Below are 914057 nucleotides of genomic sequence, written 5' to 3'. Positions count from 1 at the left end.
CCGCTGCGCGACTCCCGCGAGTGGTTCCGGTTCCACCAGCTGTTCCGCGACCTGCTCCGCTACCGGATGCGGTCGGAGGCGCCGGGCACGGAGGCCCGGATCCTGGAGGGCGCCGCCGCGTGGCACCGTGCCCACGGCGACGAGGGCATCGCGGTCGAGTACCTGCTCAGGGCGCACGACTGGGAGAGCGCGATCGACGTCATCCTCGACTCGGCGGTCGAGGCGATCGAGGCGGCGGACGTCGGCTCCCTCGCGCGCTGGCTGGGTGCGCTGCCCGCCGACGTGCTCGCCGAGCGGGTGGATGTGCAACTGCTGCTGGGCATCCTCACCGGGATGAGCGGTGACGCCGGTCTGGCGGAGAACCGCCTGCGCGCCATCGCCGACCGGCCGGAGAGCACGCTGTTCGAGCGGGCGTGCGCACAGACCTTCCTCTCCGCGCTGGTGCACTGGGGGCACCGGCCGGAGGTGGCCATCGCCTGCGCGGAGCAGGCCCTGGCATCCATCGAGCGGATCGGGGACGCGCAGAGGCCGAGCAGGCTTCCCGGCGTCGACGCCATGACCACGATCGCCATGCTCTCGCTCGGCCGCGCCCACTTTCTCGTCGGGAACTTCGCCCAGGCCCGCCACTGGCTCACCGCGGCTCTCGCGACGGACGGCGCAGGGCACTCCGTCTGGCGCATCGCGGTGCTCGGCTCGCTCGCCCTGCTGAGTGCGTGGTGCGGTCGCACCGGCATCGCCGACCGCTACGCAGAGGACGCTCTCGCCCTCGCCCGCGAGACGAACAACTGGCGGCATCCGAGCACGGCGGAGGCGCACCTCGCACTGGCGCTGACCGCGATCGAGCGTGTGGAGCCCGGCCGTGCGAGGGCCGAATACCGCGAGGGGCTCGCCCGCATCGCGGCGACCGGTCGCCGCCAGCTCTCCTGGGTCGCATACGCGGCGATCTGCGACGTGGTCGACCTGGCGGAGAACGACAGGCTCCCCGGGCCGCCGACGGGTCCGTCGCCGCCGGTCGTCGCCGACCGCCTCCTCGCCAGGCAGAGCAGGTCGCTCCGGCTGAGCGGGGCGCCGGACAGCGCGAGGAGACTCTCGGACCGCTCCCGCGTGACCACCACGTCCGTGGTGTTCGAGGAGGCGGCGGCTGAGCTCGCACTCGGGCATCCGGATGCGGCCAGGGAGTTCGTACGGCATCTCTCCGACCTGCCGGATGCTGCCGAACCGCTCGGCAAGGCCAGGGCGCTCATCCTCGAGTCGTGGTGCTCGGCGGCTGTCGGGCTGGACGACAGGGCCGACGGCCTGCTGTCTGAGGCGATGGACATCGCGGACAGGCACGGGCTCGTCCGGGTCTTCCTCCAGGCAGGCACGGTGGTCGTCCGGCGCGTGGAGCACCTGGCCGACGGGCTGTTCCACCCCACCTGCCTCGCCGTGCTCGCTGCCGCCGGCGACCATCCGGATGCGTCCGGCGAGCTCGAACCGGCCGGAGCGTTCACCGGTCGCGAGCTGGAGCTGATCGCCCTGCTGCCCACCCGGCTGACCAACACCGAGCTGGCGGCGAGGTTCGTCATCTCGGTGAACACCGTGAAGACCCACATGGCGCACATCTATCGCAAGCTGGGCGTGGCCAATCGCCGCGACGCCATTGCGAAGGCGACGCAGTACGGGTTGATCGACAGAGCGGCGACCGTGCTCGAAGCGTCGCGCTGACGTTCGCCGGTCAGCGCGCCGGCGGCGGGGGCGGCGGTGTGCTCGTCGTGCCGTCGCTGCCGCCCATGTCCATCCGCGGCTCGCTGTGGCGCGGCTCGCGGCGGTCGTCGTCGACGGCCCGGTCGGCTGCCGTTGTCCGGTCGGCCTCCACGGTCCGGTCGGCCTCCACGGTCCTCGCACCGTTCTTATCCGTGCGCACGTCGGGGTCGACCGCGTCGGCCTTCGTCAGCTTCTCGTCGACCGATGCGCGGGCGTCGCGCGCCTCGGCGGCGTGCGTCTCGGCGTCGCGGCGTCGCCGTTCGGCTTCGACCTCCGCCTGCTTCGCGTCCGCCTCGGCCTGGGACGCCTTGGCCTCCCGTTCGCGCGCGGCGAGGTCGTCGTCGCGCGCGGCGACCCGGAGCTCCTCCGCCCGGTGCCGGTCGAGTTCCTGCTTCCGTCGCCGTCCCGCTGTCGAGGCGATCACGACGATGATCGCGATCACCACCACCACGACGACGATCAGGATGATCCATCCGGTTGTGTTCATGTCGGGTCATCGTACGCGCGCGACGCCAGGGGGCTAGTCCCTGCACCCGCCGTCAGATGAGCACGAGCGTCAGGCACAGCAGTAGCACGGAGGCGCCCTGGATGACGGCGCGCACTGTGATGATCGATTCCCACTTGTCCTGCAAGAGGCGGGCGTCGATGGGCACCTCGTCGGCCAAGGCTGCGGCGCTGAGCCGGACGTTGATCGGCTTCGAGACGCGGGCGAAGAGACCCAGCCAAACGAGAAGCAGCAGCAGCGCGCAGCCCGCGAGCGCACCGGCGACGGGTGACATCGCGATGAACGCCAGCCCCGTGGTGAGCGCGGTGAAGACGACTCCGGTGACCCCGACCACGGGGAGTCTCCGATCGCCGACGTGGTGCCCGCGGCCCACGGCCTGAACGAGAGTGCGATCGTCGACGGCGGCGTAGACGGGCCGCAGAACGACAGCTGCCAGCACGTCGGCGCCATAGATCACGGCGACGCTGAGTATGGCGACGATAGCGGTGATGGAAACGATCAGGTCCACAGGTGTTCCTTTGCTTGTTCGGAGGTCGGTCGGCGGAGGTCTCGCTTGGAGGGGACGCTCATCGATACCCGAACTGCGCACGGGTCAGCGCGTCGAAGGTGCGGTCGGGAAGGATCGTCGCCAGAGCGACAGCGAGGTTCGAGCCAGGTCCGATCCGATAGCGCGTGCGCGGCCGGTCGACGAGGGCGGCCTTCGCGATGAGCGCTGCCACCGCATCCGGGGTCGAGAACTGCCTGGCGAGCCGTGGGTTGGCGAAGTATGCGCGCATCGCGGCGGCCATCGACGCATACGGGCCACGGGCCGATGCGGCCTCCAGGCGTTCCATCGCGTGGTCGTGCCAGTCTGTGGCGACGTAGCTCGGTTGCACGACGGCGACATCGATCCCGTATGGACGGACCTCACCGCGGAGGGAGTCGGAGAGCGCTTCGATGGCGAACTTCGACGCGTGATACCAGCCGCCGAGTGGAGAGGCGAACTCGCCGGCGAGTGAGGAGACGTTGACGATCCGGCCGCTGCGCGCCGCACGCATTCCGGGCAGCACGGCCTGGATGAGGCCGACCGCTCCGAGGACGTTCACCTCGAGCTGCCGGCGGGCGTCGGAGAGTGCTGTCTCTTCGACACTCCCGAACTCGCCATATCCGGCGCAATTGACGAGCACGTCGATGGTCCCGGCGTCGCGCGTCACGGTGTCGACGGCCGCGTGGATGGATCCGGCGTCGGTCAGGTCGAGGGCGACGGGAGTGACCCCGGGGATGCTCTCGATCGAGCGGGTGTTTCGCGCCGCCCCGAAGACGGACGCTCCGCCCGACGCGAGGAGCGCTGCAGTGCGCGCGCCGATGCCGGACGATGCACCGGTGATCAGAATCGTGGTCATGCGAGCCTCTTTCTGTGAATGACGTTCACAGATGCAGACGTTACAGTGAACGTCATGCACAGTCAAGAGGATCGCGCGCTCCGGCAACTCTGGGGTATCGACGTTCCGGTCGCCCGAGGCCCGAAAGCACGCTGGAGCCCGACGCAGCTGGCGGCAGCGGCGGTCGAACTTGCTGACGAGACCGGACTCGATGGGATCTCGCTCGGAAAAGTGGCGGAGCGGCTGGGGATGGCGACGACCGCCGTCTATCGCTACGTCGACTCCAAGGGCGAACTGATCGAACTGATGGTGGATGTTGCTGTGGGAGATCCGCCGCCGATCGACGGAGATGACTGGCGCGAGTGCTGCCGGCGGTGGACGACAGCGCTGGCGGACCGTTACGCCGACCATCCCTGGCTGTGCGACGTCTCGCCGAGGCGGATGCCGACGCAGCCGCGCGCATATGCCTGGATCGACGCGCTCGTCGGCTCGGTCGCGGGCGCCGTCGAGGCGGACGCGTTGCGGGTGGCGCTGCTGCTCGACAGCCTGGTGCGCACCTATGCGTCTCTCGAACGGGGAGTGCGGGGCGGCACGCCCCCGTCGTGGCTCGGGGAGGCCGTCGCGGCACGCTACCCTCGGCTGGCTTCCGCCGCAGGGCAGGACGTCTCCGACGCACGCCTGGAACTCGACTTCGCCGTCGACGCGGTGTTGCGGGGCATCGGCGAGGCGGTGTGCTGACGTGACGGGGCGGGGTGGTTGCTTAAGCAACCACCCCGCCCCGACGGCACTGCTAGGCGACGACCGCCTTCTGGTTCTCGTTCTGGTGGTCGGTGGCCGAGTCGACGCGGATCTTCCGCGGCTTGGCCCGCTCGACGACCGGGATGACGACGCTGAGCACGCCGTTGTCGTAGCTGGCGCTGATGCGCTCAGCATCGACGTCGTCGCCGATGGTGAACTGCCGCAGGTACGAGCCGAACGGCCGCTCCTGGGCCAGCCAGCGCGAGTTCTCCCGGTTGGCGGCCGAGCGCTGCGCCCTGATCGTCAGCAGGTGACCGTCGACGTCCACGTCGACCGAACCGGGGTCGACGCCGGGGAGGTCGGCGTTGAGCACGTACTGGTCACCCTCGCGGAACAGGTCGACGGGCATCAGCCGCGGCTGCCTGCTGGTGTCGAACACGCTCTGCGCGATCCTGTCCAGCTGGCTGAAAGGATCAAATGACATCGACATGGTGAGATTCTCCTTCCATCGGTGTGGCGGCACGGTGCCGCCGGGTTGTGTTCGTGGTGTCGGCATGGCCAGGCGTCCTGGCCCGGTGTCACGGTGGTGACCGGATCGATGCGCGCGGCTCCGGTGCTCGCGGTCCGCCGTGCGGATGCGACGTCGTCCGCCGATCGGGATGCGCGGCCGCGTCCCGCGACCGAGGAGCGTCGGCCGTCGTCGCCGGCGCATCCCAGAAGCCGGAGACGATCTGCTCGAACTCCGCATCCACCCACTCCTGATCGGAGCAGAGGATCTCCGCGAACTCGTCCACCGTCTGCTCGACCACGTCCGCCACTGTCACGGTTCATCACCTCCATACCTGTCGTCGCGTGCCGCCGCGAAGCCGGATGCCGAGGCCCGACTCCGCGACCCAGAGAGGATGTGGATCAGTTGATGCATATTTTCTACATCAACAGTTGACAGTTCGCAAGTGCTCCGCGCACAATTCGAAGATGAATCAGCCGCCAGGAAGCCGCCCGGTCTACAGCATGGCCGTCGCCTCCGACCTGCTCGGACTCCCGCCCGCGACCCTCCGGCTGTACGAGCGCAAGGGCCTGCTCACTCCGGCGCGAACCGACGGAGGGACCCGGCGGTACAGCGGAGACGACATCGAGCGGATGCGCAGGATCGCCGACCTCCAGGGCGACGGCCTGAACCTCGCCGGCATCGAGAGGGTGATCGGCCTGGAGGCGGAGAACGCTTCCCTCCGGCGGGAGCTCGACGAGCGGGGGTGAGTTCGGTCAGTCCGCCAGCAGCATCCCGAACCACGGCTCGACGACCGCGGCGATGTCGTCGCTGTCGAGGTCGAGCTCGGGGAGGTCGACGAAGTGCCTGGCGATCGTCATCCCGAGGATGCTCGACACCAGCACGGCCGCGCGCAGGCGGGCGTCGTCGCGGTCGCTCGTGCGTGCCAGGTTGTCGACCCGGTCTTCCAGATAGTCGCGCATCACTGTCGCCGCCTGCGGCGAGGTGAGCATGGAGCGCACGAGAGCCTTCGTGTGCGGCGGCAGCTCGCGCAGCCGGAGATCCAGGACCTCCGCCAGGTGTTGCGGCACCTGTTCGGCGCTCAGGTCGGGCGCCGGCCGGACCGCCAGGGCGAACAGCGCCTGCTTCGAGCCGTAGTGCTGCAGCACGAGCGACGGGTCGACGCCCGCGCGCTGCGCGATTCCGCGCACGGTGGCGCCGTCGGCGCCGCGCTCGCCGAACTCGGTCTGTGCGGCATCGAGGATCTTAGCGGCGGTCGCCGCCCGTCGCTCTGCCCGCGTCATCGACTCATCCACGGCATTCACTCTACAACGGTTGAGTGAAGTGGTACTGTTTCGCTCAACAACAGTTGAGTGAAATGAGAAGAACATGGACACACACACGACCAGCCCGAACAGGGCCGTGCTCGTGATCGGCGCATCCCGGGGGCTGGGGGAGGCGATCGTCGAGGAGTACGTCGCCCGCGGCTCCCGGGTCGTGGGAACCGTGCGCGGCGACGCGCCGACTCCCCTGCACGCCTTCGCCGAGCGGGCGGGCGGCGCGGTCGAGATCGAGCACGTCGACATCACCAAACGGGACGAGGTGGATGCGCTGAGCAGGCGTCTCTCCGGGCGCACCTTCGATCTGCTGTTCGTCGTCGCCGGTATCGCGCTCGTCCCCCGGAGCGCCATCGCCGCCGACATCCTGGACGACGAGTTCGAACGGATGATGTACACGAACGTGCTCAGCGTGATCCGCACCGTCGAGGCGCTCGACGACCTGGTCGCGCCGGACGGCACCATCGCCGTCATGTCGTCCGGACAGGGGAGCGTCGCCAACAACCGCACAGGCGGATTCGAGGTCTACCGCGCCAGCAAGGCGGCGCTCAACCAGCTGATGCGCAGCTACGCGGCCCGACACGACGGCGAGGATCGCGCGCTCCTGCTGACAGCCCCCGGCTGGGTGCAGACCGACATGGGCGGCTCGGGCGCGACGCTGCGCATCGAGGAGAGCATCCCGCCCCTGGTCGACACGGTGGATGCGCAGCGCGGCGCGGCCGGCCTGCAGTACCTCGACAGGAACGGGGAGACGGTGCCCTGGTGATCGGTCGCTGGGTGCTCGGACGCTTCGGGGAAGTCATTCGTTCTGTGTAGCAAGACCCGTCGAGCGACGGATGAGGGCCACGCAGCCGCCCGGATAGCGTCCGGGTATGCCCACCGTTCCCCTCCGCACCGCCGCGCTCGCCGCCCTCCCGACCGTGCCGCAGCGTGTGCTGTTCGCGTCCGCCGTCGCCCTCAGTGCGCTCGTGCTCGTGGTGCCGTTCCCCGGAAGCCTGAGCGTCGTCGCCACCAGGTGGCTCGTCGCCGTCTCGGCGGGCGTGCCCGGCGTGGGCCTCCTCTCGGAGGTCGCGCTGGTGGCGCTCGCCGCCGGAGTGACCGCAGCCATCGTCCTGAGCTGGCGACGGCAGCCGGCCGCCCGGGTCCGCGTGGTCGCCCTGGTCGTCTCGGTCGGGATCGCGTACGCGGCGAGCGAGTCGATCAAGCTGCTCGTCACGGAGCTGCGCCCCTGTCAGCGGTGGCCGCTGGCGGAGGAGTGCGCGCCGCTCGGCGACTGGTCGTTCCCGTCGAACCACGCGACGCTCGCGTTCGCGGCCGCCGCCGTCATCGCGGTGCTGTCCCGCCGCTTCGCCGTGATGGTTGCGGCCTTCGGATGCGCGGCCCTCGTCGCGTTCGACCGGGTCGCGCAGGGCGCCCACTATCTCCACGACGTCGCGGCCGGCGCGGTTCTCGGTCTCGGGATGGTCGTGGTCGCCCTGGTCTGCGCCGCACTGGTTCTGCGCCGGAGGCCGTCCGCCCGTCAGCGCGACCGGGATGCGAGCACGTAGGCCGGCACGGCGACCGCGGCCACCACGATGTGCATCGCCACCAGCGCGAGGATGGCGGTTCCCGTCGCGCCCGGCATGAACTGGAGTACCGCCAGCAGGATGTCCGGGATGAACGACAGCAGCAGCACCACAGGGACGAGGATGGTGAGCATCCGGCGCGGATCTCGCGCGTGACGTTCCACCAGGCGCCAGCCGATCCACCCCGCCAGGATGCCGAGGATCGTCATCGAGACGTACGCGGGCACGGAGAGTCCGCCGAAGTCAGCCGGGGCGCCCGCCGCTTTCGCGATGGTCGCCACGACGGCGTTGAGCGCGATCGCGATGGCGACCGCGACGACGAGGATGACCGCGACGCGCGGCTTCGAGAGTGCCGCCACCGGTGCTGCGGTGGCCGAGGTTGTTGCCATGACTCCTCCAAACGGTCGGGGGAACGAGCGCCTATTACGGATACGCCGTTCTCGTAATTGGTTACGGTACTCTTAAGTACCGTAAACCGGCAAGCGATTTACGGGAACACCCGAACCCGGAAGGTAGACTCCTCTCCCATGTCCGCCGACGCGACGCAGCCCTCCGGTCGACCCCGGGACTCCGGGCTCGAGCACCGCATCATCGAGGCGACCCAGGATCTGCTGATCGAGCGGGAGTACGTCGGCACGACGATCGCCGCTGTCGCGGCGCGTGCCCGCTGCGGCAAGTCGGCGATCTACCGCCGCTGGGAGACGAAGGTCGATCTGGTCGTCGCCGCCGTGCGCGCGACCCAGACCAGGCTCGACCCGCAGGACACCGGCTCGCTGCGCGAGGACCTCCGCCGCACCGCGATGCACTTCGCCGGCTCCGACGAACGCTCCGGCCGCATCCTGGCCAGCCTGCTCAGCGCCCTCGGCAGCGATCCGGACCTCTATCAGGCTGCCAACCGCGACGTCGGCAGTCCGCCGGCCGCTGCGCTGAGGGAGGTCATCGAACGGTGGATCGCCAGAGGGGTCGTGCCCGCCGACGTCCCCGTCGCCCTGATTGCGGGGCTCGTGCCCACCGCCGCGTTCGGCAGCGTCGTGCTGCGCAAGCAGTACCTCGACGAGGAGGCGGTGACCGAGCTCATCGACCGGGTGGTCCTGCCCGCTCTGGGGCAGCCGACCGGATCGGCGGAGCGCTCGACCCCGTGAGCCGCGGCGTCAGCGGTCGAACTGCTCCCAATGCCCCTCGCTGAAAACCTCGACACGGTCGCCGACCACGGCGATCGCGGTCTGATCGTCGATCGCATACGACCGGCCCGGGATGCGCTCGGCCCAGCGCCGCGCGGCCTCGAGCGTGTTCTCCGTCCAGCCCGGGTAGTCCAGGTGCGGGAAGATCGAGAAGTCGACCAGCCCGAGCGTCTCGTCCGGCCCCTCCGGCTGCCAATCGAGGAACTCCGCCCCCACGCGCGGAGTCAGCACCATACTCCCGGCACTCACTCCCACCCAGACGGTGTCGACGAGCTCGGGCAGCATCCCGGCCAGGCCGGACTGGAGTATCCACGTGTAGAGGAATCTCGCCTCCCCGCCGTCGACCAGCAGCACATCGGCGTCGCGCACCCACGGCATCCAGCGCTCCTCCGCAATGCTCGGCAGTGCCGTCAGTTCGAGCACGCCCACCGACTTCCAGCCGAGCCCGACGAGCCCGCCATCGCCCTCCCAGCGGTCCGCCGTCGACCTCCACACGCTCTCCGGGCTGCAGAGCGGCTGCCCCCACTGCGCAGTGGGGATGAAGAGGGCGCGGCTGTCGGCGATCGGCTTTCCGAGCATCCCGATCAGCGATGCGCGGATGCTGTCGTTGGTGACCCCGCCCGATGTGAGCAGCAGCTTCATCCTCGTCCCCCGTCCGATGCCTGGAATCCTAACTCGTGACGTGCCGCCGGAAGATCCAGTCGACGGTGCCCCGCCAGGTTTTCCGCAGCTCGCGGTTCCGGCGCCACTCGCGCCAGGTGAGCCAGATGATCACCACATCCAGGATGGTCAGGACGACCACCCCGACGGACGGCGCCGTGACGAGCTCGTACACCTGGAACACCACGAACACACCGAGCGCGGCCATCGCCCACGGGTAGACGCGCCGGGATCCGACCAGCAGCGCGACGACGATCGCCAGCTTCACCACACCATGCAGCACCAGGTAGGCCGCGATGAACATCTGACTCCCGGTGTGCAGGTGAGAGACGCCGTGCACGAGAAGGTTGGCGACGAGGTCGTGCGGATCCTCGGTGAGCTCCTTCGACGTCGCGGCATGGGCGGCGGACTTCACCTGGCCGGGCGTCACGAAAAGCAGCGCGATCCCGCCGATCGTCTCCAGGAGCCCGTCGATTCCTTTGAAGAGCACCCCGACGAGGAACACCAGGTCGAGTACTCGCTCCCTCATCGTTCCCCCGCTTCTCGGATGCGCCGTCAACAACCATTGTCGGCGATCCCCTGGGCGGAGCAGAACGCGCCGTCACACCGCCTCGAGCACGACCGCGGATCCCTGACCTCCACCGCCGCAGATGCCCGCGGCGCCGAGCGAGCCGGCTCCGAGCGCGGTCAGCCTGCGTGCCAGGTGACCGACGATCCTGGCTCCGGATGCTCCGATCGGGTGACCGAGCGCGATCGCGCCTCCGTGTGTGTTGACGATGGCGGGGTCGACGCCGAGCTCGCGTGTCGAGTGGACGGCGACGGCCGCGAAGGCCTCGTTGATCTCCACGGCGCTCAGTTCCGTCGGCGAGAGTCCCGCCGTCGTCAGGGCGGCATGGATGGCACGGGAGGGCTGGGCGTGCAGCGAGACGTCCGGGCCGGCGACGAACGCGTGCGAGCGGACGCGGGCGATGCCCGCGATGCCGCGAGCCGCCGCGGCTGCCGCGCTCATCAGCACCACGGCGGCTGCGCCGTCCGTGATCTGCGACGAGTTGCCCGCCGTGATGGTGCCGTCTGCGCCGAAGGCCGTCCGCAACCGGCCGAGGGACTCCACCGTGGTGTCGGCTCGGAGCCCGTCGTCTGCCGTGACGATGACCTGGCCCTTCCTTCCCGGAACGCCGACAGGGACGATCTCCGCGGCCTGCGCGTCGGCCGACACCGCCAGCCGCTGGTGCGACGCCGCCGCCCACGCGTCCTGCTCGGCGCGGTCGAGGCCGAGTCGCGTGTTCCCGTCCTCCGTCGAGGAGCCCATCGACCGTTTCTCGAACGCGTCGGTGAGGCCGTCCCGTTCGAGGGTGTCGACCAGCTCGATCGCACCATACCGGGAGCCCGCCCGCGATCCCGGCCAGGCATGGGGTGCGAGCGACATCGACTCCTGGCCGACGGCCACGACGATGGAGGCCTCTCCCGCGTCGATGAGCCTCGCACCGGTGACGACGGCCTCCATCCCGGACAAGCACACGGCGTTGAGTGTCATCGCCGGAACGGTGAGCGGGATCGCGGCTCCGACAGCGGTCTGGCGCGCCGGATTCTGCCCCGCCGCGGCCTGGAGCACCTGCCCGGCGAACACCGCATCCACCTCGGCTGCGGCGATCCCGGCGCGCTCCAGCGCGCCGCGGACGGCGGTGGCTCCCAGCTCGGTCGCCGGGACGGCGGCGAACTGTCCGGTGTACCGGACGAACGGGGTGCGCGCGTACCCGACGATGAGTGCGGTCACGCGGACACCACCCCGGCGGAGAAGACGGGCTGCGACTCCGGCAGCGTGAACGCCGCCGCCGTCTTCTCCCGCAGCTCGGCCTCCGTGACGCCGGGCGCCGTCGCCCGCAGCACCAGCCCGGCGGGGGTGACGTCGAAGACGGCGAGGTCGCTGATGATCCGGTCCACGACCCCTGCTCCGGTGAGTGGCAGATCGCAGGTGGTCACGATCTTCGGGGTCCCGTCCTTGGAGACGTGGTCGGTGAGCACGATGACCCTGGGCGTGCCGGCGACCAGGTCCATCGCGCCGCCCATCCCTTTCACCAGACGGCCGGGGATGGTCCAGTTGGCCAGGTCGCCGTTGGCTGCGACCTGGAGAGCGCCGAGAACGGCGGTCGATACGTGGCCGCCGCGGATCATCCCGAACGAGGTCGCCGAATCGAAGCAGCTGCCGCCGTCGAGGAGCGTGACGGTCTGCTTGCCGGCGTTGATGAGGTCGGCGTCCTCCTCGCCCTCGTAGGGGAAGGGGCCCATTCCGAGGAGGCCGTTCTCGCTCTGCAGGGTCACCCGGACGCCCGGCGGCAGGTGGTTGGCTACGAGCGTCGGGATGCCGATTCCGAGGTTGACGTACTCGCCGTCGCGCAGTTCGGAGGCCGCGATGGCCGCCATCTCGTCTCTGGTCCATGCCACGGTCTTCTCCTCCTACGCGTCCGCGGTGATCCGGGGCCGGACCGTCCGCTGTTCGATGTCCTTGACCCGTGGCCGCGCGGTCACCAGCCGCTGCACGAAGATGCCGGGGGTCACCACGGCATCGGGGTCGATCCAGTCGTCCGTCACCTGTTCGGCCTCCGCAATGGTGATCCGCCCGGCGGTCGCGACCAGCGGGTTGAAGTTGCGGGCGGTGCGGCGGTAGACGAGATTGCCCTCTCGATCCGCCAGCCAGGCGTGCACCAGCGCGACGTCCGCGACGATCCCGCGTTCCAGGATGTACGGCTCGCCGTCGAACAGCTCGACCGGCTTGCCCTCCGCCACCGGTGTGCCGACGCCCGTCTTCGTGTAGAAGCCGGCGATGCCGGCGCCACCGGCGCGCAGCCGCTCCGCGAGCGTGCCCTGCGGGGTGAACTCCACTTCCAGGACGCCGTCGAGGTACTGCTGGGCGAACAGCCGGTTCTCGCCGACGTACGAGGCGATCACCCTGGCGACCTGCCGGTTCTCCAGCAGCAGCCCGAGGCCCTTCCCGTCGACGCCCATGTTGTTGGAGACGATGGTGAGCCCGGTCGCACCCGTGTCCCGCAGGGCCTCGATGAGGTCGGTGGGGTTGCCGCTCAGCCCGAAGCCGCCGACAGCGATCACGGACCCGTCGTGCACCACCTCGTGCAGCGCCTCTGCGGCAGTGCTCCAGATCTTGGACGCGCCGGACACGTCACTCCGTCCGGCGCTCACTTGATGGCCATCGCGTTCGGCGGGGAGCCGACGCCGCCGAGCAGGTTGAGCGGTTTGCAGGTGAGGAGGAACTCGTAGACCCCGTCCGCCGCGCAGTCCGCGGCGAGCTCGTCCAGCTTCCACAGCTCGCCGAGTGCCATGCCGAGGAGCGCGATCAGCGGGCGGTGCAGCATCCCGCTGTGGTCGACCCCGCGGGGCGGTGGCTTCTCGCCGGGGGTGCGGAAGTCGCTGTCCAGGACGGGGTCGGCCTCGACCGCGAGGTTGTCGGCGGCCACGAGGGCGATCTCGTGGTCCCACAGCCAGCGCAGCACCTCCTCGCGCTGTGCGAGCCCGGGCGACTGACGCCACGGGGTCCGCAGCCGCTCCTCCGGCGTCTTCGCGAGGTATTGCTCTGCCCAGCCCGTGCGCAGGAGCAGGAGGTCGCCGCCGTGCCACGACACGTTCTGCCTGGCGGCGATGTCGTCGAGCATCGCCGCATCCACGACGATGGTCGACGCCGGATCGTACGGCTCGCCGATCGCGGTGAAGTAGCGGGGCAGGTCGAGCAGCACGCCCCGGCCCACGATGCCGGCGTCCGCCCAGGTGTGCACCCCGAGCTCGATCGAGCCGGCGGTGTTGTCCGCGGAGGAGAAGCCGTTGTAAAAGCCGTGCTCGGGATGCCCGATGTGGCGCAGGGCGTCGATCTGCGACGACGACTGCAGATAGAAGGAGTCGACGTAGTCGTCCCTGTGCCATTCGTTGTTGGAGAAGATGTGGTGCTCGAGCGGCCGGCGGGTGCCGGTGGGATACGGCTCGAACGCGGTGATCGGGTGGTCGAGTCCGAACCGGCGGCCGGTGCGGACGAGACGCGCGGCGTCTGCGACGCGGTCGGGGGTCAGGAAGTTGATGGTGCCGAGCCGGTCGTCGGCGCCGAAGACGCCCCAGCTCGAGCGGGGAGGAGTCGCGGTGGCGAGCTCGTCATAGGTCGGGATTCTCATGTGGTCGTCCGTCCGGGATGCGGCGGAGCTCGTTGGTGAGCGCCGCCGTCGTGTTCAAGAGTGCGGTGATGATGGGCGAGCCGGCCGTGAGGTCGGCTTGCGGGTCTGCGCCGAGGAGGCCGACGGTGGCGGCGATCCCGTATTCGTCGAAGACAGGGGCCGCGAGGGAGAAGACGCCGCCGGACTGCGGGGTGATGCAGTATCCGGATCGCCTGGCTGTGTATACGGCAGCTTCCAGCTCGGCCCGTTCAGCGGACGTCGCCCCCTCCGTCACCCAGCCGAAGGCGCGCTCGTCGTCCAGGTGGCCGAGGAAGACCCGCGTCTGGGCGGCCGTCGCGTCGAGCTGGGAGCCGGCCCGCACGGTGACGACGGCGGTCCTGCTCCTGTCTTCCTCGACCAGTGCGACGACCGGGCCGCGGGCTCCCCAGAGGCTGAGCACCGCCGTCATGCGGACGGCGGCGCTCAGCTCGGCGAGGTACGGCGGCGCGATCTCGGTCACCCGGCGCCGGGTGAGGGCGTGGATCCCGAGTTGGAGCATGAGCCCGCCGAGGGCGAACGATCCGCGCCTCGCCCCGCGCTCGAGGATCCCTGCCGCAGCGAGCGACGCGCAGTATCGATACGCCGTGGTGCGGTTCAGGCCGAGCCGCTCAGCCACTTCTGCTGCCGTCAGATCGGTCGTGTGCGGACCGAAGAGGGAGCAGATCTGGCCGACGCGGGCGACCGCCTGGATGTCGGATCCGGATGCTTCGCCACTGCCTTCGATGTTCGCCATGCCTGAAGCGTAGTTCAGGGTGTGGACATCGTCGGGGCGGAAAGACCCGAGCGCGGGGCGGGTGATCACCCGGCGAGCCAGGTGGTCAGCTTGGTGGAGGTCTCGTTGAAGTTCTTCGCGTACCAGTCGACGTCCTGGAGCACAGTGCCTCCCTTGTTGACTGGACCGTAGACCTGGACCTGCTTGGTGTACTGGTCGAGTTTCGGCTTCGCCTCCTTGTTCACCGGGGCGACGCCGAGCAGCTCGGAGATCTTCGCGACCTGCTCCGGCTCGACCACGCTGGAGATGAAGTCGACCGCCGCCTTCTTGTTCGGCGCTCCCTTGGGGATCGCGAAGGCGTTGAGCGCAGCGACGGTCTCGTCCCAGACGATGGTCAGCTTCATCCCGCTCTGGAGCAGGGGCACCAGCCGGGAGTCCGGCAGCAGGAACATGTCGACCTGCTTGGACTGGACCGCCTGCTGCAGCGCTCCCACGTTGGGCGCGAACGTCGTGACGTCGCGGATCTCGCTGAGCTTGTCGAGCGCGCGGTCGACGTCGAGCGGGTAGAGGTCGTCCGGCTTCACGCCGTCCGCCAGCAGCGGGTACTCCAGGATGCCGTTCTGCAGGTTGGTGACGATGCCGCGCTGCCCGGGGAACCGCTTCTTGTTGAAGAAGTCGGCGACGGTCTTCGGGCCGCCGTTGGGGAAGGCGTCCGTGCGGTACGCGATCGGTGTGGCGTTGATCCAGTTGCCGATGTAGCAGTCGCCCACGGTGCCCTTGACGAGCTGGCTCTGATCGACCTTGGACAGGTCGAGCTTCTCGAAGAGCGTGCCGCAGTTCTGTTGCGCGGCGTACGGCGCGGTCGCCACGACGTCCCACTGCACGGAGCCGCTGTCGACCTGCGCCTTCACCTGGGCGACGTCGGGCGGCGAGGTGTTCACGAACGTGATGTTCGGGTGCGCAGCGGTATACGGCTTCTGCCAGGCCTGGATCTGTGCGTCCTGGCCGGCGCCGCCGTAGCCGACGTACGTGATCGTCGCGGGCGCGTCCGCCTTCGCGCTGGTGCTGCTGGGGGCGCCGGCGCTGCCGCCTGCGCATCCGGAGAGCAGGGCGGTGACCGCGAGTGCGGCGACGCCGATGGGCAAGGTCCTGGATCTGGACACCATTGTCGTTTCCTTCTTTGTCGGGTGGTGCTGGTGGGTTCGGTGCGGGAGGGGGGTGGTGCGGTGCGCCGCGGTCAGGCGGCGACGATCCGCTGGCGTTCCGGCTTCCACCAGGCGGTCACCTCGTCGCCGAGGAGCACGGTGGAGTCGAGAGCGTCGATGCGGGCCCGGCCGAGCTGTCGCGTTCGGCCGAGCTCGAGCATGGCGGTGCGATAGGAGCCCATGTACTCCAGGTCGCGGACGGTGGCGCGCAGGGTGTTGCTGCCGGCGGGAACCTGGGCGGCATCGAGGGTGATGCGCACATCCTCCGGCCGCACGACCACTGCCGCGTGCGCGTTCACGCCGGGATGGTCGGCGACGGTCGCCGGGTCGACCGCCCAGGATTCGCCCTCCCAGCCGACGCGTGCGCCGATGGATGCGTCCGACAGGTCGAAGACGTTGGAGTCGCCGAGGAAACGGGCGGTGAACAGCGTGTCCGGCCGCCGGTAGAGCTGCTCAGGAGAGCCGACCTGCTCGATCTGCCCGCTGTTGAAGAGCGCGATCCGGTCGGAGAGGTTCATAGCCTCCTCCTGGTCGTGCGTCACGAAGACGAAAGTGGAGCCGACCTCGCGGTGGATCCGCCGGATCTCGGTCTGCAGCGCCCCGCGCAGGTTGCGGTCGAGTGCGCCGAGCGGCTCGTCGAGGAGCAGCGCAGCCGGGTTGAACACGATCGCCCTGGCGAGTGCGACGCGCTGCTGCTGTCCCCCGGAGAGCTGCGACGGATAGTCGCCGTCGCGCCCGGGAAGCTGGACGAGCTCCAGCACGGCGGCGACCCGCTGAGCGATCTCGGCCTTCGGGACCTTGCGCTCCCGGAGCGGGTACGCGATGTTCTGCGCCACCGTCAGATGTGGGAAGAGCGCGTAGTTCTGAAACAGCATCCCGAGGTTGCGCTTGTGCGGAGGCAACGATCCGACGTCGGTTCCGTTCAGTGCGATGGTGCCGGAGGTCAGCGTCTCGAATCCGGCGATGAGGTTGAGCGTCGTGGTCTTGCCGGAGCCGCTGGGGCCGAGCAGGGTCATGAACTCGCCCGGCTCGATCGTGAGCGAGATGCGGTCGACGGCCGGGGCGGCATTGCCGTACTGCTTCGTCACGTCCGCCAGCCGGATCCGGGTGCCCTGACGGGCGGTCGTTGCTGCCGCCGACCGAACGGCGGTTTCCTGGGTCGAGAGGGTCAAGGCGGTCTCCTAACGGGTCTTCTTCTTGCGGCTGCCGACGATGAGCGGCACGAGGAAGATGATGGTCACCGCGACGACGACGAGGCTCGACGAGGCGGAAATGGTGGGGTCGAGCTCGAACGTGACGCTGTTGTACATCTGCACAGGGAGCGTCTGGAACGTGGGCGAGCGCAGGAACAGGGCGATCACGACCTCGTCGAACGAGGTGACGAACGCGAAGATGGCTCCGGTGAGCACGCCTCGGCTGATCAGCGGCATGGTCACGGTGAGGAACGACCGGAACGGCGCTGCCCCGAGAGAGGCGGAGGCGCGCAGCAGATTCGCGTCGAACCCCCCGAGCGCCGTCGACACGGACACCAGCACGAACGGCACTCCGAGCGCCGCGTGGGCGAGCACGTAGCCGAGCAGGCTCCCGACCAGGTGCCACTGGAGGAAGGAGATGTACACGGCCACGGCCACGACGATCGCCGGGGTGACCATCGAGATCATCAGCAGCGTGCGCAGGAAGCCGGCGAACCTTCCAGCCAGCCGGTCGAGCCCGACCGCAGCCGCCGTGCCGACCACGGTCGCGATCAGCGCGGCCAGGATGGCCACGAGGAAGGAGTTGCCGAGCGAGGTGAGCCAGATCGGGTCGGTGAAGAACTTCTCGTACCAGCGCAGGGAGAAGTCCGTGGGCGGGAATTCGAACGCGGACGCCGAGCTGAAGCTGAGCGGGATGACCACCAGCGTCGGGAGGATGAAGTAGAGGGCGACGGCCGCACCGATGACGATCAGCCACCAGGGGATCGGGTCGGTCCCGCGGTCGCGGCGGCGCCGGGTCCGCCCTCCGCGGCGCTGCGCTGCCGCGTCGTCGTCGATGCTCGGGGCCGCGTGCTCCTGCAGTGCGGTCATCGCTGCTCCTTCGTTGGGGATGTGCTGGTGACGCCGATCGCCGAGATGGTGCCGCCGAACCTGTTGGCCCAGGCGACCAGCGCGAGCGTGATCACCAGCACGAGGATGCCGAGGGCACCTGCTCCGGCGAAGTCGAGCAACTGCGTGGTCCGCTGGGCGAGCAGTTGGGCGATCAGCGACTGCTGCGGGGACCCGAGCAGCGCGGGAGTGACGTAGAAGCCGAGGCTCAGCGTGAACACCAGGATGAGCCCGGAGACGACACCGCCGCGGGAGAGCGGCCAGTAGACCTTCCAGAACGCCACGAGTGGCGACGATCCCAGGCCGCGCGCTGCCAGCAGCAGCCGGCGGTCGATGGCGCCCAGCGAGCTGAACAGCGGAAGCACCATGAAGGGCAGCAGCACCTGGCTCATCGCGATCGTGACGCCGAGGACACTGCCCTGGAACGCGATGTCGCCCGCTCCGAAGAACTCGAAGACGCTCTGCACCGGTCCGCCGCGCTGCAGCAGCACGATCCAGGCGTAGTTGCGCGCCATCACCGACGTCCAGAACGGGATGAGCACGATCACCAGCATCACGCCGCGCAGCCGTGGTCCCACCCTGGTCATCAGGTAGGCGTACGGGTAGCCGAGCAGGAACGCGACGATGGTCACGATCACCGCTGTGACCGCCGTCCGGCCGAGGACCGTGAGGGTGACCCCGTCCGTGAACAGTTTCGCGTAGTGGTCCAGTGTGAATTGGGGCGCGCCGAAGCTGCGCACCAGGCTCTGGCCGAGGGGCACCAGGAGCACCACGGCCAGCAGGCCGAGTGCCGGCACCAGGAGCAGCCAAGCCGGGCGCGGCCGCCGTGGCCTCGTCGTCGTCGTCATCCGTGTCATCCGTTCACCATCGCGCCGAGTTGCTCGGCGGCTTCTCTGAGCATCGCCACACGCTCCGCAGACTCGCCGGAGGCGGGGAGCATCGTCGTGGTCCCCAGGACGGCCATCGCCGCCTGGATGTCGTGGTCGCCGAACACCGGCGCCGCCACGGACGCCAGTCCGACCCTGCCGAGATCGGCCCAGGCGATGCGGTCGCGGCGGATGAGGGCCAGTTCGGCGTTCTCGCGCCTGGCCTCCTCTGCATCGAGTCCCGCGTGCAGGCGAGGGACGACGGTCGGGTCGGACTGGAAGGCGAGGAGCACTCTGGTCTGGGCGGCTTTGAGTTCGAGCGCCGCACCGACCCTGACCGTGAGCACGATCGTGCCGGCGTTCGCCTCCTCGACGTGGGCGACGACCGCGCCGGAGCGGCCGAGGAAGCTGAGGACAGCGGTCAGGCCGGTGGCGTCGGAGAGCTGTCGGAGCATCGTCGGGGCCAGTGACAGGATCTGCTGTCTGCTCGACACCAGTCCGGAGAGCTGGTCGATGAGGCGGCCGGGGCCGTACGACGCGCTGAGGAAGCCGGACGCCTGAAGCGAGAGCAGGTAGCGGTGCGCGGTCGTGCGGTTGAGGCCGAGGCGCTCCGAGACGAGGGCGGGGGAGAGCGTCCGCGTGTGCTGGTCGAAGAGGTCCAGGACCATCGCGGCGCGCTCGATCGACTGGATGCCGCCCCTGTCGGAATCGGGGAGGGCGATCGCCCGGGGCTCGTCGCCGTGTGCTGCAGTCTGCTCGATCATGACTCACCTCCTCGTCGAGGGTCGAAGCGTTGTCAGCGTTCAGTAAAGCAAGTAAATGTCCATAATGCAATCCATAATTTCGGATCATGAACATTCCGGATGAGCTAGAGCGCAGCGTTTTTCGAGACTTCCAGTGGACAAGGGCCGCTTTCGTCCGTATTCTGAACCAAAAGTACGTGATCCGAACACAAGGAGGTTCTCGGATGCTCGCCACCGATGACACGCCCACCCCGTCCCCCGCGCTGCTGAAGGTTCTCGAGGGAGCCGTCGATCTGCATGTCCACTCCGGCCCGAGCCCGTTCCCGCGCCGGCTCGATCACGTGGAGGCGTCGTACGACGCCGCACGCATCGGCATGCGCGCCATCCTGATCAAGTCGCACCACCACAACACGGTGATGGACCTGCTCGCGATGGGCGACCGCCTCAGGGAGGCGCCGACCCCGGCATACGGCGGGGTCGCGCTCAACTCGGAGGTCGGCGGCATCAACCCGTCGGCCGTCGCCGTCGCCATCCAGATGGGCGGTCGCGCCGTGTGGGGGCCGACGGTCTCGGCCGGCCAGCACATCCGCGCGCACAGCCACGACGACGGGTTCCCGACCGCCGGGTCGAACCTGGAAGAGAAGGAGGAGACGGTCTGGGCCGCCGACGGGAACGTCTCGGCGGAGACCGTGCGGGTGACGCAGCTGATCGGTCAGGCAGACATCATGCTCTCCGGCGGCCACCTCGACGCCGAGTCGATGAAGGCGCTGTTCGCGACCGCGAAGGAGAACGGCGTGCGTCGCCTGCTCCTGCACCACCCGGACTTCATCGTCAACGCATCGGACAACGATGTGGAGGAGATGATCGGCCTGGGCGCCTTCGTGGAGCACGAGTTGTCGATGTACCACCCGGGCGTCCCCGCCCCCGGTTTCCCGATCTCCCAGCTCGTCGACTGGATCGAGAAGGTCGGACCCGAGCACACGGTGATCGACTCCGACCTCGGCCAGAAGGGCAACCCGCTCCCGGTCGACGGCTACCTGTATGTGGTGCAGCAGCTGCTCGACCACGGGGTGAAGGAGCAGGACATCCGGCAGATGATCTGCCGCAACACGGCGTTCCTGCTCGGCCTCGAGGCGAGCAACCGGTGAAGGCGGCAGAGAAGGTGATCATCAGCACGGCCGTCACCGGTTCGGTGAACGTGCCGTCGCAGAGCGATCACCTGCCCCTCTCCGCCGACCAGGTGGTTGCGTCGGCGCTGGAGGCGGTGGCAGCCGGGTCGGCCATCATCCACCTCCACGCCCGCCACCCGGATGGCCGCCCTGCCTGGGAGGCCGAGGTGTACGAGCAGATCGTGCCGCGCATCCTGGAGCAGACGGACGCGGTGATCAACATCACCACCGGCGGCTCGTCGGCGATGTCGATGCAGGAGCGCCTGGCCGGGGCCCTGCGATTCGCCCCGGAGCTGGCATCCCTCAACATGGGCTCGATGAACTTCGTGTACTCCGGGATCGCGGACAAGGTGACGGAGTGGAAGCACGAGTGGGAGCGGCAGTACGTGCTGAACACGTACTCCCAGCCGTTCATCAACTCCTTCGACCGCATCGAGTACACCCTGCGCGAGCTCGGTGAGAAGCTCGGGACCCGGTTCGAGTACGAGTGCTACGACATCGGGCACCTCTACACGCTGGCATACTTCGCCGACCGCGGGCTCGTGAAGCCTCCGTTCCTCATCCAGGGCGTCTTCGGCATCCTGGGCGGCATCGGCGCCGACCACGCGAACCTGACCCACATGGTGGCCATCGCCGACAAACTCTTCGGCGACGAATACGCCTTCTCGGCCTTCGCGGCCGGGCGCGCACAGCTGCAGTTCGGCACCCACAGCGCCTGGCTCGGCGGGCACGTCCGGGTGGGACTGGAGGACAGCCTGTGGATCGGCAAGGGAGAGCTCGCGACGAGCAACGCCCAGCAGGTCCGCAAGATCCGCGCCGTGGTCGAAGACCTCGGCCGGCCGATCGCGACGCCGGACGACGCCCGCCGGATGCTCGCGCTCAAGGGCGCGGACCTGGTCACGCTCTAAGCACACGGACGAGAAGGAACGAACATGACGATGTATGCCAAAGACGACATCCGCTCGCAGCTCGCCGTCGCGCAGCCGACGGCGCGCGCGATCGACCCGGCCACGCCGATCAAGCCGTCGCAGTGGATCGCGTTCCACGACCTCGAGCCGTCGTTCGTCGGGGAGGCCGGTGGCCGGACCTGGGTCGCGCGGGCCGCGAACCTGGTGATCGCGTACTCCGAGGCCAAGGCCGGCGAGGTGTTCTCGCGCACCGGGCAGCCAGACGAGTATGCGGTGCTGCTCTACTCCGACAGCGCGCCGTTGCGCATCACCGCCGGCGGCCGGACCGCTGAGGTGGTCGAGGAGGCGTTCGTCGCCGTGCCTCCCGGGGACAGCACGGTGGAGGTGCTGGCCGATGGTCCGGTCATCCGGTTGTTCTCGACGGTCGACGACGCCCTGCGCGCGACCGCCGTCAACGCCGACGCCTATGCGGAACCCGACCTCCGGGCGGCTCCTCTCGAGCCGTGGCCGGACCCGGTCGGAGGCTTCCGGCTGCGCGTCTACCTTCTCGCGGACACCCCGATCGCGGATGGCCGCTTCGGCCGGATCTTCCGCACGACGAACCTCATGGTCAACTTCCTCGCCGAAGAGCCGGGGCCCCGCGATCAGCACAAGCTCTCTCCCCACCACCACGACGACTTCGAGCAGATCTCGTTCGGCGTGAAGGGGCGATTCGTGCACCACATCCGCTATCCGTGGGGACCGGACTCCGCCCAGTGGCGGCCCGACGAGCATCGCGAGATCGGCACGCCGTCGATCTGCGTCATCCCGCCGCCAACGGTGCACACGACCCAGGGCGTCGGCGGCCATCAGCAGCTCCTCGACATCTTCTCGCCCCCGCGCGAGGACTTCTCGGCCTCCGGCTGGGTCCTCAACGCCGACGACTACCCTGCGCGGTGAGCATGCTGCCTCGATCGAGCATGTTCAAGCGGGCACTGGCCGTGTCCACCGGCCCCGCCATCGGCACCTGGGTCAAGCTGCCGGCGATGGAGAGCATGGAGCTCATCGCCCACGCCGGCTTCGACTTCGCGGTGATCGACCTGGAGCACTCGGCGATGAGCGTCGAGACCGCTTCCCGGCACATCGGGGTCGCCCTGCTCGCCGGTGTCTCGCCGATCGTGCGCATCCCGGCGCTCGACGGCGGTCTCGTGCAGCGGGTCCTCGACGCGGGAGCGGAGGGCATCATGCTCCCGCACGTCGACACGGTCGCTCAGGCGCGAGACGCCGCGGCGGCCGTGCGGTTCGCCCCCCTCGGCACCCGCGGGGTCGGAAGCACGAGCCGCGCCGGCGGCTGGGGTGCGATGCCGCGCTCGGAGTATCTGCGCTACGGCAACGAGGAGGTGGTGCTGATCGCCCAGATCGAAAGCGCCGCCGCCGCCCGCTCCGCCGAGGAGATCGCGTCGGTCGACGGGGTGGACGCCCTGCTGATCGGCGCCGCCGACCTGTCCACCGCCGAAGGCCGTACAGAGACCGACCCGGAGATCGTGGCCATCATCGAGACGGCGATCCGCGGCGGTCACGCTGCCGGTGTGCCGGTCGGCAACGCCGGGGGAGCGTCGGCCGCGTCGGTGCAGGCAGCCGTCGACGCCGGGTACCGTTTCACGATGATGAGCAACGACGCGAGTCTGCTCGGCGCTGCCGCAGCGTCCGCGCTCGCCGCGGGGAGGACGGTCACCTATGCCTGACACCCGCCGGCCCGGCTCCCTCCCGGAAGGAACTGCAATGACCGTACCCTCTCGATCGCCTCTGCTCGCCGGCAAGGTCGTCCTCGTCGTCGGCGCCAGCGCGGGCATCGGCGCCGACGCGGCCCGGGTGTTCGCCGCGCACGGAGCGTCCGTCATGCTCGTCGCCCGCACGGAGGGCCCCCTGCGCGCCGTGGCCGACGAGCTCACCGCGGCCGGGCACGATGCAGCACACGCCATCGGCGACATCAGCGTCGCCGCAGACGTCGCCAGGGTCGTCGACGCCACCGTCGAGCGCTTCGGCCGGCTCGACGGCGCGTTCAACAACGCCGGCCTGACCCAGGGCGGCCGCCTGGACGAGGTGTCCGAGGAGGACTTCGACCGCATCCTCGCCGTCAACGTCAAGGGCGTGTGGCTGTGCCTCCGCGAGGAGCTGCGCATCATGCGGCAGGCGGGGGCGGGCTCCATCGTGAACGTCAGCAGCATCGGCGGTCTGCGCGGCAGCTCCGGGATGGGCGCATATCAGGCCACCAAGCACGCCGTCATCGGTCTCACCCGCACCGCGGCGCACGACAACGGCCCGGTGGGCGTGCGCGTCAACGCGCTCGCGCCCGGCCCGACGGAGACGCCCATGCTCGACCAGACCCGCGCCGCCATCCCCGGCGGGGTCGAGGCGCGTATCGCCGCGACCCCGCTGCGCAAGGTCGGCAGCGGGGCAGAGGTCGGCGAGGCAGCAGCCTGGCTGTTGAGCGACCTCGCGAGCCACATCAGCGGCGTCGTGCTGCCCGTCGACGGGGGTTTCAGTGCCTGACCCCGCATCGCACCAGAGAAGAGGAACCACCATGCCAGCCTCCGGCACCCTTCGGCTGCCCCCGCGCATCCACTTCGGTTTCGGCGTGCGCGCCCAGTTGCCGCGGGTGATCGCCGAGCACGGGATCCGCGTGTTCGCCGTCGTCGACCCGATGCTCGCATCGTCGCCCGAGTTCCTCGCCGTCCTGGACGGGCTCGACCGGTCCGGCCTCACGGTCGAGGTCCACACCGACGTGCTGCCCGAGCTGCCCGTCGACTCGCTCACCGAATCCGGAGCAGCAGCCGCCGCGTTCGCCCCTGACGTGGTCCTCGGCTACGGCGGCGGCAGCGCACTCGATGCAGCGAAGCTGGTGGCACTGCTCGTGGCCCACAGCGGTGTTCTGAGCGACTACTACGGCGAGAACCGGGTGCCGGGTCCGGTGCTGCCGATCGTCGCCGTGCCCACCACCGCCGGAACGGGATCCGAGGTGACGCCTGTCGCGGTCGTCTCCGACCCGGCGCAGACGATGAAGATCGGCATCTCCAGCCCGTATCTCGTGCCAGCGGCAGCCCTGGTGGATCCCGAGCTCACGCTCGGAGCACCGCCGTCCGTCACCGCGTTCTCCGGCATCGACGCCCTCGTGCACGGGCTCGAATCGTTCACGGCGGCCGACCTGCCGCTGGACTGGTCGGGGGACCTCCCCGTCTTCACCGGGCACAACCTGTTCGCCGACCGTCTCGCCCTCGACGCGATCCGCGCCATCGCCCCCAACCTCGCTGGCGCTGTCGCAGACGGCGGTGACCGGGATGCCCGTGAGCAGATCGCGCTGGGCAGCCTGCTTGCCGGGATGTCGTTCGGCCCGAGCGGAACCCATCTCTCGCACGCGCTGCAGTACCCGATCGGAGCGTTGACCAAGACCCCCCACGGACTCGGCACCGGACTCATGATCCCGTACGTGCTTCAGGCGTGCGTGCCCGTCATCCCCGAGAAGCTGGCCGCGATCGACGCGGCCATGGGCGGAACGGAGACGGACACCCGGATCGCCGCGCAGGATGCGGTGGACCGAGTAGCCGACCTCTGCCGCACCATCGGCATCCCCGGCAGTCTCGCCGAGCTCGGCATCGAGCGCGACCAGCTGCCGCACATCGCCGAGCTGGCGCTGCGCTCGAAACGTCTCGTCGACATCTCGCCGATCGGCTCCGACCCCGCACTGCTGCTCGCCATCCTCGAGGCGGCCTACGCGGGCGACCGCGCCATGCTCGCCGCCCCCGTCCGCTGACCACCACCCTCCCTGGAGAACGCCCATGACCAGCACCCTCCCCGCGCCGACCACGGCCTCCCTTCCGCTCGTCTCCGACCTCTTCATCGACGGCGAATGGCGGCAGGGATCGGCCCGGACGACGTTCCCCGTCGTCGACCCGTCCGACGGCAGCACCATCGCCGACTTCGCCATCGCCACCCGCGAGGACTGCCTCGCCGCCGTCGAGGCCGCCTCTGCGGCGCAGGCGGCCTGGGCGGACACCCCGCCCCGGCAGCGCAGCGAACTGTTGCGCGCCGCATACGAGGTGCTCACCGACGAGGTGGAGCTGTTCGCCGAAATCATGATCCGCGAGAACGGCAAGTCGTACGCAGACGCGATCGGCGAGGCGAACTACGCCAAGGAGTTCTTCCGGTGGTTCGCCGAGGAGGCCGTGCGCATCCCGGGCGAGTACCGGCTCTCCCCGGCCGGAGACAAGCGCATCGTGGTCGACCGCCAGCCGATCGGGGTCTCCCTGCTGATCACCCCCTGGAACTTCCCGGCCGCAATGGCGACGCGCAAGCTCGCGCCGGCGCTCGCCGCCGGCTGTACGGTCATCCTGAAGCCGGCCAGGGAGACGCCGCTGACCGCCGCGTACGTGGTCGACGTGCTGCGCAGGGTCGGCTTCCCGGCAGGTGTGGTGAACCTGGTCACCCCGGTGCCGACCGGGCCGATCGTCGCCGAGATGCTCGCGCATCCTGCTGTCAGGAAGCTCTCCTTCACCGGTTCGACCGAGGTCGGCCGCGAACTGCTGCACGCCTGCGCTGACACGGTGGTGAGCGCGTCGATGGAGCTGGGCGGTAACGCCCCGGTGGTCGTCCTCCCCGGCGCCGACCTCGACGTGACGGTGCGGGAGTCCCTACTGGCCAAGATGCGCAACGGCGGCTCGGCGTGCACTGCGGCGAACCGCTTCTACGTGCACTCCAGCATCCACGACGAGTTCGTCGCACGCCTGGCCGGCGAACTCGGAGCGCTGAAGGTCGGCCCCGGCCTCGACCGGTCCAACCAGCTCGGCGCCCTGGTCTCCGTCAAAGAGCGCGACAAGGTGGCTGCTCTCGTGGACTCGGCGGTGCGCGACGGTGCGACCGTCGTGCAGGGTGGCCGCAGCTCGGCGGTGGGTGCGTTCTACGACGCGACCCTGGTCACGGATGTCCGCCACGGCTCCGAGATCAACGCGAACGAGATCTTCGGACCGGTCACCGCCGTGGTGCGATACGACGACGTGGACGAGGCGGTGCGGATGGCGAACGACACCATCTTCGGCCTGATGGCCTACGTCTTCGGCGAGGAGCGGGAAGCCATCGCGGTCGCACGCCGCCTGGAGGCCGGCATGATCGCCATCAACCGCGGCGTGGTGAGCGACCCCGCCGCCCCCTTCGGCGGCGTCAAGCAGAGCGGGCTCGGCCGCGAAGGCTCCAGCGAGGGCATTCTGGAGTTCCTGGAGGAGAAGTATCTGGCCCTGACGGCGTGATGCGGGCACGTCACCGGAGCAGGTCGGCGAGGGCCGCCACCCCAGCGCGGATCGACTCCTCCGACGTGTTGCCGAACCCGAACACCAGCTGCGGCGGATGCGGGCTGTTCGTCGAGCGGTACGTGCTCATCCCGTAGAGCGCGACCCCGCGCGTGCGGGCCTCGTCGACGATCTGCTGCTCGTCCGCATCCGGTGCCAGGTGGGCGACCGCGTGGAACCCCGCCGCCAGGCCGGTCAGTCTCACCGTCGGCGCGTGCGCCAGCAGAGCAGAGGCGAGCGCGTCGCGGCGGGCGGCGTAGAGGGTGCGCATCCGGCGGAGGTGCCGGTCGTAGCGTCCGGACTCGATGAGACGGGCGAGGGCGAGCTGGTCGAGCGTCGGTGCGCCGCGGTCGGCGGACTCCTTCGCGGCCGCCACTTCGTCTGCGAGCCAGGCCGGCGTCACCGTCCAGCCCAGGCGCAGGGCGGGCGCGAGTGACTTGCTCACGGTTCCGAGCGTGACCACCCGGTCCGGCGCCAGCCCCTGCAACGATCCGATCGGTTCGCGGTCGTAGCGGAACTCGGCGTCGTAGTCGTCCTCCACGATGATGCCGTCGCGGCGCACGGCCCAGGCGAGCAGCTCGCGGCGCCGCTCGGGGGCGAGAACGACGCCGGTCGGCCACTGGTGCGCGGGGGTCAGCACCACCGCGCGTGCTCCACTCGCGTCGAGCGCCGCCACGTCGATGCCGAGCTCGTCCACCGGCACGGGCACGGCCGAGCCGCCGACCGCCTCCGCCGCGCGCGTGACCGTGCCGATCGAGCCGGGATCCTCCACCGCCATCGTGGCGATGCCGCGCCGGGCGAGTGCGCGGAACGTGAGCGCGACGCCCTGGGCGAATCCCGCGCACACGACGATCTGGGCAGACCGAGCGTTCATCCCCCTGACGCGCCGGAGGTACGCGGCGACCACCTCCCGCAGGCTCGGGTCTCCGCGCGGGTCGCCGTAGTCGAAGGCGGCGTTCGGGGCGCTCCTCGTCGCTTCGCGGATCGCCCACGTCCAGTCGTCGCGCGGGATCGTGCCGAGGTCGGGGACTCCCGACGCGAAGTCGGCGACCCGGGCGGGTAGGTCGTGCTGCACCCCGGCGGTCGGCGCCTCTCCGACTCCCTCGACCGGCTCGACCTGCACCGCGGCGACGCGCGTCGCCGACCCGGTCTGCGCGACGAGGTAGCCCTCCGACCGCAACTGCTCGTAGCAGTCCTGGACCGTTCCGCGCGCCACGCCGAGGCTCGCCGCGAAATCGCGCGAGGAGGGGAGCCGTTCGCCCGTCGCGAGCCGCCCATCCTGGATCGCGGCCCGCACTTGCGACTGCAGCTGGGCGCGCAGGGGAACGCCGGAGTCGCGGTCCAGCCGGACCAGCAGCTCGGGACTCGAATTGGACCACTCCACCGCCATGCGAATGGATCTTACCGCCATGCCACCCCGAATTTAGGGTCGTTTCCATGACCACCATGAGCCTCGGCATCACCGCCCTTCCGCAGCGTTCCCCGCTGGTGACGCGTCCGCTCCTGCTGCGCTTCGTCTCGATCGTCGCCTGCTCCGTGGGCTTCTTTCTCCCGCTCGCCGCCGTGCCGCTGCTTGCGGACGCGACCTCGCCGGTCGGCGGCGGCGTCGCCAACGGCGCGCTGCTCGCGGCGACCGTCGCCGGCGAGCTCGCCTCGCCGTGGTTGATGCAGCGGGTCGGCGTCCGGGTGGTCCTCGCGGCGGGGCTCGTGCTGCTCGGAGCGTCGACGTTCGTCCTGCTGTTCTCGGTGTCCCTTCCCGTTCTGGTGTCCACGGGCGTGCTGCGGGGCCTGGGCTTCGCGCTGGCGATCGTCGCGGGAGGCGCGGTGACCGCTGCGATCGTCCCGCCCGATCGCCGCGGCGAGGGCCTCGCGCTCGCCGGGCTGGTGAGCGCCGTTCCGTCGCTGCTCGCGCTGCCGCTCGGGGTGACACTCAGCGCCGTGGCTGGTCCCGGATGGGTGTTCGCGATCGCCGGGGCGGTGCCTCTGCTCGCGGTGGCCTCGGTCGGCGGGCTGCCCGGGCGGGCAGCAGGGGCGCAGACGGCGCGGGTCTCCTCGCGAACCTCCGGACGGTCGGGAGCCAGCATCCTCGCGGGTCTGCGCTCCCCGGAACTGCTGCGGCCGGCGCTCGTGTTCGCGGCCTCCGCTGCCGTCGCCGGGGTGGTCGTCACCTGTGTCCCCGGTGCGCTGACCGGCTCCGCCTCCGCTCTCGCTCCCGCCCTGCTGCTGGTGCAGCCGGCCGCGGCGGGGCTGGGACGCTGGCTCGCCGGCCGGTACGGCGACCGTCTCGGGCACCGCCGCCTGTTCCTCCCCGGCATCGCCCTCTCCGCCGCCGGTATGGCCGCGATGGCGGCGGCTGCCAGCGCTCCACTCGTGCTCGCCGGCGGTGTGGTCTTCGGCCTCGGCTTCGGCGCCCTGCAGAACAGCACCATCTCCGCCATGTACGAGCGCGCCGACGAACGCCAGTTCGCCACCGTCAGTGCCCTCTGGAACGCGGGCTACGACGGCGGGATGGCGGCGGGCGCGTTCGCGGTCAGCGCCCTCGCCGCCCTGGTCGGGCCGGCCGTCGCTTTCCTCGCCCTCGCCGTGGCACTGCCGTTCGTCCTCACGCTCGTGCGGCGCAGCGCATCCACCACTGCATCCACCACCCGTCCCACCCGATAACGCGCCACCGACAGAAGGACAACGACAATGGGAACACTCACCGTCGCGATGTTCATGACCATCGACGGATTCACCGAGCGGGCGGACGGCAGTCTGATTTCGCCGGACTGGTCCGACGAGATGCAGCAGTACTGGTCGGGCGCGAACGCGCACGACGGCCAGCTGCTCGTGTACGGACGCACCGCCTTCGAGTTCAACGCGGCGTACTGGCCGACAGCGGACACCGCCGAGAACGGCGACGAGTACCGCGCGTTCGCCCGCACCATGAACCGCCTGCCGAAGGTGGTCATCTCGGACACTCTCGAGCAGCCGGGATGGAACGCCACCGTCGAGCGCGGCCCGCTGGACGAGGCGGTCACCCGCATCAAGCAGCGCCACGACGGTGAAATCGTCGCCGTCGGCGGCATCTCCCTCGTCGCGGCCCTGGCGACAACCGGCCTCGTCGACCACTACCGCCTGCTGCTGATGCCGCGCCTGGCCGGCTCCGGACGCTCCATCTTCGCCGACGGAATCCCCGCCACCGACCTGACGCTGGTCGGCTCCCGCCGGCTCGACACCGGCGCACTGCTGCTCGACTACGACGCTGGGCGGGAAGCACGGGAGGGCAACTGAGGCGACGGGCGCCGCCACGACTCCGGAGAGAGGTGACGGCGCCCGCGTTCGACCAGAGAGGTCAGAGGCTCGCGAGGAGCTTCTTCATCTCGGCGATCTCGGCGGTCTGCGCTGTGACGATCTTCTTCGCCAGCGCGACGGCGTCGGTCGCCTGTCCCTTTTCGGTCTCGGCCGTCGCCATGGTGACGGCGCCCTCGTGGTGCTGGATCATCTGGGTAAGGAACAGCCGGGATGCCTCGGTGCCGGACGCCGCGGTGAGCGCGTCCATGTCCTGCTGCGACATCATGCCGCTGCCGTCCATGTCCATACCGCCCATGCCGGTCTCCTGCCCCCAGGTCCGGAGCCACCCGTTCATGGTGTCGATCTCCGGCTGTTGAGCAGCCTTGATCTTCTGCGCGAGCCCGGTCACCTGCGCGTCGACACCCTGCTTGGCCAGCAGGGTGTCGGACATCTCGATGGCCTGCTGATGGTGGGCTACCATCTCCATCGCGAACGTGACGTCTGCGTGGTTGTGGTCGGAGGTCGCGGCGTCCGTGCTGGAGCTGTGGTCCATCCCCGGCATGTTCCCCATCCCGGAGCCGTCCCCGGAGGGGCCGGGGGTGCATCCGGCCAGTGCCGTTGCGGTCAGGAGGGCGCCGGAGGCGAGCGCGATCAGTCTGATGTTCATGTGGATTGTCTCTTTCGTCGTGTGGATGTGCAGATGTTGGGCAGGCTGAAGCACCACCGCGCGGGGTGCAGCGTGCGTCATCTGCGGTCGACGGAGAGAGCAAGAAAAGACGGCGGCGACCATCCGATGGTCCTGGCGGCCGTCCGGATCAGGGTGGAGGGTGCGGCGCGAGTGCCGGCACCGAGCAGAGCCCTGGCCAGAGCGGGAGCCAGCAGCAGGATGGTCGCGGCGAGCAGCGCGAGCGTGCACACCATGACGGTCATGTCGTGCATCGGGTCGCAACCGCCGGCGGCGCAGGCGCTGGTCGTTCCCGTGGCTGACATCGCCGCAGGGAGAGCCCAGGGGTCCGCGGCGGTTCCGTGAGACGGAGCCTGGTCCGCGACACCGGCCGCCACGTGGGACGCGGCGAATTCGTGCGATTGGCTCACCGGTGTGCTGACCACGTGCATGGCCAGGAGGCCCGTGACGATGCCCGCGACCGCGATCAGGAGGATGAACAGGCGGCGCCACGTGCGGGTGTTCATCGAGATGCCGTCGGCGAGCATGCGTTCTCCTTCCGCTGCCACGCTAGCGGCACAGTCTGGATGCGCGGCCGGGGCGTCGTCGGGCCAACAAAAAACCCCCGGCGAACCGGGGGTTTTCTCTGGTGGCTCCGACCGGCATCGATCCGGTGACCTTTCGATTTTCAGTCGAACGCAGGGCGTGACATGGGCCCCGTACAGTGACAGATCCTTGATTTTCCGCGGAAGTAGATGCTCTGAGATCACGTTAGATCACATTGAATCTCGGAGGTTTGTAGTCAAAATGTAGTCACGCCCACGAACCATGGACCGCCTCTTTCGCTGTCAGCGGGGCATCCGATCATTCGTTTGAAGTTACGTCGCCGTCGATCTCTCCGAGCAGCGACTGCTGTGCCTCGGGCGTCAGAATCGTCGACCATAAAATTCCGCCAGGTTCGGGCTGAATCTTCAGATGTGGGCCAGGCTCAGGGAGCCAGTCGTCCACGGTGAGGCCGTCAAATGCTGAGAGCAGGAGCGCGAAAAAGTCGGGGTCGGTTGCTCCGACCGAGCTGATTGCCAAGTAGACCTGACCGTCGTTGAGCATCCGGATCCGGACCCGGACGTCGGTAGGACCGTAGGTGAATCCGCGGATATCGCCTTCTTGCATCGAGAGTGAGGCCGCGCGTCTCACTAACGGCGGAACCGCCTCTACGAGCGCGAGAGCCAGCTCCGCTTCGAGTCGTTTTACATCCCATGCTTGCGGCAGGAGGAAATCCGTCGAGCAGCTATTCGGGCCGGCAGCATGTGCCTCGGAATCCAGCCGCGAATAGAAGTCGTGTTGAGGCGAGTCGTTTTGTCGCGCACCGCCGGCGGTCAGCCACCACCAAGCCTCTCCGGTTTCGAGCGCTGCGCGGGGGCTGTCATCGACTGCACCGCGCACGTTTCCCGCGGCGCCCCGCCATGCACCCGTCTTCACTTTGAGCCAGACGCGGTCCGTTAGCGAAAGAATTCGTTCAGCCGAGTTGGCGGCCACCATGTGCGGAACTGCTTGGGCGCGAACGATAAGAGGATGCTCGAGTTCGCTGAGCGGAACATCGAGCTTTGGCACATCGATACGCAGATCCGAGAGTGCCCTCCTGGTGGGGCGAACGGGCGAAGTGTCGGCCACGGGCTACTCGGTGGGGAGTCCGCCAAGCTCCTCGAGCTCGGCTGCGCTCATGCCGGTCAATACAGACACTGCGGCATACTTCGATCCGTCGAAGCGCGACAACGACTCCTTGATCGCCGCGTTGAGTTCGTCGCGGTGCACCTCAACGTATTCGCGGACAGCGTCGCTGACGATGTCCTTCTTCGTTCGACCGAGGAAGTGTGCAGCGTCGCTGATAAGCCGGTCGGTGGTCGCATCGACCTTTACGGGACTCTGGGTGGCGGACATTGTTCCAGTCTCTCGTTTGGAGTGGTACCAAAGTACCCTAGTAGCCAAGCCTAGACAATGGCTGGTAGCACCTTCCTCCGCCGTCTGGTCGCGCCATTACTCGGTTTGCTTGTCGCCGACGCGCGTGGGCCGAGTCGCGTGATTGAGTACCCAGATTTATCAAGCAACCTGGTTTACACGAGGCCGCCGTCATTCCGGGCGTCGAGGAGTGGTCCACCTAAAGTGCCTGCGTGCATTCGCTCTTCTCTTTGGCTTTGGTTTCTTTCTCCCTGGTGTTTGGTGTTCCCTGTCTTCGGTCACTTAGCATCGGCCTTATTGGTTCGGGAGGTTGGTCCTTATGGCTAGACGTTTCCTCGGGAGTTCCGTGTTCGTGCGATCGAGTTAGTCCGGATCCGCGACCGACCGTTGTTGCAGGTCGCTGGCGAGCTCGGCATCTCGAACTCCGCGTTGTAGCGGTGGGTGGCCGAGGACGACTTCGCCAAAGCGGAGGCTGAGAAGGCCGCCGGTGTTCCGCCCATGGGCAGTGTCGGTGACTGCTGCGACAACGCGGGAAATGACCTCCTCACCAACCAAGTGCGGCAAACAGTCGGCATGCCAGCGTGAGAGGCATCAGCTGCACCTACTTCGCCCACGGACGGGATGCAGCAGAAGGCGGCGCCAGGTTGGCGGACTACAACGCCAAGGGCTCGGGACGTTCCAGCCAGACGTGCATCAACTCTGGTTCGTCCGTGACCGGGGACCCGTCAGCGACGATTTCGTACGCGTAGTCCTCAACGTAGATCACGGGCAGCTCTTTCTCGATCGCCGCGAGAAGCGCACCGAGCGCCATCACCTTGCTGCCGATCGGTGAGAGCACCACGCGGGAACCTCCGACCCCTTCAAACACCTCTTGTCGAAGCTCGTGCAAACGAAGAATAGTTCGATACAGGTCGAGTGGGTCGCTCTCGTCGGCGTAAACGAGGTCTCGGGGGTCAGGCTGCCAGATAACATCATCGGAACTGAGGAGTTCCACAAGAAGCTCGTCACCGGCTCGCGGATCGACCGACGGAAAAGGGATGATCGGGCAGACTTCGTCAGGCTGGACCTTTTCATGGATTCGCTGCAACGTGCTTGCGCGACCGGTCGCGAGCTGCGGAAGCCAAAGAGTTGCCACCCGCTGGGTACCCGCGGTGAGCGCGAACTTGTTCGCGAACCCGTGAACGGTAGTCGCTTCCTCGCTCGGGATGGGGCGGATTCGGCTGTCGAGCTCCGGCTGGTGAGCGACGAAGACATGGAGATTGTAATCAGCCTCTTTGCTCTGAAGAACGTGCCGGAGCGTCGCGATTGTCGGGAAGCTGATTCCGACCGACAACGCGCTGATGTCGATGACGATGTCTGTGTATGCCGCAAAGTCCAGTGCGTAGAGCTGGCTGGCGAGCCGACGGCCCCCGACGACCGAACCGTGAGGGTCGAAGATGTCGATGTCGATGATTACGTGGTCAGGGATCGACTCCAGGATCTCCGCGGTATTCGCTTCAGCATTCACTTTGAGCTCTGGGTCGGATTCTTGGCGGACCTCCTGAATGAGCGCAATTCTCACGCTGCCGCGAATTGCCTTGGCAAGTGTTGTCGCGACCAAGGGCGAGCGTGGGTCGAAGCCGGCGCCCCCGATGATGAGAGTGTGCTTGTCCGGGTCGGCGAAGTAGTCATTGACGAACGCGTTGAGTGCATCGCCCTTGTGAGTGATCGCGGTGTCCCAGTACCCGATCTCAGGCATGTTCGCCGCCGATCATCTCACTGAGGTCATCCAGGGTCGTCGGCACCCACCCGCCTCGGTTGAGCGTCAACCCGTAGTGAAGGCGGACGGTTCCTGTCAGCTCCAGCAGGCACCACTTCTGCGATTTCGTGTTCTGTTCAGGAACCATGTTCAGCGCGTTGTATGCGATCGCGAACTGCAGGACCTGAGCCAGCTTCGGGTGCGTCGTGGTGATGTGTTCCCATTCGTCAAGATCCACTCCGACTCCGCCGGCGCCATGACCCAGCGGCGCGGTCACCTCCAAGCTGCGCGCCACGCAGATCGTCGCGATCGCCTCCGTGAGCTTTCGAATCGCTTTTGAGTGCGGAAAGTCCCAGGCCTGGATCAGGCCGCCAGCTCGTTCCCGGAGAATCCGGTCTTGGTCTCGGGAGGTGAGCACAACCTCTTTGCCGCGGATGAGTTTGGTCTCCAGCTGGTCCACCACGGCCGCGGCGAGATGCAAGAACTGCTCAGCATTCTCCGACCCGGCGTCGCACAGGTCGTCGATGCCCTGGTAGTAGGGGCGCTGGTACTCGTGAAGCAGAAAGATCTTCGCGCCATCGCGGACGCCAGCGTCGACCTTCAACGGCCGAGACGGGTCAAGGTCGGCGAGGTCTTCGTCATCGACTCCGTCGAACAGGCTGATCTGGCTGTTCTTCGTCCGGTCGGAGTAGCGGTGAAGGAGGATGTTGATCGTAGCCAGACGCACGTCCTCGGGAAGAACTTCGGACGCACCGGGCTTGCTATCGACGAGCGCTTCGATCTCGAGTCGCCGAGCGTCGGTAATACCGAGCCGGATCTGGGCGGTGTCCACTTGGCCGCGTAGCTTGGCGAGCTTGCCAGGCGGAAGCGTCTCGGGTTTGGTCTCCAACATGGCCCCGAGTTCAATCAACCCGCGACGGTCAAAGGTAGGCATACGTCGTAAGTAACGCCCGCTCATGTCCTTGGCCATCCGCCGGAAGCTGTTGCGCTCCTGGGTGCGAGCCTTCCCACCCTGCATCTGAATGATGGTGAACTCGCGGGTCGGCGACAGACCTGGTTCATCGAGCAAGACCTGCGAGGGGGTGAGCGCATCCAAGCGGGTGATGATCCAGCGGGCGACTTTTAACTCGCGACGGGCCAACCACCGGCGGAACCGCTCGAGTTGACTTGGCTGCAGGGTGTGGGCGTCGTCAAGGATGATCAGCGGGCGTAGCGATTGCTTCTCTCCGTCCTTACCGACGACTTCGAACAGGTCGATGACGTCGAATGGGCGATATGCGGTCGAGGCGTCCTCAGCGATCTCCTGTACTGGAGGCGGAACGAGTGCTGCCGAGATGTTGTAGATCGCGTACTCGACCTCGGTAGCCCTTTTAAGGATCGCGTCGGCTCTCTCCCCGCCGATGAACGCGAGCGCCGCAGTGGAATTGCTTTGCGGGACGATACTGATCTGTTCCAGCTCGAAGCCCGCTGCTTGAAGGTTCTGAATCCAGGCGATGACCGCACGAGCCTGGATAAGCGCCGTCATCAAACCCAGTTTGAGTTCTTCGTCGTACGGAAACTCCCAGAACTCTCGGTATTCCGACTCCAGCGGCAGGCGAGCGCCGAGAACGGATGGCTGGCCGGCGACGACCGCTCCGATGTCGCTGAGGTTGCCGAGAAGCGGTCGGTACGTGTCCAGGCTCTGGTTTCGAAGCAGTAACCGCAGAGTCGGGTACTGAAAGAGGCGGGCCATCGTCGTCTTCCCACTGCCGGGGGTTCCGATGATCATCACCAGCCGATCAAACAGCTTCCCAGCGTCAGCGGCTTCGCGGAAGAGGTTCGCGATCGGCTCCGGAGAGACGATCGAAAGGAACGCCTCGTCGTCCCTGAGGTATTCGGTGGCTCGCTTTTCGAACGGATTTGCCATGTTTCCTCGCTACAGGTGCCGCTGCCGTCGCCGGAATAGGGGCGTCATCGATGGCTTGGGGTCTTTGTGCTCTGCCCACAACAAAGCGATCGAGTTGTTCGGAGTGTTGTGCTCGAGGACCACGGGAAGCGCGCATGCCCCATAACCCAGGCCAAGGTGTTTGACACCGCCGACCCTTGAATGTCGGGTTTCAATTGCTTCGTTGTAGTGCGTTTTCGTGAGCTCGATGAATGCTCCGTCACCGCGCTCGACTGAAACTGGAAGGTTCTCCGGGAATACGTAACCGTAGGTAAAACGCACCTCTGTCCACGTCGCGTTGGCGAGCGAATCGGCTGCCTGTTCGAAGTTCTTCTCGAGAACCTGCGATGCACGCGTCGATGCCATGTAGTGGTGAACGTGGACCTTCCAACCGTCTGCGAACAAGGCGTCCTGGATGCTCTCACCGTCTGCGTTGTCGATCTTCATCGAGATCGACTCCATAAACTTGTGAAGCTTCCCCTTCCACTTTTTCTTGTCTTCGTCATACCGCAGGAAAGAAGTCCCGGTGGCTGTGAAATCGTCGATGAGGAATACCATCTCGAACTTAGCTTCGGGGTCCTTCGTATCCTCGCGAAGCTCGGAGAGCAGGTTTCGCCACTTTTCCTGGTCCACTTGAGTGGTTCCCACGACTTGTTCATTGCTGAGTCGACCAGGGTTACTGTGACGGAGAACATCAATGCGTGCGCCGTCGCTCAGGCCGAGGAAAAGAGAGCGGCGACGGAGGCGCTCGACGTCAGCCTCCCAGTCCTGGGACGTAAGAATCTTGTACGGGAGGACTTCGCGTCTTCCGGCAAGCTCCTCGATGAAGCGCGCGTGGGCTACCGCCGGGTAGAACTGCTCTACGAGGTGCTGTGTCTCGCTGAGGCCGATGAACACCAGGCGCTCTCGGACGAAGTCGTAAGCGATTGCTCGCTCGACTTCGGCGAACTGCTGGAGCCACCGGGCGAGGCTTTCGATGAACCGCATACCCGCTTGAAAGTCGCGGTAGGCGTCGTATTTCATCTCCGCCATCAGCTTCAACCATCGGTACTCCGAGCGGGCCCGGTCATCGTCCCAGCCCATGATGTCGCCGAGAACGCGCAGGTATAGGTCGCGCGCGTCGCTTGTGTTGTTCGGCATGTAATGGGCCCCCGAGTGCCGGTGGTAGCAGCTGTGACTAAACGCTACTGGACTGTCTGCGCTCAGGATTCGCGATCCTGTGACCAGAACGGGTGATACTCGACCCAACCGGCGGCCAACGGCCCGCATCGAGCAACGTTAAAAACCCTAACGGTGGAGAAACGGTTGGATGAGCAGGGTGAGGCCTGGATCAGAAACTCTCTCACCGCAAGGTTGTGGCGGAGTGCGGTGATTACTACACCCAGTCTGCCTATGTGCAACGGCCTGGGTAGGACTTGGAGGTCGAGGACGAGAGTCCGCACTTCACTGTCTTCGGGCTGGATGGCAAGTCGGCGACCTGGGGAGTCAGGACGTTGGCAACTCGACCGCCCTAACTGTCGAGCCCTCAAACGGTCAGTAGCTGACCTTCCCGAATCACTCGTGGGCAGACGAAAGCTTCGATGTCGCACGCTGGCAACTCCGTCATCGACTCGGGGCGTACCCCTTGCCAGCTACAGGCGTCCGCTCCGAACCGTTGGCCCGACTGGACGGCATCGCGGATGGTCGTCGGCCGTTCGAGTGCGTCGGCGATATCCCCATTGCGGCCAAGGCGCTGCAGCAGCCCAGCCGTCGTCCAATCGCCCGCGCCCGCGCTGTCCACCATCTGATCGACTGCGAATGCGGGAAGCACATCGGAAAAGGTGCTGGCATCGCTCAGGCGGTAGCGGGCGCCGGCGGAACCGAGCGTTTCGACGAGAACAGCGTCAACGTCGTTCAGTTGGGAAGCGAATGCGGGGCCGCGCTCCTCCGAGTACTTGATCAAGCTGGCGGCCTCGGCAGCACGCCGGAAAAGGAAGGGGCGGCCGAGTCCAGCGGGTTCGAAGACAACCGTTGTGCCCTGGGCTCCCCAGATCTCTGCCAGGCGGATGCCGAACAACGTTGCCCTGTCGAAGAAGTAAACGTCAGGGGCGGGAATGGCGAGGGCGATGCTCTCAGCGATGGCGGCAGGGCCGGGACGGTGCTTGGCGAACCGCGCACCGCAGACCGGGCAGCTGAACCGCCACTCGTGGTCCCCTCGAACCCGTTTCTGCACTACGACGGGCGTAGTCCAGGCGGGGTGTCTCGTTAGGTGGTCTACGTACACACCTCGGTCGGCGAGGTAGTCGTGTAGGTAGTCGCCTGCCGGATCGTCCCCGATGGTTCCAGCGAACCCCGTCGACCAGCCAAGCGATTCCATCGCAAGTGTGACGTTGACCGCGGTCCCGCCAGCGGTGACCGCCAACGGATCGCCGAGAACAACATCGACGGTTGCGAATCCGGATGCGAAGAGTGTGGGCGACATTACGTGGTCACGGCCTCGCGTTGGAGCGCGGGTGGAAGGAAGCGAACCCGCCCCCGACGGGTCTGCAGGAGGCTGAGTGCGTATGCAAGCGCGGCCGGGCCAATGCGATCTGCCGCGGCGACGTTCCAGCACCGCGTAGGGTCGGCCGAGCATCGGTCAACGGAGACCGACAACGGCGCGGCCGCGAGCATGGCGAAATCATTTCCCCCAAGATTACCTTGGTCTCCGACCACGAGAACCTCCCCACCCCAGTGCTCTCGCAGCCAGATCAGGTACGTGTCCTTGCCGCCATCCGCCGGAATGATATCGACGCTGTGGGCGCTTGCCTGGACGCGAATCGGCAGCAGCGGTGCGTGGGCAGCAACTGTGGAGGCCAGGGCGCTCAGCGCGGCGACCGAGAGCGTGTCCGAGCCGAGGGTCATCTGGTCGCCGCTGATCTCTACTGAGATCGTCGTCGCGATCTCGAATGGAGCCAAGCGTTCTCTCAGAGATTGAAGGTTCGGGTTCTCCGGCTGAGTCTGCGGCATTTCCTGGTCGAGTGTGAGACGGAGCGTCCCGTTATGTAGTCCCAACCAGACTCGGCTCCAATGCTCAGCGGGAACCCATGCTCTTAGGTCTCGGTGGAGGCTCTTGCCACGCCCGGATGCGAAACCAACACCGATCCCGAGCTCGAGTACGTGAAGGAGCGCGTTTTGGATCTCCTGAGTTGGCAGTTCCCACCGGTGCCGTGTTTCAACACAGGTGCCGTCGTAGTCGAGGAGGACACCGGAGACGTCCGCTACCATCGACTGCTTACGCCATTGCGCGTACGCGTCGCGATAGATCGACCGTTCCGTTGAGTCCAGCGGGAGTCCGGCCGCTCGAAGCTTTCTCGCGACCGGATCAAGCGGCTTGCTGGGGAAGAGTCGTTTGAACGGAAGATGGTAGAGGTCGCGGCCGAACGCGGGCACTTTCGGCCGATGTGGTTGAACGCCCTGCGCTGCTGCTAGAGACTCCGGGACGTGCATAGCCCTAATCAGGAGTTCCAAGCTTCCCGCAAGCCCACCGATATCCGTGGACAGTTCCACGACGTTCACCTGCTCTGGAAGCGTGGCACGGGTGCGATCTGCCAGAGCACGCGACGAAGGAGACACCAGAAAGACGACAGTGGTGTCCTCGCGTCGCGCCAAGCCAACATGACGGCCGTGAGCAAGATTCCGGTAGTCGGTGACTTGAACATCTGCCAGGCCGAGCTCATGGAGTCTGACTTCAATGTCTGTAGCGGCAGCGGCTTCACTGTCGCCAGCCACGACGAGCAACCGTCTGGTCAGCGGGGGAGTCTCCACCTTCGCGTTCAACGGAACCGAACTCACATCCTGGTTGTAGATCCGTGCAACGATCACCGACATGATCAGGACGCTCTGCGTTGCCAGGAACCCGTCAGACCCGTTTGGCGCGGGAATGGTGACCACTGTGACCAGAGCTGACTTGTACAGCGGATCGAGGTCATTGATAGACCGTTGAGTGATCAGTACGACGCGGAATCCGGAGTTCAAGGCGACCCGGGCTGCGAAGGTAGTGTCCGGGTGTTTTGCGCGGGCCGAGAGGATGAGCACGGTGCCCGTGTCCAGGCGAGGGGCCTTTTGGACGAAGTTCAGCGGTGAGACCGCATCGGCCGGAGCGGAACGGAACCGGCTGTGAAGGTCGGCGGCAAGGCGTGCCGCAGGCGCTGCGCCGCCGGAGGCGACCGCGTAGACCGGTCCGCCAGCAAGGAACTCTCGCGCGGCGCGGAGCTGGTCATCAGCGGGCTCGTTCAATGCGGCACGGAAGGCGCTTGGCAACCCGGATAGCTCGTCTTCGTAGGTTGTCATCACCGGATTCTTTCATGGGCGGACGACATCCGCAGGTAGGGTGCTCCACCCGTTTCGCCGCCGACAACACGCGACGGATGGGGACTGGCGCGGACGATGTTGCCGCGGGTCTCCGTTGCCGATTCTCGAGCGGTGCTGACGTACTTCCTCGGGGCCGTCAGGGGACACTTGCGAACGCCTCCTTCTCGCGCAGGGCGTCGTGCTCGTTGCATCCGATCCTCGAAAGCGCGGCGCTCGGCAGACTGGCGTGACAATGCAATGGTGGAGTCCCCGTAAAGGGACCGAGGGTGCAAATCCTTACGAAGCAGCGCCTCACCGGCACTGCAAAGGGCAGCCGATCTTGCAGAAGATAGGCCGGTCCGGGGCGTCGGAGGTCGACTACGAGGCCCACCGTGCGTCCATGCTTCGGAAGATGCAATGAGACGCCTGCGGCGGCGCTGTACCTGCTGACTTGTTTGTCTTTCGCCGGCCGATCGTAGCTTGCTCCCGGTTCTCGTGCCGGGCTTTCGCGGCATATCCTCGCTCCGTTGGGCTCTGTTCTCGTATGCCACGGTCCCGGCACTGCGCCCCTCCCACTCGCTCTCGATCTCTCCGCCGGAAGGCAAACAAGAACGAGAGGACAAGGGAGTGAATTGACGCGCGTCTCCATCATCGACACCAAATACATGGGTCCGAAACTGTAGGGCGGGCTGATCAGAGTGGTCGTCCCGCTCAACGCGACTGCTGAAGAGAAGACCGAATGTGTAGAGGCCGTCAGCCGGTACGTAGCCGACGGATGGGCGATCGCCGCCGACCCATTCACGCCTTGGGCGGCTGGCAGCCCTGACCGCTGAAGCGGCATGCGTGCCCTTCTTGAATTTCAGGAAACTGAGGGATCTACGAGAGCTGTACATCTGTGGTCCGGCGGACAATCGTCTCATCGACTCAGGGGGTGTCGGACATGGGATCGATTGAGTCCTACGAGACCGCAGCAGGCAAGCGATATCGGGTCCAGTACCGGACGCCTGACCATCGCAACACGATGAAGCGCGGCTTCACCACGAAACGCGCAGCCGAGCTCTTTCTCTCATCGGTCAATGTCTCGCAAGCCAAGGGAGAGTGGGTCGACCCGACCAAGGCGAGAACCCCGGTCTCGCACGTGGCCGAAGAGTGGTTTCGTGCCCAGGTCCAGGTGAAACCGACGACTCGCTCGGGATACCGATTCCACCTCGACAAGTATGTGCTTCCTCGCTGGGGCGCCACTCGACTGGTGGACGTGCGGCACGGCGACGTTCAAGCATGGGTAGGGGAGCTCTCGACCTCCCTCGGCCCCTCGATGGTGCGGCAGATACATCTCGTCCTGGCGGGGGTGCTGAAGTACGCGATCCGTGATGGGCGCATCACCCTTAACCCGTCCGACGGGATTCAACTGCCGAGGCTGGCGTCACGGGAGCACGGCTACTTGACGCACACGCAAGTGCGGGCGCTGGCGGCGGAATGCGGTGATCAGGGTGACGTCGTCCTCTTCCTTGCGTATACGGGTCTTCGATGGGGCGAGATGGCCGGCCTCCAAATCAATCGAATCGACTTCACTCGCCGACGGCTCGACGTAGCACGAGCGGTCTCAGAACCGCGGGGAGTGATCGTGTGGGGAACGCCGAAGAATCACGAGCGGCGGTCCGTTCCCTTTCCCGAGCTACTTGCAGTTCCGCTCGAGGCGCGGTGCGCCGGTCGCGACCCCGAGGAGCCGGTATTCGTCGGCGCCGACGGCGGTGTGCTGCGGGCAGGTAATTTCCGCAACCGTGTCTTCAACGCGGCCGTCGCCCGGTGCATGGAGAACGACGAAACCTTCCCACGACTGACTCCCCATGACCTCAGACACACGGCCGCATCGCTCGCCGTCTCGGCCGGCGCGAACGTCAAATCCGTGCAACGGATGCTCGGACACGCGTCCGCCGCGATGACCCTCGACGTCTACGCCGACCTCTTCGACGATGACCTTGACGACGTTGCGAACGCACTCGATGCCCAAGCCGCGAAATCGGTTGTAGTCAAAATGTAGTCAAACGCTACTTCGACGGCCTCGGCCAACAATCGAAAAACCCCCGGATTCCGCATGAGTCCGGGGGTTATTCTCTGGTGGCTCCGACCGGCATCGATCCGGTGACCTTTCGATTTTCAGTCGAACGCTCTACCAACTGAGCTACAGAGCCTCTCGAGACGACCGATGCCGCCTCTAGACGGAAGCCCTTCCCAAGGGAAGGGCTTCTCGTCGTGGCGACCCTGACGGGACTTGAACCCGCGACCTCCGCCGTGACAGGGCGGCACGCTAACCAACTGCGCTACAGGGCCTCAATGTGAAGCTATTCAATTATATAGGACGCCGTTACCTTCAACGGACAGTGACCCCAACGGGATTCGAACCCGTGCTGCCGCCGTGAAAGGGCGGTGTCCTAGGCCGCTAAACGATGGGGCCGGAACGTCACGGATCGCTTTCACTTTCCGATGACCACCGACGAACAAGCATACGGAAACCCCCGGGCAAAAGCGAATCCTGCGTGCATCCCGGGCGGGTCCGGCTGTTCGGGATGCACGGGGCCGGCCCGCGCGCGCACCAAGCGGCCCGCATTCCGCCCGTTCCCGCCATCCCGCGACCATCCCGCGACCAGCCAGCGAATGGTCACGGTTTCCTCTCGATCGCGGGTTAGATTCGCTCTCGACGGCCGCCCGGGCTGTCCGTGCAGTCGCGCGCCGCCCCCGTCGATCTCCGTGTCTTCGAGCATCCACAGCCCACCGACCCTGGGCTCCCGGAGTGCTTGTTGCTAAAGTTGCACACGTTGACAGCGGGACCCGTGTGACTCATGTGACTCAAACGAGCACGAGCGAACGGGTTCGAGGAAACGATGAAGCGCACTGAACCGGTCTCACCCAGCCCCCGACGAGCCCCCGCCGCCGGGCGCGTCGGCCTGCTCGGCCGCCCAGGCTCCATCCGGCACCGGATGCGCGCCCTCGTCGCCGCCATCGGCGTCGCGACCGTCTTCGCGGTCGGCGCCGTCGCGGCCCCCGCGTACGCGGACCAGTACCCGAGCTGGCAGGACGTCCAGAACGCCAAGGCCAACGCCGGGGCGGCCTCCGCTCAGGTCGACAGGATCAACGGGCTCATCAGCCAGCTCAAGGGCGAGGTGGCCGCCACGCAAGCCGAGGCCGTCAAGCGCGGTGAGGAACTGCAGGCGGCGGAGGCCGCGTTCGACGACGCCAACATCAAGGCAGACCTCATCCAGAAGCAGGCGGACGAGAGCCAGAAGAAGGCGGACGACGCAAGCGTTCAGGCCGGCAAGCTCGCTGCCCAGCTGTACCGCACCGGCGGTCGCAACCTCACAGCCAACCTCTTCCTGAGCGGCAACGGCGCCTCGAGCGCCAGCCCGGACAAGCTGCTCTCCGACCTCGGCAGCATGTCGAAGCTGGTCGAGCAGTCCAACAGGGTCTACACCGACGCCAAGGCCGCTCAGAACACCGCGAAAGCGCTCGCCGCGCAGGCCGTCGTGGCCAAGGCGGAGCGCGAGAAGCTGCGGATCGCCGCGGAGGCAGCGCTGAAGGCAGCGGCGGAGGCCGCGAAGGCCGCGCAGGACAAGCTCGCGGAGCAGCAGAAGCAGATCGTCGTGATGCAGGCGCAGCTCGCCGCTCTGCGCGACACCGTCAGCAAGACCGTCGCCGGCTACGAGGCCGGTGTCGCGGCGGCAGCAGCAGCCGCGGCCGCGCAGGGCTCCGGCGGACTGCCGGGCGGCTACGTCGGCCCGCAGGGCTGGGCCGTCCCCGCCGCCGGCCCGATCACCGACGGCTTCGGCTCCCGCCCGTCGCCGGGCGGCGTCGGCAGCACATACCACCAGGGCATCGACATCGGCGCGGGATGCAACTCGCCGATCTACGCCGCATATCCGGGCGTCGTCGAGTACGCGGGCCCCAACGGCTCGTACGGCAACTTCGTCCTGATCAACCACGGAAGCGGTGTGCAGACCGGTTATGCGCACATCCGCAACGGAGGGATCCTCGTCGGCATCGGCCAGTCGGTCAGTGCCGGCCAGCCGATCGCACGCGTCGGCACGACCGGCGCATCCACGGGGTGCCACCTGCACTTCGAGGTGCGCCTCGGCGGCGTGAAGATCGACGGGATTCCGTTCATGAGGGAAAGGCAGGCACCACTTGGCTAGCCAGAACGACAGGCCGCGGGTTCGCCCCGGCGTCATGATCGGCGCGGGCGTCATGGGTGTGGTCACCGCATCCGTCGGCGTCATCGCCGCGCCCGCATTCGCAGACGACTACCCGTCGTGGAACGACGTGCAGCAGGCGAAGGCGAACGTCCAGAACCAGCAGGCGATGATCGACAACATCACCCAGTTGATCTCCGGGCTGCAGTCCTCGGTGGATGCGGCCCGCGTCGCCTCCGAGAAGGCGGCGGAGGCGTACTTCCAGGCGAAGGACGCTCTGACGGCGGCCACCAAGAAGGAAGCCGACCTGCAGAAGCAGGCGTCTGCCGCGGCGGAGAAGGCCAAGACCTCGCAGATGCGCGCCGGTCTGCTCGCCTCCCACCTGGCGAAGTCGAGCGGCGGCGGCGACCTCTCCGTCGATCTGATGCTGAAGGGCGGCGGTTCCGGTTCCGCCGCCGACAAGCTGCTCTACCAGCTGGGCACGATGAGCAAGCTCACCGCCCAGTCGAAGGACGTCTACGAGCAGGCCACCAAAGACAAGAACAACGCGGAGTCGCTGACCGCGCAGGCGAAGGTCGCCAAGACCGAGCGCCAGTCGCTGGCCGCGAAGGCCGACGACGCGCTCAAGGCCGCTCAGGATGCGCAGGCGCAGGCCCAGGCGGCGCTCGCCACCCAGCAGAGCAAGTCCACCGAGCTGGTCGCCCAGCTCGCAACGTTGAAGAACACGTCGACCCAGACCGAGGCCGCGTATCTGCAGGGTGAGCAGGTCAGGGCCGCACAGGCGGCTGCTGCCGCGGCGGCTGCGGAGGCAGAGCGCCAGCGGCAGGAGCAGGCGCAGAACTCCGGCGGCGGCGGAGGTGGCGGCAACGGCGGAGGCGGCGGTGGTGGCGGCGGTACGGCCCCCAGCGGCGGAGGAGGCGGCGGCCCGGTCGCGCCGCCGAACGGCAACGTCGTCGACACGGCGATCGCCTACGCGCGCGCCCAGCTCGGCAAGCCGTACATCTTCGGCGGAGAGGGCCCTGGCGGCTACGACTGCTCCGGCCTCACCATGAAGGCCTACGGGTATGCCGGCGTCTACATCGGCAGCCACTCGGTCAACAACCAGTACTACACCGCTGCCAACCGCGGCCAGCTGGTCTCGTACAGCGACAAGCAGGCGGGTGACCTCATCTTCTGGGGCGACGCTCCCGGCGATTTCTACCACGTGGGCATCTACATCGGCGGCGGCATGATGATCGCGGCCCCCACCGAGGGCGACGTCGTCAAGATCCAGTCCGTCTGGGGCTCCCCCTGGTACCAGGTCGCCCGCCCCAGCGCCTGACCACGGTCCTTAAATAATCGAGTCCGGACTTATGCACGCGACACGCCGCGGCGGGCGTGCATAAGTCCGGACTCGATTGCGTGGGGGCTAGTGGCCCTCTTCGGCGAGCTTGGCGATGCCCGCCTCGATGATGGCGTTCGCCTCTGCGGCGTCGCCCCAGCCGTCGACCTTGACCCACTTGCCGGCCTCGAGGTCCTTGTAGTGCTCGAAGAAGTGCTGGATCTCGGCGCGGGTGCCCTCCGGGATGTCATCGACGTCCTGGATGTGCGCCCAGCGCGGGTCCTTGTACTGCACGGCGATCACCTTGGCGTCGCTGCCGGCCTCGTCGCTCATGTTGAGCACGCCGACCGGGCGCACCTTGATGCCCACGCCGGGGAACACCGGGTACTCGAGCAGCACGAGCACGTCGACGGGGTCGCCGTCGAGGCCCAGCGTGTTCTCGAAGAACCCGTAGTCGGTCGGGTAGACGAACCCGGTGTAGAGCACGCGGTCGAGGTACACCCGGCCGGTCTCGTGGTCCACTTCGTACTTGTTGCGGCTCCCCTTGGGGATTTCGATGATCGCATCGTATTCGGCCATGGTGTTCTCTCCTTGTGTCGAAAAGTCTGCAATAACGTTACTGGATGCACCTCAACGGTTCTTCAGGCGCCGAACCGCCCCGCGCCGAACGCCGCCCCCGTCTCACCCCGCCGATCGCGGACGCGCGGCGTGCGGTGCGCACCGCACTGGCAGCGGCGGCGGCGCTCGAAGCCCCGGATGCGCACGACGACCACGGGCCGGAGCGACCGCATCCACTGTCCGCCGGCGCGCTGGTGCTCGTCGGCCTGAGCGGGGGAGCGGACTCGCTCGCCCTCGCGGCAGCGACCGCCTTCGAGGCGCCGCGCGCCGGATACCGGGCGGGCGCCGTGATCGTCGACCACGGTCTGCAGCCTGGCTCTGCCGACGTCGCCGCCGCAGCAGCCACCACCGCCCGCGGTCTGGGCCTCGACCCCGTGATCGTCGAGACGGTGACAGTGGATGCGGACAGCTCCGGTCCCGAGGCCGCCGCCCGTGCCGCCCGCCACGCCGCGTTCTCCCGGGCACGCGCATCCACGGGCGCTGAGCGCATCCTGCTGGCGCACACGCTCGACGACCAGGCGGAGACGGTCCTGCTCGGGCTCGCACGCGGCTCTGGCCCGGGCAGCCTGCAGGGCATGGCGGCGGACACCGGCACACTGCTGCGCCCGTTCCTCGCGCTGCGCAGGGAGACCACGCACGCCTTCTGCGCTGACAGCGGGCTGACCCCGTGGGAGGACCCGCACAACGCCGACCCGTCGTACGCGAGGGTGCGGGTGCGCTCGACCGTGCTCCCCGTGCTCGAACGGGAGCTGGGTCCCGGCATCGCCGAGGCGCTCGCCCGCACGGCGGAGCAGCTGCGCGAGGACGACGACGCGCTCGACGGCCTCGCCCTCGAATGGGCGCTCGAACTGGTGACCCAGACCGACGACGGAGCGGTCGCCCTCGACGTGCGCGGGCTCGCGGCCGACCCTGCCGCCCTGCGCCAGAGGATCATCCGGCTGGTCGTCTCCGCCGAGTTCGGGGTGTCGCTCAGCCGCGCGCACACGCTCGCGGTCGCCGAGCTGATCACCGACTGGCACGGCCAGGGTCCGCTCAGCCTCCCAGGCGTTAGAGTTGTCAGGCAGAACGGGCTGCTCATGTTTTCCCCCAACTCTTAAGGACAGCACCTCCCTCATGGAACTCACGGACGTTCACGACGACCTGACCGAGATTCTCATCACCGAGGAGCAGATCCGCTCCCGTATCGCCGAGCTCTGCCGCGAGATCGAACGCGACTACGCCGGTAAAGACGTCCTCCTGATCGGCGTGCTCAAGGGCGCTGTCATGGTCATGGCCGACCTGGCGCGCGAGCTGAAGATCCCGGTCACGATGGACTGGATGGCCGTGAGCTCGTACGGCTCCGGCACGGCGTCGAGCGGGGTCGTGCGCATCCTGAAAGACCTGGACACCGACCTGGACGGCAAGACCGTTCTGATCGTCGAGGACATCATCGACTCCGGCCTCACCCTGTCGTGGCTGCTGGCCAACCTGCGCTCGCGCGGCCCGGAGTCCATCGAGATCTGCACCCTGCTGCGCAAGCCGGAGGCCGCCAGGGTCGAGATCGACGTGAAGTACGTCGGGTTCGAGATCCCGAACCAGTTCGTGGTCGGCTATGGCCTCGACTACGCGGAGAAGTACCGCAATCTGCGGGGCGTCGGCATTCTCGCGCCCTCCGTGTACAGCTGATCCCGACCGGGCGATCACGGGCGTTCTGAACGCCCGGCGCGCCCAGAGCGAACACGCAGGCGGCGCACAGTCCCGTGGCGGTACTCTGGCTGCACCATGAACGTCAAGAAGATCTTCCGCGGGCCGATTCTCTACATCGTGCTGGCCATCGTCGCAGTGTGGATCGGCTCGAGCCTGATCACCATGTCGGGCTTCAAGGCAGTGTCGACGCAGAAGGGCCTCGAGCTCCTGCAAGACGACAAGGTCTCGAGCGCGAAGATCGTGGACGGTGAGAACCGCGTCGACCTGAATCTGAAGACGGCCGACAAGACGCTCGGCAGCCAGGTGCAGTTCTACTACGTCACGCCGCGCGGCGCCGACGTGGTCAAGGCCGTCGACGACGCCAACCTGCCGAAGGGCTACGACGACGAGGTCCCGCAGCCCAACTGGCTGCTCTCCGCGCTCGGCTTCCTCATCCCCGTGCTGCTGATCGGCGTGTTCTTCTGGATCATGCTGTCCGGGATGCAGGGCGGCGGCAACAAGGTCATGCAGTTCGGCAAGTCCAGGGCCAAGCTCGTCACGAAGGAGAGCCCCAAGGTCACCTTCGAAGACGTGGCAGGCTCCGACGAGGCCATCGAAGAGCTCGAAGAGATCAAGGACTTCCTCAAGGAGCCGGCGAAGTTCCAGGCGGTCGGCGCCCGCATCCCGAAGGGCGTGCTGCTGTACGGCCCTCCAGGAACGGGTAAGACCCTTCTCGCCCGCGCCGTCGCCGGTGAGGCCGGCGTGCCGTTCTACTCGATCTCCGGTTCGGACTTCGTCGAGATGTTCGTCGGTGTCGGCGCGAGCCGTGTGCGCGACCTGTTCCAGCAGGCCAAGGAGAACGCTCCGGCCATCATCTTCGTCGACGAGATCGACGCGGTGGGTCGCCACCGTGGCGCCGGGCTCGGCGGCGGGCACGACGAGCGCGAGCAGACGCTGAACCAGCTGCTCGTGGAGATGGACGGCTTCGACCCGAAGACCAACGTCATCCTGATCGCGGCCACCAACCGTCCGGACATCCTCGACCCTGCGCTGCTGCGCCCCGGTCGCTTCGACCGCCAGATCGGCGTCGACGCCCCCGACATGGTCGGCCGCAAGAAGATCCTCGAGGTGCACGGACGAGGCAAGCCGCTCGCCGCCTCCGTCGACCTCGAAGTGCTGGCGCGCAAGACGCCGGGCTTCACCGGTGCAGACCTGGCCAACGTGCTCAACGAGGCCGCCCTGCTGACCGCCCGCTCCAACGCGCAGCTGATCGACAACCGTGCGCTGGATGAGGCCGTCGACCGTGTGATCGCCGGTCCCCAGAAGCGCACCCGCGTGATGAAGGACCAGGAGAAGCTGATCACGGCGTACCACGAGGGCGGCCACGCTCTCGCCGCCGCCGCGATGCGTCACACCGACCCCGTCACCAAGATCACGATCCTCCCGCGTGGCCGTGCCCTCGGATACACGATGGTCATGCCGCTGGAAGACAAGTACTCGGTCACCCGCAACGAACTGCTCGACCAGCTCGCATACGCGATGGGCGGCCGTGTCGCGGAGGAGATCGTGTTCCACGACCCCACCACCGGCGCATCCAACGACATCGAGAAGGCCACCTCCATCGCCCGCAAGATGGTCACCGAATACGGCATGAGCGCCGACATCGGCTCCGTCAAGCTCGGCCAGGCCAACGGCGAGATGTTCCTCGGCCGCGACATGGGTCACCAGCGCGACTACTCGGAGCGCATCGCCGAGCAGGTGGACGCCGAGGTGCGCACCCTGATCGAGAAGGCGCACGACGAGGCCTGGCAGGTCATCAACGAAAACCGCGCCGTGCTCGACCGGCTCGCTGCCGCCCTCCTTGAGCAGGAGACGCTCGACCACAACCAGATCGCCGAGATCTTCGAAGACGTGGTGAAGCTGCCGGAGCGCCCGCAGTGGCTGTCCAGCGACAAGCGCCCGATCTCCGACCTCCCCCCGATCGACTACCCGAAGGCCAAGGCGCCGATCGACGCCGGCGCCGTGGACGGTGGCGTCGACTCCGAGCCGCCGTCGAAGCCCAAGCGCGCACCCGTTCGCAAGCCGCGCCCGGCCACCGCGTAGAGCCGGCGCGCGCATGACCGGTTTCGATCGTCCGCGCATCGAGGCAGCTGTCGCAGAGATCCTCGCCGCCATCGGCGAGGATTCTGCGCGTCCGGGACTGGCGGCGACCCCGTCGCGGGTCGCCGACGCGTACGCCGAGTTCTTCTCCGGCCTCGGCAAGGATGCTGCCGCCGAGCTGGGCGACGCCGTGCCGTTGGAGACGGACAAGGCCGAGACGATCCTGGTGCGCGACATCGCGTTCCGTTCCGTCTGCGAGCACCACCTGCTCCCGTTCCTCGGCATGGCGCACGTCGCATACCTGCCGGGGGAGAAGGTGGTCGGCCTGGGGCGCATCCCGAAGGTGGTCGACACCCTCGCCGCCCGGCCGCAGCTGCAGGAGCGGCTCACCGAGCAGATCGCGGACACCATCGAACGCGGCACGGAGGCGCGCGGCGTCTTCGTGGTCCTCGATGCGGCGCACACCTGCGTGACAACGCGCGGCGCCCGGCAGACCGCGAGCACGACGGTCACGATGGCCGCCCGCGGCGCGTTCACAGACCCGGCCGCGCGCGCGGAGCTCGTGGCCCTGATCGGGCGTGGCATCGCGTGACGCTCATCATGGGTGTCCTCAACGTGACACCGGACTCCTTCAGCGACGGCGGCCTCTGGCTCGAACCGGACGCCGCCATCGCGCATGCCATCGACCTGGTGGAGCAGGGCGCGGACATGATCGACGTCGGCGGCGAGTCCACCAGGCCTGGCGCCCTCCGGGTCGACCCCGCAGAGGAGCAGGCACGCGTCGTTCCCGTCGTGCGCGAGCTCGCCTCCCGCGGCATCACCGTGAGCGTCGACACGATGAACGCGGAGACGGCCAGGGCGACGGCGGATGTCGGCGCTGCGATCATCAACGACGTCTCCGGCGGCCTCGCGGACCCCGGCATGCCGCAGGCCCTGCTCGACACCGGCCTGCAGTACGTGGTGATGCACTGGCGTGGCCAGAGCGACTCGATGGACTCCCTCGCCCGCTACACGGACACGGTCGGCGAGGTGCGCGCGGAACTGTCTGCGCGCGTCACCGCGCTGCTCGACGTCGGCATCGACCCGAGCAGGCTCATCCTCGACCCCGGCCTCGGCTTCTCCAAGACGGGCGAGCACAACTGGCAGGTGCTCGCCGGGCTCCGCGCGTTCGAGACGCTGGGGTACCCGATCCTGATCGGCGCCTCGCGCAAGCGGTTCCTGAGCGCGCTGCTGCCCGACGGAGCTCCCGCCACCGACCGGGATGCGCCCACCGCCGTCATCAGCGCGCTCGCCGCCCGCGACGGGGCGTGGGCCGTGCGCGTGCACGATGTCGCGTCCACCAGGATCGCCCTCGATGTCGTGCGGGCGTGGCAAGCTGGAAGCGATGACTAGGCCAGCTGCGACCCGACCGTCCGACGCGATCGTCCTCACCGGCCTGCGCGTGCGTGCGCACCACGGCGTCTACGACTTCGAACGGCAGAACGGGCAGGACTTCGTGGTCGACGTGACCGCCTGGCTCGATTTGGCAGCACCGGCGGCGTCCGACGACGTGGCGCAGACGGTCCACTACGGCGAGCTGGCCGAGGAGATCGCGGACGCCGTGCGCCGTGACCCCGTCGACCTGATCGAGACGGTGGCCGAGCGCGTCGCCGCCGTCGTGCTCGCGCATCCCCCGGTCGACGCGGTCGAGGTGACGGTGCACAAGCCGGACGCCCCGATCAGCGTGCCGTTCGGCGACGTGGCCGTGCGCATCCTGCGGGAGCGATCGTGACAGCGGGAGGCGTGACGCCCCGGCCGCAGCGGATGCGCGTCGGCCACCCGGCCGTGCTCGCCTTCGGCGGCAACCTCGGCGACAGGGAGGCGACCATCCGCGCCGCCGTCGCCGCTCTCGAGGCGACGCCGGGCATCCGGGTGGATGCGGTCTCCCCGCTCTACGAGACGCCCGCCCTCAAACTCGACGGCATCGACCACGACGCCCCCGCCTACCTGAACGCGGTCGCCCTGGTCGACACGATCCTCGACCCTCTCGCCCTCCTCGACGCCGTCAACGCCGTCGAAGACCGGCTCGGCCGCGTGCGCGATGAACGCTGGGGCGACCGCACCATCGACATCGACATCGTCGACTACGACGGCATCGTCTCCGACGACGAGCGCGTCACGCTGCCGCATCCCCGGGCCGCCGAGCGCGCGTTCGTGCTGGTGCCCTGGCTCGACATCGCACCGGATGCGCAGCTCACCGGCCATGGACCGGTCGCCGCTCTCGCCGCCCGCGCCACCGACCCTGTCCGCACGTACGAGGGGAGCGCATCGTGAAACGCACCACTCCCGTCCCGCTGATCGTCCTCGGCGTCGTCGCCGCGGTCGCCGGCTTCCTCATCGAACTGGCGCTGGCCGGGTCGGGGCTCGCGGTGTTCGTGCCTCCGCTCACCCTGCCGATCACGCTGGTGGCCGTCTCGATCATCGTCGTCGCGTTCGCCGTGCCGATCCGCCGGGCCGTCCGCGGCAGGAACGCCCGGCCCATCGACCCGTTCCAGGCGATGCGGATCGTGGTGCTCGCGAAGGCGTGCAGCCTGTCCGGCGCCCTGCTCACCGGCCTCGGCGCCGGCCTCCTGGTCTACCTGCTGAGCCGCGCTGTCATCCCGGCCGGCGGCACGATCTGGCTGACCGTCTCCACGACCGTCGGCGCCATCGTGCTGCTGATCGCCGGTCTGATCGCCGAATACCTCTGCACCATCCCACCCGACGACAAGAACGGCGATCCGGAGAATGTCCATGTCGAATCGTCTTGACCTGAGCGTCGGGGAGTGGCAGCGCGTCTCCCCGAAATACGTGGTCGTCGTGATCGTGAGCGCCGTCGTCAGCGGCGTGGTGCTTGCGGCGGCGGCGACCTTCCTGTGGCTGGTCGCCCAGTGGAGTTGGGGCTGGCTGCTGCTGGCGGCGGTGGTGGTCATCACGATCGTGAGCCTCATCATCGCGCCCCGCCGCGCCCGCTCCATCGGCTACCGGATGCGCGAGGACGACCTGCTCTTCCGCCGCGGCATCATGTACCAGCGCTTCGTGTCCGTGCCGTACGGCCGGATGCAGCTGATCGACATCAACCGCGGCCCGGTCGGACGCATCCTCGGCCTGGCCGACCTCAAGTTCGTGACGGCGGCCGCATCCACCGGCGTGGTCATCCCCGGACTCCCCGAACCGGTCGCCGCCGACCTGCGCGACCGTCTCGTCGAACTCGCTGAGAGCAGGCGGGCAGGACTGTGAGCGCCCCGCTCAGCGCAGCGGAACGCGCCGCCGAACGGTTCACGGACGGCGAATGGCACCGCCTGCATCCGGCCACGCCTCTGCTGCGCGGTGGCATCGTCTTCGTGGCGATCCTCGGCTTCGTGCTCTCCAACCTGCGCGAACGCATCGTCGGCATCTTCATCGGAACGCCGGACTACGGCGGAGACCCGATCGATCAGATCTACGACCACGGCTGGGAAGGCTGGGCCCTCCTCGCGATCGTGGTGGTGCTGCTGCTCTGCCTGGGAGCGTTCTACCTGTCGTGGCGGATGCACAGCTTCCGCATCACGGGCGACGCGGTGGAGGTGCGCAGCGGCATCCTCTTCCGCACGCAGCGCAAAGCCCGGCTGGACCGCATCCAGGGCATCAACATCGTGCGCCCGGTGCTCGCGCGGATCTTCGGCGCGGCGAAGCTGGACATCAGCGTGGCAGGACACGACGCGAACGTGCAGCTGGCGTACCTCGGCTCGTCGCTGGCCGACGGGCTGCGCGGCGACGTGTTGCGGCTGGCGTCGGGGGTGCGTGCGAGCGAGGCGGAGAGCCGTCCGCCAGAGGTGACTGAGTCGTTCGGTGAGCCCGGGCCTCAGGGAGGCATGGCCGGTCCGGATGGTTCGCCGGCCGGCGTGCAAGGTGCCGCCGCGGCCGGAGGCGCCGTGTCCGGACTGGTGACCCGTCGCGTCAACGAGTTCATCGCGCCGGAACTCGACCCCACCGTCGCTCCGCCGCAGTCGGTCGTGAAGATTCCGCCGCTGCGCCTGCTCGGCTCGCTGGTGCTCAGCGGCTTCACCATCTTCCTGCTGGTGGTGGTCGCGTTGCTGGTGATCGGCGTATCCACGGGCCGGGTGTGGCTGCTTTTCGTGGTGCTGCCCGGCCTGCTCGGGTCGGCGAGCTTCTACATCAACCGCTTCACGAAGTCACTGCGCTATTCGATCGCGGGAACGCCGGACGGTGTGCGCGTCGGCTTCGGCCTGCTCAGCCTGAGCAACGAGACGCTGCCGCCCGGCCGCATCCACGCGGTCGAGGTGCTGCAGCCGCTGCTGTGGCGTCCGTTCGGCTGGTGGCAGATCCGGATCGATACGGCCGGCCACTCGAAGGAGAAGGGCGCGGCTGGGCAGCCGAACACCACGATGCTCCCGGTCGGCGACGCGGCCGACGTCGCACGGGTGCTCGGCCTCGTGCTCCCCGATTTCGCGACGGACGCCCACCGCGAACTGATCGTCGCAGGGATGACATCGCGCGGACGGGACTCCTACATCGGCAGCCCGCGCCGCGCGGCCTGGGTGCGGCCGCTCTCTTGGAGGCGCAACGGGTACAGCATCGTCGACGGGGTGATCCTGCTGCGCCGCGGCGCGGTGTGGCGCAGTCTGGCGATGGTCCCGCTCGCGCGCCTGCAGAGCCTCGAAATCCAGCAGGGCCCGATCGACAGGATGCTCGGCCTCGCCGGCGCCCGCCTGCACACGGTCTCGGGCCCGGTGCGGCCCAGGCTGGCAGCGCTGGACGCACCCCAGAGCGTCCACCTCTTCGACGACGTCGCCGCCGGCGCCATCGCCTCCGCGCAGTCCGACCGCAGCCACCGCTGGGCGGAGCTCCCGTTCGACCAGGCCGCCCCGCTGGATGCGCCGACGCCGCCCTCAACCCCCACCACAACCCGCGAGGAGCACCCGTGATGCAGCGTTCCGGACGACTCGGTCTCGGCATCATCGGCGCTGGGCGCGTCGGGCCGGTGATCGGCGCTGCGCTCGCGGGGGCTGGACATGCCATCGTCGGGGTTTCCGCGGTATCCGAGGCGAGCAGGGAGCGGGCGGGGGCGATGCTGCCGAACGCGCCCATCCTGGACGTGCCCGTCCTGGTGGAGCGGAGCGAGTTGGTGGTCATCGCGGTGCCGGACGCCGAACTGCCCGGTCTGGTCGCCGGGCTCGCCGCCACCGGCAGCTGGCAGCCCGGCCAGATCGTCATGCACACCGCACCCGGGTTCGGCGTGTCTGTGCTCCAGCCGGCCGCTGCGGCGGGCGTGATCCCGATCGCCGTGCATCCCGCCGTCGAGTTCACCGGCACCAGCCTCGACCTCGCCAGGCTGGCCGAGAGCTACTTCGCCGTCACCGCGCCCGCTCCCGTGCTGCCGATCGCTCAGGCGCTGGTGGTCGAGATGGGCGGGGAGCCCGTGGTCATCGCCGAGAAGGACCGCGAGGCGTACGCGGAGGCCGTCGCGACCGCCACGTCGTTCTCCCGGGCGATCGTCGAGCAGTCCACCGGCATCCTGCGGGACATCGGGGTCGACAACCCTGGACCCTTCCTCAGCTCGCTGCTGCGCTCCGCCGTCGACAACGCCATCACGACGGCCTCGGCACCGGCAGCCATCGACCTGTCCGAGGTCTTCGACGAGCAGCAGGGGGACGATCGCGGCTGGTTCCTCCGCGGCGAGTAGCCTGGATGACTGGCCGTTCAACTCCGCGCCCGCCAGGCGCACCGGCCGTTAGGGGAGCAGATGCCTGACGTCGTGACCACCATTCCCGAACTGCGCGCGCGGATCGCCGCGGGCCGCAGGGACGCCGCCCTCGAAGGCAGCGCTGACGCGCCATCCGGTCGCGTCGTGCTCGTGCCGACGATGGGCGCCCTCCACGACGGGCACCTCCGGCTGGTCTCGCACGCCAAAGACCTCGGCGGGATCGTCGTCGTCTCGATCTTCGTCAACCCGCTGCAGTTCGGGCCGGGCGAGGACCTCGACCGCTACCCCCGCACCCTCGACGCCGACGTCGCCAAGCTGAGCGGCCTCGCCGACATCGTCTTCGCGCCGAGCCCGGCGGAGATGTACCCGAACGGCGCGACAGAGACCCGCGTCACCGCCGGCGCGATCGGCTCCCTGTACGAGGGCGCATCCCGGCCAGGTCACTTCGATGGCATGCTCACGGTCGTCGCCAAGCTCTTCAACATCGTCGGCCCAGACGTGGCCGTGTTCGGCCAGAAGGACGCGCAGCAGGTGCACCTCGTCGGCCGGATGGTCGACGAGCTGAACCTGCCGGTCACGATCGCCGTGGTCGACACGGTCCGCGAATCCGACGGGCTCGCCCTGTCGAGCCGCAACAGCTACCTCGACCCGGCGGGACGCGCCGCCGCCGTCGCACTCTCCCAGGCGCTCGCCGCCGCGAAGGCCGCGGCCTCAACGGGAGCAGCAGGCGGAGTGGATGCTGTGCTCGCCGCCGCCCGCGCGCGTCTCGACACCGAACCAGCCGTTAAGCTTGACTATCTCGTGGTCGTCGACCCGGACTCGTTCCTCGCCGTCGCCGAAGGCCACCACGGCCCAGCCGTGGTGCTCGTGGCAGCCCGTGTCGGAACGACCAGGCTGATCGACAACGAGCGCATCAGCATCAGCTGAGCGGCCTCCTCCGCACGAACGAAAGACACTGATGACCGACGAGCAGACCCCCGAGCCTGAACTCTCCGCTGACGAGATCAGCGAGCAGAAGGCCGTCCGCCTCGGCAAGCGCGAGCGCCTGATCGCCGAGGCGAAGACTCCCGCGGGCGGCGCGTACCCGGTCGCTGTGCCCATCACCACGACCATTCCCGCCGTGCGCGCGAAGTGGGGCCACCTGCAGGCCGACGAGGTCTCCGGAGAGACGGTCGGCGTCGCAGGACGCGTCGTGCACCTCCGGAACACCGGCAAGCTGTGCTTCGCGGTGCTTCAGTCCGGCGACGGGACGCGCATCCAGGTGATGGTGTCGCTCGCGGCCGTCGGCGAGGAGTCGCTGGCCGAGTGGAAGGAACTCGTCGACCTCGGCGACCACCTCTTCGTCTCCGGCGAAGTGATCTCGAGCCGCCGCGGCGAGCTGTCGATCATGGTGGAGAGCTGGACCATCGCATCCAAGGCCCTGCTTCCGCTGCCGAACCTGCACAACGAGCTCAACGAGGAGACGCGCGTCCGCAGCCGTTACCTCGACCTGATCGCGCGCGACCAGGCCCGCAAGAACGTCATCGACCGCGCCAAGACCGTCGCCAGCCTCCGCAAGACGTTCTCTGAGCGTGACTTCATCGAGGTGGAGACCCCGATGCTGCAGGTCATGCATGGCGGGGCGTCCGCGCGCCCGTTCGTCACCCACTCGAACGCGTTCGACACCGAGCTCTACCTGCGCATCGCACCCGAGCTGTACCTGAAGCGCGCCGTGGTCGGCGGCATCGACCACGTGTTCGAGATCAACCGCAACTTCCGCAACGAGGGCGCAGACTCCACGCACTCGCCCGAGTTCGCCATGCTCGAAGCGTACGAGGCGTACGGCGACTACAACTCGATCGCCGACCTCACTCAGACCCTCATCCAGAACGCCGCGCAGGCGATCTCCGGTTCGCATGTCGTGACCTGGGCCGATGGCACCGAGTACGACCTCGGTGGGGAGTGGGATCGAATTCGCATGTACGACAGCCTGTCCGAGGCGGTCGGCGAAGAGATCACTCCCGCGACATCTGTGGAGAGACTGCGCGAGATCGCGGCTGTGGAGGGGATCGAGATCCAGCATCCCCTGCCGGGAAAGTACGTCGAGGAGCTGTGGGAGCACTTCGTCAAGGACACGCTGGTGCGACCGACGTTCGTGATGGACTTCCCCGTCGACACCAGCCCGCTGGTGCGCGCGCACCGTTCGCGCGAGGGCGTCGTGGAGAAGTGGGACCTCTACACCCGCGGCTTCGAGCTCGCGACCGGATACTCGGAGCTGGTCGACCCCGTCGTGCAGCGCGAGCGGTTCGTCGAGCAGGCGAAGCTGGCCGCGGAGGGCGATGTCGAGGCGATGCGTCTCGACGAGGAGTTCCTGCGTGCTCTCGAGTTCGGCATGCCGCCGTCGGGCGGAATGGGCATGGGCATCGACCGCCTGCTGATGGCGCTCACCGGCCTCGGTATCCGCGAGACGATCCTCTTCCCGCTCGTCAAGTAGCGGCTTCCGCCCCACCCCTCACGGCCGCTGGCGCAGGTGGTCGCGGGTGAGCGCATCCAGCTCGTCGTCGCTGAGTGCGTCGATCCGGTTGGCCTCTCGGCGGTCGAGGCGCATCCAGCGCACGAACAGGATGATGAGCACGGGCACGTCCGCGATTTCTGCGATGAACCACAGGAAGTCGCCGGACAGATGCTGGTCGTGGAGCGCATTCGGGAACCAGAACGGCAGCGGACCCAGCACAGCGGGCGCGTGATCCAGGATCCCGTCGTTGAGCCGCAGGAGCAGCCCGGGCGCCGCATCCAGCAGCATCTCGACGAACGCGAGCAGGAACTCCACCGTCACGAAGAAGCTGGTGCGGATGATCGAGTGGGCGGCGATCGGCAGCACCATGAGCATCCCGGCCAGCGGCACGACGACCGTGATCGACCACTCCGACCAGGGGTTGTCGCGCAGCACGGCGGCGAGCGGCGTCAGGAAGACGAGGAACACCGCACAAGCGAACAGCGGCGCGAACATCGCGTTCCCGAACAGGCGGATCGCGCGCGAGCGCAGGGTCGCCTCCAGCCTGCTCGCCCGGCGTCCGCTGAGGGCCAGGCGGGCCAGGGCGACGGGGCGGCCCAGGCTCATCAGTGCGGGCACGGCGAACAGCAGCAGGGCGATGCGGGTCGTGAACGCCCAGCGCAGCTCGGAGCTGTACGCGCCAAGGAACCCGAACGACACCCACGCGTACGAGCCGAGGCCGAGCGCGAAGAACCACACGGTGGGCGCCATCGGCCAGCGATGACCGCGGCGGCGGAGGGCCAGGATGCCGGCGATGTACAGTCCGGCAGCGGTCACGAGAGCGACGGCGGCGACCGGGTCGAAGCGCCAGGTGGCGAGGAAGACGGTGACGGGTGGCGTGATGGTCTCCGTTCTCAGGTGCAGGAGCTACCATTATCAAGTTATGAATGATGTCGTAGCTGGGATCGTGTGGTCACTCGCACCGACCGTCCTCGTCGGTCTGCTCTTCTGGCTGATCATGCGCGCCATCGTTCGCGCCGACCGCACGGAGCGCAAGGCGTACTCGCGCATGGAAGCCGAAGAGCGCGCACGCCGCGGCCTCGCGCCCAAGGCGTAGCTCCGCCGCGTCGCGAGTACCCTCGCGGCCTTCCCTTCGATACGGTAAGCGATAGGGCCTGCACGTCAGCGCGCCCACACAATCGGTAGAGGGGATGCGCGCCGATGGACGCAGGGTTCCTCACCACCGCGATCGTCGTGCTGCTGCTGCTCGTCGACTTCATCATCCGTGTGATCGCCGTGATCGTCGTGCCGCGCAACCGCAAGCCGACGTCGGCGACCGCCTGGCTGCTCGCCATCTTCTTCATCCCGTACATCGGCGTGCTGTTCTTCCTGCTGATCGGCTCGTACAAGCTGCCGAAGAGCCGCCGGGACAAGCAGGCGGAGATCAACCAGTTCATCATCGAGAGCACGGAGGGCATCGAGCGGGTCAGCCGCGACCATCCGTGGCCGCCGTGGCTGGAGTCCGTCGTCGCCCTCAACCGCAACCTCGGGGCGATGCCGCTCGTCGGCGGCAACACGGCCAGCCTCAACGGCGACTACCAGGCGTCACTGGATGCGATGACGGAGGAGATCCGGGCGGCTCGCCGCTATGTGCACGTCGAGTTCTACATCCTGAGCTGCGACCAGACCACCAAGCCGTTCTTCGACGCGCTCGAGGATGCCGTGAAGCGCGGCGTCTCGGTGCGCGTGCTGCTCGACCACATCGCGTCGTACCGCACCAGGGACTACAAGCAGACGACCAAGCGCCTCACCGACATGGGCGCATCCTGGCACCTGATGCTGCCGGTGCAGCCGTTCCGCGGCAAGTACCAGCGGCCCGACCTGCGCAACCACCGCAAGCTGCTGATCGTGGATGGCCGGGTCGGCTTCATGGGTTCTCAGAATGTGATCGACCGCAGCTACAACAAGAAGTCGAACATCCGGCGCGGTTTGAAGTGGAAAGAGCTGATCGTGCGCCTGGAGGGACCGATCGTCGCCGGTCTCAACGCGATCTTCATCACCGACTGGTACAGCGAGACCGACGAACTGCTCCGGCGCGAGACGGAGCCGATCACCGACGACCTCACCGCGAACGCGCTGGATGCCCAGGTGGTGCCGTCCGGGCCTGGGTTCCCCGGCGAGAACAACCTGCGCCTGTTCCTCGCGCTGCTCTACTACGCGCAGGAACGCATCGTGATCACGTCGCCATACTTCGTGCCGGACGACGCCATGCTGATGGCAATCACGACCGCGACGCAGCGCGGGATCGCGGTAGACCTGTTCGTGTCGGAGGTCGGCGACCAGGCGCTCGTCTACCACGCGCAGCGGTCGTACTACGAGGCGCTGCTGCGCGCCGGCGTGCGGATCTGGATGTACAAGAAGCCGTACATCCTGCACGCCAAGCACTTCACGATCGACGACGACGTGGCCGTGATCGGGTCGAGCAACATGGACATGCGCTCGTTCCAGCTGAACATGGAGGTGTCGCTGATGGTGCGCGGCCGCTCGTTCGTGGACGAGATGCGGGCCGTCGAAGACGGCTACCGCCGAGACAGCCGCGAACTCACGCTCGACGAGTGGATGAAGCAGCCGCTGCGGTCCACGGTGCTGGACAACCTCGCGCGGCTGACCTCGGCGCTGCAGTAGCCGCATCCGGGCCGGCGAGATGCCACTATCTGCGCCGCATCCCGGGCGTTTCGCGACAGTTGCTGGTATCTCGCGCTAGCCGCGCGGCTTGAGGCGCACGGTGGGGAGGTCGGGAGCGGGGAGCGCCCGGCCGTCGTAGCCCGCGACGGTGCCGAACCGGCCGTGGGCGTCCTCGTCGTCGATGACGTCGCCCATCCACTCGGAGCGGAACTGCACGACCTCGTCGTGCCCGCGCCCGATGAAGTTCCACCACATCACGATCTGCTCGTTGAGCGGCTCACCGCCGAGCAGCACCAGCCGTGCCCCGCCGTCGCCGACGGTCACGGTCACCGCGTCGCGTCCGGGCGCGAGGTAGGCGAGGTGTGCGCGCGGCACAGGCACGCCCGCCACGGAGACGTCCCCGGCGTCCACCAGGATGCCGTGCTCGAACGACGCGTCGAGCGGCACCACGATCTCCCCGGCGCTCCGGACCAGCAGCTCGGCGCCGAGCAGCGGGCTGAACACGGTGGCGTCCGTCCCGCTCCCCGCGAGCTGTCCGACGAACGTGCGCACCTCCGCGGCGCCGAGCTGCCCGGCGACCGGCACGTGGTGCTCGAAGAACGGCTCCGTCGCGCGCGACCGGTCCGGTAGCGCGACCCACAGCTGCACGCCGTGCAGGCGGGTCGTCTCCGGCGTCGACACCTCGGAGTGGCTGATCCCGCGTCCGGCGGTCATCAGGTTGAGCTCGCCCGGCCGCACCATCGCGTGGCTGCCGACGCTGTCCCTGTGCTCGATCTCGCCCTCGAACAGCCAGCTGACAGTCTGCAGGCCGGTGTGCGGATGGGGAGGGACGCGCATCCCGCCGGTCGCCGAGACGTCGTCCGGACCGTAGTGGTCGATGAAGCACCAGCCGCCGATCAGCGAGCGGCGGCGCTGGGGGAGCGTGCGGCGCACGTTCATCGCGCGCGGGCCGCCGAGCGGCACATCCCGCGGTTCGAGGATCTCGACGGCATCATCTCCGATGCGCGGCTCGTCGTCGACGAGCACCTCCGCCGGGTCGCGTTCCAGGTTGCTCACACGTGCATCCTAGAACGCGCACAGCCACGAACCACCTCCGGCTTCCTAGAATGAGAGCGTGCATCGAACTCTCGCGGCGAGCCGCGCAACCGTGGCCGTCGTCGGCGTGCTCCTGGCCGGCCTGGCACTGACCGGATGCACGGCAGCGTCCTCGAAACCCGTGGAGGACTACGCGGGCGAGCCGAAGGGCGTCGAGGCCCCCGCGAGCAGCGCGGGCGGTGCCGCGTGGGCCGTCTGGATGAAGGACGGCGACCGCTTCGCGATCGTGCTCTACGGCAGCTCGACCTGCCCGCCCACCGTCGCATCGGTGTCCGTCACCGCCAGCAATCAGCTGAAGGCGATGCTCGAGCCCGCCCCCGGCGGCGTCTGCACGCGCGACTACGTGCCGCACACCACGATCTTCGAGACGCCGTCCGGCGTGACCACCACCTCCGACGTGACCATCACTCTGCCGGACACGACGCTCACCCTGCCCGGCCTGCGGGGCTGAGGCTGCGCATCCCGGACAGTCGGGGGAAACACTGTCACGCCCACGGCGAACAGGGGCTATAACGGCGCCCTCCGGTGGTTACTCTCTTTGTATCGACGCCAACCCTGCAACGGCGTCTGAGGAGTAGACATGTTCGAGAGATTTACCGACAGAGCCCGCCGCGTCGTCGTCTTGGCCCAAGAAGAAGCCAAGATGCTCAACCACAATTACATCGGGACGGAGCACATCCTGCTCGGCCTGATCCACGAGGGTGAGGGTGTCGCCGCCAAGGCGCTCGAGTCGCTCGGCATCTCGCTGGATGCCGTTCGCGAGCAGGTCCAGGACATCATCGGCCAGGGCCAGCAGCAGCCGACAGGGCACATCCCGTTCACCCCGCGTGCCAAGAAGGTGCTGGAGCTGTCCCTGCGCGAGGCGCTGCAGCTCGGCCACAACTACATCGGCACCGAGCACATCCTGCTCGGCCTCATCCGTGAGGGAGAGGGCGTCGCCGCCCAGGTGCTCGTGAAGCTGGGCGCCGACCTCAACCGCGTGCGCCAGCAGGTCATCCAGCTGCTCAGCGGATACCAGGGCAAGGAGCAGGTCCAGGTCGGAGGCAACGATCAGGCCACCGCGCAGGCAGGCAGCCAGATCCTCGACCAGTTCGGCCGCAACCTCACCCAGGCTGCGCGCGACAACAAGCTCGACCCGGTGATCGGACGCGAGAAGGAGATCGAGCGCGTCATGCAGATCCTGTCGCGCCGCTCCAAGAACAACCCCGTGCTGATCGGTGAGCCCGGCGTCGGAAAGACCGCAGTCGTCGAAGGGCTCGCCCAGGCGATCGTCCGCGGCGACGTGCCGGAGACGCTGAAAGACAAGCAGCTGTACACGCTCGACCTCGGCTCGCTCATCGCAGGCTCCCGCTACCGCGGTGACTTCGAGGAGCGCCTGAAGAAGGTCACCAAGGAGATCCGCACCCGCGGCGACATCATCACCTTCATCGACGAGATCCACACCCTCGTCGGCGCAGGCGCTGCCGAGGGCGCGATCGACGCGGCCTCCATCCTGAAGCCGCTGCTCGCCCGCGGTGAGCTGCAGACCATCGGCGCCACCACGCTCGACGAGTACCGCAAGCACTTCGAGAAGGACGCGGCCCTCGAGCGCCGCTTCCAGCCCATCCAGGTGGCTGAGCCGTCGCTGCCTCACGCGATCAACATCCTCAAGGGGCTGCGCGACCGCTACGAGGCGCACCACAAGGTGTCCATCACCGACGGCGCGATCGTCGCGGCGGCGAACCTCGCCGACCGCTACATCCAGGACCGCTTCCTGCCGGACAAGGCCATCGACCTGATCGACGAGGCCGGAGCACGTCTGCGGCTGTCGATCCTGTCGGCTCCGCCGGAGCTGCGCGAGTTCGACGACAAGATCGCCGCGGTGCGCTCCCAGAAGGAAGCCGCCATCGAAGACCAGGACTTCGAGAAGGCCGCGTCGCTGCGCGACGAGGAGAAGAACCTCCTCGGCGAGCGTCTGCGCCTCGAGAAGCAGTGGCGCTCCGGCGACGTGAAGACCACGGCAGAGGTGGATGAGGGACTCATCGCCGAAGTTCTGGCCCAGGCAACGGGCATCCCGGTGTTCAAGCTCACCGAGGAGGAGTCCGCACGCCTCGTCTTCATGGAGAAGGCGCTGCACCAGCGGGTCATCGGTCAGGAGGAGGCCATCGCGGCACTCTCCAAGACCATCCGCCGCACCCGCGCCGGTCTGAAGGACCCGAAGCGTCCGTCCGGTTCGTTCATCTTCGCCGGCCCCACCGGTGTCGGAAAGACCGAGCTGGCCAAGGCGCTCGCCGAGTTCCTGTTCGACGACGAGTCGGCCATGATCTCCCTCGACATGTCGGAGTACGGCGAGAAGCACACGGTCTCGCGACTGTTCGGTGCTCCTCCCGGATTCGTCGGCTTCGAAGAGGGCGGGCAGCTCACCGAGAAGGTCCGCCGCAAGCCGTTCAGCGTGGTGCTGTTCGACGAGATCGAGAAGGCACACCCCGACATCTTCAACTCGCTGCTCCAGATCCTGGAGGAGGGACGTCTGACAGACGGTCAGGGCCGCGTGGTCGACTTCAAGAACACGGTCATCATCATGACGACCAACCTCGGCACGAAGGACATCTCCGGCGGCCCTGTCGGCTTCCAGATCGAGGGCGACCCGACCACCGGATACGACCGGATGCGCGGCAAGGTCTACGAGGAGCTGAAGAAGAACTTCAAGCCCGAGTTCCTGAACCGCGTCGACGAGATCATCGTGTTCCCGCAGCTGTCCAAGCCGGAACTGCTGCAGATCGTGGACCTGTTCATCAAGCGCCTCTCCGACAGGCTGCTCGACCGTGACATGACGATCACGCTGGAGCAGGCCGCCAAGGAGCGCCTGATCGAGGTCGGCTTCGACCCCACCCTCGGAGCCCGTCCGCTGCGCCGCGCTGTGCAGCACGAGATCGAGGACCGTCTCAGCGAGCGCATCCTGCACGGAGAGCTCAACGCAGGCGACCACGTGCACGTCGACTTCAAGGACGGCGAGTTCGTGTTCACCACGGAGGCCCGCAAGGAGCCGATCGGCGCCGGCGTCAACGCCGCGGCCGCCATCGGCACGGGGCCGGCGACGCCGGACCTGGCCGCATCCTCCGAGTGAGGTAGCCGAACCTGTTGTATCCCGGGAGCGGGGTCGCCTGAATGGCGGCCCCGCTTTCGTGTGTGCGTGTGTTCGCGTGTGCGTGTGTTCATGTGTGCGCATCCGGATGCGGTGGGTCGCTAGGCTTGGGCGAGTGAGTGGTTCAGACAGCGCCGGGTTCGTCATCCGCCGGGCGCGTGCCAGTGACGTGGTGCGCATCCAGGAGCTCGTGGAGCCGCTGGTGCAGCGACGAATCCTGCTCGGCAAGGATGCGGTGGTGTTCTACGAGTCGCTGCAGGAGTTCCGGGTCGCTGAGACGCCGGACGGTGAGCTGATCGGCTGCGGGGCGCTGCACGTGATGTGGCGCGACCTCGCCGAGGTACGCACCCTGGCCGTCTCCGAGGACTGGCTGGGCAGGGGCATCGGCCACGCGCTGCTGCGGCGGCTGGAGGACGACGCCAGGGAGCTGGGCCTCAGCCGCCTGTTCTGCCTGACCTTCGAGGTCGCGTTCTTCGAGCGCAACGGGTTCGAGGACATGGGCGGTGAGACGGTCGACCCCGAGGTGTACGCGGAGCTGGTCCGCTCGCACGACGAAGGTGTCGCGGAGTTCCTCGACCTGGCTCGGGTGAAGCCCAATACCTTGGGAAATACTCGTATGTTAAAGCGGCTCTAGCGCGTTGCCGCGGCATTCGCCGTGGCCGCAGCTATCCTGCAGGCATGTCGACGTTCAAGCATCCTGTCGGCCCGCAGCCGAGCACCGTCTATTGGCGACGCCGGCTCATCCTCGCCCTCGGCGTGATCGCCGTGATCGTCGTCGTCGTGCTGATCGTCGTGCGGCCCGGCTCGTCCCAGGGCACGCCGACGCCGGCAGCGACGAACTCGAAGCCGGCGACCCCTGGCGCGGACGGCACGAACATCCCAACCGAGAACACGACGGCGAGCGGCCAGCCCTGCAAACCGGCGAACGTGAAGGTGACGGCGAACACCGACGCGAGCACGTACGCCGCCGGCGAGCTGCCGAAACTGACGGTGTCGATCACGAACACGGGCACGGTGTCCTGCAAGATCGACGCCGGAACGGCGCAGCAGGTGTTCACGATCACCAGCGGCACCGAGACGTACTGGAAGTCGACAGACTGCCAGTCGGACAAGGTGGATGCGGAAGTGCTGCTGCAACCGGGCAAGACGGTGTCGTCGCAGACGCCGATCGAGTGGGACAGGACGCGCTCCGACCCGGCCACGTGCCAGCAGACGCGCGAGCAGGTTCCGGCCGGCGGGGCGTCGTACCACTTGACCACGTCGGTGTCCGGCATCGAGTCGGCGGAGTCGAAGCAGTTCATCCTGGACTGAGGCCGCGCCGGTTGCGGCGGCGGTTGCGGCTGGGGTCGCGGTTGCGGCCGCGAGATGCCAGTAACTGTCGCGCATCCCGGGCGTTTTGCGACAGTTACTGGCATCTCGCGAGCTTGGCGCGCCACCCCGGGTCAGGATGCGGCGTCGAGCGCCCGCTCGCGTTCGCGAGATGCCACCAACTGTGGCGGATCCCGGGCGTTTCGCTGCAGTTACTGGCATCTCGCCGAAACTGCGCGCGCCCCCGCGGGTCAGCGAAACTGCGCGCGACCCCGCGGGTCAGAACGCGGCGTCGAGCTCCCGCTCGCGGTCGGAGATCGCGGCGGTGAACGCCACGCGGAGGGCTTCGCGGATGCTCTCGCTGCGCGCATCCACCCGGGTGGTGAAGCCGAGGCGGGTGGCCTCCGCCGCCCGCTGCTTGCCGCTGGCGACGGGACGGATCTCGCCCGCCAGGCTGATCTCGCCGAACGCCGCGAGCGTGTGCGGGATGGCCTTCTCGTTGGCGGCGGACGCGATGGCGAGGGCGATGGCCAGGTCGGCGCCCGGCTCGGTGAGGCGCACGCCGCCGACCGTGGAGACGTAGACGTCTTTGTCGCCGAGGCGGATGCCGGCGCGGCGTTCGAGGACGGCGAGCAGCATGGCGACCCTGGAGGAGTCGACGCCGTTCGTGACGCGGCGCGGGTTGGGGGCCGTGGTGGCCACGACGAGCGCCTGCACCTCGACCGGGAGCGGGCGGCGCCCCTCCATCGCGACCGTGACGCAGGTGCCGGAGACCGGCGTGGTGGTGCGGCTGAGGAACAGCCCGCTCGGGTCGGCGACCTCCACGATGCCGTCGCCCGACATCTCGAAGCAGCCGACCTCGTCGGTGGGGCCGAAGCGGTTCTTGAGCGCCCGGACGAAGCGGAGCGCGGTCTGGCGGTCTCCCTCGAACTGGCAGACCACATCCACCAGGTGTTCGAGCAGGCGCGGCCCGGCGATGGAGCCGTCTTTGGTGACGTGGCCGACGAGCAGCACGGGCAGGTTGCGGTCTTTCGCCACCCGGATGAGCGTGCTCGCGACCTCTCTGACTTGGCTCGGTCCGCCCGCGAGACCCTCGCCGTTGCTGCTGGACACCGTTTGCACCGAGTCGACGATGACGAGTTGCGGGTCGACGGCGTCGATCTGGCCGACGATGGTGGCGAGGTCGGTCTCCGAGGCGAGGAAGAGGTGGTCGTGCATCGCCCCCGTGCGCTCTGCGCGCATCCTGACCTGGCTCACCGACTCCTCCGCGCTCACGTAGAGCACGCGCGACCGGGCGCGGGCCGCGCGGGAGGCGACCTCGAGCAGGAGGGTGGACTTGCCGACGCCGGGCTCTCCGCTCAGCAGGATGGCGGCGCCCGGCACGATGCCGCCGCCCAGAACGCGGTCGAACTCGGCGATGCCGCTCGGCCAGTGACTGACCGTGGCCGTGTCGATGTCGGTGATGGAGCGGGCGGCGCGGTCCGCCCCGATCGAGACGGGCTTGAGCGCGCGCAGGACTCCCGTCGGCGCCGTGGCCTCCGTGACGGTGCCCCACTCCTGGCACTCGCCGCAGCGGCCGGCCCACTTGGCCGTCGTCCAGCCGCACTCCGTGCAGCGATAGTTGAGCTGAGCCTTCGCCACGCAACCTCCTCGATCCGGTTTCACACTACGGGGGACCACCGTCATCGGGCGGAGGATCGCGCGGACTGTGGACAACTGCTGGCCAGTGTCGGTTGTGAGGGGTTCAATGGGCGGCATGGCGAATCTGACCTTCACACTGGCGTCCGGCCGCAAGCTCGGCGTGACCGCGCTCGGCGATTCGATGGCGGAGCGCATCGTGGTGTTCTGCCACCCGGCCCCCGGGTCGTCCGTCTTCGACCCGGATCCGGATGCGTCGAGCACCAGGAACGTGCACATCCTGTCATTCGACCGCCCGGGCTACGGTTCGAGCGACCCGCTCCCGGCCGGCACCTGGCCGAGCATCACGCAGGCGGCGGACGACATCGCCGAATACCTGCGGTCGATGAACAGGGACGAGTCGGGCATGGGCGTCAACCGCCCGAAGACCATCGGCATCGCCGGCTGGTCGGCCGGCGGTCGCATCGCCCTCGCGTTCGCGGCCAGGCACCCCGACATCGCCGACCGCGTCGCCATCATCGGCACGCCTGCTCCGAACGACGCGGTCGAGTGGATCGACCCGCAGTTGCAGGCCATGTCCGACCACCTGGCGACGCTCGAACCGGATGCCGCGCTCGCTCAGCTGAGCGGAATGCTGCAGCCGCAGGCCGACGCGGTGAACGCCGCGGACCAGGAAGCCGACGTGCCTCTCGACCTGCTCGGCGCATCCCCGGTCGACGACGCAGCGCTCGCCAGGCCGGGAGCCCGCGACCGCCTCGGCCGGATGCTCAAAGACGCCTTCCGGCAGGGTCCTGGCGGTGTCGCGGCCGACATCCTCAGCTACACCGCGCGCCCCTGGGGCTTCGACCTCGCCGATATCGCGGCGAAGACGCTCATCGTCAACGGCCAGGCCGACCCGCTCGCTGGCAACGCCCACGCCAGCTGGTACCAGAAGGCGATCCCGGATGCACGGGTCGAGATGATGCCGGGCGCCGGTCACCTCGTGGTGATCCCCGCGTGGGAGCGGGTGCTGTCGCACCTGGCGCCGGGCACGTCGAAGGGGTGATGGCTCCGGGGCGGGAAGGCGTCGTGCTGCGCCGCCCCGGGCATCCACTGCCGGTCAGCTGCCGGTCAGCTGGCCTGCGCCCCCGGTAGCTGCTGCGCTTGCTGGGTCGCCGCGGTGACGGGGCGGCGCGGGAACCGGCGGACCACGTGGGCGGTGACGGCCGGCAGGAACGCGGACGCCCACACCCGGTAGCCGCGGTCGTTCGGATGGAACAGGTCTTCGGCGAACTGGGTGACTATGCCGCGCAGCCCCTGCCGCTTCATGGTGTCGTGCAGCGGGACGACGGTGAGCCCGCGCTCGGCGGCGACGCGGCGCAGGATGGCGTTGCCGACGGCGACCTTCTTCTCGTTCCACGGCAGGTAGAAGCAGGGCAGGTCGGCCACGATCGCATCCTGGGGGACGGCGTCGAACACCTTCCGGATGCCCTGCTCGAACAGGTCGGGGTCGAACGCGGCGATGTCGTTGGCGCCGATGGCGACGGTGACGATATCCGGTTTCAGCTCGGCGAACCGCGGTAGCTGATCGGCCACCGCGAGGGCGACGGTGGCGCCGGACACGCTGAGGTTGACCATCCGGACCGAGCGACCGGTCGCGGCCTTGATGTGGTCGGCGATCACACCGACGTAACTGTTGCGCGGGGCGGAGGCGCCGATGCCCTGCGCTGCACTGTCGCCGATGGCCACGTACAACAGCTCGCCGTCCACCTTGGCCGCGTCCCGCCACCACTTGGAGTGCACGGGCAGCGTCTCATTGAGCCGGACCCGATTCGCCTCCAGCGCGTCCTGAGCCTTCCTGACCCGCGCCCACGCGAGAAGCCCGACCGCGACCGTGGAAACACCGGCACCGACAGCGACACGACTCTTCGTCCCCATTCCCAGCACTGTACTCGCGCGCATCCTGACGCGCGCTGGTGGTGCGCTGACCGTTCGCTGTCGATTGGCGGTCGGCGGGGCGTTCGCGTACGATAGTCCGCGGTACCGTGTCCGAGCGGCCGAAGGTGCAACTCTCGAAAAGTTGTGTGGGTGAAAGCCCACCGTGGGTTCAAATCCCACCGGTACCGCCACGAAAACGCCCCGCGATCCCTTATAAACATTGGGATCCGGGGCGTTTTGCATGTTAGCGCTGGCACGTTTGACTACATTTTGACTACATCTGGAATTGACCCTCTGGTACCGGCGGGACCTGCGCAACACTGTGTTGCGCAATTCATCCGAAAGCCCTGAATGAAGCGGGTCATCGACCCGCGGACATGATGGCCCGGTCACGAGCAGCGTCAAGCGCGACCGCGACGGAGTCCAGGTCGTCGTCGAAAAGATCGGCGTACGTGTCGAGCGTCATTGCGGCGGAAGAGTGGCCCAACATTCGTTGTACGGCCTTCACGTTCGCACCAGCGCTGATCGCCAGGCTTGCGGCCGTGTGCCTGAGGTCGTGAATCGTGACTCGCGGGAACTCTGGGTCCGCCGCTTGTGATCTGGCGATCGCCGAGACATACCAGCCGCGACGGCGATCGGGTTGGTGCAGGTAGCTGATGCCATCTCCGAATAGCAGCTGTGAAGGCGTCTTGGTTTCCGACAATGCTTCGAGCAGCGGCACCAGGAACGGAGGAAAGGGGACACTCCGTGACTCGCCTGTTTTCGGCGTGCCGACATGAATGGTGCCAGACACCTCGACAGCGTTTTCATGAACATCCACGCGTCGCCGAGAGAGGTCGATGTCCCGAACCCGAAGTGCGGTCGCCTCGCCCCAACGCAGCCCGGTGTAGGCGAGAAAGAGAACTAAAGGCTTGTGCTTCTTCGCCTTATTGGCCAGGAGATCCACCTGCGAATGGGTGAGGTACTTATGCTTGCCTTTCAGCTTGCGAGGGAGGTTGACGCCGCGAGCAGGGTTTGAAGGGATCCGACGGTCCATTACGGCGGTGTCTAGGATTCCCGCAAGAACACCGTAGGCACGAAGGACGGTTGTCGCTGAGCGCGGTCTGTCTTCGCCCTTGGTGAAAGCCGTAACCCAGTTCTGAACTTCCGAATGACGGATCTCGCCAACGTGGCGGTTTCCCCATTTGGGCTCCACGTGCAAACGCCAGGCGATCTCAACCGGCCGGAGTGACGATGGCTTCAGATGATGCTGGTTGGCCAGCCACTCGGTACCGAGCGTACTGATCGTAGATCGTGACGCCCGAGCGTCGACGAACTCGCCTCGCGCCTTCGCGACTTCAACGGAGGCCAAGAAGAGTTCAGCGTCTCGCTTTGTTCGAAAGCCGCGCTTCCCGGTCAGGTCGCGCTCGGGTGTTCTGTACTGGACCCGGTAGCGCTTGCCGCCGGCTGTCTCGTATGGATGTACGCTCCCCATCCTCAGCTCCAATCGCCGATCGTGGCTTTGCGCCGCGATGAAGTGAGCGGCGCCAGGCTACGTGCGAGCGCTGACATTTCGTCTTCCGGAGAGGCATCGCGGGTAACAAGGACAGCAGTCTCGGGCAGACTGGTTCCGTGGAACGGCAGCCTCCAGAGCCGAAGCCTCGGGGCGCTTCGGACAATGAAGCAATCGAACTGTGCCGCGAGTGGATGATCTACCTCGGCGCTGCAGACACGGTCGTGGCCGCCGGAGCTGCGGTTCAGGCGTGCGAGCTCTACAGTGCGGGTTACCTTGCGTGGGTCGACAATCAGCGTGGCAACCTCGACATGGCTCAGGTGACGAGAGCGGCATCGGTTTCGGCGGCCGACGGACGCCGGGGCCTGATCTTCGTTCGCCATGGCGTGCTGCCGCAGGCTGTCGATAGGGCGGACGAACTCGGCATCGCCATCTTCCGGTTCGATCCTCACGGTGGAACTCTGGACGGAGGGAATCTGCTCGGTCGAGAGCTGTGTGCGACTGGTCTTGCCAGGTAGGGCGAACAGCCGGATCATTTGAGGCCAGCCGACGTAAGTTGCTGATCCGGCGCCGCGATTGTCGGTCCACCGACCGACTGAGCAGAGCGTCGGAATTCGGTCTGCGCCGCTGCGCGCGACTTTTCCAGCGTCTCTTCTACGGTCTCGTGTTGCAACATCTCGACCAACTTGGACTTTGCGGCGCTCTCGGTAGGAGCCACAAGCACCGCGGCGTTGTGCTGCTTCCCGCGAGTTAGACCGACGTACAAGCCAGCTGCATCGACTCCGGGTCCGACCAGGGACCGGTCGGTTGTCTCGCCTTGGACTCCGTAAACGGTCGTCGCGTACGCGAGGTGGATGTGCGATCCGGCGTAACCGAGGGTGACTTTCCGCAGGTCAGTTGAGTCGGCGCTCGCCGCAAGGATCACGTGGGATATGCCGATCGCCTTCACGATCCAGTTCTGACGGTTCTGGACGTCAGCAGCAGAGTCGTTGCGCCGGGTCTGAACCACATCACCTATGAATATGGTTTGGCCTGACTGCCCAGAGAACGCCGACTCGGTGGACACAATTCCGGCCTCGATTCGGCGGCTTTGGATAGCTTCGCTTATCTCCTGCGCCTCAGCGTGGGTAGCGGTCACCAACGAGATCGTCTCGCGACGCCGCATCGCGTCAAACCATGCGTCGACCATCGCCTCACGCGCCGCGACGTCGCTATTGGTCATCACGACATGGTCTGTGCCGATCAGGTCATCAGCTACGCCACGCATTTCGTCTTCGCTCCGCGGCTCGCGAAGTCGCATCGCAAGGTCAGCCCACTCGGGATCGTTGAATCGGTGAGTAGTCGTGAGCTCCACGAGCCGAAGCGAACGGCGAGAGAAGAGCGCCATCGCGCCCGAGTGTCCGATTGGCAACGCCTGTCGCTGGTCCCCGACCAAAGCGACACCTGCGCCAGTGCCCTGCACGACATCCAGAAGGGCTGACGCGGCCTCGAGGTCCAGCATGCCGGCCTCGTCCACGACGATGCGATCCCCGGGGTAGATGCTGATGCGTGGGCCGCGATAGATGCCACCAGACGTCGAGTCCGTCTCACCGATTGATAGTCGGTTCCAGATCGTTGCGCCGGCTGCGTCGGACGTCCAGCGCCATCCGAACTCATGCAGAAGCTGGTGAAGCGACGACGAGGAACTCATCGTCTCGCGTCCCGCTACCGCTGAAGCCTTTTTGGTCGGCGCGACGATGATCATCTTGTGCCCGCGTCGGCGGAGCGCAGCGCCCGCGACCTTGAGCATGGTGGTCTTTCCCGTGCCGGCCGGGCCGGAGACGACGACGTTGCGCGATGTGCCGCCAATCGCGGCCGCACCAGCGAGCTGGCCCTCATCGAGCGTCCGCTCGGGCTCAATGGCGCGACCGATTGCGGCGACTTCTTCCGTGTCGAGGATCTGTCCGGGCGCGGAGAAGCCGTCGACCTTTTGGGCGAGGGTGGCCTTCAGTGTGGCGGTGGACACTGCCATGAGGTGCTTGATGTGCTGCGGGGCGTTCGATTCGGAGATCAGTGTGACCGTGTGCGAGTGCGCAACGACTTCCTCAGCGAGCTCTGTGAGCCTCTCTCGATCTGCGACGACGCCGGTTGCTGCGAGTGCCCGAAGCGTGCCGGCCCGGACGTCCATCATGCTGAACCGGCCTCCGGTGCGGGATGATCGTGCGTCAGCGTCGACGACGGCTTTGGCCGCTAACAGTTCGATGTCGAGGTCCTCGATTGAAAGAGTAGGAACCGCCCCAAGGGGCCGCCGGTGAGGAAGCGTGGGATCGGCGGCGAAGAGCTCGTTGCGGACCAGCGCAGCCCAATCCTCCTCGTCCAGGCTGCTGGGCTTGTTCGGCCGACCGGCCGCCCACGCCCACTGATCGATCTGCGTCAGCACTGTCGGAGACGGTTCCTGGCCCGCGTGTTCGTCTCTCCAGGTGCGGAGGTGACTTGCCTTGTTGGCCTCGATCTGAGCTGACCGCTTCGAGAGTGGCCGCACAAGATGTTGCAGCTGCGCGATCTCCCCATCGGCGTTCAGCGTGAAGCCCTTCGCTGCCAGCGCCGCGACCCATGCTGGATCGGTGCGCGAGGCGAGGTCCCCTTCGGCGTTGATGACGTTCTGGAATCGCAACGCGACCCGGGTGTCGACGTTCGACCACTTTCCGTCGACGCCCTGGACCTTGACGTTAAGCCACAGGTGGCGGTGCTTGTGCGGGTCCAACGAACGCGAACGTTCGTGTCGCAACTCGACGACCTCGATCCGGGCGAGGTCCTCCCGGATGACGCCCTGCTTTCCGCGGCGGGCGTTGAGTTCGGCCTGCCACAGCTTGATGATCCGATCCCGCAGTCGGTCCTGCAGATCCTCGTATGCGGCAGCCAACTCCGGGTCAAGCATCGCAGCGATTGAGAACGACTTCGGGGCGTTGATCGTCGCGTCCAGAACCAGGTCCGCGACTGGCGACTCGAGGTCTCGTCCTTTCCGCTGACCGGTCAGCGGGTCGACACCGTCGACCCAATCCTTTAATTGTGAACGGGTGAGTAGGTCGTCGCGGATCGCACCGTTCTCGACGATGTACCGGGTCATCACCGCGTCCGCGTACCCGGCCGCCGCGAGGGCACCGTCGGCGGTCTTGGCTGTCAGTGTCGCGTCGCAGACGCCGCCGAACGCGTAGCGCACCGCCTGCTTGACCCCTTGGGCCGCCTGCCCGCGCTTCCAGCGCGCCACTCCACCTCTCACACTTAGAACTTCCGGGCGCGCGCTCATTTCGGCGCGCACCGCGCGCGCACATCTCGAAGAGTGCCTACGTGCATTCGCTCTTTTTCGTCGTTTCTCGTCTTGCTCCGTCGGTTCTAGCCTTGGCAGTTGTATTTGTAGTTCTCTGTTGTGGTTCTCTCGATCTGCGTCCTTCTCTTCTTGTCCTCGCTTCTTCGCTTGGCGTCATTCTCACCACGTCTCGCCCGATCTGTTCTTCGAGCCGCTTCAACGCGGTTCCGTTCCCCGACAGCGAAGAGCCCCGGTCCGAGCGGATCGGGGCTCTTCGCGTTGCGACTGACGGCCTAGTGAGGCTTTTCGATGACTGCCGCAATCGTGTGCGCTGCCTTTAGTACTCGCGCGGCCGTGTCTCGAACGAGGGCCGTGTCCTCGCCGGACCAACCCGTGATGTAGCCGATGCTGTACGCGCTGGTATCGAACCCGGACAGGCCGGCGACGATGTAGGCGACCGATTCGGCTTCCACCTCCATCTGCCCCCGGTGGGCGTGGTACTCGTCGAGATCCTCGACGTGGCGCAGCTTGATATGCGCGGTTTCGTGAATGAGTGTTTTGGCCGCGTGCTCGATTGCCAGGTTTTCCGCCAGGGTCACCCGGTGCAGTCCGGGATCCGTGTACCCGCTCGCGTTCATGAGCGGTGCGCGTTGGACACTCCAGCCGTTGGCTTGGAGGTGCGTGGTCAGCGGAGCGATGACGCCGTGGTCGTCGTGGCCGGTTAGGCGGCGGGTTGGGTTCTGGGGGAGAGGTTCGGCTCCTTCGATTGGGTCGGTCTGTGCAATGTCGAACACGGAAAGGGTGGGGAAGTAGCGCACCACTTGTTGTTCGCCTTCGGTCTCGTCTTTGTCGTCGTCGCGGCTGGCCTTCCTCTCGCGGTAGCCGAAGATCTTGATTGCCTTCTCGCCTTTGCGAACTTGTCGTCCCCTGGTCTGCCACTGTCGGAAGCCGGCGACGACGGTCGCGTTGGGGTTCTGGGAGAGGATCAGGAGGAGGTTGTTCAGGCTGTAGTTGTGGAAGGAGCGGGCGAACTCAAGGAACGCCCGCCACTGGCCGCTTTCGGCGAGTTGTTGGACCTGCTCTGCGATCGACGCGTGGAGTGCCTCCGTGTCTGCCTGTCGCTCCTTCGCGCTCCGGATGGTGACTTTGCCGCTCATGATCTTGAACTCCCTCATCGTTCTTCTGGCCGTTCCGGCACAAAGATCGATAGCGGGTGGAGGCAGCGGAATGCCCGGAGGCGGCGGTTGCTAAGCGGAGTGAGCGCAACGAGTGGAGTCTGCAAATAGCGACGACCGGGGCCTGGAGTTGCCGGAGCTTGCTATGGTCGGCTGCCGGATCGGAGAGAAGAGTAAGGAAGTCAGAACGCCGAAGGCGTCCGATCCAGCCCTGTCCAATCTGGATGGTGAGCGCGTTGATCAGGCCGCTGACTCCTCTTCGGATGAGGTCATGGTCGGCGTACGGTGTCGATGTCCTGGCCGGAGGGGTTCTTCGACTTCAACGTTCTCTTATCGCTGGCCGGGGAAGATTGGGCGGCTGTGCGTGCAGCGCAGCCCATTGTGCTCACGATGTCGGATTCGCAGAGCCGCGCGGTCTCCCGCTCTGGTCCGGGTCGGTGCGCGTCGCCCTAGTGCGAGATCAGGCGCGTTCCCCACCGAATGGAGAGCGCGGCGAGAACAAGCGCGACTGGCCCAACGGGGAAGATCCATCCCCAGGCGTACTCGACGGTGAGGATGATCGCGATGACAGCGATTCCAGCGCCCACAACGCAGATAACAAGCCCCAGCAGGGCGCGGAATGGACCCGCTGTCGTGCTCTCCATCGGACGTACCTTACAAGATAACCCGAGGGGCACGCCCGCCGCCATCACGGCCGTAGGTAGGCCCAGCCTTCGCGTTGACGGATCACGAGGTGAGCGATGCCGGAAGGAACGATGACGGTATCGGCCACAAGTTGCTCGGCGTCGATGTGTTCGCTTCGGAGAGTGTTCCGGCAGGCGTCGACGGTGAGTCCGCGGTGTTGGAGCGTGCGGACGGTTTCGTAGTGCGGGCTGTCGAGCAGAAGGATGCTGATCCCTGGCCCGTGGACGACTAGCTCGATGTCTGTTCCCTGTTCGAGGGCGTCGATGAGGTTGCTGACGTTCCTGAGGACGGCGGCGTGCTTGGCGGAGTCGGCCTCATCGAGGTGAACAACCACACCGGACGTTACGGCGTCGGTCATCTCCTTCACGCGAGAGTCATGAAGAGCTTCTGGAGCTCTTCGACCGTCATCGGGTCGGAGTCGTCGTCGGGGTCGGTGATGCATTTCTGCATGGCGGTGGAGATGATCTGGAAGCCGGCCTTGTCGAGCGCACTTGAGACTGCGGCGAGCTGGATGACGACGTCGCGGCATTTGCCGCCGTTCTCGACGGCGGCGATGACGGCGTTGAGCTGGCCCTGCGCGCGGCGGAGCCGGTTGAGGACGGGCTTGATGTCGGCGGCGGTAGTTGCCACGGCGTGTTCTTCTTTCTCGATGGCGCCGATGGCGCCGAGTGGGCGGGGTGGGCTCGACGCGTCGCGGTACCCGCCAGGGTATCTCTTCGGCTCAGGTGCGGGCCTTGGCGGCGGTGAGTTCAGCCGGATCGATGGCGCGGATCTGGCCGATCAGGTCTTCGAGGTCCCTGGCGGGGAGCGCTCCTGGCTGTGAGAACACGAGGACCCCGTCGCGGAAAGCCATGAGGGTGGGGATCGAGGTGATCCCGGCGGCCGCGGCGAGTTCCTGCTCGGTCTCGGAGTCGACTTTGCCGAAGACGATGTCCGGGTGCTGCGCGGATGCGGTCTCGAAAACGGGGGCGAACATGCGGCAGGGGCCGCACCAGGCCGCCCAGAAGTCGATCAGGACGATGTCGTTCTGCTCGATCTGACCCTTCAGTGTGCCGGCGGTGAGGGTGACGGTGCTCACGGTCAGCCGCGTCCGAAGAGCCGGCCGAAGAACCCGCCACCGGAGGCGGCAGCCTTCTCGGCGTCGGTGTGGTTGCCATTGCACCACTGGTTTGCGGGCACGCGCCGGCGAACGTCGGCGACGTGCTGACCGCAGCCGCTCCAGGTCGTCTTGCCGCAGACTTTGCAGGTGGCGGGGTAGCACATGGGTCTGGAACTCTCTTTCTCGGGTCCGGTAGAGGGCTGGTTCTGTATACCCCCCTCCGTATAGTACGATACCGGGGAGGGTATCACCAAACCGCCCTCGGGAGGTGCACAGGATGAAGACCGTGATCGTTGGCGGAGTCGCCGGAGGAATGTCGGCCGCGACGCGATTGCGCCGGCTCGACGAGACTGCGGAGATCGTGGTGTTCGAGCGCGGCCCGTACGTCTCGTATGCGAACTGCGGGCTGCCCTATTACGTCGGCGGAGTGATCACCGATCGGTCATCGCTCCTGCTGCAGACCCCGCAGTCGTTGGCGGCCCGGTTCCGGCTCGATGTGCGCACCGGCCACGAGGTCCTCGCGATCGACCCGGTCGCGCGCACTGTCTCTGTGTTCGACCTCGCCGCGGGCGAGACCATGACCGAGAGCTATGACGAGCTGATCCTCGCCGTCGGAGCATCTGCACGGGAGGCCGCGGGGCATCCCGGCATCCCGACGCACACCCTCCGCACGGTGGAGGATGTCGACGCGATCGGCGTGCTGGTGGACGCGGCAGCGGACAACCCTTCCGCCTTGGTCGTCGGCGCCGGCTTCATCGGCCTCGAGGCCGTCGAGAACCTGGTGCGCCGCGGCATCCACGTGACGCTGATCCAGCGCGGCCCACACATCCTGAGCCCGTTGGATGTAGAGATGGTTGCGCCTGTTGAGGCGCAGCTGCGCAGTCACGGCGTCGACGTGCGCACCTCCGTCACTGTCGACACGGTCGAGGCGGGCGCGGTGCTGCTCAGCGACGGCGCGACGGTTCGGCCGGACTTCATCATCGACGCGTCGGGTGTCGTGCCGAGCGTGGATCTGGCGCGCTCGGCCGGGCTCCGGGTGGGGCCGACCGGCGGGATCGCGGTCGATGCTCGCAACCGCACCAGTGACCCGCACATCTTCGCTGTCGGTGATGGCGTCGAGAAGGTGGATGCGCTCAGCGGGACAGAGGCGCTCGTCACCATGGCCGGGCTCGCCAACAGGCACGGCCGCTCCGTCGCCGACGTCATCGCCGGCCGGGAGGAGCAGAACACGCCCGCCCTCGGCACCGCGATCGTGAAGGTCTTCGACGCCGTCGCGGCGAAGGTGGGCTGGGGGGAGCGGCAGCTCACCGCTGCCGGGCGGGCGCACCGGGTCATCCACACGCATCCTGCCTCGCACGCCACCTACTACCCGGGTGCCCAGTCCATGTCGATGAAGTTGCTCGTGGACCCGGCGACGGATGCGATCCTGGGCGCGCAGATCGTCGGCGGCGAGGGTGTCGACAAGCGTATCGACGTGATCGCGGTCGCCATGGCGGGCGGGATCACCGCCTCCGGTCTGATGCGTCTCGAGTTGGCGTATGCACCTCAGTTCGGGTCGGCGAAGGACCCGATCAACCAGCTCGGTTACGTCGCCGACAACCTCCGCAGCGGTGCCACCCGCTCCCTGCAGTGGCACGAGCTCGGCGCCGCGCTGGACGCCGGCGCCACCCTGGTCGATGTGCGCACGGCCGGTGAGCACGCGGCCGGCTCGATCCCCGGCGCTGTGAACATCCCGGTCGACGAGCTGCGCGATCGGCTCGCCGAGCTGCCGGCCGGCCTGATCGTGGTGCACTGCCAGGTGGGCCAGCGCGGTCACACCGCCGCGCGCATCCTCGACCAGCACGGTTTCGACGTCGTCAACCTCGACGGGGGCTACCGCACCTGGGTGGCCGGCACGTCGCTGGCGGTGCAGGTACCGGTCAGATCGGCTTGATGGTGTGGCGTCACAAGCGTTGCTTGTGACGCCACAACCGGCTTGATCTAGCCGGATTCGGGCAGATCCGTCACGGTCGAAGCATGGAATTCTCTCCCGTCCGGACTCTGCCGAGAAGGATCGCTGCCCGGGGAGTCGAGGTCGCGCCCGGTGCCGGTCTGACCGTTCTGATCGCGCTGGCCGCTACTGGTGTCTCGCGCGTGGTGCCGGCGGTCGGCAGCGCCCTCCCGGCCCTCATCATCGGAATCGTGGGGAGCATGATTCGCCGGCCGGGCGGCCGATTCGCACCGGGCATCGGCTTTTCCGGAAAGTTCGTGCTTCAACTCGCGGTCGTCCTGCTCGGTGTCCAGCTCTCGTTGTCGAGCGCGCTCGTCGTGGGTGTGCAGTCCCTTCCCGTGATGCTCTCCACGCTGGCGGTGTGCCTCCTCGCCGCCTGGGGCGCCGGCCGGGCTCTACGCATTCCGCGCCGGGAACGCACCCTGATCGGTGTCGGGACCGGGATCTGCGGCGCGTCGGCGATCGCGGCGATCTCCCCCATCATCGGCGCCGCGAGTTCCGAGATTGCCTACGCGGTCTCGACGATCTTCCTGTTCAATGCGGTCGCCGTGCTGGTGTTCCCTCTCATCGGGCATGCGCTGGGGATGAGCACCCACGCATTCGGTCTGTTCGCGGGCACTGCGGTGAACGACACGAGCTCGGTGGTCGCCGCCGCGAGTCTGTTCGCGACCTCGGCGCTCGGATTCGCCGTCGTCGTCAAGCTCGTGCGCACGCTCATGATCGTCCCGATCAGCATCACGCTCGCCTTGGTCGAGCACCGGCGGACGAACGCCGGCGCTCCGCTGACCGCGCGGCGGTTGATCGGTCTCATCCCCTGGTTCCTCGTAGGATTCCTCGTCGTCGCCACAGCCAATACGCTCATCGCGGTTCCCGCCGACGTGCACGAAGGGCTCGTGACGGCGAGCGTGTTCCTGGTAGCGGTGGCGCTCGGGGGGATCGGCCTGTCCACCGATGTGGGGGCGATCCGTCGCGCCGGCTGGCGGCCGCTGGTGCTGGGCGCCGTGCTGTCGACGCTCGTCACCGTCACCAGCTTGGGAGTGCTCGCCATCACCGGGCAGCTCTGACCGCCGTCACGAGATCGCGTGCACGACCTCCAGCAGCGGACGTGCGCTCGCGGGCACGCCCGACCCGCTGCGTCGCCACACCGCGGTCAGCGGCCGGGTGATGCGCAACTGCCGGATCGGGACTTTGACGAGGGTCCCGGCGGCGATCTGCTCGCGCACAGCGAGGATGCTCAGCACGGCAGGGTGGTCGCCTGCCGCAGCGGTCGCGCGGATCGCACTGGTGGAGGAGAGCTCCAGCGCCGGCCGAACCGGCGGATGACCGGCGCCCGTCAGGGCGCGCTCCAATGCGAGACGGGTGCCCGAGCCGCGTTCGCGGGAGACCAGGGGAGCGCCGGCGAGCTCCTCCGCTGAGATGCCGCGGGGCCGCCGCGCCCACGGATGGGTGCGTCCGACGACCACGACCAGCTCATCCGACGCGAACTCCATAGTCGCCAGATCGGTGGGCACATCCGGCGTCTCGATGAACCCGATCGTCGCCGCCGAGCTGCGGACGGCCAGGAGGACCGCTTCGCTGTTCGCGGCCGTCAGCTCGATGCGCGGCCCCCGCCCGCCGGTACTCAGCGCCGTGAGCCAGCGCGGCGCGAGATGCTCCGCGATCGTCATGCTGGCGGCGATACGCAGCGTGTCGTCCGTCGCCTGGCGCAGGGAGGCGACGGAGGCGTCGAACCGTTCCGTGGCGTCCAGGAGGTCGGCGGCCCACTCCACGATGAGGGCGCCGGTCTCGGTCGGATGCGCGCCCCGAGTGCTGCGAACGAGCAGAGCAGCACCCAGATCCAGTTCCAGCGCCGCGAGCCGCATCGACGCCGCCTGTTGCGTGACGCCTGCTTCGCGGGCTGCAGAGGAGATGCTACCCGTCCGGGCGACCGCCACCAACAGCCTCAGGCCTGCAATGTCCACGAACGCCTCAGTCTTCGCACCCGCCCACGCTATCCCTCCTCGGCGCAGCGGTCCCTCGGCCGGGCGGCCACCGGTCAGCCCCGCGAACCTTCGATGGCCGCCTGTTCGGCCGCCTGGAGTCTTCCATGCCAGTCAGTCGTCGATCCAGCGCAGGCCGAGGCGTCGGAACGCCTCGATTAGCTCATCGGTCTCCCGCGTGACGCGGTGTGGGTCGCTGTGGGGGTCGATGTGGCTGCTGCGCTGCTCATCGTCAGAGCGCTCGAACATCGCCCACATGCGGATCTCGTCGCCGTGGCGGGATCGGAACTCGATGCCGTCAACGAGTTCGGTGCGGTCCTCGCCGCGCAGGTCGTAGACCCAGTGCGCGATCGACCGGGTCAGTACCCGGTCTCGGGCGTCCTTCAGGAGCGCGCTGTCGACGTCAACGAGTGCGATGTCGTGCCGGTCGAACCGGTAATGGGCTTTGAGTGTGGCGAGGCTATCGGAGTGCGTGATGAAGCAGTACCGGCCGGTCTGTTCGGCGTCCCCGTACATTCGGCCGTTCAGCCAGGAATGGCCTACCTCGCCACTCCCGCCCTCAGGGTGATGGGCGATACTTCCGTCGTCCTCGAAGTCGTCCAGTTCTGCCTCGAGAGCGGTTGATGGCTGCAGCTTTGCAAGCATCTCCAGAAAACATCCGAGCAGGGTGTCGGAGGTGTAGAGCGTGCGGAATTGCCCGAGCTGATCGTCCCACCGCCCGTTGAACAGGCCGTCGTCTGTCGCATACCGCCACGGCGTCCACGCCCATATGTCCGGCTCGAACCCGACACGCCAAACCCGTCCCGGGTCGCCCGAGACGTTCAGCTCGACCGGGCTCATCCGATGTAGGCGAACGACTTCGCCGCGGCGAGCACCTCGCGCGCGACCTCCAGCGGCTCGCCCTCGCGCAGCACCTGTGCCGGGGCTTGGTCGCCAAGCGAGGGGTTCATGCCTTTGAACCAGGACTGAACGGTGATGGCGTCGTAGCGCTCCCGCAGTAGTGCGGCCGCGTGGTACGCGTGGCGCAGGCGCTCCTGGTCTTTCTCGCCGGGCGAGCCTTGGCCGTCGGCCCAGCTGGAGACCGAGCGGGCCGACTTCACGCCACCGATGTAGCCGACCAGACGTACGCCGAGGACGTCGCGCAGCCGAGTCACCAGATCATTGAACGGGAGACCGATCGACTCCTCATGAGCACGGAGACCTGGCCGCTGATCCGAGACCGTTGGGAGCTTGACCATATGGCTAGTGTAGCTGCCGGCACACTTAAAATGCACCTAAAAATGCGCCCGCTTTCGCGGGCGAAAACATTACGGTCAAGGAAGTCTCTTGCCGGCATCAGGAAGGTGAGAGGGAGCGCTTGGTGTAGGGAAGCGCTCCCTCTCGGCTCGCGTCAGGCGTGGACTCCTGAGAGTCGCGAGCGGCTTAGGGGGAGACCGTTTCGGTCGCCGGGGTGGGGATAGGCAGCAGGCCGTACGGAATCCGCGGGGCCATGGCTTCGATTTCCGTGAGGCGGTTGTATTTCGCGACCCGTTCGCCGCGGGCGGGCGCACCGGATTTGATCTGGCCGACGCCGGTGCCGACGACGAGGTCGGCGATGAAGGTGTCGAGGGTTTCACCGGAGCGGTGTGACACCATCGCCTGCATGCCGAGATGTTTGGCCGTCTCGATGGCGTCCAGTGTGCCGGTGACAGTGCCGATCTGGTTCGGCTTGATGAGGGCTGCGTTGGAGTACCGGTTCTTCGCCCCGTCTGCGATGCGGCGCATGTCGGTGACGTAGAGATCATCGCCGACGAGCTGTGTTCGGTCGCCGACCGCGTCGAAGAGAAGTTTCCAGCTTTGGTGGTCGTCTTCGGCGAAGCCATCTTCGATGCTGCGCAGGGGGAACTCGTCGAGCAGGCGCAGGTAGTAGTCGACAAGCTGGTCACGGGAGAGCAGGTTGCCGGCGATCTTGTATTGGCCATCACGTTCGTAGAAGCCGTTCGCGGCCGGGTCGATGGCGATCGCCACATCATCCAGGCCCGGTGTGTAGCCGGCGTCTTGGATGGCAGCGACAAGGAGAGTCATCGCTTCTTCGGGGCTGGCGATGTCGGGGGCGAATCCGCCCTCGTCGCCGAGGCCGGCGGTGTGGAACTTCGCTTTCACGCGGGCGGCAAGGGCGTGATAGATCTCGGCGCCGGCTTCGACGGCGGCTTCCTCGTGAGCGGCGCCCACGGGAGCGATCATGAACTCTTGGAACTCGAGCGGGTTGGCGGCGTGTGCGCCACCGTTCAGGACGTTGAAGTGGGGGACGGGCATCCGTTCGGTGCTGTCGGTGACTCGTGCGATCCAGACATGCAGCGGAACTTCCGCGGCGTGCGCGAACGCCCGCGCAGTAGCGATAGAAACCGCGACCACGGCGTTCGCGCCGAGGCGTGCCAGGTTCTCTGTTCCGTCAAGCGCCCCGATCGCGTCGTCGACCTCGCGGATGTTGGACCAGCGGCTGCGGGAGAGCAGCGGAGAGATTTCCTCGGTGACCGAACTTACGGCACGGTGGACGCTGCGACCGGAGTAGGACGGCCCGTCATCGCGCAGCTCGGCGGCTTCGAAAGCTCCGGTGGATGCGCCCGCGGGAGCTGACGCGGTAACCACGGCTCCGTCGCCAAGGTGCATTGTCACGGCGACTGTGGGGTATCCCCGGGAGTCCAGAATCTGCCGGGCGTCCACTCGTTCGATGTGGATCGGGTGGACGTCGGGGTGGCTGACGTAGTGGCCCTGATGGGTGGGATCGATGTGTCCGGTGTAGCCGTGGTCGACCATGGGGTCTCCTATCTCTGAGCATGGGGGATCGCTTGAGATAGGGACTGTTGTCGGCATCGAGGTTGGTGTCGGCGAGCCCCACCGCCGAGACGCCGAAGCGTCACGCGTCAGCATGCCAGAGAACCACGCCGGGTGGAAGGGCGAGTTTGTTCTCTCTCAGAAAAGGCCGCCCAGCCAGAGGCCGAGGCCCGCGGCCAGGAGCGCCCCGGCGAGCATTCCGAACCCGTTGATCGCGGACGCGGCGTAGCGGCCGTCTTGGGCCAGGCGTACGGTTTCGAAGCTGGCGGTGCTGAACGTGGTGTATCCGCCGAGGAACCCGGTGCCGAGAATCAGCCGCCACTCGGTGGGGAGGAAATGCGACAGCGTGAGCCCGGTGACCAGGCCGAGCAGGAAAGACCCGGTGATATTGATGACGGTGGTGCCCAGTGGGTAGGCGATGCGAACGCGGGCTTTGACCAGGCCGTCGGTGATCAGGCGGAGGGCCGCTCCGGCACCACCAGCTGCGGAGAGGGCGAGCACAACCCAGGCGATCACCGTGCACCCGCCTTCATCCGTGCAGCACGGTGCACGGCGGCGCCGATGATGATGCCGGCCAGAGACGCGGCAGCGCCCATGAGGACAGTGGCCACACCGTAGAGGATGCTGTTGCCGATTTGGGCGGAGGCGATGAGCCCGTCGGTGTCGACGGCGAAGGAACTGTAAGTGGTGTAACCGCCGAGGACCCCGGTTCCCACGAACAGGCGCACCGCCCGGCGCAGGCCTTGGTCGGGGCCGCCACGGGAGAGTGTTTCCAGCAGCCAGCCGAGCGCAAACGCGCCGGTCACATTGATGGTGAAGGTCGCGATCGGCAGCCCCTGCCAGGCGGGGATCGCGGTGGAAAGCAGGTAACGGATGCAGGTTCCGATGGCCCCGCCGACGAAGACCAGACCGATGTACTTCCAGTGCAAATGGATCGGCCGCGGCGCGCGACGTTGTGGCTCTTCGACCTCCAGGTCGGGGTCGATGGGCAGGTCGTCGGCACGGTCGGGTTCGCGCTTGTTCAGGCGTTCGTAGGTCATGCGTTCCGGTTCGATTCGGGGGATTCGGGGCAGGGAGGGCTGGCGCTAGGTTCCGCCTTGGCGGGCGAGCAGAGTGGCAGCTTCGACGGCAGCGGCGGGGTCCAGATACGTGGCCGAAAGCAGTTCGGGCGTTCTGGGGGAGAGGTCGAAACGATACCTCAACGGGTGGCCGGTCGGAAGGTTCAGCTGCTCAACGGCGGGGATGCTGAGGTTTTGGATGAGCATCGCCAGGGCTCGCAACGAGTTCCCGTGCCCGACAACCAGGGTGCGGGCACTGAGGATGAGGCCGGGGCTGAGCTGCTCCTGCCAGAAAGGGGTGACCCGCTTGACCACGTCACCCAATGATTCGGTGCTGGTCAGGGCTTCTGGGGGGAGGGATCGGAAGGGTTCGGTGCGTGCGAACTCGTCCAGCCGGGCCACGTCCATTGGCGGGGGTGCGGTGGCGTAGGAGCGCCGCCAGGTGAGGAATTGCTGGCGACCGTACGTCGTGGCGACGGCGGCTTTCGAGAGGCCGGTCAGCGCTCCATAGTTGCGTTCGTTCAGCCGCCAGTCCGCGATCACCGGGGGAGTTTTCGGGAGGAAGAGGGGCAGCATCCCGGCCACAGTTTCGGCTGTCCGCGACAGGCTGGATATCCAGATCCGATCAGGGACGGCCCCGGATTGGACCAGGAGCTGTGCGGCGTGTTCGGCTTCGGTGACGCCGGCGGCGGTCAGATGCACGTCGGTGATGCCGGTGAACAGCCCGTCCGCGTTCGCGGTGCTCTCCCCATGCCGGAGAAGGTGGAGCTCAGCGAGTCTCACTCCCACGGCAGCGCTCCGCCGTCGGTCACCGGGGAGAGCGGAATGACCAGGACCGGCCGGTTCTGGCGGTGGGCGAGATGTACAGCGACCGAGCTGCGGAAGAATTCGCGCATCCCACGTCGGAGGCTCGCTTCGTGGGTGCCGACGATGATCATCCGCGCGTTCAGTGTGTTCGCGAGGTGGGCGAGCGCCCGGGCGGGTTCACCGGCGAGGGCCCGCACGCTCCAGCTCACCCCGGTGGGCGCCAGCACGCGTTCGATCTGAGCCGCCAGTTTCGGGTCGAAGCTGTCCTCGTCCAGTTCGGGAAGGTCGGGGTCCAGAGGGAGTGAGTGCACGGAACCGTCGGGGTTTTCTTCGACGGTGTAACGCCCGAGGTCGACGTGTGCGCACACCAGTTCACAGCCGAGGTCGCGCGCCAGTTCCCCGGCCTGCTGGAGAACCGTGTCGGGGCGGCTGCCTTCAACGCCGACCAGGATTACTCGGCGGGGATCGGTTGGGGTGTGTTCGGTCATGACCGGCTCCTATCTCGTTTCGGCGCGCCCGAAAGTTGAGATAGGGACCGTTGTCGGCTGCGCCGAGGTTGTTCGCGGTGAGCCCCACCACCGCAGCGCTGTGCGCTGCGCCTAGTCTGCCAGATCCTTCACAGCGGTCAACATCTTGTGGCGTGCACCGTCCGGGTGCACACTGGTCAGTGGCGATGAAGCTCGCCAGCAACCGCGGACCGTCCGCTAATGGCTTCTACCTGCACCACCGCGCTGCACGGCGTCCAGGTAGAGGAGAACCCATTGGCAGAGAACACTGCACCTTCGGCCAGCATCCTCTTCGTATCCTCCCCAAACGAGCCCGCCATCGAGCTGGTGGAGGTCGAGTCGGATGCGTTCGGCGACTTGAATCTTGACCAACTGGTCGCTGATGTGACTGCCGGCCGTGACCAGTACGAGTTGAGGCCGTACTTCTTCACACCGCTAACTAGTGCTGCCGCGGTGCAGTTCCGGCACGCTGTCATCCAGGACCTCGCCCAACCGCGGGTGAGGAAGAGCATCCACGGTTTCGCGGAGGGAATGCGCGCCATGCGGACCCTGCTGGCAGAGGCCGACTCCCTGCGCTACCGGCAACAGAAGCAGCGGGTCGCTTTGGAGGCGGTGACCTGCTATCTGCGAGCCGTTGGCGGCCTGGCCTCCGGGTTCATGGACGCCGACCTGGCCTCCTCGGGCATGCTGCGATTCCGCGACCAGTTGGATCAATACGTGGCCTCCGAGGCGTTCTCGACGCTCGCGGAGGATGCCGACCAGACCACTGACCGGCTCGAGCAGATCCGGTATGAGTTCCTGATCGAGGGCGGCAGAATCAGCGTGTTCCCGCTGACCGAGGAAGCCGACTACAGCGCCGACGTCGCCGCTACGTTCTCGAAGTTTCGGCAGAGCGAGGTCGCGTCCAAGCTGCAGAGCCGGCAGGATCCGGTTGCGATGAACCACGTCGAGGCTGGGATCCTCGGCCTGGTCGGTGAGGTGTTCCCCGATCAGTTCGATGCTCTTGCCCGGTTCGTGCAGAAGCACGCCGTGTTCCAATCCGCGATGATCGCACGCTTCGACCGGGAGGTGCAGTTCTACCTCGCCTACCTGGAGTATCTGGAACGGATACCCGACCTGGCCACGTGTCTTCCGACGGTGACCAGAGAGCCCACGAGTTCGGTGCGCGACGCCGTCGACCTGGTGCTGGCCGCGAAGCTCGCCGGAGGAGCACACCCGGTTGTCGGCAACGACTTCTCGCTCACCGGTGAGGAGCGCGTTCTTGTCGTCACCGGCGCGAACCAGGGCGGCAAGACCACGTTTGCCCGCGCCTTCGGGCAGCTGCATTATCTGGCAGCGCTGGGTCTGCCGGTTGCGGCGTCCTCTGCGACGCTGCACCTGTTCGACCGCGTCTTCACCCACTTCGAACGGCAGGAGAACCTACAGAACCTCACCGGCAAGCTCGAGGACGACCTGCTGCGTGTTCACGCGATCCTTCAGCAGGCGAGCGGGGAGAGCATCGTGATCCTGAATGAGATCTTCACCTCGACCACCGTGAGCGACGCCCTCTTCCTCGGCACACAGATCCTCGACCGGATCATCACCCTGGGGGCACTCGGGGTGTATGTCACGTTCGTCGACGAGCTCTCAGCGCTCGGGCCGGGTACGGTCAGCATGGTCGCTGAGGTCGACCCGGCTGAGGTCACCACGCGCACCTTCCGCATCCGTCGTCGGCCGGCGGACGGGCTCGCGCACGCCACGGCGATGGCGGCCCGATACGGGCTGACGGCGACACGGTTGCGGGAAAGGATCCACGCATGAAAGCCCACCTGCTTTTCAAGGACATCGACTTCGATACTTCGATCCGCCCCACCAGGCTGCAGCTCCAGCTCGGTGCCGACCTGGAACTGAACGCGATCGTGACCGTGATGGCAAACGACGACGCGTTCCTCCGCAACGTCGCCGAGGCCGCGTTGCTGCAACCGCTGACCGACCCGGAGCGCATCACCTACCGGCAACAGGCGCTGACCGACGCACTGAACCGTCCGGAGGTGCTCCGGAGCCTGTATGCCGTGTGCGTGCAAACGTTGGTCGAAGAAAAGAAGATCTACGGCTGGGGGCTGGGCTCGCCCACCTCGAGCCTGCATCGCTCGGTCGAGGCCTTGGAAATGTTCATCCTCCACCTGCGCCAACTCCGGCTGATCGCCGATGAGCACGCCGCCGGCTTCCACTCGCCAGCCTTCACCGAGCTCTGCCGGATGCTGAGCGCCGAACTCTCCGACGACTACTTCGCCGAAATCGACGACCATCTGCGCCGGCTGCGGTTCCGACACGGCGTGCTGATCAGGGCCCGTCTCGGACACGCAAACAAGGGCACCGAACTGGTGCTGCGGCGACCGCTGCAGCAGAAAGTGACCCTCTTCGAACGGCTCGGTTTCGCCCACCCTGCCCACTCGATGACCATCGCGGACCGGGACGAGGCCGGATTCAACGCTCTCGCGGATCTGCGCAACCACGGCCTGAGCCTGGTGGCCAACGCTCTTGCCCAGTCCACCGAGCACATCAAGAATTTCTTCACCATGCTGCGCACCGAACTCGGCTTCTACCTCGCAGCGATCAACCTCCAGGACGCGCTGACAGGCACCGGCGCCGGCACCTGCATTCCCCTACTCACCAGCGACGCCGGCTTCCGGTCAACGAATCTCTACGATGCGGCGCTCGCGCTGATCAGCCAGAGCACGGTGATCGGGAACGATGTGGATGCCTCCGGCTGTTCGACCCTGATCATCACCGGCGCGAACCGTGGTGGGAAGTCCACGTTCTTGCGCAGCTTGGGACTAGCGCAACTCCTGGCCCAATGCGGCTTTTTCGTCCCCGCCGACCGCTTCGAAACCGGGGTGCGCGCCGGGATCTTCACCCATTTCAAACGGGAAGAAGATCCCTTGATGCAAAGCGGCAAGCTTGATGAAGAACTCGCCCGCATGAGCAGCATCGTCGACCAGCTCACCCCCGGCAGCCTGTTGCTGCTCAACGAATCGTTCGCATCCACGAACGAACGGGAGGGCTCCGAAATCCTCCGCCACATCGTTGGGGCGCTCACCGCAGCAGGAATCCGAGTTGCCGTCGTCACTCACCTCTATGACTTCGCGCACCGCCAATTTGACCAGGGCGACGCAGATGCGCTGTTCCTGCGAGCCAACAGGGACCAGAGTGGGAACCGCGATTTCCGGCTTGTCGTCGGGCCACCGCTTCCCACCAGTTTCGGGGAAGACATCTATCACCGGATTTTCGACGCAAAAGACTCGGCGCCGCTGACCCAGCCGGTGCCCTGAGAGGAGAACACATGTCGCAGCAGGAGAATGGGCAGCAACTCTATCTGGTGCGGCACGGGCAGACCGCGTTCAACGCCGAGGGTCGGCTGCGCGGGTTGGCGAATCCGCCGCTTGACGAGACCGGGCGGGCAGAGGCCGCCGCGCTCGGACAGTACTTGCAGAACAAGGGCGTGGTCGCCGCGTTTTCCAGCCCCCTCACCCGAGCTGTGACCACTGCTCAGGCCATCGCTGATGCTGCCGGCGTTGACTCGTACGCGGATGACCGCTTCAACGACCGTGACTACGGCCCGTGGACCGGACACATCAAGGCCGACGTGATCGCAGAATTCGGCAGTGTCGACGCCGCCCCCGGCGTTGAACCCGTCAGCCAGGTGATGGCTCGCGCGCGCCCGGCGCTTGATGCTGTGCTGGACCAGTACCCGGAGGGGGCCGTCGTCGTGGTCACCCATGACGCGGTGATCCGACCGCTACTGACCGAACTCGATCCGGAAGTGGGTCCGGTTGCGGCACCCACCGGATCGGTTAACGAGCTGCTGCGCCTCGACGGGGCTTGGAGGATCCAAGTGGTGGATCTCGTTCCCTCTACGATGACCGGGTGAGCGTCAGCGGGAAGTCCCAACCGTTGAACCAGCTCACCGCTTGAACCCACGACGCGTTCACCAATTCCGTCGTCGGCCGCCCCGATTGCGTCATCGAGTCCGTCAGCGCCCGCACCCGCCCCGCCAACTCCATCAGCGTTGTGCGGGTCAGCTCCACAGACGCGTCACTGATCGCCAGACCGGACAGCAGATGCGCACGGCATGGGAGCGTCCCGGGCTGTGCGGCCACCGAGTGTGCTTCCGCGCAGTCGGGGCAGACGGTCGCCGCCCACATCGGCCGGGTTTCGGTCAACCAGTCTGCGGTGAAGCGCATCTCGTTCGCTTCGCTGGTGAGCTGCTGCAGGTCCATGCCGGCGTGCGTGACCAGGATTCCGGCTAGTGCGCCGCCGCGCACGTCGGCACAGATCACGCACTGCCCGTGCCGCTCGAGCGCCTTGACCTGGCCCCGACGCCGGCCGGTGCGGAGCCGGCCGGCCATCGTCTGCAGAAGATCGGTGTAGAGGACCGTGAGGTCAAAGGGTTGGTGGCCGCCGCGTGCACCGGCGCCGGCCTCCCACAGTTCGATCTCCACGACCGCGTAGGCCCAGGAGTGCCGGGGACACATGCCCCAGTACTCCTTCAGCCGCTGCCGGGTCGGGCCGCTCATGATGTCGCCGTGGACAAAGTCCCACAACACCCGCACCTCCTCCGAGCTCAACAGCGCACCAGAGTCTCGGCCCAACGGTCGGTCGAACCGCTCATCGCCCTCCACCGGGTCAGGCACGCCGGCTCCCGCCCGGGACCCGAAGCACGATCGACCCGGTAAAGGAGAGCAGCATCCACGCCGCCGCGTAGAGGAAACCGGCGGTCGGTGAGACGGTCGTGTACAAGATGCCGGCGACGACGGTCCCAACGATGTTTCCGATCGCTTGGACGCCGCCGATGACGCCGAAGCCGCTGCCGCGCAGATGATCGGGAAGGATCTGAGCCACCAGCGCAGACTCTGCTGTCTCAGCGAATCCGATGCCCGCGCCGGCAAGCGCGAAGGCCAGCAGAATCGCCCACCACGGTGTCGGCCCAAACGCGAATACCGCGTAACCCAGCACGTAGACCAGCGCTCCTGCCGCGAACACCCGCCGTGGCCCGGTTTGATCAATCCATCGCCCGCCCAGGATCGACACTCCGGCCGCCACCGCATTGTGTGCCGCATAGATCAGGATGGCGGTGGACACCGCACTGGGGGCGGACATTCCCTGCCCTTGGAACAATTGCGTCGCCCGCAGGATCAGCAGCGTGCTCGCCAAGTTTCCACACTCGAACAGCACGATCGGCAACAACGGCCGGCCTAGACCTGCGCCGCGTAGGCCGGCCAGGTCGAACCGGATCCGCTGTCGGACACCGTTCCCGTGCCGGCGCGCCTCGCGTGCGGCGAATCCGATCGCGATCGCGGCAAGAACGCCGGGGATCAACGCGAACCAGATCGCCGGCCGAATGCCCAGCCAGGCGACAAGCCCGGCGGCCCCGAGGGGTCCCACCACCGCGCCCAAATTGTCCCCTGCACGTTCCAGCCCGAACGCGCGCCCGTAGGCGCGCTGCGGCGCCAGCGAGGAAAGCATCGCGTCCCGAGCCGGTGAACGGACGCCTCGCGACGCCCACGCCAGAGCGCGAAGGATGGCGACCTGCCACACAGCAGTGGCGAGGCCGATCGCCGCAGTTGCAAGAGCGGTCACCAAGTAGCCGCCAGTAGCCATCACACGCCTGCGGGGCGGATCGTTCGCCAGCGGACCGCCGATCAACTTCGCCACGCCGGTCAGCGCATCGCTGACCCCTTCGATCACGCCCAATGACGCCGCTGACCCGTGAAGAACACTGGTGAGAAAACTCGGAAGCACAGAGGTTGCGATCTCATGGCCGGAATCCGAGAAGAAGCTTGCCGCAGCCACACTCCCAACGCCCGGCGTCAACCAGTGCTGGTCTGCTTCTGTATCAGCCGCTTCGTGCACCGGCTCGGGCGAGTCCGACTCTGTGGTCACGATGAAGCCCTAGCAATGGCGGGCGCGATCATGTTCACAGTTCCCCTATCTCCAGACAGCACAAATCCTTGAGATAGGGACTCTTGTCGGCGATGATGCCGAAGTTACCTACGGTGAGCCCCACCGCCGCCGCGAGAACGCGCAAGTCACAGCATGCCAGACCGTTCCGGTGTGGCCAACGAACTCGCCAGATCTGCGAAGACGGTTGCCGCAATTCTCTTGTGAAAGATGCCTTTACGACCGTCCTCTGAACTGGCAGGAGCGGGAGTTACTCAGGAGGGAGTTGAGCGGCAAGCAGCGATAGCGTCCCCGACCTCGATGTGGAGTTCATCCAGATTTCGCAGGTGTTCCCGCGCATTGGTACGTGCTGCGCCAACGATGTGCTGTGCATCGTTTAGGCTCTCCGCATCCACGCCGAGTTGCGCACTACCGTGCAACCGGTGCCCGACCCAGCGCAGCTGTACGCGCGGGACAGCAGTGACGCCGGGCGTCTCTTCAAGAGCATGCTCTAGACGGTCCACCAGCTCGGGCTCGATGCCGTCGAGCAGGCGCCGTCCGATGCTGCGGACGGTGCCCCCGAGCAGGACGATGATCGCGGCCGAGATCAGCAGACCCACGATCGGGTCGGCCAATGGGAAGCCGAGCATGACGCCGAGAGCGCCGAGGACGACGGCGAGCGAGGTGAACCCGTCGATGCGCGCGTGCACGCCGTCGGCGACGAGGGCGGCGGAGCCGATCCGCTGGCCGACTCGGATGCGGTAGATCGCGACTGCTTCGTTGCCGGCGAAGCCGATGAGGCCGGCGGCGATCACCCAGCCGAGGTTTTCGAGCGGGTGGGGATGGAAGAGCCTGTCGATCGACTGCCACGCGGCGACGACCGCAGAGAGAGCGACGACGGCGATGATGAATAGCCCGGCGAGATCCTCGGCGCGCCCGTAGCCGTAGGTGTAGCGGCGGGAGGCGACCCGACGCCCGAGCACGAACGCAACCCAGAGTGGCACGGCCGTGAGCGCGTCCGAGAAGTTGTGGATGGTGTCGGCAAGAAGGGCGACAGACCCGCTGAAGGCGACAATGATCGCCTGCAGCACGGTGGTGCCCAGCAGTACGAACAGGCTGATCTTCAGTGCACGGACACCCTCGGTGCTCGCCTCCAGCGCGTCGTCGATGGAGTCGGCGGCGTCATGCGAGTGCGGGACGAACAGCCCGTACAGGAATCCTTTGAAACCGGTCGGGTGCTGGTGGCCGTGCTCATGATCATGGCCGTGGCCGTGGCCGTGGCCGTGGCCGTGGCCGTGGCCGTGGCCGTGTTCGTGCGTGTGGCCGTGTTCGTCGTGCTCGTGGGCGTGTGTCCCGCTCACGCGCTCGTCTCCGCGCCGAGCTTGGCCTCGGCGTGATGGTGCCGCGGCGTGCCGCCGAGCGAGTGCTCGGCCTGGAAGATCGCGTCCGTCACGAGTCTGCTCGTGTGTTCGTTCTCGAGCCGGTAGAACACTCGCTGACCGTCCTGGCGGGTCGAGACAATGCGAGCCAGGCGCAGCTTCGCGAGGTGCTGGGAGACCGCGGCAGGCTGCTTGTCGAGGATGTCCGCCAGGTGGTTCACCGAGAGCTCGCCCGCGTCCTTCAGCGCTAGCACAATCCGCACCCGCGTTGCGTCGGCCAGCATGCCGAACACCTCCACTGCGAGCTCGACGTACTGGCTGTCAGGCAGTCTTCCACATATCGCTTTATCTGCATCCATACGCAGATTAAAGATCAACACGGTGTGCGATGCAAATTGCGCGACCCGACCGGCACACGCCTTCACTGCAAAAGTCAGTCGCCGTCGAAGTCGACTGCTTTCCCACGTAGTGCCGAGATCGCCTTCACGATCAGCTGGATCGCCGCGATGGCGATCAGGACCGAGACCGCCAGCGCCAAAACCGGGTCCAGCCAGTAGAGCCCGTTCGTGACCAAAATAATGACGCCGGCCACGGCGATCGCCGCTGCTGCCGCAGCATCCGCAAGCGCGTCGATCAGGACCGACCGCATATGCAGGTCCTCGCCGGCGGCCGAGCGGCCGAGGACTAGTGCACCGGTGAGCATCACGACAACAGTGACCAGGCTGACGATCACCATCGGCAAGCCCTCAACGGGCGGTGAACCTTCACGCAACCGCGAGATCGCCTCGATCGTCACGGTTACTGTCACCGCGAGCAGGAGGGTGGCATTCACGAGCGCCGCGATGGCGATCGGTCGTTGTGCGTGCGGATGGTCCGGGTCATGGTCCCGAAGCGCGATCGCAACGAGGCCGAGCATCAGAGCAAAGCAGTCGGCGACGGTGTCGCCAGCGGCGGCGAGAACGCTCACGGAATGAGCGAATATCCCCGCGACAACAAGCCCGACGATCAGCACCAGGTTGAGACCGAGCACGATCAGGATCCGACGACGCTGACTCCACCTCGGCACCTTCACGGTCACGTGGTTGGACTCGGGCGGATTCGGAGCACCGGACACCTGACCATTGTTTCATCCCCTCAGAAGGCGGCATCGAGTACGGTCGTCGAGTGACCGACCCCGCGATGAAACTCCGCCGATCCGGCATCGCGCTGGAGATCGTCACCCTCGGTTGGAACGTGGTCGGCGTCGTGTTGCTGGCGATCCTCGCCTACCAGTCGGCGTCCGTCGCTCTGCTCGGCTTCGGGCTCGACAGTTTGATCGAGATCGGCGCGAGCACCGTCGTCATCTGGGAGCTCACCGACACCAGCCCGTCCCGGCAACGCGTGGCCCTACGTCTCATCGGCTGGGCGTTCATCCTCCTGGCCCTCTACCTCCTAGTGCAAGCGGTAATGGCGCTGGTGCTGGGGCACCACGCCACCCCCCTGATCGGTGGAATCACCTGGACCGGGGCGACCGCGCTCGCCATGTTCACCCTCGCCTGGGGCAAGTGGGTCGTCGGCAAGCGCCTGGACAACCCCGCGCTTCTCACCGAGGGACGGGTCACCCTCATCGACGGAATCCTCGCGACCAGCGTGCTGCTCGGGATCCTGCTGAACTACACCTTCGGCTGGTGGTGGGCCGACCCGGTAGCCGGGCTCATCATCGTCTTCTACGCCGCACGCGAGGCAATCCACATCTTCCGCGCGTAGTTGCGATGCCAGGACGGGTCGACCACGACCGAATGTTCGATTCAACTTGTTCGGGCCGATAGCTGCAAACAGTAGCGTCGGGCCGCCTCGTTCCGTGGAAACCTGCATTAGATGCAGGAATCCACACGGTCAGCGGCATCCCTGGCCGAGCGTGCGCCGGGATCACAGGACCGCCAGCGGAACTAAACGCCTGCCATCAGCAAATCTGCAGTCGCGACGGATTGGCGGGAGGTTTTGCATCAAATGCAACTCACGTGAATTAATCACTGATGAACCTGATTATGACAGTCTGGGTGTGGACTGTACGTCTTCTGCCTGCTTGGAGAACACACTTCGGCGTGATTCTAGGAGGTCAATGAACTCGTCGGCCATTGCGATCTGCTCGCGCAGCTTCTCGCGTCGCTCGATGGCTTGCGCGACGAATTGATCGAGCGCCTGGCTGGCGTCGGTGGCCGATTCTCCGTCGTCGACGACCGACAGGAGGTCGGCCATTTCCTCCAGCGAGAACCCGAGGGGCTTCATTCTCCGGATTAGCATGAGCCGTTCGTAGTCGGTCTCGGTGTATACGCGGAAGCCGCCGTCAGTTCGGCCTGACGCCTTGACCAGGCCGACCTCGTCGTAGTGGCGCAGCGTACGCAATGACAGTCCCGTGCGTTCGGCGAGCTCGCCGATGTGCATGCTGCGCGGTTCCCTAGTCATGACCCTCATTTCAACTCAACCCTCACGTTAGGGTAGAGTTATGCAGGTTCGCTGATCGAGCGAACACATTTCCCACCATTCTTCCCGCTGCGGCGGCAGGTGCGCGCGCGACGAGGCGCCGGATCACAGCCATTGCCCATCCGGTCCTCGCGCTGAGGGCCTCGACCTGTTGGAGCATCTCCATGTCTTCCGCCATCACGGCAGCCTCCTACCGGGCGCATCCCACCGTCCTGGAAGCGCTGCGCAACCCCCGCCTGCTGACCCGTGAGGTCCTCGCCGGGCTCGTGGTCGCGATGGCACTCATTCCGGAGGCGATCTCTTTTTCGATCATCGCCGGTGTTGACCCACGGGTCGGACTGTTCTCCTCGTTCGTGATGGCCGTTTCCATCGCGTTCCTCGGCGGCCGGCCCGCGATGATCTCCGCTGCGACCGGCGCCGTCGCGCTTGTCGTCGCCCCCGTGGTGAAGAACTATGGCGTCGAGTACCTGTTCGCGACCGTCATCCTGGCGGGCATCTTCCAAGTCGCTCTCGGGCTGCTCGGCGTCGCCAAACTCATGCGGTTCATCCCGCGAAGCGTGATGGTCGGCTTCGTCAACGCCCTCGCAATCCTGATCTTCATCGCCCAGTTGCCGCACTTGATCGGCGTCCCCTGGCTGGTGTACCCGCTTGTCGCGGCCGGCATCCTGATCATGGTGTTCATGCCGCGCCTGACCAAGGTCGTTCCCGCACCGCTGGTCGCGATCATCCTGATCACCGTCGCTGTCGTCGTCACGGGCCTGAACGTACCCACCGTCGGCGACGAGGGCGAACTGCCACACAGCTTGCCGCAGTTCCTCTTCCCCGCCGTGCCCCTGACCTTCGAAACGCTGGGACGCATCGCGCCCTACGCGCTGGCGATGGCGCTGGTCGGTCTGCTCGAATCACTGATGACAGCCAAGCTCGTGGATGACATCACCGACACCCACTCCCGGAAGACCCGCGAATCCCTCGGTCAAGGCGTCTCCAACGTGCTCTCCGGCCTGTTCGGCGGCATGGGCGGCTGCGCCATGATCGGTCAAACCATGATCAACGTCAAAGCCTCCGGCGCCCGCACCCGCATCTCCACCTTCCTCGCCGGCGTGTTCCTCCTCATCCTCGTCGTAGCCCTCGGCGACATCGTCGCGATCATTCCCATGGCAGCCCTCGTCGCGGTGATGATCATGGTCTCCGTCGGCACATTCGACTGGCACAGCATCCGACCCGTAACCCTCAAGCGGATGCCGCTCGGCGAAACCATCGTCATGGTGCTGACCGTGATCGTCGTCGTCCTGACCAACAACCTCGCCATCGGAGTCGTCGTCGGCGTCATCGCCGCAATGGTCATCTTCGCCAAGCGAGTCGCCCACTTCGCCACCGTGCAGCGCACGATCCGGTCGGACGGTGACGAGGCGGTCGCCTATTACACCGTGACTGGGGAGCTGTTCTTCGCCTCCAGCAACGACCTCACCACCCAGTTCGACTACGCCGAAGACCCCGACCGGGTTGTCATCGACATGGCCGGCTCGCACATCTGGGACGCCTCCACCGTCGCCGCCCTCGACGGCATCACCACCAAATACGGGAACCACGGCAAGACGGTCACCATCGAAGGCCTGAACGACGCCAGCACCCGGATGCACGAGCGGCTCGCCGGGAACCTCGGCGCCGGACACTAGCGCCGGGCGGCGTAGCGGCGTGGAACTGCCTAGCGGCTGATGCCGGAGCGAATTCCAGCGGCAGCGCCTTGATGGTGGCTGACGTAATGGCCCTGACACAGTTGGTGGCCTCATGAGCCGGCCAATCGGTAAGCCAACGTCCAGTATTTCCGTGATACGGCTGGTGATGGCGAACGCACCCATGTCTCGGAGAATTTCGCAGTCCCTCAGCGGTCGCGGCCTACACTGGCACCGTGACGCACCATCGCAGTAGTTCGCGGCCGTCTCCGGATGAGGAGATCGTTGCGACGGTTCTCGGAACGTTTGCTCGAGAGCGATACGCCCTCGCCGCTGTGACCGGAGCCATAGTTCTGGTCGCCTCTGCAGCTATCGTGAACTCTGCACGCCCCCTCTTCGGGCACTCCGGATTCGGGCTTGCGATCAGTCTGACATCCTGCCTGGCCGGGATACTCTTGTCCGCCGTGACTCTGGTCTGGAGTGTTATCAACCGGTCGTCAGACAGACATGTGTCTGAACATCTGCGCGGCACGCACGTCGTCGCGTGGGCACTTACATTCGTTATCAGCGGCGCAGCCATCCTCGATCTCGTCGCCTTTGCTGTGATCCTGCGTCGCTGACGGTCAGTCAACGCCGGTGAGGCGGCGGCGCCCGAGCACGTAGCCGACCATCACGCTCCCGGCGATGGCGAGCATCATCGGGACCAGCATCGAGGGGCCTTCATTGGTGAACTCGATGACAAGCACCAACGCCGTCAACGGTGCCCTCATCGACGAAGCGAGGAACGCCGCAGCCCCGATCAACGCGAACGCGGGCGGAGGAACACCGGGCCACAGAGCACTCCACGCCCAGCCGGCGAGAGCACCCGCAGCGGCACCGATGGCCAATGACGGCGTCAGCGTTCCACCGGCGGCGCCGCTGCCGATCGTGCCGACCGTCGCAACCACTTTGAAGACGAGCAACGCTGCCAGCAATCCGACCGGGATGGCCACATCGAACGCGATCTGACCCAGAGCGCGACCGTTTCCGAGAATCGCCGGGAATGCAAGCGACAACACACCCACGGCAGCGAACGTGAGGGGCATGACGATGAGAATGCCCCATGATGCCGGCCGGTGCGCCTGCGCGAACTGGGCAAGCCGCACGAACCCGATGGCCGCGAACCCCATGATCGGCCCCACGATGATGGACCAGACCACCATCGACGGCGAAAGCGTGAACTGCGGCAACGAGTACAGCGGGGTCGCCGGCACGACCAGGTGCCCGATCAGGGTCGCGATCGCCGACGTCGCCAAGGCCGGAAGCACCGTCGCGAAGCTCACCTCCGCCAAGAGAATCTCCACAGTGAAGATCGCGCCCCCGAGTGGCACGCTGTAGACGGCGGCGAGTCCGGCGCCGGCACCGCATGCAACGAGAATCCGACGCTCACGTGCGGTGAGGCCGGCCTTCTCGCTCAACCATCCCGACACCAGCGCGCCCAGCTCTCGCGGCGCAACTTCTCGGCCGATCGAAGCGCCGAGACCGACGATCACCACCTGCAAGCCGGCATTGATCACAGTGACGAAGGGGGGCATCCGCCGACCGCCGACGCTCTGCTCGACAGAGACGAACGGCGGCCCCCATCGGCGCAACGCCCACCAACCGACCGCGCCGATGACGCCCGCGAGCGTCAGTGCGACGACGCGCGTGACAGGTGGGGCGTGAAGCAGACCATCGAGGAAGGTGCCCTCCGTGTATCCGTACGCGACATGCTGGATCAAGTGCAAGCAGATGGCAACCAGCAACCCACCCACGCCGGCTCCCACACCGACAAGGAGCGTGACGACCGCCAGGCGCAGCAACCAGCTCGGGGATGCGGGCAGGGTCGGGCCTCTCACAGGTCGATGCTAGCTGCAGACCAGGCGGCTACGTCCCCACATCGCAGCACCGACACGGGCACCCGGCTGACGACCGGCGCGCGCATCAGGCAGCCAGAAGTTTCGTCCCCGCGCGAATCAGCAGTACCGCAACCAGAATTGAAACCGGTCCGACGAGAAAGATCCATCCCCACGCCTGCTGGATCGTCACAACCATGAGGGCGATAGCGCCCAAACCCCCGACACCGCAAAGGAGAATGCCGAGTACCACACGAAACGTACGAGCCAGCAATACTCCCATCCTTTCAGGCTATCTCACGTCGATTCGGCGCGATCGGTGGGCGTGAGCGTCGGGCTCGGCACCTCGATGGCTAGCCAGTTCGTCGTCCGTGTCCGGCGCCATATCGGTGGAAGTCGATAGCACGTATGGCGAAGGTTCGGCGCCGGGGTGTCGACGGGTCTGTATGACGAACAGGGTGATTCCGATGGCGACGGCGGCGAAGGAGGCCCACACGTTTGCGGGGATTCCCAGCCATCCGTCGCTGGTGGGGTCGATGCGGATCGCTTCGAGCCAGCTGCGGCCGAGTCCGTACCAGATGAGGTAGAGCGCGAGCACCCGGCCCCATTGCAGGCGGAAGCGTCGTTCGAGCAGAAGGATGACGGCGACGCCGGTGAGGTTCCAGATGATCTCGTAGAGGAAGAGCGGGTGGAAGAGTGTTCCGGGTGGCATCCCTGCCGGGAATTTGGCGTTGGTGGCCTCGATCTGCAGGCCCCACGGCAGGGTCGTCGGCAGGCCGAAGAGTTCGTGGTTGAAGTAGTTGCCGAACCGGCCGAGTGACTGGGCTACGAGGAGGGCCGGGGCGAGTGCGTCGGCGAAGGCCCAGAACCGGAGGCCGGCGCGTCGGGAGGCGATGTAGACGCCGAGTGCGCCGCCGAGGAGGGAGCCGTAAAGGGCGTTGCCGCCGTCCCAGATAGCGAAGACGTTCCAGAGGTTCGCGCCGGGGTAGAAGTAATCGCCGACGTGGGTGAACACGTGGTAGAGGCGGGCGCAGACGATGCCGAGCGGCACGGCCCAGAGGACGACATCGAGCACGATTCCGCGGTCGACGCCGCGGTGGCCGAGCCGGTGCGCGGTGATGAGGGAGGCTGCGATGATGCCGCTGAGGATGCACAGCGCGTAGGTGTGCACGGTGAGCGGTCCGAGCTGGAATTGCGCCCATTGTGGGGGCGGGCTGGGGATGCTGAGCGCGTGCACGGGGATCTCCTTGTAGTCATCAGGACGAACTCGGTCAATGCGAACGAGCGGCGGGACAAAGCAGTGAGCGCTCCGCGTTCAAGTGCTTTCGGCTTCCCGTCCGTTTGCAGCTGTGCGTCGTCCCCACTGACGTTCCCGACCCTAGGGGACGGGTCCTGACCAGCGCCCGGCAAGCGGTGCTGCGAGGGTGCCGGGGTCTGCGAGAGTTCACACGGTCGGCGCGTTGGGGAGAGCCGGTGCTCCTGGTCTTCGAGGTTTCTGGGGACCACGAGGGTTCACTGGGCCTTAATGCCATCCGCCTGAGAGAGGACACCATGATCCATACCGGTCTCATCGACCCGCAGACCATCATCCAAGCGGCCGGCCCGTGGGCGCTCGTCGGTGTGTGCGTGCTGGTGTTCATCGAGACGGGTCTGCTCGTGGGCTTCTTCCTGCCGGGGGATACGCTCCTCTTCCTCACGGGGGTGCTCAGCCTGACGGGCCACTTTGTCGAACCGCTGTGGGTGATCATCCTGGCCGTTGTGGTGGCGGCAGCGCTAGGAGATCAAGTCGGTTACGCGATCGGCCGGCGCTCGGGACCTGCCGTGTTCGAACGGCGGAACTCCGGCTTCTTCAGTCGAGCAAGCGTCGAGCGTACGGCGCAGTTCTTCGACCGGTTCGGCGGTTCGGCAGTCATGGTCGCACGCTTCGTCGCCGTGGTGCGCACGATCGCACCGGTCGCGGCAGGGGTGGGCCGGATGCGCTGGTCGGTGTTCACGATCTTCAACATCGTTGGGGCTGCCGTCTGGGCCAGTGCAGTCATCCTCGGCGGGTACGGCCTCGGGCACATTCCCGGGGTCGCGGATTTCGTGGCGAAGTACCTCGACCTCGTGCTGATCGGCATCGTCGTGCTCTCGGTGGTGCCGCTGGTGATTCGCCTCGTCACCGTCCGTCGGAGTTCCCGAGCAGGTTCGTAATCTCGCGGCCGAGCGTTTTAGCCGGCCGGGAGCCTCAGCTCGATAGCTGTTCCAGTCGGGCCGGTGCGGGTCACCGCGACATCGCCGCCGTGCCGTGTCGCGACGTCGCGAACAAGCGCCAGCCCGATCCCGAATCCCGCACGTGTTCTCCCCGGTGCAGCAGGGTGCGCCCGCGCGAACCGGTCGAAGATCCGTGTTGGGTTGATGCCGACGATTCCGGCGCCATCATCGGTGACCGTGAGGACGGCCTGGTCGCCCTGAAGTCGGACGTCGACGGTGATGCTCGAGCCGGCCGGTGAGTGCACCAGCGCGTTGTCGATCAGGGCGGTGGCGCAGCGCGTTAGTGTCGTGGCCGGAACCGTGGTCCGCACGTCGTCGCGGCTGCCGAGGACCAGTTCGACGCCGGCGTCGCGGGCCAGCACTTCGAGTGAGTGCAGTGATCGGGTGACCGCGTCGCGCAGTGACACGGGTTCGGCGGGTTCGGTGCGTTCGGGGTCTGCAGCGAGAAGCAGATCGTCGACGACGTCGATCAGGATGCGCGTATCGGTGCGAAGGTCGGCGACCGCGGGTTTCGACGGATCGTCCGGTGCAAGGCCGCGTTGGAGCACCTGCAGCCGGGCGTCGAGGACCGCCAGCGGTGTGCGGAGCTCGTGGCTGGCGTCGGCGACGAAGTCGCGTTGGATCTGCAGCGCACGTGCGAGCGGGCGCACGGCTCGCCGGGTCGCGATCACGCTGAGCACGCCCGCGATCGCGACGGCGAGCACGCCGACCATTGCGAAAGCGATCAGGGCCTCGGGGGCGTCGAGGTAGATCTTCTGCTCGCCGGGCCGGGGCGGCTCGCTCACTTCCGAAGGGCGCAGCTGGTTCAGCACAAAGACAAAGGCGGCGCCGATGGCAGCGACCACGAGGGCGCCGGAGGCGATGGCGAGCTGGAGGCCGACCATCCGGGATGCCCGCCGCACTTCCCGTACAGCGGGGTCGGTCGGCGTCTTCTTCATAGTCGTCCCAGCCGGTAGCCGTGTCCGCGGACCGTGGAGATCAGTTCCGGATCCGCCTTGCGGCGCAGGTAGTGGACGTACGTGTCCACGGTGCCCGGCTGCTCGTCGGGGGCGAACACGGCTTCCAGAATCTGGCCGCGGGAGAAGGTACGCAGTGGATTCTCCGCCAATAGTCGTAGCAGGTCGTTCTCGCGCTCGGTGAGCAGGATGCGTCCGTCGTACGGGGAGTACAGCGCCCGGCTTTCCGGGTAGAACGTCCATTCGCCGATCGCGACTTCCCGGCCCTCCCCGGTGAAGGTGCGTGTCAGCGCCCGAAGGCGGGCGAGGAGCTCGTCGAACTCGAAGGGTTTGACGAGGTAGTCGTCGGCTCCCGCATCCAATCCCTGCACGCGGTCGCGCAACGCGCCGAGAGCGGTGAGCATCAGGATCGGGGAGACGACGCCCCGTTCGCGGAGGGCGGTCACGAGCTGCGCGCCGTCCACCCCGGGCAGTCTCCGGTCCACGACCATCGCATCGAAGTCGTGTGTGGTCCCCTCGACCAGTGCACGTTCGCCATCGGTCACCCTGAGGACGTCGTAGACCTCGGCGAGGACCTGTTCGATGAGCGGTCCCAGTTGTGGGTCGTCCTCCACCAGGAGTACGCGCATCCTGTCGCTCATCCGCACCTCCGGGTCCCGTCGCGTCTCTTCAGCATGGTGGTGGCAGGCCCAGAATTCGCCTAGGAACCATCTCAGAGGATTCTGGGAGGGGCACGCTGAAGCTGTCCGGATGCTCCCTACACACCATCCCACGCCCCCTGTGGACGATTCGGGCGATCCTCGAATTCGGCTGGCCATCATGCCTCAGCCGCGGCACTGGTTGCTGATGAGCCTGATGGGTGTCCTTGCCGTTTTGATACTGGGATTTAGCGCCAAGCTTGTCCCCGGAGTCCTACCCGCTGAGCTCGCGCTGGATGAGGCGCTCACCGACCATCAAGGTCCGGCGTTGAACGTGGTCGCTGTCGCCGTCTCCACCGTCTTCTCCCCACCTGGGATCATCGTCGTTCTGGTCGCATCGTTTCTGTTCTTGCTGGTCGTGCGACGTTCACCGGTCAATGCGTTCGCCTTCACCGGTCTCGCCACCTTCGGTTGGCTGTGTTCGGAGGTCTTCAAACTCGCGGTCGCTGAGCCGCGCCCGCCCGCGGGGTTGCTGGATCACCCGCTGCTGGCGGAGATCGGGTACAGCAGCTTCCCGAGCGGCCATACGACCTACGTCGCGGCGTACGCGATCGCCTGCTACGTGCTCGCGCGGCGTACCCGGTTCGAGATCCCGGTCGCCGTTCTCGGTATCGTTGCAATTGTCGGCATGGGCGCTGTCCGTCTCTATGTCAGTGCCCACTACCTCACCGACGTTGTCGGATCGGTGCTTGTAGCCAGCACAGCGGCAGTCTTCTTCAGCGGAGTCTGGAACCGGATCGGACTTGCTGTCCTCAACCGGATCCCCTGGATCGATAGGATCGGCCCCGTCCCGAATCCGATAGCTGGGGCGACGACTATCGGGCAGCGATGAGGTCGGGGACCTCCGGCTCGCCTGTGCTCAGTGGCGACTGCCAAAGGATCTAGCATCTGGCGCAGTTCTTGCCGGTTTGTGTGACTTCGCGCTGCCGGCTCGTAGCTCCTTCCCGGGCTTTCGCGGCATATTCTCGCTCGCGGTTGAGCTGTGATCCTCCGTCCCGCGACCATTTCTCGAGGCGGCTGGCCGAAGGCAAGAGCAAGCGTGAGGTCAGTCGCAGCCTGGAGCGCGATATCGCCCGGCAGCTATTCCGCCACCTGGGCTCGGGTATGGCGTGACCGCGGCGCTCACATCCAAGGCGGGATGAGGCCCGACTGTTCGAGGCGGGCATTGCTGGGAAAGCGTCTGCGGATGAACTGTTCGATCAGTTGCTCGGATGTCGTGTTGAGCGTGGCAGCCAATCTCAGAATCTCGATGCGCTCCCGTGGGGAGAAGTGCAGCGTCAACAGCGACGCCCCGCTGTCGTCAGTTCTGGCCAAGAAGATGTTGTCGGCTGTCCCACTCATGCCGACAGGATGATCCACCGTGCCCTGTTGCCACTAGACAGCTGTATGCGTTCTCATCGCGTGGCGAGTGAGCCGGACACCGCTGGCGCTGTGTCCAATGCGGCCAGGGACGTGGAGCCGCACGGAGGCGGCGCTGTCATGTCGGATGGAACGCCTCCGGCGTGCTGTCTTCCTCAGTTTTCTTTCCGATCCGGCAGCCGATCATAGCGAGTTCCGCCAGCTCCGTGCCCTCCGGTTGCTTTTTGCAGACTCCACTCGCTGCGCTCCCTGCGCTTAGCAACCACTCCCTCCGGGCACTGCGCTGCCTCCGCCCGCTCTCGATCTTTGTGCCGGAACGGCAAGAAAAACGATCAGAGGCAGGACAAGCCGCTCCAGCAAACCAATTTGACACGGCAAATAAAAGGGTCGATCAACCAGGGGAGTGATCAGGATGCGCGTATTCGCCATCGATACGAGAAACATGGGTCCGGAACTGCAGGGCGGATTGATTGGGGTGGTCGGGTCGACGAGCCCGACTGCGGAGGAGAAGCGGGAGTGCGTCGAAACGGTGAGCCAGTATGCCGTTGACGGGTGGGCGATAGCCGCTGATCCGCGCACACCGATCGGCCGGCTGGCCGCGCTGACGGCCGAGACGGCGTGTGTGCCGTTCGTCGCCTTCAACCGGGTAGCCGAGCGAGGAGGTCCGGTCGTCGGGCCATCGATGGTCGGCGCCACGACTCGCGGCGTCGCCTGACCGCGCAAACGAGAAGCGGGCCCGGTGCGCGGGCCCGCTTCCGTTCTGCGTGATCAGTCGCCTTCGCCAGGCGCCGCACTGACCTGAGCAGCGTCTGTTTCCTCCGGGGCTGCCGTGTCGGCGGTCACGATCTGCTCGACGTCGCTGAGGCTGTATCCCCACCTAGCGAGCAGGGCGAAGTAGTCGGTGTCGGTGGAAGACGGGTACCGCCAGGTCTGCTTGCTGGTGACGGATTCGCACGCTCCGAGCACGATCGCGAGAGCGACGTGCTGCGCCTTGGCCGGAGCCTGCTCAATCAGAGCGGTCAGCTTGTCGTTCTCGAAGTAGCCGGACGGCTCCATCCCGAGCAGCTGGTGGGCGAGTTCGTTCCCCTCGCGGGTGGCGGTGCTGATCGCCTGCCGGTGGACGGTGAGTCCCTTGGCGATCACGACCGCTGCGTCCTTGGGGAGGGTCTTGCGGGAGAGGAGGGTGGTGAGCCATTCGCGGCGGACGATCTCGGCGGACGCCCACGCCTTGTTGTTGGCGATCAGGGTGCGCCGCTCAGCCTTCTCCTCGTCCGTCATCGGGCCGGACTTGGACTGGGTGCCGCCGTAGGTGTGGAATCCGGCCGCTTTCGCGTCCGGGAGGAAGTAGCTGATGTTGGCGTCACCCTCCGCGTAGACGCGCACGTGGGCGGCTCGTCCGTCCTGGTCCTCGATCTGCTCGACGGTGACGCGCTGGTCGTCGGTGGTCTGGAGTTCGCTGATCCTGGTGTACTCGGTGTCGTAGTAGCCGGGATCGCTGTCCAGGATCACATAGCCGCGTCCCGAGAGCTCCGCTTCCGTGTCTGCCTTGGTCTTTGCCCGCGCTTTCTCGTCGCGTGCCCGCTGGGCCGTATGTGCGAACTGCGCCGGGTCCGTGGTCGCGACTTGGATCAGTTCGGCGCGGATCTCGTCATCGCCATCGAACTCGATCAACGCGGCCGCCTGGTCCAGGGTCAGCTGATGCTCCTGGATCGCGCTCGCCGCCGACTCGTTCTCTGTGACCGCGAGCGCGGTCTTGACCTCTTTTGCTTTGGAGCCGGTGCGCCGGGCGATCGCGGTCACGCTGAGACCTTCGAACGCGAGCTGCTGAAACGCGGCGGCGCGGTCGCCGTCGGTGAGGGCTTCGCGCTGGTCGTTCTCAACCATCTGCTGCACGATCCGTTCCGCTGTCACGTCTTCGGCGTGCACGAGGTAGACGGGGATGGTGGTCAGTCCTGCCTCGCGGGCGGCGAAGACCCGACGCTGTCCCGCCCGGACTGTGACGGCACCGTCGTCGCTGCGGTGTCCGAGGACAGGGGTGAGGACCCCGTTCTCCTTGATGCTCTGTACGAAGGCGGGGGTGATGGGGGCCGTGGGTCGCACGTTGGTTTCGATGATGAGGGTTTGGGGGTCAAGGTGTTCGATGGTGTCGACCACAGTGGTGGTGTCGCTCATTTCTGCTTCTCCGATCAACTGTTTTTGTTCGCCTGTCTGGCAAGGGGATCGAGGGTGAGCGGAAGCGGAGCGCAGTGCCGGGACGTGGAATACCACAGGGAGCGCAGCGAGTGAGGATATGCCGCGAAAGCCCGGAACGGAGCCTGCGGGAGCGAACTACGATCGACGGCCAGGCAGACGGACAACCCGGCAAGCAGAGCGCGGCTCGCGGCTCAACTCAGATCCTTCCCTTCCATAACCGCGACCGACGGCTCGATGGTGACCCGGCTGAGCAAAAGACTGCGATGGGAGGAGGGTAGACATCCGCGCACCGGACGACCTGCAACCAAAAGACATCTTGCTTCCAGCTGACGTGAGGTGTCGCTACGGCCGTTGACATTGAAGCTGGAGGGAAGCGTTTTTGGCTCTGAACTCAGTACCAGCCGATCTTCCACTTGATCGCGTTCCAGAGCATGTGCATCAAACCTCCGAAGGCCCGGCCAATGCCGACCAGAATGCCGAGAAGAATCTTCTTCATTAGCCACGCTGCCGCCGTCGTCACCCCGGCAGCGAGAACGGTGGGCAGATACGCCTCGATGGTCCGAAGCAGAGAGCTCATTTTGCCCTTCCCCCTCGAGTCAAGCGACGCCACCATTTCGTCTGCGGAGTCGAGACCTGTGGAGATGGGGTGTCGATGCCAAGGGCGATGCGGTCGAAATCGCGAGCAGCTTGGATCTGTGTGTCGGTATAGCGCCGACTCCAAACAATCCGTCCGCGACTGACCAGGTAGTGGGATTTGCACGGCAATGCCCAGTTGCCAACCGACGGTGACAGCGTGACGTCTTGCCCGTCGAATGTGATCGCCCACTGATTCGAGTCCAGTGGGGTAATCACTTCGGCACCGCACCCGCAGGCACAAAGATGTCCGCAAGTGCGATACGCGGTAGACACGTAGAGCACCCCGGGTTGCAAGGAGCTGGGGAAGGAGCTGACGAACTCGGGCCGTAGGCGGTCGATGGGCGCGTTCACTCGAACCCCTCGGTCGCAATGTCGCCTACGAAGATCGAGTAGGTAGATGAGCCTTCAACCGTGGCATCCGCGTAGAAGCCGAGATGCCGCTTCCATCGGATGACGGCAAGAGCCGCGTTCAGGGCATTGAGGTCGGCGATCTGGATGTTGCGTCCGTAGTCGTCCTCGTGGGCGGCGGCATTCGGGATGAGATTGCGGCGGTGCACGTGGTCTCGCTGCCCAGGAAGACTCGTTACGACTCGGAGAAGCCCGCTGAGCTTGCCGTCCAGCTCGTCGACTCCCATGCCGACGTCGATGAATGGCACATCGTTGTCCTCCAGCCAGGCGATCGCCGCTGTCTTGCTGGTTGGGTCGTCGGATGCGAGGAAAACGAAGGTGGCGCCATCGAGAAGATGGAGGTTTGTTTCGTCCAGGAATTCGCCGTGCGTGATGACATTACGATGCATGTTCGAGTAGACCGCTCCGAAGTAGTCCACCTTCTTGGGTCGATGGCGAAGTATGTCAAGAGGTACGGCGCCGGGTGCTCGAAATGCGTTGTGGTTCTCCAGGGGATCGCCGTCGATGAGGGTGATCGAGGCAACGGGTGTCTTCGCGACAAAGTCGAGGATGTAGCTTCCCGTTCCTCCAACGCCGACGATGACGACCTTCTCGTTCCTGAACGCGTTCGACAGGGCTGCGAGGCCGGCCCTGGTTGTCGCGGTATCCCGAAACACGAAGGGGCTGTCCTCCTCGACCTCGGTCCAGGAGGCGCCAGGCGTGGCCGTGGCTAAAGGGTCAACCGCGTAGGCCGGGTGAGCGAGCATGTCGGAGTACGCGGTGACCTTGGAGTACTCATCGGCGTACCCCTCCGGACCAGGCTTGCTCGAGAGCATGAAGGAAGCCTGGATTGACTCGGTCACAGGATGCAGCTCCGGGGTCGCGAAGCCCAAGGGCTTTCCGGTTGCAGCGTGCGGCAGGGTGCCGCCGAACCAGATGCGGTGATCCGTGCCGGACACGATCGTGTCACCGGAGACCGTAACGGGGTACGTAAGGAATCCGTACTCGACGTCTCCGGTGGCGGTCACGTAAGGGATGTGGCGGACCACGAGGTGGCCACCCGCGATGGCCACCTCGTATCCGTCGTCAAGCAGGCGGGAAAGATCCGCGCTACGAACGAGTGGTGCGGTGGACATCGAACACCATCCCTTTCTTGACGGCGACTTCCTGGCCGGACGTGAGAGTACCGGCCCCGTGGCCGTCGTTGCCGCGGCTGTAACGGGCAGTGAAGGTGTCCTGCTCGGTAGTCGGCTGTCCCGGATAGGCAAGGGCGACCACCTCCTCGAACGAGATCTTCTTCCTCGCCCAGGCTTGCGGCCGGGTGTTGACGATGATGGTGATCGGCTCGTGAGCGATGTCGGAGTCGTGCTCCTGACCGTTCCCGTTTGCTGTGGTGTCCATGGCGAAACCCTTCTGGCGCTTTTTCGCTGCCGATTCGATACGCGCCGGATATCGCTCGGTGCTCGAAATATCGAGCAGTAGTAGACTAACACGATAATGCTCGACATTTCGAGCAGTGAGAGAAACAAGAAGGCGAGCACATGGACGAGGCTCCGACCGTTGACGTCAAAGCGCTACACTCCGCACTGGACGCTGCGCGTACGGCAAAGGATCTATCCTGGCGTCAACTGGCGAAAGAACTAGGCGTCAGCGCATCGACGATCTCCCGTATGGCTAATGGATTTAGACCCGACGTAACTGCGTTCGCGGCAATGACGCTCTGGCTAAAAATGCCGGCAGAGGCGTTCTATCGGCAACGCGCCTCCGACCATGACCAGACCACGGAACCGGAGCTTGTCGCGAGTTTGGTCCCGCTTCTGCGGGCCCGCAAGGATCTCGACGATAAGGACATCGACTATCTCCAGGAGATCATCGGGGCTGCGGCGAAGCGCTTCGAAGCGGAGCGTGAAGCGCGGAGCTGGACCCAGTGAGGTGGACGCAGAAGCTGATGCGAGAGATCGCGGTGGAGGAAAGAACCGAGCTTGGTCTCAGCCCTCGCGATCCCTTTGACCCCTATCAGCTCTGCGACCAGCACGGTATCTCGGTCTACTCGTTGGCGGAGCTCCATGAGATGTGCCCCGAGGCGGTCGATCATTTCACCCAAGTGCGAGCTTCAGCGTGGTCCGCAGCGCTCATCCCGCTCGGATCGGTTCGCCTAATCGTCGAAAACCATGCTCACGCGATCGTCCGCAGGCGATCGAGTATCGCTCACGAGCTTGGACACCATCTTTTGGAACACCGCTTCAGTGGCGTCATCCTCGGAGACAACCACAGCCTTGTTTTCAGCGCCGAGCAAGAAAAGCAAGCGGACTTCCTTGCGGGTGAACTCCTGATTCCGTTGAAGGCTGCCGAGCGGATGGCCTTCGACGGATGGGACAACAATCGGGTCGCTAGCGCTTACAACGTGAGCACTCAGTTTGCCCAGAATCAGATGAAGGGTCAACGTGTCCGCGCAGCTCGTGCCTCCCAGAAGTTTCGCCACTGAATTCGTGCCAGGAGTTGCTCAGCCTGTGCGCTTATCCCGCCCCGTTTGGGTGCTGCGAGCGTCGCCGCGGTGTCCGCTAGATTATGGTCATTCCTTTCCAGAGGAGCATCTTTGACGACGGAAATCGCGATTCTGAATCGTAGTGCCGTGGCGCTTGCAGCGGACAGCGCCGTGAGCATCTCAACGCCGACTGGGCTTAAGGTCTACGACGGGGTCAACAAGCTGTTTGAGCTCATCAAGGGCCGTCCCGTCGGAGTGATGATCTATAACGCAGCGGAGCTCTCGTTCCGCCCCTGGGAATCGATCATCAAGGCGTACCGCGAGGAGCGCTGCGACGTCTCTATGCCAACGCTCGACGACTACGTAGAAGACTTCAAGGCGTTCATACGCGACCATGCTGAACTGTTCTCCCGGCGCCAGCAAGACGAGGCGTTCACTCAGACAATCATTGGCGATTTGATAAGCATTCGGACCAGCATCGTCGTGAGCGTTCAGGGCGAAATCGCAAGCGGCAAGGAAATAACCGAGCGGAGGGGTGCGAGGCTGGTTGCGCAGCATATCCGCGACTATTGGGGCTTTGCGCGAAAGAATTACGCCCTTGATGCCTGGCCAGAGCCGTTACCAAGCCTCCGGACACTGGGGACCCGACACCGCCAACTCCTGGATTCCTTGATCGACCAAGTGTTTGAGAACTTGCCTCTGGTTGACGCGCTTCGGGCGAATTTGAGAGTGGGACTCTTGCTTCGCGCTTTCGGGCGCAACGACGCCGACGGGGTCTATTCCGGAGTCGTCCTTGCCGGCTTCGGTGATGACGAGTACTACCCGCGTCTCCGCGAGTTCCGCACTAAAGCCATGTATGACGATCGCCTCCTCGCGTTCGATGTCTCGGAGTCGAGAACCGATATCGCTGTGACGGTACCGGGCGACATCAAGTCTTTCGCCCAAGGCGACATGATTCGATCCTTTACCGATGGGATCCAGGATCAGGTTCGCGGAGAGATGATCAAATTCTGGACAGACTGGGCGAGCGGACAAGGGAGCGGCGCAGTAAGTGCAGATGCGCGGCTCGCGGGGCTTTCGCCGGCCGATCGGGCCGGCGTGGTCGAAGCGGTTAACGACTTGTCCACTGCCGCCGTCGGGGACTTCCTCAGCCACATGGCTGAGTATGAACAGGCAAGCGTGAAGGGTCCTCTTCTTCAAAGTGTCGCGTTCTTGCCGAAGGACGAGTTGGGCGCGATGGCCGAAAGCCTTGTAAATCTCACGACGTTGAAACGACGGGTCTCGATTAACGAGGCCCAAACTGTTGGTGGTGCGGTTGACGTCGCAGTGGTGTCACGGGGGGATGGTTTTGTATGGTTGAAACGAAAGCACTACTTCGACCAAGAACTGAATCCGTCATGGTCCAGCACACACTCCGCTGTACCGGCTCGAGGGAGGCGCATCAATGAGTGATGAGAAGGTCAGGGTGCAAGAGCTCCAGGAATTCGTCAGCCAGTATTTTCCGCGCGACGCTGTCCAGGTCCTAGAGGACGTGCGTGCCGCGCAGAGGCAAATTACTGAAATAACAGACTCGGACACCGAAACGCTCCTAGCGTCGCTCGGCGCCCGGGCTCACTGACTCCCTTTGATTGCCGCGGCGCGCAGCTGATCTGCAGTGCGCTGCCGCGCCTGGCTCAGGTGTGCATACTCGGTCGTCTAATGCGAGCCCGATAGCACTTCAGCGGTGCGCACGCATTTCCACCCTGCATGCCTTTTACTAACGCCCGGTGTCCCGTCGGGCGGTCGGCGTGACAACACTTTGACAACACTTGGGCGAAACCAGAGAGTGTCGAGCGAGGTCAAGGAGCGTCAAGGACCAGCCAGATTCTGCGGTTTTGCTCGTGGCCCCCGACGTCACAAGACCCTTGGCTAGAGTTCAGAACCCACGCGCGCAACGCACGTCGTGTCGAGGCATTTGTCCAACTACGCGCCGGCAAAGCCGATCCTCACGAAAGCGCCGTTTGACTACATTTTGACTACAAACGTGTGAGTTCCTATGAGGTCCTACGAGATCACAGAAGGTCAAATTCGTTGAATTTCCGCGGGAGTTCGACCACATCGCACGAGTCGCCAAGGCCCAAACTAGAGTTCAAATCCCACCGGTACCGCCACGAAAACCCCTGGTTAGCCAGGGGTTTTCTGCTTTCTGTATGGGTGTGGGCGCAGCCGTGGCCGGTGTGAGTGGCTGATGTGTGGCGGGGCAGAGTATGTCAGCGTCTCTGGCGCGGGCCCGTGGTGCCGCGCCAGAACAGCCAGCTGCCCAGCGAGGTGAATGGCACGATCGAGAGCGCCGCCCAGTTCGGGTACGGGGTGAAGAAGAGAATGCAAGCGCCGACTGCGATCCCGACGGCATACGATGCGACGCCGGCGAGACGCCAGCGCTGGAGCGCTCTCGGTTTACGCGAATGCTTCTCGGGCATGGCTATCTGAAACCGATACGGCGACCATCGCCGGGCGAGTGTTGCTCATGTTCGGAGCATAACGGCCGGTGAGTTTCTCGGTGGGGGCGGCCAAGGATCTGTCTGGCGGGCTGGTGGCGTAACAGGACGGAGGTTGCGACTCCTCGCCGTCACTCGGCGCGCCTCCGGAGGAACAGCGCGATCACGACCGCGGCCACGATGCACAGGCCGCCGTTCACCCAGATGGCGGTCGAGACACCGCGGAGGACCGTTTCGGCGAGCGGCGCGGTGCTGCCGACGACGACGGCGGTGAAGACGGCGCTCATGATCGGCGTTCCGAGGGTGATGCCGACCTGCTGGCTCATCGTGGTGAGTCCGGTGGCGAGCCCTTGCTCATCCGGGGCGAGTCCTGACGTGGCGGTGACCATGAACCCGACGATCACGACCAGGTTGGCGACGCCGCCGACGAACGTGGCGCCGAGGAGGAGCCAAATGGATGCTGCTGACGACGACAGCAGGACGAGGGCCAGTGTCGCCGCCCCCTGGACGAGGAAGCCGCCGACGATCGCGGTCTTGTTGCCGAACCGGGCGATCAGCGCTGGTCCGGCCAGACCGCCGATCACCGTGCCGGCGCCCAGCACGGCGAAGGAGAGCCCGGCCGCGAGAGGTGTGAAGCCGAGCACCTGCTGCAGGTAGAGCGTCAGCAGGAACACGAGGGACGTCTCCGTCGCGAACGCTACGAGCCCCGTCATGTTGCCCCAGGACACGTTCGAACGAGCGAGGATGGCGAGCGGCAGCAGTGGATGCGCGGCCTTCCGCTCGATCAGGACGAACCGGATCAGGAACGCCAGCGCGGCGGCGAGTGAGACCACGGTGGTCGGATTCGCCCACGAGCTCGCGGCCGCGGTGGTGAGCCCGAACACGAGCGCGAGCAGTCCAGCGGTCACCGTGATCGCGCCGGGAACGTCGAGCTTCATCCGCGCGACCGCCCTGCTCTCTGTGAGCACCAGAGGCGCGACGATCAGTACCCCGACCGCGATGGGCACGTTGATGAGGAACGCCCAGCGCCAGGAGAGAAGGTCGGTGAGCAGGCCGCCCAGGATCGCGCCGGTCGTGAACCCGGCGGCCATGAGCGAACCGTTCAGGCCCAGGGCCTTCTCACGGGCGCGCCCCTCCGGGAAGGCGCTGAGGAGCAGGGCGAGGGCCGCGGGGACCACGATCGCGGTGGCGAGGCCCTGTGCGACGCGGGCGATCACGAGCAGTGCGGGGGTCGTGGCGAGGCCGCCGGCGAGCGAGCCGGCGCCGAGCAGCGCTATCCCGATCAGGAACATCCTGCGGCGCCCCGCGAGGTCGGCCACGCGACCCATCAGCAGGGTGAAACCGGCCGAGCAGAGAGCGAACGCAGTGGCGATCCACTGCAGGTTCTGGATCGCGAAGCCCACATCGGCGCCGATGCTCGGCAGCGCGACGTTCAGGATGGAGAAGTCGACAGCGAGTGTGAAGCTCGCGGTCAGCAGCACCGTGAGGGCAACCCGCTGCCGGCCGGACATCGCGGCCGCCTTCCCTGTCGGCCCGGTGCCGGTGGTGTGAGCCGGCGTTGCGTTGGTGGTCATGGTGAGCCTTTCTCGTGTGCTGACTCCGCCAACGATGCCGTCGTGCGGGAACGGCAACCACACCCGGCCGTGCCTAGCACTGGCAGTGACAGGCACGAGCGGCGGCGAGAGAGCAGAATGAGACCATGACGAATCCGAGCGAGCTGGGCGAATTTCTCCGCCTCCGTCGCGGTGCACTCCAGCCCGAGGACGTGGGAGTCGTCGGATACGGCGCACGCCGGGTTCCCGGGCTGCGCCGTGAGGAACTCGCGATGCTCGCCGGGGTGAGCGCGACGTATTACACACGCCTCGAGCAGGGGCTGAGCGTGAACGCATCGGAGTCCGTCATCGACTCCATCGCGCGCGCCCTGAACCTGACTCCGGATGAACGGGCCCACCTGTTCGACCTGGCACGACCCCAGCGTCCCGTCCGGCGCACCGGCGCCGCGAAGCCGGACTACGCGCGACCGGGCACCCTTCGCCTCATCCACTCGCTCACGAACACCCCCGCCGTCATCCTGGGCAAGCGCAGCGAGGTGCTCGGCTGGAACACCCTCGGTCACCGGCTCGTCGCCGGCCACCTCCACGTCGACAGCCCGGAACGTCCCCGCGACAGGCCGAACACGACCAGGATGCTCTTCCTCGACGGGCACACCCGGGAGCTCTACGGGCGCTGGGAGGAGGAGGCGGAGCGCGCGGTCGCGTCGCTGCGCGTCCTCGCGGCGCGGAACCCCGACGATCCCGAACTGACCGCGCTGGTCGGTGAGCTGAGCCTCAAGAGCCCGGAATTCGGCAGGCTGTGGGCGCGGCACCCCGTCGCGCTGTGCGTGTCAGGCGTCAAGCAGTTCCACCATCCCGAGGTCGGCGACGTCGAACTCGCGTTCGAGGTGCTCACCCCTGCCGACGAGTCCATGCACCGCCTGTTGATGTTCACCCCGGAGAGCGGTTCGCCCGCCGAGGAAGCGATCGAACTCCTGGGGCGCGACGTCGACGAGCCGCACGCCGGCCGGGAGGCGGCGCGGCAGCTCTGACGCTCACCGCTGCGCGAGCACCGCGGCGAGCTGTGTTGCGATCTCGCGCACGACGTCGTCGACGGAGGTCTCCGGATCCGGGGCCGACGCCATGGAGAGGAGCATGATCGCGGAGATGACGTGGGCGAGCACGGGCGCGTCCGCCGGAGTACTCGCTTCGTGTCTCAGCAAGGTCTCGCTCAGGAGCTCCTCGGTCCGCGCGACGATGTCGAGCGCGGCGCGGTGGTGGGGCTCGTCGGCATCGCCGAAGGCCATCTCTTTCAGGTAAGTGCGTCCGTTGTCGATCTGGACCCGGTTGCAGGCGACGATCGGGCGGGCGACGGCGAGCAGCGCTTCGAGCGCATCCGGTGCTGTTGCGGCCGCGGCCCGCCCTTCCTCGAGCGCCTCGGCGTAGTGGGCGTTCTGGACGAGCAGGAGGAGTTCGCCCTTGGATTTCGCATAGAGGAACACGGTGCCGGTGCCGACATCGGCGAGCTCTGCGATCTGCTGCGTGGTGACGTCGTCGACCCCGTGCACGGCGAACAGCTCGGAGGCTGCCGCGGTGATGCGGTCCAGTTTGGCGCGCTTGTTCCGTTCGCGCCGCCCCAGTTCGGCGGTGACGTCGCTCATTTCGGGTTCCTTCGACGTGGTCGGTCGGCTCGGAGACGAGTTTAGTTGCCGCCCGCAGTCCTCAACTCCGGGTAGAGGACCTCGATGGGCGCGGCGAGGCCGGACTTGATGCGGGCGCTGATGTCGTCGGCGACGACCTCGTACGCGCCGGCCTCGACGGCGTCGTACACCGCGGCGACAAGGTCGCCGGGCAGCATCTTCGGGCCGTCCGCGTGCGCGGCCATCCGGGTGTCGACGTATCCGACGTGCACTCCCGTGACGAGCACGCCGAGTGGGTCGAGTTCCAGCCGCAGCGAGTTGGTCGCGGACCAGAGTGCGGCCTTCGACGCGCTGTACGTCCCGCCGAAGGCGTACCAGCTGGCGACAGAGTGGATGTTCACCAGTGCAGCGCCGTCGGCCGCGATCAGGGTGGGGGCGAACGCGCGTGACACGCGCACCGGGGCGAAGAAGTTGAGCTCCAGGTTGGCTCGAAGGTCGGCTTCGGAGATGTCGAGCATGCTCGCCGTCGGCGGGACCCCTCCCGCGTTGTTGATCACCACGGTGACATCGCCCGCCGCGCTGACGGCCGCTTCGATGGAGTCGGCGTCCGTCACATCGAGGGGGAGCGGGACGATGCGATCGTCCGTCCACGTCTGTGGGTTGCGCGCGGTCGCATAGACCTTGGATGCACCGCGGTCGAGGGCGGCACGGACGAATTCGGTGCCGATTCCTCCGTTCGCGCCTGTAACGAGGACGACGGCATTGCTGAGCGATGGCATGAGGGTTCCTTGACTGTTCGGGGTAGCGGTGCGGGTGAGGGGTGCGGCCTCGGCTAGGCGCCGAGGAAGTCGACGGCGACCGGCGCGAATTGCTCGTGGTACTGGAAGATCGCACCGTGGCCGGAGTCCGGGTAGATGACGAGCTCGGAGCCGGCGATGCGCCGGTGGAGGTCCTCCGAGAGGACGGAGGGCACCATCCGGTCGTTGTCGCCGTTGGCGATGAGCGTGGGCTGCGTGATCCGTGACAGGTCGGACGGTGCCGATCTGCCGAACCTCTGGATGGCTTTCAGCTGGGTGTGGAACGAGGAGAGCGAGAGGTCCTTGTCGCGGTCGGTCACGCGTTCCGTGAGCCGCCCGATGAAGGCCTTTCCGGCCTCTTTGCCCGTCGCGTTGCGGTTGAAGAAGAGGAACTCCTTGGGGTCGGACCGGGTGAGCGCGGCGCGGAGGATGTCCCAGTACGTGGTCCAAAGCACTTTGTCCATGTCCTTGCCGCCGCGCGGGCCGGTTCCCGTGAGGACGAGCCTGCGGACCAGGCCGGGGTGCTTCAGGATGAGGTCTTGCGCGATCATCCCGCCCATGGAGAAGGAGAAGACGTCGATCAGGTCGTATCCCAGCGCCGTGATGAACGCGTATGCGTCGTCCGCTGCGGCCTCGAGGGTCGTGGGAACCTTCCCGGAGGAACCGCCGACCCCGCGCTGATCGAAGGCGATGACGTGCCGGTGCTTCGCGATCGGGTCGACGATCCGTGGATCCCAGTTGTCGAGCGTTCCGGCCAGGTGCACGAAGAAGACGACCGGGATGCCGCCTGCCGGTCCCAGCTCCCGGTAGGCGACGGTCGTGTCGCCGACGCGGATGGTGCGTGTGGGGGCGTCACGGTATGCGGTGACGACGGGTTCCGTGCTCATGGTGGGCTCCTTCGGTGGTGGGTGACGATCAGCGGTCGGCGCGCGGCGACGGGCCGGAGATGGCGGCGACGGACTTGCCTCGAACGCCGCGAGCGAGCGAACCGAGTTCGGCTGGGATCTGCTCGAACGGGACGACACGGCCGACGACCGGCCGGAGCACCTGCTCGTCGACCAGCGCGGCGATCTGCTCGAGCTGCGTGCCGTCCGCGCGCATGAAGAGGAACTCGTACGTCACGCCCAGGCGCTTCGCCTGTGCGCGGATCTTCCGGCTCAGCCCGGCGACCGCCGTCCGCAGAAGCGGATTCATCCCGATCCGTCGAGCGAACGCTGGGTCAGGGGGACCGGCGATGCCGATCGCGGTGCCACCGGGCTTGAGGATGCGCAGCGACTTCTCGAGGTTCTCACCTCCGAGGCTGTCGAGCACGAGGTCGTAACCGCTGAGAAGGGTTTCGAAGTCTTCTGTGCGGTAGTCGATCACCACATCCGCCCCGAGCCCGCGAACGAAGTCGCGGTCGGCCGCGCTGACGGTGGTGGCAACGGTTGCGCCGAGATGCTTCGCCAACTGAATGGCGATCGTGCCCACCCCTCCCGCACCCGCGTGGATGAGGACCTTCTGACCCGCCTGCAGGTGGCCTCGCTCGACGAACGCCTGCCAGGCGGTCAGCGCGACGAGGGGGAGGGATGCCGCTTCGATCATGTCGACGGAGGCAGGCTTGCGCGCGACATCGTCCTCGGAGACGGCGATGCGTTCGGCGAACGTGCCGATGCGACCATCCCGCGGCCGGGCGAAGACCTCGTCGCCCGGGGTGAATCTCCGGACGGCGGAACCGACTTCGATGACCGTGCCCGCAAGGTCGAGCCCGAGCGTGTGCGGAAGCTGCAGGGGCACGATCTGCGTGAACTGCCCCTGCCGGATCCCTTCGTCCAGCCGGTTGAGCCCGGCCGCCTGCACCGCGACGAGCACGTCGTCCGGGCCGACGGTCGGCTCGGGAACCTCCGAGCGCTGGAGCGGCTCCTTATATGCGGTCAGGGAGAGTGCGTGCACGAGTGTGCCCTTCTTGACAGGATTAGTGATTGCACTCAATTATGAGTGCAGTCAGAAATTGTGTCAAGTGGGGCCGGATGGAGAGGGCTCGGGATGCCGCAGGTGATGTGGGCGTCCTGGCCCACCCGTCAGGCGGGGCAGCGCTCGGAAGGGATGGAATTGACTCTTTTCTGACCGATCGGCAGGACAGCTTCGTTGGCGATCTGGATGTCGGTGACCGCGCCGTTCATCACGGCGAAGACGATCCAGCCGCCCTGGTTGTCCGTCAGGCCGTAGTAGGTGACGAGGTCGTTGTACGTGCCCGTCTGCTGGATGTTCGGATACGCGGCGAGCAGTTCCTCGGCCGTGGAACTGATACCGATGCCCTCAGGCGTCTTCGGGGTATTCGCGTGGTCGTCGGCGCCGGTTCCGAAATTGCCGAACTCGATGGCCGCGGTCTGGTCGGAGCCGTCGGCTGCGCCCACGAACCTGAAGCGGAGGCCGTTGGGGGCGAGCAAGAACGCCAGTTCTGGGACACAGATCGGGTCGGTGGCGTCGGAGAACGCGGGGATGATCTGGTGCTGCGCCGCGAAAGGCGTCCCGAGACTGACCGGACCGACACCATCGAAACGGATGGTCCAGGTGGACGGATCTGCCGGATCGTCGACGGGCGCCACCGTGGTGGGTGTGGACGTCGGGGTCGGTGTCTCGGTCGGCGTCGGCGTCGGAGTGGGTGTCGGTGTCGGCGTCGCGGTCGCCACCGGGGCCGGGTCGAGAAGTCCGGTGCCGAGGGCGTATGCCACCGTGCCGCCGGAGATGCTGACGGCGAGCAGCACCAGGGCCACGATCAGCGCTGTGCGTTTGCGGGCGGTGCCTGGTTGCGTTGCGGCCGCGTGCGTGACGACCAGGTCGCGGATCGCGGCCTTGCGGCGCGGGTCGAAGGTGGGCTCGGTGCTCATCGCTCTCCTCCGTTCGTCGTAGTGGGGTTCGTCGTAGTGGGGTTCGTCGTGGTGGGTTCCGTCGCGGCGGGACTCGTGGCAGGTTCCGCCGCGGTGGGGTCCTGCTGCAGCAGTTCGGTGAGCCGGGTCTTCGCCCGGGAGAGGCGCGATTTGACCGTGCCCGGCGCAATGCCGAGCGCCGCGGCGGCGTCGGCCGTGCTCAGCTCCTCCAGCACGCACAGCGTCAGGATGTCCTGGTCGCGTCGCGGCAGCGTGGCCAGCGCACGGCGCAGTGCCGCACGGCGGGAGTCGCGGTCGATGCGCTCGTCCACGGCGTCCGCGTGATCCGGCGCGTGCTCGGGCGGTGGCAGCTGCTCCAGCCCGGTGCGGTAGCGGCGGGATGCGCGCGCATAGTTGCGGAACACGAAGTTCGTCATCACCAGCAGCCAGCCGATGACCGAATCGTTCACCTCGCGCATCGCATCCCTGCGGCGCCAGGCCTCCAGGAACACCACGGCCGTCACGTCCTCAGCGTCGTGGATGGACGCCGTCAGTCGCATGGCCTGGCGGAAGACACGATCGTGGTGCAGGTCGAACAGCTCCCCGAACGCGTCGGCGTCACCGCCCCGCACGCGTTCGAGCACAGTCGGCTCGTCCAGTCGAATACCCCTCATATCTAAGTAGTGTCCGCGACGAACGCCGTGGTTCCCGACGCGCGCGGTCCGTCGACCAGTGCTGCCAGGTCTTCGACGTGGCGGAGCGAGGCGGCCGTCTCGCGGCTCGGGGTGTACTCCATGCCCCAGCGGCCCGAGTAGCCGAGGTCGCGGAGGAGACGGAACTGCGCCTGCCAGTCGATCGTCCCTGTGCCCGGTTCGTGCCGGCCGGGGGCATCGGCCACCTGCACGTGGCCGACCAGGGCGATGTCGTCGCCGACCACGGCCGCGAGATCCTCGCCCATGACGAGCGCGTGGTAGGCGTCGAGCAGGAGGCGCACCTGCGGGGAGCCGACCTCGCGCACGATGTCGAGTCCCTCCCTCGTCGACCAGAGGTACGTCCCGACGTGGTCGACACGCGAGTTCAACGGCTCGAGGAGCAGCGTGACCCCGCTGCCCGCGACGATCGCCGCCGCGCGCGAGAGCACGGAGGCGACCGCATCGTGCTGGTCCTGCCGGGGCACCCCATCCCGCTCCTGGCCGGCCACCACCACGAGGTTGGGGGCGCCGAGCGCGATCGCGACCTCCAGCGAATCGCGCACCCCGTCGAGATACGGCTCGTGCGTGGACGGGTCGGTGAGCTGCAGCTGTGGGTCCACGATGAGCGACAGCAGCGTGACGCCGGTCTCGTCGAGCGCCGCCCGGATGGCCTCAACATCCTTGTCGCGCCATCCCCAGATCTCGACGGCGTCGAGACCGTGGGCCGCTGCTGCCCGGATGCGGTCGGCGGTCCAGTCGGCCGTTTCGGTGAACAGCCACTCCAGATTGGCGGCGATGGTGGTCACGGCGGTCTCCTGTCGGTGGGCGCGGCTCAGCGCGGTCGCTTCATCATTCCACCCGCTGGCGGAGGAACAGCGCTGCCCGGTCGAGCGCTTCCGCCGCCTCGTCCAGCACGCCGACGTATGCCTGGAACACGTGGGGCACGTCGGCGGTGACATCCAGGATGACGTCGACGCCGGCGTCGCGAGCGCGCTCGGCCAGGCGGACGGAGTCGTCCAGCAGGAGCTCGTTCGTCCCCACCTGCAGCAGCATCGGCGGCAGGCCGTGAAGGTCGGCGTGCACCGCGGGGGCGAGCAGTGGCTGGGCCGGGTCCTGGCCGGCGAGGTAGAGCTCGCCGGTGCGTCGCATCGCCTCGGCGGTGAAGAAGGGGTCCACGCCGTCCTTGGCGACCATGCTGCTCCCTGACCGGGTGTGGTCCAGGCCGGGGGAGAATGCGACGATCGCCGCCGGGAGCGGCAGGCCCGCATCCCGGGCGGCCAGGCAGGTGGTGACCGACAGCCCGCCGCCCGCCGAGTCGCCCACGAAGGCGATGGACGACGGCGGCGTGCCCTGGGAGAGGAGTTCCCGGTATGCGGCGACGCCGTCGTCGATGGCGGACGGGAAGGGATGCTCGGGCGCCAGGCGGTAGTCCAGCGAGAGCGCCCGCATCCCGGATCGGAGCACTAGCTGCGCCGTGATGCTCAGGGCGGTCGTCGGCGAACCGAGGATGAAGGAGCCGCCGTGGAAGTAGAGCAGAGTGCCCGGGCGCTGGTCCGCCTCCGGCTCGACCAGCACGGCGTCACGGTCCGCGAGGCGGGTGGGGGTGGTGCGGATGCCGCCCGGCACGGGGAAGGAGCCCATGAGGGCGGCGAACCCGGCCCGCATCTCGTCGATCGTCGTCGGATGCTGTGCTGGGGCGAGCCGCAGCTGCTCGGCGAGGGTTCTCCGTTGTTCCGTGGTCATGGTCTCTCCGATCGCGTGGATATATGCCGAGGCATGCAGTTATTAGACTATATGCCATGGCATACAAAAGCGCGAGCGACGACCTGGCCGCCTTCTTCGACGACCTCGTCCGCTCCGAGACGCGGTTGTACAACGCGGTCGACGACGCACTGCGCGCCGAGCACGGGATCGCTGCATCCCAGTTCGAGATGCTCCGCTACCTCGCGGCCAAGCCGGGCGCGCGGGTGATCGACATCGCGGAGAACTTCGTCGCCGGGGTCGGGGCCATCAGCAAGGGGGTGGACCGCCTGGTGCAGCGCGGCCTGGCCCGGCGCCACCCGAACCCGTCGGACGGGAGGTCGTCCCTGGTCAGCCTCACCGAGGAGGGGGAGCGCCTGGTCGACGAGGCGGAGGCGGTGTTCCTTGCGCAGCTGGATGCCCTCATCCCGATCCCGCGGGAGCGGCGGGAGGCCGTCGCGGCGGTCCTGTCCGAGCTGCGCGCTTCGCTGGAGGCAGCGAAGGCCGGCATCCCGGTGGGGTGAGGTTCCGCGCCGGCCGCAGCCGTCGTCGTCGTCGTCGCTCAGGCGTACTCCGGCCGCCCTCCCACTCCGTACGTGAGGGCGACGATACCGGTGCCGAACACCCGGGAGTCGAGCAGGTCCAGGGCGAAGTCGAGACCGCGCTCAGGGAATAGGCGCTCGCCCTCGCCGACGATCACCGGGAACTGGATGAGGTTCAGCTCGTCGACCAGCTCGTTCTCGAGGAGCCAGCGGGCGAGGGCGACGCTCCCGACCACGAGCAGCTCGCCGCCCGGCTGCGCCTTCAGCTCGCGCACGCGCTCGGCGACGTCGCCGGAGATCACGGTGGTCTTCTGCCAGGTGGGGTCGGACACCGTGCTGGAGACCAGGTACTTCGGCTTCGAGCTGATTGCGGCACCGAAGCCGTCGTCGTCGCTGCGCGCGCCCCAGTATGTCTCGAACAGGCCGTAGGTCTTCCGGCCGAGGAGGAACGCATCCGGGCGTCGCCAGGTGTCGAGGATGTACTGCACCGCCTCGTCGTCGCCCAGCGGCAGCGCCCAGCCGCCGCGGGTGAAACCGGGGTCCATCTCCTCGTTGTTGCCGCCGTTCGCCTGGGCGACGCCGTCCAGAGTGACCTGCAGGCTGATCGTGAGTCTCATGTCGTGTTCCCTTCTCTCAGCTGGGGATGCGGTGGTCCCCACGGTAGTCTGCGATCGTGAGCGAGCTACCGCCTTCTCTGTTCGACGTGGACGACGCATCCCGTCCGCTCGCCGATCGGCTGCGCCCGCACACCCTGGCGGACGTGGTCGGCCAGGACCACCTGCTCGCCCAGGATGCGCCGATCGGGCGGATGGTCGCTGCGCAGCGGCTCGTGTCGATGATCCTGTGGGGACCGCCCGGCTGCGGGAAGACCACCATCGCGCGCCTCCTCGCCGAGCAGACGAACCTGGCGTTCGAACCGCTCTCCGCCACGTTCTCCGGCGTCGCCGACCTCCGCAAGGTGTTCCAGGCCGCGCAGCGGCGGCGCGAGATCGGGCAGGGCACGCTGCTGTTCGTCGACGAGATCCACCGGTTCAACCGGGCGCAGCAAGACTCGTTCCTGCCGTACGTCGAAGACGGCACGATCGTGCTCGTCGGAGCGACCACCGAGAATCCCAGCTTCGAACTCAACGGCGCCCTCCTGTCCCGCTGCCAGGTGTTCGTGCTCAAACGCCTCGACGACGCGGCCCTTGGCATCCTCATCACACGTGCGGAGGAACTGCTCGGCGCATCGCTGCCGCTCGACGACGACGCCCGGCAGGCCCTCATCGCGATGGCGGACGGCGACGGCCGGTACCTGCTGAACATGATCGAGCAGGTGCAGTCGCTACCAGCACCCGTGGATTCGGCGGCGCTCGCCGCGGCCGTGCAGAAGCGCGCCCCGCTGTACGACAAGTCGCAGGAGGGGCACTACAACCTCATCTCCGCCCTCCACAAGTCGATGCGCGGCTCCGATCCGGACGCCGCTCTGTACTGGCTGGCCCGGATGCTCGCCGGCGGAGAGGACCCGCTGTTCATCGCCCGCCGAATCACCCGGTTCGCCACGGAAGACATCGGGATGGCCGACCCGAACGCGGTGCAGCAGGCGCTCGCCGCGTGGGACGTCTACGAACGCCTCGGATCGCCGGAGGGCGAGCTCGCGATCGCCCAGGCCGTGCTCTACCTGGCGACGGCGCCGAAGTCGATCGGCGTATACCGCGGGTTCAGTAGGGCGAACGCCGCGGCGAAGCGCACGGGATCGCTGATGCCGCCCGCGCACATCCTGAACGCCCCCACCCGGATGATGAAAGACCTCGGCTACGGCAAGGGATACCAGTACGACCCGGACACCGAGACCGGATTCTCCGGCGCGAACTACTTCCCGGACGATATGGCCCGCGAGACGTTCTACGAACCGACCGAGAACGGGTACGAACGCAACGTCGCGGAACGCCTCCGGCAGTGGGCGAAGCTCCGCGATCAGGGCGCAGGGGACGGGAAGGCCGCCGCCGACGACTGACCGGATGCGGGAGAGGAAGATCGCGCACCGCTAGCCTTCATGCGTGGGCTTCTCTCTGCTGGGTCTGATCATGGCGCTCGCCGTGCTCGCTCCCAACCTGCTGCTGGTGTGGTTCCCGCCGCTCTCCCCGATGCCGGAGGCGCGTGTGCCCCGGCTGCTCGGGTGGCTGGAACGCGCGGGGCAGGCGCTTTGCCTGGTCGTCCCGCCGATCACCGAGCCCGGCGAGCTGGTCGGCTGGTGGGCGGTTCCGGCGCTCGCCGCGCTGGCGGGCTACTACGCCCTGTGGGCGCGGTACCTCGCAACGGGGCGAGCGGGAGAGACGCTCTACCGGCGCTGGTGGGTGATCCCGGTCCCGATGGCCGTACTGCCCGTCGTGGTGTTCCTGAGCACGGCGGCCTGGCTCGGCAACCTCTGGATCGCCGCGGCGGCGCTGGTCCTCGCGGCCGGGCACATCCCGGCGTCGTTGATCATCGCCCGGCGAGTGCAGCCCGCCACAGGTCGTACAGTTCCTCGCTGACCTCCGGTGCGGCGACCAGCACGCCGCCGGTCGCGGGGAACACGGCTGGTTGCCCGTCCTCGCCGAGCACGACCGCCCCGGCCTCCGCCGCGATGAGGCAGGCGGCCAGGTGGTCGATCGGGCTGAACCGGTGGATGACCGCGCCGACCCCGCGCGCCGCCGCCGGCCCGAGCAGGGTGAGCGTGCCCGAACCCATCACTCGGAGGGTGCAGAACCGATCGGTGAGCGCCTGCGCGAGCTCGCGCATCCCCGTCCAGGCCTGATGCCCGGCCAGCTCGCTGCCGACCACGCCTCCCGAGAGGGATCCGCCGGGCGCGACCGCGATGGCTGCGCCGTCGCGACGAGCGCCCTCACCGGCGATGGCGTCGAACAGCGCGTTCTGCCACGGGTCGGCGACCACGCCGACGAGGGGCACGTCGTCCAGGGCGAGCGCGAGGGAGAACGCCGTCCACGGCACGCCGTTGGCGAGGTTGGTGGTGCCGTCGACCGGGTCGAGGTACCAGGTCGGGCGGCCGGGCGCAGACTCGCCGCCGTACTCCTCGCCGACGAACGCGTGATCCGGGTACCAGGCGGAGATCCGCTCGCGCACGTGCCGCTCGATCGACTGGTCGAGCTCGGTGACGAGGTCGGCCGGGTTCGCCTTGGTGGAGACCTCGGTGATCCTGCTCGTGCGGATCTGCTCGGCGGCCCAGGCCCCGAGCTCGCGGGCGCGGTCGCGGGCGTCGACGAGTTCGGCCGGGGTCATCGCGCCACCTCCGCACGGGAGGAGACGGGCTGCGACCGCATCGCCTGGAGCCGGTCGAGCTGGTTCGTGGTGACGGTGTCGACGCCGAGGGCGACGGCCGCCGCGAGGTCGGCCGGGTCGTCGATAGTCCACGCGGTGACGGTGAGGCCGAGGTCGTGGACCGCTCGGACGAAGGCGTCGTCGGCGATGGCGAAGGGGATGTTGATCGTCACGGGAGCGAGGCTCGCGATGTCGTCGGCGGTCGGTGCGATGGGCGCGGCCCAGGGGTACCAGATGCGCGCATCCCGGTCGAGGGAGCGGATGGTGCGCATCCCGTCGAGGTCGCCGCACCAGTCCACGGTGATCCCGGATGCCGCGACGACGGCGAGCGCGGGGGCGGCGAAACGCGCCTCCTCCAGGTCGATCACCAGCCTGCTCTCCGCGTCGGCGAAGAGCGGCAGCAGCTCGGCGAGCAGGGGAGGCCGGTCGTCGGCCGCTCCGAAGGACGCGAGGTCGGCCGTCGGCACGTCGTCGATCGCGCGGTGATCGTTCCAGAGCCGTTCGAGCGTCGGATCGTGCAGCACGACCACGTCGCCGTCGGCGGTGAGCCGCACGTCGATCTCGACCACCTCTGCACGTTTGTCGAAAGCCGACCGCACGGCCCGGATGGTGTTCTCGCGGAAGACCGACGAGTCGCCGCGGTGGGCGCAGGCGCGCGGGGTCATGCGACCACCGCCTCTGCGCGCTCGACCAGACGGCCGTCGTGGTACAGGAGGGCGGACTCGACGGTGGCGAAGCCGACACTCCCCAGCTGCGGCGGCTGGCCGGTGACGTACGCGTTCAGCGTGATGTCGTCGCGGCGCAGCCGCAGCTCGTGGAAGTGACCGTGCGGCACCACCCGCTCGACCACGGCGCGCACCCCGCCGGGCACGGGCGCCTGCGTGAACACCACGTCCTCCGGCCGGATGCCGACGACGCCGGGACCGTCCACGACGCGTGAGCCGTCGAACGAGCCGTCGAAGCGGTTGAGGGAGCCGATGAAGGTCGCGACGAACTCGGTCGCCGGGCGGGCGTAGAGCTCCGTCGGTGTCGAGAACTGCTCGATCCTGCCCGCGTTCATCACCGCCACCCTGTCCGAGATGGAGAGTGCCTCCTCCTGGTCGTGCGTGACGATGACCGTGGTGATCCCGAGCCGCTGCTGCAGGTCCCGGATGTCCTCGCGCACCTTCACGCGCAGCTTCGCGTCCAGGTTGCTGAGCGGCTCGTCGAGCAGCAGCACGTCCGGCTCCTGCACGAGAGCGCGCGCGAGGGCGACGCGCTGCTGCTCGCCGCCGGAGATGCGCGGAGGGCGCGAGTCCCGGTGGTGCAGGAGATTGACCAGGGTCAGGATCGCATCCACCCGTTCCGCGATCTGCGCGCGCGACAGCGTGCGCAGCTTCAGCGGGTACGCCACGTTCTTCGCCACGGTCAGGTGCGGCCAGAGCGCGTAGTTCTGGAACACCATCGCGCTCGGCCGCTTGTCCGGCCCGAGCCGCGTGACGTCGCGGCCTGCCATCGTGATGCTGCCGGCGTCCGGAGCGAGGAACCCGGCGATCATCCGGAGCGTGGTGGTCTTGCCGCAGCCGGACGGACCGAGCAGGGAGACCAGTTCGCCGCTCTGCACGGTGAGGTCGAGGTCGTCGATGATGGTGCGGCCGCCCAGCGTCTTGCTGAGCCCGGAGAGACGCAGGCCGCCTGCACCGGAGCCGCCGGTCGCGGCGGAGAGGGAGGTCACGGAGTGCTCCTTGTTCGTGAGTCGGACGGTCATTTGAGTTGGAAGCCTTCGGCGAGCTGGCCGCCCATCACGTGCTTGCGCACGGTGAGCAGCAGCACGACGGAGGGGATGGCGAGGAGGATCGAGAAGACGGCGGCGACCTGCTTGGGGAAGTTGAGGACGAGGCTGTACATCTCGGTCGGCATGGTGAGGATGTCCGGTGCGCCGACCAGGTACGTGCCCTGCGCCTCGTCGAACGCCGCGAGGAACGCCATCACGGCGCCGACCAGGATGCCGGGGAGCGCCAGTCGCAGCGTGACGGTGAAGAACACGCGCGCCCGGGATGCTCCCGCGTCGCGCGCGGCCTCCTCCAGCGAGCGGGGGACGGCGGAGAACGCGGCGGCCGGGATCCAGGTCATGAACACGATGGTCCCGAGGAGCTGCACCACCACGACACCCGCGATCGTGTTCATCAGGCCGAGCGCGTAGTAGAGGGAGGCGAGGGTCGCGAACAGCCCCATCCGCGGGAACGCGTTCGTGGCGAACAGGCCGATCAGGAAGAGCCGGCGACCGGGGAACTCGAACCGCGCGAAGGCGTATGCGGCGGGCAGACAGACCACGGCGGAGACGAGCACGACCACAGGCGTGATGAGCAGCGAGTTCTGGATGGACGAGCCGAGCGCCGGATCGCTGAACACCGTCGACCACCAGCGCAGCGTCCACGAGTCTGGAAGCAGGTGCGGGTACGTCCAGGTGTCCGCGAACGCGTGGGCGCCCAGCCAGAGCAGCGGGCCGAGCACGAACACCAGCAGCACGATCGCGAACAGCGTGGCACCGGATGCGCGGAGCACGGCGGAGACGGCGCCCGGCATCAGATCCTCCCCTCGCGGCGGGCGCTGCGGAAGTTCGCCCAGACGTACAGCGCGCCGATGCCCGCCGCGGCGAGGAAGACCACGAAGGCCATCACGAGCGACTGTTGCGGCTGGTTGTACGAGGTGAAGTAGCTGGCGAGAGCGACGCCGAGCATGGTCGGAGCGTTCGGACCGGTGAAGTACGGGACCGTGTACGAGCCGATCACGCCGATGGCGGTGAAGGTGACGGCGATCACGATCGGGACGGCACTCATCGGCAGCAGGATGGTGCGCACGATCCGCACGGTGCCCGCTCCCGCATCCCTGGCCGCCTCGATCAGAGCGTCGGGAACGGACTGCAGCCCGGACACGATCATCAGCACGGCGAACGGAAGGGACGTCCACGCGGAGCCGATGACGATGGCGGTCGCCGTGTACGCCCACACCGGGCCGTCGACGCCGATCTGCGCGAGCAGGCTCCGGAGGAAGCCGTCGGCGGAGTAGAAGGTGAGAATCGCCCAGGAGGCGATGACCACGGGGATGAACAGCGGCACGATGGCGATGGCGGACAGGAACCGGGCGAGCCAGCCGCCGCGCAGCCGCAGATACAGGCCGATGCCGCCCGCGAGGACGACGACGATCGCGGTGCTCGCGACGGTCACCCCGAGCGTCAGCCCGAGGTCCTGCCAGAACGCCTCGGTGGCGAACACGTCGCCGTATGCGGCGAAGGTCGGCAGGGCGCCGTCCGCGTGGTGCACGTTCTGACCGACGGCCGCGATCACGGAGTTCAGGCCGCCCGTGAAGCCGACGCTGAACGCGAGGGCGAGCACCACGGGCACCCCGACGAACAGGGCGATCACCACCACGGGAGGCAGCGCGAGCAGGAAGCCGGTCACCGCGGACCGCCGCGCCGTGCTGGCGCTGCGGACCGCGGTGGTCGCCGCCGGGGCGGCGGTGACGGTGGCCATTACTTGCCGGGGACCTTCTGCGCCCACGCCTTGTTCATGTCGGCGGCGGTGGTGGCGAAGTATGCCGGGCGGAGGTTGGCGATGTCGGCGTTCTTGAACTGGTCCTGAACCGAGGACGGCAGCTTGTCGAGCGCGATCACCGGGTATCCGGAGATGCTGTCTGCGACGAGCGCCTGAGCATCCGGGGTGAGCAGCCAGGACACCAGCTTCTCGGCTCCCGCCTTGCGCGGGGTGGCGGAGGGGATGCCGAGGTAGCTGGCGCCGCCGGTCAGCGACGGGTCGGAGATCTGGGTGTACGCGATGTTCGCGGGGATCTGGCCGTTCTTGTGGCCGGTGACGAACTGGTCGCTCCACACCGGGGCGATCGAGATCTGGCCGCTGGAGAGGAGATCGAGCACCTGGTTGTTCCCGTTCGGGTACACGCCCTTCTGGTACACGTACGGGTTGAGGCTCGCGAGCGTCGCGAATCCCTTGTCCCAGTCGCCCTCGACCTCGGGCGCCGAGCCGGTGACCAGCTTGGTGCGGTCGGCGGCGGAGACGTTCTGGTCGAGCACGGTCGTGACGAACGACTGGCCGCTGCCTCCCGTGTCCGGGGAGTTGTACGTGAACTTGCCGGGGTTGGCCTTGATCCAGGCGAGCAGGTCGTCGAGCGTCTTCGGCGGGGTGGCGACGGTCTTGGTGTCGTACGCGAGCACGACACTGGAGCCGCGGTAGGGGATGCCGCCGTTGCCGCCGGCCGTGACGAGGTCCTTCGGAACGTCCTTCAGGCCGGGGACGTCGGTGCCGGAGACCTTCTCGAGCAGCCCGGATGCGGCGACCTGCGAGACGAAACCGGCGTCGACGAGGTCGTAGCCGGGGTCCTTCTTCTGGATGGTCGCCGCGGTGAGCTTGGCGACGGTCTGCTGGTCGTGCAGCCCGTGCAGGTCGAAGTCGACGGACACGCTGTATCCCGGATTGGCCTTCACGAACGCGGGGATGAGCGTCTTCTGCCAGAGATCCTGGATGTTGGTGTCTGCGCTGAGGAAGACGGTGAGCTTCTTGTCTGCGCCGTCGGTGGACGACGCGGCCGAGCTGCTCTGCGCGCAGCCGGCGAGGGCGAGCCCGATGGCAGCGACGGCTGCCACGGAGGCGATCAGGCGAGGGGTTTTCACGGAGCACTCCTGAGAGGGAAGGGGGTGGAGGGGCGTTCGTCCTGGTCGTCGGGGCGAACACTCGTCACGCTAATCGGGGGTGCACGTTCTTGGCGATAGTTGCGCAGCACCTTTCAAATGAGCGCCAGATACTGTTCATTCGGCGTTCATATGAGCGAAAATGAGCACGGCGAGACTGAGGTTCGCCCGCCACGAGAGAAGAAAACATGCTCACCCACCAGCGCGAAGCTGCCATCGTCGACCGCGTCCGCAGAGCAGGGAGCGCGACGGTGGACGAACTGTCGCAGCTCCTCGCGGTCAGCGGAACCACGATCCGCCGCGACCTCGAACGACTCGAGATCGCCGGCAGCCTGCGCAGGGTGCACGGGGGAGCGAAGCCGGCGGAGACGCCGGACGACGAGTATCCGGATCTCGACCCGGACGCCGGAGAGAAACTGGTCGTCGCCGCTGCGACGGCCGACCTGATCGGCGACGGCCAGGTGGTGCTCCTCGACATCGGCCACACCACGCTCGCCATCGCGCGGCAGCTGAAGGACCGTCCCGTCACCATCGTCACGAACAACCTGTGGATCCTGCGCGCGCTCGGTGACGATCCGACGTGCACGCTCATCCTGCTCGGCGGCGCGGTCGGCTCGAAGCCCGGTACCGTCTCCGGCCCGCTCACCGAGCAGATGCTGGCGTTGATCCACGCCGACGTCGCCGTCATCAGCAGCGGGGGCATCCGCCCGGACGGCTCGGTCGTCACCGACCTGAATCAGGAGGCGGGCGTCAAAGACAGGATGCGCCGTGCGGCCGACCGCAGCATCCTGGTCGCCACGTCGCTCAAGTTCCCCGGGGAGGGTGTCTACCGCATCGCGTCCATCCGGGACTTCGAGTCGGTCGTCACCACGCCGGGGTCAGGCACGGCGACGCTGGAGGCGGCCGCCGAGCACGGCACGCGGATCGTGCTGGCCGAGTAGGCGGCGCCCGCGAACGGGCTCAGCCCTCGCGCAGGTAGGTGCCGAGCTCCGGTCCGGGGTTGAGTGCGCTGTTGACGATCCCCTGGATGGCGAACTCGCTCGCGCCGGCGAGGTCGACGGCTGTCGGGTCGAGGAGCCACTGCAGCTGGAGGCCGTCCATCACGGCCAGGATGGAGGCGGCAGCCTTGTCGATCGTCTCCGGCTCCGTCAGATTCTCCTGGGCGCAGAGGGCGCGGAAGGCAGCGTCGACTTCCTCTCTGAGCACGCGGTAGCGGTCCTGGAAGAACGCCTTCGCGGGGTGGTCGTCGGTGACGGACTCGGCGGAGAGCACGGTGTACACCTGCACGATGCCGGGCCGGAGGGCGTTGCGCTGCGCGGTCGCGACGAGGTGCGCGAACAGGGCGGGACCACGAGGGACGTGGCGGTCCGGCAGCTGGGCGACGTCGTCCTTGTCGCGGAACTCGAGCACTTCGAGGAGCAGGTTCTGCTTGGAGCCGAAGTGGTGCAGGACGCCCGCGTGGGTGATGCCGACCTGCTCGGCGATGTCGGCGAGGGTGCCGTTCGTCGAACCCTTGGTTCCGAAGGTCTCGATCGCCGCGCGCAGGATCTCCTTGCGCTTGCGTTCCGTTTCCGGGCGTGGACTGGCACTGCCGCCGCTTGTTGCCATTCCTATCGCTTCCTTCTCGTGCTGGTTGCGAGCGAGCTTACCACTCAGTAACCTTGCCCCAACTTGCTTTCTGTCCAGTAAGCAAGTTATCGTCAGCGACATTCCACGCACCACAGGACACAACGGATGTGTCCGCCACGAAGGAGAAGCAATGAGGCTTAAGAAGTACTTGATCACGGCAACCGCGATCGCCGCGTTCAGCGCGATCGCGCTCACCGGCTGCTCATCCAGCGGCTCGTCCACCGCGAACGGCGGGAGCGGCGGCTCCCTCACGATCGCGAAGCCGGACGGCTCCGCAGTGCTCGCCACGCAGATCAACAACCCGTTCATCAGCACAGGCTCCGGCCAGTCCCTCGGATACAACCGGATGATCTTCGAGCCCCTGGCGATGGTCAACCCGGTCGGCAAGAACGAGACCACCCCGTGGCTCGCCTCGAAGGTCGAGTGGAACGCGGACTACACGCAGCTGACCGTCACGCCCCGCGCGGACGTGAAGTGGAGCGACGGCAAGCCGTTCACCGCGGACGACATCGTCTACACCTTCAACCTCATCAAGAGCACGCCGGCCCTCGACCTGGCCGGCCTGAAGCTCGCAGACGTCAAGAAGGACGGCGGCAACGTCGTGCTCAGCTTCACCGAGTCGAAGTTCGTCAAGCAGGGCGACGTGCTGCAAACCGCCATCGTTCCCGAGCACATCTGGAAGGGCATCGCAGACCCGACCAAGGATGCGGTCAAGGACGCCGTCGGCACCGGCCCGTACACGATCAAGACCTTCTCGTCGCAGGGCGTCGTGCTGAAGGCCCGCACCGACTACTGGGGCGGCAAGGTCCCCGTCGCCGAGCTGAAGTACCTCGAGTACAACGACAACACCGGCCTCCTCCGCGCACTGCAGAACGGCGAGACCGACTGGGCGCAGATCTTCATCACCGACTACCAGAAGAACTACGTCGACAAGGACAAGAAGCACAACGTGTTCTGGGGTGCGAACATCCTGAGCCCGGACATGATCGTGGTCAACACGACGAAGGCTCCGTTCGACAACGTGGCGTTCCGCAAGGCGGTCAACATGGTCGTCGACCGCACCGCGCACGCCGAGAAGGCGCGCAGCAACGCGGGTCCCGAGCTGAAGAGCGTGACCGGCATCCCGCAGCCGACGGGTGACCAGTACATCGCCCCCGAGTACAAGGACCAGAACTTCAAGATCGACGTCGACGGCGCCAAGAAGGTCCTCACCGACGCCGGTTACACCTGGAAGAGCGGCGCGCTGATCGACCCGTCCGGAAACCCGGTCTCCTTCACCCTGCAGGACCCGCAGGGCTGGAACGACTACGTCACGGGCATCCAGCTGGTGGCGACGCAGGTGAAGAACACGCTCGGTGCTGATGCCAAGGTGGCCACCCCGGACGCGGACACCTGGACCACCAACGTGGCGACGGGCAACTTCGACGCCGTGCTGCACTGGACGGGATCGGGATCGAACCCGTGGCACATCTACGACGACGTGATGAACGGCGCATACCTGGAGCAGGCAGCGGGCGGCAAGGTCGCTGACAACTTCGGCCGTTACAACAACCCGGAGGCGACCGCGCTGCTCAAGGAGTACGCGCAGGCCTCGGACGACGCATCGCGCACCGCAGCCCTCAACAAGATCCAGAAGATCTTCGTCGAGGACGTGCCGGCCATCGCCATCGGAACGCACCCGCAGCTCGGCGAGTACAACACCCGCAAGTTCACCGGGTGGCCGAGCGAGTCCGACCAGTACGCGACGGCAGACCCCACGCAGCCCTGGGCTGTGCAGGTGGTCATGAAGCTGAAGCCGGCTGCCAAGTAGTCCCCAGCGCATCCGGGGCGGACGACGGACTCACCTCCCGAGTCCGCCCCGGATGCTTCGCGGCCAGCAAGAAAGCGACAAGCACATGACAGACAGCCTTCTTTCCGTGCGCGACTTTTCGGTCGTGTACGACGTCGATCCCCCTGTGCGGGCGGTCAAGAACGTCACCATCGACATCAAACGGGGCGAGATCGTCGGCCTCGCCGGGGAGAGCGGGTGCGGGAAGACCACGCTCGCATACGGCGTGCAGCGACTCCTCCGTCCGCCGGCGGTCATCACCGACGGAAGCGTCGTGTTCCACGACAAGAGCGGCGACGACATCGACATCAACGCCCTCGAGGTCGAGGAGATGCGCCGGTTCCGCTGGGACAAGATCTCGATGGTCTTCCAGGGGGCGATGAACGCCCTCAACCCGGTGGCGACCATCGGCGCCCAGCTCGAGGACGTGTTCATCGTGCACCGGCCGGAACTGAGCCGCGCCGAACGCAAGAAGGCCGTCGTCGAACTGCTGGAGATCGTCAAGGTGGGCGGTCAGCGGATGCGCTCGTACCCGCACGAGCTGTCCGGCGGTATGCGCCAGCGCGTGATGATCGCGATGGCGCTCGCCCTCCGGCCGCAGCTGATGGTGATGGACGAGCCGACGACCGCTCTGGATGTGCTCGTCCAGCGCGAGATCCTGCGGCAGATCTCCCAGCTCAGGCACGAGTTCGGTTTCTCCGTCGTCTTCATCACCCACGACCTCCCCCTCCTGCTGGAGATCAGCGACAGGATCGCGATCATGCGCGAGGGCGAGATCGTCGAGCTCGCGACCGCGGAGCGGATCTGGAACGACCCGCAGCACGAGTACACGAAGAACCTCCTGGCGTCGTTCCCGCGCCTGACCGGCGAGAGAGGAGTGGTCGCGCGATGACGACCCTCGAATTCAGGAACGTCACCAAGGTCTACAACGTCCGCGGTTCCGGACAGCTCCGAGCGCTCGACGACGTGAGCTTCACGCTGTCGTCGCACCAGACCATCGGCCTGGTCGGCCAGTCGGGGAGCGGCAAGTCCACGATCGCCAAGATCCTGACCCAGCTGGAGACCCCGACGAGCGGCGATGTACTGCTCGACGGCGTCCCGATCCCGCGGAGCGGACGGCGGCTGCGGAGCTACCGCCAGCAGCTGCGGATGGTGTTCCAGGACCCGTTCGCCTCGCTGAACCCGTCCCACTCGATCCGCCACCACATCGAGCGCCCGCTGCGACTCGACAACGTCGTCCCGCGCTCCGAGGTGGATGCGGAGGTGCGGAGGTTGCTGCTCCGCGTGCGCCTGGATGCTGACGCCGTGATCGACCGCCGCCCGCACGAGCTCTCCGGCGGTCAGCGGCAGCGCGTCGCCATCGCCAGGGCGCTGGCATCCCGCCCCGCCCTCCTGGTGGCGGACGAGCCGGTCTCGATGCTCGACGTGTCGATCCGCCTCGGCGTGCTCAACCTCCTCTCCGACCTGCAGAGGGAGGAAGGGCTCGGCGTCCTCTACATCACCCACGACCTGGCCACCGCTCGCCACTTCAGCGACGAGATCATGGTGCTCAACCAGGGCAGGGTCGTCGAACGCGGGACGGCCGACGACGTCATCCTCCGTCCGAGCGACCCGTACACGCGCGAGTTGCGCGCCGCTTCGCCGGACCCGGAGAAGTTCTTCCGGGAACTGTCCGCCCAGAACTCGGGAGGTGCGCGATGAGCGCAGAGACCCAGACCCCCGTCGACAAGACCCCGGTCGACCCGACCCTCGTCGGCACGACCGCCGCCCGCACGGAGCGCAGCGGTCCGCGCATCCCGTGGCGGTTCATCGGCGGCCGGGTGGCGTTCTACCTGTTCACGCTGTGGGCCGCCATCACCGTCAACTTCTTCCTGCCGCGCATGATGAAGGGCGACGCGGTGTCGTCGTTCATGGCGCGCAGCCAGGGGCAGCTGACCCCGGAGGCGGAGAAAGCGCTGCGTGCGATGTTCGGCCTGGACACCTCCGTGCCGCTCTGGCAGCAGTACCTCGACTACTGGAACATGCTGCTGCACGGCAACCTGGGCGTCTCGATCTCCACGGGCATGGCGCCGGTGGGGGATGCGATCGCGTCCGCCCTGCCGTGGACCCTCGGACTGGTGGGCGTCGCCACGATCATCTCGTTCGTGATCGGCACCAGCCTCGGCGCGGTCATCGGCTGGAAGCGCGGCAGCGGCCTGGATGCGTTCGTGCCTGTCACGACGTTCCTCGGCACCATCCCGTACTTCTGGCTCGGCCTGATCTTCATCGCGATCTTCTCGACGACGCTCGGCTGGTTCCCCGCCGGGCACGCGTACGAGGTCGGTGTCGAACCCGGCTGGAACGCCGAGTTCATCTCGGAGGTGGTCTCGCACGCCGTGCTGCCGGTGGCGACCATCGTGGTCGTCTCGCTCGGCGGCTGGGTGCTCGGGATGCGCAACATGATGCTCACCGTGCTCGACGAGGACTACATCACGGTCGCGCAGGCCAAGGGCATGCCGAACCGCCGCGTGCTCTGGCGCTACGCCGCCCGGAACGCCGTGCTGCCGCAGATCCAGAGCTTCGCGCTCGCGCTCGGCTTCATCGTGGGCGGCACGCTCGTGATGGAGATGGTGTTCTCGTATCCCGGCATCGGGCTGCTGCTGCTCAACGCGACGAACGCCAAGGACTACGCGCTGATGCAGGGCATCTTCCTCGTCCTGGTGCTGGCGGTGCTGGTCGCGAACATCATCGCGGACATCGCATACGCCATCCTCGACCCGCGCACACGTCAGACGGAGGCCTGATCATGACCACCCCCGCAGAGAGAACATCCACGCTCGCGCAGCCGGTCGGCGTCGGAGCCCCGGAGACGGCGGCCGTCCTGGCCGGTCGTCCGCAGCAGGGCAGCGAGAGTCCGGAGAAGAAGACCTTCTGGTCGCAGCTCAAGCTGTCGCTGGCGATGTTCAGCAACCCGAAGTCCGCCACCGGGCTCATCATCCTCGGTGTGTTCGTGCTGGTCGCGATCTTCGCCCCGTTGATCGCCCCGTACGACCCCCAGGCGCAGAACCTGAGCGCGACACTTCAGCCGCCGTCGTTCCAGCACCTCCTCGGCACGACCCACATCGGCCAGGATGTGTTCAGCCAGCTCGTCTACGGCACCCGCGGCGTGCTCGTCGTCGGGTTCCTGGCCACGATCATGGCCACGATCGTCGCGATCGCGGTCGGCGTGACCGCCGGGTACCTGCGCGGCTGGAAGAGCGAGGCGCTGTCCGCGCTGTCGAACGTGTTCCTCGTCATCCCCGGGCTCCCGCTGATGATCATCATCGCGTCGCAGTTCCAGGATCCGCCGCTCGTCGTCATCGCCGCGGTGCTCGGTCTCACCGGATGGGCGTGGGGAGCGCGCGTGCTGCGTGCGCAGACCATGTCGCTGAGGAACCGCGACTTCATCCAGGCGGCGCGGGCGAACGGCGAACCGCTGCACCGCATCATCCTGGTGGAGATGCTGCCGAACCTGCTGGCGCTCATCGCGTCCAGCTTCGTCGGCACGATGACCGCGGCGGTCCTCGGCCTGACGACGCTCGCGTTCATCGGCGTCATCCCGGTGTCGAACCTCAACTGGGGCACCATCCTGTTCTGGGCGCAGCAGAACAACGCCTTCCCCGACTACTGGTGGTGGTACGTCCCCGCCGGACTGTGCATCGCCATCCTCGGGGTGGCCCTCTCTCTCGTCAACTTCGGCATCGACGAGTACGTCAACCCCCGGCTGCGCTCGGCCGGTGAGCGCGCTCGCGCCATGAAGCGGAAAGGTCTGAACATCAACGCCACCGTCACGGAGGTCCGCACCTCGCGGGGAACCACCTCGCCAGGAACCACCTCGGAAGGCGCTGCCGAATGACATCGACCCTGCCGGCAACAGAGGCACGGCCCTCCGGTTTCGTCCCGTACCGGGATCCATCGTTCACGACGGCGGAGCGGGTCGACGACCTGCTCAGCCGGATGACGGTGGAGGAGAAGATCGGGCAGATGCTGCAACTGGATGCGCGCGACGACCTGCAGGACCACATCCTGCGCCGCCGCGCCGGCTCCATCCTGCACACCTCGCCGGAACGCATCCTGGAGGCGAACAGGCTGACGGCGGAGACGCGGCTGCAGATCCCGCTCCTGGTCGGGGAGGACTGCATCCACGGCCACTCGTTCTGGCCGGGCGCGACGATCTACCCGACCCAGCTCGGCATGGCAGCGTCGTGGGACGCCGACCTGATCGAGCGCGTGGCCAGGGCCACGGCCGAAGAGGTGGCGGCGACCGGTGTGCACTGGACCTTCTCTCCCGTGCTCTGCATCGCCCGCGACCTGCGCTGGGGGCGGATCAGCGAGACGTTCGGCGAGGACCCGTACCTGATCGGCGAGCTGGCGAGCGCGATGGTCCGCGGCTACCAGGGCGACGGCCTCGACGACCCGACGGCGATCCTCGCGACGGCGAAGCACTTCGCCGGGTACTCCGAGACGCAGGGCGGCCGCGACGCGAGCGAAGCGGACATCTCGCGGCGCAAGCTGCGCAGCTGGTTCCTTCCCCCGTTCGAGCGCGTGGCCCGCGAGGGCTGCCGCACCTTCATGCTCGGCTACCAGAGCACAGACGGCGTGCCGATCACGGTGAACGACTGGCTGCTCAGCGAGGTGCTCCGCGGCGAGTGGGGCTACACCGGAACGCTCATCACCGACTGGGACAACGTCGGCCGCATGGTCTGGGAGCAGAAGGTGCAGCCCGACTACGCGCACGCGGCGGCCGCCGCGGTGAAGGCCGGCAACGACATGATCATGACGACGCCGCTGTTCTACGAGGGCGCCCTCGAAGCCGTGGCGGCGGGGCTGCTCGCCGAGGACGACTTCGACGACGCCGTCGCGCGCATCCTGACCATCAAGTTCGATCTCGGACTCTTCGAGAACCCGCGCCTGCCGCAGGCCGAGCTCGACGCGGTGGTCGGCAGCGCAGAACACGCCGACCTCAACCTCGAGATCGCTCGCCGCTCCATCGTGCTGCTGGAGAACGACGGCACCCTTCCGCTGGCGTCGTCTGCGTCGTCTCCGCTCCGCGTCGCGCTCGTCGGACCGCTCGCCGACGATGCCCAGACGCAGCTCGGCGACTGGGCGGGAGGCTCCGGCCAGGCCGGGTGGCTCGACGGCCAGCCGCGCGAGATGATCACCACCGTGCTCGACGGGCTGAGCGCGATCGACGGCTGGACCGTCGAGCATGCTCGCGGGGCGGACATCCTGACCCTCGCGCCCGACCCGCTCGGCGCGACGTTCCCGGACGGGCAGCCCAGGCCGCCGCTGGTCGTGCCGTCGCAGCCGGACCAGCGGATGCTCGACGAAGCGGTCGCCGCCGCCGAGGCATCCGACGTGGTCGTCGCGGTCGTCGGCGACCGCATCGAACTCGTCGGCGAGGGCCGCTCGACGGCGACCCTCGAGCTGATCGGCGGCCAGAACGCGCTGCTCGACGCCATGATCGCGACGGGGAAGCCGGTGGTCGTGGTGCTCCTCGCCTCCAAGCCGCTCGTGCTTCCTCCGTCGGTCGCGCAGGCCGCGGCCGTGCTGTGGGCGGCCAACCCGGGGATGCTGGGCGGCCAGGCCATCGCCGAGGTCATCGCAGGACAGGTGGAGCCGTCGGGGCGCCTCCCGATCTCCTTCGCCAGGCACGTCGGCCAGCAGCCCACGTACTACAACCAGCTCCGCGGCCAGCACGGCGACCGCTACGCCGACCTCACGCAGGCGCCGGCCTGGGTGTTCGGCGAAGGCCGCTCGTACACGACGGTCGAGTACGCGGACCTCACGGTCGCGCGCACGGAGGTCGGCCTCCAGGACGACATCGTCGCGGAGGTGACGGTGAGCAACACCGGGGAACGCCCCGTCCGCGAGACCGTGCAGCTGTACGTGCGCGACCTCGTCACGAGCGTGAGCTGGGCGGACAAGGAGCTGAAGGCATACCGGCACGTCGACCTCGCGCCGGGCGAGTCCGCGCGGGTGGGCATCCGGCTGCCCGTCGCCGAGTGCACGATCGTGGATGCTGCGGGGCTGCGCCGCGTGGAGCCCGGCGCGTTCGAGGTGCTGGTCGGCCCGTCGTCGCGGAACTCGGACCTGCTGTCCGCGGGGTTCGAGGTGCGCTGATCACGAGGTCATCGGACGTCGGCGGCATTCGTTTCCGCCGGCGTCCGGGGAACCCGCTTGGCGTACCCTCGGGGAGATGAGGGGTGCGACTCGGGCTCACGGTGTGCGGCGCATCCTGATCGCGTGCGGCGCGTCGGTGCTCGCCGTCGCCGCGGTGGTCGTCGCCCCCGCGGGCGGCCAGCAGTCGAGTTCGCTGGTCCTGCACCAGCTGGCCTCGCTCGAGGGCAGCGCGGTGGACGCCGTCATCTCCGAGCATCCCGACCAGATCCTCGAGCTGCTGAACTCCTTGCCCCGGCAGGCGGCACGGGAGTGGCCTGCGTTGCCGGCGGCAGCGCGCAGCCGGCTGGAGCGCGACCTGCCCAGTCTGGTCGGAAACCTGGACGGCGTCTCGTACACGGTTCGCGACCGGGCCAACCGGCGTGCGCTGACCGAGCAGCTGGCCGCGGCCAGGGCTGCCGTCAGGACGCACCCGTCGGGACAGGCGGGGCTGCTGAGCCTGGCGGCGTACACGGCGATCTCCGCTGCGCTGCACGCGAAGACCCACCCGTCGCGGCATCTGATCGAATTCGTTCCCGGCGTGCGCCCGACCGCGGCCATCGCGGTGGGGAACCCGGAGACGGCGTCGATGGTCACCTGGGCCGTTCCCGGCATGGGCACGTACGCCACCGACATGCAGCTGTGGGCGCTGGCCGCGCAGAACCTGTGGGGTTCGCAACGGGATGCTGCTGCTCCGGCCGATCACGCGGTCATCGCCTGGATGGGGTACGTCGTGCCGCCGGTCGGCATCGACGCAGCACTGGGCGAATACGCGACGCGAGGGGCTCCGGAGCTCACCGAGGCGATCCAGGGTCTGGCCGCCTCCCGTTCCCACGATGCGCCCACCCTGAACGTGGTGGCGCACTCCTACGGCACGACGATGGCAGCGGACGCCCTGGCAGACACACCGCTCGGAGTGAGCACCTTCGTGATGCTCGGATCCGCCGGGGTCGAGGAGCGCATCCCCACCGCAGCCGCCCTGCACGCGGGAGCGGTGTTCGCCGGAGAGGCGGCAGCAGACGCGGAGGCCGGGCTCGGCAGGGCGAGCCGCTCCGACCCTCGCTCGCCGGGGTTCGGCGCCCACGTGCTCCCCGTCGACGGCGACCGGGCGGCCGGGCTGGCTGCCGTCACCGGCCATGCGCCGATCCTGCACTCCGCGTACAACGACGACATCCGGTCCGCCGTGTGGACGGCGATCCCCGCCCCGCAGGACAGGCAGAAGGCCTTCCTGGCGCACCTGGCCGAGCACGGCTACCTCGACGTGGGAACGCAGTCCCTCCGCGAGGTCGGCCTGGTCACCGCGGTCGCCCGTGCGCCGGTCCCTGCCCCCGGCGGTACTCTCGCAGGGTGGGAAGGACCACCATGACGTTCACCGCACTGCACGATCAGGACATTCCGCTGCTGCTGCCGAACGCGTGGGACGTCGGCTCCGCGCTCGCCTTCGTCGCTGCGGGCTTCCCCGCGGTGGGCACGACGAGTTTCGGGGTCAACGCATCCACTGGCCGGCCGGACGCCGGGGGCGCGAGCAGGGATGCGACCGTCGCGCTGGTCGGGATGCTCACCGCCCTGCCCGTGCACATCTCCGCGGACATCGAGGACGGCTACAGCGACGACCCGGCCGAGGTGGCCGACTTCGTGGCGGGGCTCGGCGTCGCCGGCGTGAACCTCGAGGACTCGGCGGACGGGCGGCTCGTCGACCCCGGCATCCCCGCGGCGAAGATCGCGGCGATCCGGCGCGCGGCCCCCGACGTGTTCGTCAACGCCAGGATCGACTCGTACTGGTTCCACGAGGACGACACGGTCGCCGCCGTCGTCGAGCGGGCGAAGACGTACGCCGACGCGGGTGCCAACGGGATCTTCGTGCCGGGCGCCTCCGACCCGGCGACCATCGAACAGCTGGCCGCCGCCATCCCGCTCCCGCTCAACGTGCTCGTCACGCCGGGCCTGTCGCTGGCCAGACTCGGGGAGCTCGGCGTGCGGAGGGTGAGCACAGGGTCGCTGCCGTACCGCGTGGCGATCGACGCGGCGGTGGAGGTCGCTGCGGCCGTCCGGGACGGGCGTGCGGTGCCGTCGGCGACGTCGTACGCAGAGTCGCAGCAGCGGCTGCTGGACTTCGCGGCGCTGCGGAGAGGGTGAACGGGAGCTTCCTTCTTGGCCCGGTGGACTACCCGCGGGCGGCGGGCACCAGCCTCCCGTTCTCCCGGCGCGGGAGGTGCAGTGGGTTCGCGTCGTGGAGTTCGGCCGGCAGCACGCTCTCCGGGGCGTTCTGGTAGGCGACCGGGGTGAGGAAGCGGCGGAGCGAACTGGCGCCGACCGAGCTGTGCAGCGAGCCCGTCGTGGCCGGCCACGCTCCGCCGTGGTGCTGGGCCCATCCCGTCGCGACACCGGTTGGCCAGCCGTCGAAGACCAGCCTTCCGCACCGGGGCGACAGGATCGCGGCGAGCCAGGTCACGTCCTCGTCCGGCGCCGAGCGGATGGTCGCCGTCAGCGAGGCGGGCAGGTGGCCGAGCGCGGGGAGCAGGTCGTCGCCGGCGGTGTACTCGACCACGACGGTCAGGGGGCCGAAGCACTCGGCGAGCAGCGCATCCGGGTCGGCGAGGAACGCCGCGATGTCCGCCGTCACCACGGCGGGGCGCGCGTCCGCGTCTCCTGGGCCGCGCGAGACCGCGAGGTCGTCGCGCCGGGAGAGCGCGGACACCCGCTGCTCGAACGCGCTCGTCATGCCGTCGGTGAGCAGTGGATGCGCGGGAGCCGACGCGAGTTCGCTCGCCACCGCTGCGGCGAAGCCGTGCCCGGCCGGGACGAACACCAGGCCAGGCTTGGTGCAGAACTGCCCGGCGTCCCTGGTCACCACCTCCACCAGCCCGGCGGCGAGGGAGGCGGCGTCGGCGCTCGCCGCGGCGGCGGTGATGACGACCGGGTTGATGCTGCCCAGTTCGCCGTAGAACGGGATGGGCTGCTGACGCGACGCCGCCACCTCGAAGAGGGCTCTGCCCCCGCGCTCGGAACCCGTGAACGCCACCGCGGTGACGAGCGGGTGACGGACGAGTTCGACTCCGGCCTCCATGCCCTCCACGAGGGTGATGGCATCGGGGTGGATGCCCGCGGCGGCCAGCGCCTCCCTTGCCAGCTCCGCGGTGCGGCGGGAGAGCAGCGGATGCCCTGGATGCGCCTTGACCACCACGGGACACCCCGCCGCGATGGCGGACGCGGTGTCGTTGCCGAGCACCGAGAACGCGAACGGGAAGTTGGAGGCGGTGAACACGGCCACGACGCCGAGCGGGCGCAGCATGCGCCGCAGGTCGGGGCGCGGAGGAACTGTGGACGGGTCGGCGCGGTCGACCGCCGCTTCGAGATAGCCGCCCTCCTCGATCACCTCGGCGAAGAAGCGCAGCTGGTTCGCCGTGCGCGTGACCTCGCCGGAGAGGCGGCCGGGCGTCAGGTGCGTCTCGGCCGCGGCGATGGCGACGAGTTCGGCGCTCGCTCGCTCCAGCGCCGCGGCCAATGCGACGAGGGCGGCGGCGCGCTCCGAGCGGGTGGTGGCGGTGAAGCCGGACGAGGCCGCGGCGGTGACCGCTGCCTCCACGGGGGCCGGTCCTGCCATCAGAACGCCGAGAGGCCGGTGAGCGAGCGGCCGATGACGAGCGTGTGGATGTCGTCCGTGCCCTCGTAGGTCCTCACCGACTCCAGGTTGGCCATGTGCCGCATCACCGGGAACGCGCTCGTGACACCGTCACCGCCGAGGATCGTCCGGGCGCTGTGCGCGATGGTCAGCGCCTCGCGCACGTTGTTCAGTTTGCCGACGCTGATCTGCACGGGTGTGATGGCTCCCCGCTCCTCCAGGCGACCCAGGTGCAGGGCGAGCAGCATGCCCTTCTCGTACTCGACCAGCATGTCGGCGAGGCGCTGCTGGATGAGCTGTTTCGAGCCGATCGGTGAGCCGAACACCTCGCGAGACGTCGCTCGCTCGACAGCGACCTCGATGCAGCTGCGGGCGGCGCCCATCGCGCCCCAGACGATCCCGAACCGCGCCTCGTTGAGGCACGTGAACGGTGCGGACAGTCCGACCGCATCCGGCAGCTGCGCCGAGGCGGGGACACGGCACGCGTCGAGGTCGATCTCGTACTGCACGGAGGTGCGCATGGAGAGCTTGTCGTCGATGATCGTGGCGGTGAAGCCGGGGGAGGCGGTGTCGACGACGAAGCCCCGGATGCCGTCGTCGGTGCGCGCCCACACCACGGCGACGTCCGCGACGCCCGCCAGGCCGATCCAGCGTTTGCGCCCGCTGATCAGCCAGTCGTCGCCGTCCCTCGTGGCTGTGGTGGTCATCGCGGCGGGGTCGCTTCCGCCCTGCGGCTCGGTCAGCGCGAAGCAGCCGATCAGCTCGCCGCGGGCCATCGCGGGGAGGAGGGCCTTCTGATCGGACGCGCCGAACCGCGAGATGGCGGTCATGGCGAGCGAACCCTGCACGGACACGAACGTGCGCCACCCGCTGTCGACGGCCTCCAGCTCGTGGCAGACCAGGCCGTAGCTGACGGCTCCGGCCCCGGCGCAGCCATCGTCGGGGAGGTGCATGCCGAGGAACCCGGCGGCGCCGAACTCGGCGATGAGTTCGCGGCGGAAGTGCCGGTTCTCGAAGTCCTCGTCGACCACCGGGAGCAGGCGCTCGCGGGCGAACGTGCGCGCCCGCTCCTGCCAGCCCAGCTCCTCGGCGGTGAGCAGCGGTGCGAGGTCGAAGGTGTCGGAGAGTGCTGTCATCGGGGTTCCTGTCGGTGGGTGCCGGGGTCGTCGTCGGGTGTGGAGTGGCGGAGGGTCGGGGCGGCGGCGGGGAGCCAGTCGGCGTCGGCGTGCTGGCCGAGGCCGGGCGCGGTGCGGCCGGGCCGAGGAGGCGAACCGGCCAGGTGGATGGGGTTGGCCGGCTGGCGGCCGGCGACCTCGCCCCGGTCGTCGACCAGCTCCTGCACCGGATGCGCGCCGAGGCTCTCCGCGAGCGCCACGGCCTCGGTGATCGTGTTGACCAGCCCGGCGGGTACGTCCCTGGCGTCGAGGCGCTGTTTCCAGTGCGCGGCCGGAGCGGTGCGGAGGACGGACTCGAGTTCGCGGCGGAGAGCATCCCGGTGGCCGACGCGCTGCGCGTTGCTGCGGAAACGCTCGTTGGCGGCGAGGTCGGGGCGGCCCAGCTCGTCGGCGAGGGCGGCGAACTGGCGGTCGTTGCCGACCGCGATGACGAGCTCGCGGTCCTGGCAGGCGAACAGCTCGTACGGGGCGATGCTCGGGTGCGCGTTGCCGAGACGCCCTGGGTCGATGCCGGTGGCGAGCGCGCTCGACGCCTGGTTGGTGAGGGCGGCGAGCAGGGTGCTGAGGAGGTCGACGTCGAGATGGTCGCCCAGTCCGGTCGTCTCGCGGGCGCGGAGGGCGAGCAGGATGCCCGAGAAGGCGTTGAGCCCGGTGAGCACGTCGACGAGGGCCACGCCCGCTTTGGTCGGAGGTCCGTCTGCCGCGCCGGTCACGCTCATCAGACCGCCGACCGCCTGCACGAGCAGGTCGTAGCCGGGGAGGTCGCTTCCCGGTCCGAACCCGGTGATCGAGCAGTAGACGACCCCGGGGTTAGCCGCGCGGACGGCGGCGTCGCCGAGGCCGAACCGCTCCATCGTCCGCGGGAGGAAGTTCTCGATCACCACATCGGCGGTGTGCGCGAGGCGGCGGGCGGTGGCGAGTCCCTGCGGGGTGCGCAGGTCGCAGACGACGGAGCGCTTGGAGCGGTTCACGCCGGAGAAGTACGTGGAGTCGCCGTGCTCGTCGGTGGGCGGAACCCAGCGGCGGGTGTCGTCGCCGAGCGGGCTCTCGATCTTGACGACGTCCGCGCCGAAGTCGGCCAGCATCATGGTCGCGTACGGGCCGGCCAGGATGCGCGTGAAGTCGGCGACCCGGATGCCCGCGAGCGGTGCCCCGGGGAGTGGCACCCCGGCGAGTGGCATCGGCGGCTCGTGGTGCGTCATGCGTGCATCCAATCAGACATCCTTGTCTTGTTGCAACGTGGAAATATTTGTGGAGCCGCTCAGCCGACCGCGGTGGACTCCCTGCGCACGAGGCTGTACGGCGCGTGGTCGGTGCGCGGCTCGGCCTCCGGCTCGTCGAGGCGCCGCAACATGGCGACGATCGCCAGCCGGGCGATCTCGTGCAGGTCGGGGGAGATGGTGGTCAGCGACGGGGCGGAGAACGCGGCCTCCGCGGTGTTGTCCCAGCCGACCACCGCGATGTCGCCCGGCACGGAGATGCCCGCCTCGCGGAACGCCCGCAACGCGCCGATGGCGAGAAGGTCGTTGGCGCACACCAGCCCGTCCAGGCCGCCGAGGGGGTTGGATGCGCCACCCGCGCCACCCGCGCCACCCGCGCCACCAGCACCCAGCCGCTCGATCAACTCCTTCGTGCGCTCGTAGCCTTCCTCGCGCGAGTAGTCGCCGTCCGGGCTCGACTGGTCCCAGCGCGACACGGTGACGATGTGTGCCGGGTCTGCGGTGAGTCCCGCTTCGTCGAGGGCTTTCTGGAAGCCCCGGATGCGGAGGTCGGCCGGGGCCGCGCCGATCGTTCCGACTTTCACGTTTCCGAGGAAGCCGAGGGCGCGCCTGCCGCTTTCGATGAGGCACATCGTCGCGTCGTAGCTGGAGCGGACGTTGTCGACGACGACGCTGTCGATCCTCTCGCTGCGGAAGCGCTCGCCGAGGAGGACCAGCGGGGTCGAGCCGCGCTCCGCCTCGAAGCGTTCGAGGTCGATCGAGAGCGGGCTGAACAGGATCCCGTCGGTGAGGATCGTGCGGAATCCGGCCGCCACGCGCAGCTCCCGCTCGAGCAGGCCCCTGGTCTCGTCGATCACCACGTCGTAGCCGAACCGTTCCGCCTCGGTGACGACGGCGTGGGCGAGCTGGGCGAAGTACGGGTGGGAGACGAACGGCACGGACAGGGTGAGCAGGTTGCTCCGTCCGCTGCGCAGTTGCCTGGCCGCCAGCTGCGGGCGGTAGCCGATCTCGGCGATCGCCGCTTCGACCTTCGTGCGGGTCGCCTCGCTGATGTACTTGTGCCCGTTGACGACGTTCGAGACCGTGCGGTACGAGACGCCGGCGAGCGCGGCCACGTCTTTGATCGTGGGTGCTCCCGATCGTCGGCCCGGTGTCTGCTCGTCCATACTGGTCACGGTCACATCGTAGGGGAGCAGATTGTTGCAACGTTGACACATTTGCATGTTTCCACGTTGCAATATTTTGGAATGTCTGCTTGAGTGTCTCTGCAGAGCAGCTCGCCACACCCCCGGCGCCAGCTCTCCGGCATTCACATTCCGGCCGGAGCACCGTTTCGCACACCACATCGAGGCACCCCCTCCTCGAAGCGCCCAGCGGCCACCGACCACGAACATCCATTCAACGACGAGGAGATGATCTGTATGACAGCAGGCACCCAACGGCGGCCGAAACGGCTGCTGGCAGTCGCAGGAGCTGCGGCACTCAGCCTGATCGCACTCACCGCGTGCACCGGGACCAGCGAAGCGCCCGCCGCGGACGGCGGAGGCATCGGAACGGCCAAGAAGCACGTCAAGATCACGATGATGTCGAACGACGCGTTCGCACAGCAGTGGCAGGACCAGCTGGTCCCCGAGTTCAACAAAGAGTTCCCGTACATCGACGTCACCATCGACGCCGTGCCGTACACCGAACTGCTCGCGAAGGGCCTGCTCAACGGCACGGATCCCGAGCCCCAGTACGACCTCATCACGCTCGACGACCCGTGGACGCCGCAGCTGGCGAACGCCGGGGTGCTGCTCGACCTCAAGAACGACGCGAAGCAGTGGACGGACAAGGCGTACGACTGGGCCGACTTCAACGCGGCGCCCCTCGCATCCAGTGAGTGGGACGGCAAGCAGTACGGCGTCCCGCTGCGCTCCAACATGCTGCTGATGTTCTACAACAAGGCGCTGTACGCGAAGGCCGGTCTCGCAGAGCCCACCCCCGAGCTCACCTGGGACCAGTACCTGAAGGAGGCTCCGTCACTGGTGCAGGACACCGACGGAGACGGCAAGGTCGACTCGTGGGCCGTCGGGCTCACCTGGATGCGCGGAGTGCTCTCCCCGCCGGTCTGGCAGGCCGTCCTCAACTCCAACGGAGGCGCTCTGTTCGACAAGAACATGAAGCCGACGTTCGACACTAAGGAAGGCGCTGCCGCGCTGCAAACGCAGGTCGACCTGCTCAAGTACGCGCCTCCCGGAGCGACGAACTACAACTACACCGAGCCTCTGGATGCGTTCCGCCAGGGCAAGGTCGCCTCCATCTTCACCTGGGGCAGCGCGTACAAGAGCGCCGCCGTCGACCCGGCCGTCACGAAGCTGACGCCGGACCAGGTGGGCATCCAGACGATGCCGGCCGGTTCGGACGGGCCGAGCACGCACCGCGGCATCTGGAGCGGTTCGGTCTTCAAGAACTCCACGCACCCGGAGGCGGCCTGGACGTTCCTGCAGTGGATGACGTCGAAGAAGGGCGAGGTCTGGACGACCAACACCCTCGGGTCGTTCCCCGCCCGCAAGTCGACGCTCGCGACCACTCCCGAGCAGGCGTGGCTCTCCCCGGTCTTCACGACCATCCAGAGCGCGTACGACGTGGCGGAGAAGGGCCAGATGTGGCGGCCCCGCAGCCCGGAGTCGAACGCGATCCAGGAGGTCCTCGCCGACCAGACGAGTGCAGCCGTCCAAGGCCAGGCGTCGTCGGAGGACGCGCTGAAGAAGGCCACGGATCAGATCAACAAACTCCTGAAGAAGTAGGAACATGACGGTCGAACTCACGAGACAGCGTGTGGACCGCGCTCGTCGCGTCTCGCGGATGCGGGACATCTTCAGCAGATGGACGTTCATGCTGCCGGCAACGGTGCTCCTCGCCGCTGTCCTCGCATATCCATTGCTCTACACGCTGCAGATCAGCTTCTCGAAGTTCGACCTCGCAACGTTCTCACCGACCGAATGGGTCGGTCTCGAGAACTACACGGCCGCACTGCAGAACGAGACGTTCCAGAACTCCCTGGTCGTCACCGGCATCTACCTGGTGCTCGCTCTTCCGCTGCAGATCGTGCTCGGTTTCGGGATCGCCTATCTGATGAACGCCGAGTGGAGAGGGCGTGGCATCGTCCGCGCCCTCTTCCTCATCCCGATGGTCGTGGCCCCCGTCGTCTCCGGCGGGATCTGGAAGATGATCCTCGACCCGCTCTGGGGTGTGGTCGGCTGGTTCCTCGGCCTGTTCGGGATCCCGCCGATCGACTGGTTCGGCAACGCGACCATGTCGATGATCAGCGTGGTTCTCATCGACACCTGGCGCTCCGTGCCGTTCGTCGCCCTGATCGCCGCCGCCGCGCTGCTCGCGCTGCCGAAGGACGTGTTCGAGGCGGCCAAGGTGGACGGGGCCAACTGGTGGCAGACGCTCAAATCGGTCAGCCTCCCCATGCTGGGCCCGATCATCGCCGCGACCTTCGTGGTGCGCTGGCTGGGTGCGGTGAAGATGTTCGACATCATCCTCGCGACCACGAACGGCGGCCCGGGGGAGGCGACGAACGTCGTCAACCTCTTCATCTATCAACAGGCGTTCCGATTGCTCAAGTTCAGCGAGTCGTCGGCGATGGCGGTGATCGTGCTCGTCATCACGATGATCCTCACGTTCGTGTTCCTGCTGGGCAGCAAGAAACTGGAGGACAGACTGTGACCACGATCACCAGGGACAGGGAGAGTCTCAGGGAGCAGACGAAGCAGCCCAAGACCTCCGCCATCGTCCGGCGACGCCGCAGCGAGCGGGCCCGCATCTGGTCGGGCGTCATCATCTGCGCGCTCTTCCTGCTGCCGCTGCTTTGGATGCTCCTCACCTCGTTCAAGCAGCAGAGGGACATCTTCACCACCCCGCCGACGATCTTCTTCGATCCGACGCTCAACCAGTACGTGCAGGCGTTCGTGCAGGGCGGCCTCGGCCCGAAGATGATCAACACGATCATCGTGGCGGGCGGTGCGGGCATCCTGTCGCTGGTCGCCGGAGCGATGGCCGGCTACGCGCTGTCCCGCCTGAAGATCAAGGGCGCAGCCACGATCGGCGTGCTGATCCTCGCCTCCCGCGGTGTTCCGCCGATCGCCCTGGCCGTGCCGATGTTCCTCGTGGCCCGCACGCTCGGGATCACGGACACGCACATCACGCTCATCCTCGCGTACTGCTCGTTCGTCATCCCGTACGTGATGTGGCTGATGCGCGGGTTCTTCCTCGCGCTGCCGAAGGAGCTGGAGGAGTCGGCCATGATCGACGGCTGCTCCCGGATGGGCGCCTTCTTCCGGATCATCGTGCCGATCTCCGCACCCGGACTCATCTCCACCTTCATCTTCAGCATCATCCTGGCCTGGGAGGAGCTCCTCTTCGCCCTGGTGCTGACCAATCGCAAGGCCACGACGCTCCCCGTCGCCATCGCCGGGATGGCGGGCGACACCGAGCACGGCGCCAACTGGGGAGCGCTGTCCGCAGCAGGCATGCTCACGGTCGTGCCCGTCGTGATCCTCGCCCTCCTCGTCCAGAAGTGGCTGATCCGCGGCCTCGCCGACGGCGCCACGAAGGGCTGATCCCATGAACGACGACAGACAGAAAGGCCGGAACGAGTGAGGCTACCTCTCAAACAGGTGGAGCCCGGTGGCGAGAGCGTCATCGAGCGCGAGATCACCGAGACGACGGAGCTGTGCCTCCCATCGGGCAAGCTGAACCCGGCGGCGGTCGGCTGGACGCGCAGGGCGCTGCACAGGACGGGGTTGCCGGGCTGGGGGCGCAACAAGCGCTTCGAGTACTGGGCCATCGTCACGCCGACGTCGATCGTCACGATGAACATCTCGCACCACGACTACCGCGCGAACGTCTCCGTCACCCACCTCGATCGCGCCACGTACACCGAGATCCGGCAGGGCGGGAACACCTGGTTCCCCGGAGCAGGCGGGATGCGCGACGAGACCAACCGCGAGCCGATGGAGGCAAGCCGCAACGACGTGCTGGTCAGGATGACGCCGCGCGGGGTGAACACCGTGCTGCACGCCGAGTCTGCGCGCATCTCGGTCGACCTGCGCATCATCGGCGAACCGGATCACGAGTCGATGGGCGTCGTCGTCCCGTGGAGCGACCGCGTCTTCCAGTACACGAAGAAGGACAACTGCCTGCGCGCGCAGGGCGTGATCGTCGTGGACGGCGTCACCCACCACATCGAGCCGGACGAGTCGTACGCCGTGCACGACCGCGGTCGTGGCCGCTGGCCGTACTTCACCTTCTGGAACTGGGGAGCAGGCAACGGCCTGAGCGCGGACGGGCGGGAGCTCGGCCTGCAGTTCGGCGGCAAGTGGACGGACGGAACGCCGTCGACCGAGAACTGGATCCGCGTCGACGGCCGCCTGCACAAGATCAGCTCGCACCTCGACTGGCGCTACGACCCGACGGCGTGGCTGCGGCCCTGGACCCTCACCGGTCCCGGCGTGGAGGTCACCTTCACCCCGGAGCACCACTCCCGGCACGTGTTCGACCGCTGGATCGTGATGAGCAGGGCGGACAGCTGTTTCGGCCACTACTCCGGGCGGATCACGCTCGAGACCGGCGAGGTCGTCCAGTTCGCGGATGTCTTCGGCCACGTCGAGGAGGTCGAACGCCGCTGGTGACGCACCTCACCCGGGCCTCCGGGCCCGTACAGACCGCTCCGGACGCCACTGCGTAGGTCCACTACCGCAGCCGGAGCCGAGCGGGGCGCTGTACCGATATGCGGCGCCCCGCTCACCACAGCACCACCTTCACAGCACCACCACCCGCACCGATCGGAGACCGCACCATGTCAGTGAAGACCACGCGCCAGACTCCCGCCGTGCTCCGCGTCAGCGACGCAGCGCTCGCCATCGCCTCTCCCCGCTCCGGCGACGACCAGGGCGGATGCTCGGCCTGGCTGAGCGGGCCGGCCGGTTCCGGCACCGCCCGCATCCTGCGCCTGGAGGGCGACGCCCCGCATCCGGACATGATCGTGGTCGACTACGCGTCGTCCGGCGGCCTGCACAGCAGGACCTGGGTGCTGCACAGCGTGATCGGCGAGCTCGGCGTCTTCACGCTGCTCGCCGAGTCTCCGACGTCGTTCCCGGCCAGGGCGCACGCGCTCATCGGCTGAGCGTCACCAGCGGTTGCGCACGTCTTCCGCCCAGCCGAGCAGCCCGTCGATCCGGATGCGCCCCTCCGCGGTGTCGGCCCACCCGGAGTAGTGGCCGAAGCACTGGTGGCCGCGGCTGCCGAAGACGCCCAATTCCGTCGAGCTGGTGTGGTCCCAGAACGGCACGAAGGTCACGTCGACGCTGCTGCCGTGGATGCGCCACGGCGCCAGCCAGTCCCGTTCGTCGTATGCCCAGTCGAGCTCTTCGCTGATCTTGTGCAGCACGCCGTCGACGAGCACGCCGTTCTCCGTGGAGCCCGTCCCGTCCGTCCACCTCCCGCCGAGCTGCAGGCCGATCGTCCTCCCGTCGACCACACCGGATGCCGCGCCCCAGTTCCACCGCATCCGGTACGGCCAGCGCCCTCTGCCGTGGTCGAGCACGGCCCAGCTCTCGCCGGACGGCAGCTCCACGCGCGTGCCGTCGATGTCCAGCCAGCCGGTGGCGGGGCGCGCGACGTCTTTGACCGTGTACTGGAAGCGCTTGTGCGACCAGGGGACGACGACGGCGAGCACCTCGTGTCCGTCCGGACGCTCGGCGGTGATGTCGAAGGCGACGCCGGGTGCTGTTCCCCGCAGGCGCGTGCCGCCCGGCAGCTCGTCGATGTCGATGGAGAGCGAGCGGGTGCGCGCCCTGGCCGACGACGCGCCCAGCCGGGGAGGGAGGGTCGCGCTCCCGGCGAGGGGGGAGACGGCTCCGCGTTCGACGGTCGCGCCCGACCGGATGTCGTGGACCATGATCCCGTGCACCGCCGCGTAGTCGAGCGACGAGACGGTGAGAGACACGATGTGCGTCGGCGTCGTGACGGCCCAGTACTCCCAGCGCTTGTTGCGGCCCCAGACGGTGCGGCCGTCGATGCCGGACGTGTCGTGCAGCGGTGTGCGCGACCAGCCGACCGAGCGGCGGTCGAGCCGCCCATCCGCGAGGCAGAGCGACACGGGCTCCGTCAGCTCACGCTCGACGATTCTGCGACCCATCATGGACTCCTTCGTGTGCCGGCGGATTCGGTGGGGCGACGAGCGCGAACCGCGCGGCCAGCTCCCGGATGATCGTGCGGACGGTGTCCGCGTCGGCCTTCAGCACGGTCCGGTCGGCGGTGAGGAGGCCGTTCAGCTCGTCCTCGACATCGGCGAGCTGCGTGTACACGATCCCGGACAGCCCCTCCGCGATGGCGGGAAGCACCTCGTTCCTGTGCAGTGCGGCGAACGCATCCGTGAACGCGGAGACGGACGGGAGTCTGCGATAGCCGAACTCGCGGTCGCTGAACGCGTGCCCCGCGAGGCGGAGGCTGTACCCGCCGTACTCGGACACGACGACGGCGCGCCCGTCGCGGCCCCAGCTCCTGGACGGCCGGATGCGGCGGAAGTAGACGTGCAGGCTGCGCAGGTCGCCGCCGCCCTGGTCGTGCCAGCCGCTCGCGTGGTCGATGACCCTGTCCTGGTCGAGCGACCGGATGCGCTCCACGGCGTCGAGGGCGTCGAACTGCCCCCAGCCCTCGTTGAACGGCACCCAGGCCACCACGCTCGGCACGCTCTTCAGCAGCGTGACGGTCTCGGCGAGCTCGCGCTGGAACTCCTCGCGCCCCGCGGCATCCTGCCTGCCGAAGACGCGATGCCGCCGGTCGTCGATGCGCACGGGCAGCAGAACCGGTGCGGTGATGACCGCCGGGTTGTACCGGCGGCCGCCGTTCACCATGTCCTGCCACACGAGCATCCCGAGCCTGTCGCAGTGGTGGTACCAGCGCAGCGACTCGACCTTGATGTGCTTGCGCAGCATCGTGAAGCCGAGCTCCTTCATGCTCTGGATGTCGTGGATGAGCGCGTCGTCGGAGGGTGCGGTGAGCAGGCCGTCCGGCCAGTAGCCCTGGTCGAGGACGCCGGCGTGGAAGTACGGGCGGCCGTTGAGGAGCAGTCGGGGCATGCCGTTCCCGTCGCGCTCGACGCCGACGGAGCGCATCCCGACGTAGCTGGTGACGCTGTCGCTGCCGAGTCGCACCTCGAGGTCGTAGAGGTACGGATCCTCCGGGCTCCACGCACGCACGTCGTCGACGGGGAGGGTGATCGGCTCGCCCGGCCTGCCGCTGCCGCTCGACACCACCGCGCCATCGGCGGTCAGGACGACCGTGGCCTCGGTGGTCGTCGAGGCGGCGCTGCCGATCACGGTCACCTCGACCGTGGCGTCCGCGAGCAGCGGCCGGATGTCGAGCCGCTGCACGTGCACCGCCGGCACGGACTCCAGCCAGACCGTCTGCCAGATCCCGGACTGCGCGGTGTACCAGATGCCCCCGCGGCGCAGCGCCTGCTTGCCGCGGGAACGGTGGCTCGTGTCGCTGACGTCGACCACGTCGACGGTCAGCACGTGCTCGGCCTCGTCGGACAGAGCGGAACCGAGGTCGATGCAGAACGGCAGGAACCCGCCGGAGTGCCCGCCCACCCGAACGCCGTCGAGGTACACGACGCAGTCCTGGTCGACGGCCCCGAAGTGCAGCAGCACCCTGTCCTCCGCGAACCCGCTCGGGATGCGCACCGTGCGCCGGTACCAGAGGTGCCGTCCAGGAAGCAGCTGCCGCCCGACGCCGGAGAGCTCCGCCTCCGGGGAGAACGGCACGAGGATGTCGCCGTCCCAGTCCACCGGATGCTCTGCGCTGTCGGTGATCGCGTACTCCCACCGGCCGTTGAGGTTGAGGTAGCTGTCGCGCACGAGCTGCGGGCGCGGGTACTCCTGCAGCACGGCATCCCGGTCGAGGGAGTCGGCCCACGGCGTCCTCAGACTCACGAGCGGCCCCACTTCGCGCGCACGGCGACGAGCACGGGAACGAGCACGAGCACCACGGCCGCCGTCGCGAAGATCTCCGGACCGGGCACCGGCTGCACGACGCCGAGCGAGGTGTACGTGTTCGCCGCACCGGAGATGACAGCGGCGCCGAGGAACGGACCGGCGATCATCGGGATCATCACCGCGAGGATCATCCGGATGCCCTGCACGGCGCCCGCACGGTCGGCCGGGGTGTGGTCGCGGGTCATCGCGGAGACCGTCGCCAGTGACGCCATCATGCCCGCCATCATCACCGTGGCCGCCGCGATGACCAGCGGCAGGTCGCGCGCGAAGGTCATGGCGATCAGGCCGACAGCGAAGACGCCGACGGCGGGGAGCAGGAATCTGGCCTTGCCCACCCTGTCCATCACGCGGCCGGCGACGATGCTCAGCGCGGACGCCAGGATCAGGACGATCCCGAGGGCGAGCGCGTACGACTCGATGCGGAGGTAGCGCTGCAGGTAGATGATGACGAAGGGCAGGAACACCTGAGTGCTCGTCCCGATGACGGCCCAGATCGCCAGCGTGAGATAGAGGGCCGGCTGTCGCCTGACCGTGCTCGGGCGCAGACCGTGCACCACTGCGCTCAGGATGTGCTCCCGCCTGGCCGGAACGCCGCGATCCCGGATGAGGAACCACGACAGCGCGCCCGTCGCGATGGTGACGATGCCGACCACGCCGAAGAACAGCTTCCAGTCTCCGGCGCGGGTGAGGCCGTCGAGCAGCCCGAACACCAGCAGCATGGCGATCAGCGGGAGCACGGCGAGCACGCCGTCGACCCTGCCCCGGTTGGCCGGAGCGGTGGAGTCTGTCACCCACGCGCTGAACGCGGCGTCGTTGGCGCCGGAGCCGAACGCGCTCATCACGCAGTCGAGCAGCACGATCGCGACGATGGCGCCGATGAGGGCGGCCCCGGTGGGAGCTTCAGCACCGGACGGGGCTCCGACGAATCCGAACGCGGCCGTGCAGATGCCCCAGGCGACGTAGCCGACGGCGATGAGCGCGCGGCGGCGACCCATCCGGTCGGACCAGGCTCCGACGAGCAGTGTGGCGACGGTCGCGGCGACCGCGCTCGACCCGACCAGGATGGCGATGACGTTGGGGTCGGGCGAGATGGTGTCGTACACGTACACGTTGAGGTACATGTTCTCGACGGTCCAGGCCAGCTGGCCGACCAGGCCGACGACGACGAGCGCCAGCCAGGTCCTGCCGCCGAGGACGGGACGGGTCGCGCGGGTTGCTGCGGGGGCTGCGGGTTCGGTTCGTGGACCCATCACATCCTCATCATCGAGAGTTGCAACGTGGAAATAACTATCCAGACCATAGCAACAAAAGCGGCCGCGAGCGGACATCCCTCCGCTCGCGGCCGTCCGGATCAGCTCACCAGGTGCTGTCACCGCGCACGGTGACTTCGTAGCCGCCGTCGACGAAGATCACCTGTCCGCACAGGTGCGAGTTCTGCTCGCCGGCGAGCCAGACCAGCAGCTCGGCGGCGACCTCGGGGCCGAACGGCCCGTTGAGGGGCATCGGCACCTGCTCGTTCAGACGGGCGCGGCCCTCCGGTGTGGCGACCAGCTCCGCGGTCATCGGGGTGAGAACGACGCCGGGGGCGATGGCGTTGAGCGGGATGCTCGCGCCCGCCCACTTCGGTGTCGCGGCGTTCCGGCGCAGCCAGCGGGCGAGCGCGCGCTTGCTGGACGAGTAGATCTGGTGCGCGGTGGCCGGGGACTCGGCGAGCACGGTGGCGCGGGCGAGCGCATCCTCCTCGGTGCCGTCGAGCAGCAGGTCGACCAGCGTTTCGTCGTGGCTCTGCAGCGAGGCCATCGACGCCACGGCCACGGCGCGGGGAGCGCTGGAGGCGGCGAGCAGCGGGCGCAGCCCGTCGAGCGTCCCGATGGCGCCGTAGTAGTTGACGGCTGCGGTGACGGGGATGCCGGCGCTCAGCCCGGCGACGGCGAGCACGCCGTCGAGCACTCCGCCGGAGAGCTCAGTCGCCTTCTCGACGAGCGTCGCGCGTCCCTCCGCGGTGGAGAGGTCGGCGGAGATGTCGGTGCCGGCGAGGTCGGCGCCGATCACGCGATGTCCGCCGGAGCGCAGGAGTTCGGCTGTCGACTTACCGATGCCGCTCGCGGCTCCGGTGACGAGGTAGGTGCGGGTCATTTCTCTTCTTTCTCGGGTGATGCGGGTGTGTCGGTCTGAGGCGGTCGTGCTGTGGTGGCTGCGGGGTCGGAGACGCCCGCAGCGTATGCGACGGCCTCGTCTCTGAAGCGCTGCAGGAGGCGGCGGAAGTCGTCGCGGTCGCGGTCCGGCCAGGTCTGAAGGAGGTCGGCCATCATGGCGTCGCCCGCGTCGACCAGGGCGTTCGCCGCAGCGGTGCCGTCCTCCGTCAGCCGGAGCAGTGTCGCGCGGGAGTCCTCCGGATCGTCGCGCTTCTCGACGAGGCCGTGCGCGCCGAGCCTGGCGCTCAGCTTCGAGATCGCCGATGCTCCGACGTGCAGTCGGGAGGCGAGGGTGGATGCGCGCTGCTCGCCGTCCCTGGCCAGCAGGGTGATGGCGACGATCGCCGTGGTGTCCAGCTCGACGCCGACCCGGCCGGCGAGACCCCGGATGAACGCGCCGGACGACCAGAGCGCGAAGACTTCGAGCAGCGCGGCGAGCTGGCCGGAGCGATAGGGCAGGCCGGGGGCCGTGCCGGGAACCTCATCCACTGCCATTGCCGCCGCCTCTCGAAATGCTGTCTTGAGGACAGTATATCCCTCTTTCCCGTTGGCGGGCCCGGGAGGCAACGGCCTAGACCAGTGTCTCCACCCGGATCAGCTCGGTGCGGGCCACGGCCTCGCGGTGCACGTGGGCCAGCGCCACCCGTCTCGGATCGGTCAGGTACGCCTGCAGCGCTGCGTCGTCCGGCAGCTGGATGACCTGCACCTCGAGCGGGGCGTCGCCGTCGCCGATGCGGCGCACCCGGCTGACCACCCGGCCTCCGTGCTCCGGCACGAGTGCGAGGACGGTGTCCTCGTAGCGGGAGAGGGCGTCGTCGTTGCCGTCGGATGCCCAGAGCAGGACGCACAGTTCAAGGGTCATCGGCACAGGATAGCCGCGCTCTGCGTCGGCGCGCTTGACACCTTCAGACCGCATCCCTAGCCTGAGAGCGCGACGAAACAAGTCGTAGATTTAACGAAAGTTTTCGCGAAAACGAGGTCAGAGCGGACGGGATCAGGGGCCCTCGGCTCCTGCGTCGGCGGATGGCCGAACGTGGAAAACTTTCGTAATCGGCACGCCGTAGGGCACATCAATCGAAGGAGATTCACTCGATGGTCCGATCACAGGGCTGGTACGGCGGCGACGGCCGCGACCCGTACATCCACCGGGCGTGGATGCGCAGAGGCGTGCCGGATCACGCGTTCGACGGGAGGCCGCAGATCGCCATCGCGAACACGGCGAGCGACCTGACGCCGTGCAACATGCACCTCAACGAGGTGGCCGAATACGTCAAGCAGGGAGTGTGGGAGGCGGGCGGCGTCCCGGTCAACGTGCCGATGGTGTCACTGGGGGAGACGCTGGTCAAGCCGACGGCGATGCTCTGGCGCAACCTGGCCGCGATGGCCACCGAGGAGATGCTGCGCGCCAACCCGATCGACGCCGCCGTGCTGCTCGGCGGCTGCGACAAGACGATCCCCGCTCTGCTGATGGGAGCGGCGTCGGTGGACATCCCCGCCGTCGTGCTGCCGGGTGGCCCGATGCTGAACGGCTACTTCCGCGGGGAGCGGATGGGGTGCGGCACCGGTGTCTGGCAGCTCTCAGAGGAGGTCAGGGCCGGCACCCTCAGCGAGGCGGAGTTCGAGGCGACGGACAAGAAGATGATCCGCAGCAAGGGGCACTGCAACACGATGGGCACCGCATCCACGATGGGGCTGATGGCCGAGGCGCTCGGCATGACCATCCCCGGCGTCGCGGGCACTCCGGCCGCGGACAGCCGCCTGCTCGAAGCCGCTCACGCGTCCGGCAGGCTCGCGGTGGAGCTCGCGCTGGAGGACCGCCGCATCTCGCAGGTCATCACGAAGGAGTCCTTCCACAACGCGATCGTCGCGCTCGCCGGGATCGGGGGATCCACCAACGCCGTCGTGCACCTGCTGGCGATCGCCGGGCGGCTGGGCATCGATCTCACCCTGGAGGACTTCGACAGGATCGGCGGCCAGGTGCCACTGCTCGTCAACCTGCAGCCGGCGGGCGCATACCTGATGGAGGACCTGTTCCGCGCCGGAGGCTTCCTCGCCGTGCTCGACCAGCTCACCGACCTGCTGGACCCCGCGGCGCAGACCGTCACCGGGCGTCCGCTCACCGACTACCTCGGCGGCAACCAGGTGTGGGACAGCGGCGTGATCACGCTCCGCGACGACCCGCTGCAGGACGACGCGGGCATCGCTGTCCTGCACGGCAATCTCGCCCCACGCGGCGCGATCATCAAGCCGGCCGCCGCGACCCCCGAGCTGCTGGTGCACACCGGGAAGGCCGTCGTCTTCGACTCCATCGAGGACGCCCACGCGCGCCTCGACGACCCGGACCTCGACGTCGATGCGGACTCCGTGCTCGTCCTCCGCGGCTGCGGGCCGAAGGGCTACCCCGGCATGCCGGAGGTGGGCAACATGCCCATCCCGCAGAAGCTGCTGAAGCAGGGCGTGCGCGACATGGTCAGGATCAGCGACGGACGTATGTCCGGAACGGCATACGGCACCGTCGTGCTGCACGTCGCCCCCGAGGCGGCCGCCGGCGGACCGCTCTCGCTCGTGCAGGACGGCGACCTGATCTCGCTCGACGTGCCGAACCGCCGCCTCGAACTCCTGGTCGACGAGGCGGAGCTGGCGGGCAGAACCGCCGCCCAGCGCGAGGTCGACGGTTTCGCGAGGGCAGACCGCGGCTGGCAGAAGCTGTACATCGAACACGTCCAAGGAGCAGACACCGGCGCCGACCTCGACTTCCTCGTCGGGTCGAGTGGCTCGGTGGTCACGAGGGAGTCCCATTGAGCACCGAGAACACCGCCACAGCCCGGGCGCACACGGCCATCGCCAGGGTGGAGGCCGGCAGCGAGATCGTCTGGGCGGTCCGCCACGGTGACGAGTACTCGCCGCTCGGCCTCACCCTGACCGAGCTGCTCCGGCTGCCTGCTCCGGATGCGCGCAGCGCCGTCGAGCGCGCATCCGGTGGCGGCATCGTGCCCACCAGGGTGCTCGCGCCTGTCGATCCGCAGCAGGAGGTCTGGGCCGCCGGTGTGACCTACCTGCGCAGCCGGGACGGCCGCATCGAGGAGGCGAGCGACGGGACACCGTACGACAAGGTCTACGCCGCCGAGCGCCCCGAACTGTTCTTCAAGGCGACGGGCGCGCGGGTGATCGGGACGGGAGGGAACGTCGGCGTCCGCGCGGATTCGCCCTGGAACGTGCCGGAGCCGGAGCTCGGCCTCGTGCTCGACGCCCACGGCGGGCTGTTCGGCTACGTGCCGGGTGACGACGCGTCGAGCCGGTCGATCGAGGGGGAGAACCTGCTCTACCTTCCGCAGGCCAAGGTGTACACCGCCGCCTGCGGGCTGGGTCCGGAGATCGTCCCGGCCTGGGAGGTGGCGGCGCCGTTCGCGATCGGTCTCGAGATCAGCCGGGGCGGCGAGACGGTCTTCAGCGGCTCTGCGTCGACCGATCAGATGGCGCGCACGCTCGACGACCTCGCCGACTGGCTGTTCCGGGGGCTGGACTTCCCCGACGGTGTGATCCTGCTGACCGGCACCGGCGTGGTGCCGGATGCGGACTTCACGCTGCTGCCCGGCGACGAGGTCGCCGTCGACATCACCGGGGTCGGGCGCCTGGTCAACGGGGTGTCGCTCGTCGGCACCCAGAAGGAGGGAACGCGATGACAGCATCGGACACGATCACCGTGGACGTCGAGACCGCCATGACGGACGCGGCAGCCGCCGCCCCGCAGCTGGCCCTCTCGGCGCCCGCCGCGCGGTCCGCCTGGCTGCGCGCCATCGCCGACCGGCTGGATGCCGACGCGGACGCCCTGGTCGACCTCGCCGGGCGCGAGAGCCACCTCACCACCCAGCGCCTCACCGGCGAACTGGTGCGCACCACCTTCCAGCTGCGCCTGTTCGCGCAGACGGTCGAGGACGGCCGCTACCTCGACGCGACCATCGACCACGCCGATCCGGACTGGCCGATGGGCGCCCGCCCCGACCTGCGCAGGGTGCTCCGCCCGATCGGGCCGGCTGCCGTCTACGCGGCGAGCAACTTCCCATTCGCCTTCTCCGTTGCCGGTGGAGACACCGCGGCGGCCATCGCGGCGGGAGCGCCGGTGGTCCTGAAGGCGCACCCCGCGCATCCGGAGCTCAGCCGGGCGGTCGCGGGGCACATTCTGGCTGCGCTGGACGAGGCGGGGGCACCCGGCGGAACGTTCGCGATCGTCGAGGGCAGGGAGGAGGGGCGCACGCTCGTGCTCGACCCGCGGCTCGCCGTCGCGACCTTCACCGGGTCGCTCTCCGGCGGGCGCGCGCTGTTCGACCTGGCAGCATCCCGGCCGGAGCCGATCCCGTTCTACGGCGAGCTCGGCAGCGTCAACCCTGTCTTCGTGACGCGGGCGGCCGCTGCGGCCCGGCCGGAGCGGATCGCCGACGGCTTCGCGGCGTCGATGACGCTCGGCGTCGGCCAGTTCTGCACGAAGCCGGGCGTCCTGTTCGTGCCGGAGTCGTCTGCGCTCCAGCAACTGGTGGTGGATGCGGTGCGCGCGAGCAACGGAGGCCCGATGCTCTCCGACACGATCCGCGACGGCTTCTACGGCAGCCTCGACCCGCTCGCCGGTCGCGACGGCGTCGACCTCCTCGCCGGGTCGGCCGAGCGCGGAGACCAGCCGACGCCGACGGTGTACGGCACAGACGTCGCGACCTTCCTCGCGCATCCGGAGGAGCTGCTGGAGGAGCACTTCGGGCCTGCCGCCCTGCTCGTCCGCTACGGCTCGGACGACGAGCTGCTCGCCGCCGCGCGCAGCCTGAACGGCCAGCTCACCGCGACGGTGCACGGCGAGGACGACGACAGCGTCGGCGACCTGATCGAGCTGCTCGCCGCGAAGGCGGGCCGCGTGCTCTGGAACGGCTGGCCGACCGGCGTGTCCGTGACGTACGCGCAGCAGCACGGCGGGCCGTACCCGGCGACGACGGCGCCGCACTTCACTTCGGTGGGCACCGCATCCATCGGGCGGTTCCTGCGGCCGGTCGCCTACCAGGACACTCCGGATGCTGCGCTGCCGCCCGCCCTGAAGGAGGCGAACCCGCTGGGCATCCCGCGCCTGGTGGACGGCACGATCCAGCTGCCCTGATTCAGCCGGCGTAGTCGGGGAGTGCGACGCCGCGCACCCCCGGCTGCGCGGCGAACACGGCCCCCGCCTGCGGCTCGGCGTCGTCCGGAAGGTGCTGCCTGGACGACGTGATGTAGAGGGTGTCCAGGTCGTGCCCACCGAAGGCGGCGGCGCTGGTGTTCGTGACGCCTGGCACGTCGAGCACCGCCGTCAGAGCTCCCGTCTGGTCGTAGCGTCGCACGGCGCCTCCTCCCCAGAAGGCCACCCAGAGTCCGCCGTCCGCGTCGATGGTCATGCCGTCCGGCGAGCCCGCGACGTCGTCGCCGATCGTCACGAGCGGGCGGCGATCGTGGAACGAGCCGTCGGCGCCGTCGTAGTCGAACACATCCACCCGCCTGGTGTCCGTGTCGACGTAGTAAGCGAGCGACCCGTCTGCGCTCCACTGCAGGCCGTTCGAGATGGTGGCACCGGTCAGGGCGACGGACGTCTTTCCGTCCGGTTCGAGCCGGTAGATGGCGGCGGCTCCGGGAGTCGCGTCGTAGGCCATCGAGCCGCAGAAGAACCGGCCGAACGGATCGCAGCCTCCCTCGTTGAGCCGGATGCCGGGGTCGGTCAGCACGTCGGGCAGGCGCCGGTCGAGGGAGAACTCCTCATCGAACAGCGAGAAGCCGTGCTCTGTCGCCACGATTAAACCGCCGGAGGCCCTGCGCCGGATCACCGCGGCGACAGGGCTGCCGACGTCGTAGCGCCGCGGGCGGTCGAACGACGCCAGGTCGACGACGGCGCCGGCGAGCATGTCGACCACGAGCAGGCGCTGCCCCACCCGGTCCCACGACGGCCCTTCCCCGTGCCAGGTGACCGGTGCCGTGACCTGTTCAGCCTTCACTGCCAGCCTCCATCCATGACCCACGTCTGCGCGGTGGCCGGCCGGGAGTCGTCGGCCGCCGGCCACAGCATCAGTCTGGCGACATCGGCGGAGTGGGGCTCAGCGACCCGCCAGCGACCCGCCGATGCCTCCGACGCTGAAGTAGCGGTTCAGGAAGGCGAAGATCAGGATGGGCGGCACCATCATCACGACCGCCACCGTCATCACCGGCCCCCAGTCCGTCGCGTTCTGCTGGAAGAAGGTCTGCAGGCCGATCGGCAGTGTGTAGTTCTGTTCGGAGCGGAGGAAGATCACCGCGACGAGGTAGTCGTTCCAGGAGAGCAGGAACGAGAAGATCGCCGTCGACAGGATGCCGGGGAGCGAGTTGCGGAGGACGATCCGGAGGAACCCGGTGAAAACCGAACAGCCGTCCATCCAGGCCGCCTCCTCGAGCGCCATCGGGATGGAGTCGAAGTACGCCGCCATCATCCAGGTCGCCACCGCCAGGGTGCCGCCCACGTACAGGATGATGATGCCGCCGAGGCTGTCCACCAGCCCCAGGTTCGCGAACAGGATGAACAGCGGGATGATCGAGGTGATCACCGGCAGCGACTGGATCACGAACAGGCCGAGCGAGTATCCGGAGACCAGGCGCCCGCGTCCGCGAGACAGGACGTATCCGGCAGGGGCGGCGACCACGATCGCGACGACGACGGTGATGAGAGCGACCAGGACGCTGTTGCCCAGCCAGGCGGCGACCCCGGTTTCCGAGAACACCGTCGCGTAGTTGTCGAGGGTGAGTCCCTGCGTGCTGCTGCCGAAGGCCGGCTGCAGGGAGAGGAAGATCACGGCGGCGAGCGGAACGAGCACGAGAGCGGCGATCAGGAGCAGGGCGGAGAACCGCAGCCACTGGATGCGCCCTCCTGTCGTCTCGGCGGTGGTGGTGCTCACGAGATGTCGACCTTTCGAATCCGTCGGTAGAGGAACACGGAGATCACGACGAGCACGAGCGTCATCAGGAAGGCGATGGCCACCCCCGGCCCGGTCTGGAAGTTCTGGAAGACCGTCGAATACGCGAGCACGACGAGCGTCTGCGTCGACTGCAGCGGGCCGCCCCCGGTGAGGAGGAAGACCGTGGGGAAGTCGTTGACGCAGAAGATGGTCATCAGGATCCAGCTGATGAAGGTGGAGCGCGAGATCATCGGCAGCGTGATGTGGCGGAACGTCTGCCAGGGCCCTGCGCCATCCACCCGGGACGCCTCATAGACGTTGGCGTCCACCGACGCGAGCGCCGAGCTCATCATCATCATCATGAACGGGAAGCTGATCCACACCTTGAAGATGCACACGGTGATCTGCGCGAGCGTCGGGTCGGCGAGGAACAGGGTGTCGCCGAGACCGAGCGCTTTGGTCAGCATCGGCAGGGGGCTCTGCGGCGTCGCGACGAGCCAGTTCCAGGACATCGCGGAGACGACGATCGGCACGACCCAGGGGAGCAGGAGCAGCACCTTGAAGATGCCGCCGCCCGGGGTGCGCGGCCGGAGCAGCAGGGCGAGCGCGAGTCCGATCGCCCAGCTGCCGAAGACGCCGACGATCGTGAAGACCACCGTGAACTGCGCCGCCCGCCAGAACTCGGGCGACTGCAGCACCGTGACGTAGTTGGCCAGGCCGACGAACTCGCCCGCGTCGATGAGGTCGCCGTTCCGCAGAGACTGCAGGGCGGCGTAGACCACGGGATAGGCGTTCAGCAGGACGAGCAGGATGAGCGAGGGGAGCGCGAACAGCAGCAGCGTCCAGGAGACGCTGAAGCGGCGGCGGGGACGTCCGGCGCCTGGCGGGCGGCCACGGCCGGACGAGCCGACCCCGCTGCGCGCCCTGTCGACGGATCGCCGCAGAGTTTCGGTGGACATCGCCACTCACTTCATCCCGGCGGTGATGGCCTTCTGCAGGGTGCTGAGCGCATCCTTCGGAGTGACCTTGAGCGAGAGGATGCTCTGCGCGAACGTCGACATGGCCGGGGTGCTGTCCACGAGGGCGACGTTGGGGAAGAGCGCGTCGTTCCCCGGGGCGGCCCACGTCTTGCAGACGGGCTGCCAGACATCGACCATCTTGGCCGCGTTCGCATCCGCGCGGAACTCCGGGGTCTCGGCGATCGAGCGCAGCACGGGGAGGCCGGCTCCGGTGCTCGTCGTCCAGAGCTGCTTCATGTTCTGGTAGTAGTAGGTCAGGAACGCCTCGGAGCCCTTCTGGCTGGGGGTGTTCTTGTACATCATGATGTTGTTCGGGAAGTAGAGCGCGCCCTTGGTGCCGTTCGCGCTGACCAGCGGGTCGCCGACTCTCATGTCGTCCTGGACCGTCCCGCCGAGGATCTGGGCGAGGGACGGCGCCTCGAACCCCATCGCGAACTTGTCGTTCTTCCACTGCGCCTGCGCGTTGCTGCTGGAGTAGCTCACGCTGCCGGGGTCCATGTAGCCCTTCTTCACCATTTCGACGATGAACTCGAGCGCCTGGATGTTCTGCGGCGTCACGCAGTTCGGCTTCTGGTCGTGGTCGAAGAGCCCTCCGCCGTTGTTGATCATCAGCCCGACGATGCCCTGCGCGCCGTTGCCCTGTGCGCCGGCCGCGATCCCGTAGCCGAAGATGCCGATCTTCTTGAGCGCCTCGCAGACGTCCAGGTACGACTGCCAGTCGGTGGGCGGCTCGACGCCGGCCTTCTCGAGCAGCGACTTGCGGTACCAGAGGGCGCGCATGTCGAGGTTGTACGGGAGGGCGACGTACCCGCGCGACGTCTTCATCGTGTCGAGGAGGCCGGGGAGGAAGTCGTCGTACATGCCGTTCGACTTCCACGACTCGAGCAGGTGGTCCGCGTACGCGATCCGGTTCTGCTGCGAGAACTGGAACGCCTGCGTTCCGCTTCCGCTGCTGACCGCCGGGCCCGTGTTGGATGCGACCGCCGAGGCGAACGTGGTGGTGAAGTTCGCCCACTGCACGGCCTGGTAGCTTGCGGAGGGGAGCCCGCTCTTCGGCTTGTATCCGAGGGTGATCTTCTTGTCGAGCGGAGTGAACTGGGTGTTCCCCCACGGCATGTTCCAGAACTTGATCGCTCCCGAACCACCTCCGCCTCCACCGGCCGGTGCGCACGCCGCGAGCGCGGCGAGAACGGCGACTCCTCCGGCGCCGGCGAGCAGTCCGCGGCGGGAGACCGTCAGGGGGGTGTCGAACCCGGGCATCGTCTTCTCCATTCCCGGCAGCTTTGCCGGTGGTCATCGTTGAGTGATGGAGTGCCGACCCGCCGGCCCCTGGAGTGCAAGAAATTGCGCAAAAGAAGCATTCAGGGCGAAGCGACGGTGCGATCCTCGCACAGTCAATACAACGGATGCAACCGATTCAGATCGCGAAAACTTGCGCAAGTTGATTGTATGTATATGCTCTGATCATGTCCCCAGAGAAGAAACGGGAGCGGCAGCCGACCCTGTCGGACGTCGCCACCGTTGCCGGCACGAGCGTGCCGACGGTCTCGAAAGTCCTGCGGGGCGGAACGGACATCTCTCCGGCCACGCGAGACAGGGTGATGTCCGCGATCCGCGAGGTCGGATACGCGAAAGGCGCCCCGCGCCCACGGGCCAGGCCGGTCTCCTCCGAGGCTCCACCGCTCATCGACCTGGTCGTCAACCACGTCGACGGCAGCTGGGCCAACCGGGTGCTGGTCGGCGTGGAACGGGCAGCCGCCGCCGCCAACGTCGACGTGGTCATCACCATCGCCCGCGGGGACGGCGACTGGGTCTCCCGCCTGCTCCGGCGGCCGTCGCAGGGCGCCGTCATCGTGCTCGTCGATCCGACGGATGCGCAGCTCGCCGCCCTGTCGGCCGGCGGCGTCCCCGTCGTCCTCGTCACGCCGATGAGCAGGCCGGCCGCGCCGGTGCCGAGCGTCGGCGTCACCAACTGGGAGGGAGGCCGCACCGCGGCAGAGCACCTGCTGGAGCTCGGCCACACCAGCTTCGGCGTCATCGGCGGCGGACGAGACCACCTCTACAACACGGCCAGGATCGACGGCTTCCGCTCCGCCCTCCGCGAAGCGGGAGTGGCAGAGCCGGCCGTCGCGTTCGCCGACTGGAGCAGGCCACTGGCCGCCGAGCGTGCCGTCGAGCTGCTCTCGGCCGACGACCGGCCCACTGCCGTCTTCGCCTGCTCCGACCTGATGGCGCTCGGCGTGTACGACGCAGCGCGCTCGCTCGGCCTGAGCATCCCGGGCGACCTCAGCGTCGTCGGCTTCGACGACGGCCCGGAGGCCGAGTGGGCGACGCCCGCGATCACCACGGTGCACCAGCCGGTCGCCGAGATGGGAGCCGGCGCCGTCGGCCTCCTTTTCCAAACCCGCCAGACCCACCCAGACGACGAGCCCTCCCGTCCACCCCGCATCGAACTCTCGACCACCCTCATCCCGCGCGACTCCACCGCGAGACGCCACTAACTGTCGCGAAACGCCCGGAATGCGCCGCAGTTACCGGTATCTCGCTAGGCCGTCTCGTATTCCCGGGAGAGCATCCGGTACGAGCGGGTGAGGAACGCCCCTGCCCCGAGCAGCACCATCACGAGACCGGAGACCAGGAAGACGAACGCGATGCCCCGGGTGTCGCCCTCTCCGAGCAGCCAGCCCCACGTCGCCTGCCCGTCGTCGCCGGCCATGTACGGGATGATGACGAACTGCGCGATCGGCGCGATCAGGAACGCCGTGATCGGCGCGGCGGCGGACTCCATCGCCTGCGCGAACCCGAACACGCGCCCCTGGCGCCGGAACGTCACCACCTTCTGGATCACCGTCTGCTCCGCCGCCTCGACCACGGGGATCAGCGTCATGTACAGCCAGATGCCGAGCGCGTACAGCCACCACCACTCCCGGATGGTGAACAGCGCGCCCAGGACCCCCATCGCGATCACCACGAGCAGCATCGTGCGGATCGGGTTCGCGCCCAGCCCGAACTTCGCGACCAGCAGGCCGCCGATGATGAACCCCGTCGCCGTGACGGCGAGGACGATGCCCCACGCCTCCACCCGGAACAGTTCGAGCCCGTACGGGTCCATCAGCGCCAGATAGACGCCGCCGATCAGGTTGTTGAACGTGGAGAACACGATCAGCGCGAACAGGCCGGGCGCGCTGCGGATCGCCGCGATGCTGCCGCGGAGGTCGATGCCGGGCGGCTTCTCCCCGTCCGCGTGCGGTGCGTCCTCCGGGATGCGCAGGAACAGCAGGTGCAGCAGCGCCAGCCCGGTGACCGCGATGGCGATGACGAGCGTCCAGCCCATCCCGAGCATCCCGATGGCCAGACCGCTGAACACGCTGGTGACGATGAAGGCGAGCCCCTGCACCGTGCCGACCAGTCCGTTGGCGTTGGCGTGGCGCTCCACCGGGATGAGCAGGGTCACCGTGGTCGACAGCGCGATGTTGCGCATGTTCTCGATCACCGACCCGAACAGGATGATGCCGGCGAACACCCAGAACATCGGCCCGCCGAGGTCGAGCAGCGTCGACTCGGGGTAGAGCAGGTAGAAGACCCCGGCGATGCAGAACGACACCAGCGTGACGGCGCTCGCCACCACCATCACGGCGTGCTTGCGGTAGCGGTCGACGATCGAGCCGAACAGGATGGAGAACACGGCGACCAGCAGCATGTACGCACCGCCGACGATGCCGGTCGCGAGCACGGAGCGCGTCTCCAGGTACACCCAGAACGTGAGTGCGAACCAGAGGAAGCTCGTCGTGACGTTGGCGATCATCGTGTTGACGAGCACCTGCATGAACGTGCGGGTGCCGCCCGCCGGTGGGGAGGCGGACGTGACTGACGCGGCTGCTGACGGCTCCGTCATGCTGTCGAGGCTACGGGACGCGGCCGGTCCTGTCACCGGGTCGCGGCGCATCCGGCGGCGGAAGCGGATGACGGACGCGGGCGACAGAGGGACGTCAGGGACGCTGCTGGCCGACCTCAGGGCGCGTATGGAGCGGGGCCGTCGAGCAGGCCGAGTCGGGCCGCCTTGCGCACGGCGTCGATGCGGGAGGTGGCGCCGAGCTTGAGGTACATGTTCGTGGTGTGGCGCTTCACGGTGCCCTCCGCGATGTGCAGCTGCAGGCTGATGTCGCGGTTCGTGTACGCCTGCGCGATCATCCGGAGCACCTCGAGTTCGCGGCTGGTCAGGATGGCGTTGCCGCCCGCATCCACGTCGTCTCCCGCCGGATGCGGGGTGGCTGGCGCGGGTCGCGCGCCGGAGACGATCATCGAGAGGTCCTCCCCGCTGATCTTCTTGGTGACGTAGTGACTCGCCCCCGCGCGCAGCAGTTGCCGTTCCAGGGCGACGTCGTTGTGCATGGTGAGCACGACCACCGCCACCTGGGGGTGGTCCCTCCGGATGCGCGTGATGGTCTGCTCGGCGGGGATGCCGGGCAGCTCGACGTCGAGCAGGAGCACGTCGGGCGCGCTGTCTGCGACGAGCCGGAGAGCGTCGTAGCTCGTTCCGCCCTCTCCGACGATGTCGAACGCGCTCTCCAGCAGCGCCCGGATGCCCTGCCGGAACAGGCTGTGGTCGTCGATGATCACGATGCTGCGACGTTCCGCCGTCATAGGCCGGCCTCCTGAACGGGGATGGTGAGCTCGACCCTCGTGCCGACGCCGGGGCCGGGGTCGATGGTGAGGTCGGCTCCGATGAGCTCCGCGCGCTCCTGCGCGGCGACCAGCCCGAGCGCGCCCGAGCGGATCCTGTCGTGCTCGAAGCCGTGACCGTCGTCGCGCACCGACAGCAGCACGCTCTCCGGCCGCCAGGTGGAACGCACGACGATACTGTCGGCGTCGGAGTGGCGGCGGGCGTTGTGGATGGCCTCGCGCACGATGATGAACGCCTCCTCCTGCGTTCCGGTGCCGAGCCGGAACGGCTGCCCGTCGAGCTCGACGATCACCGGAGGCCCGGCCTCGTCGAGGTCGGCGACGTAGTCGTCGAGCGCTTCGTCGAGCCGCTTGTCTCCCACGAAGTGCCGCAGATCCCTGGCGATGGCCCTCGTCTCGTCGAGCGCGCCGTCGAACAGGGCCATGCCCTCCGCCAGCCTGGCCTGGGCGGCGCTGCCCTCCGGGTCGGAGAGGCCGCTGAGGTCGACGCGCTGCATCCCGGCCGCGATGCTGTGTGCGACCCTGTCGTGCAGCTCGCGGGAGATGCCGAGCCGCTCCTCGCTGTGCGCGACGGCGAGCCGTTCCAGCAGCACGTTCACGTATGCGACGGAGGCGGGGATGACGTTGCCCATGATGGATGCGTTGAGCGCCCTGGCGATCTCGTCGTTCCCCACCAGGTGGCCCACCGCATGCACCAGCACGCTGAGCGCCTCGTCGAACAGCAGCGTCGCCGCCTTGAGGCTGTCCACCGGATGCACGTTCTGGCGGGCCCGCTGCTCGCCCACCTCCGCGCCGCGCGACGCCTGCCGCGGCTCGGAGGGCAGTAGCAGCCCGAGCCGCGAGAAGGTCTGCGCGAGGATGCGCTGCACCTGCGCCACGAACTCGGCCTCGATGTACGAGTCGGAGACGAGCACGCTGTCCGCCGAACGCAGAGCGCTGGTCACGCGCTCCACGACGGCGGCGCGCGCCCCGGCGAGGTCGGCGTCGATCGGTCTCGTAGTCATCCTGTGCTTTCTATCACGGCGTGGCCGCCAGGCCCACGGCGAGCAGGTTGACCGTGTACTGAGACACCATGAATGCGCGATACGGCCGCCGCTGCGCGCGCCGGTCCTGTCCGCGTCCGGCGATCGACAGGCCGCTGACGGCGACGGCGCACGGGCCGAGCGCGGCCAGCGACAGCAGAGCGGGATTGAGCGCGGCGGCCAGCACGCCCAGCCCGCCGATCGCCGCCGACCCGGTGGCGACGGCCAGCCGCGCGGCCCGCTCGCCCAGCACGATCGGCAGCGTCCGCCGCCCGGCGATCCTGTCCCCGACGGCGTCGCCGAAGTCTTTCGCGTGCCCGACCACCGCGATCCACAGCGCCATCACCACCGCGAACACCGGCACGGCCGATGGGATGGTGCCGTGGAACGCCTCCGCTCCGGCCAGGTAGGTGAGCAGGCCACCGGATGCGGCCACCGCCAGGGCGGGTACCGCCCACTTCTTCGCGGCGTGAGCACCGAGCGAGTACGCGAGGCCGAGGGTCAGCATCAGGACGACGAGCAGCACGAACACCAGCGTGACGTGCACGGCGATCGTCAGCGACGCGACGGCGAGCACCACGCACCACGAGCCGGCCGCGTTCGTCGTGAGCGCTCCGGACGCGAGTGGCCGATGCGATCCGTTCGCCCGGTCTCCCGCGATGTCGCTGATGCCGTTCACGAGGTAGACCACCCACACGGCCAGGAACCACGACGCGCCCCCGACCACTGCTTTGAGGACCGGGATATCCCCGCCGAACGCCAGCATCCCGCCCACCAGGAACCGCAGGTTGAACACCCACAGCACGATGGGCCGTGCTTCGGTGTACGACCAGCAGAGGGTACGCAGGACGGAGAGGGGCCCGCTCGCCTCTGCGCGGACCCCGATGGTTCGGGTCACCCGCTCATCATGCGTATGCCGCGGCCCGCAGCACGATGCCGGAGCGTACGACCAAAGTCACATCTTTGCCGACCGCGCCGCCGGATATGCGACCAAAGTGGCATTTCGCTCGCCGTGGAGAGTTCGTACGTTAAGGGGGAGTGGCTTATTCGGCTTCGCCACTCTGGCACCGATGGCGCTACGTCTCGGGTGGCGCATGCGCGTCGCGCCGTGTTGGGGGGAGCGGTCAGACACTGGGTGAATACACCCGGTGTCTGACCGGGGGCCCCGGGCGGCGCGCTGAGAGGCCGAATCGAGCGATCCTTGACGTCGTGACGGCAACGTGTGCGAAGCTAGCAACGTTGTAAATCCGTCGAGGGAGGCGCCAGGTGGTCGCGACGCTGAAGGATGTCGCCGGGGCGGCCGGTGTCTCCGTGAAGACCGTGTCCAACGTCGTCAACGGGTACGAGTTCGTCAAGGCGTCGACGAGGGAGCGCGTCCTCTCCGCCATCGAGGAGCTCGGCTATCAGCCGAATCTGGCCGCACGGAATCTGCGGGCGGGCCGCACCGGCGTGATCGGTCTGGCCGTCCCGTCCCTCAGCTTCAGCTACTTCGCCGAGCTGGCGGATGCCGTGCTCGAGGCGTCACGCAAGCTCGGCTTCGTCACCCTGATCGAGCAGACGGGCGGCGACCGGGATGCGGAACTCGAGCTGCTGCGCGGGTCGCGGCTGTCCATGCTCGACGGCCTGCTGTTCTCCCCGCTCGGCATGTCGACCGACGACGCGGACTCCCTGAACGTCGACTACCCGCTGGTGCTGCTCGGCGAGCGCATCTTCGGTGGCCCGACCGATCACGTCGTCATGCAGAACGTCAATGGCGGGTATGCGGCCACCGCGCACCTCATCGACTCCGGCCGGCGGCGCATCGCCGTGCTCGGCGCGCACGTCGCCGAGCGGGTCGGCTCCGCGTCCCTGCGGCTGGAGGGGTACCGTCGGGCGCTCGCGGACGCCGGCATCGACACCGGAGACGAGCTGGTCGTGTTCCGCGAGGGCTGGCACCGCACGGACGGCGCGGCAGCGACGCGCGAGCTGCTGGACTCCGGCACACCGTTCGACGCGATCTTCGCACTCAACGACGAGCTGGCCCTCGGAGCGCTGCGCGTGCTGCACCAGGACAACGTGCGGGTGCCGGACGACGTCGCGGTGATCGGGTTCGACAACCTCATCGAAGGTCAGTTCGCGATGCCGAGCCTGAGCACCATCGACCCCGGCCGCGCCGACATCGCCGAGCGCGCCGTCGCAGCACTCATCGAGCGCATCGGCGACCGTGACGGGCACATCGGGGCGCCCAGGATGATCGAGGTGCCGTTCACCACGGTCGCCAGGGAGTCCACCCTGTCGATGTCGGCCGTCACCACGGCCCACAGCAGCTGACGGACGGGGTCAGTGCGGGTCGACGGCCTGGTCGGCGACGTGCGCGCCGTAGAAATCGGATTGCTTCCGCATGATCGTCCGCATCCCCGCATCCGGCCCCACACCGTAGACCGTTCCGGTGAAGTCCAGTTCGCGCTGGATCGCCCAGATCTCGTCGTGACGATCCGGAGGGAGGATGACCGCCGGGTCTCCGACGGCGACCCAGCCGATCGGGACGACGGCGCCGGGCTGCAGCGTCGTGTTGACCTGCACGACGCCGTGGATGCGGACCTCGGCTCCTGCGCCGACGCTGCTGCCGGGGAAGAGCGCCGCGCCGGTCGCGATGAACGCCTCGTCGCCCACCGTGCTCCCGTTGATGTGCGCGTGCGGCCCGACCATCACGGCGGCGCCGACCAGCGCGGGATGCTCGGCCCTGCCCCGGATGACGGCGTGCTCCATGACGACGGCGTCCTCGCCGATGACGACCTCGCCGTCTTCTGCGCTGATCACCGCGCCGTGCAGGATGCGGGCTCCCGCCGCGATCCGGACGTTCCCCACGATGACGGCCGTCGACGCCACGAAGGCGGCGGGGTCGATCGAGGGTTCGGCATCGCGGTGTCTGACGAGCATTCGGCGACTCCATTCGTCGGTCGCGCCATCGAGGGCGTGAGACGCTAACGATACCGAACGTTGACATCCGGAAATGGTTCTTTCTATAATCCGATACAACGTTGAAAATTCAACGTTGTAAAAACCCGTGGATCGACGCCGTCGTCGGTCACTCTGAGAGGCATTCAATGAAGAAACTCATCGCGGCCGTCGCGCTCGCGGCGGGGGCGGCCGTCGCGCTGGCGGGCTGCTCAGGCTCCGGCACCGGCTCATCGTCCTCCTCCCACGTCGATCTGACCTTCTGGCACGGATACACCGAGGCAGACGGCAAGGTCCTCGATCAGATCGTCGACGACTTCAATAAGTCGCAGAAGAACATCACGATCAAGACCACCACCAAGACCTGGGCCGTCATCGGCGACACCCTCCTCCCGGCGCTCAGCGCGAAGAAGGGCCCGGACATCGTCGCCCTCCCCGCAGAGAACCTCCCCGTCTACGCCAGCAAGGGCGCGTTCGCGAAGCTCGACGACTTCTACGCGTCCGACAGCATCAAGAGCGCCAACCTCAATCCGCGCGCCGTCGAGATGGAGAAGGTCGACGGGTCGTACTTCGGCGTGCCGACCGGCTTCGTCCCGCTCTCCGTCATCTACAACAAGGGCCTGTTCGAGAAAGCCGGCATCACCACCTTCCCGACCACCTGGGACGAGTGGGTCGCCGATGCCAAGAAGCTGACCGTCGACGAGAACGGCGACGGCACGCCGGAGCAGTACGGCCTCGCGCTGCCCGACCACGCCACCGTCGGCAACGGCGTCTGGGCCAGCCTGTTCTACGGCAACGGCGGAGACATCGTGAAGAGCGGCAAGTCCGTCGTCGACTCCGCCGCCAACGTGGAGACCCTGAAGTTCTGGTCGAACGCGGTCACCACCGGGCACATCTCGCCCACCGGACTCGACGGCGTCGCGTCCGACAAGCTGTTCAGCTCCGGCAAGGCCGCGATGGAGATCGGCGGCCCGTGGATGGCAGGGGTCGCAGCAGACGCGAAGATCGACTGGGGTATCGCGGGCATCCCCGCCGGCCCGAAGGAGCAGGCGGCGTCGGCGATCGGCATCAGTGCGGCCGTGACCGCGCAGGCCGACTCGACCAAGCAGGCTGCGGCCAAGAAGTTCTTCGACTACTTCTTCACCAAAGAGGTCGCGACCAAGTGGTCCCTCGGCTCCGGCTGGCCGCCCCTGCGCACCGACATCCCCGCCTCCGACGTGTCGTCGAACCCGGTGGTCGCGGCGCTGACGGCCATCTCGGGAACCGCCCGTCCGCTGCTGCCCGGCGTCGCCAACAGCGTGGATGTGCTCTCGGCGGTCGACGAGGCGACGCAGAAGTCGCTCGCGGGGGGAGACCCCAGCGACCTGCTGAGCGCGGCGTCCACCAAGGTCACCCAAGCGCTGAGCAAATAGGCGCTGAGCACCTAACAGAGCAGTTCCGACAACCCGGTAGCCGCCGCCCGTCCGGCGCGGCGGCTACCGCTGTGGAGACACCATGACAACGACCGTCAGACCACCCAAACGGGCCTACCGGCCTCCGGCGCCCCTCGGGGGTCGCGGACCGATCAGGACGCGCAAGGGATCGGCCCGCATCGCGCTGATCTTCCTGCTGCCGGCACTGATCATCCTCACCGCCTTCGTCGCCTGGCCGATGCTCTCGGCGCTCCGCACGTCGTTCACCGACAGCAGCGGGTTCGGGCCGGAGCAGTGGGTGGGCTTCGGCAACTACGTCGAGATCTTCACGAACCCGAGCATCCTGGGCACGCTGTCGACCACCGCGCTCTACGCGGTGCTGTTCACGCCGACCGCGCTGATCGGGGCGCTCGCCCTCGCGCTGCTGCTCAACAACCCCCGGCTGGCCGGGCGCGGGTTCTTCCGCACGGCGCTGTTCGTGCCGTTCATCGTCTCGCTCGCGGTCGCCGCCTTCGCCTGGTCGTACCTGCTCGACCCGCAGGTCGGGCTCCTCAACTTCTGGTTGCGGTCGGTCGGCATCCAGCTCGGCAACGTCCTGCAGGATCCCGTGCTCGCCATGCCGACGGTCGTGCTGGTGGCCGTGTGGAAGAGCTTCGGCTTCTACATGGTGATCTTCATCGCCGGACTGCAGGAGATCCCGGTGAGCCTGTACGAGGCGGCCCGCATCGACGGTGCGGGCGCCTGGAAGCGGTTCACCAACATCACGCTGCCGCAGCTGAGCAACACGCTCGCCTTCGTCGTGATCTTCGCCATGATCGCCGCGCTGCAGGCGTTCGACCAGATCTACGTGATGACGGGAGGCGGCCCGTACCGCAGCACCCAGACCGTCGTCATGGAGATCTACCAGGAGGGCTTCAAGAAGCTCGACCTCGGCCTCGCGTCCGCCCTGTCGTACGTGCTGCTGCTGGCGACGCTGATCCTCAGCCTGGTGCAGTTCCGCTTCTTCGGCCGTCGTGAAAAGGACCTCAGCTGATGACCACTTCGACCATCCAGAACCGACGGGGGACGCTCACGCGGCCCGGCCTGCGCGTCGGCAAGCGCGCATCCAGGTGGCTGCTGTTCGCGGCAGTGCTCGCGCTGACGCTGATCGTGCTGCTGCCCGTGATCGTCATCGTCTTCACGGCGTTCAAGCCGTCCTCCGAGATCAACGCGTACCCTCCGACGCTCGCGCCGGGCGCCTGGACGCTCGACAACTTCACGCGCATCTTCGCCGACCTGCCGTTCGCGAGGCTGTTCCTGAACAGCTTCGTGTTCGCGGGAGGGGTGACGCTGTTCGCCCTCGTCTTCGACTCGCTGGCGGCGTACGCCCTGGCGCGGCTGGACTTCCGCGGGAACAGGGTGCTCCTGATCGTGATCGTCGCGAGCCTGATGATCCCGTTCCAGGCGACGCTCATCCCGATCTACCAGCTGGTCGGCAACCTCGGGCTGGTGAACACGTTCGCCGGGCTCATCCTGCCGCGCGCAGCGGACGCGTTCGGGATCTTCTTCCTCCGCCAGTTCTTCATCGCCCTCCCGCGCGACCTCGACAACGCGGCGCGCATCGACGGCGCGAGCGAGTTCCGGGTGTTCCGCAGCGTCGTGCTGCCGAACGCGCTTCCCGCCCTGCTCACGCTCGGCATCTTCACCTTCGTGAACAACTGGAACGACCTGCTCTGGCCGCTGGTCTTCACGACGACGCCGGAGATGGGAACCGTCACCTCGGGGCTCACGCTGCTGACCGGGCCGAGCGGGATCATCCCGTACGGCACGATGATGGCCGGCTCGCTGATCGCGGTGCTGCCCCTCGCCATCCTGTTCCTGATCGTCCAGCGCCGGTTCATCGAATCGGTCGCGACAACCGGATTGAAGTGACCGGCATGACCCGACAGACCCCTCGCTGGTTCGAGGACGGCCGCCTGCGTTTCGCGCTCGGCATCGAGGACACCTTCGTGCCGCAGACGCGGCCGGGCGAGCGCGCCATCGACGAATACGAGCTGACAGAGCACTACGAACGGTTCGACGACGACTTCCGGCTCGCGGCCGGGGTCGGTGCTGAGCTGCTGCGCTGGGGCGTGCCCTGGTACCGCGTCGCACCGGAGCCAGGACGCTGGGACTGGTCGTGGACCGACCGTGCGCTGGCGAGCATGGCGGACGCCGGGCTGCGCCCGATCGTCGACCTGCTGCACTACGGCACGCCGACCTGGCTGGACGACCAGTTCGCGCATCCGGACTATCCGCAGCACGTCGCCGAGTACGCCGTCCGGTTCGCCGAGCGCTACGCCGACGTCGCACAGGACTACACGCCGGTGAACGAGCCGGTGATCCATGCGCTGTTCGCCGGCGAGTACGCGTACTGGCCTCCGTACCTCTCCGGTGCGCGCGGCTTCACCACCATCGCGGCCAACCTCGCGCGCGGCTTCGTGCACACGCAGCGCGGCATCGCAGAGGTGCTGCCCGGCGCATCCTTCGTCCACGTGGATGCCGCGATGACGTTCGTCGGCGCGGACACGGCCCCCGAGCACGCGGAGGAGGCTGCGCGGCTCTCGGAGCAGGTGCACCTGGTGGAGGACCTCGTCACGGGCCGGGTGGACGACGGCCATCCGCTGGCCGCCGGCCTCCGCGCCAACGGGCTGAGCGACGACGACCTCGCCTGGTTCGCTGAGCACACCGTGCAGCCGGATGTGATGGGCGTCAACTACTACCCGCGCCACTCCACCGAGCTGTTCGAGGCGGGCGTGCACCACGCGGGCGGCTTCGCCGACCCCCGGCCATCGGTCGACAGGGGCGCCGCCGGGCTCCGGGATGCGCTGCAGTCGTACGCCGACCGGTACGGAGCGCCCGTCATGGTCACCGAGACCTGCGTCACCGGCAGCGTCGAGGAACGCATCGCCTGGCTCGACGACTCCGTCGCGCTCGTGCACCGGATGCGCGCGGAGGGGACGGACATCGTCGGATACACCTGGTGGCCTCTCTTCGACATGTACGAGTGGACCTGGCGGCACAGTGAGAACCCGCGCGCCGACCACCTGCTCACGATGGGCCTCTACGACCTCGTCGAGACCGGCGACGGTCTCCTCCGCTCCCGGAACCCGGTCGCCGACCGCTATCGGCACCACGCCACGTCCGCCCTGTCCGCCCTGTCCGACCTGCCCGCCAGCCGCCTCACGCCGAACCCGTAACGGAACACATCCATGCACATCGCACACCTCACCATCAACACGTCGGCCAGGATCGGCGCCATCAACCCTCGGCTGTTCGGCTCGTTCGTCGAGCACCTCGGCCGCTCGGTCTACGACGGCATCTACGAGCCGGGCCACCCGCTGGCCGACGGCGACGGCTTCCGCACCGACGTCATCGACCTCGTCAAGGAGCTCGGCGTCACCGCCATCCGGTACCCGGGAGGCAACTTCGTCTCCGGCTTCAACTGGGAGGACAGTGTCGGCCCGCGGGAGGAACGGCCGACCAGGCTCGACCTGGCCTGGCACACCACCGAGACGAACGAGGTGGGCCTGCACGAGTTCCAGCGCTGGCTGGACGCCGTGGGCAGCGAGCTCATGCTCGCCGTGAACCTCGGCACCCGGGGAACGCCGGAGGCGCTGGAACTGCTCGAGTACGCCAACCTCGCGCAGGGCACGGCGCGCGCGGACCGGAGGGCGGCGAACGGACGCGCGGAGCCGTTCGACGTGCGCATCTGGTGCCTCGGCAACGAGATGGACGGCCCGTGGCAGCTCGGACACCGCTCCGCCGACGACTACGGCAAGGTCGCCGCCCAGACGGCACGCGCGATGAAGGCGTTCGACCCCGACCTGGAGCTGGTGATCTGCGGCTCGTCGAGTTCGTCGATGCCGACGTTCGCCGAGTGGGAGCGCGTCGTGCTCACCCACGCGTACGACGCGGTCGACTACATCTCCTGCCACGCGTACTACGAGAACACCGGCGACCTGGCGAGCTTCCTCGCATCCGGGATCGACATGGACCACTTCATCCGCAGCGTCACCGCCACCGCCGACCACGTCAAGGCGGTGCGCGGCAGCGACAAGACGATCAACATCTCGTTCGACGAGTGGAACATCTGGTACAACAGCCGCTACGAGAACGTCGACAAGATCACCGGCGTCGACAACTGGCCGATTGCGCCCCGCCTGCTCGAGGACGAGTACACGGTGGCGGATGCTGTGGTGTTCGGCAGCCTGCTCATCACCCTGCTGAAGCACGCCGACCGGGTGACCAGCGCCTCCCTCGCCCAGCTCGTCAACGTGATCGCGCCGATCATGACGGAGCCGGGTGGCGCATCCTGGCGCCAGACCACCTTCTTCCCGTTCGCGGCGACGGCGGCCAACGCCACCGGCATCGCCCTCGACGTGACCCCGGTGAGCGACAGCTACCCGACCGAGCGTTTCGGAGACGTGCCGCTCGTCGACGCCGTCGCGAGCCTCGACGAGAGCACGGGCAGCATCGCGGTCTACGTCGTCAACCGGGCCGTGGATGCCGGGACCTCCCTCGAGATCGACCTCCCGTCCCGCGCGCACCCCGGCACATACGCGGTCACCGCACGCACGCTGAGCGACGCGGACATCACAGCCTCCAACAACCGCGAGAACCCGGAACGCGTCGCCCTCGCCGACAACACCACCGTCAGCACGGACGGGGGCGTCCTGCGGATCGACCTGCCCGCCGTCTCCTGGACGGAGATCCTGCTCACCCCACAGAACCCGGTCACCGCTTAGACCCTTCCCACCCGTAGAACCTCCCCACCGGTAGAACCTCCCACCCCCAGCACGCTTACCCCCTCAGGCGTGACGGCGCGGACCGCGTCGGCACTGCGCCACGGATTCCCGCGACGCGAACTCTCAGATCGGAGACACACGATGATCGGATCCACCGGGGGAGCGGCCCAGCCGCGAACCTTCCGCCGCCGGATGCTGGCGGCAGCTCTCACCGCGGCAGCAGTCGCCGTGTTCGCCCAGGCGGCGATCGCCCCTCCCGCCGAGGCCGTCACGACAGGCAACGGCGCGCTGGTGTACTCGCCCGCGGCCGGGACGTCCTTCAATCCGGAGGGCGGACGCGCGGCGGGAACCACCTACGCCAAGAACATCGTCCTGAAGAACAGCGGAACATCCAACGGCACCCAGCTCGTCACCTACGACCAGCTGGTGCTCGTCGGCGGCAAGCAGGTGTACCCGATCTACCGGAGCACCGATAACGGGACGACGTGGACGCACCTCACCGACGTCGTCCCGAACAACGACTTCCCGACGCTCGCGCGCACGTCGCAGCCGTTCCTCTACGAGCTGCCCCAGCAGGTCGGCAACCTCCCGGCCGGCACGATCCTGCTCTCCGGCATGATCATGCCCACGGACCGGTCGAGCAGCAGGCTCGTCGTCTACAAGAGCGCTGACCACGGAGCCACCTGGTCGTATCTCAGCACCATCGACACCGGCGGCCCCGCGACGTACGACCCGTCTCCCACCTCCACCACCACGACGGTGTGGGAGCCGTCGCTGATCGTCGACGGAAACGGCAAGCTCGCCGCGTACTTCTCGGACGAGCGGCAGAAGGCGAACGGCGTGCTGCAGGCGGTCTCGTACCGTGAGTCCAGCGACGGCGGCCTCACCTGGGGTGCGCTCGGCAACGTGTCCGCGCCGACCAACCAGAGCGACCGCCCGGGCATGATCACGGTGACGAAGCTGCCGGACGGCCGCTACCTCGCCACGTTCGAGGTCGTCAACCGGCCGAGCCAGACCAACAACACGGCGCCGGTGTACTTCAAGATCTCTCCGGATGGGGTCACCTGGTCGCCCAGCACGAGCATCGGCACGCAGATCGCCCTCGCCAACGGGCGCGGGATCGGCTCGTCCCCGTACGTGAAGTGGGTGCCGACCGGCGGCCCGAAGGGGATGGTGGTCGTCGCATCCAAGTGGGGTCTCGACGCCTCGGGGAACATCAGCGGCGGCCAGGACTTCTACGTCAACTACAACCTGGGTGCCGGACCGTGGGAGCGGCTGCCGATGGCGGTCACCTACGACTCGACCGACACGGCGGGCGGCACATTCTCCGGGTTCGCGCAGAGCTTCGACACCAGCGTCGACGGGCGCACGCTCTACCAGGCGACGAACGTGGAGAACGCGGCGACCACGTACAACGACATCCGCGTGGGTTCGATCCCGCTGGATGCGCAGCAGTACGAGGCGGAGAAGGCGGCACGCACGTCCGACACCTCGCTGGTGACCGATGTGAACGCCGCCAACGGGAGCAAGGTCGGCAACATCAACAACAGCACGAGTGCCGTCACGTTCACGGTGCGCGTTCCGAGCGCGGGCTCGTACACGCTCAACGTGCGGTACGACAACGGCACAGGTGCGGCGAGCACGCACAACGTCTCGGTGAACGGTGGGACGGCGTCGAGCATCAGCTATCCGGCGACGGTCGACTGGGGCCGCTTCGGCTGGGCGCAGAAGACGGTGACGCTGAATGCGGGCGCCAACACGATCGCGTTCAGCAAGGGGACGTCGTACGCGGAACTCGACCAGCTGCAGGTCTACCAGCCGAGCACGCAGCTCGACTCGCAGTTCCGGATCGTGAACCGCAACAGCGGCAAGTTGCTGGAGATCGCCTCGGCGCTCACCACTGACGGCGCGCTGGCCGGCCAGTGGGCGGACACCGCGAACCCCACCCAGATCTGGAACGTCCACCCGGTGACGGGAAGCACGCAGCTGTTCAACGACAACAGCGGCAAGCTGCTGGAGATCCCGGGTGCGCAGACGGGCAACGCGGTGCAGGCCGGGCAGTGGGGTCCGACCGGGAACGCCACCCAGAACTGGAACCTCACGACCAGCGGCGGCTACTGGACGCTGACCAACGCGAACAGCGGCAAGCCCCTGGAGATCGCCGGCTCGTCCACGGCGAACGGCGCCGCCGCCCAGCAGAACGCGGCGACGGGCGCCACGAACCAGCAGTGGCAGTTCGTGCGCGAGGGCATTCAGTAGGGAGTGTGGAGGAGGGAGCGGCCGCTCGTACGCGAGTGGCCGCTTCTCTACGCCCCCACGTATGCCGCCAGGTGCTGCCCGGTGAGCGTCGATTTGGCTGCCACCAGCTCCGCCGGTGTGCCCTCGAACACCACCAGCCCGCCGTCGTGGCCGGCGCCGGGGCCGAGGTCGATGATCCAGTCCGCGTGCGCCATCACGGCCTGGTGGTGCTCCACCACGATCACCGACTTGCCGGAGTCGACCAGGCGGTCGAGGAGTCCGAGCAGCTGCTCCACGTCGGCCAGGTGGAGGCCGGTGGTCGGTTCGTCGAGCACGTACACGCCGCCCTGCTCGGAGAGGTGGGTCGCCAGTTTGAGGCGCTGACGCTCCCCGCCGGAGAGGGTCGTGAGCGGCTGGCCCAGACTCAGGTAGCCGAGTCCCACATCCACGAGCCTGCTCAGGATGCTGTGGGCGGCGGGCGTGCGCGCCTCGCCGCTGCCGAAGAACTCGTCGGCGGTGGTGACGGACATCGCCAGCACTTCGCTGATGTCCTTGCCGCCGAGCTTGTACTCGAGCACAGAGGCCTGGAACCGCTTGCCTTCGCAGACCTCGCAGACCGTGGAGACCCCGGCCATGATGCCGAGATCGGTGTAGATCACGCCAGCGCCGTTGCAGTTGGGGCAGGCGCCCTCGGAATTGGAGCTGAACAGCGCGGGCTTCACGCCGTTGGCCTTCGCGAAGGCCTTGCGGATGGGGTCGAGCAGGCCGGTGTACGTGGCGGGGTTGCTGCGGCGGGAGCCGCGGATCGCCGCCTGGTCGATGGAGATCACGCCTTCGCTGGCCGGGATCGACCCGTGCACGAGCGAGCTCTTGCCCGAGCCGGCGACGCCGGTGACGACCACGAGCATCCCGAGCGGGATGTCCACATCCACGTCGCGCAGGTTGTGGGAACTCGCGCCGCGGATGGCGAGTGTGCCGGTGGGGGTGCGCACCGTGTCTTTGAGGGTGGCGCGGTCGTCGAGGTGGTGGCCGGTGAGGGTGTCGCTCGCGCGGAGGCCGTCGAGGCTGCCGGTGTATGTGATCGTCCCGCCCGCGGTGCCCGCGCGCGGCCCGAGGTCGACGACGTGGTCGGCGATGGCGATCATCTCCGGCTTGTGCTCGACCACGAGCACGGTGTTCCCCTTGTCGCGCAGGCGGAGCAGCAGCTCGTTCATGCGCTGGATGTCGTGCGGGTGCAGCCCGATCGTCGGCTCGTCGAACACGTAGGTCACGTCGGTGAGCGACGAGCCGAGGTGCCGGATGATCTTCGTGCGCTGCGCTTCTCCGCCGGACAGCGTGCCCGCCGGCCGGTCGAGGGACAGGTAGCCGAGGCCGATCTCCACGAACGATTCGAGGGTCTGCCGCAGCGCGCTCAGCAGGGGAGCGACGGACGGCTCGTCGAGCCCGTTCACCCACTCGGCGAGGTCGCTGATCTGCATGGCGCACGCGTCGGCGATGCTGATGCCGCCGATCTTCGACGAGCGGGCGGCCTCGCTCAGCCGGGTGCCGCCGCAGTCCGGGCAGGTGGTGAACGTGACGGCGCGGTCGACGAACGCGCGGATGTGCGGCTGCATCGCCTCGCGGTCCTTCGACAGCATCGACTTCTGCAGCTTGGGCACCAGACCCTCGTAGGTGAGGTTGATGTCGCCGATCTTCACCTTGACCGGGTCGCGGTAGAGGAAGTCGTGCAGCTCTTTCTTCGTGTAGTCCTTGATCGGCTTGTCGGCGTCGAGGAATCCGGAGCCCGTGAAGATGCGCACGCTCCAGCCGTCCGCTGTGTACCCCGGGATGGTCAGTGCACCCTCCGCCAGCGACTTCGTCTCGTCGAACAGCTGGGTGAGGTCGATGTCGTTGACGCTGCCCATGCCCTCGCAGCGTGGGCACATCCCCCCGGTGACCGTGAAGCTGCGCCGCTCCTTCGTGGTGGCCTCTCCGCGCTCGATGGTGATGGCGCCGGAGCCGGACACCGACGCGACGTTGAACGAGAACGCCTGCGGCGACCCGATGTACGGCTGACCGAGCCTGCTGAACAGGATGCGCAGCATCGCGTTCACGTCGGTGGCCGTGCCGACCGTCGACCGGGCGTTCGCCCCCATCCGCTCCTGGTCGACGATGATCGCCGTGGTCAGGCCGTCGAGCACATCCACGTCGGGCCGGGCGAGCGTCGGCATGAAGCCCTGCACGAACGCGCTGTACGTCTCGTTGATCATCCGCTGCGACTCGGCCGCGATGGTGCCGAACACCAACGAGCTCTTGCCGGAGCCGGAGACGCCGGTGAAGACCGTCAGCCGCCGTTTCGGAATCTCGACGCTCACGTCTTTGAGGTTGTTGACGCGCGCCCCTTGCACGCGGATCAGGTCGTGACTATCGGCGCGGTGTGCGGCGGTCGGCGCGTCGGTGCTCATGGTGCGATCTCCATCTGTCTGGCTGTGCGCCTCATCCTAGATGCCACAGAATTGCACGTATTCAGCGGGTTTACGAGATGCCAGAAACTGTCGCAACACGCCCGGGATCGGCGACAGAAACTGGTATCTCGCGGGTGCTGGCGCTGTGCCGTCTCGCGGAGTAAGCCAGGGGTATGCCGAACCTGAACGCCGAACACATCGGCTCCGTCATCCGCGAGCACCTCCCCGAGTTCGCCGTCCCCGGTGCCCTCAGCGTGCGACCGGGCTACCTGCTGGCCGACGGGTGGATCACGGACACCCCGGCCATCGTGGTGACGATCGCACGGGATGCGTCGCTCCCCACCCTGCGCGCCGCCCTGCCGGCCGAGGTGGATGGCCTCCCCGTGGATGTGCGCGTTGCGTCGGCGGCCAAGGAGCGCATGCTGACCGAGCCCGCCGCTTTCGCGCGCACGGCGGGGCCAGCGCCCGATCGCGGCGCGGTGCCGGAGTTCGCCGACGAGTACGACCTGACGGGCGCGGTCGGCGGCGCCGCATCCGGCGCCCGGCGCATCCATCGTCCCCCGCGTCGACTTCGCCGCCGCCGCCAAAACCCAGCTCCCGTACGCGCCCCCGCCCGGCGCCGCCCTCGCCCCGGTCTCCGGTACCATGCGCGTGACGCTGAGCGCGAGTCCGGACTCCGGCTGGCCGACGCTCGGCGCGTTCCTCTCCGGGGTGCGCGAGACCCTCACCGTCGGCCTCTACGACTTCACCTCGCGGCACATCCTGCAGACCGTCGAAACCGTCCTCGCGGGCCGAACCGTGCGGCTCGTCCTCGACCATCCCGCCAAGAATCCCACCGCCGACCAGACCGACGAGCAGACCGTCGCAGCCCTCGCCACCGCCTTCGGCGACCACCTCACGCAGGCGTGGGCGCTCTCCAGGATGGACCCGCTCGCCGCCGCCTGGATCTTCCCGTCGGCGTACCACATCAAGGTCGCCGTGCGGGATTCGTCCGCCGTCTGGCTGTCCAGCGGCAACTGGAACAACTCGAACCAGCCGGACATCGACCCGGTCACCACGCCGGCCGACGCCGAGGCCGCCCGCTCCGGCGACCGCGACTGGCACGTCGTCATCGAGAACGAGCAACTCGCGCGAACCTTCGAGGCCTTCCTGCTCAACGACCTCGCTGTCGCCGCGCAGCACCAGGCCACCACTCCGGCCGCCGGGCCTGTCCCGGCCCTGCTCGCCCCGCTCGCGACCACGCCGCCGTACCAGCGCTTCTTCGCTGCAGACACCGCCGAGCGGCAGCTGACGGTGACGCCGCTGCTCACCCCGGATGCTGGCAGCTACGCCCCGCACATCCTGGACCTCATCCGGAGCGCCACGACATCGCTGCTGATGCAGTTCCAGTACATCGAACTGCCGAAGACGGTCGCGGACGCCCCCGCCGAGTTCCTCGCGTTGATCCACGCGGTGATCGACCGTCAGCAGGCCGGAGTCGACGTGCGCATCATCATGAGCCAGTTCGAGACGGCCGGCTACCTCGAGAAACTGCAGGCCGAAGGCCTCGACGTCGTGAACAGGGTGAAGCTGCAGAACAACGTGCACAACAAGGGCATCGTCGTCGACGGCCGGGCCGCGCTCGTCAGCAGCCAGAACTGGTCGCCGGCCGGGACGCTGACCAACCGGGATGCGGGCGTGATCCTCGAAAACGCCGAGATCGCCGCATACTTCACCCAGCTCTTCGAGCACGACTGGGCCGTGCTGGCGTCGCGTTCCGTCGCGCCGGATTGACGCGCGGCGGTCACTCCGTCCGGAACGTCAGCACAGTCTCCGTCGCGGCGGTGTCCGCTGGCTCCCCGTACACCCGGATGTGGTGCACCTGCTCGGCGAGCGTGCCGTCGCGGAGGGTGCCGTGGTCTGTCGCCTGCACGAAGACCTCGCACCGCCCGCCCCTGAGGCGCGCGGCTTCCTGCTCCGCCCAGGCGATGACCTCTGTCACGGCGGTGGCGGTGACCTCCCAGTCGTCGAGGTTCCAGCCGGTGTACGGCTCCGGCGGTCGAGCCCAGAGGCGCACGCGGTACACCGTCTGCCCTCCGCGATCCCAGGTCGGTTCCTCCGGGGACCGCAGCCATGTCGCATCCATGCGGCAGAGCCTAGCGGCGCATCCGGGGTGCGGTACCGTGGTCGGGCTGCGAGGGAGGCACGATGACGGCTGGCAGGGTCGAGCTGATCCGCACGGAGAGACTGTCCGGGATCGCCGAGTACGCGTATGCGGCGACGGCCCCGGCGGGCAGCCGGTACATCTTCCTGGCCGGGGCGTGTCCGCTCGCGTTCGACGGGTCGACAGTGGGCGTCGGCGACTACGCTGCGCAGGCCGAGGCGGCGGTCGCGAACCTGGTGACGGCCCTGGATGCGGCCGGCGCGTCGCTCGGCGATGTGATCAGCACGCGGGTGCTCGTTGCGTCGGCCCGTCGCGAGGACCTCGGCACGGCGTGGGCCGTCGTCCGGGCGGCGTTCGGCGACCACGACGTGCCGAGCACGCTGCTCGGCGTCACCGTTCTCGGCTACCCCGACCAGCTCGTCGAAGTCGAGGCCGTCGCCGCCGTCGCGCCCTAACGCGGCGGCGAGATGCCAGTAACTGTCGCGAAACGCCCGGGATGTGGCGCAGTTACTGGTGTCTCGTGCTGCGGCGCGGCGTGATGCCGTGGGGGCGGAGGAGGTCGAGGAAGAGCGGGGCGAAGAGGGTCGGGCGCCGGCGCGGCAGGGTCGCCGGGCGCGTGAGGGAGGTGAGGATGCGCATCCACGCGCCCTGCGCCGCCGTCGCGGCCTGCGCCGCCGTCGCGTCCTGCGCCGCCGCGTCCCGCGCCATTGCAGCCGCCGCATCCCGCGCCGCCGCACGCGCCGCCGCCGCCGACCGGCGGGGCAGCGGCGCCCGCCTGCCCGTCGACAGGTCGTGCAGGTTGTTGCGACGGGTGCCGTCCCAGTTCACGTAGAGATACGGCCCGACCGGCGACGAGATGGGGCTGACGACGGCGCGCACGTAGCTGTCCGGCCCTGTCACGTAGGTGGCCGTGCCGTTCGCGATCTCGGCAGCGGCCGTCGCGGCGTCGACGGCGCCGTGCGACGTGAACAGGGTGACGATGGAGCCGAGCTCGTCGCGAGAGACCAGCTCGATGCGGAACTCGGTGATGGCGACTCCTCGAAGATCGTTCGGCGGTGGTGGGGTGGCCGAGCGACGGTGGTCTGCCTTCTCCGATCGTACGCAGCGCCATTCATCGAATCCAACAGCGCGCGTTTCTGCGATTCAGCGACGCGACGAATGAGTGCGGGTGCCGCCCGCCGCATCCACCAGCCCCAGGACGGCGCGTTCCAGTCCGGCCAGCCCCGTGGATGCGCGGATCGCGTCCCCGATGGCCGCGCTGCGTTCGGAGTATCCCGGCTCCGCGAGCACCGTCCGCACCGCCCCGGCCACCGCCGCGTCGGTCGGGCGGTTCGTCGCGAGGTTCACGCCGACGCCCGACCACGCCACGCGCGCAGACACCTCCACCTTGTCCTCCGTCGTCCCCGCGATCACGACGGGGACGCCGTGCTCCATCGCGTAGTGCACGCCGCCGTACCCGCCGTTCGTCACGTACGCCGAGGTGCGCGGGAGCAGCGCGTCGTACGGCAGGTAGGCGGCGACGCGCGCGTTCGGCGGCAGGTCCGCATCCAGTTCGGCGACCGGCCGCCCTCCCGTGCTGGCGACCACCCACACGTCGTCGCCCGCCAGGCCCCGGATGGTCGGCAGCAGCAGGTCGCCGAAGTCGCGGTTGGCGACGGTCCCCTGGGTGACGTGGACGATCGGGCGCCCGTCCGCGAGGTCGTCCCACCAGGCCGGGAGCGGCGTATCCGACGGCCGGGTGCGGGAGACGGGCCCGACGAAGTGGACCGTCGACGGCAGGTCGGAGCGCGGGTACTCGAACTCCGGAACCGTGAACTGCACCACGGCGTCCGCGTGCGCCGGCCAGTTGAGGATGAACCCGTCGAGGGATGCGCCGGTCGCCTCGTGCGCGATCCTGCTCGCCGCCTTCTGCACCGGCGCGAAGATGATCTTCTCCGCGACGGCGGTGAGGGCGGCGTTCCGCAGGCGCCCGCCGATCCCGGGCTTCGGCTGGACCCCGAGCCCGAGCGGAGCCACGTCCTTGCTCTTCAGCCCGAGCGGCACGATGCCGAGGTTGACCACAGCGGGCCGGGATGCGCGGGGCCGCGTGGAGAGCAGGGCGGCGCCGAGGAACAGGCTCTCCGCCAGCACGACGTCCACCCCGTGCTCGGCGACGATCGCGTCGACGGCGGCGAGCTGCGCGCTGGCCGGGCGCAGGAAGATCGTGGTCATGTCGTACCGGATGCCCGCCGGGCCGGTGAGTCCGACGCGGCCGGGGAAGGCCGCATCCATGTCGGTGTCGTCGTAGTCGGCTTCGGTGGGGAGCGGGAGGAAGGTGGCGCCGGTGGCGATGACGCGCGCGGCGTAGCGGCCGCCGGTGAGGAAGAGGACGCGGTGGCCGCGGTCGACGAGGTGCCTGGCGACGGCGAGCAGCGGGATCACGTGGCCGTGGACCGGTGTGCTGCAGAGGAGGAGGGTGGTCATGGGATGCTCGCATTCGGGTTTAGAGTTTGATGAACGCTGATAGTATTCACTACACACGAAGGGTAGTCAATGGCTGATTCGGAGAACGTCGCCCCGCGGCAGTACCGCTCGACGCTCCGCGAGGAGCAGGCGCGGCAGACCAGGCAGCGCATCCTCGCCTCCGCATTCGAGGTGTTCTCGGCCAAGGGATACACCGGCGCCTCCCTCGCCGACATCGCCGCAGGCGCCGGGGTCTCGGTCGAAAGTGTGAAGGTGCACGGCCCGAAACGCGCCCTGCTGCTCGGCGCGTTCGAGCTCGCGTTCGCCGGGAGCGCCGGCGAGGAGTCGCTGAGCGAGCGGCCGGAGGTCGCCGCGATCATGGGCATCGAAGACACCGGCGAATTCCTCACGGCGATGGTCGGCATGATCGCCGAGGCGAACGCCAGGACCAGCGGCCTCTGGGCGGCCTTCCTCGCCGCCGCGGCAGGGGACGCCCACGTCGGAGAGGTCCTCGCCTCGCTGCTCGACCGCCGCCACGCCGACTACCGCCGCCTGGTCGGCCTCCTCGCCTCCCGCGGGGCAGTGGATGCGCGGGCCGCGTCCGACGACGACCTCCAGGCGCTCGCCGACGTGCTCTCCTTCCTCATGTCGCCCGAGGGCCACCAGCAGCTCGTGCAGCAGAGCGGGTGGACGTACGAGCGCTACCGGGACTGGCTGATCGCCACGGTGACGTCGACCGTCGCGTCTCCTATCCCCGCAACGCGATCGCCTGACTCCGCCACAACGCCAGCAGCGACCACGGATCGGTGACACCCGCGCTCACGGCGGCGAGGTGCGCATCCAGGTCATCGGTGCGCTCGAACCACTCGGTGCGCGGGATGCGGTGGGCGGCGAACTGCGCGTGCCTGCGCTGTTCGAGCGCCCGGTCGCCGCGCTCGAACGCGAGCACCTCGTCGTGCGGCAGGCTCGAGAACCGCACGCGCGGATTGGCAGTGGTGCCGATCTTCACCCTGTCCCTGAATCGCAGGTAGTAGACCACGTCCACCCGCGGCGGCGGCAGCTCGCCGGACACGGTCTCGCCCACCCGCCATTCGCACACCGCGCACAGCCAGCCGGACGGGTAGCGCACCCCCAGCCGCGAGCCGCAGAGCGCGCACGGCGACGGCAGCGCATCCATCTGGCCGTACTCGTCGGCCACCCAGTCGGCCGCGACGAGCAGGTGCTGCAGGCAGAGCGGCAGCGGCGCCCCGGGATGCGCGGGGTTCGTGCACGCGACGCCACCGGCGACGACGGCGCACGGGGTGGTGCCAGTCATGCGGGAAGCGTAACCGCGGCGACCGACACCGGCGCGAGCAGCGTTGTCGCAGCCCGCCCTACCGCTGGGCGCCCTGCCGCCGCCCGTCCAGCCCCAGCTCCTCGCGCACGAACCGTGCGAACTGCGACGCGGCGGCCGATTCGCTGCGCGCCAGGTTCCTGGCGAGCCCGATCACGCGCACCGCCTCTTCCGCCAGCGGCACCAGCGTCACGCCCGGCTCGGTCGAGGAGTCCGGCAGCAGCGCGATCCCGACCCCGTCGCGCACCAGTGCCTGCAGCGTCACCAGTTCGGTGACCTCCAGCACGATGTTCGGCACGATCCCGCGCCGGGCGAAGTATGCGTCGGCGATGTGCCGCAGCCCGGATCCGGTGCGCAGCGCGACGAACTCGAACGGTTCGAGGTCGTCCACGTCGATCACCGCGCGTCCGGCCAGTGGATGCGCATCCGGCACCCCGACCGCCAGTCGTTCGGAGGTCAGTGGTCGCCACTCGATCTCGCGGTCCCGGGGGTCCGGGCTGGTGAAGGCGAGGTCGGCCGCTCCCTCGCGCAGCGCATCCAGCACCGTGTCCGCCGTCCCTCCGCGCAGCACGAACCGGATGTCAGGGAACAGTGCGCGGTACTCGCTCACCACGCGCGGGATCAGCCAGTGGCCGAACGACGACACGTACGCGACGGACACCGTGCCCGCCGACGGGTCGCGCAGTGCGTCGATGCGCGCGCGGGCCTCCTCCAGCTCGGTCTGCGCCCGGATGCCGTGGGCGAGCAGGATCTCGCCGTACTGGTTCAGCTCAAGGTGGTTCTTCTTGCGGTCGAAGAGCTCGACGCCCATCTCCGCCTCGAGCTTGGCGATGGTCCTGGTCAGCGTGGACTGGGAGACGCCGAGAGTGTCCGCTGTGTCGGCCAGATGTCCGTCTGCCGCCAGCGCTCTGAACTGGGCGATCTCTTCGATCCGCATGGTGCCATCATGCCGGACCATCGCCCCTTCGTGTGTCGGTGGCCCGTGATTCAATGTCACATGTGAGTAGATCAGCCGGAACCCGTGCTCGAATGAGCACCCTCGAACAGGGGGTGTTGTCTGTACGTTCACTCAGGAGTCACGGTCCGGTTCACTGCGCTCCATACGGTGTGCCAGGACCCAGCCGTCCGACCAGTCCCGACCGAGGAGAAGCATGTTGAGAAGATTCGGCAGAGCGTGGCAGATCGCCACCGCAGCCGCTGTGGGGGTCGGGCTCGCTGCCGCACCTCTCACTGCGGTGCCGGCCACCGCCAGCGTCGACGCCACGAGCGTCGTCATCAACGAGGTGTACCTGTCAGGGGGAAGCGCGGGCGCCGCGTACTCCAACAAGTTCGTCGAGCTCTACAACCCGTCGAGCCAGCCCGTCACTGTCGACGGCTGGTCGGTGCAGTACCGCCCGGCCACGGGCACGGCGGCGGCCACCGGCCTCACCGCTCTCACCGGCAGCATCGCCGCGTACGGCTACTACCTCGTGCAGGGCAGCTCGAACGGGGCGAACGGCGCGGCTCTTCCGACTCCGGATGCGACGGGCACGCTCAACCCGTCCGGCTCCGGCGGTACCGTCATCCTCTCGAACACCGCCACCGCGGTGACGCCGCCCGTCGGCGACGCGAGGAACGCATCCGGGATCGTCGACCTCGTCGGCTACGGCACGTCGAACACGTTCGAGACGAAGGCCGCCGCAGCGCCGGCGGGCAACACCGACGTGAAGTCGCTCACCCGCACCGGGTTCTGGGACAGCGACGACAACAGCGCTGACCTCACCCTCACGGCCACCATCACGCCGCAGAACGCCGCGACGCCCGCGGGCGGCCCGGCCACGGAGCCTGCGCCCGGAGGCACCGACCCCGGCACGGGAGGCGACCCGAGCCCACCGGCCGGTGACAGCATCCCGATCGCCGAGGTGCAGGGCACCACCGATGTCAGCCCGAAGGCGGGCACGACGGTCACCACCAGCGGATTCGTGACGGCCGCGTACGCGACCGGCGGTTTCAACGGCTTCTACATCCAGACCCCTGGCACGGGCGGCGCGATCGACCTCGCGATGCACCAGGCCTCCGACGCGGTCTACGTCTACGGCTCCGCGGCCACCGCAGCGGTCACCGTCGGCCAGTACGTGCAGGTCACCGGCGCCGTCAGCGAGTTCGCCGGCCTCACCGAGATCACCCCGGCATCTGCTGCCGGTGTCGTCGCGCTCGACCCCGCAGGACTCACCGCCCCTGCTCCCGCGACTGTCGGCCTCCCGGCGACCGCAGCGCAGCGCGAGTCCCTCGAGGGCATGCTGCTCGCACCGCAGGGCGCGTTCACCGTCACCGACGTGTACTCCACGAACCAGTACGGCGAGATCGGCCTCGCGGCCGGAGAGACGCCGCTGGTCCAGCCAACGGAGACCGCACGCCCCGGCACGCCGGAGTACGCGGCGGCGGTGGCGGACAACGCCGCCCGCGCCGTCACGCTCGACGACGGAGCGTCCACCAACTTCCTCAGCGCGGCCAACAAGGCCAAGCCGCTGCCGTACCTGTCGGTCACCGCGCCCGTGCGCGTCGGCGCGCCGGTCACCTTCACGAAGCCGGTCGTCCTCGACTTCCGCAACAACGTGTGGAAGTTCCAGCCCACCTCCGAGCTGACGCCGGCCACCGCATCCACGGTGCAGCCGGTCACCTTCGGCAACACCCGCGCCGCCGCCCCGGCCGCCGTGGGCGGCGACCTGAAGCTGGGCACCTTCAACGTGCTGAACTACTTCACCACCACCGGCGACCAGCTCACCGGCTGCACGTTCTACACCGACCGCGACGGCAACAACATCACGGTGAACAGTGGATGCGACGCGCGAGGAGCAGCGGACGCCGCCAACCTCAAGCGCCAGCAGGACAAGATCGTCGCGGCCATCAACGGGCTCTCCGCCGACGTCGTCTCCCTCGAAGAGATTGAGAACTCCGCGCGCTTCGGCAAGAACCGCGACGACGCCCTCTCGAAGCTGGTCACCGCGCTCAACACCGCGGCGGGCAGCCAGGTCTGGGCGTTCGTGCCGTCTCCGGCAGCCGTGCCGTCCAGCGAGGACGTCATCCGCACCGCGTTCATCTACAAGAAGGCGCACGCTGTGCCGGTGGGCGAGTCGCGCATCCTGATGGATGCGGCGTTCGCCAATGCGCGCCAGCCGCTGGCCCAGGCGTTCAAGAAGGTCGGCACGCCGGACTCCTCGGCGTTCATCGCGGTCGTGAACCACTTCAAGTCGAAGGGGTCGGGAACGGGAGCCGACGCCGACCAGGGTGACGGGCAGGGTGCGTCGAACGCCTCCAGAGTCGCCCAGGCGACGGCGCTCGTCGGGTTCGCGAACACGCTGAAGTCCACGCTCGGCTCCGACAAGGTGCTGCTGATCGGCGACTTCAACGCCTACCTCAACGAAGACCCGATCAAGGTCATCACCGACGCCGGGTACATCGACCAGGTGCACACCCGCACCACCAAGGCGACGTACTCGTTCGGTGGCACGGTCGGCTCGCTCGACCACGTCCTCGCCTCTCCTGCCGCCAATGCGGTCATCACCGGCGCGGACGTCTGGAACATCAACTCCGGTGAGTCCATCGCGCTCGAGTACAGCCGGTACAACTACAACGCGACCAACTTCTACGTCGCAGACCAGTACCGGTCGAGCGACCACGACCCGATCGTCATCGGGATGGGGCTCGGCGCCGGCGCGAAGACCGTCAACCTGCTGAACATCAACGACTTCCACGGTCGGATCGACAGCAACACGGTCAAGTTCGCCGGAACCATCGAGAAGCTGCGTGCGGCAGCGGGGGAGCAGAACACACTCTTCCTCTCCGCCGGCGACAACATCGGGGCGTCGCTGTTCGCCTCGGCGTCCGCCGGTGACCTCCCGACGATCGAGGTGCTCAACACGCTCGGCCTGAAGGCGAGCGCCGTGGGCAACCACGAGTTCGACAAGGGCTTCTCCGACCTCACCGGCCGGGTCACCTCCGCCGCCGACTTCAGCTACCTCGGTGCGAACGTCTACACGAAGGGCACGACCACGCCGGCGCTGCCGGAGTACGCGACCTTCACCGTGGACGGGCTGAAGGTGGCCGTGGTCGGAGCCGTGACGCAGGAGACCCCGACGCTCGTGTCGCCGGGCGGCGTCGCATCGCTGGACTTCGGCGACCCCGTCGCCGCCGTCAACCGCGTCGCCGCGAAGCTGACGGACGGCAACACGTCCAACGGCGAGGCCGACGTGATCGTCGCCGAATACCACGAGGGCGCAGGCTTCGGCACGCCGGACGGTGCGACGCTCGACAAGGAGGTCGCGGCCGGCGGAGCGTTCGCCGACATCGTGACCAAGACCTCGGCGAAGGTGTCCGCGATCTTCACCGGTCACACGCACAAGCAGTACGCGTGGGATGCGCCGATCCCCGGCGTCTCGGGTGCCACCAGGCCGATCGTCCAGACCGGGAGCTACGGAGAGAACATCGGCCAGATCACCCTCTCGGTCGACGGCGACACCAAAAAGGTCACCGGATACACCGCGGCCAACGTGGCGCGCACGACCGACGCCGACAGCGACCTCGTCGCCGCGTACCCCCGGGTCGCTGCGGTGAAGACCATCGTCGACAAGGCGCTCGCCGACGCGGCGGTGATCGGCAACCAGAAGATCGGTTCCGTGACCGCCGACATCACCACGGCGTACATCGGCGCGGCCCGCGACGACCGGATGTCCGAGTCGACGCTCGGCAACCTCGTCGCAGACTCGCTGGTGTCGACGCTCTCCGCCCCCGACCTCGGCGGCGCGGAGATCGGCGTGGTCAACCCGGGCGGACTGCGGGCCGAACTGCTGAAGGGCACCGACGGCTCCGTCACGTACGCACAGGCCAACGCGGTGCTCCCGTTCGTGAACAACCTGTGGACCACGAGCCTCACCGGCGCGCAGTTCAAGCAGGCGCTCGAACAGCAGTGGCAGACGAACGCGGACGGGTCCGTCCCGAGCCGTCCGTTCCTCAACCTCGGCCTGTCGAAGAACGTGAGCTACACCTACGACGCAGCCCGCGCCGCCGGTGACCGCATCACGAGCATCCTGGTCAACGGAGCCCCGATCGACCCGGCGAAGTCCTACCGGATCGGATCGTTCAGCTTCCTGCTGCAGGGCGGAGACAACTTCCGTGCCTTCGCGCAGGGTGCGAACACGAAGGACTCCGGCCTGATCGACCGCGACGCCTGGATCGCGTACATCACCGCGAACAGCCCGCTCTCGCCCAGCTTCGAGCGCCGCGGCGTCGCCGTCTCCGGCGTGCCGACCGGCACCCTCGACCGTGGCCAGCAGGTCACCTTCCAGGTGTCGAAGCTCAACCTGACCTCCCTGGGCAGCCCGGCGAACACCTCGCTGGACCTCACCTGGCAGGGCAGCGCAGCCACGCTCCCGTCCATCCCGGTGGATGCGGACGGAGCGGCGACCGTGAGCTTCACGGTCCCGGCGGATGCGGCGGGAGCGAGCGTGCTCGTGCTGCGCGCGCCCGACTCGGGCACGACGGTGCGTGTGCCGTTGCTGGTCGCGGACGCGACCGGACCCGGCACGCACCCGAAGCCGCCGACGAACCCCATCGCGGCCGCCATCGAGGACCTGATCCAGGCGCTCAAGGACCTGATCCAGGCGCTCGGCAGCGACCACGGGGTGTTCCACCCCGGCGGCACGGTGACGATCAACGTCGGCTCGGCCTTCTCCGGCAGCTGGGTCTCCGCGTGGGTGCACTCCACCCCGCAGAAGCTCGGCGGCGGGTGGATGCAGGTCCCGGCCAGCGGTCAGCTCACGGTGACCCTGCCCGCCGACCTGCCCGCCGGTGAGCACCGGATCGCGGTGCAGGACGCCAACGGCGACGTGATCGGCTGGACCGCCATCACGGTGGCGGCGGCGACCGGCCCCGGCGACCCCGGCACGCCTGGCGACCCCGGCACGCCGGGCGACCCCGCCACCGGCACCGGCAACGGCAACGGCGCGGCGGGCTCGGGTGGCGGTAACGGCGTCATCCAGTCCGGTCTCGCGAACACGGGCGCCGACCTGGCGCCGGCGTTCGGTGCTGCACTGCTCGGCATCCTCGGCGGATTCGTCGTGCTGCTGATCGTCGCGCGCAGGCGCGGCTCGCAGGCGTAGCCAACCGAGTGGCCCCGGACCTCCGCGCACGGCGGACGTCCGGGGCCACTCGCTTTCCATCACGTGTCAAGAATCATTGACATGGAGTGGAGTTTGCTTTACTTTGATCATGTCAGGTTTGTTTGACATGGGAGCTGAGATGACGTACGACGAGAAGAACGCGTGGGCGTTCCTGGTGATCGCGATCGCCGGGTACACCACCTACCTGGCTGTGCTGTTCGGCACCGCGGCCGGCGCTCCGCTCACCGACGTGGACTACGCGCCCATCCTGCTCTGGACGGTGGGCGGCGCGATCGTGGCCGGCATCGTCGCCGGCATCGTGATCGGCCTGGCATCGCCGAGGGGCGCAGACCGGCGTGACCAGCGCGACCGCGAGGTCAAGGCGTTCGGCGACAGGGTCGGTCAGGCGTTCGTCATCATCGGCGCCGTCGCCGCCCTCCTGCTCGCCCTGGTCCGCGCCGACTGGTTCTGGATCGCCAACGTCGTCTACCTGATGTTCGTGCTCTCCGCGGTCGTCGGCTCCATCGCCACGCTGGTCGCCTACCGCAAGGGGCTGCCGGCATGGTGAAGCCCACCAGGGTGACCAACAGCATCCGGTCGTTACGGTTCGCGGCGGACGAGATGACGCAGGCCGAGCTGGCCGAGCGGGTCGGAGTGACCAGGCAGACGGTCATCGCCATCGAGCAGGGCCGGTACTCGCCATCGCTCGAAATGGCGTTCCAGATCGCGCGCGTATTCGGGGTGCCGCTCGACGACGTGTTCCAGTACCCCGAAGGCTGAGCGCGCCCGCGCCCCTCCACCGAATCGAGGACCCCATGAGCGACACCGCAACAGCGACGACGATGTCCGCCGTCGTGCAGCACGCGTACGGAACCAGCGATGCCCTCCGCGTCGAGACCGTCCCCGTCCCCGTTGCAGGCCCCACCGATGTCGTCGTCGCCGTGCGCGCCGCCGGAGTGGATGCGGGCACCTGGCACCTGATGACCGGCCGCCCGTACCTGATGCGGCTGATCGGCTTCGGTGTCCGCGGCCCCAAGGCGCGGGTGCGCGGCCTCGCGTTCGCCGGCCGCGTCTCGGCGGTCGGCGCCGAGGTGACCGATCTGCGGCCCGGCGACGACGTGTTCGGCTCGGCCGACGGTGCGTTCGCCGAGTTCGTGCGCGCGCCGCGGTCCGCGCTCGTGCGGCTGCCCGCATCCATCGGCTACGAGCAGGCGGCCGCGGTCCCCGTCTCGGCGGTGACCGCGTTGCAGGCGCTGCGCGCCGCGGCCGTCCCCGCGGGAGGGAGCGTGCTGGTGCTCGGAGCATCCGGCGGCGTCGGCCACTACGCCGTGCAGCTCGCCGTCGCCGCGGGCGCGACGGTCACCGGAGTGTGCAGCACGGCCAAGGCCGAGTTCGTGCGCGGTCTCGGCGCGGCGGAGGTCATCGACTACCGCGCCGCCGACGTCACGGCGACCGGCCGCCGCTGGGACGCGATCATCGACACGGCGGGCGACCGGCGACTGTCCAGCCTGCGCAGCATCCTGGCGCCGTCGGGCAGCCTGGTCATCGTCGGAGGGATGGGCGGCCCGGTCCTCGGCGGCATGGAGCGAGTGCTCGCCGCTGCCGTCGCCAACCGGTTCGTCCGCCAGCGGCTGATCGGCCTGGTCTCGAAAGAGAACGCGTCCGACCTCGCCGACCTGGCCGACCTCGTCGACGCCGGAGCCTTCACGCCGATGGTGGATGCGGTGCTCCCCCTCGACCGCGCCGGCGAGGCCATCGACCTGGTCGCGTCAGGGGCGGTGCGCGGGAAGGTGGTCGTGGTTCCGTGAAGGGTTGACCCCGACCACCCGTCGCGTCAGACCTCGAAGTACAGCTCGGTGTGCAGTTTGCACCCCGGGTTGAACGCCGCGCCGCACGCCGGGCAGGCATCCACCCCGAGGTACTCGGCGACGGTCAGCTCGTGCTCGCACACCCCGCACAGCACCGCGGGTTCGTCGCGCCGGTCGAGCGGCCACTGCTCCGCCGGGTGGTCGGCCGCCTCCGCGTGGCACAGATGACACGGGTAGTACTCGCCGCAGCACGCGAACCGGATGGCGATCACGTCGAGTTCCGTCCGGTAGTGGATGCACCGGGTCTGGTCGTCGACGGTCGGACCGAGCACGCGCATCCCGGTCATCGGACGCCTCGCGCCGTGAGGGCATCACCGAGGTCGTCGGCGTGTTTGAGCGAGACGACGAGGAACGGGATCACGAAGCCGACGATACCCGGCCTGGCTCCGCGGGCGCGCTGTGCCTCCCGCACCCCGGCCGCGAGCCGGGACAGCACCGGCACCGTGTTGATGGTGACTGCGAGCATCAGGGCGACGCGCTGTGCGTCCACCCCGAGACGCTCGAACGGTCGCAGCCCACGCTCGAACGCGTCGAGGAGCGCGGCGACGCGGGTGGTGAGGACGAGCATCCCGGCGAGCAGGATCGCGGTGACGACGCGCGCCGTGTTCGCAACGGCCGCCTCCGCGTCGAGGAAGATCAGCTGACCGACCAGCGTGATGAGCACCACCCAGCGGACCGCGACCACCTGCCGGCCGAGCTCCCGCATCCCGAGCCCGCAGACGAGGTAGCCGACCACGGCGATCGCCGCGGCGACCCCGGCCGCCCACCAGGTGGACGGCAGGAAGGAGACGGCGAGCACGACCGCGAGCAGCACGGCGGCCTTCGGTCCGGCCGGGGCGCGGTGCATCCAGCCGGTGCCGGGGCGGTAGAGGGTCACCATCGCAGGCTCGCCTCGTACTCGGCGATCACGTCCGCCGGAGCGCCCACCGCCGCGATGCGCCCTGCGTCGAATAGCACGGCCACCTCGCACCGCTCCGCCAATCGCAGGTCGTGGGTGAGCAGCACCAGCTGGTGCCCGGCGTCCTCGAACAGGTGCTCGGCCACGCGGCGGGCGTTGCGCGCATCCAGGTAGGCCGTCGGCTCGTCGGCGATCACCAGCTGCGGCCGCCGGATGAACGCCCCGCACAGCGCGAGCAGCTGCTTCTGCCCGCCGGACAGGTCGTGGGCGGCGCGGTCGGCGAGCCCGGTCAGCCCGAACCGGTCGAGGGCGTCGGCCACCCGAGCGGCGGACTCGGCGGCCGGCAGACGCTCGCTGCGGAGGGAGAACGCGGCGTCCTCCGCCACCGTCGGCATGATGATCTGCGCATCCGGGTTGCTGAACACCACACTCACCAGCCGCCGCAACGCGGGAGCCTGCCTGCCCGGGTCGAGCCCGTGCACCCGGATGCTCCCGGAGCTGGGCGCCACGAGTCCGGCCAGCACGCGCGCGAACGTGGACTTGCCCGACCCGTTGGCGCCGACCACGGCGATCCTGGATGCGTCGAGCGCGACACTCACATCGTCGAGCGCGACGGTCTCGCCGAGCCGCACGGTGAGGTGGTCGAGGGCGATGGCGCTCATCGCACCACCTCGAACACGGCCGCGACGCCCATCCCGCCGCCGACGGACGCCGCCGCGACGCCGAGCGTCCCAGGGGGAGCCCCACCGCGCACCAGCCTGCTGAACAGCCGCACCACGGCGACCGCCCCGCTCGCACCCCACGGATGCCCGAGCGCCAGCGCACCGCCGTCGGCGCAGACGCGGACGTCGTCGTCGGCCACCCCGATCCGGTCGAGCACGGCGATGGTCTGCGACGCGAATGCCTCCACGATCTCGAACGCCGCCACGTCGGCCACGGTGCGGCCCGCGCCACCCACGCGCCCGAGCGCTTCGAGGATGGCCGCCGCCGCCCCCACACCGGGCAGCGCCGGATCGCAGCCGACCACCGCGTGCGCCCGCAGTGCCAGCCCCGGAACACCCGCCCCGCGCAACGCCGCCGGCACGAGCAGCACCGCAGCCGCCCCGTCGCTCACTCTGCACGAGTTCCCGCCGGTCACGCTGCCGCCCTCGAACAGCGGCGCGAACCGGGCCAGCACCCGCTCGTCCGCGCCGGGTGCGCCGAGCTCGTCGCCCGACACCCCCTCCACCGGAACCAGCTCGCCCGCATACCGCCCGTCGGCCACCGCCGCGAGCGCACGGCGACGGCCGCGCGCAGCGTACGCATCCTGACGCGACCGCGGGATGCGGTCTTCCGCCGCCAACCGCTCCGCGGCCTCCGTCATGCCGGGGTCGGGGAATCCGGTCGGCGCGAACGGCGCCCTGTCGTACGGGACGCCGTCGACCGACCGCACGGGCGCCGTCGACGCACTCTCCACCCCGCCCGCGATCCTGGGCCGCTCGTCGCCCCCGCGAATCGCGTTCGCCGCCTCGATGACCGCGGCCAGCCCGCTCCCGCACTGCCGGTCCACCGTCACGCCGGGCACCCCGACCCCGAGCCCCGCGAGCAGCGCCGCCACCCTGGCCGGGTTGCCGCCCGGGCCCATGCAGTTGCCGAGAACGACGTCCGCGACGGTAGGGATGGGACGCGGGGGAGTGGATGCGGCGGCCCAGTCATCGACCACCGCGCGCAGCACGGGCGCGGCGAGCCGGTCCACCGTGACCTCCGCGAGCCCCCGGCCGCGCGTGGCGATCGGGGTGCGGCGTGCCGCCACCACGACGGGATCGCCGCTCACAGTCCGCTCACTTCACCCGCGAGGACGCTGCGCAGCAGCTCCGCCCGCGCGGGCTTCCCCGACGCGGTGCGGGGCAGCGCGTCCACAACGAACCACCGCCGAGGGACGTGCGTCGGCGCGAGCACCGCACGCGCCTGCGCGCGCACCTCATCGGCGAGCACCCCATCCTCCGCACCACCTCGCGCTAGCTCCACCACCGCAGCCACCAGTGCCCCGACCCCGTCGTTCGGCAGCCCGAACACCACGGCATCCGTCACGCCACGCAACCCGAGCAGCGCCGCCTCGACCTCCGCGGGCACGACGGTCGCCGCCGCCGTGAGAATCGCGTCGTCCGCCCTCCCCGACAACCGGATGCGCCCATCCACGATCTCCGCCCGGTCGCCCACCGTGCACCAGGTGCCGTCTCGCCGCAGCGGGCCGTCGCCGCCCAGATAGCCCGAAGCCGCATACGGCGACCGCACCCACAGTTCGCCGTCGCGGACCTCCACCTCCACCCCCGGGAACGGTCGCAGTCCGTCGCCGTGGTCGACCGCGACGAACGACAGCTCGGCCGCTCCGTAGTACGCCACCACCCGGATGCCGCGCTCCTCCGCGCGGGCGCGCGTTCCCGCATCCAGGTCGGCGCCACCGACGAGCGCCGCCCGCAGCAGCGGTGTCGCGGCCGGGCCGGCGTCGAGGATCGTGCGGAGCGCGCGCGGCGTCCCGTGGAACAGGGTGGCGTCGGCGAAGTCGCTCGCGACCACCGCGTGGCCTCCCGGCATCAGCAGCTCGGGTCCGCCCTCCGCCGCCCGGGCGATCGAGAACAGCGACAGCGACGATGCCGCGGGCGCGGGGAGCGCCAGCACGTCCCCGTCCTGCACGCCGAGCAGCGCATCCACTGCGGCGAACGACGCGGACCACGACTCCGCGGTGCGCACCACGATCCGCGGCGCGCCGGTGCTCCCCGAGGTGAGCGTCGCCCACCCGATCCCCGGCAGCGGCCCCGCCGTCTCCGCGGTCGCGCGCACCTGCCGCCACTGCTCCTGCGGCCACCGGTCGTCGCCGACCAGCGGCACATCGCCCGCAGCCCGCACCGAGTGGATGCGGTCGATCAGCTCGCGCGCCGCACCCGCGGTCACCGAACCCGCCCCCACCAGCGGCACGATCACCCCGGTCACGACACCCCGGCCTCGTCGCGCACCGGCTCGCGCTCCTCGTCCGCCCGCACGCGCCCGCGCGTCCGGAACGCCCGTGGGTATGCCCGCGCCAGCGTCATCGTGATGGCCACCGCCAGCGCCGCCTTGATGAGGTCGCCGGGCAGGAACACCGTGCTCTGCAGCGCCGTCTCCGCGAGGGGGAGGCGGGTCACGAGTGCCTGGATCGGGATGCCGAACGCGTAGATCGTGATGATGCCGCCGGTGACGATGCCGACGATCGTCCTCGTCCAGGTGGGGGTGCGGCCGCCCGCGTGCACGATCAGGCCGATCACGAACGCGCCGACCACCCAGCCGAACAGGTAGCCGGCCGACGGGCCGACGAAGACGCCGATGCCGCCGCGGCCTCCGGAGAGCAGGGGGAGGCCGACCGCCACCAGGGCGAGCAGTACCAGCATCGAGATGGCGCCGCGCCACGGTCCGAGGATCGCTCCGGCGAGCATCACACCCAGCGTCTGCGCCGTGATCGGGACGGCGCCGAACACCGAGAAGCCGCCGGGGAGGCCGAGGACGGCCACGATGGCGGCGAAGACCGCGATCCTGGCGATGTCTGTCGCGTCGATGCGCGTGCTGGCGGGTCGGGACATGGGTGCTTCCTCACGGTCGGGGTGCGGGTGCTGCTCCGGAACGCCGTTCATCGGAAGGCTCGCACCTGAACACTGTTCACCTGAACAGCGTTCACTATACTGATCGGGTGACGGAAACGGAAAGCACCGGCAGGCGGCACACCCGCGACGACGTGGCGCGCACGGCCCTGCGCATCCTGGACGACCACGGCCTCCCCGATCTCACCATGCGCCGTCTGGCCGCGGCCCTCGACGTGCAGCCGAGCGCCCTCTACTGGCACTTCCCGAACAAGCAGACGCTGCTGGCCGAGCTCGCCGACCGCATCGTCTCCCACGGCCGCCCCGCCGCAATGGCCCCCGCATCCACCGCCCCCGCATCCACCGCCACCGCATCCACCGCCACCGCGCCCACCGACTGGATGCACGCCGTCCGCTCCGAGGCCGCCGCGCTCCGGGATGCGCTGCTCGCCTACCGCGACGGCGCCGAGGTGGTCTCCAGCACGTTCGCTCTCGGCCTCGGGTCCACCGCCGCCGTCGACCGGCTCGCCTCCGCCGTCGCGCTCGGCGGGTTCGACGACCACACCAGCGGCCGTGCGGCGACCGCGTTGCTGCATTTCATCCTCGGGCACGTCTCGCACGAGCAGCAGCGGATGCAGTACGACAGCTTCGGCGTGGTCGCCGACGGTGTGACCGCATCCAGCATCGACGAGGACGACCCCGCTGCGGCGTTCCGGTTCGGCGTCGACCTGCTGGTGGGCGGGCTGGAGTTCAGTCGCTCCCGAAGGTGAGCTTCCAGCCGCCGACGACGCGGGTGGCCAGGTTGAACAGGGCGGCGAAGATCGCGCCGAGCGCTGACACCACGATCAGTTCGAGCAGTGCGACCACCAGCGTGAACGTGAGCATGTTCGAGAACGTCAGGTCGGAGACCAGCGCAGAGCCCTGCGTCCCCGCGATGCTCTCGAGGAAATCGCGGAGGGAGCCGATCGCGCCGAGCTTGTCGAGCACGCTCCACACCAGAAGGGCGATCACCACGGTGAGCACGGCCAGCACGACCGCCACCAGGAACGACAGCTTGAGTGCCGACCAGAAATCGATGTAGACCATGCGCATCACTGCGCGTTTGCTTTTGGCCTTCCGTGCTGCGCTCATATCGGCCCCTCCCGGTGTCGCTGTTCGCCACCATGATTCAGAGGCGATCCCCGCTGTCAGTGTAACGGCGGGCGCGACGTTCAGCCCTCAGGGACGAGCAGGGGGAGCGTCGACAGCGCCTCGTACCTCTCCGGCGGCACGATGCCGGGCAGGAGCACGATCCACAGCTCCCTGACCCGCTGCAGCAGGTCGGCGCGGTCGGAGAGCGTCTCCGAGACCAGCTGCACACCGGTGAACGCCGGGATCAGGAAGTGCGCGAACATCGACGGGTCCACCGTCGCGACGATGTCGCCCTCCGCGATGCCGCGGACGGTGAGTTCCTCGACGGCGCGCAGCCAGTCGTCGTACGGGCCGTCGACGGGCTGCTCGAACCCCGACCTGTCCGTGGTCAGCCGGATGCCGGCCTTGACCACCGGGTCGGTGAGCAGTTGCTGGGCGAGTCCGGCGCAGAGCAGCACCATCGTCTGCAGGGCCGGCAGCTTCTTCGCCATGATCTCGGAGCCGGAGGCGAACGCTCGCTCGTGCTGCTCGTCGATCACCGCCCTGGCGATGTCGTCCTTCGACTGGAAGTGGAAGTACAGCGCGCCCTTCGTGACGGAGGATGCTGTGGCGATGTCGGCGATCGAGGAGAGGCCGTAACCCGAGCGCTCGAACGTCTCGGCTGCGCCGAGGATGATGGCGTCTCTGGTGGCTTGGGCGCGCGCCTGTTTGACCATGAGGTGGGTTCTCCTATGGGGACGACGACGAGTGTCGTGTGGGAGAGTAACGGGGGTAAGCACACCGTAATCGAGACTTGTGTGCATTGTCCGAATCTCCGCGCGGACCGCATCGTCTAGCGAAACGACCTGTCTGTCGGCTCACGCCCCCTCTCAGTCGGTGTTGTTGGGGCGCCAGACCGCGAACCGGTTCCCCGTCGGGTCGAGCAGGTGCGCGAACTGGATCGACCCGTTGTCCACCAGCGGCAGCGCGACGGTCGCCCCGAGCGCCGTCGCCCGCTCGACCGCCGCGGCGACGTCGTCGACGTGCACATAGAACACGGCCCACGACCCGCCCCCGACGCCGTTCGTGTCCCACAACCCGCCCTTGTCCCCGCCGACCATGCTGTAGCCGGCAGGGGACGGCGGCCCGATCTCCCACCCGAACATCCCGGAGTAGAACGCCGTGCTCGCCTCCGGGTCCGGCGACCCGATCTCGAAGTAGTCCACCTCATTGCTCATGCAGTGATTGTGCGCGCATGTTCGGCCGTGGGCAATGGATGCGGTGGTGCGGTCTGCGCGCGGGTCTTGCCCTGCCGCATCCACAGGCTTAGCGTTGCGTCGAGCGGGAGGACACCGGATGCCCAGATACGTCATCGACGCCCCCGCCGCGCTGCGCCTCGCTGCCGATGCGACGGTGGTGGACGCAGCGGACAGCCTCGTCGCGCCCGCCCTGCTCAAATCGCAGGTGCTGTCCCAGCTGTACCAGGCGGTGGCGCGCGGCGACCTTGCCAGGGAGGACGCGTCCCGCAGGCTCGATTACCTGCGCGGGCTGCGCATCCGGTACCTGAGCGACCGCGTCTCCCAGGCGACGGCCTGGAAACTGGCGGACGCGCTCGGCCTCCCGGACACGCTCCCGGCGGAGTACATCGCTGTGACGCAGTTGCAGGCGGATGCGCTGATCGCCCTCGATCCAGCGCTCGCCGAGGCTGCGAGCGGCACCGTGCGGGTGGCGACGCTCGCCGACCTGCGCTGAGGGCGACCCCAGCCACGCTCCGCGCACCCGCACCCTGCACATCGTCCCAGCGCCTCTCCCGCTGGCCCCCTTCCTCGGCGTACGTTGGACGCATCCGCCGATTCGAGGGAGTGCACTATGCCGACCGTCGCCGACACCATCGTCGAGATCATCGAGGACGCGGGGGTGAAACGCGTCTACGGGTTGCCGGGCGATTCGCTCAACGGGTTCACCGATGCGCTGCGCAGGAACGGATCGGTCGCCTGGCAGCACGTGCGGCACGAGGAGGCCGCGGCGTTCGCGGCTGCGGCAGAGGCCGCCCTGACCGGAGAGCTGGCCGTCTGCGCCGGAAGCTGCGGGCCGGGCAACCTGCACCTCATCAACGGGCTGTTCGACGCGAACAGGAGCAGGGTTCCCGTGCTCGCCATCGCCGCGCAGATCCCCGGTCCGGAGATCGGCAGCACCTACTTCCAGGAGACGCACCCGCAGGACCTGTTCCGCGAGGCCGCCGTCTACACCGAGCTGGTCAGCGTGCCGGAGCAGCTGCCGCGGGTGCTCGAGATCGCGATGCGCACCGCCATCGAGCGTCGCGGCGTCGCCGTGGTCGTCATCCCGGGCGAGATCTTCCTGAAGGACAGCACCGGCCGCCGCAAGTCGGCGCCGATCGCGTTCTCGCCGCGCGTCACCCGGCCCGCCGACGCCGAGCTGCACGCGGCAGCCGACCTGCTCAACTCGGCCAAGAAGGTCACCATCCTGGGCGGAGCGGGCGTAGAGGGTGCTCACCCGCAGCTGGTCGCCATCGCGGACAAGCTCAAGGCGCCGGTCGTCCATGCGCTTCGCGGCAAGGAGTTCATCGAGTACGACAACCCGTACGACGTCGGCATGACCGGCCTGCTCGGGTTCGCCTCCGGCTACCGGGCGATGGAGAGCTGCGACGTGCTGCTGATGCTCGGCACCGACTTCCCGTATCAGCAGTTCTACCCGTCGAAGGCCAAGATCATCCAGGTCGACATCCGCGGCGAGAACCTGGGCAGGCGCACCCCGGTCGACCTCGGCCTGGTGGGCAGCGTCCGGGACACGGTGGATGCGCTGCTCCCGCTGCTCAAGGACCGCACCGACACCAAACACCTCGACTCGTCCACCGCGCACTACCGCAAGTCCCGCAAGGGGCTCGACGACCTCGCGACGAACGACCGCAACCGCACGCCCATCCACCCGCAGTACGTCGCGAAGCTGATCAGCGACCTCTCGACCGACGACGCCGTGTTCATCCCGGATGTCGGCTCGCCCGTCGTGTGGGCATCCCGCTACCTGGAGATGAACGGGCGGCGCCGCCTGATCGGCTCGTTCTCGCACGGCACGATGGCGAACGCCCTGCCGCACGCCATCGGCGCGCAGTCGGCGTTCCCCGACCGGCAGGTGGTAGCGCTCGCCGGAGACGGCGGGCTGGCGATGCTGCTCGGCGAACTGCTCACCCTGCGGCAGAACAAGCTGCCGGTGAAGATCGTCGTGTTCAACAACTCGTCGCTGAACTTCGTCGAGGTGGAGATGAAGGCGGCCGGTTTCGTCAACTTCGGCACCGGGCTGGACAACCCGAACTTCGCCGACGTCGCCAACGCCATGGGCATCCACGGTCAGCGGGTCGAGAAGCCGGACGACTTGCAGGCCGCCCTCCGCGCCGCCTTCGACCACGACGGACCGGCCCTGGTGGATGTGGTCACCGCCCGCCAGGAGCTGTCCATCCCGCCGGCGATCACGGCCGAGCAGGTCAAGGGTTTCACGCTCTACGCCCTGCGCACGATCATGTCCGGCCGCGGCGACGAGCTCGTCGACCTGGCGGACACGAACGTGTTCCGGAGGCTCTTCGACTAGCGGGCGGGTCGTCGATCCCGGCTAGTTGATGCAGACCGTGTCGCTGTAGTTCTTCGCGGGCGACGACGGGGTCGGCGCGGGTGCTCCGCCGGAGGCGGGCGCCCCGCCGGCTGCCGGGGCCGCCGGCATCAGGCCGTCGTCGCCGAGGACCACCGTGACGCCGGACACCGACGACGTCTCCTGCACGGACGCGCCGGGCAGGTACGCCGCGACCGCCTTGGCCTGCGCCTCCTGCCCGCTCGGGTATTTGATCACCGTGGTCGGCTGCGTGTCGGCATCCCCGGCCGTGCCCGTCTTGAAGCCGGCGGCGGCGAACGTCGCGGTCGCGGTTCCTGCCGCGCCGTTCGTTTCGCCGCCGTTCAGCACGGTGACGGTCGTGTCTGCCGGCTTTGCAGCTGTCGCCTTCTCGAACGCGCTCGGCGTGCCCATCAGGCTCTGGATGAACGCGGGCATCGCGGCCGTGTCCACCTCCACGATCGACAGGTCCTCGCCGTCGACGGTGATGGTCGGGGTGCCGGAGATCGGGATGGTCGCCGACTGGATCTTGCCGCCGGTGAGCCCCTGCAGCTGCGCGGCGAGGGAGAGGAAGTTGAGGCCGGGGTCGGTCTCGAGCGATCCGCTCACCGCATCCAGGACCTTCGACAGCTTGCCGGGGTTCAGCAGCGTGCCCGCGGAGAGGAACTTGTGCGCCTCCACCGACAGGAAGTACTGCTGGCGCACGACGCGGTCGAGGTCGCCCTGCGGCAGACCGTGGCGCTGGCGGACGAACGCGAGCGCCTGGTGCGCATCCAGTGTCGACACGCCTGCGGGGAAGTTGGCCTGCGAGTACGGGTCGTCGACGGCGTTGTTCAGGCACACCTGGATCGGGCCGAGCGCCTGGGCGATGTCGTAGAACCCGAGCAGGGAGATGCGCACGTAGTGGTCGATCGTCAGACCGGTGAGGTTCTGCACGGTCTGGATGAGGAGCTTCGCGCCGCTGGTCGCATCGGTCGCGCCGCCGCCGAGGGAGAAGGCGGAGTTGAGCTTGTTCATGCCGTGGCCGGGCACATCCACCCAGGAGTCGCGGGGGAGGGAGATGAGGGTGGCGGACTTCCCGTCCGCCGGGATGTGCAGCACCATCATCGTGTCCGTATTGGTGCCGCCCCCGTCGTCGGTGGTGCCGAGCTGGTCGAGTTCGGCCTGGGATGCGCCGTCCGGCCGGTGGTCGTCACCGACGAGCAGGATGTTCTGGTCGGAGCCGTCGACGTCGGTCTTCGGCTTGTGCTGCTCGGAGATCACATCCACGTGCTTGACGTTGTTGACGAAGCGGAAGTAGCTGTACGCGGCGTACCCGCCGACGACCACGAGGATCACGGCGAGGCCGAAGGCCGTCCAGCCGATGATGCGCTTGGTGCGGGAGCGCCGCGTGCGGGGAGTGCGGCCTCTGCGGCCGCCGGGGGTGGGGGAGTCTGGACCGTCGCCGGTGCCGTCGCCGCCGTCGTGGCCGTGGCCGCCGCCGCCGCCGTTGCGCCCGCCGCCGTCGCGCCCGGAGCCTCCGCCTGCGCCGCCGAACAGCGCGTCGACGCCACCACCGGATGCGGCTCCCGCTGCACCGGCAGCTCGGCTTCCCCCGTACCTGCCGTCGGCGGGCCGCGTGGCGCGGACCGGGCGGCGCGGGTCAGGCTGGGGCACCCGGCCGAACACCTCGGTGGCCGGTTCGGGGTCGCCGGAGTGCTGCCGAGGGTCTCTGGGTTCCTCGGGGCTGGGGAAGGTCGGGCGTCGCACAGGGAAACGCTAGGGGTGCAACCCTGCGAGAGCCCTGGCGATCCATGCGTTTCTCGACGAATCGTCAGGCTTTCCGGGCCGTGCTCCCAGATCGGCGCCGCTCAGGAGGTGACGTCGCTGCGAACCCGTTCATCGGCGGGCTCGGACTCCGCCGCGTCCTCCCGCTCGCAGACGGCGGTCTCCGCTTCGTTCGCGGCGATCATGTTCTTCGCGATCTCCAGGAACTCCGCCTGCTGATCGTCCGAGAGCACGTCGAACAGCACCCGCCTGATCGTCGCCGTGTGCTCCGGCAGCGCCCGGACCAGCACCCTCCGCCCATCCCCGGTGAGGTGGATGTAGCTGGCGCGCCTGTCCTCCGCGCACTCCTGCCGTTCGACGAATCCGCGCGCGGCCATCCTGGTCACCTGGTGCGAGACCCTGCTCTTCTCCCAGCCGGTGACGTCGACCAGCTCGCGCACCCGCAGGCGCCGACCCGGTGCGCGCACGAGCGCCATCAGCACCTCCAGTTCGGAGATGGAGATGCCGTGATCCCGCTGCAGTTGCGCGTCGAGCGTGCGGTCGAACCCGCGGCGCATCACATAGAACGCGTTGAAGAGTTCGATCTCCTCGTCGCTCAGCTTCCTCGGGTCTGGCCGCTGGCGGATAGGGGACATGGCAGTCATCCTCCCACGGGTTCGGCCCTCCACGGGGTTCCGTCCCCACGGGTTCAGTGCGCCAGCTGCTCCAGCGTCACCACGGCCACTCCGAGCGCGACGATCGCCGCCAGCACCAGGATGCGCTTGCCCGTGCCGAGGTTGGTGCGCTTCACGGCGATCTGCGCGATCACCGCCAGCGAGACGATCAGCGCGACGACGGCGGTCGTCATCGCCGCCTTCACGCTCACACCGCCCGCCGCGGCGATGAGCAGCATCACGGCGGGGACGAACAGCACCGTCAGCGCACGGGATGCGACAGCCACCATGTGCCGGAACTCGAGCGCGCTCGGCAGCGTGTTGTGCACGATCATGTGCGACACCAGGTCGGACGCGAGCCCGGCGAGCAGCACACCGCCGACCGAGATGAGGAGCGTGAGCAGCACGTTCAGCGGATCGAGCGTCTCCCCGTGGCTGCTGAGCGCCATCAGGATGGCGAGGGCGGTGAAGGTGGCGTAGATCCGCTCGCGCAGCCGGTCGCCCGCCTGCCTGCGCTCATCCGGGGTGGCGTCGTCGGGGAGTCGCGTGTCGCTCGGTTCGTCTCGCCTGGCCATTCCGTCCTCGTCTCCCGCGCTCGCCGCGGCCGTTGGCACCGCGCCGCAGCACCGCTCATCGCGCGGATCGAGCCTACCCGGGAGGCACGCGGCGAGGTCGCAGCACGGACACAGCGCTCGCTCAGCCGCTCGCGGAACACTTCTCTGTACGGATTCACACACTGTCGCCGACGCGCGAGCGTCGCCTCGAACGGAGAACACCATGGGATTCCTCGACCGCCTCTTCGGACGCGACGAGCAGCAGGCGCCAGCGCAGCAGGTTCCTGCACAGGTTCCCGCGCAGCAGGTTCCTGCACAGCGGCAGCCCGTCAACGCCTCCGCGGGCGCGCCCGCCGGTGGCCAGGTGGCAGCCGAGCAGCGCTCCGAGGACGAGATCGCCGTCGAGCGCTACCGCTACCTGCTGCGCACCGCGCCGCCAGAGACCATCGAGCAGGTGCACGAGGAGGCGTTCGCGAAGCTGACGCCCGAACAGCGCTCGCTCCTGTTCAAGCAGCTCTCCGCCAACGCGCCCGCCGGTGAGCAGCCGCGCGGCGACGACGCCCATTCGCTCGCGCAGTCCGCCACTCGCGCAGAACTCCGGCAGCCGGGCACCCTCGAGCGGTCCCTCGGCGGCAACGGCGGCGGCAACGGCATGGGCGGTGGGCGCGGCGGTGTCGGCTTCGGCGGGATGTTCGCCAGCTCGCTGCTCGGAAGCGTCGCCGGCTACGTCATCGGCTCCGCGCTCGTCAGTGCGTTCCTGCCGTCTCCCGTCGACCAGCAGGCCGGGGATGCGGGCTCCACCGATGGCGACAACGGTTCGGGCGACGACGGTTCCGCCGACAACGGCTCGGGTGACAGCGGCGCCGGTTCCTCCGACGCGGGCGGCTGGGGCGGCGACGCGGGCACGGTCTCCGCGGACGGCGGCGGCTGGGACAACGGCGGCGGCTTCGGTGGCGACGGCGGCTTCGGCGGAGGGGACTTCGGCGGGGGCGACTTCGGTGGAGGCGACTTCTTCTAGGCCGCTTCCGGCCCGCTTCCAGGCCGCCGACCGCGCCGGGAATGTTCCGCGCGCATCCCGGGTTCGCGTTAGGTGACACGTCACCAACACGAAAGGCCTGACATGACGAAGATCGCCATCATCATCGGAAGCACCCGCCCCGGACGCAACGGAGAAGCCGTGGCGCGCTGGGTCTACGACCACGCCGCCACCCGCGACGGAGTCGAGTACGAGCTCGTCGACCTGATGGACTGGAACCTCCCCCACCTCGACGAGGCCATGCCCGCCGCGATGGGCCAGTACGCGAACGACCACACCAAGGCCTGGGCCGCCAAGATCGACGAGTTCGACGGATACATCTTCGTGACCCCCGAGTACAACCACAGCACCTCCGGCGCGCTCAAGAACGCGATCGACTTCGTCGGCGCCGAGTGGAACAACAAGGCGGCCGGGTTCGTCAGCTACGGCGTCTTCGGTGGCGCCCGCGCCGTCGAGCACCTGCGTCTGGTGCTGTCGCAGCTGCAGGTCGCGACCGTCAGCGCCCACGTGGGCCTCAGCCTCGCCCACGACTTCGAGAACTGGTCGCTCAACCCCACCGCCCAGCAGGAGGCGGCGCTCACCCCGCTCTTCGACCAGGTCGAGTCCTGGTCGGAGGCCCTCGCCTCCGTCCGCACCCAGGCCGACTCCCTCGCCGCCTGACCCGTTTCCCGGACTCACACACAATCGAGTCCGAAGTTGTTCACGCGACACGCCGCGCGCAGCGTGAACAACTTCGGACTCGATGATCGGGGAGCGGGCGGGGGAGCGGGCGCGTGCGTCAGGTCTGGCAAGACGGGCAGTAGTACGTGACCCGCTCCTCCAGGTCGGTGCGCCCGAGCGCCGACCGGTGGATGCGCGTGCCGCAGCGACGGCACGGCTCGCCCCTCCGCCCGTACACCCAGCTGGTGCGCCCGCGTCGGGTGTCACCTGTCGTCACGCGGTTCGGCCGGTCCCGGTTGGCGAGGATGAGCCGCCGCGCGAGCGACACGGCGGCGGGCAGGTCGGCCTCCGCGACGGGACGGGTGGGCAGCATCCCGCGCAGGAAGCACAACTCGTTGACGTACTCGTTGCCGAGTCCGGCGAGGTTGCGCTGGTCGAGCAGGGCGACCGCGATCGGCTGGTCAGGGTGCGCCGCCAGCCGTCGCAGCGCCTCGTCGGCGTCCCAGTCCGGGCCGAGCAGGTCGGGGCCGAGGTAGCCGACCACGTCATCCTCCCTGTCGCGCGGGATCACCTCGAGGATGCCCAGCAGGAAGCCCACCGCGGTCACGTCCTCCGTGCGCAGCACGGCCCGCGCCTCGAACGCCGGGTGCCGCCAGCGCGCACCAGGCGCGTACAGCTCCCACGACCCCTCCATCTTGAGGTGGCTGTGGATGGTCGCGTCGCCCACCCGCATCAGCAGGTGTTTTCCCCTGCTCACCACGGCATCCACCTGTCGCCCGGACAGGCCGACCGTCGCGTATGCGGGCACCCGGAAGTCTGTCTCGGTGAGCACCTTCCCGGCGAGGGCGGCGTTCAGCCGCTTCGCCGCACGCCAGACGGTGTCGCCCTCAGGCACCGGGATGCTCGCTCACGATCGCAGCCGCAGCCCGCGCGGGGTGGGGAGGAACCCGGCCTCGCCGAGGGCGTCGCCGAGCGGGGTGCCGAGCACGAACGCCCCGTTCACCGTCTCGATGGCGAGCTTGTCGACGCGACCCCGGGTGATGAGCGCGGCGAGGGCCCGGGATGCGGCGAGCAGCGCCGGGCGCGCATCCGGTTGCTCCTGGTCGGCGAAGCAGAGGAGGCTCTTGCCTCCGCGCTCGACGTAGATCGTGAGCGCGCCGTCGACCAGGACCACCAGCGCCCCCGCCTTCCTGCCCGGCCGGTGTCCGGTGCCCGCGTCGCCGGGGACGCCCGGCCAGGGGAGCGCTGCTCCGTAGCCGTTCGCGGGGTCGGTGGCCGCCAGCGCGACGGACTCGAGCGGCGCATCCTGGGTGTGGTCCCTGGCGAACGACCGCAGCCGGTCGACGGTGGCGCCGGTGGCGAACTGCGCGGCGCCGAGGGTCTCGACGAAGTAGCCGCGGCGGGCGCGCCCGGTCTCCTCGAACCCGCTCAGCACCTTGTACGCCAAAGCGAAGCCGCCGGGGGAGCCCTCGTTCATCACCGAGCCGCGGGTGACGACGCCGTAGCGGTCGAGCAGCGTCTCGGCCTGCCCGTGCGCGCGCACGGTCGACTCCAGGTCGCGTTCGGGCAGCAGCGACCAGCGACCGGCGACCGTCGGAGGGCCCATCCTGGTCACCATCGCGGAGCGCGTCGCCGCCCTGCCGCGGTAGAGCCGCGAGCGCGGCGCCTGCTTCGGGCGCTTGTGGGCTCCGGATGCTCCGGTCATCGTGCGCAGCGGGGCGAGGGTGTCGTTCGTCACCCTGCCGTCCCAGACCAGGTCCCACAGGGCGGTCACGAGCGCGGTGTCGTCCACCGGAGCGCCCGCCGCTGTGCCGAGCACGTCGGACAGCTGGCGGAAGAAGTACCCTCCTCCGCGGCCGAGCGCCTCCAGGACGGAGCGCTGCAGCTCGTCGGTCTCGTGGTCGCCGGGAGGAGCGAGGGTGAGCGGCGCCGAGTCGGCCAGGTGCAGGCTGATCCAGCCGTCGCTGCCCGGCAGTGCACCGTCTCCGGCCCAGATCACCTCGCCGGTCGCCGTCAGCTCGTCGAGCATCGCCGGGCTGTAGTCGCTCACCCTGCTGGGCAGGATCAGCGACTCCCACGCCGACGCCGGGATGCGCGCCCCGGCCAGCTGCTCGATCACCGAGGCGACCGCATCCACGCCCCGGAGGGTTCCGCCGATGTGCTGCCAGTCGGGGAGGAACCGCGCGAAGGTGGCGGTGTCGACCGGCTCGACCTCGTGGCGGAGCGCGGCGAGCGACATCCTCCGCAGACGGCGCAAGACCTCGGCGTCGCACCACTCCGAGCCGTGGGCGTGCGGGCGGAACTCGCCGTCGACCACGCGCCGGTCGTGCGCGAGACGACGGAGCGCGTCGTGGACGATGGCGGCGCCGAGCCCGAAACGCTCCGCGACGTCGGAGGTGACGAACGGACCGTGCGTGCGGGCGAACCGGCTGACCAGGTCGCCGAGTGGATCGTCGACCGGCTCGATGAACGCGACGGGCACGCCGATCGGCAGCGGGACGCCAAGTGCGTCGCGCAACCGGCTCGCGTCCTCGATGGTGGCGTAGCGCTGCACGCCGGCGATGTGGACGGCGAGAGCACGCTTGGTGTCGACCAGCGCCGCAAGGTGTGCGGCAGCGGTGGCGACGTCGGCGGCGAGCGGGAGGAGCGGGTCGGGGGTGGATTCGGGGTCCGAGGTGGACTCGGGATCGGCGGTTTCGGGGCTCGCGCCCTGCGCAGCAGCCGTCGCGACCACGTCGCCCTGCAGCCGCTCCGCGACCTCCTCCGCCGACAGCGGGCCGAGCATCCTGAGCAGGTCGGCGACGCCCTCGATCCCGCGCACCCGTCGTTCGGGGGCGAGTCGCTGGAGTTCCCGCTCCACGCGCTCGATCACCGCGGGGTCGAGCAGTTCGCGGAGTTCCGCGCGCCCGAGCAGTTCGGCCAGCAGCCCGGCGTCGAGCGAGAGCGCCGCCGCCCTGCGTTCGGCCAGTGGGCTGTCGCCCTCGTACATGAAGGCCGCGACGTAGCCGAACAGCAGCGACCGCGCGAACGGCGACGCCACCTCGGTGCTCGCCTCCACCAGCCGGATGCGCCGCTGAGCGATCTGCTGCGTCACCTCGTCGAGCGCCGGCAGGTCGTAGACGTCTTGCAGGCACTCGCGCACCGTCTCGAGGATGATCGGGAAGCTCGGGTACTTGCGCGCGACATCCAGCAGCTGCGACGCCTTCTGCCGCTGCTGCCAGAGCGGCGACCGCTTGCCGGGGTTGTACTTCGGCAGCAGCAGGGCGCGGGCGGCGCACTCGCGGAATCGCGCGGCGAACAGCGCGGAGCCGCCGACCTCCTCGGTGACCAGCGCATCCAGTTCCTGCGGCTCGAACACGAAGAGCTCCGCGCCGGGCGGCTGGGATTCCGTGTCGGGAATACGAACGATGATCCCGTCGTCCGCCGCCATCGCGCCGCCGTCGATGCCGTAGCGGTCGCGCACCCGCGACTGCACGGCCAGTGCCCACGGCGAGTGCACCTGCATGCCGTACGGGGAATGCAGCACGACGCGCCAGTCGCCCAGCTCGTCCCTGAACCGCTCGACCACGAGGGTGCGATCGGTCGGGACATGTCCCGTCGCCGTCTTCTGCTCGCTCAGGAAGGCGAGCAGGTTGCCGGTGGCCCAGGTGTCGAGCCCGGCCTCCACGCAGCGCAGCTCGGCGTCCGTTTCGGATGCGCTGCTCACCTCGCGCATGAATTCCCCGACCGCGCGACCCAGCTCGGCCGGGCGGCCGAGACCGTCGCCCTTCCAGAACGGCAGTCGTCCCGGCTCGCCGAACGCCGGGGTGACGAGCACCCTGTCGTGGGTGATCTCCTGGATGCGCCAGCTGGTCGAGCCGAGCGCGAACACATCGCCGACGCGCGACTCGTAGACCATCTCCTCGTCCAGCTCGCCGACCCTGCTGGCCTTCTCGCCCACCATGTGGACGCCGAAAAGGCCGCGGTCGGGGATGGTGCCGCCGCTGGTCACGGCCAGGCGCTGCGCTCCTGGACGCCCGGTGAGCGTGCCGGCATCCCTGTCCCAGACGATGCGCGGGCGCAGCTCGGCGAACTCGTCGGACGGGTATCGTCCGGCCAGCAGGTCGAGGGTGGCGTCGTATGCGCTGCGTGGCAGGGTCGCGAACGGCGCGCTGCGGCGCACCGTGTCGAACCACTCGTCCGCGTCGATCGACTCCAGCGCGGTGGCGGCGACGGTCTGCTGCGCGAGGATGTCGAGCGGGTTCGCCGGGACCCGGAGCGTCTCGATCAGCCCCGAGGTCATCCGCTCGCTGGCCACCGCGGAGTGGATGAGGTCGGCCCTGTGCTTGGGGAACACCACGCCGCGCGACACCTCGCCCACCTGGTGGCCCGCTCGTCCCACCCGCTGCAGCCCGCTCGCGACGGAGGGAGGGGACTCGACCTGCACGACGAGGTCGACCGCGCCCATGTCGATGCCGAGTTCGAGGCTCGAGGTCGCGACGACGCAGCGCAGCCGCCCGGCCTTGAGGTCGTCCTCGATGATGGCGCGCTGCTCCTTGCTCACCGAGCCGTGGTGGGCGCGCGCGAGCACGAGCGACCCTGGGTCGTCGGCGAGGGCGCCCTGCGCGCCGGGCGCAGCGCCCGCCGCCGCATCCGACCCTCGCGCCGCATCCGATCCGCGCGCCGCATCCGACCCGCGCGTTTGGCCCGACCCTCCCGCCAGCTCCGCCGGGGGACGCGAGCCACGCGGGCCACGCGGCTGCGGCACGAACCCGTCGGACGGACCGTTCTCCCCGCCACCCAGGATGCGCTCTTCGTAGATCTCGTTGAGTCGCGCCGTCAGGCGCTCGGCGAGGCGGCGGGAGTTCGCGAAGACGATCGACGACCGGTGATCGAGCACGCGGTCGACGATCGCCTCCTCGACATGGGGCCAGATGGAGCCGGACTGCGGCGCGGAGCCGTCGTCGTTGTCGCTCGCGAAGGTGGAGGTGCCCAGCTCGCTCATGTCCTCGACCGGGACGACGACCCGCAGATCGAACCGCTTGCCGGACGGCGGCGCGACTACCTCGACGGGTGCGCGCCCGCCGAGGAACCGGGCGACCTCTTCCGGCGGGCGGACCGTGGCGGAGAGCCCGATGCGCTGCGCCGGGGTGGCGAGCATCGCATCCAGTCGTTCGAGCGACAGCGCCAGGTGGGCTCCGCGCTTGGTCGCAGCGACCGCGTGCACCTCGTCGATGATGATGGTCTCGACCGAGGTCAGCGTCTCCCGCGCCGCCGAGGTCAGCATGAGGAAGAGCGACTCCGGCGTGGTGATCAGGATGTCTGGCGGTGTCGACACGAGCGCCCGCCGGTCGGCGGAGGTGGTGTCTCCAGACCGGACGCCGACGGTGACGTGCGGCGGCTCAGCCCCGAGCCGCTTGGCGGTCTGCGTGACGCCGACGAGCGGAGCGCGCAGATTGCGCTCCACATCGACGCCGAGCGCTTTCAGCGGCGAGATGTAGAGCACGCGGGTGCCGCGCTTGGCCGCCGGTGCTGCCTTGGCGCGGGTGGCCGGTGCGGTGGACGGGCTCTCGGCCCCACGCTCCGCAGCGCGGTCGGCGGCCGCCAGCCGGTCGATCGCCCACAGGAATGCGGCGAGCGTCTTGCCCGACCCCGTCGGCGCGATGACGAGCGCGTGCCTGCCGCGCGAGATCGCATCCCACGCTCCGATCTGGGCGGGCGTCGGCGCGTCGAAAGCCCCGCTGAACCACTCACGGGTGGCGGGGGAGAATCGTTCGAGCACGTCGCTCATCCCTCCATCCAACACCCCACCACCGACATCGTGGTCGGCTCCTTCGGCCGGATCGTCCGCGGCCCCACTCAGCGACGCAGGCCGCTCCGGATGAACGCGGAGACGTCGGCGAGCTCGGCCGAGGAGATGTTGTGCCCCATGCCCTCGTAGATGCGCGCATCCAGGGCCGAATGGTCGGGCAGCCAGGCCGTCGTGCGGTCCACGGCGTCGGACGAGATCACCTCGTCGAGCGTCCCGCGGCCCCAGAACACCGGGATCTTGGATGCGGCCAGGTGCGCGTCCCCGTCCTGCTCACCGTGCACGACGAATCCGGACAGCTGCACCGCGTAGTCGAAGCGCTCCGGCGCCCTGCGCAGCAGCTGCAGTGCCATCGCGCCGCCCTGGGAGAAGCCGAGCAGGCCTGTCGGGGTCTGCGGCTGCTCGTCGAGCCAGTCGAGCACGGCTGCCGCCGCTGCGTCGGCGTTGGCGGCGAGCGGGTCGCCCGGCATGTTGGTGTACCGGGAGAACCAGGCGAACCCCTGGCCCTCGGGGATGGGCGCGCGCACCGAGGCGATCACCGGCTCCAGCGGGAGATAGGCGGAGATGCCGAAGAGGTCGGCCTCGTCGGAGGCGTAGCCGTGCAGGAGGACGAGAAGCGGCCGGCCGGCTCTGTCGCGTTCCGACGCGGACCAGAGCACGGCGTCCCTGTCGATGCGGAGGTCGGGTGTCGGGAAGGGCATGCCTCATTCTGGCGCGGGGATGCGGGTGGTTTCTGCACAGGGCGGTAATCTCGTGTCTTTTCCACAGCATCCGGTGGAAGGGTGCCCGAGCATCCGGCGTTTCCGTAGGATCGGTGCATGAGCGTACGCACTCCGGACCCGACCCCAGACCCGCTGCCCGACGACGGTCGCCAGCAGGGCCCGGCGTGGCTGAGCGATATCGAGCTCGAGCAGGTGCGCAGGCGCCTCCCGCTGCTGTACGTGGAGGCGGTGCCCGTGCGGGTGGACGGGCTTGGGCAGGTGACCGAGCTCGGCGTGCTGCTGCGCGCCAACGCGGTGGGGGAGATGACGCGCACCCTCGTGTCCGGCCGGGTGATGTACGGGGAGACACTGCGCGAGGCGCTGTTCCGGCACCTGGAGAAAGACCTCGGCCCGATGGCGTTCCCGCAACTGCCGGCGAGTCCCATCCCGTTCCAGGTGGCGGAGTACTTCCCCATGCCGGGCGTCACGCCGTTCACCGACGACAGGCAGCACGCCGTCTCGCTGGCCTACGTTGTGCCGGTCACCGGCACCTGCGAACCGCGGCAGGATGCGCTCGAACTCACCTGGATGACCCCGGAGGAAGCGGTGTCCCCCTCGGTCTGCGAAGAGATGGAGGGCGGCAGGGGCATCCTGCTCAAGGCCGCTCTGGCGTCCGTGGGGCGCATCGTCTGACCCGGTCTGACGCATCTGACACAACGGAGGGCTGCTGCATGAGCGACACGACGGGCGCGGGAGACACCGGAATCCACCAGGACGTCCCGCCATCCGGCACGGGATGCGTGGAGTGCGACCGCGACGGCAGCTGGTGGGTGCACCTCCGCCGCTGCGCGACCTGCGGGCACATCGGCTGCTGCGACGACTCGATCAACCGGCACGCCACCGCGCACGCCGAGCAGACCGGTCATCGGTACATCCAGAGCTTCGAGCCCGGCGAGGACTGGTTCTGGGACTACAGCGCGCAGGAGTTCGCCGACGGGCCGCGGCTCGCGCCGCCGACCAGCAGGCCGGACTCGCAGCCGGTCCCCGGCCCAGCTGGGCGTGTGCCGGGGAACTGGCTGGAGATCGTCGAGGCGCAGGAGGGCCCCCACACCTGAGGGCGGGCGGTCAGCCGGCGATGAACGCCAGAATGTCCTTGTCCAGAGCCTCCTGGTACGCGCCGTAGATGCCGTGCGGGGCGCCCGGATACACCTTCAGCGTGCCGTGGGAGACGAGGTCGATCGACTTGTGCGCCGCGTCGGCGATCGGGACGATCTGGTCGTCGTCGCCCTGGGCGATGAGGATGGGCACATCCAGCGCCTTCAGGTCGTCGGTGAAGTCGGTCTCCGAGAACGCCTTGATGCAGTCGTACGCGGCGGTCAGGCCGACGAGCATCCCTTGGCGCCAGAAGTCGTATTTCGCACCGTCCGACACCTCCGCCCCGTCGCGGTTCGCACCGTAGAACGGGACGGCGAGGTCGAGGTAGTACTGCGAGCGGTCCTTGAGCACGCCGGCGCGGATCTCGTCGAAGACCTCGATCGGGGTGCCGTCCGGGTTGCTGTCCGACTTGACCATGATCGGCGGGACGGCGCCAGCGGTGATGACCTTCGTCACGCGGCCGACACCGTGCTGCGCGGCGTAGCGCACCACCTCGCCTCCGCCGGTGGAGTGGCCGATCACGACGAGGTCGTGCAGGTCGAGCTGCTCGACCAGCTCGGCGAGGTCGCGAGCATAGGTGTCCATGTCGTTGCCGGTGTACGGCTGCGACGAGCGCCCGTGACCGCGGCGGTCGTGCGCGATGGCGCGGTAGCCGTTGTCGGCGAGGAGTTTGAGCTCGACCTGCCAGGCGTCGGAGCTGAGCGGCCAGCCGTGGCTCAGGACGACCGGCCGGCCTTCGCCCTGGTCGGTGTAGTAGATCTGTGTTCCGTCGGACGTGGTGATGTACGGCATGTGCGATCTCCTTGGGTTCGGTGCTGTGCGAACTCGCTGCAGGACGACGGCGACGGTGCTGCCACGTCCGACGATACGGCCCTGTATGCGCGCACCGGAAGGGCGGGGGCGAGAATTCCGCGGGCGTTCGCCGAGCCGTCAGCCGGCCGTCCCATCCGGCAGCTGCGCCGGGCACACCCCGTCACTGTCGGCCGTCAGCTCGAAATGCCACGCCTCGTTCGCGTAGACCTGGCACAGCCCGTACTCCCCGCCGAAGCGGGTGAGCCAGTCCATCGCGTCTGCCGTCGCGATGTCGACCGCCTCGCCGCGCACGTGCTTCGACTCGTCTCCCCGCTTCACCCACTTGCTCGCCTCCTCCTCGCTGCCGTACTTCTGCACGGCATCGTCGAAGAGGGACTGCTGGTAGCGCTCGCTGCGCCAGCCGTCGGTGAGGGTGAAGGTCACGTCGCGGTCGGCGGCCGCCGTCGCGGCCCTGTCCAGCGCCTCCAGCAGCCGGTGGTCGAGCCGGGTCACGGCGGGGACGTCGTCGGTGAGCGCGACGGTCTCGCCGGTGGGGATGTACCCGTCGTCCTGGCCGAGCTGCGCCGAGCCCGAGCCTGCGCCCGACCCAGACCCCGCGGACGGCAGCTGAGGCGCCGCCCCGAGCGAGCCGGCGCCCGAGTGGATGCCCGGGGAGGAGCATCCGGTGATGGCGACGACGATGGTCGCGGCCGTCACGGCGACGAGGAGGTTTCTGAGACGCACGGTGCGGTCCTTTCGGTTCCCCACCAGCCTCGCGTTCGCACCGGCCCCTCCGAGTCCGGCCGCGGATGCAACCGTGTCCATCGGAGGGATGACGCCAGCGCGGCTTGTCACGCCGGACAAACGTCCTTGGGCGTCCGCTGGGCGGGGTGGACAATGAAGCGCGGAACTTCTCGACGGGTGAGGGAGAGTGCCATGAACGATCGCGGCCACGGTCACGGGCCCGTGTTGGTGGGCATCGACGGTTCCACCGGCGCGCTGGCCGCGCTCAGGGAGGCGGTCATCCTGGCGGAGGCCTTCAGGCGGCCGCTCGAGGCCGTCGCCGTCTGGCAGCCGTCGACCTCGATGTACGACGCGTACTACCCCGACGCCGAGTCGTCGCCGCGCAGCGTGGCCCTGCGGAACGCGCGGGAGGCGTCGACCGCGGCGTTCGGCGCGAAGCCTCCGGACTGGTTCAGCACGCGGGCGCAGCAGGGGAACCCGGGCGCCGTGTTCGTCGAGGCGAGCCGCACGGCGTCGTATCTGGTGCTCGGCAGCCGGGGGAGGGGCGGGCTGACCACGGCGCTGCTCGGCTCGGTGAGCGTGCACTGCGCGTCGCACGCGCGCTGCCCCGTGCTCATCGTCGGGCCGGATGTGGCGGAGACGATGTGATGTTCGCCACGATTTGCTCAGTCGTCCCGGGTGCGCCCAGGGCTGCAACCGCGTAAATCGTGGGGATTACTCCAGTTCTCTCCGCTGATCCAGGTGCACTCTGCGCTCAGGAACCGATGCCGGCGAGTCCCGTCCCGATGGCCTGCAATCCCACGGTCGCGCCGGCCACGGCGAGGAAAGCGAGCGACAGCATGCCCCCGTTCGCCGCCAGATTATATGAGAATTACTCAAATAAGCAATAGGGTTGCATTGTCTAGCTAATGGTATTAGCTTTACGGCTATGAACACTTCCATCGCTCGTGAGGTCCACTTCCTCCAGCGCCCCGAGGGACGCGTGAGCTACACCGTCGAGGGCTCCGGCCCGCTCGTCGTCGCCGTGCCCGGCATGGGCGACCTCCGCTCCAGCTACCGCGAGCTCGTCGGCCCGCTCGTCCACGCCGGATACCGCGTGGCCGTCACCGACCTGCGGGCGCACGGCGACAGCGACACCACCTTCCGCGAGTTCGGCGACATCGCCACCGGCCGCGACATCATCGCCCTCATCGACGAACTCGGCGGCCCGGCCGTCATCCTCGGCAACTCGATGGGAGCGGCCGCCGCGGCGTGGGCGGCGGCCGAGCGACCGGATGCGGTCGCCGGGCTCGCCCTGTACGGCCCGCTCCTCCGCGACCCGGCCATGAGCGCCTTCGCCGTCGCGTCGATCCACGGGATGTACCGCGTGCTGTTCGCGGCGCCGTGGGGTGCATCCATGTGGTCCGGCTACTACCGCTCGACGCTCAACAAGGGCCGCCAGGCCCCGTGGCTGGGCGAGCACGTCGCCGCCATCAAGACGAACATGAAGGAGCCGGGCCGCCTGTCGTCGTTCCGTCGCCTCACCCTGCAACTCACCCACTCGGTGGTCGAACCCCGGCTGCCGGAGGTGCACGCCCCGATCCTCGCGTTCGTCGGCGAACTCGACCCCGACTACAAGGACCCGGTGGCCGAGGCCGCGTGGATCGCATCCATCGGCGCCACCACTGTGCTGGTGGGCGAATCGGGACACTACCCGCACGCAGCGCGGCCGGACATCACCGTGCCGCAGACCGTCGACTTCCTCGCCCGCCTCCGCGACGGGTCCGAGCAGGGCGCGAACGCGGTCACCGCTGCCTGGGCCGCCCGTGCCTAGGGCCGGACTCTCGCGGGCGGCGGTCACCGCCGTCGCCCTCGACCTGGTGGATGCGGGCGGGGCGGCCGGGTTCGACCGCCTCACCCTGGCGGCCGTCGCGAGCAGCGCGGGCGTGGCGGTGCCGAGCCTCTACAAGCACGTCGCGTCGCTCGACGACCTCCGGCGCCTGGTCGCCACCGAGTCCGTCGCCGAGCTGACCAGGATGCTCGCGGCGGCGACCATCGGACGCTCCGGCGGCGACGCCCTGCACGCGGCGGCGGACGCGATGCGCGCCTTCGCGCACGCGCATCCCGGGCGGTACGCGGCCACGCAGGTGGCGCCGCGGCTCGGCGACGACGCGGACGCCGAACTCGCGCAGCGGGCTGCGGAAGCGCTCGCCGTCCTGACGGCGGCCCTCCGCGCGTTCGACCTGCCGGAGGACAGCACGGTCGACGCCCTCCGGATGCTCCGCAGCGCCATCCACGGTTTCGTCACCCTGGAACTCGGCGGCGGCTTCGGCCTCCCCGATGACCTCGACCGCAGCTTCAGGTTCCTGATGGACGGCGTGCTCCGCGGCATCGAGTCGCTGACGCCCGCCTGACCGGCGCCGAACGCAGTCGAGCCCAGGGATCTTCGCCTCCGTGAGGCGAGAACCCTGGGCTCGAGTGATGAGGGGTTGGTGGGACTAGCCGCGGACTAGCCGCGCGCGCGGCGCGGGCCGTTGCCGCGCTGGGTGCTGCCGCCGACGAGGCTGCCGACGCGCAGGCCGCCGCCGTTGCCGGAGCGCTGGCCGCCGTTGCCGGAACCACCGGAGCGCTGGCCGCCGTTGCCGGAGCCGCCGCTGCGCTGGCCGCCGGCCGAGGCGGAGCCGGAACCGTGCGACGTGGTCGCTGCGGCTCCGCGGCCTGCGCCGGCCGGGCGTCCGGAGCGGTCGCGGCGCGGACGCCCGGCCTCACCGGATGCGCGCCCGTCGCGAGCCTGTCCGTCGCGAGCCTGGCTGTCGCGGCCCTGGCCGCCGTCGCGTCCGCGTCCGCCGTCGCCGCGCGAAGCGTCGCCGCCGCGTCCGCCACCACCACGACCGCCGCCACGACCGCCGCGCTCGCCGTCAGCTCCCGAGCCGTCGCGCTGGGCGCGCTTGCGCTGCGCGTTCGCACCCTGCGACTGGCCGCCGCCGCGCTGCTGCTGCACGGCTTCCTTCGGAGCGGGCTTCACGTACGCGGCCGTCTCGCCGACGAGCGTGACCACAGCGGCCGAGGTCGCGGTGACCACCTGGGGCGCCGCGTCGATCGCTGCCTTGCGGAGCAGCGTCTTCACGTCGGACTTCTGCGACGACAGCATGACCGTCACCACGTCGCCCGAGCTGCCGGCACGGGCCGTGCGGCCGGAGCGGTGCAGGTACGCCTTGTGCTCCATCGGCGGGTCGACGTGCACGACCAGCTCGACGTTGTCGACGTGCACACCGCGGGCCGCGACGTCCGTCGCGACGAGCACGCGCACATCCCCTGCGCCGAACGCGGCGAGGTTGCGGTCGCGGGCCACCTGCGACAGGTTGCCGTGCAGGTCGACCGCCGGGATCCCGGAGGCGGTGAGCTGCTTGGCCAGCTTCTTGGCGTGGTGCTTGGTCCTGGTGAACAGGATGCGGCGGCTGGCGCCGGACGCGAGCTTCTCGACCAGGTCTTTTTTGGCTTCGAGGGAGTCGACCTCGAAGACGTGGTGGGTCATCGCATCCACGTGGCTGTTCGCGTCGTCGACCGAGTGCAGCACCTCGTTGCTGAGGAACTTCTTGACGATCTTGTCCACGCCGTTGTCGAGCGTCGCCGAGAACAGCAGGCGCTGGCCGCCGGTGGGCGTCTTGTCCAGGATGCGCGTGACGACCGGCAGGAAGCCGAGGTCGGCCATGTGGTCGGCCTCGTCGAGCACGGTGATCTCGACGGCGTCGAGGGAGACGAAGCCCTGCTTCATCAGGTCTTCGAGGCGGCCGGGGCAGGCGACGACGATGTCGACGCCGTCCTTCAGGGCTGCGACCTGGCGCTGCTGGGAGACGCCGCCGAAGATCGTGGTGGTCTTCAGGCCGTACGCGTCGGCGAGCGGCTGCATCGTGGCGGAGATCTGGGTGGCGAGCTCGCGGGTGGGGGCGAGGACGAGGCCGAGGGGACGGCCGGCGCGACGCTTGCCGCCGGCGAGCTTGGTGCCGAGGCGCGCGGCCATCGGCAGGGCGAAGGCGATGGTCTTGCCGGACCCGGTCTTGCCGCGGCCGAGCACGTCGCGGCCGGCCAGGGTGTCCGGCAGGGTGTCTGCCTGGATCGGGAACGGCTCGGTCTTGCCGTCGGCTGCGAGCACGGCGACGAGAGGGGCGGGCACGCCGAGACCGGCGAAAGTGTTCTGAGACAAAGGTGGTGCCTTTCGGGCATCAGGACCCCGCGCATCCTGTCGATGCGGGTTCGGGGCAGTAGTGGCGAAGGTGCCGAGCGGCACGATCGTTCGCCGTAGAAAGTGACGCAGGCGGGGCTGATGCCCGGCGCTGTGCGTGGTGCGTTCTGCGACGCAGGGAGTCCGACACGGACTCGCAAGTACTGAAAGCCTACCCGATCAGGCTGGGAACTCGGCACAGGCGACTTCCCGGCCGGAGGAAGTAGACTATCGGCCCGAATCGAGAGGGTGGTCTGCGTGCAGGAAACGGAACTCGAACGTGAGCGCGCCGTGGTCTCCGGACTGTATGAGCGACTGGATGCGCTCCGAGCGGAAACCGAGGATCGGCTCACCCGTGTGCGGCGTGAGAGCGTCGGGAGCAACCACCAGGCGCGGAGCGAACGGGATGCGTTCGCCCGCCTCTACGAAGACCAGCTGACCCAGCTGCGCGAGGTCGACTCCCGCCTGGTCTTCGGCAGGCTGCTGCTCGAACAGCCGGTCGACGGCACCGCCCACCGCTACATCGGCCGCATCGGGCTGCGCGACGACGAGCAGCGGTCGCTGCTCGTGGACTGGCGCGCCCAGCAGGCCAGCGCCTTCTACCAGGCGACGGCGAACGAACGGATGGGCGTCCGCGCCAGACGGCACCTGACGATGACGGGCCGCGAGGTGGTCCGCGTCGACGACGAGGTGTTCGACGAGGCGCTGCTCGACGGGGAGGACGCGGACAGCGGGCAGGTGCAGGGGGAGGGCGCGCTGCTCGCTGCGCTCACCGCCCAGCGCACCGGCCGGATGCACGACATCGTCGCGACCATCCAGGCGGAGCAGGACCGCATCATCCGGTCGGACCTGCGCGGGGCCCTCGTGGTGCAGGGCGGCCCTGGCACGGGCAAGACGGCCGTGGCTCTGCACCGGGCCGCGTTCCTGCTGTACGCGAACCGGCAGCGGCTGAGCGCATCCGGTGTGCTCGTCGTCGGTCCGTCTCCCGCGTTCCTGCGCTACATCGAGGCGGTGCTCCCGTCGCTCGGTGAGACCGGCGTCGTGCTGCGCACGCTGGGAGACATGTTCCCCGGCGTGGAGGCGAGCGGCGACGACGAGCCCGAGGCGGCGAAGCTGAAGGGTTCCCTGCAGATGGTGCGGCTGCTGTCGCGTGCTGTGCGCTCCCGGCAGAAGGCGCCGGACGCCGAGCAGGTGGTGGTGGTCGACAACGAGCGGCTGACCGTGCAGCCCGAGCTGATCCAGCGCGCGATCTCCCGGGCCCAGCGCACGGGCAAGCCGCACAACGTGGCGAGGGTCACGTTCGTGAAGCACGCGCTCGGCGAGCTGGTCGACCTGCTGGCCGCACAGCTGAGGGCGGGCGGCTCGACCATCGACGAGGCCGACCTCAAGGTGCTTCGGGAAGACCTGCGCACCTCGTACGACGTGCGGGTGCTGCTCAACACCGCCTGGCTGCCGCTCACTCCGCAGAAGTTCCTGCAAGACCTGTACTCGCGTCCTGCGTGGCTCGCCGAGCTGACGCCGCGCTGGTCAGACGCGCAGCGGGCGTCCTTGTTCCGCGAGCGCACCGGCCGGTTCACGGTGTCCGACGTCCCGCTGCTCGACGAGGCGGCCGACCTGCTTGGCGACTTCCCCGGGCGCCCGGATGCCGGGGCGCGCGAGCGGGAGCGGCAGAGGAAGCGGGACGTGGAGAACGCGAAGGCGGCCATCCGGAACATGGGGGTGCAGGGCCTCGTGAACGCGGAGCAGCTGGCCGACGGTTTCGCCGAGCGCGAGGACACGGGCACGACGGCCGAGCGCGCGGAGGCCGACCGGCTGTGGACGTACGGCCACGTGGTGGTGGACGAGGCGCAGGAGCTGTCGCCGATGCAGTGGAGGATGCTGGTGCGCCGCTGCCCGATGAAGTCTTTCACGATCGTCGGGGACATCGCCCAGGTCGCGTCGGCCGCCGGTGCGACGAGCTGGGACGAAGCGCTGCGCCCGTCGTTCAAGGACGCCTGGCGTCTGGAGGAGCTGACCGTCAACTACCGCACCCCCGCGCAGATCACTCGGGAGGCGGAGGAGCTGGCGACGCAGGCCGGTCTGCCGATCACGCCGACGCGCGCTGTGCGCGAGGGCGACTGGCCCATCCGCAGGGTGGCCGCAGCGGCCGACGCGCTCCCGGATGCTGTCGCGGACGCGGTCGGGCACGACCGCGGCATCGACGCCTCCGGAACAGTGGCGGTGATCGCGACGTCGGCGACAGTGGATGCGGTGGCGGAGGCGGTCACGCTCCGCTTCGGCGACGAGGCGGCGCGCGGGGCGGCAGGACTGTCGAAGCCGATCGCCGTGCTCACCGGCTACGAGGCGAAGGGCCTCGAGTTCGACGCGGTGGTGCTGGCCGACCCGGATGCGCTGGCCGGCGAGACCCCGCGCGGCGCCGCGTCGCTGTACGTGGCGATGACGCGCCCGACGCAACGGCTCACCCTGGTGACGCGGGCGTAGCCGGGGTCGGGCGCCGCTCAGTGCTCGCCGTTGTACCGTTCGCCGACCGGGATCTCGACCGCGAGGGTGTTCCCCGCCTGCGCGAGCGGGCACGCCCACGCGGGGTCGTAGGCGCAGGACGGGTTGTACGCGAAGTTGAAGTCGAGCACCAGGGTGGCCTCGTCGTCGGCGTCGATCCCCAGGTCGGCGCCCTTGACGGTGTCGATCAGGTAGCGGCCCCCGCCGTACGTGCCTCCCGGCTTTCCGGCGAGCGCGTCTTTCACCGGGACGAAGATCCCTCCGCCGTACGACGACAGCCGCCACACGTCGAGCGACCCGGCGAACGGAACGTGCACGGCGCCGAGCAGCTCGAACGGCACGATCCCGTCCGTGCCGGTCTCCACATCCATCCTCCGCGGCTCCGCGGCGGGGATGATCGGCAACTCGAACCGCCATTCCGGGTCGTACGGGACGACGGGGAGCCCGGTGAACGTGTCCCTGTCCTCCGGCAGCAGGGGAGTGGCCGGATGCGAGGAGAACAGGTCGTTGCGGCAGGAGATCCAGTGCGCGTGGGCCGTGGCGGGGTCGGTCGCCGCCATCCTGCGCACGGACGCGTACATCCCGAACACGCGCCGCCGCCAGTCGGCCGTCTGCACGGCGGTGACGGCTTTCGCCGCCTGCGGTGTCTCGATCGTCATGCCTGTTCCTCCCGCTCTGCCGCCGGACCTTCCGACGCCTCATCTTCTCGCGCCGGCGGGTCGTACGCCCACGTCGGCGCGAGTTGTCGCAGCCGCATCCCTCTCCACTGCCAGAACGCCCACATCGTGTACCAGGCCAGCGGGGTGAGCACCCCGGCCTTCACGATCAGCTGATCCCGGTAGAGCGTCTTCAGCCGACCGTCCGCGTCCGGCCCTGCCGGGTCGGGGGCGATGGCCATCCGGTGGTCGAGGTGCGGCATGGCGGAGAGCAGGCCGCCCGTGCCTCCGCCGGTGTCCCTCAGGATGCGCACCGGCTGAGCCGGCTCACCCACTTCGCTGGTGCTGAGCCGGATCGCCTGGGTGCCGACGGTGAACGCTCCGAAGGCCCGCACGGCCACGCGGTGCTCGCCGTTCCCCCACACGGTGGGGAACCCGGCAGGCTCGTCCGACCGGAAGTCGACCCACGGCAGGGCGACCTCGCGGAACGCCGTCGGACTCTGCAGCGCGCGCCAGGCCGCATCCGGATCGCAGTCAAGGAGGAACTTCAGCAGAACCCTCATCTCCCCAGTGTCGCGCATCCCGCCCGCGTCTCACCCCTCGGCTCTCACCCTTTGCCGCGTCGGCACTCCTCCGCCCGCGCCAGCAGCAGCGTCCGCTCGCGCTCGTTCCCGGTGAGCGCCGCCGCCCGCTCGAACTCCCGCTCGGCCTCCGCGAGCCGCCCGAGGCGGAAGAGCAGGTCGGCCCGCACCGTCGGCAGGAGGTGGTAGCTGCTGAGCGCCCCGTCGATCACCAGCCGGTCGACCACGTCCAGGCCTGCCTCCGGTCCATACGCCATCGACAGCGCCACCGCCCTGTTCAGCTCGACAACCGCATTCGGCTGCAGTTCGGCGAGCGCGCCGTAGATCGCGACGATCTCCTCCCAGTCGGTCGCCTCCGCTGTCGGCGCCGTGGCGTGACAGGCGGCGATGGCGGCCTGCAGGGCGTACGGGCCGCGGCCGCGGTCCAGGCGCTCGGAGCGACGCAGCGCCTCGACGCCTCTGGTGATCAGGATGCGATCCCACTTCGACCTGTCCTGGTCCTGCAGCAGCACGGGCTCGCCGGCGGGGGTGGTGCGGGCGCCGAGCCGGGACGCCTGGAACTCCATCAGCGCCACCAGCCCGTGCACCTCGGGCTCGCGCGGGGTGAGCTCGGCGAGGACGCGGCCGAGCCGGAGGGCTTCCTGGCAGAGACTGGGGCGCATCCAGTCGTCTCCCGCTGTCGCCGCGTAGCCCTCGTTGAAGATCAGGTAGATCACTTCGAGGACGGAACCGAGCCTGGCCGCGAACTCGGACCTGTCCGGCACCTCGAACGGAACCCGCGCGGCGCTGAGGGTGCGTTTGGCGCGGACGATCCTCTGCGCGATGGTGGGCGACGGCACGAGGTAGGCGCGGGCGATCTCGTCGGTGGACAGCCCGCCGAGCAGCTTGAGGGTGAGCGCCACCCTCGACGGCTTGGTGAGGACGGGGTGGCAGGAGATGAAGACGAGCCGGAGCAGGTCGTCGTCGATGGTCTCCTCGGCGAGCAGGGCCGGATCGTCTGCCCCGCGCTCCGCCTCGAGGTCGTGGGCGAGCTGCGCGTACCTGTCGCCCAGGCGCTCCTGCCTGCGCCAGCCGTCGATCGCCCTGCGCTTGGCGACGGCGGTCAGCCAGGCTCCGGCGTTGCGGGGCACGCCGGACTGCGGCCACTGCTCCAGGGCGGCGACCAGCGCATCCTGGGCCAGCTCCTCGGCCAAGCCGACGTCGCCGACCAGCCGGGTGAGCACGGCTACCAGCTTGCTCGACTCGATCCGCCACACCGCCTCGACGGTGCGCGCCGCCTCGCCGCCCGCATCCCCCATCCCGTTACGCCGTCCTGGGCTCTCCGCCGGCCTCGCGCCAGGCCTTCTCCTTCTGCACGTAGACGTTGTCCTGGTCGAACTCGGCAACGTCGAACACCTTGCGCACCTGCACGCTGCCCGTCGTGAGCGGGATGCGGCGCGCCCATTCGAGCGCCTCTTCTCTGCTCGCCGTCTGGATGATCCAGAACCCGGCGATGAGCTCCTTACTCTCGGTGAACGGTCCGTCGACGACCGTGCGCTCGTCGCCCGCGTACTCGACGCGCGCGCCTTCCGAACTGGGGTGCAGTCCCTCGCCAGCGAGCAGCACGCCCGCCTTGACCAGCTCGTCGTTGTATGCGCCCATCGCGTTGAGGTCGTCCTCGCTGGGGGTGCCGCCCGCTTCCGTCGTCTCGTCTGCGGTGAGGATGAGCATGTACTTCATGGCTGTCTCTTTCTCTGACCGGCGATTCCCCGCCGTGTGCCGTGGGCGATTGCGCCCCTCACCTCCACGTCGAACGACCGGGCCCGGAATCGACATCGGCGGAGGTTTTCTTCCGTGCCAGTCTCGCGGGAGCGCCTCCCGCCCGTCGAGCGAGGCACGGAATCTGTGGATAAGTCGCCGGTGTGGGCGGCTGTGCGCGGCTGATCGCGGCTCTGACGGAGGTGTGCGCTACAACTGGAGCATGGCGATCCGGTACTGGCTGGGAGTGGTGCAGCAGGACCATGTGCTCCGCGGGGTCGCCGCAGGCATCGCGCAGGTCAACCACGGGGCCAAGGCGCCGCTCGAACGCATGAGCGCGGCGGACGGCTTCGTCTACTACTCGCCCAAGACCACGTTCCCGGACGGCGAGCCGCTCAAGCAGTTCACCGCGATCGGCCGCATCGCGGACGACGACGTCTACCAGACCACCCAGGGTCCGTCGATGCGCGGTCCCGCCGGCGATTTCAAGCCGTGGCGCCGTCGCGTCGACTGGGAGCACGAGGCGGAGGCGACGCCCATCCGGCCCCTGCTGCCCGTGCTCGACCTCACCAGGGACAAGCCGGATTGGGGCTACCAGCTGCGCCGTGGGCTGATCGAGATCACCCGCCACGACTTCGAGCTGATCCGCCGTCAGATGCGCCGTCCGTCACCGGACGACCCACACGCGAAACCGCTCGCGCGCCGGGCTACGATGTCCCGGTGACCGAGCACGCCACCGCATCCACAGCCACCAGCACCGCCGCCACCGCCGCATCTCCCGCCCACGCGCAGGCCAAGTACCAGCTCCGCTTCGACTGGGCGCACGACGGCCTCGCCACGGTCGCCTCCGACGCCGACATCGTGGTCTGGGTCGACGTGCTCCCTCCGGTGGGCGCCGACCAGCACGCGACAGCACGGGATGCGCTGCCCCACATCCCCGAGTCCGCCGCGGTCGTCGCCGGCGGCCTGACCACCGCTTCGGCCGTCGCCGCGTGGATCATCGCCGAGCAGGTGCGGCTCGGCCGCCGCGCGATGGTCGCGATCGTCGCAGCGGGAGGGACCACCGCATCCGGCGGCGTGCGGTTCGCGGTCGAGGACCAGCTCGCGGCTGGGGCGATCGTGGATGCGCTCGCCGCCGTCGGCATCGACTACAGCTCCCCGGAGGCCGCGGCGGCGTGTGCCGCGTTCACCGGTCTGCGCGGCGCCGTCGCGCACCTGCTCACCGCGTCGGCGTCCGGTCAGGAGCACGTGGCAGCGGGCAGGACTCCCGCGGAGATCGCCCCGGCCGGCCGGGTGGACACCGTGAACGACGTGACGATCCTGCGAGGCCCGTCAGACGCGGAATGATCCGTCCCCGCGCCGCGTTCGCCCCAGCAGGAGGTTTCAACCCATGAAAGCTGTTCTGAACGACACCGTGATCGCCGAGGCTCCCGAGTCGGAGCTCGTCCGCATCGAAGGCAACTGGTATTTCCCGCCGGCGAGCGTCAACGCCGACCTGCTGGAGAAGAGCGACACCCCGTACACCTGTCCCTGGAAGGGCGAGTGCCAGTACTTCTCCGTGAAGGACGGCGACACGCTCCTGCAAGACCGCGCGTGGAGCTACCCGAACCCGTACCCGAGTTCGTTCGACCGCGTCGGCTCCGACTACAGCAACTACGTCGCGTTCTGGAAGGACGTGAAGGTGGTCGACTGACCGACCGCTCAGATCAGAGGACACCGTCAGGGCTATGCCCCGGCGGTGTCCTCATTTTTGGGGACTGTAACCATAAGGTGGGGTACAAAGGTGCTTCCACCCACCCTGCCTGAGTGGATATACATGAAGGGCGGAAGAAACTCCCGGAACCCGAACCGGGGGTCGCGCCGCGTGAGCTGACCCGATCGTGCTCACCGCGTGCTTACCCGGCTTCCGCGTACTCAGAAACCCGATTCTGTGATTCGTCGCGTCTTCCGCCATGCCCGCATACCGTTCAGCACCACAGCAAAGCACCGAGACAGCAGCGCTCTCGCCCTCAGCAGGCTGAAGCGCCTCGGTGCCGTCTCCGTCGCACTCGTCGTCGCCCTCGTGGGCGGGAGTGTGCTGGCGGGGCCGGCGTTCGCCGCGACCGCCTCCCTGTCCGTCGACAAGTCCGTCGACGGCAAGGCGGCGGTCGCGGTGACGAACGGGTCCGAGTTCACGTACACCGTGATGGTGGGCTGCGACGACAACGACTGCCTCGACGCCAAGCTGGTGGATGCGCTCCCCGCCGAGTTCGCCGGGTTCAGCATCCTGGACACGAGCGTCTCGCCGAGCTCGAAGCCGTTCACCAAGTCGCTGACAGGATGCACGAACACGGTCACCTCCTCGTGCGTGCTCACCGTGCTCTTCACCGAGCAGGTCGCCGGCGGCGTCGGCATCCCCGCTGGAGGGACGTACCGTGTGACGGTGACGCTGAAGGCGCCGCAGAACCTCGCGCCGGATTGGGCGTACAACGGCGTGAAGGTCACCAACACCGCGCTCGGCACGTCGAGCACCGCCCCCGACGACAGCGGCTCGGCCGACGTGACCGTGAGCATCCCGGTGTCGGTGGACGAGAAGGTCGGGAAGACCTGGGCCCCGGCGAACCAGCAGTTCGCGCCCGGCGCGACCTCGACCGTGACGCTGACCAGCCAAAACACCTCCAACGTCCCCGCCGCGACGCTGTCCGTGCAGGACCCGACGGTCGCGCAGGACGGCGCGGCCTCCCTCGACGCGGCCAACCCGTTCGCGATCGTCGACTTCGCGGGCTTCGGCGCCGTCACCCTGCCCGCGGGCGCCGACCTCGTGCAGGTCGACGCGTATGTGTACGACAGCGGTTCCCACGCGTGGAAGTGGCAGACGGGTCCGCCCACCGCGGTGGCCGACATCCAGCTCCCCTCCGGCGTCGCAGCAGCGAACGTGGGCGGTCTCCGTTTCACGTACTCGAGCAGCACGGGCACCACGCTCGCGGCCAACGGGGCAGCGGGCAGCGTCGCCGTCTCCGTCGCACAGCGCGCGGTCAACCGCAGCACCGCCGCCTCGCTCGTCGGCGGCGCGACGGTCACCAACAAGGTCACGGGCATCGTCACCGTGCCCGGCAAGCCGCCGGTCTCCAAGACCGCGCAGGCTCCGTTCACCGTCGGCGGCCTCACGGTGCTCGTCAGCGCGGGCAAGACCATCGCGCCGAGCCGCATCCCGGCGGGCACGACCGCGACCGCCACGATCACCGGCAAGAACGACTCGAACGGCCCGCTGAGCACGCTGACGCTCGGCGACCGCGACTTCTTCACCGCGTCGCTCGGCTTCGGCGGTTTCGCCGCCCCGCTGTCATACCCGTCCGGCGCGACCGGCGCCTCCGTCGTCTGGATCTTCTCGGACGGCAGCAGTGTGTCCGCACCGTTCGCCGACGGCGCCACCCCTGTCGCGCCCGCCGCACCGACCGGCGCCCACCTCACCGGCTTCGAGCTGGCGTACACGGGGGCCGTCGCTGTCGGCGCCATCGGCAGCGCGCAGTTCCTGATCGCTCCCGCCGCCGACTACGTCGCGCAGAACGACAGCCCCGCCGACGTGACGAACACCGTCACGGTCACCGGCATCAACCCCGCCGGGACGGCGAACAGGACGGCGACAGCGCCGCTCAAGGTCTTCTTCCCGGAGATCTCGCTGAAGCTGTCGAAGTCGATCGCGCCCTCCGGTGCGGTCTCGCCCGGCTCGACGGTCGTGGCCAAGCTGCCGGCGACGACGTCCACCGACTCCGCGTACGTGCGTCCGAACACCATCGTGGTCGAGGACACCTGGCGCTCCGGCCGTGCAGACGACTTCTTCAACGCGTTCAACCCGATCGCCATCGCACCGACGCAGGTGCCGCTCGGCTCGACGCTGACGGTCGAGTACTCGACCGATGGGGGCGCCACCTACTCGGTGTTCACCGTGGTCGATGCCACCACCGCGGCGACGAACTACAGCGCCGCTCTCCCCGCCGGGCTCGTCGGCAGCATCACCGGGCTGCGCTTCACCTTCGCCAACCCGGCCGGATTCGGGCAGGGCACGACGGTGAGCCCGAACATCACCGCGCAGGCGCGCGCCGCCCTCCGCGACGGTAGCGGCTCCACTTCGGTCGCCAACGGACCGAAGAGCACCTATCAGAACCTCGCGAGCTCGCACGCCTCCGGCGTCATCGCCGGAGCGCCGCCCGTCGTCAGCCCGGTGCTGACCGCGACGGCCACCGCCGCGATCCAGAGTCAGAGCGGCTCCGGTTCGCTCGGCACCGCCAAGAAGTGGACGAAGCCCGACCTCACCGGTGACCTCACCGAACTGCCGTCGCAGTCCGGCCAGCAGGCGGGCACGGTGCTCTCCTGGGGCGTCACGGACACCGGATACAGCTCGGTGACCATCTCCGACCCCGCGTCGAACGAGGCCGACCCGGCGCAGACCGTGTTCCAGGCGTTCGACCTCGTCAGCATCGCAGCGGTCAGCTTCGCGTCGCAGCCCCTGCTGAAATGGGATGCGGTCAGCGAGATCCGCCTCTACCACGACGGCGCATGGAACCTCGTCCCTGCGCCCGGCGGAACCTGGATGAACGGCACCGGCTTCAAGGGATACGCGCTCACCCCCGCGGAGCTCAGCGGCACCACCGGCGTGCGCATCACCGTGATCCCGAACGACCCTGCCAGAGCGACGGCGACCGACCCGGCCGCACCACCGGCCGGCTCGGGCATCGCCACGGTCGCCTTCGGCCAGTCCCGCAGCTTCGGCCTGGTCTGGCAGCTGCGTAACCTGCTCCGCGACCCTGCCGCCGCGAATGACCCGTTCGCCTCCGCGGACACGCTCTTCAACGACTCGACGGCCGGCACGATCTGGAACCGCAGCTCGGCGTCCGGTGTCCACAACGGAACCCCGGTCGGCCCCGTCGACGCCGCTGACAACCTCGCGCTGATCGACCAGCCGCCGCTCGTCGACGTCGCGAAGACGAGCCAGCGCTCCACGATGGTCGTGCCCAAGGCCGGCGACGTCGACCCGTCCGCATACCCGACCAACGACTTCACCATCACGGCGAAGAACGCCGCCGCCGCCCGCGCCTCGTACATCAGGGTGACGGACCCGTCGCCGTGCGACAGCGCATCCATGGGCGCCTGCCTCTCCGCGGCGAACGCCTGGTCGGCCGATCCGTTCGCCGGCGCCAGCTACAGCACAGCCAACCCGTTCGAGCGGCTCACCCTCACCAGGATCCGCTTCACGGCGCCCTCCGCCCAGGTCGATCCCGTCGCCTCGCAGGTGACGCTGTGGCACCGCGCGTCCGACGGCACGCTCGGCACCACGAGGGTGTCGATGACCCAGGCGGCTGGGCTCCAGCCCGCCGACCTGCTGGATGTGGTCGGCGTCAGCGTCGTCTACCAGGGCACGAATCCCGTGACAGGAGGCGGCACGATCGTCAGCGGTCAGAACCTCGTGATGACGCTGAGCACGCAGGTCAGGGTGACCCAGCGCAGCGACGCGTCGGCAGAGGTGAAGGCCTTCCGGGTCGACAACGCCGCCTTCGCGCAGGGCTACGACCCCGTGCTCTACCCGAGCGGTCAGGGCTCGCAGCCGAACGACAGTGACACCACGAGCCTGACACTCACGACCGCGACGCTCGACGTGACGGCCGCCAAGAGCTTCTCCACGCCGTCCGTGCTGGAGAAGGACAGGCACACGCCGGTCGCGGTCACCCTCACCGCCACGCAGGGCCAGGCGACGGCCGCCACCCATCAGGTGACGCTGACCGACACCGACTCCGGGTTCTGGAACCGCTTCGCGCTCACCGGCCTTTCCGCGGGCGACGTGACGCTGCCGGCGGGCGCCGACCGCGTGCGCGTCGACGTGCAGACCGGCGGCACCTCCACCTGGATCGCGGGCACGACCGCCGCGACCGCGTCCCTGCCGACCACCGCGCTCGACCAGATCACGGGCATCCGGTTCGTGTTCAGCAGGGCGGACGGCGACCTGTTCAGCCGCACCGCCGTGCCGGCGAACTTCACCGCGACGGCCATCCTGCACGTGCAGCTGCGGGATGCGTCCGTCGACGGTTCGCCGACCGTGTTCCCGAGCACCGTGGACGACACCGTGACGGCTCTCACGCACCGGACGGACAACCCGGCCGTGTACGCCGACAGGACGGCGGACGCCACCGCGAGCATCGCGCTCCTGACCGGCACGCACAGCCTGGACGTGTCGAAGACGCCGGAGAACGGCATCCACACCGTGAGCGTCGGCGACCCGGGCGGCTGGACGCTGACCTTCGCCAACACCGGCACCGGGTTCGTCGACGTGACGAAACTCGTCGACACCCTCCCGGCCTCCCTGGCCTGGGACGGCGAGGCGCCGACCTTCGCCACGACGCCGGGAGGCACGCTCTCCGTGACGCCGGCGACCGGCTTCGACACCGCGACGCGAGAGCTCACGCTCTCCTGGCCGGCCGGCGGGGCGCGGATGTCGCCCGGCGAGCGGTTCACCGTGCAGCTGAACCTCGTGCTGCAGCCGGGCCTCACCGGCTCGCAGCAGGCGGTCAACAGCTTCTCGGTCACGACGGCACAGACTCTGGATGCGTGCACCAACACGTCCGGCAACGGGCAGGGCACGCTCTCCGGTCTCGCCGCGAACGCCTGCGGCACGAGCAATTACGTCCAGCCGATCTCCGGCCCGTCGCTGTACACCAGCAAGGGCGTGAAGGGCGACGTGGTCGGCGGCATCGTCTCCGGCGCGGTCAACCCGTCCAGCCCGTCCGCCACCTGCACCCCGGACGCCGACGGATACTTCGTCTCGCCGTGCGCGGCGAACACCGTCGTCGGCGGAACCGACCAGTGGCGCCTCCGCGCGATCAACAGCGGCACCGTCACTTACGACGCCCTCGTGTTCGTCGAGCCGCTGCCGACCCCGGGCGACAGGATGCTCGCGACGGGCGCCGCCCGCGGCTCCACGTACCGTCCGGTGTTCGACCAGGACTACGGCCTCGTCGCGGACGCACCGGCAGGCACGACCATGACGTGGGAGGTCACCACCGCTCCCGACGTCTGCGTCGGCGCCGGGGCGACCGCCTGGCCGAGCGACCCCACCTGTTCCACGAACCCGGTGGCCTCCGAGTGGGTGCCGTCCACCGCGTTCACGGGTGACTGGTCGGCCGTCACCGGCCTCCGCGTGACGCTCGACTTCACCACGACGGCGGCGGGCACCCTCGCCCCCGGCGCGACCGTCGGTGCGACATACCGCACGGTGAACCGCCCGGCGACCGTGGCAGCACCGGATGGGGCGCCCGTCTCGATGGCGTCCGCCCCCTCCTTCGCGTGGAACCAGTTCGGCGCGACCGCGGCGCTGACCGGCGGAGGCACGGTGCGCCGCGCTCCCGTCAAGGCGGGCGTGACCATCGTCACCGGTCCGCTGCAGGTCGACAAGATCGTCACGGGCTCCGCGGCATCGTCCGCCCCCGCACAGTTCCTCGCCGATGTCGCCTGCACGGTGGCGGGTGCGCCCGTCGACCTCGGGGCGGCGGCGCAGCTCACGCTCGCGACGGCCACCGGCCTCACCGCACGGATCGACGGCATCCCGCTCGGAGCGGACTGCACGGTTGCCGAGCAAGGGGCTGCAGGCAGCTACGGTGAGGCGGACCGCTCGATCGCGGGAGGCACCGTCCACGTGCTCTCCGCCGAGCAGGCGGGCGCCGTTCCTGCCGCCCAGACCGCGACGATCACGAACACCTACGAGTTCGGGGCGCTGTCGATCGCCAAGACCGCCAAGGCGCTGAGCGTCATGGAGAAGGACGCGGTCGAGTACACCATCACGGTCACCAACCAGGGAGCGCTCGACGCGACCGCCTTCACCGTCACCGACACGCTGCCGAAGGGGTCGACGTTCGTCTCCGCCGACCACGGCGGCACGGAGGGCAACGGCGTGGTGAGCTGGGCGATCCCGCTGCTGGCGAAGGGCGCATCCATCGATGTCCACGTCACGCTCACCTTCGCCGCCGCGGGGACGTACGCGAACATCGCGACCGTCAGCACCCCGCCGGTGGGGCCGTGGAAGCCGCCGACGACGGGAGGCACCTGCTCCGGTCTGCCGGACGCCGCCTGCTCCCAGGTGGTCGTGAACAAGCCCGTCGACCCGGCGGGCCCCAGCGAGCCGACCGGTCCCGTCGTCACGCCGACGCCCACGCCGAAGCCGACGACGACGCCTGAGCCGATGTTCACGTCGGTGCCCGCTCCGGCCCCCAGCACCACCGCCGGTGGACTGGCGGCGACCGGATCGGCCGGTGACTACCTCCTCGTCGCCGGATGGGGCGCGCTCCTCCTGCTGATCGGCGCGGCCTTCGTGAGCCGCCGCAGGCGCGGGCAGGCGTAGCGCTCCGATCGACCGCCAGGACCGTGGGGTTACCATGACCCAACGGCCCTGGCGGTCCGCGCGTTCGGGAGGGAGGCGGAGCGATGAACAGACTCACCGTGACGCTGCTCGCAGCCGGGCTGGCCGTCACGACGGCGCTCACCGGCTGCACCGCCCCTGCCCCCGTTCCTCCGCCGTCCACCACCCGGACACCTGAGCCTCGCCCGTCGCCGACGCGGAGCATCCCGGCGGTCGCCGCGATCCCGTGGGAGCCGTCCGGACAGACGGTTGACCTCGAGAAGGGGCTGGTCGCTCCGTGGTCCGTCGTCCCGCTGCGCAGCGGCTCGGCGCTGATCAGCGAACGCGACAGCGGCACCGTGCTCGAACGCCTGCCGCAGGGCGGGACGCGCACGATCGGCACCGTCGCCGGAGTCGTGCACTCCGGAGAGGGCGGACTGCTCGGCCTGGCCGTGCAGGACGAGGAGGCGCCGACGTTCCTCTACGCATACGAGACGACGGCCGACGACAACCGCGTCGTGCGGATGCCTGTCACCGGCGTGCCGGGAAGCTACGCGCTCGGCACGCAGGAGAACGTCGTCACAGGCATCCCGAAGGCGTCCAACCACGACGGCGGGCGGATCGCGTTCGGACCGGACGGGATGCTCTACATCACCGCCGGCGACGCCTCGAACCCCGCGAACGCGCAGAACGTCGCCTCCCTCGGCGGCAAGATCCTGCGGGTCACGCCGGAGGGCGGGGTGCCGGGCGACAACCCGTTCCCCGGTTCGCCGGTCTGGTCGTACGGGCACCGCAACCCGCAGGGCATCGCCTGGGATTCGCGGGGGACGATGTGGGCGAGCGAGTTCGGGCAGAACACCTGGGACGAGCTGAACATCATCACGCCGGGGTCGAACTACGGCTGGCCGAACGTCGAGGGCATCGGCGGAGATCCGAAGTACACGGATCCCGTCTTCCAATGGCCGACCGACGTGGCGAGTCCCAGCGGTCTGGCCGTCGTGGGCGACACCCTCTTCCTGGCCGGGCTCGGCGGGCAGCGCCTCTGGACCATCTGGACGACCGACGGCCACGCTCCCGTCACCGTGAAGCCGTTCTTCGACGGCACCTTCGGGAGGCTGCGGGATGCGGTGGCGCACGGCGACACGCTGTGGCTGCTGACGAACAACACCGACGGCAGGGGAGACCCGCGTCCCGGCGACGACAGGCTCGTGCAGGTCACCCTCATCCCTGCGCAATCGGTGAAGCACCCCGGCTGATCCGCCTCTCGGGTTAGTCTGGGATGGTTACACGACCTGGAGCAGAACCCTGAGCATCATCCTCGGCTACGACCCGACCACTTTGCGCGAGCGCGTCGACCTGCGCGCGGCCGGCCTGAGGCTCGACGAACTCGGCGGCCTGCGCAGTCTCAGCGCGCTCAACGAGAAGACCGTGCTGCTCCGTCTGCTCGGCAGGCTGGACGAGGCCATGCAGGTCGGAAACGAGGCCGTGCGCCAGGCCAGGTTCACCGGCGACAGGGAGCAGCTGCTCGGCGCCAGGGTGCGCAGGGCGCAGGTGCTGCAGTTCCAGGGCAAGCTCGACGAGGCGATCACCGAACTGACCGGATGCGTCGACGAGGCCCACGCGCACGAGTGGACGGCCCTCGAAGCTTTCGCAACGCAGAACCGCGGCAAGGCCTACTTCGACGCCGAGGAGTACGACAACGCGCTCGCCGACGTGACCGCCGCGGTGTTCCTGCGGGAGAAGCTGGGGGCGTCTCCGGCCGACATCGAGAGCTCGCTGATCGCGGTCGCCGTGGTCAAGTCGTTCGCCGACGCCAACCGCGGTGCGCGCGACGAGGCGGCCGCCGCGGCCTCCGAGCGCCGGGGCCCGGATGCGGCCAACCGCGCGCCCGAGCCGCCGGAGTCGTCCGCTCCGTCGTCCGACCGGGCACGCTGACGCCGCCCTGGAACGACCGCGGGGAACGCGCGTAGGATTCTGATATGAGTTGTCCGGCTGTCGTGCGCATCCCCCTCTCGGTGGGCGCTGATGGCTGATCTCGAGCGGGTCAGGCGCTGGGCGAACGCGCTGATCGCTCTGCATCTCGACCCCGCCGTGTGGACGTTCGACTTCGACAACGCGAAGACCAGGGCCGGGCTCTGCAACTACACGGCCAAGCGCATCACGGTCTCCCGCTATCTGGCGGCGCGGTACGACGACGACGAGATCCACCAGATCCTCCTGCACGAGGTCGCGCACGCCCTCGCCGGCTCCCGCGCCGGTCACGGCCCGCGCTGGCGCTCCACCGCGATCGACCTCGGCTACGAGGGCAAACGCCTGCACGGCGGCGCCATCGCCGACGACCTCGCGCCGTGGGTCGGCACCTGCCCGCGCGGCCACACGCACTACCGATACCGCAAGCCGGCCAGAGCGCTCGCCTGCGGAGCGTGCTCGCGCCGCTTCGACGCGGCGAACCTCATCTCGTGGCAGCACAGAGAGGTCTCCCCTGCACAGCGCAGGATGGCGGCGTCGGCCGCGAGCGAGCAGGGGATGAGCAGCGAGCTGCCCGGGCGCGCTTAGCGGTCTGTGCCGGTGCCGGTAGCTGTGCCCGTGCCTGCGCCCGCTCCCGCGAGCCGCGCATCCAGTCCGGCCCGCACCTCCGGCCATTCCTCGCGCAGGATCGAGAACACGGCGGTGTCCCGCCAGGTCCCGTCCGCGCGACGCTGCATGTGGCGCAGGATCCCCTCCGGCTTCGCGCCGAGGCGTGCGATCGCCGCCCGCGAGCGCGTGTTGAGCACGTCGGCCTGCAGTTTGACCCGCTCGAAGCCGTTGTCGAAGGCGGCGCCGAGCAGGAGACGCTTGGTCTCGGCGTTGACGAGGGTGCCCCAGACCTCCGGGGCGTACGCGGTCCAGCCGATGTGCGCCGATTCGTTCACGAGGTCGAAGTCGCCGAGCGTGGTTGTCCCGACCACCCGGTCGCCGTCCTGGCGCAGGCAGACGACGGTCACGTTGCCTGCGCCCCACTGCAGGTAGTTCGAGATGAACTCGTGCCACTCCTCGTAGGTGTCCCGGTATGCGGCAGGGCCGCCTCCCCAGCCTCCGGCGAACACCTCTGGATGCCCGATGGCGTCGAAGAGGTCCGGCAGGTCTTCGCGCGTCAGCGGGCGGAGGCGCACGATGCTGCCGTCGATGGTGTGCGTGGGGTCGGGGCGGGTGGCGGCCATCCGCTCAGTATCGCATCCGGGGTACAGTAACCGACTATATTGGTTACATGGCGATCGAAGCGATACTCACCGGCGGCACGGGGCAGTGGATGGATTCCTCCGACGGCCAGCACTTCTGGTTCGACTCCGGATCGCTCGCGCTCGACTTCTCGTACACCGGCGGACTCGACCGGGACGGCGGCGAATGGCAGACAGTCCATGATGCCAAAGAACTGAACGACTGGCTGACCACCCGCTTCCCCGAGGTCGCTCCGACCGCGGGCGACCGGGAGTTCCGGGATGCGTCGGCGCTCGGCTCGGCGATCGGCCGCCTCGCCCGACAGCAGAGCGGCGGGGCGACGCTCGGCCCCGACGACGTCGACGTGGTCAACCTGTTCGCGGCGACCCCGGACATCCCTCCCGTGCTGGCGGGCGGCGGCCGTCAGGCGGGCAGGACCAACGCGCGGCCGCACCAGGCGCTCAGCACCATCGCCCGCGATGCGGTCCGGCTGTTCTCCGCGGAGGCGGACGGCCGCATCCGGGAGTGCTCCGCCGACGACTGCGACCTCGTCTACCTCGACACCTCGCGCTCCGGCAACCGCCGCTGGTGCTCGATGCAGCGCTGCGGCAACCGCGCCAAGGTCCGCGCCCACCGCGCCCGCGCCGCCGCCTCCGCCCCGCCCGCCTCCGCCTGACCTCGATGGCTGCGCGAGCGACCACCCGGCACAATGGAGGGGTGGAACGTTCGATCGACCTCAACAGCGACCTCGGCGAGTCGTTCGGCGCCTGGCGGATGGGCGACGACGCCGCCATGCTGCGACTGGTGTCGAGCGCCAACGTGGCATGCGGGTTCCACGCGGGTGACGCATCCACGATGCTGGCCATTTGCCGCCTCGCCGCCGAGCAGGGCGTCGCCGTCGGCGCGCACGTCTCCTACCGGGACCTCGCCGGGTTCGGCCGCCGCAGCATGGAGGTGGAACCCGGCACTCTGCATGACGAGACGCTGTACCAGCTCGCCGCGCTGAGCGGCATCGCCCGTGTCGCCGGAACGCGCGTCTCGTACGTGAAGCCGCACGGCGCCCTCTACAATCGCATCGTCACCGACCGGGAGCAGGCGCGCGCCGTCGCGAGCGCGGTCGCCGCTTTCGACCCGTCCCTCCCGATCCTCGGTCTCGCCGGCTCCGCCATCGCGGAGGCGGCACAGGATGCCGGACTCCGTTTCGTCAACGAGGCCTTCGTCGACCGCGGCTACCGCGCGGACGGCACCCTGGTGCCGCGCACCGAGCCGGGCGCCGTCCTCTCCGGAGACGCCGCCATCGCGGAGCGCGCCGTGCGCCTCGCGCTCGACGGCCGGGTCATCGCCGCCGACGGCACGGACATCGAGGTGCGCGTCGACTCGCTCTGCGTCCACGGCGATACCCCGGGCGCCGTCGCGATGGCCGCCGCCGTCCGGGCCGCACTCACCGACGCCGGCGTGCGCGTGGAGGCGTGGCGATGACCGTGCGCGTCCTCCCGAACGGCGACAGCGCCCTGCTGGCCGAGCTCGACGACCTGGATGCGGTGCTCGCCCTCTACGGCACGCTCGAGCGCACCCGCCCGGCCGGGGTCGTCGAACTGGTGCCGGCCGCGCGCACGATCGGCGTCGCCGTCGATCCGGCCGTGCTGCCGCTGAGCGTCGCGGCGAACTGGCTGGCGCACGCCGTCCCCGAGCAGCGGGCCACGGACGACCGGAGCACCGTCGAGCTTCCCGTGCGGTACGACGGAGACGATCTGGCCGAGGTCGCCGCCCTGCTCGGGATGCGCCCCGCCGAGGTCGTCGCGCTGCACACCGGCTCCACCTGGCGGGTCGCGTTCTGCGGCTTCGCGCCCGGTTTCGGCTATCTGGTCACCGACCACGACCGCCTCGTGGTGCCCCGCCGTGCGACCCCGCGCACAGCGGTCCCCGCCGGCGCCGTCGGCCTGGCCGGCGAGTTCAGCGGCGTGTACCCGCGGTCGAGTCCCGGCGGCTGGCAGCTGATCGGCAGCACCGCCGCGACCGTCTGGGATGCGGCCTCCGAGACTCCGGCGCTCCTCTCGCCCGGCACGGTCGTCCGGTTCGTGGAGGCGCCGTGAGCATCGTCGTCATCGAGCCGGGTCCGCTCACCGTCGTCCAGGACAGAGGACGGCCTGGGCTCTCGCACCTCGGCGTCAGCCCGTCCGGCGCGCTCGACAGGGCAGCGCTGTCGCTCGGCAACCGCCTGCTCGGCAACGACGCTGGATGCGCGGGCCTGGAGATCCTGTTCGGCGGCTTCACCGCACGGTTCGACGCACCGGCCTGGTTCGCGGTGACCGGCGCAGCCGGGCCGATCACGCTCGACGGCGTGCCCGTCGATCCGCACCTCGCGCAGCACACGGAAGCCGGTGCCGTGCTGCGGATCGCCCCGCCGGCGGTCGGTGCGCGCAGCTATCTCGCCGTCCGCGGCGGCGTCATCGCCGAGCCGGTGCTCGGGTCGCGCTCCACCGACCTGCTCTCGGCCCTCGGGCCGGCGCCCATCCTGGCGGGGGACACGCTGCCGGTGGGCGAGCATCCACGGGCCGAGGTGCCCCTGCTCGACTTCGTGCCCGTCGCGGAGCCGGTGGCGGGCGTGGTGGAGGTGCGCGCCCATCCCGGCCCCCGCGCCGACTGGTTCACGGCGGAGGCCATCGACGCGTTCTACACCGCGGAGTGGCGGCTGAGCGCGGCGAGCAACCGGGTCGGCGCGCGGCTCGACCCTCCGCGTCGCCCGGCGCACGCCGCCGGGGTGGATGCGCACCCCGTGCCGCTACTGGAACGGTCGAACCCCGCGGAGCTGCCGAGCGAGCCGATGGTCGCAGGCTCCGTGCAGGTCTCACCGGACGGCAGGCCGACCGTGCTGCTCGCCGACCATCCCGTCACGGGCGGCTATCCGGTGATCGCCGTCGTCGCCGACGCCTCGCTCGACGCCTTCGCGCAGCTGCGGCCCGGCCAGGCCGTCACCTTCCGGCACGCCTGACGCCCGCGACTAGTCTCTGCGCGTCCCTGTCTGGAAGATGCTGCGCGCAGGGGGAGGGGACGGCACACTCGTCGCGTCCGTGACGATCGGCGCCTTCCCGGCGAACGTCTTCAGCTCGGCTCCTGCCACAGCCTTGGCCGGATGCGGCCCGCTCGCCAGCAGGCGCGGCAGCCAGTCGAGGGGCAGGGAGGCGTTCGAGCCCACCAGCACCACGTTGCCGAACCGCCGCCCCTTGAGCACCTGCGTCTCGGCCAGCGCCGCGACGTTCTCCACCACGGCGCCGAGCGTCGCGATCTGGCTGCGGGCGAACGACAGCGGGGGACCGTCAGCGACGTTCACCAGCACGATCCCGTCCGGGGCGAGCAGGGAGACGGCCGAGCGGTAGAACTCCACACTCGTCACGTGTGCGGGCGTGCGGGCGCCGCTGAAGATGTCGATGACCAGCAGGTCGACGGAACCGCGCAGCCCGGCGGGCAGCTTGCCGACCACCTCGCGGGCGTCCCCGTGCCGGATGCGCACCTGCGCATACCGGGGGAGCGGCAGGTTCTCGCGCACCAGGTCGACGAGGTTGCTCTCCAGCTCCACCACCTGCTGGCGGGAACCCGGCCGGGTGTGCGCGATGTAGCGCGGCAGCGTCAGCGCCCCGGCTCCCAGGTGCACGGCGGTGATCGGCTCGCCAGGATCGCCGATGAGGTCGATGACGTTCCCCATCCGCTGCACGTACTCGAAGAACAGCTGGGAGGGGTCGTCGAGGTTCACGTGCGACTGGGGCGTGCCGTCGACCACGAGCTGGTACGAACCCGGCACGAACCTGTCCGGTTCGATCGTCGCGAGGTAACCGCTCTCCTTGAGCACGACGGACGGGTTCTCTGGCACGGCATCCACCCTAGTCGCGCCCGCCGCCCGCCCGATCTCCACCCGCATCTCCACCCAGGGGCGGTGCCGGATGCGCGGCCCGCGCAGCACGCTGGAACAGTGCCGGGAACCTCCCGGCGCCACACGCTCACGAAAGGCCGGTCATGACCATCCAAATGCTCGGAAACGCTCTTCTCATCGTCGCGGCGATCGGCTGGATCGGCTTCCGGCAGATGACCTGGCGGCCCGTCTCGCTCGGCCGCATGTGGCGTGGCCCCGCGATCTTCGGCATCATCGGCCTCGTCCTCATCGCCCAGACCACGAAGCCCGCCGCGCTCACCGCCCTCGACATCGGCGTCCTCGTCGTCGAGCTCGCGATCTCGCTCGGCATCGGAGCGTGGATGGGGGCGATCGCCCACTTCCGGCTGCTGCCGGAGCCGATCGACATCGGCAAGGACCGCAGGGACGTGGCGACCTACGAGTCGCGCACAGGTGCGTGGGGGCTCGCGCTCTGGGTGCTCGTGATCGTCGTCCGCGTCGGCATCGACGTGCTGGCCGGGATGGCCGGATCGCACCTGGCGGCGTCCACCGGCGTCATCCTGCTCATGCTCGCGGCCAACCGGGCGGCGCGCACCGCGGTGTTCGCCCAGCGGCTCGGCCGCCACGCTGCGGCCACCGTCAACGCCGCGGACCCGAATCGCAGCATGATGGGATCGTGAACCCGCCCAGACAGCAGAGCCCGCTGGCCTTCGCGCTGAACCTCGTCGGCGCGCTGGCCATCGGGTTCTCGCTGATCGTCTCGCACTCGGCGGAGCGCCCTGTCTGGGTGCTGGTCCTCGCTCTGGTCGCGGACGCCGCCTGGGTCGCTCGCGGCGCCATCGCGCTCGCGGGTGTCCGCGCAGGGGAGACGGCTCTCCTGGTCGTCGCCGCCGTCGCCGGCGGACTCGTCGCGGCCCCGTCGGACGGGCTCTCCGTCGTCCCGGCCGCCATCGCCGTGCTCGCCACGGTCGGCGCTCCACGCCGGCCGGTGCTGGAGGGATTCGGTCTGGCCGTGGTGACACTGGCGCTCGTCGCCGCCGGTGCGGTGCCGTTCGGAACGAGTGTCGGCGCCGTGCTCGCCATGATGGGCGGCGTGGTGCTCGCGGTGTTCGCCGGGCTCAGCCGCCGCCAGTTCCGCCAGTCGGAGGAGCAGGCGGCGCTGCTGCAGGAGCGCGAACGCGAGATGCGCGAGGAGGCGGCCCGCGTCGCCATCGCCCGTGACCTGCACGACGTGCTCGCGCACAGCCTCGGCGGGCTGGTCATCCAGCTGGATGCAGTCGAAGCCCTCCTCGAAGCGGGGGACACCGCGGCCGCGACGGCCAGGGTGACCGACGCGCGGGCGCTCGCCGCGAGCGGGTTGAGCGAGGCCAGGCGTGCGGTCGCCGCGCTGCGCGATCCAGCGGGGAGCGGCGCATTCGGGATGGTCGTCGAGCCAGCGGCCTTCGCGGCGGCGGTCGACGACCTGCTCGCCGCCCACCGCTCCCTCGGCGGCGTGGTCGACCTCACCACCCACGGCGAGCCGGCCGAGCTCACCGCCGCTCAGGGCGCCGCACTGCAGCGCGCCCTGCAGGAATCGCTGAGCAATGCGCGCAAGCACGCCCAGGGCGAGCCGGTGCGCGCCGACATCGACTGGCAGAGTGGTCGCGTGCGCCTCACCGTCTCCAACCCGCTCTCCGACGACGTCGGCGAACTCGCCGCGACCGGAGGAGGGCACGGCCTCGACGGGATGCGCGAACGCGTCGCCGCCCTCCCACTCGGTGGTGCTGCGACGGCCGGCGTCGTCGGCGACCGCTTCACCGTGACTGTGGAGGCGAGGCTCTCATGACCGACGAACCCCGGATCCGCGTCGTCGTCGCGGACGACCAGGCCATCATCCGCGACGGCCTCGTCACCGTGCTCGGCCTGCTGCCGGACATCGAGGTGGTCGGCGCTGCGGAGGACGGGGAGCGTGCGGTCGCGCTCGCCGTGGCCGAGCATCCGGATGTGGTGCTGATGGACTTGCGCATGCCCGGTGTCGACGGGGTCGCCGCCACGGAGCGGATCGTGCGCGAGGTGCCGGGAACGGCGATCCTGGTGCTCACCACGTACGCCGACGACGAGTCGATCCTCGGCGCCCTGCGCGCTGGAGCCCGCGGCTACCTCACCAAGGACGCGGGCCGTGCGGAGCTCGCGGCCGCCGTGCGGGCCGTCGCCCGCGGCCAGTCGACGTTCGCGCCCGAGGTCGGCGCGCTGCTCGTCAACAGCCTGACCGGCAGCGCAGCGCCGGCGCCGGTACCATCGCTCTCCGACCGCTTCCCGACACTGACGAAACGGGAGGTGGATGTGCTCGCCCTCGTCGCAGACGGCCTCAGCAACGGCGAGATCGCCTCCACGCTGTTCGTCAGCGTCGCCACGGTGAAGACGCACATCAACGCCATCTTCGCCAAGCTCGCCGTGCGCGACCGCGCTCAAGTCATCGCCCTCGTCCGTTCCTAGATTCAGGAGGAGGATGGGCCGCATGACACAACGAGTGCTCGTCACCGGAGGCTCCGGCTTCGTCGGCGCCACCTGCGTGCTGCAGGCGCTGCAGGCCGGATACGAGGTGCGCACGACCATCCGCACGCCGGCTCGTGCCGCCGACGTCCGTTCGCAACTGGTCGCGGGCGGCCTGGAGGATGCGGGAGGCGACAGGCTGACCTTCGCCGTCGCCGACCTCACCGCCGACGCCGGCTGGGCGGAGGCCGTCGCCGGTTGCGACGTCGTGCTGCACGTCGCCTCCCCGTTCCCGGCGACGCAGCCCAAGGACGAGAACGAGCTCATCGTGCCTGCCCGCGACGGCGCCCTCCGCGTGCTGCGTGCCGCACGGGATGCCGGCGTGCAGCGGGTCGTGCTCACCTCCTCGTTCGCCGCGATCGGCTACGGCCACCCGCCGACGGACCGCCCGTTCACCGAGGACGACTGGACCGACCTCGACAGCGGCGTTCCCGTGAGCGCGTACGTGAAGTCCAAGACGCTCGCCGAGCGCGCCGCCTGGGATTTCGTCCAGCGCGAGGGAGTGGCGCTCGAACTGGCGACCGTCAACCCGGTCGGCATCCTCGGTCCCGTGCTCGGCCACGACTACTCCAGCTCGGTCCAGCTGATCAAGGCTGTTCGGGATGGGCGGCTCCCTCGCCTGCCGAACGTCAGCTTCGGCATCGTCGACGTGCGCGACGTCGCGGCGCTGCACCTGCTCGCGATGACCAGGCAGGAGGCGGCCGGTCAGCGCTTCCTCGCCATCTCCGGCGACGTGATGAGCGCCCAGGAGGTCGCCCTCCTCATCCGGGGCCACCTCGGAGAAGGCGGAGCCCGCATCACGACCAAGACGATGCCGGACTGGGCACTGAAGGCGCTGGCGCCGTTCAGCCGCACCGTGCGGGGGTCGCTCCCGGACGTCGGCGTGGTGCGCCGGGCGTCCGCTGCCAAGGCGGAACGGGTGCTCGGCTGGTCTCCGCGGTCGCGCGAAGAGGCGATTCTGGCGACGGTCGACTCGCTTCCGACGGGCTAAATCCGCGTCGTTCCGCGGAAATATCGCAGAGCCTTCGCGGGTTATACCGCAAGGATGCGCGTCGGGTCAAGAAAAGAGTGGACACGGCGCGTCCATTTGACATATAGTTGTCTTTTGCGCTCCCAGACAAACATCTGCCTTCATATTGCGGTCGGCCTTGCTTATCTTCCGTGCGCGCCTGGGCCTGGTTCACAGGTCAGATGGGCGCCAGCACGATCCCCTGGGAGTTCTCGTCCATACAGTACACACACTGACAGACAGTAACTGAGGCCCGACGGGGCCCACGGAGGTTATTTCCTTGGCTGCTGCGCGCAACGCAACCAACACTGACAAGACACCCAAGAACGGACGAAACGCATCTCGTCTCTCGTTCGCAAAGATCACTGACACCCTCACCGTTCCGGATCTGCTCGCACTGCAGACCGAGAGCTTCGACTGGCTGGTCGGAAACGACGCGTGGAAGGCTCGCGTCGCCGAAGCCCAGGAGCAGGGTCGACAGGATCTGCCGAGCAACACCGGTCTCGAGGAGATCTTCGAGGAGATCTCTCCCATCGAAGACCTCGGTGAGACGATGCAGCTCTCCTTCACCAACCCCTTCCTCGAAGAGAAGAAGTACTCGATCGACGAGTGCAAGGAGAAGGGTAAGACCTACTCCGCTCCTCTCTACGTCGAAGCCGAGTTCATGAATCACCTCACCGGTGAGATCAAGACGCAGACCGTCTTCATGGGCGACTTCCCCCTGATGACCGAGAAGGGCACCTTCGTCATCAACGGCACCGAGCGTGTCGTCGTGTCGCAGCTCGTCCGCAGCCCCGGCGTCTACTTCGAGCGCACGCCAGAGAAGACGTCCGACAAGGACATCTACTCTGCACGCGTCATCCCGAGCCGTGGTGCATGGCTCGAGTTCGAGATCGACAAGCGCGACCAGGTCGGTGTCCGCATCGACCGCAAGCGCAAGCAGTCGGTCACGGTGTTCCTCAAGGCCCTCGGCCTCACCTCCGAGGAGATCCTCTCGGAGTTCGCCGGGTACCAGTCGATCGAGCTCACGCTCGAGAAGGACGCCATCCTCACCAAGGAGGAGGCGCTCAAGGACATCTACCGCAAGCTGCGTCCGGGCGAGCAGGTCGCTGCCGAGGCTGCGCGTGCGCTCCTCGACAACTTCTACTTCAACCCGAAGCGCTACGACCTCGCGAAGGTCGGCCGTTACAAGATCAACCGCAAGCTCGGGCTCGACGCCCCGCTCAGCGACTCCGTGCTCACCGTCCAGGACATCCTGGCCACGATCAAGTACCTCGTCGCGCTGCACGACGGCCGCACCACCTTCAACGGCGTCCGCAACGGTGAGCCGGTCGAGATCCGTCTCGACGTCGACGACATCGACCACTTCGGCAACCGTCGCATCCGCGCCGTCGGCGAGCTCATCCAGAACCAGGTCCGCACGGGTCTGTCCCGCATGGAGCGCGTCGTCCGCGAGCGCATGACCACGCAGGACATCGAGGCCATCACGCCGCAGACCCTGATCAACGTGCGCCCCGTCGTCGCCGCGATCAAGGAGTTCTTCGGAACGAGCCAGCTGTCGCAGTTCATGGACCAGAACAACCCGCTCGCGGGTCTGACCCACAAGCGCCGCCTCTCGGCCCTCGGCCCCGGTGGTCTGAGCCGCGAGCGCGCCGGCGTCGAGGTCCGTGACGTCCACCCGTCGCACTACGGCCGCATGTGCCCGATCGAGACCCCGGAAGGCCCGAACATCGGCCTGATCGGTTCGCTCGCATCGTTCGCGCGGATCAACTCGTTCGGTTTCATCGAGACGCCGTACCGCAAGGTCGTCGGCGGCAAAGTCACCGACCAGATCGACTACCTCACGGCGAGCGAGGAGGACGACTACATCGTCGCCCAGGCCAACGCTCCGCTGACCGCTGACAGCCACTTCGCGGAAGACCGCGTCCTGGCACGTCAGAAGGGTGGAGAGGTCGACCTGATCCCCGCAGACGAGATCGGCTACATGGATGTGTCGCCGCGCCAGATGGTTTCTGTCGCGACCTCGCTCATCCCGTTCCTCGAGCACGACGACGCGAACCGCGCCCTCATGGGTGCGAACATGCAGCGTCAGGCTGTGCCGCTCGTCCGTTCGGAGAGCCCGCTCGTCGGAACCGGTATGGAGGGCTACGCGGCCATCGACGCCGGTGACGTGCTCATCAACGACAAGGCCGGAGTCGTGTCGGAGGTGTCGGCTGACGCCGTCACCATCCAGCTCGACGAGGGCGGCACGAAGACCTACTACCTGCGCAAGTTCGACCGCTCCAACCAGGGCACGTCGTACAACCACCGCGTCATCGTCTCCGAGGGCGACAGGATCGAAGCAGGCGAGGTCATCGCCGACGGCCCAGCCACCGAGAACGGTGAGCTGGCGCTCGGCAAGAACCTGCTCGTCGCGTTCATGCCGTGGGAGGGTCACAACTACGAGGACGCGATCATCCTGAGCCAGAACCTGGTGAAGGACGACACCCTCTCCTCGATCCACATCGAGGAGTACGAGGTCGACGCCCGCGACACCAAGCTGGGCAAGGAAGAGATCACCCGCGACCTGCCGAACGTCAGCCCGGACCTCCTGGCCGACCTCGACGAGCGCGGCATCATCCGCATCGGCGCCGAGGTTCGTCCCGGCGACATCCTGGTCGGAAAGGTCACGCCGAAGGGCGAGACCGAGCTCTCGGCCGAGGAGCGTCTGCTCCGCGCGATCTTCAACGAGAAGAGCCGCGAGGTGCGCGACACCTCGCTCAAGGTTCCCCACGGTGAAGAGGGCACGATCATCGGTGTCAAGGTCTTCGACTCGCAGGACGGCGACGACGAGCTCGGCTCCGGCGTCAACCAGCGTGTCGTGGTCTACATCGCCCAGAAGCGCAAGATCACCGCTGGTGACAAGCTCGCCGGCCGTCACGGCAACAAGGGTGTCATCTCCAAGATCCTGCCGGTCGAGGACATGCCGTTCCTCGCGGACGGAACCCCGGTCGACGTCATCCTCAACCCGCTGGGTGTCCCCGGTCGAATGAACTTCGGTCAGGTCCTCGAGATCCACCTCGGCTGGATCGCGAAGAACGGCTGGGAGGTCAAGGGCAAGCCGAAGTGGGCTGCAGAGCTCCCTGAGGCTGCGTTCTCCGCCGCCCCGAACACCAAGGTCGCCACCCCGGTGTTCGACGGTGCCAAGGAGGAGGAGATCGCCGGTCTGCTCGACTCGACCACCGTCACCCGTGACGGCGACCGGCTCATCGGCGGCTCCGGCAAGACCCAGCTGTTCGACGGCCGCTCCGGCGAGCCGTACCCTGACCCCGTTTCGGTCGGCTACATGTACATCCTGAAGCTGCACCACCTGGTCGACGACAAGATCCACGCGCGTTCGACCGGACCGTACTCGATGATCACCCAGCAGCCGCTCGGTGGTAAGGCGCAGTTCGGTGGACAGCGATTCGGTGAGATGGAGGTGTGGGCGCTCGAGGCATACGGTGCCGCGTACGCCCTGCAGGAGCTCCTGACCATCAAGTCGGATGACATCCTCGGTCGCGTCAAGGTCTACGAGGCAATCGTCAAGGGCGAGAACATCCAGGAGCCGGGCATCCCGGAGTCCTTCAAGGTCCTCATCAAGGAGATGCAGTCGCTGTGCCTGAACGTCGAGGTGCTCTCGGCCGACGGTCAGCAGGTCAGCCTGCGCGACGCGGACGACGAAGCGTTCCGCGCTGCGGAAGAGCTCGGCATCAACATCTCCTCGCGCTTCGAGTCGTCGTCGATCGACGAGATCTAAGCCGCCAGACCTACTGACACACTTTTTCCAGGAAAGAAGGAAAATTGATCGACGCAACAACGTTCGATGAACTGCGTATCGGCCTGGCCACTGCTGACGACATCCGTCGTTGGTCGTACGGCGAGGTCAAGAAGCCCGAGACCATCAACTACCGCACGCTGAAGCCCGAGAAGGACGGCCTCTTCGGAGAGCAGATCTTCGGGCCGAGCCGTGACTGGGAGTGCTCGTGCGGTAAGTACAAGCGCGTGCGCTTCAAGGGCATCGTCTGTGAGCGCTGTGGCGTGGAGGTCACCAAGTCCTCCGTCCGCCGCGAGCGCATGGGCCACATCGAGCTCGCTGCTCCCGTGACCCACATCTGGTACTTCAAGGGTGTTCCCTCGCGCCTCGGCTACCTGCTCGACATGGCGCCGAAGGACCTCGAGAAGGTCATCTACTTCGCCGCATACATGGTGATCGAGGTCGACGAAGAGGGCCGTCACGCCGACATGCCCGGCCTTGAGAACGAGCTCCGTCTCGAGATCAAGACCCTGTCCGACCAGCGCGACAGCCGCATCGCGGACCGTCTGCAGCGCCTGGAGACCGACCTCGCCGCACTGGAGGAGGAAGGCGCCAAGGCCGACCAGAAGCGTCGCGTCAAGGACACGGCCGAGAAGGAAATGGGCCAGATCCGCAAGTCCTACGACGAGGACATCGCCCGTCTCGAGCGTGTGTGGGAGTCCTTCCGCACCCTCAAGGTCGGCGACCTCAAGCCGGAGGACGCGGACTTCAACGAGCTGGTCGACCGCTTCGGGCTGTACTTCGAGGCGTACATGGGAGCCGAGGCGATCAAGCGTCGCCTGCTCGCGTTCGACCTGGCCGCTGAGGCCGAGCTGCTCCGCGACCAGATCGCGAACGGCAAGGGACAGAAGAAGATCCGCGCGATCAAGCGTCTGCGCGTCGTCTCCTCGTTCCTCGCCACGGGCAACTCGCCTGCTGCGATGGTCCTGGATGTCGTCCCGGTCATCCCGCCGGAGCTGCGCCCGATGGTGCAGCTCGACGGTGGCCGCTTCGCGACCAGCGACCTGAACGACCTGTACCGCCGCGTGATCAACCGCAACAACCGTCTGCGTCGTCTGCTCGACCTCGGGGCTCCCGAGATCATCGTGAACAACGAGAAGCGGATGCTGCAGGAGGCCGTCGACGCACTGTTCGACAACGGCCGCCGCGGTCGTCCCGTCACCGGCACCGGCAACCGTGCCCTCAAGTCCCTCAGCGACATGCTGAAGGGCAAGCAGGGTCGTTTCCGTCAGAACCTGCTCGGAAAGCGCGTCGACTACTCCGGCCGTTCGGTCATCATCGTCGGCCCGCAGCTCAAGCTGCACCAGTGTGGTCTGCCCAAGCAGATGGCGCTGGAGCTGTTCAAGCCGTTCGTGATCAAGCGCCTGATCGACCTGAGCCACGCTCAGAACATCAAGGCGGCCAAGCGCATGGTCGAGCGTTCGCGTCCGCAGGTCTGGGACGTGCTCGAGGAGATCATCCGCGAGCGCCCCGTGCTGCTGAACCGTGCACCCACCCTGCACCGTCTCGGCATCCAGGCGTTCGAGCCTCAGCTCGTCGAGGGCAAGGCCATCCAGCTGCACCCGCTCGTGTGTGCCGCGTTCAACGCGGACTTCGACGGCGACCAGATGGCTGTCCACCTGCCGCTGTCGGTCGAGGCTCAGGCCGAGGCCCGCATCCTGATGCTCGCGTCGAACAACATCCTGAAGCCGTCGGACGGCCGTCCGGTCACCCTGCCCTCGCAGGACATGATCATCGGTCTGCACCACCTCACCACCGTGCGCGAAGGCGCCGAGGGCGAGGGGCGCGCGTTCTCGTCGGTCTCCGAGGCGATCCTCGCCAAGGACCAGGGTTCGCTGCACCTCAACGCCAAGGTCAAGATCCGTCTCGAGGACTACGTGCCCTCCGACGCGAACGAGACCGGCACCGAGGGTGTCACCGCCATCGTCGAGACGACCCTCGGCCGCGCCCTCTTCAACGAGGCGCTGCCGGCGGACTACCCGTTCGTCGACGAGGTCGCTGACAAGGGCGTGATCTCCTCGATCGTCAACGCCCTCGCGGAGCGCTACCCGAAGGTGGAGGTCGCAGCAGCACTGGACCGCATCAAGGACGCCGGTTTCTACTGGGCCACCCGGTCCGGTGTGACGGTGTCGCTGAGCGACATCCTGACGCCGCCGAACAAGCCGCAGATCGTTGCCGGCTACGAGAAGAAGGCCGCCAAGGTCACTGCCGAGTTCGAGAAGGGTCTCACGACCGACCTCGAGCGTCGTCAGGAACTGGTGAAGATCTGGACCGAAGCGACCAACGAGGTCGCAGAGGCCATGCGCGCCAACTTCCCAGCGGACAACACCATCAACCGCATGGTCACCTCCGGTGCCCGTGGTAACTGGCTGCAGGTGCGCAACATCGCCGGTATGCGTGGTCTGGTGAACAACCCGAAGGGTGAGATCATCCCCCGTCCGATCATTTCCTCGTACCGCGAGGGTCTGTCGGTGGCGGAGTACTTCATCGCGACGCACGGTGCCCGTAAGGGTCTGGCCGACACGGCTCTCCGTACGGCGGACTCGGGCTACCTGACGCGTCGTCTGGTGGACGTGTCGCAGGACGTCATCATCCGTGAGGACGACTGTGGCACGACCAAGGGTCTCGACCTTCCGATCGCCGAGGCCGGCGCCGACGGCGTGCTGGTGCGCGACGCGAACGTGGAGAACTCGGTGTTCGCCCGTACCCTCGCCGCCGACGCTGTCTCGCCGGAGGGAACCGTCGTGGCGAAGGCCGGTGACGACGTCGGAGACGTCCTCATCGACAAGCTGGTCGCCGCCGGTGTCACCGACATCAAGGTGCGCTCCGTGCTCACCTGTGAGTCGGCCGTCGGTGTGTGTGCGGCCTGCTACGGCCGCTCGCTCGCGACCGGAAAGCTCGTCGACATCGGAGAGGCCGTCGGCATCATCGCGGCCCAGTCGATCGGTGAGCCGGGAACCCAGCTGACCATGCGTACGTTCCACACCGGTGGTTCCGCATCCGCTGACGACATCACGCAGGGTCTTCCCCGCGTGCAGGAGCTGTTCGAAGCTCGTACCCCCAAGGGTGCTTCCCCGATCGCCGAGGCAGCAGGACGCATCACCATCGAGGACACGGAGCGCAGCCGCAAGGTCATCCTGACCCCGGACAACGGCGACGAGCCGCACGTCTACCCGGTGCTCAAGCGTTCGACCCTCCTCGTCGAGGACGGCCAGCACGTCGAGCTCGGAACGCAGATCATCGTCGGCGCCGTCGACCCGAAGGAAGTTCTTCGCGTCAAGGGTGTCCGTGAGGTGCAGAAGCACCTCGTCGGTGGTGTGCAGGGCGTCTACCGCTCGCAGGGTGTTCCGATCCACGACAAGCACATCGAGGTCATCGTCCGCCAGATGCTGCGCAAGGTCACCGTCGTCGAGCACGGCGACACCGACCTGCTGCCCGGCGAGCTGGTCGACCGCTCGAAGTACAACGAGGTCAACCGCGCCACTCTCACCGAGGGCAAGAAGACCGCGTCGGCTCGCCAGGAGGTCATGGGTATCACCAAGGCTTCCCTCGCGACCGAGTCGTGGCTGTCGGCCGCGTCCTTCCAGGAGACCACCCGCGTCCTGACGCAGGCGGCCATGGAGGGCAAGTCCGACCCGCTGATCGGCCTCAAGGAGAACGTCATCATCGGAAAGCTGATCCCGGCCGGTACCGGCCTGGCTCGCTACCGCAACGTGACGGTCGAGGCCACGGAAGAGGCGAAGGCGGAGCGGTACCCCAACCGCATCTTCGCCGACGACTCGGCCTTCAGCGAGAACGACCTGAGCTTCGTCGACTTCGACAGCTTCAGCTCGGACGACTACACCCCGGGAACGTACAACTAAAGCGATTCCGTACGACGGACGGCCCCCGGTGCTTCGGCACCGGGGGCCGTCCTCGTTTGTGGGCGTGGACGGCCGACCCAGCGGGATGCGCGACAATGGATGCATGTGGCGTCACCTCCTCGAATACACCGACTCGACCGGCCGCGCGATGGTCGGTGTCGCGGTGGCACTGCTGGTCGTCGCCGTGGGGAGCTTCCTGATCGGAATCGTGCAGGCCACGACCGGCCATGCCGCGAGCACGCTGCCGTTCTGGATCACCACGATGGGTTCCGCGGTGATCGCGGGCGTGCTCGTCTACCTCGCTTCGCGGCGCGCGGACATCCGCCGCCGCTGAACTTCGTCTGACCCCCAGGTGTGTGGCACCTGTAGGTGGGAGTGGTGCGTGTGTGACACGCGCGAATAGTGTGACATCGCTTCACCCGAAGAAGTGATATTGCAGTACCGCCGCATCTGCCGAGACACCCGACCCGCCCCGGCATCGTCCTTGCGAGGAGGCTCCCGTGGCGTCGATGACGGAAATCCTGATCCTGCACGGCCATCTGCCGATCGAGTATCTCGACACGGTGACGAGCGAGCCGACAGCCGATGAGGCCGCTGTGCGCGACCTGCTCGCGCGCGGCGCCATCAGCGCGACGCAGCTGGCCCGCGCCCGCGCAGCCCAGTCCGGCCTCCCGTTCGTGGAGCTCGGCGACTACCCGGTGGACCGCACCGCCGTCTCGCTGGTGACCGGCGCGATCTGCCGCCGCCACTCCGTCCTGCCGATCGGGACCGCCGACGGCACCGTGATCCTCGCGATGGCCGACCCGGGAAACGTGTTCGCCATCGACGACGTGCGCGCGGCCGCCCGGATGAACGTCGCCCCCGCCGTCGCGGAGCTCGGCGACCTGCTCACCGCGATCGACAGGTACATCCGCGCGGACGACGAGCTGAGCGACCTCACCACCACGCTCGAGGAGGAGTCGGCGACCCCGGACGATTCCAGCCTCACCATCGCCGAGTCGAGCGACGACGACGCCCCCATCGTCCGGTTCGTGAACCTGCTGGTGAGCCAGGCCATCCAGGATCACGCCTCCGACATCCACATCGAGCCGGCCGAGCACGACGTGCGCGTGCGGTACAGGATCGACGGGGTGCTGCACGCCATGCAGAGCGCGCCCAAGAGCATCCAGAACGGTGTCATCTCGCGCCTCAAGATCATGAGCGACATCGACATCGCCGAGCGGCGCAAACCGCAGGACGGCCGCATGTCGGTCGTGCACGGCGGCCGCCAGATCGACCTGCGCGTCGCGACGCTGCCGACGGTGTGGGGCGAGAAGGTCGTCATGCGCATCCTGGACAACACCAACACCGGGATGACGCTGCGCGACCTCAATCTGCTGGAGCGCAACTTCGAGACGTACCGAGCCTCCTATTCGAAGCCGTACGGGATGATCCTGGTCACCGGCCCGACCGGCTCCGGCAAGTCGACCACGCTGTACACGACGCTCAACGCCGTCGCGCGACCGGAGATCAACGTCATCACGGTCGAGGACCCGGTGGAGTACCGGATGGCGGGCATCAACCAGGTGCAAGTGAACCCGAAGGCGGGACTCACGTTCGCCAGCGCGCTCCGCAGCATCCTGCGCAGCGACCCGGATGTGGTCCTCCTCGGCGAGATCCGCGACCACGAGACGGCGCAGATCGCCATCGAGGCGTCGCTGACCGGCCACCTCGTGCTGTCGACCCTGCACACCAACGACGCCCCGAGCGCCGTAACCCGCCTCACCGAGATGGACATCGAGCCGTTCCTGGTGGGTTCCGCCCTGGACTGCGTGGTCGCCCAGCGTCTCGCGCGCAGGCTCTGCGACCGCTGCAAGCAGCCGGCCGTCTACTCGGTCGACGACCTGCAGCGGCTCCGGTTCCCGGTGTCCGCCGACCAGCAGCCGCCGCAGGTGTTCGTGCCCGTCGGCTGCCCCACCTGCTCGAACACGGGCTACCGGGGTCGCATCGCCGTGCACGAGGTGATGGCGGTGAGCGAGGAGATCGAGCGGCTCGCCGTCGGCCGGGCATCCAGTGCCGAGATCGGCCGGGCGGCACGGGAGCAGGGGATGCTCACCCTGCGCGAAGACGGCTGGGAGAAGGCCAGACTCGGCCTGACCTCGGTGGAAGAGATCCTGCGAGTGGTGGCCTAGGAGGGCTCATGGCATCGGATGCGAGCAACGACACGAGTTGGGGCGGCTTTCCCCCGCCGGAGCAGAAGCCGGTGTACGAGATCCCGGTGACCCCACCGGGCTCGACGGCCGGAGGCTGGGCGCCGGGGGATGGCACGCCGCTGCTGCCGCCGCCCGTGCTCGCCCCGCCGGTCGCCGTGCCGCCCACGGCCGCGATTCCCACCGTCCCGTTCCCCGCGGTCGACGACGCGTATCCGGTGCAGCGGCTCGTCCCGTCCGGGCGTCGCGCCGCCGACCCGCTCCCCGAGCCCGTGCTTTCCGTCGCCCTGCACCCGCACGAGCCGGAGCCCATCGACGAGACGCTCACCACCGTGGAGCGCGAAGCGCTCGAACGCGCGGACGCCGAGCTGGTTGCGGCGCTGCACGAGGTGGTCTACCAGGGCGCGTCCGACCTGCACGTCACCGTCGGGACGGCGCCGATGGTGCGCGTCGACGGCAGCCTGCGGCCGGCGGGCTCCGTGACCCCGTGGAACCACGACCGCACCAGGGCGGCGCTCACCAGTCTCCTCACCGACCGGCAGCGCGAGGTCTTCGACCGGGAGCTCGAACTCGACTTCGCGTTCACCATCTCCGCCAACTCCCGTTTCCGCGTCAACGTCTACCAGCAGCGCGGCTCCGTCGGGGCCGCGTTCCGACTCATCCCGACCGAGATCAAGCAGCTGCACGAGCTCGGCGTCCCGGATGCCGTCGGCTCGTTCTCGCAGCTGCCGCGCGGTCTCGTGCTGGTCACCGGCCCGACGGGCTCCGGCAAGTCGACCACCCTCGCCGCCCTCATCGACCTGGTCAACACCACGCGCGCAGACCACATCGTGACGGTCGAGGACCCGATCGAGTTCATGCACACCCACAAGAAGTCGATCGTCAACCAGCGCGAGGTCGGGCACGACACCCACAGCTTCGGTGCGGCCCTCAAGCACGTCCTGCGCCAGGACCCCGACGTCATCCTGATCGGCGAGCTCCGCGACCTGGAGACCATCTCCGTCGCACTCACCGCCGCCGAGACCGGCCACCTGGTCTTCGCCACCCTGCACACCCAGGATGCGCCGCAGACCATCGACCGCGTCATCGACGTGTTCCCTCCGCACCAGCAGGACCAGGTGCGCGCCCAGCTCGCCGCCACCCTGCAGGGCGTGGTCTGCCAGACCCTGGTGAAGCGGGCGAACGGCCGCGGCCGCGTGGTGGCCACCGAGATCCTGATGATGACCCCCGCCGTCGCCAACCTCATCCGCGAGGGCAAGACCTACCAGATCGCCTCGATGATGCAGGCGGGCCGCGACTCCGGGATGCGCACGATGGACCAGCACCTCGCCGACCTCGTCAACTCCGGCCAGATCACCCGCAAGGCGGCCATGGACAAGGCCCACGACGTGGAAGGCATCACCAGACTCATCCAGCGCGCGGAGTCTCCGACAGACTCCTCGGCGATGGCCATCGCATCCAGCGGGCCGGACTTCGGCGACACATACTCAGGAACCGTGAGGTAGAGCCATGCCCGCAAGCACCGCATACGCGTACAAGGGCAGAGACGCCGACGGCAAGATCGTCAAAGGCCGGGTGGATGCGACGAGCGAGGCCGCCGTCGCAGCCCGGCTCAGGACGATGGGCCTCTCGCCCGTGTCGATCGCCGAGTCCCCGGGAGGCACGGGACTCAACCGCGACATCAACATCAGCTTCGGCTCGGGGGTGAAGCTCAAAGAGCTCGCCGTGATGAGCAGGCAGATGGCGACCATGATCGCCTCCGGGCTGTCCCTGCTGCGCACCCTGAACATCCTGGCCGAGCAGACGCCGAACAAGAAGCTGCAGGCCGTGCTCTCCGAGGTGCGCGACCAGGTGGAGTCCGGCGTCTCGACCTCCGAGGCCATGCGCAAGCACGCCGACCTGTTCCCTCCGCTCATGATCAACATGGTGCGCGCCGGCGAGACGGGCGGCTTCCTCGACGACGCGCTGGAAGCGGTCGCGTCGAACTTCGAGAAGGAGGTCAAGCTCAAGTCCTCGATCAAGTCGGCGCTGACCTACCCGGTGATCGTGCTGCTGATGTCTGTCGTCTCCGTCGTGGTGATGCTGCTGTTCGTCGTCCCGATCTTCGAGAAGATGTTCTCCAGCATGGGCAGCCAGCTCCCGCTGCCCACAGAGATCCTGGTGCAGCTCTCGCACGCGATGGTCTGGATAGCGCCGGTGCTGCTCGTGGGCGGCATCGTCTTCGCGGTCTGGTGGGGAAGGCACAAGAACGACGAGTCCGTGCGGCGCAAGGTCGATCCGGTCAAGCTCAAGCTGCCCGTCTTCGGCTCATTGCTGAAGAAGATCGCCATCGCCCGGTTCAGCCGCAACTTCGCCAACATGATCAGCGCGGGTGTGCCGATCCTGCAAGCCCTCAGGATCGTGGGGGAGACCTCTGGCAACTGGGTGATCCAGAACGCGCTGGAGGAGGTCGCCGAGTCCGTGCGGCAGGGCGAGTCGATCGCGGCCCCACTGGCCAAACAGCCGGTGTTCCCTGCGATGGTGACGCAGATGATCGCGGTCGGCGAGGACGCCGGCTCGCTCGAATCCATGCTCAACAAGATCGCCGACTTCTACGAGCAGGAGGTCGAGGCGGCGACGGAGCAGCTCACCGCGATGATCGAACCGCTCATGATCGCCTTCCTCGGCGTGATCATCGGCGGCATGGTCGTGGCCCTCTACCTGCCCATTTTCAGCATCGCCTCCGCCGTCAAGTAGTGACCCCCGACCAGGGGTTTCCACGCGTTTTATCCCCCTACACTGGGGTGAAATCTGACTGAAAACCCCCCAAATGTGGGATGTTTCTCAAAATCTCCTGGGAATTATGGTCATCACCGGAGCGGCACTCGCAAACGCTCCCCGACCCGCACTACCCGACCGATTGGAAACTGCAATGTACTTCCGACTCATGGGCAAGCTGAACGCTCGCCGCAAGGGCCTGCTCGAAGAGGACGAGAAGGGCTTCACCCTGATCGAGCTCCTCGTGGTGGTCATCATCATCGGCATCCTGGCCGCCATCGCCATCCCGATCTACATCGGGGTCCAGAACAACGCCAAGGACGCGGGCGTCAAGTCCGACCTGGCGAACGCCAAGACCGCCGTGGTCGCGTACTACACCGACAAGGGCTCGGCCGCCGACGTCCCGAAGCCCACGTTCGACAAGGGAACGTCGACGAGCCTCGCCACCTACGGATACACGCAGAGCGCAGACACCACATCGATCGGCTTCAAGAACGGTTCCACGCCGACGTCAACCTCGTTCTGCATCGACGCTGTCGGCAGCACGGGCAGCCTGTTCCACATCGACGATTCGAATGGCGCCACGACCGGCGCCTGCAAGTAGCCCCACCCCGGCGGGGTGCCGCGCTTCCTAACGCGGCACCCCGCCTCCCCTCTCCCAGACACCCGACCCAGGGAGGTGAACCCCCGTGCTCCACCCGCTCCGCACCACAGAGACCCGCGAGTCGGGCTTCACCCTCATCGAGGTCCTCATCGCGATGATGGTCTTCGGAATCATCTCCGTCCTCGTCGCATACTCCCTCACCCTGTCGATGACCCTCACCCGGTCGTCCAGGGCCAACGAGGTCGCCGCCAACCTGGCCGCGCAGCAGGTCGACATCGCCCGCTCCGCCAAGGACGTCTTCTCCGTCGTCAGCGGCACCGTCACCCAGACCATCGACGGCACGCAATACACGATCACCAAGATCGCCGGGTGGGTGACCAGCACCGGCACCGTCGCCGATTGCGGCACCAGCCAGGGCATCCTGCAGAACAAGACCCTCAACGTCTCCGTCTCCTGGGGCGGGATGCGCCCGGGCACCAAGCCGGTGCAGGCCAGCACGCTGCTCGCCCCGGCCGGTCCGGTCAACGATCCGGCGTCCGGCACGATCCTCGTGCACGTCACCAACGCCAGCGGAGCAGGCGTCGCGAACATCCCGATCACCGCCAAGCCGGACGCGACGATCACGCCGAACACCGCGGCCACCATCACACCGGGGCCGCCGTCCACCGACGCGGACGGCTGCAGCTACGCGCTGAAGGTGACGCCCGGCGCGTACACCGTCACTGTCGGCAAGGCGGGGGATGGCTCGATCAGCAACTCTCAGGTGCAGGTGCCGACCGTCAAGGTCTCGGTCGTGGCCGGGCAGTCCGCCGTGGTGGAGATGCAGTACGACAAGGCCGCGACCCCTGTGCTCACCCTGGCGGCCGCTGGAACGCTCATCCCGACCAATCTCCCGATGACATACATTCCGCAGTCGGACCCCTACACCACCGTCCCGACGATCACCGGGGTGACGGCCACCACGCCGCTCTTCCCGTTCGGGTCCGGGTATCAGGTCTTCGCGGGCGCCCTCATGTCGACCGGGGCGCAGCCCACCTGTCTGTCCGTCGACCCGCAGCAGTGGACGCAGCAGAACGCGGCCGGGCACGTCGGTTCGCGAGCGGACGCGATCCCCGCTCCCTCCGGGACGAGTGCGGCGGTCGTCGCCATGCCGGTGGTCTCCATCGCCGTCTCCGGCAAGTGGCTGGTCGCGAAGAGCGCAGTGGCAGCATCCACTGTCGGCGACCCCGGATGCGCGACAGCCACCACCGCGAACGTCATGACCCTGACATACCCGAAATCGGCGGGCAACGCGGCGGTCATCGCCCTGCCGTACGGCACGTGGATGGTCTACGCACTCAGCAACCAGGGCGACGCGCTGACGTCGTCCGCGCTGGTCGACGTCTCCAAGATCACCCGCCCGGTCGGCAGCCCGCCCGCGACGAGCGCCACCATCTTCACCCTCGATCCGAGGCTGCCATGATCCGCCGGGTGCGGCGCGACCAGGGCCTCACGCTGGTGGAGCTGCTCATCGCCATGGGCATCGCCGCGCTCATCGCCACGCTGGCCGGCTCGCTCTTCGTCGCGAGCACCCACAGCGTCAGCCTCGCCCAGTCGATCGACAACGGCACCCGTCAGGGCTCCAACGGGATGAACGAGATGGCCCGCATGGTGCGCGCGGCCACCCCGAATCCGCTGACCAACCCTACGCCGGGCGGCGCGCAGAACGACCCGGCCATCATCACGGCGACCGCCACGACCATCCAGTTCTACGCCTACGTCAACCTGACGGGAGCGGAGAGCCCGGTGAAGGTGCAGTTCGCGGTGGTCAACGGCCTGCTGGTGGAGAGCCAGTGGAACGCGACGACCACCACGCCCGGCGTCAACGGCCACTGGGACTTCAACACCAGCCCCACTCCGAACCTGAAGCGCACCCTCTGCGGCTCCATCCCGGCCGGCAGCGTGGTCTTCACCTACCGTGACGCATCGGGCGCCCCGCTGACCCTGCCGATCACGACCCTGTCCGCCATCGCCTCCATCACGATCAGCATCACGATCCAGCCCACCGGGGCCGCCAGCGCTGTGACCCTCACCAACTCGGTCGGGATGTCGAACATCGGATCGGGGTCGTGATGCGCGCTCTGCTCCGCAGCAGGCTCGGCGCCGCGTCCTCCGATCGCGGGGTGGCGCTCGCCATGGTGATCGGCATCGGGTCCGTGCTGCTGCTGCTCGTGACGCTGACGATGACGTTCTCCGTCTCCGGCATCGTGCGCGCAGACCACGACAAGGACTGGGATGCGGCGATGTCGGCCGCGTATGCCGGGATCGCCGAGTACCAGGGCCGGCTCACCAACGATCCGAGCTATCAGCAGTACGGCAACCCCGCATCCAAGTTCACCATCGCCAATGGCTCGGCGGGGACCGTCGCGCTCCCGTCCGGGAACAACAACCCCGCCTTCGACGTGGCTGCCGGCGCGCGCTGGGCCGCCGTGCCGCTCAGCGACGGCCTTCCGGCGAACGCCGCCTTCCGCTACGAAGTGGACAACTCGAAGTATGCGAGCACCGGCGTCCTGCACGTGCGCGCCACCGGCCTCGTCGACACCGTCGCCCGCAGCGTGGTGGCGAACATCAAGCAGACCGGTTTCACGAACTACGTGTACTTCACCGACTACGAGATCCTCGACCCCCAGCTGAACTCCAAGTCCTGCACCAAGGCGTACGCCTGGCAGTCCACGACGGCACGCACCTCCGGATGCCTGATCAACTTCATCACCGGTGACACCCTCGACGGCGCCGTCCACTCCAACGACACGCTCAACATCTGCGGTGGCACGTTCAAACAGCGGGTGAGCACGGCGAACCCGAACAGGGACTCGTCCGGCAAGCTCTACAGCTCGAACAACTGCCCGTCCGGCAGCACCACCCCGGTGTTCAACGCCGGTGCCCCCGGCAACGCCGCCCTGATCACGATGCCGCCACCGCAGCAGCAGCTCGACCAGGTGCGCACCGACATCCAGGGCAAGGTGCCCAAGCCGGGATGCCTGTACACCGGTCCGACCAAGATCACCTTCAAACTCGTCGGCGGCGTGGCGAAAATGAACGTCATCTCGCCGTGGACCAAGCAGACCCAGGTGGTCGGCAACCCGGCCACCGGGCCCGGCGTTCCCGCGAACCCGGCGTTCTGCGGCAAGCCGGGGGACCCGACGAAGACGTCGAACACCGGCACGCTGTCGGACACGGTGAACGGGCAGGACATCACGATCGACTCGACGTCTCAGCTCTACAACAACCTGATCTACGTTCAGAGCATCCCCACCGCGACCAGCGACCCGAACTCGTGGGCGTCGAACAAGTCGCCGAACGGGAACACCTTCAAGTGCGTCGGAGCCGACAAGACGTCGTCGGGCAACGGGCTCGACTACCCGCTCAAGTACGAGGTGGTCGCCACCGCCGCCGCATACTCCTGCACGGCGGGCGACGTGTTCGTCCAGGGCACCATGCACTCGGCCATCACGATCAATGCCGACCACTTCGCCTGGATCACCGGCAAGCTCGTCTACTCGGATGCCGCCCACGACATCCTGGGACTCGTCGGCGCCGGGGCGGTGTGGGTGTACAACCCGCTCGTCTGCACCAGCCCGAGCAACTGGACGAGCGGCAGCTGCAACGCCGCCTCGTCCCCGATCACCTGGGAGGCCTCGTCGTCGAGCACGAGCTGCGCCCGCACGATCAACGCGGCGATCCTCTCGAACTACCACAGCTTCGAGGTGCAGAACTACGACTCCGGCGACCCGTACGGCTACCTCTGCGTCACCGGTTCCATCGCCCAGGAGTTCCGCGGCCCGGTCGGCCAGGGCAGCGGGTCGAGCGGCTTCCTCAAGCGCTACAGCTACGACACCAGGCTGCTCAACTCCCCTCCGCCCAAGTTCCCGACCCCGCGCACCACCTCCTACGACGTGACCACCGAGATCGAGGTCGCCGTGGCGTACCGCTCGAACGGAGGCCCGACCTCATGACCGCCGCCTTCGCCATCGCCGCCGTCGGGTTCGTCGCCGTGTTCGGCCTGCTGATCGGCTCTTTCCTCAACGTGGTCGTCTACCGCGTGCCGGCGGGCAGGTCGATCGTGTCGCCGCCGAGTGCGTGCGGAAGCTGCGGCACCGAGATCAAGCCGTACGACAACATCCCGGTGCTGTCGTGGCTGTTCCTCGGCGGCAAGTGCCGGTCGTGCCGCAGCGGGATCTCGGCACGGTACCCGCTCGTCGAGGCGGCGACCGGGCTGGCGTTCGCGTTCGTCGCCTGGTGGTTCTGGGCCGGGCCGGGCTCCGTGCATCCGGTGGGCACCGCATCCACCGTCGCCGCCGTGCTCGTCGTGGTCGCGTTCCTCTATCTCTCCGCCATCAGCATCGCCCTCGCGCTGATCGACCTGGATGCGCACCGCCTGCCGAACGCGATCGTGCTCCCCTCGTACGCGGTGGGCGCCGTGCTGCTCGGCGCCGCCGCCCTGCTGAACGGCGAGCCCGGTGTGCTGGTGCGGGCGGTCGTCGGCGCCGCAGGACTGTTCGCCGTCTACCTCATCCTCGCGATGATCGCCCCCGGCGGGATGGGGTTCGGCGACGTCAAGCTCGCGGGCGTCCTCGGCCTCTTCCTCGGCTTCCTCGGCTGGGGCGCTCTCGTCGTCGGCGCGTTCGCCGCCTTCCTGCTCGGCGGCCTGTTCGCCACCGCGCTCCTGGTCTCGCGCCGCGCGCGCCGCGGGTCCGGCATCCCGTTCGGGCCGTGGATGCTCGGCGGGGCCTGGATCGGCGTCCTCGCCGGCAACGCAGTGTGGGGCGCCTACCTGGCGCTTCTCGGAATCGCATAGAAGAACCTGAGGAGATCGAATGGCTACGAGCATCGTCGGCATCGACGTCGGAAGTTCGACCGTTCGCGCCGTGGAGGTCGCCGACCCGGCCAAGGCACGGCCGACGCTGCTGCGCCACTTCGAGGTCCCGTTGCCGGAGGGCGCCGTCAGCCGCGGAGAGGTGCTCGAACCGAACACCGTCGCCGCGAGCCTCAAGCGGCTCTGGCAGCAGGGCGGCTTCAAGAGCAAAGACGTGGTGCTCGGGATGGGCAACCAGCGGGTGCTCGCCCGCGACCTCACCGTGCCGCGGATGTCGCGCACCCGCATCAGGGAGGCCCTCCCGTTCCAGGTGCAGGACATGCTGCCCGTGCCGGTCGCCGAGGCGCTGCTCGACTTCTATCCGGTCTCTGAGGGCATGAGCGACAACGGCCCGGTGGTGAACGGCCTGCTCGTCGCCGCCGTGAAGGAGGCGGTGCTCGGCAACGTGAAGGCGACGCAGCTCGCCGGGCTGACCACGGTGGATGTGGACCTCATCCCGTTCGCGCTCAGCCGCATCCTGATCAGCAGGGCCAGGATCGGCGGCACCGTCGCCCTGATCGAGATCGGCGCGAACACGACGAGCGTCGTCGTGGTCACCGACGGCGTGCCGCAGTTCGTGCGCATCATCCCGGCCGGGGGAGCGGAGCTGACCCAGGCGTTGCGGGAGGGACTCGGCGTCGAGCTCGGCGAGGCGGAGCGCATCAAGGCGACGATCGGCCTGGCCAAACAGGTGACCACCATCGAGGAGCAGCAGGCGGTCGAGATCATCTACCGCGTGACCAGCGAGCTGCTCACCAGCCTGCGGAACACGGTCAGCTATTTCGTGAACACCCGCCCGAACAACCCGGTCAGCGGGCTCGTCGTGACGGGAGGCGGAGCCCAGCTGCCCGGCCTCACCGACGCGCTGAGCGAGATGACCAGGCTGCCCGTCGCCGTCGGCGACCCATTCCACGCCGTCGCCCTCTCGCGGAGTCTCAACGCGGACGCGCTTCGGCAGAACCGGTCGGCGCTCACGGTGGCGCTCGGCCTCGCACTCGGGAGCGCAGCATGAGCATCACGACGAGGCGCTCGGACGCCCAGGAGACGGAGCAGCTGCCGACGGTCGCTCCGGCGACGAAGGGCCGCAGGGCGCCGAAAGCGCCCAAGAAGCCCACAGCCCCTGCCGAACCGAAGGCCACCAGAGCGTCTGCGCCGAAAGCCACCGGCCGCACGGAGAGCCTCGACATCGGCATGGAGCCGCGCGTCGACCTCCTGCCGCCGGAGGTCAGAGCCGAACGGAAGAACAGGAGCACCCGCCGCGGCTTCGGCTGGGGCGTGCTCGCCGTGCTGCTCGCCGTCGTGCTCGCCATCGGCGGGGCGTTCGTCTACAACGTCGCGGCTCAGGCCAGGTTCCTCGGAGCCCAGCTCGCCACCGCCGACCTGCTCACCCAGCAGCAGAAGTTCACCGGCGTCCGGGATGTGCAGAAAGAGGTCGCGCTCGCTCAGGCGGCCCAGCGGGTGGGCGCGTCCACCGAGATCGACTGGAAAGCGCTGCTCGACCAGGTGGGCGCCGTGCAACCGGCCGGGGTCGCCCTCGACACGGTCGCGGCGGACTCCGCGTCGCCGCTCGCGATCTACCAGCAGTCTCCCGACCCGCTGCAGCTGGCCAGGATCGGGACCGTCACCACCGTCAGTTCCAGTCCCACCATCCCCGACGTCACGGCCTGGGTGCGCGAGCTGGAGAAGATCCCGGGCGTCGCGGACGTGGTGCCGAGCATCGGTGCACTCGACACGACGACCGGTCAGTACAAGGTCACCATCACCCTCCACGTCGACCAGACGCGCTACGCGAAGCGCTTCGAGCAGAAGGGCAAGTGATCATGGACAAGACCAGACTCTGGATGATCGGCTCCGTCATCGTGATGGTCGCCCTCGTGGCGCTCGGCTGGGTGGTCGGCATCCAGCCCCAGCTCGACCAGGCCGCCGCCGCTGACACGCAGACCGCGCAGGTCGACCAGACCATCACGGCGAACACCGCCGTGCTCGACCGGCTGAAGAAGGACTCGGCGAACCTCCCGGCGCTGAAGAAGACGCTGGCATCACTCGCCGCCTCCGTGCCGACCGAGTCAGCCAACGCGGCGTTCATGGACGAGCTCAATGGCTTCGCAGCGGCGAACGGCGTGGTGATCTCGGGCTGGGCGATCGCGGACGGGCAGCCGTACGCAGCCCCGGCAGCACCGGCGGCCCCCGTCGCCTCCACCGGCTCGTCCGCCGCCTCGACGGCCACCCCGTCGCCGTCGGCGACGCCGACCCCCGCTCCGACGGCCACGGCTGCGCCGGTCCCCGTCGCCGGGATGCCGCCCGTCGTCAGTCCCCTCATCACGGCCCAGAACTTCACGGTGGTGCCCGTCAGCTTCACCGTGACAGGCGGATACACCAACGTCGTGGCGTTTCTGCACGCCGCTCAGACCGGCCAGCGGCTGTTCCTGGTGGACGGCTTCTCCTCCGGTCCAGCATCCGGCGGCACGGGCGTCGACGCCAAGATCAACGGCTACACATACGTCCTCACCCTCCCGACGGCGGCCGCAGCGCAGAAATAACCACTCCGCCCGCTCACCGCCAGCCCTCCCTGGACTTCCTTCACCCCGTTGCTACAGTGGGCAGCACTGACGGATGCCCGACCGGGCCGATCGAGGAGTGGCACCATGAGCGAGACGCCGGAATCTGCGCGGAACAACGGCGCAGCCGCGGAGCCCGCGGGGGAGAATGCGCCGACCACGGCCGGAACGGCGCCGGCGACGGCCCCCGCCCAGACTGCAGCGGCAGAGCCCGCAGCAGCCGAGCCCGCAGCGACCGAGCCCCGCGACACCGACCCTGAGGTCGTCGACCCGCCGTCGAGCCCGGTGTCTGCGCGCGGCCACGTCAACCGACCGGATGCGCCTGCCGCAGACGCACAGGAGGCCACGGCCACCGAGGTCCCCGCGACTCCGGCCCCCAGCACTCCCGCCAAGGTCACGGAGCCGGAGCCCGTCGTCGCGACCGATGACGACATCGCCGCCGCCGTCGCCCGCTCGCACACCGGAGACGTGCCGGCGGCCGCCGCAGCCGGAACGGCCACGGTGGACACCGCATCCCCCGCCCAGTCGGCCACGCCCGTGATCGTCGCGGCAGAGGCGGCCACCGCCGCCCAGCCCACCACCGGGCAGCCGACCGCCCAGCCCGTGGCAGGAGAGGCCACCTGGGCTCCCGAGCCCGGCGCAGCTCCGGCCCCCGGGTACGCGCAGCCGGTCACGCCGATCTACGTGCAGCGCCCGGAGCCGCCGAAGAAGAAGAGCAACAGGGGCTTCGGCATCCTGATCGCGCTCGTCGGCACGGTCGTGTTCGCGGTGCTGTGGGTGATCGCCGTCGTGCTCGTCGGCTACGCCCTCACCCCGACCGACCAGTTCGCCGAGTCGCTGTCGCGCTTCTTCCTGTCGCAGTCCGCCGGGTGGGTGCCCGTGGTGGCGTTCTTCGTCGGCATGGTCGTCCTCATCCAGATCATCAACCGCGCCCGCTGGTGGGCCTACATCCTCGGTGGCCTGTTCGTGGCGCTGTTCGTCTACTTCGCGTACGTCGGGGCGTCGCTGGTCGACCTCCACGTCTGGACGCTCACCGCCAACGAGGCCGTCGTGGTCGTTCAGCGTCTCTGGGTCGCCCCGTTCGCGGTGCTCGCCGGTGTGATCGCGCGCGAGATCTCGATGTGGACGGGTGCGTGGCTCGCAGCGCGCGGCCGCAAGCTCAAGATCCGCAACGCAGAAGCTCAGGCCGCATACGACCAGCAGCTCGCCGACGCGCAGAACCAGGCCGTCGCCGCGTACGCCACGCCGCAGGGGTACTGACCGGCACGCACCGCCCTGCGTGACTCCAGTGATGCGTGACTCCACTCATGCGTGAGTATCGTGCGTACGCAGCCGTCCTTTCGGCCTTCGCCACGATCCTCTACCTGGCGCTGGTGGTCGCCGCCTTCGGGCTGATCTCGCTGGCGACGAACACGGACGTGATCGCCGACCCGGACATCGGCCCGCTCGTCGGACCGATCATGACCGGATGCGCGACGCTGATGCTGTTCGTGTTCCTCCTGGTGATCGGCACGCGCGTCCCGGCGGAGAAGCAGCGCATCTCGCCGGGCGTCGCGCTGGCCGTCGGGTTCGCCTGCTACTTCGTGTTCATCGTCGCCGGAGGGGTCGCCGGGGCGGCGGGCGATCCGTCGCAGCCGTTCGCGTACGTCCTGTTCGCCGTCGGGCAGCTGGGCAGCATCTACGCGATCACGGTCGGCATCGCCGGGTTCGTCGTCACGCTCCTGTACCAGCTCGTCCTCGTCGGCCGCTTCCAGCAGCGCGGTCGCCCGCGCTGGCCGTGGGAGAAGGAGAAGTAGCGGGCACCCGCGCCTCTCTCTACTCCCCGACCAGCGGCACCTGCACGCGAGCGAAGCGACCCTTGGCGATGTAGACGCCGCGCCCGGGAGGAAACTCGGAGCGGTTCAGCCTCGGCAGCGGCGTCTTGAGCAGCAGGTCGCCTTCGACCGAGTCCGGCTGCAGCAGCAGACCACGGCGGCCGTTCTTCACCTCGCCGAGCAGCGGCCAGGACGACCCCCAGGCGCTCGACTCCGCCTCGGCGACCAGCAGGTGGTCGCTGCGGCGCACGGCACGCACGAGCTCGACGATGGGGGAGTCGGCCGGGGTCTGCAGGAAGTCCCCGATGCTCTCCACGATCACCGCGATGCGCCCCTCCGTGTCCGGGTCGGCGACGGCGGCGACCAGGTCTTTCGCCAGCGCCGCCGCGGTCTCCGGCGTCGTCGCCGCGTCTGTCCAGTGGCTCGCCCGCCCGAGCGCCGACCGCGCGTTGCCCAGGTAGTAGAGCCGCGCCTGCGGGTCGAACCGCAGCACAGAGGCCGCGAGCGCCGCCAGCGTGGTCGACCGACCGCTCGCCGGAGGGCCCGCGACGAGCAGCGTCCCGGCGGGCTCGAACCCGAACGGCCCGAGGTCGAGGTCGCTGACCCCGAGCACCGGTGCCCCGTCGTGCGACGGCGGGAGGGTCTCGATGGCGAACTCCTTGGGCAGCGAGCCGATCGGCGGCGTCTCCTGCACCCCGGCCCGCACCATCGCCTCCGCCAGGCGCGTCGTCGCCGCGGACTGGTCCGACACGGATGCGCTCCCGCCCAGCACCGCGAGCTGCGTCTCGTAGCCGTCGACGATCGCGCGCCCGGGAGGGGAGGACGGGCCCAGGATGTCGTTCGGCACGTCGAGCATCCCGTAGCCGTCGTCGGCGAGCCGCAGCACGACGGAACGCTGCACGAGCGACCGGATCGCGGTGGGGACGGCGCCGGCGCGGTCACCGGTGAGTGCGACGTGCATCCCGAGCTGGCGGCCGTCGCTGAGGATGTCCTTGAACACGTCGTACCACTGCGAGCGTCCCGCCGGGATCTCGAAGTCCTCGCGGAAGTTCGGGAATCCGTCGATCAGCAGCAGGATGCGCGCCTCGTTCTGGCGCCCGGTGAGCCTGCGGTATTCGGTGATGCTGGAGGCGTTGGCCTCCGCGAACCGCGGCCCTCGGGTCTCGAGTTCCTCCTTGAGCATCCGGAACAGTCGGATGATGCGCTCGGCGTCGTCGCCGGGGATGACGGAGCCGACGTGCGGCATCTTCTCGAGCATCCGGAGGCTGCCTGCACCGAAGTCGAGCGCGTAGACGCGCACGGGACCGCCGCGCGGGGTGATCGCCGCGGACGACGCCAGTGTGCGGAGCGCAGCGGACTTGCCCGCGCCGCCCGTGCCGTAGATGGCTATGTTGCCGTCCACATCCGGCTGGAAGTACACCGGCAGCTGCTGCTGCCTGTCCGGCACGTCGCTCACGCCGAGCAGCAGCTCGGCGTCCGTGCGCTGCCGCAGCAGCCCGAGGTCGTAGACCGCGGCCAGCTCGTCCAGCCAGGGACGCCGCGGCGACGGGATGCGGGCCTCGCCCTGCGCCCGCACGATCGAGGTCACGAGGCGCTGCTGGTCCGTCGGCCCGAGGTCGCGCTCCTCCTCGCGGCCGGAGCCCTCCTCCTCCCAGCGGATCTCGCCGCCGAAGCGCAGTTCCGCGACCTCGACGCCCGCCCGCTCCGGCTCTCGGCTGGTCCAGCCGCCCGCGTACGCGGACTGGAACGGGGCGAGCCTGCCCGGGCCGGTCTTGGCCATGCCGCGCCCGGGGATGGCCGGGTCGAAGTGGGCGGCGTCCGAGACGCCGACCACGTCCTGGCTGTCGGACTCGTCCGCCATCCTGAGCGCGATGCGCAGGTTGGTGTTCGCGCGCAGGTTGTCCTTGATGACACCGGCGGGACGCTGCGTGGCCATGATGAGGTGGATGCCGAGCGACCGTCCGCGCTGGGCGATGTCGACCACGCCGTCCACGAACTCCGGCACCTCGCCGACGAGCGCGGCGAACTCGTCGATCACGAGCACGAGCGCGGGAGGGCACTCCGGGTCGCCGCGCTTCTCCAGCTCCAGCAGGTCTTTCGCCTTCTTGCGGTTGAGCAGGTGCTCGCGGTGGTGCAGTTCGGCGCGCAGGCTGGTGAGCGCACGGCGCACCAGGTGCGGGCTGAGGTCGGTGACCAGGCCGACGCAGTGCGGCAGGCTCACGCAGTCCGCGAAGGCGGAGCCGCCCTTGTAGTCGACGAACAGGAAGGTGACCCTGTCCGGGCTGTACTCGGCGGCCATCCCGAGCACCCAGGCCTGCAGGAACTCGCTCTTGCCCGCGCCGGTCGTTCCGCCGACGAGGGCGTGCGGGCCCTGGCTGCGCAGGTCGAGGTGCATCGCATCCACGCCGGCGGAGCCGATGATGGCCCGCAGGGTGCCCGCTCTGCGCTTCACGGGGCGCGCGCCCGACCTGTCGTGGATGGAGGCGTTCTGCCTCCAGCGGTCGATGACGGCGCCGGACGACTCGGTCAGGTCGTGGCCGAGCAGGCTGACGAGCGAGATGCTGCGCGGCAGGTCGCTGGCGTCGGCGACGAGCGCGCCCGCATCGATGACGGGGGCCATGCGCTTGGCGTAGTCGAGCGCTGTGGCGCGGTCGACGGGCTCGGTGACAACGTCGTCGATGGTCTCGCCGATGCGCACGAAGCCGACCGTCGCGCGGTCGTCCCGCTCCGCGTGCGCCACGTATGTGCGGCAGACGGCGGGAAGAGCCGCGACGTCGGTGTCCAGCCAGATCGGGAAGACGCCGGCATCGGCGGCAGCCTCCGCCAGCTGCACCAGGCGCGGCCGGTCGATCGCCACGTCGCCGGAGATGACGACCACCACGGCGGGAACGGGCGACGGAGTCCCGTCCACGGTCTGCGACTTGCCCACCTCGGCCCCGCGCTCGATCGCGGCCCGCTCCTGCTCCATCGCACCGCGGCGCTGCGGGCCCTTCGCGCGGGCCAGCCGCTCCTCCACGAGCCCTTCGAGCGCGCTGAGGACAGTGGATGCACTGGAAGCGCTGTCCGCGAGGTGGCCTCCGGCGAGCGGGCTGTGCGGCGACGACGTGTGCGGCATCCACTTGAGCCATTCCAGCTCCCGCGACCAGCGCGGGGAGACGAGGGCGGCGACCACGAGCTCTGCGGGGGAGTGCAGCGCCGTCAGCTGCACCAGGGTCGAGTTGACCGACCCGGCGATGTGCTCGGCCGGGCCGGCGATGCCGAGCGCGCCGGACTCGAACAGGTTGTCGAGCACCGGGACGTCCGAGACGCGCTCGTTGGCGTCGATGACCGCGTCCAGACGCTCCTGGAACTCGACGATCATCTCGCCGCGATCATTGCTCGCGATGGTGTTCCTCGACCGCATCGAGCCGATCCCGAGCTGCAGGTTGAGGAACGACCAGTGCTCGGGGCGCCTGGTCCAGAGCAGCGGGCCGCGCTGCACGGCGTCCGCGAGGGCGGCGTGCGTCGTCGGCGATTCCGCACGCCGGAGCTCGACCTCGCGGAGACGCTCGGCGTCCAGCTTGGCGGTGAGCGCATCCAGTCGCTTGTCGAAGACCGCGATGGCCTTCTTGAGCTTGCGCTTGCCGCGGGTGCGCCCGGTCATGTAGTTGCCGATGAGCATCACCGGGGAGAGCAGCACGAACAGCAGCGACGTCGGCTGGCGGGTGAGCGCGAACATCGCCCCGCCGAGCAGCAGCGGCGTGATCATCGCGAGCAGCGGGAAGGGCGGGTCGTCCTTCTCCGTCGGCACCTCCGGCGCCTGGAACACCTGGCCCGCGTACCGCTGCTCCACCCGCGGCGACCTGTTGAAGAAGACCGGTCCGGCCTTCGGCGCAGCAGCGGGGATGCCGGACAGCCCGGACACCGCGATGCGCACCTCGGTGTCTCCGATCAGCAGGGTCTCCGGCCTTCGCACGGTGAGGCGGGTCACGATGCCGCCGTCCACCACCACGCCGTTGGCGGAGCCGAGGTCGATCACCTCGACGCCGTCGCCCACCTCGAGGCGCACGTGCCGCTTCGACACCAGCGGGTCGTTGAGCACGATGTCGCAGCTGTCGTCCCTGCCGAGGAGGGCCGTTCCCGGCCGGAGCGGGAACTCACGCCCGGCGTCGGGGCCGGTGAGGATCTGCGCCGTCGCGACCGCCGGCGCGTCGCCGAGGTCGCTCGGGGCGTAGTACACCCCGGCGTCCGCCAGGCTGACCGTCGCCCCGCTCCCGATCCAGGCCTCGCCGATCGGCGCATCCGGTGGCAGCACGAGGGTCTCCGCCTGGCCGGGGATGGCGGCGCGGAGGGTCAGCGCCCTGTCGTCGGTGACCGGCCCTTTCCCGCCGCGCGGGTCGACACGCCGGATGCTCGCGGCGACTTCCGAGATGCTGGCTGCGGCGTCTGCGGTGACGACGATGTCATCGCCGGCACCGGATGGGCGGGAGAGCGTGAGTTTGAGGCGCACGCAAAGAACGATACCTATATACATGCACGTCGCTGCATGGGGACTGCTCCCCATCGCCTCACCATGCCGCGCTCGGTAGGTTGGCTACAGCCTGAAAACGGAGGGGAACGTCATGACCGATCTGAAGCTCGACCTGGAACTGCTCGGACAGCTCAAGTCCGACCTCGAGGCCATCGTCTCCGAGTTCAAGGGCGCAGACGACTTCAGTGACGCCGTCGCGGACGCCACCGGCCACGACGGACTCTCCGGCCACGTGCGCGACTTCGCCCACAAGTGGAACGACAAGCGCAAGAAGATGACCGAGTCGGTGGAGAGCCTCTCCAAGTCCGTCGCGGGAGTCACGGACGGCTTCACCAAGGTGGACGAGGGGCTTGCCACCGCACTGGAAGACGCGGCGAAGTCGCAGGACTACCCGGCAGCGCCGGCGAAGAACTAGGAGACGCAGATGAGTGACGTCGAATACCAGCCGCTCAAGGGCGACCCGGACCTGGTGCTGTCCAAGGCGCGCCACTACGCCGAGATCGCCGACGCCATCCAGCGCTCGGTCACCACGCTGAAGAAGATCGGCGACGTCGACCAGATGGTCAGCAAGGCCATCGACGCGTTCCGCGACTCCGCGAAGGATGTCGCCGGAGACATCGACAAGGCCCACGACCGCTACCGCACGACCGCGGACGCCCTCATCACGTACTCGTCGTCCCTGCGCTCGGCCCAGGATGCGGCCACCACCGCCATCGCACACATCGAGAGCAAGCAGGAGGCGGCAAACACCGCCAAGCACGCGGCGACCACCGCGCAGCATGCAGCGGACACCGCGGCAGACGCCGACAAGGCAACGGCATCCACGGCGGCCACCAAGTCTCAGGATGCCGCCGACGCAGCCGACGCCGACCTGCGGGCGGCGCACGCGGAGTGGCACACGGCACTGGATGCGAAGAACTCCGCCGCCGAGACCGCCATCGCCGCCATCGTCAACGTCGTCGACAAGAACAATCACGGCCTGAAGGACTCGTTCTGGGACGACTGGGGCTCCACCGTCTTCAGCATCTTCAAGACCATCTGCAAGTGGGCGGGCGTGCTGGCGATCTTCTTCGCCTGGGTGCCCATCCTCGGCCAGATCCTGATCGTGCTCGGCGCGATCGGCGCGATCATCGACCTGGTCGAGTCCATCGTCAAGGTCATCAACGGCGACGGCTCCTGGTGGGATGTCGCGTTCGCCGCCGTCGGCTGCGTGCTCACGCTGTTCGGCGGGAAGATCTTCGCGATGGTGGCCAAGAACCTCCGCGCCACCGCCATCGTCCGCACCGGCATCACCGACAGCCGCCAGCTGTCGCGGCTGCAGGGGGTCAGCAGGCACAGCACGGACTTCATGAGCGCCACCAAGGCCAACGAGGCCCTGAGCAAGCCGCTCTCCGACGCGTTCAAGTCCCCGTTCATCCGCACGGATGCGCAGAAGGCGGCGCTCACCGCGTTCCAGTCCGGCACCAAGTCCGGTCCAGAGCTCATCAAGGAAGCGGCGCGCGAGGCGTTCCCCGGCCTGAACCTCAGCATCAGCAAGGGCTTCGGCATCAACAAGGACCTGGTCGGCTTCTACAACCTGGCCAAGGCGGATCCGAGCCTGCTCACCAACGGCATGAAGTTCACCGCGGGGGCCGCGACCCTCTACCAGGTGCACAACACGGTCAAGGTGGTCACGGGCGCAGTCTCCGGCTTCACCAACAACCCGATCGGGCAGGCCATCGACACCGGTTCGTCGTTCGTCCCCGGCGACTACGACAAGATCGGCGGAGCAACGAGCAGCACGGTCGGCGTGGTCAAGGACGTCTGGAACGTCGCCAACAACGGCACGAAGTAGCGGGTAGGGTACCGGTGGGCGAAGGGGAGGCTCAGTGACGGCGAACGGAACACGGCGCGACATCGTCGACTTCAGCATCGGCACTCCGGAGCGCTGGTATCCGATGCCGCTCGCCGAAGCCTCGGACCCGGACTGGCCGGCGCACCTCGCCGCATCCCTCGTCGACGACCAGGGGATGCGCGCCAAGCTCGCCGACGAACTCGCGTTCGCGCGCTCGCGCTTCCGCGAGATGCGCAACCCGGCGATGACCGCGGCGGTCTGGATCCCGTACCCGGAGATCGGCCGGGCAGGAGCGGCACTCGTCTTCTCGCTCGCCCCCGTCGAGCTGGTCGGAACGCCGGACCAGTACGAGGAGGCGCTCGCTGCTCCCGTCGTCGAGCCGGATTCCGGCCAGAGCTATTTCGCCGTACAGACCTGGCGCTCCGCCGTGGACGCCGGCGAACTGGTCGGATCTCACAACCTCATCGCCCACGCCCTCCCGGACGGCGGCGCCGAGCTGGAGGAGCGGGTCGTGGCGGTGGTCTACCCGCCGGACGCCGCACAGGTCGTGCAGTTCGTGGCGTCGGCGGAGAACCTCGGCGTGTTCACCGATATGGCCTCCGACGTGCAGGCGCTGGTCGCGACGCTCACCGTCACCCTCGCGGACAGGGTGGACGCATGACGTACACCGCCCGTTCCCCGCAGGGCTCGTACTCGATCATCCTCCCCGGCACCTGGGCCGACATCCCGCTGGTCGACGAGGAGACCATGCGCGAGCGCATCCGGACCCTGGTGCTGCAGCAGGTCGGCCGCAACGACCGCCTGGCGCGGATGAGACGGGATGCGCGCGAGGAGTTGGTGAGCACGGCAGAGCGCGCGCGGGCCGCCGGCGCCACCGCGTTCTGGATGTCGCTCGAAGTCCTCCCCGGCATCCCGCTGCCCGCAGCCCTCATCGCGCGCGACCGCGCGTGGCCGGAGGAGGTCGACGCCGAGCGCCCTCTCGCCGAACGGCTCGCCGCCGCGACGCCCGGCGCGCAGCTCATCGAGCAGCGCACGGGACCGGTCGCCCGCATCCGGGAGATCGGCGAGGACGTCATCGGGGAGACGCGCGAGCCGTCCCTCTACCTCGAATACTCGGTGCCGTACCCGGCGGACGCCGGCCTGCTGACCGTCAGCGTCTCCGCCCCCACCGCCCACGACCCCGAGCTGTACACGCTCTTCTTCGACGCGATCGTCGATTCCCTCACCTGGGCCGAACTGCAGACCGAGGAGGTCTCGTGACCGACGAACTGACCGAGGAGGCGCTCGCACAGCGCAGGGAGCGGGTCGCGGCATCGAACCGGGCATTCGGGCGTGTGCTCAGCGTGGGCGGGGGCATCCTCGCCGCCATCGCGTTCGTGCTGCTGGTCGGCGGCGGTCTCGTGATGACCGCCGTCGCCGGAGGCCCGGACGACGGTTCGCTCGACGGCATCCGCGGCGTCGCCGCCGTCGCGATGGGCGCGACCCCCGGCGTGATCCTGCTGCTCGCGATGTGCGGCCTCGTCGCCGGTGAGCAGCTGCGCAGGGGTGCGATGAAGCGCAACCCGGCGCCTCCGGACACGGTGCTGCCGTCGGCGAGCATGGTGTCCCGGTTCCGCGTCCTCCCCGTCGGCTGGCACGTCTTCTGGATCGTCGTCGGCCTGCTGATCTCCGTGCTCCTCGTCGTGGTGCCCGTCGTCTCCTGGTTCACCGGCGGCTGGCCGGCGAGCGTCGGCGACGAGAACGACTTCTCGCGCTACTGGGTCATCTACGGCTCGATCGGCTTCGGCGTGACCGTCGCAGCGATCACCTCGCTCATCAAGAAGCTCTCCTTCTACCGCGCGCAGGCCGCAGGAAAGGTGCAGCAGGGAGTGGATGCGCCCGGCCGCCGCTTCTGGCGCTTCTTCGACTACCGCTGGCGCTTCGACCTCTGGCTCTCCGGCCTCGGCGGCGTGATCCTGGTGCTCGCGTTCACCCCGCTGTCCTCCGCCGTCGGCCCGACCTCCTCCAGCGCCGAGCTCGCAGACGCGCTGCCCTGGACGCTCTCGTTCGTCGCGCTCGGCCTCGTGCTGATCGTCGCGGGCATCGTCTGCGCGACGCAGTTCTGGCGCGCGGGCGAGGAGCTGGGCTCCGGGGAGTCCGCCGCGTAGGGGACCGCCGGGGGAGGCGCATGGGGAGTGCTCCCCATTCCACTCCACCAGCATCCACGGATAGTTTGATATCACTGGTCGGCCGAGGGGTTGGCCTCTCGGACAACACGAAGGGAACGACATCATGGCAAACATGAACGTCACGTACGGCGAGATGACCGATGCCGCCAACCGCCTCATCTCGGGCAAGGACGACATCACCGCCAAGCTCCACGAACTGCAGAACCTGGTCAACGGACTCGTCAACGGCGGCTTCGTCACCGACCAGGCCTCGGGCGCATTCCACACCTCGTACGAGCAGTTCACCAAGGGCACGACCGACGCGGTGAACGGTCTCGACGGGATGTCGCAGTTCCTCACCAAGGCCGCTGACGCACTGCAGAACGTCGACAGCGAGCTCGCCAAGGGCATCGGCGGCTGAGTCTCGCCGCCTCCACCGCGAAGCGCGGGCATCCACGATGGATGCCCGCGCTTCGCCGTATACTCCCAGCGGGGAGATCGCGGGCTGCAGACGCGCCGCGCGCACCCGCATCCATTTGACCGGGCGCTGCCCGCGAGCTAAGATTTATCGGGTGTGCGCTCTGTCGCGCGCTCGTCTGGTGCCCAGGAATGGCCACCGCGAGTGGGCAGGCACGTACTCATCCGATGGGCAGGACAACCGCACGGGAGTCCAGCCCCCACGGCATATCGATGACGAACACTTCTGAACGTCGATCGGTCCCCCTGAGAAAAGACACGCCCAGCAGGGCGTGCCCTGGCTCGGGGAAGCAACACCTGTCACCGTGCAGTCCATATAAGGAGAAGTTCAGTGCCAACCATTCAGCAGTTGGTTCGGAAGGGCCGCAGCCCCAAGGTCACAAAGACCAAGGCGCCCGCCCTGAAGGCCAACCCCCAGCAGCGCGGCGTGTGCACCCGCGTCTACACCACCACCCCGAAGAAGCCGAACTCGGCTCTCCGCAAGGTGGCTCGCGTCAAGCTTTCCAACGGGACAGAGGTCACGGCCTACATCCCCGGTGAGGGCCACAACCTGCAGGAGCACTCGATGGTGCTCGTCCGCGGCGGTCGTGTGAAGGACCTCCCCGGTGTTCGCTACAAGATCGTCCGTGGCGCGCTGGACACCCAGGCCGTCAAGAACCGCAAGCAGGCTCGCAGCCGGTACGGCGCGAAGATGGAGAAGAAGTAATGCCTCGCAAGGGTCCAGCTCCCAAGCGCCCCGTCGTCGCAGACCCGGTCTACGGCGCACCGATCGTCAGCCAGCTCGTCAACAAGATCCTGCTCGACGGCAAGAAGGGCCTCGCTGAGCGCATCGTGTATGACGCGCTCGAAGGCGTCGCCTCCAAGTCCGGTCAGGATGCCGTCGTCACGCTCAAGAAGGCGCTCGACAACGTCCGCCCGACCCTCGAGGTCCGCAGCCGCCGCGTCGGCGGCTCGACCTACCAGGTCCCCGTCGAGGTCAAGCCGCACCGCGCGAACACGCTCGCGCTGCGCTGGCTCACCAGCTACGCCAAGGGTCGTCGCGAGAAGACCATGACCGAGCGCCTCACCAACGAGATCCTCGACGCGTCGAACGGCCTCGGCGCCGCTGTCAAGCGTCGCGAGGACACGCACAAGATGGCCGAGTCGAACAAGGCCTTCGCGCACTACCGCTGGTAAATCCGGCTCGCTGGTAATCCCGGTTCGGGCATTACCACGCCGGTCCGGGTGTTGTACTCCATGGAGTGCCCCACCCGGGCCGGCACCCCTTCACCTTTCTACTTTTCGGAGGAACCCTGTGGCACAGGACGTGCTCACCGACCTGAACAAGGTCCGCAACATCGGCATCATGGCCCACATCGATGCCGGCAAGACCACTACGACCGAGCGCATCCTGTTCTACACGGGCGTCAACCACAAGATCGGCGAGACCCACGACGGCGCTTCGACGACCGACTGGATGGAGCAGGAGAAGGAGCGCGGCATCACCATCACGTCCGCGGCCGTCACCTGTTTCTGGAACAAGAACCAGATCAACATCATCGACACCCCGGGTCACGTGGACTTCACCGTCGAGGTGGAGCGTTCGCTCCGCGTCCTCGACGGCGCCGTCGCCGTCTTCGACGGCAAGGAGGGCGTCGAGCCCCAGTCCGAGACCGTCTGGCGTCAGGCCGACAAGTACAACGTCCCGCGCATCTGCTTCGTCAACAAGATGGACAAGCTCGGCGCCGACTTCTACTACACGGTCGACACCATCGTCAGCCGCCTCGGCGCCAAGCCGCTGGTGCTGCAGCTCCCGATCGGTTCCGAGTCCGCCTTCGAGGGCGTCGTCGACCTCATCGAGATGCGTGCGCTGACCTGGCGCGGTGACGCAAAGGGTGACGTCCAGATGGGCGCCAAGTACGCCATCGAGGAGATCCCGGCCGACCTGGTCGACAAGGCCAACGAGTACCGTCAGACGCTGCTCGAGACCGTCGCGGAGAGCGACGACGCACTGCTCGAGAAGTTCTTCGGCGGTGAGGAGCTCACGGTCGCAGAGATCAAGGGCGCCATCCGCAAGATGACGATCAACAGCGAGCTCTACCCGGTGCTCTGCGGTTCCGCGTTCAAGAACCGCGGCGTGCAGCCGATGCTCGACGCTGTGATCGACTTCCTTCCGTCGCCGATCGACGTTCCGGCCATCGAGGCTCACGACCCGCGCGACGAGGAGAAGGTCATCCTTCGCCACGCCGACGCGTCCGAGCCGTTCTCGGCTCTGGCCTTCAAGGTCGCCGTCCACCCGTTCTTCGGTCGTCTGACCTACGTGCGCGTGTACTCCGGCCGTGTCGACAGCGGTGCCGGCATCGTCAACTCGACCAAGGGCAAGAAGGAGCGCATCGGGAAGATCTTCCAGATGCACGCCAACAAGGAGAACCCGGTCGACTTCCTGACCGCTGGCAACATCTACGCCGTGATCGGCCTCAAGGACACCACCACCGGCGACACCCTGTGCGACCCGGACAACCAGGTCGTCCTCGAGTCGATGACGTTCCCCGAGCCCGTCATCGAGGTCGCGATCGAGCCGAAGACCAAGGCCGACCAGGAGAAGCTGGGCACCGCGATCCAGAAGCTCGCCGAGGAAGACCCGACGTTCCGCACCGAGCAGAACCAGGAGACCGGTCAGACGGTCATCAAGGGTATGGGTGAACTTCACCTGGACATCCTGGTCGACCGCATGAAGCGCGAGTTCAACGTCGAGGCCAACGTCGGCAAGCCCCAGGTGGCCTACCGCGAGACCATCCGTCGCGCGGTCGAGAAGTACGACTACACCCACAAGAAGCAGACCGGTGGTTCTGGCCAGTTCGCCAAGATCCAGATCACGATCGAGCCGATGGATGTCACGCCGGAGACGAGCTACGAGTTCGTCAACGCTGTGACGGGTGGCCGCGTCCCGCGCGAGTACATCCCCTCGGTCGACCACGGTATCCAGGACGCGATGCAGGTGGGTGTTCTCGCCGGCTTCCCGACCGTGGGTGTCAAGGCCACCCTCGTGGATGGCGCTTCGCACGACGTCGACTCCTCGGAGATGGCGTTCAAGATCGCCGGCTCGATGGCCTACAAGGAGGCCGCGCGCAAGGCGAACCCCGTGCTCCTCGAACCGCTCATGGCGGTCGAGGTTCGCACGCCGGAAGAGTACATGGGCGATGTGATCGGTGACCTCAACTCACGACGTGGTCAGATCCAGTCGATGGAGGACGCGAGCGGGGTCAAGGTGATCCGCGCGAACGTTCCGCTGTCGGAGATGTTCGGGTACATCGGCGACCTGCGGTCGAAGACCTCGGGCCGTGCGGTCTACTCGATGACCTTCGACAGCTACGCGGAGGTTCCCAAGGCTGTTGCCGACGAGATCGTCCAGAAGAACAAGGGCGAGTGACTCCGGTCACCCTCCTTTCGCAGTATCCCGTAACATAGATAAACAATCCCGTAGAGTTGCCGGCCGGAAACCATCGGCCGGGGCTTCTACACGAGAGTCCTGAGGAGGACCCAGTGGCTAAGGCCAAGTTCGAGCGGACTAAGCCGCACGTCAACATCGGAACCATCGGTCACGTCGACCACGGAAAGACGACGCTCACCGCGGCGATCTCGAAGGTGCTTGCTGACAAGTACCCGTCGGCGACCAACGTTCAGCGCGACTTCGCGTCGATCGACTCGGCTCCGGAAGAGCGTCAGCGCGGTATCACGATCAACATCTCGCACGTCGAGTACGAGACCCCGAAGCGCCACTACGCGCACGTTGACGCCCCTGGGCACGCCGACTACATCAAGAACATGATCACCGGTGCCGCTCAGATGGACGGCGCGATCCTCGTGGTCGCCGCTACCGACGGCCCGATGGCGCAGACCCGTGAGCACGTGCTGCTCGCGAAGCAGGTCGGTGTTCCGTACCTGCTCGTCGCGCTCAACAAGTCCGACATGGTCGACGACGAGGAGATCCTGGAGCTCGTCGAGCTCGAGGTTCGCGAGCTTCTGTCGAGCCAGGACTTCGATGGCGACAACGCCCCCGTCGTTCGCGTCTCGGGCCTCAAGGCGCTCGAGGGCGACGAGAAGTGGGTCGAGTCGATCGTCGAGCTCATGGACGCCGTCGACAACTCCATCCCCGACCCGGTGCGCGACAAGGACAAGCCGTTCCTGATGCCGATCGAGGACGTCTTCACGATCACCGGTCGTGGAACCGTCGTCACCGGCCGCGCCGAGCGTGGAACCCTCGCCATCAACTCCGAGGTTGAGATCGTCGGCATCCGCCCGACGCAGAAGACCACGGTCACTGGTATCGAGATGTTCCACAAGCAGCTCGACGAGGCATGGGCCGGCGAGAACTGTGGTCTGCTCCTCCGTGGAACCAAGCGTGAGGACGTCGAGCGCGGTCAGGTCGTCGTGAAGCCGGGTTCGGTTACGCCGCACACCAACTTCGAGGGCACCGCGTACATCCTGTCCAAGGATGAGGGTGGGCGTCACAACCCGTTCTACGCGAACTACCGTCCGCAGTTCTACTTCCGCACCACCGACGTCACCGGCGTCATCACGCTGCCCGAGGGCACCGAGATGGTCATGCCCGGCGACACCACCGACATGACGGTCGAGCTGATCCAGCCGATCGCTATGGAGGAGGGCCTCGGCTTCGCCATCCGTGAGGGTGGCCGCACCGTGGGCGCTGGTACGGTCACGAAGATCATCAAGTAGTCTTCTCCGACTGCTCGGAAAGGGGCTGGACCGAAAGGTCCGGCCCCTTTTTGCATTCCCCCATCGGGTCCTGGACGTTTGCTCCAGGGGGTTTACCTCCCGCTGGGCGAAGCGCAGAATGAGGACACCGTTTCAACCGGACGGTTCCGTCGATGAAGGGAGAGCGTATGGATATCCATGACCTCGCAAACCAGGCCAACCCGCAGACAGGCATTCGGACGGAAAGTTCGGGAGTCGCGTAAGCGGTCCCATTGGCAACAGCACGGGGTGACGGCGCGAGGCGTCACCCGAGCGGGGCTCCGGCGTTCAGCCGGGCCCCGCTCTGTGCGTCTGGCGCTTGGGGACACCGCCCGCCGCGCTGACCGTCTCGGACCGCTGCTGGCGCGTAACGGGGTGCTGCCGATAAGGTCCTGATGCATGGGCTACTTCGTGCTCGTCATCGCGCAGACCGTGGTGCTTCCGATCGTCTCCGGTTCGATCGAGCTGGCGGTGGGCGGGGGAGACCCCGTGCTGGTCTTCGGCAAGTGGTGGGTGTTCTGGGGAGTCGGCACGCGGCTGCTCGTGGCTGGCGTCGCGCAGGTCTCCGGCAGGGGGCCGACCACGGCGATCCTGGGCGCTGCCACGCCGACGGTGCAGGAAAAGCAGCTCACGCGCGAGCTCGGCACGGCCAACCTCGGCATGGGGATCGCCGGCCTGCTGGCACTCGTGCCAGGGTGGGCTCTCCCCGCGGGCATCGCGGGCGGCGTCTTCCTCCTGATCGCCGGGCTGATGCACCTGCCGAAGAGGGTCAAGAACGCGCAGGAGGCGCTCGCGACGTGGACGGATCTGCTGGTCGGGATCGTCGTCGTCGTGCTCGCCGCCGACGTGATCGTGCGGGCTTTCTCGGGCTGAGGGCGAGCGCGAAGCGGCGTCCGACGCGCCCGCGACACGCCCGGGTTGCAGCTTGGGCCGGAGTCTGGCAAACTTGTCTAGTTCAACATTTCGGAACGAGTGCGCTCATGTGCGCTCCGAACGGATCACTGCCAGGCAGTGCATAGCCCACCGAGACGCCGCCAGGCGGCATTCGGAAGATGGTTAGGCCGCGGGTAGAAGAGCAAAGCTTAATCGACAACCTCGAAGACAAGGGTTCACCCATGTCCGCGGGCGGTCGATGAGTTGACAGAAGAATAGTGGCGTTCCCCAACAAGCGTTCGTCGCATCCGCGTCCAATGCGAGTCAGGTTCTCTCGGGAGCCGGTCTCGTACGACGCCATAACAAGAGAGTGAGTCAGACATGGCGGGACAGAAGATCCGCATCCGGCTTAAGTCGTATGACCACGAGGTCATCGACACCTCGGCGCGCAAGATCGTCGACACGGTTACCCGTGCAGGCGCTACGGTCGTCGGCCCGGTGCCCCTTCCCACCGAGAAGAACGTGGTGTGTGTCATCCGTTCTCCCCACAAGTACAAGGACAGCCGTGAGCACTTCGAGATGCGCACGCACAAGCGGCTGATCGACATCATCGACCCGACGCCGAAGGCCGTCGACTCGCTCATGCGTCTCGACCTGCCCGCCGACGTCAACATCGAGATCAAGCTCTAAGGGGGAGTGCCATGTCGAACATCGAAACCAAGACCTCCCGTGGCCTCCTCGGCAAGAAGCTCGGAATGACCCAGGTCTGGGATGAGAACAACAAGCTCATCCCCGTGACCGTCATCGAGATCACGCCGAACGTCGTCACCCAGGTCCGCACCCCCGAGGTCGACGGCTACAACGCCGTCCAGATCGCCTACGGCCAGATCGACCCGCGCAAGGTCAACAAGCCGTCGGCAGGTCACTTCGACAAGGCCGGCGTCACGCCGCGCCGTCACCTCACCGAGGTCCGCACCGCAGACGCCGCCGAGTACTCGGCCGGCCAGGAGCTCACCGTCGACGCCACGTTCGAGGCCGGCCAGCTGGTCGACGTCGTCGGAACGTCCAAGGGTAAGGGCTTCGCCGGTGTGATGAAGCGTCACAACTTCAAGGGTGTCTCCGCCTCGCACGGTGCACACCGCAACCACCGCAAGCCGGGTTCCATCGGCGCCTCCTCGACCCCGAGCCGTGTCTTCAAGGGCATGCGCATGGCCGGTCGCATGGGTGGCGAGCGTGTGACCGTTCTGAACCTCAAGGTTCAGGCCGTCGACGCAGAGAAGGGCCTCCTGCTGGTCAAGGGCGCCGTTCCCGGCGCTCGCGGCCGCATCGTTTTCGTCCGCAACGCAGTGAAGGGGGCCTAGTCGCATGGCTACCTCGATTGACGTTCTCGATGTCAAGGGCAAGAAGGCAGGCTCTGTCGAGCTTCCCGCCGAGCTCTTCGACGTCCAGACCAACATCCCGCTGATCCACCAGGTCGTCGTCGCGCAGCTCGCTGCGGCGCGTCAGGGAACTCACAAGACCAAGCGTCGTGGTGAGGTCTCCGGTGCAGGTCGCAAGCCGTTCAAGCAGAAGGGAACCGGTCGCGCTCGTCAGGGCTCGATCCGCGCCCCTCAGATGACCGGTGGTGGCATCGTCCACGGACCGGTGCCCCGCAGCTACGCGCAGCGCACCCCCAAGAAGATGATCGCCGCTGCTCTGCTCGGTGCTCTCTCCGACCGCGCCCGCGGAAGCCGCCTGCACGCCGTCGAGTCGCTCGCCCTCGGTGAGACCCCGTCGACCAAGGCCGTCGCAGAGTACCTCGCCACTGTCGCCACCTCGAAGCACGTCCTCATCGTGCTCGAGCGCGACGACGCGGTGAGCCTCAAGAGCGTCCGCAACCTGCCCACCGTCCACACGCTGACCTTCGACCAGCTGAACGCGTACGACGTGCTCGTCAGTGACGACATCGTCTTCACGAAGGGTGCGCTCGAAGGCTTCATCGCTTCGAAGTCCAACAAGGAAGAGGTGAACGCGTAATGGCCGTCAACAAGGACCCGCGCGACATCATCATCGCCCCGGTCGTCTCTGAGAAGAGCTACGGCCTGATCGACGAGGGCAAGTACACGTTCGTCGTCGACCCGCGTTCGAACAAGACCGAGATCAAGCTCGCCATCGAGAGCATCTTCAAGGTCCAGGTCGCCTCGATCAACACCCTGAACCGTCAGGGCAAGACGCGTCGCACCAAGTTCGGCACCGGCAAGCGCAAGGACACCAAGCGTGCCATCGTCACGCTCAAGTCCGGTTCCATCGACATCTTCACGGCAGTTGGCTAAGGCCGGGATCTAGAGGAAAACAGACAATGGCTATTCGTAAGTACAAGCCCACGACCCCCGGTCGTCGCGGTTCGAGCGTTGCCGACTTCGCTGAGATCACCCGGTCGACGCCCGAGAAGTCGCTGCTCCGTCCGCTGTCGAAGACCGGTGGCCGCAACAACCAGGGCCGCATCACGACCCGTCACATCGGTGGTGGCCACAAGCGCCAGTACCGCGTGATCGACTTCCGTCGCAACGACAAGGACGGCGTCAACGCGAAGGTCGCTCACATCGAGTACGACCCCAACCGCACCGCACGTATCGCGCTGCTCCACTTCGTGGACGGCACCAAGCGCTACATCCTGGCCCCGAACAAGCTGTCGCAGGGCGACATCGTCGAGTCGGGTGCAGGCGCGGACATCAAGCCGGGCAACAACCTGCCGCTGCGCAACATCCCCACCGGTACCGTGATCCACGCGATCGAGCTCAAGCCGGGCGGTGGCGCAAAGCTCGCCCGTTCGGCCGGCGCTTCCGTGCGTCTCGTCGCCAAGGACGGCCCGTACGCGCAGCTCCGTCTGCCGTCGGGTGAGATCCGCAACGTGGATGCACGCTGCCGCGCGACGATCGGCGAGGTCGGCAACGCCGAGCAGTCGAACATCAACTGGGGCAAGGCAGGCCGCATGCGCTGGAAGGGCGTCCGCCCGACCGTGCGTGGTGTTGCCATGAACCCGATCGACCACCCGCACGGTGGTGGTGAGGGCAAGACCTCCGGTGGTCGTCACCCGGTCAGCCCGTGGGGTCAGAAGGAAGGCCGCACCCGCCACCCGAACAAGGAAAGCGACAAGCTCATCGTGCGTCGTCGTACTGTCGGCAAGAAGCGTAAGTAGGAGTAGAAGATGCCACGCAGTCTCAAAAAGGGCCCCTTCGTCGACGACCACCTGCTTCGCAAGGTTGTCGCCGCGAACGAGGCCAACAGCAAGAACGTGATCAAGACCTGGTCGCGCCGCTCGATGATCGTCCCGGCCATGCTGGGTCACACCATCGCGGTGCACGACGGTCGCAAGCACATCCCGGTGTTCGTCACCGAGACCATGGTTGGGCACAAGCTCGGTGAGTTTGCTCCCACCCGCACCTTCCGTGGACACGTGAAGGACGACAAGAAGGGTCGTCGCCGCTAACGCGGTGACGTAAGGAGGAGAGAAATGGTGGAGTCGATCGCACGCGTGCGACACATCCGCGTGACCCCCCAGAAGGCTCGTCGCGTCGTCAACCTGATTCGCGGCAAGCAGGCACAGGAGGCCCTGGCCATCCTGAAGTTCGCCCCGCAGGGTGCGAGCGAGCCGGTGTACAAGCTCGTCGCCTCGGCGATCGCCAACGCGCGAGTCAAGGCCGACCAGTCGAACACCTATCTGGACGAGCAGGACCTGTACGTGAGCAGCGCATTCGTTGACGAGGGCACGACCCTCAAGCGCTTCCAGCCGCGTGCACAGGGCCGGGCCTTCCGCATCAACAAGCGCACCAGCCACATCACGATCGTCCTCGCGACGCCGGATGAGGCCGCAGCTGCCAAGGCTACGAAGAAGGCGAGCAAGTAATGGGTCAGAAAGTCAATCCATACGGCTTCCGTCTGGGCATCACCACCGACCACGTGTCGCGGTGGTTCTCGGACAGCACCAAGCCGGGTCAGCGGTACAGTGACTACCTCGCCGAGGACGTCAAGATCCGTCGTCTGCTGCAGACGTCGCTCGACCGCGCGGGTGTTTCCCGCATCGAGATCGAGCGCACCCGTGACCGTGTCCGCGTCGACATCCACACCGCCCGCCCGGGCATCGTGATCGGTCGTCGTGGCGCAGAGGCAGAGCGCATCCGCGCCGACCTCGAGAAGCTCACGGGCAAGCAGATCCAGCTGAACATCCTCGAGGTCAAGAACCCCGAGGCCGACGCTCAGCTCGTCGCTCAGGGCATCGCAGAGCAGCTCTCCGCACGTGTGGCGTTCCGCCGCGCGATGCGCAAGGGCCTGCAGGGCGCCCAGCGCGCAGGCGCCAAGGGTGTCCGCATCCAGGTGTCCGGCCGTCTCGGCGGCGCTGAGATGAGCCGCTCGGAGTTCTACCGCGAGGGCCGTGTGCCGCTGCACACGCTCCGCGCCAACATCGACTACGGCTTCTACGAGGCCAAGACCACTTTCGGTCGCATCGGTGTCAAGGTGTGGATCTACAAGGGCGACATCACGAACAAGGAGCTTGCTCGCGAGCAGGCCAACCAGAAGCCGTCGCGCGAGCGCAACGACCGTGACCGTCCGCGTCGCGGCGGTGGCCGGGGCAACGCCCCTGCAGCTGAGAGCGCGCCGGCCGCAGCAGGAGTTGAGGCATAACCATGTTGATCCCACGTAGAGTCAAGCACCGCAAGCAGCACCACCCCGGCCGTTCCGGCCAGGCCACTGGTGGCACGAAGGTCTCCTTCGGCGAGTTCGGCATCCAGGCCCTGACCCCCGCGTACGTGACGAACCGTCAGATCGAGTCCGCTCGTATCGCGATGACCCGTCACATCAAGCGTGGTGGCAAGGTGTGGATCAACATCTACCCCGACCGTCCGCTCACGAAGAAGCCGGCCGAAACCCGTATGGGTTCCGGTAAGGGTTCCCCCGAGTGGTGGGTCGCCAACGTCAAGCCGGGTCGAGTCCTCTTCGAGGTCTCTGGTGTCAGCGAGGAACTCGCTCGCGAGGCCATGACCCGTGCAATTCACAAGCTGCCCCTCAAGGCACGCATCATCAAGCGCGAGGAGGGCGACGCGTAATGGCGATCGGATCCAAGGAGCTCGCATCCGCAGAGCTCGACACTTTCGAAGACGAGCGTCTCGTCGACGAGCTGAAGAAGGCCAAGGAAGAGCTGTTCAACCTGCGCTTCCAGTCGGCCACCGGCCAGCTCGAGAGCCACGGCCGCCTGCGCGCCGTGAAGCGCGACATCGCTCGTATCTACACGGTCATCCGTGAGCGCGAGCTCGGCATCAGGGCCACCCCGGCCCCCGCCGAGGTCGCCGACGCGAAGGCTGAGAAGAAGACCAAGGCGAAGAAGGCCGCCCCCGCGGCCGCCGACGCCGAGACTGAGACTGAGGAGGCCAAGTAATGGCTGAGACCACCAAGGCTGCGGCCGCGGAGTCGGCGGCCGACGAGGCCCTCGTCCGCGGGTACCGCAAGGCCCGTCGCGGTTACGTCGTCAGCGACAAGATGGACAAGACCATCGTCGTCGAGGTCGAAGACCGCGTGAAGCACCCCCTGTACGGCAAGGTCATCCGCCGCACCTCCAAGGTGAAGGCGCACGATGAGAGCAACAGCGCCGGCATCGGCGACCTCGTTCTCATCAACGAGACCCGTCCGCTGAGCGCCTCCAAGCGGTGGCGCCTGGTTGAGATTCTGGAGAAGGCCAAGTGATTCAGCAGGAATCCCGAGTCAAGGTCGCCGATAACACGGGCGCCAAGGAGCTCCTCACGATTCGCGTGCTCGGCGGCTCCGGCCGTCGTTACGCCGGCCTGGGCGACACGATCGTCGCCACGGTCAAGGACGCGATCCCCGGCGGCAACGTCAAGAAGGGCGACGTCGTCAAGGCTGTCATCGTGCGCGTGGTGAAGAACACCCGCCGCCCGGACGGCTCATACATCAAGTTCGATGAGAACGCCGCAGTGATCTTGAAGAACGACGGGGACCCCCGCGGTACCCGCATCTTCGGACCGGTCGGTCGCGAACTCCGCGACAAGAAGTTCATGAAGATCATCTCGCTGGCCCCGGAGGTGCTGTAACACATGGCGAACATCAAGAAGGGCGACCTGGTCCAGGTCATCTCCGGTGCGTCGCAGGCGCGCGGAGGCGACAAGGGCAAGCAGGGTCGCGTCATCGAGGTTCTCGTCGAGAAGAACCGCGTGATCGTCGAGGGCGTCAACTTCGTCACCAAGCACGTCCGCGTCGGACAGACGCAGCGTGGCACGAAGACCGGCGGCATCGAGACGCACGAGGCTCCGATCCACGTCTCCAACGTGGCGCTCGTCGACCCCGAGACCAAGAAGCCGACCCGCGTCGGTTTCCGCAACGAGACTGTCACGAAGGACGGCGTCACCAAGACGGTCCGCGTTCGTTACGCCAAGAAGTCAGGTAAGGACCTGTAATGACCGACACTGCAACCGCTGCTGGCAAAATCCAGCCGCGTCTCAAGCAGAAGTACAAGAACGAGATCGCAGCGCAGCTGTCCAAGGACCTCGGCTTCACCAACCCGCACCAGGTGCCGGGTCTCGTGAAGATCGTCGTCAACATGGGCGTCGGCGAGGCTGCTCGTGACGGCAAGGTCATGGATGGTGCGGTCGCAGACCTCACCAAGATCACCGGTCAGAAGCCGCAGGTCACCAAGGCCCGCAAGTCCATCGCGCAGTTCAAGCTGCGCGAGGGTCAGCCGATCGGCGCGCACGTCACGCTGCGTGGCGACCGCATGTGGGAGTTCCTCGACCGCCTGCTGTCTCTTGCACTTCCCCGTATCCGCGACTTCCGCGGTCTGTCGGACAAGCAGTTCGACGGAACGGGCAACTACACCTTCGGTCTCACGGAGCAGGCGATGTTCCACGAGATCGACCAGGACCGCATCGACCGCGTCCGCGGAATGGACATCACTGTGGTGACCACCGCGAAGAACGACGAAGAGGGCCGCGCGCTGCTCAAGCAGCTCGGCTTCCCCTTCCGTTCCAACGAGGCCGCGAACTAGTCCTCACCCTGTCGGGCCGGCCGATCCGGCCGGCCCGCTTCCACCACAGGTCGTCAGTCGTGTAACGGCTGAACGAAACCTGGTGAACAAAGGAAACACCGAAATGACAATGACAGATCCGGTCGCAGACATGCTGACCAGACTGCGCAACGCGAACTCGGCGCACCACGACACCGTGTCGATGCCGCACTCGAAGCTCAAGGCGCACATCGCCGACATCCTCAAGTCCGAGGGTTACATCGCGAGCTGGGAGGTCAGCGACGCACGCGTCGGCCAGACCCTCACCCTCGGTCTGAAGTTCGGACCGAACCGCGAGCGTTCCATCGCCGGCATCAAGCGCGTCTCCAAGCCCGGACTCCGCGTCTACGCGAAGTCCACCGAGATCCCCAAGGTTCTCGGCGGCCTCGGCGTCGCCATCCTGTCCACCTCCTCCGGTCTGCTCACCGACCGTCAGGCTGAGAAGAAGGGCGTGGGTGGGGAAGTCCTCGCCTACGTGTGGTAGTTCGTCATGTCGCGTATTGGAAGACTGCCCATCAGCATCCCTGCCGGGGTTGATGTGAAGATCGACGGCCAGGCCGTCACCGTCAAGGGCCCGAAGGGCGAGCTCAGCCTCGTCGTCGCCAGCCCGATCGAGGTCAAGCTGGAAGAGGGCCAGGTGCTCGTCACCCGTCCCGACGACGAGCGCGCATCGCGTTCGCTGCACGGCCTGACCCGCACCCTGATCAACAACCAGATCATCGGCGTCACCGAGGGTTACTCCAAGGGACTCGAGATCGTCGGCACCGGTTACCGTGTCGCGCAGAAGGGCGCGGGCGTCGAGTTCGCTCTCGGCTTCTCGCACCCGGTCAACGTCGAGCCGCCCGCGGGTATCACGTTCACGGTCGAGGGCAACAACAAGCTCACGGTCAGTGGTATCGACAAGCAGGCCGTCGGTGAGGTCGCCGCCAACATCCGTAAGATCCGCAAGCCCGAGCCCTACAAGGGCAAGGGTGTGCGCTACGCCGGCGAGGTTGTCCGCCGCAAGGCCGGAAAGGCTGGTAAGTAACCATGGCTCTCGGAACCAGAGGAAAGAGCAAGTCCGCAGCACGCGGCCGCCGTCACACCCGGCTCCGCAAGAAGGTCGAGGGCACCGCGGTCCGTCCGCGTCTGGTCGTCAACCGCTCGGCACGTCACGTCTTCGTCCAGATCGTCGACGACAGCAAGGGTCACACCCTCGCGTCTGCTTCGACCATGGAGGCGGACCTCCGCAGCTTCGACGGTGACAAGACCGCCAAGGCACGCAAGGTCGGCGAGCTCGTCGCCGAGCGCGCCAAGAGCGCTGGCGTCGACGCCGTCGTATTCGACCGTGGAGGCAGCAAGTACGCAGGTCGCGTCGCAGCTGTCGCCGAAGGAGCTCGAGAGGGTGGATTGAACCTGTGAGCGACGAACAGAACAACAAGGAGCAGACCGTGGCCTCTGAGCAGACGACCGACGCCCAGGCGCCGGTTGAGACTGCGGCATCGACCACCAACACCCAGAGCGAGCCCCGTGAGGCCCGCCGTGGTGGTCGCGAGCGCAACCCCAACCGTGATCGCGGCAGCCGCGACCAGGACAAGAGCCAGTTCCTCGAGCGCGTTGTGACCATCAACCGCGTCTCGAAGGTCGTCAAGGGTGGACGTCGCTTCAGCTTCACCGCCCTCGTCGTCGTCGGAGACGGCAACGGTCTGGTCGGTGTCGGCTACGGCAAGGCCCGCGAGGTCCCGCTGGCGATCTCGAAGGGCGTCGAGGAGGCGAAGAAGAACTTCTTCCGCGTCCCGCGCGTCGGCAACACCATCCCGCACCCCGTCCAGGGTGAGGCTGCAGCCGGTGTGGTGCTCCTGCGCCCCGCCGCGGCAGGTACCGGTGTTATCGCCGGTGGCCCGGTCCGCGCCGTCCTCGAGTGCGCCGGTATCCACGACGTCCTGAGCAAGTCGCTCGGTTCGTCCAACACGATCAACATCGTGCACGCGACCGTCGAGGCGCTGCAGCAGCTCGAGGAACCTCGCGCCGTTGCCGCTCGCCGTGGACTCGACTACGACCAGGTGGCTCCGGCTCGCCTGCTGCGTGCCGAGGCCCAGGCGGCAGAGGCCGCCGCGACCGCGAAGGCAGGTGCCTGATGGCTGCGCGTCTGAAGATCACGCAGATCAAGTCCAAAGTAAGTGAGAAGCAGTACCAGCGCGACACCCTTCGCAGCCTGGGACTCAAGCGCATCGGTGACGTCGTCGTTCGCGAGGACAACTCGCAGAACCGCGGGTACGTCAAGACCGTCGCTCACCTTGTCAAGGTCGAGGAGATTGACTAATGGCTGACGAAAAGGAAGCAACCACCAAGGCTGCCGCCAAGCCGGCCGCCGAGAAGAAGGCAGCTGCTGCCAAGGCTCCGGCCAAGGCCGCTGCTGAGAAGGCTCCGGCCAAGAAGGCTCCGGCGAAGGCCGCTGCCGACAAGCCGGCCGCCGAGAAGAAGGCTCCTGCTGCGAAGGCTCCGGCCGCCAAGGCTCCTGCCAAGGCTGCCGCAGCGTCGAAGGACGAGACCGTCGCCAAGGCTGACAAGCCCGCCGCGAAGGCCCCGGCCAAGAAGGCAGCGCCCTCGGAGACCCGCGAGCACGTGCTCAAGGTTCACCACCTCCGTCCAGCAGCAGGTGCCAAGAAGGACCGCACCCGCGTCGGACGCGGTGAGGGCTCGAAGGGTAAGACGGCAGGCCGTGGTACCAAGGGTACGAAGGCTCGCTACTCGGTCCGCCCCGGATTCCAGGGTGGCCAGCTGCCGTTCCACATGCGGGCCCCGAAGCTTCGCGGCTTCAAGAACCCGTTCCGCGTCGAGTACCAGGTCGTGAACCTGGAGAAGCTCGCCGAGCTCTACCCGTCGGGTGGTGACGTCACCGTCACCGATCTCGTCGCCAAGGGCGCCGTTCGCAAGAACGAGAAGGTCAAGGTTCTCGGCAACGGGGACATTGCGGTTAAGCTGAACGTTGCGGTCGACAAGGTCTCCGGCTCTGCAGAGCAGAAGATCGTCGCCGCGGGTGGCTCGGTCAAGTAGCCACACCGTAAAGCTGTACAGTCGGGTGACCGGTATTTCTCCGGTCACCCGGCTGACTCCTTACAGGAAAGCAGGACGCACTTTTGTTTAGCGCCGTTGCGCGGATCTTCCGCACACCAGATCTTCGCCGGAAGATCGCCTTCACCTTGGGCGTCATCGCCCTGTTCCGCCTTGGCTCGTTCATCCCGGCGCCGTTCGTTGACTTCGGCAATGTGCAGACCTGTCTCAATGCCAACCAGGACACTTCTGGTCTCTATTCGCTCGTCAACCTGTTCTCGGGTGGCGCGCTCCTCAAACTCTCGATCTTCGCGCTCGGCATCATGCCGTACATCACCGCGTCGATCATCGTGCAGCTGTTGCGCGTGGTCATTCCGCGCTTCGAGACCCTCTACAAGGAGGGCCAGGCCGGTCAGGCCAAGCTCACGCAGTACACGCGTTACCTCACGATCGCGCTCGGCGTCCTCCAGTCGACCACGCTGATCACCGTCGCCCGCAGCGGCGCACTCTTCGGCACCACCGCCGTCTCGCAGTGCACCCAGCTCATCACGGACGACTCCTGGTACGCCATCATGCTCATGGTCATCACCATGACCGCCGGCACCGGCCTCATCATGTGGATGGGCGAGCTCGTCACCGAGCGCGGCATCGGCAACGGCATGTCCCTCCTCATCTTCACCTCGATCGCGGCTCAGTTCCCGAGCTCGCTCTGGGCCATCGCCCAGTCGCAGAGCATCGAGACGCTGCTGCTGGTGATCGCGATCGGCTTGCTGATCGTCATGGCGGTCGTCTTCGTCGAACAGTCGCAACGGCGCATCCCTGTGCAGTACGCCAAGCGGATGGTGGGCAGGCGGACCTACGGCGGTAATAACACGTACATCCCGATCAAGGTCAACATGGCCGGTGTCGTGCCCGTGATCTTCGCGTCGTCGCTGCTCTACCTGCCGGCGCTGATCGCGCAGTTCAACCAGCCGGCAGCGGGCAAGGCTCCCGCTCCCTGGGTGACCTGGATCACGAACTACCTCACCAAGGGCGACCACCCGCTCTACATGCTGCTCTACTTCCTGCTGATCGTCGGCTTCACGTACTTCTACGTGGCCATCACGTTCAACCCGGAAGAAGTCGCCGACAACATGAAGAAGTACGGCGGCTTCATCCCCGGCATCCGTGCCGGCCGTCCGACCGCCGAATACCTCGACTACGTGCTCACCCGCGTCACCCTCCCCGGTTCGATCTATCTGGGTCTCGTCGCGCTGATACCGCTTGTCGCATTCGCGGTCATCGGAGCCAGTCAGAACTTCATGTTCGGCGGCACGTCCATCCTGATCATCGTCGGTGTCGGATTGGAGACGGTCAAGCAGATCGACTCCCAGCTCCAGCAGCGGCACTACGAAGGGCTTCTGCGTTGACCCGTATGCTGATCGTCGGACCTCCCGGAGCGGGCAAGGGCACTCAGGCCTCTCGCATCACCACCGCGTACGGGATCCCGGACATCTCCACGGGCGACATCTTCAGGGCCAACATCAAGAACGAGACGCCGCTCGGCCTGCAGGTCAAGGCGATCGTCGACGCGGGCGACTACGTCCCGGACAGCCTCACCAACGAGCTCGTCACCAACCGCATCGCGGAGGACGACGCCAAGAACGGCTTCCTGCTCGACGGATACCCGCGCACGCTCGACCAGGTGGCATACCTGGATGAGCTGCTCGAGAAGAACGGGCAGAAGCTCGACGCGGTCATCCAGCTGGTCGCAGACCAGGACGAGATCGTCGCCCGGCTCTCGAAGCGTGCGCAGGAGCAGGGTCGTGCAGACGACTCCGAGGAGGCCATCCGGCACCGCCAGGAGGTCTACGTGCGCGAGACCTCTCCGCTGATCGACGTGTACCGCTCGCGCGGACTCCTCGTCGAGGTCGACGGACTCGGCGACATGGACGAGGTGGCAGCACGCATCAAGTCGGCGCTCGCGAGCAAGGGCATCCTGCCCGTCGCGGAGCGCGACGAGTCCGTGGCATAGGCTCCGTTGGTCTTCAAGCGTTCGATCTACAAGTCGCCGGCGCAGCTCAGGCTGATGGTGGCGCCCGGTCTCGCGACCGCCGCATCGCTCGACGCCGTCCGGGATGCGCTCGTCGCCGGCGTCACCACGCTGCAGCTCGACGAACTCGCTGAGCAGGCGATCATCGCCGCCGGCGGAAAGCCGAACTTCAAGCTCGAGCACGGCTACCACCACACCATCTGCTCATCGGTGAACGACGAGGTCGTGCACGGCATCCCCGGTTCGCGCATCGTGCAGCCGGGGGACATCGTCTCCATCGACAGCGGTGCGATCCTCGACGGCTGGAACGGCGACTCGGCGCGCAGCTTCGTCCTGCCGGACCCGGCCAGGCCGGAGCTGGTCGCCGAGCGCCAGAAGCTCTCCGACGTGACCGAGCAGTCGCTCTGGCACGGCATCGCCAGGCTCGCGACGGCGAAGCATCTCAACGAGGTGGGCGAAGCCGTGGAGGACCACATCCTCTCGCAGGGCGAGTACGGCATCCTGACCGACTACATCGGACACGGGATCGGCCGCAGGATGCACGAGGAGCCCCCGGTCTTCAACTACCGCGTTCGCGCGAAGGGTCCGGAGGTGAAGCCGGGCCTGGTCGTCGCGATCGAGCCGATGGTGGTTCTCGGCGACCCGGAGACCTACGTGAAGGATGACGGCTGGACCGTCGCCACCGAGGACGGCTCGGCGGCAGCGCACTGGGAGCACAGCGTCGCCGTGCACAAGGACGGCATCTGGGTGCTGACCGCTGCCGACGGGGGAGCGGCCGGTCTCGCACCGTTCGGCATCACTCCGACTCCGATCGCGTGACCGGGCAGGGAATCCCGCCCCGACCGGGCTGTTCGCGGTCAGCGTGCGCAGATCATACACAAGGATTGGCAAAACGCCAGACAATCCCATAAGATTGATCCTTGGTGTCTTAGGCGCGTTTCAGCGTGCCGTCACCACAATCAACGCACGACCAGCAAACCACGACTTTTAGCGACAGTGAGGCTATGGCCAAAAAAGACGGCGTCATCGAGATCGAAGGATCCGTAGTCGAAGCTCTTCCCAACGCGATGTTCCGCGTTGAGTTGACCAACGGCCACAAGGTCCTTGCCCACATCTCCGGCAAAATGCGCCAGCACTACATCCGCATCCTCCCCGAGGACCGCGTGATCGTGGAGCTGAGCCCATACGACCTGACCCGCGGCCGGATCGTCTACCGCTACAAGTAAAGGTCTGCTGTAAGTAACGGCCTCGCCACCGGGTAGCCCCTGGCGAGGTACGAGGACAGCGAACAAAGGTAAAGAAATATGAAGGTCAAGCCCTCCGTCAAGAAGATCTGCGACAAGTGCAAGGTCATCCGTCGTAACGGCCGGGTCATGGTCATCTGCGAGAACCCGCGCCACAAGCAGCGCCAGGGTTAATCGCGGTTCCGGCCGGTGGGATGCATTTCCCGCCGGCCACCCATAACTCAATATCGAAATCTGGCAGTCCCAGATCCCGAATCGCGTGAGCGAGGAGGGGGACACCCCCGGTTGGAGGCCGGGGCACCGGGATTGCTGCAGACCTCCACTCACTCACAGGAGAAGCCACAATGGCACGTCTAGCAGGCGTTGACATCCCGCGCGAGAAGCGCGTGGAAGTCGCACTCACTTACATCTACGGCGTCGGCCGCACGCGGGCTCTGAAGACCCTCGCCGACACCGCGATCGACGGCAACATCCGCGTCAAGGATCTGTCCGACGACCAGCTCGTCGCCCTCCGCGACTACATCGAAGGCAACTTCAAGGTCGAGGGTGACCTCCGCCGCGAGGTCGCGGCCGACATCCGGCGCAAGGTCGAGATCGGCAGCTACGAGGGTATCCGTCACCGCAAGGGCCTCCCGGTCCGCGGTCAGCGCACCAAGACCAACGCTCGCACCCGCAAGGGCCCGAAGCGCACCGTGGCCGGCAAGAAGAAGGCTCGCTAGGCCTTAGCCAGCAGCCTCGCCCATAGGATTCAGGAGAAATCATGGCAGCACCCAAGTCGGCCGTTCGCAAGCCGCGCAAGAAAGAGAAGAAGAACATCGCCGTGGGCCAGGCCCACATCAAGTCGACGTTCAACAACACCATCGTTTCGATCACCGACACCACCGGTGCGGTCATCAGCTGGGCATCGTCCGGCGGCGTCGGCTTCAAGGGTTCGCGTAAGTCGACCCCGTTCGCCGCTCAGCTCGCCGCCGAGTCTGCTGCGCGTCAGGCGCAGGAGCACGGCATGAAGAAGGTCGACGTCTTCGTCAAGGGACCGGGCTCCGGTCGCGAGACCGCGATCCGTTCGCTCCAGGCCGCAGGCCTCGAGGTCGGCTCGATCAACGATGTCACCCCGCAGGCGCACAACGGTTGCCGCCCGCCGAAGCGTCGTCGCGTCTAAGCAGTAGTAGTTCTCTCAGTATCCATTTTCGCGCAGGCGGGGATCGGTGGCGGTTGGCCGTCATCGATCCCGGCGCGCAAATCGCAAGTGTCATATAGCGGACACTTAGCCGAAAGGAATCAACAGTGCTCATTGCACAGCGTCCTACGCTCGCCGAAGAGAACATTTCCGAGTTCCGCTCGCGGTTCGTGATCGAGCCCCTCGAGCCCGGTTTCGGTTACACCCTCGGCAACTCGCTTCGCCGCACCCTGCTGTCCTCGATCCCCGGCGCGGCTGTCACCAGCATCCGCATCGACGGCGTGCTGCACGAGTTCAGCACGGTCCCGGGTGTCAAGGAAGACGTCACCGAGATCATCCTGAACATCAAGGGACTCGTCGTCTCCAGCGAGCACGACGAGCCGATCACGGCGTACCTCCGCAAGACCGGCTCCGGTCAGGTGACCGCCGCCGACATCTCGGCTCCGGCCGGTGTGGAGATCCACAACCCCGAGCTCGTCATCGCGACCCTCAACGACAAGGCGAAGTTCGAGGTCGAGCTGACCATCGAGCGTGGCCGCGGCTACGTGTCGGCGACCCAGAACCGCAACGAGTACAGCGAGGCCGGTCAGATCCCGATCGACTCGATCTACTCCCCGGTCCTCAAGGTCACCTACCGTGTCGAGGCGACACGTGCCGGTGAGCGCACCGACTTCGACCGCCTCGTGGTCGACGTCGAGACCAAGCCCGCGATCAGCCCCCGCGACGCCATCGCTTCGGCCGGCCGCACGCTGACCGAGCTGTTCGGTCTGGCCCGCGAGCTCAACACGGCGGCAGAGGGCATCGAGATCGGCCCCGCGCCGGTCGACGCCGTCCTCAGCTCCGAGCTGTCGATGCCGATCGAGGACCTCGACCTGTCCGTCCGATCGTACAACTGCCTCAAGCGTGAGGGCATCAACACCGTCAGCGAGCTCGTCTCGCTCTCGGAGACGCAGCTGATGAACATCCGCAACTTCGGTCAGAAGTCGGTGGATGAGGTCAAGGACAAGCTGACCGAGATGGGCCTTTCGCTCAAGGACTCGGTCCCCGGCTTCGACGGCGCCCACTTCTACAGCGGCTACGAAGAAGACGAGACCACCATCTGAGGCTTGTCTTCCGACGACGCCACCTGATACATCGACACTGTCGATTTTTACAACTGGAGATAACCGATCATGCCTAAGCCCACCAAGGGCCCCCGCCTCGGAGGCGGCCCCGCGCACGAGCGCCTGATGCTCGCCAACCTGGCCGCTGCGCTCTTCACCCACAAGAGCATCAAGACCACGGAGACCAAGGCGAAGCGCCTGCGTCCGATCGCCGAGCGCCTCATCACGTTCGCGAAGCGCGGCGACCTGCACGCCCGCCGTCGCGTGCTGGCCACCATCCACGACAAGGGTGTGGTGCACGAGCTGTTCACCGAGATCGCTCCGCTCGTCGCCGAGCGCGAGGGTGGATACACCCGCATCACGAAGCTGGGCTTCCGCAAGGGCGACAACGCCTCGATGGTGCAGATCGAGCTCGTGCTCGAGCCCGTCACCCCGAAGGTGAAGTCGACCAAGTCGAGCACCACCGCCGCCCCGAAGGCTGCCCCGGCAGCAGAAGAGGCGCCGGTCGAGGCAGCTTCCACCGAGACCGAGGCCGCTGAGGCCGAGGTCGTCGAGGAGACCACCGCCGACGCGGAGGTCACCCCGGAGGAGACCACCGCAGAGGCCGAGGCCGAGAAGGCCTGACCTCACGGTTCACGAAGGCCCCGCATCCACTGGATGCGGGGCCTTCGTCGTTGCTGGGCCCGTCGCTAGGGTGGAGGCATGGCCGACCTCGACGACCTCCTGCCCGTGACCGAGCGCGTGACCGCGCCTGCGACGCGCAACCCCGCGCATCCACTGGTCGCGCTGTGGCGTCCTGCCACGCCGGCGGACGTCGACGCCGTCACCGAGGCGCAGCGGGCGATGGATGCGGTGGACCACCCCGAGTGGCTGCACACCCGCGAGGAGGTGCAGGAGCTTTTCGACTACTCGTTCGTCGACCTCGCTGAGGACTCCGTGCTCGGGTTCGACGGGGACGGCAGGCTCGTGGCGGTCGGGGTGACTACGATGCCCCCGCTGCAGGAGTCGCTGGTGCGCGTGTTCCTGGAGGGCGGCGTGCATCCCGAGGTGCGTGGCAGGGGCGTCGGGCGCGAACTGCTGGCGTGGTCGCGCGCGCGTGCCGAGCAGAAGCTGGCGGCGTCGACCAAGCGTCTTCCCGCCTGGATCATGGCGTACGCCGACGAGCGCGCGGAGGACGCTGTGGGGCTGTTCCACCACGACGGGTTCGAGACCGCGCGCTACTTCTTCGAGCTGGAGCGCGACCTCGCGGAGCCGATCCCCGTGGTCGAGCCGGCGGACGGCATCCGGATCGTGCCGTTCAGCGACGAGCTGTCCGCCGGGGCGCTGGCCGCGCGCAACGACTCGTTCCGCGACCACTGGGCGAGCCAGCCGATGAGCGAGGAGCAGTGGGACGCGTGGATCGGCGGCACGTTCCGGCCGGACATCTCGTTCCTCGCGCTGTCCGGCGACCGGGTCGTCGGCTTCGCGCTCAACCAGGTGAACGAGGGCGACTGGGAGACCCAGGGCTTCACCGGTGCGTACATCGGGATGGTCGGGACCATCCGCGACGCGCGCGGCAAGCGGATCGCGCCCGCCCTCCTCGGCCGGACGATGGAGGCGTGCGCGGCGCTCGGCTGGCAGAAGGTGACGCTGTCGGTGGACGCGGAGAACCCGTCCGGCGCCCTCGGCCTCTACACCGGGATGGGCTTCGAGCGCACGAACGCCGAGGTCAGCCTGGTGCGCACGTACTGAGCGCGCCGCATCACTGCGGGCGCGGGCCTGCCGTGTCCCACGGGTTGGCGACGCGCACGGGCGAGTTACGCGCCAGCTGGAGCAGTGCATCCCGGAGCGCGTCGGCGTAGACGAGGCCGCCGCGGTGGCCGGGGTGGATCTGGTCGTCGGCGAGCAGGTCGAGGTGGCCGGCGATGTCCTCACGCCAGGGCGCGACGGCGACCTGCTTCGGGTGGGCAGCGGCGAAACCGGCGATGGTGCTGTTGACGCCCTCCGTCCAGGATCGCGGCGCCTGCACGGTCACCAGCACGAGCTTCCTGCTCGGCCCGATGGCGTCGAGGAGGTCGCCGAGGGTGTCGGCGCTGATCGAGCCATTCGTCCCGAGCCCCACCAGCACGACGGGCCGCAGCTCGCCTGCCTCCGCTGCCGAGCGCACGAGCGCGGGCGCCGCGCTCAGCTGCCGGGAGACGACGGCGTCGATCCGGATGCCCGGGAACCGTTCCTGCAGTGCAGGAGCGGACGCGAGCATCACCGAGTCGCCGAACGCCGAGATGTCCGTGCCGGTAGCGACCGGCTGCGGGTCGGGCGGGATGCGCAGGTGCTGCCGGTCGTGCGGGACGGAGTCTCCTCCGCCCTGCTGGCCGGCGGCCGGTCCGCCGAGCGAGGCCGAGCCGCGCTCGATGAAGCGCTGGGCGCCCGTCGCCGCGGGCGCGACGACCATCGCCGCGACCGTCGCCACGGAGAGCACGGCGGCGACCGCGACCACGGAGACGCCACCGGCACGTGCAGCCCGGGATGCGCGCATCCTGCGCCTGCCCGCGGCGAGCACTCCGTGCATCCCGTGCCTGCGGATGGGCTGCTCGACCCAGCGGTAGGACAGGAAGGCGGCGGCGGACGCGATGGCGAGCGCGCCGAAGCCGACGATCGGGGCCATCACCGGGTCGTGCTCGTCGGGGACGATGGCACAGACGAGCACGAAGACCGGCCAGTGCCAGAGGTACAGTCCGTACGATCGCGCGCCGACCGCCTGGAGTGGTCGGGCGTCGAGGATGCGGCCGAGCCGCGCGCCGGGGACGACGGCCGCCCAGATCGCGACGGCGCTGAGGACGCTGACCAGCACGAGGCCGCCGCGGTAGGTGAATGCGGCGTCGTCGGGCAGCAGCACGCACGCCGCGACCAGAGCGGCCAGCGAGAGGACCCCGAGCGGTGGCAGCCACCTCCGGATGAAGGTCTGCATCGCCGTCTCTCCGGCGTCGAGGTCGAGCGGGCGGGAGCGCGCGATCAGGATGGCGAGGGCCGCGCCGATGGCCAGCCCGAAGCTGTGCGTGTCCGAACCGAAGTAGACGCGGGTCGGGTCGCCGTCCGGCGGATACAGCGTGAACATTGCCACGGCGGACGCCACCGCCACCGCGGAGACCACGGCGAGCCTCGCCCACCACGGGCGGAGCAGCGCAACGGCCAGGATGACGAGCGGCCAGACGAGGTAGAACTGCTCCTCGACCGCCAGCGACCAGAGATTGCGGTACAGCTCGGGCGCATCCTGGGCGAAGTAGCTGCTGTCGGCCCCGATCGACAGCCAGTTGGCGCTGAACGTCGCTGCCCCGAGGATCTGCCGCGGCAACCCGACGAGCACGTCCCCTCCCACGGCCAGCGCGGCAGCGGAGCAGACGAGGACGAGCACCACGATCGCCGGCACGAGCCGTCGCGCACGCCGAACCCAGAACCCGCGCAGGTCGATGCGGCCCGTACCGGAGCGCTCGCGCATGAGCAGGCTGGTGATCAGGAAGCCGCTCACCACGAAGAAGATGTCGACCCCGATGAAGCCGCCGGGCAGTACGCCGGGAAACAGGTGGTAGACGAGCACGGCGGCGACCGCGAACGCGCGCAGGCCGTCCAGTCCCGCGTAGCGGCGCCGCGCGTTCCTGCCCGCGAACGGCGGGTGTCCGGAGGGACGCACGGTGACGGTGGGGCGGACCGTGAGCCGGGGCTGGTGGCCGGGATACGAGGGAAGAGTGCGGCTGGGGGAGGTGCTGGGGGATGGGGAAGTCTGTGGAGTCATAGCGGGTCGGGGGATCGCGAAGGGACCACGATAGCAACGGCTCCTGACAGTCGTTGCCGCTTCCGTAGAATCGACGTGTGGAAGACCAGTCGACGACCCGATTCCGCCTCGACATCGCGTACCAGGGCACCGATTTCAACGGCTGGGGACGGCAGCCGGGGCTGCGGACGGTGCAGGGAGAGATCGAGGCGGCGTTCGCGACGATCTTCCGGAGGCACGGCGACGCCCCGACGCTCACCGTCGCCGGGCGCACGGACGCCGGCGTGCACGCGACCGGCCAGGTCGCCCACGTCGACCTGACGGAAGCGCAGGTCGCGAGCCTGCAGCGCCGCAGGGGCACGCACCAGCAGTTCCCGCTCGGCGAGGCACTGCGCAGACGCGTCAACGGCGTACTCGGCCCCGTCGCCGACGTCATCCTGACCGAGGTGACCGTCGCACCCGAGGGCTTCGACGCGCGCTTCTCTGCCATCTGGCGTCGCTACGAGTACCGCGTCGCCGACGCCGTCGCCCTCCACGACCCGCTGCAGCGGCACCGCACGGCGTGGGTCTCGGCGGAGCTCGACGTCGAGGCGATGGATGCGGCCGCGCTCGGCCTGCTCGGACTCCACGACTTCGCCAGCTACTGCAAACCCCGCGACGGGGCGACGACCATCCGGACGCTGCAGAGTTTCGGCTGGACCAAGGACGACGACGGCGTGCTGGTCGCAGAGGTGAAAGCCGACGCGTTCTGCCACAGCATGGTGCGCGCCCTGGTCGGAGCGTGCGTCGCGGTCGGCGAGGGCAGGCTGGCGGCGGAGGAACTGATCGCGCTGCGCGACGACCGGCAGCGCACCAACGCGTTCAAGGTGATGCCGGCGCGAGGCCTGACGCTGAAACAGGTCGGCTACCCGGACGACGTGGGGCTCGCGCTCCGCGCGCTGCAGACCAGGGCGATGCGGACGCTGTAGGCCCGGCCCCTGCATCCACGGCGCTGTCGTCCCGGCTCAGCGCACCAGCCCGTTCTCGTACGCGAACGCGACCAGCTGCACCCGCGATGCCAGGCCGAGCTTGGCGAGGATGCTGCGCATGTGGCTCTTCACGGTGGCCTCGCTGATGAACGCGGTCTGTCCCACCTCCGCGTTGCTCAGGCCGCGGGCGGCGAGCAGGAAGACCTCCCTCTCCCGCACGGACAGGTCGGCGATCGCATCCGGGGCGGGTGGCCGCCGATGGGCGCCGAACAACTCGGCAGCGTCTTTCGGCGCGATCACCGCGTGACCGGCGGCGACGGTCCGGATCGCGGCGAGGACGAACTCGGGCGTCGTGTCCTTCATGATGAAGCCGGATGCTCCGGCGCGCAGGGCGCGGGCGACGGCCTCGTCGCGCTGGAACGTGGTGAGCACGATGATCTTCGGAGCGTCGTCCGCCGTCGACCCCGACAGGATGCGCTCTGTCGCGGCGATGCCGTCGAGCAGCGGCATCCGCACATCCATCAGCACCACCTCCGGTCGTTCGCGCTCGACGAGGTCGACGGCGGCCATCCCGTCGTGCGCCGACCCGGCGAACTCCAGGTCGGCCTGCGACTCGATCAGCATGGCGAGCCCGGAGCAGAACAGCACCTGGTCGTCGACCACCGCCACCCGGATCGCGCTCACGACGCCTGCTCCAGGGGTGCGGTGGGGATGAACGCCGCGACCACGTAGCCGCCGGGCACCTCGTCGTCCTCTCCCGCTGTGAGCCAGCCGCCGGCGAGCCTGGCGCGCTCGTGCATCCCGTACAGTCCGCGCGACGTTGTGGTCTGCTGCGGACGTTCGGTCGCCGTGCCGCTGGACGAGACGGCGATGGAGAGCCCCTGGCCGCGCCAGTCCAGCGAGATGCGCGCGGACGGCTCCGCTCCGGCGTGCTTGAGCGCGTTCGTGAGGCTCTCCTGCACGATGCGGTAGACGGCGAGCTGCTGGGTGCCGGTGAGGTGCTCCCTCTCTCCGAACTCCTCGAGCTGCACGTCGAGCCCCGCTGTGCGCATCCGGTCGACCAGTTCGTCGATGTCGTCGACGGTCGGAGTCGAGTGCCCGACGGGGTCGGCGACGAGGGTCTGGATGAGCATCCGCACCTCGGTCAGCGACGTGCGCGCCGACGCTGCGATGTTCTCCAGCGACTCGGCGACAGCCTCCGGGCGTGCGGGAGCGACGAAGCGGGCGCCGTCGGCCTGGGCGATGATCACCGAGAGGGAGTGCGCCATGATGTCGTGCACGTCCTGGGCGATGCGGTCGCGCTCCTGCGACACCAGCAGGTCGACCTCCGCGCTGTGCAGCTCGTCCGTCGTCTTGGCGAGGAGCGCGTCGCTGTGCAGCTTCTGCTGCCACGCGCGGCCGAAGAAGCCGAGGAGCCATGCGCCGACGGCCAGCAGGATCGCGACGGCGAACAGGATCACCCGGTTGACCACGATCGTGCCGACGTTGCCGTTCGTGTCTCCGAACGGGCCGTACCAGTCGAGCCGTGGCCCGGAGATGAGCAGCCCGGCGACCGCGACGGCGAGCCCCAGCGCGAACGCGAACGACAGCGGGCGCCACCGATCCCGGATGCTCGCGCTCACGCCCACGATCACCACCAGATAGCCGAACGAGATCGGCCAGTCGGTGGACGAGAAGGCGCCGGCGGGGACGAGCAGCTGGCCGATCACCACCGCGGTGCAGACCGCCATCGCGACCATCGGCCAGATCCGCGCCACGGCGATGGCGAGGGCGACGCCGAGCAGCGCCGCCCACCAGGGGAGGGCGCTGCGCAGGAATCCGGGAAGGATCTGATGCCGCCCGACCTCGGCGAATGCCCAGAACAGGAAGAAGGCGACGGCGACCACGGGCTCGATGTACCGCTGAGCGTGGGGGAGGAGCTTGACCATGCCGATCACGCTAGAGTGCCGGGACCGTCGCCGCACGGTTTCTGCCCCGAATTCAGCCCTGGGGCTGAGCCCGTCCCGCCCACGGTTTGACCGGCATCCCGCCTGTCGCGTACTATTGATCTTTGGTGTCCGCGCCTCTGCGGTGCGACACGCGAACGTGAGCCCTCCGAAGGGCAGGTTCCCTCCTCATCAGGAGCGGAACAGCCAGGGAGTGGGATTCACGAACACCTCCGTTCGATACAGAAAGCAGCCACTACTGTGACGCGCACTTACACCCCGAAGGCAGACGAGATCCAGCGCGACTGGGTCATCATCGACGCGACTGACGTCGTGCTCGGCCGTCTCGCCAGCCACACCGCCGCTCTCCTCCGTGGAAAGCACAAGGCGACCTTCGCCCCGCACATGGACTCCGGCGACTTCGTCATCATCGTCAACGCGGACAAGGTCGCCCTCACCGGCGCCAAGGCTGCGCAGAAGAAGGCGTACCGCCACTCCGGTTACCCGGGCGGCCTCACCGCCGTGACGTACGCCGAGCTCCTCGAGAAGAACCCGATCCGCGCTGTGGAGAAGGCCGTCCGCGGAATGCTCCCCAAGAACTCGATCGGCCGCGCCCAGCTCCGCAAGCTGAAGGTCTACACGGGCAGCGAGCACCCGCACGCCGCCCAGCAGCCGAAGCCGTACACCCTCGGCCAGGTCGCTCAGTAAGCGACCGACAGACCTTTCAGACTCAGAGATAAAGGATTATCACCATCGTGGCGAAGATCGCAGACAGCATCGAGTCGGCCCAGGCCGACAACGTCGAGTCCTACTCGACCGAGACCCCGGCCTCCGAGGCCCCCCAGACGCAGCGCCCCGTCCTCACCGTTCCCGGTGCGGCCGTCGGCCGTCGCAAGCAGGCCATCGCCCGCGCGCGCCTCGTCCCGGGCTCCGGCACCATCACGGTCAACGGCCGTGAGTTCGCCGACTACTTCCCGAACAAGCTGCACCAGCAGCTGATCACCGACCCGTTCAAGGTCCTCGACCTCATCGGCGGCTACGACGTCGTCGCACGCATCACCGGCGGTGGCCCTTCGGGCCAGGCCGGCGCGCTGCGTCTCGCGATCGCTCGTGCCCTCAACGAGATCGACCGCGACAACAACCGTCCCACCCTGAAGAAGGCCGGCTTCCTCACTCGTGACGCTCGCGTCATCGAGCGCAAGAAGGCCGGTCTCAAGAAGGCCCGCAAGGCGTCGCAGTTCTCCAAGCGCTAAGCGTCGAGAGCGCTTAGGCTTCGGTTCATGCCACGCCTCTTCGGTACCGACGGAGTCCGCGGACTCGCAAACGGTAGTCTCACCGCCGACCTCGCGCTCGGCCTTGCTCAGGCAGCTGCTGCTGTCCTGACGCAAGGCCGCAGCGCCGAGGCGCGGCGTGCCGCGGGCAAGCGCCCGACGGCGATCGTCGCCCGTGACCCTCGCGTCTCGGGCGAGTTCATCTCTGCGGCCGTGTCCGCCGGGCTCGCCAGCTCCGGTGTCGACGTGTACGACGCCGGGGTCATCCCGACGCCTGCCGCGGCGTTCCTGATCGCGGACTTCGACGCCGACTTCGGCGTCATGGTGTCCGCGTCCCACAACCCTGCGCCGGACAACGGCATCAAGATCTTCGCCCGCGGAGGCACCAAGCTCCCGGATGTGGTCGAGAACCGCATCGAGGAGCACCTCTCCCTCGAGAAGCTCGCCCCGACCGGTGCCGGCGTCGGGCGCATCCGCCGCTTCGCAGACGCCGAGGACCGCTACGTCCTGCACCTGCTCGGCAGCCTCCCGCACCGCCTCGACGGCATCCACGTCGTGCTCGACTGCGCCCACGGCGCGGCGGCCGGCGTCTCGCCCGAGGTGTTCACGGACGCGGGAGCCCGCGTCACCGTCATCGGCGACTCGCCGGACGGCATGAACATCAACGACGGTGTCGGTTCGACCCACCTCGACAACCTGGCTGCGGCGGTCCTCGCGGCCGGCGCGGACGTCGGCATCGCGCACGACGGAGACGCAGACCGGTGCCTCGCGATCGACGCGAACGGCAACGTCGTCGACGGCGACCAGATCATGGCGATCCTCGCCCTCGGCATGAAGGAGCGCGGCAAGCTGCGCGACAACACGCTCGTGGCGACGGTGATGAGCAACCTCGGGCTCAAGCTCGCGATGCGCGACAACGGCATCCGGATGGTCGAGACGGCGGTCGGCGACCGGTACGTGCTCGAAGAGATGAACCAGAACGACTACTCGCTCGGCGGCGAGCAGTCCGGGCACGTCATCATGCGCGAGTTCGCCACGACCGGCGACGGCATTCTGACCGGGCTGCACCTGCTCAGCGAGATGGCGCGTCAGCGCAAGTCGCTGGCCGAGCTCGCCCAGGTCATGACGGTGTACCCGCAGGTGATGGTGAACGTGAAGAACGTTGACCACCACGCCGTGCACACCGACGACGGCCTCAAGGCGGCCGTGCAGACCGCGGAGGCGGCCCTCGGGGACACCGGACGGGTGCTGCTGCGTCCGTCGGGCACCGAGCCCCTCGTGCGCGTCATGGTCGAGGCGGCGGACATCCACACGGCGGAACGCCTGGCGGAGGAACTCGCCACGGTCGTCCGCGAACGGCTGTCCTTCTAGCCGGTTCGCGTTTCTAGCGGGTTCGGCGGCCGCGGGCTTCGAGGAAGTCCGCGGCCGTGAACACGCTCTCGGACGGCGGAAGCATGTCCAGGCCGCTGAGGCCGGACGTGAGCGCGCCGAGGTCGACGCCGAGCACGGTGGCCACCTGCACCAGCGTCTCGAGCGTCGGGTTGCTCTGGCCGCGCTCCAGCTTGCCGTAGTTGGCGACGTCCATCCCGGCGAGGTGCGCGATGTCGCTCTGCGGCAGGCCGAAGGTGAGGCGCGCATCCCGGATGCGGTCGCCGATGATCCCTGCGGCGTTCGAGCGCTGTTCTGGCACGGTGTCCTCCGGTCGGCTCAGTGGCCGCCGTCCGCCTTTCTGGATGCGATGAAGTCGGCGACGGAGTATGCGCGCGTGCGCTTCGGCAGCAGCTCGTCGCCGTACAGGCCCTTCAGCAGGTCGCCGGGGTCGACATTGAGCGCGGTCGCGAGGCGCACGATCGTGTGCAGTTCGGCGTTCGCCTCTCCGCGCTCGATCCGTCCGTAGTTCGTGGAGTGCATGTCGGCGAGGTGCGCAGCGTCCTCCTGGCTGAGGCCGAGGGCGATTCTGGCCGCGCGGACGCGTACGCCGAACAGCTCGGCGGCGCGGGAGTGTGGGGCGGCCATACCCCATGATGGAATCACACGCGCTTTGAATACCAGAGCGTAGAAACGGTGGTGATGAACACCTGAGGCATTTACGCCCGGGTCAGAGTTTGCGCAGCAGCACGGAGCTCACCGCGTGGTCGGCGCCCTTGCGCAGCACCAGCTTGGCGCGCGAGCGCGTCGGCCGGATGTTCTGGGTGAGGTTCGGCTCGTTGATCGACTCCCAGATGCTGGATGCACGCGCCCTCGCCTGCTCCTCGGTGAGTTGCGAGAAGCGGTGGAAGTACGACTTGGGGTTGGCGAACGCGCCCCGCTGCAGCTTGAGGAACCGCTCCTGGTACCAGTTGGCGATGTCGCGGGTGCGGGCATCCACGTAGACGGAGAAGTCGAAGAGGTCACTGACGGCGAGCTGGTTGCCTCCCCCTGCCGGCTGCAGCACGTTGAGCCCCTCGACGATGAGCACATCCGGCCGCCGCACCACGATCTCGGCGTCGGGGACGATGTCGTAGCTGAGGTGGGAGTAGAACGGCGCCCGCACCTCGGCGGCCCCGCTCTTGACGGCGGTGACGAAGCGCAGCAGCGCCTTGCGGTCGTAGGACTCCGGGAAGCCTTTGCGCTCCATCAGGCCGCGGCGCTCCAGCTCGGCGTTGGGCAGCAGGAAGCCGTCCGTGGTGACGAGCTCGACGCGCGGGGTGTCGTCCCAGCGGGACAGCAGTTCGCGCATCAGGCGGGCGATCGTCGACTTGCCGACGGCCACGGAACCGGCGACGCCGATGACGAACGGCGTGCTCGCCGCCCGCTCCCCGAGGAACTGGCTGGTCACCCTGTGCAGCTGCTTCGCGCCTCCGACGTAGAGGTTCAGGAGGCGGCTGAGTGGCAGGTAGACCTCTTCGACCTCGCGCATGTCGAGCGGATCGCCGAGGCCGCGCAGCTGCACGATCTCGGTTTCTTTGAGCGGGAGGCGGGTGCTCTGGGCGAGGTCGGCCCAGTCGGCTCTGCTCAGCTCGACGAACGGGGACGAGTCGCCGTTGCCTGTGGATACGCCCTGTGCTGCGCCGTTCACCGCCATAGGCGACAAGTCTAGGGTGTCGCGCCAGGCTAAAATCGGCAGCATGTGTGGAATCGTGGGGTACGTCGGTACCGACAAGAGTGTTGAGGTCCTGCTCGGCGGCCTGAAGCGTCTGGAGTACCGCGGGTACGACTCGGCGGGTATCGCCGTGATCGGCCCGGACGGTCAGTTGGGCACAGCGAAGAAGGCCGGCAAGCTGTCCGCGCTCGCCGACGAACTGGATGCGCACCCCATCCCGAACGGCGGAACGGGCATCGGCCACACCCGCTGGGCGACGCACGGCGGCCCGACCGACCGCAACGCGCACCCGCACCTCGGAGACGACGGCAAGCTCGCCGTCATCCACAACGGCATCATCGAGAACTTCGCCACGCTGCGCGACGAACTGCTCGCCGACGGCTTCACCTTCGAGTCGGAGACCGACACCGAGGTCGCCGCTGTGCTCCTCGGCCGCGAGTACCGCAGGACGGGTGACCTGAACGAGGCGTTCCAGCGCGTCGTCTCGCGCTTGGAGGGCGCGTTCACCCTGCTCGCCCTGCACAAGGACCAGCCGCACGTCGTGGTCGGCGCCCGCCGCAACTCGCCCCTCGTGATCGGTCTGGGCGACGGAGAGAACTTCCTCGGCTCCGACGTCGCCGCCTTCGTCGAGCACACCCGCAACGCGCTGGCCATCGGCCAGGACCAGATCGTGACCATCACCCCGGATGCGGTCACCGTCACCGACTTCTCCGGCGCTCCGGTCGAGGTCGAGCCGTTCGAGATCGCCTGGGACGCCTCCGCCGCAGAGAAGGGCGGCTGGTCGTCGTTCATGGCGAAGGAGATCGCCGAGGAGCCGGACGCCGTCGCCAACACCCTGCGCGGCCGTCTGGTCGACGGAACGGTGCACATCCCGGAGCTGGACGTGCTCGGCGACGACAAGCTCGCCACCATCGACCGCATCACGATCATCGCCTGCGGGACGGCGGCCTACGCCGGTCTGGTGGGCAGCTACGCCATCGAGAAGTGGGCGCGCGTCCCCGTCACGGTCGAGCTGAGCCACGAGTTCCGCTACCGCGAGCCGGTCATCACCGACGGAACGCTGGTCATCTCGATCAGCCAGTCCGGCGAGACCATGGACACGCTGATGGCCGTCAAGTACGCCCGCGAGGCCGGCGCGACCGCCATCTCGGTCTGCAACACGCAGGGTGCGACCATCCCGCGCGAGTCGGACGCCGCGCTCTACACGCACGCCGGCCCAGAGGTCGCCGTCGCGTCGACCAAGGCGTTCGTCGCCCAGATCACGGCGCTCTACCTGTTCGGCCTGCACCTGGCCCGCGTGCGCGGCACACTGTCCGAGGCCCAGCAGCACGACGCCATCGACGAGCTGCAGGCCGTTCCGGAGAAGATCGCCTCCGTGCTCGAGTCGCACGACACCATCGCCCAGCTGGCCAGGTGGATGTCCGACACCCGCTCGGTGCTCTTCCTCGGCCGTCACGTCGGATACCCGATCGCCCTCGAGGGTGCGCTCAAGCTCAAGGAGCTCGCGTACATCCACGCGGAGGGCTTCGCGGCCGGCGAGCTGAAGCACGGCCCGATCGCGCTCATCGAGCCCGGTCAGCCGGTGTTCGTCGTCGTCCCCAGCCCGCGCTGGTCGGACGAGATGCACAAGAAGGTCGTCTCGAACATCCAGGAGATCCGCGCCCGCGGCGCCCGCGTCATCGCGATCGCCGAAGCAGGCGACGCCGCCGTCCTCCCGTTCGCCGACGAGGTCATCCGCATCCCGCTGGCCGCACCGCTGTTCGAGCCGCTGCTGGCCGTCGTCCCGCTGCAGATCTTCGCCATGGAGCTGTCGGCTGCGAAGGGACTCGACGTCGACCAGCCGCGCAACCTGGCCAAGTCCGTCACCGTCGAGTAGCCGGACAGCCGTGATCGCCGGGATCGGGGTCGACGTCGTCGACCTGGAACGCTTCGCCCGCTCGCTGGAGAGGACGCCGCGCCTGCGCGAACGGCTCTTCACCGAGGCGGAGCGTGGACTTCCCGTGCACTCGCTCGCCGCGCGCTTCGCGGCCAAGGAGGCGCTCATCAAGGCACTCGGCGGCTCGGAGGGCGTGCGCTGGCACGACATGGAGATCGTGTCGGACGACGACCGCAATCCGGGGTTCGTGCTGCACAACGTCGTCGAGCGGGATGTGCGTGACCGGGGGATCGCGCACATCCACGTGACGATGTCGCACGACGCAGGCGTTGCAACGGCGTTCGTCGTGACGGAGAGGGAGAAGTGACCATCGGGCATCCTGCCGGAGAACGGGCGGACTTCCGCGAGGCGGTGATCGACCTGGGCGCGCTCGCCGCCAACGTCGCCCACCTGCGCGAGGTGGTCGGCACGGAGCACGTGATGGCGGTGGTCAAGGCGAACGCGTACGGTCACGGCGCCGTCGAGTGCGCGCGTGCCGCGCTCGCCGGGGGAGCGGACTGGCTCGGTGTCGCCGACCTGACGGAGGCGCTGCAGCTGCGGGATGCGGGCATCGACGCTCCGCTGCTGGCCTGGCTGCACGATCCGGAGGTGGACTTCGCGCCGGCCATCGCGGCCGGGGTCGACATCGGCGTCTCGTCGGTGGAGCAGCTGGAGGCGGTCGCCGCAGCCCGCAGGTCCCTCGTGCAACGCGGTGAGCTGCACGGCCAGGCGTTCGTGCAGCTGAAGCTCGAGACGGGGCTCAGCCGCAACGGGATCTCCGAACCGCAGTGGGATGCCGCGTTCGCCAGGGCACGCGCGCTGGAGCAGGCGGGCGACATCGTCGTGCGCGGCATCTTCAGCCACGTCTCGAACGCGTCCCCCGACGACGACCGAGCCGCTGTCGCCGTGTACAGCAGGGGCCTCGACCGGGCGGCGGCCGCCGGGCTCACGCCCGAGCTGCGGCACCTCGCCGCGTCCGCCGCGGCCCTGACCATCCCGGATGCCCGGTTCAACCTGGTGCGTCTCGGCGTCACCATCTACGGTCTGTCGCCGCTCGCCGGCCGGTCGAGCGCCGACCTCGGGCTGCGTCCGGTGATGACGCTGTGCGGGAGCGTCGCCGCCGTGCGCCGCGTGCCGTCCGGCACCGGCGTCTCATACGACTACACGTACCGCACCTCCGGCGACACCTCGCTGGCGCTCGTCCCGCTCGGCTATGCGGAGGGCGTCCCCCGGCACGCGTCCAACCGGGCGCCCGTGTCGATCGGCGGGGCGACGTTCCGCGTCTCCGGCCGGATCGCGATGGACCAGTTCGTCGTCGACATCGACGACCACCCTGTGCAGGTCGGCGACCGGGTCGTGCTGTTCGGCGACCCCGCCACCGGCGTCCCCTCGGCCGACGACTGGGCGGAGGCGGCAGGCACCATCAACTACGAGATCGTGACGCGCATCGGCGCCAGGGTGCGCCGCCGCTACGTGGGGATGCCGTGACCGGTTACCTCTGGCCTCCTGCGACGCGCGTGGTGCCCACGGCGGCGGAGATGCACACGTTCGGCGTCGAGCTCTCCGCGATCCTGCGCGCCGGCGACCTGGTCGTGCTGAGCGGTCCGCTCGGCGCAGGCAAGACCACGATGACCCGCGGGATCGGCGACGGGCTGCAGGTGCGCGGGCCGGTGACGAGCCCGACGTTCGTGCTGGCGAGGACGCATCCCAGTGTCGTCGGAGGCCCGCCCCTCGTGCACGTGGATGCGTACCGGCTCGGCAGCGCGCTGGAGCTCGACGACCTCGACATCGACTTCGCCCGCTCCGTCGTGGTGGTCGAGTGGGGCAGCGGGATGCTCGACGGGGTCGCGGAGTCGTGGCTCGAGGTGGAGATCGCGCGGCCGACGGGCGCTGCGGCGGCCGACGGGGATGATGGCGACGTGGAGGACGGCGAGGACGCCGAGCTCGACGCCGACGAGCCGCGCACCGTGACGGTGACCGGCTTCGGTCCGCGCTGGGCCGCGGCTGCCGCGCCGGAACCCGTTTAGGCTTGATCCATGCTTCTCGCCATCGACACCTCCGCCGGAACGAGTGTCGCCGTGGTCGACCGTGACCGCTGGATCATCGCCGAGCGCACCGAGGCGGACACGATGCGTCACGCCGAGGTCATCGGGGAGCTGATCGAGGCGGTCCTCGCGGAGTCCGGAGTGCCCGTGAGCGCACTGTCCGGCGTCGTCGCCGGGATGGGACCAGGGCCGTTCACCGGTCTGCGGGTCGGCATCGCCGCGGCGAAGGCGTTCGCGTTCGGAGCGGGCAAGCCCCTGGTCCCGGTGGTCAGCCACGACGCCGTCGCGTTCGAGCGCTCCCGCGCGGGCGCGACGGGCGACCTGCTGGTGGTCACCGACGCCCGGCGCAGGGAGCTCTACTGGTCGGCGTACTCCGGCACGGACGAGCACGGTCTCCCGATCCGGCTCGACGGGCCGGGGCTCACCAAGCCGGACGACCTGCCGCACGCGGGGATGGAGAGGTTCGACGCCTCCACGGTCTCCGCGGGAGCGCTCGGGATGATCGCCGAGCTGCGATTCGCGAACGGGCTGCCGTTCGACGCCGACGAGCCGCTTTACCTCCGCTCTCCGGACGTGACGCTCTCGAACGGTCCGAAGCGGGTGAGCGCGTGACCGCCTGGCAGCTCCGGCGTGCCACAGACGACGACGTGGATGCGATCATGCAGCTGGAGCGCGCGACGTTCGTCTCCGACGCCTGGTCGGAGCACTCGATGCGCTCGGAGGTGGCGAGCGCGAACGGGTACTACCTGGTGGCGTTCGAGCCGGAGCATCCGGAGCGCATCGACGGCTACGCGGGACTGCTAGCACCGCAGGGGGCCGGCGAGGGGGACATCCAGACCATCGCCGTCGCACCGCACGCGCGGCGCCGCGGGCTCGGCAGGGTGCTGATGCTCTCGCTGATCGGTGAGGCGAGGAAGCGTGGAGCACGCGAGGTGTTCCTCGAGGTGCGGGCGGACAACCCCGGAGCGCAGAGCCTGTACCGCGAGCTCGGTTTCGAGGAGATCGGCGTGCGGCCCCGCTACTACCAGCCGGACGGCGTCGACGCGATCGTCATGCGTCTCGCCGTCCCGACCCCGGAGACGACCACAGCATGACCACGAGCATGAACACGCGCGACCCGCTCGTTCTCGGCATCGAGACCTCCTGCGACGAGACCGGCATCGGCATCGTGCGCGGCACCAGGCTGCTCGCCAACACCATCGCGTCGTCGATGGACGAGCACGCCCGCTACGGTGGCGTCGTGCCCGAGGTCGCCGCGCGCGCCCACCTCGAAGCGCTCACCCCCACGCTCCGCGCGGCGGTCGCCGACGCGGGCATCGAGCTGGCGGACATCGACGCCGTCGCTGTCACCAGCGGGCCGGGCCTCTCCGGCGCGCTCATGGTCGGCGTCGGGGCGGCGAAGGCGCTCGCGCTGTCGCTCGGCAAGCCGGTGTACGCCGTGAACCACCTGGTCGGCCACGTCGGGGCCGACCTGCTCGACGCCCACGGGGGCCAGGGCCACCCCGTCGAGCTGCCGACCATCGCGCTGCTCGTCTCCGGCGGCCACACCTCGCTGCTCCTGGTGCGCGACCTCGTCTCCGATGTCGAGCTGCTCGGCGAGACCATCGACGACGCGGCCGGCGAGGCGTTCGACAAGGTGGCACGAGTGCTCGGCCTGCCGTATCCGGGCGGCCCGCAGATCGACAGGGTCGCCGTCGACGGCGACCCGAAGGCGATCCGGTTCCCGCGCGGCCTCACCAAGCCGAAAGACCTGGAGCACCACCGCTACGACTTCTCGTTCTCCGGCCTCAAGACGGCGGTCGCCCGCTGGGTCGAGCAGAAGCAGGACGCCGGAGAGCCGGTTCCCGTCGCCGATGTCGCTGCGTCGTTCCGCGAGGCCGTCGTGGATGTGCTGATCACGAAGGCGCTCGACGCCTGCGCCGACCACGGCGTGCCGCGGCTGCTGCTCGGCGGAGGGGTCGTCGCGAACGCGCGGGTGCGTCAGGTGGCGCAGGAACGCGCGACGGCAGCCGGGGTCGCCCTGCGCATCCCGGACTTGTCGCTGTGCACGGACAACGGCGCAATGATCGCGGCGCTCGGCGCGCAGCTGATCATGGCGGGCCACGAGCCGAGCACCCTCGGATTCTCGGCGGACTCGACACTGCCGGTGACGGAGATCCAGGTCGCGGGCTGACGGTCGCGCCGCGGTACGGCGCGACGTGGTACCCGGGTGCCCAATCCTGTGCGAGCGCTCACGGTCGGGCATCCCGGTGGCTATGGTGGTGTGCAGGGGGAACCGACTGCAACGTCGTTGACACCCCTGTGCCCGCGCTGCCAGCATTGGCTGCGTTACAGCGATTTCTCAGGATTGAAGGAGAAGGGTCTCATGACCGATCCGAACGTGCCGGCGGAGCCGGTGGACCCCAACGCGCAGAACGGTGAAGCACCGTCCGGCGACGCACAGACCGGCGCCGTCCCGCCTGTTCCGCCCGAGGCCGCCCCCGCTGCGCCCGTGCCTCCCGCGCCGCCTGCGCCGCCCGTGCCCCCGGCCGGATACGGTCAGCAGCCGCCGGCGCCCGGCCAGCCGTACGGCCAGCAGCAGGCATACGGCCAGCAGCCCCAGCAGCCGTACGGTCAGCAGCAGCAGTACGGCCAGCAGCCGTATGGACAGCAGCAGCCGTACGGGCAGCAGCAGGCGTACGGCCAGCCGGCATACGGCCAGCCCGCCCCCGGATACGCGCAGCCGTACGCTGCGCCCGCCAAGTCGCCGACGCTGAGCATCCTGTCGATGGTCGGCGGCATCATCGGTGTCGTCCTCGGCTGGGTGTACGGCATCGGTTTCCCGTTCGGCGTCGCCGCGATCATCCTCGGCTTCATCGGCAAGAGGAAGGAGCCGGCGGCCAAGGGCTTCTGGCTCACCGGCATCATCACCGGTTTCGTCAGCGTGCTCTTCTCGCTGATCATCTGGATCATCATCATCATCGCGGTGATCGCGTTCAGCGCCTCGTACAACAACTACGGGTACTGATCGTCAGAGACTCCGGCGGCCGGGATGCGCGAAAGCGTGCCCCGGCCGTCGTCGTCTCCGCCGGTGGTCAGTGAATGCGTTCCACCAGCAGGGCCGTGTGCTTGCCCGCCACCCGCGTGAGCAGCAGTGTCGCCGACGCCTGACCGCTCAGGGACAGGCGCTTGCGCAGGGTGGCCGGGTCCACATCCACCCCGCGCTTCTTGATCTCCAGGGTGCCGATCCCGCGCTCCCGGAGCGCACGCTTCAGGTCGCGCTCGTTGAACGGGAGGGTGTCGACCACCCGGAAGCCGGTGGCGAACGGCGTCTCGGTCCTGGTGTCGGACGTGATGTATGCGATGCCGTCTGCGAGCATGCTGCCGTCGATGCTCCGGGCGAGGTCGCCGATCAGGCGGGCCCGGATGACGGAGCCGTCCGGTTCGTAGAGGTATTCGCCGAGCGCGCCGGTCTCTGCGTCGTCGCTGTCGGAGGCCGCCGTCAACTCGTCGGCAGCGTCCCCGCGGATGACGAGCGCTGCGCGGCCGACGCCGGGGCGCGCGAGCACGCCGAACCACAGGCCCATCTCGACCACCTGGCCGTCGACGGAGACCCACTGCGCCTCCGCCGTCGACGGGATGAGGTCGCGGTCGAGGCCGGGGCCGAGCTTCACGCCGAGCGACCGGCCCGTCGCGAGCTCGAAGGCGAAGCCGAGGGACGGCGAGTACTCGTCCGGATCGGTGAGGCGAGAGGTCTGGCCGTGCCCCGCCGTGCGCCGGGCGGGGTCGAGGAAGACGCCGTCGAACGAGCGCAGGTCCACGTCCTCCGCCCTCCTGTGCTCCACGGTGGTGCCGGGGAACGGGGCGAGGTTGTAGCTGGCGATGGCCGCGGTGACTTCGTCGGCGTCGACGGCGAGCACGTCGATGTCGAGCGCGGAGATCGCGAGTGCGTCACCGCCGATGCCGCAGCCGAGGTCGGCCACGCGCTCGAGGCCGGCGGCCTGGAAGCGGCCGGCGTGGCGTGCGGCGACCGGCAGCCGCGTCGCCTGTTCCAGCCCGGCCTCGGTGAACAGCATCCTGTCGGCGAACGGGCCGAACTTCGCTTTCGCCTTCGACCGCAGTTTCGTCTGGGTGAGGACGGCGGCGACGAGCCCGGGGGAGTGCCCGGCTTTGCGCAGGTCGCTGACCATCCGGAGCACATCCCGCTCGGAGTGGTACGGCGGCAGGGAATCGAGCAGCCGCAGCCCCTCGGTGGAGAGCAGCTCGACGAGTTCCGACCGATCCATGCCCCTCACGCTACCCTCTTGGCACTCACGTTGCGTGACTGCTAACGCACCCCCTAAACTCCTATTAGCACTCTCACTATGAGTTTGCTAACTCACGTCTTTGTTCACGCCTGTGTTTGTAGGAAAGAGGGTCAAACGTGTCGGTCTCCATCAAGCCGCTCGAGGATCGCATCGTCATCAAGCAGGTCGAGGCTGAGCAGACCACTGCATCTGGTCTGGTCATTCCTGACACTGCCAAGGAGAAGCCGCAGGAGGGTGAAGTCGTCGCCGTCGGCCCCGGCCGCATCGACGACAACGGCAACCGCGTTCCGCTCGACGTCGCCGTCGGCGACAAGGTCATCTACTCCAAGTACGGGGGAACCGAGGTCAAGTTCGGTGGCGAGGACTACCTCGTCCTCTCCGCTCGCGACGTTCTGGCCGTCGTCGTCCGCTGACGACCGGCTGTTCGAGGGCCCGGATGCGCACGCGCATCCGGGCCCTTTCGCGTCCCGGCGTCGGCTGCCCCGCGTAGGATCGCTCCGTGTCCCAGAGCGAAACCACCCCCGACCAGACCGTCACGGAGAAGCCGCTGTCCGAGCACCGCCGGTCCGGACTCGTCTACGCCATCTCCGCGTACGTGCTCTGGGGCATACTGCCGATCTACTTCCTGTCGCTGGTGCCGGCGAGCGCGTGGGAGATCGTGGCGTGGCGGGTGCTGTTCTCTCTCGTGTTCTGCGCCATCCTGCTCACCGTCACGCGCAGCTGGCGAGTGTTCGGCCGCCTGCTGCTGAACAAGCGCGTCGTGTTCACGATGGGCGTCGCCGGCGCCCTCATCTACGTGAACTGGCAGACCTACGTGCTCGCGACGGTCAGCGGGCACGTCGTGGAGGCGGCGCTCGGCTACTTCATCAACCCGATCGTCACCGTGTTCCTCGGTGTTCTCGTGCAGCGCGAGAAGCTGCGGATCGCGCAGTGGGTGGCGGTCGGCGTGAGCATCGTCGCCGTTGTCGTGCTGGCGATCGGCTACGGCTCGATGCCGTGGATCGCCCTCATCCTGGCGTTCTCGTTCGGGCTGTACGGCCTGATCAAGAAGCGCGTCGGCGGGGCGGTGGATGCGGTCTCCGGGTTGACCCTGGAGACCATGTGGCTGATGCCGGTCGCCATCGTTCAGCTGGTCGTGGTGGGCGCGACGGTCGGCATCACCATCGGCACCGTGAGCGTCTGGCACACGGTCGCGATGGCGGGCGCGGGCGTGATCACGGCCGTCCCTCTGCTGTTCTTCGCCGCCGCGTCACGGAGGCTGCCGCTGGTCTACATGGGGTTCATCCAGTACTTCGCGCCGTTCATCCAGTTCCTGGTGGGCGTGGTGGTGCTGCACGAGGCCATGCCGCCCGAACGCTGGTTCGGGTTCGCCATCGTCTGGCTGGCGCTGCTCATCCTGTGCGTCGACATGATCGTCGCCAGCCGCTCCGGGCGGAAAGGCGCGGAACTCGACGTCGCGACCGTGGAATAAAACACCAGGGTTCTGCCGTTACGATTGATTATCCGCAGGCGCTGGTGGCGGCGGACTTCTTCCAACTCCGCAACGACTAAGGGGTGAAATGGATCAGTCGGATCCGTTCGGTTTCATCGGTTTGACCTACGACGACGTGATGCTGCTTCCCGGCTACACGGACGTCATCCCGAGCGAGGTCGACACCTCCTCGCGGCTCACCAAGCGCATCTCGGTCTCTGCCCCGCTCCTGTCGAGCGCGATGGACACCGTCACCGAGTCCCGCATGGCCGTCGCCATGGCGCGCCAGGGCGGCATCGGCATCCTGCACCGCAACCTCTCGATCGAAGACCAGGCGGCACACGTCGACAAGGTCAAGCGGTCGGAGTCCGGCATGATCACCAACCCGGTCACCACCACTCCTGACGCCACTGTCGAAGAAGTGGATGCGCTCTGCGGCCAGTTCCGCGTGAGCGGCCTCCCCGTGGTCGAGGCGGACGGCAAGCTCGTCGGCATCATCACCAACCGCGACATGCGTTTCGTGTCGCCGTTCGAGCGCACCAGCACGTACGTGCGCGACGTGATGACCCGCATGCCGCTGATCACCGCGCCGGTCGGCATCGACCCGGACTCCGCCGTCGCCATCTTCGCCGAGCACAAGATCGAGAAGCTCCCGCTGGTCGACGCCGACGGTCGCCTACGCGGTCTCATCACCGTCAAGGACTTCGACAAGAGCGAGAAGTACCCGAACGCCACCAAGGACGACGAGGGCCGCCTGCGCGTCGGCGCGGCCATCGGCTTCTTCGGCGACGGCTGGGAGCGCGCGATGACCCTCATCGACGCCGGAGTCGACGTGATCGTCGTCGACACGGCGAACGGCGAGAGCCGCGGTGTCCTCGACATCATCAGCAGGCTCAAGCACGAGCCGCGCGCCGCCCACGTCGACGTGATCGGCGGCCAGGCGGCCACCCGCTCCGGTGCCCAGGCACTGATCGACGCCGGCGCGGACGCCATCAAGGTCGGCGTCGGGCCAGGCTCCATCTGCACCACCCGCGTCGTCGCCGGCGTCGGCGTTCCGCAGGTGACCGCCGTCTACGAGTCCTCCCTCGCCGCGCGTCCGGCCGGTGTGCCGCTGATCGCCGACGGCGGCCTGCAGTACTCGGGAGACATCGCGAAGGCGCTCGTCGCCGGAGCGGACACCGTCATGCTCGGCTCGCTGCTCGCCGGAACCGCCGAGTCGCCCGGCGACCTGGTCTTCGTCAACGGCAAGCAGTTCAAGAACTATCGCGGCATGGGCTCGCTCGGCGCGATGCAGACCCGCGGCAAGAAGACCTCGTACTCCCGCGACCGCTACTTCCAGGCGGACGTCCCGAGCGACGAGCAGCTCATCGCCGAGGGCATCGAGGGTCAGGTCCCGTACCGCGGCCCGCTGTCCGCCGTGGCGTACCAGCTGCTCGGCGGCCTGCGTCAGTCGATGTTCTACGTCGGTGCCCGCACCATCCCCGAGCTCAAGGAGCGCGGCAAGTTCGTGCGCATCACGCCGGCCGGGCTCAAGGAGTCGCACCCGCACGACATCCAGATGGTCGTCGAGTCGCCGAACTACACGCGCTGACGCCACCTGCTCCACCGAAACCGCCGTCCACTCCCCGTGGGCGGCGGTTTCGTCTATTCTGGAAGGCTTTGTCCGCATCCAGTTCAGGAGTCCCGTCATGGGCCACATCGACGTCTCAGGCGTCTCGTACACCCTCGCCGACGGCCGGCCGCTGCTCGACGACGTCTCGTTCCGAGTGGGTGACGGACGCGTCTCGGCGCTGATCGGCGCGAACGGCGCGGGGAAATCGACGCTGCTGCGGATCATCCGGGGCGAGCTGCGACCGGATTCCGGTTCGGTGGTCATCGACGGCGGTCTCGGGGTGATGGACCAGTTCGTCGGCCACGTGCGCGATGACCGGACGGTGCACGACCTCCTCGTGCAGGTGGCCCCTCCCGCTGTGCGCGCGGCGGCCGAGCGGCTGATCGCCGCGGAGGACGCGATCATCGAGCGCGACGAGACGGACACCCAGCTGCGCTACGCCACGGCCATCGCCGAGTACGCGGATGCGGGCGGATACGACCAGGAAGTGCTCTGGGACAACTGCACGGTCGCGGCGCTCGGCATCCCGTTCGAGCGCGCCAGGCTGCGGCCGGTGCGCAGTCTGTCCGGCGGGGAGCAGAAGCGCGTCGTGCTGGAGGCGCTGCTGCGCGGTCCGGAGCAGGTGCTGCTGCTCGACGAGCCGGACAACTACCTGGATGTGCCAGGCAAGCGCTGGCTGGAGGAGCAGCTGCGCGCCACGCGCAAGACGGTGCTGCTCGTCTCGCACGACAGGGAGTTGCTCGCGAGCGCCGCCGATCGAATCGTCACCCTGGAGCTCGGCGCGGCAGGCAACACCACCTGGACGCACGGCGGCGGTTTCGGCGGCTACCACGCGGCCCGCGAGGAGCGCATGGAGCGCCTGGACGAGTTGCGCAGGCGCTGGGACGAGGAGCACGCGAAGCTCAAGGCGCTCGTGCTGCGCTTCAAGGAGAAAGCGAAGTACAACAGCGATCTCGCCTCCGCGTACCAGGCTGCTCAGACCAGGCTCGCGAAGTTCCTCGCAGCCGGTCCGCCGGAGGCGAGGCCGCGCGAGCAGAACGTGCGGATGCGGCTGACCGGCGCTCGCACGGGACGCCGCGTCGTCGAATGCCACGGCCTGGAACTGACCGGGCTGATGCGCCGGTTCGACGCGGAGGTCTGGTTCGGCGAGCGCATCGCCGTGCTCGGCTCCAACGGCTCCGGCAAGTCGCACTTCCTGCGGCTGCTGGCCGCGGGAGGGACCGATCCCGATCCGGCGGCCGGTCACCTGGCGTCTGCGGAGGTCGCGGGGACTCCGGTGCCGCACACCGGCGTCGTGAAGCTCGGGGCGCGCGTTGCACCCGGGTTGTTCGCGCAGGCCCACGAGCATCCGGAGCTGGTCGGCAGGACGCTGCTCGACATCCTGCACCGCGGCGACGACCGCAGGGACGGGATGCCGAGGGAGGCGGCCAGCAGGGTGCTGGACCGCTATGGCCTCGCCGTCGCGGCCGAGCAGAACTTCGAGTCGCTGTCCGGTGGGCAGCAGGCGCGGCTGCAGATCCTGCTGCTCGAACTGTCCGGGGCGACGCTGCTGCTCCTCGACGAGCCGACGGACAACCTCGACCTGGTGTCGGCGGAGGCTCTCGAAGACGGACTGGCCGGTTTCGAGGGAACGGTGCTCGCGGTGACCCACGACCGCTGGTTCGCGCGCGGGTTCGACCGGTTCCTCGTCTTCGGCGCGGACGGCGAGGTGTACGAGACGGGCGAGCCGGTGTGGGACGAAGGGCGGGTGGCGAGGGCGCGCTGACGGGTCAGCGCATCCGGGGTCAGCGCACCCCGGGTCAGCGCATCCAGCCTGAGCGCATCCGTGCGATGCGCGTGACCGCCTCCTCCAGCACCGCGGGCGAGCACGCGAAGTTCAGCCGTACGAACCCGGCGCCCTGCCGGCCGAAGTCGGCGCCGGGGTTCAGGGCCACCTTCGCCTCGGTCAGGATGCGCGCGCTTGGGTCGTCTCCCCAGCCGAGCGCGCGCAGATCCACCCAGGCGAGATAGCTCGCGTGCGGTTCGCAGTAGCGCGCATCCGGGAGGTGCTCGGCCAGCAGCGTCGTGAGCCGCGCGCGATTGCTGCCGATGGCGGCCAGGGCATCCGTCAACCAGGCGCGGCCGTCGCGGTATGCGGCCTCGGTGGCGATACGTCCGAGATGGCTGGTGCGCACCTCCACTTCGATGGGCAGCGACCGGATGCGGTCGGTCATCCTGTCATCGGCCGTCACGAAGATCGCGCACTTCAGCCCGGCGAGGTTCCAGGCCTTGCTCGCGGCGTGGGCGGCGATCCCGTGGCGGCGGGCCTCCGCGGAGACGGAGAGGAATGGGGTGAACGTCGCGTCCGGGTGGGTGAGCGGCGCGTGCACCTCGTCGCTGACCACGACGGCGTCGTACCGTGCGGCCAGCGCGGCCACCTCCGCCAGTTGCTCGGCGGAGTGCACCAGGCCGAGCGGGTTGTGCGGATTGCAGAGCAGGAACGCACGGGCGCCCGCGGCGAACGCGCGCGCGATGCCGTCCAGGTCGAGCGACCAGCCGTCTGCATCGGAGAACAGCAGCGGCACCTCGTCGACCACCCCGCCGGCCTCCGGCACCAGCTCGAAGAACGGCGGATAGACCGGGGGCGTGATGATCACCCGGTCGCCTGGCCGGATCGCCAGCCGCAGGGATTCGACGATGACGACGCTCACGTCCGTGGTCGTCAGCGTGCGCTCCGGCTCCACCTCCCAGCCCCAGGATGCGGAGGCGAAGTCGGCGAGGGCGCGCTTCGCGGCGTCGTCCGGCCCGATGTATCCGGTGTCGGAGCGGGAGATGGCGTCGTGCAGCGCAGCGGCGACCGGCTCGGCGAGCGGGTAGTCCATCTCGGCGACGAACAGCGGGAGCACGTCGTCCGGATACGCGCGCCACTTCTCGCTGGTGCGGGTCCTGAGCTGGGAGAGCGGGGAGGCTTCGACCGTCATGGGACCACTCTGCCAGCCCTCCGCCATAGACTGAACGAGTGAGTATGGAGATTGAGATCGGGCGCGCCAAGCGCGCTCGCCGCGTTTACGCCTTCGATGACATCGCCGTGGTTCCGAGCCGGCGCACCCGCGACCCCGAAGATGTGTCGGTGTCGTGGTCCATCGACGCGTACCAGTTCTCCATCCCGTTCCTCGCAGCGCCGATGGACTCGGTCGTCTCTCCGACCACCGCGATCATGATGGGCCAGCTCGGCGGTCTCGGCGTCCTCGACCTCGAAGGCGTCTGGACCCGCTATGAAGACCCGGAGCCGCTGCTCGCCGAGATCCGCGGCCTCCCCGCCGACAAGGCGACGGCCAGGATGCAGGAGATCTACGCGGAGCCGATCAAGCCGGAGCTCGTCACGGCACGCCTGGCCGAGATCCGCGAGGGCGGCGTCACCGTCGCCGGCGCGCTCTCCCCGCAGCGAACGCAGGAGCTCTACGAGACCGTCGTTGCTGCCGGCGTCGACCTGTTCGTGATCCGCGGAACCACGGTGTCCGCCGAGCACGTCTCCAAGAGCGTCGAGCCGCTCAACCTCAAGAAGTTCATCTACGAACTGGATGTGCCCGTCATCGTCGGCGGCGCGGCCACGTACACGGCCGCTCTGCACCTGATGCGCACCGGTGCTGCCGGCGTGCTCGTCGGCTTCGGCGGCGGCGCGGCATCCACCACCCGCTCGACCCTGGGCATCCACGCTCCGATGGCCACGGCAGTCGCCGACGTCGCCGGCGCTCGCCGCGACTACATGGACGAGTCGGGCGGACGCTACGTGCACGTCATCGCCGACGGCGGCCTCGGCAGCTCCGGCGACATCGTCAAGGCCATCGCCTGCGGTGCGGACGCCGTCATGCTCGGCTCGACGCTGGCCAGGGCGACGGACGCTCCTGGCGGCGGATACCACTGGGGTGCAGAGGCGCACCACTCGCAGCTGCCGCGCGGCAACCGCGTCTCCGTCGGGCAGGTCGCCCCGCTCGAGGAGATCCTGTACGGCCCGGCCCCGGTGGCCGAAGGCTCTGCGAATCTGGTGGGAGCCCTTCGACGCTCGATGGCAACCACGGGATACTCGGACTTGAAGGAGTTCCAGCGCGTCGAGGTCGTCGTCGCGCCGTACCGAGCGCAATAAGACGTCGGCCGATGGCGGCCGAGTTAGGGAGAGAACGATGGTCACACAAGGATCCGCGTCCAACCCCGCCGTGACGTATCCGTCACGGCTCGGCCCCGCAGAGCGAGCTGACGCGATCGCCGCGCTCAAAGACACCGAGCTCGACATCCTCGTGGTCGGCGGCGGCATCGTCGGCACAGGCAGCGCGGTGGATGCGGTCACCCGCGGCCTCAGCGTCGGACTCGTCGAGGCGCGCGACTTCGCCTCCGGCACGTCGAGCAGGTCGTCGAAGCTCGTGCACGGCGGCATCCGGTACCTGGAGCAGCTCGACTTCCGGCTGGTGCGCGAGGCGCTGATCGAACGCGGCCTGCTGCTGCAGCGCATCGCCCCGCACCTGGTGAAGCCGGTGCGCTTCCTCTACCCCCTCAAGAAGCGGGTGGTCGAGCGCGCATACGTCGGCGCCGGCATGATGCTGTACGACATCTTCTCCTACACCGGCCTCCGCCCGCCGGGCGTTCCGCACCACCGTCACCTGTCCAAGCGGCAGGTGCAGCGCGCCATCCCGAGCCTGGCGAACGACGCGCTGGTCGGCGGCATCACCTACTACGACGCGCAGGTGGACGACGCGCGCTATGTCGCGAACCTCGCCCGCACCGCAGCGCACTACGGGGCCCACGTGGCCACCAGGGTGCGCGTCGAGGGCTTCATCAAGGTGGGCGAGCGCGTGGTCGGCGTGCAGGCGCACGACCTGGAGACCGGGGAGCGGTTCGAGATCCGGGCCAAGCAGGTCGTCAACGCGACCGGCGTGTGGACGGACGACACCCAGGCGATGGTGGGGGAGCGCGGCCAGTTCAAGGTGCGGGCCTCCAAAGGCATCCACCTGGTGGTGCCGCGCGACAGGTTCCAGTCGAAGATGGGCCTGCTGCTGCGCACGGAGAAGAGCGTGCTCTTCGTCATCCCGTGGGGCAGGCACTGGCTGATCGGCACCACGGACACCGACTGGCACCTCGACAAGGCGCACCCGGCCGCGACGGCCGCGGACATCGACTACCTGCTGGCTCACGTGAACGCGGTGCTCGGCATCCCGTTGACCCGCGAGGACGTGGAGGGCGTGTACGCCGGGCTGCGGCCTCTGCTCGCCGGGGAGTCGGAGCAGACCAGCAAGCTGTCCCGCGAGCACCTCGTCGCGCACTCCGTGCCCGGCCTGGTCGTGATCGCCGGCGGCAAGTGGACCACGTACCGCATCATGGCGAAGGACGCGATCGACGCGGCCGTGGATGCGCTCGATGGCAAGATCCCCGCGAGCGCGACGATGGACATCGCCCTCGTCGGCGCGGAGGGATACCAGGCGGCCTGGAACAGGCGCAAGCGCATCGCGGCGGACAGCGGCCTGCACGTCGCCCGCATCGAGCACCTGCTCAACCGCTACGGCACGATGGCCGAGGACATCCTCGACCTCGTCCGCGACGATCCGGAGCTCGGCAACCCGCTGCCCGGCGCGGACGACTACATCGGGGCGGAGGTCGTCTACGCGGCGTCGCACGAGGGCGCGCTGCACCTCGAGGACGTGCTCGCCCGGCGCACCCGCATCTCGATCGAGGCGTGGGACCGCGGCGTGTCCGCCGCCCCCGTCGCCGCGCGGCTGCTCGCCGGCGTGCTCGGCTGGGACAAGGCGCGCGAGGAGCGCGAGGTGCGCACATACCTCGAACGCGTCGCCGCCGAACGCGCGAGCCAGCTTCAGCCGGACGACGAATCGGCCGACCGCATCCGGTTGGAGGCGCCGGACATCGTGGATGTCGACGCCGCGGCACTGAAAGCGGAGAAGTCGCCCAAGACGGCGAAGTAGGGCCGAATCCGGAAGGTGGAGTTTTAGATTCTTCTAGTGGTGTACTGTGGTTTCCGCCCTGTGATTGTCAATATCACGGGGAGCACCACCAAGGAGAAGAATGTCTCGATTCAAGAAGATCGTCGCGGCGAGCGCAACGGTTATGGCCGCCGCAACCCTTTCAGTGATCGCAACCGACCCCGCCTCGGCCGCCACATCGCACTGCCCGAAGTACTACGCGTGCATCTGGAGGGACACGATGTACGAGACCGCCGGCAACGGGCTCGGTCTCAGCAAATTCCAGTACTGGATGGACGACTATGCCAAGGCGTATGGCAAATACGAGGGCACGAACATCAGCGGTGCGGAGTCTGCATCGTCGCTGTTCAACAACGGTGGCTCCAGCAACGTTTTGTGGTACCAGCATCCCAACTACGGCGGCGACTACGTCTTCGTGGGTGTCGGGAAGTATGACGGCAACATCCACGATGCGGCCGGCGTCGTGACCAAGCAGTTCCACGACCGTATCTCGTCGGGCAAGTTCGTCTAGATGGTCTTCGCGAATGGGCGCCGGTCATCGCTCTACGCGATGGCCGGCGTTGCGCCTCTGCTCATCGTGCTCGCCGGCTGCTCCGGCGCAGAAGGGTCAACGACGACGCCCGAGCTTCCCGACAAGAATCTCGATCAGTGGGTCATGCCGCTCGACGAGTACCGTCCGACTGAGATGCACTTCACTGTCGCGTCGGCGGTCAGCAGCGCGATTGTTCGTGCCTGCATGGTTGACAGCGGCGAAGAGTACAAGGTTGCGATCGTGGATCCGGAGTCCAGAGGGAGCGAAACATCTACGCGATATGGGCGGAAACTGTTCTCCGTCGCGATTGCATCCGAATGGGGCTATCGCCCGGCTCCACCCCCAGGATCCTACGAGGCGGATCGCCGCGAGGCGATTGAGTATTCGACGACCCGGGGAGAGGCGTCGCCGTCATACGCCGACACGCTTGACGCCTGTCACAAGCGAGCGGACAAAGAGTATCCGCTCGCAGTGACGAAGTACCAGGGAGCGACAAGCCTTGCTATGGACGCCGATGCGGTCGCTCTCGCTTCCGAGGAAGTTGAAGCGGCGGCGAAGCGGTGGCGGACGTGTCTGACACCGAAGATTTCATTCGAAGTCCCACGATCGCCGATCGATATGCCAACGGAGGCAATGAGGGAGAAGCTCGGCATATTGGGCGGAGATTTGACGTCGATGTGGAGTGCCGGATCGACGGCTTCGAGCGCAGAGATCGAGACGGCGACGGAGGATGCGAAGTGCCGTCGGGAGAGCGGGTTCTCTCAGGCGTACTACGACGCATCCTGGGACGAACAGCGCGAACAGGTGCGCAAGCATGCTGACGAACTGGAGCGTGCTAGAAAGGCGATCCAGGACGACTGGGCGGATGCTGTGCGCAGACTCCACAGCGGGAACGCGACCGAATGACAAAGCGTCTGCGTCGGCTGCTCGTCATCGCAGGGGCTGCTGTTGGCGTACTGCTCATCTCCGGCGGATGGTTGGCGGCGTCGATCCTGCAGTCTCCCGCACAGCGCGAAGCGGCCGCACGTCCGCCTGCCCCGAAGCCGATCGTCGCTGAAGTGACAGAAGGCGACCTCGAGCGGATCGTCACTGTGCCGATCGCGCTCGTCGCGGAGGCAACCCAGTCGTTCGCCCTTCCCCAGCCGAGGGATGCTTCCCTCGTCGTGGTCACCGATCAACGGTCGGTGCCGGGGGGCACCCTCAAGGCCGGCGACGTGGTAACCGTCCTGAACGGGCGGCCCATCTTTGCAATGGTCGGAACCTTTCCCTTCTACCGGGATCTCGCCCTCGGTATGGAAGGCCCGGATGTCGCTCAGCTGCAACGGAGCCTCACTGTCGCGGGATATCCAATTGACGATGACGGGCGGTTCGGCAGGCAGACGATGCGCGCTGTGGAATCCCTCTATGAGGCGGCGGATCACAAGCTCGTGCTTCCGCCACCCGCTCCGACGGCGAACAGTCCTGCAAAGACGGTCTCAGGACCCGAAACGGAAACGCCGACTTCCGACGTAGAGGTGCCCGAATCCCTTCGAACTCCTGTCGTCCCGATGTCAGAGTTGCTGGTGTCTCCTGTCCTCCCCGCACGCGTCGCAAGCACTCCATCGGTAGGAACCGTCGTTAGCACTGAGACGGCGCTTGCGCTTGAGTTCGGAGGATTGGTCGCCCGGGCCGAGGTGGGCGACTCCGCGGCGTCACAGTTGACATCGGGAATGCCCGCGCATATCACCTTGCCGAATGGGGACACCGTGACCGCGGAGGTGTCGGATGTCGCGCCGAGCACGGGAAACTCAGACGAAGGCGAGAAGACGAGTACCGGTAGCACCAGCGTAACGCTCACGCTGGGCGGCGAAATTGCCGATGATTACCGAAGTCAACGTCACCACGCATCCATCGTCGTTGCGATCCTCGCTCGATCCGCGCTTCAGGTTCCCGCGAGCGCCGTCGTCGCGGAGTCCGGTGGCAGATCGCATGTTCTCAAGCGGGAACCAGACGGATCGTTTCGCCGCGTCGCGGTGACCGAGAAGGCGGTGCTGGAAGGACGCAGCGCTATCGAACCGTCGCTGCAGGGGGCGCTCAAGGCAGGTGACGTTGTCCGAGTCGGCTGAGAACGCAGTCGTTCTCCGATCCATCTCGAAGGCGTTTCCTCCGAACCGAGACGTGCTTTCTGGACTGGACTTCTCCGTCGCGCCGGGCGAGTTCGTAGCGATCGAGGGATCCTCGGGCGGGGGCAAGTCGACGATGCTGAACATCATCGGACTGCTTGACACGCCGGATGCCGGTGACTACCTGCTCGGCAGCGTCGACACCCGTTCTCTCTCCCGCAAAGACCTGGCGCGATTCCGCTCTGACACATTCGCGTTCATCTTTCAGAGTTTTCATCTCCTGGACCGAAGACCGGCGATCGACAGCGTCGAACTGGGACTTCTGTACAGAGGCCTTCGCCGGACGGAACGACGGAAGCGTGCTCTGGAGTCACTCGCATCGCTCGGAATCGAATCGCTCGCGTTCACACGAGCGGCGAATCTTTCAGGGGGCGAGCGTCAGCGTGTGGCGATTGCGCGTGCGCTAGCGTCGGGCGCGCCGATCGTGCTTGCCGATGAGCCGACGGGCAATCTTGATTCCGAAAGTGGAGCGAGCGTCGTCGCTGCCCTGCAGCAGGTGAATCGGTCTGGTGCAACTGTCGTCCTCGTCACACATTCACCGGAGGTTGCACAGTCAGCACGCCGCAGCGTCGTCATGGTAGACGGCCGCCTCACGGAGAGATCGACGACGGGTGCTTTCGAACTCCCGGAGCCTCGCCCTAGCCCAGGCGGGCCGGGACGCCCGTCCCGCCTTCGAATTGCTGACCTCATCGGGGATGCTTTCTCTACACTGGCGTCGCGTGTAGCGCGGTCCGTCGGCCTCGTGTCCGCAGTAGCGCTCGGAGTCGCTCTCGCGGTGGGCACCATGGGCGTTGCCCAGTCATCGCAGGCTCAGGTGCGCGACACGTTCGACGCGCATGTCAATCGAGACGTGAAAGCGGAATGGACGCCGCGCTCGTCGCAGCGAACGGGCGAGACGCTCAGGGACATCGAGCGCATTAGCGGCGTGGAGTCTGCTGGCTTGCTCGCTACTCATTCACCGGCTACAGCGCAAGCGACGACGACGAGAGAGCCGATTGAGGTGGTCGGCTACAGTGCGACGCCCGAGATAGCGGAGGCAGCGCGAGCGGACCTGGATTGGGCAGACGGAGTCGAGCGCCTCGAAACTGGTCACGCGCTGGTCGGAAGCGTTCTCGCCAAGCGTCTCCAACTGGCTTCCCCCGACCTCCGCCCGGTCGTGACAATCAATTCCCAGCCGTTCGTCGTCGCCGGGACAATCAACTCTTCGTCTCGGCTTCCGCACCTTCCGAACGCCGTGATCGTCTCGAACGAGGATTCCGCCGCGCTCGGCCGCTCAGACCGAGTGGTCGCCCTCGTGGTCTCACGTGCAGGTGCAGCGCAGCAAGTCGCAAAGCAGATTTCGTTCGCAATCGATCCCTTCCTACCGTCACGAGTCGAAGTCACGGCACCGACAGACCCGAGCGATCTTCGGGCGGAGGTGGAAGCCGATGTCCAGAGTCTGCTCTACGTCCTTACCGGCATCTCCGTCATCGCAGCAATCTTCGGTTTAGGTAACGCGATGGTCTCTGCCGTGATGGAACGCAGGCAGGAGTTCGGGTTGCGGCGCGCGATCGGAGCGAGGGCGTCGCATCTTTTCTGGCAGGTCATCGTGGAGGCAGTGATGCTTGGCGCGGTCGGCGGGGTAGTCGGACTGGCGACAGGAGTGGGAGGTCTTCTGATCGTGACCATCGCGCAACGCTGGGCTCCCGTCTTCGATCTGGCACTCGCGCCGGGCGCGGTCGTCGGCGGGATCGTTGTTGGATCGATCGGTGGGATGCTGGCAGCCATCAGTGCCGCGCGAATCCGGCCGAGTGACGCACTACGCCACTGACCACCTCGCTCCACGATCTGGTCCAGGGCTCACGCACAGAGGCCCTCCGGTAGGCTTGTAACTCCACGTGAATCGGTTGGAGACGGAACATGGTTGACGTTCGACGGGTCAAGTTGCCCGGGGTCGGGGTGCTGCATACCTTCGTCACAGACGATGGCGGAAAGGTCGGCGTGATCGCCCACCGGTCCGGTCACAGCGACCTCATCACTTTTTCCGACCACGAAGACGGTGCAGACGTGACGAAGGTCTCGCTGCGCCTGAACGACGACGAGGCCCACACGCTCGCCGAACTGCTCGGTGGCACGCAGATCACCGAGTCGCTCACCGCGCTCGACCAGATCCCGGGCCTCAGCATCGACTGGTTCAGCGTCGACTACGAAGACCACATCGCCGGGCAGCAGCTCGGCAGCCCCGCCGACCGCGGGATGGTCGGGCTGACCGTCGTCGCCGTCGTGCGCGGCGAGTCCGCCAACCCGGCGCCGGCTCCCGACTTCAAGGTGTTCCCCGGCGACACGCTCGTCGTCGCGGGGTCGCCGGAGAAGGTGGCCAAGGCTTTCGCATTCTTCCGCACCGGTGAGCTGCCCGTCCGCGCCACCGTCGACGCACCGCCTGGGGGGTAGCCATGCATCTCGGCGAAGACCTCATCATTCTCGGCGTCCTCCTGCTCGTGGCATACGTGCTCGGGCGTCTCGGCAAGCTGGTGGGTCTCCCCGCGATCCCCATCTACATGCTCGTCGGGCTGCTCGCCAGCCCGCACACCGGGTGGTTCCCGCTCAATTTCGAGTCGAACTACATCGAGCTCATCGCGATCTTCGGGTTGATCCTGCTGCTGTTCAACCTGGGGCTGGAGTTCGATCAGGACGAATTCTTCGGCAACTTCGGCAAGCTCATCATCTCCGGCGGTTCGTACATCGTCGTGAACATGGGTGTCGGCCTCATCTTCGGCTTCATGGTCGGCTGGGGCACCAGGGAAGCCCTGATCATCGCCGGAATGACGGCCACGTCGTCCAGCGCGATCGTGACCAAGCTGCTGATCGAGCTGAAACGCCTGGCGAACACAGAGACGCCGATGATCCTGGGCGTCACCGTCGTCGAGGACATCTTCATCGCGATCTACCTCGCGATCGTCTCCGTGGTGCTGAGCGGCGAGACGGACTTTTGGCCGATCGTCGCCAAACTGGCGATCGCGTTCACCTTCCTCGTGGTGATGTTCACGATCGCGCGGTTCGGCGGCCGGTACGTGTCCAAGCTGTTCCGCACCAAAGACGACGAACTGTTCACCATCCTGTTCTTCGGCTTCGCCGTGCTGTTCGCCGGCATCGGCGAGATCCTCGGCGTCACGGATGCGATCGGCGCATTCCTCATCGGCCTCGTGCTCGGCGCGACGAAGTACCGCAACAAGATCGAGCACATCGCGATCCCGTTGCGGGACGTGTTCGCCGCGTTCTTCTTCCTCAACTTCGGCCTGGCGCTGAACCCCGCCCAGTTCCCGTCCGTCGTGGTCCCCGTGCTGCTGGCGGTGCTGCTGACGATCGTGCTGAACATCCTCGCAGGGCAGTTCGTCGCCTGGATCAACGGGATGGGCGTGCAGGCCGGCATCAACACCACCGTCATCCTGCAGAACCGCGGCGAGTTCGCGCTGATCCTCGCCACGCTGTCGTTGAGTGCCGGGCTGGATGAGCGCATCCAGCCGTTCGCCGGCCTGTACGTGCTGGTCATGGCCGTCCTCGGGCCGGTGCTCGCAGCAAACTCCGAGAAGATCGGTGCGATGATTCTCCGGACCGGCAAAAGCCCGAAGAAGAAGCGCGCGAAGAAACCCGAGCGCGATCCGATGCTCGACGAGGAGATCGCGCTCGTGGAGGCGGCGACAGCCGACCTCGACCCAGAGGCGCGATCGGACGACACCCGGCAGGCCATCGACCGCGTCGTCGAGCAGGCCATGCACGAAGACAGCAGCGACCGAAAGCGGGACTGAGCCATTAGCACGACCAGCGGCAGTGGAGAGACCACACTGTTCCAGATGATGCTGCGCCCGCGGTGGATCGGCGCACTCGTCTTCGCGCTGCTGCTGGCCGGTGGATTCGCGTGGCTGGGCCAGTGGCAGCTGGAACGCGCCGTCGAGGCGGGCAAGGTCGTCGAGATCCCGAGCGAGACGGTGCTGCCGCTCGCGAAGGTGGCGAAGCCGGGCGGCCCGATCGCCGACACGGCGACCGGCCAGCTCATCAGCGTGACCGGCTCGTTCGTGCCGACCGACTACCAGCTGGTGCAGGGCAGGCTCAACCACGGAACCGCCGGCTGGTGGGTCGTCGCGCACGCGACCGTGCCAGGCGCCGAGGAGGGCGCGCGTCCCGTCGCCCTCGCCGTCGCGCGCGGGTGGGCCGCCGACGAAGCGACCGCGACGTCGGTCATGGCGCGGCTCGCCGATGAGCCGGCCGCCCAGCAGGAGATCGTCGGCAGGCTGCTGCCGACCGAGGGGCCGGAGGTCCCGAGCGACAAGAAGCACCCGACGGCGATGACCACCATGTCGGTCGCCGCCCTCTACAACCTCTGGACCGGTGTGGACGGCATGGATGTGTACTCCGCATACGTCGTCGAGAAGACGCCGCCCGCCGGGCTGACGAAGATCGACTCGCCCCCGCCCATCCAGGAGCGCACGCTCAACTGGCTCAACATCTTCTACGCGGCGGAGTGGATCATCTTCGCCGGATTCGCGGTCTTCTTCTGGTATCGCCTGGTGAAGGACGCGAAGGAGAAGGAAGACGAATTGCGCGAGCTCGCCGCCGGAACGGCCGCCCCGCTCGGGAAAGTAGAATAGACCCATGCCCCTCGCTCCCAAGCTCGCCGATTTCCCGAAGATCCGCGGGGCGCTCCGGTTCTACCAGGTGTTCGCATACATCACGGGCATCATGCTGCTGCTGCTCTGCCTCGAGATGGTCATCAAGTACGGGATGGGCTACCAGCTCTTCGCGTTCGGCAACCACGGCGTCTTCGCCCTGGTTCCGGTGAACGACCCGGTGACGCCGACGGGCGTCGACCTGAGCACGGGCATCCTGATCGCGCACGGCTGGCTGTACGTCGTGTACCTGTTCTCCGACTTCCGCCTGTGGAGCCTGATGCGGTGGAACTTCACGAAGTTCGTGGCGATCGCCCTCGGTGGCGTCATCCCGTTCCTGTCGTTCTTCGTGGAAACCCGCATCACCAAGCAGGTGAAGTCTCATCTGGCCGGCCGTGAGGCCGAGGAAGCGACCCTCGTGGAGGCATCAAATTAGCACTGACCCAGCATTCTCCGACCTGCTCGGAGGCGCAGACTCCGCCAACCCGTCCGGTCCGGTGCTCGTCGTAGACTTCGGCGCGCAGTACGCGCAGCTGATCGCCCGGCGCGTGCGCGAGGCGAACGTCTACTCCGAGATCGTGCCGCACACCGTCACCGCCTCCGAGATCGCGGCCAAGCGCCCGGCGGGCATCGTCCTGTCCGGCGGCCCGTCCAGCGTCTACGAGGAGGGAGCCCCGCAGCTCGACGAGGCGATCTTCGACCTCGGCGTCCCCGTGCTCGGCATCTGCTACGGCTTCCAGGTGATGGCCACCGCGCTCGGCGGCGAGGTCGCGCACACCGGTCAGCGCGAGTACGGCTCGACCGCCGTGCGGATCAGCGACGCGGGCGTCTTGCTCGACGGCCAGCCCGAGGAGCAGACGGCGTGGATGAGCCACGGAGACTCGGTCTCCAAGGCTCCTGAGGGCTTCGAGGTGCTCGCGTCCACCGACTCCACCCCGGTCGCCGCCTTCGCGAACGACGAGCGCAAGCTGTACGGCGTGCAGTGGCACCCCGAGGTGAAGCACTCCGCGTACGGCCAGGCCGTGCTCGAGAACTTCCTGCACCGCGCGGCCGGCATCCCCGCCGATTGGAACAGCGGAAACGTGATCGCCGACCAGGTGGCCGCGATCCGCGCCCAGGTGGGTTCCGGCCGGGTCATCTGCGGCCTGTCCGGCGGCGTCGACTCCGCCGTGGCCGCCGCGCTCGTGCACGAGGCCGTCGGCGACCAGCTCGTCTGCGTGTTCGTCGACCACGGTCTGCTCCGCAAAGACGAGGCCCGCCAGGTCGAGGAGGACTACGTCAAGGCCACGGGCATCCGCCTGGTGACCGTGAACGCGCAGGACCAGTTCCTCGACGCGCTCGCCGGCGTGAGCGACCCGGAGACCAAGCGCAAGATCATCGGCCGCGAGTTCATCCGCACCTTCGAGAAGGCCCAGGCCGACCTGATCGCCGAGGCCGCCAGCGAGGGCGACCCGATCCGCTTCCTCGTGCAGGGCACCCTGTACCCGGATGTGGTCGAGTCCGGCGGGGGGACGGGCACCGCCAACATCAAGAGCCACCACAACGTCGGCGGCCTCCCGGAAGACCTGCAGTTCGAGCTCGTCGAGCCGCTGCGCACCCTGTTCAAGGACGAGGTGCGCGCCATCGGCCGCGAGCTCGGCCTCCCGGAGGAGATCGTCGGCCGCCAGCCGTTCCCCGGTCCTGGCCTGGGCATCCGGATCGTCGGAGAGGTCACGCGCGAGCGTCTCGACCTCCTCCGCGACGCGGACGCCATCGTGCGCGCGGAGCTCACCGCCGCCGGCCTCGACACCGAAATCTGGCAGTGCCCGGTCGTGCTCCTTGCCGACGTCCGCTCGGTCGGAGTGCAGGGCGACGGCCGCACATACGGTCACCCGATCGTGCTGCGCCCGGTGTCCAGCGAAGACGCGATGACCGCGGACTGGACGCGCTTGCCGTACGACCTGCTCGCCAAGATCTCCAACCGCATCACCAACGAGGTCGACGGCGTCAACCGCGTCGTGCTCGACGTCACGTCGAAGCCGCCGGGAACCATCGAATGGGAGTAGGCGGCCCGGCCGAGGCCACCGCCTGAAAAGGGCCGGGATGCTCGCGCGTCCCGGCCCTTGTGGCATGATAAATACCGTAAGGTACGAAACCATGACAATGTGTGGGAAAATGGCGTCGGCCTTGGCGCCATCCCCGACGCCGCAGTACACGAAAGCGAGTCCGCACCACCGATGTCCGTGAAGAACTGGCTCTGGAGCACTCACGTCCAGGATGAGACGCGAGCGCGCGGCGAGTCGATCTTCGTCCGCTTCGGCGTCCAGTACCTGACCGATGCGGTCGCCTGGGCCCTCGCCATCGTCGCGGCCGTCGTGTTCCGCTACGACTTCGTCGTCTCCCGGGTGCACTGGGTGCCCGTCCTCTTCCTCTGCCTGGTCGTGATCGTCCTCCAGCTCCTGCTCGGCTGGACGTTCGGCGTCTACCGCGGACGGTTCACATACGGCAGCTTCGAAGAAGCACGCGCCGTTGCATACACGGTCGTCACGATCGCCCTGTTCTCCTCCGTGCCCGTCGTGATCTTCTCCGCCCAGATCGGAGTCCCGCGCAGCCTCATGCTGATCTCGGGCTTCATCGCATACGGGTTGATGGGGGCTGTACGGTATCTGAAGCGGATGTACGTCACGCAGCGGATGCGCCCGGACAACGCCCAGCCCGTGCTCCTGCTCGGGGCAGGATTCATGGGCAGCCTGATGGTGCGCCGGATGCTGACAGACCGCGAGTCCGAGTACATCCCCGTCGGCTTCCTCGACGACGACAGGAGCAAGCGCAATCTGCACCTGATGGGCGTGCCCGTCCTCGGGCGGTTCAAAGACATCGTCAAGGTCGCGAACTCCACGCGCGCCACGGCGCTCGTCGTGTGCGTCGCCCGCGCTGACTCCAACCTGCTGCAGCGCGTCACCACGATGGCAGACTCCGTCGGCCTCAAGGTCAAGGTGCTCCCCGAGCTCGACGACCTCAACGACGGCCGCACCACCCTCAAAGACGTCCGCGACCTCTCCATCGAAGACCTCATCGGGCGGCACCCGGTCGACACCGACGTCGCGTCCATCGCCGACTACCTCTCGAACAAGCGCATCCTGGTGACCGGCGCCGGTGGCTCCATCGGTTCGGAGCTGTGCCGGCAGATCGCGAAGTTCGGTCCGGCCGAGCTGATGATGCTCGACCGCGACGAGACCGGCCTGCAGCAGACGCAACTGCAGATCTCCGGGCACGGCCTCCTCGATTCGACGGACGTCATCCTCGCCGACATCCGCGACGCCGACGCCCTCGAGCGCATCTTCGTCGCCCGCCGGCCAGAGGTGGTGTTCCACGCCGCAGCGCTCAAGCACCTGCCGATGCTGGAACAGTATCCGGACGAGGCGTGGAAGACGAACGTGCTGGGGACGCTCAACGTGCTCCGCGCAGCGATGACGATCGGCGTGGAGACCTTCGTCAACATTTCCACCGACAAGGCGGCGAACCCCACGAGCATCCTGGGCCACTCCAAGCGTGCGGCGGAGCGGCTGACGGCATGGGCGGGCAAAGAGACCGGTCACTCCTACCTCTCCGTGCGGTTCGGCAATGTGCTTGGCAGCAGGGGCTCGCTCCTGCCCACCTTCCAAGCACTGATCGCTGCGGACAAGCCGCTCACGGTCACGCATCCGGATGCCACCCGCTACTTCATGACCATCCCCGAGGCGTGCCAGCTCGTCATGCAGGCAGGCGCCATCGGTTCGCCCGGCGAGGTCCTGATCCTCGACATGGGCAAGCCCGTGCGCATCCTGGACATCGCGCGCCGCATGATCGCGCAGTCCGGCAAGAGCCTCGAGATCATCTACACGGGCCTCCGCGACGGCGAGAAGCTGCACGAGGAACTGACCGGCGTCGGCGAGGCGGGCGCGCACCGCACGCACGCGCTCATCTCGCACGCACGGGTGCTGCCCATCGATCCCAGCAGGCTGGACCGCTCCGAATGGCAGCGTCGCTGGGACGACGACCAGGCTGAGACGGCGATCGTCGGAATCGAGCGCGGAAGCCTCGGGGGAGTGAATCGTTGAGTTCCAAGATCTACATGTCTTCGCCGGATGTCGGAGACCTCGAGCAGGAGTATGTGCTCAATGCGATGCGCTCCGGCTGGATCGCCCCGCTCGGTCCTGACGTCGACGGCTTCGAGCAGGACATCGCCACGCGCGTCGGCGTGCAACACGCCGTCGCCCTCTCCTCGGGCACGGCCGCCCTGCACCTCGCGCTCCTCGGGCTGGGTGTCGGCGCCGGGGACACCGTGGTCACTGCGACGATGACGTTCGCCGCGACCGCGAACGCCATCGCGTACACGGGGGCAGCGCCGTACTTCGTCGACTCCGATCCCGTCACCGGCAACATCTCGCCCGCGCTCCTCGAGCAGGCTCTCGCGCAGCTCGTCGCAGAAGGCCGGCGTGTGGCGGCGATCGTCCCTGTCGACCTGCTCGGCAGGTCCGCAGACTACGACGAGATCCTGCCCCTGGCTGAGCGCTACGGGATCCCGGTCCTCGCCGACGCGGCCGAGTCGCTGGGGGCGAGCTACCGCGGCAAGGCGGCTGGCTCCTACGGGGTCGCGGCCGCGCTGTCGTTCAACGGCAACAAGATCCTCACCACCTCCGGCGGCGGAATGCTGCTGACCGACGACGAGGCGCTCGCCTCCCGCGCACGCTACCTGGCGACGCAGGCGCGTCAGCCGGTGGTGCACTACGAACACGTCGACATCGGTTACAACTACCGGATGAGCAACCTCCTGGCCGCTCTCGGCCGTGCGCAGCTCTCGCGTCTCGACGCGATGATCGCACGCCGCGCCGCCGTCCGGGAGCTCTACCGTGAGCTGTTCGCACCCGTCCAGGGCGTCTCGATCTTCCAGGGAGAAGGCGACGAGTCGGACAACAAGTGGCTGACCTCCATCCTGGTCGAGCCGTCCGAGTCCGGCTGGACGGCGGAAGAGCTGCGCGAGTGGCTGAACGCCGACCAGATCGAGAGCCGTCCGCTCTGGAAGCCGATGCACCTGCAGCCGGCGTTCGCCGACGCTGGGGCACTCGTCGACGGCAGTGCACAGCACCTCTTCGAGGTCGGCATCACCCTTCCCAGTGGGTCCGTGCTCGATCAGGATCAGCTCGACCGCGTGCAGGGTCGCATCCACTCCTTCCTCGGAGCGCATTCGTGAGCACGCGAGGGTATGACAAAGGCAAGCGCCTGCTCGACGCCGTCGCGTCCGGCATCCTGCTCGTCGTACTCTCGCCGGTCATCGGCATCGTGGCCGTGCTCGTCGCGATCAAGCTCGGCCGTCCTGTGATCTTCTCCCAACCGCGTCCCGGTCGGGGCGGCAGGATCTTCACTCTGCGCAAATTCCGGAGCATGAAGTCCGTGGACGTCGACGCCGGTCTGGTGACCGACGAGGACCGTCTGACCCGATTCGGGAAGACGCTCCGTGCCTCCAGCCTGGACGAGCTGCCAAGCCTCGTGAACGTGCTGCGCGGAGACATGAGCTTCGTCGGCCCCCGCCCGCTGCTCGTGTCCTACCTCGAGCGGTACACCCCTCGCCAGGCCCGGCGCCACGAGGTTCGTCCGGGAATCACCGGCCTCGCCCAGTCGAGCGGCCGCAACGACGTGCCGTGGGAGCGGAGACTGGAGCTCGACGTCGAGTACGTCGACACCCGCAGCTTCCGGCTGGATGCGCTGATCCTCGTGCGCACCGTCCGCTCCGTGTTCGTGCGGGAGGGCATCTCGCACGACGGCCACGCCACGATGCCGGAGTTCGGCGCGGCAGAGCCGTCGGGAGGCGGCGCGTGACGGTTCCGCTCGTCATCGTCGGCGGAGGGGGATTCGGCCGGGAGACACTGGACGTCGCGGAGGCGATCAACGCAGCCGATCCCGGTCGGTTCGACATCCTCGGTGTGCTCGACGACGGCGCAGACGACCTCGTCGGCTCTCGCCTGGCTGCGCGGAATGTCGACCTCCTCGGCCCGATCGACGACTGGCTGGCGCGCGGTGTCTCCGCGCACTATGTCGTCGCCATCGGCAGCCCGGCGGTCCGGGAGCGTCTCGACGCGCGCCTGAGTGCCGCCGGCCTGGAACCGGCCACCCTGATCCATCCCAGCGCCGTCGTCGGTTCCGTCGCGCTGATCGGTGCCGGCTCGGTGATCTGTTCCGGCGCCCAGGTGTCCACGAACGTCCGGCTCGGCCGCGCTGTGCACCTCAACCCGGGTTCCATCGTCGGCCACGACGCGGTGCTCGGCGACTTCGTCTCCGTCAACCCCGGCGCCATCGTCTCCGGCGAGGTCAGTGTCGGAGCCTCCTCCCTGATCGGAGCAGGTAGCGTTGTGCTGCAAGGTCTCCGCGTCGGAGGGGGCAGCGTCGTCGGCGCTGCGGCCTGCGTCACCAGAGATGTCCCTGAAGGCAGCACCGTGGTCGGTGTACCTGCACGCGAATATTCGAAAGACCAATGAAACTACTCATCACAGGCGGGGCCGGATTCATCGGCTCGAACCTCGCACGCTATGTCACTTCGCACGTCCCCGGCGCGGAGGTCCGCGTCATCGACGACCTCAGCACCGGTCGCCTGGACAACCTGGACGGCGTCGACGTGCGTTTCATCGAAGCGTCGATCCTCGACGGGGACGCCCTGAACGAGGCCGTCTCCGGCGTCGACTCCGTCGTGCACCTCGCTGCGCTCGGCAGCGTTCCGCGCTCGGTGGCCGCGCCGCTGCCTTCGCACCACGCGAACGCCACGGGAACGCTGCACGTGCTCGAAGCATCCCGTCTCGCCGGGGTCGAGCACGTGGTGGTCGCGTCGTCGAGCTCGGTCTACGGCAGCAACACCAAGCTCCCGAAGTCGGAGTTCGACTGGACCAGGCCGATGAGCCCGTATGCGGTCACCAAGCACGCGACAGAGGGCTACACGATCGCGTACAACTACTCGTACGGGATGAGCACCCTCGCGTTCCGCTTCTTCAACGTCTTCGGCCCGTACCAGGCCGCCGACCATGTCTACGCGGCCGTGATCCCCAAGTTCCTCGACGCCGCCCTCAACGGCCAGCCGCTGACTGTGCACGGCGACGGCCTGCAGTCCCGCGACTTCACGTACGTCGAGACCGTCTGCTCCGCCCTGTTGGACGCGGTGCAGCGCCGGGTCAGCTCCCTCGACCCCGTCAACCTCGCGTTCGGCACGAGCACCCCGCTGCTGCGCGTCATCGACCTGATGCAGGAGCACCTCGGCATCGACATCGCCGTCGAGCACGTCGAGCCGCGCGTCGGCGACGTGCGCGCGTCTCAGGCCGACGGCATCCGCATCCGGGAGCTGTTCCCCGATGTGAAGCCGACCGACTTCGAGACGGCGCTCGGACAGACCATCGACTGGTACCGAGAGCGGCACGCGAGCCGATGACCTCGAGCAAGCCGCGTATCGTCCTCGGCGTGACGGTCGACCTCTCGTTGCGCTTGATGGCGGGCTTCCCACAGTTCCTCGCCGAACGCGGCTGGGACGTCCACGTCGTATCGTCGCCGGGCGCCCGGCTGGATGCGCTGGAAGGGGTCGACGGCGTGACGGTCCACGCACTGACGATGGCCCGCGAGCCGTCCCCCGTCTCCGACCTGCGCTCGCTGATCGCCTGGGTGCGCTTGCTGCGCCGTCTTCGCCCGGACGTGGTCTCGGTCGGCACCCCCAAGGCCGGTCTTCTCGGCGGCATCGCCGCTCGCCTGACACGGGTCCCTGGTCGCGTCTACATGCTCCGCGGCCTCCGCTTGGAGACGTCGACGGGCGTGAGCCGTCGTGTCTTCACGCTGCTGGAGCGTCTTGCCGTCTGCTCGGCGAACGTGGTCCTCGCGGTGAGTCAGAGCCTCGCCGCGCGCGCGGTCGAACTCGGCGTCACCCCTGCGTCGAAAGTCCGCGTCCTCGGGTTGGGCAGCTCGAACGGGGTCGACGTCGCCGCCCTCGACCGAGCGAATTTCGACGACGCCGCCCTCGACGCGCTCGCCGTGCGACACGGAATCGACCGCCGCATCCCGACCATCGGCTTCGTCGGCAGGCTCACCGCTGACAAGGGTCTGGACCTCCTCTCCGAGGCTCTTTCCGACCTCGTGGCGACGGGGATCCCCCATCAGCTCCTCGTCGTCGGGGGCAGCGAGGACGACACCGGAGATCGGAGAGACTGGCAATCGATGACCGTCCTGACCGGTCATGTTGACGACCCTGAACCGTATTTCCACCTCATCGACGTGCTGTGCCTCCCCACAAAGCGGGAAGGATTCCCGAACGTGGTCCTCGAGGCTGCGGCGGCATCCAGGCCCACCGTCACGACAGACGCGACAGGGGCCGTGGATTCGGTGGTCGACGGCATCACTGGATTCGTCGTGCCGCGTACCTCGTCGTCCGCACTGGCCAAGGCTCTCGCCGCTCTTCTCGCCGACCCGGATGTTCGTGTACGCATGGGGCGTGCAGCGAGAGAACGCGTGGTTGCCGAGTTCAGCAACCACATCGTCTGGGAACGTCACGAGGCGTTCTATCGAAGCCAGCTGACGACCGGGCGCCGGCATGGCTGACCTTCTCACAGCGGTCACCACGTATGGCCGCGGCGGCGGGAGCGCGCGCGTGCGCGTCTTCAGCTGGACCGACCGGTTGCGCGATGGCGCGACGGTCTCCGACTATCTCGGGGGGCGCACCAACGCACCGGCGGAGTTGCTGCGGCATCCGGCACGCGTCCTCTCCGCGGAGAGGCGCCTCCGGCGGCTGGCCGGGCAGAACTCGTCGTCACCGCTGCTGATCTCGCGGCAAGCATCCCCGTTCTCCAACGGGGGGATCGAATCGCGACTGCTCCGATCGAGCGTACGGGGCGTCTACGACTTCGACGACGCGTTGCCGTACACCCCGCCGCGCGCCATCGACCGGCTGTGGTCGAAGCGACGCGTCTGGGAGCGCAGCGTGCGCGCTTCGGACGTCGTGATCGCGGGGAACGATTTTCTCGCCGAGCTGGCGTCCTCTGCATCGAGCGAGGTCGTCGTCATCCCGAGCTGCATCGAGCCTGGTGAGTACGTCGTCAAGCAGGACTACTCCATCGACTCGGCCCATCCGGTGGCTGTCTGGCTCGGGTCGCCGTCGACCGAAGCGCACCTGCTCAGCATCGAGACTGCCCTCCTTCGTGCACACGAGGCCACGGGTCTGCGCGTGAAGCTGATCAGCGCTGGACAGGCCGACCTCGGCGGGCTGGAGTCGATGGTGGACCGTGTCGAGTGGAACCCGTCCACCGTGGCTGAGGAACTGGCAGCTGCCGACTTCGGCATCATGCCGCTCCCGGACAGCCTGTGGAACCGCGGGAAATGCGGGTACAAGCTGCTGCAGTATGCCGCGACCGGTCTTCCGTTGGTGGGAAGTCCCGTCGGCGTGAACGCGACCATCCTGTCGCGCGCAGACGGGCTCGCCGCGTCGAATGCGAGTGAATGGACGGACGCGCTCGTGGCGATCTGCGACGAGTCGGAATCGTCGAGGAGCGCCCGGGGGAGAACCGCCCTGGATGCGGCCGTCACGCAGTATTCGTACGACAGCTGGGAGTCGGAGTGGCTCGCGGCCGTCGGACTCTGAACGCCGTCGACTGATCGTTCAGCCGAGGAGGCGCACCGAGCCGGGGGAGCGCAGCTCTGCGCGCTGTTGCGCGAGCGAGGTTCTCCGTGTCCGCTGCCCCTCACCCTGCCTGGTCACCGACCGTGCGAGGAACTCCGTGACGCCGAGGCACACGAGCCGGAGTCGCGTGAAGCCGCTTGAGCCGTACGCCTTGCGGAAGTACCGGATGCGGCTGATGCGGCTCAGGCAGTACGACGTGGTGGACGCCGACGCCGAGCTGGCGCCCCCGACGTGGTCCCCCCAGGCCTGCGGGATCGCCGTGACCCGGCCGACGGCATGGGCGCGGGCGCAGAGATCGACGTCCTCGTAGTAGAGCTCGAAGCGCTCATCGAACCCGTTGAGTCTCTCGAACGTCTGAGCCGCGATGACGAGGAGCGCACCATCCACCTGGCCGACATCGATAGGCGCAGTCTCCTGTGCCGGCTGAACGGACGATCCGACATACGCGCGGCTGCCGACGATCGCCTTCGCGAACTCGTGGCGCCAGGACGCGAGGGCTCTGGTGTTGCTGGCGACGCCTGTCGTCGGAGACACCAGCAGGCCCGCCGTCACCGCCGAGCCGGAGGACGAGGCGGATCGGGCGAGATCCGACAGCGGTCGGGTGAGACGGACGTCTGGGTTGACGAAGGCGAAGTGGGTCACGGGGCCGGCGGTCGCCGCGCCGAGATTGCAGCCTCGAGCGAACCCGAGGTTTGCGCCGGGGTCCACGTAGGTGACCAGCCCGTCCGGCAGGTCGAGACCCTCGACGACCGCTCGGGCTGCGGGGCTTGAAGAATTGTCGACGACGACGATGGAGGTCACCTGCGGGTCCTGGGCGATCGACGTCACACAACCGGCCAGGAGATCGTCGGAGTTGTACGCAACCACGACGGCTCCGACCGTTACCGTTTCGTGCTCAGGCAAGCTGTTCGCTCCTCTGGTTCCGCGATCTCCGGACGACGATGGCTACGAGAACGCTTTGAAGCGCGTAGATGATGCTCGACGCGATGGCGGCGCCGACGATCCCCAGTAGTGCGGACAATGGGATGTACACGACGCTGAGAAGCGCAGACCCGATCCCGATCCAGAGCGGTGCGCGTCGATCGCCGGACGTGAGGACACTGGAGAGGGTGATGCGCGCGTAGCCCTGCACGACGACTCCGGGAAGGAGGATCAGGATGAGCGGAATGGCGTCCACATACTCGGGAAGCAGCCAGGGGATGAGAAGCCAGCTCAGGAGGGCGACGATCACCGCGCCGATGCCGCCGACGATCGCGTTCACTGCGACCAGACGGCGCCGCCGTGCGCGGGTCTCCTCGGGTGTCTGGACTTTGCCTCCGGTGTCGAAGGCCAGCAGGCTGAGAGCTTCCGAGAAGACCCAGATCATGCCGGCGATGGGGGCGGCGACGGAGTAGATGCCGAGCTGCTGTGCGCTGACGAAGAAGCCGAGCACGACGATGTCGCCCCGGAACAGCAGCTGCTGGCCGAGGACGGCGACGTGACTGGCGAGCGCAGTGGCGACGATGGAGCGCGTGGGAACGTGCACGGCGTCGCCCGACGCGGCGTCGGGCATCCTGCGAAAGGCGGCGTACAGCGTCGAGGCGATGAGGGCGACGAACCAGCACACGGCGACGGCATACGGGTCGTGGGTGATGACAGCGACCGGGAGGCCGGCCAGCGGGAAAACCGCCGACTGGATGAACCACGCATTACGGAAGGTCCGGGAAGCGCCGAGCCCCTGGCGGGTGCGGAGCACGACGAGATTGAAGAGCACGAGTGCTCCGCCGATCGAGGCGAAGATCACGGTGTTCCGGCCGTACAGCGTGCTGGCGTCCGCGGCGGGGGGAATGAAGAGACCGCCGATGACACCGACGACGAGCACACCGGCCGCGATCCCGGCTCCGACGAGCCAGCCCCGCCGGGTGGCGGTCCGATCGCCCCTGACGGTCGCGTGCACGATGCCGACGTGGAGGCTGAGGAAGCCGATCGCCCCGATCAGGCCTCCCGTGCTCAGGATGAGGGCGAGACGGCCCCTATCAGCGGTGCCGAGAATACCGGCAGTGGCGAAGGTGGTGATCGCAGCCAGCGCGAAGGGGACCACCTGCGACAGCACCAGGTCGATCGCTTTCGACATCGAGGGCGTGCGCAGCCTCATGACGCCCTCCGAAAACCGCGAAGTGCGGTGACGTTGAGAATGGCCATCTTCCACATCGACGTCTGCCCGCCGACCGGTGAGAGCCCGTCGACCGCTCGGCGGAGCGCCTCGATCACAGTCGCTCGGACGTGGCGCCGCTGAGGCGGTTCTTCGTGTCGAGCACCGGGACGGTCGCCGAGTTCAGCAGGTCGAGATCGAAGTCGTCGTGGTCGGTGATGAGGACGACGGCGTCGGCGCTGGAGATCGTCGCCTCCGTGTATGAGGCACGCTCGATGCCCGCCGGCCACCGGTAGTCCTCGACGCGGTCATCGACGCCGATGATCTCCGCGCCCAGGTCGGCGAGCACGTCGATCAGGCGGAGCGAGGGAGACTCGCGGATGTCTCCGGTGTTGCGCTTGTACGACAGGCCCACGAGCACGATGCGTGCGCCGTTGATGGCCTTGCCCTTGCGGTTGAGGAGGACCATGAGTCGCTGGGCGACGTAGTCGGGCATGTGGTCGTTGATGTCGTTGGCGAGTTCGACGAAACGGAAGCTCTGGCCCAGCTTGCGGCGGACCTGCCACGAAAGATAGCTCGGGTCGACGGGGAGGCAGTGGCCTCCGACGCCGGGCCCTGGCGTGAACTTCATGAACCCGAACGGCTTGGTGGATGCAGCGTCGATCGACTCCCAGACGTTGACGCCGAGCTGGTGGCCGAAGATCGCCAGCTCGTTCACGAGAGCGATGTTGACGTGGCGGAAGGTGTTCTCGAGCAGCTTCGTCAGCTCCGCCTCCTTCGTGCCGGACACCGGAACGGTGGTGGCGACGAGGCGGTCGTAGAACGCCTGAACGCGGGAGAGCGACACCTCGTCGATGCCGGAAACGACCTTCGGGGTCTCGCGGAATCCCCAGGTGGCGTTTCCCGGGTCGATGCGCTCTGGGCTGTATCCGACGGAGAAGTCGGTGCCGGCGGTCAGGCCGGAGCCACGCTCGAGAATGGGGACGAGCAGCTCCTCCGTGGTGCCGGGGTATGTCGTCGACTCGAGGATGACGGTCGCCCCGGGCTTCAGTCTCTCGGACAGCGAGGCCGCCGAGTCCTCGATGAAGCTGAGATCGGGAAGGCCCTCGCGCAGCGGCGTCGGAACGGTGATGACGGCGATGTCGAAGCCCTCGGCGGCTGCGTAGTCGGTCGTCGGCGTGTACCGTCCGGATTCGATGGCCGCCACCAGCTCTTCCGAGGAGATGTCGTCGACGTACGAGACGCCTTCGCGCAGGCTGTTCGTGCGGCGTTCGTCGACATCGAGACCGACGACGGTGTATCCGACTTCGACGGCGCGCATCGCGACCGGCAGACCGACGTAGCCCTGTCCGATGACGACGACGATTTCATTCTGGAGGCTCATGGGTTCCCCGGGTTCCGTTCGCGGACGCTACACGCGTGTCCCGCGCACGACCTTCTAATCCAGATACGGGACCGACCGCCCGTTCCGAAACTCTAAATTATCAGACGATTCCCTGGCTCACGCCCTGGTCGGCACCTGGTGCCTGAAAGAGCCGACAGATGTGACCCGTACGGGTGGCATTCGGGTGCCGTGCAGAAGCTTCTCAGCCGAATATTCAGGTCTGGTCTGCTTCAATGGTCCAATGCCCGAACCGCTCCCTCAACGACGTGCTGGCGTTGCCCACGCGCGGAAGCCGAGTCGTCGCCGTCGCTACTGGCTGATCGGCGCAGGCGCCTTCGTGATCGTGCTCATCGGGTGCGTCGCCTGGGTGGGTCTGCGAGCCCTCACTGCGAAGTCAGAACTCGAGTCTGCTCTTCCCATGGTGACGACCCTCAAGACGCAGATCGTCGCCCAGGATGTGAAGGGCGCCAAGGCCACGCTCGCGAAGCTGCGCCCCAAGGTGAACTCAGCCCGCGACCTGACGAGCGACCCTATTTGGCGAGCGGGTGAGGTCGTACCGTTCGTCGGCCCGAACCTCAGCGCGGTGCGCACGCTCGCCGGAGCCACCGACAGTGTCGTCGTGGATGCGATCGACCCCCTTGTCGGGCTGCTCGACACCGTCTCGCCCGACAGCATCAAGCCGGTGAACGGTGCCATCAACCTCAAGCCCGTCATCGCGGCCACGCCGAAAGTCGATGCTGCGGCTGCCGCGTTCGCCAAGGCGACCAAGCAGGTCGAGTCGATCGACACCTCGAGCACCATCGGACCGGTGACCAAAGCCACCAAGCAGATGGCGGAGATGCTGACGAAGGTCGACTCGCAGGTCGTTCAGGTCAAGAATGCGCTGCACGTCCTTCCCGGCGCGATGGGTGCCGACCGACCGCGCAACTACCTCATCGTCTTCGAGAACAGCGGCGAACTGCTCCCCAACGGCGGGACGACCGGGTCCATGGCACTCCTTCAGCTCGACAACGGCAAGATCAACCTCGTCAAACAGTCCTCGGCGTCCGGGCGAGACTTCCCCGCGTTCAGCGACTACGTCGTCCCGATCCCCGAGGACGTGAAGAAGCTCTACCCGTACGGCCTCGGGCGGCAGGTCCAGGACCTCACGATCACGCCTCGCTTCTCTCTCACCTATGAGGTGGCGAAGACGATGTGGAAGACGGCCAAGGGTGACGACATCGACGGCGTCATCGCCATGGACACGGTCACGTTGGGCAATCTTTTGAAGGCGACCGGCCCCATCAACGTCCTCCCGGGATTGCAGATCAACTCGGAGAACGCCGTCCGCATCCTGCTCATCGACATCTACACGATGTATCCGGATCCGGCGACCGTGGACAAGATCAACCAGACCATTTCGGTCGGGGCCTTCTCGAAGATCCTCGGAGGCGGAGCCAACCCCAAGGCGTTGCTCGCCACGCTCCTCAAATCCGGCGAAGAAGGACGCGTCAAGATGTGGACCGGCAACAAGGCGGAACAGGATCTGATCAAGCAGACGCCGTTCTACTCCGAGCCGCCGGTGAGCACAGCGGACACCGACAAGTTCGGCGTCTACTTCATGGACCAGACCCCATCGAAGATGGACTACTTCCTCAAGGCCAAGGTGGACGTGTCGCAGGCCGTCTGTTCTGATAAGCACCGCTACGTGTTCACGCGGGTCGCTCTGAACAGCACTGCGCCGGCGAACGCCGCTGAGATCCTCCCGCCGTACGTCATGGGCAACGGCGTGCTCGTCGCGCAGGGCTACGTGCAGATCGGCACCAGCGTGTACGCGCCCAAGGGATACAAGGTTCTCGGTACGGCCATCGACGCCAAGCCGTCTGCCGCCCCGATGATCGGCACGGATGGCGAGTACACCGTCGCGCAGGGAGTCCAGCAGATGGGCCCCGGCCAGACGATGACCCTCGACGTGCTGTTCGATGCCGGCGAGACGAAGACCAAGAAGCTGAACGCGACGGTGACTCCGATGGTCAACCCGATCGTCACCACCTACGGCACGCTGGACTGCGCGGCGATCGGCAAGTAGGGCCGACCGCAGGCCGACGTGAAAAGGGCGGGCAGGGAGCGTGTGCGCCCTGCCCGCCCTTTCGGCGCGTGGTGCGCTAGTTGCGCGAGATCGCGAAGATGCGGAGCAGCTCGAGGTAGAGCCAGATGACCGTGACCATGATGCCGAAGGCGCCGGCCCAGCCGAAGACGCGCGGTGCGCGGTTCTTCACGCCCTGCTGGATGGCGTCGAAGTCGAGCACGAGCGAGTATGCGCACATGATGACGACGAGGACGCCGATGATCAGTCCGAGCGGAATGCCGAAGATACGGAACTCGCCGCGGAGGCCCCAGGGGTCGTCCGAAACGTTCGTGAGCATCAGGATGACGTTGACCACGGAGAACAGCAGGTAGCCGACCATCGCGATGAGGAAGACCTTCGTCGCCTTCGCGGATGCGCGGATCTTGCCGCTGGCGAAGAGGGCGAGCGTGACACCCACCACGACGATCGTGCCGATGACCGCCTGGAGAACGACGCCGCCGGCCAGGTTTTCGTAGAACAGCGAGATCCCGCCGATGAAGATGCCCTGCGCGCCGGCATACGCCAGCGTGAGCGCCGGAGACGGCTTCTTGCGGTTCTTGAAGATGTTGACGAAAGCCAGAACGAGTCCGACGATTGCGGCGGGGATCCACAGGACGGGGACGATCCAGCCGATGACCGCTCCGACGAGGAGCACGCCGAAGCTGACCGCGGTCTTGACGATCGTGTCTTCGACCGTCATGCGGTCGGTTTCGACGGCGCCGGCCGCCGGTGCGTTGTACATCTCCTGGAGGTTCTCGGCGCTGAGTGTCGCAGCGGCCGCTGACCCGTTCTGGAAGGCCGGGCTCTGTGAGAATGCCGGGTTGGAGGTAGCCATGATTCCTCTGCTTGCGTGTGGGGTCCGGACGAGCCGGATCTGTGCACTAAACCTACCGATTTATTGTCTGAGAGTTCTGACAGATTGCCTTGAATCAAGGGTGATTGCGACCCATCGTGCCAGCCACGCGGCCGCGACGATGACCACCGTGCTCACCGCGATCGACACCCAGCCCTGGGAGTACTCGTGGATCGTCCTGGCCAGGACGATGCTGGATGCGATCGGCAGCACGAGCACGGCGTAGCTCAGCAGGGGGCGCAGCCGGATCAGCAGCCAGGCGGCGAGCGGCACGCAGAAGCACCAGGCGAAGCCAGCCCCGCCGAGCATGAGCCAGGTGAACCCGAGCACGGGGATGGCGACCGAGACCCTGCGTCCGATCGTTGAGGGGAGCACGGCCCAGCCGGCGGGCTGGAGCACGGAGCCGACGAGGAGGAACGGCAGGCTGTACGCGCTCGTCATGAGGATGAAGCCGGTGCCGACCACGAGCATCCCGAGGCCGATGACGAGTCGCTGGCGGTACGCGCCCCAGTGCAGATCCAGTCGGCTCGCTGGCTCGACCCAGCCGCTCGGAGGGGGCGGTTCCGCTTCGGACATCGCTTGATTCTGTCACCCGTATGCGCGCGAGAGAACCCCCAAGGCGCGGGCTAGTATCTCAACATGCGAGCTCGGACGGCCCCTCTGGTGATCGGTCACCGGGGCGCGCCCGGGTACCGTCCGGAGCACACGGCGGCCTCGTACGAGCTCGCGTTCGCGCTGGGTGCCGACGCGGTCGAGCCGGACATTGTGGCCACGAAGGACGGCGTCCTCGTGCTCCGGCACGAGAACGAGATCTCGGGCACGACGGACGTCGCGACGCGCGCAGAGTTCGCCGGGCGGAGGACGACCAAGGAGATCGACGGCACGCCGCTGACGGGGTGGTTCACGGAGGACTTCACCTGGGAGGAGCTCGCGACGCTGAGGGCGAAGGAGCGGCTGCCCGCGATCCGGCAGGCGAGCTCGACCTTCGACGGCAGATATCCCGTATTGAGGCTGCGGGATCTGCTCGAGATCGTCGACACGGCGTCGGACGATGCCGCACGCCGGCTCGGGGTGGTGGCGGAGATCAAGCACGCGACATACTTCGACTCCATCGGCCTGCCGCTCGCTGAGCTCTTCGCGGCGGAGGTTGCGGAGGCCGGGTGGATCGACAATCCGGGGCTGGTCGTCGAGAGCTTCGAGAAGACCGTGCTCGGTCAGGTGCGCAGGCAGGGCTTCCGCGGCACGCGCGTCTACCTGCTCGAGGACTCGGGCGTCCCCGCCGATCGCGCGGCAGCGCAGGGGTCTGCTGCCGCTGGGTATGCCGACGATCTGACGGCGCGCGGACTGTACGCGCTCGGAGCGGCGGCCGCCCCAGACCGCGTTGACGGCATCAGTGTCGAGGTGTCGCAGGTGCTCGCGTCCGGTTCCGTCGCCGTCTCCCTGTTCGAGGACGACCCGTCGGACATCGATGTCGGCGCGGTGACTTCGGACCTGGTCGACACCGCCCACTCGGCGGGCCTCGGCGTGTACTGCTGGACGCTCCGCCCGGAGAACACGCTGATGCCGGAGGAGTTCCGCAGGCAGGGGCGCGACGACCAGTGGGGCGACTGGCGAAGGCTGTTCTCGATCCTGCTGCACTCCGGAGTGGATGGGGTCTTCGCCGACCACCCGGATCTGGCCGTCGCCGTGCGCGACGAACACTGATATCACCGGGTCCCTGAACGTCTCGCGGCTGGGATGACAGGGGTGGAGGCTAAAATCGTTGGAGACATGACGAGCCTCCCCGACGCCTCTCCCTCCGCCACCCCGATCATCCTCGACGGCCGATCCGGTCACGGGCGCCCCGGCGACGGCGGAGACTCCGCGAACGACCGGCTTTTCGCCGGCTTGAACCCCCAGCAGCGCGAGGCGGCCGAGTACCGCGGAGCAGCCCTGCTGATCGTGGCCGGCGCCGGATCGGGCAAGACCAGCGTGCTGACGCGCCGCATCGCCGGCCTCATCGAGACCCGAGAGGCCTGGCCGAGCCAGATCCTCGCGATCACGTTCACGAACAAGGCCGCCGCCGAGATGCGCGAGCGCGTCGAGGTGCTGCTCGGCGGCAAGGCGCAGGGCATGTGGATCTCCACGTTTCACTCGGCCTGCGTCCGCATCCTGCGTCGTGAGGCGGAGACCATCGGCAAGACGCAGAGCTTCACGATCTACGACTCCGGGGACACCCGGGCGCTGCTCAAGCGGATCATCAAGGGACTCGACGCCGACACGCTCGGCTTCACGGTGGCGGGCGCGGCCGGCCGCATCTCCAAGCTCAAGAACGAGCTGACCGACATCGAGACCTACGCGCGTTCCGCGAACCTGAGCGACCCGCAGGAGGTGATGTTCCTCGAAATCTTCCGCCAGTACACGCGCGCCCTGCGCACGGCGAACGCGTTCGACTTCGACGACCTCATCGCGGAGACGGTGTTCCTGTTCCGCGCCTTCCCGAAAGTGGCGGCCCTGTACCAGCGGCGCTTCCGCCACATCCTGGTCGACGAGTACCAGGACACGAACCACGCGCAGTACTCCCTGATCCGCGAGCTGACGATGCCGATCGCGCCGGCCATCGCCGACGAGCTGGAGGCCCAAGGCCACCACGTCGAGTCGATGCGGGATGCGGTGGGCGTGATCCCCGGCGCCTCCCTCACCGTGGTCGGCGACTCCGACCAGTCGATCTACGCGTTCCGCGGCGCGGACATCCGGAACATCGTCGAGTTCGAGCGCGACTTCCCCGGCGCGAAGGTGGTGCTGCTCGAACAGAACTACCGGTCCACGCAGAACATCTTGAGCGCGGCCAACGCCGTCATCGCCAACAACTTCGACCGCAAGGACAAGAAGCTGTGGACCGCGGTCGGCGACGGTGAGAAGATCATCGGCTTCACCGGGTATTCCGGTCACGACGAGGCGCAGTTCGTCGCCGACGAGATCGAGAAACTGCACAGCGCCGGCATGGACTACAAAGACATCGCCGTGTTCTATCGGACCAACGCTCAGACGCGTGCGCTCGAAGAGATCTTCATCCGCTCCGCCCTGCCGTACCGGATCATGGGCGGCACCAAGTTCTACGAGCGCGCCGAGATCAAGGATTCGATGGCGTATCTGATCGCCGTCGCGAACCCGGACGACACCCTCGCGCTGCGCCGCATCCTGAACACCCCGAAGCGCGGGATCGGTCCGGCGACCGAGACCCAGCTGGCCAGCTACGCGGAGGACAACGGGATCAACTTCCGCCAGGCGATGCGCGACGCCGGCTCGCTCGGGCTCGGCCCGAAGGTGACGACCGCGATCCTGCAGCTCGCGACGTTGCTGGACGACGCGGCCGCCAAGATCGACCCGGAGAATCCAGCGGGGGTGTCGTCGGTCGCAGACGTGCTCACGTTCCTGCTCGACGGCAGCGGATACCTGGATGTGCTCCGCAACAGCAGGGACCCGCAGGACGAGGCCCGCGCAGAGAACGTGGACGAGCTCGTCGCGGTGACGCGCGAGTTCGCACGCAACAACCCGGATGGCGGCCTGGTCGACTTCCTCACCGAGGTCTCCCTGGTGGCTGCAGCGGACGAGATCGACGATTCGAGCGGAACCGTCTCGCTGATGACCCTGCACACCGCGAAGGGCCTCGAGTACGACGCCGTCTTCCTGACCGGCATCGAGGAGGATCTCCTTCCGCACCGGATGTCCGCGAACGAGCCGGGTGGGCCGGCCGAGGAGCGGCGCCTGTTCTACGTGGGCATCACGCGCGCCAAGAAGCGGCTCTTCCTGTCGCTGGCGATGACGCGCGCGCAGTTCGGCGAGACCGCCGTGGCCATGCCGAGTCGCTACCTGCAAGAAATCCCCGCCGATCTGATCGACTGGAAGCAGTCGCCCGGCACCGCGAACGGCCGAGGAGGCAGCCAGTCCCGTGCACTCAACGCGCGGCGTCCCGGTCTCGGCTCAGGGTCCGGATCCAGCGGGGGAGGCCGCTGGAACGAGAGCCTCACGTCCGGCGGGTTCTCCGCGGGAGGGCGGCCCTCCGATCGTCCGAAGACCGAGTGGCCGAACAGGGTCACCGGACAGGTGCGGGACAACGGCGACCTGGAGCTCGCATCCGGCGACCGCATCCGGCACACGGACTTCGGCGACGGCCGGGTGACGCAGGTGACCGGCGAAGGAGCCAAGCGGGTCGCGCACGTGCAGTTCGAGAAGGTGGGAGCGAAGAAGCTGCTCATCAAGATCGCCCCCATCGAAAAACTGTGAGGGCCCCGCAGCTCACAACGCTGAGCGTCGAGGTCGGGCTGCGGGCCGCGACGGCCGTGGCCGTTCCGTTGCTGATCCTCTTCGCCGTCGGCAGGCTCGACCTTGCAGCGTACGCGTCCTTCGGCGCGTTCACCGCGCTGTACGGGCGGAACGAGCCGTACCGCCTGCGCATCCGGAGCGTCTCGATCGCGGCGGTGGTGCTCGTCGCGACCATCTCGCTCGGAACAGTGGTCGCCGCCCTCGGAGAACCGCTGGCACTGCTCGTGCCGTTGCTCATCGTGGTGGTCACGCTCGGCACCATCCTGGCCGCGACGTTCCAGTTGCTCCCCGCACAACCGCTGTTCTTCGTCTTCGCCCTCCTCGTCTGCGCCGCCGTGCCGACACCGGCGCACGAGATCGGGCTCCGGATCGGCCTCGCCGCTCTGTCCGCCGCATTCTCCTGGCTGCTGACCATGTCCGGCTGGCTCATCCGGCGCATCACGGGCACCGCCTCGAACCCCGTGCTCCTGAAGGAACTGCGCCGTGCCCCGGCTGTCGACACGTCGGCGATCCGGGATGCGCGGGTCTGGCTCGCCGTGGCGCAGAACGTCGTCGGAGTGGTCGTCGCGGGCGGGATCGCGTTGGCATTCGGGCTGGGCCACGCGTACTGGGCCGTCGTCAGCCTCGTGGCCGTCATCCCGCCGGCACGGGCAGCGCACTCCATCTCGCGCTCCGTCCACCGCGTGGTCGGCACGATCATCGGGGTGGGCCTGACCGTCCTGCTGTTGTTCTGGTCGCCGTCTCCGCTGTTCGTGATCGGCGTGATCGTGGTGTGCCAGGTCTTCGCCGAAGTGCTCGTCGGCGCCCACTACGGCACCGCTCTGGTGTTCATCACCCCGATGGCGCTGTCCGTCTCGTACCTGTCGACGACGAAGGTCGCGCTGTCGACCCTTGCCGTGGACCGGGTGCTGGAGACCGTGCTGGGTGCTGCGGTCGGAATCCTGCTCGTGCTCGCGGCGCGGTGGATCGAACGCGTCCGCGGACTCGCGGCCTGAGCAGGGCCGCCAGCCGGTCAGGCGGCTGAGCGCTCGCCGATGGTCGCGCGCAACCGCTTCAGGTACGCATCCCGTGGTCGGTGCCGGAGCCGCGCAGGAAGGCGCGGGTAGACGAGGACAGCCCACCGCATCCACCGGTCGAACCGCCGCTGTAGCCGGTCGTTCCAGGCGAGGCCGAAGCGGCGCCGTAGGTCCGGTGGCAGGAGGCCGACCGTGACCAGGCGCGCCTGCGGGAACACGGCGCGCATCCACCGGGGAATAGTAGACGGGTAGAGGATCTGCCGAGCGACCCGCTTGGTGTCCGCGGTCGGTCGCAGGCCGGCCACGGTCTCCGCCCAGTACGCGTCGAACGCTGCGCGGGTCGCGGGCCACGCCTCCGGCGGCACCTGCAGAGCGGAGCCGAGCACCGTGAACTCGCGGTAGATCCGCTCGCCGTCGGCGTCCGGGATCCGGCCGAAGAAGCGTTCGTAGAGGTCGATCATCGTGGCGTACAGGGTGGAGGCGACCCACAACTGCAACCGCGGATCGAACGCGTTGTATGCGGGGGCGTCCGCGCTCGCCGCGGCGCGCACCGGCGCATGCGCCCTGTTGACCCACCGTCTGACCACGGCGAACTCCTCCGGCGAGGCGTACACCGACGCGTAGACGAACGTCATGGTGGCGTGGAGCCTGTCCATCATCCGGTTGGCGAAGTCGCTGTGCTCCACCACGCCCCGACCGACGGCCGGGTGCGCGATCTGCAGGAGCAGCGCCCTGCCGCCTCCGGCCAGGTAGATGGCCTCGGCCGCGATGTCTTTCGCGCTGAGACCGGCTGGCGCCTGACGGGTTCGCATCGCACCATCCTGCCGCGGCAGGCTGCGAAGGTCCGGGATGCGCGTCGGCGCTGGTCCGCCTGCAGGCCGTCATCGTGCGGCCAGGATGGCTCGACGCTCGCGGCTGCGGATGGTGAGCCCGGTGAGGCCCAGTCCGAGGGAGAGTGCAGCACCGCCGGCGGAGACGGCCTGGATCAGCCCGCTTGCGTCCGATCCGGTGTTCGCCAGCTCGGGCTCGCGCACGGTGGCCGGCGAGACGGCGGGGAGCGCGGGGGGCTCGGGCGTGGCCGGTTCCTCGGGGACTTCCGGCGATTCGGGGACCTCGGGAGCCTCCGGTACCTCGGGTACTTCGGGCACCTCGGGAACTTCCGGTACTTCGGGAACTTCCGGTACTTCGGGAACTTCCGGCACCTCGGGAACCTCCGGCTTCACGCCCTGGGTGATCTCCGACGCCACACCGAACGCGGAACGCCACGGGCGCAGGCGGCTGCCGCCTTCTGTCGCAGGGGTGTCGGCGGGCGTCATCGACTCGACCCACACGTAGTGGCCGACGGCGGGCAGCTCGCACTCGGGCGTCTCGTATTCGCCCGTGCCGCTGACGACGAGTTCGACCTCGCAGGCGACGGGAGCGTCGGACGGCGCATCCGGGGCCTCGACGATCGGGTCGGCGAACGGGCCGAGCAGCCGGCTCTTGATGGTGGCGCGCACCGGGGCAAGGCCGTCCGGTGACGACCAGACGCCCCAGGTGGGCAGCAGGCCGTCGTCGACGGCGACGCCGACGGTGAGGTGGTCCGAGATCATCGCGCCGGGCTCGGCGACGGCCTCGCTTGTGACGGTCGCGACCGTCGGCTGGAAGGGGAGGGGGGAGACGCCGGCGGCGTCGGCCCTCGCGTGGGCTTCCGCGTCGGCCGGAACGGCGACGAGGAGCGCCTGCGCGTCACCGCGGGGAATGGCGATCGTGAACCTGTCGCCGTATGGAAGCGCGACGAACCGGGCGTCGGCGGTGACGGACACGCTCGCCTCCGTGCCGGTGGGAAGGATGGGGATGTCGACGCCGTTCTGGATGTCGGCGGTCGTCGAGCCGTCCTCGAAGGTGGCCCCGGTCAGCGTGGCCGTTCCCCAGTGCTTACGGGGCGGGAGGACCTCGGCGCCGCCCGTCAGCCGGTCGACCGTGAGCTCGACCCGGAAGCGGCCGGCACCGTCGTCGGCCAGTTCGACCACGGCGTCGGCCTCCACCGACCGCGAGCCGAGCGTACCGGACTCGGCGACCATCGAGTGCGCCCAGCTGAGAACGGTCGCTGCGTCCGCTCCCGCCCTGGCCGCGTACGACGCCGCCGTGGCGTTGTCGAGTCCGGCGACCATCCACGTCGCGAGCTGGCCTGCCGCCGCCGTTCCCCGGTCGGAGGTGCCCGCCCAGGAGCGTGAGATGAAGGCGAGCTTCGCGGCCTGCTCCGGCGAGTACCAGTCGAGCGTCGAACCCGCCACGAGGTCGATCTCGTGGCCGGTCGGGCTCTTCTTGCCTGCCTGCAGGCAGAAGCCGCGTGATCCGTCGTCGAGCGAATACGTGCCGAGCCACCAGCCGTCCGCGGAGAGATAGCCGGGTCCGTGGCCGTTCGCGGAGAGGGCCTGCGCTCCGGTGGCGAGATGGATCGCCGAAAAGAAGAACAGCAGACCGGCCACCGCGAAGGAGGTGATGAGAGTTGTTATTCGGTGTGTCATGGCATCCACCGTCGTCGGTCGGGACGGGGCGGTGGGGCTCGGGGCCGAAGCTGTGGAGAAGTGGATGGAGGAGCCCGGCTGTGGAGGGAGCATCCACGATCGCTGTGGATTTCGCGGCTCGTTTCGCAGGCGTTCAGCAGGACGCGCTAGAGTTCTTTCTGGCGAAATTTATCTCGGCGTCGAGCTATTCTCCCGCCGAACTGCCTAGGAGAAATCGGCCGGCAAGCGCCACGAGCGTGCCGGAACCAGCGGATTGGATAACCGTGGATCTATACGAGTATCAGGCCAGAGACCTGTTTGAGCAGTACGGTGTCCCGGTCCTTCCGGGCATCGTCGCGGACACCCCTGAGGAGGTGCGCGCAGCGGCGGAGAAGCTCGGTGGAGTGGTCGTCGTCAAGGCGCAGGTGAAGGTCGGTGGTCGTGGTAAGGCCGGCGGCGTCAAGGTCGCCAAGAACCCGGATGAGGCGGAGGAAGCCGCGAAGGCCATCCTCGGGCTCGACATCAAGGGTCACATCGTCCGTCGCGTGATGGTCGCCGGTGGCGCCCGCATCGCGAAGGAGTTCTACTTCTCGGTCCTGCTCGACCGGGCCAACCGCTCGTACCTGTCGCTCACCAGCGTCGAGGGCGGCATGGAGATCGAGCAGCTCGCCGTCGAGAAGCCCGAGGCGCTGGCGCGCATCGAGGTCGACCCGATCACCGGTGTCGATGCGGCGAAGGCCGCCGAGATCGCGAAGGCCGCCGGATTCCCGGACGACCTCGCAGGCAAGGTCGCCGACGTCTTCGTGAAGCTGTACGAGGTCTACAAGGGCGAGGACGCGACGTTGGTCGAGGTCAACCCGCTCGTGCTCACCGAGGAGGGCGACATCATCGCCCTGGACGGCAAGGTCACGCTCGACGAGAACGCCGGCTTCCGTCACCCGAACCACGAGGCGCTCGAGGACAAGGCTGCAGCCGACCCGCTGGAGGCGAAGGCCAAGGCGAGCGACCTCAACTACGTGAAGCTCGACGGAGAGGTCGGCATCATCGGAAACGGCGCGGGGCTCGTCATGAGCACGCTCGACGTCGTCGCGTACGCGGGCGAGAAGCACAAGGGCGTCAAGCCGGCCAACTTCCTCGACATCGGCGGCGGAGCATCCGCAGCCGTCATGGCCGCCGGTCTGGACGTCATCCTGAACGACCCGCAGGTCAAGAGCGTGTTCGTGAACGTGTTCGGCGGCATCACCGCCTGTGACGCTGTCGCCAACGGCATCGTCAAGGCGCTCGAGATCCTCGGCGACGAGGCCAACAAGCCGCTCGTCGTCCGTCTCGACGGCAACAACGTCGACGAGGGTCGCCGCATCCTCACCGAAGCCGCGCACCCGCTGGTGACGCTGGCTCTCACCATGGACGAAGGCGCCGACAAGGCCGCCGAACTGGCTGCGAAGTAGTAAGGGCGCGATCAAGAATGTCTATTTTCCTCAACAAGGATTCCAAGGTCATCGTTCAGGGCATCACCGGAGGTGAGGGCACGAAGCACACCGCCCTCATGCTGAAGGCCGGCACCCAGGTGGTCGGCGGCGTGAACGCCCGCAAGGCCGGAACGACCGTCACGCACGGCGACGTCGAGCTCCCCGTCTTCGGAACGGTCGCGGAAGCGATCGAGAAGACCGGCGCGGACGTGTCCATCGCGTTCGTCCCGCCCGCGTTCACGAAGGACGCGGTCATCGAGGCCATCGACGCCGAGATCCCGCTGCTCGTCATCATCACCGAGGGCGTGCCCGTGCAGGACTCCGCCGAATTCTGGGCGTACGCGCAGGAGAAGGGCAACAAGACCCGCATCATCGGGCCGAACTGCCCCGGCATCATCACCCCCGGTGAGTCGCTCGTCGGCATCACCCCGGCGAACATCACCGGCAAGGGCCCGATCGGCCTCGTCTCGAAGTCGGGAACGCTCACCTACCAGATGATGTACGAGCTCCGTGACCTCGGGTTCTCGACCGCCATCGGCATCGGCGGCGACCCGATCATCGGCACGACCCACATCGACGCTCTCGCGGCGTTCGAGGCGGACCCGGAGACCAAGGCCATCGTCATGATCGGCGAGATCGGTGGCGACGCGGAAGAGCGCGCCGCCGACTTCATCAAAGCGAACGTCACCAAGCCGGTCGTCGGCTACGTGGCGGGCTTCACTGCTCCCGAGGGCAAGACGATGGGCCACGCCGGCGCCATCGTCTCCGGCTCGGCGGGCACCGCCCAGGCGAAGAAGGAGGCCCTCGAGGCCGCCGGTGTCAAGGTCGGCAAGACGCCGTCCGAGACCGCAGCCCTGCTCCGCGAGGTCTACGCGGCGCTGTAGAACCACCGGAGGGAGCGCATCCCTCCACAGGCAAGGACCCCGTGGAGTTCTCCACGGGGTCCTTGTTTTTCCGTCGCGCGGAAGGCCCTGAGCGCTACAGTGAGCAGCAGCGGGAAAGGGGGAGCGACGTGGCACGCATCACCAACAGCGAGTTGCTCCAGCGCATCGCTCAGCTCGAAGCCGAGAACGCCGGACTGCGCGAGACCATCGAGACCATCGAAAACGATCCGACACAGCCGATTCCCCCGCACGAGGCCGCCGTTCCCAGCACCGCTGTGCCACGAAAGCACACCAGGAGCTGGGCCTGGACTCTGCTCGCCGCCGTGCTCATCCTGATCGGCGCCCTGCTCGCCCCGGTCGCAGTCGTCTCGTCCTGGGCAAAGGTGCAGCTGACAGACACGGATGCGTTCGTCGCGGCATACGCGCCGCTGGCCAAGGACCCCGGTGTGCAGTCGTTCGTCACCAGCCAGACGATGGACGTCATCCAAGAGAACGTGGATGTGCCGGCGATCACGTCCGACGTGGTCGACGGCATCACCTCGCTCGGCACCGGTCCGGCGGCCACCCGCGCTCTCGAGGCGCTGAAGGGGCCAGCCGCCCAGGGCATCCTGTCGCTGATGCGGTCGACAGTGGATGGTTTCGTGCGGTCGGACGCGTTCGCCCAGGTCTGGCAGGAAGCACTCCGGGCGAGCCACACCCAGCTGGTCGCGACGATGCAGAACGACCCGAAGGCGGCCATCGCCGTCGGCTCTGACGGCTCGGTCGGGGTTCAGCTCGGGCCGATCATCGACAGAGTCAAGGCGATCCTGGTGAAGCAGGGGCTCACCTTCGCGTCGCAGATCCCTTCGGTGGATCGCACCATCACGATCGCGCAGAACTCGTCGCTTCCGACCATCCAGCTGTTCTACGGGGTCGCGGTCGCGGCAGGGGCGTGGCTCCCGTGGGTCGCGCTGCTCCTGCTCGCGGCGGGCGTGGTCGTGGCCAGACGCCGCGCACTCGCCCTGGTCTGGGCTGCCGTGGCGCTGGCGTTGTCGATGGTCATCATCGTGGCCGGGATCGGCATCGGCCGGCTGGTGTTCGTCGGTTCCGTGTCGCCATCGCTGATCCCGTCCGGTGTCGCGCGGACCGTGTTCGACACGCTCACCACGGCGATGAGGGACACCGGGATCGCCGTGCTCGTGCTCGCCATCGTGGTTGCTGTCGTCGGCTGGTACTCGGGACCGTTCGCGGTGCCGAGACGGCTGCGGGGATTCTTCGGGTCCGGGGTCGCCTGGGTGCGGACCTCCGCCGAACGACACGGGATCAGCACGGGGAGGACCGGGGAGTGGCTGTATGCGCAGCGGACCCTGCTGCGCGCGCTCATCGCCGCAATCGCCGCGGCCATCGTCCTGTTCGTCCGCCCGCTGACGCCGTCGCTCATCATCTGGACGCTGGTCATCGCCGCGCTCGTGGTCGCCGTGCTCGAACTGGTGCAGCGGCCGGTCATCACGGTGCCGGAGACCGCGGACGACGAGACCCCGATCATGACCGTCTCCTGACCGCCGAAGTGTCGGCGGAGCGGCGCGACGCCCGACCGGTAGGCTCCATTCGGTCATGAATCGCACAACCGTCGCCCTGCTCGCCGCGCTGGAGGCGGTCATCGTCGTCGCGATCGGCCTCGCGATCTCCCTCGTGCCGCTCACCGTCCTCTGGGCAGCCCAGTATCACCTCGCGGCGGACTGGTTCACGTTCTGGCGGGCGTCCGCCGACATCTGGCTCGTCGGCCACGGCGTCAACCTCACCGTCACCCTCGACGCCCAGGCGGCGGCGACCCTCGGGCTGCCCGGTGCTGTCATCCCGTTCCAGGTCACGATCGCCGCCCTCGGTTTCGCCGTGCTCACCGCCGGGCTCGGCGTGCGCACCGGCCTGCGCGCAGCGGAGACGCCGTTCCGGCTGACGGGCGCCGTGAGCGCCGTCGTCGCCTTCGCCGTTCTCTCGGCGGCCGTGACCTTCTCCGCGGGGAGCGCCCCCGTGCATCCATCGGTCTGGCAGGGGATCGTGCTTCCCCCGTTCGTCTACGCCGTCGGGGTGGTCTGCGGGTTCGGCTTCGCCGCGCTGCGGGCCGAGCGCGATGGCAAAGACGTCGGGCTGAGCGACCGGGGCGAGCGGAGCGGCCAGGCGGAAGCGCCGCAGTCCCGGGGCGCCGTGCTCTCCGTCATCGCAGCCGCGACCAACCGCATCCCGCCGATGATCCGGGATGCGTCGGCCGTGGCCCTCCGCGCCGGCACCGGGGCTGCCGCGCTGGTGATCGCGGGCGCCGCCCTCGTGCTCACGATTCTCATCCTCGGCAACTACGGCGGCATCATCAGCCTGTACGAGCAACTGCAGGCGGGTGCTCTCGGCGGCGCGGCGCTCACCATCGCGCAGCTCGCCTTCATCCCGAACCTGGTCATCTGGCTCGCCTCCTGGATGGTCGGCCCCGGTTTCGCGATCGGCACCGGCTCGTCGGTCAGCCCGATCGGCACGGAGCTCGGGCCGCTGCCCGGGCTGCCGCTGTTCGGCGTCATCCCCGCCGGAGGGTTCTCGTTCGGGCTGATCGGCGTGCTCGTGCCGATCGTCGCCGGCTTCCTCGCCGCGGCGCTGCTCCGCTCGCGAGCGACCAGGATGCACGACCTGCATGGGACATCCGGACTCTTGGTGGCCGCGCTCGGCATCGGTATCGTTGCGGGCATCGAACTCGGCCTCCTGGCCTGGTGGTCGTCCGGCGCCATCGGTCCAGGACGGCTGCACGACGTCGGTCCGAATCCGTGGCTGGTGGGTTCGATCGCGGCGGCGGAGGTCGCCGTCGCGGCGATCATCGGGCTGGTGGCGGGAGGTCGGACGAGACGATGAGCCGCTGGAACGTGCCGTTCCGCTTCCCGAAGCTGGAGATCCACCGCCGGTCGGTCGAGGCGAGGCAGCTCGTCGAGAGCCCGTCGGCGCAGCTGCAGGAGTTCCTGGTCAAGCTGGGTAGCGCGCTGCTCTCGGTCGGTACGGCGGCGACGGACATCCAGCGCACGCTGAAACGCGTCTCCGTCGCGCTCGGGTCGCCGAACGCCGCCCTCATCGTGTTCCCGACGCTGATCTTCGTGGGGATGCCGGACGAGAAGGAGACCCGCTTCGACATCGCGGAGTCGCCGGGCGGCGAGGTGCGGTTCGACAGGGCGGCCAGGATCTACACCGTGGTCGACCACGCGCTCGCCGGAACGATCACCGCCGTCCAGGGCATCGAGGCCATCGAAGCGATCACGGCGGCCAAGCCGCGCTTCCCGACGGTCGTGCGGGTGCTCGGTCACGGCCTCGCGGCGGCGGGCGTCGGCCTCGTGCTCCTCGGCGCAGAGCCGATCAGCATGGTCTACGCGTTCGTGCTCGGTGTGCTGGTCGGTGTGGCCAAGCTGCTGGTGCGGCCCGGCACGTACGCCGCCATCCTGCTCCCCGTCTTCACGGCGTTCGCGCTCGCGCTGATCGTCTTCGCCGCCGCACGCACCGATCTGGTCCCCGAGCCGCTGCAGGTGCTCGTGCCGCCGCTGGTCACCCTGCTGCCCGGCGCGGTGCTGACCACGGGCATCCAGGAGCTCGCGGCGGGGGACATGGTCGCGGGGGCGAGCAGGCTCGTCTCCGGGATCGCGCAACTGCTCTTCCTGTCGTTCGGGATACTGGCGGCGCTGACGATCACGGGCGTCCCAGCATCCACTGCCCTGCTCACCACGCACCCGCCGCTCGGCGCGTTCCAGCCGTGGGTGGGCGTCCTGTTGTTCTCGCTCGGGATCTTCCTCTATTACTGCGGGCCGCGGCGCTCGCTCTATTTCCTCACCCTGGTGCTGCTCGTGGCATACGGAGCCCAGCTGCTCGGAGCGGTGATCATGGGGAGCGAGTTCAGCGGGTTCTTCGGGGCGCTCGCGCTCACCGTGGTGGCGTATCTGGTGCAGTCGATCAGGGGCGCGCCTCCGGCGGTGGTGTGCTTCCTGCCCGCGTTCTGGCTGCTGGTGCCGGGTGCGACCGGGCTGATCGGGCTCACGCAGAGCGCATCCGGAGTGAACTTCGATTCGAGCAGTTTCCCGACCATCGTCGGCTCGATCGTCGCCATCGCGCTCGGCGTGCTGGTCGGGACGGCGTTGTACCGACAGATCTACAGCGTCGCCCCGGCCGCGTGGGGCCTGCGGCTGGTGTGACCGGCCCGCAGCGGCGTCAGTCCTCCACTGTCCTGCCGGTGTAGAAGGCGAAGGTCGCGTCCGCGGTCCGAGCTGCTGTGGCAGGCTCTGCGCCGTCGGCGATGTGGGCCTCCGCCCAGCGGTCGGCTGCCGCGCGGGTGAACGCCGCGCCCTCGTCGGAGAGGGCCCAGGCCTGTCCCTCCTCGGGCGAGATGGCGCTGTCCTGCGTGCCGAAGTGGAGGGCGAGGCCGAGCACGGCCTGGTCCCAGCCCACGCCGGTCGCGCCGGGCCCGTATGTCTCCCACAGCTGTTCGGGGACGTCGGCCACCCGCGCGCTGTGTTCGAGGGTGAACCGGGTGCTGTCCTGCCCGATCGACGTGAGCCGGACGGTGACCCACGTGACGCCGCCGCCGAACTCCCACGTGATCCGGTACTCCGCCGACCCATCCGCCGGCGGAGAGCAGGCGAGGATCTCGCCCCCGGCGTTGCCGATGAGCTGGTAGCGGCCGCCGAGGCGGAGGTCGCCGGTGACCGGGAGGAACCAGCGTGCGATCCTGTCCGCCGTGGTGGTGGCGTCCCAGACGTCGGCGATGTCCGCCGGGTAGTCCTGGGCGATGGTCTGGATGCGCGTCGGCTCTCCGTCGATCTCCTCGGTGCGGAGGGTGCGGGTGACCGCATCGATCTGTGCGTTGACGTCGACCATGATTTACTCCTCGTCCTGCGGTGTGGTGTGAGTGGAATCGGATGGGTGGTGCGCGGCGTCGCCGCCGGAAGCGGCGAGCCGCGCGGAGCGCTTGCCCCTGGCGAGCTCGGTCCCGAGGGCGGAGAGCGGCCCTGTCCAGAACCGCTCGAACGGACTCAGCCAGGTGTGTGCCTGCCGGAGTCCGTCGGGGGCGACCGCGTACATGCGGCGCGTGCCGTCCGCGCGCACGTTCGCGAAGCCGTGTTCTCTGAGCACCCGCAGGTGCTGCGAGACGGCCGGCTGGCTGATGCCGAACTCCCGGGCGATGACCGCCGTGATGTCGCCGGCGGCCTCCTCGCCGTCCACGAGCAGTTCGAGGATGCGGCGTCTGACCGGGTCGCCGAGGACATCGAAAGCGTGCATGACTCCAATGGTTGCGCCGTGGCTTATATAAGTCAAGTCTTAAATTATCGAGGCTGTGGTCTGCCGCCCGCCGTGCCCGCCGCTAGGCTTGTGGCGTGCTCTCGATTGTGGTGCTGATCTCCGGCGGCGGGTCCAACCTGCGCGCCCTGCTCGAAGCGTCGCAGGACGCGGAGTTCCCCGCCAGAGTGGTCGCCGTCGGCGCCGACCGCGACGCGGACGGGCTCGCGCACGCGGAAGAGTTCGGCATCCCGTCGTTCACCGTCCCGTTCTCGTCGTTCGACGACAGGGACGAGTGGGGCGACGAACTCCTCGCGCAGATCGAGCAGTGGCAGCCGGACCTGGTGATCCTCTCCGGCTTCATGCGCCTCGTTCCGCCGAGGGTCGTTGCCGCGTTCTCGCCCAACCTCATCAACACCCACCCCGCTTACCTTCCCGAGTTCCCCGGCGCCCACGGGGTCCGGGATGCGCTGGCCGCCGGGGTCACCCAGACCGGCGCGAGCCTCATCGTGGTCGACAACGGCGTGGACGCCGGGCCGATCATCAGCCAGGAGCGCGTCCCCGTGCATCCCGATGACACGGAGGCCGCCCTCCACGAACGCATCAAACCAGTGGAGCGACGGCTGCTCATCGACGCCGTCCTCGACATCGCCAACGGACACATCGACCTCAAGGAGCTTGCACGAGCATGAGTGGACCCCGCCACGACGCCAGCCTCTACCGCGAAAGGGACATCGTCCCGATCCGCCGCGCGCTGATCTCGGTCAGCGACAAGACCGGGCTCCTCGAGCTCGCGAAGACGCTCGCAGACGCGGGTGTCGAGATCGTCTCCACCGGGAGCACGGCGTCCACGATCCGGGATGCGGGCTACGAGGTCACCGACGTCGCCAGCGTCACCGGCTTCCCCGAGTCGCTCGACGGCCGCGTGAAGACCCTGCACCCCGCCATCCACTCCGGCCTGCTCGCCGACCTCCGGCTGGCCTCGCACGAGGAGCAGCTGAAAGACCTCGAGATCAAGCCGTTCGAGCTCGTGGTCGTGAACCTCTACCCGTTCGTGGAGACGGTCGCCTCCGGCGCCGTCGGCAACGACGTGGTCGAGCAGATCGACATCGGCGGCCCGGCGATGGTCCGCGCATCGGCGAAGAACCACGCCAACGTCGCCATCGTCGTCTCTCCCGGCGACTACGGCAACATCGCCGACGCCATCGCGGCCGGCGGAACCACCTTCGACCAGCGCAGGGAGTTCGCCGCGCGGGCGTTCGCGCACACCGCTGCATACGACGGCGCCGTCGCCGCCTGGTTCGCAGGGGATGCGCCGAGCACGGCCGACTTCCCCGAACGTTTCGAGGTCGCAGCCGAACTCAAGCAGACCCTGCGCTACGGCGAGAACTCGCACCAGGCCGCTGCGCTCTACGCCGACCCGACCGGTCGCGGCATCGCCCAGGCCACGCAGCTCGGCGGCAAGGAGATGTCGTACAACAACTACGTGGATGCTGACGCAGCACTCCGCAGCGCGTACGACTTCGACCAGCCGGCCGTCGCCATCATCAAGCACGCGAACCCGTGCGGCATCGCGATCGCCGACGACATCGCCGAAGCGCACCGCAAGGCGCACGAGTGCGACCCCGTCTCCGCGTACGGCGGCGTGATCGCGGCCAACGGCATCGTGACGCTGGCGATGGCCGAGGCAGTGAAGGGCATCTTCACCGAGGTCCTGATCGCGCCGGGCTTCGAGCCGGAGGCGCTCGAACTCCTGCAGACGAAGAAGAATCTGCGCATCCTGCAGCTGCCGGAGGACTACAGCCGCAAGGCCACGGAGTTCCGGCAGATCTCGGGCGGCGTGCTCGTTCAGGATGCGGACCGCTTCGACACCGCATCCACGTCGTACGGCAGCTCGGCGGGCTGGACGCTCGTCTCCGGCGAGGAGGCGGACGCGGCGACCCGCGCCGACCTCGAGTTCGCCTGGAAGGCGTGCCGCGCTGTGAAGTCCAACGCGATCCTGCTGGCGAACGACGGCGCATCCGTCGGCGTGGGCATGGGGCAGGTGAACAGGGTGGATTCGTGCAACCTGGCCGTCACGCGAGCCGGTGAGCGCGCATCCGGTGCCGTTGCCGCGTCTGACGCGTTCTTCCCGTTCGCCGACGGGGCGGAGATCCTGATCGACGCCGGTGTGCGCGCGATCGTGCAGCCGGGCGGCTCGATCCGCGACGAGGACGTCATCGCCGCAGCGAAGGCCGCGGGCGTGACGATGTACTTCACCGGGGAGCGTCACTTCTTCCACTAGTGCGCTCCCGCAGGGGAGGCGCGCGGGCGGGACTCGTGGGAGAATGATCGGCGGCTCACAAGGCCACCGAAAATGCACAACCGCGATCCCACGAGGAGACACCGATGTCCGTCCTGCCCGCTGAACTGGTCGAAACGACCGGAGTGAACCTGCCGCACGAAACGCTGCATGTCGTGAAGGGGAGGCGGAGCGGCCTGACCATCAGCGTCGCGGTGCACTCCACCATCCTCGGCCCCGCGCTCGGCGGCTGCCGTGTCTGGACGTACGACTCCTGGGCGGAGGCGGTTGCGGACTCGCTCCGGCTCGCGGAGGGCATGACCCTCAAGAACGCGGCCGCCGGCCTCAACCGCGGCGGAGGGAAGACGGTCGTCTACCTCCCGCGCGGCACGGTGCTCACGAACGAACAGCGCTACGAGCTGATGCTCGACCTCGGCGACGCCGTGGAGAGCCTCGGCGGCGCGTACATGACCGCCGAAGACGTCGGCACCTCGGCCGAGGACATGTCGATCGTCGCGACGCGCACGGCGCACGTCTGCGGCCTCCCGTCCTCCGAAGGCGGCGTCGGAGAGCCGAGCGACGCGACGGCGGCCGGTGTGTACGCCGGGCTGCTCTCGACGTTGGAGCGCGCTGTCGGCACCCGCTCGGTGGCCGGTCGCCGCGTCACCGTCCTCGGGCTCGGCCACGTCGGCTCGATCATCGCGATGCGGCTCGCGAGCGAGGGCGCCGAGCTCACGGTCACCGACGTCAACCCGGCGAAGCGCGCACTGGCGGATGCGCTCGGCGCACGCTGGGTGGAGCCGGCCGAGGCGCACACCGTCGAGGGCGACCTGTTCGTGCCCGCCGGTGTCGGCGGCGTGCTGACGGACACGGTGATCGACGAGCTGCGGGTCAAGGCCGTGGTCGGTCCCGCCAACAACCAGCTCGCGCACCGCGCGGGAGCGGAGCGTCTCGCGGCGCGCGGCATCCTCTGGGCGCCCGACTTCGTCGTGAACGCGGGCGGGGTGATCTTCCTCTCGATGATGAACGAGGAGGACGCATCCGCTGCCGCCACGCAGGAGAGGGTGGAGCGGATCGGCGACACCGTCACCGAGATCTTCGCCGTCGCCGAGGAGCGCGGGATCACCACGCTCGAAGCCGCGGAGGAGATCGCGCTCGCGCGCCTGCGCGAGCCAGCAAACGCATAGAAACGCTCCGCTAGGGTTGGTTCCCATGACGACTTCGTGGGGCCGCCGGCTCATCGCATCCGTTTCCGCTGCCGTCGCGGTGGGCGCTATCGCGTTCATCGCGGCGACCTTCGTTCTGCTGGCGGCCAACCAGCTGAACGCCGCAGCGCTCGGAAGCATCACGCCATACGTGATGTACAACGCGCTGGTCGCACTGGTGCTCACCTTCGCCGCGGCACTCCTCGGCGGCCTGGTCCGTCGCTGGATCGCTGTCATCACGGGTGTCGTCGTGGCGCTGGTGAGCACCCTGCTCGGCACGATCGTGCTGTTCACCGCTCTGAATGTCGGTTTCGCCGCCGCGGCCTGGGCGCAGATCTTCCAGTCCTTCATCGGGCTGAACCTGCCGTTCTGGCTCGCGGTCGCCATCGCGCTGCCCACCGCCGGATACGCGGTCTACCACGCCATCGACGACGAGTCGGCCTTCGGCTCCGGCACCAGGATCGCGCTCGTCCGCATCCCGGCCACCAACCTGGCGGACGGCCTCGTCACCCACATCGACCGCGAGCCGGTGGATGCCGAACTCGCCGACAAGCAGTGGGATGCGTACGTCGCCGCCCTCTCCCAGGCCGGCTGGCAGACCGTCGAGGTCGCGAGCGCAGACGGGCTCGCGGACTCCGTCTTCGTCGAGGACACGGCCATCGTGTTCGGCGACACAGCCGTGATCAGCCTCCCTGGCGCGGACTCGCGCCGTGCGGAGACCCCGGGCACCGAGGCGGCGCTGCGCGCGCAGGGACTGCGCATCGAGCGCATCCAGGAGCCGGGGACGCTCGACGGCGGGGACGTGCTCAAGGTCGGCTCGACCGTCTACGTCGGCCGTGGCGGCCGCACCAACGCGGAGGGCATCCGCCAGCTGCGCGCTCTCGTCGCACCGCTCGGCTACACCGTGGTCGGCGTTCCGGTGACCAAGGCGCTGCACCTCAAGACGGCTGTGACCGCGCTGCCCGACGGCACGGTCATCGGCTACGAGCCGCTCGTGGACAACCCCAGCGTGTTCGAGCGCTTCCTCCCCGTTCCCGAGGCGCACGGCACCGCCGTCGTGGTCCTCTCGGACGACACGGTGCTGATGTCGTCGTCCGCGCCCGCGTCGGTCGCGCTGGTCGAGGACCTCGGATACACGGTCGTGCAGGTCGACATCAGCGAGTTCGAGAAGCTCGAGGGATGCGTGACCTGCCTCTCCATCCGCATCCGGTAACCGAAAGCGATCGTTTTTCTTTCCCCTCTTGTGCATCGGCTGTGCGCGGCCATAGGCTGTAGGGCTGCCTAGGCGGCATTTACGTGAACGCATTCGGGCTAGGGAGGACGCCATGACAACGACCGAGAACACACGAACCATGATCGGGTTCGGACTCGTCGCCGCCGTCGCTTATGCGTCCCCGGAGCCAGCCCCCGCCTGGTAGGTCCCAGGCAGGACATGCTTCCCGGCTGACCGTCGTCGGCACGTCGCGCGGACCATCCACGGTCCGCGGAGTCCACCCCCGGTGGAACGCTCCCTTTTGACGACCCCGCACGACCTCTCAGCACGCTCAGAATCGGGTCACTGTCTGACCCGCGAAGCAATCACTACACAAGAAAACGGATCGATAATGTCTGTCGCTGAAACTCATCAGCACCCCCCACAAAAAGATACGAAAGCACGGGCGGGCACCGTGCGGACTCTGCTGCGCATCCTGCCGTTCGCCAAGTCGGCTGCTCCGCGCATCCTGCTCGGCATGGTCGCCGCCCTCCTCGCCAGCCTGGTCGCACTGAGCATCCCGCAGGTGCTCCGCTGGCTGGTCGACGGACCGCTGTCGACGGGTGACTCGTCGGCCGTGTGGCCGGCGGCGCTGCTCGTCGTCGGGCTGGGCGCGGCCGAGGCCGTGTTCATCTCGCTCCGCCGCTGGTTCGTGCTCACGCCGGGCACGCACGTCGAGGCGAAGATGCGCAACGGTCTCTACGAGAAGCTGCAGGACCTGCCTGTCGCGTTCCACGACCGCTGGCCGAGTGGCCAGCTGCTGTCGCGCGCCGTCAGCGACCTCGGCCTCATCCGCCGGTGGCTGTCGTTCGGCATCGTGCTGCTGGTGGTGAACGTCGTGACGATCGTCGTCGGCTTCGCCATCCTGATCAGCTGGAACTGGATCCTCGGACTGATCTTCCTGGTCTGCTCGATCCCGCTGTGGATCTACGGGTTCATCTTCGAAGGCAAGTACTCGGTGATCGCCCGCCGCAGCCAGGACCAGGCCGGCGACCTGGCGACCGCTGTCGAGGAGTCGGTGCACGGCATCCGTGTGCTCAAGGCGTTCGGCAGGGGCAAGCACGCCCTGAAGAGGTTCGAGTCGCAGGCGGAGGAGCTGCGCGGCACCGAGATCGAGAAGGCGAAGGCCATCGCCGGCATCTGGCTCTGGCTGCTGCTGGTCCCGGATGTGGCGTTCGGCATCTGCCTGGTGGTCGGCGTCTGGCTGTCCTCGCAGGGGCAGCTGTCCGTCGGCGAGCTGGTCGCGTTCTTCGCAACGGCGACCGTGCTGCGGTTCCCTGTCGAGTCGATCGGCTTCCTGCTCTCGATGACCTTCGACACCCGCACGGCTGCCGACCGGTTCTTCGAGGTGATGGACGAGGCGAACACCATCCAGGACCCGGCAGAGCCGAAGAAGATCGAGAACCCGCGCGGAGAGCTCGTGTTCGACGACGTGCACTTCCGGTACCAGGATTCGCCGGAGCGCTTCCCCGACCTCCTCGACGGCATCGACCTCACGGTCGAGCCGGGGGAGACGATGGCGCTCGTCGGTCTCACCGGATCCGGCAAGTCGACGCTCACGGCCCTCACCACCCGGCTCTACGACGTCACGGGCGGTTCGCTGCGCGTCGACGGCGTGGATGTGCGCGACCTCACCCGCTACGACCTCCGCAAGAGCATCGCGATGGCGTTCGAGGACGCCACGCTGTTCTCCGCATCGGTCAGGGAGAACGTGCTGCTCGGCCGTGACGACCTCGACCCGAACTCGGAGGAGGCGGAGCGCGTGCTCGCCGAGGCCGTCGAGATCGCCCAGGCCGGCTTCGTCTACGACCTCCCGGAGGGCGTGGAGACGAAGGTCGGCGAGGAGGGGCTCAGCCTGTCCGGCGGTCAGCGTCAGCGCCTGGCGCTCGCGCGTGCCGTCGCGGCCAACCCGTCCATCCTGGTGCTCGACGACCCGCTGTCCGCACTGGATGTGGACACCGAGGCCCTCGTCGAGGCGGCACTCCGTCGCGTCCTCGCCGCCACCACGGCGCTGGTCGTCGCCCACCGTCCGTCCACGGTGATGCTCGCCGACCGGGTCGCCCTGCTCGAGAACGGCCGCATCACAGCGGTCGGCACCCACCACGAGCTCCTCGAGACGAACGAGCACTACCGGTTCGTCATCTCGAGCCTCGAAGACGAACAGACAGAAGAGATCCTTCAGGAGGTGAACCTGTGAGCACCGCGACCGTATTGGGAGTCGAAGGCGAAGAGCGCAACGACTTCACCAAAGAGGAGAGCAAGCAGATCCGCAAGCGGTCCCTGCGCCTGCTCGGTTCGCTGATGCGCCCGCTGCGCCTGCGGCTGATCCTGACGGCAGCCGTTGTCGTGGTCAGCACGGCAGGCCAGGTGGCCGGCCCCGCGATCATCGCGTTCGGTATCGACAACGGCCTTCCGGCCCTCCTCAAGGAGGACTGGTTCCCGCTGGCGGCCGCCGGGATCGCGTACCTGTTCACCGGCGTCATCGGCGCCGTTCTGATCGCCTGGTACACGGTGCTGAGCGCGCGGATCAGTCAGGCCATCCTGATCGACCTGCGCAAGCGGGTGTTCCTGCACACGCAGAAGCTCTCGCTCGAGTTCCACGAGTCGTACACGTCCGGCCGCATCATCTCGCGCCAGACGAGCGACCTGGACTCGATCCGCGAGCTGCTCGACTCGGGCATCAACCAGCTGGTGCAGGGCTTCCTGTACATGCTGTTCATCGCCATCGCGCTGTTCTCCCTCGACTGGGTGAGCGGTGTGGTGCTGGTGTGCTCGCTGGTGCCGCTGTACTTCCTGACCCGCTGGTTCCAGAAGCGTTCGCAGAGGCTGTTCCGCATCTCGCGGGTGGCGTCGGCGAAGCTGATCGTGCAGTTCGTCGAGACGATGACGGGCATCCGCGCCGTCAAGGCGTTCCGCAAGGAGAAGCGCAACGAGAAGGAGTTCGGCGGCCTCGTCGAGGACTACCGCGACGTCAACGCCCGCGTCATCCAGCTGTTCGGGATCTTCGATCCCGGTCTCGTGATGATTGGAAACGTGACCGTCGGTGTCGTCCTCCTCGTCGGCGGCTTCCGGGTGGCGGACGGCCAGCTGGCCATCGGCGTGCTGCTCGCCGCGCTGCTGTACACGCGCCGGTTCTTCGACCCGATGGAGGAGATGGCGATGTTCTACAACTCCTACCAGTCGGCCGCCGCTGCGCTCGAGAAGATCTCGGGCGTGCTGGAGGAGGAGCCGTCGGTTCCTGATCCGGTCAAGGCCGTCGACCTGTGGGATGCGGAGGGCAACGTCCGCTTCGACGAGGTCACGTTCGCGTACAAGCGCGACCGGGTCATCCTGCCCAACTTCAGCCTGGACATCCCGGCCGGGCAGACGATCGCGCTCGTCGGATCCACCGGAGCGGGCAAGTCGACGCTGGCGAAGCTGATCTCGCGGTTCTACGACCCGAGTGACGGCTCCGTCACGCTCGACGGCGTCGATCTGCGCGACCTGCACCCGAAGGACCTCCGGAGGGCGATCGTGATGGTGACGCAGGAGGCGTACCTGTTCAGCGGGTCCGTCTCCGACAACATTGCGCTCGGCAAGCCGGACGCCACCAGGGAGGAGATCGTGGAGGCGGCGCGCGCCGTGGGAGCCGACGAGTTCATCCGGGGTCTGCCGAACGGCTACGACACCGACGTGAACAAGCGCGGCGGCCGGGTGTCCGCCGGTCAGCGTCAGCTGATCTCGTTCGCCAGGGCGTTCCTCGCCAACCCGGCCGTGCTCATCCTGGACGAGGCGACGAGCTCGCTCGACATCCCGAGCGAGCGCCTGGTGCAGGATGCGCTGCAGACGCTGCTCGCGGACCGCACGGCCGTGATCATCGCCCACCGTCTGTCGACGGTCGCCATCGCCGACCGGGTGCTGGTGATGGAGCACGGCAAGATCGTCGAGGACGGCACGCCGGCCGACCTGATCGCCGGCACGGGCCGTTTCGCGCAGCTGCACGCCGCGTGGAGGGACTCGCTGGTGTGATCGCCGCGTGAATCCACGACAGGGCGCCCGGGTCGAATCGACCCGGGCGCCCTGTCGCGTTCGTGCGCGACTACTTCTTGGCGGTGACGCCGAAGGTCAACGGCACGGAGCTGGTGGTGCTGTCCCCGCCGACCCTGGTCGAACCGACGACGGTCATTCCGGCGAGGGCGTCGGGGACTCGACCCGCGTATCCATTGGTCGGGCGCTTGGTGGTCCCGGAGAGGACGACGTAGAGGTCGGTGTCGTATGGCAGCTTGTCGACGGTGTAAGAACCGAGCAGTGACGGCGTCTTGATGCTGGCGAGCGCAGCTCCGTCCTCCGTGTACACCGTGAGCGTCACCGCTTCCGCGAGATCGAGCACGTCCTTCTTACCGTTGCCGTTGCTGTCGTTGAACACCGTTCCGGTGATGCTGACCGGCTTGCGCACGCCGAACAGGAAGTCGTTGGTCCTGGCGAGCGTGAGACCGGTCAGAGACCAGCCCTGGCCGCGGCGGTCGACGACGGCGACGTGCATCGCGGGTACGGCGTCGACGAGTTCGGCGACCGTGCGGATGGTACCGCCGACGACGTGGGCGCCGGCTGCGAGATCCTGTCCGACGGAGGCGTCGACCTCGGCCGGGTCGATCGTGTCCGCCAGCTTCGACAGGGCCCTCGCCAGCTTCTTGATGTACTCGTTCTCCGGCGTCGTGCTGATGTCGGAGGAGGACAGGAGCGATGGGTCGGCGAGGATCGCGGCCGGGTCGCCGGAGGCGATGACGTCGATGAGGGCCGTGATGCGCGCCGTGTTCTGGAGCGCGTCGCCGACCGTGAGATTGAACGGCGAGCGCATCATGACGTACGCGCCGGCATCGAGGCCCTGGTAGTCGATCGGGGCACCCTTGGCAGTGGTGCGGAAGTGGATCGCGTCGCCGATGTCGAGGTTTCCGCTGATCGCCGCCGCGACAGCGGTTCCCACATCGAGGCCGCCGAGGTCGCCCCTGTCGATCAGCTCGACGGTCTTCGCCACGTCGATGAGGATGATCGTCTGGTTGTCCAGGTTCGTCTCCGACGCATCCCTGACCCCGTTGCCGTTGGTGTCTGCGAAGACGGTCGCGGTGAGCGCGCCCTTCGGCGCGGCGGCGATGTCGGCCGTCTGGATCAGGTTCAGAGCGCCGACCGTGACGGGAACCACGGAGGCGCCGGCAACATCGGCCGAGAGGTAGTACGTGCCGCCGGGCAGGGCACCGACGCGATACGTGCCCAGCGCGCTGGTGGTGGTGGTTGTCACGGGGTTCGCCGTGGCGCTCGCGTCGTCGGCGGTGGCGTAGAGCGAGACCGAGACTCTCGAGAGCAGGGGTTCGCCGAAGTCGTGGGAGCCGTTGGCGTTCGCGTCGGCGAAGACGGTTCCCACGACGGTGTAGATGGGAGGTGAGGGGATCGTGGCGGGGGCGAAGCCGGTCGTCGGCACGATGACGGCTGTCGCGGCGAGAACGGCGATGGTTGTTCGATATTTGTATGTCACACGAGACAACATTAGAGCTGAAACACTGAACATGCAATTTATCGATACGGCCACCCAGTCCGGTTCCGGCGGGGGAGGCGGCAGGTGCCGCTTCCCCCGCCGCCGTGTCCGGCGAACAGAGGGGTTGAAGTTCAGCCCGCCGTGGACCCGGTGGTTCTCCCGCGCTGGACGCTACGGAGGATGCGGTGTCCGCTCGTGGCGACCGCCCGGAAGAAGGGGAGACGCAGCAGTGGGTGCGGCTGGTCGCCGTCGATGAGCACCGCGACCTCCGCCCCTGCGTCGATGCACTCGCTGGCGGTGAACGGGTCGACATCGCGTTCGACCGTCCCGCCGATGATCGTGATGCAGCCGGCCGTCACCGCGTGCCCGGCCGACGCGGTCACGGTGACCCGGGAGGTGCCTGGGGCGACGATAGCGCGGATCGCCCTGGCCAGTTCGGCCCGCTCGCCCGGCCGCCTGGCGGCCCGGCCGGGAAACCCGTCGCCGAGGTCGAGGACGTCGAAACGTGCGCCGGTCGCGGCCTGCACGTCCGCCATCACCCCGGCGGTCCGCGCGATGGCGGCGACGTAGTCCGAGCAGCTCGCGCCTGGCCGGGTGCTGAGCGAGAACCCGGCGATCCGCACGCCCAGGGCGGCGGCGTCGCGGACGACGCGGTGCGCATCCCGTGCTGTCACCCCGCGCGGGGCGACGTGCGCCGCCTGCGGGGGAGTGTGCGGCTGCAACCGCACCACCAGGGCGAGGTCGTGCGGCGCAGAGGCGAACTTCTCGACGTCCGCCGGTCCGTCGACGACGAACCGGCGGACGCCGGCGTTGTACGCGGCGAGCACCTCGTGCGGGTGCGTCGCCGCTGTCGCGTGCAGCACGCGGCGCAGGTCGGACTGCGACGCGGTCAGCGCGGCGAGGGCTCCGTCATGGGCGGCGACGAACGATCCGCCGGACTCCGCGACCGCCGCGATGAGGGCGGGATGCGCGAGCGCGCTCACGTCGTAGTGCACCTCGACGTTCGGGAACGCCTCCCGCAGCGCACGGTACTGCCGTGCTGCGCGGGCCACGTCGATCACGACGAGCGGAAGGCTGTGTCGTGCCACGAGTTCGTCGATGTCGAAGTCGGGCTCCGGCACGGCGCTCCTGTCCAGGTCCACCCCCGCAGCCGGCGGCGCGCCTTCGGGTTGCGCGCCGTTCGGCCGTGCGGGTCGGGTTGCGGTGAACATGGCCTTTCTCCTCGCTCTGGGTGTCGGCCAGTGGGATGCCGTTCGTCGGGCCGGGCGGCATCCCTCGGGTTCTGGTCGGCTTACTCACATGCTGGCCCTGGGGGGTGTGACCCACATCCGGGGGGCCACCCCATTCGTTTGCGTGGAGGCACGGATGCTTTCGAAAGCGCGTTCGGCGATGATTGTCGGCATGTGCCTCCGCGTTGTGATCGTCGACGACCACGCGCGCTTCCGTGCACAGGCGGCAGAACTGCTGAAACTGGAGAAGTTCTCGGTCGTCGGGGACGCTGACACGGGAGCTCGCGGTGTCGAGCTGAGCCGCAGACTCACCCCCGACGTGGTGCTCCTCGACATCGCCCTGCCGGACACCAGCGGGTTCGAACTCGTCTCCGCCATGCACGCCACGGGGGCCGCCGTCGTGCTCACCTCCAGTCGCTCCGTGCGCGACTACGGGCACCGCGTCGCCGACAGCGGGGCAGAGGGCTTCATCAGCAAAGCAGAACTGAGCGGCGAGGCGATTCGCAGCCTGCTAAGGTAAGCGCGTGGTCGCGGGAATCAGCAGTGAGCCGCGCTCGCTGCGTGTCGCTGTCGCCGATGACGCGGTACTGCTCCGCGAAGGGATCGGACAGATACTGCGCGCGGGCGGGCTGGACGTCGTCGCCTCCGTCGACTCGGCGGAGGAGCTTCTGGCCGTGGTCGACAGCGACCGGGACATCGACGCCGTCGTGCTCGACATCAAGATGCCGCCGACCCACACGGACGAGGGGCTGCGCGCTCTCGAAGAGCTGCGCGCATCCGGGTCCCAGGTGGGGGTGCTGCTGCTGTCGATGTACACGACGGCCTCGTACGCGATCCGCGCGATGAGCGCGGGAAGCGGCACGGGATATCTGCTGAAGGACCGCGTCGCCGACGCGAACACCCTGGTCAACGCCGTGCGCAGCGTCGCGGCGGGCGGCTCGGTGGTCGACCCGGAGGTCGTGCAGTTGCTTGTCTCGGCTCGGTCGGCGACGGTGTCGCTCGACACGCTCTCTGCCAGGGAGCGCGACGTGATCCGGCTGATGGCGGAAGGCAAGTCGAACGCCGGCATCGCGGCCGACCTGCACCTCAGCCTGCGCACGGTGGAGTCCCACATCGGCCACATCATGTCGAAGCTCGACGTCGAGGACTCCGCGGAAGGTCACCGGCGCGTGCTCGCCGTGCTGCGCTTCCTCGGCCGGGACGTCTGAGGCAGGGACAGGGGCCGGGATGAGGGCCGCGCGACTCTGGCTCCGCTCGCTCGCCGTCGTGATCGCGGTCGCGGCAAACGTCGTCGCCCAGATCGTGAGCGCCATGACCGGCGACTACGGGCCGCGCCCGCAGGGCATCGGCTGGGCGATCGTGTTCGTGCTCGTCGCGCTGGTCTACGCCGGATGCGCGATCGTCGCGTGGAAGGTGGTGCGCAGTCCCATCGCCGGGTGGCTGATGGTCGGCGCATCCCTGTTCTGGGCGGCGGGCGCCTGGTATCCGATCGTCAGGGACATCGGCTGGCTGTGGCCGCTGCTGGAGGGCGTGACCGACCTGTGGGCGGTGCTGGTCGGGATCCTGGTGCTGTCGTATCCGACCGGCAGAATCGTCTCGCGCTTCGACCGCTGGATCGTCATCGCCGTGTCCGTCGCCTTCCTCGTGCGCTTCGCGGGCATCCTGCTGTTCTCGTCGCCGACGCCCGCCGAGTGCGGGTGCGTCCCGAACGCGTACGCGATCGTCCCGAGCGACGGAGCGGACTTCTGGTTCGGTGTCGGCTGGCGGCTGGCCGGGCTCGCCCTGTTGCTGACCGTCGCGGTGAGGCTCGCGATGCGCTGGTTCCAGTCGACCCTGCCCGCACGGAGGGTGGCGTTCGTGATGCCGCTCGCGCTGCTGCTCTGGTGCTACGGCACCGTGCAGGACTCAGTGAGCTTCACCCTCGGCTGGGACAGCGGCTGGCTGCAGTTCGTGCCTCCGCTGGCGATCGCGCTCATCCCGCCGTCGTACGTCGGCGGCGTGCTCTACGCGCGCGGACTGCGATCGAGGGTGGCCGACCTGGTGATCGTCGCCCGCGACAGAGTCGACAGGGCGCTCTGGGAGTCGAGCCTCGCCCGCACGCTGCACGACAGTTCGTTGCGCGTCTACTGGTGGGACGATCACCTGGAGGGCTTCGAGACCAGCGACGGCGAACGCATCGCCGATGGCGGCGGACCGCAGCGGCCTGGCCGCTCCACCCTCACGATCGACTCCGACCAGGGCCCGATCGCGCTGATCGAGCACGACGTGGCCCTCAGTCAGGACGACAGGCTGCTGGATGCGGTGTCCTCCGCCCTGCTGCTCTCCGTCGACAACGACCGGTTGCGGCAGAAGCTCGAGCGCACCCTGCAGGAGGTGCGCGAGTCGCGTCTCCGCATCGTCGAGGAGGGCTACCTCGCCAGGCGTCGGCTGGAGCGCGACCTGCACGACGGGTCGCAGCAGCAGCTCGTCTCGCTCGCCATCAGCCTGCGGATCGCGACGGCGAAAGCCGAGACGGCCGGGAGCGCCGAGCTCGCAGACGACCTGGCGCGCGCATCCACCCAACTGGCGGACGCCCTGCGGGAGCTGCGGGAGCTGGCGAGGGGCATCCACCCGACGGTGCTCACCGACGGCGACCTGGCGTCGGCGATCGAAGAGCTCGCCAACCGCAGCCATCTCCCGGTCGAGGTGCACGTCGACGTGCCGCACCGGCTGCCGGACGTGATCGAGGAGACGATCTACTTCTCGGTGTCGGAAGCGCTCGCGAACGCGGCGAAGCACTCGCAGGCGCGCAACTGCTCGGTGAGCGTGAGCCGGACGGACGGGACCGTGACGGTGGTCGTGAAGGACGACGGCCAGGGCGGAGCCCGCGTCGAACCGGGGGGAGGGCTCGGCGGGATCCGCGACCGCGTCGAGGCCGTCGACGGGCACGCGGAGGTTCAGTCCGTCGCGGGGCTCGGGACGATCATCGAGCTCACCATCCCCGCACCGCACGCAGCGCAGAGCGCGGAGTAGCGGGCAGTAGCGGGATGCGTTCCCGCTAGTTCTTCGGCGTCGCCGCGTAGACCTGATCGCCGATGAGGAACGCCGTCCAGCCGCCCGGGCAGCTCACGCCCTGGGCGGGGATGCCGTCGACCGGCCACCAGCTGTCCTGCACCGTCGGCTTCGGGATGGGCGCCGGCTTCTCGCAGGTGCCCGCGACGAAATGCGTCTTCGACGCGTACGTGAGGATGGCGCCCGCGCCCTTGGTGTCGTAGTCGACCCGGATGATCGTGGCGTCGTCTGGGACGAACGTCGGCGACCCGAACGCGGCGGTGGATGCCGCCTTGAACTCCTTGGCGGAGTCGTAGATCGCCGCGTCGACGTGAGGGACGAACGCGGCGACGACAGAGCATCCGGAGAGGGTCACGGCGAGGACGGCGGCAGACGCGGCGAGACCGACGAGACGGATACGGTGCACGAAGACTCCTGAAGGTGCGGTAGACAGACCTCACCAGTCAACACGATCAAGCTGAGCAGTGCATCGGTCGCTGGGATGACCCTGCTATGGAGTGTATCGGGCGGCCGGCAGGTCGACGCGGTACGCGGCCGTTCCCCCGCCGAGGAGGGGCGTGCCCTCCGCGCGGTAGTACTGCAGCGCGATGTGCTCGTGGTTGGCGGGAGGGTGACCGCTCGCCCGCACCACGCGCCACCACGGGTAGCCGCTGCCGTAGTAGGCCATGATCTGGCCGACCATGCGCGCGGCGCGCGATCCCAGGGTGGCGGCCACGTCGCCGTAGGTCATCACCCTGCCGGACGGGATCGACTCGACAACGGAGAGGACGCGCTCGACGAACGGCTGGGCGTCGTCGTCGGTGCGGCCGTCGTCGTCCGTGCGGCCGTCGCCGGTCGCGCCGCTCCGCTCAGAGCTCGAGGGCACCGATCGTCTCGCCGTACTGGGTCTCGCCGATGGGCTGGAAGCCGCTGCGGAGGAAGAACTGCTCAGGACCGAGCTCGCCGGGCTCCCAGATGACGTAGAGCCGCGAGAGCCCGCGGTTGCGCGCCTCGTCGGCGAGCGAGTGGACCGCGAACGTGCCGATGCCGCGACCCTGGTCGTCCGCATCCACGTTGATGCGCCAGAGGATCGAGCGGAACTCTTCGTGCTCGGCCTCCGGGTCGAAGTTGCCCATGATGAACCCGACGACCTCGTCGCCGTCGGTGACGACGCGCTGCCAGGAGGTCTGCGGATTGGTGACGGCGGCCGCGGCCGAGTACGACACAGGAGCGACGAACTGCTCCTGGCCCGGCTTCAGCGTGAGAGCGTTCGCCGCCACAACGTTCGACGCGCTCAACTCTTCAAGTCTCAACTCAGCCATATCGAAAGGGTAACGTGCGCGAGGGATGCTGGCATAGTCGCGCAGCCTGCCGATCCGCTGAGGGAATTTGTCTCGATGTCAAGATAGTTGCGTGCCTCGGGTAAGCTGTCGACGGCTGAAAAACGGCACAGACCACAGGAGATCCATTGGACAAGATCAAGGTTGAAGGCACCGTCGTCGAACTCGACGGCGACGAGATGACTCGCATCATCTGGCAGGCGATCAAAGACTCCCTCATCCACCCGTACCTCGACGTGAACCTCGAGTACTACGACCTCGGCATCGAGAAGCGCGACGAGACCGACGACCAGATCACCGTGGATGCGGCGAACGCCATCCTGAAGCACGGTGTCGGCGTCAAGTGCGCCACGATCACGCCCGACGAGGCGCGTGTCGAGGAGTTCGGCCTGAAGAAGATGTGGCGCAGCCCGAACGGCACGATCCGCAACATCCTCGGTGGTGTCGTGTTCCGTGAGCCGATCATCATCTCGAACATCCCGCGCCTGGTGCCCGGCTGGAACAAGCCGATCGTCATCGGCCGTCATGCGTTCGGCGACCAGTACCGCGCCACCGACTTCACCTTCGACGGCCCCGGCACGCTCACGATGAGCTTCCAGCCGGCCGACGGCGGAGAGGCCCAGTCCTTCGAGATCTATCAGGCGCCGGGCGCCGGTGTCGCGATGGGCATGTACAACCAGGATGCGTCGATCCGCGACTTCGCCCGCGCGTCGTTCAACTACGGTCTCGACCGCCAGTATCCGGTCTACCTGTCGACCAAGAACACCATCCTCAAGGCGTACGACGGCCGTTTCAAGGACCTGTTCCAGGAGGTCTTCGACACCGAGTACAAGGAGAAGTTCGAGGCGGCCGGGCTCACCTACGAGCACCGTCTGATCGACGACATGGTCGCATCCAGCCTCAAGTGGGAGGGCGGATACGTCTGGGCCTGCAAGAACTACGACGGCGACGTGCAGTCCGACACCGTCGCGCAGGGCTTCGGCTCGCTCGGCCTGATGACCTCCGTGCTCACCACCCCGGACGGCAAGGTCGTCGAGGCGGAGGCTGCACACGGTACGGTCACCCGCCACTACCGCCAGCACCAGCAGGGCAAGCCCACGTCGACCAACCCGATCGCCTCGATCTACGCCTGGACGCGCGGCCTCGCGCACCGCGGCAAGCTCGACGGCAACCAGGAGCTCATCGACTTCACGCACACCCTCGAAGACGTGGTCATCAAGACGGTCGAGTCGGGCAAGATGACGAAGGACCTCGCGCTCCTCGTCGGCCCGGACCAGCCGTACCAGACCACCGAGGAGTTCCTCGCGACCCTCGGTGAGAACCTCAAGGCTCGCCTGAGCTAGAGCTCGACGCAGGGTGGGAGGGCCCGGTGGATGCACGCATCCGCCGGGCCTTTCTGTATCGTGGTGTCGCGTTCCGCCATCGCGGGGGAACGGAATCCGAGGGGGAACCGTGGGAAACGCCATCCGATCGTCTCTGGCCGTGTCGGCCGCCATCATCGCAGCCGTCGCGCTGGCAGGATGCACGTCCGGTCCAGCCCCGAGCGCCAGCCCGTCGCCGACCCAGACGAAGGCCGCTCAGGCCTCGAACCAGACCCACGACGCCGCCTGCGCCATCGTGAAGGGCGGCCTGACCGACGTCGCCTCCCTGCAGAGCCAGGTCTCGACGGACGACCCGGCCAAGTCCCTCGCCGTCCTCGACCAGGTCGACCAGAAGGTCGCCGACCTCGACGCCAAGGTCACCAACGAGAAGGTCAAGGCCCTGACGAGCGACGCATCCACGGCTGTCCACGCGTACTCGACCTACCTCAAGGGCGTGATGAAGGACCCCGCGAGCATCGACGTGAACCAGATCACGTCGAAGGCGCAGGAGCTGGCCGCGAAGTTCACCGCGGTGCAGAAGGAGTGCGCGTAGTCGCTTGGTGCACGGGCGCCCTTCCGTGCCGCTAGATTGAACGGGGCCGCACGGTGCGGGCGATGGGGGCATCATGGCAGCTCGGCGACACAGGTGGATGCGGGTCGGGATCGTCGCGGCGGTGATCGTCGGCGGCGTGCCGCTCGCGGCGCTGTCGACGGCTCCCGCCGCGCAGGCTGCCGATCAGGCAACGACGACGGACGTGGCGATGCCCGTCCCGGTTCCTGGGACGACGATGCCCCCGGACACCCCTCTGCTCAGCGGTCCAGGCGGCCAGCCGTGGTGGGTGGACGGGTCCGCGTTGAAGACCGTCGTGCACGGGGCGCTGGTGACCCACGCGCTCCCCGCCGGCATCGACTGGAGACGGGTGGCGACGGCGACAGGGGTCGACCATTCGCTGTGGCTGGAGTCGAGCGTTCCGGCGGTGGTCGCACGCGTGACACCGGACGGTTCGTTCGCGACGTTCCCGATTCAGGGGGGCGCCGACACAGGAATCGTCGCGGCCGACGATGGTGCGGCGTGGGTGATCCAATTCCACCCCGTCGGCTGGGCGGCGGTGCGGATAGCACCAGACGGGACGCAGACGCGATTCGAGCACACGGGCGATGCGCCGATGATCGATCAGTACACCCCGTCCGCGAACGGTCCTGCGGGGAGCGCCTGGGCGTTCTTCCTGTACCACGGCATGATCGGGATGTTCCCTGACGGGCACACGGTCACGGTCGATGCGCCGGAGCTCGCGCGCCCCTTCCAGGCCGACGGGGTCGAATACTTCAACTTCACAACGGCATCGGGCGACACGATCGAACGCGTCAACGCGGACGGCTCCGCGACAACGATCGCCACGAACGCCGCGCACCTCGTGCAAACGGGCGGGCAGGGCTTCTACGCGACCCCGGTTGACGCGCGTCACACGATGCTGCACCGCCTCGGTATGCCGTCGTGGCATCCGGTTTTCGCGGAGCCGGTCGATAGTGTGTACCCCTCGCTCTGGCTGCCTGGCACGCACACGATCCTGGTGGCCCAACCCGATTCGAGCCCGGCGCAATTGGGTGTTTACGCGGTCAGCGAGGACGGGCACATCACCCGATTCGCCGACGGGGATGGAATCGACCTTGAGCAGGACGGCACCCTCTGGGGGAAAGGTGGAGGGCGCCAGTACCGTATGGATGGCTCGATCGCGTCGGAGCGCGCCATCGTCACGGACCCGCGCGCGTACGTGGGTGCGTGGGGTGTCAGCGCCGACGGCCCGTGGGAGCAGATCGCCGCTCTCCCGTCCGGGGTGACGACGATCGACACGCTCTCTCCTGCCACCGTGACCAGGCTGGCGGGGGACGACCGGTACGAGACGGCGGTCGCGGTGGCGAAGCGAGCCTTCCCCTCCCACACCTCCGTCGTCTACCTGGCGGCAGGGACGAACTTCCCCGACGCGCTCGCGGCGGGACCGGCCGCGGCAGCCGAGCACGCAGCGCTGCTCCTCACGACGCCGGGTGGTCTGCCGACGGCCACCGCTGCCGAACTGAAAGCCCTGGCGCCCACGCGCGTCGTCATCGCGGGAGGGACATCGTCGATCGGCTCCGCCGTCGAGCGGTCGGTGCGCGCGCTTCTGCCGACAGCGACGGTGCAACGCCGGTCGGGAGCCACCAGGTACGAGACGGCGAACACACTGGTGGGAGCGGTGTTCCACTCTGCGAACACCGTGTACATCGCCTCGGGCGCGGCGTTCCCCGACGCGCTCGGGGCCGGGGCGGCGGCAGGCTCGGGCGGCGACCCGCTGCTGCTCGTCGATCCGGCGTCGCCCGGTGTCTCCGCATCCACTGCTGCGGCGATCACCCGCCTTCATCCGGCGCGGATCGTGGTGGTCGGCGGACGGAGTGCTGTTCCGGATACGGTCCTCGCCGCCCTCGGAAAGCTCGCCCCGGCCACGCGGGTCGCCGGCGCCGACCGCTTCGCGACGTCCGTCGCTCTGGCCACGTCGGCGTTCCCGCACGCCACGTCGGCGTTCATCGCATCCGGGCTGGATTTCCCCGATGCGATGAGCGGAGCCGTGCTCGCCGCCGCGCAACACGCTCCCGTGTATGCGTTCACGTCCGGCTGCGTGCCTCACGCCCTCGCGCGTGGGTTCGCCACCGGCGTGAACAGCATCACCATCGTCGGAGGCCCGGCCGTCGTCGATGGTCGGCTCGACACCCTGGGCATCTGCTACGACGAGTGATCGGCGGGCGGCGGTGCGGTGGGCGCGTGGCGATATCGCAATATGTTACAAATGCATGCCGTATCGCCGGCGTGAAAGGTGTGGCTGACTTTCCCTCAACCTAGGGAAAGGGGAACAATTGCGTTTCCGGAAGATCGTGACCACCCTCGCCGTCGGCGTCATCCTTTCCGTGATGGTGCCCACAACGGCAACCGCCGCGGAGCGACCGATCGCGGGCAGCCCCACCGAGGCCCTCGGTATCCACGCCGACCTGTCGGCGCCAGAGATCCAGGCGCAGGTGCGCCAGCTGGAGGAATTCGCGGAGCAGATTGCCGATGCATCCTCGCGGTCTGGGGGTGTCCTGGTCTTCGACTACGCACGCGCGGTCGCCTCCGGAGTGCCCGACGGGTTGGTGAGGGACTATGCAACGGGCGTCATCCTGGGCAGTGGTCGGGTCGAGGCCGCACCGGCGGATTTTCACATCGACGCGCGAGGGCTCTCGTCATCGATGCTGGAGCGCGGGTCGTGCCGTGGGCAAAATAGCTGGTGGATCGACATCTGGGGCAACCACATTCGCATGGATTCGTGCATAACGGCTCGGGTAGTGATCGCCCTGACCGGTGGCGCGGGTGCGGCTGCGATTGCCGCAATCCTCACGTCGCTGGCGGGTGCGGTGTTCGCTGGCGGGGCTGTGGCGCTCGGTGGGGCTCTCGCTGGGTACAGTGCGTGGTCCATGGATCAGTGCTCGAAGAATGGGACAGGAATTGAGGCTGCCATGGCCGGCTTCGTGTGCTGGGCGCAGTAGGTCGGTCAGGGTTACGGAATGCGGCTGACCAAAGCTGACATCAGATACAACTGGCTGAGCAGTTCGATCCTCGGTATCGCAGTCCCCGTCCAGCTGGCAGGACTGGTGTTCATCGCCATCGGTATCGCAACGCCGTCCTCGATAGCCCTGATGGAGACAGGCGCCACGTTGACGTTCGTCGCGGTCGCCACCGCGCTCGTCGGCTTCTCCGCAGGACTCGCGCTCAACCTCGCCCGCCGCCGCAAGCGCCGATAGTCCCGTTTGTTACGACTCGGTAAACACCGCACCAAATCGGGCTGAAGACTTGCGCGTCTTTTGTTCGTAAGCTTTACTAACAAACATGAACGCGACGGATGTGCAGCGAGGCACCGCGGCCCTGGCCGTGGATGCGCAGGCGCAGCCGACCCCGGCGCTTCGCGGGTTCGCGCCGGGCCGGGCACTCCGCCCCAGTGCGAAGGTGCTTCCGGAGCACGCCCGCAGCCACAATCGTTCGCTGGTGCTGCAGACGTTGTACCGGGCGGGGGAGCGCAGCCGCGCCGACATCGCACGGGAGACCGGGCTGACCCGCGTCACCGTCTCCGACCTGGTCGCCGAACTGCTGGCGGAGGGGCTCGTCGTCGAGCTCGGCCAGCGCGAGTCCGCCCGTCCTGGCAAGCCCGCCGTGCTGCTCGACATCAACAGGACCGCCTACCAGATCGTCGGCGTCGACCTCAGCGACCACGCCATGTTTCGCGGCGCCGTGCTGGACATCGACGGCGGCATCCTGCACCGGGCGGATGTTCCGCTCGACGGCGCCACCGGTGAGGCCGCGTTCGCGAAGGTGGCCGAGCTGGTCGACGCGCTCATCGGCGCGGCGACCGCCCCCATCCTGGGCGTCGGCGTCGGATCGCCGGGTGTCGTCGACCTGAGCGGCACCGTGCTGACCGCGCCGAACCTCGGCTGGGTCGACGAGCGGGTGCAGCAGCGGCTGCACGAGCGCACCGGACTTCCCGTGGTGGTCGCCAACGACGCCAACGTCGCCGTCCTCGCCGAGCACGGCTACGGGGATGCGGCGGGCGACCTCATGCTCATCACCGTCGGGCACGGCATCGGGGCCGGTCTGATCGTCGCGGGCGCCCTCGTCTACGGCAGCCGCTTCGCCGCCGGCGAGATCGGCCAGGTCATGGTCGGCACCGACCTCGGGCTCGAGACCACGTACAACCGCGACCAGGTGCTCGAGCACTGGCTCAGCGTGCCCCGCCTGCAGCAGCGCATCCGCGAGGCGGAGGCGTCCGGGTCGGATGCGACGCCCATCCTGCGCGAAGCCGGACAGCGGCTCGGCATCGCCCTCGCGCCCGTCGTCGGCGCCCTCAACCTGTCGGAGATCGTCCTCAGCGGCCCGACCACCCTGCTCGATGGCCCTCTCGCTGAGGCGACCATCCACACGCTCCGGAACAGGACCATGGCCGAGAACCACGCCACGCTCACGCTCCGGATGACCACGCTCGGGCAGGACATCGTCCTGCGCGGCGCGGCCGTACTCGTCCTCTCCGGACAACTCGGGGTCTCGTAACACAGCACCGCCCGAACACGAACCACCACGACCCCAGCACCACGGTGTGGCAATCGCACACACTGACCACCCAAGAAAGCCCCATTCACTACGAAAGGACAGTGCAATGAAGAGAAAGCTCGTCGGCCTCGCCGCTGTGGCTACAGCTTCCGCTCTCGTGCTCGCGGGATGCGCCTCCGGCGGAGGAACCGCCCCGAGCACAGACGGCAAGGGCAAGACGGTCACCCTGTGGCTCGTCGGCGCCGATACTCCGGATGCTCTTCGTACCTACCTCAAGGACGAATTCAAGAAGGAGACCGGCGCGACCCTCAACATCCAGCAGCAGGACTGGGGAGACATCGTCACCAAGCTGACGACGTCGCTCCCCGACGCGAACAACACCCCGGATGTGACCGAGATCGGCAACACCCAGTCGCCGACCTTCACCAACGTGGGTGCGTTCCTCGACATCTCCGACATGTACAAGGACCTCGGCGGCGACGACCTGCTGCAGTCCTTCGTCGCAGCCGGTGAGGTCGACGGCAAGAAGTACACCCTCCCGTACTACTTCGGTTCGCGGTACGCGTTCTACCGCAAGGACGTCTGGTCGGCCGCCGGGGTCTCCGTGCCCACCACGCTCGACCAGTTCAACACCGACGTCGCCACCATCACGGCCAAGAACCCGAAGGGGATCGCGGACTTCTCCGGCTTCTACCTCGGCGGTCAGGACTGGCGCAACGGCATCTCGTGGATCTTCGCCAACGGCGGGGACATCGCGAAGAAGAAGGACGGCAAGTGGGTCGCCACGCTGGACTCCGAGGGCTCGCTCAAGGGTCTCCAGCAGCTGCAGGACCTGTACAAGAACGCCTCCAAGGCTCCGAACGACGCCAAGGACTCGAACCAGTACATCTACCTGAACGACAGCGACCAGACCGTGGGCGCCGACGGCAACAAGACGGCTGACACGTCGCTCGCCGCCGCGACGATCATGGCTCCCGGATGGGCGCACTGGTCGATCGGCGACGCATCCACCAAGGATGGCAAGGTCGTCCGCACCTGGAACGACAACACGTTCGGAACGTTCGTGCTGCCGGGCAACGACGGCAAGCCGGCTCCGGTGTTCGCCGGTGGCTCCAACATCGGGATCTCGGCCAAGACCAAGAACCCCGGCCTCTCCAAGACGCTCATGAAGATCATCTTCTCCAAGGACTACCAGGAGATGCTCGGCAAGAACGGCCTGGGACCGGCGAACAGCAAGTACACCTCCTCGCTCGGCGACGACCAGTTCGCGAAGGCTCTCATCGAGTCCGCGTCGAACTCGAAGCTGACCCCGGCGGCTCCCGGATGGGCGTCCGTCGAGGCGGGCAACGTGATGGAAGAGTTCTTCAGCAAGATCAAGGACTCGACCGATCTCAAGAGCCTCGCGCAGGAGTACAACACCAAGCTCGACGCTCTGATGAACGTCAAGACCGGTAAGTAGTACAGCACCACCAGAAACACCGAGCAGGCCGGGGGCGCGGGATACACCTTCCGCGCCCCTGGGCCTGCCCCCATACTTTTCCCCAGCACCAGACCCTCTCCCAGGAAGGAGGACAGACGTGACGACCACACAGGATGCCGCCCAGGCCACAGCCAGGGACGGGCGCCCCGACGCCCCGGCGCCCCGCAAGCGCAGGTTCCAGTTCACCCCGTACGCGCTGCTCATCCCCTCGGTCGCGATCCTCATCCTCGCGCTCGGCTACCCGATCGTGTGGCAGCTCATCACGTCGATGCAGAGCTTCGGACTCGCCCAGCAGTTCGGCCAGCCCGCGCCGTTCGTGTGGTTCGAGAACTACATCACGCTGTTCTCCGACCCGTACATGTGGGTCGTCGTCGCGCGCTCGATCGCGTTCTGCCTGGTCACGGCCGCCGTGACCGTGGTGATCGGCGTCGGAATGGCGCTGCTGATGAACGCCGTCAACAAGGCCGTGCGCATCATCATCCAGATCTCGATGCTGCTGGCGTGGGCCATGCCGGTCGTCGCAGCGATGACGGTCTGGAACTGGCTGTTCGACTGGCGCCGCGGCATCGTGAACTACACGCTCACCTCGTGGGGCCTCGACTTCCAGAACCACAACTGGCTGCAGAACCCGCTCTCCTTCTTCTTCGTCGCCATGATCATCGTGGTCTGGATGAGCGTCCCGTTCGTGGCGTTCTCCGTCTTCGCCGGCCTCACGCAGGTCTCCGGCGAGGTGCTCGAGGCGGCGCAGATGGACGGCGCGAAAGGCTTCCAGCGCCTCCGCTTCATCATCCTTCCGATGATCCGCCCCGTCCTCGGCATCGTGCTGCTGCTGCAGATCATCTGGGACCTGCGCGTCTTCACCCAGATCCGTCTGCTGCAGGACAAGGGATCGATCGCCAGTGAGACCAACCTGCTCGGCACGTACATCTACCAGCTCGGCGTCGGATCGAGCGACTTCGCGATGGCCAGCGCCGTCAGCGTCTTCGTGCTCATCCTGACCATCGCGATCAGCTGGTTCTACGTGCGCAACCTGCTCAAGGAGGACGAATCGTGACCAGCACATCGGCAACGCGTGAGGCGCCAGCCGAACGCTTGGCAGCCGGAAGCAAACACAGGATCAAGCCGTCTCGCGTCGTTCTGGGGATCGTCGGCGTCGTCGTCTCGCTGATCTGGGTCTTCCCGGTCTACTGGATGGTCAACTCGTCCCTCCTGCCCAACGTCGTCCTGCAGAACACCAAGCCGACCTGGCTGCCGTTCGGCGGCTCGTTCGACAACTTCGCCGAGGTCATCAACGGAGGCACGTTCTTCCCCGCACTCGGGATGAGCCTCATCATCGCCGTCGTGACCGTCGTGTTCTGCATCGTGTTCGCGTTCCTCGCAGCCCTCGCGATCAGCCGGTTCAAGTTCCGCGGACGCAAGTCGTTCGTGCTGGCCGTCCTGCTCATCCAGATGCTGCCGGCCGAGGGTCTGTTCATCGCCCAGTACAAGCTGATGGGCAGCCTCAACCTGCTGAACACGGTCGTCGGTGTGAGCATCATCTACATCGCCGCCGTCGTGCCGTTCACCATCTGGATGCTCCGCGGCTTCGTCGCCGGCATCCCCGCCGACCTCGAAGAGGCGGCGATGGTCGACGGGCTCAGCCGCACCCAGGCGTTCATGCGCATCACGTTCCCGCTGCTCGCGCCCGGGCTCGTCGCATCCGGGGTGTACGCGTTCCTCCAGGCGTGGAACGAGTTCACGGTCGCGCTCGTGATCCTGCAGGAGAACTCCAGCCAGACGCTCCCGCTGTGGCTGCGCGGCTTCATCCAGCAGTCGGCGTCCCGCGCGACGGACTGGGGACAGGTGATGGCGGCGTCGACCCTCGTGGCGGTTCCCGTGATCATCTTCTTCCTCTTCGTGCAGGGCCGCATGACCAGCGGTCTGGTCAGCGGGGCGGTGAAGGGGTGAGCCGGCCGGGCATCGCCGAGCAGCAGGACACCACAGAACCGGGAGAAGCGAGCGCGGGCCTGCGCCGGCGGATCGCTGCGACCCTTGTTCCCGGTTTCGTGGGCACCACACTGCCGGACTGGCTCGCAGCTCGGCTGCGCGCCGGTCTCGGCGGGGTGTGCGTGTTCGGCCAGAACGTCGCATCCATCGAGCAGCTCCGCGCGCTCACCGACGCGATCTACGCCGCCAACCCGGATGCGGTCGTCGCGATCGACGAGGAGGGCGGCGACGTCACCCGCCTCTACTACGAGACGGGCTCGCCGTACCCGGGCAACGCGGTCCTCGGCAGGCTCGGCAACCCCGGATACACAGAGCAGGTCGCTCGCCGGGTGGGCTGGGAGCTGCGCAGAGCCGGCTGTAACCTCGACTTCGCCCCGGATGTGGACATCAACTCCAACCCGGACAACCCGGTGATCGGCGTGCGCAGCTTCGGCTCGTCGCCCGAGCTGGTGGCCGAGCAGAGCGCAGCGTGGACGCGCGGGCTGCAGTCGGCGGGCGTCGCGGTCTGCGCCAAGCACTTCCCCGGCCACGGGGACACGGCCCAGGACTCGCACCTGGTGCTCCCCGAGGTCGACCTCGACGTCGATCAGCTGCGCGAGCGGGAGCTGCTGCCGTTCCGCGCCGTCATCGAGGCGGGGGCGCGCACGATCATGACCTCGCACATCCTGCTCCCGCAGCTGGATGCGGAGCGGCCGGCGACGTTGAGCCCGACGATCATCGAGGGCCTGCTTCGCCGGGAACTCGGGTTCCAGGGCGTCGTCGTCAGCGACGCGCTCGACATGAAGGGCGCGAGCGGGGATCGCGGCATCCCGGAGGCCGCCGTCCTGGCGCTCGCCGCCGGCTGCGACCTGCTGTGCATCGGCACGGAGAACACGGACGACCAGCTCGCCGAGATCGAGGACGCGATCGTCGCCGCTGTCGAATCCGGCCGGCTGGCGGAGGCCAGGGTGGACGAGGCTGCCGCGCGGGTGCTCGCGCTGACCGCAGAGCTCCGCGCCGAGCAGGCGGCCGTGCCCATCCCGGCCGACGCCCCAGCAGGGCGGCTCGACCCGACGGACGTCGTCGTCGCGATCAGCACCTTCGACATCTCCGAGCACGCCGCCGAGTGGATGCGCGCCAACCGGGGCCGCTGCTCCGTCGTCCGCATCGACACGGTCGCGAACATCGCCGTCGGCGTGGCTCCGTGGGGCCCGTTCGCCGAGGTGGCGGCCGATCCTGAGTCCGCGTTCGCCGCGGCGTTCGCGGCGAATCCGACCGTCGTGTTCACCGAGGGCGACCATCCCGAGCTGGTGCTCGCCGCACAGTCGCCCGTGCTGGTGATCGGCAAGGACAATCACCGGCACGCGTTCGCCAGGGAGGCCATCGACCGGCTGCGCGCCGAACGGGACAGCGTGCTCGTGGTCGACATGGGCTGGCCGAGCGACGACCGAGCGTACGCGGACATCGCGACGTTCGGCGCATCCAGGCTCGTCGGCCGGGCGCTCCTCGACCTGCTCGGCTCCGGCTCGTGAGACTCGGCATCGACATCGGTGGCACCAAGACCGATGCGGTCGCCGTCGACGCCTCCGGATCGCTCGCGCAGCGGGTCAGGCTGGCCACCGGCTTCGGGTCGACGGCGGTCGTCGAGACCGCCGTGGCCGCTGTGTCCAGGATCGGCGAGCTGACCGGCCTGTCCGCGACCGGGTTCGACTCGATCGGCATCGGCATCCCCGGGCTGGTCGACAACGCATCCGGTCACGTCGCGCACGCGGTGAACCTGGGGTTGGAGGGACTCGAACTCGGCGGGGAGCTCGCCGGCAGGCTCGGCGTCGGCGTCCGCATCGAGAACGACGTGAAGGCCGCGGCCCTCGGCGCGTACCATCTGCTCGGCCTCGACGGCACGATGGCCTACCTCAACCTCGGCACGGGGATGGCGGCGGGGATCGTGGTCGACGGACGGCTGTGGCGGGGGAGGGGAGGCATCGCCGGCGAGATCGGGCACATCCCCGTCGATCCGAACGGCGTGCTCTGCGCCTGCGGCCAGCGTGGCTGCCTGGAGACGGTCGCGAGCGGATCCGGCGTCGCCCGGCAGTGGAAGACCGACGACCCACTGCCCGTTCGCGCACTGTTCGCCGCCGCGGCGGACGGCGACCGGAACGCGCGGGCGATCAAGGCTAGGCTTGCAGAGGGCATCGCATCAGCTGTCCGTGTTCTCGTGCTGACCGTCGACGTCGACTCCGTCGTGATCGGCGGCGGCCTCAGTCATCTCGGGGACCGACTGCTGTGCGACGTCCACGAAGTGCTCGAATCCTGGTCGACGAGCTCGCCGTTCCTGGCGTCGCTCTCGCTGCAGGACCGCGTGCGCCTCGTCCCGGAAGATTCACCCGTCGCGGCACTCGGTGCTGCCCTCGTAGGAGAGAAACTCAGTGGCTGAAATCGTCGTCGTCCCCGATCAGGCAGCAGCGGGGGAGCTCGCTGCGCAGAGCATCCTCGACCTGATCTCCACCAAGCCGGATGCCGTGCTCGGCCTGGCGACAGGATCGACGCCCCTCGCGCTCTACCGCGCGCTGGCGGCGAAGGTGCAGACGGCAGGGGTCGACGTGTCGCACGTCCGCGGGTACGCGCTCGACGAGTACGTCGGGCTCCCGGACGGCCACCCGGAGAGCTACCGCGCGGTGATCAGCAGGGAGGTCGTGGAGCCGCTCGGTCTCACGCCGTCGCTCATCCACGTCCCCAACGGGAACATCGACACGATCGAGCACGCCGGTGCCGACTACGAGAAGGCGATCGCCGAATCCGGAGGGGTGGATGTGCAGATCCTCGGCATCGGCACGGACGGCCACATCGGATTCAACGAGCCTGGCTCGTCGTTCGCCTCCATCACCCGCGTGAAGACGCTCACCGAGCAGACGCGCAAAGACAACGCGCGCTTCTTCGACTCCGAGGCGGACGTGCCGATGCACTGCATCACGCAGGGGCTGTCGACCATCCTGCGCGCGCGCCACCTGCTGCTGCTCGCCTTCGGCGAAGGCAAGGCGGACGCCGTCGCCGGTGCCGTCGAGGGACCCGTCTCCGCCAGCAACCCCGGATCGGCGATCCAGCTGCACCCGCACGTGACCGTCCTGGTCGACGAGGCTGCGGCGTCCCGCCTGAAGAACATCGACTACTACCGGTACGCGTACGCGAACAAGCCGGCCTGGCAGAAGCTCTAGCGGGCGTCGGCTGCGCTGGCTGCGTCGGCGATGGTGCTGCCGGCCGCGAAGACGCGGCGGACGGTCCACTCGTGGTCGAGGATCACGGCGTCCGCCGCGTAGCCGGCGCGCAGCCGCCCGAACCGGTGGCCGTCGCCCAGCACCCGCGCGGGGGTGAGCGTCACCGCTTCGACCGCCTTGACAGGCTCGAGGCCGGCGAGAGTGATGGCGTTCCGGAGGGCGACATCCTGGGTGAGCGTCGAGCCGGCGATGGTCTCCGTGCCGGAGAGCACCGCGAGACCGTTGCGCACGGAGACGTTGAGGCCGCCGAGGCGGTAGTCACCGTCGCTGGCGCCCGCGGCGGCCATCGCGTCGGTGACCAGGGCGACGCGTCCACGCGCCTCGTCGAAGGCGAGCCTGGCGACCGATGGATGCACGTGCAGACCGTCGAGGATGAGCTCAAGGGTCACGTCGGGGTTCTCGAACGCGGCCACGACGGGGCCGGGCGCGCGGTGATGGATGCCGTTCATCGCGTTGAACGCGTGCGTGAGAAGCCGGGCGCCGACCTCGAACGCGCGGGTGGCCTGGGCGTAGTCGGCCGCCGTGTGGCCGACGCCGACCACGACACCGGCCTCGATGAGCACACCGATCGACTCCAGCGCGTTCGGCAGCTCGGGGGCGATGGTCGCGACGCGCATCGTGCCGCGGGCGGCGCCGATCAGCTCCTCGACCATCTCGGGGCCCGGCTCACGCAGGAAGGCGGCGTCGTGCGCACCCCGGCGCTCCGGCGCCAGGAACGGGCCCTCCAGGTGGGAGCCGAGCACGAGAGGGTCGCCGGCCGCGAGGTCGGCGACGATGGACAGGCTCTCGCGCAGTGAGGCGAGTGGGTTGGCGACGTGGGAGACGAGCGAGCGTGTCGTGCCGTGCGCTCTGTGCGTGGCGAGACCGGCGAGCATCTGCTCCGGACCGTCGTCGAACGGGTGGCCGCCGCCGCCATGGCAGTGCAGGTCGATGAAGCCCGGCGTGAGCCAGTGCCCTCCGGCGTCGACCACCTCTCGGCCGCCGCCCTGGGCCGCGCTGTGCCAGCCGGTGCCCGAGCCGGTGGCAGTGATGGTGTCGCCGTCGACGACGAGCCAGAAGTCGTCGACCAGCCCGTCCGCATCCACTTTGCGGGCGTTGTGGACGACGAGGCCGGTCACGAGAACTCTTTGCGTCCGTTGACGATGCCGCTCACGGTCGCGACGACCGCGAACACTCCGGCGACGATGGGCTGGCCGAGGTCCCACCAGGCCAGGGCGGCCGACGCGAACACGACGATCTCGACCAGCGCCTTGACGAACGGGTCGACGTGCAGCACGGCCTTCGGCGAGCGGAACAGCGCCCAGAGCACGATGGCGACGGCCGGAGCGAGGATGCCGACGACGATGTTCCACGGCAGCGGCCAGGCAACGAAGCCCCAGAAGCCGAGGGTGAAGATCGCGAAGAGTTCCAGAACGAACCGGAGGACGTCGTTCGGCCCGACCCTGGTCTCGCTCTGCGGGTGCTGCGTGGAAGTCACGGAATACATTCTATTGCCGCAGCATCCCGTGCCCGCCTAGCGGAAGATGATCGTGCGAGCGCCGTCGAGGAGGACGCGGTCCTCGGCGAACCACTTGACCGCCTGGGTCAGCGTGCGGCTCTCCTCGTCCTGGCCGATCGCGACCAGCTCCTGCACGGTGCGCGAGTGGTCGACCCTGACCACGTTCTGCTCGATGATCGGGCCCTCGTCGAGGTCGCTCGTGACGAAGTGCGCCGTGGCGCCGATCAGTTTCACACCGCGGGCGTGCGCCTGACGGTACGGGTTCGCGCCCTTGAAGCCGGGGAGGAAGGAGTGGTGGATGTTGATGGCCCGGCCGGTCAGGCGCTCGCACAGCTCGGGGGAGAGGATCTGCATGTAGCGGGCCAGTACCACCAGCTCGATGTCGTGCTCCTCGACGGCCTCGAGCACGCGCGCCTCGAACGCGGCCTTGCTCTCCGCATCCGCCACGGGCCGGGACTCGAACGGGACGCCGTAGAAACCGGCCAGGTCGCGCAGGGTTCCGTGGTTGGACAGCACGAGCGGGATCTCGATCGGCAGCTGGCCAGCGCGCTGGCGGAACAGCAGGTCGTTGAGGCAGTGCGCCGCAGTGGATGCGAGGACGAGCGTACGCAGCGGACGGCCGACGTTGTCGACGCGGTGCTGCATCCCGAACTGCTCGACGACGGGAGCGAGAGCGCGCTCGAACTCGGCGCGGTCGGCGGCGGACTCGACCTGGAGGCGCATGAAGAAGCGGCCGGTGTCCGTGCTCGCGAACTGCTGGCTCTCGGTGATGTTGCCTCTCGCGGCGACGATCGCGCCGCTGACGGCGTGCACGATGCCCGGCTTGTCTGCGCAGCTGAACGTGAGCACCCAGTGGTTGGGCTGCGGGGATGCGGGGGCTGAGAGAGTCACCTTGTTAGGTTAGCGATTGCGCAGGCCGCTGCCGAACGCGCGGAGGTGCACAGCCATTGACGCGGCCACCGACGTGAAGTTGGATCGGTGCATGACCACTACGGGCGAGCACACCCCGGACGTCCCGACGACACCGGCCACCGGCCTCGGGGTCGAGCTGAACGGGCTCAACACCATCCAGGAGAGCGAACGCCGGGGCCGTCCGCGTGATCTATTCTGGCCGTGGTTCGGTGCGAACGTCTCGGTGTTCGGCCTCAGCTACGGCTCGTTCCTGCTCGGCTTCGGCATCTCGTTCTGGCAGGCGACGATCGTCGGGATCGTCGGCATCGTGATCTCGTTCCTGTTCTGCGGGTTCATCGCGCTCGCAGGCAAGCGCGGCTCTGCGCCGACGATGGTGCTCAGCCGCGCGATGTTCGGCGTCGAAGGCAACAGGGTGCCGTCCGTGCTGTCCTGGCTGCTCACGGTCGGCTGGGAGACCGTGCTCACCGCGCTCGCCGTGCTGGCGACGGCGACGGTGTTAACGCAGCTCGGCTGGGAGGGCGGTGTCGCCACGAAGGTGGTGGCGCTCATCGTCGTGGCCGCGCTCATCATCGCCGGCGGTGTGATCGGCTTCCACCTCATCATGCGCATGCAGATGATCATCACCATCGTCACCGGCGTGCTCACCGTGCTCTACATCATCCTGGTGCTCGGCCACATCGACCTCGGCGCCGTCTCCGCGCTGCCCGCCGGCGACCTCCCGCACGTGATCGGCGGTTTCGTCTTCATGCTGACCGGGTTCGGGCTGGGCTGGGTGAACGCCGCCGCGGACTACTCCCGCTATCTGCCGCGTTCGGCGCGCAGTTCCGGCGTCGTCGGCTGGACGACGTTCGGCTCGTCGCTGGCTCCCGTCATCCTGCTGGTGTTCGGGATCCTGCTCGCCGGCTCGTCGGAGAAGCTCAGCACGGCCATCGCCGCGGACCCGATCGGTGCGCTCGCCTCCCTGCTGCCGACCTGGTTCCTGGTGCCGTTCGTGATCGTCGCGGTCCTCGGCCTGGTCGGTGGCGCCGTGCTCGACATCTACTCGTCCGGACTGGCCCTGTTGAGCGTCGGGCTCCGGGCGCCGCGCTACGTCGCGGCGGGGATCGACGGGGTGATCATGACCGCCGGCGCGATCTACGTGGTGTTCTTCGCCAACGACTTCCTCGGGCCGTTCCAAGGTTTCCTGATCACCCTCGGTGTTCCGATCGCTGCCTGGTGCGGCATCTTCATGGCCGACATCAGCCTGCGCAAGCGCGACTACGCAGAAGCCGACCTCTACGACAGGCGCGGCCGGTACGGCAGCGTGCGCTGGCTGCCCATCGCCCTCATCGTGATCGGGACGGGGATCGGCTGGGGTCTCGTCACGAACGCCTCGGCGAACTGGCTCACCTGGCAGGGCTATCTGCTCGGGCCGTTCGGGCTCGGCGGCGCGCAGGGCGACTGGGCCTACGCCAACCTCGGCGTGCTCGTCGCACTCGTGATCGGCTTCCTCGGCACCCTTCTGTTCTCGCGCGGCGCGATCCGCCGCCAGGAGGAGCGGTGACGGAGCCGACGCTCGTCGTCGTCGACATGCAGCGCGTGTTCGGCGACGAGGACAGCGACTGGTTCACCCCGCGGTTCGCCGAGGCGGCCGCGGTGATCGAGTCGATGCTCCCCGCCTTCGGGGAACGGGTGGTGTTCACGCGGTTCGTGGCCCCGGCGCATCCGGTCGGTGCCTGGGGGCCGTACTACGAGCAGTGGCCGTTCGCGCTCGTGCCGGAGGACGACAGGCTCTACGAGCTGGTGCCGACGTTCGCCGGACGGGCGGACGCGGTGGTCACCGAGACCACGTTCGGCAAGTGGGGGCCGGGACTGGAGGCGGCGCTCGGCGGGACTACCGAGATCGTGCTGACCGGCGTGTCCACCGACTGCTGCGTGCTCTCCACCGCGCTGCCGGCGGCGGACGCGGGTGTGCACATCCGCGTGGCAGCCGATGGATGCGCCGGGCTGACCGACGCCGACCATCGGCGAGCTCTCGACGCTATGGCGCTGTACGCTCCGCTGATCGAGATCGAGGACAGCCGGAGCATCCTGGCGTCGATCGGGTAGACTCCTTTCTGGTCGGTGGTCGAACACCGGCCCTGGGCGCGCACATGGGCGCGTAGTCGACCCGCCATCCGAAGTCTTGCCGCACCGGCGACCGGATGGGGCGGGGAACGCCGTTCGTTGGACAGTTCGTCATGTCTGCCACTTCAACGTCGCCAATGAAAACCTCACCGAAATTCCCCTGGGCGGGACTGCTCGCGCTCGCCGCAGCCGTCTTCCTGTCCGTCACCAGCGAGATGATCCCCACCGGGCTGCTGCCCGACATGAGCTCGTCGCTCGGCGTGAGCGAAGCGCAGATCGGGCTGCTTGTCACGTTCTTCGCGTTCACCGTGGTGATCACGAGCACGCCGCTCACCGCGCTGACCAAGCGCTGGCCACGGCACGCCATGATCGTCGGCATCCTGATCGCCCTCGGCCTGTCGAACGTGCTGACGGCCATCGCGCCGGACTACGGGTTCGTGGTCGCCTCGCGCATCCTGGGCGGTGTCGCCCACGGTCTGTTCTGGTCGATCGTCGGCGCGTACGCCGGTCACCTCGTGCCGAAGGAGCAGATCGGCAGGGCCGTGTCGATCACGCTCGGCGGAGGCACGCTCGCGTTCGTCTTCGGTGTGCCGCTCGGCACGTTCGCCGGTCACCTGTTCGGCTGGCGGCTGTCGTTCGCCTTCCTCGCCGTCCTGATGCTGGTCGGTGCGCTGCTGGTGTGGAAGCTGCTGCCGACGGTGGAGCGTGAGACCGACACCCACGCCGACCGGATGCGCGGTGTGCCGCGCTTCGAACGCCCGGCCCGCCCGAAGGACGCGACCATCGTCGCGGTCGTGATGGTGTGCCTGGTGGCCTCCGTCACGATGATCGGGCACTACACGTTCTACACGTTCGTCGTCCCGTTCCTCACCGGACCGATGGGCGTCGCACCCGGCGACGTCGGCGGCTTGCTGTTCTTCTACGGGATCGCCGGCGCGGTCGGGCTGGTGCTCGCCGGCTCGCTGTTCGGGCCGCGCCCGCAGCTCGGGTTGATCCTCGCGCTGGTGGTCACCGGAGTCGCCGTCGCAGCGCTCGCCGCGTTCGCCGGGCAGCCCGTGATCGCCCTGATCGCGTTCATCGTGTGGGGGCTCGCGTTCGGCGCGCTGCCTCCCCTGCTGCAGACGCGGCTGCTCCACACCTCGTCCGCGGCGTTCCGCGACACCGCGAGCGCGCTGTACACGACGTCGTTCAACATCGGCATCGGTGGCGGCGCTCTGACCGGTGCGATGATCTTCGACCTGGGCGGCCTGATGGTGCTGCCGGTCGTCTACATCGGCCTGCTGGTCGTCGCGCTCGTGCTGGTGCTCGTGATCGGGCGGATGACCAGGAGGCGGCAGCCGGTGGATGCGCCTGCCGAGCCGGAGAGCGTCAGAACAGCGTGACAGGAAGGTCGACGAGCAGGCCGTAGCGGCTGCCGTCGGTGTACGCCACGCCGAACCGGTGCTGGAGGGTGTCGTCGAGCGCCCATTCGAATCCCTGGGACGCGTGACCGTATGCGTCGAGGTGCACGAGGTTCTGCATCCGGTTGCCGTCGGCGGACAGCCGGAGGGTCGCGCCGGGGGCGCCGTCCACGGTGAGCAGGAACGAGTGGCCGGGCGTCGGCGTGATCCGGATGGCGGGCACGGCCACGGATCCGGTGAGGGGCGCGGTCACTGCTGACACGTTGCCGAGCCGGTCGGTCTGCCGCGCGGTGATCGCGAACGCCGGCTGGACGCCGGTGAGCGGATCGGTGGCCCAGGTGCCGTCTGCTGAGGCGGTGACGGTGGCCTGCAGCGTCCCGCGGTCGTAGACGTCGACGGTCGCCCCGGGCTCTGCGGTGCCGGAGACGATGGGTGCGAGGAGCCCGGCGTACGTGTCGGAGCCGGTGTCGGGCTCGTTGAACAGCGGGGCGATGGCCGTGCGGTCGATCGACACGGTGGTGGTCTGCGCGGGGGAGCTGCCGCCCGCCGTCGCCTGGACGAAGCCGAGCGACCAGTCGCCGTCGGTGAGCGAGGACAGATCGAGCGTGAGGCTCCAGGCGCCTGTGCGGTCGGCGGTGGTGTTGCCGACGGAGACCGCGGGGGTGGTGGACGCGGTGGTTGTGCTGGATGCGGTGGAGAGCGGCGATGCGGTGGCCGGCGTCGCGGAGACGACGATGCGCGCATCCGGTGCTGCGGTGCCGGAGGCGGCGAGGGTGGCGGCGTTGGTCTCGGTCTGCTGGGCGGGGGAGGAGACGGCGGGGGCGGCCGGCGGCGTCGTGGGGGTGGGGGTGCCCGGTGTGCCGGGGCCGGAGGGCTCTGTCGGCGTCGTCCCGGTCTGGCCGGGGGAGACGGCGACCGGGGCTGTGGATGGCGGGTTGCCGGTCGATGGGGCGGCGGGTTGCGGCGCCGCGACGACGGGCACGGCGGGGGCCGGGACGGAGGGAGCCGGCGCTGCGGGAGCAGGATCGGCGGCGAGCGGCGCCGCCGGGGCGGGGACGGGCGGCGCGGTCGCTGCGCCGGTGTCCGGCTGCTGCTGGCTGGCCGTGACCGACGCGGGCCGCTGCGGGAACAGCTGGGGGCCGAAGACGAACCCGGCGGCGACAGCCGCGGCGACGAGCAGGCCGCCGATGGTCAGGCCGATGCCGACGGTGCTTCCGGTGCCGGCCGCCGCGGTGGCGGTTGCGGGAGCCGCAGTCGCGGCGCCCGAGCCCGAGCCGCCTGCGCTTCCCGAGCCCGCGCCGCCAGCACCGGGTGCCGCCGAGCCCGGCATCACCGCGCCGGACTCGCCGATGGCGTAGCTGACCGCGTTCGCCCCGGACTGCATCCACGCCGCGTACGCGGCGGCGCCGCCGATGCCGAGTGTGAGCGGCAGCAGCACCAGGGAGAGGCGCGACCCGACCTCGGACGCCTCGGAGGCGACGATGCTGCAGCGCGCGCACTCCGCGAGGTGCGCATCCACTGCTGCCGTGTCTCGCTTGCCGAGGCCGTGGCGAGCGTATGCGCCGAGGCGTTCGGTGGTCCAGCGGCACTCGGAGCCCTCGGCCGTCGAGGCGAGGTGCGCCTGCACCCAGGCCTGACGCAGCCCCTCGCGTGCGCGGTAAGCGAGGGCGGCGACCGCGTTGGGCGTCATCCCGAACAGCGGCGCGACCTGCTGCGGCGTCATGCTCTCGACCTCGCAGTACCAGAGCACCTCCTGCCAGCGGCTCGGCAGCGTGTGGAATGCCTTCGCGGTGAGAGATCGGTCGAGTGCCTCCATCGTTGCAGCCTCGCTGAAGGCGGGGTCTTCGACGGACTCCATCTCGTCGAATGCCGTCTCGTGCCTGGCCCGCCCCCACGACGCGGCGATGTTGCGGACGGTGCTGAAGAGGTACGCGCGAAACGCGGTGGTGGGGCCGCCGCCCGCCGCGATGGCGCGGTAGATCTTGGCGTACGCCTCGGAGACGAGGTCGTCGGCGTCGAACGTGGAGGTGTGGGAGCGTGCGACCGTCATGGCCGCGCGGGCGTGCCGTCTCCACAGTTCGGCGAATGCCTCCCGGTTGCCGCCCCTGGTCAGCTCGACGAGGTCGGAGTCCGACTGTTCGGTGACGGGGGGCATCCTGCCATTCTGGCGGAAACAGCTGGAAAAAGTCTGATATTTCGGTCGTGTTACCGCTCGCTGAACCGGCGCAAAAAAGTTGCCGGAAGTGGCGTCATAACCGCGACACCGGTGCGTCTCTCCCACTGAAGCCGTCGGCGATGGACGGCGATCCGGCGCGGAGTGCACTTATTCGGCCCACTCCGCCGTGCGTTTGATGGACGACCCGAACGTCCGTCAAACGAGGGGGATCCGCGCGAGCGGACCGTCGGCGGGTCGGGCGCGAGCCCGACCCGCCGCCACAGTCAGCGCGGCAGCACGCCCGCACCTGCTCAGCGCGGCAGCGGCGCTCCGGCCGTGAACACCTGCAGCACGCGGAAGTCGTCGTCGAGGAGCACGGCATCCGCCGCGTACCCGGCCGCCAGCCTGCCCAGGTCGCCACCGCGACCGACGGCGGTCGCCGGGGTCTCCGTGAGCGCGAGCACCGCATCCTCGACCGGGATGCCCACCTCGGTGACCGCCCGGCGCAGCGCGTCGTCGAGGGTGAGAGTCGACCCGGCGATCGAGCCGCCCTCGGCCAGGCGGGCGACGCCGTCGCGCACCTGCACGGCCAGCGAGCCCAGGATGTAGTCACCGTCGCTCGATCCGGCCGCCGCCATCGCGTCGGTGATCAGCGCCATGCGTCCGGGAGCAGAGGCGAACGTCATCCGCACGACCTCCGGGTGGATGTGCACTCCGTCGTTCACGATCTCCAGCGTCACCCCTGCGGTGTGCGTCGCCGCCGCCACGGGACCCGGCGCGCGGTGGTGGATGCCGTCCATCCCGTTGAACGCGTGCGTCAGGATGCTCGCCCCTGCGTCGAACGCCGCGAGCGTCTGCGCGTAGTCCGCCGCGGTGTGCCCGACCGCGACGGCGACACCGGCGTCGGCGAAGGCGCGAACAGCATCCAGTCCTCCCGGCTGTTCCGGGGCCAGGGTGATCTGCCGCAGCGTCCCGTTCGCCGCAGCGAGGAGCAGCTCGATGTCGGACGGCGTCGCCTGGCGGAGGAGCGCAGGATCGTGGGCGCCCTTGTGCCCGACGTCGAGGAACGGTCCTTCGAGGTGCGAGCCCAGGATGCGCCGGTCGTCCTGCATCATCGCCGCGATGCCCGCCACCCGCACGGCGAGGTCGTCGACGGGCGCTGTGACGAGGGAGAGGACGAAGCGGGTGGTCCCGTGCTTCTGGTGCAGCGCCATCCCGGTGCGGATCGCGTCCTCGCCGTCGTCGAACGACGCGCCGCCGCCGCCGTGGGTGTGGATGTCCACGAACCCGGGGGTGACCCAGGCGCCGTCGGCGTCCGTCACAGCATCCGGCTGGTCGCCGGCGACGGAGATGCGCCAGTCGTCGCCGGTGCCGACCTCTGCGATGGTCTCGTCCTCGAAACGGACCCAGCCGTTGTGCAGGATGCGGCCCTCGCTGACGAGGCGGGCGGAGTGGATGACGTGAGCGGTCATTTGATCGACCATAACCTAAGCACCGATGGCCTACGCGACGATGACCTCGAACCCGGCGTCGGCGAAGGCGGCACGCTGCTCCGCCGTGATGCCGTCGTCGGTGATGAGAGTGTTCAGCACCTTCGGTCCTCCGAGCGTCGCGAACGCCTTGCGCCCGATCTTGCTGGAATCCGCGACCACCACGGCGCGGGTGGCGCGCCTGGCCATGAGGGAGTTCACGCTCGCCTCGCCTTCGTCGTGCACGGTGGCGCCGATGGCGGGGTCGATGCCGTTGACGCCGATGAACGCGATGTCCATCGTGATCTTCTCCAGCACGACATCGCTGTACGGCCCGACCAGTTCGTAGGAGCGGGCGTGCACGACGCCTCCGGTGACGACGGTCTTGATCTGGGGCCGCATCACCAGCTGTGCGGCGATGTTGATGGCGTTGGTGACCACGGTGAGGTTGGGGTGAGGCGACGGCTCCATCAGGTCGGGCCGGGAGCCGAGCACGGTCGCGACGGCGGTGCTCGTCGTTCCGCCGCAGAGCCCGACGACGGCGCCGCGCGGGACGAGAGCGCTCGCCGCCTGCGCGATCCGCAGCTTCTCCGGAGCGTGCTGCTCGCGCTTGTACCGGATGGGGAGGTCGTATGCCACGGACTGGCCGACAGCTCCGCCGCGGGTGCGGGTGAGCAGCTGCTGGGAGGCGAGCGCGTCGAGGTCGCGACGGGCCGTCGCCGCGGAGATGTCGAGACGCGTCACGAGGTCGTCGACCTCGAGCTGTCCCGTCTCCGCGAGCAGGTCGAGCACGGTGTTCAGCCGCTCAGCTCTGTTCATCGCCGTTGTGTCTCCGTTCGGGTTGACGCCTGCTCCACAGCGAACAGCGCGAGAAGGCGCGCCGCCTCGCCAGCCACCGCGGTGCGTCCTTCGCGCAGGTATTTGCGCGAGTCCACCACCTCGGGATGCGCGGACAGGTAGCCGCGCACCGCCTCCGTGAAGAAGCGGTTGAGGTGGGTGGAGACGTTGACCTTGGTGATGCCGGAGCGGATCGCTGAGACGATCGTCTCATCCGACACGCCGGACGAGCCGTGCAACACGAGGGGAACGGGCACGGCGGCGTGCAGCCGTCCGATCAGGTCGAGGTCGAGCGAGGCCGTCCGCTCCGTCATCGCGTGCGAGCTTCCGACCGCGACGGCGAGGGCGTCGACGCCCGTCTCAGAGACGAACCGGCGTGCTTCGTCCGGGTCGGTGCGCACACCGGGGGCGTGTGCGCCGTCTTTGCCGCCGATCTCGCCGAGCTCGGCCTCCACGAAGACGTCGTTGGCGTGGGCGTAGTCGACCACCCGGATGGTCGCCTCCACATTGCGGTCGTAGTCGAGCTTCGCGCCGTCGAACATCACCGAGCCGAAGCCGAGGTCGATCGCCTGGCGAGTCAGCTCCTCGTCCTCGGCGTGATCGAGGTGGACGGCGACGTGGGCCTGCGACGCCGCCGCGACGGCGATGGTCGCGCGGGCGATCGGCTCGAGGCCGCCGTGGTAGGTGACGCAGTTCTGCGAGATCTGCAGGATGACGGGCAGCTGCGTCTCCTCTGCGGCGGCGACGAGGGCTTCCGCCGTCTCCAGATGGATGACGTTGAAGGCGCCGATCCCGGTCTGCCGGGAGGCGGCGGAGTGCATCAGGTCGGCGGTGGAGACGAGCGGCATGGCTTCCTTACTGGACGGATGGTGCGGGATGGACGGTCAGGGACCGGCGGCGGTTCAGCCGGTGACGATCAGGCGGGTCTCGATCTCGGGGTACGACGGGTCGAGCTCCCCGGCCAGCGGGGCGAGCACGGCGGCCGCCGACCAGGCTGTCGCCCTGCGCAGGATGCGCTCTGGATCGGTGACGCCCGCCGCCAGGCAGGCGGCGACCGCTGCGACTCCGGCGTCCCCTGCTCCGGTGGCGTTGCCGTGCAGCGGCTCGGCCAGCCGGGCGTGGACGGGGGAGGAGGACGGGCCGATCGCGAGCATCCCGTCGGCCCCGAGTGAGACGAGCAACAGACCGGCGCCGCGGTCGAGGAGGATGCGCGCACCAGCGACGGGGTCGCTCTCTCCCGTGCTCTCCGCCAGCTCTCTGCGGTTCGGCTTGAGGACGGAGGCGCCGGCTTCCGCGGCGCGCAGGAGGCCCGGACCCGTCGCATCCACGATGCTCGGGATGCCCCTGGCCGCCGCGAGCGCGACCAGCTCCGCGTAGAAGTCCTCCGGCGCTCCGGGCGGGAGACTGCCCGAGCCGACGATGCAGGTGGCCGGCACGGACAGCCGGGTGACCGCATCCCACAGCGCGGACCATTCCGCGGAGGAGAGCTGGTCGCCGGTCTCGTTGAAGATGGTGGTGAGCCCGCTGCCTCTGTCGACGATGGCGACGCTGCTGCGGGTCTGCGCGGCGACCGGGACGACCTCGTGCGGAACCCCGCTCGCGCCGAGGTCGTCGGCCAGGCGCAGCCCGGCGGCCCCACCGGCGGTGGTCAGCGCGAACGCGCTCCCGCCGGTCTGCGCGATCACGCGGGCCACGTTGATGCCCTTGCCTCCCGCGCGCGCCGCAGGGGCGGCGACGCGATGGCTCTCGCCGACGTCGAGCTCGTCGACCTGGTACGTGAGGTCCACGGCGGGGTTGGGGGTGACGGTCAGGATCATGCTGTCTGCTCCTCGGCCTGCTGCTCGGCGGGCCGCTGCTCGGCGGGCGTCGCGGCGTCGAGCAGGTCGCGGGCGCGCAGGGCGGCTCCGATCACGCCTGCGTTCTCGCCGATGCTCGCCGGGAGCAGCACGGGACGTCGCTGGAAGGTGAGGATCGCATCCAGCCGGGCGGCCAGCGGCTCGAACAGGGCGGGGCCCGCCTGGGCGAGACCCCCGCCGATGACGATGGCCTCCGGCGCGAGCAGCGCGACGGTGTGCGAGAGGTCGAGGGCGAGCGCATCCAGTGCAGAGTCCCAGACGGACTGCGCCACAGCGTCACCGGCCGCAGCGAACTCGAGCACCTCCTTGGCGCCGGGAACGGCGACGCCGGAGAGTGCGGTGTACCGGCGGGCGATGGCCGCCGCGGAGGCGATGGCCTCCAGGCAGCCGCGGCCGCCGCAGGCGCACTCCGGACCGTCAGCGACGCGGGAGTGGCCCATCTCGCCCGCCATGCCGCCGCCCGTGTGCAGGCGGCCGTCCACGAAGATCGCGCCGGCGATCCCGGTGCCGATGGCCATCACGACCACGTCGCGGTACGGCGCAGCAGCTCCGATCCTGTGCTCGGCCTCTCCCGCGCCTCGCACGTCGTGGCTGAACGTGACCGGCAGTCCGACGGTCTCCTCGACGCGGGCGCGGAACGGGAAGTCGTGCCAGCGCAGATTCTCCGAGAAGACGCCGATGCCGGCCTCGTCGTCCACGTGGCCGGGCACGAGCAGCCCGATGGCGAGCGGACGGACCTCCGGATGCTCGGCCCTGAACCGCGAGGACAGCTCGGCGACGGCGGAGACGACGGCCTCGGCCGTCTGGTCGCCGTCGTGCGGTGTCGCCCGGCGTTCGAGCGCGACGATCCTGCCGTCCGCGTCGATCAGCGCGGCCTTCATGTCCGTGCCCCCGACGTCGAAGGCGAGCACGGCGTGGCCGGCGCCGAGCGGAGCCGACCGGGACGGGGAAGTGGCGTGCTCTGTCACGGCGCGAGGATGACGGAGCGGGTCAGGTTGCGGGGGTGGTCGGGATCGAGCTCGAAGCGGCGGGCTCGGGCGAGCGCGACCCGCTGGGCGCGGATCAGGTCGGCCATGCCGTCGAGGTCGCTGTTCTCGAAGTGCGCGCCCGTCACCGCGACATCGGCGGCGAGCCCAGACGGCGCGGAGCCGAACATCCAGGTGACGCGGCCGGGAGCAGCGATGGCGATCGGTCCGTGGCGGTACTCCTTGGCCGGGTACGACTCCGTCCAGGACTGCGAGGCCTCGCGCATCTTCAGCGCGGCCTCGTGGGCGAGGCCCACGGTCCAGTTGGCGCCGAGGAAGGAGTACTGGTCGGCGGAGACCAAGGTGTCGTCGAGCTCCTCGTCGACCGCGGTCTGCGCATCCCGGATCGCGGTGTCGATGTTCTCTCCGAGCGACGCACGGATCAGCGCGAGGGAGGTGGTGGCGAAGCGCGTCTGCACCACGGACTTCTCGTCGGCGAACGGCAGAGCGACGACGTCGTCGACCAGGTCGACGAGCGGCGTGTTCGGGTCGCCGACGACGCCGACGGTCCTGGCGGTGCTCCCGGATGCGCGGAGCTGTTCGAGCAGTTCGAGCACCTCGGTCGTCGTCCCCGACCTCGTGAGCGCGACGACCGCGTCGTACTCACGGTCGACGAACGCCTCGGAGGCGGCGAACGCGTCGGTGAGCCCCAGCCCGGCGGTCTCCCGGAGAGCGGCGTACGACTGCGCCATGAACCAGGAGGTGCCGCAGCCGACGACGGCGATGCGCTGTCCGGTCGACGGCAGGAGCGACTGCTCCGCACGCAGATCGGCCGCGCGCGCCCAGGTCTCCGGCTGCGAACGGAGTTCGGCCTCCATGTCGGCACCGAGCGTGGATGCTTGCGTCACTACTACGTCTCCTGTCTGTCGCCAACCACTTCCAGGACAATGATCGCTTATGAGCGATAAGTCTGTCTAGTGATCATCTTCAATCGCTCATCGGCGCCTTTTGCCGGATCTGTTGCGACGGAATTAACGCCGTGTAACGATCTGGGCGGAATTCCTTGACGAGCGCCCCAGTAGGCGCAATGATTCGAGCATCCAGTGAATACATGTGATTGTTTCGTGCAGGAACAAATCACAAAGGATCAATACTGACGCACCGTCGCGCAGCACTTCGTACCTTGCACCTGACGGTTCGTTCCCTTCGAGAGTGAGGAAGTCCATGAAGAAATCCCTGCGGTGGGGCGCAGCCGTCGCGATGGCGACAGCGGCGACCATGACACTCGCGTCCTGTGGATTCGGCGGCGGCTCCGGCGGCGGATCGTCCAGCGGTGCGCAAAGCCTGGACCTCATGGTCGCGAGCTATTCGGACAACACCAAGGCCGAGTGGCAGCAGATCATCAAAGACTTCGAGGCGAAGAACAGCGGCATCACCGTCAACCTCGACGTCGAGTCGTGGACGGACATCAACAACGTCATCAAGACGCGCATCCAGGCCGGGAAGCAGCCGGACATCCTGAACATCGACGCCTTCGCCGGTTTCGCGGCGGACGACCTGCTCTACCCGGCCAAGGACATCGTCTCGTCGAAGACGCTCGACGACTTCCAGTCGGCGTTCGCCAAGAACGCGTCGATCGACGGCACCCAGTACGGCCTGCCGTTCATCGCCTCCGCCCGCGCGCTGTTCTACAACAAGGACCTGTTCGCTAAGGCGGGCATCACCGACCCGCCCAAGACGTGGGCGGAGTTCGAGACGGACGCCGGCAAGCTCAAGGCGGCGGGTGTCACCGGATACGGGATGCCCCTCGGCAGCGAGGAAGCCCAGGCCGAGACCGCCATCTGGTTCTACGGAGCAGGCGGAGGGTACGGCGACGCGAAGAAGCTGACCATCGACAGCTCGGAGAACGTCGACGGCGCAACCGAGATGCAGAAGATCATCAACTCCGGCGTGACGGAGGCGAACCCCGGTTCGACCAACCGCACCCCGCTGATGAATGTCTTCATCCAGGGCCAGATCGGGATGCAGATCGGCCTCCCGCCGATCGTCGGCCAGATCAAGGACAAGAACCCGAGCCTCAAGTACGGCATCGCGCCCATCCCCACCAAGGACGGCTCAGCGTTCACGCTCGGCGTCGCTGACCACCTGATGGCCTTCAAGGGCAAGACGGACAAGACGGCCTCGATCAAGAAGTTCCTCGACTACTTCTACTCGGCGGACGTCTACACCAAGTGGGTCGGCGCGGAGGGCTTCCTGCCCACCACCAAGTCCGGCGCGGACGCGATGGCCTCCGACGAGACCATCAAGCCGTTCCTCGACCTGCTGCCGAACGCCAAGTTCTACCCGTCCACCAACCCCAACTGGGCAGCAGCGCAGGGGGCGATCCAGAGCCAGATCGGTCAGCTCGGTCAGGGTGCCAACCCGGCAGACCTGCTGAAGTCGATCCAGGCGAAGGCCGACGGGCAGTAGTCAGCGCGGCATGAGTCACACCATCGAAACGACCGAGACGGGGGCGGCCACCGGCCGTCCCCGTCGCGGGGCGTCGCAGAAACCGCAGGGCACGGGTGCCCGTGACCTGGCGAACGCGGTCCCCTGGACGCTGCCCGCCCTCATCCTGATCTTCGGCGTGGTGCTGTTCCCCGCCGGCTACATGATCTTCAACTCCACCAGGAAGATCTCGGTCGCCGGAGTCGACCATGGCTCCGTCGGTTTCCAGAACTACCTCACGGTGCTCAACCGGCCCGAGCTGCCTGGCATCCTGTTCAACACGCTGCTCTGGGTCGCGTCCGTGGTGGTGCTGACCGTCGTGATCTCGCTCGCGCTCTCGCAGTTCCTGAACAAGAACTTCCCCGGCAGGCAGTGGGTGCGGATGGCCATCCTCATCCCGTGGGCGGCCAGCGTGGTGATGACCACGACCGTCTTCGTCTACGGCCTCGACCCGTTCTACGGCATCATCAACAAGTTCCTGGTGGATGTGCACCTGCTCGCCGAGCCGTTCGGCTTCACCAAGGAGCCGGTGCCGGCGTTCCTCTCTTCCATCGCGATCGCGGTGTTCGTCTCCCTGCCGTTCACCACGTACACGCTGCTCGCGGGTCTCGCGGGCATCCCGGGCGACATGCTCGAGGCGGCGAAGATGGACGGCGCCGGCGCTGCTCGCACGTACTTCGGCGTCACGCTCCCGAACCTCCGCAACGCCATCGCCCTCGCCAGCCTCATCAACATCATCAACGTCTTCAACAACCTGCCCATCCTGAAACTGATGACAGGGGCGATCCCCGGCTACAAGGCGGACACGACGACGACATACATGTTCAAACTGCTGCAGAACGAGCAGAGGATCGACCTGTCGAGCGCGCTCAGCGTGATCAACTTCCTGATCGTGCTCGTGGTCGTGGCGCTCTACCTGTGGATCGTCAAACCCATGAAGGAGGTCTCGTGAGCGTCCAGGCCCCCAGCATCGCCGCCCCGGTGACGCCGCCGCCGCGCCGTCGCCGTCCCGCTGAGAACCGGTTCACCGGCAGGGTCGCAGGCCGGATGGTCGCCGGTCTCGTGATCGCTCTGGTCTTCATCGCGCCCTACCTGATCATGCTGGTGGGCTCGTTCAAGAGCCGGAACAACATCCTGACGGTGCCTCCGACCTACCTGCCGACTACCTGGCATCCGGAGAACTACCTCACGATGTGGTCGACGCCGGAGACGCCGCTGCCCGAGAACCTCATCTCGACCATCGTGATCTCGGTGTTCGCGACGGCGCTCGTGCTGCTGGTCTGCGTGCCGGCGGCCTATTACACGGCGCGGTTCCGGTTCCCGGGGCGCGGGGTGTTCCTCTTCCTGGTGATCGTCACGCAGATGCTGCAGCCGACGGTGCTCGCCACCGGTCTCTTCAAAGAGATGGTCGCCCTCGGCATCAACGACACCTGGCTGGCGATGATCCTCGTCAACGCGGCCTTCAACCTGGCGTTCGCGATCTGGATCATGCACAACTTCTTCGCGGGAGTGCCCAAAGAAGTGGACGAGGCCGCCCAGCTCGACGGCGCAGGCAAATGGACCGTGCTCTTCCGGGTGCAGCTGCCCCTGGTCTGGCCGGGAATCGTGACGGCGATCATCTACACGTTCGTCGCATCCTGGAACGAGTTCGCGGCGAGCCTGGTCATCCTGTCGACGGACGCCAACCAGCCGCTCTCTGTGGCCCTCACCAAATTCGTCGGCCAGTACGACGCCGCCTGGCAGTACGTCTTCGCGGTGTCGATCGTGGCGGTCATCCCGGTGGTGGTGCTGTTCATGCTCATCGAGAAACGACTCGTGGGCGGACTCACGCAGGGCAGCGTGAAGTAGACCGGTGGGGGTGCCCGCGCGTGTGGCGCGATGCGGGCGCCTCCCACCTGGGGTGTGAGGGTGGTTCGGAGCCAGCCATGCTATTTCTGGGTGCTATGGCAGCTGTGGATGATGGGCTCCGTCGCATCCGGATGTGGAACGAGTGGGGACACCCGTGGCCGCTCTGGGAGGACGGACCGGTCTCGCCGGACGACCTCGGTATTGGCAAACCGCTTGCCGCGCGACTTCATGCGTGGCGCGCTCGATGGGAACACCTGCAGGATCCCGCCATCGGATGGACTGAGCCCACCGCGCAGGACGAGTGGGAGGCGCAGGGGGACGCATTGTTCGACGAACTCCAGCGCGAGACGCGGGGCGTGGCCGTGATCGTGCCCTGCTACCTGGCAGCGGAGGGGTGGTAAGCCAGCACGAGCTCGCCACCCCTCCTCCGGAGCGGCTTGCTGGTTAGCAGCTGGCCTTCGGGGTGGGGTAAGCGGTGATGAGCCGGTCGCTGTTGGTGGCCCAGACCGCGGCAACCCGAATGATCATCAGAACCACCTGTGGTCGGTCCCGATCCACGAGATAGAGGTCGGTGACCCCGCACTTGGTCTGCGAAGTCGGATTACCGCCGACGTACTCCGGCCAGCTGACCACCGAACCTACAGCCCCGGCCATGAGGTCATCCCAGGAATCGACGCCCTGCCACGCCGGATTCCATCCCTTGGCACGAGCTTGATCCAGCTTGGACTGCCAATCTTCCTTGTGTCGGTCTTCGATATGGCGATACCCCCAACCGCTTGTACCCCCGTCACCGCACTTCAATCGCACATCGTGACCGAAGCCGTCCCAGAAATGGGTGTATTCGGCGAAGACCTCATCTTTGATGCTGAACGTATAGCAGCTCACCCATTGGCTCAGATTGATGAGCCGAGCCTTCCGGTCGCCCTCGGAGGCCGGGGTGCTGTGAAGGTCGATCTCGTGCGTGCGGATGGTGTCTTCGAGGTCGACGAGATTGTCACCGACTTTGACGTACATACGCGCGCCGTCCGCCGACGGAGCATCGGAAGCGCGGGCAGGCGCCCCGGAGATCGCAGTCATCGCGAGAGCGACGACGGCTACGCCTGCACCGAATCGTGCGCGCCTGGCCGGGGTTTTCATCTGGACGATCGATTTCCACTGCATTGAAGCCTCCATTGTCTTTCGTTACAGTCTGAACATGTTCACATAAAAATCCAGTCGACATAAACCCACAACGTTAAATATCTATTGAAGACCAACCTGACCCCACGTGCGCACTCGCCCCGCGGAGAGTACGATCGCGGCGAACACACAGACCGGGGTCGGCAGACTGGGACTATGAGCGTGAGAGAGCGGCTCGGCGTGCTCGCCGAGAGGGGTACCGCATCGCCGTCGCGGATTCGCGTGGCCGGGCGCGAGTATCGCTGGTGGGTGGTCGTCCTGGCCGTGTTCGTCGCATCCCGGGTGTTCACCACGACGCTGATGGTGACCCTGTACGTCGCGGCGACGGTCGGTGAGTGGCATTTCGCCAGCTCGCGCACCGAGCCCAGCTTCTGGACGTTCTCCGGGTCGTGGGATGCGTCCTACTACCGGAAGATCGCCGAGGGCGGGTACCCGACGACGCTTCCGACCGACGGCAGTGGGCACGTGCAGCAGAATTCGTGGGCGTTCCTGCCGCTGTTCCCTGCCATCGCGCGCGGGCTCATGTTCGTCACCGGGCTGGGGTTCTACCCGGCCGCCGTCATCGTCGCCACGGTGTTCGGTGCCGCGGCGACGCTTGTGCTCTACCGGCTGGTCGCATCCAGGGTCGGCGCGTCGAACGCGCTGTGGGCGGCCGTGCTGTTCTGTTTCGGACCGCTCTCGTTCGTGCTGCAGATCGCGTACGCGGAGAGCCTGTTCTTCTTCCTGATGTTCGCGGCGCTGTGGGCGATGATGGCGAGGCGGTACTGGCTGGTCATCCCGTTAGGGGTGGCGGCCGCGTTCACCAAACCGGGGGAGCTGGCGCTGCCGCTCGCGCTCGGGATCGTGTTCCTGGTGCGGCTGGTCGTCGCCCGGCGCGGACAGGATGCGTTCGGCTGGCGGGAGCGGATCGCGATGATCGTGGCGGGGGGAGTGACGGCGGTGGCCGGGCTCGCCTGGCCGCTGATCGCATCCGTCGTCACCGGATACGCGGACGCGTACGTCGAGACCGAGCTGTCGTGGTGGACCGGGTTCATCGGGCGGGTCGCCTTCGTGCCGCTGACGCCGTGGTTCCTGTTCACCTGGAAGTACGCGAACGTGATCGGGGCACTGCTGGTGGTGGCCGCGATCGGCGGGTTCGCCTGGCTGCTCAGCAGGCCGAGCGTCCGCGCGCTCGGCACGGAGGTGGTGGCGTTCGCGGCGAGCTACGGGCTCTACCTATTCGCGGTGTTCCTGCCGCAGCAGAGCCTGTTCCGGCTGCTGATGCCGCTGGCGCCGCTCGCGGGTGCGCCGGCGCTCGCCGCCAACAGGCGGGTCAGGATGATCGTGCTGATCTGCGGGATCGCCCTGCAGCCTGTCGCGCTGCTGCTGCTCTGGTTCCTCGGCTACCCCTGATCGAGGTCAGGAGCTGACGCGTTCCCGCCAGCGCACCTCCGGCACGCGGCGGAAGTTGGTCCCCGCCGCCTCCCAGTGCTCCGCGAGGTGGGCGACGCGCTCGGCGAAGTCGTCGAAGTCGCGGGCCGTCTCCACCGCATCCGTGTCGGACGGCGCAGGCGACCAGCCGATCTCCGCCACGGCGGCGAGGCGGGGGAACACCATCTCCTCGATGTCGGAAACGGTCTCCACCGTCTCCGTCCAGAGCGGAGCCTCCACGCCCAGGATGTGCGCCTCGGTGAGCCCGGGGACCACCCGCGCCGGGTCCCATTCGTACGACTGGCGCAGCGTGGTCGGGCCGTCCGCCCAGTCCTGGCCGAGGCGGTCGCCCTCCTCGTAGACGATGTCGAGGTATGCGACGTCGGCGGGGGACATGATGACGGAGCCGCCCTGGCGCACGAACGACAGGGTCTCGTCGGCGGCGCTGCCGCGCGGGGTGAGGAAGTCCCAGTACTGGCCGACCGTACCATCCGGCAGGTCGCCGCTCTTCCCCATCTCGTGCCAGCCGGCCGGGATCTTGCCGTGGCGGGCGACCGTCGCGGCTGCGTCGGCGATGAAGCGGAGGAAATCGGCGGGGTCGGTGCTCTGGCACTCGTCTCCGCCGATGTGCAGGTACGGCCCCGGCGTCAACGCAGCGACCTCGCGCACGACGTCGTCGACGAAGCGCGCCGTCGTCGCGTCGCCGGAGAGGAGCGTGCTGAATCCGACCTTCGACCCGGTGTAGAGGGCGGGGGAGACGCCGTCGGCGTTCAGCTCCGGATACGAGGCGAGCGCCGCGTTGGTGTGGCCGGGCATGTCCAGCTCGGGGACCACCGTGACGTGCCGCTCCGCCGCGTACGCCACCAGGTCGCGGAACTCGTCCTGCGTGTAGAAGCCGCCGTCGCTGCCGTCGCTCCCGGTCGACCCGCCGTGCGCCGTGAGGTTCGGCCAGCTGTCGATGTGGATGCGCCAGCCCTGGTCGTCGGTCAAGTGCAGGTGCAGGTGGTTGACCTTGAGGAGCACGATCGCGTCGATGAAGCGCTTGACCGCATCCGGGGAGAAGAAGTGCCTCGCGACGTCGAGCATCGCACCGCGGTACGCATACCGGGGGTGGTCGACGATGCGGACGGCGCCGATGGTGAGCGGGTCGGACCCGCATTCGGCGGGGACCAGCTGCCGCAGGGTCTGGACGCCCCAGAACGCGCCGGCGGTGGTCGCCGCTCCGATGCGGACGCCCTCCGCGGCGACCTCGAGCGTGTAGCCCTCCGCGTCGTGGCCGTCCGGAGCCTCGTCGTCCGCGATGACGATGGCGATGTCGCCGAACGCCGGAGGCTCGTGCACGACGGTGAGGCTGCGGCTGCAGTCGGAGGCGAGCTCAGCGCGGAGCAACTCGGCGACGGAGGAGGCTCCAGCGCCTGCGACGCTGATCCGCGCATCCGGTGCGAGGGTGAACGGCGCGGAATCGACGGACTCGAGCATCGCCGGGCGGGGGATGACCACGCGTTCTCCTTCAACTGAGCATGCGTTGGGTGCTTGGTGTGCTGACGGCCGTCGTTGCCCGCCCCTCCGGTCGGCCACCTGCGAGTATTGCAGCCCTCCTAACAAACGGCAAGGGTTCGCCTCCCAGCCGCCCTTTGCTATGCTTGCTCGCGTCGCGACTGGCGCTCAAATGGTCACCATTGGGGAGCGACGAATGCCCAGCGAAACGGGCGGATCGGCCGCGCGCCTGGGTCGATACGGGAACATCCCACCCGTCTGCGTTCACTGCTGAGTTGCATTTATAAGGAGCCGGTTTTGACTGACACACTCCCATCCACGTTCACGGCCCCGCTCGCGGAGGTCGACCCGGAGATCGCAGAGGTCCTGGCGCTCGAGCTCGGCCGCCAGCGCGACTACCTCGAGATGATCGCGTCCGAGAACTTCGTGCCGCGCGCGGTGCTCGAATCCGTCGGCTCCGTGCTCACCAACAAGTACGCCGAGGGCTACCCCGGCCGCCGGTACTACGGCGGCTGCGAGTACGTCGACATCGCCGAGCAGCTCGCGATCGACCGCGCGAAGAGCCTGTTCAAGGCCGAGTACGCCAACGTCCAGCCGCACTCCGGCGCGAGCGCCAACGCGGCCGTGCTGTCCGCCATCGCGACGCCGGGTGACACCATCCTCGGTCTGGAGCTCGCCCACGGCGGTCACCTGACCCACGGCATGAAGCTCAACTTCTCCGGCAAGCTCTACAACGCCGTCTCCTACGGCGTCGACCCGGAGACCTTCCTCGTCGACATGAACGTCGTGCGCGACAAGGCGCTCGAGCACAAGCCGCAGGTCATCATCGCCGGCTGGTCCGCATACCCGCGTCACCTCGACTTCGCCGCGTTCCGCGCGATCGCCGACGAGGTCGGCGCGAAGCTCTGGGTGGACATGGCGCACTTCGCCGGTCTCGTCGCCGCGGGCATCCACCCGTCGCCCGTCCCGTTCGCCGACGTCGTGTCGTCGACAGTGCACAAGACCATCGGCGGCCCGCGCTCGGGCTTCATCGTCTCCCGCGACATGGAGCTCGCCAAGAAGCTCAACTCCAACGTCTTCCCCGGCCAGCAGGGCGGCCCGCTGATGCACGTGATCGCCGCCAAGGCGACCGCGTTCAAGCTTGCGGCGACCGACGAGTTCCGCGACCGCCAGGAGCGCACCGTCCGCGGCGCGCAGATCCTGGCCGACCGCCTGACGGCGGAGGACTCCCGCGCCGGTGGCGTGGATGTGCTCACCGGCGGCACCGACGTGCACCTGGTGCTCGCCGACCTGCGCAACTCGCAGCTCGACGGCCAGCAGGCGGAGGACGTGCTGCACGAGGTCGGCATCACGGTCAACCGCAACGCCGTCCCGTTCGACCCGCGCCCGCCGATGGTGACCTCCGGTCTCCGCATCGGCACCCCGGCGCTCGCGACCCGCGGCTTCGGCGACGTGCAGTTCACCGAGGTGGCCGAGATCATCGCAGCAGCGCTCCAGCCCGGCGCGGACACCGCATCCCTCCGCAGCCGTGTCGACGCGCTCACCGCCGCGTTCCCGCTCTATCCCGGCCTGACCCCGTCCGGCCAGGACGCGTTCCCGGTCGAGCTCCCCTCCTCCATCTAGCCCGGACCCCTCACCTCCCGCAGCAATCGAGTCGGGACTTCTGCACGCGACACGCCGTCGGCGGGCGTGCACAGGTCCCGGCTCGACGGCGTCACAACGTTAGGAGCGCGGATGAGCGCACAGATTCTGGACGGCAAGAAGACAGCGGCCGCGATCAAGGCGGAGCTGAAGGAGCGCGTCAGCGTGCTGCGCGAGCAGGGCGTCGTGCCCGGGCTCGGCACGATCCTGGTCGGCGACGACCCCGGATCGCAGTGGTACGTCGCCGGCAAGCACCGCGACTGCGCAGAGGTGGGCATCTCGTCCATCCGCCGCGACCTGCCCGCCGACATCTCGCAGGCCGAGCTCGAGGCCGTGATCGAGGACCTCAATAGCGACCCGGACTGCACCGGCTTCATCGTGCAGCTCCCTCTGCCGCCGCACATCGACACCGACGCGATCCTCGAACTGGTCGACCCGGCCAAGGACGCCGACGGCCTGCACCCGACCAACCTCGGCAGGCTCGTCCTCAACGTCAACCGCCCGATCACCACGCCTCTGCCGTGCACGCCCCGCGGCGTCATCGAGCTGATGCTGCGTCACGGCATCGAGCTGGCGGGCAAGGATGTGGTCGTCGTCGGTCGCGGCGTGACCGTCGGCCGCGCGATCGGCTCGCTGCTGACCCGCCGCGAGATCAACGCCACCGTCACGCTCACCCACACCGGAACGGTCGACCTGGACGCGCACCTCAAGCGCGCAGACGTGATCGTCGCCGCCGCCGGTGTGGCCGGGCTGGTCACCGCGGACAACGTGAAGCCGGGAGCGATCGTCCTGGACGTCGGCGTGAGCCGCATCGACGACCCGGAGACCGGCAAGAGCCGCGTGGCCGGGGATGTGGCGCCCGAGGTGGCGGAGGTCGCCGCCTGGGTGTCCCCGAACCCCGGAGGCGTCGGCCCGATGACGCGCGCTCTGCTGCTGCAGAACGTGGTGGAGTCGGCGGAGCGCTCCCTGCGATGAGCGACAGGACGCATCCGGCTGTCGAAGCGGTCGAGGCTGCCCTGCTCGCGGCGGGTGTCGAGCCGCGCGTGCGCTGGTTCGAGTCCGCGACGCCGACCGCGGTCTCCGCCGCGGCCGAGCTGGGCGTCGAGGTCGGCGCCATCGCCAACTCGCTGGTCTTCACCATCGACGACGAGCCGCTGCTCGTGATGACCTCGGGCGCCCACCGGGTCGACACCGCGTTCCTGGGGGAGCGGCTCGGCGGGCGCATCCGGCGTGCCGACGCCGACACGGTGAAGGCCGCGACCGGCCAGACCATCGGCGGTGTCGCGCCGGTCGGGCACCCGGCTCCGCTGCGCACGGTGGTGGATGTGGCGCTCGCCGGATACCCGGAGGTGTGGGCCGCCGCCGGTCACGCGCACACGGTGTTCTCGACCACGTTCGAGGAACTGGTGCGTATCACCGGCGGAACTCCCGGCCCGGTCGCGGAGTAGCCGAACTGCTGGTCCCGCTGAGCCCCATCGAGCCGGGACTTCTGTACGGCCGCCGCGGCGTGTCGCGTACAGAAGTCCCGGCTCGATTATTTGTGAGCGGCGACGTGCGCGAGGTAGCCCTCGGCGTTGCGGAGGAGGTGGGCGCGCTCGTCGTCGGTGAGGGGGCGGCGGACCTTCCCGGGAAGGCCGGCGACGAGGGAGCCGGGCGGGATGACGGCTCCCTCCAGGACCAGCGTGCCGGCGGCCAGGAGCGAGCCGGCGCCGACGACGGCTCCGTTGAGCACGGTGGCGTGCATCCCGACCAGCACGCCGTCCTCGATGGTGCAGCCGTGCAGCACGGCGTTGTGGCCGACGGACACGTCGGTGCCGACGGTGAGCGGGAACCCGGCGTCGACGTGGCAGGAGACGTTGTCCTGCAGGTTGCTGCGCTCGCCGATCCGGATGTCCTCCGCCTCGGCCCGCAGCACGGCGTTGTACCAGACGCTGGAGTCCGCGGCGAGGTGCACCCGCCCGGCGAGCACGGCGCCGTGGGCGACGAAAGCGGTGTCGTGGACCTCGGGGGCCGAGCCGTCGGCGAGGGTGATTCGAGTCATGCCGTCAGCATAACCAGCGGAGCCAGCCGGGTCGGCGGGGTCAGCGCTGGTCGTCGACCAGGATGAAGCGGTCGCGCACCACGCGTTTCTTCGGCGCGCCGTGCTTCCCGGTCACGTCGAGGGCTGCCCGCACCTCGTCCAGGATGCTCGGCGGAAGCGCGAGCGGCGCCTCGTCCGGCTGGTCGACGGTGCCGGGCGGGTAGTCGACGCCCGGGGTGGTGGACATCTCCACGTGGGCGCCGAGCACCGTCTTGATGCGCGGCTTCGTCGCATCCCGGAACCGGATGAGCCTGTCGATGGTCTGCACGAACTGCGCGCGGTCGCGCACGTAGAGATTGCCCGGGCAGACCGTGTCCCCCGTGAACAGGATGCGCGTCGCCCTGTCGTAATAGACCACCGCGGACGGCTCGTGGCCGGGTGCGCCGATCACGTCGATGACGCGGCCGCCGAGGTCGAACGGGACGACGGCATCCGGCCAGGACGGGAAGCCGAAGAAGGCGATCACCTCGGCGGGGGTGGTGCCGACCACCGTCGTCCCCGGCCGTGCGGCGAGCAGGGCGTCGCCCGCGATGTGGTCGCCGTGCGCGTGGGTGTGCGCCACCACCAGTTCGTACGGCCGGGCGAACCGGGCGGGATGCTTGCGCAGCCAGGTCTCGATCGCGCCGTCGACGGCTCCGCGCAGCGCGAAGACGCGCTCGTCGCTCGTCGCTCCGGTGTCGAAGAGGATCGCCCGGTCGCGGCCGAAGAGGAGGAATAGGAACGGCGCCTCCCAGTGGGAGGCCTTCGGCTGGCGGAGCTGGACGGTGTCGGGGTCGAGCCAGGTGACGTCGGCAGCGGTCATACCGTCAATTCTCGCGCTTCGCGCCCTCCGATGCGCTGACGGTGAACAGATCGGGCTGCCCGAATCCGTGCTCGGCGAATGCACCGTCGAGGGCGACGAGCACGCGGCTCATCGCGTCGGACGGGACGAGCGCGATGGCGGAGCCGCCGAAGCCGCCGCCGGTCATGCGCGCGCCGATGGCGCCGTTGGCCTGCGCGGTCTCTACGGCGAGGTCGAGCTCTGGCACCGAGATCTCGAAGTCGTCGCGCATGGACCGGTGCGAGGCGTCGAGGAGTTCGCCGATGGCGGCAGGGCCGTGCTCGCGCAGCGTGCGCACGGTGTCGAGGACGCGCTGGTCCTCCGTCACGACGTGGCGGACGCGGCGGAAGGTCACGTCGTCGAGGAGTTCGCGGGCGCGGTCGAGGTCGGCCACGCTCACGTCGCGCAGCGATTCGACGCCGAGCGCTGCGGCCCCGGCCTCACAGGATGCGCGGCGGTCGGCATACCCGCCGGTGGCGTGGGAGTGCTCGACGCCCGTGTCGATGATCAGCATCTCCAGCCCGGCGGCCTCGAGACCGAGCGGCACGACCTGCGCGTCCAGCGTGCGGCAGTCGAGGAAGACGACGGAGTCGCGTTCGCCGAGCAGGGAGGCGGACTGGTCCATGATCCCGGTCGGCGCACCGACGGCGACGTTCTCCGCCCGCTGGCCGACCTTCGCCAGCGTCTGCCTGTCCAGGCCGAGCTGCCAGACCTCGTTGAGGGCCACGGCGACCGCACTCTCGATGGCCGCGGACGACGAGAGTCCGGCGCCGACGGGAACGTTCGAGTCGATGAGCACGTCGAAGCCGGGGACGGCATCCAGGTCCGCGCCGAACTCGCCGAGAGCCCAGGCGACGCCGAGTGGGTACGCCGACCAGCCGGAGAGCACCTCCGGACCGAGGTCGGCGAGGTCGATCTCGACCAGTTCGTCGGCGAACGAGCTGCCCACCCGCACGGTGCGGTCGTCGCGGAGCCCAAGGGCGGCGACGGTGCGGCGGTTGATCGCCAGCGGAAGCACGAAGCCCTCGTTGTAGTCGGTGTGCTCGCCGATCAGGTTGACGCGGCCGGGGGCGGACCAGACGCCGTCGGCATCCCTGCCGAAGATCTCGGCGAAGCTGTCGCGGGTGTCCTGGCGGAGGTCGGTCATCGGTCGGCCTTTCTGGGGGTGAGTCCGGTGATTCCCGCGGGCAGCTCGCCGGCGGGATCGTCCCTGTCGGCGCGGGCGACGGCATCCCGGAGTCGTTCGGCTGCCTGCTCCGGCGGGATGTCGCCGATCCAGGCGCCCATCGCCGACTCGGATCCCGCGAGGAACTTCAGCTTATCCGCGGCTCTCCTCGGCGAGGTGATCTGCAGCATCAGCCGGATCTCGTCGCGCCGCACCCCGACCGGCGCCTGGTGCCACGCGGCGATGTACGGCGTCGGACTGTCGTAGAGCCCATCCACGCCCCGCAGCACGCGGAGGTAGAGGGTGGCGAGCTCGTCGCGCTCGTCCGCGGACGTCTCGGTGAAGTCGGCGACATGGCGGTGCGGCAGCACGTGGATCTCGATGGGCCAGCGGGCGGCGAACGGCACGAACGCCGTCCAGTACTTCCCGGACAGGATGACGCGCTCGGAGGCGCGCTCGCGTTCCAGTATGTCGGCGAACAGGGTGGGCCCGTATGCGTCCAGTGACCGGATGAGCGCCGTGGTGCGCGGCGTGATGTACGGGTACGAGTAGATCTGCCCGTGCGGGTGGTGCAGGGTGACGCCGATCGCCTCCCCGCGGTTCTCGAACGGGAACACCTGGCGCACGCCGGGCAGGGCGGACAGCGCCGCGGTGCGGTCGGCCCACGCCTCGATGACCGTGCGGGCGCGCGACGGGGTGAGGCTGCCGAAGGATCCGGTGGAGGACGGGCTGAAGCAGACGACCTCGCAGCGACCGACGGAGGTGCGGGTGCGGGCGAGGCCGATCGCGGAGAGGTCGTCGAGGCCCTCCGGCGCGTTCTCGTCGTCGAGCAGCGGGCCGAACGACGGCGACTTGTTCTCGAAGACGGCGACGTCGTAGTTGCTCGGCACCTCGGAGAGGTTGGTGGGGGTGGCGGGGGCGAGCGGGTCGAGCTCGGCCGGGGGGAGGAAGACGCGGTTCTGGCGCGCGGCCGCGATCGAGATCCACTCGCCGGTGAGCGGGTCCTGACGCATGGTCGCGGTGGCCGGCCTGGGGGTCGGCTCGCGCAGGTCGGGGCCGCGCTCGGGGGAGAGCGTCGTGTCCGCGTCGTCGTAGTAGATGAGTTCGCGGCCGTCGGCGAGACGGTGGACCTGTTTGGTGATTGCTGGCACGAAGCGTCCCTTTCGGTTTCGAAAGCAAATCTAGTCAGTTGCTTTCGTATTGACAAGTAAACGCAACCACCGGACGATAGCAGCATGGCCGAACCGCTGCCCGCCGCCCTCCGCCGCGAACGGATGCTCGAACTCATCGGGCGGACCGGCTTCGTCCGCGTCGGCGACCTGAGCGAAGCGTTCCAGGTCTCCGACGTCACCGTGCGCAGCGACCTCGATCAGCTCGACGAGCAGCAGAGCATCCGGCGCGTGCACGGGGGCGCCGTCCTCCGCACGCCGGGGATGCGCGAGGCCAGCTTCGAGGAGGCCCTCGAGACCTCGGCGGACGAGAAGCGCCGCATCGCCGCAGCAGCCGCGGCGATGGTGGTCTCCGGCAGCAGCGTCCTCCTCGACGTCGGGACGACCACGGCGGCCATCGCCGCAGCCCTCGCCGCGCGCGACGACCTCGACGACGTGACGGTCATCACCAACGGCCTCACCATCGCGCTCTCGCTGGAGAGCGCCATCCCGCGCTTCCAGGTGGTCGTCACCGGTGGGACGCTGCGGCCGTTGCAGCACTCCCTGGTCGAACCGCTCGCCTCCACCCTCCTCGACCGGATGCACGCCGACCTGGCCTTCATCGGCTGCACGGGCGTGCATCCCCAGGGCGGCATCACCAACGTGAACCTGCCGGAGGCGGACTTGAAACGCGTGATGGTCGGAGCGGCGGGCCGGGCGGTCGTCGTCGCGGACGGCTCGAAGCTCGGCCGCACCCACCTCGGCCGAATCGCCGACCTCGGCGAGGTGAGCGAGCTGATCACCGGCGAGAGCGCTCCGGAGGCGGAGGTTGCAGCCCTGCGGGCGGCGGGGCTCGCGGTGGTGGTGGCGTGACAATACGCTGACCGTATGCACCCGCCGACAGGAACCCAGTACGACATCGTCTCCGGCGACCTCACCGCCACCGTCACGCAGGTGGCGGCAGGGCTCCGGACGCTGCGACTCGGGGGCGTCGACCTGACCGAGCCGTTCCCGGTGGAGGCGACACCGCCGTCCGGATGCGGGATCGTGCTGGTGCCGTGGCCCAACCGGGTGAAGGATGCGGCCTGGGAGTTCGACGGCAAGACGCAGCGGCTCGCCGTGACGGAGCCGGCGCGCGGGAACGCCATCCACGGGCTGCTGCGCTACCGGCCGTACGACCTGGTCGAGCGCACGGCGTCGTCGGTGACCCAGTCGGCCGCGATCTTCCCCGAGCTGGGCTACCCGTTCCAGCTCGCCACGACCGTGCGGCACGAGGTCGGGCCGGGCGGCCTCACCGTCACGCACACCATCGAGAACCTCGGGAGCGGACGTGCCCCCGTGGCGATCGGCGCGCATCCGTATCTTCGGGTCGGCGACGTGCCGACCGCAGACCTCACGCTGACCGTCGGCGCGCGCACGCACCTCGACGTGGATGACCGGCTCAACCTGGTGGGGGAGTCGCCCGTGGCCGGCACGCCGTTCGACCTGAGCGATGGGCGTCTGGTCGGGGAGCTCGACCTCGACGACGGCTTCGCCGACCTGCCGGTGATCGACGGCGAGGTCGCCCACACGGTCTCCGCGCCGGACGGACGCAGGGTCGTGCTCTGGGCGGACCCGTCGTTCGGCTACCTGCAGCTCTACACGTCGCGCACGCTGGCGACCAAGCCGACGGGCGACGTCGCTCTCGCCGTCGAACCGATGACGGCCCCGGCGAACGCCCTGAACACCGGTCGCGGGCTGCGCTGGCTGGAACCGGGCGAGAGCTGGTCGGCCGTGTGGGGCATCCGACACGACGGCTTCTGACGGCGGCTGACGCTGATCTTTTGCGTTCGCGCGCGATAGTTTTGTGCAATGCGTGCATCCGGGGGGAGTGAGGGACGCATCCGTGCGTTCTGGGTGCAGCGTTCGCGCGCGCAGGCCGGGGTGCTGGCCGCCACCGCCCTCACCGTGCTGGTGGTCACCCTGCTGGCGAGCACGATGGTCGGTCTGGCCGTGCGGTCGCCGACGGTCGCGGTGCGGCAGAGCATCGAGGCCGGTCCGGCCGTGTCGGTGGCGCAGGCGGAGCAGGGGACGCTGAGCTCCGACGCCGACGAGCAGGATGCGACCGTGCGGTCCATCGTCGCCACGCACTTCTCCGGTGCATCGGTCACGGTCGACCGTTCGGCGTACGTGGCCGCCGTGCCGCTCACCGGCGACAGGTCGATGCTCGCGCTCGCCGCAGACGACGACCTCCTCGCACGAGCCAGGCTCACCGCCGGCGCCTGGCCGACCGGGGCGAAGCAGATCGCCGTCGACGCCGAGCTGGCGAAGACCATCGGCGTCCGCGCCGGGTCGACGCTCAGCACCACGGGCGACACCGGCACGCGCACCTTCACCGTCTCAGGCGTCTGGCGTCCCGTCTCTCCGTCCGCGCCCGCGTGGCTCGGCCTCACCCCGGGGTCGGGCGGCACGGACGGCCGGGCCATCCTCACCCCCGACGCGCTCCGCACCCTGTCCGATTCCGAGTCCGTGCAGTGGGCGGTGGCACCGGATGCGCGCGCCACCACCGCCGCGCAGCTCCCGCGCCTGCAGTCCGGTTTCCGCACGGTCACGGATGCGCTCACCGAGAGCTCGACGGCATCCTCCTCTCCGTTCTCCACGCAGGGCGACGCGCTCGCCACCGTGACGGCGATGCGGCAGTCGGTGGGCGCGCTCGCCGCGGTCGTCCCTGTTCCGCTGTCGGTGCTGGCGGTGTGCTCCGTCGTCGCGCTCATCCTGCTCGCGCAGCTGCTCGCCCGGTCGCGGCTGGCCGAGACGCGCGTGCTGCGTGCGAGGGGCGCGACCGTCGGCGAACTCGTCGGCGCCGGCTCCGTCGAGGCCGCGCTGGTGGGACTCGTGGGCGCCGTGCTCGGCTTCGGGGCGGCGCAGGCCGTGCTGCTCGGGATGGTCGGAGGCGCGGTCGGCGGCGTCGGCGGGGTGCTCGAACTGGTCGCGCCCCCGCTGCTGGTGCTGGCGGCGGCCGTCGCCTGCTCGGCCGTGGTGACCGCGGGGTCCGCGCGCGCGGCGAGCGGGACGCCGGGAGCCCTGGAGGCAGGACGGGCGAGGACGACAGCATCCATCGGGGTCGGCGTGCTCGCGTTCGCCGCCGCCGGACTCACGCTGTGGCGGTTCGTGGCGTTCGGCTCCCCGGTTTCTGCGGACGGCCGGGTGGACCCGATCGGCGTCATCGCTCCCGCCGCCGTGCTGTGCGCGATCGCGGTGCTCGGTCTGGTGCTGTTCGGTCCGTCGGCTGCGGCCGTCGAGGGCGTCGCCGCGCGCGGCCGGGGCCTCTCCGGCGTGCTGCCCGCCCGGCAGGTGGGGCGGGGGCTCGCGCTGTTCGCCGCCCCGGTCGCGCTCATCGTGCTGACGGTCGGCGCTGCCACGTTCTCCGCCGGATACGTCGGCACCTGGTCCGGGTTCCTCCGCGACTCTTCCAGGCTCGTCACCGGCGCCGACGTGCGCGTCGACTCCGGGCTCGCCGGTGTCGTCCGCGGGCCGGAAGACCTGCCGGACGTGGATGCGCTGGCGGGCGTCCCTTCCGTGACGGCCGCGTCGCCGGGGCTGGTCACCGACGCGGGGCTCGGTCAGGGCACCGTCACGCTGGTCGCGCTCGATGCGGGACGGCTGCCGCAGCTGACCAGGGTCGGCGGGTACATGCTCGACACGGGCGACGTGCGCAGGAAGCTGACCGATGCGACCCGCCTTCCGGGGCCGGAGCTCCCGGCGGGGGCGAAGACGCTCACCGCGCAGACCGCATCCACCGCCGCTGTCACGTTCTGGGTGGTGGATGTGCGGGGAGCGCTCGCGCCGCTCGTCGCCGCGCCCGGCGCCTCCGGCCGGTTCAGCGCCACCGTGCCGGACGGTGGACGGTGGACGCTCGCCGCGGTGGATGCGCGACCGGCCGCGACCCAGGACGTGTCCGCCTCGACGGGCGCGACGGCCGCCACGCCGCGCATCCGCTCGGTCGCTGCCGGCTCGGACACCATCGACATCGCCTCCTGGAAGCGCGTAGACGGTGTGCGCGGCGCGGACGGCCTGGTGCGCGTCATGCCGCCGACGACAGGGAAGCTGCCGGTCGCGGTCACGGCCAGCGCCGTCCAGCAGGATTCGCTCGCCGTCGGCGACACGATCGACCTCGACGCGGCCTGGGTGTCGGCGCGGGGCACGATCGCCGCCGTCGTCGCCGCCGTTCCCGGCACGAGCGATCCAGTGGCGGTGCTGGTCGACCAGCGCGCGCTCAGCGACGCCGCCCTCCGCGCCCAGCCTGCTCCTCCACGACTCGGCACGGTCTGGCTGGCCACGGACTCCCCGGACGCCGTTGCCGCCGCCGCCCAGCGCCTGGCGGGTCCGGATGCCGTCGTGGCCGACGCCTCCGGCGACTTCGTCTCCCGGTTCATGTCGAGCGCCATCGTGAGCCTCTGGCTCGGGACGGCCGGATGCGCGCTGCTGGCCATCGTGGCCATCGGCGCCACCATCGCCGCTCTGCTCCGCGGGCGCCGCGCGGAGGTCGCCGTGCTGCGCGCGGTCGGGATGAGCTCGCGGCAGCAGGCCCGCAGCCGGCGGATCGAGCTGGCCGGGATCGTTGCGGCCGCAGCCGTGTTCGGGCTCGCGGGCGGTGTCGCCGTGTTCCTGCTGGCCGGGAACGCGCTCGCCAGGCTCTCCGTCGTCACCGCCCCGCCGACCCTGTCGGTGCGCGGTGCCGTCGACCTTCCCGCGCTGCTCGGCGCGCTCGTGCTGCTCGGCGCCGCGGTCGCGGTGGTGCTGTGGGCATACGGCCGAGCGGTGCGCAGGCAGGTACTGGACACGACGTACCGGGAGGAGACGCGATGACTTCCTCCCTCGGCAGCGTGGGCCTGGCGGTGCGTGCCGCCTCCGCCTTCCGGGGCGGGCTGATCATGCTCGGCGTCGTCGTGCTCGTCGCGACCACGGCGCTGACCGCCTGGCCGCGCTTCGCGAACACCCTCCTCACCAGCGACCTGCAGTACGGGCTCGACCAGGCGCAGCCGGTCAACCGCGACCTGGTGACAGTCGTCAAGTCGGGCATGGGCCAGCCGGGCGGCATCATCGTCGACGATCCGGGAGCGGCCTGGAAGGCCATGCCGGGAGCACTCGACGCTGTGCGCAGGGGCATGACGGCCCCGCTGCGCCAGGTGACGGAGAAGGGCCAGTACTCGGCGGCGTCCGAGGAGCTGCCGACCACCCCGCCGGCCGGAGCCTCCTCCGACGGCCACTACTTCGCGACCGTCGAGGCATACCAGCAGCTGCGCAGCGTCGCGACCCTGGATGCCGGCGCCTGGCCGGACAAGGCGACGGTCGCCACCCTGTCCACCGCGCCCATGCAACCGGTGCCGGACCCGGCCGCCCAGCAGACGGGGATCGTCGTCACGGAGACGGGCCCTCCTGTCAACGCGCAGGTGGTGATGACCACCGCGACGGCGAAGCTCGTCGGCTGGACCATCGGCCAGACCCGGATCCTCGGCGAATCGCGCCTGACCCTGGTCGGCACCGTCACCCCGCGCGACCCCGCAGCCGACTTCTGGAATCTCGACACCGTCCGGGCGTCCGGCAGCTTCGCCGACCTGGGCGACGCCGGCAAGAAGTACAGCGGCGTCGTCTGGGTGGCCGCAGACTCCTGGCCGACCGTTGCGCGTTCCCTTCCCGGCACGGTCACAGAGGGCTGGTTCCCCGTCGAGCCATCGGCCTTCAGCGTCGACGGGCTGGATGCGGTCAGCGGCGCCCTCGGCCGGTTCCTCGCCACCACGCCCACCGCCACCATCGGCGGCGTGCCGACGGCGCTCCGGTTCAGCACCCAGCTCGACCGCTCGCTCGCCGAGTACACGGTGAGGGCGCAGCCGGCGGCGACCCTGTTCGCCATCCTCGCCGCAGGACCCCTCGGCGTCGCGCTGGCCGTGCTCGTCCTCGGCGTGCGGCTCGTGCTCGGGAGGCGCAGGGACGCGCTCGCGCTGATGGCAGCCCGGGGCGCATCCCCGTCCCGGCTGCGCTGGGGGCTGGCGGCGGAGGGGGCCGCCGTGTCGATCCCCGCGGCTGCGCTCGGGCTCGTGGCCGCACTGCTGCTGACGCCGCGCGGCGGGCCGGCAGGACTCTCCGTGGCTCTGGCCGTGTGCTGCGCGGTCGCGCCACCGCTCATCCTGGCGGTGGCGGCCGGGGCGCTCGGCCCGCGCGACGACCTCCGCGGCGAGCGATCGGCGCGGCGGCGCTGGGGCTGGGTGCTCGAAGTGCTCGCGGTCGGGCTGGCGGTGGCGGGCGTCGTGACGCTGTTCCAGCGCGGCACGGCTGCTCCATCGCAGGATGCCGGGCTCGGCATCGACCCGCTCCTCGCCGTCACGCCCATCCTGATCGCTTTGGCCGCCTGCGTGCTCGTGCTGCGGCTCTACCCGCTTCCGCTCGGCTGGCTGGCCGCCCTGCTACGCAAGCGCAGGGGAGCCGTCGCGGCGATCGGCTCGACGACCGCCGTCCGGTCGCGCGCCGGCGGCCTGTGGCCGGTGTTCGCACTGGTGACCGGCGTGAGCATCACCGTCTTCTCCGCCGCCGTGCTGAGCACGGAGCGCGCCGGGATCGAGGGAGGGGCGCACGCGGCGGTCGGTGCGGACCTCAGCGTGTCCACTCCTGTGGCCTTCACCGACGACCAGCTCGACCGCCTGCGCTCGGTGCCCGGCGTCGCCCACTCCGCCATCGTCTACTCGGCGGGCGGCCTCGACGTGCGGGCGGGCACGCAGGGCGGCGACCTGAGCGGCTACCTCGTCGACCCGAAAGAGCTGGCGGCCGTCGAGGGCAACGTGCCGGAGAGCGCGCGCGTCTCCACGGCGCTGCGGGCGAGCGTCCCCGGGCGCACGGCGGCGGTGATCGGCGGCTGGAGCCCGAAGATCCCGGTGACGAGCGCCATCCTGTACACGGACACGACGGTGCACCTGGGCGTCACGGCGTTCTCGTTCACACCGGGCGTCTACATCCGGGATGCGGAGTGGACGATCATCGACAAGACCGGCCTGCCGTCCGCGATCACGCTGACGCAGCGGCCGTCGACGGTGCTCGTCGCGCTCCGCCCCGGTGCGGACGCCTCGGCGGTCCACGCCGCCCTCGCCTCCGTCGCCGGCCCAGGGTCGGTCATCGGGGATGCGGTCGAGCAGCAGTCCGTGCTGCGCAAGGCGCCGCTCGTCTCCGGGCTCGAGACGGTCGCGCTGGTCTCGATCGCGCTCTCCGCCCTGATGTGCATCGGCGCGCTGCTGCTGACCCTGGTGATGAACACCGCATCCAGGACCAGGCTGGTCGCCACGCTGCGCACCATCGGCTTCACCGGCAGGCAGACGGCCGGCCTGCTCGGCTGGGAGCTCGGACCGGTGCTCGCGGTCGGGCTGATCGCGGGCATCCTGGTCGGCCTCGCTCTGCCGGCGGTGGTGCTGACTCCGATCGACCTCACCGGGTTCACCGGAGGGCCGGTGCGGCCGGCCGTGGTGATCGATCCCGTGCTCATCGCCGGAGCGGCGGTCGGCTTCGCCGTCGTCACCGCCGCGGCAACACTCATCGCACTCGCGGGTGCGCGACGCCGGTCACCGGCGACCGTGCTCCGGGCAGGAGGGGAAGAATGACCGACATGACCACCACGCGCCAGGGTGCGGAGCAGCGGGATGCGGAGCTGCGGGATGCGGTGCACCAGGACGCCAGCATCGTCTGCTCCGACCTCGTGCGCATCTTCAGTGCGGACGGTGTGGAGGTGCAGGCGCTGCAGGGTCTCAACCTGCGCGTCGGCAGCGGCGACCTGGTCGCCATCGTCGGCGCATCCGGGTCGGGGAAGTCGACGCTGCTCGGCATCCTCTCCGGGCTCGACAAGCCGACGGCGGGCAGCGCGTCGGTGGCGGGCCGCGACCTGCTCGGCCTGACCTCCGCCCAGCGCGTCGACTACCGCAGACGCACGGTCGGCTTCGTCTGGCAGCAGACCTCCCGCAACCTGCTGCCGTACCTGACCGCCCGCGAGAACATCGCGCTCACCATGTCGCTGGCGAAGACGCCCGGCCGCAGGGAGCGGTCGCAGGAACTCCTCGACCTGCTCGAAGTGTCGCACTGCGCGGACAGGCGCCCCACCGAGATGTCCGGAGGCGAGCAGCAGCGGGTGGCCATCGCGGTCGGCCTCGCCAACGACCCGCGCGTCCTCCTCGCCGACGAGCCGACGGGCGAACTGGACGAGGCGACCTCCGCCGAAGTGCTCGAAGCGATGCGCGGCGTCAACAGGGAGCTGGGGGTGACGACGCTCATCGTCACCCACGACCCCGCCGTCTCCGAGCACGTCGCCCGCACGGTGCAGATCCGGGATGGGCGCACCTCCACCGAGGTGCTGCGCCGCACCGGCATCAGCGAGAGCGGCGACGAGCACACCGTGGCGGAGGAGTTCGCCGTGCTCGACCGCGTCGGACGCCTCCAGCTGCCGCCGGAGTACCTCACCACCCTCGGGATGCGCGACCGCGTCCGCCTCGCGCTCGAGACCGACCACGTCGGCGTCTGGCCGCACGACACGGAGACGGCCGAAACCACCGGAGGAGACTCATGACGCTCGCCGACGAACAGGCCACCAGCCCCATCAACGCGTCCGCCACCGCGCCCACCACCCCGCAACCCATCCTGCGCGCCGAGGGCGTCGGCCGCGTGTTCGAGACGGAGGCGGGCACGGTGACCGCGCTCGCCGAGGTGTCGCTCGACGTGCATCCCGGTGAGCTGCTGGTGGTCAGGGGCCGTTCCGGCTCCGGCAAGACCACGCTGCTCAACGTGCTCGGCGGCCTCGACACCCCCACCTCCGGGCGGGTCTGGATCGGCGACACCGAGCTGACCACCGCGTCGGAGGCAGAGCTGGTGCAACTGCGAAGGGAGAGCATCGGCTTCGTCTTCCAGGCGTTCGGCCTCGTGCCCGTGCTCTCGGCCGCCGAGAACGTGGAGGTCCCGCTCCGGCTGCTCGGCACAGCGCCCGCCGACCGGGATGCGCGCGTCGCCGAACTGCTCGACCTGCTCGGCCTCTCCGGTCACGCCAAGCAGCGTCCCACCGAACTGTCGGGCGGCCAGCAGCAGCGCGTCGGCATCGCCCGCGCGCTCGCAGCACGCCCGCGCATCCTGTTCGCGGACGAGCCGACCGGCCAGCTCGACAGCGTCACCGGCGCAGCGATGATGGACCTGCTCGTCGACCTCGTGCACAGCAGCGGCGTGGCCGCCGTCGTCACCACGCACGACCCGCTGCTGATGGCCCGCGCCGACCGCGTCCTGGAACTCCACGACGGCCGCACGCTCCCGCCGCAGCGCCGCCGCGGCCGTCACGCGGCCCCCGAACCGGACGCCGCTGCCGGTCCGGATGCCGCCCCCGGCACCTGACCACAACCGATCCGAATCTCCGTTCGAGCGGAGTCGAGCGCGGCTCGCCGCCGAGTCTCCGTCCGAGCGGAGTCTGCCGCGGCGTGTCGCCAGGAACTCCGCTGGAGTGGTCGCCGCCACGGCGGCTCGCTCACGGAGGACTTTCGGTCCGCCACGCCGAGCGCGACTCCGCTCGGGCGGAGTTTCCGACCGGATGGCCCCCGATCTCCGCCGCGGCGTCACACGTCCGGGCCGTCTCCCGGCTCGTCGTCCTCCTCGTCGGTGTCGGCGAAGGCCGCCAGCCCGTCGAGCGACGGCGCATCGTCCGTCCCGGCCGCCGCATCCGGATGCGCGGTGCCCTCGTCGAGGAAGCCTTCGCCGTCCGGGTATCCGGCCTCGTCGGGGTACTCGATCGGTTCTCGTTCAGCGGTCATCGCATCCACCTCGTCTCGCGTCGTGGCCGCGCGGGGAGCGCCGCCCTACGACCCAGCTTGCCCCCGTGCCACGATGCTGCGCCAGCCTCCCGCGCGATTGTCCGCGACGATCGCACGCAGGAACGCCAGCAGCGGCTCCCGCCGGATGGGCTGCCCCTCGGCGAATCCGATGGTGCGCGCCGTCGTATTGTCGTGTCCTGCCGTGACGAGTCCGTGCGGGTCCGGCACGATGCCCCCGTCGTAGACGAACAGATTCACGTGGTCTTTCGCCGCGAGGAACGCGCACACGGTGCCGTCGAGCACGAAGTACGGCCGGACGGTGCGTTTGATGGTCTCCTCGATGGCGGGGTCCGCCTCGTGGATGATGTCGCGCAGCTGCGCGAAGATATCACGCTGCCAGGCGGGCAGCCCGTCGAGGTACGCGTCGACGCGCGGGTCTTTCCGATACTCCGGGGCCATGCCTCAGGCTAGCCCCGGCGCGGGTCACGGCGCGATGGACAGGAAGATGAACGCCGCGAACAGCACCAGGTGGATGCCGCCCTGCAGCCGCACAGCACGCCCGGGCATGATCGTCAGGATGCTCACCCCGACCGTCAGGGCGAGCAGCACGATCTGGCTGGCGCCGAGCCCGAGATGCAGCGGTCCGGTGAGCCAGATGGATGCGACGGCGATCGACGGGATCGTCAGCCCGATGCTGGCGATGGCCGAGCCGAGCGCCAGGTTCATGCTGGTCTGCATCCGGTTGCGTGTCGCGGCCTTCGCGGCGGCGATGCCCTCGGGGAGCAGCACGAGCAGGGCGATGACGACGCCGACGAACGACTGCGGGAGGCCGACGGCTTCGACGCCGCGCTCGATCGACGGCGATTCCAGCTTGGCGAGACCCACCACCGCGACCAGCGCGAGGAACAGCAGCCCGAGGCTGATCATCGCGGTCCGGGTGGACGGTCGCTCGGCGTGGGTGTCCTCGTCGAGCGGTTTGCCTTTGGCGGTCACCGGGAGGAAGTAGTCGCGGTGCGCGACCGTCTGGGTGAAGACGAACATCGCGTACACGACCACGGACGCGATCGCAGCGAAGACGAGCTGGCTGGGCGAGAACTGCGGGCCCGGCGTCTCGGTGAAGGTGGGGAGCACCATCGTCAGCGTCGCGAGCGTGACCACCGTGGCGAGCGCGGCTCCGCTGCCCTGGGCGTTGAATTTGCTGCTGGTGTTCCTGGTGGAGCTGAGCAGCAGCGACAGGCCGACGATGCCGTTCATGGTGATCATCACCGCCGAGAACACCGTGTCCCTGGCCAACGTGGATGCGTCCTTGCCGCTCGACATCAGCGTCACGATCAGCCCGACCTCGATCACCGTGACGGCGACGGCGAGCACCAGGGAACCGAACGGCTCACCGACCTTGTGCGCCACGACCTCGGCGTGCTGCACGGCCGCGAGCACCGTCGCGGCGAGCACGAGGGCGACCAGCGTGACCAGCACGGGGCCGAGCTCGGCGTTCCAGCAGAGGACGAGCAGGATCACCCCGAGGATCGGTACGACGACCGGCCAGAACCGGATGATCCACGTGGTGAAGCCTTTCATGCCTCCCATCATGGCAGCCGACCCCCGGCCAGCCCGCCGCGACGACGAAAAGAGCGGCCCGCCGGATGAACCGGTGGGCCGCTCTCGATGCTGCCGGCGACGGAGGGGATCAGTTGGCCGGCGGCATCAGCACGGTGTCGATGAGGTACACCGTGGCGTTGGCGGTGTGGACTCCACCGCAGATGACCTTGGCCCCGTTGACCATGATGTCGTCGCCGCTGCCGGTGACGGTGACGTCGCCGCCCTCGACGGTCTTGTGGGTGCCGTCGATCTTGTCAGGGGCGATCTGGCCGGGCACGACGTGGTAGGTCAGGATCTTCTTGAGCGTGTCGGCTCCTGCCGGCGTCTTCAGGGTGTCGATGGTGGCGGCGTCGATCTTCTTGAACGCGTCGTCGACCGGTGCGAACACCGTGAACTCGCTACCGTTGAGGGTGTCGACCAGGTTCACGTCCGGGTTGAGCTTGCCGGAGACCGAGGCGACCAAGGTGGTGAGCAGCGGGTTGTTGCTTGCCGCGACCGCCACCGGGTCCTGCGCCATGCCGGTGACCGAGCCTGCGCCGGACGGGACGGCCTTGGCGTATGCGGCGCATCCGCTGCCGACGAGGTCGGCTGCCGGGTCCATCGCCGTCGCGCTGGGCGACTCGGAAGTCATCGACGACGACGAGCTGGACGAGCCGGAGCCCGAGCTTCCGGAGGAACACGCCGAGAGACCGAGGGCGGCCACTGCGGCGAGTCCGAGGGCGGCGATCATGTGACGCTTCTGAACTCGCATGGGAACTACTCCTTCTATGTGGGCTGTGGTGAGCCGCAGCAGCGGCTTCGAAGGGGGTTCGGGGCACGCACGGAATCGGATTGCGGATTCTTCGGATCTCTTCCGGATCAATCCGTGGGGCCCTCCGTTCCGAACGCCAGGCATGTACCTCACCCTCGCTCTCATCGGCTTCCTCGGCGGCCTCATCACCGGCATCTCGCCATGCATCCTGCCGGTCCTGCCCGTGATCTTCTTCTCCGGCGGCGCGCAGAGTGCGCGCCAGAAGACGGAGGAGACGGACCAGGCGGCGCAGACAGCACAGGCGGCGCAGACCGGATCTTCGTCCGGCACGACGCAGGCCGTGCTCACCGAGGAGAAGGTGAAGGAGAAGGTGCAGACCGTCTCCCGCTGGCGGCCGTACCAGGTCATCCTCGGCCTCGTCGTCAGCTTCAGTGTCTTCACGCTGGCAGGGTCGCTCATCCTGGCCTTGCTGCACCTGCCCCAGGATGTGCTGCGGTACGCGGGCATCGTGGTGCTCGTGCTGATCGGCGTCGGCCTGATCGTGCCGAAGTTCGAGGAGTATCTGGAGAAGCCGTTCTCCTGGATCCCGCAGCGCAACGTCGGCACCGAGCGTGGCGGCTTCGTCCTCGGCATCGCGCTCGGCGCCGTCTACGTGCCGTGCGCCGGCCCCGTGCTCGCCGCCATCACGGTGGCAGGATCGACGGGCCGGATCGGGCCGGAGACCATCGTCCTCACCCTCACGTTCGCCATCGGCGCCGCCATCCCGCTGCTCATCTTCGCGCTCGCCGGCCGCAGGGTCGCCGAGCGGGTGAAGTCGTTCAGGAAGCACCAGAAGGGCATCCGGCTCACCGGTGGCGTCCTGATGCTGGCCCTCGCCGTCGGGCTGCTGTTCAACCTCCCGCAGGCGCTGCAGCGGCTCATCCCCGACTACACCAGCGCCTTGCAGGACCAGTTCTCGAACTCGGACCAGGTGTCGCAGGCGCTCAACCTCGGCGGCATCGTCAACGACCAGAACAAGAACCTCTCCAAGTGCACGAACAACTCCGACCAGCTGCAGAGCTGTGGCATCGCGCCGGACATCACGGGCATCCAGCAGTGGTTCAACACCCCGGGCGATAAGCCGATCGCGCTCTCGCAACTGAAGGGCAAGGTCGTGCTCGTCGACTTCTGGGCGTACTCCTGCATCAACTGCCAGCGCAGCGTGCCGCACGTGGTGGCCTGGGACAAGGCGTACCGGGATGCGGGGCTCGACGTCATCGGCATCCACTCGCCCGAGTACGCGTTCGAGAAGGTGCCCGCCAACGTCGAGTCCGGCGCGAAGAGCTTCGGCATCACCTACCCGGTGGCCATCGACAACAACCTGAGCACCTGGACCAACTACCGCAACCGCTACTGGCCGGCCCATTACCTGATCGACGCCAAGGGCGTCGTGCGCAACGTGCAGTTCGGCGAGGGCAACTACGCCTCCACCGAGAAGCTCATCCGCCAGCTGCTCCAGGATGCGAAGCCCGGCGAGACCCTGCCGGCCGCCACCGAGCTGAAGGACACCACCCCGGTCGCGGGAAGCACGACGCCGGAGACCTACCTCGGCACCACCAAGGTCGTGAACTTCGGCGGAGACGAGAAGTACTCGTCCGGCACCCCGTCGTTCTCGTTCCCGGCGAAGCAGCGCTCCAACTCGTTCGCCCTCGACGGTGCGTGGTCGCTGAACACCCAGTTCGTCGAGCCGACGGGACAGGATGCGCGCATCCGGCTGAACTACAAGGCCTCCGAGGTGCGCATGGTCCTCTCCGGCAGCGGAACGGTCAGTTACACGGCGGACGGCGTCACCAAGACCATCGACGTCAGCGGCACTCCGGACTCGTATCGGCTGCTGAAATCGGCGACGGCGAAATCCGGAAATGTGATCGTGACCATCCCGAAAGGTGTTTCGGCATACTCGTTCACCTTCGGATGATGATCAGATAGGGGCATGACTTCTTCCAGGATCGTCACAGCCTCCCTGATCGTCGCCGGCGTCGCGCTCGCGCTGACCGCATGCTCGGCCTCCACGCCGAGCGGGTCGCCGAGTTCGACGCCGGCGTCGTCGTCCACCACGTCGTCCTCGTCGCCGCGGCCGAGCGCATCCAGCACCACCGTCCCGGTGGACGGCCAGTGCGACACGGCGAAGCTGACCGGCTCGATCGGACAGGGCGGCGGGGGAGCGGCGGGCAGCGTCGAGGTGACGCTGGTGCTGACGAACACCGGCACGACGGCGTGCGCGCTGCAGGGCTGGCCGGGGGTCTCCTTCGTCGGGGACGGCAACGGCACCCAGCTCGGCAAGGCGGCGGACTTCGACAGGTCCACGCCGCACCCGACGGTGAACCTGGCTCCGGGCGGCACCGCGACGGCGCCGCTGAAGATCGCGCAGGCGCTCAACTACTCGACCTCCGACTGCCAGCCGAAGCCGGCCGACGGCTTCCGCGTCTACCCGCCCGGATCGAAGGAGTCGCTGTTCATCAAGGACGCCGACGTCACCGCGTGCACGTCCGACACGATCTCGCTGCTGACGGTCGGCGCGCTCGTTCAGGGCTGAACATCCCGGATGTCGGTGGTCCCCTGCACACTGGGGACATGCCGACGCCGCGCGAGAGACTCCTGCTCCTGTTCGAAGCCGAGCATCCGGAGACGGCGGATCGCTCGGCGAAAGACGAGGCGATCCGCCGTACCTTCGGCATCGACCCCGCGCAGTACCGCGCGCTCGTGGCCGAGCTGCTGCGCGACGCCCATCGGGATGCCGCCTGAGCAGAGCATCCACGTTCCGTCAAGGCGGTTCACGGATGTCGTCGATGCGCCTACCGTTCGTGTTCCAGCCAATCGACACGAGAGATGGGATGCTCATGGCCAAGACCACGACCACGACCAGCGCGAAGACCACCACCAGGACCGCAGGATCGCGGGCGCCGGGCAGCGCCTCCGCCGGTGCACACACCACTCGGCGGGAGCACGCGGAGAAGGGGTTCGTTGCGTCGCCCGAGCTCGTCGCCGACCTTCAGCGCGTGCACGTCGACCTGATCGAGCTGCACCTGCAGGGCAAGCAGGCGCACTGGAACGTCGTCGGCAAGAACTTCCGCGACCTGCACCTGCAGCTCGACGAGATCATCGAGGCGGCTCGCGAGTTCAGCGACGAGGTCGCCGAACGCCTGCGCGCTCTGCACGCCACCCCGGACGGCCGCAGCGCCATCGTCGCCAAGACGACCAGCCTGCCCGAGTTCCCGAACGGGGAGGTCGACACGGCGGAGACCGTCGACCTGATCACCGAGCGGCTCGAAGCCACCGTCGCGACGATGCGCGAGGTGCACGACGAGGTGGACGAGGCCGACCCGACCTCGGCCGACCTGCTGCACGCGATCATCGCGGCACTGGAGCAGTACGCGTGGATGGTGAGCGCGGAGAACCGCACCCCCGCCACGCGGTGAGGCCCGCGCAACAGAGCTACCTCGACGCGGCCGCATCCTGCTCGGGCAGGGTGGGGCCGTTGCTCGCTGCGCTGGAGGGTGCTGGGGGAGCTGCTGATGAACTCGCGCCGTTCCCCGGCGAGGGCAGGACGGCCGAGCGGTTCGCGTTCCTGCAGCGCGTCGCCACGGAGGACGTGACCGCCGCCCGCGTGCTCGAACCACACCTGGATGCTCTCGCGATCCTGCACGAGGCCGGTGTGGAGCCCCCACGGCCGGGCTCGACGTTCGGGGTGTTCGCGGCGGAGGCGCCCGGCGCCGTGCTGCGCGCGGCTCCTGCCGCGGGCGCTGCCGGTGACGCCGACGCCTGGGTGCTCGACGGCGTGAAGCCCTGGTGCTCGCTGGGCGCCCGGCTGACGGATGCGCTGGTGACAGCCACCACGGAGGGCGGCGACCGGCGCATGTTCCTGGTCTCGCTCCGTCAGCCGGGCGTGACGGCGGAGGACACCGCGTGGGTCGCCCGCGGCCTCGCCGAGGTGCAGAGCGGTCCGCTGCGCTTCGACGGCGCCACCGCCCGTCCCGTCGGCGGCCCTGGCTGGTATCTCGACCGCCCAGGATTCCGCTGGGGTGCTGTCGGCGTCGCCGCCGCCTGGTGGGGCGGCTGCCTGCCGTTCGCGGACGCGCTGATCGCGAAGGCGAAGCGTGCCGGCGCGAACCAGCTGGCTGCATCCCGCGCCGGCCGGGTGTACCGCAAGCTCGACGCCGCCCGCGCGCACCTCGCGTCCGCCGCGGCCGTCATCGACAGCCAAGAACCCAGCAACGACGATGCGGCCGCCATCGCCCACGCCGTGCGGGGCACGGTCGCCGATGCCGTCGTCGAGACCCTCGCCGCCGTGCGGGACGTGCTCGGCCCGGCCGCGCTCGCCTTCGACGAGTCACTGGCCCGCCGCTACGCCGACCTCGACCTGTACGTGTCCCAGTACCATCGCGGTCCGGACGACGTCTCCCTGGCCGCACACCTGCCGGACGGCGGCCCGCGATGGTAGCGTTCGACGCCCTCCGCACCGTGACGTCCGCCGCCGAGTGGGAGGCGCGCCCGGAGTGGTCGGAGGTCGAGACGATGGATGCGCAGGCCCTCGACGCGCTGGACGAGCTGGTCGTGTTCTCCGCGCATCCCGACGACGAGACGATCGCCGTCGGCGGGCTGCTGGCGCTCGCCGCAGAGAGGGGGATCCCGGTGCGGGTGATCGTCGCGACCGGTGCGCCCGGAAACGACGAGTCCGGCCAGGACGACCACAGGGCTGACGAACTCCGCGCCGCCCTCGACCGCCTGGGAGTGGATGCGCGCCCGCAGTTCCTCGGCCTGCCGGACGGCGCGCTCAAGCACCACGCAGACCGGCTGCGCGCGGAGGTCGAGCGCGCGATCAGCGCGCCCGCCGCATCCACCGGCCGTCGCTGGCTTCTGGCGCCGTGGCCGGGCGACCGCCACGGCGACCACCGCACGCTCGGCAGGGAGCTGGGCGAAGCAGCGGCGCAGACCGGAGACATCGTCTTCTTCTACCCGGTCTGGCTCTGGCAGTGGGGAGAACCGGCAGACATGCCGTGGGATCGCGTCGTGGGCCTCCCGCTCGACGACCGCAGCCGCGCGCGCAAGTCGACCGCGCTCGACGCCTTCGCCTCCCAGCACCACACACCCGAGAACGAGGACGGCGTGCTCACGGCCGAATTCCTCGCCCGCGCCAAAGAGGGCCGCGAGATCCTCCTCCGGCCCGAGCGCCACGGCTCCGACGACCTGGCCGCACATTTCGAGGCGCTGCACCGCGAGAGCGACGACCCGTGGTCCGTGCGCTCCCGCTGGTACGAGCGGAGGAAGAGGGCGGTGACCGTCGCGAGCCTTCCGCGGGAGCGGTACGGGAGCATCCTGGAGCTCGGCGCCTCGGTCGGCGCCCTGACCGGCGAGCTGGCCGGCCGCGCGGACACGGTGCTCGCCGTCGACGGTTCCGCTGCGGCGGTCGAGACGGCCCGCAGCCGCCTGGCCGGACGCGCGGGCGTCACCGTCGCCCGGATGCGCGTGCCCGGCCAGTGGCCGGACGGCGCCTTCGACCTCGTGGTCGTCTCCGAGCTCGCCTACTACCTCGCCGACGACGAGTGGCGTGCACTGACCGCCAGGATCGTCGGCTCGCTGGCGCCGGGCGGCGAGGTGCTGCTCTGCCACTGGCTCGGCTCGGCCGACGACTTCGCGCAGAGCGGTGAGCAGGCGCACGCGACGTTCCGGGCAGCGTCCGGGCTCAGCGCGACCGTCGTGCACCGGGATGCGTCATTCCTGCTGGAGGTGTTCTCGTGACCGCCGCCATCGAGCGCGCCCCCATTGAGCGCGTGGTCGTCGTCGTCCCTGCCAGAGACGAGGCGGAGACGCTGGCGACCTGCCTCGACTCGATCATCCGGTCGGGCCGCGCTCTCGAACGGCACGGGATGCGCGCCCCCGTCATCGTGCTCGTCCTCGACTCCTGCACAGACGGGTCGGCCGGGATCGCGGCGGGGTTCCCGTCGGTGATCGTGGCCGAGACGAACGCCGGGAGCGTCGGCCGCAGCCGGGCGCTCGGTGCGGCCATCGGCCTCGAAGAGGCGGGCGCCGACCCCGCGGCCGTTTGGATCGCGACGACGGACGCCGACGGCTCGGTACCCGAGGAGTGGCTGGCCCAGCACCTCGACTGCGCGCTGGCGGGCGCCGACGCGTTCGTCGGGGCTGTCGTTCCCCCGCTCGACGACCTCGACCCGCTCCGCCGTCACGCCTGGCTGTCGAGGCACCATCCCGGTGCCACGCTCGGCCACGTGCACGGCGCGAACCTCGGCGTGCGGGCAGACGTGTACCTCGCGGTCGGCGGCTTCGCCCCCGTCGCCCTCGACGAGGACGTCGCCCTGGTCGAACGCCTCCGGGCACGGGATGCGCGCATCGCGGAGACGGAACTGCATCCGGTCACCACCTCGGCCAGGCTCACCGGCAGGGTCGACGGCGGGTACGCCGGATATCTGCGCGGGCTGATCGACGAGGCGGGCTGACCCAGTAGCGTTGGAGCGTGCGCATCGCCCTGCCCAGCACCCCGAAGTGGATCATCCGCCTGGTGGTCGTGACCGCTCTGGTCGGCATTGGAGCCGGGATCGGCGGCGGGCTCGTCTACCTCGCGCTGCACGCGATCCAGCACCTCGCCTTCGGGTACTCGGAGGGCACGTTCATCGACGGCCTGCTGCAGGCGCCGCCGGTCAACCGGGTGGTGGCGCTCGCCGTGGCCGGTGTGTTCGGCGGCGTCGGCTGGTGGGCGCTCCGCCGCTGGGGACGCCTCCAGCCGAGGCACGCGATCGTCTCGGTGGAGTCCGCGGTCGGCGGGCGCAGGATGCCGTGGTTCGTCACCATCGCGAACGCCGGCCTGCAGGTCGTGATCGTGGGCCTCGGCGCATCCATCGGCCGTGAGGTCGCCCCGCGCGAGCTGGGAGCGCTGGCCGCCGACTGGCTGAGCGAGAGGGCTGGGGTGAGCGCTCGGGAGCGCCGCATCCTGGTCGCCTGCGGAGCGGGTGCGGGCTTGGCCGCCGTCTACAACGTGCCGTTCGGCGGCGCGGTGTTCGCCGTGGAGATCCTGCTGGCGGAGATCAGTTTCGCGACCGTGTTGCCCGCCCTGGCGTCGTCGGCCATCGCGACGCTGGTCGCCCGCCTCGTCGTCCCCGCCAACCCGCTCTACCCGATCGAGCAGTTCCCGCTCTCCCCGTCGGTGGTGGTCTGGGCGGTGCTCGCCGGTCCGGTGATCGGCCTCGCGGCGATCGGCTTCGTGCGCCTGATGCAGTACGCGCGGGCCATCCGCCCGAAATCCTGGGGCATCCTGATCGTGATGCCGCTCGTGTTCACGGCGGTCGGCGTCGTCTCGCTCTGGTTCCCCGCGATCCTCGGGAACGGCCGCTCGCTCGGCCAGCTGGCGATGACCGCCTCCCTCCCCGTGCTGCTGATCCTGGCGATCACGCTGCTGAAGGTGTTCGCGACGGCGGGCACCATCGGCGCCGGAGCTGCGGGTGGCACGCTCACCCCGTCTCTGGCGGTCGGGGCGGGTCTCGGCCTCACCATCGGCGCCGCCTGGAATCTCGTCTGGCCCGGCGGTGCCCCCATCGCTGTGTTCGCCCTGGTCGGAGCCGCCGCCTTCCTCGCGGTGACTATGCGTGCCCCGCTCACCGCCCTGCTCCTGGTGATGGAGTTCACCGCCCAGGGCCCGGACATGTTCGCCCCCGTCATGCTCTGCGTGGCCGGTGCGGTGGCGGTCGGCTATCTGTTCGAGCGGGGCCGCGTCACCGGGGTGGCGTGACGCGGTGAGAACGGGATGGAACCGTTCGGGAGCGACCGGACAGTAGTGGGTATGAGCACGGATGATTTCGACGAGGCGGCGTCCTGGTCGGCAGCGCGCGGAGGGGACAGTGCCGCGTTCGCGGCGTTGTTCGACCGGCACCGCGACCGCGTCTTCGGCCACGCCCTGAGACTCCTCGGGCAGCGGCACGACGCCGAGGACGTGACAGCGGTGGTCTTCCTCGAGGCCTGGCGCAAACGGGATGCGGTGCGCGTCGTCGACGGGTCGATCATCGGCTGGCTGCTGGTGACCACCACGTACACGGTCCGCAACCACACCCGCAGCCTGCGCCGTTACCGGTCCGCGCTCGGCAAGCTCCCCGCTCCGCGTCCGCAGGACGACCACGCCGCCCACGTGCTTGACGCGCTCGACGGCTTCGAGCGCGACAGGAAGGTGCGGGACGCCTTCGCCAAGCTCAGCAGGCAGGACCAGGACGTGATCACGCTCTGCGTCCTGGAAGAACTGACCACCTCACAGGCCGCGCAAGCGCTCGGCGTGCCGGACGGAACCGTGAAGTCACGGCTGTCCAGGGCACGAAGGCGCCTCGCAGAGCTCGCATCCCCTCTCGCCGACGATCGACCCCTGTTCGAAGGAGGTGCCCGATGAGCGCCACAGAGTTCACCCAGGAACGCAGCGACGCCATCCGGAGGCTGCTGATCGACACGGTCGATGCGGAGCCCCGTCGCCGCCGCCGCTTCCAGATCCTGGTCACCTCGGTCCTCGCGTCTGCCGCCGTCGTCCTCGCAGGAGGCACGGCCGCGCTGGCTCTGACCGGCGTGATCCGGTTCGACTCCCCGCCGCCACCTCCGCCCGTGCCGAGCGTGACGGGGACGCCGACCCCGACGCCAACGCCGACCCCGACGCCCACGAAGGGCCCGAGGGCGATCCACGTGCAGTCGACCCCCATCCAGCCGACGGATGTGCGCACCCTGCCCGCCCGCCCGTCGTGGAGCATCGACCTGCCCGGTGACACCAGCACCTGCCAGTACACCTACGTCTACGACATCGCCGACGGTCTCGCCCTCTTCGTCGTGGATGCGAACCACGCCACGGATGCGAAGGCCGGCTGCGAGCTCGAGCACGGCAACGCTGCACTCGCGATGGTCGACACCGTCGACGGTTCCGTGCGCTGGACGAGGGAGTGGAACTGGGAAGGAAACGAGGGCATTGGGACCTTCCTCTCCATCCTCGGCACCTCCAACAGGGCGCTGTTCACCGACGAGAGCGGGGGCGGCGGTCCCCGCGACATCATCGATCTGGCGACCGGTGAGACCGTGGCGACGCTCCCGACCGATTTCGGCTCGTATCCGAACTGGCAGCTGACTCCGGTCGGGGACGACAGCGGCGACATGATCTGGACGAAGCCGACCCCGGATGCGTCCGGTGAGGCGACGAGCTACACGATCGAGCGCGTGGACCCGCGGGACCTCACGCATCCACGGTGGTCGACACCGCTGCAGGCCACGAAGGCGTCCCTCCACGTCCCGAACTTCGCGGCTTCCGGCCTGGTGCCGCTCGAGTACCTGGCCACCGGGCAGGTGAACGGCTGGCAGTCGGCACTGCTCGACATCGGCACGGGTGCGCTCGGCCATCAGGCCGCCAGCGCCGCCCACCTCCCGATGGGCGACGTGATCGTCGAATACCGCGACCAGGTCGACGGCATACCGACGACCATCGCCGGCCTCGACCAGACCACGGGCGACACGCTCTGGACGATGCCGTTCCCGCGGGGCGCCTCGATCTCGGAGGCGAGGACCACGGCCAGCCGCCCGGGCTGGTTAGACGGCATCGACGCAGGAGCCCCTTCTGGCGATCTGGTCCTCACCACCCCGTCGACCCTCACCCGCATCGACAGCAGAACCGGCGCGGTCGAACTGACGGCCGACATCGCTCACTGCGGCATCAGCCAGTGGTTCTGGAGCAACGGAAGCCGCGACGTCGTCGCCGACCAGGAGCGCAACTCCCTGATCGTGATCAGCGGAGCGAACGACACCTGCTCCATCGACCGCGACACGGGATCCCCGACCCCCGTCGCAGACAAGGACTCGGCCCACTGGCCGCTCTACGGCCCAGAGGTCACGTACCTGAACAGCGCCACCGTCATCGCTCCGGGCACCGGGGGCGCATACGACCGCCGAACGGGCGAAGAACTTTGGACGACCCCGACGGCCCAGGGCGAGAACTGGTTCTTCGCCGGAGGCATCCTGGTGCGCCAGGTGGGGCACCACGTGGAGTCGGTCGGGTGACGGCGGTTCGCCGATGATCGGCCCAGCAGCGCCCGCCTCACAGTGAAGCGCCCGACCCATCGGGAATCGGGCGGCGGCAGTGAGAAAGTAACGGTGGGCCCGGTGGGGCTCGAACCCACGACCCGCGGATTAAAAGTCCGATGCTCTGCCAACTGAGCTACAGGCCCTACCCTTCTAATCTAGCGTGGTTTCCCGACCGCTCGTGCCGGGCGGAGAATGGTGTGCATGAGCGACCATTTCCACAAGCCGACCACGTTTCCGAGCGGGATGTTCGAGGCGTTCATGGGTGGGGAGGACCCGGCGCAGATCAGCAGGGTCGCGCACGAGACCGCCAATGCCCTGCTCGCCAGGGTGCGTTCGAACCCCGATCCAGAGGTCGTGGACCGGCTGGTGGCATTCACCGATGAGCACGGCATCGACGCTGTCGCCGAGTTGTGGTCGCGGTCGAGCGCCAAGAGTCTGCCGGGCGCGTTGTGGCGCATCTATCTTCTTCGGTTGCTGATCCGGCAGGATGCGGCGGGCACCGCCCTGCTGTATCAGCGCGGGACTGAGGTGGTCCCGTCCATCGATCCTGTCGTCGCCGGCGCGTCGTCGCCGGCCGGGCCCGCCGAGGTCACCGAGCTGGCCGATCGCATCCTGCGCGGGTTGTTCGAGGGGGATTTCGCCGTCGCCCTCGATCGGGCCGCCGCGTTCTGCCGGGTCACGGCTGCCGGATGCGTGTCTGTCGCCGACGATCAGGAGAACACGGCGCCGGAGCGGTCCAGCGAGCTGACGACGCGCGCGCTGCGGTTCTCGCGCACGGCGGAGGAGCTCACCTCCTGCGCCAAGCTGTGGCGGCACGAGTCGCTCGAGTAGACGGCGGTACTCTCAGCGCATGGACGACAGCAAGAACAGCGACAAAAGCACCACGAACAACACCACCCCCAAGCAGCCGTGGTGGGTCGTCGGCCGCGTCCTCCCGGCGGCGATCGCGCTCACGGTGTTCTTCGCCGCCGCCTTCGCCCTCTCCTTCGCCCGGCTGCTGCGCACCGACCTCCCGGATGCGAACCCTCTGCTGACCTGGGGTGGCATCGTCCTCGGGGTCATCGGGTTCGCCCTCGGCGTCGCCAGCATCGTCTACCACCTGCGCCGCAGGCGCGGCGGCCGCGATTAGTCAACCGGCGGCGGCGCATCCGGCGTTCTCGGCCCGCGAACGCCACGCCGCAGCATCGGCACCGCGGCTCGGGTAAACTCGTTCAGCCGGGCCGCAGTAACCCCGGGCTCCAAAATTAGCCGCTCCGAGCGGCCTCGCGCCGAGAGGCGTTCTGCGGCCCGGTTTTTCGCGCCCTGCGGAGCGTTCGGTCCGGATCGCGGTCCGACCTGCGATGCTTGTCAGTGCGCCGAGAGACAGGAGACGCCGTGGACGATGAGGTGCCCGTCTCCTTCGACGACCTCCTCTCCCGCACCGCGGCCGGTGATCAGAGCGCGTTCTCCGTGCTCTACGACCACACCGCATCCCGGGTGCTCGGCCTGGTGAGGCGCGTGCTCGTCGACCCTTCCCAGTCGGAGGAGGTCACCCAGGAGGTTTTCCTCGAGGTTTGGCAATCCGCTTCGCGGTTCGATCCGAATAAGGGTCGAGCGTTGACGTGGATCATGACGATGGCCCACCGGCGCGCCATCGACCGGGTCCGTGCCGCGCAGGCGTCGCGGGACCGGGATGTGGCTGTGGGCATACGCGACCTGCCGACCGCGTACGACCAGGTGGCCGAGACCGTGGAGGTTCGCGTGGAGCACGAGAGGGTGGAGGTTGCGATGGCTGCGCTGTCCGATACCCAACGCGAAGCTGTGCGGTTGGCGTACTACGGCGGCCTCAGCCAGAGCGAGATCGCGGCCGAGCTCGGCATCCCGCTCGGCACAGCGAAAACTCGGCTGCGCGATGCGATGATACGGCTACGAAACGAACTGGGGGTGACCTGATGACCGACGAGGAACGTCGCTCTCCGTCGCGCCTCGGCTACGACCTGGGCGCGGAGACGCCGGAGGAGGCCCGCCAGTTCGAAGAGGTGGCGGCCGAGCTCGGCCTCGCCGCCGACCCCGTCACCCCTCCAGCCTCGCTGAAGGCCGACCTCTTCGCCAAGCTCGCGAGCACCCCACAGCTTCCCCCGGTGGATGCGCAGGCAGTGGATGCGCATCCGGTGGATGTGCAGGCACCACTCACCCCCGCAGAGACCAAGGCCCGCTCCCGCTGGTTCACCCGCCCGATCACCATCGCGGCGGCCGCGGCGGCCGCCGTCGTGCTCTTCCTCGGCGGCACCTTCCTCGGCAGCTCGCTGGCCGGCAACAACTCGTTCCAGCAGCAGCAGGCGTCAGCGCTCGCCCAGATCAACGCGGCCCCGGATGCGCAGCGGGCCACGGCGGACGTGTCCGGCGGAGGAACGGCCACCCTCGTCTGGTCGGGCAAGCTCGGCAAGTCGGCGCTGGTCGCGAACGACCTTCCCGCCCTTCCCAGCGACAAGACGTACGAACTCTGGTACATCCGCGGCGGTGAGGCCACCCCGGCCGGCACCATGAAGCCCGCGGACACCGGCTCCACCTGGCGCGTGCTCACCGGCACGATGCAGGCGGGGGACACCGTCGGCGTCACGGTCGAGCCGCGCGGCGGTTCCGACCAGCCGACCACGAGCCCCATCGTCGCCATCAGCTCTTAACGCGATCGACTCCGAAGCTGTTCACGCGCCACGCCGGGTGGCACCGTGAATAACGTCGGAGTCGAATGCGTCGCAGCCTGGGCGATGCACCGATCCAGCCGGATCAGCCGAAGCGGCCGGAGACGTAGTCCTCTGTCGCCTGCACGCTCGGGTTCGAGAAGATCATGTTGGTGTCGTTGTACTCGATCAGCTTGCCCGGCTTGCCGGTGCCCGCGATGTTGAAGAACGCGGTGCGGTCGGAGACGCGCGACGCCTGCTGCATGTTGTGGGTCACGATCACGATCGTGTAGTCGTTCTTCAGCTCCTCGATCAGGTCCTCGATGGCGAGGGTCGAGATCGGGTCGAGCGCGGAGCACGGCTCGTCCATCAGCAGCACGTCGGGGGAGACCGCGATGGCGCGGGCGATGCAGAGACGCTGCTGCTGGCCGCCGGAGAGGCCGGAGCCCGGCAGGTTGAGACGGTCCTTGACCTCGTTCCAGAGGTTCGCTCCGCGCAGCGAGCTCTCGACCAGTTCGTCGGCCTCCGGCTTCGCCATCCGGCGGTTGTTGAGCTTCACGCCGGCCAGCACGTTCTCGCGGATCGACATGGTCGGGAACGGGTTCGGCCGCTGGAACACCATGCCGACCTGGCGGCGCACCAGCACGGGGTCGACGCCGGGACCGTAGAGGTTGTTGCCGTCGATGGCCACCTCGCCCTCGACGTACGCGCCGGGGATCACCTCGTGCATCCGGTTGAGGGTGCGGAGGAACGTGGACTTGCCGCAGCCGGACGGGCCGATGAATGCGGTGACGGTGCGGGGCTCGATGGTGAGCGAGACACCCTCGACCGCCTTGAAGTTGCCGTAGAAGACGTTGAGGTCGTTGACTTCGATGCGCTTGGACACAGGTTTCCTTGGGTTCGGGTGGACGCGGTCAGCGACCGTACTTGGGGGCGAAGACTTTGGCGATGATGCGGCCGATCAGGTTGAGCAGCATCACGATGATGATCAGGGTGAGGGCGCCGGCCCACGCCCGATCGACGGAGGCGTCGGCGTGCAGCCCGGCCGCCTGCGTGTACTGCGTGTACACGAAGACAGGGAGCGTCATCATCCTGTCGGAGAAGAGGTCGTAGTTCATGCTCGTGGTGAAGCCGGCGACGATGAGCAGCGGAGCCGTCTCGCCGATGACGCGGGCGATGGCGAGCATGATGCCCGTGGAGAGGCCGGCGAGCGAGGTGGGGAGCACGATCTTGAGGACGGTCAGCCACTTCGGCACGCCGAGCGCGTACGACGCCTCGCGCAGCTCGTTGGGGACCAGGCGCAGGATCTCCTCGCTCGACCGCACGACCACCGGGATCATCAGCACCGACAGTGCGATGGATCCCATGAAGCCGCTGCGCACCCCCGGCCCGAAGAAGAGGGCGAACAGCGCGTACGCGAACAGACCGGCGACGATCGACGGGATGCCCGTCATCACGTCGACGAAGAAGGTGATGCCGCGGGCGAGCATCCCGCGGCCATATTCGACGAGGTAGATGGAGGTGAGGAGTCCGATCGGCACCGAGATGACCGCGGCCATCAGCGTGACGAGCAGCGTGCCGACGATGGCGTGCAGCGCACCGCCGCCCACGCCGATCACGTTGCGCATCGACTCGGAGAAGAACTGGATGTCGAACCGTGCGAGGCCGGAGCTGATCACGGTCCACATCAGCGAGATGAGGGGGAGCAGCGCGATGATGAACGCGGTGGCGACGAGCGACGTGATGAGCCGGTCGGTCGCCTTGCGGACTCCTTCGACCAGCAGTGATGTCGTGTAGATCACGACGTCGAACAGCACGGTTCCGAAGAAGATCGCGCCGACGATGTTGAAGCCCTTGGTCGCGCCGCTCGCGGCGAGGATCGCGAAGATCGCGATGAAGACGACCCACGAGCCGACGAGCATCATCCATGCCGAGCCGCGCGGCAGCTTGCCGGCGGTGAGCGAGTTGGCCATCGGCCTGGTGAGTGGAGCGGAGGTGGTGGCGGTCATCAGTTCGCTCCAGAGAAGGCCTTGCGGCGGCTGACGATGTAGCGGGCGAGCATGTTGATCAGGAGGGTGACGACGAACAGCACCAGACCGGATGCGATCAGTGCGTTGGTCGAGAGCCCGGTCGCCTCGGGGAACTGCAGGGCGATGTTGGCGGCGATCGTGTTCGGACTCTGCGCCTGCAGCACCGCGAACTTCACGATGAGGGCGGGGGACAGCACCATCGCGATGGCGAGCGTCTCGCCGAGGGCGCGGCCGAGGCCGAGCATGATCGCCGAGATGATGCCGGAGCGGGCGAACGGGAGCACGGCCATCTTGACCATCTCCCAGCGGGTCGCGCCGAGCGCGAGCGCCGCCTCCTCGTGCAGGCGAGGGGTCTGCAGGAAGATCTCGCGGCAGATCGCGGTCATGATCGGGATGACCATGACGGCGAGGACGATCGCCGCGGTGAGGATGGTGCGGCCGGTGCCGGAGACGGGCGGGGCGAAGAGCGGGAACCAGCCCAGGTTGTCGCCGAGCCAGAGGTAGAACGGCTGGACGAACGGCGCGAGCGTCGCGATGCCCCAGAGGCCGAAGACCACGGAGGGGACGGCAGCGAGCAGGTCGATGATGTATCCGAGCGTCTGCGCGACACGGCGGGGCGCGTAGTGCGAGATGAAGAGCGCGATGCCGATCGAGAGCGGCGTGGCGATGAGCAGCGCGATGATCGCGGCCCAGATGGTGCCGAAGACGAGCGGCCACACCCACGACCAGAAGTTGGTGGCGTTGTTGGGCAGCTCGCCGGTCTTCGCGAACAGGGCGGGGATGCTCTGCACGATCAAGAAGAGAGCGACAGCCGCGAGCACCGCGAGGATGAGCGAGCCGGCGACGATGGTGCTGGTGGAGAAAACGCGGTCGCCGAGGCGGGTCTTCGCCTTCGGCCTGATGGCGCCTACGGTTCCGGCGGTCATTCCTGCCATTCTTTCGTCACGGCCCAGCTTGTCATCTGGCTCTCACTTTCGGGTGGTGAGGATGCGCCACTCGGCCTGGGCGCGACGCCCAGGCCGAGTGGCACTGTCATTACTTGATGGTGGCGACGGCCTTGCTCACCTTGGAGGCGAGGTCGGACGACAGCGGGGCGGAGCCGGCCTGCTCAGCGGCGGCCTTCTGAGCGTCGCTGCTGACGATGTAGTCGACGTAGCCCTTCACGAGGTCGGCCTTGGCGGAGTCCTTGTACTCCTGGCAGGCGATCACGTAGGAGACGAGCACCAGCGGCCATGCGCCCTTGGTGGTGTCCTTGCGGTCGATCTGGATGGCCAGGTCGTTGGTCTCGCGGCCCGAGGCGATCGGGGAGGCGGCGACGACTGCTGCCGCGCCGTCCGCGCTGATCTTCTCGAAGTTGTCGCCCACCTTGAGCTGCGCGATGCTGAGGCCGGCCGAACCGGACTCGTCGATGTAGGTGATCGAGTTCTTCGCGTTCTTCGTGGCGTCAGCGACACCGGAGGTGCCCTTGGCCGCGTCGCCCACCTGGAACGGGAAGGTCTGCGCTGCCGGCTTCGTCCACACCTCGGGAGCGTTCGCCGCGAGGTAGTCGGTGAAGTTCTGGGTGGTGCCCGAGTCGTCGGAGCGGTGCACGACGGTGATCGGTGCCGACGGGAGCGTCGCGCCCGAGTTCAGCGCCTTGATCTTGGCGTCGTCCCAGGTGGTGATCGCACCGGAGAAGATGCCGGCGATGGTCGCGGCGTCCAGCTTCAGGTCCTTGAGGCCGTCGACGTTGTACGCGATGGCGATCGGGGAGATGTAGACGGGGAGGTCGATGCCCTTGGAGCCCGCTGCGCACCCGGCGAAGGTGCCGGCGAGCTCGGTGTCCTTGAGGGCGGCGTCCGAGCCGGCGAAGTCTGCAGCGCCGGAGATGAAGCTGGTGCGGCCCGCGCCGGAACCCTGCGGGTCGTAGTTGATGGTGACCTTGGGGTTGGCGGTCTGGAAGCCGGCTGCCCACACGGTCTGGGCGGCGCCCTGGGCGGACGAGCCGATGCCGTTGAGGGTGCCGGAGAGGTTCGACGGCTTCGCCGTCGTCGTCGCCGGGGTGCTGCCCTCGTTCGACGCGCAGGCGGTCAGTGAGATGGCGACGGCGGCCAGGATGGCCAGAGGAGCGCCAACACGCTTGAGATTCACAGTTGTCCCTTCCGGGGAATCAGTAACAACAGGACGGGGCCGGTGCGACCCGCCAGCGACGCTATTCCCGGTGTCTGTCCAGAGTCCCCCGCAGCGGTAAACGGGAGGTTAACGAGGGGTGTGCTCTTGGGGGCGCTACTCGTCGGGGGTGCTGGCCGTCGCAGGGCGCTGTCCGCGCCCCGCTTCTCACGCGACGGGCGCGTACGTCTCGATCGAGATGATCCCGGACGCCGGATTGCTCGCGGACAGGTGCACGATCGAGAACCCGCCGGTGTCGAGGTCTGCGGCGTCGTTGAGGTAGGCACCCGGCATGGTGCCGGTGGCGAGGGCGATCTCGCGCATGATCTCGGGCAGCACGGGTCCGTGGCTGCAGAGCACGGCGGTTTTCCTGGAGCGCACGCGCTTGCCGATGACGCTGCGCACCTCGCCGCGGCCCTCCTCGTACGCATCCTGGCTGATCCCCGGCTCGTGCCGCGGCTTCACCCCGGTCGCTGCCGCCAGAGGAGCGACCGTCCCGACGCAGCGAACGGCGTCGCTCGTGATGATGCGCTTGGGCCGCCAAGCCGTGATGGTCGGCACGTCGGAGCAGGCCTGCTTGACCCCGCGGTCGGTGAGAGGGCGGGAGGCATCCGGGCCGTCCCAGTCTCCGCGCGGCGCAGCCTTGCCGTGGCGGAGCGCGATGAGCGCGAAGGTGGAGGTCACGCCCTGCCGCACCAGCTTCTCGAACGCGTCGAGGATCTCGACGTCGCGCTCGTAGGTGAGGTAGCCGCGCGCCTTCTTCAGCGTCACCCACTCGATCGCGGCGATCTCCGCGTTGGGGACGAACGTCGACTGGGCGATGGCCTTGTCGCCGACCTCGGCCGCCCAGAAGTGCACGATCTTCTCGCGCCCGCTCGAGATCGGGTACATCGAGACGCCGAGAGGGACGCCGAGCGCGACCTGCAGCCCGGTCTCCTCGTGGATCTCGCGCACGGCGGTCTGCGGCAGCGTCTCGCCCGGGTCGACCTTGCCTTTGGGGATGGTGACATCGCCGTACTTCGTGCGGTGGACGACGAGCACCACGATCTTCTCGTCCACGACGCGCCAGCAGAGGGCGCCCGCGGCGTAGATGGCCGCGCTCACCGCCTCGAACCCGTGCGGGTGGAGCGCGGGCGATGGCTGATCTGCTGCATGAGCTTATTCTGCAGGTCGTCGAGCGGCTGGCCGTTGTCGTCGAGGTGGTGGCGGGTCCAGGTGCCGTTCTCGTCGAGCGCCCACGCGGAGGTGCGCTCGTCGAAGGCGCGGTCGAAGAGCGCATCCAGTTCGGCGAGGTGGGCGGGCTCGGTGAGGCGCACGAGCGCTTCGACGCGGCGGTCGAGGTTGCGGTGCATCATGTCGGCGCTTCCGATGTAGACCTGCGGGTCTCCGTCGTTCACGAACGAGAAGATGCGCGAGTGCTCCAGGTAGCGACCGAGGATCGACCGCACCCGGATGTTCGACGACAGCCCCTTCTGACCGGGCCGGAGCCCGCAGATGCCGCGCACCCACAGGTCGACGGGCACGCCGGCCTCGCTCGCGCGGTAGAGCGCGTCGATGATGGCCTCGTCGACGATGGAGTTGAGCTTGATCCTGATGCCGGACGGTTTGCCGGCCGCAGCGTTCGCCGTCTCGATCTGGATGCGCTTCAGCAGCCCCTTGCGCAGGTGCAGCGGGGCGACGAGGAGTCGCTTGAATTTCTTCTCGATCGCGTAGCCGGACAGCTCGTTGAACAGGCGGGTGAGGTCTTTGCCCACCTGGTCGTCTGCGGTGAGCAGGCCGAGGTCTTCGTAGATGCGCGAGGTCTTGGGGTTGTAGTTGCCTGTTCCGATGTGGCTGTAGTGCTTGAGCACGCCCTTCTCCTCACGGATGACGAGCGCGAGCTTGCAGTGCGTCTTGAGCCCGACGAGACCGTAGACGACGTGCACGCCGGCCTTCTCGAGCTTGCGTGCCCAGGAGATGTTGTTCTGCTCGTCGAAGCGCGCCTTGATCTCCACCAGGGCGAGCACCTGTTTGCCGGACTCCGCCGCGTCGATGAGCGCCTCGACGATCGGGCTGTCTCCCGACGTGCGGTAGAGCGTCTGCTTGATGGCGAGCACGTGCGGGTCGGCCGCCGCCTGTTCGAGGAACGCCTGCACACTCGTCGCGAACGACTCGTACGGGTGGTGCAGCAGGATGTCCTGGCGGCCGACGGCGGCGAACACATCCGGTTTGGCGTTCGGCTCGCTCGGCATCAGCTGAGCCGCCGTGGTCGGCACGTGGTTGGGGTAGTGCAGGTCTGGCCGGTCGATCTTCGCCAGCACGAACAGGCCGCCGAGGTCGAGCGGCGACGGGAGGCGGTAGACCTCCTGCTCGGTCACGTCGAGCTCGCGCACCAGCAGGCCGAGGGTCACCGGATCCATGTCCTCGGTGACCTCGAGCCGGATCGGCGGTCCGAAGCGGCGGCGCAGCAGCTCGCGCTCCAGCGCCTGGATGAGGTTCTCCGTCTCGTCTTCGTCGACCTCGACGTCTTCGTTGCGTGTGACGCGGAAGACGTGGTGGTCGAGGATCTCCATGCCGGGGAACAGATCGCCCAGGTGGTTGGCGATCAGGTCTTCGAGCGCGATGAAGCGCATCTGGTCGACGGTTTCGCGCTGGTCGATGCGCACGAACCGGGGGAGCATCTGCGGCACCTTGAGGCGCGCGAACTGCTCCTTGCCCGTTCGCGAGTTGCGCACCCGGATCGAGAGGTTGAGCGACAGCCCGGAGATGTACGGGAAAGGGTGGGCTGGATCGACGGCGAGCGGCATCAGCACGGGGAAGATCTGCTGCGAGAAGATCTCCCGCATCTGCGCTCTGTCCGCTTCGTCGAGCTCATCCCACTTCGCGACCGTGATGCCGGCCTCTTCGAGGGCGGGGAGCACCTGGTCGCGGTAGACGGCGGCGTGCCTGGACTGCAGTTCGTGCGCCTTCTCGGAGATGTCGGCGAGCACATCCACCGGCGCGCGGCCGACATTCGTGGGGACGGCGAGGCCGGTCGCGATGCGGCGCTTGAGGCCGGCGACGCGCACCATGAAGAACTCGTCGAGGTTGGTCGCGAAGATGGCGAGGAAGTTCGCCCGTTCGAGCACAGGCAGCGTGGGGTCTTCCGCGAGTTCGAGCACGCGCTGGTTGAACGCGAGCCAACTCAGCTCCCTGTCGAGATACCTGTCGTCCGGCAGATCGGGGTCCGGTTCGTAGACGAACGGCGCGAAGTCGTCGTCGAAGTCGCTGCCGAAGCTTCCGCTCAAGCCGTTGTCCAGAAGGATGTTGTCGCCGTCCATCACAACATCATTGCACCGTGCGCCCGGCCGTGGCACCGCGCCAGGTTAACTGTGGATAAATGGAGGCTGTGCAGGTCAGGAGCGGACGGACGACGGCAGCCGGTCGTTGTCCTCTTCGTAGACGTTGAAGCGGTAGCCGACGTTGCGCACCGTGCCGATCAGCGATTCGAGGTCGCCGAGCTTGGCGCGCAGGCGCCGCACGTGAACATCCACGGTGCGGGTGCCGCCGAAGTAGTCGTAGCCCCACACCTCGCTGAGCAGCTGCTCGCGAGTGAACACCCGGGAGGGATGCGTCGCGAAGAACCGCAGCAGCTCGAACTCCTTGAACGTGAGGTCGAGCTGGCGGCCGTGCGCCTTGGCCGAATAGCTGGCCTCGTCAATGGTCACCCCGGACGCCTGGATCTTGGTCTGCGCGTGCTCCTGGGTCTGCCGCCCGATGGCCAGCCGGATGCGCGCATCCACTTCGGCGGGCCCTGCCGATTCGAGGACGACGTCGTTGACGCCCCAGTCGGCGCTGACCGCCGTGAGGCCGCCCTCGGTCAGCACCAGCAGCATCGGAACCGTGATGCCGGTGGTGGTGAGGATCTTGCACAGCGACTTGGCGCTCGCGAGGTCGCGGCGGGCGTCCACGAAGATGAGGTCGCAGCTGGGCGCGTTGACGAGCGACGCCGGCTCAGCGGGGATCTGACGGGTTCGATGGCTGAGAAGGGCGAGGGAGGGGAGCACCTCCGCGTCTGGCGCAGAGGTGAGGATCAACAACTGCGCCACTCAAGCCTCCTGAACGTGCTGTGCCGCAATGCTACCGGAAATGCCAGCGAACCCTTTCCCCCGTCGATCGGTGCACAATGGTGGAGTGAGCGACAGCAGCATGGGACCGGCGGCAGCCTTCGACGGAGACGTCGTCCTGTCGAAGCGCGCCCGCTACGGGAGCATCGGTGCCGTCTGGGCGCTCGCGCTCGTCTCCTCGGTGCTGATCGCGATCATCTCGCCGCCCGATCGCTACGCCTCCTGGCTGTCCCTCGCCCTCGCCGGATGCGTGCTGCTCGGGCTCGTCGCCCAGCTCGCGACCCAGCAGAAGGACGGCTTCGTGAACAGGCTCGCCGCCACGGTCACCGGCTCGTTCGTGATCCTCGGCGTGGTCGGCGCCATCCTCGGCATCGTCGCCGCTGCGCAGTAGCCGCTGCGCACTAGCCGCGTCGCGACATACCAGCCGGGCACTGACTAGACTGGCTGCATGCTGGTTGCCCTCGAACTCTTCTTCGTCGGACTCCTCGGTCTGGCAACGCTCGCCATCGCCGGAGTCTCGGTGGTCGTCGTCTACAACCTCTTCCGGGGCCAGCGCTAAGCGCTTCACGACAGCCATGATCGAGATCCCGACCGATCTGCCCGCCGAACTGGTCCCTCTCTCCTGGTTGATCGGTGTGTGGGAGGGCACGGGCGTGCTCGACTACGCGGTCGGTGACGACCACACCCAGCTCGAGTTCGGCCAGCGCGTGAGCTTCAGCCACGACGGCCAGCCGTACCTCAACTACTCGTCCACCTCGTGGGTGCTCGACGAAGGCAACACCCCGCTCGCCGCGGAGACCGGATACTGGCGCCTCAGCCGCACGCTCATCGAGGGCGACGCCGGCCCGGCGATGCTTCCCGGCCAGGGTGCTCGCCCGTTCTCCACGGCGCAGTCCGTCGAGACGCTCCGCAACTCGCACGGCGGCTTCGACATCGACGTGGCGATCGTCCATCCGGACGGAGTGAGCGAGCTCTACCTCGGCCAGGTGAACGGCCCGCGCATCGACCTCGCGACGGATGCGGTGGTCCGCACCGCGGGCGCCAAGGACTACACGGCCGCCACCCGCCTCTACGGCCTGGTCGACAACCACCTGCTCTGGGCCTGGGACATCGCGGCCCTCGGCCAAGAGCTGCGCACGCACGCCTCCGCCCGTCTCGCGAAGGCGGAGTGATGGCGGCATCTCCCTTCCTGGCGCTGCCGGGCGCTGTCGACATCGCGGACGTCGGCGTCGCAGCGCACTACGGCAACCCGCTCTCCGAGCAGCGTGCGCTCGCCGATGGCCGCGCGATCGTCGATCTCTCCGACCGCGCCGTGCTCACGATCACCGGGCCGGACAGGCTCAGCTGGCTGAACTCGCTCACCAGTCAGAGCCTCCTCGGCCTCGCGCCGGGCGAGTCCACGGAGACCCTGCTGCTCGACGTCACCGGACGACTGGAGCACGCCGTCCGCATCGTCGACGACGGAGAAACGCTCTGGATGCTCGTGGACAGTGCGGAGGCGGAGGGGCTTCTCGCCTGGCTGACCTCGATGCGCTTCATGCTCCGCGTCGAGCTGGCCGACCGCACGGCCGACCTCGCGACCATCGGCACCATCGGCGACCCGGCCCTCCCCATCGCGGCCCCCAACGGCGTCCCGCTCATCTGGCACGACCCGTGGCGGGCGGTGACCCCCGGCGGCCACCAGTACGCGCGGGGCGAGCATCCCGGAGCGTCGTGGACGTGGAGCGAACGACTGGTGCCACGGGATGCGCTCGGCTCCATCGCCGCGCGCGTCACCGCCGGCGAGTTCCCCGTCGCCGGGACGCTCGCAGCCGACGCGCTCCGCATCGCCGCCTGGCGCCCGCGCTTCGCCACCGAGGTGGACGAGAAGACCATCCCGCACGAGCTCGACTGGCTCCGCACCGCCGTGCACCTCACCAAGGGCTGCTACCGCGGCCAGGAGACGGTGGCGAAGGTGCACAACCTCGGCCATCCTCCCCGGCGACTCGTGATGCTGCACCTCGACGGCTCGGAGGGCGTGCATCCCGAGCGTGGTGCCGTCGTGACGAACGACGGCAAAGAGGTCGGGACCGTCACGTCGTCGGCCCTGCACTACGAGCTCGGGCCGATCGCGCTCGCTGTCGTGAAGCGGTCGACGCCCGCCGATGCGACCCTCGTGGTGGATGCGGACGGCACGGCCGTCGCGGCAGCTCAGGAGATCGTGGTCCCTCCGGAGGCGGGCGCAGAAGCGCACGTCCCGCGGCTGCCGAGGCTCGGGGCCGTCACCCGCCAGCCCCGCGCGTAGCCGGGGCACTCACCACACGAAGCCCTGCGGGGCGACCGCATCCCAGTCGACGGTGAGCTCTCCGAGCCGCCACCGCGTGCGCCCGCCGCGCACCGGCCAGCCGGCGTCGCGCATCCCCTGCGCCACGGCGATCCAGCGCTGCCTGGGCCCGTAGGCGGCGAGCGCAGCGTGGATGCGCCACAGCCGGTCCAGATCGAGCATCAGCCGGTGCACGGGCTCGCCGGGCACGTTGCGGTGGATGAGGATCTTCGGCAGTCGCTCGGCGACGATCGATGGGGCGTCGAGCCCGGCGAGCCGCAGCGAGATGCTGAGATGCTGAGGGCCGTCTGCGGTGACGTCGACCCAGGACGAGATACGGCCGATCTCGTCGCAGGTGCCGTCGATCAGCGCTCCGCCGCGCTGCAGCCGGGAGACCAGGCGCCGCCAGGCCGGCACCACCTCCGACTCGTCGTACTGCCGGAGCACGTTCGAGGCGCGGATCACCGCGGCCAGGCGGCCGTCCGGCAGCGGCACCTCGAAGCCGCCGAGCGCGAAGCCGATCCGCGCATCCGGTGCGAAACCGGTCGCCCCGGAGCGGACGACCGCCAGTTGCTCCCGCGCGGTCGCGACCCGGCCGGGCTCGATCTCGAGACCGAGCACCTCCACATCCGGCCGGACCTTGGCCAGCCGCTGGTGCAGTTCGAGCGCCGTGACGCCGCTGGCGCCGTAGCCCAGGTCGACCACAAGCGGGTCTGCAGTGCTGCGCAGGACGGGGAGCGTCGCGATCCAGCGGTCGACGCGACGCAACCTGTTCGTGTTGGTCGTGCCACGGGTGACCGTGCCGATCGCGCCGGATGCCATGCGTCCAGTCTGCCAAACCCGAGGCGATAGATTAGGAGGCATGTCCGCGCCTCACACTTTGATCCTCCTCCGCCACGGCAACAGCGAGTGGAACCAGAAGAACCTGTTCACCGGCTGGGTGGACGTCCGCCTCAGCGAGCAGGGCGTCGCAGAAGCCAAGCGTGCCGGAGAGCTGCTCTCCGAATCCGGGCTGCACCCCGACGTGCTCTACACCTCCGTGCTCACCCGCGCGATCCAGACCGCGAACCTCGCCCTCGAGGTCGCAGACAGGCTCTGGATCGACGTCAAGCGGTCGTGGCGCCTCAACGAGCGCCACTACGGCGCGCTGCAGGGCCTCGACAAGGCGGAGACGCTGGAGAAGTACGGCCCTGAGCAGTTCCAGCTGTGGCGCCGCTCCTTCGACGTCCCGCCGCCGCCGCTCGACGACGACAGCGAGTGGTCGCAGGCGCACGACCCGCGCTACGCCGGCCTCGGAGACGACCTGCCGCGCACCGAGTGCCTGAAGGACGTCATCGCCAGGATGCTCCCGTACTGGGAGTCCGACATCACGAAAGACCTCGCCGAGGGAAAGACGGTCCTGGTCACGGCGCACGGCAACTCGCTGCGCGCCCTGGTCAAGCACCTCGACGGCATCTCGGACGACGACATCGCCGAGCTGAACATCCCGACCGGCATCCCGCTGGTCTACCAGCTCGACGAGGACTTCCGTCCGATCGCCCCCGCCGCATACCTCGACCCGGAGGCCGCCGCCGCCGGCGCTGCCGCCGTGGCCGCCCAGGGCAAGAAGTAGAAAGAATCGAGTCCGAACTTATTCACGCTTCGCTCGGCGCGTCGCGTGAATAAGTCCGGACTCGATCTTTTGGGTGGGTGAGTCTCGGGGCTAGGAGGCCAGCTCGGGGGCCCAGTCGCCGGTGGCCAGGTACTGGACCTTCTTGGCGATGGAGACCGCGTGGTCTGCGAAACGCTCGTGGTAGCGGGACGCAAGGGTCGCGTCGACGGTGTCGACCGCCTGGCCCTTCCAGGTCTCGCCGAGCACCTTGTCGAAGACGCTGACGTGCAGCTCGTCGATCTGGTCGTCCTCGTTGCGGATCTCGTCGGCCAGATCGAGGTCCTGCGTGCGGAGCAGCTGCGCGAGCTTCTGCGCGATCAGCACGTCGAGACGGCCCATCTCCGCGAAGGTCGAACGCAGGCTCTTCGGGACGACCTTGTCCGGGAAGCGGTAGCGCGCCAACTGCGCGATGTGCTCGGACATGTCGCCCATCCGCTCCAGCGACGCGCTGATGCGGAGCGCGCTGACCACGATGCGCAGGTCGCGGGCGACCGGCTGCTGGCGGGCGAGGATCTGGATGGACAGCTCGTCGAGGAGCACGGTGAGCTCGTCGATCTTGTTGTCGTTGGCGATGACGTCCTCGGCGAGGCTGACATCGGAGTTGTTGAACGCCTGCGTTGCATTCTGGATGGAGAGGACGACGAGTTCCGCGATCTCGACGAGCCGGTCCTGAACTTCGGCCAGCTCCTGCTGGAATACTTCGCGCATGGGGTGTGGTCCTTCCTGGCGTGCGCACGCACGCGGGATGCGGGGTCTTCTGACCCCGTGAGCATGTTCCCTTCGCCAGGTTAACGGTTGGTGCCGTCCGCCTGAACACTGTCTAAAGTACCCGCGAAAACACGCGGCAGGCTGCGGGATGCGTGCATTCGGCTGTTTACGCATCCCATACGCTTGCCTCATGGACTCCGCCTGGTTGGTGCTGCTGTCTCTGGCACTCGGCCTCGTGGTCGGCGCCGGATTCGTGTGGATCCTGCACATCGCCGCGAGACGGGGCGATCACGCCGTGCAGGTGGTCAGCCCGAGCGTTCCCGACGGCGTCGATCAGGTACTGGATGCGCTCGAATCGGCCGGTGTCGTGCTCGACCCGTCGAACAACGTCATCAAGGCATCGCCCGGCGCCCACGCGATCGGTCTCGTCTGGAACGGCGCCCTCGTGCACCCGCACCTCGTCGACCTGGTGGACAGTGTTCGGCGCACCGGCGAACCGGTGACGGAGGAGTGCGAACTCGCGCGCGGCCCGTTCGGCGATGCGAACATCCACTTGAGCGTGCGGGTCGCCAGGCTCGGCAGCCGCTACGTGCTGCTGCTCGCGGAGGACAGGACCGAGTCGTACCGGCTGGAGATCGTGCGGCGCGACTTCGTCGCCAACATCAGCCACGAGCTGAAGACGCCGATCGGGGCGGTCAGCCTGCTGGCCGAAGCGCTCGACGGCGCGTCGGACGACCCGGACCAGGTGCGCCGGTTCGCGCACAGGCTCACGCAGGAGGCGCACAGGCTCGCCCGCATCACACAGGACATCATCGAGCTGAGCAGGCTGCAGGCGACGGATGCCATCGGCAGCGCCGAGCGTCTCCGGGCGAACGCCGTCGTCACGGCTGCCCTCGACCAGAACAGGGTCGCCGCGGAGACCAGGGGCATCGAGCTCGCGGTCCGCGGCGACAAGGCGGCGGAGATCCTCGGCAACGAGGCCCTGCTCGTCACCGCTGTGCACAACCTCATCTCCAACGCGATCCAGTACTCGCCGGACGACTCGCGCATCGGCGTCGGCGTCCGCGTGGTCGACGGCGTGGTCGAGATCGCGGTGACCGACCAGGGCGAGGGCATCCCGGAAGACGACCTCGACCGCGTCTTCGAACGATTCTTCCGCGTCGACCAGGCCCGCTCCCGCAACACGGGAGGCACGGGGCTGGGGCTCGCCATCGTCAAGCACGCCGTGCAGAACCACGGCGGCGAGGTGCGCGTCTGGTCGCAGCCCGGTCGCGGCTCGACCTTCACCATCCGGCTGCCAGAAGCATCCACTGTTCGTCCCCCGATAGGAGAACCAACGTGACATCCATCCTGCTCGTCGAGGATGAGGCCGCTCTGAGCGAGCCGCTCGCCTACCTGTTGAAGCGCGAAGGCTACGACGTGACGGTCGCGGAGGACGGGCCGACGGCGCTCGCCGAGTTCGACAAGGACGGCGCAGACCTCATCCTGCTCGACCTCATGCTGCCCGGCATCCCCGGCACGGAGGTGTGCAGGGAGATCCGCACCCGGTCGAGCGTGCCGATCATCATGCTGACCGCCAAGGACTCCGAGGTCGACATCGTGGTGGGCCTGGAGCTCGGCGCCGACGACTACGTGACCAAGCCGTACTCGTCCCGCGAACTGCTCGCGCGCATCCGGGCCGTGCTGCGGCGCAGGGTGGAGGCGGAGGAGACGATCGACGACGCGATCCTCGAAGCCGGTTCGGTGCGAATGGATGTGGACAGGCACACGGTGCAGGTCAACGGCACCGAGATCTCCATGCCGCTGAAGGAATTCGAGCTGCTGGAGCTGCTGCTACGCAACGCGGGGAGGGTGCTGACGCGCGGCCAGCTGATCGACCGGGTGTGGGGGAGCGACTACTTCGGCGACACCAAGACCCTGGATGTGCACATCAAGCGCATCCGGTCGCGGATCGAGGAGAGCCCGTCGGAGCCGGCGATGCTGGTCACCGTGCGCGGGCTCGGCTACCGTTTCAACGCCTAGAGGACTTCACGCACCGACAACGCGAACGGCTCCGAACTTCACGAAGAAGTTCGGAGCCGTTTCGTTTGCGCGTGCGACCGACTACTTGGTGGCCGGCAGGATGGTGGGCGGCACGAGGTCGCGGTATTCGGGCAGGGCGCCGTCGAGGACGGGGACCTGCAGCTTCAGGCCGGTCTCGTCTCCGTACTGGAAGAAGACGGAGTAGAGGCCGCCCGGCTTGCCGTCGAAGTTGGCGAAGAAGACGTTGTTGCTGGAGCTGGACTGCGGGTCGCTGCCGAGCTGCTTGACCTGGCCGGGCTTGACGGTGACCTCTGCCGTGGAGGCGCTCTGGTCTCCGCCCTGGATGGAGACCTCGATGCTCTTCGAGTCGTTGTTGACGAGCGTCACGACGAGGTTGCCGACGGTGCCGTCTTTCGCGTCCGTGATGATGATGGCGTTGCGCACGTCGATCTGGCCGACGTTACCGCTCACCCCGTCGCTCGCGTCGTAGTGCTTCGTGGTGGCCTGCGGGGCGATGAAGCCGCAACCGGCCGTTCCGAACGCGACCGCCAGAGCAAGGGCGATGGACGCTGCGACACGAGCTTTCACTGAATGACCCTCCAGATCGTTCCGCTCGGCCTGCGAATGCGCCGTGTGAGAAAGCGGAATGCTGTTTGAGTTTAGCGCATGCCCACGGGCGCTCGGGCGCGCGAAGGCGAACCTTAGCATGTGCCTCATGTGGTATCCTAGTAGTTGCTGAAGGGACATCAATCTATGCTTTTCGAGGTTGGCGAAACCGTCGTTTACCCCCACCACGGTGCTGCGACTATCACCGAAGTCAAGAAGAGAATCATCAAGGGTGAAGAGAAGCTGTACCTCAAGCTCAACGTGACCCAGGGCGACCTCACCATCGAGGTTCCCGCTGAGAACGTCGACCTCGTCGGCGTCAGGGACGTTATCGGCAAAGAGGGTCTCGACCGCGTCTTCGAGGTTCTGCGCGCTCCGTTCACCGAGGAGCCCACCAACTGGTCCCGCCGCTACAAGGCGAACCTTGAGAAGCTCGCCTCCGGCGACGTCATCAAGGTCTCCGAGGTCGTCCGCGATCTGTGGCGCCGCGACCAGGACCGCGGCCTGTCCGCCGGTGAGAAGCGGATGCTCGCGAAGGCTCGTCAGATCCTGATCTCCGAGCTCGCGCTCGCCGAGAAGACCGACGACGAGAAGGCATCGAGCCTGCTCGACGAGGTCCTGGCCTCCTGAGTGTCGCCGCGCCTCGCGGTGGTGATCGTCGCCGCCGGTAGTGGCACGCGTCTGGGTGCAGAGCTCCCGAAAGCCTTCGTGGCTCTCGGGGGCTCTACTCTTCTCGAGCGTTCGGTGCATGCCGTCGCGGGAATGAGCGAAGAGGCGCAGGTCGTGGTCGTCGCCCCCGCGGAGCTCGTCGGGGACGCGACGGAGCTCGCATCCCGAGCTTTCGGCGCGCCCGTCTCCGTCGTGGCGGGCGGGATGACCAGGCAGCAGTCCGTTGCGGCCGGCATCGCCGTGCTCGCGGACTCCGTCGAGGTCGTGCTGGTGCATGACGCCGCTCGGGCGCTCACTCCGTCGTCGCTGTTCGACGACGTCGTCTCGGCGGTGGATGCGCGGGGTCACGGTGTCGTGCCCGGCCTGCCGGTGAGCGACACGATCAAGCGCGTCGGCGCCGACGGGGAGATCCACGAGACCGTCGACCGGTCCGTGCTGTCCGCCGTGCAGACGCCGCAGGGCTTCCCGCTGGCCGACCTCGCCGCCGCGTACGCAGCAGCGGCGTCGGAGGAGACGGACGACGCCGCGCTGGTCGCCGCATCCGGTCGGGCGGTCTCCGTCATCCCGGGCGACGCGCGCGCGTTCAAGATCACCACGCCGTGGGACCTGCGCCGGGCGGAGGAGCTGATCGCCGGGTCTGCCGCTGCCGCCCACGCTGCGCCGCGCATCGGGTTCGGAACGGACACGCACGCATTCGACCTGTCGGCGGAGCTGTGGCTCGCCGGACTGCACTGGCCGGGGGAGGCCGGGCTCGCCGGGCATAGCGACGGGGATGCCGTCGCGCACGCGATCACGGATGCGCTGCTCGCCGCCGCGGGCCTCGGCGACATCGGCGGCGTGTTCGGCACGAGCGATCCGCGATTCGTCGGTGCTCACGGATCCGTGTTCCTGACGGAGACCCGACGTTTGGTCGAGCAGGCGGGATTCCGGATCGGGAACGTGTCCGTGCAGCTGGTCGGCAACCGGCCGAAGTTCGCGCCGCGACGTGCGGAGGCCGAGGCGCTGCTCGGCGGCATCCTCGGCGCCCCGGTGTCGGTATCCGCGACCACGACGGACGGCCTCGGGTTCACCGGCCGCGGCGAGGGCATCGCCGCGTTCGCCACCGCCCTCGTTATCCACAGCCGACAGGTCTGACGAGTTACTGACATGTTCGAACGCTCGCGCGGCACCCGCGCGGCCCGGCCCGTAGGCTGTATGCCGTGACTGTGAGACTCTACGACACGAAGGCCGGTGTCCTTCGCGACTTCATCCCGCTCCGCGACGGCGAGGTGGGCATCTACGTGTGCGGTCCGACCGTGCAGTCGTCTCCGCACATCGGCCACCTGCGCTCCGCGCTGGTCTACGACCAGCTGCGGCGCTGGCTGAGCTATCGCGGATACCGGGTCACCCTGGTGCGCAACGTCACAGACATCGACGACAAGATCCTGGTCAACGCCGAGGCTGCTCGGGAGTCCGGCAGTGCGGAGGAGTGGTGGGCGCTCGCGTACCGCTTCGAGCTCGAATTCACCGCGGGGTATACGGCGCTGGGTGTGCAGGCGCCCACCTACGAGCCGCGGGCCACGGCGAGCATCCCGCAGATGCAGGAGATCATCGCCCGGCTGATCGAGCGCGGGCACGCGTATGCCGCGGCGGACGGCTCCGGCGACGTGTACTTCGACGTGAAGAGTTGGCCGTCGTACGGCGAGCTGACCAGGCAGAGCATCGACAACATGGAGGCCGCGGCCGACGCAGACCCCCGTGACAAGCGAGACCCGCGCGACTTCGCGCTCTGGAAGGGGCGCAAGGCCGACGAGCCGGCGTCCGCATCCTTCCCGTCTCCGTGGGGAGACGGGCGGCCGGGGTGGCACATCGAGTGCTCCGCGATGTCGCGGCGCTACCTCGGGCCGCAGTTCGACATCCACGGCGGCGGGCTCGACCTGCGCTTCCCGCACCACGAGAACGAGATCGCCCAGTCGACGGCGGCGGGGGATGCGTTCGCCAATTACTGGGTGCACAACGGCCTGGTCAACGTCAACGGACAGAAGATGAGCAAGTCGCTCGGCAACTCGGTCTACGCGGCCGACCTGCTGGGCGCCGCGCGTCCTCTGGTGGTGCGGTACTACCTCGGGTCGGCGCACTACCGGTCGACCATCGACTTCCACGACGGGTCGCTGGAGGAGGCGGAGGCGGCACTCGAACGCATCTCCGGGTTCTTCGAGCGGGTCGACCGCCGGCTGGCCGGAACGCGCTTCGCCGGGAGCGGCGTCGAGAGCGTTCCAGACGCCTTCGCCGAGGCGATGGACGACGACCTCGCCGTTCCGCAGGCCATCGCCGTGCTGCACGACACCGTGCGTTCAGGAAACGCGGCACTGGATGCGGAAGACTTGGAAGCCGCCGCCGCCGCACGCGGGCACGCGCTCGCGATGGCGGAGGTGCTGGGCATCAACCCGCTGTCCCCGCACTGGAACACCGCAGGATCGTCGGCGGCGGACGCCGCCCTCGGCCAGCTGGTCGAGCGGCTGCTCGCCGACAGGCAGGCGGCACGGCAGGCGAAAGACTTTGCGGCAGCAGACCGCATCCGCGACGAACTGACGAGCGCGGGAATCACCATCGAAGACACCCAGACGGTGTCGCATTGGAGCATCGAATCATGAAGAACTCGGGTGGAAAGCCCCGCGCCGGGGCCGTGAGGAAGAGCCGCAAGGGTCCCCAGGTGGGCTCGGGCGGACAGGGCAGGCAGGCACTCGAAGGCAAGAAGCCGACGCCGAAGGCCGAGGACCGGCCGTACCACCCCGCCGGCAAGGCGAAGGCGGCGCGCGAGCGCTACGCCGCAGCGGGCGGGCGCGGCAAGCCGGGCGAAGGCCGTGGTCAGGGCTCCGGCCAGGGCCGCGGGAGGGGCGACACCGCGCCGCGCGGCGCATCCGGTGCTGCACGCCGCGCCAAGTCGGGCGACGAGAGCGAGATCGTCACCGGCCGCAACTCCGTGGTCGAGGCGCTGCGCGCGCACATCCCCGCCAGCACTCTCTACATCGCCGCGCGCGTCGAGATGGACGAGCGGGTGAAGGAGATCCTGTCGATCGCCACCGGTCGCGGTCTCCCGATCCTCGAGGTCATGCGTCCGGAGCTCGACCGCCTGGCCGGCCGCGACGCCGTGCACCAGGGTGTCGCGCTCAAGGTGCCGCCGTACGAGTACGCGCACCCGGCCGACCTGCTCGACCTCACCATCCGCAAGGGGGAGACGCCGCTGTTCGTCGCCCTCGACGGCATCACAGACCCCCGCAACCTCGGCGCGATCATCCGCTCGACGGCCGCGTTCGGCGGGCAGGGCGTCATCGTCCCGCAGCGTCGCTCGGTCGGCATGACCGCCTCGGCGTGGAAGACGTCGGCGGGCGCCGCAGCGCGCACGCCCGTCGCGATGGCGGCCAACCTCACGCAGACGCTCAAAGCGTTCAAGGAGGCCGGCGTCTTCGTGCTCGGCCTCGACGGCGGAGGCGATGTGTCGCTTCCCGGGCTGTCGTTCGCCGACCGGCCGGTCGTGATCGTGGTCGGCAGCGAGGGCAAGGGACTGTCGCGCCTGGTCACCGAGACCTGCGACGCGATCGTGTCCATCCCGATCACCGCCACCACCGAGTCGCTCAACGCGGGAATCGCCACGAGCGTCACGCTCTACGAGATCGCCAAGCTGCGCGCGGAGGCCAAGAAGTAGCCAGGCGGTCGCCGCCCGGCTGATGAGATGCCAGTAACTGCGCCGGATTCCACGGAAATCGGCGCAGTTGCTGGCATCTCGCGGTTGTAGGTGGGGTCAGACCTTGCTGCGCCAGTCGTCGGCGTCGTCGTCCTCGTCGCCCGTTCCCGTCTCCGACGCCAGGATCGGGATGCTGATGGTCTCGGTGGGCGGGGCGATCACGGTCGCCTCGTCGCGGCGGTGGCGGAGGATGTCGTTGATGTACGAGGTCAGGGCCTCGGCGAGCGGCACATCCCGGCCCTCGGCCTGCGACATGAACCAGCGGTGCTCCAGCAGCTGGTGGAAGACCTCGGCGGGCTCCAGCTTGCCCTTGAGGTCGGCGGGGATCGCGCGCACGACAGGCTCGAAGACGCGCATCAGCCACTCGTGCGCCATCGCCTCCTCGTCCAGGCCCTGCTTGCCGAGCGTCGCGGCGTAGGAGTCCAGGTCGTTGAGCAGTCGCCTGGCCTGGTTCTCTCCGGTGTCGAGGCCGGTGAGGCGCAGCAGCCTGCGCTGGTGGTGACCGGCATCCACCACCTTCGGCTGGATGCGCACCGTCGTGCCCTCGTCGGAGGTCTTGATCGCGAGCTCCTCGATGTCGAAGCCGAGATCGTTGAGGCGGTCGACCCGCTGGTTGATGCGCCAGCGCTCCGACGACTTGAACGACTCGCTGCCTGTCAGCTCCTTCCAGAGCGACCGGTATGCGGCCACGATGCCGTTGGAGACCTTGATCGGGTCGAGCTCCTCGTCCACGCGACCGCCGGCCTCGAGGTCCATCAGCTCGCCGGCGATGTTGACCCTGGCGATCTCCAGGTCGTTCTCGCGCTGACCGTTGGAGAGGCCGCCGTCGTAGAGCTGGCCGGTCTCCGCATCCACGAGGTACGCGGCGAACGCGCCGGCGTCGCGACGGAACAGGGTGTTGGAGAGGGAGACGTCGCCCCAGAAGAACCCGACGATGTGCAGGCGCACGAGCAGCACGGCCAGCGCATCCACCAGTCGGGTGGCGGTGTCGGGCCGCAGGGTCTGCGAGAACAGCGCCCGGTATGGGAGCGAGAACTTGAGGTGGCGCGTGACCAGCACGGCCTTCAGCGGGTCGCCCTCGTCGTCCGTGCGGTTCTTGATGACCGCGACGGGATCGACGCACGGCACGTCCACCCGCTGCAGGGTGCGCAGCATCTCGTACTCCCGCGTGGCCATCTCCGCGGTCGTCTCCTTGATGGCGATGACGTAGCCGGACAGGTTCGCGAAGCGCACCAGGTGGCGGGAGATCCCCTTGGGCAGAACGGCGATGTGCTCGCTCGACCACTCGTCGAGCGGAAGGTTCCACGGGAGGTCGAGGAGTGCGGGATCGACCGTCGCCGCGGTGATGTTGAGGGAGCCAGCCATGATGAAAACCTATCGGATGCGGGTGGGAGCGCTGAGGGCGGGGGAGCGGATGGGGAAAACGACAGTGCCGCAGTCCGGGAAGGACTGCGGCACTGTCAGGATGCGTTGCGACCTCAGTCGACGACGGCACCGCCGAGGCGCTCGCCGCTCTCCGCGTGGAACGCGTGGACGTGGCCCGGCTTCGGGGTGATGTAGACGGTGTCGCCCGCGTTCGGGTGCATGCGTCCGTCGACACGACCGACGATGTCGGTGCGCTTGCCGTCGATCTCCGAGTGGCCGTAGAGGTAGCCGTCTGCGCCGAGCTCCTCGACCAGGTCGACCGTGACCTTGAGGCCGGTGTTCTCGGTGGTGGAGACGACGACGTCCTCCGGGCGGACACCGATGGTGACGGCCGAACCGGCGTTCGCGAGGACCTCGCGCTCGATCGGGACGACCGAAGTGCCGAACTTGACACCGCCGTCGGTGACGTCGGCCGAGAACAGGTTCATGGCCGGGCTGCCGATGAAGCCGGCGACGAACACGTTGTTCGGCTGCGCGTACAGGTCGCGCGGGGTGCCGACCTGCTGCAGGACGCCGTCCTTGAGGACCGCGATGCGGTCACCCATGGTCAGAGCCTCGGTCTGGTCGTGCGTGACGTAGACCGTGGTGACGCCGAGGCGGCGGGTGAGCGACGCGATCTGGGTGCGGGTCTGGACGCGGAGCTTGGCGTCGAGGTTCGACAGCGGCTCGTCCATGAGGAACACCTGGGGGCTGCGGACGATCGCGCGGCCCATCGCGACGCGCTGACGCTGACCACCGGAGAGCGCCTTCGGCTTGCGGCCGAGGTAGGGCTCCAGGTCGAGCAGCTTGGCGGCCTCGAGGACGCGGGAGGCGCGCTCGTCCTTGTTGACGCCGGCGATCTTGAGCGCGAAGCCCATGTTCTCTGCGACGGTCATGTGCGGGTAGAGAGCGTAGTTCTGGAAGACCATCGCGATGTCGCGGTCCTTCGGCGGAACGTCGGTGACGTTGCGCTCGCCGATGAAGATGTTGCCGTCGTTGACCTCTTCGAGGCCGGCGAGCATACGCAGCGAGGTGGACTTACCACAACCGGACGGACCGACCAGGACGAGGAACTCGCCATCGGCGATCTCGAGGTCGAGTGCATCCACTGCAGGGCGGTTGGAACCCGGGTACAGACGGGTTGCCTTGTCATAGGTGACTGACGCCATTGTTTTCTTACTCCTTCACCGGCAGGTACGTGCCGGACGATCCGTTGTGAATGGGTAGGTGGAACTGTCGTCCTGGGGCGACGGTGCCACGACCCCATAGTATGACATCGGCGACGGCGTCGTGACCACACGGGCACCCAGGGGTCCACGGCGCATTCAGCCGGCGTCTGGACGATTCCCAGACTGCCGAATTACGATCGACCGGTTGCGTGCTGAGCGCGCGATCCGAACCACACTGCCCCGAAGCAGTGCCCCAGCGATTCCCCCGAAAGTGATATTCATGACCGACGGCCCCGACGACAGCCGCCCTGCCAACGAACGGCGTGAGGCAGCCAGGGAGAAGGCCCGCCAGCTGCGCACGTCCCAGCAGCGGAAGGATCGAAGGAACAAGGCGCTGCTGACCGGCGGCATCGTGATCGGAGTGCTCGCCGTCGTCACGGTCGTGGCCCTGATCATCGTCAGCGCGATCCGCCCGACCGTCCCCGGCCCGAAGAACATGGCGAGCGACGGTGTGCTGATCGGCTCCGGCCTCACCGTCAAGCCGACGCCAGCCCTCGCGGCGGACGCCAAGCCCATCCCCTCGACGCCGGACCCCAGCGGCAGCGTCGTCGACATCCGGGTGTACGCCGACTACCTCTGCGCGCTGTGCGGCGACTTCCAGCGCACCAACCTCAAGCAGCTCGAACCGCTCGTCAAGGACGGCGCGGTGACGATGGAAGTGCATCCGGTCGCCATCTACACGAGCCACTCGGCGGGGACGAAATACTCGCTGCGGGCGGCCAACGCCGCGGCGTGCGTCGCGAACTACTCGCCGAACGCGTTCTGGAAGTTCAACGCGACGATGTTCACCAAGCAGCCCAAGGAGGGCGGCCCCGGCCTCACCGACGCGCAGATCAAGTCCCGCGTCAGCGACGCCGGAGCGACCAAGACGAGCGAGATCTCCTCCTGCATCGACGACGGCCGGTTCAAGACCTGGGTGACGACTGCGAGCGACAGGGCGCTGAGCGGCCCCATCCCGAACTCGACGGTCAAGAAGATGACGAACGCGCTGCTGGTGCTGGTCAACGGCAAGCAGTACACCGGCTCGCTGACCAGCGCGGCCGACTTCAAGGCGTTCGTGCTGCAGGCGCAGGGCGACCAGTATTCGTCGACCGCGACGCCGTCCCCGAGCCCCAGCGCAGGCTGACCGGACCGCAGGACCCCATCCCGTAGGATGGGTGCCGACGACGGGCGACCGTCGCCTGCCGGCCTGGCGCAATTGGTAGCGCACCGCTCTTGTAAAGCGGGGGTTACGGGTTCGAGTCCCGTGGCCGGCTCTCTCAGGTCTCCTGCCGATGGGCACCCTGCTCTGGCTCTCCCGTCGCGGCCAGCACTGCCAGCTCCTCACGGTGCTCTGAGCGGTGGCGGCGGTCGACGCCGAACAGGTAGACGGCGTCCAGCACACCCAGGGTGTTGGAGACGAGCAGGGTCGCGAACCAGGGTTTGCTGCCATTTCGTGCCGCCCGCCACAGGGAGACACCTTTCCACGCGAGGGTCCAGGCGATCGCCCCGCCGAGGAGCACCTTGACTCCCGGTTGCACGTCGCGGAACTGCAGCGAAGAACCGTGGCTGCTGTTGTGCTTTCTCATGGCATCACTCAACCGGCAGACGTCGCGTGCAGCAAGGCCGAAAGTCCTAACGGAGGGGCGGCGCGGTGCGGGATGCTGACCGGTGACGATGGGAGGAGCCCGATGGAGGCTCAGGACGGTGGTGGACGGGAGCGCGTGCCAAGCGGCGGCAGGATCGTCGTGGGATTCGACGGTACGAGCTCCGCGTGGCGGGCCCTTGACTGGGCTGCCGCGCGAGCGGTCGAGCGCGGGGCGGCCTTGGATGTCGTCCACGCCGTCGACACACGATTGGGGGCGGCCGTGTTCGGACCGCGCTTCGACATCATCACCACCGCCGAGGAGGAGCTGGCCGAAGCTCGAGGGCACGTCCACGCCCTCGCCCCGACCGTCCCCGCGGTGTTCCGCTCTCTGGAGGGTCCGCCGTCCGCGGCGCTTCTCGCAGCATCCACGGGGGCCAGGCTCCTGGTCGTCGGGACGGACAAACGGGCAGGGGACGACGGCTCCCGCATCGGCTCGCTGCCGGGAAGACTGGCGTCGAGAGCGGAGTGCACGGTCGCTGTGATCCCCGACCGGGCACCGGTGGAGCGGAACGTGGTCGTGGTCGGGCTGGACGGCTCCGTCGAGTCGCTGTCCGCCGTGGCGTTCGCCGTCGAAGAGGCCGGCTGGCTGCACGCGCGAATCGACGCCGTCCACGCCTGGGACGTGCCCGAAGTGTTTCAGCGGGCGCTCGACGCCGGACGGCCGGTCGATCCTGAGTATCTGGCCCGCGTCGAGCGAGTGATCCCCGACGCGTTGGCGCAGGTCACCGGTGCGCGCGGAGCCGCCATCACACCGGTCGTGGTCCGTGACAACCCGGCGAAGGCGCTGATCGAACGCGCGACGGGAGCGGCTGCGCTCGTCGTAGGAACCAGGGGACGAGGACGACTCCTCGCCGGAATGCTCGGGTCGGTCAGCCACGATGTGCTGCAGAAGCTGCCATGCCCCGTCTTCGTCTGCCCGCAGCCGTACGACATCGGCCGGTCCCCGACGACTGCTGACGAGAGAGAGGGCGAAGGATGAACGACAGGACGATCGTCGGATGGGATGGCAGCCTGGAGGCGGATCTCGCCCTCGAATGGGCGGCAGAAAGAGCCGTGTACGAGGGCGACGGGATCATCCTGGTCGATGTCGAGGACACGGACGCGCTCACCCCTGGCCAGGTCGTGACGGAGCAGATGGTCGCCCGGCGTCATCTCGCTGCCGACGCTATGGCCCAGCGTGTCGCAGACGAGTATCCCGGCCTCCGGGTCAACACGCACATCATGGCGGGCGCACGATTGGAGGAGCTGCGTCGGCGGACGCGGCCGGACACGCTCGTCGTCGTCGGCACGGGTGAGCGGAAAGGACCGCGCGGTCGCTACCACTGGTCGCTCGGCGCGCGCCTGGCGGCCTCGGCGCACGGCGCGGTCGCCGTCATCCCGGGGCTGCCGGAGGCGTCCCGTTCCGTAGTCGCGGTGGGGGTGGACGGTTCGGAGGTCTCGTTCAAAGCCGCTCGGTTCGCCGCGCGCGAGGCGCGACGGCTGCACCAGGAGCTCGTGGTGGTGCACGCGTGGCTGGACCCCGTGGTCAGCGTTCCGGACATCCGGCTGGACGGTCCCTTCCTCGGCGAGCTCGAAGAGGAGCACCAGCTCGTACTCGACGCGGTCGTTCAGAGCCTCCGCAGCAGCAATAGGGATCTGACGATCACGCCGGTGCTGACGAGGAGTGAGGCCCACGTCGCGCTGAAGCAGGTCGCGGAGTCTGCGTCCATGCTCGTCGTCGGCACCGAGAGGCTGCACGGTGTCGACCGTGTGCTGCTCGGCTCGGTGAGCCACGCCATGATCCTCGATATCGCTGCACCGACGGTGGTCGTCGGTCCCGACAGTACGGTCTGACCGCTCCGTCGACGGCGGGTGGCTACCCGGATGTGCCTGCGCGGTGCTCGAGCTGAAAGACCGCGGCTTGGGTGCGCCGCTCCAACCCGAGCTTGGCCAGCAGCGAACTGACGTAGTTCTTCACGGTCTTCTCGGCAAGGCCGAGCCTGTCGCCGATCTGGCGATTGGTGAAGCCGTCCGCGATCAGCGCGAGCACTTGACGCTCCCGCAGCACGAGCGAGCCGAACCGCGGGTCGTCCTCCGGCTGCTTCAGCTGCGTGGCAATCCGCGACGCGATACCGGGGTCGATCAAGCGTTTCCCTGCCGCCACCGCGCGGATGTCGGCGAGCAGCGAGCTGCCCTGGATGTCTTTGATGACGTAACCATCCGCGCCGGCGATGATCGCAGCACGGAGCGCGTCGTCGTCGTCGTACGCCGTGAGCATCAAGCAGCGGATCTCGGGAGCCTCCTGCTTGACCTTCCTGCACACGTCGATGCCGCTGCCGTCGGGAAGTCGCACGTCCACGATGGCCACGTCCGGCTGAACGGCGAGGATGCGCCCTCGCGCCTGGGCAGCGGTCGCTGCCTCACCGACGACCTCCATGTCCGGTTGCGCGTCGATGATGGCGGCGATGCCGCGCCGGACGATCTCGTGGTCGTCGGTGAGAAAGACCCGGATCGTTCCGACGGTCATCGCGTCGCCTCCGGTATCGGCAGTCGGAGACACAGGCGCGTGCCGTCCGCTCCCGTGTCGATGGTCAGCACGCCGCCGAGACGCCGTGCCCGTGCGTCGAGGTTCGCGATCCCGCTCCGCCGCGTCGCGTCGCCGATGCCGTGCCCGTCGTCGGTGACCGTCACGGAGATGTCGGCGGCCGTGGCCGTCGTGGTCACGGATGCGGTGCGCGCTCCCGCGTGACGGACGACGTTGGTCAGGCCTTCCCGCACGAATGCCGCGATGTCGTCGGTGAGCTCCTGGCCCGCCACGATATCGACCGGGCCGGTGAAGGACAGCGTCGCCGGTTCGGGGAGTGCCGACCCGACGTCGTGCACGATGTCGAGGAGCCGGTGCCGAAGGCCGGCGCCGGACTCGTGGTGGTGGGAGAGCGCGAAAATGATGGTCCTGATCTGCGCGATCGCCTCGTCGAGCGACTTCACCGTCCCCTCGATGCGTTCGGCGACCGTCCCGGGTCCGGTCATGGCTTCGATGCTCTGCAGCGCCATCCCGGCGCCGAAGAGCTGCTGGATGACGTGATCGTGCAGGTCGCGCGCGATCCGTGCTCGCTCCTCGAGAAGCTGGACGCGCTGCCGATCGGCGCGGGTGGCGGCGAGCTCGATCGCGATGGCCGCCTGGCTGCTGAGCGAAGCGGTTCGTTCGAGCTCGAACGCGGTGAAGGGCAGGGCGCCCGATGACCGGTGGGCGAGGAGAACCGGAGTCAGACGTTGTGCTGCACCGTCGAACGGGACGATCAGCGCGGGACCGGTCTCCCATCCGCTCAGCGGGGGAAGCAGGCCGATGTCCTCCGCGCGCGTGGTCTGGGCGGATTCGGCAGCCGATCGCAGCTGGCCGTTCGTCAGCGGGAATGAGCCGACCGGCGCCTCCCCGGTGCTCAGCGCACGCACGCTGAGGGTGTGCTCGTCGGGATCGATCAGCACCACGCAGACGTCGTCGGCGTGGACGAGCGGGGCGACACGTGTGCAGAGCTCGTCGAAGGCGGAGTTCTGCTCGGCACCGAGGATCGCGGCCGTCATCTCGGCCGCTGACGCGCTCCATGCCTGCCGGGCTGCGGTCTCGGCGAAGAGGCGGGCATTGTCGATGGCGAAGCCGGCATTGTCGGCGAGTGCCCGCACCAGCTGCTCGTCGTCGTCCGAGAAGCTACCGGAGTCCGGGTCGGTCAGATAGAGGTTCCCGTAGACGGAGTCGCGCACGACGATCGGGACCCCGAGGAACGCAGACATGGGCGGATGCCCGTCGGGGAAGCCTGCGGAGCGGGGGTCCGCGGCGATGGTGTCCAGCCGGATCGGCCGGGGATCGTCGATGAGTGCGCCGAGGAGCCCGTGACCCTCCGGGAGGTGGCCGATCCGTTCGACATCCGACTCGTCCATGCCGACGTGAATGAACTGCTCGAGGCCGCCGCCTTCGGCGATGACTCCCAGGGCCCCGTACTTCGCCCCGACCAGGGAGACTGCGGCGTCGACGATACTGCGCAGCACCGTGGGGAGTTCGAGATGCGAGACGACCGCCCTGTTCGCTCTGACCAGTGCACGGAGCCGCCCCTGGGTCTCCATGACCTTTGCCGCCTGCTCGACCAACTGGCCCAGGGTGCGGTCGAGTTCCCCTCGAGGCGCATCCGGGAACGTGATCGGCTCATCACCCTGCATGTCACATCCCTCGAAGGACTGTCATCGTCGATGTCGAGTGTAGTTCCACCGGTCAAGAGCGTGCAGCAGTCTCCGGACCGACGATGACGGTCGGGGCAGGGATTCCGAGCGCCAGCCCGTGCGACACTGACCCGAGCCAGGCACGCTTCCAGCCGGTGAGCCTGCGGCTGCCGACCACTACCATGAACGCGCCAGCGGATGCTCCGGTCAGACCCGCGATCGGGTCGCGGCGGAGCAGGGACGAGGCGATGGCCAGCCTCGGGTGGCGCTCGCGCGTGAACCGGACGTGTTCGTCGAGAAGTTCGCGGTGCGCCGTTTCCTGCGATCCGACGAATTCGTCGTCGGGGACCACCAGCGGTTCGCCGGCGAGCGGCGCCTGCCAGCAGTGCACGATGGTCAGCGGCAGATCGAGCGAGGCTGCCTCGTCGGCGGCGAAAGCGAGTGCGAGCCCGCTGATCTCGGATCCGTCGACGCCGACCACCACGCCCGTCCCAGCGCCGCCGTTGTCGGCGGCGGTGTCGGCCGGCACGATGGCGACCGGGCCGGAGGCCGAGGTCGCCAAGCGGGCACCGATCGACCAGCCGTAGCGGATCAACAGCCCGGTGCGCCTCCTCGTTCCGACGACGACGAGGGTGTCGGGCACCGTCTGCAGGCTGAGCATCTCCAGCGGGTCTCCGACGATGAGCTCGTGGCGGGCGAGAGCTGCCGGATGCGTCTGCTCGAGGAGCTCCACACGCGCCATGAGCCTGTCCTGCTCTTCTTCGATCGCGCGCTCCAGCGCCACGTGGTCACCGACGAAGAGCGTGGCGTCTACCACGTCGACGAGTTCCAGCCGCGATCCGGCATCCCGCGAGCGCCGCAGCGCCCAGCCGAGCGCAGCCTCGGCCGCGTCCGTCCCGTTCCAGCAGACGAGCGTTCGGTCAGTCATGGTGTTCGCCATCCTTTCTGACACGCAGGACGAGCGACCCACTCGCCCGCCCGTCGCGCAGGTCGTCGATCGCGTCCGCCAGTCCGGCGAACGGTATCTCTGTCACTCGCGGTCGCAGACCGAGGTTCGCGGCCAGAGCCAGGAAGCGCATCCCGTCGGCCCGGGTGTTGGCCGTGACCGTGCGCAGGTCGCGCTCGCGGAAGAGCGTGTCCCCGTACGACGTCGACGGCAGATCGGACATCTCGATTCCCGCGAGGACGACGGTTCCCCCGCTGGTGACGGCGCGGAGAGCGACCGGCACGAGCGAGCCGGCCGGCGCGAAGACGATCGCCGCGTCGAGCGGTTTCGGCGGCTCGTCCGCCTCGTCGCCGACGAACCGTGCACCCAGTTCCCTGGCAAGCGCTCTGTTCTGCTCGCCGCGGGTCATCGCGAAGACCGTCGCGCCCGCCGCGAGTGCGAGCTGGGCGGTGACGTGCGCGCTGGAGCCGAAACCGTAGATGCCCAGTGTCCCTCCCTGAGGGAGTTTTGCGCGCATCAGCGCCCGGTAGCCGATGATGCCGGCGCAGAGAAGAGGGGCCGTCTGGAGGGCGTCGGCGTCGTCGGGGAGCCGGTAGACGAAAGCCGCGGGTGCGACCAGATACTCGGCGAAGCCCCCGTCGGCATCCCAGCCGGTGTACTGCGACCGGGGACACAGATTCTCCGCGCCTTCCCGGCAGAATGCGCACTCGCCGCAGGTGCGCCGCAGCCACGCGACGCCGACCAGGTCGCCCGGCCGGAGATGAACGACCGCGGTCCCGACGGCCTCCACGGTGCCGACGGCCTGATGGCCGGGCGTCACGGTCGGGGAGTGGACCGCGATCTCGTGATCGACGACATGGAGGTCGGTTCGGCAGATGCCGCACGTCTCGACTCTGACCAGCACCTCGTCGTCGCCTGGTTCAGGCACAGGTAGCGTCCTCATCTCCAGCCCGCCCGGCTGTCCCGTGGTCCGCCACGCGATCATGTCGCCCATGAGTCGTCTCCTCTCCGCTCAGAGTCAACCTCGGCACCGGGTGACGGGGGAGGCCGTTGGTCCCGCGGGACCAACGGCCTACGGCGCGAGAGCCGATCCGCTGAGACTGTCGTCGGAGGTGCCCAGAATGAGGATCCGCAGGTACGTGGTCGGCGTCGACGGTTCAGTGCCGGCACGAGCGGCTGTCCGCTGGACCATCGCGATGGCCCGACGGCTCCCGGCGCCTGTGACGCTGGTGCACATCGCCGACGACGAGTGGGGTGCGGTCGGCTCACAGCTGATCGATGAGGTCGATGAGAACGCGAAGCAGCTGCTGGCGGACGACTTCGAATACGCGCGCACACTCGGTGACGGCGTCACTCTCCGCGCCGAGTTGCGCCGGGGCAGTCCGATGGCCGAACTCGCCGGGTGCAGCGACGAGGAGACTTTGCTCGTGGTCGGAACGCACAAGACCGGGTTCCACTACGGACGCGCCTATGGCTCGCGCAGCCTGCAGCTCGCAAATCTCGCCCTCGGTCCCGTGGCGATCATTCCGGAGGTCGCGTCCAGAATGCGAAGAGGCGTGATCGTGGGCGTCGACGACACACCCGCTGGCCGTTCAGCCGTGGATTTCGCCGCCGACCTGGCCGGGCTCCGGAAGTGCGAGCTGATGCTGGTCCGGTCGTCGGAGTCCCGTGTGCGGTTCACCGTCGACACGGACGACGACATGAGCGATTGGCTGCTGCGCCGAGACGACGATGCACGGGCTGCGCTCGTGACGGCTGTGACCAGGGCGCGGGAACGGCAGCCGGACATCACCATCAGAAGCCGGGTGGTGCGACGTCCGGCCGGCTCAGCACTGACCGAACTGGCTCGAAGCGCCGAGTTGCTGGTGATCGGCGATTCACGGAGGGCCGAGGCGGAACTCGGAAGTCTGGGAGCGGTCGCGTACGACGTGCTCCTGAACTTATCGTCGCCGACCGTCGTGGTGCACGCGCCGATTCCGGTCGCGCACGGCGGACACACGGACGTGAAAGGAGAGAGCGATGTCATCGGATGAACCGGTCCGCGAATTGGACCGAGACGAATGCAGAGAACTGCTCAAGCAAGGAACACTGGGTCGCCTGGCCACCGCTGCGGGAGGAGAGGTCGACATCTTCCCCGTGAACTACTTCTCGGACGGTGCCAGCATCCTGATCAGGACGGCACCGGGCACGAAGCTGCTCGAACTCACCGTGCACGCGGCCGTCGCGTTCGAGACGGACGGCTACACAGAGGACGAGGCGTGGAGCGTCGTCGCCCACGGCCGGGCACGACAGCTGGAGAGCCAGACCGAGATCGACGAGGCGGAACGCGCCCCGTTGCAGCCGTGGATCCCCACCCTCAAGTACCGCTACGTCCACATCGATATCGAGCGGATCACCGGGCGGCGATTCGAGCGGTCCCCCGAGCCCGAGCGCTGGTGAGCGCGAACGGAAGACGAAGATGAAGCGAAGGAGAAGGTCAGATGAGCGACACCCCAGTGACTGATTACCCTGCTGTCGAGAGCGAGGACCGCATCCACCCCGGTGGGCGGATCGTGGTCGGCGTCGACGGATCGGCGGCATCGTTCTCCGCGCTGCGGCGCGGTGCGCGGATCGCCGAGAGCTTGGGCTGTTCCCTGGTGGGCCTGACTGTCTGGGAGTATCCGCAGGCATGGCCGGGCTACATGATCGACGGCTGGTCGCCCGAGGCGGATGCCGAGGCCATCGCAGAGAACGCCGCCGAGGAAGTTTTCGGCTCTGCCGTGCCGTCGTGGTACTCGACCGTCGTCAGGAGCGGGTCCCCGGCGCGACAGTTGATCGCCGAGTCGGAGGGTGCGGAGATGCTGATTGTCGGCAGCAGGGGGCTCGGTGGGTTCACCGGGCTCCTTCTGGGCTCCGTCTCCCGTTCGTGCGCCGAGCACGCGGACTGCCCCGTGCTGGTCATCCACGGAAAAGAAGCCGTGCTGAAGCACTGAAAGTGTCGACCGCGCTCACTGCTGGACGGACGGGACCTTCGACTCGACCCCCAGCGTCCTCCCCCAGGAGCGGGCGCGGTCGACTTCGCCGTCTTCGAGCACGGACTGCTTGTCGACGAGGAAGCTGTTCTTCGCCGCGAACCGCCGGGACCCGAGCTTCCTCAGCCGCTTCTCGATGGCGTTCGCGGCCGAGCCGCTGAAGATCTCCGTCATGTCCGCACGGGTGTCGAACGCGGCGAACCGGTCAGGGAGGTCTCCACAGGTGTCCAGCCACTCGCGGACACCGATTCCCTCCGCATCCGGCTCGAGGGTGAGGTGGCGCTCCTGTTCGTCGCCCCAGCGCCCGGCTTCCGTGCGCGTAGACGGTCTGCTCAACCCGTGGACGTGGGTAGGCGCCCCGACGAGGAGGAGATCGACTGCTCCGAACGTCTCCGGAGCGTCCTTGACGCGGACGACGGTCGCCGCGACGCCGGTTTCTCGGAGCCCATCCGCAATGGCCTCCGCCACCCGGCGGGTGTTCCCGAACATGGATTCGTAGACGATCGCCACAGCGACGTCCGTGTGTGGTGTGTGCATGACGCCACCGTGACAGGTCGGCCGCGACGGCGCTGGGTCGAAAGTCATGTGGTGAACGCGGGACTTTCGGCACTCCGTCGGGTGCGCTGGAATGCGATTCTCGAAGCACCCCAGCTCACCGGAGGACACGATGACCCACACGATCACGGTCGGCGTCGATGGAGAAGCCGCACACCGAGGCGCCGTCGACTGGTCGGCAGCACGCGCAGCCGAGTCCGGTGCGCAGTTGGTCCTCGTCACCGTGATCGAGCGGCCGTGGGGAGACGGCGAACATCCTGCGCGCCAACTCGTCTCGGCCGCCGAAGCGCTGCTCGCGGCCGAGCGAGTCAACGCGGAACGCACGACCGACACCGTCACGACCAGAATCGCGCACGGCGGGGTGGCACAAGAACTCGTCCGCGCATCCGGTGACGCCGAGCTGCTGGTCGTCGGCTCGCGCACGGGAGTCGAGAGAGGCCGCGCCTTCGCCGGATCGCTCGGCGTTCGCGTCGCTGCTGCTGCGCCGTGTCCCGTCGCCGTCATCCCGCATGATTGGCGCCCCGCGGGCTCCGGTGTCGTGGTCGGGGTGGACGGGGAGCTGCCCTCCGAGGTCGCCGTCGCCTTCGCCGCCGACGAAGCGGCGAGGCTGCGCGAGCGGCTGCACATCGTGTGCGTCGGATACACCGCCAATCCCTTGCTGGCGGGATTCGTCCCCGAACGGTCGCTCGGCGACCATCGGCAGCGGATCGTCGATGCCGCAGCGCGAAGGGCGCGCGATCAGCATTCCGACGTCGACGTGACGACGGAGGTCATCGAGGCCGCCCCTGCGCGCGGGCTGGTGGATGCCGCGCGCGGAGCCAGGATGCTCGTGCTCGGAACCCACGGCCGTCACGGGGTGCGACGGCTCATGCTCGGTTCGGTGAGCCACGACGTCCTGCTGAACCTGCAGACCCCGATCGTGATCGCCAAGCGCCGGCCGGAGGGCCGCGAGAGTGAGGAGCGGTCGCGATGATCGCCACGGATACACAGCGCAAGGAGCCGATCACTCTCGTCTTGGAGGAGGCGGTCCCGGTGCGGATCGATTGGGGCGGAGAGCGCTTCTACGTGGATGTCCCTCCCGAGCCGCGCGGGATGCTCGTTCCCCCGGCTCTCACGGGAGCGCCCGATCCTCGCATGGTGACGGGTTGGCGGATCGCCGCATCATCGGCGGACGGCCGCCGTCACGTGTTCGATGTCACGAGCTGCGGCGGCGCGCGCTGGTGGCTGACCGGCCTGGACACGTGACCGGCGGACGCAGCGCCGTCGTCTCGCCCGACACGAGTCCCGTCCGCACGGCAGCAGGGGAGACCATCGACGTCGTCCTTTCCGTCGTCGGCGGGTCACGGGACGGGCTGACCTCCGCCGGCGCCTCATCGCGTCTCGCGACGACGGGTCCGAATGCCGTCCGCGAGCATCGCGCCCGCCCGGGCCGCGTGTTGCTGCGCCAGGTGCGCAGCCCCCTGCTGTTGCTGCTGTTCGCCACCGCTGTCGTGTCCGCCTTCCTGGGGCAGGGGGTGGAATCGATCATCATCGCCGTCATCCTGCTGATCAGCGTCGGACTGGGCTTCGCCGGCGAGTTCCGCGCCGAACGCGCAGCCGACCTCCTCCACGACCGGCTGAGACACACGGCCGTGGTGCTCAGGGACGGTACGCGGCACGCGGTCGATGTGACAGACCTGGTGGTCGGAGATGTCGTGGTGCTGACCGTCGGCACGGTGGTGCCCGCCGACCTGCGCCTGATCGGCTGCACCGCACTGGAGTGCGACGAGAGCATCGTTACGGGAGAGGCGACCGCTGTGCCGAAGACGACAGAGCCGGTGCCGGTCGGCGCAGGCGTCGGCGACCTCTCCTGTTGCGCGTTGATGGGCACCATCGTGCACGCGGGAAGCGGGATCGGTGTCGTCGTCGCGACGGGCGCGCGCACCGAGTTCGGCCGGATCGCGGTCGGTCTCGGCGTTCAGGAGCCGCAGACCGAGTTCCAGCGGGGCCTCGGCCGGTTCTCGGTCTTCCTGCTCGGCGTCGCACTGGTGCTCACCTCGGTGATCCTCATTGCGGCGCTTCTTCTCGGCCGTCCCCTGATCGAGAGCCTGCTGTTCGCTCTCGCCATCGCCGTCGGCATCACGCCGCAGCTTCTGCCCGCTGTCGTCAGCACCAGCCTGGCAACAGGATCGCGGGCGCTCGCCAGACGCAAAGTGCTCGTCAAACGCATGGTCTGCATCGAAGATCTCGGCGATCTCGACCTTCTCGTCACGGATAAGACGGGGACGCTCACCACCGGTGCCATCGTGTTCGACCGTCCCGTCGCCCTGGATGGTGTCTCGGATGGCGAGCTGATGCTGCTCGGTCTTCTGGCCACCGACGCGGATCCTGGAGCGCGGGAGGCGGTCGGCCTCAATCCGCTGGATGCCGCGCTCCAGGAGGCGCCGGCGGCGAGCGCGTCACCCGTCGCCGCATACCGCCGGCTCGATGTCCGGCCGTTCGATCACGAGCGCCGGATGACGAGCGCGCTGGTCGTCGCGGCCGGATCGGAGCCGATCGTGGTGGTGAAGGGCGCACCCGAGTCTGTGCTTCCGCGCTGCACCGAACCGGATGCGGACGCGGCAGCGGTGCTCACGAGTCTCTATCAGGCGGGGGCCCGCGTCGTCGCCGTGGCGACGAAACCGGCACCGGGCGGGCAGCGGCTCGCCGGGGCCGACGAGAACGGCATGACTCTGCGCGGCTATCTGGCTTTCGTGGACGGGGTGAAGCCTGGCGCGCAACGCTCGCTGCAGAGGCTCTCCGCGCTGGGCGTCGATGTGAAGATCTCCACCGGCGACAGCGCCGTGGTTGCTGAGCGGGTCTGCGAGCAGCTCGGTATGTCGTCGCTCGGCACGCTCACCGGCGACGACGTGGACGCTCTGAGCGACGTCGAGCTGGAGGAGCGCGCTCGATCCTCGACGATCTTCGCCCGGGTATCGCCTGAGCAGAAGGCGCGGATCGTGCGGGCGCTGAGGCAGAGGGGACGCGCCGTCGGATTCCTCGGCGACGGCGCGAACGACGCGCTCGCCCTGCACGCCGCCGACATCGGCATCTCCGTCGATTCAGCGATCGACGTCGCCAAGGATGCGGCGGACGTGATCCTGCTCGACAAAGACCTCGACGTGCTCGCCGATGGTGTCACGGAGGGCCGACGTATTTTCGCGAACACGATCAAGTACGTGCTGATGGGCACATCGAGCAACTTCGGCAACATGTTCAGCGCATCCATCGCCTCCGTCGTGCTGCCGTTCCTGCCGATGCTGCCCGGGCAGATCCTGCTGAACAACCTGCTCTACGACGCCGGTCAGCTGGCGATCCCGACCGACAATGTCGACGAAGAGCAGCTGAGGGCGCCATCGCATTGGGACATCGCCGCGATCCGCCGGTTCATGCTCCTGTTCGGCCCGATCAGTTCGGTCTTCGACTTCGCCACCTTCGGGCTCATGTTGTTCGTGTTCAGTGCGGCGGCTCCGGAGTTCCGTTCCGGCTGGTTCATCGAGTCGATCGCAACGCAGACGCTCATCGTGTTCGCCGTGCGCACGCACCGGGTGCCGTTCCTTCGCAGCCGTGCGTCCGTCCCGTTGACGCTCTCCGTTCTCGCCGTCGTGGCGGTGGGGGCCTGGTTGCCATATTCGCCACTCGCCGGGTTGCTCGGTTTCGCGCCGCTTCCCGCCCCGTTCTTCCTCGCCCTGGTCGCCATGACCGTCGCCTACCTGCTCCTCGTCGAGGGGGCCAAAGTCTGGTACTACGCCTCCCTCAGCCGCGCGGCGGCGCCGACCGTGCGCCGCCGCCGCTACCCTCACCGGGTGGCCAGGCGAGCGGCACGGTTCACGACGCTGTCCCCGCGGTCACGCTGACGGTCTCGCCGAACTCGGGCACTCTGGCCTCCCAGCCCAGCGCCTGACGCACCCGCTTGCGCAGGGCGTCGGATGCGTCCGGCTCACCGTGGGTGAGGTAGACCGAGCGCGGTGCGCGCGGCGCCGTGCTCATCCATTCCACGATCTGCCGGGCATCGGCGTGAGCCGAGAGCATGTCCAGCGTGTGCACCTGGGCCGCGATGTGGATGTCCCTGCCGAAGATTCTGAGCACCCGTTCGCCGCGTTGCAGGGCTGCGCCGCGGGTTCCGCCGGCCTGGAAGCCGGTGAGCACGATGGCGTTGCGGGGATCGGTGCCGTAGGCGACGAGATGGTGCAGCACCCGGCCTCCTTCGAGCATCCCGCTCGCCGAGATGATCACGGCCGGACCGCCGCGGAGGTTGAGGAGTTTGGAGTCGTCGACCGTCCTGACCAGCGTCGCGAGGCGATACATGGCGGTGAACTCCGCCGGCGGGATGCGGTGCTCCTCCGGGTAGCGCGCGTAGATCTCGGAGGCATCGACGGCCATCGGACTGTTCAGGAAGATCGGGACCTCCGGGATGCGACCGCTCGCCATCAGGCGGCTGAGGTGGAGCAGCAACGTCTCCGCTCGCCCGACCGCGAAAGCCGGGAGGACCACCACGCCGCCGCGCCTGCATACGTCGGTGACGATGGCGCCGAGCTGTGCCTCCGCATCCGAGCCGGGGTGTATCCGGTCACCGTACGTGGATTCGCAGACGAGGGTGTCCGTCTCTTCCAGCGCGCGCGGCGGGCGCATGAGAGGGTCGTCCACCCGGCCGAGATCTCCCGTGAAGTGGATGCGGGCGCCGTCGGCGTCCACCAGCACCTGTGCCGCGCCGAGGATGTGACCGGCCGGGACGAACCGCACCGGCACGCCTGCCACGGTGAACGGTTCGTCGAACGGGTGCGGCTCGAAGCGTTCCAGCGCGATCGCGGCGTCCTGCTCGGTGTAGAGCGGCTGTGGCGGAGAGTGCTTCGAGGTGTGGTGTCGCGCGGCGAACGATGCCTGCTCCTCCTGCAGGCGTCCGCTGTCTCTCAGAACGAGACGGCTGAGCTCCGACGTTCCTCTGGTGGCGTGGATGCGTCCTCGGAAGCCGTCGCGCACGAGAGCGGGAAGGTATCCGGTGTGGTCGAGGTGAGCGTGGCTGACGACCACGGCGTCGATGCTGGCCGGTTCGAGAGGAAACGGTTTCCAGTTCCGTTCGCGGAGGACCTTGTATCCCTGGAACAGGCCGCAGTCGACCAGGATGCGTCGCCCATCGGTCTCGACAAGGTAGCGGGACCCGGTGACCGTGTCGGTCGCTCCGAGGAACGTCAGCGCCGCGTTCATCGGACGGCGATTCTGCGATTCCGGACGAGCCCGAGGCCCAGAAGCAGGAACCCGAGTTCGGCGAGCCCCAGCGCGAAGTACACCGCCTGCAGCGGGCTGAACGGGATGTACATCATCTGAACGAAGATCCAGATCAGCAGAGCGAAAGAGGCGGCAGCCACAGTGAACGGCCCGGCTCCCGCGCCGGACCCGATGAGGAACGATGCGAGGAGATGGATTCCTCCGACCACCACGGCGAGCAGGATGCCGGGAACCAGGTACGACGCGAATGGACTGTCGCCGAGGAAGGACTGATCCGGCAGGATGCCGCCGGAGGTCGAGGATGCGACCGCCCCGAAGATCAGGGCGCCGCCTCCCGCGATGGCCGTCAGGCCGATCGCGGCGGACACGACAGCGAGCACGACTCTGTTCCAGCGCTTCATGATGCCTCCGATGCTCATCCATCCCAGCTTTCCCGTCTTTCCGGGTTCCCCACCGGGCCGAAAGACCCGTGCCACGTGTCACGGCGGGAGGACTTTCGGCCTGCCGTCGTTGTCGCCACCCCGGGAGACTGACCGCAGACCGGAAGGAGAGCCGCCATGCAGGCAGCAACCGTCACCCAGTACAGCGAACCGCTCATCGTCGAGGAGCGGCCCATCCCGTCGCCGGGACCCGGGGAGGTGCTGGTCCGTCTTGAAGCGTGCGGTCTGTGCCACACCGACATCCACGCCATCAACGGCGACTGGCCGGTGAAGCCGTCCCTGCCGTTCGTCCCCGGTCACGAGGGCGTCGGCATCGTCGAGAGACTCGGCGACGGGGTCACCACCAGGACGATCGGCCAGCGGGTGGCCATGCCGTGGCTCGGCCATGCGTGTGGAGAGTGCCGCTACTGTGTCGACGGGCGCGAGAATCTGTGCGAACGGCAGTACAACACCGGCTATTCCCGTGACGGCGGCTACGCCGAGTACGCGCTCGCGGACGCGCGTTTCGCCGTCCCTGTCCCCGACGACATCTCGCCCATCGATGCGGCCCCGCTCACCTGCGCCGGTGTCACCACCTACGCCGCGGTGAAAGCCGCTCGCGTCGTGCCCGGGGAGCGGGTGGTGGTCTTCGGGATCGGCGGCCTCGGCCATCTGGCCGTGCAGTACGCACGGCTCGTCGGCGCGCAGGTGATCGCCGTCGACGTCACGGAGGAGAAGCTGGAGCTCGCCGTGCAACTCGGGGCGGATCACGCCGTGAACGCGTCCGAGGTCGATCCGGTGCTGGCGATCCAGCATCTCGGCGGGGCGGACGTGGCGATCGTCCTGGCCGTCGCGCCCAGCGTCTTCGACCAGGCGTTCCGATCCCTCAACAGGGGAGGCCGGCTCGTGCTCGTGTCGCTCCCCGCGCAGGGGACGCTGACCGTTCCGGTCTTCGACACCGTGCTGAAGGGCATCTCGATCATCGGCTCGATCGTCGGCACGCGGCAGGACCTGGCCGAGGTGTTCGCCCTGCACGCGGCAGGGCGAACGAAAGTGATCGCCGCACCACGCGATCTGCGGGACGTGAACGCGTCCGTCCAGGAGGTGCTCGCCGGTCAGGTGCCCGCCAGGCTCGTCTTCGTCTACGATTCGGCGTTGCCCGTCGAGGACGTGACGGCGACCACCGAATCGTCGGGAAGCGACAGCTGACGAACGCGGCGGGCCTGTCGCCGGCGTTCGGGTGCGGGTATGCTCGCGGCCAACGAAAGGGTCATCGATGAGCCGCGACAACGACAAGAACGACGAACTGCGCGAGGAGCACCAGGAGCAGGAGGAGCATCGCCAGGAGTTGCGTGACGACGTCCTCGACGAATCCGGAGGCGGCGTGGATGACTTCGGCTCGCAGGACGAGCGGCGCAAAGAGGGGCGCGGTCGACTGTAGGACTACGGCGCGCAGCCTGAGCCCGTCGCCGCGGGCCGGGTTCGCTGCTACCGGGTGCGCGCATCCGGTGCTGTCGCCTCCAGGGCGCGGATCAGGGACTGGGCGTCGAACGGGCCCACGTGGCGGCGGCCGTTGACGAAGAAGGTCGGGACGGCCGTGATGTCCATCGCCTCGGCGTCGAGCATGTCGTCGCGGACGCGGGCGGCGACCTCGGCGGAGTTCAGGTCGGCCTCGAAGCGTTCGACGTCGAGACCGAGCTCCTGAGCCCGCCGCACGATGTCGGAGGGCAGCTGGTGCTCCTGGTCGGCGAACAGGCTGCGCTCGAAGTCGAAGAAGCGGCCCTGGAGCGCCGCAGCCTCCGACGCCTCCGCCGCGGCCTGGGCGTTGGGGTGGTAGTGGCTGAGCGGGGCGTGGCGCCAGACGTAGCGCAGGTCGTCGCCGATCTCACGCCGGACCTCCTCGACCGAGCCGGTGGCCTTCAGGCAGAAGCCGCACTGGAAGTCGCCGTACTCGACCAACGTGTACCGGGCGTCCTCCCTGCCGTAGATGTGGTCGCGGCGCGGGTCGACGGGGCGCGCGAGGAAGCGGCCGCTCTCCTTGCCGGGGTGGCGCGCATCCGAGATCCGGAAGATCAGGGCGGCCAGCAGGAACGCGACGACGGAGGCGGTCAGCACGGCGACGCGCGCCTCATTCTGCACGGCGGGGTCGTCGATCGCGAGGTCGATGATGAACAGCGAGATGGTGAACCCGATGCCGCACAGCGCTGCACCGCCCGCGACGCGGTCCAGCGACAGCCCTGCGCCGAAATCGCCGATCCGGAAGACGCGCATCAGAGCACTCGACCCGAACACGCCGAGGAACTTCCCGGCGACCAGGCCGACCAGGATGCCCCAGCTCACCGGCGATGTGACGGCGGCGGCCAGGATGTCCGGGCTCAGCTGCACCCCGGCGTTCGCGAGGGCGAAGAGGGGGAGGATCACGTAGGCGACATAGGGCGCATACGCCGATTGGAGGCGCTCGTTGATCGAGATCGACTCCCGCAGGCTGTTCGCGGCCGCCCGGGCGTACTCGGTGTTCGGCGACTGGCGGAACGTGCGCGCGAGGTCGAGGGCGTGCTCGACGTCCCGCCGGTTCGGCCGGTAGACCGGCACCAGCAGCGCGATGGCGACGCCGGCGAGGGTGGGATGCACGCCGGAGGCGAGGAACGAGAACCACACGATGATCGCGAGGGTCGCATACACCGGTCCCCGGCCGCCGCGCAGGTAGCGCGTGAAGAAGACCCCGACGAGGCAGACGGCCGCGACGATCAGCGGCACAGGGTTGAAGTTCTCGGTGTAGACGAGCGCGATGATACTGAGCGCTCCGATGTCGTCGACGACCGCCAGGGCCAGCAGGAACACCCGGAGCCGCCCCGGCGCACGCGGCCCGATCAGCGCGAGCGCGCCGACCAGGAAGGCGGTGTCGGTGGAGATCACGACGCCCCAGGCGTGCTCCTGCCCCGAGCCGGAACTGATCAGGACGAACAGCAACGCAGGCACCACTAGGCCGGCGACGGCGGCCACGACCGGGATCACGGCGCGCGACCAGCTGGTCAGCTCGCCGATGGCGAACTCGCGGCGCACCTCCAGCCCGACCGTGAAGAAGAAGATCGCCATCAGGGCGTCGTTGACCAGGGCGTGCAGCGTGAAATCGAGGTGCACATCCTGGACGCCGACGGTGAAGTGGGTCTCCCAGAACGCCTCGTACGACGAGGCGGCGATGTTCGCCCACACGATCGCGGCGACGGTCGCGATGAGCAGCAGGAGCGCGCCGATCCTGTTCTGCCCCAGGTTCCGGATGCGCTCGGCGATGGAGGGCCGGCGGGCGCCGGACTGCGGCAGGTCGGGGTCGGGCGACCGCTCGATGACGGTCAGTCGGGTCATCCCAATATTCTGGCGCGCCGGAGACGGTTTGTGGGGTTTTCGGCGGAATCGGGGTGCTCGCCGCTGCCCGGGGTGGCCTGCCGTGCGACCCGGATCGGCTACGTTAGGTTGGCCTCATCAACAGTTCGCCCCCCGTCGACTGGAGTTCCCGGAAATGCCTTTCGCTCGTCAGCGCCTGCGGCACGAATTCGCCGTGCGTCACGTCACCGTCCGCCGTGTGAGCAGGATCGTTCCGGCGATCGTTCGCGTCACCTTCAGCGGCAAAGACCTGGATGGGTTCACGAGCGCAGGGCCGGCCGACCACGTGAAGGTGTTCTTCCCCGACCAGCAGTCCGGGATGCTCGTGGTGCCGACCGTGACGCCGGACGGCATCGAGCCGCCGGAGCACGGGACGCCGATCTCGCGCGACTACACGCCGCTCGCATTCCGTGCGGCGGCGGACGGGAACGCGGCCGAACTGGACATCGACTTCGTGCTGCACGGCGACGAAGGGCCGGCGTCGGCGTGGGCGGCGCGTGCGACGCCCGGAGACGTGGTCGCCATCGGCGGCCCGCGCGGATCGCAGCTCGCGCCGGAGGGCGTCGGGCGGCTGATCCTGGTCGCCGACGAGACGGCACTGCCCGCGGCGAGCAGGTGGCTGGCCGCTGTCGACCCGGCCGTCCCCGTGACGGCGCTGTTCTTCGTGGCGGACGAGAGCGTGTCTGGGTATCTGCCCGCGGAGGTGGCGGAGCGCGTGGATGCGCGGTGGCTGAGTGGCAGTGGCGCCGGCGCTGGTGGCGCCGGTGGCGCATCCACTGTCGGGGCGGCGCTGCGGGAGCTGGGGCCGATCGGCGGTGACACGTACGTGTTCCTGGCGGGGGAGGCCGGGGCGCTCATCCCGTTGCGGCGCTACCTGCGCAGGGAGCTGGGGCTGCCGGCCGAGCAGGTCTCGGCGAGCGGGTACTGGAAGCGCGGCGTCGCCGCGCTCGACCACCACGCGCCGGTGGACCCGAGCGACCCGGACTGAGCGGGCGGCACTGAGCGAGCGCACCTCGGCGTACGACCGAATGTTGCGCGAGGGTGCGCGCATCCACGCCGGGATTCGTACAGTTGCTGCATGGCTGACTTCGAGACCAGGCAGATCCACGCCGGTGCCGTCATGGACGCGCAGACCAGCGCGCGGGTGACCCCGATCTACCAGACCGCCGGGTACGTGTTCTCCGACTTCGACGACGGCGAGGAGCGGTTCGCCGGGCGCAGCACGATGCGGGCGTATTCGCGCAACGAGAACCCGACCAATCAGGTGGCGGGGCGGCGTCTGGCCGACCTGGAGGGCGGGGTCGACGGGATCGTCGTGGCCAGCGGGCAGGCGGCCATCGCGGCGGCGCTGTTCTCGCTCGCTCGTGCCGGAGACCACATTCTGGCCACGTCGTCGCTGTACGAGGGGACCCGGGAGATGTTCCGCGGCGCACTGCAGCGCCAGGGGCTGGACGTCGAGTACGTCGCCGACGACGCCGACGAGGCGGAGTGGGCGTCGCGGATCACCGACCGCACGAAAGCCGTGTACACCGAGACCATCCCGAACCCGCTGAATCAGGTGGTCGACCTGGAGCGGCTGGCCGGGATCGCCCACCGGGCCGGCGTCCCGCTCGTGGTGGACAGCACGGTGGCGACGCCATATCTCTGTCGCCCGATCGAGTGGGGCGCCGACATCGTGATCCACTCCACCTCCAAGTGGCTGGCGGGGCACGGGGCGGTGATCGGCGGGGCCGTGATCGACGGGGGGACGTTCGACTGGGCGGCCAACGCCGACCGGTTCCCGCACCTGGTGGATGCGCCGCGGCCGGGCGTCCCGTCGTATGTCGAGCGCTTCGGGGCCGGCGCGTATCTCGGCTACCTGCGCACGGTGACGGTGCTCGAGTACGGGCCGACGGTGCCGCCGACCAGCACGTTCCTGCTGCTCCACGGGATCGAGACGCTGTCGCTGCGGATGGACAAGCACATCCGGAACGCGCAGGAGATCGCGGAGTGGCTGGCCGGGCGTCCCGAGTTGGCGGCGGTGCACTATCCGGGGCTGGCGGGCGACCCGTTCCACGAGCGGGCGCAGAAGTATCTTCCTCTCGGGCCCGGGTCGATCGTCAGCATCGACCTGGCGGGAGGCAGGGAGGCGGCGCGGCGGTTCATCGACGCGCTCGAACTGGTCACGCCGATGACGCACATCGGCGACGTCCGCACGCTCGCGATCCACCTGGGCAGCACGATCCACGCCAAGCTGACCGAGCAGGAACGACGGGATGCGGGGATCACGCCGGGACTGGTGCGGCTGTCGATCGGGCTGGAGAGTGCCAGGGACGTGATCGCCGACCTGGAGCGCGGGCTGGTGGCCGCGGGGGTGTAGCGGCGGAGAAGTGCGGCGACACGCCGCGCGGGGGTCCGTTCGGACGGAGATCCGGCGCTGGCGGGGTCGTTTCTCCGCTGGTGCGGACGGGCCGCGGGCGCGTGGCGTGAGCCGCGGTCAGGCGGGGATGGCGGGCGCGTGGGAGCGGGAGGCTGCCCGGGCGCGGACCGTGGCCGCGATGCGGCGGACCGCCTCGGAGATGGTGGCCGGGTCGCAGGCGATGTTCATCCGGGCGAAGCCGTGGCCGCCCGTGCCGAAGGTCGGGCCCGAGTTGAGGGCGACGCGGGCGTCGGCGAGGAGGGTGGCGGCGGGGTCGTCGCCGAGGCCGAGGGCGCGGAGGTCGAGCCAGACCAGATAGCCGGCGTCCGGTTCGACCACCCGGACCTCCGGCAGGTGGATGCTCAGCTCGCCCACCAGGAGCCGGTAGTTGTCCGTGATCCGGTCGACGGTCTGGTGCAGCCAGGTCTGCGCCTCGTACGCGGCGATGTTGGCGTGGAGGCCGATGATGCTGGTGCGTGCGGCGAGCTCTTCGGGGAACCGGGTGAGCATCGCGGCGGAGTCTGCGTCGTTCGCGACGGCGACGGCGCACTTGAGGGCTGCGAGGTTCCAGCCTTTGCTGGCGGAGGTCACCGTGACGGAGCGGACCCCCGCCCCGGTACACGCGACGGCGAACGGCGTGAACGGGGAACCGGGATGTGCGAGCGGAGCGTGCACCTCGTCGCTCACCACGAGCACGTCGTACTCGGCGGCGAGGCGCGCGAGCTCGCGCAGGCTCTCCCTGCTGTGCGAACGGCCGGTGGGGTTGTGCGGGTTGCAGAGGAGGAACGCATCCACCCCGGTGGCGAACGCGCGCTCGATGGCCGGAAGGTCGAGCGACCATCCCGCGTCTTCGCGCAGCGGCACGTCGACGGCCTCCGCGCGGGCCTCTCCGACCATCTCGGAGAAGGGCGCGTAGACGGGAGGGGTGAGCACGACGCGGCCGCCGACGCTCGGCACCGCCAGGCGGAGCGTCTCGAGCACCCCGACGGTCACGTCCGTGGCCAGGTGCACGCGGGACTCGTCGACCTGCCAGCCCCACGCGGCGGAGGCGAACCCGGCGAAGGCCGCGGCCAGCGGACCGGGGGAGTCGAGGTAGCCGGTGTCGGAGCGCAGCAGGTGGTCGATCGCGGTCTGAGCGACGGAGGGCGCGATCTCGAAATCCATCTCGGCCACCGACATCGGAAGCACATCGGCGGGGAACCGGTGCCACTTGATGCTGGTCCTGCGTTCGCGCAGGTCGGCGAGGGGTCGCGCGTGAATGCCACTCATGGGACAACTGTCCTCGGCTGCGGCTCCGAGCGCCAACGGGCTGTCGAAAACTGAAACAATCCGGGCGAGTGCCGCCCGGATTCCGCGTCAGACGGCGGCGTCCCCCGACGTGTCGCGGCGCGCCCTGACCTCTTGCTCCAGCTGCCGGATGCGCTCCTGCCGCTGGTGGTACGCGATCTCCTCCTCGACGGCGGCGAGCTGCTCCTCCGTGCTGAGCGGGCGCGTGCGGTGGCTGCTCTGCTGCTGCGGCGCCTGCTGCTCCTTGCGCACGATGACCGTGCGCCGCGGACGGGGCGCACTCTGCGCGTACTCGCGCCCCAGCGCGAACCACAGGATGCTGCCGATCAGCGGAAGCAGGATCACGATGAACACCCAGGCCAGCTTCGGCAGGTGCCGCACCTGGTCGGACGGACGCAGGATGATGTCCACCAGGGCGAAGACGAACAGCGTGAGCGCGAGCAGCGGAACGAGCAGCATGGCCCCGATCCTATGGGAACGCTGTGTCCCCTGGCCATGCCGCCCGCGCTCGCCGCCCGCGCTCGCCGTGTCCGGTCAGCCGAACGGGATGGCGCCGAGCACGACGCCGACCGTGAGCATTACCAGCGACACCACGAGTGCACGCCAGAGGACCTTCTTGTGGTGGTCGCCGAGGTTGACGTTCGCCAGGGACACCAGCAGCAGGATGGCGGGCACCAGCGGGCTCTGCAGGTGGACGGGCTGGCCGATGATCGACGCCCTGGCCATCTCCACCGGGCTGATGCCGTATGTCGCCGCCGTCTCGGACAGGATCGGCAGGATGCCGAAGTAGAACGCGTCGTTCGACATGAAGAACGTCATCGGGATCGAGAGCAGGCCGGTGATCACGGCGAGGAACGGCCCCATCGACGCGGGAACCACATCCACCACCCAGTTGGCCATCGCGGTCACCATGCCCGTGCCGTTCAGCACTCCGACGAGCACCCCGGCGGCGAGGACCATCGACACGACGCCGACGATGCTCGGTGCGTGCGCGACGATCTCGTCCGCCTGGCTGCGCAGCTTCGGGAAGTTGATCACCAGGGCGAGGGCGGTGCCGACCATGAAGATGTACGCCAGCGGCAGCACGTCGAGCACGAGCAGCACCATCACGACGAGCGTGAGGGCGAGGTTCACCCAGATGAGGCGTGGACGGAGGGTGGCGCGGTTCGGGTCGAGCATGGTGTCGGCCATCGCGGTGTCCCCGCGGTCGGGCTTCGCGCCGGATACCGTGACGATGCCGGTGGTGTCGACCGAGCCGCGCGCGCCGGGAGCAGCCTGCGTTCCACGGACCAGCCGCCCGCCCTGGAACAGCGAGAACCGGCCGGTGGATGCGCTGCCCGCGCCGACCGTCTCCGTCTCCTGCAGCATCGGAGTCGCGAGGGCCAGCGTGCCGAGCCGGCGGCGCTCGCCGAGGCCGAGCATCCAGATCAGCGTGAACGCCACGACCAGGCCGACGCCGAGCGAAGGGAGCATGGGCACGAAGATGTCCGTCGGGGAGACGCCCAGCGCCGACGCCGCCCGGGCGGTCGGGCCGCCCCACGGGACGATGTTCAGGGTGCCGTTGACCAGGCCGGCGACACAGGTGAGCACGACAGGGCTCATCCCGAGCCTGAGGTAGATCGGCAGCATCGCAGACGTGGTGATGATGAACGTGGTCGACCCGTCGCCGTCGAGGGACACGGCTCCGGCGAGGACGGCCGTGCCGATGACCACCTTGGCCGGGTCGTTTCCGAGGAACCGGACGATGAACCGGATGAGCGGATCGAACAGCCCGACGTCGATCATGATGCCGAAGAACATGATCGCGAACATCAGCAGCGCGGCGGTCGGCGCGAGGTCGCCGATGGCCTTGAGGATCATGTCGCCGAGCCCGAGGCCCGCCCCGGCGAACAGCCCGAAGATGGTCGGAACGAGGATGAGGGCGACCATCGGCGTCAGCCGTTTGGTCATGATGAGCGCCATAAAGGTGAGGATCATGGCGAATCCGAGGATGACGAGCACGCCGACTCCTTTGTCGTAGCGGATGGGACGGTGACACGCTACGAGGGGATACGGCGCCCGGCCGGGTATCGCGCGTTCCGGAACGATCTGCGCATTCTCCGGGTTCTGCGCATTCTGCTCATTCGGCGGCGGGCGGTACCGACGCCTACCCTGGGTGGGACACGAAGGAGTCTCGGGATGCGGTTCGCCAGCCATGTGCTGCTCCTCCAGCTGGCCACGGTGTCCGCCGTCGTCGCGGTGAGCGCCGGGGTGTTCACCGTGCTCGGCGTGCAGCAGCTGCAGCGGGAGGCCGAGTCGTCGGCGCTCGCCATCGCGCGGACCGTCGCGGAAGACGTGGAGGTGCGCGCGTCGGTGGCCGAGTTCAGCGAGGACCCGGGAACGCCGACGCACGCTGCGGTGGCGGCCGGTCCGTTGCAGCCGCTCGCCGAGGCTGTGCGGACGCGCACCGGAGCGCTGTTCGTCGTGATCACCGACGACCACGGCATCCGGCTCGCGCATCCGAATGAGAGCAGGCTGGGCGAGCGGGTGAGCACGAGCTTCGAGGACGCGGTCGCCGGGCGGGAGACGGTCTCCTGGGAGACCGGGACGCTGGGCGAGTCGGCGCGGGCGAAGGTGCCGGTGTACGCGCCGGGCGGCGGGGGCAGCGGTGCCCCGGTGGGCGAGGTCAGCGTCGGGTTCGCGCGGGCGAGCGTGTTCACCGAGCTGCCTGGGCTCCTCGGCGGGATCGCGGTGACGGCGGTTGTCGCGCTCGCGATCGGCGTCGTCGCCTCCGTGCTCATCCGCAGGAGGCTGACCAGGCTGACCATCGGATTGCAGCCGGAGGAGCTGGCCGTCCTCGTGCAGGACCAGGCCGCCGTGCTCGACGGCGTCGGTGAGGGCGTGCTCGCGCTGACGCCCGGCGGCGAGGTGAGCGTCTGCAACGAGCGCGCCGCCCGGATGCTCGGGCTGACGCATCCCGTCGGGTCGCCCGCGCGGGAGCTCGGTCTGCCCGCCCCGCTCGCGCGGCTGCTCGCGGACGCGGGAGGAGCGACGGGGGAGGCCGCGCAGGATGTCTTCGTGGCGGACGGACGCGTCGTCTACGTGGATGTGCGCCGCGTCGAGCGCGACGGCCACGACCTCGGAACCGTGGCCGTGCTGCGCGACCGCACGGACCTCGACGCGCTCGCCCGGCGGCTCGACGCCGTCGCGACGATGACCAACGCGCTGCGCGCGCAGCGGCACGAGTTCGCGAACCGGCTGCACGTGGTCGCCGGGCTGATCGACGCCGACCGGGTGCCGGATGCGCGCAGCTACCTCGCCGACGTGGTGGCACGGGGTCCGCTGAAGTTCCCTGTCGAGCACGCCGACCGCATCCAGGAGCCGTACCTGCAGGCGCTGCTCGGGGCGAAGGGCATCGAGGCGGCGGAGCGCGGCGTGCTGCTGACGCTGGGCGCCGAGACTCTCGTGACCGGCGCCGTCGCGGAGCCGGAGGACGTGGCGACCGTGCTCGGCAACCTGATCGACAACGCCATCAGCGCCGCCGTCGACGGCGAGGAGCCGCGCTGGGTGGAGGTGGAGCTGCTCGATGACGGGGCAGACCTGTTCCTGACGGTCGCGGACTCCGGTGCGGGGGTTGCCGACCCCTCCGCCCTGTTCGAGCGCGGGGACGACCGGGAGCGCGCGGGAGCGGACGCGGTGCACGGCCACGGGTTCGGCCTGCCGCTCTGCCGCGACATCGCGCGGCGCCGCGGAGGCGACGTGTGGCTGGTCGACGCGGGCGGTGATGCCGGCGGCGCCGTGCTCTGCGCGCGGCTGCCGGGCACGATGCATCCGGAGCCGGTCGGCACCGCAACGGAAGGGGGTCGCCCGTGAGCGACGACATCCGGGTCCTCGTCGTCGACGACGACTTCCACGTGGCGGGGCTGCACAGCGACGTCGTCGCCTCTCGCCCCGGTTTCGCGGCCCTGGAGCCCGTCCACACCGCCAGGGAGGCCCGCGCCGTCGTGCGCGACAACGCGCCGGACCTCGTGCTGCTCGACGTCTACCTGCCGGACGGCGACGGCCTGGCGCTGCTCGCCGAACTCGACGTGGATGCGTTCGTCATCAGCGCGGCGACGGACGGCGCGACCATCCGGCGTGCCCTGCGCTCCGGCGCGCTGACCTACCTGATCAAGCCGTTCGACGCCCGCCTGCTCTCCGACCGGCTGGATGCGTACCTGCGCTACCGCAACGTGCTGCGCGACGACAGGGGAGCCGACCAGGAGGCGGTCGAGCGGGCGCTGCGCATCCTGCACTCCGGCGACACCGGAGCGGCGTCGTCGTCGCGGTCGGCCACGGAGCAGCTGGTGCTGGCGCAGCTCGACGGCGGAGAGGTGACGGCCGCGGACGTCGCGGCGGCGACCGGGGTGTCGCGGGCGACGGCGCAGCGCTATCTCGCCGCGCTCGCCGCCCGCGGACTGGTCGAGGTTGCACTGCGCTACGGCACCACCGGTCGTCCGGAGCACCGCTACCGCCGCGCGTGACCCCCTGCGGCTACCTCCTGCCCGCTACTCCCAGGTCATGAACGGCCGGATCTCCAGCAGGCCGTTGCGCGCCATCGGATGCTTCGCGGCGATCTCGATGGCCTCGTCGAGGCTCTCGCACTCGAGGATGTCGAAACCGCAGATCCACTCCTTGGTCTCCGCGAACGGCCCGTCTGTGACGTGACGCTTCCCGTCGCGTACCCGCACGACCGTGGACTTCGCCGGAGGTTCGAGCACCTCGCCGATCACGCGCTTCCCGCTGGCGTCGAGCTCGTCGACCCAGAGGTTCACATCCGATTCGTCCGACTCGGTGTCTGGGCTGGAGTCGGTGACCACGAACATCATGTACTTCATCGTTCATCCTTTCGCTTCGCGAACGCTTCACCCCCACGTCGAACGAGGACACCCGCTGATCGACATTCTGCAGCGAAAAAAGTTCGCGGGCCGGATTCGACTCAGCGCTGCGGTGCCGGACCGGTGGATGCGCGCACCACGAGGCGGGTCGGAAGGACGGTGGCCGCCGCGGGTTCCGGGCGGGATTCGATCTCCGCGATGAGCAGCTCGACGGCACGGTGACCCGTCGCCTCGAACTCCTGGTGCACCGTGGTCAGCGGCGGCCAGAACGAGTCGGACTCCGCCATGTCGTCGAAGCCGACGACGCTCACGTCCTCCGGAACGCGGCGGCCGTTCTCGTGCAGGGCGCGCAGCACGCCGAGCGCCATCTGGTCGTTGGCGGCGAAGACGGCCGTGATCTCCGGATGCGCTGCGATGGTCTTGCCGTGCTCGTATCCGGCGGTCGTCGACCAGTCTCCCGGCATCGGTTCCGGCACCGGACGGCCGGCGGCCTCGAGCACGGACCGCCAGGACTGCTCACGGCGGGTGGCGGAGTACGAGTCTGCCGGGCCGGAGACGTGCCAGACCGTCTCGTGGCCGAGCGCGAGCAGGTGCTCGGTGGCGAGCCTGGCGCCCTGCGCCTGGTCGGTGTCGACCTGCGGATAGTCCGCGCGGGCCGTCGAGTCGATGACCACCACCGAGAGGCCGGGCGGCAGTTCCACGTCCGCGCGGTCGACGATGTGCGCCTCGATGACGATGATGATGCCGTCGACCGCCTGTTCGAGCAGCCGGGAGAAGGCGACGGACACATCCTGCTGGGTGGGGTGCTCGACCGGAACGAGGTTGATCGAGTATCCGGCGCGGGCGGCCGAGACGGCGATGGCGTCGAGAGTGCGCATGTTGCCGTACGACGACAGCGTGAACATCACAACGCCGATGCTGCGGAAGTGCCCGGAGCGCAGCGCCCTGGCCGCGCGGTTCGGGCGGTAGCCGAGCGCCTGCATCGACGTGAGGACGCGGTCGCGGGTGGCGGGCTCGACGTTCGTGAGCCCGTTGGCGACGCGGGAGACGGTCTGCGTGGACACTCCGGCGTGACCGGCGACGTCGGCGAGCGATGGCCCCCGTCTGGCGCGGGTGCGTGCGCTGCTCGGCTCGGTCATCGCGCCGCCCTTTCCGTGAAGGTGTGTGTCGTCTGCTGAGCCAACTCTGGCAGATCCGGAACTCGGACTTGCGCCATGTTGACGTCAACATGCTAGTGTAGCCCCGCTGATGTTGACGTAAACATCGGCGTGACGACAAGGAAGACCACATTGACAACGACGTCCGCACCCCGTAGCGCAGCCCTCAGCGCGCCGCGCCGACGCCACCGTCGCGACTGGCGCGGCTGGGCGTTCGTAGCCCCGTTCCTGATCGTGTTCGCGGCCATGATCGTCGCGCCCGTGATCTACGCGATCTACCTCAGCCTGTTCCGGCAGCAGCTGATCGGAGGCAACGCCTTCGTCGGTCTGGAGAACTACATCGCCGTCTTCACCGACGCGAAGTTCTGGGAGTCGCTCGGTCGCGTCACCGTGTTCCTGGTGGTGCAGGTGCCGATCATGCTGGTGCTCTCCCTCACGGCGGCACTCGCCCTGGACAGCGCCCGCCTCCACGGCGCCGGCTTCTTCCGCATCGCGATCTTCCTGCCGTACGCGGTGCCCGGCGTCGTCGCCGCCCTCATCTGGGGCTTCATCTACGGCGACCAGTTCGGCCTCACCGCGAGCCTCAACGACCTGCTCGGCACCAGCTTCGCCCCGCTGAGCGGCTCCTGGATCCTCGGCTCCATCGGCAACATCGTCACCTGGGAGTTCATGGGCTACAACATGCTCATCTTCTACGCGGCGCTCAAGGTCATCCCGGGCGAGCTGTACGAGGCGGCCGAGATCGACGGCGCCGGCGCGTTCCGCACGGTGTTCAGTATCAAGATCCCGGCCGTGCGCGGCGCCATCGTGATCGCCACGATCTTCTCGATCATCGGCAGCTTCCAGCTCTTCAACGAGCCGAACCTGCTGAAGCCGCTGGCGCCGAACGCCATCTCCAGCTACTTCACCCCGAACATGTACGCATACAACCTCTCGTTCGCCGGTCAGCAATTCAACTACGCGGCCACCGTCGCGATCGTCATGGGCGTGCTCACCGCAGTCATCGCCTACGTCGTGCAGTTGCGCGGCTCGAGGAAGGAGAACGCCTGATGGTCGCCATCGCCCCCGAGCGCGAGGGCCGCACCCCGGCGCGGCGCGCATCCCGTGCATCCGGATCGTCGGGCGCCGCCCGCCGCAACCCGCGGCAGCGCCGGTCGATCGTGCTCACCATCGTCATGGTGATCTTCACGATCTACTCGATCGTCCCGCTGGTCTGGCTGATCGTGAACGCCACCAAGACCCAGCCGGAGCTGTTCTCCTCGTTCGGCCTCTGGTTCGGCAACGGGTTCTCGCTGTTCCAGAACATCGCGGACACCCTCACCTACCGCAACGGGATCTTCCTGCAGTGGTTCGGCAACACCCTGCTCTACGTGGTGGTGGGCGCCGGCGGCGCGACCCTGCTGGCGACCGTCGCGGGATACGGGCTCGCGAAGTACAACTTCCCCGGCAAGCGCGCGGTGTTCGCCATCGTCCTCGGTGCCATCGCGGTGCCGGGAACCGCCCTCGCCGTCCCGACCTTCCTGATGTTCAGCCAGGTGGGCCTGACGAACACGCCGTGGGCGGTCATCCTGCCGTCGCTGGTCAGCCCGTTCGGCCTCTACCTGGTCTGGACGTACGCGTCGGAGGCCATCCCGACCGAACTGCTCGAAGCGGCCAGGATGGACGGCGCGGGCGAGTTCCGCACCTTCTTCACCATCTCGCTGCGGCTGCTCGCCCCCGGCATCGTCACGGTGCTGCTGTTCGCGATCGTCGCCACCTGGAACAACTACTTCCTGCCGCTGATCATGCTGAGCGACCCGCAGTGGTACCCGCTCACCGTCGGCCTCGGCCAGTGGAGCGCGCAGGCCATCGGCGTCGGCGCGCAGCCGATCTACAACCTCGTCATCACGGGCTCGCTGCTCACCATCGTGCCCATCGTCATCGCCTTCCTCTTCCTGCAGCGGTTCTGGCAGTCGGGGTTGAGCGCCGGAAGCGTCAAGCAGTGACGGGAGACCGCTGCTTGCACCCGCACCACCCCTCCCACGGGCGTCCTGCCCAGCACACACCCTCATCCCGATGAAGTGAATGAAGTGAAAGGAACACCATGAAGCGCATCTCGCGTTCGTCGGTGCTTCGACGCGTCGCGACGGCCATCGCCGTCAGCGCCGTGATCGGCGCGTCGCTCGCCGCCTGCTCCGGCGGCACCGCAGCATCCGGAGGCAGCTCCTCCGACATCGAGGCGGCACTGAAGGAGGGCGGCACGATCACGTACTGGTCGTGGACCCCGTCGGCAGAGGCCCAGGTCGCCGCGTTCGAGAAGCAGTACCCGAAGGTGAAGGTCAAGCTGGTCAACGCCGGCACGAACACCACCGAGTACACCAAGCTGCAGAACGCCATCAAGGCGGGCTCCGGCGCCCCGGATGTCGCCCAGGTCGAGTACTACGCCATCCCGCAGTTCGCGCTCGGCAAGGCCCTCGTCGACCTCAAGCAGTACGGTTTCGACAAGTTGAAGAGCGACTACACGCCCGGCCCGTGGGGCTCCGTGAACGTCGGCGGCGAGCTCGTCGGCCTGCCGCAGGATTCCGGGCCCATGGCCATGTTCTACAACAAGACGGTCTTCGACAAGTACGGCATCGCCGTCCCGAAGACCTGGGACGAGTACGTGGATGCCGCCACCAAGCTGCACGCGGCAGACCCGACCAAGTACATCACCAGTGACTCGGGTGACTCCGGCTTCACCACCAGCATGATCTGGCAGGCCGGCGGGCGTCCGTTCCAGGTCGACGGCACCAAGGTGTCGATCAACCTCCAGGACGAGGGCACCAAGAAGTGGACGGGCACCTGGAACAAGCTCGTCGAGAACAAGCTGCTCTCCTCCGTTCCCGGCTGGAGCGACGACTGGTTCAAGGCGCTCGGCAACGGCTCCATCGCCACCCTCGTCACCGGCGCCTGGATGCCCGGTGTGCTCGAGTCGTCGGTGAAGGACGGCTCCGGCCAGTGGCGCGTCGCTCCGGTCCCGACCTACGACGGCACCCCGGCCAACGCCGAGAACGGCGGCGGCGGCCAGGTCGTGCTCAAGCAGAGCAAGAACCCGGCGCTCGCCGCCGGCTTCCTCAAGTGGCTGAACAACAGCCCGGAGTCGATCAAGGTCTTCCTGCAGTCCGGCGGCTTCCCGTCGACCACGAAGGACCTCGAAGCGAGCGACTTCCTCGCCTCTGCGCCCGACTACTTCGGCGGCCAGAAGATCAACGAGGTGCTCGTCGACGGTGCGAAGAACGTCTCGACCGGCTGGCAGTACCTGCCGTTCCAGGTCTACGCGAACAGCATCTACGGCGACACGGTCGGTCAGGCGTACTCGAACAACAGCGATCTGAACGCGGGCCTGCAGGCCTGGCAGAAGTCGCTGGTCGACTACGGCAACCAGCAGGGCTTCACCGTCACCGGCAAGTAAGCAGCACAGCACGACAGTGGATGCGGCCGGTCGCCCAGCGCGGCCGGCCGCAGCCACGGCACAAGCACGAACACCGGCGTCCCAGCGGGCGCGGACGACACGATGGAGACGACGGCACCGATGGCTACGGGCACAGCAGACACCGACACCCGGGACACGGGCACCCGGGAGACAGGGACCGCCACGGCGGAGCGGCCTGCCCGGTTCGAGATCGGCGAGCGCGACTTCCTGCTCGACGGCGAACCGTTCCAGGTGATCTCCGGCGCGCTGCACTACTTCCGCGTGCACCCGGGGCTGTGGGCCGACCGCATCCACAAGGCCAGGCTGATGGGGCTGAACACCATCGAGACCTACGTGCCGTGGAACCTGCACGAGCCCGTCGAGGGCACCTGGACGGCCGAGGACGGGCTCGACCTCGGCGCGTTCCTCGACGCCGTCGCCGCCGAAGGGATGCGCGCCATCGTTCGACCGGGCCCGTACATCTGCGCCGAGTGGGTCAACGGCGGCCTGCCGGCCTGGCTGACCGCGGAGCCCGGCGTCGGCATCCGCCGCAGCGAGCCGCGCTACCTCGCGGCCGTCAGCAGCTACCTGCGCGAGGTCTACGCGATCGTCGCCCCGCGGCAGATCGACGAGGGCGGCCCCGTCGTGCTCGTCCAGATCGAGAACGAGTACGGCGCATACGGCGACGACAAGGACTACCTGAGGGCGCTCGTCGACGTGACCCGCGCATCCGGGATCGTCGTGCCGCTGACCACGGTCGACCAGCCGCAGCCCGCGATGCTCGAGAACGGCTCCCTCCCGGAACTGCACCGCACGGCGTCGTTCGGCTCGCGTGCCGTCGAGCGCCTGGCCACCCTGCGCGAGCACCAGCCGACAGGACCGCTGATGTGCTCCGAGTTCTGGAACGGCTGGTTCGACCAGTGGGGCGAATACCACCACATCACCGCGCCGGAGGACTCGGCGGCCGAACTGGATGCGCTGCTCGCGGCCGGCGCGTCGGTGAACCTCTACGTCGTGCACGGCGGAACGAACTTCGGCTTCACCAACGGAGCCAACCACAAGGGCCACTACACGCCGATCGTCACGAGCTACGACTACGACGCCCCGCTCGACGAGGCGGGCAACCCCACGGCGAAGTACTGGGCGTTCCGGGAGACGATCGCCCGGCACGCGCCGGTTCCGGACGAGGTGCCCGTCGCCTCCGGCGCTGCGCCCGTCGTGACGAGCGCGTTCGACGCGGCGCTGCCGCTCGACGCGGTCCGCGCCGTCTTCTCCGGCTCCGTGGACGCCGAGCAGCCTCCGACGATGGATGCGCTCGGCCACTACGGTCCGTTCGCGTCCTACCGCGCATCCATCGACGCGGAGCCCGGCTCGGTGCTCACCGTCGGCGAGGTGCGCGACCGCGCCTGGCTGACGCTCGACGGCGTCCCCATCGGACGGCTCGCGCGGGAGAACAAGGAGCGCGCGCTGGTGCTCCCGGGCGGCGGAGAGCTGCACATCTTGATCGAGAACCAGGGGCGCGTCGACTACGGCACCCGCATCGGGGAAGCGAAGGGGCTGATCGGTCCGGTCGCCGTCGACGGGCGCGAGGTGACGGGATGGACCGTCGACCCGATCGACGTCTCCTCTTCTGCGGCGGTCGCTGGCATCGAGAGCGCGCTCGCCGCGGTGCGCGGCGAGGTCGTCGACGTGCTGTCCGGGCCGGTTTTCGCGTCGGGGACGTTCGAGCTGGACGAGCCCGCCGACCTCTATCTCGACACGAGCGGCTGGGGGAAGGGCGCCGTGTGGATCAACGGGTTCTGCCTCGGCCGGTACTGGTCGCGCGGCCCGCAGTACACGCTCTACGTCCCGGCGCCGATCCTCCGCGCAGGCACGAACAGCATCGTCGCGCTCGAACTCGAGATCGCCACGGACCCCGCGGTCCGTTTCGTCGCGCACCCGTCGCTCGGCCCGCTCGACCTCTAGCCGACGGCCCGCCGGGGCCCGACGGCCCCGCGCAGAGGTGGACCTGGCCGCCGTCGCCGATGACAGGCCGGCGGCCAGGGGTCGGTGGGCGGCTAGATGCCGCGAGCGAGACGGTAGTACGCCGCGTTCCAGCGCAGCGACTCGGTGAAGCCGCGGAGCGTGGTCTGCTCGTCGATGATCAGCAGCTCGGTCTCCGCCATCCTGGCGAAGTCCTCGAACGCCTGCAGGCCGACGGCGGTCGACATCACTGTGTGGTGCGCGGCGCCCGCCTCCAGCCAGGCCGTGGCCGAGGTCGTGAAGTCGGGGGCAGGCTTCCAGACCGCCCTGCCCACCGGCAGGTGGGGGAGCGGAGCGGTCGGTTCGACCACCTCGACCACGTTCGCCACCAGGCGGAACCGGTCGCGCATGTCCGAGAGCGCCACGACGACGGCGGGGCCGGGGTCGGCGGTGAACACGAGGCGTACAGGGTCGTCCTTGCCGCCGATGCCGAGGGGATGCACCTCGAGCGTCGCCTTCGTCGAGCTGAGCGCCGGGCTCACCTCGAGCATGTGCGCTCCGAGGATGCGCTCGTCGCCGGGGGTGAGGTCGTAGGTGTAGTCCTCCATCAGGGAGGCGCCGCCGGGGAGGCCGGCTCCCATCACGTTCGCCGCGCGCACGAGGATCGCGGTCTTCCAGTCGCCCTCCGCGCCGAAGCCGTATCCCTCGGCCATCAGACGCTGCACGGCGAGACCGGGCAGCTGCTTCAGCGCGCCGAGGTCTTCGAAACTCGTGGTGAACGCGCCGAAGCCGCCCTCTTCGAGGAACGACCGCAGGCCGAGCTCGATCGCGGCGCCGTCCCGGAGCGAGGAGTGGCGCTCTCCGCCGCGGCGCAGCTCGGGCGCGACGTCGTAGAGGTCCTCGTACTCGGCGACCAGCGCGTCGATGTCCGACTCGGCGGCCGCCGCGACGGCGTCGGCCAGCTCGTTGACGCCCCAGGTGTTCACCTGCACGCCGAACCGCAGCTCCGCCTCCGTCTTGTCGCCCTCGGTGACGGCGACGAACCGCATGTTGTCGCCGAAGCGCGCCAGCTTGAGCGAGCGGGTGGCCGCCCAGCCCGCCGCGGCGCGCATCCACGTGCCGATCCGGGATGCGACGTCCGGGTTCGACACGTGGCCGACGACCGTGGTGCGCGGAACGCCGAGCCGAGACTGGATGTAGCCGAACTCGCGGTCGCCGTGCGCCGCCTGGTTGAGGTTCATGAAGTCGAAGTCGATCTCGCCCCACGGAAGCTCGACGTTCGCCTGGGTGTGGAAGTGCAGCAGCGGCTTGCGGAGCGCGTCGAGACCGGCGATCCACATCTTCGCCGGGCTGAACGTGTGCATCCACGCGATGAGGCCGATGACGGCGTCGTCGGCGTTGGCCTCCAGGGCGATGCGGCGAATGGCGTCCGCGTCGGTGAGCACCGGCTTCCAGACGATGCGCACGGGGACGTCGCCGGAGGCGGCGAGCTGGTCGGCGATCGCGCGGGACTGCTCGGCGACCTGCGCGAGCGTCTCCGGGCCGTAGAGGTGCTGGCTTCCGGTGAGGAACCAGACCTCGTAGTGGTCGAGCGTGGTCGAGAGCTTCGGCATCAGCTGAGGGATCCTTCCGGGTTCTGTCCGTAGACGTTCTGGTAGCGGTGGTACAGGGCGTCGATGGCGTCCTGGGCGATGGGCACGAGCTCTCCGCCCTGCTTGGCGATGTGCACGGTGCGGGCGACGTCCTCCGTCATGACGGCGGCCTTGACTGCATCCCGGGCATCCCTGCCGATGGTGAAGACGCCGTGGTTCTGCATGAGCACGGCGCGCGAGCGGTGCCCGGTGAGCGTCGCGACGATGCCGCGGCCGATCGAGTCGTCGCCGATGATCGCGAACGGGCCGACCGGGATGTCGCCGCCGAACTCGTCCGCCATCGCCGTGATGACGCACGGGATGGGCTCGGCGCGCGCCGCCCACGCCGTCGCGTACGTGGAGTGGGTGTGGACGACGCCGCCCACCTCGGGCATGTTGCGGTAGACGTACGCGTGCGCCGCGGTGTCGCTGGAGGGGGAGCGGTCGGATCCGGCTGAGCCGGGGACGACGTCGCCGTCGAGCGTGCAGAGGATCATGTTGTCCGGCGCCAGGTCGTCGTAGTCGACGCCGCTCGGTTTGATGACGAACAGATCGGTGCCGGGGACGCGGCCCGAGATGTTGCCCCCTGTCCAGACCACGAGGCCGTTGCGGGTGAGCTCCGCGTGCAGGGCGGAGACCTGCTCGCGCACGGCGCGGACGGCGGGCGTTTCGGTGTACTCGGCGGATCCGGTCATGCTGCAGGTCCTTCCAGGGGCATCGCGTCGACGGCCGCCTGCTCGATGGCGAGGCCGGAACGGTAGCGGTCGAGGTAGGAGGCGAAGCCGGCGACGTCGTCGGGGTCGGGCGTGGTGGTCTCGAACGCGAAGGTGCCGAAGACGGCGGTGCGCAGGTAGGTGTCCAGGTCGACGGGGGAGTCGGACGCGGAACCGGTGAATGCGGCGAGCACCGCGATGCCCCACGCGCCGCCCTCGGACGCCGTCTCGGAGACGGAGACCGGCGCATCCAGTGCCCCGGCGAGGAAGCGCTGCGCAACGCCAGCCGTGCGGAACATGCCGCCGTGGGCGAACATCCTGTCGAGCGCGACGCCCTTGTCGGCGAGCACGCGCATCCCGAGTGCGAGGACGCCGAAGACGCCGTACAGCTGGGCCCGGACCACGTTGCCGAGGGTGAACCGGCTCTCCGGAGTGCGGACGACGAGCGGCCGGCCCTCGGTGAGTCCGGCGATGGGCTCGCCGGCGAGCGTGTTGTACGCGAGGATGCCCCCGGCGTCGCTGTCGCCGTCGAGCGCCTCGCGGAACAGCGTGTCGTAGACGGCGTCGGTGTCGAGGGCTGCCCCGGATGCGGCGGAGAACCGCGCGAACAGCCCGGCCCACGCCGCGAGCTCGCTCGCCCCGTTGTTGCAGTGCACCATCGCCACCTGATCGCCTGCGGGCGTCGTGACCAGGTCGAGTTCGTGGTGCAGGCCGCCGAGCGGGCGTTCGAGCACGACCATGGCGAAGATGCTGGTGCCGGCGCTGACGTTGCCGGTGCGCGGCGCGACGGAGTCCGTGGCGACCATCCCGGTGCCCGCGTCGCCCTCCGGCGGGCAGAACACGGCGCCGGGGCGCAGCTCGCCGGACGGGTCGAGGTAGGCGGCGCCCTCCGCGGTCAGCTCGCCCGCGTGCTCACCGGCGACGAGCACCTCGGGCAGCAGGTCGGCGACGCTCCCGGTCGGGAGGCGGTCGGCGGCGAGGGCGTCGTAGCGCGCGATCAGCTCGGCGTCGTAGCCCTTCGTGGACGAGTCGATCGGGAACATCCCGGATGCGTCGCCGACGCCGAGCACCGAGCGCCCGGTGAGCAGCCGGTGCACGTACCCGGCGAGCGTGGTCAGCGAGCGCAGCCGCGGAAGGTGCTGCTCGGCGTCGAGCACGGCCTGGTGCAGGTGGGCGATGGACCAGCGGAGCGGGATGTTCACGCCGAACAGTTCTGTGAGCTCGGCGGCGGCCGCTCCGGTGGTGGTGTTGCGCCAGGTGCGGAACGGGGCGATGGCCTCGCCGTGCTCGTCGAGCGGGAGGTAGCCGTGCATCATGGCGGAGACGCCGATGGTGCCGAAGGTCTGCGGGCGGATGCCGTGGCGGCGCTCCGCGTCGGCGACGAGGTCGGCGTATGCGGCCTGCAGGCCGGTGCGGACGGCGTCGAGGGAGTACGTCCAGACGCGGTCGACGAACTCGTTCTCCCACTCGTGCGAGCCGACGGCGAGCACGGTGGACGGGTCGTCGGCGTCGACCAGGCACGCCTTGATGCGCGTCGAGCCGAGCTCGATGCCGAGCGCCGTGCGGGCGGCGGCGATGGCGTCGTGGCCGGTTGCTGGACCGGTTGCTGGGCCGGTCGCGGCTCCGGGCGCGTGGCTGTTCTCGTGGTCCGTCATCCGTCTCCCTCACACCAGTGTGACCGGTCACATTGCTGCATCAGTATCGCCCGCCCGCTCGCGCTCTGTCAATCCGGGGTCGCCCGCGAACCCATCGAGTCCGGACTTATGCACGCTCCCCGCGGCGTGTCGCGTGCATAACTGCGGACTCGATCATCTGGGGGAGCCGGTGGAGGCGCGGAGGACGAGGGTGGGGGCGATGGGGGCGGCGAGCGGGGGCGCGGCGGACGCCGCGATCTCGCCGAGGAGGCGCGCGACGCAGCGGCGGCCCAGCTCGCGGAAGTCCTGCCGCACCGTGGTGAGCGGCGGCGCGAAGTACGCGGCCTCCGGGATGTCGTCGAAGCCGATCACGCTCACGTCCTCCGGCACCCGGCGTCCGCTCTCGCGCAGGACGTGCAGCAGCCCGAGCGCCATCTGGTCGTTCGACGAGAACACCGCCGTCACGCCGTCTCCGCCCGACCCGTCGAACAGCGCGGCGCCGATGCGTGCTCCGGATGCGGAGGTCCAGTCGCCCGGCTCCGTCACGATCCCCTCCAGACCGTCCACCGCCAGCTCCGCGGTGAAGCCGCGCTGGCGGGCGGCCGCTTCCTCCCACTCGGCCGGTCCGGCGAGGTGGGCGATGCGTCGGTGCCCGAGGTCGAGCAGGTGCCGCACCGCCAGTCGCGCGCCGGCGAACTGGTCGACCACGACGCCGTCCTCTCCCGGCTCCTGCGAGCCGTGCAGCGTGACGAACGGGACGCCGGGCGCCGCCGAGCGGAGCGCATCCACCACCGGGCGTTCGGGGGCGACGACCACGATCCCGTCCACCGCCTGCGCCGCCAGGTGCTCGAGGGCGGCGTCCACCTCCTCCGCGGTGGTGTCGGCGACGTGGGCGACCGTCACGAAGTATCCGGCGTCGCGGGCGGCCTTCTCGACGGCGTCGATGCTGCTCGCCGGTCCGAACAGGGTGGAGGCGGAGGACGCGAGCACGCCGATGGTCATCGAGCGCGCCGTGGTGAGCATCCTGGCGGCGCGGTTGGGGCGGAACCGCAGCTCCTCCATCGCGGCGAGCACCCGCATCCTGGTCTCGTCCCGGATGCTGGGGTGCTCGTTCATCACGCGCGAGACGGTCTGGCGCGACACCCCGGCGACCCTGGCGACGTCGCGCACGCCGGGCGCTCTGCTCTGGCCGTTGCTCTCCACGGTGAACACTGTATGGCCTGCAGCGGCGACCCCGGACCTGGAGGCGCGGAAGGTGGTTAGTGTAGCCTTACCTAAGTCCCGACCACCCGATCAGGAAGGCGCCTTGTGCCGTTGCTCGCACTCGAGAAGACCGACCGACCCGGCTACCGCCCGTACCGCGCGACCGTCGTCGGTGTGCGGCAGCTCAGCCCGAGCTTCGTCCGCGTCACCTTCGCGTCCGACGCCTTCGACACGTTCGGCACGGACTGCCTCGACCAGCGCATCAAGATCGTCTTCCCCCTGCCGGACGGCACGTTCTCCGACCTCGGCGCCGACAGCGAGGATGCGATGCTCGCCGGCGACTGGTACGACCGCTGGCGTTCCCTCCCCGACCACCTCCGCAACCCGTTCCGCACATACACGGTCCGCGCGATCGACCAGGATGCGCGCCTCCTCGACGTCGACTTCGTCTCCCACGGCGACGGCGGCCCGGCCGCCCGCTGGCTCGCAGAAGCGGCACCGGGCGCCGAGGTGATCGTGGTCGGACCGGACGCCCGCAGCATCCACTGCGGCACGGGCATCGACTGGCGGCCCGGCGACGCGAGCGACCTGCTCCTGGTCGGCGACGAGACCGCTGCCCCCGCGATCTCCGCGATCCTCGAAACCCTCCCGGCCGGCCGCCGCGCCCACGCATACATCGAGGTGCCGGATGCGCGCGACAGCCTCGCGCTCAGCCACCCGGCCGGATGCACGGTCACCTGGCTCGACCGCGCGGGCGGAGACAACGGCTGCCGCCTCATCCCGGCGGTGCAGGACTGGCTCGCCGCGCATCCGGAGACGGTCGCGGGCGCATCCGCCACCCGCGAGCAGCGACTCGACGACGTCGACATCGACGTCGAGACCCTGTGGGAGAGCCCGGAGCAGGCGCCGAGCGGCTTCTACGCGTGGATCGCGGGGGAGTCGTCCACTGTGAAGACCCTGCGCAGGATGCTGGTGACCGGCAGCGGCATCGACAGGAGCCGCGTGGCGTTCATGGGGTACTGGCGGCTGGGGAAAGCGGAGTCGTAGGCGCCGTGCGCCAGGATCGACGCATGACGGATACGAGCCGACGGGTTGTCGACCCTGTCACGCAGGAAGAGATTCTGGTGCCTCCGTCGCGCTCCGCGGACCAGGCGATCGCGCGCGCGGCGAAACTCCGGAACGGCGAACTGACCGTGATCCGGATGCTCCCGGAACACCTGGTTCGCTGGCCGCTCTGGATCGCGGAGTACGGGCCGGTGGAGCCGGACGCGGTGGGTGTCAGCCCCGGGCTGGCGGATCGTCTTGCCGGGTGGAGCGCCACCTGGGAACGGAACGCGATGAGCGGTTGGCCGAGCGCCGAAGAGGCCGCCGAATGGCAGGCCGACGGAGACGCGCTCGCGGAGTTGCTTGAGGAAGAGCTGTGGGAGTCCGCGGACGTGAGGCGGGACTTCCGGGCCTGAGAGCCCGGGAGTGGAGACACGGCGCCCAGGCGCCGCCCGCCCTCAGCCCCCGCTGCTCTGCTTGTCGGTGCCCGCGAACGTCTCCGGGTAGTTGCTGAGCCACGACCAGTGGCTGACCGGCCAGCTGACCACGAAGGCGCGGCCGACCACGTCGTCGAGGGGGACGAAGCCCTTGCCCGGGTCGTCCATGTGGTAGCGGGAGTCTGCGGAGGCGTAGCGGTTGTCGCCCATCACCCAGAGCTTCCCGGCGGGGACCGTCACGTCGAAGGCCTTGGCGGAGACGGCCTGGACGCCGACCGGGAGGAGCACGTACGGCTCTTTCAGCGGGACGCCGTTGACGCTCAGCTGGCCGAGGGCGTTGCAGCAAGTGATGTGGTCGCCCGGCAGGCCGATGACGCGCTTGACCAGGTGCTGGTCGCTGTCGGAGGCGCCGAGGCCGACGAAGTCGAGGACGGCGCCGACTCCCTTCTGCAGGGGGTTGGCGGTGCTGGGGGCCGGGGCGGGCAGCCAGCCGCCCGGATCCTTGAACACCACGACATCGCCGCGCTGCAGGCCGAACAGTTTCGGCTGGAACTCGTTGACGATGATCCTGTCGTTGATCTGCAGCGTGTTCTCCATCGAACCCGACGGGATGTAGAACGAGCGGACCACGAACGTCTTGACCAGGAACGACACCAGCACGGCCACCAGGAAGATGACCACGACATCGCGCAGGAGCGATTTCCAGGTCGACTTCTTAGCGCCTCGGCGCGGGGTGGCTGTGGTGCTTTCGGTCACAATCTTTCACCGTAGCGTGCCGACCCTGTGAGCTGCATCCGACTCCCCGGTACCCCGCTTTGGGACCCTTGTGCTGGGTGTCCGCCGGTGAGAGCATTCAGTCACGGGAGCGCCGGTCCCACCGGCCGCCCGCGTGACGATGCGAAGAGCTCCGAAACACGCTGAGCAGTGGTCACGACGCGAACGTCCGCGCCGCGGCGATCGCGGCCGCGGCCAGGCGAGCGCGGGCAGGATCGGCGCCGTCGCCGTCGTCGCACTCTCTCTGATCTTCGGCACCCAGCAGACGGCCTTCGCCGCGGGATGCGACGCCGACGACACCGGATGCTCGACCTCAACACCCACACCGGCGCCGACCCCATCGCCCACCCCCTCCACCGGCCACGGTGACCCGGACGACTCGACGACGAGCCCCACGCCGACGCCCACCCCCACCCCGAAGCCGACCGAGACACCAACACCAACACCCACGCCGACCCCGACTCCCACGCCCACCCAGACACCCACCCCCACGCCAACACCGACTCCGACCCCCACGCCCACCAAGACACCGACTCCCACGCCGACCCCCACCCCGCCTCCGACCGATCCCGCTCCCACCGACCAGGTCCCGCTCGAACCGTCCCCGGTCTTCGACAACGGCGTCACCCTCGACGATTCTCAGGTTCAGCAGGCCGCCCAGCTCGCGAGCGATCTGGCTTCCGCCCAGCAGACCCTCTCCGACGCCACAGAGGCGTCGCGCGGTGTGCAGCGCGAGAAGGACCAGGCCGTGGCCGCCGCTGACGCGCTCGCCGCCCAGGCGAAGGCGGCGAAGCAGCAGGCCGAGCAGTCCGCCGGGTTCGCGACCGCCCTCATCCGGTCGCAGGGGTCGCGGTCGCTGACGATGGACCCGCTGACCGCAGCGCTCGCCAGCCCGGGCAACCTGCTCGACAAGCTGGGCGCTGTGGATCGGTTCCGCTCGGTCACCGCCGACCGGGAGGCCGCGATGACCGCCGCGAAGCGCGACGCCGAGCGCGCCGCCGCCCTGCGCGACAGGGCCGACGAGGCGCAGCAGACGGCGGACGGCGTCGACCTCGACGGCAGCGAGCAGGCGGTCGCCGACGCGCAGGCGGCGGTCGACACCGCGGAGTCCGCACTCGCATCCATGCCCACGCTGCAGGCGGCGGGGGTCGGCTGGCAGGCCTTGGTGAACGTCCCCGTCGGCGTCACCGGCTGGGTGCTCCCCGTGCACGGGCCGCTCACCGACGGCTTCGGCCCTCGCCCGTCCCGCCCGGCCGGGACGGCGTTGTTCCACCCCGGCGACGATATCGGCGCCGGATGCGGGTCCACCATCGTCGCGGCGTCGGCGGGCACCGTCGTGGCGGCCGGGCCGAACGGCTCGTACGGGAACTTCGTGATGATCGACCATGGGGGCGGCGTCGATACCGCGTACGGTCACATCGTCGACGGCGGGATCGGCGTCACCGTGGGCGAGACCGTGCAGGCCGGGCAGCCGATCGCGCTCGTCGGCAGCACGGGAGCATCCACTGGATGCCACCTGCATTTCGAGGTGCGGGTGAACGGTCTGCAGATCGACCCGATGCCGTTCATGGCCGCCAGAGGCGTGGTGCTCGGCACCCGCTGAAACGCGTTCCTCCGTGTTGCCAGGGTGGTCTCGCGGTTTTCCGTCCCGCGGGCGTACGGTGCAAATATGACCGAACTCACCGAGCTCGTCGGGTCATGGATGCGGCGCCAGCGCTGGTACTCGACCAAGAGCGTCGAACCGCGCCTGCGGCTGCTGGCGTCCTTCGAGACCGGACACGCGGACGATGACGTGCGCATCGTCACGCACTTCTTCGCCGACGACGCGCCGCGCACGCCGCGCGTCTACCAGGTGCCCGTCGTCGCCAGACCGCGGGCGGACGGCGACCCCACCGCGCTCATCGGCGAGGCGGGCGGCCGCTACCTCTACGACGGCCCGGACGAGGAAGCGTACGTCGCCGCCCTCGTCGCGCTGATGGACGGGGCGCTCGGCGTCGACGGCAGGGACGCGGACGCGCTCGGCCACACGCTCGGCGCGCCCATCGTGGTCCGGTCGTCTCGCAAGCTCACCGGCGAGCAGTCCAACACGTCGATCGTGGGCGAGCTGGAGGGTGGCAGGCTCGCGCTCATCAAGGTCTTCCGGGTCGTGCAAGACGGCGAGAACCCGGATGTGTCGACCCTGGCCGCGCTGACGGCCGGCGGATCGCTGCGCACCCCGGCGCTGCTCGGCTGGCTGACCGGCAGCTGGCCGTCGCCCACCGGCGCCGGCCGCGCATCGGGTGAGCTGGCGCTCGTGCAGGACTTCCTCACCGGAGCGGAGGACGGCTGGGAGCTCGCGGTGAGCGCGGCGGAGCGGGGAGAGGACTTCGCCGAGCGGGCGTGGGCGCTCGGAGCTGGGACGGCCGAGCTGCACCTGTCGCTCGCCCAGGCGCTCCCGACGAAGACCGCGACGCGGGACGACGTGGCGCTCGCCCTCGACGGGATGTTCCAGCGCCTCACGATCACGTCCAGCGAAGTGCCGGAGGTGGCTGAGCTGCGGGCGGGGATCGCGGCGGTGTACGAGGTGGCCGCCGAGGAGCCGCATCCACTGTTGCAGCGCATCCACGGCGACCTGCACCTCGGGCAGGTGCTGTACTCGCCGGAGCGAGGCTGGCAGTTCATCGACTTCGAGGGGGAGCCGCTGCGGCCGCTGTCCGAGCGAGCGATCCCGGATGCGACGATGCGGGATGTGGCGGGAATGCTGCGCTCGTTCGACTACGTCGCCGGGTCGCTGGCCAGGCGGGAGCCGCCGATCGACGCGAGCGCATGGGCGGCCAGGGCACGGCAGGCGTACCTCGACGGGTACGCCTCGGTCGCAGGACCGGCCCTGGCGGAACACCAGCAGCTGCTCGACGCGTTCGAGCTGGACAAGGCGGTGTACGAGGTGACGTACGAGGCACGGCACCGGCCGTCGTGGGTGCCGATCCCGCTCGCCGCGGTACGCAGGCTGCTCTCGGCGCGTGTGAGCTGAACGGCATTCGCGCAAGCCGGGGCTTGTACGCAAGCTTGCATGCAAGCGCGTAGACTGGGGCCATGATCCCCGCGGCAGAGCTTGCGTACGCCACCACCAAACGACTCATCCTCAGCGGGACGGCGCCCGGAGGCGCGCTCCTCAGCGAGGCCCAGGTCGGTGCGGAGCTCGGCGTCAGCCGCACGCCGGTGCACGAGGCGTTCCTGCGTCTCGCCGCCGAGGGGCTGCTCACCCTGGAGTCCCGGCGCGGCGCCGTCGTGACGCCGATGCCGCCGAGGGAGGCGCAGAACGTGCTCGACCTGCGCGAGGTCATCGAGGTGGGAGCCGCACGCCGCATCCTGGATGCGGGCGGTCCCGACGAGACGCTGCTGACGGCCCTCGACGACGCGCTCACCGAGCAGCGCGCCGCCATCGCCGCGGACGACGTCGAGCGGTTCGTGGAGGCCGACCAGTGGTTCCACGCCGCGATCGTGGAAGCGTCGGGCAACGACCTGGCCGTGCACTTCTTCGGGATGCTCAGGGACAGGCAGCAGCGCATCCGGCACCAGCTGTTCCGAGTGCGGCCCGGCACGCTCGCCGACTCGCTCGCCGACCACGAGGCGCTGCTCGCCGCGCTGGGCGACGGCAACGGCGACGGCGACGACGGCACCGGCAACAGCGGCAGCGCCGCGTTCGACGAGCAGTTGCGCGCCCACATCGCAAGGAACCAGGGGGCGCTGTGAGCCGCACGACGCAGGCGCCGCCGTGGCGCATCGTGTTCGCGCTGATGTTCTTCTGCTCCTGGTGCGGCAACCAGTTCAGCCCGCTGCTGCTGATGTACAAGGACGTCCAGCACTACTCCGAGCTGACCGTCAACATGTTCCTCGGCGTGTACGTGCTCGGTCTCGCGCCCGCCCTGCTCATCGCGGGGCCGCTCTCCGACCGGCACGGCAGGAGGCCGCTCATGCTCGTGGGCGTGCTCACCGCCGTGCTGGCGAGCGCGAGCCTCGCGCTCGGCACGTTCGGGCCCGTGCCGATCTACATTGGCCGCTTACTCTCCGGCATCACCGTCGGCATCGCGATGGCGGTGGGCACCAGCTGGATGAAGGAGGTGTCCTCCCCACGGTTCGAGCCGGGGGTGGATGCGGCGGCAGGCGCACGACGCTCCTCCCTCGCCTTCACCCTCGGCTCGGCCACCGGCGCGCTCGTCGCCGGAGGGATCGCCCAGTTCACCCCGCTCGGCGAGGAGCTGCCGTTCGCCGTGCACATCCTGTTGACCCTGCCGTTCGCGTGGCTGGTGCTGCGCGCACCGGAGACCGCGACCAACGGCGGTGAGCGCGGTCCGCTCGTGGCGCAGCTGCGCATCCCGGGCGCAGGGCACAAGCGGTTCCGGCGTGTGGTGATCGTCGCGGCGCCGTGGATCTTCGCGGCCGCCGCCCTGGCATACGGCTACCTCCCCGTGCTGCTGGCGAAGCAGACCGGTGAGTGGGGCCTCGGATACGCGACGGTGCTGACGGTGGTGGCGCTCGGCGTCGCGTCGCTGGTGCAGCCGATCGCGAAGCGGCTGCACTCCGTCTCCAGCGCGCGCGGCCTGGTGGCGGCGCTCGTCATCATCGCGGCGGGACTGGTGGTGCTCACCGGCGCCGTCGCGTGGGGATCGCTGTGGCTGGGCGCCGCGGCGAGCGTGGTGCTCGGCGCCGGCATGGGCGTCGCCCTGGTGTCCGGGCTGCTGGAGGTGCAGCGCATCGCGACGCCCCGCGACCTCGCCGGGCTGACCGGGATGTTCTACGCCGTCGCGTACGCCGGCTTCCTGGTGCCGACGATCATGGCGGCGATCACCCCGCCGCTCAGCACGATCGGCCTGTTCATCGCCCTCGTCGTGCTGGCCGCGCTGTCCGCCCTGCTGCTGCTTGCCTCGTACACGAAGCACCTGCCGCACCCGCCGACGGCGCCCACCCCGGCCATCGGCGCCTGACAAGCACGACGGCTGGTGCAGCCCGCGCGGCCGCCGGCGCGCATCCGCCCGGCCCCGCCGCACACGCCGCGGCGCCGGAGCGTTACCCGCGCGTCCGGCGCCACGTGGGGTCGGCGCATTGAAGCCCTGTGCCGCCTTGCGGTGATTGTCCGTCCGTCTGCCGTCGAGCGGTAGACAGACAGGGGATTCTACTGCTGCGCGGCCGCCGTGGCCCCGATGCGGTAGCGGGCGCCGCGGTGGTTCTCCGGCAGGCGGTCGCCCGCGCCGTGCAGCTTGTGGCGCAGGCTGCCCTCCACGTACTCCTCCGGGTATGCACCGCGCTTCCGCAGCTCCGGGATGACGAACTCGACGATGTCCTCGAACGTGCCGGGTGTGATCGCGTACGCGAGGTTGAACCCGTCCACGTCCGTCTCGTCGACCCACTCCTGCAGCTGGTCGGCGATGCTCACGGCCCCGCCGACGATGAACGGGCCGAGCCCGCCGATGACGCCGTTGCGGCCGATGTCGCGCACCGTCCACTCACCGCCGTCGGCGTTCGGCCGCTGGAAGTTGGCCACGGCAGACTGGATGGCGTTGCTCTTGACGTTGCCGATGGGCTCGTCCAGGTCGTACTGCGACAGGTCGACGCCCATCCAGCCGGACATGAACACCAGCGCGCCCTCGTCGCTCGTGTACTGCAGGTAGTCCTCGAACTTCGCCTGCGCCTTCTCGTCGGTCTCGTCGGTGATGATCGTGAGGAGGGTGTAGATGCGTGCGGCGTACCGGTCCCTGCCGGCGGCTTCGAGCGCATCCCGCAGCTTGGCGACCGTCTCCTTCAGCCCCTCCTTGGTGGAGGCTGCCACGAAGATCGCCTCGGCGTTCTCCGCCGCGAACGAGATGCCGCGCTTGGAGGCGCCTGCCTGGTAGATCACCGGCGTGCGCTGGGTGCTCGGCTCGGACAGGTGGATGCCCGGCACCGTGAAGTGCTTGCCCTGGTGGCCGATCTCGTGCACCTTCGACGGGTCGGTGAACACCCCGGATTCGCGGTCGCGGATCACGGCGTCGTCCTCCCACGAGCCTTCCCACAGCTTGTAGAGCACTTCGAGGTACTCGTCGGCCTGGTCGTAGCGGTCGTCGTGCTGCAGCTGGTCGTCGTGGCCCATGTTGCGCGCGGCGGAGGGCAGGTAGCCGGTGACGACGTTCCAGCCGACGCGTCCGTTGGTCAGATGGTCGAGCGTCGACATGCGGCGGGCGAACGGGTACGGGTGCTCGTACGCCGTTCCGGCCGTGATCCCGAATCCGAGGTGCTCGGTGACGAGCGCCATCGCCGACACCAGCAGGATGGGGTCGTTCACGGGCACCTGTGCGCCGTGCCGGATGGCCGCCTCGTTGGAGCCGCCGTAGACGTCGTAGGTGCCGAGCACGTCCGCGATGAAGATGCCGTCGAACGCGCCGCGCTCCAGCAGCTTGGCCAGCTCGGTCCAGTACGTGAGGTCCTTGTACCGCCAGGCCTGGTCGTCCGGGTGTCGCCACATGCCGGAGGACTGGTGGGCGACGCAGTTCATGTCGAAGGCGTTGAATCGGATCTGACGGGTCATGAAGCCAGAATGCGCGACGACGGCCCGGGATGCACGTGCGCCGCAACGTGACGTAACGAACGACTCGCGACGGGATGCGTCAGAGTCACCCCGCGCGTCACTCCCCGCGGAACTGCGGCCGGCGCTTCTGCTGGAACGCCGCGAACCCCTCGCGGTAGTCGGCCGTGTCGCGCAGTTCGGCCTGCGCACGGTTCTCCGCGGCGACCGCATCCCACAGCGCCAGCTCGCCGTCCCGGATGGCCGCCACGATCCGTTTGCTGGCCAGCAGCGCCGCTGTCGCTCCGGATGCCGCCGTCTCGGCAGCAGCGGACACGGCGGTCTGCAGCTCGTCGGCGGGAAGTGCCCTGCTGAACAGGCCGGACGCCACCGCCTCCGTCCCGCTCATCAGCCGCCCGGTGTAGATGAGGTCGAGGGCCTTGTGCGGCCCCAGCCTCGTCACGAAGAGCGAGTGCCCTCCCGAGTCGAGCAGTGCGCCGAGCGCGGCGAACGGCGAGCCGATCTTGGCGTCCTCCGCCACGTAGACCACGTCGGTCGCCAGGAGAAGCCCGAGCCCGACGCCGAGGGATGCGCCCTGCGCAGCGGCGAAGGTCGGCGCGGGGAAGGCGCTCATCCGGCGCAGCAGCGGCGTGACCAGGCCGTCGAGGTATCCGCTCACGTCGTCGGTCGCCGCATCCACTCCGGCGATGTCTCGCCCCGCGCAGAACGCGCGCCCCGCGCCGGTGAGCACGAGGGCGCGCACGCCGGCCGCCTCGGCCTCGCCGTATGCGGCGGAGAGTTCGCGCAGGCCCGTCTCGTCGAGCGCGTTCAGCTTCTCCGGGGCGTTCAGCGTGATCCTGGCGATGCTGTCCGTGATGGTGAGGTCGATCATCGGCGCTCCCTCCGCGCGGTGCTATCCGTCATAGTCGACCACCACGCGGTCGGTGAGTGGATGCGACTGGCAGGTGAGCACGTATCCGCGCTCCAGCTCCTCCGGCTCCAGCGCGTAGTTCTCCGTCATCCGCACGTCCCCGCTGACCAGCCGGGCCCGGCAGGTGCCGCACACCCCGCCTGCGCACGCGAACGGCACATCCGGTCGCACCCGCAGTGCGGCGTTGAGCACGGACTCGTTCGCGTCCACCGGGGTGTCCACCGTGGAGGTCTGGCCGTCGAGCGTGAACTCGATCTGCACCGTCTTGTCGCCCTCGCGTGCGATCACCGGATGCCCGGCGTCTCCGGTGACCTGCGTCGGCTCGCCGGTGGTGAACAGCTCGAACCGGATGTGCGAGCGGTCGACGCCCACCGATTCGAGCACATCCCGGCACAGCTGCACCAGTTCGAACGGACCGCACAGGAACCACTCGTCGACGGTCGTGGGCGGGATGAGCACGTCGAGCATCCTGCGGAACCGCTCGTCGTCGATGCGGCCGGAGAGAAGAGGAGCGGAACGCTGCTCGCGGGAGAGCACGTGGTGCAGCGCGAGCCGGGAGGGGAACCGGTCTTTCAGGTCGGCCAGCTCTTCGAGGAACATGACGTCGATCGCCGTCCTGTTCGTGTAGACGAGCGTGAACTGCGAGGTCTCCGACGCCGACAGGATGCTGTGCGCGAGCGCCATCAGCGGCGTGATGCCCGAACCGGCCGCGATCCCGACGATGTGCTTCCCGTCCAGCGCGGCGAGGTCGGTGGTGAAGGTGCCCTGCGGGCTCATCACGTCGATCCGGTCTCCCGCCTTCAGCTCGCTGGTCGCCCAGGTGGAGAACGCCCCGCCCAGGTCGCGCTTGATGGCGACGCTGATGCTCCCGGCCGTTGGAGGGCGGCAGATCGAATAGCTGCGGCGCAGTTCGCGGCCGGAGACGGTGGCGCGCAGGGCGACGTGCTGCCCCGGCTGGTAGTCGTATTCGCCGCGGAGCTCGTCCGGCACCGCGAACGTCACCTCGACGCTGGCCGCTGTGAGGGGCCGCACGTCCGCGACGGCGAGCGTGTGGAAACGGGCGCGCGCCATCACAGCACCTTGAAGTAGTCGAATGGCTCCCCGCAGGCGGAGCACTCGTACAGCGCCTTGCAGGACGTCGAGCCGAAGTGCGAGACCTCGCGGGTGTCGAGCGACTGGCAGTTCGGGCACTTCACGGCCATCCGGATGCGCACCGGCCCGTCCACCGCCGGTGCGGCCCCGGTCGGCGGCGCGATGCCGAACGCTGCCAGCGCCGCCTTGCCCTTGTCGCTGATCCAGTCGGTGGTCCAGGCGGGGGCGAGGGCGAGGCGCACGGTGACGGGGCCGAAGCCCGCCGCACTGAGCGCCCGGACGACGTCCGCACGGATCGTCTCCATCGCCGGGCAGCCGCTGTACGTCGGGGTGACGACCACGTTGACGCCGTCGTCGGTGACGGTGACCTCGCGCAGCACCCCCAGGTCGTCGATCGTGAGCACGGGAACCTCGGGATCGACGACGGAGGCGGCGACGGCCCAGGCCTGGTGCGCGTCGGCGAAGTGGCCGCTCACCAGGTGGCCCCGGGGAACTGCCTGGCGAGCACCTGCATCTCGGCGAGCAGCGGTCCCAGGTATTCGGAGTGCCGTCCGTGTCTGCCGCCGCCCGAGGCGGAGAACACGGCCGGCGGTTCGAGGCCGGTCTCGTCGAGAACAGGCCGGATGCTCACGTCGAACGCCGGCCGCAGCGACGACGGTCGCGGCGCCACGTCCTCCAGCCGGTCGAACAATTCGTCGTCGGTGAAGAGCTCGTCGACGTTCGGCCACAGGTCGGACAGGGCGGTGACGGTGCGGCGGCGCGACTCGTCGGTGCCGAGCGCGAGGCGGAGCATCCACTGGTCGGCGTGGTCGCGGTGGTAGTCCACCTCTTTCACGGCCTTCGCCGCGATGGCGGCGAGCACGGGGTCGGACGATGCCCGCAGCCGCGCGTACAGCTCGAACAGATAGTGCGCCACGGCGAACTGCCGCACGATGGTGTGCGCGAAGTCGCCGTTCGGCTGCTCCATCAGGTGCGCGGAGCGGAACTCGTGCTCGTCGCGCCAGTATGCGAGGTCGTCCTCCGACCGACCGGATGCCGTGCCCGCGTAGCGCAGGAGCGACCGGGCGTGCCCGAGCAGGTCGAGGGCGATGTTGCCGAGGGCGACGTCCTCCTCCAGCTCGGGGGCGCGGGAGATCCAGCCGCCGAGCCGCTGGGCGAGCACGAGGGAGTCGTCGCCGAGCCGCAGGGCGTACTCGGCGATGTCGGGGGTCGCGACCTCGTCGCCCGCGATGAACTCGCTGTCGAGGGTGACGGCGGAGAGCTCGACGTGGCCGTGTTCCAGCTCGGTGTCCTGTCCGGATGCGGTGCCGGGTTCGCTCACAGGTGCTTCACCCCCTCGCTCTCGGTGTAGTAGGTGGCGTGCCGGTAGTTCTTCCCGGCGGGCGATTCGAAGAACGCGCCCTTCGCATCCGGGTCGCTGGCGGTGATCGCGTCGGACGGCACCACCCAGATCGAGACCCCTTCGCTGCGGCGCGTGTACAGGTCGCGGGCGTTGCGCACGGCCATCGTCTCGTCCGGGGCGTGCAGCGACCCGACGTGCACGTGGCTGAGGCCGCGGCTCGACCGTACGAACACCTCCCAGAGCGGCCACACCTCGGCGTGCCCGGCGTCCGGGGTTCCCGGGGCGGGCATCATGCCGCCTCTCCGGACTGCTTGGCGGCGTACGCGGCAGCAGCCTCGCGCACCCAGCGTCCGTCCTCGTGCGCCTCGCGCCTGCGCTGCATCCGCTGGGCGTTGCACGGGCCGCGCCCGGCGAGCACCTCCTGGAACTCGGTCCAGTCGATCTCGCCCAGGTCGTACGCCTGGCGCTCCTCGTTCCAGCGCAGGTCGGGGTCCGGCAGCGTGACGCCGAGCACCTCGGCCTGCGGAACGAGCATCCCGACGAACCGCTGGCGAAGCTCGTCGTTGGAGAACCGCTTGATGTTCCACGCCATCGACCTGGCCGAGTTGGGCGAGTCGTCGTCCGGCGGTCCGAACATCATCAGCGACGGCCAGTACCAGCGGTTCACCGCATCCTGGGCCATCTGCTGTTGCGCCTCCGTTCCGCGCATCAGCGTGAGCAGGATCTCGAAGCCCTGCCGCTGGTGGAAGGACTCCTCTTTGCAGATGCGGACCATCGCCCGGCCGTACGGGGCGTACGACGCCCGGCACAGCGGCACCTGGTTGCAGATCGCTGCGCCGTCGACGAGCCAGCCGATCGCGCCCATGTCCGCCCAGCTGAGCGTGGGGTAGTTGAAGATCGACGAGTATCGCGCCTTGCCAGCGATGAGCTGTTCCGTCATCTCGTCGCGGGTGATCCCGAGCGTCTGAGTGGCCGAGTAGAGGTACAGGCCGTGACCGGCCTCGTCCTGCACCTTGGCCATCAGGATGGCCTTGCGCTTGAGGCTCGGGGCGCGGCTGATCCAGTTGGCCTCCGGCTGCATCCCGATGATCTCGGAGTGCGCGTGCTGCGACATCTGCCGGATGAGGGTCTTGCGGTATGCCTCCGGCATCCAGTCGCGCGGCTCGACCCGCGAGTCGGTGTCGAGGAGCTCGGCGAAGCGCGCCTCTTCCGGTGTGCTCTCCTGGGGGAGCGGCTCTGCCGTGATGGTCATCGTCGACCCTTCCGAATTACTAACTGATCGTTCGGTTAGTATATAGTCTGGCTCACGGTCCGGCAAACGCCGCAGGACCGGCGACGAGGAGGTCGGAATGACGCAGGCGCCCGCGCAAGGTTCGTCCGCGGCCGAGGCGATGATGGCGCGCGACCGCGCATCCCGGGCACTCGGCATGGTGGTCGAGGAGTCGCAGCCCGGCAGCGCCAGAGTCAGGATGCTCGTCCGCGACGACATGCTGAACGGCTTCGACGTCACCCACGGCGGCTTCGTCTTCGCGCTCGCCGACACGGCGTTCGCCATCGCCTGCAACGAGGACGAGCGGATCACGCTCGCCGCCGGAGCAGACATCGTCTTCCTCGCGCCGACCACATCCGGGCAGACCCTCACCGCGACGGCACGCGTGCGGGCACGGGCCGGACGCACCGGCGTCTACGACGTGACCGTGACCGACGACGACGGCCGACCCGTCGCGGAGTTCCGCGGCCGCAGCCACAAGACCACGCGCACGGCCTGACGCCGGGCGCAGCACCACCACGCACCACCCATCCACCTGAAGCACCACGGAGGTCCCGATGCCGACGACGACACCGACCACGCCGGCCTTCCGCCCACCGGCGGCCGACGAACTCGACCAGGAGGAACGCCTCGACCGCGACGCCCTCCGCGCCCTGCAGCTCGAACGGCTGCAGTGGACCGTGCGCCACGCATACGAGAACGTGCCGCTCTACACCGCCAAACTGGATGCGGCCGGCGTCCGCCCCGCCGACATCCGCACCCTCGACGACGTGGCGCTGCTCCCGTTCACCACCAAGGACGACCTGCGGCAGACGTACCCGTTCGGGATGTTCGCCGTGCCCACGGAGCGGATCGCGCGCATCCACTGTTCCTCCGGCACGACGGGACGCCCGACGGTCGTCGGCTACACCGCCGGCGACCTCGACCGCTGGGCGTCGCTCGTCGCGCGCTCGCTGCGGGCCGCGGGCGTCCGGCCAGGGATGCGCGTGCACAACGCGTACGGGTACGGCCTGTTCACCGGCGGCCTCGGCGCGCACGCGGGCATCGAGAAGCTGGGCGCGACGGTCATCCCGATGTCGGGAGGCCAGACCGCCAAGCAGGTGCAGCTCATCCAGGACTTCGAGCCCGACGTGATCCTCTGCACCCCCAGCTACCTGCTCACCATCGCAGACGCGATGGTGGAGGCCGGGATCGACCCGCGCTCCACCAGCCTGCGCGCCGCCGTGCTCGGTGCGGAGCCGTGGACCAACGCCATGCGCCTCGAACTGGAGGAACGGCTCGGCATCGACGCCCTCGACATCTACGGCCTCAGCGAGGTGATGGGTCCGGGCGTCGGCAGCGAGTGCCTGGAGACGAAGGACGGCCCGCACATCTGGGAGGACCATTTCCTGCCGGAGGTCGTCGACCAGGAGTCCGGCGCCGTGCTGCAGGACGGCAGTCCGGGCGAGCTGGTCTTCACCAGCCTCACCAAGGAGGCCTTCCCCGTGCTGCGCTACCGCACCCGCGACCTCACCCGGCTGCTCCCCGGCACCGCCAGGCCCGGGATGCGCCGGATGGAGAAGGTGACGGGCCGCGACGACGACATGATCATCCTGCGCGGGGTGAACCTGTTCCCGACCCAGATCGAGGAACTGGTGCTCGGCATCGACGACCTCTCCCCGCACTTCGTCCTCGAACTCACCCGGCCGGCCTCCCTGGATGTGCTGACGGTGCGCATCGAGTCCCGTCCTGGCGCGAGTCTGGATGCGGCGGACCGGGCCTGCGCGCTGCTCGTGCAGCGGGTGAAGGAGAGAGTGGGCGTGACCGTGAACGTCGCACTCGAGGAACCGGGCACGCTGGAGCCGAGCGCCGGCAAGCAGAAGCGGCTGTACGACCTGCGGTAGGCGTCGCGGCGCGAGCGTCGCGTGCCAGCATCCGGCGTGGGCGTCGCGTGCCAGACTGGGGAGTCATGACTGAGACCGAGATCCGACGGGGCCGCCCCGGCTACGACCAGCGCGGCATCCTCGAGGTCTCCGTCGCGGCGTTCAACGAGCACGGCTACGACGCCACCTCCATCGGGATGCTCGCCGAACGTCTCGGCCTGTCCAAGTCGGCCATCTACCACCACGTCTCGTCCAAGGACGAACTGCTGGAGCTGGCCCTCGGCGAGGCCCTCGACAGCCTGGAGGGCGTGCTGGCGGAGAGCGGCGCGACCACCGGCCCTGCCGCCGACCGTCTCGCCCACGTGCTGCGCGGCGCTGTGCGCGTGCTCGTCGACAAGCTGCCGTACGTGACACTGCTGCTGCGCGTGCGCGGCAACACCGAGGTGGAGCGGGCGGCACTGTCCCGCCGCCGCGCCTTCGACAGGGCGGTCGCGGCTCTCGTGGTCGAGGCCCGCGACGAGGGTTCCCTGCGCGCCGACCTCGACCCCGGCATCGTCTCCCGCCTCCTCTTCGGCATGATCAACTCGATCGCCGAGTGGTATCGCCCCGGCGGCCCGGAAGACGCCGAGCAGCTCGCCGCCGACGTGCTGACCGTCGCCCTCGACGGCCTCCGCGTGCCGTAGCCGCGCCTCCGCGCTCCGCTCCAGCGGAGTCCTGCCACGCCACGCCGCCGAACGTTCCGTTCTAGCGGAGTTCGAGCGACGCATCCCGTCGCGGTTCCGTTCAAGCGGAGTTTCGGGCGGCGTATTGCGGGAGGTGCTGGTGGCGCGGAGTCTCCGCTGCTGCGGAGATGTGGGCCGGATCGCGCGGGATCTCCGCATGAGCGGAGGTGAGCGCGGCGTGGCGCGGCGGAACTCCGCTCGGAGCGGCGGCTACTCCTTCGCCACCAGCGTCAGCACGTCGTAGGTCGCCACCGTCTCGTCGTGCTGGTTGTGGATGACAGCGTCCCAGCGCACCTCGCCGTATTCGTCGGTCTCGCGCGGGGTGATCTGTTTGGCCGTCAGCGTCACCCGGATGCTGTCGCCCGGCACCACTGGCGTGAGGAAGCGCAGGTTCTCTAGTCCGTAGTTCGCGAGCACCGGGCCGGGCGCCGGGTCGACGAACAGACCGGCCGCCCAGGACACGAGCAGGTAGCCGTGGGCCACCCGGCCGGGGAAGAACGGGTTGGCGGCCGCCGCCTCCTCGTCCATGTGCGCGTAGAAGGTGTCGCCCGTGAACGTCGCGAACGTCTCGATGTCGTCGAGCGTCACCCGGCGGCTCTTCGACTCCACCTGGTCGCCGATGGTCAGGGTCGACAGCGCCTTGCGGAACGGGTGCACCCCCTCGGCGCTCGCCGTCGCCCCCTGGTGCCACACGCCGGTCACCGCGGTCAGCAGCTCGGGCGTTCCTTGGATCGCGGTGCGCTGCATGTGGTGCAGCACCGCCCGGATGCCGCCCAGCTCCTCGCCGCCTCCTGCCCTGCCCGGTCCGCCGTGCACGAGGTGCGGCATTGGGGAGCCGTGGCCGGTGGAGGTGCGCGCATCGTCGCGGTCGAGCAGCAGCACGCGGCCGTTGGAGGCGGCGATCCCGCCCACCAGCTCGCGCGCGATGGCCGGATCGTGGGTCGCGACGCTGGTGACGAGCGAGCCTCCGCCGCGCGCGACCAGGCGCACGGCCTCCTCGGTGCTGTCGTAGCTCAGGATGCTCGCGACGGGGCCGAACGCCTCGACCGTGTGCACCGCATCCACGTCGGGGTCGGCGAAGCGGAGCAGGAGGGGCGCGACGAACGCGCCGTCGTCCGCCGGTCCGGTCGTGCCGTCGGCACGCAGCACGTCGGGGGTCGCGAGGTCGCCGACGACGATCTCGCCGCCCGCGTCGACCAGCTTGTGCACCTGGCGCAGCACCTCGTCCCGCTGCGCGAGGGACGCGAGCGGCCCCATCGTCACGCCGTCCGCGCGCGGGTCTCCGATCACCACCCGCTGCCGGATGCGGTCTCGCACAGCATCAACCAGGTCGCCGACCACCGCGGCCGGCACGATGGCGCGGCGGATCGCGGTGCACTTCTGGCCCGACTTCGCCGTCAGCTCGGTCACCAGCTGCTTCACGTACGCGTCGAACTCCGGCGTGCCCGCCCCGGCGTCCGCGCCGAGCACCGACGCGTTGATCGAGTCCGTCTCGCTCGTGAACCGCACCCCACCGGTCTGCACCGAGTCGTGCGCGCGCAGCTTCTCCGCGGTCGACGCCGATCCCGTGAACGCGACGATGTCGCCGAGCCGCAGGTGCTCGAACAGGTCGGGGACGCCGCCGGACACCAGCTGCAGCGAACCGGCGGGCAGCAGCCCGGTCTCGTCCAGGATGCGCACCATCGCCTCGGCGACGTAGCCGGTCGGCGTCGCGGGCTTCACGACGGTCGGCACCCCGGCGAGGAACGCGGGCGCGAACTTCTCCAGCGCACCCCAGACCGGGAAGTTGAACGCGTTGATCTGCACGGCGACGCCCGGCAGCCGGGTGTAGATGTGTCTGGCGAGGAACGACCCGTCCGCCGAGAGCGACTCGACGGGACCGTCCAGGTAGACCTGACCGTTCGGCAGTTCGCGGCGTCCCTTCGACGAGAAGGTGAACAGCACGCCGATGCCGCCGTCGATGTCGATCCAGGAGTCTGCCTTCGTCGCGCCCGCCCTGCTCGACAGTGCGTTCAGCTCGTCCTTCCGCGCGGTCAACGCCTGGGCGAACTGCTTGAGCAGCACCGCCCGCTGATGGAAGGTGAGTTCGCCGAGCGATGCCTGCCCGACGGTGCGGGCGTAGTCGAGCACTCCGGCCAGGTCGAGCCCGGCGGTGCTCACCCGGGCGACGAGCTTGCCAGTGGATGCGTCGCGCACCTCCGCGGCGTCGGCGGCGTCCGCCTCGGCCGGCGTCCACCACCCGCCCATCACGTAGCTGGGCAGGATGTCGTGCTGGCTCATCGGTGAACCTCCGGTGTGGCTGTGGTGGGAGTGGTGGTTGTGGCTGGGGTGGTGGTGGCGGTGGTGGCCGGCGTGGCGCTGGTGGGCGCGCCCTGCGCATCCGGCCAGTCGTAGAAGCCGCGCCCGGACTTCCGCCCGAGCCGCCCCTCCGCGACCATCGTGCGCAGCAGCGTCGGCGGCTCGAAGCGCGGGCCCAGGTGCTCGTGCAGGTACTCGGCGATGCCGAGCCGCACATCCAGACCCACCAGGTCGGTGAGCCGCAGCGGCCCGACCGGATGCTTGTAGCCGAGGACCATCGCCGCGTCGATGTCGTCGGCGCTCGCGACGCCGTCTTCGAGCATCCGGATCGCCTCCAGCCCGAGCGCGACGCCGAGGCGCGACGAGGCGAAGCCGGGGGCGTCCGCGACGGTGATCGGCGTCTTGCCGATCGCGGAGACCCAGCCTTGGGCCGCCTCGACCACCTCGGGCAGCGTCGCGGAGCCGGTGACGACCTCGACGAGCGCAGACGCGGGAACGGGGTTGAAGAAGTGCATCCCGAGGAAGCGGCCGGGGGAGCGGAGGTCGGAGGCCAGCTCGTCGATGGAGATGGACGACGTGTTGCTGGCGAGCACGGCGCCCTCGGCGATGGCGCTCTCCGCCCGGAGCAGCGCGTCCGCTTTGAGTGACCGGTCCTCCGGCACCGCCTCGATCACCAGGCCGCAGTCGGCGAACCCGCCCACGTCGGTCGCGGTCACGAGCCGCGCCTCCAGGTCGTCGGCGCCGAGCGTGGTAGTGCCTCGCTGCACCGAGGCGTCGACGGCACTCCGGATGCGCGCCCGCGCGGCGTCGGCCGCCTCGCCGTCGCGCTCGACCACCGTCACGGTCGCACCCGCCAGCAGGAACGCGTGCGCGATTCCCGCGCCCATCCGCCCTCCGCCGAGCACGCCGACCCGCTCGGGCACCCCCGCCTGCTCCGGCACGCCGCTCACGCTCGGCGCCTCCGCTCCAGGAACGCCGTCATCCTGCGCTGCTTCTCCGGCGACTCGAACAGCACCGCCTGTGCGTCCGCCTCCGCAGCCGGATGCTCGGAGCGCGGCGCGTGGAACACCGCCTTGGTGTAGCGCGTCGCCAGCCGGTCGTTGGCGGCGATGCGGTCGGCGAGCGCGTGCGCGGCGGGGAGCAGCGCATCCGGTTCGTGCAGTTCGGTGACGAGCCGCGCGGCCAGCGCCTCCTCGCCGTTCAGGATGCGTCCGGCCAGCACGATCTCCTTCGCCAGCGGTTCGCCGACCAGCTCGGCCAGCCGCCAGAGCGCACCGGCTGCTGCGATGATCCCGAGTCCGGTCTCCGGGTTGCCGATGCGCAGCCGGGGAGTGCCGATGCGGAAGTCGGCCGCGTACGCCAGCTCCGCCCCTCCGCCGAGCGCATAGCCGTCGAGTGCGGCGATCACGGGCAGCGGCAGCGCGGCGATCCTGCCGAACACCGTGGCGTTGATGAGGAGGCGCGCGTCGGCGGCCGTGCGTTCGCGCAGCTCGGCGATGTCCGCACCGGACGCGAACACGCCGTCTCCGCCGGTTACGATCAGGATGCGCGGCTCCGCCTCCAGGGCGGCGCACACCTCGTGCAGGTCGTCGACCATCCGCTGGTCGATCGCGTTCCTGGTCTCCGGCCGATTCAGCCGCACGACGACGCGGTCGTCCGCCTCCTCGACCAGGAGGGTGCGCATCCCGTTCATGCTGCCTCCACGATCATCGCCGCACCCTGCCCGACGCCCACGCACATCGTGGCGAGCCCGTACTGCGAGCCTTCCCTTTCCATCCGGCCGAGCAGCGTCACCAGCAGCCGCGAGCCGCTCGAACCCAGCGCGTGGCCGAGCGCGATGGCTCCGCCGTCGGCGTTGACGCGGTCTTCGTCGAGCCCCAGCCGCCGGATGCACGCGAGCGCCTGGCTCGCGAACGCCTCGTTCAGCTCGATGCTGCCCAGCTGCCCGAGCTCCAGGCCGGAGCGTTCGAGCGCCTTGTTCACAGCGGGCACCGGTCCGAGCCCCATGATCTCCGGAGCGACGCCGACGCTCGTGCCGACGACCACGCGCGCCCGCGGCGTGAGCCCGTACCGGGCGACGGCGTCAGCGCTCGCCACGACGATCGCGGACGCTCCGTCGTTGAGCGGTGACGCGTTGCCGGCGGTGACCACGCTGCCGCCGGCCACCACTGGACGCAGCCCGGCCAGCGCATCCAGAGTCGTGTCGCGCCGGATGCTCTCGTCGGCCGTGACGGAGCCGCGGGGCGTCTGCACCGGCACGATCTCCTCGGCGAACCGTCCGGCGCCCGTCGCCGCCGCCGCGCGCTGGTGGCTGCGCAGCGCGAACGCGTCGGCGTCCTCCCTGCTGATGCCGTCGATGCGCGCGACTTCCTCCGCCGTCTCCGGCATCGAGTACGTCGCCTTGTCGCGATCGAGGAAGCGCGGGTTGGTGAACCGCCAGCCGATGGAGGTGTCGAACTGCGGGCCCGGCTTCGCGAACGCGCGTTCCGGCTTGCCCTGCACCCACGGCGCCCTCGTCATCGACTCGACACCGCCCGCGACGACGATGTCCGCGTCGCCGGCCCGCACCGCCTGCGCCGCCATCGTGACCGCCGAGAGCCCGGATGCGCAGAGCCGGTTCACCGTGACGCCCGGCACCGCATCCGGCAGCCCGCCGAGCAGCGCGGCCATGCGGGCGACGTTGCGGTTGTCCTCTCCCGCCTGGTTGGCCGCGCCGAGGATCACCTCGTCGATGGTCTGCGGGTCGACGCCCGCGCGGCGCACGGCCTCGGCGACGACGAGGGCGGCCAGGTCGTCCGGGCGCACGCCGCTGAGGGCTCCGCCGTACCGTCCGACCGCCGTGCGGACTCCGCCGACCAGGTAGGCCTCGGTCATCGTGCTGCCCCGTCTTCCTGTCGTTCGCCATCGAGCGACGTCGGCCAGAATTACCGACCGAACGTTCAGGAAGTAATCTTTTCAGACGCGGCCGCTCACCACAACTCCGCCGGTATGCTGTGGCGCATGAGCGACGGCGACTGGACCATCCACCTCGGCGAACTGGACGAGAAGATGGGCGTCCGCATCCTGGAGCAGTCGGCGGAGCGCGTGGTCGCCACGATGCCGGTGGAGGGCAACCGCCAGTCGTTCGGGCTGCTGCACGGCGGGGCCTCCGTCGCCTTCGCCGAGGCACTCGGATCCTGGGCGGCCGTCATCCACGCGGGTCCCGGACGCACCGCTGTGGGCGTCGACATCAACGCCACGCACCATCGCTCGGCCCGCAGCGGCCTGGTCACCGGCGTCGCCACGGCCATCCGGCTGGGCCGCACGGTCGCCTCCCACGAGATCGTCGTCACCGACGAGGACGGCAACCGCCTCTGCACCGCGAGGATCACCAACCTGATCCTGGACAAGCCCGAGTAGCAGGCCCGGCAGCGGCCTCAGCGCAGGTCGTGGTCCTCGAACACCAGCGACGTCTTCGTATCCCGCACGGACGGGATCGCCGGCAGCTCCTCCAGCACCACCCTGCGCAGGTCTTCGTTGTCGCGCGCCCGCACGAGCAGGATCACGTCGAAGTCGCCGCCGACCAGGGCGAAGTGCTCCACCTCCGGGATGGCGCGCAGGGTGTCCCGCAGTTCGTGCCACGACGCCTGCTCCACCCGCATCGTCACGTAGGCCGACGACGCGCGCCCGGAGAGCCGGGGGTCGACCTTCGCCGTGAACCCGGTGATCACGCCGTCTTCGATCAGCCGCGAGAGCCGGGTGTACGCGTTCGCGCGGGAGACGTGCGCCGCCTCGGCGACCGCGGTGATGGAGGCGCGGCCGTCGGCGCGGAGCGCGTCGAGGATGCGGGTGTCGATGTCGTCCATGTCTGTCAGACAGTTTGACACGCACATCGCCTATCTGCACCCATTCGTCTCGAAAACGGCGGACATCTGGCGCAGCGAATCCAGCCGAGTCATTCTGAGAGACAGCGACGTCTTTCAAAGGAGAACGGATGCACGCCGACGACCTGCTGCCGCGCGCCACCCCGGTGCGGCTGATCGATCAGGATGGTTCGTCCCACGAGGACGACCAGTACCCCACCCCGTCCACCGAGCGGATGCTCGACGGCTATCGCAAGCTGGTCATCGGCCGCCGGATCAACGACCAGGCCAACGCTCTGGTGCGCCAGGGCCGCCTGGCCGTCTATCCGTCGTCGCACGGCCAGGAGGCCTGCGAGGTCGCGGCGGCGATGGTGCTCGGCGACCAGGACTGGCTGTTCCCCACCTACCGTGACACCGTTGCGGTCATCACGCGCGGCGTCGACCCGTTCGACGCGTTCCTGCTGCTGCGCGGAGACTGGCACTCCGGCTACGACCCGCACGAGCACAACGTCGCCCCGCAGGCCACCCCGCTCGCCACCCAGCTGCTGCACGCCGTCGGCTTCGCGCACGCGGCCAGGATGCGCGGGGAGGACACCGTCGTCCTCGCCATCTGCGGGGACGGCGCGACCAGCGAGGGCGACTTCCACGAGGCTCTGAACTTCGCCGCCGTCTTCCACCTGCCCGTCGTCTTTCTCGTGCAGAACAACGGCTACGCCATCTCCGTGCCGCTCAGCAGGCAGACCGCTGCGCCGAGCATCGCGCACAAGGGCGTCGGCTACGGGATGCGCGGCCGCCAGGTCGACGGCAACGACCTCGCCGCCCTGCTCGCCGTGCTCGGCGAAGCCGTCGACGAGGCCCGGGACGGCGGAGGCCCGACGCTCGTGGAGGCGCTGACCTACCGCATCCAGTCGCACACCAACGCCGACGACGCCACCCGCTACCGCAGCGACGACGAGGTCACCCCGTGGCTCGCCCGCGATCCGCTGGTGCGGGTGCGCACCTGGCTGCGGGGGATGAATGCGCTGAGCGACGGAGACGAGGTCGAGCTGCAGGCCCACGCGGAGCGGGTCGCCAGCGACCTGCGCGCGGCGATCAACGCGGAGGCCGAACCGCATCCGGAGGACCTGTTCGCCCACGTCTACGCCACGCAGACCCCGCAGCTCACGGAGCAGGCCGCGCAGCTGGCCGACGAGCTCGCCCGCCAGCAGCAAGCAGGAAACGCAGACCAGGAGGCAGCCCGATGACGCTCATGCACGACGCCCCGGCCGACCACGGCACGGCTCCGGCCACGACAACGATGTCGATGGCCCAGGCCATCAACCGCGCGCTCGCCGACGCCCTGGACACCGATCCGGACGTCCTCGTCTTCGGCGAGGACGTCGGCGTGCTCGGCGGCGTCTTCCGCATCACCGACGGCCTCGCGGCCCGCTTCGGCGAGACCCGCTGCTTCGACACCCCTCTCGCGGAGGCCGGCATCGTCGGCAGCGCCGTCGGCATGGCCATGAACGGGATGCGGCCGGTGGTCGAGATGCAGTTCGACGCGTTCGCGTACCCGGCGTTCGAGCAGATCGTCGACCACGTCGCCAAGATGGGAAACCGCACCAAGGGGGCCGTGCGGCTGCCGATGGTGATCCGCATCCCGTACGCGGGCGGCATCGGCGGCGTCGAGCACCACTCGGACTCGTCGGAGTCGTACTACGCCCATACACCGGGGCTCACCGTGGTCTCGCCGGCCAACCCGCAGGATGCGTACGGTCTGCTCCGCGCATCCATCGCCTCGCCGGACCCCGTGGTGTTCCTCGAACCGAAGAAGCTGTACTGGTCGACGGGCGAGGTCGACGTCACGGCGCCGCTCCCGCAGCTGGGCTCCGCGCGCATCGCCAGGGAGGGCACGGACGCGACGCTCATCGCATACGGCCCGAGCGTGCCGGTCGCGCTCGCCGCAGCCGAGGCGGCGGAGGAGGAGGGCCGCAGTCTGCAGGTGGTCGACCTGCGCAGCCTGGTGCCGTTCGACGACGAGACGGTGTGCGCCGCCGTGCGGTCCTCGGGTCGCGCCGTGGTGATCGCGGAGGCGCCCGGCTTCGCCAGCATGGCCAGCGAGATCGCCGCCCGCGTCTCGGAGCGCTGCTTCCACGTGCTCGAAGCTCCCGTGCGCCGGGTGACCGGCTTCGACACCCCGTTCGCGCCGCCCAAGCTGGAGAAGTTCTACCTGCCGGGCGTCGACCGCATCCTCGACGCGGTCGACGACCTGCAGTGGGAGGACGCATGAGCGCCCAGGTCTTCCGCCTGCCCGACCTCGGAGAGGGACTCACGGAGGCCGAGCTGGTCCGCTGGCTCGTCGCCGTCGGAGACGCGGTCGCCGTCGACCAGCCGATCGCCGAGGTGGAGACGGCCAAGTCGGTCGTGGAGGTGCCGTCGCCGTTCTGGGGTGTCGTCGCCGCGCTGCACGGGGAGGAGGGGGAGGCGCTCGCCGTCGGAGCCCCGCTGATCGAGGTCACGGAGCAGCAACCGGATGCGGTCCCCGCGCCCGACCCGGAGGCCACGGGAGGATCCACGGGTGGGTCCACCGGAGGCTCCGGCAACGTCCTCGTCGGCTATGGCACCACCGAGCTGCGCCATTCCGGACACCGCAGGGTGCGCCGCACGACCATGCCGTCGTCCACGCTGACACCCGCCAGGTCCGGGCCGGTGGCGGTCATCTCGCCGGTGGTTCGCACGCTCGCGCGCACGCACGGGATCGACCTGTCCACGGTGCGGCCGACGGGCGAGGGCGGCGTGATCACCCGCCGCGACGTGGAGGCGGCGTTCGCAGCGACCTCTCCCGCGGACACCGCACCGGCCACCGCAGCGCCTGCCACCGTCGCACCCGCCACCGCGGCACCCACCGTCGACCAGCGCACGGGCCTCGCGCTCCGCGCATCCACCCCGTTCTCGCTGTTCCGCCGCACCGTCGCCGCGAACATGACCCGCAGCAGGTCCGAGATCCCCGAGGCGACCGTGTGGGTCGACGTCGACGCCACCGAGCTCTGGGACGCGCGGCGCCGGCTGCGCTTCGGCGACCGCACCCCGTCCCTCCTGTCGTTCGTCGCCCGGTTCACGCTCGCGGCGCTCGCCCGGCGTCCCGAGCTGGCCGGGCGCGTCACCGCCGACGGCGCAGGGATCGACACCTTCGACGGCGTGAACCTCGGCTTCGCCGTCGACTCGCCGCGCGGGCTGGTGGTCCCGGTGGTCCGTCGCGCCGACAGAATGACCATCCGCGAGCTCGACGGCGCGTTCGACAGGCTCACCGCCGATGCCCGCGCCGGCTCGCTCGCCCCGGCCGAGCTGACAGGCTCCACCTTCACCATCAACAACTACGGCAGCCTCGGCGTCGACGGCAGCGCGGCGATCATCAACCATCCCGAGGTCGCGATCCTCGGCATCGGCCGGATGATCGAGCGTCCGTGGGTGGTCGACGGCGCCGTCGTGCCCCGCCGCATCGCCCAGCTCTCGCTGGTCTTCGACCACCGGGTGACAGACGGCGGAGTGGCGGCCGGGCTGCTGCGCGACATCGCGGACGCGATGGAGTCCCCGCTCGCCCTGCTCGCCGACGCCCCGCCCGCCTGAGACGGCGCCCGCCTGAGCAGCCCGCCCGCCTGAGCCACCGCCCCACCCCTTCGGCCCCCGGCCGACCGGGCGTACGCTGTCGCCATGACCGACAAGAAGCCGGAAGACGACGACTACGACCTCTCCATCGAGAAGGAGGTGGCGCCGGAGGAGAACATCCCCTGGCTGCCGCACCCGACCCCCGCGGACGGCGACGCGCCCGCCCCCTGACCCCGGTTCCCTGACGTCGGCGTCGCGCAGCGACGAGCCACCTGCCTCTAGGCTTGATCGGTGAACGCTGACAGGAGACGGGCCTTCCCCGTGTGGCTGGCCATTGTCTTCGCCGTCGTCTGCGGAGCGGGTGTCGCCCTCCAGTCGCGCGTCAACGGCGAGCTGGGCGCGCGCATCGGCGACGGCTTCACCGCCGCTGTCATCTCGTTCGGCTCCGGCCTGCTCATCCTGCTCGTCGCGCTCGCCGTCGCTCCTGCCGGGCGACGGGGCCTCGGCAGAGTGCTGCGCGCCCTGCGCGGCCGGGAGCTGCGCTGGTGGTACGTCTGCGGAGGAGCGGCCGGCGCGTTCCTCGTGCTGTCGCAGGGGCTCACCGCCGCCGTGCTCGGCGTCGCCCTGTTCACCGTCTCGATCGTCGCGGGGCAGACAGTGAGCGGGCTCGTCCTCGACAGGATCGGGATCGGCGCAGGCGGCAAGCGTGCACTCACGCCCGCACGCGTGGTCGGGGCCGCGCTCGCCCTCGTCGCCGTCACCTGGGCGGTCTCGTCCCAGTTCGGCAGCGGCGTCCCGGTCTGGATGATGGCGCTCCCGCTGATCGCCGGACTCGGCATCGGCTGGCAGCAGGCCGTGAACGGGCAGGTCCGCGTGGTCGCGGAGAGCGCCCTGACGGCCACGTTCATCAACTTCGTCGTCGGCACGACGGTCCTGGTCGTGCTGATGGTCGTCCACGCGTCCATCGTCGGCTGGCCGACCGCGCTGCCGACGGAGCCCTGGCTCTACGTCGGCGGCGCGATCGGCTGCATCTTCATCGCGGGGGCCGCGCTGCTCGTCCGGGTGCTCGGCGTGCTGGTGCTCGGTCTCGCCACCGTGGCCGGCCAGCTGCTGACCGCGCTCCTGCTCGACCTGCTGGCGCCGAGCGCCGCGCATCCCGTGGCGCTGTCGACGGTGGGCGGCACCGTGCTGGCGCTCGTCGCGGTGGCCGTGGCGAGCATCCGGTGGGGGAGCCCGGCCGGGCGCGGGGACGCTACGAAAGCGTCGTGAGGTAGCGCTCGGGGTCGACAGCCTTGCGGTGGCTCTCCTTGGAACCGTCCGGGATGCCACCCACGTAGAGCCAGCCGAGCAGTCGCTCGTTCTTCTTCAGGCCGTGCATCGCGTGGACGGCCTTCGACCTGGTGTGGTGACCGGTGCGCCAGATCACGCCCCAGCCCGCATCGTGCAGCAGCAGGCTCAGGATGTGCGCGACGCCGGATGCCACGGCGTCCTGTTCCCAGCCCGGCACCTTGTCGCTTGTGCTGCGCACGGCGACGATCGCCAGCAGCAGCGAGGCGCGGTGGGTCTTCGCGACGAGCTTCTCCGCGTCTTTGCCCGAGACGCGTGCGTCCTTCGCGAACGCGGCGCCGAGGCGGTCGCGGGCCTCCCCGCGCAGCTCGATCACGCGCCACGGGTGCAGGGCGCTGTGGTCGGCGACCCGGCCGGCAGCCGCCACCAGGGGGAGCAGCTCCTCGTGGGTCGGCGCCGCCTCCGTCACCCGTGAGTACGAGCGACGAGAGGCGACGGCGTCGACCAGGTCTGTCACGCCTGCTCGCCCTCGGTGAAGTTGAGGGACAGCGAGTTCATGCAGTACCGGTCGCCGGTCGGGGTGCCGAAGCCGTCGTCGAAGACGTGCCCGAGGTGCGAGCCGCAGGTGGCGCAGCGGACCTCGGTGCGCACCATCCCGAGGCTGTTGTCCTCGAGCAGCTGCACGGCGTCCGGGCGAACGGACTCGTAGAAGCTGGGCCAGCCGCATCCGGAGTCGAACTTGGTGCCCGACTTGAACAGCTCGGCTCCGCAGGCGGCACAGGTGTAGAGGCCGGCGCGGCTCTCGTCGAGCAGTTCGCCCGTCCACGGCCGCTCTGTTCCCGCCTCACGCAGCACGGCGTACTGCTCCGGGCTGAGCTCCTTGCGCCACTCGTCTTCGCTCTTGGCGACGTCGTACTCCATGCGTGTTCCTTTCGTCGTTTCTCCACACTAAACGGAGGAGAGGGCACCGCTGTTCCCTGTTTCGTCCCGAGAACCGCCGCGCGCCGAAAGGCCAACACACAGAAACCCGCAAATAGGATGAACCGCGAACGCAGGAGCGGCGGCACGACCGACAGGCATGAAGGGATCATGGTGGCGAACGCGGCAGACGACCGGGCATCCATTCAGCGCCCAGACGGCCTGAGCGAGCGGGACGTCGCGATCCTCGCGTTCGAGCGGCAGTGGTGGCGGCATGCCGGCGCCAAGGAACAGGCCATCCGTGAGGAGTTCGGCCTGTCGGCGGCGCGGTACTATCAGCTGCTCGGTGCGCTGATCGACCAGCCAGCCGCTCTGCAGCACGACCCCATGCTCGTCAAGCGCCTGCTCAGACTGCGCGAGGCGAGAATGGCCGCCAGAAGCTCCCGGACGCTCGCGTCCGACGACTGAGGACCACCGACACGATGGCAGAGAAGTACCCCAAAGACCGTTTCGACGCGATTCCGGACGACCTGAACCGCGTCGGCGCGCACCGCGCGCCCCGCGCGAAAGGGCGCGGCTGGATCGGCTTCGGCTGGGCGGCGCTCGCCACCATCGTGCTGATCGGCGCTGGAGTCTTCGGGCTCTCGCTCATCAACGGCAGCATCTCCTTCCACGGCACGCCGGGCACCAGCTCGGCCTCCAAGACGCCGACGCCGTCTCCGACGCCGACCATCGTGCCGACGATCGACCCTGCGCTCACGGTCAACGTGCTCAACGGCACCACGACTCCGGATCTCGCTGCCGCAGCCGGGACCAAGCTCACCGCGGCCGGCATCAAGGTGGGCGCGCTCGCCAACGCGGACAAGACCGACCTGACGCAGACCGTCGTCTACTACTCCGACCCGAAGAACGCAGGGGCGGCGCTCGGCGTCGCCCAGGCGCTGCCGGGAGCCACCACCGCCGAGACCCAGGACTACGCGGACACCGGCGCCGATATCACAGTCGTGCTGGGAAGCAACTTCACCGGCTGACGATTTCGGTCCGTCCCGTATTGTTTCGGGCGTGTTTAACTTCTGACGGTTTCCGGTCATTTCCCGTCTTTTTGCCGAAATAGCTGGTGTTTACGTGCATTGAAAGCATTAGTATCTGGATTCAACGCGCCGGTGATGGGCCGTCGCTACGAAACACAGCAATAGGAGTTATGCATGGCGAACGGAACCGTGAAGTGGTTCAACGCTGAAAAGGGCTACGGATTCATCACCGTCGACGACGGGGGACAGGACGTGTTCGTCCACTACTCCGCCATTGACATGAACGGCTACAAGGTCCTCGAAGAGGGTCAGCAGGTCGTGTTCGAAGTCGGCAGCGGACAGAAGGGCCCGCAGGCTGAGTCGGTGCGTCCGGCGTAGCACGCAGCAACCAACCTGGCGGAGCGTCGTCCCTGAAGGGGCGGCGCTCTCCTGTTTAACTCCTCTCTCCGTGTCTGCTGTCGGCGGACTCACCTTGCACTCGGCTGCCCCGAGTGCCAGAATCGCTTTAGCACTCCATCTGATCGAGTGCTAACCGTTCGCATCTTTCGCAGACGTCCGGGAGGGACGAGAAACAACCATGGCAAAGATCATTGCTTTCGACGAGGACGCCCGCCGCGGCCTTGAGCGCGGCCTCAACATCCTGGCCGACACCGTCAAGGTGACGCTGGGCCCGCGTGGCCGCAACGTCGTTCTCGAGAAGAAGTGGGGCGCCCCCACGATCACCAACGACGGCGTTTCCATCGCGAAGGAGATCGAGCTCGACGACCCGTTCGAGAAGATCGGCGCGGAGCTCGTCAAGGAGGTCGCCAAGAAGACCGACGACGTCGCCGGTGACGGAACCACCACCGCGACCGTTCTCGCTCAGGCGCTCGTCAAGGAAGGCCTCCGCAACGTGGCCGCCGGCGCAGACCCCATCACCCTGAAGCGTGGCATCGAGAAGGCCGTCAAGGCCGTCACCGAGGAGCTCATCGCGAGCGCCAAGGAGGTCGAGACCAAGGAGGAGATCGCTGCAACCGCATCCATCTCCGCCGGAGACACCACCATCGGCGACATCATCGCCGAGGCGATCGACAAGGTCGGCAAGGAGGGCGTCGTCACCGTCGAGGAGTCGAACACCTTCGGCACCGAGCTCGAGCTGACCGAGGGCATGCGCTTCGACAAGGGCTACCTGTCGCAGTACTTCGTCACCGACCAGGACCGCCAGGAGGCGGTGTTCGAAGACCCGTACATCCTCATCGCCAACCAGAAGATCTCCAACATCAAGGATCTGCTGCCGATCGTCGACAAGGTGATCCAGGCCAACAAGCAGCTCCTGATCATCGCGGAGGACGTCGACGGCGAGGCCCTGGCCACGCTGATCGTCAACAAGATCCGCGGCATCTTCAAGTCGGTCGCCGTCAAGGCTCCCGGCTTCGGCGACCGCCGCAAGGCGCAGCTGCAGGACATCGCCATCCTCACCGGTGGCCAGGTCATCTCCGAGGAGGTCGGCCTCAAGCTCGAGAACGTCACCCTCGACCTGCTCGGTCAGGCACGCAAGGTCGTCATCACCAAGGATGAGACCACCATCGTCGAGGGCGCGGGCGACCCCGAGGCCATCGCGGGACGCGTCGCTCAGATCCGCAACGAGATCGACAACACCGACAGCGACTACGACCGTGAGAAGCTGCAGGAGCGCCTGGCGAAGCTCGCCGGCGGTGTCGCGGTCATCAAGGCCGGAGCCGCGACCGAGGTCGAGCTCAAGGAGCGCAAGCACCGCATCGAGGACGCCGTCCGCAACGCGAAGGCAGCCGTCGAAGAGGGCATCGTCGCCGGTGGTGGCGTCGCCCTCATCCAGGCGGGCAAGACCGCTTTCGAGAAGCTCGAGCTCACGGGTGACGAGGCCACCGGCGCGAACATCGTCAAGGTCGCCATCGAGGCTCCGCTCAAGCAGATCGCCATCAACGCAGGCCTCGAGGCCGGCGTCGTGGTCGAGAAGGTCCGCAACCTCCCGGTCGGACACGGCCTCAACGCCGCGACCGGCGAGTACGTCGACATGCTGGCCACCGGCATCAACGACCCGGTGAAGGTCACCCGCTCGGCCCTGCAGAACGCAGCGTCGATCGCCGGCCTGTTCCTCACCACCGAGGCCGTCGTCGCCGACAAGCCGGAGAAGAACCCGGCCCCGGCCGGCGACCCCACCGGCGGCATGGACTTCTAAGTCCTACCCGGCACCACGAAGAGGGCGTCTCCCGCACGGGAGGCGCCCTCTTTCGTCGTATCCGTCGTGCCCGTCGTGCCCGGCGCATCCATCGGCGAGATGCCACGAACTGTCGCGAAACGCCCGGGATGCGCAGCAGTTACTGGTATCTCGCGGGCCGCGGCGCCGCCGCGGGCGGCGGCTCAGGCGGCCGGGGTGGGGGCCGCGGTCTCCGCGAGGGGGAGGGAGACGCGGAAGGTGGCGCCGCCGCCTTCGGTTTCGACGACCTCGACGGTGCCGCGGTGGGCGGCGACGATCGAGGAGACGATGGCGAGGCCGAGGCCGCTGCCGCCGGTCTCGCGGGCGCGGGACGTGTCAGCACGCCAGAAGCGCTGGAAGATCTTCTCGCGGATCTGCGGCGGGATGCCGTCGCCGTGGTCGCGCACCTCCAGGATCGCGCGGCCGGTGAGGTGGTTCACCTGCACCATGATCTCGATCGGGGTGCCCTCCGCGGTGTAGCGGAGCGCGTTGCCCATCAGGTTGGTGACCACCTGGCGCAGCTTGTTCTCCTCCGCGAGCACGATGGCGGGCTCGGCGGGGACGGGCTGGTGCAGCACCACCTTCTCCGCGGTGGTGACCGGCATCGGCTCGGTGCTGCCCGGGCGGCGGGAGCGGCCACGGCGCAGGCGCGCGAGCGTCGCACCCGCGAACGCGATCGGTCCCGTGGCGTTGCTGACGCGCGCCGCCTGGTCCTGGATGGGCATTGGGACCGTGTCGACGCCCGGTTCCTCCGGGCCGAACTCGGGGGCGGCGATCGGGTCGGGGGTGATGACGGTGACGACACGGCCGGGGGCGCCGGCCATCGCATCCATTGCCGCGTCCTGGGCGATGCGCACCAGGTCGACGGGATGCAGGTCGAGCGGCTTGGTCTCGTCGAGGCGGGCGAGTTCGAGCAGGTCTTCCACGAGGCCGCCCATCCGGATGGCCTCCTTCTCGATCCTGTCCATCGCCTGCGCCACGTCCTCCGGGGTCTGCAGGGCGCCCATCCGGTACAGCTCGGCGTATCCGCGCACGGAGACGAGCGGGGTGCGCAGCTCGTGGCTGGCGTCCCCGACGAAGCGGCGCATCTGCTCGATGGTCCTCGCGCGGTCGTTGAACGCGCGGTCGATGCGGTTCAGCATCGTGTTGAGGGAGCGGTTGAGGCGGCCGACCTCGGTGTTGGGGGTGGCGCCGCCGAGGCGCTGGCTGAAGTCGCCGTCCGCGATGGCCGCCGCCGTCTGCTCCACCTCCCGCAGCGGGGAGAACGTCGTGGTCACGAGCATCCGGGTGAGGCCGGCGCCGACGATGATGACGATCACGCCGAAGCCGAGGAAGATCGCGAGGAAGCTCGCCATCACGGTGTCGATCTGCGAGGTGGTCGTCGCGACGATGGCCGTGCCGAGCGCGCCGGGCGGGTTGGTCAGCGTGACCGTCGTGGCCAGCGCGCGGTATGCGGTGTGGCCGTCATTGCTGAGCAGCGGGTAGCCGCCGGAGGGGAGGAGCTTGCTCTCCGGCACCGTCAGCGACTTGGGGACGGCGGGCCGGTGGGCCTCCGGGATGTTGGACCAGTTGGTCCTCACCAGGTTGCCGTCGGCGTCGTACAGCGCGGCGAAGTAGTCGGACGGGCTGGCGTCCGTCGCGATCTTCTCGCTGTCGGCCGACGTGCCGTAGAGGTAGGTGTTGAGGTAGCTGCCGCCCGACGCAGCGGACAGCTGCGCATCCAGCTGGTCGAGCAGCACGGGCTTCAGCATCGACATGGTGCCGATGCCCGTCACGAGCAGGCCGAGGGTCAGCATCAGCACGGTCACGCCGGTGATCTTGGTGCGCAGGGAGATCGCGTTCCATCGATCGAGTAAGCGTGTGTGCATGAGGCCGCCAGTTTACGCAGCCGAAGCTGTGCCAGGCATGTGGAGGAGCCTGGTCAGACCTTTGCGGCCTTCAGCATGTAGCCGAACCCGCGCTTGGTCTGGATGAGCGGCTCGCTGGAGTGCGCATCCACCTTGCGGCGCAGGTAGGAGATGTAGGACTCGACGATGCCGGCGTCGCCGTTGAAGTCGTACTCCCAGACGTGGTCGAGGATCTGCGCCTTCGACAGCACGCGGTTGGGGTTGAGCATGAGGTAGCGCAGCAGCTTGAACTCGGTGGGGCTGAGCTCGATGGCCGTGTCGCCGACGAACACCTCGTGGGTGTCTTGGTCCATCGTCAGCTCGCCGGCGCGGATGACCGCGTCTTCGTCCGCCTGCATCGTGCGGCGCAGGATGGCCTTGATGCGGGCGACGATCTCGTCGAGGCTGAACGGCTTGGTGACGTAGTCGTCGCCGCCGACGGTGAGGCCGGTGATCTTGTCTTCCGTGTCGTCCTTGGCCGTCAGGAACAGGATGGGCGCGGTGTACCCGGCGCCGCGGAGGCGCTTAGTGACGCCGAAGCCGTTCATGTCGGGGAGCATCACGTCGAGGATGATGAGGTCTGGTTCCTCTTCGAGGACCGCGGAGATGGCCTGCGCGCCGTTGCCGACCGCACGCACGGCGAACCCTGCGAAGCGGAGGCTGGTGGTGAGCAGGTCGCGGATGTTGGGCTCGTCGTCGACGATCAGGATGCGAGGTCCGGCGTTCATGGCTCCTAGTATCTGCGCGTTGGCTGAATCCTGCCTGTGAGCGCTCGGTGTGGGATTGGTGTGAGGGTCTGGCGGGTGCCGAGGGAACAGTGGATGCTGGGAGCAGCCGTCGCGAGGAGGATCCCCATGTCGAAGCCCACCGTCGTCATCGCCGGAGCAGGACTGGCAGGAGCCACCGTCGCCACCGAGTTGCGCGAGCGCGGATTCGACGGCCGCATCCTGCTGTTCGGCGCGGAGGAGCACCACCCGTACATCCGGCCGCCGCTGTCGAAGGAGTACCTGAAGGGCGAGGCGGAACGCTCGGAGGGGGACGTGCATCCGGAGGGGTGGTACGCGGAGAACGACGTCGAGTTCCTGCCGGAGACCACCGCGAACTCGTTCGATGCGGCTGCGCACGAGCTGTTCCTCGACGGAGGGGCGAGGATCACGTTCGACAGCCTGGTGATCGCGACCGGTGCGAGCCCGCGGAGGCTGAGCGTGCCCGGGGCAGGGCACGGGGCGGTGTTCACGCTGCGGACGGTCGAGGACAGCGAGTGGCTGCGCTCCGCGCTCGAGGTGGGAGGCCGCCGCGTGGTGATCGTCGGCTCCGGCTGGATCGGCCTCGAGGTCGCCGCGGCGGCGCGCGGGTACGGGAACGACGTGACCGTAGTCGGCAGCTCCGCCGTGCCGCTCAGCTCCGCGATCGGCCCCGAGCTCGGCCGCGTGTTCGAGCGGCTGCACACCGACAACGGCGTCTCGTTCCGCAACGCGGCATCGGTGGTCGCGATCGACGGAGCGGACGACGGACCCCGCGAGGTGGTCACCGGCACCGGGGCGCGCATCCCGGCCGACCTGGTGGTCGTCGGCGTCGGCGCGGTGCCCAACACCGCCATCGCCGAGCGGTCCGGCCTCTCGGTCGACAACGGCATCCCGGTCGACCAGAGGATGCGCACGGCGGCGGAGGACGTCTTCGCGGCCGGAGACGTGGCCAACCCGTTCCTCCCCGTCATCGGCCGGCACCTCCGGAACGAGCACTGGGCGAACGCCATCGCCGGCGGCACCGTCGCGGCGCGCAGCGTGCTCGGCGAGACGGCGAGCTACGACGACATCCCGTACTTCTACTCCGACCAATACGATCTGGGGATGGAGTATTCGGGATACGGCCCGCTGGCCGCCGACGCCAGGGTCGTCTACCGCGGAGACGTCGACCGGCGCGAGTTCGTGGCGTTCTGGCTGCGCAACGACCGCGTGGTGGCCGGGATGAACGTCAACGTCTGGGATGTGAACGACCAGGTGCAGCGCCTGATCCGCTCCGGCGAGCGCGTCGACGTCGCACGCCTCACCGACGAGAGCGTGGACCTTGCCACGCTCTGAGATGTATCTGCCCCCGCTCCGCATCCCCGTCCGCACCATCGGCGCCCGCACCTTCGACTTCTCCCGTCGCGTCGCAGTGATGGCCGTCGTCAACCGCACCCCGGACTCGTTCTTCGACCGGGGGAGGACCTTCGCCCTCGACAAGGCCGTGCAGGCCAGCTTCCGCGCTGTCGAGCTCGGCGCGGACTGGGTGGACATCGGCGGCGTCCCGTTCGCCCCCGGCGACCCCATCCCGGTGGAGGCGGAGGCCGACAGGGTGGTGCCGGTGGTGGCCGAGCTGCGGGCGGGGTCGGACGTGGTCATCTCCGTGGACACCTTCCACGCCGAGGTGGCCCGCCGCGCCATCGCAGCGGGCGCGACCGTCGTGAACGACACGACCGGCCTCAGCGACCCGCGCCTGGTGTCCGTGGTCGCCGACAGCGACGCCACGCTCGTCATCACCCACAGTCTCGCCGCGCCGCGCACGTTCTACCCGCGGCCGCACTACGACGACATCGCCGCCGAGGTCGCCGCCTTCCTGCTCGGCAGGGTGGAGGTCGCGCTCGCCGCGGGCATCCCGGAGGAGCGGATCATCGTCGACCCTGGGCACGACCTCAACAAGAACACGCTGCACTCGCTGGAGCTCACCAGGAGGCTCAGCGAGATCGCCGATCTCGGATATCCGACCCTCGCCGCCGTCTCCAACAAGGACTTCATCGGGGAGACCCTGGATGCGCCGCGCGAGGCCCGCCTGGAGGGCTCCCTCGCCGCCGCGGTCGTCTCCATCGTCAACGGGGCCAGGATCATCCGGATGCACGACGTGGGCGCCTCCGTCGCCGCTGCGCGCATGACGGAGGCCATCCTCGGGCTGCGCGAGCCCGCATACCTGACGCACAACATGGGAGACGTGAATGAGTGACGCAGCCATCGCCAAGGTCTATCCGCTGCCCGCGGCGGAAGGACTCGGAGACGACGACCTCGCCGCCCTCTACAGCGATGGTGTCGGCGACGAGCCGTGGCTGCGCGTCAACTTCGTCAGCAGCGTGGACGGCGCCGCGACGCACCAAGGCCTGTCCGGCGGGCTCTCCGACGAGGCGGACAAGCGCGTTTTCGGTATCCTGCGCCGACTCTGTGACGTGGTGGTCGTCGGAGCGGGCACCGTGCGGGCGGAGGGATACGCGGCGATGCGGGTGGGCGCGGTCTCCGAGCGCTGGCGCGTTGCGCACGGGCTGAGCGCGCATCCGGTCTTCGCCATCGTCTCGGCGAGCCTCGACCTCGACCCGGCCAGCCCGATCTTCCAGGATGCGCCGGTGCGCCCCATCGTGCTCACCACCGAGATCGCCAGGCACGACACCCGCGAAGCGCTGTCGGAGGTGGCGGACGTAGTGGTCTGCGGCCGCCAGCGCGTCGAGGTGGATGCGCTGGTGCGGGTGCTCGCGGAGCGCGGCCTCGGCCGCATCCACTGCGAGGGCGGCCCGCACCTGTTCGGCGACCTGATCGCGTCCGGCGAGCTGGACGAGCTGTGCCTCACGATCAGCCCGCGGCTGGAGGCAGGAGTGGCGACGCGCATCGCCTCCGGGGCGTCGCCGATCGTCCCGGTCGGGCTGAAGCTCGCCCACACGCTCGTCTCCGGCGACACGCTCCTGCTGCGCTATGTCAGGCGCTGAGCCGCCAGGCGCTGAGCAGCCCGCCGCTGAGCAGCCCGCCGCTGAGCCGCCTGTCGTGGACGCCGCCCTCGCGCGGCGGCTGATCGACAGCCAGTTTCCCGCGTGGGCCGCCCTGCCCATCCGGCCGGTGGAGCTGGACGGCTGGGACAACCGCACCTTCCGGCTGGGGGACGCGCTGAGCATCCGGTTGCCGAGCGGCCCGTGGTATGCAGAGCAGGTGGCCAAGGAGCAGCAGTGGCTCCCGCGCCTCGCGCCCCTGCTGCCGCTGCCCATCCCGGTGCCGGTCGCTGCGGGCGACCCGGACTTCGGCTACCCGTACCCGTGGTCGGTCTACCGCTGGCTCGACGGACGCCCGGCGGCGCTCGACGGCATCGGCCACCCGGTGGCATTCGCGGAGGCGGTCGGGTCGTTCCTGGTGGCGCTGCGGTCGTGCCCGACCGACGGGGCACCGCGCCCGGGACGCCACAACTTCTTCCGCGGCGACTCTCCGTCGGTCTACGGCGACGAGACGCGGGCGGCCATCGCAGCGCTCGCCGCCGCGGGCGATCCGATCGACGTGGCGGCAGCCACCCGCGTCTGGGCCGAGGCGGCGGACGCGACCTGGCACGGCGACCCGGTGTGGTTCCACGGCGACATCGCGCTCGGCAACCTGCTGATGCACGACGGCGCGCTGGCAGCGGTGATCGACTTCGGCACCTCGGGTGTCGGTGACCCGGCGTGCGACCTGGCGCTGGCGTGGACGACGCTGGATGGCGAGGCGAGGGATGCGTATCGCCGCGTGCTCGGCGTGGACGACGCGATGTGGGCGCGCGGGAAAGGGTGGGCGCTGTGGAAGGCGCTGATCATGCTGCGCGACGACCCGCGGGATGTTGGGGCACGGAAGACGGTGGGTCGGGTGCTGGGGGAGTAGGCGCGGCAAAATTAACTCTGACATGTTACGTTCTGGGTGTTAGTTCTAGAAGCTGAGTTCGGGTGTCCCGGACGCTATGCCGAAAGGGAACTACATGCATACGAGGCCTGACGTCTTAGGTCTGGCGATTCGCTCATTGATTGGACTCTGCGCGGTGGTCCTCGCATGTGGAGTGAGCGTTTCCGCGGCCTCCGCCGAAGTGCGCGGAGAGGCGGACGGGTCGGTCGTGTCCGAGGCAGCCGACGCTGCGCCTGATCAACCGGTGGAGAGCGTCGACTCGTCGCCTCAGATCCCGCAGTATCCTGTCTACCTTCCCGGCCCGGAATACATGGTCAACAACCTGCACATCGTATCGTTCGGACCGGGAACCGCAGACATCAGTTGGGATCGGCCTTCGTTCGAAGACCCGAGGATCACATTTAATCCGCACCTGATAACGGTGAACGGCGAGTACGTCGAGACGTGTCCGCCCGAGTTCTTTGATTCCTGCTGGTGGAGTTCGCGCACGCCTTACACCCTTGAAGACCTCCGTCCGGGCCAGAGTTACACGGTCACGGTCACGGCCGGATTCAGCCGCGGTCCTGACGGAGGGATGACATTTGCCTACGGCGATCCCGCTGAGCTGACGTTTCTGATGCCCGATATTGCTCCGCCGACAGAGGAGCGCATCGTTGAGGAGCCGTCGGAGTCCTCGGAGCCATTGGAGGCGAACCCTCCGTCGGACGACGCTCAGGTCGATCTCGCTGGCGTGCAGAGCAAGCCAGCGGGGGCCAAACGGGCGGAACTCGCCGCGACTGGCTCGAGCACATCGCAATTGATGTGGGTAGCGCTCGGGTGCGTGATCCTCGGGGGAGCGGCGCTGTGGTTCCGACGATTTGTCGGCGTCGCTCGAGGGACTCACGCGTGACACGGACGACACGCGATAGAGGACGCGCGATATGCGCGATCGCCACGTGCGTTGGTGTCGTTGTACTAGCGACTATCGCGATGCCTGCCTCTGCGTATGCCGACGCCGATGAAGCGGCTGCTCCATACGATTCTCGCGAGGGTGAGCACCTGATCGATCTTGACCTCCTCGAACCGCACGGGCGAGGCGATGCCGCGACGCCCCTGTTCGCGTCGGTTCCGGTGCTGCTCGGTGGCACCACTGCCGGTAAGTATCCGGACAGGACGGGTGCCACCTTCGATGGATCCGGATACACCGTCGTCGATATCGACGGCGCCTTCGACGCTTCCACTCAGTCAATCGCGGGGGCCGTTGTGTCCGAGGCGTGTTTCGGACTGCCCAACCACTCGAAGGGCAACCTGTGCGATACCTCGAATACGGTCGCCCGCGCGCTCCCCGAGAATCCGGCCGCGCGGTATTTCTTTTCGAATGCGCCAGGTTCTTCTCGGCCGTCGAATTCTCCGGGCAACACGTGCATCGACCACACGGGCTCGACGTTCTGTCACTATTTCCACGGCGCCATTACCGCGTCCACTGCGGTCGGGAGGCCGCTCGCGAAGAATGGCTATCATTTCACGGGAGCTGCGCCGGGCGCCAAACTGATCGCTCTCAAAGTCGGCGGAGGGTCCGGCTCCCTCACTGCTACAGGGCCAACAGCCGGTTCAGATGTCGGCTGGCCGGGCCAATCCATCGTGGACGCGCTGAATTACGTCAACAACACCCTTGCCGGGCGCAGCGACCTCGGGCGCATCGCCGTCGTCACGATCTCCGCCCACGGTGCCGCGCTTCCTGACAATCAAGTGTGTCCGACATCCCCCTCGTCAGACGGCGTGAGGATCAATGATGCGGCCAAGGCGCTGAAGTCCAAGGGAATCGCCGTGGTGATGGCGGCAGGGAACGATACGATTTCCGGTCGCGGCACCTTCAACTGCGGAGACAGCATCATCCGCGTCGGCGCATCCAGGGTCACCGCCCCGACCCAGCCGACGAGCTACTCGAACATCTCACCGTCCACCCAGCTCTACGCCCCGTCGGGAGGGGGCCTCAGCGACAAGGAGTGCACGGCCAATCGTGGTGACTGCCTCTTGGTTGGAGCGCGCGGCAACAGCGCCGCGGCCGCGTGGGGAACCTCCTACTCCGCACCGCAGGTCGCCGGCGCCTTCGCTGTCCTCCGCCAGAAGTACGGAACGACCCACAGCGTCGACCAGCTCGTCGCGCGTCTGAAATCCACCGGGACGCCACTTTCCGGCGGCCGTGCCGGTGCGGCCACGGTAGGTGCGGCCGTCATCAACATCGCCGCCGCGCTCAAACCCAAAGTCACGCGCATCGCCGGTGCCGACCGCTACGAGCAGGCCGCCGCGATCTCCAAAGCGGGCTTCACGTCGACCGCACCCACCGTCTACATCGCGTCTGGCGAGAACTTCCCGGACGCTCTCGCCGCGGGAGCTGCCGCAGCGAAGAAGGGCGGCCCGCTGCTGCTGACCACAGGTGGGGGCCTCCCCGCTGCGACGACGACCGAGCTCAAGCGCTTGAAACCGTCGACCATCGTGGTTGCCGGTGGTCCGAACGCCGTCTCGGATGCGGTCGTCACAACGCTCAAGTCGTACGCAGGATCGGTCAAACGGATCTCCGGGGCCGACCGCTACGAGACGTCACGGAAGATCGCGGCTGACGCCTTCCCATCCGCGAGCCGGGTCTACTTCGCCAGCGGCGACGCGTTTCCGGATGCGATCAGCGCGGGAGGAGCAGCCGGTGCCCAGGGGGCGCCGATCATCCTGCTCCCGGCGGGATGGTTGAGTCTCGACTCGGCCACTGCAGCGTCTGTCACGAAACTGGCACCGACATCCGCTCGCGTCGTCGGGGGTACAGCCGCCCTGCCGGACTCATTCCTCGCAGCGGTCAAGGCGAAAGTTCCATCGACGACCAGAGTGGCGGGCGCCGAGCGGTGGACGACCTCGGCGAACGTCAACCTGGATGCGTTCGCGACCGCATCCACAGCCTTCCTGGTCAGCGGTCTGAACTTCCCCGACGGGCTCTCCGCTGCGCCGGTTGCGGCGAAGGGGAAGGCGCCGGTGTTCCTGTCCGAATCGACGTGCATCCCGAAGCCGGTGCTTGCCGCGATCAGCCGTATGGGGGTGACGACGGTGACTCTCGCGGGCGGGACGACCGTGCTCGGTGGCGGGATATCAGCGCTCGCGGCCTGCCCCTAGGATTCGCTTACGCCGCTAGCGCGTGCGCATCCAGGATGGTGTATGAGTACCCCTGCTCCGCCAGGAATCGCTGCCGGTTCTGTGCGAAGTCCTGGTCGACCGTGTCGCGTGACACCAGCGTGTAGAAGTTGGCGGACAGGCCGGACTCCTTCGGCCGCAGCAGTCGCCCGAGGCGCTGCGCCTCCTCCTGGCGGGAGCCGTAGGAACCGGACACCTGGATGGCGACCGTCGCCTCGGGCAGGTCGACCGAGAAGTTGGCGACCTTGCTCACCACCAGCACCTCCGTCGTGCCCTCGCGAAACTCCTGGTAGAGCCGTTCGCGCTCGTCCACCGGGGTCGCGCCCGTGAGCGACGGAGCATCCAGGGCCTCCGCCAGTTCGTCGATCTGGTCGAGGTACTGGCCGATGACCAGGATGCGCTCTCCCTTGTGGCGCTCGACCAGCTGGCGCACCACATCCAGTTTGGCGGGGGCCGTGGCCGCGAGGCGGTAGCGCTCGTCGTCGGCAGCAGCGGCGTAGCTGAGGCGGTCGGAGGCGGGCAGGTCGATGCGCACCTCGTAGCAGGCGGCGGGGGAGATGAAGCCCTGGGCCTCGATCTCCTTCCACGGGGCGTCGAAGCGCTTCGGGCCGATGAGGCTGAACACGTCGCCCTCCCTGCCGTCCTCGCGCACCAGCGTGGCCGTGAGGCCGAGGCGGCGGCGGGCCTGCAGCTCGGCGGTCAGCTTGAACACCGGGGCGGGCAGCAGGTGCACCTCGTCGTAGACCACGAGGCCCCAGTCCATCGCGTCGAGCAGCGCGAGGTGCGCGTACTCGCCTTTCCGCTTGGCCGTGAGGATCTGGTAGGTGGCGATGGTGACCGGCTTGACCTCCTTCACCTGGCCCGAGTATTCGCCGATCTCCTCGGCGGTCAGCGTGGTGCGCTTGAGCAGTTCGTCGCGCCACTGGCGGGCGGACACGGTGTTGGTGACCAGGATGAGCGTCGTGGTCTTCGCGGTCGCCATCGCGCCGGCGCCGACCAGCGTCTTGCCCGCGCCGCAGGGCAGCACGACCACGCCGGACCCGCCGTCGAAGAAGTTGTCGACCGCCTTGTGCTGGTAGTCGCGCAGCTTCCAGCCGTCCTCCAGCAGGTCGATCGGATGCGGGGTGCCCGGCGTGTATCCCGCGAGGTCCTCTGCCGGCCAGCCGAGCTTCACCAGCTCCTGCTTGAGCTGGCCGCGCGCCCACGCCTCGACCACGAAGGTGTCCGCATCCCGTCGTTCGAGCAGCAGCGGGGCGATCCGCTTCGCCCCGGCCACCTCCGTGAGCACCGGCAGGTCGGTGGAGCGCAGCAGCAGCACGCCGTCGTCGTCGCGCTCGATCACGAGCCTGCCGTAGCGTGCGACGGTCTCCGCCATGTCGACGGACACGGTCTGCGGGATGGGGAACTTCGAGTACCGCTCCAGCGTGCCGAGCATGTCCTCTGCCGTGTGCCCGGCCGCGCGGGCGTTCCACAGCCCGAGGCGGGTGATCCGGTACGTGTGGATGTGCTCGGGTGCGCGTTCCAGCTCAGCGAACACGGCGAGGTCGTGCCGTGCGTCTTCGGCCGATGGATGCGCGACCTCCAGCAGGACGGTGCGGTCGCTCTGGACGATCAGGGGGCCATCTGACATAACCGCTGAGTCTACGCCCGCTTTCCTTGCGCCCTTCCCAGCTGGGTCAGTCTGCGGGGCGGAGGCCGGTGACGCTGGAGAGGGGGAGCGTGCGCTCGATGTCCGCGGCGCGGTCGCGGCCGCGGAGGCGCCCGCCGCCCACGCCGGTCGGCTCCAGCAGGTAGTCCACCACGCGGCCGTCGGGCATCGTCACCTCGACCACCACCAGTTGCCTGCCCCGGATGGCCAGGTCGAGCTGCCGGGTCAGCCACTGCTCTCCCGTACTCTCGTCGGCGGTGTCGTCCGCCTCGCGCAGGCGGGCGACGAGTGCCGCCTCCTGGTCGGCGCGCTCGACGGCCCGGGGATGCGCGACCCTCTGCCGGCGCAGCGCCTCCACGTTCCCGTCCGCGTCCTCCGCGGCCACCGGATACCGGGCGTCGCTGATCGCCCAGAACACCACATCCCGGGCGAACCGGCTCTCCAGCCTGTCCTCCGCCGCCCGGACGAGCCCGAGCGCGCTGAGCGACTGGTCGACCTGGATGGTGGTCAGCAGCGTCGCATCGGACGAGACCACCGCCGACCGCATCCGCCCGTCGTCGCCGAGGGAGCGCACGCGCACGCGGCCGTACCGTTCGGCCGCATCCCGCACCAGGTAGTCGAGCGGCTGGGGCACCCCGGTCAGCGAGATCTCGGCGAGGAACGCGTGGATGCTCTCTGCCGTCTCACCCGCGGTGATCGCGCGGTCGATGGTGGCGGCCGACACCCGGAACGTGGATGCGAGCGCCCTGCTCTCGACGTCGGCCATGCCGCGCAGCCGTCCGTCGATGGCCGGTTCGAGCGGGCCGGGGGCGACGATGGTGAGGTCGTGCTGCAGGTAGACCTTGTCCACTTCGGCGGGGAACAGCTCGCGCACAGTGTCGGCCGCGGCATCCGGGCCGTCCTCGACCAGGGCGCAACCGGCGCTGCTCGGCGCCTGGTGCGCTGTCACGCCGAGCCACTCCGCGTCGCGCGTGTACGCCGCGACCCGCTCCTCGGCCAGCTCGCGGCCGGCGGGGTACAGCCAGGCGACGTACTCGCGCAGGCTCTCGCCCCAGGCCGCCCTGCTGCGTCCGGAGAGGATGCGGCGCAGGTCGTCGGGCAGGGCATCCTGCCACGCGGCGGCGAGGGCGCGCCAGCGGTCGGCGGTGGGGGAGTGCTGCCAGTCGGTCGCGGCCTCCGTCGGCAGCCAGACGGCGTCCTCCAGCGCGACGAGGCCGGCGCGGGATGCGACGGAGAACACGGTGGGGACCACGGACACGTCCACGGCCAGGGCCCCGGCGATGCGCTTGCTCGCCGGCAGGGCGAGGCCGCCCTTCTGCAGCTCGCGCGCGCCCTCGCGGAAGAGTTCGGCGATCAGCTCGGAGACGGCGGTGACGGCGTCGAAGGCGCGCTCGGCGGCCAGCCGGTCCGTGAACCGGCGCTCGGTGTCCGGGACGGCGGCCAGCGCGGGCGGCGCCGGCTCGGCGAGGAGCGCATCCGGTGACGGCAGGCCGAGGCCGGGCCAGGCGGCCAGCTGCGCCGTGACGGCCTCGTACGCCGAGAACGCGCCGGAGTCCGGATGGGCGAGGATGAGGCCGGAGACGGCGTCCAGCGCCTCCTGGGCGGCATCGACGTCGATGCCGGGGGTGGCGGCTGCGCCGGAGAGCGCTGCAGCGACCTGGGACGCATCCATCGGGGTGGATGCGCGACCGAGCGTCACCAGGACGGCCAGCCTCGTGCGGTCGAGCCCGGACAGCGCGCGCTGCACGGAGTCCCGGTCGAGGAGGGCGTCTGCGAGGTCGAAGAAGTCGGAGACGCCCGCGCGGCGGATGGTCCGCTCGCGCAGGACGCGGACGATGGACTCGTCCGGCATCGCCCGCAGGCGAGCTGCCAGGGCGAGCGTGTTCGTCATGGGCGCTGGTCCAGCCCTGCCGTCCGCCGGCCTACCGCTTGTCCGTGCGGGTCGCAGCCTTCGCCGCTTTGCTGCGCTGGCGCCCGGTGATGACGATGAGCACGATCACCAGCACGAACGAGACGGACAGGCCGATCATCGGCAGGACGAACACCACGGGCCAGATGCCCTGGCCGGAACCCTGCTCCGGCATTCCGCCGAGAGCGGAGCCGATCAGGACGGCTGCGATGCAGACCAAAGAGATGATCACGAGTGCCGCAATGATGTACGACAGGATGCGCTGGAGGCGGCTTGCCGCCTGTGGGGTCTGCTGGGTCACGAAATCAAGGATAATTGAGGTTGGTCATACGATCCCCCATGTGAAATGAGGTTCCCATGCCAACCGGCAAGGTCAAGTTCTACGACGACGAGAAAGGCTTCGGCTTCATCAGCTCCGATGACGGCCAAGAAGTCTTCCTGCACGCCTCCGCCCTGCCGGCAGGTGCCGTCGTGAAAGCGGGAACCCGCCTCGAGTTCGGCATCGCCGACGGCAAGCGCGGCGCCCAGGCACTGTCGGTGCGCGTCCTCGACGCCCCGCCCAGCCTCGTGAAGATGAGCCGCAAGTCGGCGGACGACATGGCGATCATCGTCGAAGACCTCGTGAAGCTGCTCGACGGCATCGGCGCGAACCTCAAGCGGGGCAAGTACCCGGACAAGGCGCACGGCGCGAAGATCGCCGCCGTGCTGCGCCGGGTTGCGGACGACCTGGATGCCTGACACCGAGAACGAGACGGACGTCGACGCGACCACCGAGTCTTCGGAGGCCGCGTCGGCGCCGGTCGAGGACGCTCCCGTCTGGACCGTCCCGGACGACGTGCTCCTCGCATCCGTCGCCCAGGCGCTGGATGCGCTGAAGGAGATCACGCCGGCGGCCACCATCGGCGCGCCCGCCGGCCACATCGTGGAGGGGGAGCACGTGCTCTCCCTGCTGTTCGAGTGCACCATGTCCGGGTATCCGGGCTGGCACTGGACGGTCACTCTGTCGCGCATCGACGACGAGTCCGCACCGAGCGTGCTCGAGGCGGAGCTGATGCCGGGCGAGCGCGCCCTGCTGGCGCCGGACTGGGTGCCGTGGTCGGAGCGGCTCGCGGAGTACCAGGCGTCCCAGGAGGCCATCGCTGCGGCGGAGGCCGACGCGGGCGACGACGATGACGAGGCGGACGACGAGCTCGACGTCGACGACGACGACGAGACGGACGACGACTTCGAAGACGAGGACGAGGACGGCGAGGACGGCGAGCACGACGTGCACGACCTGCACCCGGACGACCTCGACGGCGTCGACATCGAGAGCGCGGACGAGTCGTACGACGACGCGGACGACTCCGACGACTCAGACATCGACGACGACTCAGCGGCGTTTGACGCTGAGGTATCCGAGGCCGACGAGGCCGAGGCCGAGACCGACAATGACGGTCCAGAGCCACCAGCCGTCTCCGGAGGCGCTCAGCTGACGGAAGAAGACCAGCGTCACGACGAGGGCGACCAGCCACAGGCCTAGCCCGACGAGCACGGCCTTCCTGTCGTCCGTCTTCACGGGGACAGGATCAGGCCGTCGCTCGTCGTCGCGGAGCCAGAGGCGCACGGTGTCTGCCGCTCAGCCCAGCTGGCCGACGACGTACTCGATGCAGCCGATCAGGGCGCGGACGTCGTCCGGCTCGATGGCCGTGAACGTCGCGACGCGCAGCTGGTTGCGGCCGAGCTTGCGGTACGGCTCCGTGTCGACTACGCCGTTGGCGCGCAGGATCTTGGCGACGGCGGAGGCGTCGACCGCGTCGTCGAAGTCGATCGTGACGACGACCTGCGAGCGGTGCGAAGGATCGGCGACGAACGGCGTCGCGTACTCCACGCCCTCCGCCCAGCCGTAGAGCGCATTCGAGGACTCCGCCGTGCGGGCATCGGCCCAGGCGAGACCACCGTTGTCGTTCATCCACTGGATCTGGTTCTCGAGCAGCACCAGGGTGGAGACGGCCGGGGTGTTCAGCGTCTGGTTGAGACGCGAGTTGTCGATCGCGTTCTTGATGCTGAGGAACTCCGGGATGTACCTGTCGCTCGCCGCGATCCGTTCGACCCGCTCGATGGCTGCGGGGGAGAAGAGGGCGAGCCAGAGGCCGCCGTCCGACGCGAAGTTCTTCTGCGGGGCGAAGTAGTAGATGTCCGACTCCGCTGCGTCGATGTCGACGCCCCCCGCCGCACTGGTCGCGTCGATCACCGTGAGGGCGCCGTCGTCACCGTGCACGCGCTTCACGGGCGCCATGACGCCGGTGGAGGTCTCGTTGTGCGGCCAGGCGTAGACGTCGATGCCCGCAGCGGCTTGCGCCTCGCTGCGTGAACCCGCAGGGGCGTCGATGACCTGGGGCGCATCCAGCCACGGGGTCTTCGCGGCCGCGGCGAACTTGCCGCCGAACTCGCCGAAGACGAGGTTCTGGCTGCGCTTCTCGATCAAGGAGAACGCGGCGGCGTCCCAGAACGCGGTCGAGCCGCCGTTGCCGAGGACGATCTCGTAGCCGTCCGGGATGCGGAACAGCTCGCCGAGCCCGTCGCGCACGCGGCCGACGAGGTTCTTGATCGGAGCCTGGCGGTGCGAGGTGCCGAGAAGCTGCGCTCCGGCACCGGCGAGGTAGGACACCTGCTCCTGGCGGACCTTGGATGGGCCGCATCCGAATCGTCCGTCGGCGGGCAGCAGATCAGTGGGAATCGTCACATCCGGCATATCCAGAGTCTATTGGCTGTTGGAACCCCTGTCGGTCGACTCCTGCCGTGGCTACAGCCCGCTGTCACCGGCACCAAGTAGGCTCTACTGGACATACGCGTGACAACAGCTGGAGGGTTGATGACCGACCTGATCGATACGACCGAGATGTACCTTCGCACCATCCTGGAATTGGAAGAGGACAACATCGTCCCGCTGCGTGCGCGCATCTCGGAGCGTCTCGGCCACTCCGGCCCGACCGTCTCCCAGACCGTCGGCCGCATGGAACGGGACGGCCTCGTCGTCGTCTCCGGCGACCGCCACCTCGAACTCACCGACGACGGGCGCCGCAAGGCCGTCCACGTGATGCGCAAGCACCGCCTGGCCGAGCGCCTGCTCAGCGACGTGATCGAACTCGAGTGGGAGTACGTGCACGAAGAGGCCTGCCGCTGGGAGCACGTGATGAGCGAGCAGGTCGAGCGTAAGCTGCTCACCATGCTCGGGCACCCGACCGAGTCCCCGTACGGCAACCCCATCCCTGGCCTCGACGAACTGGGCGACATCGAATCGCCCACCACCGAGGGCCTCACCAACCTCGTGGATGTCGTCGTGGGCAACAGTTCGGGGGTTTCTGCCAGGATCAAGCGCCTCGGCGAGCCCGCCCAGGTCGACCCCGAACTGCTGCTGCAGCTCAAGCAGGCCGGCGTTTTTCCGGGCTCGACCGGCACATTCACTCCGGCAGGCTCGTACGTCGCCGTGCAGATCGACGGCTACGAGAACGGGCTGGAACTCCCGAACGAACTCGCAGCGCACATCTTCGTCGAGGCCTGATTTCCGTTACCGACTTGTTAAAATATCGGCAAAAGGATGTGACAAAGCGGGGGTCGTCCCGTAGTCTCTAACGAGTCCGACGGGCCAGAAGCCGGCCACAGGACCCGAACCGGGACGCTCCACCCCCCCACTCCTGTCTCCTGGTTCGCGAAGCCAAGCTATAAGCATCCGGGACGGGGCAGCTACCTAGTGCTGTTGGAGCGCAGGAGGTTCAAACCTTGGCACTATTAGGTACACCCGGCTCTGAAGAGCGCCCCGTAAACCCGAATAGCTCGACCCCCGCACCCTCCGACCTCGCGTCCCGCCGTTCCGTGCGCCGCGCGCCGGTGCGCCAGACGGCCGTCGAGCCCACCACCGGAACCGCGTTCCGGAAGCCCGCGGACAAGAAGACGAGCAAGAAGGTCAAGGGCGGCGTGATCAACGTCGCCGTCATGACCCTCGCCGCTGGTCTCATCGCCACGATGGCGATTCCCGCCTACGCGTTCAACCCGCAGGGTGCAGACACCGCGCAGTTCAAGAGCAGCGCCGTGGACAGCATGAAGAAGGCCCAGCCGCAGAGCGTCGAGGTCCCGCAGACCGTCGCAGCGGCAGCCGTCGCCCGCGACGCGGCCACCGCCACCAGCGAGCAGGAGTTGTCGGCAGCCAAGGCGGCCAAGGCCGCTGAGCTGGCCCGCCAGCAGGCCGCCGTCTCGTTCGCGAGCTACGCCAGCTACTCCGGCCCGTCGGTCACCGACTTCCTGGCCAACCCTCCGTACCCCAGCTTCAGCCTCCCGCAGGTGTTCTCGGTGGCGCAGCAGTACATCGGCACCCCGTACGTCTTCGGCGGCTCGACCCCGGCCGGCTTCGACTGCTCGGGCTACGTCATGTACGTCTACGCCCAGTTCGGGATCTCCCTGCCGCACTCGGTCTCCGGCCAGGCGGCGATGGGCAAGCGCATCTCGATCGCGGACGCCCAGCCGGGCGACCTGGTCATCATGCCCGGTCACGACGGCTTCTACGCCGGAAACGGCAACATCATGGATGCGCCGGACACCGGCCGCAGCATCTCCATCCGCCCCATCTGGACGAGCGACTACTACATCGTCCGTCTGGGCATCTGACACCTCGTTTCGACCGGTTCCTGAGGCTTCCAGGACCCGAACGGAACGTGAACTCCGCGTAACGCGGACAGCGAGCGGCGCGCCACGAATATGTGGTGCGCCGTTTCTGCGTTACTCTGATCCCCTGAAACCGTGAATGTCCACGCGTTGGATGTTCGCACCGCGAGAGATCCGGGAGTGCGATGGCCGAGCCGCGCAGGGTGACTTCCTGGCTAGAGCGCGGCCGTTTCGCGGGAGCGGGCGCCGTATCCACTGTCGGCGCATCCGCTGGCGCCGCATCCGCTGGCGCCGCATCCACTGTCGCCGCATCCGCTGGCGCCGCATCCACTGTCGCCGTCGACGAGCTGATAGCCCGCCACCACGACTTCCTCGCCTGTCGTCACCACACCGTGGCCTGCCGCCGCCCCTTTGTGGCCTGCCGCCACCATGCCGCCGTTTCACTGGGCGCTGTCCACACGGACAGTGCCCTTTTTGTTTTCCAGGAAGGTCCACGATGAAGACACTGGTCCTCAATGCCGGCTACGAACCCCTGGCGGTCGTCTCCTTCAAACGCGCCATCGTGCTCGTGATGAACCAGAAAGCCACGGTCCTGTCGATCGACCAGGCCCACCCGGTCTGGGGCATCTCCGCCAGCTACGAGCGCCCGTCGGTCATCCTCCTCACCCGCTACGTCCGCATCCCGCGCGGTCGTGCGGTCCCCGTAAGCCGCCGCGGCGTCCTCCGCCGGGATGCGCACCGCTGCGCATACTGCGGAAAGTCGGCCACCACGATCGACCACGTCCTCCCACGCTCCCGCGGCGGTGCCGACAGCTGGGAAAACCTCGTCGCCTGCTGCCTCCGCTGCAACAACGTCAAAGGCAACCACACCCCCGCCGAGATGAACTGGACCCTCGCCTTCACCCCGCGAGTGCCCCACGACGCATCCTGGGTGGTGCGCGGCACCGAGGTCGCCCAGCCCGACTGGAGCGACTACCTCGCCCCAGCAGCCTGACGCGCCGCCGCCCGTTTCGCGCTGGCTCGCGGCCCCCGGTAGAGTGGTGCGGTCAGCCTCTGTAGCTCAATGGAAGAGCTGCTCCGTCCTAAGGAGAAGGTTGGGGGTTCGAGTCCCTCCAGGGGCACCTGTAATGTCCGATGATTTTGCTGGTCAGGTGCCATTTCCGAAGGGCGCGAGTTCCTCGGTTTTCAGATTTGCCCACAATTTGCCCACAGCACGCCGACAAACTCTAAGAAACTCTAAGTGCGTGCGCGGCGGAGTCGGCGTTTCGAATGAGCGTGGTTCGTGCTGAAGCGCTTGAGGCGCCATGAACGGGCACGTTTGTTGGCGGTCTTACGGGAATCGCCCATTCGCGGATGTCGCGGTCGAGCGCGCAAGCCAATCATGTCGGCTGTCCGTTGATCCACTCTCCTGCGGACACGGATCGGATCCCCCTGACTTGGGTCCCGCCAGGCTACCTACGCTGCGAGGAGAACGCCGACCACCACGACGGCTATTCGGTCAGCGTGGAGGTGATGGGACCGGCGTCAAATTTGAACGCTCTGATCCTCCTCCTGTCTCAGCAAAGGTCCGAGGTTGTCAGAATCCCTCACGGGACTACTTCGAGTCCACGAACATTGGGTCCGGGCCATGATCACCCGACAGAATCCGGTTGCTCAGATGGCGAGCCGCTTTGCGCGACGGACCGCCGCGCCCCGGTTCACTAGAAGCCCATGAACATCGGATAGGGGTCGTCGTCGGCCTCGTCCTCTCGAAGCTCCGCCACTCTCACGGAACGAGAGACCTGGTGCGACGTGATGTCATCGGCCGCCAGAGTCAAGGTCGGCTTCCGTTGAATCGGACGAGCCAGCTCGACTGCGGTTGGCGGGACGGACTGGAAGTCGGCCCCATACCCGAAGAACAGCGCGACGTTTCGGCCAAGTGGAACAGAAGCGGCATCGTGGGCGCCGCTGAGGGCGTCACCAGAATCAGCGGCGACGTCGCCCTTCTCCTCCGCGAGGTGTGAGGGCCACGCGATGCCGTCGATGCGGTCTTCCGGCACCCATCTCAGCCACTCTGCGACGACCTGCGTTGGCGTGTAGTCAACGGCCTCGCGACCGTCGAGGACCACCGGAGCCGTAATCATGTCGGTGAAGTGCTTCTTGAACCGAGCGAAGGTCCACCTCCGACGGCTCTCGTCGTCCGTCGCGAAGATGCTCGGCAACTTCGTCAGGGGGCGCGTGAAGTCGAGGATTCGCAGCGACCGCGTCGTCTTGAACGCACCCATCACTGCTTGGTCGTACTCGGAATGGAGCGCAATCTCCGCCACCGCGACATGGAGGTCGTCGGCTGAGTAGAACAAGCTGATTCCAGGCGGCGAAAGGCGACCGTTCTTCGCAAGCTGCGGAGGGGCAGACCCTAGCTCCGTACTTGGCTCTTTTCGGACTTTGTGGAGAAGAGCACGAGCATCATCAGTCATGCGTCCGCGATACAAGGTCGAATCAGCGGGTAGCTCGACCAGCAGGTCTGACTCGACGTATGCGAGCAGCGCTTCGAGAAACTTGCCAATACGGGCTGGCGGCTCGTCCTCGTATCCTGGCCGGTTTGAAGCTCCGACGACGACGAACCGGCTCTCGGTACGAACGGTCGCGGAGTAGGTGCCCCACCCGAGCGCAGACGGGTCCGCGCTGTCACTCGGAATCCATGCGTCCGTCGAGCTGGTGGCCGCGATCAGGCGCTCCACGATGTGCATGGCGTACTCAGGGTCAACAGCGTCCTCAACGGTCTCGTACATCACGTACGTGTTGTCGTACTCCTCGTAGCATCGCCAAGGGTCGCCGCCGTCCTCAGTCGACTGGTAGAGCCAGTTGAGCACGTCCCATACGCGCACCCCGAGCTCGTCCAGCTCGACGGCGAACGCCGGCTCGCCTGGCTCAGGTTTCCGCCCGCAGAAGGAGCACTCGAATTTGTCGGCAACGTTGGATAGCGCGGCATGTAAGACATCGTCTCTGATGTGGTCAACGCAGGCTGTCTCGTCCATTCCGCCGATGCCATAGAAGTCTGAGGGTTCCACGGACTGATGCTATCCACAGCCCGACTGGGTAGCGGACGCTATCAGACCGGTGTGATGGTATGAGTCGTTACGGAGACCGGCGGAAGAGCACTCAGATCTTTCTTCCTTTCAGGTGGCTCCCGGATGGACGAGCTGACGATGCATCTCCTCCGCGCTGTGCATCACCGCTAGCTCGATAGGCTCCGCAATATGAAAGAGCTAGCGCCCGGCGAGTACACCGACCCCGTCGTCGAGCCATCACCAGTAGAGGAACAGCATCGCGGCGCGTGGCAGGCGACTGTCCACTTCCGCAAGCTCGACGGCGACGAGGTTCAGTGGGAGCTGTGCGCGTATGGCGATAGCGAAGAGGTTGCTCGGCTCACGGCTATCGCTGCGGTGGATGACGAGCGCGGTATGCACGTGCAAACGATGGGCTACGACTCCCCGGCGGTCCGTACCTACATCGCTGCCGCCAGCCACATGCACGACCTACGCCGTGCGCTGTCCGCGCTGGAGTGCGCGGCTGTGCTGGAAGACAACACAGCGAAAGGACATCTGCGCGCGCAGGCAGTGAGCGTCTACGGACGGACCTGGAACTCGAACGCGCGTCCCGACCTCGCCGACATCATCGAGTTCTCCGAGGCTGATGTCGAGCTGACCGAGAGCATCCGCATTCTCCGTAACCGCTTCACTGTTCACTCCGAGAACTCAATGACGACGACCGTCCCGCTGTTCGACCTGGAGCGGCAGCCTGACGGCGCGGTGAGCCTGGAAGAGGTCCGCAGCGCGACGTTCGAACACCCGTTGCCAGAAGCCTTCGTTGAGGGCCTACACCAGATGCTGGAACGTCTCGCGGAACAGCTCACAGCTCGACTGAAGGAGCTGAAGCAGCCCATCGTAGATGAGGTGACCCCGGAAATGCTCAGTGAGCTGTTTCAGCACCCGGAACTAGTCCAGGTGCGCGCTGTAGCCGCCGCGGACTGGTCGCCGGATGACCGTCGTCCTCCGTTCCCCTCGTCACGATTCCGCGACGTGCACATCGTGGAGGGCGAGTCGGGAAGTACGAGCGCGACGCTCACTTAGTAAGGCGGCGTTCACGCCTGGTCTACGAGCGGAGGTCGGATCGATGCCAACAGGTCTTGTCCTTGACCACCCTTGCGGCAACAAATGGGGTGTAGTACACCGCACCGACGTCGCAGCCTCGGGTGTTACGGGGCAGCGAATGCGCAGAACGGTGCGACGTCCGCTCGGGGATCGTGGTCAGGCAGTCCGCTCTTGGGGATCAGGCTGGGGCTCTTCCGATGGGACGCAATACGATCCAGTCGTCATCGGCTTGATGTTGGTATGCCGCACGACTCGTCCCTACCTCGACCTCGGTGAGTTGGCCCACATAGCCTGCGAGTGTCCATGTCGTCTGCCCGTCGGTAGCGCGGAGCATTCTTTTCGGGTCTGGGGACGGCAGATCCCCGAGCGTCATTGCGACAGAATATTGCTGTCCTTCGGGCAAGACGGTGCCCGGCCTTGCGAGGGTTTGGAGCGGGCCGAAGCTTGCGACACGGAGAGTCAGACCATCGTCGCTTACCTCGTAGCCTTGGACTGCGGCGTACGCGCCCGGATGCGGCCAGCCCACTGCGACCGGCGCGTCGACGCGACGTTGATAGGACTCGGCGAGACTCGCCGCCAGCCGACGACTAGTTTCCTTGACTTCTCGCTCGACGAACTCCCCGACGCACGTCATACCGCCGAGAGTCTGGATGCGTGACGAGTCAACGCCGAGAGCCTGCAGCCGCCGAGCGACTTCCGACGCATCGGGGTTCACGATGAGGACGTCAGATTTGGATTCTGACAGAGCTCTCGCAAGCAAGCTCGCGAGGTTCGTGTCGGTCAGTGGGAGGGAGTAGCCAATCAGGACAACTCGATGGGCTTCATCGAGCTCGCGGCGGGCTTCCCGCCAGAGGAAGCGCGTCTTTGGATTGTCGAAGTAGCGGCTCTTCGTGGACGTTGGCGGGACGATGAAGGGGGACCGTCCCCCGATCACCGGAACGAGGTCTTCCAGCTCTCGTCCGGGACTTACCTCCACACGATCCAGCGTCGCGCCGCTGGTGTCGCCCGGGAAATAGTGCCAGTCGGTAGAGCCATGCAACTTGTAGACGCGGAGCGTTGGGTGGCGCACAAAACCTTGCGGGACGGCCATGAACATGCCCCTCCCGTTAGGGAATCCGACGATGGCATCCATGGGTTGGAGGTATTCGCGCTCGTCGCGGTAGCCGCGCCCGTACAACCCTTGCTCAACCAACGTGTCGTAGTTCAGGGTGATGATCGCAGTTTCGGCATGATGCGCCAGGTCGATGAACGCGTCGAACCAAGATGCCATGTGGGTCGCCGCACGGGTCTCGCGCTGCCGCAGCACGTCCGCGATCGTGGCCTGGACTGCAGTGAAGATAGCCAATTGTGCGAATGCCTCAGACTCGTCTTCATAGGGCTGACGTTCGGCCAGCCAGGTGAGCCAAGCTTCGAACGTTAGACCTTCAGCCGAAAAGTGCGGCGCGGTGAAGCTTAGGTTCGGCCGTCGTTTCCGCAGTTCTTCCAACGCATCCGTGCCGAGCTCGTCAGTAAGAGGCATCGCTGATGACGCGGCTCTTGAGAAACCAGCGCCCAACAGCCACACATCCCGCTTTGGGCTGAGCGGGAACTCGGTGTTTCGTCCGCTCATGTCCGGCAGGGTCCGTCCGTGGAGGTTTCGACAGGGGGAAGTCGCTCGCGAGCAATCTGTTGGATCAAAGTTGCGTCGGGCGCACGAGTCGGAGTGGCAAGGAGAGAGCAGAGTCCATGCCCACTTGCCGTCACGGAGTCTTGCGTCATTGCTCTCGCCTATCTGCCTCGTGGGCACGTAGCTGTCTTGTGGCCATTGGAGTTGTTGCCTAACGAGCACACCTTCTGGGGGTTGTCGGGAAGGGTCTTGCCGCCCTCACCTCACGGTTGGGTGTGATCGTCCGCAATCTCCTCGTAGGTGAATGTCTTCTGGCAAACAGTGCACACGCCCCTTCTACTTCCGGGTCGGTATCCAGCGACCGCAAAATGCGCAGAATGCTCAGGCGTTGTTCGAGCCGCCCTGTTCCAGGCCGACCTTCCCGCCCACAACCGCAACGGCCACAATCCCGACGGCGACCGCCGCGCCGATGACGAGCTGTTGGAAGAGCCTTGTCTTGAAGGACTTGCTTTCCGTGTTCTTAGCGCTCTGCATCTCGACCGTGCGGCCGATCTCCCTGGTGACGAGCAACCGCTCCTCCAGTGTCAGCTCGGGGTTCTCCAGCACCTTGTCCAATGAATCGCGCCATTGTTTGAATGCCGCGTTCAGCTCACGGTCGTTCTCATCATTCGACTTGAGTGCCGCCTCGAACGCCTTCTCTGCTGAAGCGATGGCGTCTGCCGCTAGCTTCCGGAACTCCGGCAATTGCTCGACGAGCTTGAGTTGCACCTGCTCGCTCACGTGCTGCATTTCCACGGCGAACCGACTGAAGTCTTTCGCGCCCAGGCGTCGCAAGGAAGCGAACTTGCTCGCCGAAACCCCATCGTTCGCGGCGTCAACCTCGTCATTTGCGCCATTGCCCATTGCTCGACTCTACCGGCTACGTCCGACAGAGTGGGCAGACCTGCGGCGGCCAAGGAGCCACCCAATGTGGGTCGTCGCGGCCAACGCGCCCGCGTGTTCGCAAGCCGGTCGATCGGCCGGACACCCGCGCCGGCCCGATCCTCGTTCAAAGAACTGCTTATCTGCGTGGACGAGCAATTCCCCCTTAAGACCCGGCCGCAACTATGCCCGGTGACGGTGCCGCGAACGCCGAAGGCCGAATAGTGCTGCTGCAAGGCAATTCAGTCACGTTCTGGCACGACTGGCTGGAACTCGACCACCGCAGCCGTCGTGACTCGATGGGACTGTCGGACTCCAGCATCTAGCCAACAACGATCAGTCGCCTCGTCCCGCTAGTTGACGCACATCACCCAACGCCCTCTTCGGTCAGATTGCCGTAAGCCGGCGACGTTCTGCCGATGAAACTACGTCAGCGATTTCGCGCTGGATCAAAACTGGTATGTCGAAGGACTCGATATTCTGCGCGGCGAGCCACGTGATCGCTTCCTGCGCGCTCCAGCTGTCGCGTGTGACATATGCGCCAAGCGCGACTGTGGCAGTTCGAGACAGTCCCAAAGACATCAGAACAACTTCGCTCGCTCGGGATACACCTAGTTCCAGAAGCATTGCGTAGTCGGTCTTCCCAACCGGCGTGTGGATACCCCGTTCGCTCGCATAGACACCCAGAAGGTCCGTGTAACAAGAGAGGTATTTCGGCGCTTGGAAGCGGGCAATCGTCTCAATGTCGCTCATCACATCTCGAATCGCACGTGCGATGGGGATATTTGAATTGATTCTCTGATCGATAAGCCGCGCTAGCGGCATTCCGCGCATCCAATTTACGATGAGATTTGCGATCTGCCATTTCCGCCTGTCCTCTGCCCCTTGCGGGGTACCAAAGACGTTGGTCATGGTTGCGCCAAGGAGGACGAGGACTTCTTGAAATCTTGCCTTCGAATCGTGCTCTTCCGGCAGCGGAAGTTCCAGCTCGGACGGCTCCGTGTCGGCCGCACGAAAAGACTCCAAAAGACGTTCCATGTACGAGGGCGATATTCCGTTGTGGCGAGTAATCATCTCCAACGGGAAAGTCGCGGCTTCGAGTGCTCGATCGATTGCGGTCGACATCTCGTGACGTTCGCTCTCGAGGGTGATCCTGTCGAGCAATGGCTGTATATCCAATGACTGCGATCTGCGCTCGCAAAGGAACGAGAAGATGCTCTCCGAACGAGCATCGCTGACCACCCTCGGGCTTCTGACGAAATCAAGCAGTCCACTGGGGTCATCTAGGCCGTTGTCGACCGCCTTGGAGAGCGGAAATCGCTTGCGCGTTGCGGGAAGGTTCTCCCAGAGTTCCGGATCGTCCGTGTCGATGCAGACAACGTTGCCTTGGAACTCCTTGCCCCAGCGTCCCGCGCGACCAGCTAGGTTCCAGAAATCAGCTTCGGAGAGGGGCCGCCCGCGGCCCTTCTGCGGGTTCCGCATAAAGATGCTGCGACACGGCAGGTTGACACCCTCAAGGAGAGTTGATGTGCAGACCAAGTACTTGATCTTTCCGTCGGCGAAGAGACGCTCGATCTCGGTCCGAATGACAAGTGGCATGTTCCCATAATGAAAAGCGACTCGCTTCTCGAGGACGTCAGCGAGGAGGTATTTTGGGTGGACGGCGGTCTGGACGAGGTCACGGAGGTTTTGAATATCGTCGTCGTGGTCAGGCAACGGAAGCTGTTCGAAGAGCGCTTTTGACACCTTCTCGGCGTCATCAGCGCCGTTGACGTAAACGACATTGCCGGAGGTGTCCCCGGCCAAGGCGAACGCAACCAAAGCCAGCTTAAGTGGGACTGTCGTTGCACGTTGCGGCAGCACTATCTCACCGACTTCTGATGCGACTCCCTCTGAAACAAGCTTCACCGCGCGGCGGTCTGGCTTTCGCCGCACGCCTTCGACGCGAATGAGATTTTGGTTTACGGTGACTGTCTCCGATGTGAATGAAGCGACCCGAACGCCTGCAGGAGCTTGCTCGACGAGGATGCCTGGATTTGAGGAGAGAGGGCTTGCGAAAACGAGTTTGAGATCGGGGTTCTCGCGTGCTGCCCGCTCGATAGACCTCTGCAGGAGCACCCCACGGTCATTTCCACCCAGGGATTGGGCTTCGTCCACGAACATGACGTTCATATGAAGAGGCGCGTGCAACTCCTGGATCAAGTGCAGGCGCTCTTGAGTGAGGACCAAAATACGCTTGTTGGTCTTGTCGAATTCTGGATCCCACGGAAGCGTGAAGACACCCGTGCCCGGAGGGGATTCCCTGCGAAAGTCCCGCGAAACTTCCTCAATCAGCGCTCTGGTGGGCACCAGGTAGATGAGCGTAAAAGAGTCCCTCTCACGTGCGAAGTCCACGAACCGTTCGCGCACTATTCTCGACTTTCCGGCGGAGGTTGGAGCTGACACGCTCAACCAGTCGGAATGGTCAAGCTCACTCCAGAGTCTGTCCTGGAAGGGGTTCACCGGCAGGATCTCGCGGTCTGCAAGACGAATGGAATAGGCGATCCTGGAACGGACTACTTCCAGCTTCAAAGAGGTGGACGCGGCCGACCAGGCATCGGCAGGAACGAGTTTGCGGCGTTCCGCAAGGTCCACAGTCATGTGGTTGCCAACTCGCTCGAGCAAGACGGTCGCTGCGGACTTGTGTTCTGGCTCGGCCGTCTCGCTCAGGAGGCAGGCGATCACAACACGCAGGACTGCCGCCTGCGCGCGCTCCGAGCTAGTCGATGTCAGGGCGCTGGCCGCTAAGAGGGCAAAGCCCCAGTCGATAGTCTCCTGATCGGATGACCATTGAACGTCTTGAAACTCGTTTCGAAGGGTCAGAAGCCGGCAGGAGTCGAGTGTTGCCCTGAATGCGTCGGATGCGAAAACTGCGTCTTCCAGACTTCTAGTCATTCTTAACCCCTAACGCCTTAAGCACTTGCCCTCGCAGATCCTCGACGCTGGGTACGGGCAGGCAGTACAGGTCGACGCGAACGGCCTGCAGGCTGTGCTGCTCAACACGCGACTTGACCGTGTTCTGCCATCGAGTGACTGCGGCTCTCAACGTGGCGAGCTCCTCATCCTTCAGTAGTGGAACGTTGGGATAGCTCGAGCGGTCGAAGCCAACCAGACACACTCCATTCCAGCGAACGTTCAAACGCTTCGGATCCGAGGGGTCGAAATACTCCAGCAGGCGAGCTGCCAGCTCTACTTCGTCAACATTCAGGTGGTCTCGTACCAGCAGCAGGTCCCGCTTTCTGGCCTCGTCACCATCGGTCGCCAGGAAGGGGGCGATGCTTTCGAAACAGTCGCGAAAGGCTTCACTACTGTTTGAGTAGAGTTTGGATTCGCCCCAATAAACATCGAGGATGCCATCTCCAGCCAATGCGGCGTGTATGCCGTCTGAGCCGTGGACGTGCATCTGGGAATTGGTCTTGAGCGACATCTTGGAAAGGATCTGTGGCAGGCCCAGCAGCTGTTCCATAAGTAGGAACAACAAGAGCTCACCACCCTCGCCGGTTGTGTTAGCACGCACGAATAGTTCGCGGGTTTGGCTTGCGAGTTCTGCAAACGCTGTTGCCGAACCTGTACGTGCCTGCTCAGCCGCTGCAGCCTGAATGCGATCGCGAGGGATACAGAAGTCGATTGCAGCTGCTGCCATCGCCTCGGCGAGAAGTGTCACAGCGGGCGCGCCGTTGGCGTCGTGCGCAAGAAAGTGTGTGCTTACTGTCGTTGTCGTCCCATCGACCACCGCGACGTCTTCAAAGCGGGGAATGAAATGCGTAAACCGCGTTCCGTCTCCGCGGACCAGCGACTCGAGCCGCGGGAGGAAATCGTCTGCGTTCAACGGTTCATCCCACGAGCGCGCGTTGTGGCGAGCGTTCCGTTCCCCCGAGCGTGATTCACAGTTGGAAACTAGCAGGCGTCGCCTTTGCACATCGCATGACTCGCGCCGGAAGGTCGGCGCGCCGCTCCGCGGCCTCTTTGAGCAAATTGACCATCCAATCTGCCACCATGAAAGCGAGAAAGGAAGTACACGATGGTTGCTAAGCCCGTGAAGACGTCGACGCTCGAATGGCCCACCCGGCAAGCTGCTGAGGCCGACTGTCTGCGGATACTGCGCGGCGGCCGCTATCAGCCCGGCGACATAGTGGCCGATCCAAGCGACGTCGCCATCATCAGCGCCATTCTTTCGATCCATCCCCACGCTCGCGACAAGGTAGGGGCGGGTGTGGACCATTTCTCGGTGCGCACCATCGCCGGCGTCCCAGGTACCGAGGTATCTGAGGCGACGATTGGATTCTGGCTGACGCGGGTGGACGGGTCGGAAGTCGACTTCAGCTATGTCGAAGCCATATACCCCTCCGATCAGAAGCGACGGGTGACGTCGGCGCTTCGCGCAGAAGTAGACGACCTCCGCTTGTCGTATCGCCAGGCACGGTTTGAGGAAGCAGTAGTGGCGAGCGACCGCTCCGGGGCCCCATTCACAGAGCGCTCGGCGGCGGCGGTCATTTACGAGAATCCCTCCTTCTCGCAATTGGCATTTCGGTTTGCGGAGTCGGAAGGGGGATGGGACGACATCGAGGTGTTGTCGGGCGAGAGCAAAGCCTTCGTGGGAGACAGGCTCGCAAGCCCGAACGTTCGAGCGCGCTGGCGTCGCTTTTACTCCCGGTACGCGCGGCCGAAGCTGGTGACGAAGAGCGAGAGTTCGAAGCGTTCTCGGGTCGACGAGTCCGCCTGGCTCCCGGATTAGGGCTGCGACCGCGCCTCGGCGAATCGAAGCGCTCCGATCGGGACTTCCAGCGTTCGCGATGGCCCGGATCGAGCATTCAACCAGGCTTGTCGCTGGGCTAAATGGCCGGACAAAGACGCGGGAAAGGTGCTCGTCTCCGCGGCCGCCAGCTACAACGGCGACATCGTTTTTTGATGCTGCATGATTCGCGCGGAGCCGTCGGAGGAACTTGTTTCAAACTCACCAGATCAGGCAACGCGATTGATCTCAGCTGGTGCGTGAGGCCTTCTTCGCTGAAGCTCGCTCACCTTCGATGCGTCGCGTTATCTCGGCAAGGCTCGTGCTCGGAAGTGATGTGGTGCTGGCGGCTCGGTAGAAGACTCGAACACGCTCACCACGAGTACCCTCTCGCTTTGACTTGATGTCCCATCCAAAGTACCGAAGTTCCCGCATACGTTTCTGCCAGTCTTCCTGGTACTGCTTAGCCGAAGCCACAGCGGCCAGTAGCTCCGACGGTACCCATTCGCCCTGGAACGCGAGAAGAAGCATCGCGATCCGCCTATGAGGCTCGTCGTAGTTGATTGCGTCGCGAATCTCCTCGGCGAAACGGTCAAATTGCCCGTAATAGTCCTTCTTGCCGCTGTTGCAGTCTTCGCATAAGGGCTGGAGGTTCGAGATGTCATTGGACCCGTTCCACGCTTGTGGAATCACATGATCAACAACGAGTTTTACTCCATCGTGCTCAGCCGTCCTGCCGCATTTGTTACATCGCCCCGACTGCAACACTTCAAACCGAACGCGCCTATTTATGACGTGCGCGTTCGGATTGGTTCGGTCTGCCCACCCGAACAGTTTGTGCCGCGACTGGCCATCACCCAGCTTGACCACGCGAATGTCGAACTTCTTGTGCAGGTCGCGCTTTCGCCGATCGAGCTGCGCTGCCTCGCCGTCTCCCTCAGGGTCGATGGAATCGCCAAGACTGGCTTTGCGCTCGCGCACGTGCTTGCGAATTTCCTTCATTGTCGGCGGCAGCTCGCGCCGTTCGTACAGGAAGTTGTAGATCGTTCGATGGTCCCCCGTAACCCCGAGCGCGTCGAGTTCTTCGCTGTCGGGGAGGGGAAGCGGGCGCGGGTCGGTCACCTCCGAAACATATCGACGGCGCGCAGGATTACCAACTCGAACGTGATGGGGGTCAGGTCCCCCAGAGCGCTCCGTTGCTTTCGGCGAGGACGCGATCGTTAAGCCGCTCTGCAACCGAGCCGAGATCGTCTTCGAATAAATCCGCGTAAGTGTCGAGTGTCATCGCCGCGGACTTGTGCCCGAGCATGCGCTGAAGCGCCTTGACGTTGGCGCCGGCACTGACAGCCAGACTCGCAGCGGTGTGTTTGAGGTCGTGCGGCGTCATGTGCACTAGTCCGGCATTGCGCAGCGCGGTGAGCCACCAGGATTGCCGGTTCCAGGCAGTGTCTGGTCGCGCGAGGTAGCCTCCAGCGCGGGCGGGGAACACGAGGTCGCCGCCCTTCTTCCCATCGATGAGCGCCTCGAGGCGAGGGGCGAGGAACGCAGGGAAGGGTGCCGAGCGAGCCTCCCAGCTCTTCGGTGGTCCGACGTGGATCAGCCCGTCCACTTCAGTGGCGGTCTGATGGATGGCCAGACGGCAACGCACAAGGTCGATGTCGTTGACCGTGAGGGCGATGGCTTCACCCCACCGGATGCCGGTGTAGGCCAAAGTCAGTACGAGGACGCTGCGCTTGTCATCAGGTACAGCTCGCGCGAAGCGAAAGACCTCCTCGTTGGTCAGATACCGGCGACGCTTTTTGATCGCCTTGCGCGGGAGGTTGCTTACGCCACGTGCCGCGTTCGCGGGAATCCTCCCATCGCGCACTGCAACGTCAAGGATCCCAGCGAGTATCCCGACGGCGCGGAGGACCACGCCGGCCGAGCGTGGCTTGCCGGCGTTGCCTTCGCGGACCCGCACCGTTACGGCGTTGCCCTGGCTCAGCTCCCGGATCCACTTCTCGACTGCAGATGGCCGGATCGCGCCGATCGGAGTCGCTGCCCAGCGGGGCTCGACGTAGACGCGCCAGGCGATGCGGATTGGGGAGAAGCTTGAAGGCTTGAGGGCTTGCTCCTTGTTGGCGAGCCATTCTTCGGCGAGCTCACCGACAGTGATCTTGGATTGAGACGCCTCGAAGTAGGTCCCCTTCATCATCGCCACTTCGACCGTTGCGTTGTAAAGCTCCGCTTCGCGCTTGGTACGGAACCCGCGCTTCTCGCGCTGCTGATGCTCAGGGTCGCGCCAACGCACGCGGTAGCGGCGGCCTTTCGCCGACTCGTACGCGTCGATGCTTCCCACGGCCAGAACCTAACTCTCGCCACCGACGGGGTCGTGTCGCGGTGACAGGGGCGAACGGGTTGACCGGGTATCTGATGTTTGGTGCACTCTGGACTTGTGAGAGAGACGCCTGAACCGAGACCGCGTGGAGCCTCGGACGACGAAGCGGTCGAGCTGTGCCGGGCGTGGATGCGCTACCTCGGTGCCACAGACACGGTCGTGGCAAAGGGCGAATCGCGCCAGACCTGCGACCTGTACGCGTCCCGTTATCTCGGGTGGGTCGAGAACAGGCGAGGGAACCTTGGCTTGGAAGCAGTGGAGCGCGCCGCATTGGTTGTCGCGGCTGACGGGCGTCGGGGGCTGATCTTCATTCGCCACGGCGTGCTCCCGCAGGCGGTCGACAGAGCTGACAGCCTTGGTCTCGCCGTCTTCGGCTTCGATCCTGAAGGGGGCACTCTGAATGGAGTCAACTTGGTCGGCCGCGAGTGGTACGCGACGGGCCTGGCTGGGTAGGGGTTTCAGCCTGGTCACTTGAGTCCAACCGAGGTGCGTTGGGCGCCGCCCGCTGGGATGATCGGACCGGTGGGCGAATGGGCAGCCCGCCTGAGTTCGGTCTGCGCTGCGTCTCGCGACTTGTCCATGGTCTCTTCCAGCGTTTGGCGTTGCATCATCTCGACCAGCTGATACTTTGCGGAGGTCTCGGTCGGAGCAACTAGCACCGCTGCGTTGTCTGTTTTGCCGCGGGTGAGGCCGACGTACAGACCAGCTGCATCGACTCCGGGTCCCACGAGCGACCGGTCGGTCGTTTCACCTTGGACTCCGTAGACGGTCGTGGCGTAGGCGAGGTGAATATGCTCTCGGGCGTAAGCGAGGCTGACTTTCCGCAGGTCGGTCGTGTTGGTGCTCGCTGTGAGGATCACATGGTCGTCGCCGATCGCTTTTACGATCCAGTTCTGGCGGTTCTGCACGTCAGCGGCACTGTCGTTGCGCCGGGTCTGGACAACGTCACCGACGAAAATCGGCTGTCCAGATTGCCCGGAAAAGGCTTGGCCAGGGCGGATCGCCCCGTATTCGATCCGTCGACGTTGGATCGCTTCGTTGATCTCCTGCGCTTCGGCGTGTGTCGCGGTGACTAACGCGATCGTCTCGTGAAGGCGGGTGGCGTCGAACCATCCTTCGACCATCGCCTCGCGTGCGGCGACGTCGTTATCCGTCATTACGACATGATCTGTTCGCACGAGGTCCTCGGCGACCTCGCGCCTCTCGTCGTCGCCGTCTGGGTGGCGGAGTCGCAGCATGAGATCGGCCCAGAGTTGGTCGTTGAAGCGGTGGGTAGTTGTGAGCTCGACGCGCCGCGATGACCGATGCCAGAACAGCGCCATGGCGCCCGAGTGTCCGACCGGCAACGCCTGTCGCTGATCCCCGACGAGAGCGACTCCCGCGCCATTGTCATGCGCGACGTCAAGAAGCGCGGTCGCGGCCTCGAGGTCCAACATGCCGGCCTCATCGACGACTATGCGATCACCAGGATTGATGCGGGTTCGAGGTCCGCGATAGACGCCGCCTGGCGTCGAATCCACGTCGCCGATGGAGAGCCGCCGCCACACCGTTGCGCCAGACTCGGCAGTCGCCCAGCGCCATCCGAACTCGTGAAGAAGTTGGTGGAGGGACGCCGATGAACTCATCGTCTCGCGTCCCGCTATAGCGGAGGCCTTCTTGGTTGGCGCGACGATGATCATCTTGTGGCCGCGTCCGCGCAGGGCAGCGCCCGCGACTTTGAGCATTGTGGTCTTTCCGGTGCCGGCTGGACCGGAGATGACGACGTTGCGCGATGTGCCACCGATCGCGGCTGCACCAGCGAGTTGTCCGTCATCCAGCGAGTGATTGGGCTCCAGCGCCTGACCGATCGCAGCGACCTCATCCATGTCGAGAATCTGACCCGGTGCGGAGATCGCGTCGACATTTTGGGCGAGGGTGGCCTTGAGCATGGCTGTGGACACTGCCATGAGGTGCTTGACGTGCTTTGGGGCGTTAGGTTCGGAGATCAGTGTCACCGTGTGCGAGCGCGCCACAACGTCCTCAGCGAGCCTCACGAGCACGTCACGGTCAGCGACAACGCCCGTTGCCGAGATCGCTCGGAGCGCACCGGCCCGCACGTCCATCACGCTGAACCGGCCGCCGCTGCCGGTCGACCGGGCATCCGCATCTACAACGGCTTTGGCTGCCAACAACTCGAGGTCGAGATCCTGGACGGCGACGCTAGGCACCGGGACAGGTGAACGTGTGATGCCGATCGTCGGGTCGGCGGTACAGAGCTCTTCACGGATGAGCGCGGCCCATCCATCTTCGTTCAGCTCGCCGGGCTTACTGGGTCTGCCGACTGCCCACGCCCAGTGGTCGATTTGGTTGAGTACGTCGTGGGAAGGTTCCTGGCCCGGATGCTGCTGTTTCCACCAGACGGTACGCGTGACTTTGTTGGCTTCGATTTGCGCGGACCGCTTCGATAGCGGCCGGACCAGGTGCTGTAGTTGGGCGATCTCCCCGTCCTCATCGAGGGTGAAGCCTTTCGCGGCGAGAGCACTGATCCAGGCGGGGTCGGTGCGGGAGGCGAGATCGCCTTCGGCGTTGATCACGTTCTGGAACCGCAACGCGACACGGGTGTCGATGTTGGACCATTTGCCGTCCACGCCTTGGACTTTGACGTTCAGCCAGGGGTGGCGGTGCTTGTGGGGGTCCAACGACCGGGAGCGTTCGTGTCGAAGTTCGACGACCTCAATCCGGGCGAGGTCTTCGCGGATGGATCCGCCTCTACCGCGGCGGGCGTTGAGCTCGGACTGCCACAGCTTCACAATCCGGTCACGGAGTCGGTCTTGGAGGTCTTCATACGCGGCGGCCAACCCGGAGTCGAGCATGGCGGCGATCGAGAACGACTTCGGCGCGTTGATCGTCGCATCGAGAATCAGGTCGGCCACGGGAGACTCCAGGTCACGGCCGCGGCGCTCCCCTGTGAGCGGGTCGAGTCAGTCGACCCAGTCCTTCAGCTGGTTGCGGGTGAGGAGGTCGTCGCGGATAGCCCCGTTCTGAACGATGTACCGGGTCATCACGGCGTCGGCGTACCCAGCGGCGGCGATTACCCCGTCCGCGGTTTTGGCGGTGAGGGTCGCGTCGCAGGCACCGCTGAAGGCGTAGTTGACCGCTTGTTTGACGCCGTGGGACTGTTGTCCTCGTTTCCATCTAGCTATTCCGCCTCGCACCTGCACTCACCTCCTTCACACCTGGTCAAAGGCCTCCTGAAATGGACGGTCTTGTCTCTTGTCCGGAAACACTCCTTCACTTACTACTTCCGGTTCGGCGGTTGTTTTGGCGCGCAGCTGGCGCGCACCGGCGCTCCTTCCCGGAATCGCTCACCTTCTCCACGGATCCGACCATCGCAGGCCGGTGCGTGTGTTCCGTTGTTCGAGCGGAAGAGCGGCCCCCACTCATACATTTGCAATCTGCGGCGATTTCGGCGCGCACGGGGCGCGCACACCCGCATGCACCGCCACTCCGGCGGCTCCCCACTCGGCCAACGGCCAGGCTGCCGGCGAGCTGCGCCGCGGTATCGACCAGAAACGGATGCCCTCACACCTACACGTTGTGTTTTCGAGACGGTTTTGACGCGCCAATCACAAAGTTCTTGGAATCGGCTTCGGCGCCGATGACTAGGTCGGCTAGCGCCGCGCCGTCTGCAGGTCGGGCTCTTCGAGCGTGAGTCGCGTGAAGTTGACGAACGGCGCGCACGCCGTCTCCGCGGTGAGCGCCGCAAGCCACCCGATCGGAGTGGACGGGTCGGCGGCGACCGCCCACCCGCCCATCACGTAGTGGCTGACGGTTTCCAAACACTCCTGCTTCTCTGCTGCAGTCGGGTTACGAGACCCGACCACGCCGATGAGTCCGCCTTGCAGTTCCCGGGCCATGTTGCTGGTGTCGATGATGAATACCCGCATCTCGCTCACTCCCTCAGAGGTCGATCGTTTTTGAGTGCCTTTCCGGCGGGTGATCGAGAGCGAGTGGGAGGTGCGCAGTGCCGGGACCGTGGAGTACCGGGGAGCGCAGCGGAGGAGGATACGCCGCGAAAGCCCGGCACGGAGCACCGGGAGGGAGCTACGATCGGGCGACGGAAAGACAGCGAAAATCGCGGTAACGCAGCGCCGCTTGCGGTGTCCTCGGTCAATGCCCGGGGCCGATCTTGGATTTGGTCTCGACGGCGAACCGATCGACTGCGAACGCGCGCGACATCGCGGAAACCAGGTTGACGCGGGACACGTGCGAACCTGCGCAGTGCGGGCACTTTCACTTAAGTGCCTACGTGCATTGGCTTTCTTTCGGTCTATCCCGTGTTGCTCCCTTGTCTCCGCTCGTTCGTTTGTCTTTGCTCCGCCCTTATTCTTCCTTCCGCCATTCCTGTCTCCTTGGCCATCCCGGGTCCTATCTCCTTGCATCCTTTCGCCTCCCAATTTCGTTCGCCGTCGCTTGTGTGCGAGCAGGCCTCCGACCCCCGGGCGTCGGCCCCCGTCGAGTGAGCAGGTGAACTGAACCGAAGGTCGGAGACCTTGGGCCTTCATGGCGTCGACGGGACTGTCGCGCCGCCTTCTGATCGAGCCGATATTCGAGGGCTTCAGGCCAACCGCCGCGTGCCTTGCGCCGGCACACAAACGGAGACGGCAGCCCCAGTTTTGGGGCGGACTGAGCGCTTCGCATCGCGACGGGCGCCACTATCGTGAGTTGGAACTAAGACAGTAGGAGCAGGGCCCGAAATGGCGCGATCGTTCGAGGACTGGCAGCGCCTGCTCGCTGACGCGTACTTCGTTGGTCATGCGGGGCCGACGATTTTCTTCGTCGGAGACGACGAACTCGTCCGCCTCTGCCCCGGAACCAGAGATGCGGCAGCCGACCTCGCACGAGCCGTTGAAGCCTCGATCTCCCTGCGGTCCGGAAGGACCATGTTCAGGCCGCTTCTGCACGGTTATCAGCGGTGGCTTCGAAGCGGACGAGAATCCCCACCGCCAGTTCTGCCACTGTTGGCGATTACGGTCCTAGCCGCCACCCGTATGCATTCGGACTCCCAAGCCCGAGCAACCAACTACTACCTTCGCCTAGCTCAAGCCATCCTCCCGAATGCCGCAGAAGCGAGCGTCACCTCTTTGCGTGACGATCTTCGAGAGGGGGGAGCGTATCTCGACATCGTCGAGATGTGGAAGGGACTCGACGAGTGGATCAGAAGCAAGGGCACCGGCGCTTCCACAATTCGCGGAGACTACAGGCTAGGACGTATCGGTTACGCGCTGTCGCAAGCGCTTGTCAGGACGCAAGATCGAATCCTCCTGACCCGTTTCTTCAACGCTCTCGGATATCCTCCCGGCGACGCGCCGGACGCCGCAGTGATTGTGAGAGCGTTGGATGTGTGGACTGCTGGACCTCACAACAAGCCAAGCGAGACGTTTCGGCGCGCGCTTCTGGACTCTGACTTACGTCCCCTACTTGCAGAGGTACTTCTGACCCTCGCTCAGAGCTGGGACGGCCAGGTGCTCACTAGCGACGGCAAGCGTCGTATTGCAGTTCATCTGGGGCTAGACATCGAGGCTTGGACCGCGAAGTGGTTGTTTGCGGTGCCCGCAGACACTCCGGGGACTATCCAGTGCTCGCCTCCGGGCGGCCAACTTACGACTCTAAGAGCGATTGAGGGCCGGGACTACTACTCATCGAATGATGCTCCGGAAGTGTCGGCCGAAACCGTAAGATCGGGTCTCCGCCTGAGGGGCGAAGCCTATACGGCGGAGTTCCCTCCTTCTCCAGTCGTGTTCCTAACTCCAGACCCGCAGACAGGTGGGTGGTCGTCTACCGCTGGCCTAGTACCTTACGAAGATCACCTCGTTGCGATCGCCTCTGAGTATGTCCATGACTTCCAAGAGGTCCTTCGGGAGGCGGCGGCGGAGGGTTGGTCGTTGATTCCCCAGCGCGGGAGCGTCCTTCTTCCGGGGTTCGCCCTGTTTCGCGATGTGCGCTTCGTTAACGGGTCGGCACTGCATGCGGCGCTTTCGCGTCTGCCCACACTTCGGCGCATCGGCGTTTCCCCGGAGATCATTCCTCGCGCGCGGCTCGTGGGCGGTCTTCCGCTTGCTACAAGACTGTCCCGGAGCTGCTACTTAGTCGGCGGGGAGCCAGACCTGCTCGTCCCAGCGGATCCCCAACTAGGTAAGGCGATCGTCGGACTCGATGGGCTGCACGAGAAACTTCAAGCTAACGGCTTCCCGTTGGAGTTGCGTCGATTCGTGGGGGAAGCTGGCTACCACGAAATAGACGCGGATGGACAACGCCTCGAATTCACTTCAGTTGAAGAGGACCCTGATCCGAGTCTGCCGCCGGGAGTCGGAAGCATTGGTTGGGACGCTGAAGGGCGGCTGGTCCGGTCCGGAGGTCGACCACTGGTGTGCGGCGCGCTCGTCGGCATGGATACGACCGAGAGCGCTGTGGTGCTTGCACGCCGTGGCAGAGATGAAACATGGCTGCTGTGCGACGGTGGGGCCACCCAACAAATTAAAGAGCCGCCTAACTCCGCGCTATTGTCCCTGATGAACCTTCACTCGCCATGGTTCGAAGTCCTCGTGCAGCCCGGAGCGCTGTGGTTGGCTCAGCGACGCGGCGACGCCTGGATTCTGTGCGCTCTAGACGACATGAACGGAATCAACTATCAACTTTCGGTCGACGTGGTAGCAGCCTGGAAGCGCGCCTGCGCAGACGCAAACGGCATGAGCCTCTGGCGCGCGCAGCTTGCGCTGGCGGGAGCAGCCGCATGATCGGCGATCTGCTCCTGACTTGGATGAGCGAGATCGGTTCCGGGACAACCTCGAATCTCCGTCACAAAGCCGAGTGGCTTGCGCGGACCGAGAACCGAAGTGTTAGTAGGGAAGCGACGGGGCGCTGGCTGCGCGACCTCTCATCGCTAGGGCACTGCGAAGTGGATTGGACGAACGGGGTTTGGGCCATTTCGCCTGCGGCGATCGTCCGTCTTCCTAATGCTGACGGCACCGCCATCCTGACGGGAGCACGGAGGCCGCGGCTCATGCGAACGATCGAGACCGCTGGGACCTATTTTGAGCAATTCGAGCGCCACCAAGGGCCTACGGAAGTGCCGATGCCGACGACGATCCTGTTCCCGGTTGAATCCAACAACGACCTAGAGCGAACCGCCAAAGGGATCGGGGTGCCATATGCGGGCTGCGCCTCGTCCGAGCTCGCTCGGATGTTGCCTTCGTCCACCACGGACACGGTATCGGCTCCGCCCGCCTACGATGCGGTTGTTGAACAACTTGTGGAACTTAGCCCGCGTAGATGGTCCAGAAGGTCTGCCCGTTCCTCCCTCCACGACGGTCTGTTCCGTGAGCAGAGCGAGGGTCGATGGATGTATACATTTCATCGAGGAGCGGTCTGGTACGCATGCGATCTTGCTTCTGGCTATTTTGCGGAGCTCGAGAGGCTGCGCCATAGCGTCCTTCGGTGGGAGCCGGCGAGTGGCTCTCCAACAACTGGAAACTTGTTTGTCAACTTCGGGGCGCCACTGCCCCCACTGCAGTCGCGCGCCCTCGCGCTCTGCAGCGGTTTAGCTCCAACCAGCGATGCGACGGCAAGGACGTCGGTCTATGTCAACGTGCCCTTGGAGACTGCTACACGAGTAGCCGCATCGCTAAGGCAATCTCTCATCACAGCTTCTTGATCATTGAAAGTCGGACGCCGATGTCAAACGCCAGCAGTCGCCTCGATGCCATTCGGACATTCGAGCATCTTCGGGATGCATATTTCCGTTACTACGACACGCCATTCGGATTGGCGGACCAGCGACTCCAAGAGGAGCGTCGGGCTCTGCTCGACCGGGACGGGGGAGTATATCGGCAGCCGTTACTGGAGTTGCGGCCGGAGTACGCGACCACCGGTAGGACGCTTGGCGAATCTGTCGCTGCGGCCGGCGCGGACCCTGACCTGGCAAAGTTTGCGGAGATTGGTCTACTAACGGGAGTCCACTCTCTCTATGAGCACCAAGAGCAAGCGTTGGCCGCCGGCGTTGAGCGCGGCCGGAATATGGTGATCACCGCCGGTACGGGATCGGGAAAGACAGAGTCATTCCTGTTGCCTGTTCTGTCGACGATGCTCGGCGAGTCCCGAGCTTGGACCGGCAGAGGTGCCGTACAAACCGATTGGTGGACGGCCGACAAAGGCACATTTCAGTCGCAGCGTGTAGGCGAGGTCGGCCGCGAGGCCGCCGTCAGGACGATAGTCCTCTATCCGATGAATGCACTTGTCGACGATCAGCTGATTCGACTTCGCCGAGCTCTCGACAACGACGCGGTTCGCTCTTGGCTCGACACCAATCGGAACGGTCACCGCTTTTACTTCGGGCGATACACGGGATCAACTCCCGTCACCGGCGGCCGAGCCAATGGCCAAGCGCAGTCCGAGCTCCGGCGGTACCTTCGCGAGACTAGTCAGCGCGGAGCGCGAGCGCGCGAGGTGGCGGAATTGAAGAACGATGACGATCTTCAATACTTCGTGCCCCGCCTCGATGGTGCGGAGATGCGTTCGCGATGGGACATGATCGATTCACCCCCGGACGTTCTAATCACGAACTACTCGATGCTGAACGTGATGTTGCTTCGTGAACGTGATGGTCACTTCTTCGATTCGACTCGGAAGTGGCTCGACAATCCGGAGAACCGGTTCACCCTGGTGGTCGACGAACTTCACACCTACCGTGGAACGGCTGGCACAGAGGTTGCCTACCTCCTCCGCACCCTGAAGCGACGCCTGGGTCTCGAGTCCCGACCAGATCAGTTCCGCGTGCTTGCTGCATCGGCTTCGTTGGATCCGGCTCGTGACGCCACTTACCTAAATGAGTTCTTCGACACTGATCGCGGGACGTTCATTTTCATAAGCGGCACAAGCGTGGCGCCCGCCGAATATCAGGTTCCGTCCTCCGTGGACCCCGCGAAGATCGCCACCGCAGATCCAAAAACTGCGGCGAACGTAGCACGAGACGCAGGCGTCGTGAGCGCGCTGCGCGGCGTCTTGCACGGCGACGGCGCCGGTGGCGCGAAGACCCTAGGCGAAACTTCAGAGATACTGTTTCCGGGTGCACGGGAAGTGGGCGCCTCAGCGATTGCGAACGTTCTGGCTGGGTTGGGAGAGGATCCTCGACCAGGCGACCCGAGATTGCGCGCGCATTTGTTCTTCCGCAACGTCGTTGGCATGTGGGCATGTTCGGATCCCGATTGCTCTGCAATCGACCGCCCTCACGCCGGGCGAACAGTTGGAAAACTATACGCTGAGCCGACCACCCGTTGCACATGCGGTGCGCGCGTGCTCGAGCTCCTCTATTGCCAGAATTGCGGTGACGTATTCCTAGGCGGGTTCGCGCCCGAAGGTCAGCTTCAGAAGCCATCAGTCAGCACAGTGCTTCTCGCAGACGTACCTGAACTGGCGAAGCTTCCGGACCAGGTGAGCCTTCAGCGAACCGCAGACAACTATGTGGTCTATTGGCCTCACGCTGACAGCGCGCTAGTCAGCCTGGATTCGCCCGCGTGGACGCGCGATACGAACGCCGTTTCGTACGCCTTCCGGAGAAGTCGGCTCAATCCTCTGTCCGGAGAGTTGACCAACATGGCAGAAGGTTTCACTGGCTGGAGCTTCCACGCGCGCATCGCTAAAGACCCAAAGACCGGGGCCTTGCGCCGAACGCCCGAATCGGTAAGCCCATTTCCCACGCAGTGCCCGAACTGCGGCGACGATTGGGAGATCCAGTTTGGTCGCAATGGCAGGCTCCCAGCAACCGACCCCGCGACGCAGCGTTCGCCGATCCGTCAGATGCGCACCGGTTTCGAGAAGATCAATCAGGTTCTCACGACCGAACTCGCGAACGACCTAGGCGACGCGGAACGCAAACTGATCGTTTTCACGGACAGCCGGCAAGACGCCGCCAAGCTTTCGGCGGGCCTGGGGCTGCGGCATTATCAGGACCTCCTGCGCCAGTTGCTCTATTTGCGGCTAGTTGATGCGGCGAACACCGCCGGGGACCTAGACCTCGCCAGGGCCCACGTGAAGTACGCACAGAGGACCCCAGAGTCGTTTGCGGCTCTCAAGAGGCTGGCGGAACGAAACGCTTCGGCACTTGCCGAGCTTCGCGACGTGTGGGAGGGTGCTCCGGACAGCACCACGGCCGATGAGTCTCGCCTTGAAGCTTCTCTCTCTGCACCTCCCTCTCTGCGGGAGTTAGCGTCGCAGGTATCCAACGACCTCCTTCGCATGGGTATCAATCCAGGTGGACCTCACGCGAGCTTGCAACAGTCCCGGGAAAAGGAACCAGTTCGTTGGTCCGAGCTGTATGACTGGAATTCACCATCCCTCAGTCCAAAGGGCGGACTCACAGACCCTCAGAAATCCCTCCTTCAAGACATCAGCCAATCCCTCGAGGAAGAGCTCTTGCAGGGTCTATTCTCCGGCGGCGGCAGAGACTTCGAGTCGTTGGGATTGGGATGGCTTGCCCTTTCGACTGATTCAGGCCCCGCCGATCGTCCGGCCAACGAGGCGACCGGGCAGTCGCGTGCGGCACTCCGGATCCTCGCGGACCAACGTAGGTTCTTTCGTCTCCGAAGTAAGCGACTCGATCCAACGCCGAAATTACGAAAGTATTGGAGCGCTGTCGCGTCGGCTGACGGATCCAGCAGCGACGCTATCCGGGATGACGTCTTAGAGAAGGCGGGCGCGGCGATCGTCGAGTACCTGATCGACCCTGCGCTCGTGGTACTTAGGCCCGGCGAAGGGCGCGCATGGGTGTGCGTGCGGTGTAGCCGCCAGAGTTTGAGCACTGGAAACGGATATTGCACGAAGTGTGGAAGTCGGCTGCCCCAGGACTCAGTCCCCGTTGATGTGTCCCAGGATTATTACGCGTGGAAGGCAACAAGGGCCGATGGGATGTTCCGGCTCAACACTGCGGAGCTGACAGGCCAAACGGACCGAGTGGATGCTCAGTCTCGTCAGTCGAGATTCCAGGACGTGTTCCTTGGGGCGAGCGAGAATGAGTTGACGGACGGCGTTGATCTTCTGTCAGTCACCACCACGATGGAAGCCGGGGTCGATATCGGAGCACTATCCGCCGTCGTCCTGGGAAACATGCCTCCTACGCGGTTCAATTACCAGCAGCGAGTCGGGCGAGCTGGCCGTCGCAATTCACCGGTCGCGATTGCGCTCACCGTATGCCGAGGCCGGAGCCACGATGAGTACTATTTCGAACGGCCAGATCGGATCACGAACGAACCGACGCCCAAGCCTTACCTCGCTCTCAACCGCAGAGAGATCTTCGCTCGATCGCTTCGGAGCGAGGTCCTCCGCCAAGCCTTTGCTGAAGTGATCTCTACAGACGCAGGAGACGACCCTAGTTCGAACGTCCACGGCGCCTTTGGAAAGACCGCGTTTTGGCAGTCGCATCTCAGGCCGCGCCTAAACACGTGGCTACGCGAGAATGGCGAAGCCGTCTCCGCCACAGCTCGGTCTCTGGCGAGTGGGACGTCTTTCGAAGGAAGTATCGACGACGAGGTGAGGTCATTGTCGAAGTCGCTCGTGAGCGAAATCGACGAGGTGGTGGCGTCAAACAGGCACGAAGATCTCAGCCAACTGCTCGCCGAAAAGGGACTCCTGCCCATGTTCGGGTTCCCGACATCAGTGCGCTACCTCTACTTGAAGCGACCGAGCAGGTCCTACCCTTGGCCGCCGCGGGACGTTATCGACCGCGACTTGAGCATGGCGGTAAGCCAGTTCGCTCCTATGAGTGAAGTTGTCCGTGATGGTCGGGTTTATCCGGTTGTCGGGATCACATCGTTCAGCCCCGGAGGCTCCCAACCTCAGCCGCATCCGCAGCCCCTTGGCACTGAAACGTTGCTTGCGGTTTGCCGTTCGTGCTCGTATCTCGGCGATCGCGGCGGAACTGCGTTTTCGACCGAAACATGCCCTAGGTGCGGCGCCGGGCCAAGCTTCTATTCGACCGTCCCTCTGCGGGAGCCGCTCGGGTTCAGGAGTGCCCCGGGCGCGGATTTCGAGGGGAGCTTCTCGTGGAGTCCTCGCGCTATGGCGGCGCGGGCAATGACCGACATGAATGTTCTCCACCTCGAGGAATCGAAAGGCGCCCGGATCTACTCTGGGCCGGGCTCACGTTACGTTATCAACGACAACGGTGGACGACTGTTCTCGCTTCAGGCCTCAGCGAGGAGTGCTCCGGAGTGGGGCGGGTTCGTGTCGACTCGGGCCATCGAGGCTGGAATCGTTTCGAGATCTGCTGTCGGCGATGACGATCCAATCGACGTCGCCCTCGGAGCGGTGCAGCACACGGACTTTCTTTTTGCGACTTCTGCTGCTCCGACTGATAGTGCCGCTGGGCTTCGGCTCAATCTGGTGGCTGGCAAGCGGCAACCTTATGGCGCCGTCGACGCCACAGAAAGCCGCCGGGCCGCATGGTATTCACTGGCATTTCTCCTACGGACGGTAGCTTCGGCGGCGCTTGACATTCAGCCTCTGGAGCTCAGTGCAGGTATCTATTCGGGGCTGGTTGATGGTTCCCCATCGACCTTTGCATTCTTAGCTGACACGCTTGAGAATGGCGCGGGATTCAGCACACATCTAGGATCACCAGAATTCCTGCCGACATTCCTAGACTCCGTTCGCCGCTACCTCCGTGATCTCGAAGACCCATCTCACGCGGACCATTGCAATAGTTCGTGCTACCGCTGCTTGCGTGACTACGGAAATATGGCGTACCACGCGCTTCTTGACTGGCGGCTGGCGCGAGACTTGTTTGGTCTTCTAGAGGGAGAACCGCTCACAATTCGAGAGGACTTCGACCGGACGGCTATCGAGCGGTGGGCCAGCGCATATGGCGCTACCCCGATCGCATCCGCCGTACCGGCGGCGCTTTACGGTCACCCTAGTCAAGGTACGTTCGTTGTCATTGTCCGTCACGCTTTCGAGGCCGCTGAGGAGACCTTAATTGCTCCTCGGCTCGCAGAGGCGATGGCCGAGGTCGAAGGCAGCGAAGCGGGTCTATCCGGAATCGTCTTCGTCGACGCGTTCACGCTCGATCGTGACCCGCGCCGCGTTCTCGGGCTCATCGCGGATTCTGCGGGGTAACTGATGGGCAACGTCCCTGAAAAGCAATGGTGGTCTGCGACAGCGGCTTTCCGGAAGCTCCGCTGTCCAGCTTCCGCATCGCCGGTCGGCTGGCCGAGCAGGCCACCTATTTCTCTTGACGACAACGCGGGCACGCTGGCTCATCGCGCAATGCAGCAATGGGTCGAGAAAAACGAGTGGAGACTTGACGATGCCGGCGCCCGACTTCAGGGCCGCTTCGATGAAGCGGTTTCCGATGCGGGCTTGGGCTCAAACGCCGTTCCGAATGCCACCGTGACACGAGCCAGGTTAAAGTCTCGCGCGAACGAATTGGTTGACCTCTTGGACAGCGCCGGGGGAACCGTCAGCTGCGAGCAACTGCTCACCGACGACGCTCGCCACCTGTTCGGATACGTTGACATCTTGGGGACTGGAGGCAGCGGGCTCGTCATCGACCTTAAGACGGGCAGAGACGCTGGCCCGCGGATTAGCGCCGCTACTGCTCACCAGTTGATCTTCTACGCACATCTCTTTGAAGAGTCATACGGCCATCTCCCAAAGCAAGTCGTTGTTTTTAGTCTTCAGCACGGAAGTGTGAAAGTCGAAGTAACGCGTCAGCAAGTTGATGAGCTTTTGCTCGGCATTGAGCAAACGCTCGCCTCAAGCGCGAGCGTGGCGATCCCGGATCCGGAGATATGCCGGTTCTGCGCCCGCCGCATGAGTTGCGAGCCCCAGTGGAAAGCACTGGATGATTGGCCATCGCCGGACGCCGTACGCGGGACGGTAGAAAAGCTGGAGATATCAAGCGCCGGGTACGTGGCCCTGAGACTCAGCGGCGAATGGGTCACCGGACTCAGCGTGGACGCGGTCCCGGCAATTGCAGCAGGCGACCATGCGAAAATCGTGCGGCTGATCAGCCGCCCACACACGATTCCCCGCGAGTGGTTGGCCACCCGGAGCACCAGTATTCGCGTCGAGTCGCGTTGAAAGCCTTGCGCGCCCGGCGTAGTCACTCTGCCCAGATTGCTCGTCTACCCCGAGCCCACCGCTTGGATTGTGGCAACTCGAGCGCGTCGACGGTGACCCGTTGAAAGGCTTGGATAGTTTTGCGAGTGTGAATCACAACTCTTTTTGGGGCCGGCCGGGCGTGCATGCCTGGGGGACACCTACTCGGTCGGTGAGACCAGGGTCGCGTCGAGCTGATGAGGGCATTACGCCGCATGCGTGAAGTTGGTGACAGCCCCGCGATCTTCGCAGAAGCGCGGCGTGAGTTCCACGCCGGTCTCCTGGCCTCGGGTGTGCTGGCTGTTAACGAGATGGGCGTTCCGAGTAACGCTGATGGCTCTCAGCCGTCCAGCGTGGCATATGCGAAATACATCGCAGACAAGCTCTTGGTGGAGACTGTTGCTGAACGGTTGGCGGGCCAGACCAGCGGTGGGAAATTCGAGACAGCGTGCGCTGATTTTGTGCGTAGCACCTTCTCTCGACTCGAAATGCTGAGGCCGGGCGATTGGGAGGTTTTGAAGGTCACCGGAAGGAAAAGCATCGAGTACATCGCTCGCTACGAGCAATACGCTCACCTGTCGGAACTCGACGAGGCCGCGAGAGCAAACCCGCAGCTGCGAGCCGTTCTGGGCAACGCTTACGTCATAGCTCCCGACGTCGTTGTCGCACGAAAACCTGTCCCCGACGAGCTGATCAATCGCGACGCGTTGTTGGTCGATGACTCCGTCGCCCGACGAACCGCGATTAGGCAATCCAATCAGCCGCGGAGCATCCTTCACGCGGTGATTTCTTGCAAATGGACATTGCGAAGCGATCGCGCGCAAAACGCCAGGTCTGAGTCCCTGAACCTGATCAGGAACCGTAAGGGGAGATTGCCACACATTGCGGTCGTCACAGGAGAGCCCTCACCTTCGAGATTGGCATCTCTTGCCCTGGGGACGGGGGACATCGACTGCCTCTACCACTTCGCTCTACCTGAGTTGATAGATGCGGTGCGCGCGTCGAACAACGATGAGGCAATGGCCATGGTTGAGACTATGGTCGGGGGAAAACGACTTCGCGATATAGCAGATCTGCCCCTCGATCTAGCCATCTGAACAATGACTAACTGGCTGAACGACGAGCTTGTGTTGGCCGCCGACCTCGTAAGTCGCAATGATTGGAAAGGCTTGCGAGCAAGCTCTCAAGAAGCCGTAGAGCTGTCCGCGCTCTTATCCAGGGGTCAACTTCATGGGGGTGCTCCAGATGATCCTCGCTTCCGAAGCCCCGCAAGCATCCAACGAAAGACGTGGGACCTTGCGACCGCGGACGAGAAATATTCGGGGGCTGTTACGCGTGGTGGGAAGCGTGCCAGCGTGGTCATTCGAGCCTTTCGCGCCGACGTCACTACGATGCAGGCGCGCGCGGCGTCAATTCGTTCTCTCCTCCTGAATCAAGACGCAGTAGTTGCAAATGCATGGGAAATCGGCGACCTCGTTGCCGAAGAGGGCGGTGTCTTGGAGCGGTGGGCGCGGACGCGGGAGCGTTCTAAACCACTGCGGGATGCAAAAATCTCAATCTCGAAATCTCAGCGAGGAAATCTGGCTTGCGAGATCTGCGGCTTCGATTTTCATCGCTTCTACGGCGAACTCGGCGCAGACTTCGCGGAGGTGCATCACCTGGTTCCTCTGCACGTCGCTGGCCCTTCCCAAACATCGCTAGACGACTTGGTCATCCTTTGCTCTAACTGCCACCGCATGTGTCATCGAAATGCTTGGTTGTCGACCGATGCCGTAAGAGCAGCCATCCAGGAGGCCGCTCAACTATGGGCCAGCACAACGTTGATGTGATCCAGGGTTGAAGGACCCAATCCCTCTCGAATAGAATCGAACACATGTTCGATTTCTGCCACCGCTATAGCGGCGGGGGTGTGTTCCCACACGCGGATGACAGTCCACCCTTGGTCGACGAGAGATCGGCTGACAAGCTCATCGCGTTCGCGGTTGCGCTGGAGCTTCGGCGCCCAATACCAGTCATTGGTCTGGGGTTGGTGGCCATGAGCCGGACAGCAGTGCCAGAAGCAGCCGTCTACAAAGATCGCGACGCGTTTCCTGGTGAAAACTATGTCTGGGCGCACTCGCACGCTGTCCAGCCGAATCGGATAATCCTTCCTGAACCTGTGTCCGTGAGAGTGCAGGCGCGATCGCACGAGGATTTCAGGCTTGGTTCCCGTACGCTTGATCGCGCGCATGTTTCTCGAGCGGCCAGGCGAAGAAGCGGCGGGAGTAACGGTCGAGTCACGGCTGGGAGCAGGCGCTATCAACGGTGCGTCCGGCATGGTTCATCCCTTCTCTTCGCGGTCACGACCATACTTGCAACAGAGTCTCGCACTGCTTGGAACCTTCAGGAGATTGACGCATGAGTGAACTACAAGTCATCGAGATCTGTGCCGGCGCCGGCGGGCAGGCGCTCGGGCTTCAGCGGGCTGGGTTCACGCACAAACTTGCCATAGAGCTGGACCCCACGGCAGCGGAGACGTTGCGACAGAACAGTGGGAGCACCGTCCTTGTTGGCGATGTCGCTAGCCCCGACGTGTGGTCGCCGAAGGACCACTCCGGTATTGACCTTCTCGCCGGAGGTGTCCCGTGCCCGCCATTCTCCATCGCGGGCAAACAGCTCGGCTCCTCCGATGAGCGGGATTTGTTCGCTTGGGCGGTGGAGCAGGTGTCGGTCATCCGGCCGCGAGCCCTCATGCTTGAGAACGTCCGCGGCTTAGCGGCCTCGCGGTTCTCTGCCTATCGACAGCGCGTGCTGGACCGGCTCACTCAACTCGGCTACGTCGCCGACTGGAGGCTGCTTCATGCGGCGGATTTTGGGGTTCCACAGTTGCGCCCGCGTTTCGTCCTTGTGGCTATGAAACCGGAGGACGCCGTCTACTTCCGTTGGCCTGAGCCGGACGCCAGGCGAACGTCTGTCGGTGAAACGCTTCGCGACCTCATGGGCGCCAATGGCTGGCCTTACGTAGACGACTGGGTGGCGATGGCGGACGGTGTCGGCCCCACTCTCGTTGGGGGCAGCAAGAAGCACGGCGGAGCGGACCTGGGTCCCACGAGGGCCAAGAGGGCTTGGGAAGCTCTTGGCGTCGATGGAAAAGGGGTCGCAGACGCCGCTCCAAATGCTGACGCGCCGCATCCAACCGAGAGACTTCCACGCTTAACGATTGAGATGGTAGCTCGTCTGCAAGGCTGGCAAGATGAGGACGAGTGGGTTTTTGCGGGGCGAAAGACCTCGCAGTACCGGCAGATAGGCAACGCTTTTCCTCCCCCTGTCGCGGAAGCGGTCGGTCGTGCGATCCGGGACGCTCTGAATCACGAAGGGCTCCCGCACGACATACCGGAGCTAAGCGCCGACGTGCACGACCCGGTGTATCGCGAGCTCGCCAACGCGGACGGATTTGTGAGTGTGGCGCGATTGACTACGGCCCTGAATGAGATGAGCGAGGCATCGGTCGAGCGAAGGCTCGCGATTCTCGCCCAAGACTTTGAGGTGGAGAGCAAAGTATCTGGCTCTGGCGTGTCTTACTATCGCCTCGGAAGTTTCAAAGGCTTCACCGGCCAGCGTGAGCACTCGCGAAACGACTACATCGCAAAATACAGCAGCAAGGTCAGTTGAATCGCCACCCGGTCGATGGCTCGCGCGTGACCCTTTCTGAAGTGATGCCCAAAACCGAGGCTCGGGAGACCGGGCAGAGTGTGGGCTGGGAGAGTGATACTCGGGCCATGTTTTTTGCCCACAATTTGCCCACAATCGAATGAGTTCCCATGTGATTGCAGTCATCTCCGTGAGGCCAAAAAGAGCGGAATTCCGCGGATTTTGACATCACGGGCACGGTGCTTAAAGGGTGGTCGCAGTTTTCGAGTCCCTCCAGGGGGAAACCCGTCTGCGCACATTCTCCAGCCTGAACGCCTCGGGTGTAGCTAAACCGAGCACGCCGCCTCACTCACTCACTCAATCCTGCGGGGGCCGCCGCAGGCGCTTCACGTCGGTGCGGTGCTTCTTCGCGTCCAGGCGGCGCTGCTTGGCGCCTCGGCTCGGGCGCGTGGGCCGGCGGGCCGGGGCTGGCGGACGGAGGGAGTCGACGACGAGGTCGGCGAGGCGGGAGAGGGCGGCTTCGCGGTTGCGGAGTTGGGCTCGGTGTTCGGAGGCCGCGATTGTCAGGGTTCCGTCGACGAGGCGGGTGCCGAGGCGGTCGAGGAGGCGCTCTCGCTGGACGGGGGTGAGGGCGGCGGAGTGGGCGACGTCCCAGGCGAGTTCCGCGCGGGAGTCGGCCGTGTTCACGCCTTGGCCGCCGGGGCCGGAGGAGCGGGAGAAGCGCCAGGACAGCTCGGAGTCCGGGATGGTGAGGCCGGAGGTGACCCGGAGGCCGGGGCGGTGAGCGGCGGGCATGGGTCCATCATCCTCTTGTCCGACGGCGGCGTGCCGCTACGGGATGGGGCGGTAGCGCAGTGCGGAGACGCCGGAGCGGAAGTCGTGCCGCTCGACGAGGTCTAGGGGGATGTGCTCGCGCAGGCCCGAGAGCAAGGTCGGCCCGTGGCCGGCGAGGAGGGGCTGGACGACGAAGACGTACTCGTCGATCAGGCCCAGGTTCGCCAGTGCCAGGGGGAGCGTGACGCCGCCGACGAAAAGGCCGTTGCCGGGCTCCTGCTTGAGCCGCGTGACCGCATCCGGGAGGTCGCCGGGCAGGAGTTCGGCGTTCCAGTCGACGTCCGTGAGCGTGCTCGACACGACGTATTTTGGCGCGCCGTCGATGGTGGATGCGAAGGGACGCTGCCAGTCGTCCATCCAGCCGGGCCAAATGCCAGAGGCGGGCTTGCGCCAGGCGGACTCCATCATCTCGTAGGTGGTGCGGCCGAAGAGGAGGGCGTCTGCTCGCTGCAGCTCGGCGGTCCAGAAGCGCATCGACTCCTCGTCGGGCGGGAGACCGGCCTCGTGGTGGCAGCAGCCGTCTAGGGTGACGTTGATGGCGTAGCGAAGTGGTCTCATCCTGTGCTCTCCCTTGATGCACACCGGGCGCCGGATACCGGGCACCGGTCCGAACCCAAAGTACCGCGGCCACCAGGTAAGGGATGTGGTGGGTTAGCATTTTCGAATGACGAAACCGGCACCGATCGACGATGTTCCGATCGACGGCGACGTCGTTCGGCTGGGGCAGTTCCTGAAGTTCGCCGGACTGCTGGACTCCGGCGGGGACGTCAAAGAGGCCATCATCGACGGGTTCGTGACCGTGAACGGTGAGGTCGACCGGCGCCGTGGAAGGCAGTTGCACGTCGGCGACATCGTCGGGTTCGACGGGCGCAAGGTGCGCGTCAGCTCGTGAGCGATGAACAGGATGCTCGGGCGCACGTCGTCGCGGTGAGCACGGACAGCGAGCACCGCTTCAGCAAGCGGGTGGTCGACGAGATCGTCCTCATCGAAGGGTGGGGCGTGGAAGGCGATGCGCACGCGGGGACGACGGTGCAGCACCGCTCGCGCGTGGCCCGGGATCCGTCGCAGCCGAACCTGCGGCAGGTGCACCTGATGCACTCCGAGCTGTTCGACGAGGTCGCCGATGCCGGGTTCGAGGTCGCGCCCGGGCAGCTGGGGGAGAACGTGACGACGCGCGGAATCGATCTGCTCGGACTGCCGACGGACACGCTGCTGCACCTCGGCGCCGACGCGTGCGTCCGCGTGACCGGGCTGCGGAACCCGTGCCAGCAGATCAACGGCTTCGAGCCGGGGCTGCTGCGGGAGGTGCTCGGGCGGGCCGAGGACGGTTCGGTCGAGCGGAAGGGCGGCGTGATGGGGGTCGTCGTCGCGGGAGGGACCGTACGCCGGGGCGACAGCATCCGGGTTGAGCTGCCGTCGGGCGAGCACGCTCCGCTCAGTCCGGTATGACGAATCGACAGCGCGGGCTGGGTTCGCGGTCCACGTGCATCCAGGACCGATGAGGGGCCAGCCATGAACATCACCCTGCTCGTTCGGTTCGTCGCCGTGGCCGAGGAGCTGCATTTTCCGCGCGCGGCACGGAAGCTCGATATTCCGCTGCCGTCGCTCTACTCGTCGATTGCGAAGCTGGAGGACGAGGTCGGGTCCCCGCTGTTCGTCCGCGGGGCGACGCCGACGAAGCTGACCGGCGCCGGGGTCCTCTTCCTCGCCACGGCTCGGGAGGAGATCGCGGCGGCCCCTCCGGCGGCTGGGAAACCCGTGGCGCCGGCGGGCGGAAAGGCGAAAGCCTCGAAGGGCAAGGGGCGCGCGCCGGCGGTCAAAGGGCAGCCGAAGCCGTTCAAGAAACGCCAGGGGCGTTAAGCCCCCGCTTCACTCGTGCTCCGGCAGCAGCGGGGTCGACCATCCGGGATCGCGGCCGAGCTGTGCTGCGCGCGAGACGGACGCTGCACCGAAGCGGTCGCGGACCGCGTCGAGGACGGTGTCGAGGCGGGCGCCGTCGTCCCAGTCGATCGGGAGTTCGGGCTGGAACGTGTCCGACCGTCCCAGCTGGGACAGCGAGAGGCCGATGAGGGTGATGCCGCGCTGCGTGATCTCGGGCTGAGCCGCCGCCAGGAGGGTGCGCGCGATCCCGAGCAGGACGGACGTCCGGTCGGTGGGGAAGCCGAGTGTGCGGGAGCGGGTGGCTTTGGCGAAGTCGCCGAAGCGCAGGCGGAGGACGACCGTGCGGCAGGTGCGGTCGCCGTCTCGCAGGCGGCGGGCGAGGCGGTCGACGATCTGGGTCAGGATGGTGTCGAGTTCCTCGGGCGAGCGCGGGCGGCTGCCGAGGGCGCGCTGGGAGCCGATGGAGCCGCGACGCCGGGTGGCGTCGACGGGGCGCGGGTCGCGGAGGCGGGCGAGCGCGTGCAGGTGGGCGCCCGCTGCGCGGCCGAGGAGGCGCTCGGCCGTCGCCTCCTCCAGCTCGGCGAGCTGGCCGACGGTGCGGATGCCGAGTCGGTGCAGCTTCTCGGCGGTGACGGCGCCGACGCCCCAGAGTCGTTCGACCGGGAGGGGGAGGAGGAAGGCCTGCTCGCGGTCGGGCTCGACGAGGAGGAGTCCGTCGGGTTTGCTGACGGCGCTGGCGACCTTCGCGAGGAACTTGGTGCGGGCGATGCCGACCGAGATGGCGAGCCCGGCCTCCGAGCGGACCCGCTCCCGCAGGCGCGTCGCGATCTGCTCCGGCGTACCGGCGATCCGCCGGAGGCCGCCGACCTCCAGGAACGCCTCGTCGATCGACAGGCCCTCGACGAGCGGGGTCGTGTCGCGGAAGATGGCGAAGACGTCGCGGCTGGCGGCGGAGTACGCATCCATCCTGGGCGGGACGACCACCGCATCCGGGCACAGCTCGCGCGCCTGCCTGCCGCCCATCGCGGTGCGCACGCCGCGCGCCTTCGCCTCGTAGCTGGCGGCGAGCACCACCCCGCCGCCGACGATCACCGGGCGGCCGCGCAACTCGGGCGCATCCCGTTGCTCGACGGAGGCGTAGAAGGCGTCGAGGTCGGCGTGCAGCACGGTCGCCTCGCCCCGCATCCCGGTCCTCCGCTCGCTCGTGCGTCGAGAGCATGGTCGCACGGACCGCGGACACCGGAGGTGGCGCGGTCCGTGAGGCGACGAAGCAGGCGGCGCGTGAAGAGGCACTACGCGATTGCGGGCGACATCTTAAGATGCTATATGCGTATATTACATGCGTGTTAGGTTGAGTGGAAACGGTTGTGAACCACGCGGCCGTTCAATGACGAACGGAAGATGATGAAGCTGTTACGAACGCTTGCCACCCTTATCGGTGTCCGCACGTGACGGGTAAAGCTTCGCGTCTGATTGGCGCGGGCTTCATGCTGACGGCCTCGCTTGCCATCGCTGCGAGCATGATGGCTCCGGCCATCGCGGTCGGTGCGTGGATCGCCGCATTTGCCTTTTTCGGCGCTGCTGTTGTGGCATTCGTCGTGGCGGCGAAGAAGGAAGACCGGCGCGACGAGTAAGTGCGCATCGTGTCCGCGCCCGGACGGTGCTCGCCCAGGCGCGGACGCGACGCGTTGCCGACTGGTGCTACCGGCTGGCTACGTTCGGCGGATACCGTCAACCCCTCAGTTCCACGCGTCGATCTTCTGATCGCGCGGCGCCGGCGCCCCCTTCCCGGTTTCGAGCAGCGACTTCAGGCTCAGCATGAACACGCCCCACTTCGTTGAACAGTGGTGCATGAACGGCACCGGCTCGGCCCAGCCCTCGTGGATGAAGCGGACGAGCGTGTATTCGCCGTCGCGTTCGAGGGAGAAGTCGACGTGGGTGCCGATCCATTCGGCCGGGCCGTCGACGACCTCCCAGCGCACGCGCGAGGCGGGGGAGAGCTCGACCACCTTCATGTCGATGTCGCCGGGCTCGAAGTGGAAGTGGATGACGCCGTCGACGGACGGGTCGCCGGAGGTGTTCTCCGTCCACCATCCGGAGAGTCCGTCGATGGTGGTGAGGGCGCGGTACGCGTCGTCGGGGGTGGCGTTCTCGACGCCGACCTGGTGCAGGATGTCGACCATGTCAGTTTCCTTTCGGTGAGTGGTGCGTCGGTGATTGGTGCGTCGGTGATTGGTGTGTTGCGTATGCGTCGAGGTCGGTGAGGCAGTCGGTCCAGCCGTCGGTGTGCGCATCCACTGCCGCCTGGTGGGGGAGGCGTTCGTGGGTGACGATGACCTCTGTTCCGGATGCGCGGGGCTCGAAATCGACGGTGACCAGCGTCTCCTCGTCCTCCGTGACCGGCGAACGCCAGGTGAAGGCGAGGCGGCGGGGGCGGTCGATGGTCCGGTACGTTCCGCGGTGGACGATGGGCGCATCCAGGTTGTGCATGATGATGCGGAACTCGCCGCCGACGCGGGGGTCTGCGGTGACGTCGGTGTGGGTGGCGTTGCCTGGACGCATCCAGACGGCCAGGGCCTCGGGGTCGAGCCAGGCGTCGAAGAGCGGTTCTGCGGCTGCGGCGATCAGGCGGGAGACGACGAGCTGGTCGGTCATGAGTGCTCCTCGGGGGTCGGGGTGGGAGTGGCACCGGCGGGGGCGGCGCCGGTGGCGGCCCCGGTGGCCCCGCCTGCCCCCGTCACGAACCGGTCGAGCGCGGCCAGGCGGTCTGTCCAGAAGGCGCGGTAGTGGTCGATCCACTCGGCGGCCTCGGCCATCGGGTCCGCGTTGAGGGAGATGACGTGGTTGCGGCCCTGGATGGTGCGGGTCACGAGTCCCGCCTGTTCCAGCACGCGCACGTGCTTGGAGACCGAGTTGAGGGAGATCGGGAAGTTGCTCGCAACCTCCGTGACGCGTTCGTCTCCGGAGGCGAGCCTGTTCAGGATCTCGCGCCGGGTGGGGTCGGAGATCGCCCCGAACACCCGGTCGAGCGTTGCTGCTTGATATTCACCCATGTGGGTGAATATAGCACCGACGATGGATGCGCGCCACCGTCATCCTGGTCCCGCTGGACCCAGGATGACGGGGATACTGCCTCAGCCTGCGCAGGAGGAGCATCGTAGGACTGTCGCCCGGCAGCGCGCCCCGCGGCAGAAAGGAACCATGTCCTCTTCGACCCTCCCCGGCGGCCTCTACACCGTCGGCGACCTCGAATTCACCCGCGTCGGCTACGGCGCGATGCAGCTCGCAGGACCCGGCGTCTTCGGCCCGCCCGCCGACCGTGCAGAGGCGATCGCGGTGCTCCGCGAGGCGGTCGAGCTCGGCATCCGGCACATCGACACCTCCGAGTACTACGGGCCGCACGTCACCAACGAGATCATCCGGGAAGCGCTCTCGCCGTACCGTGACGACCTGCATATCGTCACGAAGGTCGGCGCCCGGCGCGACGCCCAGGGCGGCTGGCCGCCCGCCCGCACCCCCGACGAGCTGCGCACGCAGGTGCACGACAACCTCCGCACCCTCGGGCTGGATGCGCTGGATGTGGTCAACCTGCGGATGGGTGGCCTCGAATCCCCGGAGCCCGGCAGCATCGCACCACAGGTCGAGGCGCTGGCGGAACTGCAGCAGCAGGGACTCATCCGGCACATCGGACTCAGCACGGTCAGCTCCGAGCAGCTCGCGGAAGCGCAGACGATGGTGCGGGTGGTGGAGGTGCAGAACTTCTACAACATCGCCCGGCGCGACGACGACGCTCTCATCGAGGAGACGGCCAGTCAGGGCATCGCATACGTGCCGTTCTTCCCGCTCGGCGGCTTTTCGCCGCTGCAGTCCGACGCGCTCGCCGACGTCGCAGCACGGCTCGACGCGACGCCGATGTCCGTGGCGCTGGCGTGGCTGCTGCAGCGCTCGCCGAACATCCTGCTGATCCCGGGCACCTCATCGGTGGCGCACCTGCGGGAGAACGTCTCGGGTGCTGGACTGCAGCTGCCGGTGGATGCGCTGGAGCAGCTGGACGCGATCGGCGCCGGGGTCTGACGCTGGCGCGGTGAGCGGGGGCGCGCGTCTGCGCTCCGGTGGTCCTCGCGCCGCCCTCGCACCCCGCGGCGTCAGCGCAGCGCGCGCACCAGGTGGTCGCCGAGCCGCCTGCTCGCCGCCGCCGCGGCGTCCGCGTCGCCCCGGCAGACCGCATCCACGATGGCCGCGTGCTCGTCGAGGTCGGCGCCGATCGGGCTGTCGTCGCCCGTCTCGAAGGTCGCGAGTTCGCGGGCGGCCCGGTCGAGCACCGGCGCGAACTGTTCGAACAGCGCCACGATGACCGGGTTCCCCGAGGCGTCCACGATCGCCCGGTGCAGCTCGACGTCGGCCGCGGCGAACGCGTCAGGGCCGGCGGAGTGGGCTGCCGTGCGACGCCGTTCGGCGGTGCGCAGCGCATCCACGGCGGCCGGCCCGATGCGGAGGGCGGCCAGGCGCGCGGCCTCCGCCTCGAGCGCGACCCTCGCCTCGAAGACGTCTGCCAGCTCGGCGCGGCTGAGGAGGCGCTGCACCTCGGATTCGGCGACGAGCGCGAGGACGTAGACGCCGTCACCCTGCCGCGGCGCCACCAGGCCGCGCGCGGCGAGCGTGCGGATCGCCTCGCGGACCGTCGAGCGGCCGACGCCGTACGACTCGGCCAGCGACTTCTCCGACGGCAGGCGTGCATCCACAGCCCACTCGCCGTCCGCGAGTCGTGCTGTCAGATCGTCCGCGACCCGGAGGGGAAGGGATGCGCGGTCGAGCGTTCGATCAGCCATGACTGCCTCCACTTGTCTGATGACCTGATTAATTCTATGCTGGCCAGATCATGTTCCGTCTCACGCTGCTCCTCCTCCTTCGTCGCCACGACGCGCGTTAGCCGAGACCGAGCGCCGTCGTGGGGGTATCGCGACGGTCGCAGGACACTTCTCGAAGGACAGCAGAACATGAATGCCAGAACGACCAGCACGACCAACCCGACCTGGAACCTGCAGACCCCCAGCGGGATGCCGTACCGCAAATACCGTTCGCCGCACGACCGCGTGGCGTTGCCGGAACTCGCCGACCGCCGTTGGCCGGACGCGCGGCTCACCGAGGCGCCGCTCTGGGTTCCGGTCGACCTGCGCGACGGCAACCAAGCGCTCGCCGACCCGATGGATGCGGCACGGAAGCGCCGCATGTTCGACCTGTATGTGCGCATGGGCTACAAGGAGATCGAGGTCGGCTATCCGTCGGCCAGCGCCACCGACTACGGTTTCGTGCGCGAACTCGCCACCGGTGATGCCGTGCCCGACGACGTCACCGTGGTGGTGTTCACCGCGGCACGGAGCGACCTCATCCGGCGCACCATCGAGTCGGTGCGCGGACTGCGGAAGGTCGTCATGCACGTGTACATCGCGACGGCGCCGCTCTGGCGGGAGGTCGTGATCGGCCGGGGCAGACACGAGCTCACCCGGACCGTGCTCGCCGCGGCGGAGGAGATGCAGCGCGGTGCAGACACCCTGCGCGGAACGTCCACCCGGTTCCAGTTCTCGCCGGAGGTCTTCAACCTCACCGAGTCCGACTTCGTCCTAGACCTGTGCAACGGCCTCACCGCGTTCTGGGACGCATCGCCGGAACGGCCCGTCACGATCAACCTGCCGGCCACGATGGAGATCGGCACCCCCAACCTCTACGCCGACCAGATCGAGTACGCCGACCGCCACCTGGAGCGGCGCTCGGGCGTCATCCTGTCCATCCACCCGCACAACGACAGAGGAACGGGCGTCGCCGCCGCCGAACTGGCCATGCTCGCCGGGGCGCAAAGGGTCGAAGGCTGCGTGTTCGGCAACGGCGAGCGAACGGGAAACGTGGACATCGCGACGCTGGCGCTCAACCTGTACTCGCAAGGCGTCGACCCGGGCATCGACTTCTCGGACATCGACGCGGTGCGGGCGGTCGTGGAGGAGTGCACGCGCATCCCGGTGCATCCCCGTCATCCGTACGTCGGCGAGTATGCGTACACGGCGTTCTCCGGCACCCACCAGGATGCGATCAAGAAGGGCTTCGCGGCGCGCGCGGCGGAGCTGGAGACGGTGCAGGATGCGTCCGATCACCCGTGGAACGTGCCGTACCTGCACATCGACCCGGTGGATGTGGGCCGCGACTACGAAGCGGTGGTGCGGGTGAACTCGCAGTCGGGCAAGGGCGGGATCGCGTATGTGCTGAGCGCCGATCACGGGATCGAGCTGCCGCGTGCAGTGCAGGTGGAGTTCGCGGGCGTGGTGCAGCGGCGGGTGGACGCCACCGGGGTGGAGATCACGAGCGTGGAGATCGTGCGGCTGTTCGAGGAGATGTATGTGGGGGACGCGGTGGAGGTGGGTGGCGCTGTGGTCGAGCGGGTCGATGGTGGGCGCTACAGGTTCCTTCGAGTGGTGACAGGGGAGGCGGAGCGCTGGGTGGCGGTGCCGAGCGCGGAGTGACGGGCCCGGCCCCCCGCATCCATCGCCCGCGTGCGCGGGTCGTCGTACGCTGGAAGCATGGCGAAAGGTCAGGAGCACGGGGACTCCCGGGTCGAGGCCGCACGCTACCTGGTCGACCGTCTGGTCGACGAGGAGCGGCGGCAGGCGGGGGAGGAGCCGCGGGAGGAGAAGGAACCGAGCAACACCGGGGCGCCGACGATGGATCAGCGTGCGCACGTCGTGGAGAACGCCATCCAGCAGGCCATCCGGCGCGGCGAGTTCGACAACCTCCCCGGTGCGGGCAAGCCGCTCGAGAACCTCACCGGCACGCACGATCCCGACTGGTGGATCCGGCGCAAGATCGAACGCGAACGCCTCACCGGCCTCGGCCCGCCAGCGCTCACCCTGCGCACCGAGAACGAGCAGCTGGACGCGAAACTGGATGCGACGGGGTCGGAGGCGCGCGTGCGCGAGATCCTCGGCGACTTCAACAAGCGCGTCGTCGAGGCGCGGCGGCAACTGCAGGGCGGTCCACCGGTCGTCACGCCGATCAGGGACGTGGATGCGGAGGTCGCGCGCTGGCGGGACCGTCGCGCCGCGCGCGTCCGGGCCGCTCACGAGGAGCGAGAGCGGCAGGAGGCGGAGACCGAGGCGCTGACCTGGCGCGAGCGCCGGGCGCGGCGGCTCGCGGAGCGGCGGCGGCCGGGGCGCGACGGCGAGTAGGGCGTCTCGGACACCATGCGTCTCGGGCACCACGCGTCTCGGGCACCACGCGTCTCGGATACCACGCGTCTCGGACACTCCGCGTCTCGGACACCGACGCCCTGCGCCGGCCGCCCGCCCTACTCGGTGAGGTGCTGGTGCGGGTTGGTGAACGTGATCTGGTCGGCGGTGACGCCGACGAGTCCGAGGGTCACCTTGAGGAGTTGCGGGGGGAGGCCGTCGGCCGGGGGAGGCGTGCTGGCGCCGAGGGTGAGCGACTTTCCGTCTTTCCCGGTCGCGGTGACGGAGTCGAGGTAGACCTGCACGTTTCCGCGGAGGCGCATCCGGTCGGCGGTGGTCGCCAGGATCGGTCCTGTCGCCTTCCGGACGGTGAGGCTGAAGCCGTCGATGGTGATCTCGTCGGCGGCGAGCTTCAGCACCGGGATGCGGGTGCCGTCGGCGAGCGGGATGGTCACGACGCTGAGCGAGCGCAGACCGGCGAACGAGAGGGAGGAGCTGCCGAGCTGCGCGGGCGGCTGGGTGAAGACCGGGGCGGCGGTGTCCGGGCCGGCGGGCGGCGCGGGGGTCGCAGGGGCCGCCGGGGTGCCCGGGGTCGGCTTCGGTGTGGGGGAGGGCGTGGTGCCGGGGCTGGCCGGGGCCCCAGGGATTCCTGGTACGCCGGGCACGCCGGAGCCGCCCGTCGGTGTCGGTGTCGGGCTGGGCGTCGGTGTGCTGCAGTCCATCAGCAACGGGATGCACCACGAGCCCTCCGGCACGATCATCGGCGCGCGGGCGAACCCGAACCCGACGACCGCGACGGCGAGGAACACGGCGAGCGTTCCCCGCATCCCGCGGCGGCTGGGGTGATCGCGGCGGCTGTGGTGGTCTCGGGCGCTGGGGTGATCGCGGCGGCTCAGGATGCTGCCCCTTCGTCGGCCCCTTCGTCGGCGAGGTGGACGGCGGGGTCGCCCGCGGGGACGCCACCTGCCTCGTCGCTCGTGAGCGGCATCCACGCGACCGCGAGCACACCGCCGACGGTGCTCAGCAGCATCCCGATGAAGAAGCCGCCGAGGTTCACCCCGACCAGCGAATACACCGCGACCACCAGTGCGATCACGCCGTAGAAGATGCGGTGGGCTGGCATGGTGACGATGAGCACGCCGAGGAGCACCAGCACGATCGGGATGATCGTCGCCTGCACCCCCTCGATGCCGAGCTGCACGTGGATCTTGCCGATGTCCAGCTGGCCGGAGAAGAACAGCTCGACGCCGCCGAGCGCGATCAGCAGGCCGCCGAGGAACGGACGCTGCCTGCGCCAGTGGGAGAAGCGGGACCAGGCGGTGGGGGTGGGGGTGGTGGAGTCGCGGTCGGAGGTGGAGGCGTGTTCGGCGCGGCCAGCGCGCGCCCGGCGCCCACCGACCGCACCCGCATCCCCGGTCGCGTTCAGAAGCATCCCTTGGATCCGTCCGTCAGCTGCACGTGCATCCCGGTCAGCGTGAACACCGACGCCTGGGTGCTCCACGCGGTCTGCTGCAGGTTGGCGATCTTCACCGTGTCCGCATCCTGGGCGAAGTCGCCCACCCCGCCTTTCGCGGCCGTGTTGACCGTGGAGGCGTCGACGCCGATCCGGATGTTGCCGAAGGTCGAGTCGCCTTTGAGGTCGGTCATCCCGATCTGCAGGTCGGAGGCGCTGGCCGGGGATCCGCCGCCGCCCGCCGTGATGAGGAGGCCGACCTTGCCCATCGGCGTGTCCGTGACGACCGACTGGCAGAGGTCGGCGAGTGTCGCCGATTTGATGTTGGCGATGGCGACCTGGTGGTCTTTGCCCGCCGTGTCGGGGGCGACGCCCGCGTACTGGCTGAAGCCGGTCCCGTCGAGCTGCGATGCGCTGATCTGGAACTGGCTGCCGGACACCGCGAACGACACGGGAACGGCGCCGTTGGCGACTCCGGCCATCAGCAGAGACGACACCACGGCCACGGGGACGGCAGCGAGCACGACCCGTCCGGTGTGGGAGCGGGTGAGTGAGCGGAACTTCATCGATCCTCCTCGTTTTGGGGTATTGACAGCGGCGGTGCTGGTCAGGTCGGAACCCCACGAGCGAGCATATTCACTATTGACGACTTGTCAATAGAGCGCGGGATGCGGGTGGCTAGGCTCGTCGCATGGAGATCGACCGGCGCACCCGCCTGACCCCGGATGAACGCCGGGCCCAGCTGGTCGCGCTCGGCGTCGCGTTCCTGGTCGACAACCCGCTGGATGCGCTCACCATCGAAGGCCTGTCCGCCCAGGCCGGCGTGTCGCGGGCACTGCTGTTCCACTACTTCGGAACGAAGCAGGGGCTGCACCGCGAGGTGGTGCGCACGGCACGCGACAGTATGTTGCGCGCGACGCAGCCGCAGGAGGACCTGCCGCCGCTCGACCGGCTGCACGACACCCTCAGCAGGATCGTCCAGTTCGTGCGCGACCACCGCGGCACGTTCTACTCGCTGGTGCGCGGCGTGGCCAGCGGGGACACCGAGGTGCGCGAGGTGGTCGAGGAGGCGCGCACGGAGCAGGCGGAGCGGGTGATCGCGGTGTTCGTCGAGCTCGGCGTCCCCGATACCGAGCTGCTACGCATCGCGCTGCGGTCGTGGGTCGCGTTCGCGGAGGAGGCGCTGGTGCGCACCGCCCTCGGCACCGACCTGGCCTCGGACGAGGTGGTCGCGTTCCTGGAGCGCAGCGCGCGCGCCGTCGTCGCCGCCCTCTGAAGCGCCCGCTGGCATCGCGCGCGCGCCTCCTGCGCCGAGATGCCAGTAACTGTCGCGCATCCCGGGCGTTTCGCGACAGTTACTGGCATCTCGCGGGATGGGGCGGGCGGCCGGGGCCGGGTCAGGCGGTGGAGCCGCGGGCGATGAGGGTCGCGATGAGGTCGGGTGGCGGGCCGGCGGCCGGGCCGGCGGCCGGGCCGTCGGCGGCGTCGGCGCCGTCGATCTGCGCGACGAGCCGGCGCGCCGCGGCGCGGCCGAGCGGCTCGCCGGGGAGCCGCACCGTGGTCAGCGGCGGCGCCGTCACGCGCGAGTACGGCAGGTCGTCGAAGCCGGTCACCGCCACGTCGCCCGGCACCGACAGTCCGGATGCGCGCGCCGCTTCGAGCACGCCGTACGCGTGCGTGTCCGTCGCACACACCACCGCCGTCACCCCGTCGGCGCGCCACTCCGGCCACGCCGCGCCGAAGGCCGCCGCCGCCGCGCCGAGCTCGATGATGCTGCGGGCCGCATCCGGGGCGCTCATGGTCATCCCGTTGCGTTCGGCTGCTGCGGTGAGCTGCTCGCGGCGCAGCTGGAAGGTGCGGGTGTCCGTGATGCTGTCGAGGTAGCCGAGCGCGCGGTGGCCGCGGGAGGCGAGGTGCGCGGCGAGCGCGTCGATCGCGTCGCGCATGTCGTAGTTGACGGCGGCGACGTCCGTGCGCAGCTCCGGCGCATCCAGGACCACCAGGGGAGCGTCGTCCCCGAGCTCGTCGAGGAACGCGTCGGAGGGCGCATCCACCAGGTAGCCGGCCGGCCGCAGCCCGGCGAACCTGCGCACGTCGGAGGCGGACGGCTGCACCCCGCTCTCCGTCACGGACAGCACGAGCTGGAAGCGCGGGCCGAGCTCCTGCTCGATGCCCTGGATCACCGAGCCGAAGAACGGGTTCGATAGGTCGGGGGCGACGAGCACGACGAGGTCGGACCGTCCGCGGGCGAGCGCGCTCGCCCCCTGGTCGACCACGTAGCCGAGTTCGGCGACCGAGGCGCGCACCCGCTCGATGTTGGCGGGGGAGACCCGCCCGTCCGTCTTGCCGTTGAGCACGAGCGACACCGTCGCCACCGAGAGCCCGGCGTGCGCGGCCACCTGCGCGGCCGTCACCCTGGTCGTCGCCCGGGATGCGCGGGGTGCGCTGGATGCGCCTGATGCGCGGGATGCTCGGGATGGGCGGGGCATACGTCGATGCTATCGGCGGGCGATTTCACGTCAAGCGCTTAACGTGATAAGCATTAAGCGCTTAACTCATCCCCCGACGAAGTGGAGCCCCCGTGGCCAATCCGGGCAAGAAAATCATCCTCGACTGCGACCCAGGGCACGATGACGCCATCGCGATGCTGCTGGCGCACGGCAACCCAGACATCGAGCTGCTCGCCGTCACCACCGTGGTCGGCAACCAGACGCTGCCGAAGGTCACGCGCAACGCGCTCGCCGTCGCCGAGATCGCCGGAATGATCGGCGTCCCGATCGCCGCCGGAGCGACCCGCCCGCTCGTGCGCATCATCGAGAACGCGCCGGACATCCACGGAGACTCCGGCATGGACGGCCCCGTCCTCCCCGAGCCGACCACCCAGGTGGATGCGCGTCACGCGGTCGACCTGATCATCGACACGATCATGTCCAACGAGCCGGGCACCGTCACCCTCGTGCCGACCGGCGGCCTCACCAACATCGCGCTGGCCGTGCGCAAGGAGCCGCGCATCGCCGAGCGCGTGAAGGAGGTCGTGCTCATGGGCGGCGGCTACCACGTCGGCAACTGGAGCGCCGTCGCGGAGTTCAACATCAAGATTGACCCGGAGGCGGCGCACATCGTCTTCAACGAGAGCTGGCCGGTGGTGATGGTCGGTCTCGACCTCACCCACCAGGCGCTCGCGACGCCCGACGTCGTCGCGGCGATCAGTGCGGTCGGCACGAAGCCCGCGCAGTTCGTCGTCGAACTGCTCGAGTTCTTCGGCCACACCTACAAGGAGGCGCAGGGCTTCGACGCCCCGCCCGTCCACGACCCGTGCGCCGTCGCGTACGTGATCGACCCGAGCATCGTCCGCACCGTCAAGGTGCCGATCGACATCGAGCTCACCGGCACGCTCACCCTCGGGATGACCGTGGCGGACTTCCGTGCGCCCGCACCGGAAGACTGCACCACCTGGGCGGCGACCGACCTCGACCACGAGCGCTTCTGGGCGCTCGTCGTCGACGCACTCGAGCGCATCGGGGAGGTCGGCGCATGAGCGGCCTGACCGCATCCACCGGCGCCACCCGCACCGGCTCCGGCCTGACCAGCGGCGGCAAGAGCCTCGCCGCCCTCACCGCCGCGCTGCTCGCCGCCTGCGTCGCGTTCCAGCTGAACGCGAGCATGCTGAGCCCGGTGCTCGTCACCATCGCGCACGAGCTGAAGACCGACGACGCCTCCGTCGGGCTGTCGCAGACCATGTTCTTCACGCTCGCCGCCCTGTTCTCGTTGTTCCTCCCGCGGCTCAGCGACATCGTCGGACGCAAGCGCATCCTGATCGGGATGCTCGTGGTGATGATGCTCGGAAGCGTCGTCGCCGCCCTGGCCGTCAACCTGCCGATGCTGTACGTCGGCCGCGCGATCCAGGGCGTCTCCGGGCCGGTCGTCCCCGTCTGCCTGCTGATGCTGCGCGCCGAGATCTCCGACCCGAAGAAGTACGGAGCGGCGATGGGCCTGCTCACCGCGGTCAATGGCGGCATCGCAGGTATCGACGCCATCGCGGGCGGCTGGCTCGCGACCACGCTCGGCTTCCGTTCCGTGTTCTGGGTCATCGCGGTGGTCTCGGTGATCGCCGTGGCGCTCGTCCTGATCTGGGGCGTCGAGTCGAAGCCGTCCGCCGGGACGCGGATGGACTGGTGGGGCGTCATCCCGCTCGTCGTCTCCATCGGCGCACTGCTGATGGCGCTCAACGAGGCGGGCAAGCTGGCCGCGGCCAACTGGGCGCTCGTCATCGGCGGCATCGTGCTGTCGCTGGTCGCGTTCGTGGTGTTCTGGTTCGTGGAGAAGCGCATCCGGGAGCCGCTGGTACCGCCGAAGTACCTGCGCCAGCGCAGCACCTGGGCCCTGCTGGTCACCACGCTGCTGACGATGACCGGTGTGTTCGCCGTCGTCAACGGGCTCGTCACCTCGATCGCCCAGAACGGCGACGCCGGGTTCGGGATGCAGGCCGACCTCGCGTCGCTCGCCTTCCTCACCCCGTATGCGATCGTCGGCTGGATCGTGGGCCCGTTCGCTGGACGCCTCGCGCCGACGCTCGGCTACCGCACCGTGCTGCGCGTCGGACTCGTCGGCAGCATCGTCGCGACTCTGATCATGGCGTTCGTCGGCGTGCACTCGATGCCGGTGCTCATCGTCGCGACCGTGCTGATCGGCGTCTGCTACGCCGGCATCGCGAACATCATGCTCAACGGCCTCGGCATCGTGCTCTCCCCGGCGGACAACCCGGGCTTCCTGCCCGGCCTCAACGCGGGGGCGTTCAACCTCGGCGCCGGCCTCAGCTTCGCGCTGCTTCCCGTGCTGCAGGTGGTCCTCAGCCCGGCCGGAAGCACCTCGACGGTCGGCTACAGCGCCGGGATGCTCGTGGGAGCGGCGATCACGGTCGTCGCCCTCGCGGTGTCGTTCCTCATCCCGAAGCCCGTCACGGCGGAGGCATGAGCGGCGGAGGCACGGGCGGCGGCCGCGGCGTCGTGATGAGAGGGTGGACGCATGACTGACTCGGGCATCCTGATCGTCGGGTCGCTGAACGCCGACCTGGTCGTGCGCACCGAGCGCTTCCCCGGACCGGGGGAGACCGTGCGCGGTTCGGAACTCGTGACCCTGCCGGGAGGCAAGGGCGCGAACCAGGCCGCGGCGGCCGCGCTGCTCGGCGGCGACGTCCGGATGCTCGGAGCCGTCGGCGCCGATGCCCACGGCGAGCTGCTGACCGGCTCGCTGCGCCGCGCGGGTGCCGACGTGGACGGCGTGCGCAGGATCAACGGCACAGCGACGGGCACGGCGATGATCACCGTGAACGCCGACGGCGAGAACACCATCGTCGTCAGCCCGGGCGCCAACGACCGGCTGACCGCCGACGATGTGCGCGACAGCGACGCCTTCGCGGGTCGCGGCGTGCTCGGGCTGTGCCTCGAGATCGACACGGCCGTCGTGGTCGCCGCCGCCCAGCGTGCGGCGGCCGACGGTGCGACCGTGCTGCTCAACCTCTCCCCGTACGCGGAGGTTCCGGACGCGCTGCTCGCGGCGACGCACGTGCTGCTCGTCAACGAGCACGAGGCGTCGACGCTGCTCGGCGTCGACGTGGAATCCGTGGACGCGGCGGAGGTCGCATCCCGGCTCGCCGGTCGAGGCATCCGGCGCGCGGTCATCACTCGCGGGTCGGAGGGCGCGTTCGTGTTCGACGACGGCGACCACACCACGGTGCCCGCGGTGCCGGTCTCCGCGGTCGACACCACGGGATGCGGCGACGCGTTCATGGGAGCGCTTGCGCTGCGCCTGGCCGCCGGGGAGACGCTCGCGGCCTCCGCGGCGTTCGCAGCCGTCGTCGGTGCGTACGCGGCCACCGGCCACGGCGCCCAGTCGTCGTACCCCACCATCGCCCAGCTGGAGGCCTTCCGCGCCTCCCGCTGACCCAAACAATCGAGCCGGGAGTTATGTACACGCCGCTCGCGGCCGTGAACAACTTCGGACTCGATGGTTTGGGGGCGCGGCGGGTCAGGCGTCGGGGTCGCGGGCGGCGTCGATGGCCGTGTCCGGGTCGGCGTCGATGTCGGCGGGGTCCGCGTGCTCGTCGTAGAGCGGGGAGGCCTCCCCGGGGGCGCCGCCGGTCGGGCCGTCGTTGCCGTCGCCGGCACCGGGCCAGACCGTCTCGCCGGCGACCGCGTCCGTGGTGACGAGGTCGTCCGCGAAGTCGGCGGCGGCGATCGGATCGTCCGCCGCGTAGTCGACGTCGCCGTCGGCCGGGTCCACCCAGCCTGCCGTGTCTCCGGCGTCCGCGTCGCCGAGCAGGTCGTCGTCGAGGCCGTCGATGCCGTCGTCCGGGATGCGGTCCATGGTGTTTCCCTTCGCCGTCCGTGCTGGTGTCCGTGCTGGTGCAGCGAACGCTACACCGCGCCGGCGAACGACAGAAGCGCCCGGTCAGAAGACCGGGCGCTCCCGTGCTGCGCTGCTGCGCGTGCTACTTCTTCGGCGTCGGGGTGGGGAAGGTCACGCTTCCGCTGGCACCGGCGTCCTTGACGGCCGTTCCGACGAACGACGCGAACGTGGTGGCGTCGGTGAAGCCGCCCGAGTATCGCTGGCCGTTCACGAACACGGTCGGCGTTCCGAAACCGTTCGCTCCCCGCAGCTGCGGGTCGCTGACCGCGGAGGCGGTGCGGTTCGTGACGAACTTCGCGAACCGCTGGTCGTTGACGCAGTCGGTGATCTGCTGCGACGAGACCCCCTTGTCCTTGAACAGCTTCAGCATCTCCGCGTTGGTCAAGCCGGAGCCTGTCTGCTCATCCGGCTGGTTGGCGAACAGGGCGCTGTTGATGTCGAAGAACTTGTCCGGCTGGTAGTTGGCGACACAGGATGCGGCTGCCGCAGCCCTGGTCGAGTACTTCTTGTTCGTGGACGAGTCCAGGATCGCGACCGGGTGGATCTCCAGGGTCGCCTGGCCGTCCGCCATCCACTGCTTCATCTGGTCGGAGTTCGTGGTCTCGAACTGGTTGCAGTACGGGCACTGGTAGTCGAGCCAGATCTGGATGTGCGCCGTCTTGCCGTCGAGTGTCTGCTTGGTCGGCGTCGGCTCGGCGCCCTTCGCGATGGCGGGCGTGGTCACCGCCTTGTCCGCCGCGGTGAGCAGGATGCCGCCGCTCTGCATGTTCTTCGGGTTGGCGACGTTGTTGGCCGCGTTGACCCCGGCGAAGATGAACCCGCCGACGATCGCGAGCACGGCGACGATCCCGACGATCACCGAACCCTGCACGATGATCTTGCGGCGCTTCGCCTTCTTGGCGGCTTCCTCGCGCATGAGGCGGGCGTGTTCTCTCGCCTCTTCCCGGCGGTCGCGTTTATTCGGCCCCGAAGCGCCCCTGCCTGTTGCCATTCGGCTCAATCCCATCAACGGTGAACAGTTCCGTGACGATGTTATTGGCTCAATGCTTTGAAGGGGCTGTGCCGGTGCCGTAGCGTTGCAGAGATGCGAGACGAAGGTGGGCGACTGTGACGGCAGCGAAAGCCGAAGAGCCGGGAGGCTCCGGCAGCGGAACGGCCGGCCTCGATTACGCCGAGCGACTCCGCAGGCTCGACAACTCCTGGTGGAGGAGGACGCTCAACGTCCAGGCGCCGTACCGGTACAATATCCGGCACATGCACCTCGGCAGGGTCCTCGACATCGGTTGCGGTCTCGGCCGCAACCTCGCCCACCTCGGCAACAACGGCGTCGGCGTCGACCACAACCCCGAGTCGATCGCGACCGCACGCGCCCGCGGCCTCACGGCGTTCACGAGCGACGAGTTCCCGTCCTCTCCGTATGCGGTGCCCGGCAGCTTCGACGCCGCCCTCGTCGCGCACGTGGTCGAGCACCTGGATCCCGACTTCGCGGTGGAGCTCATCCAGAGCTACCTGCCGTATGTGCGTTCGGGCGGGCAGGTGGCGTTCATCACGCCGCAGGAGCGCGGATATCGCAGCGACGCGACGCACGTGACGTTCGTCGACTTCGACGGCCTGCGCGAACTGAGTGTGAAGCTCGGGCTGACGCCGATCCGGCAGTACTCGTTCCCGTTCCCTCGGGCCGCGGGCAAGGCGTTCCCGTACAACGAGTTCGTGATGCTGGCGCGCAAGCCGTAGCGAGACGAAGCGGTCCTCAGCTCGCCGGCGTGAACGCCACGTCTTCCACCCGCGAGCGCGGCATCGACGCCCCGGCGGCAATGGTCAGCGCCGAGACCACCGCGACGGACACGAACACCGCGGTCGCCGCGGCCTGCACCGTCGCCGGGTCGTGCTCGCCGCCCGCCGAGCCGGCGATGATCGAGTTGGCGATCGCGCCGAAGACCGCGACTCCGACCGCGCTGCCGATCGAGCGGGCGAACATATTGGTGCCCGTCACGACGCCTCGCTCGTTCCAGTCGACGCTCGACTGGGCAGCGATGAGGGTCGGGGTGGCGATGAGGCCCATCCCGAGGCCGACGATGAAGCAGCTGATCGCGACGAACGCGACGCTCGGGTGCACGCTGGTCGCCGCGAGCGTGATCGCCCCGACGAGCGCGATGGCCGAGCCGAGCAGTGCCGTGTTGCGGAAGCCGATGCGCAGGTAGAAGCGTCCGGACTGGGAGGCGGCGATCGGCCAGCCGATGGTGAGCGCCGCGACCGCCAGGCCGGAGATGAGGGGCGTGACGTGCACCGTTCCTTCGAGGTAGGTCGGCACGTAGGAGGTGAGCCCGATCAGGATCGCGCCGACGCCGAGCGACACCAGCGTGGTCGTCACCAGCAGCCGCCGCGAGAACACCCAGAGCGGGAGCACGGGTTCCGCCGCGCGCCGCTCGACCAGCACGAACGCCACCAGGATGAGGCCGCCCAGCACGAACGAGCCGATGCTCCACACCGAGTTCCAGGCCCAGCCGGTCCCGCCTTCGAGCACCGCCAGGATGAGCAGCGTCATGCCGGAGGTGAGCAGGATCGAGCCGGCGTAGTCGATCCGGTGCTTCCGTCGTTCGATCTTCTCGTGGAAGGTGCGCATCAGCATCCACCCGGCCAGGATGCACAGGGGCACGTTGACGAAGAAGATCCACCTCCACGAGGTGAACTCGGAGAACAACCCGCCGAGCGTCGGCCCGACCACCGAGGAGATCGCCCAGACGCTCGCCAGGTAGCCCTGCGCCTTGGCGCGCTCCGCGACGGTGTAGATGTCTCCGGCGATGGTGACGGCCATCGGCTGGATGGCTCCGGCGCCGAGGCCCTGCACGGCGCGGAACGCGATGAGGGCCGGCATGCTCCAGGCGAACCCGCACAGCACGGAGCCGACCAGGAACAGCCCGATGCCGATCAGGACGATCGGCTTGCGCCCGATGGTGTCGGACAGCTTGGCGTAGAGCGGGACGGAGACGGCCTGCGCGAGCAGGTACACCGAGAACAGCCAGGGGAACTGCGAGAACCCGCCGAGGTCGGCGACGATCGACGGGACGGCCGTGGCCAGGATGGTCGAGTCGATGGCCACCAGTCCGGTGGTCAGCATCAGCGCGATCAGGATGGGCCCTCGCTCGGACCGGAACCCGATATTGGCCGTGGTGGTGCTCGACATCGCTCTCCCGCTCTGTTGCGTTCGTTAACGTTCTACAACAACGCGTTGCCCGGTCAACCATTCCCCGCTTGACGTGAAAGAACCGACAGCCGACAATGTGAAACATGTCTTTCACATCGAGCAGACCCGAGGACCGGCGGCAGGTCACCGACGCCCGCGCGCTCCGCGCCCTCGCGCATCCACTGCGGCTCGCCCTGCTCAACCACCTGATGGCGTTCGGCACCCAGACGGCCAGCCAGTGCGCGGAGGTCGTCGGCTCCACCGCCTCCAACTGCAGCTACCACCTGCGCTCGCTCGCGCGCTACGGCCTGGTCGAGTCCGTCGACCCGGTGGATGGACGCGAACGGCCCTGGCGCTCCACCGCCACGGGGCTGCAGTTCGGCAGCAGCGACGACCCGGCCACCGCCCTCGGCTCCGACACCGTCGAACGCGCCCTGGTCGAGAAGCAGATCGACGACGAGGCGGCGCTCACCCGCCGCGCCGTCGCCGGCCGCGACACGCAGCCGGAGGAGTGGAAGGACGCGATGACGCTCTCCGGCTACGCCCTGCGGATGACGCCGCAGGAGCTCCGCGACCTCGGCGAACGACTGGATGCGCTCATCCGCCCGTACATCGGCCTCACCCGCGACGACGCACCGGAGGGCAGCGACGTCGTCGCCCTCCACCTGAACGCCTACCGCCACCCGGATGCGAGGACATCGTGACGGAGACCCGGTCGCCACAGGCGGGGGAGCGGAAGCGCTCGCCGCTGCTCCGGCGCGACTTCGCCCTGGTCTGGGCCAGCAGCTTCATCTCGGACACCGGCGACTGGCTGCTGATGATCGCGCTGCCGCTGTTCGCGTTCGCCGTCACGGGCAGCGCGCTCGGCGCATCCACCGTCTTCCTGGCCGAGCTCGTGCCGATGCTCGTGCTCGGCAGCTTCCTCGGCGTGCTCGTCGACCGCTGGGACCACCGCAGGACCATGATCGTCGCCAACCTGCTCCAGGGCGCTCTGCTGCTCCCGCTGCTGGCGGCGTCCGCCGACCGGATGTGGATCGTCTACGTCGTCGCAGCGCTCGAGGCGTGCCTCGGCGCGATCGTCAACCCGGCCAAGCAGGCGCTGGTGCCGCGTCTCGTGGATGACGACCAGCTCGGCCAGGGCAACGCACTGATGGCGGTGAGCGACAACCTGGCCAGGCTGATCGGCTCCCCGCTCGGCGGCCTGGCGTTCGTGCTGGTCGGGCTGCCCGGCGTGGTGGTGGTGGATGCTGCGAGCTACCTGCTCAGTGCCGGGCTGGTCGCGCTCAGCCGGCCCCGCGCATCCACTGCGCCGGACGCCGACCACCCTCCGCTGCCGCGCGTCCACTTCCTGCGGCAGTGGCTCGACGGCCTCTCCACCATTCGCCGGCTGCGTCCGCTCGGCGCTGTGACGGCGATCACCACGCTCGGCCAGTTCGCGCAGGGCATCTTCCTGGTCCTCTTCATCGTGTACGTCACCGACCGGCTCGGGGCGAACGGCACCGAGGTCGGCCTGCTGCGCGGCGTGCAGGCCATCGGCGGCGTGATCGGCGGGCTGCTCAGCGGCGTGCTGCTGCGGCGGTTCGCCCCGCGCACCCTGGTCGGCGCCGGCTACCTCGTCTTCGGGGCGATCTCGCTGCTCACCTGGAACCTGTACCCGGTGACCACCGCCGTCGGCGTGTACGTCGGCCTGTTCATCGCGGTCGGCATTCCGGCCGTCGCCACCACCACCGGCCTGATCACGATCGTGCAGCGCGTCACTCCACCGGAGGCGCTCGGCCGCGTGTTCGCGTCGGTCACCACCTTCGGCGGCGCCGCTCAGGGCGCCGGGCTGCTGGTGGCCGGTTTCCTCGCTGAGCATTTCGACGTCGTCGCCATCCTGAACGGCCAGGCGCTCGTGTACATCGCCTGCGGATTGCTCGGCCTCGCGCTGCTCGGGGAGAGGGTGCGTCGCAGCGAGCGGTAGCCTGGACAGTGCCCTTTAGCGCGAAACTCGCCCGGATTGCAAGGGGAATACTGGAATCAGCCCGTAGGGTGGCCGTGTGTGGCGACTGGACAGGAAGAACGAGGATGACGACATGATGTCGGACATTCCGGACGATGACGCCCTCAACCCGCAGAACACCACGTCACCGCACGCGATCAGCCTCGGTGACCCTGCTCTCGTGGCCGGCAACATCGCCGAGCCCGTGTGGCACAGGTGGCGTGAGGAGATCGCGGCCCTCGGCGGCGCATCCCCTCTGCTGCACTTCGAGGACAGCCCGCGGACGCGCATCGAGCTGAGTTCGACGCATCCCGGCGGCCTTCCGCAGTTCATCACCGGTCAGTCGACGCTGCTGTCGAGCCTGATCCGCGACGAACTCGCTCTGCGCACCGCGCGCGCCGCCGCCAACGCGATCACGGCCAAAGGCATCGAGTTGCGCTCGGTGCGCGGCATCGAGTCCGTGCACCTGGCGATCGGTCTCGCCCAGTGGCGCCACGGCGGGGAGGAGTACACCGCTCCGATCCTGCTGCGCCCGCTCGCGATCCGCCGCTACGGCCGCGACTTCGAACTCAAGCTCAAGGGCCAGCCGTACCTCAACCCCGAGCTGGCGCGTGCTCTCGCCGAGCAGTTCCAGATCACCCTCGACGCCGACGCCTTCGTCGCGCTCGCGCTCACCAACGGCGTGTTCAAGCCGCAGCCGGTGATCGACCGCCTGCGCGGCCTGACATCGCACCTGCCCTGGTTCAACGTGCAGCCGCGGCTCGTCGTCTCCTCGTTCGCCGACGTGGCGACCGCCATGCGCGCCGAGGCGGAAGACCTTGACAACGTGGTCCTGGATGCGCTGGCCGGCAACCCGTCCGCCCGCCGCACCGTCGAGAGCGCCTTCAACCCCGTGCAGCCCGTCCGTCAGGACGAGCGTCCTCCCGCCACGGACACGCTGTTGCTGGATGCGGACGAGGAGCAGGAGAACGTCGTCGCCCAGATCGCGGCGGGCAACTCCATTGTCGTCAAGACGCTGCCAGGCACCGGCGGAACCCAGACCATCGTCAACGCCGTCGGCGCGCTTGTCGCCCAGCACAAGCGCGTGCTCGTCGTGACCCCACGCCGGTCCAGCATCGAAGACATCACGCACCGGCTCACCCAGGTGGGGCTGCCCGGCCTGGCCGTGACGCCGCGCACGCTCCGCCGCGACGTGATCCAGTCGATCGGCCGCAACGAGAAGGCCACCCAGCCGAAGGTCACCGACGTCGACGAGGCGCTCGTGCGCCTCCGCAAGGTGCTGCTCGACTACCGCTCGGCGCTCACCCGCCGCGATCCCGTGCTCAAGGTGTCCGTGCTGGATGCGCTCGGCGAGCTGTCCCGCCTCTCGCTGCTGCCCACCCCGCCGTCCACGACGGCGCGGCTGGACCGCGCATCCATCGAGTTGCTGGCGAACGACAGGCCGGCCGCCGCCGACGCGCTCATCCGCGCGGCCAGGCTCGGCGAGTTCCGCTACGGCCCGAACGACTCGCCCTGGTACGGCGCCTCCTTCGGCACGACGGCCGAGGGCAACGCGGCGCACGAGCTGGCGAAGAAGCTCAACCGCTCCGAACTGCCCCGCCTGCTCGAACGCGCGAAGTCGCTGATCGGCCAGACCAGGATGCGGCCGTTCGAGTCGATCGCGGAGCTCGGCGTCTACCTGCGCCTCCTGATGGACGTGCGCGAGACGCTCGACAAGTTCCAGCCGGCCGTCTACGACCGCTCGATCGCCGAACTCATCGCCGCGACGGCGACGCGCCGCGAGTCGCCGACCATGTCCGGCGCCAACCGCCGCCGCCTGCGCAAGCTGGCGCTCGAATACGTGCGCCCCGGCGTGCACGTCACCGACCTCAACGAGAGCCTGCGGCGCATCCAGCAGCAGCGCATCCTGTGGCAGCGGTTCGCCGCCGCCGGCGTGGTGCCGGAGGTGCCGGTGGGCATCGCCGACGTGCAGGTCGCATACCAGCGCGTCGCGGAAGACCTCGCCCGGCTCGACATCCCCCTGCGCCGCACGGGGACGCCGTTCTCGCTGTCCGTCCTCCCCGTCGACGAGCTGACCAGGCAGATCGCGGGGCTCGCCGCGGAGTCGGAGGTGCTCGCCAACCTGCAGGAGCGCACGGCGCTCCTCACCGAGTTGCGCGAGCGGAAACTCGACCCGCTGCTCTCCGACCTGTCGCTGCGGCACGTGCCGGAGACCCAGGTGTCCGCCGAGCTCGAACTCGCCTGGTGGCAGTCGGTGCTGGAGACGCTGCTCGCCTCCGACCGCGCCCTGCTCAACGGCAACACCGGTGTGCTCGACCGCCTCGAAGCCGACTTCCGCCTGGTCGACGAGGCGCACGCCTCCGCCACCGGGCAGCAGCTCGCGTGGATGCTCGCAGAGACCTGGAAGATCGGCATCGTCGACTGGCCGGAGGAAGCTGCGGCGCTCAAGAAACTGCTGAAGAGCGACAAGACCACGGCGGCGACCCTCAACGAGGTCGCGCCGCACCTGGCACGCCCGCTCGCGCCGGTGTGGCTGGTGTCGCCGTACGAGGTGACCTCGATCAGCCAGGATGTCGCGTTCGACGCCGTCCTGCTCGTCGACGCCGGTGCATCCATGCTGTCGGAGAACGTGCCGGTCATCCGCCGTGCCCGCCAGATCGTGGCGTTCGGCGACCCGGTGACGCAGACGCCGTCTCCGTTCGACATCGGCGCGCACGAATACGGCACGACGGTCGACCAGGTGGACGTGGATGCCGCGCACGCGGGCTCGGCGCTGGCCCAGCTGTCCGAACTGCTCCCGGTCTACACGCTCACCCGCAGCTACCGCGCGGGCGGGGAAGACCTCGCCGACCTCGTCAACCGCCGCTTCTACGGCGGGATGATCGACTCGCTGCCCTGGGCGGGAACCTACCTCGGCCACGGCAGCCTCACCCTGAACTACGTCACCGGCGGCCAGGGGATGCCGGACAGCGACACCGGAGCCGTGGAGAGCACGGACGCCGAAGTGTCGAAGGTGGTCGAGCTGGTGCTCGAGCACGCCACGGAGCGTCCCCGCGAATCCCTGATGGTGATCACGGCGAGCGAGCGGCACGCCGTGCGCGTCAACCAGGCCGTGCTTGCGGCGTTCGCCAAGCGCACGGAACTGGCCGACTTCATCCTGAAAGACCGGGCGGAGCCGTTCACGGTGGTGACGCTGGAGCAGTCGGTGGCGCAGAGCCGCGACCGCGTCATCTTCTCCATCGGATACGGCCGTACCCCGCACGGCCGCCTGCTCTCCAACTTCGGGGCCCTCGCGGAGCCGGGAGGGGAGCGGCTGCTCGCCGTCGGAATGACCCGCGCCCGCCGCGGCATGGACATCGTCTCCTGCTTCAAGCCGGAAGACATCGACGAGACCAGGATGCGCCACGGCATGGCCGCGCTCGCCCAGGTGCTCGGCGAGGCCGACCAGATCCAGGCGGCGACCGCCCAGTACCTCAGCCACGACGCGGACCCGATGGTGCTCGACCTCGCCAAACGCCTCACCAGGCGCGGGCTGGATGTGCAGCTCGGCTACCGCGGCAAGCTCGCGCTCGTCGCCTCCCACGCCGGACGCGCGGTCGCGGTCGAGACCGACGACGACGTCAACAAGGGCAGCCTCCGCGAATCCCTGCGCCTGCGCCCCGACGTCCTCCGCCGCCTCGGCTGGCACTACCTCCGCGTGCACAGCTTCGAACTGTTCGCCGACCCGGACGCCGTCGCGTCCCGGATCGCGCGGCTGATCGGCATCACCGAGCCGGACACGCAGACGGCCCCGATCTCGATCCCGGTGCAGCAGGGCTAGGTTTCGTCCGGGTAAGGTCGCTGCGACCGCAGCGGAACGTTCATCCCGTCAGGCCTAGCATCATTCTCGGGTACCATAGTTCATATGCCAGATATCGAGCATGCTGACTATGAGCGAATGTTCGAGGAGTGGGACGCGTCGGAAGACAAAGCGGTGTGGGAGCACACTCACGCCGATTGCCTGCGCTAGCCACAGGAGGTCCCGGATTAGCGCGAGTTGGTTGCCGCTTTTCGCGGTCTAGACGTGGCGAGGGCGGTGTTCGATCGCGGCTACCCTGGGAGGGTGAGCGAGACGGGCAGGCGGAAGCATCGGCGGGTGCAGGTGGGTGCCGTGCCCGGGACCGATCCCGAGCCGCAAAGCGGGCAGGCCGGCGGGCCGCAGCGCGCGTCGGAGGACACCGACCGGGCGTGGAACGACCGGGGGGACAGCAACGACGAGCGGCTGCGGCAGGACGTGCCGCCGCACTGGTGACGCGCGCTACTCGGCGTGCTTGCCCGATGCGGACGGCGGGGCGGCCTGGGTCTGCAGCAGGTCGCGGATCTCGGTGAGCAGGTCGAGCTCGGTGATCGGGGCATCCGGTTCGACGACGCCCTGGTTGCGGAGCTTCTGCGCGCGGTTCTTCGCGAGGTTGATCGGGTAGACGAAGACGAAGTAGACGACGACCGCGACGATCAGGAACTGGATGATCGCGCCGACGACGGCACCGAACTTGACGTGGGCGTCGCCGATCACCAGCGTCATCGAATTGTCCAGGCTGTCCGCGGTGAAGAGTGCGCCGATCAGCGGGTTGAAGACGTTGTTGACGATCGAGTTCACCACGGCCGTGAACGCAGCGCCGATGACGACCGCGACGGCCAGGTCGATCACGTTTCCGCGGAGGATGAACTCCTTGAATCCTTTGAGCATGGCCGGTTCCTTTCGAAAGGCTGGTGGTGCAGGGATCGAGGGGGACTAGCTGGACGACGTGGAGGCGGCCGGAGCGCTGGACGAGCCGGAGGAGGACGAACCGGAGCCGGACGAGGACGAGCCGGAGGAAGACGAGCCGGATCCCGACGACGACGAACCGGATCCCGACGACGACGACCCCGAGCCCGTGCTGGAGCTCTTCGTCCCGCGCGAGTCCGTGCGGTAGAACCCGGACCCGTTGAACGTCACGCCGACCGCGCCGAACACCTTGCGCAGGCTGCCGCCGCAGGTGGGGCAGACGGTGAGCGCATCGTCGGTGAACGCCTGCTGCATGTCGAAGGCGGTCCCGCAGTCGCGGCACGAGTACGAATAGGTGGGCATTGTGTCAGGCTCCGGGATGGTCGGGGTGTCGGGCGGGTTCGCCCGGTGCTGCTGTCACGAGAACTGGACGATCCTGGTCGGGGTGACCGCGCCGTCGACCGGTTGGTCGTGTCGTTCGCGGGGCACCTCGTCGACCAGCTCGGCGTCGAACAGCACAGCGTACACCGGGGGACATTTTTCCATGCTGCCGAGGGTCTTGTCGAAATAGCCTCTGCCCCAGCCCATCCGCATCCCGGATGCGTCGACGGCGGCGGCGGGGATCACGATCAGGTCCACGTCGTTGATGGCGATCGGGCCGAGCAGCTCTCCGACGGCCTCCGGCATCCCGAACAGACCTTCCGTCTCCGTCTCGCCGTCGCCGGTCGTCCAGTCGAGCAGACCGTCCTCCCGCGAGATGGGAAGCAGCACCCGGATGCCCTGGGCGTGCATCCAGTTGAGGAACGGGCGGGTGTCCGGCTCGATCGGCGTGGAGAGGTAGCAGGCGACGGAGCGTGCGGAGAGGTCGGTCGCGAGGTCGGTGAGGTTGCGGGTGATCCCCGCGGTCGCTGCAGCACGCTCGGTGCTGGTGAGGTTCTGTCGTCGTTCACGCAGTTCGGCGCGCAGTGCGCGCTTGCGATGGGCGGCAGTATCCGAATCCATAGGGCAATCCTAAGAGATTGCATCCGGGGGTGCCGCGAATTGCCGATACCCTGAGCAGATGGCAACGCACGTCACTAAAGCAGTCATTCCAGCTGCGGGCCTCGGCACCCGCTTCCTTCCGGCCACCAAGGCCATGCCGAAGGAGATGCTCCCCGTCGTCGACAAGCCCGCCATCCAGTACGTGGTCGAGGAGGCGGTGGACGCGGGGCTCCACGATGTCCTGATGATCACCGGGCGCAACAAGAACGCGCTCGAGAACCACTTCGACCGCAACGCAGAGCTGGAGGAGACCCTCACCAGGAAGGGCGACACCGACCGCCTCGAGAAGGTCAACTACTCCACGGCGCTCGCCGACATGCACTACGTCCGTCAGGGCGACCCCAAGGGCCTCGGCCACGCCGTGCTGCGCGCCAAGATGCACGTGGGCCGCGAACCGTTCGCCGTGCTCCTCGGCGACGACATCATCGACTCGCGCGACGAACTCCTGTCCAGGATGCTCGAGGTGCAGCAGGAGCGGAACACCACCGTCGTCGCACTGCTCGAGGTCGACCCCAGCCAGATCCACCTGTACGGCGCCGCCGCCGTGGAGGAGACAGAGGACGACGACGTGGTGCGGATCACCGGCCTCGTCGAGAAGCCGGACCGCGAGCACGCGCCGTCGAACTACGCGATCATCGGACGCTACGTGCTGCGCCCGGAGGTCTTCGACGTGCTGGAGAAGACGGAGCCGGGCAAGGGCGGCGAGATCCAGCTGACGGATGCACTGCAGTCGATGGCGCAGGCTCCGGACTGGACGGGCGGCGTCTACGGCGTCGTCTTCCGCGGCCGCCGCTACGACACCGGCGACCGTCTCGACTACATCAAGGCGATCGTGCAGCTCGCGTCCGACCGCGAAGACCTCGGACCGGACCTGCGCCCGTGGCTCCGCGAGTTCGCGGCAGGCCTCGACGACGAGCCGGACGAGGTCCTGCCCGAGATGCCCGCCGAGCCCGCTGAGCCGCTGGAGTCCGCAGAGCCGGCGGAGTCCGTCGCCGACGCGGCCCGCTAGCCACACCGAGAAGGAGAGGTCCGTGGCGATCGTCGTACCGTCACTCAGCGAGGGCAAGGTCGGCCTCCGGCCCATCCGGCTCCGCGACGCCCGCGGTCTGGAGCGTTCCCTGCTCGACAACCGCAGCTGGCTGCGCCAGTGGGAGGCGACCAGCCCGTATGCGCCGATGTCGTTCGACACGCGGTCGAGCATCCGGTCGTTGCTCGCGAACGCGCGCGCAGGGCACGGGCTGCCGTTCATCGTCGAGTACGACGGGCAGCTCGCCGGTCAGCTCAACGTGTCGTCGATCACCTACGGTTCGCTGTCGAGTGCGACGATCGGCTACTGGGTGTCCGAGGAGTTCGCCGGTCGCAACATCACGCCGACGGCGGTCGCGCTCGCCACGGACTACTGCTTCTACCAGCTGGGCCTGCACAGGATGGAGATCTGCATCCGCCCGGAGAACGGCCCGAGCCTTCGCGTGGTCGAGAAGCTCGGCTTCCGCTACGAGGGGCTGCGCCGCCGATACATCCACATCAACGGCGACTGGCGCGACCACTTCTGCTTCGGCCTAGTGACTGAGGAGTTGACCCAGGGCGTGCTGCGCCGCTGGCTCGACGGCAACGCCCCACTGGATGCGGCGAGCATCCCCGCAGAGGACCGGGCGGCCGCGGCGATCCCGCTGCCGATCGCCCGCCAGCGCTGACCGAACGCTGCAGCGCTGACCGAACGCTGCATCGGGCCTGAAAGAACTCTCCATCGCGAACACACCCGGCGCGCTGCCGGGGCGCCGGACGCGCTGCCCCCTACCGTAGAGGCATGACTGGGGACGTGATGGGCGGTGGGGTGGTCGTAGCCATCGCCGCTGCGCTGTGGCTGGCCTATCTCATCCCGGTGTGGCTGCGCAGGCGAGAGTACCTGGCGACGGAACGCAACGCGGTGAGGCTGCAGCAGACGCTGCGCATCCTCGCGGAGACGAGCGAGGTGCCGGAGCAGGTGCGCATGGAGGCGACGGCCCGCACCGTCGCCGAGCAGCAGCGCATCCTGAAGCGTGCGGAGCAGAAGAAGCTCGCCGAGGCGCGTGCCGCCGCCGCTGCGCACGCCCGCCGCGAGCAGGCCATCGCCGAGGAGGAGCGCCGCATCGCCGAAGAGGCGGAGGCGGCAGCCTCGCAGGCCATCGCCCTCGAACGCGCGGCCCGCGCCGCCGCCGCGCAGCGCGCCCGCGTGCTCGCTGCGGCCACCGCCGTGCCGAAACTGTCCCCGCAGCGCCGCCGCCGTCTGCGCCGCTCCCGCGGGCTGAGCACGCTGGTGCTCGTCGCCTCCGTGATCGGCGGCATCGTCGGGACGGCCACGCTGGTCTCCACCGGCGCTTGGCTCACCCTCGCGGTGTCCTCCGTCGTCGGCATCCTGGCCGTCGGGATGCTCGTCCGCCTCGCCGGTGCAGAGAACGCCGCGACCGCCTCGGCCGCCGTCCCTTTGGCCGCCCCGATCGCGCCCGCGCTCTACGACGACGCCCAGCACGACGTGCAGGAGGTCAGGGCTCCCCGCCAGGAGAGCTGGACGCCCCGCCCGCTGCCGAAGCCGCTGCACCTGTCCCGCGGCACCATCGCGGCCACCGCGATGGCGTCGATCGACGCGGCCACCGAACTCCGCCGGTCCGCCGCGCGGGCCGAGGTGGAGCGCAAGGCGGGGGAGCGCGTGCCTGCGCCGACGCCGCTGCGCCCGGTGGCTGTCGCACCCGCTGCTGCGCCTGCCGTGGCCGCTGCGCCTGTCGCCATCGCGCCCGTGCAGGAGCCGAGCCGCTACGCCAGCATGGGCCTCCTCGACGACCTCGACACCAACGCGATCGACCTCGACGCCGTCCTCCGCAGGCGACGCGCCGCGAGCTAGCCCGATTCGATTTCGACCCCCGCGGGGTGCTATCGTTTCAGAGCAGTTCACGGGGCTATGGCGCAGTTGGTAGCGCGCTTCGTTCGCATCGAAGAGGTCAGGAGTTCGAATCTCCTTAGCTCCACCGGAACAGCGAGGGCCGCACTTCATCGAAGTGCGGCCCTTCTGCTTTTCCTGCGCCGTGTCGCGCGCCTTCTCCCCGCCGCTCACGCCACCAGCAGCACCGCCAGCACCACCATCAGCACCGCGATCGCGCCGTCCAGGATGCGCCACGCCAACGGCCGCGCGAAGACCGGCGCGAGGTAGCGGGCTCCGAAGCCGAGCATCCCGAACCAGAGGATGCTGGCGGTGACGGCGCCCGCGCCGAACACCCAGCGGCCCGGGTCGCCGTGGGAGGCGCTGAGCGAGCCGAGGAGCAGGACCGTGTCGAGGTAGACGTGCGGGTTCAGCCAGGTGAGGGCGAGGCAGGTGCCGACCGCCGCGAGCAGGGTGGCGGACGGGGCGGCGGCGCCGTCCGGGTCGAGGCGCTCCGGGCGGAGGGCGCGGCGGGCGGCGAAGACGGCGTAGAGCAGCAGGAAGGCGAAGCCTGCCCAGCGGATGATTTCAAGCGCGACGGGCGCGGAGCGGATGATCGCGCCGATCCCTGCGACGCCGGCGGCGATCAGGACGGCGTCGCTGGCGATGCAGATAAGCACGATCGGCAGCACGTGCTCACGCCGCAGTCCCTGGCGCAGCACGTACGCGTTCTGCGCGCCGATCGCGATGATGAGCGAGGCGCCCGCGCCGAGGCCGGTGACGAAGATGGCGAGGGAGGAGGCGGGGGTCACAGGTTCGAGACTAGGTATCGCAGCAGCTTCAGGGAAGCTAATGATTCTTACGAACCATTAGCATGGCTGATGATGGATGCCAGCACCGATCAGCTCCGCACGCTGGCCGCGGTCATCGACCACGGCACCTTCGACCGCGCCGCCGCCGCGCTGCACATCACCCCGTCCGCCGTCAGCCAGAGGATGCGCGCCCTCGAATCGCAGACCGGCCGCGTGCTCGTGCGGCGCAGCAAGCCGATCGAGCCGACCGCCGCCGGGCGCATCCTGCTCACGCTGGCCAGGCAGGTCGCGCTGCTCGAGAGCGAGGCGGTGGATGCGCTCGGCGCCGACGAGGCGGGCACGGGTGAGACGGGCGCGGGCTCGGGCGGCGCCGGAGTCGCCCCGCGCATCCCGCTGGTGGTGAACGCGGACTCGCTGGCCACCTGGGTGCTGCCGGCGCTGGCCGAGGTGCACGGTGTCGCGTTCGACATCGTGCTGGACGACCAGGAGCACACCCTCGACCGGCTGCGCGACGGCACGGCGATGGCCGCGATCAGTTCCGACAGCGAGCCGGTGCAGGGCTGCACCGTCACGCGACTGGGCGCGATGCGCTACCGGGCGGCGGCGAGCCCGACGTTCGTCGCACGGTGGCTGCCGGACGGCTGGACGCCCTCCGCGATGGCGGCGGCGCCGATGCTGGTGTTCGACAGGAAGGATGCGCTGCAGGACAGATACCTGGCCGCCCGGGCGCCGGACGCGCATCCATCCCGGCACTACGTCCCCGCCTCGGCCGAGTTCGTCCGGGCGGCGGAGCTGGGACTCGGCTGGGGGATGCTCCCCGACCTGCAGACGGCGGAGCAGCTGGCCGACGGGCGCCTCGTGGTGCTCGACGACGCCGCGCCGCTCGACGTTCCGCTGTACTGGCACCAGTGGTCGCTGCAGTCGACCACGCTCGCCGCCGTCGCCTCGACGCTCGCAGCCGCGGCGCAGACGGCGCTGCGCTGACGCCTGCCGCTCGCGAGCCGGCCAGAGGCAGGTCGCCCTACGCCGTCGCGCGCACGATCTGAAAGAACGTGCGCATGTCGGCCGCCACCAGCTCGGGGGTCTGCTTCGCGGTGAAGTGCCCGCCGGTGGGCAGGTCGTTCCAGAACCGGATGTCGGTGTACGTGCGCTCGGCGTAGCTGCGCGGGAAGCCGCGCTCCCCGTACTGGATGGACACCCCGACCGGAACATGGATGCGCGGCATCGGGGTTTCCTGCGCGTCGTCGAAGTATGCGCGGAACGAGGTGCCGATCGTTCCGGTGAACCAGTAGAGCGCGATCGTGGTGAGCAGCTCGTCGGTGGTCCACCAGGTGTGCAGGTCGTCCGACCCGCTCCACTCGCGGAACTTCTCCAGCAGCCAGGCCGCAAGCCCGGCGGGGGAGTCCGTCAGGCCGACCGCGAGGGTGTCCGGCCTGGTCGACTGCTGGGCCGCGTATGCGCTGGCCCTCGCCCACTTGTCGCCCAGCCAGGTGACGAAGGCCTGCTCGTCGTCGGTGAGGTCGGCTGCGCGCTCCTTCGGCGGGAACGCGGCGTGCGTGGCAAACAGGCCGAGCACCGACTCCGGATGCAGGGCGGCGAGGCGGTCGCTGGTCCAGGTGCCGACGTCTTCTCCGTATGTGGCGTATCGCTGGTAGCCGAGCACGTCGGTCATCAGCGTGTGCCAGCGCTCTGCGACGACGGTCGAGACGAACGGCTCGGCCAGCGGCTCGGAGAACCCGAACCCCGGCAGCGACGGCACGACCACGTCGAAGGTCTGCCCCGAACCGTCGTCGCGGCTCAGCAGCTCGGCGAGCGGGAGCATCTCGATGAACGAGTACGGCCAGCCGTGGCTCAGCACGATCGGGATGGGGTCCTCCGCCCCGGATCGACGCTGCCCGCGCAGGTGCGCGAAGTGCACGACGTCACCGCCGATCACGGAGGTGAACTGCGGGATGGCGTTCAGGCGCGCTTCGGCCGCTCGCCAGTCGTAGGCGTCGCGCCACGTGTCCAGGAGCGTGCGGAGGGTCGGCAGGTCGACGCCCGCCGCCCACGGCGCTGCCGGCGTCTGCACGGGGTAGCGGGTGTGGGAGAGTCGCGAGCGGAGGTCGGCGATGTCGTCGTCCGGCACGGCGATGCGGAACGGCTCTGCGGCGGTGAAGGAGACGGCTGGCGTGACGACCATGCGTCGAGCGTATGCCCGGCCACCGACACCGCCGCGGCCGACACCGACGCCGCTACCGCCCCGCCTCAGAGCGTCGCGAGCACCAGATCCAGCGCATCCGCGAACCGGTCGGCGCTCTCACGCGTGATGCAGAGCGGCGGCTTGATCTTGAGGACGTTCTTGTGGTCGCCCGTCGGCTGCACCACGCAGCCCTCCGCCAGCATCCTGTCGCAGATCGTCGCCGCCTCCTCCGTGGCCGGTTCGAGCGTCTCGCGGTCGCGCACCAGTTCGACGCCGAGGTAGAGCCCCAGCCCGTGCACAGCGCCGATCAGGGCGTGCCGGTTGCCGAGCGCGCGCAGCCGTGCCGCGAGGTGGTCGCCGACCTCCGCGGCATTCCGTTGCAGCTCCTCGTCGCGCATGATGTCGAGCACGGTCAGCCCGACGGTCGCGCTGACCGGGCTGCCGCCCGCCGACGAGAAGAAGCTGCCCTCCGCGGCGAACGAGTCCGCGATGGCCTTCGTGGTGATCACGGCGCCGAGCGGGTGCCCGTTGCCCATCGCCTTCGCCACCGTGATGATGTCCGGCACGACGCCCTGCTGCTCCGAACCCCAGAAGTAGTGCCCGAGCCTCCCGTAGCCGACCTGCACCTCGTCCGCGATGCACACGCCCCCGCGATCCCGGATGCGCTGGTACACGCCGCGCAGGTAGCCGTCCGGCAGCATCACCCCGCCGGCGTTGCCGAACACCGGCTCCGCAATGAACCCGGCGATGGCCTGGCCGGAGGCGTCCAGGGCGGCGAGGTCCGCATCCAGGTCGGCCAGGTATGCGGGGGCGGAGTCTGCGCCCCGGTGGCGTCCGCGGAAGGTGTGCGGCGACGCGACCAGCTTCACCCAGTCCGGCCGGGTCTCGAGCGCGCGGGGGTTGTCCCCGATGGACGACGACACCGCATCCGCCCCGACCGTCCAGCCGTGGTACGCCTCGGTGACCGCGAGGATGGTCCGCCGTCCGGTGTGCGTCTGCGCCAGCCGCAGCGCCAGGTCGACGGCCTCGCTGCCGCTGTTGACCAGGAACACCGTGTCGAGCGGCGCGGGCGCGAGTTCGGCGAGGCGCGACGTGAACCGGGCGAGCTCCTCGTAGTGGAACCGCGAGTTGGTGTTGAGCAGCGCCCACTGGTCCCGCACCGCTTCGACGAGCCGGGGATGCGCGTGGCCGACGGCGGTGACGTTGTTCACCATGTCGATATAGCTCTGCCCCCGCGTGTCGATCAGGTGGTGCCGCCAGCCGCGCTCGATCAGCGGGGGCTCGGCGAAGTAGTGCTCCTGCACGGCGGCGAAGGTGTCGTCGCGGCGGGAGAGGGCGAGCTGCTCGTCGCTCTCCGGCGCTGCCAGGTCGGCGCCGAACAGGGCGGACGGGTCCGGCGCGATCTCCTCCCACAGCCGGCGCGGGATGGCCGGGGTGACGAACGCGGGTGGGCGGCGCCCGCGCAGGCGGCTCAGCTGCACCGTGAGGGTGACGGCCGCGCCGATGCTCTCGCCCGGGGCCACCCGCGCGGTGATGAGCGGACGGCTCAGCCCGTCGAGCCAGAGGTCGGCGTCGTCGCCGCGCAGCCGCCACGAGCCGTCCACGAGGGCGAGTTCTCCGGCGAACGGGGCGGCGATGTCGACCCCGCCCGGCGCATCCAGTGTCACGGCCAGCGCGCGGGTCGCGGACGCGGCGCTGCGGTCGACGGTCGCCCGGGTGATGCGGTGCTCGGCGTAGCGGGTGACGGCGTGGCCGTGCGCGCGGCAGACGGCAGAGAGCACGTCGGTCTCTGCATTCTGGTCGAGCCAGCGGCCGGCGTCGAGCGCGTGCGAGGTGACAGAGAGGTCGGCGAGGTGCCGCTGGTCGGTCGACAGGGCGACGAGCGGTGCTTCGACAGCCACGACGCCGGTGGATGCGCGTTCCAGCTGCCAGCGCAGCGCCGCCTCGAACTCGTCCGGGTCGATCCGGCGGGCGAGGTCGAACGCCAGCCACTCGTGCGCGCGATTCTCGTCGGCGTACCGGTTGTCGCCGTCGAGCGCGACCTGCTGCTCCCCGCTGACCACGAGGACGGCCCCTCGCAGCAGCACGAGCGGCCAGAGCGCGGCCAGGTCTGCGTCGTCGAGCGGGGATTCCGCCGCGAACGCCTCTGCGACATCCAGCACGGCGAGCGGGTCAGCGGGGACGTGGTGCAGCGCGCTCGTGACGGTGGCGGCCAGCTCGCCGACCAGCCAGCCGTCCGCGACGTCGCCGAAGTCGATCACGCCGGCGCCTGCGACCGCGCCGCCGGCGCCGCCCGCGTCAGCGCCGCCCGCGCCCGCCAGCACGATGTTGTCGTCCGTCACATCCCCGTGCACCGCCTGCACGCGCAGCCGCGAGCGCAGCGGTGCCAGCCGGGCGAGCGCCGCGTCGGTCGCCGCCCGCACCGTGGCGCGCTTCGCCGGGTCGGCGACATGCTCGATGAGGAGGTCGACCACCTCGCCGCCGATCCGCGCATCCCATTGCGTCGTGCGGGCGAGCCCGGGATGCCGGAGCGGCGCCAGCCCGGCGGCCACCGCTCCTGCGAGTGTGCCGAGAGTGCGCAGCTGTTCCCTGGACGGTTCGGCCACGCCGGTGAGCGGTTCGCCGTCGAGGTAGCCGAGCATCCGGACGAGCAGCGTCTCGCCGTGCAGCTCCACCGCCACCAGGTCGCCGCCGTCCCGTGCGGGCACCACCTCCGGGATGCGCAGCCCCGACCCGGCGAGCGTCGCCATCGCCGCGTTCTGGGCGTGCAGCTCATCGGCCGAGAACACCGGATTGGCGAGCTTCAGCACGTAGCGGGCGGTTCCGGAGTCGATGAGGAAGTTGCGGTCCTGCTGGCTGCCGAGCTCGGTCGCCGACCCCTGCACACCGAAGTGATCCGCCGCGATGGCGACCGCGTCGTCTGCGGTCACGTGCGGCCGGGGGAGGGACGGCTGGGCGAGGAAGTCGAAGTTGGGCACGGGGGACTCCAGGGCTCGGCGTCAGGGTGACGACAGTCTAGTGACGGCGGGCCAGCATCCAGGCAATGCACGGGTGTCCGCGCGTAGCATCAACCCCGTGAAATCCTGGAAGACTCCGCTGCTGGCGTTCGTCGTCGACGCCGCGCTCGTGCTGGTCTTCGTGCTCATCGGTCGCCGCAGTCACGCGGAGGCGGCGAGCTTCACCGGGATCATCGACACATACTGGCCGTTCCTCGTCGGGCTGCTCGGCGGCTGGCTGGTGACCATCGCCTGGCGGCGACCGCTCGCGATCCTCTGGCCGGGCATCCCGGTCTGGCTGATGACCGTCGCGCTCGGGATGCTCATCCGCACCTCGGTCGGGCAGGGCATCGAGCCGAGCTTCATCGTGGTGGCGACCATCGTGCTCGGGGTTTTCCTCGTCGGCTGGCGCCTGCTCGCGCTGCCGCTGGTCCGGCGCCGCCGCCGCGCGCTCGCGCGCTAGCGCGTGACGAGACTCCAGTAACTGCGCCGCATCCCGGGCGTTTCGCGACAGATGGTGGCATCTCGCCGCGGCTAGGCGGGGAGCAGGGCCGTCGCGACGGTGAAGATGGCGAGCCCGGCGAGCGAGCCGACCACCGTGCCGTTGATGCGGATGAACTGCAGGTCCTTGCCCACCTGCAGCTCGATCTTCTCGGTGGTCTCGCTCGGGTCCCACGCGGTGACCGTGTCGCTGATGACGCTCGCGATGTCGTGCCGGTACGTCGCGACCAGGTGCACGGCGGCGTCGGTGAGCCAGGTGTTGACCTTCGCGCCGAGCTCCCGGTCGGCGGCGAGGCGGGCTCCTGCATCGGCCAAGGCCGCCTGGGCGCGCAGCCGCAGCTCGCTCTGCGGATCGGCCAGCGCATCCACGGCCGCCGCCCTGGCCGCCTGCCAGGCCGAGCCGGCCAGCTCGCGCACGCGCGGGTCGTCGAAGGCGTGCCGCTTGGCGGCCTCGAGCTTGGCGATGGTCGCCGGGTCGTGCTGAAGGCGGTCGACCAGCTCGGCGAGGTAGCCGTCGATGGCGGCGCGGAGCTTGTGCTGCTGGTCCGAGCGCACCTCCGCGATGAACCGACGCACCTCCGTGTACACGCGGTCGTCCACCAGCCGGTCGACGAACGACGGCAGCCAGGACGGCAGGCGGGCCGAGACCACCGCGCCGAACGCATCCGGGTTGGCGGCGATCCAGTCGTCCAGCCGGTCGATCACCAGATCGACGGCTTCGTGATGACCACCGGAGTCCAGGATGCGCGCGCCCAGCCTGCCGATCGGCGGCGCCCACTCCGGCTCGATCAGGTGCGTGCGGACGACCGCCTCGATGGCGTCCCGCATGGTCTCGTCGTCGAGCATCGTCGCCAGCCCGCGCACCGCGGTCGACGCCTCGCCGACCACCCGGCGCGCGTTCTCCGGCTTCGCCACCCAGGCGCCGAGCGCCCCGGCGATGTCGATCGAGCCGAGCTTGCCGGCGACCACCTCGTCGGAGAGGAAGTTGGTCTCCACGAACTCACCGAGGCTCGCGCCGATCTCGTCCTTGCGGTTCGGGATGATCGCCGTGTGCGGGATGCGCAGCCCGAGCGGGTGCCGGAACAGCGCCGTCACCGCGAACCAGTCGGCGAGCGCGCCCACCATGCCGCCCTCCGCGGCCGCGCGCACGTAGCCGAGCCAGGCGAACCTGCTCTGCAGCGTGAACGCCACGACGAAGATCACCGCCATCAGCACGAACAGGCCGGTGGCGATCAGCTTCATCCTGCGCAGCGCCCTCAGCCGCTCGGCGTCGGACGGGCTCAGGATGCGCGTGGCCGCTGTCACTGGACGATGTGCAGCTCGCGGCTGGTGTTGTTGAGCCTCCGCGCGCCGGTCTCCGTGGCCACGACGATGTCCTCGATGCGCACCCCGAACCGCCCAGGCAGGTAGATGCCCGGCTCGATGGAGAAGCACATCCCGGCCTCGATCGGCCGCTCCTCGCCCTCCACCATGTACGGCGGCTCGTGCGTGGTCATGCCGATGCCGTGGCCGACGCGGTGGATGAAGTATTCGCCGTATCCGGCATCCCGGATCACCGCGCGCGCCGCACGGTCGATCTCCTGGCAGGCGACGCCCACCTCGACCGCCTCGAACGCGGCCTGCTGGGCGCGCTTGACGGTCTCGAACACCGTGCGCTCCTCGTCCGTCGGCTCCCCGACGTGGACCGTGCGGGTGGTGTCCGAGCCGTAGCCGTCCATGATGCCGCCGAAGTCCAGGACGACCATGTCACCGTGCTCGATGGTGCGGTCGCCCGCCTCGTGGTGCGGGTTGGCGCCGTTCGGGCCGCTGCCGACCACGGTGAAGTCGACCTGCGAGTGGCCGTGCTCGCGCAGCAGCCTGGCGAGGTCGGCCGCCACCTCGTTCTCCGTGCGTCCCTCGAAGCGCACGGACACGATCTGCTCGAAGGTCGCGTCCGCCGCAGCTCCCGCCGCGGCGAGCCGCTCGACCTCGTCGGCGCCCTTGACGGCGCGGAGCATGGGCAGCGCGTGCGAGATCGACTCGAACCGCGCATCCGGGAGCTTCTGCTGCAGCGCGAGCAGGTGCATCGCCCAGGCGGCGTCGGAGATCGCGTATCGTCCGTCCGGCTTCAGGAGGGCGGCGGTCGGCACGTATTCGTCCGTGCCGTCCGACCAGTCGACGAAGCGCACGGCGGGGGCTGCGCGGGTGGCGGCGGCGCTGTCGTGCTCGAGGATCGGGACGATCATGGTGGGCTCGCCATCGCCGGGGACCACCAGCATCGTGATGCGCTCGGTGGTGGCGATCGGGAGGTAGTCGGCGAAGTACGCGAGATCGGGGCCGGGCGCGATGAGCAGACCGTCGAATCCCGCGGCGGCGGCGCTCCGTGCCCCTCGCTTCAGCCGCTCGGCGTAGTCCTCGGCGGTGTTCTGCTTCATGCTGTCCCTTTCGTGATCTCGTCGACCGGCCCGAGCCAGGCGTTCGCGACGGTGGAGTGCGCGGACTCGTCGTCCGACGGGTGGAAGATGCCGGCGAGCACGTCGCGGTACAACCGGCCCAGCTCGTTCACGGCGAAGTAGGTGGACCCTCCGGACACCCGGATGGCCTGGTCGACCACCTGCCTCGCGGTCTCGGTGGCGCGGACCTTCAGGCCGACGAGCTTGGGGAACCACTGCGCTCCGTGGTCGGCCTGCCTGTCCACATCCCGGGCGATTGCGTCGAGCTGCGGCAGGAGAGCGTCCTGGGCGATGGCGGCGTCCGCGACCCTCCACCGGATGTCCGGGTCTGACGCATAGCTGCGCCCGTCGTTCTTGAGGCTGGTCCTGCGGTGCGCGGCGGCGACGGCGAGGTCGAGCGCGCGGGCGCCGATGCCGGTGTACACGGCCGCGAGCAGGATCTCGAAGTTGGCGAAGATCGCGAAGACGAGCGGGTCGGGGTTGGGGCCCGGGTCGAGGCGGCGGACGATGCGGTCGGCGGGGGAGGCCGCGCCGTCGAGCACGGTCGTGTTGGACTGGCTGGCGCGCATCCCGATCGTGTTCCAGTCCTCCCGGATGCTGAACCCTCCTCCGTCGCGGTCGATGAAGCCGTAGACGATCTTGGGGGCGTCCGCGCTGGTCGTGTCGAGGCCCATCGTGCCGAGCCGCGTCCAGGCGGGGGAGAGCGAGGTGAAGATCTTGGTGCCGTGGAAGCGGTACGAACCGTCCTGCTGCGGCCGGGCGTCGGTGGTCGAGCCGAACAGAACGAGGTCGTTGCCCGCCTCGCTCAGGCCGAACGCGAACACCTCACCGGCGCCCGCCTCGCGCAGCAGGAAGTCGAGGGAGGCGTCGCCGCGGTCGTGCAAGACCTTGGCGACGCCGGTCCAGACGAGGTGCATGTTGACGGCGAGCGCCGTGGCCGGGGCGGCGCCCGCGAGGCGCACCTGTTCCCTCGCCACGCGTTCGAGGCCGAGCCCGAGGCCGCCGAACTCGGCGGGGACCAGCGCTTTCAGGTAGCCGGCGTCGACCAGTTCGGCGAAGTCGTCGGCGAAGAACGTGTTCTCGGCGTCGTAGCCGGCGGCGCGGGAGCGGATGCGCTCCAGCAGCTCGTCGCTCAGCAGGGGGATGTGCTCGGTCACGCCTTCAGCCTAGGTGAGCGTGACCGAGCGTGCTCGGCCGGAATCCGCCCGGTTACTGGGCGGTGTATCCGCCGTCGACCAGGTGGTAGCTGCCGGTGATGAAGCTCGCGGCGTCGGAGGCGAGGAAGGCGACCAGTGCCGCGACCTCCTCCGGCTCGCCGAGGCGACCGAGAGCGTGCTTGGACTCGAGGAAGTGCAGAGCGTCCGCATCCATCGCGGACTCGACGAGGGGGGTCCGGATGAACCCGGGACCGACGGCGGTGACGCGCACCTTCTTGTCCGCGTACTCGAGGGCCGCGTTCTGGGTGAGGCCCACCAGCGCGTGCTTGGCGGTGACGTACGCGGAGGAGCCGGCGAAGCCGACGCTGCCGAGGATGGACGCCATGTTGACGATGGAACCGCCGCCGTTGGCGCCGATGGCGTCGAGCTGCGGGCGCATCGAGTAGAAGACGGCGTTCAGGTTGATCTCGATGACCTTGCGCCAGCCGTCGAGCGAGTAGTCGCCCACGGGGTTGGCCTCTCCGCCGATGCCGGCGTTGTTCACGGCGATGCGCAGGGGAGCGAGCTCGTTCGCCGCTGCGACGCTCGCGACGGCGAACTCGGGGTCCGTCACGTCACCGATGAGGGAGGCTGCCGTGCCTCCCGCTGCCTGGATCTCGCCGACCACCGCAGTGGCGTTCGCCTCGTTCAGGTCGGTGACGAGCACGGATGCTCCGCTCTGCGCGAGCAGCAGGGCGACAGCGCGGCCGATGCCGGAGCCGCCTCCCGTCACGATCGCGGAACGGTTGGCGACGTCGTACTGAGCCATGAGTGAATCTCCTTTCAGTTATCCAACACATGTCGGATAACTCGATTGTACGATCGAAACATGGATGCGCGCCAAGAGAAGACCACCGCCAGACTCAGCGCGGCCATCCTCGACCTCGCCACCGCGCATCCGGTCGCCGAGGTCACGGTCTCCGAGCTCGCGCGCGCGGCCGGCGTGCACCGCTCGACCGTCTACACCTACGCGCCGTCCCCCACCGAACTCCTGCAGCGCGTGCTCACCGCGGAACTCGACGTCCTCCGCGCCGGCTACCTGGTCGATGTCGGCCCGGACGACGCGGTCTCCGCCGTGGCGGGCGTCACGCGTGCCGTGCTGGTGCACGTCGATGAGCACGACGCGATCTACCGGCGCGGGCTCGGAGCGGACAGCGGATCCGCCAGCCTCCACGCCATGCTCAGCGCGCACTTCCAGGGGTCGCTGGAGCTCTTGCTCGATCAGCACAGCATCACGGTGCCGGCCGAGACGCCAGAGGAGCGCCGGATGATCACCCGCTACCTCGCCGACGGCATCATCGGCGCCATCGACGTCTGGCTCGACGGCGACCGGCCCCGCCAGGTGGATGCGCCGATCGCCGTGCTCGACAGGGTGCTGCCCGCGTGGTGGCCGCACCGCGTGTGAGAGGGTGGGGCGCATGGGGCGAGTGAAGGACGCGGTCGGACGGTTGTTCCGGCGCGCACCTCTGCTCCACGTCGCCGGCGATGAGGGAACGGGACCCGTCGTGGTCCTGGTGCACGGCATCGCATCGTCGTCGGTCACCTTCCAGAACCTGGTGCCGCTGCTCGAACCGACGCACCGCGTCATCTCGATCGACATCCTCGGCTTCGGGCGCTCCCCGACGCCGCCGGATGCGACGTACACGCTGGAAGAGCACGTCGCCGCCCTGCACGCCACGCTGCGGTCGCTGAAGCTCACGCATCCCTTCGTCCTGGTGGGGCACTCGCTCGGCGCCCTGATCGTCGCCAGGTACGCCGCCCAGTATCCGGATGCGCTGTCCCGGCTGGTGCTCGTCGGCCCGCCCATCTACGGCACCCCGGCGGAGATCGGCGACCGGCGGGTGCGCAGCAGGGTCAGCGCGTATCTGCGTGCGTGGGAGTTCCTCCGCACGAACAAAGACTTCACGATCCGCAATGCGGCGATCCTCGCGAAGCTCCTTCCGATCAAGGGCGTGTTCGAGATCACGGAGAAGAACTGGACCCCGTTCGTGCTGTCGCTGAAGAACTGCATCGAGTCGCAGACCGTGGTCAGCGACCTGGCGCGGGTGCGCGTGCCGGTGGAGGTGGTCTTCGGGACGCTGGACGCGTTCATCGCGCCCGGCAGTCTCGCGGTGATCGAGGCGATGCGGCACGTCACGATGTACAAGGTGGACGGGAACGATCACATCATCCGGAAGCGGCTCGCGCGGGTGGTGGCTGCCGCCTGCGTGTGACGCGCCCCGTCTGACGTGCCCTAGGCCGGCCGGATGCTCGACGCGGCGGCGAGGTACGCTGCGCTGTCGAAGTCGTCGAACAGGGTGGACTGCGTGACGTAGCCCTGCACGATGCCGACGTAGAGCGGTGCGTACCGCTCGGCCATGCGGTGTGCCTCGGCGTCCCCAGCGCCGAGCGATTCGGCGTACCAGGCGGTGAGGTAGTCGGTGAGCATCCCGCGCACCCGATGGCCGATGGAGTCGGTGATCGACCGCAGCTCCGGTTCGTGCGCGACCTCTCCCCAGACCTGCACGAGCATCCCGAGGTCGCCCACCTGGGCCTTCATCCCGCCGATGATGAGGCCGATGATCTCGCCGGGCGCCGGGAGCGGGGAGTGCGTCCTGGCCTCGGCGACCTCCAGGAAGCGGGCGTCGAGCACGTCGGTGATCACCAGCTGGATGATTTCGTTCTTGCTGCTGTAGTGGCCGTAGATCGCGCCGGCGGACAGCCCGGATTCGGCGATGATGTCGGCCATCGACGTGCCCTGGAAGCCGTTCCTGGCGAAGCAGCGCAGTGCGGCCTGGCTGATCTCGTGGCGCCGGGCCGCGCGGTGGGCCTCGGTGACTTTCGGCATCGTCCGCCTCGCTTCCTCGGGAAAAAGAATGTTCGTTCTTGACAGTAGCCGATGGCGTCCTCACAATAAAGAACGAACATTCTTTTTATTTGGAGTCGCCATGACCACGCCACCACCCACTCGCATCCCGCACACTCCCTGGGGTCGCGCCGTCGCCATCGCCGTCGCGGCGGCCGTGATCGTCGCTGTCGTGCTCCTGGCCTTCGTCTGGCCCACCATGACCTCCTCGGTGAAGGACGTGCCGATCGCCATCGCGGGCGACAGCGCTCAGGTCGCCACGGTGCAGAAGACGCTCGAACAAAAGACGGACGGCGTCTTCGCCGTGACGGAGGTGAGCTCCCGCGCCGACGCCGTCGACCGCATACGGACCAGGGACGTGTACGGCGCCATCGTGCTCGGCCAGAAGCCGGAGGTGCTGACCGCGTCCGCGAACGGCGCGGCGGTCAGCCAGATCCTCGGCCAGCTCGCCGGGCAGCTGCAGACGCAGGCCAACGCGCAGGCGGCCGCCACGGTGCAGCAGGCCGTCGCATCCGGTGCAGCACCGGCCGGGACCGTCGCGCCCACCATCACGGTGACCGTCACCGACGTGGTGCCACTCGCTTCGACGGACGCCCGCGGGCTCGGGCTCACCGCCGCCTCCTTCCCGCTCGTCCTCGGCGGCCTCGTCGGCGGCATCCTGATCTCCTTCCTCGTCGCGGGCAGCTGGCGCAGGCTCGTGGCCGTCACCGCATACGGGATCGTCGGAGGACTCGGCATCGCGGGCATCATGCAGGCCGGGTTCGGCGTGCTGCAGGGCGACTACGGGATGAACGCGCTGGCTGTGGGCCTCGCGATGTTCGCGACGGCGTCATTCATCGTCGGGATGAACGCCCTGATCGGCCGGGCGGGCATCGCGGTCGGCGGTGTGCTCACCATGCTGGTCGGCAACCCGCTGTCGTCGGCGGCGCAGCCCATCCAGTTCATGCTGTCTCCGTGGGGCGAGATCGGGCAGTGGTTCATGCCGGGCGCGTCGGCGACGCTGGTGCGCGACCTCTCCTACTTCCCGGATGCCGACACGCTGTTCCCCTGGCTGGTGCTGATCGGGTGGAGCCTCGTCGGGGTGATCGCGATGGTGGCCGGGCATTTCCGCGACCAGGAGGTGGTCGCCGCCGCCGTTCCCGAGCACGAGGAGTCGCGCGTGCTGCAGCCGGCGTGAGCGCCGGGATGTTCGCGCGGATGTTCGCGTAGCCTGGCGGTATGCAGCAGCGCACACTCGGAAGGACCGGCCGCACGGTCTCCGTCATCGGACTCGGAACCTGGCAACTCGGCGCGGACTGGGGCGACGTGAGCGAAGCGGATGCGCTGGCCGTGCTCGACGCGGCCGTCGACTCCGGGGTGACCTTCTTCGACACGGCGGACGTCTACGGCGACGGGCGCAGCGAGCAGCTGATCGGCGCGTACCGTGCCGAGCATCCCGAGCTGTCGCTCACGGTGGCGACCAAGATGGGCAGGCGCGAGGAGCAGGACCCCGCCAACTTCACGCTCGCGACGTTCCGCGAGTGGACGGACCGCTCCCGCGCCAACCTCGGCGTCGACACGCTCGACCTGGTGCAGCTGCACTGCCCGCCGACGCCGGTGTTCTCGAACGACGCGGTCTACGACGCGCTCGACACCCTGGTCGCCGACGGCGTGATCGCGAACTACGGCGTCAGCGTGGAGACCTGCGACGAAGCGCTCGCTGCGATCGCGCGACCCGGCACGGCGACGGTGCAGATCATCCTGAACGCGTTCCGCCTGAAGCCGCTCGACGAGGTGCTGCCCGCGGCCCGCGAGGCCGGGGTGGGGATCATCGCCAGGGTGCCGCTCGCCTCCGGGCTGCTGAGCGGCAAGTACACGGCGGACACGACGTTCGCCGCCGACGACCACCGCACGTACAACAGGCACGGCGAGGCGTTCGACGTGGGCGAGACGTTCTCGGGCGTCGACTTCGCCGAGGGAGTGGCGGCCGCCCGCGAGTTTGCAGCGCTGGTGCCGTCCGGGCTCACCCCCGCGCAGGCGGCGCTCGCCTGGGTGGCGCAGCAGGACGGCGTCTCCTCGGTGATCCCCGGCGCCCGTTCGCCGGAGCAGGCCAGGGCCAACGCGGTCGCCGGCTCCGCCGCGCCGCTCGGCGCGCCCTTCGAGGCGGCCGTCCGCGACATCTACGACCGCCGCTTCCGCGCCGCCGTCCACCCGCGCTGGTAGGGGGCGCGGCGGCGCGCGTCCCGCCCGCGCCCGCGTCCCGCCCGCGCCCGCGCCCGACCCCCGTCCGCACCCGGCGCGCGTCCTGCGTGCGCTCCGCTGTCGCGGAGAACTCGGCAGCGCGAGCGTACGTTCTCCGTTTGAGCGGACTTCTGCGCGGCGTGGCGCGCGGTTTCTCCGTTCGGGCGGAGACGCTCCCGGAGGGGCTGCTGCGTCGTGCCAGGGTTTCGTAGAACCGGAAGATGTGGCGATTTGGACGCGCGTTCTCCGTCTGAGCGGAGTTGGCAGCGGCGTGGCGCGCGCGTTCTCCGTTGGGACGGAGGACTGCGGGCGCGGCACCCGGTGGCGTGCCGGGGCGTCGTCGCCTGCTGCACGTCGCCTGCAGCGCGCCGCCTTCAAGCACGCCGCACCGCACGGGTCAGGACGGCTGAACCGGCACCGGCTCCGTGTCGGGGATGGGGGAGGCGTCGCGGCCGCGGAGGTCGGGGTGGATGCGGTGCGCGAGTGCCGGCACGATGAAGCCGATGAGGGCGAAGATCCCTGCCACGTAGAAGGCGCCGACCGGGCCGGTGCCGTCGATGAGGAAGCCTGCCAGCGCGGAGCCGAGGGCGGCGCCGATCAGCTGGCCGGTACCCACCCAGCCGTACGCCTCCGCCGTGTCGGAGAATTTGACGCTCGCCGAGACGATCGCGAAGAGGACCGCGAGGGCCGGGGCGATGCCGAGGCCGGCGATGATCAGCGTGAGTGACAGGCCCCACCAGGAGCCGAGCATGAACGTGGAGATGACGACGCCGACGAACACAATCAGCATGCGTCGCGCCGTCGCCCACGGCCCGATCGGCACATGTCCGAACGCGAGGCCGCCGACGAGCGAGCCAAGCGACCAGATCGCCAGCACGATGCCCGCGAACGGCGAGCCCTCGCCGAAGTTGGCGACGACGCCGGCCTCGATCGCCGCGCACGAGCCGATCAGCAGGAAGCCGACCACCGTCGCCAGCAGCACGGGAGGACGCGCGAGCACCACGCCGAACCTCCGCTTGCTGCGCGGGATGCGCACCCGCCCCACCTCGGGAGACGAGATGAACCACAGGCCGCCGAGCAGCATGATCGCCACCGACATCAGGATGCCCTCGACCGTGCCGATCTGGGTGGCCACGAACGTGATCGCCACGGGACCTGCGATCCAGATGATCTCCTGCGCGGAGGCGTCCAGCGAGAACAGGGGAGTGAGCTGGCGCGAGTTGACCATCTTCGGGTAAATGGTGCGCACCGCCGGCTGAATGGGCGGCATGCTGAGGCCGGCGAAGAACGCGATGCCCATCGTCAGCGGGATGGGCATGACGAACAGGCCGATCGCGGCGACGGCGACGGCGCACAGGACGAGCGTCGTCCACAGCACGAGGCGCATCCCGAGGATGCCCATCAGGCGGCTCGTCATCGGACCGGCGATCGCCTGGCCGATGCTCATCGCCCCGAGCACCAGTCCGGCCGCCCCGTAGGAGTGGTGCACGTGCTCGATGTGCAGGAGGAAGGCGAGGGAGAGCATCCCGAACGGGAACCTGGCCAGGAGCTGGGCAGCGATGATCCGCGTGACGCCCGGCGTCTTGAGAAGGCTGGAATACGTGCTCACAAGAGGTCAAGTCTATCGGTGGGATGCGGTTCGCCAAGGGGCGCGGCGGCCTGTGGATAAGTGCATAACTTATGCACATCTGTGGATGACACGCCCACTAGATATGGGGTTCGATAAATGTCGGTACCCCGCTATATAGTGGTCACACGCCGAAACGCACTGCGGTTCTCGCCCAGCGGATTTCGGCCGTGATAAGGGGTTTTGCGGGTGCGTTCTGCGCGCCCGCGGGGATGCACAGACTTCGCCGCTCAGGCAGAGCGGCACATTGAGAGGGAGAGAAAGTGGCAATCACTGTCGTGAAGCGCAACGGCGAACGGGAGCCGTACGACGCGAACAAGATCAACCTGGCCATCGAGACCGCCGCGCAGGGGCTCGACGAGAACATCACCTGGGTCACCCAGATCGCCAGCGAGCTCGAACTGACGCTGTTCGACGGCATCACGACCCAGCAGCTCGACGAGGCCGTGATCCAGGTCGCCCTGCAGAACGTGAAGGACGACCCGGCGTTCGACACGGTGGCCGCCCGCCTCCTGCTCAAGACGATCTACAAGCGCGTCCTCGGCGACTACGAGGGCCACGACGAGCTCGTCGCCCTGCACGCCAGCCACTTCCGCGCATACATCGAGCGCGGCGTCTCCGAGCAGCTGCTCGACCCGCGCTTCACCGACCTCTTCGACCTCGACCGCCTTGCCGGCTACCTCGACCCGTCGCGGGACGGCCTGCTCAAGTACATCGGCGTCGTCACCCTCAACAACCGCTACGGCATCAAGGCCCGCAACGGCGAGACCCTCGAGGTGCCGCAGTACTTCTGGATGCGCATCGCGATGGGCCTGTCCCTCAACGAGGCAGACCCCACCACCCACGCGCTCGAGTTCTACAACAAGATGTCGAAGCTCGAATACCTCGCGGCCGGCTCCACCCTCGTCAACGCGGGCACCGCATACCCGCAGCTCTCCAACTGCTTCGTCATGGAGATGCAGGACGACATCGAGCACATCGCCAAGAGCGTGCGCGACGTGATGTGGCTCACCAAGGGCACGGGCGGCATCGGCCTCTCCGTCACCAAGCTGCGCGCCCAGGGCTCGCCCATCCGCTCCAACAACACCACCTCCACCGGCCCCATCCCGTTCATGCACACGATCGACTCGGTGCTGCGCGCGGTCAGCCGCGGTGGAAAGAAGTTCGGCGCCCTCTGCTTCTACATGGAGAACTGGCACATGGACTTCCCGGAGTTCCTCGACCTCCGCCAGAACTCCGGCGACCCGTACCGCCGCACCCGCACCGCCAACACGGCCGTGTGGATCAGCGACGAGTTCATGAAGCGCGTTCAGAACGACGGTGACTGGTACCTCTTCGACCCGCTGGAGGTCGCCGACCTCAACGAGCTCTACGGCAAGGAGTTCTCGGAGCGCTACGCGTTCTACGTCGGCGAGGCAGAGGCCGGCCGCCTGCACATGTTCAAGAAGATCAGCGCTCGCTCGCAGTTCAAGGACATCCTGATGAGCCTCCAGACCACCAGCCACCCGTGGCTGACCTGGAAGGACACCATCAACAACCGTGCCCTCAACAACAACACCGGCACCATCCACCTGTCCAACCTCTGCACGGAGATCACCCTCCCGCAGGACCGCGACAACGTCTCCGTCTGCAACCTGGCGTCGATCAACCTGTCGCGCCACCTGGTCGACGGCAAGATGGACTGGGCCCGCATCGAGGAGAGCGCACGCAGCGCCGTCCGCCAGCTCGACAACCTGATCGACATCACGATCTCCAGCGTCGACGAGGCCGACTTCTCCAACCAGCAGAACCGTGCCATCGGCCTGGGCGTCATGGGCTTCACCGACATCGTTGAGCGTCTCGGGTTCAGCTACGAGAGCGAAGAGGCGTACGACCTGATCGACGAGATCATGGAGCACGTGTCGTACGCGGCCATCGACGAGAGCGCCGACCTGGCGAAGGAGCGCGGTGCATACCCGAACTTCGACGGCTCGCGCTGGTCGCAGGGCCTCGTCCCGTTCGACTCGATCGCCCTCACGGAGGCCGACCGCGGCGTGCCGATCAAGGTCAACCGCACCACCCGCCTCGACTGGGACCGCCTGCGCGAGAAGGTCAAGGGCGGGATGCGCAACGCGACCCTCATGGCCATCGCACCGACCGCATCCATCGGCCTGGTCGCGGGCACCACGCCCGGCTTCGACCCGCAGTTCTCGCAGATCTTCAGCCGCTCGACCTCGTCCGGCAAGTTCCTCGAGGTCAACCGCAACCTGGTCGAGGCCCTGCAGGCCCGCGGCCTGTGGGAGTCCACCCGTGAGTCGATCCTGCGCTCGCAGGGCGACATCCAGAACGTGGCCGAGATCCCGGACGACCTGAAGGCCGCGTTCAAGACGAGCTTCCAGCTCTCCCCGTACGCGTTCCTCGAGGTCGCGGCCCGCGCCCAGAAGTGGATCGACCAGGCCATCAGCCGCAACATGTACCTGGAGACCAGGGACATCGGCGACATGATGGACATCTACTACGCAGCGTGGGAGCGTGGCGTCAAGACCACGTACTACCTGCACATGAAGCCGCGTCACCAGGCCGAGCAGTCCACGGTCAAGGTCAACAAGGCCGAGGAGATCTCGGGCGGACGCAAGGGCTTCGCGACGGTCGGGGCAGGAGCTCCCGCCGCATCCACCGAGAAGGCGGAAGCGCCGGCGGCACCGGCTCGCCGCGGGTTCGGCTTCGGAGGACTCTCGACGGGTGGTGAGAAGTAATGAACACCAAGATCGAGGAATACTACGTCCCCGTCGACCCGATGGACGACCTGCAGTGCGAATCCTGCCAGTAGCCAGCTGACCCGAAAGAGAGAGAAGAGACACGATGCCGATTCTGGGAACGGGAATCGAAGAGGGCCTGCTGCTCAAGCCGGTGAAGTACAAGTGGGCGATGGACCTGTACGACCAGGCGGTCGCGAACACGTGGTTCCCCAACGAGATCCAGCTCGGTGAGGACATCGCCGACTTCAAGAAGATGACCGACGAGGAACGTCACGCGGTCACCTTCCTGATGAGCTACTTCAACCCGAACGAGCTCCTGGTGAACAAGGCCCTCGCGTTCGGCGTGTACCCGTACATCAATGCGGCGGAGGCGCACCTCTACCTCGCCAAGCAGATGTGGGAGGAAGCGAACCACTGCATGTCGTTCGAGTACGTCCTCGAGACGTTCCCGATCGACCGCGAGCAGGCGTACAACTCCCACGTGGACATCCCGTCGATGGCCCGCAAGGAGGAGTTCGAGGTCAGCTTCATCAAGCGGATGACGGAGCAGACGCTCGACATCACGACGACGGAGGGCAAGCAGGACTTCATCCGCAACCTCGTCGCGTACAACGTGATCCTCGAGGGCATCTGGTTCTACTCCGGCTTCATGGTGGCGCTGTCGTTCCGCCAGAGGAACCTGCTGCGCAACTTCGGTTCGCTGATCGACTGGGTGGTGCGCGACGAGTCGCTGCACCTCAAGTTCGGCATCAACCTCATCCTCACGGTGCTCGAGGAGAACCCCGACCTGCAGACGCCGGAGTTCGCCAACGAGATCCGCCAGATGATCCTGGATGCGGTGGAGATGGAAGAGGAGTACAACCGCGACCTCCTCCCCGGCGGCATCCTGGGCCTGAACGCCAACTACATCAACCAGTACGTCAAGTACCTGGCCGACCGCCGGCTCGAAGAGCTCGGCTTCGAGGCGGAGTACAAGGTCGCCAACCCGGCCAAGTGGATGGCGACGGCGAACGACACGCTCGAGCTGGTGAACTTCTTCGAGTCCACCAACACGTCGTACGAGTCGAACGCGAAGGCGTCGACCGGCCACTGAGTCCGGCAGGACAGCGCGAACAGCGCGACAGCGCGAACGGCGCCGGGGAGTGATCCCCGGCGCCGTTCCGCGTTTCTGCGCGCGTCCCGTCTCAGCGAGTGATGCCGGTGCTGCGGAGCGTCTCCGACGGGCTCATCCCGTGCTGCTCCCGGTAGCGCGCCGCGAACCGGCCGAAGTGGTAGAAGCCCCACGCCGCCGCGATTTGCGACACCGACGTGTCCTCCGGGGCGCCGCTGAGGAGTTCGCGGTGCGCGCCCTCCATCCTGACCCGGGTGAGATAGGCGAGCGGGCTGGTGCCGAGGTGCTCCTTGAAGCCGCGGTTGAGGGCGCGGACGCTCGACCCGACGGACGCGGCGATGTCCGGCACGGTGATCGGCTCCCGCACGTTGTCCTCGATGAAGTGCATGGCGCGGCGGACGGTGGCGGGCGTCTGTGGGGCGGGAGGCGCATCCAGTGCTGTGCGGTACTGGTGGTCGGCGGCCAGGAGCAGCCCGGTCGACAGGATGCTGGAGACCTGGGCGGCGACCAGCGGATTGAGGGCGAGCGCGCCGGGACGCCCGACGGCATCGAAGATGGTCTTGGCGTACGCGTACCACTCCGCCCCTCTGCCGTCGCGGAGGTCGAGGAGACGTGGGAAGGCGATGATGGCGGGCGCGTCGATGCCGAGGAGGCGGCCCAGGTCGGCTTCGAGGGCGCGCCGGTTGAACCAGACCATCGCCAGGGAGTCCTCCTCGGCCGCCCAGCCGCTCACGGTCACCCTGTCGACCGGACTGCCGACCATGGCGAGCTCCGGGGTGGACTCGGCGTCCACGCCTCCGCCGCGGAAGCGGATCGTCCCGGTGCTCGGGATGCTCACGGCGTAGGAATCCTCGGCGCCGGTGACGTCCACGGACACTTCGCAGCCGTAGCGCAGCCGCCCGAACGCGACGGTGCCGACGCGGGCGGCGGTGAGGCTGTACGAGAAGGCTGCGCGCGCGTGGAGCGGCCGGACATGGTGATCGTTGAAGAGACGCGAGCCGATCTCGATCGACTCGTCCACATCGTTCGTGACGAATGAGTGGATACGTGTTTCCGTCACTGCTGGTACCTCCGCCTTGCTGCGAGAACTATACTCCGAAGGACGATGCGCCAGGATGGGAGATATGACGCAGCTCATCGACGCCCCCTCGCTCGCCGCCGCACTCGCCGAACAGCCGACCGCCCGCATCCCGCTCCGCGTTCTCGACGTGCGGTGGAAGCTGGGCGGCCCTCCCGGCCGCGACGAGTACGCCGCCGGCCACATTCCCGGAGCGGTATACGTCGACCTCGACACGGAGCTGGCCGGGCACGGTCTGCCGACGGACGGCCGGCATCCACTGCCTGCGGTCGACGATTTCCGGGACGCGGTGCGCCGCTGGGGACTCGACGACGGCGACGACGTCGTGGTCTACGACGACGCCTCCGGCACGTCGGCCGCGCGCGCGTGGTGGCTGCTCCGCCACGCGGGATTCGAGAGCGTGCGGCTGCTCGACGGCGGCCTGGCCGCGTGGCGCGCAGCCGGGGGCGCCATCGAGACGGAGCCGACCATCCCCGAGCCGGGAACGGCGGCCGTCGCGTGGGGAGCAATGCCCACGATCGACGCGGATGCGGCAGCGGCCTTCCCGGAGAGTGGCGTGCTGCTCGACGCCAGGGCCGGCGAGCGGTTCCGCGGCGAGGTCGAGCCCGTCGACCCGCGCGCCGGGCACATCCCCGGAGCGGTGAGCGCGCCCACCACCGGCAACCTCGCGGACGACGGCACCCTGCTGCCCGCCGACGCGCTCGCCGACCGGTTCGCGGCGCTCGGCGTCACTCCGGATGCGCCGGTCGCGGTGTACTGCGGCTCCGGCGTGACGGCCGCGCACGAGATCCTCGCTCTGGAGGAGGCGGGCTTCGCCGCCGCGCTCTACCCCGGATCGTTCTCCGCGTGGTCGAACGACGACGACCGGCCGGTCGCGACGGGCGCCTGATCGCAGCAGCCGGGCCGCGATGCTACGGCCTGTGACGTAACAGTCGGCAACAGCCGCACGCCGGTCGGGGATGCGCGCCTACTGTCTCTTCATGACCACCGTCGATGTCCGCCCCGCAGAGGCAGCAGGCGCCGTCGCCGCGCCCGGCGAGGTGCTCGACTCCGTTGCCGCACTGATCGGCAACACCCCCGTCGTGGAGCTGCGTTCGCTGACGCGCGGCCTCTCCTCTCGCGTGCTCGTCAAGCTGGAAGGGCGCAACCCGGGAGGGTCGTCGAAAGACCGCATCGCCCTGAACATGATCCGCACGGCCGAGGCGGACGGGTCGCTCGCCCCCGGCGGGACGATCATCGAGGCGACGAGCGGCAACACCGGCATCGGCCTGGCCCTGATCGGCCGGCTGACCGGGCATCCGGTCGTCATCGTGCACGCGGGCGACATCTCGGACGAGAAGCGCAAGGTGCTCGCCGCATACGGCGCCCGCCTGGTGGTCGCCGACTGGGAGGCCGGACCGGACGATCCCGCCAACCCGCGCGCCGTCGCCGACCGGATCGCGGCGGAGACCCCTGGCTCGTGGCGCCCGGCGCAGTTCGCGAACGCCGCCAACCCGGCCGCCCACTACCGGGGCACGGGCCCGGAGGTCTGGCGTCAGACGGCGGGGGCCGTGACGCACTTCGTCGCGGCCATCGGCACCGGCGGCACGGTCAGCGGCACGGGCCGCTACCTCAAAGACGTGAGCGACGGAGCGGTGCGCGTGATCGGCGCCAACCCCGTCGGCTCGACATACGCGGGCGGAGCTCCCGGCCGCATCCTGGTCGACGGCGTCGGCTCGGCGTGGCCGCGCGAGTGGTGGCCGCACACCTTCGACTCCGACGTGCTCGACGAGGTGCACACCGTCGACGACCGCGAGGTCTACGCGACCGTACGCAGGCTCGCCGCCGAGGAGGCGCTGCTGCTGGGGCCGTCGTCCGGTCTCGCCGTCGCGGTGGCGTTGCGCACGGCACGGGATGCGCGACCGGGCTCGACCGTCGTGGCCATCGCGCCGGACGGCGGCATCAACTACCTGACCAAGGCGTTCGACCCGGACTGGCTCTCCGCCTCCGGACTCGACGGCGACGGATCGTAGACGGATAGAAACGGACTCATGACTCTTCTCCACTTCGGTTGGTTCCTCGGCGCCGGGTTCGGGGTGCAGGGCTGGGGTGACCCCAGCTACGGCATCGGCTACGACTGGAAGCAGCCGCAGGTCTACCAGGACGCCGCACGCGTCTTCGAGGCGAGCGGGTTCGACCTGTTCATCATCGAAGACGGCGTCGCCGTCCCGGACACCTACGGGGGCACCGCGGAGGTCAACCTGTCCGCCGCACGGTTCGTGCCCAAGCACGACCCGCTGCCGCTCGTTCCCTACCTGCTGGGCGCCACACGCGACCTCGGCATCGTGCCGACCCTCAGCGCCAGCTTCTACGAGCCGTTCACCGCCGCGCGCCTGCTGTCCACGCTGCAGCACTTCGCCGGCGGACGGCTGGGGTTCAACGTGGTCACGAGCGGCTCTGACCTGGCCGCGCAGAACTACGGCCTCGACAAGCAGGTCGACCACGACCTCCGCTACGACAGGGCGGACGAGTGGGTGGATGTGGTCCGCAAGCTCTGGCGCAGCTGGGAGCCGGACGCCATCGTCGAGGACACCGAGCGCGGTGTCTTCGCCGACTTCCGCAAGGTGCACACCATCGACCACGACGGCCGGTTCTTCCGGGTGCGCGGGCCGCTGAACACCGCGCCGGCCGCCGACGAGCCGGTGATGGTGCAGGCAGGCGCCTCGGGGCGTGGCCGCGACTTCGCGGGCAAGAACTCGGACGTGGTGCTCGCGCTCGCCTCGACCCCGGAGAGGATGCGCGAGTACCGGGACAGCATCCGGGAGGTCGCAGCATCCACCGGCCGCGACCCGGACAGCATCAAGGTGCTGTTCGTGGTCAACCCGGTCGTCACCGCCAACGCGGAGGAGACGGCGAGCGTGAGGGCCGCCAGGGCCGAGCTGACGCAGGCAGCGATCGACGAGGCGTTGCAGTCCATCTCCTACCTGAGCGGCGTCGATTTCAAAGCGTTCGACCTCGACGCACCGCTGCCGGAGCTGAGCACGAACAGCAACCAGGGCACCCTCGACAACTTCGTGAAGTCCGCCCCGGCGGGGTCGACGCTGCGGGAGATCCTGCAGGTGCGGGCCAGGAAGGACGGCCTCGCCATCGTCGGGACCGCCGACGAGATCGCCGACCACCTCGGCGAGCTCGGGGCGGCGGTCGGCGGCGACGGGTTCCTCTTCACCGGGCAGGTGCATCCGGCGAACGTTCACCGCACGCTCGACGCCCTCGTGCCCGCCCTGCGCCGCCGCGGGCTGATCCGCACGGAGTTCAGCGGGAGCGGCCTGCGGCAGAACCTGCTCGACTTCTGATGGTCACGCTCACGACGGGAGCGCCGACGACCGGCGACATCGTCGCCATCGCCGACGGAGCCCCGGTGCACCTGTCGGCGGAGACGCGGGATGCGCTGGCGGCGTCCAGAGCGGTCGTCGAGCGGGCGATCCAGGCGGGGGAGCCCGTCTACGGCCTGAACCGCAGGCTCGGCGCCGGCCGGGATGCGGTGGTCGACCCTGCGGAGTTCACCGCGTTCCAGCGCCGCACCATCGCCAACCACCGCGGCGGCACGGGCGAACCGCTGGACGCGCGGGAGGTGCGCGCGGTGATCGCGGCGCGGCTCGCCGGGTTCAGCCGCGGAGGCGCCGGGGTGCGGCCGGAGCTGGCGGAGGCGTACGCCGCCCTGCTCAACGCCGGCGTGCATCCGGTCGTCCCGCGGCGCGGGTCGGTGGGGGCGGCAGACCTCACGGTGCTCGCCGAGGTGGCCGCCGTCGTCACGGGCGACGGGCTCGTGCTGGAGGAGGACGGCGCGCTGCTTCCCGCCGCGGACGCACTCGCCGCCGCCGGCCTGGCGCCGCTCGCCCTCGCGCCCCACGAGGGGCTCGCCGTGCTGAGTGCGAACGCGTACAGCATCGGCGTCGGCTCGCTCGCCGCCGCGGACGCCGCCACGCTGGCGGAGACCGCAGACCTCGCCGTCGCCCTCTCGCTCGAAGCGGTGGGAGCATCGTCGGCGGCCGGCAACCTCAGCCCGTACACCGCGACCATCGCGGATGCCCGCGGCGGAGACGGGCAACGGGCGTCCGCAGCGCGCATCCGGGAAGCGGTGGCCGGGGGAGACCTCGAACGGCCGGATCGTGCGCTGAGCGTGCAGGACCCGCTCGCGTTCCGCACGGCGCCGCAGCTGCACGGAGCGCTGCGCGAGGCCGTCGACCGGCTGCGCACGGAACTGGACATCGAACTCGCGGCCCGCAGCGAGAACCCGCTGGTGGATGTGGAGAGCGGCCGGATGGTGTCCGGCGGCAACTTCCAGGCGCTCCCGCTCGCGCTCGCATTCGAGAACCTGCGGCTGGTGCTCGCGCACGTCGCCAGCGCGTCGGAGCGGCGCACCGCTGCGCACTCGGTGGCGCTCGCCGCCGCGCGCACGGCGGGGGAGACGCGCATCCCGGGCCTGCTGCTCTACTCGGCGGCAGCAGCAGTGGCCGAACTGCGCCAGCTCGCCGCGCCGGTGACGCTCGGCATCACGACACTCTCCGGCGTGGAGGATCACGCGACGCTCGCGCCCGTGGCACTGCAACTGGCGCAGCGGTCGCTGGCGCTCACCGCCGAAGTGCTCGCGGTCGAGGCCCTGCACGCCACGGACCTGCTCGGCGTCAGCCGGGCGACGGCGCGCGGAGCGGGCACGGGGCCGCTGCACGCGCGGCTATCGTCCCTGGTGGCCGAGGAGCTGACGGCCGCAGAGCTCGCCGAGCGGGCTCAGAGCGTCTTGCGGAACCCCAGGTAGGAGACGCGCTCCCAGTCGTCGTCGAGGTCGAACAGCGGCTGGTAGCCGAGAGAGAGGTACAGCCCGACGGCCTCCGGCTGCCTGGCCCCGGTGGTGAGCACGATGTTCGCGATCCCGCGACGGGCCGCCTCGGCCTCGAGCTCTGCCATCACGCGGCGCGCGAGGCCCCTGCGGCGGTACGAGGAGTGCGTCCACACGCGCTTCACCTCGACCGTGTCGTCGTCCTCGCGCATGAACGCGCCGCCCGCGACGGGCTCGCCGTCCACCAGCAGCAGCAGGAACGTGCCGCCATGCGCGGCGCTGAACCGTTCGGCCGGATAGCGGGACAGCTCCACCGACGACGGGATGCCGTCGTTCAGCCCGTAGCGCTCGTCGTACTCGCGCGACAGCTCGGCGACGAGCGGCGCGGCGATGGCGTCGTCGGGGGAGGTCACCAGCACGACGGCTGATGCGGCGAAGTCGGCAGTCTGTTCGGTCACTGATCGACGATAACCCGCGCCGCGCATCCCATCCACCGCGTCGTCACAGTTCGTCGTGTTTAAGTGCGCGTGACTGCGGAATCAGTGCAATAAATCCGGAAACCTGTACGAAATCTCCGCGAAAAACTGCGTTGCACGCGTGAATTAGTGTGAATGAACCGCCCCGCGGCTGAGGTATGCTCCCATCACCCGCACCTGCATCCCTGCACAGGAAGAAGGACGAACAACATCATGCGCATCCGATCCGTGGCCACCGTGGCCGCCATCGCCGCCGTTGGAGCGCTCGCGCTCAGCGGCTGTGTCGACAACTCCACGCCCGCCGACAGCAGCTCACCGTCGAGCGCGTCGGGCGTGAAGAAGGACGACACCCTCGCCGGACAGCTGCCGGCCGACATCAAGAAGGCTGGAAAGCTCACCGTCGGCATGGACAACACCTACCCGCCGAACGAGTACAAGGACGACAGCGGCCAGCCCGCCGGCTGGGAGGTGGAGCTGACCAACGCCATCGCGGCCAAGCTCGGCCTGAAGGTCGACTTCGCCATCGCGAAGTTCGACAACATCATCCCGAGCATCACCGGTGGCAAGGACGACTTCGGCATGTCCTCGTTCACCGACACGACCGAGCGCGAGAAGCAGGTCGACTTCGTCAACTACTACACCGCCGGCATCATGTGGGCATCGGCCAAGGGCAAGACGGTCGACCCCGACAACGCCTGCGGCCTCAAGGTCGCCGTCCAGGCCACCACCTACGAGGACACCGACGAGGTCCCCGCCAAGTCCAAGGCGTGCACCGACGCCGGCAAGCCCGCCATCCAGGGCCTCCGGTTCGACACCCAGGATGCGGCCACCAACGCCGTCGTCCTCGGCCAGGCCGACGCGCTCAGCGCGGACTCGCCGGTGACCCTGTACGCCATCTCCAAGTCGAGCGGCAAGCTGCAGGCAGCAGGCAAGGCGTTCGAGGTCGCACCGTACGGTCTGCCGGTCAAGAAGGACTCCAAGCTGACGCCGGTGCTGCAGAAGACGGTCCAGGCCCTGATCGACGACGGTACGTACGGCAAGATCCTCGACAAGTGGGGCGTCGCCGACGGCGCCGTCACCACCGCCGAGATCAACGCCGCCTCGAAGGGCTGAGTGAGATGACCCTGGGCAACCAGGACCGGCCGGCGACGGGGGCAACCCCGTCGCCGGCTGGCGCACCGCCCTCCGAACCGATCAAGGCGATCAAGCTCAAGCACCCGTGGCGGATCGTCTTCGCCGTCGTGCTGATCCTGCTGGTCGTCTGGTTCGTGATCGACGCCTCCCAGCGCGACGCGTACGGCTGGCAGTACGTCGGCAAGTACATCTTCGACAAGCGCATCAGTGCTGCCGCGCTCGTCACCCTGCAGCTGACGATCTACTCGATGATCATCGGCGTGGTGCTCGGCCTCATCCTCGCGGTGATGCGCCTCTCGCCGAACCCGGTGGTGAAGTCCATCGCGTGGCTGTATCTCTGGATCTTCCGCGGCACCCCTGTGTACGTGCAGCTGGTGTTCTGGGGCCTGTTCTCGCTGATCTACCCGAAGCTGTTCCTCGGCGTGCCCTGGACGGACTGGGGCGTGACGTTCGACCTCGGCTTCATGCAGAACGCGTTCATCATCGCTGTCATCGGACTCGCCCTCAACGAGGCCGCGTACATGGCCGAGATCGTGCGCGCGGGACTCCTGTCGGTCGACTCCGGTCAGGAGGAGGCCGCGACGGCGCTCGGGATGGGCTGGGGCCGCACGATGACCCGCATCGTCATCCCGCAGGCCATGCGCGTGATCATCCCGCCGACCGGCAACGAAGTGATCTCGATGCTGAAGACCACATCGCTGGTGGCGGCGATCCCGCTGACCACCGACCTGTACGGTGTCGCCCGCGACATCTCGGCCGTCACGTACACACCGGTCCCGCTGCTGATCGTCGCGTCCTGCTGGTACCTGCTCTTCACCTCCATCCTGATGGTCGGGCAGTACTTCCTGGAGCGACGCTTCTCGCGCGGGGTGAACGCCCGCAGGCCGGACAGAGGAGACGGAGCAGCGCTGACCGGCGCCGTGCCCGTCGCCGGTGTTCCCGACGGCAATGACCTGGGAGGTAAAGGATGAGCGACCAGGCTGTGACATCGAAGCCGGGGACCCCGATGGTCCTCGCCGACGGCGTCTCGAAGAGCTTCGGCTCCAACGAGGTGCTGAAGAGCATCTCGCTCTCGGTGAACCCGGGAGAGGTGCTCTGTATCGTCGGGCCGAGCGGCTCGGGCAAGTCGACCTTCCTGCGCTGCATCAACCACCTCGAACGCGTGGATGCGGGCCGCCTGTCTGTCGACGGCCAGCTGGTCGGCTACCGCCAGCATGGCGACAAACTCTACGAGCTGAAGCCGAAGGAGGCCGCCAGGCAGCGTCGCGAGATCGGGATGGTGTTCCAGCGGTTCAACCTGTTCCCGCACATGACGGCGCTCGAGAACGTGATCGAGGCGCCGATCCGGGTGAAGGGCGTGCCGAAGGCGCAGGCCGTCGCCCGGGCGCAGGAACTGCTGACCAGGGTGGGTCTCGGCTCGAAGGGCGACCACTATCCGGCGCACCTGTCCGGCGGTCAGCAGCAGCGCGTCGCCATCGCGCGGGCGCTGGCGATGGACCCGAAGCTGATGCTGTTCGACGAGCCCACCTCGGCGCTCGACCCCGAGCTGGTCGGCGAGGTCCTCGACGTGATGAAGGGGCTCGCCGCCTCCGGTATGACCATGATCGTGGTCACCCACGAGATGGGCTTCGCCCGCGAGGTGGCCGACGAGCTGGTCTTCATGGACGGCGGCGTGGTCGTCGAGTCCGGCGACCCGCGCGAGGTGCTCGCCAACCCGCAGCACCAGCGCACCCAGGCGTTCCTCTCCAAGGTGCTCTAGCGCGCGCTCTCACGAGATCGAGCCCAGGCCCACCCTTCGTTCCGACCGGAGCGTCGGGGTAAAAGGGCCTGGGCTCGTTCGCGTCCAACCACGGCACGCGCCGGTGCGGCCGGCCATTGGGATCAACTCGCCGGAGGAAGATCGTCGAAGACTGGTGGCATCACGGACTTCGCTGTCTGAGAGGCAACGACACCTCCTACGATCACACCGACGAGAAGGATGGCTGTGCTCGTCGTTTCCGCGATGCTGCGTGCCCCTTCGCTCAGAGCGAGGCTGACGAGCGCTCCCACCGTTGCCCCGCTCGCGCCGATCCAGACCGGGATTCGTGCGGCGGCGTGACCCCGTCGCCAAGCTTCATCGGAGGACATGACCGATGGAACTCGGAGCCCCACCAGGCTATTGATACCGAGTCGTCCACGAGCTGCGGCTTCGATCGAGACAACAACCACCACTGAGCCAAGGATGATGATAACGGCGACAAATATCATTTTGTGAAAATAGCAAATTTAAATTCGTTACGTAAAATATGATCTAGTCGACAACGTCGGCGATCGGCAAACGTCGCAAGCGAGGCAACGACGAACGTCAGCCGCCGAGGACCTTGCGGATGCGCTGGAGGGAGACGGACTCGGCGGTGCCGAGCGACTGGGCGAAGAGGGAGACGCGGAACTCTTCGAGCATCCAGCGGGCGTGGACGACGTTGGCGGGGGCGTCCGGCGCCGGCGGGATGCGGCCGCCCGCCTCGGTGTAGAGGGCGACGGCGGTTTCCACCTGCGTCTGCCAGGCGCGGTCGCGGCCTGGGTTCACCGGCAGGGCGGCGATGCGCTGGCTGATGCCGTTCAGGTAGCGGGGCAGGTGCTGCAGCTGGTCGAGGCCGGTCGCGGAGACGAACCCCGGGTAGACGAGTCCGGCGAGCTGTGCCTTCGCGTCGTTGAGGGCGGACAGGAACACCAGGCTGGTGGCACCCCCGATCGCCTTCTCCGCTGCACGGGCGGCGGTCAGGATGCGGGTGACCAGCGCCACCGTCGTGAACATCGAGTCCATGACGATGGCGGAGACGCGGTCGCGGACCGCCTCGAACTCGGCGCGCATGAACACCTGGCCGTCCGGCTTCATCCGGTACAGCACGCTGTCGATCACGGCCAGCAGGCAGTCGTCGAACAGCGCCTTCGTGTTCGGGTACGGGCTCGCCGCCAGCGTCAGCTTCTCGTTCGAGGTGAGGTGCTGCTGCACGTACGCCACCGGCGACGGGATGCTCGCCAGCAGCAGGCGACGCACGCCGCCGGGCATCGCCTTCGCCTGGTCGGCCGGGGTGCCCATCAGCCGGATGCTCACGCTGTCGCCGTCGTCGACGAGCGCCGGGTACGCCCTGATCACGTTCTTCGAGCCGCCTGGACCCTCCTGGGTGCTGTCGAGGAAGCGGGGGAGCTCGTCGATGTCCCAGGTGGTGAGGCCGGAGCGCTCGATCGCGTTCGGGGTGCGCGCCTCGGCGACGCGGGCCACCGAGTCCCTGGCGCGGGACCTCAGCCTGTCCTGCAGCACCGCGAGGTCTTTGCCGGAGGCGATCGGGCGGCCGCGTTCGCCGACCACCTGGAACGTGGGAGACAGGTGGGCCGGGATGCGCTCCCGCTCGAAGTCGGAGCCGCTCACCCGGGACCCGGTCATCCTGCTGATCGTGGCCGCGAGGGTGTCGGCGAGGGAGGCGGCGGGCTTCTCGCCGTCGTGGGCGTGCATTCCTGCTGTGCCGCTCAGCTCGCCGAGCAGCCGGGTCGCCCAGTCGGCGGCGGGGACCACCTGTCGGCGGATCGCCTTCGGCAGCGCCTTGATCATGGCCGTGACCAGGTCGTGGCGGAGGCCGGGCACCTGCCAGTCGAAGCCGTCCGCCAGGAGGCCGGCGAGCAGCGGGAGCGGCACCTGCACGGTCACGCCGTCGTCCTCCGCTCCCGGTTCGAAGCGGTAGCGGAGGGTCAGCTGCTGGTCGCCCTGGCGCCACACCGGAGGGAACGCGTCGTCGTCGACCGGGGCGGAGTCCGCATCCAGCAGCGCATCCTGCGTCATCGTCAGCAGGTCGGGGGTGTCGTTCCTGGCCTTCCTCCACCAGCCTTCGAACGAGCGGGTCGAGACGACATCGGCCGGGATGCGCGCGTCGTAGAACTCGAACACGGCCTCGTCGTCGTTGAGGATGTCGCGGCGCCGGGTGCGCTCCTCCAGCTCGCGCAGCTCGGCCCGCAGCTTGGTGTTGGCACGGTCGAACGCCTGCTTCGAGTCCCACTCGCCCTCCACCAGGGCGTGCCGGATGAACAGCTCGCGGGACAGCTCCTGGTCGATGCGCGCATACTGCACCCGGCGGCGCGGGATGATCGGCACGCCGTACAGGGTGACCCGCTCGTAGGCGACGACGGCGCCCTGGTTCTTCTCCCAGTGCGGCTCGCTGTAGCTGCGCTTGCAGAGGTCTCCGGCGATCGGCTCGGCCCAGGCGGGGTCGATGGCCGCGTTCATCCTGGCGAACAGGCGGCTCGTCTCCACGAGCTCAGCGCTCATCAGGGCGTTCGGCTGCTTCTTGGCGAGCGTCGAGCCGGGGAAGATCACGAACCGGGTCTGGCGGGCGCCGAGATACTCGGCCGATCGGGCGCCGCGCGCGCCGCCCTTGTTGCCTGACGCCGTGAGGTCTTTGAGCCCGATGTGCGAGAGCAGACCGGCGAGCAGCGACTTGTGGATGCCATCCGGGTTGACGGACGGCTGACCCATCGTGAGACCGAGCGGTTTGGCCAGCTGACGCAGCTGCCGGTACACGTCCTGCCACTCGCGCACCCGCAGGAAGTTGAGGAACTCGGCCTTGCACATCCGGCGGAACGCGCTCGACGACAGTTCCTTCTGCTTCTCCTCCAGGTAGTTCCAGAGGTTGAGCAGGGTGAGGAAGTCGCTGGTCGGGTCGGCGAAGCGGGCATGCTGCTCGTCGGCGGTGCCCCGGCGCTCCACCGGGCGTTCGCGCGGGTCCTGGATGGTGAGCCCTGCGACGATGGCCATCACCTCGCGGGAGGTGTTGTGCCGCTTGGACTCCACGACCATCCGGGCGAAGCGGGGGTCGATGGGCAGCTGCGCGAGGTTGCGGCCGACCTTCGTCAGCGCGTTCTCGCCGTCCTTGGTCTTCACCACGGCGCCCAGCTCCGCCAGCAGGTCGAGACCGTCCTTGATCCCGCGCGAGTCCGGCGGGGTGAGGAACGGGAAAGCGGCGATGTCACCGAGGCCCAGCGAGATCATCTGCAGGATGACGGCGGCCAGGTTGGTGCGCAGCACCTCCGGCTCGGTGAACTCGGGGCGCTTCTCGAAGTCCTCCTGCGAGTACAGCCGGATGGCGATGCCGTCGCTGGTGCGGCCGGAACGCCCGGAGCGCTGGTTGGCGCTCGCCTGCGAGATGGCCTCGATCGGGAGGCGCTGCACCTTGGCGCGGACGCTGTACCGGCTGATGCGGGCCGTTCCGGCGTCCACCACGTACTTGATGCCCGGCACGGTGAGGCTGGTCTCCGCGACGTTGGTGGCGAGCACGACCCTGCGCCGGATGCCCGGCATGCTGGACGGCTGGAACACGCGGTGCTGCTCGGCGGACGACAGGCGGCCGTAGAGCGGGAGGACCTCGGTGCCCGGCAGGTTGCGTCCGCGCACGGCGTCCGCCGCATCCCGGATCTCGTTCTCGCCGGAGAGGAATACCAGCACGTCGCCCGGGGCCTCGCGGGCGAGCTCGTCGAGGGCGTCGTTGATGCCCTGCAGGTAGTCGCGGTCGGCGGAGGGGACGGGGTCGACGTCCTCGTCGTCGTCGTCGCTGAGCGCGTCGGCGACGAGCGGCCGGTAGCGGACCTCCACCGGATAGGTGCGTCCGGAGACCTCGACGATCGGGGCCGGGGTGCCGTCCGCCGAGGCGAAGTGCGCGGCGAAGCTCTCCGGATCGATGGTCGCCGACGTGATGATGACCTTGAGGTCGGGACGCTTCGGAAGCAGCTGCTTCAGATAGCCGAGCAGGAAGTCGATGTTGAGGCTGCGCTCGTGCGCCTCGTCGATGATGATCGTGTCGTACTTGCGGATCATCCTGTCGCGGTGGATCTCGTTGAGCAGGATGCCGTCCGTCATCAGCTTGATGCGGGTGTCGGAGGAGACGCGGTCGGTGAACCGCACTTGGTATCCGACGGTCGCGCCGACGTCCTCGCCGAGCTCCTCGGCGATGCGCTCCGCGATGGTGCGGGCGGCGAGGCGGCGCGGCTGCGTATGGCCGATGTTCGTGCGCCCGAGCTCCAGGCAGATCTTCGGCAGCTGCGTGGTCTTGCCCGACCCGGTCTCACCGGCCACGATGATGACCTGGTTGTCGCGGATGGCGCGGGCGATCTCATCCCGTTTCTGACTGACCGGCAGCTCGGGAGGGAAGGTGATCGTGGGAGACATGAGCCTTCCATCCTCCCATGTCGCGGGCGGAATGTTGCAATATCCATTCCGGCAGCCGCGGGAGTAGGTTTCGTAACAACCCGAACGGGTTCTTTTGTCGCTGGAGACAGGGAGCACACGCATGAGCCACGGTTTCGCCACGATGTCGGTCGCGAGCATCCTCGCAGAGACGGCCCACCGGATGCCCGACAACGTCGCGCTGATCTTCGGAGATCAGCAGATCGCGTACGGGGACCTCTGGGAGCAGACCCGCCGGTACGCGGGAGCCCTGCGCGCCCGCGGCGTCGGGGAGGGGGACGCGGTCGCCCTGCTGCTTCCCAACGTCCCGGACTTCCCTCGCTCGTACTACGCGGTGCTCGCGCTCGGCGCGATCGTCGTGCCCGTCCACGCGCTGCTCAAGGCGGAGGAGATCGCGTACGTGCTGCGCGACAGCGGGGCGAAGCTGCTGATCTGCGCCGCACCGCTGCTCGGCGAGGGCGCGAAGGGTGCAGCGCTCGCCGGAGTCGAGACGCTGTCCGTGCTCGTGCCGGACGAGTCCGTCGGGGCTCTGCCGTTCGCCAGGCTCGAAGACGAGGCGCGGGATGCGCAGCCCATCGACACGTACGTGCCCCGCGACCCGCTCGACACGGCCACCATCCTGTACACGAGCGGCACCACCGGCAAGCCGAAGGGCGCGGAGGGCTGTCACTTCTCGCTGGTCGAGCAGGTGAACGTGCTGCTGGCCGGGACGCTCGACATCGGGCAGGACGACCGCATCCTGGGCTGCCTGCCGTTGTTCCACACGTTCGGGCAGACCTGCGTGATGAACATCGGCTTCCGGGCGGGCGCGGCGATCGTGCTCGTGCCGAAGTTCGACGGCGCGACGGCCCTCTCCCTGCTGAACGCCAACGCCTGCACGATCATGACCGGCGTGCCGACCATGTACATCGCGCTGCTCGAAGCGGCCAAGACCAACGACGGGCGGCCGCCGCTGCGCTACGGGATGAGCGGGGGCGCCGCCATCCCGGTCGCCGTGATCGAGCGCATGAAAGAGGTGTACGGGATCGACGTGCACGAGGGGTACGGGCTCACGGAGACTTCGCCGGTCGCGTCGTTCAACCATCGAGGGAAGCCCACCAGGGTGGGCACCGTCGGCACGCCGATCTGGGGCGTGGATGTGGAGATCGCCGACGCGGAGGTCGACGGCAGGATCGAGCTGCTGCCGCGCGGAGAGCTCGGCGAGATCGTGGTGCGCGGGCACAACCTGATGAAGGGCTACCTCAACCTCCCGGAGGCGAACGCGGAGGCGGTCGTCGACGGCTGGTTCCGCACGGGCGATCTCGGCACGAAGAGCGACGACGACTACATCACCATCGTCGACCGCAAGAAGGACATGATCGTGCGCAACGGCTACAACGTGTACCCGCGCGAGGTCGAGGAGGTGCTGTCGACCCATCCGGCCGTTGCGATGGCCGCCGTGTTCGGCGTCAGCCATGAGACGCACGGCCAGGAGGTGATGGCGGTGGTCACGGTGATGCCGGGGATGAGCGCGGACGGCGACGACCTGGTGGCGTTCGCGCAGGAGCACATCGCCGCGTACAAGTTCCCGCGGAGGGTGGTGATCCTGGATGCGCTGCCGCTCGGCCCGAGCGGGAAGGTGCTGAAGCGGGAGCTGGTGGCTCGGTTCGAGGAGGAGGGCGCCTAGCCGAGGGTCGACACCGTCGGCACGACGGAGTCGCTGAACACCTCGGGCACGCCGGGCTGGAAGTCGCCGGAGAGGTAGAGCCGGACGCCCTTCGTCGGGCGGTCGGCGTCCGCCACCTCCGCCGCATCCCGCAGGGACTGGGAGAACCAGGCGTCGCCGAGGAGCGCCAGGGAGAACGCGAGCGCCTCCGCGTCGGTCGGCGCCGTGCTCTCGTCGTCGCGTGCGACGGCGCTGAGCTTGGTGGCGATGAGGGTGATCGGCTGCCCTTCGCTCGCGCCGATGCAGGTGCAGGCGAACACGCACAGCACGTCGTCGCGCTCGGGGGAGGCGATGGCGATGGGCTCGGTGGACTGGGGATGCCCGTCGGCGGTCGCGGCGTCGATCAGGGTGAACATCCGGTCGCGCATCGTGGCGAACCGCTCGGCGTTGCCGGCCAGGAGTGCCTCGGCCAGGTGGTCGACCTGTTCGCGCGTCGTCATGCTGACGACGCTAGCGCACGCGGACCCCAGGCACGGGTGCGCATCCGGCCGGTCGTCAGGGCGCCGTGTCGAGGGTGCGCAGCCGGTAGGAGGAGTGCAGGTAGAAGGCGGAGAGCGCCGCGTAGACCACGCACGCAACGGTGGGCACGAACGCGTCAGCGGGCTTGGAGGCGAGCGCGCCCAGCAGGGCGATGCCCGCGGCGACGGCCAGCCCGCCGCCGATCCAGAAACCGGCGGCGGGGCGGGCGGTCGCGCGCCACCACACCCGCGGGTCTTCGCGGTTCTCTTCGATGCCGCGGAACGTGCGAACGCCGATGGTGACGTACGCCACGTTGAGGATCGCGACGATCAGCACGTCGATCGTGGGGTTGACGAGCCGCTGGAAGATGAACACGTTCAGCACCAGCAGGAGCCCGTAGCCGCCGATGATGTAGATGATCTTCCCGGTGATCGTCACAATGCGCACACGGCGAGCCTACGGGCTCCGCAGGGAGGGGTGGTGCTGCTGGTGCTAGTTGACCTCGTTGGGGTGCGCGCTGACGCGGCCCTCGCGCTCCATCGAGGTGATCGCGGCGACCTCGTCGGCGGTCAGCTCGAAGTCGAACACGTCGAAGTTCTCCGCCATGCGCTCGCGGCGGTTCGACTTGGGGAAGACGATGTTGCCGGTCTGCAGGTGCCAGCGGATGACGACCTGGGCGGGCGTCTTGCCGTGGGCGGCGGCCGGGCCGGACACCTCGGGGGCGTCGAAGAGCGGGTACTTGCCCTGGCCGAGCGGGCCCCAGGCCTCGATCTGGATGCCGTGCTCGCGGGCGAACGCGGTCACCTCCGGCTGCTGGTGGGCCGGGTGCAGCTCGATCTGGTTCACGGCGGGGACGATGTCCGTGTTCGCGAGCAGCTTCTCCAGGTGCGGCACGAGGAAGTTGGAGACGCCGATCGCCTTCGCGCGGCCACTGGCGTAGATGGTCTCCAGCGACTTCCACGCCTCGACGAAGGTGTCCTTCTCCGGGGTGGGCCAGTGGATGAGGTACAGGTCCACGTAGTCGAGGCCCAGCTTCTCGAGCGACTCGTCGAAGGCGGCCTGGGCGTCGGTCTGGCGGTCGTTCCACAGCTTGGTGGTGACGAACAGGTCGTCGCGGGCGATGCCGGAGGAGGCGATGGCCTCGCCGACGCCGGTCTCGTTGCCGTAGATCGCGGCGGTGTCGATGTGGCGGTATCCGACCTCGAGCGCGTCGGTGACGATGCGCGTGGTCTCGGCGGGGTCGACGCGGAAGACGCCGAAGCCGAGCTGCGGGATCACGGTGCCGTTGTTGAGTTCCAGGGTGGGGATATTTGCGTTTGCAACCATTCTTCTACGGTAATCCCTGGCGTTCAGCAGTTCCAACCGCCATTGCTTATGAATTCACCTGCGCCGGTTCTGAATCGGAGAAGCCTCGGCGGGAGATGACGCCGTGTTGCGCTCCAGGTTTACGCCGCGTGACGCCCAGCCTGGTATTCCGGGATGCACGGGCTTAGCGTCGCAGGCATGTCTCAGCTCTCGCCCATCCCGTCGAACCCGTCCGCCCGGCCGCTGCGCGTCGTCGCGGTGTCCGGCAGCCTGCACACGCCGTCGAAGACCACGGCGCTCGTCAAGGAGATCCTCGCCTCGTTCGGGCGCGAGCTGCCGATCGACGCGCACCTCATCGCCGTGAACGAGATCGGCCCCGACTTCGCCGGGGCGCTCCGCCGCGACGAGCTGCCCGCGTCGGTCGAGGCCGAACTGCAGCGCATCGAGTCCGCCGACCTGCTCGTCGTCGCGAGTCCCGTGTACCGGGCGTCGTTCACCGGGCTGTTCAAGCACCTGTTCGACTTCGTCGGCCAGTATGCGCTCGTCGACACCCCCGTGCTGATCGCGGCGACGGGAGGTTCCGACCGCCACGCGCTCATCATCGAGCACCAGTTCCGGCCGCTGTTCGGCTTCTTCCAGGCGCTCACGCTGCCCATCGGCATCTACGCGAACGACTCCGACTTCACCAACGGCGCCGTGAGCAGCCTCGACCTGCACGAGCGCATCGATCTGGCCGTCGCCCGGGCGATCCCGCTGATCCGCAGCAACGTGGCGGAGGCCGAGTCGATCGCCAAGTACCTGGGACGCTGATGGCGGCGGCCGGGGGAGCGATTCGGCGGGGAACGGAGCGTCGCCCGTGACCAGGCAGCTCATCCTCGGCGCGGTGTTCCGTGCGCTCGGCGCCTTCCCGTCCGGCTGGCGATACCCGGGTGCCCACAACGACCCGCTCCGCGACCCCGCCGTGCTGCGCAGGACGGCGCGTGCGGCGGAGGCGGCGAAGTTCGACTACCTCTTCTTCGGCGAGTGGCTCGCCACCGGCCCGGACCTCGAGTTCCGCGACCCCGACCTGCTGGCCAGGATGGACCCGCTGAGCGCCATCTCCTACCTGGCCGGCGTCACCCGGCGCATCGGCCTGATCGCCACGGCCAACACCGGGTACTACGACCTGTTCACGCTGGCGCGGCAGACCGCATCCATCGACCGGCTGAGCGGAGGGCGGGCCGGGATCAACCTGGTCACCGGGGCGGACCCGCGCGCGGCAGCCAACCACGGCAGGGACCCGCTCGGAGGAGCCGAGCCGCGCTACGACGAGGCCGACGAGTACGTGCGGGCGCTCCGGATGCTCTGGGACAGCTGGGAGGACGACGCGTTCCTGCGCGACAGGGCGCCCGGCCGGCTGATCGACCCCGAGAGGCTGCACAGGACGGATGCCGTCGGAGCGCACGTCAGGGTGGCCGGGCCGCTGACCGCACCGCGGCCGGTGCAGGGCCACCTGCCGATCGTGCACGCGGGCGGCTCCGCCCGGGCGCGGCGCCTGGCCGGCGAGCTCGCCGACGTCTCGATCGTGGCCGTCGCGTCGATCGCCGACGCGCAGAGCGTGCGCGCGGAGACGAGCGCGCGCGCAGCTGCAGCCGGACGCACGGACGGCGGCCCCCGCATCGTGACGCCGATCCTCCCTGTCGTCGCCGGCACGACGGAGGAGGCGCAGGCGGTCTACGACACGCTGCTCGGGCTGGTGCCGCTCGCCGGTGACCGTGCTGCACAGGCGGCGGGCATCCAATCCGTGGACTTCCCGGGGAATCGCACGATCAGGGCGCTGTCCGGCATCGTCGGCGTGCCCCTCGGCACCCCGGAGCTCGACGCCGAGGTGCCGCTGCGGGTCGCGCGGCGCTTCTCCGAGGGCGGCCAGCGGCTGCTGGAAGCGGTGCAGACCCGCACCGGCAGGCGGATCGGCGGCGAGCATCCCGTGACGTACCGGAGGCTGCTCGCCGCGCACGCCGCGCCCGCCGGCGCGGTCGTCGGGTCGGGGAGCGAGGTCGCCGACCAGCTGGAGGCGTGGTTCGGCTCGGGCGCCGTCGACGGCTTCAACATCCTCCCGCCGTTCCTCCCCGCCCAGTTCGACGCGTTCACCGCGCTGGTCGTGCCGGAGCTCCAGCGCCGCGGGATCGCCCGCACCGAGTACGAGGGCACCACCCTCCGCGACCACCTCGGGCTGCCCCGCCCAGCCAACCTGCACGTCGCGGACGCCGGCCGAGCGCGCGCCCAGGGCATCTCGGCCTGAGACCGCCACGGGACGAGGCCCCCCACGGGACTAGGGTGGGCGGCATGGCGAACCGGCTCGCTGACGCGATCAGCCCGTACCTTCGCGCCCACGCGGACAACCCCGTCGACTGGTTCCCCTGGGGTGCAGAGGCGTTCGAGGAGGCACGGCGCAGGGACGTGCCCGTGCTCATCTCGATCGGCTACGCCACCTGCCACTGGTGCCACGTGATGGCCAGGGAGAGTTTCAGCGACCCCGCGCTCGCCGAGAGCCTCAACGCGCGGTTCGTGGCCGTCAAGGTGGACAGGGAGGAGCATCCGGAGGTCGACGCCGGCTATCTCTCCGCCGCCAGCGCGTTCACCGGCAACCTCGGCTGGCCGCTGACCGTGTTCGCCACACCGGATGGGCGGGCCTTCTTCGCCGGGACGTACTTCCCGCCGGTGGCCGTCGACGGGCGGGCGTCGTTCCGTCAGGTGCTCGACGCGGTGTGGGATGCGTGGATGGAGCGGAGGAGCGAGGTGGAGAGCAACGCCGCGGCCGTCGTCGCGGCGCTCGAAGCCGCATCCACTGCTGCCACCGCCGTCTCCGAGCTGCCGGACGCGCGCGCACTGGACGCGGCCGTGGCGGCGCTCGCCGCGGCGGAGGACGAACGGTACGGCGGATTCGGGACGGCGCCGAAGTTCCCCGTCGCACCCGTGCTCGGATTCCTGCTCGCCAGGGACAGCGGGAGGGAGCTCGGCGCGCGCACGCTGCGCCTGATGGCAGAATCCCCGCTGCGCGACCCCGTCGACGGCGGCTTCTTCCGCTACGCGACCCGCCGCGACTGGAGCGAGCCGCACTACGAGCGGATGCTCTACGACAACGCGCTGCTGCTGCGCTGCTACGCGGACGCCTGGCAACAGGCGGGAGAGCCGTGGGCGGAGCGCGCGGCGGACGGGATCGCCGCGTTCCTGCTCGGCGTGCTACGGAGTCCGGAGGGCGGGTTCGCGTCCGCGCAGGACTCGGAGAGCACGATCGACGGCGCCCGCGTCGAGGGCGCGTACTACCGGCTGCCCGCCGCGGAACGGGCACGCCTGGAGCCGCCACCTGTCGACGCCAAGGTGCTCACCGGCTGGAACGGATTCGCGATCGGCGCACTCGCCCGGGCCGCGTTCATCCTGGACCGTCCGGCCTGGCTGGCGGCGGCGCGGCGGGCGGCCGACGACCTGCTCGACCGCCACCGCAGTGCGGACGGCCTGCTCGTGCGCGCCTCCCTCGGCGAGCGCGTTTCCGAGGCGGCGGCCACCCTCGAAGACTACGGAGCGTTCGCCTCCGGGCTGCTCGACCTCGCGCTCGCCTCCGGCGACGCGCGCTACGCCGCGGCAGCACGCGACCTGATCGACCTGTGCATCGACGCGGCCGGAGACGCCGAGTGCCCGTTCGAGACGCCGGGCGGAGGCGATCCCGTGCTGCAGAGCAGCGGGATGGGCGTGCGCGTCGACCCGTCGGAGGGCGCGTACCCGTCCGGCCTCACGTCGGCGGCGTCCGCTGCGCACACCCTGTTCCTGCTCTCGGGGGAGCGCCGCTACGAGCGGGCGGCCCGCGAGGGGATGCGCGTGGTCGCCGCCCAGGCGGTCGGAACGCCGAGCGCGTTCGGCGCTGCACTGGAACTGATGTCGCGGCTCGCGGAGGAACCCGAGCAGCTGGTGCTGGTGACGCCCGGCGCGGAGGGCTTCGACCGCATCCGGCCGGCGCTGATGGATGCGCGGGGCCGCGACCTGCTCGCCGCCGTGCGGCGCCGGGGTGCGGCGCTCACCGCGGCGGCGGACGATGCGGGTGCTGCGGCGTTCGCGGCCGAGGGCTTCGAGCTGTATGCGGGGCGCGCATCCATCGGGGGAGAGGCGGCGGCGTACCTGTGCCACGACTTCGTCTGCGACCTGCCGGTGACGACGGCGGACGCGCTGGGCTGATCGCGCGCTGCTGGCCGCGTGCGCTACGCGCGTTCGAGCCGGTCCAGCAGCTCCCACACGGCGGCGCTCAGCTCGGGGTGGGTCAGCGCGATCCTGCGCAGCACGTCGTACTCGAAGCGCGCGAACATCGCCCGGCCCGCGGCGGGATGGTGGGCACGGGACTGCTCGTCGGCCAGGTCGAACGCGTCGACGGCGCTGGCGCGCAGGCCGATGACGACCTGCTGGTCGACGCTCGGCAGATCGGGGATGAACTGCCACGGGTCCTCGCCCGCCCGGCAGCGGTGCTCGATGATCGCCGCGAGCTCGTCGCGGGCTTGCTGCCGCAGCACCTCGATACTCGTCGGCACGTGTTCCGCCACGTCGTCCCTCCCCTCCGCGCTCGTCCGTCCGCACGCGCCGTCGCGCACAGTGCGTACAGCCTAAACGCCGACAGCCGCAGCTGACGAAACCGCGCCACCCCGCGCATCTGGATGCTCGAGCATCCGGATGCGCGCGAGCCCCGGTCAGCTGGTGCGGGAGAGCAGGAACGCGTTGAGGTCGGCGGTGAGGGCGGCGTCGACCGGGAACTCGCGCCCGTCCAACGCCGTGATCGGCGCGGCCTGGCGCACGCTGGACACGAGCCAGAGCGCGTCTGCGCCGGTCAGCTCGTCGGCGGTGATCTCCTCGTAGACCGTGTCGTAGCCACGGGCGGCGAAGAACTCGAAGACGCTGGCCTGGGTGGTCCCCGCGAGGATGCCCTGGTCGGTCTGCGGCGTCCTGATCGTGGTGCCGGAACGCAGGATCACGTTGGACGTCGGCCCTTCGAGGGCGAACCCGTCCGAGCTGAGGAAGATCACATCGTCCGCCCCGCGCCGAACCGCCTCGCGCTGGGCGGCGCGGTTCACCGCATAGGAGAGGGTCTTCGCGCCCTGCAGCAGCCACGGAGAGGTCTCGGCGACGTCGTGCCGGTAGCCGCGGTCGAGGGTGACCACCCGGATGCCCTGGCGCGGCGCGGAGAAGTCCTCCCCCTCGTCCACGAACACCCAGCCGCTGGGGACGCCTGCCCCTTCGACGCCGCGCGTGTAGATCAGCTTCGCGAACAGCTCGGCGTCCCCGCCGTTGCGCTGCAGGTAATCCGCGACGCCGGCCTGCACGGCCGCGCGCCACACGTCGGCCGCCGGGACGGGCAGGTCGAGAAGGTCGGCGGAGTGCGCCAGCCGGGCGAGGTGCGGTTCGAGCGCCTGCGGGTGGCCGCCGATCACGGCGACGGTCTCGAAGACGCCGTCTCCGCGGGTGACGCTCAGGTCGGTGACGCGCACCTGCGGGGCGTCGAGGTCGGCGAGAACGAAGCCGGCGTCCCCGGCGTCGGGGGTGCCGGTGGGAGTGGTGATGGTGAGCAGCGTCGCACGGGTCATGGTCCTATTGTGACCCTCCCTCGGCTGTGTCCCTAGGTGCGCTGTTGCCCTACCTGGTCTCCCGGATACGGAACGCGTCGTCCCCGGCCGGTGCTGCGTCGCTGACCGCCACGTCCGCCACCTCCGAGCCCGGCGGGCCCGTGCGGAGCCAGTCGAGCATCCTGTCGACCGGCTCCTGGTCGCCCTCGACCTCCACCTCGACGCTGCCGTCCGCCCGGTTGCGGGCGAACCCGGTGACGCCCAGCCGGTGCGCGGTCTCCCTGGCGCTCCACCGGAAGCCGACACCCTGCACGGAACCTGTCACGATCGCTCTCTTGCGGACCATGTGCCCATTCTGCTCCGCAGCCCGCCCGCGTGGGACCGCCGGCACCGGATGCGTTTGAATAGTCCGGTGACCGCATCCCCCATCGCCGCCCTCCGCTCCGACCTCGCCGCCGCCGACTTCACCGTGGCGCGCGTCACGGCGCTGTGGGGTGCAGAGGCCGCCGACGCGCTGCACCGCGGGCAGCGCATCCCGGCTCTGCGGGCACTGGATGCCCGCACCGGCGCATCGGGCCCGACCCCGCTGGCGACGCTCGCCGCGGTGTTCCTGCTCGGCCGTCCGGCCACCGGCAACGACTTGGCGGAGGCGTTCCCCGCGCTGGGCGTCGACGGCGCCGTCGCGCTCGGGCTGATCTCCTCGACGGGAGGCGACCGGTTCTTCGCTGCCGTCGACCTGCGGCCGTACAGCTTCGTGGATGCGCACGGCCCGGCAGACTGGTGGATCGTCTCCGACCTCGGCGAGCTCTCCCTCGGCCACGCGCTCCCCGTCGACCACGTGCTCGGCGTCGGCGGAGCATCCACGACCCTCAGCGGGCTGATGCTGCAGAACCCAGTCGACCGGGTGCTCGACCTCGGCACTGGATGCGGCATCCAGGCCATGCACGCCTCCCGCCACGCCAACCACGTGGTCGCCACCGACATCTCGCAGCGCGCCATCGACCTCGCCGCCCTGAACGTCGAGCTGAACGGGATCGAGGGCGTCGAGTTCCGGCTCGGCAGCCTGTTCGAGCCGGTGGAGGGGGAGACCTTCGACCACATCGTGTCGAACCCGCCGTTCGTGATCACGCCGCGCGCCGACGGGGTGCCGGAGTACGAATACCGCGACGGCGGGATGGTGGGCGACGCGCTGGTGCAGGCGGTGATCAGCACGGCGGGGGAGTATCTGGCACCCGGCGGGGTGGCGCAGCTGCTGGCGAACTGGGAGTACCGCGGGGACGGCGCTGGCGAGGGCGATGGCGCGGGCGAGGGCGCGGGGGACGGGTTCGCCAGGGTCGATGGGTGGCTCGACGCATCCACTGTTCCCGTCGACGCGTGGGTGGTCGAGCGCGACGTGGAGGACGCCGCCCGCTACGCGGAGACCTGGATCCGTGACGGCGGCACGCGGCAGGGCACCGACGCCTTCGACCGGCTGATGTCCGCCTGGCTGGACGACTTCGAGCGCAGGGACGTGCGCTCGGTCGGCTTCGGCTACGTGCTGCTGCGCCGTCCGATCACGGGAGAGCCGACGCTGAGGAGGCTCGAGCGCAGGCACGGGGCGCTCGGCTCCAACGAGGCGGGGCTCGGCGTGCATCTCGGCGACAGCCTGGCGGCCCACGACTGGCAGGCCGCCCTCGACGACGCGGCGTTCGCCTCGCATTGCTACGCGGTCGCCGGCGACGTGACGGAGGAACGGCACTTCTGGCCGGGCGACGACGCCCCCACCGCGATGCTCCTGCGCCAGGGCGGCGGGTTCGGCAGGACCGTGCAGGGGGACACCGGCCTGATCGCCCTCGTCGGAGCGTGCGACGGCGAGCTCAGCGTCGCGGCGATCGTCGCGGCCCTCGCGCAGCTGCTCGAGGTGGACGAGAGTGCTCTGTTCGCGGAGCTGGTGCCCGCGGTGCGTGCGCTCGTGGTGGACGGGTTCCTGGTTCCGGTGGAGTGATCAGCGCTCGACCGGCACCAGGCGCACCTCGCCGAGCACCCCGTCCGCGACCGTCGCGGTCAGATACGTGCCCACCGGCTGCCGCCTGCGGTCGGTCGGGGATCCCGGGTTGAGCAGCCGCAGACCGTTCGGCGCCGTCGTGTCCCACGGGATGTGGCTGTGCCCGAACACCAGCACATCCGTGTCGGGGAAGGCCTGCTCGCAGCGCAGCTCGCGCCCTGTCGCCTGTCCGGTCTCGTGGACCACCGCGAACCGCAGCCCGCCGAGTTCCGCCGTCGCGATCTCGGGAAGACGCTCCCGGAGCACCCCGTGGTCGTTGTTGCCGTGGACGGCGATCAGTCGCCGCGAGCGCGCCTCCAGGAGGTCGAGGGTCGCCGCATCCACCCAGTCCCCGGCGTGCACGACGACGTCCGCGTCGTCGATCGCCGCGAGCAGCTGGGGCGGGAGCGCCTTGGCACGCGCGGGGACGTGGGTGTCGGAGACCAGCAGGAGGCGGAGCGGCGCGTCGGGCATGGCTCCAGCGTGGCACGGCGGCGGCGATCCCTCCACAGCCCACGCTCCCGGCCACTTTTCCACCATTCGACGGCAAACGGTTCGCAATCGTCCGGCACAGGAATAGCGTCGGAGCATGGAACTTCGCACTCTCGGAAACAGCGGCACGATCGTGTCGGAATACGCACTCGGCACCATGACCTTCGGGGCGGAGGCCGACGAGCAGACCTCGCACCTCCTCATCGACACCTATCTGGAGGGCGGCGGCAACTTCATCGACACGGCCGACGTCTACAGTGCGGGCACCTCGGAGACCATCATCGGACGCTGGCTGGCGCAGAACCCCGGCCGGCGCGGAGAGGTGGTCATCGCCACCAAGGGCCGCTTCCCGATGGGAGAGGGCCCGAACGACGTCGGCCTGTCCCGCACCCACCTCCGGGCGGCGCTCGACGCGTCCCTGTCCCGCCTCGGCGTCGACCACATCGACCTTTACCAGATGCACGCCTGGGATGCTCTCACCCCGCTCGAAGAGACCCTCGGCTTCCTCGACCAGGCGGTGCGCGACGGCAAGATCTCCTACTACGGCTTCTCCAACTACCTCGGCTGGCAGCTGACCAAGGCCGCGCAGCTCGCGCGCGCCAACGGCTGGGCGGCGCCGGTCACCCTGCAGCCCCAGTACAACCTGCTGGTGCGCGGCATCGAGCACGAGGTCGTCCCTGCAGCTCTGGATGCACGCATCGGCCTCCTGCCGTGGTCGCCGCTCGCCGGCGGCTGGCTGAGCGGCAAGTACACGCGCGACCAGACCCCCACCGGAGCCACCCGCCTCGGCGAAGACCCCAAGCGCGGCATGGAGGCGTGGGACAAGCGGAACGCCGACGACCGCACCTGGCAGGTCATCGACGCCGTCGCGGCCGTTGCAGCGGAGACCGGCGCATCCTCGTCGCAGGTCGCGCTGGCCTGGCTCGCCGACCGCCCGGCCGTCACCTCGGTCATCCTCGGAGCGCGCACGGTCGACCAGCTCACCGACAACCTCGCCGCCGCCGACCTCACCCTCACCGACGAGCAGCGGTCCACCCTCACCGATGCGAGCGCTCCCCGCACCGACGACTACCCGTACGGCGCCCCCGCCATCGCCCAGCGCCACCGCAAGCACGAGGGCGGCCGGTGACCCCAGCCCGCCCGCGGCGCGCGGAGGATCCTGCTCGACGCACCGCACCATGAACGACCGCCGCCAGCTGGCGCTCACCCTGCTCGTGGCCGGAACGTTCTTCATGGAGAACCTCGACGGCACGATCCTGGCGACCGCCGCCCCCACCATCGGCCGCGCGTACGGCATCGACTCGGCGACCGTCGGCGTCGCGATCACCGCATACCTCGTGACGCTCGCCGTGCTCATCCCGATCTCGGGATGGCTGACGCAGCGGTTGGGGGCGCGCGCCGTCTTCACCGGGGCCATCGCCGTGTTCACCGTCGCGTCCGTGCTGTGCGCGGCGAGCACCGACCTGGTGCAGCTCACCGCGATGCGGGTGCTGCAGGGCGCGGGCGGCGCGATGATGGTGCCGGTCGGACGCCTCGCCGTCCTGCGGGTGACGGAGAAGAAAGACCTGGTGCGGGCCATCGCGTGGCTGACCTGGCCGGCGCTCGCCGCCCCGATCGTCGCGCCGCTGGTCGGCGGCGTGCTCGTCACGTACGCCAGCTGGCACTGGATCTTCCTGCTCAACGTCCCGCTCGGCGCCGTCGCCTTCGTGGCAGCGCTCCGGCTGACGCCGCGCGAGCTCGACCGGCAGCGGGTGCCGCTCGACTGGCTGGGGTTCGCGCTCACCTTCACCGGCGTCGGCGGGGTGGTCGTGTTCGGCGCGCTGCTCTCCGATCCTGCCGCGCCCGCCGCTGCGACGATCGCCGCGGGCGTTGCCGGGGCGGTGCTGACGGGGTGGGCGATCCTGCATCTGCTGCGGGCGGCGCATCCACTGCTCGACCTGCGGGCGTTCCGGATCGAGACGTTCCGGGTCACGCACGCGGGAGGATCGCTGTTCCGGCTGACCATCTCGGCCGTGCCGTTCCTCTTGCCGCTGTTCTTCCAGGACGCGCTCGGCTGGTCGCCCGTGCAGGCGGGTGCGATCGTGCTGACGCTGTTCGTCGGCAACCTGGTCATCAAACCGGCCACCACGCCGCTGCTCGTCCGCTGGGGGTTCCGGCGGGTGCTCATCGCTTCGACGGCCGGCGCGGTGCTGAGCATGGTCCTCGCGGCGTTCATCGCGCCGCTGACGCCGATCGCGTTCGTCGTCGTGCTGCTCGTGTTCAGCGGCATGACCCGTTCCACCGGATTCACCGCATACAACACCATCGCGTTCGCAGACGTGCCTGCGGAGGAGATGACGGCGGCGAACACGCTGGCGTCGACCGTTCAGCAGATCGCCGCCGGGCTCGGGGTCGCCGTCGGCGCTGTGGCGCTGCGCTTCGGGGAGCCGCTGGCCGCGTGGACCGGCCTGCAGGAGCCAGCGGGCGCATACCGGATCGCCTTCGTGCTGATCGCGGTCCTCGCGCTCGGATCGGTCGTCGAGGCCGTGCGGCTGTCGCCTGCGGCGGGAGACAACATCCGTCCGCCGCGGCGGAGGGTCAGCGCGCCTTCGGCACCACGGTGAGCACGCGCTCGATGAACTCGAAGAACGCGTCGAGGTAGCTCTTCAGGAATGCCTCGGTTCCCGGGTCGGTGACGGAGCCGTCTTCGGTGATCAGCCCCGGACGCATCTGGATGTACGCCTCCGGCGCGTTCATCTGCGGCGCCTGCAGGAACCCGAGGACGCTACGCAACTGCTGCTGGGCGACCGCGGTCCCGATCGCGCCGGGGGAGGCACCGATCACGGCCGTCGCCTTCCGCGCGATCACGTTCTCCCCGTGCGGCCGGCTCGCCCAGTCGATCGCGTTCTTGAGCGCGCCAGGGATGGACCTGTTGTACTCGGGCGTGACGAACAGCAGCGCATCCTGGGCGGCGATGCTCGCCTTGAAGTCGAGCGCCACCTGCGGGAAATCGCCGTCGAAATCCCTGTTGTAGAGCGGAAGTTCGCCGATGTGGATCTCGGTCATCACCAGATCCTTCGGGGCGAGGGAGACAAGAGCGTTCGCGAGCATCCTGTTGATCGAATGCGCGGAGAGACTGCCGACGAAGTAACCGACCCGATACGGCGGCGTGAGCTCGTTGATGGTTGCCATGACCCCAGCATCCACCCCGCCAGGAGCCGTGTCGAGAACCATCCCGAACCGAAATAGGGCATCTGCCCGATGTCCGGCCCCTGCCTTAGAGACGAGAGTCGAACCACTCAGAAAAGACAGCGACAGCAACCAGGGGAAGACGAAATGCTGCTAGAAGAATATGTGGCCGACAGGGTGCGGGCGTCGGAGACGGCCGCCACCACCAGGGAACTCGAACTGCTGCGCGTCATCCGCGCCGACGACGCGCAGGAGCCGACCGGCGGCTGGCTGGCGCGGCGGCGCGCAGCGCGGGCGCAGCGGGCGCAGCGGGCGCAGCGACGAGATGCGTCGGCGCAGGCGGCATCGGCCGGTGCTTCGGTTCGGGAGGCGCCGGCGGCTCCGGAGGGGCCGAGCGCGGCGCTACCGGACGCTCCGTCCGCAGCGGTTCCGGCGGATCCGGGCGCGCCGAGCGCGGCCGTTCCGGCGGAGCGTGCGACCCAGCGCGAACTGCAGCACGCCGGTCGGTGAGCCCCGCGAGAGACTCACTCACCCCGACCCGGATCGACCGCCCCATCGACCAGGACTCACCCGCTCCGAGTGTCGGTGGTCGATGGCATGATCAATTCATGCGATCACCGGCGTCGAGCGCTTCCTTGATCGGGCGGGAGCCCGATCTCGAAGCGCTGCGCGACGAGCTCGCCGCGGTCGCCGACGGCCAGCCGCGAGCGGTCGTCATCGGCGGCGAGGCGGGGATCGGCAAGTCCCGGCTGGTCTCCGAGTTCCTGTCGGAGGCCGCATCCGGGGCCACCGTCCTGGCCGGCCGCAGCGTGGATCTCGGCAGCGACGGCGCCCCGTACGCCCCGTTCACCGCCATCCTCCGTCAGCTGGTCGACGCCATCGGGCTGGACGCGGTCCTCTCGGCGGCTGGTCCGGGGTCCGGCGTGCTCTCCGTCCTCCTGCCTGAGCTCGCCTCCGCCGACTCCGTGCCCGCGCGCACCGGGGCGGAGCGGCTGTACGAGCTCGTCACCGTGCTGTTCGAGAACGTCTCGGCCGCGCATCCACTCGTCGTCGCGATCGAAGACATCCACTGGGCAGACACCGCCACGCTGGAACTGGTCCGGTTCGTCATCCGCATGATGGAGCGCGGGCGATTCCTGCTGCTGCTCACCTACCGCAGCGACGAGGTGCTGCGCGGCCACCCGCTGCGCTCCTATCTGCCCGAGCTCGACCGCACTCGGCGGGCGACACGCTGGGAGCTGGCGCGACTGAGCCGCGCGCAGGTGACGGCCCAGGCGGAGCAGATCCTCGGCTGCCCGGCAGACTCCGCCACCATCGACCGCGTCTACCAGCTCAGCGAGGGCGTGCCGTTCTTCGTCGAGGAGCTGATCGGCATCGAGCACCTCGGCACAGGAGAAGACCTCCCTGAGACGCTGCGCGACCTGCTGCTCGCACGCTACGAACGGCTCAGCGAACCGGCGCAGGGGCTGCTCCGGCTGCTGTCGGCGGCGGGCGTCTGCGTCGAGCACGACCTGCTCGCCGCCGTGTTCGACGGCACGGCCGACCAGTTGGACGCTGCGGCGCGCGAGGCGGTCGTCGCCCACGTCCTCGCCGCCGACACCACCGAGTACTCGTTCCGGCACGCGCTCGTCCGCGAGGCGATCCACGCCGACCTGCTGCCGGGGGAGCGCACGCGCTTCCACACGCGCTACGCGCTCGCCATCGAGGAGGCGGGCGGCTCCGCCAGCCAGATCTCCTACCACTGGATGGCGGCGCACGACCTGCGCAGGGCCTTCATCGCCACGCTGGAGGCGATGGAGGAGTCGCGCCTCTCCTACGCATACCGGGCGGCGGCCGCCGCGGGCGACAGGGCGCTCGAACTGTGGGATCGCGTCGACGACGCCGAGGCGCTCGCCGGGCGCAGCCGCACCGAACTGCTGTCGCGCACGGCGTCCGCGCTCCGCAACGCCGGCGACAGCGAGCGCGCGCTCGCACTGGTGAACGTCGCGCTCTCCGACACCGACGGACTCAGTCCCGACCGGCACGCCCGGCTGCTGCGCGACAAGGCGCAATACCTCGCCAACCTCAGCAGGCCGGGATCGGTCGAGCTGCTGCAGGAGGCGCTCGCCATCGCCCCGCACGACCCGGGCGACGGTCTGCGCGCCCAGCTCCTCGCCGAGGTCGCCGGGCGGCTGATGCTCGAGGCGCGCTACGACGAGGCCATCCAGACGTCCACGCTGTCGATCGCGGAGGCGGCGGACGACGCCAGCGCCCGGCGTTCGGTGGCGCACACCATCCGGGGCACGGTGCTGGTCAATCACGGCTCCATCGACGACGGGCTCGCCGACCTCGACGCGGCCCGCGTCCTCGCGGACGGCGAGAGCGGCCCGCTCCTCCGCAACGCGGTGAACGCCTCCGACGTGATGAACTTGCTCGGCCGCTTCGACGAGGCCGTCCGCATCGCCCAGGCGGGGGTCGCCCAGGCGAAGCTGCGCGGCGTCGAGCGCACGTCCGGCGTCATGCTCGCCTCCAACACGGTCGAGCCCCTCCTCGCCCTCGGCAAACTCGACCTCGCCGAGAACATGCTCGACCCCGCCCTCGAACTCGATCCCCCTCCCGGGTTCCGGGTGCACTTGCAGCGCATGAAGCTGTGGCTCACCCTCTGGCGCGGCGACACCCAGCGGGCGGAAGACCTCCTGCGCCGCTGGCGAAAAGGGATGCTCGTCCAGGCCGAGATCGAGATGCAGTCCCGCCTCGGCTTCGCCAGGGTCGCCGCCGAGATCGCCATCGCGCGCGGCGACGCGACGACCGCCTGGCGCGACGCGAGCGTCATCATCTCCGACGTGCGCCGCTCGATCCCGGCCTACGACCTGCCGCTGCTCGCGGTCGCCGCCCGCGCGCTCTCCGAGCTGGCGGCGAGCGGCGCGACGGTCGTGAGCGCTGCACCGGTCGCTGACGCGGCAGGTGGGGTGGTCGGCACAGATGTCGCCACCTCAGACCTGCCCACCGAGCACGCGGCGCACGCGCTGCTCTCCGTCCTCGCCGACCTTGCGTCCTGGCCCACCCACCCCGTGTGGGCGCCGCTCGTCGAGGCCGAGCTGGCCGCCGTGCGCAGCGTCCCGTCCGTCGAGCACGTCGAGGCCTGGGACCGCGCCGCCGCGGCCGCACTGGCCGACGGCGCTCCCGCGCACCTTCGTCCGTACGCGCTCCTCCGCCGGGCCCAGGCGCATGCCATCTCTGGGGACCGCGCCGCCACGGAGCAGTCCGCCGCCGAGGCACGTCAGCTCGCCGCCGACCTCGGCTTCGGCCTGCTGGTCGACGCGGCCGACCAGCTCATCGCCTCGGCCGCCCCCGCCCGGCACGTCACGGCGCGCGGTGCCGAACCGGTGCTGACGGACCGCGAAGTCCAGGTGCTCGCCCTCATCGAACAGGGCCTCAGCAACAAGCAGATCGGCGAACGCCTCTACATCAGCGCCAAGACGGCGAGCGTCCACGTCTCCAGCATCCTCAGAAAGGTGGGAGCCTCATCCCGCACCGAAGCCGTCTACCGCGCGGCGCGCGTGGGCGCGCACGGAGGGTAGGAGCTACGAGGCCAGCGCGCCCCGCAACTCAGCTGTCGACGACCAGCGCGCACCCGATGCACAGCTCGGCGGTGGGCCGGGCGCGCAGACGGTCGACGCCGATCGGCGAGCCGCAGCGCGCGCATGCACCGTACGTTCCCTGCCTGATCCGGTCGAGTGCCGCATCCACTGCCCGGATGTCGTCGCTGGTCTCGCCCCGGAGCGCCTGCAGCCTGCTCCACTCGGACGACAGCGTCGGTCCTTCCGGGTCGTGTTCGTCGTCGGCCGTCGCGTCGGAACGGGCCGAGAGCACGATGCCGAGCGATTCGGCGAGCCGTTCCGCCTCCGCCTGGTCACCGCGTCGTCGCTCGAGCAGCAGAGCGGTCAGTTCCTCGATCTGCTCCCTGGTGAGATCACCGGCTGCAGGGCGGGAGGCCTCGTGGCCGTGGGCGCCGCGCTCCGGCGCATCCAGGTCCTGCCCCCGCAGTCGTCCGTCGTTCAGGCTCGTCGTTCCGTCCATTCGCATCATTGCGCCCCCATCACGCGTGTCCGATCCAGGACAGGGTACGCCTCATCCGCCCGAAATCGGGATGCGGCGCTCGCGTACTCTCGAATGGTGCCGTCGTTCCGTGTCATCGTCTCCGTAGGTCTCCTGCTTCCTGGCATCCGTCCCGACGCCGTCGTTCCCGCTGCCGCCGCTGCCGTCGCCGAGCTCGCGGTCGTCGAGGCCAGCAGCCTCGACGTGGTCGCCGGCGAAGCCAGGGTGACCGTGCGGTTCACGGCCGACACCGTCGACGACGCGATCCCGGTGGCCGAGCACGCGGTGGAGCGCATCCAGAGCCTGGCGCACACCGGGCCGTGGCGGCTCACCGAGCGTGTCGCCGGGCGGTGGTTCCGGCGCGCGTGATCGCGGCGCGACCGGATGACGCGCCGCTCACACACACCGCGGTGCGGCCAGAGCGCGCACCGCTCACACGCACCGCGGCGCGGCCGAGACGCGCGCCGCAGCCGCGGGCGACCGTCAGGCGGCCTCCGCCAGCGCGCCTTCGATGAGGCCGACGATCGCGGGGTCGTCCGGCTCGACCGTCGGGCGGAAACGGTGCACCTCGCCGTTCGGGAGGACGACGAACTTCTCGAAGTTCCACTTGACCTTGCCGGCCTTGCCCGCCGCATCCGGGGTCTTCGTCAGCTCGGCGTAGAGCGGGTGCTGCGACTTGCCGTTGACCTTGACCTTCTCCATCATCGGGAACGTGACGCCCCACGTCGTGGAGCAGTACTCCTTGATCGCGTCGGTTGACGACAGCTCCTGCAGGAACTGGTTGCTCGGGAAGCCGATGACCGTGAAACCGCGGTCGCCGTACGTCTTCTGCAGCGCTTCCAGCTTTTCGTACTGGGGCGCGAGGCCGCAGCGGGATGCGACGTTCACGATCAGGACGACCTGGCCGTCGAACGCGCCGAGGGAGGTGGTGCCTCCGTCGATGGTGGTGAGTGGGATGTCAGCGAGGCTCATGATGTGAGCTTATGCACGCATACCGGTCGTGCGTCGGGCGTTCGGCGAATCCGAAGCGGGGATTCAGGTTGGGCGTCCGGCGTCCAGGACCGCCAGCGGCGCATCCGGGTCGGCCGCCCACTCGTTGAGCGAGGCGTCGTAGATGGCGACGTCGTTCCGGCCGAGCACGGCCAGCGCCAGCGCGTCGGAGGCCGCCGCGATTCCTGCAGCACAGTACGCGACGATGCGGCTGTCGGTGGCGAGCACGTCGGCGAACGTCGTGCGCAGTGCGGCAGCGGGGAGGAACGCGTTGGTGTCGCGGGAGACGAGCCGCACGGCCGGGGCGCTCACGCTGCCGGGGATGTGGCCGAGCCTGCTGCGCGCGCCGGCCTCGCCGCTGAACTCCTTCGGCGGAAGGCCGCAGACCAGCGAGGCGTCCGCACTGCCGTCGAGCACCGCGGCGATGTCCGCCTTCGACACCCAGGCGTCCGGCCGTTCCTCCGCGAGGAAGCCCGCCGCCGCGCGCGGTTCGACGTGCCCGCGTTCGACCGGCCGCTCCTCCGCCTTCCACTTCACCGCGCCGCCGTCGAGCACGGCCACCCGCTCGTGCCCGAACGCCCGGAACAGCCACCACAGCCGCGCCGCCCACTGTCCGGCCGACGCGTCGTACACGACGACGGTGGTGTCGGCGTCGACCCCCACCGACTCCGCCGCCGCCTCGAACCCGGATGCGGTCGGGCGGCTGAACGGGTACGGCCCGGCCGGGTCGCTGAATACGTCGAGCAGGTCGGCGAACACGGCGCCGGGAACGTGGCCGTCGACCAGGTACTGGTCGAGCCCGCTGACGGAGGTGGGTGACCCGTCCTGCCGAGTGGATGCGACGACGGTCGCGTCGAGGATCACCAGGCCGTCCGAACCCAGGTGGTCGGCGAGCCACTGCGTCGACACGAGCGGCCCGGCCAGCGCAGCGCCGAGCGGGTGGGTGGACGTGTCGGCTGCGGGGTCGATGGCTGGGCCTGTGGTGGCAGCGGGGTCGGATGCGTGGGTCACGGCACCACGCTAACCAGCGGCTTCCGATCCGCCCACCGCCTGCGCAATGCGGCGTAACGCGCATCCACACGCCGTCATGTGGCGGCCGGGCTCAGCACTCGATGACGTTCACCGCGAGGCCGCCCTCGCTCGTCTCCTTGTACTTGGTCGACATGTCGAGCCCGGTCTGGCGCATCGTCTCGATCACCGTGTCCAGCGAGACCAGGTGTGAGCCGTCGCCGTGCAGGGCGAGGCGCGCGGCCGACACCGCCGTCGACGACGCGATGGCGTTGCGTTCGATGCACGGGATCTGCACCAGGCCGCCCACCGGGTCGCAGGTGAGGCCGAGGTGGTGCTCCATCGCGATCTCCGCCGCGTTCTCGACCTGGCGCGGGGTGCCGCCGAGCACCGCGCAGAGCGCGCCCGCCGCCATCGCGCAGGCCGAGCCGACCTCCGCCTGGCAGCCGCCCTCCGCGCCGGAGATGGAGGCGTTGGCCTTGAACAGCGAGCCGATCGCCGTCGCCGTGAGCAGGTACTTCCGGATGCCTTCGGCCGACGCACCGGGCACGAATCGCAGGTAATAGTGGGCGACCGCCGGCACGATCCCGGCCGCGCCGTTCGTCGGCGCCGTGACCACGCGGCCACCGGACGCGTTCTCCTCGTTGACCGCGAGCGCGAACGCGTGCAGCCACTCGATGGACGTGTCGCGGCCTGGTTCGTCGCCGACGCATTCGAGGTGCTCGCGCATCGCGGCTGCGCGGCGCCGGACGCCGAGGCCGCCGGGCAGCGTGCCGTCCCCGGCGAGGCCGTTGGCCACGCACTCCGCCATCGCCGACCAGATCAGGTCGAGGCGTTCGCGCGTCGCCTCTTCGCCGTGGATCGCCGCCTCGTTGCGGCGTGCCACCTCGCAGATCGGGATGTCCAAGGTCGCGCACAGCCGCAGTAGTTCCTCCGCTGAGTCGTACGGCAGTGGATGCGCGGCGCGCGCGGCCAGGTCCGCCTCCTCGCCGTCGCGCCGGATGAAGCCGCCGCCGATCGAGTAGTAGGTCTCTTCGAGCAGGGGGAGCGCATCCACGGCACCGTCGTCGCTGGAACCCCAGGCCGTGATGGTGAGGGCGTTCGGGTGGCCGGGGAGGCGGGTGCGCGGTTCGAAGGCGATGTCGTCGCCGCTGATCGGGATGGCGCGGCGGCCGGCGAGCAGCAGTCTCGACCCGGGACCGAGCCCTGCCCAGACGCCACGGACGTCTTCCGGACGGCAGGTCTCCGGTTCGAGCCCCGCCAGGCCGGCGAGCACGGCATCCGGGGTCCCGTGGCCGATGCCGGTGGAGCCGAGGGAGCCGTACAGGGTGCAGGTGACCTGGCTGACGCGGTGGAGGAGACCGTCGGTGACGAGGCGCTCGGAGAAGGCGCGCGCTGCTCGGAGGGGGCCGACGGTGTGCGAACTCGAGGGGCCGATGCCGACGGAGAAAAGGTCGAAGGCCGAGACGTACGCTGTCACTTCATCAGTCTACGTCGGCAGCCGTGCAAGATTGCTGCGTCGTGGCGCTCTTCCGCGCACGGAAACGTCGTCGCGGTTTTAGCAACCAAGGTTGACAATTCGATCTAAGCAACCTAAGTTGCTCACATGGGACCTACACAGACACCAGCACCCATCGGCGGAGCGGCGGACGGACTTGCCTCCGTCGTCGCCCTCCGCGAACTCGCCGACCGGCTCGAAGACGCCGAGGTCGAGCGGGCACTCCGCGACGGCTGGACCTGGAGCCAGATCGCCGACGCCCTCGGCGTCACCAGGCAGGCCGTGCACAAGAAGCACCTGCGCCGGGTCGCGGCAGCAGGCATCGAACTGAGGAGGCGCAATGCCTGAGAACAGCACACCAGAACACGACGACCCGATCGAGCCTCAGGACCCGATCGAGCCCCAGGACCCGGTCGAGCGCGACGAGACCCGCGACGACCGCCGCCTGTCCCGCTCCCTGCGCGCCACGGTCATCCGGGCCGTCGAGGAGGCCCGCCGTCGCGGCGCATCCCTCGTCGAGGCGGAGCACCTGCTGCTCGCCCTCGCCGCCGCCAAGGGAACCAGCGCCCAGCGCGCCCTCGCCGCCTCCGGCCTCGACCACGCGGGCATCGAGGCGGCCCTTCGCGCCGAACGAGACGCGAGCCTGCGCGCTGCGGGCGTCGAGCCGGTGCCGGAGGAACGGCTGACCGCTGCGCCGCGTATCGCCCGGCCGCGCTGGGGTGCTTCGGCCCGGGATGCGCTGGTGAGGGCGCACAACATCGCGGGTCGTGGGCATGGCCGCGACCGCGACGGGCGCACGGCGGAGGCCGACCTGCTCGCCGGCATCCTCACGATCGAGCTCGGCACGGTTCCGCGGGCGATCGCCATCGCGGGCATCGACAGGGCGACCCTGCTCGCCGCCGTGCTGCGCCCCGCGGCGTGAGAAAGCCCCACTTACACCGCCTCCTCTCCGCTGTAAGCGCCACGTAAGCGCCGTGTAAGCGCGCCCAGGAAACATCGTCAGCATCAACTCGAATCCCATCCATCAGGAAGGATCACCATGACCACCAGCTCAGAATGGGCGGTCGAAGCCCACGGGCTCGTCAAGGTCTTCGGCGACAACCGCGCGGTCGACGGCGTCGACCTCAGCGTCCGCGCCGGAGCCGTCTACGGTGTGCTCGGCCCGAACGGCGCAGGCAAGACCACCACCATCTCCATGCTCGCCACCCTGCTCAAGCCGGACGCCGGCGAGGCCACCATCTTCGGCCACGACATCCGCAGGGAGCAGCAGGTCGTCCGCCAGCTCATCGGCGTGACGGCGCAGTTCGCGTCGGTGGATGAGCGGCTCTCCGCCACGGAGAACCTCGTCATCTTCTCCCGCCTGCTCGGTCTGAGCCGGTCGGAGGCGAAGCGGAAGTCCGCGGAACTCCTCGAAGAGTTCGGCTTGACCGACGCCGCCAAGCGTCCCATCTCCAAGTTCTCCGGCGGGATGCGCCGTCGCCTCGACCTCGCTGCCAGCCTGATCGCGCAACCGCCGCTGATCTTCCTCGACGAGCCGACCACCGGCCTCGACCCGCGCACCCGCGCTCAGATGTGGGACACCATCCGGCGCCTGGTCGCCACCGGCTCGACGGTGCTGCTCACCACCCAGTACCTGGATGAGGCCGACCAGCTGGCCGACCGCATCGCCGTGATCGACACCGGACGTGTCGTCGCGGAGGGCACGGCCGACGAGCTCAAGGCCTCGGTCGGCGAGTCGTCGCTGCAGCTGCGCCTGGCGGACACCGCCGACATGGAGGACGCGCGTCGCGCCATCGCCACCGTGCTCGGCGTGGATGCGGTCATCTCGCCGGAAGGCACGCGGATCACCGCGCCGATGCGCAACGCGGATGCCGTCACCGACCTGTTCGTGACGTTCCGCGAGGCGGGCATCCACCTCACCGAGATGTCGGTGCAGAAGCCGACCCTCGACGAGGTCTTCCTCACCCTCACCGGCCACGGCGTCGAAGACGAGAAGTCCGACTCCGCCGAGGCCCCCGAATCGGAAAGGGTCGACGCATGAGCGCCCTCACTGTCATCACCCCGCCGTCCGAGCGGCGGCTGAAGAACCACGTCAGCCTCTCCCAGAGCGTCGCGAACTCGCTGACGATGGCGTACCGCGGTCTCCTGAAGATCAAGCGGACCCCGGAACAGCTGTTCGACGTGACACTGCAGCCGATCATCTTCACGCTGATGTTCGCGAACCTGTTCGGCGGCGCCATCGCCGGGAACGTGGCGGGATACCTCCCGCTCCTCATCCCGGGCATCCTGGTGCAGACCGTCATCACGACGTCGGTCGTGACGGGCGTGCAGCTGCGCGAGGACATGGACAAGGGCGTGTTCGACCGCTTCAAATCCCTGCCGATCGCGCGCATCGCGCCGCTCGCCGGTGCGCTCCTCGCCGACACGCTCCGCTACGCGATCGCGACGACCATCACATTCGTCGTCGGCTTCGCGATGGGCTACCGACCGGAAGGCGGCCTGGGCTTCGTGATCCTCGCCGGTCTGCTGGTGATCGTGTGCAGCTGGGCGATCAGCTGGATCTTCGCGTTCTTCGGCGTGATCGCCCGCACGGCCAGCAGCGTCCAGGGCATCTCGTTCATGGTGCTGTTCCCGCTGACGTTCCTCTCGAACGCATACGTGCCAGTGGACAAGCTGCCCGAGTGGCTGCAGTGGTTCGTCAACATCAACCCGGTCTCGCACCTGGTGACGGCGGTGCGCAACCTCGCGAACGACGGCACCTTCGGGTCGGACGGTCTGATCGCCCTCCTCGGCGCGGCGGTCATCGTCGCGGTGTTTGCGCCGCTCACCGTTCGCGCGTACATGCGCAAGGCGTAACCCGCCGCCTCCGCTCAGGCGGAACATCGGCACGACGCGCCGTCCGCGTCTCCGTTCCTACGGAGATCCGGGCGGCGCGTCGTGCTTTCTCCGCGCGAGCGGAGCGCGCAGGGGCGCTGTCCGCCCTCAGTAGCGCAGCGACTGCAGCAGCGCGTATCCGGCCGTCGTCGCCTCGTCGCGCGGAATCTCGGCGGCGGCGGCGACCGCCGCGTCCACCCGCTCGGCACCGTGGGCGGCGACGAGCTCGTCGCGCAGCAGGACCCGGTTGAGGCTGGGGAGGTCTTGGCGGGCGTTCATCCGGGTTGCCAGCCCGTACATCCGGAAGCCGGCGTCCAGCCAGGCCGGGTCGGCGGCTCGCTCGTTGGACGGTTCGAGCATCCATCCGGCCAGGCCGAGCAGGCCGCTGCCAACCACGGGCTTGTCCACGTACGACGACTGGAAGCGGCGGCTGACCAGCATCCGTTTGCGCAGTTCCCTGGCCAGCTCGGCGACCCGCTCGGGCCCGACCACGTCCGGGGACCGGTGGCCGACCCGCTGCAGGGCGAGCAGCGCCGCCCCGGCGAGGATCACCAGCCACGGGTTGGTGATCGCGTCCGACCGGCCGAACACGCCGACCGATTCGAGGAAGAGCCGGACGCCTTCCGCGTCGTCGCCCTCCAGGAGCGCGATCTCGGCGAGGCCGGCGTATGCGACGCCGAGATAGTCGACATAGTCGAAGCCCGTGTCGTCCTGGTCGCGCAGGTAGCGTTCGAGAAGGTAGCGGCCGCGGTCGAGTTCGCCGAGCGTCACCGAGTTGATCGCCACGATCCAGTCGATCTGACGCACATCGCCCATCGCCTGCAGCTGCCCGAAACCGAACTGGGCGCGGTCGGCCCACAGGATCGCCTCGGCCGGATGCGCCAGCTCGCTGTGCACCTGCGCGAGCGCCTGGGCGGCGGATGCGGTGGTCCAGGTGTCCTCCGCGGCCAGCGCCTTCTCCCAGGCGCGCTGGGCGCTCTCGCTGGCGCCGTCGAGGTCGCCCGCGTTCTCGGCGAACTGGGCGAGCAGCAGCTCGCCCATCGCGGCGAGCCCGGGGTCCTGGGATGCCCTGAGTCGTTCGAGGAGCGCCATCGTCTGAGCGATCCTGCCGCCGAGGGAGACCGCGTCGGCCAGGGCGTTGAGGCGGGCGTCGCGGAGGGCGGCGGTGCCGCGTGCCCGCTTCAGCCGGCTGATCGCACGGAGCGCGGTGCGGTGCTCGGTGAACAGGAACGTCCCGCCGAGGATCGTGTACGCGGCGACGGCGTCGATGCGTTCGTCCTCGCCCTCCGGTTCCCAGCCGGCCAGCGCCTCCATCACCACGGGACTGAACCCGACCACCTCGGTGTGCGCGCTGCGCAGCGACCAGTAGTATGCGAGCGTCGCGAACACGGCGACGATGGTCGGAGCATCCCGGTGTTCGAGCGCGACGCGCAGGATCGCGACGAGGTTGTCCTGTTCCACCGTCACCCGCCGGAACTGCGGAACCTGGTCGCGCCCGCTCATCCTGCCGAGCGCATCCCGGGCGAACGTACGCGCCCACGCGGCCATCCGGTGCTGCACGAGCTCGGTCTCCCCGGCCTCCGCGAGGGCGAGGTCTCCGAACTCGCGCACCGTCTCCAGCTGGTGGTAGCGCACGACGCCGGTCTCGTCCTCGGTGACGGTGACGAGCGACTGGCTGACCAGCGCATCCAGGTCGTCGAGCACGCGGGCGGCGTCCTCGCCGGACACCGCCTCTGCGGCGGTCGAGCTGAAGCCGTCCGGGAACCGCGACAGCCGCCGCAGCAGAGCGCGCTCCGACGAGCCGAGCAGGTTCCAGCTCCAGTCGATGACGGCCAGCAGGGTGCGGTGCCGTTCCGGGGCGGTGCGCTCTCCGCCGGTGAGCAGCGCGAAGCGGTTGCCGAGGCGGCGGGCGATCTCGTCCACCGACATCGACCGGGTGCGTGCGGCCGCGAGCTCGATCGCGAGCGGGAGGCCGTCGAGCCGTTCGCATAGCTCGGCGACGGTGTCGAGCGGCAGGACGACGCCGGGTCTTGCCGCGCGCGCCCGCTCCACGAACAGGTCGACGGCCGGACCGCGCAGGGAGTCGGCCCCTCCGGCATCCCGTGCCGTGCTCGGCAGCGAGTCCAGCGGATAGACGTGCTCGGCGCCGATCGCCAGCGGCGCCCTGCTGGTGGCGAGCACCCGCACGGTCGTCACGGATTCCAGGATGTCCGCGACCCACGCCGCTGCCGCGTCCACCACGTGCTCGCAGTTGTCGATGATCAGCAGCGTCTCCCGCTCGCCGAGCACGCCCAGGATGCGCGAGCGCAGGTCGACGCGCGCGCCGGGGTCACCGGGGCGGGTGGCGTTGGCCTCCCGGATGCCGAGGGTGGAGGCGATGGCGAGCGTCACGTCGTCCCCGGTGCGCACGCTCGCAAGCTCCACGAACACCACCGACGGGATGCGCAGAGCCCGGTGACCGACCTCCTGCGCGAGCCGCGTCTTGCCGAGCCCGCCCGCGCCGAGGATCGTGGTGAGCCGGGAGGTCGCGATCAGGTCTTCGAGCGCATCCAGGTCGTACTCGCGGCCGATCAGCGCGTTGGGTGCCGCGCGCAGGCCGATCCGCAGGCGCGACGGCGCCGGCGGGGCGGGCGGCGCATCGTCCTGGACCAGCAGGGCGGCGTTGTACGCGACCAGCTCGGGGCCGGGGCGGGTGCCCAGCCGGTCGAGCAGCGTCTCCTTCACCTCGGCGAACACGCGGAGAGCGTCGGAGCGTCGGCCGGCGGCGTCGAGGGCGCGCATCCGTTCGAGGTGGAGCTGTTCGTTCAGCGGGGCCGCCTCGGCGAGGCGGCGCAGGTCGTCCAGGGCGGCTTCGGGGTCGCCGAGCAGTCTGGCCGCCCTCGCCCGCAAGAGCAGTAATTCGTCGTGGAGTTCCGCGGCCGTCCTGCCCAGCGCGTCGGCCAGGGGAGTGCCGCCGAGTTCTCCGCCGGGCTCTCCGCGCCAGAGTGCGAGAGCGGCGGCCGTCTCGGCGGCGATGGTCGCCGCATCCCCGTCCCTGTCCGCTTGGCGCGCCCGCTCCAGGTGGCGGCGGGCGAGCCCGAGGTCGGTGGCGGCGTCGTCCACCCCGAGGGCGTACCCGCTCGGCGTGGACTCCAGCAGCCCGTCGGCGGTGACCGTGCGGACGCGGGAGACGAGCGTCTGCAGTGCTGCCCGCTCCTGCCGCGGAGGGGTGTCGTCCCACAGGTCGGAGACGAGCGACGGCACGGACAGCGAACCGCGCGCGAGCACGAGCGCGACGATCAGGCTCTTCCCGAGCACGCCGGAGGGTTCGGCGAGTGCGCCGGACCTGTCCTCGACCAGCACGGGGCCGAGGATCGCGATCCGGGGGGACGACGGCCGAGACTCCACCTGCCGATAGTAGCGAGCGCAGCCGACGGCGAGCCCCACCCGCGCGTAGGCTCAGGGCGAAGGCGAAGGAGGATCATGGCGTTCGACTGGTCTGAGTTCTACACCGCCCAGGGCGGCCGGGGTGTGCGGGGCACGTTCCTCAGCGGCCTCGACGCCTGGCAGGGGGATGCGCCCGGCGACGCCGTCGACCTCGGCTGCGGCGACGGCATCGAGACCGCCTATCTCGCCGAGCGCGGCTGGCGCGTGCTGGCGGTGGATGCGGACCCCGGCGTCGAGGAGCGCGTCACCGCGGCCGTCGGGCCGGAGTCCGCCGACCTCGTCGAGGTGCGCAGCACCGGCTTCGAGACGCTCGGGGCGCTCCCGGCGAGCGATTTCGTGTACGCCGGGTTCGCGCTGCCGTTCTGCGACGCGACGCACTTCCCGTACCTGTGGGCGGACATCCGGGATGCGCTGCGCCCTGGCGCGATCTTCGCCGGCGAGTTCTTCGGCCCGCACGACGAATGGTTCGGCCGCCCCCGGATGAACTTCCACGACCGCGCGGGTGTGGAGGGCATGCTCACCGGCCTCGAAACGCTGCACCTGGCCGAGGAGGACCGCCGCGGCATGTCGTTCGAGGGCCCCAAGCACTGGCACGTCTTCCACGTCGTCGCCCGCGCCTGAGCCCGTCCCGCCCCGCAAAACAATCGAGCCGGGAGTTATGCACGCGACACGCCGTGGCGCGCGTACATAACTCCCGGCTCGATGGCTGGGCGTGGGGCGAAAGGCTCAGCGGAGGGTTTTGCGGGCGGTGATCTGGCCGGTGTCGAAGCCGAGGAGGTGCAGGCCGCCGTGGAAGCGGGCGTGCTCGATCTTGATGCAGCGGTCCATCACGACGGTGAGGCCCTTGGACTCTCCGTACTCCGCAGCCTCCTGGTTCCAGATGCCGAGCTGCACCCAGATGGTGGGGGAGCCGACCGCCAGCACCTCGTCGATCACGGCGGGCAGGTCGCTCGGCTTGCGGAACACATCCACGATGTCCGGCACCTCGGGCAGCGACGCCAGGTCGGGGTATGCCTTCTCGCCCAGGATGGTGTCGGCGTTCGGGTTCACGAAGTAGACCCGGAAGTCGGTCGACTGCTGCAGGTACGTGCCGACGAAGTAGCTGGAGCGCGCGGGGTTGGGCGAGGCGCCGACGATCGCGACCGACTTCGCCGAGCGCAAGATGCGCAGCCGTTCCTTGGCATCTGGACCGACCCAGGTGCGCTGCGACTTGAGCAGCTTCGCCAGCGGGGAGGAGGCGGGGACGGCGCAGCTCAGCCCGTTGGCCAGCTGCACCTGCTCGGTGCCGCCGGATGTGTCCGATGCTCCGGATGCGGAAGCGGTGTCTGCGATCGTCATGCGTTCGTCTCCTTCACGGCGATGGTGAGGGCCTGATCCAGATCGTAGATGATGTCGTCCACGTCTTCGATCCCCACGCTGATGCGCACGACGCCCGGCAGCACGCCCGCATCCAGCAGCTGCTGCTCGGTGAGCTGCGCGTGGGTGGTCGAGGCCGGGTGGATGACGAGGGTCTTGGCGTCGCCGATGTTGGCGAGGTGGCTGGCCAGGTTGACGGACTCGATGAACGTCTGGCCGACGGCGCGACCGCCCTTGACCACGAAGCTGAACACGCTGCCGGCGCCCTTTGGCAGGTACTTCTGCGCCCGGTCGTGGTGGGGATGCGCGGGGAGGCCCGCCCAGAACACCGACTCGATGCGCGGGTCGGCGTCCAGCCATTCGGCCACGGCGCGGGCGTTGTCCACGTGCGCCTGGATGCGGTATGGCAGGGTCTCGACGCCCTGCGCGAGCAGGAAGGCGGAGTGCGGGGCGAGCGACGGCCCGATGTCGCGCAGCTGCTCGGCGCGCAGGCGGGTGAGGAAGGCGTATTCGGCGAAGTTGCCCGACCATTCGAGCCCGCCGTACGAGGGGACGGGCTGGCCGAACAGCGGGAACTTCTCGCTGTGCCAGTCGAAGCGTCCGCTCTCCACGACCACGCCGCCGAGGGTGGTGCCGTGGCCGCCGAGGAACTTGGTGGCCGAGTGGATGACGATGTCGGCACCCCACTCGATCGGCCGGTTGAGGTACGGCGTCGCGATGGTCGAGTCGATGATGAGCGGGATGCCCGCCGCGTGCGCCACCTCGGCGAGGCCTTCGATGTCGGCGATCTCGCCGGACGGGTTCGCGATGGTCTCCGCGAAGATCAGCTTGGTCTTGTCGGTGATCGCCGCGGCGTAGTCCGCCGGGTCGGCGCTCTGGACGAACGTGGTCTCGACCCCGAAGCGGCGCAGGGTGACGTCGAGCTGGGTGATCGAGCCGCCGTAGAGGTTGGCGGACGCCACGATGTGGTCGCCCGCGCCGGCGAGTGAGGCGAAGGTGATGTACTGCGCGCTCAGGCCGCTGGCGGTGGCGACGGCGCCGAGGCCGCCCTCCAGGCTGGCGACGCGCTCCTCGAACGATGCGACGGTCGGGTTGGCCAGGCGCGAGTAGATGTTGCCGTACTTCTGCAGGGCGAAGCGGGCGGCGGCGTCCGCGGTGTCGTCGAAGACGAACGCGCTGGTCTGGTAGATCGGGAGGGCGCGGGCGCCGGTCACCGGATCGGGGATGTTGCCCGCGTGAATCGCACGCGTGCGGAAGCCGTATTCGCGATCTGCCATGCGGCCACGCTACCGGAGCGCGGGAGGCGCATCCCTCCGCCGTCGTAACAGACCGCAACCGGGCCTTGTGGTACAGTTGTGCTAGATCGCGTGATTCGCGATCCCGGACGACGGATCAGTACCCGGTGCGCGACAAGACTGGCCAACGGGAGTGAATCATGTCGTGGATCGTGCTCGTCGTCTCCGGTGTCCTCGAGGCCGTGTGGGCCACAGCGCTCGGGCGCTCGGAGGGCTTCACCAAGCTCTGGCCGTCGGTGATCTTCGGGGTCGCGCTCGTCGCATCCATGGGTGGGCTGGCCTACGCCATGCGCGACATCTCGACCGGCACCGCGTACGCCGTCTGGGTGGGCATCGGCGCAGCGCTCACCGTCGTCTACGCCATGCTCTTCGGCGGAGAGGGCTTCTCCCTCGTCCGCGCGTTGCTCATCGTCGGCCTCGTCGGCTGCATCGTCGGCCTCAAGCTCACCTCCGCCCACTGAGCGAACCCGTCGAGCCGGGACTTATGTACGCCTCGCCCCGGCGTGTCGCGTACACAAGTCCCGGCTCGATGGCTTTGAGCGTCGGGCAGCGGGTCAGGAGAGGTGGACGGCGGCGAGGGCAAGGGCGGCGATGATCGCCCAGGAGAGCAGGCCGACCGCCAACGCTCGCCAGCCCGTGCCGAGGAGGGTGCGCAGGCGCACGGCGGTGCCGAGGCCGAACAGGGCCATCGCGAGCAGCGCGGTCTGCAGGGTGTCCGACGCGGACCGCACCACCTCGGGCAGCGGGATGAACGACGCCACCAGCACCGCCAGGATGAACCCGGCCACGAACAGCGGCACGATCGGCGGGCGCTTGGCCGCCGGGTCGCCCTCGACGTGACGGCGGCGCTCGACGACGGACGCGACCGCGACCATCGGCGCCAGCATCAGCACGCGCGTCAGCTTCACGACGACGGCGACGGCGAGCGAGGCCGGACCGGCGAGCTGCGCGGTGGCGACCACCTGACCCACATCGTGCACGCCGGCGCCCACCCAGTGCCCGAACTGCAGCGAGCTGAGGCCCAGTGGATGCCACAGCACCGGCAGCACGAAGATCGCGAGCGTCCCGCACAGCGTCACCAGCGCGACCGGCGTCGCCGTCTCCTCGTCCTTCGACTTGACGACGCCGCTCATCGCGCCGATCGCCGACGCCCCGCAGATCGAGAACCCGGTCGCGATCAGCAGCGGCTGATGTCCTGGCAGCCGGAACAGCCGCCCCAGCCACATCGTGCCGACGAACGTCACGAGCACGATGGCGACGGTGCTCAGGATGGTCACCCAGCCCAGGTCCGCGATGTCACCGAGGCTGAGCTTCAGCCCGAGCAGTACGACGCCGATCCGCATCAGCCGCTTGGCCGCGACGGACAGTCCGGGGGAGAGCGCACCGGTCACGGCCGGGCGTGCGAACGGCAGCTGTCCGACCACGATCCCGAGCACCACGGCCGCGGTCAGCAGCGGAACGGCGGGGACCAGCCAGTGGATGCCCCACGCGACCAGGGCGGCAAGAGCGGCGGCCGCCACCCCGGGAACCCACCGGGGTGGGGTGCGGGTGGCGGCCGACGGACTCTGCATTCCTCCTATTGTGGCCGAACGGGGCCTAGTGCTTGTCCCGCCCTGCCGTGATGGCGGCGTTCAGCTTCGTCGGGTCGAGCGTGATCGGCGTGACGGGCTTCGACGTCTCCGCCGAGGCGGAGCCGAGACCGGCGCTCGATCCGTACAGCCCGGGTTGGCAGTATGTGATCTGGTGCTCGATGTCGAAGCTCAGAACGCTCGTGCCCCCCACAGCCCAGTACGTCGCGACGCCCTGGAGGGTCGCGTCTCGGAATTCGCCGTACGGGATGCACTCCGGAACGGCGAGGAGCAGCGGCGCCCCGATGGCACCGGCGATCGCGGAGATCGACAGGGCGTCAGGGAATCCGAGCCCGCTCGCGACGAACGCGGTGTCGGCGAGCGGGAAGATCTCGTTGTTGACGGCCTGCGCCGTGCCGAACCTGTCGTTGCCCGCGAGGCGGAGAACGGTGGGGACGCCGAGGTTTTGCAGGTCGCGCTGGATGCCGCTGGACACCGAGTTCACGCCGCCCGCGATGTAGATGCGCAGCGGCGACAACGAGGTGATGAGCGATTTCGTCGCCGCGTCGAGCGAGCCCGACCAGCCGTTGACCAGGAGGAGCGGTCCGCCCTGGTAGCCAGCCGCCGAACCGGCGACGAGGGCGTCGGGGAAGCTGTTGCCTGTCGCGATGAAGACGCTGTTGACGTGCTGGCCGGTGAAAGCGCCGGCAACCGCTCGTGAGGTGGCGAAGCGGTCGTCACCGGAGACCCGCGTGACGGTCGGGGCGAGCTTCTGCAGTTGCGCGAACGCGGACGCTCCGACGGCCGCGAGGCCGCCGACGACCACGATCTTGGGCGGTGCGAGGGTCTTGATCGCGTTGACCACGCTGGCCGGCACGAAGTCCTGGCGCGTCATCAACAGGGGCCCGCCGGCGCGCGCCGCCGCGGCGCTCGCGCCGAGCGCGTCGGGGAAGTTCACGCCGTTCGCGACGTAGACGACGCTCGCCTGACCGGCGGAGTACGCGCCGAGCGCGATCTGCACCGAGGTGTCGAACCGGTCGGCGCCCGCGATGCGGCCGCCGTACCAGGACCAGGCGCCGACCGAGCCGTTGATTCCCGTCACCTGCTGACCGGCGGTGACGGTGATCGGGGTCGAACTTCCGAGAGAATCGGCGTTGTCGTAGTAGCTCGTCGAGAAGTTGGGCTGGTCGGCGTTGGCGTCGGCGAACCGCACCCTGTATTCGCCGGGGGCCAGTCCGCCGATGGAGTACACACCGCCGAGGCCGAGAGTGGTCGGTGCCTCGTTGAAGCCCTCCAGCAGCATCGTCGTCGGGTTGACCCGGTATGCGCGGATTCCGCCCGCGACCGTCGCCCCGGTGACCGTTCCGCTGATGGAACCGGCGACCGGCTGGGTGGCGGTGAGTCCGGAGACGTTCGCCGTAGTGACCGTGACCACCGTCGCGGAGTCCTCGAAGGTGCTGCCGATCCACGTTCCGGCGTTCGCGCCGTCATCGCTCGGGCGGAACTGGACGCGGTAGCGGCCCGGCGCGACGCCGGGAACGCTCCAGGTGCCGTTCACGGCATTCCCGGACAGCGGCTGCCGGGGAGTGCTACCCGTGAGTGGCTGAAGGAGCACGTACGAGGTCTTGTTCGTCGTCGTGCCACCGCCCGCGACGTCGTAGTTCACGGTTCCGCTGACGGTGTATGTGGAGGCGGCCGTCGCAGCGGTCGGGGCGAGGGTGAGCCCGGCGACGGCGACCGTCGCGGCTACTGCTCCGATGAGCAGGTTTCTGAGGGAGCGCGCGGGGCGCCGAGTGTGGGTCACGGGCTGAGCGTACCGGTCAGCCGGTCCACATCACTATGCCCTTATCGGGGTATATGCCTTTCCGTGTCCCAACGCGTCCGAACGCGTCACAGCGCCGCGAGCAGCGCCGTCCCGTCCGGCACGCCCAGGCCGGTGCAGGCGTCCCAGCCCGCCGTCGCCGTGAACGCTCCGTTGTCGCCGGTCGTGATGTCGCGGAAGCCCGGGGCCACCTGCCCTTTCTTCACCGAGTCGTAGAGGGCGGGCTGGGCGAGCCCGAGGGGTTTCCCCGTCGACTGCACCAGCCGGGCCACCAGAGCGGCCCAGAGCGGGGCGACCGCGCTCGTGCCTCCGATCACCAGTTCTTTCCCGTCCACCAGCACCCGGTATCCGGTCTGCGGGTCGGCCACCGCAGACACGTCCGGCACGCCGCGGCCGCTCGGTCCGTTCGCGCTGCCTCCCGCATCCACGCCTCCGGCTCCGACCGGGACGCCCACGTTCTTCTGCCACGAAGGCTGGGCGAAGGCGGCGCTGACGCCCCCTCCCGTCGCTCCGCCGCCCGAGCCGTTGTTCCACACCGTCTCCGACTGCACGACCCCGGTGGAGGCGTCGGCGCTCAGCCGGGTGCCTCCGCAGGCGAGGGCGTGCGGCGACGACGCGGGGAAGTCGACGTGCGCCTTCCCGTCTCCGGCCCTGTCGCTGCTGCCGTCGTCTCCCGCGGCCGCCGTCACGGTGACGCCGAGGGCAGCGGCGTCGACGAGCGCCTGGTCGAACGCCGTGCGCGCCTGCGCCGTCCAGGCGTCCTCCGACTGGCCCCAGCTGATGCTGATCGCCGCGGGGGTCGGGTCGGCGTGTGCCGCGGTCGTCACCGCATCCACGAATCCGGCGTCGGTGTTGGGTGCGAAGTACACGACGATGTCGGAGCCCGGGGCGAGGGCGCCTGCCACCTCGATGTCGAGCATGACCTCGCCGTCCGCACCGTTCGGGTCGGAGCCCGGCTGGTTGGAGCCGCCGTCGACGCCGACGGCGGTCACGGTCGGCCCGGTGATGCCGAGGCCGGAGAAGTAGCTGTCGAGGTCCTTCTGCTCGTAGCCTCCGCCGAGTTCGATGATCGCGATGGTCTGCCCGCTGCCGTCCGTTTCTGCGGGGAAACGGTAGATCGCGCCCAGTTCGAGCGGCGTGTAGCTCGTGCTCACCGCCCGGGGACGCGCGACCCGGAACAGGGCCCGCGCCTGCGGGCGGTCGTCGAGGCCGAGCACGGCGGTGACCACGCCGTCGAGGGCGGCCGGGATGCTCAGCCCGCCCGTGCGGCTGCGGTGCGTGAACTCGCGGTCCGCCGCATCCCGTGCCGTCGCCTGGTCGAGGTCGGTGCCGAAGACGCGGCCGAGCTGGGCGGCCGTCCCGGACACGCGCACTCTGCGCTCGGCGGCGCTCGCGTCGAGGACGGTGAGGCCGAGCTGGGTCATGGTCGACGTGACGAGGTCCAGGTCGGCTGTGGATGCGCCGTACGTCTCGGCGAAGTCCGCCCTGCTGACCGGTGTGGTCAGGGCGTCGTCCGGCAGGTCGGCCTGCCGCCGGAGCACGAGGGTCGCCTCGACCGTGCTGGCCGGGTCGATGGCGGCGTGGGAGGTGACGCCGGGCGTCTCCGGCCGTTCGCTGCCGGGGAGGGGGACGAGGTCGATCGGCTGGTTCGCATCCATACCCCACGGTCTACCACCGGCCACCGACGGGCGACAGACCTGCCGGTCAGACCCAGCTGGGCAGCCACATGTGGATCTGCCAGTACCAGAACGGCACCTGCTGGGCCGTCCAGAGCGGCCAGAAGAAGATGCTCACCGCCGTCGCGACCAGCAGGAACAGCCCGACCCAGATGATCCCGCGCGTGCGACGCGGGGAGGGGTCGCTGCGTTTGCCGAGCACGATCCCGATCACCGCCGTCAGCCCGAGGATCAGGTACGGCTCGAACGCGATGGCGTAGAACTCGAAGATCGTGCGGTTGATGTAGAGCAGCCACGGCAGATAGCCGGCGGCGAGCCCGGTGAGGATCAGCCCGACCTGCCACTCCCTGTACCGGATGACGCGGTAGACCAGGTAGAACACCGCCGCGGCCGCCGCCCACCAGATGAGCGGGTTGCCGAGCGAGGTGATCGCCGACGAGCAGGCGTTGGCCGTGCATCCGTTCTCGCCGAGATTGGAGCCGACGTAGTACATGCTGGTCGGCCGGATCATGAGCAGCCAGGTCAGCGGGTTGGCCTGGTACGGGTGCGAGACGTGCAGGTTGATGCTGTAGTTGTACATCTCGGTCTGGTAGTGCCAGAGGTTCTGCAGCCAGAGCGGCACCCAGGAGAGCCCGCCGCTCCACTGCATGTGCGTCGACTCCGCCCAGTGCCGGTAGTAGCCGCCCTTCGTGACGATCCAGCCGGTCCAGGTGGCGACGTAGCTGACGAACGCGATCGGCACCATCAGCACGAACGTCGCCGGAGCCTGCTTCAGGATCGCCCCGCTGATGTAGAAGGGGAGCCCGACCCTGCGGCGCGCGACGATGTCGACGACCACCGTGTACACGGCGAAGAACGCCAGGAAGTAGAACCCGCTCCACTTCACGCCGGCGCAGAGCCCGCAGAGCAGGCCGGCGGCGAGCAGCCAGGGCCGCCACCACAGCACGGGACCCCAGGCCGGGTCGCGGCCGGCCGCCCACGCTGCGTGCACCCGCTCGGCGAGCCGGGTGGCGTGCCATTGCCTGTCCAGCAGGATGCACCAGAAGGCCAGGAGCGCCAGGAACATCACCGAGTTGTCGAGCAGCGCCACCCTGCTCATCACGATCGCGTGACCGTCGATGGCCAGCAGGAACCCGGCGATCGTCGCCAGCAGCGTCGACGTGAACAGCTTCCGCGCGATCAGGAACACGACGAGAACGGCCAGGATGCCGACCACGGCCGTCGAGATGCGCCAGCCGAACGCGTCGCCGGCGCCGAACGCAGCAAGCCCGGCCGCGATCATCCACTTGCCGAGCGGTGGATGCGCCACGAACGACGGATCGGACGTGAAGATGTTCGTGTTGCCGCCCGCGAACTGGGCGTCCGCCTTGTCCGGCCAGCTGCCCTCGTAGCCGAGGTGCATCAGCGAGTACGCGTCCTTCACGTAGAAGGTCTCGTCGAACACCAGTGCGTGCGGGTACCCCAGGTTCCAGAGCCGCAGGATCGCGGCGAGCAGCGTGACGGCGACGGGGGCGCCCCAGTACCAGAGCTTCATCCGCAGCGGGGTGCGGAGCATCCTGCCCCACCAGTCGTCGAGCCTGCTGCCCGTCGGCTCCGCCGGAGGAGGCGCGATCGGGAGGCCGATGGCGGGTGTCGAGGTCACCAGATCATGCTAGAGGGTGCGTCTCCGGGTGACAGACTCGATGCATGATCATCCTCGCGGCCACCCCCATCGGCAATCTCAAGGACGCCTCGCTCCGGCTGATTGAAGTGCTCGGCGCCGCCACCGTCGTCGCCGCGGAGGACACCAGGGTGACGCAGCGGCTGCTCGCCGGCCTGGGCATCGAGAACCGCCCGCGTCTGATCGCCCTGCACGACCACAACGAGCGGGACAAGGCGGCCGAGCTGGTCGAGCTGGCGAAGGACCAGGATGTGGTTGTTCTGTCCGACGCCGGGATGCCGACCGTGTCCGACCCGGGCTTCCACCTCGTCGAGGCCGCGGCGGCCGCCGGGGTCGGCGTCACCGCCATCCCCGGCCCGAGCGCCGTGGTGACGGCGCTCGCCGTGTCCGGCCTGCCCACCGACCGGTTCACCTTCGAGGGCTTCCTGCCGCGCAAGCAGGGCGAACGCCTGAGCACCTTCCGCGCGCTGGCCTCCGAGCCGCGCACGATGGTGTTCTTCGAGTCGCCGAACCGGCTCGCCGCCTCCATCGCCGACCTCGCGACGGTGCTCGGCGACGACCGGCGCGTCGTGGTCTGCCGCGAACTCACCAAGCTGTTCGAGGAGGTCAAGCGGGGCACCGCGGCCGAGCTCGCGGCCTGGGCGGCGGAGGGCGTGCGCGGCGAGATCGCGATCGTGGTCGCCGGAGCGGAGGCGCGCACGGTCGACCTGGAGACCGGCGTAACACAGGTGCTCGCGCTGGTCGCGGGCGGCGTGCGGCTCAAAGACGCGGCGGGCGAGGTCGCGGAGGCGACGGGCCTCGGCAAGCGCGACCTCTACCAGGCCGCACTCGACCGGAAGTGACCCCCGACGGTAATACGCCAGGATGCGCCCCGGCGCGCCCGTAGGATAGTCACCATGTCCGACGGCTCTTCGTTCTACATCACCACGCCGATCTTCTACGTGAATGATGTCCCGCACATCGGGCACGCATACACGGAGGTCGCCGCCGACGTTCTCGCGCGCTGGCACAGGCAGGCCGGTGACGACACCTGGCTGCTGACCGGCACGGACGAGCACGGGCAGAAGATCCTGCGCACAGCCACCGCGAACGGCACCACCCCGCAGGAGTGGGCGGACCGTCTCGTCACCAACGAGTGGCTTCCGCTGCTGAAGACCATCGACATCGCCAACGACGACTTCATCCGCACCACGGACGAGCGCCACGAGAAGAACGTGCAGAAGTTCCTGCAGAAGCTCTACGACGACGGCTTCATCTACGCGGGCGAGTACGAGGCGCTCTACTGCGTCGGCTGCGAGGAGTTCAAGCCGCAGAGCGAGATCGTGGACGGCACGGGCGAGTACGAGGGCCAGAAGGTGTGCGCCATCCACTCGAAGCCGCTCGAACTGCTGCAGGAGAAGAACTACTTCTTCCGGATGAGCCAGTTCGCCGACCAGCTCCTCGCGCTCTACGAGGAGCGCCCGGAGTTCGTGCAGCCGGAGTCCGCCCGCAACGAGGTCGTCTCGTTCGTGCGCCAGGGCCTCAGCGACCTGTCCATCTCCCGGTCGAGCTTCGACTGGGGCATCAAGGTGCCGTGGGACGAGTCGCACGTCGTCTACGTGTGGTTCGACGCGCTGCTCAACTACGCCACCGCCGTCGGCTACGGCCAGGACGAGCAGAATTTCGCCAGGCGCTGGCCGGCCACCCACATCGTCGGCAAAGACATCCTGCGCTTCCACGCGGTGATCTGGCCGGCCATGCTGATGGCGGCAGGGGTGGATGTGCCGCACCAGGTCTACGGTCACGGCTGGCTCCTCGTCGGCGGCGAGAAGATGTCCAAGTCCAAGCTGACCGGCATCGCGCCCACCCAGATCACCGACACGTTCGGGTCCGACGCGTTCCGCTACTACTTCATGCGCGCCATCAGCTTCGGCCAGGACGGCTCGTTCAGCTGGGAAGACCTGTCCGCCCGCTACCAGGCGGAGCTCGCCAACGGGTTCGGCAACCTCGCATCCAGGGTCGTCGCGATGGTCACCAGATACTTCGAGGGCGTCGTGCCGCAGGCCGGGCGCTACGAGGACGCGGACTTCGCCGTGCGCCAGACCGTCGCCGACGCGGCGACGGCGGCCGACGCCGCTATCGAGAAGCTGGCCATCCACGACGCCATCACCGCCATCTGGACCATCGTCGACGAGTTGAACGGCTACATCACGGCCCAGGAGCCGTGGTCGCTCGCGAAGGACGAGGCACAGCGCGAACGTCTCGCCACCGTGCTCTACACCGCGGCGGAGGGGCTGCGCGCGCTCGCCGTGCTGCTGTCTCCCGTCATCCCGAAGGCCACCCTCAAGCTGTGGGTGGCGCTCGGAGCGGAGGACGAGCTCGGCGACCTCGACGACCAGCCGCTGCGCAGCGCGGGGGAGTGGGGCCAGCTTCCCGCCGGCACCACCGTCAACGGACTCGAGGCGCTGTTCCCCCGGATCGACGCGGACGCGGTGCCCGGCGCATGACCGACCCGGCGTTCATCCGGCAGCGTCACGTCACAGACGGGCGTGACCTGGAGTACCCGCCGCTTCCGGAGGCGCTGGTCGTCCCCGTCTACGACAACCACACGCACCTGGAGATCTCCGACGGCGACGAGCCGATGGACTACCGGGAGCAGCTGGACCGTGCATCCAGTGTCGGCGTGCGCGGTGTCGTGCAGGTCGGAAACGACGTGGAGACCTCGCGCTGGTCGGCCGACATGGCCGCCATCGAGCCCCGGATGCTCGCCGCGGTCGCCCTGCACCCCAACGACGCCCCCGACTACGCGGAGCGCGGCGAACTCGACGACGCGCTCGCGGTGATCGCCGAGCTGGCCACGCGACCGCGCGTTCGTGCCATCGGCGAGACGGGGCTCGACTTCTTCCGCACCGAGGCCGGCCCGCGGCGGGATGCGCAGTTCCGCTCGTTCGAGGCGCACATCGAGATCGCCAAGCAGAACGACCTCGCCATGCAGATCCACGACCGGGATGCGCACGCCGACGTGATCGCGACCCTCAAGCGCGTGGGCGCTCCGGAGCGCACCGTCTTCCACTGCTTCTCCGGCGACGCCGAGCTCGCGCAGATCTGCGCGGACAACGGCTGGTACATGTCGTTCGCCGGCAACGTCACGTTCAAGAACGCGGAGAACCTGCGCGAGGCGCTGCGCGCGGCCCCTCGCTCGCTGATCATGGTCGAGACGGACGCGCCGTTCCTCACGCCGACGCCGTTCCGCGGCCGGCCGAACGCGCCGTACCTCATCCCGCACACGCTGCGCGCGATGGCCGAGACCATCGGCACGGACGCCTCCACCCTGGCCGCGCAGATCTGCTCCAACACCGAGCTGGTCTACGGACGCTGGGACGCCGAGCCCGTCGCATCGCCGCCGACCACCCCGATCGGGATCATCGCGTGACCGCGCTGCGACTCCTCGGCCCCGCCGAGATCCGCGACCTGGCCGACCTGCTCGACGTCACCCCCACCAAGAAGCTCGGCCAGAACTTCGTCATCGACGGCAACACCGTGCGCAGGATCGTGCGCGTCGCCAAGGTGCAGCCGGGCGACGTGGTGGTCGAGGTCGGCCCCGGGCTCGGCTCGCTGACCCTCGGGCTGCTCGAAGCCGACGCGACCGTGGTCGCCGTCGAGATCGACGGACGGCTCGCCGAGCAGCTGCCGGTCACGGTGCGCACGATGGCGGAGGAGGCGGCGGACAGGCTCACCGTCGTGCACAAGGACGCGCTGCACGTCACTGAGCTGCCGCTCTCGCCGACGCGGCTGGTCGCCAACCTCCCGTACAACGTCTCCGTTCCGGTGCTGCTGCACTTCCTCGAACACTTCCCGGGCATCCGGAGCGGGGTGGTGATGGTGCAGGCGGAGGTCGGTTTCCGGGTCGCCGCCGAGCCGGGCTCGAAGGTCTACGGCGCCCCGAGCGTCAAGGCGGCCTGGTATGGCAGCTGGCGCACGGCGGGCACGGTGAGCCGCCAGGTGTTCTGGCCGGTCCCGAACGTCGACTCTGTGCTCGTCGCGTTCGAACGCCACGACGACGAGCCGGGCGACGAGACGCTGCGGCTGCGCACCTTCGAACTGGTGGATGCGGCGTTCCAGCAGCGCAGGAAGATGCTGCGGCAGGCGCTCGCGCCCGTCTACGGCGACGCGGCCACCGCATCCACGGCCCTGGAGGCGGCCGGGATCGCGCCGACGCTGCGGGGCGAGCAGCTCGGCATCGCCGACTTCGTCCGGCTCGCAACGGCTCGGGTCTAGCGCCCGGCTCATCCGCCTGTAGGTTGGGACTATGACCACTCCGGCCATTGACGCAGTTCACGTGCGAGCCCCCGGCAAGATCAACGTGTTCATGCGCGTCGGGGCGGTGATGGACGACGGATACCACGACGTCGCGACGGCCTACCAGGCGGTCTCCCTCTACGAGGATGTGCGCGCGTATCCGGCGGACGACTTCTCGGTGACGTTCGGCGGCTCGATCGACACCAGCGACCTGCCGACCGACGGAACCAATCTCGCTGTCAAGGCGGCCAGGATGCTCGCCAGGAAGACCGGATACACCGGCGGCGTCCGCCTCGAGATCGACAAGCACGTTCCGATCGCGGGCGGGATGGGCGGAGGCTCCGCGGACGCGGCGGCCACCCTCGTCGCCTGCGACGCGCTCTGGGGCACGGAGGCGAGCAAAGAGGACCTGCACGCCATCGCCGCCCGGCTCGGCGCCGACGTGCCGTTCGCCCTGGTCGGCGGGACGGCCATCGGAACCGGCAGGGGGGACAGGCTGAGCCCGGCGCTCGCCACCGGCCAGTTCCACTGGGTGCTCGCGCTGCCGGACAGCCAGCTGAGCACGCCGGCGGTCTACAGCGAGCTCGACCGGCACCGCGAACGTCACTCCCGCGACATCGCGCCGGCGCAGTTCACCCCGACGGTCGACACGGCCGTGCTGCAGGCCCTGCGGGCGGGAGACCCGGCCATGCTCGCCGAGTCGCTGACGAACGATCTGCAGGCCCCGGCCATCCACCTGGCGCCGGAGATCGGCGCCGTCATCGAGCTGGGGGAGATGAACGGCGCGCTCGCCGGCATCGTCTCCGGTTCCGGCCCGACGGTCGCCTTCCTGACGGCCGACCTCGACAGCGCGCTCGACCTGCAGATCGCGCTGAGCGCCGCCCGGCTGACCGCGGTGCGGGCGACCGGCCCGGTGCACGGGGCACGCATCCTCAACGACTAGGCCGCTGCGAGATGCCAGTAACTGTCGCGAAACGCCCGGGATGCGCCACAGGTACTGGCATCTCGTCGTTCGGCGGGGTCAGGTGGCGGTGATGACTCCGGTGAGGAGGAGGATGGCGACGACCACCGCGAGGCCGATGCGGTACCAGATGAAGACCGTGATCGGGTGCTTGGTGACCAGCCGGAGCAGCCAGGCGATGCTCACGTAGGCCACGACGAGGCTCACGATCGTGGCCACGATGGTGGGCAGCCAGCCGACGCTGGAGCTGATCGCGCTCGCCTGCGTGATGCCCTCGTATCCACCCGCCGCGACGAGCGCCGGGATGGCGAGGAAGAACGACAGCCGGGTCGCCGCCACGCGGTCGAGGCCGCGGAACAGGCCGGCGCTGATCGTCGCGCCCGAGCGGGAGACGCCCGGGATGAGGGCGATCACCTGGAAGACGCCGATGGCGACCGCGTCGAGCACGGTGGTCGACTCCTCGTGCCGGTCCTGTTTCCCGACGCGCTCCGCCGCCCACATGACGATGCTCCACAGGATGAGGGCGGCGACCACCACCCACAGGTTGCGCAGGCCGCCCGAGATGAGGTCTTTGGCCACCAGGCCGACGATCGCGATCGGGATGGAGCCGATGATCACGTACCAGCCCATCCGGTAGTCGTGGCCGCGCGCATCCCGGTTGAACAGGCCGCGCGCCCAGGCGACGACGATGCGGACGATGTCTTTCCAGAAGTAGATGATCGCCGCGAGGATGGCGCCGACCTGGATGATCGCGGTGAACGCTGTCACACCCTGGTCGTCGATCTGCAGTCCGAGGAGTTTCTCGACGATTGTCAGGTGGCCGGTGCTCGACACGGGAAGGAATTCCGTGATGCCTTCGACGATGCCGAGGATCAGGGCTTGCAGCAGGTTCATCCGACCGCCTCTCGATTCATTGTGCGCTCCCCAGCATGTCGGGACGGCGGCAAGAAGTCTCTGAGAATCGCGAAGGGGGAGGTTTTTCTACCCTGGTTTTCTACCCAGGGATGCCCAGCGCGCAGACGCAAGTCGGGTGTTGAGACGATTCGTTGAGCATCGTATCCAAGCGTCCCAGCGGGCGGGCATCCCGGGGTGTGATCCCAAAATACCGAGGCCGTCAGGTGGGCTCATAACCGTGGGAGGAAAACCGTCAAGTATTGACGGGGCGGTGCCTGGCACGGGTCGCGCGCACGCTGCGGGAGGCGATGCTGAGCTTCCGCAGATCACGCCGCGACGACAGTTCCAGCTTCGCCAGGATGTTCCGCACATGGAAGTTGACGGTGGTCACCGACACGTACAGCCGCTCCGCGATCTCCTTGTTGGTCATGCCGGCCGCGAGCGCGTACGCGACCTGCCGTTCCCTCGTGGTGAGCGGCGCGAACGGGTCCGTCTGCGCGTCGTCCGCCCCTCTGCCGCTCGCGCTCAGTTCCTCCAGCAGCCGGGCGCAGCGGGACAGATACCCGGATGCGCCGACCCGGCGGAACGTGTCGGCCGCCTGTTCGAGCAGCGCCGTCGCGCGCGGCCGGTCCGTGCCGAGCTCGGCCAGCAGCCGCCCGGCGTCGGCCGCCGCGACAGCCTGCGGGAACGGGAACCGCGCAGCAGACGCATCGTCGAGCGACGCGAGGTACGCGTCCAGCGCTTCATGCCGCGCCCCCTCGGCTTCGAGCACGCGGCCTTCCAGCCAGCCGAGCGAGCCGTAGTACGGTCGCCACATCCCGGGCGCCTGGCAGAGGGCGAACGCGGCGCGCGCGTCCGCCGCCCGGCCGAGTGCCGCCAGCGCATCCACCCGGTAGGTCAGCCAGCCGAGAGTGGATGCGCGGGTCGCCACCGCCTCCGCCTCCTCCGTCGCGGCGAGCTGGGTCGCGCGGTCGCCGAGGGCGCGGGCGAGTTCGGCGCGCGCGATGAACGGGAGGTCGCTGTCGTACGACCCGGCGATGCTGAGCTTCGCCTGGGCGGCGGAGCGGAGGCGCTCCTCCACGGCCGCCGCCTCTCCGCGCCCCGCGCGGACCAGCGTCGACGCCCAGAGGGCGATCGGCCAGCCGGACAGGTCCGTCTCGTCGAGGGCGAGCGCGACGGAGGCGTCCGCGAGGGTGACCGACTCGTCCCACTCGCCGAGGAGGAACAGGACGTGGGCGTAGATCGTGCGTCCGAACCCGGCCGTCCAGCTCGACGGGAACCGGCGCAGCAGCTCGTTGGCCTGCGCCAGGTCGTCGCGGGCGCGGTCGATGTCGCCGCTGAGGACGAACACGCGGGCGCGGGAGATGAACGCGTCGACGACGGACGGGGAGACGGTGGACGGCGTCGACGCGGCAGCGAGGAGGTCGTCGAGTTCCGCGACGAGCTCACCGACCACGGCGGGCCGCACGTGTCCGGCGGCGGTGAGCGCCCAGCCGAGCAGCCGCAGCAGGTAGTCGCGGGGCTGGGCGAGCCAGCGCAGGGCGGGGTCAGCGATCTCGTCCGGGTCGGACGGCGCTTCGGCGATGAGGCGACGGCCGGTGTCGAGGTGGTCGAAGACGCCGGGGAAGTCGCGCGTCGCCATCAGGACCTTCGGCAGCGCCTCTGCGACGTGCGCGCGGATCGCCCGCTCGTCCGCCGTGGTCGCCGGGCTCGCTTCGAGCGTGAGGGCGATGCCGAGCGCACCCGGGATGTCGCCGGTGAGCGTGCGCAGTTCGAGCACGACGAGATCGCGCGCCTGCGAAGCGGGCAGCGCCTCGATGGCGGGCGCCAGGTCGAAGATGCGCTCGTGCATCCTGGTGCGCAGCGCGAGCAGCCCGATCTCCAGCAGGGCGCGGTCGTGCTCCGCCCCCGGAGCCGCGAGGTGCACGGCCGAGCGGGCGTAGCTCATCGCCTGATCCGCCTGGTTGCGGTCGGCCGCCACCCTGCTCGCTTCGAGCAGTTCGGCCACGAGGGTCGGGTCTGCGACGTCGGCCGCCTCCACGCGGTGGCGGAGGGCGCGGTGTCCGGTCAGGACCTCGGCAGCGATCCGGTGGATGGCTACCCTGCGCTCCAGGGTCAGGTCGCCACTGAGGGCATCGGCGAGGATGGCGTGCGCCGGCTCCACCCACACGACGCCGTCCCGCTCGGACGAGAGCACGAGGCCGCGGGAGACGGCGCCCGCCGCATCCACCCGGCTGCCGAGCCGGGCGGCGATGGTGCCGAAGACGGGCAGCGGAAGCGGATCGCGGAGCACGGCGATGATCTCGGCCGCCTCGCGCACGGACGGGTCTGCCCCTTCGAGCGCAGAGCCGACCGCCGTGGAGAGCGGGGTGATCGCGGCGGCGGGAAGGTCCCAGCCCGCCGGGTGCAGGGCCGCGGCGAAGGTGTCCCGCAGCTGCCCGAGCAGCACGCTGAGCAGCAGAGGAGATCCCTGCGTCGCCTCGGTGAGTCTGGTTGCCGTGCGCCGGGAGACCGCGTGACCCAGGATGTGCTGGGCCAGGTCCTGGGTGTCGGCGACGGAGAACGGGGCGAGCTCCACTCTGGCGTGGTTGACCGTCGACGCGGCGACGTCCTCGAACAGCGAGACCACGCTGCCCGGGAGCGGCCTGGTCGCCGCGGTGAACAGGAAGCCCTGATCGGACAGCCGCCGCACCACGAACCGCAGAGCCCTGGCCGACGCCTCGTCGACCCACTGCGCGTCGTCGACGATCAGGCAGACCGGCTTGCCGACCCCGTCGACGGCGTCGAGCAGCAGGCGCCCCACCGTGAGAGGGTCGTCCGACGGCTCCGGCGGCCGGATGCGCGTCCCGCTGACCGCGTTGAGCCCGCGCACGAGGGTCTCCACCGTCGCGTAGCTGAGGTCGGATTCGAACGAGTCGGCGTGCACCCGCAGCACGGTCCAGCCGTCGAGGCGTTCCGCCACGTCGGCGAGCAGCGCGGTCTTGCCGAGCCCCGCCTCTCCGGTGACCAGCAGGGCGCCGCCCTTGCCGAGTGCACGATGGGCGACGAGCAGCATCGTCTCGCGTTCCCTGTCGCGGCCGAACAGCGGCTTCGCATCCGGGTTCGAGGCCTCGTCGGTCACGTTGGTTCCCCATCCCGACCGGCCGTACGCCGTGCGGGTATTCGGGAGACGGACCGGTCTCAGCGATCTTCGCACACCATCGGGCGGCCCGGATTCCCCCGTCCTGGGGGCGAACGACCGGCCGGTAGGCTGGAAACCCTCATGGCACACCTCCTCGGCGCTGAGTCGCTGCACCTCGAATACCCGACGCGCGTGATCTTCGACAGCGTCACGATCGGCATCAACGAGGGCGACCGCATCGGCATCGTCGGCCGCAACGGCGACGGCAAGTCCACGCTGCTTTCGTTGCTCGCCGGGCGCATCGAACCGGACTCCGGACGCGTCACCCGCCGCCGCGACGTCAGCGTCGGGATGCTCGACCAGGGCGATGAGCTCGACCCGGCCCTCACGGTCGGCCAGGCCATCGTCGGCGACCAGGAGGAACACCTCTGGGCCGGGGATGCGCGCGTCAGGGACGTGCTGGCCGGGCTCGTGTCCGACATCCGCTGGGAGGCGACGGTCGGCGAGCTCTCCGGTGGCCAGCGCCGCCGCGTCGCGCTCGCCGCGCTGCTGGTGCACGACCACGACATCCTGTTCCTGGACGAGCCGACCAACCACCTGGACATCGAGGGCGTCGCCTGGCTGGCCGCGCACCTGAAGACCCGCTGGCCCGCCACAGCGGGCGGCCTTGTGGTGGTGACCCACGACCGGTGGTTCCTCGACGAGGTCTCCACGGCAACGTGGGAGGTGCACGACCGCCTGATCGAGCCGTTCGAGGGCGGATACGCCGCGTACATCCTGCAGCGCGTCGAGCGCGACAGGATGGCGGCGGTGGTCGAGGGCAAGCGCCAGAACCTGATGCGCAAGGAACTCGCCTGGCTGCGCCGCGGAGCCCCCGCCCGCACCTCCAAGCCCAAGTTCCGGATGGATGCCGCCGCCGAGCTGATCGCGGACGAGCCGCCCGTGCGCAACCCCGTCGAGCTCAGCCAGATGGCCACGGCCCGGCTCGGCAAAGACGTCGTCGACCTGCTCGACACCACCGTGATCTACCCGCCGAAGACCGTGCTGCGCGACATCGAGTGGCGCATCGCGCCGGGGGAGCGCACCGGCATCCTCGGCGTGAACGGCGCGGGCAAGTCCACGCTGCTCGGCCTCATCGCGGGCACCGTCGAGCCGACCTCCGGCCGTGTCAAGCGCGGCAAGACCGTGCAGATCGCCACCCTCACCCAGCAGCTGTCCGAGCTGGACGACGTGATGGACGAGCGGGTCAGCGCCGTCATCGCCGGCAAGCGCACCACCTACCTCGCGGGCGGCAAGGAGATGACGCCCGGTCAGCTCCTCGAACGCCTCGGCTTCACCAACGCCCAGCTGTCCACGCCGGTCAAGGACCTCTCCGGCGGCCAGAAGCGGCGCCTGCAGCTGCTGCTCATCCTGCTCGACGAGCCGAACGTGCTCATCCTCGACGAGCCGACAAACGACCTCGACACCGACATGCTCGCCGCGATGGAGGACCTGCTCGACTCCTGGCCGGGCACCCTCATCGTCGTCTCGCACGACCGCTACCTCATCGAGCGCGTCACCGACCAGCAGTACGCGGTGATGGATGCGTCCCTCCGGCACCTGCCGGGAGGAGTGGACGAGTACCTGCGACTGCGGAAGGGCCAGCTGGCGAGCGGGGGACCGGCGGCGACCGCGGCGGCCGTGCCCGCATCCGGAGCGGCGGCATCCCGCGCATCCGGAGCATCCGCGGCCGCCCCCGCGCTCACCGGCGCCGCCCTGCGCGCGGCCGAGAAGGAGGTCACCTCCATCGACCGCCGCCTGGGCAAGCTGGCAGACCAGGTGGCGGCGACGCACGAACGCCTCGCCCAGCACGACCAGAGCGACTACGAGGGCATCGGCGTCATCTCCGCCGAGCTGCGCGCCCTGGACGACGAGATCGCCACCCTGGAGACCCGCTGGCTGGAACTCTCCGAGCAGCTCGAAGGCTGACGCATCCTGCGCGGCTAGGCTCGCCGCATGGCAACGCACGCCGTCACCAACCAGCCGCCGCCTCGCGTCGACCTGGACGAGTTCGCCGCGAACGTCCCCCTCGCCGAGGCGGTCGAATGCCACGACGCCGGATGGGCGACCTCCGACCTGGCCGCCGTCGGCCGGCTTGTCGGCAGCGCACGGTTCCAGCACGACGCCGAACGCGCGAACGTGCACGAACCGGAGCTGCGCGCTTTCGACCGCTGGGGCACCAGGATCGACGAGGTCGAGTACGACCCGTCGTACCACCGCATCCTCGGCGAGGCCGTCGCCGCCGGCGCCCACACGTCGGCCTGGGCGGAGCCACGGCCGGGCGCGAACGTCGCCCGTGCCGCCACGTTCATGCTGTTCGCGCAGATCGAGCCAGGACACGCCTGCCCGGTGTCGATGACCCACGCGGCCGTCCCTGCGCTCGCGGCCTCCGACACGCTGAGCGCAGCCTGGCTGCCTCGCCTGCTCAGCCGCTCGTACGGCCCCGACCTCTCGGCAGGCAAACGCTCGGCGCTATTCGGGATGGCCATGACCGAGAAGCAGGGCGGCTCGGATGTGCGGGCGAACACCACCACGGCCGTCCCGGACGGCGACGGCCACCATGTGCTCACCGGGCACAAGTGGTTCTGCTCGGCCCCGATGTCCGACGCGTTCCTGGTGCTCGCGCAGACGCCGTCCGGCCACAGCGAATCGCGTCTGAGCTGCTTTCTCGTGCCCAGGATGCTCGACGACGGCACCCGCAACGTCTTCGCCATCCAGCGGCTCAAGGACAAGCTCGGCAACCGCTCCAACGCCTCCAGCGAGGTCGAGTTCGACGGCACGGTCGGGCACCTGCTCGGCGAGGAGGGCAGAGGAGTGCGCACCATCCTGGAGATGGTGAACCGCACCAGGCTGGACTGCATCCTGGGCAGCGCGGCCGGGATGCGGCAGGCGGTCGCCGAAGCGGCCTGGCACGCCAGGCACCGATCGGCGTTCGGCGCGCACCTCATCGACCAGCCGGCGATGACCGCCGTGATCGCGGACCTCGCTCTCGAGTCGGAGGCGGCGACGGCGGTCGCCCTGCGGCTGGCGCGCGCTCACGACGCCGACGCGTCGGACGCCGACCGCGCCTTCCGCCGCCTGGCGACTGCCGTGACCAAGTACTGGGTCTGCAAGCGCGGGCCGGGGCATGCGTACGAGGCACTGGAGTGTCTCGGCGGCAACGGGTACACCGAGGCGTTCCCGCTCGCGCGCCGCTACCGCGAGCAGCCGGTGATGGCGATCTGGGAGGGCTCTGGCAACGTGATCGCCCTGGATGTGCTGCGCGCACTGCAGCGCGAGCCGGACTCCCTCGACGCGTTCGACGCCGAGCTCGCCGCGGCGCGTGGCGTGCATCCCGGATTCGACGCCCACCACGATGCGGTGCGCGCGACCGTCGCCGGCCTCGCGGGCACCGACCCCCGGGATGCGCAGGCCGCCGTCCGGCCGCTCGTCGCGTCCCTGGCGCTGGCCCTGCAGGCGTCGCTGCTGCTGCGTCACGCGCCGGACGGGATCGGCGCCGCCTTCATCGACGCGCGCCTCGGCGACGGCCGCGGAGCGCTCTACGGCGAACTGCCGTCAGCGGCCCGGTCGGCCATCCCCGCGCTCATCGCGCGCGCCTGACCGACCGGAAACGGGGAACCCGCCGCTACTCGGCGCCGATCGCCGCGTAGAACTGGCCAACCGCCTTGCGGTTGTACGCCACGTAGTCGAACGTGCTCGCGGGCACCTCTCCGGCGAGGAACGCGGTGAGCCCCTGGGCGACACCGGCGTCCGACTGCGGCACGACGAGGCCGCTGCCGGCGGGCAGCGCGTTCTTGGCCGAGGCGAACTCGACGGTGACGATCGGCAGGCCGAGCACCAGCGCCTCGAGGATCACCATCGGCTGGCCCTCGTAGTCGCTCGACAGCACGAAGCAGTCCGCCGCCGCCATGATCGCGTGCGGGTTGCGCTGCATCCCGGTCAGGAACACCGAGTCGGTGAGCCCCAGGCTCTCGACGAGCGCGGTGAGGTCGTCGAACAACGGTCCGGCGCCGACGATGACGAGCCGGGTGGCCGGATGCGCGGCGTGCACCTCCGCGAACGCCCTGATCAGCCGCGCCTGGTTCTTCTCCGGGGACAGCCTGCCGACGTTGACGAACGTGGTCACCTCGTCGTCGTGCGCGAGCAGCGCGTTCGCCCAGGCCGGGTTCGTGCCGGTCTCCTCGTCGAAGGTCAGCTCGTGCAGGTCGGCCTGCGCGTTCTCCAGGATGTGCTCGGCGTCGACCGTGTTCAGCGCATAGGTGAACTTCTCCGGCCGCGCGTACTCCGCCAGGCCGTCCCTGTTGATGTCCGACAGCGTCGGAGACACCGACACGAGGTGGTCGTACTGCTCGTAGAGGGTGAACAGCTGCGTGAGACTGTGCAGCATCTTCTTCTCGCCGCCGACCTCGCGGTGCGCATCCGACGCCAGGTCGTTGTGCAGCCAGATCGAGCGCTCCGCCTCGGGGGAGTGCAGCAGCAGGGTCGCCCAGAACGGCCCGTAGCCGGAGAAGTCGACGACGTAGTCGAAGCGGCTCTCGCCGAAGCAGCGCGACCACTCGTCGTTCCACAGCCGGTTCTGCGACGGGATGTTCGCGTGCTCGGCGATGCGTCCGCGGCGGAAGTCGAGGTGGCGGGCGAGGTGGCGCAGCTTGGCGCCGTTCATGCCGCCGACCCGCGGGAACTGCCGCACGGCGGGGTGGATCTGCTTCTGCTTGCCGATGGTGGCCTTCGACCTGCTCTGCGCGAAGAACGCCGACACGTCGTAGCGGTCGTGGTCGAGGTTGTTGAGCAGGTTGAGTGCGGACGTGGTGATGCCGTTCGGACGCATCCCGCCCAGGTAGAGGAGGAGCTTGACGCGTCCGTCGTCGGCGAGGTCGGTGCGCAGCCGGTAGCCGTCGCGCACGCCGCGGAAGACGATGTCGACGACGCGCTTCGACGCGGCGCCGTCCTCGTACGGAGTGAACCTGCGCTGCGCGGCGAGGTAGCGCTCGCGCCACTCCTCCGGCACCGCATCCCCGTTCTCGGCGATGGCGGCGAGGTCGTCGCCGATCTCGCGTGCGGACATGCGCGCAGGGCCCGGCCACTCGTCCGGCTCGAAGTAGAGGCCGCGGGTGCCCGCGTAGTCCGCGATGTCCGGCGTGAAGAACAGGATGGGCCTGCCGGTCTGCAGGAAGTCGAAGTAGATGCTCGAGTAGTCCGTGATGAGGGCGTCGGTCGCTCCGAGCACGGCGTTCGTCGGCAGTTCGTTCGGCACGAGCATCCGCTTCAGCTCCGGCCGGTGCCTGGCGAGCTTGTGCACGCTCTGGTGCGTCTTCAGCAGCACCACGTACCTGCTGGTGTCGATGCGCTCCTCGATCGCGGCGACGTGCGCGAGGATCTCGTCGATGTCGTCGGTGGGCCGCCCGAACGACGCGCCCTTCCAGGTGGGCGCGTACAGCACGATCTTCCTGTCGCCGAGCGGGATGCCCGCCTCGGTCAGCTGACGGCGGAGGGACGCGCGGCCCGCGTCGTCGAGGAACTGCCTGTCGATGCGCGGGTAACCCTCCTCGACCAGCGTGCCGCGGTAGATCCCGGTCAGCTTGTAGCCGGTCTCGTACATCTGCTCGGCCATGAAGGGGTTGGCGGCGAGCAGGTAGTCGGCCTGCACGAAGTTGCGCACGATGTTCGCCGTGCCGAGCGCCCCGTCTTCGATGTCGTAGCCCATGCGCTTGAGCGGCGTGCCGTGCCAGGTGTTGAGGTAGACCTGCCCGTCGCGCTTGCCGAAGTCGGGAGGGAACGTCGCGTTGTTGACCAGGTATTGGCTGGTGGCGAGGGCGCGGTAGTACGCGGCGGAGCCGTACTTGACGAAGCTGACCCGCGGGTTCCCGGCGAACTCCTCGACGGCTGCACGGTACTGGGTGAGGTCGGAGAGCGCCCAGACGTGGGTGAGGTGGGCGAGGTCGGGGGCGGCCAGGAGCTCACGGAAGATCGCTTCGGGGTTGTCGAGCATCCCGTTGCCGGAGAAGGACTCGTAGAACACCGAGCCGATCACGAGCGGCTGCCGACGCCAGTGCGCGTGGATCTCGAAACGGGCGGCGCGCTTGACCCGGGAGGGCAGGCGTTTCAGGCGGGAGAGTCTCATCGCCCCCGATTTTATGAGAGAGGCATAACAGTCTCCTGAGAGCGGCCGATGCGTCCGCTCTGGATATCAGGATTCTTCGTCGAAGCCGAGGGAGAGTTTGCGCAGCAGCGAGGCGAGCCGTTCCTGCTCGGTGGGGGAGAGGCCGACCAGGATGTCCGACTCGGCGTCTACGAGGCGGGTGATCGCCGCATCCACCCTGGTGAGGCCCTGCGCCGTCATCTGCACCAGGATGCCGCGGCCGTCGTTGGGATCGGTGCGCCGCTCGACGAGCTCGCGGGAGACGAGCCTGTCGATGCGGTTCGTCATGGTGCCGCTCGACACGAGCGTCTGCTGCAGCAGCGCCTTCGGGCTCAACTGGTACGGCGCGCCGGCACGGCGGAGCGCCGCGAGCACGTCGAACTCCCACGACTCCAGGTCGGAGCGGTCGAACGCGGTGCGGCGGGCCCTGTCCAGGTGGCGGGACAGCCGGGCGACGCGGGAGAGCACCTGCAGCGGCGAGAAGTCCAGGTCCGGACGTTCGCGCAGCCAGGAGTCAACGATGCGGTCGACTTCGTCGCGTGCGTCAGGCGTCCGTGGATCAGGCATCTCCCCATGCTATTTCGTCGGGCGGTCGCTCGATGGTCTGGCAAACTGTGTTGTGCGCACAGCGCGGTCCGCCTTGGTGTAATGGCAGCACGACAGCCTTTGGAGCTGTTAGGTCTAGGTTCGAATCCTGGAGGCGGAGCGGAACCGATCGTCCGATCCCCTGGAGTGATATGACCGACCAGAATCTTGCCATCGTCGTGCTCGCGGCAGGACAGGGGACGCGGATGAAGTCCGCCACCCCCAAGCTCCTGCATCCACTGGCCGGCCTGCCGATCATCGGGCACGTCCTCGCCACGGCGAAGCAGCTCGACGCCGCGCACGTCGTCTCCGTCGTGCGGCACGAGCGCGACCGTCTCGTCGAGGTCATCTCCGTCGACCTGCCGGAGAGCGTGATCGTCGACCAGGACGACGTGCCGGGCACCGGCCGCGCCGTCGAGCTGGCCGTCGAGGCCCTCCCCGCCGACTTCTCGGGTGACGTGCTCGTGGTCAACGGAGACGTCCCCTTGCTCGATGCCGGCACGCTGCGCGAGCTGATCGAGAAGCACCGGGCCGGAGGAGCGGCAGCGACCATCCTGTCGTCGTTCCCCGCGGACGCCACCGGATACGGCCGCATCGTGCGCACAGAGAGCGGTCACCTCGACCGCATCGTCGAGCACAAGGACGCGACGGAGTCCGAGCGCGAGATCGGCGAGATCAACGCAGGCATCTACCTCTTCGGCCTGTCTCAGCTGCGCGACCAGCTCGCCGCGTTGACCACGGACAACGCGCAGGGCGAGAAGTACCTCACCGACGTCATCGGGCTGCTGCGGAACGCGGGCTTCGACGTGGATGCGCTCCCCGTCTCCGAGTCGTGGCTGGTCGAGGGCATCAACGACCGCGCCCAGCTCAGCGAGGCCGCCGCCAAGCTGAACGCCCTGATCGTGCGCACCTGGCAGCTGGCCGGGGTCACCATCCAGGACCCGGCGACCACCTGGATCGACGTGAAGACCCGGCTCGCCCCCGACGTCACCATCTTGCCGGGAACCCAGCTGCGCGGCGCGACCGTGGTGGAGACCGGCGCCGTCGTCGGCCCGGACACCACGCTGCTCGACTGCGAGGTCGGCGAGAACGCGACCGTGAAGCGCACGGACGGCACACTCGCCGTGATCGGCGCGGGCGCGACGGTCGGTCCGTTCGCCTACCTGCGCCCGGGCACCATCCTCGGCGCCGACGGCAAGATCGGCACCTTCGTCGAGACCAAGAACGCCGTCATCGGCGCAGGCACCAAGCTCGCCCACTTCAACTACGTGGGGGATGCGACGGTCGGCGAGAAGTCGAACCTGGGCGCCGGCGTCATCACCGCCAACTACGACGGGGTCAACAAGCACCGCACCGAGATCGGCTCGCACGTTCGTGCCAGCACGAACACGGTGTTCGTCGCGCCCGTTAGGATGGGTGACGGAGCGTACACGGGAGCGGGAACCATCGTCCGCAAGGACGTACCTGCTGGAGCGCTCGCCCTCACGGTGGCTCCGCAACGCAACATCGAAGGTTGGGTCGCGCAGAAGCGGCCGGGCACCGACGCCGCCACAGCTGCGGAAGAGAGCGGAGAGTAAGTGTCAGGGATCACCACCACCGGCCAGAAGCGACTAGTTCTGATTTCTGGGCGGGCGCATCCCCAGCTTGCAGAAGAGATCGCGGAGTGCCTGGGCAGCGACCTCGTCCCCACCGACGCACGCACCTTCGCCAACGGCGAGATCTACGCGCGCTTCGATGAGAGCGTGCGCGGCTCGGACGCATTCGTCATCCAGTCGCACACCTCGCCGATCAACGAGTGGCTCATGGAGCAGCTGATCATGGTGGATGCGCTCAAGCGGGCCTCCGCGAAGCGCATCACCGTCGTCGCCCCGTTCTACCCGTACGCCCGCCAGGACAAGAAGGGCCGCGGCCGCGAGCCGATCTCCGCCCGCCTCGTCGCCGACCTGTTCAAGGCCGCGGGAGCCGACCGCATCATGTCGGTCGACCTGCACGCCGCGCAGATCCAGGGCTTCTTCGACGGCCCCGTCGACCACCTCTTCGCCATGCCCGTGCTGCTCGAGCACATGAAGCGCGAGCTCGACCCCGCGGTCACCACGGTGGTCTCCCCGGACATGGGCCGCGTGCGCGTCGCCGACATCTGGAGCGACAAGCTCGGTGTGCCGCTCGCGATCATCCACAAGCGCCGCGACCCGCTGGTGCCCAACCAGGTCTCCGTGCACGAGATCGTCGGTGCTGTCGAGGGCCGCGTGTGCCTGCTGGTGGACGACCTGATCGACACCGGCCGCACCATCGTCAAGGCCGCGGAGGCGCTCAAGGCGAACGGCGCGATCGGCGTCGTCGTCGCCGCCACCCACGCCGTGTTCAGCGACCCGGCCGTCGAGCTGCTGCAGAGCGACGCGATCGACTCGGTCGTCGTCACGGACACGCTCCCGCTCCCCGAGCACAAGCGCTGGGACAAGCTCACCATCCTGCCCATCGCCCCGCTCCTGGCGAACGCGATCCAGCAGGTCTTCACCGACGGCTCCGTCACCTCGATGTTCGACGGGGCGGCCTAGCCAACAGTTCTCCGCCCCCTGCGAGTGTTTCCTAGGGAAGCGCGTGCGGGGTCGACGGGATCAGCCCGAGGGGAGCCACGAACGTGGCATCCCCCTCGGTGTTGAGCGCGTAGCACTGCCAGCCAGGGCCGGCAGGCGCGAACAATTCGAAGCGCGCTGACGAGCTCCGCGCATCCGGCTCGTAGCGGCCGACGTACACGGCACAGGTCTGCGTGGCGGTCTCGGTCGCGATGCTGATGGTGACGAGTACGCCGGGCAGCACCAGCGCCACGAGCCCGACGACCACCACGATGCGCGTGGCGATCATCGCACGGCGCCCGCGTAGCGGCCGCTCGTCCTCCGGCTCGTAGCCCACCAGCTCGGGATGCTCGTCAAACGTCACCCTCCGAGTCTCAGCCGAACGCGGGCGAACCGCAACCCGCGTCCGGCCTCGATCACTCGCTGGTGAGCCAGGGAGGGGTCAGTGGCTGGAGCCCTCGGTCTCGATCTCGGTGCGGTCGCCGGACCACAGGGTGTGGAAGGTGCCGTCCTTGTCGACGCGCTTGTAGGTGTGGGCGCCGAAGAAGTCGCGCTGGCCCTGGACCAGGGCGGCGGGCAGGCGCTTCACCGCGAGCGAGTCGTAGTACGAGAGCGCCGCGCCGAAGCCGGGGATCGGCACTCCGGAGAGGGCTGCGGTGGCGACGACGCGGCGCCAGGCCGCCTCGCCCTCGGCGACGGCGTCGGCGAAGTACGGGGCCTCGAGGAGCGTAGCGATGTCCGGGTTCTCGTCGTACGCGTCGGCGATGCGGTTGAGGAACTGGGCGCGGATGATGCAGCCGCCGCGCCAGATCTTGGCGATCTTGTCCTTGTTGATGTTCCAGCCGTACTTCTCGGCGCCGGCGATGATCGCGTCGAAGCCCTGCGCGTATGCGACGACCTTGGAGGCGTAGAGCGCCTTCGAGACGTCGTCCGCGAACGACGCGTCCACCGTCTGCACCTCGGGACGCGAGGTCACGACGGACTGCACGGCGGCGCGCTGGGCCGGCTTGGACGACACGGCGCGGGCGAACACGGCTTCCGCGATGCCGCCGACCGGGACGCCGAGGTCCAGGGCGTTCTGCACGGTCCAGACGCCGGTGCCCTTCGACCCGGCCTGGTCGAGGACGATGTCGACGAACGGCTTGCCGGTCTCCGCATCCACCTGGCGGAGCACCTCGGCGGTGATCTCGATCAGGTAGGACTCGAGGTAGCCCTTGTTCCACTCGGTGAACACGTCGGCGATCGCGGCGGGCTCCAGGCCGCCGACGGTGCGCAGCAGGTCGTACGCCTCGGCGATGAGCTGCATGTCGGCGTACTCGATGCCGTTGTGGATCATCTTCACGAAGTGGCCTGCTCCGTCGGTGCCGACGTGCGTGACGCAGGGCTCGCCCTCGGCGACCGCGGCGATCGAGGCGAGGATCGGCCCGAGCGTCTTGTAGGACTCCTCCGAACCGCCCGGCATGATCGACGGGCCCTTCAGCGCGCCCTCCTCGCCGCCGGAGATGCCGGTGCCGACGAAGTGGATGCCCGTGGGGGAGATGCGCTTCTCCCGCTCGATGGTGTCCTGGAAGTTCGCGTTGCCACCGTCGACGATGATGTCGCCCGGCTCGAACCGCTCCACCAGCTGGTCGATCACGGCGTCCGTGCCCTTACCGGCCTGCACCATGATGATCGCGGTGCGCGGCTTCGCCAGCGACGCCACGAAGTCGTCGATGCTCTCCGACGCGACGAACCCGGCTTCGGGATGCTCGGTGATGAGCTCGTCGGTGCGCGCGTACGTGCGGTTGAACACGGCGACCGTGTTGCCTTCACGGGAGGCGAGGTTGCGGGCCAGGTTCGAGCCCATCACCGCCAGACCCACGACACCGATGTTGGCTGATGCTTCGTTGGACACAGAACGCTCCTTCGGATGCGGCGGACGGCCGCCTTGAGTGTGAGAGGGGGGACGCGAGATCGCGTGCGGCCGAAACGTCCAGATCCGGACCGGAGACCATCGTTCGCGCTCCGACTGGCGCTGGTGGCGTGCGTCGAGCAGACTTGACCAGCCTACCAAGCTCCGCGCTGCGGAGGTCAGCCGGAGTGCTCAGTCGCAGAGGTCGGACGAGACGCTGTCGTCCCCGCCCACCACGATGGCCGTGACGACATCGTCGCCGTTGACCACGAAATCGACGTACCGGCCGTTTCCGTCGCCGAGCGCGTACGCCCGCTGCCCTCCGGAGACGCTGTTGCTGCGTTCGAGGTCCGGGTATGCCGCTCGCAGCGCATCCAGGGTCGAACCGAGGCCGATGCCCGCGCTGGTCTTCGGCGTCGGGGACACCGCCTGGTCGAGACCAGAGGCGTCAGCCACCCGGATGCGCACCGCGGTCGTCGCGCTGCCGTCCCGCGCGACGGCGGTCACCGTCGGCTGGGCGCCGTCCGGCGTCGAGCCGGACTGCTTCGTCTCGAGTTCGTAGCCGATGCAGCCGTCTTCGTCGATGCTCTTCGAGAATCCCGGGACCGCGGACGTCTGCGCCTTCACGTCCGCGCCGATGGTGAGCGGGCCCATCCCCGCCCAGGTGACGAGCCAGGCCGACACGTTCGCCGGGTCGACCGGGATGGCGCTCGCGGTCTTCTGGGGCGCAGGCCTGGTCGGCGAGGCAGGGGAGGAGGTCTTCGCGGTGTCGGAGGCGGGCGTGCATCCGGTGAGTGCGGCGAGGACGACGGCGGCAGCCGCCGCGGCCGTGCCGAATCCTGTCGCGCGCATCCACGTCCCCCTGGTCCCTGATAAAGCATCAATATCGCATACGGCGGCCGTGTGCCGCCACCACCCCGCGATCGGCTAGACTTGCTGATTGAACTTCGGCGAGGGATGCACGCGGTCACGCGCGCAGTCCGTAATCGACGCGGTGGAGCAGGGCTTCGCAGTCTTTCCTCACACGTCTTTCATCAGATCGATGCGTTCGAGTCGAACACAACCAGACACTGCGAGCAGCGCTCGCCCGACAGCCGGCCCCCGCCGGCAAGGAGACAATCATGGCTGACGAGTCCAACAAGGTCGTTACCGAGGCACGCGAGAGCTTCGGCAAGGGCGCTGCGCGCAAGATCCGCGCGGCAGGCAAGATCCCCGCCGTCGTCTACGGACACGGCACCGACCCCATCCACGTGACGGTCCCGGCCCACCAGGTCGGCCTCCTGCTCCGCAAGGCGAACGCGGTCCTCGACCTCGACATCGCCGGCAAGAGCCAGCTCGTCCTCGTCAAGGACGTTCAGAAGGACCCGGTGCTGCAGATCATCGAGCACCTCGACCTCATCGTCATCCGCAGCGGCGAGAAGGTCTCCGTTGAGGTCCCCGTGCACGTCGAGGGCGACACCTACCCGGGCACCATCGCGATGCTCGACGTCCCGACGCTCCGCCTCGAGGTCGAAGCGACCCACATCCCGGAGCGCATCGTCCTCGATGTCACCGACGCGGAAGAGGGCACCCAGTTCCACGCGAAGGACTTCGTCCTCCCGAAGGGCGCCGCTCTGGCGGAAGACCCCGAGCTGCTCATCCTCAACGTCATCGTCCCCGCGTCCTCGCGTGCGGACGAAGAGGCCGACGCCGCTGTCGCAGAGGCCGCTTCCGCCGCATCGGCCGCTGCCGCTGCCGAGTCGGACGCCGAGTAACCAGCTCGATGGATTCACCCTGGCTCGTAGTCGGGCTCGGTAACCCCGGGCCCGGCTACGCCGCCACGCGTCACAACGTGGGGCAGATGGTGCTGGACGAGCTCGCCGAGCGCGGCCGTCTCACCTTCAAGTCGCACAAGACGAACGCCACGGTCGCCGAGGGGCGCATCGCCCCCGGCGGACCGCGGTACATCCTGGCCAAGCCGAACACGTTCATGAACGTGTCCGGCGGGCCGGTCGCGCAGTTGCTGCGCTTCTACTCCCTCGAACCGTCGCAGCTGATCGTCGTCCACGACGAGCTCGACATCCCGTTCGACACCCTCAAGCTCAAGTTCGGCGGAGGGCACGGCGGCCACAACGGCGTCCGCGACGTCATCTCCGCCATCGGCACGGGCGACTTCACGCGCGTGCGCGTCGGCGTCGGCCGCCCGCCAGGCTCGTCCGCGGCCGCCGATCACGTCCTCAAAGGCTTCAGCAGCACCGAGAGGAAGACACTCCCGAATCTCGTCGCCGATGCGGCGGACGCGGTCGAGCAGATCGCGGCGGATGGTCTCACCGCCGCTCAGCTCCGGTTCCACACCGCTCGCTGAAATTAAAATGCAAGCATAGATATTCTTCGTCATCTCTTGTAATGTTCCGGGGGGTGCGAATCGCTGAGATTCGCGCGCCACGAAAGGACAAGGATGAAGAAACGTGTACGCGCCATCGTCGTGGCGGGGGTGCTGGGAGCGGCCATCGCGTTGAGCGGATGCACGCAGACCGACGAAGCGGACCGCGGACTGCCGAAGGGTCTGCCGGCGACGGTCAGCGTCGCCGATGGCACGGTGAACGACCCGGTCTCCTCGAAGGGGAGCTGGTCCTTCGTGCTCACCGTCGCCGACGCGGCGGGGCAGAAGGCGGCCGTCACCGAACTCAGGGACAACGGGTTCAGCGAGGTCAGCACGAGCTCGTCGAAGGTCGCGCGCACCTATGCGTTGCGCAACAAGAAGGACGGCACAGACGCGACCCTCGTACTGACGAAGCGCGATGGCAAGCCGGTCGTGGTCTTCACCGTCGTGTCGACCAAGTGACGCCGTGATGCAGTAACACGGCAACGGAGAACGCGGAACGCTGCGCCGTGCCGCCCGGGGCGGGCGCGCACGGCCGGCGTTCAGCATCCACTGCACCGACGCCCAGCGCACCCGGATGCCATCCGCAGGATGGGCTCGTATGGTTCGGTCATGAAACTCTTCACCCGGGAGTGGGGAACCGGCACCAGGTACGCCGTCCTGGTGCATGGGGCGATGTCGGACTCGCGCAACTGGCGCAGGGTCGGACCGGCGCTCGCCGAGCTGGGCTACCACGTCGTCGCCGTCGACCTCCGTGGGCACGGCAGAAGCCCCCGCGCCATCGAGTACACGGCTGAGCTGCTCGCCCGGGATGTGGTCGAGACCGTTCCCGCGCATCCCGAGCTGGTCATCGGGCACTCGCTCGGCGGCCTCACCGTGAGCCTCGCGGTCGAGGAGCTGCAGCCGCAGCGGGTCGTCTACGTCGATCCGGCGTTCGGGCCGAACGTGCCGTGGTGGCAGCGCAAGCTCGCCCCGGCGTTCTTCCGCTCCCTGGCGAGCGCGACCGCCGAGCGGATCGCGAAGCGCAACCCGCGCTGGGACCCGCTCGACGTGGCGATAGAGCTGGAGACCCTGCGCGCCTTCGACCAGGGCGTGGTGCCGGTGCTGGTGGGCCGCGGTTCGCTGCGGGCGCCCGTGACGATGCAGGTGCCGTCGCTCGTCGTCCTGGCCGGGCGGTCGCAACTGGTGAGCCCGCGGGCGGCCGAGCGGCTGGGCGAGGCCGGATTCGTCGTGCGCACCGTGCGCGGGGCCGGTCACACCGTGCACCGCGACGACCACGCGGGGTTCATGCGGGCACTCGACGGCTGGGTCTAGCGGCTGGGTCCAGCTGGGTCCAGCAGCCGGATCCGCGCATCCCGCCCCGAGTGTCGGCGGGAGTCCGTAGACTTGGGCGAGTGATACTGCAGGGCTTGATCGCAGCGCTTTCGCGCGCCTCCACGTTCGATGACGCCCTGGCCTGCGCGGCCCGTGACGCCGACTTCTCTCTCACCGACGGGTTGCGGGCACCGCTGCTGGCCGGGTTGATGCAGCGCAGAGCTGCCGCAGGCGCATCCCAGGCCCTGCTCGTGATCACCGCCACCGGGCGCGAGTCCGAGTCCGTCCGCGGTGCGCTCGGCTGTGTGATGCCGGATGCGGAGATCGTCGAGTTCCCGGCCTGGGAGACCCTGCCGCACGAGCGTCTCAGCCCGAGCGCCGAGATCGTGGGCAAGCGGCTCACCGCCCTCCGCCGCCTCGCCGACTGGGATGCGGGGGACCGGTCGCGGCCGATCGTCCTGGTCGCCTCCGTGCGCGCCGCCCTGCAGCCGCTCGCGGACAACCTCACCGACTACGCGGCCGTCGACCTGGCGACCGGCGCACGGGGCTTCGACTTGTCCGGCCTCGCGATGCAGCTGGTCGACCTGGCGTACGCTCGCGTCGACATGGTCACCCGCCGCGGCGAGTTCGCCGTGCGCGGCGGCATCCTGGACGTCTTCCCGCCGAACGGCGACCACCCGTACCGCGTCGACTTCTTCGGGGACGAGGTGGACCAGATCCGCGCGTTCTCCGTGGCCGACCAGCGCTCGCTGCCCGAGCCCATCGCGTCCGTCTCGCTGCCGCCCAGCCGCGAGCTGCTGCTGAGCGAGTCCGTGCGCCAGCGTGCCAGGGAGATGGAGCACGAGTTCCCGAGCATGTCGGCGATGCTCGCCAAGATCGGCGAGGGCATCCCGGTCGAGGGCATGGAGTCGCTCGCGCCGGCGCTCGTCGACCGACTCGTGCCGCTCACGCACTACCTTCCGGATGGCGCGGCCGTCGCCGTGCTCTCGCCGGAGCGCGTCGCGAGCCGTGCCGTCAGCCTGGCCGAGACCAACCGCGAGTTCCTGTCGGCGGCGTGGAGCGCCGCCACCGTCGGCGCCGCCGCCCCGATCGACCTGGCCGCTGGAGACTTCCTCACCCTGCAGAAGCTGCGCGACTCCGTCACGTTCAGCAAGCCGGGAGAGAAGGCGCCGAACCACCCCTGGTGGACGATGAGCGGGTTCCAGACCGACGCCGGTCTCGATCGACTACCTCTGCCGGAGGAGCGCGAGATCGAGGAGCACCTGCAGCTGCGGATCGCGGCGGAGGCCGTCCCGAGCTTCCAGGGCAACGTCACCGGCGCCATCGAGCACATCGGGGCCAGGTTGAAGGACGGCTGGACCGTCGCCATCGTCGCGGAGGGCGCCGGGCTCGTGGAGCGCGCGGCCGACGTGCTGTCGGAGGCCGAGCTGCCCGCCCGGCACGTCGAGGAGTTCCCCGCCGATCCTGAGCCCGGCATCGCCTATCTGCTGCGGGCGACGGTCGAGCACGGCTTCGAGGTCGGCGAGACCAAGCTGGCGCTGCTCAGCGAGAGCGAGTTCTACGGCAGGACGGTCGGCTACGACTCCCGCCAGGTGAAGAAGCTCGCCACGCGGCGCAAGAACGTGGTCGACCCTCTGGCGCTGAAGCCGGGCGACTACGTCGTGCACCAGACCCACGGCATCGGCCGGTTCGTCGAGCTGACCCAGCGCGAGGTGTCGAGCGGCGGCCGCAACGCGGTCAAGTCCAAGCGCGAATACCTCGTGCTCGAGTACGCGCCGTCGAAGCGCGGGTACCCGGGCGACAAACTCTTCGTGCCCACCGATCAGCTGGATCTGCTGACCCGGTATGTGGGCGGTGAGGCTCCCGCGCTCAGCAAGATGGGCGGAAGCGACTGGTCGGCGGCGAAGGGCCGCGCCCGCAAGGCTGTCCGCGACATCGCGGTCGAGCTGGTCAAGCTGTACTCCGCGCGGATGGCGAGCAAGGGCCACGCGTTCGGGCCGGACACCCCGTGGCAGCGCGAGCTGGAGGAAGCGTTCCCGTTCGCGGAGACCCACGACCAGCTGCAGACCATCGACGAGGTGAAGGCCGACATGGAGCGGCCTATCCCGATGGACAGGCTCATCTCGGGCGATGTCGGCTTCGGCAAGACCGAGATCGCGGTGCGTGCGGCGTTCAAGGCGGTGCAGGACGGCAAGCAGGTCGTGATGCTCGTGCCGACCACGCTGCTCGTGAAGCAGCACTTCGAGACGTTCCAGGAGCGCTTCGCCGGGTTCCCCATCCACCTGCGCGCCCTCAGCCGGTTCCAGACCGACAAGGAGGCGAAGGAGACGATCGACGGCATGGCGGACGGCACCGTGGATGTGGTCATCGGCACCCACAGGCTCCTCGCCGACAACATCGTGCTCAAAGACCTCGGCCTCGTCATCATCGACGAGGAGCAGCGGTTCGGCGTCGAGCACAAGGACGCGCTGAAGAAGCTCAAGACCAACGTGGACATCCTGGCGATGAGCGCGACGCCCATCCCGCGCACGCTGGAGATGGCGGTCACCGGCATCAGGGAGATGTCGACGCTGGCCACCCCTCCGGAGGACAGGCACCCCATCCTGACCTTCGTCGGGCCGTACTCGGACAAGCAGGTGGCCGCGGCCATCCGGCGCGAGCTGCTGCGCGAGGGCCAGGTGTTCTTCGTGCACAACCGGGTCGGCAGCATCACCAGCCAGGCAGCGAAGCTGGCCGAGCTGGTGCCGGAGGCGCGCATCGCGGTGGCGCACGGCAAGATGAACGAGCGGGCGCTCGAACAGGTGGTCGTCGACTTCTGGGAGCGCAAGTTCGACGTGCTCGTGTCGACCACGATCATCGAGACAGGCCTCGACATCGCCAACGCGAACACGATCATCATCGACCGCGCCGACAAGTACGGCCTGAGCCAGCTGCACCAGCTGCGCGGCCGCGTCGGCCGTGGCCGCGAGCGCGCGTACGCGTACTTCCTCTGGGACGAGAACAAACCGCTCAGCGAGACGGCACACGACAGGCTCTCGACCATCGCCGCCAACAACGATCTCGGCAGCGGGATGCAGGTGGCGCTGAAAGACCTGGAGATCCGCGGAGCGGGCAACCTGCTCGGCGGCGAGCAGTCCGGTCACATCGCCGGTGTCGGCTTCGACCTCTACCTGCGCATGATCGGCGAGGCGGTGAGCACGTTCCGCGGCGAGGTCGCGGAGGGGCAGACCGAGCTGCGGCTGGAGCTGCCGGTGGATGCGCACATCCCGGAGGAGTACGTGGACAGCGAGCGCCTGCGGCTGGAGGCGTACCAGAAGCTGTCGACGGCCAGCTCGCCCGCGGCGAAGGACGACCAGATCGACCAGGTGATCGAGGAGCTGACCGACCGCTACGGCGAGCCGCCGCTCGCGGTCTCGAACCTCATCGCGGTGTCCCGGCTGCGGCGTGCCGCCCAGCGGGCCGGCCTCGGCGAGGTGGTCGCGATGGGCTCCAACCTGCGGCTGGCCCCGGCGATCCTGCCGGACTCGCTGCAGGTGCGGTTGCAGCGCATGTACCCGGGCGCCAAGTACCACGCCGCGCCCAAGGTGGTCACGGTGCCGATGCCGCGCATCAACGGCGAGCCGCTCGACGACGCCGACCTGATCTCCTGGGTGGCGACGCTGCTCGGCGCGCTCTTCCCCGTGCCGGAGCCGGTCGCAGAGGCGGCGTCCTGAGCCCGGTCGCTCAGGGCTGCCGGCTCGGCTGCGGCTGCTGGTGCGGGTGCTGCGCGCGGTAGCGGCGCGCGAGCACGGTGACGCAGAAGCCGGCGGCGACGATGGAGACCGCCGAGCCCAGGAGGACGGCGAGCGTGCCCTCCGCCCTGACCAGCTCGTCGCCGGCGAACGCCAGTTCGTTCATCAGGAGCGACACGGTGAAGCCGATGCCGCCGAGCACGCCGATGGTCACCAGGCCGAACAGCGGGATCTTGGCGCGCTCGGCCTTGCTGCGGGTGAACGAGCCCAGCCAGCCGCCGAGCGTGATGCCGATGACCTTGCCGACCGGGAGGGCGACCAGGATGCCCCAGAACGCGGGCTGCAGTTGCGACGGCGACACCTGCGGGATCGCGACCAGGGCGGCCGAGAACGCGAACAGCGGCAGGATGAGGCCGTTCGACCACGGTTCGATGGCGTGCGTCACTCGTCCGGCCGGTCGCCGCGCCATCACCAGGCCGAGCGCCACACCGGCGATCGTGGCGTGCACGCCGGAGTCCCAGACGAGCCACCAGGCCAGGCAGGCGACGAGGACCATCAGCACGCCGACCGGCACGCGCATCCGGCCTTTCAGCAGGCGGCTGAGCAGGCCGAACGCGGCGACGGCGACCGCGGCCAGGACGAGTTCGACGAGGTTCGGGTCCGTGGTGAAGAACACCGCGATGATCACGATGGCGATGAGGTCGTCCAGCACGGCCAGCGCGAGCAGGAACACCCGCAGCCGGTTGGGCAGGCCGCGACCGAACACGGCGAGCACCCCGAGCGCGAAGGCGATGTCGGTGGCGGTCGGGATGGGCCAGCCCTGTTCGAGGCCGCTGCCCGCGGTGAACGCGAGGTAGATCCCGGCGGGCACGATCACCCCGGCGACCGCGGCGATGGCGGGATGCACGGCCTTCTTCACGCTGTTCAGCTCGCCGGCCACCAGCTCGTGCTTCAACTCGACGGCGACGATGAAGAAGAAGATCGCCAGCAGGCCGTCGCTGATCCAGTGGCCGACGCTCATCCGGAGCCCGCCGATGCCGATGGAGGCGTGCTGCAGGTCGAGGAGTGCAGGACCTGCCGCGGTGTTCGCGAGCAGGAGGCCCAGCGCCGCGGCGCCCAGCAGGAGTCCAGCGGCTGTTCGCTCGGATCGGATGATGCTCATACGGTCTCGCCCATCTCGCGCTGTCTTCGCAGCGCGGTCGGATGCGGGAGCGGCGCGCTCGCGCCACCCGCCGACCAGACTTCCCGGCACACCAGTCGCCCAGTCTACCGGGCGGCAGGCGCCGGAGCCCGGAGGATGGGGGAGGATGGAGGAGGGCACGCAGTCGCACGCCCGCGATCGAGGAAGGCATCCACGATGACCGAGCTGAGCTTCTCTTCCGCTCCCGCGTCCGGGCAGGCGACCAAGCTGGACGAGCTGGTGGCCGTGATGGAGCGGTTGCGCGGCCCGGGTGGATGCCCGTGGGACGCCGACCAGACGCACGAGTCGCTCGTGCAGTACCTGATCGAGGAGACGTACGAGCTGGTCGAGGCGATCGAGACCGGCAACAGGGACGACCTGATCGAGGAGCTCGGCGACGTGCTCTACCAGGTGCTGTTCCACGCCGACATCGCCGCGCACACGCCCGGCGAGGACTTCGACATCCAGGATGTGGCCGCACAGATGACCGCGAAGATGGTCGGCAGGCACCCGCACGTGTTCGGTGGAGACCGCACGGCGGAGACCGCGGACGACGTCGTCGAGTTCTGGGACGACCTCAAGAAGCGGGAGAAGCCGTCGCGCACCAGCGTGCTCGACGGCATCCCGCAGGGAATGCCGTCGCTGGCGCTCGCCGACAAGCTGCTCGGCCGCGCGGAGAAGGTGGGGCTGCTGGATCTGCGCGAGGCCGGGGGAGTGCAGGTCGAGTCGGAGGACGAGCTGGGTCCGCTGCTGCTGGCCATCGTCGCGTCGGCCAAGGCGCAGGGGCTGGATGCGGAGCGCGCCCTCCGTTCGACGCTGCGCGACCTGCAGTCGGAGATCCGCGAACAGGAGCAGGATGCGGCGGACGCCGGAATCATCGGCCTGCCCACCGCATCCACCGACTGAGTGGCACCCGCGAGACGGTTAGGTTAGGCTTGCCTAAACCCCCTAGTCGTCTCGAAGGAGAAGCATGTTCGAGTCCGTTCCACGCCGCCGGTCGCGTGTCGCTGTGATCGCATCGGCGATCGTCGCGACCGCCGCCCTCATCCTCACCGGCTGCAGCGCCGGCACGCCCGGCGACGAGAGCAGCTCGACCAGCGCATCCGGTGCCTTCCCGGTCACGATCAAGAGCGCGCTCGGCCCCGTCACCATCGAGAAGAAGCCGGAGCGGGTCGCCGTCTGGGGCTGGGGAGCGGCCGACGTGGCGCTCGCCCTCGGCGTCGTTCCGGTCGCCATGCCGAAGATGACCTACGGCGGCAACGCGGACGGCGTGCTGCCCTGGGTGGCCGACAAACTGAAGGAGCTCAAGGCGAAGACGCCGCAGCTCATCGCGGGCGTCGACACCGGCGAGGTGCCGTTCGAGGAGTACGTGAAGGCGAAGCCGGACGTGATCCTCGCCCCGCTCTCCGGCCTCACCAAGGACGAGTACGCGAAGCTCAGCAAGATCGCCCCGGTGGTCGCCTACCCGAAGGTGCCGTGGGGCACCAGCTGGCAGGACCAGACCGACATCGTCGGCAAGGCGCTCGGCCTGTCCGCGGAGGCGACGGCGCTGAAGACCAAGACCGAGGACGACGTGGCGAAGCTCGCCGCGAAGTACCCGGTGCTGAAGGACAAGACGTTCGTCTACGCCGCCGCCAACGAGCCGGGCGTGATCAACGTCTACAAGGCGACGGACTCGCGCGTGCTGCTGCTCAACGAGCTCGGCCTGAAGAACTCGGCCAGCATCGACGCGCTCGACACGAAGAAGGACCCGGACAGCTTCTTCTTCCAGGTCAGCTACGAGAACCTCTCCAAAATCGACACCGACCTGCTGGTGATGTACTTCGACAAGCAGTCCGCCGTCGACACCTTCACGGCCGAGCCGCTGGTCGCCGCCATGCCCGCCGTCAAGGAAGGCCGCTTCGCGCCGATCGTCGGCGAGTCGTTCGTGATGGCGTCGAGCGCGCCCAGCGTGCTGAGCATCCCGTGGATGCTCGACCGCTACGTCCCGGAGCTCGCGGCAGCCGCCGAGAAGGTCAAGTAGCACAGGCGGATGGCCAGGAGCGTCACAGCGACGGCGGACGGCGGGCAGGGGATCGCGCACCAGGGGCGCACATCCACTGCCCGCCGGCGGCGTCGGCTGGCATACGGGTTCGGCGCGGCGGTCGTCGCCCTGCTGGTGGTGTGCATCCTGAGCCTGATGCTCGGCTCCAACCCGATCAATCCCGCCTCGGTGTTCAACGCCCTCCTGCACTACCGGAAGTCCGATGAGGCGTCGCTGATCGTGGTGGACAGCAGGCTGCCGCGCACCCTGCTCGGGCTGGGCGCCGGACTCGCGCTCGGGCTAGCGGGAACGGTGATGCAGGGGCTGTCCCGCAACCCGCTGGCCGACCCGGGCATCCTGGGGGTCAACTTCGGCGCGTCGCTCGCGGTCGTGGTCGCCATCGCCGTGTTCGGGATCACGACGCCCGGCGGCTACCTGTGGTTCGCCTTCGCCGGGGCGGCGCTCGCCTCGGTGGTCGTCTACGCGGTGGCGTCCGCCGGACGGGAGGGGGCGACCCCGATCAAGCTCGCCCTCGCGGGGGCGGCGGTCTCCGCAGCGCTCGGGTCGCTCATCACCGCGGTGCTCCTCACCAGCAGGGTGTCGCTCGATGCGCTGCGGTTCTGGCAGGTCGGCTCGCTCGCCGGCCGCAACTTCGGCGTGTTCTGGCAGGTGCTGCCGACCATCGTGATCGGAGCCGTCATCGCGCTCGCCCTGGGCCGCGCGCTCAACGGGCTCGCGCTCGGCGACGACGTCGCCCGCGGTCTCGGCCAGCGCGTCGGGCTGTCCAGGGGCTTCTCGGCCGTCGCCGTCGTGCTGCTCTGCGGCTCCGCCACGGCGGCCGTCGGGCCGATCGCGTTCGTCGGCCTGGTGATCCCGCACGTGGCCCGCTGGGTGGTCGGGGCCGACTACCGCTGGATCCTCGCGTTCTCCGCCGTGATCGCCCCGACGATGCTCATCGCCTGCGATGTGATCGGCCGGCTCGTCGCGTGGCCGGGCGAGCTGCAGGTGGGCGTCGTCACGGCGTTCGTCGGTGCCCCCGTGTTCATCGCGCTGGTGCGCCGTCGCAAGCTGGTGAGCCTGTGACCGTGGATGCGGCGCGGGCGGCCGGCGCCGACCGCCGCTCGCGCGCATCCCGGGTCGTCACCGTGTCCGTCGTGCTCGGCGTGCTCATCCTGCTGGTGTCCGCCGTGTCGCTGAGTCTCGGCGCCGCCGCCGTCGCGCCGGCCGACGTCCTCGCCGCGCTCGTCGGGCGGGCGGACAGGCTGACCCAGTTCGTGATCCTGGAGCTGCGGCTGCCGCGCCTGCTCGCCGCCGTGCTGGTGGGCGGCTGCCTCGGGCTCTCCGGAGCGCTCATCCAGTCCATTGCGCGCAACCCGCTGGCGAGCCCGGACATCATCGGCATCACGGCGAGCGCGAGCGCGACCGGCGCCATCGCACTGGTCTGGTTCGGGCTGACCGGCCTGGCGCTGTCCGGCACCGTCGTGGCGGGAACGCTGGTCGCCGCGCTGCTGATCTACCTGCTGGCCTGGCGTGGCGGCATCAGCGGCTACCGGTTCGTGCTGATCGGCATCGGCTTCGCCGCCGTCGCCGGTGGCGTCGTGTCCTACGTGCTCACCACCGCCGACCTCACGGATGTGCAGCAGGCGCTGGTCTGGCTCACCGGCAGCATCAACAGCGTCGACCCTGTCGCGCTGACCGTGCTCGCGGCGAGCGCCGTGGTGCTCGTGCCGTGCGCGCTGCTGCTCGGTCGCCCGCTCGCGGCGCTCGGCCTGGGCGACGACACCGCGGCGGCGGTCGGCGTGCGGGTGGAGCGGACGCGGCTGCTCGTGGTGCTGGTGGCCGTCGCACTCGCGGCGGTCGCGGTGTCCGTGGCTGGACCGATCGCGTTCGTCGCGTTCCTCTCGGCGCCCATCGCCCGGCGGCTGGTCGGACGCGGATCGCTCGCGCTGGTGCCGTCGGCGCTCGTCGGCGCGCTCGTGCTGGTGATCTCCGACATCGTGGCGCAGTTCGCTGTGCCGGACGTGGCGTTCCCGGTCGGCGTCGTCACCGGCATCGTCGGTGCACCGTATCTGCTGTGGCTCCTCACCAGGACCAACCGAATCGGCCGGGGAGGCTGAGCATGACCGACAACCATCACCTCGCCGCGCGCGAACTCACCCTGTCCTACGACGGCAGGGTGGTCGTCGACGGCCTCGACCTGGAGGTGCCGCCCGGCACGGTCACCGCGATCGTCGGACCGAACGCCTGCGGCAAGTCGACGCTGCTGCGCGGCCTGTCGCGGCTGCTGGCTCCCGCATCCGGGGCCGTGCTGCTGGACGGGACGGACATCCACTCGCTGCCGACCAAGCAGGTGGCGACGATGCTCGGCCTGCTGCCGCAGACGCCGACGGCGCCGGACGGGATCACCGTGGCCGACCTGGTCGGCCGCGGACGGTATCCGCACCAGGGCTGGTTCCGCCGCTGGGCGGCGGAGGACGACGAGGCGGTCGCGTCCGCGATGGTGTCCACCGGGGTGGCCGACCTGGCAACGCGGGCGATCGACGAACTCTCCGGCGGGCAGCGCCAGCGGGTGTGGATCGCGATGGCGCTCGCCCAGCAGACCGACATCCTGCTGCTCGACGAGCCCACCACGTTCCTCGACATCAGCCACCAGATCGACGTGCTCGACCTCCTGCTCGACCTCAACGCCGAGCGGGGGACCACCGTGGTCATGGTGCTGCACGACCTCAACCTGGCCGCCCGGTACGCCGACCACCTGATCGCCATGCGCGCCGGAGCCATCGTGGCGGCGGGGACGCCGGCGGAGGTGGTCACGGCCGAGCTGGTGCGGGAGGTGTTCGGCGTCGACTCCGTCATCGCACCGGATCCGGTGACCGGCACGCCGCTCGTCGTCCCGCTCGGCAGGCACCACACGCTCGGGGAGTGACGGCGGCGGGAGTGACGGCGGCGGGGCGCTCTCGCGCATCCCGGTGACCGGCAGCGTGCCCGCTAGGCGCTGTCAGCCCGCCATTCGGGTGAGAGGTCCGCGATCCGCGGGTTCGACTCTCCTGGATGGCTGACGGGCACGTTGTCGGCCTGTGTCTGACAGCGAGCATCTACCCGTGGTCGGACGGATGCGACTCATGTCAGGTCCATCGGGACACCACCGAAGTCGCAGGGCACGACCATGAGGGTGGCAACGCGCTCATCCTACGCCGGTCAGGAGATCGACGCGAAGAAGCTCCGGATGCGGTCGGCGGCGAGGTCGGGCTGCTCCAGGCCGAGGAAGTGGCCGCCCCGCGGCGCCACCTCGAACGAGCGCAGGTCGTCGGCCGCGCGCTCGGCGAGCGAGCGGGGGAACCCGTCCATCACCGGCTCCCTGCTCAGCAGCACGCCGAGCGGGGCGACGATGGGCGGCCGGGGCGGGTTCGCCTCGTAGTCGAAGTACTGGCGGAACGAGGTGCCGATGCTTCCGGTGGCCCAGTAGAGCGTCGCGATGGTGAGCAGCGCATCCCGTGGCACCACGCTGTCGAGGTCGCCGTCGACCCAGTCGTGCCACTTGTCCGCGATCCAGGCGAGCAGCCCGGCGGGGGAGTCGCCGAGGGCCGCGGCGATGGTGTCTGGACGGGTGGCCATGATCTCGCTGTACCCGCCGTCCGCCGCGTCGTACGCATCCACCGACGCCAGGTATGCGCGCTCGTCGTCGCTCTGCGGTTCGTCGTCGGCGGGGAACGGCGCGTGGATGAGCTGCACGCCGATGAGGCGGTCGGCGTGCTCAGCGCCGAGCCAGGTCGCCGCTCCTCCGCCGATGTCTCCGCCGAACGCCGCGTACCGGTCGTAGCCGAGCACAGTCGTCATCAGCTCGTGCAGGTCGTCGGCGATGGCCTGCCTGGTCAGCGGCCGGTCGGGCAGCTCGGAGAAGACGAAGCCGGGCAGCGACGGCACGATCACATCGAACGCGATCCGCGCATCCGATCCGGAGCCCGCCGGGTTGGCGAGGCGCTCGGCCAGCGGAAGGTACTCGGTGTACGCGCTCGGCCAGCCGTGCAGCAGCAGCAACGGGATGCGCGTCTCCGCCGATCCGGCGGCGGGCACCCGCACGAAGTGGATGCGGTGCCCTCCCACATCGGCGAGGTACTGGTCGTAGGCGTTCAGCCGCTCCTCCTGGGCCCGCCAGTCGAACGCCAGCCACGACTCCACCAGCTCGTGCAGCACGGGGCCGCCCGCGCCGCCCTCCCACGGCGACGACCCGACCGGCTGCACGAAGCGGGTGGCCGTGAGCCGCGCACGCAGGTCGTCGAGGAGGTCGTCTGGAAGCTGGATGCGGAACTCGTCGATGCTCATCCCCGCCACGCTACATGGAAGAATCGTTCGCATGGCTTCTCCGATCACCCCGCCTCGCGGCATGCGCGACTTCCTCCCGGCAGACAAGGCCCGCAGGGAGCATGCGCTCGGCGTGATCAGGAAGAGCTTCGCAGCCCACGGGTTCGACGAGATCGAGACGCCGGTGGTGGAGGACGTCGCCCGGCTGCACTCCGGCCTCGGCGGCGACAACGAGAAGCTGGCGTTCAGCGTCCTCAAGCGCGGCCTGGACGCGGACGACCTGCAGGCCGCGATGGACTCGGGCGACCTCCTCAGCCTCACCGACCTGGGTCTCCGGTTCGACCTGACGGTCCCGCTCGCCCGCTTCTATGCGACGCACCGCGCGGAGCTGCCTCCGGTCTTCCGGTCGATCCAGATCGCGCCGGTCTGGCGCGCGGAGCGCCCGCAGAAGGGCAGGTACCGCCAGTTCGTGCAGTGCGACATCGACATCATCGGCGAGGCGGGCCAGCTGGCGGAGGTCGAGCTGATCACGGCGACAGCGGCGGCACTGGATGCGCTGGGCCTCGAGAACTGCACGATCCGGATCAACGACCGGCGCATCCTGAACGGGCTGCTCGAGTTCTGCGGTTTCGCGGAGGCGCGCTGGCCGCAGGTGCTGATCTCGATCGACAAGCTCGACAAGATCGGCGCGGAGGGCGTGGTGAAGGAGCTGAGCGCAGACGGCGCAGACTCCGCGGCGGTGCTCGGCGGCATCCTGGAGCAGCTGGAGCCGCACATCGCCGAGGGCGGCGTCGCCATGACCGTCGAGGCGATCACCGGCATCCTGCCGGACGGGATCGACACCGACGCCATCGCCGCCCTGGAATCGCTCGCGCACGCGCTCGACGCCCTGCCGTCCGGCGTCTCGCTGCGCTTCGACCCGACGCTGGTGCGCGGCATGGGGTACTACACCGGCACCATATACGAGATCGCGCACCCCGGCTCCGGCAGCTCGGTGGGTGGCGGCGGCCGCTACGACGGCATGATCGGACGCTTCCTCGGCACCGACGTGCCAGCCTGCGGGTTCTCGATCGGCTTCGAGCGCGTGGTCGACCTCATCGAGACCCCGGAAGACGCGGCGGCGGACTCCGTCGTGCTCGTCTACGACCAGACCGTGCCGTTGAACCGTCTGCTCGCCATCAAGGCGGAGCTGATCGCCTCCGGCCGCCGGGTGCGCCTCGACCGCCGCGCCAAGAACCTGAAGGCCGTGCTCGACCGTGCGGAGGCGTCCGGCTTCCGCTCCTTCGCGTTCGTGAACGCCGACACTCCGGATGCGGCGGCCCTGGAGCTCAAGCCGCTCGGCTGACCTCGGCGCGGCCGGGCCCCCGGTGCACCTCGGTGCACCCCCGGTCGGTGCCGCACGCGGACGTCAGTAGACTGGCGAGCGGATCACCGCTGATTTAACCCACCCCCACACACATGTGAAACAAGGAGACTGTTGTGGCTCAGATCGAAGCTGTAGGCGCTCGCGAGATTCTCGACTCGCGCGGAAACCCGACCGTCGAGGTCGAGGTGCTTCTCGAAGACGGCACGGTCAGCCGTGCCGCCGTGCCGTCCGGTGCGTCGACCGGTGCGTTCGAGGCGTACGAGCTTCGTGACGGAGACAAGGACCGCTACCTCGGCAAGGGCGTGCAGAAGGCCGTCGACGCCGTTCTCGACGAGATCGGCCCGGCCATCGAGGGCTTCGAGGCCGCAGACCAGCGCCTGGTCGACTCGGCCATGATCGAGCTCGACGGCACGGAGAACAAGAAGCGCCTCGGCGCGAACGCCATCCTCGGCGTCTCCCTCGCCGTCGCCAAGGCCGCTGCCGACTCCGCAGACCTGCCGCTGTTCCGCTACATCGGCGGACCGAACGCGCACACCCTGCCCGTTCCGATGATGAACATCATCAACGGTGGTGCGCACGCGGACACCGGCGTCGACATCCAGGAGTTCATGGTCCTGCCGATCGGTGCGGAGACCTTCTCCGAGGCCCTCCGCTGGGGCGTCGAGACCTACCACTCGCTCAAGTCGCTGCTCAAGCAGCGCGGGCTCAGCACCGGCCTCGGCGACGAGGGCGGCTTCGCGCCCGAGCTCGAGCACAACCGTGCCGCCCTCGACCTCATCTCCGAGGCCATCCAGAACGCCGGCTTCACCGTCGGCCGCGACATCGCGCTCGGCCTCGACGTCGCCTCCACCGAGTTCTTCGAGAACGGCGTGTACCGCTTCGAGGGCCAGGACCGCACCGCGGCCGAGATGTCGGCGTACTACGCGGAGCTCGCCGCGAACTACCCGCTGGTCTCCATCGAGGACCCGCTGGCCGAGGACGACTGGGAGGGCTGGGCGCACCTGAACTCCGAGCTGGGCGGCACGCTGCAGCTCGTCGGCGACGACCTGTTCGTCACCAACCCGGCGCGTCTCGCCAAGGGCATCGAGCTCAAGGCGGCCAACAGCATCCTGGTCAAGGTCAACCAGATCGGCACCCTGACCGAGACCCTGGATGCGGTCTCGCTGGCCCAGCGCAACGGCATGACCGCCGTGCTCTCCCACCGTTCGGGTGAGACGGAGGACACCACCATCGCCGACCTCGCCGTCGCCACGGACGCCGGCCAGATCAAGACCGGTGCCCCGGCCCGCTCCGAGCGCGTCGCCAAGTACAACCAGCTCCTCCGCATCGAGGAGGAGCTCGGCGAGGCAGCCGTCTACGCCGGCCGCAGCGCCTTCCCGCGCTTCACGGCGTAACAGCACGCGCACAAAGGCCCCCGGATCGCCGATCCGGGGGCCTTTCGCATCCCGCGGCGACCTCGCCGAACGGAGCACCGGCAATCACGGGACGCGCGGCGGGGGAGCACAGGGAGCGCGCGGGTGGGTGGCTTACGATTGTCGAGCGGGGACCGTCGGCCCCGATCTTGGTCGTGTGCGTTGGGAGGGCTTGTGGCTGCGCCTCGTACACGCCGGGTCCCTGTCGCCATGTCGTCGGGATCGGCCACGGGACGCTGGCTGCGCGGGCTGCACTTCTCCGGCTTCTCGCTGGTGATGATGGGGCTCCTCATCCTCGCCGTCGTCGTGCTCGCGCCCACCGCGCAGAGCCTCATCTCGCAGCGGCAGCAGATCGCCGACCAGCAGAAGGCGGTGGATGCGCTGTCCGGCCAGGTCTCCGACCTCAAGGAGCAGCGCGCCCGCTGGAACGACCCCAGCTACATCAGGGCGCAGGCGCGCGACCGGCTCTACTACGTGATGCCCGGCGAGGTCAGCTACCTCGTGATCGACGACAGGGCCCCGGCCGCACAGACCAAGGATGCGCCGGTCAGCTCGAAGCTGCAGAAGACCGAGACCGACTGGCTCGGCTCCCTCTTCGGCTCGTTCATGGGCGCCGGCCTCAGCGACGCGACACCGTCGCAGCTCGGCGGCACGGCCCCGGCGAGCACTCCCACCCCCACCTCGACCCCTGGCGGCAAGTGATGACCACCCCACCCTTCGATGCAGTGACCGACCAGGACATCGCGACCGTGTCCGCCCAGCTCGGGCGGCCGGCGCGCAATGTCGTCGGCATCGCGGCGCGCTGCGTCTGCGGCAACCCCACCGTGGTGTCCACCGCCCCGCGGCTGGACGACGGCACGCCGTTCCCGACCTTCTACTACCTCACGCATCCCGCAGCGACCGCCGCTCTGTCGCAGCTGGAGGCCACGCAGGTGATGAACGAGTACAACGAACTGCTCGAAGCCGACGAGTCCGTGCGCGACCAGTATGCGGCGGCCCACCGTGCATACCTCGCCGACCGGGAGTCCATCGCCGTCGTCGACGAGATCGCCGGCATCTCCGCCGGAGGCATGCCCGTGCGCGTCAAGTGCCTGCACGCCCTCGGAGCGCACGCGCTCGCCGCAGGACCGGGGGTGAACCCGATCGGCGACCTCGCTCTCGCGCGCGCCGACTGGTCGCCCGAGGTGTGCGAGTGCCAGGACTACACCGCAGGATGACCCGGCTCGGCCGCGCAGCGACCGCCGTCGCCCTGGCAGGACTGCTCGGGCTGGCCGCCGCCGTCGCGCCGTCCAGCGTCGCGCACGCCGATCAGGTGCGCGACCTCGAATACTGGCTGACCGACTACGGCTTCACCCAGGCTTGGAAGACGACCAAGGGCGCAGGCGTCAAGGTCGCGGTGATCGACACCGGCGTCGACGGCAGCGTGCGCGACCTGGCCGGGGCGGTCGTCGGCGGCACCGACGTGTCCGGCGTCGGGGCGGCGAACGGGCAGAAGCCGCTCGGCGACGCCGGCTCCGCCGACCACGGCACCTGGGTGGCGTCGCTGCTCGCCGGTCGGGGAGCCGGCCCGGACAGCGGCGTGCTCGGCGCCGCGCCCGAGGCGAGCATCCTGACGGCGTCCGTCGCGCTCGGCTCCGCCTCCGGCGCCATCGGCAGCGACGAGCAGATCGCGACAGCCGTGCGCTGGGCCGTGGACAACGGCGCGAAGGTCATCAACATGTCCCTCACCAGGAACACGCTCGACTGGCCGACCAGCTGGGACGAGGCGTTCCAGTACGCGTTCGACCACGACGTGGTCGTCGTCGCGGCGGCGGGCAACCGGGGGAGCGGCACCACCGAGGTCGGCGCGCCCGCCACCATCCCGGGTGTCGTCGCCGTCGCCGGGGTCGACCGGCAGGGGCAGGCGAGCTTCGACGCGTCGTCGCAGGGCATCACCATCGCCGTCTCCGCGCCCAGCGAGCAGCTGGTCGGGGTGAGCCCGGGCGGCGGCTACGTGCAGTGGGCGGGCACCAGCGGGGCGACCCCGCTGGTGGCGGGAGCCGTCGCGCTGATCAGGGCAGCGCATCCCGAGCTGAAGGCTCCGGATGTGATCGAGCGGCTCATCAAGACGGCCCGCGCTGCACCGGGAACCGTGCCGAGCCCGATCTACGGCTACGGACTCCTGGATGCGGCCGCCGCGGTCAGCGCGAAGGTGCCGCACGTCTCGGCCAACCCGATGGGCGACCTTTCCGAGTGGGTGCGCATCCACCGCAGGGCGGACGTGCCCACCAGCCCGGCGCCCGGCAAAGTCCCGGCGACGACGGCCACTCCGCACGCCCTCCCCGCCGCCCCGTCTGCGCGGGTCGATCAGCTGCTCTGGCCGCAGTGGACGGCCCTCACCGGCTTCTGGCTGCCGTTCAGTCTGATCACCGGTTTCGCCGCTCTCGTGGTCCTCGGCGGGGTCGGCGCATTCCGGCATTTCAGAGCGACGGGCAGCAGGGAGTAGATTAACTGAATACTTTCGTGTTGAGGAGACCCACCACTGTGCCCAAAATCCTGATCGTCGGCGGCGGATACGCCGGTTTCTACACTGCGTGGAAGCTCGAGAAGCAGCTGCGCAAGGGGGAGGCAGAGGTCACTATTGTCGACCCGCTGCCCTACATGACCTACCAGCCGTTCCTTCCCGAGGTCGCAGCCGGGTCCATCGAGCCGCGCCACGCGGTGGTCGCCCACCGCCGCCACCTCACCAAGACCAACGTCGTCACCGCCAAGGTCACGTACGTCGACCACGCGAAGAAGACGGCGACCATCCAGCCGCCCATCGGCGACGCGTACGAGTTCGAGTACGACATCGTCGTGGTCACCGCCGGCGCCGTGTCGCGCACGTTCCCGATCCCGGGCGTCGCCGACCAGGCCATCGGCCTCAAGACCATCGAGGAGGCCGTCGCCATCCGCGACCGCGTCCTCACCAACTTCGACAAGGCGGCCAACCTGCCCGCCGGCCCCGAGCGCGACCGCCTGCTGACCTTCGTGGTCGTCGGCGGCGGCTTCGCCGGCATCGAGGTGTTCGCCGAGCTGCGTTCGTTCGCGAGCGCGCTGCTCAAGAACTACCCGCAGATCTCGTTCGAGGACACGCACTTCCACCTCATCGAGGCGATGGGCCGCATCATGCCGGAGGTGTCGCTCCCGACCAGCCACTGGGTGATCAAGAACCTCGCCCAGCGCGGCGCGGAGATCCACCTGGACACCCAGCTCGCGAGCGCCGTCGACGGCGTCATCGAGCTGTCGACCGGTGAGAAGTTCGAGACCGACCTGATCGTGTGGACCGCCGGTGTCATGGCGAACCCCACCATCGTGCGCCACACCGACCTCCCGATCGAGGAGCGCGGCCGTCTCCGCGTGCGCGCCGACCTCCGCGTCGGCTCCGACGACGAGATCATCAAGGACGCCTGGGGCGCCGGCGACGTCTCGGCCGTCCCCGACCTCACCGGCGGCGGCGTCGGCGGTTTCTGCGTGCCGAACGCCCAGCACGCCGTCCGTCAGGGCAAGCTGCTCGCGAAGAACATCATCGCGGACCTCCGCGGCGAGCTCCCGCGCCAGTACTTCCACAAGAACCTGGGCGCTGTCGCCGGCCTCGGTCTCGGCGTCGGAGTGTTCCAGTCCGGCAAGCTCGCCATCAAGGGCCTCCCCGCCTGGTTCGCGCACCGTGGATACCACGGCCTCGCGATGCCGAGCTGGGAGCGCAAGTGGCGCGTGCTGTGGGGCTGGTGGAACAACTTCTGGCTCGGACGCGACATCGTCTCGCTCGCAGCGACGCAGCACCCGCGTGCCGTCTTCGAGGAGTTCGCCGCCCGTCCCAAGCCCGCAGTGGCAGAGGCCCCTGCGGTCGACGCTCCGAAGAAGGCTCCGGCCAAGAAGTCCGCTCCGAAGGAGCCGGCCGAGGTTGCAGCCAAGTAGCAGCAGAGTGTGAACGGAAGGGCCCGGTGCGAGCGATCGCACCGGGCCCTTCGGTGTTTCGGGCGTCGCGGTGCGGGGCCGTCAGCCCTCGACCACCGCGCGGCCCTGCGTGAGGTCGCGGACCGCATCCCGTGCTGTTGCGGCCCGTGACGTCGGCAGCCGCAGCGTGAACCGCACCGCCTCTGCGTACTCCGCGTCTCCGGTCTCGTAGCCTTCGCCGTCCGCCCAGCGCCGCACGCGCTCGGCGTCGCCGTACTCGGCCGCCACCACGAGCACCGTCTCCGGCACGCGCTCGACGACGGGCGCATCCACCAGGGCGGCAGCGATGGCATCGGTGTACGCGCGCACCAGGCCGCCCGCTCCGAGCTTCACCCCGCCGAAGTACCGCACGACCGCCCCGAGCACGCCGTCGAGGTCGTGGTGTCGCAGCACCTCCAGGATGGGGCGCCCCGCCGTGCCGGACGGCTCTCCGTCGTCCGACATCCCGGAGTGCCCGCCCGCCAGCAGCGCCCAGCAGACGTGGTTCGCTCCCGGATGCGCGGCGCGCAGCCGTGCCACCTCGGCCAGCGCGGCCTCCCGGTCGGCGACGGGCGTTGCCAGCGCGATGAAACGGCTGCGACGCACCTCGACCTCCGCGGTGACGGGGGAGGAGAGCGTGAACGGACTCATCCTTCCGCCATCTCCCACAGCACCCGGGCGGCTTCGGCGAGAGCCGCGCGCTCGGCGGGTGTGCGTTCGGCGAGCTGCGCGTCCAGCCAGGCGTGGCGCCGGGCGCGTGCATCCCCGGCGACCCGGTGTCCGTCCGGGGTGGGGGTGAACAGCACGCGCCGCCCGTCCGCCGGATCTGTCTCCCGCACCACGTAGCCGAGGCCGACCAGGCGGTTGACCGTCTGGCTCATCGAGGCGGCGGTGACGCGCTCGTGCTCACTCAGCGCGGTGAGCGTGGTGGGGCCGTAGCGGTGCAGGTGGCCGAGGACGGACATCGCCGCGTCCCCGAGTTCTCCGCTGGCGCGTTCGGCGCGCAGACGGCGGTAGCTCCGGGCGATCGAGCGGGTGAGTCGCTCCCCGAGGTCGTCGGAGGGGAGGGTGTCGCTTGCGTGTGCATCCACGGATGATTAGTATACCTAAAGAAATAGTTCACACGCGTAAAGCATCCGGGAGGATGAGACGGACACAGGCACGGAGAGCACAGGTACCGAGAGCACGCACGCGGTGCGCGCGCGCACGCCGTTCGGGTGGCGGTTCACCGCACCGCTCCTCCTCGGCTCCACGCTGAACCCGATCAACAGCTCGATGATCGCGACCGGGCTGCTGAGCATCGGCCTCGACTTCCACCTCGGTCCGGGCCAGACGGCCAGCCTCATCTCGGTGCTCTACCTCTGCAGCGCCGTCAGCCAGCCCACGATGGGCAAGCTGGCCACCCTGTTCGGGCCGCGCCGCGTGTTCATGGCCGGGGCGGTCATCCTGTTGGCGGCGGGCATCGTCGGTGCGGCGGCGCCCGGTTTCGGCTTCCTGCTCCTCTCCCGCGCGCTCATCGGCATCGGCACCTCCGCCGCCTATCCGACCGCGATGGCCCTGGTGCGCCGCCGGGCCGACGAGCACGGGATCGGCGTGCCCGCCCGCGTGCTCGGCAACTTCTCCATCGCGGCCCAGATCACCACCGTGTTCGGGTTGCCGCTCGGCGGCCTGCTCGCTGGGACGTTCGGCTGGCGCGCGCTGTTCTTCGTGAACATCCCGCTGGCGGTCGTCACGTTCGTGTTCACGCTGCTCGGCGTCGAGAAGGATGCGCCGCGCGAGCACCAGGGCGCCCGCGCGCTCCTGGTGTCGGTCGACATTCCGGGCATCGTGCTCTTCGCGGGCACCATCGTGAGCGCGCTGGTGTTCCTGTCCGGGCTCGCCTCCCCTCTCTGGTGGCTGCTCCCCGTCGTCGCCGTCTTCGGTACTGGGCTGATCCTCTGGGAGCGGCGCGTGGCCAAGCCGCTGATCGACGTCCGGATGCTCGCGAGCAACCGCCCGCTGCAGCGCACCTACCTGCGCCAGACCCTCTCCGCCCTCGTCGTCTACTCGGTGCTCTACGGCACGAGCCAGTGGATGGAGCAGGCCGCCGGATACAGCGCGACGGCGGTCGGCCTCATCCTGTTGCCGTTGTCCGGTCTCAGCATCGTGATCGCCCGGGTCGCCTCCACCCGCGGCTGGGTGCGCTGGCCGCTCGTCATCGGCGCCGTCTCGGTGGTGCTGAGCGCCCTGGTGATGCAGTTCATGGACGCGGACGCGAGCATCTGGCTGCTGATCGGGATGTCCCTGCTGCTCGGCTGCGCCAACGGTTTCACCGGTTTCGCCAACCAGGCGACCCTGTACGTGCAGGCGCCCGCCGCCGAGATCGCGGTCGCCTCCGGGCTGTACCGGACGTTCGCCTACCTGGGCGCGATTTTCTCCTCCAGCCTGATCGGCATCACCTTCGGCCGTCAGGCCACGGACGCAGGCCTGCACACGCTCGGCTGGGTGCTCGGCGGCATCGGCGTGCTGCTGGTGCTGATCACGGTGCTCGACCGCCGCATCCCGGCCACCACCGCCGCGGCAGCGGGCGGCAGCAGAGCCTGAGTCGCGGCGGGTTTCCGCTATCCTCGGGAGCACCGTCGACGGGAGACCGCTGTGATCCGATTCCTCATCCGTGCCGCGATCTTCCTGGTGACCGCGGCCATCGGGCTGCTCGTCGCCGGCTGGCTGGTGCCGGGCGTGCGGCTGGAGTGGGGCGGCTTCCTCGTGGCGGCGATCGTGTTCGCGATCGCTCAGAGCATCCTGTCGCCGTTCGTGTTCAACATCGCGCGCAAGTACGCCTCAGCGCTGCTCGGCGGCATCGGACTGGTGTCGACCTTCCTGGCGCTGCTCGTCGCGAGCCTGTTCCCCGGAGGCATCCACATCGACGGCGCGACCGCCTGGGTGCTGGCCACGCTGGTGGTGTGGATCGTCACGGCGCTGGGCGGGTGGCTGCTGCCGATCCTGTTCCTGAAGAAGCGGGTCGTCACCGCGCGGTGAGTGGGGTTCGGTGAGCGTGGCGGTGCGCTGGGGCTGGCGGCGCGGCTACGGCCGCGAGCCAGTCACTTCGGTCGCGCCGACCAGCGTGGCGAAGTTGCCGGACAGCGCGGCCATGAACGCCGCGTGCACCGCCTCGCCCGGCACCGTCGTGCCGCCGAACGTCAGGTCGGGCGCCGCGCACGCATCGTGCACGAGGGTGACGGCGAACCCGAGGTCCGATGCCGCGCGGACGGTCGAGTCGACGCACATGCTCGACATCATCCCGAGCACGACCAGCTCGTCGGGCGCGAGCGAGCGCAGGGTGTCCTCCAGTGACGTGCCGACGAACGCGTTCGGCTCGGCCTTCCGCAGAACGGGCTCGTCCCCGGCGGGAGCGACGAGCGGATGGATCTCGACCCCGGCCGTCCCCGGCCGCATGAACGACGCATCCGGTGCATCCCACACGTGCTGGATGTGCACGACGGGATCGCCCGCCTCCCGGAACGCCACCAGCACCGCCGACGCCCGCTCGGCCGCCGCCACCGACCCGACCAGGGGATGCGCGCCGCCGGGGAAATAGTCGTTCTGGATGTCGATGATGACGAGAGCGCGAGTCATGGGAACCCTTCCGATGCGCGGTGCCGAGGCGGCGAGTACCCCCAGTGGGACTCGAACCCACACTGAAGCGATTTTAAGTCGCCTGCCTCTGCCGATTGGGCTATGGGGGCCCGGCTTCCATCGTAGCGGCGCGGGTGCGGCGTTCTCGGAGGGGCGGCGGGCAGAGTGGGCGTGTGGAGTCGGGGAGCGGGCGACGGGGGAGGGCTCGGTTCACGCTGACGGTTTTTCTGTCGGCGGTGGCCGTGCTGGTGGCGTGGTTCTGGTTCGCGGTCGTCGTGGAGGACACCTGGGGCGACGAGTGCAAGGCGCGCGCCGCCGGGCAGAGCGGGGTGGGCCTGCTCGTCGCGCTGGGGGTGGTGCCGCTCGTGCTGGTCACGCTCGGCGCGGCGGCGGCGCTCGTCGCGTTCGCGCCCGGGAGGCGCGGCGCAAGGGTGCTGCGCGGGCTCATCGCGACGGTCGTCCTCACCGCTGCCGGGCTGTTCCTCGCGTGGTGGGCGAGTGGCGGGATGCTCGTCGCGCACCTCGCGCTCGGCTCCGGCTGCCTGGGCTGAGCGGCGCGAAGGCGGGTACCGGCGTGCACGCGAGCGTGGGCAACACACGCGCACCGACGCCGACGGCGCCCGCGGGGGAGTACCCCGTGGACGCCGTCGCACCGTGAAACCGTGCTCAGTGCATACCGAGCGGCCCACCGGAGCCGGAACCACCACCATCCGCAGGGATGCGCCGCCCCCAGATCGCGAACAGCACCAGCGCCGCGGCCGGGAATGCCGCCCCGAGCAGCAGCGACGTGGAGATGCCGCGTGCCTCGCCAGAGGTGGCCGTGACCGCGATGAACACCGTGGTCAGGACCGCGACGCCGACGCTGCCGCCGAGCTGCTGCATCCCCTGCACCAGGCTGGATGCCGCGCTCACCTCGTCCGACGGGGCCTGCGCCATCGCGATGGACGTGAGCGGTGCGAAGGTCAGGCCGGCGCTGATGCCGAGCACGATCGCAGGTCCCAGGATGCCGCTGAGGAAGGTGCTGGATGCGCTCATCTGGCCCAGCCAGATCAGGCCGACGACCATGCCGCTGAGGCCGAGCACGCCGACCACCTTCTCGCCGACGCGGGGGAGCAGGTAGCGCGGGGCCAGCTCGTTGGTGATGAGCATCGCGCCGACGAACGGCAGCAGGGCGAGGCCGGTTCCGAGCGGGTCGAAGCCGAGCACCTTCTGGGTGAAGAGGGTCACGAAGTAGAAGAAGCCGAACATCCCGGCCGGGACCAGGAGCATCCCGAGCAGCGGTGCCGCCGTGCGCATCCGCGAGAAGAAGTGCAGCTGCACCACCGGGCTCGAGTGCTTGCGCTCGATGAAGATCAGGCCGACGAGGGATGCTGCGGCGATCACGAACGACGCGATCGACTGCACGTCGGTCCAGCCGTGGCTGGCGGCGCGGGTGAACGCGTAGACGAGGGCGACCATCCCGATCGTGGAGACGGCAGCGCCGCCCAGGTCGAGCTTCGCCGGAACGCGCTTCGTCTCGGTGAGGAACAGGGCGGCGCCCGCGATGATCAGGATGCCGATCGGCACGTTGACGAACATGACCCACTCCCAGCCGAAGCTGGTGGTGAGGATGCCGCCGAGGATCAGGCCGATGGCGCCGCCGCTGCCCGCGGCGAGCACGAACAGGGACATCGCGCGCGCCCGGTTCGCGCCCTCGGTGGTGTTGGCGACGAGCAGCACGAGCGTGCTCGGCGCGGCGATGGCGGCGCCGATGCCCTGCAGGATGCGCGCGGCGACCAGGATCTCCGGCGAGGGCGCGAACCCGCCGAGGGCCGACGCGACGATGAACACGCCGACGCCCACGATCAGGGCGAGCCTGGCTCCGACGATCGAGCCGATCTTGCCGCTCAGCAGGATGAGGCCGCCGAACGCGAGCGCATACGCGGTGACCACCCACGACAGGTCGGTGGGGGAGAAGTGCAGTTCGTTCTGGATGTCGGGGAGGGCGACGTTGACGATGCTCGCGTCGACCACCAGCATCAGCTGCGTGATGAAGACGACGACGAGGCCGAGGGCCGGTCCGCGCAGCGAGGCACGGGATGCGCGGGGCGCGCTGGTGGTGACGGCGGGAAGCGGGGAGGTTGGTGGGTTCTCGTTGAGTTCGGTGGTCGACATATGGTGCGTTCCGTTCCGCGGGGCTTAGACTGCTATCCGGAGAGACTCTCCTCTTGAGTGATCAACAATATGGAGACTGTCTCCGCTTTGTCAATGGCGATGAAGTGAACAGGTCGAGAAGGAGTTCGAATGGGCGGCGACACCATCACCCAACCCAAGCCGTTGCGCGCGGACGCGCAGCGCAACTACGACAAGATCGTCAACGTGGCGTGCGAGGCGTTCGCCGAGAACGGCGTGCAGACGTCGCTCGACGACATCGCCAAGAAGGCCGGCGTCGGGGCGGGAACGCTCTACCGGCACTTCCCGACCAGGGAGTGCCTGCTCGCCGCTGCCCTCGTCGAGAGCAGGCAGGGCCTGGACGCCCGGGCGACGGAGCTGCTGACCAGGCCGGATGCGGGTGAGGCCCTCAACGACTGGCTGATCGACCTGGCCAGGCACCTGTCCAGCTACGACGGGCTGCCGGACTCGGTGGCGGACGCGGTCTGCGACCCGGAGTCGCCGCTGACGGCGCCCTGCAGTTCGATGAAGGTCGCCACCGCGCGCCTGCTCAGCAGGGCTCAGGATGCGGGTGCGGTACGGCCCGACGTCGTCGCCGACGACCTGTTCGTGTTCGCCAGCTCACTGGCGTGGGCGGCCAATAAGAGCGGATACACCCGCGACGATCTGCGCAGGGTGCTGAACCTGTTCGTCGCCGGGCTGCGCTGAAGCATCCGGAACGACTGACGCGTCCGGAACGAGCCGGATGGGGCGCGCCAGACGGCGCTCCGCGATCAGCGGTTGCGGTACGGCGACTTCGCCATCTGCACGAGGGCGGCCAGCGAGAGGCCGCCGCCGACGATGACGACGAGCCAAATGAATCCGATGAGCAATCCAGCCATGCATTCACGGTACACCGTCGGACGCTGGCGGACGCGCGTGGCGGGGCGGATACTGAGGCCATGATGCGCATCGGATCGATCGTGTGGGGTGTGCGGGACGTGCCGCGGGCCATCGAGTTCTGGACAGCGGCCATCGACTACCGGCCGCTGCGGGAGCCCGACGACGATTGGGCGATCCTGGTCCCGAACGCCGGGCACGGCCCGCAGCTGGCGATCACGCAGGTCTCCAGTGCGGCCGCCGAGCATCAGCGCCACCACCTGGACCTGTATGCGCTCGACCAGGGGGAGGAGGTCGAGCGCCTGCTGGGGCTCGGCGCATCCCGGGTGGACTGGGACTACGAGGAGGGCGCGGACTACGTGGTGCTCGCCGACCCGGACGGCAACAGGTTCTGCGTGGTGGCCGCCGGTGAAGCGGCGCGCGAGCACTGACCGCTGTGATGCGCGCTGACGGCTGCAGTGTGCGCAGGCGGCGGCTGTGAGGACTTTCAGCGCGCGGAGAGGCTGCGTTCAAGGTTGCGGTGGAGAGTGAGAGCGGACGCCGAACTGGTGTGGTGTCTCCCGACCCGGTCGTGGCATCGATTCCCCGTAGCGCCACGGCCGGGTCCTTCTCGGCCGGCCGCATCCGGCGTCGGCGGAAGCGTCGGCGCGGGTAGGCTCGTGCGGTGCCTTCCTCCCGCTGTCCCTGCCTGAGCGGCCAGCCGTACGACGAGTGCTGCGGTCCGCTGCACCGCGGCGAGCAGGCGGCGCCGACGGCCGAGCGGCTGATGCGGTCGCGGTTCTCCGCGTTCGCGCTCGGCGACGCCCCGTATCTGCTGCGCAGCTGGCATCCGTCGACCCGGCCGCAGACGCTCGAACTCGACCAGGGTCTGCGCTGGTACCGGCTCGACATCGAGCGCACCGAGCGCGGCGGCCCGTTCGACCGGGACGGCGTCGTGGAGTTCTCCGCCTACTACACGGGCACGGAGCGCGGGGTGCAGCACGAGGCATCCCGGTTCCTGCGCGACGGCGGGGACTGGTACTACGTGGATGCGCTCTAGCGCGACGGCTCCACGTATTTCTCCCACAGCCAGACGCACACGCTGAGCGCGGCGAACGCGAAGGCGGCGATGGCGATGACCAGCGTGCTCTGCCCCGTCTCGACGAGGGAGGCAACGGGAAGAAGCAGCGCGAACAGCAGGGTGTAGACGACCAGCGCCAGTCCGACCCAGATGCCCCGCGACCACTGGAACACCTGTCGTCCGGCGAGCCCGCCGATCGGCAGCAGGGCGATGGCCGCGGAGCCGAGGCCGAGCAGCGACACCGCGTTGGCGAGTTCGCGGAAGAACGCCGAGACCACGCCGGTCGGCTCGGGCAGCAGGCCGACGGTCAGCCAGGCAATCACGCCGAGCACGGCGACGCCGGCCAGCTGGACGGCGGCGACCCTGCCGCGCGCCACCCTCCCGGCCGCACCGGCGAACGCGACGCCGAGGATCAGCCCGAACAGGAGGGCGGGCTGCAGCCCGATCAGCCGCGAGGCGACGGCAGCGACGCCGACGATGATGAGCATCGACGGCCGGAAGATCATGGTCGCCCGACCGCCGCCGAAGTGCGGGGAGGTCCAGCGCGCGACGGCCACCCAGACAGCGTTCACCGCGGCCAGCGCGACCGCGATGGCGAGGATGACGCGCAGGTATGCCCCCGCGTCGTCGACCGGGCTGGACAGGGTCACGAGGGCTGCCGCCGCGACGAATGCCGTCGGGATCAGCCACGGGCTGCGCGGGGCGGCAGCTCCGGATGCGGCGTCCGCCGACGCGACGGAGGCCCCGGATGCGCCGACTTCGGATGCACCGGCCCCGGATGCCCCGACGCGGGATGCCCCGGCAGCGTCCGCGTCGCGCAGCTCCGCCCTGCTGCGGTTGCGTCCGAAGATGCTCGCCCGGGTCCGCGCGGCGCGTCCGTCGCGTTCGCGCGCGACGGTCACCGCGAGCAGCCGGGCAGGCAGCGCGAGCAGCAGGAGGGCGGCGACGGCGAGCAGGAGCGACCGCAGCCAGCCCGGGAAGGCGGCGGCGGAGACGACAGGGGCCGACGCGCTGGTGAACGGGGTCCCCATCCAGTCCGGCCGGGTAGGGGCGCCGTTTCCGCTGTACGGGTCGAACGGCGTCGGGCTCGGGGTCGTGCCGGGCGGCACGACGGGGACGGCCGGCGACGGCGTCGTGTGCGGGGAGGGCGTCGTGCTCGGCGACTCGGGAGACGTGCTGGGCGACGGCGCGGCGGTCAGGACGGTGATCGCGACCGGGTTGGATCCGCCGCTGACGTTGCCCGCCGCATCCCGTTGCAGCGCGGAGACGGTGAACCGTCCTGCGCCGAGCGTTCCGGTGCACGACCACGCCGTGCCGCGCACGACGGCCGTGCACACCACGACGCTGCCGTTGTCGTCGCTGCCGTACACGGTCACCTTCGCGGCGTCCTCTCCTGTGCCGGAGAAGGCGAGCGGGCGGCCGACTGGGGTCTCCGTGCCCGGGGCGGGGGAGCCGATGCGCGGAGCGGCGGGAGGCGTGGTGTCGACGGTGATCGCGACGGGCGCGCTCCTGCCGGAGGACTGGCTGGAGAACGGCGCGCGCTGCGTCGCGGTGATCGTGTGCTTGCCGCTCGGCAGCGGCTTGCTCAGCACGCAGCCCCAGGTGCCGGTGGAGTCGGCGGGGAAGGAGCAGGTGGAGCCGTTCTCGGCGCGGACCGTGACGGTCGCCCCCGGGTACGCCGTGCCGTGCACGCCGCCGCCGGAGACGAGGGTGCCGTTCAGGGCGGCGATGACCGGCGGGGAGAGCACATCCACCCGGTCGGAGGCTTCGAGGCCGTTGTTGCGCGACTCGGCGCGGACCACCACGCCCGGTCCGTCCGGCGGTGTGGGGAGCGCGCAGGACCAGTCGCCGCTCGCGTTCACCGGGGCGTCGCAGCGGGCGCCGGCCGTGCTCGCGGCTCCGGCGGAGACGTGGATGAGGTCGCCGGGCGTGCCGGTGCCGGATACGGTGAGCGGGAAGGAGGTGACGAGACCGGAGGGCAGCTGGTCGATCGTCGGAGGGCCGGGAGTCGGCGGCGGGGAGGTGGGGGGAGCGGTGTCGGACGGTGCCGCGCTCGGGGTGGTGTCTGCCGGCGAAGTCTGCGATGGCGAGGTCTGCGATGGCCTGGACAGCTGAGGGGAGTTCTGGGCCGGTGTGCCGGAGGAGGGTGACGGCGACGGCGTGGAGGTGGCGGCGCTGGCCGGGGCGACGACGCCGACGGCTCCGAGGATGGCTGCGCTCGCGAGGCCGACCACGATCAGGGCACCGACAAGCAGCCCGGACGACCCCCTCGGCCGGACTGGTGGCGACACATCAGACGAAAACACCCGCATTCCACCCCATTTCAGGTGGCGCGCCCCCCTTCTGTCAAACTCCCGAGCCGGATTTACGGCATACTGACAACTGGGTCAACCGTCCCACTCTTCGCGCGAGGATGCGCAAGGAGCCCGCGCTGAGGAGTCCGCCGTGACACGTATCTCCGCCGTGGAACGCCGCACCGCGCTGGTGCAGGCCGCCCTCTCCGTCGTCGCGCGCGACGGCGTGGCCGCCGCGACCACGCGCAGGATCGTCGCGGAGGCCGGGATGTCCCTCGCCAGCTTCCACTACGCCTTCACCTCGCGCGACGAGCTGATGGCCGAACTCGTCAACACGGTGGTCGACGGCGAGCAATCCGCGTTCGCCCCCGTGTTCGAGCAGCAGGTCGCCGAGCAGGATGCCCACGAGCAGGCTGCGCCCCGCGCCGAACCGCCGACGATGCGGGATGCGGTGCGCGCCGGGCTCGAACACTACTTCGCCGCCGTCCGCGCCGACCCCGACCGCGAGAAGGCGATGTTCGAGCTCACCCAGTGGGCGCTCCGCGAACCCGGCTTCGCCCCGCTGGCACGCCGTCAGTACGACCGCTACTTCGAGGTCGCGGAGCGCGCCGTCGTGCAGGCGGCGGCGATCACCGGATGCGCGTGGTCGCGCCCCACCGCAGAGGTCGCGCGCCTGCTCGTCGTCCTCACCGACGGCCTCACCGTCGCCTGGCTCGTCACGCGCGACGACGCGGCGGCCCGGGCCACCATCGACTTCGCCGCCGACGCGGTGGCGACGCTCGCGACACCCAGCGAGAAACCGGCACGTGTCCTGTCCACCCTCGACCCGAACGCAGGAACCCGATGACAGAACTCTCAGCTCCGGCGGTCTTCGCCGAGCCCACCCGCCGGGTCACCGGCCGCTGGATCGCGTTCTTCGCGATCGCCTGGCTCGGCATCTGGATGGCGCAGCTCGCGCCCATCCAGAAGCTGCTGCCCGACCAGGTGCAGAAGCAGCTGGACACCACGTACTGGGTCGACAACGTGGTGGTTTTCGGCATCATCTCGGGCATCTCCGGGGTGTGCGCGATCGTCGCGTACCCGCTCACCGGCGCCCTCTCCGACCGGACCACCAGCCGCTTCGGCCGGCGCAGGCCGTGGATCGCGGCGGGCGCCGTCGTGTTCGCGGTCTCGCTCATCCTGCTCGGGCTTCAGACCTCCATCGTCGGGATCGGCGTGTTCTGGTCGCTCGCGCTCACCGGGTTCTGCATCTTGACCGCTGCCCTCACCGCCACGATCTCCGACCAGGTGCCTGTCGGCCAGCGCGGCTACGTGTCCGGCTGGATCAGCGCCCCGCAGGCCATCGGGATCATCCTCGGCGTCTCGCTCGTCACCTACGTCTTCGTCGGCGCGGTGTTCGGGTACACGGCGATGGCGGTGCTGCTGCTCGTGCTCGTCGTGCCGTTCCTCTTTCTCCCCGACGCCGTGCTCCCTCCGCACCTGCGCCAGCGGATGACGTTCCGCGGGATCGTCGAGAGCCTGTGGATCTCGCCGCGCGAGCATCCCGATTTCGGCTGGACGCTGCTCAGCCGCGTGCTGGTCAACTTCGGCAACGCGTTCGGCACCTCGCTTCTCCTCTACTTCCTGGAGTTCGGGCTGCACGACAAGAACGCCGACGACGACCTGCTCGTCCTCATCCTCATCTACATGGTGTTCGTGATCGTCGCCTCGCTGGTGATGGGCCGCTGGTCGGACAGGATCGGGCGGCGCAAGGCGTTCGTGTTCCTCTCCTCGGCCATCCAGGGCGTCGCGGCGCTGCTGCTGGCGTTCGTGCCGGAGCTGTCGGTGGCGATGGTCGCCGCCGGGCTGCTCGGGCTCGGCTACGGCTGCTTCCTCTCCGTCGACCAGGCGCTCGCCACCCAGGTGCTGCCCGACCCGGAGAACCGGGGGAAGGACCTCGGCATCATGAACATCGCCACCGCCGTCCCCCAGGCGATGGCCCCGTTGATCGGCGCGGGCATCGTCGCTGCGCTCGGCGGTTTCGTCGGGCTGTTCGTCCTCTCCGGCCTGTTCGCGTTCGCGGGTGCTCTCGCGGTCGCACGAGTGAAAGCGGTGCGCTGATGACCTTCTCCATCGACCTCAGCACGAAGCCCACGCCGGCCGAGCGTACCTGGACCACTCCGGATGCGTTCTGGCCGTCCCTGTCGGCCGCGACCGCCAGGCTCGACCCGGCGCTCGCCGTGCTGCACCTGCCGGCGCTGCGGCACAACACCCACGACATGCTGCGCCGGGCCTCCGGCAAGCCGATCAGGGTCGCATCCAAGTCGGTGCGCGTGCGCTCGGTGCTGGACGCGGTGCTCGCGGTCCCCGGATACGCGGGCGTCCTCGCGTACACGCTGCCCGAGGCGCTGTGGCTGGCGGAGGGGACGGACGGGCATCCGCCGATCGAGGATGTGGTGGTCGGCTATCCGACCGCCGACCGCGTGGCCATCGCACGGCTGGCGTACGCCCCCGAGCTGGCGGAACGCGTGACGCTCATGGTCGACTCCGTGGCCCACCTGGACTTCATCGACGCGGTCGTCCCCCCGGCGCAGCGGCAGAGCATCCGGTTGTGCATCGAGTTGGATGCGTCGTGGCTGAGCCCCGTGCTCGGCCACATCGGCGTGTTCCGGTCTCCGTTGCACACGCCGGCCGCCGTGCGCGAGCTGGCGGAGGCGATCGTGCGCCGTCCCGGCTTCACCCTGGTCGGCATGATGGCCTACGAGGCGCAGATCGCCGGGCAGGGCAACAACCCGCCCGGCAGGCCGGCGTGGGGTGCGACGCTGCGCTGGATGCAGAAGAACTCCGGCGCCGAACTGCTCGACCGGCGCGGCCAGGCGGTCGCGGCCGTGCGCGAGATCGCGGACCTCGAGTTCGTGAACGGCGGAGGGACGGGGTCGCTGGAGTTCACGGCGTCGGACGAGTCCGTCACCGAGATCGCCGCGGGGAGCGGACTGTTCGGCGGCTACCTGTTCGATTCGTACGCCGGGTTCCGTCCAGCGCCTGCCGCGTCGTTTGCGCTGTCCGTCGTGCGGCGGCCGGGCCCGGATGTTGCGACCATGCTCGGCGGCGGCTGGATCGCCTCCGGTCCTCCCGGTGCGGACAGGATGCCCAAGATCGAGTGGCCGACCGGGCTGTCGATGGTGGCCAGGGAGATGGCGGGCGAGGTGCAGACGCCCGTCACCGGGGTGGCGGCCGGGGTGATGCGCGTCGGCGACCGGGTGTGGCTGCGGCACACCAAGTCCGGCGAGCTGAGCGAGCACGTCGACGAGTTCCACCTGATCGACGCGGTCGACGGCCGCGCTACCGTGGTCGGAGCGGTCCCCAGCTATCGCGGCGACGGAAAGGTGTTCCTGTGACGGCCACGGGCGCCCTCTGGCGCAACTGGGCCCGCACGGAGCAGGTCCGCCCCACCCGCGTCGAGCGCCCGGCCGACGCCGATGCCGTGCAACGCGCGGTCGCGGCGGCGGCGAGACAGGGGATGCGCGTCAAGGCCGTCGGCGCCGGGCACAGCTTCACCGGCATCGCGGTGGCTCCCGGGGTGCAGCTCGACCTGTCCGCCCTGCGCGGCATCGTCGACGTCGACGTGGAGCGCGGCCGGGTGACGCTCGCGGCGGGCACCCACCTGCACGAGCTGCCCCGGCTGCTGCGCCAGCACGGCCTCGCGCTCGAGAACATGGGCGACATCGACCGGCAGACCATCGCGGGCGCGACCTCCACGGGAACCCACGGCACCGGCGGAGGCTTCGGCGGCCTCGCGACCCAGATCGTCGGCGCCACGCTGGTGACGGGCACGGGCGAGGTGCTGACGGTGAACGAGACCAGTAACGCGGAGCTCTTGCCCGCCGTGCGTCTCGGCCTCGGCGCGCTCGGCGTGCTGGTCGACCTGACCATCCAGTGCGTCCCCGCCTACCTCCTGCAGGCGGTCGAGCGGCCGGAACCGCTGCAGCACACGCTCGACACCTTCCTCGAACGCTCGGCGGCGGAGGACCACTTCGAGTTCTACTGGTTCCCGCACACCGAGACGGCGCTCACCAAGACGAACACGCGGCTTCCGCTCAGCGCGCCCGCTGCACCGCTGCCCGCCTTCGGCCGCTGGGTCGACGACGAGCTGCTCGCCAACGGCCTCTACCGCGGGGTCTGCGCCGTCGGCACGATGGCCCCGGCGATCATCCCGCCGTTCAGCCGCCTGGCGCAGAAGCTCACCGGCAACCGGGACTTCACCGACATCTCTCCCCGCGTCTTCGTGACCAACCGCACCGTGCGCTTCCGCGAGATGGAGTACGCGATCCCGCGGGAGGCGGTGCCCGGCGCCCTCGCCGAAGTCAAGGCGCTGATCGAGCGGCGCGGCTGGCGCATCTCGTTCCCGGTCGAGGTGCGCTCCGCCGCCGCGGACGACAACTGGCTGTCGACGGCCTACGGACGTGAGACCGGATACATCGCCGTGCACCGCTACTACCGCGAGGACTCGACGGAGTACTTCGCGGCGGTGGAGGAGATCATGATGGCGCACGACGGCCGCCCGCACTGGGGCAAGCTGCACACCAGGCACGCCGAGTCGCTGCGCGCGACGTATCCGCGGTTCGACGACTTCCTGGCCGTGCGCGACCGGCTGGATCCGGAGCGCCGCTTCGAGAACGTGTACCTGCGGCGGGTGCTGGGGGAGTGACCGGTGGATGCGCGGTGTCCCCAAAGCGGGTGCCGCGTGTCCAGGGGACGGCCCGGTGAGGAAGCCTCGGATTTCCGCGTGATTCCGCGGAAAACGCCGTGATTTCGGCGATCTGCGGTGGTCGATGGGGTGACGCGTGTGACTCGTGTGACGGGCGTGATTCTTGACACGTCCTCATTTCCCTGGAAAACTCCCTGCTAGCTGTGAATCGCCTGTGAGTTGTTGAGAATAATTCATCTTCAGGGAGCCCGCCGATGTCCGACCGCATCACCCGTTCCGCCCGCCCCATCGCACGCTTCGGCCCCGCGCTCGCCGCGGTCGCGCCGTTCTCCACCCCGGGGGTCCCTGCCCCGGTGCAACGCTCGTGCTGACCCCATCGGGAAACTGGGGTCGTCCCTAGCCGAGCTCTGACGGCATCCGTCCGACCACGGATGCCGCCAGCGAAACGATCGCGGCGTCGACCGCCTCCGGTGTCGGGCACTCGGAGGCGTCGGCGCCGCGTCGTCGTTCCCGCCGAGGTCGCCCGTCGATCGCCTCTGCTCAGGCGGTGCGGCGCTGGAGGGTGAGGGAGCCGAAGACGATCGCGGCCAGTGCGAACGCGCCGATGATGAGCAGCTGGCCGCCCACATACGCGGCGTCGTGCGTGTCGTTCGCCACCGCGTTCAGCGCGTCGATGGCGTGCGAGAGCGGGAGCCAGTCGCTGATGATGTGCAGCGCATCCGGCAGCTGGTCGCGCGGGATGAAGATGCCACCGAGCAGGATCTGCGGGAACACCAGCGCCGGCATGAACTGCACCACCTGGAACTCCGTGCGGGCGAACGCACTCACAAACAGGCCGAGCGTGGTGCCGAGGATCGCGTCGGCGAGCGCCACCGCGACCAGCAGCCACACGCTGCCCTTGATGTCGAGCCCGCACACCCACACGGCGTACGCCACGGCGACCAGCGTCTGCACCACGGCCAGCAGCCCGAACGCGAGCGTGTATCCCAGGATGAAGTCCGCCTTGCCGAGCGGCATCGACAGCAGGCGTTCCAGGGTGCCGGTGCGCCGCTCGCGCAGTGTGGTGATGCTCGTCACCAGGAACATCACGATGAACGGGAACAGCGCGAGCATCGCCGGGCCGATGGTCGAGAACACGCCGGTGTCCGTGAAGATCCAGGCGACCAGTCCGATCAGCAGGCTCGGCACCACCACGAGCAGGGCGATGGTGCGCGGGTCGTGCCGGATCTGCGTCAGCACGCGGCCGGCGGTGGCGATGGTGCGGGTGCCGTTCATCGCTCGCCCCCGTCGGCCTTTGTCCCGGTGTTCGGTGCATCCGGTGCATCCGGCGCATCCGGGAGGGCGTGCTTGGGATGGCGGCGTCGGATCAGTGCCAGGAACGCGCCCTCCGCATCCTCTGCCCCCGTCGACGCGAGCAGGGAGGCGGGCGTCTCGTCGGCGAGGATCGCCCCGTCGCGCATCAGCAGCAGCCGGTCGCAGCGGCTGGCCTCGTCCATCACGTGGCTCGAGATGAGCAGGCTGGTGCCCGCGTCGGCGAGCCGGTGGAACAGCTCCCACAGCTCTACGCGGAGGAGGGGGTCGAGGCCGACCGTCGGCTCGTCGAGCACGAGCAGATCCGGGGCGCCGAGCAGTGCGGCGGCGAGCGAGACCCTGCTGCGCTGGCCGCCGGAGAGGGTGGAGACCAGCTGGCCGGCGTTGGCGCCGAGGTCGGTCGCCTCGATGGCGCGGTCCACATCGGCCTTCGCCGCACCGAGGATGCGCCGGAAGTATGTGAGGTTCTGCTGCACCGTGAGGTCGTCGTAGACGCTCGCGGCCTGCGTCACGTAGCCGACGCGGTGGCGGAGCCCGGGCGATCCAGCCGGCTCGCCCAGCACCTCGACGGTGCCGCCCGCCACCCGCTGCACACCCACGATGGAGCGCATCAGGGTGGTCTTGCCGCAGCCACTCGGCCCGAGCAGCCCGACCACCTCGCCGCGCGGGATGCGCAGGGTCAGCCCGTCCAGGATCGTCGCTTTCCCGCGGCGCACCGTGAGGCCGTCGACGGAGACCGCGCTGGCCGCCATATTCATCATGTGATGAATTATTCGCTCCGAGCCCCGGCGCGTCAAGGACTACGGCAGTTGCTGCGTCCCAGGGCTCCCCGGAAGCACCGTGCCGCCCTGTACATCCCCGAACAGATGCCACTGGATCACCGGCCCGATGCGCCGGGCGAGCTCGTCGGCGTCGGCGTGCGCCACCGGCTCCAGCTTGAGCACGAACCGGGTGAGCATCAGCCCCACCAGCTGGGATGCGGCCAGATTGGCCCGCAGATCGGCGTCGTCTCCTCCGGCCAGGGCGGCGAGCCGCACGAACACCTCCCTGGTCAGGAACTCCTTGAGCATCCTGCTGCCCGGCCCGCTGCCGAGGGCCGTGCGGAGGATCGCCACGATGCGCGCCTGCGACCGGGCGTCGTCGAGCTGCCGCACCAGCAGCCGCACGATCGAGGCGCCGACCTCCTCGCGCGGACCGGCGAGGATCACGCCCAGGATGCGGTCGGGCCGCAGCGGTGCATCCAGCGACGCGGTGAACAGGTCGGCCTTGTCGTCGAAGTAGTGGTGGACCAGCGCCGAGTCCACTCCGGCCCTCCGTGCGATGGCCCGCAGCGACGCCGCGTCGTAGCCGCGCTCGGCGAACTCCTCCGTCGCCGCCTTCAGGATGGCGGACTTGGCGGAGGCGCCGTCCCGCTGCTTGCGGGGACGGCCCCGACCGCGACGTTCGGCGACCTCACTCACCTGCCCATTGTGCACCCGGCGGAGCGGCGCCTGCCGAACCGCACCATGCTTGCTTTGAGAGTGGTGGGAACGCGGTGAGAGCGTCGCGGGCCGCCGTTAGGATGGGATCTGCGCCCAGTCGTCACGCGCCAGGACACCAAGGAGTACCCGAAAATGGAATGGCTCATCCCGGTCATCATCGTCGTCGTGATCGTCGCGATCATCGGGATCTACCTGTGGGCCACCTACAACTCGCTGGTGACTCTCAAGGTCCGCGTCGACGAGGCGTGGAGCGACATCACGGTGCAGCTCAAGCGTCGTGCCGACCTCATCCCCAACCTCATCGAGACGGTCAAGGGCTATGCGGCGCACGAGAAGGGCGTCTTCGAGTCCGTCACGCAGGCCCGCGCAGAGACGCTGTCCGCGCAGGGACCGGCCGAGGCATCCGTGGCCGAGGGTCACATGCAGAGCGCGCTGAAGAGCATCTTCGCGGTCGCCGAGGCATACCCGCAGCTGCAGGCGAGCCAGAACTTCCTGCGCCTGCAGGCCGACCTGGTCGACACCGAGGACAAGATCCAGGCCTCGCGCCGGTTCTACAACGGCGGAGTCCGCGAACTCAACACCAAGATCAAGGTGTTCCCGAACAACATCTTCGCCAAGCGCATGGGCTTCACGGAGCGCGACTTCTTCGAGGTCAGCGACCTCGCTGCGATCGCGGAGCCCCCGCGCGTCCAGTTCTAGCGGGCGGCGATGTATAGGGCGATAGCCAGGAACAAGCGCAATACGGTCTTCACGATCCTGCTGTTCCTGATCATCATCGGCGGCCTCGGCTGGCTCGCGAGCTTCATCTACCAGAGCTACACGATCCTGTGGGTCGTGGTCATCGGCGCCGTGCTCTACGCGGTGGTGCAGTACTTCCTGGCGAGCAGCCAGGCGCTGAGCATGTCGGGCGCCATCCCGATCACCAAGGCCGACAACCCGCGCCTGTGGAACATCGTCGAGAACCTGTCGATCACCACGGGCACGCCGATGCCGGCGGTCTACGTCGTCAACGACCCGGCGCCCAACGCGTTCGCCACCGGGCGTGACCCCGAGCACGCGTCGGTGGCGGCCACCACGGGGCTGCTCGACATCATGACCGACGCCGAACTCGAAGGCGTCATGGCGCACGAGCTGGGGCACGTCCGCAACTACGACATCCGGCTGTCGATGATCGTGTTCGGCCTCACGGTCGCCATCGGCTTCATCGCCGACATCTTCCTCCGCATGGCGTTCTTCGGCGGCATGGGCAACCGCAACATCAACAACAACGGCGGCGGAGGAGGCGGAAACCCGGTCATCCTGGTCTTCGGCCTCATCGCCGCGATCATCGCCCCGCTGGTCGCCACCCTGGTGCAGCTGGCGGTCTCCCGTCAGCGCGAATACCTCGCAGACGCCACGGGCGCGATGACCACCCGGCACCCGGATGCGCTGGCCAGCGCCCTGCTCAAGCTCGAGGCATACGGCCGCCCGATGCAGAAGCAGAACTCGTCGATGGCGCACCTCTGGATCGCCAACCCGCTGAAGCCCAGCCTGATGAGTCGCCTGTTCAGCACCCACCCGCCCATCCCCGAGCGCGTCGACCGCCTCGAGAAAATGGGCTCCACCTTCTAGAAAATCGAGCCGGGACTTCTGCACGCGACACGCCGCGCGGCGCGTGCACAAGTCCCGGCTCGATTGCTGCGGGATGGCGTCAGTCGAGCTCGGCGGTGCCCGCGTAGCGGTACGGGATGCGCGTGGACGACAGGCGCGGCGCATCCACCGGGTGCCACAGGGTGCCGACGTTCTGGCCGTCGACGGTGGAGACGTCGCGGATCGGATCGGCGGGCTGACCGTCGATGTAGCTCTGCACGACCTCCGCGTAGACGGTGTCGTCCGGGTTCAGGAGCACGGCGACGTAGTGGTCGGAGGCCCGCACCTCGGAGGCGGGCACCCAGGTGCTCCCGTCGAACTGCACCATCGTGCTGCCGTCCTGGGCACCGCCCGGTCTGACTCCGGTGACGAACCCGTCCACCCAGCGGTCGCCGTCGCGATACGCGTAGAGCTCGCGCATCGGCGATTCGAAGTCGGCCTCATCGGCCCCGGCAGCATCCAGATACTCCAGCGGTGAACTCATGCCCGCACCCTACGCCTGCCCGCCGCCCGTCCCCAAGCAATCGAGTCTGGACTTGTGCACGCTCGCGTCGGCGTGTCGCGTGCATAAGTCCGGACTCGATTGCGTGGGAGCGGGACGGGGCGGCCGGTCAGAGGGCGGCGGCGAGCAGCGGGGCGAGGTCGCCGCGGTGCGGGGCGGTGACGGCGACGTCGTCGAGGCCCTGCCAGGCGGCGGTCGTGCGCAGCAGCGGCACCAGGCGCTCGACCGTCTCGGCGGGAGCGCCCGGCTCCGACCACGCCGACTGCACGCGCAGGATGCGCGCCTGCCGGTCGCTCTTCAGGTCGATGCGGCCCACCACGCGGTCGTCGAGCAGGATCGGCAGCGTGTAGTAGCCGAAGATCCGCTTCTCCGCCGGGGTGTAGATCTCGATGCGGTAGTGGAAGTCGAACATGCGCAGCGCCCGGTCGCGGTACCAGACCACGGGGTCGAACGGCGAGAGCAGGGCGGTCGCCGACACGCTGCGGGGGAGCCGCGCATCCCGGTGCAGCCAGGTCTTCTCCGGCCGTCCGTTGCGCTCCCAGCCGCCGACCGTCACCGGGATCAGCTCCCCGGCGTCCTCCAGCTCCTGGATGGCCGCCACGGCCGGCGCGCGCTTGATGCGGTAGTAGTCGCCCAGGTCGCCCGCCGTGCCGATGCCGTGGGCCACGGCGGAGCGGCGGATGAGCTCGCGGACCGCATCCGGAGTCGTCACCGTGGTGTCGAGCACCGACGAGGGCAGTACGTCCTCCGCGAGCGCGTACCTCCGCTGGAACCGGGTGCGCCCGGCCACGGCCACCTCGCCGAACAGGAAGAGGAACTCGAGCGCCCGCTTCACGTCCGACCAGCCCCACCACGGGCCGGCCCGCTTGTTGGCGTCGTGCTCGATCTCGCCGGCGACGAGCGGCCCGCGCGACGCGAGCTCGGTGCGCAGCCAGTCGACCGTGGAGGCGTTCCGCTGATACCAGCTGTCCGGGTCCGTGCCGTAGCGCTCGCGGTACGCCGCCATCCGCCACCGGAACAGCGGCCAGTCCTCGCGCCGGATGAACCCGGCCTCGTGCGGCCAGTATTCGGTGTGCGGCGATTTCGCCGCGAACGTCAGCCTGTCGAGCAGCGTCTTGTCGTAGGCGCCGACCCGCGCGAACACCGGCAGGTAGTGGCTGCGCTCGAACACGTTGACCGAGTCGATCTGCAGCAGGTTGATGCGGTCGATCACCCCGTTGAGCTGCCGTGTTCCGACGGTCGATGGATGCGGGCGGCCGAACCCCTGCGCGGCCAGGGCGATGCGCCGTGCGAGCGCGGGGGAGACCTTTTCAACCACACCGTCGACCATAGCGGGAACCGCGGACAGTCCTTTCCCGGCCGTTCACTTTCCGTCCATCGACGGCACCCCGACCGGTCGAACGACCGCCATACGTTTGCACCGGCCCGGATGGGAATCCGTGTGTCCCGCGACCGAACGCGGGACGACCACCCTGGCACCCCACACTGGAGGAACTGTGACCATCAAGCGCGCACGCGTCGCCGGCCTTGCCGCCGCGGCCACCGTCGTCGCACTCTCGCTCGCCGCCTGCACCGGCGGGGCGAACGCAGCAGACCCGACATCGTCGAAGGACATCGCGACCGCTGCCGACGCGAAGGCTGCCGGCGGCATGGATGCGCTCGTCGCCGCCGCGAAGAAGGAGGGCACCCTCAACATCATCGCGACGCCGGGCGACTGGGCGAACTACCAGGAGATCTTCGACGGCTTCACCAAGAAGTACGGCATCACGATCAACCCCAGCCAGGACAGCGCATCCAGCCAGGAGGAGATCGACGCGGCCAAGAAGCTCAAGGGCCAGGACACCGCTCCGGACACCTTCGACATCGGCTCGTCCGTCGCCCTCGCCAACACCGAGTACTTCGCGCCGTACAAGCCCACCGGCTGGGACGACATCCCGGCCAACGAGAAGGAGTCCACCGGGCTCTGGAAGGTCGGGTACTACGGCGTGATGGCCGTCGGCTACGACGCCAACAAGATCAAGAAGGCTCCGAAGAGCCTCGACGACCTGCTCGTCTCCGAGTACAAGGGCGCCGTCGCACTGAACGGCAACCCCACGCAGGCGGCAGCAGCTGCCGGCGCCGTCGCGTTCGCCGACCTGCAGGCGGGCGGCACCCTCGACGACCTCAAGCCGGGCGTCGACTGGTTCGCCAAGCTGAAGAAGGCGGGCAACTGGAACGCCGCGGACGGCAAGCCGAACACCATCGCCTCCGGCGAGACCCCGGTGCTGCTCGACTGGTCGTTCAACCAGAAGGGCTACACCAACTCCGACACCATCAAGGGCGGTGGCGTGAACTGGAAGTACACCGTGCTTCCCGGCACCGCGTACGTCGGCTACTACAACCAGGCCATCAACAAGGACGCCCCGCACCCCGCGGCCGCGCGCCTCTGGGAGGAGTACCTCTACAGCGACGCCGCCCAGAACGCGTGGCTGAAGGGCGGGGCGTACCCGGCCCGCGTGGATGCGATGGAGAAGGCCGGCACGCTGAACAAGGCCGACTTCCCCGGCAAGCTCGACAAGACCGCCGTCATGACGGACAAGCAGGCCACCGACGCCGGAACCCTGCTCAACGCCACCTGGGCGAACGCGGTCGGCTAATGACCGAAACGGTCGGCGCTGCTGCGCCGCCGCTGGAGCGCGACGGCGCCGGGGAGACCCGGCGCCTGTCGCTGCCCAGGGGCCTTCCCGCGATCCTCGGCCTCACGCCGTTCGCGTTCTATGTCGTCGTCTTCCTCGCCGTCCCGACGGTGATCGCGGTCGGCAGCGGGTTCGTGGATGCGGACGGCCGCTTCACCTGGGCGAACATCACCGGCCTCGCCGAGCCCGCGATCTTCGGCTCGTTCGTCGGCGCCTTCTTTCTCTCCGCGGTCACCGCGGTGGTGGGCGCAGTCGCCGGAGCGGCCCTCTGCTTCGCCATGCTGCGCTCGCGCCCGGGCGGTGCCACCCGCTCGCTGGTCGACTCGGCCAGCAGCGTGCTCGCCCAGTTCGGCGGCGTGATGCTCGCGTTCGCGTTCATCGCGACCATCGGCGCCCAGGGCCTCGTGACCGTGCTGCTGCGCAATCAGTTCCACATCAACATCTACGAGAACGGCGTCTGGCTCTACACGGTGCCCGGCCTTATCCTGCCGTACCTCTACTTCCAGATCCCGCTCATGGTCATCATGTTCATGCCGGCGCTGGAAGGCCTGAAGCCGCAGTGGCTGGAGGCGAACGCGACCCTCGGGGGAAGCCGCGCCACCTACTGGTTCCGGGTGGGCATCCCGGTGCTGCTCCCGTCGTTCCTCGGCAGCCTGCTGCTGCTGTTCGCGAACGCGTTCTCGTCGTACGCCACCGCGGCGGCGCTCGTCGGGCAGGCCAACAACATCGTCTCCCTGCAGATCCGCCAGGCCCTCATCTCCGAGACCGTCCTCGGCCGCGCCAACCTCGCCGGCGCGATGTCGCTCGGGATGCTCGTGGTGATGATCGTCGTCATGCTCGGATACTCCGCGCTCGCCTCCCGCACCGCCCGGTGGCAGCGATGAGCCGCCGCGCGGCCCCGGCGCTGCGCTTCGGTCCCGGCCCGGTCACGCGCACGGTCATCTGGGTGATCTTCGGCCTGTTCTTCCTCATCCCGCTGTTCTCGATGGTGGAGTTCACCCTCCGCACGGCGAAGCCCGGCGTGTACAACATCGACAGGTGGGTGCTCGTCTTCAGCGGCGAGACCACCCGCTACGACCGGATCTACCAGGGTCTCGGCAACTCGCTGGTCCTCGCCGTCGTCACGGTGGCGATCGTGCTGCTCGTGCTGCTGCCGACGATGATCCTGGTGGAGCTGCGCATCCCGAAGCTGCGGCGCGCACTGGAACTGGTGTGCCTGCTGCCCATCGTGATCCCCGCGATCGTGCTGGTGGTGGGCCTCGCGCCGACGTACGCCGCCGTCACCCAGCTGTTCGGGTCGGGCACCTGGACCCTCGCCTTCGCGTACGGCATCCTGGTGCTGCCGTATGCGTACCGCGCCATCCAGAGCAACATCGCGGCGATCGACGTGGTCACCCTCAGCGAGGCCGGCCGTTCGCTCGGCGCGGGCTGGCTGAGCGTGCTGCTGCGCATCCTGGTGCCGAACCTGCGCCGCGGCATCCTCGCCGCGAGCGTGCTCTCGGTGGCGGTCGTGCTGGGCGAGTTCACCATCGCGTCGCTCCTCAGCAGGGTGAACCTGCAGACGGCGCTGCTGCTGGTGTCGCAGTCCGACCCGTTCGTCGCGGTCATCTTCGCGCTGCTCGCGCTGGTGTTCGCGTTCCTCCTCCTCTTCGTCGTCGACCGTCTCGTGACGGCCGGGCGACGCCGCCCAGCGAAAGGCTGACCCGTGTCCGCACCCGAAACGTCCGTCCTTCCCGCCGCCGCGGGAGCCGCATCCGGTGTCGCCGCATCCGGTGTCGCCGCTTCCGGCGACCTCGGCAGCACCGTGGAGCTGCGCTCCGTCGTGCGCGACTTCGGCGGAGGGGCCGGCCTCGCCGGTCTCAGCCTCAGCGCCAGGCCCGGAGAGCTGATCGCCCTGCTCGGTCCGAGCGGCTGCGGGAAGACCACGGCCCTCCGCGCCCTCGCCGGGCTCGAACGCGTCGACTCCGGCAGCATCCTGATCGACGGCGACGACGTCACCGACCAGCCGACCAACCGCCGCGACCTCGGCATGGTCTTCCAGTCGTACTCGCTCTTCCCGCACCTCACCTCCGGCCAGAACGTCGAGTTCGGGCTCCGGATGCGCAAAGTCTCCTCGGCAGACCGCCGCCGCCGCGCCGCGGAAGCCCTCGACCTCGTCGGCCTCGACCACCACGCCGACCGCTACGCGCACCAGCTCTCCGGCGGCCAGCAGCAGCGCGTCGCCCTCGCCAGGGCGCTCGTGACCCGCCCCCGCGTGCTCCTCCTCGACGAGCCGCTGTCCGCTCTGGATGCGAAGGTCAGGGTGCAGCTGCGCGACGAGATCCGGCGCATCCAGACCGAGCTCGGCATCACCACGTTCTTCGTGACGCACGATCAGGAGGAGGCGCTCGCCGTCGCCGACAGGGTGGCCGTGATGCGCGCGGGCGACATCGAGCAGATCGGCGAGCCGGAAGAGCTCTACCGCCGCCCGGCCTCCGCATTCGTCGCAGAGTTCGTCGGCCTCACCAACCGCGTGCGCGGCACCGTCATCGGCGGCGAGCTGACCGTGTTCGGGATGCGCCTCCCGCTCGTCACCCCGTCGCCCGACGGCCCCGTGACCGTCTACCTCCGCCCGGAGGACGTGCTCTTCTCCGGACCGTCCGCCGCCGCGGCGGGCCCCGTCCTCCCCGGCGTCGTGCTCACCACCAGCTTCCTCGGCGCCCTCCGCCGCACCAGGGTGCGCCTCGACGACGGCACCGAGCTGGCGGTGCAGCACGAGACGCGCCACGCCCCGGCGCCGGGCGAGCGCATCCACGTGTCGCTGGCGGGGACGCCGGTGACGGTGGGGGAGGCGTAGGGGGGAACGTGTCGCTGGCGGGTGACCGTGGCCAATCCCTCCACAGCTGGGCGCATCCTGTGGGTTGCCAACAGCGCGCGTCAACCCGCTGGACCGGCGCCGGTGCGCGCCTAGACTGACCGGCATGTCAGAGAACGACGCGACGCCGAAGCAGCTCACCGTCACGCCGCGCGAGAACCGCGCGCCCGCCAGAGGCTGGTTCCTCAAGGGCCGCCGCCCGGAGCAGGACGGCGCGGTGCAGAAGCACGGGTCCGTCGAGGAGTCGCTGCCGCACGGGATGCTCGTGGCCGGCGCCTGGTCGTGGCGGCTGCTCGTCATCGGCGCCGTCATCGCCGTTGCGATCTTCCTCGTGGTGCAGCTGCGGCTCATCATCATCCCGCTGCTGATCGCCGTGCTGATCTCGGCGCTGCTGGTGCCGTTCGTCGACTTCTTGCACCGGCACAGGTGGCCGCGGTGGGCCGCGATCGTCGCGGCGATGGTCTCGGTGATCGTGGTGGTCGGAGGACTGCTCTACCTCGCGGTCTGGCAGGTCACGCGGCAGAGCCACGAACTTCAGACGCAGTCCGTGGCGGCGTACGACCAGTTCCGCGTGTGGCTGACGTCCGGGCCGCTCGGCCTGAGCGAGAGCCAGATCAGCAGCGCCCTCGACTCGCTCGCGAAGTCGATCCAGCAGGACAGCCAGATCTTCATCACCGGCGCGCTGTCGATCGGCTCGACCCTCGGCCACGTGCTCGCCGGGCTGCTGCTCGTGCTGTTCAGCGCACTGTTCATCCTCATCGACGGCCGCTCCATCTGGAACTGGATCGTGCGCATCTTCCCGAAGCGCGCCCGGCGGGCTGTCGATGGCGCTGGCCAGGCCGGCTGGGTGACCCTGCGCAACTTCGTGAAGGTGCAGATCCTGGTCGCGTCGATCGACGCCCTCGGCATCGGTCTCGGGGCGTTCTTCCTCGGGCTGCCGCTGGTGATCCCGATCGCGGTGCTCGTCTTCCTCGGCTCGTTCATCCCGGTCGTCGGCGCCGTCGTCACCGGTGCGCTGGCGATCTTCATCGCGTTGATCTTCAAGGGCTGGGTGTTCGCGCTCATCATGCTCGCCGTGGTGCTGCTGGTGCAGCAGATCGAGGGGCATGTGCTGCAACCGCTCATCATGGGAACGGCGGTCAAGGTGCATCCACTGGCCGTCGTGCTCGCCGTCGCGGCCGGATCGCTGCTCGCGGGAATCCCCGGTGCGCTGTTCGCGGTGCCGGTCGCCGCCGTGCTCAACGTGATGGTGCACTACGTGTCGAGCGGGGCGTGGCGGGAGGGCACCCACCGGGAGTACTCGGCACCCGATACGGTGCTGTGGCAGACCGTCCCGCGGCCGCCCCGGCGCGCGAGGACCTGACGTTGTCGGCCGACGGGTCACATTCGGTTCGTGGAATACGTCCGCGAGTAGGCTGTCCCCGTGGCCACGCTGACTGATTCGACGCGCACTCCTTTCGCTGGGCCGAGCCTCGACGAGATCGAGGCCGCGCGCATCGTCGTGTCGAAGGTCGCGGAGCCGACGCCCGTCGAGACCTCGCGGTTCCTTGCCGACGTGCTCGGCGCCCCCGTCTTCCTCAAGTGCGAGAACCTGCAGCGCACCGGGTCGTACAAGATCCGCGGCGCGTACAACCGGATGGCCAAGCTCAGCGCGGAGGAGCGCGAGCGCGGCGTCGTCGCCGCGTCGGCGGGCAACCACGCCCAGGGGGTCGCGTTCGCGGCCAGGGAGCTGGGCATCCACGCCACGATCTTCATGCCGGTCGGTGTCGCCATCCCCAAGTTCCAGGCCACCCGCGACTACGGCGCCGACGTCGTCCTGAGCGGCAGCATCGTCGACGAGACGCTGCGTGCCGCCGCCGATTTCGCCGCGGAGACCGGAGCCGTCCTCATCCCGCCCTTCGACCATCCGGATGTGGTGGCCGGGCAGGGAACGCTCGGTCTCGAGATCCTCGACGACGTGCCGGATGCGGCCACGATCGTCGTCCCCATCGGCGGCGGCGGACTCATCTCCGGGGTGGCCAGCGCCGTCAAGCAGCGCGCTGCCGCCGAGGGCAGGGAGATCCGCGTCATCGGCGTGCAGGCGGCCAACGCCGCCGCGTACCCGCCGTCCCTGGATGCGGGGGAGCCCACTGAGATCGCGCTCGTCGCCACCATCGCCGACGGCATCGCCGTGAGCAAGCCGGGCGCCCTCAACTTCCAGATCATCCGCGACGTGGTCGACGAGGTCGTCACCGTCTCGGAGGACGACATCGCACGCGCCCTCCTGGTGCTCCTGGAGCGGGCGAAGCTCGTCGTCGAACCGGCCGGTGCAGCCGCCGTCGCCGCGATCCTGGCCGGCAAGGTCCCCGCCATCGGCCCGACGGTCGCGATCCTCTCCGGCGGCAACATCGACCCGCTGCTCATGCAGCGCATCATCAGCCACGGTCTCGCGGCCTCCGACCGCTACCTCAAGCTCACCATCATGCTGCCCGACCGCCCCGGTCAGCTCGCGCGCATCTCCGAGATCCTCGCCGGCGTCAACGCCAACGTGGTGGAGGTGCTGCACACCCGGCATGGGCGCGGCCTGCAGCTCAGCCAGGTGGAGCTCGACGTCAGCGTCGAGACCCGGGGCACCGACCACCGCCAGCATGTCATCGAAGCGCTCCGTGCCGCGGGCTACGACCCCGTGCTCGACTACGAGTAGGCCGTTCGGCCCCCTGCACGAAAAAGCGCGGTGCGGGATGCCCGCACCGCGCTTCTCACGCGAACCGTCCGCTCAGCCGCGGTAGGTCTCCACGTTCACAATCGTGACGGCGATCTGCTTGCCGTTCGGCGCGGTGTACGACGTGGAGTCGCCCACCTTAAGGCCGAGGATCGCCTCGCCGAGCGGGCTGCCCTCGGAGTAGACCTGCAGGTCCGTTCCCGCCGCGATCTCGCGGTTGCCGATGAGGAAGGTGCTCTCGTCGCCCGCGATGGTCGCCGTGATAACCGTTCCGGGCTCCACGACACCGTGGCTCTCCGGGGCTTCGCTGACGGTGGCATTGCGCAGCAGGTTGGTGAGCTGCACGATGCGGGCCTCGATCTTGCCCTGCTCGTCTTTCGCGGCGTGGTATCCGCCGTTCTCTTTGAGGTCGCCCTCCTCGCGGGCCGCCTCGATGCGCTTCGCGATCTCGTTTCGGCCGTTGACGCTGAGCTCCTCGAGTTCGGCCGACAGACGGTCGTACGCATCCTGGGTCAGAAAGCTGACCTGAGACTCCTGAGACATGATGAACTCCTTTGCGCCGCCGGTCGTGACCGGCTGGGCAGATCGGCCGGTCCGGGGACCGGCTGGATAAAGTCGACGCCCCGACATCGGTCGGGGCGTATCGAAGAATCCTAGGTCAGCCAGCAGCTGGAAATCAAACCTGTATTGCTCTGCTCCGTGGTCTTGATCGTCTCCGTGTACTCCGTGAGGCGCTTGTCGGAGGCCGGATAGCTGATGATCCGCCAGCCGACGATGGCGAACGACTCGTTCAGCGCCTGCACGGCGCAGGTCACCGGGGTGCCGGGCGGCGTGTTCACGGTGAACGTGATCCGCACGTGGTGCGCATCCGTGATCGTATACGCGGTGTCCGTCGCCTCGAGGTCGGCCTGGTCGTTGTCCCAGCCCGCCCAGAACGTCCACGCCGCGAAGATCGCGACGAACGCGACAGCCACTCCGATGATCCACCAGCGGTCCCGGCGCTTGCGACCGGGCGTTCGACCGTAGCGGCGATCGAGGGTCTCGGTCACCGCCATCCTTCTCCCTGCACTGAACGTTCTCCCGTGGAAACTGCACCGTCCGGGCGACGGTAGGCTTGAACCCAGACTAGGAGATGAAGCTGTGAAACCCTGCGCTTCGTCCTCGGCTCGAAAGTGGAGACCCGGATGCCCGTAACCGACCTGCGCGCAGGAATCGTCGTCGACCGTGAGGGAGAGCGATGATCCAGGATGCGCTGCTGCGCGCGGCCGTGTGGGTCACCGCCGCCACGCCCTCCCCGACGCCGTCCGGCGCTCCGAACGCCGACCAGGTGACCCCTGGTGTGGTCGGCTTCGTGGTGACGTTCCTGGTCGCCGTCGCTGCCGTGCTGCTCGCGCTCGACATGACACGGCGCATCCGGCGGGTGCGCTACCGCGCCGAGATCGCGGAGAAGCTGGACGCCGAGCAGGCGGAGCAGAACGGCCAGGCGGGTCAGGCCGGTCAGGACGACAGCGAGCGCTAGCGCGCCGGCTCAGCTGCCGTTAGTTCAGCCCCCGTTGTAGACCGGGTGCAGGGCGATCAGCAGCACCGCCGTCCAGTGGCAGAGGAATGCCAGCACCGTCAACGTGTGGAAGATCTCGTGGAAGCCGAAGACCCCGGGGAACGGGTTCGGCTTCTTGAAGCCGTAGATGACCGCGCCGACGGTGTAGAGCAGGCCGCCGACGAGCACGAGCACCATCATCGCCGCGTTCGCGTCGAGCAGGTCGACTACGTACATCAGCGCGCCCCAGCCGAGGGCGACGTAGAGCGGGACGTACAGCCAGCGCGGGGCGTTGATCCAGAACACGCGGAACGCGATGCCGATCAGCGCGCCGGCCCAGACCAGCGTGAGCAGCAGGAAGCCTTTGTTCGGCGGCAGCGCGAGCACGGCGAGCGGCGTGTACGTTCCGGCGATCAGCAGGAAGATGTTGGCGTGGTCGATCCGCTTGAGGATGATCTTGACGCGCGGCCGCCAGTTGAAGCGGTGGTACAGCGCCGAGTTGCCGAACAGCAGCAGCGAGGTGAGCACGAACACCGCAGACGACCACTTGGCCGGTGCGCCCTCGGCGAGGGTGATGAGCACGATGCCGGCCGCGATGGTGACCGGGAAGGTGGCCGCATGGATCCAGCCGCGCCAGGTGGGCTTGATCTCCGTGGGGTCGGCGATCGACGCATCCAGCAGCGGGATGTTCGGAAGGTCGGGTCCCCGGTTCTCGTCGGCTTTCACGGCCGCGTCCGCCGGGCCGAGAGAGTCGGCCGGTTCGGCGAGCACGTCGGCCACGTCTTCCTGCTTCTGGCTCTTTCGGGGTGTCATGGAGCAAGCGTACGGGAGCAGCGTGACCTCGCGCTGTGAGTTCGACGCCGCGGGTCGCGGTAACGTACTTCCGTGAGCAGATGGAGTTTCCCCCTCGGACGTGGGCTGCTCTACGGTCTCTACCAGAACAGGCTCAAGCGCAACCTGCCCGCCGAGTCGATGCCCCGCCACGTCGCGATGATCATCGACGGCAACCGCCGCTGGGCGCGCCAGCTCGGGCTCACGACGGTCGCCCACGGGCACCGCGCCGGAGCTGCGAAGATGCGCGAGTTCCTGGAGTGGTGCGACGACCTCGGCATCCAGGTCGTCACCCTCTACCTGCTGTCCAGCGACAACCTGAGCAACCGGGAGAGCGGCGAGCTCTCCGACCTCATCGAGATCATCGCGGAACTCGCCGAGGACCTCTCCCACTACCGCGACTGGCGGGTGCAGCACGTCGGTTCGACCGCCGGCCTCCCCGAGCCGCTCGTCGCCGCGCTGACCGGCGCGGAGGACCGCACGGCCAAGAACACCGGCCTGCACGTGAACCTGGCGGTCGGCTACGGCGGCCGCAAAGAGATCACCGACGCGATGCGCGACATCGTCGCCGCCCACCATGCCAAGGGCGGCAGCCTGGAGACCCTCGCCGACCTGCTCACCCCCGACCTCATCGGCGAGCACCTCTACACGGGCGGCCAGCCGGACCCCGACCTCGTCATCCGCACCTCCGGAGAGCAGCGCCTCAGCGACTTCATGCTCTGGCAGAGCGCCCACAGCGAGTTCTACTTCGTGGAGGCGCTGGGGCCGGACCTGCGCGAGGTGGACTTCCTGCGTGCGGTGCGCGATTACTCGCGCCGCCAGCGTCGCTACGGGGGGTGATCCTCCGGCTGCTCCGTCCCGCCCCGGCGCTGCCCCGAGGGACGGGATGCGGTCGCTGCTAGGGTCGGAGACGATCCGCCGGGGAGCGGATGAGTGCGGACGACACAACCAACGGGGGTTCTGATGGGTGCGGCACGACAACTCGCGGTCTCGGCCTGGCGCGCCGACGACACCCGGATGCGCGCGGCGGCCTGGATCGCATCCGCCGCCGCCCTTCTCGGCATCGGCCTCACCTGGTCGGCCCTCCGCGTGATCGGCCTCTACGCTCTCTGGACCGTCGGGATGGACGAAGGTCTGCTCTTCACGGCCGAGTTCGGCACGCGCGCGGTCCTGCTCGGCGCCACCGTGGTGTGCGTGGTGCTCGGCGTAGCACGGCGCGGGCGCGACGGCTCCGGGCGCGACGGCTCCGGGCGCGGCGCGCTCGTCACGGCGATCGTGCTGGCCGTGCTGATCGTCGCGGCGCAGGTCCAGCAGGTGGCGGTCGCCGTGCACTTCGCCTGGAGTGCGCTGTTCAGCGTGACCACGCTGACCTGGCTGGGATTCGCGGCGCTGACGATTGCCGCGTGTGTGCTCGCTCTGACGGCGCGTCGGCCGGTGGCGGTGCGGGGTGTGCGGGTGCCGTCTTCGACCGTGACGGGGAGCATGGACGCCGTGGGCGCTGCGGACGCGGGCAACGCCGGAGCGGCGGCCCGGTTCGTGTGGTTCTCGGTGGGGGCGGCGTTCGTCGCGTTCGTGGCGAGCATCCTGGTCGTCGCGCAGGCTCTGATCGTGCCGAACGCGTGGGGTCCTGCGCTGGTGGCTCTGGTGCACGCCTGGGTGACGGTGATCGCGGTGGCCGTGCAGGTGATCGCCGCACTGTTCGTGGTGCGCGGTTCGGCGCTCGGCCGCCTCGTCGTCAGCGCGGTCGCGGTGGTCCTCCTCAACGATCTCACCGAGACGTCCATGCTCGGGATGTGGCCGGACGGCAGCGACGCCGACGCGGGCGTCTCCGGTGCGGGGATCCTCGTCGCGACCATCGCCGCCGTCGCGGCGGCCGTCGCGCTGTGGCTGCCGCCGGTGTCCCGGTGGCTGGCCGGTGCCGGGGCGGGTGCGGTCGGGGACGGGCGTGTGGGGGAGCCGGCGCGTTCGGTGGTGTGATGCGGGTGGGCACGATCCACCCTCCCGGCTGACAGAATGTTCCGGGAGGTCACCACACATGACGACGACGATCGACGAATTCGCCCGCACGTTCACCGAGGAGTCCGGCTACCTCGACTACGGCCGGGTCGGACCGATCTCGGCGACCGCCCTCGCGGAAACGCTCGGGCAGTACGAGATTCTCGCCAAGGCCCGGTTCGGGAGCATCGGACGGATGCAGGCCGAGGATCAGCGCGTGCGGGATGCGGTGTCGGCGTTGACGCGGTTCCCGTCCGATCAGGTGGTGTTCCAGCCGACGGCGTCGATCGGGCTCATGCATGCCGCGTTCGGTCTGACCGGGGGCGAGGTGCTGCTGTCTGCGGCGGAGTTCCCGAGCATCACGTATGCGGCGGTGCGCGCGTCGCAGGCGATGCGGGTGGTCACGCCGACCTGGCTGGAGACCGACCACCAGCGTGTCACTCCTGCGCGCATCCGGGAGCAGTTGACGCCGAACACGACGGCGGTGATGGTCAGCCTGGTCGACTCGCGCACCGGGTATCTGGCCGACATCGACGGCATCCGCCAGGTGATCGGCGACCGGCTGCTGATCGTGGATGCGATCCAGGGCTTCGGTGTGGTGGACGCGCCGTTCGAGGTTGCGGACATCGTCGTCTCCGGCGGCCAGAAGTGGACGCGCGCGGGCTGGGGGACCGGGTTCCTCGCGGCGAGCGAGCGCGCCATCGAGCATCTGACGCCGGTGTTCAGCGGGTGGACGGGCGCCGACCTCGACGGGTCGTGGGACGAGGTCGGGGAGCCGAGCAACAGCACGCGCGCGTTCAGCATCTCCAACCCGGACCCGATCGCCCAGGCCCGGTTCGCCGCGGCACTGGAGGACATCGCGGCGGTCGGCGTTCCGGCGATCAGCACTGCGATCGGCGACGGCGTCGAGCGGGTGTTCGAGCTGGCGGACGAGTACGCGATCCCGGTCGCCTCGTCGCGCAACGCGGCGGAACGGGCGGGGATGGTCGTGCTCGAGCCGCTGCCGGAGCAGCTGACGGCCCTCAGCGCGTCCCTGTTCAACCACGGGATCACCGCATCCATCCGGGCGACCAACGTGCGATTGTCCGTGCACGCGGGCACGACGGAGGAGACGTTCGACATGCTGCGCGGCGCGTTCACCTCCTACGCGTCCGCCTCCTGACCCGGGCGCCCGCGTCCCCACGCCTCTCTCGCCCGAGGTCCCGCGCAATCGAGCCGGGAGTTATGTACGCCACCCACGGCGTTTCGCGTACACAAGTCCCGGCTCGATCGCTCCGGCAGCGGGGGACCCGAAGTGGGGGCGAAAGTTCACCTGATGGAAACGCGCGACGGCGGTGTGTCGCGGTGGCCTGTCGGTGGGTCGGCGTAGGTTCGGCTTATCGGGCACGGAGCCCGATCGAGACGGCCACGTAAGTTCGTTTCGACACCCACCGGCCGACTCGCCAAACAGATCCGCCCGCTCCACGGAGCGAGCGGGGTGGGAGTGGTCGTGGCTGAATCAGGTACCCGACAGTTCGAGTCGACCGACAGCGGAACCAACCAGGCGGAGCGCACATACGTGCTCGACACCTCGGTCCTGCTGTCCGACCCCCAGGCGATCTTCCGGTTCGCCGAACACGCTGTCGTCATCCCCGTCGTCGTCGTGAGCGAACTGGAGGGCAAACGCAACGATCCCGAGATCGGCTACTTCGCGCGGCAGGCGCTGCGCAATCTGGACGAGCTGAGGATCCAGCACGAACGGCTCGACTTCCCCATCCCGGTCGGGGACGGCGGCTCGCTGCGGGTGGAACTCAACCACTCCAACATGTCGGTTCTGCCCAGCGGGTTGCAGCTCGGGGACAACGACTCCCGCATCCTGGCGGTGGCGCTCAACCTCGCCAACGACGGGCTGGCGGTCACGGTCGTCTCCAAAGACCTCCCGCTGCGCGTCAAAGCGGCCTCGATCGGCCTCGCCGCCGAAGAGTACCGCCACGAACTCGCCGTCGACTCCGGATGGACGGGCCTCGCCGAGATCGACCTCGGCAGCGACGCGATGAGCGACCTCTACGAAAACGAGTGGATGCGCACCGACCTCGTGCGCGGGATGCCCGCCAACACGGGCCTCATCGTCCACTCCGACCGCGGTTCGGCCCTCGGGCGCGTGGTCGCGGACGGCGAACTGAAGCTCGTCCGGGGCGACCGGGACGTGTTCGGCCTGCACGGACGCTCGGCTGAGCAACGCCTCGCGATCGACCTCCTCCTCGACCCGGAGATCGGCATCCTGTCCCTGGGCGGCCGCGCGGGAACGGGCAAATCGGCGCTCGCACTGTGCGCCGGCCTGGAGGCGGTGCTGGAGCGGCAGCAGCACAAGAAGATCATGGTGTTCCGTCCGCTGTACGCGGTCGGCGGCCAGGAACTCGGCTACCTCCCCGGCGACCAGGGCGAGAAGATGAACCCCTGGGGCCAGGCGATCTTCGACACGCTCGGAGCGCTGGTGTCGCAGAACGTGCTCGACGAGGTGCAGGACCGCGGCATCCTCGAGGTGCTGCCGCTCACGCACATCCGGGGCCGGTCGCTGCACGACGCCTTCGTGATCGTCGACGAAGCGCAGTCGCTCGAACGGAACGTGCTCCTCACGGTGCTCAGCCGCGTCGGGCAGAACTCGCGCGTGGTGCTGACCCACGACGTCGCCCAGCGCGACAACCTCCGCGTCGGACGGCACGACGGAGTCGCCTCGGTGATCGAGACGCTCAAGGGCCACCCGCTGTTCGCGCACGTGACGCTCACCCGCTCGGAGCGGTCGGCGATCGCGGCGCTGGTGACGGAGATGCTGGAAGGGAACGAAGTGATGTGACGCCGGCCGGCTGGCTGGCGCTGCGCGGGTCTGGGAGAGAGCCGGATGCGCGCGGAGGGCGGCAGCGGTAGGCGGCGGTAGGCGCGCGCGGCGGCGTCCGCACCCGAGGTGGGTGCGGGCGCCGCGGTGCGTTGTAGGTGCTGTGTTGTGGGGGCGGATCAGGCCCTGTTCGTGTTGCAGTATTCCGGCTGACGCAGCCGGGCGCTGGGCTGTGGAAACCGGTCCGTGCTGTGGATTTCTGCCGCGCCGCCTGGCGGGCGCATACGGTCGATGTATGGAGAATCTCGGGCAGGCGGTCGGCGGGCTGGTGGGGGTCGCGTACCTCGCCGCGGTCTCGCTCCCGCTGTGCGCGACCGACCTGCGGGAGCGGCGGCTGCCCAACGCGCTCGTGCTGCCCGGGTTCGCCTTCGCTGCGCTCGGCGTCGGCTGGCCGGCGCTGGCACGCGGAGATCCGCCGGGCGCGTATGTGGAGCTTGCGCTGTGCTGGGCGGCGGTGATCGCGGTGCTCTGTGCGGCGGCGTCGGGCGGCGGGATCGGGATGGGAGACGTGAAGCTCGCCGCCCTGCTCACGCTCGTGCTCGGTGCGCTCGCGGTGGAGCGAGGGCTCGGGCCAGGGCCGCCGGTGGTCGCGCTCTTCGTGGTGGCGTTCACCACGGCGGGGCTCGCGGTGCTGGGCGGCGCGGTGCTGGCGCGCGATGCGGCCCCGGGCGCAGCGGCAGAAGTCCCACTCGGCCCGCACCTGCTCGTCGGGTTCTGGGCCGTCGCCGCGGCCATCGTGCAGCTCTCATAAGCGTGCGCAACGCGACAGGGCGCCCTCCCTGGGGAGAGCGCCCTGTGCGCAGATCTCAGCGACCGCAACCGCGACCGGGTGCTGCTGCCAGCCGAATTACCCCGGGTGGGTCATGCTCAGCACGTCGAGCGCCGTGTCGAGCTGTTCGAGCGTGACCTCGCCGCGGTCGACGAAGCCGAGGTCGATGACGGCCTCGCGGACGGTCATGCCCTGGGCGACCGAGTGCTTGGCCACCTTGGCCGCCGCCTCGTAGCCGATCACGCGGTTGAGCGGGGTCACGATCGACGGGCTCGACTCCGCGTACGCGCGGGCGCGGTCGACGTTGGCCTCGAGCCCGGCGACCGTCTTGTCCGCGAGCACGCGGGAGCCCTGCGTGAGAAGGCGGATCGACTCGAGCAACGCCGTGCCCATCACCGGGATCGCCACATTCAGCTCGAACAGGCCGGATGCGCCGCTCCAGGCGATCGTGGCGTCGTTGCCGATCACGCGCGAGGCGACCATCAACACCGCCTCGGGGATCACCGGGTTGACCTTGCCGGGCATGATCGACGAGCCGGGCTGCAGGTCGGGGATGTGCAGCTCGCCCAGGCCCGTGTTGGGGCCGGAGCCCATCCAGCGGAGGTCGTTGCAGATCTTGGTGAGGCTGACCGCGATCGTGCGGAGCGCTCCGGATGCCTCGACCAGCGCGTCCCGGTTGGCCTGCGCCTCGAAGTGGTTGCGGGCTTCCGTGATCGGCAGCTCCGTCTCCTGCGTGAGCAGCTCGATGACCAGCTGCGGGAAGCCGAGCGGGGTGTTGATGCCCGTGCCGACGGCCGTGCCGCCGAGCGGGACCTCCGCGACGCGGTGCAGGGACGCCTGCACGCGCTCGATGCCGAGGCGGATCTGGGCCGCGTAGCCGCCGAACTCCTGGCCGAGGGTGACCGGCGTCGCATCCATCAGGTGGGTGCGGCCGCTCTTGACGACGGTGGACCACAGCTCCGCCTTCTCCTCGAGCGACACCGCGAGGTGGTCGAGAGCGGGGATGAGGTCGTCGATGAGGGCGCCGGTGACGGCGATGTGCACCGAGGTCGGGAACACATCGTTCGAGGACTGCGACGCGTTCACGTGGTCGTTCGGGTGCACCGGCCGGCCGAGCCTGCGGGATGCCAGCGTGGCCAGCACCTCGTTCATGTTCATGTTCGAGGACGTGCCAGAGCCGGTCTGGTAGACGTCGATCGGGAAGTCTGCGTCGTGCGCGCCGGTGACGACCTCGTCGGCGGCGGCGGCGATCGCATCGGCGATCGACTGGTCGAGCACGCCGAGCTTCGCGTTGGCGAGAGCGGCCGACTTCTTGATGCGCGCCAGTGCAGCGATCTGCGTCGGCTCCAGCACCGATCCGGAGATCGGGAAGTTCTCGACGGCGCGCTGCGTCTGCGCTCCGTACAGCGCGGCCGCTGGGACGCGGACCTCGCCCATCGTGTCGTGCTCGATGCGGTAGTCGGCGTCCGCCTGGGTGTCCACCACGGTGTGTTTTCCTTTCTGGTGCGGGGCCGGCGGATTCGCCGGGCTTCCCGCGATTTCAGTCGGAGGCCTGGTCGGCCAATCCGACGACGATGTCGGGGACGACCCGACCTTCCTGAAGCCGGTAGTTGGCACCAACGATAGCCAACGAACCGTCCGCGACGGCAGCGCTGATCATCTCGGAGCTCTCCAGGAGCTCGGCGACGGTGTGCCGCAGGTGCTCGCGGCCGACCTCGAGCGCATCCACGGTCGCCGGGTCCACCGGCTGGTCGGCCGGGACGCCGGCGACGGTGTGCACCGCGGGGACGATGGGGGAGATGAGGTGCGCGATGTGCGGGGGCAGCGGCGTCGCATCCTCGGCTTGCGAGTCGATCGCGGCGCGGACGGCGCCGCACTCGTCGTGGCCGAGCACCAGGATGAGCGGAACCTCCAGCACGCCGACCGCGTACTCGAGCGAACCGAGCACGGAGTCGGAGATGACCTGTCCGGCGTTGCGGACCACGAAGGCGTCGCCGAGGCCGAGGTCGAAGATGATCTCGGCGGCGAGACGGGAGTCGGCGCAGCCGAAGATCGCGGCGAGCGGGGCCTGGCCGCTGGCGATGGTCTCGCGGCGCTCCACGTCCTGGCGGGGGTGCTCGGGATCGCCGGAGACGAACCGTTCGTTGCCACGCAGCATGGCGTCCCAGACGCGGGACGGCCTCGGCTTACCCATCATGAACCTCCGAGTTGACGAATCTGGTCGGCGAGCGCACCGGCGACCGTGCCGAACTCGGCATCGCTCGCAGTGCCGAACACGATGATCGTGCTCTTGCCCGCCGCGGTGACGAGCGCGTATTCGACGTTGCCGTTGTCGTCGCTCGACGTGTGGTTGTCGTAGACGTCCCAGCGGACGCCGTCGATGGTCCGCGTGCCCTTGATCATCGACTTGTTGACCTGCTGGGCCGTCCACGAGTCGTTCGCGTCGAAGCCCTGCGTGATGCCGATGTACTGCTTCTTCGGCGTGATCAGCCCGACATACCAGGAGTCGACGCGGTCCGGGGTCTTGGTGCGCAGCTCGGCGTTGTTCGACTTCCACTCCGAGGAGAGTTTCGGCACGAGCAGGCGGTTCGGCTCGGAGCCCTGTGCCTGCGCGGCGATGGATGCGTAGTCGACCGGGGGAGCGGACGAGGTGGGGTTGCCGCGCGGCACGAACAGCACGATCACGGCGACGAGGGCGACGCAGGCGATCAGCGAGTAGACCAGGTTGTTGACGGTCTGCCTGTTGCGGTGATTGGCGGAGTTGACCGCTTTGCGGGCGGCCGTCTCCTCCGGGGTCTCCGGGCGTCCGAGTTCGGCGACCACCGCCGGTGGTTTGGTGCGGGGACTCATTCGGCGCTCGACGCTCCCGTGGCTCCAGCCGTTGCTCCAGCGGTCGCCCCGACACGAGCGGCGTCCAGCCGGGCCTTCGCACCGATCAGCCACTCCTCGCAGTGCCGGGCGAGCGCTTCTCCGCGCTCCCACAGTGCGATGGACTCCTCGAGCGTGGACGAGCCCTGTTCCAGCTGACCGACGACGCGGATCAGCTCGTCGCGCGCCTCCTCGTAGCTGAGCGAGGCGAAGGCGTCGTCGCCGGAGGGCGACTCGGTGGTGGGCATGACATCCATTCTATTTGTCTAGCTGGGGGCTTGCTTCGTGAGCGGCATCCGGATGACCGGCCGGCGACGGGATGGGGTCTCCGGCGGTCGCGGCGACGGCCCCGCCGGAGACGGTGAGGCGCAGCCCCGTGCCGGACGGCATCTCCTCCGGAGCGGTGACGACGTGCCCGGAGGCGAGTTGCACGATGGCGTAGCCGCGGTCGAGCGTGCCCTGGGGCGAGAGCGCGCGCAGCTGGCCGCGCAGCTCGGCGACCCTGGTGGCCTCCCGGTCGACGCGGCGTTCGACCAGTTCGGCGCCGCGGGCGACGAAGCGGGTGAGCTCCTCCGACCGGGAGTCGACGATCCAGCTCGACGACGCGAGCGACGGCCGGGTGCGGAGGTGACCGATGCGGTCGATCTCCGCGGCGATCATGTGCGTCACGCGCATCCCGATGCGGGCGCGGGCCTGCTGAACGCGGGCCAGCTCCTCCGCGACGTCCGGGACGACGCGCTTGGCGGCGTCCGTCGGTGTGGATGCACGGAGGTCGGCGACTTCGTCGAGCAGCGGCCGGTCGGCCTCGTGGCCGATGGCGCTGACGATCGGGGTGACCGCTGCCGCCGCCGCCCGGACCAGGACCTCGTCGGAGAAGCCGAGCAGGTTCTGGAAGTCCCCTCCGCCGCGGGCGACGATGATGACCTCGACCTCGGGGTCGGCGTCGAGGGTGCGGATGGCGGCCGTCACCTCGGAGACCGTCCGCTCGCCCTGCACGGCGGCGTACACGGTGCGGAATCGCACCTGCGGCCAGCGCAGCTGCGCGTTGCGGAGCACGTCCTTCTCCGCGTCGGAGTCCTTGCCCGTCACGAGCCCGATGGTGTGCGGGAGGAACGGGAGGCGCTTCTTGCGCTCGGGGGCGAAGAGGCCCTCGGCGGTGAGCTGCTGGCGGAGGCGTTCGAGGCGTTCGAGCAGGTCGCCGAGGCCGACGTGGCGCATGTCGAAGACCTGCATGGTGAGGGTGCCGCCCTTGACCCAGAAGTTGGGCTTGATGGCGGCGATCACGCGGTCGCCCTGCTTGAGGTCGGCCGGGATGCGCGCCTTCACCGACGACCAGATCGTGAAGCTGACCGTCGCATCCTCGTTGAGGTCTTTGAGCTTGCCGTAGACGTTGCCGCCCGAGACGCCCCACTGGGTGATCTCGCCCTCGACCCAGGCGGTGCCGAGGCGCTCGATCCAGCCGCGGATCTTGCCGGCCAGGGTCGCCACCGGCCACGGAGCGTCTGCCGTCGGCGGCCCGACCTCCATCGACGGTGCGCGGGTCGTGTCCGTCACCGAGCCTCCCAACCAGTGTTCAGCGCACTCACCTAGGATCGAAGGGTGAGCGACGCAACCATCAGCCTTCCGATGCCGAGGATTCCCGGTGCGCGAGGCCGGCTACAGGATACCCCGGTCGTCGGACACAAGCGGGTCCTGCTGGCCGCACCCCGTGGATACTGCGCGGGTGTGGACAGAGCGGTGATCGCCGTCGAGAAGGCGCTCGCGCTCTACGGCGCGCCCGTCTACGTCCGCAAGCAGATCGTCCACAATGTGCACGTCGTGTCCACGCTGGAACAGCAGGGCGCGATCTTCGTCGACGAGGTCGGCGAGGTGCCGGAGGGCGCGCACGTCGTGTTCAGCGCCCACGGTGTGTCGCCCGCTGTGGTGCAGGCCGCATCCGACCGCGGGCTGCAGGCCATCGACGCCACCTGCCCGCTGGTCACCAAGGTGCACCGCGAGGCCGTCCGGTTCGCCCGCGACGACTTCGAGATCCTCCTGATCGGCCACACAGGCCACGAAGAGGTCGAGGGGACTGCCGGCCACGCGCCGGACAAGGTCACCCTGGTCAACAGCCCGGACGACGTCGACACCATCACGGTGAAAGACCCGGACAAGGTGGTGTGGCTCTCGCAGACCACGCTCTCCGTCGACGAGACGATGGAGACGGTGCGCCGCCTGCGCGAGCGCTTCCCGAATCTGCAGGACCCGCCCAGCGACGACATCTGCTACGCCACCCAGAACCGCCAGGTCGCGATCAAGAAGGTCGCGGAGCAGGCCGACCTGGTGATCGTGGTCGGCTCGGCCAACTCGTCCAACTCGGTGCGTCTGGTGGAGGTCGCCCTCGAGTACGGCGCAAAGGCCGCATACCGGGTCGACTACGCCAGCGAGGTCAAGCAGGAGTGGCTCGACGGCGTGGCCACGGTCGGTGTGACGAGTGGAGCATCCGTGCCGGAGGTGCTGGTGCAGGAGGTCCTCGACGACCTGCGCGGCGCCGGATACGGCGACGTCCAGGAAGTGAAGACGGCGGAGGAGGACCTGATGTTCTCGCTGCCGAAGGAGCTCAGGAAAGACCTCGCAGGCAACCAGGATGCGCGCGCGCTCGGCGGACGCCGCTGACGCAGCCCGCTAAGCGCTTTCCGCCTGCGGTGCGACGATCTCGTCGGCGTTGGCAGCGATCCAGGACATCAGCGGCAGCAGGTGCTCTGTGAGGTCGCGGCCGCGCTGGGTGAGGCTGTAGTCGACCCTGGGCGGGATGGTCGGCTGGGCCGTGCGCAGCACGAAGCCGTCGCGCTCCAGGGTGCGCAGCGTCTGGGCGAGCATCTTCTCGCTGATGCCCTGCACGGTGCGGCGCAGTTCGCCCCAGCGGAGGTCGCTCTGGGAGAGCGCGACGAGCACGAGCACGCCCCAGGTGCTCGTGACGTGGTTGAGCACGACACGGGTGGGGCAGGCGGACGGAAGCACGCCGTCCGTGAAGCCGAAGCCGTTCAACGTCTGAAAACTGGTGTCCACGTCAGTAACTTACCAAAAAGTGGGTACCCTCCATCGGGAAGTATCAGGATGCGGCCGTGGTTGGCTGAGATGACCGACCGAAAGGAAACTTCCCCATGACCATCGTCGTCACCGGTGCCACCGGCCATCTCGGACGCCTCGTCGTCGAATCCCTCCTCGAGCGCGGGGTCCCCGCCACCGACATCCGCGCGCTGGGACGCTCCGCCGAGCGGCTGGCCCCGCTCGCCGACCTGGGCGTGCAGACCGCGACCATCGACTTCGAGAAGCCGGACACGCTCGCTTCCGCCTTCTCCGGCGCCGACGCCCTCCTCCTCGTCTCCGGCAGCGAGGTCGGCCAGCGCGTGCAGCAGCACGCCAACGCCATCGACGCGGCCGTCGCAGCCGGTGTGGGACGCATCGTCTACACCAGCGCGCCGCACGCCGACGACACCGACCTCGTCCTCGCGCCGGAGCACACGGCCACCGAGAAGCTGCTCGCCGAGTCCGGGCTGCCGGTGACCATCCTGCGCAACAACTGGTACTCCGAGAACTACGTCGGCCAGCTCGACACCGCGGAGGCGACGGGCGAGATCGTGTCCAGCGCCGGCGACGGCCGGGTGGCCAGCGCCAGCCGTGCAGACTACGCGGACGCCGCGGCCGTCGTGCTCAGCACGCCCGGCCACGAAGGCGCCGTCTACGAGCTCTCGGGCGACGAGGCGTGGTCGTTCGCCGAGCTGGCCGAGGCGGTGTCCGAGATCGTCGGACGGCCCGTGGTCTACCGCGCGGTGAGCCCGGAGGAGCACACGAGCATCCTGACCGGTGCCGGCCTGGACGACGGCACGGCCGGGTTCGTGGTCGCGCTCGACGGCAACATCCGCGACGGCGCCCTCGCCGACGCGACGACGACGGTCAGCGACCTGATCGGACGCCCGACGACGCCGATCGCCGACACCCTGCGCGCCGCGCGCGACCAGGCTGCCGCGTAACAGCATCCGGAGACGGCATCCGGAGACGGAGAACGGCCCGGCGCGGGATGCGCCGGGCCGTTCGTCGTCCGGGTCAGGAGCGCGGGTCGTGGCGCGGACGTCAGGGGGTCGGCGTTCCGGACGGCGTCGGCGTGAGCCCGCTGTAGAAGTCGATCAGCACCGGGTCGGTGAGCAGCACGGCCGACATGAAGCCGAGCAGCGCGATCAGGGCGACGACGCCGGCGATCAGCGGGATGTAGAACGCCATCCTGCGCTTGACGAGGAGCCAGACCGACAGGCCGGTGGAGATGGCCCAGATCAGGCCGACGGTGATGGCTCCGGCGATCAGGGTGCCCTGCACGGAGCCTGCGGGGGTGTAATCGCCGAGGTTCTCGTTGGTGTGCATGAGCTGCATCGCGGTGGGAAGGGACAACAGGCCGCCGATGGAGTTCGTCGCCCCGAAGAAGCCGAAGACGATGAGCACCACGGTGACCGTCATGTTCCAGCGCGGCGCGTCGGAGCGCAGCTGGGGGCTCTGGCCGTTCTGCGGGTGCTGAGGGTGCGGGTAGAGGTTCTGCGGGTGCTGACCCTGCGAGTGCTGCTGGTTTTGCGGGTTCTGCGGATTCTGCGGCCCGAACCACGGGCTGTCGGCGTGCGGGGCGCGCTGGTCCGGACCGGCCGCTGTGCGCTGCCCGGCGTCGCCGTGCTCCCCGTAGCGGTCGGGTTCGGCGGTGGGATGCGTCGTGTCCAGCCGGTTCGCATCCGCCGGCGGATGCCACACCCAGCCCTCGGGGGCGAGCTCGCCGTATTTGGGGCGCGGTCGCTCGTCCGGTCTCTGTTCGTCGTCGGCCATGCCGGCCGCCCTCCCTGGATATGACACGGCGGCCGGAGCGCGAGCCCCGGCCGCCGCGGTGGACTACTTGCCGGAGTGTCCGGCGGAGCCGAGCTGCTGGGTCGCCTCGATCACGCGAGCAGCCATCGCCGTCTCGGCGACCTTGCCCCACGCGCGCGGGTCGTACAGCTTCTTGTTGCCGACCTCGCCGTCGACCTTCAGGACGCCGTCGTAATTCTTGAACATGTAGTCGGCGATCGAACGGGTGAACGCGTACTGCGTGTCCGTGTCGATGTTCATCTTGATGACGCCGTTGGCGACCGCCTCGGCGATCTCGGCGTCGGTCGAGCCGGAACCGCCGTGGAAGACCAAGTCGAGCGGCTTCGGGCCGTGACCGTACTTGGCCGCGAGGCCGTCCTGGATGGTCTTCAGCAGCTCGGGGCGCAGCTTGACGTTGCCCGGCTTGTACACGCCGTGCACGTTGCCGAAGGTGAGGGCGGCCATGTATCGGCCGTTCTCGCCCAGGCCGAGGGCCTCGACGGCCTTCTCGACGTCGGCGAGGGTCGTGTAGAGCGCCTCGTTGGAGCCCTCGTGCTGCACGCCGTCCTCTTCGCCGCCGACGACGCCGATCTCGACCTCGAGGATGGCGTTGATGGCCTTGGTGCGCTTGATCATGTCCTGCGCGATCTCGAGGTTCTCGGCCAGCGGGACGGCCGAGCCGTCCCACATGTGGGACTGGAAGATCGGGTTGCGTCCGGCGCGGACCTCCTCTTCGGAGGCGGCGATGAGCGGCAGCACGAAGCTGTCGAGCGCGTCCTTCGGGCAGTGGTCGGTGTGCAGCGCGACGGTGATCGGGTAGTTCTTCGCGACCTCGGTGGCGAACTTGGCGAACGCGATGGCGCCCGCTGCGCGGTTCTTGACCGTCTGGCCGGCGAAGTAGTCGGCGCCTCCGGTGGTCACCTGGATGATGCCGTCGCTGCCGGCCTCCGTCAGGCCCTGGAGGACGGAGTTGATCGTCTGCGACGACGACACGTTGAACGCGGGATACGCGAATCCACCGGCCTTCGCCTTGTCGAGCATTTCTGCATATTGGTCCGGCGTGGCGATGGGCATTACAGCTCCTTGAAGTCGAAGTGTCGAACGAGTCTCATCATACCGAGCCGCCGGGAGCGGCCCCGGCCGGTGCTCGGAGCGCAGTTGGCGCGCATCCCGGGTGAACGTTCGTGCGCTTTCCGTGGCCCCGCGATGCCGCGCCGATACACTGGCAACGCCGATAAGCAGCGTCGACGCCGACGCACCGAATCCGTCCGGGAGGACCCATCATGATCAGCACTGACACCGCATCCCTCTACCTGCATCCAGACAGGAACCTGGCTATGGAGCTCGTCAGAGCGACGGAGGCTGCGGCCATCCGGGCCACCCCTTTCATCGGCCGGGGTGACAAGAACGCGGCGGACGGCGCGGCAGTGGATGCGATGCGCAAGTTCCTCGGAACGGTCAACTTCGACGGGCTCATCGTGATCGGCGAGGGCGAGAAGGACAACGCGCCGATGCTGTTCAACGGGGAGCATGTCGGCAACGGCCGGGGACCGGCGGTGGACATCGCGGTCGACCCGATCGACGGCACGTCGCTGACCGCCGCCGGACGCCAGAACGCGCTCTCGGTGATCGCGGTCTCCGACCGGGGATCGATGCTGGATGCGTCGAGTGTCTTCTACATGGACAAGATCGTCACGGGGCCGGAGGGCTTCGGCGTCGTCGACCTGTCGCAGTCGATCGGGGACAACATCCGGGAGCTGGCGAAGGCGAAGGGCAAGCCGGTCGGTGAGGTGCGCGTCGCGGTGCTCGACCGTCCGCGTCACGAGGGACTGATCGAGGAGATCCGCGCGGCGGGCGCCGGAACCAGGCTGATGCTCGACGGCGACGTCGCCGGCGGCATCAATGCTGCCCGCTACGAGTCGCGCATCGACATGTGCGTCGGCATCGGCGGCAGCCCGGAGGGCATCACCACCGCCTGCGCGATCAAGGCGCTCGGCGGCTTCATGCAGGGCAGGCTCGCTCCGAAGGACGACGCGGAGCGCGCGGGCGGCATCGCGGCCGGGCTCGACATGGACCGCATCTACGGCGCGGACGACCTGGTGAAGGGCGACAACACGTTCTTCGTCGCGACCGGCGTCACCGACGGCGGCCTCGTGGAGGGCGTCCGCCGCAAGGGCCCCATCATCCGGACCGAGTCCATCGTGCTGCGCTCGAAGTCGGGCACGATCCGCCGCGTGATCGCCGACCACCTCGCCGCCAAGTGGCTCGAGGCCGACCAGCTGTAGCCGGACGGGTCAGGCGGAGCGGCGCTCGGGGAGGGCCGGGGCGTCGGAGTCGGCGTCGTCGCCGAGTTCGGCGACGAGCTCGAAGGCGGTGAGCTCGCGGGGCGACTCCTCGATGCCCTCGAGGACGCCGATCATCTTGGACTCGTCCAGGGCGTTCAGCTTGCGGGCGGCCGGGAACACCTGGCGTTCGAACGAGCCGACGAAGCCGTTGTAGTCCTTGACCGTGCGTTCGAGCGAGCGGCCGAGCTTCTCGATGTGCGTCGCCGTGGTGGACAGGCGCGTGTAGAGCGTGCGGCTCAGGTCGAAGAGCTGCTTCGCCTCCTGGGTGAGAACATCCTGCTGCCAGCTGAACGCCACCGTCTTCAGCACCGACCAGAGCGTGACCGGCGAGGCGAGGGCGACGCGCTTGCTGAACGCGAACTCCATGATCGAGGGGTCGGCCTCCATCGCCGACGACACCAGAGACTCGCTCGGGATGAACGCGATCACCAGCTCGGGGGAGGAGTCCAGGCCCGTCCAGTACGCCTTGTTGCCGAGGGCCGTGATGTGGTCGCGGACGGCCTTGACGTGCTGCTTGAGCAGCGCATCCCGCTGTGCGCCGTCTGCGCCGGTGGCGGTCGCCGGGATCTGGCTGGCCTCCAGGTAGGCGTTGAACGGCACCTTGGCGTCGAGCGCGATGGACTTGCCGCCGGGCAGGTGCACGATCATGTCCGGACGGCCTGCGCCCGACTCCGACTGGATGCTCGACTGCACGCTGAAGTCCACGCGCTCGATGAGCCCTGCCGCTTCGACAACGCTGCGCAGCTGGGTCTCTCCCCAGACGCCGCGCGTGCTGTTGGAGCGGAGCGCGGACGCCAGCGACTCCGCCGTGCTGCGCAGGCGCTCCTCCGACTCGGTGGCCGACTTGAGCTGCTGCGCGAGTTCGCCGTGCTGCTGGTTGCGCTGCGATTCGAGCTCGGCGACCTTCTTCTGCATGTCGCTCAGGCTTTCGCGCACCGGCGCGAGCGCCTGCAGGACCTTGCTCTCCGCGCGCTCCCGCTCGGTCTGCGCCTGCGCCTCGACCCGGTGCCGCTCGACCAGCTCGCGGTACTGCAGCTGGTGCGAGATGACCTGTTCGCGCAGCGAGTCCGCCGTGGCCTGAGTGGCCGCGAGATCCTGCCGGATCTCCGCCTGGACAGCCGCCTCCGCCGCCCGCAGCTCCGCAAGCTCTGCCGCGTGCCGTGCGGCGACGACCGCAGGGTCTTCCACCGGCGCGGAGGGCGCGACAGCCTCTGCGCGGCGGCGCAGAAGCGTGGCGACGGCGTACCCGCCGACGCCGGCGCCGATGACCAGGCCGGCGAGGAGTCCGAGGAGGAGGGAGAGGATGGGGTCCATGCTTCGAGTGTGACAGGGGCCTCCGACACTGGGAGGTTGCGCGCAGGGCACGCCGTGAATAGGCTGTCCATGTCACTATGTCAGGACATGAAACGCGAAGGGCAGCCACCGAGGGATGACCACCACAGACAGCGCGGTCGGCACGGCAGAGCCGCCCTTCGACGTGCTCGCCATCGGCAGGGTCGGCGTCGACCTCTATCCGCTGCAAGACGGCGTCGGCCTCGAAGAGGTCAGCACCTTCGGCAAGTACCTCGGCGGCAGCGCGACGAACGTCACGGTCGCCGCCGCCCGGCACGGACGCCGCTCGGCCATCGTCACGCGCACGGGAGAAGACCCGCTCGGCCGCTACGTGAGCGCGGAGATCGCCAGGCTCGGCGTCGACAACCGCTTCGTCTCCACGGTGCCCGGCCTCAACACCCCGATCACGCTCTGCGAGATCTTCCCGCCGGACGACTTCCCGCTCTACTTCTACCGCGAGCCGATCGCGCCAGACCTGGTGATCGAGCCGTCCGAGCTCGACCTCGGCGCCATCCGGGATGCGCGCATCTTCTGGGCCACCGTCACCGGCCTGTCGAAGGAGCCGAGCCGTTCATCCCACCACGCGGCGTGGGATGCGCGGGGCCGCGCGCCGCTGACCGTCCTCGACCTCGACTACCGGCCGATGTTCTGGTCGTCGCCCGCCGAGGCCACCGCGGAGGTGTCCAGGGCGCTTGAGAAGGTGACGGTCGCCGTGGGAAACCGCGAGGAGTGCGAGATCGCCGTCGGCGAGTCCGACCCGCAGCTGGCTGCGGACGCGCTGCTCGATCGCGGGCTCGACCTCGCCGTGGTGAAGCAGGGCCCGCGCGGCGTGCTCGCGAAGACCAGGATGGAGACCGTCGAGGTCGAGCCGTTCCCCGTGCAGGTGGTCAACGGCCTCGGCGCGGGCGACGGCTTCGGCGGTGCGCTCTGCCACGGGCTGCTGGCCGGCTGGCCGCTGGAACAGGTCATCCGGTTCGCCAACGTCGCCGGCGCCATCGTCGCCAGCCGCCGCGAGTGCTCGACGGCCATGCCGACGACCGCGGAGGTCGACGCCCTGCTGGAGGGAGCATCCCGTGGCACCCGTTGACGGACCGATCAGCGCTGCGGACTTCGACAGGCTGCGCAGGATCAGGGCGGCGGAGCCGGCGAAGATCGCGGAGGCGCTCGCCGGCCGCCAGACCCGCGACCTGCTCACCGGCGACGAGCGCCTCTTCATCGTCGCCGCCGACCACCCGGCCCGCGGCGCGCTCGGCGTCGGCTCCGACCCGCGCGCGATGGCCGACCGCTACGACCTGGTGCAGCGCCTCGCCTCCGCCCTGGAGCGCCCGGGCGTCGACGGCGTGCTCGGCACCCCGGACATCATCGAAGACCTGGCCGTCCTCGGACTCCTCGACGGCCGCATCGCGGTCGGCTCGATGAACCGCGGAGGGCTGCGCGGCGCCAGCTTCGAGATGGACGACCGTTTCACCGCCTACGACGTGGATGCGCTGGTCGCCGCCCGCCTCGACTTCGCCAAGCTGCTGGTGCGGATCAACCTCGCCGACGACGCCACGGCGGCAACGCTGGCCGCCTCGGCCGACGCCGTCACCGCCGCGGCGGCCGCGCGCCTGCCGATCATGCTCGAACCGTTCATGAGCGCGTGGGAAGCAGGCCGGGTCGTCAACGACCTGTCGACGGATGCGGTCATCACGTCGGTGGCCATCGCATCCGGTCTCGGGGCCAGCTCGGCATACAGCTGGCTGAAGCTGCCGGTGATCGACGACATGGCCGCGGTGATGTCGGCCACGACGCTGCCGACGCTGCTGCTCGGCGGCGATCCCGTGCCGGGAGCCAAGCCGGGATCGGCGCACGACGCCTGGGCGGGCGCCATCGACCTGCCCGGCGTGAAGGGGCTGGTCGTCGGCCGCACCCTGCTCTACCCGGAGGACGGCGACGTGCCGTCCGCCGTCGACCGGGCGGCCGCCATCGTGCACTGACCGTCACCACCCCCGCGCACCGCAGCATCAGCATCATCCGCAGCAACGCACCACCCCGCACCATCCCGGCACAGCGTCCGGCCACGAACCATCCGCGAAGGAGCATCAGCACCATGTCAGACACCGAGCTTCCCGTCATCCCGCACTACATCGGCGGGCGGCGCACGCCCAGTACCAGCGGGCGGCTCGCGCCGGTCTACGATCCGGCGGTCGGGCAGCCGAGCGCGCACGTCGGACTGGCGGACGAGGCGGAGGTCGCCGCGGCGATCGACTCCGCTGCCGCGGCGTTCCCCGGCTGGCGCGACACCTCGATGGCGCGGCGTCAGCAGGTCATGTTCGCGTTCCGCGAGCTGCTGAACGCCCGCAAGGGCGACCTCGCGGAGATCGTGACCAGCGAGCACGGCAAGGTCGTCTCCGACGCGCTCGGCGAGATCACCCGCGGCCTCGAGGTGGTCGAGCTCGCCACCGGGTTCCCGCACCTGATCAAGGGCGAGCACTCCGAGAACGTGTCGACCGGCGTCGACGTGTACTCGCTCAAGCAGCCGCTCGGCGTCGTCGGCATCGTGAGCCCGTTCAACTTCCCGGCGATGGTCCCTCTCTGGTTCCTGCCGGTGGCCATCGCGGCCGGCAACGCGGTGGTGCTCAAGCCGAGCGAGAAGGACCCTTCGGCCGCGGTCTGGCTCGCCGAGCTGTTCACCGAGGCGGGACTGCCGGACGGCGTCTTCACGGTGCTGCAGGGCGACAAGGTCGCCGTCGACGGCCTGCTCGAACATCCGGAGGTGCAGGCCATCTCGTTCGTCGGGTCCACGCCGATCGCCCGCTACATCTACGAGACCGCTGCCAGGAACGGCAAGCGCGTCCAGGCTCTCGGCGGCGCCAAGAACCACATGCTCGTGCTCCCGGATGCGGACCTCGACCTAGTCGCGGACGCTGCGGTCAACGCCGGTTTCGGGTCGGCGGGCGAGCGCTGCATGGCGATCAGCGTCGTCGTGGCCGTCGAACCCGTCGCCGACGACCTCATCGCCAAGGTGAAGGAGCGCGTGGCCGGCCTGCGCGTGGGAGACGGCCGCCGCAACTGCGACATGGGACCGCTCATCACGCGCGAGCACCGCGACAAGGTCGCGTCGTACATCGACGTCGCCATCGCGGATGGCGCCGACGTGGTCATCGACGGTCGCGGCATCGAGGTCGACGGCGCAGCGGACGGGTTCTGGCTGGGACCGACGCTGATCGACCGGGTGAGCCGCACCTCCCGGGTGTACACCGAGGAGATCTTCGGCCCGGTGCTGTCGGTGGTGCGCGTCGCCAGCTACGAGGAGGGCGTCGAGCTGATCAACTCCGGGGCGTTCGGAAACGGCACGGCGATCTTCACCAACGACGGGGGAGCGGCGCGCCGGTTCCAGAACGAGGTGCAGGTCGGCATGATCGGGATCAACGTGCCCATCCCCGTGCCGGTGGCGTACTACTCGTTCGGCGGGTGGAAGCAGTCGCTGTTCGGGGACGCGAAAGCGTACGGTGTGCACGGCTTCGACTTCTTCACCAGGGAGAAAGCCGTCACCAGCCGCTGGCTCGACCCGAGCCACGGCGGCATCAACCTCGGATTCCCGCAGACCAAGTAGGAGCAGCGATGCGCAACGGCAGTGAGTGGGTCTACGGCCCCGGCGACCTCGCGGAGGACGGCTGGGAGTCGGTGGTGGATGCGCGCATCCCGGGCTGGCAGCACACCGGCCTGCGTGTCGCCGCGCTCGACGGCGGCACCGTCGCGCTCGCCGCGGGCGACGTGGAGCGGATGATCGTGCCGCTGGCGGGCTCGTTCACGGTCGAGTACGAGGAGCCGGGGGCCGAGCGGGCGACGCAGAGGCTGGCCGGGCGTGCATCGGTGTTCGACGGTCCGACGGATGTGCTCTACCTCGGCGCGGGAACGGCGGCGACCATCGGCGGGCACGGTCGGGTCGCGGTGGCCGAGGCGGTGACGGCGGCGGGCGCCGGGTCGGGCGCGGGCGCTGGGGAGCGTCGCGCTGCCGCGTACCTTCCGGCGTCTGCGGTTCCCGTCGAGCTGCGCGGCGGAGGACAGTCGAGCCGCCAGGTGCACAACTTCGGGGTGCCCGGGGCCCTGGATGCGGCCACGCTGATCGCCTGCGAGGTGATCACGCCGGCGGGCAACTGGTCCTCGTACCCGCCGCACAAGCACGACGAGCACCGGCCGGGCGTCGAATCCCGCCTGGAAGAGATCTACTACTTCGAGACGGCGGTGACGCGCGGGGTGGATGCGCCGGCAACCGCTGCGCCGTTCGCCGTGTTCGCGACGTATTCGTCGGGGGAGCGGCCGATCGCCATCGACGCGCGCGTGAGCAGCGGGGACATCGCGCTCGTGCCGCACGGATACCACGGGCCGGCTGTCGCCGCGCCCGGCTACGACCTCTACTACCTCAACGTGATGGCCGGCCCGGATGCGGAACGCTCCTGGCTGATCACCGACGACCCGGCGCACGGATGGGTGCGCCAGACCTGGGAGGCGGAGGGGATGGATGCGCGGCTTCCGTATCTGCCGGATCGCGCCGCATCCACCGCACCCGAGCCCACCGCGACCCCCGCATCCACCCCCGCATCCAACGAAGGAGCAGCCCTGTGAGCGGCACCAAGCGCATGACCGTGAGCCAGGCCATCGTCGAGTTCCTGGCCCATCAGTGGACCGTCGACGGCGACCACCGCGAACGCACCATCGCCGGCACCTTCGGCATCTTCGGGCACGGCAACGTGGCGGGGATCGGGCAGGCGCTCAAGCAGTATTCCGTGCAGGACCCGGCGTTGATGCCCTACCACCAGGCGCGCAACGAGCAGGCGATGGTGCACGAAGCCGTCGGATACTCGCGCCTACGGAGGCGGAGGGGGACGTTCGCCTGTGCCGCGTCCGTCGGGCCCGGCGCGACCAACATGCTCACCGGGGCAGCGCTCGCCACCACCAACCGGCTGCCCGTGCTGCTGCTCCCGTCCGACACCTTCGCCACCCGTGTGGCCGACCCCGTGCTGCAGCAGTTGGAACTCCCGCACGACGCCTCGATGAGCGTCAACGACGCGTTCAAGCCGCTGTCGCGCTTCTTCGACAGGATCGTGCGCCCCGAGCAGCTGTTCTCCGCCGCCCTCGGCGCCATGCGGGTGCTGACCGATCCGGTCGAGACCGGCGCCGTCACCATCGCGCTGCCGGAGGACGTGCAGGCGGAGGCGCTGGACGTCCCGCTGGAGTTCCTGGCCGACAGGGAGTGGCACGTGCGCCGCCCCGTGCCGGAGCGCGGTGCGCTCGCCCGCGCCGTCGAGGCCATCGCCGCCGCAGAGCGGCCGATCATCGTCGCGGGCGGAGGCGTGATCTACTCCGACGCGGCCGCCGAGCTGCGGGCGTTCGCCGAGGCGACGGGCATCCCGGTCGGCACCACGCAGGCCGGGGGCGGCGCGATCGCCTGGGACCACCCGCTGTCGCTCGGCAGCATCGGCTCCACCGGCACGTCTGCCGCCAACCGGCTCGCCGCGCAGGCCGACCTGGTGATCGGGGTCGGCACGCGCTACAGCGACTTCACCACCGCATCCCGCACGGCGTTCGCCAGGGACGGGGTGCGTTTCGTCAACGTCAACGTCGCGTCGTTCGACGCATACAAGCACGGGTCGACGCTTCCCGTGATCGCCGACGCCCGCGAGGCGCTCGTCGCCCTCCGCGACGCGCTCGCCGGCTTCGCGACGCCGTCCGGCTACCGCGACGAGATCGCGCGCGAGAAGCGGGCCTGGGATGCGCTGGTCGACGAGAGCTTCGTCGACCGCAAGCTCGACCGTCCGTCGCAGACCGAGATCATCGGCGCGGTCAACGCCGCGAGCGACCCCCGGGATGTGGTGGTCTGCGCCGCCGGATCGCTGCCGGGCGACCTGCACAAGCTGTGGCGGGTGCGCGACGACCTCGGCTACCACGTCGAGTACGCGTTCTCCTGCATGGGCTACGAGATCGCCGGAGGGATGGGCGCCAAGCGTGGCGCAGGCGACCGCGACGTGATCGTGATGGTCGGCGACGGCTCGTACCTGATGATGCACACCGAGCTGGTGAGCGCGGTGGCGGAGGGCGTGAAGATCATCGTCGTGCTCATTCAGAACCACGGCTACGCCTCCATCGGGCACCTCAGCGACACGGTCGGATCGCAGCGCTACGGCACGCGGTACCGGTTCCGCGATGACGCGGCGAACGCGTTCGACGACGGTCCGGCACTCCCGGTCGACCTCGCCGCGAACGCGGCCAGCCTCGGCGTCGACGTGATCCGGGTCGAGCCGAGCGCGAACGCGATCGCCGACCTCACGGCGGCAGTCGCGCAGGCCAAGGCGGCGAGCGGACCGACCCTCATCCACATCAACAGCGACCCCCTGCTGTTCTCGCCGGACGGCGAAGGCTGGTGGGACGTGCCAGTGGCGGAGGCGTCCGAGCTCGACAGCACCCGCGCAGCGCGCGATGCGTACGACGAGCAGAAGGCGCGGCAGCGGCCCTACGCCGGCTGAGGCGCTCCCAGAACATCCCGAGCAGCACGAGGAGAACGATGACAGACAGCACCCCCGCCCTGCGGATCGGCACCGCCCCGGACTCGTGGGGCGTCTGGTTCGCCGATGACCCGAAGCAGATTCCGTGGCAGCGCTTCCTCGACGAGGTGGTCGCCTCCGGCTACACCTGGATCGAGCTCGGGCCGTACGGCTATCTGCCCACCGACCCGCACCAGCTGGAGGACGAACTCGGCTCGCGCGGACTGAAGCTATCCGCCGGAACGGTGTTCACCGGCTTCCACAAGGGGGAGGACCAGTGGCAGCGGGCATGGGACCAGGCGCTGCAGGTCGCCGGGCTCGCCACCGCGCTCGGCGCGGAGCACCTCGTCGTGATCCCGGATCTGTGGCGCAGCGACGCCACCGAGGAGGTGCTCGAGAACCGCACGCTCGACGACGAGCAGTGGGCGAAGCTCGCCGCCGGCCACGACAAGCTCGGCAAGGCGCTCCTGGAAGAGTTCGGGATGCACCAGCAGTTCCACTCGCACGCCGACAGCCACGTCGGAACGTACGGCGAGGTCGAGCGGTTCCTCACGGAGACCGACGCCGCGTACACGAACCTGTGCCTCGACACCGGGCACTTCTCCTACTACCTCGGTGACAACCTGAAACTCATCCGGGCGTATCCGGAGCGCATCGGCTACCTGCACCTCAAGCAGGTGGACACCGACATCCTCGCCGACGTGCTGAAGAACGACGTCCCGTTCGCCACGGCGGTCGCCCGCGGCGTCATGACGGAGCCGCCGGCCGGCGTGCCCGACTTCGCGCCGATCATCGAAGCCGTCAGCGCCATCGACCAGAACATCTTCGCCATCGTCGAGCAGGACATGTACGGCACCGACATCGAGCGTCCGTACCCGATCGCGAAGCGCACCCGCGACCACATCTTCGGATGCACGCGGCACGCCCGGCAGGACTGACCCGGCCCGCGCGGCCGAAGGCATACACGCTCCACCCACACCGCTCACCGCACCACCGAAAGAGACCAGCATGACCACAGAACCGCTCCGGATCGCCGTCGTCGGCGCCGGGATCATGGGCTCCGACCACATCAGCCGCATCGCCGGGCGCATCACCGGCGCCGAGGTCGCGGCCGTCGTCGAGCCCGACGCCACCCGGGCGGCGGCCGCCGCGGCGGGAGCGCCCGGTGCCGTCACGCGCAGCCGCATCGAAGACGCCCTCGAACACGACGACATCGACGCCGTTATCATCGCGACGCCCGGACCGTTCCACGAATCCGTGCTGCTGCCCGCGCTCGACGCCGGGGTGGACATCCTGTGCGAGAAGCCGTTGACGCCGGACTCCGAATCGTCGCTGCGCATCCTGGAGGCCGAGCAGAAGACGGACCGTCCGCGCATCCAGGTGGGGTTCATGCGGCGGTTCGACGAGGAGTACCTGCAGATGAAGGCCCTCATCGACTCCGGCGACGCCGGCGCTCTGCTCGCGCTGCACTGCGCGCACCGCAACCCGTCGACACCTCCCGGGTACACCGAGACCATGCTGATCACCGATTCCGTGGTGCACGAGATCGACGTCGTGCCATGGCTGGTGGGGGAGCCGATCGCGGCCGTCGAGGTGCGGAAGCCGCGGCGGAACTCGCTCGCTCCCGAGGGACTACGCGAGCCGCAGCTGGTGCTGCTGGAGACCGCATCCGGTGTGCTGGCGGACGTGGAGATCAGCGTCAACATCCAGTTCGGCTACCAGGTGACCACGGATGCCGTGTTCGAGCGCAGCGTCGCCGAGATCGGCCGCACGTCGGGCATCGCCCGGTGGGTGAACGGAGCGTTCCGGCAGGCCGAGCACCTGACGTACACGACGCGGTTCGCCCGCGCGTACGACACCGAGGTGCAGCGGTGGGTGGATGCGGTGCGCCGCGGCACGATCGACGGACCGAGCGCCTGGGACGGCTACCTCGCCGCCGCCGTCTGCGAAGCGGGCGTGTCCGCGCAGGCCTCCGGGACCCGGGTCGAGGTCAGCTACGTGCCGCGTCCCGCGTTCTACGCCTAGGCGGCTCAGCGCCGAGAAACCAGTAACTGCCGCGCATCCGGAGGGATGCGCGGCAGTTGTTGGTTTCGCGCTGCTCGGCGTTCGTGCTGCTCGGCTTTCGCGCTGCTCGGCGTTCGTGCTGCTCGGCGTTCGCGCTGCTCAGCTTTCGCGCAGCTCAGCGCCGGAGCTGGAAGTCGCGTTCGAGGGCTTCGAGGGAACGGCCGCGGGTCTCAGGAAGGCAGAGCTTCACGAAGACGACACCGCCGATGCCCACCGCGAAGAACAGGAAGAACGTGGTCGAGATGCCCAGCGCATCCACCAGCTGCGGAAACAGGAAGCCGACCACGAAGTTCGTCAGCCAGAGCACCAGGGCGGCCAGGCCGAAGGCGAAGCCCCGGATGCGCGCCGGGAAGATCTCGGCCAGCATCAGCCAGGTGACCGGCGACACGGCGCCCTGCTGGAATGCCAAGAACGTGATCGTGAGACCGAGCACCACGAACGGAAGGGCGGGGGAACCGTCCAGGGTGCTCGAGAAGACGCCGACCAGGAGGAGCGACACGGTCGTGCCGACGAGTCCGGTGAGCAGCATCGGGCGGCGCCCGACCTTGCCGAGGAGCCAGATGCCGACGAACGTGGCGAGCACCGAGATGACGCCGTTCGCGATTTGGCCGACCAGCGCGGCCTGCTGGTCGAAGCCCGCCAGCTGCAGGATCTGCACGCCGTAGTACATGATCGAGTTGACGCCGGTGAGCTGCTGCACCATCGCGACGCCGATGCCGATCAGGAAGATGCGGCGCACCCACGGCACGGCCAGCTCGGAGAACGCGGAGCGCTCGGGAGCGGTGCCCGGGTTCTGTGGCGCGGCGTGCGCCTGGATCTCGTCGAACTCGGCCGACGCCTCGTCCTGCTCGCGGACGCGACGCAGGGCGGCGAGCCCCTCGGCGAAGCGGCCGTGCAGTATGAGCCAGCGCGGGCTCTCCGGGAGCACGAGCATCCCGAAGTAGAGGATGACGGCGGGGATGGACGCGACGGCGAGCATCCAGCGCCAGACGCCGTCGTTGCCGGGGAAGAGGGACGCGATCAGCGCGTTGACGGTGAACGCGGCGAGCTGGCCGCTGACGATCATCAGCTCGTTCTGAGTGACCAGCCGGCCGCGGCGCGCGGCGGGCGACATCTCGGCCAGGTAGAGCGGGACGGTCACGGATGCGCCGCCGACGGCGATGCCGAGGACGAAGCGCGCGGTGACCAGGACGGCGATGCTCGGCGCGACCGCGCAGCCGACCGCGGCGACGAAGAACACCGCGGCCAGCCAGAGGAGGAGCGTGCGCCGGCCTCTGCGGTCGGCGATGCGGCCTCCGGCGAACGATCCGAGCGCGGCCCCGACGAGGAGCGACGACACGACGATGCCCTCCTGCAGCGGCGTGAGCGCGGCGTCGGCGAACCGCATGAACGGCAGGGCGCCGCTGATGACCCCGGTGTCGTAGCCGAACAGCAGGCCGCCGAAGGTGGACAGGACGGTCACGGTGCGGAGATAGCGGCGGCTCGGCGACGGTATCCCGCCCCCTGCTCTGGGCGATGCGGTGGACGTTGTTGGTTCTGACACGGGCGCTCCCTTGCGTTGTGGTGCTTTGTCAGGACATTATTACGTCAGTTCTGAAGTGTTAGCAAGGGAGTGGTCAGATGTATACCACTGCGGATAAATATGCTGGCTGTTAGGGAAATCGGGCGCGCGGACGAGATGCCACTATCTGTCGCGCATCCCGGGCGTTTCGCGACAGTTACTGGCATCTCGGCGGCTGGGCGGGGTGGCCGGAGGCCGGATGGGGCAGGCCAGCCGGATGGGGCAGGGCGGCCGGATGGGGCAGGGCGGCCGGATGCGGGAGGGCCGGTGGCCGGACGCCGCAGGCCAGCGGCCTACTTGTCGACGAGGGTGATCTCGAAGGAGTAGAGGTCGGGGCGGTAGCAGTGGTGGCCGAACTCGACGGCCCTGCCGGAGTTGTCGTAGGCGGTGCGGTCCATGCTGAGCACCGGTCCGCCCTCGTCGATCTCCAGCAGCGTGCTCTCCTCCGCGGACGCGCGGCGCGCGCCGATCCGCTGGCGGGCGACGCGCATGGTGGTGCCGCGCCCGCGCATCAGCTGGTAGAGGCCGTGGGCGGCCAGGTCGGCCTCGGTGATGTCGACGAAATCGGACGGCAGATAGTTCTCCAGCACGCCGACGGGCACGCCGTCGGCGCTGCGCACCCTGCGCAAGTGCAGGACGGGACTGGACGCGTCGAGGTTGAGGAGTTCCCCGATCAGGGTGCCTGCCGGGATGACCTCGTGCAGCAGCAGCGCGGTCTCCGGATGTTTGCCGTCGCGGGCGAGGTCGTCGTAGAGGCTGGTCAGCTCCACTTTCCGGGTGACCGGGCCGTGCACGACCTGGGTGCCGATGCCGCGGCGGCGTACGACGAGGCCCTTGTCGACCAGTTCCTGGATGGCGCGGCGGACGGTGGGTCTTGACAGGCCGAGGCGCTCGCCGAGCGCGATCTCGTTCTCCAGCCGGGATCCCGGGGGCAGTTCGCCGTCGACGATGGCGTTCTCGATCCGGGTGGCCACCTGGAAGTAGAGCGGAACGGGGCCGGCATGGTCGAGGTCCATGAAGAGGTGCTGCGGGAGGGAGCCGTCGCTCTGGGGCACCGAAACCTCGATCATGTCAGGACAAATGGTTTGGTCCGACATTAGCACCAGCGGGCCGGCGCGGCAGGGTCAGGCGGCCTGCGGGGTGCCGATCCTGCCGAGGCGGGAGCCCGTGCTCGCGGCGAGCTCGTCGATGGTGGCCGCTCCGTGACGGCGGGCGGCGTGCACGATGATCGCGGCGCACGCTTCGGCGTCGGCGAGGGCGTCGTGGTGGTGGAAGTCCTCGAATCCGGCGGCCATCGCGGCGACCGGGAGGCGGTAGGAGTCGAGCGTGTACGTCCTGCGGGCCACCTGCAGGCTGCAGAGGTAGCTGTAGTCGGGGCAGGCGACGGCGGTGGCGGTGCAGGCCGCGCGGATCACGCCCATGTCGAAACCGGCGTTGTGGGCGACGAGGTAGTCGTCCTCCGCGAAGGCGATCAGGTCGGGAAGCTGGTCTATCCACCCGGCGGCGCCGACGACGTCCTCCGCACGGATGCCGTGGATGCGCGTGTTCCACTCCTGGAAGAAGTCGTGTCCCATCGGCGGCTGGATGAGCCACCCCACCCGGTCGACCACCTTGCCGTCCCGCACCTTGATCAGCCCGACGGAGCAGGCGGACGCCGCACTCCCGTTCGCGGTCTCGAAGTCGATAGCGGTGAAGTCCAGTGGCACGGGAACATGCTCGCACGGCCCACCGACGCCGCCGGGATGCGCGGGCGGTGTGCCGCGGATGCGTGCGGTCGTTGGGTGCGCATCCACTGGCTGGGTGCGCGGTGCGGGGGCGCGCATCCACTGGCCGGATGCGCGGTGCCCACCCGCGCATCCACCGTCGCGGCGCGCGTAGCATCGGCAGCATGTACGAACGGAACGACCACGACGCCCACGCCCGCTCGTTCGACCTCGCCGCCGACGTCTACGACGCAGCGCGGCCCGGCTACCCGGCCGAGGCGGTCTCGTGGCTGATCGGCGACGCGAGCGGTCCGGTGATCGACCTCGGCGCCGGCACGGGCAAGCTCACCTCCGCTGTCGTGCAGCGCGGGTTCGAGGTCACGGCGGTCGACCCGTCGCCGGAGATGCTGCGCGTGCTGGGGGAGCGCATCCCGGGCGTCGGCGTGCGGCTGGGGACGGGGGAGAGCATTCCGGCGGACGACGATTCGGCCGGGCTGGTGCTGTCCGCGCAGGCGTGGCATTGGGTGGATCCGGAGCGTGCCGTGCCCGAGGTGGCGCGCGTGCTGCGGCCGGGAGGGGCGCTCGGGCTGGTGTGGAACTTCCGCGACGAGTCCGTCGACTGGGTGCGGCAGCTCGGCGAGCTGATGGACACCGGCGCCGCGTACGCAAGCGACGAGGTGGAGCCGGTGGTCGGCGCGCCGTTCGGCCCACTGGACACGCACGAGGTGCGCTGGGTGCAGCCGATGACCGTCGACGGGATGCTCGACCTGGCCAGGTCGCGCAGCTACTTCATCACCAAGGATGCGGACACCCAGGCGGCGGTGATCGGCTCGCTGCGCAGGCTCGCGGCCGAGCATCCCGATCTGGCCGGGCGGGACACGTTCGAGCTGCCGTACGTCACGAAGTGCTACAGGGCGGTGCTCGCGGGCTGAGGGCGGGGCGGGCGGGCGCTGCGGCGCAGGCGCAGGCGCAGGGGCGCCCGGATGCAGCGCTGGCGCGGACCCGTGCGGCGACCGGCCCCGTAGAATGGTCGATCGTGGCTCTCACTATCGCAATCGTCGGACTCCCCAACGTGGGAAAGTCCACCCTCTTCAACGCGCTGACCAAGAACACCGTGCTCGCGGCGAACTACCCGTTCGCCACGATCGAGCCGAACGTCGGCGTGGTGAACCTGCCGGACCCGCGCCTCGACAAGCTCGCAGAGGTGTTCGGCAGCGAGCGCATCCTGCCGGCTCCGGTGTCGTTCGTGGACATCGCGGGCATCGTGAAGGGCGCGAGCGAGGGCGAGGGTCTCGGCAACAAGTTCCTCGCCAACATCCGTGAGGCCGACGCGATCGCCCAAGTGGTCCGCGGTTTCGACGACCCGGATGTGGTCCACGTCGCCGGCAAAGTGGATGCGGCCGGCGACATGGAGACCATCAACACCGAGCTGATCCTCGCCGACCTGCAGACCCTCGACAAGGCGATCGCCCGCTACGAGAAAGAGGTCAAGGGCCGCAAGCTCGAACCGGTCGTCCTCGAAACGGCGCAGGCAGCGCACGCTGTGCTCTTCGAGGGCAAGCCGCTGTCGAGCGCGAAGATCGACCTCGAGCCGATCGCCGAACTCGGCCTGCTCACCGCGAAACCCTTCATCTACGTCTTCAACGTGGACGAATCGGTCCTCACCGACGACGCCCGCCGCGCCGAACTGGCCGCGCTCGTCGCCCCGGCCCAGGCGGTCTTCCTCGACGCGAAGCTCGAATCCGAACTCATCGACCTCGACGCGGACGACGCTGCCGAGCTCCTCGCATCCACTGGCCAGACGGAGAGCGGCCTCGACCAGCTGGCCCGCATCGGCTTCGACACCCTCGGCCTGCAGACCTACCTCACCGCCGGCCCGAAAGAGTCGCGCGCCTGGACCATCCACAAGGGCTGGAAGGCGCCGCAGGCGGCGGGGGTGATTCACACGGATTTCGAGAAGGGCTTCATCAAGGCCGAGGTGATTTCCTTCGACGACCTGGTGGATGCCGGGTCGGTCGCGGAGGCGCGGGCGCGCGGGAAGGCGCGCATGGAGGGGAAAGACTACGTGATGCAGGATGGGGATGTTGTGGAGTTCAGGTTCAACGTCTGACCGGCTTCACCGGGTGAATCACCATCGTTCACCAGCCCCCTGACCCCGGCCCCCCTTTGAACGGCCCAACGACGCCCTTCGTGATCCAGCCGCCGTAGAAGCCTCCGGGCTGCGGCGTGACGACCTCGCCGTCGACCGTGCACTCGTCCATCTGCTGCGCGTAGACGGCGACGCGGTCCCGGAGCAGTTCGAACCCGGGCGACGGATGCGGGTAGTTCCAGGCGCTCGCGGACCGCACCTCGCCTCCTCCGCGCACGTCGAGATATCGTGCGGTGCCCTTGAACTCGCAGAACGACGAACCGTCGGCGTCGGCCAGCGCGCCGGGTGCGAAGTCCGCGATCGGGATGTAGTAGACCGGCGGATGGCTGGTTTCGAGCACCCGGACGACGTCACGGGATTCGACGATGAGCTGCCCGCCCAGACGGATCGTGACGGGCGCCATGACGCGCTCGACGCGCGGCGGCCTCGGGTAGTCCCAGACAGACTCCTGGCCCGTGGCTGGGATATCGGGGCGCGGTCTGGACACCTGTTCACTCTACGTCTGCGGTGCTTCACTGGAGTATGGCCGCCTCACCGATGTTCCCGCTCGGATCCGTGTTGTTCCCGAGCGTGCCCATCCCGCTGAGGGTGTTCGAGCCACGCTATCTCAGGATGGTCGGGCGGTTGCTCGACGAGGACGAACCGGGGTTCGAGTTCGGCGTCGTCCTCATCGAGCGCGGGTCCGAAGCCGGGGGTGGCGACCAGCGCGCATCGGTCGGGACGATGGCGCGCCTGGCGAGCGTCGCCGCGGGCGCCGACGACCTGCTCATTGTCGGTGTTGGCACCCGGCGGTTCACGGTCGAGCGCTGGGTCGACGAGGACCCGTATCCCCGGGCCGAGCTCTCGATGCTGCCGGAACTGGAGTGGTCCGAGGCGCTCGCACCTCTGCGGACCGAGGCGGAAGCGCTTGTCCGCCGCGCGATCGCCCGCGTCGCGGGGCCGCACTCGGATGCCGGAATCGAGTTGTCGGACGATCCCGTCGAAGCCGTGTGGCAACTGGCGGCGATCGCCCCGCTGGGCGAGTACGACAGGTACACGCTGCTGAGGTCGACGACGATGGGGGGTCTGCTGCGGCAGCTGATCGATCTGGTCCTCGACGCTGAGGAGCTCTGGTCCGCCGAGGGAGGCGTCTGACCACCGTCCGCCGCCGGCCTTTCCATCCGCACGAAGACCGCACCGCCGCCTAAGCTCGAATGGATTGGACGCGAATGCGATGCCGCAGCATCGGGTTGTGTATGTCCGATTCAACGTCTGACCCTCAGGGAGCACACACATGGTGGACGAACTGCCCGACCTCAGGGGTTTCTCTGTCAGGCATCTGCTGAGGCTCGAGGCGGGCATCGTGTCCGAACTCCGGAGGCGTGACCTCGTGCGCACCAACAACAAGCCGTTGGGTGACATCGCCGAGCAGGTGGTCTTCGTCGCACGCGGTGGGGTCCTCGAACCGAACTCGACGAAGTCGCACGATGTGACGGGCGAGATGCGCGACGCGTATGAGATGCTCGACGCCCACCTCGTCGAGTTCGGTGAAGACGGATCCAGCCCCCGAACGTGGAAGACCGAGAGCGCCGTCTGAGCGTTCGCGCGGTGTAAAACTGAGTCGTGGCCGACTCACCGGATATCTCTGGGGACATGACCGAGGAGTACTGGAACGCGGTCGTTTCTCCGCGCGTGGCAGCCGCCCGAGCCGAGCGTGAGTTCGCGAGTCGTGGCCAGGCGCAGCTTGTGGCGGCGGTCGAGCACGTGTTGTTCCGGGCCGATCCCATTGGCATCAACGTCGGGACGAACGCTGACGAGTACAGGGCCGAAGCGCAGTCGATCGTCATCCGGTTGCCGGATGCGACGTCGGAAAGCGGCGTCGTGGACATCGTCCATGCGGTGTTCGTGACGTGGTTCGATTCGGAGATCGCGGGGCCGGCCGAGAGGTATGCGCCTGTCGCGCGTGAGATCTGGTCGCTGTGGAACCGCGCGATTTGCACTGGCGGCTGAACCTCCGCTTTCCCGGCCACCCCATCCACGCGGAGTGAATTTACCGTATCGCGCGGGATGCGGCGATGCGGCGACGACGAGCGCACCGCGGCCGCAAATCCTGCTGGGCGAGCCACCGGACAGCAGCGTCGTCTCCGCCGTCTGCCGCCGTGTGCATCCCAGTCGGCGGCTTCGTCGTTCAGCGTCTGAGGGCGCCTTCCCGCGAGTAGCGTCGGGATCACAGGCGGTCCCGTAACCGGACGGCGGGCGCCGTCGAACGAACAGCGCTCCTCCTGATCGCCAGAAAGACGCAGAATCCCACCAGGATCTCGAAGTCCAGATCGAGCCGGAACAGCGTGAACGACTGCGGGAGAGAGAGGGCGACGGTGAACAGCACCGACGATACCCACGCCCACTCGGTGTAGCCCGCCTGAGCACGTCGGTGCGCGTAGGTGAGCAGAATGCCGAGCGCCAACATCGCAACAATCGTTCCGAAGATGCCTGAGTCGAAAAAGAGCTGACCCGGCCCGGTGTAAAGATTGAACGGTGTCGGAATATAGACGTAGGCTGCGATCGTCTCCGGCGGGGGTGGGCCGCCAACCGCATTGAACACTCGCAGGATGCTGAAGAAGCTGCTGCCTGGCGCGAATGGAGATGTGCCGAGCCGCATGGCTTCGGACAACGCAGAGAACCCGCCGGCGACGTAGTAGATCGGGCTGAGCGACCAGGCAGGCCACGAATAGTCGGGGAACAGTGTTGACGCCATCTCGTTCTTGCCGAGCTCGCTTCCAACGACATTGAAAACCGAGATCGCACCGACCGTCACGAGCGTCGAGAAGAGAGCGGCTCGCATCCACTGGGATCGGCGAGAGAGAGAACCGCGTGTTCCGCGTCGCGGCGGCACGCTCGACCTGACCTGAAGGTAAAAGACGGCCAGCACAACGATCAGACTGATGCTGTTTGACCTGGACGGATTCTGAAGGACTACGGCGAGTGACACGGCGGGCAAGATCAGCCAAAATCGGGAAAAGCGAAGCGCGCCGTACACTCCGACGCAACCGAGCACCGTTCCCAGCGAGCCGAGCAGCACGAGGAGGCCACCACCGCGGGCCGCGCCGTTCTGTGCCGCGCGGACTTCGACGAGCGACAGGCTGTTGAAGCCAGTCCCGGTCGCTGCCGCGACAGATGAGGTAAAGGCGTGAAAGCCAATCAGCGTGGCCGAGAGAAGGACGACGGCGAGGAGAACGAGCCGTGCGAACGCGACTCCCGAATCGCCATGTCCGGCTTTCTCCCGAGCTGGCTTTCTCGCCGGCAACCAGGTCGGTGCGCTCAGTGCGACGAGGCTGAAGAAGACAATGACCGCGGATTGGACGCTCATCGGCTCCAGGCTCAGAGGAGCGATGATGTGCGCCGCGAGACTGCCGGTCATCACAGCGAGGGCGATCGAGATCGCGGGCGCGCCCTTGCGAACGAGGCTGACGGTGAACAGCGTCCCGGCGCAGGCGAGGAGGAGAACCTCGATGCTATTCATCGCGGACGCTGCGGTGCGACACGCCCCACGATCTTCGGGGAGGCAACGTCGTCACTTTCCCTTCGCGCGACGTGCTCGCCGACCGCCGGGTACATCAGCCGCGGAGTCGCGCAAGGCCATCTGCGTGTATGCCCCGTATCCGTCCGAGTCCGCTTGCCTCTCAGGGAGCATGGTGAAGACAATCCCCGCAAGATGGCTTCCGATCTGGCCAAGTGCGCGGAGTGATGCTGCCAGTTCGTTCTTTTTCACCTTTCCGCATGCGGCGGTCAGGATGACTCCGCCGGTGCTCTTGCTGATGACCGCAGCATCGGTGACCAGCAAGATCGGCGGTGCGTCCACGAGAACGTAATCGAATTCGCCTGTCAGATCGTCGATGAGGGCGGCCATCGCCGTCGATCCGAGAAGCTCGCTTGGATTGGGCGGTAAGAGCCCGGCGGCCAGTACGTAGAGCTGTCCACTGCCCCAGCGTTGAAGTACGTCGGCGAGTCGAGCGCGGTTGATAAGGACATCCGTCAGACCGGCTGCGCCCTCGATACCCATCCGCTCAGCCACTTTCGGCAGACGAAGGTCGCCGTCGACCAGTGCGACGCGCGCACCAGTTTCGGCCAACGCGATCGCCAGGTTGACGGATGTGGTCGTCTTGCCCTCGCGGGGCACCGAGCTCGTGATCACATAGCTTCGCTGGTTGTCGAGATTCGTGAACTGCAGGTTCGTGCGCAGGCTGCGATAGGACTCCGCACGCGGGCTGCGGGGTTCCGTGTGAAAGACGAGCGGCCGCTTCGCCGCATCATGGTCGAGGCTGATGACCCCCAGGATCGGTCGGTCAGTAGTGCGTTCGATGTCGAGTGCGGTGCGGACACGGTTGTCGAGCACAGAGCGCAAGAAAGCGATAAGGACGCCGACACCGAGGCCGAGCACGAGTCCGAGTGCGATGTCGGTGGACATGCGTGGACTGGTCGGACGTGTGGGTGCTACCGCGGTCTGGATGGTTTGGACCTTGACCGGGCTCTGTCCCTGCCCGGAGGTCTCCAGTTTGGTCGTGACGACGTAGGCCGTGTTCTTGCCGACTGAGTTCGCGATCGCTGCAGCTGCAACCGGATCCTCAGACGTCACGGTTATGTCGATGAGCACGGTGTTCGCGGGCGAACTGGCCGATACTTTGGAAGCCAGAGCCGCAGATGTCGTGTCGAGGTCGAGATCGGCAATGACGCGATCGAGTACGCTCGCGCTGTTCACGACGCTCACGTAACTCGAGACCGCCTGTCTGGCGAAACTCGTTCCCTGCGCGAGATCGGCGGTCGCGCCGCTATCGTTCGCTCGCGCGGAAACGTACAACTTGGTCGTCGACTGATACTGAGGCGTCGCGGTCAGGGAGTATCCCGTCGACACAGCGACACCGATCAACGCGCTGAGCGCGATCAGTATCCAGTTGGCGCGAATGACGCGGAGGTAATCACGGAGTTCCAAGCTCACGCCTCATCGGTGAGCGGTTGGCCGGACCGTGGCCTGTGGGCCGGGGGTGGGAACCACATGGTCGGATTCACGCACCAACTCCTTCGGGCAAATTAACATACGAAATGTTTAGACCATAGCATAACGATGAGATGTAACAGGTGTTCCATTCAGCTGGCCGTACTGCATCACCGTGGCGTTGTGCGCCCGGAGGAGGCGGGCTGAGCGTCCGGGTGGACGAGTTTTGCGACCGACGTCGAGCATGCCCTGTTCCCGCACACCAGACGCACTGTGGCAGAATTCGACCGCACCACCGCGCAACCCTGGAGGTCCCCGCATGCCATACACCGTCGACTTCGTCACCGTCTCCACCATTGGCTTGGAGTCCTCCCCGGTCGCCGACGCGCTCGCGGGGCTTCGCGCGAACGAGGCGCGCTATTTCCATAACAAGTATGATCACGACTTCACCGTCGGCTCGGTGGATGAGCCGGGGGAGGCGGCGGACGCGCTCGCGTGGTTGACGCGCATCCTGAAGGAGGAGCGGGACATCACCATCGCATCCCGGCCGCTGGAGGCGACCGCGTTCGAGGTCGACGGCATCCGGATGGCGTACGTGTTCTACGAGTCCGGCCTGTCGATCAACGTGATGTACACGATCGAGGAGGCGGGCAAGCGGGCCGTCGGGCTCAAGCTGTCCGACGGCATGGAGGTTCCCGCGGAGCTGGCCGAGAAGTTCAAGTTCGCCAGGCAGAAGTCGAAGCTGGCCGGGACGATCCGCGGCTCGTTCTTCGTGATCAAGGGCGAGTACTAACCCGTCCGGTGCCGGATGTCGGTGGCGGCGGGTAACGTGCTGCCATGTCCATAGAGGTGCTGCCGGCGACCGGGCGCTGGGACGACTTCGCGACGTTCATGGTGCCGCGCAAGCCCGGTGGTGGCGGGTGTGTGTGCATGTCGTACCGGGATGCGCGACTCGGGATGCCCGAACGGATCGAGTACATGAAGTCCGAGTGCTCGGCGGAGCCGGGGCCGGGAGTGCTCGTGTATCTCGACGGCGAGGTGGCGGGATGGTGTTCCGTCGCGCCGAAATCCACGTACCGGCGGCTGATGAACTCGCGGACCATCCCGCACCTCGACGAGGACCGCGATCCGTGGTCCATCGTGTGCTTCGTGGTGCGCGGTGGCTACCGCAAGCGCGGGCTGATGCACGACCTGCTGGACGGCGCGGTGGAGCACGCACGCGCATCCGGTGCCGCGATGGTGGAAGGGTACCCGGTCGACACCGGCGGGGAGCGCGTGGATGTGATCAGCGGGTATGTGGGGACGGTCGCGCTGTTCGAGAAGCACGGGTTCTCGCGGGTGCAGGCGACGGATGCGCACTCGGGGGCGACGCAGCGGTGGGTTATGCGGCGGGAGTTGGGGTGAGACCCCTCACACCGTTGCGTCGACCGGCGACAGGAAGCCGGTCGCCGGGGCGGCCACCTCGCCCGTGAGCACGGCGGCGAGACGTTCGCCGACCAGTGGGCCCATCGTCAAGCCCGCCGCGCCGAAGCCGGCGTTCACGAAGAGGCCGTCCAGCCCGCGGAGGGCGCCGACCACCGGGAGGTCGCCATCGGCCAGCGGGCGCAGGCCGACGCGGGTCTCGATGACGGTCGCGTCGGCGAGGCGGGGCGCGACTGAGAGCGCGTTCGCGAGGACCTGACGCTGGCCCTCCGCGGTCACCCGCGGGTCGAACCCCGAGCCGGTCTCGCGGGTCGCGCCGACCACCACGCGCGCGTCGTCGAACGCGACCAGGTAGTGGCTCGCCACCGGGTGCACCGATGGCCAGGAGCGCGTGTCGGCACCGTCGACGCGCAGGTGCGTGATCTGGCCACGCTGGGGCTCCACCGGGATGCGGCGGCCGAGCGGTTGAAGCAGTCGGTTGGTCCAGGCGCCCGCGGCGAGCACCACAGCGTCCGCGTGGAGTCGGCGGCCGTCGACCTCGATGGCCCAGCCGGTCGCATCCACGGGGACGATGGATGCGGTGCCCGGCACCATCGTCGCCCCGAGGCTCTGCGCCGCGGCGAGGAGGCCAGCGCGCAGAGCACGGCCGTCGACCCGCGCGCCGCCGGAGATGTGCAGCGCGTCGAAGCTGTCGCCGAGGGGTGGAAACAGCTCGCGGGCGCGACTGTTCGGGATGCGGGAGACCTCGCCGATGGACTGCGCCTGCGGGGCCCGGGTGGCGAGGCGCGCCTCGATCTCGTCGAGCACGTGGGCGTCGCGGTTGACGATGAGCGCCCCCGACCGGCGGTAGCCGATGTCGCGCACGCCCGCGGCCGCGAGCTGGGAGATGAGTTCCGGGTAGTGGTCGGCGCTCGCCGCGTACAGGTCGTAGAACGGGCCGGAGGCGGCCGAGCTCCAGGGCTGGATGATGCCGGCGCCCGCCGCGGTCGCCTGGCCGGGGAAGTCTCCATCGACCAGGGACACCGCGACGCCGCGACGGGCGAGGGAGAACGCGGTCGCTGCGCCGGCGACACCGGTGCCGACGATGATCGCCGAGGCGCGGGTGGGGGTGGGGCCAGTGGTGGGGCCGGTTCCGGTTGCGCTCGCCATCTCACACCACCCCGTCCACGAACGCCGCCACCTGAGACACCAGCAGCTCCCGCACCGCGGCGGCGGGGAACGGGGACGACGCGAGCACCCGCATCCCGTGGTCGGCGCCGGGTACCGGGACTACCCGGATGCTCGGGCGTCCCTCGGTCTCGGCGGCGACGGTGGCCGCGGTGCCGAACGTGTCGCGCTCGCCCTGCAGTACCAGCACGGGCACGTCGGGGGTGAGCAGTTCGTCCAGCCTGCTCGTGTCTGGCCGGCCCGGTGGATGCAGCGGGAACGCCAGGCAGACCACGGCGGCTGCCCCCGTGGATGCGGCGGTGCGGCAGGCCACGCGGGCACCGGCGCTGCGGCCGCCCACCAGGATGGGCAGGCCGTCGGCGATCTTCTCGACGGCGGGGGCGGTTTCGAGCCAGGCGGTGTCGAGGGCGGCGGGGCGGGAGGCGACGCGTTTGCCGGCGACGCGCCACGGCTGCTCGTAGCGGACGACAGTGATCCCGAGGACCGGAAGGGCGGCGGCCAGGGCGGCGAGGTCGACCGCTTCGATGCCTCCGCCTGCTCCGTGGCCGAGCCAGAGGACCGCCCGCGGGCGCGGAGTGGCAGCGGCGGCGGACGCGGCGTCCGCGTCCGCGGCAGACACGGTGAGCCGCCCGGGCCCGAGGGTCGTCTCGACGGTGACGATATCGGCGGTGCGCATAAACCGACGCTACCGCTCCCTGGCGCACGTGCCTGGTGGACCATCCCGTCCACCTTATTTAGAGTTTCTCTCACATTCGTCTGGCGTGTCGTGTGTGGGGAGGAGCATAATCGGGCGCGTCACGGCCTTCTGTCGGCCGTCGAGGGGTGAGTGCGGCCCTGCTCGAAGGAACGCGGAAACAAAGCCATCTGGAGGCGTGCCATGTCAGCGTGGGACGACAGTCATTGGGTTCAGGGATATACAGCGGTCATCAACAACGTCTTCACCGGGGGAGGCAGCTCCTGGATCGACTTCAGCCATGAGCTGGGGCGCGTCGGGTGGAGGCGCATCTGGGCCGACACCGATGCGGAGCGGTCGAACATCCTGGCCGTCGCCACCGCGGCGATGGGGACGGGGAAGCGGCTGCAGTACCGGGCGACCAACGCGGGCGGGCCGAACAACCTCGCCCAGATCACCGCACTGCAGACGGTCTGACGCTCATGGAGCACGAAGTGCTGCCGTGGGGCGACGTCGGCCGGACGGACGGGGACGTCGACGAGCGGGCGAACCCGCGGCACGATGCGTACGACGCGAAAGACGTCGGACCGTTCGCCGAGCTGGACAGGGCGGACGACAACGACGAGCGGGCTGTGCCTCGGGATGCGGTCCGCGACGAACCGAGGGAGCTTGCGCCGCTCGGTGACATCGACCGGATCGACGACGACGCGGACGCCGACGAGCGGGCCGTGCCACGGGATGCGGTCCGCGACGAACCGGGGGACCTGGCGCCGCTCGGCGACCTCGACAGGAACGACGGAGACACCGACGAACGGGTGCATCCGCCGGAAGGGCGCGACCGGGAGGCCGCGTACTGAAACGTCACGCTGCGGGCAGTGGCAGACTCCCGCAGCTGGACGGTCGCCGGACACGGCACAGTGCCGGGTCCGGCGGCGCACGACAGCAGGATGCACGACAGCAGGATGCACGCAGCAATCCGGCGTCAGTCGAAGAAATCTCAGAAAACCCTGGCGCAGACGGTGGGTGCCGGAGCATACTTTCTCCGTCAACGGCATCGTTCCAGCCGCCGGGCTGAAGCGGACACCCTGCTCTCGAAGACTTTCCAAGACTTTCGATGAGAACGGTGAGCCCATGTCTGCAGGGCAGAACAACAGAAAACGGCAGGACGAACTACGCGCGACGGGCGGCGCAGGGGCCGCACCGACACCCGCGGCCGGGTCCACGAGACGCTCGAAAGCAGCGGCAGACCCCGGGACCGCGAAAGCCGGCGCCGCGCGCGGCCGGCGGGCGCCGGCGAAAGCCGAACCCGAGGCGCCCCCGGCCACCATCACCCCCACCCTGCGCTTCGCCGCGTCGTGGAGGAGGGTCGGCCATCCGGGGATCGCGTTCGGGGGGCCGGACCTCGCAGCGAGCACAGACATCGTCGCCGACCTGATCCGTCCGGAGGATCTGCTCGCCCTCACCGTCACCTTCACCGGATGCACCCTCACCGAGGGCGCCAACCCGACCATCACGCCAACGCCCGCGCCCGGCGCACCCGCGCCCGCACCCGGCGCCCCCGACGCCGCCCACCCGTCCACCATGACGGTCGACTTCGCGTTCCAGCACCTGCACGAGGAGGCGCTCTACGAGGCGCCCACCGGTCCGCCGGCGCTCATCGTCGACCCCGTCACCGGGAAGCCGATCGCAGACCCGGCGACGCCGTCCCCGCCGGGCGCGACCGTGCATCCGATCGTCGGGCACCGTCCGGCGCGCGGGTCGCGGCTGGTGTTCGCGATTCCGGACGGCGAGAGCATCCCGTTCACGTCGGAGGGCCTCCTGGCTGCGATCACCCGGCTCGAGCCTGTACTGCATCCCCTGGCCGCGCCGTCAGGAACGGCGCCCGCCCCGTGGAACCCGGGCGACAACCCGGCCGCCGCCCAGCAGGGCGCAGGGGCGAAGGCGGGCGGGTTCGAGCAGCGCGTCGTCGTCGGGAAGGGGATCCTCGCCACGCTCACCGGCGGCGGGGTGGTCCTGGAGACGGTGACCGCCGCCCAGCAGCGGAAGGTCGCCGGTCCCGTCACGCTCGACAACCTCGTCTCGAACGCGAAGGCGCTCGGGCAGGTGCGCGCCTCCCTGTCCGCCGTCCGCCCGGTCGTGTCCGACGGGGTGAAGCTCGGCGGGCTCGACGGCGACCTGGTCGATGCCGTGCCGCGCGGCCCGATCCTGGACGGCCCGATCCTGGGCGGCGGCTTCGGGAACCTGCCGCGCACCCGCCCCATCCTCAGCGACAAGCCGGATCGCGGGCAGACCGCCATCGAGGCGCCGTTCCGGCTGATGATCTCGCCCACCGCAGACGGCCGCTGGGCGCACGCCGTCGCACCCGTGCCGAGTGCGACGGCTCCCGGGTTCGTCGAGCTGTGGCACTCGCGGCTCGGGGTCGCCTCCGACGATCCAGCAGCACCGGATGAGCGGGACGCCGACCACCGGGTGGTGCGCGCGATCTGGACGCGCGACAGGGACAGCGTCACCGCCGCGCAGTGGCAGTCGGCGGCCATCGACCAGGCGGGAGGCGCGTTCACGGTCCCCCCGCTCGGCGGCGATGCGCCGTTCCGGGCGTCGCTGAACGCCGCCGACCGCCACCGGCTGGTGCGGCAGACCTCCGAGTCGTGGCTGGCGAAAAACCGGCGAAGCCGCATCGACCCCCTCCCGGTCGGGGCGAAGGCGCTGTGGCTGTCCGGGCTCGGCGCGACCCTCGACCTGCACGGCGCCTGGCCCACCCTGCCATACTCGCTCGCCGGTCTCGCCTCGGTGCTCGCCTGGGACCACCAGGCTCCGTTCGGCCGGGACCAGTACGTGCGCGTCGCATATCCGGGATACCTGTTCCCGCTCGGACACAAGGCGGCGCTGATCAAGGTCACCGAGCGGAAGATGAAAGCGGCGACCGGCGGGTCGTACGCCGGGCTGTACCAGCGCAAGTTCATCGTTCTGCTGGAGCGCTCGCGCGGCTACGCCGGTCAGCGGGACTTCCCGTTCGCCTCCATCGAGCTGCAGCCGTCCGTCACCCCGGTGATCGACGACCCCGGCGCGCAGGAGAACTCGTCGTTCTGGCCGACCATCGGCGGGCAGCGATTCCGCTGGGTCGTGAACACCGTCGACAGGGACACGCAGCCGATCCGGCTGAGCTTCCCGATGCTGTGGGTCAGCGAGTCCGTGCAGCCGCCCGACTTCGCCACGGTCATCCACGCCAAATACGACACCGACCCGGACAGGGAGGTGGCGGCGCACGGACAGCGGATCGCGTTCGCGCCGCGCCCGTCGACCGGAGCGGGGGACGCGCAGGCGGAGACGCAGACCGTCCGGCTGCTCGGCACCCCGGTGGTCGGCTCGTCGACCCCCACGATGAGCTCCGCCGACGTGGTGCTCCCCGCCGTGCAGCACCTGTCCGCCACGCCGAGCCTGCCGGTCTCGTACGCCAAGCAGTTCCTCTCCACCGGGCTGGACGCCGGCAACCCCGGCCAGGTGTGGGCGAACGTCCTGGCGGACGACGGGACCATCACGGCAGCGGACTTCCCCGACCTCACCGCGCACGGCATCCCGTTGCCCTCCCTGTCGTTCGGCGGGGCCGGCTCGACCAGCGGCACGGACAAGGGCGGCGGCTTCGTCGCGCCGAACCTGCCGATCCGCGGCGTCTCTGCGCTGTCCGGCCCGGTCGGCGACATCGACAACGCCATCGACCTCGACTTCAACCCCGTCGACTATCTCAAGGGCGCGCTGCCCAAACTGTTCGGGCTGGTCGACCTGGTGGACGTGATCGAGGCGGTCACCGGGGAGCCGCTCGCCTTGCCGAAGGTCGTCTCCCAGGCGGTGCAGCTGATCGAGGGCTTCCTCGACGATGTGCAACGGCTGCGGGATGCGGTGGAGCAGGCCGTGCGGGATGCGCAGCTCGCCGTCGACAAGGCGGCCGACCGCTCCCAGGACGCGGTGGCGAAGGCCACGGCGATCCGGGACAGCGTGCTGGCGTCGAAGAACACCATCGTGTCGCTCGTGACCGCGTTCCCCGGCCAGCTCGCCGGAGCGGTGGCGTCGCCGCCGACCGTCACGCCCGCTGAGTTACAGGGCGCCATCGGGCAACTCGGCGCCGCGCTCGACGGGGTCCTCGCCATCGGCGGCCTCCCGGTGTTCGCCGCCAACCAGCTGGCGTCGCTGAAGAAGGCCATCGACCCGATCGTCGCCGACGTGGATGCTGCGCTCAAGGCCATCGACTTCCTCCGCGGCCTCGCCTCCGACAGTCCGCAGGTGCGCTTCCGGTTCGAGTGGAAGCCGGAGATGCGGTCGTGGCCGGCGGGAGACCCCATCCTGAGCCTGCAGAAGGACAGCCTGGTGATCGCCATCGACGGCCGGGCGAGCGCGACAGGCGACGTCACGGTGGACGTGCTCGCCGAGCTGCGCGACTTCCAGCTGAACCTTCTGCCGGGCGCCCCGCTCATCCGGGTGCCGTTCGAGCACATGTCGTTCAAGGCGGGCTCCAACGGCAAGACCGACGTGGACGTGGTGCTCGGCGACCTGAAGTTCGTCGGCCTGCTCTCGTTCGTGGAGGTGATCAAGGAGCTGATCCCGTTCGACGGGTTCTCCGATCCGCCGTTCCTGGACGTGTCTCCGTCCGGCCTGAGCGCGGGCTTCACGCTCGCGCTGCCGAACGTGGCCATCGGTGTCTTCAACCTGTCGAACATGTCGCTCGGCGCCGACGTGCAGGTGCCGTTCCTCGGCAAGAGCGTCACCGTCGGGTTCAACTTCTGCACCAGGGAGCGGCCGTTCACACTCGCCGTCGTGTTCCTCGGCGGCGGAGGCTGGTTTGGGATGCGCATCGGGCCGAAGAAGCTGGAGATCCTGGAGATCGGGCTGGAGGCCGGGGCGTGCCTGGCCGTCGACCTGGGGGTCGCCTCCGGGTCGATCTCGGCGATGATCGGCATCTACATCCGGTTGGAGGCGGACAAGGGTTCGCTCACCGGCTACTTCCGGCTGCGCGGCGAAGTGGATGTGCTCGGCCTCATCTCCGCGTCGATCGAGCTCTACATGGAGCTCGTGTACCAGTTCAACACCGGCAAGATGATCGGCCGGGCGACGATCACGGTGCAGGTGAAGGTGCTGTTCTTCTCCGCCTCCGTGCAGATCAGCGCCGAACGGCAGTTCGCCGGCTCGAACGGAGACCCGAGTTTCCGCGAGGTGATGTGCGAGCCGGACGGCACATCACCGGCGTGGAGCGACTATTGCGAAGCATTCGGCGCGGAAGGGGTGCCGGCATGAGCACCGAGACATTCATGACGACCGTGCTCCCTCGGTCGACGAGGCCGGACGCCGACGCCCACGTCTCGGTGTTCGTCAGCCCGAAGCTGGTGCCGGATGCCGCGACCGCCAGGCTGGACACGTTCGCGCTGTTCCCGCACTGGGCGGCGCAGGTGCTCGACGGGCTCACGATCGAGCTCGCCGACGACGCAGGCGCCATCGACTGCACCGTCGCGACCACCGCGGCGCTCGCACCGGATGCGGGCGTCTGGGACACGATCTTCCCTCCGGACACCCCGGTGAGAGGCAACCCCGTCCCTCGGCTCGACCAGAACAGGTGGCGCGGGTTCTCCGCGCGGTCGGTGCACGACATCGGCAAGCTGGTGCACCTGGCGACCGTGCTGTCCGACCCGACGAGCCCGCCCGCGCCGTCCGCGCATCCACTGGCCCAGCAGGCGCTCGGGATGGCGCAGCGCTGGCCGGTGCACGGAGGGGACGACCGCCGCAGGCCCGAGTTCGACGAGGCCAGGCTGACGGCGTTCCTGGACGAGTCGATCGAGACCGACGCGGAGCCGCAGGAGATCTCGCGGAGGATCGCCGCGAACGAGGACTGGTTCCTGCGCGCTCTCGGCGAGCTGCACCGCGCCAGGCGGTACTACGAGCGGCCCGAGTCCGCGCAGCCGTATCAGGAGATGCCGGACACCCAGCCGGTCGGTCTCCCTCGGCAGGGCCCGGAGTTCCACGAGCGGGTCGGCACGATCGGCGACCACCCAGCGCTGCTGAGGAAGACGGGGCTGGTGATCGACCTGCGGGTGACAGACCCGGCGAGGCTGCTCTCGTCGCGCTGGCTGAGCGCGGTGCTGACGGTCAGCGGGTACGCCGCGGCGTGCCGCCCGACGCACGTGTTCGTGCGCGCCCTCGGCGACGGCACGTTCGTGACGGTCGCGCAGACCGGCGACTGGATCGACGGATCGCTCGCCATCGGCGACGACAGCCTGTTCTCGGTGCTCGACCTCGACGCCGACGGCACAGCGCTCAAGACGGAGCGATTCCTCTGGACACTGCCCCGGCTGCTGCACGTGCAGGACAACGACGACCCGGTCAATGCCGCCACCCCCGCGATGCGCGCGAGCGGGCTCACCGTCTCCCGCGCGGAGGAGGCCCAGAGCGCGAAAGACCAGCTGGCGCACCAGGCCGCCCTGGAGACCACGGCCGTGCCCGACCTGTTCACCGAGCAGGTCACCCGCGGGATGCGCGTGGAGGTCTGGGACGACACCGTGCGTACATGGTCGTCGCTGCACGCCCGGCTCGCCGACATCGACGCCCGCCACGACGACGGCACGTACACCCCGGTGTTCACGGCGCTCCCCGAGCAGGGCTTCATCCAGGGGACGGCGGCCAACCAGACGCCGGGGGATCCGGCGAACCCGGTGAACGTGCACGAGGCGGTGTTCGGCTGGGAGGGGTGGAGCCTGTCCGCTCCTCGGCCGGGCAAGCGCGTGCGCAACGAGCAGCAGGTGGTCGACGGACGCGAGCAGACGGTAGAGGTGGTCGAAGACGTGCCGGACGACGTGCCGGACCCGACGCATCCACTGCGCTTCGCCAACCGGGTGGCTCCCGGAACGCTGCCGCGGCTGCGGTTCGGGCGGTCGTACGCGTTCCGCGCCTGGCAGGTTGACCTCGCCGGCAACACCCGCGCCGACGAGCTCAACCCGCAGCCGCTTCCGCCTGGACCGCCCCCGGAGGTGCTGCTCGCCGGGCTGCAGACGGTGCCGCCTCCGCTCTTCGACGCACCGGGCGCGACGATCGGGCCGGTGCTGTCCGGGCTGCGCGACGGGACGGCCGCGCTGCACGAGGCGCGGCTCGCGGTGGAGGACGCGGCGCTCACGACCGAGGAGACCATCCAGGCCGACGACAGGCAACCGGATGCGGCGGAGACCCTGCGCGGAGCGTTCGCGGCCGCGCCCACCGGCGCCGCGCCGAGTGCGGTGATCGACGGGCTGCTCGCCCGGGTGCGGGCGACGGCGCAGGCCGGCCCGGCCGCGGCCAGGCAGACGGCGGGCGCGGCGGCCGCCTTCGGCCGAGCCGCCGACCGCCGCAGTCTCGTGGATGCGGCCTTCGCCGCGGCCGTCGTCGACCCCGCGATCCCGTTCGCCGAGCCGACGATCACGCGCGACCCGTCGCGGCTCGCCGCCATCGCCGCCGCCCAGCTCACCGGTCAGCCCGAGTTCCAGGGCGGGGCCGGTGCCGCGCTCGACCCCGCCGTGGTCGCCGCAGCGCTCCGCGCCGCGATGAAGAAGGTGACCCCGCTCGTCCCGTTCCTGCGCTGGGACCCCGTCCCGTCTCCGGCCCTGGTGCCGCGCCGCCGCTTCACGGAGGGGGAGTCTCTGCGTGTGCTCGTGGTGCGCTCCGGCGTGACCCAGGATCCGGAGACCCTCGCGATCACTGTGACGGAGCCTGCGGCATACGCGGCGAGCGTCGACGCCGCACACGGCTACGGCGCAGACACCGAACGCCACCTGGCTGCGCCGAAGACCAGCCAGATCCAAGCGGAGCAGCACGGCGAGTTCGACGCGGCCATCGGCGACGGCCAGACCGCGGCGCAGCGTGCGGCAGCGCAACGAGAGGCGCTCGCCGCGATCCTCCGCGAGAACGGCAGCTTCTTCGACGTGGACGTGGCCGACCTCTCCACGGTTGGCGCGCGCATCCAGCAACCGGGCATGGCGCTGCTCAGTCAGACCCTCGAAGCGGACGGAAGCCAGCCCGTGCCCTCCCCGGCAAACGGGCTCAGGATGCTCGCCCTGCGGCCGGGGGAGCTCCCCGATCCCGACCCGGCGGTCGAGCGGCTGCGCCTGCGGCCGGGGGACGCGCCCGCTCCCGGGCAGTACGTGGTGCACGACGTCGACGAGCTGGAGCTGCCGTATCTGCCGGACCCGCTGGCCGACGGCGTCAGCCTCGTGTTCCCGGAGGCGGGTGCGGGCAGGACCATCCGCTTCCCGTTCGGCACGGAGGGGTTCACCGCGGCATACCGAGGCGATTGGCCGGATCGGCAGCCGTTCCTGCTGTCGCTGGAGGGCGGCGACGTGCTCGACTCCGCCGTCGCGAGCGGCCGCATCCGGTTCGTGCTGCCCCCGGGCGATGTGCAGCGGGCGCGGCTGGCGAGCAGCCTCGTGCGCTCCCGGCTCGACTGGCTGGGGGTCTGGCGCAGCTTCGCCGCCGTGCTTCAGCAGACGCCGGAGGTGCGCGAGGCCGCTGTCGACGGCTGGCTGTGGGGGCTGAGCCCGTTCGAGGACCTCACCTTCGTGCACGCCGTGCCCCGCCCGCTCGTCGCACCGCGGCCGACCGTGCTGCACGCCTTCCGGTTGCCGGGGGACACCTCCGCGTTCCTGTTCGGCGGGGTCGACGTCGACGGGCAGAGCACGGACAGCATCACCGCGCAGGCGTCGTGGGACGAGCCGGTCGACGACATCGCTCAGGATGCGCCGTCCACCAGCCACACCGACGCCATCGCGTTCACGACGGCCATCGTCGCCGACGAGCAGGTGGCGGTGCTCGCCGGGCACGACGCGGTCGTGACGCTTCCCGGCTACGGTCCGCTGCGCACCCACGAGTCCACGCACCGGTTCGCGGACACCAAGCACCGCCGCGTCTCGTACTTCTTCCGGGCGGCGACGCGGTTCCGCGAGTATTTCGCGCCGGAGCTGCTGCGCGGCGATCCGGCGAATCCGCTGGACGACGGCGCGAGCGTGATCGGGGAGACGGTGGAGGTCTCCGTGCCGTCGAGCGCGCGCCCTGCCGCTCCGCTCATCCACTCGGTGCTTCCGCTGTTCCGCTGGAACGAGGGCGTCGAACCCGAGCAGCCGATGGCGCGGCGCGTCACCAGGCAGGCCGGGGTGCGCATCTACCTGCAGCGCCCGTGGTACTCCAGCGGGGAGGGCGAGCTGCTCGCGGTGCTGCTCGCGGCCAACGGGAACGACGCCTTCGGCGAACCGGCCGACGATCCCGGTACAGGCTTCCCGTACGTGAGCCAGTGGGGCGGCGACCCGATCTGGCTGAGCGCCCCCGTGGCCGCCCGGCCGCTGAAGACCCTGCAGCTGGACGATCTGCTGCACGCCTCCGGCATCGACGACGAGCCGCGCCCCGGCCGACCGGTGACCCCGGCTGTATCTCTCCCACTCCCCGCCGGGGTCACTGACAGGAACGTGCTCGCGGTCGGTTACCGGCCGCAGTACAGCGCGGAGCGGAAGCTCTGGTTCGTGGACATCGCGATCGACCCCGGCACGGCGTTCTGGCCGTTCGTGCGACTCGCGGTGGCGCGCTACCAGCCGGACAGCGTCGCCGGGGAGCACCTGTCGTCGCCGGTGCGCTGCGATTTCGTGCAGCTCACCCCCGAGCGGATCGCGAGCGTCAGCCGCACGGACGACACGCACGTCAGGGTGGTGGTCAGCGGGACGCGCGGGATCACCCGCGACACCACGGCGCCGCGGTTCGGGCTGGAGGGGGCGTTCGCGCGCCCGGCGGACGAGAACCGGCTGCTGGTGGCGAGCATCCAGACCGTCGACCCGTCGATCGGCGGCGATCTGGGCTGGCGCACGGTGGCGACCGGCGAGCTGGTGCTGCGTGGCACGGGAGCGAACGCGTTCGAGGGCGCCTGGGTGGGCGAGCTGGACGCCGGAGTGGTGATCCCGCTCAGCAGGCCGGGCCATAACCCGGGCTGGCGGGTGCACGTGGAGGAGTGGGAACGCTTCCCCGGCGATCCGCCTGCGCCGGAGGACACGCGCGTCTACCCGGATGGACGCGTCTGGGAGCAGCGCCTCGTGTTCGCGGCCGACGTGGAGCTGTAGCGCGGGGGCGGGCGCCGCTCGCGCGGAGATCGCGGGGCACGTCGCGCGCGATCTCCGTTGTTGCGGAGTGCGCCGCGGCGTGTCGGCCACCGTCTCCGCTTCTACGGAGCGGGCGACGCCTCCGCCGTGCCGCGCGGGCGCACGAAGACGAGCAGCGCCAGGTGCACGACGGCGAGCCCGGTCGCGATGCCCACCGCCGCCAGCCACGTGGATGCGGTCGTCCCGTCGGTGAACAGCAGCCCGAGCATCGTGGTCGCCACGATCGCCCCGACGTAGCGTGAGGTCTGGAAGATCCCGGCCGCGACGCCCGCATCCTGCGGCCTGGCCGCCGAGTAGAGCGCCTGGTTCATCGCGATGCTCACCACGCAGTACGGCACGCCGAGCACGGCCGTGAGCACCAGCACCACCACCGGCGCCGTCGTCGCCGCCCCGACCGCGAGCAGCCCGGCTCCGACGATCAGCGCCGACGCTCCCCACAGCAGGGTGGTTCGCACGCCGACGCGCTCGATGGCGCGCGCGGCGAACGGGGTGGCGACGATCGTCACCGCCGCGAGGGGGAACATCAGCAGCCCGGCGATGCCCGCCGAGTATCCGCCGTACTCCTGCAGGTACTGCGGCAGGCCGAAGAACGCCGAGTAGTAGACCACGTTGAACACCGCGAAGCAGAGGTAGACCATCAGCAGCCGTCGGTTCGCCGCGAGCAGCCGCAGGTCGAGGAACGGATGGGCGGTGCGCAGCTCGCGCCAGACGAACAGCGCACCGGCCAGGATGCTCACCGGCAGCAGCCACCACAGCGGCTGCGGCCGCAGGTCGAGCAGGAACACCAGCAGCGTCGCCAGCGCCGTCACGAACGCGACGATGCCCGGGATGTCCGACTCGGCCACCACCTGCCGCAGCGGCGCCTTCATCCGCTCGGGGTCGCGCGGCGCGAACAGCCACACCCCGGCGAACGCGACGGCGGCGATCGGGACGTTCACCCAGAAGATCGCCTGCCAGCCGAGGAACGTCACCAGCACCCCGCCGAGCACCGGCCCGATGGCGGCCCCCGAGGTGTTGGCGATCTGGATGCGCCCGAGCAGCCGTGGCGTCGCCGCCCGAGACCCTGCGCCACCGCCGCCACCGCTCGCCGCCTCCGTGATCGACCGCAGCATCGCGATGGCGGACGGGAACGCCGTCGCCGTTCCGATGGCGAGAGCCACCCGTCCGGCGCAGACCGCGACGAAGGACGACGCGAACGGGGTGAGCGCGCAGGAGACGGCGACCACGAGCATCCCGAACAGGAACAGTCGTCGTGGGCCGAACCGGTCGGCGAAGCGTCCCATCAGCGGCTGGCCCGCCGCCGACGCCAGGTAGAACGACGTGATGACCCAGGTGACCGTGGCGATGTCCACCCGGAAGCTGTGCTGCAGCGATACCAGCGCCACCGCGATCATCGACGAGTTGAGCGGGTTCAGCAGCGTCCCGACGCTGAGCGCTGCGACGGCGGCGCCCGGGCGTCTGGCTTCGGTCACGCCCTCCAGCCTACGACGACAGCGGCGACGACCACGGGGCTATGGTGGCGGCATGAGCATCAGCGACGACGACAGGCGCCACCTGACGAGGGCCGTGCAGCTCGCGGCCGAGGCACTGGATGCGGGGGACGAGCCCTTCGGGTCGGTCCTCGTCGGCGAGGACGGCGCGGTGCTCGCCGAAGACCGCAACAGGGTCGGCGGCGGGGACGAGACCCTGCATCCCGAGTTCGAGCTCGCGCGCTGGGCGGTCAGGAACCTGTCACCGGATGCGCGTGCCGCCGCAGTCGTCTACACGTCGGGGGAGCACTGCCCGATGTGCTCGGCGGCGCACGCCTGGGTCGGGCTCGGGCGGATCGTCTACGCAGCGTCGGCGGAGCAGATCAGCGGGTGGCGCGCATCCTGGGGCGCCCCGGTCTCCGCGGTGAGCGCGCTCCCCATCCAGACGGTAGCGCCGGGGGTTCCGGTGGACGGTCCCGTTGCGCCGTTCGACGACGAGGTGCGCAGGCTGCTGCAGCGTTCGGTGGCCGGATAGGGCGGGTCAGTCGGTCAGGTCGGCGGTCGTGACCGGCACCGTCGCCTTGTACGGATATGCGGGCATCGACGAGAACTCCTCGTCGTCGTCCAGTTCGTAGACGTCGTAGGCCAAGGCGCCGGCGAAGGTCGTCGCCACCCGGATCTCCCCGGGAGGGCAGCCTCCGATCAGCGGGACGACGACGACACTGTCGAGGGTCGCCCCGTCCTCGTAGAGGAGGGCCGCTTTGATGGTTCGCGTGAGAGCGTCCATGTCGCGGAGCATACGTCCGCCCGGGCGCCGACACGCGGAGAAACGCGCACGGAAGTGAAACAGCGATCCGACTTGACGAGGTGCCTCCCGGAGGCGAAAGTGGACCCCGGAGAGGAACTTAATTGGGAACACTGATCTACGACGGGACAGACAGCTTTACGTTCGACGATCGCGTGCTCGCACACCTGCAGGCAGTGATAGCGACCAAACTGCGCCGCCGCGAAGGGTTCCTTCTGCTGTGGGTGGACCGGTCAGGGGTCGACGGCAGCCTGCGATCCATCTGGCTCGACCCGTCGATCAGCATCCAGTTCGCGTTCACGCACACGCAGCTGCCCGAGCTGAACCGTGAGTGGCTGACCATTCTCACGGAGCGCGCGAACAGCAACTCCGGTCTCCTGCTCGAAGACGAGCTGCGGGCCGAGATCCGTCAGGAGGTGCCGGAGGGCACATACCGGGCGGCGCGTTCGAAACGATCGGAGTGACCGGATGGGCACGCTGATCTACGGCCACGGCCAGGAGTTCGAGTTCGACGACCGCGTGCTCTCGCACGTGAAGATCGCGCTCGTCACCAAGCTGCGCAGGCACGAGAGCTTCCTGCTCAACTGGGAGATCCCGCCGGAGCAGGGCGGCGGCAGGATCAGCCTCTGGATCAGCCGCGAGATCCCGATGGCGTTCGTCTTCGCCGGCAGCAGGCCGCCCACATTGAACGAACAGTGGATGGAAGCGCTGCTGCAGTCGAGCCAGCGCACCGGCGGCATGGTCATCATGCCGGAGGAGCAGGCCGCCGCCCATCTGAACGCCCACGCGAGAGAGAGCTGACGCATGTCGTTCCAGGCATATCTCGACAACATCGAGGACAAGACCGGCAAGACGCCGCGCGAGTTCATCGCTCTGGCGCACGAGCACGGCTTCGGCGAGGACACCAAGGCCGGACCGATCCTGGAGTGGCTGAAGACCGACTTCGACCTGGGTCGCGGGCACGGGATGGCGCTGGTGCACGTCATCACCAAGGGTCCGAAGATCGACGCGAAGTTCGTCGGGGTGGACACCGCCCACCGGGACGAGTCCGACACGCTCTGGCTGGACGGCAAGGCGAGCAAACCGGCTTAGTGCCGGCGTTCGCCGCTGCTCAGTTCAGCAGGGCGATCTTCCCGCCGGGGTGCCCGTCCTTCAGGAACGTCAGCGCCTCGATCGCCTCGGCGAGCGGGTATGTGCGCGCCACGGGCACCTGCAGGCGTCCGCTCCCGGCGAGGGCGAGCAGGTCGGCTCGCACGCTGTCCCGGTATGCGGCACTCTCCGGCTGGGCGCCGTTGATGGCGTGGAAGCCCTCCTCGGCCGCGCGGGCGGCGGCGACGATGGTGACGATGCGGTTGCGGTCGGCCACGAGTTCGAGAGACACGTCGATGGCCTCATCGGTGCCGACGCAGTCGAGGGCGGCCCGGATGTGCCCGTGACCGGCCTCGCGTGCCCGGTCCAGCAGTCCGGGACCGTAGGCGGTGGGTGTGCCGCCGAACCGGCGGACCTCGGCGAATCTGGCCTCGCTCGCCGTTCCGATCACATGCACGTCGAGCTCGGCGGCCTGCTGCAGCACACTCACCCCGACGGCACCGGATGCGCCGTGCACGATGATCGTCTCCCCGGCACGCACGCCGACGGTGTGCAGCATCTGCGATGCGGTCGAACCGGCGAGCAGCAGGTTCGCCGCCGCAGGATCGTCGAGCCGCGGCGGCTTCGCGAACACGTCGGCCGCCGGCACGATCACCTCGGTGGCGTATCCGCCCGCGATGCGGAAGGCGACCACGGCATCCCCGACGGCCCCTCCTCCCGACGCGATCTCGGTGTCCGGGCCGACCGCGGACAGCACGCCCGCCACCTCGTAGCCGACGGGGGCCGGAAGCTCCAGGCCGGGTCGAGGCGCGGAAACGTGCTTGTAGTCTGCGGGGTTCACGCCGGCCGCGGTCACCCGGATCGTCACCTCACCCGGCCCGGGTTGCGGGAGTTCCACCTCCTGGAACTCCCAGCCGTCCAGTCCGCCCCAGCGTGTCGCCACCCAACGTCGTGCCATAGCCATATCCAATTCCCCCGACCTGAACGCCGGCTCAGGACACGCGACCGGAATGCTGAGCGCGGCGCGCCGCCCTCGTCGGTGCGAGCCGCAGCATCTGCGCTGTCGAACTGTCGTCGAGTTCGACCAGCGTGCTGCGCGATTTGATGAAATCGCTGAACGACCGGAACCCGAGCGACTTCTCGCTGAACGACGGGTCCATTCGCTTCATCTGGCCCTTCACCGTCGAGCTGTGCAGCCACTCGGCGTCGTCCTTCTCGTGGCCGAGCTGCATGGCGCGGGCGAGCAGCCGGGTGGCGACGAGCTGCGGGTCCTCCCGCTCCTCCTCGACCGGCTCCTCCGGGGCCGGCTCAGCGACGGGCTCCGGAGCGGGCTCCTGCGCGGCCGCCTTGGTGGACCGGCGCCGCTTCGGGGCTGCGGGCTCGGTTGCCGCGTCGGTCACGGTGGCCGTGTCGGCCGCGGAAGCCTTCGAGGCCGCACTCCCCACGGCGACCGGCTCGACGACGGATGCGGCGCGCCCGGCCGCGGGAGGCGCATCCGGAGCTGTCACCTCGACGGACTCCGCGTCCTCATCCCGGGCAACCCCCGGCAAATCGTCGTACGTCACGAAGTCGTCGCAGGCCGCGGCGAGCGACTTGCTGGTCGACCCGGCGACGCCGATGCCGATCACGTACCGGCCGAGGCGCTTGCAGCGCTGGGCGAGCGCGATGTAGTCGGAGTCTCCCGCCACGATCACCACGTGCGTGAGGTCGGGCAGGCGGAACAGGTCTTCGACCGCATCCACGGCCAGCCGGATGTCCGCGCCGTTCTTCGCGTACGCGGCGGCGGGGAACAGCTGCACGAGGTCGACGGCGCGGCCGACCAGCTGCCCGCGGTAGTCGGCGTTGACCGCTGCCGACCAGTCCGCGTATGCGCGGGTGAGCACCAGCGTGCCGAACGACGAGGCGAAGTCGATCACCGCGCCGATGTCGACGGTCGCCTCAGCGAGTTTCGCGGTGAAGGTGGGGTCGGTCTTGCCGGCCGCCTTCTGTCTGTCGCGCATGAACTGGCCGCGGCCGTGGACTTGGTCGTACCTCGAGATCACGATGTTGTCGAAGTCGATATACACGGCGACGCGGCCGTCTCCGGGTTCGGTCATGGCCCAACGATAACGCCGATCACTGGGCGTAGCGGTCGGCGACCGTCAGTGCGGCGTCGATCACGGCGAGTCCGCGCCGCAGGTCGTCCTCGCCGATCACCAGCGGAGGCGCGATGTGCATCCGGTTGAAGTGGATGAACGGCCACACCCCTTCCGCCTTGCAGGCGGCCGCCAGCTCGGCCATCGGGGCGGCGTCCGCTCCCGCGGCGTTGAACGGCACGAGCGGTTCCCTGGTCTCGCGGTCGCGCACCAGTTCGAGCGCCCAGAACAGCCCGCGCCCCCGCACCTCGCCGAGCGACGGGTGCGTGTCCAGCCAGCCCGTGACGGTCGGCTCGACCACGCGTTCGCCGAGATCGCGCACCCGCTCCAGGATGCCGTCGCGCTCGAACACCTCGAACGTCGCCACCCCGGCCGCGCAGGCCAGTGGATGCCCGGAGTACGTCAGCCCGCCCTGGAATGCCACGTCGTCGAAGAACTCCGCGATCCTGTCCGAGATGACCACGCCGCCGAGCGGCACGTACCCCGAGTTGACGCCCTTCGCGAAGGTGATCAGGTCGGGGACGACCCCGAACGCGTCCACCGCGAACCACTCGCCGATCCGGCCGAAACCGACCATCACCTCGTCGGCGATGTACACGATCCCGTAGCGGTCGCAGAGCGCGCGCACCCCGGCCAGGTAGCCGGGAGGGGGCACGAGCACGCCGTTGGTGCCCACGATGGTCTCGATGACGATGGCCGCGACGGTCGCAGCACCCTCGAGCACGATCACGCTCTCCAGGTGTTCGAGCGCGCGCTGCGTCTCCTCCTCCTGCGTGGTCGCGTGGAACGCCGACCGGTACAGGTACGGACCGAAGAAGTGGGCGACGGACGGGTCGCTCGGCTCGTTCGCCCAGCGCCGGGGGTCCCCGGTCAGCGCGATGGCCGCGCCGGTTCCGCCGTGGTACGAGCGGTACATCGACAGCACTTTGCGGCGACCGGTCACCCTGCGCGCCATCCGCACGGCGTACTCGTTCGCGTCCGCGCCGCCGTTGGTGAAGAACACGCTGTTCAGCGTGCCGGGCGCGACCTCGGCGATCCGCCTGGCCAGCTCGCCGCGCACGTCGTTCGCCATCGACGGCTGGATGGTCGCTAGCCGTCCTGCCTGCTCCTGGATGGCGCGCACCAGGTCCGGATGCTGGTGGCCGAGATTCAGGTTCACGAGCTGCGAGCTGAAATCGAGATAGGCGGTGCCGCGGTAGTCCCAGAACGTGGAGCCGTCGCCCGCTGCGACCGGCAGCGGGTCGATCTGTGCCTGGGCGCTCCACGAGTGGAAGACGTGGCCGCGGTCGTCGGAGCGCACCTGCGTCTCGGCCGCGCTGTCGCCGAAGGGATGCTCGACGCCGTGCCTGTCCAGGAATCCGGTGCGTGCGGTGGATGCGGTGGATGCGGTGGTGTCGGTCATGCTGTCCGTCCTGTTGGTGCTGGGGGTGCGGTCGGCGGGTGCGCCGGTCAGTGGTCCCCGGTGCGGGGTCGCCGGTGCGGGGTCGCCGGTCAGGAGTTGCCGGGGAAGGCGAGCTCGATCGTGGAGTGCAGCGGGTCGGGCCAGCGCGTGGTGACCACCTTGCTGCGGGTGTAGAAGTGGAACGACTCCGGCCCGTAGATGTGGGAGTCGCCGAACAGCGAGTCCTTCCAGCCGCCGAACGAGTACGCACCGACCGGAACCGGGATCGGGACGTTGATCCCGACCATGCCCACCTCCACGTCGAACTCGAACTGCCTGGCCGCCCCGCCGTCGCGGGTGAACAGGGCGACGCCGTTGCCGTACCGGTTGCTGTTGACCAGCGCGACGGCGTCCTCGTACGTGGCGACGCGCACGACGGAGAGCACCGGGCCGAAGATCTCGTCGGTGTAGACGCGCATCCCGGTGCCGACGTGGTCGATCAGGCTGACGCCGATGAAGAAGCCGTCGCCGTCGAACTGCTTCGCGGTGCCGTCGACCACCACGGTCGCGCCCTCCGCCTCCGCTCCGGCCACGTAGGAGGCGACCTTGTCGCGGTGCTCGGCGGTGATCAGCGGGCCCATCTCGCTGGCGGCGTCCGTGCCGTCGCCGATCGCCAGCGCGTCGAGCCTGCCGGCGATGGCGGGCACCAGCCGGTCGCCGACGTCGCCGACCGCGACCAGCACGCTGACCGCCATGCAGCGCTCTCCGGCCGATCCGTATGCCGCGGAGACGGCGGCATCCGCTGCCGCGTCGATGTCGGCGTCGGCCAGCACCACCATGTGGTTCTTCGCGCCGCCGAGCGCCTGCACCCGCTTGCCGTTCGCGCTCGCGCGCTGGTAGATCGAGCGGGCGATCGGCGTGGAGCCGACGAAGCTGACCGCATCCACGTCCGGGCTGTCCAGGATGGTGTCGACCGCGACCTTGTCGCCGTGCACCACGTTGAGCACCCCGGCGGGCAGGCCGGCCTCCAGGAACAGCCTGGCCAGGAAAACCGACGCGCTCGGGTCCTTCTCGCTCGGCTTGAGGACGACGGTGTTGCCGCAGGCGATGGCGCTCGCGACCATCCAGAGCGGCACCATCACCGGGAAGTTGAACGGCGTGATGCAGCCGACCACGCCGACGGGCTGCTTGACGCTGTGCACGTCGACGCCCGTGGACACCTGCTGGCTGAACTCGCCCTTCAGCTGCGCGATGAGCCCGGAGGCGAACTCCACGTTCTCGAGCCCGCGACCGATCTCGCCGGCGGCGTCGGACAGCACCTTGCCGTGCTCGCTCGTGACGATGGCGGCGAGCTCGGCGGAGCGCTCGGTGAGCAGGTGGCGCAGCCGGAACAGCACGTCGGCACGCTTGGTGAGGCTGGTCGCCCGCCAGCCGGGGAGGGCCGAGCGGGCCGCGGCGATGGCGGCCTCGACGTCGGCGACGCTGCCGAGCACGACCTCGTGCTGCCGTTCGCCGGTCGCCGGGTTGAACACCGGGCCGGTGCGGACGAGCTCGCCGTGCTCGACGCCGTCGATGAGGTGACGGATGAGGGCCACAGGCATTCTCCTTCGGAACGCTCCGGACGAACTGCCCGGAGGAAAACAGTAGGCTTGCATCCCAATGCTGACAGAGAAAGAAGCGGGTGGACGATGCCAGATCGTCGGAGCTTGACGGCGGGCGAGACAGATCGTCCGGAAGCCGTCTCGTCGGCCGTGCTGCCGACCATCCGGGAGATCCTGCGCTTCGACGATGTGGCCCGCGCCCTGCCGGAGGTGCTGTCCGGGGAGGACGGCCTCGACCGCCCGGTGCGCTGGGTGCACGTCTCCGAGACGGCCGAGAGCGCGCGGCTGGTCAGTGGGGGCGAACTGCTCCTCTCGACGGGTGCGGGCTGGCCGACGGACGACGACGCGCTGCTGGCGCTCGCCGCCGGACTCGCGGAGGGCGGCATCGCCGGCCTGGTGCTCGAACTGAGCGACAGGATGCCGCAGCCGCCCGTCGCCATCGTCGACGGCTTCCGCGCCTCGGGGATGCCGTTCATCGTGCTGCACAGGGAGGTGCGGTTCATCGCGATCACCGAGGCCGTGCACTCCCGCATCATCGCCGACCAGATGGTCGCCCTGCGCGCCAGGGACGAGATCCACGCCCTCTTCACCGAGCTGAGCCTGCGTGGCAGCCCGGCCGACTTCATCGTCGCGGAGGCGGCGAGGGCGCTGGGCGCCGCGGTCGTGCTCGAAGACCTCAACCACCGCGTCATCGCGGCGTCCGGGGTGGACGCCGCCGCGGTCGTGCTCGCCGACTGGGAGCAGCGCTCCCGCCGAGCCCACCGCGGCGCGGGCGACGAACGCTGGCTGATCACCCCGATCGAGGCGCGCGGGATGCGCTGGGGCCACCTCATCGCGCTCCCCGGCCTCCCGCATCCGGCCGGACGCTCCAACGTGCTCGAACAGGCGGCGGTCGCGCTCGCCCTCAGCAGGCTCGCCGACCGGGATGCGGACGAGTGGACCAGACAGAGCCACGACCGCCTCCTCGGCGCGCTGCTCGGCCGCCGCTTCGCCAGCGAGAGCGGCCTGGTGGCGCGCTTCGAGGCGTCCGGGCTGCCCGTGGCGGGGCGGGTGCTGAGCGGGGCGGTCGTGGGGGTTGGTGGTGGTGCGGGTGTGGGTGGTTCGGGCGGTTCGCAGGGCTCCGGGCGTCCCGGCCGTCTCGACGCTGCAGCGCTCGCGGATGCTGCCCGGCAGGCGGCGCGCGGCCAGGGGCTCGACGTGCTCGTCGCGCAGCATCCGGAGCGCACAGAGGTGATGCTCGTGCTCGCCGTGTCGTCGCGCGCGGAGCGGCCGGTGACGGACGCCGCTCTCACCGCCGTCGCTCAGGCGATCGGCCGGGCGGTCGGTGGGGCGGCGGGCGATGGATCGGCAGGCGATGGGGCGGCCGTGACCGTGGCTCTCGGGTCGCAGGCTCCGGGCATCCCGGGCCTGCTGGCGTCGATCGCGGAGGCCGGGCAGCTGATCGCTCGCGCCGACGGCAGGCGCTCCCGCGGCGTGACGATCCTGCGCGCGGAGCACCGACCGCTCCTCCGACTCGTCACCACGCTCGGCGCGGATCCCCGCATGCAGGAGCACAGCGAGCTGATGCTGCGGCCCCTCATCGACTTCGACCTCGCCAACGGCGGCGACCTGCTCGACGTGCTCCGCGCGTACGCCGCCCACCCGGGCAACCGCACCAGGGCGGCCGCGGCCAGCCACCTGTCGCGTTCGGTCTTCTACCAGCGCATCGCCCTCATCGAGGACCTGCTCGGGATGGATCTCGACGACGGCGAGACCCTGTCCGCCCTGCACGCGGCCCTCCTGGCGCGCAGCGCGCGCGGCTGACGGCGCGGGTCAGCTGTCGAAGCCGAGCCCGACCGCATCCAGCCCCTTCAGGAACAGATTGCGTCGGCCGTCTGCGTGGTCGGCGCGGTCGAGCGACCACCTGGTCAGGTTGATGCCGATGGAGGCCGCGGGCTCCGGCGGGAACGGCAGCGGGCGGCTGCGCACCATCTCCAGTTCGGTGCGTTCCGTGGTGCGCCCGGCGAGCAGGTCCAGCATCACCCGTGCGCCGAAGTGCGTCGCCGCCACTCCGAGCCCGGTGTACCCGGTCGCGTACGCCACCTTCCCGCCGCGGGCCGTGCCGAAGAACGCGCAGAACCGGCTGCAGGTGTCGATCGCGCCCGCCCAGCGGTGGCTGAACCGGAGCCCGTCGAGCTGCGGGAACGTCGTGAAGAAATGGCTGGCCAGCCGCGCGAACGTCTCCGGCCTGTTCTTGTAGCGCTCGCGCACGCGACCGCCGTAGTGGTAGATCGCGTCGTAGCCGCCGAACAGGATGCGGTTGTCCTGCGACAGCCGGTAGTAGTGGAACTGGTTCGCCGAGTCGCCGATGCCCTGCCTGCCCGACCAGCCGATGGAGGCGAGTTGCGCATCCGTCAGCGGCTCGGTCATCAGCACGTAGTCGTACACGGGCACCGTCGCGAGCCTGTTCCGTTTCAGGAGGCTCGGGAACACGTTGGTGGCGAGCGCCGTACGCTCCGCCCTGACCACCCCGTGCGGGGTTTCGATCACCGTGCCGTCGCCGATGCTCAGCACCAGGCTGTGCTCGAACACCTCCACCCCGGCGTCGACGCAGGCCCGGGCGAGGGCCCTGGCGAGCTTCGCCGGATGCACGAGGGCCGAGTCGCGGGTGCGCAGCAGCCCGGCGAGGTAGGTGGGGGAGTGCACCTCGGCCCGCACGGCGTCGCCGTCGAGGAAACGGACGGTAGGAGTGCTGGAGGGGGAGGGTGCGTCCGCCGCTGCGTCGCCGTCCGCCGGCTCCGCTGCCGCCTCCCGCAGCCATTCCACCTGGTGCTGCTCCGTGGCCACGTCGATGGCGCCGTTGCGTTCGAACCCTGCGTCGAGGCCCAGCTCCGCGACGGTGGCCTCGATCTCGTCGAGGTTGCGCATCCCGAGCCGTTGCAGCTGGTCGAACTCGGCGGGGAACCTGCTGCGGCCGTTCTCCTCCCCGTGGGTGAGGCTCGCCTCGCAGAAGCCGCCGTTTCGTCCGGACGCCGCCCAGCCGATCCTGCGCGCTTCGAGCAGGACGACGCGCGCGGCCGGGTTCTCGCGCTTGGCGAGCAGCGCCGTCCACAGCCCGGAGTACCCGCCCCCGACCACCACGAGGTCGCAGCTGATGTCGCCGGTGAGCGTCGGGTACGCGTCGCCGGGCGCGTCCTCCGTCCAGAACACGGCCTGCCTGGTGCCGCTCAGCGCGTGCCGCACAGTGGATGCGTCCGGCCGGTTCCTCTCGAATACGGTGCTGCCCACGCCACTCGCCCTTTCCGCCGCCGGGTGACGGTCCCGGGGCTGATCCCGGTTCCGGTCCCCACATTCTCGCGGGCCGAGCGCGTCCCCACCACAGAACTCCGTCGCCTTCTCCACAGGTTTCCGGCCATTCCGTCCGACGAGATGCCACCAACTGTCACCGAAACCGCGGTTTTCGAGACAGTTACTGGCATCTCGTTGCGAGCTCGCGCCCGCCGCGCGCCGCCCGCGCGACCGCTCAGAGCGGAGCGAGCAGCGCCCCGCGGAGGTGCGGGCTGAGACCGGGCGGCACATCCACGTCGACCGCGAGGGCCTGGATGGCGCGGCTGAAGTAGTTGCGGGCCGACGCGGCGAGCGTGATGTCGACGATCTCCCTGTCGCTGAAGCCGAGGTCGCGCAGGCGCTGGCTGTCGGCGTCGGTCATCGCGTACGAGTCGCGGCTGACCCGCTCCGCGTATTCCATCATCCCCACCTCGGCCTCGGTGAGATCGGCGTCGTGGTAATCGCGGGCGATGCGGATCAGCTGGTCCTCCTCGATCAGCGGGAGGGTCTTGCGTCCGTGCGCCAGCCGGCAGTGCTCGGAGTGCGTGCCCTGCGCGGCAGCGAGCGTGACCAGTTCGAACCGGCGCGTGCCCAGCTGCGACACGATCGACCGGACCAGCTGCTCCCACGCCCGGTACGCCTCGGGATTCACCGCCATCGCACGCGTGTGCGACGCGACGTAGCCGAGGTCTGCTTCCTCTTTGGCGTAGATCGCGGCGACCTCCCCCTCCGCGTCCTCCGGTGCCGTCGTCGAGATGATGGACATGGCTTCCTCCTCCGTCGCAGAACCCCGCACTCCATGCTCGCACCGGCGCGACCGCACCGCTAGCGTGGGAAGGTGACCGAGGATGCCAGCTACCGCGACCCCCGTCTCGCCGCCCTGTACGACCGGATGAATCCGTTCGCGGCCGACACCGAGTTCTACCTGGCTTTCGCCGACGAGCATCCGGGGTCGCGCATCCTGGACATCGGCTGCGGCACCGGCCTGCTGACCGTCGAACTTGCGCGCCGCGGCCACCGGATGCTCGGAGCAGACCCCGCGGAGGCCATGCTCGACATCGCCCGCACCCGCGACGGCGGCGACCTGGTCGAGTGGCTGCGCGCGGAGGCGAGCGAGCTCCCGCCCGGCGACGCCGACCTGGCGATCATGACCGGACACGTCGCCCAGGTCTTCATCACGGACGACGCCTGGACGGATGCACTCGCCGCCGCCCACCGGGCGCTGCGGCCGGGTGGACTCCTCGTGTTCGAGAGCCGCGACCCGCAGGCGCAGGCCTGGCTGCGCTGGGGCGACGGCCGCGAGGTGCTCGACACCCCGGACGGCCCGGTGACGGCGTGGAACGAGGTCACCGGAGCCTCGGGCGGGGTGGTCGGTCTGGTGGGGCACTACGAGTGGGAGAACGGCGAGCACGTCACCGACGAGGGCGCGCTGCGCTTCCGCACCGAGGAGGAGCTGCGGGCGTCGCTGGTCGGCGCGGGCTTCGGGGTGCGCGCGGTCTACGGCGACTGGATGCGTGGCCCGGTCACCGACGCGACCACCGAGCTGATCGTGGTCGCCGACGCGCGCCCGGTGTAGCGAGCGCAGTCCGAAGACCCCGGCAGGCGCCGCGACCGGAGCCGATCGCCTCGCCCGCCGCGGCCCCGCGCACCGAGCGCAGCCGCTCACCCCGCCGCTTCGCCCACGCGGTACTCGATGATGGTGCGCAGCGTCTCCACCCCGAGCGGCTTCTCCGGCGCGAAGTGCAGGGTCGCTCCGCTGAGCGTGCCCTCGGCGAGCGTCCCGGCGAGGGCCGCCGCGGCCGACGGGCTCATCAGCAGCAGGCTGCACTCTTTCGCCGTGGCCGACAGGCCGATCAGGGCGCGGCCGCGGTGCCGGAAGATCGGCACCCGGTAGCTGATCACCTGCTCCGTGTCCGGCAGCACCTCGACGATGCGGTCGCGCACCGTGCGCAGCGCCGACGAGAAGGGTTCGCCGATCCGGTCGAGGTATTCGTCGACCGTGTCTGCGTCGACTCCGCGTGCCATGCCTGCCTCCTGTCCGGCCGCCGCGCGGTCAGTGCGCGACGTGCCCTTCCGGTGCGATCACGTCCGCCGGCTTGCGGATGAAGAAGGCGCCGACCACCGCGAACAGCGAGATGATCGCCGCGGCGAGGAACGCCATCCGGATGCCGCCCGCCGTGGCGGGGACGATGCTCGTGCCCGAGCTGACCAGCGAGGCCGTGTGCGCCGACATGATCGCGACGAGCAGGGCTGTTCCCGCTGCTCCCGCCACCTGCTGCACCGTGCCCACGATCGCGCTGCCGTGCGAGTACAGGTTCGGCGGCACCGCGCCGAGCCCTGCCGTGAACAGCGGCGTGAACATGAGGGCGAGTCCGATGCTCAGCGTGACGTGCCCGGCCAGGACGAGGTACTGCGAGGTGTGCTCGGTGATGAGCGTGAATCCCCAGAGCGCCAGGCTGACCAGGATCGCGCCGGGCACGACCAGCACGCGCGGCCCGAACCGGTCGTACACGCGGCCGACGAACGGCGCGAGCAGCCCCATGACGAGACCGCCCGGGAGGAGCAGCAGACCGGTCGCGAGTGTGTCGAGGCCGAGGACGTGCTGCAGGTAGAGCGGGAGCACAATGATGACGCCGAACATCGCCGCCGTGCTGATCGCCATCAGCGCGATCGACACCGTGAAGATCGGCGACCGGAACGTGCGCAGGTCGAGCAGTGCGCTGTCGCGGCGCTGCAGGATGAGCTGGCGCAGGATGAACGCGGTCAGGGCGACCACGCCGACCGCCAGCGACACCCACATCACCGCTGGCGAGCTGCCGGGGCCGGATGCGCCGGTCTGGCTGAGACCGTAGAGCAGCCCGCCGAACCCGAACGCCGACAGGATGACGGAGAGTACGTCGACCTTGACCTTCTGCGGGTCGGTGACGTTCTCGACGAACTTGATGCCGATGAGCAGCATGACCACGGCGATCGGCAGCACGATCAGGAAGATCCAGCGCCAGTCGAGGTAGTTGAGGATGAAGCCGGAGATGGTCGGGCCGATGGCGGGCGCGACGGAGATCACGATCGAGACGTTGCCCATCGTGCGGCCGCGCTTGTTCGGCGGCACGAGCGTCATCAGGGTGGTCATCAGCAGCGGGATCATGATGGCCGTGCCGGACGCCTGGATGACGCGCGCGACGACGAGCAGCCCGAAGCCGGGCGCCAGGGCGGCCGACAGCGTTCCCAGCGAGAACAGGCTCATCGCGGCGATGAAGATGCTGCGCGTGCTGAACCGCTGCAGCAGGAAGCCGGTGATCGGGATGACGACGGCCATCGTCAGCATGAACGCCGTGGACAGCCACTGGGCCGCGAGCGCGTCGATCCGCAGGTCGTCCATCAGCTTCGGGATGGCGACCGACATGATCGTCTCGTTGAGGATGACGACGAACGTGGCGGAGAGCAGCAGCCAGATCACCCGATTGTTGCGCTTGGTGTGATCGGGCGCCGCAGCGACGCCGGCACCGGCCGTTCCTCCCGTCGAGACGTCGGCGGCGGATCCGGCGACCGCGAGGTCGTCGAAGGCGGGGTCGGCGAGCGCCTCGGGCGCGGGCGGGGTGTTCTCAGTCACGGGTTCGAGCGTAGCGACGGCCACCGACATGCGGGGTGTCGGCCGTGTTAACGTTTCCGGCGTTCACTCTGCGCGTAATCGATGCGTTCGCATCGGCGGATCAGCGGCCGAGCGCCGCGACCTCTCTGACGGCGTCCCCGACGGCCGCGGCCACCCCGGCGAGCTGGTCGACGTCGACCTCCGGACCCCAGGAGAACCGCACGGCCGTGCGGGCGACGTCCTCCTCGTAGCCGAGCGCCAGCAGTACGTGCGACGCATCCTCGCTGCCCGCGGCGCACGCCGATCCGCTCGACGAGACGACACCGCGCCGTTCCAGTTCGAGCAGGATCGTCTCGCCGTTGCTGCCGGGGAAGACGAACGACGCCGTGCCGGGCAGCCGCGCCGATGGATGCCCGGTGAGCCGCGCATCCGGGAGCTCGGCCAGCACGGCGGCCACGAACGCATCCCGTGCGCGGGCGGCGGCAGCGGCCTGCGCCTCGCGGTTCGCCGCCGCGAGCCGCACCGCCGTCGCCAGCCCGACCGCACCGGCGACGTTCTCGGTGCCGGAGCGCTTGCCGCGCTCCTGCCCTCCTCCGTGCAGCACGGGTTCGATCGGGATGCGTCCGCGCACGAACAGCGCGCCGATCCCTTTCGGGGCGCCGAGCTTGTGGCCGGAGACGCTGAGCGCATCCACGCCGAGCGTCGTCACGTCGAGCGGCAGCCAGCCCGCCGCCTGCACGGCGTCGGTGTGGAACGGGATGCGCAGCTCGCGCGTCAGCGCGGTCAGCCGGGCGATCGGCTGGACGGTGCCGACCTCGTTGTTGGCGAGCATCACGCTGGCGAGGGTGGTGTCCGGGCGGAGCAGCGCGGCGAACGCGTCGACGTCGATCAGCCCGTCGCGGCCGACGGGCGCGTAGTCGACGCTGAAGCCGTGCTGCCTCACCAGGTAGTCCACGGAGGCGAGGACGGCCTCGTGCTCGATGGCGGTGGTCACGATGTGCCGCCCGCGCGGGGCGGCGAGCGCGATGCCTTTGATCGCGAGGTTGTCCGCCTCCGTGCCGCCCGAGGTGAAGACGACCTCCGAAGCGCGGCAGCCGAGCCACGCGGCCACCGTCGCCCGCGCATCGGCGAGGGCGCGCGCCGCTGACTCTCCGACGCCGTGGTGGCTCGACGGGTTGCCGAAGTCGCCGGTGAGATACGGCCACATCGCTTCGAGGACCTCGCGACGCACCGCCGAGGTGGCCGCCGCGTCGAGGTAGATCATGTCGCGTCCGGCTCCGCATCCAGCACGACGTCGAGCCCGAGATCGAGCGCGCGCACGCTGTGCGTCAGCGCGCCGACCGAGATGACGTCCACGCCGGTCTCCGCGACGCTGCGCACGGTGGAGAGGTTCACGTTGCCGCTCGCATCCACGATGGCCCGACCGGCGACCAGTGCGACCCCTTCGCGCAGCTGTTCCACGGTGAAGTTGTCGAGCATGATCGTGTCGACGCCCGCGGCGAGCACAGGCTCGATCTGGTCGATGCGGTCCACCTCGACCTCGAGGTGGGTGGTGTGCGAGAGCTGCGCGCGCACGGCCAGCAGCGCCTCCGTCACCGACAGCCCGGACTGCTCGGTGAGCACGGCGAGGTGGTTGTCCTTCGCCATTACCGCGTCGGACAGGGAGAACCGGTGGTTGTGGCCGCCGCCGCTGCGCACGGCGTGACGCTCGAAGGCGCGCAGTCCCGGCGTGGTCTTCCTGGTGTCGACGATGCGGGCGCCGGTGTGCGCGACCTCGGCGACGTAGGACGCCGTGAGGGTCGCGATCCCGCTCATCCTCTGCACGAAGTTGAGGGCGACCCGCTCCGCCTGCAGCACGGATCGTGCAGGCCCGGACACCGTGGCGAGCGTGTCCCCGGCCTGGAAGGCGTCGCCGTCCGCAACCGCGAGCTCCACCGCGATGCGCGGGTCGGTGATCGTCATCGCGGCAGTGAACACGGCGCCGCCGGAGAACGTCCCAGCCTCACGAGCGGCCAGCCGGGCCGTGGCATATGCCGTCTCGGGAATGAGCAGAGCCGAGGTGAGATCGCCCCACGGCGCGTCCTCGACGAGGGCGGCCCGCACGACGGTCTGGATGGTCTGGTCGGTCAGCATGGAACGGTCACCTCGGTGTCGATCAGGGCAGTGGCGAAAGCGGAGTGGGCGGTGTGCGCGGCGTGCTCGGTGCGCACGGTGTGCCGCGCGTCCGCCGACGGCGCGGGGAAGTCGGAGCGGAAGTGCGCGCCGCGCGACTCCTCCCGGCCGAGCGCCGACGAGACGACGAGCCTGGCCAGGTCGAGCAGGTTGGCGTCCTCGCGCTCGGCCCGCGTGCGGTGCGTCCCGGATGCGCGCCACCCGGCGAGCACGCCGAGCGCCGCATCCAGTCGCTCCCTGTCGCGGTGCACGCCCGCGGTATCCCAGAGAAGCGCCTGCAGCCGCGCGCGGTCCACCGGCACGGCATCCGGTCGTTCGGCCCGCTCTCCGGCCGTGGATGCGAGTGCCCCGTCCAGCCACGCCGGCGCCTCCGGCCACGCATCGCCGCGGTCGATCGCGGCGACGGCCCGGTGCGCGAACACCAGCCCTTCCAGCAGCGAGTTCGACGCCAGCCGGTTGGCGCCGTGCGCTCCCGTGCAGGCCACCTCGCCGACCGCGTACAGCCCGGGCAGTGTGCTGCGCCCGCTCGTGTCCGTGGCGACCCCGCCCATCCAGTAGTGGGCCGCGGGCGTGACGGGCACGGGCTCGCGCGACCAGTCCAGGCCGGCCGCTCGGCAGGCGGCGTCGATGGTCGGGAAGCGCTTCGCCAGGAAGTCGGCGCCGAGCGCCGTCGCGTCGAGGACGACGGGACGCCCGCCCTGCGCGGCCATCTCGACAGCGATGCCCCGGGCAACCACGTCGCGCGGCGCGAGTTCCGCATCCGGATGCACGTCGAGCATGAACCGCTCGCCGCGCGCGTTCCGCAGCACCGCGCCCTCGCCGCGCACGGCCTCCGACACCAGGAACGAGCCGGGGATCGCGAGCGCTGTCGGGTGGAACTGGTAGAACTCCAGGTCGGCGACGGCGGCACCCGCGCGCCACGCGGCGGCAACGCCGTCTCCGGTGGTGACCGCCGGGTTGGTGGTGTGCGCGTAGAGCTGTCCTGCCCCTCCGCTGGCCAGCACGACGGCGTCGGCGTCGAGCACCTCGATGGTGCCGTCGGCGAGCAGCAGTTCGACGCCGGTCACGGCGCCGTCCTGCACGATCAGGTCGCAGAGGAATGCCTGCTCCACGATCCGCGTTCCGGACGCCCGCACGGCGCGCACGAGCGCCCGCTCGATCTCCGCGCCGGTCGCGTCGCCGCCCGCGTGCAGGACGCGCGCGTTCGAGTGCGCGGCTTCGAGACCGCGGGCGAGGTCGCCGCCCGAGCGGTCGAAGGCGACGCCGAACGCGATCAGGTCGCGGATGCGGTCCGGACCCTCCGCGCAGAGCGCGACCACCGCATCCCGCACGTTCAGTCCTGCCCCGGCGCGCAGCGTGTCGGCGACGTGCGACTCGACGCTGTCGTCGGCGAAGTACGCTGCGGCGATCCCGCCCTGCGCGTACGCGGTGTTGCTCTCGGCGAGCTCGGCCTTCGTGACGAGCGTGACACTGTTGGTCCTGCTCGCCTCGACGGCGGCGACCAGCCCGGCGATGCCGCTGCCGACCACCACGACCCTGGTCATGTCAGGCCGCCATCGTGGTGTCCGGCCGCGCGGCGAGCATGCGCTCGAGCGCGACCCTGGCCGGCTCCGCCACATCCGGCGACACCTGGATGCGGTTCAGCACCTCGCCGCGCACCAGGCCTTCCAGCACCCAGGCCAGGTAGCCGGGGTGGATGCGGTACATGGTCGAGCAGGGGCACACGATCGAGTCGAGGCAGAAGATGGTGTGCTGCGGGAACTGCGCGGCCAGGCGCTGCACCAGGTTGATCTCGGTGCCGATGGCGAACGTCGACCCCGCCGGGGCCGCCGCGATGGCCTTGACGATGTAGTCGGTCGAGCCGTACTCGTCCGCGGCGTCGACGACCTCCATCGGGCATTCCGGGTGCACGATCACGCGCACGCCGGGGAACTCGGCCCTCGCGTGCTCGATCTGGCCGACGGTGAAGCGCTTGTGCACGGAGCAGAAGCCGTGCCAGAGGATGACACGCGCATCCTGCAGCGTGTCGACGTCGGTGCCGCCGAGCGGCTTGCGCGGGTTCCAGAGCGGCATCTGCTCGACGGGGACGCCCATCGCCTTGGCGGTGTTGCGGCCGAGGTGCTGGTCGGGGAAGAACAGCACGCGCTGCCCGCGCTCGAACGCCCAGGTCAGCACGGTCTCCGCGTTGGAGGAAGTGCAGACGATGCCGCCGTGCTCGCCGCAGAAGCCCTTGAGGGCGGCGGACGAGTTCATGTACGTGACCGGGATGACCGGCACGCGGCCGTCCGCATCCGGTTCGGTGCCGTACAGCTCTTCGAGCTGCTCCCAGCACTCGGTCACGGAGTCGATGTCCGCCATGTCCGCCATCGAGCATCCGGCAGCGAGGTTGGGCAGGATGACCGCCTGCTCCGGCCGCGAGATGATGTCGGCGGTCTCCGCCATGAAGTGCACGCCGCAGAAGACGATCGCCTCCGCCTCCGGCTTGGCCTTCGCGGCGTTGGCCAGCTGGAAGGAGTCGCCAACGAAATCGGCGTACTGCACGACCTCGTCGCGCTGGTAGAAGTGGCCGAGCGTCACGACCCTGTCGCCGAGTGTCGCCTTCGCGGCGAGGATGCGGTCGTGCAGTTCCTCCTTGGAGGCCGTGCGGTACTCCTCGGGCAGCTCGCCCTGGCGCGGCGCATCCACCGGGATGGGGTCGGCCATCGACGCGCCTGGACCGTACGACGGCGCGAGGGAGTCGAACGTCCAGGGGGCGTCGACGAGGTCGGGGGTGCAGGTCTCGCCGTTCAGCTCGCCGGTGGCGATGAGCTGGATTGTGGTGTCGACCGAGGCGATGGTGCTCATTCTTCTCTACTCTCGAACGGTACTGCTGCTGGTTGTGCGGCGAAGGGATGCTGCTGGCGGGGGAGTGGTCCGGCGTCGGCGAGGTCGATGGAGTCGTTGTACCGGTAGAGGCGCGGCGGCCGGTGCCGGGTGCCGGTGAGGTACTGGTCGGTGGCGACCACGGCGCCGGAGCCCTCGATGGTCCGGCGGAAGTTGGCGGGGTCGAGCGGGCGCCCCAGCACCGCCTCGTGCACCTCGCGCAACTGGGCGAGCGTGAACGTCTCGCCGAGGAAGGCGTGCGCGATGCGGGAGTACTCCATCTTGGTGCGCAGGCGCCAGAGGGCGTACTCGACGATGAGCTTGTGGTCGAAGGCGAGGCTCGGCAGGTCGTCGGCGGGGAACCAGCGCACGTTCTCCCCGACGCTCGCTCGTGCGGCCTCCTCGCTGCGCACCAGCGCCCAGTACACGATCGACACGACGCGCTCCGCCCCCGTCGACCGCGATGCGTCCCCGAACGCGTACAGCTGCTCCAGGTAGCGCGGGGTCAGCCCCGTCGTGTCGTTGAGGGTGCGCGCGGCGGCGAACGCGAGGTCCTCATCGCCGTGCAGGGGACCGCCCGGCAGCGCCCAGCACCCCTCGAACGGCTGGCGGACGCGGCGCACGAGCGGAAGCCACACGCTCGCGATGTCGCCCGTCTCCTCGTCGTTGCGGAGCGAGAAGATCACGGTGGAGACGGCGAGCATGGCGCTCACGCGCTGGTGGCTGTCGGCCATCCCGTCCTCCCTCCGCTGCGACGCACCTAAAGGTCACTGTGACACTAAGTGGTTGCGATCATCTTAGTGTCATGGTGACCAGAACCACAATCGGGTGTGGTCGGTTATGCTGAGCGGCAGCAGCACCACACAACAGAACACTGGGCCATCGAGGTCGATGCGGGAGAGCCGGAAGCGCTATGGCGCGGAATCGGCACCGAAGGAGCAATCCTCCCCGACAATCTCTCAGGTACGCGTACCGCATCGGACTGGCCACTCTGAAAAGCAGGGCGACGCCACAACCGCGCCCTCGCCCACGGTGAAAGCCGCGCGTCAGCGCGGTGAAACTCTCAGGCCGGATGACAGAGGGGGAGTTCTCACACGGATCGCGCTGCGGTCCGTGCCCAACTCCCGGCGACGGCCGGCGAATCGGAGAACTCATGACCTCGCACGACACAGACCGCCTCTCCCCGCTGCACGACGCCCACCAGGCGGCAGGAGCATCCTTCACGGACTTCGCCGGCTGGCAGATGCCCGTCCGGTACTCCAGCGACCTCGCCGAGCACCACGCCGTCCGGCAGGCTGCCGGTCTCTTCGACCTGTCCCACATGGCCGAGATCGTGGTCATCGGACCGGAGGCGGGGGCCGCGCTCGACTATGCGCTCGCCGGCAAGCTGTCCGCCGTCGCGATCGACCAGGCCAAGTACAGCCTGCTGCTGTCCCGCTCGGGCGGGATCGTCGACGACCTCGTCGTCTACCGCACCGGCGAAGACCGCTACATGGTGGTCGCCAACGCCTCCAACCGGCACCAGGTCGCCGAGGAGCTGCGCAGCCGCACGGCACCGTTCGACGCCGAGGTGTTCGACGAGAGCGACGACATCGCCCTCATCGCCGTGCAGGGACCGGCGGCGCTGTCCATCCTCACCGCCACTCCCGGCTTCGCCGTCGAAGGTGGGGCGCACGACGGAGACGACTTCGCCGCCCGCGTCGGCGCGCTCAAGTACTACTGGTCGCTCCCCGCGCTGTACGAGACGCATCCCGTGCTCGTCGCACGCACCGGATACACCGGGGAGGACGGCTTCGAGCTGTACCTCGCGCCGGACAACGCCCCGCAGCTGTGGGATGCGCTGCTCGAGGCCGGTGCGGAGCAGGGGCTCGTGCCCGCCGGGCTGGCCAGCCGTGACACCCTGCGCCTCGAAGCAGGCATGCCGCTCTACGGCCACGAGCTCGGCCTCGACATCTACCCCGCACAGGCCGGGCTCGGGCGCGTGGTCAACCTGGCGAAGGACACCGACTTCGTCGGACGCGCCGCCAGCGAGGACGGCCCGGACGCCGAGGCTCCGGTGCTCGTCGGCCTGATGGGGGAGGGGAAGCGGGCCGCCCGCGCCGGATACCCCGTCTACGCCACCAGCGCGGTGGACGGCGGCGACGAGGCCATCGGCGTCGTCACCTCCGGCGCCCTCTCTCCGACCATCGGCGTGCCCATTGCGATGGCGTACGTCGCCCCGCGCTTCGCACGGCCGGGAACAGAACTGCACGTCGACATCCGCGGCAACCGTCTCGGGTACACCGTCACCGCCCTCCCCTTCTACAGCAGAAAGAAGCACTAGTCATGGCCGCAGAACAGGACCTCAAATACACCGCCGAGCACGAGTGGCTCCTCGTCGACGGCGACACCGCGACGGTCGGCATCACCGCGTACGCGGCGGAGAAGCTGGGCGACGTGGTCTTCGTCGAGCTCCCTGCCGTCGGCAGCGAGGTGGCGGAGGGCAAGGTCGTCGGCGAGATCGAGTCGACCAAGTCGGTGGGCGAGCTGTTCGCGCCGGTCGACGGCACCGTCACCGAGATCAACGACGCGGTCGTGGATGCGCCCGAGCTCGTCAACAGCGACCCGTTCGGCGACGGCTGGCTCGTCAAGGTCGCCTTCACCACCCTTCCCACCCTCCTGAGCTACGACGAATACGCCGCCCTCACGGGCGAGTGAGGCACCCCCACTTCGATGACTGAACTCTTCCAGACGCGTCACATCGGCACCGGCGACGACGCGCAGCGCACCATGCTGTCCTCCATCGGCTACGAGACGGTCGCCGACCTGGTCACCGCCGCCGTGCCGGACACGATCAGGGTCGACCCCGGATACGAGTCGGTGCTGCCCGCAGCGGCCAGCGAGCGCGCCGCCCTCCGCGAACTGCGTGGCCTGGCCGCGCAGAACACGGTCAACACGTCGCTGATCGGCCTCGGGTACTACGGCACGATCACCCCGGCCGTGATCAAGCGCAACGTGCTGGAGAACCCGAGCTGGTACACGGCGTACACGCCGTACCAGCCGGAGATCTCGCAGGGCCGTCTGGAAGCCCTGATCAACTTCCAGACGATGGTCTCCGACCTCACCGGGCTCGACACCGCCAACGCGTCCATGCTGGACGAGGGCACCGCCGTCGTCGAAGGGATGCTGCTGGCCCGCCGCGCATCCAAGGCGAAGTCGTCGACGTTCGTCGTGGACGCCGACACCTTCCCGCAGACGCTCGCGCTGCTGCGCAACCGGGCGGACGCGGTCGGCATCGAGCTCGTCGTGCTCGACCTCGCGTCCACCCCGGCGGACGACGCCAGGCTCTCCGACGCATTCGGGCTGTTCGTGCAGTATCCGGGGGCGTCCGGCCGGGTCTGGGACCCGTCCGCCGTGTTCGCCGCCGCGAAGGCGGGCGGCGCGATCATCGTCGCCGCCGCCGACCTGCTCGCCCTCACCCAGCTGCGCTCGCCGGGCGAGCTGGGCGCGGACGTCGCCGTGGGCACCAGCCAGCGCTTCGGCGTCCCGATGGGCTTCGGCGGCCCGCACGCCGGCTACATGGCCGTGCGGTCCGGTCTGGAGCGCCAGCTGCCCGGCCGCCTCGTCGGGGTGTCCCAGGATGCGGTGGGCAAGCCCGCGTACCGGCTCACCCTGCAGACGCGCGAGCAGCACATCCGGCGCGAGAAGGCCACCTCGAACATCTGCACGGCACAGGTGCTGCTGGCGGTCATGGCCGCGATGTACGCGGTCTACCACGGCCCGCGTGGGCTGAAGGCGATCGGCCGGCGCGTTCACCTGACGGCCGCGACGGTCGCCGGTGTGCTCCGCGAGCGCGGCGTCGACGTGATCTCCGACTCGTTCTTCGACACCATCCAGGTGCGCGTCGCCGACGCGGCGGCCACGGTCGCCGCCGCCCACGAGCGCGGCATCCTGCTGCACGCCGCGGACGCGTCCACGGTGTCGATCAGCTTCGACGAGGAGACGGCGACGGACATCGCCGAGGGCTCGTCGCTCTACGCCGACCTGCTCGCCGTCCTCGGCGCGGGGGAGCGCACCGGCGGCGCGGACATCCGGATGGTTGGCGGCACCCCGTCGTTCGAGCCCTCGCTCATCCGGTCGAGCGCATACCTGACCCACCCGGTCTTCAACACCCACCACTCCGAGACCGCCATGATGCGGTACCTCAAGTACCTGGCCGACAAGGACTACGCGCTCGACCGCGGCATGATCCCGCTCGGCTCCTGCACGATGAAGCTCAACGCGGCGACCGAGATGGAGGCGGTGACCTGGCCGGAGTTCGCCGGGCTGCACCCGTACGCCCCCGCGGACGACGTGCGCGGCTCCCTCGCGCTGATCGACCAGCTGGAGACCTGGCTGGCCGACGTCACCGGATACGACTCCGTCTCGCTGCAGCCGAACGCCGGCAGCCAGGGCGAGCTGGCCGGGCTCCTCGCGATCCGCGGTTACCACCGCTCGCGCGGCGACCTCGCCCGCACGGTCTGCCTGATCCCGCAGAGCGCCCACGGCACCAACGCGGCGTCCGCTGTGCTCGCCGGGATGTCGGTCGTGGTCGTGGCCTGCGACGAGCTGGGCAACGTCGACCTCGACGACCTGCGCGCCAAGATCGCCGAGCACGCGGACACGCTCGCGGCGCTCATGATCACCTACCCGTCCACCCACGGCGTGTACGAGCACGAGGTCCTCGCGATCACGCAGGCCGTGCACGACGCCGGCGGCCAGGTCTACGTCGACGGCGCGAACCTCAACGCGCTGCTCGGCTACGCCAGGTTCGGCGACTTCGGCGGAGACGTCAGCCACCTCAACCTGCACAAGACGTTCTGCATCCCGCACGGCGGTGGCGGCCCCGGGGTCGGCCCCGTCGCGGCGAAGGCGCACCTCGCGCCGTTCCTGCCCGGCCACCCGCTGGCTCAGGATGCGACGCACGCTCTGTCGACGTCGAGTGGTGCCGGGGGAGACCGCGTCGAGCACGCGGGCGGCCCGGTGTCGAGCGCGCCGTACGGATCGCCGAGCATCCTGCCGATCAGCTGGGCATACGTGCGGATGATGGGCGCCGCCGGGCTCCGGGATGCGACAGGTGCGGCCGTCCTCGCCGCCAACTACGTCGCCGTCAAGCTGCGCGACGCCTTCCCGGTGCTCTACGCGGGCGACAACGGGCTGGTGGCGCACGAGTGCATCCTGGACCTGCGGCCGCTCACCGAGCAGACCGGCGTGACGGTCGACGACGTGGCGAAGCGCCTGATCGACTTCGGCTTCCACGCCCCGACGATGAGCTTCCCTGTCGCCGGCACCCTGATGATCGAGCCGACGGAGAGCGAAGACCTCGCGGAGCTCGACCGTTTCGTGACCGCGATGATCGCGATCCGCGCCGAGGCCGACGCCGTGGCGGCGGGGGACTGGCCGGTCGACGACAACCCGCTGCGCGGCGCCCCGCACACCGCGGAGTCCGTCATCTCCGGCGAGTGGACCCACCCGTACACGCGCGAGCAGGCCGTCTACCCCGTCCCCGGCATCGTGCGCGCCAAGTACTGGCCGCCCGTCCGCCGCATCGACCAGGCATACGGAGACCGCAACCTCTTCTGCGCCTGCCCGCCTCCCGAGGCCTTCGCCTGACGACCGACAATCGAGCCCGAACACGTTCGGGCTCGATTGTCGCTTTAAGCGAAGACGTGCGGCCAGAGGGCGACGGCGAGCGGGTAGCCGACGAACGAGACGATGTCGATGACGACGTGGGCGACCACCAGCGGCATCACGCGGCCCCAGCGGGTGTAGCACCATCCGAACACGACGCCCATGATCGCGTTGCCCACGAACGGGCCGAACCCCTGATAGAGGTGGTAGCTGCCGCGCAGCAGGGCGGCGGAGACGATGATGGTCCACTTCCCCCAGCTGAGCTGGCGCAGCCGGGTGAAGAGGTAGCCGACGATGATGACCTCCTCCTGCAGCCCCGCGCGCAGTGCGGCGAACACCAGGATCGGGATGGTCCACCAGTGCGTGTCGAGCGGGGACGCCTGCACCTGCACGGTCATCCCCACCAGCCGCCCGAGCGCGTAGAACAGGATGCCGGGCACGCCGATCGCGAGGAACAGCAGCATCCCGCCGCCCAGGTCGGGCAGCGGGCGCGTGAGGTCGAAGCCGATCCGCCGGAATCCGCTGCGCTCGCGCTGCCAGAGCAGGAAGATCACCAGCGCGACGGCGAACAGCGGGAACAGGTTGCCGAGGAACTGATAGGTGAAGTCCAGCCACTCCCTGGTGCTCTGCGACGGGTTCACCTGCGCCGTCTGGTCGGCCAGCGGTGTCGTGTCCGTCGTCCGGGCGATGATCTCGACGATCGAGTAGACCGCCGACGCTCCCAGCGAGAGGCCGAGGACGATCGCGATCTCCCACCAGAGCCGCGGGCGCTGCGCGCGTTCGAGCGGAATCTCGGCGGACCAGGGTGTTTCACGGCTCATAGAGGCATCTTGCCAGGTCTCGCGCATCCACCTCTGGATGCGGTTTGTCCACTCCAAACGGGTGGATGCGCTCGATTCATTGCGCGACACACGCGAATTCAGCCGTTTTTGTGTGCATCGTGCAATTTTCCGCCAACCGAGTTACCACTGTGTAACGTTTTGCCGCCCCGTTTTGCATTCAAACCGTGCGATACCTAGGGTCATTCTTATCCAGCGCGGTCCGGACGCACTCGCATGTCCGCGGCCGTCGCACACTTCGCACAGGAGGAACATTGCACATCAAGGGAAGAAAGGTCAGGTACGCGGTCAGCGCGGTCGCCATTGCCGGCGTCGCAGCGCTCGCACTGTCTGCCTGCACCACGACCGGCAGCACCGGCGGGTCCAGCGCGGCGAAGGGCGGCACCGTGACGGTCGCCGTCGTGAACGACTTCACGTCGTTCAACTCGCAGACCCCGCAGGGCAACCTGGACACCAACGGCCAGGTCGGCTACCTCAACGGCTCGTACGGAACCGGGTTCCAGTACATCGACAACAACTACAAGATCGTCCACGACGACAAGTTCGGCAAGTTCGAGAAGACCTCGGACGACCCGCTGACGGTCAAGTACACGCTGAACAAGGACGACAAGTGGTCGGATGGCCAGCCCGTCACCGCTGACGACATGGTCCTCGCTTGGGCGATCGCCTCCGGATACTACGACTCGGCGACCACCGACGACCAGGGCGCCGTCACCAAGGGAACGCAGTACTTCTCGATCGCCGGCTCGACCGCCGGTCTCGACACCACCGGCTTCCCGACCGTCGGCGACAACAACACGTCGATCACCCTGAAGTACGGCACCCCCTACGTGGACTGGGAGCTCGTCAACCCGATCGCGCAGCCCGCGCACATCGTCGCCAAGAAGGCCGGCCTCTCCTCGGCCGCCGACCTGACGAAGCTGCTCAAGGGTCTGCCCAAGGGCGACAAGGACAACCCCGCCGCTCCGGACGCCACGCTCAAGAAGGCTGCTGACTTCGTCAACACCGGCTACGACGTGACCGCGTTCCCGACCGACAAGGACCTCCTGGTCTCCTCCGGCCCGTTCGTGGTGTCCAGCTGGACCCCCGGACAGTCGCTGACGATGACGAAGAACAAGTACTACGCGGGCGGCCTCAAGCCGAACGTGGACAAGGTCGTCTTCCGCATCATCCCCGACGCGAACGCCCAGGTCACCGCTCTCCAGAACGGTGAGGTCGACATCATCAACCCGCAGGCCTCCGCCGACACGATCACCGCGCTGAAGAACACCAGCGCCAAGGTCCTCACCGGTGCCCAGGCCTCGTACGACCACCTCGACCTGAACTTCGGCTCGCCGACGTTCGCGGACGCCAAGGTGCGCGAAGCGTTCCTGAAGACCATCCCGCGTCAGCAGATCCTCGACTCGATCGTCACCCCGGTCGACTCGAAGGCGAAGGTCCTCAACTCGCAGATCTTCCTGCCCAACCAGGAACAGTACGCGGACACCGTGAAGATGAACGGTTCTGACAAGTTCGACAAGGTCGACATCGACGGCGCCAAGGCGCTCCTCGCCGGTGCCACCCCGACCGTCCGGATCCTCTACAACACGAACAACCCGAACCGCGTCGACGAGTTCCAGGCCATCTCGGCCTCGGCCTCCAAGGCTGGCTTCAAGGTTGTCGACGCCGGTTCGCCCGACTGGAGCAAGCTCCTCCCGGGTGGCGACTACGACGCCTCGCTCTTCGGCTGGATCAGCCCTGGTGCAGGCACCACGCAGCTCCCGCAGCTGTTCACCACCAACGGTGGCGGTAACTACAACCGTTACTCGGCGGCGAACGACCTCGCGGTGAAGTCGCAGATCACGCTCGACAAGGACGAGCTCACCAAGATCGAGCAGCAGATCGACGCCAAGACGTTCGCTGACGGCTACGGCCTGCCGCTCTTCCAGCTGCCCGGTGTCTTCGGCGCGACGTCCCGTGTGGACGGCGTCAAGTTCAACGGCGGACAGTCTGGTCCGTTCTGGAACTTCTGGGAGTGGTCGGTCAAGTCGTCCACCGCGAAGTAACAGCTCCAACAGTGAGAGTGCCCGGGTGAACCCCGGGCACTCTCCTGCCGCGGGGCGTCGGCGGTTTCGTCGACGCCCCGTATCATGTAGTCGGTGGACGAGACCCGTTCATCCATTCCGAAACGCGTCGACGCGGGCCGAGTGCCCGCCACCCCCGAGTTGGCGCGCACTGTCAGTGAGGTTTTCAACCTATGGCGAGTTTCATCCTGAGACGCCTCCTCGTCTCGGTGCTCATCATCATCGCCGCATCGTTCCTGATGTACATGCTGGTCGCGTATAGCGCCGACCCGCTTGCAGACCTGCGGAGCAGCAATTCCCCCAACAAGACCCAGTTGATCAACGCCAGGATCCAGCTCCTGCAACTGGATGTGCCCCCGCCGTTGCGCTGGGTGCTCTGGCTGGGAGGTGCGGCCAAGTGCCTCATCCCGTTCGCCAACTCCTGTGACCTGGGCTCCACGATCTCGAACGCGAAGGTCGTCGACATCCTGCCGCAGGCCCTCGGGGCGACGGTCCAGCTGGTCACCGTCGCACTGATCCTCGCGATCCTGCTCGGTGTCACCATCGGTATCGTCACCGCCCTCCGCCAGTACAGCGGACTCGACAATGTCGTCACGTTCCTCAGCTTCTTCCTGTACTCGCTCCCGGCGTTCCTCGTGGCCGTGCTCCTCAAGGAGTTCGTCGCGATCGGCTTCAACAACTTCCTCGCGCATCCGACGATCCAATGGTGGGTCGCCGCGTTGATCGGGGTGGTCGCCGGTCTGATCTGGCAGTCGCTGATTGGCGGTGACATGAGGCGGCGTGCCACCACGTTCCTCATCTCCGGCGTCGCGACTGCCGGTGTCCTGCTGCTCATGTCCGCGACGAACTGGTTCCTGGCCCCCGGCCTCGGCCCGGTGGTCATGATCATCCTGACCGCTGCCGTCGTGCTGGGAACGACCGCGCTGGTCTCCGGACTGCAGAACCGCAGGGCGCTGCTCACCGCGGGGATCACCGGCGCGATCACGATCGTCTGCTACTTCGCGCTGCAGCCGCTATTCGACATCTCGTCGGTCGCGACCATCATCATCCTGATCGTCGTCGCCATCCTGGTGAGCCTCGCCATCGGCTACTTCGTCGGCGGGTACGACCGCGGTCAGAACATGCGTGTCGGCGTCATCGTCACGATCGTCTCCGGCGCCCTGGTGCTGCTCGACCGCTTCATGCAGGCGTGGCCGCAGTACTTCCAGGACACCAACGGCCGCCCGATCGCGACCGTCGGCTCGTCGACGCCGGGACTCGACGGCGACATCTGGGTGACGGGACTCGACACGTTCACCCACCTGGCGCTGCCGACCGTCGCGCTGCTGCTCATCTCGTTCGCCTCGTACACCAGGTACTCCCGGGCCGGGATGCTCGAAGTCCTCAACCAGGACTTCATCCGCACCGCGCGGGCGAAGGGTCTGCCGGAGCGCACCGTCGTCGTCCGTCACGCCTTCCGCAACATGCTCATCCCGATCACCACCCTGATCGCGTTCGACGTGGGCGCCCTCCTCGGTGGCGCCATCATCACGGAGCACGTCTTCGCCATCCCCGGCATGGGTTCGCTGTTCAACCTGGGCCTCCAGCGTGGTGACCTCAACCCCGTGATGGCGTACTTCGTGGTGATCGCCGCGATGGCCATTCTGTTCAACTTCCTCGCGGACCTCGCGTATGCCGCACTCGACCCGAGAGTGAGGGTCCGATAATGTCCAGCACCGAACCCATGATCGCCGATGAGCTGCAGGCCCCGACCGCACCCCCGGTCAGCCAGGGCAGACTCATCTGGAAGCGGTTCCTGTCCAACAAGATCGCCATCGTCAGCGCGATCCTGTTCATCCTGATCCTGCTGTTCTCGATCTCCGCGATCGGCATCGGCCCGATCCACGGCTGGTGGAAGTACGACTTCAAGGAGCTGAACGACCAGGTCAAGCAGGGCGTCCCCACCGCGGAGCACCCGTTCGGCCAGGACCGCATCGGCAAGGACTACTTCGCCCTCGTGATGCGCGGCATCCAGAACTCGGTGCTGGTGATGGTCATCATCGGCGCGATCGCCAGCATCGTCGGCGTCGTCGTCGGAGCCATCGCCGGCTACTTCCGCGGCGTGGTCGATGCCATCCTGATGCGCATCACCGACGTGTTCATCGTCATCCCGGCCCTCGTCGTCGGCTCCGTCGTCGGTCACTGGACCGGCGGCCTCGGCGCCCCGACCCTGGCCCTGATGCTCGGGTTCTTCTCCTGGATGGGCATCGCGCGTCTGGTGCGCGGCGAGTTCCTCTCGCTGCGCGAGCGCGAGTTCGTGGAGGCTGCGCGCGTCGCAGGCGCCTCGGACATGCGCATCATCTTCAAGCACATCCTGCCGAACGCCATCGGCGTCGTCATCGTGTCCTCGACGCTGATCATGGCCGCGGCCATCCTCCTCGAGACCGCCTTGTCCTACCTCGGCTACGGCATCCGTCCGCCGGACGCGTCGCTCGGCCTCCTGATCAGCTCGAACCAGTCGGCGTTCCAGACGCGACCGTGGCTGTTCTGGTGGCCCGGTGCGTTCATCGTGACGCTCGCGCTGCTCGTCAACTTCGTCGGCGACGGCCTGCGGGATGCGTTCGACCCCCGCCACCGCCGGTTCAACCTGCGCAAGATGCGCGAGGAGGAGCCGGAGCCCGGTGAGGGAGACGGCGGAAGCAGGAAGACCGGAGCCGCCATCGCGGAGGACGTGCTGTGACCAGCGCCGTCCTCGCCCTGCCCCTCGCCGCCGTGACCTCCTGGGCCGTGTCCCTCGGGTCAGGCGAGGAGCAGGGCGGCGACCGTGCCGGCGAGCAGGAGCACCAGGGCCGCAAGGCTCACCAGGTGCCAGCGCACCGTCACGGGCGTCTGGTCGGCGATTCCCGCCTCCAGCGCTCCGCTGTCGCGCAGCTGCGTCCAGCGGCGGCGCACCACCTCGGCGGCCGCGCCGGACGGGGTGGACAGCAGGTCGCCCGGGCGGCGCACACTGTCTTCGACGCTCGGCCGTCCGACGCGTCCCTTGGTCTCGCTGCGGGTCGCCCGCAGGGTCCTGGACGTCCCGGGAGCCGGAAGCGACCAGACGGCGTACTTGTGGCCGGGCGTGTAGAGCGTCAGTGCGTACTTCGTGTCGACGTTGATGAGCGCCTCCCACGGGATCTCGACGGTGCCGGTCACGTTGACCACCGTCAGGCCGCGGGTATCGACCACGAACAGCGGACGCCACAGCGTGACCCACGCCAGCAGGGCGATGAAGACGCACGGAACGATGTACAGCAGGCGCCGATCGTGGATGCTCACCAGCAGTCCGACGCTCAGCGCGGCGCACGCCGCCCAGATCAGGGCGGCAACGACCCGGTTGAACCGGGAGACGAACACCTCGCGTTCGTCGGCGGAGGTGTGAGGCATGTGACCATGCTCTCATTCCTTCCGTCGGCGGACGGCGACCGGAGACGCCGGGCGATCCCCGGCGCTCGCGAAAGGAACATCAACTCATGACCGACAACACCAACGGTCAGGCCGGCGTCGTGACCGACGCCCCCGTTCTGCAGGTCACCGACCTCTCGGTGGACTTCGGCGTCGACAACGTCTGGGTGCCGGCGGCCAAGAAGCTCAACTACTCGATCAAGGCCGGCGAAGTGCTGGCGATCGTCGGCGAGTCCGGCTCGGGCAAGAGCGCGAGCTCGATGGCGATCCTCGACCTCCTGCCGCAGAACTCGCGCGTGCGCGGCAGCATCAAGCTCGACGGCCGCGAGCTCACCGGGCTCTCCCCGCAGCAGATGCGGCGCGTGCGCGGACGCCAGGTGTCCGTGATCTTCCAGGAGCCGATGACGGCGCTGAACCCCGTGTACACGGTGGGCTTCCAGATCGTCGAGACCCTGCGCATCCACTTCGGGATGTCGCCGCACGAGGCGAAGGAGCGCGCCCTCGAGCTGCTCGACATGGTCGAGCTGCCCGACCCGGTGAAGGCGTTCAACTCCTACCCGCACCAGCTCTCCGGCGGTCAGCGGCAGCGCGCCATGATCGCGCAGTCGATCTCCTGCGACCCGAAGCTGCTCATCGCGGACGAGCCGACCACGGCCCTCGACGTCACGGTGCAGGCTGAGATCCTGGAGCTGCTGCGTTCGCTGCGCGACCGCCTCGACAGCGCCATCCTGCTGATCACGCACGACATGGGCGTCGTCGCCGACCTGGCGGACAACATCGTCGTGATGCGCAAGGGCGACATCGTCGAGTCCGGCACCGTCGCCGACGTGTTCGCCGCCCCGCAGCACCCGTACACGATCGCGCTGCTGGATGCGGTCCCGCACCTCGGTCAGCGCGACGACGACGCGATCGACACCACGGCAGCCCTCGCGGCTGGCACGGAGAACCCGGACGCCGAGTACGCCGAGCGCATCCGCACCAACGAGCGCATCGCCGCCGAGGAGCACGCCAAGTCCGAGATGGACAAGCGCGCGGTGGTCGTCGACTTCCAGAACGTGGCGATCGAGTACCCGAAGCACGGACGCGTTCCCGCGTTCCGCGCGGCGAGCGACATCAGCCTGCAGATCCACGAGGGAGAGGTCGTCGGACTGGTGGGGGAGTCCGGCTCGGGCAAGACCACCCTCGGCCGTGCGGCGATCGGCCTGCTGCCCATCCACTCCGGGAAGCTCGTGGTGGCAGGACAGGACATCAGCGACGCGAACCGCGACGAGATCCGCAAACTGCACCGCAACGTCGGCATCGTGTTCCAGGACCCGTCGTCGTCGCTGAACCCGCGCCTGCAGATCGCCGACTCGATCGGTGAGCCGCTGCGCCTGGCGAAGGGCCTCAAGGGCCAGGACCTGGCGAAGGAGGTCGACCGCCTGCTCGACAGCGTCGAGCTGCCGCGCGCGTACCGCAGCCGCTTCCCGCACGAGCTCTCCGGCGGTCAGAAGCAGCGCGTCGGCATCGCCCGCGCGCTGTCGCTGAAGCCCCAGGTGCTCATCGCAGACGAGCCGACCTCCGCGCTCGACGTGTCCGTGCAGGCACGCGTGCTCGACCTGATGCAGAACCTGCAGCGCGAGATGAACTTCGCCTGCCTCTTCATCACCCACGACCTCGCCGTCATCGACGTGCTCGCCGACCGCATCGCGGTGATGCACCACGGAAACCTGGTCGAGGTCGGCACCCGCAACGAGATCCTCCGCTACCCGAAGGAGGCGTACACGCAGCGCCTCCTCGCCGCGGTGCCGCTGCCGGACCCCGAGCAGCAGCGCGCCCGCCGCACGCTGCGGCTGGAACTGCTGGCCGCCGGCTCCGACGAGGGCGTCGTGCCCTCCGTCACCCTGCCGGAGGCGGAGCCGCCCGTCGCGCAGGGGCTGTAGCCCGCGCACGTCGCACCAGCACACAGAGGAGGGCCCGGCGCGGGATGCGTCGGGCCCTTCGCCATTCCCCTGATAGAATGGACCGTTCCCCACTTATCCTTCTGACGAGAGTCGAGTCTGCACGCATGTCCGAGAACGCCGTCGCCCACCGCGATGATCTGCGCAATGTCGCAATCGTCGCCCACGTCGACCACGGCAAGACCACGCTGGTCGACGCCATGCTCCGGCAGACGAATTCGTTCGGCGACCACGAACACGTCGAAGAGCGTGCCATGGACTCCAACGAGCTCGAGCGCGAGAAGGGCATCACGATCCTCGCCAAGAACACGGCGATCTCGTACAAGGGCAAGCACGCCACGAACGGCCCCATCACGATCAACGTGATCGACACCCCCGGCCACGCCGACTTCGGTGGCGAGGTCGAGCGCGGCCTGTCGATGGTCGACGGCGTCGTCCTGCTCGTCGACGCGTCGGAGGGTCCGCTTCCGCAGACCCGCTTCGTGCTGCGCAAGGCGCTCGAGGCCAAGCTTCCCGTCATCCTCGCTGTCAACAAGACCGACCGCGGCGACGCCCGCATCGAGGAGGTCGTGAGCGAGAGCCAGGACCTGCTGCTCGGTCTCGCCAGCGACCTCGCCGACGACGTTCCCGACCTCGACCTGGATGCGATCCTCGACGTTCCCGTCGTCTACGCCTCCGGCCGCGCAGGCGCCGCGAGCCGCAACCAGCCCGCCAACGGCGAGCTGCCCGACAATGACGACCTGGAGCCGCTGTTCGAGGCGATCCTCGAGCACATCCCGGCCCCCACCTACGACCCGAGCGCACCGCTGCAGGCGCACGTCACCAACCTCGACGCCTCGCCGTTCCTCGGTCGTCTCGCGCTGCTGCGCATCTTCAACGGCACCCTGAAGAAGGGCCAGACGGTCGCCTGGGTCCGTCACGACGGCGACGTGCACAACGTGCGCGTGACCGAGCTGATGATCACCAAGGCACTCGACCGCTACCCGGCCGAGAGCGCGGGCCCCGGCGACATCGTCGCCGTCGCCGGTTTCGCCGACATCATGATCGGCGACACGCTGGCGGACCCGGAGGACATCCGTGCCCTCCCGGCCATCCACGTCGACGAGCCCGCCATCTCGATGACCATCGGCACCAACACCTCGCCGCTCGTCGGCAAGGTCAAGGGCCACAAGCTGACCGCTCGCATGGTCAAGGACCGCCTCGACCGCGAACTGGTCGGCAACGTCTCGCTCCGCGTGCTCGACATCGGGCGCCCGGATGCGTGGGAGGTCCAGGGCCGTGGAGAGCTCGCGCTCGCCATCCTGGTCGAGCAGATGCGTCGCGAAGGCTACGAGCTCACCGTCGGCAAGCCCCAGGTGGTCACCAAGCGCGTCGACGGCAAGCTGCAGGAGCCGTTCGAGCACCTGACCATCGACGCGCCGGAGGAGTACCTCGGCGCCATCACGCAGCTCCTCGCCGCCCGCAAGGGCCGCATGGAGAACATGTCGAACCACGGCACCGGCTGGGTCCGCATGGAGTTCATCGTCCCGTCGCGCGGCCTCATCGGCTTCCGCACGGAGTTCCTCACCACCACGCGCGGCACCGGCATCGCCAACGCCATCGCGCACGGATACGACGACTGGGCCGGCCAGATCATCACCCGCAGCAACGGCTCCATCGTGGCCGACCGCTCCGGTGTGGTCACGCCGTTCGCCATCATCGCCCTGCAGGAGCGCATGACGTTCTTCGTGAACCCGACCGAAGAGGTCTACGAGGGCATGGTCATCGGTGAGAACTCGCGTGCAGACGACATGGACGTGAACATCACCAAGGAGAAGAAGCTGACCAACATGCGTCAGTCCACGGCAGACAACTTCGAGTCGATGACGCCGTCGCGTCAGCTGACGCTCGAGGAGTGCCTGGAGTTCGCCCGCGAGGACGAGTGCGTCGAGGTCACCCCGGAGGCCGTGCGCATCCGCAAGGTCGAGCTCGACTCGAACGCCCGCGCCCGTGCGACCTCCCGCCTCAAGAAGCAGGACCAGAACGCCTAACCAGCGTCCCGGCGCCATCGAGCCGGGAGTTGTGTACGCGATGCGCCGAGCGCAGCGTACATAACTCCCGGCTCGATTGTTTGGGGGGCGGGTCAGGCGAAGAGGGACGCGCCGACGTAGGAGCCGGAGGCGGCGCCGCCCGGCACGGCGAAGATGCCGGAGCCGACGTGCTTCAGGTATTCGTTCATCGCGTCGTTCTTGGCCAGCTGTGACTGGATCGGGATGAACTGCTTACGGGGGTCGCGCTGGAACGCGATGAAGAACAGCCCGGCATTCAGGCGGCCGAGCTCGTCGTTGCCGTCCACGAAGTTGTAGCCGCGCCGCAGCAGCTGCGCGCCGCCGTTGGTCGACGGATGCGCGAGGCGCACGTGCGAGTCCGGGTCGATCTTGGTGCCGCCGGTGGGGGAGACCGCCAGGAAGTTCGGCTCGCTGAACTCCGTGCCGCCCGACAGCGGTGCTCCCTCGCCCTTGTCGCGGCCGATGATGCGCTCCTGCTCGCCGAGCTGCTGCCTGTCCCAGGTCTCGATGACCATGCGGATCTTGCGCGCCACCAGGTACGAACCTCCACGCATCCACTCTGCGCCGTCGTCCGAGGCCGCCCACACCTGGTCGTCGACCACCGTGGTGTCCTCCGACTTGATGTTGGCCGTGCCGTCTTTGAACCCGAACAGGTTGCGCGGCGTGGTCTGGCTCTTCGACGTGGACGACGTGCGCCCGAAGCCGAGCTGCGACCACCGGATGGATGCGCGCCCGAACGCGATCCTCGACAGGTTGCGGATGGCGTGCACCGCCACCTGCGGGTCGTCGCTGCACGCCTGGACGCACAGGTCGCCGCCGACGAGCGCGTCTTGCAGGGCGTCGCCGGGGAAATGCGGGAGGTCGACCAGGGCGGCAGGGCGACGGGATGCGATGCCGAAGCGGTCGCGCCCGTCCTCCGTCTCGAACAGGGTCGGGCCGAACCCGAAGGTGAGGGTGAGCCCGCCGGCCGGCAGGTCGAGGGCCTCTCCCGTGTCGTCCGGTGGCGCATCCATCGGCCCGCTGGCCGGTCCGTACTTGCCGGCCGGGCGGCCCTGCGTCATGCGTGCAGCAGCGGTGGTCCAGTCCTGCAGCAGCTCGATCAGCCCGGCGCGGTCGAGGTCGCCGGCGATGTCGAACGTGGCGAAGTGCAGCCTGTCCTGCGCGGGCGTGGTGATCCCGGCCTGGTGCTCTCCGTAGAAGGGATACGTGGCCGACGCGTCGGTGGATGCGCCGAGCAGCGCCCTGTCCACGGCGATGCCCGCGCCGACACCGACGACGCCGGCGCCGACCGCCGCACCGGCGAGCCCGAGCAGCCCGCGGCGGGAGAGGCCGGGCCGACCGGCCTCCTCCGCTGCAGGCACGTTCTCGCCCGTGGTCTCCGAAGTCACCCCGCGACCCTACTTGACGATGATCGAGGTGAGCTGGCTGAGCGGCTCACTGAGCGCGTTGACCTCGTCGGACAGCTCCTTGACCTGGGAGGTGCTCAGGTCGGTGTAGCTGACGAACCCGTCGCCGGACTTGTACTGGCCGAGCAGTTTCGTGATCGCCGCGAACTCGGTGTCGAGCTTCGCGACCACCTGCTTGCCGGTGGAGCCCTTGCCCTCCGCGATGTCGCGGACGATGCCGTATGCGACCTGCGCGCCCTCGACGTTGGCCTGGAAGTCCCACAGGTCGGTGTGCGAGAAGGTCTCCTCCTCGCCGGTGATCTTGCTGCGCGAGACCTCCTCCATCAGGCCGATGGCGCCGTTGGAGATCTGGTCGATGGTGAGGCTGAAGTTCTTCGCGTAGACGAGGTCGTAGAGCTTCTGCGTGTCGGCGACGAGCTGGTCGCCGAGGACCTTCCTTCCCGCCGCGTCGGACGGGGTGAAGCCTGCGGGAGCCCAGAGGTCCTTCTCGATCCGGTGCCAGCCGGTCCAGCTCTGACCCGCTTCGAGGTCCGCCTCGCGGAGGTCGATGGCCGGGTCGATGTCGCCGAACTGCTCGGCGGTCGGCTCGATGCGCTCGTAGAACGCGCGGGCGGCGGGGTACTGGGCCTTGGCCGTCGCGTCGTCTCCGGCCTCGTACGCCTTCGCGAACGCCTGCGTTGCCGTGAGCAGCTGGCCGCTCTGGTCCTTGACGTACGAGATGTAGTTGGTGACGGCCTGCGAGACCTGCTTGCTGTCACTGGCGGAGACGTTCGCCTTCTCGCCCTTGGTGACGGTGAACTTCGCGTAGGAGGTCGGGCTGCCGACCATGCCCTTCTTGCAGGCGGTGAAGTAGTCGCCCTCGGCGAGCTGGACCACGTAGTTGACCGTGGTGCCCGGTCCGACGTTCTCCTTCTCGCCAGCGATCCGCAGCTTGTCCTCCGCGAGCACCTCGAACTCGTTCACGTCGCTGCCGGTGTTGGTCACCTGGAAGGTGACGGCGCCGCTCGGCGCTGTGGCGGTGGAGACCGTGCACTTCTCGTCGTTCAGGGTGACGCTGATCGCCTCGGCATCTGCGGCCGCCTTGTTCGGCACGCAGCCGGTCAGGGCGATGGCGATGGTGGCGGCGCCGATGGTTCCGGCGAGGATGCCGATGGAGCGGGATCGTGGCATGGCTGTGCTTTCTCGTTCGCGGGGAGACGTCGGTGCGACGCTGTTCAGGATGCGGTGGTGCTGGAAAGGGTGGAGGCCGGGGACGTCTCCTCGGGGGCACGCTTCACCGGCGTGGCCGACGCGCGATGCTGCCGCAGGTAGAACGCGGAGACGATCACGACGTATGCGACCCAGCCGAACACCTGCAGCCAGGTGGGCGACGGGTTGAAGTTGACGATGCCGGTGAGGAGGGTGCCGTACCAGCTGGACGACGGGATGATGCCGCTGATGTCGTACGCGTGCACCCCGGCGCCGGGAAGGACGGCTGCTTCCTGCAGGTCGCCGATGCCGTATGCGAGCACGCCGCCCGCGACCAGGATGAGGAACGCGCCCGTCCAGGTGAAGAAGGTGCCGAGGTTGATCTTGACCATGCCGCGGTAGAGCAGGAAGCCGAGCACGGCGGCCGTGAGGATGCCGAGCAGCGCCCCGACGGCCGGTTCCCAGCCGCCGCCGACGCTGGCGACGGTCGCCCAGACGAACAGGGCCGTCTCGATGCCCTCGCGTCCGACGCTGAGCATCGCGAGCAGGATCACGCCCCAGCCGGCGCCGACCAGGGCGGAATCGAGCTTGGAGTGCAGGGTCGACTTCATGCTGCGGGCCGTCTTGCCCATCCAGAAGATCATCCAGGTCACGAACGCGACGGCGACGAGGGAGAGGGTGCCGCCCAGGATCTCCTGCGCCTGGAAGCTGAGACCGTACGGCCCCCAGGTGAGCAGCGCGCCGAGCCCGAGCGGGACGACGACGGCGATCCCGACGCCGACCCAGAGCTTGGACAGCACGTCGCGGCGCCCGATCTTCACCACGTACGCGATCAGGATCCCGACGACGAGAGAGGCTTCGAGACCTTCGCGGAGGCCGATCAGATAGTTCGCGAACACAGAGGACTTTCGGGGGAGAGGATGGGGGATTGGTAAGGCTAACCTTACCTACTCCGACTCTAGACATCCGCACCCAGCATGTCCAGCTAGGATTCGAGAATGCTCAGCCGGATCGCCAACTACGTGCTGCTCTTCCTCGTGGGAGCCGTGGTCGGCGCGGTCGGAACGGTGGCGCACCAGGCCACCGTCACCTGGGGCGTGCCCATCCCGCTCGGGCTGATCGGCTCGCTCGCCGCGTACACCGCGCTGCTGGTGGGGCTGCGGCTGCTCGGGCGCAACCGCATCCCGACCCTGGTGACCGCCGTCGGCGCGATCCTGGCCATCCTGCTGTTCTCGCAGAAGAGCGCGGGCGGTTCGGTGCTCATCCCGAACAACCTGCTCGGACAGCTCTGGCTCGCCGGTCCGATCGTGATTGCCGCCATCGTGCTCGCGTGGCCGGACCTGTCGAAGTCGCGGCGCCCGGCGGTCGCTCCTGCCGGAACAAGCACGGGCGGAAACGGCCTAAGCTAGACGAGTACAACTCGCGAAGGGAAATACTGCACTGTGACCTACGTCATCGCCCTCCCCTGCGTCGACGTGAAAGACCGGGCCTGTATCGACGAATGCCCTGTCGATTGCATCTACGAGGGCGAACGGTCGCTCTACATCCACCCCGATGAGTGCGTCGACTGCGGCGCCTGCGAGCCGGTCTGCCCCGTCGAGGCGATCTACTACGAAGACGACCTGCCCGAGCAGTGGGCCGACTATTACAAGGCGAACGTCGAGTTCTTCGACGACATCGGCTCCCCGGGTGGAGCAGCCAAGGTCGGCGTCATCGCCAAGGACCACCCGGTCATCGCGGCCCTGCCCCCGCAGGCCCACTGAGCCGCGGCTCGCACCGATGGCTCTCGCCGAACTCCCCGACTACCCCTGGGACCAGATGGCGCCGTTCGCCGCCCGCGCCAGGGAGCACGCCGACGGCATCGTCGACCTCTCCATCGGCTCCCCGGTGGATGCGACCCCCGACCTGATCCGCCGCTCCCTCGCCGAGGCGACCGACGCGCACGCGTACCCGCAGACGGTCGGCACCCCGGCCCTGCGCGAGGCGATCGTCTCCTGGTTCGCGCGGCGCAGAGGCGTCACCGGCCTGACGGTCGACAATGTGCTCCCCACGATCGGCTCCAAGGAGCTGGTCGCGTTCCTGCCGTTCATGCTCGGCCTGGGGGAGGGCGACGCTGTCGTGCATCCACAGGCCGCGTACCCCACATACGCGATCGGGGCCGCTCTGGCCGGTGCCGAGGCCGTCGCCTGCGACGACCCTGCGCTGTGGCCGGAGAACACCCGGCTGGTCTGGCTGAACAGCCCGGGCAACCCGGATGGCCGCGTGCTGTCCGTCGACGAGCTGCGAGCCGCTGTCGAGCGGGCCAGGGAGCTGGGCGCATACGTCGCGAGCGACGAGTGCTACGCCGAGCTCGGCTGGGATGCTCCGTGGGACGAGACGCCCATCCCGAGCGTCCTCGACCGCCGGGTGATCGGCGACTCGCGCCACAACGTGATCGCCGTGTACTCGCTGAGCAAGCAGTCGAACCTCGCCGGCTACCGCGCCGCGTTCGTCGCGGGATGCGCGACCGTGATCGGCAGGCTGCTGACCGTGCGCAAGCACGCAGGACTCATGCTGCCCGCCCCGCTGCAGGCGGCGATGGTCACCGCGCTCGGCGACGACGAGCACGTCTCCGTGCAGCGCGAGCGCTACCGTGCGCGGCGCGACCTGTTGCGGCCAGCGCTCGAAGCCGCAGGCTTCCGCATCGACAGGAGCGAGGCCGGCCTCTACCTCTGGGCGACGGAGGGACGGGACGCGTGGGACAGCATCCAGCGCCTGGCCGACCTGGGCATCCTGGCCGGTCCCGGTGTCTTCTACGGCGACGGCTCTCCCCAGCACGTGCGGCTGTCGCTGACGGCGACGGACGAGCGGATCGCTGCGGCGGCGTCCCGCCTGCGGGCCGTTGGAGACAGTCTCTAACAGGATCAGCCCCCTTTTGCACGATGCGACAGTTGTCGCCGTCGTTCGTTAGGCTGTATCCGCACGACTTTTGCAGCGCTGCCACGATCGGCGCGCGAACTCATCCCATATCCCTGGAGGCGTTGTGAGCGGACTCGGCACCGAGAAGGCAGAGGCGGAGCGAACTGCACCCGCCCGGACCGAGGCGGCGACCGCTTCGCTGAGCTACCCGGGTGGCACGGCTGAATTCCCCATCCTGCCGAGCGTCGCCGGTGCGTCGAGCATCGACTTCTCGACGCTCACCAAGCAGACGGGGCTCACCAGCCTCGACTACGGCTTCGTGAACACGTCGGCCACGCGCTCGGCGATCACGTACATCGACGGCGACGCCGGCATCCTGCGCTACCGCGGGTACCCGATCGAGCAGGTCGCCAAGAACTCGACCTTCCTCGAGGTGGCCTGGCTGCTCATCTACGGCGAGCTTCCCAGCCAGAGCGAGCTCGCGGAGTTCGACGAGAAGATCCGTCGCCACACGCTGCTGCACGAGGACCTGCGCCGGTTCTTCTCGGCTCTGCCGCACGACGCGCACCCGATGTCCGTCCTGTCGAGCGCCGTCTCCGCGCTGTCGACGTTCTACCAGGATTCGCTCAGCGTGCACGATCCGGAGCAGATCGAGCTGTCCACCATCCGCCTGCTGGCCAAGCTGCCGGTGATCGCTGCGTACGCGCACAAGAAGAGTCTTGGTCAGGCGTTCCTCTACCCGGACAACTCGCTGAGCTTCGTCGACAACTTCCTGCGCCTCAACTTCGGCACGCTGGCCGAGCCGTACGAGGTCAACCCCGTCGTGTCCAAGGCGCTGGAGCGTCTGCTCATCCTGCACGAGGACCACGAGCAGAACGCGTCCACCTCGACGGTCCGCCTGGTCGGTTCGACGCAGGCCAACCTGTTCGCCTCGGTGTCCGCCGGGATCAACGCGCTGTACGGCCCGCTGCACGGCGGAGCCAACGAGGCCGTCCTCGACATGCTCGCGGGCATCCGCGACTCCGGCGAGAGCGTTCAGAAGTTCGTCGAGCGCGTGAAGAACAAAGAAGAGGGCGTGAAGCTGATGGGCTTCGGGCACCGCGTCTACAAGAACTTCGACCCGCGCGCCCGCCTGGTCAAGGAGTCCGCCGACGAGGTGCTGGCCGCCCTCGGCGTCCACGACCCGCTGCTCGACATCGCGAAGGAACTGGAAGAGGTCGCCCTGGCCGACCAGTACTTCATCGACCGCAAGCTCTACCCGAACGTGGACTTCTACACGGGCGTCATCTACAAGGCGATGGGCTTCCCCACCCGGATGTTCACCGTCCTGTTCGCGATGGGCCGCCTGCCGGGCTGGATCGCCCACTGGCGCGAGATGAACAGCGACCCGGCGACCAAGATCGGCCGCCCGCAGCAGCTGTACACGGGCTCCGCCGAGCGCGCCTGGCCCACAGGCCGCTAACTCTCGCGGCTCGCTCTCTTCGGCGCGCGCGTCAGCGCGTCGCGGGGCGGAGCGTGAGGGTGGTGTCCGCCGCGGCGGAGACCGCAGCGCGACTGAACGGCCACGGCCTGGTCTGGTTGTGCTGCCAGAGCGGAGTCTGGTCGGTGTAGTGCGGGCTGAACGCGTGCCCGGATGCGCCGGTGAGGTTGATCCAGGTGCTCTTGTCGAAGTCGCTCAGGTCGATCACCTGACGCATCGACGGCACCCAGTCCACCTGGTAGCCGACGGAGGCGTCCCAGCCCACCGCATCCACCACGCTCGAACTGCCGCCGACCGGGTACGGCCCCCGGTTGAACAGCCACTCGATCGGGGCGATCCCGGATTCGCCGAAGCTCGCGTTCGTCAGCTCGATGGTGTGGATGCTGTCCCAGCGCCACCGGGTCTGGTCGCTGCCCATCAGTCGCCCGGCCTCCGTCCACGCCTTCTCCGCGACGATCTCGAACATCGAGTCCCTGCTGCTCGTGCCGAGTTTCTTGTCGACCCACCAGGACGAGTCCTCGGCCTTCACCAGGTTCTGCACCACCGCGAACCACCGGTCGCCGCCCACCGGAGGGGCGGAGGCGGGGAGCTTGCGCCCGAACGCATCCTGCAGCAGGGTGCGCCAGAACACGTTGAAGTACGCCGCCGCCGGGCTGTCCGCGTCGTCGTGGAAGTTCCAGCCGGCCAGCAGCTGGGCCGCGCGGTACGCCCCGGACGACGGGTCGGCCTTGTCGCCGATGGCCCGGATGATCGGCACCAGGGTCGCGGCGTTCGCGTCGTACTTGTCGGCCTGGATGGCCGCGGAGTCCGCCGCGGTGATCTTCGTGCCCGCCGCAATCAGGGCGTCGAGCCGCACCTGGATCTGGTTGGCCCGGTAACCGTACTCCCAGTCCTTGGTGATGAGGTGCGGAAAGTCCGGCCCGACGGCGGCGTTGTTCGCGGTGACGATGACGCCGCTCGGCGGGTTGTAGACCGACGGGAGGTCGTCGTACGGGATGGTGCCTGTCCAGCCGTACGCGCTGGTCCAGCCGGGGACGGGCACGGTGCCGTCTCCGGATGCGCGGATCGGCACGCTGCCGGGCGCCTGGTAGCCGATGTTGCCGTCCACGTCGGCGTAAATGAGGTTCTGCGACGGAACCTGGAAGTTCGCGGCGGCCGCGCGGAAGCTGGTCCAGTCCGTCGCCGTGTCGAATGCGAAGATCGCGCCGGCGGTCGGCCCGGGAGTGAGCGCCGACCATTGCAGCGACAGCTGGAACTTCTGGGCGGGGACACCGAGCTTGCCCGCCTGGTCTTTCGCGATGATCCCGAACCCGTCGGTGAGGTCGGTGACGATCGGGCCGTGACGGGTGGATCGCACGGTGAGGTGCACGTCCTTCCCTCCGGCCACCCGGATCGTTTCCTTCCTGATAGTCAGGGGGACCTGCTGGCCGTCGTACTCGTATGTGTTCCCGGTGACCTTCTCCTCGTAGAGGTCGGCGACGTCCGGACCGAGGTTGGTGAAGCCCCAGGCGATGCGGTTGTTGTGCCCGATCACGACACCGGGCAGGCCGGAGAAGCTGAACCCGGCGACGTCGAACGGGCACTCCGGCCCGACGGTGCGGCAGTGCAGGCCGATCTGATACCAGACGGACGGCATGGTCGCGCCGAGATGCGGATCGTTCGCGAGCAGCGGCTTGCCGCTCGCGGTGTGCGCGCCGGAGACGACCCACGAGTTCGATCCGATGTCGCTCCCGGCCGGACCGAGCAGCGTGGGGAGGGACTCGAGGCTCGACGCGAGCTGGGTGAGCGCCGGCGCGTAGGCGGACGTGGTCGCCGTGGAGGCCGAGGTGGTGGGTGTGGCCGCCGCGCTGTCGCCCGCCGCACCGTCGCTCGCTGTGCCGTCGCTCGCGTCGGCCGCCGCATCCGATGTCGTCCGCTCCGGGTGCCCATTGCCCTCCGCGGTGATCGTCGGGTGGGTGGAGTACGGGTATCCCGGGTGCAGCTGCGCGATCTGCTGCGCGCTCAGCTTCGTGGACAGGAGCGCCCTGTCGATCTCGTCTTCGAGGTTGGAGCGGAGGTCCCACGCCATCGCCTTCAGCCACGCCACCGAGTCCGCGGGCGTCCACTTCTCCGGCGTGTAGCCCGGGTTCTGCAGGCCGAGCACCGCGTATTCGAGCGACAGCTCGGCGCCCGAGTGCCTGGCGAGGTAGGCGTTCACCCCGTCCGCGTAGTCCTGGTAGTAGCGCAGCTGCGTCTTGTCGAGCAGCTTCACCTCCTGCTCGGCGACCGTGCGCCAGCCGAGCGTGCGGATGAACGAGTCCGTCGGCACCTGGCTGGCCCCGAACATCTCGGCCAGCCGGCCGGAGGTGACGTGGCGGCGGAAGTCCATCTCCCAGAACCGGTCCTGCGCGTGCACGTAGCCCTGCGCGCGGAACAGGTCGTCGGCCGTCGACGCCTCGATCTGGGGGATGCCCGCGTCGTCCCGCGTGACCGTGACCGACGAGGACAGCCCGGGCACGTCGATCATCCCCGAGGTCTGCGGGAACGACCGGACGACCGTCCAGATCCCGAGCCCGCCCGCGATGACCACCAGCACCAGCAGCACGGCGACGACGATGCCGATGACCCGCAGAACACGGTGGTGCCGTCGTAGTCGGGGTGTGTCGTCGCCCACGCGCCAGTCCTTCCGGTGGATGGTGTCCTGCGACTGTAACGCATAGGGGTGACGCCCAGAATGCCGCCACCGGCGTCCGTCAGTGTGCGTTCAGCCCCGCCCAGGCCATCCGCTCCAGCACCGGCCGCACCGTCGCCGCATCCACGCTGGTGCCGCCGACGCGGGCCGTGTGCGGGGTGGAGTTGATCAGACCGAACGCGGCCTGCACGCGCATCCGGAGCTCGTCGGGGGAGAGGGAGGGGTGCAGGCGGCCGAGCACGCGCATCCAGAGCTCGATGTAGCGGCGTTGCAGGCGGCGCACGGCGCGGCGCTCCTCCCCTGGAAGGGAGTCGAGGTCGCGGTCCTGCACGCGGATGGTGTCCGGTTCCGTCACGGCGAAGTCGACGTGGAAGACGATGAGGGCGCGCAGGGCGCTCGCCGGGTCGTCTGCTGCGTCTTCGACGCGGGTGCCTCCGTCGAGCAGGCGCTCGCTGACGCCAACGAGCAGCGCGGCGAGCACGGCCTGCTTGGACGCGAAGTGCCGGTACACCGCCGGTCCGCTGACTCCGGCGGCCGAGCCGAGGTCTTCGATGGAGACCCCGTTGAAGCCGCGTTCGGAGAAGAGGGTGGCCGCCGCGTCGAGCAGGGCGGCGCGCCGGTCGGCCTTGGCCTGGCTGCGCTGGGTGGGCCGGCCCGTGTCCTGCGCGGTGCCTGCGAGTTCCGTCATGGTCTGCTTCCGGGTGCTGGACTTTTGAGTTAATGAACACTAACCTAAATCCGAGTTAGTGACCACTAACCGAATGTCGACGACGACGAAGAGCGAGAAGCCGACGATGCCAACGCTGACCAGCGCCACACGCGCAACGGATGCCGGATACGAGCAGAACGAGGCCGCCCAGCGCGCCCTGGTGACCGAACTCCGCCAGCGCCTCGCCACCGCGGCGGCCGGGGGACCGGAGCGCTCCAGGGAACGGCACATCGCGCGCGGCAAGCTCCTGCCGCGCGAGCGCATCGACGCACTCCTCGACGACGGAAGCCCGTTCCTCGAGATCGCCCCGCTCGCCGCCACCGGGATGTACGACGACGAGTCGCCGGCGGCGGGAGTCATCGCCGGGATCGGCCTGGTGCACGGCCGCCACGTGCTCGTCATCTCCAACGACGCCACCGTCAAGGGCGGCACCTACTACCCGATGACGGTCAAAAAGCACCTCAGGGCGCAGGAGATCGCGCTCGAGAACAGACTGCCGTGCATCTACCTCGTCGACTCCGGCGGCGCATACCTGCCGATGCAGGATGAGGTGTTCCCCGACCGCGACCACTTCGGCCGCATCTTCTACAACCAGGCCAGGCTGTCCGCCGCCAAGGTGCCGCAGATCGCCGCCGTGCTCGGCTCGTGCACCGCCGGCGGAGCGTACGTGCCTGCGATGAGCGACGAGACCGTGATCGTGCGCAACCAGGGCACCATCTTCCTCGGCGGCCCGCCGCTGGTGAAGGCGGCGATCGGCGAGGTCGTCACGGCGGAGGAGCTGGGCGGCGGCGACCTGCACGCCAAGACCTCCGGCGTCGTCGACCACCTCGCCGAGAACGACAGGCACGCCCTGCAGATCGTGCGGGACATCGTCGCCACCCTGCCGGAGCCGGCGAGCCCGGCGTGGGACGTGCATCCGTCCGTCGATCCCGTCGCCGACCCCGCCGAGCTGTACGGGGTGGTCCCCACCGACGTGCAGGCGCCGTACGACGTGCGCGAGGTCATCTCCCGCATCGTCGATGGCAGCGAGCTGCACGAGTTCAAGAAGGAGTACGGCACGACGCTGGTCACCGGGTTCGCGCGCATCCACGGGCATCCGGTGGGCATCGTCGCGAACAACGGGGTGCTGTTCAGCGAGTCGGCGCTGAAGGGCGCGCACTTCATCGAGCTGTGCGACCAGCGCGGCATCCCGCTGCTGTTCCTCCAGAACATCTCCGGCTTCATGGTCGGCCGGGACTACGAGGCGGGCGGCATCGCGAAGAACGGCGCCAAGATGGTCACCGCCGTCGCCACCGCGCGCGTCCCGAAGCTCACCGTCGCGATCGGCGGCTCCTTCGGCGCAGGCAACTACTCGATGTGCGGGCGGGCGTACTCCCCGCGCTTCCTCTGGATGTGGCCCGCCGCGCGCATCTCGGTGATGGGCGGTGCGCAGGCGTCGTCCGTGCTGGCGACGGTCAAGCGCGAACAGCTGGAGGGACGCGGCGAGGAGTGGTCGGCGGAGGCGGAGGCCGAGTTCAAGGCTCCGATCGCCGACCAGTACGAGCAGCAGGGCAGCCCGTACTACTCCACCGCCCGCCTCTGGGACGACGGCGTGATCGACCCGGCGGACACCCGCACGATCCTCGGCCTCGCCCTCGACGTCTGCTCCCGCACCCCGCTCCCCGACACGGCCTTCGGCCTCTTCCGGATGTGATCGCCGTGGCCTCCCACTCCACCAGCACTCCCTCAGCGACCGCCGCGCCCTTCGGCACCGTGCTCGTCGCCAATCGCGGCGAGATCGCCTGCCGCGTCATCCGCACCCTGCGCCGCCTGGGCATCCGGTCGGTGGCCGTCTTCAGCGACGCCGACCGGGATGCGCCCCACGTCGCCCTCGCGGACGTCGCCGTCCGCATCGGGCCGGCGCCGGCCGCCCAGAGCTATCTCGACATCGCCGCGATCGTGACCGCCGCGCGGGCCACCGGGGCGCAGGCCGTGCACCCGGGATACGGCTTCCTCTCCGAGAACGCCGACTTCGCCGCCGCCTGCGAGGCGGAGGGCATCGTCTTCGTCGGCCCCGGCGTGCACGCTCTCGACGTGATGGGCGACAAGATCGCCGCGAAACGGGAGGTCGAGGCCCACGGCGTGCCGACCATCCCGGGCATCGCGCGCCCCGGCCTGACCGACGATGAGCTGATCGCGGCGGCGGACGAGATCGGCTTCCCGGTGCTCGTGAAGCCGTCGGCGGGCGGCGGCGGCAAGGGGATGCAGTCGGTGCGGAACGCGGCAGACCTGCCGGAGGCGCTCGCCGCGGCCCGGCGCGTTGCTGCCGCGGCGTTCGGCGACGACACGCTGTTCCTCGAGCGGCTGGTCGACATGCCCCGCCACATCGAGGTGCAGGTGCTCGCCGACCGGCACGGCACCGTCGTGCACCTCGGCGAGCGCGAGTGCTCGCTGCAGCGACGCCACCAGAAGGTGATCGAGGAGGCTCCGTCCCCGCTGCTCGACGCGGCCACCAGGGCGCGCATCGGCGAGGCGGCCTGCGCCGTCGCCGCCAGCGTCGACTACGTGGGGGCCGGCACCGTCGAGTTCCTGGTGTCCGACGCCGCCCCGGACGAGTTCTTCTTCATGGAGATGAACACCCGGCTGCAGGTGGAGCATCCGGTGACCGAGCTGGTGACCGGGCTCGACCTGGTGGAGTGGCAGTTGCGCATCGCCGCCGGCGAACCCCTCGGCTTCGCCCAGCAGGATGTGCGCCTGTCCGGCCACGCCATCGAGGCCCGGGTCTACGCGGAGAACCCGGAGCGCGGCTTCCTGCCGAGCGACGGCAGCGTGCTCGCCCTGCACGAGGCATCCGGCGACGGCGTTCGGGTGGACAGCGGCCTGGCCGCCGGGCTGCCCATCGTCACCGAGTACGACCCGATGCTCGCCAAGGTGATCGCCTGGGGCGCAGACCGCCGGGAGGCGCTTGCACGCCTCGACAGAGCCCTGGCAGACACCGCCATCCTCGGCGCCGTCACGAACGTGCGCTGGCTGCGCGACCTGCTCGCCGACGACGACGTGCGCGCCGGGCGCCTCGACACCACCATCATCGACCGGCGCTTCTCCGAGCAGGCGCCGACGGAGGCGAGCGAGCCCGAGCTGATCGCGGCGGCGCTGATCGCGCACCTCGACCGCATCGAGCGGGCGGAAGGTGCTGGCGCTACGGCCGCTGGCGCGGCGGGCGGCCTGTGGGCCACCCCATCCGGATGGCGGCTCGGCGAGCACCGGCCGACCCCGTACGACCTCGGAACGGCCACCGTGAACGTCACCGGCGACGCCGCGGCCCTCGACACCGCGACGGCGACGGTGACCGTGGATGCGCGCGACAGCGGGCAGGACGGCGCGCGGTCCTCCGCCACCCGCACGGGCGGGTTGCGTCTGCTGCCCCCCGCGTCGTCCGGTCAGCCTGCCACGGCGCTCCTGACCCTCGATGGCACGGTGACGGCGTTCCGCTACGCCAGGGACGGTGCAGCCATCTGGCTGGGCGCCGGGGGAGCGGCCAGGCAGCTGCGGCTGGTCGGCCGTGAGGAGCGGATCGCGCGCGACCTCGCCGGGCTCGCCCGGGTGGCCGGCGTCGCCGACCCCGAGCTGCGCACGCCGATGCCGGGAACGGTCGTCGCGGTCGCCGTCGCGAGCGGGGACCACGTCGAGGCGGGCGACACGGTGGTCACCGTGGAGGCGATGAAGATGGAGCACCGTCTGGTGGCTCCGCTCGCCGGGACGGTGCACGTTCGGGTCGCGCCGGGCGACCTCGTGAAGCTCGACCAGCTCGTCGCGAGCGTGGACGTAGACCCCACCCCATCCACCGCGCCGGCCGCGCCCACCGGCGGGCCGCGCGCATCCACAGGGCCGACACCATCGGCCACCACCCCGTGACCGTCGCACGACGACGATCCACCAGGAGACAGGGAACCCCATGACCATGCAGATGACCCGATCGGAAGCGGCGAACACCGATGTCGCCGGCTTCGAACTCACCGAGGAGCACCTGCGCCTGCGCGATCAGGTGCGGGACTTCGCCGACACCGTCGTCGCGCCCGCCGCATACGACTACGACACCCGTCGCAGCCTGCCGTACGACATCATCGCCGAGATGGGGAGGATGGGCCTGTTCGGGCTGCCGTTCCCCGTCGAGTACGGCGGCCAGGGCAAGGACTACCTCTCGCTCTGCCTCGCCGTCGAGCAGCTGGGTCGGGTCGACCAGTCGATCGGGGTGACCCTGGAGGCCGGGATCGGTCTCGGGGCGATGCCGATCTTCCGGAACGGCACGGAGGAGCAGAAGCAGGAGTGGCTGCCGATGCTGGCCCGCGGCGAAGCGCTCGCCGGGTTCGGCCTGACCGAGGCGGACGCCGGCTCGGACGCGGCGGGCACCAAGACCACGGCGGAGCTGCGCGACGGCGAGTGGGTCATCAACGGCTCGAAGCAGTTCATCACCAACTCGGGCAGCGAGATCACCAAGCTGGTCACAATCACCGCCGTCACCGGCGAGTCCGAGCGCCCGGACGGCTCCGTCAAGAAGGAGCTGTCCGCGATCCTGGTGCCGGTCGGGACGTCCGGTTTCGTGCAGGAGCCCTCCTACGACAAGGTCGGCTGGCACACCTCGGACACGCATCCACTGACCCTCACCGACGTGCACGTGCCGGAGGCGAACCTCCTCGGCGAGCGCGGTCGAGGTTACGCGAACTTCGTGCAGACCCTGGACGAGGGCCGCGTCGCGTTCGCCGCGCTCTGCACGGGTGCTGCGCAGGGCTGCCTCGACGAGGCGATCCGGTATGCGAAGAGCCGCAACGTGTTCGGCCGTCCGATCGGCGCCAACCAGTACATCGCGTTCAAGATCGCCAGGATGCAGGCCCGCGTGCACACCGCGCGCCTCGCGTACTACGACGCCTGCTTCAAGCTGATGGCGGGCAAGCCGTTCAAGATGGAGGCCTCGATCGCCAAGCTCACCTGCAGCGAGGCGGCGATGGACAACGCCCGCGACGCCACCCAGATCTTCGGCGGATACGGCTTCCTCAACGAGAACCCCGTCGCCCGCCACTACCGGGACTCCAAGATCCTGGAGATCGGCGAGGGCACCACCGAGGTCCAGCTCATGGTCATCTCCCGGGCCCTCGGCTTCAACGCCTGACACCAGCCCCGAAGCCATCGAGCCGGGACTTATGCACGCGACACGCCGGGGCAGGCGTACACACGTCCCGGCTCGATTGCTTCGCACGCAGGAAGAGGAAGACATGATTGACAAGGTGGTGGCGAGCGCGGAGGACGCGGTGGCGGACATCCCGGATGGCGCGTCGCTCGCAGTGGGCGGGTTCGGGCTGTGCGGTATCCCGAGCGCGCTGATCGCGGCGCTGCACCAGCGCGGGACGACGCAGCTCGAGGTCGTGAGCAACAACTGCGGCGTGGACGACTGGGGGCTCGGCATCCTGCTGGCGGACGGGCGCATCCGGAAGATGATCAGCTCCTACGTCGGCGAGAACAAGGAGTTCGCGCGGCAGTTCCTCTCCGGCGAGCTGGAGGTGGAGCTCACCCCGCAGGGCACGCTGGCCGAGAAGCTGCGGGCCGGCGGGGCCGGCATCCCGGCGTTCTTCACCCCGGCGGGCGTCGGGACGCAGATCGCCGAGGGCGGTCTGCCCCGTCGCTACAACGCGGACGGCTCGGTGGCCGTGGCGTCCGAGCCCAAGGAGGTGCGCAGCTTCGACGGTGCGGACTATGTGCTTGAACGCTCGCTCACGCCCGACTTCGCCCTCGTCCACGCAGCGAAGGGCGATCGGTACGGCAACCTCGTCTTCCACGCCGCGGCGATGAACTTCAACCCGCTCGCCGCGATGGCGGGGCGCATCACCATCGCCGAGGTGGAGGAGCTCGTGGAGCCGGGCGACCTCGATCCCGGCTCCGTGCACATCCCGGGCATCTTCGTGCAGCGGGTGGTGCACGCGCCCGACGTGGAGAAACGCATCGAGCGCAGGACAGTCCGTCTCGACGAGGGGAGCACCCGATGAGCCTCAGCCGCACCGAACTCGCCGCCCGGGTGGCGCGCGAACTGCGCAACGGCCAGTACGTCAACCTCGGGATCGGGATGCCCACCCTCATCCCGAACTACATCCCGGACGACGTCGAGGTGATCCTGCACTCGGAGAACGGCGTGCTCGGCGTCGGCCCGTACCCGGAGGAGTCCGCCGTCGACCCCGACCTCATCAACGCGGGCAAGGAGACAGTCACCGTCAACCGTGGGGCGGCGTTCTTCGACTCGTCGCTGTCGTTCGGGATGGTGCGCGGCGGCCACGTCGACGTCGCCGTGCTCGGCGCGATGGAGGTCTCGCAGAACGGCGACCTCGCCAACTGGATGATCCCCGGCAAGATGGTCAAAGGGATGGGCGGGGCGATGGACCTCGTGTTCGGCGCCAAACGCCTCATCGTCATGATGGAGCACGTCGACAGGGAGGGGCGGCCGAAGATCGTCGCCGAATGCTCGCTGCCGCTGACCGGAACGGGATGCGTCGACCGCGTCATCACCGACCTCGCGGTCATCGACGTGGTGCGGGAGGGCGACGGCTCCACCGCGCGGCTCGTCCTGCGCGAGACGGCGCCGGGCGTCACGGTCGACGAGGTGATCGCCGCGACGGGCGCACCGCTGACCGTCGAGCTTGCCGGTGAGGGGAGTGAATTATGAAGGAGATCGAGCAGCGCGGGCTCTACTTCGAGGAGTTCGAGGAGGACACCCGCTACCTGCACCGTCCAGGACGCACCGTGACGGAGGCGGACAACGTCTTCTTCACCACGCTCACGATGAACACGCAGGCGCTGCACCTCGACGCCGCCTGGTCGGCCACCCAGCCGTTCGGGGAGCGGCTGGTGAACTCGATGTTCACCCTGGCGACCCTCGTCGGCGCCTCCGTCGCCCAGCTCACGCAGGGCACGATCGTGGCGAACCTGGGCTTCAGCGACGTGACCTTCCCGCATCCACTGCACCACGGCGACACCCTCTATTCGGAGACGGTCGTGGTCGCCAAGCGGTTGTCGTCGTCGCGCCCCGGCCAGGGCATCGTCACCCTGGCGCACACCGGGCGCAACCAGGACGGCACGGTCGTCGCGACCGCCACCCGCCAGGTGATGATGTGGTGCAAGGACGCGCACCTCGACCTGGGCAGAGCGGGCGGGGGCGACGAGTGAGCGGGGGAGCGTTCGCGTTCGGCCCCGCCCTGCTGTTCTGCCCGGCCGACCGTCCTGAGCGGTACGGGAAAGCGCTGGAACGCGCCGACGCCGTCATCATCGACCTCGAAGACGCCGTCGACCCGTCCCGTCGCGCCGTGGCACGGGAGGCGCTCGCCGCGTCCGACCTCGACCCGGAGCGCGTCATCGTCCGCGTCAATCCGGCAGGCACCTCCGACCACGCCGCCGACCTGGCCGCGCTCGCCGCGACGCCCTACAGCACGGTGATGCTGCCGAAGGCGGAATCGGTCGCCGACCTGCGCGACCTCGGCGGTCTCGCGGTGATCGCGCTGTGCGAGACGGCGGCCGGGGTGCTCGCCGCCCCGCGGCTCGCGACGGCGGGCGAGGTCGTCGCGCTGATGTGGGGTGCGGAGGACCTGGTGGCGTCGCTCGGCGGCACGTCGAGCAGGCACGCCGACGGCCGCTACCGGGATGTCGCCGTGCACGCCCGCTCGGCGGTGCTGCTCGCCGCCGGGGCCGCGGAGATCGCCGCGGTCGACACCGTGCACCTCGACATCGACGACCTCGCCGGGCTCGCGGCGGAGGCGGAGGATGCCGCGGCGGTCGGGTTCGCCGCGACCGCATGCATCCACCCCGGGCAGGTGGAGACGATCAGGGCGGCGTACCGTCCGACCGACGACCAGGTGCGGGATGCGCGGGAGCTGCTGGATGCGGCGGCGGAGGCGGGCGGCGTGTTCCGTTTCGGCGGCCGGATGGTGGACGGACCGGTGATCGCGCACGCCCGTTCGGTGCTGGAGCGCGCCCGGCGGTGACCCGCGTGACCGGTCCGTTTTCGTGTGTTCGGGCCCGATTTGCGCACGAATCCGACGCCATCCGGTTTCGTGATGAAACTGTGACCAAGCATTGTGTAACAGTTCACCGCGATTGTCCCTGGCCCGTCGGACGTATGCCTTACGCTGCAAGTAAGTATCGGGGAACCGGGGTCCTCGAATCGATTCGAACCGCACGGAGTAAGGGGGAGGGAACATGCCACAGCTGTTACCTCTCCGTCTGCGTGATACGGTCGCGCGACGCGGAGCCACCCCGGTGGAGCCCGCGGATGGTGCCGACGACGGCCAGACCGCCCGGCCGTCCACGGTCGCGCGCGGTGCGTCCGCTCGCGGTGGCGCCGGAGCGCGGTCGGTGGGAACGGTCGAGACCGGAGCTTTCGAGACGGGCGCTTTCGAAGCCGGCACCCCGGAAGAGGTGCTGACCGAGTCCATCGGCGTCGAAACTGCTGCCATGCCAGCCCTCGATCCCGCGCTCGAACGCACGGGCCCGCTGTCGATCATCGCGCCCCGCCGCATCGGCGAGAGCGACCTCGCGGTCTACCCGCTGTCGCTCGGCGCCAGCGTCTTCGGCTGGACGGCCGACGGCGACACGTCGCTGCGCATCCTGGACAGGTTCGCGCACCTCGGCGGCAACTTCATCGACACAGCGGACAGCTACGTCGGCGGCCGCAGTGAAGTGCTCATCGGCAAGTGGATGCGCGAGCGCGGCAACCGCGACCAGGTGGTCGTCGCCACGAAGGTGGGCCGCCACCACGAGAACCCGGGCCTCGGTTCGGTCAGCATCGTGCGCGCCGTCGAGGCGTCGCTCGAACGTCTGCAGACCGACCACATCGACCTGCTCTACTTCCACGACGACGACCCGGATGTGCCCCTCGAAGACAGCCTCGCGACCGTCGAGTGGCTGATCGAGTCCGGCAAGGTCCGGTACCTCGCCGCGTCCAACTTCAGCGCGGACCGCCTCATCGAGGCCCGCATCCTGTCGTCGACGGGGCTGCCGAAGTTCATCGCCGTGCAGACGCAGTACAACCTGATGCACCGCACCGAGTTCGAGAGCGCGCTGCGCATCGTCGCCGCGGCCCAGGGCCTCGCCGTGATGCCGTACTACGCGCTCGCGAACGGGTTCCTCACGGGCAAGTACCGCAGCAAGGGCGACCTGAACGCCGACGCCCGCAGCATCCGGGCCGCCGCGTACGTCAACCGCAAGGGTCAGCGCGTCCTCGCCGCCCTCGACCGCATCGCGGCCGAGCAGCAGGTCACGCCCGCGAGCATCGCCATCGCCTGGCTCCTCGCCAAGCGCAACGTGGTCGCACCGGTCGCCAGCGCCAGCCGCCCCGAACAGGTGGATGCGCTCATGGTCTCGGCAGGCATCCGCCTCACCAGGGCCAACATGCTCGAACTCGACCGCGTCTCCGAGTAGCTCAGGCGCGGCGCGCAACGCCGTCCGCTCAGGCGGAAATGTCGCTCGATACCGCCCACGATCTCCGCTCCAGCGGAGTCGCGCGCGGCGTGTCGGGCGAGAACTCCGCCGTTACGCCTCCGCGAGGATGCGGTCGAGTGAGCGGTGCAGCGCGGCTCCCGCCGCGATCGCGTCGCCGACGTAGCCGCCGGCGAGCGCGCCATCCCGCGCGAGGATCAGGTCGTCTGCGGCGTCGCCCGGTCGCGGGTGGCCGATGTCGCGGAACAGTTCTTCGATGCGGCGCGCGTACCAGTCGCGGTGGGTGCTGACCGCGACGCGCACCGGGTGGGTCTCGTCGGCGAACTGCGCTGCGGCGTTGATGAACGGGTCACCGTGGAATCCGGGGCGCACCGCTTCGAGGTTGATCGAGTCGACCAGGGCGCGGGCGATCGTGCGCGGGTCGTGGCCTTCGCGTTCCTGCTCGTCGAACCAGTCGCGCACCTGCTTGTCGCGGCCTTCGACGTACGCGATGATCAGCAGGTCTTTCGAGCGGTAGTGCTTGTAGAACGTCGCTTTGGTGACGCGCGCTCCCGCGATGATGCGGTCGACACCCACCGTGTGGATGCCTTCCTGGTAGAAGAGCTCGTCTGCCGTCGCGAGGATCTTGACCTTCGACGGCGCGGGCGGCCGGATGGTCGCTCGGGCACTTACGACCATCCGGCACGACTCCTTCACTGCGGAGGGCGGTCGGGTCCGCCCTCGTGATTCTGCTCCGACGTAGGGACCCGTCGGAGCGCTGTGACACCAGTATATAGTAGACAGACCAGTCTGTTTGTCCTCATTTCGTGCCAAAGGATTCCTGAGCCGCTGGCGTAGGGTGGAAGGGATGAACAGCGCAGTCGACCTCCCGCTCGGTCTGGCCGACCTCTCTTTCGCCGCATCCGGCGAGGCGCTGGTCAGGCGCACCGTCCTGCCGAGCGGCGTCCGCATCCTGAGCGAGCAGGTGCCCGGCGCCCGCAGCGCCACCCTCGGCTACTGGGTCGCCGTCGGCTCCCGCGACGAAGTGGATGCGATCCCCGCCACCCCGGCGCGCCCGGCGTCCGGCGGCGCTCCCGCCACGCCCGCGATCCCGGCCGTCCCCGCGAGCTTCGGCTCCACGCACTTCCTCGAGCACCTCCTGTTCAAGGGCACTCCGACCCGGACGGCACTCGACATCGCCATCTCCTTCGACTCGGTCGGCGGAGAGCACAACGCGATGACGGCCAAGGAGTACACCTGCTACTACGCCAAGGTGCAGGACCGCGACCTTCCGATGGCCGTCGAGGTCATCGCCGACATGCTCACCTCCTCGCTCCTCGACCCCGTCGAGTTCGAGAACGAGCGCGGCGTCATCCTCGAAGAGCTGTCGATGGCCGAGGACGATCCGGCCGACGTGGCCAACGAGCGGTTCTTCGAGGCGGTGCTCGGCGCGCATCCACTCGGCCGTCCGATCGGCGGCAGCCCGCAGACCATCCGCGAGGCGACCAGGGATGCGGTGCTCGCGCATTATCGCGCCAACTACCGTCCCCAGGACCTCGTCATCACGGCGGCGGGCGCCGTCGACCACGACCTTCTCGTCTCGGGCGTCGAGCGCGCACTCGTCGCGGCGGGCTGGGACCTGAGCGTGGAGGCGTCCCCGGTCGAGCGGCGCGCATCCACTGCCGCCGACATCGAGCGCGGAGCGTCGATCGTCACCGTCCAGCGCCCCACCGAGCAGGCCAACCTCCTCATCGGCGTCCCCGGCATCGTCGCCACCGACGAGCGCCGCACCACGATGGGCGTGCTCAACTCCATCCTCGGCGGCGGGATGTCGTCCCGGCTCTTCCAGGAGGTGCGCGAGAAGCGCGGTCTGGCGTACGCCGTGTATTCGTTCTCCGGCGCATACTCCGACGCCGGGATCTTCGGCCTCTACGCGGGATGCGCTCCCGCGAAGGCCACGCAGGTCGCCGAGCTGATGCTCGGCGAGCTGCACCGCCTCGCCGACGGCGGTGTCACGCCGGACGAGATGCGCCGCGCCGTCGGCCAGCTGTCCGGGGGCGCCGCCCTCGCCCTCGAGGACTCCGACACCAGGATGTCGCGGCTCGGCAGAGCCGAGATCAGCCTGGGCGAGTTCTCCGACCTCGATGAGAGCCTCCGGCGCCTGCACCTCGTCACCGCCGACGATGTGCAGAGCCTCGCCACCGACCTGGCGAGCCGACCGGTCTCCATCTCCGCGGTGGGGAGCGTGACCGACGACCAGTTCGCCGGCCTCGCTCCGTGACCCACCGCTTCCATCCGTACCTCCGAAAGGCTTCCCGGTGCCCCATTACCTCTATCTCGTTCGCCACGGTGAGCAGCAGGATGCAGAACACGGCCTCCCCGACGGCCCGCTCTCGCCGCGTGGCAAGCGTCAGGCCCAGCTGGTCGCTGAACGGCTGAGCGGCGTGCCGTTCACCGGCATGTACCACTCACCGCTGAATCGCGCGGCCGAGACGGCAGCGATCATGGCGGAGCGGATGCCCGCACTGACGCCGGAGCCGTCGAGCCTGCTGTTCGACTGCATCCCGTCCGGGCCGACCCCGGACATGCCGAAGGCGTTCGAGTCGTTCTTCGGCAACGTCACGGACGCGGAGATCGAGGCGGGGCGGGCGCAGATGGACGACGCGGTCGGCGAGTTCCTCACGCCGGCGCTCGGCGACAGGCACGATCTGCTCGTCACCCACAACTTCGTCATCGGCTGGTTCGTGCGGCACGTCTTCGACGCTCCGGCGTGGCGGTGGCTGGGACTCAACCAGGCCAACTGCGGGCTGACCATCATCCGGGTGCGCTCGGCGAAGCCGCCGGTGCTCGTCGTCCACAACGATCTCGGGCACCTGCCCGTCGAGCTGCGCACGGGCCTGCCGGAGCTGCAGCCGGTCTAGTCGCGGGGCGCCTCGCCCGCTGCTGTCACAGCTGCTTGCGGAACCAGTCCGTCGCGTTGGGGTTGTCGTTGTACGGCTGGATGTTCTCGTAGCCGTGCGACCGGTACAGCCCGCCGGCCGCCTCCAGGCTGGCGTTGGTGTCGAGCACCACTTCGGTCGCACCGAACCCGCGCGCCCGGTGCTCCAGCTCGGAGAGGATCGCGCGCCCCAGCCCCTGTCCGCGGTGCGCGGGTGCGACCCACAGGTGCTTGATCTCGTAGCGCACCACCGGAAGCTCAGGGTCGGCGTCGGCGAGCGGGACGCTGAGCTCTCTCACGCCGCCGCAGCCGGCCTCGCCGTCCTCGTCGTACGCCAGCAGGAACACCCCGGCGGGCGGTACGAACTGGCTGGGGTCGGGGAAGGTCGTGCGGTATGCGCCCTGCGACGTGGGGAAGGAGACCGCCCGCTCCGCGAAGTAGTCGCTGAGCATCCGGTGGGCGGTCGCATCCGTGACGGCGACATCAGCAAAAGACACCATCGCCCCAGCGTAGTTCCGTGGCAGGCGTGTGCCGCGCATCCCGGATCTTTCCCAGAGGCGCGGCGGGTAGATTGGTCTGGTGACTATTCGCGTAGCCGTCGCTGGGGCGACCGGAAAACTGGGCAGCGTCGCCGTGCGGCTGATCGAGGAGGCCGACGACGTCGAACTCGTCGCCAGCCTCGGCTCCCGCTCCCCACTGGAAGACATGCTCGGTGCGGACGTGCTGGTCGACATGACCCTCCCGGCGGTCAGTCCCGGCATCGTCGCCTTCGCGGTCGACAACGGGCTGAACGTGCTCGTCGGCACCTCGGGATGGTCGGCCGACCGCATCCTGGACCTCGAGCGTCGCGTGGCCGCCCACGACGGCGTCGGAGCGGTCGTCATCCCCAACTTCTCGCTCGGCTCCGCCCTCGGCACCGCGTTCGCGACGGTCGCCGCCCGGTTCTTCGACTCCATCGAGATCATCGAGGCCCACGGAGCGGAGAAGGTCGACTCGCCCTCCGGCACCGCGGTGCGCACCGCCGAGCTGATCGGTGCGGCCCGAGCGGAACGCGGACCCGTGGATGCCCCGCACACCGACCAGCGCGCCCGCGGCCAGCAGGTGGCGAGCGTCCCCATCCACAGCCTCCGGATGCGCGGGATCGTCGCGCAGCAGCAGGTCGTCTTCGGCGGCGCGGGGGAGACCCTGACGATCCGGCACGACACTGTCGGCTCCGAGTCGTACGAGGCGGGCATCCTGCTCGCGCTCCGCGCTGCGGCGTCGACCGTCGGCGTCACGGTCGGGCTCGACAAGCTGATCGACCTGGGCATCGCGGAGCCCGACGGCGAGCCGCCCCGGCCCACCGTGCGCGAGACGGCGTAACGGCCGTGCGGAACCGTATCGCCGCCATCGTCATGGCGGTCATCCTCGCGGTCTACCTGGTGCTCGTCCTGCAGCGCGCCGTCATGCTCATGGCGACCGGCGAGGGCATTGCGATCGCGATGGGCGTCGCGCTGCTCGCGCTGCCGATCGTGGCGGCGTGGGCGATCGGCCGGGAGCTGCTGTTCGGCGCCCGCACCGAGAAGCTGGTCAAGATCCTGGATGCGGAGGGCGGCCTCCCCGTCGAAGACCTCCCCGTCCGCGCCAGCGGCCGTCCCCTGCGCGACGCGGCCGACGAGGAGTTCCCTCGCTACAAGGCCGAGGTGGAGGCGCAGCCGGAGAGCTGGCGCGCGTGGTTCCGGCTCGGGCTCGCCTACGACGCGTCCGGCGACCGCAAGCGGGCGCGCTCCGCGCTGCGCGAGTCGATCCGGCTGTACCGCACGGAGCAGCGCGCCGCGTAGAGGCGAACCGGCCGCGACTACCGCTTCGCGACCAGCCGCTCCATCGCATCCCGCACCGTCGGCTCGGAGAACACGAACCCGTCGTCGAGCAGCTTCTGCGGCACCACCTTCTGGCTGGCCAGCAGCAGCTCGCGTCCGGCGTCGCCGAGCGCGAGCGTGATCGCCTTGGCGGGCAGAGGCAGTCCATACGGCCGCCGCAGCGTCGCCGCGAGCGCGCGCAGCACCGTGTCGGCCGTCGCCGGTGTCGGTCCTGCCACATTGACCGGTCCGCGCAGCGTCGAGTCGAGCAGGTGCACGATGGCTGCTGCCTCGTCGTGCAGGCTCACCCAGGGCCAGTGCTGGCCGCCGCCCGCGATCGGCCCGAGCAGCCCGAGTTGTCCGGCGGGGAGCAGCGGCTTCATCGCGCCCCCGCGCCCGACGACCACGCCGGTCCGCACCGTGACCACGCGCGTCTTCTCCGGCGCGAGGTGCGCGGCGGACTCCCACGCCTCGACCACGTCGGAGAGGAAGCCGGTGCCCTTGATCGCCGTCTCCGTCAGCTTCTGGCCGGGCCGGTCGCCGTAGAACCCGACGGCCGACCCGCTCACGAACACCGCGGGGGGAGAGGCGGCCATCCGCATCGCGTCCGTCAGGGTGTGCGTGGCCTCCAGGCGCGAGGCGAGGATGGTCCGCTTCCACGCGGGCGTCCACGGCAGACGGCTGATGGATGCGCCGGACAGGTTGACCACCGCATCCACTCTGTCCATCAGCGTGAAGTCGATGATGCGGGCGGCGGGCGCCCAGTTGTATTCGTTCGCGGCCGACGGCGCACCGCGGACCAGTCTCAGCACCTCGTGCCCCTGCGCAGCCAGCTGTGCGGTGACCTCGGTGCCGATCATGCCGGAGGCGCCCGCGATGAGCACCCTCATCGGCTAGACCAGGGTGGCTTCGATGGTGATCGGGATGCCGACCAGCGCGCGGGAGACGGGGCAGCCGGTCTTCGCCTCGTCGGCGAGACGGTTGAAGTCCTCGACGGAGAGACCGGGCACGGTCGCCTCGACCACCAGGTGGCTGCCGGTGATGCCCTCCGCGGGGTCGAAGCCGACGTGCGCGGTGACCTGGAGGCGCTCCGGGGTGGTGCCGAAGCTGCTGAGTGCGTTGGAGAACGCCATCGAGAAGCACGCGGAGTGCGCGGCGCCGAGCAGTTCCTCGGGCGTCGTCACGTCGCTGGAGCCCTGCGAGCGGGCGGCCCAGCTGACGGGGAACTGTGCGGAGTGCGACGAGTCGAGGGTGACCTCGCCGGAGCCGGACTTCAGGTCGCCGGTCCAGACGGTTGTCGATGCGCTCGTGACTGCCATGTGTGGTCCTCCTCGTTGTTCCCCCGCACGGTGCGCGGACGGTTCGACCAGCCTAATCGCGCCCCCAGACACCGAGGCAGGGCGTACGGGGGATTCCCTGGTATTCGTTCAGGCGGCTGCGACGCCGCCGCGGCGGATCACGCCGGCGCGCACGAGCAGCAGGTAGATCTGGCAGCCGAGGCAGTATCCGAAGACGGAGTTGAGGAAGGCGGCGACGAACGCCAGCGCCGCGGCGATCGGGAGCACGGCCGGCACCCCGAGCAGGTGCAGGAGCAGGCCGAGCCCGGTGACGACCAGCCCGACCCCCTGGGCGAAGGTCGGGGGAGCAGGGTCCTCGAACTCGGCGGGCGGCGCGAGCCTGGGGCGCACGACGGTGCGGAACAGCGCGCCGTACGGGTGGCGCCGGATGCCGGCGAACGCACCCCAGCCGAAGAGCAGTGCGATGGCGAGCAGCAGCCAGAACGCCGCCGTCGTCGCGCCGACCAGGCCGAGGAACACGTCGATGAGGAGGAGCACGGCCGTGATGCCCGCCCCGAAGCGGGGCGATCGGGGGTCGATCCCGGCGCGGACGGTGGTCGTCTGTTCAGGCGTTGACATGGTCGCTCCCGGTGATCTGGTCGATGGTGATGCGCACCTCGTCGGCGCGGGCCGCCCCTCCGATGCGTGCGCGGATGGCGCCGGAGGTGTCGAGCACGAGGGTGGTGGGCGTCTGCAGCACGCCGAAGCGCGAGGCGAGGTCCGGACGGTGGGTGAGGTCCACATCCACGTGGGCGACGCCCGGCCGCTCGTCGGCGATGCCGCTCAGGATGCGGGCGGTCGCCGTGCACGGCGCGCAGAACTCAGTGGAGAACTGGAGGAGCGTCGCGGCGCTGCCGAAGGAGGTTGCTCCGACCTCTGCGGCCGTGACGACACGCGTCTGCCTTGCGGTGCGGACGCGCCCGGTGGTCCTGCGCCAGAGCAACCCGCCCACCGTGGCGGCGACGACGAGCGCGACGAGCACGGCGGCCGCTTCCCAAGCGTTCATGGACCGTGACGTTACGCCCGCTACGGCACCGGATGCGGAGTGTGACGGCGGATGACGCAGGCGCATGTGGATAACGGGGACTGTCCACAGATCCGACGAGGGGGAGAGCGCCCGGAGCGACCGACCCGATAACCTTGAGCCATGTCGAACTCCGCGAATCCGTTCGGCCAGGTCCTCGTGGCCCTGGTCACCCCGTTCACCGCCGATGGCGAGGTCGACTGGGCCGGCGTGGAGAAGCACATCGACGACGTGATCACCGCGGGGGCAGACGGCATCGTCGTCACCGGCACGACCGGGGAGACCTCCACTCTCACCGACCACGAGAAGCTGCGGCTGGTCGAGGTCGGCAAAGACGTGGCGGCCGGTCGCGCCAAGATCATCACGGGCGGCGGTTCCAACGAGACGGCGCACGCCATCCAGCTCTATCAGCAGAGCGAGAAGGCGGGGGCGGACGGCGTGATGATCGTCACTCCCTATTACAACAAGCCCACCCAGGCGGGCATCCTCACCCACTTCCGGCTCATCGCGGACTCCACCGACCTTCCGGTGATCCTCTACGACATCCCCGGCCGCACCGGCGTCCCGATCAAATACGAGACCATCCTCCGCATCGCGAAGCACCCCAACGTGCTCGCCATCAAAGACGCGAAGGGCGATTTCAGCGAGGTCAGCCGGGTGCTCAACCAGACCGACCTGCTCTACTTCTCCGGCGACGACGCCAACGTGCTCCCGCACCTGGCCATCGGAGCAACGGGCCTCATCGGCGTCACGGCCAACATCGCCGCGCGGCCGTACCGCCAGATCGTGGATGCGGTCAACGCGGGCGATCTCGCCACAGCCACCGCGGCGCACCAGAAGCTCGAACCGCTGGTGCGCGCCGTCATGACACACGTGCCCGGCACGGTCGCCGCGAAGTACATCCTGCACGGCCTCGGCCGCATCTCCAGCCCGCGCGTGCGCCTGCCGCTCGTCGGTCCGGAGGAGTGGGAGGCTGCTCAGATCGAAGACGAGCTCGACCTCGTCAAAGACATCCCCGGTGTCGACTTCTCCAACTTCCGGCCGGATCGCAACGCCGCAGCAGGCGGTGCTCTGCCCCGAATCGCCGGAACAACTCGATAGGCCGCTGCCATTGCACGGCTCGAACCACAACAGGCGCACAGCGCCGGTATCTGTTTAGGAGGGCACATGCCCAACCTCGTCTCCGACCCGCCCGCACTCGAACCGGGCACCCTCAGGATCATCCCCACCGGCGGCCTGGGGGAGATCGGCCGCAACATGACGGTCTTCGAATACGAGGGCAAGCTCCTCATCGTCGACTGCGGCGTCCTCTTCCCGGAGGAGAACCAGCCGGGCGTCGACCTGATCCTGCCCGACTTCGCACCGGTCCGCGACCGGCTCGACGACGTGGTGGGCGTCGTGCTCACGCACGGCCACGAAGACCACATCGGCGCCGTGCCATATCTGCTCAAGCTGCGCAGGGACATCCCGCTCATCGGCTCCGGCCTCACCCTCGCTCTGGTGGAGGCGAAGCTCAAGGAGCACCGCATCCAGCCGTACAGCCTCACCGTCAAGGAGGGGCAGGTCGAGCAGCTCGGGCCGTTCTCGCTCGAGTTCGTCGCCGTCAACCACTCGATCCCGGATGCGCTCGCCGTCGCGATCACCACGCCGGCCGGCGTCGTGCTGCACACCGGCGACTTCAAGATGGACCAGCTTCCGCTGGACGACCGCCTGACAGACCTGCGGGCCTTCGCCCGCCTCGGCGAGAAGGGCGTCGACCTGTTCCTGGCCGACTCCACGAACGCCGACGTGCCCGGCTTCACCCCGCTCGAACGATCCATCGGTCCCGTGCTCGACAACGTCATCGCCCGCGCTCCGCGCCGCGTGATCGTCGCGAGCTTCTCCAGCCACGTGCACCGGGTGCAGCAGGTGCTCGACGCCGCGGCCGCCAACGGACGACGCGTCGCGCTGCTCGGCCGTTCGATGGTGCGCAACATGGGCATCGCCGCCGACCTCGGCTACCTCAAGGTGCCGGAGGGCGTGCTGATCGACTACAAGAAGGCAGCCGACCTGCCGGACGACGAGATCGTCTACATGTCCACCGGCTCGCAGGGAGAGCCGATGGCCGTGCTCGCGCGCATGGCCAACCTCGACCACCAGATCGAGATCGGCCAGGGCGACACGGTCATCCTGGCGTCCAGCCTGATCCCGGGCAACGAGAACGCCGTGTACCGCGTGATCGACGGCCTGACCAAGCTCGGCGCAAACGTCGTGCACAAGGGCAACGCAAAGGTCCACGTCTCCGGCCACGCCGCCGCGGGCGAGCTGCTCTACTGCTACAACATCCTGAAGCCGAAGAACGTCATGCCGGTGCACGGCGAGTACCGCCACCTGGTCGCGAACGCGCGTCTGGCGATGGACACCGGCGTGCCGGAGCAGAACACCATCCTCGCGGAAGACGGCACCGTGATCGACCTGCGCGACGGTGTCGCCCGGGTCGTCGGCCAGCTCGACCTCGGCTTCGTCTACGTGGACGGTTCGAGTGTCGGCGAGATCACCGACGCCGACCTCAAAGACCGCAGGATCCTCGGCGAAGAGGGCTTCATCTCGATCATCGTCGTCGTCGAGGCGGCCACCGGCCGCATCGTCACGGGCCCGGAGATCCACGCGCGCGGCTTCGCCGAAGACGACGCCGTGTTCGACGCGGTCAAGCCCAAGATCGCCTCAGCGCTGGCGGAGGCGGCCCACAACGGCGTCCGCGACTCGCACGCGCTCTCGCAGGTCGTGCGCCGCACCGTCGGCCGCTGGGTCAACACCAGCTACCGCCGTCGTCCGATGATCGTTCCGCTCGTGATCGAGGCGTGACGCACTGACGAACAAGCCGCCGGGGGGGTGGCCCCTCGTCCGTGTCGCGGGCGAGGGACTAGATAACTCAAAGCAGAAAGCAGGAACAGTGGGGGTAACGCGACGATGGGTCTTTCCCATCATCCGTCTGGTTCTCGTCGCCGTCGTGGCGGCAGCACTCGTCAAACTGGCGTTCTTCGGTGACGGCCCATCGGCGTCCGATCCGCTGCAGCCGACCGCCGAGCTGAGCGATCCGACCGTGGCCGTGCAGACCGGCACGATCGTCAACGATGTGACCGTGAGTGGTTCCATCGTCGCCGATCCCGCCGCACCGGTCAGGGCCACGGCCGCCGGCGTGGTCGACGAGGTGCAGGTCGCCGTCGGCGCCGCGGTGGAGGCCGGAGCGACGCTCTACGACATCAAGGTGGAGACGCCACGCGACCCGGTCGAGACGACAGGGCCCGACGGCGTTCCCGTCGTCACGCAGCCGAAGCCCGCCGTCAGCTACGTCGAGGTCACCGCCCCGATCGGCGGCATCGTCAGCGCTCTGCCGGTCATCCCCGGCCAGTCGGTGGCGGTCGGCGAGGCGACGGGCGGCATCGCGCCTCCCACGTTCTCGGCCACGGCATCCCTGCCGTCCGCCCAGCAGTACCGGTTGCTCAACCGACCGACGGAGGCCGTGGTGACCATCAAGAACGGCCCGGCGCCGTTCACCTGCACCGGCCTCAGCATCACCACGCCCGCCGCGACCGCCGACACGGCACAGACCCCGCCGGCCGGCTCCGAGCAGCAGGGCGGCGGAGGCGCATCCGGATCGTCGACCACCGTCCGCTGCGCGATCCCGGCCGGCGTCACCGTGTTCGCGGGTCTCTCCGCCGACCTCACCATGTCCGGCGGCCGGGCGGAGGGCGTGCTCACCGTTCCCACCACGGCCATCAAGGGCACGGCCGAGAAGGGCATCGTCTTCCTGCCGGATCCGAAGGGCGGGGCGCCGAAGGAGGTCGCCGTGACCCTCGGCCTCACCGACGGCACCGCCGTCGAGGTCCGCGGCGGGGTGAAGGAGGGCGACACGATCCTCGAGTTCGTCCCTGGCGCACCGATGCCCGACGAGAACGGGTGCATCACCGGGCCTGACGGCTCGATGTCCTGCGCGTCGGTCGGCTCGTGACCCTGCTGCGACTCGAGGGTGTGACCAAGACGGTCGACATCCCGGACGCCGAGCCGCTGACCATCCTGCACGGCGTCGACCTCGTCGTCGAACACGGGGAGCGCACCTCGATCGTCGGGCGTTCCGGCTCCGGCAAGTCCACTCTGCTCAACATCCTGGGCCTGCTGGATGCGCCGACCTCCGGGGTGTTCGAGTTCGACGGACGATCGGTCGCCCGGCTGCGGTCGGGTGCGCGCGATCGGCAGCGCGGTGCGGACGTCGGCTTCATCTTCCAGCAGTTCAACCTGCTGTCGGGGCGTTCCGCGCTCGAGAACGTGATGACCCCGCTGCTCTACGCGAGCGGGCGCCGGTTCTGGCGGCGCAGGGCCATCGCCGCCGAGATGCTCGACAAGGTCGGGCTGGGCCACCGCCTCGACACGATGCCGGAGAAGCTCTCCGGCGGTGAGCAGCAGCGCGTCGCCATCGCCAGAGCCCTCGTGCGCGAACCGCGCCTCATCCTCGCCGACGAGCCGACCGGCGCCCTCGACGTGGAGACGGGGACCTCGGTGATGGGGCTCCTCGACACCGTCGCGACCGACTACGGCGCAGCTCTCGTCACCATCACGCACGACCCGGCGATCGCCGCGCTCGCCGACGAGCGGCACCGGCTGGACGCCGGCCGGCTGCATCCGGTCGAGTCCGGCGCGGAGGTACCGGCGTGAGGGCGGTCGAGTCGGTCCGGGGCGCGATCGTCGAAGCCTGGCAGGAGGTGCGCATCCACCGGGTGCGCGTGCTGCTGTCACTGATCGGCGTCGCCGTCGCGGTGTGCGCGCTGAGCTCCGTCGTCGGGCTCGCGAACATCGCGCAGCAGGGCCTCACGGAGTCCAACGAGCGGTTCGGCGGCCGGCCGGCGCTGCTGTCCGTCTCCGCGTCGTACGGCCCGGACGGCACGCCGCTCGTGGGGGGAGGGCTGCCCCAGGCGTGGGCCGGGGTCGTCGAACGCCACAAGATCGAGTACACCTCGTCCGTGCGCCCATTCGGGATGCGTGTGCAGTTCCGGGGAGGCGTCGCCGAGGTCAACACCACGGCCGTCGATCAGCCGTATGCGGCGATGCACCGCCTCCGCATCTCGGAAGGGTCCTGGTTCGCGAATCCGACACGGAGCGGCTGGCACCGGCGCTCGTAGTCAACGGCGATTTCTGGCGCAAGCTGGGCTCGCCGTCGCTCGCGTCGCACCCCACCGCACGCGTCCTGAGCGGCGATGGGGAAGTGACGGCTGTTGTCGTCGGCGTCTTCCGCACACCCGCCGGGGAGGACATGACGCCGTCGGCGTACGTGCTCACCCCCGCGTCCGCTCCGCTGATGTCGGTCGACTACACGGGCGGCGCACCGGCGAACCTGGAGGCGTGGGTGCCGCCGCACCTGGCCGATCCTCTCGCCCAGGCCATCCGGGAGGAGCTGGACCAGTCGCTCGGCGCAGGAACGGCGAGCGTCAACCGGCAGGACTACCTGGCTCACGGCGACGATCCCCTCGGATTCTTGAAGCTCGCCGTCGGAGGGATCGCCGTGCTCGTGCTGCTGCTCGGCGCTCTCGGGCTCGTCAACATCGCGCTGGTGACGGTGCGCCACCGCATCCGGGAGATCGGGGTGCGGCGGAGTTTCGGGGCGACGGCCGGGCGGGTGTTCTTCGCCGTGATGATGGAGAGCGTCGTCGCGACGATGGTCGCCGGAGCGGCGGGCGTCGGCCTGTCCATCCTGATCGTGAAGAGTCCGTGGCTCGAGCAGCTGATCGGTCGCGGGATGGTGTCCGACCTGCCGCCGTTCCCGGTGGAGGCCGCGGTGATCGGGATGGTCGCCGCCACCGCCGTCGGAGCGCTCGCCGGGCTGCTTCCTGCGCTCGTCGCGGTGCGGGTGAAGGTGATCGACGCCATCCGGTATTGACGGGCAGGCGCGCGGCGGTTTTCGTAACCTCGCTGTTACACGTCTCCCGGTAGCGTTCCTGCATGACAGCATTCCGGATCAGGGCGGCGACCGGAGACGACGCGCGCTTCCTCGCCGACATGCTCGTCGAGGCGTCCAACTGGAACCCGGCCACCAGCCGGCCGAGGGTCGCCGTGCTCGACGACACCAAGGTGTCCCGCTACGTCAGCGGCTGGATGCGGCCGGGCGACTTCGGATCTGTCGCGATCGACGCGCGCGACGTGCCGGTGGGGGCGTGCTGGGGGCGCTTGTTCCCCGCCAATGCGCCCGGCTACGGCTTCGTGGCCGTCGGCGTCCCGGAGCTGACGCTCGGCGTGAACACCCAGTGGCGTGCACGAGGCGTCGGGCGCGCGCTGTTGCAGGCGGTCGCCCGGCAGGCGAGCGCCGCCGGGCACAGCCGCGTCAGCCTGAGCGTCGAGCGCGCGAACTTCGCCCAGCGCCTCTACATCAGCGAGGGATACATCACCGTCGCGTCCGGCGAGAACGCGGACACGATGGTCAGAGCCGTGCACTGACCCGGCTCTCCTGCACAGAACCGGCCTGCGACCGATTTTCCACAATCAGCGCGCGGTAACCGCAGGAAGACGGGGGCGCGAAGTACCGTGGACCCTATGGCTACGAGCACCAAGTCGACATCGCGCGCACGGAACTCCTCCGGCCGCGGCGGCTCGGCCGCGCGCAAGCCGGCGGCGAAGACCGCGACCCAGAAAACGGTCGCATACCCGACCGCCGACGCGGGGCCGAACCCCCTGGTCCGCGCGTGGATGGGCCTCGCTCATCTCACGGGCGCCGCCTTCCGCGCCCTCGGGCCCGAGAAGCTCGCCAAGGAGGAGCGCCGGGACGGTTTCCCGTTCTTCCTCGTCCTCCTTGCCGTCGCCGGCGCCGTCGTCGAGTGGTTCCTCATCAACGACGAGGTCGCCCGCACCCTGGATGCGTGGACGTTCGGCATGTTGTTCGGCCGCGTCGCGTTCGCGCTGCCCATCATCATGGTCCTGTTCGCCGGGTGGCTGTTCCGACACCCCAGCTCGGTCCACGACAACACCCGCATCGGCATCGGGCTGAGCATCCTGTTGATCACGATTTCCGGGCTCTGCCATCTTTTCAGCGCGCACCCGCAGCCGAGCGACGGCATGGCGAAGCTCGCTGAGGCCGGGGGAGTGCTCGGCTGGCTGCTCGCCGCACCGCTCTCCGCGCTGATCACGCCGTACGGCGCTGCCGCCGTGATCATCGTGCTGCTCATCCTGAGCATCTTCATCATCACCAAGACCCCGCCGAACAAGGTGGGCGTCCGGGTGCGCGAGCTCTACGCATACCTGTTCGGCGCGCAGCTTCCCACGGAGGAGGAGCGTCAGGCCGCCAAGGAGGCCAAGACCCAGCAGGTGGAACTCGACGGGGTCGACGGCGACGACGGCGAGCAGGAGGCGAACCTGCCCTGGTGGCGCAGGAACAAGTCCGGTCGCGAGGAGGACCCCGCGTTCGACACCCCCGTGGTCGAAGACGGCATCACCGAGGTGTTCGGCGACCGTCCCAAGAAGGGCAAGGGCGAGTTCGCCACGGCCCTCGAGCCCGATCCGGCCAGCGATCACTACAACACCGAGGTGCTCAGCGAGCTCGCCAACGCGGAGGACGCCCTCAAGCGCTTCACCGGCGAGATCGCGCCCGCCGCTCCCGCTCCGTGGCCCCCGGCCGCTGCGGCAGCGCCCGCCGTGCTCCCCGGGTTCGTCCCCGACGCACAGGGTGCAGGCGCGGACGACTTCGACGAGACCGCCGCCATCCCGTCCGCCTCGGAGCCCGCCGCTCCGTACCACCTGCCCTCCGCCGGGATGCTCTCGGCGGGAACCCCGGCCAAGACCCGGTCGAGCGCGAACGAGGACATCGTCGCGGCGATCACTGAGGTGCTGACGCAGTTCGGCGTCGACGCGCAGGTCACCGGATACTCGCGGGGCCCGACGGTGACGCAGTACGAGATCGAGCTCGGCCCCGGTGTGAAGGTCGAGCGCGTCACCGCGCTCAGCAAGAACCTGTCGTACGCGGTCGCGAGCAACGAAGTGCGCATCCTGTCCCCGATCCCCGGCAAGAGCGCCATCGGCATCGAGATCCCGAACTCCGATCGCGAGATCGTCTCCCTCGGCGACGTGCTGCGCTCGGGCGCGGCGACCAAGAGCACCCACCCGATGACCATCGGCGTCGGCAAAGACGTGGGTGGCGGGTTCGTCGTCGCCAACCTGGCGAAGATGCCGCACCTGCTCGTGGCCGGTTCCACCGGCTCCGGAAAGTCGAGCTTCGTCAACTCGATGATCACCAGCCTGCTGATGCGCGCCAAGCCGTCGGACGTTCGCATGGTGCTGATCGACCCGAAGCGCGTCGAGCTGACCATCTACAGCGGCGTGCCGCACCTCATCACGCCCATCATCACGAACCCCAAGAAGGCAGCGGAAGCGCTGCAGTGGGTCGTGAAAGAGATGGACATGCGCTACGACGACCTCGCGAGTTTCGGCTTCCGGCACATCGACGACTTCAACAAGGCCGTCGTCAACAATGAGATCGTCCTCCCCGCCGGCAGCGAGCGCACGCTCAAGCCGTACCCGTACCTCCTCGTCGTCGTCGACGAGCTCGCCGACCTGATGATGGTCGCACCGCGAGACGTCGAGGACTCGATCGTGCGCATCACGCAGCTCGCGCGTGCGTCCGGCATCCACCTGGTGCTCGCCACCCAGCGGCCGTCGGTGGATGTGGTCACCGGCCTCATCAAGGCGAACGTCCCGTCGCGACTGGCCTTCGCCGTGACGAGTGTCACGGACTCGCGCGTCATCCTGGACCAGCCGGGCGCCGACAAGCTCATCGGCCAGGGCGACGCCCTGTTCCTGCCGATGGGGGCGTCCAAGGCGATCCGCGTGCAGGGCGCGTGGGTCAACGAGGCCGAGATCCAGAAGGTCGTCGAGCACGTCACCAGGCAGGCGCGTCCGGAGTACCGGCAGGATGTCGCCGCCGCCGCGGAGAAGAAGCAGATCGACTCCGACATCGGCGACGACCTCGAGCTGCTGCTCGCCGCCGCCGAGCTGGTGGTGTCGCTGCAGTTCGGCTCCACCTCGATGCTGCAGCGCAAGCTCCGGGTCGGCTTCGCCAAGGCGGGGCGCCTGATGGACCTGCTGGAATCGCGCGAGATCGTCGGCCCGTCCGAAGGCTCGAAGGCGAGGGACGTGCTCGCCACGGCCGACCAGCTCCCGTCCGTGCTCGCGATGCTGCGCGGCGAGGAATCGCCCGGCGGAGGTGCGCCCGCTGCGCCCGCCCCGTCCGGTGCGCCTGCTGTGTCCGCTGCGCCCGCCGCGTCCGTCGCCGCGATGGACGACGACCAGTACGGCGGAGACCCGGTCGCACGGATGACCGAGGGCTATCCTGAGGTGGACGGCGACTCGGACGAGGACGCCTGGCAGCTGACCGACAGGGAGTAGAGCACATGTCGGTGCACGACACGCCTCCGCCTGCCCCGGCGGAGGGCACGCCAGCACGGGCGAGCAACTGGAACCTGCCCAACATCATCACCGTGGTGCGCATCCTGCTCGCTCCGCTGTTCGTGTGGATGCTCCTGGCAGACGCCGGCGACGACGGCTGGCTCCGCTGGGCGGCGGCCGTGCTGTTCGTCATCGCCATCGCCACCGACGGCGTCGACGGCGCCATCGCCCGGCGCAACAACCTCGTCACCGAGCTGGGCAAGCTGCTCGACCCGATCGCCGACAAGGTGCTCACCGGCGGCGCCCTGGTCGCACTCTCCATCCTGAACGAGCTCCCGTGGTGGGTGACCATCGTCATCCTGGTGCGCGAGATCGGCATCACCGTGTACCGCTTCGTCGTGATCCGGCAGGGCGTCATCGCCGCATCCCGTGGCGGCAAGATCAAGACCATCGTGCAGTCCGTCGCCATCAGCCTGGCGCTGTTCCCGCTCTGGACCCTGTTCGGCGACTGGGTGTTCTGGGTCAACGGCATCGTGATGACGGTCGCCGTGATCCTCACCGTCGTCACCGGGTTCGACTACCTCTGGCAGGCCTGGAAGGGCCGGAGGGCGAAGCGTGCCGTCGCCTGACCTGGCCGCACGCCTCATCCCGTACCTCGCCGACCGCGGTCTCACCGTCGCGGCGGCGGAGTCCCTCACCGGCGGGGAGCTCTGCGCAGAACTGACCAGGGTCGGCGGAGCATCCGCGGTGGTGCTCGGCGGTGTGGTCGTCTACGCCACCGAGCTGAAGCACACGCTCACCGGCGTGGATGCGGCCCTGCTCGCGGCGGAGGGCCCCGTGCATCCCGAGGTCGCCAGGCAGCTCGCCTCCGGGGTCCGGGATGCGCTCGCGGTCGACGGCAGGCCGGCGTCCATCGGTCTCTCCACCACCGGCGTCGCAGGACCCGACCCACAGGGCGGCCGCGCGGTGGGCACGGTGTTCGTCGGGATCTCCACCGCGGAGGGGACGCGCGCCGTCGAGCTCGCGCTCACCGGGACGCGGGCGGAGATCCGGCGTCAGGTGGTCGAGCGGGTGCTCGCGGAGCTGGCCGATGAGGTCGGTCTCGATCCGTCGTAACCGGCGGGAATACGTGCTGTTACGGTCTCGTTACACCTGCTGCATTCACAAGAAAAGCCCAGTCGTCATCGATATCGTTGAGCCTCATAAGATGCGCTAGTGTTGGCATCCCTAACAAGGTCCGATCCGTCGGCAGGGTAGAAGAAGGAGGCTCCGAATGATTCTTGTACGTCAGGAAATCGGCGACGTGCTCAGGGACTTCCGCCTGCAAAAGGGCCGTACGCTCCGACAGGTGGCCAGCAAGGCGAGTGTCGCCCTCGGCTATCTCAGCGAGGTCGAGCGCGGTCAGAAGGAAGCTTCGTCCGAGATTCTCGCCTCGGTCGCCGAAGCGCTGGACACCCCCATCTCCGTCATCATGCGCGAGGTCGGTGACCGCCTCGCAGTGCTGGAGGGGATCGAGCCCATCATCCCCGACACCGTCCCCGACGAGTTCGTGTCGGCGATGGACGCGGATCTGGTCGCACGCTGATTCAGACTCATCAGAAGACGCCCCGGGAGACCGGGGCGTCTTTCGTTTCCGCCGACGGAGAGCGTCGGTCCAGACACGTAGGGTGGTCCCATGAAGTTGAGTGAGTTCCAGCGCGCGATCCTCGACGAGTTCGGTTCGACGTACGGCCAGGCGCTCACGACCGACCTGGTGCTCGGCGAACTCGGCAACCGCACGGCTCAGCAGGCGCTCGCAGCCGGGGTCGCCCCGCGCGAGGTGTGGATCGCGCTCTGCCGCGAGACCGGCGTGCCGCAGTCGCACTGGTACGGCGCAGGCAAGCCGGCTCCGAAGCGCTGACGCGACACGCCGCATTCGAAAGTCTCGAAGATATGTTCGGATGTAGCTAGACTCCTTCACAACGGCAATCGAAAACGGGTTGTCCACAGTTTGCGCGCTCGATGTCCGGGTGTCGGACGTCCCCCGTACAGTCGATCTCGTTAGCGAAGCCGAGAAGGAGAACCGCACATGCCATCACCCGCAGACCGCGAAAAGGCGCTCGAGACCGCGCTCGCGCAGATCGACCGCCAGTTCGGCAAAGGCTCGGTCATGCGACTGGGCAGCGACGAGCGCGCACCCGTCGAGGTCGTCCCCACCGGCTCGATCGCCCTGGACGTCGCGCTCGGCATCGGCGGCCTCCCGCGTGGCCGCATCGTCGAGATCTATGGTCCGGAGTCGTCGGGTAAGACCACGCTGACTCTGCACGCCATCGCGAACGCGCAGCGTGCAGGCGGCATCGCCGCCTTCATCGACGCCGAGCACGCACTCGACCCCGAATACGCGCGCAAGCTCGGCGTCGACATCGACGCCCTGCTCGTGTCACAGCCCGACACGGGTGAGCAGGCGCTCGAGATCGCCGACATGCTCGTGCGAAGCGGCTCCATCGACCTGATCGTCATCGACTCCGTCGCAGCCCTCGTGCCCCGCGCCGAGATCGAGGGCGAGATGGGCGACTCCCACGTCGGTCTGCAGGCCCGCCTCATGTCGCAGGCGCTCCGCAAGCTCACCGGTGGTCTCAACCAGACCAACACCACGATGATCTTCATCAACCAGCTGCGCGAGAAGATCGGTGTCTTCTTCGGAAGCCCGGAGACCACCGCCGGTGGTAAGGCGCTCAAGTTCTACGCGTCGGTCCGCCTCGACATCCGTCGTATCGAGACCCTGAAAGACGGGGCGGACGCCGTCGGCAACCGCACCCGCGTCAAGGTCGTCAAGAACAAGATGGCACCGCCGTTCAAGCAGGCCGAGTTCGACATCCTCTACGGTGTCGGCATCTCCCGCGAGGGCAGCCTGATCGACTTCGGTGTCGAGCACGCGATCGTCAAGAAGTCCGGCGCCTGGTACACCTACGAGGGCGACCAGCTCGGCCAGGGCAAGGAGAACTCGCGCAACTTCCTCATCAACAACCCCGACATCGCGCTCGACATCGAGAACAAGATCAAGATCAAGCTCGGTATCGTCGCCGACCCCAACGCGGTCGCTGAGGCGCCCGACAACGTCGGGTCCATCGAGGCGAAGCTGCAGGCGAAGAAGGGCGCGTAGCGTCCGCCGTGTGGCACCCGGCAGCCGTGAGGTCGCTGGGTGCCACACGATTCGATCGAGGCGAGAAGCACGGCGAGAAGAACGAGGAGTGACCCGTGGTGGTGCGATTTCCCTCCGAGTCCGAGTCCGAGTCGGACGCGGGTCGTGGGCCCGCGGGCGACGGCACGGCCGGTGACGGTGCTGCTGCTCGCGGCGCGGCCGCTGAGGACCGTGCTCCGGAGCAGCTGGCCCCGGTGACCTACCTGCCGCGGTCTCGCGGCGCCGACCATCCCTCCCGGCTGGGCAGAGGCGCGCACACGAACGCGGCGGAGAGCGATTCGCCTCGTCCGGTCGTCGCCTTTCCGTCCACGGGGCAGGCGGCTGCGGACAGTGAGCGCGCGGCGGCCGATCGCAAGCGCACGACGGGTCTGTGGTCGAAGGCGTTCCTGGAAGACTCCACCGACGATGCCGGTGGGTCGCGCGGCGACGACGCGTCGGACTCCGGGGATGAGCCGGAGCGTGGCGGAGCAGCGCGCGGCACGGAGAGCGTCGCCGAGAAGCAGGTCAAGCGCGCATCCAACGTGTCGATCCACCAGCTCGCACGGCGAGGCATGTCGCGGTGGGAGCTGGAGCAGGTGCTCGCCAAGCGCGAGATCGACCCGGCCGTCGCCCAGGCCGAGCTGGACCGGCTCGAGAGCGTCGGCCTGCTCGACGACGCCGCGCTGGCCGTCACGCTCGTCTATACCCAGCACAACCGCAAGGGTCTTGGCCGGTCGGCCATCGCCCAGGAACTGAACAGGCGGCACATCGCGCCGGAGCTCATCGAGGAAGCCCTCGCCGAGATCGCCGACGACGACGAGCTGGAACGCGCCACCGAGCTGGCCATGAAGCGTGTCGGGCAGCTGTCCACCTACGACGACGAGACGGCGAAGCGCAGGCTCCACGGTTTCCTCGCGCGCAAGGGCTACAGCTCCGCCATCGTGCGCCAGGCGATGGATGCGGCACTCGCCACCCGGGGCCGTCGCGGCGGGGTGCGGTTCCAGTAGTGTGCCCCGAGTCGACGTGCGCCATCAGGCGTCGTTCGCGCGGTTCGGTTCTTCACCGCGTCGAACGTAAACTTGTCGCACTATGAGCATCACCGAAGAGCGAAGCACCATCGCGCCGTCGGACGCGGCCGTCCGCCCGGACGGTCGGGCGCGCACCTACGAGGTCCGAACGTTCGGCTGCCAGATGAACGTGCACGACTCCGAGCGGCTGAGCGGTTCGCTCGAAGCGGCGGGCTACATCGCCGCACACGGTGAAGAGGCCGACATCGTCGTCATCAACACCTGCGCGGTCCGCGAGAACGCCGACAACAAGCTCTACGGCAACCTCGGGCACCTCGCCGCCGTGAAGAAGCGGCACGACGGCATGCAGATCGCCGTCGGCGGCTGCCTCGCCCAGAAAGACAAGAACGTCATCCTCGAGAAAGCGCCGTGGGTCGACGTGGTCTTCGGGACGCACAACATGGGCTCGCTGCCCAGCCTCCTGGAGCGGGCGCGGCACAACGACGCCGCCGAGATCGAGATCCTCGAGTCGCTCGAGACCTTCCCGTCGACCCTGCCGACCAAGCGCGACTCCAGCTACAGCGGCTGGGTGTCCATCTCGGTCGGGTGCAACAACACCTGCACGTTCTGCATCGTGCCATCGCTGCGCGGCAAGGAGAAGGACCGTCGCCCCGGCGACATCCTCGCCGAGATCCAGGCGCTCGTCGACGACGGTGCCATCGAGGTCACGCTGCTCGGCCAGAACGTCAACTCCTACGGCGTCGAGTTCGGCGACCGTCAGGCGTTCTCCAAGCTGTTGCGCGCCGCCGGCGAGATCGACGGGCTGGAACGCATCCGGTTCACCAGCCCGCACCCTGCGGCGTTCACAGACGACGTGATCGACGCGATGGCGGAGACGCCGTCGGTGATGCCGCAGCTGCACATGCCGCTCCAGTCCGGGTCCGACCGCATCCTCAAGGCGATGCGCCGCTCGTACCGTTCCGAGAAGTTCCTCGGCATCCTCGACCGCGTCCGCGCGAAGCTGCCGGATGCGGCGATCAGCACCGACATCATCGTCGGCTTCCCCGGCGAGACCGAGGAAGACTTCCTCGAGACGATGCGTGTGGTCGAAGCGGCGCGCTTTGCCTCCGCGTTCACGTTCCAGTACTCGATCCGTCCCGGCACCCCCGCGGCGACGATGGCCGACCAGGTCCCCAAGGCGGTCGTGCAAGACCGGTACGAGCGCTTGACCGCGCTGCAGGAGCGGATCTCGCTCGAAGAGAACCAGAAGGTGATCGGCCGCCAGGTCGAGCTGCTCGTCGCCAACGGCGAGGGCCGCAAAGACGCCGACACCCACCGCCTCAGCGGGCGCGCCCACGACAGCCGCCTCGTGCACTTCGAGGTCCCTGCCGGCTCGCCCGTCCCGCGGCCCGGCGACGTGGTCACGGTGACGGTCACCCAGGCTGCGCCCTTCTACCTAATCGCCGACTCGGCCGACGGAGCACCCCTCGCCATCCGGCGCACCAGGGCCGGCGACGCGTGGGACAGGGCGGAAGCGGAGTCCTGCGCGGTCCCGACGCACGCCGACGGCGTGGCCTCCGGCGGAAAGGGCCGCGTTTCGCTCGGCCTCCCCACCCTCCGCGTCGGCGAGCCGCTCACCTCGCCCGGCGTCGGCACGATGCCCATCTACGACCCGACGGACGGCCTGCGCTGACCGCGCCCGCCGCGCAGCCGCCGGTGTCGTCTGCCGACGGCGTGGCGACGCCTTCGCTGACCGCGGCCGCCGTGTCCGCGCCCGCACCGAACACCGCACCGACGCCGAGCGCCGCGCCTTCCGCATCCACCCCCATCGTCGCCATCGTGGGGCCGACCGGCACAGGCAAGACCGACCTCTCGCTCGCGCTGGCCGAGCGGCTGCTGGCCGACGGGCGCGGGGCGGAGATCGTCAACGCCGACGCCATGCAGCTCTACCGGGGCATGGACATCGGCACCGCGAAGATCGGGCAGGGGGAGTGGCGGGGCATCCCGCACCACCTGTTCGACGTGCTCGACGTCACCGACGAGGCCACCGTCGCCCGCTACCAGCCGGAAGCGCGCGCGACCATCACCGGCATCCTGGATCGCGGCAACGTGCCCATCCTCGTCGGCGGGTCCGGGCTGTACGTGTCGAGCGTCATCTACGACTTCCGGTTCCCCGGCACCGACCCCGAGTTGCGCGCGCAGCTCGAAGCCGAGCTCGTCGCCCACGGGCCCGGGATGCTGTACCGCCGCCTGCTCGACGCCGACCCCGCCGCTGCGGCGAACATCGGTCCGAGCAACGGGCGGAGGCTGGTGCGCGCTCTGGAGGTCGTCGCGCTCACCGGCGAGCCCGTCAGCGCCTCCCTGCCCGAAGAGCCCGTGCCGTGGCGGCCGTCGACGATCATCGGGCTCGCCGCCCCGCGCGACCAACTCACCGCGCGACTGGATGCGCGCGTCGAGCGGATGTGGGAGGCAGGGCTCCTCGACGAGGTGGAGGCCCTCATCCCGTTCGGGCTGGAACGCGGCGTCACCGCGAGTCGCGCCATCGGGTACGCCCAGGCGCTCGCGGAACTGCGCGGCGAACTCACCCGCGCGGAGGCGATCGCCCAGACGCAGCAGCTCACCCGGCGGTATGCGCGGCGGCAGGTCAGTTGGTTCAAGCGGTACCCGCGCATCCACTGGCTGGACTACGACGACGAGAATCTGACTGCTGCGGCGCTCGGTAGGCTGTGAGCATGGCGACAACCCTCCACTTCACCAAAGGTCAGGGCACGGGAAACGACTTCGTGCTGTTCTCCGACCCGGACGGCCAGGTGAACCTCACCCCCACGCAGATCGCCGAGATCTGCGACAGGCACTTCGGGATCGGCGCGGACGGGATCATCCGCGCCGTGCGGTCGAAGCACCTGCCGGAGGGCGCGGAAGCGCTGGCGGAGGACGACGGCGCCGAGTGGTTCATGGACTACTACAACGCCGACGGGTCGCCCGCGGAGATGTGCGGCAACGGCATCCGGGTGTACGTGCGCTACCTGATCGCCTCCGGGCTGGTCGAACTCGCCGACGGAGACACGCTCGCGATCGGCACCCGCTCCGGCGTGCGCGATGTGCAGCGCAACCTCACCGGGTTCCAGGTGGATCTCGGCCGCTGGGCGCTCGACGGCGGAGAGCCGCTGGTGCGGGCGAAAGAACTTCCGGTCGCGCGGCCGGGGCTCGGGATCGACATGGGCAACCCGCACGTCGTGGTCGCCGTGGCCGACGAGTCCGAGCTGGAAGCCGCCGACCTCAGCTACATCCCGCACATCGAGCCGGAGCCCGTGGACGGCGCGAACGTGGAGTTCGTCGTGCCGCACGAGCCGCTCGTGGTCGACGGCGTCGGACGCATCCGGATGCGCGTGCACGAGCGAGGGAGCGGAGAGACGCTGTCCTGCGGCACGGGCGCGGCTGCTGCGGCGCTGGCCGTGCGCTACTGGGCAGGCCAGGGTGCGCCCAACCAGTGGCGCGTGGATGTTCCCGGCGGCACGGTGGGTGTGCGCATGTTCGCGACGGAGGACGGCGAGCACGTCGCACTCTCCGGTCCGGCCGAACTCGTCTACACCGGCACGCTCGACCTCGCCTGACCCGCACTCAGAGCCGGAGGGGTCGCGGCGCGGGGCGTCAGTCGGCGGAACGGCGGGCGCGGAGGACGCGGTAGCCCTTGGAGGTGGCCGCGCGGGTGGTGGTCAGGTCGGGGAAGGTGGCCTGCATCCAGCGGTGCAGCGAGTCGGAGCCGAGGTTGCGCTGCACCACGAGCCACGCATCCGAGCCGGGCTCGAGACGCGGAAGCCAGCGCTCCAGCAGGTTGTGCAGCTCGTTCTTGCCCACCCGGATGGGCGGATTCGACCAGATCGTCGTAAAAAATACATCATCGGGAACATCATCCGGCGTGGATGTGTTTACATTGGTGAGTCCGAGCTTCTGCGCGTTCCTGCGCACCACGTCCAACGCTCGGGTATTGACATCGACGGCCCAGACGGTCGCGTGAGGGGATTCGAGAGCAAGTGTGAGAGCCACAGGCCCCCAGCCGCATCCGAGGTCCAACAGCTGACCGCCGGGCGGCGCGGAGGGGACATGGTCGAGGAGCACTCGCGTACCCGTGTCAACGCGCTCGGGGCTGAAGATTCCGTTCGCCGTCGTCAACTCGTAGGTCTGTCCAGCGAGACCGACCGTGATCGGGCGAAGCTTCAGTTCACTCTCGGGCGCCGGGGAAAAGTAGTGATCTCCGCTGGCCATAAGAGGACCGTACAGGACGCTAACAAACTAGGGTTAACCCAGATGCAGGATTTTCAGATGAATGAACATGTAAGCACGGATCAGGTCACGGACGACACGCGCGACGACGACGTCGTCGCCCGCGTCCTCGCCAGTGCGGAGAGCCGTGCAGGAATGACGCTGTTCGGCGGCGGCGCGCAGGCGCTGCAGACCGAGCACACCGACGATGCAGGGCACGACGGCGACCAGTTCGACCGCGAGGAGCGGGCAGCGCTGCGCCGCGTCGCCGGGCTGTCCACCGAGCTCGAAGACGTCACGGAGGTCGAATACCGGCAGTTGCGGCTCGAGAACGTCGTCCTCATCGGCGTGTACTCGCAGGGCACGCTGCAGGATGCGGAGAACTCGATCAGGGAGATGGCCGCCCTGGCGGAGACGGCGGGCGCCGTGGTGCTCGACGGTCTGCTGCAGCGGAGGCCGCATCCCGACCCCAGCACCTACCTCGGCAAGGGCAAGGCGCAGGAACTCGCCGGGATCGTCGCTGCGCTCGGCGCAGACACGGTCATCGCGGACACCGAACTGGCCCCGAGCCAGCGACGCGCGCTCGAAGACGTGGTGAAGGTGAAGGTGATCGACCGCACGGCCGTGATCCTCGACATCTTCAGCCAGCACGCCAAGAGCCGGGAGGGCAAGGCGCAGGTCGAGCTCGCACAGCTCGAATACCTGCTGCCGCGTCTGCGCGGCTGGGGTGAGTCGATGTCCCGCCAGGCCGGTGGCCAGGTGGGTGGCGCAGGCGCCGGTATGGGGTCGCGTGGTCCTGGTGAGACGAAGATCGAGCTGGACCGTCGCCGCATCCACACCAGGATGGCGAAGCTGCGCAAGCAGATCGCCGGCTTCAAGCCGGCGCGCGAGGCGAAGCGGGCGAACCGCAACCGCAACTCGGTGCCGTCGGTGGCCATCGCCGGATACACCAACGCGGGCAAGTCGAGCCTGCTCAACCGCATCACCAAGGCGGGCGTGCTCGTCGAGAACGCGCTGTTCGCGACACTGGATGCGACCGTGCGCAAGTCGGTGACCGCCGACGGCCGCCTGTACACGCTGGCCGACACGGTCGGCTTCGTGCGCAACCTGCCGCACCAGCTGGTCGAGGCGTTCCGTTCCACGCTGGAAGAGGTGGCGGAGTCCGACGTGATCGTCCACGTGGTGGACGGTTCGCATCCAGACCCCGCCAGTCAGCTGGCGACGGTCCGGGATGTGATCGGTGAGGTGGGAGCGCGCGAGCTGCCGGAGATCGTGGTCTTCAACAAGTCCGACCTGGTCTCGCCGGACGACAGGCTGGTGCTGCGCGGGCTCGAGCCCGGCGCGATCTTCGCCTCTGCGCGCACGGGTGAGGGGATCGACGAGATCCTCGCCGCCATCGCGCGCCTGCTGCCCGATCGCTCCGTCGAGGTCGACCTGGTCGTCCCGTACGACCGCGGCGACCTCATCTCGGCGCTGCACGAGCGGGGGCGGGTCATCTCCACGGACTACGTGGAAGACGGCACCAGGGTCAAGGCCAAGGTGATGCCCGAATACCTGTCGGTGTTCGAGGCGTTCGCCGTGGAGCAGACCGTCTGACGTCGAGACGTCACGAAGCCGGGACAGGGTCATCCTGTCCCGGCTTCTGCGTTTCCGGAGCCCTCGATCGTCACACGATGACACAGAACGGCGACACCGGGACCAAAGGGTTGTAGATTGCCATTCAACCGCAGCGGGCACCCGCTCGGTGGTGCGACAGCCGAGCCCGGCACCCGCCCGCGAACCACCTCACCGACCGGCTTCCGCCGGGCGGCGGGGTCCCACCTTGACCGAGGCGGGCGCGGCCCCGGGCGGGGTTCAGCGTCTCACCACCGACACCAGAGGACGCCATGAGCTGTACGGACGCGCGGTTCTCCTTCGAGCTGTACCCGCCGCGGAATGCGCGCGCCGCCGAGGCGCTGCCCGCGACGATCCAGAAGCTCGCGGCCGCGCATCCGGACTTCATCTCCGTCACATACGGCGCGAACGGGTCGTCCCGGTCGTCGTCGCTCGACGTGCTGCGCTACATCCTCGACCACACCGACGTGAGCCCGATGGCGCACCTCACCTGCGTCGGCTCGTCGCACGCGGAGGCGGCCCAGCTCATCCGGGAGTTCCTGGATGCGGGCATCCGGCGGTTCCTCGCGGTGCGCGGCGACCCGCCCGCCGACCTGGCGCCGGGGGAGACCGGCCTCGGCGACCTGCACAGCTCTGCTGAGCTGGTGCAGCTCATCCACCGGGTGCAGGCGGAGCGCGTGCCGTACGGCGAGCTGCCCGTGCCCGGCCTTCCGGCGAGCACCGTGCTGTCGCACCGCGAGCACGTGCAGATCGCGGTCGCGGCGTTCCCGAACGGCCACCCGACGTCGCACGGCGTCAGCCAGGACATCGACACCCTTCTCGCCAAGCAGGCGGCGGGCGCGAACCTCGGCATCACCCAATTGTTCTTCCACCCGGAGGACTACCTCGGCTTCGCGCAGAAGGCCCGGGATGCCGGAGTGCTCTTCCCGATCCTGCCCGGCATCATGCCGGTCACCAGTCCGGCCAGGCTCACGCGGATGCTCGAGCTGAGCGGGGAGGACCTGCCGAGCGAGCTCGCGATCCAGCTCGAGGTCGAGCCGACGGAGGAGGGGCAGCGGGAGATCGGAATCGCCTGGGCGACCGACTTCGCGCAGAAGCTGCTCGACGGGGGCGCTCCGGGCATCCACCTGTACACGTTCAACCAGCACGAGGCGGTGCTGTCGGTGCTGGAGCGGGTGGGGCTGCTCGGGGCCGCCGCGCCCGTGCATCAGACCACGACGACCACCACGACCACCGACGCCAGCACCACCGAAAGGGAACCAGCATGACCGACACCACTCCTCGCATCCCGTTCCCCACGGGGACGATCATCGGCTACCCGCGCATCGGGCGCCGCCGCGAGCTGAAGAAGGCCGTCGAGAGCTTCTGGGCGGGAACGATCACCGCCGACGAACTCGAGGCCACGGCCGCAGACCTCCGCGCCGCCACCAGGGACCGGCTCGACGCGCTCGGTCTCGGCCGCGATGACGCATCCATTCCGGAGAGCTTCAGCTACTACGACCAGGTGCTCGACGCCGCGGTCACCGTCGGCGCCATCCCGTCCCGGTTCGCCGCGCTCGCGGATGCCGACGGGTCCGTCGACCTCGCCGGATACTTCACGATCGCCCGCGGAGAGGGCGAGAACGCGCCGCTGGAGATGACCAAGTGGTTCGACTCCAACTACCACTACCTCGTGCCGGAGATCGGGCCGGAGACCGAGTTCCGGCTCGCGTCCGATCGCATCGTGCGCGAGTTCGAGGAGGCGAAGGCCGCAGGCTTCGTCACACGTCCGGCGATCGTCGGGCCGGTGACCTTCCTGCTGCTCAGCAAGGCGAGCGACGAGGCGCCGGAGGGCTTCCGCCCGCTGTCGCGCCTCGGCGACCTGCTGCCGGTCTACGCCGAGCTGCTGTCGCGCCTCGCCGCTGCCGGTGCACCGTGGGTGCAGCTCGACGAGCCTGCGCTCGTGAGCGAGTCCATCGACGAGCCGCGGGATGCGGTGCTCGCCGCCCTGGCGACCGCGTACGACACGCTCGGCGCGGTGCCGGGCCGTCCCGCCCTGTTCGTCGCAGCGCCGTACGGCAGCCTCGACGACGCGCTCCCGGTGCTCGCCGCCTCCCCGGTCGAGGCGATCTCGCTCGACCTGGTGCGCGGGGCCGTTCCGCGCGGGCTCGACGCCGCGACCGCATCCGGGCTGTCGGGCAAGACCGTCGTCGGCGGCGTGGTCGACGGGCACAACATCTGGCGCGGAGACCTCGAAGCCGCGTTCGGCACCCTCACCGAGCTGCTGTCGCTGAGCCCGGACGTCGCCGTCTCGACCTCCACCTCGCTGCAGCACGTTCCGCACGACGTGGACGACGAGCCGGAGCTGTCCGACCAGCTGAAGAGCTGGCTCGCCTTCGCCGACCAGAAGGTCGCGCAGGTCGCCACGCTGGCGCGCGGGCTGGTGGACGGCCACGAGGCCATCCAGGAAGAGCTGAGCGCCGCCTCCGCCGCCCTGGCCGACCGCGCGTCGGCGCCGGGCGTGCGCGTGCCGGCCGTGCGCGAGCGCGAGGAGGCGCTGACGGAGGCCGACTTCGCCCGCGGAGAGTACGCCGACCGGCTGGCCGCGCAGGATGCAGCCCTCGGGTTGCCGTTCCTGCCGACGACCACCATCGGGTCGTTCCCGCAGACGGGCGACATCCGCCGCTCGCGTGCGCAGTTCGCCAAGGGACTCATCACCGAGGCCGAATACCTGGGCAGGATGCGCGACGAGATCAAGCGCGTCGTCGACCTGCAGGAGGAGATCGGCATCGACGTCATCGTGCACGGCGAGCCCGAGCGCAACGACATGGTGCAGTACTTCGCCGAGAACCTGGACGGGTTCGCGGTGACGCAGAACGGCTGGGTGCAGTCGTACGGCTCGCGCTGTACGCGCCCCTCCATCCTCTGGGGTGACGTGTCTCGGCCGAAGCCGATCACCGTGGAGTGGTCGACGTATACGCAGAGCCTCACGCCCAAGCCGGTCAAGGGCATGCTGACCGGGCCGGTGACGATCCTCGCCTGGTCGTTCGTGCGCGACGACCAGCCGCTCGGCGAGACGGCGCGGCAGGTGGCGCTGGCGCTCCGCGACGAGATCGCCGACCTGGAGGCCGCGGGCATCCGGGTGGTGCAGGTGGACGAGCCTGCCCTGCGCGAACTGCTGCCGCTGAAGAAGTCCGACCACGCCTCCTACCTGGACTGGTCGGTCGGATCGTTCCGGCTCGCGACCTCCGGCGTGCGCGACGAGACGCAGATCCACACGCACCTCTGCTACTCGGAGTTCGGCGTGGTCATCGACGCGATCCGCAACCTGGATGCGGACGTCACCAGCATCGAGGCGGCACGGTCGCGCATGGAGGTCGTGCACGACATCCAGAGCTCCGGGTTCGAGCACGGCATCGGCCCGGGGGTGTACGACATCCACTCGCCGCGCGTGCCGTCGGTGGCCGAGGTGACCGAGCTGCTGGAGACGGCGCTCGGGGCGATCCCCGGGCGGCAGCTGTGGGTGAACCCGGACTGCGGGCTGAAGACGCGCGGCTACGACGAGACCGTTGCGTCGCTGCGCAACATCATTGAGGCGACGCGTGCCGTGCGCGCCTCCGCCTCGGCGCCGACTCCCGTGTAGCACGTTCGCTTCTGAGCCCGGGGTTTTCGCCGCAGTCTGTTCGTCTGCGGCGAAAAACCCCGGGCTCTGTCGCGTGCGGGGCGAGGATGGGGGAATGGTGGAGATTGACGCCGACGCGTTCGAGGCACTGGTGGGAGAGGTCTTCGATGCGCTTCCGGCCGACATGGTCGAGCCGCTGGAGAACGTCGCGATCCTGATCGAGGACCAGCCTCCCGGCGCGAGGCCGCGCCTTTACGGGCTGTACAGCGGGCATCCATTGACCAGGCGCGGCGTGTACGGTTTCGGCGAGCTGCCCGACCGGATCACCCTGTACCGCAACAATCTCGCGGCGAGCGTGTCGACGATGGATGCGCTGCGCGCCCGGGTGCGCGTCACCCTCGTCCACGAGATCGGCCACTACTTCGGCCTCGACGACGCTCGCCTCCAGGAACTCGGCTGGGCCTGACCGCGCGCCCCGCTCGTCCCGCCTCGCCTCGTTTCGGGGGTCAGACGGCGCGGAGGACGGCGACGACTTTGCCGAGGACTTCGGCGTAGTCGCCCAGGATGGGTTCGAAGTTGGAGTTGCGGGGGAGCAGCCAGGTGTGGCCGTCGCGCTGGCGGAAGACCTTGACCGTTGCCTCGTCGTCGAGCATGGCCGCGACGATGTCGCCGTTCTCCGCCGTCTTCTGGGTGCGGACGACCACCCAGTCGCCGTCGCAGATGGCCGCGTCGATCATCGACTCCCCGACGACCTTCAGCATGAACAGCTCGCCGTTGCCGACCAGCTGGCGGGGGAGAGGGAAGACCTCTTCCACCTGCTGCTCGGCGGTGATCGGGACACCGGCGGCGATGCGGCCGACCAGAGGCACCATCGCGGCGTCGCCCACGGGCGTCTGGTTCTCGTAGTCGACGGACTCGGACGAGTTGGAGGGCAGGTCGATCAGGATCTCGAGCGCGCGCGGCCGGTTGGGGTCGCGGCGCAGGTATCCGCTCAACTCGAGCTGGTTGAGCTGGTGCGTGACGCTCGACAGCGAGGAGAGGCCGACGGCGTCTCCGATCTCGCGCATGCTCGGCGGATAGCCGCGCTGGCTCACCGAGCGCTGGATGACGTCGAGGATGGCCAGCTGCTTGTCGCTCAGGTTCTTACGTCTGCGCGTGCCTCCGCGCTCGCGTGCTCCCTGGTTGTCGTTCGCCACGGTCGTCCCTTTCGTGACCCGTCTGCGCATCCGGCCGGCCCGAATGTCGGTGGTGCCTGGTTGAGTGAAGTCCAGACAATCGAAACTGTATCCACGATGCAGGGCTAAAACAAACATGTGTTCGAGCGTGTCTCGAAATCGCCCGGATGTTTTCGCCACTGAATCACGGTTGTGGTTTCGAACATTCGAAGATATATTCGGAACACAGCTTCGCATCCGGCCTGCCGGCCAAGCACCGGGTGCGGAATCTTAGGAGGTCAACAGCATGAGCACAGCAACGGTCACGATGTCGTCGTCGCAGTTCCAGGCGCCCGCCGGCGCTCGCACGCGCCTGCGTCTCACGCGCCGTGGGCGCGCGGTCCTCACCACGCTCGCCTCCGTCCCGCTCATCGTCGGGGCCCTGGTCTTCGCCCTCAACGGCGGGGGAGCCCTCGCCTCCGGCGACCAGGCCCACGTGCGCTTCCAGTACGTCACGGTCGAGTCGGGCCAGTCCCTGTGGAGCATCGCCGAGAAGGTCGCGCCGAGTGCCGACCCACGCGACGTGATCGCCAGCATCGTGTCCCTGAACCAGCTCGACACCGCGGTGGTCTCGCCCGGACAGCAGCTCGCGATCCCGTCCCAGTACGCGAAGTAGGGCCGTACGCGAAGTAGTCCGTACGCGAAGTGGGCCCCCTTTCGAGAAGTAGTCCGTGCGCCAAGTAGTTCCCCTTTCGCGAAATAGTCCGTACGCGAAGCAGAGAAGGGGCCTTCGCGAAGTTGCGGCGGAGGCGTGAGCGAAGTTACGGCGGGGGGCGTCCGCTCCCGGGTGCCCGCGGGGGTGGGTGTCTACGCGGCTGTGTGGGAGCGTGCTGGAAGGCTGCGATGGGTGCCACGCTGGGCGTCGCTCGCACGGAACGTGTGGCAACGTGGGCCGCGTTCTCCGCTTGAGCGGAGGCGCTGGCGGCGTGTCTCAGCAGGGTTCCGTTTGACCGGAGAAAGTGGGGGGTCGAATGGGCGGAATGGGCCGTAGGGCAGCGCGTGCGACGGGAATCCGCTCATACGGAACTTTTGGCGGTCGTGCGTGTATTCTCCGTCTGGGCGGAGGGGCTGGCGGCGTGTCGGCGGGGGACTCCGTTTGAGCGGATAGATGCGCGCGGTGGGTTGCGGAGCTGCCCGGGCCCGCGCAGCCCGGCGTCACACGGCTCGCGGCGTGACTAGCATTGATGGGTGACCTCTCTTTCCGATCTGCCGATTCGTGATGACCTGCGGGGGAAGACCCCGTACGGAGCGCCCCAGAAGGTCGTTCCCGTGGCGTTGAACGTGAACGAGAACACGCATCCGGTGCCCGCAGACGTCGCCGCCGACATCGTCGCCCGCATCTCCGCCGCGATCGGGAGCGTCAACCGCTACCCCGACCGGGAGTTCACCGAGCTGCGCGAGAGCTTCGCGCGGTACCTCGGGCACGGGCTCACCGCCGAGAACATCTGGGCGGCGAACGGGTCCAACGAGGTGCTGCAGCACATCCTGCAGGCGTTCGGCGGACCGGGCCGCACCCTGCTCGGGTTCTCCCCGACGTACTCCATGTACCCGCTCCTCGCATCCGGAACAGGCACCGGCTGGATCGCCGCCGCCCGCGACGACGAGTTCGAGCTCTCCGCCGAGACCGCAGCAGAGCAGATCCGGCGGGAAGACCCGGACATCGTGATCCTGTGCTCGCCGAACAACCCGACCGGCACGCCGCTGTCCCTCGCGACCATCGAGGCCGCATACGACGCCGCGCGTGGCATCGTGATCGTGGACGAGGCGTACGCCGAGTTCATGCCGGACGGCGAGCAGACGGCGCTGAGCCTGCTGCCGGGGCGTCCGCGGCTGCTGATCTCGCGCACCATGAGCAAGGCGTTCGCGTTCGCCGGTGCGCGCGTCGGGTACCTCGCCGCCGATCCTGCCGTGGTGGATGCACTCCGCCTCGTCCGCCTGCCGTACCACCTCTCCGCGCTGACCCAGGCCGCCGCCGTCGCGGCGCTCGCCCACTCCGCCGAGATGCTGGCGATGGTCGGCGAGATCCGCACCCAGCGCGACCGGCTCGTCACCGAGCTCGCCCGGCTCGGCTACCAGCCGCACCGCAGTGGAAGCAACTTCGTGCTGTTCGGCGGCGTCGCCGACCCGCATGCGACGTTCGAAGCGCTGCTCGAACGCGGGGTGCTCATCCGGGATGTCGGCATCCCGAACCACCTGCGCGTTACAGCAGGCACCGAGGAGGAGACCACCGCTTTCCTCGACGCTCTCGCGGCGCTCGGGCGTCCGGGCGCCCCGGTAAACTCGCTGGCATGACGAATCGCATCGCCACCCTGCAGCGGGAGACCAGCGAGTCCAGCATCGAGCTGAGCATCGACCTCGACGGCACGGGCGCCACGGACATCGAGACGTCCGTGCCGTTCTACGACCACCTGCTGACGGCGTTCGCGAAGCACTCGCTCACCGACCTCCGGGTCCGCGCGAGCGGCGACACCGACATCGACGTGCACCACACCGTCGAAGACATCGGCATCGTCCTCGGTCAGGCCATCAAGCAGGCGCTCGGCGACAAGCGCGGCATCTCCCGGTACGGCGACGCCCTCGTCCCGCTGGACGAGGCGCTGGTGCAGGCGGTCGTCGACATCTCCGGACGTCCGTACCTCGTGCACACCGGCGAACCTGCCGGGTTCGAGTTCCACCTCATCGGCGGTCACTTCACCGGGTCGATGGTGCGCCACGTCTTCGAGGCCATCTCGTTCAACGCCGCCATCACCACGCACATCACCGTCGTCGGAGGGCGCGACCCGCACCACATCGCGGAGGCCGAGTTCAAGGCGTTCGCCCGCGCGTTCCGCCAGGCCAAGGCGCTCGACCCGCTGATCACCGGCATCCCCTCCACCAAGGGGGCGCTGTGACGAAACCCGATGTCGTCGTCTTCGACTACGGGACGGGCAACGTCCACTCGGCTGTCAAGGCGCTCGAAGAGGCCGGTGCGAACGTCGAGCTGACGGGCAACCGCAAGCGCGCGCAAGAGGCGGACGGGCTGCTCGTTCCCGGTGTCGGTGCGTTCGCCGCCGTCATCGACGCGCTGCGCGCATCCCACGGCGACGAGGTCGTCGACAGGCGCCTCGCCGGCGGACGCCCGGTCCTCGGCATCTGCGTCGGCATGCAGGTGCTGTTCGAGCACGGCGTCGAGCACGGTCTCGAAACCGAGGGGCTCGGCGAATGGCCGGGCACCGTCGACCTGCTGAAGGCCGACGTGGTGCCGCACATGGGCTGGAACACGGTCGACGCTCCGGAGAACTCCGCGCTGTTCGACGGGCTGCACGACGAACGGTTCTACTTCGTCCACTCCTACGCCGCGCAGGACTGGACTCTGGATGTGGTCCCGCCGTTCCCGAAGCCGCGTGTCACCTGGGCCACGCACGGCCAGCCGTTCATCGCGGCCGTCGAGAACGGGCCGCTGAGTGCGACCCAGTTCCACCCGGAGAAGTCCGGACGCGCGGGCATCCAGCTGCTGCGCAACTGGATCGGCACCCTCTAAGCCGACAGGCAACACCCCGAGCCCGCGCGGACGCGCGGACCCAACCGAGGAAGATCATGAGCGAATTCAACAACACCCCCCGGCTCGTCCTGCTGCCGGCTGTCGACGTGGCCGACGGCAAAGCGGTGCGCCTGA

The 914057-nt window shown here is 68.9% G+C and carries 865 protein-coding genes, 11 tRNA genes, 2 pseudogenes and 4 riboswitches (2 of these 882 cut by a window edge); of the genes and pseudogenes, 516 read left to right on the top strand and 362 right to left on the bottom strand.

The features are described 5' to 3' along the window. Positions 1-1704, top strand: the 3' portion of a protein-coding gene (locus HF024_RS16320) for a LuxR C-terminal-related transcriptional regulator (protein ID WP_168690281.1). Its footprint begins 873 nt before the window's first position; only the last 1704 of its 2577 coding nucleotides appear in the window; its start codon lies off the left edge, out of view; its stop codon occupies positions 1702-1704. Between the two features lie 10 nt (positions 1705-1714). Here the strand turns inward: HF024_RS16320 and HF024_RS16315 are convergent, their stop codons facing one another. From HF024_RS16315 to HF024_RS16305, 3 genes are read right to left on the bottom strand one after another with little or no spacing between them, the layout of a single operon-like run. Beyond that, complete coding sequence (locus HF024_RS16315; RefSeq protein WP_168690280.1) at positions 1715-2230, bottom strand: hypothetical protein; 516 nt, start codon at positions 2228-2230, stop codon at positions 1715-1717. A 52-nt stretch (positions 2231-2282) separates the two neighbouring features. Then, positions 2283-2756, bottom strand: a complete 474-nt coding sequence (locus HF024_RS16310) for a DUF1772 domain-containing protein (RefSeq protein ID WP_168690279.1) — start codon at positions 2754-2756, stop codon at positions 2283-2285. A gap of 58 nt (positions 2757-2814) precedes the next feature. Next, positions 2815-3630 carry an oxidoreductase gene (locus tag HF024_RS16305; RefSeq protein WP_168690278.1) on the bottom strand — a complete coding sequence of 272 codons (816 nt, stop codon included), beginning with the start codon at positions 3628-3630 and terminating at the stop codon, positions 2815-2817. A 54-nt stretch (positions 3631-3684) separates the two neighbouring features. Between HF024_RS16305 and HF024_RS16300 the strand changes: the two genes are divergently transcribed. Further along, positions 3685-4347 (top strand): TetR/AcrR family transcriptional regulator, encoded by a 663-nt coding sequence (locus HF024_RS16300; protein WP_247597454.1) that lies wholly within the window; start codon positions 3685-3687, stop codon positions 4345-4347. 52 nt (positions 4348-4399) lie between these two features. Here HF024_RS16300 and HF024_RS16295 read toward each other — a convergent pair whose 3' ends face one another. Together HF024_RS16295 and HF024_RS16290 are read right to left on the bottom strand one after the other, a co-directional pair. Further along, a complete protein-coding gene (locus HF024_RS16295) occupies positions 4400-4837 on the bottom strand; it encodes an Hsp20/alpha crystallin family protein (protein WP_168690276.1) in 438 nt (145 codons plus the stop codon). Between the two features lie 88 nt (positions 4838-4925). Next, on the bottom strand, positions 4926-5171 hold the full coding sequence (locus HF024_RS16290; protein ID WP_168690275.1) for a hypothetical protein: 246 nt from the start codon (positions 5169-5171) through the stop codon (positions 4926-4928). Between the two features lie 151 nt (positions 5172-5322). On the opposite strand from HF024_RS16290, the gene HF024_RS16285 reads away from it, so the two are divergent. Further along, on the top strand, positions 5323-5604 hold the full coding sequence (locus tag HF024_RS16285; RefSeq protein ID WP_168690274.1) for a MerR family transcriptional regulator: 282 nt from the start codon (positions 5323-5325) through the stop codon (positions 5602-5604). 6 nt (positions 5605-5610) lie between these two features. On the opposite strand, the gene HF024_RS16280 is transcribed toward HF024_RS16285, so the two are convergent. Further along, positions 5611-6150, bottom strand: a complete 540-nt coding sequence (locus HF024_RS16280) for a TetR/AcrR family transcriptional regulator (RefSeq protein WP_168690273.1) — start codon at positions 6148-6150, stop codon at positions 5611-5613. Positions 6151-6223: 73 nt separating this feature from the next. On the opposite strand from HF024_RS16280, the gene HF024_RS16275 reads away from it, so the two are divergent. After that, on the top strand, positions 6224-6937 hold the full coding sequence (locus tag HF024_RS16275) for an SDR family NAD(P)-dependent oxidoreductase (RefSeq protein ID WP_168690272.1): 714 nt from the start codon (positions 6224-6226) through the stop codon (positions 6935-6937). Positions 6938-7043: 106 nt separating this feature from the next. After that, on the top strand, positions 7044-7718 hold the full coding sequence (locus HF024_RS16270; protein ID WP_168690271.1) for a phosphatase PAP2 family protein: 675 nt from the start codon (positions 7044-7046) through the stop codon (positions 7716-7718). Here the strand turns inward: HF024_RS16270 and HF024_RS16265 are convergent. Continuing rightward, on the bottom strand, positions 7691-8125 hold the full coding sequence (locus HF024_RS16265; protein ID WP_168690270.1) for a DUF6069 family protein: 435 nt from the start codon (positions 8123-8125) through the stop codon (positions 7691-7693). The genes HF024_RS16270 and HF024_RS16265 overlap by 28 nt on opposite strands. Positions 8126-8263: 138 nt before the next feature. Here HF024_RS16265 and HF024_RS16260 point away from each other — a divergent pair, with 138 nt between their 5' ends. After that, the gene (locus tag HF024_RS16260) at positions 8264-8878 is read left to right on the top strand and encodes a TetR/AcrR family transcriptional regulator (RefSeq protein WP_168690269.1); all 615 of its coding nucleotides are present in this window, start codon (positions 8264-8266) and stop codon (positions 8876-8878) included. 9 nt (positions 8879-8887) lie between these two features. Here the strand turns inward: HF024_RS16260 and HF024_RS16255 are convergent, their stop codons facing one another. From HF024_RS16255 to HF024_RS16200, 12 genes are all read right to left on the bottom strand, one after another. Further along, the gene (locus tag HF024_RS16255; RefSeq protein ID WP_168690268.1) at positions 8888-9559 is read right to left on the bottom strand and encodes a Type 1 glutamine amidotransferase-like domain-containing protein; all 672 of its coding nucleotides are present in this window, start codon (positions 9557-9559) and stop codon (positions 8888-8890) included. Between the two features lie 28 nt (positions 9560-9587). Further along, positions 9588-10106, bottom strand: a complete 519-nt coding sequence (locus HF024_RS16250) for a DUF2127 domain-containing protein (RefSeq protein WP_168690267.1) — start codon at positions 10104-10106, stop codon at positions 9588-9590. Between the two features lie 72 nt (positions 10107-10178). Next, positions 10179-11351: an acetyl-CoA C-acyltransferase gene (locus tag HF024_RS16245; RefSeq protein WP_168690266.1), complete on the bottom strand. Its 1173-nt coding sequence runs from the start codon at positions 11349-11351 to the stop codon at positions 10179-10181. After that, a complete protein-coding gene (locus tag HF024_RS16240) occupies positions 11348-12019 on the bottom strand; it encodes a CoA transferase subunit B (protein WP_168690265.1) in 672 nt (223 codons plus the stop codon). The genes HF024_RS16245 and HF024_RS16240 overlap by 4 nt, the downstream gene beginning before the upstream one ends. A gap of 12 nt (positions 12020-12031) precedes the next feature. After that, a complete protein-coding gene (locus HF024_RS16235; RefSeq protein WP_168690264.1) occupies positions 12032-12751 on the bottom strand; it encodes a CoA transferase subunit A in 720 nt (239 codons plus the stop codon). Positions 12752-12768: 17 nt separating this feature from the next. Then, positions 12769-13749 (bottom strand): cyclase family protein, encoded by a 981-nt coding sequence (locus HF024_RS16230; protein WP_085369021.1) that lies wholly within the window; start codon positions 13747-13749, stop codon positions 12769-12771. Further along, a complete protein-coding gene (locus HF024_RS16225) occupies positions 13730-14521 on the bottom strand; it encodes a helix-turn-helix domain-containing protein (RefSeq protein ID WP_143465720.1) in 792 nt (263 codons plus the stop codon). The genes HF024_RS16230 and HF024_RS16225 overlap by 20 nt, the downstream gene beginning before the upstream one ends. A gap of 65 nt (positions 14522-14586) precedes the next feature. Further along, positions 14587-15666: an extracellular solute-binding protein gene (locus HF024_RS16220; RefSeq protein WP_168690263.1), complete on the bottom strand. Its 1080-nt coding sequence runs from the start codon at positions 15664-15666 to the stop codon at positions 14587-14589. A gap of 71 nt (positions 15667-15737) precedes the next feature. Then, complete coding sequence (locus tag HF024_RS16215) at positions 15738-16877, bottom strand: ABC transporter ATP-binding protein (protein ID WP_168690261.1); 1140 nt, start codon at positions 16875-16877, stop codon at positions 15738-15740. A 9-nt stretch (positions 16878-16886) separates the two neighbouring features. After that, on the bottom strand, positions 16887-17768 hold the full coding sequence (locus HF024_RS16210; RefSeq protein WP_168690259.1) for an ABC transporter permease: 882 nt from the start codon (positions 17766-17768) through the stop codon (positions 16887-16889). Next, positions 17765-18634: an ABC transporter permease gene (locus tag HF024_RS16205; protein WP_085369016.1), complete on the bottom strand. Its 870-nt coding sequence runs from the start codon at positions 18632-18634 to the stop codon at positions 17765-17767. Before HF024_RS16205 ends, HF024_RS16210 begins: the two co-directional genes overlap by 4 nt. A 5-nt stretch (positions 18635-18639) precedes the next feature. Then, positions 18640-19416 (bottom strand): helix-turn-helix domain-containing protein, encoded by a 777-nt coding sequence (locus HF024_RS16200; protein WP_085369015.1) that lies wholly within the window; start codon positions 19414-19416, stop codon positions 18640-18642. 203 nt (positions 19417-19619) lie between these two features. Between HF024_RS16200 and HF024_RS16195 the strand changes: the two genes are divergently transcribed. Genes HF024_RS16195 through HF024_RS16165 form a run of 7 tightly spaced genes read left to right on the top strand, consistent with a single transcriptional unit; the run spans position 19620 to position 26751 of the window. Continuing rightward, the gene (locus HF024_RS16195; protein ID WP_085369014.1) at positions 19620-20543 is read left to right on the top strand and encodes a DUF6282 family protein; all 924 of its coding nucleotides are present in this window, start codon (positions 19620-19622) and stop codon (positions 20541-20543) included. Beyond that, positions 20540-21472 carry a 3-keto-5-aminohexanoate cleavage protein gene (locus tag HF024_RS16190; RefSeq protein ID WP_085369104.1) on the top strand — a complete coding sequence of 311 codons (933 nt, stop codon included), beginning with the start codon at positions 20540-20542 and terminating at the stop codon, positions 21470-21472. The genes HF024_RS16195 and HF024_RS16190 overlap by 4 nt, the downstream gene beginning before the upstream one ends. Before the next feature lie 24 nt (positions 21473-21496). After that, positions 21497-22411 carry a hypothetical protein gene (locus HF024_RS16185; protein WP_210723970.1) on the top strand — a complete coding sequence of 305 codons (915 nt, stop codon included), beginning with the start codon at positions 21497-21499 and terminating at the stop codon, positions 22409-22411. 2 nt (positions 22412-22413) lie between these two features. After that, positions 22414-23196 (top strand): aldolase/citrate lyase family protein, encoded by a 783-nt coding sequence (locus HF024_RS16180; RefSeq protein WP_247597453.1) that lies wholly within the window; start codon positions 22414-22416, stop codon positions 23194-23196. Between the two features lie 37 nt (positions 23197-23233). Further along, complete coding sequence (locus HF024_RS16175; protein ID WP_085369011.1) at positions 23234-24004, top strand: SDR family NAD(P)-dependent oxidoreductase; 771 nt, start codon at positions 23234-23236, stop codon at positions 24002-24004. Positions 24005-24035: 31 nt separating this feature from the next. Further along, entirely contained in the window at positions 24036-25262 is a 1227-nt protein-coding gene (locus HF024_RS16170) for an iron-containing alcohol dehydrogenase (RefSeq protein WP_168690255.1), read from the top strand. Positions 25263-25287: 25 nt separating this feature from the next. Further along, a complete protein-coding gene (locus HF024_RS16165; protein WP_085369009.1) occupies positions 25288-26751 on the top strand; it encodes an NAD-dependent succinate-semialdehyde dehydrogenase in 1464 nt (487 codons plus the stop codon). 10 nt (positions 26752-26761) lie between these two features. Here the strand turns inward: HF024_RS16165 and HF024_RS16160 are convergent, their stop codons facing one another. Then, positions 26762-28180 (bottom strand): PLP-dependent aminotransferase family protein, encoded by a 1419-nt coding sequence (locus tag HF024_RS16160; RefSeq protein ID WP_168690254.1) that lies wholly within the window; start codon positions 28178-28180, stop codon positions 26762-26764. Positions 28181-28227: 47 nt separating this feature from the next. Here HF024_RS16160 and HF024_RS16155 point away from each other — a divergent pair, with 47 nt between their 5' ends. Beyond that, positions 28228-29451 carry an MFS transporter gene (locus HF024_RS16155; RefSeq protein WP_168690252.1) on the top strand — a complete coding sequence of 408 codons (1224 nt, stop codon included), beginning with the start codon at positions 28228-28230 and terminating at the stop codon, positions 29449-29451. 27 nt (positions 29452-29478) lie between these two features. Beyond that, positions 29479-30063: a dihydrofolate reductase family protein gene (locus tag HF024_RS16150; protein ID WP_168690251.1), complete on the top strand. Its 585-nt coding sequence runs from the start codon at positions 29479-29481 to the stop codon at positions 30061-30063. Positions 30064-30124: 61 nt separating this feature from the next. Here the strand turns inward: HF024_RS16150 and HF024_RS16145 are convergent, their stop codons facing one another. The 10 genes from HF024_RS16145 to HF024_RS16100 all read right to left on the bottom strand — a co-directional run bounded on the left by HF024_RS16145 (position 30125) and on the right by HF024_RS16100 (position 40656). Beyond that, positions 30125-30730 (bottom strand): DUF305 domain-containing protein, encoded by a 606-nt coding sequence (locus tag HF024_RS16145; RefSeq protein ID WP_168690249.1) that lies wholly within the window; start codon positions 30728-30730, stop codon positions 30125-30127. A 77-nt stretch (positions 30731-30807) separates the two neighbouring features. Beyond that, a complete protein-coding gene (locus HF024_RS16140) occupies positions 30808-31275 on the bottom strand; it encodes a DUF6153 family protein (protein ID WP_168690248.1) in 468 nt (155 codons plus the stop codon). A 99-nt stretch (positions 31276-31374) separates the two neighbouring features. Continuing rightward, positions 31375-31462: transfer RNA gene (locus HF024_RS16135), tRNA-Ser, on the bottom strand. Positions 31463-31591: 129 nt separating this feature from the next. Then, positions 31592-32398, bottom strand: a complete 807-nt coding sequence (locus HF024_RS16130) for a hypothetical protein (RefSeq protein ID WP_168690246.1) — start codon at positions 32396-32398, stop codon at positions 31592-31594. A 3-nt stretch (positions 32399-32401) separates the two neighbouring features. Next, a complete protein-coding gene (locus HF024_RS16125) occupies positions 32402-32665 on the bottom strand; it encodes a hypothetical protein (RefSeq protein WP_168690245.1) in 264 nt (87 codons plus the stop codon). A gap of 670 nt (positions 32666-33335) precedes the next feature. Further along, positions 33336-34421, bottom strand: a complete 1086-nt coding sequence (locus tag HF024_RS16120) for a hypothetical protein (protein WP_168690244.1) — start codon at positions 34419-34421, stop codon at positions 33336-33338. Further along, on the bottom strand, positions 34414-36327 hold the full coding sequence (locus tag HF024_RS16115; protein WP_168690243.1) for a hypothetical protein: 1914 nt from the start codon (positions 36325-36327) through the stop codon (positions 34414-34416). Before HF024_RS16115 ends, HF024_RS16120 begins: the two co-directional genes overlap by 8 nt. A 9-nt stretch (positions 36328-36336) precedes the next feature. Then, positions 36337-37485 (bottom strand): hypothetical protein, encoded by a 1149-nt coding sequence (locus HF024_RS16110; protein ID WP_168690242.1) that lies wholly within the window; start codon positions 37483-37485, stop codon positions 36337-36339. Between the two features lie 385 nt (positions 37486-37870). Next, positions 37871-38806, bottom strand: coding sequence for a PfkB family carbohydrate kinase (locus HF024_RS16105; protein WP_168690241.1), 936 nt, complete (start codon positions 38804-38806; stop codon positions 37871-37873). Beyond that, positions 38806-40656: a hypothetical protein gene (locus HF024_RS16100; protein ID WP_168690240.1), complete on the bottom strand. Its 1851-nt coding sequence runs from the start codon at positions 40654-40656 to the stop codon at positions 38806-38808. Before HF024_RS16100 ends, HF024_RS16105 begins: the two co-directional genes overlap by 1 nt. 940 nt (positions 40657-41596) lie before the next feature. Between HF024_RS16100 and HF024_RS16095 the strand changes: the two genes are divergently transcribed. After that, a complete protein-coding gene (locus HF024_RS16095) occupies positions 41597-42697 on the top strand; it encodes a site-specific integrase (RefSeq protein WP_168690947.1) in 1101 nt (366 codons plus the stop codon). Positions 42698-42772: 75 nt separating this feature from the next. Here the strand turns inward: HF024_RS16095 and HF024_RS16090 are convergent. From HF024_RS16090 to HF024_RS16080, 3 genes are all read right to left on the bottom strand, one after another. Then, positions 42773-42848, bottom strand: a tRNA-Phe gene (locus HF024_RS16090). Positions 42849-42910: 62 nt separating this feature from the next. Then, positions 42911-42987, bottom strand: a tRNA-Asp gene (locus tag HF024_RS16085). Positions 42988-43038: 51 nt separating this feature from the next. Further along, positions 43039-43111, bottom strand: a tRNA-Glu gene (locus HF024_RS16080). Between the two features lie 427 nt (positions 43112-43538). Here HF024_RS16080 and HF024_RS16075 point away from each other — a divergent pair. Further along, a complete protein-coding gene (locus tag HF024_RS16075) occupies positions 43539-44843 on the top strand; it encodes a M23 family metallopeptidase (protein WP_168690238.1) in 1305 nt (434 codons plus the stop codon). Then, on the top strand, positions 44836-46161 hold the full coding sequence (locus HF024_RS16070; protein WP_168690236.1) for a C40 family peptidase: 1326 nt from the start codon (positions 44836-44838) through the stop codon (positions 46159-46161). Before HF024_RS16075 ends, HF024_RS16070 begins: the two co-directional genes overlap by 8 nt. A gap of 87 nt (positions 46162-46248) precedes the next feature. Here the strand turns inward: HF024_RS16070 and ppa are convergent, their stop codons facing one another. Then, on the bottom strand, positions 46249-46773 hold the full coding sequence (gene ppa, locus HF024_RS16065; RefSeq protein ID WP_256921931.1) for an inorganic diphosphatase: 525 nt from the start codon (positions 46771-46773) through the stop codon (positions 46249-46251). An 11-nt stretch (positions 46774-46784) separates the two neighbouring features. Here ppa and tilS point away from each other — a divergent pair, with 11 nt between their 5' ends. From tilS to lysS, 13 genes are all read left to right on the top strand, one after another. Beyond that, positions 46785-47876, top strand: coding sequence for a tRNA lysidine(34) synthetase TilS (gene tilS / locus HF024_RS16060; RefSeq protein ID WP_168690234.1), 1092 nt, complete (start codon positions 46785-46787; stop codon positions 47874-47876). 16 nt (positions 47877-47892) lie between these two features. Further along, positions 47893-48444 carry a hypoxanthine phosphoribosyltransferase gene (gene hpt, locus HF024_RS16055; RefSeq protein ID WP_055899140.1) on the top strand — a complete coding sequence of 184 codons (552 nt, stop codon included), beginning with the start codon at positions 47893-47895 and terminating at the stop codon, positions 48442-48444. A 96-nt stretch (positions 48445-48540) separates the two neighbouring features. Next, positions 48541-50547, top strand: a complete 2007-nt coding sequence (ftsH, locus tag HF024_RS16050) for an ATP-dependent zinc metalloprotease FtsH (protein ID WP_085369000.1) — start codon at positions 48541-48543, stop codon at positions 50545-50547. 13 nt (positions 50548-50560) lie between these two features. After that, positions 50561-51136 (top strand): GTP cyclohydrolase I FolE, encoded by a 576-nt coding sequence (gene folE / locus HF024_RS16045; RefSeq protein ID WP_168690232.1) that lies wholly within the window; start codon positions 50561-50563, stop codon positions 51134-51136. Next, a complete protein-coding gene (gene folP / locus HF024_RS16040; protein ID WP_168690230.1) occupies positions 51133-51936 on the top strand; it encodes a dihydropteroate synthase in 804 nt (267 codons plus the stop codon). Before folE ends, folP (HF024_RS16040) begins: the two co-directional genes overlap by 4 nt. Continuing rightward, a complete protein-coding gene (folB, locus tag HF024_RS16035; RefSeq protein ID WP_085368997.1) occupies positions 51929-52315 on the top strand; it encodes a dihydroneopterin aldolase in 387 nt (128 codons plus the stop codon). The genes folP (HF024_RS16040) and folB overlap by 8 nt, the downstream gene beginning before the upstream one ends. Beyond that, a complete protein-coding gene (gene folK / locus HF024_RS16030) occupies positions 52312-52857 on the top strand; it encodes a 2-amino-4-hydroxy-6-hydroxymethyldihydropteridine diphosphokinase (RefSeq protein ID WP_247597156.1) in 546 nt (181 codons plus the stop codon). The genes folB and folK overlap by 4 nt, the downstream gene beginning before the upstream one ends. After that, positions 52854-53333 carry a DUF3180 domain-containing protein gene (locus tag HF024_RS16025; protein WP_168690228.1) on the top strand — a complete coding sequence of 160 codons (480 nt, stop codon included), beginning with the start codon at positions 52854-52856 and terminating at the stop codon, positions 53331-53333. Before folK ends, HF024_RS16025 begins: the two co-directional genes overlap by 4 nt. Next, complete coding sequence (locus tag HF024_RS16020; RefSeq protein WP_168690226.1) at positions 53317-53802, top strand: PH domain-containing protein; 486 nt, start codon at positions 53317-53319, stop codon at positions 53800-53802. The genes HF024_RS16025 and HF024_RS16020 overlap by 17 nt, the downstream gene beginning before the upstream one ends. Continuing rightward, on the top strand, positions 53799-55490 hold the full coding sequence (locus HF024_RS16015) for a PH domain-containing protein (protein ID WP_168690224.1): 1692 nt from the start codon (positions 53799-53801) through the stop codon (positions 55488-55490). Before HF024_RS16020 ends, HF024_RS16015 begins: the two co-directional genes overlap by 4 nt. Beyond that, positions 55490-56248: a Rossmann-like and DUF2520 domain-containing protein gene (locus tag HF024_RS16010; protein WP_210724098.1), complete on the top strand. Its 759-nt coding sequence runs from the start codon at positions 55490-55492 to the stop codon at positions 56246-56248. Before HF024_RS16015 ends, HF024_RS16010 begins: the two co-directional genes overlap by 1 nt. 60 nt (positions 56249-56308) lie before the next feature. Beyond that, on the top strand, positions 56309-57196 hold the full coding sequence (gene panC, locus HF024_RS16005) for a pantoate--beta-alanine ligase (RefSeq protein WP_168690218.1): 888 nt from the start codon (positions 56309-56311) through the stop codon (positions 57194-57196). Between the two features lie 31 nt (positions 57197-57227). Continuing rightward, a complete protein-coding gene (gene lysS, locus HF024_RS16000; protein WP_085368991.1) occupies positions 57228-58742 on the top strand; it encodes a lysine--tRNA ligase in 1515 nt (504 codons plus the stop codon). Positions 58743-58760: 18 nt separating this feature from the next. On the opposite strand, the gene HF024_RS15995 is transcribed toward lysS, so the two are convergent. Further along, a complete protein-coding gene (locus HF024_RS15995) occupies positions 58761-59579 on the bottom strand; it encodes a cytochrome c oxidase assembly protein (protein ID WP_247597155.1) in 819 nt (272 codons plus the stop codon). A 106-nt stretch (positions 59580-59685) separates the two neighbouring features. Between HF024_RS15995 and HF024_RS15990 the strand changes: the two genes are divergently transcribed. Both HF024_RS15990 and cls read left to right on the top strand, forming a co-directional pair. Continuing rightward, a complete protein-coding gene (locus HF024_RS15990; protein ID WP_168690216.1) occupies positions 59686-59859 on the top strand; it encodes a hypothetical protein in 174 nt (57 codons plus the stop codon). Between the two features lie 104 nt (positions 59860-59963). Next, a complete protein-coding gene (gene cls / locus HF024_RS15985) occupies positions 59964-61427 on the top strand; it encodes a cardiolipin synthase (protein ID WP_085368990.1) in 1464 nt (487 codons plus the stop codon). Between the two features lie 75 nt (positions 61428-61502). Here the strand turns inward: cls and HF024_RS15980 are convergent, their stop codons facing one another. After that, entirely contained in the window at positions 61503-62483 is a 981-nt protein-coding gene (locus tag HF024_RS15980; RefSeq protein ID WP_168690214.1) for a pirin family protein, read from the bottom strand. A gap of 58 nt (positions 62484-62541) precedes the next feature. On the opposite strand from HF024_RS15980, the gene HF024_RS15975 reads away from it, so the two are divergent. From HF024_RS15975 to HF024_RS15960, 4 genes are all read left to right on the top strand, one after another. Next, the gene (locus HF024_RS15975) at positions 62542-62973 is read left to right on the top strand and encodes a hypothetical protein (RefSeq protein WP_247597154.1); all 432 of its coding nucleotides are present in this window, start codon (positions 62542-62544) and stop codon (positions 62971-62973) included. Between the two features lie 129 nt (positions 62974-63102). Then, positions 63103-65628 carry an ATP-dependent Clp protease ATP-binding subunit gene (locus tag HF024_RS15970; protein WP_085368987.1) on the top strand — a complete coding sequence of 842 codons (2526 nt, stop codon included), beginning with the start codon at positions 63103-63105 and terminating at the stop codon, positions 65626-65628. A 133-nt stretch (positions 65629-65761) separates the two neighbouring features. Then, positions 65762-66280, top strand: a complete 519-nt coding sequence (locus HF024_RS15965) for an amino-acid N-acetyltransferase (RefSeq protein ID WP_085368986.1) — start codon at positions 65762-65764, stop codon at positions 66278-66280. A gap of 44 nt (positions 66281-66324) precedes the next feature. Next, positions 66325-66957, top strand: a complete 633-nt coding sequence (locus tag HF024_RS15960) for a hypothetical protein (RefSeq protein WP_168690210.1) — start codon at positions 66325-66327, stop codon at positions 66955-66957. 276 nt (positions 66958-67233) lie between these two features. Here HF024_RS15960 and radA read toward each other — a convergent pair whose 3' ends face one another. Continuing rightward, on the bottom strand, positions 67234-68595 hold the full coding sequence (gene radA / locus HF024_RS15955; RefSeq protein WP_168690209.1) for a DNA repair protein RadA: 1362 nt from the start codon (positions 68593-68595) through the stop codon (positions 67234-67236). A gap of 115 nt (positions 68596-68710) precedes the next feature. Between radA and HF024_RS15950 the strand changes: the two genes are divergently transcribed. Continuing rightward, positions 68711-69637: an alpha/beta fold hydrolase gene (locus HF024_RS15950; RefSeq protein WP_168690207.1), complete on the top strand. Its 927-nt coding sequence runs from the start codon at positions 68711-68713 to the stop codon at positions 69635-69637. A 65-nt stretch (positions 69638-69702) separates the two neighbouring features. Here HF024_RS15950 and HF024_RS15945 read toward each other — a convergent pair whose 3' ends face one another. After that, the gene (locus HF024_RS15945) at positions 69703-70509 is read right to left on the bottom strand and encodes an SGNH/GDSL hydrolase family protein (RefSeq protein WP_168690205.1); all 807 of its coding nucleotides are present in this window, start codon (positions 70507-70509) and stop codon (positions 69703-69705) included. A gap of 101 nt (positions 70510-70610) precedes the next feature. Here HF024_RS15945 and HF024_RS15940 point away from each other — a divergent pair. Beyond that, a tRNA-Ser gene (locus tag HF024_RS15940) sits at positions 70611-70700 on the top strand. A 170-nt stretch (positions 70701-70870) separates the two neighbouring features. Here HF024_RS15940 and HF024_RS15935 read toward each other — a convergent pair. Continuing rightward, the gene (locus HF024_RS15935) at positions 70871-71983 is read right to left on the bottom strand and encodes a tyrosine-type recombinase/integrase (protein ID WP_168690203.1); all 1113 of its coding nucleotides are present in this window, start codon (positions 71981-71983) and stop codon (positions 70871-70873) included. Positions 71984-72120: 137 nt separating this feature from the next. Between HF024_RS15935 and HF024_RS15930 the strand changes: the two genes are divergently transcribed. Then, positions 72121-72519, top strand: a complete 399-nt coding sequence (locus tag HF024_RS15930; protein ID WP_168690201.1) for a hypothetical protein — start codon at positions 72121-72123, stop codon at positions 72517-72519. 14 nt (positions 72520-72533) lie between these two features. On the opposite strand, the gene HF024_RS15925 is transcribed toward HF024_RS15930, so the two are convergent. The 6 genes from HF024_RS15925 to HF024_RS19890 form a co-directional block, all read right to left on the bottom strand. Further along, positions 72534-75248: an AAA family ATPase gene (locus tag HF024_RS15925; protein WP_247597153.1), complete on the bottom strand. Its 2715-nt coding sequence runs from the start codon at positions 75246-75248 to the stop codon at positions 72534-72536. A gap of 332 nt (positions 75249-75580) precedes the next feature. Further along, the gene (locus tag HF024_RS15920) at positions 75581-76462 is read right to left on the bottom strand and encodes an ArdC family protein (RefSeq protein ID WP_247597152.1); all 882 of its coding nucleotides are present in this window, start codon (positions 76460-76462) and stop codon (positions 75581-75583) included. Between the two features lie 688 nt (positions 76463-77150). Continuing rightward, the gene (locus tag HF024_RS15915) at positions 77151-77504 is read right to left on the bottom strand and encodes a DsrE family protein (protein ID WP_247597452.1); all 354 of its coding nucleotides are present in this window, start codon (positions 77502-77504) and stop codon (positions 77151-77153) included. 5 nt (positions 77505-77509) lie between these two features. Then, positions 77510-77776, bottom strand: coding sequence for a metal-sensitive transcriptional regulator (locus HF024_RS15910; protein ID WP_168690196.1), 267 nt, complete (start codon positions 77774-77776; stop codon positions 77510-77512). 91 nt (positions 77777-77867) lie between these two features. Further along, positions 77868-78224, bottom strand: coding sequence for a thioredoxin (gene trxA, locus HF024_RS15905; protein WP_168690194.1), 357 nt, complete (start codon positions 78222-78224; stop codon positions 77868-77870). Positions 78225-78226: 2 nt separating this feature from the next. Beyond that, positions 78227-78409, bottom strand: coding sequence for a hypothetical protein (locus HF024_RS19890; RefSeq protein ID WP_085370134.1), 183 nt, complete (start codon positions 78407-78409; stop codon positions 78227-78229). Between the two features lie 113 nt (positions 78410-78522). On the opposite strand from HF024_RS19890, the gene HF024_RS15900 reads away from it, so the two are divergent. Then, positions 78523-80178, top strand: a complete 1656-nt coding sequence (locus HF024_RS15900) for an FAD-dependent oxidoreductase (protein ID WP_168690192.1) — start codon at positions 78523-78525, stop codon at positions 80176-80178. An 83-nt stretch (positions 80179-80261) separates the two neighbouring features. Beyond that, complete coding sequence (locus HF024_RS15895) at positions 80262-81299, top strand: putative sulfate exporter family transporter (RefSeq protein WP_168690191.1); 1038 nt, start codon at positions 80262-80264, stop codon at positions 81297-81299. Between the two features lie 6 nt (positions 81300-81305). Here HF024_RS15895 and HF024_RS15890 read toward each other — a convergent pair whose 3' ends face one another. The 8 genes from HF024_RS15890 to HF024_RS15855 all read right to left on the bottom strand — a co-directional run bounded on the left by HF024_RS15890 (position 81306) and on the right by HF024_RS15855 (position 87381). Then, positions 81306-82196 carry a LysR family transcriptional regulator gene (locus HF024_RS15890; protein ID WP_247597151.1) on the bottom strand — a complete coding sequence of 297 codons (891 nt, stop codon included), beginning with the start codon at positions 82194-82196 and terminating at the stop codon, positions 81306-81308. Positions 82197-82328: 132 nt separating this feature from the next. Continuing rightward, a complete protein-coding gene (locus HF024_RS15885; protein WP_168690189.1) occupies positions 82329-83054 on the bottom strand; it encodes an RES domain-containing protein in 726 nt (241 codons plus the stop codon). Further along, positions 83051-83452 (bottom strand): hypothetical protein, encoded by a 402-nt coding sequence (locus HF024_RS15880; protein ID WP_168690187.1) that lies wholly within the window; start codon positions 83450-83452, stop codon positions 83051-83053. The genes HF024_RS15885 and HF024_RS15880 overlap by 4 nt, the downstream gene beginning before the upstream one ends. Positions 83453-83636: 184 nt before the next feature. Continuing rightward, a complete protein-coding gene (gene eno / locus HF024_RS15875; protein WP_168690185.1) occupies positions 83637-85010 on the bottom strand; it encodes a phosphopyruvate hydratase in 1374 nt (457 codons plus the stop codon). A 156-nt stretch (positions 85011-85166) separates the two neighbouring features. Beyond that, positions 85167-85544, bottom strand: a complete 378-nt coding sequence (gene crcB, locus HF024_RS15870) for a fluoride efflux transporter CrcB (protein ID WP_168690183.1) — start codon at positions 85542-85544, stop codon at positions 85167-85169. Next, a complete protein-coding gene (gene crcB / locus HF024_RS15865) occupies positions 85541-86068 on the bottom strand; it encodes a fluoride efflux transporter CrcB (protein WP_168690182.1) in 528 nt (175 codons plus the stop codon). The genes crcB (HF024_RS15870) and crcB (HF024_RS15865) overlap by 4 nt, the downstream gene beginning before the upstream one ends. 45 nt (positions 86069-86113) lie before the next feature. Then, positions 86114-86869 carry a 2,3-bisphosphoglycerate-dependent phosphoglycerate mutase gene (locus HF024_RS15860; protein ID WP_168690180.1) on the bottom strand — a complete coding sequence of 252 codons (756 nt, stop codon included), beginning with the start codon at positions 86867-86869 and terminating at the stop codon, positions 86114-86116. After that, complete coding sequence (locus HF024_RS15855; RefSeq protein WP_168690179.1) at positions 86866-87381, bottom strand: universal stress protein; 516 nt, start codon at positions 87379-87381, stop codon at positions 86866-86868. The genes HF024_RS15860 and HF024_RS15855 overlap by 4 nt, the downstream gene beginning before the upstream one ends. Before the next feature lie 172 nt (positions 87382-87553). After that, positions 87554-87617: riboswitch (Fluoride riboswitch) on the top strand. 37 nt (positions 87618-87654) lie between these two features. Here HF024_RS15855 and HF024_RS15850 point away from each other — a divergent pair. Genes HF024_RS15850 through HF024_RS15840 form a run of 3 tightly spaced genes read left to right on the top strand, consistent with a single transcriptional unit; the run spans position 87655 to position 91309 of the window. Beyond that, positions 87655-89199, top strand: coding sequence for a DNA mismatch repair protein MutS (locus tag HF024_RS15850; RefSeq protein WP_168690178.1), 1545 nt, complete (start codon positions 87655-87657; stop codon positions 89197-89199). Continuing rightward, a complete protein-coding gene (locus tag HF024_RS15845; RefSeq protein WP_168690177.1) occupies positions 89196-90710 on the top strand; it encodes a DNA mismatch repair protein MutS in 1515 nt (504 codons plus the stop codon). The genes HF024_RS15850 and HF024_RS15845 overlap by 4 nt, the downstream gene beginning before the upstream one ends. Positions 90711-90721: 11 nt before the next feature. Continuing rightward, positions 90722-91309 carry a histidine phosphatase family protein gene (locus HF024_RS15840; RefSeq protein ID WP_168690176.1) on the top strand — a complete coding sequence of 196 codons (588 nt, stop codon included), beginning with the start codon at positions 90722-90724 and terminating at the stop codon, positions 91307-91309. Here HF024_RS15840 and HF024_RS15835 read toward each other — a convergent pair. The 5 genes from HF024_RS15835 to HF024_RS15815 form a co-directional block, all read right to left on the bottom strand. Beyond that, complete coding sequence (locus tag HF024_RS15835; protein WP_168690175.1) at positions 91293-92072, bottom strand: hypothetical protein; 780 nt, start codon at positions 92070-92072, stop codon at positions 91293-91295. The genes HF024_RS15840 and HF024_RS15835 overlap by 17 nt on opposite strands. Then, positions 92065-93321: an MFS transporter gene (locus tag HF024_RS15830; protein WP_210723968.1), complete on the bottom strand. Its 1257-nt coding sequence runs from the start codon at positions 93319-93321 to the stop codon at positions 92065-92067. The genes HF024_RS15835 and HF024_RS15830 overlap by 8 nt, the downstream gene beginning before the upstream one ends. A 272-nt stretch (positions 93322-93593) precedes the next feature. Next, complete coding sequence (locus tag HF024_RS15825) at positions 93594-94679, bottom strand: cation diffusion facilitator family transporter (protein WP_168690174.1); 1086 nt, start codon at positions 94677-94679, stop codon at positions 93594-93596. Then, on the bottom strand, positions 94676-95056 hold the full coding sequence (locus HF024_RS15820) for a metalloregulator ArsR/SmtB family transcription factor (RefSeq protein WP_168690173.1): 381 nt from the start codon (positions 95054-95056) through the stop codon (positions 94676-94678). Before HF024_RS15820 ends, HF024_RS15825 begins: the two co-directional genes overlap by 4 nt. Positions 95057-95130: 74 nt before the next feature. Further along, the gene (locus HF024_RS15815; RefSeq protein WP_168690172.1) at positions 95131-95811 is read right to left on the bottom strand and encodes a cation diffusion facilitator family transporter; all 681 of its coding nucleotides are present in this window, start codon (positions 95809-95811) and stop codon (positions 95131-95133) included. Between the two features lie 50 nt (positions 95812-95861). Here HF024_RS15815 and HF024_RS15810 point away from each other — a divergent pair, with 50 nt between their 5' ends. Continuing rightward, positions 95862-96443, top strand: coding sequence for a cation transporter (locus tag HF024_RS15810; protein ID WP_247597150.1), 582 nt, complete (start codon positions 95862-95864; stop codon positions 96441-96443). Positions 96444-96722: 279 nt separating this feature from the next. Here the strand turns inward: HF024_RS15810 and HF024_RS15805 are convergent, their stop codons facing one another. Further along, positions 96723-97142, bottom strand: coding sequence for a MerR family transcriptional regulator (locus tag HF024_RS15805; protein ID WP_168690171.1), 420 nt, complete (start codon positions 97140-97142; stop codon positions 96723-96725). A 182-nt stretch (positions 97143-97324) separates the two neighbouring features. On the opposite strand from HF024_RS15805, the gene HF024_RS15800 reads away from it, so the two are divergent. Both HF024_RS15800 and HF024_RS15795 read left to right on the top strand, forming a co-directional pair. Further along, complete coding sequence (locus HF024_RS15800; RefSeq protein ID WP_168690170.1) at positions 97325-98836, top strand: SulP family inorganic anion transporter; 1512 nt, start codon at positions 97325-97327, stop codon at positions 98834-98836. 233 nt (positions 98837-99069) lie between these two features. Continuing rightward, positions 99070-99453, top strand: coding sequence for a hypothetical protein (locus HF024_RS15795; protein ID WP_168690169.1), 384 nt, complete (start codon positions 99070-99072; stop codon positions 99451-99453). Between the two features lie 3 nt (positions 99454-99456). On the opposite strand, the gene HF024_RS15790 is transcribed toward HF024_RS15795, so the two are convergent. From HF024_RS15790 to lgt, 3 genes are all read right to left on the bottom strand, one after another. Further along, entirely contained in the window at positions 99457-100710 is a 1254-nt protein-coding gene (locus HF024_RS15790) for a chloride channel protein (protein WP_247597149.1), read from the bottom strand. A gap of 85 nt (positions 100711-100795) precedes the next feature. Further along, on the bottom strand, positions 100796-100990 hold the full coding sequence (locus HF024_RS15785; RefSeq protein ID WP_168690168.1) for a hypothetical protein: 195 nt from the start codon (positions 100988-100990) through the stop codon (positions 100796-100798). Positions 100991-100999: 9 nt separating this feature from the next. After that, a complete protein-coding gene (gene lgt / locus HF024_RS15780) occupies positions 101000-101944 on the bottom strand; it encodes a prolipoprotein diacylglyceryl transferase (protein WP_168690167.1) in 945 nt (314 codons plus the stop codon). A gap of 236 nt (positions 101945-102180) precedes the next feature. On the opposite strand from lgt, the gene HF024_RS15775 reads away from it, so the two are divergent. After that, on the top strand, positions 102181-102900 hold the full coding sequence (locus tag HF024_RS15775) for a VTT domain-containing protein (RefSeq protein WP_168690166.1): 720 nt from the start codon (positions 102181-102183) through the stop codon (positions 102898-102900). Positions 102901-102917: 17 nt separating this feature from the next. Here the strand turns inward: HF024_RS15775 and HF024_RS15770 are convergent, their stop codons facing one another. Further along, positions 102918-103805, bottom strand: coding sequence for a HAMP domain-containing sensor histidine kinase (locus HF024_RS15770; RefSeq protein ID WP_168690165.1), 888 nt, complete (start codon positions 103803-103805; stop codon positions 102918-102920). 89 nt (positions 103806-103894) lie between these two features. Next, on the bottom strand, positions 103895-104557 hold the full coding sequence (locus HF024_RS15765; protein ID WP_168690164.1) for a response regulator transcription factor: 663 nt from the start codon (positions 104555-104557) through the stop codon (positions 103895-103897). 139 nt (positions 104558-104696) lie between these two features. Here HF024_RS15765 and HF024_RS15760 point away from each other — a divergent pair, with 139 nt between their 5' ends. Next, positions 104697-105446: a phosphatase PAP2 family protein gene (locus HF024_RS15760; RefSeq protein WP_168690163.1), complete on the top strand. Its 750-nt coding sequence runs from the start codon at positions 104697-104699 to the stop codon at positions 105444-105446. Between the two features lie 290 nt (positions 105447-105736). On the opposite strand, the gene HF024_RS15755 is transcribed toward HF024_RS15760, so the two are convergent. Continuing rightward, positions 105737-105955, bottom strand: coding sequence for a hypothetical protein (locus HF024_RS15755; RefSeq protein ID WP_168690162.1), 219 nt, complete (start codon positions 105953-105955; stop codon positions 105737-105739). 430 nt (positions 105956-106385) lie between these two features. Here HF024_RS15755 and HF024_RS15750 point away from each other — a divergent pair, with 430 nt between their 5' ends. After that, positions 106386-106688, top strand: a complete 303-nt coding sequence (locus tag HF024_RS15750; protein WP_168690161.1) for a hypothetical protein — start codon at positions 106386-106388, stop codon at positions 106686-106688. A gap of 53 nt (positions 106689-106741) precedes the next feature. On the opposite strand, the gene HF024_RS15745 is transcribed toward HF024_RS15750, so the two are convergent. From HF024_RS15745 to HF024_RS15730, 4 genes are all read right to left on the bottom strand, one after another. Beyond that, positions 106742-108145, bottom strand: a complete 1404-nt coding sequence (locus HF024_RS15745; RefSeq protein WP_168690160.1) for a ParB/RepB/Spo0J family partition protein — start codon at positions 108143-108145, stop codon at positions 106742-106744. Between the two features lie 412 nt (positions 108146-108557). Beyond that, positions 108558-108743 (bottom strand): hypothetical protein, encoded by a 186-nt coding sequence (locus HF024_RS15740; protein ID WP_168690159.1) that lies wholly within the window; start codon positions 108741-108743, stop codon positions 108558-108560. Between the two features lie 406 nt (positions 108744-109149). Next, positions 109150-110325 carry a ThiF family adenylyltransferase gene (locus HF024_RS15735; protein WP_168690158.1) on the bottom strand — a complete coding sequence of 392 codons (1176 nt, stop codon included), beginning with the start codon at positions 110323-110325 and terminating at the stop codon, positions 109150-109152. Further along, a complete protein-coding gene (locus tag HF024_RS15730) occupies positions 110300-110590 on the bottom strand; it encodes a multiubiquitin domain-containing protein (protein WP_168690157.1) in 291 nt (96 codons plus the stop codon). The genes HF024_RS15735 and HF024_RS15730 overlap by 26 nt, the downstream gene beginning before the upstream one ends. Positions 110591-110730: 140 nt before the next feature. Here HF024_RS15730 and HF024_RS15725 point away from each other — a divergent pair, with 140 nt between their 5' ends. From HF024_RS15725 to HF024_RS15715, 3 genes are all read left to right on the top strand, one after another. Further along, complete coding sequence (locus tag HF024_RS15725; protein WP_168690156.1) at positions 110731-111120, top strand: helix-turn-helix domain-containing protein; 390 nt, start codon at positions 110731-110733, stop codon at positions 111118-111120. Positions 111121-111137: 17 nt separating this feature from the next. Further along, the gene (locus HF024_RS15720; RefSeq protein WP_168690155.1) at positions 111138-111674 is read left to right on the top strand and encodes an ImmA/IrrE family metallo-endopeptidase; all 537 of its coding nucleotides are present in this window, start codon (positions 111138-111140) and stop codon (positions 111672-111674) included. Positions 111675-111785: 111 nt separating this feature from the next. Further along, the gene (locus HF024_RS15715) at positions 111786-113126 is read left to right on the top strand and encodes a hypothetical protein (protein ID WP_168690154.1); all 1341 of its coding nucleotides are present in this window, start codon (positions 111786-111788) and stop codon (positions 113124-113126) included. A 1156-nt stretch (positions 113127-114282) separates the two neighbouring features. Here HF024_RS15715 and HF024_RS15710 read toward each other — a convergent pair. Continuing rightward, on the bottom strand, positions 114283-115662 hold the full coding sequence (locus tag HF024_RS15710) for an MFS transporter (protein ID WP_210724097.1): 1380 nt from the start codon (positions 115660-115662) through the stop codon (positions 114283-114285). Between the two features lie 188 nt (positions 115663-115850). On the opposite strand from HF024_RS15710, the gene HF024_RS15705 reads away from it, so the two are divergent. After that, positions 115851-116735 carry a helix-turn-helix transcriptional regulator gene (locus tag HF024_RS15705; protein ID WP_168690152.1) on the top strand — a complete coding sequence of 295 codons (885 nt, stop codon included), beginning with the start codon at positions 115851-115853 and terminating at the stop codon, positions 116733-116735. 3 nt (positions 116736-116738) lie between these two features. On the opposite strand, the gene HF024_RS15700 is transcribed toward HF024_RS15705, so the two are convergent. The 8 genes from HF024_RS15700 to HF024_RS15665 all read right to left on the bottom strand — a co-directional run bounded on the left by HF024_RS15700 (position 116739) and on the right by HF024_RS15665 (position 123404). Beyond that, a complete protein-coding gene (locus HF024_RS15700) occupies positions 116739-117344 on the bottom strand; it encodes a TetR/AcrR family transcriptional regulator (protein ID WP_085368981.1) in 606 nt (201 codons plus the stop codon). Between the two features lie 41 nt (positions 117345-117385). Next, positions 117386-118102, bottom strand: coding sequence for an SDR family oxidoreductase (locus tag HF024_RS15695; protein WP_168690151.1), 717 nt, complete (start codon positions 118100-118102; stop codon positions 117386-117388). A gap of 53 nt (positions 118103-118155) precedes the next feature. Further along, a complete protein-coding gene (locus HF024_RS15690; protein ID WP_168690150.1) occupies positions 118156-119007 on the bottom strand; it encodes an alpha/beta hydrolase in 852 nt (283 codons plus the stop codon). A 28-nt stretch (positions 119008-119035) separates the two neighbouring features. After that, entirely contained in the window at positions 119036-120052 is a 1017-nt protein-coding gene (locus tag HF024_RS15685) for an NADP-dependent oxidoreductase (RefSeq protein ID WP_168690149.1), read from the bottom strand. A 128-nt stretch (positions 120053-120180) separates the two neighbouring features. Next, a complete protein-coding gene (locus HF024_RS15680; RefSeq protein WP_168688230.1) occupies positions 120181-120990 on the bottom strand; it encodes a hypothetical protein in 810 nt (269 codons plus the stop codon). Continuing rightward, the gene (locus tag HF024_RS15675) at positions 120987-121643 is read right to left on the bottom strand and encodes a sigma-70 family RNA polymerase sigma factor (protein WP_247597148.1); all 657 of its coding nucleotides are present in this window, start codon (positions 121641-121643) and stop codon (positions 120987-120989) included. The genes HF024_RS15680 and HF024_RS15675 overlap by 4 nt, the downstream gene beginning before the upstream one ends. Before the next feature lie 2 nt (positions 121644-121645). After that, positions 121646-122467, bottom strand: coding sequence for a TIM barrel protein (locus HF024_RS15670; protein WP_210723967.1), 822 nt, complete (start codon positions 122465-122467; stop codon positions 121646-121648). 43 nt (positions 122468-122510) lie between these two features. Then, positions 122511-123404, bottom strand: coding sequence for an alpha/beta hydrolase (locus tag HF024_RS15665; RefSeq protein WP_168690147.1), 894 nt, complete (start codon positions 123402-123404; stop codon positions 122511-122513). Between the two features lie 56 nt (positions 123405-123460). Between HF024_RS15665 and HF024_RS15660 the strand changes: the two genes are divergently transcribed. Continuing rightward, on the top strand, positions 123461-123925 hold the full coding sequence (locus HF024_RS15660; RefSeq protein ID WP_168690146.1) for a MarR family transcriptional regulator: 465 nt from the start codon (positions 123461-123463) through the stop codon (positions 123923-123925). Positions 123926-123963: 38 nt separating this feature from the next. On the opposite strand, the gene HF024_RS15655 is transcribed toward HF024_RS15660, so the two are convergent. Then, complete coding sequence (locus HF024_RS15655) at positions 123964-124560, bottom strand: dihydrofolate reductase family protein (protein WP_168690145.1); 597 nt, start codon at positions 124558-124560, stop codon at positions 123964-123966. 56 nt (positions 124561-124616) lie between these two features. Between HF024_RS15655 and HF024_RS15650 the strand changes: the two genes are divergently transcribed. Both HF024_RS15650 and HF024_RS15645 read left to right on the top strand, forming a co-directional pair. Beyond that, on the top strand, positions 124617-125939 hold the full coding sequence (locus HF024_RS15650; RefSeq protein ID WP_247597147.1) for a replication-associated recombination protein A: 1323 nt from the start codon (positions 124617-124619) through the stop codon (positions 125937-125939). A gap of 43 nt (positions 125940-125982) precedes the next feature. Beyond that, positions 125983-126456, top strand: a complete 474-nt coding sequence (locus tag HF024_RS15645; protein ID WP_168690144.1) for a hypothetical protein — start codon at positions 125983-125985, stop codon at positions 126454-126456. Here the strand turns inward: HF024_RS15645 and HF024_RS15640 are convergent. The 6 genes from HF024_RS15640 to HF024_RS15615 are packed head-to-tail and all read right to left on the bottom strand — an operon-like array spanning position 126407 to position 131903. After that, complete coding sequence (locus HF024_RS15640; RefSeq protein WP_168690143.1) at positions 126407-127201, bottom strand: inositol monophosphatase; 795 nt, start codon at positions 127199-127201, stop codon at positions 126407-126409. The genes HF024_RS15645 and HF024_RS15640 overlap by 50 nt on opposite strands. Continuing rightward, positions 127198-127905, bottom strand: a complete 708-nt coding sequence (locus HF024_RS15635) for a glycerophosphodiester phosphodiesterase (protein WP_168690142.1) — start codon at positions 127903-127905, stop codon at positions 127198-127200. Before HF024_RS15635 ends, HF024_RS15640 begins: the two co-directional genes overlap by 4 nt. Then, positions 127902-128987, bottom strand: a complete 1086-nt coding sequence (locus tag HF024_RS15630; protein WP_168690141.1) for an ABC transporter ATP-binding protein — start codon at positions 128985-128987, stop codon at positions 127902-127904. The genes HF024_RS15635 and HF024_RS15630 overlap by 4 nt, the downstream gene beginning before the upstream one ends. Further along, entirely contained in the window at positions 128984-129805 is an 822-nt protein-coding gene (locus HF024_RS15625) for an ABC transporter permease subunit (protein ID WP_168690140.1), read from the bottom strand. Before HF024_RS15625 ends, HF024_RS15630 begins: the two co-directional genes overlap by 4 nt. Then, positions 129805-130752: an ABC transporter permease subunit gene (locus tag HF024_RS15620; protein WP_168690139.1), complete on the bottom strand. Its 948-nt coding sequence runs from the start codon at positions 130750-130752 to the stop codon at positions 129805-129807. Before HF024_RS15620 ends, HF024_RS15625 begins: the two co-directional genes overlap by 1 nt. Beyond that, positions 130752-131903: an extracellular solute-binding protein gene (locus tag HF024_RS15615; protein WP_085368965.1), complete on the bottom strand. Its 1152-nt coding sequence runs from the start codon at positions 131901-131903 to the stop codon at positions 130752-130754. Before HF024_RS15615 ends, HF024_RS15620 begins: the two co-directional genes overlap by 1 nt. A gap of 206 nt (positions 131904-132109) precedes the next feature. On the opposite strand from HF024_RS15615, the gene HF024_RS15610 reads away from it, so the two are divergent. Continuing rightward, positions 132110-132862: a DeoR/GlpR family DNA-binding transcription regulator gene (locus tag HF024_RS15610; protein WP_168690138.1), complete on the top strand. Its 753-nt coding sequence runs from the start codon at positions 132110-132112 to the stop codon at positions 132860-132862. Positions 132863-132881: 19 nt separating this feature from the next. Here the strand turns inward: HF024_RS15610 and HF024_RS15605 are convergent, their stop codons facing one another. After that, entirely contained in the window at positions 132882-133529 is a 648-nt protein-coding gene (locus HF024_RS15605; RefSeq protein ID WP_168690137.1) for a TetR/AcrR family transcriptional regulator, read from the bottom strand. Positions 133530-133680: 151 nt separating this feature from the next. On the opposite strand from HF024_RS15605, the gene HF024_RS15600 reads away from it, so the two are divergent. From HF024_RS15600 to HF024_RS15565, 8 genes are all read left to right on the top strand, one after another. Next, positions 133681-135360, top strand: a complete 1680-nt coding sequence (locus tag HF024_RS15600; RefSeq protein WP_085368962.1) for an ABC transporter substrate-binding protein — start codon at positions 133681-133683, stop codon at positions 135358-135360. Between the two features lie 85 nt (positions 135361-135445). Then, positions 135446-136270, top strand: coding sequence for an ABC transporter ATP-binding protein (locus HF024_RS15595; protein WP_085368961.1), 825 nt, complete (start codon positions 135446-135448; stop codon positions 136268-136270). Then, entirely contained in the window at positions 136267-137079 is an 813-nt protein-coding gene (locus HF024_RS15590; RefSeq protein WP_085368960.1) for an ATP-binding cassette domain-containing protein, read from the top strand. Before HF024_RS15595 ends, HF024_RS15590 begins: the two co-directional genes overlap by 4 nt. After that, positions 137076-138161 (top strand): ABC transporter permease, encoded by a 1086-nt coding sequence (locus HF024_RS15585; protein ID WP_085368959.1) that lies wholly within the window; start codon positions 137076-137078, stop codon positions 138159-138161. Before HF024_RS15590 ends, HF024_RS15585 begins: the two co-directional genes overlap by 4 nt. 2 nt (positions 138162-138163) lie before the next feature. Then, positions 138164-139252 (top strand): ABC transporter permease, encoded by a 1089-nt coding sequence (locus HF024_RS15580; RefSeq protein ID WP_168690136.1) that lies wholly within the window; start codon positions 138164-138166, stop codon positions 139250-139252. Continuing rightward, positions 139249-141519: a glycoside hydrolase family 3 N-terminal domain-containing protein gene (locus tag HF024_RS15575; RefSeq protein ID WP_168690135.1), complete on the top strand. Its 2271-nt coding sequence runs from the start codon at positions 139249-139251 to the stop codon at positions 141517-141519. Before HF024_RS15580 ends, HF024_RS15575 begins: the two co-directional genes overlap by 4 nt. A 76-nt stretch (positions 141520-141595) precedes the next feature. Further along, positions 141596-142921, top strand: coding sequence for an alpha/beta hydrolase (locus HF024_RS15570; protein WP_168690134.1), 1326 nt, complete (start codon positions 141596-141598; stop codon positions 142919-142921). After that, positions 142918-143691: an isocitrate lyase/phosphoenolpyruvate mutase family protein gene (locus tag HF024_RS15565; RefSeq protein WP_168690133.1), complete on the top strand. Its 774-nt coding sequence runs from the start codon at positions 142918-142920 to the stop codon at positions 143689-143691. The genes HF024_RS15570 and HF024_RS15565 overlap by 4 nt, the downstream gene beginning before the upstream one ends. Positions 143692-143719: 28 nt before the next feature. Here HF024_RS15565 and HF024_RS15560 read toward each other — a convergent pair whose 3' ends face one another. The 4 genes from HF024_RS15560 to HF024_RS15545 are packed head-to-tail and all read right to left on the bottom strand — an operon-like array spanning position 143720 to position 148738. Next, a complete protein-coding gene (locus tag HF024_RS15560; RefSeq protein ID WP_168690132.1) occupies positions 143720-145159 on the bottom strand; it encodes an aldehyde dehydrogenase family protein in 1440 nt (479 codons plus the stop codon). Further along, positions 145159-146313 (bottom strand): acyl-CoA dehydrogenase family protein, encoded by a 1155-nt coding sequence (locus tag HF024_RS15555; protein WP_168690131.1) that lies wholly within the window; start codon positions 146311-146313, stop codon positions 145159-145161. The genes HF024_RS15560 and HF024_RS15555 overlap by 1 nt, the downstream gene beginning before the upstream one ends. Beyond that, positions 146310-147554 (bottom strand): CoA transferase, encoded by a 1245-nt coding sequence (locus HF024_RS15550; protein WP_247597146.1) that lies wholly within the window; start codon positions 147552-147554, stop codon positions 146310-146312. The genes HF024_RS15555 and HF024_RS15550 overlap by 4 nt, the downstream gene beginning before the upstream one ends. A 59-nt stretch (positions 147555-147613) precedes the next feature. Beyond that, complete coding sequence (locus HF024_RS15545; RefSeq protein WP_247597451.1) at positions 147614-148738, bottom strand: LacI family DNA-binding transcriptional regulator; 1125 nt, start codon at positions 148736-148738, stop codon at positions 147614-147616. A gap of 255 nt (positions 148739-148993) precedes the next feature. Here HF024_RS15545 and HF024_RS15540 point away from each other — a divergent pair, with 255 nt between their 5' ends. The 5 genes from HF024_RS15540 (at position 148994) to HF024_RS15520 (ending at position 153747) form a co-directional block, all read left to right on the top strand. After that, positions 148994-150361: a sugar ABC transporter substrate-binding protein gene (locus tag HF024_RS15540; protein WP_085368930.1), complete on the top strand. Its 1368-nt coding sequence runs from the start codon at positions 148994-148996 to the stop codon at positions 150359-150361. Between the two features lie 4 nt (positions 150362-150365). Beyond that, positions 150366-151289, top strand: coding sequence for a sugar ABC transporter permease (locus tag HF024_RS15535; RefSeq protein WP_210723966.1), 924 nt, complete (start codon positions 150366-150368; stop codon positions 151287-151289). Beyond that, positions 151286-152182, top strand: coding sequence for a carbohydrate ABC transporter permease (locus tag HF024_RS15530; RefSeq protein WP_210723965.1), 897 nt, complete (start codon positions 151286-151288; stop codon positions 152180-152182). The genes HF024_RS15535 and HF024_RS15530 overlap by 4 nt, the downstream gene beginning before the upstream one ends. 36 nt (positions 152183-152218) lie before the next feature. Further along, positions 152219-153253: a DUF2804 domain-containing protein gene (locus HF024_RS15525; RefSeq protein WP_168690129.1), complete on the top strand. Its 1035-nt coding sequence runs from the start codon at positions 152219-152221 to the stop codon at positions 153251-153253. A gap of 167 nt (positions 153254-153420) precedes the next feature. Then, the gene (locus tag HF024_RS15520) at positions 153421-153747 is read left to right on the top strand and encodes a hypothetical protein (protein WP_143465700.1); all 327 of its coding nucleotides are present in this window, start codon (positions 153421-153423) and stop codon (positions 153745-153747) included. Between the two features lie 3 nt (positions 153748-153750). Here the strand turns inward: HF024_RS15520 and HF024_RS15515 are convergent, their stop codons facing one another. The 6 genes from HF024_RS15515 to HF024_RS15490 form a co-directional block, all read right to left on the bottom strand. Beyond that, on the bottom strand, positions 153751-154764 hold the full coding sequence (locus HF024_RS15515; protein ID WP_247597145.1) for a DUF2804 domain-containing protein: 1014 nt from the start codon (positions 154762-154764) through the stop codon (positions 153751-153753). After that, on the bottom strand, positions 154736-156559 hold the full coding sequence (locus tag HF024_RS15510; protein ID WP_168690128.1) for a sugar-binding domain-containing protein: 1824 nt from the start codon (positions 156557-156559) through the stop codon (positions 154736-154738). The genes HF024_RS15515 and HF024_RS15510 overlap by 29 nt, the downstream gene beginning before the upstream one ends. After that, a complete protein-coding gene (locus tag HF024_RS15505) occupies positions 156556-157872 on the bottom strand; it encodes an MFS transporter (protein ID WP_168690127.1) in 1317 nt (438 codons plus the stop codon). Before HF024_RS15505 ends, HF024_RS15510 begins: the two co-directional genes overlap by 4 nt. Before the next feature lie 106 nt (positions 157873-157978). Continuing rightward, a complete protein-coding gene (locus HF024_RS15500; protein ID WP_168690126.1) occupies positions 157979-158758 on the bottom strand; it encodes an SDR family oxidoreductase in 780 nt (259 codons plus the stop codon). Continuing rightward, the gene (locus tag HF024_RS15495; protein WP_168690125.1) at positions 158755-159312 is read right to left on the bottom strand and encodes a MarR family transcriptional regulator; all 558 of its coding nucleotides are present in this window, start codon (positions 159310-159312) and stop codon (positions 158755-158757) included. Before HF024_RS15495 ends, HF024_RS15500 begins: the two co-directional genes overlap by 4 nt. Before the next feature lie 76 nt (positions 159313-159388). Beyond that, positions 159389-159679, bottom strand: a complete 291-nt coding sequence (locus tag HF024_RS15490) for a hypothetical protein (protein ID WP_168690124.1) — start codon at positions 159677-159679, stop codon at positions 159389-159391. Between the two features lie 221 nt (positions 159680-159900). Here HF024_RS15490 and HF024_RS15485 point away from each other — a divergent pair, with 221 nt between their 5' ends. Genes HF024_RS15485 through HF024_RS15475 form a run of 3 tightly spaced genes read left to right on the top strand, consistent with a single transcriptional unit; the run spans position 159901 to position 163954 of the window. Continuing rightward, positions 159901-161619, top strand: coding sequence for an IlvD/Edd family dehydratase (locus tag HF024_RS15485; protein ID WP_281727838.1), 1719 nt, complete (start codon positions 159901-159903; stop codon positions 161617-161619). Beyond that, positions 161616-162500, top strand: a complete 885-nt coding sequence (locus HF024_RS15480; protein WP_247597144.1) for a fumarylacetoacetate hydrolase family protein — start codon at positions 161616-161618, stop codon at positions 162498-162500. The genes HF024_RS15485 and HF024_RS15480 overlap by 4 nt, the downstream gene beginning before the upstream one ends. After that, positions 162497-163954 carry an aldehyde dehydrogenase (NADP(+)) gene (locus HF024_RS15475; RefSeq protein ID WP_168690122.1) on the top strand — a complete coding sequence of 486 codons (1458 nt, stop codon included), beginning with the start codon at positions 162497-162499 and terminating at the stop codon, positions 163952-163954. The genes HF024_RS15480 and HF024_RS15475 overlap by 4 nt, the downstream gene beginning before the upstream one ends. A 1-nt stretch (position 163955) precedes the next feature. Here the strand turns inward: HF024_RS15475 and HF024_RS15470 are convergent, their stop codons facing one another. The 4 genes from HF024_RS15470 to HF024_RS15455 form a co-directional block, all read right to left on the bottom strand. Beyond that, a complete protein-coding gene (locus HF024_RS15470; RefSeq protein WP_168690121.1) occupies positions 163956-164819 on the bottom strand; it encodes an SMP-30/gluconolactonase/LRE family protein in 864 nt (287 codons plus the stop codon). 99 nt (positions 164820-164918) lie between these two features. After that, complete coding sequence (locus HF024_RS15465) at positions 164919-165749, bottom strand: carbohydrate ABC transporter permease (protein ID WP_247597143.1); 831 nt, start codon at positions 165747-165749, stop codon at positions 164919-164921. After that, positions 165746-166708, bottom strand: coding sequence for a sugar ABC transporter permease (locus HF024_RS15460; protein ID WP_168690120.1), 963 nt, complete (start codon positions 166706-166708; stop codon positions 165746-165748). The genes HF024_RS15465 and HF024_RS15460 overlap by 4 nt, the downstream gene beginning before the upstream one ends. A 6-nt stretch (positions 166709-166714) precedes the next feature. Beyond that, a complete protein-coding gene (locus tag HF024_RS15455; protein ID WP_247597142.1) occupies positions 166715-168028 on the bottom strand; it encodes an extracellular solute-binding protein in 1314 nt (437 codons plus the stop codon). 206 nt (positions 168029-168234) lie between these two features. Between HF024_RS15455 and HF024_RS15450 the strand changes: the two genes are divergently transcribed. Beyond that, positions 168235-169269: a substrate-binding domain-containing protein gene (locus HF024_RS15450; RefSeq protein WP_168690118.1), complete on the top strand. Its 1035-nt coding sequence runs from the start codon at positions 168235-168237 to the stop codon at positions 169267-169269. A 44-nt stretch (positions 169270-169313) separates the two neighbouring features. On the opposite strand, the gene HF024_RS15445 is transcribed toward HF024_RS15450, so the two are convergent. The 4 genes from HF024_RS15445 to HF024_RS15430 form a co-directional block, all read right to left on the bottom strand. Continuing rightward, complete coding sequence (locus HF024_RS15445) at positions 169314-170663, bottom strand: MFS transporter (protein ID WP_168690117.1); 1350 nt, start codon at positions 170661-170663, stop codon at positions 169314-169316. 116 nt (positions 170664-170779) lie between these two features. Continuing rightward, positions 170780-171412 (bottom strand): response regulator transcription factor, encoded by a 633-nt coding sequence (locus tag HF024_RS15440; protein ID WP_085368908.1) that lies wholly within the window; start codon positions 171410-171412, stop codon positions 170780-170782. Then, positions 171409-172455 (bottom strand): ATP-binding protein, encoded by a 1047-nt coding sequence (locus HF024_RS15435; protein WP_168690116.1) that lies wholly within the window; start codon positions 172453-172455, stop codon positions 171409-171411. The genes HF024_RS15440 and HF024_RS15435 overlap by 4 nt, the downstream gene beginning before the upstream one ends. A gap of 13 nt (positions 172456-172468) precedes the next feature. Continuing rightward, a complete protein-coding gene (locus HF024_RS15430) occupies positions 172469-173371 on the bottom strand; it encodes a UbiA family prenyltransferase (protein WP_168690115.1) in 903 nt (300 codons plus the stop codon). Positions 173372-173739: 368 nt separating this feature from the next. Here HF024_RS15430 and HF024_RS15425 point away from each other — a divergent pair, with 368 nt between their 5' ends. Then, positions 173740-174783: a LacI family DNA-binding transcriptional regulator gene (locus tag HF024_RS15425; RefSeq protein WP_168690114.1), complete on the top strand. Its 1044-nt coding sequence runs from the start codon at positions 173740-173742 to the stop codon at positions 174781-174783. A gap of 9 nt (positions 174784-174792) precedes the next feature. On the opposite strand, the gene HF024_RS15420 is transcribed toward HF024_RS15425, so the two are convergent. Continuing rightward, positions 174793-175392 (bottom strand): gamma carbonic anhydrase family protein, encoded by a 600-nt coding sequence (locus HF024_RS15420; protein ID WP_168690113.1) that lies wholly within the window; start codon positions 175390-175392, stop codon positions 174793-174795. A 167-nt stretch (positions 175393-175559) separates the two neighbouring features. On the opposite strand from HF024_RS15420, the gene HF024_RS15415 reads away from it, so the two are divergent. The 6 genes from HF024_RS15415 to HF024_RS15390 all read left to right on the top strand — a co-directional run bounded on the left by HF024_RS15415 (position 175560) and on the right by HF024_RS15390 (position 183847). Then, complete coding sequence (locus tag HF024_RS15415; protein WP_168690112.1) at positions 175560-176822, top strand: ABC transporter substrate-binding protein; 1263 nt, start codon at positions 175560-175562, stop codon at positions 176820-176822. A gap of 82 nt (positions 176823-176904) precedes the next feature. After that, a complete protein-coding gene (locus HF024_RS15410) occupies positions 176905-177855 on the top strand; it encodes a sugar ABC transporter permease (protein ID WP_085368902.1) in 951 nt (316 codons plus the stop codon). Beyond that, positions 177855-178733 carry a carbohydrate ABC transporter permease gene (locus HF024_RS15405; RefSeq protein ID WP_168690111.1) on the top strand — a complete coding sequence of 293 codons (879 nt, stop codon included), beginning with the start codon at positions 177855-177857 and terminating at the stop codon, positions 178731-178733. Before HF024_RS15410 ends, HF024_RS15405 begins: the two co-directional genes overlap by 1 nt. Before the next feature lie 5 nt (positions 178734-178738). Further along, a complete protein-coding gene (locus HF024_RS15400) occupies positions 178739-180040 on the top strand; it encodes a family 1 glycosylhydrolase (protein WP_168690110.1) in 1302 nt (433 codons plus the stop codon). Between the two features lie 12 nt (positions 180041-180052). Then, positions 180053-181588, top strand: coding sequence for an alpha-N-arabinofuranosidase (locus HF024_RS15395; protein WP_168690109.1), 1536 nt, complete (start codon positions 180053-180055; stop codon positions 181586-181588). Positions 181589-181729: 141 nt separating this feature from the next. Next, complete coding sequence (locus HF024_RS15390) at positions 181730-183847, top strand: RICIN domain-containing protein (RefSeq protein WP_247597141.1); 2118 nt, start codon at positions 181730-181732, stop codon at positions 183845-183847. A gap of 47 nt (positions 183848-183894) precedes the next feature. Here HF024_RS15390 and HF024_RS15385 read toward each other — a convergent pair whose 3' ends face one another. After that, positions 183895-186270 (bottom strand): excinuclease ABC subunit UvrA, encoded by a 2376-nt coding sequence (locus HF024_RS15385; RefSeq protein ID WP_168690108.1) that lies wholly within the window; start codon positions 186268-186270, stop codon positions 183895-183897. A 265-nt stretch (positions 186271-186535) separates the two neighbouring features. Further along, on the bottom strand, positions 186536-186682 hold the full coding sequence (locus tag HF024_RS15380; protein WP_168690107.1) for a hypothetical protein: 147 nt from the start codon (positions 186680-186682) through the stop codon (positions 186536-186538). 239 nt (positions 186683-186921) lie between these two features. Here HF024_RS15380 and HF024_RS15375 point away from each other — a divergent pair, with 239 nt between their 5' ends. Further along, a complete protein-coding gene (locus tag HF024_RS15375) occupies positions 186922-188043 on the top strand; it encodes a phospholipase D-like domain-containing protein (RefSeq protein ID WP_168690106.1) in 1122 nt (373 codons plus the stop codon). Positions 188044-188053: 10 nt separating this feature from the next. Here HF024_RS15375 and HF024_RS15370 read toward each other — a convergent pair whose 3' ends face one another. Then, positions 188054-188395: a hypothetical protein gene (locus HF024_RS15370; RefSeq protein WP_168690105.1), complete on the bottom strand. Its 342-nt coding sequence runs from the start codon at positions 188393-188395 to the stop codon at positions 188054-188056. A gap of 62 nt (positions 188396-188457) precedes the next feature. Here HF024_RS15370 and HF024_RS15365 point away from each other — a divergent pair, with 62 nt between their 5' ends. Next, positions 188458-188868 carry a Rid family hydrolase gene (locus HF024_RS15365; RefSeq protein WP_168690104.1) on the top strand — a complete coding sequence of 137 codons (411 nt, stop codon included), beginning with the start codon at positions 188458-188460 and terminating at the stop codon, positions 188866-188868. A gap of 52 nt (positions 188869-188920) precedes the next feature. On the opposite strand, the gene HF024_RS15360 is transcribed toward HF024_RS15365, so the two are convergent. Both HF024_RS15360 and HF024_RS15355 read right to left on the bottom strand, forming a co-directional pair. Beyond that, positions 188921-189313, bottom strand: a complete 393-nt coding sequence (locus HF024_RS15360; RefSeq protein WP_168690103.1) for a hypothetical protein — start codon at positions 189311-189313, stop codon at positions 188921-188923. Between the two features lie 243 nt (positions 189314-189556). Next, on the bottom strand, positions 189557-190876 hold the full coding sequence (locus tag HF024_RS15355) for a nucleotide disphospho-sugar-binding domain-containing protein (protein ID WP_168690102.1): 1320 nt from the start codon (positions 190874-190876) through the stop codon (positions 189557-189559). Positions 190877-190945: 69 nt separating this feature from the next. Here HF024_RS15355 and HF024_RS15350 point away from each other — a divergent pair, with 69 nt between their 5' ends. Next, entirely contained in the window at positions 190946-191665 is a 720-nt protein-coding gene (locus tag HF024_RS15350; protein ID WP_168690101.1) for a TetR/AcrR family transcriptional regulator, read from the top strand. Here HF024_RS15350 and HF024_RS15345 read toward each other — a convergent pair. Next, the gene (locus tag HF024_RS15345; RefSeq protein ID WP_168690100.1) at positions 191604-192170 is read right to left on the bottom strand and encodes a GIY-YIG nuclease family protein; all 567 of its coding nucleotides are present in this window, start codon (positions 192168-192170) and stop codon (positions 191604-191606) included. The two genes, HF024_RS15350 and HF024_RS15345, sit on opposite strands and share 62 nt — an antisense overlap. Before the next feature lie 58 nt (positions 192171-192228). After that, a complete protein-coding gene (locus HF024_RS15340; protein WP_168690099.1) occupies positions 192229-193125 on the bottom strand; it encodes a LysR substrate-binding domain-containing protein in 897 nt (298 codons plus the stop codon). A gap of 214 nt (positions 193126-193339) precedes the next feature. On the opposite strand from HF024_RS15340, the gene HF024_RS15335 reads away from it, so the two are divergent. From HF024_RS15335 to HF024_RS15320, 4 genes are all read left to right on the top strand, one after another. Continuing rightward, positions 193340-198325 carry an ExeM/NucH family extracellular endonuclease gene (locus HF024_RS15335; protein ID WP_168690098.1) on the top strand — a complete coding sequence of 1662 codons (4986 nt, stop codon included), beginning with the start codon at positions 193340-193342 and terminating at the stop codon, positions 198323-198325. A 139-nt stretch (positions 198326-198464) separates the two neighbouring features. Next, positions 198465-198893, top strand: a complete 429-nt coding sequence (locus HF024_RS15330) for a hypothetical protein (RefSeq protein ID WP_168690097.1) — start codon at positions 198465-198467, stop codon at positions 198891-198893. Continuing rightward, the gene (locus HF024_RS15325; protein ID WP_210723964.1) at positions 198887-199105 is read left to right on the top strand and encodes a helix-turn-helix transcriptional regulator; all 219 of its coding nucleotides are present in this window, start codon (positions 198887-198889) and stop codon (positions 199103-199105) included. The genes HF024_RS15330 and HF024_RS15325 overlap by 7 nt, the downstream gene beginning before the upstream one ends. Positions 199106-199140: 35 nt before the next feature. Continuing rightward, positions 199141-200133 (top strand): NAD(P)-dependent alcohol dehydrogenase, encoded by a 993-nt coding sequence (locus HF024_RS15320; RefSeq protein ID WP_247597140.1) that lies wholly within the window; start codon positions 199141-199143, stop codon positions 200131-200133. A gap of 26 nt (positions 200134-200159) precedes the next feature. Here HF024_RS15320 and HF024_RS15315 read toward each other — a convergent pair whose 3' ends face one another. Genes HF024_RS15315 through HF024_RS15290 form a run of 6 tightly spaced genes read right to left on the bottom strand, consistent with a single transcriptional unit; the run spans position 200160 to position 204684 of the window. Further along, the gene (locus tag HF024_RS15315; RefSeq protein ID WP_210723963.1) at positions 200160-200480 is read right to left on the bottom strand and encodes a CHY zinc finger protein; all 321 of its coding nucleotides are present in this window, start codon (positions 200478-200480) and stop codon (positions 200160-200162) included. Further along, on the bottom strand, positions 200477-201073 hold the full coding sequence (locus tag HF024_RS15310) for an energy-coupling factor transporter transmembrane component T (protein WP_168690096.1): 597 nt from the start codon (positions 201071-201073) through the stop codon (positions 200477-200479). The genes HF024_RS15315 and HF024_RS15310 overlap by 4 nt, the downstream gene beginning before the upstream one ends. After that, positions 201067-201753, bottom strand: coding sequence for an ABC transporter ATP-binding protein (locus HF024_RS15305; protein ID WP_168690095.1), 687 nt, complete (start codon positions 201751-201753; stop codon positions 201067-201069). The genes HF024_RS15310 and HF024_RS15305 overlap by 7 nt, the downstream gene beginning before the upstream one ends. Next, positions 201750-202904: a thiolase family protein gene (locus HF024_RS15300; RefSeq protein ID WP_168690094.1), complete on the bottom strand. Its 1155-nt coding sequence runs from the start codon at positions 202902-202904 to the stop codon at positions 201750-201752. The genes HF024_RS15305 and HF024_RS15300 overlap by 4 nt, the downstream gene beginning before the upstream one ends. Then, positions 202901-204061, bottom strand: a complete 1161-nt coding sequence (locus HF024_RS15295; protein WP_247597139.1) for a fatty acid--CoA ligase family protein — start codon at positions 204059-204061, stop codon at positions 202901-202903. The genes HF024_RS15300 and HF024_RS15295 overlap by 4 nt, the downstream gene beginning before the upstream one ends. Next, the gene (locus HF024_RS15290) at positions 204058-204684 is read right to left on the bottom strand and encodes a biotin transporter BioY (protein ID WP_168690093.1); all 627 of its coding nucleotides are present in this window, start codon (positions 204682-204684) and stop codon (positions 204058-204060) included. Before HF024_RS15290 ends, HF024_RS15295 begins: the two co-directional genes overlap by 4 nt. Before the next feature lie 107 nt (positions 204685-204791). On the opposite strand from HF024_RS15290, the gene HF024_RS15285 reads away from it, so the two are divergent. Continuing rightward, entirely contained in the window at positions 204792-205451 is a 660-nt protein-coding gene (locus tag HF024_RS15285) for a TetR/AcrR family transcriptional regulator C-terminal domain-containing protein (RefSeq protein ID WP_168690092.1), read from the top strand. On the opposite strand, the gene HF024_RS15280 is transcribed toward HF024_RS15285, so the two are convergent. The 3 genes from HF024_RS15280 to HF024_RS15270 all read right to left on the bottom strand — a co-directional run bounded on the left by HF024_RS15280 (position 205432) and on the right by HF024_RS15270 (position 207029). Continuing rightward, positions 205432-205812: a DUF3566 domain-containing protein gene (locus HF024_RS15280; protein ID WP_085368885.1), complete on the bottom strand. Its 381-nt coding sequence runs from the start codon at positions 205810-205812 to the stop codon at positions 205432-205434. The genes HF024_RS15285 and HF024_RS15280 overlap by 20 nt on opposite strands. Positions 205813-205892: 80 nt before the next feature. Next, on the bottom strand, positions 205893-206528 hold the full coding sequence (locus HF024_RS15275) for a ScbR family autoregulator-binding transcription factor (RefSeq protein ID WP_168690091.1): 636 nt from the start codon (positions 206526-206528) through the stop codon (positions 205893-205895). A gap of 153 nt (positions 206529-206681) precedes the next feature. Further along, on the bottom strand, positions 206682-207029 hold the full coding sequence (locus tag HF024_RS15270) for a VOC family protein (protein WP_085368883.1): 348 nt from the start codon (positions 207027-207029) through the stop codon (positions 206682-206684). Between the two features lie 118 nt (positions 207030-207147). Between HF024_RS15270 and HF024_RS15265 the strand changes: the two genes are divergently transcribed. Both HF024_RS15265 and poxB read left to right on the top strand, forming a co-directional pair. After that, a complete protein-coding gene (locus HF024_RS15265; RefSeq protein WP_168690090.1) occupies positions 207148-207543 on the top strand; it encodes a type II toxin-antitoxin system VapC family toxin in 396 nt (131 codons plus the stop codon). Between the two features lie 117 nt (positions 207544-207660). Continuing rightward, on the top strand, positions 207661-209394 hold the full coding sequence (gene poxB, locus HF024_RS15260; RefSeq protein WP_168690089.1) for a ubiquinone-dependent pyruvate dehydrogenase: 1734 nt from the start codon (positions 207661-207663) through the stop codon (positions 209392-209394). A gap of 21 nt (positions 209395-209415) precedes the next feature. Here the strand turns inward: poxB and HF024_RS15255 are convergent, their stop codons facing one another. From HF024_RS15255 to HF024_RS15245, 3 genes are all read right to left on the bottom strand, one after another. Further along, entirely contained in the window at positions 209416-211158 is a 1743-nt protein-coding gene (locus tag HF024_RS15255) for an LCP family protein (RefSeq protein WP_168690088.1), read from the bottom strand. Positions 211159-211259: 101 nt separating this feature from the next. After that, complete coding sequence (locus HF024_RS15250; protein ID WP_085368879.1) at positions 211260-211811, bottom strand: MarR family transcriptional regulator; 552 nt, start codon at positions 211809-211811, stop codon at positions 211260-211262. Positions 211812-211864: 53 nt separating this feature from the next. Continuing rightward, the gene (locus HF024_RS15245) at positions 211865-212404 is read right to left on the bottom strand and encodes a hypothetical protein (protein WP_085368878.1); all 540 of its coding nucleotides are present in this window, start codon (positions 212402-212404) and stop codon (positions 211865-211867) included. A gap of 202 nt (positions 212405-212606) precedes the next feature. Between HF024_RS15245 and HF024_RS15240 the strand changes: the two genes are divergently transcribed. Both HF024_RS15240 and HF024_RS15235 read left to right on the top strand, forming a co-directional pair. Then, on the top strand, positions 212607-213401 hold the full coding sequence (locus tag HF024_RS15240) for a hypothetical protein (RefSeq protein WP_168690087.1): 795 nt from the start codon (positions 212607-212609) through the stop codon (positions 213399-213401). Between the two features lie 102 nt (positions 213402-213503). Next, complete coding sequence (locus tag HF024_RS15235; RefSeq protein WP_085368876.1) at positions 213504-214079, top strand: NAD(P)H-dependent oxidoreductase; 576 nt, start codon at positions 213504-213506, stop codon at positions 214077-214079. A gap of 118 nt (positions 214080-214197) precedes the next feature. Here HF024_RS15235 and HF024_RS15230 read toward each other — a convergent pair whose 3' ends face one another. The 3 genes from HF024_RS15230 to HF024_RS15220 form a co-directional block, all read right to left on the bottom strand. After that, positions 214198-214974 carry an Fpg/Nei family DNA glycosylase gene (locus tag HF024_RS15230; RefSeq protein ID WP_168690086.1) on the bottom strand — a complete coding sequence of 259 codons (777 nt, stop codon included), beginning with the start codon at positions 214972-214974 and terminating at the stop codon, positions 214198-214200. A 12-nt stretch (positions 214975-214986) separates the two neighbouring features. Beyond that, positions 214987-219849 carry a DEAD/DEAH box helicase gene (locus HF024_RS15225; protein ID WP_168690085.1) on the bottom strand — a complete coding sequence of 1621 codons (4863 nt, stop codon included), beginning with the start codon at positions 219847-219849 and terminating at the stop codon, positions 214987-214989. A gap of 68 nt (positions 219850-219917) precedes the next feature. After that, positions 219918-220568 carry an alpha/beta hydrolase-fold protein gene (locus tag HF024_RS15220; RefSeq protein ID WP_085368873.1) on the bottom strand — a complete coding sequence of 217 codons (651 nt, stop codon included), beginning with the start codon at positions 220566-220568 and terminating at the stop codon, positions 219918-219920. A gap of 117 nt (positions 220569-220685) precedes the next feature. Between HF024_RS15220 and HF024_RS15215 the strand changes: the two genes are divergently transcribed. Then, entirely contained in the window at positions 220686-221261 is a 576-nt protein-coding gene (locus tag HF024_RS15215) for an NUDIX hydrolase family protein (protein ID WP_085368872.1), read from the top strand. A gap of 38 nt (positions 221262-221299) precedes the next feature. Beyond that, the gene (locus HF024_RS15210) at positions 221300-221683 is read left to right on the top strand and encodes a UBP-type zinc finger domain-containing protein (protein ID WP_168690084.1); all 384 of its coding nucleotides are present in this window, start codon (positions 221300-221302) and stop codon (positions 221681-221683) included. A gap of 10 nt (positions 221684-221693) precedes the next feature. On the opposite strand, the gene HF024_RS15205 is transcribed toward HF024_RS15210, so the two are convergent. After that, entirely contained in the window at positions 221694-222515 is an 822-nt protein-coding gene (locus HF024_RS15205) for an alpha/beta hydrolase (protein WP_168690083.1), read from the bottom strand. Positions 222516-222653: 138 nt separating this feature from the next. Then, entirely contained in the window at positions 222654-223259 is a 606-nt protein-coding gene (locus HF024_RS15200) for a M15 family metallopeptidase (protein WP_247597138.1), read from the bottom strand. Between the two features lie 192 nt (positions 223260-223451). Here HF024_RS15200 and HF024_RS15195 point away from each other — a divergent pair, with 192 nt between their 5' ends. The 3 genes from HF024_RS15195 (at position 223452) to HF024_RS15185 (ending at position 225652) form a co-directional block, all read left to right on the top strand. After that, positions 223452-223907 (top strand): universal stress protein, encoded by a 456-nt coding sequence (locus HF024_RS15195; RefSeq protein WP_168690082.1) that lies wholly within the window; start codon positions 223452-223454, stop codon positions 223905-223907. A gap of 280 nt (positions 223908-224187) precedes the next feature. Further along, positions 224188-225072, top strand: coding sequence for an alpha/beta hydrolase (locus HF024_RS15190; protein WP_168690081.1), 885 nt, complete (start codon positions 224188-224190; stop codon positions 225070-225072). Beyond that, positions 225065-225652, top strand: coding sequence for a TetR-like C-terminal domain-containing protein (locus HF024_RS15185; RefSeq protein ID WP_168690080.1), 588 nt, complete (start codon positions 225065-225067; stop codon positions 225650-225652). Before HF024_RS15190 ends, HF024_RS15185 begins: the two co-directional genes overlap by 8 nt. 95 nt (positions 225653-225747) lie before the next feature. Here the strand turns inward: HF024_RS15185 and HF024_RS15180 are convergent, their stop codons facing one another. Continuing rightward, a complete protein-coding gene (locus HF024_RS15180; RefSeq protein WP_168690079.1) occupies positions 225748-227442 on the bottom strand; it encodes a DEAD/DEAH box helicase in 1695 nt (564 codons plus the stop codon). 276 nt (positions 227443-227718) lie between these two features. Between HF024_RS15180 and HF024_RS15175 the strand changes: the two genes are divergently transcribed. Further along, positions 227719-229941, top strand: a complete 2223-nt coding sequence (locus HF024_RS15175) for an AAA family ATPase (protein WP_210723962.1) — start codon at positions 227719-227721, stop codon at positions 229939-229941. A gap of 17 nt (positions 229942-229958) precedes the next feature. On the opposite strand, the gene HF024_RS15170 is transcribed toward HF024_RS15175, so the two are convergent. From HF024_RS15170 to HF024_RS15155, 4 genes are read right to left on the bottom strand one after another with little or no spacing between them, the layout of a single operon-like run. Further along, a complete protein-coding gene (locus HF024_RS15170) occupies positions 229959-230618 on the bottom strand; it encodes a DUF1684 domain-containing protein (RefSeq protein WP_085368859.1) in 660 nt (219 codons plus the stop codon). Continuing rightward, the gene (locus HF024_RS15165; RefSeq protein ID WP_085368858.1) at positions 230615-231178 is read right to left on the bottom strand and encodes a hypothetical protein; all 564 of its coding nucleotides are present in this window, start codon (positions 231176-231178) and stop codon (positions 230615-230617) included. The genes HF024_RS15170 and HF024_RS15165 overlap by 4 nt, the downstream gene beginning before the upstream one ends. Positions 231179-231222: 44 nt before the next feature. Next, positions 231223-232494: an RNA polymerase sigma factor gene (locus tag HF024_RS15160; protein ID WP_168690077.1), complete on the bottom strand. Its 1272-nt coding sequence runs from the start codon at positions 232492-232494 to the stop codon at positions 231223-231225. A 4-nt stretch (positions 232495-232498) separates the two neighbouring features. Further along, positions 232499-232915 carry a YciI family protein gene (locus tag HF024_RS15155; protein WP_085368856.1) on the bottom strand — a complete coding sequence of 139 codons (417 nt, stop codon included), beginning with the start codon at positions 232913-232915 and terminating at the stop codon, positions 232499-232501. 241 nt (positions 232916-233156) lie between these two features. Between HF024_RS15155 and HF024_RS15150 the strand changes: the two genes are divergently transcribed. From HF024_RS15150 to HF024_RS15120, 7 genes are all read left to right on the top strand, one after another. Then, complete coding sequence (locus HF024_RS15150) at positions 233157-233657, top strand: EVE domain-containing protein (RefSeq protein ID WP_247597137.1); 501 nt, start codon at positions 233157-233159, stop codon at positions 233655-233657. Next, positions 233654-234280: a 2-phosphosulfolactate phosphatase gene (locus tag HF024_RS15145; RefSeq protein ID WP_168690075.1), complete on the top strand. Its 627-nt coding sequence runs from the start codon at positions 233654-233656 to the stop codon at positions 234278-234280. Before HF024_RS15150 ends, HF024_RS15145 begins: the two co-directional genes overlap by 4 nt. Before the next feature lie 43 nt (positions 234281-234323). Beyond that, positions 234324-234626 carry a DUF427 domain-containing protein gene (locus tag HF024_RS15140; RefSeq protein WP_168690074.1) on the top strand — a complete coding sequence of 101 codons (303 nt, stop codon included), beginning with the start codon at positions 234324-234326 and terminating at the stop codon, positions 234624-234626. 237 nt (positions 234627-234863) lie between these two features. Next, the gene (locus tag HF024_RS15135; RefSeq protein ID WP_168690073.1) at positions 234864-241298 is read left to right on the top strand and encodes a DUF5979 domain-containing protein; all 6435 of its coding nucleotides are present in this window, start codon (positions 234864-234866) and stop codon (positions 241296-241298) included. Between the two features lie 83 nt (positions 241299-241381). Then, positions 241382-242551, top strand: a complete 1170-nt coding sequence (locus HF024_RS15130; protein ID WP_168690072.1) for a PQQ-dependent sugar dehydrogenase — start codon at positions 241382-241384, stop codon at positions 242549-242551. 82 nt (positions 242552-242633) lie between these two features. Then, complete coding sequence (locus HF024_RS15125; protein WP_247597136.1) at positions 242634-243230, top strand: hypothetical protein; 597 nt, start codon at positions 242634-242636, stop codon at positions 243228-243230. Positions 243231-243320: 90 nt separating this feature from the next. Continuing rightward, positions 243321-243851, top strand: coding sequence for a SprT-like domain-containing protein (locus tag HF024_RS15120; protein ID WP_168690071.1), 531 nt, complete (start codon positions 243321-243323; stop codon positions 243849-243851). On the opposite strand, the gene HF024_RS15115 is transcribed toward HF024_RS15120, so the two are convergent. Continuing rightward, positions 243848-244495, bottom strand: a complete 648-nt coding sequence (locus tag HF024_RS15115; RefSeq protein ID WP_168690070.1) for a GNAT family protein — start codon at positions 244493-244495, stop codon at positions 243848-243850. The genes HF024_RS15120 and HF024_RS15115 overlap by 4 nt on opposite strands. A 47-nt stretch (positions 244496-244542) precedes the next feature. Here HF024_RS15115 and HF024_RS15110 point away from each other — a divergent pair, with 47 nt between their 5' ends. From HF024_RS15110 to HF024_RS15095, 4 genes are read left to right on the top strand one after another with little or no spacing between them, the layout of a single operon-like run. Next, positions 244543-245169, top strand: a complete 627-nt coding sequence (locus tag HF024_RS15110) for a CGNR zinc finger domain-containing protein (protein ID WP_247597135.1) — start codon at positions 244543-244545, stop codon at positions 245167-245169. Between the two features lie 41 nt (positions 245170-245210). Then, positions 245211-245972 (top strand): 5-oxoprolinase subunit PxpA, encoded by a 762-nt coding sequence (locus HF024_RS15105; RefSeq protein ID WP_168690069.1) that lies wholly within the window; start codon positions 245211-245213, stop codon positions 245970-245972. Further along, on the top strand, positions 245969-246586 hold the full coding sequence (gene pxpB, locus HF024_RS15100; RefSeq protein WP_168690068.1) for a 5-oxoprolinase subunit PxpB: 618 nt from the start codon (positions 245969-245971) through the stop codon (positions 246584-246586). The genes HF024_RS15105 and pxpB overlap by 4 nt, the downstream gene beginning before the upstream one ends. Next, positions 246583-247485, top strand: coding sequence for a biotin-dependent carboxyltransferase family protein (locus HF024_RS15095; protein ID WP_168690067.1), 903 nt, complete (start codon positions 246583-246585; stop codon positions 247483-247485). Before pxpB ends, HF024_RS15095 begins: the two co-directional genes overlap by 4 nt. A 9-nt stretch (positions 247486-247494) precedes the next feature. On the opposite strand, the gene HF024_RS15090 is transcribed toward HF024_RS15095, so the two are convergent. Continuing rightward, a complete protein-coding gene (locus HF024_RS15090) occupies positions 247495-248361 on the bottom strand; it encodes a fused MFS/spermidine synthase (protein WP_179150755.1) in 867 nt (288 codons plus the stop codon). A 143-nt stretch (positions 248362-248504) separates the two neighbouring features. Here HF024_RS15090 and HF024_RS15085 point away from each other — a divergent pair, with 143 nt between their 5' ends. The 20 genes from HF024_RS15085 to HF024_RS14990 all read left to right on the top strand — a co-directional run bounded on the left by HF024_RS15085 (position 248505) and on the right by HF024_RS14990 (position 274416). Beyond that, positions 248505-249059 (top strand): hypothetical protein, encoded by a 555-nt coding sequence (locus HF024_RS15085; protein WP_085368846.1) that lies wholly within the window; start codon positions 248505-248507, stop codon positions 249057-249059. Beyond that, positions 249056-250204, top strand: a complete 1149-nt coding sequence (locus tag HF024_RS15080; RefSeq protein WP_168690066.1) for a histidine kinase — start codon at positions 249056-249058, stop codon at positions 250202-250204. The genes HF024_RS15085 and HF024_RS15080 overlap by 4 nt, the downstream gene beginning before the upstream one ends. Then, positions 250201-250854 (top strand): response regulator transcription factor, encoded by a 654-nt coding sequence (locus HF024_RS15075; RefSeq protein ID WP_168690065.1) that lies wholly within the window; start codon positions 250201-250203, stop codon positions 250852-250854. The genes HF024_RS15080 and HF024_RS15075 overlap by 4 nt, the downstream gene beginning before the upstream one ends. A gap of 22 nt (positions 250855-250876) precedes the next feature. Beyond that, entirely contained in the window at positions 250877-251902 is a 1026-nt protein-coding gene (locus tag HF024_RS15070) for an aldehyde reductase (RefSeq protein ID WP_247597134.1), read from the top strand. A 298-nt stretch (positions 251903-252200) separates the two neighbouring features. Beyond that, positions 252201-255698: a DNA-directed RNA polymerase subunit beta gene (gene rpoB / locus HF024_RS15065; protein WP_085368842.1), complete on the top strand. Its 3498-nt coding sequence runs from the start codon at positions 252201-252203 to the stop codon at positions 255696-255698. Positions 255699-255742: 44 nt separating this feature from the next. Then, positions 255743-259618 carry a DNA-directed RNA polymerase subunit beta' gene (locus HF024_RS15060; protein ID WP_168690063.1) on the top strand — a complete coding sequence of 1292 codons (3876 nt, stop codon included), beginning with the start codon at positions 255743-255745 and terminating at the stop codon, positions 259616-259618. A 103-nt stretch (positions 259619-259721) separates the two neighbouring features. Further along, positions 259722-259952, top strand: a complete 231-nt coding sequence (locus HF024_RS15055; protein WP_168690062.1) for a hypothetical protein — start codon at positions 259722-259724, stop codon at positions 259950-259952. A gap of 166 nt (positions 259953-260118) precedes the next feature. Then, a complete protein-coding gene (locus HF024_RS15050) occupies positions 260119-261789 on the top strand; it encodes an ATPase, T2SS/T4P/T4SS family (protein ID WP_168690061.1) in 1671 nt (556 codons plus the stop codon). 8 nt (positions 261790-261797) lie between these two features. Next, positions 261798-263312 carry a type IV pilus twitching motility protein PilT gene (locus tag HF024_RS15045; RefSeq protein WP_281727769.1) on the top strand — a complete coding sequence of 505 codons (1515 nt, stop codon included), beginning with the start codon at positions 261798-261800 and terminating at the stop codon, positions 263310-263312. A gap of 4 nt (positions 263313-263316) precedes the next feature. Next, complete coding sequence (locus HF024_RS15040) at positions 263317-264543, top strand: type II secretion system F family protein (protein ID WP_168690060.1); 1227 nt, start codon at positions 263317-263319, stop codon at positions 264541-264543. 175 nt (positions 264544-264718) lie between these two features. Continuing rightward, positions 264719-265168: a prepilin-type N-terminal cleavage/methylation domain-containing protein gene (locus HF024_RS19995; RefSeq protein WP_168690059.1), complete on the top strand. Its 450-nt coding sequence runs from the start codon at positions 264719-264721 to the stop codon at positions 265166-265168. An 85-nt stretch (positions 265169-265253) separates the two neighbouring features. Then, positions 265254-266630 (top strand): type II secretion system protein, encoded by a 1377-nt coding sequence (locus HF024_RS15030; protein ID WP_168690058.1) that lies wholly within the window; start codon positions 265254-265256, stop codon positions 266628-266630. 8 nt (positions 266631-266638) lie between these two features. After that, a complete protein-coding gene (locus HF024_RS15025) occupies positions 266639-267280 on the top strand; it encodes a type II secretion system protein (RefSeq protein ID WP_168690057.1) in 642 nt (213 codons plus the stop codon). Beyond that, positions 267277-269163, top strand: coding sequence for a hypothetical protein (locus tag HF024_RS15020; RefSeq protein ID WP_168690056.1), 1887 nt, complete (start codon positions 267277-267279; stop codon positions 269161-269163). Before HF024_RS15025 ends, HF024_RS15020 begins: the two co-directional genes overlap by 4 nt. Then, positions 269160-270005 (top strand): A24 family peptidase, encoded by an 846-nt coding sequence (locus HF024_RS15015; RefSeq protein ID WP_168690055.1) that lies wholly within the window; start codon positions 269160-269162, stop codon positions 270003-270005. Before HF024_RS15020 ends, HF024_RS15015 begins: the two co-directional genes overlap by 4 nt. A 19-nt stretch (positions 270006-270024) precedes the next feature. Next, entirely contained in the window at positions 270025-271074 is a 1050-nt protein-coding gene (pilM, locus tag HF024_RS15010; protein ID WP_085368833.1) for a type IV pilus assembly protein PilM, read from the top strand. Further along, positions 271071-271880: a hypothetical protein gene (locus HF024_RS15005; protein ID WP_168690054.1), complete on the top strand. Its 810-nt coding sequence runs from the start codon at positions 271071-271073 to the stop codon at positions 271878-271880. Before pilM ends, HF024_RS15005 begins: the two co-directional genes overlap by 4 nt. A 2-nt stretch (positions 271881-271882) precedes the next feature. After that, entirely contained in the window at positions 271883-272602 is a 720-nt protein-coding gene (locus HF024_RS15000) for a hypothetical protein (protein WP_168690053.1), read from the top strand. A gap of 105 nt (positions 272603-272707) precedes the next feature. After that, the gene (locus tag HF024_RS14995) at positions 272708-273880 is read left to right on the top strand and encodes a hypothetical protein (protein WP_085368830.1); all 1173 of its coding nucleotides are present in this window, start codon (positions 272708-272710) and stop codon (positions 273878-273880) included. 47 nt (positions 273881-273927) lie between these two features. Continuing rightward, the gene (locus HF024_RS14990) at positions 273928-274416 is read left to right on the top strand and encodes a DUF6121 family protein (RefSeq protein ID WP_168690052.1); all 489 of its coding nucleotides are present in this window, start codon (positions 273928-273930) and stop codon (positions 274414-274416) included. Positions 274417-274435: 19 nt separating this feature from the next. On the opposite strand, the gene HF024_RS14985 is transcribed toward HF024_RS14990, so the two are convergent. Beyond that, a complete protein-coding gene (locus HF024_RS14985; protein ID WP_168690051.1) occupies positions 274436-278923 on the bottom strand; it encodes an FtsK/SpoIIIE domain-containing protein in 4488 nt (1495 codons plus the stop codon). Positions 278924-279035: 112 nt separating this feature from the next. Here HF024_RS14985 and HF024_RS14980 point away from each other — a divergent pair, with 112 nt between their 5' ends. The 41 genes from HF024_RS14980 to HF024_RS14780 all read left to right on the top strand — a co-directional run bounded on the left by HF024_RS14980 (position 279036) and on the right by HF024_RS14780 (position 306380). After that, complete coding sequence (locus HF024_RS14980; protein ID WP_085368827.1) at positions 279036-279359, top strand: hypothetical protein; 324 nt, start codon at positions 279036-279038, stop codon at positions 279357-279359. 9 nt (positions 279360-279368) lie between these two features. Continuing rightward, on the top strand, positions 279369-280778 hold the full coding sequence (locus tag HF024_RS14975; protein ID WP_085368826.1) for a putative T7SS-secreted protein: 1410 nt from the start codon (positions 279369-279371) through the stop codon (positions 280776-280778). A gap of 34 nt (positions 280779-280812) precedes the next feature. Then, entirely contained in the window at positions 280813-281439 is a 627-nt protein-coding gene (locus tag HF024_RS14970) for a hypothetical protein (RefSeq protein ID WP_168690050.1), read from the top strand. Then, entirely contained in the window at positions 281436-282038 is a 603-nt protein-coding gene (locus HF024_RS14965; protein WP_168690049.1) for a hypothetical protein, read from the top strand. Before HF024_RS14970 ends, HF024_RS14965 begins: the two co-directional genes overlap by 4 nt. After that, complete coding sequence (locus HF024_RS14960; RefSeq protein ID WP_168690048.1) at positions 282035-282925, top strand: hypothetical protein; 891 nt, start codon at positions 282035-282037, stop codon at positions 282923-282925. The genes HF024_RS14965 and HF024_RS14960 overlap by 4 nt, the downstream gene beginning before the upstream one ends. Before the next feature lie 124 nt (positions 282926-283049). Beyond that, complete coding sequence (locus HF024_RS14955) at positions 283050-283346, top strand: WXG100 family type VII secretion target (RefSeq protein ID WP_085368822.1); 297 nt, start codon at positions 283050-283052, stop codon at positions 283344-283346. 387 nt (positions 283347-283733) lie between these two features. Further along, entirely contained in the window at positions 283734-284108 is a 375-nt protein-coding gene (gene rpsL / locus HF024_RS14950; RefSeq protein ID WP_055787040.1) for a 30S ribosomal protein S12, read from the top strand. Next, positions 284108-284578 (top strand): 30S ribosomal protein S7, encoded by a 471-nt coding sequence (rpsG, locus tag HF024_RS14945; protein ID WP_055894744.1) that lies wholly within the window; start codon positions 284108-284110, stop codon positions 284576-284578. Before rpsL ends, rpsG begins: the two co-directional genes overlap by 1 nt. Before the next feature lie 118 nt (positions 284579-284696). Continuing rightward, positions 284697-286811 carry an elongation factor G gene (fusA, locus tag HF024_RS14940; RefSeq protein ID WP_085368821.1) on the top strand — a complete coding sequence of 705 codons (2115 nt, stop codon included), beginning with the start codon at positions 284697-284699 and terminating at the stop codon, positions 286809-286811. A 113-nt stretch (positions 286812-286924) separates the two neighbouring features. Next, positions 286925-288118, top strand: a complete 1194-nt coding sequence (gene tuf / locus HF024_RS14935) for an elongation factor Tu (RefSeq protein WP_055894752.1) — start codon at positions 286925-286927, stop codon at positions 288116-288118. Between the two features lie 417 nt (positions 288119-288535). After that, positions 288536-289009 carry a hypothetical protein gene (locus HF024_RS14930; protein WP_168690047.1) on the top strand — a complete coding sequence of 158 codons (474 nt, stop codon included), beginning with the start codon at positions 288536-288538 and terminating at the stop codon, positions 289007-289009. A 381-nt stretch (positions 289010-289390) separates the two neighbouring features. After that, entirely contained in the window at positions 289391-289699 is a 309-nt protein-coding gene (gene rpsJ / locus HF024_RS14925; protein WP_005050520.1) for a 30S ribosomal protein S10, read from the top strand. 11 nt (positions 289700-289710) lie between these two features. Next, a complete protein-coding gene (rplC, locus tag HF024_RS14920) occupies positions 289711-290370 on the top strand; it encodes a 50S ribosomal protein L3 (RefSeq protein ID WP_055894761.1) in 660 nt (219 codons plus the stop codon). Between the two features lie 4 nt (positions 290371-290374). Further along, the gene (gene rplD, locus HF024_RS14915; RefSeq protein WP_085368819.1) at positions 290375-291025 is read left to right on the top strand and encodes a 50S ribosomal protein L4; all 651 of its coding nucleotides are present in this window, start codon (positions 290375-290377) and stop codon (positions 291023-291025) included. Continuing rightward, entirely contained in the window at positions 291025-291321 is a 297-nt protein-coding gene (gene rplW, locus HF024_RS14910) for a 50S ribosomal protein L23 (RefSeq protein WP_085368818.1), read from the top strand. The genes rplD and rplW overlap by 1 nt, the downstream gene beginning before the upstream one ends. Positions 291322-291347: 26 nt before the next feature. Next, positions 291348-292187 (top strand): 50S ribosomal protein L2, encoded by an 840-nt coding sequence (gene rplB, locus HF024_RS14905; RefSeq protein WP_055894771.1) that lies wholly within the window; start codon positions 291348-291350, stop codon positions 292185-292187. Between the two features lie 9 nt (positions 292188-292196). After that, a complete protein-coding gene (gene rpsS, locus HF024_RS14900) occupies positions 292197-292478 on the top strand; it encodes a 30S ribosomal protein S19 (protein WP_055894775.1) in 282 nt (93 codons plus the stop codon). A gap of 24 nt (positions 292479-292502) precedes the next feature. Further along, on the top strand, positions 292503-292895 hold the full coding sequence (rplV, locus tag HF024_RS14895) for a 50S ribosomal protein L22 (protein ID WP_055894778.1): 393 nt from the start codon (positions 292503-292505) through the stop codon (positions 292893-292895). After that, positions 292895-293671 carry a 30S ribosomal protein S3 gene (gene rpsC, locus HF024_RS14890; RefSeq protein ID WP_085368817.1) on the top strand — a complete coding sequence of 259 codons (777 nt, stop codon included), beginning with the start codon at positions 292895-292897 and terminating at the stop codon, positions 293669-293671. Before rplV ends, rpsC begins: the two co-directional genes overlap by 1 nt. 2 nt (positions 293672-293673) lie before the next feature. After that, positions 293674-294093 carry a 50S ribosomal protein L16 gene (rplP, locus tag HF024_RS14885; RefSeq protein ID WP_055894786.1) on the top strand — a complete coding sequence of 140 codons (420 nt, stop codon included), beginning with the start codon at positions 293674-293676 and terminating at the stop codon, positions 294091-294093. Beyond that, entirely contained in the window at positions 294093-294422 is a 330-nt protein-coding gene (rpmC, locus tag HF024_RS14880; RefSeq protein WP_085368816.1) for a 50S ribosomal protein L29, read from the top strand. Before rplP ends, rpmC begins: the two co-directional genes overlap by 1 nt. After that, positions 294422-294727, top strand: a complete 306-nt coding sequence (gene rpsQ, locus HF024_RS14875) for a 30S ribosomal protein S17 (protein WP_055894793.1) — start codon at positions 294422-294424, stop codon at positions 294725-294727. The genes rpmC and rpsQ overlap by 1 nt, the downstream gene beginning before the upstream one ends. Continuing rightward, complete coding sequence (gene rplN, locus HF024_RS14870) at positions 294724-295092, top strand: 50S ribosomal protein L14 (protein WP_055894798.1); 369 nt, start codon at positions 294724-294726, stop codon at positions 295090-295092. The genes rpsQ and rplN overlap by 4 nt, the downstream gene beginning before the upstream one ends. A gap of 3 nt (positions 295093-295095) precedes the next feature. Next, positions 295096-295455, top strand: a complete 360-nt coding sequence (rplX, locus tag HF024_RS14865) for a 50S ribosomal protein L24 (RefSeq protein WP_085368815.1) — start codon at positions 295096-295098, stop codon at positions 295453-295455. Next, on the top strand, positions 295455-296042 hold the full coding sequence (gene rplE, locus HF024_RS14860) for a 50S ribosomal protein L5 (RefSeq protein WP_085368814.1): 588 nt from the start codon (positions 295455-295457) through the stop codon (positions 296040-296042). Before rplX ends, rplE begins: the two co-directional genes overlap by 1 nt. Positions 296043-296145: 103 nt before the next feature. Beyond that, positions 296146-296544: a 30S ribosomal protein S8 gene (rpsH, locus tag HF024_RS14855; RefSeq protein WP_055894808.1), complete on the top strand. Its 399-nt coding sequence runs from the start codon at positions 296146-296148 to the stop codon at positions 296542-296544. Between the two features lie 6 nt (positions 296545-296550). Further along, positions 296551-297087: a 50S ribosomal protein L6 gene (gene rplF, locus HF024_RS14850; RefSeq protein ID WP_085368813.1), complete on the top strand. Its 537-nt coding sequence runs from the start codon at positions 296551-296553 to the stop codon at positions 297085-297087. 2 nt (positions 297088-297089) lie between these two features. After that, positions 297090-297461 carry a 50S ribosomal protein L18 gene (rplR, locus tag HF024_RS14845; protein ID WP_085368812.1) on the top strand — a complete coding sequence of 124 codons (372 nt, stop codon included), beginning with the start codon at positions 297090-297092 and terminating at the stop codon, positions 297459-297461. Further along, positions 297458-298177, top strand: coding sequence for a 30S ribosomal protein S5 (gene rpsE, locus HF024_RS14840; RefSeq protein WP_082581390.1), 720 nt, complete (start codon positions 297458-297460; stop codon positions 298175-298177). Before rplR ends, rpsE begins: the two co-directional genes overlap by 4 nt. Further along, positions 298177-298362, top strand: coding sequence for a 50S ribosomal protein L30 (gene rpmD / locus HF024_RS14835; protein ID WP_085368811.1), 186 nt, complete (start codon positions 298177-298179; stop codon positions 298360-298362). The genes rpsE and rpmD overlap by 1 nt, the downstream gene beginning before the upstream one ends. Next, positions 298362-299096, top strand: coding sequence for a 50S ribosomal protein L15 (gene rplO, locus HF024_RS14830; RefSeq protein ID WP_168690046.1), 735 nt, complete (start codon positions 298362-298364; stop codon positions 299094-299096). The genes rpmD and rplO overlap by 1 nt, the downstream gene beginning before the upstream one ends. Before the next feature lie 83 nt (positions 299097-299179). Further along, complete coding sequence (gene secY, locus HF024_RS14825; RefSeq protein WP_085368809.1) at positions 299180-300502, top strand: preprotein translocase subunit SecY; 1323 nt, start codon at positions 299180-299182, stop codon at positions 300500-300502. After that, the gene (locus HF024_RS14820; RefSeq protein WP_179150747.1) at positions 300499-301107 is read left to right on the top strand and encodes an adenylate kinase; all 609 of its coding nucleotides are present in this window, start codon (positions 300499-300501) and stop codon (positions 301105-301107) included. The genes secY and HF024_RS14820 overlap by 4 nt, the downstream gene beginning before the upstream one ends. A gap of 6 nt (positions 301108-301113) precedes the next feature. Next, on the top strand, positions 301114-301944 hold the full coding sequence (map, locus tag HF024_RS14815) for a type I methionyl aminopeptidase (protein WP_168690045.1): 831 nt from the start codon (positions 301114-301116) through the stop codon (positions 301942-301944). A gap of 185 nt (positions 301945-302129) precedes the next feature. After that, the gene (gene infA, locus HF024_RS14810; protein ID WP_021759551.1) at positions 302130-302351 is read left to right on the top strand and encodes a translation initiation factor IF-1; all 222 of its coding nucleotides are present in this window, start codon (positions 302130-302132) and stop codon (positions 302349-302351) included. Positions 302352-302429: 78 nt separating this feature from the next. Then, complete coding sequence (gene rpmJ, locus HF024_RS14805) at positions 302430-302543, top strand: 50S ribosomal protein L36 (RefSeq protein WP_021759549.1); 114 nt, start codon at positions 302430-302432, stop codon at positions 302541-302543. Positions 302544-302713: 170 nt separating this feature from the next. Continuing rightward, the gene (gene rpsM, locus HF024_RS14800; RefSeq protein ID WP_055894822.1) at positions 302714-303088 is read left to right on the top strand and encodes a 30S ribosomal protein S13; all 375 of its coding nucleotides are present in this window, start codon (positions 302714-302716) and stop codon (positions 303086-303088) included. A 41-nt stretch (positions 303089-303129) separates the two neighbouring features. Then, complete coding sequence (gene rpsK / locus HF024_RS14795) at positions 303130-303528, top strand: 30S ribosomal protein S11 (protein ID WP_055821293.1); 399 nt, start codon at positions 303130-303132, stop codon at positions 303526-303528. A gap of 125 nt (positions 303529-303653) precedes the next feature. Beyond that, the gene (locus HF024_RS14790; protein ID WP_055894825.1) at positions 303654-304649 is read left to right on the top strand and encodes a DNA-directed RNA polymerase subunit alpha; all 996 of its coding nucleotides are present in this window, start codon (positions 303654-303656) and stop codon (positions 304647-304649) included. Between the two features lie 69 nt (positions 304650-304718). Further along, positions 304719-305273, top strand: a complete 555-nt coding sequence (gene rplQ, locus HF024_RS14785; protein WP_168690044.1) for a 50S ribosomal protein L17 — start codon at positions 304719-304721, stop codon at positions 305271-305273. Positions 305274-305351: 78 nt separating this feature from the next. Beyond that, complete coding sequence (locus tag HF024_RS14780) at positions 305352-306380, top strand: GNAT family N-acetyltransferase (protein ID WP_168690043.1); 1029 nt, start codon at positions 305352-305354, stop codon at positions 306378-306380. A 10-nt stretch (positions 306381-306390) separates the two neighbouring features. On the opposite strand, the gene HF024_RS14775 is transcribed toward HF024_RS14780, so the two are convergent. Then, the gene (locus tag HF024_RS14775) at positions 306391-308418 is read right to left on the bottom strand and encodes an acyltransferase family protein (RefSeq protein WP_168690042.1); all 2028 of its coding nucleotides are present in this window, start codon (positions 308416-308418) and stop codon (positions 306391-306393) included. A gap of 77 nt (positions 308419-308495) precedes the next feature. On the opposite strand from HF024_RS14775, the gene truA reads away from it, so the two are divergent. Next, positions 308496-309365, top strand: coding sequence for a tRNA pseudouridine(38-40) synthase TruA (truA, locus tag HF024_RS14770; RefSeq protein ID WP_168690041.1), 870 nt, complete (start codon positions 308496-308498; stop codon positions 309363-309365). Positions 309366-309401: 36 nt separating this feature from the next. On the opposite strand, the gene HF024_RS14765 is transcribed toward truA, so the two are convergent. Both HF024_RS14765 and HF024_RS14760 read right to left on the bottom strand, forming a co-directional pair. Continuing rightward, a complete protein-coding gene (locus tag HF024_RS14765; protein ID WP_168690040.1) occupies positions 309402-310049 on the bottom strand; it encodes a response regulator transcription factor in 648 nt (215 codons plus the stop codon). Beyond that, entirely contained in the window at positions 310046-311293 is a 1248-nt protein-coding gene (locus HF024_RS14760; RefSeq protein WP_168690039.1) for a histidine kinase, read from the bottom strand. The genes HF024_RS14765 and HF024_RS14760 overlap by 4 nt, the downstream gene beginning before the upstream one ends. Before the next feature lie 258 nt (positions 311294-311551). Between HF024_RS14760 and rplM the strand changes: the two genes are divergently transcribed. The 3 genes from rplM to glmM are packed head-to-tail and all read left to right on the top strand — an operon-like array spanning position 311552 to position 313932. Beyond that, positions 311552-311998 (top strand): 50S ribosomal protein L13, encoded by a 447-nt coding sequence (gene rplM / locus HF024_RS14755; RefSeq protein ID WP_055894840.1) that lies wholly within the window; start codon positions 311552-311554, stop codon positions 311996-311998. 47 nt (positions 311999-312045) lie between these two features. Then, on the top strand, positions 312046-312543 hold the full coding sequence (gene rpsI / locus HF024_RS14750; protein WP_085370245.1) for a 30S ribosomal protein S9: 498 nt from the start codon (positions 312046-312048) through the stop codon (positions 312541-312543). A gap of 27 nt (positions 312544-312570) precedes the next feature. Continuing rightward, positions 312571-313932 (top strand): phosphoglucosamine mutase, encoded by a 1362-nt coding sequence (gene glmM, locus HF024_RS14745; RefSeq protein WP_085370244.1) that lies wholly within the window; start codon positions 312571-312573, stop codon positions 313930-313932. Between the two features lie 13 nt (positions 313933-313945). On the opposite strand, the gene HF024_RS14740 is transcribed toward glmM, so the two are convergent. The 3 genes from HF024_RS14740 to coaA all read right to left on the bottom strand — a co-directional run bounded on the left by HF024_RS14740 (position 313946) and on the right by coaA (position 315625). Then, on the bottom strand, positions 313946-314251 hold the full coding sequence (locus HF024_RS14740) for a helix-turn-helix transcriptional regulator (protein WP_247597133.1): 306 nt from the start codon (positions 314249-314251) through the stop codon (positions 313946-313948). A 17-nt stretch (positions 314252-314268) separates the two neighbouring features. Continuing rightward, positions 314269-314577, bottom strand: coding sequence for a helix-turn-helix transcriptional regulator (locus HF024_RS14735; protein ID WP_085370243.1), 309 nt, complete (start codon positions 314575-314577; stop codon positions 314269-314271). An 82-nt stretch (positions 314578-314659) separates the two neighbouring features. Then, entirely contained in the window at positions 314660-315625 is a 966-nt protein-coding gene (gene coaA / locus HF024_RS14730; RefSeq protein ID WP_085370242.1) for a type I pantothenate kinase, read from the bottom strand. A 43-nt stretch (positions 315626-315668) separates the two neighbouring features. On the opposite strand from coaA, the gene glmS reads away from it, so the two are divergent. From glmS to HF024_RS14690, 8 genes are all read left to right on the top strand, one after another. After that, positions 315669-317519 carry a glutamine--fructose-6-phosphate transaminase (isomerizing) gene (gene glmS, locus HF024_RS14725; protein ID WP_085370241.1) on the top strand — a complete coding sequence of 617 codons (1851 nt, stop codon included), beginning with the start codon at positions 315669-315671 and terminating at the stop codon, positions 317517-317519. A gap of 10 nt (positions 317520-317529) precedes the next feature. Beyond that, entirely contained in the window at positions 317530-317886 is a 357-nt protein-coding gene (locus tag HF024_RS14720; RefSeq protein ID WP_085370240.1) for a holo-ACP synthase, read from the top strand. Then, positions 317883-319046, top strand: a complete 1164-nt coding sequence (gene alr, locus HF024_RS14715; protein ID WP_247597132.1) for an alanine racemase — start codon at positions 317883-317885, stop codon at positions 319044-319046. Before HF024_RS14720 ends, alr begins: the two co-directional genes overlap by 4 nt. Before the next feature lie 50 nt (positions 319047-319096). Beyond that, complete coding sequence (tsaE, locus tag HF024_RS14710) at positions 319097-319585, top strand: tRNA (adenosine(37)-N6)-threonylcarbamoyltransferase complex ATPase subunit type 1 TsaE (protein ID WP_168690926.1); 489 nt, start codon at positions 319097-319099, stop codon at positions 319583-319585. A 9-nt stretch (positions 319586-319594) separates the two neighbouring features. Beyond that, positions 319595-320215 (top strand): tRNA (adenosine(37)-N6)-threonylcarbamoyltransferase complex dimerization subunit type 1 TsaB, encoded by a 621-nt coding sequence (tsaB, locus tag HF024_RS14705; RefSeq protein ID WP_085370238.1) that lies wholly within the window; start codon positions 319595-319597, stop codon positions 320213-320215. A 47-nt stretch (positions 320216-320262) separates the two neighbouring features. Further along, positions 320263-320697 (top strand): ribosomal protein S18-alanine N-acetyltransferase, encoded by a 435-nt coding sequence (gene rimI, locus HF024_RS14700; RefSeq protein ID WP_085370254.1) that lies wholly within the window; start codon positions 320263-320265, stop codon positions 320695-320697. Then, complete coding sequence (tsaD, locus tag HF024_RS14695; RefSeq protein WP_168690038.1) at positions 320694-321776, top strand: tRNA (adenosine(37)-N6)-threonylcarbamoyltransferase complex transferase subunit TsaD; 1083 nt, start codon at positions 320694-320696, stop codon at positions 321774-321776. Before rimI ends, tsaD begins: the two co-directional genes overlap by 4 nt. Positions 321777-321968: 192 nt before the next feature. Continuing rightward, complete coding sequence (locus tag HF024_RS14690) at positions 321969-322610, top strand: DUF4190 domain-containing protein (RefSeq protein WP_168690037.1); 642 nt, start codon at positions 321969-321971, stop codon at positions 322608-322610. A 67-nt stretch (positions 322611-322677) separates the two neighbouring features. On the opposite strand, the gene HF024_RS14685 is transcribed toward HF024_RS14690, so the two are convergent. Continuing rightward, entirely contained in the window at positions 322678-323868 is a 1191-nt protein-coding gene (locus tag HF024_RS14685; RefSeq protein ID WP_168690036.1) for a class I SAM-dependent methyltransferase, read from the bottom strand. Between the two features lie 137 nt (positions 323869-324005). On the opposite strand from HF024_RS14685, the gene groES reads away from it, so the two are divergent. The 4 genes from groES (at position 324006) to HF024_RS14665 (ending at position 328737) form a co-directional block, all read left to right on the top strand. After that, the gene (gene groES / locus HF024_RS14680; protein WP_055894868.1) at positions 324006-324302 is read left to right on the top strand and encodes a co-chaperone GroES; all 297 of its coding nucleotides are present in this window, start codon (positions 324006-324008) and stop codon (positions 324300-324302) included. A gap of 134 nt (positions 324303-324436) precedes the next feature. Then, complete coding sequence (gene rarD / locus HF024_RS14675; RefSeq protein ID WP_168690925.1) at positions 324437-325360, top strand: EamA family transporter RarD; 924 nt, start codon at positions 324437-324439, stop codon at positions 325358-325360. Between the two features lie 88 nt (positions 325361-325448). Continuing rightward, positions 325449-326951 carry an IMP dehydrogenase gene (guaB, locus tag HF024_RS14670; protein WP_168690035.1) on the top strand — a complete coding sequence of 501 codons (1503 nt, stop codon included), beginning with the start codon at positions 325449-325451 and terminating at the stop codon, positions 326949-326951. A 97-nt stretch (positions 326952-327048) separates the two neighbouring features. Continuing rightward, on the top strand, positions 327049-328737 hold the full coding sequence (locus tag HF024_RS14665; RefSeq protein ID WP_168690034.1) for an ATP-binding cassette domain-containing protein: 1689 nt from the start codon (positions 327049-327051) through the stop codon (positions 328735-328737). A 34-nt stretch (positions 328738-328771) separates the two neighbouring features. Here the strand turns inward: HF024_RS14665 and HF024_RS14660 are convergent, their stop codons facing one another. Further along, positions 328772-329932: an aminotransferase class I/II-fold pyridoxal phosphate-dependent enzyme gene (locus HF024_RS14660; protein ID WP_168690033.1), complete on the bottom strand. Its 1161-nt coding sequence runs from the start codon at positions 329930-329932 to the stop codon at positions 328772-328774. Between the two features lie 44 nt (positions 329933-329976). On the opposite strand from HF024_RS14660, the gene HF024_RS14655 reads away from it, so the two are divergent. The 18 genes from HF024_RS14655 to HF024_RS14570 all read left to right on the top strand — a co-directional run bounded on the left by HF024_RS14655 (position 329977) and on the right by HF024_RS14570 (position 349897). Further along, positions 329977-331095, top strand: a complete 1119-nt coding sequence (locus HF024_RS14655; protein ID WP_168690924.1) for a GuaB3 family IMP dehydrogenase-related protein — start codon at positions 329977-329979, stop codon at positions 331093-331095. 37 nt (positions 331096-331132) lie between these two features. Continuing rightward, positions 331133-332920 carry a glycerol-3-phosphate dehydrogenase/oxidase gene (locus tag HF024_RS14650; protein WP_085370230.1) on the top strand — a complete coding sequence of 596 codons (1788 nt, stop codon included), beginning with the start codon at positions 331133-331135 and terminating at the stop codon, positions 332918-332920. Positions 332921-333020: 100 nt separating this feature from the next. Next, positions 333021-333449: a peptidase inhibitor family I36 protein gene (locus tag HF024_RS14645; RefSeq protein WP_168690032.1), complete on the top strand. Its 429-nt coding sequence runs from the start codon at positions 333021-333023 to the stop codon at positions 333447-333449. Continuing rightward, positions 333450-334376: a hypothetical protein gene (locus HF024_RS14640; protein ID WP_168690031.1), complete on the top strand. Its 927-nt coding sequence runs from the start codon at positions 333450-333452 to the stop codon at positions 334374-334376. Beyond that, a complete protein-coding gene (locus HF024_RS14635) occupies positions 334373-335575 on the top strand; it encodes a peptidoglycan-binding protein (protein ID WP_168690030.1) in 1203 nt (400 codons plus the stop codon). Before HF024_RS14640 ends, HF024_RS14635 begins: the two co-directional genes overlap by 4 nt. Beyond that, on the top strand, positions 335553-337442 hold the full coding sequence (locus HF024_RS14630; protein ID WP_168690029.1) for an ABC transporter ATP-binding protein/permease: 1890 nt from the start codon (positions 335553-335555) through the stop codon (positions 337440-337442). Before HF024_RS14635 ends, HF024_RS14630 begins: the two co-directional genes overlap by 23 nt. An 89-nt stretch (positions 337443-337531) precedes the next feature. Continuing rightward, positions 337532-338062: a TrkA C-terminal domain-containing protein gene (locus HF024_RS14625; RefSeq protein ID WP_085370229.1), complete on the top strand. Its 531-nt coding sequence runs from the start codon at positions 337532-337534 to the stop codon at positions 338060-338062. A gap of 2 nt (positions 338063-338064) precedes the next feature. Further along, entirely contained in the window at positions 338065-339417 is a 1353-nt protein-coding gene (locus HF024_RS14620; RefSeq protein WP_168690028.1) for a cation:proton antiporter, read from the top strand. Between the two features lie 45 nt (positions 339418-339462). Beyond that, entirely contained in the window at positions 339463-340257 is a 795-nt protein-coding gene (locus HF024_RS14615) for an SURF1 family cytochrome oxidase biogenesis protein (RefSeq protein WP_168690027.1), read from the top strand. A gap of 4 nt (positions 340258-340261) precedes the next feature. Next, the gene (locus HF024_RS14610; RefSeq protein WP_168690026.1) at positions 340262-340711 is read left to right on the top strand and encodes a DUF3817 domain-containing protein; all 450 of its coding nucleotides are present in this window, start codon (positions 340262-340264) and stop codon (positions 340709-340711) included. Between the two features lie 61 nt (positions 340712-340772). Further along, a complete protein-coding gene (gene guaA / locus HF024_RS14605; RefSeq protein WP_210723960.1) occupies positions 340773-342320 on the top strand; it encodes a glutamine-hydrolyzing GMP synthase in 1548 nt (515 codons plus the stop codon). A 171-nt stretch (positions 342321-342491) separates the two neighbouring features. After that, positions 342492-344354 (top strand): nucleoside-diphosphate sugar epimerase/dehydratase, encoded by a 1863-nt coding sequence (locus tag HF024_RS14600; protein WP_168690025.1) that lies wholly within the window; start codon positions 342492-342494, stop codon positions 344352-344354. Then, a complete protein-coding gene (locus HF024_RS14595) occupies positions 344351-345487 on the top strand; it encodes an aminotransferase class I/II-fold pyridoxal phosphate-dependent enzyme (protein WP_210723959.1) in 1137 nt (378 codons plus the stop codon). The genes HF024_RS14600 and HF024_RS14595 overlap by 4 nt, the downstream gene beginning before the upstream one ends. Beyond that, on the top strand, positions 345484-346113 hold the full coding sequence (locus tag HF024_RS14590; protein WP_168690024.1) for a sugar transferase: 630 nt from the start codon (positions 345484-345486) through the stop codon (positions 346111-346113). The genes HF024_RS14595 and HF024_RS14590 overlap by 4 nt, the downstream gene beginning before the upstream one ends. Next, on the top strand, positions 346110-346769 hold the full coding sequence (locus HF024_RS14585; protein WP_168690023.1) for an acetyltransferase: 660 nt from the start codon (positions 346110-346112) through the stop codon (positions 346767-346769). Before HF024_RS14590 ends, HF024_RS14585 begins: the two co-directional genes overlap by 4 nt. Beyond that, positions 346766-347707: an NAD-dependent epimerase/dehydratase family protein gene (locus HF024_RS14580; protein WP_168690022.1), complete on the top strand. Its 942-nt coding sequence runs from the start codon at positions 346766-346768 to the stop codon at positions 347705-347707. The genes HF024_RS14585 and HF024_RS14580 overlap by 4 nt, the downstream gene beginning before the upstream one ends. After that, positions 347704-348861: a glycosyltransferase family 4 protein gene (locus HF024_RS14575; RefSeq protein ID WP_168690021.1), complete on the top strand. Its 1158-nt coding sequence runs from the start codon at positions 347704-347706 to the stop codon at positions 348859-348861. Before HF024_RS14580 ends, HF024_RS14575 begins: the two co-directional genes overlap by 4 nt. Then, on the top strand, positions 348854-349897 hold the full coding sequence (locus HF024_RS14570; protein ID WP_168690020.1) for a glycosyltransferase: 1044 nt from the start codon (positions 348854-348856) through the stop codon (positions 349895-349897). The genes HF024_RS14575 and HF024_RS14570 overlap by 8 nt, the downstream gene beginning before the upstream one ends. Positions 349898-349915: 18 nt before the next feature. Here HF024_RS14570 and HF024_RS14565 read toward each other — a convergent pair whose 3' ends face one another. The 3 genes from HF024_RS14565 to HF024_RS14555 all read right to left on the bottom strand — a co-directional run bounded on the left by HF024_RS14565 (position 349916) and on the right by HF024_RS14555 (position 353451). Next, entirely contained in the window at positions 349916-350839 is a 924-nt protein-coding gene (locus tag HF024_RS14565) for a glycosyltransferase family 2 protein (RefSeq protein ID WP_168690019.1), read from the bottom strand. Further along, positions 350832-352070 carry a hypothetical protein gene (locus HF024_RS14560; RefSeq protein ID WP_168690018.1) on the bottom strand — a complete coding sequence of 413 codons (1239 nt, stop codon included), beginning with the start codon at positions 352068-352070 and terminating at the stop codon, positions 350832-350834. The genes HF024_RS14565 and HF024_RS14560 overlap by 8 nt, the downstream gene beginning before the upstream one ends. A gap of 112 nt (positions 352071-352182) precedes the next feature. Further along, complete coding sequence (locus HF024_RS14555) at positions 352183-353451, bottom strand: nucleotide sugar dehydrogenase (protein ID WP_168690017.1); 1269 nt, start codon at positions 353449-353451, stop codon at positions 352183-352185. A 418-nt stretch (positions 353452-353869) separates the two neighbouring features. On the opposite strand from HF024_RS14555, the gene HF024_RS14550 reads away from it, so the two are divergent. Then, the gene (locus HF024_RS14550) at positions 353870-355519 is read left to right on the top strand and encodes a DUF4012 domain-containing protein (RefSeq protein WP_168690016.1); all 1650 of its coding nucleotides are present in this window, start codon (positions 353870-353872) and stop codon (positions 355517-355519) included. Positions 355520-355595: 76 nt separating this feature from the next. On the opposite strand, the gene HF024_RS14545 is transcribed toward HF024_RS14550, so the two are convergent. Then, on the bottom strand, positions 355596-356393 hold the full coding sequence (locus HF024_RS14545; protein WP_168690015.1) for a Bax inhibitor-1/YccA family protein: 798 nt from the start codon (positions 356391-356393) through the stop codon (positions 355596-355598). Between the two features lie 60 nt (positions 356394-356453). Next, positions 356454-356987 carry a hypothetical protein gene (locus tag HF024_RS14540; RefSeq protein WP_168690014.1) on the bottom strand — a complete coding sequence of 178 codons (534 nt, stop codon included), beginning with the start codon at positions 356985-356987 and terminating at the stop codon, positions 356454-356456. Positions 356988-357050: 63 nt separating this feature from the next. On the opposite strand from HF024_RS14540, the gene HF024_RS14535 reads away from it, so the two are divergent. From HF024_RS14535 to HF024_RS14525, 3 genes are all read left to right on the top strand, one after another. Next, the gene (locus tag HF024_RS14535) at positions 357051-358115 is read left to right on the top strand and encodes a glycerophosphodiester phosphodiesterase family protein (RefSeq protein WP_168690013.1); all 1065 of its coding nucleotides are present in this window, start codon (positions 357051-357053) and stop codon (positions 358113-358115) included. 66 nt (positions 358116-358181) lie between these two features. Then, complete coding sequence (locus HF024_RS14530; protein ID WP_085370213.1) at positions 358182-360677, top strand: UvrD-helicase domain-containing protein; 2496 nt, start codon at positions 358182-358184, stop codon at positions 360675-360677. Further along, positions 360674-361711 carry an FUSC family protein gene (locus HF024_RS14525; RefSeq protein WP_168690012.1) on the top strand — a complete coding sequence of 346 codons (1038 nt, stop codon included), beginning with the start codon at positions 360674-360676 and terminating at the stop codon, positions 361709-361711. The genes HF024_RS14530 and HF024_RS14525 overlap by 4 nt, the downstream gene beginning before the upstream one ends. Before the next feature lie 17 nt (positions 361712-361728). Here HF024_RS14525 and HF024_RS14520 read toward each other — a convergent pair whose 3' ends face one another. Both HF024_RS14520 and HF024_RS19880 read right to left on the bottom strand, forming a co-directional pair. Beyond that, the gene (locus tag HF024_RS14520; RefSeq protein WP_168690011.1) at positions 361729-362544 is read right to left on the bottom strand and encodes an oxygenase MpaB family protein; all 816 of its coding nucleotides are present in this window, start codon (positions 362542-362544) and stop codon (positions 361729-361731) included. 69 nt (positions 362545-362613) lie between these two features. Continuing rightward, positions 362614-364242, bottom strand: coding sequence for a hypothetical protein (locus HF024_RS19880; protein ID WP_247597131.1), 1629 nt, complete (start codon positions 364240-364242; stop codon positions 362614-362616). A 263-nt stretch (positions 364243-364505) separates the two neighbouring features. Here HF024_RS19880 and sucC point away from each other — a divergent pair, with 263 nt between their 5' ends. The 5 genes from sucC (at position 364506) to HF024_RS14490 (ending at position 370764) form a co-directional block, all read left to right on the top strand. After that, on the top strand, positions 364506-365669 hold the full coding sequence (gene sucC / locus HF024_RS14510) for an ADP-forming succinate--CoA ligase subunit beta (protein ID WP_085370210.1): 1164 nt from the start codon (positions 364506-364508) through the stop codon (positions 365667-365669). A gap of 17 nt (positions 365670-365686) precedes the next feature. Beyond that, positions 365687-366574, top strand: a complete 888-nt coding sequence (gene sucD / locus HF024_RS14505; protein ID WP_085370209.1) for a succinate--CoA ligase subunit alpha — start codon at positions 365687-365689, stop codon at positions 366572-366574. A gap of 128 nt (positions 366575-366702) precedes the next feature. Further along, positions 366703-368112, top strand: coding sequence for a hypothetical protein (locus tag HF024_RS14500; protein WP_168690010.1), 1410 nt, complete (start codon positions 366703-366705; stop codon positions 368110-368112). 55 nt (positions 368113-368167) lie between these two features. Then, on the top strand, positions 368168-369445 hold the full coding sequence (locus HF024_RS14495; protein WP_168690009.1) for a DUF6350 family protein: 1278 nt from the start codon (positions 368168-368170) through the stop codon (positions 369443-369445). Next, positions 369442-370764 (top strand): threonine/serine exporter family protein, encoded by a 1323-nt coding sequence (locus HF024_RS14490; protein WP_168690008.1) that lies wholly within the window; start codon positions 369442-369444, stop codon positions 370762-370764. Before HF024_RS14495 ends, HF024_RS14490 begins: the two co-directional genes overlap by 4 nt. Positions 370765-370780: 16 nt before the next feature. Here HF024_RS14490 and HF024_RS14485 read toward each other — a convergent pair whose 3' ends face one another. Together HF024_RS14485 and HF024_RS14480 are read right to left on the bottom strand one after the other, a co-directional pair. Then, a complete protein-coding gene (locus HF024_RS14485; protein WP_168690007.1) occupies positions 370781-371446 on the bottom strand; it encodes an SRPBCC domain-containing protein in 666 nt (221 codons plus the stop codon). A 3-nt stretch (positions 371447-371449) separates the two neighbouring features. Continuing rightward, positions 371450-371848: a metalloregulator ArsR/SmtB family transcription factor gene (locus HF024_RS14480; RefSeq protein WP_085370204.1), complete on the bottom strand. Its 399-nt coding sequence runs from the start codon at positions 371846-371848 to the stop codon at positions 371450-371452. A 95-nt stretch (positions 371849-371943) separates the two neighbouring features. Here HF024_RS14480 and purN point away from each other — a divergent pair, with 95 nt between their 5' ends. From purN to HF024_RS14450, 6 genes are all read left to right on the top strand, one after another. Then, a complete protein-coding gene (gene purN / locus HF024_RS14475; protein ID WP_168690006.1) occupies positions 371944-372537 on the top strand; it encodes a phosphoribosylglycinamide formyltransferase in 594 nt (197 codons plus the stop codon). Further along, on the top strand, positions 372534-374129 hold the full coding sequence (purH, locus tag HF024_RS14470; RefSeq protein ID WP_168690005.1) for a bifunctional phosphoribosylaminoimidazolecarboxamide formyltransferase/IMP cyclohydrolase: 1596 nt from the start codon (positions 372534-372536) through the stop codon (positions 374127-374129). Before purN ends, purH begins: the two co-directional genes overlap by 4 nt. Positions 374130-374233: 104 nt before the next feature. Next, a complete protein-coding gene (locus HF024_RS14465) occupies positions 374234-375313 on the top strand; it encodes a Glu/Leu/Phe/Val dehydrogenase family protein (RefSeq protein ID WP_085370201.1) in 1080 nt (359 codons plus the stop codon). 25 nt (positions 375314-375338) lie between these two features. After that, positions 375339-376544: a dimethylargininase gene (gene ddaH / locus HF024_RS14460; RefSeq protein WP_168690004.1), complete on the top strand. Its 1206-nt coding sequence runs from the start codon at positions 375339-375341 to the stop codon at positions 376542-376544. Between the two features lie 391 nt (positions 376545-376935). Beyond that, entirely contained in the window at positions 376936-378780 is a 1845-nt protein-coding gene (locus HF024_RS14455) for an ABC transporter ATP-binding protein (RefSeq protein WP_085370199.1), read from the top strand. Next, positions 378777-380591 (top strand): ABC transporter ATP-binding protein, encoded by a 1815-nt coding sequence (locus tag HF024_RS14450; RefSeq protein ID WP_085370198.1) that lies wholly within the window; start codon positions 378777-378779, stop codon positions 380589-380591. Before HF024_RS14455 ends, HF024_RS14450 begins: the two co-directional genes overlap by 4 nt. 70 nt (positions 380592-380661) lie before the next feature. Here HF024_RS14450 and HF024_RS14445 read toward each other — a convergent pair whose 3' ends face one another. Both HF024_RS14445 and HF024_RS14440 read right to left on the bottom strand, forming a co-directional pair. Beyond that, positions 380662-382092: an SdrD B-like domain-containing protein gene (locus HF024_RS14445; protein WP_168690003.1), complete on the bottom strand. Its 1431-nt coding sequence runs from the start codon at positions 382090-382092 to the stop codon at positions 380662-380664. Between the two features lie 131 nt (positions 382093-382223). After that, positions 382224-383303 (bottom strand): hypothetical protein, encoded by a 1080-nt coding sequence (locus HF024_RS14440; RefSeq protein ID WP_168690002.1) that lies wholly within the window; start codon positions 383301-383303, stop codon positions 382224-382226. Between the two features lie 190 nt (positions 383304-383493). Between HF024_RS14440 and HF024_RS14435 the strand changes: the two genes are divergently transcribed. From HF024_RS14435 to HF024_RS14425, 3 genes are read left to right on the top strand one after another with little or no spacing between them, the layout of a single operon-like run. Beyond that, a complete protein-coding gene (locus HF024_RS14435; RefSeq protein ID WP_168690922.1) occupies positions 383494-383841 on the top strand; it encodes a response regulator in 348 nt (115 codons plus the stop codon). Between the two features lie 4 nt (positions 383842-383845). Continuing rightward, positions 383846-384529 carry a response regulator transcription factor gene (locus tag HF024_RS14430; protein ID WP_247597130.1) on the top strand — a complete coding sequence of 228 codons (684 nt, stop codon included), beginning with the start codon at positions 383846-383848 and terminating at the stop codon, positions 384527-384529. A 19-nt stretch (positions 384530-384548) separates the two neighbouring features. Further along, positions 384549-386333, top strand: coding sequence for a sensor histidine kinase (locus tag HF024_RS14425; protein ID WP_168690001.1), 1785 nt, complete (start codon positions 384549-384551; stop codon positions 386331-386333). Between the two features lie 25 nt (positions 386334-386358). Here HF024_RS14425 and HF024_RS14420 read toward each other — a convergent pair whose 3' ends face one another. From HF024_RS14420 to HF024_RS14410, 3 genes are all read right to left on the bottom strand, one after another. After that, a complete protein-coding gene (locus HF024_RS14420) occupies positions 386359-386778 on the bottom strand; it encodes a hypothetical protein (protein WP_085370192.1) in 420 nt (139 codons plus the stop codon). An 84-nt stretch (positions 386779-386862) separates the two neighbouring features. Further along, positions 386863-387237, bottom strand: a complete 375-nt coding sequence (locus HF024_RS14415; RefSeq protein WP_168690000.1) for an MGMT family protein — start codon at positions 387235-387237, stop codon at positions 386863-386865. Then, the gene (locus HF024_RS14410) at positions 387221-387673 is read right to left on the bottom strand and encodes a GNAT family N-acetyltransferase (protein ID WP_085370190.1); all 453 of its coding nucleotides are present in this window, start codon (positions 387671-387673) and stop codon (positions 387221-387223) included. The genes HF024_RS14415 and HF024_RS14410 overlap by 17 nt, the downstream gene beginning before the upstream one ends. A 146-nt stretch (positions 387674-387819) precedes the next feature. On the opposite strand from HF024_RS14410, the gene HF024_RS14405 reads away from it, so the two are divergent. The 12 genes from HF024_RS14405 to nagB all read left to right on the top strand — a co-directional run bounded on the left by HF024_RS14405 (position 387820) and on the right by nagB (position 400813). Beyond that, positions 387820-389034 carry an NADP-dependent isocitrate dehydrogenase gene (locus tag HF024_RS14405; protein ID WP_085370189.1) on the top strand — a complete coding sequence of 405 codons (1215 nt, stop codon included), beginning with the start codon at positions 387820-387822 and terminating at the stop codon, positions 389032-389034. A gap of 109 nt (positions 389035-389143) precedes the next feature. Next, positions 389144-389605: a hypothetical protein gene (locus HF024_RS14400; protein WP_168689999.1), complete on the top strand. Its 462-nt coding sequence runs from the start codon at positions 389144-389146 to the stop codon at positions 389603-389605. A 73-nt stretch (positions 389606-389678) separates the two neighbouring features. Beyond that, on the top strand, positions 389679-391820 hold the full coding sequence (locus HF024_RS14395; RefSeq protein ID WP_168689998.1) for a cell wall-binding repeat-containing protein: 2142 nt from the start codon (positions 389679-389681) through the stop codon (positions 391818-391820). Positions 391821-391956: 136 nt separating this feature from the next. Continuing rightward, on the top strand, positions 391957-392604 hold the full coding sequence (locus HF024_RS14390; RefSeq protein ID WP_168689997.1) for a hypothetical protein: 648 nt from the start codon (positions 391957-391959) through the stop codon (positions 392602-392604). Positions 392605-392622: 18 nt separating this feature from the next. Then, on the top strand, positions 392623-392859 hold the full coding sequence (locus tag HF024_RS14385) for a hypothetical protein (RefSeq protein WP_168689996.1): 237 nt from the start codon (positions 392623-392625) through the stop codon (positions 392857-392859). Positions 392860-392944: 85 nt separating this feature from the next. Further along, positions 392945-394156: an ROK family transcriptional regulator gene (locus HF024_RS14380; RefSeq protein ID WP_168689995.1), complete on the top strand. Its 1212-nt coding sequence runs from the start codon at positions 392945-392947 to the stop codon at positions 394154-394156. Between the two features lie 106 nt (positions 394157-394262). Beyond that, a complete protein-coding gene (locus HF024_RS14375) occupies positions 394263-395615 on the top strand; it encodes an extracellular solute-binding protein (RefSeq protein WP_168689994.1) in 1353 nt (450 codons plus the stop codon). A gap of 118 nt (positions 395616-395733) precedes the next feature. After that, on the top strand, positions 395734-396690 hold the full coding sequence (locus HF024_RS14370) for a sugar ABC transporter permease (RefSeq protein ID WP_168689993.1): 957 nt from the start codon (positions 395734-395736) through the stop codon (positions 396688-396690). Then, complete coding sequence (locus tag HF024_RS14365; RefSeq protein ID WP_168689992.1) at positions 396687-397583, top strand: carbohydrate ABC transporter permease; 897 nt, start codon at positions 396687-396689, stop codon at positions 397581-397583. Before HF024_RS14370 ends, HF024_RS14365 begins: the two co-directional genes overlap by 4 nt. A 98-nt stretch (positions 397584-397681) precedes the next feature. Then, complete coding sequence (locus tag HF024_RS14360) at positions 397682-399133, top strand: glycoside hydrolase family 3 protein (RefSeq protein ID WP_247597129.1); 1452 nt, start codon at positions 397682-397684, stop codon at positions 399131-399133. After that, positions 399130-400035, top strand: coding sequence for an ROK family protein (locus HF024_RS14355; RefSeq protein WP_168689991.1), 906 nt, complete (start codon positions 399130-399132; stop codon positions 400033-400035). Before HF024_RS14360 ends, HF024_RS14355 begins: the two co-directional genes overlap by 4 nt. Continuing rightward, positions 400028-400813, top strand: a complete 786-nt coding sequence (gene nagB, locus HF024_RS14350) for a glucosamine-6-phosphate deaminase (RefSeq protein WP_085370183.1) — start codon at positions 400028-400030, stop codon at positions 400811-400813. The genes HF024_RS14355 and nagB overlap by 8 nt, the downstream gene beginning before the upstream one ends. On the opposite strand, the gene nagA (HF024_RS14345) is transcribed toward nagB, so the two are convergent. From nagA (HF024_RS14345) to purU, 3 genes are read right to left on the bottom strand one after another with little or no spacing between them, the layout of a single operon-like run. Continuing rightward, positions 400810-401991 (bottom strand): N-acetylglucosamine-6-phosphate deacetylase, encoded by a 1182-nt coding sequence (gene nagA, locus HF024_RS14345; protein ID WP_168689990.1) that lies wholly within the window; start codon positions 401989-401991, stop codon positions 400810-400812. The genes nagB and nagA (HF024_RS14345) overlap by 4 nt on opposite strands. Further along, positions 401988-402350, bottom strand: coding sequence for a YrdB family protein (locus HF024_RS14340; RefSeq protein WP_247597128.1), 363 nt, complete (start codon positions 402348-402350; stop codon positions 401988-401990). Before HF024_RS14340 ends, nagA (HF024_RS14345) begins: the two co-directional genes overlap by 4 nt. Positions 402351-402386: 36 nt before the next feature. Further along, complete coding sequence (gene purU / locus HF024_RS14335) at positions 402387-403262, bottom strand: formyltetrahydrofolate deformylase (protein ID WP_085370179.1); 876 nt, start codon at positions 403260-403262, stop codon at positions 402387-402389. Between the two features lie 91 nt (positions 403263-403353). On the opposite strand from purU, the gene HF024_RS14330 reads away from it, so the two are divergent. The 3 genes from HF024_RS14330 to HF024_RS14320 all read left to right on the top strand — a co-directional run bounded on the left by HF024_RS14330 (position 403354) and on the right by HF024_RS14320 (position 406771). Next, positions 403354-404826 carry a cytosine permease gene (locus HF024_RS14330; RefSeq protein ID WP_168689989.1) on the top strand — a complete coding sequence of 491 codons (1473 nt, stop codon included), beginning with the start codon at positions 403354-403356 and terminating at the stop codon, positions 404824-404826. Beyond that, positions 404823-405371: a cysteine hydrolase gene (locus HF024_RS14325; protein WP_085370177.1), complete on the top strand. Its 549-nt coding sequence runs from the start codon at positions 404823-404825 to the stop codon at positions 405369-405371. Before HF024_RS14330 ends, HF024_RS14325 begins: the two co-directional genes overlap by 4 nt. A gap of 155 nt (positions 405372-405526) precedes the next feature. Then, complete coding sequence (locus HF024_RS14320) at positions 405527-406771, top strand: MFS transporter (RefSeq protein WP_247597127.1); 1245 nt, start codon at positions 405527-405529, stop codon at positions 406769-406771. On the opposite strand, the gene HF024_RS14315 is transcribed toward HF024_RS14320, so the two are convergent. The 7 genes from HF024_RS14315 to HF024_RS14285 all read right to left on the bottom strand — a co-directional run bounded on the left by HF024_RS14315 (position 406758) and on the right by HF024_RS14285 (position 414949). Continuing rightward, a complete protein-coding gene (locus tag HF024_RS14315; RefSeq protein WP_168689987.1) occupies positions 406758-408944 on the bottom strand; it encodes a sigma-70 family RNA polymerase sigma factor in 2187 nt (728 codons plus the stop codon). The two genes, HF024_RS14320 and HF024_RS14315, sit on opposite strands and share 14 nt — an antisense overlap. A 311-nt stretch (positions 408945-409255) precedes the next feature. Further along, complete coding sequence (nagA, locus tag HF024_RS14310; RefSeq protein WP_168689986.1) at positions 409256-410416, bottom strand: N-acetylglucosamine-6-phosphate deacetylase; 1161 nt, start codon at positions 410414-410416, stop codon at positions 409256-409258. A 30-nt stretch (positions 410417-410446) separates the two neighbouring features. Next, entirely contained in the window at positions 410447-411232 is a 786-nt protein-coding gene (locus HF024_RS14305; RefSeq protein WP_085371048.1) for a DeoR/GlpR family DNA-binding transcription regulator, read from the bottom strand. Further along, complete coding sequence (locus HF024_RS14300; RefSeq protein ID WP_168689985.1) at positions 411229-412098, bottom strand: class II fructose-bisphosphate aldolase; 870 nt, start codon at positions 412096-412098, stop codon at positions 411229-411231. The genes HF024_RS14305 and HF024_RS14300 overlap by 4 nt, the downstream gene beginning before the upstream one ends. A 54-nt stretch (positions 412099-412152) precedes the next feature. Beyond that, complete coding sequence (locus tag HF024_RS14295; protein WP_168689984.1) at positions 412153-413067, bottom strand: 1-phosphofructokinase family hexose kinase; 915 nt, start codon at positions 413065-413067, stop codon at positions 412153-412155. Continuing rightward, the gene (locus HF024_RS14290; RefSeq protein ID WP_281727768.1) at positions 413064-414074 is read right to left on the bottom strand and encodes an ROK family protein; all 1011 of its coding nucleotides are present in this window, start codon (positions 414072-414074) and stop codon (positions 413064-413066) included. The genes HF024_RS14295 and HF024_RS14290 overlap by 4 nt, the downstream gene beginning before the upstream one ends. After that, positions 414071-414949, bottom strand: coding sequence for an SIS domain-containing protein (locus tag HF024_RS14285; RefSeq protein ID WP_168690918.1), 879 nt, complete (start codon positions 414947-414949; stop codon positions 414071-414073). Before HF024_RS14285 ends, HF024_RS14290 begins: the two co-directional genes overlap by 4 nt. A 346-nt stretch (positions 414950-415295) precedes the next feature. On the opposite strand from HF024_RS14285, the gene HF024_RS14280 reads away from it, so the two are divergent. From HF024_RS14280 to HF024_RS14265, 4 genes are all read left to right on the top strand, one after another. Then, positions 415296-416540: an extracellular solute-binding protein gene (locus tag HF024_RS14280; protein ID WP_168689983.1), complete on the top strand. Its 1245-nt coding sequence runs from the start codon at positions 415296-415298 to the stop codon at positions 416538-416540. A 10-nt stretch (positions 416541-416550) separates the two neighbouring features. After that, positions 416551-417510: a sugar ABC transporter permease gene (locus HF024_RS14275; protein WP_168689982.1), complete on the top strand. Its 960-nt coding sequence runs from the start codon at positions 416551-416553 to the stop codon at positions 417508-417510. Continuing rightward, positions 417507-418406 carry a carbohydrate ABC transporter permease gene (locus HF024_RS14270; RefSeq protein ID WP_247597126.1) on the top strand — a complete coding sequence of 300 codons (900 nt, stop codon included), beginning with the start codon at positions 417507-417509 and terminating at the stop codon, positions 418404-418406. Before HF024_RS14275 ends, HF024_RS14270 begins: the two co-directional genes overlap by 4 nt. A gap of 95 nt (positions 418407-418501) precedes the next feature. Further along, entirely contained in the window at positions 418502-418807 is a 306-nt protein-coding gene (locus HF024_RS14265; RefSeq protein ID WP_168689981.1) for a hypothetical protein, read from the top strand. Between the two features lie 43 nt (positions 418808-418850). Here HF024_RS14265 and HF024_RS14260 read toward each other — a convergent pair whose 3' ends face one another. Then, positions 418851-419567 (bottom strand): hypothetical protein, encoded by a 717-nt coding sequence (locus HF024_RS14260; protein WP_143466041.1) that lies wholly within the window; start codon positions 419565-419567, stop codon positions 418851-418853. 174 nt (positions 419568-419741) lie between these two features. On the opposite strand from HF024_RS14260, the gene HF024_RS14255 reads away from it, so the two are divergent. Next, positions 419742-420977: a mannosyltransferase family protein gene (locus HF024_RS14255; RefSeq protein ID WP_168689980.1), complete on the top strand. Its 1236-nt coding sequence runs from the start codon at positions 419742-419744 to the stop codon at positions 420975-420977. Positions 420978-420983: 6 nt separating this feature from the next. Here the strand turns inward: HF024_RS14255 and HF024_RS14250 are convergent, their stop codons facing one another. Further along, complete coding sequence (locus HF024_RS14250; RefSeq protein WP_168689979.1) at positions 420984-422495, bottom strand: beta-N-acetylhexosaminidase; 1512 nt, start codon at positions 422493-422495, stop codon at positions 420984-420986. Between the two features lie 144 nt (positions 422496-422639). Further along, positions 422640-422734: riboswitch (ZMP/ZTP riboswitch) on the top strand. Positions 422735-422789: 55 nt separating this feature from the next. On the opposite strand from HF024_RS14250, the gene glyA reads away from it, so the two are divergent. The 3 genes from glyA to HF024_RS14235 all read left to right on the top strand — a co-directional run bounded on the left by glyA (position 422790) and on the right by HF024_RS14235 (position 425581). Then, a complete protein-coding gene (glyA, locus tag HF024_RS14245; RefSeq protein WP_085371039.1) occupies positions 422790-424115 on the top strand; it encodes a serine hydroxymethyltransferase in 1326 nt (441 codons plus the stop codon). Positions 424116-424226: 111 nt separating this feature from the next. Then, positions 424227-425108: a bifunctional methylenetetrahydrofolate dehydrogenase/methenyltetrahydrofolate cyclohydrolase gene (locus HF024_RS14240; protein ID WP_085371038.1), complete on the top strand. Its 882-nt coding sequence runs from the start codon at positions 424227-424229 to the stop codon at positions 425106-425108. Further along, entirely contained in the window at positions 425105-425581 is a 477-nt protein-coding gene (locus HF024_RS14235; protein ID WP_168689978.1) for a YbaK/EbsC family protein, read from the top strand. The genes HF024_RS14240 and HF024_RS14235 overlap by 4 nt, the downstream gene beginning before the upstream one ends. Before the next feature lie 86 nt (positions 425582-425667). Here HF024_RS14235 and HF024_RS14230 read toward each other — a convergent pair whose 3' ends face one another. From HF024_RS14230 to galT, 4 genes are read right to left on the bottom strand one after another with little or no spacing between them, the layout of a single operon-like run. Beyond that, complete coding sequence (locus tag HF024_RS14230) at positions 425668-426174, bottom strand: gamma carbonic anhydrase family protein (protein ID WP_168689977.1); 507 nt, start codon at positions 426172-426174, stop codon at positions 425668-425670. A gap of 40 nt (positions 426175-426214) precedes the next feature. Further along, entirely contained in the window at positions 426215-427015 is an 801-nt protein-coding gene (locus tag HF024_RS14225) for an MBL fold metallo-hydrolase (protein WP_168689976.1), read from the bottom strand. A gap of 4 nt (positions 427016-427019) precedes the next feature. Then, the gene (gene galK, locus HF024_RS14220) at positions 427020-428180 is read right to left on the bottom strand and encodes a galactokinase (RefSeq protein ID WP_085371033.1); all 1161 of its coding nucleotides are present in this window, start codon (positions 428178-428180) and stop codon (positions 427020-427022) included. Continuing rightward, positions 428177-429349 carry a galactose-1-phosphate uridylyltransferase gene (galT, locus tag HF024_RS14215; RefSeq protein WP_168689975.1) on the bottom strand — a complete coding sequence of 391 codons (1173 nt, stop codon included), beginning with the start codon at positions 429347-429349 and terminating at the stop codon, positions 428177-428179. Before galT ends, galK begins: the two co-directional genes overlap by 4 nt. An 84-nt stretch (positions 429350-429433) precedes the next feature. Here galT and HF024_RS14210 point away from each other — a divergent pair, with 84 nt between their 5' ends. Genes HF024_RS14210 through HF024_RS14185 form a run of 6 tightly spaced genes read left to right on the top strand, consistent with a single transcriptional unit; the run spans position 429434 to position 438736 of the window. Beyond that, positions 429434-430219, top strand: coding sequence for a DeoR/GlpR family DNA-binding transcription regulator (locus HF024_RS14210; protein ID WP_168689974.1), 786 nt, complete (start codon positions 429434-429436; stop codon positions 430217-430219). Positions 430220-430234: 15 nt separating this feature from the next. After that, positions 430235-431149 (top strand): aldose 1-epimerase family protein, encoded by a 915-nt coding sequence (locus HF024_RS14205; protein WP_168689973.1) that lies wholly within the window; start codon positions 430235-430237, stop codon positions 431147-431149. Between the two features lie 48 nt (positions 431150-431197). Next, positions 431198-434194, top strand: coding sequence for an ABC transporter permease (locus HF024_RS14200; RefSeq protein WP_168689972.1), 2997 nt, complete (start codon positions 431198-431200; stop codon positions 434192-434194). Continuing rightward, entirely contained in the window at positions 434191-436971 is a 2781-nt protein-coding gene (locus HF024_RS14195; protein ID WP_168689971.1) for an FtsX-like permease family protein, read from the top strand. Before HF024_RS14200 ends, HF024_RS14195 begins: the two co-directional genes overlap by 4 nt. A gap of 5 nt (positions 436972-436976) precedes the next feature. Further along, positions 436977-437927, top strand: coding sequence for an ABC transporter ATP-binding protein (locus HF024_RS14190; protein ID WP_168690916.1), 951 nt, complete (start codon positions 436977-436979; stop codon positions 437925-437927). Next, on the top strand, positions 437924-438736 hold the full coding sequence (locus HF024_RS14185) for an ABC transporter ATP-binding protein (RefSeq protein ID WP_168689970.1): 813 nt from the start codon (positions 437924-437926) through the stop codon (positions 438734-438736). The genes HF024_RS14190 and HF024_RS14185 overlap by 4 nt, the downstream gene beginning before the upstream one ends. Positions 438737-438954: 218 nt before the next feature. On the opposite strand, the gene HF024_RS14180 is transcribed toward HF024_RS14185, so the two are convergent. The 4 genes from HF024_RS14180 to HF024_RS14165 form a co-directional block, all read right to left on the bottom strand. Further along, positions 438955-439149: a hypothetical protein gene (locus tag HF024_RS14180; protein WP_168689969.1), complete on the bottom strand. Its 195-nt coding sequence runs from the start codon at positions 439147-439149 to the stop codon at positions 438955-438957. Positions 439150-439194: 45 nt separating this feature from the next. Next, positions 439195-439608, bottom strand: a complete 414-nt coding sequence (locus HF024_RS14175) for a DUF1801 domain-containing protein (protein ID WP_168689968.1) — start codon at positions 439606-439608, stop codon at positions 439195-439197. A 24-nt stretch (positions 439609-439632) separates the two neighbouring features. Next, positions 439633-440727: an ionic transporter y4hA gene (locus tag HF024_RS14170; protein WP_085371024.1), complete on the bottom strand. Its 1095-nt coding sequence runs from the start codon at positions 440725-440727 to the stop codon at positions 439633-439635. Positions 440728-440836: 109 nt separating this feature from the next. After that, positions 440837-441499: a fasciclin domain-containing protein gene (locus HF024_RS14165; RefSeq protein ID WP_085371023.1), complete on the bottom strand. Its 663-nt coding sequence runs from the start codon at positions 441497-441499 to the stop codon at positions 440837-440839. Positions 441500-441641: 142 nt separating this feature from the next. Between HF024_RS14165 and HF024_RS14160 the strand changes: the two genes are divergently transcribed. The 10 genes from HF024_RS14160 (at position 441642) to HF024_RS14115 (ending at position 451564) form a co-directional block, all read left to right on the top strand. Continuing rightward, positions 441642-443456, top strand: coding sequence for a cytochrome c biogenesis protein DipZ (locus tag HF024_RS14160; RefSeq protein ID WP_168689967.1), 1815 nt, complete (start codon positions 441642-441644; stop codon positions 443454-443456). Positions 443457-443471: 15 nt separating this feature from the next. Then, positions 443472-444074 (top strand): DUF4232 domain-containing protein, encoded by a 603-nt coding sequence (locus HF024_RS14155; protein ID WP_168689966.1) that lies wholly within the window; start codon positions 443472-443474, stop codon positions 444072-444074. 38 nt (positions 444075-444112) lie between these two features. Next, entirely contained in the window at positions 444113-444283 is a 171-nt protein-coding gene (locus HF024_RS14150; RefSeq protein WP_143466040.1) for a DUF3263 domain-containing protein, read from the top strand. A 95-nt stretch (positions 444284-444378) separates the two neighbouring features. Continuing rightward, positions 444379-444957: a DNA starvation/stationary phase protection protein gene (locus HF024_RS14145; protein WP_085371052.1), complete on the top strand. Its 579-nt coding sequence runs from the start codon at positions 444379-444381 to the stop codon at positions 444955-444957. Continuing rightward, positions 444954-445979: an acyl-CoA dehydrogenase family protein gene (locus tag HF024_RS14140; RefSeq protein ID WP_247597125.1), complete on the top strand. Its 1026-nt coding sequence runs from the start codon at positions 444954-444956 to the stop codon at positions 445977-445979. Before HF024_RS14145 ends, HF024_RS14140 begins: the two co-directional genes overlap by 4 nt. After that, positions 445973-447277: a bifunctional PIG-L family deacetylase/class I SAM-dependent methyltransferase gene (locus HF024_RS14135; RefSeq protein ID WP_168689964.1), complete on the top strand. Its 1305-nt coding sequence runs from the start codon at positions 445973-445975 to the stop codon at positions 447275-447277. The genes HF024_RS14140 and HF024_RS14135 overlap by 7 nt, the downstream gene beginning before the upstream one ends. Further along, complete coding sequence (locus HF024_RS14130; RefSeq protein ID WP_247597124.1) at positions 447274-447993, top strand: glycosyltransferase; 720 nt, start codon at positions 447274-447276, stop codon at positions 447991-447993. Before HF024_RS14135 ends, HF024_RS14130 begins: the two co-directional genes overlap by 4 nt. A gap of 17 nt (positions 447994-448010) precedes the next feature. Then, entirely contained in the window at positions 448011-449279 is a 1269-nt protein-coding gene (locus HF024_RS14125; protein ID WP_247597123.1) for a chloride channel protein, read from the top strand. Positions 449280-449330: 51 nt separating this feature from the next. Further along, positions 449331-449924, top strand: coding sequence for a sigma-70 family RNA polymerase sigma factor (locus HF024_RS14120; RefSeq protein WP_168689963.1), 594 nt, complete (start codon positions 449331-449333; stop codon positions 449922-449924). Then, positions 449921-451564 (top strand): PQQ-binding-like beta-propeller repeat protein, encoded by a 1644-nt coding sequence (locus tag HF024_RS14115; protein ID WP_168689962.1) that lies wholly within the window; start codon positions 449921-449923, stop codon positions 451562-451564. Before HF024_RS14120 ends, HF024_RS14115 begins: the two co-directional genes overlap by 4 nt. 94 nt (positions 451565-451658) lie before the next feature. Here the strand turns inward: HF024_RS14115 and HF024_RS14110 are convergent. Continuing rightward, a tRNA-Lys gene (locus HF024_RS14110) sits at positions 451659-451731 on the bottom strand. Positions 451732-451789: 58 nt separating this feature from the next. Here HF024_RS14110 and HF024_RS14105 point away from each other — a divergent pair. The 4 genes from HF024_RS14105 to HF024_RS14090 all read left to right on the top strand — a co-directional run bounded on the left by HF024_RS14105 (position 451790) and on the right by HF024_RS14090 (position 454251). After that, a complete protein-coding gene (locus HF024_RS14105; RefSeq protein ID WP_085371451.1) occupies positions 451790-452419 on the top strand; it encodes a DNA-directed RNA polymerase subunit beta in 630 nt (209 codons plus the stop codon). Between the two features lie 19 nt (positions 452420-452438). Further along, entirely contained in the window at positions 452439-452717 is a 279-nt protein-coding gene (locus tag HF024_RS14100; RefSeq protein WP_168689961.1) for a hypothetical protein, read from the top strand. 245 nt (positions 452718-452962) lie between these two features. Next, positions 452963-453520, top strand: a complete 558-nt coding sequence (gene sigK, locus HF024_RS14095) for an ECF RNA polymerase sigma factor SigK (protein ID WP_085371449.1) — start codon at positions 452963-452965, stop codon at positions 453518-453520. After that, positions 453520-454251, top strand: a complete 732-nt coding sequence (locus tag HF024_RS14090) for an anti-sigma factor (protein WP_168689960.1) — start codon at positions 453520-453522, stop codon at positions 454249-454251. The genes sigK and HF024_RS14090 overlap by 1 nt, the downstream gene beginning before the upstream one ends. Before the next feature lie 103 nt (positions 454252-454354). Here HF024_RS14090 and pstB read toward each other — a convergent pair whose 3' ends face one another. The 7 genes from pstB to HF024_RS14055 form a co-directional block, all read right to left on the bottom strand. Further along, entirely contained in the window at positions 454355-455134 is a 780-nt protein-coding gene (gene pstB / locus HF024_RS14085; protein ID WP_085371117.1) for a phosphate ABC transporter ATP-binding protein PstB, read from the bottom strand. Between the two features lie 28 nt (positions 455135-455162). Then, positions 455163-456257, bottom strand: a complete 1095-nt coding sequence (gene pstA / locus HF024_RS14080; protein ID WP_168689959.1) for a phosphate ABC transporter permease PstA — start codon at positions 456255-456257, stop codon at positions 455163-455165. After that, positions 456257-457204 carry a phosphate ABC transporter permease subunit PstC gene (pstC, locus tag HF024_RS14075; RefSeq protein ID WP_085371115.1) on the bottom strand — a complete coding sequence of 316 codons (948 nt, stop codon included), beginning with the start codon at positions 457202-457204 and terminating at the stop codon, positions 456257-456259. Before pstC ends, pstA begins: the two co-directional genes overlap by 1 nt. A 109-nt stretch (positions 457205-457313) precedes the next feature. Continuing rightward, positions 457314-458408 carry a phosphate ABC transporter substrate-binding protein PstS gene (gene pstS, locus HF024_RS14070; protein WP_085371114.1) on the bottom strand — a complete coding sequence of 365 codons (1095 nt, stop codon included), beginning with the start codon at positions 458406-458408 and terminating at the stop codon, positions 457314-457316. A gap of 186 nt (positions 458409-458594) precedes the next feature. Further along, complete coding sequence (locus HF024_RS14065) at positions 458595-459530, bottom strand: NUDIX domain-containing protein (protein ID WP_168689958.1); 936 nt, start codon at positions 459528-459530, stop codon at positions 458595-458597. Further along, positions 459527-461725: an RNA degradosome polyphosphate kinase gene (locus tag HF024_RS14060; RefSeq protein WP_085371111.1), complete on the bottom strand. Its 2199-nt coding sequence runs from the start codon at positions 461723-461725 to the stop codon at positions 459527-459529. The genes HF024_RS14065 and HF024_RS14060 overlap by 4 nt, the downstream gene beginning before the upstream one ends. Positions 461726-461800: 75 nt before the next feature. Continuing rightward, a complete protein-coding gene (locus HF024_RS14055) occupies positions 461801-462493 on the bottom strand; it encodes a response regulator transcription factor (RefSeq protein ID WP_085371110.1) in 693 nt (230 codons plus the stop codon). Positions 462494-462578: 85 nt separating this feature from the next. On the opposite strand from HF024_RS14055, the gene HF024_RS14050 reads away from it, so the two are divergent. The 3 genes from HF024_RS14050 to HF024_RS14040 all read left to right on the top strand — a co-directional run bounded on the left by HF024_RS14050 (position 462579) and on the right by HF024_RS14040 (position 464795). After that, entirely contained in the window at positions 462579-462902 is a 324-nt protein-coding gene (locus tag HF024_RS14050; RefSeq protein WP_247597122.1) for a hypothetical protein, read from the top strand. A gap of 184 nt (positions 462903-463086) precedes the next feature. Further along, positions 463087-463683 (top strand): FABP family protein, encoded by a 597-nt coding sequence (locus HF024_RS14045; protein WP_085371108.1) that lies wholly within the window; start codon positions 463087-463089, stop codon positions 463681-463683. Continuing rightward, a complete protein-coding gene (locus tag HF024_RS14040) occupies positions 463683-464795 on the top strand; it encodes a folate-binding protein YgfZ (RefSeq protein WP_168689957.1) in 1113 nt (370 codons plus the stop codon). Before HF024_RS14045 ends, HF024_RS14040 begins: the two co-directional genes overlap by 1 nt. Before the next feature lie 9 nt (positions 464796-464804). Here HF024_RS14040 and HF024_RS14035 read toward each other — a convergent pair whose 3' ends face one another. Next, positions 464805-465635 carry a class I SAM-dependent methyltransferase gene (locus HF024_RS14035; RefSeq protein WP_168689956.1) on the bottom strand — a complete coding sequence of 277 codons (831 nt, stop codon included), beginning with the start codon at positions 465633-465635 and terminating at the stop codon, positions 464805-464807. A 40-nt stretch (positions 465636-465675) separates the two neighbouring features. Here HF024_RS14035 and HF024_RS14030 point away from each other — a divergent pair, with 40 nt between their 5' ends. Beyond that, complete coding sequence (locus HF024_RS14030; RefSeq protein ID WP_168689955.1) at positions 465676-466425, top strand: phosphoglyceromutase; 750 nt, start codon at positions 465676-465678, stop codon at positions 466423-466425. 90 nt (positions 466426-466515) lie between these two features. Here the strand turns inward: HF024_RS14030 and phoU are convergent, their stop codons facing one another. Beyond that, positions 466516-467172 (bottom strand): phosphate signaling complex protein PhoU, encoded by a 657-nt coding sequence (gene phoU / locus HF024_RS14025; protein ID WP_085371104.1) that lies wholly within the window; start codon positions 467170-467172, stop codon positions 466516-466518. A gap of 190 nt (positions 467173-467362) precedes the next feature. Between phoU and HF024_RS14020 the strand changes: the two genes are divergently transcribed. Further along, entirely contained in the window at positions 467363-468514 is a 1152-nt protein-coding gene (locus HF024_RS14020; RefSeq protein ID WP_168689954.1) for an ATP-binding protein, read from the top strand. Next, a complete protein-coding gene (locus tag HF024_RS14015; protein WP_168689953.1) occupies positions 468511-469194 on the top strand; it encodes a response regulator transcription factor in 684 nt (227 codons plus the stop codon). The genes HF024_RS14020 and HF024_RS14015 overlap by 4 nt, the downstream gene beginning before the upstream one ends. Before the next feature lie 81 nt (positions 469195-469275). Here HF024_RS14015 and HF024_RS14010 read toward each other — a convergent pair whose 3' ends face one another. Continuing rightward, a complete protein-coding gene (locus HF024_RS14010; RefSeq protein WP_168689952.1) occupies positions 469276-469782 on the bottom strand; it encodes a hypothetical protein in 507 nt (168 codons plus the stop codon). A 165-nt stretch (positions 469783-469947) separates the two neighbouring features. Between HF024_RS14010 and HF024_RS14005 the strand changes: the two genes are divergently transcribed. From HF024_RS14005 to rlmB, 4 genes are all read left to right on the top strand, one after another. After that, entirely contained in the window at positions 469948-470430 is a 483-nt protein-coding gene (locus HF024_RS14005; protein WP_021763858.1) for a CarD family transcriptional regulator, read from the top strand. After that, positions 470431-471603 (top strand): 2-C-methyl-D-erythritol 4-phosphate cytidylyltransferase, encoded by a 1173-nt coding sequence (ispD, locus tag HF024_RS14000; protein ID WP_168689951.1) that lies wholly within the window; start codon positions 470431-470433, stop codon positions 471601-471603. Between the two features lie 65 nt (positions 471604-471668). Beyond that, the gene (cysS, locus tag HF024_RS13995; protein WP_168689950.1) at positions 471669-473102 is read left to right on the top strand and encodes a cysteine--tRNA ligase; all 1434 of its coding nucleotides are present in this window, start codon (positions 471669-471671) and stop codon (positions 473100-473102) included. Next, positions 473099-474154 carry a 23S rRNA (guanosine(2251)-2'-O)-methyltransferase RlmB gene (gene rlmB / locus HF024_RS13990; protein ID WP_085371098.1) on the top strand — a complete coding sequence of 352 codons (1056 nt, stop codon included), beginning with the start codon at positions 473099-473101 and terminating at the stop codon, positions 474152-474154. The genes cysS and rlmB overlap by 4 nt, the downstream gene beginning before the upstream one ends. Positions 474155-474250: 96 nt before the next feature. Here the strand turns inward: rlmB and HF024_RS13985 are convergent, their stop codons facing one another. Together HF024_RS13985 and ugpC are read right to left on the bottom strand one after the other, a co-directional pair. Next, entirely contained in the window at positions 474251-475558 is a 1308-nt protein-coding gene (locus HF024_RS13985) for a DUF4032 domain-containing protein (RefSeq protein ID WP_168689949.1), read from the bottom strand. Positions 475559-475671: 113 nt separating this feature from the next. Then, positions 475672-476766 (bottom strand): sn-glycerol-3-phosphate ABC transporter ATP-binding protein UgpC, encoded by a 1095-nt coding sequence (gene ugpC / locus HF024_RS13980; RefSeq protein ID WP_085371096.1) that lies wholly within the window; start codon positions 476764-476766, stop codon positions 475672-475674. Positions 476767-477046: 280 nt separating this feature from the next. Between ugpC and HF024_RS13975 the strand changes: the two genes are divergently transcribed. Both HF024_RS13975 and HF024_RS13970 read left to right on the top strand, forming a co-directional pair. Continuing rightward, entirely contained in the window at positions 477047-477952 is a 906-nt protein-coding gene (locus tag HF024_RS13975; RefSeq protein ID WP_168689948.1) for a thioredoxin domain-containing protein, read from the top strand. A gap of 57 nt (positions 477953-478009) precedes the next feature. Next, positions 478010-478082, top strand: a tRNA-Thr gene (locus HF024_RS13970). A 3-nt stretch (positions 478083-478085) separates the two neighbouring features. On the opposite strand, the gene HF024_RS13965 is transcribed toward HF024_RS13970, so the two are convergent. Next, positions 478086-478394: a DUF5652 family protein gene (locus HF024_RS13965; RefSeq protein WP_247597121.1), complete on the bottom strand. Its 309-nt coding sequence runs from the start codon at positions 478392-478394 to the stop codon at positions 478086-478088. Between the two features lie 102 nt (positions 478395-478496). Between HF024_RS13965 and HF024_RS13960 the strand changes: the two genes are divergently transcribed. Further along, positions 478497-479432 (top strand): universal stress protein, encoded by a 936-nt coding sequence (locus HF024_RS13960; RefSeq protein WP_168689947.1) that lies wholly within the window; start codon positions 478497-478499, stop codon positions 479430-479432. Further along, the gene (locus HF024_RS13955) at positions 479429-480286 is read left to right on the top strand and encodes a universal stress protein (RefSeq protein ID WP_168689946.1); all 858 of its coding nucleotides are present in this window, start codon (positions 479429-479431) and stop codon (positions 480284-480286) included. The genes HF024_RS13960 and HF024_RS13955 overlap by 4 nt, the downstream gene beginning before the upstream one ends. Positions 480287-480308: 22 nt before the next feature. On the opposite strand, the gene HF024_RS13950 is transcribed toward HF024_RS13955, so the two are convergent. The 4 genes from HF024_RS13950 to HF024_RS13935 are packed head-to-tail and all read right to left on the bottom strand — an operon-like array spanning position 480309 to position 484575. Further along, positions 480309-480959, bottom strand: a complete 651-nt coding sequence (locus tag HF024_RS13950) for a response regulator transcription factor (RefSeq protein ID WP_168689945.1) — start codon at positions 480957-480959, stop codon at positions 480309-480311. Beyond that, entirely contained in the window at positions 480956-482644 is a 1689-nt protein-coding gene (locus tag HF024_RS13945) for a GAF domain-containing protein (RefSeq protein WP_168689944.1), read from the bottom strand. The genes HF024_RS13950 and HF024_RS13945 overlap by 4 nt, the downstream gene beginning before the upstream one ends. 52 nt (positions 482645-482696) lie before the next feature. Next, entirely contained in the window at positions 482697-483572 is an 876-nt protein-coding gene (locus tag HF024_RS13940) for a universal stress protein (RefSeq protein WP_168689943.1), read from the bottom strand. Further along, on the bottom strand, positions 483565-484575 hold the full coding sequence (locus tag HF024_RS13935; RefSeq protein WP_168690912.1) for a zinc-dependent alcohol dehydrogenase family protein: 1011 nt from the start codon (positions 484573-484575) through the stop codon (positions 483565-483567). The genes HF024_RS13940 and HF024_RS13935 overlap by 8 nt, the downstream gene beginning before the upstream one ends. Positions 484576-484624: 49 nt before the next feature. On the opposite strand from HF024_RS13935, the gene HF024_RS13930 reads away from it, so the two are divergent. The 3 genes from HF024_RS13930 to HF024_RS13920 are packed head-to-tail and all read left to right on the top strand — an operon-like array spanning position 484625 to position 486562. Next, entirely contained in the window at positions 484625-485623 is a 999-nt protein-coding gene (locus tag HF024_RS13930; protein ID WP_247597119.1) for a universal stress protein, read from the top strand. Then, positions 485610-486029 (top strand): pyridoxamine 5'-phosphate oxidase family protein, encoded by a 420-nt coding sequence (locus tag HF024_RS13925; RefSeq protein ID WP_168689942.1) that lies wholly within the window; start codon positions 485610-485612, stop codon positions 486027-486029. Before HF024_RS13930 ends, HF024_RS13925 begins: the two co-directional genes overlap by 14 nt. A 41-nt stretch (positions 486030-486070) precedes the next feature. After that, positions 486071-486562: a universal stress protein gene (locus tag HF024_RS13920; protein WP_168689941.1), complete on the top strand. Its 492-nt coding sequence runs from the start codon at positions 486071-486073 to the stop codon at positions 486560-486562. Between the two features lie 15 nt (positions 486563-486577). Here HF024_RS13920 and HF024_RS13915 read toward each other — a convergent pair whose 3' ends face one another. After that, positions 486578-487138 (bottom strand): flavodoxin family protein, encoded by a 561-nt coding sequence (locus HF024_RS13915; RefSeq protein WP_168689940.1) that lies wholly within the window; start codon positions 487136-487138, stop codon positions 486578-486580. A gap of 130 nt (positions 487139-487268) precedes the next feature. On the opposite strand from HF024_RS13915, the gene HF024_RS13910 reads away from it, so the two are divergent. Genes HF024_RS13910 through mgtA form a run of 3 tightly spaced genes read left to right on the top strand, consistent with a single transcriptional unit; the run spans position 487269 to position 491031 of the window. Beyond that, positions 487269-488129, top strand: a complete 861-nt coding sequence (locus HF024_RS13910; protein WP_168689939.1) for a universal stress protein — start codon at positions 487269-487271, stop codon at positions 488127-488129. Continuing rightward, positions 488126-488401, top strand: coding sequence for a hypothetical protein (locus tag HF024_RS13905; protein ID WP_168689938.1), 276 nt, complete (start codon positions 488126-488128; stop codon positions 488399-488401). The genes HF024_RS13910 and HF024_RS13905 overlap by 4 nt, the downstream gene beginning before the upstream one ends. Beyond that, a complete protein-coding gene (mgtA, locus tag HF024_RS13900) occupies positions 488377-491031 on the top strand; it encodes a magnesium-translocating P-type ATPase (protein ID WP_247597118.1) in 2655 nt (884 codons plus the stop codon). Before HF024_RS13905 ends, mgtA begins: the two co-directional genes overlap by 25 nt. Here mgtA and HF024_RS13895 read toward each other — a convergent pair. Both HF024_RS13895 and HF024_RS13890 read right to left on the bottom strand, forming a co-directional pair. Next, positions 491003-492379 (bottom strand): MBL fold metallo-hydrolase, encoded by a 1377-nt coding sequence (locus HF024_RS13895; RefSeq protein ID WP_168689937.1) that lies wholly within the window; start codon positions 492377-492379, stop codon positions 491003-491005. The genes mgtA and HF024_RS13895 overlap by 29 nt on opposite strands. Continuing rightward, a complete protein-coding gene (locus tag HF024_RS13890; protein ID WP_247597117.1) occupies positions 492376-492819 on the bottom strand; it encodes a hypothetical protein in 444 nt (147 codons plus the stop codon). The genes HF024_RS13895 and HF024_RS13890 overlap by 4 nt, the downstream gene beginning before the upstream one ends. A gap of 138 nt (positions 492820-492957) precedes the next feature. On the opposite strand from HF024_RS13890, the gene HF024_RS13885 reads away from it, so the two are divergent. Next, positions 492958-494028, top strand: coding sequence for a zinc-dependent alcohol dehydrogenase (locus HF024_RS13885; RefSeq protein WP_168689936.1), 1071 nt, complete (start codon positions 492958-492960; stop codon positions 494026-494028). A 67-nt stretch (positions 494029-494095) separates the two neighbouring features. Next, entirely contained in the window at positions 494096-494260 is a 165-nt protein-coding gene (locus HF024_RS13880; protein ID WP_168689935.1) for a hypothetical protein, read from the top strand. A gap of 47 nt (positions 494261-494307) precedes the next feature. Here HF024_RS13880 and nhaA read toward each other — a convergent pair whose 3' ends face one another. Then, entirely contained in the window at positions 494308-496182 is a 1875-nt protein-coding gene (gene nhaA, locus HF024_RS13875) for a Na+/H+ antiporter NhaA (protein WP_085371089.1), read from the bottom strand. A 154-nt stretch (positions 496183-496336) separates the two neighbouring features. Here nhaA and HF024_RS13870 point away from each other — a divergent pair, with 154 nt between their 5' ends. After that, positions 496337-497188, top strand: a complete 852-nt coding sequence (locus tag HF024_RS13870; RefSeq protein ID WP_168689934.1) for a siderophore-interacting protein — start codon at positions 496337-496339, stop codon at positions 497186-497188. 90 nt (positions 497189-497278) lie between these two features. Further along, complete coding sequence (locus HF024_RS13865) at positions 497279-498559, top strand: aminotransferase class V-fold PLP-dependent enzyme (RefSeq protein ID WP_168689933.1); 1281 nt, start codon at positions 497279-497281, stop codon at positions 498557-498559. Between the two features lie 117 nt (positions 498560-498676). On the opposite strand, the gene HF024_RS13860 is transcribed toward HF024_RS13865, so the two are convergent. The 3 genes from HF024_RS13860 to HF024_RS13850 all read right to left on the bottom strand — a co-directional run bounded on the left by HF024_RS13860 (position 498677) and on the right by HF024_RS13850 (position 501910). Next, positions 498677-499867: an aminotransferase class I/II-fold pyridoxal phosphate-dependent enzyme gene (locus HF024_RS13860; protein WP_168689932.1), complete on the bottom strand. Its 1191-nt coding sequence runs from the start codon at positions 499865-499867 to the stop codon at positions 498677-498679. 87 nt (positions 499868-499954) lie between these two features. Beyond that, complete coding sequence (locus HF024_RS13855) at positions 499955-500344, bottom strand: PLD nuclease N-terminal domain-containing protein (protein ID WP_168689931.1); 390 nt, start codon at positions 500342-500344, stop codon at positions 499955-499957. Positions 500345-500419: 75 nt separating this feature from the next. Continuing rightward, positions 500420-501910 carry an SLC13 family permease gene (locus HF024_RS13850; protein WP_348770487.1) on the bottom strand — a complete coding sequence of 497 codons (1491 nt, stop codon included), beginning with the start codon at positions 501908-501910 and terminating at the stop codon, positions 500420-500422. 153 nt (positions 501911-502063) lie between these two features. On the opposite strand from HF024_RS13850, the gene HF024_RS13845 reads away from it, so the two are divergent. Both HF024_RS13845 and HF024_RS13840 read left to right on the top strand, forming a co-directional pair. Further along, on the top strand, positions 502064-503737 hold the full coding sequence (locus HF024_RS13845; protein WP_210723957.1) for a sensor histidine kinase: 1674 nt from the start codon (positions 502064-502066) through the stop codon (positions 503735-503737). Next, positions 503734-504387 (top strand): response regulator, encoded by a 654-nt coding sequence (locus HF024_RS13840; RefSeq protein WP_168689930.1) that lies wholly within the window; start codon positions 503734-503736, stop codon positions 504385-504387. The genes HF024_RS13845 and HF024_RS13840 overlap by 4 nt, the downstream gene beginning before the upstream one ends. Positions 504388-504411: 24 nt before the next feature. On the opposite strand, the gene HF024_RS13835 is transcribed toward HF024_RS13840, so the two are convergent. Together HF024_RS13835 and HF024_RS13830 are read right to left on the bottom strand one after the other, a co-directional pair. Beyond that, on the bottom strand, positions 504412-504741 hold the full coding sequence (locus HF024_RS13835) for a YciI family protein (RefSeq protein WP_168689929.1): 330 nt from the start codon (positions 504739-504741) through the stop codon (positions 504412-504414). 101 nt (positions 504742-504842) lie between these two features. Then, the gene (locus HF024_RS13830; RefSeq protein WP_168689928.1) at positions 504843-505880 is read right to left on the bottom strand and encodes a LacI family DNA-binding transcriptional regulator; all 1038 of its coding nucleotides are present in this window, start codon (positions 505878-505880) and stop codon (positions 504843-504845) included. Positions 505881-506030: 150 nt separating this feature from the next. On the opposite strand from HF024_RS13830, the gene HF024_RS13825 reads away from it, so the two are divergent. From HF024_RS13825 to HF024_RS13810, 4 genes are all read left to right on the top strand, one after another. After that, a complete protein-coding gene (locus HF024_RS13825; RefSeq protein WP_085371388.1) occupies positions 506031-506948 on the top strand; it encodes a sugar ABC transporter permease in 918 nt (305 codons plus the stop codon). Between the two features lie 125 nt (positions 506949-507073). Further along, positions 507074-507883 carry a carbohydrate ABC transporter permease gene (locus HF024_RS13820; RefSeq protein ID WP_247597446.1) on the top strand — a complete coding sequence of 270 codons (810 nt, stop codon included), beginning with the start codon at positions 507074-507076 and terminating at the stop codon, positions 507881-507883. Between the two features lie 98 nt (positions 507884-507981). Further along, positions 507982-509328 carry a sugar ABC transporter substrate-binding protein gene (locus tag HF024_RS13815; RefSeq protein WP_168689927.1) on the top strand — a complete coding sequence of 449 codons (1347 nt, stop codon included), beginning with the start codon at positions 507982-507984 and terminating at the stop codon, positions 509326-509328. 120 nt (positions 509329-509448) lie between these two features. Next, positions 509449-511293 (top strand): beta-galactosidase, encoded by a 1845-nt coding sequence (locus tag HF024_RS13810; protein ID WP_168689926.1) that lies wholly within the window; start codon positions 509449-509451, stop codon positions 511291-511293. A 92-nt stretch (positions 511294-511385) separates the two neighbouring features. Here the strand turns inward: HF024_RS13810 and araA are convergent, their stop codons facing one another. From araA to HF024_RS13790, 4 genes are all read right to left on the bottom strand, one after another. Beyond that, positions 511386-512903, bottom strand: a complete 1518-nt coding sequence (araA, locus tag HF024_RS13805; protein ID WP_168689925.1) for an L-arabinose isomerase — start codon at positions 512901-512903, stop codon at positions 511386-511388. Continuing rightward, positions 512903-513616 (bottom strand): L-ribulose-5-phosphate 4-epimerase, encoded by a 714-nt coding sequence (locus HF024_RS13800; protein WP_168689924.1) that lies wholly within the window; start codon positions 513614-513616, stop codon positions 512903-512905. Before HF024_RS13800 ends, araA begins: the two co-directional genes overlap by 1 nt. Continuing rightward, entirely contained in the window at positions 513613-515289 is a 1677-nt protein-coding gene (locus tag HF024_RS13795) for an FGGY-family carbohydrate kinase (RefSeq protein ID WP_168689923.1), read from the bottom strand. The genes HF024_RS13800 and HF024_RS13795 overlap by 4 nt, the downstream gene beginning before the upstream one ends. Before the next feature lie 153 nt (positions 515290-515442). After that, positions 515443-516480: a LacI family DNA-binding transcriptional regulator gene (locus tag HF024_RS13790; protein ID WP_168689922.1), complete on the bottom strand. Its 1038-nt coding sequence runs from the start codon at positions 516478-516480 to the stop codon at positions 515443-515445. 96 nt (positions 516481-516576) lie between these two features. On the opposite strand from HF024_RS13790, the gene HF024_RS13785 reads away from it, so the two are divergent. Beyond that, entirely contained in the window at positions 516577-517518 is a 942-nt protein-coding gene (locus tag HF024_RS13785; RefSeq protein WP_168689921.1) for a siderophore-interacting protein, read from the top strand. Positions 517519-517541: 23 nt separating this feature from the next. Next, entirely contained in the window at positions 517542-517931 is a 390-nt protein-coding gene (locus HF024_RS13780; RefSeq protein ID WP_168689920.1) for a hypothetical protein, read from the top strand. Between the two features lie 42 nt (positions 517932-517973). Here HF024_RS13780 and lepB read toward each other — a convergent pair whose 3' ends face one another. Continuing rightward, the gene (lepB, locus tag HF024_RS13775) at positions 517974-518708 is read right to left on the bottom strand and encodes a signal peptidase I (protein WP_085371440.1); all 735 of its coding nucleotides are present in this window, start codon (positions 518706-518708) and stop codon (positions 517974-517976) included. 139 nt (positions 518709-518847) lie between these two features. Between lepB and HF024_RS19680 the strand changes: the two genes are divergently transcribed. The 4 genes from HF024_RS19680 to HF024_RS13750 all read left to right on the top strand — a co-directional run bounded on the left by HF024_RS19680 (position 518848) and on the right by HF024_RS13750 (position 523690). After that, entirely contained in the window at positions 518848-520329 is a 1482-nt protein-coding gene (locus tag HF024_RS19680; RefSeq protein ID WP_210724094.1) for a M23 family metallopeptidase, read from the top strand. 66 nt (positions 520330-520395) lie between these two features. After that, a complete protein-coding gene (locus HF024_RS13760) occupies positions 520396-521736 on the top strand; it encodes a hypothetical protein (protein ID WP_168689919.1) in 1341 nt (446 codons plus the stop codon). A gap of 62 nt (positions 521737-521798) precedes the next feature. Then, entirely contained in the window at positions 521799-522458 is a 660-nt protein-coding gene (locus HF024_RS13755; protein ID WP_168689918.1) for a GntR family transcriptional regulator, read from the top strand. Next, positions 522455-523690: an MFS transporter gene (locus HF024_RS13750; RefSeq protein ID WP_210723956.1), complete on the top strand. Its 1236-nt coding sequence runs from the start codon at positions 522455-522457 to the stop codon at positions 523688-523690. The genes HF024_RS13755 and HF024_RS13750 overlap by 4 nt, the downstream gene beginning before the upstream one ends. Positions 523691-523878: 188 nt before the next feature. Here the strand turns inward: HF024_RS13750 and HF024_RS13745 are convergent, their stop codons facing one another. The 7 genes from HF024_RS13745 to paaA form a co-directional block, all read right to left on the bottom strand. Further along, entirely contained in the window at positions 523879-525267 is a 1389-nt protein-coding gene (locus HF024_RS13745) for an LLM class flavin-dependent oxidoreductase (RefSeq protein WP_085371270.1), read from the bottom strand. Positions 525268-525364: 97 nt separating this feature from the next. Then, entirely contained in the window at positions 525365-526135 is a 771-nt protein-coding gene (locus HF024_RS13740; RefSeq protein ID WP_085371271.1) for an enoyl-CoA hydratase-related protein, read from the bottom strand. A 21-nt stretch (positions 526136-526156) separates the two neighbouring features. Then, complete coding sequence (paaE, locus tag HF024_RS13735) at positions 526157-527245, bottom strand: 1,2-phenylacetyl-CoA epoxidase subunit PaaE (RefSeq protein ID WP_168689917.1); 1089 nt, start codon at positions 527243-527245, stop codon at positions 526157-526159. Next, the gene (paaD, locus tag HF024_RS13730; protein WP_168689916.1) at positions 527245-527742 is read right to left on the bottom strand and encodes a 1,2-phenylacetyl-CoA epoxidase subunit PaaD; all 498 of its coding nucleotides are present in this window, start codon (positions 527740-527742) and stop codon (positions 527245-527247) included. Before paaD ends, paaE begins: the two co-directional genes overlap by 1 nt. Beyond that, positions 527739-528587 carry a 1,2-phenylacetyl-CoA epoxidase subunit PaaC gene (gene paaC / locus HF024_RS13725; protein WP_168689915.1) on the bottom strand — a complete coding sequence of 283 codons (849 nt, stop codon included), beginning with the start codon at positions 528585-528587 and terminating at the stop codon, positions 527739-527741. Before paaC ends, paaD begins: the two co-directional genes overlap by 4 nt. Further along, entirely contained in the window at positions 528584-528901 is a 318-nt protein-coding gene (paaB, locus tag HF024_RS13720) for a 1,2-phenylacetyl-CoA epoxidase subunit PaaB (RefSeq protein WP_168689914.1), read from the bottom strand. Before paaB ends, paaC begins: the two co-directional genes overlap by 4 nt. Beyond that, positions 528898-529860 carry a 1,2-phenylacetyl-CoA epoxidase subunit PaaA gene (paaA, locus tag HF024_RS13715; RefSeq protein ID WP_168689913.1) on the bottom strand — a complete coding sequence of 321 codons (963 nt, stop codon included), beginning with the start codon at positions 529858-529860 and terminating at the stop codon, positions 528898-528900. Before paaA ends, paaB begins: the two co-directional genes overlap by 4 nt. Before the next feature lie 97 nt (positions 529861-529957). Between paaA and paaI the strand changes: the two genes are divergently transcribed. The 3 genes from paaI to HF024_RS13700 all read left to right on the top strand — a co-directional run bounded on the left by paaI (position 529958) and on the right by HF024_RS13700 (position 532423). Then, a complete protein-coding gene (gene paaI, locus HF024_RS13710; protein WP_168689912.1) occupies positions 529958-530377 on the top strand; it encodes a hydroxyphenylacetyl-CoA thioesterase PaaI in 420 nt (139 codons plus the stop codon). A 58-nt stretch (positions 530378-530435) separates the two neighbouring features. After that, entirely contained in the window at positions 530436-531761 is a 1326-nt protein-coding gene (paaK, locus tag HF024_RS13705; RefSeq protein WP_168689911.1) for a phenylacetate--CoA ligase PaaK, read from the top strand. A 65-nt stretch (positions 531762-531826) separates the two neighbouring features. Continuing rightward, positions 531827-532423 (top strand): TetR/AcrR family transcriptional regulator, encoded by a 597-nt coding sequence (locus HF024_RS13700; protein WP_085371277.1) that lies wholly within the window; start codon positions 531827-531829, stop codon positions 532421-532423. A 249-nt stretch (positions 532424-532672) separates the two neighbouring features. Here the strand turns inward: HF024_RS13700 and paaZ are convergent, their stop codons facing one another. Genes paaZ through HF024_RS13680 form a run of 4 tightly spaced genes read right to left on the bottom strand, consistent with a single transcriptional unit; the run spans position 532673 to position 537634 of the window. After that, the gene (gene paaZ / locus HF024_RS13695) at positions 532673-534742 is read right to left on the bottom strand and encodes a phenylacetic acid degradation bifunctional protein PaaZ (RefSeq protein ID WP_168689910.1); all 2070 of its coding nucleotides are present in this window, start codon (positions 534740-534742) and stop codon (positions 532673-532675) included. Then, positions 534739-535710 carry a 3-hydroxyacyl-CoA dehydrogenase family protein gene (locus HF024_RS13690; RefSeq protein WP_281727767.1) on the bottom strand — a complete coding sequence of 324 codons (972 nt, stop codon included), beginning with the start codon at positions 535708-535710 and terminating at the stop codon, positions 534739-534741. The genes paaZ and HF024_RS13690 overlap by 4 nt, the downstream gene beginning before the upstream one ends. Next, positions 535707-536453, bottom strand: coding sequence for an enoyl-CoA hydratase/isomerase family protein (locus HF024_RS13685; RefSeq protein ID WP_168689909.1), 747 nt, complete (start codon positions 536451-536453; stop codon positions 535707-535709). Before HF024_RS13685 ends, HF024_RS13690 begins: the two co-directional genes overlap by 4 nt. Continuing rightward, positions 536450-537634, bottom strand: coding sequence for an acetyl-CoA C-acyltransferase (locus tag HF024_RS13680; RefSeq protein ID WP_168689908.1), 1185 nt, complete (start codon positions 537632-537634; stop codon positions 536450-536452). Before HF024_RS13680 ends, HF024_RS13685 begins: the two co-directional genes overlap by 4 nt. A 126-nt stretch (positions 537635-537760) precedes the next feature. Here HF024_RS13680 and HF024_RS13675 point away from each other — a divergent pair, with 126 nt between their 5' ends. Then, positions 537761-538159, top strand: coding sequence for a hotdog fold thioesterase (locus HF024_RS13675; RefSeq protein WP_168689907.1), 399 nt, complete (start codon positions 537761-537763; stop codon positions 538157-538159). Between the two features lie 17 nt (positions 538160-538176). Here HF024_RS13675 and HF024_RS13670 read toward each other — a convergent pair whose 3' ends face one another. Then, positions 538177-538605, bottom strand: coding sequence for an Lrp/AsnC family transcriptional regulator (locus tag HF024_RS13670; RefSeq protein WP_085371283.1), 429 nt, complete (start codon positions 538603-538605; stop codon positions 538177-538179). Between the two features lie 128 nt (positions 538606-538733). On the opposite strand from HF024_RS13670, the gene pdhA reads away from it, so the two are divergent. From pdhA to HF024_RS13650, 5 genes are all read left to right on the top strand, one after another. Further along, positions 538734-539846 carry a pyruvate dehydrogenase (acetyl-transferring) E1 component subunit alpha gene (gene pdhA / locus HF024_RS13665; protein WP_168689906.1) on the top strand — a complete coding sequence of 371 codons (1113 nt, stop codon included), beginning with the start codon at positions 538734-538736 and terminating at the stop codon, positions 539844-539846. Beyond that, positions 539843-540871, top strand: a complete 1029-nt coding sequence (locus tag HF024_RS13660) for an alpha-ketoacid dehydrogenase subunit beta (protein ID WP_168689905.1) — start codon at positions 539843-539845, stop codon at positions 540869-540871. The genes pdhA and HF024_RS13660 overlap by 4 nt, the downstream gene beginning before the upstream one ends. Further along, complete coding sequence (locus HF024_RS13655) at positions 540868-542208, top strand: dihydrolipoamide acetyltransferase family protein (protein ID WP_168689904.1); 1341 nt, start codon at positions 540868-540870, stop codon at positions 542206-542208. Before HF024_RS13660 ends, HF024_RS13655 begins: the two co-directional genes overlap by 4 nt. Positions 542209-542292: 84 nt before the next feature. After that, positions 542293-542418 carry a hypothetical protein gene (locus tag HF024_RS19990; RefSeq protein WP_281727766.1) on the top strand — a complete coding sequence of 42 codons (126 nt, stop codon included), beginning with the start codon at positions 542293-542295 and terminating at the stop codon, positions 542416-542418. Positions 542419-542478: 60 nt separating this feature from the next. Next, a complete protein-coding gene (locus HF024_RS13650) occupies positions 542479-543456 on the top strand; it encodes a DMT family transporter (protein WP_168689903.1) in 978 nt (325 codons plus the stop codon). On the opposite strand, the gene HF024_RS13645 is transcribed toward HF024_RS13650, so the two are convergent. Together HF024_RS13645 and msrB are read right to left on the bottom strand one after the other, a co-directional pair. Next, positions 543440-543991, bottom strand: a complete 552-nt coding sequence (locus tag HF024_RS13645; RefSeq protein WP_168689902.1) for a nitroreductase family protein — start codon at positions 543989-543991, stop codon at positions 543440-543442. The genes HF024_RS13650 and HF024_RS13645 overlap by 17 nt on opposite strands. Then, positions 543988-544395 (bottom strand): peptide-methionine (R)-S-oxide reductase MsrB, encoded by a 408-nt coding sequence (msrB, locus tag HF024_RS13640; RefSeq protein ID WP_168689901.1) that lies wholly within the window; start codon positions 544393-544395, stop codon positions 543988-543990. Before msrB ends, HF024_RS13645 begins: the two co-directional genes overlap by 4 nt. A 168-nt stretch (positions 544396-544563) precedes the next feature. On the opposite strand from msrB, the gene HF024_RS13635 reads away from it, so the two are divergent. The 4 genes from HF024_RS13635 to groL all read left to right on the top strand — a co-directional run bounded on the left by HF024_RS13635 (position 544564) and on the right by groL (position 547620). Beyond that, on the top strand, positions 544564-544860 hold the full coding sequence (locus HF024_RS13635; protein ID WP_143466008.1) for a DUF3263 domain-containing protein: 297 nt from the start codon (positions 544564-544566) through the stop codon (positions 544858-544860). A gap of 14 nt (positions 544861-544874) precedes the next feature. After that, complete coding sequence (locus HF024_RS13630; protein ID WP_168689900.1) at positions 544875-545423, top strand: LytR C-terminal domain-containing protein; 549 nt, start codon at positions 544875-544877, stop codon at positions 545421-545423. Between the two features lie 174 nt (positions 545424-545597). Next, positions 545598-545801: a cold-shock protein gene (locus HF024_RS13625; protein WP_055895205.1), complete on the top strand. Its 204-nt coding sequence runs from the start codon at positions 545598-545600 to the stop codon at positions 545799-545801. A gap of 199 nt (positions 545802-546000) precedes the next feature. Next, the gene (groL, locus tag HF024_RS13620) at positions 546001-547620 is read left to right on the top strand and encodes a chaperonin GroEL (RefSeq protein ID WP_168689899.1); all 1620 of its coding nucleotides are present in this window, start codon (positions 546001-546003) and stop codon (positions 547618-547620) included. A 182-nt stretch (positions 547621-547802) separates the two neighbouring features. Here groL and HF024_RS13615 read toward each other — a convergent pair whose 3' ends face one another. Both HF024_RS13615 and HF024_RS13610 read right to left on the bottom strand, forming a co-directional pair. Beyond that, positions 547803-549506 (bottom strand): HAMP domain-containing sensor histidine kinase, encoded by a 1704-nt coding sequence (locus HF024_RS13615; protein WP_085370742.1) that lies wholly within the window; start codon positions 549504-549506, stop codon positions 547803-547805. A 53-nt stretch (positions 549507-549559) separates the two neighbouring features. Further along, the gene (locus HF024_RS13610; protein WP_055895214.1) at positions 549560-550252 is read right to left on the bottom strand and encodes a response regulator transcription factor; all 693 of its coding nucleotides are present in this window, start codon (positions 550250-550252) and stop codon (positions 549560-549562) included. 126 nt (positions 550253-550378) lie between these two features. On the opposite strand from HF024_RS13610, the gene HF024_RS13605 reads away from it, so the two are divergent. The 6 genes from HF024_RS13605 to HF024_RS13580 all read left to right on the top strand — a co-directional run bounded on the left by HF024_RS13605 (position 550379) and on the right by HF024_RS13580 (position 557317). Continuing rightward, positions 550379-551605, top strand: coding sequence for an FAD-dependent oxidoreductase (locus HF024_RS13605; RefSeq protein WP_168689898.1), 1227 nt, complete (start codon positions 550379-550381; stop codon positions 551603-551605). Between the two features lies 1 nt (position 551606). Further along, on the top strand, positions 551607-552503 hold the full coding sequence (gene folP / locus HF024_RS13600; protein WP_168689897.1) for a dihydropteroate synthase: 897 nt from the start codon (positions 551607-551609) through the stop codon (positions 552501-552503). Continuing rightward, the gene (locus tag HF024_RS13595) at positions 552496-553251 is read left to right on the top strand and encodes a pyrimidine reductase family protein (RefSeq protein WP_085370739.1); all 756 of its coding nucleotides are present in this window, start codon (positions 552496-552498) and stop codon (positions 553249-553251) included. The genes folP (HF024_RS13600) and HF024_RS13595 overlap by 8 nt, the downstream gene beginning before the upstream one ends. Next, a complete protein-coding gene (locus tag HF024_RS13590) occupies positions 553238-554161 on the top strand; it encodes an aminoglycoside phosphotransferase family protein (protein ID WP_168689896.1) in 924 nt (307 codons plus the stop codon). Before HF024_RS13595 ends, HF024_RS13590 begins: the two co-directional genes overlap by 14 nt. 226 nt (positions 554162-554387) lie before the next feature. Beyond that, positions 554388-555068 carry a fibronectin type III domain-containing protein gene (locus HF024_RS13585; RefSeq protein WP_168689895.1) on the top strand — a complete coding sequence of 227 codons (681 nt, stop codon included), beginning with the start codon at positions 554388-554390 and terminating at the stop codon, positions 555066-555068. Positions 555069-555148: 80 nt separating this feature from the next. After that, a complete protein-coding gene (locus tag HF024_RS13580; RefSeq protein ID WP_168689894.1) occupies positions 555149-557317 on the top strand; it encodes a cell wall-binding repeat-containing protein in 2169 nt (722 codons plus the stop codon). 7 nt (positions 557318-557324) lie between these two features. On the opposite strand, the gene HF024_RS13575 is transcribed toward HF024_RS13580, so the two are convergent. From HF024_RS13575 to HF024_RS13565, 3 genes are read right to left on the bottom strand one after another with little or no spacing between them, the layout of a single operon-like run. Then, positions 557325-558965 carry a DNA repair helicase XPB gene (locus HF024_RS13575; RefSeq protein ID WP_085370737.1) on the bottom strand — a complete coding sequence of 547 codons (1641 nt, stop codon included), beginning with the start codon at positions 558963-558965 and terminating at the stop codon, positions 557325-557327. Positions 558966-559011: 46 nt separating this feature from the next. Continuing rightward, positions 559012-560874 carry a helicase-associated domain-containing protein gene (locus HF024_RS19985; RefSeq protein WP_168689893.1) on the bottom strand — a complete coding sequence of 621 codons (1863 nt, stop codon included), beginning with the start codon at positions 560872-560874 and terminating at the stop codon, positions 559012-559014. A gap of 31 nt (positions 560875-560905) precedes the next feature. Next, entirely contained in the window at positions 560906-561193 is a 288-nt protein-coding gene (locus HF024_RS13565) for a hypothetical protein (protein WP_085370735.1), read from the bottom strand. Between the two features lie 56 nt (positions 561194-561249). Between HF024_RS13565 and HF024_RS13560 the strand changes: the two genes are divergently transcribed. Both HF024_RS13560 and HF024_RS19980 read left to right on the top strand, forming a co-directional pair. Beyond that, entirely contained in the window at positions 561250-561630 is a 381-nt protein-coding gene (locus HF024_RS13560; RefSeq protein ID WP_085370734.1) for a cold shock domain-containing protein, read from the top strand. Further along, positions 561623-562084: pseudogene (locus tag HF024_RS19980) on the top strand (DUF3027 domain-containing protein); the annotation flags it as partial. The gene HF024_RS13560 and the pseudogene HF024_RS19980, both read left to right, overlap by 8 nt. A gap of 180 nt (positions 562085-562264) precedes the next feature. On the opposite strand, the gene HF024_RS19865 reads toward HF024_RS19980, so the two are convergent. Both HF024_RS19865 and serC read right to left on the bottom strand, forming a co-directional pair. Continuing rightward, entirely contained in the window at positions 562265-562387 is a 123-nt protein-coding gene (locus HF024_RS19865; protein ID WP_348770486.1) for a hypothetical protein, read from the bottom strand. Positions 562388-562510: 123 nt separating this feature from the next. Further along, positions 562511-563626, bottom strand: coding sequence for a phosphoserine transaminase (gene serC, locus HF024_RS13550; RefSeq protein ID WP_168689891.1), 1116 nt, complete (start codon positions 563624-563626; stop codon positions 562511-562513). Positions 563627-563746: 120 nt separating this feature from the next. On the opposite strand from serC, the gene HF024_RS13545 reads away from it, so the two are divergent. Together HF024_RS13545 and HF024_RS13540 are read left to right on the top strand one after the other, a co-directional pair. Further along, positions 563747-564436 carry a metal-dependent transcriptional regulator gene (locus HF024_RS13545; protein WP_085370731.1) on the top strand — a complete coding sequence of 230 codons (690 nt, stop codon included), beginning with the start codon at positions 563747-563749 and terminating at the stop codon, positions 564434-564436. A 311-nt stretch (positions 564437-564747) separates the two neighbouring features. Continuing rightward, positions 564748-565536 (top strand): C40 family peptidase, encoded by a 789-nt coding sequence (locus HF024_RS13540; protein ID WP_247597116.1) that lies wholly within the window; start codon positions 564748-564750, stop codon positions 565534-565536. Between the two features lie 212 nt (positions 565537-565748). On the opposite strand, the gene HF024_RS19675 is transcribed toward HF024_RS13540, so the two are convergent. Further along, positions 565749-565964 (bottom strand): hypothetical protein, encoded by a 216-nt coding sequence (locus HF024_RS19675; protein WP_210723955.1) that lies wholly within the window; start codon positions 565962-565964, stop codon positions 565749-565751. Between the two features lie 65 nt (positions 565965-566029). Here HF024_RS19675 and HF024_RS13530 point away from each other — a divergent pair, with 65 nt between their 5' ends. Then, positions 566030-566527 carry an HNH endonuclease gene (locus HF024_RS13530; protein WP_085370730.1) on the top strand — a complete coding sequence of 166 codons (498 nt, stop codon included), beginning with the start codon at positions 566030-566032 and terminating at the stop codon, positions 566525-566527. Between the two features lie 55 nt (positions 566528-566582). Continuing rightward, positions 566583-566654, top strand: a tRNA-Arg gene (locus HF024_RS13525). Between the two features lie 579 nt (positions 566655-567233). Here HF024_RS13525 and HF024_RS13520 read toward each other — a convergent pair. Then, the gene (locus HF024_RS13520) at positions 567234-568583 is read right to left on the bottom strand and encodes an RES domain-containing protein (RefSeq protein WP_168689890.1); all 1350 of its coding nucleotides are present in this window, start codon (positions 568581-568583) and stop codon (positions 567234-567236) included. A 189-nt stretch (positions 568584-568772) separates the two neighbouring features. On the opposite strand from HF024_RS13520, the gene HF024_RS13515 reads away from it, so the two are divergent. Then, positions 568773-569645 (top strand): hypothetical protein, encoded by an 873-nt coding sequence (locus HF024_RS13515; protein WP_168689889.1) that lies wholly within the window; start codon positions 568773-568775, stop codon positions 569643-569645. A 199-nt stretch (positions 569646-569844) separates the two neighbouring features. Here HF024_RS13515 and HF024_RS13510 read toward each other — a convergent pair whose 3' ends face one another. The 4 genes from HF024_RS13510 to HF024_RS13495 all read right to left on the bottom strand — a co-directional run bounded on the left by HF024_RS13510 (position 569845) and on the right by HF024_RS13495 (position 576061). Then, positions 569845-571275, bottom strand: a complete 1431-nt coding sequence (locus HF024_RS13510) for an SIR2 family protein (RefSeq protein WP_168689888.1) — start codon at positions 571273-571275, stop codon at positions 569845-569847. A 378-nt stretch (positions 571276-571653) separates the two neighbouring features. Next, a complete protein-coding gene (locus tag HF024_RS13505; protein WP_168689887.1) occupies positions 571654-572175 on the bottom strand; it encodes a hypothetical protein in 522 nt (173 codons plus the stop codon). A 405-nt stretch (positions 572176-572580) separates the two neighbouring features. Then, positions 572581-575127: a DEAD/DEAH box helicase gene (locus tag HF024_RS13500; protein ID WP_168689886.1), complete on the bottom strand. Its 2547-nt coding sequence runs from the start codon at positions 575125-575127 to the stop codon at positions 572581-572583. Next, a complete protein-coding gene (locus HF024_RS13495; RefSeq protein ID WP_168689885.1) occupies positions 575120-576061 on the bottom strand; it encodes a DUF1837 domain-containing protein in 942 nt (313 codons plus the stop codon). The genes HF024_RS13500 and HF024_RS13495 overlap by 8 nt, the downstream gene beginning before the upstream one ends. Positions 576062-576253: 192 nt before the next feature. Here HF024_RS13495 and HF024_RS13490 point away from each other — a divergent pair, with 192 nt between their 5' ends. Further along, positions 576254-576967: a DCL family protein gene (locus HF024_RS13490; RefSeq protein ID WP_168689884.1), complete on the top strand. Its 714-nt coding sequence runs from the start codon at positions 576254-576256 to the stop codon at positions 576965-576967. Between the two features lie 246 nt (positions 576968-577213). Here the strand turns inward: HF024_RS13490 and HF024_RS13485 are convergent, their stop codons facing one another. Together HF024_RS13485 and HF024_RS13480 are read right to left on the bottom strand one after the other, a co-directional pair. Further along, positions 577214-578086 (bottom strand): HNH endonuclease signature motif containing protein, encoded by an 873-nt coding sequence (locus tag HF024_RS13485; protein WP_168689883.1) that lies wholly within the window; start codon positions 578084-578086, stop codon positions 577214-577216. Between the two features lie 52 nt (positions 578087-578138). Next, complete coding sequence (locus HF024_RS13480) at positions 578139-579302, bottom strand: tyrosine-type recombinase/integrase (RefSeq protein ID WP_168689882.1); 1164 nt, start codon at positions 579300-579302, stop codon at positions 578139-578141. 198 nt (positions 579303-579500) lie between these two features. Here HF024_RS13480 and HF024_RS13475 point away from each other — a divergent pair, with 198 nt between their 5' ends. Next, entirely contained in the window at positions 579501-579794 is a 294-nt protein-coding gene (locus HF024_RS13475) for a hypothetical protein (RefSeq protein WP_168689881.1), read from the top strand. 14 nt (positions 579795-579808) lie between these two features. Here HF024_RS13475 and HF024_RS20045 read toward each other — a convergent pair whose 3' ends face one another. The 4 genes and pseudogenes from HF024_RS20045 to HF024_RS13460 all read right to left on the bottom strand — a co-directional run bounded on the left by HF024_RS20045 (position 579809) and on the right by HF024_RS13460 (position 583267). After that, positions 579809-581206, bottom strand: a complete 1398-nt coding sequence (locus tag HF024_RS20045) for an AAA family ATPase (RefSeq protein WP_348770485.1) — start codon at positions 581204-581206, stop codon at positions 579809-579811. 417 nt (positions 581207-581623) lie between these two features. Beyond that, positions 581624-582286, bottom strand: a pseudogene (locus HF024_RS20040) (relaxase domain-containing protein); the annotation flags it as partial. 15 nt (positions 582287-582301) lie between these two features. Beyond that, the gene (locus HF024_RS13465; protein WP_168689879.1) at positions 582302-582541 is read right to left on the bottom strand and encodes a hypothetical protein; all 240 of its coding nucleotides are present in this window, start codon (positions 582539-582541) and stop codon (positions 582302-582304) included. Positions 582542-582991: 450 nt separating this feature from the next. Beyond that, entirely contained in the window at positions 582992-583267 is a 276-nt protein-coding gene (locus HF024_RS13460) for a hypothetical protein (protein ID WP_168689878.1), read from the bottom strand. Between the two features lie 810 nt (positions 583268-584077). Between HF024_RS13460 and HF024_RS13455 the strand changes: the two genes are divergently transcribed. The 6 genes from HF024_RS13455 (at position 584078) to dcm (ending at position 597122) form a co-directional block, all read left to right on the top strand. Beyond that, positions 584078-586117, top strand: coding sequence for a hypothetical protein (locus HF024_RS13455; RefSeq protein ID WP_168689877.1), 2040 nt, complete (start codon positions 584078-584080; stop codon positions 586115-586117). 937 nt (positions 586118-587054) lie between these two features. Beyond that, positions 587055-592487, top strand: coding sequence for a DEAD/DEAH box helicase (locus HF024_RS13450; protein WP_168689876.1), 5433 nt, complete (start codon positions 587055-587057; stop codon positions 592485-592487). Positions 592488-592490: 3 nt separating this feature from the next. Beyond that, the gene (locus HF024_RS13445; protein WP_168689875.1) at positions 592491-593453 is read left to right on the top strand and encodes a PD-(D/E)XK nuclease family protein; all 963 of its coding nucleotides are present in this window, start codon (positions 592491-592493) and stop codon (positions 593451-593453) included. A 215-nt stretch (positions 593454-593668) separates the two neighbouring features. Next, the gene (locus tag HF024_RS13440; RefSeq protein WP_247597115.1) at positions 593669-594568 is read left to right on the top strand and encodes an NgoMIV family type II restriction endonuclease; all 900 of its coding nucleotides are present in this window, start codon (positions 593669-593671) and stop codon (positions 594566-594568) included. Between the two features lie 258 nt (positions 594569-594826). Further along, positions 594827-595300 (top strand): HNH endonuclease, encoded by a 474-nt coding sequence (locus HF024_RS13435; RefSeq protein ID WP_168689874.1) that lies wholly within the window; start codon positions 594827-594829, stop codon positions 595298-595300. 568 nt (positions 595301-595868) lie between these two features. After that, positions 595869-597122, top strand: coding sequence for a DNA (cytosine-5-)-methyltransferase (gene dcm, locus HF024_RS13425; protein ID WP_168689872.1), 1254 nt, complete (start codon positions 595869-595871; stop codon positions 597120-597122). Positions 597123-597458: 336 nt separating this feature from the next. Here dcm and arfB read toward each other — a convergent pair whose 3' ends face one another. Continuing rightward, entirely contained in the window at positions 597459-597896 is a 438-nt protein-coding gene (gene arfB / locus HF024_RS13420) for an alternative ribosome rescue aminoacyl-tRNA hydrolase ArfB (protein WP_168689871.1), read from the bottom strand. A gap of 36 nt (positions 597897-597932) precedes the next feature. Continuing rightward, the gene (locus HF024_RS13415) at positions 597933-598493 is read right to left on the bottom strand and encodes a dihydrofolate reductase family protein (protein WP_168689870.1); all 561 of its coding nucleotides are present in this window, start codon (positions 598491-598493) and stop codon (positions 597933-597935) included. Between the two features lie 106 nt (positions 598494-598599). On the opposite strand from HF024_RS13415, the gene HF024_RS13410 reads away from it, so the two are divergent. The 3 genes from HF024_RS13410 (at position 598600) to HF024_RS13400 (ending at position 599795) form a co-directional block, all read left to right on the top strand. After that, positions 598600-598827, top strand: coding sequence for an RNA-binding S4 domain-containing protein (locus tag HF024_RS13410; RefSeq protein WP_168689869.1), 228 nt, complete (start codon positions 598600-598602; stop codon positions 598825-598827). After that, complete coding sequence (locus tag HF024_RS13405) at positions 598824-599384, top strand: MOSC domain-containing protein (protein WP_168689868.1); 561 nt, start codon at positions 598824-598826, stop codon at positions 599382-599384. Before HF024_RS13410 ends, HF024_RS13405 begins: the two co-directional genes overlap by 4 nt. 63 nt (positions 599385-599447) lie before the next feature. After that, on the top strand, positions 599448-599795 hold the full coding sequence (locus HF024_RS13400; RefSeq protein ID WP_168689867.1) for a LysR family transcriptional regulator: 348 nt from the start codon (positions 599448-599450) through the stop codon (positions 599793-599795). Positions 599796-599804: 9 nt separating this feature from the next. Here the strand turns inward: HF024_RS13400 and dinB are convergent, their stop codons facing one another. Next, the gene (gene dinB, locus HF024_RS13395) at positions 599805-601001 is read right to left on the bottom strand and encodes a DNA polymerase IV (protein WP_168689866.1); all 1197 of its coding nucleotides are present in this window, start codon (positions 600999-601001) and stop codon (positions 599805-599807) included. A gap of 263 nt (positions 601002-601264) precedes the next feature. Here dinB and HF024_RS13390 point away from each other — a divergent pair, with 263 nt between their 5' ends. Next, on the top strand, positions 601265-601450 hold the full coding sequence (locus tag HF024_RS13390; RefSeq protein WP_168689865.1) for a hypothetical protein: 186 nt from the start codon (positions 601265-601267) through the stop codon (positions 601448-601450). Between the two features lie 105 nt (positions 601451-601555). Here the strand turns inward: HF024_RS13390 and HF024_RS13385 are convergent, their stop codons facing one another. The 3 genes from HF024_RS13385 to HF024_RS13375 are packed head-to-tail and all read right to left on the bottom strand — an operon-like array spanning position 601556 to position 602869. Further along, the gene (locus HF024_RS13385; protein WP_168689864.1) at positions 601556-601999 is read right to left on the bottom strand and encodes an SRPBCC domain-containing protein; all 444 of its coding nucleotides are present in this window, start codon (positions 601997-601999) and stop codon (positions 601556-601558) included. A 1-nt stretch (position 602000) separates the two neighbouring features. Continuing rightward, positions 602001-602471: an SRPBCC domain-containing protein gene (locus HF024_RS13380; protein WP_168689863.1), complete on the bottom strand. Its 471-nt coding sequence runs from the start codon at positions 602469-602471 to the stop codon at positions 602001-602003. Continuing rightward, entirely contained in the window at positions 602468-602869 is a 402-nt protein-coding gene (locus HF024_RS13375) for a metalloregulator ArsR/SmtB family transcription factor (RefSeq protein WP_168689862.1), read from the bottom strand. The genes HF024_RS13380 and HF024_RS13375 overlap by 4 nt, the downstream gene beginning before the upstream one ends. A gap of 148 nt (positions 602870-603017) precedes the next feature. Between HF024_RS13375 and HF024_RS13370 the strand changes: the two genes are divergently transcribed. Next, positions 603018-603890 carry an aldo/keto reductase family oxidoreductase gene (locus HF024_RS13370; RefSeq protein ID WP_168689861.1) on the top strand — a complete coding sequence of 291 codons (873 nt, stop codon included), beginning with the start codon at positions 603018-603020 and terminating at the stop codon, positions 603888-603890. 71 nt (positions 603891-603961) lie between these two features. Here the strand turns inward: HF024_RS13370 and HF024_RS13365 are convergent, their stop codons facing one another. After that, positions 603962-604645 (bottom strand): FCD domain-containing protein, encoded by a 684-nt coding sequence (locus HF024_RS13365; RefSeq protein ID WP_168689860.1) that lies wholly within the window; start codon positions 604643-604645, stop codon positions 603962-603964. A 168-nt stretch (positions 604646-604813) separates the two neighbouring features. On the opposite strand from HF024_RS13365, the gene HF024_RS13360 reads away from it, so the two are divergent. Together HF024_RS13360 and HF024_RS13355 are read left to right on the top strand one after the other, a co-directional pair. Beyond that, complete coding sequence (locus tag HF024_RS13360) at positions 604814-606328, top strand: 2-isopropylmalate synthase (protein ID WP_168689859.1); 1515 nt, start codon at positions 604814-604816, stop codon at positions 606326-606328. Between the two features lie 57 nt (positions 606329-606385). Further along, entirely contained in the window at positions 606386-607030 is a 645-nt protein-coding gene (locus HF024_RS13355; protein WP_168689858.1) for a DUF1992 domain-containing protein, read from the top strand. Positions 607031-607149: 119 nt separating this feature from the next. Here HF024_RS13355 and HF024_RS13350 read toward each other — a convergent pair whose 3' ends face one another. The 3 genes from HF024_RS13350 to HF024_RS13340 form a co-directional block, all read right to left on the bottom strand. Further along, positions 607150-607857 carry a hypothetical protein gene (locus HF024_RS13350; RefSeq protein WP_168689857.1) on the bottom strand — a complete coding sequence of 236 codons (708 nt, stop codon included), beginning with the start codon at positions 607855-607857 and terminating at the stop codon, positions 607150-607152. A 65-nt stretch (positions 607858-607922) separates the two neighbouring features. Continuing rightward, the gene (locus tag HF024_RS13345; RefSeq protein ID WP_210723954.1) at positions 607923-608462 is read right to left on the bottom strand and encodes a DUF6114 domain-containing protein; all 540 of its coding nucleotides are present in this window, start codon (positions 608460-608462) and stop codon (positions 607923-607925) included. Continuing rightward, entirely contained in the window at positions 608453-609049 is a 597-nt protein-coding gene (locus tag HF024_RS13340; RefSeq protein WP_168689856.1) for a DUF6230 family protein, read from the bottom strand. Before HF024_RS13340 ends, HF024_RS13345 begins: the two co-directional genes overlap by 10 nt. A gap of 125 nt (positions 609050-609174) precedes the next feature. Between HF024_RS13340 and HF024_RS13335 the strand changes: the two genes are divergently transcribed. Beyond that, positions 609175-609759, top strand: coding sequence for a TetR/AcrR family transcriptional regulator (locus tag HF024_RS13335; RefSeq protein ID WP_168689855.1), 585 nt, complete (start codon positions 609175-609177; stop codon positions 609757-609759). Between the two features lie 121 nt (positions 609760-609880). On the opposite strand, the gene HF024_RS13330 is transcribed toward HF024_RS13335, so the two are convergent. Next, entirely contained in the window at positions 609881-610972 is a 1092-nt protein-coding gene (locus tag HF024_RS13330) for a LacI family DNA-binding transcriptional regulator (RefSeq protein ID WP_168689854.1), read from the bottom strand. Positions 610973-611064: 92 nt separating this feature from the next. On the opposite strand from HF024_RS13330, the gene HF024_RS13325 reads away from it, so the two are divergent. The 3 genes from HF024_RS13325 to HF024_RS13315 are packed head-to-tail and all read left to right on the top strand — an operon-like array spanning position 611065 to position 614426. Next, complete coding sequence (locus HF024_RS13325) at positions 611065-612021, top strand: nucleoside hydrolase (protein ID WP_168689853.1); 957 nt, start codon at positions 611065-611067, stop codon at positions 612019-612021. A 5-nt stretch (positions 612022-612026) separates the two neighbouring features. Next, positions 612027-613457 (top strand): MFS transporter, encoded by a 1431-nt coding sequence (locus tag HF024_RS13320; protein WP_247597444.1) that lies wholly within the window; start codon positions 612027-612029, stop codon positions 613455-613457. 51 nt (positions 613458-613508) lie between these two features. Beyond that, positions 613509-614426, top strand: a complete 918-nt coding sequence (locus HF024_RS13315) for a ribokinase (RefSeq protein WP_168689851.1) — start codon at positions 613509-613511, stop codon at positions 614424-614426. 84 nt (positions 614427-614510) lie between these two features. Here HF024_RS13315 and HF024_RS13310 read toward each other — a convergent pair whose 3' ends face one another. Next, complete coding sequence (locus HF024_RS13310) at positions 614511-614849, bottom strand: hypothetical protein (RefSeq protein WP_210723953.1); 339 nt, start codon at positions 614847-614849, stop codon at positions 614511-614513. A 124-nt stretch (positions 614850-614973) separates the two neighbouring features. Continuing rightward, positions 614974-615807, bottom strand: coding sequence for a thioredoxin domain-containing protein (locus HF024_RS13305; protein WP_168689850.1), 834 nt, complete (start codon positions 615805-615807; stop codon positions 614974-614976). A gap of 191 nt (positions 615808-615998) precedes the next feature. Between HF024_RS13305 and HF024_RS13300 the strand changes: the two genes are divergently transcribed. Beyond that, entirely contained in the window at positions 615999-616625 is a 627-nt protein-coding gene (locus HF024_RS13300) for a class I SAM-dependent methyltransferase (RefSeq protein ID WP_085369817.1), read from the top strand. A gap of 16 nt (positions 616626-616641) precedes the next feature. Here HF024_RS13300 and HF024_RS13295 read toward each other — a convergent pair whose 3' ends face one another. After that, on the bottom strand, positions 616642-618075 hold the full coding sequence (locus tag HF024_RS13295) for an MDR family MFS transporter (RefSeq protein WP_168689849.1): 1434 nt from the start codon (positions 618073-618075) through the stop codon (positions 616642-616644). Between the two features lie 104 nt (positions 618076-618179). Between HF024_RS13295 and HF024_RS13290 the strand changes: the two genes are divergently transcribed. The 4 genes from HF024_RS13290 to HF024_RS13275 all read left to right on the top strand — a co-directional run bounded on the left by HF024_RS13290 (position 618180) and on the right by HF024_RS13275 (position 624347). Continuing rightward, complete coding sequence (locus HF024_RS13290) at positions 618180-618779, top strand: helix-turn-helix domain-containing protein (RefSeq protein WP_168689848.1); 600 nt, start codon at positions 618180-618182, stop codon at positions 618777-618779. Further along, on the top strand, positions 618776-620038 hold the full coding sequence (locus HF024_RS13285) for an MFS transporter (protein ID WP_168689847.1): 1263 nt from the start codon (positions 618776-618778) through the stop codon (positions 620036-620038). The genes HF024_RS13290 and HF024_RS13285 overlap by 4 nt, the downstream gene beginning before the upstream one ends. Positions 620039-620153: 115 nt before the next feature. Then, positions 620154-623876 (top strand): AAA family ATPase, encoded by a 3723-nt coding sequence (locus HF024_RS13280; protein WP_247597443.1) that lies wholly within the window; start codon positions 620154-620156, stop codon positions 623874-623876. Between the two features lie 282 nt (positions 623877-624158). After that, entirely contained in the window at positions 624159-624347 is a 189-nt protein-coding gene (locus tag HF024_RS13275) for a hypothetical protein (protein ID WP_168688229.1), read from the top strand. A 6-nt stretch (positions 624348-624353) separates the two neighbouring features. Here the strand turns inward: HF024_RS13275 and mscL are convergent, their stop codons facing one another. Genes mscL through HF024_RS13260 form a run of 3 tightly spaced genes read right to left on the bottom strand, consistent with a single transcriptional unit; the run spans position 624354 to position 625802 of the window. Next, the gene (mscL, locus tag HF024_RS13270) at positions 624354-624782 is read right to left on the bottom strand and encodes a large conductance mechanosensitive channel protein MscL (RefSeq protein ID WP_168689845.1); all 429 of its coding nucleotides are present in this window, start codon (positions 624780-624782) and stop codon (positions 624354-624356) included. A gap of 45 nt (positions 624783-624827) precedes the next feature. Continuing rightward, complete coding sequence (locus HF024_RS13265; RefSeq protein ID WP_168689844.1) at positions 624828-625163, bottom strand: FmdB family zinc ribbon protein; 336 nt, start codon at positions 625161-625163, stop codon at positions 624828-624830. 54 nt (positions 625164-625217) lie between these two features. Further along, the gene (locus tag HF024_RS13260) at positions 625218-625802 is read right to left on the bottom strand and encodes a 5-formyltetrahydrofolate cyclo-ligase (protein WP_085369809.1); all 585 of its coding nucleotides are present in this window, start codon (positions 625800-625802) and stop codon (positions 625218-625220) included. Between the two features lie 58 nt (positions 625803-625860). Here HF024_RS13260 and galU point away from each other — a divergent pair, with 58 nt between their 5' ends. The 4 genes from galU to HF024_RS13240 all read left to right on the top strand — a co-directional run bounded on the left by galU (position 625861) and on the right by HF024_RS13240 (position 628843). Then, complete coding sequence (galU, locus tag HF024_RS13255; RefSeq protein ID WP_085369808.1) at positions 625861-626850, top strand: UTP--glucose-1-phosphate uridylyltransferase GalU; 990 nt, start codon at positions 625861-625863, stop codon at positions 626848-626850. A 22-nt stretch (positions 626851-626872) separates the two neighbouring features. Then, positions 626873-627535, top strand: coding sequence for a GNAT family protein (locus HF024_RS13250; protein WP_085369807.1), 663 nt, complete (start codon positions 626873-626875; stop codon positions 627533-627535). Positions 627536-627648: 113 nt separating this feature from the next. Beyond that, complete coding sequence (locus HF024_RS13245; RefSeq protein ID WP_168689843.1) at positions 627649-628719, top strand: hypothetical protein; 1071 nt, start codon at positions 627649-627651, stop codon at positions 628717-628719. 51 nt (positions 628720-628770) lie between these two features. Further along, positions 628771-628843 (top strand) — tRNA-Ala (locus HF024_RS13240). 82 nt (positions 628844-628925) lie between these two features. Here the strand turns inward: HF024_RS13240 and HF024_RS13235 are convergent. Continuing rightward, a complete protein-coding gene (locus HF024_RS13235) occupies positions 628926-629546 on the bottom strand; it encodes a LysE/ArgO family amino acid transporter (RefSeq protein ID WP_168689842.1) in 621 nt (206 codons plus the stop codon). A 69-nt stretch (positions 629547-629615) separates the two neighbouring features. On the opposite strand from HF024_RS13235, the gene HF024_RS13230 reads away from it, so the two are divergent. Continuing rightward, positions 629616-630530, top strand: a complete 915-nt coding sequence (locus tag HF024_RS13230) for a LysR family transcriptional regulator ArgP (protein ID WP_168689841.1) — start codon at positions 629616-629618, stop codon at positions 630528-630530. 37 nt (positions 630531-630567) lie between these two features. Here HF024_RS13230 and HF024_RS13225 read toward each other — a convergent pair whose 3' ends face one another. Together HF024_RS13225 and HF024_RS13220 are read right to left on the bottom strand one after the other, a co-directional pair. Further along, a complete protein-coding gene (locus HF024_RS13225) occupies positions 630568-631728 on the bottom strand; it encodes an epoxide hydrolase family protein (protein ID WP_168689840.1) in 1161 nt (386 codons plus the stop codon). 65 nt (positions 631729-631793) lie between these two features. Next, a complete protein-coding gene (locus tag HF024_RS13220) occupies positions 631794-634706 on the bottom strand; it encodes an aminotransferase (RefSeq protein WP_168689839.1) in 2913 nt (970 codons plus the stop codon). A 97-nt stretch (positions 634707-634803) separates the two neighbouring features. Here HF024_RS13220 and HF024_RS13215 point away from each other — a divergent pair, with 97 nt between their 5' ends. Next, entirely contained in the window at positions 634804-635187 is a 384-nt protein-coding gene (locus HF024_RS13215; protein ID WP_247597114.1) for a DUF3054 domain-containing protein, read from the top strand. A 71-nt stretch (positions 635188-635258) separates the two neighbouring features. Here HF024_RS13215 and HF024_RS13210 read toward each other — a convergent pair whose 3' ends face one another. From HF024_RS13210 to HF024_RS13195, 4 genes are read right to left on the bottom strand one after another with little or no spacing between them, the layout of a single operon-like run. After that, positions 635259-636530: a DUF445 domain-containing protein gene (locus tag HF024_RS13210; RefSeq protein ID WP_247597113.1), complete on the bottom strand. Its 1272-nt coding sequence runs from the start codon at positions 636528-636530 to the stop codon at positions 635259-635261. Continuing rightward, entirely contained in the window at positions 636527-637639 is a 1113-nt protein-coding gene (locus tag HF024_RS13205) for an aminopeptidase P family protein (protein WP_168689837.1), read from the bottom strand. Before HF024_RS13205 ends, HF024_RS13210 begins: the two co-directional genes overlap by 4 nt. Then, positions 637636-638814: an acyl-CoA dehydrogenase family protein gene (locus tag HF024_RS13200; protein WP_168689836.1), complete on the bottom strand. Its 1179-nt coding sequence runs from the start codon at positions 638812-638814 to the stop codon at positions 637636-637638. The genes HF024_RS13205 and HF024_RS13200 overlap by 4 nt, the downstream gene beginning before the upstream one ends. 52 nt (positions 638815-638866) lie before the next feature. Continuing rightward, the gene (locus HF024_RS13195) at positions 638867-639622 is read right to left on the bottom strand and encodes an SDR family NAD(P)-dependent oxidoreductase (protein ID WP_168689835.1); all 756 of its coding nucleotides are present in this window, start codon (positions 639620-639622) and stop codon (positions 638867-638869) included. A 60-nt stretch (positions 639623-639682) separates the two neighbouring features. On the opposite strand from HF024_RS13195, the gene HF024_RS13190 reads away from it, so the two are divergent. Both HF024_RS13190 and HF024_RS13185 read left to right on the top strand, forming a co-directional pair. After that, on the top strand, positions 639683-640258 hold the full coding sequence (locus tag HF024_RS13190; RefSeq protein ID WP_168689834.1) for a TetR/AcrR family transcriptional regulator: 576 nt from the start codon (positions 639683-639685) through the stop codon (positions 640256-640258). A 13-nt stretch (positions 640259-640271) separates the two neighbouring features. Further along, positions 640272-641066: an alpha/beta hydrolase gene (locus tag HF024_RS13185; RefSeq protein WP_085369796.1), complete on the top strand. Its 795-nt coding sequence runs from the start codon at positions 640272-640274 to the stop codon at positions 641064-641066. 20 nt (positions 641067-641086) lie between these two features. On the opposite strand, the gene HF024_RS19670 is transcribed toward HF024_RS13185, so the two are convergent. Continuing rightward, the gene (locus tag HF024_RS19670; RefSeq protein WP_210723952.1) at positions 641087-641680 is read right to left on the bottom strand and encodes a helix-turn-helix domain-containing protein; all 594 of its coding nucleotides are present in this window, start codon (positions 641678-641680) and stop codon (positions 641087-641089) included. Positions 641681-641780: 100 nt separating this feature from the next. Between HF024_RS19670 and HF024_RS13175 the strand changes: the two genes are divergently transcribed. Both HF024_RS13175 and HF024_RS13170 read left to right on the top strand, forming a co-directional pair. Beyond that, complete coding sequence (locus HF024_RS13175) at positions 641781-642875, top strand: ABC transporter permease (protein ID WP_168689833.1); 1095 nt, start codon at positions 641781-641783, stop codon at positions 642873-642875. A 41-nt stretch (positions 642876-642916) separates the two neighbouring features. Then, positions 642917-643900 carry an aldo/keto reductase gene (locus HF024_RS13170; protein WP_168689832.1) on the top strand — a complete coding sequence of 328 codons (984 nt, stop codon included), beginning with the start codon at positions 642917-642919 and terminating at the stop codon, positions 643898-643900. Between the two features lie 415 nt (positions 643901-644315). Here HF024_RS13170 and HF024_RS13165 read toward each other — a convergent pair whose 3' ends face one another. Then, entirely contained in the window at positions 644316-645527 is a 1212-nt protein-coding gene (locus tag HF024_RS13165; protein ID WP_085369792.1) for an MFS transporter, read from the bottom strand. A 281-nt stretch (positions 645528-645808) separates the two neighbouring features. Between HF024_RS13165 and HF024_RS13160 the strand changes: the two genes are divergently transcribed. Both HF024_RS13160 and HF024_RS13150 read left to right on the top strand, forming a co-directional pair. Next, positions 645809-648280: a ribonucleoside-diphosphate reductase subunit alpha gene (locus HF024_RS13160; protein ID WP_210723951.1), complete on the top strand. Its 2472-nt coding sequence runs from the start codon at positions 645809-645811 to the stop codon at positions 648278-648280. A gap of 106 nt (positions 648281-648386) precedes the next feature. Continuing rightward, entirely contained in the window at positions 648387-649376 is a 990-nt protein-coding gene (locus HF024_RS13150; protein WP_085369791.1) for a ribonucleotide-diphosphate reductase subunit beta, read from the top strand. A gap of 91 nt (positions 649377-649467) precedes the next feature. Here HF024_RS13150 and HF024_RS13145 read toward each other — a convergent pair whose 3' ends face one another. Beyond that, on the bottom strand, positions 649468-650454 hold the full coding sequence (locus HF024_RS13145) for an AraC family transcriptional regulator (RefSeq protein WP_168689831.1): 987 nt from the start codon (positions 650452-650454) through the stop codon (positions 649468-649470). A 64-nt stretch (positions 650455-650518) separates the two neighbouring features. Here HF024_RS13145 and HF024_RS13140 point away from each other — a divergent pair, with 64 nt between their 5' ends. From HF024_RS13140 to HF024_RS13125, 4 genes are all read left to right on the top strand, one after another. After that, positions 650519-651361, top strand: coding sequence for a sulfurtransferase (locus tag HF024_RS13140; RefSeq protein ID WP_168689830.1), 843 nt, complete (start codon positions 650519-650521; stop codon positions 651359-651361). Positions 651362-651452: 91 nt separating this feature from the next. Further along, complete coding sequence (locus HF024_RS13135; RefSeq protein ID WP_168689829.1) at positions 651453-652484, top strand: cysteine synthase family protein; 1032 nt, start codon at positions 651453-651455, stop codon at positions 652482-652484. A gap of 18 nt (positions 652485-652502) precedes the next feature. Further along, positions 652503-653804 carry an NtaA/DmoA family FMN-dependent monooxygenase gene (locus HF024_RS13130; RefSeq protein ID WP_168689828.1) on the top strand — a complete coding sequence of 434 codons (1302 nt, stop codon included), beginning with the start codon at positions 652503-652505 and terminating at the stop codon, positions 653802-653804. Next, on the top strand, positions 653804-655267 hold the full coding sequence (locus HF024_RS13125) for an aromatic amino acid ammonia-lyase (protein WP_168689827.1): 1464 nt from the start codon (positions 653804-653806) through the stop codon (positions 655265-655267). The genes HF024_RS13130 and HF024_RS13125 overlap by 1 nt, the downstream gene beginning before the upstream one ends. Here the strand turns inward: HF024_RS13125 and HF024_RS13120 are convergent. Continuing rightward, positions 655240-655746, bottom strand: coding sequence for a GNAT family N-acetyltransferase (locus tag HF024_RS13120; protein WP_247597112.1), 507 nt, complete (start codon positions 655744-655746; stop codon positions 655240-655242). The two genes, HF024_RS13125 and HF024_RS13120, sit on opposite strands and share 28 nt — an antisense overlap. A gap of 231 nt (positions 655747-655977) precedes the next feature. Between HF024_RS13120 and HF024_RS13115 the strand changes: the two genes are divergently transcribed. Genes HF024_RS13115 through HF024_RS13105 form a run of 3 tightly spaced genes read left to right on the top strand, consistent with a single transcriptional unit; the run spans position 655978 to position 658657 of the window. Then, positions 655978-656877: an ABC transporter substrate-binding protein gene (locus HF024_RS13115; protein WP_179150797.1), complete on the top strand. Its 900-nt coding sequence runs from the start codon at positions 655978-655980 to the stop codon at positions 656875-656877. A gap of 5 nt (positions 656878-656882) precedes the next feature. Next, positions 656883-657869: an amino acid ABC transporter permease gene (locus HF024_RS13110; protein WP_168689825.1), complete on the top strand. Its 987-nt coding sequence runs from the start codon at positions 656883-656885 to the stop codon at positions 657867-657869. A gap of 35 nt (positions 657870-657904) precedes the next feature. Continuing rightward, positions 657905-658657 (top strand): amino acid ABC transporter ATP-binding protein, encoded by a 753-nt coding sequence (locus HF024_RS13105; RefSeq protein ID WP_085369783.1) that lies wholly within the window; start codon positions 657905-657907, stop codon positions 658655-658657. 585 nt (positions 658658-659242) lie between these two features. Here the strand turns inward: HF024_RS13105 and hrpA are convergent. After that, positions 659243-663091, bottom strand: coding sequence for an ATP-dependent RNA helicase HrpA (hrpA, locus tag HF024_RS13095; RefSeq protein WP_168689823.1), 3849 nt, complete (start codon positions 663089-663091; stop codon positions 659243-659245). Between the two features lie 121 nt (positions 663092-663212). Here hrpA and HF024_RS13090 point away from each other — a divergent pair, with 121 nt between their 5' ends. After that, a complete protein-coding gene (locus HF024_RS13090; RefSeq protein ID WP_168689822.1) occupies positions 663213-664775 on the top strand; it encodes a long-chain fatty acid--CoA ligase in 1563 nt (520 codons plus the stop codon). Here the strand turns inward: HF024_RS13090 and HF024_RS13085 are convergent. The 3 genes from HF024_RS13085 to HF024_RS13075 are packed head-to-tail and all read right to left on the bottom strand — an operon-like array spanning position 664772 to position 666599. Beyond that, entirely contained in the window at positions 664772-665254 is a 483-nt protein-coding gene (locus tag HF024_RS13085) for a hypothetical protein (RefSeq protein ID WP_085369775.1), read from the bottom strand. The two genes, HF024_RS13090 and HF024_RS13085, sit on opposite strands and share 4 nt — an antisense overlap. Positions 665255-665309: 55 nt before the next feature. Continuing rightward, positions 665310-665720: a hypothetical protein gene (locus HF024_RS13080; protein WP_085369774.1), complete on the bottom strand. Its 411-nt coding sequence runs from the start codon at positions 665718-665720 to the stop codon at positions 665310-665312. A 45-nt stretch (positions 665721-665765) separates the two neighbouring features. After that, positions 665766-666599 (bottom strand): aldo/keto reductase, encoded by an 834-nt coding sequence (locus HF024_RS13075; protein WP_085369773.1) that lies wholly within the window; start codon positions 666597-666599, stop codon positions 665766-665768. 177 nt (positions 666600-666776) lie between these two features. Between HF024_RS13075 and msuE the strand changes: the two genes are divergently transcribed. From msuE to HF024_RS13060, 3 genes are read left to right on the top strand one after another with little or no spacing between them, the layout of a single operon-like run. Beyond that, positions 666777-667388, top strand: coding sequence for an FMN reductase (gene msuE / locus HF024_RS13070; RefSeq protein ID WP_085369772.1), 612 nt, complete (start codon positions 666777-666779; stop codon positions 667386-667388). A 46-nt stretch (positions 667389-667434) separates the two neighbouring features. Next, positions 667435-668859, top strand: coding sequence for an NtaA/DmoA family FMN-dependent monooxygenase (locus HF024_RS13065; protein ID WP_168689821.1), 1425 nt, complete (start codon positions 667435-667437; stop codon positions 668857-668859). A 44-nt stretch (positions 668860-668903) separates the two neighbouring features. Beyond that, positions 668904-670787, top strand: a complete 1884-nt coding sequence (locus tag HF024_RS13060; protein ID WP_168689820.1) for a DUF255 domain-containing protein — start codon at positions 668904-668906, stop codon at positions 670785-670787. A 23-nt stretch (positions 670788-670810) separates the two neighbouring features. Here HF024_RS13060 and HF024_RS13055 read toward each other — a convergent pair whose 3' ends face one another. The 3 genes from HF024_RS13055 to HF024_RS13045 all read right to left on the bottom strand — a co-directional run bounded on the left by HF024_RS13055 (position 670811) and on the right by HF024_RS13045 (position 672506). Then, positions 670811-671146 (bottom strand): hypothetical protein, encoded by a 336-nt coding sequence (locus HF024_RS13055; RefSeq protein ID WP_085369769.1) that lies wholly within the window; start codon positions 671144-671146, stop codon positions 670811-670813. Between the two features lie 144 nt (positions 671147-671290). Beyond that, positions 671291-672181: an aminodeoxychorismate lyase gene (locus tag HF024_RS13050; RefSeq protein ID WP_168689819.1), complete on the bottom strand. Its 891-nt coding sequence runs from the start codon at positions 672179-672181 to the stop codon at positions 671291-671293. Between the two features lie 49 nt (positions 672182-672230). After that, positions 672231-672506: an acylphosphatase gene (locus HF024_RS13045; protein WP_085369767.1), complete on the bottom strand. Its 276-nt coding sequence runs from the start codon at positions 672504-672506 to the stop codon at positions 672231-672233. Between the two features lie 66 nt (positions 672507-672572). Between HF024_RS13045 and HF024_RS13040 the strand changes: the two genes are divergently transcribed. Beyond that, a complete protein-coding gene (locus HF024_RS13040; protein WP_247597111.1) occupies positions 672573-674144 on the top strand; it encodes a methyltransferase in 1572 nt (523 codons plus the stop codon). On the opposite strand, the gene HF024_RS13035 is transcribed toward HF024_RS13040, so the two are convergent. Continuing rightward, positions 674145-674657 carry a metallophosphoesterase gene (locus HF024_RS13035; RefSeq protein ID WP_168689817.1) on the bottom strand — a complete coding sequence of 171 codons (513 nt, stop codon included), beginning with the start codon at positions 674655-674657 and terminating at the stop codon, positions 674145-674147. It abuts the gene before it with no gap. A 115-nt stretch (positions 674658-674772) separates the two neighbouring features. Here HF024_RS13035 and HF024_RS13030 point away from each other — a divergent pair, with 115 nt between their 5' ends. Then, entirely contained in the window at positions 674773-675804 is a 1032-nt protein-coding gene (locus HF024_RS13030; RefSeq protein ID WP_168689816.1) for an aldo/keto reductase, read from the top strand. Between the two features lie 49 nt (positions 675805-675853). Further along, complete coding sequence (locus tag HF024_RS13025) at positions 675854-677278, top strand: MFS transporter (protein WP_168689815.1); 1425 nt, start codon at positions 675854-675856, stop codon at positions 677276-677278. Here HF024_RS13025 and HF024_RS13020 read toward each other — a convergent pair. Next, entirely contained in the window at positions 677253-677846 is a 594-nt protein-coding gene (locus HF024_RS13020) for an NADPH-dependent FMN reductase (protein ID WP_168689814.1), read from the bottom strand. The genes HF024_RS13025 and HF024_RS13020 overlap by 26 nt on opposite strands. A 144-nt stretch (positions 677847-677990) precedes the next feature. On the opposite strand from HF024_RS13020, the gene HF024_RS13015 reads away from it, so the two are divergent. Continuing rightward, the gene (locus tag HF024_RS13015) at positions 677991-678353 is read left to right on the top strand and encodes a hypothetical protein (RefSeq protein WP_168689813.1); all 363 of its coding nucleotides are present in this window, start codon (positions 677991-677993) and stop codon (positions 678351-678353) included. A gap of 98 nt (positions 678354-678451) precedes the next feature. Next, the gene (locus HF024_RS13010) at positions 678452-681403 is read left to right on the top strand and encodes a helix-turn-helix transcriptional regulator (protein WP_168689812.1); all 2952 of its coding nucleotides are present in this window, start codon (positions 678452-678454) and stop codon (positions 681401-681403) included. Positions 681404-681431: 28 nt separating this feature from the next. Here HF024_RS13010 and HF024_RS13005 read toward each other — a convergent pair whose 3' ends face one another. After that, complete coding sequence (locus HF024_RS13005) at positions 681432-681902, bottom strand: TraR/DksA C4-type zinc finger protein (RefSeq protein WP_168689811.1); 471 nt, start codon at positions 681900-681902, stop codon at positions 681432-681434. A 96-nt stretch (positions 681903-681998) separates the two neighbouring features. Between HF024_RS13005 and HF024_RS13000 the strand changes: the two genes are divergently transcribed. Further along, positions 681999-682289, top strand: a complete 291-nt coding sequence (locus HF024_RS13000) for a hypothetical protein (RefSeq protein ID WP_168689810.1) — start codon at positions 681999-682001, stop codon at positions 682287-682289. Positions 682290-682403: 114 nt separating this feature from the next. Here the strand turns inward: HF024_RS13000 and HF024_RS12995 are convergent, their stop codons facing one another. The 3 genes from HF024_RS12995 to HF024_RS12985 form a co-directional block, all read right to left on the bottom strand. Next, positions 682404-682892 (bottom strand): glutathione peroxidase, encoded by a 489-nt coding sequence (locus tag HF024_RS12995; RefSeq protein ID WP_085369759.1) that lies wholly within the window; start codon positions 682890-682892, stop codon positions 682404-682406. A gap of 63 nt (positions 682893-682955) precedes the next feature. Next, positions 682956-683921 (bottom strand): rhodanese-like domain-containing protein, encoded by a 966-nt coding sequence (locus tag HF024_RS12990; protein ID WP_168689809.1) that lies wholly within the window; start codon positions 683919-683921, stop codon positions 682956-682958. Positions 683922-684012: 91 nt separating this feature from the next. Beyond that, on the bottom strand, positions 684013-685398 hold the full coding sequence (locus tag HF024_RS12985) for an L-serine ammonia-lyase (protein ID WP_168689808.1): 1386 nt from the start codon (positions 685396-685398) through the stop codon (positions 684013-684015). 126 nt (positions 685399-685524) lie between these two features. Between HF024_RS12985 and HF024_RS12980 the strand changes: the two genes are divergently transcribed. From HF024_RS12980 to HF024_RS12965, 4 genes are all read left to right on the top strand, one after another. After that, positions 685525-685764, top strand: a complete 240-nt coding sequence (locus HF024_RS12980; RefSeq protein ID WP_085369756.1) for a helix-turn-helix domain-containing protein — start codon at positions 685525-685527, stop codon at positions 685762-685764. Next, positions 685757-686338 (top strand): Clp protease N-terminal domain-containing protein, encoded by a 582-nt coding sequence (locus HF024_RS12975; RefSeq protein ID WP_168689807.1) that lies wholly within the window; start codon positions 685757-685759, stop codon positions 686336-686338. The genes HF024_RS12980 and HF024_RS12975 overlap by 8 nt, the downstream gene beginning before the upstream one ends. Before the next feature lie 117 nt (positions 686339-686455). Next, positions 686456-687457, top strand: a complete 1002-nt coding sequence (locus HF024_RS12970) for an ATP-binding cassette domain-containing protein (RefSeq protein WP_168689806.1) — start codon at positions 686456-686458, stop codon at positions 687455-687457. Further along, the gene (locus HF024_RS12965; protein WP_085369753.1) at positions 687454-688272 is read left to right on the top strand and encodes an ABC transporter permease; all 819 of its coding nucleotides are present in this window, start codon (positions 687454-687456) and stop codon (positions 688270-688272) included. The genes HF024_RS12970 and HF024_RS12965 overlap by 4 nt, the downstream gene beginning before the upstream one ends. Positions 688273-688398: 126 nt before the next feature. On the opposite strand, the gene HF024_RS12960 is transcribed toward HF024_RS12965, so the two are convergent. Next, positions 688399-691677 (bottom strand): BTAD domain-containing putative transcriptional regulator, encoded by a 3279-nt coding sequence (locus HF024_RS12960; protein WP_168689805.1) that lies wholly within the window; start codon positions 691675-691677, stop codon positions 688399-688401. Positions 691678-691752: 75 nt separating this feature from the next. Between HF024_RS12960 and HF024_RS12955 the strand changes: the two genes are divergently transcribed. Next, positions 691753-692337 carry a methyltransferase domain-containing protein gene (locus tag HF024_RS12955; RefSeq protein WP_085369752.1) on the top strand — a complete coding sequence of 195 codons (585 nt, stop codon included), beginning with the start codon at positions 691753-691755 and terminating at the stop codon, positions 692335-692337. Between the two features lie 105 nt (positions 692338-692442). Here the strand turns inward: HF024_RS12955 and HF024_RS12950 are convergent, their stop codons facing one another. Further along, on the bottom strand, positions 692443-693054 hold the full coding sequence (locus HF024_RS12950) for a CoA-binding protein (protein ID WP_168689804.1): 612 nt from the start codon (positions 693052-693054) through the stop codon (positions 692443-692445). Then, entirely contained in the window at positions 693051-694349 is a 1299-nt protein-coding gene (locus HF024_RS12945) for an O-acetylhomoserine aminocarboxypropyltransferase/cysteine synthase family protein (protein WP_168689803.1), read from the bottom strand. The genes HF024_RS12950 and HF024_RS12945 overlap by 4 nt, the downstream gene beginning before the upstream one ends. An 81-nt stretch (positions 694350-694430) precedes the next feature. After that, positions 694431-694496: riboswitch (guanidine-III (ykkC-III) riboswitch) on the top strand. An 11-nt stretch (positions 694497-694507) separates the two neighbouring features. Between HF024_RS12945 and HF024_RS12940 the strand changes: the two genes are divergently transcribed. Further along, complete coding sequence (locus tag HF024_RS12940) at positions 694508-694828, top strand: multidrug efflux SMR transporter (protein ID WP_085369749.1); 321 nt, start codon at positions 694508-694510, stop codon at positions 694826-694828. A 93-nt stretch (positions 694829-694921) separates the two neighbouring features. On the opposite strand, the gene HF024_RS12935 is transcribed toward HF024_RS12940, so the two are convergent. The 4 genes from HF024_RS12935 to HF024_RS12920 all read right to left on the bottom strand — a co-directional run bounded on the left by HF024_RS12935 (position 694922) and on the right by HF024_RS12920 (position 701075). After that, the gene (locus HF024_RS12935; protein WP_168689802.1) at positions 694922-695938 is read right to left on the bottom strand and encodes a putative sulfate exporter family transporter; all 1017 of its coding nucleotides are present in this window, start codon (positions 695936-695938) and stop codon (positions 694922-694924) included. Positions 695939-695963: 25 nt separating this feature from the next. Then, complete coding sequence (locus tag HF024_RS12930) at positions 695964-697739, bottom strand: cell wall-binding repeat-containing protein (protein WP_168689801.1); 1776 nt, start codon at positions 697737-697739, stop codon at positions 695964-695966. Between the two features lie 86 nt (positions 697740-697825). Then, positions 697826-699415, bottom strand: coding sequence for a S53 family peptidase (locus HF024_RS12925; RefSeq protein WP_168689800.1), 1590 nt, complete (start codon positions 699413-699415; stop codon positions 697826-697828). 46 nt (positions 699416-699461) lie between these two features. After that, complete coding sequence (locus tag HF024_RS12920) at positions 699462-701075, bottom strand: phospholipid carrier-dependent glycosyltransferase (protein WP_247597110.1); 1614 nt, start codon at positions 701073-701075, stop codon at positions 699462-699464. A gap of 44 nt (positions 701076-701119) precedes the next feature. Between HF024_RS12920 and rsmI the strand changes: the two genes are divergently transcribed. The 5 genes from rsmI to HF024_RS12895 are packed head-to-tail and all read left to right on the top strand — an operon-like array spanning position 701120 to position 706314. Then, positions 701120-701935 carry a 16S rRNA (cytidine(1402)-2'-O)-methyltransferase gene (rsmI, locus tag HF024_RS12915; protein ID WP_168689799.1) on the top strand — a complete coding sequence of 272 codons (816 nt, stop codon included), beginning with the start codon at positions 701120-701122 and terminating at the stop codon, positions 701933-701935. Positions 701936-701989: 54 nt separating this feature from the next. After that, a complete protein-coding gene (metG, locus tag HF024_RS12910; protein ID WP_168689798.1) occupies positions 701990-703579 on the top strand; it encodes a methionine--tRNA ligase in 1590 nt (529 codons plus the stop codon). Then, positions 703576-704505, top strand: a complete 930-nt coding sequence (locus HF024_RS12905) for a TatD family hydrolase (RefSeq protein WP_168689797.1) — start codon at positions 703576-703578, stop codon at positions 704503-704505. Before metG ends, HF024_RS12905 begins: the two co-directional genes overlap by 4 nt. Next, a complete protein-coding gene (gene rsmA, locus HF024_RS12900; RefSeq protein WP_168689796.1) occupies positions 704502-705350 on the top strand; it encodes a 16S rRNA (adenine(1518)-N(6)/adenine(1519)-N(6))-dimethyltransferase RsmA in 849 nt (282 codons plus the stop codon). Before HF024_RS12905 ends, rsmA begins: the two co-directional genes overlap by 4 nt. Before the next feature lie 31 nt (positions 705351-705381). Beyond that, positions 705382-706314 carry a 4-(cytidine 5'-diphospho)-2-C-methyl-D-erythritol kinase gene (locus HF024_RS12895; RefSeq protein ID WP_168689795.1) on the top strand — a complete coding sequence of 311 codons (933 nt, stop codon included), beginning with the start codon at positions 705382-705384 and terminating at the stop codon, positions 706312-706314. A gap of 78 nt (positions 706315-706392) precedes the next feature. On the opposite strand, the gene HF024_RS12890 is transcribed toward HF024_RS12895, so the two are convergent. Then, a complete protein-coding gene (locus tag HF024_RS12890) occupies positions 706393-707226 on the bottom strand; it encodes an undecaprenyl-diphosphate phosphatase (RefSeq protein WP_168689794.1) in 834 nt (277 codons plus the stop codon). A gap of 253 nt (positions 707227-707479) precedes the next feature. Next, positions 707480-710347 carry a LuxR family transcriptional regulator gene (locus HF024_RS12885; protein WP_168689793.1) on the bottom strand — a complete coding sequence of 956 codons (2868 nt, stop codon included), beginning with the start codon at positions 710345-710347 and terminating at the stop codon, positions 707480-707482. A gap of 141 nt (positions 710348-710488) precedes the next feature. On the opposite strand from HF024_RS12885, the gene HF024_RS12880 reads away from it, so the two are divergent. Together HF024_RS12880 and HF024_RS12875 are read left to right on the top strand one after the other, a co-directional pair. Continuing rightward, positions 710489-712315: an ABC-F family ATP-binding cassette domain-containing protein gene (locus HF024_RS12880; RefSeq protein WP_168689792.1), complete on the top strand. Its 1827-nt coding sequence runs from the start codon at positions 710489-710491 to the stop codon at positions 712313-712315. 27 nt (positions 712316-712342) lie between these two features. After that, the gene (locus HF024_RS12875) at positions 712343-713986 is read left to right on the top strand and encodes an acyl-CoA dehydrogenase family protein (protein ID WP_168689791.1); all 1644 of its coding nucleotides are present in this window, start codon (positions 712343-712345) and stop codon (positions 713984-713986) included. 25 nt (positions 713987-714011) lie between these two features. Here HF024_RS12875 and HF024_RS12870 read toward each other — a convergent pair whose 3' ends face one another. Together HF024_RS12870 and HF024_RS12865 are read right to left on the bottom strand one after the other, a co-directional pair. Further along, positions 714012-716507 (bottom strand): glycosyltransferase, encoded by a 2496-nt coding sequence (locus HF024_RS12870; RefSeq protein ID WP_168689790.1) that lies wholly within the window; start codon positions 716505-716507, stop codon positions 714012-714014. Positions 716508-716573: 66 nt separating this feature from the next. Continuing rightward, positions 716574-717092, bottom strand: coding sequence for a MarR family transcriptional regulator (locus HF024_RS12865; RefSeq protein WP_085369734.1), 519 nt, complete (start codon positions 717090-717092; stop codon positions 716574-716576). A gap of 67 nt (positions 717093-717159) precedes the next feature. On the opposite strand from HF024_RS12865, the gene HF024_RS12860 reads away from it, so the two are divergent. The 3 genes from HF024_RS12860 (at position 717160) to HF024_RS12850 (ending at position 719665) form a co-directional block, all read left to right on the top strand. Continuing rightward, positions 717160-717231, top strand: a tRNA-Gln gene (locus tag HF024_RS12860). A gap of 31 nt (positions 717232-717262) precedes the next feature. After that, complete coding sequence (glmU, locus tag HF024_RS12855) at positions 717263-718687, top strand: bifunctional UDP-N-acetylglucosamine diphosphorylase/glucosamine-1-phosphate N-acetyltransferase GlmU (protein ID WP_168689789.1); 1425 nt, start codon at positions 717263-717265, stop codon at positions 718685-718687. Next, entirely contained in the window at positions 718688-719665 is a 978-nt protein-coding gene (locus HF024_RS12850) for a ribose-phosphate diphosphokinase (RefSeq protein WP_085369732.1), read from the top strand. It abuts the gene before it with no gap. A 31-nt stretch (positions 719666-719696) separates the two neighbouring features. Here the strand turns inward: HF024_RS12850 and HF024_RS12845 are convergent, their stop codons facing one another. The 3 genes from HF024_RS12845 to HF024_RS12835 form a co-directional block, all read right to left on the bottom strand. Continuing rightward, positions 719697-720047: a hypothetical protein gene (locus tag HF024_RS12845; protein WP_085369731.1), complete on the bottom strand. Its 351-nt coding sequence runs from the start codon at positions 720045-720047 to the stop codon at positions 719697-719699. Between the two features lie 78 nt (positions 720048-720125). Beyond that, on the bottom strand, positions 720126-721577 hold the full coding sequence (gndA, locus tag HF024_RS12840) for an NADP-dependent phosphogluconate dehydrogenase (protein ID WP_168689788.1): 1452 nt from the start codon (positions 721575-721577) through the stop codon (positions 720126-720128). Positions 721578-721766: 189 nt separating this feature from the next. Beyond that, complete coding sequence (locus HF024_RS12835) at positions 721767-722426, bottom strand: hypothetical protein (protein WP_168689787.1); 660 nt, start codon at positions 722424-722426, stop codon at positions 721767-721769. Positions 722427-722695: 269 nt separating this feature from the next. On the opposite strand from HF024_RS12835, the gene HF024_RS12830 reads away from it, so the two are divergent. The 5 genes from HF024_RS12830 (at position 722696) to mfd (ending at position 728963) form a co-directional block, all read left to right on the top strand. Continuing rightward, positions 722696-723328 (top strand): 50S ribosomal protein L25/general stress protein Ctc, encoded by a 633-nt coding sequence (locus tag HF024_RS12830; protein ID WP_085369728.1) that lies wholly within the window; start codon positions 722696-722698, stop codon positions 723326-723328. A gap of 8 nt (positions 723329-723336) precedes the next feature. Next, positions 723337-723918 (top strand): aminoacyl-tRNA hydrolase, encoded by a 582-nt coding sequence (gene pth / locus HF024_RS12825; protein WP_168689786.1) that lies wholly within the window; start codon positions 723337-723339, stop codon positions 723916-723918. Between the two features lie 93 nt (positions 723919-724011). Further along, positions 724012-724398 (top strand): hypothetical protein, encoded by a 387-nt coding sequence (locus tag HF024_RS12820; RefSeq protein WP_168689785.1) that lies wholly within the window; start codon positions 724012-724014, stop codon positions 724396-724398. Between the two features lie 150 nt (positions 724399-724548). After that, positions 724549-725250, top strand: a complete 702-nt coding sequence (locus tag HF024_RS12815; protein ID WP_085369827.1) for an alpha/beta fold hydrolase — start codon at positions 724549-724551, stop codon at positions 725248-725250. Positions 725251-725330: 80 nt separating this feature from the next. Further along, the gene (gene mfd, locus HF024_RS12810; protein ID WP_168689784.1) at positions 725331-728963 is read left to right on the top strand and encodes a transcription-repair coupling factor; all 3633 of its coding nucleotides are present in this window, start codon (positions 725331-725333) and stop codon (positions 728961-728963) included. A 10-nt stretch (positions 728964-728973) separates the two neighbouring features. Here mfd and HF024_RS12805 read toward each other — a convergent pair whose 3' ends face one another. Next, positions 728974-730143 carry a Na+/H+ antiporter NhaA gene (locus HF024_RS12805; RefSeq protein ID WP_168689783.1) on the bottom strand — a complete coding sequence of 390 codons (1170 nt, stop codon included), beginning with the start codon at positions 730141-730143 and terminating at the stop codon, positions 728974-728976. 195 nt (positions 730144-730338) lie between these two features. Between HF024_RS12805 and HF024_RS12800 the strand changes: the two genes are divergently transcribed. The 5 genes from HF024_RS12800 to HF024_RS12780 all read left to right on the top strand — a co-directional run bounded on the left by HF024_RS12800 (position 730339) and on the right by HF024_RS12780 (position 735110). Next, on the top strand, positions 730339-731067 hold the full coding sequence (locus HF024_RS12800; protein WP_085369723.1) for a MazG family protein: 729 nt from the start codon (positions 730339-730341) through the stop codon (positions 731065-731067). Between the two features lie 64 nt (positions 731068-731131). Beyond that, the gene (locus tag HF024_RS12795; RefSeq protein ID WP_085369722.1) at positions 731132-732184 is read left to right on the top strand and encodes an iron-siderophore ABC transporter substrate-binding protein; all 1053 of its coding nucleotides are present in this window, start codon (positions 731132-731134) and stop codon (positions 732182-732184) included. Positions 732185-732193: 9 nt separating this feature from the next. Further along, the gene (locus HF024_RS12790) at positions 732194-733267 is read left to right on the top strand and encodes an iron chelate uptake ABC transporter family permease subunit (RefSeq protein ID WP_085369721.1); all 1074 of its coding nucleotides are present in this window, start codon (positions 732194-732196) and stop codon (positions 733265-733267) included. A gap of 2 nt (positions 733268-733269) precedes the next feature. Then, positions 733270-734301, top strand: coding sequence for an iron chelate uptake ABC transporter family permease subunit (locus tag HF024_RS12785; protein WP_085369826.1), 1032 nt, complete (start codon positions 733270-733272; stop codon positions 734299-734301). Between the two features lie 2 nt (positions 734302-734303). Continuing rightward, positions 734304-735110, top strand: a complete 807-nt coding sequence (locus tag HF024_RS12780) for an ABC transporter ATP-binding protein (RefSeq protein ID WP_168689782.1) — start codon at positions 734304-734306, stop codon at positions 735108-735110. A 272-nt stretch (positions 735111-735382) separates the two neighbouring features. On the opposite strand, the gene HF024_RS12775 is transcribed toward HF024_RS12780, so the two are convergent. Next, positions 735383-736507: an epoxide hydrolase family protein gene (locus tag HF024_RS12775; protein WP_168689781.1), complete on the bottom strand. Its 1125-nt coding sequence runs from the start codon at positions 736505-736507 to the stop codon at positions 735383-735385. A 31-nt stretch (positions 736508-736538) separates the two neighbouring features. Here HF024_RS12775 and hisS point away from each other — a divergent pair, with 31 nt between their 5' ends. The 6 genes from hisS (at position 736539) to HF024_RS12745 (ending at position 743200) form a co-directional block, all read left to right on the top strand. After that, positions 736539-737831: a histidine--tRNA ligase gene (gene hisS / locus HF024_RS12770; RefSeq protein ID WP_168689780.1), complete on the top strand. Its 1293-nt coding sequence runs from the start codon at positions 736539-736541 to the stop codon at positions 737829-737831. A 134-nt stretch (positions 737832-737965) separates the two neighbouring features. Continuing rightward, positions 737966-739246 carry a phosphopyruvate hydratase gene (gene eno / locus HF024_RS12765; protein WP_168689779.1) on the top strand — a complete coding sequence of 427 codons (1281 nt, stop codon included), beginning with the start codon at positions 737966-737968 and terminating at the stop codon, positions 739244-739246. A gap of 228 nt (positions 739247-739474) precedes the next feature. Then, positions 739475-739966: a septum formation initiator family protein gene (locus HF024_RS12760; protein ID WP_247597109.1), complete on the top strand. Its 492-nt coding sequence runs from the start codon at positions 739475-739477 to the stop codon at positions 739964-739966. Then, a complete protein-coding gene (locus HF024_RS12755) occupies positions 739966-740481 on the top strand; it encodes a DUF501 domain-containing protein (RefSeq protein WP_168689777.1) in 516 nt (171 codons plus the stop codon). Before HF024_RS12760 ends, HF024_RS12755 begins: the two co-directional genes overlap by 1 nt. After that, positions 740478-741749, top strand: coding sequence for a S8 family serine peptidase (locus HF024_RS12750; protein ID WP_168690898.1), 1272 nt, complete (start codon positions 740478-740480; stop codon positions 741747-741749). Before HF024_RS12755 ends, HF024_RS12750 begins: the two co-directional genes overlap by 4 nt. 38 nt (positions 741750-741787) lie before the next feature. Beyond that, positions 741788-743200: an NAD(P)/FAD-dependent oxidoreductase gene (locus tag HF024_RS12745; protein WP_168689776.1), complete on the top strand. Its 1413-nt coding sequence runs from the start codon at positions 741788-741790 to the stop codon at positions 743198-743200. Positions 743201-743281: 81 nt separating this feature from the next. Here the strand turns inward: HF024_RS12745 and HF024_RS12740 are convergent, their stop codons facing one another. Continuing rightward, positions 743282-743869 carry a YigZ family protein gene (locus HF024_RS12740; RefSeq protein ID WP_168689775.1) on the bottom strand — a complete coding sequence of 196 codons (588 nt, stop codon included), beginning with the start codon at positions 743867-743869 and terminating at the stop codon, positions 743282-743284. After that, the gene (locus HF024_RS12735) at positions 743866-744309 is read right to left on the bottom strand and encodes a MarR family transcriptional regulator (protein ID WP_085371257.1); all 444 of its coding nucleotides are present in this window, start codon (positions 744307-744309) and stop codon (positions 743866-743868) included. Before HF024_RS12735 ends, HF024_RS12740 begins: the two co-directional genes overlap by 4 nt. Positions 744310-744412: 103 nt before the next feature. On the opposite strand from HF024_RS12735, the gene HF024_RS12730 reads away from it, so the two are divergent. Both HF024_RS12730 and HF024_RS12725 read left to right on the top strand, forming a co-directional pair. Continuing rightward, positions 744413-745801 carry an MFS transporter gene (locus HF024_RS12730; protein ID WP_168689774.1) on the top strand — a complete coding sequence of 463 codons (1389 nt, stop codon included), beginning with the start codon at positions 744413-744415 and terminating at the stop codon, positions 745799-745801. 51 nt (positions 745802-745852) lie between these two features. Next, the gene (locus HF024_RS12725) at positions 745853-746236 is read left to right on the top strand and encodes a phage holin family protein (RefSeq protein WP_168689773.1); all 384 of its coding nucleotides are present in this window, start codon (positions 745853-745855) and stop codon (positions 746234-746236) included. A gap of 45 nt (positions 746237-746281) precedes the next feature. On the opposite strand, the gene HF024_RS12720 is transcribed toward HF024_RS12725, so the two are convergent. Both HF024_RS12720 and HF024_RS12715 read right to left on the bottom strand, forming a co-directional pair. After that, complete coding sequence (locus tag HF024_RS12720) at positions 746282-746833, bottom strand: cysteine hydrolase family protein (RefSeq protein ID WP_168689772.1); 552 nt, start codon at positions 746831-746833, stop codon at positions 746282-746284. Between the two features lie 36 nt (positions 746834-746869). Next, a tRNA-Leu gene (locus HF024_RS12715) sits at positions 746870-746943 on the bottom strand. Between the two features lie 63 nt (positions 746944-747006). On the opposite strand from HF024_RS12715, the gene HF024_RS12710 reads away from it, so the two are divergent. Then, complete coding sequence (locus HF024_RS12710) at positions 747007-747384, top strand: hypothetical protein (RefSeq protein ID WP_168689771.1); 378 nt, start codon at positions 747007-747009, stop codon at positions 747382-747384. Positions 747385-747499: 115 nt separating this feature from the next. Here HF024_RS12710 and HF024_RS12705 read toward each other — a convergent pair whose 3' ends face one another. Continuing rightward, positions 747500-748987, bottom strand: coding sequence for an MFS transporter (locus HF024_RS12705; RefSeq protein WP_168689770.1), 1488 nt, complete (start codon positions 748985-748987; stop codon positions 747500-747502). A 129-nt stretch (positions 748988-749116) separates the two neighbouring features. On the opposite strand from HF024_RS12705, the gene HF024_RS12700 reads away from it, so the two are divergent. The 3 genes from HF024_RS12700 to HF024_RS12690 all read left to right on the top strand — a co-directional run bounded on the left by HF024_RS12700 (position 749117) and on the right by HF024_RS12690 (position 750902). Next, complete coding sequence (locus HF024_RS12700) at positions 749117-749692, top strand: TetR/AcrR family transcriptional regulator (protein ID WP_085371251.1); 576 nt, start codon at positions 749117-749119, stop codon at positions 749690-749692. A 233-nt stretch (positions 749693-749925) separates the two neighbouring features. Next, complete coding sequence (locus tag HF024_RS12695) at positions 749926-750294, top strand: VOC family protein (protein WP_085371250.1); 369 nt, start codon at positions 749926-749928, stop codon at positions 750292-750294. Between the two features lie 233 nt (positions 750295-750527). After that, positions 750528-750902: a YchJ family protein gene (locus HF024_RS12690; RefSeq protein WP_168689769.1), complete on the top strand. Its 375-nt coding sequence runs from the start codon at positions 750528-750530 to the stop codon at positions 750900-750902. On the opposite strand, the gene HF024_RS12685 is transcribed toward HF024_RS12690, so the two are convergent. Beyond that, a complete protein-coding gene (locus tag HF024_RS12685; RefSeq protein ID WP_247597108.1) occupies positions 750899-753214 on the bottom strand; it encodes an Ig-like domain-containing protein in 2316 nt (771 codons plus the stop codon). The genes HF024_RS12690 and HF024_RS12685 overlap by 4 nt on opposite strands. Before the next feature lie 154 nt (positions 753215-753368). On the opposite strand from HF024_RS12685, the gene HF024_RS12680 reads away from it, so the two are divergent. The 4 genes from HF024_RS12680 to HF024_RS12665 are packed head-to-tail and all read left to right on the top strand — an operon-like array spanning position 753369 to position 757904. After that, entirely contained in the window at positions 753369-754064 is a 696-nt protein-coding gene (locus tag HF024_RS12680) for a TetR/AcrR family transcriptional regulator (protein ID WP_168689768.1), read from the top strand. Next, a complete protein-coding gene (locus HF024_RS12675; RefSeq protein WP_085371247.1) occupies positions 754061-755317 on the top strand; it encodes an MFS transporter in 1257 nt (418 codons plus the stop codon). Before HF024_RS12680 ends, HF024_RS12675 begins: the two co-directional genes overlap by 4 nt. Then, positions 755317-756594, top strand: a complete 1278-nt coding sequence (locus HF024_RS12670; RefSeq protein ID WP_168689767.1) for an amino acid deaminase/aldolase — start codon at positions 755317-755319, stop codon at positions 756592-756594. The genes HF024_RS12675 and HF024_RS12670 overlap by 1 nt, the downstream gene beginning before the upstream one ends. Next, entirely contained in the window at positions 756591-757904 is a 1314-nt protein-coding gene (locus HF024_RS12665) for a D-arabinono-1,4-lactone oxidase (RefSeq protein WP_168689766.1), read from the top strand. Before HF024_RS12670 ends, HF024_RS12665 begins: the two co-directional genes overlap by 4 nt. A 540-nt stretch (positions 757905-758444) precedes the next feature. Here the strand turns inward: HF024_RS12665 and HF024_RS12660 are convergent. Genes HF024_RS12660 through HF024_RS12650 form a run of 3 tightly spaced genes read right to left on the bottom strand, consistent with a single transcriptional unit; the run spans position 758445 to position 760675 of the window. Continuing rightward, positions 758445-759179 (bottom strand): ABC transporter permease, encoded by a 735-nt coding sequence (locus tag HF024_RS12660; RefSeq protein ID WP_085371244.1) that lies wholly within the window; start codon positions 759177-759179, stop codon positions 758445-758447. Further along, positions 759176-759967: an ABC transporter ATP-binding protein gene (locus tag HF024_RS12655; protein ID WP_168690896.1), complete on the bottom strand. Its 792-nt coding sequence runs from the start codon at positions 759965-759967 to the stop codon at positions 759176-759178. The genes HF024_RS12660 and HF024_RS12655 overlap by 4 nt, the downstream gene beginning before the upstream one ends. Positions 759968-760015: 48 nt before the next feature. Continuing rightward, complete coding sequence (locus HF024_RS12650; protein ID WP_247597107.1) at positions 760016-760675, bottom strand: TetR family transcriptional regulator; 660 nt, start codon at positions 760673-760675, stop codon at positions 760016-760018. Positions 760676-760828: 153 nt separating this feature from the next. Between HF024_RS12650 and HF024_RS12645 the strand changes: the two genes are divergently transcribed. Next, on the top strand, positions 760829-761395 hold the full coding sequence (locus HF024_RS12645) for a LemA family protein (RefSeq protein ID WP_055895541.1): 567 nt from the start codon (positions 760829-760831) through the stop codon (positions 761393-761395). Between the two features lie 9 nt (positions 761396-761404). Then, complete coding sequence (locus tag HF024_RS12640) at positions 761405-762307, top strand: M48 family metalloprotease (RefSeq protein WP_168689765.1); 903 nt, start codon at positions 761405-761407, stop codon at positions 762305-762307. A gap of 79 nt (positions 762308-762386) precedes the next feature. Here the strand turns inward: HF024_RS12640 and HF024_RS12635 are convergent, their stop codons facing one another. Beyond that, positions 762387-762809: a hypothetical protein gene (locus HF024_RS12635; protein ID WP_085371242.1), complete on the bottom strand. Its 423-nt coding sequence runs from the start codon at positions 762807-762809 to the stop codon at positions 762387-762389. A 127-nt stretch (positions 762810-762936) separates the two neighbouring features. Continuing rightward, positions 762937-764145: a crosslink repair DNA glycosylase YcaQ family protein gene (locus HF024_RS12630; protein WP_168689764.1), complete on the bottom strand. Its 1209-nt coding sequence runs from the start codon at positions 764143-764145 to the stop codon at positions 762937-762939. A 178-nt stretch (positions 764146-764323) separates the two neighbouring features. On the opposite strand from HF024_RS12630, the gene HF024_RS12625 reads away from it, so the two are divergent. The 6 genes from HF024_RS12625 to ilvA all read left to right on the top strand — a co-directional run bounded on the left by HF024_RS12625 (position 764324) and on the right by ilvA (position 771039). After that, the gene (locus HF024_RS12625) at positions 764324-765463 is read left to right on the top strand and encodes an ABC transporter substrate-binding protein (RefSeq protein WP_168689763.1); all 1140 of its coding nucleotides are present in this window, start codon (positions 764324-764326) and stop codon (positions 765461-765463) included. Next, complete coding sequence (locus HF024_RS12620) at positions 765442-766386, top strand: ABC transporter permease (protein ID WP_168690894.1); 945 nt, start codon at positions 765442-765444, stop codon at positions 766384-766386. The genes HF024_RS12625 and HF024_RS12620 overlap by 22 nt, the downstream gene beginning before the upstream one ends. Beyond that, positions 766383-767204, top strand: a complete 822-nt coding sequence (locus tag HF024_RS12615; protein ID WP_168689762.1) for an ABC transporter permease subunit — start codon at positions 766383-766385, stop codon at positions 767202-767204. The genes HF024_RS12620 and HF024_RS12615 overlap by 4 nt, the downstream gene beginning before the upstream one ends. Before the next feature lie 102 nt (positions 767205-767306). After that, a complete protein-coding gene (locus HF024_RS12610; protein WP_247597441.1) occupies positions 767307-768338 on the top strand; it encodes an ABC transporter ATP-binding protein in 1032 nt (343 codons plus the stop codon). A gap of 124 nt (positions 768339-768462) precedes the next feature. Then, a complete protein-coding gene (locus HF024_RS12605; RefSeq protein WP_168689760.1) occupies positions 768463-769719 on the top strand; it encodes an AI-2E family transporter in 1257 nt (418 codons plus the stop codon). Positions 769720-769779: 60 nt separating this feature from the next. Further along, on the top strand, positions 769780-771039 hold the full coding sequence (gene ilvA / locus HF024_RS12600; RefSeq protein ID WP_085371145.1) for a threonine ammonia-lyase: 1260 nt from the start codon (positions 769780-769782) through the stop codon (positions 771037-771039). A gap of 72 nt (positions 771040-771111) precedes the next feature. On the opposite strand, the gene greA is transcribed toward ilvA, so the two are convergent. Both greA and HF024_RS12590 read right to left on the bottom strand, forming a co-directional pair. Further along, positions 771112-771600 carry a transcription elongation factor GreA gene (gene greA, locus HF024_RS12595; RefSeq protein WP_168689759.1) on the bottom strand — a complete coding sequence of 163 codons (489 nt, stop codon included), beginning with the start codon at positions 771598-771600 and terminating at the stop codon, positions 771112-771114. Positions 771601-771710: 110 nt separating this feature from the next. Beyond that, positions 771711-772106 carry a DUF4307 domain-containing protein gene (locus HF024_RS12590; protein WP_247597106.1) on the bottom strand — a complete coding sequence of 132 codons (396 nt, stop codon included), beginning with the start codon at positions 772104-772106 and terminating at the stop codon, positions 771711-771713. Between the two features lie 188 nt (positions 772107-772294). On the opposite strand from HF024_RS12590, the gene HF024_RS12585 reads away from it, so the two are divergent. After that, on the top strand, positions 772295-772576 hold the full coding sequence (locus HF024_RS12585) for a hypothetical protein (protein ID WP_168689758.1): 282 nt from the start codon (positions 772295-772297) through the stop codon (positions 772574-772576). A gap of 24 nt (positions 772577-772600) precedes the next feature. On the opposite strand, the gene HF024_RS12580 is transcribed toward HF024_RS12585, so the two are convergent. Next, a complete protein-coding gene (locus HF024_RS12580) occupies positions 772601-773407 on the bottom strand; it encodes a hemolysin III family protein (protein ID WP_168689757.1) in 807 nt (268 codons plus the stop codon). A gap of 72 nt (positions 773408-773479) precedes the next feature. On the opposite strand from HF024_RS12580, the gene HF024_RS12575 reads away from it, so the two are divergent. From HF024_RS12575 to HF024_RS12555, 5 genes are all read left to right on the top strand, one after another. Further along, positions 773480-774265, top strand: coding sequence for an isoprenyl transferase (locus HF024_RS12575; protein WP_168689756.1), 786 nt, complete (start codon positions 773480-773482; stop codon positions 774263-774265). A 123-nt stretch (positions 774266-774388) separates the two neighbouring features. Next, positions 774389-775402 (top strand): hypothetical protein, encoded by a 1014-nt coding sequence (locus tag HF024_RS12570; protein ID WP_168689755.1) that lies wholly within the window; start codon positions 774389-774391, stop codon positions 775400-775402. A gap of 58 nt (positions 775403-775460) precedes the next feature. Further along, positions 775461-776582 carry an aminotransferase class V-fold PLP-dependent enzyme gene (locus tag HF024_RS12565; protein WP_168689754.1) on the top strand — a complete coding sequence of 374 codons (1122 nt, stop codon included), beginning with the start codon at positions 775461-775463 and terminating at the stop codon, positions 776580-776582. A 327-nt stretch (positions 776583-776909) separates the two neighbouring features. Beyond that, positions 776910-778253 (top strand): PhoH family protein, encoded by a 1344-nt coding sequence (locus HF024_RS12560; protein WP_247597105.1) that lies wholly within the window; start codon positions 776910-776912, stop codon positions 778251-778253. A 274-nt stretch (positions 778254-778527) separates the two neighbouring features. Further along, positions 778528-779043 (top strand): prepilin peptidase, encoded by a 516-nt coding sequence (locus HF024_RS12555; protein WP_168689753.1) that lies wholly within the window; start codon positions 778528-778530, stop codon positions 779041-779043. Positions 779044-779139: 96 nt separating this feature from the next. Here HF024_RS12555 and HF024_RS12550 read toward each other — a convergent pair whose 3' ends face one another. From HF024_RS12550 to xseA, 5 genes are read right to left on the bottom strand one after another with little or no spacing between them, the layout of a single operon-like run. Further along, positions 779140-780546, bottom strand: coding sequence for a class II fumarate hydratase (locus tag HF024_RS12550; protein ID WP_168689752.1), 1407 nt, complete (start codon positions 780544-780546; stop codon positions 779140-779142). Positions 780547-780601: 55 nt separating this feature from the next. Then, the gene (locus HF024_RS12545) at positions 780602-781258 is read right to left on the bottom strand and encodes a carbonic anhydrase (RefSeq protein WP_179150871.1); all 657 of its coding nucleotides are present in this window, start codon (positions 781256-781258) and stop codon (positions 780602-780604) included. Continuing rightward, a complete protein-coding gene (locus tag HF024_RS12540; protein ID WP_168689751.1) occupies positions 781255-781911 on the bottom strand; it encodes a DUF4245 domain-containing protein in 657 nt (218 codons plus the stop codon). The genes HF024_RS12545 and HF024_RS12540 overlap by 4 nt, the downstream gene beginning before the upstream one ends. Further along, on the bottom strand, positions 781908-782177 hold the full coding sequence (locus HF024_RS12535) for an exodeoxyribonuclease VII small subunit (RefSeq protein WP_143466057.1): 270 nt from the start codon (positions 782175-782177) through the stop codon (positions 781908-781910). The genes HF024_RS12540 and HF024_RS12535 overlap by 4 nt, the downstream gene beginning before the upstream one ends. Positions 782178-782187: 10 nt before the next feature. Beyond that, positions 782188-783456, bottom strand: a complete 1269-nt coding sequence (xseA, locus tag HF024_RS12530; RefSeq protein ID WP_168690893.1) for an exodeoxyribonuclease VII large subunit — start codon at positions 783454-783456, stop codon at positions 782188-782190. Positions 783457-783555: 99 nt separating this feature from the next. Here xseA and HF024_RS12525 point away from each other — a divergent pair, with 99 nt between their 5' ends. Continuing rightward, positions 783556-784584, top strand: coding sequence for a 4-hydroxy-3-methylbut-2-enyl diphosphate reductase (locus HF024_RS12525; protein ID WP_085371150.1), 1029 nt, complete (start codon positions 783556-783558; stop codon positions 784582-784584). 9 nt (positions 784585-784593) lie between these two features. Here the strand turns inward: HF024_RS12525 and HF024_RS12520 are convergent, their stop codons facing one another. Next, positions 784594-784977: a helix-turn-helix domain-containing protein gene (locus HF024_RS12520; RefSeq protein WP_085371131.1), complete on the bottom strand. Its 384-nt coding sequence runs from the start codon at positions 784975-784977 to the stop codon at positions 784594-784596. A 95-nt stretch (positions 784978-785072) separates the two neighbouring features. Here HF024_RS12520 and HF024_RS12515 point away from each other — a divergent pair, with 95 nt between their 5' ends. Further along, positions 785073-785942, top strand: coding sequence for an SDR family oxidoreductase (locus tag HF024_RS12515; RefSeq protein WP_168689750.1), 870 nt, complete (start codon positions 785073-785075; stop codon positions 785940-785942). A gap of 100 nt (positions 785943-786042) precedes the next feature. Here HF024_RS12515 and HF024_RS12510 read toward each other — a convergent pair whose 3' ends face one another. Further along, the gene (locus HF024_RS12510) at positions 786043-786774 is read right to left on the bottom strand and encodes a DUF6264 family protein (RefSeq protein WP_168689749.1); all 732 of its coding nucleotides are present in this window, start codon (positions 786772-786774) and stop codon (positions 786043-786045) included. Positions 786775-786837: 63 nt separating this feature from the next. After that, the gene (gene fbaA / locus HF024_RS12505; protein WP_085371128.1) at positions 786838-787866 is read right to left on the bottom strand and encodes a class II fructose-bisphosphate aldolase; all 1029 of its coding nucleotides are present in this window, start codon (positions 787864-787866) and stop codon (positions 786838-786840) included. Positions 787867-788075: 209 nt separating this feature from the next. On the opposite strand from fbaA, the gene glpX reads away from it, so the two are divergent. After that, entirely contained in the window at positions 788076-789077 is a 1002-nt protein-coding gene (glpX, locus tag HF024_RS12500; protein ID WP_085371127.1) for a class II fructose-bisphosphatase, read from the top strand. Positions 789078-789086: 9 nt separating this feature from the next. On the opposite strand, the gene rmuC is transcribed toward glpX, so the two are convergent. Next, the gene (rmuC, locus tag HF024_RS12495) at positions 789087-790451 is read right to left on the bottom strand and encodes a DNA recombination protein RmuC (protein ID WP_168689748.1); all 1365 of its coding nucleotides are present in this window, start codon (positions 790449-790451) and stop codon (positions 789087-789089) included. 115 nt (positions 790452-790566) lie between these two features. Between rmuC and iolC the strand changes: the two genes are divergently transcribed. The 7 genes from iolC (at position 790567) to HF024_RS12460 (ending at position 799018) form a co-directional block, all read left to right on the top strand. Then, complete coding sequence (gene iolC / locus HF024_RS12490) at positions 790567-791556, top strand: 5-dehydro-2-deoxygluconokinase (protein WP_168689747.1); 990 nt, start codon at positions 790567-790569, stop codon at positions 791554-791556. Beyond that, on the top strand, positions 791543-792445 hold the full coding sequence (locus HF024_RS12485) for a deoxyribose-phosphate aldolase (RefSeq protein WP_247597104.1): 903 nt from the start codon (positions 791543-791545) through the stop codon (positions 792443-792445). The genes iolC and HF024_RS12485 overlap by 14 nt, the downstream gene beginning before the upstream one ends. A 113-nt stretch (positions 792446-792558) precedes the next feature. Further along, positions 792559-794064 carry a CoA-acylating methylmalonate-semialdehyde dehydrogenase gene (locus HF024_RS12480; RefSeq protein ID WP_168689746.1) on the top strand — a complete coding sequence of 502 codons (1506 nt, stop codon included), beginning with the start codon at positions 792559-792561 and terminating at the stop codon, positions 794062-794064. An 8-nt stretch (positions 794065-794072) separates the two neighbouring features. After that, positions 794073-795077: a 5-deoxy-glucuronate isomerase gene (gene iolB, locus HF024_RS12475; protein ID WP_168689745.1), complete on the top strand. Its 1005-nt coding sequence runs from the start codon at positions 794073-794075 to the stop codon at positions 795075-795077. Between the two features lie 14 nt (positions 795078-795091). After that, positions 795092-796975 (top strand): 3D-(3,5/4)-trihydroxycyclohexane-1,2-dione acylhydrolase (decyclizing), encoded by a 1884-nt coding sequence (gene iolD, locus HF024_RS12470; RefSeq protein WP_210724090.1) that lies wholly within the window; start codon positions 795092-795094, stop codon positions 796973-796975. Positions 796976-797013: 38 nt separating this feature from the next. Further along, positions 797014-797931: a sugar phosphate isomerase/epimerase gene (locus HF024_RS12465; protein ID WP_168689743.1), complete on the top strand. Its 918-nt coding sequence runs from the start codon at positions 797014-797016 to the stop codon at positions 797929-797931. A gap of 70 nt (positions 797932-798001) precedes the next feature. Beyond that, entirely contained in the window at positions 798002-799018 is a 1017-nt protein-coding gene (locus tag HF024_RS12460; RefSeq protein ID WP_168689742.1) for a Gfo/Idh/MocA family oxidoreductase, read from the top strand. Between the two features lie 154 nt (positions 799019-799172). Here HF024_RS12460 and HF024_RS12455 read toward each other — a convergent pair whose 3' ends face one another. The 3 genes from HF024_RS12455 to HF024_RS12445 form a co-directional block, all read right to left on the bottom strand. After that, positions 799173-800600 carry a sugar porter family MFS transporter gene (locus HF024_RS12455; RefSeq protein WP_281727764.1) on the bottom strand — a complete coding sequence of 476 codons (1428 nt, stop codon included), beginning with the start codon at positions 800598-800600 and terminating at the stop codon, positions 799173-799175. 311 nt (positions 800601-800911) lie between these two features. Continuing rightward, positions 800912-801634: a GntR family transcriptional regulator gene (locus HF024_RS12450; RefSeq protein ID WP_247597439.1), complete on the bottom strand. Its 723-nt coding sequence runs from the start codon at positions 801632-801634 to the stop codon at positions 800912-800914. 108 nt (positions 801635-801742) lie between these two features. Beyond that, a complete protein-coding gene (locus tag HF024_RS12445; RefSeq protein WP_168689740.1) occupies positions 801743-802324 on the bottom strand; it encodes an exonuclease domain-containing protein in 582 nt (193 codons plus the stop codon). A gap of 182 nt (positions 802325-802506) precedes the next feature. Here HF024_RS12445 and HF024_RS12440 point away from each other — a divergent pair, with 182 nt between their 5' ends. Both HF024_RS12440 and ychF read left to right on the top strand, forming a co-directional pair. After that, complete coding sequence (locus HF024_RS12440) at positions 802507-803253, top strand: class I SAM-dependent methyltransferase (protein WP_247597103.1); 747 nt, start codon at positions 802507-802509, stop codon at positions 803251-803253. A gap of 104 nt (positions 803254-803357) precedes the next feature. Beyond that, positions 803358-804431, top strand: coding sequence for a redox-regulated ATPase YchF (ychF, locus tag HF024_RS12435; protein WP_168689738.1), 1074 nt, complete (start codon positions 803358-803360; stop codon positions 804429-804431). 28 nt (positions 804432-804459) lie between these two features. Here the strand turns inward: ychF and HF024_RS12430 are convergent, their stop codons facing one another. Next, the gene (locus HF024_RS12430) at positions 804460-804957 is read right to left on the bottom strand and encodes a DUF427 domain-containing protein (protein WP_210723950.1); all 498 of its coding nucleotides are present in this window, start codon (positions 804955-804957) and stop codon (positions 804460-804462) included. A gap of 35 nt (positions 804958-804992) precedes the next feature. Here HF024_RS12430 and HF024_RS12425 point away from each other — a divergent pair, with 35 nt between their 5' ends. The 3 genes from HF024_RS12425 to HF024_RS12415 all read left to right on the top strand — a co-directional run bounded on the left by HF024_RS12425 (position 804993) and on the right by HF024_RS12415 (position 806459). Then, a complete protein-coding gene (locus tag HF024_RS12425) occupies positions 804993-805604 on the top strand; it encodes an LON peptidase substrate-binding domain-containing protein (protein ID WP_168689737.1) in 612 nt (203 codons plus the stop codon). 139 nt (positions 805605-805743) lie between these two features. Continuing rightward, the gene (locus tag HF024_RS12420) at positions 805744-806046 is read left to right on the top strand and encodes a hypothetical protein (protein WP_247597102.1); all 303 of its coding nucleotides are present in this window, start codon (positions 805744-805746) and stop codon (positions 806044-806046) included. 56 nt (positions 806047-806102) lie between these two features. Then, entirely contained in the window at positions 806103-806459 is a 357-nt protein-coding gene (locus tag HF024_RS12415; RefSeq protein ID WP_210723948.1) for a hypothetical protein, read from the top strand. A gap of 217 nt (positions 806460-806676) precedes the next feature. Here HF024_RS12415 and HF024_RS12410 read toward each other — a convergent pair whose 3' ends face one another. Both HF024_RS12410 and HF024_RS12405 read right to left on the bottom strand, forming a co-directional pair. Further along, a complete protein-coding gene (locus HF024_RS12410; RefSeq protein WP_168689736.1) occupies positions 806677-807969 on the bottom strand; it encodes an O-antigen polymerase in 1293 nt (430 codons plus the stop codon). Positions 807970-808020: 51 nt separating this feature from the next. After that, on the bottom strand, positions 808021-809442 hold the full coding sequence (locus HF024_RS12405; RefSeq protein ID WP_247597101.1) for a polysaccharide biosynthesis tyrosine autokinase: 1422 nt from the start codon (positions 809440-809442) through the stop codon (positions 808021-808023). 316 nt (positions 809443-809758) lie between these two features. Here HF024_RS12405 and HF024_RS12400 point away from each other — a divergent pair, with 316 nt between their 5' ends. Then, positions 809759-810232 carry a phage tail protein gene (locus HF024_RS12400; RefSeq protein ID WP_168689735.1) on the top strand — a complete coding sequence of 158 codons (474 nt, stop codon included), beginning with the start codon at positions 809759-809761 and terminating at the stop codon, positions 810230-810232. A gap of 44 nt (positions 810233-810276) precedes the next feature. Further along, positions 810277-810843 (top strand): GNAT family N-acetyltransferase, encoded by a 567-nt coding sequence (locus HF024_RS12395; RefSeq protein WP_168689734.1) that lies wholly within the window; start codon positions 810277-810279, stop codon positions 810841-810843. A gap of 6 nt (positions 810844-810849) precedes the next feature. On the opposite strand, the gene HF024_RS12390 is transcribed toward HF024_RS12395, so the two are convergent. Beyond that, positions 810850-812010: an FAD-dependent oxidoreductase gene (locus HF024_RS12390; protein WP_168689733.1), complete on the bottom strand. Its 1161-nt coding sequence runs from the start codon at positions 812008-812010 to the stop codon at positions 810850-810852. A 1-nt stretch (position 812011) separates the two neighbouring features. Further along, positions 812012-812704 (bottom strand): alpha/beta family hydrolase, encoded by a 693-nt coding sequence (locus tag HF024_RS12385; protein ID WP_168689732.1) that lies wholly within the window; start codon positions 812702-812704, stop codon positions 812012-812014. A gap of 201 nt (positions 812705-812905) precedes the next feature. Here HF024_RS12385 and HF024_RS12380 point away from each other — a divergent pair, with 201 nt between their 5' ends. The 4 genes from HF024_RS12380 (at position 812906) to HF024_RS12365 (ending at position 822810) form a co-directional block, all read left to right on the top strand. Next, a complete protein-coding gene (locus HF024_RS12380) occupies positions 812906-813178 on the top strand; it encodes a hypothetical protein (RefSeq protein WP_168689731.1) in 273 nt (90 codons plus the stop codon). A gap of 5 nt (positions 813179-813183) precedes the next feature. Further along, on the top strand, positions 813184-813558 hold the full coding sequence (locus HF024_RS12375) for a hypothetical protein (RefSeq protein WP_168689730.1): 375 nt from the start codon (positions 813184-813186) through the stop codon (positions 813556-813558). 274 nt (positions 813559-813832) lie between these two features. Further along, positions 813833-817987, top strand: coding sequence for a hypothetical protein (locus HF024_RS12370; RefSeq protein WP_168689729.1), 4155 nt, complete (start codon positions 813833-813835; stop codon positions 817985-817987). Next, a complete protein-coding gene (locus HF024_RS12365; RefSeq protein ID WP_168689728.1) occupies positions 817984-822810 on the top strand; it encodes a hypothetical protein in 4827 nt (1608 codons plus the stop codon). The genes HF024_RS12370 and HF024_RS12365 overlap by 4 nt, the downstream gene beginning before the upstream one ends. A gap of 101 nt (positions 822811-822911) precedes the next feature. Here the strand turns inward: HF024_RS12365 and HF024_RS12360 are convergent, their stop codons facing one another. After that, positions 822912-824321 (bottom strand): MFS transporter, encoded by a 1410-nt coding sequence (locus tag HF024_RS12360; RefSeq protein WP_247597100.1) that lies wholly within the window; start codon positions 824319-824321, stop codon positions 822912-822914. Between the two features lie 52 nt (positions 824322-824373). Between HF024_RS12360 and HF024_RS12355 the strand changes: the two genes are divergently transcribed. Beyond that, the gene (locus HF024_RS12355) at positions 824374-824853 is read left to right on the top strand and encodes a nucleoside deaminase (protein WP_168689727.1); all 480 of its coding nucleotides are present in this window, start codon (positions 824374-824376) and stop codon (positions 824851-824853) included. Between the two features lie 6 nt (positions 824854-824859). Here the strand turns inward: HF024_RS12355 and HF024_RS12350 are convergent, their stop codons facing one another. Continuing rightward, positions 824860-825105, bottom strand: coding sequence for a hypothetical protein (locus HF024_RS12350; RefSeq protein ID WP_085371351.1), 246 nt, complete (start codon positions 825103-825105; stop codon positions 824860-824862). Positions 825106-825227: 122 nt separating this feature from the next. Here HF024_RS12350 and HF024_RS12345 point away from each other — a divergent pair, with 122 nt between their 5' ends. From HF024_RS12345 to HF024_RS12335, 3 genes are read left to right on the top strand one after another with little or no spacing between them, the layout of a single operon-like run. Beyond that, positions 825228-825587, top strand: coding sequence for a hypothetical protein (locus HF024_RS12345; protein ID WP_085371346.1), 360 nt, complete (start codon positions 825228-825230; stop codon positions 825585-825587). Positions 825588-825591: 4 nt separating this feature from the next. Further along, a complete protein-coding gene (locus tag HF024_RS12340) occupies positions 825592-825924 on the top strand; it encodes a hypothetical protein (protein WP_168689726.1) in 333 nt (110 codons plus the stop codon). 3 nt (positions 825925-825927) lie between these two features. Then, positions 825928-826215 (top strand): DUF4287 domain-containing protein, encoded by a 288-nt coding sequence (locus HF024_RS12335; protein WP_085371344.1) that lies wholly within the window; start codon positions 825928-825930, stop codon positions 826213-826215. A gap of 19 nt (positions 826216-826234) precedes the next feature. Here HF024_RS12335 and HF024_RS12330 read toward each other — a convergent pair whose 3' ends face one another. The 4 genes from HF024_RS12330 to HF024_RS12315 form a co-directional block, all read right to left on the bottom strand. Continuing rightward, positions 826235-827170: an NADP-dependent oxidoreductase gene (locus tag HF024_RS12330; RefSeq protein ID WP_168689725.1), complete on the bottom strand. Its 936-nt coding sequence runs from the start codon at positions 827168-827170 to the stop codon at positions 826235-826237. A 34-nt stretch (positions 827171-827204) separates the two neighbouring features. Then, positions 827205-828308: an NYN domain-containing protein gene (locus tag HF024_RS12325; protein WP_085371342.1), complete on the bottom strand. Its 1104-nt coding sequence runs from the start codon at positions 828306-828308 to the stop codon at positions 827205-827207. Between the two features lie 19 nt (positions 828309-828327). After that, positions 828328-829749 carry an aspartate aminotransferase family protein gene (locus HF024_RS12320; protein WP_168689724.1) on the bottom strand — a complete coding sequence of 474 codons (1422 nt, stop codon included), beginning with the start codon at positions 829747-829749 and terminating at the stop codon, positions 828328-828330. An 89-nt stretch (positions 829750-829838) separates the two neighbouring features. After that, positions 829839-831329 carry a CoA-acylating methylmalonate-semialdehyde dehydrogenase gene (locus HF024_RS12315; protein WP_168689723.1) on the bottom strand — a complete coding sequence of 497 codons (1491 nt, stop codon included), beginning with the start codon at positions 831327-831329 and terminating at the stop codon, positions 829839-829841. A gap of 87 nt (positions 831330-831416) precedes the next feature. On the opposite strand from HF024_RS12315, the gene HF024_RS12310 reads away from it, so the two are divergent. Continuing rightward, positions 831417-833132 (top strand): PucR family transcriptional regulator, encoded by a 1716-nt coding sequence (locus HF024_RS12310; RefSeq protein WP_168689722.1) that lies wholly within the window; start codon positions 831417-831419, stop codon positions 833130-833132. A gap of 9 nt (positions 833133-833141) precedes the next feature. On the opposite strand, the gene HF024_RS12305 is transcribed toward HF024_RS12310, so the two are convergent. Beyond that, positions 833142-834596 carry an FAD-dependent oxidoreductase gene (locus tag HF024_RS12305; protein WP_210723947.1) on the bottom strand — a complete coding sequence of 485 codons (1455 nt, stop codon included), beginning with the start codon at positions 834594-834596 and terminating at the stop codon, positions 833142-833144. A gap of 235 nt (positions 834597-834831) precedes the next feature. After that, positions 834832-835401, bottom strand: coding sequence for a carboxymuconolactone decarboxylase (locus HF024_RS12300; RefSeq protein WP_085370482.1), 570 nt, complete (start codon positions 835399-835401; stop codon positions 834832-834834). Between the two features lie 72 nt (positions 835402-835473). Between HF024_RS12300 and HF024_RS12295 the strand changes: the two genes are divergently transcribed. After that, positions 835474-836211 carry a class I SAM-dependent methyltransferase gene (locus HF024_RS12295; protein WP_210723946.1) on the top strand — a complete coding sequence of 246 codons (738 nt, stop codon included), beginning with the start codon at positions 835474-835476 and terminating at the stop codon, positions 836209-836211. An 86-nt stretch (positions 836212-836297) separates the two neighbouring features. Here HF024_RS12295 and HF024_RS12290 read toward each other — a convergent pair whose 3' ends face one another. From HF024_RS12290 to HF024_RS12260, 7 genes are all read right to left on the bottom strand, one after another. Further along, entirely contained in the window at positions 836298-836660 is a 363-nt protein-coding gene (locus HF024_RS12290) for a DUF1801 domain-containing protein (RefSeq protein WP_168689720.1), read from the bottom strand. A 28-nt stretch (positions 836661-836688) separates the two neighbouring features. Beyond that, positions 836689-838092 (bottom strand): MDR family MFS transporter, encoded by a 1404-nt coding sequence (locus HF024_RS12285; RefSeq protein ID WP_247597438.1) that lies wholly within the window; start codon positions 838090-838092, stop codon positions 836689-836691. Positions 838093-838345: 253 nt separating this feature from the next. Continuing rightward, entirely contained in the window at positions 838346-839488 is a 1143-nt protein-coding gene (locus HF024_RS12280) for a cysteine desulfurase family protein (protein WP_168689718.1), read from the bottom strand. Beyond that, entirely contained in the window at positions 839485-840357 is an 873-nt protein-coding gene (gene nadC / locus HF024_RS12275) for a carboxylating nicotinate-nucleotide diphosphorylase (RefSeq protein ID WP_168689717.1), read from the bottom strand. The genes HF024_RS12280 and nadC overlap by 4 nt, the downstream gene beginning before the upstream one ends. Beyond that, on the bottom strand, positions 840351-841940 hold the full coding sequence (nadB, locus tag HF024_RS12270; RefSeq protein WP_168689716.1) for an L-aspartate oxidase: 1590 nt from the start codon (positions 841938-841940) through the stop codon (positions 840351-840353). Before nadB ends, nadC begins: the two co-directional genes overlap by 7 nt. A 1-nt stretch (position 841941) precedes the next feature. Then, positions 841942-843240 carry a quinolinate synthase NadA gene (nadA, locus tag HF024_RS12265; RefSeq protein ID WP_085370473.1) on the bottom strand — a complete coding sequence of 433 codons (1299 nt, stop codon included), beginning with the start codon at positions 843238-843240 and terminating at the stop codon, positions 841942-841944. Next, positions 843237-843992 (bottom strand): NUDIX domain-containing protein, encoded by a 756-nt coding sequence (locus tag HF024_RS12260; protein ID WP_085370472.1) that lies wholly within the window; start codon positions 843990-843992, stop codon positions 843237-843239. Before HF024_RS12260 ends, nadA begins: the two co-directional genes overlap by 4 nt. Before the next feature lie 150 nt (positions 843993-844142). Further along, positions 844143-844243: riboswitch (glycine riboswitch) on the top strand. A gap of 168 nt (positions 844244-844411) precedes the next feature. On the opposite strand from HF024_RS12260, the gene gcvT reads away from it, so the two are divergent. Genes gcvT through gcvP form a run of 3 tightly spaced genes read left to right on the top strand, consistent with a single transcriptional unit; the run spans position 844412 to position 848889 of the window. Continuing rightward, complete coding sequence (gcvT, locus tag HF024_RS12255) at positions 844412-845581, top strand: glycine cleavage system aminomethyltransferase GcvT (RefSeq protein ID WP_168689715.1); 1170 nt, start codon at positions 844412-844414, stop codon at positions 845579-845581. 2 nt (positions 845582-845583) lie between these two features. Then, positions 845584-845955 carry a glycine cleavage system protein GcvH gene (gene gcvH, locus HF024_RS12250; RefSeq protein ID WP_085370470.1) on the top strand — a complete coding sequence of 124 codons (372 nt, stop codon included), beginning with the start codon at positions 845584-845586 and terminating at the stop codon, positions 845953-845955. Between the two features lie 15 nt (positions 845956-845970). After that, positions 845971-848889 carry an aminomethyl-transferring glycine dehydrogenase gene (gcvP, locus tag HF024_RS12245; RefSeq protein ID WP_168689714.1) on the top strand — a complete coding sequence of 973 codons (2919 nt, stop codon included), beginning with the start codon at positions 845971-845973 and terminating at the stop codon, positions 848887-848889. 44 nt (positions 848890-848933) lie between these two features. Here the strand turns inward: gcvP and HF024_RS12240 are convergent, their stop codons facing one another. Next, entirely contained in the window at positions 848934-849728 is a 795-nt protein-coding gene (locus HF024_RS12240; protein ID WP_168689713.1) for a CPBP family intramembrane glutamic endopeptidase, read from the bottom strand. A 272-nt stretch (positions 849729-850000) separates the two neighbouring features. On the opposite strand from HF024_RS12240, the gene HF024_RS12235 reads away from it, so the two are divergent. The 3 genes from HF024_RS12235 to HF024_RS12225 all read left to right on the top strand — a co-directional run bounded on the left by HF024_RS12235 (position 850001) and on the right by HF024_RS12225 (position 854528). Further along, a complete protein-coding gene (locus HF024_RS12235) occupies positions 850001-851791 on the top strand; it encodes an ABC transporter family substrate-binding protein (RefSeq protein WP_085370466.1) in 1791 nt (596 codons plus the stop codon). A 191-nt stretch (positions 851792-851982) separates the two neighbouring features. Next, positions 851983-853515, top strand: coding sequence for an ABC transporter permease (locus HF024_RS12230; protein WP_085370465.1), 1533 nt, complete (start codon positions 851983-851985; stop codon positions 853513-853515). Further along, complete coding sequence (locus tag HF024_RS12225; protein WP_168689712.1) at positions 853515-854528, top strand: ABC transporter permease; 1014 nt, start codon at positions 853515-853517, stop codon at positions 854526-854528. Before HF024_RS12230 ends, HF024_RS12225 begins: the two co-directional genes overlap by 1 nt. Positions 854529-854587: 59 nt before the next feature. Here the strand turns inward: HF024_RS12225 and HF024_RS12220 are convergent, their stop codons facing one another. After that, positions 854588-855214, bottom strand: coding sequence for a PH domain-containing protein (locus HF024_RS12220; protein WP_085370461.1), 627 nt, complete (start codon positions 855212-855214; stop codon positions 854588-854590). Between the two features lie 86 nt (positions 855215-855300). Here HF024_RS12220 and HF024_RS12215 point away from each other — a divergent pair, with 86 nt between their 5' ends. Further along, the gene (locus HF024_RS12215; protein WP_085370460.1) at positions 855301-857154 is read left to right on the top strand and encodes an ABC transporter ATP-binding protein; all 1854 of its coding nucleotides are present in this window, start codon (positions 855301-855303) and stop codon (positions 857152-857154) included. A 125-nt stretch (positions 857155-857279) separates the two neighbouring features. Beyond that, positions 857280-859202, top strand: a complete 1923-nt coding sequence (typA, locus tag HF024_RS12210; protein ID WP_085370458.1) for a translational GTPase TypA — start codon at positions 857280-857282, stop codon at positions 859200-859202. Between the two features lie 92 nt (positions 859203-859294). Here typA and efeB read toward each other — a convergent pair whose 3' ends face one another. The 3 genes from efeB to efeU are packed head-to-tail and all read right to left on the bottom strand — an operon-like array spanning position 859295 to position 862713. Further along, complete coding sequence (gene efeB / locus HF024_RS12205) at positions 859295-860608, bottom strand: iron uptake transporter deferrochelatase/peroxidase subunit (protein ID WP_168689711.1); 1314 nt, start codon at positions 860606-860608, stop codon at positions 859295-859297. Positions 860609-860617: 9 nt separating this feature from the next. Next, complete coding sequence (efeO, locus tag HF024_RS12200; RefSeq protein ID WP_085370455.1) at positions 860618-861796, bottom strand: iron uptake system protein EfeO; 1179 nt, start codon at positions 861794-861796, stop codon at positions 860618-860620. A gap of 44 nt (positions 861797-861840) precedes the next feature. Then, positions 861841-862713: an iron uptake transporter permease EfeU gene (gene efeU / locus HF024_RS12195; protein ID WP_085370453.1), complete on the bottom strand. Its 873-nt coding sequence runs from the start codon at positions 862711-862713 to the stop codon at positions 861841-861843. A 99-nt stretch (positions 862714-862812) separates the two neighbouring features. Between efeU and HF024_RS12190 the strand changes: the two genes are divergently transcribed. From HF024_RS12190 to HF024_RS12175, 4 genes are all read left to right on the top strand, one after another. Then, the gene (locus HF024_RS12190; protein ID WP_085370451.1) at positions 862813-863223 is read left to right on the top strand and encodes a DUF6113 family protein; all 411 of its coding nucleotides are present in this window, start codon (positions 862813-862815) and stop codon (positions 863221-863223) included. 33 nt (positions 863224-863256) lie between these two features. Continuing rightward, a complete protein-coding gene (gene fdxA / locus HF024_RS12185) occupies positions 863257-863577 on the top strand; it encodes a ferredoxin (protein WP_055895722.1) in 321 nt (106 codons plus the stop codon). Between the two features lie 16 nt (positions 863578-863593). Then, the gene (dapC, locus tag HF024_RS12180) at positions 863594-864712 is read left to right on the top strand and encodes a succinyldiaminopimelate transaminase (RefSeq protein WP_085370449.1); all 1119 of its coding nucleotides are present in this window, start codon (positions 863594-863596) and stop codon (positions 864710-864712) included. Between the two features lie 199 nt (positions 864713-864911). Beyond that, positions 864912-866174: a citrate synthase gene (locus HF024_RS12175; protein WP_143465969.1), complete on the top strand. Its 1263-nt coding sequence runs from the start codon at positions 864912-864914 to the stop codon at positions 866172-866174. A 31-nt stretch (positions 866175-866205) separates the two neighbouring features. On the opposite strand, the gene HF024_RS12170 is transcribed toward HF024_RS12175, so the two are convergent. Together HF024_RS12170 and HF024_RS12165 are read right to left on the bottom strand one after the other, a co-directional pair. Next, entirely contained in the window at positions 866206-868845 is a 2640-nt protein-coding gene (locus HF024_RS12170) for a penicillin acylase family protein (RefSeq protein ID WP_168689710.1), read from the bottom strand. Between the two features lie 79 nt (positions 868846-868924). After that, positions 868925-869551, bottom strand: coding sequence for a TetR/AcrR family transcriptional regulator (locus HF024_RS12165; protein ID WP_085370444.1), 627 nt, complete (start codon positions 869549-869551; stop codon positions 868925-868927). 106 nt (positions 869552-869657) lie between these two features. Here HF024_RS12165 and HF024_RS12160 point away from each other — a divergent pair, with 106 nt between their 5' ends. The 8 genes from HF024_RS12160 to HF024_RS12125 all read left to right on the top strand — a co-directional run bounded on the left by HF024_RS12160 (position 869658) and on the right by HF024_RS12125 (position 879007). Further along, positions 869658-871265, top strand: coding sequence for a carboxyl transferase domain-containing protein (locus HF024_RS12160; protein WP_168689709.1), 1608 nt, complete (start codon positions 869658-869660; stop codon positions 871263-871265). A gap of 5 nt (positions 871266-871270) precedes the next feature. Further along, positions 871271-873466: a biotin carboxylase N-terminal domain-containing protein gene (locus tag HF024_RS12155; RefSeq protein ID WP_168689708.1), complete on the top strand. Its 2196-nt coding sequence runs from the start codon at positions 871271-871273 to the stop codon at positions 873464-873466. A 40-nt stretch (positions 873467-873506) separates the two neighbouring features. After that, positions 873507-874718, top strand: a complete 1212-nt coding sequence (locus HF024_RS12150) for an acyl-CoA dehydrogenase family protein (RefSeq protein ID WP_085370442.1) — start codon at positions 873507-873509, stop codon at positions 874716-874718. A 103-nt stretch (positions 874719-874821) separates the two neighbouring features. After that, on the top strand, positions 874822-875589 hold the full coding sequence (locus HF024_RS12145) for a CoA transferase subunit A (protein ID WP_168689706.1): 768 nt from the start codon (positions 874822-874824) through the stop codon (positions 875587-875589). Beyond that, a complete protein-coding gene (locus tag HF024_RS12140) occupies positions 875586-876260 on the top strand; it encodes a CoA transferase subunit B (protein ID WP_168689705.1) in 675 nt (224 codons plus the stop codon). The genes HF024_RS12145 and HF024_RS12140 overlap by 4 nt, the downstream gene beginning before the upstream one ends. Beyond that, entirely contained in the window at positions 876257-876760 is a 504-nt protein-coding gene (locus HF024_RS12135; RefSeq protein ID WP_168689704.1) for a MaoC family dehydratase, read from the top strand. Before HF024_RS12140 ends, HF024_RS12135 begins: the two co-directional genes overlap by 4 nt. Next, positions 876757-877572 (top strand): CoA ester lyase, encoded by an 816-nt coding sequence (locus HF024_RS12130; protein ID WP_168689703.1) that lies wholly within the window; start codon positions 876757-876759, stop codon positions 877570-877572. The genes HF024_RS12135 and HF024_RS12130 overlap by 4 nt, the downstream gene beginning before the upstream one ends. A gap of 274 nt (positions 877573-877846) precedes the next feature. Then, on the top strand, positions 877847-879007 hold the full coding sequence (locus tag HF024_RS12125) for an aldo/keto reductase (RefSeq protein ID WP_247597099.1): 1161 nt from the start codon (positions 877847-877849) through the stop codon (positions 879005-879007). Between the two features lie 111 nt (positions 879008-879118). Here the strand turns inward: HF024_RS12125 and HF024_RS12120 are convergent, their stop codons facing one another. Continuing rightward, positions 879119-879703 carry a TetR/AcrR family transcriptional regulator gene (locus tag HF024_RS12120; RefSeq protein WP_085370433.1) on the bottom strand — a complete coding sequence of 195 codons (585 nt, stop codon included), beginning with the start codon at positions 879701-879703 and terminating at the stop codon, positions 879119-879121. Positions 879704-879872: 169 nt separating this feature from the next. Between HF024_RS12120 and HF024_RS12115 the strand changes: the two genes are divergently transcribed. Together HF024_RS12115 and HF024_RS12110 are read left to right on the top strand one after the other, a co-directional pair. Then, positions 879873-881285 (top strand): pitrilysin family protein, encoded by a 1413-nt coding sequence (locus tag HF024_RS12115; protein WP_168689702.1) that lies wholly within the window; start codon positions 879873-879875, stop codon positions 881283-881285. 37 nt (positions 881286-881322) lie between these two features. Beyond that, a complete protein-coding gene (locus tag HF024_RS12110; protein ID WP_085370429.1) occupies positions 881323-881925 on the top strand; it encodes a histidine phosphatase family protein in 603 nt (200 codons plus the stop codon). Positions 881926-881950: 25 nt separating this feature from the next. On the opposite strand, the gene HF024_RS12105 is transcribed toward HF024_RS12110, so the two are convergent. Then, on the bottom strand, positions 881951-882442 hold the full coding sequence (locus tag HF024_RS12105) for a GNAT family N-acetyltransferase (RefSeq protein ID WP_168689701.1): 492 nt from the start codon (positions 882440-882442) through the stop codon (positions 881951-881953). A 79-nt stretch (positions 882443-882521) separates the two neighbouring features. Here HF024_RS12105 and dapB point away from each other — a divergent pair, with 79 nt between their 5' ends. Both dapB and HF024_RS12095 read left to right on the top strand, forming a co-directional pair. Then, the gene (dapB, locus tag HF024_RS12100; RefSeq protein WP_168689700.1) at positions 882522-883304 is read left to right on the top strand and encodes a 4-hydroxy-tetrahydrodipicolinate reductase; all 783 of its coding nucleotides are present in this window, start codon (positions 882522-882524) and stop codon (positions 883302-883304) included. A 32-nt stretch (positions 883305-883336) separates the two neighbouring features. After that, complete coding sequence (locus tag HF024_RS12095; RefSeq protein ID WP_179150839.1) at positions 883337-883762, top strand: hypothetical protein; 426 nt, start codon at positions 883337-883339, stop codon at positions 883760-883762. Between the two features lie 17 nt (positions 883763-883779). Here HF024_RS12095 and HF024_RS12090 read toward each other — a convergent pair whose 3' ends face one another. The 4 genes from HF024_RS12090 to HF024_RS12075 form a co-directional block, all read right to left on the bottom strand. Continuing rightward, positions 883780-884670, bottom strand: coding sequence for a TIGR01777 family oxidoreductase (locus HF024_RS12090; protein ID WP_168689699.1), 891 nt, complete (start codon positions 884668-884670; stop codon positions 883780-883782). A 3-nt stretch (positions 884671-884673) separates the two neighbouring features. After that, positions 884674-885099, bottom strand: a complete 426-nt coding sequence (locus HF024_RS12085) for an OsmC family peroxiredoxin (protein WP_168689698.1) — start codon at positions 885097-885099, stop codon at positions 884674-884676. A gap of 108 nt (positions 885100-885207) precedes the next feature. Then, on the bottom strand, positions 885208-885696 hold the full coding sequence (locus HF024_RS12080; RefSeq protein WP_168689697.1) for a DUF4395 domain-containing protein: 489 nt from the start codon (positions 885694-885696) through the stop codon (positions 885208-885210). Further along, positions 885683-886123 carry a thioredoxin family protein gene (locus HF024_RS12075; RefSeq protein WP_168689696.1) on the bottom strand — a complete coding sequence of 147 codons (441 nt, stop codon included), beginning with the start codon at positions 886121-886123 and terminating at the stop codon, positions 885683-885685. The genes HF024_RS12080 and HF024_RS12075 overlap by 14 nt, the downstream gene beginning before the upstream one ends. A gap of 141 nt (positions 886124-886264) precedes the next feature. Here HF024_RS12075 and dapA point away from each other — a divergent pair, with 141 nt between their 5' ends. The 17 genes from dapA to dapF all read left to right on the top strand — a co-directional run bounded on the left by dapA (position 886265) and on the right by dapF (position 903324). After that, the gene (gene dapA, locus HF024_RS12070; protein ID WP_085370416.1) at positions 886265-887242 is read left to right on the top strand and encodes a 4-hydroxy-tetrahydrodipicolinate synthase; all 978 of its coding nucleotides are present in this window, start codon (positions 886265-886267) and stop codon (positions 887240-887242) included. A 66-nt stretch (positions 887243-887308) separates the two neighbouring features. Further along, positions 887309-888985 carry a ribonuclease J gene (locus HF024_RS12065; RefSeq protein WP_085370414.1) on the top strand — a complete coding sequence of 559 codons (1677 nt, stop codon included), beginning with the start codon at positions 887309-887311 and terminating at the stop codon, positions 888983-888985. 145 nt (positions 888986-889130) lie between these two features. Then, positions 889131-890132 carry an efflux RND transporter periplasmic adaptor subunit gene (locus tag HF024_RS12060; RefSeq protein ID WP_168689695.1) on the top strand — a complete coding sequence of 334 codons (1002 nt, stop codon included), beginning with the start codon at positions 889131-889133 and terminating at the stop codon, positions 890130-890132. Further along, complete coding sequence (locus HF024_RS12055) at positions 890129-890833, top strand: ABC transporter ATP-binding protein (RefSeq protein ID WP_085370489.1); 705 nt, start codon at positions 890129-890131, stop codon at positions 890831-890833. Before HF024_RS12060 ends, HF024_RS12055 begins: the two co-directional genes overlap by 4 nt. Continuing rightward, entirely contained in the window at positions 890830-891297 is a 468-nt protein-coding gene (locus HF024_RS19860; RefSeq protein ID WP_247597098.1) for an ABC transporter permease, read from the top strand. The genes HF024_RS12055 and HF024_RS19860 overlap by 4 nt, the downstream gene beginning before the upstream one ends. 83 nt (positions 891298-891380) lie before the next feature. Then, positions 891381-892052: an FtsX-like permease family protein gene (locus HF024_RS19855; protein WP_247597097.1), complete on the top strand. Its 672-nt coding sequence runs from the start codon at positions 891381-891383 to the stop codon at positions 892050-892052. Positions 892053-892114: 62 nt separating this feature from the next. Next, entirely contained in the window at positions 892115-892606 is a 492-nt protein-coding gene (locus HF024_RS12045; protein ID WP_085370409.1) for a GNAT family N-acetyltransferase, read from the top strand. Positions 892607-892702: 96 nt separating this feature from the next. After that, entirely contained in the window at positions 892703-895543 is a 2841-nt protein-coding gene (locus tag HF024_RS12040) for a DNA translocase FtsK (protein WP_168689694.1), read from the top strand. Positions 895544-895548: 5 nt separating this feature from the next. Then, on the top strand, positions 895549-896172 hold the full coding sequence (pgsA, locus tag HF024_RS12035; RefSeq protein WP_085370406.1) for a CDP-diacylglycerol--glycerol-3-phosphate 3-phosphatidyltransferase: 624 nt from the start codon (positions 895549-895551) through the stop codon (positions 896170-896172). Next, a complete protein-coding gene (locus HF024_RS12030; protein ID WP_168689693.1) occupies positions 896159-896659 on the top strand; it encodes a CinA family protein in 501 nt (166 codons plus the stop codon). Before pgsA ends, HF024_RS12030 begins: the two co-directional genes overlap by 14 nt. 157 nt (positions 896660-896816) lie before the next feature. Further along, positions 896817-897128, top strand: coding sequence for a helix-turn-helix transcriptional regulator (locus HF024_RS12025; RefSeq protein ID WP_055895785.1), 312 nt, complete (start codon positions 896817-896819; stop codon positions 897126-897128). Positions 897129-897218: 90 nt separating this feature from the next. Next, positions 897219-897443 (top strand): DUF3046 domain-containing protein, encoded by a 225-nt coding sequence (locus tag HF024_RS12020; RefSeq protein ID WP_085370403.1) that lies wholly within the window; start codon positions 897219-897221, stop codon positions 897441-897443. A 168-nt stretch (positions 897444-897611) separates the two neighbouring features. After that, the gene (gene recA / locus HF024_RS12015; RefSeq protein ID WP_168689692.1) at positions 897612-898685 is read left to right on the top strand and encodes a recombinase RecA; all 1074 of its coding nucleotides are present in this window, start codon (positions 897612-897614) and stop codon (positions 898683-898685) included. Between the two features lie 95 nt (positions 898686-898780). After that, complete coding sequence (locus HF024_RS19850) at positions 898781-899710, top strand: regulatory protein RecX (protein ID WP_247597096.1); 930 nt, start codon at positions 898781-898783, stop codon at positions 899708-899710. Positions 899711-899792: 82 nt separating this feature from the next. Further along, positions 899793-901403 carry a tRNA (N6-isopentenyl adenosine(37)-C2)-methylthiotransferase MiaB gene (gene miaB, locus HF024_RS12005; RefSeq protein ID WP_168689691.1) on the top strand — a complete coding sequence of 537 codons (1611 nt, stop codon included), beginning with the start codon at positions 899793-899795 and terminating at the stop codon, positions 901401-901403. 134 nt (positions 901404-901537) lie between these two features. Beyond that, on the top strand, positions 901538-902440 hold the full coding sequence (miaA, locus tag HF024_RS12000) for a tRNA (adenosine(37)-N6)-dimethylallyltransferase MiaA (RefSeq protein ID WP_247597437.1): 903 nt from the start codon (positions 901538-901540) through the stop codon (positions 902438-902440). Positions 902441-902442: 2 nt separating this feature from the next. Then, complete coding sequence (gene dapF / locus HF024_RS11995) at positions 902443-903324, top strand: diaminopimelate epimerase (protein WP_168689690.1); 882 nt, start codon at positions 902443-902445, stop codon at positions 903322-903324. 37 nt (positions 903325-903361) lie between these two features. On the opposite strand, the gene HF024_RS11990 is transcribed toward dapF, so the two are convergent. Then, positions 903362-903976: a methyltransferase gene (locus HF024_RS11990; RefSeq protein ID WP_210723945.1), complete on the bottom strand. Its 615-nt coding sequence runs from the start codon at positions 903974-903976 to the stop codon at positions 903362-903364. A 57-nt stretch (positions 903977-904033) separates the two neighbouring features. Between HF024_RS11990 and hflX the strand changes: the two genes are divergently transcribed. From hflX to HF024_RS11970, 4 genes are all read left to right on the top strand, one after another. Beyond that, positions 904034-905569: a GTPase HflX gene (gene hflX, locus HF024_RS11985; RefSeq protein ID WP_085370397.1), complete on the top strand. Its 1536-nt coding sequence runs from the start codon at positions 904034-904036 to the stop codon at positions 905567-905569. 290 nt (positions 905570-905859) lie between these two features. Then, positions 905860-906855, top strand: a complete 996-nt coding sequence (locus HF024_RS11980; protein WP_168689689.1) for a methylenetetrahydrofolate reductase — start codon at positions 905860-905862, stop codon at positions 906853-906855. Beyond that, a complete protein-coding gene (gene metE, locus HF024_RS11975) occupies positions 906852-909209 on the top strand; it encodes a 5-methyltetrahydropteroyltriglutamate--homocysteine S-methyltransferase (RefSeq protein WP_168689688.1) in 2358 nt (785 codons plus the stop codon). Before HF024_RS11980 ends, metE begins: the two co-directional genes overlap by 4 nt. 94 nt (positions 909210-909303) lie before the next feature. Next, a complete protein-coding gene (locus HF024_RS11970; RefSeq protein ID WP_168689687.1) occupies positions 909304-909654 on the top strand; it encodes a metallopeptidase family protein in 351 nt (116 codons plus the stop codon). A 40-nt stretch (positions 909655-909694) separates the two neighbouring features. Here HF024_RS11970 and lexA read toward each other — a convergent pair whose 3' ends face one another. Then, a complete protein-coding gene (gene lexA / locus HF024_RS11965) occupies positions 909695-910384 on the bottom strand; it encodes a transcriptional repressor LexA (protein WP_168689686.1) in 690 nt (229 codons plus the stop codon). Positions 910385-910649: 265 nt separating this feature from the next. Between lexA and HF024_RS11960 the strand changes: the two genes are divergently transcribed. The 5 genes from HF024_RS11960 to priA form a co-directional block, all read left to right on the top strand. Beyond that, entirely contained in the window at positions 910650-911018 is a 369-nt protein-coding gene (locus HF024_RS11960) for a LysM peptidoglycan-binding domain-containing protein (RefSeq protein ID WP_168689685.1), read from the top strand. Positions 911019-911590: 572 nt separating this feature from the next. Beyond that, on the top strand, positions 911591-912694 hold the full coding sequence (locus HF024_RS11955) for a histidinol-phosphate transaminase (RefSeq protein WP_168689684.1): 1104 nt from the start codon (positions 911591-911593) through the stop codon (positions 912692-912694). Then, a complete protein-coding gene (hisB, locus tag HF024_RS11950) occupies positions 912691-913293 on the top strand; it encodes an imidazoleglycerol-phosphate dehydratase HisB (RefSeq protein WP_085370384.1) in 603 nt (200 codons plus the stop codon). Before HF024_RS11955 ends, hisB begins: the two co-directional genes overlap by 4 nt. Next, positions 913290-913922 carry an imidazole glycerol phosphate synthase subunit HisH gene (gene hisH, locus HF024_RS11945; protein WP_085370383.1) on the top strand — a complete coding sequence of 211 codons (633 nt, stop codon included), beginning with the start codon at positions 913290-913292 and terminating at the stop codon, positions 913920-913922. Before hisB ends, hisH begins: the two co-directional genes overlap by 4 nt. Before the next feature lie 56 nt (positions 913923-913978). Beyond that, a protein-coding gene (gene priA / locus HF024_RS11940) for a bifunctional 1-(5-phosphoribosyl)-5-((5-phosphoribosylamino)methylideneamino)imidazole-4-carboxamide isomerase/phosphoribosylanthranilate isomerase PriA (RefSeq protein ID WP_168689683.1) crosses the window boundary here: on the top strand, positions 913979-914057 show its start. The gene runs 668 nt beyond the window's last position; 79 of the gene's 747 nt are visible here — the first part of the coding sequence; the start codon lies at positions 913979-913981; its stop codon lies beyond the right edge, outside the window.

Origin of the sequence: Leifsonia sp. PS1209 (genome assembly GCF_012317045.1) — a bacterium.
In the GTDB taxonomy this organism is placed as follows: domain Bacteria; phylum Actinomycetota; class Actinomycetes; order Actinomycetales; family Microbacteriaceae; genus Leifsonia.
The sequence above is the reverse complement of the archived record's forward strand: the minus strand, read 5'-3'. Positions and strand labels throughout refer to the sequence as shown.

Bases quoted from the DNA above. Each gene is read 5' to 3' on its own strand.
- HF024_RS16315 (WP_168690280.1), bottom strand. From the start codon at position 2,230: ATGAACACAACCGGATGGATCATCCTGATCGTCGTCGTGGTGGTGGTG.
- HF024_RS16305 (WP_168690278.1), bottom strand. From the start codon at position 3,630: ATGACCACGATTCTGATCACCGGTGCATCGTCCGGCATCGGCGCGCGC.
- HF024_RS16300 (WP_247597454.1), top strand. From the start codon at position 3,685: ATGCACAGTCAAGAGGATCGCGCGCTCCGGCAACTCTGGGGTATCGAC.
- HF024_RS16295 (WP_168690276.1), bottom strand. From the start codon at position 4,837: ATGTCGATGTCATTTGATCCTTTCAGCCAGCTGGACAGGATCGCGCAG.
- HF024_RS16285 (WP_168690274.1), top strand. From the start codon at position 5,323: ATGAATCAGCCGCCAGGAAGCCGCCCGGTCTACAGCATGGCCGTCGCC.
- HF024_RS16275 (WP_168690272.1), top strand. From the start codon at position 6,224: ATGGACACACACACGACCAGCCCGAACAGGGCCGTGCTCGTGATCGGC.
- HF024_RS16270 (WP_168690271.1), top strand. From the start codon at position 7,044: ATGCCCACCGTTCCCCTCCGCACCGCCGCGCTCGCCGCCCTCCCGACC.
- HF024_RS16265 (WP_168690270.1), bottom strand. From the start codon at position 8,125: ATGGCAACAACCTCGGCCACCGCAGCACCGGTGGCGGCACTCTCGAAG.
- HF024_RS16260 (WP_168690269.1), top strand. From the start codon at position 8,264: ATGTCCGCCGACGCGACGCAGCCCTCCGGTCGACCCCGGGACTCCGGG.
- HF024_RS16255 (WP_168690268.1), bottom strand. From the start codon at position 9,559: ATGAAGCTGCTGCTCACATCGGGCGGGGTCACCAACGACAGCATCCGC.
- HF024_RS16250 (WP_168690267.1), bottom strand. From the start codon at position 10,106: ATGAGGGAGCGAGTACTCGACCTGGTGTTCCTCGTCGGGGTGCTCTTC.
- HF024_RS16230 (WP_085369021.1), bottom strand. From the start codon at position 13,749: ATGAGAATCCCGACCTATGACGAGCTCGCCACCGCGACTCCTCCCCGC.
- HF024_RS16225 (WP_143465720.1), bottom strand. From the start codon at position 14,521: ATGGCGAACATCGAAGGCAGTGGCGAAGCATCCGGATCCGACATCCAG.
- HF024_RS16220 (WP_168690263.1), bottom strand. From the start codon at position 15,666: ATGGTGTCCAGATCCAGGACCTTGCCCATCGGCGTCGCCGCACTCGCG.
- HF024_RS16210 (WP_168690259.1), bottom strand. From the start codon at position 17,768: ATGACCGCACTGCAGGAGCACGCGGCCCCGAGCATCGACGACGACGCG.
- HF024_RS16205 (WP_085369016.1), bottom strand. From the start codon at position 18,634: ATGACGACGACGACGAGGCCACGGCGGCCGCGCCCGGCTTGGCTGCTC.
- HF024_RS16200 (WP_085369015.1), bottom strand. From the start codon at position 19,416: ATGATCGAGCAGACTGCAGCACACGGCGACGAGCCCCGGGCGATCGCC.
- HF024_RS16195 (WP_085369014.1), top strand. From the start codon at position 19,620: ATGCTCGCCACCGATGACACGCCCACCCCGTCCCCCGCGCTGCTGAAG.
- HF024_RS16185 (WP_210723970.1), top strand. From the start codon at position 21,497: ATGACGATGTATGCCAAAGACGACATCCGCTCGCAGCTCGCCGTCGCG.
- HF024_RS16180 (WP_247597453.1), top strand. From the start codon at position 22,414: ATGCTGCCTCGATCGAGCATGTTCAAGCGGGCACTGGCCGTGTCCACC.
- HF024_RS16175 (WP_085369011.1), top strand. From the start codon at position 23,234: ATGACCGTACCCTCTCGATCGCCTCTGCTCGCCGGCAAGGTCGTCCTC.
- HF024_RS16170 (WP_168690255.1), top strand. From the start codon at position 24,036: ATGCCAGCCTCCGGCACCCTTCGGCTGCCCCCGCGCATCCACTTCGGT.
- HF024_RS16165 (WP_085369009.1), top strand. From the start codon at position 25,288: ATGACCAGCACCCTCCCCGCGCCGACCACGGCCTCCCTTCCGCTCGTC.
- HF024_RS16160 (WP_168690254.1), bottom strand. From the start codon at position 28,180: ATGGCGGTGGAGTGGTCCAATTCGAGTCCCGAGCTGCTGGTCCGGCTG.
- HF024_RS16155 (WP_168690252.1), top strand. From the start codon at position 28,228: ATGACCACCATGAGCCTCGGCATCACCGCCCTTCCGCAGCGTTCCCCG.
- HF024_RS16150 (WP_168690251.1), top strand. From the start codon at position 29,479: ATGGGAACACTCACCGTCGCGATGTTCATGACCATCGACGGATTCACC.
- HF024_RS16145 (WP_168690249.1), bottom strand. From the start codon at position 30,730: ATGAACATCAGACTGATCGCGCTCGCCTCCGGCGCCCTCCTGACCGCA.
- HF024_RS16140 (WP_168690248.1), bottom strand. From the start codon at position 31,275: ATGCTCGCCGACGGCATCTCGATGAACACCCGCACGTGGCGCCGCCTG.
- HF024_RS16125 (WP_168690245.1), bottom strand. From the start codon at position 32,665: ATGTCCGCCACCCAGAGTCCCGTAAAGGTCGATGCGACCACCGACCGG.
- HF024_RS16120 (WP_168690244.1), bottom strand. From the start codon at position 34,421: ATGCCTGAGATCGGGTACTGGGACACCGCGATCACTCACAAGGGCGAT.
- HF024_RS16115 (WP_168690243.1), bottom strand. From the start codon at position 36,327: ATGGCAAATCCGTTCGAAAAGCGAGCCACCGAATACCTCAGGGACGAC.
- HF024_RS16110 (WP_168690242.1), bottom strand. From the start codon at position 37,485: ATGCCGAACAACACAAGCGACGCGCGCGACCTATACCTGCGCGTTCTC.
- HF024_RS16105 (WP_168690241.1), bottom strand. From the start codon at position 38,806: ATGTCGCCCACACTCTTCGCATCCGGATTCGCAACCGTCGATGTTGTT.
- HF024_RS16100 (WP_168690240.1), bottom strand. From the start codon at position 40,656: ATGACAACCTACGAAGACGAGCTATCCGGGTTGCCAAGCGCCTTCCGT.
- HF024_RS16095 (WP_168690947.1), top strand. From the start codon at position 41,597: ATGGGATCGATTGAGTCCTACGAGACCGCAGCAGGCAAGCGATATCGG.
- HF024_RS16075 (WP_168690238.1), top strand. From the start codon at position 43,539: ATGAAGCGCACTGAACCGGTCTCACCCAGCCCCCGACGAGCCCCCGCC.
- tilS (WP_168690234.1), top strand. From the start codon at position 46,785: ATGCACCTCAACGGTTCTTCAGGCGCCGAACCGCCCCGCGCCGAACGC.
- hpt (WP_055899140.1), top strand. From the start codon at position 47,893: ATGGAACTCACGGACGTTCACGACGACCTGACCGAGATTCTCATCACC.
- ftsH (WP_085369000.1), top strand. From the start codon at position 48,541: ATGAACGTCAAGAAGATCTTCCGCGGGCCGATTCTCTACATCGTGCTG.
- folE (WP_168690232.1), top strand. From the start codon at position 50,561: ATGACCGGTTTCGATCGTCCGCGCATCGAGGCAGCTGTCGCAGAGATC.
- folB (WP_085368997.1), top strand. From the start codon at position 51,929: ATGACTAGGCCAGCTGCGACCCGACCGTCCGACGCGATCGTCCTCACC.
- HF024_RS16020 (WP_168690226.1), top strand. From the start codon at position 53,317: ATGTCGAATCGTCTTGACCTGAGCGTCGGGGAGTGGCAGCGCGTCTCC.
- HF024_RS16010 (WP_210724098.1), top strand. From the start codon at position 55,490: ATGCAGCGTTCCGGACGACTCGGTCTCGGCATCATCGGCGCTGGGCGC.
- panC (WP_168690218.1), top strand. From the start codon at position 56,309: ATGCCTGACGTCGTGACCACCATTCCCGAACTGCGCGCGCGGATCGCC.
- lysS (WP_085368991.1), top strand. From the start codon at position 57,228: ATGACCGACGAGCAGACCCCCGAGCCTGAACTCTCCGCTGACGAGATC.
- HF024_RS15990 (WP_168690216.1), top strand. From the start codon at position 59,686: ATGAATGATGTCGTAGCTGGGATCGTGTGGTCACTCGCACCGACCGTC.
- cls (WP_085368990.1), top strand. From the start codon at position 59,964: ATGGACGCAGGGTTCCTCACCACCGCGATCGTCGTGCTGCTGCTGCTC.
- HF024_RS15970 (WP_085368987.1), top strand. From the start codon at position 63,103: ATGTTCGAGAGATTTACCGACAGAGCCCGCCGCGTCGTCGTCTTGGCC.
- HF024_RS15960 (WP_168690210.1), top strand. From the start codon at position 66,325: ATGTCGACGTTCAAGCATCCTGTCGGCCCGCAGCCGAGCACCGTCTAT.
- HF024_RS15950 (WP_168690207.1), top strand. From the start codon at position 68,711: ATGGCGAATCTGACCTTCACACTGGCGTCCGGCCGCAAGCTCGGCGTG.
- HF024_RS15945 (WP_168690205.1), bottom strand. From the start codon at position 70,509: ATGGGGACGAAGAGTCGTGTCGCTGTCGGTGCCGGTGTTTCCACGGTC.
- HF024_RS15935 (WP_168690203.1), bottom strand. From the start codon at position 71,983: ATGGGGAGCGTACATCCATACGAGACAGCCGGCGGCAAGCGCTACCGG.
- HF024_RS15920 (WP_247597152.1), bottom strand. From the start codon at position 76,462: ATGAGGGAGTTCAAGATCATGAGCGGCAAAGTCACCATCCGGAGCGCG.
- HF024_RS15915 (WP_247597452.1), bottom strand. From the start codon at position 77,504: ATGACCGACGCCGTAACGTCCGGTGTGGTTGTTCACCTCGATGAGGCC.
- HF024_RS19890 (WP_085370134.1), bottom strand. From the start codon at position 78,409: ATGTGCTACCCCGCCACCTGCAAAGTCTGCGGCAAGACGACCTGGAGC.
- HF024_RS15900 (WP_168690192.1), top strand. From the start codon at position 78,523: ATGAAGACCGTGATCGTTGGCGGAGTCGCCGGAGGAATGTCGGCCGCG.
- HF024_RS15895 (WP_168690191.1), top strand. From the start codon at position 80,262: ATGGAATTCTCTCCCGTCCGGACTCTGCCGAGAAGGATCGCTGCCCGG.
- HF024_RS15885 (WP_168690189.1), bottom strand. From the start codon at position 83,054: ATGAGCCCGGTCGAGCTGAACGTCTCGGGCGACCCGGGACGGGTTTGG.
- HF024_RS15880 (WP_168690187.1), bottom strand. From the start codon at position 83,452: ATGGTCAAGCTCCCAACGGTCTCGGATCAGCGGCCAGGTCTCCGTGCT.
- eno (WP_168690185.1), bottom strand. From the start codon at position 85,010: ATGGTCGACCACGGCTACACCGGACACATCGATCCCACCCATCAGGGC.
- crcB (WP_168690182.1), bottom strand. From the start codon at position 86,068: ATGACCTACGAACGCCTGAACAAGCGCGAACCCGACCGTGCCGACGAC.
- HF024_RS15855 (WP_168690179.1), bottom strand. From the start codon at position 87,381: ATGACCGAACACACCCCAACCGATCCCCGCCGAGTAATCCTGGTCGGC.
- HF024_RS15845 (WP_168690177.1), top strand. From the start codon at position 89,196: ATGAAAGCCCACCTGCTTTTCAAGGACATCGACTTCGATACTTCGATC.
- HF024_RS15840 (WP_168690176.1), top strand. From the start codon at position 90,722: ATGTCGCAGCAGGAGAATGGGCAGCAACTCTATCTGGTGCGGCACGGG.
- HF024_RS15820 (WP_168690173.1), bottom strand. From the start codon at position 95,056: ATGGATGCAGATAAAGCGATATGTGGAAGACTGCCTGACAGCCAGTAC.
- HF024_RS15805 (WP_168690171.1), bottom strand. From the start codon at position 97,142: ATGACTAGGGAACCGCGCAGCATGCACATCGGCGAGCTCGCCGAACGC.
- HF024_RS15800 (WP_168690170.1), top strand. From the start codon at position 97,325: ATGTCTTCCGCCATCACGGCAGCCTCCTACCGGGCGCATCCCACCGTC.
- HF024_RS15785 (WP_168690168.1), bottom strand. From the start codon at position 100,990: ATGGGAGTATTGCTGGCTCGTACGTTTCGTGTGGTACTCGGCATTCTC.
- HF024_RS15765 (WP_168690164.1), bottom strand. From the start codon at position 104,557: ATGAGCGACAGGATGCGCGTACTCCTGGTGGAGGACGACCCACAACTG.
- HF024_RS15755 (WP_168690162.1), bottom strand. From the start codon at position 105,955: ATGAGTGGGACAGCCGACAACATCTTCTTGGCCAGAACTGACGACAGC.
- HF024_RS15750 (WP_168690161.1), top strand. From the start codon at position 106,386: ATGCGCGTATTCGCCATCGATACGAGAAACATGGGTCCGGAACTGCAG.
- HF024_RS15745 (WP_168690160.1), bottom strand. From the start codon at position 108,145: ATGAGCGACACCACCACTGTGGTCGACACCATCGAACACCTTGACCCC.
- HF024_RS15740 (WP_168690159.1), bottom strand. From the start codon at position 108,743: ATGAGCTCTCTGCTTCGGACCATCGAGGCGTATCTGCCCACCGTTCTC.
- HF024_RS15735 (WP_168690158.1), bottom strand. From the start codon at position 110,325: ATGTCCACCGCACCACTCGTTCGTAGCGCGGATCTTTCCCGCCTGCTT.
- HF024_RS15730 (WP_168690157.1), bottom strand. From the start codon at position 110,590: ATGGACACCACAGCAAACGGGAACGGTCAGGAGCACGACTCCGACATC.
- HF024_RS15725 (WP_168690156.1), top strand. From the start codon at position 110,731: ATGGACGAGGCTCCGACCGTTGACGTCAAAGCGCTACACTCCGCACTG.
- HF024_RS15720 (WP_168690155.1), top strand. From the start codon at position 111,138: ATGCGAGAGATCGCGGTGGAGGAAAGAACCGAGCTTGGTCTCAGCCCT.
- HF024_RS15710 (WP_210724097.1), bottom strand. From the start codon at position 115,662: ATGTCCGGCCGGCAGCGGGTTGCCCTCACGGTGCTGCTGACCGCGAGC.
- HF024_RS15705 (WP_168690152.1), top strand. From the start codon at position 115,851: ATGACGAATCCGAGCGAGCTGGGCGAATTTCTCCGCCTCCGTCGCGGT.
- HF024_RS15700 (WP_085368981.1), bottom strand. From the start codon at position 117,344: ATGAGCGACGTCACCGCCGAACTGGGGCGGCGCGAACGGAACAAGCGC.
- HF024_RS15695 (WP_168690151.1), bottom strand. From the start codon at position 118,102: ATGCCATCGCTCAGCAATGCCGTCGTCCTCGTTACAGGCGCGAACGGA.
- HF024_RS15690 (WP_168690150.1), bottom strand. From the start codon at position 119,007: ATGAGCACGGAACCCGTCGTCACCGCATACCGTGACGCCCCCACACGC.
- HF024_RS15680 (WP_168688230.1), bottom strand. From the start codon at position 120,990: ATGAGCACCGAGCCCACCTTCGACCCGCGCCGCAAGGCCGCGATCCGC.
- HF024_RS15675 (WP_247597148.1), bottom strand. From the start codon at position 121,643: ATGAGGGGTATTCGACTGGACGAGCCGACTGTGCTCGAACGCGTGCGG.
- HF024_RS15665 (WP_168690147.1), bottom strand. From the start codon at position 123,404: ATGACCACGGAACAACGGAGAACCCTCGCCGAGCAGCTGCGGCTCGCC.
- HF024_RS15660 (WP_168690146.1), top strand. From the start codon at position 123,461: ATGGCATACAAAAGCGCGAGCGACGACCTGGCCGCCTTCTTCGACGAC.
- HF024_RS15655 (WP_168690145.1), bottom strand. From the start codon at position 124,560: ATGAGACTCACGATCAGCCTGCAGGTCACTCTGGACGGCGTCGCCCAG.
- HF024_RS15640 (WP_168690143.1), bottom strand. From the start codon at position 127,201: ATGACCCCGGCCGAACTCGTCGACGCCCGCGACCGCGCCCGCGAGCTC.
- HF024_RS15635 (WP_168690142.1), bottom strand. From the start codon at position 127,905: ATGACCCCGCGCGCCTGCGCCCACCGCGGCGACTCGTCGGTCTTCCGC.
- HF024_RS15630 (WP_168690141.1), bottom strand. From the start codon at position 128,987: ATGACCGTCCGACTCACGAACAAGGAGCACTCCGTGACCTCCCTCTCC.
- HF024_RS15625 (WP_168690140.1), bottom strand. From the start codon at position 129,805: ATGCCGGGCGCCGTCTCCGCCGTGCTCCGCGCATCCGGTGCCACGCTG.
- HF024_RS15620 (WP_168690139.1), bottom strand. From the start codon at position 130,752: ATGGCCACCGTCACCGCCGCCCCGGCGGCGACCACCGCGGTCCGCAGC.
- HF024_RS15610 (WP_168690138.1), top strand. From the start codon at position 132,110: ATGCTCACCCACCAGCGCGAAGCTGCCATCGTCGACCGCGTCCGCAGA.
- HF024_RS15605 (WP_168690137.1), bottom strand. From the start codon at position 133,529: ATGGCAACAAGCGGCGGCAGTGCCAGTCCACGCCCGGAAACGGAACGC.
- HF024_RS15600 (WP_085368962.1), top strand. From the start codon at position 133,681: ATGAGGCTTAAGAAGTACTTGATCACGGCAACCGCGATCGCCGCGTTC.
- HF024_RS15595 (WP_085368961.1), top strand. From the start codon at position 135,446: ATGACAGACAGCCTTCTTTCCGTGCGCGACTTTTCGGTCGTGTACGAC.
- HF024_RS15590 (WP_085368960.1), top strand. From the start codon at position 136,267: ATGACGACCCTCGAATTCAGGAACGTCACCAAGGTCTACAACGTCCGC.
- HF024_RS15585 (WP_085368959.1), top strand. From the start codon at position 137,076: ATGAGCGCAGAGACCCAGACCCCCGTCGACAAGACCCCGGTCGACCCG.
- HF024_RS15580 (WP_168690136.1), top strand. From the start codon at position 138,164: ATGACCACCCCCGCAGAGAGAACATCCACGCTCGCGCAGCCGGTCGGC.
- HF024_RS15575 (WP_168690135.1), top strand. From the start codon at position 139,249: ATGACATCGACCCTGCCGGCAACAGAGGCACGGCCCTCCGGTTTCGTC.
- HF024_RS15570 (WP_168690134.1), top strand. From the start codon at position 141,596: ATGAGGGGTGCGACTCGGGCTCACGGTGTGCGGCGCATCCTGATCGCG.
- HF024_RS15565 (WP_168690133.1), top strand. From the start codon at position 142,918: ATGACGTTCACCGCACTGCACGATCAGGACATTCCGCTGCTGCTGCCG.
- HF024_RS15560 (WP_168690132.1), bottom strand. From the start codon at position 145,159: ATGGCAGGACCGGCCCCCGTGGAGGCAGCGGTCACCGCCGCGGCCTCG.
- HF024_RS15555 (WP_168690131.1), bottom strand. From the start codon at position 146,313: ATGACAGCACTCTCCGACACCTTCGACCTCGCACCGCTGCTCACCGCC.
- HF024_RS15550 (WP_247597146.1), bottom strand. From the start codon at position 147,554: ATGACGCACCACGAGCCGCCGATGCCACTCGCCGGGGTGCCACTCCCC.
- HF024_RS15545 (WP_247597451.1), bottom strand. From the start codon at position 148,738: ATGGACGAGCAGACACCGGGCCGACGATCGGGAGCACCCACGATCAAA.
- HF024_RS15540 (WP_085368930.1), top strand. From the start codon at position 148,994: ATGACAGCAGGCACCCAACGGCGGCCGAAACGGCTGCTGGCAGTCGCA.
- HF024_RS15535 (WP_210723966.1), top strand. From the start codon at position 150,366: ATGACGGTCGAACTCACGAGACAGCGTGTGGACCGCGCTCGTCGCGTC.
- HF024_RS15520 (WP_143465700.1), top strand. From the start codon at position 153,421: ATGTCAGTGAAGACCACGCGCCAGACTCCCGCCGTGCTCCGCGTCAGC.
- HF024_RS15515 (WP_247597145.1), bottom strand. From the start codon at position 154,764: ATGATGGGTCGCAGAATCGTCGAGCGTGAGCTGACGGAGCCCGTGTCG.
- HF024_RS15505 (WP_168690127.1), bottom strand. From the start codon at position 157,872: ATGGGTCCACGAACCGAACCCGCAGCCCCCGCAGCAACCCGCGCGACC.
- HF024_RS15500 (WP_168690126.1), bottom strand. From the start codon at position 158,758: ATGACCCGCACCTACCTCGTCACCGGAGCCGCGAGCGGCATCGGTAAG.
- HF024_RS15495 (WP_168690125.1), bottom strand. From the start codon at position 159,312: ATGGCAGTGGATGAGGTTCCCGGCACGGCCCCCGGCCTGCCCTATCGC.
- HF024_RS15490 (WP_168690124.1), bottom strand. From the start codon at position 159,679: ATGACCCTTGAACTGTGCGTCCTGCTCTGGGCATCCGACGGCAACGAC.
- HF024_RS15475 (WP_168690122.1), top strand. From the start codon at position 162,497: ATGACAGCATCGGACACGATCACCGTGGACGTCGAGACCGCCATGACG.
- HF024_RS15460 (WP_168690120.1), bottom strand. From the start codon at position 166,708: ATGTCCACCGAAACTCTGCGGCGATCCGTCGACAGGGCGCGCAGCGGG.
- HF024_RS15455 (WP_247597142.1), bottom strand. From the start codon at position 168,028: ATGCCCGGGTTCGACACCCCCCTGACGGTCTCCCGCCGCGGACTGCTC.
- HF024_RS15450 (WP_168690118.1), top strand. From the start codon at position 168,235: ATGTCCCCAGAGAAGAAACGGGAGCGGCAGCCGACCCTGTCGGACGTC.
- HF024_RS15445 (WP_168690117.1), bottom strand. From the start codon at position 170,663: ATGACGGAGCCGTCAGCAGCCGCGTCAGTCACGTCCGCCTCCCCACCG.
- HF024_RS15440 (WP_085368908.1), bottom strand. From the start codon at position 171,412: ATGACGGCGGAACGTCGCAGCATCGTGATCATCGACGACCACAGCCTG.
- HF024_RS15435 (WP_168690116.1), bottom strand. From the start codon at position 172,455: ATGACTACGAGACCGATCGACGCCGACCTCGCCGGGGCGCGCGCCGCC.
- HF024_RS15420 (WP_168690113.1), bottom strand. From the start codon at position 175,392: ATGCTCGTCAGACACCGCGATGCCGAACCCTCGATCGACCCCGCCGCC.
- HF024_RS15415 (WP_168690112.1), top strand. From the start codon at position 175,560: ATGAAGAAACTCATCGCGGCCGTCGCGCTCGCGGCGGGGGCGGCCGTC.
- HF024_RS15410 (WP_085368902.1), top strand. From the start codon at position 176,905: ATGACAACGACCGTCAGACCACCCAAACGGGCCTACCGGCCTCCGGCG.
- HF024_RS15405 (WP_168690111.1), top strand. From the start codon at position 177,855: ATGACCACTTCGACCATCCAGAACCGACGGGGGACGCTCACGCGGCCC.
- HF024_RS15400 (WP_168690110.1), top strand. From the start codon at position 178,739: ATGACCCGACAGACCCCTCGCTGGTTCGAGGACGGCCGCCTGCGTTTC.
- HF024_RS15395 (WP_168690109.1), top strand. From the start codon at position 180,053: ATGCACATCGCACACCTCACCATCAACACGTCGGCCAGGATCGGCGCC.
- HF024_RS15390 (WP_247597141.1), top strand. From the start codon at position 181,730: ATGATCGGATCCACCGGGGGAGCGGCCCAGCCGCGAACCTTCCGCCGC.
- HF024_RS15385 (WP_168690108.1), bottom strand. From the start codon at position 186,270: ATGAGCACCGACGCGCCGACCGCCGCACACCGCGCCGATAGTCACGAC.
- HF024_RS15370 (WP_168690105.1), bottom strand. From the start codon at position 188,395: ATGGATGCGACATGGCTGCGGTCCCCGGAGGAACCGACCTGGGATCGC.
- HF024_RS15365 (WP_168690104.1), top strand. From the start codon at position 188,458: ATGACGGCTGGCAGGGTCGAGCTGATCCGCACGGAGAGACTGTCCGGG.
- HF024_RS15355 (WP_168690102.1), bottom strand. From the start codon at position 190,876: ATGACCACCCTCCTCCTCTGCAGCACACCGGTCCACGGCCACGTGATC.
- HF024_RS15350 (WP_168690101.1), top strand. From the start codon at position 190,946: ATGGCTGATTCGGAGAACGTCGCCCCGCGGCAGTACCGCTCGACGCTC.
- HF024_RS15345 (WP_168690100.1), bottom strand. From the start codon at position 192,170: ATGACTGGCACCACCCCGTGCGCCGTCGTCGCCGGTGGCGTCGCGTGC.
- HF024_RS15340 (WP_168690099.1), bottom strand. From the start codon at position 193,125: ATGCGGATCGAAGAGATCGCCCAGTTCAGAGCGCTGGCGGCAGACGGA.
- HF024_RS15335 (WP_168690098.1), top strand. From the start codon at position 193,340: ATGTTGAGAAGATTCGGCAGAGCGTGGCAGATCGCCACCGCAGCCGCT.
- HF024_RS15330 (WP_168690097.1), top strand. From the start codon at position 198,465: ATGACGTACGACGAGAAGAACGCGTGGGCGTTCCTGGTGATCGCGATC.
- HF024_RS15325 (WP_210723964.1), top strand. From the start codon at position 198,887: ATGGTGAAGCCCACCAGGGTGACCAACAGCATCCGGTCGTTACGGTTC.
- HF024_RS15320 (WP_247597140.1), top strand. From the start codon at position 199,141: ATGAGCGACACCGCAACAGCGACGACGATGTCCGCCGTCGTGCAGCAC.
- HF024_RS15315 (WP_210723963.1), bottom strand. From the start codon at position 200,480: ATGACCGGGATGCGCGTGCTCGGTCCGACCGTCGACGACCAGACCCGG.
- HF024_RS15310 (WP_168690096.1), bottom strand. From the start codon at position 201,073: ATGGTGACCCTCTACCGCCCCGGCACCGGCTGGATGCACCGCGCCCCG.
- HF024_RS15305 (WP_168690095.1), bottom strand. From the start codon at position 201,753: ATGAGCGCCATCGCCCTCGACCACCTCACCGTGCGGCTCGGCGAGACC.
- HF024_RS15290 (WP_168690093.1), bottom strand. From the start codon at position 204,684: ATGTCCCGACCCGCCAGCACGCGCATCGACGCGACAGACATCGCCAGG.
- HF024_RS15280 (WP_085368885.1), bottom strand. From the start codon at position 205,812: ATGAGCGCAGCACGGAAGGCCAAAAGCAAACGCGCAGTGATGCGCATG.
- HF024_RS15275 (WP_168690091.1), bottom strand. From the start codon at position 206,528: ATGGTCAAACAGGCGCGCGCCCAAGCCACCAGAGACGCCATCATCCTC.
- HF024_RS15270 (WP_085368883.1), bottom strand. From the start codon at position 207,029: ATGAGCAATGAGGTGGACTACTTCGAGATCGGGTCGCCGGACCCGGAG.
- HF024_RS15265 (WP_168690090.1), top strand. From the start codon at position 207,148: ATGCCCAGATACGTCATCGACGCCCCCGCCGCGCTGCGCCTCGCTGCC.
- poxB (WP_168690089.1), top strand. From the start codon at position 207,661: ATGCCGACCGTCGCCGACACCATCGTCGAGATCATCGAGGACGCGGGG.
- HF024_RS15250 (WP_085368879.1), bottom strand. From the start codon at position 211,811: ATGTCCCCTATCCGCCAGCGGCCAGACCCGAGGAAGCTGAGCGACGAG.
- HF024_RS15245 (WP_085368878.1), bottom strand. From the start codon at position 212,404: ATGGCCAGGCGAGACGAACCGAGCGACACGCGACTCCCCGACGACGCC.
- HF024_RS15240 (WP_168690087.1), top strand. From the start codon at position 212,607: ATGGGATTCCTCGACCGCCTCTTCGGACGCGACGAGCAGCAGGCGCCA.
- HF024_RS15235 (WP_085368876.1), top strand. From the start codon at position 213,504: ATGACGAAGATCGCCATCATCATCGGAAGCACCCGCCCCGGACGCAAC.
- HF024_RS15225 (WP_168690085.1), bottom strand. From the start codon at position 219,849: ATGAGCGACGTGCTCGAACGATTCTCCCCCGCCACCCGTGAGTGGTTC.
- HF024_RS15220 (WP_085368873.1), bottom strand. From the start codon at position 220,568: ATGCCCTTCCCGACACCCGACCTCCGCATCGACAGGGACGCCGTGCTC.
- HF024_RS15215 (WP_085368872.1), top strand. From the start codon at position 220,686: ATGAGCGTACGCACTCCGGACCCGACCCCAGACCCGCTGCCCGACGAC.
- HF024_RS15210 (WP_168690084.1), top strand. From the start codon at position 221,300: ATGAGCGACACGACGGGCGCGGGAGACACCGGAATCCACCAGGACGTC.
- HF024_RS15205 (WP_168690083.1), bottom strand. From the start codon at position 222,515: ATGCCGTACATCACCACGTCCGACGGAACACAGATCTACTACACCGAC.
- HF024_RS15195 (WP_168690082.1), top strand. From the start codon at position 223,452: ATGAACGATCGCGGCCACGGTCACGGGCCCGTGTTGGTGGGCATCGAC.
- HF024_RS15190 (WP_168690081.1), top strand. From the start codon at position 224,188: ATGAACACTTCCATCGCTCGTGAGGTCCACTTCCTCCAGCGCCCCGAG.
- HF024_RS15170 (WP_085368859.1), bottom strand. From the start codon at position 230,618: ATGACGATCGAGACACCGCAGGCGGCGAAAGCCGTCACCGCCGTGCAG.
- HF024_RS15165 (WP_085368858.1), bottom strand. From the start codon at position 231,178: ATGAGGGTTCTGCTGAAGTTCCTCCTTGACTGCGATCCGGATGCGGCC.
- HF024_RS15160 (WP_168690077.1), bottom strand. From the start codon at position 232,494: ATGGGGGATGCGGGCGGCGAGGCGGCGCGCACCGTCGAGGCGGTGTGG.
- HF024_RS15155 (WP_085368856.1), bottom strand. From the start codon at position 232,915: ATGAAGTACATGCTCATCCTCACCGCAGACGAGACGACGGAAGCGGGC.
- HF024_RS15150 (WP_247597137.1), top strand. From the start codon at position 233,157: ATGGCGATCCGGTACTGGCTGGGAGTGGTGCAGCAGGACCATGTGCTC.
- HF024_RS15140 (WP_168690074.1), top strand. From the start codon at position 234,324: ATGAAAGCTGTTCTGAACGACACCGTGATCGCCGAGGCTCCCGAGTCG.
- HF024_RS15130 (WP_168690072.1), top strand. From the start codon at position 241,382: ATGAACAGACTCACCGTGACGCTGCTCGCAGCCGGGCTGGCCGTCACG.
- HF024_RS15120 (WP_168690071.1), top strand. From the start codon at position 243,321: ATGGCTGATCTCGAGCGGGTCAGGCGCTGGGCGAACGCGCTGATCGCT.
- HF024_RS15115 (WP_168690070.1), bottom strand. From the start codon at position 244,495: ATGGCCGCCACCCGCCCCGACCCCACGCACACCATCGACGGCAGCATC.
- HF024_RS15110 (WP_247597135.1), top strand. From the start codon at position 244,543: ATGGCGATCGAAGCGATACTCACCGGCGGCACGGGGCAGTGGATGGAT.
- pxpB (WP_168690068.1), top strand. From the start codon at position 245,969: ATGACCGTGCGCGTCCTCCCGAACGGCGACAGCGCCCTGCTGGCCGAG.
- HF024_RS15085 (WP_085368846.1), top strand. From the start codon at position 248,505: ATGACCATCCAAATGCTCGGAAACGCTCTTCTCATCGTCGCGGCGATC.
- HF024_RS15075 (WP_168690065.1), top strand. From the start codon at position 250,201: ATGACCGACGAACCCCGGATCCGCGTCGTCGTCGCGGACGACCAGGCC.
- HF024_RS15070 (WP_247597134.1), top strand. From the start codon at position 250,877: ATGACACAACGAGTGCTCGTCACCGGAGGCTCCGGCTTCGTCGGCGCC.
- HF024_RS15055 (WP_168690062.1), top strand. From the start codon at position 259,722: ATGTGGCGTCACCTCCTCGAATACACCGACTCGACCGGCCGCGCGATG.
- HF024_RS15045 (WP_281727769.1), top strand. From the start codon at position 261,798: ATGGCATCGGATGCGAGCAACGACACGAGTTGGGGCGGCTTTCCCCCG.
- HF024_RS15040 (WP_168690060.1), top strand. From the start codon at position 263,317: ATGCCCGCAAGCACCGCATACGCGTACAAGGGCAGAGACGCCGACGGC.
- HF024_RS19995 (WP_168690059.1), top strand. From the start codon at position 264,719: ATGTACTTCCGACTCATGGGCAAGCTGAACGCTCGCCGCAAGGGCCTG.
- HF024_RS15015 (WP_168690055.1), top strand. From the start codon at position 269,160: ATGACCGCCGCCTTCGCCATCGCCGCCGTCGGGTTCGTCGCCGTGTTC.
- pilM (WP_085368833.1), top strand. From the start codon at position 270,025: ATGGCTACGAGCATCGTCGGCATCGACGTCGGAAGTTCGACCGTTCGC.
- HF024_RS15005 (WP_168690054.1), top strand. From the start codon at position 271,071: ATGAGCATCACGACGAGGCGCTCGGACGCCCAGGAGACGGAGCAGCTG.
- HF024_RS15000 (WP_168690053.1), top strand. From the start codon at position 271,883: ATGGACAAGACCAGACTCTGGATGATCGGCTCCGTCATCGTGATGGTC.
- HF024_RS14995 (WP_085368830.1), top strand. From the start codon at position 272,708: ATGAGCGAGACGCCGGAATCTGCGCGGAACAACGGCGCAGCCGCGGAG.
- HF024_RS14990 (WP_168690052.1), top strand. From the start codon at position 273,928: ATGCGTGAGTATCGTGCGTACGCAGCCGTCCTTTCGGCCTTCGCCACG.
- HF024_RS14980 (WP_085368827.1), top strand. From the start codon at position 279,036: ATGACCGATCTGAAGCTCGACCTGGAACTGCTCGGACAGCTCAAGTCC.
- HF024_RS14975 (WP_085368826.1), top strand. From the start codon at position 279,369: ATGAGTGACGTCGAATACCAGCCGCTCAAGGGCGACCCGGACCTGGTG.
- HF024_RS14965 (WP_168690049.1), top strand. From the start codon at position 281,436: ATGACGTACACCGCCCGTTCCCCGCAGGGCTCGTACTCGATCATCCTC.
- HF024_RS14955 (WP_085368822.1), top strand. From the start codon at position 283,050: ATGGCAAACATGAACGTCACGTACGGCGAGATGACCGATGCCGCCAAC.
- rpsG (WP_055894744.1), top strand. From the start codon at position 284,108: ATGCCTCGCAAGGGTCCAGCTCCCAAGCGCCCCGTCGTCGCAGACCCG.
- HF024_RS14930 (WP_168690047.1), top strand. From the start codon at position 288,536: ATGGGCTACTTCGTGCTCGTCATCGCGCAGACCGTGGTGCTTCCGATC.
- rpsJ (WP_005050520.1), top strand. From the start codon at position 289,391: ATGGCGGGACAGAAGATCCGCATCCGGCTTAAGTCGTATGACCACGAG.
- rplC (WP_055894761.1), top strand. From the start codon at position 289,711: ATGTCGAACATCGAAACCAAGACCTCCCGTGGCCTCCTCGGCAAGAAG.
- rplD (WP_085368819.1), top strand. From the start codon at position 290,375: ATGGCTACCTCGATTGACGTTCTCGATGTCAAGGGCAAGAAGGCAGGC.
- rplW (WP_085368818.1), top strand. From the start codon at position 291,025: ATGGCCGTCAACAAGGACCCGCGCGACATCATCATCGCCCCGGTCGTC.
- rplB (WP_055894771.1), top strand. From the start codon at position 291,348: ATGGCTATTCGTAAGTACAAGCCCACGACCCCCGGTCGTCGCGGTTCG.
- rpsS (WP_055894775.1), top strand. From the start codon at position 292,197: ATGCCACGCAGTCTCAAAAAGGGCCCCTTCGTCGACGACCACCTGCTT.
- rplV (WP_055894778.1), top strand. From the start codon at position 292,503: ATGGTGGAGTCGATCGCACGCGTGCGACACATCCGCGTGACCCCCCAG.
- rpsC (WP_085368817.1), top strand. From the start codon at position 292,895: ATGGGTCAGAAAGTCAATCCATACGGCTTCCGTCTGGGCATCACCACC.
- rplP (WP_055894786.1), top strand. From the start codon at position 293,674: ATGTTGATCCCACGTAGAGTCAAGCACCGCAAGCAGCACCACCCCGGC.
- rpmC (WP_085368816.1), top strand. From the start codon at position 294,093: ATGGCGATCGGATCCAAGGAGCTCGCATCCGCAGAGCTCGACACTTTC.
- rpsQ (WP_055894793.1), top strand. From the start codon at position 294,422: ATGGCTGAGACCACCAAGGCTGCGGCCGCGGAGTCGGCGGCCGACGAG.
- rplX (WP_085368815.1), top strand. From the start codon at position 295,096: ATGGCGAACATCAAGAAGGGCGACCTGGTCCAGGTCATCTCCGGTGCG.
- rplE (WP_085368814.1), top strand. From the start codon at position 295,455: ATGACCGACACTGCAACCGCTGCTGGCAAAATCCAGCCGCGTCTCAAG.
- rpsH (WP_055894808.1), top strand. From the start codon at position 296,146: ATGACAATGACAGATCCGGTCGCAGACATGCTGACCAGACTGCGCAAC.
- rplF (WP_085368813.1), top strand. From the start codon at position 296,551: ATGTCGCGTATTGGAAGACTGCCCATCAGCATCCCTGCCGGGGTTGAT.
- rplR (WP_085368812.1), top strand. From the start codon at position 297,090: ATGGCTCTCGGAACCAGAGGAAAGAGCAAGTCCGCAGCACGCGGCCGC.
- rpmD (WP_085368811.1), top strand. From the start codon at position 298,177: ATGGCTGCGCGTCTGAAGATCACGCAGATCAAGTCCAAAGTAAGTGAG.
- rplO (WP_168690046.1), top strand. From the start codon at position 298,362: ATGGCTGACGAAAAGGAAGCAACCACCAAGGCTGCCGCCAAGCCGGCC.
- infA (WP_021759551.1), top strand. From the start codon at position 302,130: ATGGCCAAAAAAGACGGCGTCATCGAGATCGAAGGATCCGTAGTCGAA.
- rpmJ (WP_021759549.1), top strand. From the start codon at position 302,430: ATGAAGGTCAAGCCCTCCGTCAAGAAGATCTGCGACAAGTGCAAGGTC.
- rpsM (WP_055894822.1), top strand. From the start codon at position 302,714: ATGGCACGTCTAGCAGGCGTTGACATCCCGCGCGAGAAGCGCGTGGAA.
- rpsK (WP_055821293.1), top strand. From the start codon at position 303,130: ATGGCAGCACCCAAGTCGGCCGTTCGCAAGCCGCGCAAGAAAGAGAAG.
- rplQ (WP_168690044.1), top strand. From the start codon at position 304,719: ATGCCTAAGCCCACCAAGGGCCCCCGCCTCGGAGGCGGCCCCGCGCAC.
- HF024_RS14780 (WP_168690043.1), top strand. From the start codon at position 305,352: ATGGCCGACCTCGACGACCTCCTGCCCGTGACCGAGCGCGTGACCGCG.
- HF024_RS14775 (WP_168690042.1), bottom strand. From the start codon at position 308,418: ATGACTCCACAGACTTCCCCATCCCCCAGCACCTCCCCCAGCCGCACT.
- HF024_RS14760 (WP_168690039.1), bottom strand. From the start codon at position 311,293: ATGGTCAAGCTCCTCCCCCACGCTCAGCGGTACATCGAGCCCGTGGTC.
- glmM (WP_085370244.1), top strand. From the start codon at position 312,571: ATGCCACGCCTCTTCGGTACCGACGGAGTCCGCGGACTCGCAAACGGT.
- HF024_RS14735 (WP_085370243.1), bottom strand. From the start codon at position 314,577: ATGGCCGCCCCACACTCCCGCGCCGCCGAGCTGTTCGGCGTACGCGTC.
- coaA (WP_085370242.1), bottom strand. From the start codon at position 315,625: ATGGCGGTGAACGGCGCAGCACAGGGCGTATCCACAGGCAACGGCGAC.
- glmS (WP_085370241.1), top strand. From the start codon at position 315,669: ATGTGTGGAATCGTGGGGTACGTCGGTACCGACAAGAGTGTTGAGGTC.
- tsaE (WP_168690926.1), top strand. From the start codon at position 319,097: ATGCACACGTTCGGCGTCGAGCTCTCCGCGATCCTGCGCGCCGGCGAC.
- tsaB (WP_085370238.1), top strand. From the start codon at position 319,595: ATGCTTCTCGCCATCGACACCTCCGCCGGAACGAGTGTCGCCGTGGTC.
- rimI (WP_085370254.1), top strand. From the start codon at position 320,263: ATGCAGCTGGAGCGCGCGACGTTCGTCTCCGACGCCTGGTCGGAGCAC.
- tsaD (WP_168690038.1), top strand. From the start codon at position 320,694: ATGACCACGAGCATGAACACGCGCGACCCGCTCGTTCTCGGCATCGAG.
- HF024_RS14690 (WP_168690037.1), top strand. From the start codon at position 321,969: ATGACCGATCCGAACGTGCCGGCGGAGCCGGTGGACCCCAACGCGCAG.
- HF024_RS14685 (WP_168690036.1), bottom strand. From the start codon at position 323,868: ATGGATCGGTCGGAACTCGTCGAGCTGCTCTCCACCGAGGGGCTGCGG.
- guaB (WP_168690035.1), top strand. From the start codon at position 325,449: ATGGATCAGTCGGATCCGTTCGGTTTCATCGGTTTGACCTACGACGAC.
- HF024_RS14665 (WP_168690034.1), top strand. From the start codon at position 327,049: ATGGGCCACATCGACGTCTCAGGCGTCTCGTACACCCTCGCCGACGGC.
- HF024_RS14660 (WP_168690033.1), bottom strand. From the start codon at position 329,932: ATGACGGTCGAAGCCTCCCCGCTCTCCCAGCTCAGGACCCGCACCAGC.
- HF024_RS14655 (WP_168690924.1), top strand. From the start codon at position 329,977: ATGGAGATTGAGATCGGGCGCGCCAAGCGCGCTCGCCGCGTTTACGCC.
- HF024_RS14650 (WP_085370230.1), top strand. From the start codon at position 331,133: ATGGTCACACAAGGATCCGCGTCCAACCCCGCCGTGACGTATCCGTCA.
- HF024_RS14645 (WP_168690032.1), top strand. From the start codon at position 333,021: ATGTCTCGATTCAAGAAGATCGTCGCGGCGAGCGCAACGGTTATGGCC.
- HF024_RS14640 (WP_168690031.1), top strand. From the start codon at position 333,450: ATGGTCTTCGCGAATGGGCGCCGGTCATCGCTCTACGCGATGGCCGGC.
- HF024_RS14635 (WP_168690030.1), top strand. From the start codon at position 334,373: ATGACAAAGCGTCTGCGTCGGCTGCTCGTCATCGCAGGGGCTGCTGTT.
- HF024_RS14625 (WP_085370229.1), top strand. From the start codon at position 337,532: ATGGTTGACGTTCGACGGGTCAAGTTGCCCGGGGTCGGGGTGCTGCAT.
- HF024_RS14620 (WP_168690028.1), top strand. From the start codon at position 338,065: ATGCATCTCGGCGAAGACCTCATCATTCTCGGCGTCCTCCTGCTCGTG.
- HF024_RS14615 (WP_168690027.1), top strand. From the start codon at position 339,463: ATGATGCTGCGCCCGCGGTGGATCGGCGCACTCGTCTTCGCGCTGCTG.
- HF024_RS14610 (WP_168690026.1), top strand. From the start codon at position 340,262: ATGCCCCTCGCTCCCAAGCTCGCCGATTTCCCGAAGATCCGCGGGGCG.
- HF024_RS14600 (WP_168690025.1), top strand. From the start codon at position 342,492: ATGTCCGTGAAGAACTGGCTCTGGAGCACTCACGTCCAGGATGAGACG.
- HF024_RS14580 (WP_168690022.1), top strand. From the start codon at position 346,766: ATGAAACTACTCATCACAGGCGGGGCCGGATTCATCGGCTCGAACCTC.
- HF024_RS14575 (WP_168690021.1), top strand. From the start codon at position 347,704: ATGACCTCGAGCAAGCCGCGTATCGTCCTCGGCGTGACGGTCGACCTC.
- HF024_RS14570 (WP_168690020.1), top strand. From the start codon at position 348,854: ATGGCTGACCTTCTCACAGCGGTCACCACGTATGGCCGCGGCGGCGGG.
- HF024_RS14560 (WP_168690018.1), bottom strand. From the start codon at position 352,070: ATGAGGCTGCGCACGCCCTCGATGTCGAAAGCGATCGACCTGGTGCTG.
- HF024_RS14555 (WP_168690017.1), bottom strand. From the start codon at position 353,451: ATGAGCCTCCAGAATGAAATCGTCGTCGTCATCGGACAGGGCTACGTC.
- HF024_RS14550 (WP_168690016.1), top strand. From the start codon at position 353,870: ATGGTGACGACCCTCAAGACGCAGATCGTCGCCCAGGATGTGAAGGGC.
- HF024_RS14545 (WP_168690015.1), bottom strand. From the start codon at position 356,393: ATGGCTACCTCCAACCCGGCATTCTCACAGAGCCCGGCCTTCCAGAAC.
- HF024_RS14540 (WP_168690014.1), bottom strand. From the start codon at position 356,987: ATGTCCGAAGCGGAACCGCCCCCTCCGAGCGGCTGGGTCGAGCCAGCG.
- HF024_RS14535 (WP_168690013.1), top strand. From the start codon at position 357,051: ATGCGAGCTCGGACGGCCCCTCTGGTGATCGGTCACCGGGGCGCGCCC.
- HF024_RS14530 (WP_085370213.1), top strand. From the start codon at position 358,182: ATGACGAGCCTCCCCGACGCCTCTCCCTCCGCCACCCCGATCATCCTC.
- HF024_RS14520 (WP_168690011.1), bottom strand. From the start codon at position 362,544: ATGCGAACCCGTCAGGCGCCAGCCGGTCTCAGCGCGAAAGACATCGCG.
- HF024_RS19880 (WP_247597131.1), bottom strand. From the start codon at position 364,242: ATGACACACCGAATAACAACTCTCATCACCTCCTTCGCGGTGGCCGGT.
- sucD (WP_085370209.1), top strand. From the start codon at position 365,687: ATGTCTATTTTCCTCAACAAGGATTCCAAGGTCATCGTTCAGGGCATC.
- HF024_RS14495 (WP_168690009.1), top strand. From the start codon at position 368,168: ATGAATCGCACAACCGTCGCCCTGCTCGCCGCGCTGGAGGCGGTCATC.
- HF024_RS14490 (WP_168690008.1), top strand. From the start codon at position 369,442: ATGAGCCGCTGGAACGTGCCGTTCCGCTTCCCGAAGCTGGAGATCCAC.
- HF024_RS14485 (WP_168690007.1), bottom strand. From the start codon at position 371,446: ATGGTCGACGTCAACGCACAGATCGATGCGGTCACCCGCACCCTCCGC.
- HF024_RS14480 (WP_085370204.1), bottom strand. From the start codon at position 371,848: ATGCACGCTTTCGATGTCCTCGGCGACCCGGTCAGACGCCGCATCCTC.
- purH (WP_168690005.1), top strand. From the start codon at position 372,534: ATGAGTGGACCCCGCCACGACGCCAGCCTCTACCGCGAAAGGGACATC.
- HF024_RS14465 (WP_085370201.1), top strand. From the start codon at position 374,234: ATGTCCGTCCTGCCCGCTGAACTGGTCGAAACGACCGGAGTGAACCTG.
- ddaH (WP_168690004.1), top strand. From the start codon at position 375,339: ATGACGACTTCGTGGGGCCGCCGGCTCATCGCATCCGTTTCCGCTGCC.
- HF024_RS14455 (WP_085370199.1), top strand. From the start codon at position 376,936: ATGTCTGTCGCTGAAACTCATCAGCACCCCCCACAAAAAGATACGAAA.
- HF024_RS14440 (WP_168690002.1), bottom strand. From the start codon at position 383,303: ATGTTCACCGCAACCCGACCCGCACGGCCGAACGGCGCGCAACCCGAA.
- HF024_RS14435 (WP_168690922.1), top strand. From the start codon at position 383,494: ATGTGCCTCCGCGTTGTGATCGTCGACGACCACGCGCGCTTCCGTGCA.
- HF024_RS14425 (WP_168690001.1), top strand. From the start codon at position 384,549: ATGAGGGCCGCGCGACTCTGGCTCCGCTCGCTCGCCGTCGTGATCGCG.
- HF024_RS14410 (WP_085370190.1), bottom strand. From the start codon at position 387,673: ATGGCTGAGTTGAGACTTGAAGAGTTGAGCGCGTCGAACGTTGTGGCG.
- HF024_RS14395 (WP_168689998.1), top strand. From the start codon at position 389,679: ATGGCAGCTCGGCGACACAGGTGGATGCGGGTCGGGATCGTCGCGGCG.
- HF024_RS14385 (WP_168689996.1), top strand. From the start codon at position 392,623: ATGCGGCTGACCAAAGCTGACATCAGATACAACTGGCTGAGCAGTTCG.
- HF024_RS14380 (WP_168689995.1), top strand. From the start codon at position 392,945: ATGAACGCGACGGATGTGCAGCGAGGCACCGCGGCCCTGGCCGTGGAT.
- HF024_RS14375 (WP_168689994.1), top strand. From the start codon at position 394,263: ATGAAGAGAAAGCTCGTCGGCCTCGCCGCTGTGGCTACAGCTTCCGCT.
- HF024_RS14330 (WP_168689989.1), top strand. From the start codon at position 403,354: ATGACCACTACGGGCGAGCACACCCCGGACGTCCCGACGACACCGGCC.
- HF024_RS14320 (WP_247597127.1), top strand. From the start codon at position 405,527: ATGAAAACCTCACCGAAATTCCCCTGGGCGGGACTGCTCGCGCTCGCC.
- HF024_RS14315 (WP_168689987.1), bottom strand. From the start codon at position 408,944: ATGCCCCCCGTCACCGAACAGTCGGACTCCGACCTCGTCGAGCTGACC.
- nagA (WP_168689986.1), bottom strand. From the start codon at position 410,416: ATGACCGCTCACGTCATCCACTCCGCCCGCCTCGTCAGCGAGGGCCGC.
- HF024_RS14305 (WP_085371048.1), bottom strand. From the start codon at position 411,232: ATGAACAGAGCTGAGCGGCTGAACACCGTGCTCGACCTGCTCGCGGAG.
- HF024_RS14300 (WP_168689985.1), bottom strand. From the start codon at position 412,098: ATGCCGCTCGTCTCCACCGCCGACCTGATGCACTCCGCCGCCTCCCGG.
- HF024_RS14295 (WP_168689984.1), bottom strand. From the start codon at position 413,067: ATGATCCTGACCGTCACCCCCAACCCCGCCGTGGACCTCACGTACCAG.
- HF024_RS14285 (WP_168690918.1), bottom strand. From the start codon at position 414,949: ATGGAGGCCGAACTCCGTTCGCAGCCGGAGACCTGGGCGCGCGCGGCC.
- HF024_RS14280 (WP_168689983.1), top strand. From the start codon at position 415,296: ATGAAGAAATCCCTGCGGTGGGGCGCAGCCGTCGCGATGGCGACAGCG.
- HF024_RS14275 (WP_168689982.1), top strand. From the start codon at position 416,551: ATGAGTCACACCATCGAAACGACCGAGACGGGGGCGGCCACCGGCCGT.
- HF024_RS14265 (WP_168689981.1), top strand. From the start codon at position 418,502: ATGGCAGCTGTGGATGATGGGCTCCGTCGCATCCGGATGTGGAACGAG.
- HF024_RS14260 (WP_143466041.1), bottom strand. From the start codon at position 419,567: ATGCAGTGGAAATCGATCGTCCAGATGAAAACCCCGGCCAGGCGCGCA.
- HF024_RS14255 (WP_168689980.1), top strand. From the start codon at position 419,742: ATGAGCGTGAGAGAGCGGCTCGGCGTGCTCGCCGAGAGGGGTACCGCA.
- HF024_RS14240 (WP_085371038.1), top strand. From the start codon at position 424,227: ATGAGCGCACAGATTCTGGACGGCAAGAAGACAGCGGCCGCGATCAAG.
- HF024_RS14235 (WP_168689978.1), top strand. From the start codon at position 425,105: ATGAGCGACAGGACGCATCCGGCTGTCGAAGCGGTCGAGGCTGCCCTG.
- HF024_RS14230 (WP_168689977.1), bottom strand. From the start codon at position 426,174: ATGACTCGAATCACCCTCGCCGACGGCTCGGCCCCCGAGGTCCACGAC.
- HF024_RS14225 (WP_168689976.1), bottom strand. From the start codon at position 427,015: ATGACCGCTGCCGACGTCACCTGGCTCGACCCCGACACCGTCCAGCTC.
- galK (WP_085371033.1), bottom strand. From the start codon at position 428,180: ATGACCGACCTCCGCCAGGACACCCGCGACAGCTTCGCCGAGATCTTC.
- HF024_RS14210 (WP_168689974.1), top strand. From the start codon at position 429,434: ATGGCCGAACCGCTGCCCGCCGCCCTCCGCCGCGAACGGATGCTCGAA.
- HF024_RS14205 (WP_168689973.1), top strand. From the start codon at position 430,235: ATGCACCCGCCGACAGGAACCCAGTACGACATCGTCTCCGGCGACCTC.
- HF024_RS14200 (WP_168689972.1), top strand. From the start codon at position 431,198: ATGCGTGCATCCGGGGGGAGTGAGGGACGCATCCGTGCGTTCTGGGTG.
- HF024_RS14195 (WP_168689971.1), top strand. From the start codon at position 434,191: ATGACTTCCTCCCTCGGCAGCGTGGGCCTGGCGGTGCGTGCCGCCTCC.
- HF024_RS14190 (WP_168690916.1), top strand. From the start codon at position 436,977: ATGACCACCACGCGCCAGGGTGCGGAGCAGCGGGATGCGGAGCTGCGG.
- HF024_RS14185 (WP_168689970.1), top strand. From the start codon at position 437,924: ATGACGCTCGCCGACGAACAGGCCACCAGCCCCATCAACGCGTCCGCC.
- HF024_RS14180 (WP_168689969.1), bottom strand. From the start codon at position 439,149: ATGACCGCTGAACGAGAACCGATCGAGTACCCCGACGAGGCCGGATAC.
- HF024_RS14175 (WP_168689968.1), bottom strand. From the start codon at position 439,608: ATGGCCCCGGAGTATCGGAAAGACCCGCGCGTCGACGCGTACCTCGAC.
- HF024_RS14170 (WP_085371024.1), bottom strand. From the start codon at position 440,727: ATGAAAGGCTTCACCACGTGGATCATCCGGTTCTGGCCGGTCGTCGTA.
- HF024_RS14165 (WP_085371023.1), bottom strand. From the start codon at position 441,499: ATGCGAGTTCAGAAGCGTCACATGATCGCCGCCCTCGGACTCGCCGCA.
- HF024_RS14160 (WP_168689967.1), top strand. From the start codon at position 441,642: ATGTACCTCACCCTCGCTCTCATCGGCTTCCTCGGCGGCCTCATCACC.
- HF024_RS14155 (WP_168689966.1), top strand. From the start codon at position 443,472: ATGACTTCTTCCAGGATCGTCACAGCCTCCCTGATCGTCGCCGGCGTC.
- HF024_RS14150 (WP_143466040.1), top strand. From the start codon at position 444,113: ATGCCGACGCCGCGCGAGAGACTCCTGCTCCTGTTCGAAGCCGAGCAT.
- HF024_RS14145 (WP_085371052.1), top strand. From the start codon at position 444,379: ATGGCCAAGACCACGACCACGACCAGCGCGAAGACCACCACCAGGACC.
- HF024_RS14135 (WP_168689964.1), top strand. From the start codon at position 445,973: ATGGTAGCGTTCGACGCCCTCCGCACCGTGACGTCCGCCGCCGAGTGG.
- HF024_RS14120 (WP_168689963.1), top strand. From the start codon at position 449,331: ATGAGCACGGATGATTTCGACGAGGCGGCGTCCTGGTCGGCAGCGCGC.
- HF024_RS14115 (WP_168689962.1), top strand. From the start codon at position 449,921: ATGAGCGCCACAGAGTTCACCCAGGAACGCAGCGACGCCATCCGGAGG.
- HF024_RS14105 (WP_085371451.1), top strand. From the start codon at position 451,790: ATGAGCGACCATTTCCACAAGCCGACCACGTTTCCGAGCGGGATGTTC.
- HF024_RS14100 (WP_168689961.1), top strand. From the start codon at position 452,439: ATGGACGACAGCAAGAACAGCGACAAAAGCACCACGAACAACACCACC.
- HF024_RS14090 (WP_168689960.1), top strand. From the start codon at position 453,520: ATGACCGACGAGGAACGTCGCTCTCCGTCGCGCCTCGGCTACGACCTG.
- pstA (WP_168689959.1), bottom strand. From the start codon at position 456,257: ATGACCGCCACCACCTCCGCTCCACTCACCAGGCCGATGGCCAACTCG.
- pstC (WP_085371115.1), bottom strand. From the start codon at position 457,204: ATGACCGCCGGAACCGTAGGCGCCATCAGGCCGAAGGCGAAGACCCGC.
- HF024_RS14060 (WP_085371111.1), bottom strand. From the start codon at position 461,725: ATGGACGGCGACAACATCCTTCTGGACAACGGCTTGAGCGGAAGCTTC.
- HF024_RS14045 (WP_085371108.1), top strand. From the start codon at position 463,087: ATGATCGAGATCCCGACCGATCTGCCCGCCGAACTGGTCCCTCTCTCC.
- HF024_RS14040 (WP_168689957.1), top strand. From the start codon at position 463,683: ATGGCGGCATCTCCCTTCCTGGCGCTGCCGGGCGCTGTCGACATCGCG.
- HF024_RS14035 (WP_168689956.1), bottom strand. From the start codon at position 465,635: ATGGCATCCGGCGCGATCGGCACGGTCACCCGTGGCACGACCAACACG.
- HF024_RS14030 (WP_168689955.1), top strand. From the start codon at position 465,676: ATGTCCGCGCCTCACACTTTGATCCTCCTCCGCCACGGCAACAGCGAG.
- phoU (WP_085371104.1), bottom strand. From the start codon at position 467,172: ATGCGCGAAGTATTCCAGCAGGAGCTGGCCGAAGTTCAGGACCGGCTC.
- HF024_RS14020 (WP_168689954.1), top strand. From the start codon at position 467,363: ATGGACTCCGCCTGGTTGGTGCTGCTGTCTCTGGCACTCGGCCTCGTG.
- HF024_RS14005 (WP_021763858.1), top strand. From the start codon at position 469,948: ATGCTTTTCGAGGTTGGCGAAACCGTCGTTTACCCCCACCACGGTGCT.
- rlmB (WP_085371098.1), top strand. From the start codon at position 473,099: ATGAAGAACTCGGGTGGAAAGCCCCGCGCCGGGGCCGTGAGGAAGAGC.
- HF024_RS13985 (WP_168689949.1), bottom strand. From the start codon at position 475,558: ATGGCTGGCTCCCTCAACATCACCGCGGCGACGGTCGATCCCGCACTC.
- ugpC (WP_085371096.1), bottom strand. From the start codon at position 476,766: ATGGCGTCAGTCACCTATGACAAGGCAACCCGTCTGTACCCGGGTTCC.
- HF024_RS13975 (WP_168689948.1), top strand. From the start codon at position 477,047: ATGACCGACGGCCCCGACGACAGCCGCCCTGCCAACGAACGGCGTGAG.
- HF024_RS13965 (WP_247597121.1), bottom strand. From the start codon at position 478,394: ATGAGAAAGCACAACAGCAGCCACGGTTCTTCGCTGCAGTTCCGCGAC.
- HF024_RS13960 (WP_168689947.1), top strand. From the start codon at position 478,497: ATGGAGGCTCAGGACGGTGGTGGACGGGAGCGCGTGCCAAGCGGCGGC.
- HF024_RS13955 (WP_168689946.1), top strand. From the start codon at position 479,429: ATGAACGACAGGACGATCGTCGGATGGGATGGCAGCCTGGAGGCGGAT.
- HF024_RS13950 (WP_168689945.1), bottom strand. From the start codon at position 480,959: ATGACCGTCGGAACGATCCGGGTCTTTCTCACCGACGACCACGAGATC.
- HF024_RS13945 (WP_168689944.1), bottom strand. From the start codon at position 482,644: ATGCAGGGTGATGAGCCGATCACGTTCCCGGATGCGCCTCGAGGGGAA.
- HF024_RS13940 (WP_168689943.1), bottom strand. From the start codon at position 483,572: ATGACTGACCGAACGCTCGTCTGCTGGAACGGGACGGACGCGGCCGAG.
- HF024_RS13935 (WP_168690912.1), bottom strand. From the start codon at position 484,575: ATGATCGCGTGGCGGACCACGGGACAGCCGGGCGGGCTGGAGATGAGG.
- HF024_RS13925 (WP_168689942.1), top strand. From the start codon at position 485,610: ATGTCATCGGATGAACCGGTCCGCGAATTGGACCGAGACGAATGCAGA.
- HF024_RS13920 (WP_168689941.1), top strand. From the start codon at position 486,071: ATGAGCGACACCCCAGTGACTGATTACCCTGCTGTCGAGAGCGAGGAC.
- HF024_RS13915 (WP_168689940.1), bottom strand. From the start codon at position 487,138: ATGCACACACCACACACGGACGTCGCTGTGGCGATCGTCTACGAATCC.
- HF024_RS13910 (WP_168689939.1), top strand. From the start codon at position 487,269: ATGACCCACACGATCACGGTCGGCGTCGATGGAGAAGCCGCACACCGA.
- HF024_RS13905 (WP_168689938.1), top strand. From the start codon at position 488,126: ATGATCGCCACGGATACACAGCGCAAGGAGCCGATCACTCTCGTCTTG.
- HF024_RS13895 (WP_168689937.1), bottom strand. From the start codon at position 492,379: ATGAACGCGGCGCTGACGTTCCTCGGAGCGACCGACACGGTCACCGGG.
- HF024_RS13890 (WP_247597117.1), bottom strand. From the start codon at position 492,819: ATGAGCATCGGAGGCATCATGAAGCGCTGGAACAGAGTCGTGCTCGCT.
- HF024_RS13885 (WP_168689936.1), top strand. From the start codon at position 492,958: ATGCAGGCAGCAACCGTCACCCAGTACAGCGAACCGCTCATCGTCGAG.
- HF024_RS13880 (WP_168689935.1), top strand. From the start codon at position 494,096: ATGAGCCGCGACAACGACAAGAACGACGAACTGCGCGAGGAGCACCAG.
- nhaA (WP_085371089.1), bottom strand. From the start codon at position 496,182: ATGACCCGACTGACCGTCATCGAGCGGTCGCCCGACCCCGACCTGCCG.
- HF024_RS13870 (WP_168689934.1), top strand. From the start codon at position 496,337: ATGCCTTTCGCTCGTCAGCGCCTGCGGCACGAATTCGCCGTGCGTCAC.
- HF024_RS13865 (WP_168689933.1), top strand. From the start codon at position 497,279: ATGGCTGACTTCGAGACCAGGCAGATCCACGCCGGTGCCGTCATGGAC.
- HF024_RS13860 (WP_168689932.1), bottom strand. From the start codon at position 499,867: ATGAGTGGCATTCACGCGCGACCCCTCGCCGACCTGCGCGAACGCAGG.
- HF024_RS13855 (WP_168689931.1), bottom strand. From the start codon at position 500,344: ATGCTGCTCGTTCCGCTGCTCGCGCTCACGCTGTTCGTCTTCGCCCTG.
- HF024_RS13845 (WP_210723957.1), top strand. From the start codon at position 502,064: ATGCGGTTCGCCAGCCATGTGCTGCTCCTCCAGCTGGCCACGGTGTCC.
- HF024_RS13835 (WP_168689929.1), bottom strand. From the start codon at position 504,741: ATGAAGTACATGATGTTCGTGGTCACCGACTCCAGCCCAGACACCGAG.
- HF024_RS13830 (WP_168689928.1), bottom strand. From the start codon at position 505,880: ATGACCGAGCCGAGCAGCGCACGCACCCGCGCCAGACGGGGGCCATCG.
- HF024_RS13820 (WP_247597446.1), top strand. From the start codon at position 507,074: ATGGTGATCTTCACGATCTACTCGATCGTCCCGCTGGTCTGGCTGATC.
- HF024_RS13815 (WP_168689927.1), top strand. From the start codon at position 507,982: ATGAAGCGCATCTCGCGTTCGTCGGTGCTTCGACGCGTCGCGACGGCC.
- HF024_RS13810 (WP_168689926.1), top strand. From the start codon at position 509,449: ATGGCTACGGGCACAGCAGACACCGACACCCGGGACACGGGCACCCGG.
- araA (WP_168689925.1), bottom strand. From the start codon at position 512,903: ATGCCGAAGCTCTCGACCACGCTCGACCACTACGAGGTCTGGTTCCTC.
- HF024_RS13800 (WP_168689924.1), bottom strand. From the start codon at position 513,616: ATGACCGGATCCGCCGAGTACACCGAAACGCCCGCCGTCCGCGCCGTG.
- HF024_RS13795 (WP_168689923.1), bottom strand. From the start codon at position 515,289: ATGACGGACCACGAGAACAGCCACGCGCCCGGAGCCGCGACCGGCCCA.
- HF024_RS13780 (WP_168689920.1), top strand. From the start codon at position 517,542: ATGACGGATACGAGCCGACGGGTTGTCGACCCTGTCACGCAGGAAGAG.
- HF024_RS19680 (WP_210724094.1), top strand. From the start codon at position 518,848: ATGCGAAGAGCTCCGAAACACGCTGAGCAGTGGTCACGACGCGAACGT.
- HF024_RS13760 (WP_168689919.1), top strand. From the start codon at position 520,396: ATGACCGAACTCACCGAGCTCGTCGGGTCATGGATGCGGCGCCAGCGC.
- HF024_RS13755 (WP_168689918.1), top strand. From the start codon at position 521,799: ATGATCCCCGCGGCAGAGCTTGCGTACGCCACCACCAAACGACTCATC.
- HF024_RS13745 (WP_085371270.1), bottom strand. From the start codon at position 525,267: ATGACCCGTCAGATCCGATTCAACGCCTTCGACATGAACTGCGTCGCC.
- HF024_RS13740 (WP_085371271.1), bottom strand. From the start codon at position 526,135: ATGATCGACCTCACCATCACGGACAGCATCGCCAGGATCACGCTGAAC.
- paaE (WP_168689917.1), bottom strand. From the start codon at position 527,245: ATGGCGCGCGCCCGTTTCCACACGCTCGCCGTCGCGGACGTGCGGCCC.
- paaB (WP_168689914.1), bottom strand. From the start codon at position 528,901: ATGATGCCCGCCCCGGGAACCCCGGACGCCGGGCACGCCGAGGTGTGG.
- paaA (WP_168689913.1), bottom strand. From the start codon at position 529,860: ATGACCATCACGGCAGAGCCGCTCCCCCAGGAGAGCACACCGGAAGAG.
- paaI (WP_168689912.1), top strand. From the start codon at position 529,958: ATGACGCAGGCGCCCGCGCAAGGTTCGTCCGCGGCCGAGGCGATGATG.
- paaK (WP_168689911.1), top strand. From the start codon at position 530,436: ATGCCGACGACGACACCGACCACGCCGGCCTTCCGCCCACCGGCGGCC.
- HF024_RS13700 (WP_085371277.1), top strand. From the start codon at position 531,827: ATGACTGAGACCGAGATCCGACGGGGCCGCCCCGGCTACGACCAGCGC.
- paaZ (WP_168689910.1), bottom strand. From the start codon at position 534,742: ATGAGCCAGCACGACATCCTGCCCAGCTACGTGATGGGCGGGTGGTGG.
- HF024_RS13685 (WP_168689909.1), bottom strand. From the start codon at position 536,453: ATGAACGGGATGCGCACCCTCCTGGTCGAGGAGGCGGACGACCGCGTC.
- HF024_RS13680 (WP_168689908.1), bottom strand. From the start codon at position 537,634: ATGACCGAGGCCTACCTGGTCGGCGGAGTCCGCACGGCGGTCGGACGG.
- HF024_RS13675 (WP_168689907.1), top strand. From the start codon at position 537,761: ATGAGCGACGGCGACTGGACCATCCACCTCGGCGAACTGGACGAGAAG.
- HF024_RS13670 (WP_085371283.1), bottom strand. From the start codon at position 538,605: ATGGACGACATCGACACCCGCATCCTCGACGCGCTCCGCGCCGACGGC.
- pdhA (WP_168689906.1), top strand. From the start codon at position 538,734: ATGCACGCCGACGACCTGCTGCCGCGCGCCACCCCGGTGCGGCTGATC.
- HF024_RS13660 (WP_168689905.1), top strand. From the start codon at position 539,843: ATGACGCTCATGCACGACGCCCCGGCCGACCACGGCACGGCTCCGGCC.
- HF024_RS13655 (WP_168689904.1), top strand. From the start codon at position 540,868: ATGAGCGCCCAGGTCTTCCGCCTGCCCGACCTCGGAGAGGGACTCACG.
- HF024_RS19990 (WP_281727766.1), top strand. From the start codon at position 542,293: ATGACCGACAAGAAGCCGGAAGACGACGACTACGACCTCTCCATCGAG.
- msrB (WP_168689901.1), bottom strand. From the start codon at position 544,395: ATGGAGTACGACGTCGCCAAGAGCGAAGACGAGTGGCGCAAGGAGCTC.
- HF024_RS13635 (WP_143466008.1), top strand. From the start codon at position 544,564: ATGGTGGCGAACGCGGCAGACGACCGGGCATCCATTCAGCGCCCAGAC.
- HF024_RS13630 (WP_168689900.1), top strand. From the start codon at position 544,875: ATGGCAGAGAAGTACCCCAAAGACCGTTTCGACGCGATTCCGGACGAC.
- HF024_RS13625 (WP_055895205.1), top strand. From the start codon at position 545,598: ATGGCGAACGGAACCGTGAAGTGGTTCAACGCTGAAAAGGGCTACGGA.
- groL (WP_168689899.1), top strand. From the start codon at position 546,001: ATGGCAAAGATCATTGCTTTCGACGAGGACGCCCGCCGCGGCCTTGAG.
- HF024_RS13615 (WP_085370742.1), bottom strand. From the start codon at position 549,506: ATGCACACACGCTTACTCGATCGATGGAACGCGATCTCCCTGCGCACC.
- HF024_RS13610 (WP_055895214.1), bottom strand. From the start codon at position 550,252: ATGAACGCCGGACCTCGCATCCTGATCGTCGACGACGAGCCCAACATC.
- HF024_RS13605 (WP_168689898.1), top strand. From the start codon at position 550,379: ATGTCGAAGCCCACCGTCGTCATCGCCGGAGCAGGACTGGCAGGAGCC.
- folP (WP_168689897.1), top strand. From the start codon at position 551,607: ATGTATCTGCCCCCGCTCCGCATCCCCGTCCGCACCATCGGCGCCCGC.
- HF024_RS13595 (WP_085370739.1), top strand. From the start codon at position 552,496: ATGAGTGACGCAGCCATCGCCAAGGTCTATCCGCTGCCCGCGGCGGAA.
- HF024_RS13590 (WP_168689896.1), top strand. From the start codon at position 553,238: ATGTCAGGCGCTGAGCCGCCAGGCGCTGAGCAGCCCGCCGCTGAGCAG.
- HF024_RS13580 (WP_168689894.1), top strand. From the start codon at position 555,149: ATGCCTGCCTCTGCGTATGCCGACGCCGATGAAGCGGCTGCTCCATAC.
- HF024_RS13575 (WP_085370737.1), bottom strand. From the start codon at position 558,965: ATGTCAGATGGCCCCCTGATCGTCCAGAGCGACCGCACCGTCCTGCTG.
- HF024_RS19985 (WP_168689893.1), bottom strand. From the start codon at position 560,874: ATGACGAACACGCTCGCCCTGGCAGCTCGCCTGCGGGCGATGCCGGAC.
- HF024_RS13560 (WP_085370734.1), top strand. From the start codon at position 561,250: ATGCCAACCGGCAAGGTCAAGTTCTACGACGACGAGAAAGGCTTCGGC.
- serC (WP_168689891.1), bottom strand. From the start codon at position 563,626: ATGCCGGATGTGACGATTCCCACTGATCTGCTGCCCGCCGACGGACGA.
- HF024_RS13545 (WP_085370731.1), top strand. From the start codon at position 563,747: ATGACCGACCTGATCGATACGACCGAGATGTACCTTCGCACCATCCTG.
- HF024_RS19675 (WP_210723955.1), bottom strand. From the start codon at position 565,964: ATGGTGGCGGCAGGCCACAAAGGGGCGGCGGCAGGCCACGGTGTGGTG.
- HF024_RS13530 (WP_085370730.1), top strand. From the start codon at position 566,030: ATGAAGACACTGGTCCTCAATGCCGGCTACGAACCCCTGGCGGTCGTC.
- HF024_RS13515 (WP_168689889.1), top strand. From the start codon at position 568,773: ATGAAAGAGCTAGCGCCCGGCGAGTACACCGACCCCGTCGTCGAGCCA.
- HF024_RS13510 (WP_168689888.1), bottom strand. From the start codon at position 571,275: ATGAGCGGACGAAACACCGAGTTCCCGCTCAGCCCAAAGCGGGATGTG.
- HF024_RS13505 (WP_168689887.1), bottom strand. From the start codon at position 572,175: ATGGGCAATGGCGCAAATGACGAGGTTGACGCCGCGAACGATGGGGTT.
- HF024_RS13500 (WP_168689886.1), bottom strand. From the start codon at position 575,127: ATGACTAGAAGTCTGGAAGACGCAGTTTTCGCATCCGACGCATTCAGG.
- HF024_RS13490 (WP_168689884.1), top strand. From the start codon at position 576,254: ATGGTTGCTAAGCCCGTGAAGACGTCGACGCTCGAATGGCCCACCCGG.
- HF024_RS20045 (WP_348770485.1), bottom strand. From the start codon at position 581,206: ATGGATGAGGTCGCTGCGATCGGTCAGGCGCTGGAGCCCAATCACTCG.
- HF024_RS13460 (WP_168689878.1), bottom strand. From the start codon at position 583,267: ATGCGGGTATTCATCATCGACACCAGCAACATGGCCCGGGAACTGCAA.
- HF024_RS13455 (WP_168689877.1), top strand. From the start codon at position 584,078: ATGGCGCGATCGTTCGAGGACTGGCAGCGCCTGCTCGCTGACGCGTAC.
- HF024_RS13450 (WP_168689876.1), top strand. From the start codon at position 587,055: ATGTCAAACGCCAGCAGTCGCCTCGATGCCATTCGGACATTCGAGCAT.
- HF024_RS13445 (WP_168689875.1), top strand. From the start codon at position 592,491: ATGGGCAACGTCCCTGAAAAGCAATGGTGGTCTGCGACAGCGGCTTTC.
- HF024_RS13440 (WP_247597115.1), top strand. From the start codon at position 593,669: ATGAGGGCATTACGCCGCATGCGTGAAGTTGGTGACAGCCCCGCGATC.
- dcm (WP_168689872.1), top strand. From the start codon at position 595,869: ATGAGTGAACTACAAGTCATCGAGATCTGTGCCGGCGCCGGCGGGCAG.
- arfB (WP_168689871.1), bottom strand. From the start codon at position 597,896: ATGCCCGCCGCTCACCGCCCCGGCCTCCGGGTCACCTCCGGCCTCACC.
- HF024_RS13415 (WP_168689870.1), bottom strand. From the start codon at position 598,493: ATGAGACCACTTCGCTACGCCATCAACGTCACCCTAGACGGCTGCTGC.
- HF024_RS13410 (WP_168689869.1), top strand. From the start codon at position 598,600: ATGACGAAACCGGCACCGATCGACGATGTTCCGATCGACGGCGACGTC.
- HF024_RS13400 (WP_168689867.1), top strand. From the start codon at position 599,448: ATGAACATCACCCTGCTCGTTCGGTTCGTCGCCGTGGCCGAGGAGCTG.
- dinB (WP_168689866.1), bottom strand. From the start codon at position 601,001: ATGCGGGGCGAGGCGACCGTGCTGCACGCCGACCTCGACGCCTTCTAC.
- HF024_RS13385 (WP_168689864.1), bottom strand. From the start codon at position 601,999: ATGGTCGACATCCTGCACCAGGTCGGCGTCGAGAACGCCACCCCCGAC.
- HF024_RS13380 (WP_168689863.1), bottom strand. From the start codon at position 602,471: ATGACCGACCAGCTCGTCGTCTCCCGCCTGATCGCCGCAGCCGCAGAA.
- HF024_RS13375 (WP_168689862.1), bottom strand. From the start codon at position 602,869: ATGGGTGAATATCAAGCAGCAACGCTCGACCGGGTGTTCGGGGCGATC.
- HF024_RS13370 (WP_168689861.1), top strand. From the start codon at position 603,018: ATGTCCTCTTCGACCCTCCCCGGCGGCCTCTACACCGTCGGCGACCTC.
- HF024_RS13365 (WP_168689860.1), bottom strand. From the start codon at position 604,645: ATGGCTGATCGAACGCTCGACCGCGCATCCCTTCCCCTCCGGGTCGCG.
- HF024_RS13360 (WP_168689859.1), top strand. From the start codon at position 604,814: ATGAATGCCAGAACGACCAGCACGACCAACCCGACCTGGAACCTGCAG.
- HF024_RS13355 (WP_168689858.1), top strand. From the start codon at position 606,386: ATGGCGAAAGGTCAGGAGCACGGGGACTCCCGGGTCGAGGCCGCACGC.
- HF024_RS13350 (WP_168689857.1), bottom strand. From the start codon at position 607,857: ATGCGGGGAACGCTCGCCGTGTTCCTCGCCGTCGCGGTCGTCGGGTTC.
- HF024_RS13345 (WP_210723954.1), bottom strand. From the start codon at position 608,462: ATGCTTCTGAACGCGACCGGGGATGCGGGTGCGGTCGGTGGGCGCCGG.
- HF024_RS13340 (WP_168689856.1), bottom strand. From the start codon at position 609,049: ATGAAGTTCCGCTCACTCACCCGCTCCCACACCGGACGGGTCGTGCTC.
- HF024_RS13335 (WP_168689855.1), top strand. From the start codon at position 609,175: ATGGAGATCGACCGGCGCACCCGCCTGACCCCGGATGAACGCCGGGCC.
- HF024_RS13330 (WP_168689854.1), bottom strand. From the start codon at position 610,972: ATGCCCCGCCCATCCCGAGCATCCCGCGCATCAGGCGCATCCAGCGCA.
- HF024_RS13315 (WP_168689851.1), top strand. From the start codon at position 613,509: ATGACTGACTCGGGCATCCTGATCGTCGGGTCGCTGAACGCCGACCTG.
- HF024_RS13310 (WP_210723953.1), bottom strand. From the start codon at position 614,849: ATGGACCGCATCCCGGACGACGGCATCGACGGCCTCGACGACGACCTG.
- HF024_RS13305 (WP_168689850.1), bottom strand. From the start codon at position 615,807: ATGCGCGAGGAAGCCGCCAAGAAGGCGAAGCGCCGCAAGATCATCGTG.
- HF024_RS13295 (WP_168689849.1), bottom strand. From the start codon at position 618,075: ATGTCGAGCACCACCACGGCCAATATCGGGTTCCGGTCCGAGCGAGGG.
- HF024_RS13290 (WP_168689848.1), top strand. From the start codon at position 618,180: ATGTCTTTCACATCGAGCAGACCCGAGGACCGGCGGCAGGTCACCGAC.
- HF024_RS13280 (WP_247597443.1), top strand. From the start codon at position 620,154: ATGTCGGACATTCCGGACGATGACGCCCTCAACCCGCAGAACACCACG.
- mscL (WP_168689845.1), bottom strand. From the start codon at position 624,782: ATGCTCAAAGGATTCAAGGAGTTCATCCTCCGCGGAAACGTGATCGAC.
- HF024_RS13265 (WP_168689844.1), bottom strand. From the start codon at position 625,163: ATGCCCACCTATTCGTACTCGTGCCGCGACTGCGGGACCGCCTTCGAC.
- HF024_RS13260 (WP_085369809.1), bottom strand. From the start codon at position 625,802: ATGGATTCGGATACTGCCGCCCATCGCAAGCGCGCACTGCGCGCCGAA.
- galU (WP_085369808.1), top strand. From the start codon at position 625,861: ATGGCAACGCACGTCACTAAAGCAGTCATTCCAGCTGCGGGCCTCGGC.
- HF024_RS13245 (WP_168689843.1), top strand. From the start codon at position 627,649: ATGACTGGGGACGTGATGGGCGGTGGGGTGGTCGTAGCCATCGCCGCT.
- HF024_RS13230 (WP_168689841.1), top strand. From the start codon at position 629,616: ATGATGGATGCCAGCACCGATCAGCTCCGCACGCTGGCCGCGGTCATC.
- HF024_RS13225 (WP_168689840.1), bottom strand. From the start codon at position 631,728: ATGGTCGTCACGCCAGCCGTCTCCTTCACCGCCGCAGAGCCGTTCCGC.
- HF024_RS13205 (WP_168689837.1), bottom strand. From the start codon at position 637,639: ATGAAGCAGAACACCGCCGAGGACTACGCCGAGCGGCTGAAGCGAGGG.
- HF024_RS13195 (WP_168689835.1), bottom strand. From the start codon at position 639,622: ATGGCTCAGTACGACGTCGCCAACCGTTCCGCGATCGTGACGGGAGGC.
- HF024_RS13190 (WP_168689834.1), top strand. From the start codon at position 639,683: ATGGATGCGCGCCAAGAGAAGACCACCGCCAGACTCAGCGCGGCCATC.
- HF024_RS13185 (WP_085369796.1), top strand. From the start codon at position 640,272: ATGGGGCGAGTGAAGGACGCGGTCGGACGGTTGTTCCGGCGCGCACCT.
- HF024_RS19670 (WP_210723952.1), bottom strand. From the start codon at position 641,680: ATGCCGAAAGTCACCGAGGCCCACCGCGCGGCCCGGCGCCACGAGATC.
- HF024_RS13175 (WP_168689833.1), top strand. From the start codon at position 641,781: ATGACCACGCCACCACCCACTCGCATCCCGCACACTCCCTGGGGTCGC.
- HF024_RS13170 (WP_168689832.1), top strand. From the start codon at position 642,917: ATGCAGCAGCGCACACTCGGAAGGACCGGCCGCACGGTCTCCGTCATC.
- HF024_RS13150 (WP_085369791.1), top strand. From the start codon at position 648,387: ATGCCGATTCTGGGAACGGGAATCGAAGAGGGCCTGCTGCTCAAGCCG.
- HF024_RS13140 (WP_168689830.1), top strand. From the start codon at position 650,519: ATGACGCAGCTCATCGACGCCCCCTCGCTCGCCGCCGCACTCGCCGAA.
- HF024_RS13135 (WP_168689829.1), top strand. From the start codon at position 651,453: ATGACCACCGTCGATGTCCGCCCCGCAGAGGCAGCAGGCGCCGTCGCC.
- HF024_RS13130 (WP_168689828.1), top strand. From the start codon at position 652,503: ATGACTCTTCTCCACTTCGGTTGGTTCCTCGGCGCCGGGTTCGGGGTG.
- HF024_RS13125 (WP_168689827.1), top strand. From the start codon at position 653,804: ATGGTCACGCTCACGACGGGAGCGCCGACGACCGGCGACATCGTCGCC.
- HF024_RS13115 (WP_179150797.1), top strand. From the start codon at position 655,978: ATGCGCATCCGATCCGTGGCCACCGTGGCCGCCATCGCCGCCGTTGGA.
- HF024_RS13110 (WP_168689825.1), top strand. From the start codon at position 656,883: ATGACCCTGGGCAACCAGGACCGGCCGGCGACGGGGGCAACCCCGTCG.
- HF024_RS13105 (WP_085369783.1), top strand. From the start codon at position 657,905: ATGGTCCTCGCCGACGGCGTCTCGAAGAGCTTCGGCTCCAACGAGGTG.
- hrpA (WP_168689823.1), bottom strand. From the start codon at position 663,091: ATGTCTCCCACGATCACCTTCCCTCCCGAGCTGCCGGTCAGTCAGAAA.
- HF024_RS13090 (WP_168689822.1), top strand. From the start codon at position 663,213: ATGAGCCACGGTTTCGCCACGATGTCGGTCGCGAGCATCCTCGCAGAG.
- HF024_RS13085 (WP_085369775.1), bottom strand. From the start codon at position 665,254: ATGACGACGCGCGAACAGGTCGACCACCTGGCCGAGGCACTCCTGGCC.
- HF024_RS13075 (WP_085369773.1), bottom strand. From the start codon at position 666,599: ATGGTTGCAAACGCAAATATCCCCACCCTGGAACTCAACAACGGCACC.
- msuE (WP_085369772.1), top strand. From the start codon at position 666,777: ATGTCTCAGCTCTCGCCCATCCCGTCGAACCCGTCCGCCCGGCCGCTG.
- HF024_RS13060 (WP_168689820.1), top strand. From the start codon at position 668,904: ATGGCGAACCGGCTCGCTGACGCGATCAGCCCGTACCTTCGCGCCCAC.
- HF024_RS13050 (WP_168689819.1), bottom strand. From the start codon at position 672,181: ATGACCCGTGCGACGCTGCTCACCATCACCACTCCCACCGGCACCCCC.
- HF024_RS13045 (WP_085369767.1), bottom strand. From the start codon at position 672,506: ATGGTCCGCAAGAGAGCGATCGTGACAGGTTCCGTGCAGGGTGTCGGC.
- HF024_RS13035 (WP_168689817.1), bottom strand. From the start codon at position 674,657: ATGCCCGACGCGCCGCTCCGCCTCCTGCTGGTCTCCGACACCCACGTC.
- HF024_RS13030 (WP_168689816.1), top strand. From the start codon at position 674,773: ATGGAACTTCGCACTCTCGGAAACAGCGGCACGATCGTGTCGGAATAC.
- HF024_RS13025 (WP_168689815.1), top strand. From the start codon at position 675,854: ATGAACGACCGCCGCCAGCTGGCGCTCACCCTGCTCGTGGCCGGAACG.
- HF024_RS13020 (WP_168689814.1), bottom strand. From the start codon at position 677,846: ATGGCAACCATCAACGAGCTCACGCCGCCGTATCGGGTCGGTTACTTC.
- HF024_RS13015 (WP_168689813.1), top strand. From the start codon at position 677,991: ATGCTGCTAGAAGAATATGTGGCCGACAGGGTGCGGGCGTCGGAGACG.
- HF024_RS13010 (WP_168689812.1), top strand. From the start codon at position 678,452: ATGCGATCACCGGCGTCGAGCGCTTCCTTGATCGGGCGGGAGCCCGAT.
- HF024_RS13005 (WP_168689811.1), bottom strand. From the start codon at position 681,902: ATGGACGGAACGACGAGCCTGAACGACGGACGACTGCGGGGGCAGGAC.
- HF024_RS12995 (WP_085369759.1), bottom strand. From the start codon at position 682,892: ATGAGCCTCGCTGACATCCCACTCACCACCATCGACGGAGGCACCACC.
- HF024_RS12980 (WP_085369756.1), top strand. From the start codon at position 685,525: ATGGGACCTACACAGACACCAGCACCCATCGGCGGAGCGGCGGACGGA.
- HF024_RS12975 (WP_168689807.1), top strand. From the start codon at position 685,757: ATGCCTGAGAACAGCACACCAGAACACGACGACCCGATCGAGCCTCAG.
- HF024_RS12970 (WP_168689806.1), top strand. From the start codon at position 686,456: ATGACCACCAGCTCAGAATGGGCGGTCGAAGCCCACGGGCTCGTCAAG.
- HF024_RS12965 (WP_085369753.1), top strand. From the start codon at position 687,454: ATGAGCGCCCTCACTGTCATCACCCCGCCGTCCGAGCGGCGGCTGAAG.
- HF024_RS12955 (WP_085369752.1), top strand. From the start codon at position 691,753: ATGGCGTTCGACTGGTCTGAGTTCTACACCGCCCAGGGCGGCCGGGGT.
- HF024_RS12950 (WP_168689804.1), bottom strand. From the start codon at position 693,054: ATGACGATCGCAGACACCGCTTCCGCATCCGGAGCATCGGACACATCC.
- HF024_RS12945 (WP_168689803.1), bottom strand. From the start codon at position 694,349: ATGGCAGATCGCGAATACGGCTTCCGCACGCGTGCGATTCACGCGGGC.
- HF024_RS12940 (WP_085369749.1), top strand. From the start codon at position 694,508: ATGTCGTGGATCGTGCTCGTCGTCTCCGGTGTCCTCGAGGCCGTGTGG.
- HF024_RS12935 (WP_168689802.1), bottom strand. From the start codon at position 695,938: ATGCAGAGTCCGTCGGCCGCCACCCGCACCCCACCCCGGTGGGTTCCC.
- HF024_RS12925 (WP_168689800.1), bottom strand. From the start codon at position 699,415: ATGGATGCGAACCAGCCGATCGACCTCGTCCCCCTCCCCGGCAGCGAA.
- rsmI (WP_168689799.1), top strand. From the start codon at position 701,120: ATGATCATCCTCGCGGCCACCCCCATCGGCAATCTCAAGGACGCCTCG.
- metG (WP_168689798.1), top strand. From the start codon at position 701,990: ATGTCCGACGGCTCTTCGTTCTACATCACCACGCCGATCTTCTACGTG.
- HF024_RS12905 (WP_168689797.1), top strand. From the start codon at position 703,576: ATGACCGACCCGGCGTTCATCCGGCAGCGTCACGTCACAGACGGGCGT.
- HF024_RS12895 (WP_168689795.1), top strand. From the start codon at position 705,382: ATGACCACTCCGGCCATTGACGCAGTTCACGTGCGAGCCCCCGGCAAG.
- HF024_RS12890 (WP_168689794.1), bottom strand. From the start codon at position 707,226: ATGAACCTGCTGCAAGCCCTGATCCTCGGCATCGTCGAAGGCATCACG.
- HF024_RS12880 (WP_168689792.1), top strand. From the start codon at position 710,489: ATGGCACACCTCCTCGGCGCTGAGTCGCTGCACCTCGAATACCCGACG.
- HF024_RS12875 (WP_168689791.1), top strand. From the start codon at position 712,343: ATGGCAACGCACGCCGTCACCAACCAGCCGCCGCCTCGCGTCGACCTG.
- HF024_RS12870 (WP_168689790.1), bottom strand. From the start codon at position 716,507: ATGAGACTCTCCCGCCTGAAACGCCTGCCCTCCCGGGTCAAGCGCGCC.
- HF024_RS12865 (WP_085369734.1), bottom strand. From the start codon at position 717,092: ATGCCTGATCCACGGACGCCTGACGCACGCGACGAAGTCGACCGCATC.
- glmU (WP_168689789.1), top strand. From the start codon at position 717,263: ATGACCGACCAGAATCTTGCCATCGTCGTGCTCGCGGCAGGACAGGGG.
- HF024_RS12835 (WP_168689787.1), bottom strand. From the start codon at position 722,426: ATGCGCGCGACAGGATTCGGCACGGCCGCGGCGGCTGCCGCCGTCGTC.
- HF024_RS12830 (WP_085369728.1), top strand. From the start codon at position 722,696: ATGGCTGACGAGTCCAACAAGGTCGTTACCGAGGCACGCGAGAGCTTC.
- pth (WP_168689786.1), top strand. From the start codon at position 723,337: ATGGATTCACCCTGGCTCGTAGTCGGGCTCGGTAACCCCGGGCCCGGC.
- HF024_RS12820 (WP_168689785.1), top strand. From the start codon at position 724,012: ATGAAGAAACGTGTACGCGCCATCGTCGTGGCGGGGGTGCTGGGAGCG.
- HF024_RS12815 (WP_085369827.1), top strand. From the start codon at position 724,549: ATGAAACTCTTCACCCGGGAGTGGGGAACCGGCACCAGGTACGCCGTC.
- HF024_RS12805 (WP_168689783.1), bottom strand. From the start codon at position 730,143: ATGAGCATCATCCGATCCGAGCGAACAGCCGCTGGACTCCTGCTGGGC.
- HF024_RS12800 (WP_085369723.1), top strand. From the start codon at position 730,339: ATGACCGAGCTGAGCTTCTCTTCCGCTCCCGCGTCCGGGCAGGCGACC.
- HF024_RS12795 (WP_085369722.1), top strand. From the start codon at position 731,132: ATGTTCGAGTCCGTTCCACGCCGCCGGTCGCGTGTCGCTGTGATCGCA.
- HF024_RS12790 (WP_085369721.1), top strand. From the start codon at position 732,194: ATGGCCAGGAGCGTCACAGCGACGGCGGACGGCGGGCAGGGGATCGCG.
- HF024_RS12780 (WP_168689782.1), top strand. From the start codon at position 734,304: ATGACCGACAACCATCACCTCGCCGCGCGCGAACTCACCCTGTCCTAC.
- HF024_RS12775 (WP_168689781.1), bottom strand. From the start codon at position 736,507: ATGAGCATCGACGAGTTCCGCATCCAGCTTCCAGACGACCTCCTCGAC.
- hisS (WP_168689780.1), top strand. From the start codon at position 736,539: ATGGCTTCTCCGATCACCCCGCCTCGCGGCATGCGCGACTTCCTCCCG.
- HF024_RS12760 (WP_247597109.1), top strand. From the start codon at position 739,475: ATGTCGTCGGGATCGGCCACGGGACGCTGGCTGCGCGGGCTGCACTTC.
- HF024_RS12755 (WP_168689777.1), top strand. From the start codon at position 739,966: ATGACCACCCCACCCTTCGATGCAGTGACCGACCAGGACATCGCGACC.
- HF024_RS12750 (WP_168690898.1), top strand. From the start codon at position 740,478: ATGACCCGGCTCGGCCGCGCAGCGACCGCCGTCGCCCTGGCAGGACTG.
- HF024_RS12740 (WP_168689775.1), bottom strand. From the start codon at position 743,869: ATGAGTCCGTTCACGCTCTCCTCCCCCGTCACCGCGGAGGTCGAGGTG.
- HF024_RS12720 (WP_168689772.1), bottom strand. From the start codon at position 746,833: ATGACTCGCGCTCTCGTCATCATCGACATCCAGAACGACTATTTCCCC.
- HF024_RS12705 (WP_168689770.1), bottom strand. From the start codon at position 748,987: ATGTCGACCACCGAACTCAACGAGAACCCACCAACCTCCCCGCTTCCC.
- HF024_RS12700 (WP_085371251.1), top strand. From the start codon at position 749,117: ATGGGCGGCGACACCATCACCCAACCCAAGCCGTTGCGCGCGGACGCG.
- HF024_RS12695 (WP_085371250.1), top strand. From the start codon at position 749,926: ATGATGCGCATCGGATCGATCGTGTGGGGTGTGCGGGACGTGCCGCGG.
- HF024_RS12675 (WP_085371247.1), top strand. From the start codon at position 754,061: ATGACAGAACTCTCAGCTCCGGCGGTCTTCGCCGAGCCCACCCGCCGG.
- HF024_RS12670 (WP_168689767.1), top strand. From the start codon at position 755,317: ATGACCTTCTCCATCGACCTCAGCACGAAGCCCACGCCGGCCGAGCGT.
- HF024_RS12660 (WP_085371244.1), bottom strand. From the start codon at position 759,179: ATGAACGGCACCCGCACCATCGCCACCGCCGGCCGCGTGCTGACGCAG.
- HF024_RS12655 (WP_168690896.1), bottom strand. From the start codon at position 759,967: ATGGCGGCCAGCGCGGTCTCCGTCGACGGCCTCACGGTGCGCCGCGGG.
- HF024_RS12645 (WP_055895541.1), top strand. From the start codon at position 760,829: ATGGAATGGCTCATCCCGGTCATCATCGTCGTCGTGATCGTCGCGATC.
- HF024_RS12640 (WP_168689765.1), top strand. From the start codon at position 761,405: ATGTATAGGGCGATAGCCAGGAACAAGCGCAATACGGTCTTCACGATC.
- HF024_RS12635 (WP_085371242.1), bottom strand. From the start codon at position 762,809: ATGAGTTCACCGCTGGAGTATCTGGATGCTGCCGGGGCCGATGAGGCC.
- HF024_RS12615 (WP_168689762.1), top strand. From the start codon at position 766,383: ATGAGCCGCCGCGCGGCCCCGGCGCTGCGCTTCGGTCCCGGCCCGGTC.
- HF024_RS12605 (WP_168689760.1), top strand. From the start codon at position 768,463: ATGTCAGAGAACGACGCGACGCCGAAGCAGCTCACCGTCACGCCGCGC.
- greA (WP_168689759.1), bottom strand. From the start codon at position 771,600: ATGTCTCAGGAGTCTCAGGTCAGCTTTCTGACCCAGGATGCGTACGAC.
- HF024_RS12585 (WP_168689758.1), top strand. From the start codon at position 772,295: ATGATCCAGGATGCGCTGCTGCGCGCGGCCGTGTGGGTCACCGCCGCC.
- HF024_RS12580 (WP_168689757.1), bottom strand. From the start codon at position 773,407: ATGACACCCCGAAAGAGCCAGAAGCAGGAAGACGTGGCCGACGTGCTC.
- HF024_RS12570 (WP_168689755.1), top strand. From the start codon at position 774,389: ATGGGTGCGGCACGACAACTCGCGGTCTCGGCCTGGCGCGCCGACGAC.
- HF024_RS12565 (WP_168689754.1), top strand. From the start codon at position 775,461: ATGACGACGACGATCGACGAATTCGCCCGCACGTTCACCGAGGAGTCC.
- HF024_RS12555 (WP_168689753.1), top strand. From the start codon at position 778,528: ATGGAGAATCTCGGGCAGGCGGTCGGCGGGCTGGTGGGGGTCGCGTAC.
- HF024_RS12545 (WP_179150871.1), bottom strand. From the start codon at position 781,258: ATGATGGGTAAGCCGAGGCCGTCCCGCGTCTGGGACGCCATGCTGCGT.
- HF024_RS12540 (WP_168689751.1), bottom strand. From the start codon at position 781,911: ATGAGTCCCCGCACCAAACCACCGGCGGTGGTCGCCGAACTCGGACGC.
- HF024_RS12535 (WP_143466057.1), bottom strand. From the start codon at position 782,177: ATGCCCACCACCGAGTCGCCCTCCGGCGACGACGCCTTCGCCTCGCTC.
- xseA (WP_168690893.1), bottom strand. From the start codon at position 783,456: ATGGAGGTCGGGCCGCCGACGGCAGACGCTCCGTGGCCGGTGGCGACC.
- HF024_RS12525 (WP_085371150.1), top strand. From the start codon at position 783,556: ATGCCGAGGATTCCCGGTGCGCGAGGCCGGCTACAGGATACCCCGGTC.
- HF024_RS12515 (WP_168689750.1), top strand. From the start codon at position 785,073: ATGACCATCGTCGTCACCGGTGCCACCGGCCATCTCGGACGCCTCGTC.
- HF024_RS12510 (WP_168689749.1), bottom strand. From the start codon at position 786,774: ATGGCCGACGACGAACAGAGACCGGACGAGCGACCGCGCCCCAAATAC.
- fbaA (WP_085371128.1), bottom strand. From the start codon at position 787,866: ATGCCCATCGCCACGCCGGACCAATATGCAGAAATGCTCGACAAGGCG.
- glpX (WP_085371127.1), top strand. From the start codon at position 788,076: ATGATCAGCACTGACACCGCATCCCTCTACCTGCATCCAGACAGGAAC.
- rmuC (WP_168689748.1), bottom strand. From the start codon at position 790,451: ATGGACCCCATCCTCTCCCTCCTCCTCGGACTCCTCGCCGGCCTGGTC.
- iolC (WP_168689747.1), top strand. From the start codon at position 790,567: ATGACCACCACAGACAGCGCGGTCGGCACGGCAGAGCCGCCCTTCGAC.
- HF024_RS12480 (WP_168689746.1), top strand. From the start codon at position 792,559: ATGTCAGACACCGAGCTTCCCGTCATCCCGCACTACATCGGCGGGCGG.
- iolB (WP_168689745.1), top strand. From the start codon at position 794,073: ATGCGCAACGGCAGTGAGTGGGTCTACGGCCCCGGCGACCTCGCGGAG.
- iolD (WP_210724090.1), top strand. From the start codon at position 795,092: ATGACCGTGAGCCAGGCCATCGTCGAGTTCCTGGCCCATCAGTGGACC.
- HF024_RS12465 (WP_168689743.1), top strand. From the start codon at position 797,014: ATGACAGACAGCACCCCCGCCCTGCGGATCGGCACCGCCCCGGACTCG.
- HF024_RS12460 (WP_168689742.1), top strand. From the start codon at position 798,002: ATGACCACAGAACCGCTCCGGATCGCCGTCGTCGGCGCCGGGATCATG.
- HF024_RS12450 (WP_247597439.1), bottom strand. From the start codon at position 801,634: ATGGACCTCGACCATGCCGGCCCCGTTCCGCTCTACTTCCAGGTGGCC.
- HF024_RS12440 (WP_247597103.1), top strand. From the start codon at position 802,507: ATGTACGAACGGAACGACCACGACGCCCACGCCCGCTCGTTCGACCTC.
- HF024_RS12425 (WP_168689737.1), top strand. From the start codon at position 804,993: ATGGCCGCCTCACCGATGTTCCCGCTCGGATCCGTGTTGTTCCCGAGC.
- HF024_RS12420 (WP_247597102.1), top strand. From the start codon at position 805,744: ATGGTGGACGAACTGCCCGACCTCAGGGGTTTCTCTGTCAGGCATCTG.
- HF024_RS12415 (WP_210723948.1), top strand. From the start codon at position 806,103: ATGACCGAGGAGTACTGGAACGCGGTCGTTTCTCCGCGCGTGGCAGCC.
- HF024_RS12410 (WP_168689736.1), bottom strand. From the start codon at position 807,969: ATGAATAGCATCGAGGTTCTCCTCCTCGCCTGCGCCGGGACGCTGTTC.
- HF024_RS12400 (WP_168689735.1), top strand. From the start codon at position 809,759: ATGCCATACACCGTCGACTTCGTCACCGTCTCCACCATTGGCTTGGAG.
- HF024_RS12395 (WP_168689734.1), top strand. From the start codon at position 810,277: ATGTCCATAGAGGTGCTGCCGGCGACCGGGCGCTGGGACGACTTCGCG.
- HF024_RS12390 (WP_168689733.1), bottom strand. From the start codon at position 812,010: ATGGCGAGCGCAACCGGAACCGGCCCCACCACTGGCCCCACCCCCACC.
- HF024_RS12385 (WP_168689732.1), bottom strand. From the start codon at position 812,704: ATGCGCACCGCCGATATCGTCACCGTCGAGACGACCCTCGGGCCCGGG.
- HF024_RS12380 (WP_168689731.1), top strand. From the start codon at position 812,906: ATGTCAGCGTGGGACGACAGTCATTGGGTTCAGGGATATACAGCGGTC.
- HF024_RS12375 (WP_168689730.1), top strand. From the start codon at position 813,184: ATGGAGCACGAAGTGCTGCCGTGGGGCGACGTCGGCCGGACGGACGGG.
- HF024_RS12370 (WP_168689729.1), top strand. From the start codon at position 813,833: ATGTCTGCAGGGCAGAACAACAGAAAACGGCAGGACGAACTACGCGCG.
- HF024_RS12365 (WP_168689728.1), top strand. From the start codon at position 817,984: ATGAGCACCGAGACATTCATGACGACCGTGCTCCCTCGGTCGACGAGG.
- HF024_RS12355 (WP_168689727.1), top strand. From the start codon at position 824,374: ATGAGCATCAGCGACGACGACAGGCGCCACCTGACGAGGGCCGTGCAG.
- HF024_RS12350 (WP_085371351.1), bottom strand. From the start codon at position 825,105: ATGGACGCTCTCACGCGAACCATCAAAGCGGCCCTCCTCTACGAGGAC.
- HF024_RS12340 (WP_168689726.1), top strand. From the start codon at position 825,592: ATGGGCACGCTGATCTACGGCCACGGCCAGGAGTTCGAGTTCGACGAC.
- HF024_RS12335 (WP_085371344.1), top strand. From the start codon at position 825,928: ATGTCGTTCCAGGCATATCTCGACAACATCGAGGACAAGACCGGCAAG.
- HF024_RS12330 (WP_168689725.1), bottom strand. From the start codon at position 827,170: ATGGCACGACGTTGGGTGGCGACACGCTGGGGCGGACTGGACGGCTGG.
- HF024_RS12325 (WP_085371342.1), bottom strand. From the start codon at position 828,308: ATGACCGAACCCGGAGACGGCCGCGTCGCCGTGTATATCGACTTCGAC.
- HF024_RS12320 (WP_168689724.1), bottom strand. From the start codon at position 829,749: ATGACCGACACCACCGCATCCACCGCATCCACCGCACGCACCGGATTC.
- HF024_RS12315 (WP_168689723.1), bottom strand. From the start codon at position 831,329: ATGCCTGTGGCCCTCATCCGTCACCTCATCGACGGCGTCGAGCACGGC.
- HF024_RS12310 (WP_168689722.1), top strand. From the start codon at position 831,417: ATGCCAGATCGTCGGAGCTTGACGGCGGGCGAGACAGATCGTCCGGAA.
- HF024_RS12300 (WP_085370482.1), bottom strand. From the start codon at position 835,401: ATGTCCATCATCTCGACGACGGCACCGGAGGACGCGGAGGGGGAGGTC.
- HF024_RS12290 (WP_168689720.1), bottom strand. From the start codon at position 836,660: ATGGCACGCGGAGTCGACGCAGACACGGTCGACGAATACCTCGACCGG.
- HF024_RS12280 (WP_168689718.1), bottom strand. From the start codon at position 839,488: ATGATCTACCTCGACGCGGCGGCCACCTCGGCGGTGCGTCGCGAGGTC.
- nadC (WP_168689717.1), bottom strand. From the start codon at position 840,357: ATGCTGACCGACCAGACCATCCAGACCGTCGTGCGGGCCGCCCTCGTC.
- nadB (WP_168689716.1), bottom strand. From the start codon at position 841,940: ATGACCAGGGTCGTGGTGGTCGGCAGCGGCATCGCCGGGCTGGTCGCC.
- nadA (WP_085370473.1), bottom strand. From the start codon at position 843,240: ATGAGCACCATCGCCTCGGTCGACACCACAATCCAGCTCATCGCCACC.
- HF024_RS12260 (WP_085370472.1), bottom strand. From the start codon at position 843,992: ATGGCCGACAGCCACCAGCGCGTGAGCGCCATGCTCGCCGTCTCCACC.
- gcvT (WP_168689715.1), top strand. From the start codon at position 844,412: ATGACCTCGCACGACACAGACCGCCTCTCCCCGCTGCACGACGCCCAC.
- gcvH (WP_085370470.1), top strand. From the start codon at position 845,584: ATGGCCGCAGAACAGGACCTCAAATACACCGCCGAGCACGAGTGGCTC.
- gcvP (WP_168689714.1), top strand. From the start codon at position 845,971: ATGACTGAACTCTTCCAGACGCGTCACATCGGCACCGGCGACGACGCG.
- HF024_RS12240 (WP_168689713.1), bottom strand. From the start codon at position 849,728: ATGAGCCGTGAAACACCCTGGTCCGCCGAGATTCCGCTCGAACGCGCG.
- HF024_RS12230 (WP_085370465.1), top strand. From the start codon at position 851,983: ATGGCGAGTTTCATCCTGAGACGCCTCCTCGTCTCGGTGCTCATCATC.
- HF024_RS12225 (WP_168689712.1), top strand. From the start codon at position 853,515: ATGTCCAGCACCGAACCCATGATCGCCGATGAGCTGCAGGCCCCGACC.
- HF024_RS12220 (WP_085370461.1), bottom strand. From the start codon at position 855,214: ATGCCTCACACCTCCGCCGACGAACGCGAGGTGTTCGTCTCCCGGTTC.
- HF024_RS12215 (WP_085370460.1), top strand. From the start codon at position 855,301: ATGACCGACAACACCAACGGTCAGGCCGGCGTCGTGACCGACGCCCCC.
- typA (WP_085370458.1), top strand. From the start codon at position 857,280: ATGTCCGAGAACGCCGTCGCCCACCGCGATGATCTGCGCAATGTCGCA.
- efeO (WP_085370455.1), bottom strand. From the start codon at position 861,796: ATGCCACGATCCCGCTCCATCGGCATCCTCGCCGGAACCATCGGCGCC.
- HF024_RS12190 (WP_085370451.1), top strand. From the start codon at position 862,813: ATGCTCAGCCGGATCGCCAACTACGTGCTGCTCTTCCTCGTGGGAGCC.
- dapC (WP_085370449.1), top strand. From the start codon at position 863,594: ATGGCTCTCGCCGAACTCCCCGACTACCCCTGGGACCAGATGGCGCCG.
- HF024_RS12165 (WP_085370444.1), bottom strand. From the start codon at position 869,551: ATGACGGAACTCGCAGGCACCGCGCAGGACACGGGCCGGCCCACCCAG.
- HF024_RS12160 (WP_168689709.1), top strand. From the start codon at position 869,658: ATGCCAACGCTGACCAGCGCCACACGCGCAACGGATGCCGGATACGAG.
- HF024_RS12150 (WP_085370442.1), top strand. From the start codon at position 873,507: ATGACCATGCAGATGACCCGATCGGAAGCGGCGAACACCGATGTCGCC.
- HF024_RS12145 (WP_168689706.1), top strand. From the start codon at position 874,822: ATGATTGACAAGGTGGTGGCGAGCGCGGAGGACGCGGTGGCGGACATC.
- HF024_RS12140 (WP_168689705.1), top strand. From the start codon at position 875,586: ATGAGCCTCAGCCGCACCGAACTCGCCGCCCGGGTGGCGCGCGAACTG.
- HF024_RS12135 (WP_168689704.1), top strand. From the start codon at position 876,257: ATGAAGGAGATCGAGCAGCGCGGGCTCTACTTCGAGGAGTTCGAGGAG.
- HF024_RS12120 (WP_085370433.1), bottom strand. From the start codon at position 879,703: ATGGTCGTAAGTGCCCGAGCGACCATCCGGCCGCCCGCGCCGTCGAAG.
- HF024_RS12115 (WP_168689702.1), top strand. From the start codon at position 879,873: ATGAACAGCGCAGTCGACCTCCCGCTCGGTCTGGCCGACCTCTCTTTC.
- HF024_RS12105 (WP_168689701.1), bottom strand. From the start codon at position 882,442: ATGGTGTCTTTTGCTGATGTCGCCGTCACGGATGCGACCGCCCACCGG.
- HF024_RS12095 (WP_179150839.1), top strand. From the start codon at position 883,337: ATGGCGGTCATCCTCGCGGTCTACCTGGTGCTCGTCCTGCAGCGCGCC.
- HF024_RS12090 (WP_168689699.1), bottom strand. From the start codon at position 884,670: ATGAGGGTGCTCATCGCGGGCGCCTCCGGCATGATCGGCACCGAGGTC.
- HF024_RS12085 (WP_168689698.1), bottom strand. From the start codon at position 885,099: ATGGCAGTCACGAGCGCATCGACAACCGTCTGGACCGGCGACCTGAAG.
- HF024_RS12080 (WP_168689697.1), bottom strand. From the start codon at position 885,696: ATGTCAACGCCTGAACAGACGACCACCGTCCGCGCCGGGATCGACCCC.
- HF024_RS12075 (WP_168689696.1), bottom strand. From the start codon at position 886,123: ATGAACGCTTGGGAAGCGGCCGCCGTGCTCGTCGCGCTCGTCGTCGCC.
- dapA (WP_085370416.1), top strand. From the start codon at position 886,265: ATGTCGAACTCCGCGAATCCGTTCGGCCAGGTCCTCGTGGCCCTGGTC.
- HF024_RS12065 (WP_085370414.1), top strand. From the start codon at position 887,309: ATGCCCAACCTCGTCTCCGACCCGCCCGCACTCGAACCGGGCACCCTC.
- HF024_RS12045 (WP_085370409.1), top strand. From the start codon at position 892,115: ATGACAGCATTCCGGATCAGGGCGGCGACCGGAGACGACGCGCGCTTC.
- HF024_RS12040 (WP_168689694.1), top strand. From the start codon at position 892,703: ATGGCTACGAGCACCAAGTCGACATCGCGCGCACGGAACTCCTCCGGC.
- pgsA (WP_085370406.1), top strand. From the start codon at position 895,549: ATGTCGGTGCACGACACGCCTCCGCCTGCCCCGGCGGAGGGCACGCCA.
- HF024_RS12025 (WP_055895785.1), top strand. From the start codon at position 896,817: ATGATTCTTGTACGTCAGGAAATCGGCGACGTGCTCAGGGACTTCCGC.
- HF024_RS12020 (WP_085370403.1), top strand. From the start codon at position 897,219: ATGAAGTTGAGTGAGTTCCAGCGCGCGATCCTCGACGAGTTCGGTTCG.
- recA (WP_168689692.1), top strand. From the start codon at position 897,612: ATGCCATCACCCGCAGACCGCGAAAAGGCGCTCGAGACCGCGCTCGCG.
- miaB (WP_168689691.1), top strand. From the start codon at position 899,793: ATGAGCATCACCGAAGAGCGAAGCACCATCGCGCCGTCGGACGCGGCC.
- dapF (WP_168689690.1), top strand. From the start codon at position 902,443: ATGGCGACAACCCTCCACTTCACCAAAGGTCAGGGCACGGGAAACGAC.
- HF024_RS11990 (WP_210723945.1), bottom strand. From the start codon at position 903,976: ATGGCCAGCGGAGATCACTACTTTTCCCCGGCGCCCGAGAGTGAACTG.
- hflX (WP_085370397.1), top strand. From the start codon at position 904,034: ATGAATGAACATGTAAGCACGGATCAGGTCACGGACGACACGCGCGAC.
- HF024_RS11980 (WP_168689689.1), top strand. From the start codon at position 905,860: ATGAGCTGTACGGACGCGCGGTTCTCCTTCGAGCTGTACCCGCCGCGG.
- metE (WP_168689688.1), top strand. From the start codon at position 906,852: ATGACCGACACCACTCCTCGCATCCCGTTCCCCACGGGGACGATCATC.
- HF024_RS11970 (WP_168689687.1), top strand. From the start codon at position 909,304: ATGGTGGAGATTGACGCCGACGCGTTCGAGGCACTGGTGGGAGAGGTC.
- HF024_RS11960 (WP_168689685.1), top strand. From the start codon at position 910,650: ATGAGCACAGCAACGGTCACGATGTCGTCGTCGCAGTTCCAGGCGCCC.
- hisB (WP_085370384.1), top strand. From the start codon at position 912,691: ATGACGAATCGCATCGCCACCCTGCAGCGGGAGACCAGCGAGTCCAGC.